Below are 658,962 nucleotides of genomic sequence, written 5' to 3'. Positions count from 1 at the left end.
AATTGCCATTCAAATAAATGGCATCAACAAACAGACACGCTATTGAGATATCAAGCAACACGCGCACATCGTTCTCTCACCGCAGAGCGGTTCGAGTCAGAGGCTCGGTGGCGCCGGCGGAAACTTCCTACCGACTGACGTTCTACGTCGTCGTTCCGGCGCGAATCACTACTCTAGCAGTTCTTCGCGGTCCGTTGCAACTCCGCTCCATGTGCTCCCGGTCTCGTTCGGATCTACTCGAGATCTTCCCTCTGACCTGCCCACGTTCACCATCTCGGTCTCCCGATCCGGCAGTCCTGCAGCCGTCCCGCTCCACTCCGTTCCGTCCGCTTCCCAGTGGGAGGCTGTCGGCCCTTCGTGTCTGCGTTCTTCCTGCTGACAAGAAAGAACATTACGGGTCCTGGTGGGGTCCGTCAAACCGGAGGATTCACCTTCCATTCACCTCGATAGGCCAGCATTACTGCAGGTCAGCCCCCGTTTTCCTACTCTGGGAAAGCGCTCGTTCACCCGAATGTGACCCGCGTCTGAGAGGGGCGTCACCGGAACTTATCGTCGGCTTGACAGTTTGGTTGCCGGGCCGTATTTGCCCATCGCTGCGGGTGCGCCGGGCACTGGTCGCGGCACTCCCCTGCCTAGAACAGAGACGAGCCCCGTGCTCTGCAGCTGCAGAGCACGGGGCTCGTCATATCTCGGGGTCGATCGTCAGCCGGCGAGGCGGACCATCGCGGCGTTCTTCCGCCCGCGCCGCAGAAGCAGATGCCTGCCCGGCAGCGACTGGAGGTCCCCCACTTCTCCGGCGAGGTCCTCCGGAGTCACCTTCTCTCCGTTCACCGAGAGTCCTCCTCCCTCAGCATCGCGCCGCGCGGCACCCTTCGACGCGGCGATGCCGGATTCTACGAAGGCCTCGACCAGTGGGGTGGTCGCGGTGACTTCCGCGTTCGGCAGTTCGCGCGCGATGGCGAGGATGGTCTGCTCATCGAGCTCCCGCACATCTCCTCGTCCGAACAGCACCGCGGCCGCGGCCTTGGCCTGCATGGTGGCCTGGTCGCCGTGGACCATGGTCGTGAGGTCGTCGGCAAGCAGCTTCTGAGCTGCTCGCTGATGGGACGCCTCCATGGTCGCGTGCTCGAGCTCTGCGATCTCCTTCTGGGAACGGAAGGTGAAGTACTTCAGGTAGTTCACGACATCCCCATCGGCGGCGTTGAGCCAGAACTGGTGGAACGCGTAGGGGCTGGTGAGCTCTGCGTCCAGCCAGACGGCGCCGCCTTCGCTCTTGCCGAACTTGGTGCCATCCGCCTTGGTCACCAGCGGGGTGGTCAGGGCATGCGCGTCGTGGCCCTCCACCTTGTGGATCAGATCCACGCCCGCGAGCAGATTCCCCCACTGGTCGTTGCCACCGAACTGCAGGGAGACGCCATGGCGGCGATGCAGCTCGAGGTAGTCGATGCCCTGGAGCACCTGGTAGCTGAACTCGGTGTAGCTGATCCCCTCGTCGCTCTGCAGGCGTCGAGCCACGGTGTCCTTGGCGAGCATGGTGCCCATGCGGAAGTGCTTGCCCATGTCCCGCAGGAAGTCCAGGGCGCTCATCTGCCCGATCCAGTCCAGGTTGTTCACCATGGTCACGGCGAACTCACCGTCGAGGTCGAGGAACCGGGAGATCTGACCACGCAGGCTGTCCACCCAGGTCGCGACGATCTCAGAATCGTTGAGCACCCGCTCCCCGGACATGCGCGGATCACCGATCAGGCCTGTCGCCCCGCCCACCAGGGCGTAGGGATGGTGACCGGCGAGCTGGAGCCGGCGCATCGTGAGCACCTGGGTCAGGTGACCGACGTGGAGGGACGATGCCGTCGGGTCGAAGCCGCAATACAGGCTGACCGGTCCGTCCGCCAGAGCGCTGCCGAGCGCCTCGCGCCCGGTGGTCTGTACGACGAGTCCTCGCCAGGCGAGCTCGTCCAGGACGGAATGCATCGATCGGTTCCTCTCGGAGGGGCACAGGGGTGCCGGTGGTCCGGCCTGAGTGGCCGGGGGCTGACTGATCAGATGAACGCACGGACCGGAGCCCGGGCGTCACACCCTTCGGGCCCGCGTAATGCGTGCCTGAGCGCCATTGTCACAGATCCCGGGACTGCGGTGCGGCACTGGCCGCCGGCCACCAGCGACCACGTTGCTGCCACCGGAATCCTGTCTCTGATGAGGGTTGAACGCCCAATAGCCGTTCAACCCTCATCAGGAGACAGATTTCCGGTGGCCGAGCCGGGTGGCCGACGGTGCCGGGTGGCCGACGGTGCCGGGTGGCCGACGGTGCCGGGTGGCTGGCTGTGCCGGTCGGTGGGTGTGGCCCGACGCTCAGCGGTCGCGGGTGAATCCGCGCAGCGTGGAGATCGCTGCGGCGGCGGCATCCTCCTGCTCCGCGACGCGGACCGGTGCGGTTCCGCCCTTCGCGTCACGGGAGGCGATGGACCCCTCGACGGTGAGCACCGAACGAACGGAGCCGTCCAGGTGCTCCGAGATGGCAGCCATCTCCTCATCCGTGAGATCCCACAGCTCCTTGCCCTGGGACTCGGCGACCTTCACGCAGGCTCCCGAGATCTCGTGGGCGATCCGGAACGGGACCCCGCGGCGCACCAGGTGATCCGCGATATCGGTCGCGAGCGAGAAGCCCTGCGGCGCGAGCTCGGCCATCCGCTCGGTATGGAAGACCAGGGTCGCCATCATGCCCGTGAACGCCGGCAGCACCAGGTCCAGGGAGTCGACCTGGTCGAAGACCGGCTCCTTGTCCTCCTGCAGGTCGCGGTTGTACGCGAGCGGAAGGGCCTTGAGCGTGCTCAGCAGACCCACCAGGTCGCCGATCATCCGACCCGCCTTGCCGCGTGCGAGCTCGGCGATGTCCGGGTTCTTCTTCTGCGGCATGATCGAGGAGCCGGTGGAATAGGCGTCGTCCAGGGTGATGAACGAGAACTCCTTGGTGTTCCACAGGATGATCTCCTCGGCGAGCCGCGAGAGGTCGATCCCGATCATCGCGAGCGCGAAGGAGAACTCGGCGGTGAGATCGCGCGAGGCGGTCCCGTCGATCGAGTTCCACACCGAGTCCGAGAAGCCCAGCTCCGCGGCGACCGCCTGGGGATCCAGGCCCAGGCTCGAACCGGCCAGCGCCCCGGAGCCGTACGGGGAGCTGTCCGCACGGCCATCGAGATCGCGCAGTCGCTCCACATCCCGCAGCAGCGGCCAGGCATGGGCCAGCAGATGATGGCTCAGCAGCAGCGGCTGGGCGTGCTGGAGGTGAGTGCGGCCCGGCATCGGGGCTCCGTGCACCTCACGCGCCCGGGCCACCAGCACGTCGACGAGGTCCAGGACCTGGTCACCGACGGCGCGGGCCTGATCGCGGATGAACAGCCGGATCAGGGTGGCGATCTGGTCGTTGCGAGAGCGTCCGGCGCGCAGCTTGCCTCCGAGGTCCGCCCCCGCCCGCTCGATGAGCCCGCGCTCGAGGGCGGTGTGCACGTCCTCGTCCTCGGGCGCGGCGGCGAACTCGCCGGAGGCGACGTCGGCCGCGAGGGTGTCCAGCGCGCCCTGCATCCCGGCCAGCTCACCATCGCTCAGCAAACCCGCAGTGTGCAGCACGTTGGCGTGAGCCTTCGAGCCGCGCAGGTCGTACTGCGCCAGCCGCCAGTCGAAATGGGTGGAGACGGACAGTGCGGCCAGCGCCGCCGCGGGGCCGGAGCCGAAGCGTCCACCCCACAGCGAGGCGTTCTCCATCGCGGCCGACGGGTCCGCTGCAGCTGACGGATCCGCGGCGGCCTGCCCGGCAGAGTCATCCATCTGGGTGCCGTCCTGGCCTGGCAGGGAAGAGTCCTGGCTCATGCCTGCTCCTCGGGTGCGGCGTCGAGGTCCTCCCCGTTGCCGAAGGCGACGTCGCGGGCTGCGGCCTGCTTGGCGGCCAGGCCGTAGATGTCGATGAAGCCGCGCGCGCTGCCCTGGTCGAAGGTGTCGCCCTCGTCGTAGGTGGCGAGGTTGAAGTCGTACAGGCCGGTCTCGGTACGGCGCCCGGTGACGGTCGCGCGGCCACCGTGCAGGGTCATGCGGATGTCACCGCTGACGTAGCGCTGGGTGTCCGAGATGAAGGCGTCCAGGGACTTCTTCAGGGGCGAGAACCACTGGCCGTCGTAGACCAGGTCGGTCCAGCGGTCGCTCACGGTGCGCTTGAAGCGGGCCTGCTCGCGCTCGAGGGTCACGCGCTCGAGCTCCTGATGGGCGGTGATCAGGGTCATCGCGCCGGGGGCCTCGTAGACCTCGCGGGACTTGATGCCCACCAGGCGGTCCTCGACGATGTCGATGCGGCCGATGCCCTGGGCGCCGGCGCGGCGGTTGAGCTCCTGGATCGCCTCGAGCGGGGAGACCTTGCGCCCGTCGATGGCGACCGGGATGCCGCGCTCGAAGGAGATGATGACTTCGTCGGCGACCGGCGGGAAGGCCGGGTCGTCGGTGTAGCTGAAGACGTCCTTGGTGGGCTCGTTCCAGATGTCCTCGAGGAAGCCGGTCTCGATGGCGCGGCCCCAGACGTTCTGGTCGATCGAGAAGGGGTTGTGCTTGGTGGTCTCGATCGGCAGGCCCTTGCGCTCGGCGTACTGGATCGCCTTGTCACGGGTCAGCGCGAGGTCGCGCACCGGGGCGATGCACTTGAGCTCAGGAGCCAGCGAGGTGATCGAGACTTCGAAGCGGACCTGGTCATTCCCCTTGCCGGTGCAGCCGTGGGCGACCGTGGTGGCGCCGAACTTCTTGGCTGCCTTGACCAGGTGCTTGGTGATCACCGGGCGGGAGATCGCGGAGACGTTCGGGTAGGCGTCCATGTACAGCGAGTTCGCCTGGAGTGCGGGCATGCAGTACTCGTTCGCGAACTCATCGCGGGCGTCGGCGACGTACGCCTCGACGGCGCCGCAGTCCAGGGCTCGCTGGCGGATCACCTCGAGGTCTTCGCCGCCCTGGCCGACGTCCACCGCGCAGGCGATGACATCGGCGCCGGTGGCGTCGTGGATCCAGCCGATGGCCACGGAGGTGTCGAGGCCGCCGGAGTAGGCGAGGACGATCTTTTCGGTCACGGTGATGCTCCTAGTCGTGATTCACAGAGTGCACGGGCGGGTCCGGCGGGGCCGGCACCCGAGGCCGAGCGGTTCGGGGGTCGAGAAGTCTTGGGTCGAGAAGTCTTGGGTCGAGAGGTCCTGCGGGTCGAAGCGGTCAGGCGCTGCGTGGCGCGTCGGGGGCCGACGAGCCGGGGGAACCGGCGGGGGCCGTCTCCGTGGACCGGCGCCGGGGCGGCGGCACGGGGTCGACGGACTCCCGTCGGCCATCCGCGAGATCGAGCAGGCGCTCGGCGAGCCGGTCACCGCCGGCGGGGTCCCGGGCGACCAGCAGCACGGTGTCATCACCTGCGATCGTACCGAGGACATCGGGCATCACCGAACGGTCCATGGCGGAAGCGAGATACTGCGCACCCCCGGGCGGAGTGCGCACCACCACCAGGTTGCCGCTGGCCTCCGCGGAGACCAGCAGGCCCTCCGCCAGCCGTGGCAGCCTCGCCTCGAGCAGCTCGTTCTCCGGTGCGGCCGCCGGGCGGGTGGTGCCGCCCTCCGGGGGAAGCCGGTAGACGAGGCTGCCCGCCGAGCCGCGGATCTTCTCCGCCTGCAGCTCCACCAGGTCCCGCGAGAGGGTCGCCTGGGTGACCTCGATGCCCTCGGCGGTCAGCAGCTGTGCGAGCTGGGACTGCGAGGACACCTCCTGGTGGGTGAGCAGCTGGACGATGCGCTGCTGACGGGAGGTCTTGGTCTGGGCGAGGGCGCGGCGGGAGTCGCTCATCGGCGCGCTCCCTGCGGGAGGGCGTGCGCGGCGGTGCTCTGGTCGGGGTGCTCGAGCAGCCAGGCCAGCAATGCCTTCTGGGCATGCAGGCGGTTCTCGGCCTCGTCCCACACCACGGAGGAGGGCCCATCGATGACCTCGGCGGTGACCTCCTTGCCGCGGTAAGCAGGCAGGCAGTGCAGGAACAGCCCGCCGGAGAGCTCCATCAGCTCCTCGGTGACCTGGAAGGGCGCGAACGTCTCCTCGCCGCGGCCGCCTTCGCCCTCCTGGCCCATCGACACCCAGGTGTCGGTGATGACGGCGGTGGCGCCCCGGGCAGCGAGCCGGGGATCATCGGTGAGGGTGACGCTCCCGCCGGTGGCGGCGGCGATCTCCTCGGCGCGGGCCACGATCGCCGGGTCCGGGCGGTGGGAGGCAGGAGAGGCGATCCGCACGTCCATGCCGGCGGTGACGCCGCCCAGCAGGTACGAGTGGGCCATGTTGTTCGCCCCGTCGCCGAGGTAGGCCAGGGACCGACCTGCCAGCGCCGCGTCACCCTCGGCCAGTCCCCCGGTGTGCTGGGCGATGGTCTGCAGGTCAGCAAGGATCTGGCAGGGATGGAACTCGTCGGTGAGGGCGTTGATGACCGGCACGCTCGAGTGCGCGGCCATCTCCTCGATGCGCTCCTGGCCGAAGGTGCGCCAGACGATCGCGGAGACCATCCGGGTGAGCACGCGGGTGGTGTCGGCGATGGACTCGCCGCGGCCGAGCTGGCTGCTGCCGGCCTCCATCACCAGCGGGCTGCCGCCGAGCTCCGCGACTCCGGTCGCGAACGACACCCGGGTGCGGGTGGAGGACTTGTCGAACATGATCGCGACCGTGCGCGGTCCTTCGAGGGGGCGCTTGGCGAAGCGATCCTCGGCCAGGGCCAGGGCGAGTGCCAGGACCTCCTTCTGCTCGGCCGGGCTCAGGTCGTCATCGCGCAGGAAGTGACGGGGCATCTCAGTTCTCTCCTTCAGGCGCAGCGGCCTCGAGCAGGGCGGGCAGGGCAGCGGTGAACGTGCCGAGCTGGGCCGGGGTGATGAGCAGCGGCGGGGCGATCCGCAGCGTGGTGGCGTCCGGGGCGTTGACGATGAAGCCGGCCTCGAGCGCCGCCGCCGCGAGCTGCGGGGCGATCGGGGCGCGCAGTCCGATGCCGAGCAGCAGGCCGGCTCCGCGCACCTCCTCGATCAGCGGATGGTCCAGAGCGAGCACGTCGCGGGTGAATCCCGCGCCGACTGCTTCGACGTGCGCGAGCAGATCGTCCTCGAGGATCGTGCCGAGCACGGCGAGCGCAGCGGCGGAGGCCAGCGGGTTCCCCCCGAAGGTGGTGCCGTGCTGGCCGGGCTTCAGGAGGTCATGCACGGCGGGGCCGTAGCTGATCACGGCGCCGATCGGGAAGCCGCCGCCCAGACCCTTGGCGAGGGTCATCACGTCGGGCTGGAGGTCCTCGATCGCCTGATGCGCGAACCAGTGGCCGGTGCGGCCGATGCCGGTCTGGACCTCATCCAGGATCAGCAGGGTGCCGTGCTCGCGGGTGAGCCGGCGCAGCGCGAGAAGGTATTCGGTGCTGAGCGGGCGCACCCCGGCCTCGCCCTGGATGGGCTCGGCGAACACTGCGGCGACATCCCCCGGGGCGAGCGCCTCGGCGAGCGCCGCCTCATCCCCGACATCGAGGAACTCGACTCCACCGGGAAGCGGCTCGAACGGGGCGCGATACGCCTCCTTCCAGGTGAGGGCGAGGGCGCCCATGGTGCGGCCGTGGAAAGAATTGCGCAGCGCGAGGATGCGGGGACGGCCGGTGCGGCGGGCGATCTTGAAAGCGGCCTCGTTGGCCTCGGTGCCGGAGTTGGCGAAGAACACTCCGGAGCCGGCCGGAGCCTGCGCGAGCTGCAGCAGCTTCTCGGCGAGCTCGATCTGCGGAGCGGAGGCGAAGAAGTTCGAGACATGCCCGAGGGTCTCCGCCTGCTTGGTGATCGCGGAGAGCAGCGCCGGGTGGGCGTGGCCGAGGGCGTTCACGGCGATCCCGGCGAGCAGATCGAGGTACTGCTTCCCGTCGGTGTCCCAGACGTGCACGCCCTCGCCGCGGGCGAGGACCTTCTGGGGCGTGCCGAAGACGGGCAGCAGCGCGTCTCCGTAGCGCTGGGCGAGATCCTGCTCGGGCTGTTCCTGCATGGGCTGTTCCTGCATGGGCTGTTCCTGCTCAGACATAGTCGTCCCTCCTCACCATGGTGCCCACGCCCTTGGTCGTGAACACCTCCAGCAGCACGGCGTGCTCGATCCGGCCGTCGATCATCGCGGCGGTGCGCACCCCGGCGTCGACCGCGCCGAGCAGCGCCTCAGCCTTCGGGATCATCCCGGCGGTGAGGCCGGGGAGCATCTCCCGCAGCTCCGAGGCGGAGATCTCGGGGATCAGCGAGCCGCGGTCCGGCCAGTCGCGGTAGAGGCCCTCGACGTCGGTGAGCATCACCAGCTTCTCGGCGTCCAGTCCTTCGGCGAGCGCTGCGGCGGCGAGGTCGGCGTTGATGTTCAGGACCTCTCCGGTGGGGTTGCCGTCGGCGTCGACCTCGGGGGCGATCGAGGAGATCACGGGGATCCTCCCGCTCTCGAGCAGGTCGCTGATGGCGTCGATGTTGACGGCGCCCACTGCACCCACGTGGCCGAGGTCGACGTCCTCGCCGTCGACCACGGTGCCGCGACGGGTGGCGGTGAACAGTCGGGCGTCCTCTCCGGACATGCCGATGGCGAAGGGGCCGTGGTGGTTGATCAGACCCACCAGCTCGCGGCCCACCTGGCCCACCAGCACCATCCGGGCGATGTCCATGGTCTCGGCGTCGGTGACGCGCAGGCCGCCGCGGAAGGTGGATTCCTTGCCCACCCGCTTCAGCATCGCGTTGATCTGCGGGCCGCCGCCGTGGACGACGACCACGCGGATGCCGGCCAGGCGCATGAAGACGATGTCGGCGGCGAACCCGCGTCGCAGCTCTTCGTCGACCATCGCGTTGCCGCCGTACTTGACCACCACGATCCTGCCGCGGAAGCGCTGCATCCAGGGCATCGCCTCGATCAGCACCTCGGACTTCTCGCGGGCTTCGCTGCGGGCGGCGTCGAGCTGCGCCAGGGGGTTCTTGCCGACCAGCGGCGCATCGCCTGCCGGCTCACCGGCCGGGCTGTTCTGCGGAGTGGGATTCATGAGGAGTAGGCGCTGTTCTCTTCGACGTAGTCGTGGGTGAGGTCGTTGGTCCAGATGTCACCGGTGGCCTCGCCGGCGCCGAGATCGACCTCGATGAGGGTCTCCCGCGGGGTCATGTCCACCTCGGAGCGGTCGCGGTGGGCACCGCCTTCGCGGCACACCTCGACTCCGTTGACGGTGACCGAGAGGTGTGCGACGTCGAAGGGTGCCACAGCCTCGGGGACGCAGCCGGCTGCGGAGACGATGCGGCCCCAATTGGGGTCGTTGCCGAAGATCGCGGCCTTGACGAGATTCGAGCGGGCGATCTCGCGGGCGACGGCGAGGGCTGCCTGCTCGGTGGTGGCGGAGCGGACGATCACGTGGACGTCGTGGCTCGCGCCTTCGGCATCGGCCACCAGCTGGCGGGCAAGATCCGCGCTGACGGTGCGGACCGCCTCGGTGAGCTCGTCGAGCCCGAGGGTGATGCCGCTCGCGCCGGAGGCCAGCAGGATGACCGTGTCGTTGGTGGACATGCAGGCGTCGGAGTCGACGCGGTCGAAAGTGGTGGAGGTCGCGGCGCGCAGTGCGGCGTCGGCGGTCTCCGCGTCGACGTCGGCATCGGTGGTGAGGACCACCAGCATGGTCGCGAGCTGCGGTGCGAGCATGCCCGCACCCTTGGCGATCCCGCCCACGACGACGCCGGAGGGCGTGGTGACCTCCGCCGTCTTCGGGACCGAGTCGGTGGTCATGATCCCGCGAGAGGCGGCGGCATCCGCCTCTGGTCCTGCCGTGAGCTGACCGGCGGCGGTGGTGACCCCGGCCAGCAGCGGCTCCATCGGCAGGCGCTCCCCGATCAGCCCGGTCGAGCAGACGAGCACGTCCTGGGCTGCGACATCGAGCAGGCTGGCGAGGTGCTCGGCGGTGCGGTGGGTGTCGGCGAAGCCCTCCGGGCCGGTGCACGCGTTCGCGCCGCCGGAGTTCAGGACCACGGCCCGTGCGCGCCCGTCCGAGACGGCCTGGCGGGACCAGAGGACAGGAGCTGCCTGGACCCGGTTGCTGGTGAACACCGCGGCAGCGGTGTCTCGCGGACCGTCGTTGACGATGAGGGACAGGTCGTCCTTGCCGGTGGCCTTGATGCCAGCAGCAAGGCCGACGGCGCGGAAGCCGCGGGGGCGGGTGATCGACATGGGAGCTCCTGAGAGGTCTGGGAGGTGCTGTGGCGGAAGCGTCGCGGGAACCTGACGGTCCAGCGGCGACGGGAGTTCTGGGGATCGCGCTCAGGGCGCGAGCGCGGTCCGGGTCAGGCCGGTGCGCTCGGGCAGTCCCAGCGCGAGGTTCATGGACTGGATCGCCGCTCCGGCGGTGCCCTTGACCAGGTTGTCGAGCGCGGAGATCACCGTCGCCTGGCCGCTGTGACGATCCACCGCGGCGCCGATGCGGAGGGTGTTCGCGCCGGTGACCTCGCCGGTGGAGGGGAAGACCCCCTCGGGCAGGACGGTCACGAAGTGCTCGTCGGCGTAGTCGGCCTGCAGGGCGCCGAGCAGATCGGCGGTGGTGGTGCCCTCTGCGACGGGTGCGGTGCACACCGCGAGGATCCCGCGGCTCATGGGCACCAGCACCGGGGTGAAGCTGAGGCGCTGACCGGTCTCGCCGGTGGCCCGGCGGAGGTTCTGCAGCACCTCGGGGACGTGGCGGTGACTGCCGCCGACGGCGTACGGGGCGGCGCTGCCGGAGGCCTCGGCGAACATCAGATGCTGCTTGGCTGCGCGGCCGGCGCCGGAGTAACCCACCGGCAGCACAGCGCTGAGCTGTGTGGCGTCAAGAAGGCCGGCGCGCACCAGCGGTGCGAGCGCGAGCGAGACGGCAGTGGCGTTGCAGCCGGGCACTGCGATCTCGCGGGCGCCGACCAGCAGCTCGCGCTGGCGGGTGCCGTCCGCCAGGGGCAGCTCGGGCATGCCGTAGGTCCACGTCCCTGAGTGCTCGCTGCGGTAGTACTCGCTCCAGTCCTCGGCGCTTTCGAGCCGATGGTCCGCGCCGAGATCCAGGACCAGCACGTCCGGGTCCTCCGCGCGCAGCGCAGCAGCGATCTGGCCGGACTGCCCGTGAGGGAGGGCGAGCACGACCACGTCATGACCGCGCAGGGTGTCCACGCTCGTCTCCGCCAGCACGGGATCGTGGCCGAGGTCGATGTGCGGCGCGACCTCGCTGAGAAGCTTGCCCGCGCTCGAATGCGCAGTCACAGTGGCGACCTCGACGCCCGGGTGCGAGGAGAGCAGCCTCAGAGTCTCTCCCCCGGCGTAGCCGGAGGCGCCGACGACGGCGACGCGGGGTCGCTGCGAGGTGGCCGGATGCGCCGCGGGGATGGCGGAGTCGCTCGAAGAAGTCATGCCGGAAGTATATACAGCAGTCTGCATGATCAGCCACTCGGTTCACTGCATGGACTCCCTGGACGCGTCCCGCAGGAGAGGTGGAGGCGCGGCCAGGCCAGTGCTCATGATAGAGATGAATGTTGTTCTATCTGGGGCCGGACGGCCCCTACAGGAGGTAGTGATGAAGGATTTCTTCATGGGTGAGTCCTCGCCCGGAATGATCGACTGGACGACGATGCCGACCTACAACACGATCATGTCGCTCGCCGCGGGCGCTGGTCTTGTCGCTCTGGTCCTCTTCGTCCGTGACCTGATGCGCCACCGGGCCGAGGATCCCCTCAGCACGGACGGCTGGGCGCTGACCTTCGGCTCGCTCGGGGTCATCCTCACGGTGACCGGCGCGCACATGAGCTTCACCTGGCCCCTTGCCGCCGGCGGGTTCGCCTTCGACAACGTCATCTTCGGGGAGACCAGCCTCGGCTTCGGGATCCTGATGTCCGCCCTGGCGATCTTCCTGGCGAAGCGAGGTGATCGGATCATCGCCTCCCCGACGCCGCTGACCGAAGTGGCGCGGGCCGCGCGACCGCTCAGCATCTTCATCGCAGGTCTCGGCCTGGCACTGGTGGCCATCATGTTCGCCGGCATCGTGTACCAGCTGTTCGCCGCACCGCCACAGGAGCCGATCTCCGGAGCATTCGCCGAGTGGCCCCTCGTGGAGGCGATCTTCATTTCCCTGCTGTTCGGTCTGGTCGGGGTGGGTGCTGTCCTGGCTCCCCTGGCCATCCGTGCTCTCTCGAAAGCCTCCCCGAGTGCTGGCGGAGACGCCACGTTCCAGGTCCCGACGATCGCCAAGGTCGTCGGCGCGCTCTGGCTGGTGACCGGCGTCGTCTTCGTCCTGTTCGGAGCGATGAACTTCTACACCCACATCGGGCTCATCGTGAACACGATGTGAGGCCGCTTGATCTGTCCTCACGAAGGGCGGCGCGAGAACGCGGGAGGGGTGCAGCTGACAGCTGCACCCCTCCCGCATTCTCGTTCCGGGGCGCTCTCTGCCCGGGCTCAGTCGCGCGGGGCGCGCAGGAAGGGGATCACGGGCAGCCGTACCCGTCGGCCCTTGGACGCCATCACGGTGCCGACGATCGCATAGACCGCCTCCAGCAGGCTGACGACGAAGAACAGCCCCAGCACAGTGAAGACGAGAACGTTCATCACCGGACGGAACATCATCCCGTTGCCGGAGGACGACGGAGATCCGGTGAGCACCGCGATCAGCATCGTGAGAGCCATGAGCACGGGCCAGCACAGCTGGGTCAGGCCCCAGTTCGCTGCGCGCACGCCGTTGACCGCGGCGAGCGCGCCGTACCTGCGCTGACGAAGGCCCACGACGAGCTGGGTGATCCCGGCGATCAGCAGCCCCACGAAGGGGATCGGGAAGTATGCCAGGAATCCCAGCGCCCAGGCGATGGTCCCGTTCCGCGCCGGGACGGCCGGCGTCGGAGCGGGACCGGGCGGAACCTGTCGCGCCGGTGCGTCGTCAGGACCGGTCGGCCCCGGAGCGGAGCTCGCGGGGTCGATGGCAGGAGGCATCGGGCTCACGCGCGCAGCACTCCCCCGACGGCGGCATCGACGGCCGCAATGCAGCGCGTGCGCGCCTCACCGATCTGCTCGGCGCTCAGGGTGCCCTCGGTGGAGCGCAGCCTGACCGAGAAGGCGAGCGACTTCTTGCCCTCGCCGATCTGCTCACCGGTGAAGACGTCGAACAGGTGGACGTTCTCGGCGAGGTCACCGACACCCACCACGATCGCCGCTTCGACAGCCGAGGCCGGCACGTCCTGGTCGACCACGAAGGCGAAGTCCTCCTTGGCCACCGGGTAGGTGGGCACCGGAGCGGCGACCACCACGGCAGGGGCCGACGCGATCAGGGCATCGAGATCGAGTTCGAAAGCGCTGGTGCGGGCGGGGAGACCGAACTCCTTGACCACGGCGGGGTGGAGCTCACCGGCATGGCCGATCACCGTGCTCTCCCCGTCAGCGGTGAGGACCCGCAGCTGCCCGGCGCGGCCGGGATGGAAAGGAGCATGCTCGGTCTGGCGCACTTCGAGCTCGGTGCCGACGGCGGCGGCCGCCCGGCGCGCGAGGTCGAAGGCATCGGTCCAGCTCCAGGGCGCGATCTCGCCCTGCCAGGAGCCCGGGCCGGACGCCCCACCGACCACGGCGGCGAGGGTGCGGGTCTGGACCGGCAGTGCGGCGAGGACCTCCTCGAGCTCGGCGTCGGTGGGCCGCTGGCCAGCCGCCGGGACCGGTGAGCGGGCGCCCTCACCGCGGGAGCGGGAGGTGGTGCCGAGCTGGAAGATCGCCACCGACTCCTCGCCGCGGCCGAGGTTCCGCCGGGCGACGGGCAGCAGGGTCTGCAGCAGGGAGGTCCGCATCAGCGGCTCGTCGTCGGCCAGCGGGTTCAGCAGGCGCACGGCGTCGCGCCGCGTGTCGTCGGCCTCATAGCGCAGGGCGTCGAAGATGCCCTCGCCCACGAAGGGATAGGACGTGACCTCGATGACCCCTGCCTCGGCGAGTGCGCGGTGTGCGTCACGACGGGCTCGCTGGGCGCGGGTGAGGCCGCGGCCACCGGGCGCCGTGGGCAGGATCGACGGGATCGTCTCGTAGCCGACGAGACGGGCGATCTCCTCGATCAGGTCCTCCCGGATGGTGAGGTCCGGGCGCCAGGAGGGCGGGGAGACGGCGAGGGAGCCGTCGCGGGCGTCCTCGACCTGGCAGCCGATCATCTCGAGGCTGCCGCGCACCTGCTCCGGGGTGTAGGCGATGCCGACCACGCGTTCGGCGTCGCCGAGCGGGAGGGTGATCGCCGCGGCCGGGGCGGGGACCGAGCCCTCATCAGTGACCGTCGGCGCGATCTCGCCGCCGCCGAACTGGGCGATCAGCTGTGCGGCACGGTAGGCCGCGACCAGCGGCAGCTGCGGATCCACGCCGCGCTCGAAGCGCTTGGACGCCTCCGAGGGCAGGCGGTGACGGCGCGCGGAGCGGGCCACCGAGATGGAGTGGAAGGTCGCCGCCTCGAGCACGATGTTCGAGGTGGTGCTGGAAACCTCGGTGGACTTTCCACCCATCACACCGGCGATGCCGAGCAGGCGCTCGCCCTCGCCGCCCTCGCTGTCGGTGATGAGCAGGTCTTCCGGATCCAGGGTGCGGGTGACGTCGTCCAGCGTGGTGAGCTTCTCGCCCTGCCGGGCGCGACGCACCACGATCGGGGCGACGACCTGGTCGGCGTCATAGGCGTGCAGCGGCTGGCCGAGGTCGAGCATGACGTAATTGGTGACGTCGACGATCAGGGAGATCGAGCGCATGCCTGCCAGGGTCAGCCGGCGCGCCATCCAGCGCGGGGTCTGCGCAGCCGGGTCCACACCGCGCACCTCGAGGGCCACGAAGCGGGAGCAGCCCTCGACGCCGCGGATCGGGGCCTCGTCGCGCAGCTGGACGGCGAGCCCGCCGGCGTCGGCCGCAGGGACTTCGACGGTGGAGACCGGATCGGTGAAGCTCGCGCCGGTGGCGTGGGAGTACTCGCGGGCGACGCCCCGCATCGAGAAGCAGTAGCCGCGATCCGGGGTCACGTTGATCTCGACGACCTCGTCCGCCAGGCCCAGCAGCGCGATCGCGTCGTCGCCGGGCTCGCCGCTCAGGCCTTCGGCGTGCCCGCGGCCGAGCACGATGATGCCGTCCTCACCGGAGGGGTCCTCGCCCAGGCCCAGCTCGTCGCCGGAGCAGATCATGCCGTCGGAGGTGTGGCCGTAGGTCTTCCGGGCCGCGATCGCGAAGTCGCCGGGGAGCACGGTCCCGGGCAGGGAGACCACGACGAGGTCTCCCTCGACGAAGTTGTGCGCGCCGCAGATGATGCCGCGGCTGGGGCGCTCCTGCCCGGGCTGGGGGTCCTTGGGGTTGTCGGCGTCCTCGTTGTGCTCGGGGCCGACGTCCACGCGCACCCAGTTGATGGTCTTGCCGTTCTTCTGGGGCTCTTTGACGAGTTCCAGCACGCGGCCGACGACGAGCGGTCCGGACACCTGGGCACCGAAGATCGCCTCCTCTTCGAGTCCCACGCGGGAGAGGTCGGTGGCGACCTGCTGGGCGGAGGCGCCCGTGGTCAGCTCGGTGTGCTCGGCGAGCCAGGTCAGGGGAATGCGGGGCATCTCAGATCTCCGTACCGTAGTGCTGGGAGAAGCGGACGTCGCCCTCCACCATGTCGCGCATGTCCGCCACGCTGTTGCGCAGCATGAGGAGGCGCTCGATCCCGAGTCCGAAGGCGAAGCCCTGGTACTCCTCGGGGTCCACGCCGGCCGCTCGCAGCACGTTCGGGTGGACCATGCCGCAGCCGCCCATCTCGATCCAGCCGGTGCCGCCGCAGACGCGGCAGTTCGGGTCCGCGTCGTGGTCCAGACCCTCACGCGCTTCGCAGCGGAAGCAGCGGAAGTCCATCTCGGCGCTGGGCTCGGTGAAGGGGAAGTGGTTGGGGCGCAGGCGCGTGATCGGTGCCCCGCCGAAGATGTGCGCGGCGAAGGCGTCGAGGGTGCCCACGAGGTTCGCCATCGTCAGGCCCTTGTCGATCGCGAGCCCCTCGACCTGATGGAACATCGGTGAGTGGGTCGCGTCGATCTCGTCGGCCCGGTAGACGGTGCCGGGGCAGGCGACGTACAGCGGGGCGCCGCGCTCGAGCATCGCGCGGATCTGCACCGGTGAGGTCTGGGTGCGCAGCAGCATCCCGGAGCCCTCCGGCGCGACGTAGAGGGTGTCCTGCAGGGAGCGGGAGGGGTGCTCCGGGTCCGCGTTCAGCGCGTCGAAGTTCAGCCAGGACGATTCGATCTCCGGACCCTCGGCGATCTCCCAGCCGATGCCGACGAAGAAGTCGTTGATGCGGTCCTGCAGCACCGTCAGCGGATGCGAGGCGCCGCGGGGGCGCAGATCGGTGGGGAGGGTGACGTCGACGGTCTCTGCGGCGAGCGCAGCCTCCTCCTCGGCGGCGGCGAGCTCCTCCTGGCGAGCGGCGAGCTGCTTCTGGACGCGACCCTTGCCCTGGCCGACCAGCTTGCCGGCGAGGGCCTTCTGGTCCTTGGGCAGGTCCTTGATGGCGCGGTTCGCGGTCGAGAGCACGCTGGCATCGCCGACATGGGCGATGCGCACCTGCTTGAGCTCGGCAGTGGTGGCGGCCGCGGCGATCGCGGAGAGCGCGGCATCGATGGCGTCGCCGATGGTCGCCTCGTCGATGACCGGGGCGGCGGGAGTCGAGGATGACTCGGACACAGGTATCGCTTTCGTCCGGGGGCAGGAGGGCACGGGCGCCACTGTGCGGGAACTGCGGCGCGGGCACCGCAGACCATTCTAGGAGGCGCGGACAGGGCGCACATCGGATGCCGCTCTGCGACCGTGTCACAACACCCCCAGCCCATGCGGTCCACGGCACTCAGGCGACTCTCGTAGGCTGGCCGCAGCATCATCGTCTCCGAGGAGGACTCTGTGACCTGGACCGTGAAGGGCGTCGTCGCCCGCAGTGAGAAGCAGCCCGCTGAGCTGCTCGACATCGTCATCCCCGACCCTGGGCCGAACGACGTCGTCGTCGACATCGAGGCGACCGGCGTATGCCATACCGACCTCGCCTACCGCGACGGCGGGATCAACGACGAGTTCCCCTTCCTGCTGGGACATGAGTCCGCAGGCCGCGTCTCCGTGATCGGCGAGAACGTCACCCACGTGGAGATCGGCGACTACGTGGTGCTGAACTGGCGCGCCGTGTGCGGGCAGTGCCGCGCCTGCAAGAAGGGCGTGCCGCAGTACTGCTTCGACACTTTCAACGCCTCCAAGCCCATGACCCTCACCGACGGCACCGAGCTGACCGCGGCGCTGGGCATCGGCTCCTTCTCGGAGAAGACCCTGGTCCACGAGGGCCAGTGCACGAAGGTCTCCGAGGACGCCCCCGCTGAGGTCGCCGGACTGCTGGGTTGCGGCGTGATGGCGGGCATCGGCGCCGCGATCAACACCGGTGCCGTGCAGCGCGGCGAGTCCCTCGCCGTGATCGGCCTGGGCGGCGTGGGCTGTGCGGCGCTCGCCGGGGCGGAGCTCGCCGGTGCCACCACCATCATCGGCCTGGACGTCGACGAGAAGAAGCTCGCCGCCGCGAAGGACCTGGGCGCCACCCACACCGTGCTCACCAAGGGCCTCTCCCCCGAGCAGATCGCCGAGAAGGTGCGGGAGCTTACCGGCGGCTTCGGCGCGGACGTGGTCGTGGACGCCGTGGGCATCCCGCAGACCTACGAGACCGCCTTCTACGCCCGCGACCTCGCCGGCCGCGTGGTGCTGGTGGGCGTGCCGCGCCCGGGCGTGGAGATCACCTTGCCGATGGCGGACGTGTTCGGTCGCGGCGGGGCGCTGAAGTCCTCCTGGTACGGGGATTGCCTCCCCGAACGGGACTTCCCGTATCTGATCGACCTCTACCTTCAGGGCCGACTGCCGCTGGATCGCTTCGTCACGGGCCGCACGGACCTCGCCGGAGTCGACGGCGCGCTGGATGCGCTCCACGACGGCAACAGCCTGCGCACCGTGGTGGAGGTGGCACGATGACCGCCCGCCTTGCACACGCCGTCACCTCCGGCACCTTCAGCCTCGACGGCGAGACCCACCAGGTGGACAACAACGTCTGGGTGCTGGGCGACGACGAACAGTGCGTGGTCTTCGATGCCCCGCACGACGTCGACACCGTGCTCGACCTGGTCGGCAACCGGGAGTGCGTGGGCATCCTGCTCACCCACGCCCATGACGACCACGTCCGCATGGCCCCAGAGCTGTCCGAGGCGCTCGAGGCTCCGATCCTGCTGAACCCCGCCGACCGTGAGATCTGGCAGCTCACCCACGGCGACCTGCCCTGGGACGACGAGGTCGAAGACGGTGACATGTTCACGATCGCTGGGGTGAACCTCGAAGCGCTCCACACCCCGGGCCACTCCCCCGGCTCGACCTGCTACTACTCCGAGGAGCTGGGCGCCGTGTTCTCCGGCGACACCCTGTTCCAGGGCGGTCCGGGTGCCACCGGGCGCTCCTTCTCCTCGCGGGAGACGATCGAGGAGTCAGTCCGCGAGCGCCTGTTCGCGCTGCCCGAGGACACGGTGGTCCACACCGGCCACGGGCCCGACACCACCATCGGCGCCGAGAAGCGCGCCGCGCAGGGCGACTGGCTCTGAGCCAGCCCCTCTGAGCACGACGCGGCGGCGATCATCCTTCGATGATCGCCGCCGCTGCGCGTGGCCGATGCTCCTGTCAGCTTCCGAAGCCGACTGCACGGATGGGCGAACTCTCCTGCACTGGTCGAGCCATGCTTCATTTGAGGTTGCCCTAGTGGAACTTTCAGTCGTCTGGGCCACCCCCGGCTTATCGGCAGATAACCTACGTGTCCACTAAACCGGGGACGGACCACCTTCGTCGGCAGCACCCAGGCGTCTTCTTGCGGTGCTCAACGGTCGAACGGCCTCGCACCGGCTATGAAGCGTGGGGGCGAGGCCGTTCGACCGTTGACTTCATGGAGCGCGAGCTGTCAGGCGGCGACCACTATCCGCTCAACCTGGCCGCCGGGACCCTCTGTGACGACGACCCGCCAATTCCATGCCCGCAAGAGGATGGCGACCTTATCGTCCTGTCCAATTCCGCTGGCGCTTGAAGGGAACAAAGCTGCCGCCACGAGGGCGTAGAGCTCAAGGCGATGCGGCTCTGAGGCGAGGTCTTTTCTCTTCTCGATGCACCAGCTGAGCGCGGACTCAACGTTGTCTGCGTCCAGATCCCAAGCGTCACTAGCTGTGTAGCTTTCGTTCGCAATCTGAGTTAGAGCGACCGCCCTGTACCTTGGGAAGACAAAAGTAGACATGTCTCGCTCGTCCACGCTAGAGATGTCACCTGCGAACAATGTTCTTCTTCTCCGAAACAGTCTTGGAGCCGACGGTGCCGTGACCAGGTGACGTGATTTGCATGGTAGTAGTCTTTACCCAGTACCCATTGCCCAATCCGGCGTTACCTGACATCGGGACATAGTAGACCATCGGTGAAGGTGACCCTACAGTGACGGTTCGTATTTGGTCTGCCTGAGCACGTTTCTTGGGTGACCCCTGCGCGTGCGGCGTGAACGAGAGGATACTGCGGACGCGAACGTTGACACGATCGAGGCCGGTCCCATTGCACTTGACCTTTACCTTGTAAATGGCTCCCCCCGCCCCCTTTGAATAGTGGGTGGTATCAAGTTGGCCAGTGCAGACTATCCCTTTGTAGCCCGTTGATCTGCTGGTGATCCCCTGGGTTTCGACACTAAGCGTGTCGCCGAAGTCGAGAAAGTCCTCCGCAGGAGCGGAAAGCGCCTCTGCCTCGGCCGCATTGGCGGCGTCATCGAAGCCATCTGAGGCGTCTGCTTGCGCCGGAGTTGCGATCATTAACGAGAAGATTGCAAGACTCGATATTGCGACGAGGAGGCGGCTTTTCTTCACTGTGGACATCGTTATCCTTAAGAGGGCTGACGGGAGATCTCGCAAGCTTCTGTTTAGAGCATGAGAGAAGCAGTCTGGCTACCGAAAGCGTTACTCCTGGCGGGGCGAATACACTCTGAGCCCACCCTAGATCATCGGCAGAGGAAATTTCCAGACGACGGGAGTTCCGCTGCCGAAAGAGCGCCCTGAGAGCCTTCAGGATGAGCGCTGACGAGCGATGGCAAGCCGGGTTGGCGTCCCGCAAGTCGAATGAATACGGACACGGTGCGCATCAATGCCTGCTACCAAGCGAGCATCGCGGGAGGGCCATCCGGGCTCGGCGCCCCCTACCGTCGAGCGAGAACTTTCTTGCCATCCGCTCGGAGCTCCCCGGCCGGCGAGACATGGCGGTAGAGGGTCTGGCGGCTCACGCCGAGCTCGGCACAGAGGTTCCCGACGTGAGTGTCGGGCTTGCCCATGGAGGCCATTGCGAGGCGAAGCTTGGCGGGGGTCATCTTGAACGGTCGCCCGCCGGTGCGGCCGCGGGCGCGTGCGGCGGACAGCCCGGCGGTGGTGCGCTCGGAGATCAGTTCTCGTTCGAACTCTGCCAAGGCGGCGAAGATGCCGAACACGAGCTTGCCGGAGGCTGTGGTGGTGTCGATCGCAGCTCCCTGGCCGGTCAGGACCTTCAGCCCGATTCGGGACTGCCGCGCGGATAGGTGACATCTTGACCTGCCCTACGGTTAGGTTTCCACTCTTGGTCGCTAGCTTCCGATGGTGGTGAGTGCCCGCGGGGTGCGGGCGAGGTCGTAGTCGTGGGGTGTCGCGTACTCGAGGGAGGAGTGCCGGCGACGACGGTTGTAGAACACCTCGATGTACTCGAAGATCGCGTTCGCGAGCTCGATGCGCGTCTTCCACTTCTTCCGGTTCAGCAGCTCGATCTGCATCGTCGACCAGAACGACTCCATCATCGCATTGTCGAGGCCATCGCCGACGGTCCCGAACGACGGCAGCAGTCCCGCTGAACGGATCTTCTGAGTGAAGACCCAGGAGGTGAACTGGACTCCGTGATCCGCATGAACGATCCCTCCGGGCCCTGGCTGACGTGCACGGATTGCCATGTCCAGAGCGTTCACGACCAGGGTGGAGTCCTGTTTGGAGTCGATAGCCCAGCCGATGATCTTGCGGCTGCAAGCATCCAGCACGGCGGCGCAGTAGATCTTGCCCTCCCGGGTGGGATGCTCGGTGATGTCCGTGACCCACAGCTCGTTCAGCGCGAGACGGTGGAACTTGCGGTTGACCAGGTCGTCCGCTGTGGCTACCCCCTTGAGTCGCTTGATTCTGGCTGGGCCTGGAAGGCCACCGATTCCGGCGCGAGTCATGAGGACGGAGATGAGCCGGCTGGAACACGGAATGTTCATTCCGATGGTGAGCTCGGCGTGGATGCGGCGGTAGCCGTAGGTGCCGCGGGAGGCGACGTGGATCTCCCGGATCAGGCCGGTCAGCCAGCGGCGGCGCAGCTCAGTGGCACTGGTCGGGCGCTTTCGGTACCGGTAGTAGCCCTGACGGGAGACGCCCAGTAGGCGGCAGCAGGTGCTTGTGGGTGCCCCGGCGTCGACGAGTCGGTCGATCACCGGGTGCGCCCTTTTGGGGCAACTCCTCCCTCCTCGTCGAGCCACGTCGCGGCCCGGCGGAGGATCGCGATCTCCTGCTCGAGCTGGCGGACACGGCCGCGCGCCGCGCGGAGCTCGGCAGATTCCTGACTGCTTAGTCCCGGCCGGCGGCCGAGGTCGATATCGTCCTGTCGCAGCCAGTTGTGGAGGGTGACCTCGTGGATGCCCAGGTCCAGTGCGGTCTGCTTGACCTGGCGGCCCTCGCGGACCAGAGCGATGGCACGGGCACGGAACTCGGGAGGGTACGGGCGAGGCATGCGAAGAGCCTTCCATGAAGACCATCGACTAGCGACGTCAACTGGAAACCGAGCCATAGGTCAGGTCACCGTGAGCTGATGCGCCGCGAGGTGTCGCTCGCGGCGTCGGCGGGTGGGTTCCACACTGGCGCTCCCCCGCAGGCAGCGTGTTCCATCAGGTCAGCATACCGCGCTCAGGGAAGAGCGGTCATCTACTGATCTTCCACAGGGCGGGCCACGTGCTCGGAGGCCGAGGCTCCTGCCCCTTCCTCGGCCTGCGATATCTCCACGGCGTCCCCGCCAGTCGCGCCGGGCATGCGTCCGCCCTGCAGGCCCGCCAGGTACGCGTTGTACGCCGCGAGCTCCGCGCCGCCGTCGCGCTCCGCCTTGCGGTCGTACTGGCGTGCTCGGCGGTCGTCGGACTTCATCCACATCGCCGCGACGATGATCGCGTAGCCGACGGTCGGGACCTCGGAGATCGCCCACATGATCGTCCCGCCGCGCACCTGGATCAGCTCGAGCCGGTCCGGCGAGTACATCCCCAGCTGCGAGTACCAGCCCTCCGCCACCAGCCAGGTCGCCGAGACCATGGCCACCCCGAAGAAGGCATGGAAGGCGAGGGTGACCAGCAGGGTGATCAGCTTCAGCACCGGGTTGATCGGCTTCTGCGAGGGGTCGATCCCGATCAGCACCCAGGCGAACAGGTAGCCGGAGGCGAGGAAGTGCACCGTCATCAGCAGATGCCCGACGTGGTGCTCCATGGCCAGCTCGAACAGCGGCGAGAAGTAGAAGATGACCAGCGAGCCCACGAAGATGAACCCGGCCACCGGCGGGGAGGAGACCAGCCGGGAATAGCCGGAATGCAGTGCGGCCAGCACCCATTCGCGCACCCCTCGCGAGCCGTCGGTGCGCGGCGCGACCGCGCGGGACAGCAGCGTGACCGGGCCGCCGAGCGCCCACAGCGGTGGCACGATCATCATCATCGCCATGTGCTGGATCATGTGCGCGTCGAAGCGGAACTTGCCCCAGGCGGCGGCGCCGCCGTTCATGACCCAGGCGAAGGCGAGGCAGCCGGCGAGGAAGCAGGCCGTGCGGATCCACGGCCACACGTCACCTCGACGGGTCAGCCGCACCACTCCGATGAGATACAGGCCGGCCAACGTCACGGCCAGAGCGAGGGCGATCCAGTCGGGCTGGAACACGGTGAACAGGGCGCTGGGTCCGAACTCTCGCTCCGGCGGAAGGTAGCCCACCAGAGACAGCACCCGCAGCTCCCCCACAGCGGGGATCTCCTGCGGGACCGGCGGGGCGGAGCGGCCCAGGGCGATCGACGCACCGATCACCGCCGCCATCACCACACCCTCAGTCATGACGAGGTGACGGAAACGGATCCGCTCCCCCAGCCGTCGCCTCTGCAGCGCGCCGAGAATGGCGAGGGCGAGCAGCCCTGCCGCCTTGAACAGCACCACCCGGCCGTAGCCGGTGGTGAGCAGCTCCGACCAGTGGGACATCCGGATCCACGCGCTGATCAGCCCGCTGAGCGCGAGGGCTGCGACGGCCGCCAGAGCCCAGGGGGAGAAGCGACGGATCGCCGTGGTCATCTGCGACGCGTCCATGCGCGCGCTGAGCAGGAAGAGGACCAGCAGCCCACCGGCCCAGACGCTGACCGCCACCAGGTGCACGGACATGGCGTTGACGGCATTGACATGGTCGAGGCTGGAGCCGGCATGCCCGGCGAGGCCCAGGGCGGCGGCGCCGATCCCGGCGAAGGCGAGCCCCCAGCAGGCCATCACCGTGGACCGTGCGATCGCGTAGGCCAGTGCGGACAGCGCCGCGAAGACGGTGATGGTCAGCTGGATCCGGCCCAGCTCGCCCCCGAGCGCCACGTCCCAGACGTTGAGGTCGGTGCCCGCGCCTGTCGCCTCGAGCCCGACCAGCGGGATCAGGGCGAGCGAGGCGGCCGCCCACAGCAGCGCTCCTGCGGCGCCGAGGCGTACGGTGCGGCGGCGCAGCGGATCCAGGGTGGTCACTTCGCGGCGACCGGGCCCCGGCAGCAGCAGCACGGCGGTCCCGCCGGCGCCGATCGCGAGCAGCAGGCCCAGGTGGTGCAGGGCGCGCACCGCCGGTAGCCCCCAGGTGACCAGCGGGGACGCCGGGACCAGTTCGGCGGGGGCGAGGGCCCCGGTGGCGGCCATGCCCGCCAGGGCGGCGGCGACGGTGAGGAGCAGGAGGAGCGGGAGGGCGAGGACGCCGGCGCGCTGGGAGACGGCGTTCATGCCCCTGCCTGTCGGCGCCGGAGCGTCTCGAAGAGGCAGACGGTCGCGGCGGTGTGGACGTTGAGCGATTCTGCGTGCCCGGCCAGGGGAATCCGCACGGTCAGCGGGGCAGCGGCGAGGGTGGCCTCATCCAGTCCGCGCGCCTCGTTGCCGAGGATCCAGGCGATCCGCGCGGGCAGCTCGACGGTGAAGAGTTCGGAGTCGGCGTATCCGCTGGTGGCGGCGGCGGTGATGGAGGTCGCGGCGAGCTGGGCGAGCACATCCTCGACCGCGGCGCCGGTGAGCACGGGGAGATGGAACAGGCTGCCGACGGCGGCGCGCACGGCCTTCGGCGAGTAGGGGTCGGCGCTGGTGCGGGTCAGCACCACGAGGTCGGCGCCGGCGGCGTCCGCGGTGCGGATCAGGGTGCCGACGTTTCCGGGATCGCGCACCTCGTGGAGCACGACGACGGTGACGGGGCCGTCGGCCGGCAGCCCGTTCACGGCGTCGGCGGCGGCCGACGAATCCTCGGCGGGCAGGGCACCGACGGCGACGACGCCCTGCGGTGACACCAGAGCACCCTGCGAGGAGGCTGCTTCCTGCGAAGAGGTGACCCCACGGGAGGTGCCGTCGGCCCTCTCTCCCGCTGAGCCGGTGACTGCGGGTTCGCGGACCAGGGCGCGCAGGATCTGCTCGTCCACGGTGCGCACGGGGACGGCGGCGGCGCGAGCCAGCTCGACCAGCTCGGGGTGGTCAGCTGCTGCGCGCTCGGTGAGGAACACTTCGTGCGCCAGCTCGGGACGGTGCGTCAGCAGCGAGCGGACCGACTGGGGTCCCTCGATCCGGAACCTGCCCTGTTTACGACGTGCAGAGCGCCCGGCCAGTGCCGCTACCTTCTTCACCCGCTCGGAGCGGGGAGAGGTGAGCGGAGACTGATCCGGGCGCTCGTTCATCGCAGAGAATGCCGCGATGTCAGGCTGCCGGGGCGTTGACGTCCTCGGGGAGGGCGTTCTTCGCGACCTCGACCAGAGCGGCGAATGCCGGGGCGTCGTGGACGGCGAGCTCTGCAAGCATGCGACGGTCGACCTCGACGCCAGCCAGGCCGAGGCCCTGGATGAGGCGGTTGTAGGTCATGCCGTTGGCGCGGGATGCAGCGTTGATGCGCTGGATCCAGAGCTGACGGAAGTTGCCCTGACGCTTCTTGCGGTCGCGGAAGTTGTAGGTCTGCGAGTGCAGCACCTGCTCCTTCGCCTTGCGGTACAGACGCGAGCGCTGGCCGACGTAGCCGCTGGCCTGCTCAAGGATTTCCCTACGCTTCTTATGGGCGTTTACCGCCCGCTTCACGCGTGCCACGTGATACTCCTTCGATCGAAAATTCAGGGGCGCGGGAGCTGTGCTCCCACGTGGGCGATCAGCGGCCCAGCAGCTTCTTCATACGCTTGACATCGGACTTGGCGACAGAGGTGTCGCTGCCGAGACGGCGCTTGCGGGTGGAGGACTTGTGCTCCAGCAGGTGGCGAGCGCCCGCCTTCTCGCGCATGAGCTTGCCCGAGCCGGTGACGCGGACGCGCTTCTTGGTACCCGAGTGGGTCTTGTTCTTCGGCATCTGCCTGTTCTCCTTGTGACGTTTCTCAGGACTCGACGCTAGGCTCAGCCTCAGCCGTGGGCGCGGACTTCTCGTCCTCACTCCGGGCTGCAGCCTTCTCCGCATCGGTCTTGCGCTTGCGGGCCTCGGCCATGGCCTGGGCCTTCTTCTTGTGAGGCCCGAAGACCATCACCATGTTGCGGCCGTCCTGCCGCGGGTGCGACTCGACGAAGCCGTACTCGGCGACGTCCTCGGCCATACGACCGAGAAGCTTGACGCCCCTCTCGGGACGGGACTGCTCACGACCACGGAAGCGGATGATGACCTTGACCTTGTCGCCACCGTCAAGGAACTTCTCAACATTGCGGCGCTTGGTCTCGTAGTCGTGGATGTCGATCTTCAGGCCCATACGGATTTCCTTCTGGACCGTATTCGCCTGGTTCTTGCGCGACTCACGGGCCTTCAGGTTGGCTTCGTACTTGTACTTGCCGTAATCCATCAGACGCGCAACCGGCGGATTCGCACCGGGCGCGACCTCGACGAGATCGAGTCCTGATTCCTGGGCAAGACGCAGGGCGTCCTCGACACGGACCTCACCGACCTGCTCGCCGGCGGGTCCGACCAGGAGGACCTTGGGGACCCTGATCTGACCATTGATGCGCTGTTCGCTGATGTTGGCTCCTCACCTTGATTCGAGTCGGAAGACGACGAAAGCCCCCGCAAATATCATGCGGAGGCCCCAGGTGCACGCGCAACAGCGCGGTCCGGGCATTGCTGCCCGGCTGCGATACTGACCCAGCAGCTGTGCGCTCGCGGCCGGAAGGCGCACGGGCAGATCGCCACGAGGTGGGAAGGGACTCCACTTGAAGGAACGAATGACGAGGGTCTCGACCTGTTCCAATCGTCTATCCTAGCAGGAGTGGGGCCGCAGTCCAGGTGATGTGCGTCGCGCCCGCATGCTGCGACAACGAGGAGTGCTGGTGGAGACCGATCGCGATGCGTCCGGCGGGGACGACCTCGCCGGTCGTCCCGACCCTGACACACCCTCCCCTGAGTCTCCAGAGTCTCATGACTACGGCTACGGGCAGACGCCGCTGGATCCCGCGGGGACCGGCGGTGCTCGCGCAGCTGACTCCGGGTCTCCCGAGGGCGATGTGCCCTCTGCGGCCTCTCCTGCGGCGGCATCATCCGGGGAGGATGCCCTCTCCACCGGCGCGGAGACCTCTTCTGCCGGCCCCGAGTCCTCTTCCAGGACCGGCCAGGTCCCCGCAACCGGCATCCGCCCGGTGACTGCTCTGCGCACGGCGCCGCGTGCAGTGCTCCGCCCGGTCCCGGAGGGCTTTCCCACCCCACCGCCACGGCCGGCCAGGCCCAACCGTCGGCCCGCTGCACCGCAGGAGCCCGCCCCGGCGGGGAAGAGCCGTCGCGGGGTGCTCATCGCGGGAATCTCGGTGATCGCTGTCCTGCTGCTCGCGGTCGTCGTCGGTGGCGGGGTGCTCGCCGTCCGGACGCTCTCGCCCGCCGCACCGGCGGGCGGTTCCTCGGCCCCCTCGACGGGGACGGCACCCGAGCCGACCGGTCCTGGACAGGTACAGATCGGCGAGGCGACCATCACTGAGGTGAGCACCGAGGTCGGGGTGCGCAAGGTCGGCTCTCCGGGATCGGCCATGGAGCCCGAGGGTGAGTACATCGTCGTGATCTTCGAGGTCGACAACCCGCGTGACCAGAGTCTGGATATCGGGGACCAGCTGGAGCTCGAGGCCGCTGATGGCCAGACCTATGCTCCCGACTCCGATGCGGGCATCACCTTCGAGGCGGACGACAGCAGACCACTTGGAATGGTCGACCCCGGCAGCACCGTCACCTTCCACAAGGTCTACGACGTTCCGATCGGCACCCAGCCGACGGGCCTGCATTTCAGTTTCAGCAACATGACAGAGACTGGGACCCTGCCGCTGGGGTAGCTGAGCACCATCCCTCCCCCGCCGCGAGCTCACCCACCATCCCGCGCGCCCGCTCCGGGCGCGAACCCTCGACCACGAAGGATCTCTGCAGACGTGAACGACCACCAGCACCACGACCACTCCAGCCACACCGGACACGCAGATCATGCCGATCATGCCGAAGCCCCCGTCCTGGGCGGTGAGGAGCTCCGCGATATCGCCGATGTGGCGGCGGTGGAGATCATCACCTCCGCCTGCGTGCACCTGCTCAGCGCTGCGGCGGTGAAGGTCGGGCTCGCGGAGGACGAGGCGACCGGTCAGTACCAGGACCTCGACGAGGCCCGGAAGCTGATCAATGCACTGGCCGGTCTCGTGACCGCTGCAGCCCCGGAGATCGGCAACGAGCATGCCCGTTCGCTGCGCGATGGCCTGCGCTCGCTGCAGCTGGCCTTCGCCGAGGCGCTCCCCTTCCCCGACGAGCCCGGCAAGGCACCGGGCGAGAAGTACACCGGCCGCGTCTCCTGACCGCGAACGCTCCCTCCTGCTCCTCGTGAGCCGGGCCTCCGGGCCTCGGTGTGCACAGGGCTCCCAGCAGCGTCAGCGCAGCCGGGAGCTGCAGGGGTCAGGAGCCGAGGACGAGGCGGAGCGAGCTGATCCGATCGGCGACCAGCTGCTCGGCACCGAGACGCGCGGTCACCTCGTCGACCGTCCGCCGCACCTCGGGCGCGGTGAGGCCGGGGCGCAGCCGGAGCTGGAGATCCACCTCAGCCCGCTCCCCGGCCCGCGCAGAGAGCGTCAGCACCTCGGCAGAGGACTCCGCAGCGACCCGGTCCAGCACCTCGGCCAGCTCTGGATCCTGGTGCGGAGGGATCCACTGCCTCCCCTGAGCCAGCGCCCACAGCACTGAGCGCGGCAGCAGCACCGGTCCACCCTCTGCAGCGGAGGCAGCGGGGTCGATGAGGAGGCCTGTGCAGCCCTCCTGGACCGCTGCCTGCGCGGCCTGAGGGGCGATGACCGGTACCGGCCGGGCGTCTGCGCGCCAGGCGGTGAGGGCCGCTACCGAGGTGAACAGCGGCAGCACCGTCGTGCCGTCGGGGGCCGTGATCGAGACCATCGCCATATCGGCGCCGTTGTCGCCGGTGAGCCCGTGGGCGGTGGTCCCGGTCTCGGTGGCGACCGCCATGATCGGCACCAGCACCCGGGAGGTCGCGAGGGCGGAGGCCAGCTGCTGGCGGTGAGGGTCCTGCCCTGCTCGATGCGCGGCGAGGGCCGCAGCGACGGCAGCGGGTGCGCTGCCGTCATCGGCGGGAAACGGGCTGAGCGTGTAGTCCCGCCCCTCCCAGGAGATCCCGGCGGTGTCTGTCAGCGGGGACTTCTCGCGGAAGTGGGACGGCAGGGTCCGGTGGACCTGCTCGGTGCGGTCATCAGCTCCTGCCTGACCTCCGGCCGGAGGCCCTGCCGAGGACCCGGCCGGAGCGGCAGGATGATCGTGCTCCTGCGCCGGGCTCATGGGCGGCCCGCGACGTCGAGCGCCTCGCCCATCGTGAACGCCTGTGCATACAGGGCCTTGCCGACGATCGCGCCTTCGACCCCTGAGGAGACCAGTTCACGCAGGGCGCGCAGGTCATCGAGGGAGGAGATCCCGCCGGAGGCCACGACCTTCGCCTCGGTGCGCGAGCACACCTCGGCCAGCAGCTCGAGGTTCGGTCCGCGCAGGGTGCCGTCCTTGGTGACGTCAGTGACGACGTAGCGCTGGCAGCCGGCCTCGTCGAGCCGCTCGAGGGTCTCCCAGAGGTCGCCGCCGTCGCGGGTCCAGCCGCGTGCTGCCAGGGTGGTGCCGCGCACGTCGAGGCCGACGGCGATGCGGTCGCCGTGCTCCGCGAGGATCTCCGCGGTCCACTCCGGGTTCTCGAGTGCGGCAGTGCCGAGGTTGACGCGGCGGCAGCCGGTGGCGAGCGCTGCGGCGAGCGACTCGTCATCACGGATCCCGCCGGAGAGCTCGACGTTCATATCGACAGCCGCGACCACCTCGGCGAGCAGCGCGGCATTGGAGCCGCGGCCGAAGGCGGCGTCGAGATCCACCAGGTGCAACCAGCTCGCGCCGCCCTCCTGGAAGGACAGCGCCGCATCCAGCGGGGCGCCATAGGCGGTCTCGGTTCCTGCCTCGCCCTGGACGAGTCGGACGGCCTGGCCGCCCTGGACGTCGACGGCGGGGAGCAGCTCGAGCACGGGAGCGGTCATGGGGTGCCTCCTGGCAACGGGTGCGGGCGAAGGCCCGGCGTGGTGTGGGGTCTGGATGTAGTGCGTCGCGACGATGCCTGCGACGGTAAGCGGGCTGGGCTCAGCCGGTCTGGATCCGCCAGATCGAGATGCCGAAGCAGATCAGCCCGAGCAGCAGCAGGCCGACGCTCGCCCACCAGGGCTTCTTCGAACGGTAGAACGACCAGGCACCGCCGAGCAGCATCCCCCCGGCGAACAGCGTCAGGAACGCGAGCATCATGAGGCTGTCTCCCTCGGGGGGCGGGGCAGGGCGCTCAGCCAGTTGGCCAGCAGCCTCGCTCCGGCCTCGCCGGACTTCTCGGGGTGGAACTGGGTGGCGGTGAGGGCGCCGTTCTCGACCGCCGCGATGAAGCGGTCTCCCCCGTGCTCGGACCAGCTCACCTTCGGTGCGGCGAGCGCGCCGATCTGCTCCATCTCCCAGCGGCGCGCGGCATAGGAATGCACGAAGTAGAAACGCTCCTCGGCGATGCCCTCGAAGAGACGGGAGCCCTCGGCGGCGTCGACGGTGTTCCAGCCCATGTGGGGCACGACCGCCGCTTCCAGGCGCGTCACCTCTCCCGGCCACTGCCCGAGGCCGCGAGTGCGTTCGCCGTGCTCCGCGCCGGTCTCGAACATCACCTGGAGGCCCACGCAGATGCCCAGCACGGGGCGCCCGCCTGCGAGGCGCCGCTCGATGATGCGGTCTCCGCCCACTGCCTTGATCTGCTCGAGGGTGGCGGCGAAGGCGCCGACCCCGGGGACGACCAGCCCGTCCGCGCGGAGGGCGCGCTCACGGTCTGCGGTGAGCTCGACGTCGGCCCCGGCGGCCTCGAGTGCACGGACCACGGAGCGCACGTTGCCGGACCCGTGGTCCAGGACCACCACGTGGGCTGCAGGCACGGGAGCCGCATCCTCGGGGGACGTGGGCCCATCGGCCGCGGGCGCGGGGCCGGCTGCGGGAGTGGCTTCGGCCGTCACTTGCGCTTCTTCCCGGAGGCGATCCAGGCGAGCGCCTCGGAGCGGTTCAACGCAGAGGGGTCCAGCCCCTCTCCCAGCTCCTCGAGGGCAGTGGCGCCCAGCAGCAGCTCCTCGACGAGATCGTCGACCGCGCCGAGCACGATCGCAGGCGAGATGTCCTCGCCGCGCTCACCGTTCTTGTACCGGGTCGCGGTCATGCGGTCGCCGCGCCGCCAGAACAGCACGATCCCGTTGCGCTGCAGGGCGGTCGAGGCGATCGCGGCGAGATCGTGGGCGGCCGCCTCGGCGAGCGGGCCGATCGCGATCGCGCCGGTGCTGCTGTCATGGGTGCGGGTCCCGACGGGGATGTCGATCCCGTCGGTGCGCGCCTCCCGGCCCAGCCGGACCACGCCGGCCAGCGCCTTCGCGGAGGCGACGGAGGTCGCGACCACCGCGACGCTGGGCACCTCGTCCTCCCCGGCGGTGTCGGTGAGCACGTCCTCGACGGTCAGCGGAGCGTCATCCTCGAGGGAGATGCCCTCCATGAGACGCGCGAACTCCGCGTCGATGTCATCAGCGGGACGGCCGGAGCCCTCCGGCTGCTCGCCGGGGCCGTCCTGGCGCGGATCCTCAGGATCGACGGTGCTCATCACAGTGCTCCCTTGGTCGAGGGGACGTCCAGCACACGGTCGTCATAGGCGCATGCGGCGCGCAGCGCTCGGGCGAGGGCCTTGAACTGAGCCTCGACGATGTGGTGGGGGTCGCGCCCCTCGATCAGCCGGATGTGCAGGCAGATCGCGGCATGGTGGGCCAGGGACTCGAAGACGTGACGGGTCAGCGAGCCGGTGAAGTGACCCCCGATGAGGTGCGTGGCCTGGCCCTCGCTCTCTCCCGAGTGCACGCAGTAGGGCCGGCCGGAGAGGTCCACGACAGCCTGGGCGAGGGACTCGTCCAGCGGGACCAGGGCGTCACCGAAGCGGGCGATGCCCCTCTTGTCACCGAGCGCCTCGCGCAGCGCCTGGCCGAGCACGATCGCGGTGTCCTCCACGGTGTGGTGGGCGTCGATGTGGACGTCACCGGTCGCCTTGACCGTGAGGTCGAAGCGGGCGTGGGTGGCGAGCGCCGTGAGCATGTGGTCGAAGAAGGGCACCGTGGTGGAGACGTCGACCTGGCCGGTGCCGTCGATGTCGAGGGTCAGCTCGATCGAGGACTCGCGGGTGGTGCGGCTGAGGGTCGCGGTGCGGGACGGTCGGGCAGCGGCGCTGGACGCGGGGGTGGCGCTGGCAGCGCTGTTCATGCTGGGGGTGGTGGTCATCGGGGGTCGGCCTCCTCGAGGGCGGTACGGAATGCGGCGTTGTTCTCGGGCGTGCCGATCGACACGCGCAGCCAGCCGGCAGGGCCGACGGCTCGGATGAGGACTCCGCGGGCGAGGAGCGCCTCGAACACGGTGTCACGGTCGGTGAAGCTGCGGAACAGGATGAAGTTCGCGTCGGACGGCGCGACCTCATGTCCGCGCGCCACCAGGTGCTCGGCGAGCGCGTCCCGCTCGGTGCGCAGCAGGGCGACCTTGCCCAGCAGCTCCTCGCGATGGGCGAGCGCGGTGCGGGCGACCGCCTGGGTGACGGCGGAGAGGTGATAGGGCAGGCGCACCACGCGCACGGTGTCCACGATCGCCGGGTCGGCGATGAGATAGCCGAGCCGGGCACCGGCGAGCGCGAACGCCTTGGACATGGTCCGGGCCACCACCAGATTCCGGTGCTTCTGCAGCAGCGTGAGCGCGCTGGGAACACCGTCGCGGCGGAACTCCCCATAGGCCTCGTCGACCACCAGCAGCCCCAGGGTCGCCGCGAGCGCCGTTGCGGCCGCCTCCACGACATCGAGTTCGAGCGCGGTGCCGGTGGGGTTGTTGGGGCTGGTGAGCACCACGATGCTGGGCCGGTGTGCGGCGATCGCCGCAGTGACCGCCTCCGCGGTGAGGGTGAAGTCGGGTGCGGGGCCGCGCTCGGCGGTGACCCAGGCGGTGTAGGTGTCTCGCGCGTACTCGGGGTACATCGAGTAGTGCGGGGTGAAGCCCAGCGCGGTGCGGCCCGGCCCGCCGTAGGCCAGCAGCAGCTGGTGCATGATCTCGTTCGAGCCGTTGGCGGCCCAGACGGCGTGGGCGTCGGGTGCGGGGATCCCGGATTCTGCGGCGAGGTACGCGCCGAGGTCGGTGCGGAGGGCGAGCGCCTCCCGATCCGGGTAGCGGTTCAGGCCGACGGCGGCTTCAGCGGCGGCCCGACCGATCGCTGCAGCGAGCTCCGGGGAGGGGCCGTAGGGGTTCTCGTTGACGTTCAGCGCATGCTCGACCTCGAGCTGGGGGGCGCCGTAGGGCGCGGCTCCCGCGATGCCGTCCCGCGGAGCGGGCAGCACAGAGCTGTCGAAGGTCGGAGCAGGGTTCACGGACATGGCCTCCATGGTAGTTCGCACCGGCTGCTGCCGACGGTGCCGTCCGCTCGCTGAGGCGTTCCACGGTGGGAGCGTGGTTCTGCGCGCGCGGCAGCATGGACGGCGAGGTGGCGCCCTTCACAGATGGGTGGCTGACTGCGGGCGGCTCCAGGGTGCGTCAGTACCCTGGAATCATGTTCCGTTCCCTGGGTGCCCTGGTCGGCGACCTGCTGGTCGTCCTTCTCTTCGTCGCGATCGGCTTCGTGCAGCACGGCACGCCGCTGACCACGCAGAATCTGTTCTTGGTGGGCTGGCCATTCGCCGTCGGCGTGCTGCTGGGGCACCTGGCGATCCGGGCCTGGCGCGCGCCCTTCCGGATCTGGCCGCACGGGGTGTTCGTGTGGGCCATCACGCTCGCCACCACCATGGCGCTGCGCACGCTGTTCAGCGCCGGCACCGAGGTGTCCTTCATCATCGTCACCGCCATCGTGACCGGTGTGCTGATGCTCGGCTGGCGCGCGGTGGCGATGTACCTCACCCGTCGCGAGCGCGCACCGCAGCCGACCGCAGTCACCTCCGAGAACTGAAAGCACTGCCGGCGGTCTGGTCGCCGTCCACCTCGAGGTCGAGCCCATGCCCGTAGGAGTACAGCGGGTCGGAGGTGCCGCCGGGGACGTCCTCGGGGGCCTCTCGCACGGCGGCCATCGAACGGGGAAGGTCGATGGGGAGCCGGCCCCGTGCGAGGATCACGCCGGTGATCGCATCCGCCCAGGCGGCCCCTGAGACCCCGAAGCTGCCGGTGAGGGCATCGCACTCCCCCGCGATGTCGGTGAGCACTGCCGCGCGGTCGAGGTCCACATCGAGGATCAGCGGGCACGCAGCACGGATGCGGGCCAGTCGGTGCGCGAGCCCGGGCGGGAACTCCAGGTCGCCCTGGTGGAACCACGATTCCAGGAAGAGGTCGTCGCGGGGCTGGAACGGGGCACCGATGCGCAGCAGCGCGACGTCGGCCTCGGCCGGGGTGGTCGCCGGCTCCCCCAGCCGGGCGACAACCTCGGCAGGCAGGCCTTCGGCATAGATCTTCGTGATGCCGCGGGTGGTGCGCAGCGGCAGCACGTCAGCGTCGTCGTGGAGGACCACGACGCTGCGTGCCTGCGCTTCGTGCCCTCGTCGGCGGCTCTCCTCGGTGCCCACGAGAGCGACGGCCGCGGACTCGTCGACATAGGGGTCATCGAACAGCCCGAGGCGGAACTTCACCCGCAGCAGTCGGCGCGCCGAGGCGGTCACCCGCGCCTCCTCCACCAGCCCCTCGTGCACCAGATCCAGGAGCAGCTGGGTGCATTCTTCTCCGCCGAACTGATCGGCTCCGGCCTCGAGGATCCGCTGCAGGCGCTGGGCGGGGGTGAGCTCCTCGACGCCCCAGGCGCGAGCTGGGAGCACCTGGTCCCCGACGTGGTTGTCGTTCACGAGCTCCCAGTCGCTGACGATCACTCCGTCGAAGCCGAGCTCGCCGCGCAGCAGGCCGGTGAGCACCTGCCGGTTGAAGCCGAAGCCGACGGATTCGATCTCCTGCCCGTCGATCTCGAGGCCGATGGGCCGCCCGTAGTAGGGCATGATCGCGTCGGCCCCCGCGGCGATGGCCTCGCGGAAGGGCAGCAGGTGGTCCTCGAAGCGACCCCCGGGGTAGACCTGGTCGCGGCCGTAGGGGAAGTGCGCGTCCTCGCCGTCCTTCTGCGGGCCGGCGCCGGGGAAGTGCTTGACCGTGGACTGCACCGAGGTCTCGCCCTCTGTTCCGCGCAGCCCTTCGAGTGCCGCGGTGACGAGGCGGGCCACGAGCTGCGGGTCCTGGCTGAAGCACTCGCGCTGCCGCGCCCAGCGCGGCTCGGTGGCGAGGTCGGCGACGGGGTGCAGCGCCGCCCGGATCCCGACGGCGGTGTACTCCCGGCGCACGGTCTCCGCCCAGGTGCGCACCAGCTCCGGATCGCCGAGGGCGCCGAGCCCGAGGGGTTCGGGCCACAGGGAGAAGAACGACGTCACCCAGGAGGTGCCCGCATTCTGGGCACCGCCGTGGCGGGGGTCGGTGGAGATCGTCACCGGGATGCCGTGCGGAGTGCTCTCCGCGAGCTCCTGGAGCCGGTTGTGCCAGCGGGCCGCGGCCCCGGCGTCCTCCAGCCCATGCACGTTGAAGTGGGTCATGTGCTTGTCCCGCACGACCGTCGAGGTGGGCGACTTCGAGATCGCCCCCGGGGTCTCCAGGAGGGTGCCGTCCGGCCCCGTCTCGATGACGGTGTGGAACATGAGACCGACCTTCTCCTCGAGGGAGAGGCGGCCCAGCAGATCCTCGGTGCGCTCCTCCGGGGAAAGACGGGAGTCCTCGAAGGGGTCCATCACCCCGTTGCGATTCAGGTCGCGGTACCGGGCGCCGTCGGGAGCGGTGGCGAGGTGCGGGAGGGCGCGATCAGCCGTGGGCACGGAAGGTCTCCTGTGCGAGGACGGGACGAAGGCGGGCGGCGACCTCATCGGTGCCGAACCAGCGGTGCAGCTGCTCCTCGAGCAGCACGTTGCCGAGCGCGCCGAGCACCATCGACTGGTCCAGGGAGAGGTGGCGGCGGGCGATGACCCCCGAGCGGACGGCGACCGCGTCGTGAAAGCCGCCGGGCCCGTAAGCACCGAGCTCGGTCTCGATCCGGGAGAGGTTCTCGATCGCCTCCTCCCGTTCGTACTGCATCGCGAGTGCCGCGGCGTGCGGGGTGACGACGCCGTCGAGTCCCTGCGGGAAGGGCTCCCCCGAGTGCCAGTCGGTGCCCGCCGCATCCGAGAAGTAGCCCGCGGGGTTCAGCCCCAGGGCGTCGACGCCGTACTCGCGGTACTCGCCGTGCGGATCGGAGCTGGGTGAGAAGCCCCAGTAGCCGTAGCCGGCCTCGTCGAGGCCGTGCTCGCGCTGGGCGCGCACGTGCAGCGGGTGGTTCTTCCCCCAGCTGTCCGGGCCCCAGGCGGCCTCGGGCACGAACAGGTCCGGCATCAGCTCCTCGAACATGGAGCCTCCCCAGCCGGGCACGATCTCCATGCCGCGGTAGGTGTGCGCACCCTCGAAGACGGCCACGCCCTCGTGCTCGGTCCAGTCGCCGACCGGTGGCATCTCGGGCCAGGTCCACTCCGGCGGGAAGGTGCGGAAGGTCGTGAAGTAGGCGGCGGTGGGGATCTGCTCGGTCATGATCCCGAGGTAGGTGACCATTCGGGCCTCGGAGACGGCCGTGTCGTAGTGGTGCTCGACGTGATACCAGACATCGGCCCCGGGGATGTCGTGGAACAGTGGCCGCAGCTCGGTGCCCTCCCGGCTCGGGTCCTCGACCCAGAAGCCGCCGATGGTCTGCCCGGGCTGCGTGGCGACATCACGGTCGAAGAACACGTCCCAGCGCATCGCGTCGAACAGTCGGCTGGCCCGGCGGCGGTTCGAGGGGTCGGCCTGGGCGACCACGTGCAGGGCGGCGCCGAGCCAGCCCATGTCCACGCTGGAGACGAAGGGGACCACGGGGTCGCCGGTGCCGGGCCAGCTGCGCAGCACCGAGCCGTCGGTCTCGTCGTACCAGTTGTAGTACATGCCGGAGGGTTCGTGGTGCTCCATCTGCTCGAGCGAGTCCAGCGTGCGGGAGATCCGATTGCGAGCCTCGCCCGGCGTGATCAGCCGCAGCTCGCGGGCCAGCAGCGTGGACCACAGGTACCCGCCGATGTTGGTCGGCGAGGTGTGGCGCGAATGCCCCTGCAGATCCGCGTCGATGTTGTCGGAGACGAGCCCGGTGCTGGGCACGGTCATCGCATCCAGGGAGCGCCAGGTGTCCTTCGCCCAGCGGCGCAGGATGCGCTCGGTGCTCCCGCTTCCGGAGCCGCGGCCGAGGGCCGGGACGCCGGCCGACGACAGGCCGGCAGCCGAGAGCTTCGGAGTGGGAGCGGCGAGGGCGGGAGCGGGAGCGGCAAGGGCGGGGCCGGAGGCACCGAGGACAGTGCCGGCTCCGAGCAGCGGGACGGTGAGCAGGGTGCGGCGAGGGATGGTGTTCATGATGCCTCCTCGAGGCGATGGGTACGGCGTCGGACCGGTTCTTCTGCTGGGTGGTGCCGGGACCTCGCAGATCACTTGATGCCGCTGGTGGCGATGCCCTGGATGAAGTAGCGCTGGAAGAACAGGAAGACGACGAGGATCGGCAGGACGACGAGCGTGGCCCCGGCCAGGAGCAGCCCGTAGTCCGTCTGGTTCTGTCCGGTCGAGATCAGGGCGAGCGCGACGGGCAGGGTGTAGGTCGACTCGCTGGAGGAGACGACCAGGGGCCACAGGAAGTTGTTCCAGGAGCCGAGGAAGGTGAGGATGCCGAGGGTGGCGAAGGCGGGCCCGGCCAGCGGCAGGTAGATGCGGAAGAAGATCGCGATCTCGCCGACGCCGTCGATCCGCCCGGCCTCCAGCAGCTCACGGGGCAGGCCGAGGAAGAACTGGCGCATGAGGAAGACGCTGAAGGGCTGCACCAGGAAGGGCAGGATCAGGGCGGGGATGGTGTCGGCCAGCCCGAGGTTCACCACCAGCACGTACTGCGGGATGAAGGTGACCAGTCCCGGGATCATCAGACAGCCGATCACCAGGAGGAACAGCCCGCGCTTGAACGGGAAGCGCAGGTGCGCGAGCGCGTAGCCGAACATCGAGGAGAAGAAGAGGTTCCCGGCGGTGACCGCGATCGCCACCACGGCGGAGTTCTGGAAGTAGCGGCCGAAGGGGCGTTCGAAGAGCCGACGGAAGTTGTCCCACGTGGGGTCCTCGGGAAGCCAGGTCGGAGGCACCCGCAGCAGCTCCCCCTGGGTCTTCACACTGCCCAGGATCATCCACAGGAAGGGGGTGATCACCAGCAGGAGGAAAGCCGTCAGGACGATGTAGGTCAGGATGGGGCGGCGACGATCGATCATCACTTCTCCCTCATCAGGCGGAACTGCGCGAGGGTGACGATGCCGATGACGATGAACGTCAGGTAGGCCATCGCGCCCGCGACCCCGTAGTTGCCGAATCCGAACTGGTTGTAGGTGTACATCGACGCCGAGATCGTGGCGTTCAGGGGCCCGCCCTGGGTCATCACGAAGGGCTCCTCGAAGAACTGCAGGTAGCCGATCGAGGTGGTGACCATGACGAACAGCATCGTCGGCCGGATCGCGGGCAGGGTGACGTGCACGAAACGCTGCCAGGCGGTGGCGCCGTCGAGCGCGGCGGCCTCGTGCAGCCCGCGGTCCACGGCCTGCAGGCCGGCCAGGAAGATCACCATCGAGGTGCCGAAGTTGCGCCAGACGGCCATCACGATGAGGGACAGCAGCGCGGTGCGCTCGTCGCCCAGCCAGTTGGGTCCGTCGATCCCCACCCAGCCGAGAACGGTGTTCACCAGCCCGTTCTCGGGGCGCAGCAGGAACCGCCAGACCACGGCGACGGCCACGATCGAGGTGACCACCGGGGTGTAGAAGCCCATCCGGAACACGCCGCGCAGCCGCAGCACCCCCTGGTTCAGGGCGAGCGCCGCCGCGAGGCCGGCGACGATGGTCAGCGGCACACCGATCAGCACGAACACGCCGGTGTTCACCGCGGCCCGCCGGAAGACGGGGTCCTCGAAGGCGGTGAGGTAGTTATCCAGGCCCACGAAGTTCACCGCGAACGGCGAACGGATGTCGCTGATGCGCATGTCGGTGAAGGACATGAACATCGACTGCAGCACGGGCCAGGCGATGAACACCGTGAACAGCACCACGAAGGGCAGCGAGAGAAGGATCCCGGCGCGCGCCTCCGCCGCGGCACGTCGGCCGCGACGGCGCCGGACGGGCCCGGCGTCGGCGCTCGGGGTCGACCCGCGATCGGGGCCGGTCAGCGACGCGGCGGTCATCTCAGGCCCCGGTACCGATGCTCTGCGCGTCGGACTGGGTGGTCTCCAGCGCGGTGGCGGGTGCGAGGTCCTGCTTGCAGACCTGCTCGATCTGGGCATCGAACTTCGCGGCGACCTGCTCCCAGGTGGCGATGGTCGGCGGGGCGAAGGCCGTCTGCAGCTGGGTGTGGAAGGCCTCGAACTTCTCGTTCGAGGTGACGGTCTCGTCCTCCCAGGCGCTCTGGAGGCCCGGCATCGCGGCGACGATCCCGAACCACTCGATCTGCACCTCGGGCCGCGAGAGGTACTCCACCAGCTTCCACGCCGCGTCGCGGTTGTCCGTGCCCTGGAAGACGCCCAGGTTCGCGCCGCCCAGGAAGCTCGAGCTGGTCTCCTTCACAGGCATCACGAACACGCCGTACTTGTCCGCGAAGCCCTCGCCGCCGACGGCCTCGACCGCGGCCATCATCCACGGGCCGGAGATGAACATCGGGACCGCACCGGAGACGAAGTCCTGCTCGGTGGTGCCCTCAGCGGGAGCCGGGTTGGCGATCCCGTCGGTGAAGTACGACTGGTAGTAGGCCAGCGCCTCCTCGTTCTCCGGACTCTCGAAGGTGAACTCGTCCCCCGCCTCGGAGACGACGTCCCCGCCGTTCGACCAGCACAGGGGCAGCACGGTCTGCCAGGATCCCGGCCCGCCGGGCTGCAGGGCGATGCCCCATTTCCCGTCGGGCTGGCCCTGCATGGCCTTGGCCATCTCGACCAGGCCGTCCCAGTCGGTCGCCGGCTCGGTGATGCCGGCCGCCTCGGCGATGTCCTTGCGGTAGTAGACCAGGCGGGTCTCGACGTACCACGGGACGCCGTAGGCGGTGTCCGCGACGGTGATGCCCTCGACGGCGCCGGGGAAGAAGTCGTCCAGGGCGATGCTCTCCGGGGTGGGCTCCAGGGCGTTCAGGCTCACGAACTCCGCCATCCAGGTCGAGCCGACCTGGGCGACGTCCGGGGCGGTCCCGGCGGCGATCGCGGAGGTGAACTTGTCGTGGGCGGAGTCCCAGGGCAGCGGAGTCACCTCGACCGTGACGTCGGGGTTCTCCTCCTCGAAGCCCGTGAGGAGCTCGGGCAGCGCCTCGCCCTCGGCGCCCATCGCCCAGACGGTGAGGGAGCCGGTGGCGGCGCCTTCGGCGATCGGCTCGGCCGGGGCGACTTCGCCGCCCCCTGTGTCCTCGGCGCGGCCGCAGGCGGCGAGCACGGCAAGCGTGCCGGCGGCGCCGAGGCCGGCGAAGGCACGACGGGACAGACGTGGGGTGGGGATCATGATGACTCCTTCGTCGATGATGCGGTGGTGGGGTGGAACGGGTCAGGTGATGCCGGATCCGACGGCGGTGGCTCCGACGGCGGTGGCTCCGACGGCGTTGGATCCGAGGGCGTTGGCTCCGACGGTCCTTGTCGGATCGAAGGGGCTCAGGCGGTGAGGGCTGCGAAGCGTGGAGCGAGTGAGTCGGCCTCGGCTGCGCAGCCGCAGGATTCCCGAAGCACGAGGTGGGAGTCGACGGTGACGGGATCCTGCGCCGGGTCGCCGTCGATCCGGGCCGCCAGCCGCCGAGCCGCGAGTGCCCCGAGCTGGGCGACGTCCTGGCGCACCGTGCTCAGCCCCGGGGACAGGTAGCGGGCGGTGACGGTGTCGTCCCAGCCGGTGACGGCCAGCTGGCCCGGGACGTCGTGGCCTGCTGCGGTGAGACGGGCGATGATCGCGAGGGCGAGCTCGTCGTTGCCGCACATGAGGGCATCGAGTTCTCCGATGCCGCGCATGGCAGGATCTCCGACGTGGCGGTCATCGGCGGTCGGCTCCGCAGCACCGTGCTCACCGCCGTCTTCCCTGCGGCTGCCGGCGAGGCGCCGCTGCGCGGCAAGGAGCTGCTCGGCGACCTCCAGCCCTGCAGACTCGATCGGGTCGACCGGGAACTGCTGCGCGGGGGACAACCCGGCGGCGTCGAGAGCGTCGAGGTAACCGCGTTGCCGGCGCCCGATATCTGAGCCCTCCTCGGGGCGCCCCACGAATCCGATGCGTCGATGTCCGTGACTGATGAGGTGCTCGGTGAGCATGCGGGCGGAGCTGCGGTTCTCGGCGTAGAAGGCATCGACACCCTTCACCTCGCCTCGGGCGACGCTCACTGTGGGACGAAGCTCGGCGACCTGCCGCACGACGTCATCGTGGGCGCCGCTGCGCGCCATGAAGGCGACACCGTCGACCCTGCCGAGCAGGTCGAGCACCGCTGCGGTCCGGTCCTCGTCGGGCTTGGCGAGGACGAGCACCACGGAGAGCCCATGCTCAGAGGCCGCGACCTCGAACCCGACCAGGAGCTCCGCGTAGTACGGGCCGGCGATGTGCGGGAGCACGACACCGAGGGCCCTGCTGCGGCGAACGGCCAGGGCACGAGCCGCAGCAGCCGGGATGTACCGCAGCTCTCGCGCCGCTGCGACGACGCTGTCGCGGGTGCGCTGCGTGACCTTGGAGGGGTCCCCGAAGGTGCGGCTCACGGTGGCGATCGACACTCCGGCGCGCTCGGCGACCTGGTAGATGGTGGCCCCGGGCAGAGCCTCCCCGTTTCCCATCATCGTGATCTCCTGCTCGTCGTCGAGTCCTGGCGATGCCGTTCCGTGGCGTCCGGCGCCGCCCTGGGAAGCCCTAAGAATGGAAGCGCTTACAGCCTGGCTCGTACTGTATGCGCTTACATTCGGGTTGGCAAGAAACCCTGACGCCATTGCCAGAACGCAGGCTGCGTGGGGAGCACAGCCCTGCGCAGCATGCAGGTCCCACAGGACGCGCAGCGCCCTGAGCCCTCCTGGAGTGAGTCCGTGAAGCGGGCCGTCAGTCCGTGAAGCGGATGTCGATCGCTGCTCCGTGCGCCGGCAGCCCTTCCGCGCGGGCGAGCGTGGTGGCAGCAGCGCGGGCACCCTGCAAGGCGCCGCGGTCGTAATGGACCACGTGGATTCCGCGCAGGAAGGTCTGCACCCCCAGGCCACCGGTGAAGCGTGAGGTGCCGCCGGTGGGCAGGACGTGGTTGGAGCCAGCGGCATAGTCGCCGAGGCTGACCGGGCTGTGGGAGCCGACGAAGATCGCGCCCGCGTTGGTGACTTGGGCTGCGACTGCGGCGGCATCGGCAGTCTGGATCTCGAGGTGCTCGGCCCCGTAGGCGTCGACCACCGCCAGCCCCTGCGCGATGTCGTCGACGAGCACCACTCCGCTCTGCTGCCCGCGCAGCGCCTCGTCGATGCGCTCCTGATGCGTGGCGGCGGGAACCTGGATCGCGAGCTCGGCCTCGACCGCGCCGGCCAGGTCGACGGAATCGGTGACCAGTACGCTCGCCGCGAGCGGGTCGTGCTCGGCCTGGGAGATGAGATCCGCAGCGACGAAGGCGGGATCCGCGGTGGCGTCGGCGAGGATCGCGATCTCCGTGGGCCCGGCCTCGGCGTCGATCCCGACCTGTCCCCGCACCAGGCGCTTGGCGGCGGCGACGTAGACGTTACCGGGACCGGTCACGAGGTCCACGGCCTCCAGGCCGCGACCGTCGCCCAGATCCTCGGCGCCGTAGGCGAGCAGCGCGATCGCCTGGGCCCCGCCGACAGCGAGCACCTCGGTGACTCCCAGCAGCGCGCAGGCCGCCAGGATCGTGGGGTGCGGAAGCCCGCCGAACTCCTTCTGTGGCGGAGAGGCGAGCACTATCTGCTCCACGCCGGCGATCTGTGCCGGCACCACATTCATCACCACGGAGCTGGGCAGCACGGCCCGGCCGCCAGGCACGTACAGCCCGACTCGGCGCACCGGCACCCAGCGCTGGGTCACGGTGCCTCCGGGCACCACCTCGACCGTCTCGTCGGGTCGGGACTGCGCGGAGTCGACGGCGCGCACCCGGGCCGCAGAGTCCTCGAGGGCGGCGCGGATCTCCGGATCGAGCTCAGCGAGGGCTCGGACGAGCTCTTCCTGCGGGACCCGCAGATGCTCCGGTCGCACCCCGTCGAACTTCTCGGAGGCGTCGCCCACCGCAGCGGCGCCGCGGGCGGCGACGTCTTCGACCACCGGGCGCACGGCCACGACCGCGGACTCGACGTCCAGCTCTGCGCGCGGCAGCGCCGCAGTGAGCTCGGCCGCGGTGAGCTGGCGCGAACGGAGGTCGATCGTGGAGAGGAACGGGGTGGGAGCAGGCATGGCATCAGTCTAGAAGGGCGGCGGGGACCGGGCATGTTCTGCTCACCGTTCCGCCCGCGACACAGGAGGACCCCCTTCCGCTGATCGATGCGGTGCCGGGGTTACAGTCGTCCTCGTGCTCGTCGCCTTCCTCCTCACCCTCGTCGCCGGTGGCGCCACCAGCATCGGTGCCGCCCTCGGGGTGCTGGGCCGCGGCACCAACCCGAAGCTCCTGGCCGGTGGTCTCGGGCTCTCCGCCGGGGTCATGCTGTACATCTCGTTCATGGAGCTGCTGCCCGAGGGCGCGCGGGTGCTCTCCGGCGGGGTGACCGACGGTCGCGGCACCGCCTTCGCCGTGCTCGCCTTCTTCGTGGGCATCGCCCTGATCGCAGTGCTCGACCGGCTGGTCCCCAGCGCGGTCAGCCCCCATGAGTTCGCGGGCCGCATGGACGGCAGCCACGGCGAGTCGGAGTTGCGCGCTCCGGACGAGCAGGCCGCCGATCAGGCCCTGCGCGCCCGCCTGCTGCGCACCGGCACCGTCACCGCCCTGGCCCTGGCGCTGCACAACGTGCCCGAGGGCTTCGCAACCTTCGTCGCCGCTCTGCAGAGTCCCGAGGTCGCGATCCCCGTGGTCGCTGCGATCGCCCTGCACAACATCCCCGAAGGGCTCGCGGTCGCCGTGCCGGTGCGCCGGGCCACGGGTTCACGGTCCAAAGCCTTCTGGCTCGCGTCCATGACCGGACTCGCCGAACCCATCGGGGCGGTGCTCGGTTACCTTCTGCTCTCGCCCCTGCTCAGCGGGGATGCGATGGGGGCGATCCTGGCTGGCGTGGCCGGGGTCATGGTGTTCGTCTCCCTCGACGAGCTGCTGCCTGCCGCCGAGGAGACCGGTGAGCACCACACCGTGATCTACTCGCTGATCGCGGGCATGGCGGTCATGGCGGTGACCCTGATCGTGCTGTGAGAGCAGCGGGTGCTCAGCACCCATGTGGTGCAGCGCAATGACGGTGCTGAGCACCTGTGCGGTGCAGCGGAATGGCGGTGCTGAGCACGTGTGCGGTGCTGTGGATTGAAGCGCGCTCCGGTACGTTCTCCCCAGCACCGATCACGGCCCTGCGGGTGCATGGGCCCGAGGTGGACGGTCGGGGACCGGAAGGGGATGCGATGGCCGCGGCGATCAGCCAGATGGGCACGAAGCGCAGGCGACTGCTGCGCGGACGTCGCGCGGTGGGCGTTCTCGCCACCGGGCTGGTGCTCTTCTCGCTCGGCGCCTGCGACGCTCTCCCCGCGCTGCCCGGCAGCGGGTCCGCCGCTCCAGAGGCGCCGTCGGCCGTCGCGGCGCCGATGGATCCCGAGCAGGTCTCGAACGCTGCGAGCACCGCGACGGACACCTCCTGGCTGTGCCGTCCCGGCGAGGCGCAGAGCCCTCTGCCCACCTCGTCCGACGGCGGGATGCTGACTCCTGAGACGGTGAGCGCCGACGGCAACGACCTCACGATCTCGGGACCCTTCCGCCTCGCGGCGGACCACAGCTATACCGGATTCGTCCCCGAGGGCGTACTGCTGCCGGCCGCCCCGGAGAACCGCGGCATCCCTGCCCCGGGCTTCGACGGCGAACTGGGAGTCGAGGGTGCGCAGGCCCCGCCGATGGTGGTGCGCGAACGCGTCGAGGTCGCCGCCGAGGAGGGTGCTCCGGCTCCGTCGGCCGCGACCGCGCACCTGACCCTGGGCACCTGTGACGACGCTCCACTGCCCGATGGTCAGTTCCTGCTGCGGCTGAGCGGGGGCGGCATCGAGGGGCCGGGCCGCGGGAAGGACGACGCCGGATGGCGGGCCGACGGGGACGTGCTGGTCGACGTCGTCGACGGACGTTTACGGGCCGTGCCCGGAGCGATCAGCGCCCCGAGCGGTGAAGTTCCCGTAGACCTTTCCTCGCTGGCCTGCCGAGCAGCGCTGGAGGCTGTGGGCGATGGCGACGGTCTCACCGTCAGCGTCGAGCAACCCACCGCTCGCGTCTCCTCTCAGGTCCCCGAAGACGAGCTCGGCCCCGCCATCACCGCGAAGGTCACCGTCACCGCCCAGGAGCTCGGCACCCGCGCCCTGCTGCAGGGGGTCGTGGTGGTGAACCCCTCTACCGGCACAGTGGTCTCGGGGGCACGCAACGCGAGCGATGTCCCCCTGCAGTGGATCGACGCGGACGGAGTGAGCCGCACCGACAGCGCCGGGGTCAGCCGCTCCACCTGCAGCCGGGGCGCTCTCTCCCCCGGCTCCTACCGAGCCCACGGATTCGCGGTCACCGTCGATGCGGAGGGAGCCACGCACCTGGTCCTCTCCGATCCCTGGAAGGTCGAGGTCGTGGACGAGGAGCCCGCCGCCTGAGATGCCGGTCCCGGAGCCGAGCGGACGAGCACCTTCTCACGTACCGTGGAGCCATCCTGATCGATGGGGCGGGCCTGGGCCCGTCATCGATTAGTCTTGACGTCAAGACAAATGCCGCAACGACCCGAGGGAGCACCGCGACACATGGCGCGCATCATCTACACCCATACCGACGAGGCACCGATGCTGGCGACCGCATCGTTCCTGCCGATCCTCGATGCCTTCTCGAACACCGCCGGGATCGACGTCACCACCCGTGACATCTCCCTGGCCGGCCGCATCGTCGCGGCCTTCTCCGATCTCCTGCCCGAGGAACAGCGGGAAGCAGATGCACTCGCCGAGCTCGGCGAGCTCGCGAAGTCGCCCGAGGCGAACATCATCAAGCTGCCCAACATCTCCGCCTCGGTGCCCCAGCTCAAGGCCGCCGTCGCCGAGCTGCAGGCCCAGGGCGTCTCCCTGCCCGACTATCCCGAGTCCCCCTCCACCGACCAGGAGAAGGACATCCGCGCCCGCTACAACTCGGTCATGGGCTCGGCCGTGAACCCCGTGCTGCGCGAGGGCAACTCGGACCGCCGCGCCCCCGCCGCGGTGAAGAACTTCGCCAAGGCTCACCCGCACCGCATGGGCGAGTGGAGCAAGGACTCCAAGACGTCGGTGGCGACCATGGCCGCCGACGACTTCCGCGCCAACGAGCAGTCGGTCGTGCTGGACGCCGAGGACACGCTCTCGATCGTGCACGTCGCCGCCGACGGCACCGAGACCGTGCTGAAGGCCTCCCTGCCGGTGCTCGCCGGTGAAGTCATCGACTCCACCGTGATGCGCGCTGCCGCCCTCGAGGCGTTCCTGCGCGAGCAGATCGCCGCTGCCCAGGAACAGGGCGTGCTGTTCTCCGTGCACCTCAAGGCCACGATGATGAAGGTCTCGGACCCAATCCTCTTCGGCCACGCCGTGCGCGCCTTCTTCCCCACCCTGTTCTCCGAGTTCGGTGAGCAGCTGGCCGCAGCAGGCCTGTCCCCCAACAACGGTCTCGGCGGCATCCTGGCCGGGGTCGAGGACCTCGACGCCACCGTGCGTGACGGCGTCAAGGCCGCGATCGAGAAGGACCTGGCCGCCGGCCCGGACCTCGCGATGGTGAACTCCGCCAAGGGGATCACGAACCTCCACGTCCCCTCGGACGTCATCATCGACGCCTCGATGCCCGCGATGATCCGTACCTCGGGCCATATGTGGAACAAGGACGATGCCGAGCAGGACACCCTCGCGGTGATCCCCGACTCCTCCTACGCCGATGTCTATGCCGCGACGATCGAGGACTGCCAGGCCAACGGCGCCTTCGACCCGACCACCATGGGCACTGTCCCGAACGTCGGCCTGATGGCGCAGAAGGCAGAGGAGTACGGCTCCCACGACAAGACCTTCGAGATCGCATCCGACGGCCGGGTTGAGGTGCGCGACGCCTCCGGCACGGCCCTGATGAGCCACGACGTCACCGCTGGGGACATCTTCCGCGCCTGCCAGGCCAAGGACGCCCCGATCCGCGACTGGGTGCAGCTCGCGGTGCGTCGTTCGCGCGAATCCGGGATGCCCGCGGTGTTCTGGCTCGACGAGTCCCGCGCCCACGACCGGAACCTCATGGCGAAGGTCGAGAAGTACCTGGCGGCGGAGGACACCGACGGTCTGGATCTGCAGATCCTCTCCCCGCTCGAGGCGACCAAGCACACCCTGGCGCGAGTGCGCCGCGGCGAGGACACCATCTCAGTGACCGGCAATGTGCTGCGCGACTACCTCACCGACCTGTTCCCGATCATGGAGCTGGGCACCAGCGCCAAGATGCTCTCGGTGGTGCCGCTGATGAACGGCGGCGGCCTGTTCGAGACCGGCGCGGGCGGCTCCGCCCCGAAGCACGTCCAGCAGCTCATCGAGGAGGACTACCTGCGGTGGGACTCGCTCGGTGAGTTCCTGGCGCTCGCCGAGTCGCTGCGTCACCTCGCCCGCACGGCGGACAACGCGCGCGCCGCGGTGCTCGCCGACGCTCTGGATCGCGCCACCGAGACCCTGCTGTCCGAGGGCAAGTCGCCCCAGCGCAAGCTCGGCTCGATCGACAACCGTGGCAGCCACTTCTACCTGGCCATGTACTGGGCCCAGGAGCTGGCACAGCAGAGCGAGGACACCGAGCTCGCCACGGCGTTCGGCCCGATCGCGAAGGAGCTCACCGACGGTGAGCAGACCATCGCCGAGGAGCTGCTCGCGGTGCAGGGCAAGCCTGCGGACATCGGCGGCTATTACCGCCCCGATGCGGAGAAGACCGCCGCGGTGATGCGTCCGTCGGCGACCTTCAACCGGATCCTCGAGGAGATCTCCGCAGCGCTGTGAACCCGTGGACGGCGGCCGAGAGGCCGACTCCCGGATGACCGCAGTCCGGACGGGCCGCTGGTGATCGGCGGTGGCGATATCGCCCGCCGAGATCACTCGCGGCCCGTCCCTGCACGTCGGCAGGCGGAGCCGACCTCCGCACGCTGCGGAGCGGTCTCTGATTCGCGCTCTGCTCCCGGAGCAACCGACCGAAAGGACCCGCCGTGCCCGTCATCCCCTCCCCCGTCGATGGCATCGACCTGCGCTATGACGTGACCGGCTCCGGCCCCGCGCTGGTGCTGCTGCACGGCTCCGTGCTCTCCCGCGCGATCTGGAGGGGTCTCGGCTATCTCGAGCCGCTCGCCGCCGAGCACACCGTGATCCGGGTGGACATCCGCGGGCACGGACGCTCCGGCGCACCGCACGACCCTGCCGCCTACACCCAGCAGGTGCTGGTGACGGATCTGCTGGCCGTGCTCGATGCGGAAGGGACCGGGCGGGCCGCGCTGATGGGCTACTCGCTCGGTGCCCGGATCGCCCTGAGTGCCGCGCTCGCACACCCGGGGCGGGTGACGCGCCTGGTGAGCCTCGGCGGCTCCGCCTCACCGCAGCACGGCCAGATCGACTCGGTGTTCTTCCCCGGTGTGATCGAGGCGGCGCGGGAGGAGGGGATGGAGGCGTTCTGCGCCGGTCAGGGGCTGGGCCCGGAGATCACCTCCCGGCGGGCGCGTGCCACCCGCACCGCTTTCCTCGCCGCTGATCACCGCGCGGTCGCGGCACTGCTGAGCGCCACGGATGACACCCCGGGGGTGCCCGATGAGGTGCTCGAGGACTGCACGGTGCCGGCCCTGTGGATGGCGGGGACCGAGGATCATCCCCGTTTCGAGGACTCCCAGCGCGCCGCTGCACTGATGCCGGATGCGGAATTCGTGGAGCTGCCGGGACGCGACCACGGCGGCACGCTGTTCCCGCCGGACGAGATCCTCGCGCACGCCCTGCCGTTCCTGCGCTGAGGCAGCCCAGCCCGAGATTGACCTTCCGTACAAGATCGCTCGATCAAAGCCCACCGAACGTCGATCTCGGTGGGAGCTCTCTGATGAGTCCGCAGGATCGCGCCGGTCAGAGGAACTGGCGCACCAGCGCCACGAGGGCGACCACCACGATCACGCCCCGCAGCAGCCACTCGGGCATGGTCTTGGCCAGATGCGCCCCGAAGTACCCGCCGATCAGCGCACCGACGGCGATCGCTGCGCTCGCCATCCACACGATCTCGGCACCGATCACGAAGTGCGCGATGACGTAGACGGCGGCGGCGGCGAAGTTCACGATCAGGCTGAGCAGGTTCTTCACGCTGTTGACGGAACCCATCGACCGCCCGGTGAAGGTGCCCAGGATCCCGAGGTAGAGGATCCCCTGCGCAGCAGTGAAATACCCGCCGTAAACGGACGCCGCACCGATCGAGCCGACCAGCGCCGGGGAGCGCAGCGGGCTGCGGTCCGGCGTCGTCTCGGCCTGTCGATCCGCCTGCGCTGGTTGATCCTGCTGCGGTCCTCGCTTCGCCTGCGCTCGCTTCTCCGCCCGTGCCCGCAGCACGGCGGTGAGCCGCTTCTGGAAGATCACCATCGCCAGCGCGACGACGATCAGCACCGGCACGACGACGTCGAGTGCAGCAGCCGGGGAGACCAGCAGGAGCAGGGCGCCGGCAGTCGCGCCGAGGGCGGCGGTGATCGCGAGCGGGGGCAGCTCGTGCTTCTCGGTGGCGATCTCTCGGCGATAGCCCAGCACGGAGCCGATCGTCGAGAAGAGCATGCCGACGGTGTTGGTGCGCACCGCGACGCCCGGGGGGATTCCGACGGCCATCAGCACCGGCAGGGTGAGCAACGACCCTGAGCCGACCGCCGCGTTGATGGCACCGGCGACGGTGCCCATGACCAGCAGGACGACGAGCGAGAGGGGTTCCACGAGCGATGACCCTACTGCTCCGGTCCCGCCGGCGGGCGGACGTCCGCCCGCGCGGCGGCGCTGCGGCGACGCCGGGTCGATCGCACAGCACGCTCCTCGCCACGTGCCCCGGGCCCTCTCAGCCGGCCAGGTCCTTCAGCGCCTCCTGCAGCACCTGGGCGTGGTTGTGCGCGGTGTCCTTCGTGGCGAACAGGAGCACGATCTTCTGGGCGTCAGCCTCCCCTGCCCGGTCCAGCAGTGCCTGCGGGGCGTCGCTGGTGTCGAGCTCATGGCGGTACCGGTGCGAGAACTCCTCGAAGCCCAGGCCATCACCATGGAACGCCTTTCTCAGCTCGGAGCTGGGGGCGACGTCCTTGTCCCAGTCATCATGCGCGAGCCGTTCCTTCTTGATGCCCCGCGGCCACAGCCGATCCACCAGCACCCGATACTCGTGGGCGGCGGAGCCCTCATCGTCCAGCACGTCGTGGACGCGCTCCAGGGTGATCTCGGGAGTGCTCATGATCCGACCTTCCTGTGGTGGAGCAATCAGGGCCCGGTCCGCCGGAGGGCGGGCCGGGCCCTGAGCTCAGGGGTCGAGCAGCCACTCGCGGGAGCGAGAGCTGCTCGGAGGTGGTGCTCAGGCGAGCGCGGCGCGGGCTGCCTCGTAGGCAGGCTCCTCAGAGACCTCGCCGACCTGCTCGGTGTAGATGACGGTGCCGGTCTCATCGGTGATGACCACCGCGCGGGAGAGCAGGCCGGCCAGAGGCCCGTCCTGCATGGTCACGCCGAAGTCCTCCCCGAAGGTGGAGCGGAAGGAAGAACCGGTGACGACGTTCTCGAGGCCCTCGGCGCCGCAGAAGCGCGCCTGGGCGAAGGGGAGATCCTGCGAGGCGCAGACGACCACGGTGTTCTCGAGCTTCGCGGCGAGCTCGTTGAACTTCCGGACGCTCATCGCGCAGGTGCCGGTGTCCAGTGAGGGGAAGATGTTCAGCACCACGCGCTTGCCGGCGAGGTCGGCGCTCGAGACGGTGCCGAGATCCTGGCCGACGAGTTCGAAGGCCGGCAGTGCGGAGCCTGTGGCCGGCAGCTCGCCGACGGTGGTGATGGGGGTGTTCTTGAAAGTGATGGAAGCCATGACTCCATCATCGACCTCCGAGCTGAGCGGCACAACCAGCTTCCTGGGAGCCGCTCCGCGCGGCTCGTCGGCAGGGACCGCCCCGTCAGTCCATCGTCTCGCGCAGGCGCCCGATCTGCTCCTCGACATCGAACTCGGCGCTGGGCCACTGCGGATCGATGCCCTCAAGCGCATTCAGCAGCAGCTGCTGGACGGCGATCCGGGCGTACCACTTGCGGTCGGCAGGGACGACGGTCCAGGGTGCCCCGACGGTCGAGGTGCCCCGCAGCGCCTTGGTGTACGCGTCCATGTAGCTGTCCCAGTGCTGGCGCTCATCGACATCGCCCGGGTTGAACTTCCAGTGCTTGTCGGATCGCTCGAGCCGCTCCATCAGCCGCTCCCCCTGCTCCTGGCGGGAGATGTGGAGCATGACCTTCACGATGGTGGTCCCTGCCTCGGAGAGCTCCCGCTCGAAAGCGTTGATGGCGGTGTACCGCTCGCGGATCTCCTTCGCGTCGGCCCAGCCGTGCACCCGGTGGATCAGCACATCCTCGTAGTGCGAGCGGTCGAAGACACCGATGATGCCGGGGGCGGGGGTGCGCTTGCGGATCCGCCAGAGGAAGTCGTGGCGCTTCTCGGCCGGGGTCGGGGCTTTGAATGCGGCGATGTCCACGCCCTGTGGGTCGACGTTGCCCACCACGTGGCGCATGATGCCGCCCTTGCCGGAGGTGTCCATCCCCTGCACGACCAGCAGCACGGAGCGGCCGCCCTCCTGGCCATGGTGCGCGGCGTACAGGCGCTCCTGCAGCTCGTCGAGCGCGCTGTCCCGCTTCGTGAGCACCTCCTTGCCGTCGTCCTTCTTTCCGTCGAAGCCGGGGGTGGCGCGGGGATCGAGGTCGGTGACCTCGCCCTTCCACCCGGATTCGATCAGAAAGCCCGTGGGCGTCTGGTCACTGGGCGAGTTCTTCTTCGACTTCTTCGACATGCTGGCAGGGTAGCCCGGGTGACTCGGCGGCGCGGGCTTTCGGCGCGGACTTGACTCCACCGCTCGGTCGGTCGACTGTCGTCCTATGACCTTCACCGCCATCACCAATGCCCATATCGTGCCGATCGATGGAGAGCCTTTCGACGGGACGCTCCTGGTCCAGGACGGACTGATCACCGATCTCGGTCCCGACCTGGAGATCCCCGCGCCGGCAGAGGTGATCGATGCCGACGGCGGCTGGCTGCTGCCGGGCTTCATCGATGCCCACGTGCACCTCGGGGTCGCCGAGGAGGGTGAGGGCTGGGCCGGTGAGGACACCAATGAGATGACCGATCCGGTGATGGCCGCGGCCCGGGCGATCGATGCGATCAACCCTGTCGAGGTCGGATTCGATGATGCGATCATCGGCGGCGTCACGGCGGTGAACGTCAATCCCGGCTCCGGCAACCCGATCGGTGGGCTCGCGGTCGCGATCCGTACCCACGGCCGGGTGGTCGACGAGATGGTGCTGCGCAGCCCCTCGGGGTTGAAGGCCGCGCTGGGAGAGAACCCCAAACGGGTCTACGGCGAGCGCAAGCAGACCCCCTCGACCCGGCTCGGAGTCGCCCTGACCATCCGTCAGGCGTTCGCCAAGTCTCGTGCGTGGAGCGCGAAGCCCGTCGAGGAACGCGATTCCGACCTGGTCTCGGAGGCGCTCAGCCGGGTGCTGGAGCGCGAGATCCCCTGGCGTCAGCACTCCCACCGGGCCGACGACATCGCCACCGCGCTGCGGATCGCCGAGGAGTTCGGCTTCGAGCTCGTGCTGGATCACGGCACCGAGGCGTATCTGATCGCCGATCGGATCGCCGCGGCTGGAGTCCCTGTGCTCTACGGGCCGCTGATCGTCTCCCGGTCCAAGGTGGAGGTGCGCCACCGCACGCCGAAGGCGCCGGGCATCCTCACCGCGGCAGGGGTGAAGGTCTCGATCATCACCGACCATCCGGTGGTGCCGATCGAGTTCCTCGTCGATCAGGCGGCCCTCGCGGTCAAGCACGGAATGGCGCCGGCCGATGCTCTGCGGGCGATCACCCTGAACCCGGCCGAGGTGCTGGGGATCGCCGACCGGCTCGGCTCCCTCGCTCCGGGCAAGGACGCGGATCTCGTGCTCTGGGAAGGCGATCCGCTGGATGTGCGTCACCGGACGCTGCGCGTGTGGCAGGGCGGCCGCGAGGTCATGCACCGCGACGACGCCGGCGAGCCGGTGATCGCCGCGCGCTGAGGTCAGGCCTGGCGCTCGAGGTCGGTCCGTCGGTGACAGGTGCCCGCTGCTCGGGCAGGCAGTCGCTCAGCCGTCGAAGGCGGGCGGGCCGTCCTCGGTGGCGGGCTCTTCGGCCGTGAGCGGCAGGCGGAAGGCCTTCCGGGCACTCTCCGGGACCAGATCCAGGTAGGCCGAGAGGTTCTTGCGGACCAGGCGGTGCACCAGCGGGCAGTAGGGGTGCAGCTGCAGGCCGCGTTCGCGGAGATCGGCGAGCATGTCCCGCACCAGGCGGCCGGCCAGGCCCTGTCCCTGATAGGCCTCGTCCACCTCGGTATGCAGCACAGCGAGGATGTCCCCGCGCAGTCGGTATTCGGCGAATCCGGCGGTCGTCCCGTCCACGCGGATCTCGTAGCGCGATTCTTCGGGGACGTCGATGACGACGGTGTCCATGGCTTCTCCTGCCGACGATGGGGTCCAGGTGGGGTGGCACCCGGACCTCACCCTAGTGCGCGAGGCCGGTGCAGGCCTGGAGCATCACCCCGGGCATGACCGGGGTTCTGGATGTGACAGGTGTCAGTCGTCGATCCGGACCTCGCCGGTCTCGACGTCGACCTCCACGTCGACGTCGCCGCCCTCGGCGCGGTCGATGTCGATCTGGTAGCGGATCGTGCCGTCGTCGGAGTCAAGGTCCCAGCCGCTGACGCGCCCGGGCTCCTCGCCGAGGGCGATCTGGATCGCCTCGGCGTAGGTCATCGGGGAGGTCACGTCGACCGTCGGGTCCTGGTCGTCGTCATCATCGGTGTCGTGCGCAGTGACCTCACCGGTGGTGGCGTCGATGTCGAGCTCATGCTGGGTGCCGTCCGCGACGAGCTCGAGCTCCCACTCCCAGGCGCGGTCGTCGTGATCGATCTCGATCTGCACGAGCTCGCCGCCGCCCACGGTCTCAGTGGCGATCTCGATCGCGCGCTCAGCGGTGATCGGCAGCTCTTCGGTCGCGAGGTCTGCATCCTTCGGCAGTGCGGCCGCTGCGGGATCCTGCGGAGCGTCATCAGCAGCCCCGCCGCCGTCGCTCGCGGCGTCCCCGGAGCCGCCTCCGTCGCTCGCCGTGCTGTCGTCGGTCCCGGCGGTGTCGTCGGTCTCGGCGCTGTCGTCGGAACCGTCTCCGCTCTCCTGCGCAGTGGCCGGATCGTCTGCGGGGGCGGCGCCGTCCTCACTCTGATCACCGCCGCCGCAGCCGGCTGCGAGAGCGATGACGAGTGTGCCCAGCGCGGCAGCGCGGACGGTGCTGCGGGGGCGGATGATCGTGCGGGTCATGGCGGGTCACCTTCCTGGAGGGGAGCCGTCGCCGGTGGCGACAGGGTCCCGACGTCGAACTGATACCTCCAGGTTAGGACGGAAATCGCACCGGAGGCAGATCCTGAGGAGACTCTCATCTGCACCTCATCCCGCACGGACAGAACAGATCCGTCGGCAGCGGACCGAATGGCCCGGGTCGGGACCGTCGGCCCCTTTCCAACTCCCCGATCCGGCCCTACGGTGAGAGTGTCGCTCCTGCAGAGACCCTGCAGGCGTCCTGCCACCTGGAAGGTGCCATGACCATGAACCCCCGCTGGCCCGACTCCCCCTCGACCGCACCGACCGATGATGACCTCGAGCGGCTCCACGCCTGGTGGCGAGCCGCGAACTACCTCTCCGTCGGCCAGATCTACCTCAAGGACAACCCTCTGCTGCGCAAGCCACTGCAGCGAGAGCACGTCAAGCCGCGGCTGCTCGGGCACTGGGGCACCACCCCGGGCCTCACCTTCCTCTACGCGCACGCGAACCGGGCGATCTCCCAGCGCGGGCTGAAGGCCATGTACATCACCGGCCCCGGGCACGGCGGCCCGGGACTGGTCGCCTCGACCTACCTCGAAGGCACCTACTCCGAGGTGTACCCGGCGGTGAGCGAGGACGAGGAAGGGCTGACGAAGCTGTTCACCCAGTTCTCCTTCCCCGGCGGGATCCCCTCGCACGTCGCCCCGGAGACTCCCGGCTCGATCCACGAGGGCGGCGAGCTCGGCTACTCGCTCTCTCACGCCTACGGCGCGATGTTCGACAGCCCGGATCAGATCGCCTTCACCGTGATCGGGGATGGTGAGGCGGAGACGGGACCCCTGGCAACCTCGTGGCACTCCAACAAGTTCGTCAATCCCCAGAACGACGGTGTGGTGCTGCCGATCCTGCATCTGAACGGGTACAAGATCGCCAATCCGACGGTGCTCGCCCGGATCGGGGACGAGGAGCTCTCCGCGCTCATGCACGGGTACGGGCACACTCCGCTGTTCTTCACTGGCGGATTCGACGACGAGGACCCCCTGGAGATCCATCGACGCTTCACCACGGTCATGGATCAGGCCCTGGACCAGATCGCGGAGATCAAGCAGCAGGCGGCCGAGGATGCCGAGGCCGGTCGCGAGACCGAGCGCCCCGCATGGCCGATGATCGTGTTCCGCAGCCCGAAGGGGTGGACCGGGCCGAAGGAGATCGACGGGAACAGGACCGAGGGCTCCTGGCGTTCACACCAGGTGCCGCTGGCCAACGCCCGGGACACCGACGAGCATCTCGCCGACCTCGATGCCTGGCTGCGGTCCTACCGTCCCGGGGAGCTGTTCGACGAGGGCGGCAGACTGCACGAGACGATCGCCGCGACCGCGCCGACGGGCGCGCTGCGGATGTCCGCGAACCCCTCCACCAACGGTGGCTCGGTGCTCACCCCGCTGCGGCTGCCGGACTTCCGCGAATACGCCGTCGAGGTCACTCATCCCGGAGGTGCGATCGCGGAGGCGACGAAGGTGCTGGGCACCTGGTTGCGAGATGTGGTCCGCGACAATCCAGCGAATTTCCGGATCTTCGGTCCGGATGAGACCGCGTCGAACCGGCTGCAGGAGGTCTACGACGCCACCGACAAGCAATGGAATGCAGACTTCGAGGAGCATGACCGCGCCGAGCATCTCGCCCGCGCCGGGAGGGTGATGGAGATGCTCTCCGAACATCAGTGCCAGGGCTGGCTCGAGGGGTATCTCCTCACCGGCCGCCACGGCCTGTTCTCCTCCTACGAGGCGTTCATCCACATCGTCGACTCGATGGTCAACCAGCACGCCAAGTGGCTCAAGGTGACCAACGAGCTCGAATGGCGCCGTCCCATCGCCTCCCTGAACTACCTGCTCAGCTCGCACGTATGGCGTCAGGACCACAACGGCTTCTCGCACCAGGACCCGGGCTTCATCGACCATATGGTCAACAAGAAGGCCGAGATCGTGCGGGTCTACCTCCCGCCGGACGCGAACACGCTGCTGTCCACCTACGACCACTGCCTGCGCTCGAAGCAGTACGTGAACGTCGTCGTCGCCGGCAAGCAGCCAGGCCCGAGCTGGCTGAGCATGGACGAGGCGATCGTCCACTGCGCACGCGGCCTCGGGATCTGGGACTGGGCCGGCACCGAACAGAGCGGCAAGGAACCCGAAGTGGTCCTCGCCTGCGCCGGGGACATCCCGACCATCGAGGTGCTCGCCGCGGCGAAGATCCTCCGTGAGGAGATCCCCGAGCTGCGGGTGCGAGTGCTGAACGTCGTGGACCTGATGCGTCTGCAGGACGAGAGCGAGCACCCGCACGGCCTCTCGCAGCGCGACTTCGACGGATACTTCGGGCAGGACATCCCCGTGGTGTTCGCGTATCACGGCTATCCGTGGCTGATCCATCGCCTGGCCTACCGCCATGACCGCACCTCCCGGATCCATGTGCGCGGCTACAAGGAGGAGGGCACCACCACCACCCCCTTCGACATGCTGATGCTCAACGACGCAGACCGCTACCACCTAGTGATGGACGTGATCGACCGGGTCGAAGGGCTGGGCATCCGCTACGCGAGCCTGCGCCAGCAGATGGTGGACACCCGACTGCGGGCACGGGCGTACGCCTACGAGCAGGGTGAGGACGCCCCGGAGATCACCCAGTGGCAGTGGGGAGACGACGGGGATGCCGTGCCCGGTGCGACCGCAGCGGACACCGGCGGCGACAACGGCTGAGGCGGTGGGTGAAGCGGAACGCGAGGTGGCGCGTCAGGCAGCGCGCGGAGCGTCAGGTCGTCGCGCAGCGCTGCAGGTCCGGGACCTCTGCGCATGGCGTGAAGCCGGCCGCGACATACGTCTCCACGGCGCCGGTCTGGGACCGCGGGGTGCAGACAAGTGCGCTCGAGGCGCCCATCTCGCGCAGCTGCGCGGCGGCGGCACGGCTGATCGCGCGTCCGTAGCCGCGCCTGCGGTGGTCCGCGTGCACACCCATCGGTTCGAGGAGTCCGGGTCGGCCGACGCCAGCGGACCAGACCGTGACCACCGCGACGGCGACCCCGTCATGGTCGCAGCCGAGCAGCGAGACGGCATCGCGATAGGCCGGCGAGGGGGTCATGGTGCGGAAGCGCTCGTCCGTCACGCCGGGGCTGTCGAAGGCGGAGCGATGCACGGCCGTGTACTCGGCGACGGTGTCTGCGTGGACCTGCTCGATGCTGATCCCGGGGTCCTCGACCGGGGCGGCGAGGTCCCGGCGCAGCGGCACCCAGGGTTCCCCCTCGCTCCAGCCGCGTCGCAGCAGCTCGGCGCGAAGGCCGTGCGCGGAATGCGCCTCCACGAAGGCCTGCCCCTCCGGCAGCAGGCCGTGCTCCGGCTGGGCGAGGGTCTCGGCCATGATGCGGGCGAGCTCCTCGTCGGCGGCGAGAGCCGGATCCACTGCGGTGCGCAGAAGGTCCGGCTCGTCCAGCAGGCCGACGGCGACCAGGCGGTCGTCTCGATGCCAGAGGCGCAGGTGCTCCGCGGTGGCCTAGGCCCCGCGCAGGTGGTGCCAGCCGAGATCGCCGGGGTGCAGGTGGAAGGGACCTGCCTCGCCATGCCAGCTGCGCAGCGTCCCGATCACCTGCTCGAGCTGGTGCGGGGCCGGGATGGTCAGGGTCGTCGCCATGCCGGAATCCCATCATCGTCATCGCTGACAGTCCAGGATTTTTCTTGACCGGCAGTTGATGCTGCTGCGAGGGCTCCGGCCAGCGCCCGCTCCGCCGGAGCACCGGCGCCACCTGGCACCTGGCACCTGGCACCTGGCACGACGATCTGGGCGAAGATGGCCCTGGGCGCGATGACAGGCCGGACGTCCCGAGGGAGGGAGCGCAGATGAACGACGCAGCGGGCGAAGACACCGCGCGGATGCGACGGATCGTGCGGGTGCGCGGGCGGGTGCAGGGGGTCGGTTTTCGGATGGACGCTGCCTCGACCGCTCAGCGGCTGGGCGTCGGCGGCACTGTCCGGAATCTGCTGGACGGCACGGTCGAGGCCGACATCGAGGGCCCCCGGGACGCGGTGGAGTCGATGATCGAGCACCTGCGCCAGGGTCCTACGAGCGCCCGGGTCGACGGGATCGACGTGCGCCGGGAAGCTGCGCGGGGAGCGGTCTCCTTCCGAATCACCGGCTGACCCCCGTCACCGGCCCGGGAGGCCCTGCTGTCCCGAAAGATCCCGCTATCCGCTATGTCACGGGAGGGGCGTCGCCCGTCGGCCGCGAGGTCGGGAGGTGAGCACATAGCGTGCTGCCACGAGCGCCCCGGCGCTGACCATCGCGGTCGAGGTGAGGATCAGGGTCCCCTGCCCGGCCCGGTCGATGATCAACCCGCCGACGAGTGCACCGACGGCGATCGAGACGTTGAAGACCGCACTGTTCAGCGCGGTGCCCTCTTCGAGCACTTCCCCGGCCTCGGAGCCCACGAAAGCCTGGATGGCCACCGAGATCGCCCCGACGAACAGGCCCCACAGCGGCAAGATCGCGAGGGCCGAGGCGGGGCTGTCCATGAGCAGGTACACCGCGAGCAGCGACACCGCTACGCCGACGCCGACCACCAGCACGCCCCAGGGGGCGCTGCGGCGCAGCAGCGGAGCGATCGCGAAGTTGCCGATCAGCCCGGCGATTCCGTAGGCCAGGAGCATCATGCCGATGTCCGTCACAGGCACATCTGCCCGCTCCAGCAGGATGGGGCTCACATAGGAGTAGGTGATGAACTGCGCGACCACCACCAGGAGGGTGAGCGCCACCGCATAGCGCACCCCGCGGGTGCGTGCCGCGACGAGCATCATCGCCGGCGTGACCTTGACCGGCGAGCGCACAGGACGCACCAGCACCAGGATCACGAGGGCGACGACCGCAGCGACGGCACCGACGATGCCGAAGGCGGCGCGCCACCCCACGTGGGTGCCGATCCAGGCAGCCACTGGCACTCCCAGCACGAGCGCAGCCCCGGCACCGCTGAAGGCGATGGTCAGCGCTCGCGCGGCATGTTCCTTCCGGACCTGGCCGAGGGCGACGATGGCCATCACCGCCCAGTACAGGCCGATCGAGATGCCGGCGAAGACACGGGAGATCAGCAGCATCACGAAGTTCGGGGCGATGACGCTCAACCCGCTGGAGATGACGACGGACGCGAGGGCCAGGACCAGTACGAGCCGGCGATCCATTCCCCGCACGATCACAGGGGTGAGGACGGCGACGATGCCTGCGAGGACGCCGGGCACCGTGACTGCGAGGCCCGCCACGCCCTCACTCACGCCGAGATCCGGTGCCATCACGCTGAGCACCCCGATGGGCAGCTCCTCAATGGTGATCAGCACGAAGATCCCGGCCGCGAGGGCGACGACCCCGGCCCAACGGCGTGCACTGTCCACTGCTGCTGCTCCTTGTCCTCCAGCCGTGCTCGCGGGCGCGGCCAGGCTCATCCACGATAGATCACTGCAGGTGGGAGTTCCCGTCGGCAGGATCATGATGCCCGCAACGACGGAGGACCCCGGTTGCTCGACGCAACCAGGGTCCTCGTGGCGGCGATGTCGCCCCCAGCGTCAGCTCACGGGATCAGTTCACCGCGTCGAAGGCCGCACCGATCTCCTGCTCCCCGTCGTTGAACTGGAGGAACTTTCCGGCGGTGCCGGGACGCTCGATGGCGGCCACGATCGTGCGGGCCACGTTGGCGCGGGACACCGTCCCGCTCTCGGGGGCACCGAGAGCGATCCGCCCCGTCGGCTCCTCGAGGGTGAGTCCCGAGGGGCCGAGGATCGTCCAGGCCAGGCCGGTGCCCTGCAGGTGGGCGTCGGCCTGGGCCTTGGCCTCTGCGTAGGCGTGGAAGGGTTCTGTCTCCGGGATGCCGTGCTCCAGGCTCGCGCCGAAGTAGCTGACCATCACGTAGCGGCTCGCGCCGACGCGCTGGGCGGCGTCCATCGAGGCGATCGCCGCGACCTGATCCACCGCGATGGTGCGCTGTGGGCTCCCGCCACCGGCGCCGGCGGACCACACCACCACGTCCTTGCCGCGCAGCAGCTCGTCCCAGCCTCCCGCGTCGAGGCTCTCGATGTCGCTGAGCACCGCCTTCGCACCGGTCTCCTCGACCTCTGCCGCGTGCTCCGGGTTGCGGATCACCGAGTGGACCGTGTGGCCGGCCTCCACGAGCAGCGGGGCCGCGAGCAGCGCGACCTTTCCATGTCCTCCGATAAGTGCAATTTCCATACCCACCACACTGTCACCACCGCCACCAGGAGTCGAGGCTTCTTCCCGGTGTTCGCCGCGGGTGGACACCGGGTGCCTCTCGGCTGCGCCTGATCACGCTCCGCGTGCCGAACTTCCGATCACGGTGCGGCCGTGCCCCGAGGCTTCCGGGCGCTCTCCCGTTATCCTGAGCCGGATCGCCGCGCGTGCGGTCATCTCCTCGAGAGAAGGAACTTCAGCATGGCCGGTGGACTCGCCGCACTGCTCGATGACGTCGCTGCGATCGCGCGCCTGGCCGCGGCCAGCGTGGATGACGTGGCCGCAGCCTCCGCCAGGGCGGGCTCGAAAGCCATGGGCGTGGTGATCGACGATGCCGCGGTGACTCCCCAGTACGTCAAGGGGCTCGAGCCCAAGCGCGAGCTGCCGATCATCTGGCGGATCACCAAGGGCTCCTTCCGCAACAAGCTCATCTTCATCCTGCCGGTCCTGCTGCTCCTGAGCGCCTTCGCGCCCTGGGCGCTGACGCCGATACTGATGCTCGGCGGTCTGTATCTGAGCTTCGAGGGCGCGGAGAAGATCTGGGAGCTGGTCAGCGGGAAGCCGAAGAAGGAAGCCGCCGCCGCTCAGGGCGCCGACGCCGAGGACAAGATCGTCTCGAGCGCAGTGCGCACCGATCTGATCCTCTCCGCGGAGATCATGGTCATCTCCATGAACTCGATCGATGCGGATTCGCTGTGGGCGCGGGCGATCGTGCTCGTAGTGGTCGCGATCGGTATCACCGTCCTGGTCTACGGGGCCGTCGGCATCCTGGTGAAGATGGATGACGTGGGCCTGGCGATGGCGGCCGACAAGGACTCAGAGTTCAAGCAGAAGTTCGGCAACGGCCTGGTCCAGGCGATGCCGAAGGTGATGACCGTGATCAGCTACGTGGGCATGGTCGCGATGCTCTGGGTGGGAGGCCACATCCTGCTGGTCGGCACCCACGATCTGGGCCTCGCCCAGCCCTACGGGTTCGTGCACCACCTCGAGGGACTGGTGGCCGGCATCGCCGGGATCGGCGGCGTGCTCGCCTGGCTTATCAACACCTTCTTCTCGTTCGTGCTCGGCCTGATCGTCGGCGGCATCGTCGCGGTCATCATCCACTTCCTGCCCTTCGGCCACCACGGCGATGCCGAGGGCGGCGCGGCGAGCGCCGAAGCCGCCCCCGGCCCAGACACCACAGACACCGCAGACACCACCGCGAGTTCCGCCACCGGCCCAGAAAGCTCGACGCCCACCACGCCCCAGCACTGAGTCGCCCCGCGAACCCGATCCCGCAGCGGCGCGGGCTCGGGCAGGGGCTCGAGCGGGTGACCCAGGATCGTACGAAAATGAGCCAGAATCCATGAGGATCTGGCTCATTTTCGTACTATCGCGGCAGCGCCGGACGCGGTGCGCCGGACGCGGCAGCGCCGATCGCGGTACAGGTCTGATCAGGCGCTGGCGCTGGCGGGCGTCACCGGCGGCTCGGCCGACCAGGGGAAGACGATCCACTCGTCGGTGCGGCGCCACACGAAGTCCGGGGAGACGACGGATGCAGACTTCGCGTAGAGCACCGCGCTGCGGGCGTCGGCGCCCATGTCGCGCAGCAGGTCGAGGACCAGGGCGAGGGTACGGCCGGAGTCGGCGACATCGTCGACCACCAGCAGTCGCTTGCCCTTGATCGACTCGGTGTCGAGCATCGGCGCGAGCAGCACCGGGTCGGGAAGAGTCTCATGGACGTCGGTGTAGAACTCGACGTTGATCGCATCGGCGAGCTTGAGGCCGAGGGCGTAGGAGAGCGAGCCCGCGGGCAGCAGCCCGCCGCGAGCGACCGCGATGACGATCTCGGGCTCGAAGTCGGAGTCGGCGATGTGCTGAGCCAGCTCGCGCGAGGCGGTGCCGAACAGCTCCCAGCTCAGCACCTCCTTGACGACAAGGTCGGCGGAATCGGCATGGAAGGCCTGGGACATCGGTTCGGTTCTCCTCGGGAGGGGCGACGCAGAGTGCTCCGATGGTAGCCGCCCCGGACCCTGCGACCGGGTGCTGGAGCCGTGGGTCTGCTCTCTTCCTCACAGCGTGCTTCCTCACGCCCCATCGGCCGCTCCCTGCCGCCACCCGCTTCCGCTGCGGCACCTGCCGATCCTGCCGCTCCCGCACCGTCTCCCCCGCCCCTCAACGGCTCCTCCCTCGCACCTTCAAAAACCCACACGGTTTCACTGTTGTTTTGTGTGGCTTTTGTGGTTATCGTGATCCCCACGCGGTGTGACCCTCCGGACCTGACCTTCCGGACCAACCGCTCCCGCCCCGTCGATGAAGCAGGTGGATGCATGTACGCCCCAGAGCGCCGACATCAGATCTTGGACGCGCTGACCGGCTCCGGCCGTGTCACCGTCACCGATCTCGCCGCACAGTACGAGGTGGCCACCGAGACCATCCGTCGCGACCTCGACCAGCTCGCCGACCGTGGACTCCTGGCCCGTGTGCACGGCGGCGCCATCGCCCGGACCACCGCTGAAGTGGAGCCGGATCTCGAGGCCCGTCGGATCACCAATATCGAGGCCAAGCAGCGCCTGGCCCTCGCCGCGGCACGTCTGCTGCCCTCCGATCCCCACGCCGCTGTGCTGCTGGACGCCGGCACCACCACCGGCGAGCTGCTCCCCCACCTCGACGGTCGCCGCGGCCCCGTGATCACCAACGCTCCTGCGATCGCGCAGGGGGCCCTGCGCCACACCGACCTGGCCGTGCACGTGCTGCCCGGCCGGGTGCGGCCCGCCACAGAGGCCGCGGTCGGAGCCGCCACGGTCGACGCGATCCGCCTGCTGCACCCTGAGGTCGTCTTCCTCGGCTGCAACGGGCTGGGGCCCGAAGGCTTCACCACTCCCGACCCCGACGAAGCCGCGGTGAAGACGGCGATGGTGAGGTCCGCCGAGCGTCGGGTGGTCCTCGCGGATTCCTCGAAGTTCGGCGTCGCCAGGCTGGTCACCTTCGCCGCGCTCACGGAGATCGATGTCCTGGTCACCGACGCCCCGCCCGCTCCTGAGCTGCACGCGCTGCTCCTCGAGGCCGGGGTCGAGGTGATCTGCGCATGATCATCACCTTCACCGCGAACCCTTCGCTGGATCGGACAGTGGACCTCGGCGGCCCGCTCACTCCGGGCGGTGTACATCGCATCGGCGCGGACCGCACCCAACCCGGCGGCAAGGGCATCAATGTGGCGCTCGGCGTGCACCGGGCGGGCCTGCCGGTCACGGCGGTGCTCCCGGCAGCACCGGAGGACCCGCTGCTTCCGCTGCTCGCCGCCGAGGGGCTGACGGTCCGCTCCAGCCCGATCGCGGGTCGGGTGCGCACCAACCTCACCGTGCTCTCGAGCCCGCAGCTCACCACCAAGCTCAATGAGCCCGGGGCGACCCTGTCCGCCTCCGAGTCCGCCGCGCTCGAGCAGCTCCTGCTGGGAATCGCAGGTCCGCTGGACACTGTGATGCTCTCCGGCTCCCTGGCTCCGGGCCTGCCGGTCGACGAATATGTGCGCCTGGTGCAGCTGCTCCACGACCAGGGTGCCCGGGTCGGGGTCGACACCTCCGACGCGCCGCTCATGGCACTCGCCGCCGCACTGCCGCAGGTCGCTCCGGACTTCCTCAAGCCGAACGCCGAAGAGCTCGGACAGATCGTCGGCACCGACGGGGATGCGCTCGAGCAGCAGGCCGCGGACGGCGACCTCACCGGAGTGCGCGAGGCCGCCCTGGATCTGCATGGCCGCGGCGTCGGCGCCGTGCTGGTGACTCTCGGCGGCGCCGGAGGCCTGCTCGCCACCGAGGGCGGCGCCTGGTACTCCCCCTCCGCCGCAGGTCCGGTGGTCTCGACCGTCGGGGCCGGCGATTCGGCGACGGCGGGATACCTCATCGCCCGCGACCTCGGAGAGGACCCGGCGCAGCGCCTGGCCCGCGCTCTCGCCTACGGGACGGCCGCCGTCGGCCTGCCCGGCACCACCATCCCCCGACCCGACCAGGTGCGCATCGACGCCACCAGCGTCGTCCGCCTCTGACGGCATCCGCCCCTGACCCTGTCCCCACCCTGCACTTCCTCACTCCGCGATCGCGGAGGAGACCGTTCGAAGGAGAACCCATGTCCGCTCCCTTGATGACCCCAGAGCTGGTCCGTCTCGAGGTCGATCCTCCCGGCGACAAGCACGCTGTGATCGGCATGATGGCTGATCTGATCTCCGCCACCGGCCGCGCGGATCGCGATGGCCTGGAGGCGGGGCTGCTCAAGCGCGAGGAGTCCTTCGCCACCGGTATGCCCGGCGGCTTCGCGATCCCCCACTGCCGCACTGAGGCAGTGCATGAAGCGGCGCTGGGCTTCCTGCGCCTGTCCGAGCCCGTGGACTTCGGCTCCGCCGACGGTCCGGCAGATCTGATCATCGGCATCGCCGCTCCCGCCGGCACCGACGACCAGCATCTGAAGCTGCTCGCCCAGCTCTCCCGGGCCCTCATCCGCCCCGAGTTCCTGGCGGACCTGCGTGCCGCGAAGGAGCCCCACGAGGTCTCCGACCTGGTGATGGCTGTGCTCGAGCCCGCGCCGGAACCTGCCGCTGTGGCGGCTGCGGATACCGGGACGGCTGCAGCGACAGCCCCGGCGGCGCAGCACGACACCGACACCGCCGCCCCGGTGCTGCTGGCCATCACCTCCTGCCCCACCGGCATCGCCCACACCTATATGGCGGCCGAGTCGCTCGAGAATGCCGCGAAGGAGAAGGGCATCGAGCTGCATGTGGAGACCCAGGGCTCCGGCGGCATCACCCCGTTCACCGAGGAGCAGATCGCCGCGGCGAGCGCCTTGATCATCGCCGCCGACGTCAACATCTCCGGTCGTGAGCGGTTCGCGGGCCTGCCCCTGGTGGAGCATCCGGTCAAGCGCGCCATCTCCCACGGCCCGCAGATGCTCGACGAGGCCATCGCAGCCGTCTCAGATCCTTCGGCCCGGCGGGTCCCGTCGGCCGCAGGCGGCGAAGGCGCAACCGAGTCGGCGGGCTCCGGGACCCACCAGTCCTGGCCGCGCCGGATCCAGGGCGCCGTGATGACCGGCGTGTCCTACATGATCCCCTTCGTCGCCGCGGGCGGCCTCCTGATGGCGCTGGGCTTCCTCATCGCCGGATTCGATGTCGCCTTCGTCGCCCAGGACGTCGCGACCAGCTTCTCCCTGACCTCGCTGCCCGGCGCGCAGGAGTACGAGGGCGCGACCGGGACGATGCAGACCGAGCGTGCGGGCCTGGCCCTCTACCTCGGCGCTGTGCTGTTCACCCTGGGCAACCTGGGGATGGGATTCCTGGTCGCGGCACTGTCCGGCTATATCGCCTTCGGCCTGGCCGGACGGCCCGGCATCGCCCCCGGCTTCATCGGCGGCGCGGTGTCCGTAGCAGTCGGCGCCGGCTTCCTCGGCGGCCTCATCACCGGCCTGCTCGCAGGCCTGGTGGCGCTGTGGTTCACCACTCTGAAGCCGCCGCGGTGGCTCGCCGGTCTGATGCCCGTGGTGATCATCCCGCTGCTGACCACCCTCGTGGTGGGCGGCCTGATGCTGGTGTTCCTCGGCAAGCCGCTGGCCTCCCTGATGACCGCTCTGCAGGACGGTCTGACCGGCATGTCCGGCTCCTCCGCGATCCTGCTGGGCGTGATCATCGGGCTGATGATGTGCTTGGACCTGGGCGGGCCTGTGAACAAGGCGGCCTACCTGTTCGCCACCGCCGGTCTGTCACAGGGCACCGAGGCGTCCTTCCAGATCATGGCCGCTGTGATGGCGGCGGGCATGGTCCCGCCGCTGGCGATGGCGCTGTCCACCCTGGTGCGCCGGAAGCTCTACTCCCCCGTCGAGCGGGAGAACGGCACTACGGCCTGGCTGCTCGGTGCTGCGTTCATCACGGAGGGCGCGATTCCCTTCGCCGCGGCGGACCCGCTGCGCGTGATCCCCTCCTCGATGGCTGGAGGCGCCGTCACCGGTGCGCTGATCATGGCGATAGGGGTGGGGTCCCAGGCTCCGCACGGAGGCATCTTCGTGGCCTTCGCGATCTCCCCGGTCTGGGGCTTCGTGGTCGCGATCCTCGCCGGCACCCTGGTCTCGGCCGCATTGGTGACGCTGCTCAAGGAGCTCAGCAGCCGCCGCCAGGGCACTATCGCCTGAGCCGCCACAGCTCACGCCCCCGTCCTGTCGGGGCGCTGCGACCCGCACCAGGGTTCCCGAGGAGGCGCGCCCGGCGACGCGTCACGGCGAGAACGACCTTCGGTACACGTTATCGCCACGATTTTGTACCGAAGGTCGATCTCGGCCCGGTCATTCTCGGCGCACCGCTCCTCGGACTCCCGTGAACGGAAGCGCCCCGCCACGGCGGGGCGCTTCCGTATGCTCGGGCGGAGCGACGACGCACAAGGAGCACAGATGCCGGAAAGCCTCAGCACGGGCAGCCCGAGCAGTCCTGACGTACCTGGCGGTCTCGGCAGTCCTGGCAGCCCGAGCGGTCTGTGGGCCGCGGGACCGCTGGGGCACATGCCCGCCTACGGCGCCGCCCACCTGTCCATGCTCGTCCTGCTCGTGGTCGCTGCGCTGGTGCTGGTCCTGTGGGCCCGCCGCTCAGCGCCGCAGCGGGTCGACCGGGTGCTTCGCATCGCGGGCTGGCTGCTGCTGGCCAACGCCGTGTTCTGGACCGCGTGGGGCTTCATGCCCTGGGCCTGGAATCTCCACGAGTCCCTCCCGCTGCACTATTCCGACGCGCTGCGGTTCCTCGTGCCGTTGGCGCTGATCACGCAGACCCGATGGGCGATCGTGGTCAGCTGGTTCTGGGGCCTGACCTTGAACCTGCAGTCCGTGCTCACCCCGGACGTGAACTATTTCGTGTGGGTGCCGCTGGAGTTCACGCAGTACTGGCTCGCGCACGGCGCCGGACTGCTGGCCCCCGTGGTGCTGATCTGGGGGCTCGGCTATCGCCCCACCTGGCGGGGCTATGGCCTCGCCTATGCGGCGACGGCCGCCTGGGCCGCGATCGCCTTCACCGGAAACGCCCTGACCGGCGCGAACTACGGCTACCTCAACCGAGCGCCCGCCGGGCCCTCGATCCTGGACCTGCTCGGCCCGTGGCCGCAGTACCTGCTGGTCGAAGCGGCGCTGATCGCTGCGGTCTGGGCGCTGATGACCTGGCCGTGGGTGGCGCTCGACCGACGGGCGGGCACCCCGCTCACAGGCCGCGGCGGGCTGCTCAGGCGCTGGCCCGAACCTCAGGTCCTTCCAGGCGAGATCCCGCACGGCGAGGCGTCTCAGACCAGGCCGCCTCAGGCCAGCAGCTCGATCTCCGCCAGCCGGAGCCGCCCCTCGGAGGTCGTCACCACCAAGCGGTGATGGAGACACGGCCGGGGGTTCGCGATCTCGAAAGGCCGGGTCTGCTGGCGCCAGCGGAAGCGCTGCGCCGAACGAGCGTCGAGCACTGTCCAGCTGGCCGCGTCGTCCGATCCCTCCAGCCGCCAGGCGATCGGATCCCCACCGGTCTGTGCCGAAGAGGTGAGGGTGAGGAAGCGGGCCTGCTGGGGCTCACCCAGCTCCGGCAGCGCGATCACCGCACTCGCGGTCCCGAAGGCCCGCTCGGTGCAGGAATCATCGTCCAGCAGCGGATCCGACGGGTCGGCGGCGAACAGGTCCCGCAGCGGCTCCGGCCGCTCCCCCGGCGAGCTCGGGGACGGCGGGATCCCGCCCCAGTCCGCGGGCTCCGCCGCAAGGCGCAGATGCAGACGGCCGCGCAGATCCGCGTGATCGATCCAGGAGTCGCTGTGCTCCAGGCCGTCCACGGTCATGCCGGTGATGCAGGCATCCTGCGGATCCTGCGCCTGTGTGGTCACCGAGAAGGGCGTCCCGCCGAGGGGACGCAGGGTCGCTCGCGGGAACAACGGCGCCACCAGGTGGTACCGACCGGTCCCGAGCTGCAGCGGGTACAGGCCCAGCGCCGTGAGCAGCCACCATGCGCTCATCTCGCCGTTGTCCTCATCGCCCGGATACCCCTGACCGATCTGCTCGCCGACGAAGAGCCGCCGATGCACTTCGCGCACGATCCGGGAGGCCTCCTCGGGGGCACCGACGTGGTGGAAGAGGAAGGGGATGTGGTGGGAGGGCTGGTTGGACATCCCGAACTGGCCCATCCGCACCGCCCGGGCCTCGACCATCTCGTGGATGACCGTGTCGTAGCTGCCCTGTCGGTCCGCACGCTCCGGGGTGTCGAAGAATTCCTCGAGCCGTCCGCGCAGCATGTCGCGGCCGCCGTACAGGGCCGCGAGCCCCTCGCCGTCATGCGGGACGTGGAAGGCGAAGTTCCAACCGTCGGTCTCCGTGTAGTCCCCGCCCCATACGCGCGGGTCGTACTCCTCGGGGCTCTGCGCGAAGGCGCCGTCGGCGCGTCGGCCCTGGAAGAACTCGATCGCGGGGTCGAACAGCAACGGGTAGTTCAGGCTGCGTGCCGCGAGATAGTGCGCCTCTTCGCGCAGTTGCGCGGCGGCCACGACATCACCTTCGGTCTCGGCGCGCTGCGCGAGCAGCTCGGCCTGGGCGGCGAGCCCGGCGTCGTTGATATGCGCCTCGAGGGCCCAGGAGACGGACTCCTCGGTATCGGTGTCGACATAGCCGGTGAACACCGCCCGCTCGTTGCCCTTGCGCCCCACCTCGGGGAAGGGCGGCGCCACGGTTGCGTTGCGCAGACCCGCGTCGTAGGCGGAGAGCGGATCGGGCAGCGGGACCCCTTTGGTGTGGAGATCCGCGAAGGCGATATCGCTGCTGGTGCCGGTCATGCAGTCCGCATAGCCCGGAGCGGACCAGCGGGCGATCCAGCCACCCTCGCGATACTGCTGGACGAACCCGTCCGCGAGTTCGGCGGCGAGCTGCGGATAGAACAGCGCGTAGGCGGGCCAGGCGGTGCGATAGGTATCCCAGAACCCGTGGTTGACGAACATCTTCCCCGGGATCACCTGGGCGTTGGTACGGGTCGCGGTCGCGGCGCCCTTGACCGGCAGCACCGGACTCGCGTGGACCGGCTCGGGACGCTCGGGGGTCCCCGCGTTCTCCCACTGCGAGGTGGGATAGAGGTTCAGCCGATAGAGGTTGCCGTACAGAGTGCGACGCTGGGCGGGAGCAGCGTCGGGGACGTCGAACACCTGCAGCCGCTCGGCCCAGGCCGCGTGGGCGGCCGCATGGACCTCCTCGAAGCTGCGCCCGGCGAGCTCCTGGCTGAAGGTGCGCCGGCACTGCTCGAGCCCGAGATAGCTGGTCACCAGTCGCACCGTGACCCGGCGGGTGCCGGGGGCGAACGTGAGCACGCTGCCGCGGCTCTCCCCGCGGGCCTGGTCCACGGAGACCGGCGCCGGATCCACCTGCCCCAGCAGGTACATGCGGGTGGCGCCCTCGGTACGGGACTGCCCCAGCGCCGGGGACGAGTCCACCCAGGCGTGCAGGCGACCGTCGAAGACGGATCCCGCCGCATCGACCCGCGAGTTCTCATCGATGCCCTCGATCAGCAGGTGCGGGCCCTGCTCCTGCTCGGGCAGGTCGATCTCGCAGATCGCGCCGTGACCGGTCGGCGCCAGCCGCAGGGCGATGTCGCCGTCCAACGCGACCTCGTAGAGATCCGGCCGTGCGGTCTCGCGGTCATGGTCGAATCCTCGCGCGCGGGCTGACGGGCTCGCATCGGGCATGGCGCCGAGCAGCGGCATCATCATCAGCTGGTGCCGGTCGCCCATCCAGGGGCTGGGCTGGTGGGACAGCGCCATGCCCTGGAGGCGGGGACGGTTGTCCGGGCCATTGGCGCGGTGGTACTCGTATACCCACCGCCGGGTGCGCGCGTCGGTCGCCGGGGTGAAGAGGGCGAAGCCGTTCGGCATGGCGGTCAGCGGCAGGGTGTTCCCGCGCGAGAATTCGCCGGAGGCATGGCTGCCGCGGCGGGTGTCGACCCAGGCCACCGGGTCCTCGAGCGGAGGGTCGGCGGGTGGCTCCCCCAGATAGGGGCCATCGATCCAGCCGGTGAGCGTCGCGTCGTCGGCACGACGCAGGTCGTCCGGCCCGTCGACCTCGTCGATCGAGTCGAGCAGGTCGCCGTCGGGATCCTCCGGGGCGTCGAGCACCAGCAGCACCTCGGTGATCGTGCGGCCGACGAGATCCGCTACGCCCACCTGCACGTCGTTCCACTGGTCCGCGAAGAGGATCTTCGCCTCGCCGAGGCCTCGCGCAGTGGCGGTGGTCCCGTACTGGTCGTGGGGCACCAGGTCTGAGAGCCGGCTGCCGTCGTCGAGCACCAGATCGATCGCGACGAAGGTCGCACCCCAGGTCTGGGGTGCATCCAGCGCGGGATGCACGAACCAGCGCAGCACCTCACCGGGGGCGATCGTGCGCCCGGCGAGCTGATCCAGTCCTGGGAGGAGGGGCATCGCAACGTCGGTGCGTTCTCCGGCGCTGCCGGTGTACCGCAGTGCCGAGGGTGCGAGGAACCCGGCGCCGTCCTTGCTGGTCGGCGACCCGACGGGGCCCTGGTCTGCGATGACGATCATGCACGCCAGGCTATCGACTGGCCGGGGCTCTGCGGGTCAGGCGTGCCCGAGAGCGGGGAGTGCTCCCCATCGCACCACCGTACGGAGTGCGGAATACTGGCCCGGGACACCACACGAACGCCGGGAGAAGTCATGGTCTACGCACAGCCTCAGCAGGGGCGCCCACAGGCCCCAGGGGCCGGTCGCCCCAAGCGCCCGATGTGGCATTGGCTGCTGGTCGGAGGCTGCGCCGCCGTCAGCCTGCTGGTGATCGCAGCGTTCGCGCTCTTCATCGCCTTCCAGGTGCTCCACCGCGGCAATCCGGAGGACACCGTCGATGACTTCTACACCTCGCTCGAGAGCGGAGACTGCGAGCTGTACGAGAACTCCACGACAGAGCAGTTCCGGGAGGGCTTCGGCCTGACCAGCTGCGCGGACTTCGAGGCGGCGTTCTCCGCCGGCGGCACCGCCGACTACACCGTCGATGACCGGGTCAACCGGCAGGGCTATGCGATCTTCGATGTCACCGAGTCGTTCACCCGCGACGGTCAACCGGTCCAGGCCGAGGTCCGCTTCTTCGTGCGCCGCATCGACGGACAGTGGGACCTCGACGGCCTGCAGCCGATCGACGCGAGCACACCCCCGATCGAATGATCTCGGCACTCCGCAGGTCTGCTGCGCGGTGGGCACGGCGGGCGCATCACTCGGGTCCGGGCGGCGCCGCATCGCGCCGGTGGCTGCGGCATCTGGCCTGGTAGGACTCGGCACCGCCCACCTGTGCTGCGGTCGGTTGCAGCGCCGTCGCCCCGTCGGCGATCAGTCGCACGTGGAAGGCGGCGTCGGCGCCGCAGACCGTGCACACCGCCGTCAGCTTCACCACCTCCTCGGCCTGTGCCATCAGCGTCGGCAGCGGGGCGAAGGGCTCTCCGTCGTAGGTGAGGCACAGCCCTGCGACCTCGACCTGGATCCCGGCCTCCAGCAGCGCCTCGATCACTGGGATGATCGGCGGGCCGAAGAACTGCGCCTCGTCGATCGCGACCGTGTGGGGTCTGTCCTGTCCGGTCAGCACCAGCAGCTCCTCGGCATGCTCGAGCATGCGCGCGGGAAGCGAACGCCCGGCGTGGGAGCTCAGCCGGTCAGCTCCGCTGCGCTCGTCCAGACGGTGCCCGACCACCTCCACCCTCAGCCCGGCCAGGCGGGCGCGGTGGACTCTCCGCAGCAGCTCTTCGGTCTTGCCGGCGAACATCGGACCCGCGATCACGTGCAGTCGTCCTGCCTCCATGGGGCGCATGCTCCCAGCGTACGCGCGGGCTGCCGGGCCACGCCTGCAGAGCCTGCGCGTCACAGCACTGCGGCTCCTCAGCACCTGCGCTCCGCAATGCAGCGGCTCCGCAGTACAGTGCCAGGATGAGCATTCGGCGCCCCTCTCCCCTCGCGGGCCGGAAGCCGACCAAGCAGGATCTCGCCACCTTCGCCACCCCGGATCCGCAGTCGATCGACGATGTGCTCCCTGATCCGGCACAGGACCCGCCGCTGCGGCTGCTGATCGTCGGCATCAATCCCGGCCTCTGGACCGCCGCGGTCAACGCCCCCTTCGCCCGGCCGGGCAACCGGTTCTGGCCCTCGCTGCACCGGGCGGGGCTCACCTCAAGGCTGGTCGATGCCTCTCGCGGGCTGGATCCCGAGGACGAGCAGGATCTCCACCGACGTGGTATCGGCATCACGAATCTGATCGGGCGCGCCACCGTGCGTGCCGATGAGCTGGGACGGGAGGAGCTGCAGCGCTCCGGCGCGCAGCTGATCGCCCGGATGGAGCAGCTGCGGCCACAGGCCGTCGCGATCGCGGGGATCACCGCATTCCGCTCCGCGTACTCTGTGCCCAAGGCCCGGCTCGGCCTCCAGGACCCCGCCGAGGTCGAGGGCTGGCCTGCGGACATCGCACTGTGGGTGGTGCCGCAGCCGAGCGGGCTGAACGCCCACGCCTCCGTGGCGTCGCTCGCCGAGAACTGGCGTGAGGTCGCCCGCAGCGTCGGCGTCCAGCACCACGACGAGAGCTGACCACCGGAGGCGGGCCGGGCAGACCTTGGGCCCCTTCGGGATCACGATCGCATTCCAGGGTCACCGTCGTTCACAGGACGTGCGCCGACCCGACGCAGGGCGGATCGTGCAGTGCAGCACCTCTGAACTGACGACACCGACGAGCGGAGCCCTCGTGTCCCCCAAGCCCTTGATCCTGAACCTGTTCGAGATGAACTGCGTCGGCCACATCACGCATGGGCTGTGGCGGCTGCCCGGCAACAACCGCCACCGCTACACCGACCTGACGTACTGGACCGAGCTCGCGCAGATCGCTGAGTCCGGTGGGTTCACCGCGATATTCCTCGCCGATGTCGTGGGCGCCTATGACACCTACGGCGGCTCCGCCGAGGCGGCCCTGCGGGAGGGGCTGCAGATCCCTAACAACGATCCGATGCTGGTGGTCCCGGCGATGGCCGCGGTGACCGAGCGTCTCGGCTTCGGGATCACCTTCTCCACCAGCTACGAGCCGCCCTTCGCCTTCGCCCGGCGCATGTCCACCCTGGACCACCTCACCGGCGGAAGGGTGGGCTGGAACATCGTCACCTCCTACCTGCCCAATGCCGCCCGCAACTTCGGCCTCGCCGACGAGATCGAGCACGATCACCGCTACGAGATCGCCGACGAATACCTCGAGGTGGTCTACAAGCTCTGGGAGGGCTCATGGGAGGAGGACGCCGTGGTGCGTGACGCCGACGCCGGCATCTACGCGGACCCCACGAAGGTCCACCGCATCGACCACGTCGGAGAGAACTTCTCCGTCGCCGGGCCGCACCTGTCCGAGCCCTCCCCGCAGCGCACCCCGACCCTGATCCTCGCCACCGCCTCCCCCGCGGGCGCGCTCCGCGCCGGACGCCATGCCGAGCTGGTCTTCACCCACGGTCCGCTGCTCGAGCGCACAGTTCCGGCCGTGCGCGCCGCTGCCGCAGAGGCCGGTCGCGATCCCGCCGCCCCGAAGTTCGTGGTCCAGGCGGCCGTGATCACGGCCCGCACCCAGGAGGAGGTCGACGCGAAGCTCACCCAATACCGGGAGCATCGCTCGCTCGAGGGCATGCTCGTGCACCAGTCGGTCCCGATCCGTGCGCTCGAGCACCCGCGGGACCGGACCATCGCCGAAGCGCTCGAGGCCGAGGGGCTGCCGGCAGACACCCCCGTCGGCCGACGGGGCGCGACCTCGACCGTCGGCGAGCTGCTGGATGCTGTCGACGAGGCCTGGCAGGACCGGTTCTTCGTGGCCGGCACGCCCGAGGTGGTCGCCGACGCGATCGAGCATTGGCTCGACGTGGAGGGCATCGATGGGATCAACCTGCGCCAGTACCACTCCTTCGACACCGTGCGCGACTTCGCGGAGCTGGTCTCCCCGATCCTGCGGGAGCGCGGCCGCCTGCCCGAGCTGGAGGGCACCCTGCGCCGTCGGCTGAGCGGGAGCGACCGGCTCCCGGCGGAGCATCCTGCCGCGCAGTTCCGGGGGGCCTTTACGGAGCACGGGGTCTGAGCAGCGGAGCGATCGATCCCTGCCGAGCCGGTGCCGCTCGAGAGCTGGGCGCAGCGCTGGGCGTGAGCTCGCACACACTCACGCTCGCCTTCGAGGCGGCCACGGGGATGACCTTCCGCGACCGGTCAGCGACGGCCCGCGCACAGAACGCCCTGTCCCTGCTGACGGGCGACCACTCGATCGAGGAGGTGGCACTCCTCGTCGACTACCGCCCGGCGAGCGCGTTCACCGCAGCGTTCCGGCCGGTCACAGGCCTGACGCCCGGTCAGTACCGGCGTCGACTGGCCGGCCCGATGCCGGACGGAACGGCAAGCGAGGACGCCGCCGATGATCCCCGACAGGGGCTGCACACCGCGGGATGAGGCACGGCGCGAAGGGCGCCCCGTCGAGGCGCCCACGCTCGGCGTGTCCGGAGCGCGACAGGCCCTGTCCGAGTGATCGCCTTGCGGACAGGCCGCCCGGCCATTAACTTTGGTGAGGCTAACCTAAGTCGTAGGTCGCATCGTCTCCGTCGGCCCCGGCTCGAGCCGCAGATCCCGCCACGGGGCTGCGCCGTTCTGGACGCCGCCGGACGATCGGATCCAGGCACGGGCGCTGCTCGTCCACCCGCGCCGCCTCGCGGCCTCCTGAAAGGTCTTCCATGACCCAGTTCTCCCGTCGTGCCTTCGCCGGTTCCGCGCTCACCCTCGCCGCCGTTCTGACCGGCTGCTCCACGGAGAGCTCGACCTCCCCGAGCGACGCCGGGGCCGCCACCGACGGCACGAGCGAGGGCACGGGCGAGGGCACGGTGATCGTCAAGCATGCCTTCGGACAGACCGAGATCCCTGCGACGATCGAGGTCATCACCACCGTGGCCTGGGCGAACCACGAGGTGCCCCTGGCGCTGGGGGTGGTTCCCGCAGGCATGGCGGCGGCGAACTTCGGCGATGACGACGCGAACGGCTTGCTCCCCTGGGTCGAGGCAGCACTCGAAGAGCTCGGTGCCGAAGCACCTGTGCTCTTCGACGAGTCGGACGGCATCGATCTCGAGGGCGTCGCCGACACCTCTCCCGACGTGATCCTCGCGGCATACTCGGGACTCACTCAGGAGGACTACGACGTCCTCACCGAGATCGCCCCCACCATCCCCTTCCCCGAGGTCGCCTGGGGCACCTCCTGGCGGGACATGATCACCGTCAACGCCGCAGGGATGGGCATGGCCGAGGAGGGCGCCGCGCTGATCACCGACCTCGAGGGCCAGATCGAGGAGGCCGTCGCACAGCACCCGGCCATCGCCGGCAAGAGCGCCATGTTCCTGACGCATGTGGACACCACCGACCTCTCCACCGTGAACTTCTACACCGCGCACGACACCCGCACGATGTTCTTCGAGGACCTCGGCATGAAGATCGCGCAGAGCGTCCAGGACGCCTCCGCCGAGAACGAGTCGTTCTCCGCATCCGTCAGCGCTGAGCAGGCCGACAGGTTCGGCGATGTCGAGATCATCGTGACCTACGGCGACCAGGAGCTCGTCGCAGCTCTCGAGGGCGATCCGCTGCTGTCCCAGATGCCGGCCGTGAGGAACGGCGCCGTGGTGCATCTTCCCAGCAACAGTCCGCTGGGCACTGCCGCGAACCCGACCCCGTTGGCGATCCCCTACATCCTCGAGGACTACCTGGTCGAACTCGAGCGCGCCGCCAACGCCTCCGCCTGAACTGCATCCCCCAGTGACCACGACCCTTCGCGCCGGCCACACCACGACCGCGGCCCTCCTGCGCAGCGCCACGCGCACCCGTGCGCTCTGGCTGCTCGTCGTCCTCGTCGCCCTGCTGCTGCTCTGCGTCGCCTCCGTGACGATCGGCTCCCGCGATGTCGGCCTCGAGGACATCCTCGCCGCCCTCGGCGGTTCACAGGACGGCTTCGGTCCTGCGGCTGTCGCCACCCGCATCCCGCGCACGCTGCTCGCCGTCACGGCCGGCGCGGCGCTGGGCGTCTCGGGCGCGGTGATGCAGGGCGTGACCCGCAACCCGCTCGCCGATCCCGGCATCCTCGGGATCAACACCGGCGCCTCGCTCGCAGTCGTGGTGGGCATCGCCTGGTTCGGGCTCACGTCCGCCTCGACGTACATCTGGGTGGCGATCGCGGGCGCGGCGCTCACAGCGGTGCTCGTCTACACGCTGGGCTCACTGGGCCAGGGCGGAGCCACTCCACTCAAACTCGCCCTCGCCGGCGCCGCGACCGGCGCGGCCCTGACCTCCTTCATCAGCGCCGTCGTGCTTCCCCGCTCGGACATCGGCGACAGCGTGCGCTCCTGGCAGATCGGAGGAGTGGGCGGCGGCACCACCGCCGCCGTGCTGCAGGTGGCTCCATTCCTGCTGGGCGGAGCGCTGCTGTGCGCGCTCAGCGCACGAGGTCTGAACTCCCTCGCCCTCGGGGACGAGCTCGCCGCGGGGCTGGGAGAACGAGTGGCCCTGACCCGCGCGGCGGCCTCCCTGGGAGCAGTGGTGCTGTGCGGGGCGACGACCGCCGTGACCGGACCGATCGGCTTCGTCGGTCTGGTGGTCCCCCATGCCTGCCGGTTGCTGATCGGCCCGGATCATCGCTGGCTGCTCCTCTTCAGCGCAGTGGTGGGCGCTGCCCTGCTCACCGCCGCCGACGTGCTCGGACGAATCGTGGCCCGCCCCGACGAACTCGCTGTCGGCATCCTCACCGCCCTGCTGGGCGCGCCGGTCTTCATCGCCATCGTGCGCCGCCAGAAGCTGTCCCACCTGTGAGCGCGCCGCACCCCACTGCGGCCCCCGCTGCGGCCCCCGCCACAGCCACCGCCGCGGCCCCCGTCCCGACCCTCGCTCGGGTCACCGCCGCGCGCCGCCGCCGCAGGCGCCGGGCGGCGGTGACCCTCTGCTCGCTCGCCGCCGCGATCCTCGTGGTCTTCTGCGTGACCCTCATGGTCGGGCGCACCACCTACTCCCCGGGCGAGGTGCTGCGGGTGCTCCTGGGCCATGACGTGCCCGGAGCGAGCTTCTCCGTGGTTCGGCTGCGGCTGCCCCGCGCCGTGCTCGCCGTCCTGGCCGGTGCCAGCTTCGGGCTCGGCGGGGTGGCGTTCCAGACGATGCTGCGCAATCCGCTGGCGAGCCCGGACATCATCGGCATCTCCTCCGGGGCAAGTGCCGCCGCGGCCTTCGGCATCGTCATCCTGGGCCTGGCCGGCACTGCGGTGTCCCTGCTGGCTGTCGTCGCGGGCCTCGCCGTGGCGCTGCTGATCCACCTGCTGTCCTCGCGGGGCGGAGCGGCCGGGACGCGGCTGATCCTGATCGGGATCGGGATCGCCGCGATGCTCACGAGCCTGACGGATTGGGTGCTCTCGACGGCGGGCCAGTGGGAGCTCCAGGAAGCGCTGCGCTGGCTCACCGGAAGCCTGAACAACTCCTCCTGGGAGCAGACGCTGCCTGTGCTCGGCGCGCTCGTGCTCCTCGGTCCGGTGCTGCTGTCGTGCGCCTCGGACCTGCGCACCGCGCAGCTGGGCGAGGACGCCGCCCAGGCCCTCGGAGTGCGGGTGGGGCGCTTGCGGCGGGTGGTGATGTTCGCCGCCGTCGGCCTGGTCGCCGTCGCCACTGCGGCCTGCGGGCCGATCGCCTTCGTGTCGTTCCTCGCGGGGCCGACCGCCGTGCGGATCATCGGGCCCGGGAGCTCACCGCTGCTGCCCGCTGCGCTGGTCGGCGCCTTGCTGGTGCTGCTCGCCGACCTGGTGGGCCAGTTCGCCACCGGCACCCGGTACCCGGTGGGAGTGGTGACCGGGGTGCTCGGGGCCCCATTCCTGATCTTTCTGCTCATCAGCATCCATCGTCGAGGGAGCTCCCTATGACCACCGACCATCGCCTGCGCGCAGAGGATCTCACCCTCGGATATGGCGAACGCACCGTGATCGAGGGGCTCCACCTCGAGCTGGTCGCCGGAGGTATCACGTCGATCGTGGGCGCCAACGCCTCCGGCAAGTCAACTCTCCTGCGCTCGATGTCGCGCCTGCTCACCCCTGCACGAGGGCATGTGCTGCTGGACGGCCAGCAGATCCACCGGATGCCCGCCAAACAGCTCGCCCGCACCCTCGGACTGCTCCCGCAGTCGCCGATCACCCCCGAAGGGATCACTGTGGCTGATCTTGTGGGCCGTGGACGTCACCCCCACCAGGGCCTCTTCTCCCGCTGGAGCGCCACCGACGACTCCGCGGTCGCCGCAGCACTGGACACCACGGGCACGGCAGACCTCGCCGATCGTCCGGTGGACGAGCTCTCCGGGGGACAGCGGCAGCGAGTCTGGGTCGCGATGGCGCTCGCCCAGGGCACGGACCTGCTGCTGCTGGACGAGCCCACGACCTTCCTGGACGTGAGCCACCAGATCGAGGTGCTGGACCTGCTGACCGATCTGAACCGGGCGCGAGGGATCACGGTGGCGATGGTGCTGCACGACCTGAACCTCGCCGCGCGCTACAGCGACCAGCTCGTCATGATCGCGGGCGGCTCGGTCGCGGCATCGGGCGCCCCGGCCGAAGTTCTGACCGAGCAGAGGATCCTCGAGGTGTTCGGGGTGCACAGCCGGATCATCACCGACCCGGTCTCCGGCACCCCGCTGATGGTCCCGATCAGCCGGCACCACACCCCACAGCAGCACCCCGGGGCATGAGCATCGGACCGGGTGAGCCCGCTGAACTGCTTGCGGCGGACGTCCCAGCGTGAAAGTCTTGAGCGGACCCAGGCGGGGCGACGAGGCCGAGCTGGTTGCTCGCTCCCCGCACGTCGAGCACGTTGGAGGTCACCTGTGAAACTGCCTTGGCTCACGCCTGTCCTGGACCAGAACGGTCCCCTGATCTCGGTCCATCTCGACACCACGCGCACCGATCCGCAAGCCGCTGGCGAGCTCGAGGCGAGGTGGGCGCAGCTGCGTTCCCGGCTCGGCGCGGAGGGAGCCTCGCAGATCCTCCTCACCCAGATCGAGGACACGGTGCTCAGCCCCTCACCGCTCGGCGGTCGGCACGGACGCTCCCTCTTCGCCTCGGACACCGAGATCCTGGTGGATCGGGTGCTTCCGGTGCCGCCGCTGCAGGAGTCCGCCCATCGCGGGGAGTTCCCGACGCTGCTCCCCCTGCTCCGACTGATCCCCTTCGCGGTCAGCCAGCTGCTGATCGTGGTGGACCGTGCCGGCGCGGACCTGCATCTGCGCTCCCCGGAGAATCCCTCGATCAGCAACAGCTCCAACGGGCTGGGCGAGGACGCGACGGTCGAAGGCGGCCACGACGTGCTCCACAAGGCGAGCCTCGGCGGTGGGGCCCAGCACGGCTGGCGGGCGGACAACTACGAGGCCCGCGTCGAGGACTCCTGGGAGCGCAACGCCGATGCCGTGGCCGGGACGGTCGAGAAGATCCTGCGGGAGCGTCAGGTCGACATCGTGATGCTCAGCGGCGACGTGCGCGCGATCGGCCTGCTGCGCGACGCACTGGGACGGGAGACCCGGGAGCGGCTGATCGAGGTTCAGGGAGGCAGTCGCGGCGTCGCACTGGACCGCGGACCGTTCCGCGAGGAGCTGCGCCTGGCCACCGATGAGTTCATCGCAGCCCGCCAGCAGGAGCTTGCGGAGCGGTTCCGGGAGAGCCAGGCCCGAGATGGTGCCTCTGTCGGAGGTGCGGCGGAGGTCTGGCAGGCCCTCTCCCGCGGACAGGTCGAGGAGCTCGTGTTCGTCACCGGCCACGAGCCCGCCGGCATCGAGGAGCTGCTGCGCGGGGCGCTCGCCACCGATGCGGCCATCTCCGCCCTCCAGGAGGACGCCGACGGGATCCCCGAGGGCGTCGGTGCGCTCCTGCGCTGGCGCGATGAGACCACCCCGTCCAACAGCATCGGTTCGATGTCCGGAGATGCCCGCCGCGAATGATCGAGGCCGGGGAGCGGCGATCTGCGCTGCTCCCCGGTGCGCGGGCCCCTGGTCTCCGGGTCTCCGGGTCCTCAACCGTTCGGTCCCCCGCCTCGCGCTCTTCTGCGGAGTGCACGAGGATGGCAGGCCCGGAGCACCCGGGGAACCGAATCCGACGATCAGTGCAGGAGTGACCATGCCCGAGGCCTGGAGCCCGAAGCGCGAACGCCAGTACCAGCACATCAAGGACAGCCAGATCGAGCGCGGCACCTCAGAGGACGAGGCGGAGGAGATCGCTGCCCGCACCGTGAACAAGACCCGGGCCCAGGAGGGCGAGTCCGAGGAGGCGAGCCGCACCTCGGTCCAGGACAAGTCACCCTCGGAGCGCGGCGGCGAGCGCTCCCACTCCGGTGCGCAGGGGCGCACCAAGGATCAGCTCTACCAGGACGCGAAGCGTCAGGGAGTCGAGGGTCGCTCGACCATGGACAAGGAGGAGCTGAAGGACACCGTCGAGGATCGGTGATCCCACCGGAGTGAGCCCGCTTGAAGACGCTTCCCAGGGACCCGGGGGCCACCTGTAGACTCGGCCCCGGCAACGGGGGAGTATCCACCACGCTGTGCACGTCATCACGAGGACTGTCATCGGTCCTCCGGGCGCAGCGGCCCATCGCATCGAGCGATGGGTGGAGAGACTCGGGTCACCACCCAAATCTGGAAAGTTCCCTATGACTGTCTCTCCACTCGTCTGGATCCTCACGATCCTGGCTGTCCTGGGCCTGTTGGCCTTCGACTACTTCTTCCATGTGCGCAAGGCGCACATCCCCACACTTCGCGAAGCGGCGATCTGGTCCGCCATCTACGTGGGCATCGCACTGCTCTTCGGCGTCGGGGTGTACATCTTCGGCGGCAGCACGATGGGCACCGAGTACTTCGCCGGCTATGTCACCGAGAAGGCCCTCTCGGTCGACAACCTCTTCGTCTTCCTCATCATCATCGGCGCTTTCGCCGTGCCTCGCGAGGACCAGCAGAAGGTGCTGCTGTTCGGTATCACCTTCGCCATCATCGCCCGCTCGGGCATGATCGCGATCGGCGCGGCCGCGATCAATGCATTCGCCTGGGTGTTCTACCTTTTCGGCGCGATCCTGCTGGTCACCGCTGCAAAGATGATCTTCGACGAGCTCAAGAAGGAGACTCCAGAGGGCGAGGAGAAGGAGAGCTTCTTCGTCCGCGTCGTCAAGAGATTCCTGCCCGCAACCGACGAGTACGACGGCGACAAGTTCTTCACCATCGAGAACGGCAAACGGGTCCTCACCCCGATGCTGCTGGTCATGCTCGCCATCGGTGCGACCGACATCCTGTTCGCTCTGGATTCGATCCCCGCAATCTTCGGCCTCACCCAGAACACCTACATCGTGTTCACCGCAACCGTGTTCTCGTTGCTCGGCCTGCGCCAGCTGTACTTCCTCATCGACGGCCTGCTGGATCGCCTGGTGTACCTCTCCTACGGACTGTCGATCATCCTCGCCTTCATCGGCGTGAAGCTCGTGATCCACGCCCTGCACGAGAACGACCTGCCGTTCATCAATGGTGGCGAGCCCGTCCTGGGCGTCCCTGAGATCACCACCGGGCTCTCCCTGACCGTGATCATCGGCGTCCTCACCGTGACGGTGCTCGCCTCCCTGCTGTCCCCCAAGGGGAGGGCGCAGGCGGCCGTGAACAACGCGCACCAAGAAGCGCTGGCTTACATCGAGCTGACGTACGAATCCTTCGAGGCCAAGCGCGACCAGATGTACGACCGCATGATCGCGCACGAGAAGATGATCGACTCCCTGCCCGCGAAGTACGAGGACATGGTCGTGGCGGAGAAGAACGTGCGCGAGCTGCTGTCCGACGCCCACCAGCTCCATGACAACCGCCTCGCATTCAACGAACGGGGCGAACGCTCCGACGAGCAGCCGGAGGGTCTTGTGGTCACCCGAACCGATGGCAGCGTCGCGACTGACCCCAGCGGCAATGTCATCACGGTCGTCCAGGAGGAGGAGATCCGCGCGAAGAAGGAGGCCAAGCATCGTGAGCGCGCGCAGGCCCGAGAGGACCACGCCGCAGCACGCAAGCGCTGACCCCCCGCGCAGGCGCCGATCCACGCACGCGGGCGCCGACCTCCCGCAACCCGCCGCACGGCGCCCCTTGAGCACCATCTCGAGGGGCGCCGTTCCGCGTCAGAGGCGAGTGACCGGCACAGCGCCGGCCGCTCGGCGCACCGCGAGCACGAGCAGCACCTGCGCGGTGAGATACGTGGCCATCACCCAGACACTGTGCGCCGGGAGCGTGAGCACCCCGAAGGCGTCCAGGGCGATCAGGGAATCGGAGACCACGAACACCGCGCCCCCGATCGTCCCGAGCCGTCCCAGGCCGCTGGCCAGCAGCGACATCGCGAAGATCGCCACCGCGTACACGACCACCGCCGGCAGCAGCATCCCGGCGCCCCGCGCCGACAGCATGACGATCACGAGGGCGACGAGCAGGTAGATCGAGGCCACCTGGGGCCGACGCAACAGCGATTCCAGCCGCCATGGCCAGATGGCGACGGCATAGATCAGCTGCGCGACCAGGAAGCTGCCCAGCATGCCGAGGAACCCGGGCTCCCCACCCACGAAGCGCGGGATCGTGTCGCCGAGCCAGGAGAAGCCGAGGGCGATCACGGTCAGGCGCACCAGGAGTACGCGAGGCGCTGAGGTGCCTGACCAGAGGGCGAGGGCGAGCAGAGGCATCAGGAGCACCTGTGTGACCTCCGCGACAGGCCCGATCCCGAACCACTGCGCCGCCAGGTGCGTGAGCCCGACCGCGACCAGGACCGTCATCGCGGCACGCATCGACTGCTCCCTCGCGGCGGCGGGTCCGCGCCCGTCACATGGTCGATGCTTCCTCGCATACCGAGAGGATACGCGCGGCCCGGAGGGTGGGAATTGACCTGGCCGTGGCCCAAGGGGCGATGGCACCATGCAGGCATGCCTGACGTCAACGCGCCCGTGCCACCCACCGACCTGGACGAGCTGCTGGCGCTCGCCTCCGCCCATGGCCTCGACCTCGACGGGGCGACGCTGCGCACCGAGGAGATCGGCCTCGACTTCCGGGTCGCGATGGCCCGTGCGCGCGACGGCCAGGACTGGGTGTTGCGCATCCCCCGTCGGCCGGACGTGCTGGACCGCGCCGCAGTGGAGGGCCGTCTGCTGGCCATGGTGGCTCCACACCTGGAGTTCGCGGTGCCGGCCTGGCGGATCAGCACCTCCGAGCTGATCGCCTATCCCCTGCTCCCCGGCACGCCAGGACTCACGGTCAGCGCGGATGGTGAGGTGACCTGGCATGTCGACATGACTTCCACCATCTACGCCGCCTCGCTCGGCAGCGCAGCGGCACAGCTGCAGGCGGTGGACCCCGAGGCTGCCGCCGCGACCGGCATCGAGGTGCGCTCCCCCACCGAAGTGCGGGAGGCCTGGGGCCGGGACCTGTCCCGCGTTGCCGCCGAGTTCGAGATCTCGCCGTCGCTGCGGGAGCGCTGGGATGCCTGGCTCGGCGAGGACAGCTACTGGCCGCGGCACTCGGTGCTCACACATGGCGAGATCTATCCCGGCCACACACTGGTCGAAGGCGAACGGATCAGCGCGATCCTGGACTGGACCACGGCCGCGATCGGCGACCCGGCCAGGGACCTCATGTTCCATCAGGTCAGCGCACCGCCGGAGGCCTTCGAGGCAATGCTCGCGGCGTACTCAGCGGGCGGGGGACGCATCTGGCCGCGCCTGGCCGAGCACTGCACTGAGATGTTCTCCGCCGGGCCGATCGGCTACGGCCTCTTCGCGCTGGAGACCGGCTTGGCTGGGCATCACAAGGCGGCCGCCGCAGCCCTGAACCCGCCGACCGGGGCCTGACCCAGCCCTCCGAGCCAGATGCCAAGAGCCCGTCCGTGCGAGTGACCTGAGCGACATCGAGGGAGCGGGCTCACACCCGCCGTCGGTCCGTGCCTGGACACTCACACCCGGGCAGGTCACAGCAAGATAACGGGCGTGCCCCACGTCATCGGCTCGTTCTGCTCGGGTCAAATCTCCGTCACCACCCTCCAAGGGCCTTGATCTGGGGGCCCCCCTTTCCCCTACGGTGGCCGACGTTCGAGACGCGCGCTCCGCCCCTGCGGATCCGCGACCCCAGCGAGAGATGCGAGAGGACGTGTTCATGTCCAAGCACAGCACGCACGCCACCAAGACCCCCCGAACCTCCAGCCTGCGCCGCGGCCTGGCCCGCACCGCAGTGACCCTCGCCGGAGGCGCCATCGTCGCCACCGGCATGCTCGCCACCGGCACCGCGGCGAACGCCGCGACCGGCTGGGACGAGGTCGCCGCCTGCGAATCCGGCGGAGACTGGTCGATCAACACGGGCAACGGTTACTACGGCGGCCTGCAGTTCTCTCAGCAGACCTGGGAGGGCTTCGGCGGCTCGCAGTACGCCTCGAGCGCCGACCAGGCCTCCAAGAGCCAGCAGATCGCTGTGGCCGAGCGCGTCCTCGCCGAGCAGGGCGCAGGCGCCTGGCCCAACTGCGGCTCGGCCCTGAGCGGTGGGGCCAGCACCGGCGACGCCCCGGCGCCCTCCGAGCAGGAGGAGGCCCCGCAGGAGGAAGCGCCCGAGCAGGAGCAAACCGAACAGAAGCAGCAGGACTCCACTCCGAGCCGCGAGTCCGAGAAGCAGGCGAACCGCTCGAGCGAGCGCCAGAGCACCGAGCCCCAGGGCGACTGGAGCTGCGACGGTGACGGGATCGCCGACAACTGTGACGAGAACGGCTTCGCCAAGGAGACCGAGAAGAAGCAGGAGCCCGCACAGGACTCTGCCCCGAAGGCTGAGCAGGAGTCCGCTCCGGCCCCGGAGCGGACTGCGGGCGAGCCCGGCTCCAAGGCCACCGGTGACCTGTCCGTCGCCGGCACCCTCGAGGTCGACGGCAAGAACGGCCCGGAGACCATGAGCGCGCTGCAGGACTGGCTGAACGTCGAGCAGACCGGCGAGATGGATGAGGCAACCACCCTGGCGCTTCAGGGCTGGGCCAAGACCGACCAGGACGGCGTGATCGGCGAGGACACCGTCGCCGGCCTCCAGCACGAGATCGGCGCCACCCAGAACGGCTCCGACGAGATCGACGAGGACACCGTGGAGGTCCTGCAGACCTTCCTGAACCTCTACTGATCTCTTCCGGCAGCTGCGCTCCCGCTCGACGGGCGCAGCCACCGCGCGGCGACGCCGCAATGACCCGGACGGCCGGGCCGCCTTCACCGGCGGCCCGGCCGTCCGCCGTTCGGCGAGTACACCGCGCGCGTGCACCGCGCGCGTGCGCAGCGCGCAATGGGTGCGAGCCCGCAGGACCCCGGACCCGGAGCGCGGCAACCCACGGCAATTTCCAGGGCGCGCCGGCCTCCATCCTCCAACGTGACAGAGACCCCTTCTCTCGACACGAAGCAAAAGTGCTGGCAGCAGCCCCGTTACCAAGTAGTACAAGATTCGACCTCCCGGCAACCACACTGCAACCTCTGGCAACAATGGCCAATCGTTCAGCGCTCTGGCAAGACTCGGGCCATAGCCGACACCGCTTCTCGCGGCACCCTCGGCACACCGGAGCCACCAGCGACACACCGCGCCTGGTCGCTCCAGCTACTCAAGGATGAGCCAGAAGGAGCACAACGATGAGCACCACCAGCGCACACCCGGGGCAGGGCCGCATGGCCCCGTCCAGTTCGCCGAGCTCGACGGCCAAGCGCCCGTTCAGCTTCCGGGACAAGATCGGCTACATGTTCGGCGACTTCGGGAACGACTTCACGTTCCTCCTGCAGTCCGCGTTCTTCATGATCTTCTACACCAACGTCATGGGCATCAACGCCGCCCACGTCGGCACCCTGCTGTTCGCCGCGCGCATCCTGGACGCCTTCACCGACGTCGGTGCAGGACGCCTGATCGACACCCTGAAGCCCGGCAGGTCCGGCCGGTTCAAGCCCTGGCTGCTGCGGATCGCGGTCCCCGTCGCCGCGGCGTCGTTCCTGATGTTCTCGCCGTTCGTCCAGGACGGCGAGTACGGTACGCGCCTGGCGTGGATGATCGTCACCTACATCCTGTGGGGCTCGGTCTTCTACACCCTGATCAACATCCCCTACGGTTCCATGGCCTCGGTCATCTCCAACCAGCCCGGTGAGCGCGCCTCGCTGTCGGTGTTCCGCTCCCTCGGTGCCACCCTCGCGAACCTCGCCATCTCCGTGGTCCTGCCGCTCGTCGTCTTCGTCCAGATCAACGGCCAGTCCGAGCTCTCCGGAACCAACATGATGTGGGCCGCCCTCGGCTGCGGCATCCTCGCTGTCATCTGCTACCTGCTCTGCTTCATCAACGTAGAGGAGCGCATCAGCACCCCGCCGAAGCCGAAGGGGGAGCGCGCCAGCCTCGGTCAGACCCTCGGCGCCATGGCCAAGAACCGGGCCCTCACCGGCCTGATCGCGACCTCGCTCTTCATGCTCATCGCCTTCATGCTGCTCGGCGGCATGATGCCTTACATGCTCAATGAGTACTTCAACAACGGTCAGCTGCTGAGCCTCGTGAACTTCGTGGGCCTCGCTCCGACCCTGCTGCTGGTGCCCTTCGCCTCGAAGCTCGCCAAGACCTTCGGCAAGAAGGAGGTCGGCGTGGTCGGCATGTCGCTGGCCGTCGTCGCCGCACTGATCCTGTTCGTGGTCCGCACCGACAGCCCGTACGTGTTCATGGTCGGCTACGCGGTCATGATGTTCGGCGTCGCCTGCTTGAACATCCTCATCTGGGCGTTCATCACCGATGCGATCGACGTCCAGGAGATCCAGACCGGCGAGCGCAACGACGCCACCGTGTACGGCATGTACTCCTGGGCTCGCAAGCTCGGCCAGGCCATTGCCGGTGGCCTGACCGGCTGGGCCCTGGGATGGATCGGCTACGTGTCCGGTACCGGGACCATCGTGCAGACCCAGGAGGTGCTGGACGGCATCTACACCCTGGCGACCCTGGTGCCGGCCCTGCTGCTGATCGTCTCGGTCCTCTTCCTGATCTTCTGGTACCCGCTGTCCAAGAAGCGCGTCGACGAGAACGTCGCGATCCTCGAGAAGATGCACGCCGCGGCCGCTGCAGCGACCCCGGAGAGCTGATCCGCACCGGCCGGCGGTCTCTCCCGAGGGTCCGCCGGCCGGAGTAGGGTCGGTGGGGAGAGAGCTTTCCCTGTCGGCCCTTCCCCGCCTGAACCCACGTCACCCTTGCTTTTCACCTCGCAGCCTCCTCGCGGAGCGCAGAGAACCACCACAGAAACGGAGACACCATGTCGGAGAAGAACGTCCGTCTCGGAATCATCGGCCTCGGAGCCCAGGGCGGCATGTATGCCGGCCTGCTCAAGGACGGCAAGGTCGCTGGCATGACCCTCGGCGCCATCGCCGACACCGACCCCGCCAAGAAGGAGGTCGCCGCCGAGAAGTACCCGGACGCCCCCTTCTACGACGACTACCTCGCGATGCTGGACTCCGGTGACATCGACGCGGTGGTCACCACCGTGCCGCACTTCGACCACGCGGAGATGACCATCACCGCGATCGGCAAGGGCATCCACACCCTCACCGAGAAGCCGGCCGGCATCTACACCAAGCAGGTCGAGGAGATGAACGCCTTCGCGGCGGAGCATCCCGAGACCACCTTCGCGATCATGTTCAATCAGCGCACCAACCCGGTCTACACCGACCTCAAGGAGCTCATCGCTTCCGGTGAGCTCGGCAAGCTGCGCCACACCTCGTGGATCATCACCACCTGGTGGCGCCCCCAGGCCTACTACGACCAGTCGGCATGGCGTGCGACCTGGGGCGGCGAGGGTGGCGGCGTGCTGGTCAACCAGGCGCCCCACCAGCTGGACCTCTGGCAGTGGCTGTGCGGCTCCCCGAAGAAGGTCTTCGCGAAGCTCTCCTTCGGCTTCCAGCGCGACATCGCCACCGAGGACGAGGTCAATGCGGTCGTCGACTTCGGTGATGGCGCCACCGGCAGCTTCATCACCTCCACGAACGACATCATCGGCACCGACCGCCTGGAGATGCTCTTCGACAAGGGCAAGATCGTCGTGGACGCCTCCAAGAAGGTCACGATCACCCGCCTGAAGCAGGACGAGCGCTCGCTGTCCGACGGCATGTCCGCCGAGGACGTCGGCCGCCTGTTCATGGGCAAGATCGACACCGCCGACCTGTACGAGACCGAGGTCAAGGAGTACGAGTCGGCCTGGGGCCAGCAGCACACCGACGTCCTGACCAACTTCGCCGCTCACATCAACGACGGCACCCCGCTGATCGCGGACGGCGCCGAGGGCATCAACGGCGTGCGCCTTGCCTCCGGCATGCAGCTCTCGGCCTGGACCGGCCGTGAGATCGACCTGGTCGACTACCCGGCCGAGGAGTACCTCGCCGAGCTCAACAAGCGCATCGAGGCAGAGGGCAAGTTCCCCACCCGCTCCTGAGCCGCTGAACGGCCGGGTCAGTGCCGCACGGCACCGACCCGGCCGCTCCGGTCGTCACGCATCACGCATCACGCATCACCACGTTCCTCCGGCGCCCTGCGGCGCCGCCCTCACGACTCGAAGGAGACTCAACATGCCTGTCCTCGGACTCCAGCTCATGATGCTCAAGGACCAGATCAACGAGAAAGGGATGTACGAGGTCCTGCGCCAGGTGCGCGAGCTCGACATCGACGCCGTCGAGGTCTCCCAGGTGGAGATGACCGACGAGCTCATCGATGACCTCGTGCGCGGCAAGGCCGACTTCAACGTCGAGACCGCCGCGATGAGCGTCTCCATCGCCCCGGGCGGCAACGGCTTCGCGCTCGAGACCGAGTTCGACCGCGCCGTCGAGGCCTGCACGAAGACCGGCGCACGCTTCCTGCGCATCGGCATGATGCCCTTCGAGGCGATGACCTCGAAGGAGGCTGCTGAGAAGTGGGCCGGTTCCGTCGAGCCCTACGCCGCTCGCCTCGCCGAGCAGAACATCACGCTGTGCTACCACAACCACCACGTCGACCTCATCAAGTTCGACGGCGAGCGGATCTTCGACATCGTGCGCCGGGTCGCCCCGTCGCTGCTGTTCGAGGTCGACCTGCACTGGGTCCAGCGCGGCGGCATGGCACCGCTGGAGATGCTCGAGGCCTACTCCGGTGCCTGCAAGCTCATCCACGTCAAGGACTTCCGGGTCGCCCCGCTCCCCGCGGACGTCTACGCGAAGTTCGAGGCGAAGGAAATCGACATGAAGGAGTTCTACGGAGCCTTCCTGTCGCTCGGCCAGTTCGCCGAGGTGGGCCAGGGCAACATGAACTGGCCCGCGCTGCTCCCCGCCGCGGAGAAGGCCGGTGCCGAGTACTTCCTCATCGAGCAGGATGACACCTACGGACGCGACCCGATCGACTGCATCCGCGAGTCCCGCGAGTACCTGAAGTCCATCGGGTACTGACCGACCTCCCGCCGCCCGGCGTGGCCGCCTCGCTGGACGGTGACACGTCTCCAGGCGGGGCTCACGGCCAGGCGCGGTCCACAGCCTGGCGTTGACGCGTCGCAACGCGGATCGGGCGATTCTGAGCCATCCCTGACCGGATTCTGGCTCAGAATCGCCCGATCTTTCGTTCCCCGGGGGCAACGACGCCCCGGGTTCCTACGGCTGGCACGGCCACCGGGCTGCGACGATTCCTCGGGGGCCTCAGCGTTGCAGGTAGGTGCGGATCTCCCGGATCTTCGCCGTCTTCGTGGCTCCGGCGAAGCGGATCATGTGGCAGAAGTCCACGCGCTCCTCGCCACGCACCAGGTATCCGTCGCAGGCGGCGAGGCGGCCGTGGTTCAGCACCATGAGGATCTCCCCGCGCTCGGCAACGAAGGGCGGCGCCACGATGCCGCTGGAAGCCGGATCGCTCTCACCGACGAGGAGCCAGGTGGCGTCCTCGCGCAGCCAACCCAGCACGGTCGCCTCCTCCCCCGCCGCCCAGGCCGCCACGATGTCGGCCACGATCGCCATGCGTGGGGAATTGCCGCAGTCCTCGGGAATCGTCATCTCCATGGCCCACACCCTAGAGACGCCTGCAGACGCTGCATAGACCCATCGCTGGGTCGACGCACCGAGCGAGCAGCCGGGCGTGGAAGCCTTCGCGAGCGTCGATGGGGCTGGAGCTGCTTCACCGACGGGTCACGGTCGTCGATCGCGAGGATGAGTGAGCCAGGACTCTGCATCGCGAGGGCGTAGCAAAGACCACACCAGGCACAGAATTCGACTTCCTGGCCGCCACCTGGGCAGATCTGCAACACGCCTCCAGGGTTCGGGGCGTAGCGTCGCGGACTTCCCCACCTCAGGAGGCACAGTGAAGGTTCCCAGCCAGCGGGCATTCCGGCGCACCCTCGCCGCACTCACGTTCACCGCAGCGGTCGCACTGACCGGCTGCAGCGGTGATCAGGCGGCGCCCACAGGCGCCAGTGATCAGGGCGGGCAGGCGCCTGCAGCGAGCGACGGCGGCGGGGCACCGCAGGCCGGTGGACAGGGCGGCGAACAGCCACAGATGCCAGAGGCCGACGTCTCCGACATCCCGGAGGTCGTGGCCACCGTCAACGGTGAGGACATCACCAAGGACGAGTTCACCGCTATCTACGAGGGCCAGTTCCAGCAGGCCACGATGCAGCAGCAGAGCACCGGCCAGGAAGTCGATCAGGCGGCGCTGAAGACACAGGTCGCGAACCAGCTGGTGGATAACCGCCTGCTCCTCCAAGGCGCGTCCGAGGCCGGCATCGAGCCGACCGATGCGGACATCGACGCGACCCTCGAGGAGATCGCCCAGCAGAACGGGCTCGGCTCCGAGGATGAAGTCATCGCGACACTCGAGCAGCAGGGCATGAGCGAGGAGGACGTGCGCAAGGACGCCTCCTCCCAGTTCAAGCTCACCACCTTCATCGAGCAGGAGGCGGAGGTCACCGAGCCCACCGACGAGGAGCTGCAGACGCAGTACGACCAGCTCGTCGAGCAGCAGAAGCAGGCCGGCGGCGACCCAGCACAGATCCCGCCCTTCGAAGAGGCCAAAGAGCAGCTGGCACAGCAGACGATCACCCAGCAGCAGAACGAGGCGGCCACCACCATCGCCGCCGAGCTGCGCGAGGCCGGGGACGTGACCGTGAACGTCTGAGTGCCGGACGACGCACGACTTCGAGCTGCCTGCTGCAGCGGTCAGCCGAAGGGTGGCATGTCCTTTCCTATGTACCAGGCATTCCCGTCCTTGCCCTGCTGACTGGATCCGACCAGTCCACTGGCTCCGCCCAAAGACTTGAACACGTTGCGCGCTGACTCGTTCTCGATGCCCAGGCGGTCAGAGATCTCCAGTCCGTAGTTCTCGCCTTCACGCATCTTCTCGACATGACGCATATCTGGATCGGACTTCGCCGTATCGAGCATGGTCTTCTCCAGGTGATCGAAGGCCGAACCTTCGTTGATCGACCGGTCCGTCCCCGGGAACTTCCAGTGGTCCGGGGCGAGCGGAAAGGCCAACCCGGTCACAGCCTCGACAGGTCCGGCGATCGGATGGAAGTCATAGACGGCTCGAGTCATGGCCATCGTGAATTCGATGGTTTCACCCTTGGTGGCGTGTGAGTAGGCGTCGTACAGATCCGGGACGGCCGGGATGCCCTTGCGGCCGAGGTTGACCAGGAACTTCTTGGCACCACCCCTCTCCAGCAACTTTCCGACGCTCTCCCCGACCTCATTCCAGGTCTCACCCTTGGTGAAGTCCTTCACTACCTTCCATGCGCGTTCCTTGAAAGTGCTGGGCTCCTGAGGGCCGAACAGCCACGGGGCGATCTTCGGTAGGAGACCGTCGCCGGGCTGCCAGGTCCCGAGTCCACCACCCCCGCCGCCGGAGGTCGGCGCAGAGACCGTGTCCTGCTGATCGGCCTCCTGCACCAGATCCGCGCCGCGCTCCCCTGTGCGCGCAGCCAGCGCGAGCAGCTGTGCCACAGTCGAGGCGCACTCGGCTCGGAAGGCGTCGGCGTCCGGGCCCACCCAGGCGACTGCCTGCACGAGGCGCAGTGCATTCTCCCCGGTCTCACGCAGCACGTCGCTGCGCTGTGTGAAGAGCGTCGCGGTCTCGCGGAGCTGTGCAGTGTCCGCGCCCTGGAATCCGGTCATGGGACACGACGGTAGCGCGATCCTCCGGACGTCGACATGGGGAGTACTCCCCACCTCCGCAGCCCAGGGAACGGGGCTCTTGCGAGCCGGCGCGTTCCCGTTTCAGGGAGCGCCGGCCCTGGCCCGCCGACTCAGCACGGTCGCGGCACGCGGCTCAGACCTCCCCCTTCTTGAGCACCTCGGCGATGTGCTCGGCCTGCCGGATCGCAAGCGCCACGATGGTCAGGGTCGGGTTCGCGGCAGCGCCGGTGGTGAACTGCGAGCCGTCGGAGATGAACAGGTTCGGCACATCATGCGCCCGGCCCCACGTGTCGACCACGCCGTCCTCGGGCCGCTCGCTCATGCGACAGGTGCCGAGGTTGTGGGTGGAGGGGTAGGGCGTGGTGCGATGGGTGCTGACCGCGCCGACGGCGGTGTAGAGCTTCTGCGCCTGGGTGAAGGCATGCTCCCGCATCGCCAGGTCGTTGGCGTGATCATCGAAGTGGACATGGGCGACCGGCAGGCCGTGCTGATCGGTGACGGTGGAGTCGAGCGTGATCGCGTTGGACTCCTGCGGCATGTCCTCCCCTACCAGCCAGCAGCCGGCGGTGTTCTCGTAGGCATCCAGCAGCCGGGTGAAGTCCGGCCCCCAGGCGCCGGGTTCGACGAAGCTGGCTATGAAGGCGGGGCCCAGCGAGATGGTCTGGATGTAGTAGCCGCCGGCAAATCCGCGGGTGGGATCATGCACGGACTCATCGGAGATGTTGCCGGCCATGGTCTCGCCGCGGTACATCCGCACTGGCTTGTCGAACTGGGCGTACACGCTGCCGGTCATGTGGCGCATGTAGTTGCGGCCCACCTGCCCGGAGGAGTTCGCGAGCCCGTCGGGGAACAGCGAGGAGGAGCTGAGGTGCAGGAGGCGAGGAGTCTCGATCGAGTTCCCGGCCACGCACACCACTTTCGCGGCCTGGCGATGCAGGGTGCCGTCCTGATCGAGATAGAGCACGGCGTCCACACGGCCGGTGCGGTCGTGGAGGATCTGGGCGACATGGCTGTTGGGGCGCAGATCCAACTTGCCGGTCTTGAGCGCGCGGGGGATCTCCCGCACCATCGTCGACCACTTCGAGCCGTTCTTGTCGCCCTGGAAGTTGAAGCCGTCCTGGACAGAGGCGGGGCGGCCGTCGTAGGGCTCGGCGTTGGTGCCATAGGGGCCGGTGGCGTAGTGGCGATAGCCGAGCTTCTCCGCGCCGGCGGCCAGCACCTTGTAGTTGTTGTTCGCCGGCAGCGGCGGGCGGCCGCCGCGGTGGGTGGAGCCGATCGCGTCCTCGGCCCGGGTGTAGTACGGCTCGAGCTCGTCGTAGGTGAGCGGCCAGTCCATCAGATTCGCCCCATCGACCCGCCCGTAGGTCGAGCGGGCCTTGAACTCGTGCGGCTTGAAGCGCGGGGTCGCCCCGGACCAGTGGGTGGTGGTGCCGCCGACGGCCTTCACGATCCAGGCAGGGAGATTCGGGAAGTCCTTCGCCACCCGCCAGCTGCCGGAGGTGGTGCGGGTATCTGTCCAGGCCATCTGGTTGAAGGCCTCCCACTCGAGGTTCATGTAGTCCTCGCCCCGCAGGTAGGGGCCCGCCTCGAGGAGCACGCACTCGATGCCCTGCTTGGTGAGCTCGTAGGCGAGGGTGCCGCCGCCGGCCCCGGAGCCGATGATGACGACGGCCTCGGTGGAATGGTCGATCGTGCTCATGAGGTAGCTCCCTTGCTCCCGTTGCCGCTGCTGCTGTTCACCTGGCGGCCGGTGCCTCCGGCGCGCGCTCGGCTCTGCCCGGCCGGGACGGCCGCGCCTCGGGTGCTGGCCGTCGTCGCCGCACGGGGCAGGTCCGAGACGACGTCCACGAGCGGGTCGCCGTCGTACTCCTCGATCCGCGGGTCCGGCAGCCAGTCGAGATCGTCGAAGCCGCGCTCGATATAGCCGCCCTTGTCGAAGGAGGGTCCTTCGTAGCCGAGCGCCTCCCACACCTCCTCGTCCTCGTAGAGGCTGACCACGACCGTCTGCCGCACGAAGCCGAAGTAGCTGGTGTGCTGGACGCGCAGGAGCAGGGGCAGCGCCTCCTGCGCGGTGAGCTCGGTGAAGCGCCCACCGGCGAGCGCCTGGAGGGAGTCGAGCCCCTGGGCGAGTTTGACCCGCATCCAGGTGGTGTCCTCGGCGGCCGCCTGCACGGTGGCTGCGGCCCGCTCATAGGCGGTTCCAGGCACTCCTTCGTGCGGGAATGCGGCCCGGATGAGGGCGAGAAGTGTCTGTGCGGCGTCCTCGCTCCCCTCGATGTCGTTGACGGTGTCCCCCGTCTGCGGTGCACTCATGGCATGTCCTCCCTGACGTCATCGGCAGTGATCTGAAACACACGCTAGAGAGGGTTCGCGGCGACGGCAATCGGCGTTATCGCCGGGCGAGAACCGGCCGACGGAGACGGCTCAGGAGTGGTCCGCACCCAGGCGGTAGGCGCGGCCCGCTCGGGAGGCGCAGGCTCGCAGCCGATCCTCGACGTGGCGCACCCGGCCCGCATAGGCGGCCACCGGTGCGGACAGGGCGACGGTGCCGATCAGCATGCCGTCATCGGCCTTGATGGTGGCGGCGAGGCAGTCGGTGCCGGGCACGAACTCCTGGTGCTCCCAGGCGATGCCGCGGGCGGCGATGTCCGCGAGCTGCTCGCGCAGCTGCACGGGATCGGTGAGGGTGCGGTCGGTGTGGGCGCGCAGCGGGGTGCCGGCGAGATAGGCCTCCCGCTCCTCGGCCGGCAGCGAGGCGAGCCCCACTTTTCCGAAGGCGGTGGCGTGCGGGCTCTCGTGGAATCCGAAGCTCAACGGGGACAGGCGCGGTGCCTGCGGCGAGTCGGAGACGTGGACGACCACGAAGTCGGTGCCGCGGTGGATGGCGAGATAGGCCGCCATCCCGAGGTCGCGGTGCATGGCGTGGACCTCCTCGCGCACGGCGCGCGGGACTCCGAGATGCTCGTGGAGCCCGACGGCCAGGCGGTGCAGCTTGTACCCCAGGGCGAAGCGCTGCTCGTCCCGCAGATGGACCAGGTAGTCGGCGTGCAGGAGCTCCTGGGCGATGCGGTAGACGGTGGGCAGCGGGATCCCGGTGACCTCCGCGATTCCGCGGGCGGTGCTGCTTCCATGCTCGGCGACGGCTTCGAGCACGGCCAGGGCACGCGCGATCTGCCCGACCGGGGCGCCCTCGCCCCGCTCCTGCTCGATGCTCATCCTGTCCCCTTCTCCGGTCCCTCGTCGCCGCTGCGCTCATTGTGCCGCAGCAGCTCTGGGACGGGTGGGCTTCTTGCCTTGCGAGAATGGGGCTACCGCAGCGGCCGGCCAGCGTGCAGGCTGGCTGTGCACCCCTCTCTGAAAGGACCCCTCGATGATCCTGATCAACGTCAAGTTCCCGGTGAAGCCCGAGTTCGCCGACCAGTGGCCCGAACTCTCGAGCGAGTTCACCGAGACCACCCTGGCCGAGCCCGGGAACCTGTGGTTCGAATGGTCACGCAGCGTGAAGGAGCCGAACACCTATGTGCTGATCGAAGCCTTCACCGACGAGGGCGCCGGCCCGCACGTGAACTCCCCGCACTTCAAGAAGATGCAGGAGGAGTTCCCGCAGTATCTCGAGGCGACCCCGCAGATCGTCTCCCACCAGATCGACAGCGAGGGCTGGGGCCCGATGGGGGAGATCACCGTCGAGTGACCTCCTCGCACCGCCCGCTGCTTCGGCCGCTCCTGCCCTCCTGGGCCGGGGCGGCCGAGCATCTCAGTGCTGCTCGCGCCGGCCCAGCGTCGTCACCGGAGTCGCACCGGGGCGCGACCATTGGGGCAGCGGCCGGCTGGTCTCGCCCCAGGTGGGCTCGCCCTGCGCATCAGTGCGCCAGGACCAGCAGGCGTGACGGCTCGCGGGCCAGCCGTCCGGGACGTCCTCCCAGTCCTCGCCGCGGCCGTAGGGCGTCATGTCCAGCAGGCCCATCGAGAAATTCACCCGCTCGTTGCCGCGCCCGGTGGTGCGATAGGTGAGGAACACCCGATCCCCGTCCCGTAGGAAGCTCGCGAGATAGCCCATGTCGCCGCCGATCGGGGCGGGAGCTTCCCGCGCCGAATACCAGGGCACGCGCCGGTATCCCATGAAGGCGATGAAGGGGTGCACCTCCTCCCAGCTTCCGGTCGTGAGGATCGCGAGCGAGACGCCGTGGGCATTCAGGTAGGTCGCGTCGTGAAGGTGCCATGCAGTGGTGGTGCAGCCTTCGCACTGCCCCTGGTGCGGAGCTCCGTCATGCCACATGTGCTGGTAGACCACGAGACGGTCACGGCCTTCGAACAGGGAGAGGAAGGGCACGGGGCCGACGGGGCCGGTCACCTCGGCGGTCCCGTCGATCTCCACCATCGGCAGCCGGCGCCTTGCGGCAGCGATCGCATCCCCCTCGCGGGTATGCGCCTTCTCCCGCACCAGCAGCTCGTCCCGAGCGGACTGCCAAGACTCCATGTCCACGACCGGCGGTCGGCCGGCAGGCCGCCCCGACGACACGCCCATCACTCGGCGCCCCCGGTGCGATCCCAGGCCGAGCCGGGAGGCTCTGACAGGTAGGTCGGCACGTATTCGAGCAGCTGGAGGCCACCTTCGAAGGTGCGGGCGGTGACGAGCTCGAGGGAGAAGTCCTCGAACTGCTCCCAGATCCGCTCCAGTCCGGTGCGCCCGGTGATCACCGGGAACAGGATGACGCGAAAGCGGTCCACGAGCCCGGCCTTCAGCAACGAGTGGCTGAGGCGGATGCTGCCGGTGGTGGTCAGCGGCAAGCTCGCGGTGCGCTTGAGCTCCCGAACGGCCTCAAGAGCATCGGTGCTGATCAATGTGGTGTTCGGCCAGGCCAGGGGCTCCTCGAGGGTCGAGGAGAAGACGATCTTCGGGAGCCGCGCCATCTGGGCGAAGCTGGCCTTCTCCTCTTCGGAGACATCGATCCGTTGGGCCTGTTCAGCCATCCTCGCCATCAGTCGGTAGGTGGTGGCGCCCATCAGGGTCACCGAGTCCGGCTGCTCACCGAGCCAGGCGAGATATTCCGGGCTCTCGAGCCCCCACCAGCCCGGCCAGCCCTCGCCGGCGGCGCAGCCGTCCACGGAGAGGATGAAGTCGACCACCAGCTCCCCCGCTTCGGCACCGGGCGCGGACGCGCCACGTGCCCCGCTGGTCCTGCTGGTGCTGCTGGTGCCGCTCGTCTTGCTGGTGCTCGCATCGCTCATCGCGACCGCTCCTCGGAGAGTTCGGCCCCGGCATGCACCGGCGCTCGTTCCCCTCCACCCAAGCACTTGATGGGGCTCCCGTCCATGGGCCGCAGCGATCAGTTCTTGCAGCGGCGGGCACCGCATCGCCAGCGCGCGCACCAGCGGATCACGCACCCGGCGGGCCCCCGAGCGAGTCTCGAGGGGAGCGCCCCGGCTCCGGCTCAGCCCTTCGCACCGTGCAGACCTCGCAGCAGTGTCATCAGCAGGCCGACCGCGACCGCGACCCAGGCGAGCACCGCCACCACCAGTCCCACATCGCCGACCCCCTCGACCAGCGGCAGGTGCTCGACCCGCCCCAGCCGCAGTGAGGCGACGGCAAACATCCCCAGGGGGAATACGATCGACCACAGCGAGGGCGTGTACCGCAGCGGAACCCGGTGGATCAGGTGCCGCCACAGGCCCGCTCCGGCCAGCAGCGGAATCAGCCACAGCGCGAAGCACCAGAAGACCACGACGGTCCCGCCGATCAGCCCGCGGGCGGCGTCGACCATCGGCACCGAGTCCATGGCGAAGATCCCGGCCCCGGCGACCACCGCGATCGCGAGTGCTCCCATCGCCACCCAGTAGGTGGGCTCGAACTGTCGCGGTGTGATTCCGAAGTGCACGATCCGCAGGATCACCAGCACTGCGATCCCGAGGTACAGAATCGTCCCCACCGACCAGGCCATCACCGTGAACAGGCCCAGCAGTGAGGCGTAGGCGGAGGAGGAAGGTTCCAGCCCGGACAGGCCGACGGCGAGGGACTGCGAGGCGACCGACCAGATGAACCAGCTGCCGTTGGTGCGGGCGAGGATCGGCTCCCCATCGCGGGCCATCAGCACCTGCCAGGGCAGCACGTATCCCAGCACGATCCAGAGTGCGGCGCCGATCCCGAGCAGCACCACCGATGCCGTGCCGAGCCCCACCTGCTGCAGTCCGACCGCGACGACGCTGGCCGCGGCGACGATCGTGAAGTAGCCGAAGGCAGTCTCGGGATCCTTCGCATCCGCGCGCATCCGGGCAGGGTGACGACCCCAGCGCAGTACGTACAGCACCACCAGCACGATACCAACGAGCGCAGCCAGGATCAGCAGCACCAGCGCCGCGCCATCGGCCCCCACCATCCGCAGCCCGACAGAGACGATCCCGGTCCCCATCACCAGCGCGAAATAGCCCGGAGCGAGACCTGCGAGCGCCTGGTCGGCGCGTGCGGCGAGGCTCGGTGACATCGTGGCAGAGGTGGGCACGAGTCCATTGTGCGACGGGAGCCGTGACATCTGACAACAGAGACGCTCGTCCCACTCGAGAGTCCTTGCACCCAGTGCAACTTCACCCCTAGTGTCGAGCAGGGCGACGAATTCCGCCTGATGAGCGGGACAGCAGCCCGATGAGGATCACGACAGGAGACGTTCCGAGCATGGGGCAGCACAACGGTGGGACCGGCAGCGGCAAGGGCTCCGCTCCGGCAGCGGCGAACCCGAATGTCGTGATGGCGGTCCTGCTCGCAGGAGCCTTCGTCATCATCCTCAACCAGACCCTGCTGAACACGGCGCTGCCGGCGTTCATGGTCGATTTCAATATCACGGCGAACGCCGCCCAGTGGGTGACCACGCTGTTCATGCTGGTCAACGGGATCATGATCCCGGCCACGGCGTTCCTGATCCAGAAGTTCACCACGCGCACGATGTTCTCCGCCGCGATGGCCATCTTCATCGTGGGGACGATCATCTGCGCCGTCGCCCCGGTGTACCCGGTGCTGCTGCTGGGCCGCGTGGTGCAGGCCGCCAGCGGCGGAATGATCATGCCGCTGATGCAGACGATCCTGTTCGCGCTCTTCCCGATCCACAAGCGCGGCGCCGCCATGGGCACCTTCGGGCTCGTGATCTCCTTCGCCCCTGCGATCGGGCCCACCCTCTCTGGATTCATCGTGGACCACTGGTCCTGGCGGTGGCTGTTCGTGATGATGCTGCCGATCGCGCTCTCCGCGCTGATCTTCGCGCGCTTCACCCTGAGGAACGTCACCGAGCAGACCGATCCTCATCTGGATGTGCTCTCGCTGATCCTGTCCTCCTTCGCCTTCGGCGGGTTGTTGTTCGGCTTCAGCAATGCGGGCACTGTCGGCTGGCTGACCCTGGGGGTGCTCATCCCGCTGATCGTCGGCGCTCTCACGCTGGTGTGGTTCGTGCGCCGCCAGCTGCGGCTGAAGGAGCCGCTGCTCGAGCTGCGGGTGCTCGGCAACCGCATGTTCACGCTCGGCACGGTGCTGGGGATGCTGGTGTTCATGGCGATGATCGGCGGGATGCTGATGATCCCGCTGTATATGCAGAACATGAGCGACTTCACTGCGATGGAATCCGGGATGGTGCTGCTGCCCGGCGCGGTGATCATGGGTGTGATGTCCCCCGTGACCGGGCGGGTCTTCGACCGCTTCGGTGCCTCTGCCCTGGCGATCACCGGCTTCGCGATCCTCACGATCACCAGCGTCCTGCTGGCCCGGCTGACCGTCGACACCACCTTCGCCTACATCGCGATCGTCAACGCAGTGCGGATGTTCGGCACCGCGATGGTGATCATGCCGGTGACCACGGCGGCGCTGAACCAGCTCCCGCAGCGGATGATCCCGCACGGCGCTGCGGTGAACAACACCATGCGTCAGGTCGCGGCGTCCATCGGCACCGGCGTGCTGGTGACGGTGATGACGGCCACCGCACGGGACCCGCAGGAGTACGGCATAGCCGGCCCCATCCACGGAGTGAACGTGGCCTTCCTCGTGGCCGGCGGGATCGCGGCGGCGGGCCTGATCGGCTCTTGCTTCCTGCGCGGCTCGAAGCCCCATGCACCGGAGCCCGAAGGCGCCGACACCGACGACCGCTGACCATCCGCGAGGCAGGCAGACCTTCGGTGAGGCTGACTGGGCTTCGCTGAGGTGGGCTGGCCTTCGCTGAGATCGACCCACCATCGGTGCCTAGAACCCCTCGACGGCTCCTCGGGCATCGCTGGACAGCACCGATGCGGCAGGTCACACTGAGGATGGCTCGGCAGGTCGTCGAACGTGACGCTCCAGGCGTATCGACGATGATCGCTCGGTCACCCCAGCCCGTTCCTGCTGGATATGCGGACTGTTCGACAATATGGTCGAAGATCGTCCGCGGTCCGGGCACTGCCCGCTGATCGCTGATACGCATCTCGCTGCCAGGCGCATCACCTCGAGTCCGAGGGCGGTGCCCGGCCCTCTCCCCGACCGAAAGGACCGTGATGGCTGAGGCCACCGCTCCTCGTCCCGTAGATTCCCCCGACCGCGGGAGGGATCCCGGCGCAGGGACGGGTGAGCCTGGCCCCGGTCACGGCGGCACGAGCACCCGCCGCCATTCCGCGGTCAACTGGCCCGTGTTCATCGGCACCTCGGCGATCATCGTCGCCTTCGTGCTGTTCGCCGCGATCTGGCCAGGCACGGCGGAGACCGTCATCTTCGGCTCGATGGCGTGGGTGGCGACGAACTTCGGCTGGTACTACGTCCTCACCGCCGCCCTCGTGGTCGTGTTCGTACTGATCGTCGCGTTCTCCAAGGTCGGCGGCACGAAGATGGGCCCGGACCACTCGGTGCCGAAGTACAACCTGTTCACCTGGGCGGCCATGCTGTTCGCAGCAGGCATCGGGGTGGACCTGATGTTCTTCGGGATCTCCGGCCCCGCCACGAACTTCCTGACCCCGCCGGATGTCGCGGCCGGGTCCGAGGAGGCCGCCCGGATGGCGACGGTCTGGACGATCTTCCACTACGGGATCCCGGGCTGGGCGATGTACGCCCTGATGGGAATGGCCTTCGGTCTGTTCGCCTATCGCTACCACCTGCCGCTGTCGATCCGCTCCGCACTGGCACCGATCTTCGGCAAGCGGATCCACGGCGCCGTGGGCCACGTCGCCGAGATCGGCGCGACCATCGGCACCATCTTCGGCATCTCGGTGTCCCTCGGCATCGGCGTGGTCTTCCTGAACTTCGGTCTCTCCGCACTGTTCGGCATCCCGAACTCCCTCGCGGTGCAGATCGCCCTGATGGCGCTGGCCGTGTTCATCACCGTGCTGTCCACCGTCTCCGGCGTGGACAAGGGCATCCGCCGCCTCTCCGAGCTCAACGTGCTGCTCGCTCTCGTGCTGATGCTGTGGGTGCTGTTCTCCGGGAACACTCCGCAGCTGCTCAACGCCCTGGTCCAGAACATCGGCGACTTCTTCTCGCGGTTCCCCTCCATGCTGATGAACACCTTCGCCTACAACGAGGGTGCGGCGGATTACCCCGCGGACCAGTGGATGGCCGACTGGACCCTGTTCTTCTGGGCCTGGTGGATCGCCTGGGCCCCCTTCGTGAGCCTGTTCCTGGCCCGCATCTCCCGGGGACGCACCCTGCGCCAGTTCGTCATCGGCGTGCTGCTGATCCCCTTCGCCTTCATCCTGCTATGGGTCTCCATCTTCGGGAACGCGGCGATGAGCTTCTTCGGAGACGCGGAGTTCCTCGACCTCACCATCAACCAGCCCGAGTCCGGATTCTTCAACCTGCTCGGGCAGTACCCCGGCGAGCTCTTCACGGTCTCGCTGGCCCTGCTGACCGGCCTGTTCTTCTACACCACCTCTGCGGATTCCGGCTCGCTGGTGATGGCGAACATGACCTCCAAGGCCACCACCACCGACTCCGACGGCCCGCCCTGGCTGCGCATCGTGTGGGCCGTCATCACCGGCGCCCTGACCCTGGTGATGCTGTTCATCGACGGGGTCTACACGCTGCAGGCAGCGACCGTGATCGTGGGCCTGCCGCTGTCGGTGATGATCTACCTGGTGATGTACAGCCTGTGGAAGGTGCTGCGCACCGAGCACATGAACCTCGTCTCCCGCCAGGCGACGCTTCCCGCGCTGCTGACCAGCCGGGTGCGCGAGGCCGAGGGCGGCGAGCGCGGATCGTGGCGCCAGCGCCTCCAGCACCGCATGTCCTATGCCTCGGCCGAGCAGGCGACCACCTTCATCGATACCGTCGCCACGCCTGCGGTCGAGGAGGTCGCCGCGGAGCTGAAGAAGCTCGGCGCCGACGTCGCCTGCCATCGCGGTGCGCACCCGGACAGCGAGATCCCTTTCGTGGATCTCGTGGTCTCCTTCCCCGAGGCCGAGGACTTCAAGTACCAGACCTACCCGGTCGCCTTCTCGACGCCCAGCTTCGCGGCCAACCTCGCAGCCGTGCGCGATACCTACTATCGGGTGGAGATCTTCTCGACCCTCGGCTCCCGCGGACGCGACATCATGGGCTATTCGAAGGACCAGGTCATCGCCGATGTGCTGGACTCCTACGACGCACACATCATGTATCTGACGATGAGCACCGAGCTCGGCACCGCGACGGGCACGATCCCCGTCACGGCGCCGGACACCTGGGCCGACACCGACCAGGTCGATGCCACCGAGGACCACGACACCTCCACCTCCCCCGACTCGAAGGAGCGACATGACTGACACCGCTGCCACCCTGTTCATCGACGGAGCCTGGGTCCCCTCGTCCTCCGGCGAGACCCGCACCGTCATCTGCCCCGCGGACCAGTCCGAGGTCGGCATCGTCTCCGAAGCCACCGGGGAGGACGTCGAAAGGGCGATCCTCGCCGCCCGCCGCGCCTTCGAGTCCCGGGTGTGGGCCGACAAGTCCGCCTCCGAACGCGGCGACTTCCTGCTGCAGGTCGCTGACCAGCTGCAGGTGCGCAAGGCGGAGTTCGCCCGCGCCGAGGCGCTCGACACCGGCAAGCGCCTGGTCGAGGCCGAGGGCGATATCGATGACATCACGGCCTGCTTCCGGTACTTCGGGAAGGTCGCGGGCCAGAACCCCGGCCGCCTGGTCGACGCCGGTGACGACACCGTGATCTCCCGCGTGGTGCACGAGCCGATCGGTGTGTGCGGCATGATCACGCCCTGGAACTTCCCCCTGCTGCAGGCCGCATGGAAGATCGCCCCGGCCCTCGCGGCCGGGAACTCCTTCGTCATCAAGCCCGCCGAGCTCACCCCCCACACCACGATCCTGATCGTGGACGTGCTCGACAAGCTCGGTCTGCCCGCAGGCGTGGCGAACCTGGTGCTGGGTGACGGCGGCGTGGTCGGCGCGCCGCTGTCCGCGCATCCGGAGATCGATCTGGTCTCCTTCACCGGTGGCCTCGTCACCGGCCGGAAGATCGCCGCTTCTGCGGCGCAGGGCATCAAGAAGGTGGCCCTCGAGCTCGGCGGGAAGAACCCCAACGTGATCTTCGCCGACGCCGACTACGAGGCGGCGCTCGACAATGCGCTGAACGCCGCGTTCATGGACTCGGGCCTGCTCTGCTCCGCGGGCACGCGCCTGATCCTGCAGGACACCATCGCCGAGCAGTTCGTCGACGATCTCGTCGCCCGCGCTGAAGGGATCGTGATGGGTGGCCCGCTGGATCCGAAGGCCGAGACCGGCCCGCTGATCTCGAAGGAGCACCGCGACAAGGTCACCGACTACGTGAAGCGCGGCATCGAGGCCGGGGCACGATTGCGCACCGGGAATCACTGGGGCGGGCCCGAGCACGAGCAGGGTTACTTCTATGCCCCGACCGTGCTGGACCAGTGCACCGCGGAGAACCCCGCAGTGATCGAGGAGGGCTTCGGCCCGGTGATCACGGTGGAGACCTTCTCCACCGAGGAGGAGGCGATCGCCATCGCTAACCACACCGAGTACGGCCTCGCCGGTGCGGTGTGGACCTCGAACTCCGGGACCGCGAACCGGGTCTCGCGGCGGCTGCGCCACGGCACCATCTGGATCAACGACTTCCACCCCTACCTCCCGCAGGCGGAGTGGGGCGGCTTCAAGATGTCGGGGGTGGGTCGCGAGCTGGGCCCCACCGGCCTCGAGGAGTACACCGAGTCCAAGCACATCTACGAGAACACCGAACCGGCCGTGACCGGCTGGTTCCCGCGCAAGGGCTGAGCCCCGCGTTCCGGGCCGCGCCGCTGAGCACCGCACCGCCGGGCACCGCTCCGTCGTGCACCGCACCGGCGGGCGGCCCGCTCTCTCCCACCCTCCCTCGACAGGAAGCAGCAGACATGTCCGCACCAGACCTCACGTCCGAGAATCCCCTCGCCGAGTTCGACTACATCATCGTCGGCGGCGGCTCCGCCGGTGCAGCGCTGGCGTCCCGCCTCAGCGAGGACCCGAGCATCGACGTCGCCCTGCTCGAGGCCGGCCCCTCCGACCTCGAGCATCAGGAGGTGCTGCAGCTGAAGCGCTGGCCCGAGCTGCTCGAGGGCGGGCTGGACTGGGACTACCCGATCGAGCCGCAGGAGAAGGGCAACTCCTTCATGCGCCATGCGCGGGCGAAGGTGCTGGGCGGCTGCTCCTCCCACAACTCCTGCATCGCCTTCCACCCGCCGGCGGAGGACATGGACCTGTGGGAGCAGCTCGGCGCCGAGGGCTGGAACGCCGAGACGATCATGCCGCTGATCGCCCGCCTGGAGACGAACATGGACCGCACCGGTGAGGGCCACGGCACCGACGGCCCCGTCCACCTCATGGATGTTCCACCCGAGGATCCCGTCGGCGTCGCGATCCTGGAGGCCTGCGAGCAGGCCGGCATCCCCACGGCCCGGTTCAACGACTTCGAGACCGTGGTGAACGGTGCGAACTGGTTCCAGGTGAACCGCCAGGCCGACGGCACCCGGGCGTCGTCCTCCGTGTCCTACCTGCATCCGCACCTGGAGCGGGAGAATCTGCACGTCCTGACCGGCCTGCAGGTGATGCGGGTGCTCTTCGACGAGGAGCAGCGGGCCACGGGCGTGGAGTACATCGACAACGCCTTCGACCGCTCCTCGCTCATGCACGCTCGCCGTGAGGTGATCCTCTCCGCCGGGGCGATCGACTCGCCCAAGCTGCTGATGCTCTCCGGCATCGGTCCGGCCGATCACCTGCGCGAGGTGGGCATCGAGGTGCGGGTGGACTCCCCCGGCGTCGGCTCGAACCTGCAGGACCACCCCGAAGCGGTCATCTCCTGGGAGTCCACACAGAAGATGACCCGCGAGTCCACGCAGTGGTGGGAGATCGGGATCTTCGCCCCCACCCAGGAGGGTCTGGAGCTGCCGGATCTGATGATGCACTACGGTTCGGTGCCCTTCGACATGCACACCCGCCGCCAGGGCTACCCCACCTCACCGGAATCCTTCGCGCTCACCCCGAACGTCACCCACGCCCGCTCGCGCGGCACGGTGCGGCTGCGCTCGATCGACTACCGCGACAAGCCGAAGGTCGATCCGCGCTACTTCACCGATGAGGAGGGCCACGACATGCGCGTCGCCGTCGCCGGGATCCGCAAGGCCCGGGAGATCATCTCCCAGCCCGGGATGGATGCCTTCCGCGGCCGGGAGCTGTTCCCCGGCGAGGCCGTGCAGACCGACGAGGAGATCGCCGACTACGTCTCCAAGACCCACAACACCGTCTACCACCCCGCCGGCTCGTGCCGCATGGGCGCGGTCGACGATGACATGTCGCCGCTGGATCCGCAGCTGCGGGTCAAGGGTGTCAAGGGCCTGCGCGTCGTCGACGGCTCGGTGATGCCGCAGCTGGTCGCGGTGAACCCCAACATCACCACGATGCTGATCGGTGAGCGGGCCGCGGAGCTGATCCGGGGCGACCAGACCGCCTGATCTCCCGCCCCTCTTCGGGGTGTCTGGGCCGACGGGCGGTCCCGCATGGAAATGCGGGACCGCCCGTCGCTCTTGTGCTGCGTTGCTCTTGTGCTGCGGCGGAGAGTTCGTAGACTCGCTGACGTGACCCCGCTCACGCAGTCGCTCACGGAAGGCACCCTCGCCTCCGTGGTCGACCTCGCCCGCACACAGACGGCGACGCTCACTGTCGCCGATCTCGCCGAGCACGCCGGGTACAGCCCCTTCCACTTCTCCCGCATCTTCAGCTCCCACGTGGGCATCGGCCCCGGCCAGTACCTCACCGCACTGCGCATCGATGAGGCGAAGCGACTGCTCCTCACGGGCGACGAGCCGATCATCGATGTGGCCACCGCGGTCGGTTTCGAGTCCCTCTCCAGCTTCAGCCGGCGCTTCCACGCGACCGTCGGAGTGGCTCCGGGGCAGCTGCGGCGACTGGCCGAACACCTCAGCAGTCGCCCGCCCCGGCCCTTCACGCTGCTGCGCCCCCACCCCTCCTCTCTCCGCGTGCATCTCGAGCTCCCTCCCGGGTCGGATGCGCGCGGCGACCCCTCGGTGTGGGTGGGCTGGTACCCATATCCTGCGCCGATCGGGCTGCCCCGCTCAGGCGTCCTGGTCAGCGGCGTCCCCCACCTGGACCTGCCGCTGTGCGACGGCGCACCGTTCCTGCTGGGTTTCGCTGTGCCCGCCCAGGCGGACCCGCTGGACATGCTGGTGCCGGAGTCTCCGCTGGTCGCAGTGCATCCGGCGCCGCTGAGGGACGGCGGCGAGGTCACCCTGCGCTTCAGCGCGCAGGCGGCGTCGGGTCGGCCTCCGCTGCTCTCGGCGCTCCCGAGCCTCTGCCGGAGCTGAGCATGCACGCCGTGCTCAGGCCCAGCACCTCCCGCCACCCCCTCGAAGTGCGCAGGATCGGACACTTCCTCGCGTCCCGCGGGCAGGAGGATGATGGCACGACGCGGCACCCTCGCCGCTCAACCCAGGAGGAATCATGAGCAGGACGACTGGAACCAGCACCTGGACCGACCTCTCCGTCCAGGATCTCGACGCCGCCAAGGCGTTCTACTCAGGCCTCTTCGGCTGGACGTTCCGCGATCTCGGTGAGGAGTTCGGGAACTATTCGATCATCTCCAACAGCGACGGCGCTCCCGTGGGCGGCGCCATGTCGGTCACGGGGATGACGGGGCCCGACGGGTCGGCGCTGCCCACCGGCTGGGACGTCTTCCTCACCGTCGACGATGCCGACGCCCGCCTCGCCACAGCGCTGGAGAACGGTGCCTCCGCACTCTCTCCGATCATGGACGTCGGTACCGATGGCCGCAACGTCATGCTGCAGGACCCCACCGGAGCCACCATCGGGATGTGGCAGGCCAAGGAGTTCGAGGGCTACGAGTTCACCGGCAATCCCGGCTCCCCGGTCTGGTTCGAGCTGATGACCCACCGCTATGACGACGCCTCCGCGTTCTACACCGCGGTGTTCGACGCCCAGCTGGAGGCGATGAGCGAGCAGATGGAGGACGACTCCTTCCGCTACGCCACCAACGGCCCCGGTGAGAGCGCCAGCTGGGGCCTCGGTGATGCGACCGGGGTGATGCCCGTGGAGGCCGCCGGTTGGCGGATCTACTTCGGCGTCGACTCCAGCGAGCAGGCGCTCGCGAGGATCGTCGAGCTCGGCGGAAAGATCCTCGACGGACCGGTCGACTCCCCCTTCGGCCGAATCGCCACGATCGCGGATCCCGAGGGCGCGACCTTCCAGATCAGCGCGATGGGCGAGGCGGTGGCGGAGGGGTGATGACGCTCCTCGCAGGGCTCAGCTGAGGAGCGCACCTCGCCGAACTCCCCTGAGGACGGGATGCTCGGTGTGAACGTTGGGGGCCGCTCGTACGGAGTCACGGACGACGTGCGGTCCAGAGCGTCCGAGTGCCGCGGATCCACAGCTCACCGAGGCCGTGCACGCTGCCGGGCCCCTCACCGATCAGGGCATCGAGCACGCGGCGGTCCTGGTCGCCGAGATCTCCTCGGAGCCCATGGGCCACCCGGCGGAGCTCCAGGGCGGCGTATTCTCCCGCCGGCCCGTCGGCCGCCATCATCTGGTCCTGGACGAGCTGCGTGGTGCGCATCGAGGTGAAGCCCGCGGCCGCGATCTGCTCGGTCCAGTCCGGGTGATCGGCGGGGCTGCCACCGCCTGCTGCCCGCAGCCGTTCCTCCCAGTCCGCATCCTCTGCCGGGAGCACGCGGGAGGGGGCATCCATCTCCAGGATCGCGAGCAGGCCCCCGGGGCGCAGCGAGTCGTACAGCTTCCGGAAGGCTCCTGCGGGATCCGAGACCTCATGGAGGGAGGCCGAGGCCCACACCAGATCCGAGCCGACCAGCTCGGTGGACGCAGCGCAGACATCTCCGCGCAGCGTGGTGACGCGCTCTCCGAGACCCGCGGCCTGAGCTCTTTCGCGCACCCGCGCGAGCATCGTGTCGGCGATGTCGACCGCGACCACCTCGGCGGAGGAGAAGCAGTGAGCCAGCGCGAGCGTGCCGTTGCCCGCTCCTGCCCCGATGTCCAGCACCCTGCGCACCGCGGAGGAGGATCTGGTGAGCGCAGCGATCTGAGACATGGCGGAATCCAGCAGGTCGGCATGCACGATGCCGTCGAGCTCGAGGAGCCGGCTCAGATCGATGCCATGCGTGCCATGGCCATGGGCGCCATGACCGTGCGGCTCAGCGGGTGACATCGATGATCAGCTTCCCGTTCGCGGTGCCGGCCTTGCTGGCCTCGAACGCCTCGGCGGCGTCGGCGAGGGCGAAGGAGCGGTCGATCTCGACCTTCAGGGCGCCGCTCGCCACCTTCTCCAGCAGGGTCTCCAGGCGTTCGCCGTCCGGTCGCACCCACACCCAGCGCCCACCGACCTCCTCGACCGAGGGATCAGCGATCGAGACGTGACGGCCCCCGTCGGCCAGCAGCGCGAGCGTGTCCTCGCGCACCTCGCCCACGAAGTCCGCGACCGCGCTCACGCCGTCGGGCGCGATCTCGCGGACCCGCTCCACCAGGCCCTCGCCGTAGGCGACCGGCATGACACCGATGGCCGCGAGCTTCGCGTGGTTGCTGGGCGAGGCGGTGCCGATCACGGTCGCGCCGAGCTCGCGGGCCAGCTGCGCGGCGAGGTAACCGACTCCGCCGGAGGCGGCGTGGATCAGCAGGGTGTCCTCGGCACTCAGCTCGAGGGTCTCGAGGCTGCGCAGCGCCGTCAGGCCGGTCAGCGGGAGGCCTGCGGCGGCGTCGAACCCGACGCCCTCGGGGACCGCCGCCACAGAGGTGGCGGGCAGAGCCACGAACTCTGCGAAGGTGCCGTTGTGGATGAGGTCCGTGCGGCCGTAGGAGGCCACGCGATCCCCCGGCGAGAACTCCGGGGTGTCAGGGCCGACGGCCTCGACCACGCCGGACACGTCCCAGCCGGGGATCACGGGGAACACGGTCTCGATGAGCCCGTCGAGACCGCCGGACATCACCTTCCAGTCCACCGGGTTCACAGAAGCGCGCTCGATGCGGATCAGCACCGCGCCGGGGCTGAGGATCGGCATCGCGACCTCCTGCAGCTGAAGGGTGCTGGGGTCGCCGTACTCGGTATAGATCATTGCTCGCATAGCAGTGACAACAGCTCAGACCGCGCCCGCATTCCCCCGGCGGGGGCGGGCCGGCGCGTTGCGAGATCTGTCATCTTCTGTGCGGGCCCCTCGCTGCCCGCTCGGCGAGGGCCGCCGTCGCCCTCCTCTCAGAGGTCTCCGACGGGCTCCTCGTCCCGGATCTGCCCGAAGGCCAGGGCGGACCAGAAGTCACCGCGCACGTAGCGCTGCTCGGCGTCCGGGGCGAAGTCCCAGGGGCGTGCCGTGCCCCGCAGGAGCGCCGCCGCCACCAGGCGGCGCCGGGCCTGGCTGCCCATGATGTCCTCCTCCAGCGCAGCGAAGTCGTACCGCGCCGCAAGAGCTCCACGCAGGCTGCGGACGCGCTCACCGTACGCGGGGTCGCTGGCGACGTTGTGCAGCTCATGAGGATCGGTGGCCAGGTCGAACAGCTGGTCGGGGTCCCCGGGGCAGGCTACGTACTTGAACTGTCCGCGCACCAGGGTCACCTGGGGACGCAGAGTGCCCTCGGCGAGGTACTCGATGACGATGTCGCGGTCCTCAGGACCAGCCTCGCCGCTCACCTCGCGGCGGGCGGATTCCAGCAGGGAGAGCCCACGCCGGGAATCGGCAGCACCAGCACCGTCGGTCGCCCCCGCGAGGAATGGTGCGCGGGCTTCCTCAGGAGCCTCCGCGAGCTCCAGCAGGGTCGGCATCAGGTCCAGCAGGGAGACCGGGTTCGCATACCGCCCGCGAGGCACCAGGTGCTCGGGACCGTGGACGATCAGCGGCACGCGCGCCGACTCCTCATAGGGCGACATCTTGTACCACAGGCCCTTCTCACCCAGCATGTCGCCGTGGTCGCTGGTCACCACGATGACCGTGCTCTCCAGCAGTCCCAGCACCTCCAGCCGCTCCCGGATCCGGCCCACGTGGTCGTCGATGTAGCTCACGGCCGCGTAATAGGAGCGCCGTGCCCGCTGTACCTCCTCGGGGCTCGTCTCGCGCTGGTCGAAGCCGCTCATCGCCCGCAGCCGATGGGTATGCGGGTCCTGGGCGGCGTCGGGCACCTCGGGATGCTTCGGCGCCGGGATCTCGACGCCGGTGAAGCGGTCCCAGTGCTCGCGCGGCGGCTCATACGGGTCATGGGGGTGGATGAAGCTGGTGACCATGAGGAAGGGGAGGTCCTCCCCCGCGGCGCGGTTCGCCCGCACCCGGTCGTTGAGGTGGCGGAGGGTGCGGAAGCCCACCTCGTCGTCGAAGTCCTGCTGGACCGTCGCCTGGGAGACCCCGGCCGTGTAGACGGTGTCAGCGTCGTGGTACCACTGGAGCCGGTCGGCCGGGTCCCGCCGCCAGTCCGGGACCATATCCATGTCCGCCGGGTAGACGTCGGTGGTCAGTCGCTGCTCGAATCCATGGTGCTGGTCCGGGCCGATGAAGTGCATGCGGCCGACGAGCGCGGTGTGGTACCCGGCGGCGCGCAGGTGGTGGGCGAACGTCGGCATCGACGCGGCGAAGTCGTCCCCGTTGTCATAGCAGGCGATATCCGAGGGCATGCGACCGGTCATCATCGAGGCTCTCGACGGGGCGCACAGCGGGGTGGTGCAGTAGGCACGGTCGAACACTGCACCGTCGGTCGCCAGGGCGTCCATGTGCGGGGTCCGGGCGGCCTCGTCCCCGTAGGCACCCAGTGCCTGCGCCGCCATCTGGTCGGCCTGGATGATCACGATGTTCGGCCTCATGGTCGGGCTCCGTTCGGCTCAGTGCCGTCAGGGCCGGTATCAGCGGTGCTGCTGCTTGCTGCGGGGCCCTCAGGATCTTCTCCGGACGGGTCGTCGTCGGTCTCCGGCTCCCAGCCGTCCGCCCACTTCCCGGTCTCGAAGTCATAGCCGACAGGCTCGCCGTGCTCATCGGTGCGCTGATACCACTCGGTGTAGTCGGCATGCGTCGAGTCGACATCCGCGCCGGCGCCCTCACCCGGCTCAGCCCGGACGACCTGCAGGCGGAAGTCGTCGTCGAACTTGTCGACGCCGTCCACGACCGCATTGCTGACCACCGTCTCGGCGTACTGCTGGCGCAGGGTGAGCGGGTCGGTGCGCAGCTCCCGGAACCAGGCGACGATGATCAGGAGCATCACGAAGGCGAACGGGACGGCGGTGATGATCACGAGCGACTGCAGCCCCTCCAGGGCGGTGTCGCCGCCGAGCAGCAGCATGACCACTGCGATCCCCGCCATCACCAGGCCCCAGAACACCACGATGGGCTTGGGCGGATTCTGACTGCCGCGCGTGGTCAGGATGCCCATCACCACCGAGGCTGAATCCGCCGCGGTGATGAAGAAGATCGCCAGGATGAACATGATCAGCACCGGCATGATCCCTGACAGCGGCAGGTTCTCGACGATGGAGAACAGCACCTCGGCAGGATTGACCTGTTCGATGGCCCCCAATCCGCCTTCGCGGTACATCGAGATGGCGGTCCCGCCCATGATCCCGTAAGCCACGAACAGCAGCGTCGAGGGGATGAGGATGACGCCGAGCACGAACTGACGGATCGTGCGACCCCGGGAGATGCGCGCGATGAATATGCCCACGAAGGGCGACCAGGAGATCCACCAGGCCCAGTAGTACACGGTCCAGCTCGACTGGAAGTCGAGGGTCTCCTGGCCCCAGGAGGCGGAGCGGGCCATCATCTCGAACATCGACCCGATGTACTCCATCATGGCCGAGGGCAGCAGGTTCAGCAGGAACAGCGTCGGTCCCAGCAGGAAGATCATGCCGGTGAAGCCGATCGTGAGCACGATGTTGATGTTGGAGAGATAGCGGATGCCGCGCGACACTCCGGAGACCGCCGAGATCACGAAGCCGACCGACAGCACTGCGATCACGGCCACGAGCGCAGTGTTCGTCAGCTCGGAGACCCCCGAGACGATCACCACGCCCTCGCCGATCTGCAACGCCGCGATGCCGAGCGCGGCCGCGGTGCCGAAGAGAGTGGCGATGATCGCGAAGATGTCGACGAGCTGACCCGCCCAGCCGTCGGTGCGCTTCTTCCCGAAAAGACGCTCAAAGATCGAAGACAGCAGCAGTGTCCGACCGCGACGGTAGGCGGCATAGGCGACAGCGCCCCCTACCAGCGCGTACATCGCCCAGGCGTGGAAACCCCAGTGGTAGTAGGTCTGGGCGAGCGCCGCGTGCATCGCCTCGACGGACTCCGCCTCGTTGGTCAGCGGCGGCGGGGTGATGAAGTAGGTCAGCGGCTCGGAGGGGCCCCAGAACATCACGCCGATGCCGAGTCCTGCGGCGAAGAGCATCGCGACCCAGGAGAAGGTGGAGAACTCCGGCCGCTCGCCGTCCTTGCCGAGCGGGATCTTGCCGTACCGGCTCAGGGCGAGGGCCAGCAGCGCGACCAGGACCACGGTCGCGACCGCGTTGAACAGCCAGCCCAGGTGACTCATGGTCCAGCTGTACGCCGCACCGGCGACCACGCTGACGCTCGCGGTGTTGACGATGCCCCAGATCACGAAGCCCACTGCGAGGGTACCGGCGACGGCGAAGACGAGCTTGTCCACGCTGTACCGGCGCCGCTGCTCGTCAATGGCGATGCCGGGAACCAGCGCGGGGTGGATGTTGTGGGGGTACGCCCCCGGCCGTGCGTAGTCCAGGTTGGGCAGGCGTTCGCCGGGACTGCGCGTCGTCCGCGCTGAAGAGCCGGCGCCCTTGCCCCGTGTCGTGGGTTCGTCGTCGTTCATCTTCGTGCTGCTCCATTCAGGCGGGGAGGGGGCGGTGCCGCTCCGGTGATCCTCGCCAGGGCACACTGATGAAGACCCTGGGGTGTCAGCCCACTGTAGTCAGGACGCTCCCAGCGCGTTCCCACCGGTGCGGACAGTGCACCCAGCGGCGCCGGCCAGGAGGCCCCGCAGATGACCGCGTGTTCGAACACCTCGCTGCCGTGAGGAGGCCCGACGGGCATGAAGATGACGCCGTGTGACCTCCTGCGTCCCGGATGAAGGCCTGACAACGCCCCGCCCGCCGCACCGGGCCTACAGTGAAAGCCATGCTGACCGATATCGCGCTCCGTGAGGCGTACTCCCACTTCCCGCAGGGCATGGTCCTGGTGGCCGCCGAGATCGACGGGGTGCGCCACGGCCTGGTCGCCTCGACCTTCACCGTCGGAGTGTCGCTGGACCCGCCGCTGGTGTCCGTGGCGGTGCAGCACAGCTCTCTGACCTGGCCGACGCTGCGCGAGCACGGGCAGCTGGGGGTGACCGTGCTGGGACAGCGGCAGGCTCCGCTGGCGCGCCAGCTCGCGGCGAAGGATCGCGCACGCCGTTTCGACGGCATCGAGACCGACGTCGATGCGCAGGGCGCTCTGACCCTGCAGGACGCACCGGCCTGGATGACCACCCGCGTCTACGACCAGATGCGGGCAGGGGACCATGATCTGGTATTGCTGGAGGTGCTCTCGATCGGCAGCCGACCGGAGGCTGAGGCAGTGGTCTTCCACCGCAGCGAGTTCAAAGGCCTGGTGCAGAGCCCCCAGGCGCGATGACCTCGTGAGTCCCGCGGCCTTCCTGTGAGACCCGCGGCGGTCACCACGAGTCCGGCAACGCCCGGACCGGCCCCTGCACCACATAGCCCAGGACCACAGCACATGGCCACCGGTCCCGGTACCGAGCGGCCGCCGTCGACGGATCGACGGCGGCCGCTTCGTGCGCACAGGTCTATCAGGCGGTCGCGACCGCGGTCCCGCGATCGTCTCGATCGCGGCGCCGACGGAGCAGCTGGATGACCACGACGGCCGCCACCAGCACCATGCCGACCGCCGAGATGGGGATCGAGGGATAGACCATCAGCACGCCGCCGAGTATCAGCACCGCACGTTCCACCGTGGTCGCGTCACCGAACAGGTAGCCCGCCAGGCCAGCCGCAATCGCCACCATGCCCAGGATCAAGGTCACCAGAGCCGGGATCAGGTCTGAGACGGGTCCGGCCAGCAGCAGCGACGGCTCGAGCACGAACACGAAGGGGATGAGGAAGCCGGCGATGGCGAGCCTCAACGCCGTGACACCGGTCTTCAACGGGTTGGATCCGGCGATGCCAGAGCCGGCATAGGCCGCCAGGCACACCGGCGGTGTCACGTCCGCGAGAATCCCGAAGAAGAACACGAACATGTGGGCCGCGATCACCGGGACCTCGAAGTTGTTGATCAGGATCGGTGCAGCGACAGTCGCGGTGACCACATAGTTCGCGGTCGTGGGCAGGCCCATGCCCAGGATCAGGCAGACGATCATCGTCATCAGCAGCACCAGCAGGAAGTTGCCCTGGGCGATGTCGATGACGGCGTTGCCCAGCCGGCCGCCCAGCCCGGTGCCGGTGACTGTGCCCGCCACGATGCCGGCGGTCGCACAGGCGGCGATCACCGGGAGCGCGGTACGGGCGCCGGCCTCGAGGGTCAGGACGATGCCCTTGAAGGAGAGCCGGGTGGACTTGCGCAGGAAGCTCAGTGCGATGGCGACGGCCACGCCCCACAGCGCAGCACGAGCCGGAGAGAAGCCCGAGAGCATCATGGTCACGATGATCACCAGCGGCAGCAGCAGATCCAGCCGCGCCAGGATGCTCTTCCAACCGGGCAGCTCCGACTTGGGGATCCCCGCGATCCGCATGCGCTTCGCTTCGAAGTGCACCGATACGAAGACGCCCAGGAAGTAGAGCGCCGCCGGGATGATCGCGATGATGATGATCTCGTTATAGGGGATGCCCGTGTACTCAGCCATGATGAACGCGGCCGCACCCATGATCGGCGGCATGATCTGCCCGCCGGTGGAGGCGGTGGCCTCGGTGGCGCCGGCGAAGTGCGGGCGGAATCCAGCTTTCTTCATCAGCGGGATCGTGAACGAGCCGGAGGCCACGGTGTTCGCGACCGAGGAGCCGGAGATCATGCCCTGCAGTCCGGAGGCGGCCACGGCGGCCTTCGCCGGCCCGCCGGTGAAGCGCCCGGTGAGCCGGAAGGCGAGGTCGTTGAAGAGCGCACCAATGTTGGTGCGGATCAGGACCACCGCGAACAGCAGGAACAGGAAGATGAAGGTGGAGGAGACCTGGATCGGCGTGCCGAAGATTCCGGCGCGGGAGGTGAAGAAGGTGCCCACCGCGTAGTCGTCCCAGGACTGCCCGACGATGAGCGTGGAATATCCGATCGCGGCGAGGGCGATCATCACGATCGGCAGGCCCACGCAGCGCCTGGTGGCCTCGAGAGTGAGCGCGATGCCGAGCGTCGCCACCGCATAGTCAATGGTGTCGAAGCCCAGGATCTGCACGATGTTGCTGGTCAGATGGGAATAGCGGAAAACGATGTAGAGGTTCACCGTGAGCGCGATCAGCGCCAGCAGGGCGTCCCACCAGGGAATGCCGGCTTTCCCCCCTCGCCGTTCGACCCGTTTTCCTGCGGGGTACAGCAGGAAGATGATGGAGGTCGCGCCGCCCAGGTGGATCGCACCCTGGATCAGGGAGGGGCGTGATCCGAAGATGCCGGTGTAGAGGTGGAAGATGGTGAGGGCGACCGACAGGCCGCCCACCACCCATGCCCATAGCCCCAGGTTCGTGCGAAATCGGCTGGATGAGTCATGCTCGCGCAGCACCTCCGCGGCGTGTGCCTCGGCCTCGTGCTGCGTCGCCTCGTCGACCTCGAGTGCTGAGACCTCTGGAGTGTCCTCGTGGTCCTTGGCGCTCATCTCAGAGGAGCCCCTCTTCCTCGTAGTACTTCTGTGCACCGGGGTGCATCGGAACGTCGCCCTGGCCCGAGAGCGCGAAGTCGTGGCCGATCAGACCACCCTGCGCAAGCGTGATGGTCTCGGCATGCTCGAAGGTGGCCTTCGTGATCTCGTAGCCCAGCTCGGGGCTGACCTGAGTGGTGGAGGCGATCAGCGCCGCCGCGACCGACAGGGTGATGACCGGCTCCTCGAGGAAGTCGTACGCCTCCGGCTCGATCGTGTAGACATCGAACAGGCTCTCGCCCGCGATCTGCTCGGCCTTGTCCTGATCCAGGGCGACCAGCACGACGTCATTGGTCGCGGCAAGGTCACCGAGCGCACCGGTGGGGGTGCCGACCACGAACACCGAGGCGTCGATGTTGTTGTCCCGCAGGAGGTCGAGCGAGCTGGAGAAGTCCTGCTCGAACGGCTCGTAGTCACCCTCAGCGATGTCATATGCGGCGAGGATCGCGTCCGAGACTGCACGGGTGCCGGAGCCGACATCGCCCACGGCGATCCGCTTGCCCTTGAGATCCGCGGCGGTCTCGATGCCGCTTCCCGCGAGGGTCACGATATGTGCGGCCTCCGGGTAGAGACCTGCGATCCATCCGATGTTGTCGACCTGCGCGCCCTCGAACTCGCCGGTGCCGCCCACTGCCGTGTTCGCAGTGTCCGACTGGACGATGCCCAGCTGCCACTCGCCCTGGAAGATCTTGCCGATGTTCTCCACCGAGGCCCCGGAGTCGGTGTAGGTGACGGTGATGCCGTCGATGTTCGCCTCATAGATGGCGGCGTACTCGCCGCCGAGCGGGTAGTAGACACCGCCGGTGCCGCCAGTGCCGAAGGTGAGGTCGGTGACGAAATCGCCGTCGCCTCCGCCTTCTCCACCGCCCCCGCCCTCTCCGCCGGATCCTCCGCCGCTGTCATCACTGCAGGCGGCCAGGATGCCCAGGGCCGCCAGCGGGCCGAGCGTCGCAAATGTCCGTCGTCCGATTCTCATGGGAGTTCCTCTTCCTCGAGGGGCGAGTGCCGTTGTGTAGAAGGGCCCGCATCGGTCTCGAACTCCGAGCCTGAGCGGGATGAGCCCATCCCACCACATCGGGGGCCGTCTTCCACTCGTTGTGGACGGCCGTCAGGCAACGGTGCAGTAACGGTCACGGCCAGTTCCGCCGCGACATCGAGCCGAGGGTCGCCCTCACCCGCCATCCGACCCTGCACAGAGCTGGAGCCTCACAGCTCGCTGAGCTGACCTCCCGCGACGTGCCAGCGGCGGTCGGTGCGGACCGTCTCGAGCATTCGCCGGTCGTGGGTGACCAGCAGCAGGGTGCCCTCGTAGGATTCCAGCGCCTGTTCGAGCTGCTCGATGGCGGGGAGGTCCAGGTGGTTGGTGGGTTCGTCGAGCACCAGCAGGTTCACGCCGCGAGCCTGCAGCAGGGCGAGCGCGGCGCGGGTGCGCTCCCCCGGTGACAGCTCGACGGCGGCGCGGCCCACATGGTCGGCGCGGAGCCCGAACTTCGCCAGCAGTGTGCGGATGTCGGCCGGAGTCTGCTCAGGGAGCTGGGCCTGGACCGCGTCGGCGAGCGCCTCTGATCCCTCGAACAGTGAGCGGGCCTGGTCGATCTCGCCGATCTGCACGCTCGCGCCGAGCGAGGACGAGCCCTCGTCCACCGCGCGCCTGCCCAGCAGCGCCCTCAGCAGGGTCGATTTGCCGGCCCCGTTGGGCCCGGTGATCCCGATCCGCTCCCCGCCGCCGACCTGGGTCGAGATCGGCCCGAGGGTGAAGTCGCCCTGCTTCACCACAGCGCCGGTGAGGGTGGCGACCACGCTGCTCGAGCGCGGCGCGGCGCCGATCGTGAACTGCAGCTGCCATTCCTTGCGGGGCTCCTCCACCTCATCCAGGCGCGCGATCCGGCTCTCCATCTGGCGCACCTTGCGGGCCTGCTTCTCGCTGGACTCGGACTGTGCGCGGCGGCGGAGCTTGTCATTGTCCGGGGACTTCTTCATCGCGTTGCGCACGCCCTGGCTGGACCATTCGCGCTGGGTGCGGGCTCGGGAGACGAGATCTGACTTCGTCGCGGCGAAATCCTCGTACTGCTCGCGGGCATGACGGCGCACCGTGGCCCGCTCCTCGAGGTAGGCGTCGTAGCCGCCGCCGTAGAGGCGGTGGGAGTTCTGGGCGAGGTCGAGCTCGAGCACCTCGGTGACACAGCGAGCAAGGAACTCGCGGTCGTGGCTGACCAGCACCACTCCCCCGCGCAGTCCGTGCACGAAGGTCTCGAGCCGCTGGAGCCCGTCGAGGTCGAGGTCGTTGGTGGGTTCGTCCAGCAGCACCAGGTCGAAGCGGCTCAGCAGCAGCGCGGCCAGTCCCACCCGGGCGGCCTGACCGCCGGAGAGTGAGGTCATCTCGGTGTGCTGCACGCCCTGGGCCTCGTAGGGCAGCCCGAGATCCGCGAGCACCGCGGGGATCCGCTCCTCCAGATCTGCGGCGCCGCTGGCGAGCCAGCGCTCCAGCGCATCGGCGTAGACGTCGGCCGGGTCGGGGCCGCCTGGCGGTGCCTCCTCCCCGAGCGCGATGGCCGCCGCATCCATCTCAGCGGTGGCTTGTGCGCAACCGGTTCGGCGCGCGATATATCCGGCGATGGTCTCGTGCTCTCGGCGTTCATGCTCCTGCGGCAACCAGCCCACGAAGGCATCCGCCGGGGAGAGGGAGAGCGACCCGGCGTGCGGGGCATCGACCCGGGCGAGCAGCCGCAGCAGGGTGGACTTGCCGGCGCCGTTGGCACCCACCACACCGATCACGTCCCCGGGGCCGACGGTGAGGTCGAGATCCTCGAACAGGACGCGGTGGCCATATCCACCGGCGAGGCCGTGGGTGACAAGGGTGGCGGTCATCCAGGCATTCTCCCACCGCAGGGCGCTGCTCGCGCCCTCCCCGCCGCGTGGCGCACCGCGGGGTGACTCCCCTTACCGGGGCGAGGTAGTTCAAATGTCAGCCACTTGGCACATTATCAACAGGCGTCTCGCTCCTCAGGAGTCAGCACATCACTTCTCGCGCCGACCCACCCGGTCCAGGCGCTAGCTCACCTCTGCGGAAGGACCCCTCATGCGCTTCACCCCTGACATGGCCGCCGCCTTCGGTGACTGGCTCGAGCTCGATCTGATCCGGCGCGCACTGGTTGCCGCTCGACCCGAGCTCGACGGCGTCCTGACGCCCGACGCCCGGCGGCCCCTGCTGCGGATCCCCCGCCCGGACGGAGGGCTGGCGGTCGTGGCGAGGATGTCGGACGCGGAGCGGGCCCCGTGGGTCGTGGGCATCGCGGGCGGATCGGCACCGATGCTCCACGAGTTCGACTCACTCAACGACGTGGTGGCACTCGTGCTTCACCTGCTGGACCCGTCGGCGCTGGCACCCGGCGGGGCGGAATCCACCGCGCAGGGCTGGCCGTTCCGGACGGAGTGACCCGTCTCATGCCATGACATCAGATGGACACTTTCCCGAAATGTCCGATTCCTTGCGCATGATGAGAGTGTCCTGCGCAGCATCGGCGGGCAACTCTTCAGCGGTCGCCGCCCCGGCAGCCGTGACCTCTCGTCCCTGAGGAAGGAACTGCATGCTTTTCACCCGCGACATGGCGGCCGCCTTCGGCGACTGGCTTGAGCGTGAACGGATCCATGATGTTCTCGTCACGGCCCGTCCCGAACTGGGCGGCAGGCTCGTGCTCGACGAGGAGCGGCCCCTGCTGCGAATCCCTTTGCCCGATGGGACCGACATGGTGGTCGCGAAGACGGACGAGCCGACGAGCACAGGCTGGGTCCTCGGCATCCCCGCACCGCATGCCCCTGCCCTCCATGAGCCGAGCTCGCTCGGTGAGCTCGTCAGCCGAGTGCTCGAGGTGCTGGACTCCTGGGGCAGTCGTGACGGCAGATCACTGCAGGACTGACAACGCTCAGGTGAGCGCCGCGCAGGACCTGCGCCGCCCACGGGACCTGCAGTGATGCTGAGGAGGTTGATGCCCCGAGGTCACCCCCGAAGTCGCCATATGACGGCATGCGACAGTTCTCTGGCCTCCGTGCTCTGCGGCTCCTACAGTCGGCCATCACCCACCGTGAGAGTCCATGAAAGGCCCGCTATGACCACGATCGCTGAGCTGCGTGACCGCTTCTCCCCCGTGCTGCAGTCCATCGCCGCTGGCACCCTGACCCGGGAACGGGACCGGGCCCTGCCCGTGGCCGAGGTACGGGCCCTGGCCGAGGCCGGACTGGGGCGCGTGCGCCTTCCCGTGGAGGTCGGGGGCCTGGGTGCGACGATCCCGCAGCTGACGGCGCTGCTGGTCGACCTGGCTGCTGCGGACTCCAACCTCCCGCAGATCTGGCGGGGCCACATCGCCTTCGTCGAGGATCTGCTGGTGACCCCGCACACCGAGTTCCGCGATCGGTGGCTGACGAAGATCGCCGACGGCGCCATGATCGGCAATGCGTGGTCGGAGATCGGCACGGTGGAGCGCGGCTCCTTCGGCACCCGGATCACCGTCGACGGCGAGCACGCTGGAGTGACCGGGCAGAAGTTCTACACGACCGGCTCGATCTACGCCGATTTCTCCGACACCCTGGTCGAAGCGGCGGACGGCAGCCAGCACATCGCCGTGGTCCCGCTCGCCCAGCCCGGTGTGAGCATCAGCGATGACTGGGACGGCTTCGGCCAGAAGCTCACCGGCACCGGCACGATCGTCTACGACCATGCCCGGCTCGAGGCCCGCGACGTGATCCCCTTCGCCGACCGCTTCGGCTACCAGACCGCCATCTACCAACTGGTGCTGCTCGCCGTGCAGGCGGGAATCGCCGCCGCCATCGAGGCGGACGCAATCGCGGCGGTCGCCGCCCGTACCCGCACCTACAGCCACGGCAACGCCGACCGGGTCCGCGAGGATCCTCAGATCCTCCAGGTGATCGGAGAGATCTCCGCCGTCGCACATACCGCAAGCGCCCTTGCCGGGCAGGTGGCCGAGGCGGTGCAGGCGGCGCACGAGACCGCGCTCGTCGGGGGCGAGACGGCGCGCGCCACCGTGGTCGCGGCGGAGCTCTCCTCGGCCCGTGCGCAGGTGGTCACCTCACGGCTGGTCCCCGAGGCGGCGACCCGGCTGTTCGATGCACTGGGAGCGTCGGCCGTGCGCGAGGCCGCGGCGCTGGATCGCCATTGGCGCAACGCCCGCACCGTCGCCTCCCACAACCCATGGGTGTACAAGGCGAAGGAGATCGGTGCCTGGGAGGTCAACGGCACCGAGCCGGGGTTCCAGTGGGCGATCGGCACGGTGAACGACCGGGCAGCAGGGACGAGCGAGCCCTCCGCAGGGGCCGCCGGCTCCGCGGTGCCCGTCGGCGTCTGATCATCGCCGACCAGCGGGGCGGGCCCCGTCGGTCGGCAGCGGCAGCCCGGCGAGGTCGCTAGCGCAGCAGGCGGGAGAGCAGACGGTGCGCGGCACGCCGGCCCGCGCGCTTCCCCACCGCTTGCGGTCCCTGCTGGGCGACACGGACATCGCCTCGAAGTCGTCGTGCACGGAACAGCCAGTTCAGCATCTGTACCTCCTGAAGGTGATGGTCCTCGACCGTACCGGTCATGGGACGGCAGGCCCAGGTGGCGCTGGATACGATGCGGATCCCACCACATTCCTCTCGCTTCTCGAAACAGGTGCCCGATGCCCGATCGTTCCCAGCCTCTGCAGCGCCTCGGCTTCCTCACCATCGGGTTGTTTGACCCGGAGGATCCCGCCGCCGGGCATGAATCGACCCTGCGGATCATCGAGCTCGGCGAGCAGCTGGGGTTCGACAGCGCCTGGCTGCGTCACCGCCACCTGCAGTTCGGGATCTCCTCCCCCGTGGCGGTGATGGCCGCCGCCAGCCAGCGCACCCGGCGGATCGAGCTGGGCACCGCGGTGACGCCGCTGGGCTGGGAGAATCCACTGCGCCTGGCCGAGGATCTCGCCACGGTGGACGTACTCTCCGGGGGCCGGATCAACCCGGGAGTCAGCGTGGGCACCCCGATGCAGTACGAGACCCTCAAGCACGCGCTCTACCCGCACACCGCGGAGCTCGAGGACTTCAGCAAGGACCGGGTGGAGCTGCTCGCCAGCTTCCTCGCCGGCGACCCGGTGCGGGAGCTCTCGGGCAAGCAGGGCGTGGTCGAGGAGTACTCCTCGCGGGTCGAGCCGCACTCCCCCGGACTGCGGGACCGGCTCTGGTACGGGGCCGGCAGCATGAGCTCGGCAGTCTGGGCCGGGGAACACGGGCTGAACCTGCTGAGCAGCAGCGTGATCTTCCCCGACCAGGGGCAGGATCCGGACTTCGCCGCCGTGCAGGGTGCTCAGATCCGGGCGTTCCGGGAGGCGGCCGCTGCGCACGCCCCGGACGCCGCCGCACGTGTCTCCCAGGGTCTGGTCGTCATCCCCACGGACTCGGCGAGCACGGAGCAGAAGGCGAAGTATCGGGCGTACGTCCAGGAGCGGCTGCCCCGCACCCGCGCCCCGCAGGGTCCCCGCGGCATGATGTTCGCCCCGGATCTCCTGGGCACCAGCGAGGAGATCGCCGAGCAGCTCTGGGCCCATGACGGCTTCCGCGAGGTGGACGAGGTCGCGTTCGCTCTGCCCTTCAGCTTCGAGCACGAGGACTACGTGCAGATCCTCAACGACATCGCGACGCGGCTCGGCCCGCTGCTGGGATGGTCACCGCAGTCTGAGTGACCGTTCCTCGCCCTTCCGATCAGGGCTGTGGCCGCACGCCGCCGTCGTCGAGGAGGCGAGCAGCCCCGTCGGGGAAGCCGTCAGGGCCAGCGCCGCGCGGCCCGGGACAATGCTCGATGGACCCGCTCCACCGCCTCGAACATCACGGCCGAGCCGACGTCCTGGAAGGACCCCATGCCTCCGCGGTACAGGAGCAGGGACCGCCTCGCAGAGTCACGCAGCTCCCCGCGCTCCGAGATCCCGGAGAACCGCTTCTCGAGCGAGGTGGCGACCGTCCCTCGTGCATCATCGGCGTCGATGTGAGCCGCGAGATGCAGCTGGGTGATCGCGAGGCGGATCTCGTCGAGGTGTTCCTGGGGGTCGGTCATCCCAGCATTCTCGCCTTGCGCGGGTCCAGGCGTCCTGCAGCGGGTGGGACGGTGAGGCGAAGTCCGCCTCGGCGGCGGAGAAGCTGTCGCCGAGCACGCGCGCATCTCGGTCGCAGCAGGCGTCGAGCGCGGCCCCCTCATGACTGACCGGGATGTCAGGCGTGCTCCGACCTGGCCTCGTCGTCGACCTCGGCATCCAGCACCACTCCGCGACGGATCGAGATCGTCACCGCCACCGCGATCGCCGCCACGGCTGCGGCAGCGATCAGGTAGCGCAGCGGGTTCGGTTCGCCGCTCAGCGCGCTCATCCCCACCACGGCGGGGGCGATCAGCACGGCGACCAGGTTCATCACCTTGAGCAGCGGATTGATCGACGGGCCGGCGGTGTCCTTGAACGGGTCGCCGACGGTGTCGCCGATGATGGTGGCCTCGTGGGCGAGGGAGCCCTTGCCCCCGTGGTGGCCGTCCTCCACGATCTTCTTGGCGTTGTCCCAGGCCCCGCCGGAGTTGGCGAGCATGATGGCCATCAGCACGCCGGTGGCGATGGCGCCGGCGAGGTAGCCGGCGAGCGCCGGCGCGCCGAGGCCGAAGCCGACGGCGATCGGGGCGGCGACGGCGAGCAGGCCGGGGGTGGCGAGCTCGCGCAGCGAGTCACGGGTGACGATGTCGACCACCCGTCCGTATTCGGGCTTCGCGGTGCCCTCCATGATCCCGGCGATCTCGCGGAACTGGCGGCGGACCTCGTAGACGACCGCTCCGGCGGCGCGGCCGACGGCGCTGATCGCGAGGCCGGAGAAGAGGAACACCACGGCGCCGCCGATGATCACTCCGACGAGGATCTGCGGGGAGAAGACGACGGACTGGTCCAGGAAGTCCTGGTAGCGCTCACCGAGCACGTCTTTGATCGCGTCGGTGTAGGAGCCGAACAGGGCGGTCGCGGCGAGCACGGCGGTCGCGATCGCGATGCCCTTGGTGATGGCCTTGGTGGTGTTGCCGACGGCGTCGAGCTCGGTGAGCACCCGGGCGCCCTCGTCATCCACGTCCCCGGACATCTCGGCGATGCCCTGGGCGTTGTCGGTGACCGGGCCGAAGGTGTCCATCGCGACGATCACGCCGACGGTGGTGAGCAGTCCGCAACCGGCGAGCGCGATCGCGAACAGGCCGGCGATGCCGGAGCCGCCGAGCAGGAAGGCGCCGAACACTGCCGCGGCGATCACCAAGGCGGTGAACACGGCGGATTCCAGGCCGAGGGAGAAGCCGGAGAGCACCACGGTCGCCGCTCCGGTGCGAGAGGTGGCGGCGACCTGGCGCACGGGGCGGTCCTCGGTGCTGGTGTAGTAGCCGGTGAGGTAGAGGATCAGCACGCCGAGGGCGATGCCGATCGCCACGGCGCCTGCGGCGATGATCCTCGGATCGTCGATCGCGGCGCTGGTCTCGTCGATCCCGAGCTCGGCGAAGCTGCCCGGAAGGTAGACGTACGCGGCGATCGTGCACAGCACCGCGGAGATCACGGCGGAGTACAGGAACGAGCGGCGGATGGTGGTCAGGGCGCTCTGACCCGTCTTCGGAGTGGTGAGGTAGATGCCGATCAGGGCGGTGAGCACGCCGATCGCGGGGACGATCAGGGGGAACACCATGCCGGCCTCGCCGAAGGCGGCGCGGCCCAGGATGAGCGCGGCGACCAGGGTCACGGCGTAGGACTCGAAGAGATCCGCCGCCATCCCGGCGCAGTCGCCCACGTTGTCGCCGACGTTGTCCGCGATGGTCGCGGCGTTGCGGGGATCGTCCTCGGGGATGTTCTTCTCGAGCTTGCCGACCAGGTCGGCGCCGACGTCGGCCGCCTTGGTGAAGATGCCGCCGCCGACGCGCATGAACATCGCGACCACCGCGGCGCCGAAGCCGAAGCCCTCGAGCACGAGCGCGGCGTCACCGCGGAAGAGCAGCACCACAGCGCCGGCGCCGAGCAGGCCGAAGCCGATCGTCGCCATCCCGACGCAGGCCCCGGTGCGGACGGCGATGAGCATCGCAGGATCCCGGCCCACCTCATGGGCCGCCGCGGCGACCCGGACGTTCGCGCGCACCGCGAGCCACATCCCGAGGTAGCCGATCAGACCCGAGAACCCCGCACCGACCAGGAACGCGACGGACCGGGCGACGCGCAGCAGCATTCCCTCGGCGCCGGTGGCGCCATGGGTAGGCAGCAGCAGGAGCAGCACGAAAGCGATCACGGCGAAGACGCCGAGAGTGCGCAGCTGCCGGCGGAGGTACGCGGCAGCGCCCTCCTGGACCGCTGCGGCGACCTCGTTCATGGCGTCGGTCCCGGTCTTGGCTCGCAGCACCTCGGAGCGGAACCGAAGGGCCATCGCGATCGCGATCAGGGCGATCACCACGATCACCCCGACCGTGGTGAGGCTCGCCGTGGAAAGGGTGAGGGAATCCGGTGTCAAGAGGTCCTCCGCACGTCGTCGTGGGTATGGGTCCTTCATCCCGTCGCGCTCTGCTCCGAACGCCACGGACCTGGTGCGCGCACTGTAGCCGCGATCGGTGCCCAGGAATACCCTTTCGGCGCATCCGGCGGGCCTCGGCCCTCAAGACCTACGACATCAGGCCCTGGTCTCCGCGCGGTCCGCGGCGTAGCGTGACCGCACCGATCCCGCGGGGTCCGGTCCCGCGGGCGTCCACCAGGAGGTCACCATGGCAGGCCACGTCTACAACGTCACCGAGATCGTCGGCACCTCACCCGAGAGCAGCGACGATGCCGTGAAGAACGCGATCGCCGAGGCCTCGCGCACCCTGCGGAACCTGGACTGGTTCGAGGTCCAGTCCGTCCGCGGCCATCTCGAGGATGGCTATGTCGCCGACTGGCAGGTGACGATCAAGATCGGCTTCCGCCACGAGAGCTGAGCACGACGCCGCAGTCACACCGTTCTGACGAAGGGGTGCTGCGGAGTCCGAGTCGGTCAGAATACGACTGGGGCAGCGGTGCCTCTGAGCGGAGCGCGCCACCGTTCCGGATACGCTCACTTCCGTGGATGCCCTGGCCCGATTGCTCGACGCCCCTCGCGGACGAGATGCCTACCTGGTGCGCACCACGGTGGACAGGCCGATCCGGTGATCGGGCCGGTGCTGCGTGCGCTGCACGAGCATCCTGCTCACCCCTGGACGCTTCCCGAGCTGGCGGCCCTGGCGGGCGTCTCCCGCTCCGGCTTCGCGCAGCGTTTCACCACGCTGGTCGGCGAATCACCGATGGCCTATCTGACGGGGTGGCGGATGGCGCTGGCCGCAGATCTGCTGCTGGAGCCGACCTCCACGGCCGAGCGGGTCGCCCGCGAGGTCGGCTATGGCAGCGCCTTCTCGCTGAGCGCGGCCTTCACCTGAGAGCGCGGAATCAGTCCGAGTGAGCACCGTGCGCGGTCAGCGGCCGTGACGTCGGACGCGGCACCCCGGTGACATAGCCCTGGTTCGGGCTCTGGTGCAGCCAGCGCTCGTCGGCCAGCTGCTCGAGCCGGAAATCGGCGACGTCCGCCGGGGCGACGGTCGCGACCTTCCGTCCCCGGACGGAGGGGAACCCGCGGCGGTACTGCCCGGTGCGATTGCCGTCGACGAAGGCGCCTGGCCGGGTGATCGTCCAGTCGAGCCCGGACTCACGGGTGATCTGCTCCTGTTCGTGATGATCGGCGTAGGCGCCGCGCAGCAGGAGGCCGAACATGGCGTACTTCCAGAACGGGGTGAGGGCGGGGCGGCTGTCGCCGACGCCGAGGCTGGTTTGCACGATGAGCCGGCGCACCCCGGCCTCGCTCATCGCGGTCGCGATGGCGGCGGTGGCCCGGCCACGGACCCCTCCCTTCCCGCCGGCGCCGAGGGTGACGATCACGGCGTCGTGGCCGGAGAGGACCGGGACGAGAGCTGGGGCGTCGAAGACGTCTCCTTCGACGATCTCGAGGTGCGGGTGGCGGGCACTGATCGCGGTGCGCGAACGGGTGAACGCGGTGATCTCGTGCCCCTGCGCGAGGCCCTGGTCGAGCACATGGGTGCCGACGGTGCCGCTGGCCCCGAAGACGATCACGCGGCGAGGGACGAGTGCAGGGGCGGCGGCAGGGACTGACGGCTGAGCAGACATATGAGTTCTCCTGGTGACGATGCGCTAATGCGGTCCTCACCAGTACAGATGTGCCCGTTTCGGTTCTCCATGGTCCAGAGACCGGAATCGATGCGCGATCGTCCAGAGCAGCCCGAGCAGCCGCCGGGGAGCTCGACCCGCATCGTTTCGAGAGTGTTCACCACATGGCCATGGCTCCTCCCGTGACCTGCCGGTGGGAGCGCTCCTACGGTGGTCTGGGTCCTCGATCTCGAGGCCTGTCCCCGATCTGGAGCACCCGTGCCTCGTCCCGCCTTCCGCCGCCTGAACCGCCGCACCCTGCTCATCGGCGGTGCCGCGCTCGGTGCGGGCATCGTCGTTCCCGCCTCGATCCTCGCGCTGACCGCCGGTCGGATCGCCGAGCCGTTCACCCTCGGGGTCGCCTCCGGTGATCCGCTGCCGGATTCGGTGGTGCTGTGGACGCGCCTCGCCCCGGAACCGCTGCTCGAGGACGGCGGGATGCCGCAGCGCGCCGTCGACGTGGAGTGGGAGATCGCGCAGGACGATGCCTTCCAGGTCGTCCTGCAGAGCGGGACCGTCCAGGCGCTGCCCGAGGAGGCTCACAGCGTGCACGTCGAAGTGGGAGGGCTCGCGCCCGGGGCGCCGTACTGGTACCGGTTCCGGGTGGGTGGGGAGGTCTCCCCCGTCGGCCGCACCCGCACCGCCCCGGCGGCCGGATCCCTGAGCCCGATCTCCTTCGGCGTCACCTCCTGCGCGAGCTTCGAGGAGGGGTGGTTCACCGCCTACCAGCACCTGGCGCAGGAGGATCTGGACGTGGTGTTCTGCCTGGGTGACTACCTCTACGAGTACGCGGCCGGGAAGCAGGGCGGGGTGCGCCGCCACGAAGGCGATGAGATGAACACCCTCGGCGAGTACCGCCGCCGCCACGCCCAGCAGAAGACCGATGGGGATCTGCAGGCGGCCCATGCCGCGGCTCCCTGGATCGTCACCTGGGATGACCATGAGGTGGACAACAACTACGCGGGCCTGGATCCGGAGAACGACGAGCCGGGTCAGGGAAACGCGTCTCTCCCGGACTTCACCGCGCGGCGCACCGCCGCCTACCAGGCGTATTGGGAGCACATGCCGCTGCGTCGCTTCCGCAAACCGGTGGACACCTCGCTGCCGCTGTACCGGGGATTCGACTACGGGGACCTCGCCCGATTCAGCGTGCTGGACACCCGCCAGTACCGTGACCCGCAGCCCTACGGCGGGAAGAAGGACACGGTGGGCCCGGAGCAGTGGGCCACCGACATGCTCGGCGAGGAGCAGCACAGCTGGCTCGAGCAGAATCTGGTGGACTCACGCGCGGTGTGGAATGTGGTCCCGCAGCAGATCTTCTTCGCGAACATGGACTACAAGGTGGGCGGGCCCGGCGCATACAACGACGGCTGGGACGGCTATCAGGCCTCGCGCGATCGGATCCTCGGCCTGGTCGCCGAGCGCGAGATCGAGAACTTCGTGGTGCTCACCGGAGATGTCCACTGCCATTATTTCAACGACCTGCGGCGCGACTTCGAGGATGACTCGAGCCCGGTCCTCGGCAGCGAGGTGGTGGTCACCTCGGTCACCTCGAACGGCGACGGGATGAACGTCTCTGCGGGCCAGCTCGAGCTCTGGCAGAGCGATATGCCGTACCTGCACTACCGCCAGGACCGGCGCGGGTATGTCACCTGTGAAGTCTCCCCCGAGCAGTTCCGGGCGGACTTCCACACGGTGGAGCAGGTCTCCACCCCGGACTCGCCGCGCGAAACGGACGCCTCGTTCGTGATCGAGGCGGGGGTCGCCGGGGCGCATCGCGTCTGAGCCGCGCACGCCTGGCCACCGCTCGCTGAAACCTCGGCGCCCCGCGAGGCACCGCTCCGTGCTGCGCCGGCTGAGCCTCAGGAGGCGGTGATGCCGAGCTGCGCGGCGTGCTCGCCGATGGCGCGGGCCAGCTTGAGATCGCGAGCGGTGATGCCGCCGACGTCGTGGCTGGTCAGCGCCACAGTGACCTCCGGATAGGTGAGGGTGAGATCCGGGTGATGGTTCGCCGCCTCCGCGCTGGCACCGATGCGGCTCACGAGCTCGAGCCCGGTCGCGAAGTCGCCGGTGGCGTACCTGGCGGTGAGCGTCTCTCCGTCCAGCTGCCAGTCCGCAAGAGCGGCATCGGCGATCTCGGTGGGGGTGAGAGTCTTCTTCGAATCAGCCATGGCACCATCGTGCCCTTGTGAAGGTCGCGCGGCTACCCCGTGGGGACTCCGGCATGCCCTTCGGAGGCGTCGGCATGGCGGGCGGTGATGAACGAGCCCTTGGCCTGCACATAGGCGAGCCGGTCCTCGGGATGCGCGATGGCCAGGCGCCGCTTGAGCTCGCCATAGGCATCGCGCTCCGCCGGATGGGTGCGGAGGTGATCGCGGAAGGTGAGATAGCGGCGCCACTGCTCACCGCCGTGGTCAAGCACATGGACGTTCACCAGCCGGAGGCCGGGTTCGAGCTCGAGCGCATAGATCCGGTCGGGGCGCTCCTCACCTCCCTCACCGCGGTAGAGGTGACCGGCGCGCATCAGCCACTCATGCACCGAAAGCGGGTCAGAGCCGGGCCGCTGGCCGATCGCCACGTCAAGGATCGCCTTGGCGGGCAGACCAGGCACCGAGGTGGAGCCGATGTGCTCGAGGGCGAGGGCGTCGGCCGGGCGAGTGGGAGCGAGCGCGGCGACCAGCCCGGTGAAGGCGCGAACCCAGCGAGGGGAAGAGCCAGCGAGCTCCACCACGCCACGACGCACCCCCAGATCAGCGTCGGCCAGCAAGGCGGCGAGGGCGGGAGCCATCGGCTCTGCGTGCTCGCTGCGCTCGAAGGGAACGGGCTGACACTCCATGCGCTCTGCTCCTGACGTTCCCACCAGCATCGATACCCACCCAGACAGGCCGGACTCGTAGATACCGGATCCGGAAGTGCCGGAGCGACTATAGACGGCGAGATCTCCACACCAGGACGAGGATCACGAGCTGGACCACCAGCGCCACCGCCCCGACGAGCACATCGTCCCAGCCCATCGCGAAGCCCGCCTGCAGAGTGCCGATGCCGCTGGCGACCGGGTAGAACAGCGGCCACAGGATCAGCAGGTTCCGCACCAGGGCGAACACCACGGCGAAGACGAGCGCGAAGGCTCCGAAGCTCAGCGCCGCGGCCACCGGCACGCTGCCCACGTGCTGGAGGGCGAAACCGACGCCGACCAGGCCGATCGCGGGCAGCCAGCCGAAGGCCCGCTCCCAGCGCAGGAAGAGCCAGCCGAAGACGAACAGCGGTTCCCACAGCACCATCAGGTTCCCGAGCAGATGCGGCAGCACCGGGACGCCCTGCTCAGCGGAGAGCACGAACAGCTGATAGGCGGAGCCGGCGCCGAGCACCGCGGAGACGATCAGGGACAGGACCAGGAAGCGGCCCGTGATCCCTAGGCCCTCGAGCCCCTCGCGCTGTCGGTGCAGCACGGTCAGGGCTGGCACCAGGGTGCCGAGCAGCAGGATGCCGGCGTAGAGGAAGGCGGGGTGGATCGCGGTGCCGGCCCAGTAGGCGCCCCAGAATCCCAGGAGGGTGAGCAGGGCGATGAGGGTGTCGACGCCGGGATCCCAGGCCACCATGCGGCGGCGTGTGCGCGCCATCTTGTCGGTGCCCGATCCTGGACTGTGCACTGCCCCCGCTGACTCAGTCATGGGGCCATCGTGCCCGCTGTGCGGCGCCGCGTCCATGGCAAGGACGAATCGGCGGCTCCTCCCTCCATGCATGCGCGAAGCGCGCCATCCCACTGCCCGGCTGACGCATCCCGCCGCCCCACCCGTCGGCCACACTGGGGGCATGGATGATCTGCTGGTCACCCCCGGCCCCGGGGCACCGCGCGGCCTGCGGGTGCCGGCCGCGGAGCTCGACGAGCAGTTCTCCCATGCCTCCGGTCCCGGTGGGCAGGGCGTGAACACCACCGACTCCCGGGTCCAGCTCAGCCTGGATCTCGTCACCACCACCGCGCTCGACGAGGTCCAGCGGACACGGGTCATGTCCCGGCTCTCCACGAAGCTCGCGGGCACAGTCCTCACCGTGACTGCGTCGGAGCAGCGCTCCCAGCGACAGAACCGGCGGGCGGCGCGGGAGCGGCTCGCCGCGCTGCTGCGGGAGGCCATCGCCCCACCGGTGGTGCGCCGGGCGACCCGCCCTACGAAGGGGTCGAAGCGTCGGCGGCTCGAGGCGAAGCGTCAGCGGGCGGACCTCAAGCGCACCAGGCGTCGCCCCGGGGGCGAGTGATCGTGTGAAAGGCCGTCGTCGACCTGCGCGTTCTGCTCCCGCCGTTCCACGTCCTCGTCTAGGTTGAGCCCATGCTCCGTCGCCTTCTCGCTCATGCCTTCTGGGCCGTCAGTCCCTGGAAGCTCGTCACCGCGCCGGCACCGCCCCAGCCCGCAGTGATCCTCGGCGCCCCGCACACCTCCAATTGGGACTTCGTGTTCATGCTGGCGATCTCCTGGCGGCTGCGGCTCCCGCTGCGCTGGCTGGGCAAGCACTCCCTGTTCACCTCGTGGAGGGGACCGATCATGCGTGCTCTGGGCGGGATTCCGGTGGACCGCTCGGACCCGAGCAAGGTGGTCGACGAGGTGGTGGCCCGGGTGCACGCCGGTGAGGTGTTCGGCCTGGTGGTCACGCCCGACGGGACCCGCGGCGCACACACCCATTGGAAGTCCGGCTTCTATCGCATCGCTCGCACCACGGGGCTGCCGGTGGTGCTCGGCTACGTGGACCGGACCACGATGTCCACGGGACTCGGCCCGACCCTCGAGATGACCGGTGACGTCGCCGCGGATATGGACCGGATCCGCGACTACTACGCGGACAAGACCGGCTACCACCCCTCGAAGCGGGTCGAGCCGCGACTGCGAGAAGAGGGCACGAACGAGGACCCCGCGACCGCGACTCCTGACCCCGCCTGACCTGCACGACCCCGACAGACCGCAACAGACCTTGAACGAAGAGGGAGCCCATCACCCCAGGCCACCGGGGGTGGAGACCGCTTCCCGGGGCTCCCGCGTTTCTCCGTCACGCTTCCGGTCCAGTCCTTTAGCGTGAGTCTGTGACCCTGCCTCCCGCTCCCCGTCCCCAGCTCCGGCTCACCCGGCGCGGCCGGCTCGTCCGCACCGGCCTGGTGCTGCTGCTGTGTGTGCTGCTGGTGCTCACGCTGGTAGCCGTGGTCCGCGCCCTCGGCGGGGATGGGGAAGCGCAGCGTGCTGGCACGAGCTCCCCCACTGCCCTGACGGCCGCCGAAGGTCCATTGGACGGCGGTGGTGCGACCGCCGGAGCCCCCACCCCGGAGTCCGAAGGAGACGGCCCCGTCGAGGGCGAGGCGATGGTGCGCACCGGCACCGTGGGCGCGGGCACCTGGACTTTCGCGGCTCCCTCCCCCGCGCCGGCGGTCGCCGAGGGGCGCACTGTGCGCACTTATGCCGTGCGGGTCGAGGACGGGATCGAGGTCAGTGCTGACGAAGCCTCCTCGGAGATTGCCCGGGTGCTCGCCGATCCTCGCGGCTGGCAAGAGATCGATAACGTGTCCTTCCGTCAGGTGGCGACCGCGGAGGAGGCCGAGTTCACCATCTCCCTGGGCTCGCCGCCCACCGTGGATGCGCTGTGCCTGCCCGCGAAGACCGGAGGAACCTGGAGCTGCCGCATCGGCCCGGACGTGGCGCTGAACTCGGATCGCTGGCTCCACGCCACCCCGACCTACGACGATCTCGTGGAGTACCGCGCCTACATGATCAACCATGAGGTGGGGCATTTCCTCGGTCACGAGCATGCCCGGTGCGGCGGTGCAGAGCAGCCGGCGCCCGTGATGCTGCAGCAGTCCATGGATCTGGAAGGGTGCACACCGAACGCCTGGCCTGCGACGAATGCGCCGGCCTGAGCGTTCGCCGACGCAGCCTGCACGAAGCTCTCATCCCCTGTGCGTCGGTCCCACTCCACCAGCAGGCGCAGGAACAGACCGCCAGCGAGCAGACCACCGATGAGGTCGGTCATCCAGTGCCAGCCGAGGAGGAAGGACACGGTCACGGAGTTCACGCTGATCAGCGCCACGATCCAGCGCAGGTTCCGCACCAGGTGCGGGGATGCTCTGCTGTATTGCGCGATCAGGTGGACGGCTGTGCCGTAGATCAGCACCGCCTCCGCGGCGTGCCCCGAGGGGAAGCTGATTCCCAGAGCACCCATCTCGGTCACGCCCGCCTCGAAGAATCTCGGGTCACCGGTGGAGGATGCTCCGCGGGCCAGCAGCACTTTCGACGTCCCCACGCCCACGAAGAAACTCACCTCCGCGAACAGCGCGAGGATGATCGGCCGCCAGGAGCGCCGGCGCCGGGCCAGCACGATCGCGACCACCGCCAGCACCGGCAGGCACACGGCCTGGCCGGCGATCCGATCCAGCACGTTCTGGGCGAGCGCCAGGGAGGACGGATCGATCTGCTCGAGCCAGCGCCGGGCCAGGAGCCTGTCCAGCTCCTGCAGGGGTCCCACGGCCAGAAGCGTCACCATCACGAGGACGATGAGGAGAGCCGGAGCAGACGTCACCCGGTCGGACCAGCGCAGATCGAGTTCCCTGAGCCGACGCCGGTCGAGCTGAGCGTCAAGCAAGGCATCAGGTGAAATCTGGGTGTCGGCGACCATCGTCGGCAAGGGTAGGAGAACTCCCGGCCAGAAGAAAAAGCACCGAGGTCAGAATGCTCCCAGTGCGCAGGAGATCACAGACCCCGCAGTGCGCTCGGCGGCAGCGACCGTCCCGCCCGTCAGCGACGTCGTTCGTGTGCTCAGCCGACCTTCTTGACGACGCTCGACTTCAGCTGCATGCGGCCGAAACCGGGGACGGTCCCGTCGATGTCGTGACCGTCGCCGCCGTCCTCGGTGAGGCGGATCCCCTTGACCTTGGTGCCGACCTTCAAGGCGCCACCGCCCCCACCTTTGACCTTGAGGTCCTTGACGACGGTGACGGTGTCGCCGTCATGAAGCTCGTTGCCCACCGCGTCCTTGACCACCCGAGGATCCCCGGCGACGTCGCCCGCAGTGGCGTCATCGTCGGACCATTCATGCCCGCACATGGGGCACACCAGCAGCGGCCCCTGTTCGTACGTGTAGGACTCTCCGCACTGGGGGCAGTCGGGCAGCACCTCGGACATCTGGCCTCTTCTCGATCATCAACCGGGCTCGGCCCCGGTCATGGCGGCACGCTCGCCGCGTCCCCACAGTCAACCATCCCTCCGGCACCGGACCATCGCCCGGCGGCGTCGTGCTCGGTCCGTCGCTCATGATCGATGGTTTCGGCCACGCCGCGCACGGCACGGAAGAGCTCCCCCTTCTCCAGCGCTTCGGCATCTGCCCCGTAGCCGATGAGAGTGGGGTCGACGTGCTGCGCCCCGGTGGCGAGCGCGTCGATCTGTGCCGGGGTGCCGAGCAGCACGGTCTGCAGCAGGGCTGAGGCCGCCTGCGCATCCAGCGGCCCGCGGGTCCCAGCGTCGTAGTACAGCGGCAACGAGGACTTCCTGCTCGGCGAGCCAGACGACCAGCTCATCAGGGCACTCGATGAGACTCAGCGCCGTCCCGTTCTTCAACCCGCCATAGGCGTCGAGCAAGAACTCGCCTGCTGCCGCTGGTCATCGAATTTGGTACGTCACAAAGTTCCCGAGCTTGCGGCGGGCGGAGTCCGAGAGCTCCGGATGCCGTGCATGCATGACCGCCCGGACCTCGCTCCCGATCTCAATCAGCGTGCCCCGGGAGATGTCCGGCACCGCTCGCATCGCCTCATCCAACATCTTGTGCACCGGTTCGGCGGATACCTCCGGGCCGAACCTCGAGCGGAGAGCCCCCTCATCGATGCTCGGATAGTGCTCGAGGTAGGTCGTGATCGCCTCGCTGATGTCCACGTCTCGCGTTCCCGTCCGTCGCCCTCAGGCCGGGCTCAGCGGCGCCGCGCGGCGAAGGTCGAGTGGCCGGGCCCGGAGCCCGGCGCGACGACGCGGTCGATCGAGTCCAGTTCCTCCACCGTCGGCTCCCACTCCACGGCGCGGGCGTTCGCGGCGACCTGCTCGGGGCGAGTAGCGCCGGCGATGACGGTGTCGACGGTGGGCTGGGCGCGCAGGCCGCCGAGGGCGATCTCGAGCATGCTGCGTCCGGACTTCTCGGCGAGGGTGCGGAGTCCCTCGATCACGTCCCAGCGGGCACTGTCCAAGCGGGCCGTCTCGGAGGCGAGACGGGTCCCCTCGGGCGCTCCACCGGCCTGCGAGTACTTGCCGGTGAGCAGCCCGTAGGCGAGGGGGAAATAGGGCAGCAGGCTCATGCCGAAGTGCTCCAGGGCAGGCACCAGCTCGGCCTCGGCGCTGCGGTTGTAGAGCGAGTACTCGTTCTGCGCGGTGATGAATGCGGGTGCGCCGACGGCGGCGGCGAGGTGCGCGGCATCGGCGACCTCCCAGGCGGCGAGGTTCGAGCAGCCGATATAGCGGACCTTGCCCGAGCGGACCAGGTCGCCGAGAGCGTCGAGCGTCTCCTCCATGGGCGTGATGCGATCCGGGGTGTGGAGCTGGAAGAGGTCGATATGGTCGGTGCCGAGGCGTCGCAGGGACCCCTCGACCGCACGCAGGATGTACCCGCGGCTGGCCCGGTTCGCGCGCGCCCCCGGGTAGGTCTCGCCCATGTCCATACCGAACTTGGTCGCGATCACGACCTCCTTGCGGCGAGCGCCGAGCGCCTTCCCGAGCATCGTCTCGGACTCTCCGAAGCCATAGGCGTCGGCGGTGTCGAAGAAGGTCACACCCTCATCGAGTGCGGCCTGGACGACGGCTGTGGCCGCATCCTGGTCGATCCGGCGCCCGAAGGCGTTGCACCCGATGCCGAGTGCCGAGACGAGAAGACCGCTGGAGCCGAGGGATTCATAGCGCATCGGCCCAGGCTAGCGCCTGGATGGCTGCCGACAGACGACGGTCTCATCCTGTCTGGGGGCAGTTCGGCGAAGGCCAGATGCCACTGGACTGAGCCGGCGGCCGCCAGCCAGTTCTTCCAGGGGACTCCCTACCCCTCGCTCCTCGCGATGGCGTAGTCGCGGGTGATCCCTGCCGTGACCCGGCCCCACTCGCTCGCCCGCACCCGCGCCTGGTGTGCCTCGAACGCCGCCTCGTCAGCAAACCGCTCCGCGACAGTCCAGATCAGCGGGTCCTCCGTCTGCACCACGTCGAAGCGGAGGCACCCAGGCTCGGCGCGGGTGAGCTCGATGTGACGGGGCAGGTGGCGCACGACGGTCTCCGCCTCATCACGATCCGCGCAGAGCAGGCGGCCGGTCAGCTCGACAGAGGTCATGCGGCACGGTACCGCGCGCCTGCGCGGCAAGTATCGTCGCCCGCAGCAGGAGCCGCCCACTGGACCGGAGGAAGATCATGTCGCACAGAGCCGTCTCGTTCACCGAGGTGTCGACGGAGGGCCTTGAGTCCTCCCCCGTCGCGGATGCCCTGGCGGGCCTGCGTGCGAATGAGGCGCGGTACTTCTCGACCAAGTACCAGCACGAGTTCACCGTCGTCCCCGCCGTCGAGGCGCCGGCCACCCTCGCGTGGGTGGAGGAGATCCTGCGCTCGGAGCGCGACATCGCGTTCGCTTCGCCCGCCCTCGAGGTGAGCATCAACGAGGTCGAGGACATCTTCTGGGTGCACGTGATCTTCGAGTCCGGCCTGATCGCGAACGTGCTCTGGACCCGCACCGAGGGTGGCAAGCGCGCCGTCGGCTTCAAGCTCTCCGACGGCATGGACGCTCCCGAGGAGCTCTCCGCGTTCAAGTTCGCACGACAGAAGTCGAAGCTCGCCGGCACGATCCGCGGCTCCTACTTCGTGATCAAGGGCGAGCATCCGCTGCCCCAGGAGGCATAGCCTGCGCCGACTAAGCCTCCTGGTCACTCCGCTCGCTCTTCGGCAGCTTTGCGAGGTGTGTTGCCTACCGTCAAGGCCCACATCGTAAAGCGGGGCGGAACCACGGGGCAGAGAATCACCCCTTTCCGGGGGCTGACCCCACTGCGGGAACTGCTGGCGCTCCGTACGGTGGACACCATGAGAACCCTCTTCCACTCCCTCCGCAGAATCGGCTTCCAGCGTGGGCCTCGCCGCCTCGTCGCAGGCATCGGCGGCGGTCTCGCCGAGAAGTTCGGGATAGATGTATGGCTGGTACGACTGCTGCTGCTGGCCTCCTTCCTGCTTCCTGTGCTCGGGCTGGGCGCATACCTGGTGGCCTGGGCCCTGCTCCCCTGGCAGGACGGCCGCATCCCTCTGGAGCGCGCCGTCGAGGGCCTCTCCACAGAGTCGTGACCTGGACGTCCTGAGCCAGATGCCCGGAACGGCCCTCATGGCCGTCTCGCTGCACAGTCGACGGTGGTAGCCAGCGGCACCACTCCTGCGCAGCGGGTCGGCAGCGCGCACCCCACGTTCTCTCAGGCCCCGCGAGATCTCGGCGTACAGTCCGACGAGGAGCTGACTCTGGTTCCCCGATGACGGGAGGCCGGATGTCCGGCACCACTGAACCGCCCACCACTGCCTCTTTCGCGTCGTCGCGTGACGCCGCAGCGGGCAACCAGCTCCTCACCCTGGGGCTTCTCGCGGGATCCACGATGGAGAACGAGCGGAGGCTGCCGCTGCATCCTCACCACCTGGACCGGATCGACGCAGACGTGCGCGCGCGGATGATCGTCGAGCGCGGATACGCCGCTGACTTCCAGCTCGAGCCCGGGTATATCGAGTCGAGAGTGGGCCGGGTCGCCGAGCGCGCTGAGGTGATCGCTGCCGCTGACGTCCTGCTGCTGCCCAAGCCGCAGGCAGCGGAGGTGACCGCGCTCCCCGAGGGGCGGGTCCTGTGGGGATGGCCCCACTGTGTGCAGGACGCACAGATGACGCAGACCGCGATCGATCGCCGGCTCACGCTCATCGCCTTCGAAGCCATGAACCACTGGACCCGTCGGGGAGATTTCAACCTCCACGTGTTCCACAAGAACAACGAACTTGCCGGTTACTGCTCCGTGCTGCATGCGATGAGCCTCCGAGGATCCACCGGTGACTACGGGCCGCGGCTCAGCGCCGTCGTCATCGGCTTCGGGGCCACGGCCCGAGGCGCGGTCACGGCCCTGAAGGCGCAGGGCATCCACGACATCCAGGTCCTCACGCAGCGTGGGATCTCGGCTGTCGGCTCACCGATCCACAGCGCGCACATCACCCAGCTGCACACCGGCGACGGTCCCACCCACCTCAGCACGGTGCCCACGGCGGACGGCGATGTCCTGCTCCCGGACTTCCTGGCCTCGCACGACATCGTCGTCAACTGCACGCTCCAGGATGTGGCAGCGCCCATCACATATCTGCGCACCCAGGACCTGGAAGGATTCCGCGCGGGCAGGCTGATCATCGACGTCTCGTGCGACGAGGGAATGGGTTTCGAATGGGCCAGGCCCACGGAATTCGAGGACCCGATGTTCACCGTCGGGCAGGGAGTGAACTACTACGCCGTGGACCACAGCCCGTCCTACCTGTGGAACTCCGCCACCTGGGAGATCAGCGAAGCTATCCTGCCGTTCCTGCGCACGGTGATGGAGGGGCCGTCCGCCTGGGCGAAGGACCTGACCATCTCCGGTGCGATCGAGATCCTTGACGGAGTGATCAAGAATCCGAGCATCCTCGCGTTCCAGGGCCGGGAAGCTGACTTCCCGCACCCGCGCACCGCTGAGGTGGCCTGAGGTTCGAGCATCAGGCCGGCCCGCTCGATCAGGGTGCTATTGCGGAGGGATCTGGTCAGGTCCGTGCGTCGTCATGCCGGGGGCTCCAGCAAATGGCACCATGGGGCGCCGGTATCGGTGGTTGCCGCGTCTCAGTTGACGATCTCGGCGTCGGACTCCGATATAGCTGTCAGCCGTTCCCGCCACTGGTCGATCTCGGCTGGCCGCAGACGCGTCCAGCCGGTGATCTCCTGGAGCACCCGCAGCGGAGCCTCGCTCCGGTAGGACTGGGTGGGGTTGCCGGGGAACTTCTTGTCCGTGACGTTCGGATCATCTTCGAAGGATCCCGTCGGCTCCACGAGGTACACATGCGGCTCAGAATCGTCGGGGCCGAGCAGCGCGGCAATCTCGGCAGCAATCCCGCCCCCGTCCTTCCGCGCGGTGAAGTACACGTGGTTCATGATCACCTCGGGCCGGTAGTTCGAGCGCCGTCCCGCGGAGACCAGATCGCCAGGAAGAAGCACCGCTCGGGTGCCGTGGTAGTAGTCGGCGGGTTCCGACTCGTCCGAAGTGTCCACCCCAGGATCGTCCCACGCTGGTCCACGAGGGGAAAGCCGTCACCCCTGCACGCAGCGCGCCTGAACAACCTGCGCTCCCTTCGGTAGGCTCGGCGCGTGAAGACCGTCCTCAACATCTCCGCGTACCTGTTCACGCCGATCACCGATCGTGAGCAGCTGCGTCCGGTGCTGCGCGCACGAGCGGAGGCGGCGGGCCTGAAGGGCACGATCCTCCTCGCCGAGGAGGGCATCAACATGTTCCTCGCGGGCGATCCGGATTCGGTGCGCGGATTCGTCGTGGAGCTGCGCGAGGACCCTCGCTTCGCTGGGTTGACGACGAAGGAGAGCTGGTCGGCGGAGCAGCCGTTCCGAAAGCTGCTGGTCAAGCTGAAGCGCGAGATCATCCGCATGGACCACCCGACGATCCGTCCCCTCGAGGAGCGGGCACCCGCAGTCGAGCCGCGCACCCTCAAGCGCTGGCTCGATCAGGGGCACGATGACGCAGGCCGCGAGATCGTCATGCTCGATACCCGCAATGCGTTCGAGGTCGACTACGGCACCTTCGCCGGCGCGGTCGATTGGCGCATCGAGCGGTTCACGCACTTCCCTGAGGCGGCATCCACCCACCGCGAGGCACTCGAGGGGAAGACCGTCGTGAGCTTCTGCACCGGCGGGATCCGCTGCGAGAAAGCAGCGATCTACCTGCGCGAAGACGGCATCGACGCGCTTCAGCTCGAGGGTGGCATCCTCGGATACTTCGAGCACGTCGGCCAGGATCACTACGACGGGGAATGCTTCGTGTTCGACGAGCGCGAGGCGCTGGCGCCCGATCTGTCGCCGCGAGGTGGCAACGCGTTGTAGCGCGCCTGCCATCCGAGCTTCACCGCGGTCGCCGAATCAGGTCCTGGCCGAGATGGTGTGGGAACTCAGATCGCGGCGCATCACCAGGCGCGGCAACCTGCTGGCCACGGCATCAGTGACGCCCACCTTCACGAATCCGGCCCGCGTGAACATCGCCTTGGTGCCGACGAAGGCCATGGTCAGATCCATGCGGCCCGGTGGGTCCACGGGATACGCCTCGATGGCGGGAGCGCCCTGCTCTGCGGCGTACTGCACCGCGCCGTCGAGCAGGTGCCCAGTGACTCCCTGCCGCCGATGCCCGCTTCGCACCACCACGCAGATGATGCTCCAGACCGGCACGTCGTCGATCGGGTGGTACTTCTTGGAGGCGACCATCAGCGGAATCTCGCTGCGGGGGCTGATGCTGCACCAACCGACCGGCACTCCGTCGCAGTACGTCACCACTCCCGGGGCGTGCTCGCGCCGGGTCAGGCAACGCATCGCCTCCGCCCGACCACCCTCACCGCTGAGCTCCCTGATCTCGCGCGCCGGTAAACGGTGGGATAGGCACCAGCAGTGCGTCTCGCGCCCGGTGGGGTTGAGGACGTCCGCGAAGTCGTCGAAGCGATGCTCGGTGACCGGGTGCGTCTCCCATGTGCTCATGCCACCAATACAACACTGATTGCTGTCGGTCGTCGAGGGGAACAGCGGTGCACGCGGGCCCGCTCGCCCTAGGACCTCGCCTGGCGGATGACCACCCCGAGTATGGCGAGTCCGATGCCCGCACCGGCACCAGCCCTGGGCCGCGACGTTAGGCTGGGCGGATGGCGACAGTACTCCTCGTGCGGCACGGCCGCACCACAGCCAATGCGACGGGTCTCCTGGCGGGTCGGACTCCCGGCGTCTTTCTCGACGACCACGGGCGGGACCAGGCGGCGCTGACCGGGGCGAGGATCGCGGCCGTGCCCGTGGTCGGGGTGGTGTCCAGCCCCCTCGAGCGCTGCGCGGAGACCGCCCGAGCCATCGTCGATCGCCAGAAGGGCGCACCGACCTCGTCGGTCGACCCCGAGCTCACGGAGTGCGACTACGGCCAGTGGCAGGGGCGCCAGCTCGGCGATCTGGCGAGCGAGGATCTGTGGCGGGTCGTGCAGTCGCATCCTTCCGCGGTCGTCTTTCCCGGCGGGGAGTCCATGGCGGGGATGCAGGCCAGGTCGGTGGCAGCGATCCGACGCCACGATGCTGCCGTCGAGGCCGAGCACGGGCCGGGCGCGGTGTGGGTGGCGGTGAGCCACGGTGACATCATCAAGTCGATCCTGGCCGACGCGCTCGGCATGCACCTCGACCTCTTCCAGCGGCTCGAGGTGGGGCCCGCCTCCGTGTCGATCGTGAGCTATGGCGCGAGCCGCCCGAGGGTCGGGGCGACCAACACCGACTCCGGTGACCTGTCCTGGCTTGCGAAGGCCATCCCCCCCGGCGACGCACCGGTGGGCGGCGGTGCAGGAACTCCCACCGCGGGAGGCCGGACGCCTAGGATCAAGACATGACCGACGTACCTGCACATCTTCACGAATTCGACTGGCCGGACCGGGTCGTCATCGGGACGGTCGGGCAACCTGGGGCCCGGACGTTCTACCTGCAGGCGCGTGCCGGGGCCCAGCTCGTGAGCGTCGCCTTGGAGAAGCAGCAGTCGGCTCTGCTCGCGCAGAAGATCGACGAGATCCTCGACCAGCTCAGCACCGTCGAGGGCAACCGCTTCAGCGTTCCCGCCAGCACTCCCGTCGAGCTCGTCGACAATGATCAGCTCGAGGCCGTCCAGGAGCAGTTCCGCGCCGGAGCCATCGGCATCGGCTGGGATCCCACCACAGCCCAGGTGATCATCGAGGCACACCCCCTCCCTGACGACGACGAGGCGCTCGACGAGGGCGCCGCGGAGGAGTCCGAGATGCTGCGGGTGCGGATGCCGGTCGGCACTGCTCGTGCGTTCACCCAGCGCACCCTGGAGATCGTGGACGCCGGGCGCCCCCTGTGCACGCTCTGCGACTATCCCATGGACCCCGACGGCCATATCTGCGTCATTCCCGACTACTGATGACCGCGACGGACCTGGTGACCGCCGAGCTGACGCTCACCGGTCGGATCACGACGGCGTCCAACGCGACGTTCCTGGGCAGCATCGGTGACGCGGTGGTCGTCTACAAGCCGGTGGCGGGCGAGGCCCCGCTCTGGGACTTCCCGGGCGGCACGCTGGCGCGCCGAGAAGTGGCCGCCTATCTGGTCTCGCGGGCCCTCAGCTGGAACGTCGTGCCGCGCACCTGGCTGCGCGACGGCCCGATGGGCGAAGGGATGGTGCAGCTCTGGCAGGAGCAGGATCGCGCCCAGCACGCCGTGGACCTGGTCCCGACCGACCACCTGCCCGCAACGGGCTGGAGAAGCGTTCTCGAGGCAGAGGATCAGAGCGGGCAGAGGATCACCCTCGTCCATGAGGACACACCGACGCTGCGACGCATGGCGGTGTTCGACCTGATCGTCAACAACGCAGATCGCAAAGGCGACCACATCCTGGCCATGGCCGACGGGCATCGCTACGGCGTCGACCACGGGCTCACCTTCCACCGCGATCACAAGCTGCGCACGGTCCTGTGGGGATGGCTGGGAGACGCGCTGACCGCCGAGGAGCACGACGGCATCGACCGCCTCAGCGACGAGCTGCGCGGTGAGCTGGGCCAACGCCTGACAGACCTGCTCAGCACAGAAGAGATCGCCTCGCTCACCGCGCGCTGCGCCCAGCTGCGTGAGGACGGGCACTTCCCGGCGCCGAGCGGTGAGATGCCGGCGGTGCCGTGGCCTCTGTTCTGAGGGCAGCCGCGGCCGCACGGACGAGCCAGGCCGGCGTGCGCCCGGGGCGCTGGGGCGGGATGAGCTCGCCCGCCTCGCAGCAGGCGACGAGCTGCCGCGCGCGGCGTTCGCGCGTGGAGGATTGCTTCGCGGACATGATCCAGTGGCGCACAGCCTTGCGGTAGCCGGGGGTCGCCGCCGCGAGGAATCCGACGGTGCCGGGTGACGCGTCCACGATCGCCCGCAGCTCCGGCGCGAGGTCCGCAGCAGGATTCTCATGCGAGTAGGTGCCCGACCGGTCGACGGAGCGCCGTTCGAACGCCGCGATGCCAGAGCGGTGCATACGGCCCTCCGACATGAGCCGCTCGACGTGCGCGATGTTCACGTTCGACCACGTGCTCCGCGATGTACGCGGTGACCAGCGCTGGCGGCGTGCATCATCATCGATCCTCTGCGACACCGAGTCGATCCATCCGAAGCACAGCGCCTCGAGCACAGCATCGGCCCAGCTGAGTCCCCGATCTGCGACATGGACCTTCCTCAGCTCCATCCATAGTTCGGCCTCAGTGTCGTGGTGGCGCTCGAGCCATGCGCGGAACTCGCCGGCGTCATGGAAGAAGATCGCCGGGCGCTCGGTCGTGCCACCGGGAGATCCGGGGACGGGATTCATGCACCCACTTTACGAGCCCGCGCCTGCCAACGACCAGCGCGGTGCTCGATCTCGATCGGATGATCGAAGCACTGGCTCACGCGGTCCGTGGTCAGCACCTCTCGCGCTGGACCGGAAGCGTGGAGGCGCCCGTGCTTGACCAGCATTGCGTGCGTCGTGGTCATGGGCAGCTCCTCCAGATGGTGGGTCACCAGGATGGTCGCGAGATCTGGGCGCTCCCGATGTAGCTCATCGATGGTCGTGAGGAACTGTTCGCGCGCCGCGACATCGAGTCCTGTGGACGGCTCGTCCAGGAGCAGGAGCGGAGGGGTAGGCAGCAGTGCACGCCCGATGAGAGCCCGCCCTCGTTCACCCTGCGACATCGTCGGCCACGTGGCCGCTTCGAGGCCAGAGAGACCGAGCATCTGGATCAGCTCGTCGGCACGAGCCTGGGTGACGTCATCCGGATGCCAGCGCGGCATGAGCTCTGTCGTTCCCGTTGCGCCCGTGAGGATGACCTGCCGCACGGTGAGCGGCGAGCTGAGTGGATGACGTGGATCGACATGCCCGATGGATTCTCGAAGTTCCCGGATATCGACGCGACCGAGCTTGCGGCCCAGAACGTGGACGCTGCCGCGGGTGGGGTGCGTGACTGCCCCACACATGCTGAGGATGGTGCTCTTACCAGCCCCGTTCGGCCCGATCAGCGCCCACCGCTCCCCTGCGTGAACCGTCACGTCGATGTCGGTGAGAATCTGCCGGGAGTCCCGCACGAAGTCCACGGAATCCAGTCGAAGAATCTCTCGGTCAGTCATCAGCACTCTCCAGTTCAGAGGTCGGGTTCAGTTGCTCACGGCTCGCGGACACGAGTCCGCTGCGCTCTTTGAGGACGAAGGAGAGCGCGAAGCCGACGGCCAGGAGCACAGCGATGACCACGAAGACTGACCGGACGCTCCTCAGATCCGCGATGGATCCCAGCAGAGGGCTCACCAGGCCACCGAGCGAGAGAGTCAGCCCCAGCGTGACACCGCTTGCCATACCGATCCTGTTCGGCAGGTAGGAGTGCGACAGGGTGATCTGCGCGGCGAACGGCAGGAACAAGCTCGCGCCCAAGACCGCTGTCGCGACGATGACCACCACCGGCGTCGGAGCGAGCACCATCGCCATGGTCGAGAGTGACGCCAGCAGATACCCGGTGCGGACGATGCGAAGACGTCCGAGACGGTCCGCGAGCCAGCCCCCGGCGAGAGTCCCGACCGCACCGGCTGCCGGGAACACTGACAGCGCGATCGAGGCGAAGCCTGTGGTCACGTCGAACCGCTGGATCGAGTAGAGCGAGACGAACGTCGAGGTGCCGACGTAGGCGACCGACCAGGTGGCCAGCACGGCAGTGAGCCACATGAAGGCTCGCCAGTCATCTGGGATGGATGCCCTGGGCGCTGCTGAGGATCGCTCAGCGGGTGCTGTCCACGTGAACAGGTGTCGCAATGAGACCAGGGCGTACACCGACCCCAGCACCACCGCCGGGATCAGGAGGAAGCCCGAACCGGACAGGCCGAAGGTGCCGACGACGAGTATGACGGCCGAGGGAGCCAGCGCCACGCCGACGTTCCCTCCGACGGAGAACAGGCTCATCGATCCGCTGGTGCCGCCCCCGAGCTCGCGGGCTTCCATCGTCGCTGCCGGATGGTACGCGGCGACACCGATGCCGGAGATCGCGACGACGACCCAGACGGCCGCATAGGAATCTGCGACGATGCCGCTCAGGGCAATGCCCGCGCCGGCGGCCAGGAGCCCTGCGAGGCTCATCCAGCGCATCCCATAACGGTCACTGAGGTGTCCGAACATCGGCTGGGCCACGCTCGACAGCGCCGTCGCTGCCAGCGTGATCCCTGCGACTGCTGCATAGGAGTACTCCGCGTGGAGCACGAAGAACGGCAGCAGCGCGGCGACTGCGCCGGTATAGAAATCATTCGCTGCGTGAGTGGCGGTCAGCGCCCACAGGCCCAGCCGGTGGCGAGTGGCCCCTCGGCGCGAAACTTCCAGGAGAGAACACACTCGGTCCGCAGCTCGGCGTAGGCCGATCCACCATCCGCGAAGCCATCCGCCGCCTGGCCGGACAGGGCGTGCTCGCGACGCGCCAGGGGGCTGGCGTCTTCGTGGCGGCACTCGATGTCGTCGAGGACTGGAGTTCGGCGCTGCGCAAGGCCGACATCAATTCCGTGATTGAGGCTCGCATCGCCATCGAAGTCGAAGCTGCGGCCCTCGCGGCCGAGCGGCGGTCCCCCTCTGAGCTGCGCGCGATCAGGCGTGCCGCAGACCAGCGTGACGCTCAGCGAACTGACTTCGAAGCACACGTCGACGCGGACATCGCCTTTCACCGCGCGATCGTCGCGGCGGCGCACAACCCGATCCTCGTCGACCTCTTCGACAGCTTCACCCCGCGCAGCCGCCACGCAATGGTGGAACTCCTGCGCATCAACGGAGAGTTCGGAAGCGACGCCGACCAGCACGCACACACCAGCATCCTCGACGCGATCGCCGACCGCGACGGGCAGGCAGCGTCAGCGCTGGCGCGGGAGCACCTGCTCACGCTGACGATGAGCTGAGCCGCGCTGCGAGCGCGGCCACGAACTCGTCCACAGCCTGCACTGCTGTGTCGAACTCCAGGACCTCGTCAGACCACGCCCCGTAGTCAGCCCGCCGGCGCTGCACGTCCGACCAGATCGGCTCGCCTACATAGGTGAGGCCGCGATCCCTGTCGCCGAGCCGACGCTCATGCTCCTGCAGATCGGAGATCACGAGGTGCACGAAGTCGAGATTCGCACCTGTTCGCAGAGCCGCAGTGCGCCAGGTCTGCCGAGCTTCTTCACTGTCGTTGACAGCATCGACAACGACATCGTGGCCGAGCCGCAGATTCTGCTCTGCCATCACACGCGTCGCCTCGTACGCGGCAACACCGACTTGCCAACCTGATGGCAGACCGCAGGCAAGGAGAGATTCTTCCACTGCGTCGATACACAGGTGGACTGACCCCGTGCGCGCAGCGACGATCTCGGCGATGCTCGTCTTTCCTACTCCGGGGAGGCCGGATAGCACGATGAGGCGCCCGGTCATGCGTCCGCCCGCGGCGTGATCGCCGCGACCTTCTCGCGCAGAGCGCGACGTTCCCGCCGCAACTCGTAATTCGACTGGAGATTCCTCCACAGCTCCTCGGAAGTCCCGAAGTACCGCGCCAGCCGGATCGCCGTATCGGCCGTGATCCGCCGCGTGCCGTTGACGATCTCGTTGATGCGCCGTGGAGGCACCCCGATCGATACCGCCAGCTTGTTCTGGGTGATCCCGAAACCCTCGATGAAGTCCTCCCTCAGGAACTCTCCCGGATGGATCGGACGGATTCGGTCTCCAGTCATACCCTCAGGCTATGACGAGTCCGCGGCCCTCGTCAGACATTGAAGCGGAACTCCACGACGTCGCCGCAGATACCAACCTCTCAACAGTCACCACGCGCGGAATCACGCCCTGCGGTGCGATTCTGGCCAGCCGCGTCCGAGCGCCTCGATGGAGTCGGCAAGGTCAGCGACAGGATGACGCCCATCGAGCTCAAGGCTCGCCCCACGCCGGAGCAGCGGCTCAACATCGGCCACATATCGCCGCACCTCACCCTGTTGCTCCAAGGTGCGGCCATAAGGGTTATTGGTTCGCGACGAGATGCGTTCGATCAGCACCTCGACCGGCGCGCTCAGGAGCACTACATGATCGAACCGGTCGTAGAACACCCCCTGATTCTCGACCGTACCGGACACGATCACGTCGCCGTGGGTGGCGAGCAGTTCACTCATCCGCCGTTCATCCCATGCGCTGCCTGGCAACTCCCAACCGTCATAGTCCGTATCGACGGTGAGATGGCCGCGGCGGTCCAACTCATCGAGCAGGGTCGACTTCCCCGCTCCAGACATTCCCGTGACAAGAACCCTAGGCACGACAGTCAGCGTACTTGGACGGACCGCCCCACGCCACGGAGCAGCGTCCGACAACTCATACGTTGAAGCGGAACTCCACCACGTCGCCGCACATACCAACCTCTGCCGCCAGACACGAGTTAGATGCTGCGCAAGACGGCGAGACGCTCCCTGGCCGCTCTGCGAACCAGCCAGATTATATGCTCAATATCCGTTCGCCACTCCCCTGATATTCTCATCCGGATGACTACCCCTGATGCGCATGCACTAGAAGCGGCCGAGCGATGGACTTCCTCGCAGATCAAGAACTGGTCGCCACAGTGGCGGACGAATCTAGCAGAATGGCTGGAGCCAAACCTCGCCCTCGTCGGAGATTCTGAGTGGGGCGGCCAGATCCGGGACATGGTTCAGCTCCCCGTCCAAGACCCCCTCGCGTGGGCGAACAGACGCGTGGAACTGCCGAACGGACATTGGGCCGTCGCGGGTATTCGGTTCCGGGGGCGAGACATTGAGAAGCCATTCGTGGACATAATCGCAACATCACTGCCGCCTGAACCATTGGGATTTGCCGCTCTCGGTGATGTTTTGCCGAGCTTCGACGCCTTCTCGCCGCTGTGCATGCGCGTCAACCTACCCGACCCGGAACAGCGACTTCGAGCGCTCACTGGTTCGGGTATGGATGTTGGACAAGCTACGCCAGATCTGCTGATCGTGGCACGCCCCGTAGCCGAGATGCGCGAGCAGCCTCTGGCCGACCGCTACGACGATGTGACTCTCGTTGCTTGCGCTCCGGAAGAAGCAGCAGAACGCGTCGCGGCAATCTACGAAGCACTAAAGCCATCACGGCCGCAACTGGGCCAGTGGGCCGTGCCGGCTGACGCAGAGTCGCTTGAGGATGCCGCGGAAGAAGGGCTACTTTTCGAGATTCGCGTGGGTGGCACCTCAGCGGGCATTGTGGCCGCAGAGCGTGATGATTCCTACGGATTCACTGGCTTCTGCATGCAGGAGATCGCCCTCAATTCAGCACATCGCGGACAACGTGTGGGCATCGCCGCCTTACAGCGGCTGACGCGACAAGTGCCGGCGAACACTAACGATGTGCTTTGGGGGCATATCCATCCAGACAACGTACCGTCTCTGCGTAACGCCCGAGACAGCGGGCGACAAGTGGTTACCGCTCATGTGTGGGTCACGCCTACTGGATACCGCGGAATGCCAACGACCTAAGCGGTTGAGGCACTTACTCGCCTGGTTGCGCACGCTAGATCGGAACTCCGGCAAATTCCTCGGCTTGAGGCAGAAGAGACGAAAACCCTATTCAGGCGGCATTTTTATACGTTGAACCTAAATTCCACCACGTCCCCGCACATACCAACCTCTGGATATGCAGAGTCGACGGCCATGCGCATCCTGACCATTCAGGCCCTCACCAGCGCCCGAGCCTGCCAGCGCCCTGCACGGTGCTCGATCTCGATCGGATGGTGGAAGCACTCGCTCACCAGCTCGGTCGTCAGGACGTCACGGGCTCGGCCAGCAGCATGAACCTGGCCGTCGTTGATCAGCATCGCGTGGGTCGTCGTCGTGGGGAGCTCCTCCAGGTGGTGCGTCACCAGGATGGTCGCGAGGTCCGGGCGTGCCCGGTGCAGCTCGTCGACGGTGCTGAGGAACTGCTCGCGCGCCGCGACGTCCAGTCCCGTGGAGGGCTCGTCCAGTAGCAGGAGCGGTGGGTCCGGCAGCAGGGCACGCGCGATGAGAGCCCGTCCTCGCTCGCCCTGCGACATCGTCGGCCAGGTTGCCGTTTCGAGCCCTGCGAGTCCGAGCATCTCGGTCAGCTCGTCAACACGGGCTTGGGTGGCGGGGTCGGGAGTCCAGCGCGGCATGAGCTCAGTCGTGCCCGTTGCACCGGTAAGAATCACCTGCCGAACTGTGAGCGGCGAGCTGAGCGGGTGGCGGGGATTGACATGTCCGATGTGCTCGCGCAGCTCCCGGATGTCGACTCGGCCGAGCTTGCGTCCCAGCACATGGACGCTGCCGCGGGTCGGGTGCTTCACCGCGCCGCACAGGCTCAGGATGGTGCTCTTGCCAGCTCCGTTCGGGCCGATCAGCGCCCATCGCTCCCCCGCACGAACCGTCAGGTTGATGCCGGTGAGAATCTGACGGGATTCCCGCACGAAGTCCACAGCTTCAAGGCGGAGGATCTCCTGGTCAGTCATTGGCGTTCTCCAGTTCGCTGCTCTGGTCCTGCTGCTGAAGGCTCTGGACGGGGCCGCCCCGGCGCTCCTTAAGCATGAACGAGAGCGCGAAGCCAGCTGCCAGCAGTACAGCGACGATAACGAAGACTGACTGGATGCTCGTCTGGTCCGCGATGGATCCCAGCAGCGGGCTGACCAGGCCTCCAAGCGAGAGCGTCAGCCCCAGCGTGACACCGCTGGCCATGCCGATCCTGTTCGGCAGGTACGAGTGCGACAGTGTGATCTGCGCAGCGAATGGCAGGAACAGGCTTGCACCCAGGACCGCCGTCGCGATGATCACCACCACAGGGGACGGTGCGAGCACGATCGCGATGGTGGAGATGGCCGCCAGCAGATAGCCGGTACGGACGACGCGCAGTCGTCCGACGCGGTCCGCGAGCCAGCCGCCGGCGAGGGTTCCCACTGCGCCGGCCGCCGGGAACACCGACAGCGCGATCGAGGCGAGGCCAGTGGTGACATCAAATCGCTGGATCGAGTAGAGCGAGATGAAGGTCGAGGTGCCGACGTAGGCGACCGACCAGGTGGCCAGCACCGCGCTGAGCCACAGGAAGGCTCGCCAGTCGTCGGGGATCGAAACCTTTGTAACGGCAGGTGCCCGCTCGGCAGCCACCGTCCGCGAGAACAGGTGTCGCCACGAGACCAGTACGTAGACCAGCCCCAGCACGACTGCCGGGATGATAAGGAAGCCCGAGCCAGACAGCCCGAAGGTTCCCACGACGAGAATCACGGCCGACGGTGCCAGGGCCACGCCGACGTTCCCGCCGACGGAGAACAGGCTCATCGATCCGCTGGTACCGCCGCCGAGCTCGCGGGCTTCCATTGTCGCTGCCGGGTGGTACGCGGCGACGCCGATGCCGGAGATCGCCACAACGATCCACACGGCCGCATACGAGTCGGCGAAGATGCCACTCAAGGCGATGCCAGCGCCGGCGGCAAGAAGGCCAGCCAGGCTCATCCAGCGCATCCCGTAGCGGTCGCTGAGGTATCCGAACATCGGCTGGGCAACGCTCGACAGTGCGGTCGCAGCAAGCGTGATGCCTGCAACTGCGGCATAGGAGTACTCCGCGTGGAGCACGAAGAACGGCAGCAGCGCTGCCACTGCGCCGGTGTAGAAGTCGTTCGCGGCATGGGTGGCTGTCAGTGCCCACAGGCCCAGCCGGTTGCGGGTTCGAGGAGAGGAAGAGGTCGTGCTCATGTGCTTCTTTCGATCCAGAGCGCGCAGAGACACGGCGCGCAAGAAGTGAGGGAGACCAGCAAGGGTGAGCCACTCCGCGCGCAGGTGTCTGGTCGGGTCAGTTCCTGGCGCGGCGGCGAAGGAGGAGTCGCTGGGGCATGGGCTAGACTCTACACAACTTCTCAGACAAGTAGCGAAGTGGAGGCTTCATGGCACAGGTGCAACGCACCCCGCTCGCAGAGCAAGCGGCAGATCTGCTCCTCGATCGGATTCGGGCTGGCGAGTGGCCACTGGGATCAAAGCTCCCCGGGGAGAACACTCTCGGCCCGCAGCTCGGGGTCGGCAGGTCGACTGTGCGCGAAGCGATTCGCCGTCTAGCGGGCCAGGGCGTGCTGGCTACGCGACAAGGAGCTGGCGTCTTCGTAGCTGCGCTCGATGTCGTCGAGGACTGGAGCACAGCGCTGCGCAAGGCAGACATCAACTCGGTGATCGAAGCGCGCATCGCCATCGAAGTCGAAGCTGCGGCTCTCGCGGCCGAGCGGCGCTCCCCCGCTGAGCTACGCGCGATACGGCACGCCGCGGATAAACGTGACGCACAGCGAACTGACATCGACATGCACGTTGACGCGGACATCGCCTTTCATCGAGCGATCATTGCGGCGGCACACAACCCGATCCTCGTCGACCTGTTCGATAGCTTCACTCCGCGCAGCCGCCAAGCCATGATCGACATGTTGCGACTGCGCGGCGAGTTTGGCAGCGATGCCGACCAGCACGCACACCAGGACATCCTCGACGCCATCGCCGACCGCGACGGTCAGACAGCATCAGCACTGGCGCGAAAGCACCTGCTCACCTTGAAGGTGGTGTGAGAGATGACGGGCGGGTGTGTTGCTGACCGAAGCCGACTAGCGGGGAGGCCGCGGCCATGCCACCAGAGGTTAAAGCGAAAAACGGAACTCCACCACGTCGCCGCAGCTAACAACCTCAGCGGACACTGGTCCGCGAGTCGCTGGCCTGATCGCGAGATAACCAGCGGCGAAGCACGTCGATCCACTCGTCGAAGGCGTCGAGGTGCGCATCATGGCTGCCGCCAGAGAGATCGACTCTGACCGTCTCGGGCCTGCGCCGGATCAGCTCGTCCTTGTCGGCATCGCTGAACATCCCGTGCTTGGCGAAAATCGCGAGCGTCGGAACCTGCAGAGCTTCCCACTCGTCCCAGCGCGGTTCATGCACAGCCTCGATCGTGCGTTGCATGACCGCGGCGTCGAAACGCGGGACGAGCCCATCATCCGTCGACTGGAGATCCGCTACCCAGGCATCAACGATCGCGTCATCACCGAGGAACTCGCGGGCAGCGGCCTCGTCCCGGAACGGAACCGGCCAGGACGCGAAGTACGCGCCGAGACCAGCAGCCTCGCGCGGATCGTCACTCCCCGACACATGACCTTCGAGCATCACGAGCCCCTCGACCAGGTCTGGGCGCGCTGCTGCTGCGAGAAAAGCAGTGTGGGCTCCCATCGACTGCCCGACGAGCGTCGCTCGACTCCCTGGGGCGAGCTCCTCGATCGCCGCCACGACGTCGCCGACGAAGGCGTCGCGGGATAGATCATCGGGAAGCCGCGTGCTCGCACCGTGCCCTCGCTGGTCCACGAGCAGGACCCGATGGTCCTGCAACGCTCGCGCCGTGCGCAGCAACTCCCGCGAGCTCCCGGCAAGCCCGTGCAGTAGCACGACGACAGGGCCGTCGCTGCCGAGGTCGGTGACGGCGATACAGACGCCTCCGGGGCGCTGCACGACGCAGCTGGTCACGCGACCTGCAGCGGCGCGATCGCCGCGATCTGCTCACCTGCTGCGTCCTCGGCGCGGTCGAGCTCATAGTGGCTCTGCAGGTTGATCCAGAACTCGGCCGACGTGCCGAAGTACCTCGCGAGCCGCAGTGCCGTGTCTGCGGTGATCCCCCGCTTGCCGTGCACGATCTCGTTGATCCGCCGGGGCGGGACGCCGATCGACACGGCGAGCTTGTTCTGTGTGATGCCGAAGCCCTCGATGAAGTCCTCCATGAGCACCTCGCCCGGGTGGATCGGCTCGATCTTGTCAGTGGTAGTCAACGATCTGCACCTCCTCTGGTCCAGCGTCGGTCCACACGAAGCAGATCCGCCACTGGTCGTTGATCCTGATGCTGTGCTGCCCGACCCGATCGCCCTTGAGCGCCTCGAGCCGATTGCCAGGCGGGACGCGGAGGTCATCGAGAGACTCTGCAGACCCCACCTGACGTAGCTTGCGCAGCGCGACCCGATGGATCCTCGGATCGATCGAGCGCACGCGCTCACGACGCCACAGCCGTTCGGTGTCCTTGTTGCCGAACGATCTGATCACGAAACCAGTGTATAACGGAGTCCGTCATTAACGCTAGACGTTAAACCGGAACTCCACCGCATTCAGGCACGGAGAAACATCTGCGCTGGGGGCCGGAAGATCCCGCCCGCGTGCGCTCTGCCCGGTCAGCTATCTTCCGCTACCCAGTAGCACGATGCCCCGGAGCTGCCCAATGCGATGACACCCGCATCGAACACGTGCTCTGTGGCCGGCTTCCAGGATGCTCCGCTCGCTTCAGGAAGCCCCTCGGTATTCGTAGCGAATCGTGTGCCGAACTTCCCGGCACTGCTGAGGAACTGATCTGCGAGCCATCGGGCACGATGCGCCGGCATCAACGCGTGACCGTGGGCCATCGAAGTGCTGAGCAGATGGACGAGGATCTGCCGTGCGCGCTCTTGATCGATCTCAATCCACGCACACCCGATCGGTGCGATGCCCGCCGCGGCCGCTGCTTCGTCGAAATCGGTGCGAGGCACGTCGTCACACAGCAACCACGTCCGGTCGGCGGGGCGCTCGCGCAAGAGTTGCGCGGCTCGGTCATCGATCACCCGGTCACAGTATCCCGGTTCGCCGCCACTACGAGCTATTCCCATAGCCTGTAACCATGACCCGCCGCACGGATCGCAGCCCGAGCGATGAGTTCACCACCGTCGAGCGCCGCCTGCTGGATCTACTCTGCGCGGGCGACGACGCCACTTCCGCACGCTCCCAACTAGTGCCGCCGCGCAGACGTGCACGACGAGCGCGACTAGGCAACAGATTGCTGGCCGGCACACGTTCGTCGCTGCCAGAGATCAAAGCGAAAACCTAAATTCCACCGAGTTCCGGCGCGGAGCAACCTCTGGTGAGAGATCACCGCCTCGGACGGTCGGCCCGCGAGCACGACGGATAGCCCAACCCAGACCGCGACGCTCTCGAGGTCACGACTCCCGCCGCGCACGGCGGAGGCGAGGGATGATCTCGACGGCGATGACCGTCACCGTGCTGAAGAGGCCCAGACCGAGGATCAGCCAGGCGATCCACCATGCATCATCCTCGTCCTCCACACGCGCGCCGACGCCGCTTTTCCCTGGGAACACCCAGCCGACGGTGTACGCCGGGTCCAGCAGCAGGACCAGCCCCCATCCGATGAGCATGAGCCACACCGCACACGACGCCACCTGCGCGACCAGCATCGGCGTCACCGCGGACCGCGGCAGAAGCAGCAGAGCAGGGGCCGTCGAACCCACCAGTGTCAGAGCAGCACAGGCGACGAACACACCCCAGATACCCCAGGACCAGGCCATCGCGCACCCGCCGACCGCCAGCACCGCCGTGGCAGCGACGATCGCCCAGTGCTTCCTGGCGAGACGCAGCTGCATCCGCCTCGATCGCCCGGGGATCACTCACGCACCGCCGTCTGTCGAGATGTCAGACGTTAAACCGGAACTCCACCACGTCGCCGTCGCGCATGACGTATTCCTTGCCCTCGATGCGCACCTTGCCCTTGGCCTTGGCCTCAGCCATCGAGCCAGCCTCCATGAGCTGGTCGAAGGAGACGATCTCAGCCTTGATGAAGCCGCGCTCGAAGTCGGTGTGGATGACGCCGGCGGCCTGCGGAGCAGTGGCGCCCTTGGGGATGGTCCAGGCGCGGGACTCCTTGGGGCCAGCCGTCAGGTAGGACTGCAGACCGAGGGTGTCGTAGCCGACGCGGGCGAGCTGGGCGAGCCCGGACTCCTCCTGGCCGGTGGACTCGAGCATCTCGGCAGCCTCGTCCTCGTCGAGCTCGATGAGCTCGGACTCGAACTTCGCGTCGAGGAAGATCGCCTCAGCCGGGGCCACGAGCTTGCGCAGCGCGTCCTGCGAGGCGGTGTCTGCGAGGCCTTCCTCATCGGTGTTGAACACGTAGATGAAGGGCTTGGCGGTCATGAGCTGCAGCTCGCGGATCGCAGCGATGTCGATTCCCGCCGCCTCGGCACCCTGGTACAGGGTCTTGCCGGTCTCCAGCAGGGCCTTGGCCTTGATGAGGTTCGGCAGCACAGCGGCGTCGACGAGACCGCGCTTGGTGTCCTTCTCCAAGCGCTGCATCGAGTTCTCGATGGTCTGGAGGTCGGCGAGGATCAGCTCGGTGGTGATGACCTCCATGTCGTTGGAGGGATCGGTGGAGCCCTCAACACGGGTCACATCGGGATCCGCGAAGGCACGGGTGACCTGGCAGATCGCGTCGGCCTCACGAATGTTGGCAAGGAACTTGTTGCCCAGCCCCTCACCTTCGCTCGCACCCTTGACGATGCCCGCGATGTCCACGAAGGACACGGTCGCCGGCAGCAGCTTCTGACTGCCGAACACCTCGGCGAGCTGCGCGAGGCGCGGATCGGGCAGCGGCACCATGCCGACGTTGGGGTCGATGGTCGCGAACGGGTAGTTCGCGGCGAGGACCTCAGCGCGGGTCAGGGCGTTGAAGAGGGTGGACTTGCCAACATTGGGCAGGCCGACGATTCCGATAGTTAGAGCCACGGGAGCTGATTCTACGGGACCGTGCCCGGCCGTGACCCCGCCCCGGGGGTGACGTCGCAGACCCCATGAGGGTCACCTGGGCTTTCAGGCCTTCCCATCGGCGGCGATCAGCACAGTGAGCGCACGCGACGGCGAACGGCCGGGCCCGGTGGGGCCCGGCCGTCCTCGTGAGGTGGCTCAGTACGCGACGGCGAAGCGGGTGCGGCGGTGGGCCGGAGCCTCCACCTCGTCGAGGATCGCGAGCGCCAGGTCCGCGCCCGAGAGCTCGGAGTTCCCCTGCTCGTCCGTGAGCATCACGTCGCCGCCGACGCGGTAGGTGCCCTTGGATTCACCGGGGTTCATGCCGTTGAACATCGCGGCGGGGCTGACGAAGAACCAGTCCAGCTCCTCACCCTCGGCGCGCAGGTCCTCGAGGACGGCGTCGAGTTCGCGAGCCTCGACCTGGAAGGGCTCGGGGAAGTCGGGGGTGTCGACGAGCTTGGGGCCGCCCTCGGAGATGACCAGCGAGCCGGCTCCTCCGATCACGCCGAGGCGCACGCCCTTCTCGGCGGCGAGTTCGCGGAGGGTGGAGTACGCGCCGCGCAGCAGGCCCGCCTCGGCGAGGTCGCCGCGGGGCGACGCGGTCGCGATCACGACGTCGGCCCCCTCCAGGAGCTCCGCGAGGAACTCCGCGTCGCGCACGTCTCCGGCGCGGTGGGTGGCGCCTGCGGGCAGCGACTCCGGGGCGGTGCGGCTGACGGCGAGGGCCTCGTGGCCGCGGCCTGCCGCTTCCGCGACGATGTGGCTCCCGGCGTATCCGGTGCCTCCCAGAACGATGATGCGAGCCATGGGCTCTCCTTCCGTGCGCTCTCCTGAGCGCGGTCGAGATCACGGGGCGAGGATGCCCCTGGCCCGTGGCAGATGCCGTGGACCTTGACACTCACCGTAAGTAACCTAGTCTCTGTTGGGAAGTAGGCACTTTGCGGTAACCGTCCCTCCCCGCCATTCCGTCCATCACTGAGGAGCACATCATGGCCCTGCTCGAGTTCGACCCCTACGACCGCGGCTGCCCCTCGCGCCAGCTGCTCGACCGGATCGGGGACCGCTGGACAGTGCTCGTGATCGGCATCCTGGAAGACGGCCCTCACCGCTTCTCACAGCTCTCCCGCCGGGTCGAGGGCATCTCCCAGAAGATGCTCACGCAGACCCTGCGCGCCCTCGAGGCCGACGGTCTGGTGCTGCGCACCGCCTATCCAGAGATCCCGCCACGAGTGGAGTACGAGCTCACCGCGCTGGGCCGTTCCTTGCTGGAACCGTTGCACGCCCTGGTGTCCTGGGCGAGCGAGCACATGGGCGAGGTGGAGACCTTCCGCGAGGGCGCACCGGTCGCCTGACCTCCTGCACCCCAGCTCCGCGTCTGACCCCACACAGCGAGCACGGACACACCGGCGTGCACGAGGCCGCCGGGCGTGGCGGCGTTCGTCTGTCCCACCCCCGTGATGAGCTGTGGCAATGAGCGGAACACAGATGCTCCTGCTGGGCCTCGTGCTCGGGGCGGCTCTCGGCGCGGTCGTGACCTGGCTGCTGATGCGCGAGCGTGCCCGGAACGCGGTACTGCAGCAGCGCACGCAGGCGGAGTCCTCGAGTCAAATGCTGCGCCTGGCCGATGAGCGCTACGAGCGGGACACCGCCCGCCGGGATGCGGCAGAAGAAGAACGTGAGGCGGATCTGCAGCGCACCCTCGCCCCCATCACTGCGACACTCAGCCATCTCGAACGCTCGCTGGCCCGCTCGGAGACCGCGAGGAGCGATGCGGAAGGAGCGTTGCGCTCGCATCTGTCCCAGCTCGCCCAGCGCGCGCAATCCCTCGAAACCGGCACCAGCGCGCTCACGGCAGCGCTGCGCTCCCCCACCACCCGCGGCCGCTGGGGGGAGGTGCAGCTGCGCAGGATCGTCGAGACGGCCGGGATGATCGAGCACGTCGACTTCACCGAGCAGCTGAGCGGCACCCGCGCCGATGGGAACGCCGGGCAGCGCCCGGACCTCGTCGTCCACCTCTCCGGCGACCGCCATGTGGTGATCGATGCGAAAGCCCCGATGGACGCCTACCTCGACGCGACCGAGGAGACCGACCCCGACCGCGCCGCCGCTCGCCGGAAGGCCCATGCCAAGGCGCTGCGCCACCACATGGGAGTGATCTCCGCGAAGGCCTACTGGAAGGCGCTCGGCGACACCCCCGAGTTCACAGTCCTGTTCGTGCCGAGCGACGGGGTGCTCGCCGCGGCGCTGGAGACGGATCCGGCACTGCTTGAGGATGCCTTCAGCCGGGACGTGGTGATCGCCTCCCCCGCCACCCTCGTCGCCCTGCTGCGCACCGTGGCCCACACCTGGCGCACCGACGCCCTGAACCGGGACGCCCGCGAGGTGCTCGAGACGGGCCGCGAGCTGCACCACCGGCTCGGCACCTTCACCGGCCACCTCGGCAAGGTGGGCCGCTCCCTGGACGCCTCCGTCGCAGCCTTCAACGAAGCGGTCGGCTCCCTGCAGTCACGGGTGATGGTCAGCGCCCGCAAGTTCGAGGAGCTCGGGCTGAGCGGCACGGCAGTGGACGAGGTCGAGCAGCTCACCCGGCGCGCGCGCACCCTCGAGGAGGCGGAGATTGCGGATCTCGCCGACCCCGGCGATGCGACCTCCCCGGAGCGGTCACGGCGCTCCGCCGGCTGACCCACACGGCACGGCACGGCACGGCACGGCACGGCACGGCACGATTCTTGACAGTCTCGCCCAGCACTCGGCAACCCCGTCAGTCGGCCAGTGGCCCTGGCCTCTGACGGGTTGCCTCTCAGCGCCGGTTGCGCACCAGCACCACGGCACCGATCGTGAGCGCTGCAAGCAGGATCCCGCCGCCGAGGCCTCCCAGCACGGCCCACACCACGGGCGGCATGGAGAGCCCTGCCTGCTCGTCCGTGCTCGGTGGATACTCCAGCTCGGGCGCCTCTCCGCCGTCGCTACCGCCGCCATCGGAGGCTTCCGCCGCGGCGCCCGGATCCGCAGCCGTGCGGTCATCCACGGCGCCCTGGCCGGTCAGCTCCGGTCCCTTGCCCGCCGTCCCGACCACATCGAGGTCGAGCACGTACGGGATCTCGAACAGCCGCTCCGCGGAGTAGCTCGACGGGACGATCGCGAGCTGGATGTAGTAGTCGCCGGCGAGGAACGAGGAGCGTGCCTCGGTGCCGCCGCCTTCGCGGTTGCGGTACTGGATCGGGGCGGCCTGGTTCAGCTGCACCGCCGCCCCGGAGGTCGCCGGCTGCGAAACACCAGAGGCCGACGCCTCGTTCGACGGCGGGACCACTGTGTACACCCCGTCGCGCAGCGGCGAGAGCATCGTGGTCTACAACGTCAGGTCCACCCCCTCCGGCGCCTCGAACTCACCCAGGGACAGCGCCGCCCGCACCTGCTGGCCGTACTGAGCTGGGACCCGGAAGAATTGCACCTCGCCAGGGATGATGGTGCCGCGCATCGGGCCATCGACGTCCGATACCGCGGAGGCGAAGGAGAAGGCGGCCTGGATCTGTTCACCGTCGGCGGGGACGGGGAGGGGCTCCTGCGGGCGCATGTACGTGGCCGCCGGCGGCAGGCCATCGAGGTCCACCGCTTCTTCGGCGAAGAACTGCACCTCCACCGGGACCGCTTCCTCGAGCGCCGGGTCACCGGTGCGCTCGACCTCGAGCACCACGGTCCCATCGGCGTCCTCACCGAAGCAGGCCAGGTTCTCCGTCTCGCCCATGCGCGGGGTGGCGATCGTTGCGGTCAGGGGACCCTGGCCGAGGTCCGCCTCGGCGCGAGCCTGGATCTCCCCGATCCGGCAGTCGACGCCGTCCGCGGAGCTGGTGCGCAGCCGCAGCTGGGCGAGGCGATTGGTGACTCCATCCCCGCCCGGCAGCACCATGGTCGCCGAGATATGCGCGATCTCCCCAGGTGCGAGCTGCAGGCGATAGAAGCGGGAGGAGCCCTCACCGTCGTCGATCGCGGCGCTGCCATGCTCGAGCACGTCGAGGAAGGAGCCGGGCGGCATATCCACCGCGTCCTCGGTGGTGGCCCCGCCGGTGATGGGTTGGCCCTGCGTCGCATATCCCTGGATCGCGCGGGTCATCTTCACCAGCAGCTCTTCGCGCAGGGTCTCGGCATCGGAGGCATCGGCGAAGGTCCCGCCGGTGACCTCGGCGATGCACGCCAGCTCGTCCCGGGCAGCCTGCTCGGCTTTGAATCCGATGGTGTGGATCCGCATCTCGGGGTGCTCGGCGGCGATGCCCGTGGCCACCTCGCACGGGGGCGGGCCGCCGCATTCGTCGATGCCGTCGGAGACCAGCACGATCGAGCGCATCTCCGCCTCGGGGAGCGCGTCTGCGGCCTTCTGCAGCGAGAGCCCGATGGGGGTGAAGCCGGAGGGCTGCACCCCCTCGATCGCGCTGATGAGCCCTTCTCGGTCCAATCCGTCGGGCTCGACCAGCAGCTTCACGTCCAGGCACCCGGCCTCCTGGCTCGCCGCGGTCGCGGCGTCGGAGTTCCCGTAGGTCATCAGGCCCACGGCGGCATCCTCGGGAAGCATCGGCACCAGCGTGGTGACCGCTTCCTTCGCCACCTCCATGCGGGTGCGTCCGTCCACGTCATCGGCATCCATCGAACCGGAGGCATCGAAGACCAGCATCGACGGCGCTGTGCGCCCGGTGTTGAACCCCTCTGCCTGCGCGCGAGGCAGAGCCGCCGGGACCAGCACCGCGAGAGCGGTCAGCAGTATCGCGACGCTGAGCGCGGCGAGCGGACAGGTGAGCGCGCGGGTGGACACCGGGCCATCATGCCGAATGAACCGGCTCCGGTGATACCCGGACGGCTCACGAAGATGCCGCCCGGCTCAGGACTCGGCGGTGGCGCCTTCGCCGGTGGGCTTGGTGCGGCTGTCGTTCACGCCCCGGTTCTTCATCTCCTGGCGCAGCTCGCGCGGCAGGGAGAACATGAGGTCCTCGGTCGCGGTGCGCACCGGCTTCACATCGCCGTAGCCGCGCTCCGCGAGCTCGGCCAGCAACTCCTGGACCAGCACATCGGGCACCGAGGCGCCGGAGGTCACGCCCACGGTCCCGACGCCTTCGAACCATTCGTCGCGCAGCTCGGAGACCGAGTCGATGCGATGGGAGGCCTTCGCGCCGGCGTCCTTGGCGACCTCCATCAGGCGCACCGAGTTCGAGGAGTTCGGGGAGCCGACCACCAGCACCAGGTCCGCATCCGGAGCGATCTTCTTGATCGCGACCTGGCGGTTCTGGGTGGCGTAGCAGATGTCGTCGCTGGGCGGGGCCTGCAGGGTCGGGAAGCGCTCGCGCAGCTTGTCGACCGTCTCCATCGTCTCGTCGACGCTGAGGGTGGTCTGGGAGAGCCAGACGACCTTCTCGGGGTCGCGCACGGTGATCTTGTGGACGTCGTCCGGCGAGTTCACGATCTGCACGTGTTCGGGGGCTTCACCGGCGGTGCCCTCGACCTCCTCGTGGCCCTCATGGCCCACCAGCAGGATGTCGTAGTCCTGGCGGGCGAAGCGCACCGCCTCCTTGTGGACCTTGGTCACCAGAGGGCAGGTCGCGTCGATGGTGCGGAGGTTGCGTGCCTCGGCCATCTCGCGCACCTTCGGGGAGATGCCGTGGGCGGAGAAGATCACCAGCGCCCCCTCGGGGACCTCGTCGACCTCCTCGACGAACACTGCGCCCTTCTCCTTCAGGCGATCCACCACGAATTTGTTGTGGACGATCTCGTGGCGTACGTAGATCGTCTCGTCGTAATGCTCCAAGGCACGTTCGACGGCGACCACAGCTCGGTCGACACCCGCGCAGTAGCCGCGCGGCTCGGCAAGAAGGACGGTTCCGGTGCTCACCCTCCCATCGTAGGAGGGGAAGCGCGCTGGTGGGAGTGTGGTGGGGCAAGACTCACCATCCCTCCACAGGCGCCGCGCATCCACACCCCGGCCCGGCTGCGGCGAGCTGTCCGGACCTCGTGCCAGAGTGGACCCATGACCCAGACCTCCCCCGAGCCGGATGCGGAGGGTGGCACGGCGGCACGGCCCGCCCTGGCCGCCACCGCAGCGCAGACCACCGCAGAGAATCCATGGCCGCTGCGGCAGCTGTCCGTCAAGGTCGGCGAGTACGTGGCGAGGATGGCGCCGCTCTGGGTCGAGGGCGAGATCGTCCAGCTCAACCGTCGCCCCGGCGCGGGCATGAGCTTCATGACGCTGCGGGATATCGACGTGGACATGTCCTTCTCGGTTCCGGTGCGCGAGCATGTGCTGCGCACCCTCCCGGTCGAGCCCGTCCCGGGGGCGCGGGTGGTGATCCATGCGAAGCCCACCTTCTGGACCAAGCGCGGCAGCCTCCAGCTCGAGGCTGACGACATCCGCCCGGTGGGCCTCGGCGAGCTGCTGGCCCGGCTCGAGCAGCTCAAGCGAGTGCTCGCCGCCGAAGGACTGTTCGCCGCCTCCCGCAAGCAGCCGCTGCCGTTCCTGCCGCGGGTGGTGGGTCTGATCTGCGGCCGTGAATCCGCGGCTGAGCGAGACGTGGTCGTCAACGCCCAGCGTCGCTGGCCGGCGGTGCAGTTCGAGATCCGTGAGGTCGCGGTACAGGGCGTGAAGGCCGTGCGCGAAGTGTCCGCGGCGCTGCGCGAGCTCGACGACCTCGACGAGGTCGACGTCATCATCATCTCCCGCGGCGGCGGCTCCCTCGAGGACCTGCTGCCCTTCTCCGACGAGCAGCTGACCCGGCTGGTCGCCGGTGCGAAGACCCCGATCGTCTCCGCGATCGGTCACGAGGTGGACACCCCGCTGATCGATCTCGCGGCGGATGTCCGCGCCTCCACCCCCACCGACGCCGCGAAGCGCGTGGTCCCGGACATTCAGGCTGAGATCGAGCAGCTGAACCTGGGCCGTACTCGGCTGCGGGCAGGGATCCGGGCCCGCATCGAGCGGGAGCAGTCCGCGCTGGATGCCATGCGCTCCCGGCCTGTGCTCGAGAACCCGGCCACGATCCTCGCGGGCCGCGCCGACGAGATCCGCTCCCGGATCTCCCTGGCCCGCACCCTGATCGGTTCCCGCCTGGACCGGGCGGCCGACGAGGTCGACCATCTGGGACGTCAGGTGCGCTCGCTGAGTCCGCTGGCGACCCTCGAGCGCGGCTACGCCGTGGTCCAGGACGCCGACGGCACGATCATCCGCGCCCCTGACGACTCATCCAGCGGGCAGGCGCTCTCGATCCGCGTGGCCGGCGGTCGCTTCGGGGTGGAGCGCACGGCGACCGATCCGTACACCCCGCCCACCCGGACTGCACCTTCCCACCAGACCAGCCCCTCCGAGGAGACCCGATGACCCCGAGCACCAGCCCCGAGAACGATCTGACCGCAGCCGAGGGCGACCCTTCGACCGTCGGCCCCGCCGTCACCCCTGTCGAGGGAGAGCAGCAGCTGCCTGCGGATATTGCAGAGCTCTCCTACGAAGCCGCACGCGATCAGCTGGTCGACGTGGTGCGCCGGCTCGAGTCCGGGCAGGGCGGTCTCGAGGATTCGATCGGGCTGTGGGAGCGCGGCGAGATGCTCGCCCGCCGCTGCCAGCAGTGGCTCGACGGTGCCCGCGAACGCCTTGACGACGCCGTCGCTGCGCGTCGCTCGGAGGATGGCACCACGCGCTGACGCTCTGCGGCATGGAGCTGTTCAGCGGCGGGTCGCTCAGCTGATCGAGGCGAGTGCGGCGCCAGCCAGCTCCTCGAGCTCGGCCTGCTCGACGTCACCATGGACGAGGAAGCCCCAGTCCGCGCCCTGGCAGGAGATGCCGAGCTGCCCAGCGCCATGGTCACCGCCGCTGAGCACGCTGCAGTCGGTCCCCTCGATCGTGAGCTCCTCTTCGACGACGCTGCCGGGCAAGGCCGCGGAGAGCATCGGAGCGCTGACCTCGGACCCCTCGGTGAGGGTCACCAGCTCTCCCTGAGGCGAGGAATACTGCACCACCCAGCGCGGGTCCTGGCCGTCGGCGAAGCGCGCGGAGCGCTCGCTCCACTCCTCCCCCATCACCGGCACAGCCACCGGGAACGTCGCACTGAGCTGGGCGCGCTCCGCACTCTCGGACACATCGAGCTCAGAATTCTCGAGCGGCTCCCGCTCCAGATCGCTGCCCACGCCGAAGAAGGCGATGGCGATCACGATCACCACGGCCATGGTCAATGCGAGCGCCCACACCATATTGCGCAACACGGTGTTCTTCTTCGACGGCAGCTCATAGGCGGACTTCGGCTGCGGCCGGGGCGCGGGCCGCGCGGCCTCGTCAGAGGGCGCGGCCGGGCCCTGCGGCGCGGCCTGGTCCGGAGGCGTCGAGGTGGCATCGTCAAGATCGTGCATGGGTCCATTGTCCCTGCTCGCCGCCGCTCCGCCTCGCAGGGTGAGGCGCGCCACCCGTCAGCCTCACCACAGCCGCACACGCCCAGCGCCGCCCCGCGTCACCCTGCGCATCACCGCAGGCCATCGGAAGCAGCGTCGAGCCCATCGCCCCAGCGTTCGCCCCGCCCCCAGAAACCTGCAATGATCGAGCGGTGACCGCGAGATTCCTGATCGTCGGAGAAGCACTCACTGACATCGTCGTCGACGCCGACGGCGCCCGCAGTGAGCATCCCGGCGGCTCCCCCCTGAACGTGGCCGTGGCGCTCAGCCGCCTCGGCCATCCCACCGACCTCCTGACCCGGATCGGCGACGATGCGCGAGGCGACGCGATCCGTGCCCATCTGGAGGCCTCCGGTGTGCACCTCACCGCGGGCAGCTCGGTCTCTGCACCGACCTCCACCGCGCTCGCACAGCTGAATGCCGACGGCGCCGCCACCTACGAGTTCGATCTGCTCTGGGATCCCGATCCGTCGGGCCTGCCCACCCAGGTCGAGGCGGTGCACACCTCCTCGATCGCCGCCGTGCTGGATCCCGGTGCCCGCACCGTGCTCGACGTGCTGCGCAGCCACCGGGAGAGCGCCACCATCAGCTACGACCCCAACGCCCGCCCCTCCCTGATGGGAGCACCCGAGCTGGTGCGCGAACGGGTCGAGGCGAGCATCGCCCTCAGCGACGTCGTCAAGGCGTCGGATGAGGACGTGGCCTGGCTGTACGACACCGAGGACGTGGAGGACGTGGTCGACTCCTGGCGCGATCTCGGCCCGGCGCTGACAGTGCTGACCCGAGGCGCCGAGGGTGCCGTGGGCTTCGCCGCATCCGGCCGGGTGCAGGTCTCCCCCGTCGTCGTCGACGCGGTCGACACCGTCGGCGCCGGAGACACCTTCTCCGCCGGGATCCTCGACGCCCTCGCGGCGAAGGGCCTGCTGGGTGCTCAGCGACGACCCGCGCTGGCCGCGATGCCGAGCGATGACCTCGCCACCGTGCTGAGACGGGCCGCAGCCCTCGCCGCGATCACCGTCTCGCGGGCCGGGGCGAACCCGCCCTGGAGCCACGAGCTCCGCTGACCGGCTGCTGCGGTCTCCACTGCCGCGCTGACGTTTCGCGCGTCAGATCTGCTTTAGATCACTGTTCCTGTCCCTGTTCCGTCCCTGTACGTTCTCACTGATCCACTGCATGACAACCCCGAGGGAGGCCTCTCCATGAACCAGTCCACGACCGCCGCGCAGCAGGACGGCTACCGCATCGAGCACGACACCATGGGCGAGGTGCGGGTGCCTGCCTCGGCCCTGTACCGCGCGCAGACCCAGCGTGCGGTGGAGAACTTCCCGATCTCGGGTCAGGGCCTGGAGCCCGCGCACATCCATGCGCTCGCCCAGGTGAAGAAGGCTGCGGCGCGCGCGAACCAGGACCTCGGGGTGCTGGACTCGGCCATCGCCGACGCGATCGTCTCCGCGGCGGATGCGGTGATCGCCGGCGATCACGACGACCAGTTCCCGGTGGACACCTACCAGACCGGCTCCGGCACCAGCTCGAACATGAACATGAACGAGGTGCTCGCGACGCTCGCCACGAACGCCGGCACCGAGGTCCACCCCAACGACCACGTGAACTGCTCGCAGTCCTCGAATGACGTCTTCCCCACCTCGGTGCACGTGGCCGTCACCCAGGGTGTCGTCGAGAAGCTGCTGCCCGCGCTCGCCCACCTCGCCGAGTCGCTCGAGAAGAAGGCCGACGCCTGGAAGAGCGTGGTCAAGGCCGGGCGCACCCACCTGATGGACGCCACCCCCGTGACCCTCGGCCAGGAGTTCGGCGGCTACGCAGCCTCGATCCGCTACGGCATCGAGCGCGTCGAGGCGGCACTTCCCCGCACCGCTGAGGTTCCGCAGGGCGGCACTGCCGTGGGGACCGGCATCAACACCCCGATCGGCTTCCCACAGAAGGTCATCGCGAACCTCGCCGAGCAGACCTCGCTGCCGCTCACCGAGGCGCGCAACCACTTCGAGGCGCAGTCCAACCGGGACGGCCTCGTGGAGATGTCCGGTGCGCTGCGCACCATCGCGGTGTCCCTCACCAAGATCTGCAACGACCTGCGCTGGATGGGCTCGGGCCCCAACACGGGCCTCGGCGAGATCTCGATCCCGGATCTGCAGCCGGGCTCCTCGATCATGCCGGGCAAGGTCAACCCTGTGATCCCCGAGGCCGTGCTGATGGTGTGCGCGAAGGTCATCGGCAACGATGCGGCGATCGCCTGGGGCGGCGCGCAGGGCTCCTTCGAGCTGAACGTGCAGATCCCGCTGATGGGCACCAGCCTGCTGGAGTCGATCCGCCTGCTCGCCAACGCCTCCACCGTCCTGGCGGACAAGACGGTCGACGGGCTCGTCGCCAACGAGGAGAAGGCCCGCTTCTATGCAGAGGCCTCCCCCTCGATCGTCACCCCGCTGAACAAGCTGATCGGCTACGAGAGCGCCGCGAAGATCGCCAAGCACGCCGTCGCCGAGCGCATCTCCGTGCGCGAGGCAGTGGTCGCGCTGGGCTTCGTGGAGCGCGGCGAGCTCACCGAGGCGCAGCTGGACGAGGCGCTGGACGTGCTGTCGATGACCGCGCCGAAGGCCTGATCCGAGTCACACAGCAACGGGGCGTCCCACCAGTCGGTGGGGCGCCCGTCCTCTGTCACGCCAGCAGTGCACCAGCGACAGCACCACCGCTTGACCTGGAGTGCACTCCAGGTGGTGTGCTCTCACCATGCTGATGCTTCTCACCCTCGCCCCCTTCGTCCTGCTCACCCTGATGCAGCTGCTGGCGCTGGTCGCCGTGCGCGGCGCGCTGCAGGAGACCACCCTGTCCCTCGCCGCGGCGTGGCCCTCGGTGACGGTCTATGTGGCTGGAGCGGCACTGTGCTGCGCTGCTCTCGGCCTGGCGATGCTCCTCGGTATGCGTGGGACCGTGAGCAGTCAGAGCACGGTTCTCCCCCTGGCCCTCACCGTCGGAGTCGCGGCGGGAGCGCTCGTGATGCTGGGTCCGCTGCTCTGGGGTCAGGCGGCGGGGGAATTCACCCTGTCCCATCATCTGGTGCGGGCGCTGCTGGTCGCCCCCACGGTCGTGCTCTACTGCTGGCATGTCTCTGCTCATCGGTGACGTCGCCGCCCGCAGCGGTCTCAGCCACGACACTCTGCGCTACTACGAGAGGTTGGGGCTGATCCCTGCTCCGGAGCGCGATGCGAGCGGCCGTCGCCGCTATGACGAGGCGGTGCTGGACCTGCTGCATGTCGTGGATGCGCTGCGCCGGGCCGGATTCTCGCTCGCGCAGGTCGCCTCCGTACTGGAGGTGAAGACCAGCACCCGGACGGTGCGGGGGCGCACCGACGCGATGCGGCAGGCGATCGTGCTCCTCGAACAGGATCTCGATCTGCGCACCTCAGCGATCGCCGACGCCCGAGAACTGCTGGGCTCGTGGCGGGACGAGCTCGACGCCGGGGAACCCTGGCCGGACACGCCGTTGGACTGCTGAGACTGGCCTTCCGAGAATAGCTCCCTGATACCCGTGGCTGCGGGCGGAGAAGGGGCCCAGCGACTCCCCGGCCGAATCGGTGATCGGGAGTGAGGGCATCACCGACATCTACCGGGGAACCGCCGGCGCAGCGTCAGAACACCGGCTCGTCCAGCACGTGGGTGACCAGCTCAGCGACCTTGGAGCGCTCCGAGCGCTGCAGGGTGACGTGCGCGAACAGATCCTTCTCCTTGAGCGCCTCGACCACCGAGGCGATCCCGTCGTAGCGGCCGATGCGGAGGTTGTCGCGCTGGGCCACATCGTGGGTGAGCACGACGCGGGAGTTCTGGCCGATGCGGGAGAGCATCGTCAGCAGCACGTTGCGCTCGAGGGACTGGGCCTCGTCGACGATCACGAAGGCGTCGTGGAGGGAGCGGCCGCGGATGTGGGTCAGGGGCAGCACCTCGAGCATGCCGCGGGAGAGCACCTCGTCGATCACATTCTGGGACACCATCGAGCCGAGAGTGTCGAACACGGCCTGGCCCCAGGGCCCCATCTTCTCGCCCTGGTCCCCGGGGAGATAGCCGAGCTCCTGACCGCCCACGGCGAACAGGGGGCGGAACACCATGATCTTGCGCTGGGTCCGGCGTTCGAGCACGGCCTCGAGCCCTGCGCACAGCGCGAGTGCGCTCTTGCCGGTGCCGGCTCGGCCGCCGAGGGAGACGATGCCGATGGACTCGTCCTGGAGCAGGTCGATGGCGATGCGCTGCTCAGCCGAGCGCCCGGCCACTCCGAACACGGTCTGATCACCCTCGACCAGGTGGACCTGGCGATCGCGGGTGACCCGCCCCAGGGCGGAGCCGCGAGGGCTGGTGATCGTCAGCCCGGTGTGGACGGGCTGATGGGCGACCTCGGGGATCGGGACCGTCTGACCGTCATAGAGGTCCGTCATCGTCTGCTCATCGACTGACGTCGTGACCATGCCGGTGTAGCCGCGATCGCGCGCCAGCTCCGCGCGGTACTCCTCGGCGTGGATGCCGGAAGCAGAAGCCTTGATCCGCATCGGCAGGTCCTTCGAGACCAGCACCACGTTCTTGCCCTCGAGCTGCAGGTTCTTGGCGACGGCGAGGATGCGGGTGTCGTTGTCTCCGAGCCGGAACCCGTCAGGCAGGGAGGCGGTGCTCATGTGGTTCAGCTCGACGTGCACGTGCCCGCCGTCCTTGCCGATCGGCAGCGGCTGGGCGAGGTTCCCGTGGAGCTCGCGCAGATCGTCCAGCAGGCGCAGCGCCTGGCGGGCGAAGTAGCCGAGGTCCGGGTGGTGGCGCTTGGCCTCAAGCTCGGTGACGACCACGATCGGGAGCACGATGTCGTGCTCGGCGAAGCGGTGCAGGGACAGCGGATCTGAGAGCAGCACCGAGGTGTCCAGGACGTAGGTGATCACCCCGGTCTCGACCTCGGCGAGCATCTGCTGCGCGGTGCCGGGCCGCAGCGAAGGCACCACGGGTGCGCCGTCTGGGTTCGCGTCCCCGATCACCGCCGCCCCGGTGCGAGTGCCGAACGATGCCCTGCCGTCGGTGGCGGGCATCGTCTCACGAGCGGTGATGGTCTCTTCCATGGGAGCCTCCCGAGATCGAGCGGATGCCTGGACCATAGCCGCGTCGGCACCCGACATCGGGCGCGTCCCGCAGGGTGCGGGGACGACGTTCACCCGATCGTCACCGGGAGTTCTGCAGGGCTCCCGGTGCACTCCAGTGTGCCACCGGTCACAGGGCGTGCCGGGGAGGTGGGCAGGGCTGTTCGGCATGCTGGTCGGCATGCCTCCCGTTCAGGTCGGGGCTGAACGTGCTTCGCTCAGGCGCCGTAGCGCCGTTCCCGGCGACAGAAGTCGCGCAGGGCCCGCAGCAGGTCGATCCGTCGGAAGCCGGGCCAATAAGTTTCGCAGAACCAGTACTCGGAGTGCACGGACTGCCAGAGCAGGAATCCGGAGAGTCGTTGCTCGCCGGAGGTGCGGATGATGAGGTCCGGGTCGGGCTGGCCGCGGGTGTAGAGGTGCTCGGCGATCGAGTCGACGCTGATCGCGGAGGCGACCTGCTCCCCGTCGAGGCCCTGTGCGGAGAGGTCTCGCACGAGTTCGCGCACGGCGTCGACGATCTCTTCTCGGCCTCCATAGCCGATGGCGACGTTCACGGTCAGCGTCGATTCGCGGGCGACCTGCTCCTGAGCCTGGGCGATCCCGGCACGCATCTCTACCGGCAGCGCCTCGGCATTGCCGGTCAGCCGCACGCAATGGCCGGCCTCGATGATCTGCTCGATGGTGCCCGTGATGATCTCGTAGAGCGCGACCAGCTCCTCAGGCGGGCGGCGCAGGTTATCGGTGGACAGCATCCACACGGTGACCAGCGGAATATCGAGGCCCTCGCACCAGGAGAGGAACTCGAGGATCTTCGCGGCACCGACCCGGTGACCGTGCTCGGTGCTCTCCCCCGCCTCTTTCGCCCAGCGGCGGTTGCCGTCCACGATCACGCCGAGGTGCTGAGGGAGCGAGAAGGCCTCGAGCTCCTTGGTGAGCCGACGTTCGTAGACACGGTAGAGGAGACCGTCGTCGTCCATCGCAGCCTCCGTCTGGTCCCGCTGATGCTCGTGGATTCCCGCGCCACGGTCACATTCCGCGGCGCCGCAGCGACGCGCAGTCACGAGCGCTGGAGCGTACGTCTCCATTATCTGCCACGCTCCGGCACGGTCCCGACGAACCCGGGAAATCGACACCGGATGGACACAGCGAGCACACCATTAACCTACGACTGCGTAAGTTACGGTGTTCTCATGAATTCCGGAATTCGACATGAGGGCGGCCGACGGCCCTCCGAGCACGCTGCCGACGCTCCTGTTCACGCGCAGACCTCTCCCCAGTTCGAGGACCTCTCCGCGCGCGAGCTGTTCGAGGCGACCTCGGGCAGCGGCGGCACCGAGCTGCCGGCCGACGAGGATCTGCCCATCGCCGAGAACTTCCCCTTCGCCCCACGCACCCTCACCCGGGCGATGGCGCGCCGGGCGACTCAGCTGGGCCTCCAGCTGCCCAAGCCTCGCCTGCGGGGGATCCTTCACCTGATCGCGTTCCCCGCCTCTCTGGTGGCCGGGTTGCTGCTGGTCGCTGTCGGCGACACGCTCATGATTCGTCTGGCCTGCGCGGTCTTCGTGCTCACTGCCGGTCTGCTGTTCGGCGTCAGCGCGGTGTATCACCGCGGTACCTGGACTCCGCAGAAGGCGATCATGCTGCGGCGCTTCGACCACGCGAACATCTTCCTGATCATCGCAGGCACCTACACCCCGATCGCCGTGGCGATGCTCGAGCCGGGTCCTGCCCGCACTCTGCTGGCGATCGCCTGGGGCGGCGCGCTGGTCGGCGTCTGCTTCCGGCTGTTCTGGACCGGGGCCCCGCGCTGGATCTACGTGCCCGCCTATGTCGCGCTGGGCTGGGTGGCGGTCTTCTACATCCCGCAGCTGCAGGCCAGCGGTGGCTGGGCCGTGGTCTGGCTGCTGGCGATCGGTGGCCTCGCCTATACCGCGGGCGCTGTCATGTACGCCCTGAAGCGTCCGAATCCCTCACCGGCGTGGTTCGGGTTCCACGAGCTCTTCCATGCCGGCACCCTGATCGGCTTCGGCTGTCACTTCGCGGCGGTCACAGTTGCTGTGATCTAACAGTTGCTGTGATCCGACAGCCGCTGAGAGCCGGCGAAGGCTCGCTCAGCGGTCCTCGGCCGGCGGCGGGGTCTGGTCCTCGGCGCGGTCACCGGGCTCATCCTCCGCTTCAGCGGCGGGCTGGCCTGTGACCGGCTGCTCGCCTGCCGCCTCGTCCGTCGCTGCCTGCTCGGCCTCGTCGCGCTCTTCAGCCTCGGCGAGCTCTTCGGCCTCGATCCGCTCCTGGAGCCGTGCCTGGGCCTGGATGCGCCGAGTGTGGCGGGTCATGCTGACCGCGAGCAGCACCACCAGGACCGCCAGCACGAAGGCCGCGAAGAAGCCCGGCAGCCCCGGCGAGACGGTGACCGAGTTCAGCTCCCGGCCGTCCGAGGGGTTCGGTGCGGCCAGCAGCACGCCGGTCTCGAGCAGCAGCCGTGCCCCGTTCATGGACGTGCCTCCACGGTCTCATTGCGCAATCCGGCGAACAGGTCCGTCTCGGGGAGCTTGACCCCGATCCGAGAGATGTGCAGTTCGTAATCCTCGGTGCCCCAGGCAGCCGTCTCGGCCTCGTGCGAGATGCGGAAGAACGGGCCTTCCGGATCCACCTGGGTGGCGTGTGCCCGCAGTGCATCGTCCCGCACCCCGAGATAGTCGCGGACGTCGACGCGCGTGGTCAGCAGTCGGTCATGACTCTCGTCGTAATGCTGGAGCATCTGGTCGAGCTCCTCGTTCGGCGTCCCCTCGGTGCGCAGGTGCCGGCTGACCGCCGAGAACCGCTGCCGATGGAAGCCGTTGATGTAGTAGAGCTTCGCGATCGCCCAGGGCTCACCCAGCTCGGGCGCGAAATCAGGATCCGCCGCGAGATCGAAGGCCGCCACGCTGATCCGATTGACCTGGATGTGGTCAGGATGCGGGTAGCCGCCGTTCTCGTCATAGGTGGTCATCACATGGGGACGCAGACGTCGCACCGCCTCGACCAGCGGTCGCACCGCGTCCTCGACCGACGTGGCTGCGAAGCTCCCGGCGGGCAGCGGCGGGAGCGGGTCGCCCTCGGGGAGCCCCGAATCGATGAAGCCGAGCCACTCGTGGTCCACGCCGAGGATCTCCTTCGCCCGTTCCATCTCCTGGCGACGGATTCCGGGCAGGGCCTCGGCAGTCACTGTCGGGTCATCCCGGAGGCGGGGGTTGAGCACGTCGCCGCGCTCTCCCCCGGTGCAGGTGATGACCGTGACCTGGACACCCTCACGCGCGTACCGGGCGGTCGACCCGGCACCCTTGGACGATTCATCGTCCGGGTGCGCGTGGACGGCGACCATCCGCAGAGGTTCTTCGAAAGCGGGCAGCTGGACGGTCACGGGACTCCTCGGAGGCGGCAGGACGGGGTCGGGACCCTCAGCGGTGGTGCGCGCATCGTGCACGAACCCGGCGGGGTGCACCAGCGTCCGATCGTACGCCACCCCTGCTGAACGGACCCGGGAGGATGCGGGGATGCCCGGCCGACGTGACGGGCGCCTCCCCCACATTGCGCGACGCTCCCGGGGAGCGCACGGGTGAGGTCTGGGAGACTGACTCCATGAACGACGTCAAGCAGCGGCACGCCGACCGCTATGGGAAGCCGCTCGTCGGCCGTCGCACCACACGCACGCTGCTCGCGCTCGCCGCCGCGGTATTCGTCGCCGTCGTGCTCTACGTCGGCATCCAATCGGCGAGCACACCGATCCGTTCCGAGATGCTCGCCTATGAGCATCTCGCCGAGGATTCGATCGGGGTCGACTTCGCGGTGACGATGGATCCGGGGACCGAGGCGAGCTGCGGGATCCAGGCGCTGAACAAGGGCCGCGCCCAGGTCGGTTTCGTCGAGCTGGTGATCCCTCCCCAGCAGGACCGTCGCACTGCGCACCACGTCGAGATCTCCACCCAGGGCGATGCGGTCTCTGCAGAGGTCGTCAGCTGCTCCGAGCTCTGAGCCTGCAGCGGACTCAGAGCGCCAGCGCCCGGCTCGGAGTCGGCGCCTAGAACCGACCAGGCTGTCGGCCCCTCAGTGCCGATTACTCGATGCGCGTAAACGTCCCGGGGATCCCCGGGAAAGCGTTCCGCGCGGTGTAATGTATTCCGGAACCGGCTTGACGCCGATTGATCATCACCCGCACACGGGGCGCATGAAGACATGTGCCCCGTGATTCGCGTATCAGGGCACGTTTCCCGATGCGCACTACCGAGGACGACAGGAGTGAACCCATGAGCAGCCAGCCTAATGGCGCCTGGCTCACCCAGGACGCGTACGACCGCCTGGTCAAGGAGCTCGCGGAGCTCGAAGGCCCCGCACGCGCTGAGATCACTGAACGCATCGCTGCGGCTCGTGACGAGGGGGACCTGAAGGAGAACGGCGGGTATCACGCTGCTCGCGAGGAGCAGGGCAAGATGGAGGCGCGGATCTCGGATCTCCAGCGTCTGCTGAAGAACGCCGTGGTCGGCGAAGCTCCGAAGGACGACGGGGTGGTCGAGCAGGGCATGGTCGTGGGCATCACGATGGCCGGCAAGGAGCGCACCTTCCTGCTGGGCAACCGCGAGATCGCCGACGGCAGGGACGACCTCGAGGTGTATTCCTCCGAGTCGCCGCTGGGCGGCGCGATCCACGGTTCCCGCGTCGGTGACACCGTGGAATACACGGCACCGAACGGGAAGACGTTCTCGATCGAGATCCTGTCAGCGACGCCTTACAAGGCATGACCGCTACGGCGTGAGCCGGGGCCCGCGTACGCGGGCACAGCGCATGAAGGAAGGCCCCCGTCCCAGCAGCTGCCGGGACGGGGGCCTTCCTTCCTGCGTACAGGACACGCTATGGACGAGGAGCGGAGCTCAGGCTCCGTCACCGTCCTTGCGCTGTCCCTCCTCGGGCGTGGGGCCGTGCGGCGCGTCCTGCGCCGACGGCGCGTCCTCGTCGAGCTCGGCGGCTCCAGAGTCAGGAAGGTCCGCAGCGGGGGCAGGATCGAGCGACGCCGATGCAGGCGTCGTGACCGGCGCCGGTGCGGGCGTCGCGACGGTCGCGGTGGTGGTCCCTGCCCCGTTCTCCGCTGCCGGGGCCCGCCTCTGGGTGAGGGAGGCGAAGTGCTCTGCACTCGCCCGGTCCTCGCCGAGATCGGGGCTCGGGTCCCGGCCCACCACGTACAGCAGTGTGGCGTTGACGAAGGCGATCAGCGGGATCGCGAACAGCGCACCGGGGATCCCGGCGATCATCGCGCCACCGGCGACCCCGAGGAACACCGCCAGTGGGTGCAGCTCGACAGCCTTGCCCATCAGGAACGGCTGGAGCACATTGCCCTCGATCTGCTGCACCGCGAGCACGATCGCCAGCATGATGAGCGCGAAGACCCAGCTCTTCAGCACGAGGACCAGCAGCACCGCGATCACGCCGGAGGCGATCGCACCGACCAGCGGGACGAAGGAGAACAGGAACACGAGCAGCCAGATCGGCACCGCATAGGAGCCGAGGCCCAGTGCGACCATGCCGATCGCGATGCCGATGGCGTCCACGGCAGCGACCAGGATCTGGGTGCGGATGTATGCCGACAGCGCCTTCCAGCCCCGGCGGAACGCCTCATGGGTGGGGACCCGGGCTGCGGGCGGCAGCAGGCCCACCACCCAGCGCCAGATCCCGGCCCCGCCCGAGAGCAGGAAGAACAGCGTGAACAGCGCCACCAGGATACCGGTGGCAAGGTTTCCGAGCACCGCAGCGGTGGTCACCGCGCCGCTGACCAGCTGCCCGGAATACTGCTGGAGCTGATCGAGGCCCTCGTCGAGCGCCGCGTTCATCATCGGCAGGTCGATCTGGAAGGTTGAGGTGGCCCAGTCCACGAGCCCCTGGAACCCCGTGACCGCCTTGTCCTGGATGTCAGCGAACTGGGCGAACAGCTGTCGTCCGGCGAGCGTGAACATCCCTGCGATCACCAGCAGCAGCCCGAGCAGTGCGATGCCGCTGGCGGCGGCACGACCGAGGAAGGTGTAGCGGGTGAGGACCTTGACGATCGGCGTCAGCAGCGCGGCGAGCAGGATCGCGATGAGGACCGGGATCACGATCGTGGTGACCTGCAGCAGTCCCCAGATCAGCAGGGCGGAGGCCGCGATGACGACGATGAGGCGCCAGGACCACGCTGCAGCCCGACGGACTCCGAGCGGGATCTCCTCGACTTCCGGGGCGAGGCGTGGGGCCCTCGGGGTGGGGCGCAGCTTCGACATGGGACTCCTTCCGTGAGCCACAGCGGCTCAGGGGCATCCTAATCACGCGGGCGCCCAGTTCCGTACGCCTCTGCCCGCGAGCACGGCGAGGAGACCGACGAAGGTCGACCCCCGTCTCACCGAGCGGTGGGCATGTGCCTCGCCTCGCAGGAACTACCGTGATCCCATGCACAGCGAGCAGCCCTCCCCCTCCCCCGCTCTCGGGGTCCCCGCACCGCAACAGGCCCCCGCAACGCCACCGGTCAGCGGGCTCGCCGCACCGATCTCGGCGGACGCAGCGATCTCGGAGCAGACCGCACTGTCGATCCGCGGCCTGCGGAAGTCCTTCGACAAGACAGAGGTCGTCCACGGGATCTCCCTGGACGTCCCGCGAGGCTCCTTCTACGGGATCGTCGGCCCCAATGGAGCGGGCAAGACCACCACGCTGTCGATGGCGACCGGTCTGCTGCGCCCCGACGGCGGCACCGCCCACGTGCTCGGGCACGACATGTGGGCCGAGCCCCAGCAGGCCAAGGCCCTGCTCGGGGTGCTCGCCGACGGGCTGCGCACCTTCGACCGGCTGACCGGTCGGGAACTGCTGACCTATGTGGGACTGGTGCGGGGGATGAAGGCCGACGTGGTCGAGGAGCGGATGGAGTCGCTGCTGACGGCCCTGGACCTCGCCGGGGAGGACGGCAAGCTCGTCGTCGACTACTCCGCCGGGATGACCAAGAAGATCCTGCTGGCCAGCGCGCTGCTGCACGCGCCGCGGATGCTGGTGCTGGATGAGCCGCTCGAGGCGGTCGATCCGGTCTCCGCGCAGGTGATCCGCAAGATCCTCACCGCCTACGTCGCCGGCGGCGGCACCGTGGTGCTGTCCAGCCACGTGATGGAACTGGTCGAGGGGCTGTGCAGCCACGTCGCGATCATCGCCGATGGCGCGCTGCTGGCCGACGGCACGCTCGACGAGGTCCGTCGCGGCGGAAGCCTGGTGCAGACCTTCATCGACCTGGTCGGCGGCGGCGACGTCGCGGAGGGGAGCCTGTCGTGGTTGGAGTCCTGAGCAGCGAGCACGCCGCCACCGCCTCCGCGGCGGACGTCCACCACGGCGCGATCTCCCAGAAGTTCCTGATCCGTCTGCAGCTGAAGCTCAAGTGGACGCTGTGGAAGCGGTCGTACCGCAAGAATATCGGCAAGCTCATCGGCACCGTCTTCGGGGTGCTCTACACCCTCGGCGCGCTGGTGGGCCTGGTGTTCCTGTTCCTGGGCACGACTTTGTGGGCCGGGGAAGGGTCGACGTTCCCGCTGGTCGTACGGGGCCTGGGAGCGCTGACCGTGCTGCTGTGGTTCTTGATCCCGGTGGTCGCCTTCGGACTCGACGACACCCTTGACCCGCGCGCCTTCGCCCTGTTCCCGCGGAGCGCGAAGCAGCTCCAGCCCGGGATGTTCGCCGCTGCGGCGCTGAGCCTGCCGAGCCTGTTCACGCTGATCGCGATCGCCATCGCGACCAGCTTCGAACTGCTGTGGCTGATCGTGTTCGGCCAGGGTGCAGTGTGGATCATCCTGGCTGCACTCGCCCTGATCCCGGCGAATCTGGCCGCCTTCGCGCTGTGCCTCCTGCTGCCCCGGGCCTGGTTCGCGCATTCGGCGAGCCGTGCCTCCTCCCGCAGTCGGCGTGAGGTGGGCGGGATCTTCGGCTTCCTGCTCATGTTCGTGGTGATCTACGGCTTCTCCCTTGGCATGCAGCGCGTCGCCGATCTTGATTTCACCCTGCTGGAGCGGGTGCTGCCCGCGGTGGTCGAGGTGCTGGCCTGGACTCCCGTCGGCGCTCTGTTCGCAGTGCCGATGGATCTCGCTGAGGGCCGGATCCTCGCCGCGCTCGTCCGTGCCCTGATCGGCGCGGTCACGATCGTGGTGGTGTGGCGGTGGTGGCGGCGTTCGATCGATATCTCCCTGACGTCGGCGCTCACCGGGGATGCCTCCTCGGGAGACACCAAGGTCTCCCCGCTGGTGCCCCGCTTCCTGGCCCCGAGCGCCTTCGGCGCGGTGATGGGCAAGTCGCTGCGCTACTGGCGCCGCGACACCCGCTATCTCGCCGCGCTCGGCATCTACCCGGTGATCATCGTGTTCTTCGTGGCGATGGGATTCATGCTCCCGGAGTCACGGCCGATGATGCTCGGGATGACGATCCTCATGTGCGGGATGAGCGGGATCAGCCTGTCCAACGAGATCGGTTTCGACGGCCCCTCGGGGTGGGTCAACATCGTCACCGGACTGCCCTCCCGCGCCAACCTGACCGGGCGCATCGCCGCACAGGCGGTGCTGATGGTGCCCGGAGTGCTGGTGGCGACGATCGTGATCCCGCTGCTGTACGGGATGGTGGAGCTGATGCCGATGACGGTGATGGTCTCGCTGGGGGCGATGGCCTGCGGCTGGGGCATCTCGATGGCGACCGGAGTGCTGCTGCCCTACCCGAGCTCGCCTCCCGGCACCAACCCGATGAAGGACAAGTCCGCCTCGAGCTCGAACGCGATGATCGCGATGACTGTGGCGATGGTGGGGGTGTTCGTGCCGCTGATCCCTGCAGTCGGCGTGGGCATCTGGGGTGCTGTGGTCGGCAGCCTCGCCCTCACCCTGCTCGCGGGAGTGCTCGCCCTGGTGGCCGGTGCGGTCGTGTTCCTGGTGGGCCTGCGGATCGCCGTGGTGCGGCTGGACGCGCGCTACCCGGATGTGTTCCAGAAAGTCCGCAACCACATCTAGAGCTCCCAGGTCCAGGAGTCAGAGCTCCCGGTGCTGGAGATGAGTTCAGCACCGCCGGGTGCTACACCAGGGTGCGCTCCATGACCAGTGCGTCGATGCGTCGGCCGCGGATCCGGTAGTAACCGCGCCGGCGGTCGATCTCCCGGTACCCGGCCGCGGAGTAGAAGGCGCGGGCCCGGGCATTGTCCTCCCGCACCTCGAGCAGCATCCGCTCGGCGCCGCCCGTGAGCGCCTGCTCCTCGCACCAGGCCAGCAGCGCCCGACCGATGCCCGCACCCTCACGGCGGGTACCGATGGTGTGGAGGTCCGCGATGTCGCCGGCGAGCATGATCCCGGCGTAGCCGAGCAGCTCGCCGCTCGCCTGCGGCCCGGCCGCGGCGAGGACATAGCGGCGGTCGGGGTGCTCGATCTCGGCGGCGAGCTGGAAGACGTTCCATGCCTCGTCGGGGAACAGCTCGAGCTCGGCGAAGGCGATCTCCTCGACGTCTTCGATGCTCGCTGGGCGCAGCGACCAGTCGGGTGCGGTCACCTCAGCGGCCCAGGGCGCTCTTGCGGGCGGTGGGCTTGGCCGCATCGGGCGCGCGGAGGTACATCGGCTCGGTGCTGCTGAGATCCTCGCCGCGGGCGCTGAGCGCTGCGGCGGCGAGCAGCAGATGTCCTGCATCGACGTGCACCAGGTCCGCGGTGGCAGGCAGCAGCTCCGGGTAGATCCCGGTCCCGGAGCCGACCAGGATGTCGCAGGCGGTGAGCTCGTCGGCGACGGCCGCCGGGGCATCGACCGCGGGCTCAGCGATGCGGGTGACCTCCCCGGTCGCCTCGCGGCGATAGCGGGCGTGGTAGACCTCGCGGCGACGGGCATCGAGCGCCACTCCGACGGTGACAGGGCCATCGTGCGCAGTTCCTTCCTGCGCGGAGCCTTCCTGCGCGGAGCCGAGCTCGGCGAGCGCCTGGTGGGCGAGGCCGTCCAGGGAGCTGAGCCCGTGCAGGGGCACCCCGAGCACGGCAGCGATCGAGCGGGCGGAGACGAGGCCGACCCGCAGGCCGGTGAAGGGCCCCGGACCGCGACCCACCACGATGCCGGTGAGCTCGGACCGCTCGATCCCGGCGGCCGTCAGCACCTCGTCGATCAGGGCCAGCAGCACCTCGTCGTGGTGGCGAGAGCGCTCATCGGCCCGAACCTGCAGGATCTCGGGCGCAGGGCCGGTGAGCTCACCGCGGGCGACGGCGACGCTCACCGCCCCGGAGGTGTCGATTCCCAGCAGCATCAGCGGTTCTCCTCGGTGGATTCGGCGGCACCGGTGGATGCGTCGGCTTCGGTGGGATCGGCGGCGCCAGTGGACTCGGCGGCACCGGTGGGCGCGTCGGCTTCGGTGGGGTCGGCGGCACTAGTGGACTCGGCGGCGAGGACGATCCCGTCCAGACCGGTGACGGCGGCCAGCGCCGCCTCGAGCCGGAGGATCGCCGACTCGTCCCAGCGGGGCCCGTACGGAGTCAGACGCAGGGTGCGCGGTTCGTCGGGGTCGTGCGGATCCTCGACCTGGTCCGGGCGTTCGAGCTCGACCCTCAGATAGGAAGAGACGAGGTGCTCGACCCGGTCCCGCCCCCACTCGACGACCGTGATGGCGCGGTCGAGATCAGCTTCGAGATCGAGGTCGTCGATGTCACCGCCCCCACCCAGCCGGTAGGCATCCACGTGGACGAGATCAGGGCCGTCGCCGAGGTTCGGGTGGACCCGTTCGATGACGAAAGTCGGGGAGGCGACAGGGCCGCGCACGTTCAGCCCAGCACCGAGACCCTGGGTGAAAGTGGTCTTGCCGGCGCCGAGGGGCCCGTCGAGCACCAGCAGATCCCCGGGTTGCAGCGCTCCGGCCAGGGCTCGGGCCACTGTGCGGGTGCCCTCCGCGTCGCGGGTGCGCACGGGCAGTGCGTTCATGCGCGCACCTCACGGCTGACGCGCCCGGAGACGGAGGTGAGGACCTCGTAGGGGATGGTGCCGGCGGCGCGTGCCCAGTCGTCGGCGGTCGGGGCGGAGGGCTCGTTGGGGTCGCCGCCGGCGTCGCCGAAGAGGAAGACCTCATCCCCAGCGCGGGCGTCCGAGTCCGGGCCGAGGTCGATGACGATCTGGTCCATGCTGATGCGGCCCACCTGCGGGGCCCGACGGTCACCGGACTCGGTGCGCACGATCACGGTGCAGCGGTCGCTCGCGGCGCGGTGGAGTCCGTCGGCGTAGCCGATCGGCACCAGGCCGAGGCGCGTGGAGCGGTCGGTGCTGCGGAGTCGGCCATAACCGATGCTCTGGCCCTCCTGCACTTCCTTGACCAGCGCGAGCCGGCTGGTCAGGGTCATCGCCGGACGCAGGTGCACGTCCGTCGGCACCGGCGGGTAGCCGTACAGCGCGATGCCGGGGCGCACGATGTCGCGGTGCAGGTCCGGGCGGGTGAGGGTGGCGGCGGAGTTCGCGATGTGCTGCAGCGGGATAGGGCCCACCTCTTCGGCGAGCGCCTCGCAAGCGGAGTCGAACAGCTCCACCTGCTGGTCGGTCGCCGGATCTGAAGGATCATCTGCGGTGGTGAGATGCGTCCAGGCGGCGGTGAGCTGGACGAAGTCGTCCTCCCGCATCGCCGCGCCGATCTCATGGATCTGCCAGGGCAGCACGCCGTTGCGTCCCATCCCGGTGTCGATCTTCAGGTGCACGCGGGCGCGTCGGTCAGCCTGGCGGGCGGCTGCGGAGACCATCGCCAGCATCTCCGGGGAGCCGACGGAGACGTCCACTCCAGAGCTGAGCACCTCGGGCAGCACGATGCGGGCGGTGTGCGGTTCATAGAGCCAGGTGAGGATCTGCGCATCGAGGCCGGCGCGAGCGAGGGCCAGTGCGCTCGCCGGGTGGGCGACGCCGAGCCAGGTGGCACCGCCCTCGATCGCGGCGCGGGCCGCGGTGAGCATCCCGTGCCCGTAGCCGTCGGCCTTGACGACAGCCATCAGGGCGGTCTGCTCCTCGAGCAGGGTGGCGAGGGCGCGAGTGTTCTGCGTGATCGCCGAGGGGTCGATCACGGCCCGGTTGGGCACGTGCCGAGGGTCCTCGGCAGGGATCGGGATGGTCATCGGGCTCCTTGGATCACGGCTGGGCGCCCGCCAGGATAGTCCCGATCGCGGCAGGCAGGTGGGTGGCCACCTCGAGGGCGACCAGTGGGTGGAGTCCATCATGGGACGCGAGGCGGCCGGCGCGGCCGTGGAGGATCGCGGCGAGCGCAGCAGCATCAGGGCTGGTCAGGCCGGCGGCGAGCAGGGTGCCGAGCACTCCGGCGAGCACGTCTCCGGTGCCGGCGGTGGCGAGCTGCGGGGTCGCATCGTCCTGGGCGCGCAGCGGCCCGCTGTCCCCCGGGGCGATGAGGGTGATCGCACCTTTCAGCAGCACGGTCGCGCCGGTGGCGTGGGCGAGGGCGGGGGCGAGCATCGCGCCGGGCAGGCCGGGGTCCAGGCCCAGGCGGCGGGCGAGGCGTTCTGCTTCGCCCTGGTGCGGGGTGAGGACCACATCGGCGCCGAAGCGGTGCTCCGGGGTGAGGACACCGAGGGCTCCGGCGTCGATCACACCGCGCGTGATCGTCCCGCCTGCCGCGCTGACCTCGGCGCCTGCTCGCGGCCCGTCCCCCACGGCGTCTCGCTGACGCAGGCAGTTCACGCCCGCGATGGCGCGGGGATCGCCGGGGGCGAGGCCGGGGCCGACGACCAGCGCGTCGGTGCGGCCGACGGCGGCGAGGTCCACCGCGTCCGGCCCGCCGAGGGCGCGTTCGACCCGGTGGCCGACCACCTCCGGTCGCTCGCGCAGCACGAGATCCAGCACGGTCTGAGGGGCGAGGCAGCGGACCATCCCGGCGCCGGCCCGGGCAGCACCGGAGGCGGCGAGCACCGCCGCGCCCGGGTACTGCTCGCTGCCCGCGGCGAGTGCAACCACGCCGCGGGTGTACTTCGAGGCGTCGCGACCCGGCTGCGGATACAGGCAGCGGGCGTCGGCGTCCTCGAGCCGCAGCACCGCGGGGGCTGCGGGCAGGTGCGGGCCGAGCCCCAGGTCCACGAGGTGGACCGTGCCGGAGCGCTCGGCGCCGCTGGGCAGCAGCAGCCCCGCCTTGATCGCCCCGAAGGTGATGGTCTCGGTCGCGTGCAGGGCCTCGGGGGCCGCCTGCCCGGTGGTGGCGTCGACGAAGCTCGGCAGATCGACCGCGATCACGGGGACTCCGCTCGCGCGCACCGCCGCCAGCAGCGGGGCGAGGGCGGTGGGGACCTCCGGCCGGCCGCCGATGCCGAGGATCGCGTCGAGCACCAGCGTGGTCTGGACGAGCTCGTCCTCGAGCGTGCCCGGGGCGGTGTCGGCGAGCAGCAGGATCCTGCCGCCTGCCTCGCGCAGCGCAGCGGCACCCTCCTCGTGGAGGCGGTCAGCGGTGGCGAGGGCGTCGGCATGGATGCCGCCGGCGCGCAGCATGGCAGCGGCATGGAGCCCGTCACCGCCGTTGGCGCCCGCACCGGCGAGGACCAGCACCTGGGGTGCGTGGGGTGCGCTCGGACCATGGTCGACTGCGGTGTGCAGGCGGGCCGTGACGTGGTCGGCGAGGGCGCGGGCGGCGCGGAGCATGAGCGGCTCCCCTGCCGCCAGCAGAGGTGTTTCAGCCGCCCGGACCGCCGCGGCGGTGTGGCCGCTGATCATGGGTGGCCGCCAGCAGCCGGAGCTGAAGCGCCGCCCGGGGCGCTGCCGCGCTCGGCGACGACGATCGCGGTGGCGACGTCCCCGTCGTGTGAGAGGGAGAGGTGCAGGTGGGCGACGCCCTGGGCTTCGGCGGCGCGGAGGGTGGCGCCGCGCAGGCGCAGGTAGGGGCGGCGCACCTCGGTGCGTTCGACGGTGACGTCCTGCCAGGAGAAGTCGCCGGGGGCGCCGAGGGCTTTGCCCACGGCTTCCTTCGCGGCGACCCTCGCGGCGCGGGAGGCGGCGGAGAGGCCGCGCTCCGAGGGGGTCAGCAGCCGGTCCAGCAGGGCAGGAGTCCGCTCGAGCATCGCGGTGAGGCGTGCGATCCCCACGACGTCGATGCCGACGCCCGCCACGGTGCCGTCGTCCCGCGGCGCGAACGCCCGGCCCCCGAAGCTGTGCGGGGGGCCGGGCGTCGGCGCTGCGGTCGAAGATGTGCTCACCCCGGCAGTATCACACCACCGGCTGGGCATCAGTGTTCGCGCTGGTCACTCCACGGTGACGGACTTGGCGAGATTGCGGGGCTGGTCCACGTCCAGGCCCTTCGCCGTCGCCAGCTCGCAGGAGAAGATCTGCAGCGGGATCACGGTCAGCAGCGCCGCGAAGAGGGTGCGGGTGGCGGGCACCCGGATCACCACATCGGCGTAGGGCAGCACCGCGTCGTCCCCTTCCTCGGCGATCACCAGGGTGCGGGCGCCGCGGGCGCGCACCTCCTGGATGTTCGAGACCACCTTGGAGTGCAGGGAGTGGCGGCCGTTCGGGGAGGGGACGATGACGAACACCGGCTGCCCCTCCTCGACCAGAGCGATCGGACCGTGCTTCAGCTCCCCGGCGGCGAAGCCCTCCGCGTGGATGTAGGCGATCTCCTTGAGCTTGAGCGCGCCCTCCATCGCCGTCGGGTAGCCGACGTGCCGGCCAAGGAAGAGCACGCTGGAGGCGTCCTTCATGTCGCGGGCGAGCTGCTCGACCTGTCCCGAGTTGTCCAGCACCTGCTGGATCTGGTCCGGGATCTGCTCGAGGTCGCCCATCAGCGCGGCGATCTCGTCGGGGTAGAGATTCCCGCGCACCTGGGCGAGGAACAGACCCAGCAGGTAGCAGGCGGCGATCTGGCCGAGGTACGCCTTGGTGGAGGCGACCGCGATCTCGGGGCCGACGTGCAGGTACAGCGCGGCATCTGCCTCGCGCGGGATGGTCGCGCCGCGGGTGTTGCAGATCGCGATGACCTTCGCGCCCTGCTCGCGGGCGTGGCGCACCGCCATCAGGGTGTCCATGGTCTCGCCGGACTGGGAGATCGCGACGACGAGGGTCTTCTCGGTGACGACGGGGTCGCGGTAGCGGAACTCGTGGGCGAGCTCGACCTCGGTGGGGATGCGGCACCAGTGCTCGATCGCGTACTTCGCGACGGCGCCGGCGTTGGCGGCGGTGCCGCAGGCGACCACGACGATCTTGTCGATGCTGCGCAGCACCGAAGGGTCGATGTCCATCTCGTCGAGCTTCAGGGAGCCCTCTTCGAGGCGGCCTCGCAGGGTGTCCGCGACGGCGCTGGCCTGCTCGTGGATCTCCTTGGCCATGAAGGAGTCGAAGCCGCCCTTCTGCGCGGCGGCGGCGTCCCACTCGATCGTGTAGCGCTTGGCGTCGGTGACCTCGTTGCCGTCGAAGTCGATGATCGCCACGGAGTTCGCGGTGACGGTGACGACCTGGTCCTGGCCGATCTCGAGGGCCTCCTTGGTGGAGTCCACGAAGGCGGCGACGTCGGAGCCGAGGAAGTTCTCGCCTTCGCCGAGGCCCACCACCAGCGGGGAGTTGCGGCGGGCGGCGACCACGGTGTCCGGAGCGTCCTTGTGCACGGCCAGCAGGGTGAAGGCTCCCTCGAGCGAGGCGGCGCTGCGACGCATCGCCTCGGTGAGGTCTCCGGCCTGCTCCATCTCGCGGGCGATCAGGTGGGCGGCCGCCTCGGAGTCGGTCTCGGAGAGGAAGGTGAAGCCGTCGCGCTCGAGCTCGGCGCGGAGGCCTGCGAAGTTCTCGATGATGCCGTTGTGCACCACGGCGATCTCGCCCTCGCGGCCACCTAGGTGAGGGTGGGCGTTGAGGTCGGTGGGTGCTCCGTGGGTGGCCCAGCGGGTGTGGGCGATGGAGACCCCGCCGGTGGTCTCGGCGGCGTCCTGGAGCGCCTCGCGGAGGTTGGCAAGCTTGCCGGCGCGCTTGGTGACGCGCACGGAGCCGTCATCGATCACGGCCACACCCGAGGAGTCATATCCGCGGTATTCGAGGCGGGCGAGGCCTTGCAGGGCGACGTCCACGGGACGAGAAGAGGGGGCTGCGGCCCGGGGGCCTGCGTATCCGACGATTCCACACATGCCGCTCACGCTAATGATCCGCAGAGCGATCGGCACTCACTACGCGGATTCCGGGAGAGGCCTTGCTCACGATGACGGGCACCGGCGCGCAGCCATGGCCAACGACTGCGCAGAGTGAGCAGAAATGAGCAAGCAATGCTGCGCGGAGCTGACCGCCTGCCGCCCGTGAGCGCACCGAGTCCCCACACGGCGCACCCGTGCACCGGGACCGCGTCGCGAGCTGGAACAATCACCCTCATGAAGTCTGCGTCGACGTCGAGCACCGTCACTCCGTTCGAGGAGATCCCGCGGGAGGACTGGGCCCGGCTCTCGCAGCAGACCCCTCTGCCGCTGAACGAGGACGACGTCACCCGCCTGCGCGGGCTCGGCGACCGGATCGATCTCCGCGAGGTCGACGCTGTCTACCGGCCGATCTCCCGCCTGCTGAACATCCAGGTCGCCGCATCACAGGCGCTGCGCCGCAACCGGGAAGATTTTCTGGACCAGCACCAGCAGCGCACCCCCTATGTGATCGGCGTGGCCGGCTCGGTGGCTGTCGGCAAGTCCACCACTGCCCGCCTGCTGCGCGAGCTGATGGCTCGCTGGCCCGAGACCCCGCGCGTGCAGCTGGTGACCACCGACGGCTTCCTCTACCCCAACGCCGTGCTCGAATCGCGCGGCATCATGCAGCGCAAGGGCTTCCCCGAGAGCTATGACCGGCGCCGGCTGCTCCGCTTCGTCGCCGATGTGAAGGCTGGGCACGAGCGGGTCGAGGCGCCGATCTACTCGCACCTGACCTACGACATCCTTCCCGACGAGCGGGTGGTGGTCGAGCAGCCCGATGTGCTGATCGTCGAGGGGTTGAACGTGCTGCAGCCTGCCCGGCCCCGCCGCGACGGTCGCCTCGGGATGGCCGTCTCGGATTTCTTCGACTTCTCCGTCTACGTCGACGCACGGATGGAGGACGTCCAGCGCTGGTACGTGGACCGCTTCCTGCAGCTGCGACGCACCGCCTTCTCCAACCCCCGCTCCTACTTCCGCCGCTATGCGGACCTCACCGATGAGGAGGCCAAGGAGACGGCGCTGGGGATCTGGCGCTCGATCAACGGCCCGAACCTCACCGAGAACGTGGTGCCGACGCGAGGCCGCGCCGATCTGGTGCTGCGCAAGGACGGCCAGCACAGCGTGCACTCGGTGCTGCTGCGGAAGGTGTGAGCGGGGCGGTCGCCGCGCGATCGCGGGGTGGCGGTCACGGGGTGAGAGTCGCAAAGTAGGGCGAATGGAGACGCCTATCGCCCCACTTTGCCCCGCTCGCGGGCCCACCGTGGAGCACCCCCGAGCGAGAGTCGCAAAGTAGGGCGAATGGAGACGTCTATCGCCCCACTTTGCCCCGCTCGCGGGAGAGTCCTTACCCCGCTCGCGGGAGAGTCCTTACCCCGCTCGCGGGAGAGTCCTTGCCCCGCTCGCGGGAGAGTTCTTGCCCTGCTCGCGAGGGGCTGGGGCCCGGGCGACGGTGCGCGCCCGGGCTCACGGCCTCAGAGGCCCACGCGCTCCCGGACGATGACGGCGAGGCGCTCGGCCATCTCGGTGGCCTGCTCGTCGGTGGGGGCCTCGACCATGACGCGCACGACGGGCTCGGTGCCGGAGGGGCGCAGCAGCACTCGGCCCGTCTCCCCCAGCTCGGCTTCTGCGGCCTCGATCGCATCAGTCACGCCACGGTCGATGGTGGCCTTGGCCTTGTCGACGTTCTTGACGTTGATCAGCGCCTGCGGGAGCCGGGTCATCACGTTCGCGAGGTCCCGGGCGGTGCGGCCGGTCTCGACCATCCGCTGCATCAGGTGCAGAGCGGTGAGCTCGCCGTCGCCGGTGGTGGCGTGCTCGGCGATGATCACGTGCCCGGACTGCTCGCCGCCGATGGAGTAGCCGCCGAGGTTCATCTCCTCGAGCACGTAGCGGTCGCCCACGCCCGTCTGGCCGAGCACGATGCCGTGCTCCTTCATCGAGAGCTTGAGGCCGAGGTTGCTCATCACGGTCACCACGAGAGTGTCGTCGTGGAGCTTGCCGCGCTCCTTGAGGTCCAGCGCCAGGATCGCCATGATCTGATCGCCGTCGATGATCTCGCCGTCGCCGGCGACGGCGAGGCAGCGGTCCGCGTCACCGTCGAAGGCGACCCCGAGGTCCGCTCCGTGCTCGAGCACCGCGGCCATCAGCGGCTCGAGGTGGGTGGAGCCGCAGCCGTCGTTGATCAGGCCCCCGTCGCTGCGGTCACCGATCACGTGCACGGTCGCACCGGCGCGACGCAGGGCGTCGGGGCCGGTGAGATAGGCGGCGCCGTTGGCGCAGTCCGCGACCACGGTCAGGCCTGCCAGCGGCCGGTCCAGGGTGGAGACGAGGTGCTGGACGTAGGCCTCGACCGCGCCCTCGTAGCGGGTGATGGTGCCGACGTCGGTGCCCTGGGGGCGGTCCCACTCCTCGCCGAGGCGCGCCTCGATGGCGTCCTCGACCTGGTCGGGCAGCTTGGTGCCGCCGCGGGCGAAGAACTTGATGCCGTTGTCCGGCGCCGGGTTGTGCGAGGCGGAGATCATGACACCGAGGTCCGCGCCGGTGGACTGCACGAGATACGCGAGGCCGGGGGTGGGCAGCACCTCGGCGTCGAGCACATCGACTCCGGCGGCGGCCAGGCCCGCGCTCACCGCGGCGGAGAGGAAGTCGCCGGAGGGGCGGGTGTCGCGGGCGACGATCGCGCGGGGCCGGGTGCCGCCGAAGGCCCCTAGGGTGCCCAGTACGTGGGCAGCGCCCACGGACAGCTCGACCGCGAGCTCCGCAGTGATGTCGCCGTTCGCGCGTCCGCGCACTCCGTCGGTGCCGAAAAGTCGTGCCACAGGATTCTCCTCATGAGGATTCGGGGTCTGCGGGCCCCCGTGAGCACTGCCGTGCGAGCGTGCCGCGCGTAGGTTCCGTGCCGGAGGTCCGCTGTGAGACTACCCGCTGGCGGGGGCCCTACTCCTCAGGTTCCTCGTCATCGAGGGGTTGCGCCGGTTACTTTGGAGGGATGTCCGATCCCGTGCTGCTCCCCCGCCTGCTGCCCTCCGCGATCAGCCATCACGTGGGCGATCGCACCGCGAGCAGGGGCCTCGGTGCAGCCCGCGCCGGCCGTGTCACGGACCTCCGCTGGGAGGTGGCGAGCTCGACCGTGTCGGCCGAGGTCGCCGAGGAGGACGGCACGCTGCGCCATCCCGAGGTGCAGCTGACGGAGTACGAGGAAGACTCCGTCTCCCGCCGCTTCCACTCTCCGGGGCCCGGTGGTCTGTGGCGGCCCCGCGGCTCCGCCTGCGACTGCTCCGTCGGCGAGGCGTGCGTGCACGTCGCGGCGACCCTCTACCGGCTCAATGACCTCGGTTCCGAGGTGGTGCGGGAGAGCCCGCCCGCCGAATGGCGCAGCGTGCTGCGACCCCTGCTGAACGCGACGCCGACCACCGACGGCGGCAATGCCGCGATGCCCCGCCCGCTGGCCCTGCGCTTCGATCTCGAGGCGGGCACCTCCGGGACCAGCACCTCCCGTCATCATCGCGAGATCGCGACCCCCGCCCATGTCGAGGCGGGCGCCGAGCTATGGCTGGGGATGCGGCCCCTGACCCGGGGCCGCAAGGGTGCCTGGATCAAGGGGGACCTGTCCTGGCGCACCTTCGAGTTCCGCCTCGCCGGCCGCGAGTACGACCCGACCCATGGCGAGGCGCTGACCCGCATCTTCGCCGCCGCCTCGGTGGAGCGCTCCTACTCCAGCGGGGCGATCGATCACCTCTGGCTGAACTCGATCACCTCCCCTCTGTTGTGGCAGTCGCTCGAGCATGCCCGGGGCGCCGGGGTGGAGTTCCTGCCCGGCAGCGGGCTGGCCGCCATCGACCTGGTGGCCGGCGGTGAGGTGGGACTGGACCTGCAGTCCGACGACACCATCGGGGAGCTGTACGTGCGGCCCCGCATCGCCGTGGCCGGGGAGAAGGCGCCCCGGGGCCGACTCCTCGGAGCTTCCGGGGTGCTGGATGTGGAGACCACGGAGGACGGGCTGCTGGCTGCTCGCCTCGCCCCGCTCGGCTCCTCGGTGCCGCGCGCCCTGCGCTCGCTGCTGCATCGCCGGGAGCCACTGGTGATCCCGGCGCAGGATCGCCAGGCCTTCCTCGAGGTCGCCTACCCGCAGCTGCGAACCCTGACCACCATGACGAGCCTGGACGGCAGCGTGGAGCTTCCTGCGGCGCGCCGGCCCACCCTGCACCTCACCGCCGCCTACGCCTCGGGGGACCGTCTGTCCCTGCGCTGGTCCTGGCGCTATCACGATCCGGACCGGCGTCTGCCGATGGATCAGCGTCAGGGCGCCCATCGCGACCTGGCCCACGAGGAGGAGGTGATCGCTGCAGCGATGACCCTGTGGCCGCTGGAGGCGACGGACTCCCCCGAGCTGCTCAGCGGCACCGACACCGCCGATTTCACCGAGCATGTGCTGGACGACCTCGCTGCGATGGATCACGTCGAGGTCGAGATCACCGGCACCCGCCACGCCTATCGCGAGCTGGACAGCGCCCCGAATGTGCGCGTCACCCAGCAGGCCTCGCCCGGGAAGAACGACTGGTTCGACCTCGGTTTCGAGATCACCATCGAGGGCCGCCAGATCCCGTTCCCGAGCCTGTTCGTGGCGCTCGCCCGGGGCAGCGCGAAGCTGCTGATGCCCGATCGCACCTACTTCTCGCTGGACCATCCGGCCTTCGACGCGCTGCGGGAGCTGATCCGCGAGGGTGAGGCGCTCGCGGAGTGGGAGCCGGAACGGCAACGGATCTCCCGCTTCCAGGTGGACATGTGGAACGACCTCCAGGAGGTCGCTGACGAGACGGTCGCGAGCAGCGAATGGAGCCGCACCGCGCTGTCCCTGCGCTCGCTCGAGGACACACCGCCGCCCCCGCTCCCCCGCGGCCTGCAGGCCGAGCTTCGCCCCTACCAGCACGAGGGCTTCACCTGGCTGGACTTCCTCTTCACGCACGGGCTCGGCGGGGTGCTGGCCGACGACATGGGCCTGGGCAAGACGGTCCAGACCCTGGCCCTGATCGCCCGTGCCAGAGAGCAGGATCCGCAGGCCCCGCCGTTCCTGGTGGTCGCCCCTGCCTCGGTGCTGCCGGTGTGGCGACGTGAGGCCGAGCGCTTCACCCCCGGCCTGACGGTGAGGGTGCTGGACCGCACCGCCGCCTCCCGCGGCACGGACCTTCCTGCCGCAGCGATCGGGGCTGATCTGCTGGTGACCAGCTATTCGGTGCTGCGCATCGACGAGGAGGAGTTCGCGAGCTCTCGCTTCCAGGGCTTCGTGCTCGATGAGGCGCAGTTCGTGAAGAATCGCCGCTCGCGCACCCACCGCGCCGCGAAGCGTGTGCAGGCCCGCTTCCGGCTCGCGATCACCGGTACCCCGATGGAGAACTCGCTGGATGATCTGTGGGCGATCCTCGACCTGGTCGCCCCGGGTCTGCTCGGCACCGCGATCGGGTTCCGCAAGCAGTACACGCTGCCGATCCAGAACGGTGACCATCCCGGCCGGATGGAGCTGCTGCGCCGCCGGGTGCGGCCCTTCCTGCTGCGACGCACCAAGGAGCTGGTCGCCGCAGAGCTGCCCGAGAAGCACGAGGAGGTGCTCATGGTGACCCTCTCGCCGGAGCATCGTGCGGTGTACGACTCGGTGCTGCAGCGAGAGCGGAAGAAGGTGCTGGGCCTGATCGACACGGATCTTGATCGCAGCCGTTTCATCGTGTTCCGCTCCCTGACCCTGCTGCGGATGCTGGCGCTGGATCCGGCTCTCGTCGACGCCGAGGAATACGCGGACGTGCCCAGCTCGAAGCTCGAGGCGCTGTTCGATCGTCTCGAGGAGGTGATCGGCGACGGGCACCGTGTGCTGCTGTTCAGCCAGTTCACCTCCTACCTGGACCGGGTCGCCGCGGAGCTGGACCGGCGCGAGGTGCGCTATTCGCACCTGGACGGCTCCACCCGCGACCGGGACGCGGCGGTGACGGGCTTCCGCGAGGGCGATGCCCCGGTGTTCCTGATCTCGCTGAAGGCGGGCGGCTTCGGCCTCACCCTCACCGAGGCGGATTACGTCTTCCTGCTGGACCCGTGGTGGAACCCTGCCGCGGAGAACCAGGCCGTGGACCGCGCCCACCGCATCGGCCAGGAGCGCCAGGTGATGGTGTACCGGATGATCGCCGAGGACACGATCGAGGAGAAGGTGCTCGCGCTGCAGCGGCGCAAGGCCGAGCTGTTCGATGCCCTCACCGACGGTGGCGAGGCGTTCCGCTCCGCGGTCACCGCGGAGGACCTGCGGGAGCTGCTCAGCTGAGAGTTCAGCTCACACGGTCATCGTGCTGGTCGGCGGCGCATTCTCTGCTCATCAGCCGCAGGCAGCCCGGGCCGGCGTTCCACGTCGCCCACCGCGGTATGACTCAACGGTCGCGCCACCACAGTGCGAGACGGCAGCCCGCGGCGACGAGCACGATCGCGCCGACGAGGAGAACGAGAAGGGTCACGACCTCCCAGGCGCCGATCCCCATGAATCCTCGTCCTGCAGCGAACATCTGGTTCATCACTTCGCCCCATCATCCCGTGGCCAGCTCCCCTACCTGAGCGAGCCACACCGGCCATGTACCCTCCTCATGCTATCCACCTGGCACGGGACGTGCCATACCGACCGACTGGGCGTTCGAGGGTGCGACCGTCGAGGAGCAGCGGCGGCGGTACCGCGTCCAGCGGCCCGGAGGCCGACGGAACCCGCACCCGCAGGACGTCGAGCCCGCCCGGCTCCCCGGCGGGCGAGGGCAGGGCCAGGAGCTTCCGCGCCGCTCCGAGCAGGCTCACACGCACCGTCACGGCACGGCCCCACGCGAGCGATTCGAGGATGTGGGCGGCCAGGAGATGACCGCTGGAGTGGTCGAGGGCCTGCACAGGCAGCGCCCCGGGACGGTCGGAGTTCCCGCAGCGCACGGCGATACCGGTGGCTGCCTGCACGATCGAGTCGAAGCCCGCGCGCTGTCCCCACAGCCCGTGCTCGCCCCAGGCGGAGAGCGAGACGATCACGGCCTGCGGCGCGAGTTGTTCGAGGTCGCGAGTGCCCAGACCATGGCCGGCGAGTGCCCCGGGTCGGTAGCCGTCGAGGATGACATCGGCCTCTGCGGCGAGGGCGCGCAGCCGCTCCGCATCGCCGCGACGGCGGAGGTCCAGCAGCGCCGAGCGCTTGCCCATCCCGGTGGAGAGGTGCTGGTCGAGGAGCTCAGGGCGATGCGGCGGGTCGATGCGCAGCACGTCGGCACCCAGACAGGCGAGCAGCTGGGTGCAGGTGGGGCCGGCGATCACCCGGGTCAGGTCCAGCACGCGCACGCCGTCCAGCGGGAGGCTCTCGGGAGCGCCTCGGCCGCCGGCTGCTGAGTCTCCCCTCGCCGTGCCTGCATTGACACCGGTGCCCGGCACCGCGCGGACAGGGCCGAGCGCCGGGCGCTCCCCGCGGTCCTCGACTCTCACCCAGGGGTCCTGGGCCGTGGCCTGCGCCTGCGGGTGCGCTCGCCATTGCTGCTCCGTGCGCACCGCGACCGCGATGCCTCCAGCAGCGGAGACCTGCTCCTCGACCTCGGAGGCCTCCCGTCGGCCGATCTCGCGCTCGAGCCCGGCCCGGTCCCGCACGCTCAGCAGCTCCGACAGGACCGCGGCGTGATGGGGATAGTTGCCGTGCAGGCGCACCCAGCCGTCGCGCGCCGCGACGAACCCGGAGAACTCGCCCCAGGAATGAGGGACCCTGCCGTCGATGCGCAGATGGTCGATCGCGGCGAAGGAGGCGGCGATCTGCTCGTCGCTGGTCTCGAGGTGGAGATCCAGACCGCGCGCAGCGGCGAGCTCGGCCGCGGCATCTCGCATCCGGTGCACCGCGGACCGGGCGAGCTGCTCGGCATCGAGCGGCCCGCCCCACCAGCGGCGATGTGTCGAGGACATGATCCGAGCGTAGACCCGCTGCCGGCGGGCCGGCTCACGCTCCGCTGTCACACTTCGCGCGGTTGTCACACTTCGCGCGTCGGCGGTGTCCTATGGGCAGAACCGGAACATCCCCGAGCCACATCCAGGAGTGAGCACCATGTCCCGCATCCATGACGCGGTCATCGTCGGCGGCGGCTATGCCGGTGTCGTCGCCGCGAACCGGCTGAGCACGTCCCCCGCCCTGACCGTCACCCTCGTCAACCCCCGTCCCTCGTTCGTCGAGCGCATCCGTCTGCACCAGCGGGCCACCGGCAGCTACGACGCGACGGTGCCCTACCGCGAGGTGCTCGCACCGAGCGTGCGCCTCATCGTGGACACCGTCACCAGGATCGTTGCCGACTCCTCCCGCCTCGAGCTCGCCTCGGGGGTCGAGCTGCACTTCGACCGTCTGGTGTACGCCGTGGGCAGCCATGCCGCGACCCCGGAGGTGCCCGGCGCCGCGGAGCACGCCATCGCGCTGAGCACCCTGGAGCAATCCGACGATCTCCGCCATCGCCTGGAATCACTGCCTGCCGGGGCACCGCTCACCGTCGTCGGCGCCGGATCGACCGGGATCGAGGTCGCCGCCGAGCTCGCCGAGCAGGGCCACCCCGTCACCCTGCTCGCCGGCGGCGGGCTCGGACCATCCCTCCACCCCTCGACACGGCGCACCATCGCCCGACAATTCGAGCGACTGGGCGCCCGGGTGCTCTCCGGCCCGGGCGCTCGGGCGGTGGCCGTCCAGGCCGATCGCGTGCAGCTCGCCGACGGGCGCGAATTATCCAGCGCCCGCACCGTCTGGACCGCAGGATTCACCGTCCCCGACCTCGCCCGCCGCAGCGGACTGACCACCGACGCGTCGGGACGTCTGGTCACCGATGAGGCACTGACCAGTGTCGACGACGACAGGATCGTCGCCGCCGGAGATTGCGCCGCCCCCTCCGGGCGGCCGTACCGGATGTGCTGCGCCTCCGCCCAGCCGCTCGGTGCACTGGCCGCGGAGACCGTGCTGCTCCGTGTGGCGGGGGACGCCCCGCGGGGGCGGTCCCTCGCGCTGCCGGGACAGTGCCTCAGCCTCGGGCGCCGAGCGGGCGTGATGCAGCTGGCGCGGCGCGACGACACCTCGCTCCGCACTCACGTCGGAGGTCGGCCCGGCGCTCTGATCAAGGAGGGCATCACCGCCGGGACCCTGGTGGGTCTGCGCACCATGGCGCGCCGACCCGGCCTGATCCCGGCCATGAAGCTGCTGCAGGACCCGCGCCGTGCCGCGCTCCTCGCCGCCCCAGGTGCGCCCGCCTCCGGCTCGGTGGCAGGATCCCCTGTCGGCGACGTCACCGGCCTGACAGACTGAACACCCCACCCTGGAGACCCCCATGTCCGATCCCACCGACAGGTCCGATCCCACCGACTCTCCTGCGAAGGGTTCCGCGGCCGATGCCACGACTGCCGCCGCGACCGTCGCCTTCGTCGCCCACCGCAACCTGCTGTTCACCGTCGCCTACGAGATCCTCGGCTCCGCCGTCGACGCCGAGGACGTGCTCCAGGAGACCTGGCTGCGATGGGTGGACGTGGACCTCGACTCCGTCCGCGAACCCCGTGCCTACCTGGTCCGGATCGCGACCCGGCAGGCGCTGAACCGGCTGCGCTCGCTCGAACGTCGCAGGGAGGACTACGTGGGGCAGTGGCTGCCCGAACCGCTGCTGACCTCTCCCGATGTGGCGGAGGACGCGGTGCTGGCGGACAGCATCTCGATGGCGCTGATGGTGGTGCTCGAATCACTGTCCCCCACCGAACGTGCGGTGTTCGTGCTGCACGAGACGTTCGGCTTCACGCACCCGGAGATCGCCGAGGCCGTGGACCGCTCCCCCGCTGCGGTGCGGCAGATCGCGCACCGGGCCCGCGAGCACGTCACGGAGCGCCGACCGCATCACCACTCGGACCCGGCCGAAGCCCGGCGTGCCCTGGAGGCCTTCGCGCTCACCGTCGAGACCGGCGACCTGCAGGCCCTCATGGACGTGCTGGCCCCGGACGTCGTGGTGCTGGCCGACGGCGGCGGCGTCAAGCAGGCGGTGCCCAATGCGGTGCGCGGTGCCGAGAAGGTCGCCCGGCTGTTCCTGGGCGGGTTGCGGAAGGTCGAGGGTGTTCTCGCGGCCCACCCGACGGTGATCAACGGGCACCCGGCCCTCTCGATCACGCTCGACGGCGAGCTCGATGGCATCTTCAGCGCCCGGGTCCAGGACGGCCGCATCGTGGGGATCTACTACATGCGGAATCCGGAGAAGCTCTCCCACCTCACCACCACGACCGCTCTCGCTCGTCGCTGACCCACCCCGGCCCGTGCCGGGCAACACCGCACTGGGAGCCTGCCCGGCGACGTCACGACGGGAGCCTGCCCGGCGACGTCGGGACGGGAGCCTGCCCGGCACCGCTCCAGCCCGTCCCGCACCGACAGGCCACGACTCCCGAACGCAACGATGCCCCCGACCCGGAGGTCGAGGGCATCGCGTGCACTGCGTGAAGGGTGCGGAGCAGTGCCCCGCGCCCGATCAGCGCTTGGAGTACTGCGGAGCCTTACGGGCCTTCTTCAGACCGGCCTTCTTACGCTCGATGACACGTGCATCGCGGCGCAGGAAGCCTGCCTTCTTGAGGATCGCGCGGTTCGCGTCTTCGTCGATCTCGTTCAGCGCGCGGGACACACCGAGGCGCACAGCGCCGGCCTGTCCGGACGGGCCGCCGCCGTGGAGGCGAACCCACACGTCGAAGCGTCCCTGGAGGTCAAGTGCCGTGAACGGGTCGTTGACTTCCTGCTGGTGGAGCTTGTTCGGGAAGTAGTTCTCAATGGTGCGGCCATTGATGATCCACTGGCCGGAGCCAGGGGTCAGGCGCACGCGAGCGATCGCGCGCTTGCGACGACCGGTGCCGTAGCCCGGCTCGATCGCAGACTGGCCGGCGCCGACGGCAGATTCGCCGGTCGACTCGGTGGTGAAGCTCGAGGGTGCGGACTCGTCGGTCACGGTCTCGAGGTTTTCGGTAGTATCGGGGGTGGACTCAGTCACGGTTCTCCTTGGTTCGTCCGTGCGGCAGGGCGGAGTGGCGGGACACCCGCTTACTGCGCCACCTGATCGATGGTGAAGGGGACGGGCATCTGAGCGGCGTGCGGGTGCTCGGAGCCCTGGTAGACCTTGAGCTTCTTGATCTGCTGATCAGCAAGCTTGTTCTTCGGAAGCATGCCGCGGATGGCCTTCTCCACTGCGCGCTCAGGATTCTTCTCGAGCAGCTCGGAGTAGGGGGTGCTGCGGAGGCCGCCGGGGTAGCCGGAGTGGCGGTAGGCCAGCTTGGCCTCCCGCTTGTTTCCGGTCAGCGCGACCTTGTCAGCGTTGATGATGATCACGAAGTCGCCTGCATCCACATGGGGTGCGAAGACCGGCTTGTGCTTTCCCCTCAGGAGCTGTGCAACCTGGGAAGCGAGCCGGCCGAGGACGACATCCGTTGCGTCAATGACGTGCCAGGAACGCTCGACATCGCCGGGCTTCGGGGTGAACGTACGCACTCGTGCCTTCTTCTCTCGTCGTGGTGCCCGGGCGGCAAGACGCCGACCAGGCACGGTTCGATGGACCGTGGGCACGCTTCCTTCGGGTAAAAGCATGGCCCCTATGGCTGCACCCGGCCCGCTCCGCTCACGACGCGACGGCGGTCCTGGATGTGGGTGAGATTCCCTTTCGCGCCGGACATCAGAGAACGGCTGCGGAGCGGGGCACACATCAAGGCACAACAGCGCTCAACAATACGCGGTGCCACACCCGAGCGTCAACGCAGAAGACCCCTCTCAGGGGTGTGATCTGCGCCCGACTTCGGGGCGAGCTCTCCAGAGGGCCCCACGCCCGCCTCTGCCAGCGGCTCCTGCGGCAGCGGCTGGCGCAGGGTCCGAGTGCGCGCGGCCCAGGCGGCGAGCTCCTCGTCCGGCGGGTAGGCGACGTGATCCAGGGTGAGCCCCTGCGGCGGGCACAGAGGCGCCGCCCCTGCGCCGTCGCGGGTGGGAGAGAGGCGGGTTCGCTTCGCGAGCACCTGCGCTGGCCAGTGGAGATCTCGGCGGCCCTCCCCCACCCCGATCAGGGCCCCGACGAGAGCACGCACCATGTGGTGGCAGAAGGCGTCGGCGACCACGGTCGCGACGATCAGCCCTGCATCCGCGTGGCCCTCCTGGGGCCGCTCCCAGGTCAGCTCGCGCAGCTCACGGATGGTGGTCGCGCCTTCGCGGGGGCGGCAGAAGGAGAGGAAGTCATGCTCGCCGAGCAGCGGGGCACTCGCTTCCGCCATCGCGTCGACATCCAAGGGACGGCGATGACGCAGCACATCCCTGCGCAGCGGGTCATGGGCGGCGGGCCCATCGGAGATGCGGTACCGATAGCGGCGCCACAGCGCCCCGAAGCGGGCATCGAAGTCGCGAGTGACCACCCGTGCGACATGGACGACGATGTCCCCCGGCAGCACGCCTGCGAGCCGGGTGACCAGGGCCTCGGCGGGGCTGCGGGTCGACCGGCCAGGCAGGGTGGCGAGCACGTCGTCGGGCAGTTCGAGGTGGCAGACCTGCCCCCGGGCATGGACTCCGGTGTCGGTGCGCCCGGCGACGGTCACCCGGGCCGGAACCCGGGCGATCTGGCTGAGAGCCCGTTCGAGCTCCCCCTGGACGGTGCGCTGGCCGGGCTGGGTGGCCCACCCGTGGAAGTCGGTGCCGTCATAGGAGAGGTCCAGTCGCAGCCTGGTGAGGGCGCGGGCGCGGGTCGGCGCGCTGGCGTCGGTCGCGGCGGGATCGGAATGCTGGAGCTCGGCGGGCATGGTCTCGATCGTAATGGCGCAGCTCGGGTGCGGCATCGTCCCCGCCCAGCGGCAGGGCCTGTTCAGTACCGGGCGCCGGCACCGCAGGATGAGCGCGAGGGCCGCTCTGCGGGCACTTCTCCGACGGCCGACCGACTCTGGGTACCCTGCCCGCGTGAAGATCCTCATCATCGGCAGCGGCGGCCGCGAACACGCGATCCTCCGTCGGCTCGCCTCAGATACCCCCACCCCCGAGCTGCACGCCGCTCCCGGCAACCCCGGGATCGCGCAGCTCGCCACCTGTCACGACGTCTCGGTGACCGACCTCGACGCCCAGGTCAGCCTCGCCGAGGAGCTCCAGCCCGACCTGGTGGTGATCGGCCCCGAGGCACCTCTGGTCGCCGGCGCCGCAGATCGCCTGCAGGCGGCCGGATTCGCCGTCTTCGGGCCGTCCGCCGCCGCCGCCCATCTCGAGGGCTCCAAGTCCTGGGCGAAGGAGATCATGGCCGCGGCCGGCGTGCCGACCTCCGCGTCCGTGACCGTCACCGACCTCTCTCAGCTGGAGGCCGGGCTGGACCGGGTCAACCCGCTGCGCGATGTGCCTTTCGTGGTAAAGGCCGACGGCCTCGCGGCCGGCAAGGGAGTGGTGGTCACCGAGGACCACCGAGCTGCGATCGCCCACGCTGAAGCAGTGCTGGCAGCGGGTGGCTCGGTGGTGCTCGAGGAGTTCCTCGACGGCCCCGAGGTGTCCCTGTTCTGCGTGAGCGATGGCACCCGGGTGGTGCCGCTGGCTCCCGCCCAGGACTTCAAGCGCGCACTGGACGACGATGAAGGCCCGAACACGGGCGGGATGGGCGCCTACTCGCCTCTGCCCTGGGCGCCGGAGGGCCTGGTCCAGGACGTTCTGCGCACCGTCGCACGGCCGACGATCGCCGAGCTCGCCGCCCGCGGCATCCCCTTCGTGGGGGTCCTGTACTGCGGGCTCGCACTGACCTCGCGCGGACTGCGGGTGATCGAGTTCAACGCCCGCTTCGGCGATCCGGAGACCCAGGTGGTGCTCGAGCGGCTCACCTCGCCGCTGGCCCCGCTGCTGCTTGCCGCCGCCCGCGGCGAGCTGGCCGAGGACACGGAGCTGACCTGGAGCCAGGACAGCGCCGTGACCGTGGTGCTCGCGAGCGCCGGCTATCCGGCGACGGTGCGCACCGGAGACCCGATCTCCGGGATCGAGGCCGCAGAGGCGCTCGGCACCCATGTCATCCACGCCGGCACCGGTCTCGAGGGGGACACGCTGGTCAGCGCTGGCGGCCGAGTGCTCTCGGTGGTCGCCACCGGCGAGGACCTCGAGGCGGCGCGTGCGCTCGCGCTGGCCGGCGCCGAGGCGATCGGCCTGGAGGGCAGCCACCACCGCACCGACATCGCGCGCCGCGCCGCTGCCGACGCCAGAGCCAGCAGCCTCGGGACCGGCCCGGGCACCGGCCCAGTCACTGCCCCTGACACCGACACCGAGACCGAGACCGAGACCGAGACCGAGACCGAGACCGAGACCGAGACGGAGGATCGCGCATGAGCGCCGACGCCGCTCCACTGATCGAGGCGCCCCACCTGCCGGGCTGGGACCACGTGATCTCGGGCAAGGTCCGAGAGCTGTACGTACCGGAGGGCCAGGACCCGTCGGTTGCCGAAGAGGTGCTGGTGGTCGCCACCGACCGCATCAGCGCCTACGACCACTCCCTGCAGCCGGGCATCCCTGACAAGGGCCGGCTGCTGACCGGCATCAGCCTGTTCTGGTTCGAGCAGCTGGCGGACATCGTCCCCCATCACGTGCTCTCTGGGATCGACGTGCCCGAAGCAGTCTCCGGTCGCGCGGTGCGCTGCCGGGGCCTGGACATGGTGGCGCTGGAGTGCATTGCTCGCGGGCATCTCACCGGCTCGGGCCTGGCCGATTACCGGGCCGGCGGTTCGGTGGGCGGCCATGTGCTGCCGGCCGGGCTGGTCGAGGCATCCCGCCTGGAGCCGGCGATCTTCACCCCCTCCACCAAGGCGGAGGCCGGCGAGCACGACGAGAACATCACCGTCGCCCAGGCGCGGGAGCGGCTGGGCGATGAGCTCACCACCGAGCTCGAGTCGCTCACGCTCGCCGTGTTCGAGCGCGCCCGCCGAATCGCTGCCGAGCAGGGCCTCATCCTGGCGGACACGAAGCTCGAGTTCGGGCATTCCCGGGTCGACGGCACGCTGATGCTGGGCGACGAGGTGCTCACCCCCGACTCCAGCCGGTTTTGGTCCGCGGATACCTACTCCCCGGGCCGCACGCCTCCCAGCCTGGACAAGCAGTTCGTGCGGGACTGGCTGACCTCTCCTGCCTCCGGCTGGTCCAAGGGCTCGACCCTTCCCCCGCCCGCACTGCCCGCCGACGTGGTCGAGCAGACCCGCACCCGGTACGTCGAAGCCTATGAACGCCTCACCGGGAAGAGCTTCTGAGCGTACTCACGCGGTCCCCGACCTCACCTGATGTGCCCCGAGACAGCGGCTGCCGCCCCGGGGCACATCTCGTGGGTAGGGGTTCAGGAGAGTCCCAGCACGACGGTGACCGCCAGCGCGACGCCGAGCGCCAGCAGCGCATCTGCGCGGGTGAGCGGGACCGGTCGCCAGAGGGTCCGCTCCCCCTCCCCGAGTCCCCGCGATTCGAGGGCGAAGGAGATCCGATCCGCGCTGCGCACCGTGTCGACCAGCAGCGAGAAGGCGCAGCGCAGGAGGTGCCGGGCGCGCAGGCGCGCCACCGTCCCAGCTGCGGTCAGCGGCAGCCGTACCCGGTGGGCGCGGGTGATGGTCTCCCAGCGTCGCGGCAGGTCATCGAGGAGCCTGCGTCCGGCGAGCAGGGCGTAGGTGTACCGGGCGGGCAGGCGGGCGTGCTGCTGCAGGCTCACCATGGTGCGCCGGGGATCGGTGGCGCGGGCGACGGTCAGCGCGCCGAGTCCGATCACGAGTGCGCGCAGGGCCAGTGCCGCGCCCAGCACGATCCCCTCCTCGGTGATCCGGAGCGGCAGATCGGGCCAGGGTTCATGCCCGGGACGGCTCAGCACGTTGACCATGAACACCCCGCTCGCGAACACCGCGAAGGGCAGCTGGGCGCGCAGCAGCCGGAGCGGGCCGAGCCGGCAGCCCCACATCGCCCCGACTCCGAGCAGGACGTACAGCAGCACCAGCGGCAGCGGGTCGGTGAGGGCGATGCACACGATGCTCAGTGCCGTCAGCAGCCCCAGCAGCACCGTGGGGTTGCGCCGTGAGAGCCGGCCGTGAGTGCGGGGTTCTCTGGCAGGGCGACCATCGTCCGCAGGAGCCGACGCAGGCTCGGCCTCGGGCTGGGGCTCGGGTGCAGTCGGGATCTTCCGCCCCGCTGCGGACGAGGTCTCCGTCGCCGTCTCCATCGCCGCGCCCTGCGTCGCCTCGAGCAGCCCCGCCCGTGCCAGCAGCGCCCGGTCATGCAGCAGCTCCGGCACGGGCATCGGTCCCAGCAGGTGGCCGTCAGCGATCACAGCCACCGCGTCAGCCAGCTCGACCGTGCGCAGGTCATGGGTGGTCATGACCACCCCGCACCCGGCGTCGGCCGCCTCGCGCAGCAGGGCGAGGACGGTGCTCTGAGCGGCCCGGTCCAGGCCGTAGCCGGGTTCGTCGGCCAGCAGCACGGGCCGCTGGGTCAGCAGCGTCGCTCCGAGCGAGAGGCGACGCTGCTGTCCGCCGGAGAGGGTGAAGGGGCTCGCATCCCGCTTGTCCAGGAGGTCCAGCCGGGTGAGCATCGCGGTGACCTGATCATGGTCCGCGCCGGAGGCGGCGAGCTCGCCCTGGACGGTGTCGGCCACGAACTGCGCCTCGGGGCGCTGGAAGGCGAGTCCCGCCGCGGCGCCCTGGATCTCGCCTGCGAGCGGGGCGTCCAGCCGGGAGAGGGCGCCCAGCAGAGTGGATTTCCCGGCGCCGTTGCGGCCGACGACCGCGAGCAGCTGCCCGGCATGCACCGCAAGGTCGATCCCGGTGAGCACCGGCCGGCCGTCATGACCGAGGTCCGCGTGCCTCACCGTGAGCATCGGTTCTGGCGCCGCAGACGTCGTTGCAGCGGCCGTCACTGGAGCCCTCGACGCGGCGGCGACCCCGCCCCGATCCACCACCCCGCCGCCGCTGCCGAGCCGCTCGTCGAGCTCCCGTGGCAGCCAGCAGCCCGCCTCCCGCAGGGCAGAGCCGTGGCGTTCGAGCACGGCGCCTGTCGGCCCATCGGCGAGCACCCGGCCCGAGGCGTCCAGCGCGATGGTGCGCGGTGGCAGACCCGCCGTGCCGCGCTCCCCCGCCCAGTCATCGAGGCGGTGCTCGACGAGCACGATCGCGACCTCGCCGGTGCTCGCGGCGCGCTCGACTCCCGCGCGCACCCGGGCCACCCCGTCGGCATCCAGCATCGCGGTGGGTTCGTCCAGCAGCAGCAGCCGGGGCCGGGCGACCAGCGCCGACGCCAGCCCTGCGCGCTGCAGTTGCCCACCGGACAGCGTCGCGGCGCTGCGGTCCCCCAGGTCGCCGATACCGGCGTCCGCAAGGGCCCGAAGCACCCGTTCGCCGATCTGGGCGGGCGGCGTGCAGCGGCTCTCGAGCGGGAGCGCGATGTCGTCGGCGACCTCGGGGAGGCAGACTCCGTCCACCGGGTCCTGGCCGAGGAAGCCGACCGCCGCCGAGGTGGCGAGGACCCCGCCGGCGACCGGGTCGATGCCGCCGACCTGCAGCGTCCCGGTGACGCGACCCCGCTGGTGGGCGGGGATCGCGCCGGCGAGCGCGCGCAGCAGGGTGGACTTGCCGCTGCCGCTGGGCCCCAGCAGCAGCACCTGCTCTCCCGCCCGGATGCTCCCGGTCCAGGGGCCGACGCCGTCCCCGGAGGGCAGCACCACCTCGAGATCGGTGGCCTCCACGACGATCTCCCGGGACAGCGACGCGTCGGCTCCCTGCCGCACCCCGTCGCCACCGTGCAGCGGGACGGTCTCGGTGTCAGCGGACACGACGCTCCGGGATCCCTTCTCCGCCGTCCTCCGCCGCGCCGATCGCGAAGTTCGCGAGCACGCCGGTGCGGGACAGGGCGCGGACGATCACCTTCGCGGCCAGCCCGCCGAGCACGATCCCGGAGAGCACCTGCACTCCGAGGCGCAGCGTGAGCAGGTCCTGGCCGTACCAGCCCATCCGGTAGGCGGTCCAGAAGAACACCAGGCCCGCACCGAAGGCGCCCGAGGCGGCGAACACTCCCCAGCCGAACCGGCGGTAGCGGGTCAGGGCGAAGGGCAGCTCGCTGCCGATGCCCTGCAGCGCGGCGGCGAGCACCAGCATCGGGCCGACGGGGCTGCCGAGGAAGACGACCTCGATGATCGCGGCGAGCATCTCGGCGAGGATGCCCACGCCAGGGCGGCGCAGGATCGCCAGCGCCACCGGTCCCACCAATAGCCAGGAGCCGAACAGGACGTGCTGGGCGAGGTCCCCGGCGGGGCCCATCGCGATCGCGAGCCCGTTCCAGGCCTGGACGAACACCCAGTACAGGAAGCCGAACACGACACCGAGCACCACCACCAGCACGATCTCGCGCAGGGAGAGCCTCGGACGCCGGGCGGCACGAGCGGCCAGATCAGAGGCCTGCGAGGGAGTCTGGACGGGAGCCCGGGAGGGGGTCTCTGCCGGAGTCTGTGCGCGGGTCATCGCGTCTCCTCGCCGAGCTCGCGCACCTCGTGGGAGGGGCTGTTCAGGGAGAGGGTGAGATGGCTGGTGACGTGCTGCACGCTGCGACCCACCTGCAACCAGCCGGCGACGGCAGTCGCGATCACCTCGCCGATGTCGCCCTCGAGGCGGGTGACGAAATGCTCGGAGCCGCGGAAGGTGCCCAGCTCCCGGGCGCGGTCGATCGCGGCGTAGATGTCGCGCATGTGGTCCGGCGCGGTGCCGTCGGCGGCGACCTGGTCCGCCAGCGGGTACAGCGCCCACTCCGCGGAAGCGAAACGGCCGGTGCGACGGGGCTCGGTGATCCCGACGTCGCGCGGGCCGGCGCCACCGGGAAGCTCGCAGGTCACCTCTCCCGGGCAGCCGCGCGAGAGGGTCACGGAGAGGGTGGCGTGGTGCTCGGTGCGGGCGAGGTCGTCTGCGAGGTCGATGAGATACCGCTGCAGGTGGGCTTCGTGGCCGCCGAGATAGGTGGAGACGTCCCCCGTCTCGCGCACCAGGCCGGTGAGGTCGAGCCGGGACAGGATGCCGACGAGCACTCGGGCGTAGTCATCGGTCATGACGGCTGCGGTGACCCTGGCGCCGACGCCGAAGCCGAGCGGGGTCTCGGTGGGATCCGGGGCGGTGCCCGGGAGGGTGGCGGGGGTGCCGACGGGAGTGATGCTCACGATCCGTGCCTTTCACGAGGGCACGGGCGCGCAGCGACGATCGCCTGGCGGAGCTTCCTGCGCCGGCATGATCCGGATCAGGTTCTACGGTCGGAGTTCGAGAACTCCCTCTCAGCCCGGCCTACCGGACTCCCGTGCACGGAAGCACCGTACCCCGATCCGGCGTCCCTGGAGCGCGGCGGTCCACGAACCAGTGGCTGGACCGGGCGGCGGCGGAGACCAGGATCCGGTCGAAAGGTCCGTCCGCCGGCGCCCCCAGCACCCCGGGGAGGGCTTCGCGGATCTCCGCGCGGCCGTCCTCGCGGCCGACGGTCCCGGCGAGCGCGGCACGGGCAGGTGCCAGCAGGCTCACCTGCCGCTCCACACCCACCACGCTCCCGGAGGGTCCGACGAGGTGGGCGAGCAGCGCCGTGGTCCAGCCGGAACCGGCACCGACGTCGAGCACGTGCTGCCCCTCACGCACATCGAGCAGGCGGAGCATGTCCAGCACCGTGCTGGGTTGGGAGTTGGTCTGGCCCACTCCGATCGGCAGCGGGGAATCCACGCCGGCACGGTCCCGCAGCTCCGGGGGCAGGAAGTGCTCCCGGGGCACCGCATGCATCGCGCGGGAGGCACCGTCGCCGGTCCCTGCTCGGTCCGCGGGGTCCCGCCGGTCCTCGGACCGGTTCCTGTTCCTTTCGGCGCTCATGGCGCGATCAGCTCCCGGGGAGCTCGATGACCCCGTCGACCGGCCAGTCACGCACCTCCGTGCCCTCGGGAGCGAGGGCAGTGGCCTGGCGCAGATAGATCGGTCGGCCCACGTCGCTCGCAATCGCCTCATGCACGGGCAGGGCCAGCGTCGGGCCGACGGCGCGGAGGAAGTCGACGGTCTCGGACACTTTCGACCAGGGGGCGACGACGGCGAAGGCGAGCACGTCGATGCCGTGGAACTCCGGCAGCGGCTCGAGGGAATCTCCGGTCACGCCGAGCCGGGGGCCGTCCCCCGCGGAGATCACGAGACCCGAATTGCCGACCCGCGGAATGTCCGGGTGGATGATCGCGTGCCGGCCGCCGACAGCCTCGATCCGCAACGAGCCGTGGCCCGGGACCGCGGCAAGCACGTGCGCGTCCCCGGCGGCGAGCGGACGCAGCTGCTCGGGGCGCACCGCAGCGGCGCCGTCGACCGCCTCCCGTAGCTGCTGCGCGGTCTCGGGCTCCGCGATCACCTCGGCGGTGGTCGCCAGGCGAAGCACCTCGTCCAGCAGGGTGCGGTCCACGTGATCGGGGTGCTGATGGGTCAGGAGCACGGCGTCGATCCCTGTCAGCACCGCGGCGCCGAGGCCGCGCACGGCCTCGCCGCTGAAGCCGCCGGGATCGATCAGCAGTCGACGCCCGCCGGTCTCCACCAGCAAGCACGAGTGGACGAGGTGGCGGATCTTCATCGGTTCCTCCTGGGAATGGGTGCGACGGTCCCTCGAACCTATCGCCGTCGGCACCGTCTGCACAGGGGGCGGCCCCCCGGCGCGTGCTCGCCTCCACCGATCGGTGGAGGCGATCGTGGCTACTCGGTGGTACCGACTGCATCGCCGCGCTCCCAGACTCGAGCCATGACCAGCACACGGACCGCCCCGACCCCGGCACCCGCCGCAGACCCTCCGCCCGCCCTCGCCGTCTCCCACCTCGTGAAGTCCTACAGCGGCCGCCGCGTCGTCGACGATGTGTCATTCCGTGTCACCCGGGGCACGATCTTCGGGCTGCTCGGCCCCAACGGCGCCGGTAAGACCACCACCCTCGAGATGTGCACGGGGCTGCGACACCGCGAGTCCGGCACGATCGACCTGCTGGGCCTGGACCCGACGGCGCTCGGCAGCCGGGACCGCAACCGGGTGGGGATCGTCGCCCAGAGCGGCAGCGAGCGCGCCTCGCTCACGGTGCGGGAGATGGTCTCCCAGTACGCGGCCTACTGCGAGGACCCGTGGGACGTCCCCGAGCTGCTCGAGGCGACCGGCCTCGCGGAGAAGGCCGGCGCTCGCATCGCGAGCCTCTCCGGCGGGCAGCGCCGACGCCTCGACGTGGCCACCGGGATCGTCTCCCGGCCGGAGCTGCTGTTCCTCGACGAGCCCACCACCGGCTTCGACCCGGCCGCGCGGCGCGAGTTCTGGGAGCTGATCCGGGAGCTGCGCCGGCTCGGCACCACCATCGTCCTGACCAGCCACTACCTCGATGAGGTCGAGTTCCTGGCCGACCGCGCCGCCGTGCTGCGTGCCGGGCGGATCGTTGCCGAGGGCACCGTCGCCGAGATCCGTCGGGCCCACGGCACCCTCTCCACGGTCACCTGGACCGGCCCCGACGGGCCGCAGGCGCGCGTGGTCGAGGACCCCGAGCCGCTGCTGCGCGAGCTGCTGGCCGCCCATCGCCGCCTGCCCGATCTCGAGGTGCGCCGCCCCTCCCTCGAGGAGATCTACCTCGGCCTCGTCTCGGAGGGACCCCGATGAGCGCCACCACCGCTCCCGCCCAGCCTCCTGCCGCCCCGACGTCGGCCAGCTCCCGCCGCTCCCCCTCCCTGCTGCGCGCCGTCGGCGTGCGCACCCGCGTCGAGCTGCTGCAGTTCTACCGCGAGCCGCTCCAGGTGATCTTCGGCTTCGCCTTCCCGATCGTGCTGTTCGCGATCTTCGCGACGATCTTCGACCAGGCCTGGACGCTGCAGGACGGCACCGAGGTCACGGCCTCCACCTACTACCTCGCCGGGATGATCGCCGCCGCGGTGATGACCTCGGGCTTCCAGTCCACCGCGGAGATCATCGCGACCGAGCGCGACGACCGCACCCTGCGGCGTCTCGTGGTGAGCCCCATGCCCCGCAGCGCCTACCTGATCGCCAAGGTGGTTCTCGTGGCCCTCAACACCACCCTGCAAACGGCCCTGCTGCTGGTCGTCGCGCGATTCGCCTTCGACGTGCCGATGCCCCACCAGATGTTCACCTTCGCCTGGGTGCTGCTGCTGGGCACGGCCGCGACCACCGCCGCCGGGGTCGCCTTCGCCTCGGCGCTGCCCTCGGGCCGGGCCGCGATCGCCGCCTCCGCCCCCATCACGGTGGTGCTCAGCTTCTTCTCCGGCAGCTACATCCCGATGACGGAGCTGCCCACCTGGCTGCAGAACCTGGGTTACGTCTTCCCCCAGGCATGGATCGCACGCGGTCTGCGCCTCTCGCTGCTCCCGGAGGAGTTCGGGGAGCAGATCGAGATCGCCCCCTTCGGCCTGGACGACCTGTCGATCCCGGTGCTCGCGGCACTAGTGTTGAGCTCATGGCTGATCGTCATGCTGGTGCTGGCGAGGACCACGTTCCGGTGGAGTCCTCGTGACGCAGGCTGAGCGTCGCACGCTGATCGCCGGCGGGAACCTCTGCACCCTGGACGGCGTGCCGCGGAGCTGGGCCACCAACTGGCCCCTCCACCTGATCGTCGCCGGGACCGCGCTGCTGGGACTGGTGATCTCCCCCGGGCCGCTCACGGCCCTGCTGGTCTCGTTCTGGCTCGCCGCCTACGCCGCCACGCACTGGGCGGTAGTGCTGCGCAGCCTGCCCGGTGCCGGCACGGTGAGCACGATCGTGCTCGGCGGGATCGCCGTGGCCCTGCTGGGGGTCTCGAACGTGGGCCTGCACCTCTTCGCCGCGTTCATGCTGATGTGGGTGCTGCATTCCACCTACCGCGCGGGGCTGGCCGCGACGCTGCTGCTCGCGGGCGGGGTCGTCCTGGTGCTGTTGCCGCGGGGGCTCGAGAGCGGCGCGGCCGGGGTGGCGGTGGCGCTCGCGACCGGGCTGGGCAGCGCACTGTTCTCCGTGCTGATGGCGACCTGGATCTGGCAGATCGAGACCCTCTCCCACGAACGCCGGGAGCTGGCCGAGGAGCTCGCCGACTCCGTGCAGAGCCTGGAGCGCACCCGCTCCGCGCTGCTCGTCCTCGAGCATCAGCGCGGGGTCGACGAGGAGGCGGGCCGGCTCGCCGCCGAGATCCACGACACCCTCGCCCAGTCCTTCACCTCGATCACGATGCTCTCCCAGGCCGCCCGGCACACCAGCGGCTCCGACGGGGCTGGCGGGGTGGGCGGGACCGACAGCACTCCCGTGCCGCTGCTGGCCCAGATCGAGGAGATCTCCCGGGAGGGCCTCGCCGAGTCCCGCGCGCTGATCGCCCGCACCCAGGCGCCCCTCGACCTCGGTGCGGCCCTGAACCGTCTGGCCGCGGACCTCGAGCAGCGCACCGGCGTACGCACCACGGTGGACTCCTCCGGCTGGTCCTCGGTCGCGACCCGCACCGAGGTGGTGCTGCTGCGCACCCTCCAGGAGGCGCTGCGCAACATCGAGCGGCATGCCGGCGCGGGCTCCGTGCGGATCCGCCTGACCCGCGAGGAGGGGGACGCGCTGCTCGAGGTCTCCGACGACGGCGCCGGCTTCGATGTGGACCTGCCCACCGCGGGCTACGGCCTGGTGGGGACGCGCTCCCGGCTCGAAGCCGAGGGCGGGGTGCTGCACCTGGTCTCCTCCCGCGGCGCGGGCACCACGCTGCGGGCCGTCCTGCCCGTCACCGCGACCACCCCGGAGGTGCCCGATGCCGAGCCCGATGCCGAGTGAATCCCTGCGCGTGGTCCTGGCCGATGACCACCCGATCTTCCGCTCCGGGGTGCGGGCCGTGCTCGAGTCCGCCGGGCACGAGGTGGTGGCCGAGGCCGGCACCGGCCAGGAGGCGGTCGACGCCGTCGAGCGCCTCCAGCGCGACGGCCGGGGCCCCGACGTGGTGCTCATGGACCTGCGGATGCCCGGCACCGACGGGGTCGAGGCCACGCGCCTGCTCAGCAGCTCCGCGTCTCCGGTCCCCGTGCTGGTCCTGACCACCTACGACACCGACGCACTGATCCTGCGAGCGATCGAGGCGGGAGCGACCGGCTACCTGCTCAAGGACACCCCTGCGCCGCAGCTGCTCGAGGCGGCGGCGAGCGCCGCGACCGGCCGCACCACCCTCGCCCCCGTCGCCACCGCCGCGATCGCCTCCTCGCTGCGCGCACCGCGGCCCGAGGCCCTCACCGCCCGTGAGCTCGACGTGCTGCGCCTGGTCGCGACCGGCAGGTCGAACGCGGAGATCGGACAGCGGCTCTCGATCGCGGCGTCGACGGTGAAGTCCCATCTGCTGCGGATCTTCACGAAGCTCGGGGTGGACGACCGGACGCGGGCCGTGACCCTGGCCCTCGAACGTGGCCTGCTCTGAACCGAGGCGACCGGGAGGTCGTTCCCACGGTGGGCAGGCCCCCGCCGATCGGCTCCGGCTCGGTACGATGTCCTCGTCGGGCCCGACCCGTCGGCCGACCCCGTGCCGACCGCTCACCCGCACTGCAGATCCACCCGCCCGGCCCGCCCCATCGCGGCCGTCGTCCCCCAGGAGAGTCCCCATGCCACGTGTCGTGGTCCACGTCATGCCGAAGCCGGAGATCCTCGACCCGCAGGGCAAGGCCGTCGCCGCCGCACTGCCGCGACTCGGTTTCGAGGGCATCGCCTCGGTGCGCCAGGGCAAGCGCTTCGAGCTCGAGGTCGAAGGTGAGATCACCGACCAGGTGCTCGCCTCCCTCCGCGAGGCCGCCACCACCCTGCTGTCCAACCCCGTCATCGAGGACGTCGTCTCGATCGACGTCGAGGACGAGGCCGACGGGGCGCAGGCCTGATGCGCATCGGTGTGGTGACCTTCCCGGGCACGCTGGATGACCGGGATGCGCTGCGCGCGGTGCGGATCGGAGGGGCCGAGCCGGTCGCCCTCTGGCACGGCGAGGACTCTCTGCAGGACGTCGAAGCGATCGTGCTCCCCGGCGGCTTCTCGTACGGCGACTACCTGCGCGCCGGCGCGATCAGCCGCTTCGCCCCGGTGATGGAGAAGGTCGTCGACGCCGCCAAGGGCGGGATGCCGGTGCTCGGCATCTGCAACGGCTTCCAGATCCTCTGCGAGACGCATCTGCTGCCCGGCGCGATGATCAAGAATGCGCACCGTGCGTTCCTCTGCCGCGACCAACCGCTGACGGTCGAGAACACGAGCACGGCCTGGACCTCCGGCTACGAGAAGGGCCAGGTCATCCGCATTCCGCTGAAGAACCAGGATGGCCAGTACGTCGCCGATGAGCGCACCCTCGCCGAGCTCGAGGACGAGGGCCGGATCGTGTTCCGCTACGCCGCTGGCGCCACCCACGGCCCGGCCGGTTTCGAGGCGAACCCCAACGGCTCCCGCCATGACATCGCCGGAATCACCAACGCCGCAGGCAACGTCGTGGGCCTGATGCCGCACCCTGAGCACGCGGTCGAGACCGGCTTCGGCCCGGACCAGCCCGGCGAGGGCACCCGCTCCGGCACCGACGGCCTGGCGATGTTCACCTCGGTGCTGCGCAGCATGGTGAGCTGACCAGCCCCGCCAGCGGTCCCAGCCCCGTGAGCGGGGCAAAGTGGGGGAAATAGCGCAGGCTATCGCCCTACTTTGCCCCGCTGACGGGGATTTTTAGTTGCGCCCAGGTGACGGGGCTTTTCACGTCGCTCCGCTGGAGTGGCGTCTCAGGGCGGGAGCGGACGGGTCAGCGGGTGGCGCTGAGCACGGTGAAGCGGCGGTCGCGGGCGCGCTGCTGCACGGCACCGACCCGGCGCTCCACCTCGGTGCGGTAGCGCAGGTAGGAGTTGTGCACGAACCACAGCTGACCGCCGGGGCGCAGCACGCGCGCGGCGGTGTCGAGCAGCCCCTGCACAAGGGTCGCGTCGACAGAGGTGCCGTCGTGGAAGGGCGGGTTCAGCAGCACCAGGTCCAGGCTCGCATCGGCGACTCGTGAGAGCGCGTCGTCCCAGCTCACCTCGACGCCGTCCCGTTCGAGGCCGCTTGCGGCGAGGGTCGCGCGGGCGGAGCTGACGGCGTCTGCGTCCGCGTCGCTGCCCAGCACGTTCGCCTCGGGCAGGGCCGCCGCGAGGTAGGCGGTCATGAGACCGTTGCCGCAGCCGAGGTCCGCGGCGGTGGTGAGCGGGGCGTCGGGTGCGGTGAGCTTCCCTGCGGCCAGGGCTCGGTCGAGGGTGTCCAGCAGCAGACGGCTGCCGGCGTCGGCCGAAGCTCCGCCGAAGACTGTGCCGATGCCGCGCAGCGCGATCGTGCGCTGCTGTCCGCGCACCGTGACCCGCGCGGAGCTCTCGGCCGCAGCCGGGGCCGCGGCGGACTCCCGCAGACCGGTCGCGATGAGGGCGCGTGACTTGCCGATGCCGCGGCTCGCACGAACCTCGGAGAAGACCGTCGCGAGCGCGTCGTTCTGAGCCCGGGTCATGTGCTTCACGCGGCCGCCCGCGATGATCTCCAGACCGTCCTGACCGCCGGACCGGACCGCCGCGGCGAGTCGCCGGGCGCGGTCCTCGAGGGCGTGGACGGCCTTGGGCAGCCGCATGAGCACCCGCAGGTGCCCCTCGACCTCCGCGGCCGCCTGCTCGAGCGGGATCGTCTCGGGGCCTGCAGGGACCCGCAGGCGACCGGCCTCGATCTGCGTGGCGAAGCGCTCTCGCAACGTCGCGGCGAGCGGGAGGGAGGAGGTCCAGCTGAGCACCACGGCATCCGGGTGCTCGGCGACGGAGGCGAGGGCGAACGCGGTGAGCTCGCCGGTCGCGTCGTCGACCACGACCAGGTCGCACGGGCAACCGGCACCGAGCTCCTCGGCCGCGGCGATGATCACGCGGTCGGTCTGGTCCGGGCCCTGAGGCGCAGGCGCAACCGGAGGTGCGTCGACGGCTTCGTCAGCGAAGAGATCCCCCTCGAAGGGATCTGAGGCGAAGGGATCTGCGTCGGAGGGGTCTGCTGCGGGGTTCTGGGGCACGGGGTTCAGTCCTTCGGAATGCCGACGCGGCCGCGCGAGCGCAGCCGGCCGTTGGGGAGTGCGGGAGCGGGCAATGCCGCGGGGGTGTGCGGGGCGAAGGGGCCGAACTGCTCGGCATCGGCCGACAGGCCGCCCCGCGAGCGGGCCTCCGGGTGGATCGGGGCCTCGGCGAGCGTACCCTCCGCACCGATCTCCGCCTGGTAGCGGGCCCTGAACTCCACGATCTCCTCATGGCTGCGGCCCACGAAGTTCCACCACATCAGGATGTCCTCGCCGAGCGGCTCGCCGCCGAGCAGCATCGCGCGGAGGTCCTCCCCCTCCTCGGCCCGGATCTCGAGCACGGTGGCACCGTCGGGCAGCACCAGCAGCTCGCGTTCGGCGGCGCGGGCGCTCCGGTCTCCGGTGAGCGGTCCCTCGTCGGAGGATGCCGCGTCGACGGCGGGTCGTGCGGCGCTGCCAGCTTCGGCGTCCGCGGTGGGTCCGACGGCGGTGAGCTGCGCGGCGCCGCGGTCCACGAGCAGGCCGTACTCGTGGCCGGGGTCCAGCGCGATGCGCAGGGTGCTGCCGGCGCGCAGATCGAGCTGGACCATGCTCAGCGGAGTGTCGGTCTCGGTCGCGCTGCGGTCCTCGAGCACGGTGCCGTCCTCGAGCTCGCCGCGGAAGCTCCCCAGGCCCACTCGGGCGCGGGCATCGTCGTTCCCGATCACAGGTGGGGTGGAGACCTCGAATCGCTGCACTCCGTAGCGAGTCCGGTCCGGCAGCGCGTACCAGAGCTGGATGCCGTGCAGGATCGTGGTGTCCAGGGCGGAGAACTCCGAGTGGGTGATGCCGGAGCCGGCGACCATCATGTCCACGTCCCCGGGGCGGACCAGGGCGTGGCTGCCGAGGGAGTCGCGGTGGGTGATCGCACCGTCGAACAGCCAGGACACGGTCGCGAGCCCGGTGTGCGGGTGGCGGGCCACCTGCATCCCGCCGCCGGTGGAGACGTCATCGGGCCCGAAGTGGTCCACGAAGCACCAGGCGCCGATCAAGGAGGTCGCTCGGGCGGGCAGGGTGCGGTGGACGGTCATCCCGCGCGGCCCACCGAGCGGTACCTCGCGCGGGGCGAGCAACACGAAATCCTCGAAGGCGCTCATGGCCCGAGTCTAGGTCGCCCGCCGCACGAGGAGAGGTGCCGCTCCCCCGACACCTCTCTCCCTACGGCGGGTCACCCCGAACGTGCGCAGTCCGCGGCAGCGCGCCCGCTCAGCGGCAGCTCGCGCCAGGCCGCAGTGTCACTCCCAGATCGCGGTCTCCGGGTCCACGCCGTGGGCGCGGGCATTCTCCTCGATCACGGACCGCACCCAGACGGCGAGGCCGTCGGCCCGCTCGTCGTAGTGGGCGGCGAAGCGCGGATCCTCGGTGTACATCCGGGACAGCACCACCTGCATGGAGAGGGTGCAGTCGTAGTGGCGGTCGATGGAGGCGCGGTGACGCTCGGCGAGCGCATCAGCCTCCTCGCTCCCCGGCTGGGCACCTCGCGCGAAGGCCTCGGCGAGCGCGGCCTCGACGGCCTCGGTCTCGTCCTTGATCTCCTGCCACTGCCCGGCGTCCCGCTGCGCTGTGCGCGCGGCGGACTGCTTCCAGGCGTCGGTGCCGCCCCAGCGCTCGCGCGCCTCGTCCTGGTAGGCGGGGTCCCAGTCGGTGCCGAAGATGCGGGCCTGCTCCTGCGGGGTGAGGTTCACCGGGCTCTGGTCCTGGCCGGTCGTGTCAGTCATGTCGGTCCTCTCGATCATCTCGTCGACGGCGTGCGCCGCCCTCTCGAGCCGTCGGATCCGCTCTGCGAGGAGCGTCCTTTGGCGAAGGAGGTGCTCGCGCGGGTCGACGGAGGGGTCATCGAGGATCTCTCCGATCTGCGCGAGCGCCAGACCGAGCTCGCGGTAGACGAGCACCCGGTGGATCCGGGCCACGTCGTCGGCGTCGTAGAGGCGGTACCCCGACCAGGTGCGCCCGCTCGGGCACGCCAGGCCGATCGCATCCCAGTGGTGCAGGGTGCGGACGCTCACGCCGACGAGGTCGGCGATGCGGCCCACGGTGAGGCCCTCGTGCACTGTCGTCTCGGTCATGGGCTCCACCCTCCGGCCTGACGTCGCGTGAGGGTCAAGTGTGCTCATCGCGCTGCATCGTCGAGACGGGCGACCAGCCGCTTCGGCGCCACCGTGCGGTAGGACTCCTCGACCAGCTCGGCGAGCTCCTGGGAGTCGGTCCGCTCGTCCAGATCCAGACCGATCCAGCCGGAGGCTCCGAGGTAGGCCGGGACGAAGCAGCGCGGGTCCTGGCCCAGCGCCGCCGTCTCAGCGGGCGGCAGGTGGAGCATCACCGCCTGGTCGTGCGCATGCCACTCCCCTTCGATCCTCACCGAGCCGCCGTAGTAGCAGTGGACCCTGGTGGTGAAGAAGGCGGGCCGACCATGGCTGACCTTCTCCAGCGCGCCGGGCAGGGCCAGCGCGATCGCGCGCACCTGCTCCAGCAACGGATCGTCGTCATCGAACATCTGCGGATGCGCCATACCGCGATCCTCCCGCAGCGGCGCGGACGGCGCCACCCTCGGCGGCCGTACGCTGAGCGCATGGCTTCGATTCCCCTTCTGGTCGACTTCGATCCCGGCATCGACGACGCGATCGCGCTGAGCTACCTCGCCGCGCATCCGGAGGTCGAGATCGCCGGCCTCATCGCCACCGGCGGCAATGTCGAGGTGGGGCTGGTGCACCGCAACGCCCTGGTGCTCGCCGAGCTGCTCGGCATCGACGCGCCGATCGCGCGGGGCGCGGAGCGGCCGCTCGTACAGGAGCCGATGTATGCCGACGACACCCACGGCCCCAGCGGGATCGGCCATGCGAAGCTCCCTGAGCCGATCCTCGCCGGAGATCCGCGCAGCGGAGCGCAGCTGTGGGTGGACCTCGCCCGGGCCCGACCCGGCGAGCTGGTGGCCCTGGTGCTGGGCCCGCACACGAACCTGGCCCTGGCGCTGGAGATCGAGCCCGAGCTGCCTCGACTGCTGAAGCGCCTGCACATCATGGGCGGGGCGATCAACCACCGCGGCAACACCGGCCCCACGAGCGAGTGGAACATCGCCGTGGATCCCGAGGCGGCTCAGCGCGTGCTCGTCGCGTTCACCGGCGCGCCGCAGCGCCCGGTGCTCGGCTCGCTCGAGGCCACCGAGGCGGTCCGCTTCACCCAGGACACCCTGGACCGCTTCGTGGCGCTCGTCGAGACCACCGGGCACCCGGTCGCGCAGATCCTGGTCGATGCTCTGCGCTTCTACTTCGAGTTCCATGAGGCCGACGGATTCGGCTGGATGGCGCATGTGCACGACCCGCTGGTCACGGCCCACGCGGTCACGGGCGACTTCGCGGCCACCCGCCCGCTCGCGGTGGATGTCGAGCTCGCGGGCACCCTGACCCGCGGCCAGACGGTCGGCGACGAGCTGGGCCGGTGGGGCCGGGAGCCGAACGTCGAAGTGCTCACTGACGTGCGGGCCGCGGAGTTCATCGGCCACCTGCTGGAGACGCTGCAGAACGGACTGGTTCGGACCGGCCGACGAGGCTGAGCCATCAGCCACTGAACCGTCGGCCGCTGCATCGGCGGCGCCTGCACGCTGCGAGAGCATCTCCCACCGCACTCTCTATGCTGCTCCGACTCACCGTTCCCAGCCCACCGCGAGATCGACCTTTGGCGCAGCTTCCAGAGAAGAAGGAGCGCCCAAGGTCGATCTCGATGCTGCCAGGCGGCTCAGTGCTGCTCCGGCTCACCCGCCCAGCGTGGTCACCTCGACGGTGAAGCACTGGCGCGGTCCCTTGTCCCCGCGACCGGCGCGCCAGCCGGTGCAGGTGACCGTGCCCGCATCCTTGTCATCCTCGAAGGCGACCAGGACGGTGCCGGGCAGAGTCACCGGAGCGTCGAAGGAGACGTCCCAGCGCAGGGGCCGGGAGAGGTCCACGCGCGCCTCGGTGAACGCGCGAGAGGCGGTGTACATCCCGTGCGCGATCGCCGAAGGGAACCCGAAGGCCTTCGCGCTGAGCGCTGACATGTGGATCGGGTTCACGTCACCGGAGACCGCCGCATAGCGCCGACCGGTGTCGGCCGGCAGTGACCAGCGGCCCGTCGGCGTCGGCGCGTCGAAGGCACGACGCTCGGCGCGGCCGCCGCTCTCGGAGGAGGCCTCCGAGGCCGGCATCTCCGAGGAAGGCGCCCCAGTGCCGAGCGCCTCGGACGACGGCGCGCCGCCCTTGGTCAGGTAGGTCGACACGTCGGTGGCGATGATCTCGCCGTCCTCGCCGAGGATCGTGGAGACCGCCTCGAAGGTGCGCCCCTTGCGGTGGGGGCGAAGGTCCCGCACCCGGCACTCGACGTCCACCAGCTCGCCTACCCGCACCGGCCGATGCTGGAGGACCTGGTTGCGCAGGTGCACCAGGCCCAGCAGGGGGAAGGGGAAGTCCCGCCGTGCCATGAGGGCGAGGGAGACCGGGAAGGCGAGCACGTGCAGCACGCCCGGGTGGACAAGATCGGTGGCCGGCCCGCCCATCAGGTGGTCGAAGTCGCGGGAACGGTCGGCGTCGATCCGCACGGAGCGCACCCGGTAGGCGGTGCTCGGGAGCACCGGCTCTCCGCGGCAACGGCCTCCTCGAGCGCGGCCTCCGCGCGGATCCAGCGCGGCGGCGTAGACGGCGGGGAAGGAGGGGACGTCGGCGAGGTCCTTCATCTGCTCGGTGCCGCCCTGCGGCGACGAGCCCTGCGGCGACGAGTTCCGCTGCGAGGAACTCCGCTGCGAGGTGCTGGAGTCCGAGGGGCTCGGCATGGCGCTCACTTCCCGACCATGTTCTGACCGCACACGCGCAGCGTCTCACCGCGGATCCCGCCCGCCTCAGCGGAGGAGAGGAAGGAGATCGCTTCGGCGACGTCGAGGGGCAGCCCACCCTGCTGGAGCGAGTTGACCCGGCGTGCCACCTCGCGGGTGAGGGCTGGCATCTTGGCGGTCATCTCGGTCTCGATGAAGCCGGGGGCGACGGCGTTGGCGGTGCCGCCCAGCGCCTCGAGCTTCCCGGCGAGCGCGTCGACGAAGGAGATCACGCCGGCCTTCGAGGCGGCGTAGTTGGTCTGGCCGCGGTTGCCGGCGATGCCGCTGGTGGACGCGAGGGACACCACCCGTGGCTGCTCGCCGAGCACGTCACCCGCCTCGATCAGCGCCTCGGTGAGGGTGATCTGGCTGGTGATGTTCACCGCGAGGACGGGGTCCCAGCGGTCGGGGGTCATATTGGCCAGCAGCTTGTCGCGGGTGATCCCCGCATTGAGGACGATCACATCGAGGATCAGTCCCCGCTCCCGGAGGAAGCTGACCAGTCGTTCCCCTGCTCCCTGGGAGGTGACGTCCAGCTGGATCGGCACCGCGCGCAGCTCATTGGCGAGCCGTGCAAGTTCGGTGCCGGCGCCTGGGACGTCGAGCACCACGAGCTTCGCGCCGTCTGCCGCGAGGGTGCGGGCGATCGCTGCGCCGATGCCGCGCGCGGCGCCGGTGACCAGCGCCGTGCGTCCGGCCAGCGGCAGAGTGTCGTTCTCGGTCCGGCTGCCGTCGCCGGTGGAGACGGTGAGCAGCTGACCGGTGACGAAGGCGCTGCGGGCGGAGAGGAAGAAGCGCAGCGCGCCGATCACGCCGGGAGCATCCAGCGCGACACCGTCCTCGACGAGGACGCCGTTGGCGGTCGCCCCTCCGCGCATCTCGTGGGCGAGGGAGCGCAGGAAGCCCTCGACACCGCCGCGGGCGGCGTCCTGCGCCGGGTCCTCACCGCGGGCGGGACGGGACAGGGTGATCACCCGGGCACCGGGGGCGAGGCTGCGCATGGCACTGCCCAGCGGGAGCACCAGCGGGCCGAGATCCGCGGGCGAGGCGATCTCGTCGGCCACCATGATCACGGAGCCGACCTTCCGCAGCTCCTCGAAGCGGCGGCGCACGTCGGCGCCCCAGAGCAGGAGCAGTCGGGCGATCTCGTCGGCCCCGGCGGAGTCGCCCAGCACCACGACCGGGCCGAGCACGGGCTCGGGTCGGTCGGAGCGGCGCGGGAGCTTCGAGGGACGCGGCAGGCCCAGCTGCTTGGCGAGGGCACCGCCGGGGGCGGAACGGGTGAAGCGGGTGTAGGCGTCGGTCATGGGAACCTCCGGTTCAGAACGGCGGGTGCGGGGTGGCGGAGTGGATTCGGCAGGACTCAGTCAGGACTCAGTCGGTGACGGACTCGAGCAGCACCACGGTGCCCTGACCGGCGGCGGCGCACACGGAGATCAGCCCGCGCTGGACGCGGCCGGTCTCCTTGGCCCGTTCGTGCAGGAGCTTGGAGAGGGTCGCGACGAGGCGCCCCCCGGTGGCCGCGAAGGGATGCCCCGCCGCGAGCGAGGAGCCGGCGACGTTGAGCTTGGCGCGGTCGATGCTTCCCAGCGCTCCGCCGCGGCCCAGCCGCTCCCGGCAGAACTCCTCGGACTCCCAGGCCTTCAGAGTGCTCAGCACCGTCGAGGCGAAGGCCTCGTGGATCTCGTAGAAGTCCAGGTCCTGGAGGGAGAGCCCGTTCGCATCGAGCAGCTCCGGCACCGCAAAGGCGGGAGCCATGAGCAGGCCCTCGTCCCCGTGCACGTAGTCGACGGCGGCGCTGCGGGCGTCGACCACCCGCGCGAGCGGCGTGAGTCCGCGCTCGGCGGCCCATTCGGCACTGCCCATCAGCACCGAGGAGGCGCCGTCGGAGAGCGGGGTGGAGTTGCCGGCGGTCATGCTCGGCTCAGCGACCTGCGGGGACTTCGTCCCGAAGACGGGCTTGAGGGAGCTGAGCTTCTCGAGTGTGGAGTCGGCGCGCAGGTTCTGGTCGCGGGACAGGCCGCGATAGCCGGTGACCAGGTCATCGAAGAAGCCCGCGTCATAGGCGGCGGCGAGGTTCTTGTGAGAGGCGAGCGCGAGCTCATCCTGCGCCTGGCGGGTCACTCCCCATTCGGCGGTGGTCAGCGCCTGGTGCTCTCCCATCGACAGCCCGGTGCGGGGCTCGCCGTTGCGAGGCGGGACCGGGGCGAGGTCGGCCGGGCGGATCGCGCTGAAGGCCTTCAGACGCTGGCCGGTGGTCTTCGCGGCAAAGGCGCGGTGCAGGATGCGGCGCAGGCGCGGTGTGACCTCGATCGGTGAGTCCGAGGCGGAGTCGACGCCGCAGGCGATGCCCGAGTCGATCTGGCCCAGCTGGATCCGGTTGGACACGTGGATCACGGTCTCGAGGCTGGTGGCGCAGGCCTTGGACATGTCGATCGCCGGGGTGCGCGGGTCCAGGGGTGTGCCCAGGGCGCTCTCGCGGGTGAGGTTGAGGTCACCGGCGAGCTTGAGCACAGCGCCGCCGGCGATCTCGCCGAGCTTCTCACCCTGCAGCCCGAAGCGAGCCACGAGGCCGTCGAGCGCCGCGGTGAGCAGGTCCTGGTTGGAGATGCCGGCGTAGGGGCCGCCGGAACGGGCGAAGGGGATCCTGTTACCGCCGAGGATCAGGGCGTCGCGCGGGGAGTCGTGCTGGGTCACTGGGTGCACCTCTTCGTGGTCGCTGTGGTCTGTGCAATGGTTCGGGTCACCGCGAAGCTTCCCGGTCCTGGTTCGTGGTGGTGGTTCACGGTGCGGGCTCGTGGTGATCGTGGGGCGCGAGAGCCCGGGAAGTCTGAGCGCCCGCGCTCCCGCAGGAGTTCTCCGGGATCTTCTGCGGAACACTTTACATAGAACCGGCGGTACTTGATACCCTAGGTCTCGTGAACGCGACGACGCAAGCTTCCGTGGACGGCCGATCGGCTCGTTGGGCCCGCCACCGGGAAGAGAGACGTGCCGAGCTGCTCGATGTGGCTCGGCACCTCATCCATGAGCAGGGCCCCGATGTGACGATGGAGGACATCGCCGCGGCCTCCGGCACCTCCAAGTCCATCGTCTACCGCTACTTCGAGGACAAGGCCCAGCTCCAGCGCGCACTGGGGCGCAGCATCCTGTCCACGATGCACGGCAAGCTGCTGGAGGAGATGCGAGTCCTCGAGGCTCGCGTCGGCCGCGAACCCGAGGCCGACGAGCGGATCCACGCCATGATCCGCGCCTACGTCGAGACGGCCCAGCGCTCACCCGGCGTGTACCGGTTCGTCACCCGGCCCAGCGACGGGCTGAACCACTTCCTGTCCTCGGTCTCGCGACTGGTCGCGACCTTCCTGCCCGCCGAGATCCCGGCGCCGCAGGTCTGGGCCCACGGCTCCGTCGGCTTCGTCGAACGCGCCGTCGACGTCTGGATGACTGATCACGACACCTCTGAGATCTCTGAGGCCTCTGAGACCGCTGACGCCTCACACGCCTCACACGCCTCACACGCCTCACACGCCTCAGCCGACCCGACCGACCCGACCGACCCGGGCAACGCAGCCCAGCGCACCACCCCACTCACCTCCGATCAGCTCGTGACCCACCTGGTCACCTGGCTCATGAAGGGACTGCACGCATGACCACCGATTCCCGCACCGCACCCGCCACCACCACTTCCCCCGCCACGGCGGAGGTCTCCGACGTGACGACCACCGCCAATCCCACCGGACCCATCTCGATCCCGCCCGGCGGGAGCCCCCGGCTCGACATCGCGCAGGTCTCCGAGGCCCTGCTGGGCAAGTGGGCCGACGCCCGCCTCGAGGCCCGTGAGCGCGCCGCCCGCCCCGAGCTGCACCGACCGCTCGACGCCTCCGTCGCCGAGCATCGCGAGCGCGTCTACGAACAGCTCCAGCTCCTCGTGAAGGACGACGTCTCCCGCCGGATGCTGCCCGAGCACCTCGGCGGCCCCAACGACAACGGAGGCAACGTCGCCTCCTTCGAGGAGCTGGTCGTCGCGGACCCTTCCCTGCAGATCAAGGCCGGAGTGCAGTGGGGCCTGTACACCTCGGCGATCATCCAGCTGGGCAGTGAGGAGCAGCAGCACGCCTGGGTGCCCGATGCGATGGACCTGACCACTCCCGGCGCCTTCGCGATGACCGAGATCGGCCACGGCTCCGACGTCCAGTCCCTCGCCACCACCGCCACCTTCGACCCCGCTGGCGGGGAGGACGGGGAGTGGGTGATCCATACCCCGTTCCGCGCCGCCTGGAAGGACTTCCTGGGCAATGCGGCGATCCATGCGAAGGCCGCGACCCTGTTCGCACGCCTGATCACGAACGGCGTGGACCACGGCGTGCACTGCTTCTACGTCCCGGTCCGGGACGCGGCCGGGGAGCTGCTGCCCGGCATCTCGAGCGAGGACGACGGCGAGAAGGGTGGGCTGAACGGCATCGACAACGGACGCCTGGCCTTCGACCAGGTGCGCATCCCCCGCACCAACCTGCTGAACCGATACGGCGACGTCGCACCCGACGGCACCTACACCTCCCCCATCGAGTCTCCCGGCCGCCGGTTCTTCACGATGCTCGGCACCCTGGTCCAGGGCAGGGTCTCCCTGGACGGCTCCGCGATCCGGGCCAGCCAGCTCGCCCTGCATATCGCGATCACCTACGCGACCCAGCGCCGCCAGTTCAGCGCCGCGGATCCCACGCAGGAGACGGTGCTGATGGACTACCAGGCACACCTGCACCGCCTGCTGCCGAAGCTCGCCGAGACCTATGCCGGCGCCTTCGCGCACGAGCAGCTGCTGCAGGCCTTCGATGACGTGTTCTCCGGCCGGGCCGACGACCCCGAGTCCCGTGAGGACCTCGAGACCCTCGCCGCGACCCTCAAGCCCACCTCGACCCGGCTCGCGCTGGACACCGTCCAGGAGTGCCGCGAGGCCTGCGGCGGCGCCGGCTTCATGGCGGAGAACCAGCTGGTGGGGCTCCACCAGGACCTGGACGTCTATGCGACGTTCGAGGGCGACAACACCGTCCTGCTGCAGCTGGTCGCCAAGCGTCTGCTGTCCGACTACACCTCCGAGCTCAGCAGCGTGGACCGCGCCGGGATCGGCCGCTTCATCGCGCAGCGCGCCGAGGTGCTCGCCAAACGTCACACCCCCTGGGCACGCCTCGGCCAGAGCGTCGCCGATCGCGGCAACTCCCGACGCGCCTTCGACTCCATGCGCCAGGCGGAGTTCCAGGAGGAGATGCTCGCCGACCGTGCCCGGATCAAGGTCGAGGAGGTCGCCCTCGCGCTGCGCGGCGCCGGGAAGATGAGCCCGGCCGACGCCGCCTCCGAGGTCAACAAGCACCAGGTGGAGATGCTGGACGCCGCTCGCGCCCACGCCGATCTGGTGCGCTGGCGCGCCTTCACCGCCGGGATCGAGGGACTCGAAGGCCCCGGAGCTGAGGGCTCCCGGGCGGTGCTCACCGATGTGCGGGATCTGTTCGGACTCACCGCGATCAACGATGACCTGGCCTGGTTCCTGCTCAGCGGGATGATCTCCACCCAGCGCGGCCGTCAGATCGACAACGATCTGCGCCGGCTGCTGTGGCGTCTGCGCCCGCATGTGCTCGATCTGGTCGCCGCCTTCGACATCCGCCCCGGCCACGTGCGGGCGCCGATCGCGCTGGGCGGGGAGCAGGAGCGCCAGGATGAGGCCGCCGCGTACTTCCGCGCCCAGCGTGCCAGCAAGTCCGCGCCGGTCAGCGAGAAGACGCTCCGGGACCAGGCGAAGAAGGCGAAGCGGGCGGCCAGCTCCCGCAGCAGCGTCGCCCCCTGAGCCTCCCAGGGCGGCCCGGGTCTCAGCACCTGCCCCGGTCCGCCCTGCCGGGCGCCGCGATCGTAGACTGTGGTCGCCGGGTCCGGGCCCTCATGGCCCGCCCGCACCCCAGCCCTCGTGATGAACGGACCCGAAACCGCGATGACCGCCGACCTCGCCCCCTCCACCCCGCACGGCACGCCCGCGGACGTCGACACGGTCGAGCATGCCGCCTCCACCCCCGAGCAGGCTCAGCCGTGGGCCGACCTCGGGCTCAAGGATGACGAGTACGCGAGCATCCGCGAGATCCTCGGCCGCCGCCCCACCAATGCCGAGCTCGCCATGTACTCGGTGATGTGGTCCGAGCACTGCTCGTACAAGTCCTCCAAGATGCACCTGCGCACCTTCGGCAAGCACACCACCGAGAAGATGCACGAGAAGCTCCTGGTGGGCATGGGCGAGGACGCGGGCGTGGTCGATATCGGCGACGGCTGGGCGGTGACCTTCAAGGTCGAGTCCCACAACCACCCCTCCTATGTCGAGCCCTACCAGGGCGCGGCCACCGGGGTCGGCGGCATCGTGCGCGACATCATCTCGATGGGCGCCCGACCGGTCGCAGTGATGGACCAGCTGCGCTTCGGTGCGATCGACCATCCGGACACCGCCCGCGTGGTCCACGGCGTCGTCGCCGGAGTGGGCGGCTACGGCAACTCGCTCGGCCTGCCGAACATCGGCGGCGAGACCGTGTTCGACTCCTCGTACCAGACCAACCCCCTGGTCAACGCGCTCGCCGTGGGCGTGATGCGCCATGAGGACATTCGCCTCGGCGCCGCCACCGGCGCCGGCAACAAGGTGGTCCTCTTCGGCGCCCGCACCGGCGGGGACGGCATCGGCGGCGCCTCGATCCTCGCCTCGGAGACCTTCGAGGAGGACGGCCCCCTCAAGCGCCCGAGCGTCCAGGTGGGCGACCCCTTCATGGAGAAGGTGCTCATCGAGTGCTGCCTCGAGCTGTATGCCGCCGACACTGTCGAGGGCATCCAGGACCTCGGCGCCGCCGGCATCTCCTGCGCCACCAGCGAGCTGGCCGCCAACGGCGGCTCCGGAATGCACATCCACCTCGAAGAGGTGCTGCTGCGCGACCCCACCCTGAACGCCGGCGAGATCCTGATGAGCGAGTCCCAGGAACGCATGATGGCCGTGGTGAACCCCGAGAAGCTCGCCGAGTTCCAGGCCATCGCCGCGAAGTGGGATGTCGAAGCAGCGGTGATCGGCGAGGTCACCGGAGACGGCCGCCTCACCATCGACCACCACGGACACCGCATCGTGGACGTGGACCCGGCGACGGTCGCGATCGACAGCCCGGTCTACGACCGCCCCTACGCCCGGCCCGACTGGCAGGACGCGCTCCAGGCCGACACCGCAGAGGTGCTCCCCCGCCCCGGCACCGCCGAGGAGCTCGCGGCGACGCTGCGCACCCTGATCGCCTCCCCGAACCTCGCCTCCAAGAACTGGGTCACCGACCAGTTCGACCGCTACGTGGGCGGCAACACCGCGCTCTCGATGCCCGACGACGCCGGCGTGCTGCGGATCGACGAGGCCACGGGCCGCGGCATCGCCCTCGCGACCGACGCCAACGGCCGGTACACCAAGCTCGATCCCCGCACCGGCGCGCAGCTGGCGCTGTCCGAGGCCTACCGCAACGTGGCGACCTCCGGCGCGGTGCCGCTCGCGATCACGGACTGCCTGAACTTCGGCTCCCCCGAGGATCCGGGTCCGATGTGGCAGCTGGTCGAGGCGATCGGTGGGCTCGCCGAGGCGTGCGAGACCCTCGAGGTCCCGGTCACCGGCGGCAACGTCTCCCTCTACAACTCCACGGGTGAGCCGGGACTCATCGACTCCGCGATCCACCCCACCCCGGTGGTCGGCGTGCTCGGTGTGTTCGAGGATGTTGCGCGCCGCGTCCCCTCCGGCTGGCAGGCCGACGGTCAGTCCGTGCTGCTGCTGGGCACCACACGGGAGGAGCTCTCGGGCTCGGCCTGGGCCGATGTCCTCCACCAGCACCTGGGCGGCATGCCCCCGCAGGTCGACCTCGAGGCCGAGCGCTCGCTGGCCCGGGTGCTGATCACCTCCTCCGAGGAGGGGCTCGCCACCGCGGCGCATGACCTCTCCGAGGGAGGCCTGGCCCAGGCCCTGGTGGAAGCGGTGACCCGTTTCGGGACCGGCGCCCAGGTGGACCTCGCCGGCCTGGTGGAGCGCGACGGCGTGGATCTCACCAACGCCCTGTTCTCCGAGTCGCAGGGCCGTGCGCTGGTCTCCGTGCCCGCAGCGCAGGAGCAGCGGTTCACGGCGCTGGCCGCCGAGCATGGCGTGCCGCTGCTGCGCCTCGGCAGCACCGGCGGCAGCGCCCTGGCGTTCGAGGGCGTGGGCTCCTTCACCGTGGGTGAGCTGCGGGAGCTGCGGGACGGCACCCTGCCTCGCTACTTCGGCTGACCGCAGAGAGCACGAGGGCCTCCCGGCACACGCGACTGCGTGTACGGGGAGGCCCTTCTCTGCGAATTCCCCTCTCCGCTCTCGGCTCCGGTCTCTGGCGGCGACCGCTGAGAGGGGATGCCGCGCCGAGAAGAACGTTCCACGGAGCGGCGGACGCTCAGTCCGCCCGGTAGAGACGATGCGCCTCGGCGAGCTTCTCCTCGACAGCCGCTGCGGCGGAGGCGGGCGTGGACAGCCCGCCGAGGTCCAGCACGGGCCCCGTCCCGTCGGAGATGGTCCATCCAGTTCCGCCCTCGACGAGGGAGCTGTGCTTCACGTCGTAATATCCCGGCTTCGCCGTGAGTGCGATACCGCGGGCCCCGTGGAGCGAGGCGACCAGGTGGTGGTGGAAACGGGTCGTGATCCAGCGCTGATGTGCGGCTGGCGTGAACTCGCCGCGCCAGAACTGGGTGAAGGGGACGAACCCATCCTCGGCCACCAGATCCCGAAGCCGGTCATATCCTGCGTAGTCCCCACCGGGCAGTGCCTCCACATAACGAGTCCGCTCTCGCGGGATCCCTGAGGCCTCCACGGTCCTTCGCACATAGTCCAGCAGCTGCTCGAAGGCGCCGACGTCGATAGCGTCCGACTGGACGCACAGCACCAGCTCCGGCGGTGCGGAGCGATCGAGGGCCGGCAGGGCTTCGAGGAGATAGGCGTCGTCGACGCCACGGGCGATTCCCCGTAGCTCCGCACTCGGAGCGTCCCGCACGCTCACGTGGTCGAAATCCTGCAGGAACTCTTCTCCGAAAGGGGCGAAGCCCTGGCCGGTCGCGAGCAGCGGTGCGCCACTGAGACGGGATGCTGCGCGCATGGTGCGGACGATGAGGTCGTTCTCCGGCCACACCGCGTTGAGGAAACCGCCGCCGAGCAGGTGCAGGCTCTGTGCCTCGCGCAGGGCGAGCAGAGACGCGTCGTACAACGGAGTGCCGAGCTCCGTGACGATGTCTTCCACGCTGCGTCGAGAGCCGTGCCGGGAGTCCTCGACCGTACGGAACACCGCATCGGTCACGCGGAGCCGTGGGTGGATGCTGCCGAACAGCGCGGTCGCCGTCCCCGGGTGTCGGACGTCCAACCAGACATCGTCCTCAGGGCGGTGGCGCGCCAGATGTTCGAGCCAGCGCCGCGCGATGAGCTCATCCCCGTAGTTCGGGTAGGACGCCATCGATACCAGGTAGAACGGCGCCCGCGCGGGCCCCTCGAACTGCACTGGTGCTGCCTGTTCAGCACCCGGAGAGCGTGCTGAGCGAGCACCGAGCTCGGGTGCCGGGACACCGGCCGTCGCTGCCGCAGAGGAGGACGCCGGGCGCTGCCGACGGAAACTGAACATCTCAGGCGCGTCCGGTGTGCTTCATCCAGCGCATCACGAAGGTCGCCATCTGGTCGCGCTTGATATAGGCGTTGGGACGGAAGGTCCCGTCATCCCAGCCACGGCTGATCCCAGTCTTCGCGAGCCAGCCGATCTCCTTGGCGAAGACGTGGCTGCGGGGAACGTCCTTGAAGCGATCAGCGTCCGACGTGCTCGCGGCCGGCGATCCGGCGGCTCGGTAGAGGAAGGCCGCCACTGCATCGCGCTTGACGGGTTCAAGGGGCCGGAAGGTGCGGTTGTTCCCGAAGCCCCACCCCTCGGTGATGCCTTCCTTGTACGCCCAGCAGATCTCCTTGTAGAAGACGAAGCTCGGATTCACATCCCGGAAGGGCGAGGTGCGCGGGGGTGTGTACGCCGGCGCGCCCATCGCACGGTGGATGAACACGATCATCGCGTCACGGAGGTTGTTGCTGTTGGGCTGGAACGTGCGATTGCTCCCGTCTCCCCAGCCCTTGGTGACACCGGCGGCGAAGAGATCCTGGATCTCGAGGAAGAACACCCGTGACGGGGAGACGTCGCGGAAGGAGGGCTTCACGAACCGGGTCCTGCTGCCCTCGCGCGCTGCGAGACCGTTCTGGAACGGCTGGATCTGACGGTCGCCGTCGGTAGACGCGTTCCTGGCAGGACGACCCCAGGAGCCACCCCACTGGGGGCCGAACGGCGTCGCATAACCGGCGGCCGAGCCGCCCTCCTGGAGGACCAGCCCCTTGGTGAGTGCGGTCGCGGTGTACTTCCCGGTGCGGTGGGCGCTCTTGACGACCGTGCCGAGCTTCGCCGCGCCGCCCGCTCCCTGGAAGGCCCAGAGGTGCTCTTTCCAGCCGCCGTCGATGAAGCTCTGCGCCTCGCCGCGGATGGTGTCGAACTGGCCGTAGAGGCTCAGCCCCGGGCATTCGGTGAAGTTGACGTCGCGGTGGCCCATCATCTTCGCGAGCAGGATGGTCTTCCCAGCGGTGAATCGCGTGCCGGTGCCGGGAGTCCAGGAGGACTTGGCCCACACGCTGGTCTGGAAGGTGTTCAGCAGCTTCCATCCCACCAGCTCCGCGACGGCGACCCTGGCGGCACGCGGCGGGACGGTGCTGCTGTAGTTCCCCATCACCGAGATGCCGAAGGAGCCGGTGTTGAAGCCGTACGCGTGGGCACCGGTGATGTTGCGGTGCAGGCCGCCGCTGCGACCCTCGAAGATCTGGCCGTACTTCGAGACCAGGATGTTGTAGCCGATGTCGGCCCAGCCCAAGGTGCCGGTGTGGTAGCTCAGGATGCCGCGCACGATCTGCGCGGACTGCGAGGCGGAGTAGTTGTTGGTGCCTGCGGTGTGGTGGATGACCACGGCCTTGAGCTGATCGGCGCCACTGGTACCGCGCACCACCGATTCGTCCGCCCCCCAGCCTGCACGGGAGACGTACGACGGCGCTCCGGGTCCGAGGACGGGTGTGGCGGGATTCGTCGAGGCGACCGCAGCCATCGTGGTCACCTGATCGGCCTGGGAGACCCTCGCGCCCGGGCCGGTGAACTGCTCGACGTGGCTGTCGGCCGGAGCCGGCGAGGTGGTCACCACATGCGCGGTCAAGCCCTCGGTGACGTCGTCTCCTTCGAGCTCAGCCCGGATCTGCAGGGCGGAGACCACCCCGACCCAGGCGACCTCGGTGCCGGCGGCGTCCTCACCGGTCTCGGGATTCTCCGCGGTCTCCAACGGGAGCCACTCGGTCCACTCGCCGTCCTCGCCCAGACCACGGGCCTGGACTTCCGGGGCATCGTTGTCATTCGGCCAGGTCACGCCGACCATGGTCGCCGGCTGATCGGCGAGATCGCGCACCTGCGCGTCACTCTCATCGAGCAGCGGCACATCCGCCAGGGCGATGTCGAGGATGCGGGTCTCGCCGTCGGTCACCGAGGGGTCGGCGAGAGCGGGTACGGCGCTGAGCACAGCAGCTCCGGCGGGAACTGAGGCGGCTGCGACAAGCAGCCCGCGCCGCGAGAGTGGCGAGATACGTCGAGTGTCGGGGGCGGGGGGAATGTTCCGCGTAGACATGTATGAACAGCTCCGAACGAGAGGTGGTGGGGCGCGACAGTCGATGTCGAGCCACACCAGACACACCACGTGCTCAGAGAACGAGACGAGGGTGCCCGGAGAGCGGACATCCGTCAATCACCGTAGTCCACGAAACCCGCGCAGAATCTTTCGCTCGGGTCACGATCCGACAAACACCGGAGATGCTGGTCTCAAAAGCCCAGGTGATATCGGAAATATCCGATACCAGGCAATAGTCCAAATTTTATTGGAATGCCTCGCCTCGGACGTGAGCTCCTGAACGATCACCGAAAACGAGGGCGGGACGCAGGATCTCTCCTGTGTCCCGCCCTCGTCACGGTGCGGCGTCAGACGCTGCTCAGGCCTCGTCGGCCTCATCAGCGGCCGGCTTCGCGTTGGCGAACCCAGCGGCCTCGGCGGCGTCCGCGGTGCGGAACCAGACCTCGGCGATGGTGCGGTCGTACCAGGGCGACTCCGGGGTATGGAACTTCATCGAGTCCTCATTGCCCTTGATGTCGAAGCCCTCGGGCGGGGTCTCGCCCTTGTAGGAGTCCTCGCCGTACGGCGCGGTGCTCTCCTCGGCAGCTGCGGTGTCCTCAGCCTTGACGTCGTTCTTGGCGGCGCCCTCAGCCTCCTTCACCACGGACTGCTTGGCCGAGAACTCCTCGGTGACGAGCTCGATGACGGCCATCGGGGCGTTGTCGCCACGACGGGGAGCCACCTTGGTGATGCGGGTGTAGCCGCCGGGACGCTCCGAGAAGCTCGGGGCGATCTCCTCGAACAGCGTGTAGACGACGCCCTTGTCACGGACGGTCTCCATGACCCGACGACGAGAGGCGAGATCGCCCTTCTTGGCCTGGGTGATGAGACGCTCCGCGTGGGGGCGCAGGCGCTTGGCCTTGGTCTCAGTGGTGGTGATCGCCTTGTGGCGGAAGAGCTCGGTCGCGAGGCTGGCGAGGATCATCCGCTCGTGGGCGGGGGATCCGCCGAGGCGCGCACCCTTGGTGGGGGTAGGCATGGTCGTTCTCCTAGTGAAAGATAAAGGTCAGTACTGGTCGCCGAAGCCGTCGGAGTAGGAATCCATGGCGGACGGATCGAATCCGGCCGGGGAATCCTTCAGCGACAGACCGAGGTCGACGAGCTTCGCCTTGACCTCGTCGATGGACTTCTGGCCGAAGTTGCGGATGTCGAGCAGATCGGCCTCAGAACGGGCGGTCAGCTCGCCGACGGTGTGGACACCCTCGCGCATCAGGCAGTTGTACGACCGGACCGTGAGGTTCAGGTCGTTGATCGGAAGCGCCAGATCGGCGGCCAGAGCCTGGTCCGTGGGCGACGGGCCGATCTCGATGCCCTCCGCCTCCTGGTTCAGCTCGTGCGCAAGACCGAACAGCTCGACCAGGGTCTTGCCTGCCGAAGCCACCGCATCACGCGGGGAGATGGCGGGCTTGGTCTCGACGTCGACGATCAGCTTGTCGAAGTCGGTGCGCTGCTCGACACGGGTTGCCTCGACCTTGTAGGTCACCTTCAGCACGGGCGAGTAGATCGAGTCGACCGGAACCCGGCCGATCTCTCCGTCGACGCCCTTGTTCTGCGCGGCGGAGACGTAGCCGCGACCGCGCTCGACGATCAGCTCGATCTCCAGCCGGCCCTTCTCGTTCAGGGTCGCGATGTGGAGGTCAGGGTTGTGGATCTCCACGCCGGCCGGCGGGGTGATGTCGGCAGCGGTGACGCGACCGGCTTCCTCGCGACGCAGGTACATCACGACCGGCTCGTCGTTCTCGGAGGAGACGACCAGGTTCTTGACGTTGAGGATGACCTCGGTGATGTCTTCCTTCACGCCGGGAACCGTGCTGAACTCGTGGAGCACACCGTCGATGCGGATCGAAGTGACCGCAGCTCCGGGGATCGAGGACAGCAGGGTGCGGCGCAGGGAGTTGCCGAGGGTGTAGCCGAAGCCCGGCTCGAGCGGCTCGATGATGAACCGTGAGCGGTTGTCCGACACGACCTCTTCGGTCAGCGTGGGGCGCTGTGCAATGAGCACTGTGGATCCTTTCAGCGAGCGTCCGCCATATGACGCTCAGAAGGGGGCGATGGGCCTAGAAGGTGGGTGGTGTCCAGGGTGCCGGGCACGGCAGGAGCCCTGCCCGGCACGGAACGGAACGACAGGGAGCAACGTCCCCGCCGTGACCGCAGAGGTCAGACGCGGCGGCGCTTGGCCGGGCGGGTGCCGTTGTGCGGCTGCGGGGTGACGTCCTGGATCGAACCGACCTCGAGGCCGGTCGCGGTGAGCGAGCGGATCGCGGTCTCGCGGCCGGAGCCCGGGCCCTTGACGAAGACGTCGACCTTCTTCATGCCGTGCTCCTGGGCGCGACGAGCTGCGGACTCGGCGGCCATCTGCGCGGCATAGGGGGTCGACTTGCGCGAGCCCTTGAAGCCGACCTGGCCCGCAGAGGACCAGGCGATGACGGCACCGTTCGGGTCCGTGATGGACACGATCGTGTTGTTGAATGTGCTCTTGATATGAGCCTGGCCGTTGACAATGTTCTTCTTGTCCTTGCGGCGCGGCTTACGCGCAGCGGCCTGCTGGGTCTTGGATGCCATGCGGCAGTACTCCTCTGGTGGATTTCGGGTGCGCCGGGTCCCTCAGCGGCGCGAAGTGACTACGGGTCCGAAGACGCTCGCGGTCCGACGGCAGAAGCCGTGGATCAGCGGGTCTTCTTCTTGCCGGCGACCGTGCGCTTGGGGCCCTTGCGGGTGCGCGCGTTGGTCTTCGTGCGCTGACCGTGGACGGGCAGGCCACGGCGGTGGCGCAGACCCTGGTAGCTGCCGATCTCGACCTTGCGGCGAATGTCCGCGGCGACCTCGCGGCGAAGATCGCCCTCGATCATGTAGTGCTCTTCGATGTGATCGCGAAGCTTGACGAGGTCCTCGTCGCTGACCTCGCGCACGCGCAGGTCACCGGAGACGCCGGTCGCGGCCAGGGTCTCCAGGGCGCGGGTGCGTCCCACGCCGAAGATGTACGTCAGGGCGACTTCAAGGCGCTTTTCGCGCGGAAGGTCGACTCCCACCAGACGTGCCATGTGCAGATTCTCCTACTGTCTCGGAGGCCTGATCCAACACCTCGCCCGGGTCTGTTTCCCTGGACGCCGCAGCCTCCGCGCTGCGGGTGGCCGACCCGAGGGCCGGTGGTGTCGTCTCTTCTTTTATGTGTGTCCGACGGATCGGACGGTGCCCTTGCGGGCTGCCACCTCAGGGGCGGCTGTCACGGCAGGTGCCGGGATGTGCGGAGTACTCCGCTCAGCCCTGGCGCTGCTTGTGACGGGGATTCGAGCAGATCACCATGACACGCGAGTGGCGACGGATCACCTTGCAGTTGTCACAGATGGGCTTGACGCTCGGATTGACCTTCATAGCTTTCCTTCTCCCGGGACGATCACTTGTAGCGGTACACGATGCGGCCACGGTCAAGATCGTAGGGGCTCAGCTCGACGACCACACGGTCCTCGGGAAGGATGCGGATGTAGTGCTGGCGCATCTTCCCGGAGATGTGCGCGAGCACCTTGTGCCCGTTGTCGAGCTCAACACGGAATCGCGCATTCGCAAGCGCCTCCGTCACCAAGCCCTCGACCTCGATCACGCCGTCCTTCTTCGCCATGCCTCCCCAATCTCTCGCCCCCGGCACACCGGAGCCGAGTTCCGCGTTCCTGAATTCTCAGGCTGTGCTCACCGACCGTCAGGCGACGGTACGGTGGTCGACAAGGGTGCGCGCTGCACGTGCCGTCAGCCTCGCTGATCTTCACGGCGGAGCCGTGGGATCGATCGGCGCGACGGGACTGCACGACCTGCGATGAGGACGACATGCACGGAGCACACCCGATGGATCAGCCTACACGCGCCTCACGGATCAGGCGAGGGGCCGCGGTGATGACACCGGTCACTTCCCGCCCACGGCTCGGCCTGCGGGCGGCTGCACCCTGAGACTTCCTCACGCAGCAGGGTCGGCCAGCGGATCCGGCGCGGCCACCACGCCTCGCAGCGCGAGCTCGGCGGCGCCGCCGTCGCCCTCGGTGAGCACCAGCAGACCCTGCTCGGTCACGGCCACAGAATGCTCTGAATGGGCCGCACGACCTCCGGCGGTGGCCCGCACGGTCCAGTCATCGTCCTCGAGCGTCCAGTTGCCGGGGCCCTGGATCAGCATCGGCTCGATCGCCAGGCACATCCCGGGGCGCACCCGGGGGCCACGCGAACGGGTGCGGTAGTTCATGACGTCGGGGGCCTGATGCATCGCCGTACCGATCCCATGGCCTCCGAAGCCCTCGAGGTGGGAGAGGGACTCCCCCGCCATCTCGCTGACGAAGTCCTCGATCGCGGCGCTGACCTCCCCCACACGGTCCGCGGAGGCGAGGGCGGCGATGCCGGCCCAGAGCGCCTCACGGGTGGTGCGGACGAGGTCCTCATCGGCCACAGAACGAGGCGTGCCCACGATATGGGTGCGTGCCGCATCCGAATGCCAGCCCTCGATGATCAGACCGCCGTCGATGGAGACGATGTCGCCGTCCACGAGCCGACGGTCGTCGGGGATCCCGTGGACCACGACCTCGTTGACGCTGATGCACAGCGTCGCCGGATATCCCTGGTAGCCCAGGAAGTTCGGGGTCGCGCCCTCGTCGCGGATCATGTCGTGGGCAAGGGTGTCCAGCTCGTCGGTGGTGATGCCGGGCCGGATCTCCGCGGCGAGCATCTCGTGGACGCGGTGCAGCAGCTTCCCGCTGCGGCGCATCACCACGATCTGCTCAGGGGTCTTGAGCTCCACGCGCTCCGGCAGGATGCTCATCGGCTGGCGAGGGCCCCACGCAGCGACGTGGTGACGTCATCGATCGACGCCATGCCATCGACCCGGCGCACCAGGTCTCGCTTCTCGTAGACGTCGATCAGCGGCGCGGTCTGCTCGGAGTAGACCTCGAGCCGGTGGCGGATGGTCTCCTCGGTGTCGTCGCTGCGACCCTGTGCCCTGCCCCGCTCGACGAGCCGGCCCACGACCTCCTCGGTCTCCACCACGAGCAGCAGCACCGCGTCGAGCGTGGTGTCCAGCTCGGTGAGCATCCCGTCGAGGGCGGACACCTGGTCGAGGGTGCGGGGGTAGCCGTCCAGCAGGAAGCCGTCCTGGGCATCGTCCTCGGCCAGCCGCGAGCGGACCATGTCGTTGGTGACCGAATCGGGGACGTATTCGCCCTTGTCCATGTAGGACTTCGCGAGCACGCCGAGCTCGGTCTGACCGGACACGTTCGCGCGGAAGATGTCGCCGGTGGAGATCGCCGGGATGGAGAGCTCCTCCGCGAGGCGCACGGCCTGGGTGCCCTTGCCCGCACCGGGCGGGCCCACGATCAGCAGGCGGCGGGCCTGGACAGAGGAGGCGGGGGTGGAGGTGTTCACCGAAGAATCCCTTCGTAGTGGTGCTGCTGGAGCTTCGCATCGATCTGCTTCACGGTGTCGAGGCCGACGCCGATGATGATCAGGAGGGACACGCCGCCGAGCGGGAAGTCCTGCGAAGTGCCGAGATAGACGAGAGCGACCAGCGGGATCAGACAGATCACCGCGAGATAGACGGCACCCGCGGACTGGATCCGGTTGATGACATAGCGCAGGTAGTTCTCGGTGGGCTTGCCCGCGCGCACGTTGGGGATGAACCCGCCGTACTTCTTCATGTTGTCTGCGATCTCCTCCGCATTGAAGGTGATCGAGGTGTAGAAGAACGCGAAGAAGACGATCAGGGTCACGTACACCAGCGCGTAGACCCAGGAGAAGGAGAAGCCGAGCACCAGGTGGGTGTTGACCCACTGCACCCATCCTGCTTCCGGATCTCCGAAGGACGAGGCCATCTGCGGCAGCGCGAGGATCGAGCTGGCGAAGATGACGGGGATGACGCCGGCCTGGTTGACCTTCACCGGAATGTAGGTCGAGGTGCCGCCGTACATGCGGCGACCCACCATGCGCTTCGCGTACTGCACGGGGATCCGACGCTGCGACTGCTCGACGAACACCATGCCGACCATGACGACCAGCGCCACGACGATGACCAGCGAGAAGGTCAGCCATCCCTGCAGCTTCCACACCTGGGCGAAGGAGCCCGGGAAGGAGGAGGCGATCGAGGTGAAGATCAGCAGCGACATGCCGTTGCCGATGCCACGCTCGGTGATCATCTCGCCCATGAACATGATCAGGACGGTGCCGACGGTCATCGTCAGGACCATCATCAGCAGGGTCGGGATCGACTGGTCGGGAACCAGCTCGAGCTGGCAGCCGACGAAGAAGTTGCCCGAGCGCACCAGCGTGATGATGGTGGTCGACTGGAGGACACCCAGACCGATCGTGAGGTACCGGGTGTACTGGGTGAGCTTCGCCGTGCCGGATGCCCCTTCCTTATGAAGGGCTTCGAACCGCGGGATCACGACGCGCAGCAGCTGCACGATGATCGACGCGGTGATGTAGGGCATCACGCCCAGGGCAAAGATGGAGAGCTGCAACAGGGCGCCACCGGAGAACATGTTGATCATGCCCATCACGTTGGAGCCGCCGGCCGAGGCGGCCTGATCAGCGCAGAACATCACGTTGGAGGCGTCGAATCCCGGGGTGGGGACGAAGACACCAGCGCGATATACCGCGAGCAGACCGAGTGTGAAGAGAATCTTCGCCCTCAGCTCGGGGGTGCGCAGCGCGCGCACGAACGAGTTCACCTGTTTCCCTCCTGGAGGTCCGGGGACGGGACCAAGGCTGTCATGGTCCGCCCCGGTGCCGCGGATCTTCGCGGGCATCGGACCGGCCCCGATATGACGACGGGGCACCGTCGCACAGATTATTCTGTGCCACGGCGCCCCGTCAAAAGAGACTCACGCGGTGGTGACGGACCCGCCAGCCGCCGCGATCTTCTGCTCCGCCGAGGCGGAGAACTTCTGGGCGGTGACGTCGAGCTTGACGCTCACGTCGCCGGCGCCCAGCACCTTGACGGGCTGGTTCTTGCGCACGGCGCCCTTGGCGACGAGATCCTCGACCGTCACAGTGCCGCCCTCGGGGAACAGCTCCTGCAGGGTCGCCAGGTTCACTGCCTGGTACTCGACGCGGAACGGGTTGGTGAAGCCGCGAAGCTTCGGCAGCCGCATGTGCAGCGGCATCTGCCCGCCCTCGAAGCCGATGCGCACCGTGTTGCGGGCCTTGGTGCCCTTGGTGCCACGTCCGGCCGTCTTGCCCTTGGAAGCCTCACCGCGACCGACGCGGGTGCGTGCGGTCTTGGAACCCGGCGCGGGGCGCAGGTCGTGAAGCTTCAGAGGGCTCTGGTTGGAATCAGTCATGTCAGTCCACCTCTTCGAACGTCACCAGATGGGTGACGGTGCGGATCATGCCGCGGATCTCAGAGCGGTCTTCCTTCACCACGGTGTCACCGATGCGCTTGAGGCCGAGGCCGCGCAGGGTGGCTCGCTGGCTCTTGGTGCCGCCGATGTCAGAACGGGTCTGGGTCACCTTGATCTGCATCAGGCACCCACCTTCTGTGCACGGGCCGCTGCACGACCTGCGGCCTGAGCCCGCAGGAGCGGTGCCGGGGTGACCTGCTCGACCGTGAGGCCACGACGTGCTGCCACGGCCTCCGGCTCTTCGAGCATCTTGAGTGCGGCGACCGTTGCCCGCACGATGTTGATCGCGTTGGTCGAGCCGAGCGACTTGGAGAGCACGTCGTGCACTCCGGCGCACTCGAGAACGGCGCGGACCGGACCGCCGGCGATGACGCCGGTGCCAGGAGCGGCCGGGCGCAGCAGGACGACGCCTGCTGCATCCTCACCCTGAACCGGGTGCACGACGGTGCCCTGGATGCGAGGGACGCGGAAGAAGTTCTTCTTCGCCTCCTCGACGCCCTTGGCGATCGCCGCGGGCACCTCCTTGGCCTTGCCGTAGCCGACACCGACGGTGCCGTCGCCGTCACCCACCACCACGAGGGCGGTGAAGGAGAAGCGGCGGCCGCCCTTGACGACCTTGGACACGCGGTTGATGCTCACGACGCGCTCGAGGAATGCCGACTTCTCGGCCTCCTGCCCGCGGCCGCGGCCACCCTGACGCCCACCACGGTCGTTGCCGCCCTGACGGGCACCACGATCGTTGCTGGTGTTCGTGTTGTCGTTCCCACGGCCGGAGGCCGCGGGACCGTTGCTACGCTGCTGTGCAGCCATATTCAGATCCTCTTCTCGTCCTGTGTCCGGGCGGCGATCACAGCGCCAGGCCAGCCTCGCGGGCGCCGTCTGCGACGGCGGCCACACGGCCGTGGTACTTGTTGCCGCCGCGGTCGAACACGACGGAGTCGATCCCGGCAGCCTTGGCACGCTCAGCGACGAGGGTCCCGACGGTGCGGGCCTTGTCGGTCTTCGCTGCCTCGGTGCCGCGCAGGTCGGCTTCCATGGTCGATGCCGACGCGACGGTCTTGCCGAGGGCGTCGTCGACGACCTGGACGAAGACGTGGCGCGCAGAGCGGGTGACCACCAGGCGCGGACGCTGGGCGGTGCCGATGATACGACGACGAACCCGAAGGTGGCGACGGCCGCGCATGCGCAGCTTGCTGCCCCGGTTGCCCTTGGTGTGCTTGAGTGCGTAACCCATGGTCACTTACCAGCCTTTCCGGCCTTGCGAAGCACGACCTCGTCGGCGTAGCGCACGCCCTTGCCCTTGTAGGGCTCGGGCTTGCGCAGCTTGCGGATGTTCGCTGCGACTTCGCCCACCTGCTGCTTGTCGATGCCGTTGACCGAGAACTTGGCCGGCGACTCGACGACGAAGGTGATGCCCTGGGGCGCCTTCACCACGACGGGGTGGGAGAAGCCGAGGGCGAACTCGAGGTCCGTGCCCTTCGCGGTCACACGGTAGCCCGTGCCCACGATTTCCAGCTTCTTGGAGTAGCCCTCGGTGACGCCGAGGACGATGTTGTTGACGAGCGTGCGGGTCAGGCCGTGGAGGGCCTTGGTCTCACGCTCTTCGTCGGGGCGGCTCACCACGATGGTGCCGTCCTCACCGCGCTCGACGGTGAGGGGTGCGGGCACCACATGGGTGAGAGCCCCCTTGGGGCCGGTCACCGTGATGGTGCGGCCTTCGATGGCGACGTTCTGCACTGCTGCCGGTACTACGACCGGGCGGAGTCCGATGCGGGACATAGCTGTTCTCCTCTCCCGCTCACCAGATGTAGGCGAGGACTTCCCCACCCACACCCTTCTTGGCAGCCTGCCGGTCGGTCAGAAGGCCGGAGGACGTGGACAGAATCGCCACGCCCAGTCCGCCGAGGACCTTGGGCAGATTGGTGGACTTTGCGTACACGCGCAGGCCGGGCTTCGAAATACGGCGGATCCCGGAGATGGCACGCTCACGGCTGTCCGAGTACTTGAGTTCGAGGACGAGCTTGCTGCCCACCTCGGCCTCTTCCTCGGTCCAGCCGAGGATGTAACCCTCTGCCTTCAGGATGTCCGCGATGCGGGCCTTCAACTTCGAATACGGCATGGACGCGTTCTCGTGGTACGCCCCTGAGGCGTTACGGATGCGCGTCAGCATGTCCGCGATCGGGTCGGTCATGGTCATGTCTGTTGCTTCTTCCTCACCTGGTTTCCCTCGGCCGCCATGTATGCGACGAGGGACCTCTGGCGGTAGTCCTTACCAGCTGCTCTTGGTCACGCCGGGGAGCTCACCGCGGTGAGCCATCTCGCGAAGGCAGACTCGGCAGAGTCCGAACTTGCGATACACGGAGTGCGGACGACCGCAACGCTGGCACCGGGTGTAGCCGCGCACAGCGAACTTGGGCTTACGCTCCGACTTCTTGATCAGGGCTGTCTTCGCCATATCAGTTCTCCTTGAAGGGGAAGCCGAGCAGCTTGAGCAGCGCGCGTCCCTCGTCGTCGGTCTTCGCGGTGGTCACAACCGTGATATCCATACCGCGGACACGGTCGATCTTGTCCTGGTCGATCTCATGGAACATGACCTGCTCCGTGAGGCCGAAGGTGTAGTTCCCGTTGCCGTCGAAGTGCTTCGGGGACAGGCCGCGGAAGTCACGAATACGGGGCAGCGCGGTGGACAGCAGACGGTCCAGGAACTCCCACATACGGGCGTTGCGCAGGGTCACGTGGGCACCGATCGGCATGCCCTCGCGCAGCTTGAACTGTGCGATGGACTTGCGAGCCTTGGTGACCTGGGGCTTCTGACCGGTGATGTCCGCGAGGTCGCGGATAGCACCGTCGATGACCTTGGAGTCGCGAGCGGCGTCGCCGACGCCCATGTTCACGACGATCTTGGTCAGACCGGGGACCAGCATGACGTTGCCGTAACCGAACTGCTCGGTCAGCTGAGCCTTGATGGTCTCGTTGTACTTGCTCTTGAGGCGCGGGGTGGTCGCCTGGGTGACAGTCTCGCTCATCTCAGATGTCCTTCCCGGAGCGCTTGGCGAAGCGGACGCGCACCTGCTTGGTGCGGCCGTTCTCGAGCTCGAGGGTCTCGACGCGGTAACCGATCTTGGTCGGCTTGTTGTCCTCCGGGTCGACCAGAGCCACGTTCGAGACGTGGATCGTGGCCTCGCGCTGTTCGATGCCGCCCGCGCCGCCAGCCTGGTTGGGCTTGACGTGGTGCGTGCGGCGGTTGATGCCCTCGACCAGCACACGCTGGGAATCGGGGAACACCTGCAGGACACGGCCCTGCTTGCCCTTGTCGCCGACCGCGAGGCCGCGCGTGGCGGCGGCATCGCTGTCGCTGGTGCGACCAGTGATCACCTGGACGAGGTCGCCCTTCTTGATCTTCATCTTTGCCATGTCACACCACCTCCGGTGCCAGCGAGACGATCTTCATGAAGCGCTTATCGCGCAGCTCACGGCCGACGGGGCCGAAGATGCGGGTTCCGCGCGGCTCCCCATCAGTCTTGAGGATGACCGCTGCGTTCTCATCGAAGCGGATGTAGGAGCCGTCGATGCGACGGACTTCCTTGGACGTGCGGACGACGACCGCCTTGACGATGTCGCCCTTCTTGACGTTGCCACCGGGGATGGCGTCCTTGACGGTCGCCACGATGGTGTCCCCGATGCTGGCGTAACGGCGACCGGAGCCACCGAGAACGCGGATGCAGAGAATCTCCTTGGCACCCGTGTTGTCGGCGACCTTCAGTCGCGACTCCTGCTGAATCACTCGTTCTCCTATCGTCTCACCGGTTCTCTTCCCACCCGCGGGGGCGGGGAGGCCGAGCCTTGCGGAACGGAATATGGACACTGCACTTGCACCGCTTCGGCTCCGGTCAGAACTTCGACCGAGGCCGCGACCGTCGACCGGTCCCGGGCACCAAAAAACTCCTCATCCGGACTCAGGCACTAGCGTGAGGAACGCAGAGCGTTCGCTTCTCGTACGAGGTCTCCGGGGAGGACGGATCTGGTGATACCGAATCCGGTCGCAGACGCCAGTTCACCCACATCCGAAGATGCATGTGCACAGCCGTCCGGCAACCGTTCAAGCGTACGCGCCGCACACGCCTCTGTCACCCCCTGACCATGACCTGGGCCGTGTGTGCTTGCTCTCCTGAGGGGCGATGACCGACGGGGCGGAAGACGCCGCATCTCGAGCTCGCGCGGATCCAGCCTGGTGGGCGGGGGCCCACCATCACGGGCTTCCGGTGAGGCATAGGCTCGTCGCCATGATCGACATCGACATCGCACGCCGTCTTCGGGACGCAGGCCTGCAGTGGACCCCGACGGACGGGGACCGGTTCGTCATCGACAACGAACAGCTGCGGGATGACACCTTCATGCTCTCCTCGATGGTCATCGAGCTCGGGCATGGCCGCAGCGGCGAACGGCTGCTGCGGTTCAATGGGACGACTGAGTGGGCGCTGGATTCCGTGGAGCAGCAGGAAGCGCTCTGGGTGCCCCGGGAGGATCAGCTGCGCCTGGCGCTCGGCGACTCCTTCAGCGCATTGAGCCGCCTCGCGGACGGCGGCTATGAGGTCACATTGATCGACGCCGCCGGCGCCACCCGAGAGGTCCCTGCACCTGCGGCGGAAGACGCGCTGGCCGGTGCACTGCTGATCCAGCTGACCGCCTGACTCGGGCGGGCTGCCGCAGAAGCGTCGCCGCAGGAACAGAGACCCGCGCTGGGAGAAGCGTCCTCTCTCTCAGGGCAGCAAGAAGGGCCGGCCCCCCACGTGGGGAGGACCGGCCCTTCTTGAATTCACGGTGCGGTCACTGGGACCGCCCGATCACTTGGCGCGCTCGACGATCTCGACCAGACGCCACCGCTTGGTAGCGGAGGTGGGCCGGGTCTCCATGACGACGACACGGTCGCCGACGCCGGCGCTGTTCTCCTCGTCATGAGCCTTGAACCGGCTCGTCTTGGTCGTGACCTTGCCGTAGCGGGCGTGCTTCACACGCTCTTCGACCTCGATCACGATGGTCTTGTCCATCTTGTTCGAGACCACGAAACCACGCTGGGTCTTGCGGTAGGGACGCTCGTGGGACGACGCGTGCGCGCCTTCCTTGTCGAGCTCCTCGACGGCCGGGGTCTCGGCCTGGGTGTTGTCAGTCATCTCTGTTCCTCGCTTCGCGGTCACTCGGCGGCGCCGGGCGCCTGACGGATGCCCAGCTCTCGCTCGCGCAGGATCGTGTAGATCCGTGCGATGTCCTTCTTGACGGACCGCAGACGGCCGGAGTTCTCGAGCTGACCGGTCGCGGACTGGAAACGGAGCTTGAACAGCTCGTCCTTGCCCTTGGCAAGTTCTTCCACCAGCTTCGCGTCGTCCAGCTTGTCGAGTTCATCGGCGGTGAGCTTGGTCGCTGCCATCAGATGTCACCACTCTCTCGGCTCAGGATGCGGCTCTTCATGGGGAGCTTGTGCTGCGCCAGGCGGAGTGCCTCGCGAGCCACCTCCTCCTCGACGCCGGCGAGTTCGAACATGACTCGACCCGGCTTGACATTGGCGATCCACCACTCGACCGAACCCTTACCGGAGCCCATGCGGACCTCGGCAGGCTTCTTGGTGAGCGGACGATCGGGGTAGATGTTGATGAACACCTTGCCGCCACGCTTCATGTAGCGCGTCATGGCGATACGTGCAGCTTCGATCTGACGGTTGGTGACATAGGCGGGCTCGAGAGCCTGAATGCCGAAGTCGCCGAACGCGAGATCAGTGCCGCCCTTGGACATGCCACTGCGGTGCGGTCGGTACTGCTTGCGGTGCTTGGTCCTGCGAGGGATCAGCATGTCGCTCAGGCCTCCGTTCCGGGCTGCTGTACGGGAGCGGCTGCCTGCTCGGCGGGCGCTGCAGCCGGAGCGGCAGCGGTAGCTGCACCCTCCGGGCTGTCGTCCCGACGCGCGGTGGCGTTCCGCTCGTTACGACGACCACGCGGGCGCTCTGCACGCGGGGCGCCACGTCCGCCGGAGCGGGGACCCTGCGAGGCGGCCTGCTGAGCCGCGAGCTCCTTGGCGGTGACGTCGCCCTTGTAGATCCACACCTTCACGCCGATGCGGCCGAAGGCGGTCTTGGCCTCGTAGAAGCCGTAGTCGATGTTCGCGCGAAGGGTGTGCAGCGGCACGCGACCCTCGCGGTAGAACTCGTTACGGCTCATCTCGGCGCCACCGAGGCGACCGGAGACGGCCACTCGGATGCCCTTCGCACCTGCACGCTGCGCGGACTGCATGCCCTTGCGCATCGCACGGCGGAAGGAAACGCGGGCGGCGAGCTGCTCGGCGATGCCCTGAGCAACCAGCTGGGAGTCAGCCTCGGGGTTCTTGACCTCGAGGATGTTCAGCTGGATCTGCTTGCCGGTGAGCTTCTCGAGCTCACCACGGAGACGCTCGGCCTCCGCGCCACGACGCCCGATGACGATGCCCGGGCGAGCGGTGTGGAGATCGACGCGCACACGATCACGGGTGCGCTCGATCTCGATCTTCGAGATGCCGGCCCGCTCCATGCCCTTGGACATGAGGTTGCGGATCGCAACATCTTCCTTCACGTAGTCGCGGTAGCGCTGACCCTCCTTGGAGGAATCAGCGAACCAACGGCTGCTGTGTTCCGTCGTGATCCCGAGACGGAACCCGTTCGGATTGACCTTCTGGCCCATTCGGGACTCCTTACTTGTTCACGGGAGCGACGACCACGGTGACGTGGCTGGTGCGCTTCTTGATCTGGAAGGCTCGACCCTGAGCACGCGGCTGGAACCGCTTCTGGGTCGGACCCTCATCGACGAAGGCGGCGGCGACGGCGAGGTCGCGCTCGTCAAAGCGCTCCCCTGCCTGATCAGCCTTCACCCGCGCGTTGGCGATCGCGGACTCGACGAGCTTGAGGACGGGCTCACTGGCGGCCTGCGGTGCGAACCGCAGAATGTCCAGGGCCTCGGCCGTGCTCTTGCCACGAATCAGGTCCACAACGCGGCGAGCCTTCATGGGCGACATGCGGAGATGCCGCACCTGCGCCTTGGCTTCCATTGCTGTCCTGCTTTCTTCTGGGTGTCGGGACGTGCTGCCGTGCTGACCGCGAGGTCAGCGACGACGGCCCTTTCTGTCGTCCTTCTCGTGGCCCTTGAAAGTCCGCGTCGGAGCGAACTCGCCGAGCTTATGGCCGACCATCGACTCGGTGATGAACACCGAGACATGCTTGCGACCGTCGTGCACTGCGAAGGTGTGGCCGAGGAAGTCCGGGGTAACCACCGAACGACGCGACCAGGTCTTGATGAGGTTCTTGGTGCCCTTTTCGTTCTGGACATCCACCTTCTTCTGAAGGTGGTCGTCCACGAAGGGGCCCTTGGCGATACTGCGAGGCATAGTTCCTGATTCTCCCTATCAGCGCTTCTTGCCGGACCGACGACGGCGCACGATGAGCTTGTCGCTCTCCTTGCCCGGCCGACGGGTACGGCCCTCGGGCTGACCCCAGGGCGACACCGGATGACGACCACCGGAGGTACGGCCTTCGCCGCCACCATGAGGGTGATCATGCGGGTTCATGACGACGCCACGCACGTGAGGGCGCTTGCCCTTCCAGCGCATGCGGCCTGCCTTGCCCCAGTTGATGTTGGACTGCTCGGCATTGCCGACCTCGCCGATGGTCGCGCGGCAGCGCGCATCGACGTTGCGGATCTCGCCGGACGGCATGCGCAGCTGCGCATACGGCCCTTCCTTGGCGACCAGCTGCACGGAGGCGCCGGCGCTGCGGGCGATCTTGGCACCGCCACCGGGCCGAAGCTCGATAGCGTGGATCACGGTGCCCAGCGGGATGTTGCGCAGCGGCAGATTGTTGCCGGGCTTGATGTCCGCGCCCGGACCGTTCTCGATCCAGTCGCCCTGACGCAGCTTGGACGGGGCGAGGATGTAACGCTTCTCGCCGTCCAGGTAGTGCAGCAGTGCGATGCGCGCGGTGCGGTTGGGGTCGTACTCGATGTGAGCGACCTTGGCGTTGATGCCGTCCTTGTCGTGACGACGGAAGTCGATCACGCGGTAGGCACGCTTGTGGCCGCCGCCCCGGTGACGGGACGTGATGCGACCGTTGTTGTTACGGCCGCCGGACTTGGACAGCGGGCGGACCAGCGACTTCTCCGGCGTCGACCGGGTGACCTCGACAAAGTCGGCGCCACTCGAGAAACGACGACCGGGCGTGGTCGGCTTGCTCTTACGAATTGCCATGTGGGATTCCCTCAGACTCTCTTCGGCTCCTCGGATATCGGCCGCCTCAGGCGACCGACCCTCCGAAGATGTCGATGGCTCCGTCTGTCAGGGTGACGATGGCGCGCTTGGTGTCCTTGCGCTTACCGGTCCCGAAGCGCGTGCGGCGCGACTTGCCCTGACGATTGATCGTGTTCACCGAGGAGACCGTGACGTCGAAGACCTTCTCGACGGCGATCTTGATCTCGGTCTTGTTGGCGTCGACAGCCACCAGGAAGGTGTACTTGCCCTCATCCATCAGGCCGTAGCTCTTCTCGGAGACGACCGGTGCCAGCAGAATGTCGCGGGGGTCCTTGTTCAGCGAGGTCACTTCGACTCCTCCTCGGTGGACTCCTTGACTGCGTTCACGAACCCGGCGGCCTTGGCGGCCTCCTCCGTCGCGAACCAGACCTCGGCCTTGGTACGGCCGTACCACGGGGAGTCCGGGGTATGGAACTTCATCGAGTCCTGGTTGCCCTTGATCGTGAAGCCCTCAGGAGCGGAGTCGTCGGCCAGCGGGGCCGCCGATCCCTCACCGAAGGGAGCTTCCTGCGCAGCGGCCGGGGCGGCGACGGCAGCAGCCGGCGCAGCCTTCGCAGCAGCGAAGTTCGAGGTGGGCAGGGTCAGGATTGCCTGGGCCACGAAGTCCTCGAAGCCAGCGACGGTGAAGACCACGTCGTCGGCGCGCATGACGTCGTAGGTGTTCACCTGGTCCGCGTACAGGACGTGCGTGGCAGGCAGGTTGCGCGAGCTCAGGGCACCGAGATCGTCGTCCCGACGCACGACCACCAGCAGGTGGCGACGGTCGGAGACGTACGCCAGAGTCTGGCGAGCGGCCTTGGTGGACGCGACGTCACCCTCGAGCAGCGAGGAGATGACGTGGATGCGGCCGCTGCGTGCGCGGTCAGAGAGGGCTCCGCGCAGTGCGGCGGCCTTCATCTTCTTGGGGGTCCGCTGGCTGTAGTCACGCGGCACGGGGCCGTGGACGACGCCACCGCCGGCGAACTGCGGGGCGCGGAGGGAGCCCTGACGGGCACGACCGGTGCCCTTCTGCTTCCAGGGCTTCTTACCGCCACCACGCACCTCGGCGCGGGTCTTGGTCTTGTGCGTGCCCTGACGAGCGGCCGCCTGCTGGGCGACGACCACCTGGTGGATCAGGGGCACGTTGGTCTGCACGTCAAAGATCGACGCAGGCAGCTCGACGGAGCCGGACTTCTTGCCGGCCGGATCGAGCACGTCGACAGTGAGGTTCGCTGCCATCGGGCTCAGGCCTCCTTCGCGGGGCTCTTGACAGCCGAGCGGACGAGCACGAGGCCGCCCTTGGGGCCGGGAACGGCACCCTTGACGAGCACGAGGCCCTTCTCGACGTCGACCGCGTGAACGGTCAGGTTCTGGACACTGGTGCGGTCGCCGCCCATACGGCCAGCCATGCGCTGACCCTTGAACACGCGACCGGGGGTGGATGCGCCACCGATGGAACCAGGCTTGCGGTGGTTGCGGTGCGCACCATGGGAGGCCGGGGCGCCGGCGAAGCCGTAACGCTTCATGACACCCGCGGTGCCCTTGCCCTTGGACGTGCCGACGACGTCGACCTTCTGGCCGGACTCGAACACCGAAGCGTTGATCTCCTGGCCGACGGTGTAGTCAGCGGCGTCGACGGTGCGCAGCTCGACGAGGTGACGGCGCGGGGTCACGCCAGCCTTCTCGAAGTGGCCCTTCAGCGGTGCCGACACCTTGCGGGGGTCGATCTGGCCGTAGGCGATCTGCACGGCGTCGTAGCCGTCGGTCTCGATGGACCGGATCTGGGTGACGACGTTCGCACCGGTCTGCACGACGGTCACGGGAACGAGCTTTCCATTCTCGTCCCAGACCTGGGTCATGCCGAGCTTGGTGCCGAGCACGCCGGACACCGGACGGGCCTTCTGGCCGGTCAGTTCGTTGCTCATCTCCACCACCCTCAGAGCTTGATCTCGATGTTGACGTCCGCCGGCAGGTCGAGACGCATGAGCGAGTCCACAGCCTTCGGCGTGGGATCGACGATGTCGATCAGTCGCTTGTGCGTGCGCATCTCGAAATGCTCACGGGAGTCCTTGTACTTGTGGGGCGACCGGATCACGCAGAACACGTTCTTCTCGGTCGGCAGCGGCACCGGGCCCACAACAGTCGCGCCAGCGCTGGTGACCGTGTCGACGATCTTGCGCGCCGAGCTGTCGATCACCTCGTGGTCGTACGACTTGAGCCGGATGCGGATCTTCTGTCCCGCCATGGCGTCCTGTCTCTCTTCTAGGTCTGACATGGAAGCAGCCGTCTCCCGGTACCCGAGGACGGGCGTGTCGGCCTCTGCAGGACATACGAGCCCAGCACAGAACCGCCGAAAGTCGGCTGCTGCTGCGTCGATTCCCTCGTTCGATGCGCGATCGATGCCATAGGCAAGGTTCGCATCCTCGGGACGGGCCTCATCCGGTGATCATTCGCCGAGGTGAAACCCTCGGAGAACGGAACCGGGCATGTCGGCCCACGCAGACAACTTGAACAGTGTGCCAGAGATCGGACCGCCCCCACAAGGGAGAGGCGGGTGCACCCGGTCACAGATCACTCTCCACCGCTGGCTGACCCGCCACCGAGGGCGTGGAACGGACGACCCGGAACCGACGGCTCCGGGCCGTTTCCACCTCACTTGTTCGTGCTCGGCCCGATCCCGCCCTGCAGCTGGCGCTGGAAGATCAGGTAGACGATCAGCACCGGGATGATCGTGATCGTCACGGACGCGAACATCGCCCCCCAGTCCGAGTCGTATCCCTGCTGGGCCTGCATGTTCGCGAGTCCTTGGGCGAGGACCCACTTGTCCCGGTCCGTGTTCAGCACGATCGGGATGAGGAACTGGTTCCACAGGCCCAGGAAGTTGAAGATCGTCACGCTGGCCATGCCCGGGCCTGCCATCGGCAGCATCACCTGGAAGAAGGTCCGGAAGTCGCCGGCGCCGTCGATCGCCGCCGCCTCCGCGATCTCCTCCGGCAGCTGCCGGAAGAAGGCGTAGAGGAAGAAGACGGTGAACGGGAGCGCGAAGCCCACATAGGCCAGGATCAGCCCGATGTAGGTCCCGCGGATGTGCAGGGACTCCATGATGAAGAACAGCGGCACCACGGCGAGGAACAGCGGGAAGGTCAGCCCCGCGATGAGGGAGTAGTAGAGGATCCGCCGACCCGGGAAGTCGTAGCGCGCGAGCACATAAGCGCACATCGCCCCGAGCATCATGACGAGGAACAGCGCGCCGCCCACCACCACGATGGTGTTGCCGAAGAAGCGACCGATGCCGGCCTCGGTCCACGCGGTGGCGAAGTTGTCGAAGTTCCACTCCGCGGGCAACGTGAACGGTGAGGAGAGAATCTCTCCGGAGCCCTTGAACGAGCTGAAGACCGTCCAGAGCAGTGGCAGGAGCACCACCAGGGTCCAGATCGTGAGGATCACCTGGGCGACAACGGTGAATACCCGGTCGCCGCTGCTTCCCCGGCGGCGGCGCATGGGGCGCGGCCCCGCGGAGGTCTGCTTCCCTTCGGTGCGGGGGGCATCGAGTCCGGTGCTCATCGCGTCTCCTTCCGCTGGCGGGTGCCGAAGAGGACGAGGACGGCCATCAGCATCGTGATCAGCGCCATCACCACTCCCATCGCGGAGGCGAGACCGAACTGGGAGTCGCTGAACGCGGTCTGGTAGAGGTATCTCGAGACCACCTCGGTGCTCTTGCCGAGCCCTCCGGTCGGGGTCATCACGTTGATGTAGACGAACATGTCCAGGGCCATGATCCCCATGTACACCGCCGCGGTCGAGACGTTCTCCCGCACCATCGGCAGGATCACCGCGACGGAGAGCCGGAACCGGCCCGCCCCGTCGATGCGGGCTGCCTCGACGATCTCCGACGGGATCGATTTGATCGCCGCGACGAAGAGAACCATGTAGAAGCCCACCAGGCTCCACACCACGGCGGCCATGATCGCCGCGAGGGCGAAGCGCCTGTCCCCCAGCCACGCGATATGGATGTCGAGCCCGACGAGGTTCAGCAGGCCGTTGAGAAGGCCCCCGTTGGGCGAGTAGATGAACGCGAACAGGATGCCGATGACCACGGCGGGGATCACGTACGGGAAGAAGCTCACGACCCGGAAGATCGTCGCCCCGCGGATCCCGCGGATCTCCCCGCGGCTGTCCCCGCCCACGGTCACCAGGATCGCCAGAGCGAAGGCAAGCGTGATCGTCACCGTGGGCAGCACGATCATGAGAATCAGGTTGTTGCGCAGCGCCTTGCGGAAGACGCCGTCCTGGAACAGCGTGATGTAGTTATCCAGCCCGATGTACTGGGGAGCCCTCGCCAGACCGCGCCAGTCAGTGAGCGAATAGTAGAACGCCTGCAAGAACGGCGAGACCACGAACACGACATAGATCAACATCGGCACGCCCAGGAACAGGGCGAAGAACAGGATCCGGGAGGGTGTGATGCGCGACCGCATCCCCCGGGAGCGCGGGGCGCTCTCCGGGGGTGCGGCCGTCGGGACCGCTGCCATCATTCGACGTCGAACTTCTCTCGGCTGTCGTCCTCCCGGATCTTGTCGATCGCCGCCTGCGACCGTTCGCGCGCCTCGTCCGCGGTCACGTCGCCGTTGAGGAACTCGGCCCAGAGGGGCTTGAAGTCGTCGCCCATCCCGTACCAGTCGGGGAAGTTATAGGTGAAGACGTCCTCCCCCGCGGTCGCGATCATGGAGCTCACCGAGGACAGTGCGGTCGAGCCGAAGCCGTCATCGGGGATGGTGTCCTTGACGATCGTCATCGAGGAGGTGAGCTTCGAGAAGTTCTCGCACTGCTCCTTGGACAGCATGACCCGCAGGAACTCAAGCCCGCCGGCACCGTTGGCCGCCGCGCTGGGGACCATGAACGGCTCCCCGGCCGCACCGTGCATCGCGGCCTGACCCATCGCCGCGCTGTCCGAGAGCATCGGGGTGGCGACGCCGGTCATGGCGTAGCCCTCCGGGGTGGTGCTGCGCTGCTCGTTCTCGATCCAGGAGCCCGAGGGGTACATCACCGCACTGCCGGTGACCCACTCCGTCTGAGCCTCGGTGTGCTTGATACCTGCACCGCCGGCCAGGAAGAACCCGGCCTTGACGGCGTCTTCGATCGCCGCGAAGGCGTCGACCACGGTCGTCTGCTCGTACGCGCCTTCCTCGAGGCGGTCCAGGGCCTTCCCGACTTCGGGGCCGCCCTCCTTGATCGCCATCGACAGGGCGAGCTCGTGGTAGTAGTCCGCCGCGTTCTGACCGCCCCAGGCGAACAGGGCGAGGCCCTCGCCCTTGGCGGCCTCACCGATGGTCATGACGTCGTCCCAGGTGGCCGGGGCCTCCCAGCCCTTGTCCTCGAACTGCTTGGCCGAGTACCAGAGCGCGAAGACCGTGTACATGTAGTTCAGCGCGAACAGCTTGCCGGAGTAGGTGCCGGGGACCAGCACGCCCGGCAGCAGCGAGTCACCGATGGTGCCTCCGTCGAGCGATGGCGCGTCGATCAGCGCACCCAGCTCCGCGAGGCTGCCCTCGGAGATCAGCGCGCTGGCATTCATGGACTGCGCACCGGAGTTGTCGAAGAGGTCCGGCGGGTCACCGCCGATGAAGCGCGGCTGGAGATCGGGCTGGATGTTCACCGTGGAGCTCACGGCGGCGGTCGCGTCGGGGTAGAGCTCCTCGAACTTCGTCCCGGCGTCCTTCGCGTACTGGTCGCCGTAGCCGCCGTTGAAGATCACCACATCGACGGTCGAGTCGGGCTCCACGCCGAAGGGGTTCTCGTCGCTGACCTCGCCGCCGCCCTCGGCGACGGCACCACCGCCCCCGTCGCTGCCTTCGTCATCGCCGCCGCCACCACCGGTGGCACAGGCGCTGAGCGCCACGGCACCGGTGCCGAGGGACGCAAGGGAGAGGAAACGGCGCCGGGAAGCACCCAGGCGGTCCAGCGGGGTCTCGAGCTGAGGGTCGTGCGGTGCATCCATGATGGCCTCCGTGGTTCGACGTTGAATACGAGTGCTGGACAGGAGACTAGCCCTTTACGGACGAGTGTCACGGCCATTCCCCGCGGTGTGCCTCCGATCGTTACGTGCTCGACGGCTGCCGGAAGCAGTCCAGCTCCCATTCGGCGCGGACCCAGGCTCTTCCCCCATGACTGATCTACGGTGTCCCCATGAGCCAGCCCCTGCAGTCCCGACAGTCCGCCTCTCCGCTGACGGCGCGCCTCTATCACCTCGAGTACCCGCGCTCCCTCGGTGTGTACAGCACCTACCAGGAAGTGCAGTCCGTGGTCGACACGCTCGCGGACCACCAGTTCCCGGTGCAGAGCACACTGATCGTGGGCACAGATCTGAAGCTGATGGAGCGCGTCACGGGCCGCAAGTCCTGGCCCCGGGTGATCGGGCAGGGCGTGCTGTCGGGTCTGTGGATGGGCCTGTTCCTGGGTCTCCTCCTGATGCTGCTGAACCCGGGCAGCATCATGATCGTGGTGACCAGCGTGCTGATGGGCATGGTGTTCTTCACCGTCTGGTCCGTGATCGGATACGCGATGACCGGCGGCAAGCGCGACTTCACGTCGATGACCTCGACCATCCCGATGCAGTACGAGCTGCTGGTCGAGCACAAGCATGCCGCGCAGGCACGCCAGATCCTTGCTGACTCCGGGGCGGGCCCCGTCCCCACCGACGGCCCCGCCCCGGTGATCACGCCGACGCACGGGCACTCCCCGCTCCCCCACACCGGCGCCACGTCCAGCGGTGGCCAGCAGTTCGGAGCGCACACTGCGCAGCCCGGCTCGCACGCACCTGGCGCACCTGCTCGACCCAGCTACGGACAGCCCGCTTCGGGAGCATCGCCCGCTCAGGGCGTGGCTCCCAGCCACCGCCCGAGCTTCGGGAAGCCGGCCGGTACGCCCCTGCACGAGCAGTCATCCTCGCCGTCGACCCCGCAGGCCACCGCCGCCTCGGGTCGCTTCGGGGCACCCGGCCCGACGGCTGGTTCCGACGAGGGACCGCAGTCGGCTGCCTCAGACAGTCGTCCGGGCAGCGGGGAGCAGACCGCGCGCCCGCAGGAGGGCGGCCAGGGCGGCGACGCTCCGCGCTGACCGGTATGGCTCGGGGAAGGCCCCCGCACCAGCATGGTGTCCATGCGGGTGCGGGGGCCTTCCTCTGCCCGGGGGCCGGCCCAGCTTCGCCCCAGAGCCGACCCTCTCCCCGATGGCACCGCTGCCCGCCGCATCCTCGCGGCATGCACCGCACGGCTCATACCGCCCACCGCCAGCACGCGGGGCCGTACGGGCACGACGAAGGACCCCGCACCGGTGTCCCGGTGCGGGGTCCTCGTTGCTCAGCACTCGCCGAGCGAATGCCTCACGGCTGCGGGGTCTCCCCCGCGGCGATCACTTGGTGATCTTGGTGACGCGGCCTGAGCCCACGGTGCGGCCACCCTCACGGATAGCGAAGCCGAGGCCCTCCTCCATGGCGATCGGCTGGATCAGCTCGACCGTCATCTCGGTGTTGTCGCCGGGCATGACCATCTCGGTGCCCTCGGGCAGCGTGATGACGCCGGTGACGTCCGTGGTACGGAAGTAGAACTGCGGGCGGTAGTTCGAGTAGAACGGGTTGTGACGCCCGCCCTCGTCCTTGGACAGGATGTAGACCTGAGCCTCGAAGTTCGTGTGAGGGGTGATGGTGCCGGGCTTGGCCACGACCTGGCCGCGCTCGACGTCCTCACGCTTGGTGCCACGCAGCAGCAGACCGCAGTTCTCGCCGGCCCATGCTTCGTCCATCTGCTTGTGGAACATCTCGATACCGGTGACGATCGTCTTCTGCGGATCGCGGATGCCGAGGATCTCGACCTCGGAGTTGATCGCGAGCTTGCCGCGGTCGACCTTGCCGGTGACGACGGTGCCACGACCCTGGATCGTGAAGACGTCCTCGATCGGCATCAGGAAGGGCTGATCCATGTCGCGGACCGGGTCCGGAATGGACGAGTCCACTGCGTCCATGAGCTCTTCGATGGCCTTGACCCACTTCTCTTCGCCCTCAAGAGCCTTGAGAGCGGAGACCTGGATGACCGGCGCGTCCTCGTCGAAGCCCTGAGCGCCCAGCATCTCGCGGACCTCCATCTCGACGAGCTCGAGGATTTCCTCGTCGTCGACCATGTCGGACTTGTTGAGAGCGGCGAGCAGGTAGGGAACGCCGACCTGCTTGGCGAGCAGGACGTGCTCACGGGTCTGAGCCATCGGGCCGTCGGTGGCGGCGACCACGAGGATCGCGCCGTCCATCTGAGCAGCACCGGTGATCATGTTCTTCACGTAGTCGGCGTGCCCGGGGGCGTCGACGTGCGCGTAGTGACGCTTGTCGGTCTCGTACTCGATGTGCGAGACGTTGATCGTGATGCCGCGCTGCTTCTCTTCCGGCGCGTTATCGATCGTGTCGAAGTCACGCTTCTCGTTGAGCTCGGGGAACTTGTCGTACAGAACCTTCGAGATCGCAGCGCTCAGCGTGGTCTTGCCGTGGTCGACGTGACCGATGGTGCCGATGTTGACGTGCGGCTTGGTCCGCTCGAACTTGGCCTTCGCCATGATGGTGTCCTCCTAGGACTTCTAATCGTGGTACTTCTGGATCGGGATCGGATCCCGCCTCGGCGAGGCGGAGCTCCGAAGGGAGCGGTGGGGGAAGCAGGAGAAGGAGCCTACCTGCTTCCCCCGACTCCTCACTCGCCCCGGGTCTTAGCGATGATCTCGTCCGCAATGCTGGACGGGACCTCCGAGTAGCTGTCGAACTGCATGGTGTACATCGCGCGACCCTGGGTCTTGGACCTCAGGTCGCCGACGTAGCCGAACATCTCCGACAGCGGGACGAGAGCACGGACGATCTTGACTCCGCTCGCGTCCTCCATCGACTGGATCTGACCTCGCCTGGAGTTCAGATCGCCGATGACATCTCCCATGTACTCCTCAGGAGTACGGACCTCGACGTCCATGAGGGGCTCGAGGAGGACCGGCTGCGCCTTGCGCAGGGCCTCCTTGGCTGCCATGGAGCCGGCGATCTTGAACGCCATCTCCGAGGAGTCGACGTCGTGGTACGCGCCGTCGAGCAGCGCGGCCCGGACGTTCACGACCGGGTAGCCGGCCAGGATGCCGGAGACCAGGGCGCTCTGGATGCCCGCGTCCACGCTCGGGATGTACTCGCGCGGGATGCGGCCGCCGGTGACCTTGTTCTCGAACTCGTAGAACACGCCATCTTCGGCATCGGTCAGCGGCGAGAAGGTCACCTGGATCTTCGCGAACTGGCCGGAGCCACCGGTCTGCTTCTTGTGGGTGAAGTCGAACTTCTCCACCGTCCGCTTGATCGTCTCGCGGTAGGCCACCTGCGGCTTGCCGATGTTGGCCTCGACGTTGAACTCGCGACGCATACGGTCCACGAGGATGTCGAGGTGCAGCTCGCCCATGCCCTTGATGACGGTCTGGCCGGTTTCCTCGTCCTGTTCGACCTGGAAGGTCGGGTCCTCCTTGGCGAGCTTCTGGATGGCGACACCCAGCTTCTCCTGGTCGCTCTTGGTCTTCGGCTCGATGGCGACCGAGATGACCGGCTCCGGGAAGCTCATGGACTCCAGCTGAACCGGGTTCGCCGGATCGGCGAGCGTGTCGCCCGTCGTGGTGTCCTTGAGGCCGATGAACGCGTAGATGTGGCCTGCGAAGGCCTCCTCCACCGGGTTCTCCTTGTTGGAGTGCATCTGGAAGAGCTTGCCGACGCGCTCCTTCTTGCCGGTCGTGGTGTTCAGGATCTGATCGCCCTGCTTCACCTGACCGGAGTAGACGCGCACGTAGGTCAGCGAACCGAAGAAGGGGTGCGCGGCGACCTTGAAGGCGAGCGCCGAGAAGGGCTCGTCCCACTCGGGCTTGCGGACGATCTCGGTCTCCTCGTCGCCCGGCTTGTGTCCCACCATCGGGGGCACGTCGAGCGGGGAGGGGAGGTAGTCGACGACACCGTCGAGCATGAGCTGGACGCCCTTGTTCTTGAATGCGGTGCCGCAGAAGACCGGGTAGGCCTCGGAGTTGACGGTCATGGACCGGATGCCGGCCTTGAGCTCGTCGATCGTGAGGTCGGTGTCCTCGAGGTACTTCTCCATGAGCTCCTCGGAGCTCTCGGCGACGTCCTCGACCAGCTTGGCGCGGTACTCGTCGACCGTGTCCTGCAGCTCAGCGGGGATCGGGATCTCACGCTGCCACTGGCCGAGCGAGGGATCACCCTTCTTCGAGTTGATCGCCGGCATGTCCTCTTCGAGGGTCTCGGGCCAGTCGTAGGCCTTCATCTCGACGAGGTCGACGATGCCGGTGAACTCGTGCTCCGATCCGATCGGGATCTGCATGACCAGCGGCTTCGCGCCGAGGCGGTCCACGATGGTCTTGATGGTGAAGAAGAAGTCGGCGCCCAGCTTGTCCATCTTGTTGACGAAGCAGATGCGGGGCACGTCGTACTTGTCGGCCTGGCGCCAGACGGTCTCCGACTGGGGCTCCACGCCCTCCTTGCCGTCGAACACTGCGACAGCGCCGTCGAGCACGCGCAGCGAACGCTCCACCTCGACGGTGAAGTCGACGTGGCCGGGGGTGTCGATGATGTTGATCTGGCTGTCGTGCCAGTAGCAGGTCGTCGCGGCGGACGTGATCGTGATGCCGCGCTCCTTCTCCTGCTCCATCCAGTCCATCGTCCCGGCGCCGTCGTGGGTCTCGCCCATCTTGTAGTTCACGCCGGTGTAGAAGAGGATGCGCTCGGTCGTGGTGGTCTTGCCAGCATCGATGTGAGCCATGATGCCGATATTGCGGACCTTGTTCAGGTCGCTGAGCACTTCAAGTGCCACGGGCTGTGCCTTTCTGGAGAACGGATGCTGGTGGAGCTGCCGAAGGACAGTCGGTGGGGTCCGCCCGGATGGGCGAACCCCACCGTGGACTCACCAGCGGTAGTGAGCGAAGGCGCGGTTGGACTCGGCCATCTTGTGGGTGTCCTCGCGGCGCTTGACAGCTGCACCGAGGCCGTTGGAGGCGTCGAGGATCTCGTTCATCAGACGCTCGGTCATGGTGTTCTCACGACGGGCGCGGGAGTAGCTGACCAGCCAGCGCAGAGCCAGCGTGGTGGAACGACCGGGCTTGACCTCGATCGGCACCTGGTAGGTCGCGCCGCCGACTCGGCGGGAGCGGACCTCGAGGGAAGGCCGGATGTTGTCCAGCGCCTTCTTCAGGGTGACGACCGGATCCTGGCTGTTCTTCTCACGTGCACCCTCGAGGGCACCGTAGACGATGCCCTCGGCGACGGTCTTCTTGCCGTCCAGGAGGATCTTGTTGATGAGCTGCGTGACGATCGGCGACCCGAAGACGGGGTCGACGGCCAACGGGCGCTTGGGAGCGGGGCCCTTACGAGGCATTACTTCTTCTCCTTCTTGGCGCCGTAGAGGGAGCGCGCCTGCTGGCGGCCCTTGACGGACTGGGTGTCCAGCGCGCCGCGAACGATCTTGTAACGCACACCGGGGAGGTCCTTCACACGACCGCCGCGCACGAGCACGATCGAGTGCTCCTGGAGGTTGTGGCCCTCACCGGGGATGTACGCGCTGACCTCGATGCCGGTCGACAGACGCACGCGCGCGATCTTGCGCAGCGCGGAGTTCGGCTTCTTGGGGGTCTGGGTGTAGACGCGGGTGCAGACACCGCGGCGCTGGGGCGAACCCTGGAGCGCGGGCGTCTTGGAGGAGGACGAACGACCGTCCCGCCCCTTGCGCACCAACTGCTGAATCGTGGGCACAGTTTCTCTTCCTTGTCAGCCCTCGGAGCTGTTGGCACCGAAGGATCAACATCTTCGACCGCTCACGCGGTCGGCGACCCGATATCCGCAGCCCCCATAGCCCGGGAGGCTTCGCGGATCGGCCCGCCCGACAGGTGATGGCACCTGCCGGGCGTCCAGGAGGACCGTGATCGGTGCCCACGGGCAGGAGGCCGGGCATGGCCACCCTTCCCACATTCGGGCACACCGCGAGGATCCGCTCCTCGCGGGGGACACCCCCCGCAGCCCCGAAGGGCCAGCGGGTCAGTCCCGGGTCACGACCAGAGGGCACTCCGGACGCATACGCAGTCTACTGAGATGCGTGGGATGCGGTCAAAGCTTCTCGGAGGTTCCGACACAGATCACATGACGCCACATGACCGCCAGCTTGCCTCGAGATGAATCGACGGGGTACGGGAACGCGACGAGCGCGCCGCAGAGGTGCGACGCGCTCGTGGCAATGGGACTGACTCGAGATCAGCGAATGCCGAGCTGGGAGGTGCAGGAGGGCCATGCGCCCCAGCCCTGCGCGGCCTGAACCTTCTTGGCGATGTCGATCTGCTGACCGCGGGTGGCCTGGTTGGCGGTGGAGGCGTACTTGCCGCCGCCGAAGGCCTTCCACGTCTGTCCGCTGAACTGGAGACCGCCGTAGTAGCCGTTCCCGGTGTTGATGGACCAGTTGCCACCGGACTCGCACTGAGCGATGCGGTCCCACACGGAGCCCGACGGAGCAGCCGGCGCCGAGGCACCGGTGTTGCCGGAGGACTCGGAGGAGCTGCGCTCAGAGCTGCGGTTGGACTTGCTGCCCGTCTCGCGCTTCTCGCTGGAGGACTTCTTGGACGAGGACTTCTCGGACGACGAGGACTTCTCCTCCTGCACGGGCTCCGGCTTCGGCGCCGGCTTGGTGCCCTTGGCGACGACCTCGGTGACCGGCTCGGTCACGACCTTCTCGGAGAGAAGCTCGGACTCGGTGACCTCGCCGTCGACGGTCTTCTCCGCGAAGACCTTCTCGGTGGTGCCGGCCTTGCCCTCGGTGGTGGTCTTGGTCTTGCCCTCGAGCAGCGAGTCGTCCTCGACGGTCTTCGTCTCGAACGGGATCTCCACGCTCTCGGTGCGCTCGCCCTCACGGACGCGCTGGACCGTGTGGGTCGCGTCGTCCTCGAGCACGGTGTCGCGGGGGACGTCGGCGGTGTCGGTGTCCTCGATGTCGCCGAGCACCTTCTCCATCGCCTCGCCCACGGTCAGAGCGGTCACCTCGAAGGTGTCCTGGCCCTTCTGGCCGACGAAGGTGACGGTCTTGCTGGTGACGACCTCGACCTCGCCGTTCGCGGCGGCGAGCGAGGAGGTGGGCTCCGGGGTGACACGTGCACCCTCCGCCTTGTACTCGGTCTCCTCAAGAGCGTCGGCGACGGTATCGCCGGTGGTGAGCAGTTCCGACTCCACGCCATCGACCGTGACGGTGACCGGTGTGCGCTGGACGACCTGGATCGCCATGCCGTCGGTGACGGCCTCCTCCAGGCCCGGCACCACCAGGTCGGTGTCCTTGACCTCGATGCCCTGGGCGGAGAGCAGGTCTCCGACGGTGGGCTGCGAGAAGGTGCGCACCGAGGATTCCTCGCCGTACACGCTGAGCTGCGCCTCGTTCGACATGGCGAAGGCAGTGCCTCCGCCGCCGATCGCGACGACGCACACGGTCGCGGCTCCGATGATCCACGGGGTCTTCTTCACTGGTCCACCTGTTTCCTGCCGCATTCGCGCGGCGTATTCGTGTCGTTCCCTGAGCTCCGGGCCTCGCGGTGCGAGGCCTGCAGCTCCGGCACGCGCGCGCCGCCTGTCAGGGGCGCGGCAGGAAAGCTTGCGTGGGAACCGCCAGATGCCATGGTTTCCCGATTCGCCCCGTTGCGTAAGGGGACTGGCGAGAGTTTGAGGAAGCACCCCATAGCTCTTTACCCTCTCGTGAACCTCGGGGTCTGCCAGGTCACGCTGAAGCGCCTCAGCCCGGCCCGGAACGCGACGGGGCGCACATCGGCCGAGCAATCTGCACTCCCCCGGAACGTCTGTGCGCATGCTGCTTCGCCGCGGATCGGGAGCAGAAACGCCGCGGGGCGGCTCCACCGAAGTGGAGCCGCCCCGCGGCGTGTGGTCGCTCGTCCGCCGCCTTCGCGGCGGGCGAGCTCCCGCGCTCAGCGCAGGATCACCGGATCACCGGAAATCAGTGCGGAACGGGTCGGCGTAGTCGATGTCGTCGAGGTTGACGGCACCGGTCTGGCCGAAGCCGGAGAAGTCCAGCTCGTCGTAGCCGGGCACCTGGTACATCTGTGCCTTGGCCTCATCGGTGGGCTCGACCGCGATGTGGCGGAATCGCGACAGGCCAGTGCCCGCCGGGATGAGCTTGCCGATGATGACGTTCTCCTTGAGCCCCATGAGCTTGTCGCTCTTGCGGTTCAGGGCGGCTTCGGTGAGCACGCGGGTGGTCTCCTGGAAGGAGGCCGCCGAGAGCCACGACTCGGTCGCCAGCGAAGCCTTCGTGATGCCCATCAGCTCGGGACGACCCGAAGCCGGCTGACCGCCCTCGGACAGGACCCGTCGGTTCTCCGTCTCGAACTTGACCCGCTCGGCGAAGTCGCCGGGCAGCAGACCGGTGTCACCGGACTCGATGACCGTCACGCGACGGAGCATCTGGCGCACGATGACCTCGATGTGCTTGGCGTGGATGTCCACGCCCTGGCTGATGTAGACCTTCTGCACCTCGTCGACCAGGTGCTGCTGCACGGCCCGGGGGCCGAGGATCCGCAGGACCTGCTTCGGGTCCACCGAGCCCAGCGTGAGCTTCTGGCCGACCTCGATGTGGTCGCCATCTGCGATCAGGAGGGAGACGCGCTTGGAGACGGTGTAGGCCACCGGCTCCGAACCATCGTCCGGAGTGACCGTGATCCGGCGCTGCTTGTCGTTCTCCTCGACCTCTGCCCGACCCGAGAACTCGGAGATCGGCGCGAAGCCGGCCGGGGTACGGGCCTCGAAGAGCTCCTGCACACGCGGCAGACCGTGCGTGATGTCGCCTTCGGCGCTGGCCACACCACCGGAGTGGAAGGTACGCATGGTCAGCTGGGTGCCGGGCTCGCCGATGGACTGAGCCGCGACGATGCCGACGGCCTCGCCGATGTCGACCAGCTGGCCGGTCGCGAGCGACTTGCCGTAGCACTGGACACAGGTGCCCACCGCGGAGTCACAGGTCAGCACGGAGCGGATCTTGACCTCGCGCACACCTGCCTCGACGAGCTGCTCGATGAGCACATCGCCCAGCTCGGTGCCGGCCGGAGCCGCCTCGGTGCCATCGGCGCCGAGTGCCGCAGTGGCCAGGACACGCCCGTACACGGTGGATTCCGCGTGCTCGTGGGGCCGGAGTTCGCCGGCCTCCTCGACCGCGATCGGAAGCACCAGGCCCTTGGTGGTCCCGCAGTTGTCCTCGCGGATGATGACATCCTGCGAGACGTCGACCAGACGACGGGTCAGGTAACCCGACTGTGCGGTCTTCAGCGCGGTATCCGCCAGGCCCTTGCGGGAGCCGTGCGAGGCGATGAAGTACTCCAGGACCGAGAGCCCCTCCTTGTAGTTGGAGAGGATCGGACGCGCGATGATCTCGCCCTTCGGGTTCGTCACCAGACCACGCATACCGGCGATCTGGCGCACCTGCATCCAGTTGCCTCGGGCACCCGAGTGCACCATCCGGTAGATCGCGTTGGTCGATTCGAAGTTCTCACGCATCGCCTCGTCGACCTCATTGGTCGCCTCGGTCCAGATGTCGATCAGCTCGGCATTGCGCTCGACCTCGGAGACGAGACCGAGGTCTCGGTTCTCCTGGACCTGCGCGGCCTTGGCCTCGTACTTCGCGATGATCTCCGGCTTGTTGGGCGGGGTGACCACGTCGGAGAGCGCGAAGGACGCACCCGAGCGGGTCGACCAGGTGAAGCCGTAAGCCTTCAGCGCATCGAGCGATGCGGCGACCTGACCCTTGTCATAGCGCTCAGCGAGAGCGTTGACGATGCCGCCCAGACGCTTCTTGCCGACCTGGCCCTGCACGAAGGGGAAGCCCTCGGGCAGCGTCTCGTTGAAGTGAACGGCGCCCAGGGTGGTGGTGAGGATGATCGGGTCACCCTCGGTCCAGCCCTCGGGAGCCACCCAGTCGCTCGGCGGGACGATGTCCGTGAAGCGGATGTCCACCAAGGCGTTGAGGTCCAGCTCGCCGCGGTCGTAGGCCATGATCGCCTCTGCCTCGGACGAGAACTTGCGACCGATGCCGGGGACGTCCTCGCGCACCGTGGTGAGGTGGTAGAGACCGATGATCATGTCCTGTGCGGGCATGGTCACGGGGCGACCGTCGGACGGCTTGAGGATGTTGTTGCTGGACAGCATCAGGATGCGGGCCTCAGCCTGCGCCTCGGCGGACAGCGGCAGGTGCACAGCCATCTGGTCGCCGTCGAAGTCCGCGTTGAACGCGGCGCAGACGAGCGGGTGCAGGTGGATGGCCTTGCCCTCCACCAGCTGCGGCTCGAACGCCTGGATGCCCAGACGGTGCAGGGTCGGTGCACGGTTCAGCAGCACCGGATGCTCGGTGATGACCTCTTCGAGCACGTCCCACACCTCGGGCCGAGCACGCTCGACCATCCGCTTGGCGGCCTTGACGTTCTGGGCGTGGCTGAGCTCGACCAGGCGCTTCATCACGAAAGGCTTGAAGAGCTCGAGGGCCATGCCCTTGGGCAGGCCGCACTGGTGCAGATTCAGCTGCGGGCCGTTGACGATGACGGAGCGGGCGGAGTAGTCCACGCGCTTGCCGAGCAGGTTCTGACGGAAACGACCCTGCTTGCCCTTGAGCATGTCCGAGAGCGACTTCAGCGGGCGGTTGCCCGGTCCGGTGACCGGGCGGCCGCGACGACCGTTGTCGAACAGCGAGTCGACCGACTCCTGCAGCATGCGCTTCTCGTTGTTCACGATGATCTCGGGGGCACCGAGATCAAGCAGCCGCTTGAGGCGGTTGTTGCGGTTGATCACGCGACGGTACAGGTCGTTGAGATCGGAGGTCGCGAAGCGGCCACCGTCCAGCTGCACCATCGGACGCAGGTCCGGCGGGATGACCGGGACAGCGTCCAGGACCATGCCCACAGGCGAGTTGGTGGTGGTGAGGAACGCGGAGACCACCTTGAGGCGCTTGAGCGCGCGGGCCTTCTTCTGCCCCTTGCCGGTGGCGATGATCTCGCGCAGCAGCACGGACTCGGCCTCGAGGTCGAAATCGGCCAGACGACGCTGGATCGCCTCGGCGCCCATGCCACCCTCGAAGTAGGTGCCGTAGCGCAGCTTCATCGCACGGTAGAGCTGCTCATCGCCTTCGAGGTCAGCGACCTTGAGGGTCTTGAAGCGCTCCCAGATGCGAGTGATGCGGTCGATCTCCGCGTCGTACTTCTTGCGGATCTGGGCCTGCTCACGCTCGCCGGAGTCGCGGACCTTGCGCTTCGCGTCGGCCTTGGCACCCTCCTCTTCGAGCTGGGCGAGATCCTTCTCGGCGGAGAGCGCACGGTTGTTGATCGCGGCGTCGCGCTCGTTCTCGAGCTCCTTGACCTCGAGATCGAAGCGGGCCTGGAGATCCGGCATGTCGTCGTGACGTGCCTGATCGTCCACTGCCGTGATCATGTACGCGGCGAAGTAGATGATCTTCTCGAGATCCTTCGGCGCGAGGTCCAGCAGGTAGCCCAGGCGGCTGGGCACGCCCTTGAAGTACCAGATGTGCGTGACGGGAGCAGCGAGCTCCACGTGGCCCATGCGCTCACGGCGCACGGAGGACTTGGTGACCTCCACGCCGCAGCGCTCACAGATGATGCCCTTGAAGCGCACGCGCTTGTACTTGCCGCAGTAGCACTCCCAGTCCCGGGTGGGGCCGAAGATGCGCTCGCAGAAGAGGCCGTCCATCTCGGGCTTCAGGGTGCGGTAGTTGATGGTCTCCGGCTTCTTGACCTCGCCGTGGGACCAGCCGCGGATGTCTTCAGGGGTCGCAAGACCGATGCGCAGCTCGTCGAAGGTATTGACGTCGATCACAGGTGTCCTTCTCTCGATCGGAAGAGTGGTGTCTGAGGGAACGGGGTCGAGGGCGGGGCTCAGGGGGCGGGAGCGGCGTCACGCCGCTCCCGCACGGGCCTGAGCCCGATTCCCTCAGACCTCTTCGATGGAGCCGACGCCCTCGTGGGGCCGGCGGGACAGGTCGATGCCGAGCTCCTCCGCAGCGCGGAAGACCTCCTCGTCGCTCTCCTTGACGTCCTGGGCGGTGCCGTCGCTGGACAGCACCTCGACGTTCAGGCAGAGGGACTGCATCTCCTTGAGGAGCACGCGGAAGGATTCCGGGATGCCGGGCTCGGGGATGTTCTCGCCCTTGACGATCGCCTCGTAGACCTTGACGCGGCCGGCGATGTCATCGGACTTGATGGTCAGCAGCTCCTGCAGGGCGTAGGCGGCGCCATAGGCCTCGAGGGCCCAGACCTCCATCTCGCCGAAGCGCTGGCCGCCGAACTGGGCCTTACCGCCCAGCGGCTGCTGCGTGATCATCGAGTACGGGCCCGTGGAGCGTGCGTGCAGCTTGTCGTCCACCAGGTGGTGGAGCTTGAGCATGTACATGTAGCCCACGGAGACCGGCGCCGGGAACGGCTCGCCGGAGCGACCGTCGAACATGCGCGCCTTGCCGTCCTCCTTGACCATCCGCTCGCCGTCCCGGTTGGGGCGGTGATTGGCGATCAGGCCGGTGACCTCGTCGGCGGTGAGGCCGTCGAACACGGGAACCGCGACCGGGGTCCCGGGCTCGCCGTGCAGAGCGGACTCGGGCAGATCAGCGGCGGCGGCATCCGTGGGATCCAGGTCCCAGCCGGACTTGGCGACCCAGCCGAGGTGGGTCTCCATGACCTGGCCGATGTTCATTCGGCCGGGCACGCCCATCGGGTTCAGGATGATGTCGACCGGGGTGCCATCCTCCAGGAACGGCATGTCCTCGACCGGCAGGATCTTCGCGATGACGCCCTTGTTGCCGTGACGGCCGGCGAGCTTGTCACCGTCGGTGATCTTGCGCTTCTGGGCCACGTAGATGCGGACCATCTCGTTGACACCGGTGGGGAGGACATCCCCGTCCTGGTCTTCGTTGAAGACCTGCACGCCGATGATGGTGCCCGACTGGCCGTGGGGAACGCGCAGCGAGGTATCGCGCACCTCGCGGGCCTTCTCGCCGAAGATCGCGCGCAGCAGGCGCTCCTCCGGGGTCAGCTCGGTCTCGCCCTTGGGGGTGACCTTGCCGACCAGGATGTCGCCCGGCTCGACCTCGGCGCCGATGCGGATGATGCCGCGCTCGTCGAGATCAGCCAGCACGTCGTCGCCGACGTTCGGGATGTCCCGGGTGATCTCTTCCTTGCCCAGCTTGGTGTCGCGGGCGTCGACCTCGTGCTCCTCGATGTGGATCGAGGTGAGGACGTCGTCCTGAACCATCCGCGAGGACAGGATGATGCCGTCCTCGTAGTTGTGCCCCTCCCAGGACATGAAGGCGACCAGGAGGTTCTTGCCGATCGCGAGCTCACCCTGATCGGTCGAGGGACCATCAGCCAGGATCGAGCCTGCCTCGACGCGGTCACCCTCGTCGAAGAGCACCCGCTGGTTGTAGGAGTTACCGGCGTTGGAGCGCTGGAACTTCCCGATCGGGTAGGTCTGGCGGGTGCCATCATCAGCCATCACGACGACCAGGTCGGCGGAGAGCTCCTCGATGACACCGCCCTTCTGCGCGGTGATCACGTCACCGGCGTCAACCGCGGCTCGACGCTCCATGCCGGTGCCGACCAGCGGCATCTCGGAACGGAGCAGCGGCACAGCCTGGCGCTGCATGTTCGAGCCCATGAGCGCGCGGTTGGCGTCATCGTGCTCGAGGAAGGGGATCATCGCCGTGGCGACGGAGACCATCTGCCGGGCGGAGACGTCCATGTAGTCCACGTCTGCGACGGCGACCAGATCGGGTTCGCCACCGGGGAGGCGCACCAGGACCTCTTCGTTGAGGAAGCGGCCCTTCTCATCGATCTTGGCGTTGGCCTGGGCGATGATGTGGCGATCCTCGTCGTCCGCGGTGAGGTACACGACCTCGTCGGTGACGTGACCCTCGGCGACCTTGCGGTACGGAGTTTCGATGAAGCCGAAGGGGTTGATCCGGGCGAAGGTCGCGAGCGAGCCGATCAGGCCGATGTTCGGGCCCTCAGGAGTCTCGATCGGGCACATACGTCCGTAGTGCGACGGGTGGACGTCACGGACCTCCATGCCGGCACGGTCACGGGAGAGACCACCCGGGCCCAGGGCCGAGAGGCGACGCTTGTGCGTCAGACCCGACAGCGGGTTGTTCTGGTCCATGAACTGCGAGAGCTGGGAGGTTCCGAAGAACTCCTTGATCGCGGCGGTGACCGGACGGATGTTGATCAGGGTCAGCGGCGTGATCGCCTCGACGTCCTGCGTGGTCATGCGCTCGCGGACGACGCGCTCCATGCGGGACAGGCCGGTGCGGACCTGGTTCTGGATCAGCTCGCCCACCGCGCGGATGCGACGGTTGCCGAAGTGGTCGATGTCGTCGGTCTCGACGCGCACCGGCTTGTCATCGGTGCTGGTGTACTCGTTGACTCCGTCGTGCAGGGCAACGATGTACTTGATCGTGGAGACGATGTCCTGCAGACGCAGGGTCGACTCGGAGAGGCTGCCGTTGAGGCCGAGCTTCTTGTCGATCTTGTAGCGGCCGACCTTCGCGAGGTCGTAGCGCTTGTTGTTGAAGTAGAGGTTGTTCAGCATCGCCTCGCCCGCATCACGTGTGGGCGGCTCGCCCGGACGCTGCTTGCGGTAGATGTCGATGAGCGCCTCGTCCTGAGAGGCGATGCGGTCCTTCTCCAGGGTGGAGCGCATCGACTCGAACTCGCCGAACTCCTCGAGGATGTCCGAGTGAGACAGGCCCAGGGCCTGGAGCAGCGTCGTGACGGACTGCTTGCGCTTGCGGTCGATGCGGACACCGACCTGATCACGCTTGTCGATCTCGAACTCGAGCCAGGCGCCGCGCGACGGGATCATCTTCGCGGAGAAGATGTGCTTGTCGCTGGTCTTGTCGATGGACTCCTCGAAGTACACGCCCGGGGAGCGGACCAGCTGCGAGACGACGACACGCTCGGTGCCGTTGATGATGAAGGTGCCCTTGGGGGTCATGAGCGGGAACTCGCCCATGAAGACCGTCTGGGTCTTGATCTCGCCGGTCTCGTTGTTCATGAACTCCGCGATGACGTACAGCGGAGCAGCGTAGGTGAGGTCCTTGTCCTTGCATTCGTCGACCGTGTACTTCGGGTCGTCGAAGGTGTGGTCGCGGAAGGACAGCGACATATTGCCGGCGAAGTCCTCGATCGGAGAGATCTCCTCGAGGATGTCCGCGAGACCTGAGGTCTGCGGGACGTCCTCCCGACCATCAGCAGCGGCCTCCTGGGCACGCTCCTGCCAGCGGTTGTTGCCGAGCAACCAGTCGAACGAGGTGGTCTGCAGACTCAGCAGATCCGGTACCTCGATCGGGTCGCCGAGCTTCGCGAAAGTAACGCGAGGTGAGGCGGTACGAAGTGCTATGTCAGTGGTGCGATCGGTGCTCGAGGCAGCCAAGGGGGGTCCTTCCACAGGCCGATGACGGAATCCCAGGCGCGGCGAACGCCCGTCAGGCGGTGGAGCAGACAATGTGGTGAACAGAGCGGCAGAACCGACGGGCGACGCGCAGCGCAAGGACCGAGCATACAGAAATTCGCGGATGGACACAAGTGCCGCGACGCGACCGGTCCATCCACGTCGGCCGCTATATGCCTGGCGCAGAGGTTCTGTCGGTGCTTCCTGCCCGTCTCTCTCGACCGGCCCGGCGGCGTCAACACACCGGGCACGTGCAGCAGGAACAGCTCCGTACGGGAAAAAGCATGAACGGAAATCTCTTCAGAGTCAAGCAGGCAGAGTCCGGCTCGGAGTGTCGGGGCACGTCAGGGCTGCTTTGGGACGCTCGGCGCCTCCGGGCCCACGCCGCGATGTCGGCAACCCTGCACCCGCTGGTGCCGCTGCGCACCGACCTGCGGCAGCGACTCGCGACGACAGCCGGGGCCGCACCGACGGCAGCAGATGCGGCCCCGCATGATCTACCTCACCGTCGCGGCTCGGAGCCGCAGCGCTGGTGCGGACCTCTCAGCCCGAGGAGCTCAGCCTCGACGCCTCAGAGCGATCAGCGCACCGCCGGCCAGCAGCAGCGCCGCCGCAGCGCCGAGCGGGGCGAGGGCATCCGTGCCGGTGCGGGCGAGCGGAGCGCCCGGGCCCTTGCTGGAGCCGCCGTCCGTGCTGGCGCCCGGTCCCCCGCTGCTGTCAGATCCGCCGCCCGCGTCGTTGCCCTTGCCGTTCCCATGTCCGGCGCTGTCCCCACCATCGCCCTTGCCGTCATCGTCGCTGCCGCTGGGCGACTCCGCCGGCAGGATCAGATAGGAGGCCTGGGAGGGACCGGAGAAGGTCAGCACCCCCGCCGCCCAGGTGGAGTGCACCGGCAGCCGGGTTCCGTCCTTCAGCAGCTGGAGGACACGCTCACCCTCCGCACCAGGCACGGTGATGACCGATTCCAGAGATCCGTAGGCATTGGCGAGCGTCAGCACGCGGCCTTCGCCCCCGTCGGCATCACCGCTGGTGGCGGTGAGCGAGTCATCACTGCGGAATGTCGCCGTCGCGCTCACCTCACCCGCGGTGAGGGTGACCGGCTGCAGCGCCACCGTCACGGTGAATCCGAGCTCCACCGCCTGGCCGTCGCTGCTGATGAGCGGGTCCCCTGCGGCGTCGACCACGAGGGCCAGGACCGACTGTTCACCCTCGATCAGCACCGTTCCCGGCGCAAGGCGAAGGCCGTATCCCGCTGATGCAGCGGCTTCGGCATCGCCATCGAGCGTCACCTGGTAGCTCGCCAGCACGTCCTGGGACAGCCGGGCCTGATCGCCCAGCTGCTCGCGATGAATGCTCAGCTCGACCGACGCTGGGCCGCTGATTCCCCACTCTGCCTCGGCGGCGGCGACCTCGAAGACCCGTTCCTCGGTGGTCGTGTTGCCGGCGAGGTCGGTGGCGAGCACCGTGAGGGTGTGAGTTCCCTCCTCGAGCTCGGCCGTGGGAACCTGGGTGCTCAGCTCAGCCTGCGCCGCACGGGTCCTGGCGCCGAAGGTCGTGACCTCGCCCTCGACGTCCGAGCTCTCGGGATCCGCGCCCTCGGGTTCCGCGCCCTCGGTATCAGCTCCCTCAGTATCTTCGCCATCGGCATCAGCATCGTCGACCTCCGGGCCCTCGAGATCAGCGCCCTGCAGCTCGCGCAGATCGATCAGCGCGTCCTCGAGTGCGTGCTCCTCAGCAGCCAGGCCGGTGGACGCGTCCTGGACCACCTCGCCGTCCAGCAGCACCTGCATCCCGGCCAGATTTTCGTCCGCAGCGGAGACCTCGATCTCGCGGGCATCGTCCACGACCTCGCCGTCTGTCAGGTGTGCGACGTCGATCCGCGGGACTTCCTGATCCAGGACGACAGGGATCAGGCCCAGCAGCACATTGCCGTTGGAGTCCATGAACTCGACCAGCAGCGTGTCGCCGTCGGCCACGGAGACCTCGGTCGAGAAGTCGCGGAGATTGGACTGCTCCCCCGGGCTGGCGATGTCGAAACGCTCGATGATGGTCGAGTCGTTGAGCCGCAGCCCGTAGCCCCAGCCGTCATCAGAGGCGCTGCCGGCAACGGTCACCTGCTCGGTGTTCGTGTAGAGGGTGCCGCCCACCAAGGTGGGCTCGTCGATCTGCAGGGTCGGCGCTGTGACGTCGAAGTAGAGGCGGACCCCGCGGTCGTAGCGGAGGGCGCCGTCTGCATCCTGGACCACCATGCGGAAGTGGTTCTCCCCGGTGGTGACGGGGAGGTCGATGGTGAAGCTGCCGTCCTCCTGGACCTGGGCGGTGAGCGGCGCCGGATCGGTGTGCTTCCCGTCCTCGCCCGCCCGGCTGCCCGGGGTCAGGGTGATCGTGCCCCCGGCGGGGTACTCGCCGCGGAGGGTGAAGACGCCGCCGTCGGCGCTCGCGTCCGCAGTATCTGCGGGGACGAAGCAGGCCGCCTGTTCGAGCACGCAGTCGGCGTTGGTGATCGTGGGCATGGCCCAGGTCGCTGTGGGAGCCCGCCCGGAGAGGGCGAAGGACTGCGAGCGGGTGTTCACGCCGTCCGAGGCGGTCAGGGTGAATGCTGCCGCGGTCTCGCCCGGAGTCACCGTCAGCTCGAAGCTGCCATCCTCCTCGACCGCGGCGGTCACCTCGCCTGAGGCGACGCTGAGCTGGGCGTCTTCGCGCTCATCGATGACCGTGCCGGAGACGGTGAGGGTGCCGTCCGCACCGATCAGGGCGTGGCCCTGTGCGTCGGTCTCCATCGCAGTGATGGAGAGCTCGGGAGCGGTCGAGTCGAAGGTGACCGGGACCCGTTGCTCCTGCACTACGGCGCCGTCGGCGGAGAGGCCTTCGACGAGGAACTCCTGCGCACCCTCGGCCAGCGGGAGGACATGGCGGAAGCGCCCCTCGGGGGTCTCCACCGTCTGGTCACCGACGCGCACGGCGGTGATGTCGGAGGAGACGTAACCGCTCAGCAGCAGCGACCCGTCCTGCACCAGCAGCGACTGGGGGCCGAGGACGTCCTGCTCGAGCTGCGAGGCGTTCGCGATCAGCATGGTCGAGGGCTCGAACACTTTCGTTCCGACGCCCAGGTTGAAGCCTGCGTCGAGCACGGAGACGGTGAGGAAGGGGACCGCCTCCGGGTCGACCTCGATCGTGTAGGTGCCGTCCGGGGCTTCGGTCACCGGGATGTCTTCGCCTGCGGCACCGGTCGTGGTGGGCGGGGCGAGAATGCCGGAGCCGTCCTCGAGGACCGAGAAGGAGAGCAGTCCGGCCTCATAGGCTCCGAATTCGATCGCGGGCGCGGTGGCATCGATCCCGAAGGAGAAGTCGGTGCTCTGCCAGCCCTGCTCCTCGCCGAGCCGGGCATCGACGCGGTAGGTGTACTGCCCGTCGGGCAGCGCGGCGTAGCCCACTGCCTGGGGATCATAGAGCGTGCCGTCGAAGGCGGGACCGGTCCATTGGAGCTCACGGGGATCTGCGACCAGCCCCCAGTCTCCGAGCAGGTTGCGGTAGACGCCCTGCTCCTGTCCCAGGACCTTCACCTCTGCGCCTGAGGCGTCCAGCACGGTGTAGCGGATGTCCGAGGCGTTCCGCATAGTGACCAGGTTCGGGGCGATCGTGTCCATATCGCCATCGCCATTGGGCGAGAGCCAGAACTCTCCTATGTCGCTGGTGAGCGGCAGGGTGGACCCGCCCCAGGACGTGATCAGCTCGCTCTGCACGCCGACGCCCTCGAGCTGCTCCCCCGCGGGGAGCACGATCGGCTCCGCGTTCCACTCGCCGGAGAAGCCGAGGAAGGGCACGGAGAGGTTCGGCTGGGCGCCGTCGGCCGAGGTGAACCGGACCCACCCGCCGGTGAAGTGATCCTCCCCGGACTCGGGGGTGACGGTGACATCGACGGTCGCTGCGCCTCCGGCCGGCACGGTCACCGTGCTCGGCGTCGCCACGGATCCGCTGGAGGGACGCACCGTGGTGCTGCTGCCGGCGTCATTGGTCTCGGACAGCAGCGTGGTGCTGGGGAGGGTGAACTCCGCGTCGGTGTCCCCGCTGCTGGTGAGCGTCACGGTGAAGGTGACTGGTCCCGTGACCTCGTGCAGCGCGGCCGCGCCCTCACCGTCGACGGTCGCGATGACGTGGGAGTCCAGCGCCTTGTCCACCTGGGCGAGGCCCGCACCGACCTGGCGCGGTGAGGCCGATGGGACAGCGGAACCACTTCCGACAGGGATCATCGCCGTGTTCATCAGCATGACCTTTGCGAGGTCCACCCGCTCGGCGCCGGTGACGTCGGGGCGGGTCTGCTGGAGGTGCTGGAGCACCAGCGCGGTCATCCCGGCGACGTTCGGGGACGCCATCGAGGTCCCGGAGTTCATGCCGTAGGTGCCGTCGTTGAAGGTGGAGTACACGTTGCCGCCGATGCCGGCGATCTCGGGTTCGAAGTCGAGCGTCGGGGTCGAGCCCCACGAGGTGAAACTCGACGGGGTCAGCGCGCTCGCGCTGGGGCGCACATCGACCTCTTCGGTGATCCGCAGTGTGGTCTCCCCCGCCTCGATGGCGTCTTTCAGCGCGGTGCCGACGGGCTGGCTCACGGTGATGCCGGGCAGGGTGAAGCTCTCGACCCCGGCCATGCCGAAGGCTGCGTCCTCCGTGTTGGAGATGACCACGCCGCCGGCGTTGGCCATGATGGCGTTCTCGTACTTCTCGGTGAAGGAGATCTCGCCGCGGGAGATCAGTGCGTAGGCGCCGTCGAGGTCCATGCCGTCGATGTCCGCAGCGGTGGCGTGGCCAAGATCTACCAGACGGTGCGGCAGATCGTCGAGGGTCCCCGTGGCGGGCGAGTAGGGCACGCCATCGGACTCGTCGTTCACGTAGGCCATCAGCTGGGTGAGGACGGAGTTGTCGATCGAGGCGACGGTCAGCGCGGACCCCAGAGTGCCCGGCGAGCCGACGGTGCCGTCGTCGTGGAGCCCGTAGAGGTCATCGGCGACCCCGCCCGGCGAGAAGTTCTGGCCGTCATTGCCGGCGGCGATCACGGTGACGACTCCCGCGTCACGGGCAGACTCGATCGCGAAGGAGCTGGCATCGGAGGCGTTCTTCTGCCCGTTGGAGGAGCCGAGCGACATGTTGATCACGTCGGCGCCCTGCTTCACCGAATCCTCGATCGCGGCGACGATGTCCGAGTCGGTGGCGCCGCCTCCGGCGTTCGAGAAGACCTTCATCGCGAGCAGCTGCGCATTGGGCGCAGCGCCGTCGAGCTCACCGGTCTGCAGGAAGTCTCCGGGGTGATCTCCCGGTGAGCCGTTGGCCGCGGCGATGCCGCCGACGTGCTGGCCGTGCGCGTCGACCACGCTGTCCTTGATCACGAAGTTCTCGTCGGCGTAGTTGTAGCCGTCGGGGATCTTGCAGGTGAATCCGGCCTCGGCGGCCGGGTTGATCTCTGAGATCGCGGCGGCACCGCAGTCGTCGAGCCGGAGTGCGGGGTGGCTCGGATCCAAGCCCGAGTCGATGATCGAGATGACCATGCCCGTGCCGTCCACGCCGTGGCTGTCGAAGGCCGCTGGTACGCCCTGCAGGTCGCGGGCGGTGTGCTCGGTGCGCTCGTAGACCCGCTCCCGACGGACCGAGAGCACCTCGGGCTCGAGCGAGAGTGCCGCGAGCCTGTCCCCGGGCACGGTGGCGGAGAACCCGTTGACCAGATAGCCGAACTGGCGGTCGGCCACGAGTCCGTGCCGCTCGGACCAGGTGTCGATCAAGGACTGCTGAGCCTCCAGCCGGGAGCTCTCCTGGGACGTCGAGAGAACTGAGTCCTCGCCCTTGAGCAGCACGACGACGTCCACCGGAGCGGAGGTGACATCGTCCGGGAGGCTCGGGATCCCGTCCACGGGGCTCGGTGCGGCCGGTGGCGGCGGCGCCACCGGAGCCGCGACCGCGGCGTTCATACCGAGACCGAGGGTCCCGATCAGCAGTGCGCCGGACAGCGCGGCAAGACGACGAAGCGGCCGTAACGGCACAGGAACCCCCGGGTGATTCACGACATAGGCAACGTCAGCCTATGGAGCATCCAGCGAACATTCAGCTGGTCGCTCTCTTCCGAAGGTCACGAAACGGTGACGGAGGGATAGCGGCTCCTCGAGCAGGCACGCGATGGGGTCCCGGGAGCGCCTGGGGGCATGCAGGAGGGCCGCCCCGCATAGCGGGACGGCCCTCCAGAAGCAGTACGACTGCCGTCAGATCAGGCGCGCGCCGGAGCGCACGCCACAGATCACTTGACGGAAGCGGACGCGCCGGCCTCTTCGAGCTTGGCCTTGGCAGCCTCGGCGTCTTCCTTCTTGACACCCTCGAGGACAGCCTTGGGAGCCTCGTCGACGAGCGCCTTGGCCTCCTTCAGACCGAGGGAGGTGAGGGCGCGCACCTCCTTGATGACGGCGATCTTCGCGGAACCGGCCGACTCGAGGATGAGGTCGAACTCGGTCTGCTCGGCCTCTTCAGCAGCCTCGCCACCGGCGGCGCCACCAGCGGCGGCGACGGCCACGGGGGCAGCAGCGGTGACGTCGAAGACGTCCTCGAAAGTCTTCACGAACTCAGAGAGCTCGATGAGGGACATTTCCTTGAAAGCTTCGATGAGCTCGTCGTTGCTGAGCTTTGCCATGGTGGCATTCCTTCCTATGGGCGGGACCTGAGTCCCTGCGGTATCGGTGGCGCACACGCGCCTGGTCTTGCAGTCCAGTCACCCATGAGGGTGTCCGGGGGACAGCGCTGAGGCTGTGAGGGACGAGGCCGAAGCCCCGGATCCTCAGGCTTCTTGCTTGGCCCGCAGCGCGTCCACGGTGCGTGCTGCCTTCGACAGCGGCGCCGCAAACGTGGCGGCGGCCTTGGACATCGACGCCTTCATGGCGCCAGCGGCCTTGGCCAGCAGGACCTCGCGGGACTCGAGGTCCGCAAGCTTCTGGACGTCTTCCTTCGAAAGCACATTGCCCTCGAAGAAGCCGGACTTGATCACGAGCTGGTCGTGGGTCTTGGCGAAGTCACGCAGGGCCTTCGCAGGCCCCACCGGCTCACCCTTGATGAAGGCGATAGCGGTAGGACCGCTGAGCGTGCCATCGAGAGCGGTGATGCCGGCCTCGCGGGCGGCGATCTCCGTGAGCGTGTTCTTCACCACGGCGTAGGTCGTCTCGGAACCCAGGGAGCGACGAAGCTCCTTGAGGTCACCCACGCTGAGCCCGCGATACTCGGTGATGACAGCGGCATCGGACTCGCGGAAAAGCTCCGTGATCTCCGAGACGGCATCCACCTTTTCGGGGTTAGCCATGGCCCTCCTTCCAGAGGTCTCTCGCCACCGGGTGAAGAAGTCTGAGCAACAGAAAAGGCCTCGACACGCAAGTGTCGAGGCCTCGAACGCTGTGGGCACCCTGGCCAAAAATGGCTCCAGCCTGAGCTGGACGGGCGCAACTTCGCGAAAGTCGCTTCTTCACCTGCGCAGGCCATCCCTGTCGGGATCTCTTCGGTCGTTCTCGGGGTCGAGCACGACAACCGGCGGTCTTCGGTAGACCCAGACTAGACCAGGAACCCCCGCCCACGCCACGTCGAGAGCGGCGTTCTGCGTCACATCGGCGGTGGGCCGCGAGGTCGTCGGGCGGTGGGCCGCAACTCTGGGGTGGGCACCCCTGCCGCGCACGCACGCCAACCAGCACGTCAGCCGGCACGTCAGGAGGAGCTGATCGACGAAATCTTCCAGAAAGTGGAAGAAACCGTCGATGGACTCCCTGCAGCCCGGAGATGCGCTGCGCCCGATCACGACGACGGCGCCTCGCCCACCGCAAGGGTGGACGGGGCGCCGTGGTGCACCTTCAGAGGCGACCGGGAGGCTCAGACTCAGGCCTCGTCGGTGTCCTCGAGGAGGTTGCGCGTGCGGTTCACGTCGACCGGGATGCCCGGGCCCATGGTGGTGGACACGGTGATCTTGGTGATGTAGCGGCCCTTGGAGGAGGACGGCTTCAGACGCAGGATCTCATCGAGTGCAGAGACGTAGTTCTCGACCAGCTGCTGGTCGGAGAAGGACACCTTGCCGACCAGGTAGTGCAGGTTCGCTGCACGGTCGGTGCGGAACTCGATCTTGCCGCCCTTGATGTCAGACACGGCCTTGGTCACGTCCATGGTGACGGTGCCGGTCTTGGGGTTCGGCATGAGCCCGCGCGGGCCGAGCACGCGGCCCAGCTTGCCGACCTTGCCCATCAGGTTCGGCGTGGCCACGGCCGCGTCGAAATCGGTCCAGCCGCCAGCGACCTTCTCGATCAGCTCGTCGTCACCGACCTCGTCAGCGCCGGCCTCGCGGGCGGCGTCGGCCTGCGCACCGGTCGCGAAGACGATGACGCGGGCGGTCTTGCCGGTGCCGTTGGGCAGGTTGACGGTGCCGCGCACCATCTGGTCTGCCTTGCGGGGGTCGACACCCAGTCGCATCGAGACCTCGACGGAGGCATCGAACTTGGCCGGGGAGGACTTCTGAGCCAGACGCAGTGCGTCCAGCGGGGAGTAGGCGCGACCCTCTTCGATCAGCGCCGCACCGTTCTTGTAAGCCTTGCTACGGAAACTCATTGTCGTCAGCCCTCCACCGTGATGCCCATGGAACGAGCGGTGCCGGCGACGATCTTCGCAGCGGCATCGATATCGTTCGCGTTCAGATCAGGCATCTTGGTCTCCGCGATCTCGCGGACCTGTGCCTGGGTGACCTTGCCGACCTTGTCGGTGTGCGGCGTGGCGGAGCCCTTGGAAAGGCCAGCGGCCTTCTTGATGAGCTCAGCGGCCGGCGGCGTCTTCGTGATGAAGGTGAACGAGCGGTCTTCGTAGACCGTGATCTCGACCGGGACGATGTTGCCACGCATGTCTGCGGTGCGATCGTTGTAGGCCTTCACGAACTCCATCATGTTCACGCCGGCAGCGCCGAGCGCGGGACCCACGGGCGGCGCAGGGGTGGCCGCGCCGGCCTGGATCTGGAGCTTGATGACGCTCGCGATCTTCTTCTTGGGAGCCATTGCTCTTCCTAACTTTGGTGTGGTTCGGGCGGAGCTCATCATGCGTTCCTCCCACGGCTGGACCCATTCCCGCATGACACGGTGAGGGGTCCGGGGTGCGACGTTACCTGCACGTCGCGGCGGCGTCGACCGGTATCGAAGGTGATCCTGGTCGTACTGACGCGACAGCTGCCGCGCGCCGCTCAGATCAGATCATCTTGGTGACCTGGTCGAAGCCGAGCTCGACCGGGGTCTCGCGACCGAAGATGGTCACCAGGACCTGAAGCTTCTGGGACTCGGTGTGGATCTCCGAGATCGTGGCCGGCATGGTCTCGAAGGGACCATCCATGACCGTGACGGACTCGCCGACGTGGAAGTCGGGCAGCTTCTGCGCGGCAGAGGCCTTGGCCGGAGTGCCACCCGAGGAGCGCTTCTTCTCCGGCAGCCCCACAGAGGGTGCCAGCAGCGAGTAGATCTCGTCGAAGCTCAGCGGGGTAGGATCGGTCGCGTTGCCCACGAACCCGGTCACGCCGGGGGTGTCGCGCACGACGCGCCAGGACTCGGTGGTCAGATCCATGCGCACCAGCACGTAGCCGGGCACGCGCACACGGCGGACGATCTTCTTCTGGCCGTTCTTGACCTCGGTCGCGTCCTCCATCGGGACCTGGACCTCGAAGATGTGGTCTTCCATGTCCTGAGTCTCGGTGCGCGTGGCCAGCTGGGTCTTCACACGGTTCTCGTGACCGGAGTAGGAGTGGACGACATACCACTCGCCGAACGAGGAGCGCAGGTGCATCTTGAGCTGCACCAGCGGGTCCTCCTCCTCGGGCTCAGCCTGCTCGCCCTCGGACTCTGCCGACTCTTCAGCGGACTCCTCGCCACCCTCGGTCGACGCGTCCTGCTCGGTCGACTCGTCCTGCTCGGTGGAGTCGTCAGCCGCCTGCGCCTCATCGACGGTCTCGTCGGCGGGCTGCTCCTCGACGGTCTGCTCGTCGGCTTCCTCCTGGGGCGCTGCGGCCTGCGGCTGCGCGGAGGCGGAGAAGGAGAGGGAGTCGTCGACGCCCTGGTAGGACTCGTCGGGGGTTGAAGACTCTTCGGGGGTAGAGGTCTGATCGCTCATCGGCGGGAACCTGCCTTCCTGGCGGCGTGGAACTGATCGGTCACGGTGCGTTGCGTGGTGCGGGACGGCCCGCGGCTCACACGTCGGGAACCGTGAATGCGATCCTGGAGAGCCAGCTGAACACGGAGTCGAGGCCGAAGATCAGAAGGATCATGAAGACGACGAACAGCAGCACCGTGATGGAGTACAGGACCAGCTCCCGACGGGTCGGGACGACCACCTTCCGGAGCTCCGCGATGATCTGGCGGATGAACAGACCGATGGCCAGGAACGGGTTCTTCGACCCGGAGCCCTGGGCGCCGGCACCGGTGGGCGTCGACGGGGCGTTCTGGCTGGAGTTCACGTCTGGGCTGTCCGATCTCGTCGAGGTCATCCGCATCCGGCCGGGTGACCCCGACCGGACCGGCAGGGCAGACAGGGCTCGAACCTGCAACCTGCGGTTTTGGAGACCGCTGCGCTACCAATTGCGCCACTGCCCTTCACGAGGACCAGGCCTCGTGAGGTCGTCGCACGAACGCTCGGAAGAGCATCGTGATTCTGACCAGCGACCAGCATACAAGTCTCAGGGACCTCATGCGAATCGGCGGGAATCAGATCACATCACAGCCGCCCCGGGGGCGAGCTCAGCGGCGTACTCGCACCACGGTCGGGAATGCCTGCAAGCTCCCCGCAGCCGCTTCACGGTGCGCTCCCGACTCCGCTCCCCCGGTGTCCGAATGAGAACGAACCTGGCGACTCGACGCGTGCTCTGCCACGATAGGTGGGTGACCAACGACGATGCCAGCATCACCGCGACCAGCCCACACACCTCCGCGCACGCCCGCGTCTCGCAGCGAGTCGGAGCGATCCAGCCGTCGGCGACCCTCGCCGTCGACGCGACTGCGAAGGCGCTCAAAGCCGCCGGTCGTCCGGTGATCGGCTTCGGTGCCGGCGAACCGGACTTCCCCACCCCGCAGCACATCGTCGACGCCGCGGTCGAGGCTGCGCAGGATCCCCGCAACCACCGCTACTCCGCCACGGGCGGTCTCCCCGAGCTGCGCGAGGCGCTGGCCGAGTCCTTCTCGGGCTCCACCGGCCTGGCGATCGAGCCGTCCCAGGTGCTCGTCACCAACGGTGGCAAGCAGGCCGTGTTCCAGACCTTCGCGACCCTGCTGGACCCGGGCGACGAGGTGCTGCTGCCGGCCCCCTACTGGACCACCTACCCCGAGGCGATCCGGCAGACCGGAGCTGTCGAGGTGCCGGTGCTGGCCGGGGTGGACCAGAACTACGTTCCCACCGTCGACCAGCTCGAGGCCGCCCGCACCGAGCGCACCCGCGCGCTGGTGCTCTGCTCCCCCTCGAACCCCACCGGCGTGGTCCTGAGCCCCGAGCAGGTCACCGAGATCGGGCGCTGGGCGCTCGAGCACGGGATCTGGGTGGTCACCGACGAGATCTACCAGTCCCTCACCTACGACGGGATGCCGTTCACCTCGGTCCTGCAGGCGGTGCCCGAGCTCGCCGAGACCACGGTGCTGCTGGGCGGGGTGGCGAAGTCCTTCGCGATGACCGGCTGGCGCGTGGGCTGGATGGTCGGTCCCACCGACATCATCAAGGCGGCGACCAACCTCCAGTCGCACCTCACATCGCATGTCAACAACATCGCCCAGCGGGCGGCCCTGGCAGCGCTCACGGGACCCACCGAGCCCGTCGAGCAGATGCGCGAGGCGTTCGATCGGCGACGTCGCCTGATCGTGGAGAGGCTCTCCGCCGTGCCCGGGTTCACGGTCCCCACCCCCACCGGCGCGTTCTATGTGTTCCCGGATGTCTCCGGGGTGCTCGGCCGTGAGATCCGGGGGCGGAAGGTCACCACCTCGGCCGAGCTGGCCACCGTGATCCTCGAGGAGGCGGAGGTCGCCGCAGTGCCCGGCGAGGCCTTCGGCGCCCCCGGGCATCTGCGCTTCTCCTACGCCCTGGCCGATGAGGACATCGCCGAGGGCATCGACCGGGTGGCAGCGCTCCTGGCCGGATGAGCTCGGACGGCGGCGCGGGCCGCGTGACTCCAGAAGCTGGGGAAGGGCGCGATCTCGCGGCGCTGCCCAAGGCCCACCTGCACCTCCATTTCACAGGGTCGATGCGCCAGCAGACGCTCGTGGAGCTGGCGGACGAGCGGGGCATCCGATTGCCCCGCTCGCTCACCGACGACGTCGCGCTGCAGGTCGAGCCGACGCGCCGTGGCTGGTTCCGCTTCCAGCGCCAGTACGACGCGGCGCGGGCAGTGGTCGACTCCGAGACGGCCATGCGCCGGATACTGCACGAAGCGGCGCTGGATGACGCCGCAGAAGGTTCGGGCCGCCTCGAGCTGCAGGTGGACCCCACCAGCTATGCACCGTTCGTGGGTGGTCTGACTCCGGCGATCGAGATCGTGCTGGACCAGGCCGCCCTGTCGGAGCGCGAGACGGGCGTGAGCATCGGAATCGTGATCGCGGCCTCCCGTACCCGCCACCCCCTGGATGCGCGGACGCTCGCACGGCTCGCGGCTCGCTATGCCGGCCCCGTGGTCGGCTTCGGCCTCTCCAATGACGAACGGCGGGGAAGCACCGCCGAGTTCGGACCCGCCTTCCGGATCGCCCGCGAGGCCGGGCTGCTGTCGGTGCCGCACGGCGGGGAGCTGCTGGGGCCAGACCACCTGGAGGACGTGGTGCAGCATCTGCACCCGCACCGGCTGGGCCACGGGGTGCGCGCCGCGGAGGACCCCGAGCTGCTCTCCCGGATCGTCGATGCCGGGATCGGACTCGAGGTATGCCCCGCCTCCAATGCCTCGCTCGGGGTGGTGGAGCAGGCGGCCCACGTGCCGCTGCGGCGCCTGGTGGACGCCGGGGCCCAGATCGCCCTGGGTGCCGATGATCCGCTGCTGTTCGGCTCGCGCCTGCTGGACCAGTACGAGACCGCGCGAAAGATCGGCTTCGAGGACGCCGAGCTCGCGGAGCTCGCCGCCTCCTCGATCAGAATCTCCTCCGCCCCGGAGGCGGTGAAGCGGCATCTGCTCGGTGGCGTCCACGACTGGCTCGCCTCCGCCCCGGCGACCCTCTAGGGTCTGCCCATGAGAATCGTGCGCAGGATGCTTCCGCTGGTGGCGGTCATCGCCCTGGTGATCACCCTGGTGGTGCCGGTCAGCGTCTCGAGCGATCCCGATTTCGACGAGTTCTTCATGACCAGCGCTGGCCAGCCGGGGAACCCCGAGCTCCTGCCCTTGCTGCTTCCGGTCTGGGCGATCGTGCTGATCGCCGCGGCGACGGTGTGGATCCCGCGCTGGCCCGCCCTCTGGACGGTCTTCGCCTTCCTCGGCGCACTGATGCTGTTCGTGCTGCCCGCGATCCTCGTCCTGGATCCTCCCTATCTGCTGTGGGACGGCTGGGACGAGGCGAACGACCGGGCTGTCGGTGGAATGGTCGAGGCCCAGCCAACGCTCGGCACCGCCCTCTGGGCAGTGGGCTCCCTCTCCCTGACGGCGTCGGGGGTGCTCGGGATCCTCGAGGCGGTGCTGGCGCTCGCGAAGCGCCCCGCCCGGCCGCGGTGATCCTGCCTGCTCACACCCCATGAGCCGGGGACGGCCGCTGCACCCGCCGCCACAGAGCCACGGCGCGCGCCGTGAGCACCTGGCCGAGGCCCACCACCTGATGGTCAGCGCTGAGCACCTCCGCCGCATGGCCACCGAACACGCCGGATGCTCTGGTCGCCAGGGCTCTCGTTGCTCTCCTGACCGGCTCAGCGGTCCTGACCGGCTCAGCGGTCCTGGCCAGCTCAGCGGTCCTGTCCGGCGCCTTCCGAGGGCAGGGCCAGGAAGAACTCCGGGGCATCGAAGCCCTGCTCGGAGAAGGCAGCAGCGATCGCCTCGGCGACCTGCTGGGCCTGCTCCGCCTCGACCAGGGCGATAGTCGAGCCGCCGAAGCCGCCGCCGGTCATCCGCGCGCCATAGGCTCCGGCCTCACGGGCCGCGTCCACTGCTGCATCGAGCTGCGGCACAGTGACCTCGTAGTCCTCGCGGAGGGAGTCGTGGGAGGCGTTCAGCAGGGCGCCGAGCTCTGCGATCTGCTCACGCACGGTGCCCGCGGCCAGCAGCGCGTCGAAGTCCTTGACCCGCTGGATCTCGGTGATCACATGATGCGCGCGGCGGCGCACCACCTCGTCGTCGATCCGCGCGAGCAGCGTGTCCAGCTGGAGGGGATCGGCGTCCCGCAGCGTCGGCACCCCCAGTGCCTGCGCGGCGCGTTCGCTGTCTGCGCGGCGTGCCGTGTACTCGCCATCGACATGGGAGTGCTCGGCACGGGTGTCGGTGATCAACAGCGCCAGTCCCTGCGAGGCGAGATCCCACGGCACCGGACGGGTGGAGAAGTCACGGCAGTCCAGGAACAGGGCGTGCCCCTCGCGCGAGAGCACCGAGGCGGACTGGTCCAGTCCGCCCGTGGAGGCCCCGGCGAAGTCGGTCTCCGCGGTGATCGCAGCACGCACCCGGTCCAGCGGCGAGGTGCCGAGGGTCAGCAGCGCCTCGATCGCCTCGGCGGCGGCGCACTCCAGCGCCGCGGAGCTGGAGAGCCCAGCGCCCAACGGGACCTGCCCATCGATCATGATGTCCATGCCCCTGGTCGATGCCCCCGAGATGCGGGAGCGCAGCGCCCACAGCACGCCCGCCACATAGGCCGGCCAACCGGTGACGGCCTCGGGCGTGAGCGCACGGGCATCGATGTCCAGGATCGTCTCGTCCTGCGCGGAGCGCACGCGCAACCGATCGGTGGGCGTGCGCGCCGCCGCCGCGAAGCAGCGGTGCGAGATCGCCATCGGCAGGCACAGCCCGTCCTGGTAATCCACGTGCTCACCGATGATGTTGACCCGGCCGGGCGCGGACCACACGCCATCGGGCTGGTAGCCGAAAGCGTCGACGAACAGCTGCGCGGCGCGATCCGCGGCCGCTGAACGGTCCGGTGCTGCGGACAGCTCGACCGCAACCGGATCTGCTCCTGGGCGCGCGGTGGCGGGAGAGGCGGCAGAGATCATGGGGTTCCTTCCGAAACGGTGGAGAGGCGACAACGCAGCGCGAGCGCGCCAGATTCGGCTCGGCGGCCGTCGGCGTCCGAGAGTCTAACCGTCATCTCGACAAAAGCGGAGGGGGGTCGGTCAGGGTCTCACCGCGAGGCACGCCGCCGACGGGGCAGGGATCGGCTCCCCCGCCACCTCGAGCCGCTCCCCCGTGCGCCGGAGCACATCGATCCGGTCCCCGTCCTGCGCAGCGACCAGGATCAGATCGCCCCACTGGGTAAAGTGCCGCGGATGCGCACCGACCTCGATCTCGGCCACCAGCTGCGGGCGCATCATGGCCAGTGAGAGCAGGGAGAGGGTGTCCGGGCCGCGGTTGGCCACCACCAGCAGAGACTCCTCCTCAGCGAGCTCGATGTGGGACAGCGCGTTCGCGCCTTCGCCGGTGCTGGCCGGGGTCATCGAGCGCACGCTCCAACGGTGCACAGCCCGCGCTCCCGGATCCGGTCTGTGACCGGCAGCACTGCGGGTGAGCTGCGGCGCGAGCACGTCGCGGGATGCGGTGGCGACCATCCCGGAGCGCTCGCAGGTGATGTAGAGGTGCTCTGATTCATGGTCTGCGGCGAGGTGCCGAGGCCCGTTGCCGCGCTGCAGCGGGATCTCCCCGCTGAGGTCGATCATCCCCGTGGCGTCCTGGCGATAGAGCAGGACCCGGTCCAGGCCGAGATCCGGCACCGCGAGCACCTCGGTACCCGGCAGCAGGACCACCTGGTGCGGGTGCGGATCCTCGCCGTCGCTATGGTCACGATGGTCATCAAGAACGATCTGCTCGCGAGGTATGCCGTCCGCGTCCAGTCGCACGGTGACCACGCTGCCGGCCCCGTACTGCGCGATGACCAGCGTGGACCGGTCCGTGCCGAAGCTCAGATGGCAGCCTCCCGAGCCGTCCACGCCGAGCTCGCCGATCACCTCCGCCGTGCGCCCGTCGGCGCTCACCCGTACCGCGACCACCCGGGTGGGGTCGCCTTCGAGCAGCGCATACAGCAGCGAGCCGTCCGGGTGCCAGAGCACGAACGAGGGGTCGGCGAGATCCACCACCGCCAGCTGCTCCGCGATCGGAACGGTCCGGGTGTCCTCCAGAGTGAGCTTCAGCAGGGACACGCCGGGGCCGCGGCCGGTGCCGCTGCGTGAGTAGCCGCCGACGGCGATCACTGCGGTGCTGCTCATGGGGACTCCTCAGGGTCGGTGCGCCGCCCGGAGCCGTCCTCGAGATCCGGGGGCGGGTCGAGGTCCGCGAGGAAGGAGGGATCCTCGAACATCGAGGAGGACAGCGCTGTCATCTCGCCCGTCATCGTAGACGGCTCGATCACCGGTGCGCCGTGGCGGCGCCGCTGTCGGCGCGAGCCGAGCGAGAGCCGGCGGCGGCGCAGCGTGGTGAATGGTGAGGAGATCGCCGGGGTGTAGGCGATCCCGCTGCGCCGGAAGTACGGCATCAGGCGCGAGGAGAGCAGCTGCCCGAGCACCACGCCGGCCGCGATCGAGATCGCGATCTCGGCGGCACCCAGCAGCTCCGCGACGCCTGCGCTGAGATCATCGCCGAGTCCCAGCAGGCCGCGATAGATGAGGCTGCCAGGGACCAATGGGATCACTCCCGCCATCACGAAGGCGAGGGATGGGGCGCGCAGCCGGTCCGCGAGCGCGGTGGAGATCATGCCGGTGCCGAAGGCCGCCACGGCGACGGCGAAGCTGCGGTCCAGCAGCAGGCTGGAGAGCACATGCGCGAGGATTCCGGAGCCGGCGGCGACCAGCGCCGCGAACAGCAGCAGCCGGGCGGGCACCTGCGTGCCGACCCCGTAGCCGAGCCCCATGCCGAGCCCGGAGATGATCACCACCACGACCGTGGTGAGGTTCAGCGGCACGGCTGCGCTGACGGAGATGTCCGCACCGATCACGTCTGCCAGCAACATGCCTCCGCGGACTCCGGCGACGAGTCCCACGGTGAGCATCAGGGCCTCGAGCATGCGCCCGGCCGCAGTGACATACCAGCCGGTGACCGCGTCCTGCACGGCGCTGATCGAGGAGAGTCCTGCCAGCTGCACGATGATGCAGGAGACCACCACGATCGAGGAGTTCACGACCGGGTCGATGAGGCCGACGAGGACCGCGCCCCCCACTGCGACGAAGCCGCCCAGCACCTGGCTGTAGAAGGGCGGGATGTTCCAGCGCGCGAGCAGCTCGCCGATCGCGATCAGCAGCCCGGCGGAGAGGGTCGCGGCGAGCACGACGAGGCTGCCCGCCCCGAAGAAGAGCGCAGCCGCCCCGCCCATGACGGCGAACCCGGAGACCACCAGAGGGATGCGATACAGGGCCTGGCGCTGCGGGATGGCAGAGGCCTGGCGGCGCGCCTCATCCAGCGGCAGCTCACCGGAGAGGTAGCCGTGGGAGATGTCCTCGAAGGCTGCCAGGCGGGCGAAGTCCTGCACCCTCTCGCTCGCGGATCTCACCCTGGTGAAAGGGGTGGCGGATTCGTCCGCCAGGTAGGAGATCGTGACCTCGTTGAACGTCACCTGCACGGAGACGTTTCGCAGACCGGAGGAGCTGGTCACCCGCAGCACCGTCGCCGTGACCTCAGAGGCCGCGGCGCCGTTGGTGAGCAGACCTTCGCCGATCCTCATGGCGAGGTCGAACACGGCGTGGAGCCGGGTGGAGTCGGTGGGCACGCACCGATCGTGCCATATGCGTCGGGGCGTCGGACACCATGCGGGCCGCGGGGCGCATCACAACGCGGAACGAGCAGCTCGGGGCATCCGCCACCCGGTACTTCCACCGCATGGTCACCGCGCGGTCGCGCGCGGGCTCAGTCACCGCGTGGTCGCGCGCGGGCTCAGAGGTTGGGCGAGGCGGACAGCACGGCGAGGGCCACGGCGAGCATCAGCATCACCAGCACATCGAGTCCACGGGAACGGACCGCGAGCGCACCGACCGCGCGCACGGGCAGCACCGCTCGCAGCACGGCCAGCACCCCCAGCAATATGGCCAGCAGCAGCCCGGCCAGCGGGACGGAGGCGAGCACGGCGATCGCCACGATCACCCCCAGCACGCACAGGGCGACGGTCAGCACCGCCTGCCGCTGGAAGGCGGCGGCAAGGCTGGTGGGGGCACGGCGTTCGGACACGAACCCATCGTACGGTCCTCACCGTACGGTCCTCGCACCAGCCCTCACCCCGCTACCCTGGCTGTGGTCGGCAGCGCCGTCGACCACAGAGCGACCTGGAGGACTCCTTCACATGACAATCCCCGGTGCGATGACCGGTACTGCGACCCGCACGGAGCATGATCTGCTCGGCGATCGCGAAGTCCCTGCCGACGCCTACTACGGTGTCCAGACCCTGCGTGCGCAGGAGAATTTCCACATCACCGATGTGCCGCTGAGCCATTTCCCCCGGCTGATCGAGGCGCTCGCCCAGGTCAAAAGGGCCACTGCCCGCGCGAACCACGGCCTCGGAGCGCTCGACGACGAGCGAGCAGCCGCGATCGAGCAGGCCTGCACCGAGATCGCCGGCGGCGCGCTCCTCGAGCATTTCGTGGTGGACATGATCCAGGGCGGTGCCGGCACCAGCACGAACATGAACGCGAACGAGGTGATCGCGAACCGCGCGCTGGAGATCCTCGGCCACGCCAAGGGTGAATACGAGCACCTCCACCCGAACAACCACGTCAACCTCTCGCAGTCCACGAACGACGTGTACCCCACGTCATTGCGACTGGGGATCCTGCTGACCTTCCCCGCCCTGGTGGAATCGATGGAGCATCTGATCTCCACCTTGCGCGCCAAGGGCGCCGAGTACTCCGAGGTCCTGAAGATGGGCCGCACCCAGATGCAGGATGCGGTCCCCATGACGGTGGGCCAGGAGTTCAACGCCTGGGCCACCACGATCGAGGAGGACGTCGAGCGCCTCACCCGCACCGCCTCGGCGTTCCAGGAGATCAACCTCGGCGCCACCGCGATCGGGACCGGCATCACCACGGACCCGCGCTACGCCCAGCGCGCCACCGAGGAGCTCTCGTCCCTGACCGGCATCGACTTCACCGTTTCGATCGACCTCGTCGAGGCCACCAGCGACACCGGTGCGTTCGTGACCTTCTCCGGGATCCTGCGCCGCATCGCGGTGAAGATCTCGAAGATCTGCAACGACCTGCGTCTGCTCTCCTCGGGCCCGCGGGCCGGTTTCCATGAGATCAACCTGCCGGCGGTCCAGCCGGGCAGTTCGATCATGCCGGGCAAGGTCAATCCCGTGATCCCGGAGGTCGTCAACCAGGTCGCCTTCGAGGTGATCGGCAACGACCTCACGGTGGCCTTCGCCGCCGAGGGCGGGCAGCTGCAGCTGAACGCCTTCGAGCCGGTGATCGCATTCAACATCCTCGAGTCCACGCGCATCATGACCCGGGCGATGAACACCCTCGCCGATCGGTGCATCGCAGGGATCACCCTGAACGAGGATGTCCTCGAGGATCACCTGCGCCGCTCGATCGGCGTGGTCACCGCACTGGTGCCGGTGATCGGCTACGCCGCCGCGACCGATGTGGCGGCCACCGCTCTGGACACCGGTCGTCCGGTCGCCGAGCTGGTGCTCGAGCGAGGTCTGCTGGACGAGACCCGGCTGAAGGCGCTGCTGTCCCCGGCCTCGATGACCCGCCCGCACCGCTCCACCCCCACCGGCACCATGCCCGCAGTCGCGGACGAGTGGCTGGACTCCGGGGAGATCGCCCGCCTGCCGGAGGAGCCGTTCTCGGAGGGCTGACCCCCACCCCTGAGAACGCGACACGCCGGCCCCGAACCCCGGTGCCTTCCCCCAGCGGAAGCTCTCGGTGTTCAGGGCCGGCGTGTCAGTGCTGTCGGACGTGGGACGGACGATCGGTCGAGTCGTCCCGCGCGGGACGGCGGGCGGGACCGTCCCGAGGGAGCCTCAGCTCACTCGTCGGCCTCTTCCATCTTGCCGCGCATGACGAGCTTGGGATCGGGGACTCCGACGACCTCGTGGTCCTTGCCGTCGTATTCGAACTGGGAGAGGAAGTAGCGCATCGCGTTGAGCCGCGCCCGCTTCTTGTCGTTGGAGCGGATGATCGTCCACGGCGCGTACTTCTTGTCCGTGCGGCGGAACATCTCCTCCTTCGCCTCGGTGTACGCCTCCCAGCGGTCCAGGGACTCGAGGTCCATCGGGGACAGCTTCCAGCGCCGCACCGGATCCAGCTGGCGGATCGCGAAGCGGGTGCGCTGCTCCTTCTGCGAGACGGAGAACCAGAACTTCGTGACGAAGATGCCGGAGTCGACCAGCATCCGCTCGAAATAGGGCACCTGGTTCATGAACGTCTCGTACTGCTCGGGCTTCGCGAAACCCATCACCCGCTCGACTCCGGCCCGGTTGTACCAGGAACGGTCGAAGAGCACCATCTCGCCATCGGTGGGCAGGTGCTGGACGTAGCGCTGGAAGTACCACTGGCCGCGCTCGCGGTCGCTGGGCTTGTTCAGCGCCACCACCCGGGCGGTGCGCGGGTTCAGATGCTCGGTGAAGCGCTTGATGGTGCCGCCCTTGCCGGCAGCATCTCGCCCCTCGAAGATGATGATCGACTTCTGATCGTTGTCCTCGAGCCAGTACTGGTACTTCAGCAGCTCGACCTGCAGCTTGTACTTCTCGCGCTCGTACTCGTCCCGGTCCATGCGGGTCTCGTACGGGTACCCCTCCTGCCATGTGTAGACCGGGTTGCCCTGCGGATCGATGAGGTCTGGATCCGGGGTGTGCCCGTCCACGACCGAATACCCCTCTTCGCGCAGATGCTCGATGTACTCGCGCAGGCTCTGGTTGTCAGGGATTTTCACGGTCGCTCCTTCGCACGCTGGTGTATAGGTTCCACTCTAGAGGCCGCCGATGTCCATTCGGTGAACGGAAGGCCCCTGGATATGCCCTGATGGGCGGCACGGTCAGTGCGCGAAGTGGCGTGTGCCGGTGAGGTACATGGTCACGCCGGCGGCGCGGCAGGCCTCGATGACCTCCTCATCGCGGATCGATCCGCCCGGCTGGACGATCGCCCGCACCCCCGCGTCGAGCAGAATCTGCGCGCCGTCGGCGAAGGGGAAGAACGCATCCGAAGCCGCGACCGCCCCGCGGGCCCGCTCGGGCACCGCGTCTCCGTCGACCGGCTGCCCCAGGCTGTTCGCCCGGGCCACGGCGAGACGGCAGGAGTCCAGGCGGTTGACCTGACCCATCCCTATGCCGACGGCGGCGGAGTCCTTCGCCAGCAGGATCGCGTTGGACTTCACGGCTCGCACGGAGCGCCAGGCGAAGGCGAGGTCGGCGAGGGTGGCGGCATCCGCCGCGTCGCCGGCGGCGAGGGTCCACTGCGAGGGGTCATCGCCCTCGGCGGCGATGGTGTCGGCGTCCTGGATCAGCATCCCGCCCCAGATCTCCCGCATCTCGACGCTGCGGGAGTACTCCCCCACCAGGCGCAGGATCCGCAGGTTCTTCTTGGTGCGCAGCAGCTCGAGCGCGGCGTCCTCATAGCCGGGGGCGAGGATGACCTCGGTGAAGACCGGCTTGACCTGCTGCGCCATCGCGAGGGTGACCGTGCGGTTGGTGGCGATGACACCGCCATAGGCGGAGACCGGGTCGGTGCCGTGGGCGCGGGCATGAGCGAGCGCGATGTCCTCGGACTCGTCGGCCACGGCGATCCCGCAGGGGTTGTTGTGCTTGACCACGGCGACGCTCGGGCGGTCGTGGTCGTAGGCGGCACGCACTGCGGCGTCGGCGTCGACGTAGTTGTTGTAGCTCATCTCCTTGCCGCCGAGCTGCTCGGCGCCGGCCAGGCCCGGTGCGGTCTCGTCCGTGACGGCCAGGCGGGCCCGCTGGTGCGGGTTCTCGCCATAGCGGAGGGTCGCGGTGATGCCGAGCTCGGCGGCGTCCGCGTCGGAGAGGTCGAGGATGGAGATGTCCTCATCCTCCTCGAAGGAGTCGTCCTCTCCCTGCTCAGCCTCGACGGCGGCATCGTCGGTGGTGTCATCGTCGGCGGGTCCGTCGAGCTGTTCGAGCATCCAGTCGCTGATCGCGTCGTCGTACTCGGCGGTGCGGGTGAAGGCGATGGTCGCGAGCTCCTGGCGCTCGGCGAGGGTGAACCCGCCGGCCGTGGCGGCCTCGGCCGCGATCGGGTAGACCTCCGGGTCGACGACCACGGCGAGGGAGGCGAAGTTCTTCGCCGCCGCGCGCACCATGGTGGGGCCGCCCACGTCGATCTTCTCGATGATCTCCGCGAAGCTGCCGCCGGCGGCGACCGTCTCGCTGAACGGGTACAGGTTCACCACGACCAGGTCGAAGGGGGCGATGTCGTGGTCGGCCAGCTGGGTGCGATGGCTCTCGAGGCGCTGATCGGCGAGGATCCCGCCGTGGATGCGCGGGTGGAGGGTCTTGACCCTGCCGTCGAGCATCTCGGGGAAGCCGGTCACGCTCTCGACCTCGGTCACGGCGATCCCGGCATCACGGATGGTGCTGCCGGTGGAGCCGGTGGAGACGATCTCGACACCGTTCTCGGCGAGGGCGCGGGCGAGGTCGACGATGCCGGTCTTGTCGAAGACGGAGATGAGGGCTCGGCGGAGGGGGCGGCGTTCTGCGGTGCTCACGGGGTGTGCTCCTGTTCGGATCTGCTGCGGCGGACACCCAGGCGGTCGATGTCCACGGTGGTCACTCCCCGGTGGTCGCCCACCTTCGCCAGTCGTGTGGCGCCATTCTAGCCGGGGCCCGGCCCCGGCTCCGGCTCAGCGGGCCGCGGTGAGACGCCGCACGACCTCGACCAGCAACGGCTGTTCGACGGCCTTGATCCGTTCGTGGAGCGTCTCCTCGGTGTCCTCGTCGAGGATCTCCACGGCGGTCTGGGCGAGGATCTTCCCGGTGTCCACGCCGGCGTCGACCTCGATCACGCTGCAGCCGGTGACCTTGACCCCGTGCGCGAGCGCATCTCGCACCCCGTGGGCTCCGGGGAAGGAGGGCAGCAGCGCAGGGTGAGTGTTGATGATCCGCCCACCGAAGGCATCCAGCAGCGGCGGCCCCACGAGCTTCATGAACCCGGCCAGCACCACCAGGTGGGGGTTGTACGCGGCCACTGCAGCGGTGAGTGCCTGATCCCAGGCGGCGCGGTCCGGATGCGCGGAGAGGGAGACGATCTGGGTGGGGATGGCCGCGGCCCGGGCGTGCTCGAGGCCTGCGGCGTCGCGATCAGCGATCACGGCCACCACGTCATAGGGGCAGTCCTCACCGCGCGCAGAGGCAAGCAGGGCGGCGAGGTTGGAGCCGGTACCGGAGATGAGGACGACGACAGGGAGACGGTTCACCGCTCCAGAGTAGTCACCGTCGGCCTCCCGCCGCGCTCACGCCACGTCGAGCAGGGCCTGCTCCGCGCTGCCCGGGCGAACGGGCACAATGGACTCGATGAACAGCGACTCTTCCCCCGACCCGACGCAGGACCAGGCCTCACGGCGCCGCCCCCGTCTGGTGGGTGTGCTGACGCTGGTGATGCTCGCGTCGTTCCTGCTGACGCTCTCCCCGTTGCCGCTGCGGCTGCTGTCCGGGATCACCAGCCTGGTGGCCCTGGTGCTGCTGATCCTGCTGATCGTGCAGGCCGTGAAGGAGCGGCGCTATCCGCTCGCGGTGATCGGTGCCCTGCTGGGCGTGCCGGCGACGCTGATGATCATCGCCAGCGCGACGATCGGTGCGCTCTTCTACGGGCCGATGGCGGAGTTTCAGGAGTGCCAGTCCACAGCGATCACCGAGCAGGCTCGCGTCCAATGCAGTGACGCCATGCAGGGCTCGATGGCCGAGTGGATCAGTGGTCTGTTCGGCGGCTGATCCACGAGCCGGGCTCTGCGGAGCCTGCAGGTTCCTCGGCATCGAGCGTCCAGGCATCGGGCTCCAGCGCGCTGTCGTCTCCCGCCTCGGGCGCGTCAGCATCGGTGCCGCCTTCCGCCTCGGAGTCATCAGCATCCGCGCCGTCAGCGTCGATATCGCCAGCATCAGTGTCGGTGGCCGCTGAGGCTGCGCTGGCCGCGGAGCCCGCAACGACCGAGGCATCCGGTCCGCGCTCGACGTCCGCCCCAGGCGCAGCGTCCGCTCCCGGCTCACCATCTGCTCCCGGCTCAGCGTCTCCTCCGCGCTCGGTGCGCTCCGCCGCTTCGATCCGTTCCCTCATGGACCGGTATGCCTTCCGGGTCCAGGGGATCAGCGGGGTCGCGAGCACCCCGATCACCAGGGCCGTGGTGACCACCACGATCCCGATCGCGGGCAGCGCGAGAGTGCTCATCTGCGGGCCGAGGTGCACCAGGCGCCCATCGCCGATGCCGCCCGTGGACAGCCCAGCCACCAGCAGCACGGAGACGATCACCACCACCGGATAGGCCACCCAGGCGGTGATCCGTTCCCGTTGTGGAAGGTCGACAACATCCCGCACCAGGCGCACCGCCCCGAGCGCCACCGGGATCGCCGGGAGGATCATCAGCGCCCACGCCCAGGCGGGGAATGAGCCGGGACCGGGCAGGGCGCCCAGCAGGGGCAGCGCGGGCAGCACTCCGGTCTCCGCACCGGTCAGGGAGATCCCGGTGGACGTCCCGATGCCCACGGTTCCTCCGAGCATCACCGTCAGCGCCCACACCGCGAGCAGCGGCAGCAGGGCGAGCTGGACCAGGGCGAGCACGAGCCCACCGATGGGACCGGGCACGAGCGCATCGAACAGTGCGGACTGCTCCGGCACAGAGAGCAGGAGCATCACCACCACGGCCGCCATGCCGACCCCCAGCAGGCCGATGACCGCGACCAGCGCAGAACGGGCGATGTCACCGTAGGGCGCGGGCAGCAGGCCCAGGACCCGCACCCCGGGGACCGTCTCCGTCGCCTCCCGACGCAGGGACCACAGCAGCCCGGCCAGACCGCCGGTCACTGCGACCATCGCTCCGGAGACCAGCGCGGAGGTGACCATGGGTGAAGAATCCGCGCTCCGACCGATGCTTCCCAGCACCGCCAGCCCGATCGCATACACCAGCGTGTACATGCCCAGCGCGGAGCCGACGTCGCGCAGCGCACCGACGCGGAGCACGCCGTCGTCCCGGACCGGACGCAGTGCCCGACCCACCCGTCGCATGGCGACGGCGGAGAGCATCATGAGCAGCATCAGCAGGCCGAAGGGGGTGAGGGTCACAGCACCATCGATCGCCCCGGTGCTCAGCATGATGCCGCCGCCGTGCCCGAGGATCAGCAGGTTCAGGGAGATGATGATCGCGTCGAGCGCCGTCGCGGTCGACGCGGTCCCGGCGACCTGTGCGGCGAGGGCCGGCACCACCACGACGGCGATCGCGATGCCGAGCGAGGTGAGCGCTCCGAGGACACCGCGGACCAGGGGTGTCGCGATGCTGTCGGCCGTGCTGCTCACGCGCTCGCTCCTTCGGGAAGTACGGGGACGGGGACGCGGCGCCGGTGGCGGCGCCGTATGTCCCTGGGGCGGGTTGCCGGTCCATGGTCGCACCTCACGGCAGCGGCTCCGCGCATCTGGCCACGGGACGCGGGTCACGGTCCACGGCGGCCTGGATGTCGCATAATGGCGGGGATGTCTGCCCCGCTCCCTGACCCCGACGCCCCCGCGGCGATCCTGTTCGTGCGCACTCAGCGGATCGAGGATCCGGTCGACCTGCTCGAGCACGTCCCGGCCGCGGTCAGCGGTGCCTGGATCCGCCATGGTCAGGGGATGGTGGCCCTGGGCACAGCCTGGTCCGTGCAGACCACCGGCCCCCACCGCTTCGCCGCCGCCAGCGCCGCCTTCCGTGACGTGGCCGACCATGCCCGGATCGATGACGAGGTGCGGGTGCGCACCAGCGGGCTGATCGCGCTGGGCAGCTTCTCCTACGCCGACACCTCGGAGCGCCCTTCGACGCTGATGGTGCCGCGCGCTCTGCTCGGCGTGCATGACGGCGAGGCCTTCCTCACCGTCGTCGGCGTCGAGGAGGAGCCGGTGCTGCCCACCTCCTGGCGTGACCTCTTCCCCTCTCCCCCGGTGCCCTCGACGGGGACCGACCAGCTCGAGCTGGAGGCGGACCACACCCCGGATGAGTACCAGGCGCTGGTGCAGGAGGCGGTGCTCGAGATCCGTGCCGGCCGGGCCGCGAAGGTGGTGCTCTCCGAGCGGACCACCGTGCGCAGCCCGGCCCCCCTCGAGCCTGCGGTGATGCTCACCCGGCTGGCCCGCGCATATCCGAGCACCTGGGTGTATCACCTCGAAGACGTGGTGGGCGCGAGCCCTGAGATGCTCGCCCAGACCGAGGAGGGTCGCGTCTTCTCACGGGTGCTGGCCGGTTCCCGCCCGGTGGCCGACGACGGCGAGCTCGACGAGGTGGACCGCCGCGCCTTCCGCGCCGATGCCAAGGAGCTCGCCGAGCACGCCTTCGCCGTCGAGTCCGTGGTGGACCGGCTGGCCGGCCTGGCGGACGAGCTGGAGGTCTCCCCCGAGCCCTTCGTGCTGCGCCTGCCCGGCCTGGAGCACCTCGCCTCGGACGTCTCGGCACGGCTGCGCGATGGCACGACGAGCCTCGATGTGGCCTCGAGGTTGCACCCCTCGGCGGCGGTGTCCGGCACGCCGCGAGAGGACGCCGACGCGATCATCGCGCGGCTGGAGCCCCAGGACCGCGGCGGCTACGCCTCCCCGGTGGGCTGGATGGATGCCCACGGCGACGGGCAGTGGGCGATCGCCTTGCGGATGGCGCACCTGGTCGATGACCACACGGTCGTGCTGCAGGCCGGTGGAGGCCTGGTCGCCGCCTCGGATCCCGTCTCCGAGCATGCCGAGGCGCTCGCGAAGTGCCGGCCGATGCTGCGCGCCCTGCGCGGGGAGTCCCCCGCCTGAGCCTCGGGAACCCCGACCCAGAGCCCCCTGAGCCCCGGGGCTCCTGGATCAGGAGGGGCGCACCCCGAGGGTGACGTCGATCGTCTGCACGGCCCCGTCCCGCACCACCTCGAACTGGTGGGTCGTTCCGATCTCGAGCCCGCGCACCACGCCGGTGAGCGCCGCGGCACCGCCGACCGGGATGTCGTCGACTCCGATGAGGAGGTCGCCCTCCTGCAGATCGGCCTCGGCGGCGGGGCTCTGCGGCTCGATGCTGACCACGTCCGCCCCGCGGTGGGTGGCCCCACCGTCCGAGGACGAGCCATCTTTGCTGGTCACGCCGAGGAAGGCATGTTCTGCTGTGCCATCCTCCTGGAGCTGCTCGGCGATCATCGCGGCCGTGTTCGAGGGGATCGCGAAGCCCAGCCCGATGCTGCCGGCCTGACCGGAGGCGTTCGGGATCCCGGCGATCGCGGTGTTGATCCCGATCACCTGGCCGGCGGCATCGACCAGCGGGCCGCCGGAGTTGCCGGGGTTGATCGCCGCGTCGGTCTGGATCGCGGAGGAGTAGGTGGTGTCGGACCCATCGGCCTCCTCCCCGGAGGCAGTGACCGGACGATCCAGCGCCGAGATGATGCCGGTGGTGACTGTGTTCTGCAGGCCCAGCGGGGTGCCGAGCGCCATCACCGGCTGCCCTACCTCGACCGTCGTGGAGTCAGCGAAAGTGGCAGGCTGGAGATCCTTCGGCGGGGAGTCCAGGCGGATCACCGCGAGATCGGTGGTGGCATCCGTGCCGACGACCGAGGCCGGATAGCTGAGCCCATCGCTCATGGTGACCTCCACGCCCTGCGCGCCGCCGACCACATGGTTGTTGGTGAGGATCGCGCCCTGCTCGTCGAGGATCACGCCGGTGCCCTGGCTGGTGCCGCTGCCGGTGGAGACCTGTATCGCCACCGCGCTGGGCCCGACCTGATCGGCGATCGCCGCCCAGTCGACGTCCTCACCACTGGTGACCGCGGCGGGGCGGGCCTCCGTGCTCGACGCGGGGGCCTCCTGCACGGTGGGGGCGGGATCGGACTCGACGAGCTGGTCGTAGGCGACCACTCCCCCGAGGGTGGCCCCGCTCGAGAGCAGCATCCCCAGCGCGACCAGTCCGGTCACCCCACCCCAGCCCGGTCCGCGGCGCGACGGGGCGGGAGCCGATCCGGCAGCGGGATCAGGAGCAAGTGCAGGTGCAACTGCAGGTGCAGGTGCAGGTCCAGAGGGCGGGGCCGAGTTCGGGCCCGGTCCCGGGGTCGAGTTCGAGTTCGGGGCCAGTCCCGGGGTCGAGTTCGAGTTCGGGGCCAGTCCCGGGGTCGGGGCCGACGGGAAGAGGTCCTGGCCGTCTCGATGCTCCGGCGCCGGCGGCTCCCACTGCCAGGGTTGCCGCGAAGCAGAGAAGTAGTCGTCCTCGTACGGTGTGTGCTCGTCCTTCATGGGGTCCATCTCAGCATCTCTGTTCAAGAGTTCCTCGGGATGCCGCTGGGCGTCTCCTGGACGACCAGCACGCGCAGGCCGCGAGCCGGCTCGGCGAGGGCGGCCGGGAGGGTCTGAGGAGTGACCTGCTGCGCTGCTGCTCCGAGCGCCGAGGCCGCAGAGGTGATGTCGACTCCGTGCGGGGTGGTGAAGAAGCGTCGCAGCAGCGCAGGCGGAGCGGCGGCGTGCTCGAGGCCGGAGAAGATCCGGCCGCCGCCGTCGTCGACCACGATCAGATCGAGCTCCGGGGTCTCTTCCTCCGGGCCGATGATCAGCCCGGTGAGGTCGTGGAGGGCCGTGAGGTCGCCGACCAGTGCCCGCACGCGTCCGGGTGCGTCCGGGGAGTGGTGGGCGCTGCGGGGGTGGAGGGCCAGGGCGATGCCCCCGGCCATGGCGGTGGTGCCGTCGATGCCCGCCAGCCCTCGATTCGCGATGATCCGGGCCGCGTTCGGACCGGCATGCTGCTCGAGGTCGCGCACCAGGCTCGAGGAGCCGAGCACCAGGACGTCGCCCGGAGCGGACGCCTCCCAGACGGCGAGCGCGGCGTGCAGCTGCCAGGTCCGGGGCAGAGCGGCGGCAGCGCCGTCGGCCGCCTCACCCCAGGCCGTCAGCTGGTCTGTGCGCCGCTCCTCGTCCACGGGGAGCGTGTCCTGCCCCTCGGCGGCGGGGACCACGAGCCGCGCTCTGCGGGCGACGTCGGGCCAGTCCAGGTGGGGATCCACCACGATCACCTCGACGTCCTCGGCCCCGAGCAGGGCACCGACGACGGGGCGGGAGAGCGTGGGATGACCGAACACGATCGCCCGCTGCGGCCGCAGCGGATGCTCCGGATCTGCCATCACCTGGCGCAGCAGCGCGGGATAGCGGGGCACCAGGGTCGCTCCGCCGAGTGCACCGGAGCTCGGCTCGGCCAGAAGCGGCAGCACGTGCCGGGCAGCGAACTCCGCGGCCGCGGGGCCTGCGCCGTCCCCCGCGATGACCACTGTGCGGTCGTCGACCGGCACCTGCTCCGCGGTGGGTGGCGCAGGCCGTGCACGGTGGGTGAGCACGATCCGCGGGCGGGAGGGCGCGGACTCGAGGTCGGAGACCGCGTCGCTCCGGACAGTGCCGCCGGGCGGCAGGTGGTCGGGCTGCGGGTAGTTGGCGTGCGGGTGGTCGGGCTGCGGCTGTTCTGCCTGGGGGCGGGGCACCAGCGGATCGCGGAAGGAGAGGTTCAGATGCACCGGGCCCGGATGCTCCGCGGTCGCTGCGGCCAGTGCTCGCGCGGCGGTGGAGACGACGGTGCGCAGCTCGACGGGGCTCGCCTCCTCGGCGGTCGGTGCCGGCAGATCCACGGCCAGACGCACCAGGGAGCGGAACATCCCGGCCTGCCGGGTGGTCTGGTTCGCACCCACCTCCCGCAGCTCGGCGGGGCGGTCCGCGGTAAGCACCAGCAGCGGGATCCGGGAGTGATGGGCCTCCATCACGGCGGCGTAGAGATGGGCGGTGGCGGTGCCCGAGGTGGTCACCACCGCCGCCGGATGCGCGGGATCCTGACGGCTCAGCCCGAGCGCGGTGAACGCCGCCGCTCGCTCGTCGATCCGTACATGGGCGCGGATCCGTGTCGCGTTCTCCTCCGCGGCGAGGGCGTAGACCAGCGGGGCCGAGCGGGAGCCAGGGGCGAGCACCGCATCGCGCACGCCGAGCGCGGCCAGCGCGCTCCAGAGCGCCACGGACTGGTCGACCGCCCCGGAGCCGGTAGGCAGAGGGGCGTGGATCCACGCCGGCGGGGAGGTCAGAGAGGTTCGCTCGAGCACCCCGCCAGCGTAGTGCGCGCGGCGCAGGCTCTGGGCGGAGCAGAGCGCACTGCAGGGCAGAGCAGGGCCGGGGCCCGATCAGAGCTGCGCGGCGCAGGCCTCGAGCCGCTGCTCCCAGTGGTCGGTGAGCTCTGCGCCTGCGGCGTGGCGCTCCAGCAGCTCGGGCGCGGGCTCCGGACGGCTCACCGGCAGGACGCCGTGCGCCGCCCGGAGCGGCGCGTCGACGAGATCGCCGGTGAGCAGCGTGGCGGTGGCGAGGCCGCAGGCGTACGGCAGCTCGGGCAGCGCGGCGGCGAGGGCGAGGCCGGCGCTGAGCCCCACGCTGCTCTCGAGGGCAGAGGAGACCACCACCGGCAGCCCCGCCTGCTCGGCCAGCTCCAGGCAGCGCTGCACCCCTCCGAGCGGCTGGACCTTCATCACCAGCAGGTCAGCGGCCTCAGCGCGGGCAACGAGCAGCGGGTCCTCGGCGCGGCGCACGGACTCATCCGCCGCGATGGGGATGTCGAGCGCGCGGCGCAGTGCGGCGAGGTCCTCCAGCTCCGCACAGGGCTGCTCGGCGTACTCGAGGCCGCCGGCGGCGCGATCCAGCATGGGCAGAGCGGCGAGGGCCTCCTCGAGGGTCCAGGCGGCGTTGGCATCGATCCGCAGCCGGGCGGCGGGGCCCATCGCGTCCCGCACCGCCTCGAGCCGCTCCGCATCCTCGGCAAGGCTGGTTCCTGGATCGGCGACCTTGACCTTCGCCGTACGCGCCCCGCCGATGGTCGCGATGCGGTGGGCCACCACCGCCGGCACCACCGGGATGGTCGCGTTGACCTCGATCTGCTCGCGCAGCGGCGCAGGGCGCTGCGCGGTGGCATCGGCGAGCGCGGCGCGCAGCCAGGCGGCGGACTCCTCCGCGTCGTAGTCCCAGAAGGGGGAGAACTCAGACCAGCCGGCCGGCCCGTGCAGCAGCAGGCCGTCACGCTCGGTGATGCCTCGGAAGCGGGTGGTCATGGGGATCGACCACGCGTGGACACGGTCGATACCGCGCTCGCGCACGGCGGAGGGGATACGCATGGCCGCAAGGGTAATGAGCTGGCGGCGCCCAGGCCAAGCGGGCAGGATGGCGCGATGCTCTCCCTCTTCTCCCCGCCTTCGTCGCGCTCCCCGGCGGCGGTGAACGACCACCGACTGCGCCCCGTGAGGGAGGCCGATGCGCCTGCGCTCCTGGACGCCTTTCGCTCCGCGCCGGATATGGCGCGCCAGGGCACCGTGACCACTCTCGACCAGGCGAACGAGCAGCTGGCATGGCTGCGGGAGAAGCATCGCCGGGCCATCGCGATCGTCGACGGGGCGAATACCCTCGTCGGCCTGGTCACGATCAGCATCGACGAGGAGAACCGCGCCGGCTGGTTCTTCTACTGGCTCCATGCCGCGCATCGCGGACAGGGGCTGGCTGCCCGTGCGGCGGCGACGGTCGCTGATCATGCACTGACCCCGTCGGCCGATGGAGGCTGGGGGCTGGAGCGCCTCGAGCTCGGCCACCGCGCGAACAATCCTGCGTCGGGCACTGTGGCTCGCGCGGCGGGTTTCGTGCACGAGGGCACCGAGCGGGGGAAGTTCCTCATCGATGGCGAACGCCTCGACGTGCTGACCTATGGGCGGCTCGTCGCTGATCCGCGACCGACGGTGGCCGGACTACCCTGGCATCCATGACCACCCCGCCTGCCCCGCTGCCCCGTCGGGTCTCCGACACCTTCGATCCGCACCTGTGGCGGGAGGTGCCCGCGAGCGAGCACGGCGGGCCCGCATTCACGGACCTCACCTATCACCGTGCGGTTCAGCGGATCGAATCCGCGGACGGCGAGCGCACCGAGCGGGACCTGCCCACGGTGCGGATCGCTTTCGACCGCCCCGAGGTGCGCAACGCCTTCCGCCCGCAGACGGTCGACGAGCTCTACCGCGCGATGGACCACGCCCGCCTGGACACCGGCGTGGGCGTCATCCTGCTCACCGGCAACGGCCCCTCCCCCAAGGACGGCGGCCACTCCTACTGCTCGGGCGGCGACCAACGGATCCGCGGGCGGGCCGGCTACGAGTACTCCGAGGACGAGGCATACGGCGAGACCGCGCAGGTGCGCACCGGCTCTTCCGGGCGGCTCCACATCCTCGAGGTGCAGCGCCTGATGCGCACCATGGGCAAGGTGGTGATCTCGCTGGTCAACGGCTGGGCCGCCGGCGGTGGCCATTCCCTGCACGTGGTCTCGGACCTGTCGATCGCCTCGCGCGAGCACGCCCGGTTCAAGCAGACCGATGCGAACGTCGGCTCCTTCGACGGCGGCTACGGCTCCGCCTATCTCGCCAAGCAGGTGGGGCAGAAGCGCGCCCGGGAGATCTTCTTCCTCGCCGAGGAGTACTCCGCCCAGGACGCCTACGACTGGGGCGCGGTGAACCGCGTCGTCGATCACGCGGAGATCGAGAACGTGGCTCTGGAGATGGCGGCGACCATCGCCACCAAGTCCCCGCAGGCGATCCGGATGCTGAAGTTCGCCTTCAACCTCGCCGATGACGGGCTGATGGGCCAGCAGGTCTTCGCTGGAGAGGCGACGCGCCTGGCCTATATGACCGACGAGGCCGCCGAGGGTCGCGACGCCTTCCTCGAGAAGCGCGACCCCGACTGGTCGCGCTTCCCGCACCCGCAGGGTTGAGATGAGCGGCGTTGAGATGAGCAAGGTCGAGATGAGCGGGGTCGAGATGAACGGCTCCGCTCCCGCCCGACCGTCATCGGCCGAGGCGCGGCCCTGGCTGGTCCCGGCCGTCTACGATGCCTCCGCCGCCTCGCTCACCGCCCACGTCGAGGCGATCGGCGAGGTGATGGCCGGGCGCGCCCGGCTGTGGCTGGGCCCCTTCGCTCCGCCTTCGCAGCTTCCGGCCAGCTTCCAGGACACCGCACTGGTGGTCCCCACCTCCGGCTCAACCGGCATCGCCAAGGCTGTCGCCCAGACCCGAGAGGCGCTGCTGGCCTCGCAGGACGCGACTGCGCAGCTCTTTGCGGCCGACGGCACCGCCCCGGACACCCAGGGCCACGGCTTCTGGCTCCCGCTCCTGCCGCCCACTCACATCGCCGGGGTGCAGGTCCTCGCCCGCGCCCACCGCACCGGCCAGGTGCTGGGCCTGGACGGGCCCGCGCTGCCTGATCCGCTGCCGGATCTGCGCGGTCATTTCGATGCGGCGGCGTTCGTGGCGCTCGCCGGGCCCGCTCTTGCACAGGCGGAGCGGCTCGGTCTGCCCGCCTTCACCTCGCTCGTGCCCACGCAGCTGAGCCGGATCGTCACCGGCACGTCCGGGGCCGACGTCCGCGCCCGCTCCCTGCTCAAGCGCTTCGCCGCTGTGCTCGTGGGCGGCGCTGCGACCAGCGCCGACGTCCTCGCCCGGTCCCGCGCCCAGAATATCGCGGTGCGCACCACCTATGGCTCCTCGGAGACCGCCGGGGGCTGCGTCTACGACCGTGCACCGCTGCCCGGCGTGCAGCTGCGCCTCATAGACCCCGATGCCGCCGGGGCCGGACGGCTCGAGATCTCCTCCCCGACCCTCGCGCTCGGCTATCTCACCGCCGACGGCGGGGTGGACACGACTCCCTTCACCACAGGCGCGGGTACCGGGGCTGGTACCGGCACGGAGGCGGGCGAACGTGCGGAGGCGAGGGTTCCTGGGGAGGCGAGAGTTCCCGGCGAATCGGCTGTTCGCGAGGAGGCAGGCGAACGTGCGGGAGCGCTGCGGGCGTTCCTCACCTCGGACCTCGCCGAGCTCGCCTCCGACGGCGCGCTGACCGTGCTGGGCCGGGCCGACGATGTGATCAACACCGGTGGCCGCAAGGTCCTGCCGCAGGACGTCGAGCGTGCCATCGACCGCTCGCTGATGCTCCGCGGGATGGTGCGCGCAAGCGTGGTGGTGGGTGTCCCGGATCCGGAGTGGGGCCAGCGCATCGAAGCTCTGGTGACCATCGAGCCGGGAATCGATCCAGCAGAGGCCACCTCTCTCGTGCGCTCGGCGCTGCGAACCTCCGAGGTGCCCGCCCACATGATCCCCAAACGGGTGCACGTCGTGGAGGCGCTGCCGCTGCTGGGAATCGGCAAGGTGGACCGCACCGCCGCCCGCCGCCACGCCACCGCTCACCCCGCCCCCTGACCCTGCCCCTCGCACCACTCCGCGCTCCCGCCCCTCACCCGATCCCTTCCCCCATCCCGCGCCCCATCACGTCACCCCCATCCCGCGTTCCCGCCGCCAGCGGGGCAAAGTGGGGGGATCCCGGGCATCTATCGCCCAGCTTTGCCCCGCTGGCGGGCTGGGGTCGAGGCCGAGCGCAAGGTGGGGTGCGCGGGTGGGGGTGAGGGTGAGGGTGGAGTGCGAGGCTGAAGTATGAGGGTGGAGTGGCGGGTGGGGTGTGATTCGGTGCTGGGGAGGGTCCTGAGTTCTGGCTGCGGCGTATTCTCGTGGAGGCCGTCGTGAGGCGGCCAGCATTCTTCCCCCGCGTCTTCGAGGAGCATGATGGCCAGCCTGTCCCAGTGGGTGCAGGGCGCCCGACCCCGCACCCTCCCCGCCGCACTGGCCCCGGTCGCCGCGGGCACCGGCGCCGCCGTCTGGCAGATGCAGAACCTGCACGGGGACGTGGACTGGTCGCTCGTGATCCCCCGCGCGCTGCTCGCCCTCGCCGTCTCCTTCTCCCTGCAGATCGGCGTGAACTACGCCAATGACTACTCCGACGGGATCCGCGGCACGGACGACGACCGAGTGGGCCCCTTCCGCCTGACCGGCTCCGGCGCGGCCGCCCCCGCCACCGTGAAGCGCGCCGCGATCTTCGCACTGGCCCTCGGTGGCCTGTTCGGGCTGGCATTGATCGCACTGGCACAGATCTGGTGGGCCCTGGTCGTAGGAGCCGCCGCGATCGCTGCCGCCTGGTTCTACACCGGGGGGAAGAAGCCCTACGGCTATCTGGGCCTCGGGGAGCTGTTCGTGTTCGTGTTCTTCGGGCTGGTCGCCGTCAACGGCACCGCCTACGCGATCACCCAGCAGCCCACCTGGGTGGCGCTGCTCGCCTCCGTCGCGATCGGGCTGCTCGCCGTCGCACTCATGCTCACCAACAACCTGCGGGACATCCCCACCGACGAGGTGGCCGGCAAGCGGACCCTTGCGGTGCGGCTCGGACAGCGGGGAACCCGCGGGCTGTACACGGCGACGTTGCTGGTGCCCTTCGTGCTGATGGTTCCGGTGATCATCGTGCAGTGGCCGGCAGCCCTGGTGCTGCTCGCGCTGCCGCTCGCGATCGGTCCGGCGCGCACCGTCCTGGGCGGAGCACGAGGACGCGACCTGATCCCGGTGCTCGGAGCAACCGGCCGACTCGAGCTGGTCTACTCGCTGCTGCTGCTCATCGGTCTGATCTTCTGACCTGGCCCGGCCCATCGGGACCGGGCAGCCCCTGACCCGGCTCCTCGACGTCCGGCAGCCGAGCCGGACCCGCAGCAGGCTGCTCGCCGTCATCGGCCGCGCTGTCATCAGCTGCGCTGTCCCCGGCAGCACCGGATCCCGCAGCGTCGTGCTCGGCCTCGCTGTCGAGCAGGGCGTCTTCATACTCGGCGTCCTCGTCGACGTCGGCGCCCCGTCGCTCAGCACGGCGCTCGTCCGCAGCCTTCCAGCGCATCGCGGCGGCGTTCCGCAGCCGCTCGAGGAACAGGATCGAGATCAGCATCGCGATCAGCGCCGCCAGCACCCCTGCCAGCGCCACCCCGACCCCGAGCAGGGTCAGCGCCCACCAGATCACGGCCCACAGGCCCAGGCGGATGACGGCGTAGAGGAGGAAATGACGCATGGGTCCAGAGTAGTTCCCCTGCCTGGAGGTAGTTCTCAAGCCGGGACGCGCTCGCAGGCCCGGACCCAGGCTGCCGGATCTGGTGCCCCCACCCGGCGATCAGGTGCGTTGCCTAGACTTCGGTCATGGCCCGCGGAATCATTGCAGTTCTCTCCATCGCCCTGACCGTCTTCGCGCTCGCCGACTGCGTGCAGACCGGGGACGACAAGATCCGCGGGCTGCCGAAATGGGCGTGGATCGTACTGATCGTGCTGATCCCCTGGGTGGGTCCGATCACCTGGCTGTTCGTGGGCCGTGAGCGCACCTTCGGCGGCGGCGGCGAGACGCAGCCGCGGCGCAAGGGCCCGACGGCCCCTGACGAGGATCCCGACTTCCTGCGACGGCTCGACGAGGACATCCGTCGAGAGCGTCGCGAGCAGAAGCAGCGCGACCAGGATGAGACTGAGTCCTGAGCACCGCAGCAGCACCGAGGACGAACAACGGCCCGAGACGGAAGATTCCGTCCCGGGCCGCGTGCTGTCTGCCGCTGCGCCTGCTCAGAGACCCGAGTAGGAGTGCAGGCCGTTGATCACCGTGTTGACGATGGTGTAGTTGAACACCACGGCCACGAAGCCTGCCAGGGCCAGGCCCGCAGCACGGCTGCCGCGGAAGCCGCCCGTGGCCCGGGCATGCAGATAGGCCGCATAGATCACCCAGATGATGAAGGTCCACACCTCCTTCGGGTCCCAGCCCCAGAAGCGTCCCCACGCCTCACGGGCCCAGATCGCGCCGAACATCAGGGTGAAGGTCCAGCACACGAAGGCGATCGAATGGATGCGGAAGCTCAGCGACTCCAGCACCTTCGAGGAGGGCAGTCGATCCAGCACGTGCCCGGCGCGGCCCCAATGCTCGGGCAGATCCTCCCCAGCGGCGGTCTTCTCCGCGAGGGCCTGCTCGTGGCGGCCCTGCAGCAGCTGCAAGGATGCCACCACGGCGCCGAGGATAGACAGTGCGGTGGCGATGATCGCGACGCCGATGTGGATGATCAGCCAGTGCGAGTTCTGGAGGCTCGGGGTGAGCGCTGCAGCGGGAACGATCCAGAACGTCTGGGCGAGCAGCAGCAGGAGCAGCACCGGGCCGACCACGAAGGTGCCCAGCGCCCGCAGCTCGGTGCGCTTGATGCTGAACACCAGGAAGGCGACCATCACCAGGGCGGAGCTGGTGGTCGCGAACTCGTACATGTTCGCCCAGGGCACGCGCTGGGTGGCGATGGCACGGGCCAGCACTCCGAGCACGTGCAGCACCGTCGCGGCGAGGGAGAGGATGAACGCGAACTTCTGCGCCGTCATGGCACCGGGCGCGGGCACCGCAGTGGCATCGTTCGCTACGGCTGGGGCCGGGGCATCCACTCCGCCGCCGGAGTGGTCCGTGGCGATCGGGGCACCTCCTCCGGAAGCGACCGTCGCGGCCTGCAGGACGCGCGCCCCCTCCTGCTCGTCCAGAGCTGCCAGGCGCGCATCGCTGCGACGCTGCGAGGTCGACGCGAGATCGGCGGAGAAGCCGATCAGGGCGAGCACGTAGAGGACGATCGCCACCACGAGCGCGAGGTTCGAGAGCTCTGCGAGCTGCTCATTGATCACTGTGCACTTCCTTCGGAGGAGTCATTCGAGGCTCGCGGGAGCCGTGCGTCATCACTGCTGGTGTTCCCGGGCAGAGGTCCATCCTGCGCTGTGGAGAGCTTCGATGCCAGAGCATGGACGTCTCCCTCCAATGCAGGGTCATCGCTGCGGGCCAGTCCTGCCACCTCGAGCACCGCGCCGTCGGCCGTGCTGCGCACCCGCACCCACACCCGACGGCGGGGCACGAAGAGCGAGAGGATCAGTCCGCTCACTGCGACCAGTGCGCTGACCAGCACCCAACGCTCGAAGGGGTTGTGCGCGATGTCGAAGGCTGCGTATCGGCGCAGCCCGTCGAAGCTGACGGTGGTGCCATCGGGCAGCTCGAACTCCTGGCCGGGGTAGAGGCGGAGCAGCACCGGACTGCCGTCCTCCCCTGTGACCGGGGTGAGGGTGGTGACGTCGACCTCATAGGCATTCTGCGGGATCCCGGAGTCCAGGCCCAGGTCACCCTGGTGGACGGTCAGCGCCAGCTGAGGATCCAGGGCATCCGGGTACAGCGAGTGGGGGCCCTGCTCGTCGATGGTACCGGTGGGCAGGAAGTATCCGACCACCGCGGTCTGCTCGGGCTGGGCATCGGGGGCCTTGATCACCAGCTGGGAGGTGTAGCCGGTGTCGCCCATCGGCACGGTGATGATCGGACCCTCGGCGACCACGGTGCCCTGGGGATCGGTGACCGTGACCTCGGGGGCGTAGCCGTTGCCCAGCAGGAACATCGATGCGCCGTCGACGTGCAGCGGCTTGTTGACCTGGAGGGTCTTCGCATGCTCTGGCTCCCCGGGGGTGGTCACCCGGACATCCGCCTCGAAAGAGCGGGGCTCGCCGACGTTGCCCGATTCACCGGGCTGGACGTAGGTGGCGCGGAAGTCATCGAGGGTGAAATGGAAAGGCGGCATGTTCTGGTCGTCGAACCAGGCCCCGGACTCGAAGGAGTCGTAGGTGGTGAGCGAGTTCGAGAATCCGGTGCCTTCGATCACCGTGACCTGACCTCGGTAGCTGGTCATCTGCCCGCCCGCGATGCAGACCAGCACCCCGACCAGGGCGATGTGGAAGGCCAGGTTGCCGGTTTCCCGCAGCAGGCCGCGCTCGGCGCTGACCGAGCGGGAGCTCTTCTCCTCACGCACCTCGGTGCGATAACGAGAACGGCGCAGCGCGCGGTGCGCCTGCTCGAGCAGGGCGTCGGCGTCGGCTCCGGGCAGCTCGATCCGGGTATGGCCGACGAACCGGTTCAGTCGCGACGGGGTGCGCGGTGGCTTCGCGCGCAGCTGCCGCAGGTGCACGCCCACGCGCGGCACGATGCACCCGATCAGCGAGATGAACAGCAGCAGGTAGATCGCGGAGAACCACGGAGAGGAGAAGACCTCGAAGAAGCCCAGCGTGTCCAGGAACTCCCCCCACTTCCCGTTCTCCTCGAGGAACTGGTCCGTCAGCGCAGGGTTCACGCTGCGCTGCGGGTACAGGGAGCCGGGCACCGCGGCGACCGCCAGCAGCATCAGCAGGATCAGCGCGGTCTGCATGCTGGTCAGCTGGCGCCAGAGGAACAGCGCAGTGCCGCGCAGACCGAGGCCCGGCATGGTGACCGGGGCGGTGCCGTCGACCTCAGGCTTGCTGCTCCAGGAGCTGCTCGCTCCCGGGGCATCGGCGGCGGAGGCGTCTGTGGCGGAACCTTCGGCAGCGGAGGCGACGGGGACGTCAGTCCCCGCGGCGCTGTCGGGAGTCTTCTCGTTCATCACACCACCGGCTCGAAGGTCGCGATCAGGCCCTGCAGCCCGCTCATCCAGGTCGTCCACACGCCCGTCATCAGCAGCACCCCGATCGCGATCAGCAGCGCCCCGGAGAGCAGGCCGATGGTGCGACGGTGGGCAGCGAGCTTCTTGCTCAGACCCAGCGCCCGCTCGAAGAGCAGCGCGAAGACGACGAAGGGGATGCCCAGACCCAGCGAGTAGGCCAGCGCCAGCACCGCGCCGCGCAGCGCAGCGCCCTCGCCTCCGCCGTCGAGGGAGAGGGCGACGATGGCCGCATAGGTGGGTCCGATGCAGGGGGTCCAGCTGAGCCCGAAGATGAGCCCCATCAGCGGGGCGCCGAGCAGCCCGGCGTCAGGGCGCTTCGAGGAGACCGGCCGAGTGGCGGACAGGCCGGGGAACACTCCCATGAACAGCAGGCCCATGAGGATCACGATCGCGCCGGCGACTCGGTTGATCCAGACGCTGTACTCCTGCAGCAGATAGCCCAGTGCACCGGCGAATCCGCCGAGGACCATGAACACCACGGCGAAGCCGGCGACGAACAGTGCGCTGCCGGCGAGCATGCGTCCGGTCCGTGGCCGGGCACGCTTCGCGCCGGCGCCCTTGCCCGGCCCCACCGCGCCCTGCCCGGCGAGCCCCGAGACGTAGCCCAGATATCCGGGCACGACCGGCAGCACGCAGGGAGAGAGGAAGGCGACCAGGCCCGCGGCGGCGGCCACGGCCACGGCCAGCAGCAGCGAGCCGGACAAGGCGGTGGCCTGGAACGCAGATCCGACTTCGGCGAGGATCATTCGGCGACCACCGTATCGATCATCGCTCGCAGCACCGAGGGATCAGCGGCGCCGGAGATGCGTGCGGCGACCCGTCCTTCCCGGTCGATCACCAGGGTGGAGGGCACGGCGTTGGGTGCGACCTGGCCGCGCAGCGAGTACATGATCTCGGCATCCGGGTCGGGCAGCGAGGGGTAGGTGATTCCGTAGCTCTCCTCGAAGGCCTGCGCGGGGCCGGCCGCATCGCGCACGTTGACCCCCAGGAAGGCCACGCCCTGCTCGGCGTACTCCTCATGGATCGCCTGGAGATCAGGCGCCTCCTTGCGGCAGGGAGGGCAGGAGGCGTACCAGACGTTCAGCACCAGCACCTCTCCGCGCCGATCGGCGGCGGCGATCTGCTCATCGTCATAGGAGGTGCCGGAGAACTCGAGCGGCTCACCGCGGTCCGCCGGCGCGATCTCGGTGGACACGCCGTTGCCGGAGACGTATCCGGAATCACCGGAGGCATAGCGGTCGCCGGTGTCGGTCCCGCAGGCGGCCAGCAGCAGCGCTGCGGAAGCTCCGCCGGCTGCCCCCAGCAGAGAGCGACGGGACAGGCGCGGGGCGCGCGTCGATGACATTCTGATGCTCACGTGAGCTTGCCTCCGGTGGCGTCGACCGCCCCGGCATACAGCGCGGCGGCGGGCTCGGCGTAGCCCACGTCCGCGAGGTGCGGGCCGACGAAGCGGAGGCTGGTGACCGAGCACAGCCCGCACTGCCGGTGGCGCGGATCATGGAAGAGAGGCTTGCCCTCGGCGCTGCGGCGGGTCACCCAGATCGGCAGCTGGTGGAGCACGAGCACGGCTTCACGGCCTTCGGCGGCGGCGCGCGCATCGTGCACGGCCGAGACCACCCGCGCCACCTGCGCGCGGTAGGGCTCGCCCCAGGACGGGCGGAAGGGGTTCGCGAACCAGCGCCAGTTGCGCGGATCGCTCAGCTTGGCTTCACCGTGACCCATGCGATGGCCTTCGAAGTGATTGCCGGACTCGATGAGCCGCTGGTCAGTGGTGATCTCCAGGCCGTGCGGGGCGGCGATCGGGGAGGCGGTCTGCTGGGCACGCAGCAGCGGGGAGGAGCGGACCACCGCGATATCTGCCTCAGAGAGATGCTGGCCGACGAGGCCTGCCATCTGCTCACCACGATCGCTGAGCCGGTACCCGGGCAGGCGGCCGTAGAGGATGCGCTCGGGGTTGTGCACCTCGCCATGACGGACGAGGTGGACCGTGGTGGTGGTCATGGGTGGGAGATCCTCTTTCACTGTCGTGCTGCGGGCTCACGCCCGAGCCGCCTCACGGTACCAATCGAACCTCCGGATCAGTGGGGAGAGACGGGCCCGTCGTGAGGTGCCGGACATCCGACGGCGATGGGGGCGTCCGCATCGAGCGTCTTGCCGAGGATGCGGCCCAGCTCGAGCAGGTCGTCATGACCGATCACATCCAGCAGCTGCTCGCGCACGGAGCGCACATGGGTGGGTGCCGCGCGCTCGAGCATCTGCTCTCCTGCTTCGGTCAGCTGGGCCTGGCGTCCGCGACCATCGTCCGTGCAGCGCACCCGCTCCACGAGTCCCCGCTTCTCCATGCGAGTGATGGTGTGGGTCAGGCGGGAGCGGGAGTGGACCACCTTGTCCGCCAGCTCGGACATGCGCAGGAACTTGCTCTCCGCCTCGGACAGCCGCACCAGGATCTCGTACTCGCCGAGGGTCAGGTCGACCTCGGCGTCCGCCTGCAGTGCTTCGCTGAAGCGGTCGTTCAGCAGGGTCGTCGCGTAGAGGTAGGTGCGCCAGGCCGTCTGCTCCTGCGGAGTCAGCCACAGCTCCTCCGGAGTGGACACCCGAACCCCGTCACCCGATATCGTGTCGTCCATCACATTCTCCTCTGTCCTGGGATCTGATGCTTGCCATCTTCCCCCAGATTAGTTTACATTTCAAGCAAGCTTCTGGTGATCGCTTCCAGATCATCAGTGTCCATTCAAGCTCAAGGAGACTCCCCATGAACGATCTGACCCCCGGCACCTGGACCCTCGATCCCGCCCACACCTCCGCAGCGTTCACCGTGCGCCACGCCGGCATCTCCAAGGCCCGCGGCCAGTTCCACGACGTCGAGGGCTCCCTCGAGGTCGGCCAGGGCGGCGAGAACCTCGCCTTCACCACCTCGCTGAAGACCTCCTCGATCAACACCGCCCAGCCGGATCGCGACAACCACCTGCGCAGCGGCGACTTCTTCGATGCAGAGAAGTTCCCGGAGATCACCTTCGTCTCCACCAAGGTCGAGGGCGACAAGCTCGTCGGCGACCTCACCATCCGCGACATCACCAAGCCGGTCGAGCTGGACTTCACCTACGAGGGCGCGGCCACCGATCCCTTCGGCGTCTACCGTGCGGGCTTCACCGGCGAGACCACCATCTCCCGCAAGGAGTTCGGCCTCACCTGGAACGCAGCCCTCGAGGCCGGTGGCGTGATGGTCGGCGACAACGTCAAGATCCTCATCGAAGCCGAGTTCACCGCTCCGGCAGCAGCCTGAGCCTCCCCGCTCCTCGGGCGCGCTGCGCCGCCTGAGTCCGACGGGCCGTCCGCACTGAGCGGGCGGCCCGTCCTCGTTCCGGTGCTGGCCCGCCGCCGCATCACCCCGCCCGCACCGACCTCGATAGGGTTCGACCATGTCCTCACCGCACATCCCCTCCCCTACCGATCCGGACGCTCGCGTCCTGTACCTCACTCGCGAGGGCTGCCACCTGTGCGAGGAGGCGCTGCCGGTGGTGCTCGCCGAGGCGGACCGCGTCGGCTCCACGGTGGAGGTGCGGGACATCGACGCTGACGACCAGCTGCGCGCGGACTGGGACTACGACGTGCCGGTCATCATCGTGGACGGGAAGGTCCATGCGAAGTACCGGGTCGACGCCGGTCAGCTCCGTACTGCGCTGGCCAAGCGGCCCTGGTGGCGGCGCCTCACCGGCCGGGCCTGAGCGCCCGCCGGTTCATGCGGGCATGCCGCGGCGGAGAGCCCCCCGCTCGTGCGGGCGTGCCGCCACTGGGCTGAGCGTCCGTCGCGCCCGTCGTCTGCACTGGAACGCCTTGTGACATGCATCGGCCCCCGCCTTCTGGCGGGGGCCGATATGCGTCACTCAGAGATCACCGTGCGGCAATCACTTCTTGTTACGACGCTGGTGGCGCGTCTTGCGAAGCTGCTTGCGGTGCTTCTTCTTGGACATGCGCTTGCGTCGCTTCTTGACGACTGAACCCATAGGGAACCTCAGTTCTGCAGGTCAGTGCCTGCGGTGATGCAGCGGATCTGGTATGCGCGGCCCGCGGAGACTGCACAGAGGAGCTCCTCGTGCGGGCCCGACGCCACGGTCGACCAGTAATTCTACACAACGACCCTGCATCCTCAGCCTCGGGCGAGTGCGAGATCGCTCGCAGCTGAGGCAGCGAGCTCCAGCTCGGCGTCGACCCCGTCGACGACGAGCTCGCGGGCGACCTCTCGCACGCGCGCCATGAGCACGCGCCGCGCCCGGCGGCGATGCCAGGTGGCGGTCAGCGCGGCGACCACTCCCCCTGCTACACCGATCAGGATGCCCGCGGCGATCCCCAGCACCACCAGCACCGTGGGCAGCGGAATCGGTATCCAGAGCTCCTCGACCATCGGCATCGGGGGCGGCGGGACGCCGAGGAATGCCAGCAGCGCATTCAGCCCGAGCCAGCCCAGCCCCACCACCCAGGTGAGCAACGCCAACCACTGGAGCACGTCGAGCACCGGCCACCACCACGAGGTCTTCGTCGCCTGCAGATCAGCGCCGGCGACCGCCTGGTCGAGCGCATCGGGCAGCTCGTCCTCATGGGAGCGGGCCACCGACCTCACTGCGGCACGCCAGGGATCGCTGCCACCCGCGGAGGCGGCATCGGCGAAGCGACGCACCCCACCGGCGGCGCGGGCACGGGCCGCAGCATCGGGCTCGGGCAGAGACGTGCGTTCGAGTCCCTCCCCATCCCGTGCCCGGCCGATGCCGAGACGGCGCAGCGGGTCGGGCCGCGCGGCCCGCAGCCAGCGCAGCGGAGGCCAGCCCACCCTCCCGGCCGCGCGATAGCGGTAGGAGGCGCCGACGGCGCGGGCCACTGGTTCGACCCGGGCCGCCGTCGCAAGATCTTCCACCAGATCATCGATCTCTGCCGGAGTCGAGCTCGCCGGCAGCCCGGCGGGGTCAGCGGCGTCCTGAAGCGCCTCGGCGGCGAGGCGCACATCGGCGCGGTGCCGGGAAGCGATCGCCTCTCGCCCGCGGGCGATGTGGAGCAGATGCTCACGCAGCTCGTCGACCCCTTGCCCGGTGCTCGCGGAGGTGGCGAACACCGGAGCCTGGTCCAGCCCATCGGCCTGGGCGAGGGACGCGAGAGAGGCGAGCACGGCGTCGCGCTCCCCCTCGCGGATCCGGTCGATCTGGTTGAGCACCAGCACGGTGACGGCGTCATGGCCGGCGAAGGGACGCACGAACTCCTGATGCAGCACCGCATCGGCATACTTCTGCGGGTCGGTGACCCACACCAGCACGTCGACCAGACCCGTCATCCGCTCGGCGACCGCGCGATTGGCGCTCTCGACCGAATCGAGATCGGGCAGATCGAGCAGCACGATGCCGGGAGCACCAGCGGTGCCAGCGGCCTGCTCCCGACGGGCGCGGCGGCCGGAGGGGGCCTGGGTGGCGCTGGCGGCGAGCGCCGCGTCGGTGCCGTCGAGATGATGGCGGTCCTCGACCTCGAGCCAGTCCAGCAGCGCATCGCTGCCGGACTCACCGAGCACGGCGGCGACCGGCTTGGCGGTGGTGGGGCGGCGTACCGCAGCGCGCGAGATGTCCACCCCGACCAGCGCATTGACCAGTGATGACTTCCCTGAGCCGGTGGCCCCGAACAACCCGATCACGGTGTGTTCAGCGGAGAGCGCACGCCGCCGGTCGACGCGATCCAGCAGCTCCTGCACGTTCTCGAGCGGTCCGTCGGCGGCGACCCCGTCGAGAGTGTCGAGGGCGCGTGCGAGGGCGTCGATCCGCTCGGCCAGCGGGGCGGGGCCCTTCGCGGAGCGGGTCAGCAAGGGGCTCATGCGTCCTCCCGGATGTCGCGGGCGAGCTGGGTGAGGGCCTCGGCGTCGGCGCCCAGCAGCTCGCCGGTGCCCACCTCTCCGAGTGCGTCGAGTCGATCGAGGAAGGGCCCGGAGCGCCCTGCGACCAGCGCGTCCAGCCGCGAGGTGAGGCGCTCGCGGGCGACCGCGGCCATGCGGCGCACGGCCTCGTCGCCGAAGATCGTCTCCAGCAGCTTCTGGCCGACGACGGCAGTGGCCGCGCCCGCCCCGACTTCGAGGCCGGTGGGGATGAAGGCGGTCGACGCGAACACGACGACCATCAGCGCGACGCCGACGACATTGACGCCGAGCGAGAGCATCCGGGCTTTCGTGCGGCGGTCTGCGCCCTCGGCGCGGACCAGCTCGAGCACGTCCCCCTGCCAGGCCCGGATCGCACTCGAGACCTCCTCGGTGTAGCCCTCCGGGAGGCGGGAGAGGTCCTCGCCCTCGGCGAGGTGACGCCCCGCGGCGGACGAGCGCCAGGCATTCTCGGCGCGTTCCGCGCCGCGGGCGGTCTCGTCGATGACGACGTGCACGAGCCCGGTCCCCAGTGCCTGCTCGGCGGCGACCGCCGGGGCGGGCTTCCCGCTGAGCATCTGGCCGATCCTGTCGCGGGCTCTGGTCACCAGGGACTCCACGCCTCGGAAGAACTCCCCGGTGCCCACCACGTCCTGCCAGCGGGCGAGCACCTCGCCGCGCAGCAGCGAGCCGTCCCCGAGGGCGTCGTCGATCCGCTCTCGCGCTCCGGAGAAGGAGGCGATCGCCTGCTCCCGCAGCTGCTGGCGTGCGGCATCCTGCACAGCGGCGTGCTCGGCGATCGTTCCGGCGGAGCGGGCCAGGCCGTCGAGAGCGCCAGCGAGGGTGCGGCGAGCGATGCGGCTGCGGGCCTCGCCGTCGGCCGCGAGCGTGGAGAGGTGCTCATGCAGCGCGGCGATCACTGCGGGCGGCAGCATGCCGTCCTCGTCGATGTCGGCCTCGGGGACCAGGAACAGGCGATCCACCTCGATGCCGCTGCGCTCGAGCATGCCGCGCAGATCCTCGGCGAGCTCCTCCGAGACACCCTCGCACGGAGGGATCCGGTTCATCACCACATCAACGGTGACATCGCGTTCGGCGGCGGTGCGCAGCACGTCCCACGGCACAGCATCGGCGTAGCGGTTGGCGGTGGTGACGAACAGCCACAGATCTGCGGCGCGCAGCAGCTGCCGGGCGAGCTCGCGGTTTCCGACGGCGACGGAGTCGATGTCCGGGGCGTCCAGCAGTGCAAGGCCCTGCGGCACCCGGTCCTCCCCGCGGAGCTCGAGGGAGGTCGCAGGATCGATGTCACCGGTGGTGTCGCCGGTGCCCGGTGCCTCGGGATCGCGTCGCTGGCCGGCGTGGACGCGGGCGAGCCCCGGCAGGATGCGGGTCCCCGTGAACCACGGCTCATCCTGTGGATGATGCAGCAGCACTGGGCGGCGGGTGGTGGGACGGATCGCGCCGGAGCGGGTCACCGGATGCCCCACCAGCGCATTGACCAGAGTGGACTTGCCGGCACCGGTCGAGCCGCCGATGACCACCAGCAGCGGGGCATCGAGCGACTCGAGGCGCGGGATGACGTGGTCGCCGAGCTGGGAGCGGGCGGCCCCGGTCGCGGCACGGGCCTGCTCGACACCCTCGACAGGCAGCGGGAGCTCGAGGCCGCGCAGATGCTCGGCGAAGGCGTCGAGCACGGCGGTGGTCCGGTTCGTCATCGATCCCCCTGGGGTCTGGGCACGAGTGGTGACGGCGTCATTGTGGCAGGCTCTCGCCATGACGACGGCGTTCAAAGCGTTTCCTCCGGTGCTGATCATCCTCGCCCTGACGGTGATGGTGCTGCCCACCTGGCGGACGACATGGCTCGGTCCGACGGTCGATTCCGTGCATGTCGTCGAGTTCCGCTGGTTCGCGCTGATCGTCCTGGGGTACGGGAACCCGTTCCCGCTGCTGTGCCTGGGATCCACGGTGCTCGCGCTGGTGATCGCCCTGGCCCGACTGGCCAACGGCCCCGGTGAACGCAACAGTCGTCGCGGTGCCGGGCGCGGAGTCGGTGGCGGTCGCGGAGTCGGTGGCGGTCGCGGAGTCGGTGGCGGTCGCGGCATCGTCCTCGAGGTGGTCCTGGGCGTCGGAATCGTCGCCGCGGCGTGTGGCGAGGTCATCTTCGACGGCCTGCACGGCTGGGCCTTCGCGGCGCCGGCCCTCCTGCTGCTCTGTCTGCTGGTCCTGCTGCTCCCGCGCCTGGTCGCGAGGGTGGATCTCTCGCGGGCCGCGGACGCACGGCCAGGGAGCCCACCGCCGGGGAGTCCACCGCTGGGGAGCACGCGAGAAGAGATCAATCCAGGAACGGATCCAGGCCCCACTCGGGGAAGCTGACCCGCCGCGCCGCCTGGACCGCCCGGTCCAGGCCGTTCTCGGGGTCGAAGCCCTGCTCCCAGTCCCGGACGGCCAGGGGCCGCCCGTCCCCGAAGGTGATCTGCCCCGGTTCCGGGGAGAGCCCATGGGCAGCGCGGGCGGCATCGGCGAGCGCGATGTACTCGGCCGGCAGCGAGGCGGTGGCGTCGATCGCCTCGCCGGTCGCGATCGCGATCAGGTGCGCCCAGGAGCGGGGCACCACGTCGATCACCGCATATCCGCCGCCGCCGAGGGCGAGCCAGCGACCTCCGCAGACCTCATCGGCCAGCTCCCGCATCAGCAGCATCACCTCACGCTGCGCCTCCAGGGAGACCGAGAGATCCGCGAGCGGATCCAGCCGGTGGGTGTCGGCGCCGTGCTGGGTGACCAGCAGCGTCGGCTTCACTGCCCGCACCAGGGCGGGGACGGTGGCGCGGATCGCGCGCACCCATCCGTCGGCCGTGGTGCGGGAGGGCAGGGGCACGTTGATCGCGGTGCCCGCAGCCCCGGCACCGCCGGAGTCCTGCACGAAGCCGGTGCCGGGGAACAGCCGCTCCCCGGTCTCATGGACCGACAGCGTGATCGCGCGCGGCTCGTCCCACATCGCGCGCTCCACGCCGTCGCCGTGGTGGACATCGACGTCGACGTACATCACGCGCTCCTCCCCCGAGTCCAGGGCGTGGCGGATGGCGAGCGCCGCGTCGTTGTAGACGCAGAAGCCGGAGGCGGTGGCCGGTTTGGCGTGGTGCAGGCCTCCGGCGAAGTTCACAGCGCGCGTCACCTGGCCCGAGAGGATCGCGTCGATCGCGGACATCGACCCGCCGGCGATCCGGGCGGAGGCGGTGTGCATACCGGGGAAGGGCGGGACGTCATCCCCGCCGAGTCCGAAGCGGATCAGCTCATCGAGCTCCTCCGCCGTCATCTGCTCGAGCGGCCGCGAGGCCAGCTTGACCGCCTCGATGTAGTCGCGATCGTGGACCTGGGCCAGCTGCTCATCGCTCGCCACCGGCGCCGGCAGCGTCGTCACACCGGGGCGGTCCAGCAGCCCCGAGGCACGGGCGAGCTCTCGGGTGAGCGTGAGTCGGATCGGGGCCATCGGGTGGAAGGGGCCGAAGTCGTACTCGCACAGAGCGTCGTCCCACACGATCCCCGTGGGAACCGGCGGAGCGGCGCCATCGACCGGGTCGACCGAGTCGACAGGGAGCGAGGGCAGCGCGGCATTGGGCATGCGACGAAGCGTACCCAGGGTTGCGCAGCTCCGCCTGCCTCCCCCGCACCCTCCAGTGCTCGGAGAGTGCCCGGGGTCCGCCTGCGCTGGCGCGCCGCCCAACGGTCGTAGACTGCCGCGGACCGTGACCACCGGTCGCGGTCCGCGAACAAGGAGCAGCATGAGCACACCCGGCAAACGCGCTGCCCTGTCGCGCCACCGGCCGCTCGGTGCCCGGAAGCGTCAACCTGAATGGCGCATCGCGCTGCACTCCCTCACCCGGGCCACCCCATCACGGATCGCGCTCGGCATGTTCACGGCACTGATCGTCGCGTTCACCGCCCTTCTGTCTCTCCCTGCGGCGACCGCCGACGGGGTCCGCACCAGCCTCACCGACGCTCTGTTCACCGCTGTCTCCGCCATCTGCGTCACCGGGCTGTACACGGTGGAGACCGGCACCCACTGGTCCACCTTCGGCCTCACCGTGATCATGATCGCGATCAAGCTCGGCGGCCTGGGACTGATGACGGTCGCCTCGCTGCTGAGCCTGTCGGTGATGCACCGCCTCGGGCTCGCACAGCGCGTGATCACCGCCCAGGAGACTCGCGCCGAACGGCTCGCCGAGGTCGGCGGGGTGCTGAAGGTCATCCTCATCACCTCGACCGTCTTCGAGCTCGCGACCTTCGTGGCGCTGACCCCGTACATGTTCATCACCGAGCACGGGTTCAGAGAGTCTTTGTTCCTGGGCCTGTTCTACGCGATCAGCGCCTTCAACAACGCCGGCTTCGTCCCGGAGGCGGCGGGGACCGCGCAGTACGTCGGCGACCCCTTCTTCACCATCCCCATCGGCCTGGCGGTGCTGGTGGGCTCGCTGGGCTTCCCGGTCATCCTGGTGGTGGTGCGCAAACTGCGCACGCCCCGGAAGTGGAGCGTGCATGCGAAGCTCACCCTGACCACCACCGCACTGCTGCTCGTCATCGCCTTCCTCGGCTTCCTGGGCTTGGAATGGTCCAACCCCGCGACTCTCGGCGACCGCCCGCTGGGCACGAAGCTGCTCGGCGCGGCCTTCGCAGCCGTGATGCCTCGCTCAGGGGGCTTCTCCACGATCGATGTAGGGCAGCTGACCGCCGAGTCCCGTCTGCTCACCGACCTGCTGATGTTCATCGGAGGCGGATCCGGCTCCACCGCGGGCGGCATCCGCGTCACCACCTTCGCACTGCTGATGCTCGCGATCTGGGCGGAGGTACGTGGTAACCCGGATGTGGAGGTCTTCCGCCGTCGGATTCCCCGCGATACGATCCGCCAGGCCATCGGGGTGCTGGTCATGAGCGCTTCGGTGGTGTTCCTGGCGACCTTCCTGCTGCTGCGGATGACCCCGTACACGCTGGACCAGACCCTGTTCGAGGCGCTGTCCGCCTTCGGCACCGTGGGGCTCTCCACCGGGATCACCACCGCCCTGCCCGAGGAGGCGAAATGGGTGCTGATCCTGTGCATGTACATAGGACGCCTGGGGCCGATGACCCTCGGTGCCGCGCTCGCCGTGCGCACTCGGGTGCGGATGATCCATCTGCCCTACGAGCGTCCGATCGTCGGCTGACACCGCACCTGGTCTGGAGGCCGAGGCTCTAGACTGTGCCCGCTCAGCTCGCGGGATCTCCGTGGGCCCGTCACTGAGGAGCACACATGCCACGCAGCACGCGGGACGAGGGAGTCCTCGTCATCGGTCTGGGCCGCTTCGGCGCCTCGATCGCCCTGACGCTCGAGAAGCTCGGCACCGAGGTGCTCGCGATCGACACCGATGAGGGGCTGGTCCAGAAGTATTCCGGGCAGCTCACGCACGTGGTGCGGGCCGATGCGACCCAGCCCGAGGTGCTCGACCAGGTGGGCGCCGGTGACTTCTCGATCGCCGTGGTAGGGGTGGGCACCACGATCGAGGCCAGCGTGCTGATCGCCGCGAACCTGGTGGACCTCGGCAAGCCGGTGATCTGGGCGAAGGCGATCTCCTCCGCGCATGGCAGGATCCTCCAGCGCATCGGAGCGCACCATGTGGTCTATCCCGAGGCCGACGCCGGCAAGCGAGTCGCGCACCTGGTCAACGGCCGGCTGATGGACTTCATCGAGTTCGATGACGACTTCGCGATCGTGAAGATGCGTCCCCCGCACGAGGTGCAGGGCCTGACGCTCGCGCAGTCCGATATCCGCCAGCGTCACGGCGTGACCGTGGTGGGCGTGAAGTCACCGGGCAAGGACTTCACCTATGCAGTGCCCGAGACCATGGTCGCCGCTCACGACCTGCTGATCGTCTCCGGCCGCACCGAGCTGATCGAGAAGTTCTCCCACCGCCCCTGAGCGCCGGCCTCGACGTCGAAGACGGGCGCCCTGGAGCACGCACTCGCATATCTGCCGGAGCGTGTCACCACGCGCCCGTTCTCGACGCCGCCCGGGCCGAGGAGCGGGCTGCCGGGCCCCTCTGGAGTCAGTCCCGGGTCATGTCCCGGGACTTCTGGGCCGCGGCGGCCATCGTCGCGGCCAGCCCCGCACGCACGCCCTCGCGTTCGAAGGCGGCGTAGCCCTCTGCAGTGGTGCCGCCGGGGCTGCACACCCCGGCCTTCGCCACGGCGGGGTGCACACCGGACTCCAGCAGCATGGTCGCCGCCCCGCGCATCGTCTGCTGCACGAGGGAGTCGGCGAGGTCCCGCTGCAGGCCCTGGCGTACGGCCTCCTCGGTCATCGCCTCGATGATCGCGAAAGCGAACCCGGCCAGCGATCCGGCGGCGCCGATGAAGGCGTGGACCTGCTCCTCAGTGATGTCGACTGCGACCCCGGCACAGGCGAACAGCGCATGAACCAGCCGGTGCTGCTGATCGGTCACGGCGCCGCCGCGCATCAAGCCCACCGCACCCTCCCCCACCGAGATCGGGGTGTTGGGCATCGCCCGCACCACGGGGCTGCCTTCGGGAAGTGCCTGCTCGAGCTGCGCGAGGGTGATCCCGGCGGCCAGGGAGATCACGACCGCGCCAGCGGGGAGCTGCGCCTGCAGCTCGGCGGCCAGGTCAAGGACCTGGTACGGCTTCACACCGAGCACCACCACGTCGGCGTTCGCGAGTGCTTCGTCGCGGGAATCAGCGGCGGTGGCCCCGAGCTCCTCCGCGGCGCGGCGACTGCTCTCGGCGCTGGTGTTGGCGATCTGCAGGTGCTCGGGCCGCACCCCGGCGGCGAGCATCGTGCGGGCGACCGGCCCGCCCATATTGCCGGCGCCGATCACGGCGACCCGAAGGGCCGCGAGGTCGGGGCCAGCGGCGGCGGGGGCGGAGTCTGCAGAGGAGGCGGTGGCATTCATGTCGCCAGCGTAGTGCGGACCGGTCCGCTCAGCGGCCGCGGCCCCAGTGCGGGGGCACGTCCCCGGCGATGCGAGCATCGTTGGACTCGTCGACCCCGGGCTCCGGGAGGTCGGAGTCTGTGCGATCGGGAACGATCGGCCGACGGTCCTGCGTGACGGGCCGCCCCGGTGACGGGGAGTCGGGCTCGTCCCAGTCGATCGGCTTGCCGGTCACGGAGGAGATGACGACCCGGCGAGGCGGCCTGGTCGGTCCTCCCTCGGCTGCTTCACCGTCGGCGCTCACTGGCGCTCCTGGTAGCGGCGGATGGCGCTGGAGACGGACACGTCCAGCAGCACCGAGCGCTGCTCGAAGCCGAGGAAGCTGCGCACCTCGGTGGCCAGATGCTCCTCGAGGCGGGCACGGCCGTCGGAGCAGATGTACTCCACCACCGCATCGAAGTCATCGCTCGAGTAGAAGGACAGCTGATGCCCGGCGGGGATCTGCGGCCGCGGCAGGCGATGCCGGATGGTGCCGACGCCCGACGGGGAATCGGATCGCTCTTCGGCCTGGACCAGGCGCAATGCCCGATCCACGGCGCGGCGGATCCGTTCGGCCTCGCCATCGGGATCGATGAACAGCGCCCAGGACCAGACCCGCTCGGTCGCCCAGCCGGCAGCTTCGAGCCGCTCGGCGCGCAGCCGGTCGCGCTCGCGCTGGCTGGTGGTGTCGACGTAGTGGGAACCGTCGGTGTCCACGGCCAGCAGCAGTCGGCCCGGCATCTCCGGGTGGCCGAGCGCGAGCTCGATCCGATCGGCGGAGAGACCGAAGTTGCGCTCGACCAGCAGGCCGAGCCGGAAGAGGCGATCCGCGAGGTCCTGCACCAGGGCATCGGTCTCGAGCTCCCTCGGGGCACGAGGCTCGACTGCGGGCGCGGCCGGCTCTGCGCCGGACTCGGCGCCTGGCTCCTCGTCCCCTTGCCCCTGGCCGGTCTGCACATCGGCAACGGCGTCGACGCCCGCGGGGTCGTCCACCGTTGCGGAGCTGTCTGCCTCGGCGGCGGTCCCGCTCTCGGTCTCTTCCCCGGAGTCCCCCGCCGGCGCGACGCTCAGCGGCGACTCGGAGGACTTCCGGGTCAGCGCCGCTTCGATCGCGGCATCCATGTCCTCATCCGACAGCTCTGCCTCCGCAGCAGCCGCCTCCTCGGGGCGCGGCGCAGCGGCAGGGGTCCTCTCCTGGATCGGCACCGCCGGGGAGAGCCGCGACTCCTGCGGGGCGGGCGGGGCATTCTCCTCGTCGCTGCCGGTGAGCGAGGCGACATGCGGTACGACGGCGATGTCCGGCCCGCCCTGCAGCACCCACAGCATGGCGCGCAGGTCCCGGGCGCCGTCGGAGCGCAGCCGGGCGTGCTCGAGGTCCTGGACCCCGATCGAGGAGACCACGGTGGTACGGCCGCGGGCACGCGTGATCACGGTGGCCAGCGCCTTGCGGCCGCCGGCCTCGGAGAGCGGGCCGAAGCGGTGCAGGAGCCTGCTGTGCGGAGTCTTCCCGAAGCCGACCGAGACGATGATGTCATCGCGCACCACCGCGGTGGCCTGGTCGGCGGGCAGGACGGTGAAGACCTCTTTGGCCGCGGGGTCGAAATAGTCGCGCAGCGCAGGGATCACGGAGACGGTGTTCATGATCCGCTCCATCAGTCGGCGCGCGTGCTCCTCGGTGAAGGTGAGCACCGCGAGCGAGCGTTCGGGACGGCTGCGGGCGTGCTCGATCACCAGATCGGTGACCCGGCGCAGCTCGGCCTCGGTGCTCTCGACGTACTCCATGCCCTCGGTGACCGGGCCGCGTCCGTTCTCGACCATCACCAGTCGGTCCTGCTCGGGAGCGACCGGGCTCGGCACCGCGACGACCTCTCCGGCCAGCGCCCGGCGCTGGGCGAAGCCACGCAGCCCGTCGGTGGCGGGATGGGGGTCGCGCAGGATCTCGACGTGCGGGGCGATGCGCAGCATGTCATCGAGCAGGCTGGGGGCGGAGTCCCCGCCGTACTCGAGGGGATCGCCGACCACCACGGTCTGCTCGGCGCGGACGATCGCGGGCAGGGCGGCGGCGGTGGGCAGCCGCCCGCCGTCGGACACGATCACGACATCGAAGTGGCGGCCGCGCGGGATCACCCGCGGGACCAGATACGGGGAGGCGAGCCAGGCGGGACGGGCGGCGAAGAGGATGTCCTCGTACTTCGCGGCCAGGTCCCGGATGGAGACGGTCGAGGAGCGGGCGAGCTCCGCGATCGCGGAGCGGGAGGTGTCCGGGTAGGACTTCATGGTCTCCACGCGGTTCTCGTCCGCCGCGGCGTGCACGCGGACTGCGGCGTCGGCGAGATATCCCGCATCCAACCGACGGAACCGCTCGGCGACCTGGGACAGCGAGGTCCCGTCGTACTTCGAGATGGTGGGTTCCGCGCCAGCGATCAGTTCGAGGACGCTGTTCCACCAGCTCAGCTCGAGCTCCGCACCGACATGGGCAGCGGGCACCCGGCGCTGGCGGAGGTCCTCGACCAGGTCGCCGAGGCCATCGAAGCTGAGGCGGCGCAGCAGCTCGGTGCGGCGCGGAAGGGTCTCGAGGTCTGAGCGGTCGGCGGTGAGCGCGTCGATCCTCTGCTCGAGCTCGTCGAGGTCGGTGCGCGCGAGATCGGTGCCAGCGGGCGTGCCATCCAGCAGCACGGACAGCTCGTCCAGGACCTTCTCAGCGCGTGCCGCCGCGCGTCGGACCGCTTCGAGATCGGCGGGCAGCGCCGGGCGGGACGCTGCCGCCTTGCTGCCGTCGGCGCCCTGTGCGGGCTCGAGCGCGGCGCGTCGCCAGCTCTCCGCCACCTTCCTCGCCTCTCCCAGATCCTGATGGAGGTCCGGGGAGAGCGCGGCGGGGCGTTGCAGGGCAGCCGCTTCCCGGCGGAGGCGTCGGCGCAGACCGAAGCCCATCGTGACCCCGTGGTCCTCGCGCCAGCGCTTGTCCGCGGTGGCGGCGACGAGGTCCGCGAGCGGCGCGGAGAACACCGCCGACTGGAAGGTGCCCAGCAGAATGCGCACCCGGTCAAGCAGGGCGAGGCGCTCGTCCAGCTGGGTCAGGGTGGTCGGTGCGGTGAGTCCCAGCTCGCCGCCGGCGAGGAGGCAGGCCCGGCGCAGCTGCGGCAGGATCTCCTCGCGCAGCTGGTCCACGAGCTCCTCGGCCCGCGCGGCCTGGGTGTCACTGCTGATGGGCGCGCCGTACCAGCTGGTCAGCTCCGGCCCGGTGGTGAGCACTCCGACCTCGGCGGCCTCCCGCAGCACCGCGGTGTAGCGGTCCCGCTGCTCGCCGATCATCTGCGCGGCGACATCCGCGCGCAGCCGTACCTGGGTGCGGGGGGCCGGGCTGAGCCTGGTCAGGGCGGCGAGCGCGGAGATGGCGTCATGCGCGGAGGCATCCCAGGGCTGCTGGACCCTGTGCATCGCCTCGACGTGGCCCATCAGGATGTCCCGGCTGGCGCCGAGCTCCTCGGGAATGCCGTCATCGGGGCCCAGCCCGTGGGAGCCTGCGCGTCGCAGGCTGCGCAGCAGCGCCGCCGAGGCGTTGCGCTGCAGCGAGGGGTCTGGAGAGAGGTCGAAGACGAGCTCGTCGAGCCCCCGGTGCTGCGCGATCTCGACCAGCTGTGCGAGGTTGCGGCGACGCTGGGAGACGATCAGCACGGTACGGCCGCGGGCGTTGAGCTCCTCGGCGAGGTCTACGACGAGGCCCAAGCTGGTGGTGCCGGGCGGGGTGACGACGGCGAGGTCCTGACCCGCCAGCACCCGGGCGAGCACGTCGCGGTGGCCGGGGTCGACGGCGGCGACGAGCTCCGCCTCCGGGACCTCGGACACGGTGGCGGAGTCGTCCCCGCGCACCACGGCCTGCGCCTGTTCATCACCGGCGAGGGCGGAGACCAGCGGGGAAGAGGACCAGTCGTGCCGGTCGGCGGCGAGATCGTCGGCGACCGATCCGGTGGCGTCCATCAGGTTGCCCACCACCAGGGCATGCACCACCCGGAAGCCGGGCAGCGGCTGGCCCAGGGAACGGAAGGCATCGAGCACCGGGGTGGGGTCGAAGCCGTGGGTGCTGTCCGTGGTGGCCAGCAGGGCTCGGGCGTCCACAGCGACGCCGGCCTCGCGCAGCGAGCGCAGCAGCACGGGGTTCAGATCGGCGGTGGTGTCGACCTCGAGGTCCACGTCTTCGCGGGCATTGCCGCGCAGGCGCAGGGTGATGGGGCGCACCAGCACGGGGGCATGGATCGGCTCAGAGCCGTCCTCGGGATACCAGATCGCCTCGCCGATGCCCAGATGGCAGGTGGTCAGACCCACCTCCTCCGCGTGCCGCTCGGCGATCTCCCGGATGGAGCGGGCATGGGCGCGAGCGTCGGCCAGCGCTCCCACCTCGCGCACCAGCGAGGACAGGCGGGTGGGGCCACGGCCTGCGAGCAGCTGGGCAAGGCCCGAGGGGTGCGAATGGGTCAGGTCGAGAACCACTCCTCCCGCACGGATCTGGGTTAGGAAGGAGGGCGCCGAAGCGCCACCGGTGAGCTGCTGGGTCCAGCGATCCAGAGCGTCGGCGACCCGATCCTCGCGGCTGAGCGGACGGTGCTCCCGCGGGGTGACGGGCAGATCGTCCTCATCCTGCTCGGGGGCGATACCGGCGCCGACCTCGTCGAGGTGGCGGTCGACCACCACCTCGTAGCCGCCCGTGCCGTCCGCTGCAGTGCCGCCCTTCGCGGGGACCGCGGTGCGAGTAGGCGCGGAGCTCTCCGCGCTCGCAGACGTTCCCGCCTGCGTCCCCGCGGCGCCTCGGCGCTCACGGGCCATCGCTGAAAGGGCATCGTCACGAGGGGTTGCGTCCTCGTTCGATCGCTCTGATCGCTTCTTCCCGCGCAGGAAACTCCACATGGTCGCTCACGCTACCGGGGTCGGGGCGCACGCCGGTGCAGGCGTGCCGCAGATCCGTGGTCCGGCCTGCTCACATCACGCGACGTTCAGACCCTCACCGCGCCTGCGCTGCTCTCGCACAGCGTTCTCGCACTGCGCTCGTTCTCGCACTGCGCTCTTTCGCGGCGTGTGCTGAGCTCAGACCTCATGCAGGCGCACCGAGGCCTCCGTGAGGTGCGCGCGCAGCGCCTCCGGGACGGGTCCCGCGATCACCAGGTCGGTGAGCACCGAGACCGGGCAGATGCCGGCCAGCGCACGATGCCCGATCTTGTCGGCGGTTGCGAGCCCCACCACCCGTCGGGCGTGACCGATCATGATCCGGGTGACGCCAGCTTCAGCATCGGAGTTGCAGGTCAGACCGGCATTGATATCGAGCCCGACGGTGCCGACGAACATCGTGTCGAGCCACAGATCGCGCATGGTCGCGGTGGCGAGCGGTCCGGTGAGCTCGAAAGAATACGGTTCGGCGACGCCGCCCAGCACCACTGTGCGCACCGAGGGTCGCAGCACCGCCTCGGTGGCGATGTTCAGCGCCGCACAGACGACCGTGAGGCCCGGCTTCCCATCCCGTGCGTCGATGTCCGGACGAGACACCGCACGACGCGCGGTCGAGGTGGTGGTGCGGCCACCGTTGAAGCCGATGATCTGACCGGGCTCGACCATCGCCGCCGCCGTGTCGGCAACGCGTTCCCGTTGCGCGGACCCTTCGTCGGCGCTGCGGGGCACCGTTGCCAGGGAGTAGGCGACGTCGACCGCGACGATGCCGCCATGGGTGCGCCGGGCGAGCTGCGCACGCTCCATCTCCATGAAGTCACGGCGCACGGTGGACTCGCTGACCCCGAGCTCCACGGCCACTGCGGCAACGCTCAGGCGCTTGGTCGATGCCAGCAGCGTGAGCACGTGGTCCCAGCGGGCGCTACGGTCCGCAGGCGGAGTCGCGGAGGAGGTCCGTGCCCCACCCGGGCTCCCGGCAGGCTTCTCATCAGATCCAGAATTGAGCAGAGTCACGCAGGAAGTATTGCGCACATGACGCCGAAGGGCAGGATTAGCGAGCAGAGATCACCAGATGACGTCAAATTCGTTGGTCACGTTTGAGTCACGCGACCATCTCGGCATAGGTTTGCGCCGTCGCCCTGCACGGGGCGGTTCCGCGAACGAAAGGACATCCTCATGGGTTTCGATGACGCGCTGAACAAGGCAAAGAATCTTGCTTCCGAGAACCCGGAGCAGGCTGAGCAGTTCCTTGACGCTGCCGGCGAGCAGATCAAGGAGCGCACCCCCGACAACGTCGATGGGCAGGTCGACTCCGGTCTGGACGCAGCCCGCGACAAGTTCGGTCTCGGCGGCGACGAGAACCAGGGCAACTGAGCTCGGTTCTCCGACTGCATAGCGAGGAGCCCCGACGCCATCGGCGTCGGGGCTCCTCCATGTCTGCAGCAAGTGCGGCTGCGGCCGGTCGCCGGCGTCAGCCGCGGGCGACCGCCCAGTCCACCCTGTCAGTCGCGGCGGCGGACGATGAAGTAGACCGCGAACCCTGCGCCGACGACGACCACAGCGAGGATCCCGATCAGCAGCGGCATCGAGATCCCGCCGTCCGCGTCACCGCCCTCAGAAGCCTGCGTGTCCGTGCCCGCTTCCGCTGATTCCGTAGGTTCTGCCGTCGCGTCGGTGGCCTGTTCCGCTCCGCCGGCATCACTCGTCGCGGCGTCGGACTCCGCTGCGCCGCCGCTGTCGCTGGGTGCAGCCGGCTCGGCCGGGCCCTGCTCGATGGTGAGGGTCTGGGTGCCCTCGATGGGGTGGCCGTCGCTGGAGACGACGCGCCACTGGATGGTGAGGGTGCCAGCGGGCAGCGGCTCCTCGAGCGTCGCGGTGGCGACGGGACCGTCGACGGTCGGGACGATCTCGGCGAGCTCGGTGCCGGACTCGTCGGAGATCCGCACCAGGGGGCTCACCTCAAGCACATCTGCGGAGAACGTGAAGGTGAGCGCCTCAGGAGAGGTCTCCAGGGTCGCACCGTCCTCCGGATCAGTGCTCAGCAGGGTGTCATGCGCCTGGGCCGGGGCAGGCATCGCCAGCAGCACAGCGAGCAGCATCGCGCTGCAGAGCGCGAGCAGCGTGACCAGGCGAGCCGGGGCGGAGCGGGCCGGAGCGAGCCGGGCAGAAGCGGGGCGAGCGGTGCTGGAGCGGTCGATCGGAGACATCATTCCTGCAGGCTACGCCAGCAGGACGGGGCTCCGCCGTGGCGCCGGTCACCTCAGCTGACAGCAATCACGAGAGCCGATCGCGAGAGTCAGTAGTGAGAGTCGCCCGCGAAAGTCAGCCGCGGGGAAGGTCCACGTGATGTTCGAGCACAGGGAGCGCGGCCCGAGCGGCGTCGATCTCGTCAAGATCGAGATCCACCAGTAGCAACCCCGGCTCGCGGCCGAGCTCCTGCCGGATGGCGCCCAGCGGGCCGACGGCGGCGCTGCGGCCGATGCCGCGGGCCGCCTTCCCGGTGTAGTCCTCGGGCGGGGCCTGGTCGGCGGCGAGCACCACGGTGGTGGAGTCGAGGGCACGGGCCCGCAGCAGCAGCTGCAGCTGCTCCCGTTTGCCCGGCCCTTCGGCCCAGGCCAGTGGCAGCAGGATCGCCTGCGCGCCGCGACGGGCCAGCGCCGTGAACTGCTCCGGGAAACGCACGTCGTAGCAGGTGGCGATCCCGAAGCGGGTGCCGTGCAGGTCGAAGGTGACCAGCTCGCTGCCCGGAGCGACGGTCCGGGACTCATCGGCGCCGAAGGCATCGAAGAGGTGGATCTTGCGGTACTCGAGGTGGGGCTCCCCGTGCGGGCCGCGCACGATCACGGTGTTGTGGACCCGGCCATCCTCGGTGGGCGTGAAGGACCCCGCGACCACCACCAGCTCATGCTCCTCGGCGAGCTCCTGGAGCAGCTGGGCGAAAGCGTCATGATGGGCGAGCGCTGCCGCTCGCAGATCGGTGCCGAAGGGGGTGAGCGTCGCCTCGGGCAGCAGCACCAGGTGCGCGCCCTGCTCGGCGGCCTCCGCGACGGCCAGCCGGACGATCTCGACGGTGGTCTCGAGATCCTCGGAGACCTCGATCTGTGCCAGGGCGATGCGGGGGCCGGCGGCGCGGCGCACCTGGGCCAGAGCGTCGGGGGTATCGATGTCCGCTCCTTCCGCGCCAAGAGCGCGCAGGGTGCTGAGTTCGTCCTGGTCGAGCTGGGCGTAGAGCCGGCGCAGGCTCAGATCGGCCCAGCCGCCCTTCTCGTGCTCGACCGCGGCCAGCGCTGCCCGCAGCCGGCCCAGCGGCCAGGCGGCGCCGAGGAACTGCAGGTGGCCGTCCTCGGCCTCGAGCGCCACCACCTGTCCGGTCTCGGCGCTGCGCGTGGCGAGGCTGCGCAGGGTCTCGGGCCGCAGCATCGGCATGTCCCCGCCGAGCACCAGCACGGTGGCGCTGTCGGGCCCTTCGGAGAATTCGGCGACGCCGCGGGCGAGAGCGGCCAGCGGACCGGAGCGCGGCGGGTCCTCGAGCACGAAGCGGGCACCGTGACGGGTCGCGAGATCACCGCCGTCCTCACCGCTGGGGCCGACCACGATGCGGCGCCCGTGCGGGGCAGCGCGCAGCACCCGCTCCAGGGCGGTCGCACCGGCGATCGGCAGACGCGTCTTGTCCGTGCCGCCCAGGCGCGAGGACGCCCCACCGGCCAGGATCACGGCGGCGACGGTGGCGGAGGTCTCGGGCAGCTCGCTGGACATGCTCAGATCCTGCCATGGAGCGCTACCATGTTCGAGGCCCACGTCCCGGTTACTTCCGGGGAAGAGCCGGTTGGCCCCCGTAGCTCAGGGGATAGAGCACCGCTCTCCTAAAGCGGGTGTCGCGCGTTCGAATCGCGCCGGGGGCACGAACCAGAGGACCGAGCTGCACAGCGCCGTCAGCTCACCTCACCCGCTCTGCTCACTCCTCCGCATCCCGCAGCTCCTCGAGCCGGGCCCGATCCTTCACCGCGGTCCAGCGCCGTCCGGAGTCGATCAGGCCCTCCTTCTTCCAGCGGCTCATCACGCGGGAGACGGATTCCGAGGTGGAGCGGGCCAGGCCCGCGAGATCCGCGCGGGACAGCGGCACCTCGAGCATGATCCCCTCGTCCCCGCGGTCCTCGCCGAGCTTGTCCGCCAGGCGCAGCAGCGCGCTCGCCACCCGCTGCTCGACCGTGGCGGAGCCGTGCGAGCCGACGTCGGATTCTGCGCGCGTGAGGCGCGCGGCGACGTCGTCCAGGACCCGCAGCGCGATGCGCGGCTGCTCGGCGAGCACGGCGCGGAAGTCGTCCTGGTCGATGCGCAGCACGCAGGTGCCCACGAGCGCCGAGGCGGTCTGGTGGTGGACCGGTTCGCCGAGGGTGCTCATGGTCCCGAACAGCTCCCCGGGGACCAACAGGTCGGTGACCGTCTCGGTCCCGCCGGCGGTGACCTGGGAGAGCTTCACCCGGCCCTCGGCGACCACATAGAGGGACGCTGCCGCTTCGCCCGCGCGGTAGATCGGGGCGTCCGGGGCGAAGGTCAGGGTACGCATCCGGGCGTCGATCCGGTCCAACTCCTTCTCGTCCAGCCCGAGGAAGTAGGGCGCCCGGGCCAGCACATACAGCCGCACCGGCCGCGGGCACTGGTGGGGCAGGGTGATCTCCGTGAGCGGGATCGTGCGTCGGCCCTTCGCGGCGGGCCCGCCGGGTGGCTCCGAGATGGTCATGGCTCGACTCTAACCCTCCCCTTCCTGCATCCTTCCCCATCCGGCCTGGTCAGAAGTGGTGTGCAGTTGATTGATCGCCGTCATGTCCCTGCCACAAGAACCCTTCTAGATTGAGAGCACATCGAGGGACAGCCCCTCGAGATCCCCGCTCCAGAAGGAAGGCTCACCATGACCACCACCCCCGTCACCAGCACTCACTCCATCTTCCGCGCCGAGGGCTTCAGCTGCCCGTCCTGCGTCGCCAAGATCGAGAAGCAGGTGGGCCGCCTCCAGGGCGTGCAGAACGTCAGCGTGAAGTTCGCCTCCGGCCGGGTCGAGGTCGACCACGACGCCTCCGTCACCACCACCGACGAGATCGTCGCCGCGATCGCCAAGGCCGGCTACACGTCCGTCCTCTCGGCCTTCTGACCCCCTGGTGGCCGGGCCCCACGGCCCGGCCACCTTCCCAGATCCTGCTCCGCATCCTGCGCCGCACCTGATCGTGAAAGGCACCACCTCATGTCTGCTCTGACCCGTTGGCTGCGCGGCCCCTGGGGAACCCCGATCATCTCGGGTCTCCTCATCGTCGTCGCCGCGATCCTCTCGCTCACCGTCGGGGTGAATCCCTTCGGCTCCGGCCACCAGCACGGCCTCGGCCTCTCGCTGGACGGGCCCACCGCCCTGGTCGCGTCCGATCTCTTCATGATCGCCGCGGCGCTGGTCGCCGGCATCCCGATCATCCTCAAGGCCGTGCGCGCCCTGATGGTCAAGGTCATCGCCATCGATCTGCTGGTCGCCATCGCCGCGGTCGGTGCGCTGATCATCGGCCAGTACTGGGAAGCGGCGGCCGTCACGTTCCTGTTCGCCATCGGCCACGCCCTCGAGGCCGGCACCATGAACCGCACCCGCTCCGCGCTCGCCGAGCTCGTGGCCGTCGCCCCTGATGTCGCCGTGGTGATGCGGGAGGGCGAGCAGGTGGAGATCTCCGCCGCCCTGGTCCAGCCCGAGGAGACGGTGCTGGTCAAGAACGGCGCGAAGGTCCCCGTGGACGGCATCGTCATCGGCGGCACCGGAGCCCTGGACGAGGCGTCGATCACCGGCGAGTCCCTCCCCGTCGAGAAGAGCGAGGGAGACCAGGTGTTCGCCGGCACCATCTCCGGCGGCGGCTTCCTGCAGGTGCGCGCCACCGGCATCGGAGCCGACACCACCCTGGCCCGCATCATCCACCGCGTCGAGGAGGCGCAGGACGCCAAGGCCCGCACCCAGACCTTCATGGAGAAGTTCTCCACCTGGTACACCCCCGGCATCATCCTGCTGGCCCTGATCACTGGGCTCCTCACCGGGAACGTAGTGCTCGCCCTGACCCTGCTGGTGATCGGCTGCCCCGGGGCGCTGGTCATCTCCATCCCCGTCTCGATCGTGGCCGGCATCGGCCGCGGCGCCAAGGACGGCATCCTCATCAAGGGTGGCGAGTACCTGGAGACCAGCGCGAAGATCACCGCCGTCGCCCTGGACAAGACCGGCACCCTCACCGAGGGCACGCCCTATCTCACCGACGTCACCGTCCTGGACCCTGCACTGGATCGTGCCGACGTGCTCGGCTGGGCGGCACGCGCCGAGGCCGGGTCCGAGCACCCGCTCGCACGTCCACTGATCGTCGCCGCGGCAGCCGAAGGCCTGCCCACCCAGGGCCTGCCCGAGCACACCGAGCCGGTTCCCGGCAAGGGCATCGTCGCCACTCTCGAAGGTCGACGCATCGCCGTCGGCAACCTGCCGCTGCTGGCGGCCGAGGGCATCTCCGAGGATCGCGGCGCCGGAGCGGAGGTCGACCGGCTCGCCGGGCTCGGCCGCACCCCGATGGTCGTCACCCTCGATGGCCGCGTGATCGGCGTGGTCGCGGTCGCCGACCGGATCCGCACCGATGCGAAGGAGATGGTCGCCCGGCTCCACGCGGCCGGGGTGAAGAAGGTCGTCATGCTCACCGGTGACAACCGGCGGGTCGCAGAGGCGGTCGCCGCCGAGGTCGGGGTGGACGAGGTCCGCGCCCAGCTGCTGCCCGAGGACAAGCTGACCGTCGTCCAGCAGCTGCAGCACGAGGGCTTCACCGTCGCGATGGTCGGTGATGGCGTCAACGACGCCCCGGCCCTGGCCACCGCAGATATCGGCGTGGCGATGGGTGCGGCCGGCACCGGAGTCGCGATCGAGACCGCGGACATCGCCCTGATGAAGGACGATCTGCTGAAGCTCCCGCAGGCGATCGGCCTGGCCCGCAGCACGGTCTCCGTGATGCGACAGAACATCGCGATCGCGCTGATCACGGTGATCGCGCTGCTGGTCGGCGTGTTCGCCGGTGGGGTCACGATGGCGATCGGCATGCTGGTCCACGAGGGCTCGGTGCTGCTGGTGATCGTCAACGCGATGCGGCTGCTGCGCCGCCGCAAGGATCAGCACGGCACCCGCCCGGTCTCCCCGTCCGAGACCCGCGCTCCGCAGAGCGTCGGTGCGACCCAGAGCATCTGACCCCACACAGAACCATTTCCACTCGAAAGGAAGCGCATCATGTCTGAACAGCATTTCACCCTCGAAGGCAACGTCGAGCACTTCACCATCGCGGACATCGCGACAGCGAATCCGGACTTCCGCAAGGTTCTGTGGACGGGGAAGCACTCCCAGATCGTCCTCATGACCGTGCCGGTGGGCGGAGAGATCGGGGACGAGGTCCACGAGACCACGGACCAGATCCTGACCTTCGTCTCCGGGACCGGTGAAGCCGACCTCAACGGCCACACCCACGCAGTCGACGCCGGTGATCTGTGCGCGGTGCCCGCCGGCACCCAGCACAACTTCCGCAACACCGGGGACGAGCCCCTCGTGCTGTACACGATCTACAGCCCGCCGGAGCATGCGGTGGACGGCGCCTTCGCCACCAAGGAGGAGGCGGACGCCGCCGAGGCCGCAGGCGAGGACCAGCCTCCCCAGGCCTGATCCCCCACACGCAGCACCCCTGATGGCGGCCGCACGGGCACACGCCCGGCGCGGCCGCTCCCCGCACAGCAGCAACGACACAGGAGAACGCAGATGTCCAAGGTTTTCGTCTTCACCACCTACGGCGGCCCGGAGGGCCAGCAGCTCACCGACCGCGAAGCCCCCGCCCCCAGGGCTGGCGAGATAGCCATCGAGGTCCGCGCCGCGGGCGTGAACCCCGCGGACGTGAAGCGGCGCGAAGGCGCCTTCGGCACCCGCGGGTCGCTCCCCGTCGCGATGGGGCTCGAGGCCTCCGGGATCGTCACCGCCGTCGGAGAGGGAGTCGAGGACTTCGCCATCGGGGATGAGGTACTCGGCACCCCGGCCCGCGGACTCGGCACCTTCGCCGAGCACACGGTGCTGGACGCCTCGCAGTCGGTCATCAAGCCGGAAGAGGTCTCCTTCACCGATGCCGCCACGATCCCTGTCGCCGGCACCACCGCCTACGACCTCACCCACCAGGTCGAGATCGAGACGGGCCAGACCCTGCTGGTGCTCGGCGCGGGAGGCGGTGTGGGCCGCATGGCCCTGCAGATCGCGAAGGTCCACGAGTTCCGTGCGATCGGTGTCGCCTCGGAGTCCAAGCGAGAGCTGGTCGAGGCCACCGGAGCCACCTTCGTGCTCTCCGGCGATGGTGCCGCGGACCGGGTCCGCGCTATCGCTCCCGACGGGGTCGACCTGCTGGCCGATCTCGTGGGTGGGGAGGCGCTGCGCGAGCTGGCACCGCTGGCCAAGGACCCGTCGATGATCATCTCCGCGGCCGACGACACCACCGCCGTCGAGCTCGGCGGCGCCGGCCGGGAGCGCTCCGAGGGGGTGCTGGGCAAGATCACCGGAGTCGTCCAGTACGGCCTCGTGGACCCGCATGTCGTCGAGACCTTCCCCCTGAGCCAGGCCGCTGAGGCGCTCGCCGTGGTGGAGTCCGGCCACGCTCACGGGAAGATCGTGATCACCCCCTGACCTGTCCTCGGCCCCACCTAACCCTCCGGTAATGTGACGCAGATGACCTCCCCTGCTGCTGCCACGTTCACCGACTTCACTGACATCGACGGCTTCCTGCGGATACCCCGCCTGGCCTCGGTGACCGCGAGCGATGAGGGGCGGGTGGTCGCCGCCATCCAGGAGGCCGACGAGCCCGGCGCGGCGCTCATCTCCTCGCTCTGGGAGCTCGACACCGCGGGCGAGCAGCCTGCCCGTCGGCTGACCTTCTCCGCCAAGGGCGAGAGCGGCCCCCGGTTCGCCCCTGATGGATCGCTGCTGTTCAGCTCGTCCCGCCCGGATCCCGAGGCCGGCGCCGAGGAGGAGGTCGCCGCGATCTGGCGCCTGCCCCGCACGGGCGAGGCACAGGTGGTGGCCTCCGCCGCCGCGGGCCTTTCGCTGCTCTCGGTCGCCGAGAACGGCACGATGCTCGCCGCCACCCACGTGCTGCCCGGCAGCAGCCTCGACGAGGATGCCGAGCGTCGGAAGGCGCGCAAGGACGCGAAGCAGACCACCATCTGGCACACCGGGATGCCGATCCGGCTGTGGGACCACGAGATCGGGGACCAGAGCCGCCGCCTGGTGCTCGTCTCCCCCGAGGGTGACCTCACCGATCTCACCCCGGACGTCGGCACCGTGACCCTCTACGCCGCCTCCGCGGACCTCTCCCCCGACGGCTCCACCGTCGCGACCTCCTGGACCCAGCGCGTGCGCGGCGGCGAGACCCGCAGCTCGCTGGTGCTGATCGACACCGCCACCCTGGCCCGCAGCGTGCTGCTCGCGGCGGATGATTCCGCGCAGTACGGCTCCCCGCTGTTCTCCCGCGACGGCCGGAACCTCGCGGTGATCAGGTCAACGGCCTCCTCCCCCACCGACACCAGCTACTCCCGCCTGGAGATCCACCCCCTCGGCGGCGGCGAGCCGGTCACCGCGCAACTCGGCGACCTGAGCCTCAGCGACCTCGAATGGGCGGCCGACGGGAGCCTGCTGGTCGCCGGTGACCTGCGCTCCTCTGGCGCGGTGCTGCGCATCGACCCGGCGACCGGTGACGCCGTCACCGTGGCCGCTGGTGGAGTGTTCTCCTCGCTGTCCGCCACCGCCGACGGCGCCCTGTTCGCGCTCCGCAATGACGTGGCGACCCCGTCCCGTCCGGTCCGGATCACCGCCGACGGCGGCACCACCGAGCTGCCTGCCCCGGGCTCCGTCGGCGAGCTGCCGGGAACGCTCGAATGGGTGGAGGCGGACGTCGATGGGCTCACCGTGGGCGGTTGGCTGTGCGTCCCGGAGGGAGCGTCGGCGGAGTCTCCAGCGCCCGTGATGCTGTGGATCCACGGCGGTCCGCACGGCTCCTACAACGCCTGGAGCTGGCGCTGGTGCCCGTGGCTTTCGGTGCAGCGCGGCTATGCGGTGCTGATGCCCGATCCGGCGATGTCCACCGGCTACGGCGATGAGGGGCTGAACCGCGGCTGGCCGCGCCGACCGGATGTGGTGTTCCGAGAGTGCGAGACCCTCTTCGATGCGGTGCTCGAACGCACGGACCTCGACGGCTCCCGCACCGCGATGCTCGGGGCGTCGTTCGGTGGCTTCATGGCGAACTGGATCGCCGGGCACACGACGCGCTTCGACGCGATCGTCACCCATGCGGGGCTGTGGGCGCTGGATCAGCAGCACCGCACCACTGATGCCGCGGCCTCCAAGATGCGGGTGCATCGCCATGAAGATGAGGACCCGGACTGGTACCGGGCCTTCTCCCCGCATCACGAGGTCGACGCGATCACCACCCCGATGCTCATCACCCACGGCAACCGCGACTACCGGGTGCCGATCAGCGAGGCGCTGCGGCTGTGGTGGGACCTGGTCTCCACCTGGGAGGGAGAGCCGCAGGACATGCCGCACCGCTTCCTGCAGCTGACCAGTGAGAACCATTGGGTGCTCACGCCGTCGAACGCCCTGGCCTGGAACCAGGCAGTGCTGGCCTTCTGCGACCAGCACGTCCTCGGCGCGGAGCCGATCCCTGAGGTGCTGCCGTGGTGAGGACGCCCACACCCCCGCCGTCGCCACCAGAACGCTGGTGAAGCCACCAGAACTCCGGTGAAGCCACCAGAATTCTGTCTCCTGTGAGCCTTGAACGGCTATACGGCGTTCACAGCTCACCACAGACAGAGTTCTGGTGGGCCGTAAAGGCAAGGCGCCGGGGCCAGCGCTGGGACCGGGACCGGCCAGGGGATCTGGCTGGCGGGCTGGTGGGCCATATCGCGGCTAGTTCAGCGTGCCGGTGAGCCTGTCGCGGAACTGGGTGGAATGCTCGTCCAGCCCGGTGAAGCGCACCTCGATGTCATGGGCTGCGTACTTGGTCTGCACGGAATCGAGCGCGGCGACGGTCGAGGCGTCCCAGATCTGCGCCGCGGAGAGATCGATGGTGACCTGGGGCGGATCTTCAGCGTAGGTGAACCGCTCGACGAGGTCGTTGCTGCTGCCGAAGAAGAGCGGACCACGCACGGTGTAGGTCGCCGCACCGTCGGTGACCAGGCGGCGCACGCTCGTCACGTGCGCGATCCGGCGCGCGAACAGCACCATCGCGAGCAGCGCTCCGGCGGCGACACCGATCGCGAGGTTGTTCGTGGCCACCACGACCACCACGGTCGTGAGCATCACGAGAGTCTCCGACCACGGCATCCGCTTCAGGGTCGAGGGCCGCACGCTGTGGAAGTCCACGGTGGAGACCGCCACGACCATCATCACGGCGGCGAGCGCCACCATCGGGATCGCCTCCATGAGGTCGGAGAGCACGGTGACCAGGATCAGCAGCATCACCCCGGCGAAGAAGGTGGACAGCCGGGTGCGGGCGCGGCCGAGCTTCACGTTCACCACGGTCTGGCCGATCATGGCGCAGCCGGCGATGCCGCCCCAGCAGCCGGCGAGGATGTTCGCCACGCCCAGCGCCCAGGACTCGCGGCTCTTGTGGGAGCGGGTGTCGGTGATGTCGTCCACCAGCTTGGCGGTCAGCAGGGTCTCCATCAGGCCCACGAAGGCGACGCTGAGGGCGGTGGGCAGGATCAGGCGCAGGGTGTCGAGGTCCAGCGGGACCAGCAGCGGGGTGATGCCGGGCAGTCCGCCGGAGACGTCTCCCTGGTCGCCGACGGTGGGGACGGAGAGATGCGCGAACATCGCGATCCCGGTGACCAGGACGATCGCGACCAGCGGGGCGGGGACGGCCTTGGTGATCCGCGGCAGCAGCAGCACCACCAGCAAGGTCAGCGCGAACAGCGGATAGACCATCACCGGCACGTCGAGCACGTGCTGCAGCTGGGCGGCGAAGATGAGGATGCCCAGCGCGTTGACGAAGCCGATCATCACCGAGCGCGGGATGAACCGCATGATCCTGGCGAGTCCGAGGACCCCGAAGAGGATCTGGATGACGCCGGCGAGGATCACCGTGGGCAGGAGGTATTCGACGCCGTGGGTGTGCACCAGCGGGGCGACGACGAGCGCGACGGCGCCTGCGGCGGCGGTGATCATGGCGGGCCGGCCGCCGAGGATCGACATCGAGATCGCGAGCACGACCGAGGCGATGAGGCTGACCTTCGGGTCCACGCCGGCGATCACCGAGAAGGAGATGACCTCGGGGATCAGGGCGAGCGTGGTGACCGCACCGGCGAGCGCCTCGGTGGTGAGGAGCCGCGGGTTCCGCAGGGCCTGGAGGGTCGTGGGGCTCGAGGCGGGGGTCGAAGTCGAGGTAGGGGTCACTGTCACGCCCGTGATGCTATCGGCGACGAGCGGCCGACGGGGGCGAGGCCTATCACTCGGCGATCTGCTGACGCGCGAGGTCACAGCGGCCGGGACTACCCTGGTGGATCCCACCCCGTCGGCCCAGCCGGTGGGGTCTGATCGGACAGAGGATCCATGACTGCACCCCAGCGCCGCCGTTTCGACGCCACCTGGCTCCCCTTCGGCATGATGATCGGCTTCACCGTGGGCATCGGCATGGGGTTGGCCGTCATCGACAACATCTTCATCGGTGCGCTGATCGGCTTCGCCGTCGGCGCTGCGCTCGGTATCGCCCTCGGGTTCCGCAACCCGCGCAACTCGGTGAACGATGAGGATGCCGAGGACGACCGCTACCGCCGCGAGCATGGCGATCCCACCCCCCGCGGCCCGAATTCCTGAGCCGGGCCCGCCCGGGCGCCGGACCCCTCGCCCGCCCAGCCTGCACAGTCACCGTCCTGCGCACCGTGGTCGCATGCACGTCGACGCGGCCGGCCGGAGGGACTCGGCCGAAGGGAGGACGGCCCTCCCGGAAGACAGGTGCACACAAAATCTCCACAGAGTGGCCACTGCGAATCCATGACGAACCCTTGACCTCGTCTTGACCTTTTGGCACGGTGTGTCCGGAGCCGTAGAGGCTCGCTGTCCGTCGCGGCGCACCTGCCACGCGGATTCTCGAGGAGGAGAGCCGTCATGACGATCACGAGCATCGGCCGACGCACCCGGACCGCGCTGGCGCTCTGCGCCGGCGCGGCGCTGCTGGGGCTGAGCGCCTGCGGGACCGACACCGACGCGCCTCCGGAGACTCCTGCCGGGGCTGCCGAGTCGAGTGCCGAGGCAGGTGGCGGAGATGTCTCCGACGGCGGCGGAGAGCAGGACCAGCAGCCATCGGAGGGCGGTTCCGCCTCGGACGGTGGCGGCGAGGAAGAAGGAAGCGGCGCAGGGGCCGATGAGGGTGCGGGAGAGGACGGGGGCGGGACGGGTGCCTCGGGGGAGCGCACACGGATCATGCTCATGACCGACCTGGGGACAGACGACTCCAGCGGCGAGGGCGCCCCCGTCCTCTCGAACGACGATCTGGCAGCTCTGCTGGCCGCACCCTTCGGCGGTACCGCCGAATGTGCCGAGGAGCTGGTGCTCGAACCGGGTGCCGCCCCGGTCGGCTGCGTCGGGCCGGCGAGCTTCGACGACCCCGCCCCGACCACGGAGTGGGTCGCCAATGTGGTCTTCGTGCCCTCGGAGGACGGATTCCAGAACGGGTCGCGGGTCGCCGTCCTGTTCTCGACCGGCACGGAGCTTCCGGCTGCTGCCGCTGGGATGCTCGATGAGAACGTCAGCGTCACCGGGGTCGGCTTCGGCTCGGTCTTCGGCATGGACCCGCTCACCGCGGAGGACGTCGCCGAGAGCGCCCTGCAGACCCTGACCTCCGAGCACGCCTATGTCCCGGTGAATGAGCAGGCCGAGTGGTCCGAGGTGACCTGCGAGGACGGCCTGGACTTCACGCAGTTCGAGACCGTGGACTGCGAGGCCACGACCGCCGACGGCACCACCTGGGAGCTGCTCGTCGCCCCGGGCACCTACGCCGACAATGACCAGGGCCTGCTGGTCGGGATCTCGGTCCCCCGGAACGGTTGAGCCGGAACGTCCCGGCACCCGGCGCTCCGGGCACTGAGCACTGAGCACTGAGCACTGAGCACCGTCCGTGGTCAGGTCGCTCACCGCGAGTGGCCTGACGGCAGGGTGTCGCGGCTAGGGTGGCAGAGCGCCGGGCGGCACTCCCCGGCGCCTCGGCCGGGACGACCTGGTCGACGATTCCACCTGAGGACGGCCTCGCAGGAGGACCAATCCCATGCCGTCCCTCTCCCCCGCGCCCGTTGCGAGTGATGTTGCGAGTGATCCCGCTCTGCGCGGCCGCGGTCTGGCCCGCGCAGTGCTCACCCCCGGCGCGATCGTCCGCCTCCTGCTGGGTTGGATCTCCGTCGGCGCAGTGACCCTGGCGAGCCCCCTGCTGGCGGCCCCGCTGCCCTCGCCCGTTCTGGTTCTCACGCTCGCGGTGATCATTGCGGTGATCGTGGTCGCCGCCGGCGGCGTGGTACACCAGGCCGAGGCTCTCGCGCACCGGCTCGGTGATCCCTACGGCACGCTCGTCCTCACGCTCTCCATCGTGGTGATCGAGGTGGTGCTGATCGCTGCGGTGATGCTCGGGCCCGGCGAGCATTCCGTCATCGCGAGGGACTCGGTGATGGCGGTCTCGATGATCATCATGAACCTCGCGCTCGGGCTGTGCCTGCTGGTGGGCGGGCTGCGCCATGGCTCCCTCGCGATGCATCGGGTGGGAACCTCCGCCTACCTGGTGATGCTCGCCGCGCTGGCGGCGCTCGCCTTCGCACTGCCTGCGACGACCGGCGAGGGCGGCAGCTATACCCCCGTCCAGGCGCTGGTGATCGGCGGGCTGACGGTGGCGGTCTATGCCTTCTTCCTCTGGCGCCAGATGGGCGCACAGGCCGGCGAGTTCCAGGAGGTCGAGCAAGCCGTCGGCAGTGCCGGGACGCCCGAGCCCACGAGCGGGGCGGACTCCGCCCCTGCCCCTCACGCCTCCGGGGACCGACCTGCGCTGCGGAGGATCCTCTCCGTGCGCAGGGCGGAGCTGCTGGCCCGCGCCGCCCTGCTGGTCCTCACCGTGCTGCCGATTGTGCTGCTCTCCCACCACATGGCGGGCCTGCTCGATGACGGCCTGGCGCGGCTCGGTGCCCCGGTCGCACTGGGCGGGGTGCTGATCGCGATGATCGTGTTCACCCCGGAGTCGATCACCGCCGTGCGGGCGGCGCTGAACGGGGAGATGCAGCGGGTGGTGAACCTGTGCCACGGTGCGCTGGTCTCGACCTTCGCCCTCACCATCCCCACGGTGCTGGTGATCGGACTGCTCACCGGCGCCGAGGTGGTGCTCGCGGAATCACCGACGAACCTGCTGCTGCTCGGGGTGACCGTGGCGCTCGCCGCGATCTCGGCGAGCGCCCCGCGGGTCACCGCAGTGCACGGTGCGGTGCACCTGCTGCTGTTCGGGATCTACGCCCTCATGCTCTTCTCCTGAGCACCGCCCGACTCAGCGGCGGGGGCGCCGGCGGTCCAGCTCCTGGAGGCGTTCGCGGACCTCACGGCGCAGCACCTTGCCCATCTCGTTGCGCGGGAGCTCGGTCAGCACGTGGAAGCGGCGCGGCACCTTATACGCAGTCAGTCGCTCCTTGAGACGCCGGCGCAGATCCTCGACGTCTGGCAGCAGACCGTCGGGCGTGACGATCGCGGCGACCACCTCTTCGGCGCCCTGTTCGTCGAGCAGCCCGACCACGGCGATGTCCTCGATGCCATCCTGCTCGCGGATCACGTCCTCGACCTCGGAGGGGTAGACGTTGAAGCCGCCGGTGATCACCATCTCCTTGAGTCGGTCGACGACCGTCAGGAACCCGCGTTCGTCGACCTGGGCGATGTCGCCGGTGCGGAACCAGCCGTCATGGAACGCCTCGGCGGTCGCTTCGGGACGGTTGCGGTAGCCGGAGAACACCTGCGGGCCACGCACCAGGATCTCCCCCGCCTCACCGAGCTCCACGTCCCGGTCGAGGTCCTCGGGATCTGCCAGGCGCACCTCGGTGTCGGGGAAGGGGACGCCGATCGAGCCCGGCGTGCGAGTGCTGTCGACCGGGTTGCCGCAGACGATAGGCGAGCACTCCGAGAGCCCGTAGCCCTCGATGAGCAGGCCGCCCGTCGCCTGCTCCCAGTCCTCGATGAGCTCGGGTCGCAGCGGCATCGCCCCGGCGATCCCGGTGCGGATCCCCTGCAGCGAGACCCCGCGCTCCTTCGCCCCGGTGACCACGCGGTCGAACAGCGGCGGCACCGCGATCATCGTCGTCGGCATCCGGCGCTTGATCGCATCGAGGATCAGCCCGGTCTCGGGCTTGGGGATCAGGTGCAGCATCGCCCCGACGCTCAACCCCGCGTTCATCGACAGCGAGCAGCCGAACACGTGGAAGAGCGGCAGGCAGGCCATGAACACCTCCTCGCCCGGGACCAGCGGCGTGACCCACTCGCGGGCCTGGGTGGTCGAGGCGATCAGGTTCGCATGGCTCAGGGGGACGCCCTTCGGGGCGCCGGTGGTGCCCGAGGTGTACAGCAGCAGCGCGATGTCCTCGCGGGCGGGGCGCGAAGCGGTGGGTGCCTGAGCGGCGGATCGGCGCAGCCCGGAGAAGGGCAGGGTGCCGGCCGGGGCGGGCCGGGAGAGCTGGTCCCGTGAGGCCCGCGCCTTCTTCAGGGGCAGCCGCAGCAGGGCACGCTTGCCGCGCGGCATCTCCTCGATGAGGTCCACCGCGATGATCGTGCGCGGGCGCACATCCTCCGGCAGCTCCAGCAGGGTCCCGGCGGCGGCGTTCCACACGATGGCGACCTCCGCGTGATGGTCGGCGAACATCGGAGCGAGCTCCTGTGCCGGGTAGAGCGGGTTGTGTTCGACGACGGTGGCGCCGCAGCGGAGCGCCGCATAGAAGGCGACCACGTGCTGCGGGCAGGTGGGCATCAGCAGCGCCACCGTCGAGCCCGGGCCGACGCCCAGGGCATGGAGGTTCCCGGCGACCGTTCGCACCTGCGCGGCGAGCTCGGCGTAGCTCGTCCGCTTCCCGAAGAAGTCCAGCGCAGCCTTGCCCGCATAGATCGCGGTGAACGCATCGAACTCGTCGACCAGCGACCCGGAGGGATAGGTGAGATGGCGGCGCACCCCGGGGGCGTAGGCGGCGGTCCAACGGTCCTCGAGAGTGGTCATGGTCGATCCTCAGCGCTGATGGGAGCAGGTCGGGATCAGGCTAGGCCGAGTACCTGCGAGTCTCACGTCCTGCGCTTCCTGCGAATCTCGTTCCCGGCAGGGTTGTTCCTGTGAGTCAGAAGCACATTCCGGCGACGCCCGTGTTCTGCAGCCCCTGGCGCACGGGTGCGGGATACAGTCGCTGCGTGACTGCGACGATGCTTCCGATCCCGACCGACGCCGGTGACCTGCCGGGCCTGCTCTGGCTGCCCGAGAACCTCGAGGAGCCGGTGCCCGGGCTCGTGTTGCTGCAGGAGATCTTCGGCCTGTCCGACTACATGCAGCAGCGCTGTGAGGATCTCGCCGCACTCGGCTACGCGGTGCTCGCCCCTCAGCTGTTCGCGCGCCTGGACCCGCCGCTGGTGGGGCTCGAGGACTGGGACGACTTCGACTCCTGGCTCGCCGAGGGCGTCGAGCTGACCGGGCAGCTGCCCTGGGAACGCGCGGAGGCCGACGCGATCGCGGCGCTGGGCGCTCTGCGTGCGCACGGCGCCGTGAACTCCGAGCAGGTGGGCCTGCTGGGCTTCTGCTACGGCGGTGGTCTCGCGTTCGCCGCGGCTGCTTCCGCCGCCGACGAAGAGCGCCCACCGTCGGTGCTGGTCAGCTACTACGGCTCCGCCCTGCCGACGCTCCTGCACCGGGCGCCCCTGGTGGGAGCGCCGAGCCTGCACCACTTCGGCACCGCCGATGCATTCATCCCGGCAGAGCAGGTCGAGCAGATCCGCGAGGCGGTCACCCTGGGCGGCAGCCGCGAGCAGGTGCGCTTCGAACTGCACGAGGGCGCGGGTCATGCGTTCGACAATCCCCATCCGGGGCTCCATCACGCCGACGCGGCCGAGGCCGCCTGGCAGCAGACCGTCGGCTTCCTCGCCGAGAATCTCCCCAGCCGCGCCTGATCCTGGGCCCCGGCCCACTCGCCGCCGCTGGAACTGACGCTGGCGCTGGCGCTGGCGCCATAGAGTGCCGCACCGGAGACCTGAGACACAGGATTCGCGCCTGTGGCAGCGCGCTTTTCGCACCACGCCATGCGTGACCGAATAGTTATGTCCAGATTGTCGGACAGTCGAATCCCGGACGATGCGACGACTTCGAGCCCCGCATCGCTCCAGGCCATGCGTCGATTCTTTCCTCGCCACCGGTAGTCGGTCACGTACCGGTACGGCTGCCACGCACCCCGCCCTGGGAGAGAAACGCCTGTTCCTGGGCTGATTTCGTCTGCCCCGACGCCTACGCTTCGAAGAGTCTCAGTATCGCGCCGGCACCCCGGAACGGGGGAACAGGACGCCGTCGATGCGATGGATGCCCACCAATCGCCCACCGAAGAAGGAGCCCACGTGCCTCCAGTGATCTCTGCGGAAGGCCTGTATAAAGTCTTCGGCCGCCGCCCCGCCCGAGGAGTCGATGCCCTGCGCCAGGGCCGCAGTCGCGGCGAGCTGCGCGAGAACGGACTGACCGCAGCCGTGATCGATGCGAGCTTCAGCGTCGACCCCGGCGAGATCTTCGTGGTGATGGGGCTGTCCGGCTCCGGCAAGTCCACCCTGATCCGGATGGTCAACGGTCTGCTGCCTGCCACGGCCGGCGAGCTGCGGATCGGTGACGCCGTCCTCTCGGACATGTCCCCGGCGCAGGTCCGCGAAGCCCGCCGTACGCGCGTCTCGATGGTCTTCCAGCACTTCGCCCTCCTTCCCCACCGCACCGTCGGCGAGAACGCAGCCTATGGGCTCGAGATCAGCGGCATGAACCGTGCCGATCGCGAGGAGAAGGCGAACACCGCCCTGGAGATGGTCGGGCTGAAGGGCTGGGGTGGCTACCGTCCCGACAACCTCTCTGGCGGCATGCAGCAGCGAGTGGGGCTGGCCCGCGCCCTCGCCGCCGGCACTGACGTGCTGCTCATGGATGAGGCGTTCAGCGCCCTGGATCCGCTGATCCGTCGCGACATGCAGGACCAGCTCGTGGATCTCCAGCAGCGCCTGGACAAGACGGTCCTGTTCATCACCCACGACCTCAACGAGGCGATGCGCCTCGGTGACCGGATCGCGATGATGCGCGACGGCCGGATCGTGCAGGTCGGGACCTCCGACGAGATCCTCAACGAGCCGGCCAACGACTACGTCGCCCGCTTCATCCAGGACGTGGACCGCTCCCGCGTGCTCACCGCCGGGGCGATCATGGAGAAGCCCGCCGAGGTCCTCGGTGACGGGCAGGGTCCCCGCACTGCGCATCGCATGCTGCGCGCGACTCAGAACTCCTGGCTGGTGGTGCTGCGCCGCGACCGCACTCCGCACGGCGTGCTCTGGGAGGACGACGTCGCCGCGGCAGTCAGCGCCGGCCGTGACGACCTGCCCTGGTCCACGGCCCACGAGATGCCGGTGGTCTCCGAGGACACCCCGATCGCTGATCTCTTCGCGCTCTCGGCGAAGCACCTGAGCCCGCTGGTCGTCGTCGACGAGCGCGGTCGCTTCTCCGGCGTCGTCCCTCGGGTCACGCTGCTCACGGCGGCGGGCGTCGGCAACGGCAACGGCAACGGCCAGACCACCAGCACCCCATCACCGGGGAGTGATGCCGTCGCCCCCCAGACCGACGATGCGCAGGGAGGTGCACGATGACCCCGCAGGAAGACTCCCTCGTCCCCCGCATCCCGCTCGGTGACTGGATCGACGACGGCTTCGACTGGCTCAAGGAGAACGTCTCCTGGCTGTTCGACGCCTTCCGCGCGATCATGGACCTCCTGATCGGCGGCCTCACCGATGTGCTGCTGCTGGTCCCGGCGCTGGTCGCGATCCCGATCTTCGCGCTGATCGCCCTGATCCTGCGCTCTTGGAAGCTCGCCGTCGCCACCCTGGTCGGATTCGCACTGGTCCTGTCCATGGAGCAGTGGGAGACGATGATGCAGACCATGTCGTTGGTGCTGATCGCCACCCTGTTCGCGGTGCTGATCGCGGTGCCGCTCGGCATCCTCGCCGCGGTCAACAGCACGGTGAGCTCGATCGTCAAGCCCGTCATGGACTTCATGCAGACCATGCCGGCCTTCGTCTACCTGATCCCGGCGGTCACCTTCTTCTCCATCGGCGTCGTCCCCGGCGTCTTCTCCACCATCATCTTCGCGCTGCCCCCAGGTGTGCGCATGACCGAGCTGGGCATCCGCCAGGTCGACTCCGAGACCGTCGAGGCCGGTGAGGCCTTCGGCGCGACCCGCGGACAGATCCTGCGCGGCATCCAGCTCCCGCTGGCCGTCCCCACCATCATGGCCGGCGTCAACCAGGTCATCATGCTCTCGCTGTCCATGGCGGTCGTCGCCGGCATGGTCGGCGCGGACGGCCTGGGCAAGGAGGTCGTCCAGGCGATCTCCACCCAGAACCTGGCCCTGGGCGTGGAGGCCGGCCTCGCCGTCGTGGTGCTGGCCGTCTACCTGGACCGGCTCACCGCGGCCCTCGGCAACCCGGGCGCCTACAAGGGCTCGCTGGTCGCACTCACCCAGAAGGCGCTGGCACAGCGCGCCCGCGCCGCCGGTGTCGCCGCGCTCTGACAGCGCCCCACCTCTGACCACCCACTGATCACCACGGAAGGACCCGATCATGACGAACCGACGCATTCCCTTCAGCCCCCGAGCTGCCGTCCGCCGGCCCCTCACCCGCCGCGCCGCCCTGCTGGGCGGCGGAGCGGGCCTGATGGGCCTGGGCCTCGCGGCCTGCGGCACCGACGACTCCGGCAGCGGCAGTGGCAGCAGCGACAACGGCGGCGGTGGTGGCGAGACCATCACGCTCGGCTACATCCCGTCCTGGACCGACGGCCTGTCCACCGCCTACCTGCTCGACAACCGCCTGACGGCCATGGGCTACACCGTCGAGCACGAGCCGATCACCGAGGCTGGTGTGCTCTACGCGGGCCTCGCCCAGGGCGATGTCGACATCTTCCCCTCGGCCTGGCCCGAGGTCACCCACGCCTCCTACATGGAGGAGTACGGCGACTCCATCGAGGACCTGGTCCCCTACTACGAGGGTGCGGTGCTCAACCTCGCCGTCCCCGAGTACGTCGACATCACCTCGATCGACGAGCTGGCTGGTCAGGCTGACCGCTTCGGCGGTCGGATCGTCGGCATCGAGCCCGGCGCCGGTCTCACCGAGGCCACTCAGGAGCGCGTGATCCCCGGCTATGGTCTCGACGACTACGAGCTGATCACCTCCTCCACCCCGGCGATGATCACCGAGCTGGAGAGCGCGATCGATGCCCAGGAGGACATCGTCGTCACGCTCTGGACCCCGTTCTGGGCGATGCCCGCCTACTCGATGAAGGCACTCGAGGACCCCGAGGGCCACTTCGGTGAGGCCGAGGCCCTGCACCACCTGGCCCGTCAGGGCTTCGGCGCGGACTTCCCGGACGTCACCGAGTGGATCGCCGGCGCCGCCCTGACCGATGAGGAGTTCGGCTCGCTCGAGGACATGGTCGTCAACGAGTTCGGCGAGGGCAAGTATGCCGAGGCCGTGGAGAAGTGGCTCGAGGAGAACCCCGACGTCCTCCCGCCGCTGCCCGGCGAGTGACCCTCCCCCGTCTCGCCCCGTCGGCCGCGAGGGACTGACCTTCCGGCCGACGGTGCAGCGTCCTCGCACAGCGAGCGACAGCGCGAGGCTGCACAGCGAACGGGCCGACCACGACATCGTCGTGGTCGGCCCGTACTGTCATCCTCCGCGGCTGCGACCCCCGGGCCAGTGCGCACACGCAAGGAATGTGCGGGCTCGGAGCGTGCGCGGGCTCGGAGCGTACGCGCGCTCAGTGCGCGAGAGCCACCTCGGCGCCGGCCTTGGCGGAGGCATAGCAGGCATCGATCACGCGGGCACGGCGCAGCGCGAGAGAGCCTTCGTGCGCGGCCCAGTCCCCGGACTGGACCTTCTGGAGGAACTCGGCGATCGCCGCAGCGTGCCGGCCGTCCTCGCCGACCACGGGCTGCAGCTCGGCAGGGATGCCCGCGACCTCGGTCCAGACCTTCAGCACCTGGTGCGGGTGCGTCGGATCACCGCCCCACTCGATCGTCGCGCCGCCGTCGGCCCCGTAGAGGGTGACGTAGCAGAGGTCGTGCGGGATCCATTGGGCCCAGCTGGACTCCAGCAGCATCGTGCCCCCGCCGTCCAGGCGCAGGAAGGCGGTGGCGAGGTCCTCGACCTCGAAGGGCACGCCCTCCTCGACCTGCGAGATGCCGAAGCCGGAGCCGCCCCGGCCCAGCGGTCCGAACTCGGCGTGGGTGGAGGCCGAGGCCGCGGTGACCTCGGGCTCGCCCATCAGGTGCAGCGCCATATCGAGCATGTGGATGCCGATGTCCATCATCGCGCCGCCGCCCGAGCTGGCGGCTTTGGTGAACCAGGTGCCGAGGCCCGGGATGCCCTGGCGACGGATCCATCCGGCCTTGGCGTAGTAGAGGTTCCCGAGCACGCCGGAGTCGACCACGGCCTTCAGCGCCGTGACATCCCCGCGCTGACGGTGATTGAAGGACACCTCGAGCACCCGGCCCGCACGGTGCGCGGCCTCGACCATGCGCGCGGCAGCCTCGCCGGTCTGCGCCATCGGCTTCTCGGTCAGCACATGCACGCCAGCTTCGAGGGCGTGGACCGCCATCGGCTCGTGCAGGAAGGTGGGGGTGGCGATGGAGACGACGTCGAGCTCCGCCTCGGCGATCATCTGCTTCCAGTCCTGGTAGCGGCCGGGCACGTCGTGCTCCTGCCCGAACTGCTCCAGCAGGTGCTCCTCCATCGCGGACAGTGCGACGAGGTCGACGGCGGGGTCGGCGGCGTAGGCGGCCACATGCTGCTGGCCGGCCCAGCCCAGGCCGATCACTCCGGCGCGCAGCTTTCGCTGGGCGCCCTCCGGTGCTGCAACGGTCATGGTGCGTGATTCCCTTCGGTGGGTGGGGTGGGTCGATCTGTAGGTCGGTCGGTTATCTGGTCAGCGGGTCGGTCGGTGGAGCTGTCGATGGAGAGCAGGGCCAGCGGGTCCTCGCGCAGGCGAGCCAGGGCGAGCTCGATCGCTCCGCGCACCACCACGTCCTGGCCCAGCGCACTGGCCAGCAGGTGCGGGAACGGGGGCGCCGAGACCTCGGGCAGGACGGCGCGGGCGTGGGCCAGCACGGGTTCGATGGCCGTCGCGATCGCGCCGGCGACCACGACCTTCTCGACCCCGAGGAGGCTGGAGAGGATCGCGGCGATGCGGGCCAGCCGCTCCCCGGTCCGGTCCAGCACCTCACGCGCCAGCGCATCGCCCTCGTGGGCGGCGGCGAAGACGTCCTCCGCAGTGAGCAGCTCGGCAGGGATCGTCTCCAGAGCGGGTGAAGCCGCCCCGGCCACGAGCGCCTCGAGAGTCCAGCGGCGTGCGAGGGCTGCGACGCCGTCGGCCCCACGGGAGTCGCCGAGCACGGCGTCGAGGAAGCGCATCTCTCCGGCGCCGCCGTCGGCTCCGCGCAGCAGGCGGCCGTCGACGATGAGACCGGCGCCGAAGCGTTCGCCCATCAGCAGCGCCGCGAGGTGCTCGGTGCGGTCCCCCGATGACGACCCACCGGGTGCGGCCTCTGCCAGCGCGTGCTCGGCCAGCACAGCGAGGTTCGCATCGTTCTCGACGACGACAGTGCCATCCAGCGCGTCGAGGAAGCCCGGGTTCATGGCGGACCAGTAGGCGCCTCCGACTGCGGGCGAGTTCCCGGCGGAGTCGACCGGGGCGGGGACACCGATGACGGTCAGCAGGCGCGGTCTATCGCTCGCGCCGGCCTGGTCGAGGACCTCCTCGACGAGGGACCGCACAGCGTCCACCCGTTCTTCGGCCGCAGCCGCCCCCCGCTCCGCATCCGTGCCGTCGAGCTCGCCATGCACCGCGCATCGCGCGGCCGCGAGCTGATGCCCGCGCAGGTCCGCGACCCTGGCGCTGAGGGTGTGCTGGCCAGCGTCGATACCGATCAGAACGGCGGCCTCGGCACGGAGTGCGTAGTGGCGGGCGGGCCGACCCCGCTGGACCACCCCGCTCTCCCGCTCGCCGGTGACCTCGTGGAGCCAGCCGGCCTGCTCGAGCTCGGCGCAGACGCCGAGCACCGTCGCCCGGGTGAGCCCGGTCGCCGCCATCGCATCGGCCGCGGTGAAGGCCTCGACCCGCAGGGCGTGCTGGAGCAGCGCCTGCCGGTTGGCCTGACGCATCAGCTGGGGCGAACTCGCGCCGCGGTCCTGGCCGGTTGACATCACTTCCACCCCGCTCCATACTTTCGATAGGCTGTAAATATAACGCTTGATGTATCTATGGTCGCATCTAATCCAAGAGCCTGCACACTCTTTCGCGAAGGAGACGATGGTGTCATCCTCGACCGGCTTGACCGGCCCCCTCACCCGACGAACCCTGCTGGCTGGGGCTGGCGGTGCGCTCACCGCAGCGGCCCTCGCCGCCTGCGGCAGCGCGAGCGGCTCCTCCCAGCTGACGCTGTACCAGTCCAAGCCGGAAGCGATCCCCTACTTCGGCCAGCTCGCCGGTGACTTCTCCAGCTCCCAGAGCCGCTTCACCGTTCAGCACGACATCGCCACAAACCTCTCGGCGAGCTTCGTGCGCAACACTCCGCCGGACCTCGGCTGCCTGAACTACAACCTCGAGATGGGACGGTTCATGGAACGCGGCGCCCTCTCGGACCTCGCCGACATGCCCGAGGCCGGGATGATCCGCGAGGATGTCGCGGAGCTCGCCGACTGGTATCCCACCTATGAGGGGCGCACCAGCGTGCTGCCCTACTCGGTGACCGCCGCGTCGGTCATCTACAACCGACGGATCTTCGAAGAGCACGGCGTGGAGGTTCCTGCCACCTGGGAGGAGTTCCTGACCGTCTGCGAGACGCTCCTGAGCGCGGATGTCACGCCCATCTATGCGACTCTGCTCGATCCGTGGACGATCGCGCAGGGCCTGTTCGACTACACCGTCGGCGGGCTCGTGGACGTGCGCTCCTTCTACCAGCAGATGAACGAGATCGGCGAGGACGTCGGCCTCGATTCCGACGTCTCGTTCCAGAAGACCTTGCTCGAGCCGGTGCAGCGCATGGTCGAGCTGATCCCCTATCTCAACGCGGATGCCTCGAGCCGGGCCTACGGCGATGGCAACACGGCGATGGCGCAGGAGCAGGCGGCCATGTACTTCCAGGGCCCCTGGGCCTTCGGAGAGATCGAGAAGGCTGGCGGCGACTTGGATCTCGGCACCTTCCCGCTGCCGATGACCGACGATCCGGCCGATCGGAAGGTCCGCGTGAACATCGACCTCTCTCTGTGGATCCCCGACGCTGCGAACGAGCAGGAGGGGGCGCGGGAGCTGCTGCAGTTCCTCATGCGGCCCGAGGTGCAGAACCCGTACAACGCAGAGTTCCTCGCCTTCGGCACCACGAAGGACGCCCCTGCGGTCACCGATGACCGGATCGCGGAGATGCAGCAGTACTACGACGAGGGCCGCTTCTACATGGGCGCCTCGCAGTTCATCCCGAACTCGATCCCTGCCCAGAACTACATCCAGTCGATCGTCGGCGGCGCCGACGCCGAGCAGGTCCTGGCGCGCATGGATGCCGACTGGGCCCGCCTGGCCTTCCGGGAGTGATCACGCCATGACTCACCAGCAAGGAGCGTCGATGTCGACGACGACACCCTCTCGCACCACCGACGCGGACGGCACCAGCCGGCCCCGCACCCCGATCGTCCACCGCAAGCGACGGATCGATCCCCTCTATTACCTGTTCCTGTTCCCCTCGTTGGCCCTGTTCAGCCTCGCAGTCACCCTGCCGGCAGTGCTGGGCTTCGGGTACAGCTTCACCAACTCCATCGGCTTCGGCGACTGGGAGTTCATCGGCTTCCGCAACTACATCGCGATGTTCCGCGATCAGGGGATCCTGGGTTCGTACGCCTTCACCCTCGGCTTCTCGCTGATCACCGTGATCCTGGTGAACATCCTCGCCTTCGCATTGGCTCTGGGCCTGACCTCGAAGATCCGTTTCACCACCGTGCTGCGCACGATCTATGTGATCCCGATGGTCATCTCCGGCATCGTCATCGCCTTCGTATTCCAGTACCTGTTCGCGAACACCCTTCCGGGGATCGGGCAGACGATCGGCTCGGAGGCGCTGTCCACCTCGATCCTCGCCGACCCCGACTGGGCCTGGCTGTCGATCGTGATCGTCACCGCCTGGCAGTCGATCCCCTCGACGATGCTCATCTACATCGCCGGGCTGGTCACCATTCCCGGTGAGGTGTACGAGGCCGGGTCGATCGACGGGGCGACGGGCTGGCAGAGCGTCCGGCACATCACGTTGCCGCTGGTCTCCGGGTTCATCGTCATCAACACGATCCTCGGCTTCAAGAACTACCTGAACGCCTACGACATCATCGTGGGCCTCACCGATGGCGGCCCGGGCGTCGCCACCCGCTCCGTGGCGATGTCGATCTTCCGCGGCTTCGAGGGCGGCGACTACGCCTACCAGATGGCGAACGCGATGGTCTTCTTCCTGATCTCGATCGCGCTCGCGCTCCTCCAGCTCCGCATCACCCGAGGAAGGACGGCGTTCTGATCATGTCGACCACCACGTCTGCCGCTGCTGCGGCACCGAACTCCACGTCCTCCACCGCCACTTCACAGCCCGTGCGTCGCCGCCGCGGGAAGGTGGGCAGGGAGCGCACCAACTGGACCGCCACCGTGCTGCTCATGGTGGGCGCGCTGGCCGTGCTGGTGCCGCTGTTCGTCACGGTGAACATGTCGCTGAAGACCACCGCGCAGGCGGTCGACGGCAATGCGTTCGGCCTGCCCTCCCCGCTCACCTTCTCGAGCTTCGTCGAGGCCTGGAACCTCACGAACTTCCCGCGCGGCTTCGCCATCTCGATCTTCATCACGGTGATCGCGGTGATCGGCGAGATCGTGATCTCGTCCCTCGCGGCCTACGCGATCGTGCGCAACTGGGATCGGCGCGCCTTCCGCTGGTCGTTCTTCTACCTGCTGGCGGCGATGTTCATCCCGTTCCCGGTGGTGGCGCTCCCCCAGATCCAGCTCACGGGCATGCTCGGGCTGGACAACCCGCTGGGGGTCGCGATCCTGCACATCGCCTTCTCCCTCGCGTTCAACACCCTGCTGTTCACCGCATTCCTGCGCACCATCCCGCTCGAGCTGGAGGAGTCGATGCGGATGGACGGCGCCGGCACCTGGAAGGTGTTCTGGAAGCTGATCCTGCCGCTGCTGGGACCGATGTGCGCGACCGTGGGCATCTTCGCCTTCATCGCCTCGTGGAACGACTTCATGATGCCGTCGCTGATCATCTCGGACCCTACGCTGCAGACCATCCCGGTGCTGCAGAACATGTTCCAGACCCAGTTCAGCAACAGCTACAACGTCGCCTTCGCCTCGTACCTGATGGCGATGGCGCCGGCGATCATCGTCTACCTGTTCGCGCAGCGCTGGGTCATGTCCGGCCTGACCCAGGGCGCCATCAAGTAGCCCCCGCTCATACCAGAATGTCACCCACCACCCGCGATACCCGGAGGTTCCCCGACCGTGACCACTGCTCCTCAGACCGTTCCCGCCGACCCGCAGGCCAACGCCGACTGGTGGCGCCAGGCGGCCGTCTACCAGATCTATCCGCGCTCCTTCGCGGACAGCAACGGTGACGGCATCGGCGACCTGGGCGGGATCATCTCCCGCGTGCCCTACCTGCAGCAGCTCGGCCTGGACGCCGTGTGGCTGAGCCCGTTCTATCCCTCGGCACTCGCGGACGGCGGCTACGACGTGGACGACTTCCGGGACGTCGACCCGAAGATCGGCACCCTGGCGGAGTTCGACGAGATGGTCACCGCGCTCCACGGCGCGGGCATCAAGCTGATCGTCGACCTGGTCCCCAACCACTCCTCGAATCGCCATGAATGGTTCCTCGAGGCACTGGCCTCCCCGAAGGGCTCCAACGCCCGGGAGCGGTACATCTTCCGCGACGGCACGGGGGAGAACGGGGAGCTGCCCCCGGCGGACTGGACCTCGATCTTCGGCGGCCCGGCCTGGACCCGGGTGCCCGACGGCCAGTGGTACCTGCACTCCTTCGCGTCTGAGCAGCCCGACTTCAACTGGAAGCACCCCGAGGTCCACGAGGACTTCACCACGACGCTGCGGTTCTGGTCGGACCGCGGGGTCGACGGCTTCCGCATCGATGTGGCGCATGGCCTGGCCAAGGATCTCGGCGAGGTGCTGCCGAGCAAGGCCGACCTGAAGGCGATGCCCAAGGACGGCACCCACCCGCTGTGGGACCGCGACGAGGTCCACGAGATCTACGCCGAGTGGCGCGCCGTGTTCAACGAGTACACCCCCGCCCGCACCGCCGTCGCGGAGGCCTGGGTGGAGACCCCGGAGCGCCGCGCGAAGTACGCGAGCCCGGAAGGCCTGGGCCAGGCGTTCAACTTCGATCTGATGGAGGCGGACTTCGACGCGACTCACTTCCGCGACATCGTCACCGACAACCTGGCGCAGTCCGCAGTGACGGGCTCGTCCACCACCTGGGTGTTCTCGAACCATGACGGAGTGCGCCATGCGACCCGCTACGGCCTGCCGCCGCGCGCGGGACGCCCCGGCAAGCAGGGTGCGGACTGGGTGCTCGCCGGCGGTCCGGACGACGGGATCGACAAGGAGCTGGGCCTGCGCCGGGCGCGGGCGGCGACGATGTTCGAGCTGGCCCTGCCGGGCAGCGCCTACCTGTACCAGGGCGAGGAGCTGGGCCTGCACGAGGTCGCCGAGATCCCCGATGCGCAGCGGCAGGATCCCGCCTTCTGGCGCACCACCGCGGAGGATCGCGGCTTCGACGGCCTGGGCCGCGATGGCTGCCGGGTGCCGCTGCCGTGGACCCGCGAGGGCGAGTCGTTCGGCTTCGGCACCGGCGGCGCGCACCTGCCCCAGCCCGCCTGGTTCGCAGACTCCTCGGTCGAGGCTGAGGATGGCGTGGCGGGCTCGACCCTGGAGATGTACCGCGAGGCGCTGCGCCTGCGCGGAGAGCTGCAGAGCGAGGAGTCGCTGACCTGGGACGAGGAGCTCTCCACCGGTGACGTCCTCGCCTTCGAGCGGCCCGGCGGGTGGCTGAACGTCACGAACTTCGGTGACGCGCCGGTCGCACTGCCGGAGGGCGAGGTGCTGCTCGCGAGCACGCCGCTCACGGCGGCCGAGCGCGCCGCGCAGGAGCTTCCCGGCGCCGCCACGGTCTGGATGCGGCGCCCGGGAGCCTGATCTTTCGAGGCAGATCCTTCGAGCCTGATCCCTCGAGCCTTAGCCCCTCGGGCTCTGCTCTCCGAGCCGGTGGCGATGCCCCGGATGTCGACCCTTGCGGTCGATGTCCGGGGCATCGCCCGTTCCGGAGCACTTCGGCGCGGCCTCCCAGCACCCGCTGCGCCCCGCCCGCTTGTCACGCAGTGCTCACCCCGGGCGTGACCGAACCGTCCACATGGAACGCCAATCGTGGCTGCATCGTCCACAGGATCGAATCCGATCCCGCTGGGCACCTTGGCGGCGCGCGGGGTGGGTCCGGCCTGGCTGAGTTCCCTGCTGCGCGGCGCCCGTGGGCAGGAAGCACGCGATGCGGTCGTCTCCCTGCTCGGAGAGCGCATCGGCGAGTAAGGGGCACCGGCGCGCGAGGACCGCTCAGCACCTGTCAGGGATAGGCGATGAAGTCGAGCTCTTCGAAGGCGCTGACCTCGTCCTGCCACCGGGTCGCGACGAACTGCTGGTGGTCTGGGTGTGCGTCGTAGGCGGCGAAGGTCGCCTCGTCCGCGAAGGTCATCGCGAACTGGAATCGGAAGTCCGACTTGGGGCTGACCTGGCGCGAGACGACGAAGTCAGCGACCCCGTCGATCTCGCGGAGCAGGGCGGGCGCCTCGGTGAGGAAGTCCCGCTCTGCGGCGGAGTCCGGGGCGTGCACGAGGGTGAAGGAGACGGTGTGGCGGATCATCAGGCCACAGTAGATCGAGAGCCCCGTGACGAGGGCCTGGCGGTGACGGCGTGAGACGCGATGAGGTCGGGGCGCTGGAGATCCGGGTGCTCGATGCGAAGGCGCGCGATGTTGAGGCACGGGAAATCGCGGCACCGGACATCGAGGCATGAGCAGCTGCGGTGGGCGATGTCGCCGCGCGGAGGGCCTCGTCGGTGGCCGGGAGCATTCCGGTGCATCGGCCGGGGTGGGGTGCCCCCGAGAAAGCCTGGCCGCTCTGGGTCGCCCGAGGGGATCTCCGACGTCCCGGTCCGGTATTCGGCAGCTGATCGACAGCTCCTTGCCCGCGCACGGGGCTACGTCGGCGCTGCCGATGATTCCGTCAGCCTCGCCCCGATCCCGCTCCTGCGCCTCGATGCGATCCGACGGCGCCCCGTGGCCCTCATCGCTGCTCGCGCCAGTGTCGACGTGGCTGTCCTCGACCGGCACGACCGGCGCTACCGGTCCGAGCGGCGGAGCGGAGCTCACCACCGTGGTGCCACCGTGTCCGGTCCAGGCCACCAGGTGGCCGGGGAGCTCCGGGTCCTCGATGCGCTCCACCCGGGCGGTGTCATCTTCTCTGGCGAGGTTGCAGTACGCGCAGGCGCCCTGCCCGTTGTCCAGGCTGGTGGGGCCACCCTTGCTCGCCGGCACGATGTGGTCGTGGTGGCGCAACGGCGCATCGCAGTACGGGGCCCGGCAGGTGCCATCACGCCAGTTCAGGAAGCGCTTCAGGGCAGCCGGGAACTCCCGGGCCTGAGACTCCACGGCGACCAGCTCCCCGGCGGTGGGATGGAGGAACAGACGGCGCAGGACGACCCGCAGCTGAGGCCCGTCCGGGCCATAGCGGTCCTCTGCCGGATCGTCGGGCTCGGCGAGCGCGTTGCGCAGCTCTTCGCGCAGGGCCTCGACCGGGACCGGGCCGTAACCTTCGATGTGGGCCACGTCGCCGTGATCCGGGGAGAGCAGGGCACGTTCGGTCATCATGATCCCGAGCTCGAGGGTCACCGGTTCCATGCCGCCGTCCCGCCCGAGCAGCGTGTCGACAAGGGCATCCGCCATCAGCGCGCCATGACCGTGCCGGGCGCCGTCGGCCCGTCGGCGTTCCGCCTCGAGGGAGAGCCGTTTGTGGACGAGCTTCGCGTCGAGGGCCGGAAGGAACGCGCTGACCGTCGCCATGCCGTGCTCCCCCGGGGTGAAGTTCACGTGCCGAACCTTGCGCGCCGCCTGGTGACGGCTGGCGGTGCCCTGCGGATCGAGCTCGGTGATGGCTTCAGCAACAGCTTTCTGCCATCTCTTCACCCCGGCGCCGTCCATCCTCGGCAGCCGCTCGAAGAGGATCGCGTCGACCTGGCGGCGCTGCCGGTCATCGAGCGGTCCCGTCGCAGAGGCGGTGGCATAGGCGACCGTCGCCGTGATCTTGCCTCCGGCGAGCGCCTGGAGCATGCGGGGCATGGCGCCGACGAGGCGCTGCGCCGACGTCAGGGTCTTCTTCGTCGTCGACGGCGAACGCCTGGTCACGAGGGAGAAGTCGCGTGCGGTTCTGGCATCGGCCTGACGGATCAGCCGATCCAGCGGTGGGAGGTGGGCGTTCTCATGGGCGGCATCGTCTCGCGCGGCCTGCACCTGGTCGCGCGAGGTCGCCTCGGCGAGCGCGACCACGGCCCGTGCCTCGAGGGCGTCGAGCGAGCTGCGCGCGTCATGGATCGTGTCGAGCAGGTTCTTGTACGCACCTCGCGGCCGCGCACCGGGTTCGAACATCTTCCTCGGTGTGGCCGCCAGTGCGGAGAGCAGGAAGTCGGTGTCCCCGATCAGTTCTGCGAGGCCGGTGGGACCCGCCTCTCGAAGCGCAGCGAGGAGCGCCTCGGCAGCGGGATGCTCCTGCGAGGACTCCTGGATGTCCGCTGTCGCCATGCCTCCATTCTTCCCGGTCGACCCCGGAATCGAAACCCCATGCGAGAAATGTGGATAACTTCCGTCCCGACTCAGAACTGTGACTCCAAGAGGACTCCTGAGGGTCCAGCCTGCATCGATGCGAGATCCGCACCCTCTCATCCGCCAGGGCCGGGAACATCGACACCGCACCGGAGGGATGGTGGATGAATATGTGGATAAGTGGCCACTGTGGAGGAACGGTCGCAATTCTCGCCGCGCATCAGCCCTCGCCGTGCACCAGCTCTCGCCGTGCACCAGCCCGCCATCTCGCCGCTCCACCCCGCCAGACCTTGCGCTGCGCGCCGCGCGGGTATCTGATGGCCTCAGACCCCACCGCTCCCCACCCGCAGGAGGACCCGATGGAGAAGCTCGACCGCCCACCGACCGCCACCGGCCCGTCCACGTCCTTCACCGGCGAGGTCCTCCTGGACGCGATCCGCGGCCCGCGCGGGGAGTCGCGGGCGGCGATGAACCATGTGCACTTCGCCCCGGGCTCCCGGACCCACTGGCACTGGCATCCGGTGGGTCAGACGCTCTACGGGACCGAGGGCGTGGGGGTGGTGGTCACCCGCGCTGGGGAGGTGCTCACGCTCGAGCCCGGCCGCACCATCTGGATCCCACCGCGCGAGGAGCACTGGCACGGCGCACTCGGCTCCTCCCCGATGTCCCACATCGCAGTGCAGGAGGCCGACGAGAACGACGAGACCGTGATCTGGCTCGAGCCGGTGAGCGATGAGGAGTTCGCTCGCGCGGACGCCGCCGTCGGCGCCTGATCCCCCACGGCCCCACGTATCCGACGGCTCCGAACGCTGCTGTCGACCAACCGGTCCGACGGGTTCGTGACCTGCACGGACACCCGTCGGACCACCCTCCAGGCGGGCCCGGGACGGCCCCGTCGCCGCATGGTCGTCTAGGTTAGTGAACCCCGTCGGAGACTCCGGCGGACCGCCTCGACCGAAGGAGATCGCCATGCGCAAGGCCGCCCTTCCCATCAGCCTCACCACCCTGCTCCTGATCATCATCATCCTGCTGCTCGTGCTCTGATCCGCACGTGCTCACACGGTTTGAGCAGAGTTCCCACCCCGCACAGGGCATCGGCAGCGCCGGTGCCCTGTGCGCTGTGCCGCCCGCTCTCGGGCCCACCACAGGATCTGACCGCTCTGCGGACAGGGCCTGCCCGCTCGTCGCCGGAGGATGGGGGCACGGTGGCGCGATGGCGCTTCCGTCCACCTGACCACCAGCACCCCGCACCTCGAGAGAGCACCCCATGAGCGCCACCGTCCAGATCACGTTCGATGCCCACGACCCGCGCGCACTCTCGCTGTTCTGGAGGGAGGTGCTCGGCTATGTGCATCCGGGCCCTCCTGGCGTCGACCTGGCCCCGGGCGCCGATCCGCTGGTCGCGTGGGACGAGTTCCTGGCAGCGAGCGGCGTTCCCGAGGCGCAGCGCAACAGCGCCTCCGCCCTCGAGGACCCCGAAGGAGCCGGACCGCGACTCTTCTTCCAGCAGGTCCCGGAGGACAAGGTCGCCAAGAACCGGCTGCATCTCGATGTGCGCACAGCTCCCGAGCTGCGCGGGGACGAGCGGATGGCCGCGCTCGAAGCCCGCAGCGCACAGCTGATCGCGCTCGGGGCCACGCGACTGGAGCGCCACCAACCGGAAGCGCCGATGAGCATCGGCTTCCTCGTGATGGCCGACCCCGAGGGCAACGAGTTCTGCCTCGACTGACATGAGTGCACTGACACGGCTGGACCGGAACCGCCGAGCCACCCGAGCCGTCCACCCACGCCACCCGGACTGAACTTCCCCAGCTCCGGGTCTTGACCGCGCCCCGCGAGCGTCCTACTGTATTAGCCACCTAATACATTGAGACAGGGAGTCGCTGATGCAGTTCGACAGTTCACTCCCGATCTGGATGCAGCTGGTCACGGAATTCTCCCGACGGATCGTCGTCGGCCAGTGGCCCGCTGGAGTCAGGATCCCGGGTGTGCGGGGGCTCGCCGCCGACCTCGGCGTCAACCCGAACACGATCCAACGGGCTCTGTCCGAGCTCGAGCGCGAGGGGCTCTGCCGCTCCGAACGCACCTCCGGCCGCTTCGTCACCGAGGACGCCGACCGGATCGACAGACTGCGAGCAGACCTCGCCGAGGAGGCCGCAGACGTCTTCATCGAGCACGCCCACGGCTTCGGCATGGGACGCGTGCAGGCCCAGCAGCTCCTCTCCGAGAGATGGGAACACCATGACCACGACAGCAACGGCAGACCCCAGACCGAGGGAGCCTGAGATGACCACCCCCGCACAGATGCGGCATCCTCTGATCTCCACCAAAGGGCTGACCAAGACCTTCGGCCGGATCACCGCGATCGACTCGCTGGATCTCGAGCTCACAGGCGGCCGGATCATCGGCCTGCTGGGCGAGAACGGATGCGGCAAGACCACGCTGATGAAGATCCTCGCCGGCGTGATCAGCGACTACCAGGGGGAGGCCCGCATCGCCGGCCTGGTCCCGGGTCCGGCGTCGAAGGCGAAGGTCTCCTTCCTCCCCGACACCAGCTTCCTGCCCGACGGGGCCCGGGCGAGCTACTGCGTGGACCTGTACAGCGACTTCTTCGAGGACTTCGACGCCGCCAAGGCTCACGAGCTGATCCGGTTCTTCGGACTCGACGAGTCGATGCGCCTGAAGGCGATGTCCAAGGGCATGCGGGAGAAGGTGCAGATCGCGCTGGCGATGTCCCGCCAGGCCGAGGTGTTCCTGCTCGACGAGCCGATCAGCGGCGTGGACCCCGCCGCCCGCCAGATCATCCTCGACGGGATCCTCAGCACCCTCGAGGAGGACTCGCTGCTGCTGATCTCCACCCACCTCATCCACGACCTCGAGCCGATCCTCGACTCGGTGGTCATGATGCGGCACGGCTCCGTGGTCCTCGCCGGGGAGGCCGATGACCTCCGCGCAGCGCACGGGGCCAGCCTCGACGAGATCTTCAAGGAGACGTACCGATGATCCCCACACTCGTGAAGCACGAATGGCTGCGCACGCGCGGCCTGCTCGGCACCCTCGGCGCGATCGTGCTGGTGCTGGTCGCCGCGGGCACCGCTCTGACCGCGACCGGCTGGCCCGGGATCTCCCTGATCGGGATGCTGATGGTGGTGATCCCGCTCGGCGCGCTGATCCCGGCGCTGCAGATCGGCCTGACCATCCATTACTGGCAGTCCAGCTACAGCCGCACCGGATACTTCACCCAGTCCCTGCCCGTGCGCGGGTCCACGATCTATGCGGCGAAGATGCTCTGGGCGCTGCTGATCTCCCTCGCCGGACTGCTGGTCAGCGTCCTCCTGCTGATCGCCGCCTGGCCGGTGATCGCCGGGCAGATGGGGACCGATCGCAACCCCTTCGCGGTCATCCAGCAGATGTGGAGCACCGGTGCCGCAGTCACCTCGACCCCGCTCCTGCTCGCCGGCATCATGCTCTTCGTGGGCATGATCCTGGTCTGGCCGATCCAGTACTTCTTCGCCGCCTCGGTGGGCAGCGAGACCCCGCTGAACCGGCTCGGCCTCGGGGGCCCCGTGATCGTCTTCCTCGGCCTGTACCTCGCCCTGCAGATCCTGACCTTCCTCGGGATGGCCGCCTTCCCCTGGGGGATCGCGATGGTCGACGGGCAGCTCGGAGTGGAGCGCTGGTCGATGTTCACCGAGATGGCGGCAGGAACCGCCAGCAGTGACGACATCATGCCGATCGGGTTCCTGCCGGTGGTCCTGCTGGTGACCCTGGTGTGCCTCCTGCGCACTGTCCACTCCTGGAGGAGCAGGGTCAGCCTCGTGTGAGGAGCGCGAGGGCGAAGGAGCGCGAGGTCGAAGGAGCGCGATGCGGAGGGCCGCCCGGAGCATGGGGTGGCCCTCCCATTACGCTGAGCAGCATCCGACCCGCCTCCCGAGGAGCACGACGATGTACCACGGCACACCCCTGCGCGAGGCTCGCCTGCTCATCACCGGCGGCGCCCGGGGTCTCGGTCGCAGCCTGGCCCTGGAGGCCGCGCGGCGCGGGGCCGCGGTGACGATCTGGGATCTCGACCAGGAGCGCGCCGAGGCCGTCGTCTCCGAGATCACGGCCCTGGGCGCCGGCGCGTCCGCCGCCCGGGTAGACGTCACTGATCGCGAGCAGGTCGCCGCGGCCGCGCTGGAGGCAGGCCCGCAGGATGTGGTGATCAACAATGCCGGCATCGTCACCGGCAAGCCGCTGCTGGAGGCGAGCGACGAGGAGATCAGGCGCACCTTCGAGCTGAACACCCTCGCCCTGTTCTGGGTGACGCGCGCCTTCCTGCCCGGGATGCTCGAGCGGGACCGCGGGACCGTCGCCACCATTGCCAGCGCCGCGGGCCTCGCCGGGGTCGCCCGGCAGACGGACTACTCCGCCAGCAAGTGGGCGGCGATCGGATTCACCGAATCGCTGCGGGCGGAGCTGCGCACGGACTCCCGCAGCGTCGGCACCTTCGTGATGGCCCCCTACTACATCGACACCGGCATGTTCGAGGGGGCGAGCACGAGGTACCCACGCCTGCTGCCGATCCTGAAGGAGCAGGACGTGGCACGCCGGGCGATCACGGCGATCGAACGCGGGACCGAACAGATCATCACCCCGTGGCTCGCCCGACTGCTCCCTGCCGCCCGGATCCTGCCGGTGCGGCTGTTCGACCGCGGCCTGGATCTGCTGGGCATCAACCACTCGATGGACGAGTTCGTGGGGCGGGCTCCCTCCAGTTCTCGGGATTCAGGACGAGGAGCACGACCGGCACCATGATCACGGCGGCGAGGATGCCGAGCATCGAGAAGCTGGTGGCGACCATCAGCGGGCCGGCCGCGAAGGCGACGATCGCGCCGAGCAGGTTCGACAGCGCATCCGCTCCGCCCTGAGCAGAGGCCCTCGAGCGGTCCTGCACCACCGCGCTGAACAGCGCGGAGGCGGTGACGTTCATGAACGACCAGCCCAGGCCCAGCAGCACCAGGCAGGCGATGATGCCTCCGGTGGTGCCGGAGGCGAAGACCGCGGCGAGGAGCGACATGGCGAACAGCAGGATGCCGATGCTGACGGTCGCCCGGTGGCCGGCCCGGTCCACCAGGATCCCGACCACCGGGGACAGGCCGAACATGCCCACCACGTGCAGGCTGATGGTCAGGCCGACGAGCGTGAGCGAGCCGCCCTGGTGCGCGATATGCACCGGCGTCATCGTCATCAGCGAGACCATCACGACCTGCGAGGTCAGCAGCGCGACCAGGGCGGTGCGGGCGCGACGGTCCGCGCGGAGCTCGGCGATCATCGCCCGGAATCGTGCGGCGCGGCTCGCGCGGAGGGGTGCGACCGGTGCGCTGCCGACGGGGGTGCGGCCGACGGGCACCTGCGGCGCATCGCCCGATGGCGCCTGCTCGCCATCGAGCGCCGCCAGTCGGCTGGCGAGGATGTGCAGCGGGTCCGGCCGCAGCAGCACGAGCACGATGGTGCCGGCCAGCAGAGACGCGACGGCGGCGATGAGGAAGGCCGCGGCGTAGACGGACAGCCCGGTCACCGCGCCGAGCGCCTCCCCCGGCACGCCGAGGTTCGGGCCCAGCACGTTGCCGATCGCCCCCATCCACACCACCAGGGAGAGGGAGCGGGCCCGGGTCGAGGGGGCGGCGAGGTCCGTCGCGGCGAAGCGGGACTGGAGGCTCGCTGCGGTGCCGGCGCCGGTCAGCAGCAGACCCAGGAATAGCGGGACGGTGAGTTCGAACTGCGCCGCGGCGACCAGCAGGGCCGCGCCGGTGGCGGCGACCCACCAGCCGGTGACCAGCGCGACGCGCCTGCCGCGACGAGCGGCGAGGTTGCCCAGCGGGATCCCGAGCAGTGCGGCGCCGAGGGTCGAGGAGGTGCGGGCCAGGCCTGCCCAGGCTTCGTTGTCGGTGACCTCCCCCGCGAGCAGGATCCCGATCGAGGGGGTGACACCGAGGGCGATGGTGCCGAGGACCTGCGCGAGCACGAGCACCACCAGGGTGCGGCGCTGCAGGGGGTCATGGACCGCGGTCGCGGTTCCCCGCGGTCCGCCGACGGCCGACGTCTCTGCCATGCGCTCCCCTGCCGAGCTCTCGTCCCGTGCGGCGCAGCGGCGACGCAGCTCGCATCGTAGACCGTGCGCCCTCACGCACCGCACCCGGACGATCCGCGCACGGCGTCGTCGGCCTCAGCCGCCTCGTCGGCCCCAGCGGAGCCGATGCGCATCTGGCTGTGAGGGAAGGCCCGGGTCGTTCCTTCCCGCGCCGGGCTCGAGAAGCCAGTTCCCGACCTTGAGGAGACATTGATCTGGGTGCCATAGGCTCGCATGAAGTGTCCTCTGACTAGGAGAGATCATGCGTTCTCATCGTTCTCGTCGTTCTTTCGGTGGTCTGGCGGCCATCGTCCTCACCGGTGCGATCGTGTTCACCGGGTGCACCGACAGCGGAACTGACGACGGGCAGGCAGCGGGTGGATCTGAGTCGACGGAGCCGTCCGAGGGTGGCGGCCACGGCGACATGGAGCACCCGATGGATGGCGGCCCAGCGCCCGAGGGGATGGCGCCTGCGGAGGACCCTGAATTCCCGGTCGGCACCGAGGTGACGCTCACGGCGGACCACATGGAGGGCATGCACGGCGCCCCGGCGACGATCTCGGGCGCCTTCGACACCACGACATACTCGGTCAGCTTCACGCCGACCGATGGCGGCGAGCCGGTCACCGACCACAGGTGGGTCGTGCACGAGGAGCTCGCGAACCCGGGCGAGGCGCCGCTGGCCGAGGGCGCCGAGGCAGTCATCACCGCAGAACACATGGCGGGCATGGAGGGCGCGGCGGCCACCATCGACAGCGCCACCGAGGAGACCGTGTACATGGTCGACTACGAGGCCGACGGGATGATGATGACGAACCACAAATGGGTCGTCGAGAGCGAGATCGAGGCTGCCTGATGACGAACTCGTCGAACCTTCATGGCCCAGCCACCCCCTTCTCCGGTGGGCCGCGCCGCCGTACCGTCCGCCTGCCCCGTCGGTCACTCATGATCGGTGCCGGCCTGCTCCCCCTGGTCATCGCCGGCTGCGGGACCCGCGGATCCGCGCCCGCTGCGGTCGCGGGTGACCAGGACCTGCTCCAGGAGCATGGCTTCGCGGGAGCCGAGGCGCGCGAGATCATCGACCGACTCGAAGCACTCCCCTTGGCTGGGCGCCCGCAGAACCTGATCGCCAGCGTCGCCGCGACCTCCCTCCAGCTCCAGGACGATGCAGGACGAGTGGCCGAGCTGCCCCTTCCCGAGGAGCAGTTCTACCTGTCGGTGGCCCCTTTCGTGGAGACCACCCACGAGTGCGCCTTCCACAGCCTGACGACGTGCCGCGGGGAGCTGCGCCGCCGCGAGCTGATCGTGAACGTGGTCGACGGAAGCTCCGGCGAGATTCTCGAGGAGGGCCCTCGCACCACGCATGACAACGGGTTCATCGGCTTCTGGCTGCCGCGCGGCATCACCGCGGACCTCTCGTTCACCCTCGACGACCCCGCCGGGGCCGACTACGCCGGGTCCGCGACGATCTCGACGCAGGCGGAGGATGATCTGACCTGCCTGACCAGTCTCCAGCTGACCTGAGCCTGCGACACCTCCGCCCGCTTCTGACCTGCGGTGGTCGGCTCAGCGACCAGCGGCGACCCGGGGCAGGCGGAGGGTGAAGGTGGCTCCCCGCCCCGACCCCTCGCTGGCTGCGGACAGGGTCCCACCGTGCGCATCGACCAGGGCTCGACTGATCGTCAGGCCGATGCCGGATCCAGAATTCGCTCGGGTGCGTGAGCTGTCGGCACGGAAGAAGCGTTCGAACAGGCGGGACCGGTCCTCGGCGGTGAATCCGTCACCGTCATCAGCGACCGTGATCTCCACCGTGCTGCCGTGAGCAGCTGCTGAGACGATGACGGTGCCCCCAGGTGAGGTGTGGCGCAGCGCATTGCTCAGCAGGTTGCCGAGCACTTGGGCGAGGCGGTCCGGGTCCACGTGAACCGTCGGAGGATCTCCCTGCGCCCTTCCTCCCTGCAACGCCACACCGGCCGCCTCGAACCTCTCCTCCCATTCCTGGAGGGTCGATACCAGCAGCTCATCGACGGCGAGGGGGCGCAGTGTCACCGCGAGCTGGCCCTCTTCGGCTCGGGACACCTCGCTGATGTCGTCGGCCAGCCGCGACAGCCGCATGGTCTGGCCGGCGAGGATGGGCATTGCTGCGTCAGGGTCGATGACGCCGTCGGCCATCGCCTCGTGATGCGCCGAGAGGGTGGCGATGGGGGTGCGCAGCTCGTGGGCGAGGTCGGAGAGCAGCCGGCGCCGGGTCTCCTCGACGGCATCGAGCCGGGCGGCCATGTCGTTGAGCGTGGCGGCCAGCGAGTCCAGTTCAGCCCCGGCCCCGACGGAGGGCACGCGCGTGGAGTAGTGGCCCCGGGACAGTTCATCGACACCCGAGGTGAGGCCGTGGAGCGTCCGACGGAGTCGTCGCGCCAGGTTCCAGGTGACGAGCCCCGCGGTCAGGAGGGAGACCACCAGTCCGACTCCGAGGGCGAGGGCGAGGGCGTCGCGGTAGGCGAGTTCGATATGGATGAGCTCGGCGCTGCCCATCGGGAGATCGGTCTGGAGCAGGTGGTGGTGGAAGACGGCCGGTCCGATGATCACCGTCAGCACCGTGATGGTGAGCGCGCCCGCGAGCAGCACGATGAGCTGACCGATCATCAGGCGTGAGGCCAGGCTGGTGCCGGGGCGAGCCCTGCGCACAGAGGCACTGGGGGCGGTCACGCGCTCACCCCTTTCCCATCCGGTATCCGATGCCGCGCACCGTGATGACGAACCGTGGATACTCCGCCGTCTCGTCGAGCTTTCGGCGGAGGTTGGCGATGTGCACATCGACCAGATGGTCATCACCGACCCAGCTGTCACCCCACACGATCTCCATCAGCTGGCGGCGGCTGAAGGCCTGGCCCGGGCTGTGCGACAACGTCATCAGGAGCCCCCTCTCGATAGGGGTCAGCGGCAGCGGTCGGCCAGCGAGGCGCACCTCCTGCGCGGTCGCATCGATCTCGAGCGCTCCGAACGTGAGCACCGTCCCTGACGACGCGATCCCGGACTCGACACGAGGCCGGCGCAGCACGGCGTGGACCCGTGCGACGAGCTCGCGCACGCTGAACGGCTTGGTGAGATAGTCATCCGCACCCACCGAGAGACCCACCAGGCGATCCACCTCCTCGGACCGCGCCGTCGTGATCAGCACGTAGCAGTCGGAGAAGGCGCGAATCCTCCGCAGCACCTCCAGACCGTCCAGGTCCGGCAGGCCGAGATCGAGGATGATCACGTCCGGCGACAAGGCGCGGACCCTCTCCACCGCCTCCAGACCGCTCCGCGCGCCGGCAGTCGCGTAGCCGGCCTTCGCCAAGTACGCCTGGACCACATCCGACAGCGCCGCTTCGTCCTCGACGACGAGAACCATTGCTGCTGCTCGCTCCGCTGCACTCCTCATGGGGACCAGTCTGATCCCCGGTCGAGGGTGCGGTGTCGCTGCCGACGCCGTCGCGCCGTCTCTTGACCAGATCTTGAGGCCCCTCGACGAATACCCCCCGGGGGTATAGAGTGCCTGTCATGAGCCCTGCAGACCATCATCACGATCCCGCATCCCCCGGCGCGCAGCACCCTCACTCGTCCCCCTCATCCCCGAGTGCCCGCACCGGCGTCGCTGAGCACGCCACCCCCGATGCGCATCACGACCACGGAGCGCAGGGCGACCACGACGACCATGCGGGACATGCAGGTCATGGGGGTCATGCGGATCACTCGGCGCACGGAGGTCACGGCGACCATGCCGGGCACGGTGGCCACGCCGGCCACGGGGATCACGTCGGGCAGTTCCGTCGGCTGTTCTGGATCAACCTGATCATCGCGGTACCGGTCATCCTCTTCTCCCCGATGTTCGCGATGCTGCTCGGCTACAGCGTTCCCGACGCCCCCGGCGCGATGTGGGTCGCCCCGCTCCTCGGCACCGTCATGTACGTCTGGGGTGGCCGCCCGTTCCTCACCGGCGCGGTCTCCGAGATCCGTGCCCGTCAGCCCGGGATGATGCTGCTGATCGGGCTCGCGATCACGGTCGCATTCATCGCCTCCTGGGGAGCGACCCTCGGATTCCTCGACCCTCAGCTGGAGTTCTGGTGGGAGCTGGCCCTGCTGATCGTGATCATGCTGCTGGGGCACTGGGTGGAGATGCGCTCCCTCGCGCAGACCACCTCCGCGCTCGACTCCCTGGCCGCACTGCTCCCGGACCAGGCAGAGCGCATCGACGGTGAGGAGATCGTGAGCGTCTCCCCCGCCGAGCTGCGGCACGGGGATCTGGTCCTGGTGCGTCCGGGCGCGAGCATCCCGGCCGATGGCACGATCCGCGAGGGCCGCGCCGACGTGGACGAATCCATGGTCACCGGCGAGTCCCGCCCCGTGACGCGCTCTGCCGGAGACTCCGTCGTGGCGGGCACCGTCGCCACCGATTCCAGCCTCCGCATCGAGGTCACCGCCACCGGTGACGACACTGCTCTCGCCGGAATCCAGCGCCTGGTGACCGAGGCGCAGAACTCCTCCTCCCGGGCCCAGCGCATCGCCGACAAGGCGTCGGGGTGGCTGTTCTGGTTCGCGCTCGGCGCTGCCGTGATCACCGCGGTCGTCTGGTCGATGCTCGGAATGCCCGACGAGGCAGTGGTGCGCACGGTGACCGTGCTGGTCATCGCCTGCCCCCATGCTCTGGGGCTCGCGATCCCGCTGGTCGTCTCGATCGCGACCGAGCGGGCCGCCCGCGGCGGCGTCCTGGTGAAGGACCGCCTTGCGCTGGAGGCGATGCGCACCGTCGACGCCGTCCTGTTCGACAAGACCGGCACCCTCACCAAGGGTGAGCCCGTCCTCGCCGAGATCATCACCCGCGGCGCGCAGGAGCCCGAGGTGCTGGCTCTGGCAGCCGCCGCTGAGGCAGAGAGCGAGCACCCGCTCGCCCGCGCCATCGTCGCCAAGGCGCAGGCGGAAGGAGTCCAGATCTCGTCGGGCTCTGACCTCAGCTCCACCCCCGCACTGGGCGTGAGCGCCCGAGTGGACGGGCACGAGATCCGCGTCGGCGGACCACGACTGCTCGAGGAGACCGGAGCGAACGAGATCGCGGAGGCGGAATCCTGGCGCGAGGAAGGCGCGATCATCCTCCACGTCCTGCGGGACGGCGAGGTGATCGGCGGCCTGAAGCTCCACGACGAGGTGCGCCCCGAGTCCCGCGAGGCCATCGATGCCCTGCACAGCCTGGGAGTCGAGGTCGTCATGATCACCGGTGACGCCGAGGCCGTCGCGCACAGCGTGGGCCGCGAACTCGGGATCGACCGGGTCTTCGCCGGGGTGCGCCCCGAGGACAAGTCCTCGAAGGTCGCCCAGCTCCAGCAGGAGGGCAAGCAGGTCGCGATGGTCGGCGACGGCGTCAACGACGCCCCCGCCCTCGCTCAGGCAGATGTCGGCATCGCCATCGGCGCCGGCACCGACGTCGCGATCGCGTCCTCGGGAGTCGTGCTCGCCAGCTCCGATCCGCGCTCGGTGCTCTCGGTCATCGAGCTCTCCCGCGCCGCCTACCGCAAGATGACGCAGAACCTCTGGTGGGCTGCGGGCTACAACCTGCTGTCCGTGCCGCTCGCGGCGGGCGTCCTCGCCCCCATCGGATTCGTGCTGCCGATGTCCGTGGGAGCAATCCTCATGTCCCTGTCCACGATCGTCGTCGCCCTGAACGCCCAGCTCCTGCGACGCCTGGAGCTGAGCCCGGAGGCGACTGTGGCTGCGTTGCGAGCGCGCCGCTGACTTCCCCTCGTCGCACGGAAAGCTGACGACCGGGATCATCGCGCACGCACCGGCGAGCGTCGTGGCACTCTCCCCGCGGTCACTGTTCGGCGTGCTGGGCCTGGCCTCGCAGCGGGGAGGGGCGCTTCGTGTTCAGCTCGTCGGTGGATGCTCAGCGATGCAGAAGAGGTTGCCCTCGGGGTCGGACAGGGTGGTCCATTGGACGTGCGGGTACTCGTCCAGCACGTGCCATTCGACATTCGCCCCAAGAGCTTCGGCCCGTTCCACCTCGCTGGCGCGCGCACCCCAAGGGACTGTCAGGTCGAGGTGTGAGAACTGCCGATCCGGCCGCGCCCCTCGGAGCGGCTGCATGAACACGCCGAACCCATGTTCGCCAGCCGGGGCGATGTACACGCTGTCGCCACCCGCGCTCGTGGCACCACCGGTGAGCTGGGACCAGAACTGGCCGAGCTTGCCGGGATTGGCGGCCTCGAAGTTGTACGCACCGAGCGTCATGGCAGGTGAAGATGTCATGTCGAGAACTGTACGGGCGAGGAAGGACAGGCCCTGTCCTTGAAGCATCCGTGAATCGGCCATAAGTGTTCGTGGTGGCCGGCCCGGGGCTGGCTGGCTGGCACGAACACTTACAAGCCGGTTCACTGTTGCGGCGCCGGTTCGGAAATGAAGAAAAGAGGAAGAATGTTGGTGAAGATGTCTGCAAGCGTGACGACCAGGAAGGTCACCCCGATCGTTGTGCCGACTACCGCCAAGCTCGCGTCTCGTCACGGTGGAGGAGGGGACTGCCGCGCGAACAGGTCAGCTGCGGCCATCGACCGTTGACCCTTGAGCTGCTGACTGGCATCTGCGAGAAGATCGTTGCAGTGCCCCTCCCTGAAAAGCTCTCTCACAGAACACCGGCACCTCGACCTCCTGGATCTCGCCACCCTCGGCGTGCTCTTCGAGGTCGATCGCGTCGACGTCGTCCCCCTGCGCCGAGGTCTGCGCGTCCCCACTGGCGATCGTCGCGTGGATTTAGGTGATCAGGCTGTCGCGGTCCATGCTCGCTCCTCCGGTCGACAGTGGGGAGACTCTAGCGCCTGGGACCAGCAGGCGAAGGTGCCATCCCGTGCGGGACCGAACGGTCACTTCCAGTGACCGCGCACGGAGCCGCTCCCTAGGGTGGGCGCAGGGTCGAAATCCTCTCCAGCAGAGGGGAGGTTCCCCGACAGCGGCCCGGGCGCTCCGCTCTCCTGCGAGGGAGCGGAGCGCTTCGACGCGCTACCCCTCCACTGCGTTCACGCGCAATGCTCCTCGCCCTCAGCCGCGCAGCGAGCTACTGCTCGAAGTACGTCGTGGCGTGGGCGCCGTCAAGGGGAGAGACCAGTTCCTGGGCGACGTCGCGAAGTTTCATGTTGCGGTGGTTCGACGCGTCCCTCAGGATGCCCATCGCCTTCACCTGGCTGCACCGGTTCTGGCCCATGATGATCCCCGCAGCCAGATTGATCACGGTGCGCGAGGACATAGCCGTGCGCAGATCCTCTTCCGCATCGCGGTGCCTGGCCAGACGCACCGCGAGACGCAGGGCGCTCGATCCCTGGAGCACCTCGTGACGGATCAGCCCGATGACCTCGGGAGTGAAGTCGTGCGGCGAGTCCGAGTAGACGTTCAGGGCGGCCCGAGCCTCTCCATTCAGCTCGAAGGGGATCCCGAGCACTGAACGGACGCCTTGCTCCGCCGCGAGCGGGAGATAGTCAGGCCAGCGCGGGTCGTCCAGCACATCGCCGACGCGAATCACCGTGTGCTCGCGCATCGCGGTCATGCATGGCCCATCGGTGAAGCTGTTCTGAAGTTCGTCGAGCGCTTCGGCCTGCACACTCGAGGCCGCGGCGGTGCCAGCTTTCCTCTTGCGGAGCAGACTGACCGCGCACCACAGCGGTTGAGTCCCCTCGGGGATCCTGTCGGCGAGCAGGGAGAGGAACTCCTGCAGGAACGTGGTGATGTCTTCGCTGTTCAGCAGGAGGTCGTGCAGGTCCTCGTCGGTGTGCGGGCCGGTGGTGTTCGTCGAGTTCACAGATCCACCCCTCAGTCGGAGTCCGGACATTGGCCGAGCTCGCGTTCGTCCCACTGTATCCCCGCACCCCTGAGCGGAACGGGCCCTTCCCGCCCCACGCATCCCACCGCGGTCAGCTGCTTGCACTCGCGCCAATGCCCGGCGTGGTGCCCGCCGACCGTTGGCCAGGCACCGCAGGTGAGGTTTGGCCAGGTCGATCTCCCGCATCAAGTCTCCGGGCCGGTCCCTCATCCCCATGGGATCAGGGCGGTGCGGGGGCTGACACCCCCTGCGTGGTTCGCTCTGAGCGCTGACCTCTACTCGGAACGGGGTCGCGGACGAGTGATCGTCGACATCCGCACCCGGTCCCCTGAGGCTGCGCGGGCCCCGCGGGGACGCCACCGCGCGCCTTCGCGGCCATCCGTGCCTCAACTCCGTGCCTCTTCGGTGTCCGCTTCAGCAGTCCATCGCCCGAGCGCCCCCGCCCTCCGGCGGAGGGTGAGGGCGCGACGATGCTCAGCAAGCGTGAGCGCACACCGATTCGGGAATCTCGACGAACGCAAGGTTGTCCCGCGGAGCGTGGTGGCCCACATCCGCCGGGCCAGAGCGCTGACCGAGACAGGATCCCCGCACTCATCGGGGAAAGGCCGGTCCTGTCAGCATGTCCATTCTCGTGTGGGCCCGGAGGGGATCGAACCCTCGACCCGCGGATTAAAAGTCCGATGCTCTACCACTGAGCTACAGGCCCGCGCCCGGAGAACGGGCGGACTCATCCTACCGGCGTATATCGCCTCTCGGGGACCGCGCCCACCGTCGAGACCGGTGTGGGACGTGTGCGTCGGCGCACGGGGAAGGTGTAGAGGAAAGCCGTCATGGGCCCCAGCAGGATCCCGAGCACGCACACCCCGAGCGTGACGAGGAAGTAGAGGACGAAGCTCGCCGGTCCCGCCGCCAGGTCGACGTGGCGGCCGAGGAACTCGATCACCGGCAGATGCAGCAGATACGGCACGACTGAGCTGCGCCCCAGCCATTCGATCCCCCGCACCGGGAGCACGCGCGGGAGGCGCTGGGCGACGCCGATAGCCGCGAGCACGCCGATCAGCGCGACGAGCTGGGCGATCACCGGAATCCTCGGCTCGAGGTCGACGTGCGCGGCATAGCCCGCCCACGCCGCGACGATCACCAGGGCCGGGAGGAGCACGGGCAGCGGCACCGTCCGGGCCGCCAGGATGCGCCGCAGCGCGGCTCCCGCGAAGAAGTACACGGCGTAGTAGAGGAACTTGTCCGGGCGGGGCCCGTCCACGTCGTGCTCGATGCCGAGCAGCGGCATCGCGGTCCAGCCGGCGACGCTCAACAGCGCGAGCCACGCCGGGTGGATCCATCGCGTGAGCAGCCCCACCACGTAATAGAGGAAGAGGGCGAACAGGAACCAGGTGTACACGCCGTTGATCCACCACAGCGGATCCGTGCCGTGCTCCCAACCCAGGATCGACAGCATCACCGCGCTCCAGAGCAGCCAGGGCCACAGCAGGGCGCTGGCCTTGCCGGTGAGATATCGCCCGGCGGGCTTCTCCAGGGAGCGGGCCAGCAGCAGGCCCGAGGCGAAGAGCAGCACCGGCATGCGGAACGGGGCGGTCGCCTCGGACAGCACCACCATCGCGTGCGGTGTGGAGCCGTCCCACACCTGTTGGACCAGGCGCAGATGGTGGGCGATCACCAGCAGGATCGCTCCACCACGGAGCAGATCCATCCAGTGCTGGCGCTGCGGTGACGCGACGGCCTCGGGAGAATTCATCGGCGTCGAGCGTAGGCGGTGGGCCCCGTCGAGGTGCGGAGGCTCCTGGGAGGGGTTGTGCAGATCGGGTGCGGGGTCACTACGTCCCGCACCCGATCCCGGTCAGGAGGCTCAGCGAGCCTCGGCCAGCTCCCGGTCCCGCACGTAGTCGCTGACGTCGGCGTCCTCCCAGACCTCGACGTTCTTGATCTCCGGCAGGTCGGAGGCCAGGAAGATCGGGTCCAGGCCCTGGGCGCGCTGGGCGTTGTAGTGCTTCAGCAGCTTGAGCGCCGTGGGGGTGAGGATCGCGATCACGACCAGGTTGATCAGGGCGATGAACACCATGGACACCCCGGCGATGGTCCAGGCGAGATCCACAGCGATCACGGAGCCGAGGAACACCAGCGCCACCACGGCGACGCCGAAGGCCACGTGCCAGCCGCGCTTGGCGGTCAGGAAGTGCATGTTCGCCTCGCCGTAGGAGAAGTTCCCGAGCACCGAGGTGAAGGCGAGCAGGAACATGATCACCGCGAGCAGCACGGCGGCCCAGGAGCCGAGGTTCGAGGCGAGGGACTCCTGCACCATCATCAGGCCCTCTCCGCCGACGGAGACATCGGGGAAGGAGACCAGTACGATGAACCCGGTGATCGAGCAGATCAGCAGGGTGTCGAAGTAGACGCCGAGGGTCTGCACCAGGCCCTGCTTGACCGGGTGGCTCACCGAGGCGGTGGCGGCGACGTTGGGGACCGAGCCCATGCCGGCCTCGTTGGAGAGCATGCCGCGCTGGACGCCGTTGACGATGGCGGCGCCGATGCCGCCGCCGATGACGGCCTCCGGGTTGAACGCCTCGGTGACGATCTGGCCGAGCACCCGGGGAAGCTCGCTGAAGTTCATGCCGACGATGACGATGCCGAGGATGAGGTAGATCAGCGCCATGATCGGGACCATGTTCTGCGCGACTGAGGCCACGCGGCGCATGCCGCCGAAGATGATCCCGGCGGTGAGCAGCGCGAGCACCACGCCCAGCACGATCGGGAGCCAGGACAGGCCCTCAGGATCGGTGTAGAGCGCGACGGCGCCGGAGACGGCATCGACGATGGTGTTGGCCTGCAGCGAGGTGAAGGCGAAGGCGAAGCAGAAGATGAACAGGATCGCGAAGAATGCGCCGAAGCCGCGACTGCCCAGCCCGCGATGGATGTAGAAGGCGGGGCCGCCCTTGTAGGTGTCCGCGGAGCGGGTCTTCCACAGCTGGGCGAGGGTGGACTCGATGAAGCTCGCGGCGCCGGCGACGATGCACATGATCCACATCCACAGCAGCGCACCCGGGCCGCCCAGGAAGATCGCACCGGCCACGCCGGAGACGTTGCCGGTGCCCACGCGGGCGGCGGCGGAGATCGAGAAGGCCTGGAAGGCGCTGAGCGACTTGGTGCGCTCGGTGCGCCTGCCGCCGTCCTCGACCTGCTCGCGCTGGGCCTTCTGGGTGATCGCGCCGAACATCGCGGGGATCATCCGCAGCTGCACCGCACCGGTGCGGATCGTGAAGTAGAGACCGAGCACCACGACCACGGGCATCCCTGCCCAGGTCCAGAGCCAGCCCTCAGCATTTCCGAGGAACTCGTTCAGTGATTCGAGGGGGTTCATGGCCACGAGAGTAGCGAGGCGGCTGCGGAACGGCCCTTCCCCGGAGACAGCGAATCGCTCTGCTGGTCAGTGTTGTACCCGCGCGCGTACCCGCACACGAGGTTGTGTCCCGCATCGCGGTCACGTGACGCACACCACAGGCACTGCGTTCCGGGCCTGCGATTTCGCCGCTCACGGAGAGCGTCGTCGCAGGTCGTCGCGAATAGTCCACGGTTGTCCGACAATCTGATTCCCGGACGCCGGACGGTCACAGTTTCGTCACGACACTCCGGTGAAGCCCCTCCGGAGCCCCCCGGGGGGCTCCACAAGCGTCGCCGCTCTCGATACCGTTGACGGCGATATGGGCCAGTTGATGACGCACAGCGCAGACCACCCGTCCACCTCCGAGCAGACGACCGGACCAGGCTTCGCCCTGGATTTCCGCCCTCCCACCATGGAGGAGGGATCCGCCATGTGGCGGATCGCCCGCGACAGCGGCACGCTCGATCTGAACACCTCCTACGCCTACCTGCTGATGGCCCGCGACTTCGCGGCGACCACCCGCCTGGCGGTGCGTGACGGGGACGCTGTCGGCTTCGTGCTCGGCTACCTGCGACCCGCAGCGCCCGAGACCCTGTTCATCTGGCAGATCGCCGTGGACGAGTCCCAGCGCGGGCAGCGCCTCGCCGCCCGCCTGCTCGACGCCCTGCTGGCGGACCTCCCGCAGGTCACCGCGCTCGAGACCACGATCACGGAGGACAACGCCGCATCTCAGCGGCTGTTCGCCTCCTTCGCCGAGCGACACGGCGCCGAGCACACGACCGAGCCGCTCTTCGAGGAAGCCCACTTCCCGGATCCCGGCCACGGGGCTGAACTGCTGCACACGATCAGCGGACTGCACGCCGGGACCTGACCCCGGATTCCCCCGCACCACCCGTCGGCACGGGCGCTTTCACGCGCCACCGCGCCACCCGCAGAACCACGAACCACTACCCAGGGAGATGTCATGACTATGACCGCACTGAGCGAGACCACCGCGAAGCCCGAGCTGACCGACGAGGTCAGCGCCCCCACCGTCGACCCGACCGAGCTCGAGTCCGGCGTCCGCAGCTACTCGCGCGGCTGGCCCGTCGTGTTCACCCACGCCAAGGGCTCCGTGCTCACCAGCGAGGACGGCCGCGAGTACATCGACTTCTTCGCCGGCGCCGGCACCCTGAACTACGGGCACAACCACCCCGAGCTCAAGAAGGTGGTCATCGACCACTACCTCGAAGATCGTGTCGTGCACGGCCTGGACATGTTCACCGACGTGCGCCGCGAGTTCCTGCAGACCTTCAACGAGAAGATCCTGGGGCCCCGCGGGCTCGACTACAAGGTCGCCTTCCCCGGCCCCGGCGGCACCAACGCCGTCGAAGCCGCGCTGAAGCTGGCCCGCAAGATCACCGGGCGCGAGTCCGTCATCAGCTTCACCAACGCCTTCCACGGCATGACGCTCGGTGCCCTCTCCGTCACCGGCAACTCGATGAAGCGCGGCGGCGCCGGCATCCCCCTGGTCCACGCCACCCCGATGCCGTTCGACGACTACTTCGGCCAGGTCGTCCCGGACTTCATGTACCTCGAGGCCCTGCTCACCGATGACGGCAGCGGCCTGAACAAGCCCGCCGCCGTGATCGTCGAGACCGTCCAGGGCGAGGGCGGCATCAACGCCGCTCGCGCGGACTGGCTGCGCGGCCTCTCCGAGCTGTGCAAGAAGCACGAGATCCTGCTCATCGTCGACGACATCCAGATGGGCTGCGGCCGCACCGGAGGGTTCTTCAGCTTCGAAGAGGCCGGGATCAAGCCGGACATGGTGACCCTCTCGAAGTCGATCAGCGGCTACGGCCACCCGCTCGCGCTCACCCTGATCAAGCCCGAGCTCGACATCTGGGAGCCGGGCGAGCACAACGGCACCTTCCGCGGCTTCGGCCCCGCCTTCGCGACCGCCACCAAGGCGATCGACCTGTTCTGGAGCGATGACGAGCTCGAGCAGTCGACCATCGCCAAGGGCGCCTACGTGGAGAGCCGCTTCAACCGCATCGCCGCCAAGCACACCGAGCACGAGCTGATCGTCAAGGGTCGCGGCCTCGCCCGCGGCCTGCAGATGCCCGATGGTGAGATCGCCGGGAAGATCGCCGCGCGCGCCTTCGAGGAGGGCCTGCTGGTGGAGACCTCCGGCCCCTCCGACGAGGTCGTCAAGCTGCTGCCCGCGCTCACCATCCCCGATGAGCTGCTCGCCAAGGGCCTCGACATCATCGAGGCCGCCGTCGACGAGGCGCTCGCCGCCTGAGACCGCTCTTCCGTCGGCCCGCCTGCACCAGAGGGCGGGCCGACGGTCTGCGCCGGGCATCAAGCGCCCGCGCAGAACCCCTGATCCTGGACCATCCACCGGAAGGACATCCCCATGCTCGTTCGCTCGCTCGCCGAGGTCGAAGGCACCGACGCCGACATCAAGTCCGACACCTGGCGCTCCAAGCGCATCATCCTGGCCAAGGAGGGTGTGGGCTTCTCCGTTCACGAGACCACCCTCTATGAGGGCACCGAGAGCTACTTCTGGTACGCCAACCACATCGAGGCCGTCTTCATCACCCATGGTGAGGGCGAGATCGAGGACCTGGCCACCGGTGAGGTGCACCAGCTCGCCCCGGGCACCCTCTACCTGCTCAACGACCACGACAAGCACAAGGTGCGGGTCCGCAAGGAGATCCGCTGCGTGTGCGTGTTCAACCCGCCGGTCACCGGCCGCGAGGTGCACGACGAGAACGGCGTCTACCCGCTGATCACCGAGGACGCCTGAGAACAGCACCATCTGAGCTGAGTCGCTGAGCCCCAGCGGCCCGCATGAAGGAGCCCGGCAGGACTGATGTCCTGCCGGGCTCCTTCGGCTCTGCCCGTCGTCGTCAGCGGCGTGTTCAGCGGGCGGGAGCTCCGCCCTCGCGGGCATGGGTGATCGCGTCGATCCAGGCGGCCCGCCCGGTGACCACGAAGCTCTGCACCGTGCCATCGCGAAGGGTGACCGCGATCGAGTTCGGCATCAGCGGGATCACCCCGAGCAGCTTGGTCCAGGCGGTGCCCACCTCGGCGATCAGCGTGAGCGGCACCTCCGAGGGGCCCGATCGGATGTTGAATGCATGGCCGATGAAGACCAGCCTCTCCGTGGTCAGATACAGCGTCCCGCCCGCCGTCTCGGCGCCGCTCTGCATGTTCGCACGTCCGTTGCGCACGAGCGACTCCCCCTGGGCGAGGGGGAACGGGAGGACAGCGGGATCCTGGGTGCTCATGCTCTGCTCCTGCGCACGATCAGCAGGATCACGCCGATGGCCAGCAGCAGGAATCCGAGTGCTCCGCCGAAGATGGCAAGGAGAATGCCTCCGAGGCCCGCGAAGATGCCGCCGACGGATATCGGCGGACCCACTGCGATGGGTCCGCCGTCGCAGGAGACCACGTACTCCCCCGCCGCCTCGGCGGTAAAGGAGTCCACGCTCACCCAGGTGGCCTCGTTGGTGCCGGCGGTGCTGTTCTGCGAGGTGCCCTCGCCGACGGAGGGGCCGTCGACCGTGCAGCTGGGGGCCGGGGTCCCCTCTTCGACGTAGATCTGCAGCGAATCGCCCTCCTCCGCGGTGATGGTGCCGTTCCCGGAATTGAACACCTCGAGGTCATCCAGGCTGCTCACGGCACCACCGAAGCCGACGACTGCGAGCACCACGCCGATGATCACGCTGAGGGCGAGGATCACGGAGCCGAGGATGATCAGGATCTTCGGCGCCTTGGAGGGCTTCTTCGCCAGGGTGCCGGGGCCGCCCTGGGGTGCGGGGTGGCCCGCGCCGGTCGGTGCATAACCTCCGTCGGGCGCCGCATAGCCGCCTGCGGGCGCGGCGTAGCCGCCCTGAGGGACGGAGCCCTCTGGGCCGGGCGCTCCCGGGGAGGGCATGCCGCCCTGCGCGGGAATGCCGTGCTGGGGCGACAGCGGGCCGGGTGACGGCTGCTGCGGGGGAGGCTGGGTCACGGGGAGCTCCTCAAGTTCTGGTGGGCAACGGGATCAGGCTATCGCCCGCCCCGCACCCACCCGCAAGACTCCTCCCCCGCCGCCTAGACTGATCTCCATGCCCGATCCCCTGGTCCTCGCCGCCGAGGTCGAGACTGAGCTGGTCGAGAAGCGCTCCCGGTTCCTCACCCGGCTGCACCGGGTCGAGGAGGTCGAGCAGGCCGATGCTCTGCTGCGCGCGGCCCGGTCGCAGCATCCCGATGCCCGCCATCACTGCACTGCCCTGGTGCTGGGCGAGACCGCCGAGCGGGCAGAGATGAACCGCTCGAACGACGACGGCGAACCCGCAGGAACCGCAGGGATGCCGATGCTGCAGTCCCTGCTCCAGGCACGGCTGGTGGACACCTTCGCCATCGTGATCCGCTACTTCGGCGGGGTGAAGCTCGGCGCGGGAGGACTCGTGCGCGCCTATACCGCCGGGGTCGAGCAGGCGGTCGCGGCAGCGACCCTGCTGCGCCGCACCGAGCTGGTGGTCGCGCAGCTCGAGGTGCCTCCGGCGGAGGTCGGCATCGCGGAGAACGCAGTGCGGATCTGGGCAGCCGCCCGCGGTGCGACGGTCGAACCGACGCAGTACACCGCCCGCAGAGCACTGCTCACGGTGCTGGTGGCGCCCGAAGACTTCGACGAGCTCACGGCAGATACCGCCCGCTGGTCCTCAGGGCGGCACGGCGTCGAGGACGCAGGGCGCCGCACCGCTGACGTCCCGCTCTGAAAGCTCGACAGTCCAAGCGCTCCGAAGCACTCAGCGCGCTCTGCACGCCGGGCTCCGGGCTCTGGGGTCTGCGGACACTGCGGACACTGCGGACACTGCGCACTGCGGAGGTTGCGCTCAGATGTCGTCCTCGGCGGCAGGGCCGCCTTCGTTCTCCCAGTTCTCCAACCGCTTCACCGTGCGCGGATTGAACTTCTGCCGCACTCCGTGGCCGTAGCCCGCGATCTCGTCGGCGGGCAGCAGCTCGATGCCGAACTCCTCGAGCGCGGCATGGAGCCGGAGCTCCTGCTCCTGCGTGAGCGTGCGGAGCCCGCGCTCGAGGCCGCGCAGATGCTCCACCTCGAGGCCGGAGTGCTCGGAGAGGTCCAGGAGGGAGATCTGGGCGAGGGCCCGTGCGGCCCGGGCCAGATCTGCGGTGATCAGGGGCGCTGTAGTGGTCATGCCTCCAGCCTGGCTCACGGCGCTGGAAAGCACCAGGGCGGGCGGGTCAGGCGGGTGCGTCAGGTGCCTACCGGGACCGAACGGGCGTCCCGTGCAGTCGCCACATGGGCCGGGCGCGACGACGGCGCCGCCCCGGGAGTCCCGGGACGGCGCCGTCGGCGTGGTGGCACCCGCAGGCGCCGAAATCAGAAGATCAGGCGCGGCCCTTGGTCGCGAAGCCGTAGATGACCATCACGATGATCGCACCTACGATGCCCAGCAGGATAGTGCCGATGCTCCAGGGGTTGCTCATGATGCCGCTGACGCCGTCGCCACCCAGCAGTGCACCGATGAAGCCGCCGACGATCGCGCCGATGACGCCGAGCACGATGGACACGCCCAGGCCCATGCCCTGCTTGCCCGGCATGATGGCTCGTGCGAGGAGGCCGATGATACCGCCGATGATGATCCAAGAGATGATGAGTCCGATGAGGCCCATGATTGTCAGTCCATTCTTTGGGGAAGAGAAAGGTGCTTGCGCATTCATTGTGGATCACATTCCGTGTATTTCCGCGGAACCTGTGCATGTGCCCAGGTCACAGAGGCGACCATGTGGTCCGCTCGTGTCGGATCGGAAGCTCGGCTCCAGGGTGCTCGCGCCGTGATCCTCCCCGTGTTCGTCGCTCCCCAGCCCCCTGCTGGTCACCTCGATGGGGAATGATCTTCCGGTGACCGATTCCCCTGCCCTTCTGCCCGAGCTGCTCGCCGGCCATCGCGCCCCCGCTCCGAGCACCCTTGTGGAGATCTTCCGCCATGTCGTCGCAGAGTCCGGCGATGCGCCTGCGGTGGACAGCGGGATGGAGACCCTGACGTACACCGAGCTGGACCAGGCGGCCATCGAGGTCGCTGCCCGGCTTGCCGAGCACGGCGTGGGTCCCGGCGACAAGGTGGGGGTGCGGATCAAGTCCGGCACCACTGATCTGTATGTCGCGATCCTCGGCATCCTGGTCGCCGGCGCCGCCTATGTGCCGGTCGACGCCGACGATCCCGACGAGCGCGCCCGCGTGGTGTTCGAGGAGTCCGCCTCCGTCGCCGTGATCGGCAACGACCTGGTCATCACCCCCACCGGCGCAGCCACCGTCGGTGCAGGCACTGCCGACGCGGTGACCGCCGACGCAGGCATCACCAGCGCAGGCGCTGCCGACGCTCCCGCCCCGGAGCCCGTGCCGCAACGCGAGGTCGAGCCCGGGGACGACGCCTGGGTCATCTTCACCTCCGGCTCCACCGGGAAGCCCAAGGGGGTCGCGGTCTCCCATCGTGGCGCCGCAGCCTTCGTGGAGGCCGAGTCGCGCATGTTCCTCCAGGACGCACCGATCGCACCTGGTGACCGGGTGATGGCCGGGCTCTCCGTCGCCTTCGATGCGAGCTGCGAGGAGATGTGGTTGGCCTGGGCGTATGGTGCTTGCCTGGTGCCCGCGCCGCGCTCGCTGGTCCGCTCGGGGGTGGACGTCGGCCCCTGGCTCGCCGCCAACCGCATCAGCATCGTCTCCACCGTGCCCACCCTGGTCTCCCTCTGGCCGGACAGCGCCCTGACCGAGGTGCGGCTGCTGATCATGGGCGGGGAGGCCTGCCCGCCCGAGCTCGCCGCCCGCCTCCAGGCCGCCAGCCGCGAGGTGTGGAACACCTACGGTCCTACCGAGGCGACCGTCGTGGCCTGCGGCGCGATGCTGGACGGCGACCCTGCTGGTCCCGTGCGGATCGGGCTGCCCCTGGATGGCTGGGACCTCGCCGTCGTCGACGCCGAGGGGAATCCTGTCGCCGCGGGAGAGTCCGGCGAGTTGATCATCGGCGGGGTGGGACTGGCCCGCTATCTCGATCCCGAGAAGGACGCCGAGAAGTACGCCGCGATGCCGACGCTCGGCTGGGACCGCGCCTACCGCTCCGGGGACATCGTCGTGAACGACCCCGCAGGGCTGCTTTTCGCAGGCCGGGCCGACGATCAGATCAAGCTCGGCGGGCGCCGCATCGAGCTCGGCGAGATCGATGATCAGCTGCTGCGGGTGCCCGGGGTGATCGGTGCCGCGGCCGCTGTGCGCTCCACGAAGTCTGGCAACAAGCTCCTGGTCGGCTATCTCACCGTCGATGCCGGCTACGACGCCGAGATCGCGAAGGGCCTGCTGCGCCAGCGGATGCCCGCCGCCCTGGTGCCGCGCCTGGCCGTGGTCGACGAGCTGCCCACCCGCACCTCCGGCAAGATCGACCGTGACGCCCTGCCCTGGCCGCTCGCGCATCGTGGTGCGCCCTCGGCAGCGCTCTCCGGCACCGCCGCCTGGATCGCGGAGATCTGGAGCGAGGTGCTCGGCGCCGACGCCACCTCCGGCAAGGATGATTTCTTCGACTTCGGCGGCGGCTCGCTGACTGCCGCGCAGGTGGTCAGCCGGCTGCGAGAGAAGCATGCCGCGCTCACCGTCGGCGACGTCTACACCCACTCCACCCTCGCCTCTCTCGCCGGGCACCTCGACGGGATGGGCACGTCCGCGGCCGCGAGCGACCGCACCGTCGCGCCGGTGCGCCGTCGCACCCAGATCGCCCAGCTGCTCGCCCTGGTGCCGCTGCGGGCGCTCGCGGCGCTTCGCTGGAGCACCTGGCTGATGCTCGCCTCCACCCTCGGCGCGGCCCTCACCGACCTGCCCTGGCTGGTGGCTTTCCCGCTGTGGCTGGTGATCCCGCTGGCCGCGGTGATGCTGCTGCCGCCCGGCCGGATGACGCTCGCCGCGCTGCTGGCACGGCTGCTGCTGCGCGGGGTGCGACCCGGCAACCATCCGCGCGGCGGCCGCGTGCATCTGCGGCTGTGGCTGGCGGAGAAGATCCAGGAGGAGCTCGGTGCGACGAACCTCGCCGGCGCCGCGTGGTTCCCGCTGTATGCCCGCCTGCTCGGGGCGCGCCTCGGCCGGGACGTGGACCTGCACACCCTGCCCCCGGTCACCGGGATGCTGGAGATCGGCGACGGCGCCTCGATCGAACCCGAGGTCGACCTGGCCGGCTACTGGATCGACGGCGACCGGCTCCGGATCGGCCAGGTGCAGATCGGCAAGCGAGCCCGCATCGGGGCCCGCAGCATGCTCGGCCCGGGAACGAAGATCGGCCGGGAGGCGGAGGTCGCGCCCGGCTCTGCCGTGCTCGGTGCCGTCCCCGCAGGTGAGTTCTGGTCCGGCTCCCCCGCCGAGCGTCAGGCGAAGGCCCGCGGCCCCTGGTCCACCGACGCCCCCCGGCGCCGCCCGCTGTGGCTGCTGGTCTTCGCTGCGCTCTCCCTTGTGATCGCCGCGCTGCCGGTGGTGGCGATGCTGACCGGTGCGGCGGTGCTGCTGCCGGCCGTGCATGACACCGACAGCTTCGGCGCGGCGCTGCTGGCCGCTCTGCCCTGGCTGCCGCTCGCGGCACTGGCAGGATTCGGTGCGCTGATGGTGCTGGTCATGGTGCTGACCCGGCTGATGGCGCTCGCGATCCGGCCCGGCCACCATCCGATGCGCTCCGCGGCCGGGGTGTCCATCTGGGGCACGCTGCGCCTGCTCGACGAGGCCCGCACCTGGCTGTTCCCGATCTATGCCGGGGCGCTCACCCCGCTCTGGCTGCGCCTGTTGGGCGCCAAGGTGGGCAAGGGCGCGGAAGTCTCCACCGTGCTGCTGATCCCCTCCCTGGTGCAGGTGGGCGAGTACTCCTTCCTGGCCGACGACACCCTGGTGGGTGCCTACGAGCTGGGCGGCGGCTGGATCCGGGTGGAGCACGTGAAGGTCGGCAAGCGCGCCTTCGTCGGCAACTCCGGGATGCTCGCCGCCGGGCGCAAGGTCCCCAAGCAGTCGCTGGTCGCGGTGCTCTCCGCGGCGCCGCGGCGGAAGACCGCGAAGGCTGGCACGTCGTGGCTGGGCAGCCCGCCCCGCGAGTTGCGCCGCACCGAGGATGATCACGACTCGACCCTCACCTACGACCCGCCCCGTCGGCTGCTGGTGCAGCGCGGGCTGGTCGAGACCGGCCGCATCGTGCCGCTGCTGGTGGCGCTGCTGCTCCCGGTCGCCGTCGGTGCGACGCTGTTCGCCCTGCTGCTTCAGGGCACCTGGGGCGTGGTGGCCGCGCTGCTCCTCGGCGGTCCGGTGCTGCTCGCGGCCGGCGTGCTCGCCGCGGGGATCACGGTCGTCGCGAAGTGGTTGATCATCGGCAAGCATCGCCCAGGCGAGCATGCCCTGTTCACGCCCTATGTGTGGCGCTCCGAGCTGGCTGACACCTTCACCGAGGTGCTCGCCGCACCCTGGTTCGCGAACGTCACCTCCGGCACCGTGGCGCTGAACCTGTGGCTGCGGCTGCTCGGTGCGAAGATCGGGCGGGGCGTCTGGTGCGACCCGTACTGGCTGCCCGAGACGGACCTGGTCACCCTCGGCGCGGGGGCCACGATCAACCGCGGCTGCGTGGTCCAGACCCACCTCTTCCAGGACCGAGTGCTGAGCATGGACACCGTGACTCTGGGCGAGGGTGCGACCCTGGGTCCCGGCGGGGTGATCCTGCCTGCCGCGTCGATCGACCGGCACGCGACCGTCGGCCCCGTCTCACTGGTGATGCGGGGCGAACGCGTCCCGCCCGGCACCCGCTGGACGGGCAACCCCATCGGCCCCTGGGAAGAAGAGGACGACGCATGAGCCTCACGGCAGCACTCCACGCAGGCAGCGATCCGTACCTCCCCCGGCACGGGGACGAGACCTTCGAGGTGCTCCACTATGACCTGACGATCGCCTACAAGGTCGAGGGCAATCGGCTCGATGGGGACGCGACCCTGACCTGCCGCGTTCTGGAGGAGACCGACGTCCTCCACCTCGACCTCTGCGGCCTGCATCCCCAGAAGGTGTTCGTCGACGGTCGTGCGCAGCGCTTCACCCACCTGCGCGGGCGACTCGCGGTCAAGCTCCCCCTCACCCCTGGGACGGAGCTCACGGTGCGGGTGAAGTACTCCGGCAAGCCGAGCCCGGTCTCCACCCGGCACCTCGGCTCCGCCGGCTGGGAGGAGCTCGAGGACGGGGTGATCGTCGCCGCGCAGCCGCATGGGGCGCCCACCTGGTTCCCCTGCAACGACCGCCCCGACAACAAGTCGACCTACGCCATCACCTTCTCCGCGCCGCCGGACTACACCGTCGCCGTCTCCGGGGAGCTGCAGGGCAAGAGCCGCAAGGGCAACGCCGTGACCTGGTCCTACGAGCAGACGGCGCCGATGGCGACCTATCTCGCGACCGTCCAGATCGGTCGCTATCGAACGCTCGAGCACGCCGGCGCCCCGGTGCCGGTGCGCACCATCGCCCCGCCGCAGCTGAGCGCCGCAGATCTCCAGGGCTCCTTCGACGCGCAGCCTGCGATGCTCACCTTCTTCGCGAGCCTGTTCGGGGACTACCCCTTCTCCTCCTACACCGCGGTGATCACGGAAGACGAGCTGGAGATCCCGCTGGAGTCGCAGGGACTGTCCACCTTCGGCAGCAACTTCGTGGACACCGAGTGGGAGAGCGTGCGCCTGATCGCCCATGAGCTGTCCCATCAGTGGTTCGGCAACTCGGTCACGCTGCAGCGCTGGCAGGACATCTGGCTCCACGAGGGCTTCGCCTGCTACTGCGAATGGCTGTGGGCTGAGGAGTCCGGGGTCTCCAGCGTGCAGGCCGAGGTGGACAAGCATCACGCGCTGCTGGCAGAGCTCCCCCAGGACGATCTGCAGCTCGCTGATCCGGGCCCGGAGCTGATGTTCGATGACCGCGTCTACAAGCGCGGAGCGCTGACTGTGCATGCCTTGCGCCTGCACCTCGGAGAGGAGCGCTTCTTCGCGTTCGTCTCCGGCTGGCTCGCGGAGCACCGCGGCGGCAGCGTGACCACCGAGATGTTCCTGGCGCAGGTGCGCCGCGAAGCCGGCGAGGACGCTGCTGCGCTGCTGATGCCGTGGCTGTTCGAGACCGAGCTGCCGCCGTGCCCGGTGCCTGCGAGCGCGTGACGCCCGGCGCCTGAGCCCCGCCCGTCCAGTTCAGAGGCGGGCGAGGGCGGCGACGTGGCCCGGCGGTGCCGGCAGGTCGATGACCGCGAAGTCTGCCAGGCGCACCGTGCTCATCGGGGTCTCGAGCCCCGTGCCGAGGGCTTTGAGGACCGCTTCCTTCCGGGCCCAGAGCGCGGCGCGCTCTCGCGGGCCGCTCTGCTGTGCGCCGGCGCGCTCGCTCGGGTGCAGCACCAGCTCCGGGTCCCAGCCGCGGGCGACCGCGGCGAGGGATTCGAGGTCGATGCCGAGCCGGTCAGTGCCCGGCGCGTCCACCGCCGTCATCAGATGCTCCCCGCAGCGGGTGAGGCTCACCGGGACCTCGTCGCGTCGGCCGCGGGCCCGCGCCCAGGGGCGGCCGTGCGTCGAGGAACCGCAGCGCGGGCAGGAGCGGCCCACCAGGATGTCCGCCGGCGGGAGTCCGAGCAGCGCGCCGACGCGGTCGCGCAGGATCCCGTCGGCGTCCTCCTCCCCATGGTGGAGGTGGACGATCCCGGCGGCATCGAACGACGCTGTCATGCTGAGCCCTCCTGCCTGCGGAACCTCGGAGGATCCCTGGTCTTCTCCGCAAGGGTACGAGCATGTCCTCCCTCCCGGCGACGCAGGCGGTCGACTCCCTCCGACGACGCGCAGAGAGGCCCGGACCTACGAATTCTCGCAGGTCCGGGCCTCGTCTCGACCCGTGCGGGCCTCGGGAGCTCCGGGGCTCAGAAGTCCCAGTTCTTGCTCTCTCAGGATGCCCAGTCCTCGTCCTCCCTGATGAGAGGCGGAAATCCTGCGGCTCCTCCAACTCCGATGGCCGCTCGTGCCATCCGCGTGCCACTCGCGATCGAAGCCGCTCTCGCCGACCAGATCGCTGCCGTCGCACATGCCCAGCTTACCGCCGGACGGCTCCGTCTGCACGGGAACTTGCGCGGCCCACAGGCAGCACGTCGCACGCTCTCCCTCCAGTTCAGTGCCCCTCCCGGGTGGGTCAGTGGCTCGTCCCACCGTTCGGAGTACCATATGCCGCGTCTGCCACCCCGTCGCCAGCTGAGCAGCAAGCTCACGTCCCCCTCGCCCCAAAGGTCAACCATTGAGTTCAGAGGCTGAGATCTCTGGCACCATTGATGACATGGCACCACTTTCATCGTGGACGACTTCCACACACGAGCCGCTTAATCGGCACACGATGGTGCACATGGTTGCCCCACCGGCGACCATCGGATCGGGAGTCGGCTGGGCTGCGTCACAGATCCCGAACCAATACACGGATCCGGATCGCGTCGCCACGATCCTCGCCAAGCTGGGGAAACCTAAAGCGGCTAAATACCTTAAGGGGAAGCTCCCTACGAGCAAGCGCACCCGCTCGGGCGACCTCGGAGAGATCATCGGAGCGCAGTACGCAACGCTTGAGCTGGGCTTTCGAGTGGTGGAGCGGTTGCGGTGGAAGGACCACCGCGAGATGTCGATGCGTGGCGATGACTTGGTTGGTGTGCGCGCGAGTACGAACGGAACGCTGGAACTGTTGAAGGGTGAGGCAAAGAGCCGCGTAAGGCTCGGAACTGCAACGGTCACGGACGCAGATGATGCACTTAAGCGCGATCGGGGACGCCCATCGCCTCATGCTCTCAGCTTCGTCGCTGACCGACTCCACGGACTCGGTGAGCACACGTTGGCAGAGCTCATCGACGACGCCCAGTTGATTTCTGGGATCAGTCAACGGCAGGTGGTCCAGCTGCTTTTTACTTTCACTGGAAATGATCCGCGGGCCCTCCTCCGCGCAAATACGACAGCGTACCGGGGACGTGTAAAGCGCCTCGCCGTCGGTCTGCAGGTGTCAGAGCATCAGGCGTTCATCGCGAAGGTGTATTCGAAGGCGATCGCTGATGCCTGAAACAGTTGATGAGATTGAGGCCGCGATCGGGGAGGCGACGACCCCCGGATTTCGTGAACAGCTTCTCGCGCGAGGAGAGGCCCGGTCGATGATCTGGCGGGACGGTGTCCTGCCCGAGGACGCGCCCGCGTTCGATGAGCTGCTCAGCTACGACCTTCTATCCTACGGCTATTCGCTCCTGGGCCTGGGGCTACGTCTCGTGGAGGCGGATGGGTCGCGGAGCCTCGCCCAACGCGCCTTTGAGGGCGCAGCTACGGCCATTGAATCAGTCATCGCCAGAGGAGCTAACTCGCGCGAACGAGGCTTCCACCGTGTCGTCGCAGCAGCCGCCTACCACCTCGGCAGCTTCTCCGCGCGGGCGTACTCACTGCTTCAGACTGCGCTCGATTCCGGTGAAGTCACGACTAGTGAGCGATGCCTCATCCACATCATCCGCAGAGAACTCGACACCCTGGCCGCGCTCATCCTGAGTCACCGCGACGAGGACGCGGCAGCAGACGCCGACCTCGTCGAGACGTTGCGCGGGCTCCTCGAGCCCGCCAGCGATGAGGAACAGGACGATGACAGCGGCGACACCGATGTCATCGACGTCGTCGACCTCGCACTGACCGACGCGTTCGTCGGCGCAATCAGCATGGCGCTGCTCGCATTCGAACGGGGCGAGGGGGCGCTCCTGGAGGAGGCCCTCAGCACACTGCAGGTCGGTCTCAGAGCCGCCAGCGAACTGAACCTAGTCCCCCAGTGGTGGTGCCATCGACTCGCGATTCACCTGCTCCGCGGCCTGTGGGAGGCCAGTTTCCACCGCCTGCTCCCGGACGACCCAATCGACGGCGGTGGCGACTGGGCACGACTGCGTGCGACGTTCATCGCATCTCTCTTCCGAAGGCGACGCTCGGAGATCGACCTATGGCCGTCGCAGCTCGCCGCCGCAGAACGGGTGCTGAACACCAGCGAGAACCTAGTGCTGTCTCTCCCAACAAGCGCCGGCAAGACCCGGATCGCCGAACTTTGCATCCTCGCGACCCTAGCCGAGGGTCGGCGCGTTGTCTTCGTGACCCCATTGCGGGCGTTGTCAGCCCAGACTGAAACGGCTCTGCAGCGGACCTTCACCCCTTTGGGCAAGACCGTCTCGTCCCTCTACGGCGCGATCGGGGCCAGCAGCGCCGACGAGGATTTGCTACGAGAGAGGGACATCGTCGTCGCCACTCCCGAGAAGCTCGACTTCGCTCTGCGCAACGACCCAACGCTCCTCGACGACGTGGGGCTTGTCGTGCTCGACGAGGGGCACATGATCGGGGCGGATGAACGCGAGGTCCGATACGAAATTCAGGTACAACGACTGTTGCGCCGTGGGGATGCAGCCACCAGACGTATCGTTTGCCTCTCGGCGATCCTGCCAGACGGAGACGAAGTCGAGGACTTCGTGAACTGGCTCACCGATGACCAGCCCGACGGTCTCATCGCAAGCTCGTGGCGGCCGACTAAGCTTCGTTTCGGCGAAGTGATTTGGCAAGGCGATCGAGCCCGCCTGAGCATCATCGTGGGAGACGAGGAGCCCTTCGTCCCCCGGTTTCTCGAGCCCTTCGTTCCCCCGAACGGCCGCAGGACGACGCAGTTCCCCAAAAATCAGCAGGAGCTGACACTCTCCACAGCCTGGCGGCTCGTCGATGACGGCCAGACCGTCCTGATCTTCTGCCCACGGAAGGACTCGGTAAATGCTCTTGCCAAGGTCATAGTCGACCTTCATAGGCAGGGAGCACTCCGAAGCGTCTTCGAAGGGGATCCCGGCGACCTCGCCTCGGCCATCACGATCGGCGAGGAGTGGTTCGGGCGAGAACACCCGATCCTCGCGTGTCTGCGACTTGGAGTGGCGATCCACCACGGCTCGCTGCCCGCGCCCTATCGAAGAGAGATCGAGCGACTACTCCAGCAAGGAACGCTGAGGATCACTGTCTCCTCACCGACTCTTGCCCAGGGGCTCAACCTTTCGGCGAGCGCTCTCGTGATGCACAGCCTCTGGCGCAACCGGGAACTGATCAAGGCGTCCGAGTTCCGTAACGTTGTCGGCAGGGCCGGGCGAGCATTCGTGGACTCCGTCGGCCTCGTCGTCCACCCGATCTTCGAGAAAGTGTCCTCAGGTAGACGGAACTGGAGGCAGCTGGTCGAGGACACCGCTCTGCGCGACATGGAAAGCGGCCTACTGCAGCTGGTGGTACACCTGTTCCGCCGGATGCAGGCGAAGCACGGTCTCCAGGACCTGGATGCACTGCTGGAATACGTCGCCGGCGTCGCGGCGTGGGATTACCCAGAAGTCGCGGCCGAGAGCGACAAGGAAGCCGAGCGCTCCCGAACTGCGTGGCGCTCGCAACTCGCTAGCCTCGATAACGCCCTTCTCAGTCTGCTCAACGACTCTGCGATTACGGAGGACGGAATCGAGGGGGCTCTCGATGACGTGCTCGCCTCGTCGCTTTGGACCAGGAGCTTGGCTCGACGGCAGGAGCCCGTGCAGACAGCGCTTCGAGCCGGCCTGACCGCGCGGGCACGCTTCCTCTGGAGCCAGTCGACCCCGGCACAGCGCCGAGGGTACTTCCTTGCGGGGGTCGGCCTAGAAACCGGACGCCAACTCGACGAGCACGCCAGCATCTTGGAACAGTACCTGCACAACGCGGACGAGGGCATCCGAATCGGCGACCCCGGTGCCGCAATCGACGCCCTGACCAGCTTCGCCAGGATCGCATTCGGCATCTACCCCTTCGCGCCCCGCACCCTTCCTCCGCAATGGGAAGACATCCTCGCCGCATGGCTTCGCGGCGAGGATGCCGCACAGATGGCACGCGAGGAGATCACGGACACACTGGAATTCATCGAAGACTCGCTGACCTACAGGCTGCCATGGGCGCTGGAAGCGGTCCGGGTCCGAGCAACCGCCAACGAGGACCCGGTCGGCAATCTTTGGGCGCTCCTCACCGATGAGCACGGACTCGCAGTTGCAGCGCTAGAGACAGGGACGCTGAACCGATCTGCCGCGCTGCTCATGCAGGCCGGATTCTCCTCCCGAGCCGGTGCCCTCGCCGCCATCGCAGCCGGAGGCGGCACCTTCACAACCGTGTCGGAGCTTCACCAGTGGCTGAACTCGGAGGAGGTGCGGCAACATGCGAACGACCCGCACTGGCCGACCGTGTCATCGCACGATCTCTGGGTCGATTTCATCAGCCGTAGCACTGCTGCACCGGAGAGAACCTGGATCAACACAGTCGAGGATGCCGCGGTGACGTGGCTTCCCGATCACCAGCCGAGTAGCGGGACTCCCTATCGAGCCGTGTCCCTTGCGAACGGTGAGACCATCCTCCAAGCCGCGGACGGTCGACGAACCGGTTCGCTTGAGGAACCACTCAATCCGAAAAGGCGCGGGTTGCTCATAGTCACTGGGACAAGCGCCGCCAACAGCGTCGAACTCCGCTATCGAGGCCCAGCCGACCTTCATGCATAACAGTGTTGCATGATTCTCAGATCATGTTCGGATTTCTACGGGACAAGGGGATTGCAACGAATACCACATGCTGTATCTGACACCACTACCCAGCGGATCTGGACAGGGCTCCTACTCCCGGGCACCGCGGGCGGCGCCCGGGAGTAGGAATAGGGCTGCCCGAGCGAGCAGCGTGAGCATGGTGTCTACGCTCCCGTCCGTTCGGTGCGCATCGAATGACGGTGTGGGAGTACACGAGCGGATCACGAAGAGCCAGGTAGTCAACCTGCGCACGAGGATGCTCCAAGTCTCACTTCTTATAACCCTTAATCCTTCTGACCCATTCTTTGAAGCGGACCAACTCTGCTTCGAGTTCGTCGGGCTCCGGTGCGATGAAGTTGGTCTCTGGGGCATGATCGTGGCGAGGCGCCCACTCGGATGCCTTGGCGTAGCCAGATTGGTAGTCGTTGTCGTCCTGTTCGGTGATTCCTACGAGCATCTTGAACATGCGTGGCCGCACCTCGTTGGTACCGCGATCCACCAGCTCGTTCACAACATCGAGGTTGACTGCGCGTTCCCATGCTTGAGACAACCGCCCGCCCCACTCCTGAGCACGCCGCGTGTACTCATCGGAGTCGAGCTGGCCGCGCTCCTTCTTGAGTCGTGCGATCTCGGTCTCCAGGTGGTTGATCCGCGCTGGGATATCTTTGACGCTCCAGGGATGCTTGTCAGCAGTAAGCCCTGGACGCTCGCCCTGTCGTAGAATTGCGCGCTCAGCGACGTCGACCCCAAGGTCCCGTGCCGCCTTGTTAAGGGCGTTCGCGAAAGTTGCCTCGTGCGTGAAAACAATGACTTGTCTGGACTGTGCCAGTTCGGTGAGGCGGCGGGCCACGCGGGAACGGCGGCCGGCGTCGAGCGACGACACAGGGTCGTCGAGTACAACGGCTGACTTCGACTCGTCAAACTCGACTTCGGTGAGGAATCCGGCCAGCCCGAGAGCGGTCTGTTCGCCCTCGCTCAGTACGTTCTCGATATCGGCGTCCAAGATGGCTCCGAGTAGGCGGGGCCGGTGCTCAAGCGTGACGTCGTGTCTACCTTTAGTGGGATCGAGTGTGACCCGGCGCAAGTAGAGCTGCTCAGTCTCGCGAGTGAACTGGTCTCGAACGATGCTCGTCACGTAAGCCGTGGTTAGGGCCGTTGCCTTGCGGGTAATCCCAGTAGTGTCAGTGAGTCGGCGAGCTTCTTCAATCTTGGTTCTCGCCTGGAGCCGCACCACTTCTTTGACGAGATTGTCTTTGGCCTTCGCAAGTTGCTCTGTCGCTTGGAGATCGGCAACCTCGGCTTTCAGCACTCGGACAGACTCGTTGAAGCTTGTCGAATCGATATCCGCGCTGGCAGTGATCAGCGTTTGTCGCCTTTCACCGATGGCGGTGCCCGGCGACATTCCAGAGGTTGTCGGACGCTCCTCTCTGGTGCCGTCAACCCACGCAACTATCTCAGTGGCGACCGTTGCCGCTTCGGTCATCCATGTCTGACTCGCTGTGACATCCTCGCCACCAGCCTGCAGCTGGCTCAACGCGGTAGTCACAGCCGCCGGCGCGGACTGGAGACGAGCAATCTCATCGCGACGCTGAACGACGCGACGCTCGGCAGCATCGGCATCACGCGAGGTGGTGTCCTTTATGAAGGCATCGAATCGCCTCAATCGGTCTGATCCATCCGGGCTCAGTGGTTGCTGGCATAGAACACACACGGCGGCATCGGTCGTGACCGGGAAGTCGTGCTCGTGATACGCCTCGGTCGTCGAATACCGACGTGCCGCATCCCAGAGGGCTCGCCACGTCGCCGACCCGACACCAGGCAATGGCTCTGCGTCGAAGTCCTTCGCTGACGCGATCTTTGCCGCTTCTCGTAGGTTAATTGCACTCTTCGCGAGCGCGGCCACATTGTCGAATGACTGGTTCGTTACGGCCTCAGCCAGTTGATCGATATGACTCTTGACGGTCGCCCAATGGGCCGCGAGCTGAGCGAGGCGTGTCTTCTCTGCATTGGGATCGCTGGCTTGCAAGCGCGTGAGTTCCCGCAGTTTGGCAGAGAGCGATATGTCGTGATCCGGGGACAGCGTCGTGGCCTCGTCGATCTGCTCACGCGTGGTGGTAGCACTGAGCTGATCAAGGAACTGCTTTGCCTTCGTGCCTTCCCCAAGGAGCGGAAGTTCCGTACGGAGGGCCGCATTGTCACTCAGGCGCTGTGAGAGAACTTGCCGCACCTGATCGCACGCGGCCGAGAGCCGATCGAGCAGAGTAAGCGCGGATGGACGATAGCTGATCTCTGAGGCCGCGGTGACATAGGCATCGCCGCACTCTTCGTCATAGAACCGTACCGATGACAGATCGCGGCTGGTCTCCTCTGTAAGCGCCCAGGTCGCAGCCGTAGAGCCAGCCACGTACTCGAAGACGGCCTTCTGATCGTGCAAGCTCTTTGCGAAGACATCACCGAGAAGATCACCCTTGACTCGGGCAGTAACGGCCTGCCGAATGAGACGGGCGTAGCCGGACTTCCCACTGGCATTGTCGCCGTAGATGATCGTCAGGCCCGTGCTGGCGAAGGTCAACCGCTGGCCCGTGATGAGCGCGTTCACGCCCTCCACGTCGGCTACGGCTGACAGCCGTACCGACTCTCCGCTCTCGGAAGTACCAGGGACATCGGCAGCGGTGATGGCGGCGACGGATGGATACGTCCCTGCGATCAGGTGATCGGCGATCTCGTTGACGGCGTCTTCAGACAGATTCTCGTTCCGGCAGAAGCGCCCGACAATGTCCTTCTGCCAGTCGGTGCGTTCGGCCACCCAGGTCGCCAGGTCGTTCGCGAGTGTCACGGTGTGATCCCCAAAGCGGTGAGTAGCGCAACATGCGCCTGTTTCAGGGTGAGGATTCCCTGCGGACTGAGCGCCACCTCGTCGAGTTCAATGAGGTGGTTCGCGATCTCCTGCTTCGTCGGTGCCCGCCATCCCTGGCTGGCAGCCCAGGCTTCCAGAGTCGTGGACCACGGTGCTGCCGCCGCATCGGGCAGGCTTGGTGGTTCACCTATGGTGACTCCGGCATTGACGTCGCGGAGCAGCGCGGTAAACGTGTGCAGGTAGAGATCCGAGTCCAGGGTGTTCTCAATGCCGTGCACGTCGAGGGCGACGATCCGGTCACCAGGTATGGCGCGACCGATCGTCTCGGCGAGCTTTTGTCCCCCGCCGTCGCCGTCGACGAGGAACGCGACCTTAGCCGCCTGGAAGTCGAGCTCCGGGTAGGAATCCTTCGGCATCTCTGAGAGGCCGGGTGCCACCTGATACGGCAGGCTGTCTTGTCCTATGGCGGCGCGCATTAGGGTCGGGAGGAGGATCATGTCGGTGGCGCCTTCCGCGATGACCGCGCAGCGTGCTGGTGTAAATGCTGCGGCCGAGGCACCCATCGCGAACATCAGGGAGGTGAACCCGCCGCCCTCTTGTCGCCAGAAGCTGTTTTCTACGTGGCTCGTCTCGTCGCTGTCGGGAACGACGGCACGGATACCGACACCAAGATCGGCGGGTAGACAGCCCGGCGAGTGGGTGGTGTAGATGATCTTGTCGGCTTTGTCCTGTTTGGCGAACATCTGCACGAGATCGGCCTGCGCGTCGATGTGAAGGTGGGTTTCCGCCTCATCGATCAGGAGGATCGTCGCGCGTCCACTGTTTCGCGCAGCGAGGAAGGAGTTCAAAGCGACGAACATCCGCAACCCAGCGCTTCGTTCGTCGAACACGGATGCGTGTACGCCATCTTCGACAATGCCGATTCGGAGAAGCTTGTTCTCGACGTTGACTTCGACCTTTAGGTCGGACTGCTGCCATGCGTTCTTGAAGTAATTGGCGAGTGTGATGTTCGCCTTGTTCTTGATTGTGTCTCGTCGGGATACCTGTCCGGTCTGCACGGCCTGGGTTAGAGCATTCAGGTCAAGGCCGGCCAATCGCGCCAGGTTCGCAAGCGCTGTTGGCACGTCGCCAAGCAGTGCGTCATCAAGGGTGTAGGTAGAAGCCAGCGTGCGATCGACCTCAGTGAACATGACTACGTCGGGGGTGAGATTCCAGAGTGCCTTCTTGGTCCTCTCCGTGGGGTCCTCACGATCAACCCACGCTCCGAGTGAGAGAAGCAGCCGTTGCAGGACGTCGGTTTCGGCGAATGCACTCAATGCCTCGACGTCTTTGTCAGCGCGTTCGCGCAATGCGTCAATCGGTTCTCGCTCGCCGACCGGGGTAGCGAGGTGGGTATCGAGATCTTGTCGCAGCAGGCGAAGTTCATCGAGCAACGGCGAACCATCCGGGGGCTCTGGTATTTCGTCTTCCTCGGCCGTTTCGATGGGAAGCGGTTCTAAGACGCTGATCGCTGACAGGGATTCACCCAAGTCGACTGCCAGTTGCTTCAGCTGCGCCTCGGACTTGCGAGGTGCGGGCTTGACCGTGAAGTTGGGTCCATCACCGTCGGCACGACGACTAACGAAGAACTCGATTGGAGTGTCCTCGAGTTCAAGGTCCTCCAACTCCTTACGGTCCTCGTCGCTGACGCGGTAACGCAAGCTGACGACCGGGGTGGAGTCGGCGATGCCCGTCGATGCGCGCGACCGCTGTGCCGGAGCGAGAGCGTCGGAGGCGTCCACATAGGCAAGTGCCTTGAGGAGCGTCGTCTTACCTGCCTCGTTTGGCCCGACGATTGCGACAAGCTTCTGGTCTAGCTTGATCGTGGTATCAAGGAGCCGGCCGGCACCACGCACTCGTGCAGAAACAAGCCTCATGCAGCATCCCCCGATCCGTTGCGCTGGTAAGTCGCATCCTCTCGATCGGCGGCGTCGACACTCAGCTGGTCCTAGCCTCGATGGGTGACCCCAGAGCGTCGGCTCTGGAACCTCGTGGCTCTCTGAAGAACTCTACCGGCTAGGTGTTGCGGGTCATGACGTTGTAGTCACGGAGCGGGGATGAAGGAACGGGTCCCTGACCGGCACGATGGGTGGTGCTGAAGCCGTCCATCTGCTGGAAGAGACCCGTTCCATGACCCACCGTAATTCGCCGCTGACCCCTGCCGGAAGACTCCGCCTGGTCCGTCGTGTCGAAGATGATGGCCGACCCATCGCCCACGTCGCTGCCGAAGCCGGCGTCGCCCGCTCGACTCTGACGAAGTGGGTCCACCGCTACCGCGACGACGGTGCCGAAGCCTTGGAAGACCGCACCAGCGCCCCAGCACGACGACCCTCGCGGCCACCGATCGAGGTCCTCGAACTCATCGACTCCTGGCGACGAGAGCACAAATGGTCGGCCCGCCGCATCGCCCTCGAGCTCGCCAGCCGCGGCCACCACTACTGCGTCCGCACCATCGGACGCTGGCTGGAACGGCTCGGGATCTCCCGCCGCCGAGACCTCGACCCGACCGGGGAGAACAACCGTGAGCCCGGGAAGATCATCGCCCGCTTCCCGGGCCACATGCTCCACCTGGACGTGAAGAAGGTCGGACAGATCCCCGACGGTGGCGGCTGGCGACTCCATGGCCGCGGCCATGCGAAGGCGCGCAAGCAGCGCGTGGGCTACACCTACCTGCACTCCGCGATCGACGGCTACTCCCGCCTCGCCTACACCGAGGCTCTGGAGAACGAGACCGCGGCAACCACCATCGGTTTCTTCTCCCGGGCGAGAGCGTTCTTCGCTGCTCACGGCATCACGCGTCTGGTCCGGGTGGTCACCGACAACGGCTCCAACTACCGCGCCAAGACCTTCGTCCGCACCGTGAACGCGCATGCTTCCCGGCATCAGCGGACCCGTCCCTACACGCCCAGGCACAACGGGAAAGTCGAGCGTTACCAGCGGATCCTCTCTGAGGAATGCCTCTACGCCCACGCCTTCTATTCCGAAGACGAACGGCGCGAAGCGATCAGCGTCTGGGTCCACCATTACAACTATCATCGGCCGCACACCGCCTGCGCTGATCAGCCCCCGGCCACCCGAGTCCACGAACGTGTCGACAACGTCATGACCTCATACAGCTAGGTCCGACTCAGCGATGCATCTCTGCGCACTCGGTGCTGTCGTTCCGCACGGGCATCGCTGACAAGTCATCCGCACGGCAAGGCTCTCGACCGGCCGACCCCGCGCTCGACCGGAAGGTGCGATCGTGACTCTCCGTGCCATACCGAACGGGTAATGATGTTCATCGGTGCTGTCCTCAGTCCTTCGGACGGAGACACGAAAAAAGAGGCCGGACCTGCAGAAACCTGCAGGTCCGGGCCTTCCATCAGCCTTTTCGGGCCTTGAGCAAGCTCTAAGCTTTCAGAAGTCCCAGTCGTCGTCCTCGGTCTCGACGGCCTTGCCCATCACGTAGCTCGAGCCCGAGCCGGAGAAGAAGTCGTGGTTCTCGTCGGCGTTCGGGGAGAGCGCGGAGAGGATCGCCGGGTTCACCTGGACGGAATCCTGCGGGAACAGACCCTCATAGCCGAGGTTCATCAGCGCCTTGTTGGCGTTGTAGCGCAGGAAGATCTTGACATCCTCGGTCCACCCGACGGCGTCGTAGATGTCCTCGGTGTAGACCTCTTCGTTCTCGTACAGCTCCAGCAGCAGCGAGAAGGTGTAGTCCTTCAGCTCCGCCTTGCGCTCGGCCGAGAAGTTCTCGATGGCCTTCTGGTACTTGTAGCCGATGTAGTAGCCGTGAACGGCCTCATCACGGATGATCAGGCGGATGATATCGGCGGTGTTGGTCAGCTCGCCGTGGCTCGAATAGCGCATCGGCAGGTAGAAGCCGGAGTAGAACAGGAACGATTCCAGCAGCACCGAGGCGATCTTCCGCTTCTCCGGATCATCGCCCTCGTAGTAGCCCATGATGATCTGAGCCTTCTTCTGAAGCTGCGTGTTCGTCGCACCCCACTCGAAGGCCTCGTCGATCTGCTTGGTGCTGGCCAGGGTCGAGAAGATCTGGGAGTAGGACTTCGCGTGCACCGACTCCATGAACGCGATGTTGGTGTACACCGCCTCCTCGTGAGGGGTGACCGCATCCGGGATCAGGGAGATCGCGCCGACGGTGCCCTGCACCGTGTCCAGCAGGGTGAGCCCCGTGAACACGTGCATCGCCATCGTCTGCTCGTCGGCGGAACGACGGCTCCAGGACTGGATGTCGTTGGACAGCGGCACCTTCTCGGGCAGCCAGAAGTTACCGGTCAGACGGTCCCAGACCTCCTGATCCTTGGGATCGGGGATCCGGTTCCAGTTGATGGCCTGGATCGTCGCGTTCAAGGGATCTTTCACCGCAGCCTCACTGTCAGAAAACTTGGGGATTCAGTCCTGGCCAGTCTAGGCAGTGGGAGCCGGGGAAGGGGCCCGCGACAGTCCCGGGCGCGGTGTGACTCGACACCACCGCCCCGTGAACACCACTCCTCGGAGGAGCTGCGCGTCGTGTCGGTCCGGGCATGAGGTACATACCGGCGGAATCGTGACGCCCACCCGACTTTCGTTGCATGTCCTGGACCACCTGCGCGGATAGGTTCGTGGTGCCCGTGCGGCGGACCTGCCTCAGCCGGCCCTGCCGCCGTCCCAGCGAAAGGCCACGTCGTGACCGCTTCAGCCGCCCCCGACGCACAGATCCCCCCGACCTCTCGCGGCACTGCGCCGACGGCCCGCTCCCTGGCCCCGGACCTCGCCCGTGGGCTGATGCTGGCGGTGATCGCGATCGCGAACGTCTCCTGGATGCTGTGGGGGCACAAGGGCGCTGTCGGGATGACCCCGCATGTGCCGGCTCTCGGCCCTGCAGACACGGCGGTGCAGTTCGTGATGACTGTCGCCGTGGATCACCGGGCGATGCCGCTGTTCGCCTTCCTGTTCGGCTACGGCATGGTGCAGTTCTACCGCTCGCGGGTCGATCGCGGGATGGAGCCGCGGATCGTGCGGCTCATGATGCGCAGGCGCCACTGGGCGATGCTGCTGCTGGGCTTCCTGCATGCGGCGCTGCTGTTCTACGGCGACATCCTGGGCGCGTACGCGATCGCCGCGCTGCTGCTGGTGTGGATCTTCTTCGGCCGACGCACCCGCACGTTGATCATCTGGGCGAGCGTGATCGGGGGTCTGCTGCTGCTCTACGGCCTGTTCAGCGTGGTCAGCGCGCTGGCCCTGATCTTCTTCGCACCGCCGGAGGTGATCGCGGAGATGGGCGCCGCCGCCACTCCCTTCACCAATGACTGGGTGCGGGACATGGCATACGCCCAGCCCTACCTGATCACCGTGCTGACCAGGTCAGGGATGTGGGCGGTCACCGTCCTGGGAGCGGCACTGATGGCGTCACCGCTGCCCATCCTGCTGGGCTGGATCGCCGCCCGGCACCGACTGCTGGACGAGCCGTGGCGACACACCCGCACGCTGCGGCGGATCGCGGTGCTCGGCATCTCGCTGGGCTGGCTCAGCGGACTGCCCGGCGCGCTCGTCCTGGTGGGGGTGATCCCGCTCCCGGACGCTGTGAGCTGGGGCTTCTACGGGGTGAACGTCCTTGGAGGGATGCTCTGCGGGGTGGGCTACGCCGCCGCCTTCGGGCTGCTCGCGGTACACCTCGAGAAGCGCCGAGTGGTCGGGCGGGACCGCGTGGCCGAGTCGCACAGCCATGCCACCGCGCCGTCGGCCTCGGCCTCGAGCTCGAGCTCGAGCTCGCCGAGCCAGGAGGAGCGGAAAGCCGCCCGTGCGGAGCGGGCTGCCGCCGACAAGGCCCTCTCCCCTGCCGAGCGCTCCTACGGAGTCCCTGCCGCCGCTACCCCTCCCGCCGCGTCCCCGCCGCAGGGAATCGTGCGTGCCCTTGCTGCCGTAGGGCAGAGGTCGCTGACCTTCTACCTGTTCCAGTCGCTGCTGCTGGTACCACTGATGGCGAGCTGGGGGCTGGGCCTCGCCCCGCATCTGAGCACCGTCTCGGCCGTGGCGATCGCGTTCGGCGTCTGGCTGCTCTCGCTGCCGATCGCCGCCTGGATGGATTCACGCGGGATGCGCGGGCCCGCCGAGCTGCTGCTGCGGCGGATGACCTACGGGAAGCACGACCCACGGGGCCGCTCCTGAGCGGGCCGGCCCCGTGGCCTGAACTCAGGAGACCGCGGACGCGATGCCGAAGAGCACCAGCGACAGGACGAAGCCGACGATCGCCATCGCACCCTGGATCAGGGTCCAGGTGGAGAGGGTCTGCTTCATGTCCATGCCGAAGAAGCGGCTGACCAGCCAGAAGCCCGAATCGTTGACGTGCGAGAAGCCGACCGAGCCGGCGGACATCGCCATCACGATCGCGACGATCTCGAGCTGGGAGAAGTCGCTGGCGGCGATCACGCCGACCATCAGCGATGCCGCCGTGGTCAGGGCCACGGTGGCCGAGCCTTGAGCGATGCGGACGATCTGGGCGATCAGGAAGGCCGCCACGATCACCGGCAGTCCGAGGTCGTTGAGCGACCCGGCGACCGCGTCACCGATCCCGGTCACGCGCAGCACCCCGCCGAACATGCCACCGGCGCCGGTGACGAGCACGACCGAGCAGATCGGCCCCAGTGCGGAGTCGACGATCTTCTCGATCAGGGTGCCCTTCTTGCCGGCTCCCCAGCCGAGGACGAACATCGAGACCACCACGGTGATCAGGAGCGCGACCGGGGTCTCGCCCAGCAGGCGCAGCCCGGAGACGATCGGGTCGGCGAGGAAGGCTTCCGCGTCGGGCCGTGCGGCGCCGACGGTGTTCAGTCCGGTGTTGAGCAGGATCAGCAGCAGCGGCAGGACCAGCAGGCCGATGATCGTGCTCACCCGCGGGGTCGACTCGAAGCCAGTCTTCTCCGAGGTGCTGTCGAGGATCGTGGGGATCGGAACGTCCAGGCGCATGCCCAGGCGGGGCGCCAGCAGGGTGCCGACCAGGAACCAGATGATCACCGCGAACACGAGGCCGACGAGCATCACCAGGCCGATGTCGGCGCCGACGATGGTGGAGGCGGCCACCGGGCCGGGGTGCGGCGGGGCGAAGATGTGCATCGCGCTGAACGCCACCGCCGAGGGCAGGGCGATGGACAGGAATGACCCGCCGACGCGGCGGGAGACGGCGTAGATGATCGGGAGCATGACCACGAGGCCGGCGTCGAAGAAGATGGGGAAGCCCATCAGCAGGCTGGCCAATGACAGGCCGAGTCCGGCCCGCTTCTCGCCGACCAGGTCGATCATCCGGTCCGCGAGCAGCTGCGCACCGCCGGAGGTTTCGATCATCCGTCCCAGCATCGCGCCGAGCGCGACCAGCAGCATCACGTTGCCGAGCGTGGAGTTGAATCCGAAGCTGAGTGCGTCCATGAGGCTGCCGGGGGCGATGCCGGCGATGAGCGCGGTACCGATCGAGGTGATCATCAGGGCCAGGAAGGCGTGCATCTTGAACGCCATGATCATCACCAGGAGCACGGCGACGGCGGCGACTGCCAGAAGCAGCAGTCCTACGGTGCCGAGCTCCCAGTTCATGACGAGGTTCAACTCATCCATGAGGAACTCCTTGAGAGGAAGGGAAAGAGAGAGGTGGAGAGAGGGGATCCCGAAGTCGGGGCGAGGAGGCGACGGCGGACGTCGCCCGCACTGCATCGTAGGGCAGGCATGTCCTTGCGCAGGCGCCCGCATCCCGTATCGAGGACCAACGATACGCCCCTTGCCGTACTACGCCTGCCGTAGTACGGTGTGCACAGCAACTCGGTGGAACAGCAGGCCGCGCCCACCCGGCGCAGGTGCGAGAGCAGCCCAGCTCCTGAACCGGCTCGCCGGTCCCCACCCCATCGACGGAAAGAACCTACGGACAGAGAGGAGCCGATGTGATCGGAGCCGACGCCATTCGCGGGCATATCGATCTGATCCTGCTCGCGATCCTCGAGACGCAGCCCTCCTACGCCTACGAGATCTCCAAGACCATCACCGATCGCTCCCGCGGCGAGTACGTCATCAAACAGACCACCCTCTACACCGCGGTCAAGCGGTTGCAGTCCCAGGGCCTCCTCGACAGCTATGAGGATGTCTCCCCCACGGGAAAGCCCCGCACGTACTACAAGCTCACTCCCACCGGTTTCGAACAGCTCGGCCTCAAACGCGACGAATGGCGCAGCACCCGAGCACTCGTGGACCACTTCACGAAAGGAAAGGACGCCTCGTGAACGTCATCGACTCCTATCTGGACACCCTCTTCTCCCCCTACCCGGAGTCCGCCCGCCTGCGGGAGGCACGGACCGAGCTGCACGCCATGATGGAGGACAAGCAGCAGGGCCTGATCGAGGACGGCCTCACCGAGTCCCAGGCCGTGGGGCAGGTCATCGCCGAGTTCGGCACCCTCGAGGAAGTCGCCCCGGTGCTGGGGATCAGCGCCGAGCTGGGCCGCGCCGCCGCCGCACCCGCAGCACCGCCGGCCGCACCGCTCGAGCTCGATCGCGCCCGCACCTATGTCGACGCCGTGCGGCGCTCCCAGTGGCTGCCCGCGACCGGCCTGGCCCTGTTCGTCCTCAGCGCGGCACCGCTGCTGCTGCTCATCGCCGCCACCTCGGATTCCCAGGGCGAGCCTGCGAGCTGGGCGATCGGCGTCGGCATCGCCGCGGTGCTGGTGATGGTAAGCCTGGGCATCCTGCTGATGATGGCGCGGGGAGCACGGCTCAGCGCCTACGAGGACATCGACGAAGGCGACTTCGCCCCCACCGCGCAGGTGCGCGGCTACGCACAGGGGATCAAGCGCGAGCATCGCCGCGCCACCATCCTCGCCACCGCCGTCGCGATCACGCTGTGGATCCTCAGCGCCCTTCCCACCCTCCTGGTCGCGCTCCTCTCGAGCGAGGGGTCCACCGTCACGCTCTACGGCGTCAGCGGGACGCTGGTGATCGTGGCGCTGGGCCTCGCGATCATCGCCCGGGCGGGATGGTCCGACTCCGCGAGCAGCACCCTGCTCCAGGAGGAAGAGGAGGACGACTCCCCCGAATACAGCGACAATCCCGTGGTGCGCGTGGTGGCTGCGATCTACTGGCCGATCATGGTCGCGATCTATCTGGGGTGGAGCTTCCTGTCCGGGAATTGGGGGCTCACCTGGGTGATCTGGCCGGTGGCCGGGGTGCTCTACGGCGCCCTGTCCGGGCTCAGCGTCGCGCTGCGCGGGGACGAGGGTTCCCGCCGGCACGTCAGGAGCCGCTGAGCCTGACTCGGGGACGAGCCTTCCCGGTCGGTCGGCGCCCTCCACCACGATGCAGCACCCACCACGACACCGACGGGCGGGCCTCCCCCCTGGGGAGACCCGCCCGTCGGCGTCTGGATCGGCACCTCAGCGGGTGCCGCTCACGAGATCAGAGCATGCAGCTGACGCAGCCCTCGACCTCGGTGCCCTCGAGCGCCATCTGCCGCAGCCGGATGTAGTAGAGGGTCTTGATGCCCTTGCGCCAGGCGTAGATCTGCGCCTTGTTGATATCGCGCGTCGTGGCGGTGTCCTTGAAGAACAGCGTCAGCGACAGACCCTGGTCCACGTGCTGCGTGGCCTCGGCGTAGGTGTCGACGATCTTCTCGTAGCCGATCTCGTACGCGTCCTGGAAGTACTCGAGATTGTCGTTGGTGAGGTAGGGGGCGGGGTAGTACACCCGGCCGATCTTCCCCTCCTTGCGGATCTCGATCGGGGAGGCGATGGGGTGGATCGAGCTCGTGGAGTTGTTGATGTACGAGATCGAGCCGGTCGGCGGGACAGCCTGCAGGTAGGCGTTGTACATGCCGTGCTCCGCGACCTCGTCACGCAGCTGCTTCCAGTCCTCCTGCGAGGGCAGGTGAGCGCTGGACTCGGCGAACAGTGCACGCACCTTCTCCGTGCGGGGCTCCCACACCTTGTCGGTGTACTTGGTGAAGTACTCGCCGGTGGCGTACTTGGAGTTCTCGAAGTCGTAGAACTTCACTCCGCGCTCCTTCGCGAGCCGCATCGACGCCTTGATGGCGTGATACGTGACCGAGTAGAAGTACATGTTGGTGAAGTCCAGGCCCTCGTCGGAGCCGTAGAAGATCCGCTCGCGTGCCAGGTAGCCGTGCAGGTTCATCTGCCCCAGGCCGATCGCATGGGACTTGCGGTTACCCTCGGCGATGGTCGGCACGGAGTCGATGTCCGAGGTGTCCGAGACCGCGGTGAGGCCACGGATGGCCGTCTCGATGGTCTGGGCGAAGTTCGGTGAATCCATCGCCTTGGCGATGTTCATCGAGCCCAGGTTGCAGGAGATATCCCGGCCCATCTCCTCATAGCTGAGGTCCACATTCATGGTCGACGGGGTCGAGACCTGCAGGATCTCGGAGCACAGGTTGGAGTGGGTGACCTTGCCGGCGATGGGGTTCGCCCGGTTCACGGTGTCCTCGAACATGATGTACGGGTAGCCGGACTCGAACTGGATCTCCGCCAGGATCTGGAAGAAGTCACGCGCCTGGATCTTCTTCTTGGAGATGTTCGGGTTGTCGACCATGTCCCGATAGACCTCGGAGACGTTCACGTCGGCGAAGGGCTTGCCGTACTCGCGCTCCACGTCATACGGGGAGAACAGGTACATCGGCTCGTTCTTCTTCGCGAGCTCGAAGGTGATGTCAGGGATGACCACGCCGAGGGAGAGGGTCTTGATGCGGATCTTCTCGTCGGCGTTCTCGCGCTTGGTGTCCAGGAAGCGCAGGATGTCCGGGTGGTGGGCGTTGAGGTACACCGCACCGGCGCCCTGGCGGGCACCGAGCTGATTCGCATAGGAGAAGGAATCCTCGAGCAGCTTCATCACGGGGATCACGCCGCTGGACTGGTTCTCGATGTGCTTGATCGGCGCACCGTACTCACGCAGGTTCGAGAGCAGCAGGGCCACGCCGCCGCCGCGCTTGGACAGCTGCAGGGCGGAGTTGATCGAGCGACCGATCGACTCCATGTTGTCCTCGATGCGCAGCAGGAAGCAGGAGACGAGCTCTCCGCGCTGTGCCTTGCCGGCGTTGAGGAAGGTGGGGGTCGCCGGCTGGAAGCGGCCGTCGAGGATCTCGTCGACCAGGTTGCGGGCGAGCTGCTCGTCACCGCGAGCCAGACCCAGGGCCACCATCACCACACGGTCCTCGAAGCGCTCGAGGTACCGCTCGCCGTCGAACGTCTTCAAGGTGTACGAGGTGTAGTACTTGAAGGCGCCGAGGAAGGTCGGGAAGCGGAACTTCTTGGCGAAGGCCTGCTCCGAGAGGGACTCGATGAACGAGAAATCGTACTGCTCGAGGACATCGGGCTCGTAGTACTTGTTCTCGACCAGGTAGTCCATCTTCTCGCGCAGCGAGTGGAAGAAGACGGTGTTGGGGTTCACGTGCTGCAGGAAGTATTCCCGCGCAGCCTCGCGGTCCTTGTCGAACTGGATCTTCCCATCCGGTCCGTACAGGTTCAGCATCGCGTTCAGCGCGTGGTAGTCGAGCCGCTTGTTGTGCTCGACCGGGGGGATCTCGGTCAGTGTCGCCAAAACTCTTCCAATCCGTCGTGGACCCGCGTCACATCGCGCGGAGTGCCGAACAGTTCGAACTTGTACATATGAGGGACCTCGCACTTGCGGGCGATGATGTCGCCCGCCAAGCAATAGGCCTCTCCGAAGTTGGTGTTCCCCGCACCGATCACGCCTCGGATGCGCTTCCGGTTGCGTTCGTCGTTGAGGAACTTGATGACCTGCTTGGGGACGGCACCTTGGCCGTTGCCCCCTCCGTAGGTCGGGACCACCAGGACGAAGTCCTCGTCGACGACGAGGTGCTCATCCCGTGGGTACAGCGGGACCCGGCGTGCCGGCATCTCGAGCTTCTCGACGAAGCGCTTGGTGTTGCCGGACACCGAGGAGAAGTAGACGAGGTTCGCCACGCCGACGCCTCCCGGGCCCGATCAGATAGCGGTGGCCTGGCGCTGCGCGCCGGCACCCACGAGGGTCTTGATCTTGTCGGGACGGAAGCCGGACCAGTGGTCCTGGCCCGCGATCACGACGGGGGCCTGGAGATACCCGAGATTCATGATGCGCTCACGCGCCGCGTCGTCCTCGGTGACGTCGACGACGTCGTAGGCGACGCCCGCCTTGTTCAGGGCGCGCTTGGTCGCATCGCACTGGACGCAGAGGGGCTTCGAGTACACGGTGATGTCCAAGGGAGGGGCCTTTCACGAGCGCCGCGCCGGGGGCGCAGGACGAGAGCTTCACGGGTTGTCCGGGGGCGGTCCGAAGGACCGTGCCGCCACGCTCCAGAGCTGTGGATCAGGGGCGCAACGGTGAATCCCGGTGCGCCGCCCGACTTCCGGAGACCGGATGCGGTGCGACTACGTCAACACTACACCTAGTGGTGTCTCGGCGCGACGACCACTAGATGTACTGAGTTACAACACTGTCATCCACAATCGACTGTTGATGGACTGTGGATAGATCCGCAGAGTTGGGGACGGAGCTGTGGGCCACGCACGAAACCCGAGGATGCGTGCACAGTGCAGTGTGGACGAGGGGTCCGACAGCCCGTCCTCGCGGTGGATGGCGCCGCCCCCGCGAGCCTCCTCGGTGCACTGAAGTGAGGTAGGTCCCTGGCGTGTCCGGGGGCGAGCTGGGCGTGTCGTCGGCGTGTCGTGATCACGGGTCCGGCGTGTCGTCGGCGCGTCCGTCCGACCGGCCCGAGTCGCAACCCTCCGGCCCGTCCTGCGTATGCCAGTCCGGCCCGAGTCGCGTACCCGTCCGGCTCATCCTCCGCATACCCAAGACCCTCCAGATGCGAGAACCCCCGCGGCCCAGTGGGCGGCGGGGGTTCTCAGTGCTCGTGCGCGGTCAGGAGCGAAGGTCCCCCGGGGTGGGAGCCGACGACACCTGGGGGTCGACCGAGGGGCTGCCAGCCGCCGGAGCAGCCGGCGCCGCGCCGTCCAACGGCGGACCCTCGACCGTTCCGTCTGCTGGGGGCTGCTCGCCGAGCTGCCACACATCGACGGCCTCCTCCCCCGGTGTGCCGGGCTCGGCGATCGCCACCGTCATCTCGGGCTCCCCCGCAGCGGCGGCGCTGCCGTCGACAGCCTGCGCAGGCGCCGCACCCACCGACGTCTCATCGCCCGCCGCTGCGTCGTCCGGTGCTGCGTCGTCCTGTGCTGCGTCGTCCGGTGCTGCAGCGACCGACGTCTCCTCCGTGGACGTCTCGCCCTCAGCGTCTTCCTCTGCCTCGAGGCTGCGGCCGTCCGCGCCGACGATGCTCGAGAGCACCTCGCGCAGCAGCGTCACCTGGGCGGCGGCCTCGGCGGCACCCGAGACCGGCTCCTTGCCCTTCTCCACGAAGGCGTGGAACGCCTCCCACATGAGCTCCACCGCCCCCTTGGGCGCCGTGGTCGAGGTCTCCTGGACCACGCCGGACTTCTTCTCCCGCAGGGAGACCGTCGAGCGGACCTCGCTGTGCGAAGGAGCGGGCAGCTCCACCCGCATCCGACGGCGCGCGGAGAGCACCTGCACGTTCTCGGAGTACTCCGGGGCGAAGGGCAGGTAGTGCCACACCAGGCGCACCTGCGCCCCGCCGTCCAGCTCGCCGAGCAGCTCGATCGAACCGGGGATCACGCCCTTGGGCCAATGCCGCACAGCGACCAGGCGGACGATCGGGCCGTACGCCGCCTCGATCACGGCCATCTGATGGGCCACGCCCGTCAGCAGCCCCTTGACGTAGAGGTCGCGATCACGCTGGGTGGCGCCGTCGCCCGCCCCCGCTTCCACCGCGGCCTGCAGAGCCTTACGACGCTGCGAGCGCACCTCGGTGGGCAGATCGTAGGACGCCGTGGTGACGTGAGCACTGCCGAACAGCGGCTGGCTCGCGGGCATCAGCACCTCGTGGTCCACCATCCGCAGATCCTTGACGGGGATGTGCTCGGACATGCGGGTCACGGAGTCGTCGTACTGCTGCGGATAGGCCATCATCAGCATGCGTCGGCCGGTCATCCGCTCGAAGCTGGCGACCTGCTCGACCTCGTCGGCGGAGAATCCCACCGGCGGCTCCACCAGCACCGGAATACCGCGCCGCATGAGGGTGAGCAGATCCTCCACATGCAGACCGTCCGTGGACAGCAGGGCGGCATCGATCGTGAGAGTCTTCCCGCGCACTGCCGCGATCAGATCCGCGACAGTCTCGAAGCGCTTGTCCTCCTCGATCCCCCACACCTCGGAGGACTCGCGGCGCCGACGCGGCGAGTGGTCCACCAGCGCAGCAATCGTGAAACGGTCCCACCGCCTGCGCAGCACCGGAAGATGCACGGCCTGGGCCATGGTTCCGGCGCCGATCACGGCAATGTTCAGGGTCTTGGGCATCGACTGGCTCCTCGGGCTCGGACGGGGTCGGCGGCAGCTCCGCGGGCTCCTCGGCGGGCGCCGGGCCGTTCCGACAGCGCGCTGCGGACGGCACGCAGCGCACGCCTGTTCTACCACACCCGGGTGATGCCAGGCCGACCAGCTCTCCGGCGCGACCTGCGGCGCAGGGCAGATGCGGGAACAGACGCCCGGGCTGATGCCGGGACGGAGGTCACGCATCGAGCGTCACGGGAACCCGCAGACCGGGATTATCGTAGGGCGCGGATCAGCACGTCTCAGGAGGACCACGTGGCCAGACGCTTCTACTTCGGCGCCCGCAATTTCTCGCGCCCCCTCGTCAAGCTCCTTTGGAACCCCCGGGTCTCCGGGATCGAGAACGTTCCCCGCGAGGGCGGCTTCGTGATCGCCTCCAACCACCTCTCGAACATCGACAGCTTCATCCTGCCGGTGGCGCTGCCACGGCAGATCCGCTTCGTCGCGAAGGACACCCTGTGGACCCAGAAGGGGATCCGCGGGCGGATCCTGCACTGGTTCTTCGAGGCCGTCGAGGCGGTGCCGGTGGATCGCGAGGCGATGTCCTCCGGCAAGGGCGCGCTCCAGGCTGGCCTGACCATCCTCCGCGACGGCGACGGCTTCGCGATCTATCCCGAGGGCACCCGCTCCCGGGACGGGCTGCTGCATCCGGGGAAGCAGGGCGCCGCCTGGCTCGCCGTCGAGTCGGGCTGCCCCGTGATCCCCGTCGGCCTCAAGGGCACTCAGCACATGTTCTCCCGGCTGATCCCCCATCGCGGTGCGATCACCGTGCGCATCGGCGCTCCGATCCGCCTCGAGGACATCGACCCCACCGCCTCCAAAGGTGTGCGGCGTCGGATCCTGAACGCCCGGATCATGGACGAGATCCAGAAGCTCTCCGGCCAACGTCGCGCCTAGGTCCTGTCGTCCTGGGCTCTCCCCGGCCGCGCTGTTGCCTCTCCCCCGCGATCTCGCCGGGCCTCGGGCGTCGAGCCGCGAGCAGCGGGCTTCGAGCCTTGATCCACCGCAGTCCCACCGCCGACCGCCCGGAGGCACGTAGGATCTGACCAGGCCGCGCACACCGAGCGGCCGCCGCCCGGACCGCACCCGAGGAGAGCAGATGGCCGTCGTCGTCGGATTCATCCCCACTGAGGTGGGTTTCAGGGCGCTGTCCGCTGCCCGCGACGAAGCAGAGCAGCGGGGTGGGCCGCTGATCGTGGTCAACGTGCTGCGCGAGGGGATCGGCACCGATCCCCGCCACGCCGACGAACAACAGCTCGAGATCGCTCGTGACCAGCTGCGACACTCCCGCGTACGTGTCGCCTTCCGCCAGGAGAGCACCGACGACGACATCGCCGATGTGCTGCTGCGGGTGCAGGAGGAGGAGAAGGCAGAGCTGCTGGTGCTCGGCGTGCGCCGTCACCGCGAGCTCGCCCGTCACCTGCTGGGCCTGACCGTCCAGAAGCTCCTGCTCTCCGCCGACTGCGAGGTCCTCGTCGTCTGAGCGACGTGCTGTGAGCCTGCGAACGGCAGGAGCACAGACAGACAGCAGAGCCTGAGCGACGTGCTGTGAGCCCGCGAACGGCAGGAGCACAGACAGACAGCAGAGCCTGAGCGACCGGTTCTCCCCCGGGCGCCGCCCTCGCACCGCATCTCCCGCGACCACTTCCCCGCGACGATTCTGCGCTCAAGACCTATCCGACATCTTCGGACAGGTCCTGAGCGCAGAATCGGCGAAGCGACGTCCCGCAGGCACCAGGCCGCGGCCAGGCCCACGACACAGGGCCGGGCCGGGGCATCCCGCCCCGGCCCGGCCCTGACTGCTCTGTGGATCAGGCGTTCAACGGATCGCCGCCCGGCTGCTCATCGCCCTTGGCGGTGCCCACGGCGAGCTCGATGCGCTCACCGATGGTGGTGTCGACGTTCTTCCAGTACTGCAGCGCCTTGCTCAGCACCGGCTCCTCGACCGTGCTCAGCGCACCGGAGACGGTCTCGACGAACTGGTCGCGCTGGGCGTCGTTGTACACCTCGCGCACCAGGATGCCGGGCTGGATGAAGTCGCTGTCCTCGGCGTGGAGGGTGTACGCGGCGCGCACCATCTCGCCGTCGGACTCCCAGCCGTTGTCGACCGGTCCCTGCTCGTCCTGGTAGGCACGACCGTAGGAGTTCGGTGCGTACACCGGTGCGTCCCCGCTGTGCAGGAACTGCATGAACCCTTCCTTGTCGTAGGAGTTCGTGGGGACCACCGGCTGGTTCACCGGCAGCTGGTTGAAGTTGGTGCCGATGCGGTGACGCTGGGCGTCCGGGTAGGAGAAGACGCGTCCCAGCAGCATCTTGTCCGGGGAGACGCCCGTGCCCGGCACGGTGTTGCCGGGGCTGAAGGCGGCCTGCTCGATCTGCGCGTAGTGGTTCTGCGGGTTCTTGTTCAAGGTGAACTTCCCGACCTTGATCAGCGGGTAGTCCGCGTGCGGCACCGTCTTGGTGAGGTCGAAGATGTTGAAGCGGTAGTTCTTCGCATCGTCGTAGGGGATCACCTGCACGGACATGGTCCAGCTGGGGTTCTCGCCGCGCGAGATGGCGTCGAACAGGTCGCGGCGGTGGTAGTCGCCGTCGGAGCCCGCGAGCTTCTCGGCTTCCTCATTGCTGAGGAACTCCAGGCCCTGATCGGTGTGGAAGTGGTACTTGATCCAGAACTTCTCCCCGGACTCGTTGACCCACATGTAGGTGTGCGAGCCGTAGCCGTTCATGTGGCGCCAGGACCTGGGCAGGCCGCGCTCACCCATCAGGTAGGTCACCTGGTGCGCGGACTCCGGCGAGTTGCTCCAGAAGTCCCACTGCATCTGGTTCGAGCGCAGGCCCGAATCCGGGGTGCGCTTCTGGGAGTGGATGAAGTCGGGGAACTTCATCGGGTCGCGCAGGAAGAAGATCGGGGTGTTGTTCCCGACGATGTCGAAGTTGCCCTGCTGGGTGTAGAACTTCAGCGCGAAGCCGCGCACATCGCGCCAGGTGTCGGGCGAGCCGAGCTCACCGGCGACGGTGGAGAAGCGGGCCAGCATCGGGGTCTTGCGACCGGGCTGGAACAGGTCCGCCTTGGTGTACTTCGAGACGTCCTCGGTCACCTCGAGCTCGCCGAAGGCGCCGGAGCCCTTCGCGTGCGGGCTGCGCTCCGGGACGCGCTCACGGTCGAAGCGGGCGAGCTTCTCGACCAGGGCGACGTCGTGCAGCAGCAGCGGGCCGTCGGCGCCGACGCTCAGCGAGTGCGCATCGGACTCGCGGGGGGCACCGGATTCCGTGGTGCTCGGAATCGTGGGATCAAAGTCGGTCATCTGCATCTCCTATGTGGTGGGGGATTCTGACAAGCTGTGAGAAAAAGTTCGGATACGGGGGCCGGGACGGATATCGGTGGCCGCCAGGCCGGGATCAGGGGGTGGGGGCCGCAGTGGGCCCGGTGGGGCTCGCGGCCACCGACGCTCGACAGTCCGAGCAGACGCCGCGGTAGACGACATCCGCGATCTCGATGTCGAAGCCGTGGGAGTCGTGCGGTATCAGGCAGGGGGCTGCCCCGACCGCGCACGGGATGTCCTCGAGCCGACCGCACTCGCGGCAGACCAGATGATGGTGATTGTCATGGCGGTGCAGTTCGTACTGCATGCTGCGCCCACCCACCGACACCCGACGCAGCAGATCCGCATCGGAGAGGGCGTTGAGCACGTCGTAGACCGCCTGACGGGACACGGTCCCCAGGCTCTCGCGGACGGATCGGGCGATCGTCTCGGCATCGGCATGCGGATGGGCTTCGACCGCCGCCAGCGTCGCGAGCCGCGGAGCGGTCACGCGCAGGCCCGCGCCCCGGAGGGCGGAGGTGTGAGCGGTGGTCGACATGCCTCCACCATACGCCCCTATCTGGACTATCTCAAGAAAGCGTCTGGGTCCGGTCTAGGTGATCGATGCGGTGCTGCCGGGATGCGGGAGCGCGGCGCGGTCTCGTTCGTGCTGACCAGTCCCCGAATTTGGTGATCGACGAACTCGTCATCAGCCCTGCGAAGCCGGCGGCCTGAACGGCCTCCTGAACTCCCGCCGACACGACAGCCGGAACGAACGAAGGGTCCCGTCCCTGTGTGTCACAGGAGCGGGACCCTCATTCGCGCGGAGCCGCCTAGGAGAATCGAACTCCTGACCTGTTCAGTCTGGACGGCTCGATCCAGACTCGCCAGGTACGAGCACGGAATCGACGCTCCACCAGGGCGCCCACTGACTCCAGGACCGTTGGTGACGGTAGGTCAACGTTGCTGAAGGTATGTAGTCAGTACGTACTCGTCGTACGTACCTAGGCCGGCCGGAGCCGCCGGAGCGAGTCGGCCAGGGCGGTGACGTACAGGGGCCGGCCGCGCTTCGTCTTGACGACCTCCGGCGGCAGGTGCAGCACCATGGCCTCGTCGGTCAGCTCCACCATCGCCCAGGTGATCGACGTGGCCTCCCCGACCCTCAGGCCGGTCAGCGCCTGGAGGATGGTCAGGTCGATCGCGTTGGCCTTCACGGCGATCCGGTCCTCGAGGGTGTACATGCCCTGCCTGGGCCTCTCGACGCCCTCGGCGGGGTCGAGAGTCAGCAGGTGGTCGATGACGGCGTTCCACTGCTCGAGTGTCAGCGAGACGCCCCCACGGGCCCTCTCGCGGCTCTTGCCGCCCGAGAGGTCGATGCGCTTGCCGGCGATGGGGGACGCGACGATCAGGTCGTCGCGGATCAGCTGATCCAGCACGTACTTGCCGAGCACGCTGCGTGCCTGATGGGGGGTCTCGCTGCCGTGGGTGGCAGCGATCTCCTGGAGGCACCTCTCCAGGACCCGGAAGCGGGTGCCGGAGGAGATCGTGTGCTCCTTCAGGGAGCTCTCATGCCGGTGCTCGCCGCAGTCGCCGACCAGGTAGCGCAGGACGCCGAGATAGCGCTCCTGGGACGCCTTGGCGAGCCGGGCCTCGTTGAGGGCCTTCTTGCCGACCTGCTCGATGTACTCGGTGAGCCTGTCGCGGGTCTGCCATGTCATCGGCCGGCTTGCCGCCCGGAGCCCCTCGGCCTTCTCGTGCGCCCGCCGGCGCGCCTCGCCGATCGTCCGCCCCTCGGACCGTCGCTGCTTCGTCTTCGATCCGTCCATCGGTCGATACGACCAGTCGAGCCAGTAGGTGCCGTCGGGGCGGGGTCGTCGGTGCAGACGGTGCTGGCCGCACAAAGGATCGAGTAGGTACGTCCGCTTGGGAATCGCCGGGACGGGGTGGTGGTGCGGCTGTGGCTCTCCGGGATCGGCGGCGCCAGCCTCACGGTGCCTGGTGCAGCTGTCCGCCGAGGTGCGCGGGGGGTTGCGTCGCCACGCCGGGGAGCCGGTGGCCTTCCGCGACTGAACCCGCGACTAAACTGTGGGCGGCTGCGTGACAATAGCTACGCGATGCCCGCCGCCTGCATCAGGCTCACGCCGAGGGCCTGGGCCCGCAGCGCCTGCATCCCGATGTACAGGGCGAATCCGGTGCTCAGCAGGAGCGCCACTCCTATTGCGATGTGGGCGAGAACCGCTCGGCTGCCACGGGCAGGCGAGAAATACCAGAACACGCAGGCGACCCCGGTCGCGAGCTCCAACGCGGCAGACCACTGGAATCCGGGAGCCAGGTCCGGATCGCGGATCAGCTGGAGAAAGCTGACGGTTGATATCAAACCTAAGGGGATGAAGATCAATGCCGCGATGACCGGAAACCGCTTGGTTCGGGGAAGGTTCTGCCACCAGCTCTCAAGACGCTCGCGGAACCGGGGTTGTGGGTCGTGCTCCATGCCGTGATCAGCATTCGAGGGATTGTTCACTTGCACAGGCGTCCCGCTTCCGTGAGCATCGCCGACGTGATGAGCCCAGCTCCTGCTCCGACGAGGGATCCTGCGACGGTCGGAGCGGCGGCGATGGTTGCAAGCGTCCATACGATCCCGTTTGCGTAGCCTGCGGCAGAGAGGATGTTCTTGCATGTTTCGACGCTGACGCGCTGGACTGAGATCGTGCCGGGGCTGGTGGCGGCGTTGGAGGTGAGGTCTTCGATGACTTCGTCGGGCACCGACACAACCTCGCGGTCACCGCGGCTGTTCGAGACGGTCAGAGTCTGAGATTCCACGTCGAGCTTGAAGGTGACTACGGTGCCGTCTTCGGCGGTGAGGGACTGCTCGTACTTGTTGGATGCCGTGGATGCAACTGTGGTCTCTGTCGGCGCTGAAGATCCGACGTGTGCGTTGGCCGACGCGAAACTAGCTCCAAGCGCCAGAACTGCAGTCGTCACCAGCGTGGCCGCTCTCATCGTTGAGTGGGTGCGCATGGATTCTCCTATCATCCGCACGGACGCTTTGCCGCCCGCATCCCTTGCACCGTTTCACTCGCGTCAGAGTGTTGTCAATTCTTCGAGCTGAGGCTCCAGGAATCGATGATTTACGTACCATTTGTACGTACCTGACCGCATAGCGAAGGGCCTCCGACCAGCTAAGTTGCTGGTCAGAGGCCCTTTCTGGAGCCGCCTAGGAGAATCGAACTCCTGACCTATTCATTACGAGTGAATCGCTCTACCGACTGAGCTAAGGCGGCGTGCCCGCCGGTGCACGGCGGACCGGTTCACTGTACGTGACCTGCAGGGTCCCGCGCAAAACAGGACGAGGCGATCCGTGTCACCCCGTCGGCCGGCCGCCCCGTCCGCCGGTCACCCCGTCGGCCGTCCCCCTGTCGGGCAATTTCCCGGTCGGCCGAGTCACCCCGTCGGCCGGGTGAGTGCTCAGCAGGTCATCCCGTCCTCCGGCACGGTGTCCTCGAGCAGATAGGCGTCGACCTGCTCCTCGATGCAGCCGCCGGAGCGTCCGTAGGCGGTGTGCCCATTCCCCTCGAAGGTGAGCAGCACCCCGCTCTCGAGCTGCTCGGCGAGGCTCTGCGACCACTTGTACGGGGTCGCCGGATCGCCGGTGGTTCCGATGACCACGATCGGGTCGGCGCCCGCGGCCGCGATCGGAGCCGGCTCGCGCAGCGGGGGGACCGGCCACTGGGCGCAGCCGTTCCCTCCGAAGCTCGGGCCGAAGGTCGGGAACTCCTCGGCGAGGCGCTCCGCCTCCTGCGCGACCCACTCCTCGTCAGCGGCTCCAGGACGATCCAGGCAGTTCACCGCGGTGATCGCGTAGGTCCCGTTGGTGCGGTAGCTGCCGTCCTCGGCGCGTTCGGAGGACATATCAGAGATCGAGAGCAGCAGCGAGCCATCCCCGCTCATCGCGGCAGAGAGCGCATCGCGGCCGTAGTCCCACAGCCCGTCGTCGTACATCAGCAGCATCACGGCCGAGCGGGCGAGGCTCCCGGTGAGCGGCCGGTCGGGGTCTCCGGTGCCCAGCGGGTTGGCCTCCGCTGAGTCGAAGAGGGCGAGCAGCTGCTGCTTGGCCTCCTCCTCGCTGCCCTTGAACGGGCAGCCCTCCCCCGTCTCCAGGCAGTCCGCGAGGAACGCCTCGGTGGCCCGTTCGAAGCCTTCGGCCTGACCTGCGGCGAAGTCGTTCCTGGTCGAGGTGGGGTCGACCCCGCCATCCAGCACGAAATGGCCGACTCGTGCGGGGTACAGCTCGGCATAGCTGGCGCCGAGGTAGGTCCCGTACGAATACCCCAGGTAGTCCAGCTGCTCAGAGCCGAGCGCCGCACGCAGCACGTCCATGTCACGGGCGGCGGAGTAGGTGTCGAGATAGGGCAGGACATCCTCGGAGTTCGCCTCGCAGGCCTCCGCGATCCGGGTGCCCCACTCCTCGGCGCGTCGCTGAGTCTCCGCAGCATCGGCTCCGCCGTCGGCGGCGAGGTACTCATCGGTCTCCTCATCGCTGAGGCATTCGATGCCGGCGGAGCGACTGACTCCGCGGGGGTCGAAGCCGACCAGATCATAGGCGCCGCGCACCTCAGGAGAGACCAGGTAGGGCATGCTCTCGAGGTAGTTCACCCCCGAGCCGCCGGGCCCGCCGGGGTTCGTGACCAAGGCGCCGATCCGCTCTCCCGAGGCTGCGATTCGTCCCACCGCGATCTGGATGTCCCCGGCTTCCGGATCGTTCCAGACCAGAGGCACCTCGATCGTGCCGCACTCGACATCCGTCGCCTCGACGTCCTCGCAGGGGCCCCACTCGATCTCCTGGCCGTAGTAGTCGGCATAGGCAGGATCCTCGGCGGGGTCCGTGGGAAGGTCCACGGCGGCGGAGGTGCCGAGCTCCTCGAGCGCCGGCGCGTCCGGGGCTGGCCCAGGCGCTGCCGACGTGCCGCCGCCGTCGCTCGCCCCGTCGCCGTCGTCCGGTGCCCCGTCGGGTCCGGTGCAGCCGGCCAGCAGCAGGACGGTCACCGCCGCCGCGGCGGCGACACGGGAGAGGCGGGGAGGGAGGGCAGCGACAGTCATGCGGGTTCCTTGTCCGTACGGGAAGCGGGCTGGACGAGAAGGGCGGCGGGATCCGCAGCGCGTGGACGTCACGGCGCGCGGGCAGCGCGGGGCCCGGCCATCCTAGGCCCCGCGCAGGTCCTGTTCCCTGACCGTTCAGCCGACCTCGCGCCGGTTCCAGCGCCGGATCCCGAAGACGGTCGGCACGACCACCAGGAGCAGCAGCGGCAGCAGTTCGAAGGCAGTCGCCTCCCCACCGCCGAAGAGCCCGGCAGCCGTCTGCAGATCGACCGCGCGAATGATGTCGCTGATCACCTCGGAGCCGAACACCATCGCAAGGGCTCCAGCGGTGGAGATGACGACGGGCACCCCGATCGCGGTGACCAGACCGATCACGGTGGACTGCAGCAGGATCGCCATCGCTGCGGAGAACAGCAGCGTCGCCACCATGATCGCGAGCTGGGTGGTCAGCACTCCCTCGAAGCTGGAGAAGACCGCACCGTCGCCGAGCAGCTCGCCACCGACCCAGGTGGCGGCGGCGGCAAAGCCGATGGACAGCACCATCAGCGCGAGGAACACGACGGCGGCGGCGAGCACCTTCGAGGTCAGCACCGCGAGCCTGCCAGGGCGCTGCAGCAGCGTGTTCTGGATGGACTTGTCGGACCACTCCCCCGCCACCATCATCACCGTGATCACGGGGATGATCAGGCTCAGCGGGAGGGCGATCACGATGAAGGTGAACTCCACGTCGGAGGTGCCGCCCGGCATGACAGCGGGCTGGATCAGCCCACCGAGAGCGGCGAAGCCGGCGATGGCCAGCGCGGACAGGGTCAGCAGGATCGCGGCTCCACGGGTGTCGAGGAAGCTGCGCAGGTCGATCATGGGTCTCATGGGGTGACTCCTTTGAGGTGGGTCAGTGCGGGGCGGGGTGAGTCAGGCAGAACGGGTCAGCGGAGCGGCGCCGGGGCGGGCTCGGGGACCGCAGCGATCTCCGAGGCCATGGCGGTGCTCGCGGGCTCCGTACCGACGGGCTGTTCGGTCCCGCCGGTGAGGGCGAAGAAGAGGTCCTCGAGCCCGCCGCCGGAGGTCGCACCCAGGGAGGTGAGCACCAGCTGCTCCCGCAGTGCCAGGCGACCCATGTCCTCGGGGGCGAGGCTCACTTCGAGATCGGCGCCGAGGCGCTGCTCATAAGCGATCCCGTGCTTGTCCAGAGCCTTCAGGAGCGCGGCGGGGTCCAGCGCGGTGACGCGGGTCCCGGCGCCCGAGCCGGCGGTCAGCTCCTCGAGGGTGCCCTCGCGCACCAGGCGGCCCTGGGAGATGACCACCAGCCGGTCCACCGTCGCCTCGACCTCGCGCAGCTGGTGGCTGGAGAGCAGCACCGTGCCGCCGGCGTCGGCGAAGGAGCGCAGCAGACGGCGCATCCACCGGATCCCCTCGGGGTCCAGGCCGTTCGCGGGCTCATCGAGGACCAGCACGGCAGGATCGCCGATCAGCGCGACTCCGATCCCGAGCCGCTGGCGCATGCCGTAGGAGTAGCCGCCCACACGCTTGCCGCCGGCATCCTGGAGGCCCACCTGCGCGAGCACCTCGTCGGCCCGGGAGGCGGGCATGCCGACCGTTCTGGCGGTCAGGCGCAGAGTTTCCAGGCCGGTACGGCCGCCATGCAGGGCGCGGGCATCGAGCATCACCCCGATGGTGCGCGCGGGATGGGAGAGCCGACGATAGTTCTCCCCGCCGACGAGCGCTTCGCCGGCGTCGGCCTGCGCGAGCCCGGTGAGGATGCGCAGAGTGGTGGACTTGCCGGCGCCGTTGGGGCCGAGGAATCCGGTGACGCTGCCGGGATGGCACACGAAGCTGAGGTCGTCGACGGCGGCGCGCTCGCCGTAGCGCTTGGTCACGCCGCGCACCTCGAGGGTGGGGCCGGAGGATGCGGAAGAAGGGGTCGTGTTGCTCATGGCACGAGACTCCTCCTGCAGTCCGCGGTCAAGACAGCGCCGCGGGTCCAGGCAGGAGGCGACGAAGGTCGCGCCGCGGGCGGCCTGCGGGACGGGCAGGGGCGACCTCCGTCGATCCCGTCCCCGACCTGGGGCGAAGGCCGAGCATCCGGTGCCATCTCCGGCAGGCCGTCACGAGCTGCACGATTACAGTGGCCACGTGGATGAACTGGGTGCCCCGAAGCGGCAGCGCTGGCAGGAGGCGCTCGTCCTCGCCGTCGTGGCGGCCGAGGCGATAGCGGGGGTGGTCTTCGCGACCTCTTCGATCGAGCTGTGGCGCGCTGGGCTGACGCTCGTGCTCGGCGGTGCTCTGCTGCTCCGCCATCGGCACTGGCGCTGGCTGCTTCCTGTGCTGCTGGTGCTGAACACCGCAGCGATGTCGGTCTCGGTGCTGATCATCGTCGTCTACTGCTTCGCGACTCGCAGCCACTATCGCCTGCTGACCCTGCTGATCGCGGTGCTGGCCGTGTCGTCGGGGGCGGTGTCCTCGCTGATCTGGACCGGGACCAGCCTGTACCTGGGACTCACCGGGCTGGTGGTGAGCACGCTGATCGTCGCCGCCTCGGCCGCGACCGGAATGTACACCTCGACCCGCCGGGCACTGCTCAGTCAGCTCCAGCAGCGCGCGGAGCAGGCGGAGTCCGGGCGCACCGTCGCGGAGGAGCAGGCCCGACGCGCCGAGCGCACGCGCATCGCCCGCGAGATGCACGACATCGTCGCGCACAAGATCTCGCTGGTCGCCCTGCAGGCCGGCGCTCTCGAGGTGAACCCGAACCTCGATCGCGCTCAGGTGCAGCAGTCCGCAGCGTTGATCAGGCAGACCGCCACCACGGCGCTCTCGGAGCTGCGGGAGGTGCTGGGTGTGCTGCGCGGCGATGGCGAGGAAGCACCGCTGGCCCCGCAGCCGACCTGGGAGGACGTGCGCCGCCTGGTGATCACCTCGCAGGATGCCGGCATCTCCGTGGACCTCTTCGATTTCATCGACGACCCGGTCCCCGACCCGCTCGCGCGCACCGCCTACCGGGTGGTGCAGGAGGGGCTGACCAACATCCACAAGCACGCTCTGCACACCAAGGCGCGGGTGGCGCTGATCGGCGAACCCGGCACCGAGCTGGTGATCGAGGTCAGTAATGTTCTCCCCAAGGGGTTCATGACAGATCTGCCCGGGGCCCGTATGGGCCTTTCGGGCATCGAAACCCGCGTCACGCACGCGGGCGGAACCATCGCGTCGGGCCCCACCGACGACGGACGCTTCGAAGTAAGGGCGGTGATCCCGTGGCCGACGGCGACGTGACACGTGTAGGACTGATCGATGACGACTCCCTGGTGCGCGCCGGGCTGGCGATGATCCTGGGCGCTGACCCGGCCATCGAGGTGGTGGGTCAGGGCAGCGACGGCGCGGAGGCGGTCACGCTGGTCCAGAAGCACCGCCCGGACGTGCTGCTGATGGATGTGCGTATGCCGAAGCTCGACGGGATCGCCGCGACCCGTGCGGTCTGCGCTCTGCCGAACCCGCCCAAGATCATCATGCTCACCACGTTCGACATGGATGAGTACGTCTTCGAGGCGCTCGAGGCCGGCGCCAGCGGCTTCCTGCTCAAGGACACCCCGCCCCAGGACCTCGCCCGCGCGGTCCATGTCGTCGCCGGCGGCGAGGCCATGCTCTCCCCCACCGTCACCCGACGGATGCTCTCGCATTTCTCCGACGCCAATCCGGGCTCGCGTCAGGAGCAGCACCCCGGCCTCGACCAGCTCACCGAGCGGGAGACCGAGGTGCTGGGCGCGGTCGGTGCAGGACTGTCCAATGCGCAGATCGGAATGCGGCTGTTCATGAGCGAGGCGACCGTGAAGGCGCACGTCTCGAAGATCTTCGCGAAGCTCGACTGCACCAACCGAGTGCAGATCGCGATCATCGCCCACGAGGCCGGGCTCACGGATCTCGACACCGACCAGGTCTGACGCGCGGCGGCCAGCCGGGCTGTGGTCTGCGGGGCGGTGGTCAGCCGGGCTGTGGCCAGCCGGGCTGCGGACTGCCGGGCTGTGGTCAGCCCCAGCCCAGCTCGTGGAGGCGGGCGTCGCTGATCCCGAACAGGTGGCCGAGCTCGTGCAGCACGGTCACTGCGATCTCCCGGACCAGGTGTTCACGGGAGATGGCGTGGCGCTGCAGCGGGCCGCGGAAGATGAAGATCCGATCCGGTTGGGCGTAGCCGTCGAACACCGAGCGCTGGTCCAGCGGGATCCCCTCATACAGGCCCAGCAGTTCACGGCCGCCGGCCTGCTCGGGGAGCGGCTCCTCCTCCACCAGGATCACCACGTTCGCCTCGGCGATGGCGCGCGCGATCTCTTCGGGCAGCGAGTCCAGCGCGTCGTCGACCGCTTCCTCGAACTCCTCGCGACTGATCCGCATCATGCAGCCATCGAACCACGCGCGGATCGGGCATGGTGGGCTGAGCGGAGGAAGTGACCTGAAAGCCCTCCACGGCACCGGATCGTGTCGGATAGGACGCATCCATGCCGAACTCGGAGGCAAGGACCGCCAGAGATGGGTATGCTTTTCGTCGGACAGTTCTGCTGCCCGGGCCCCCATCGTCCAGTGGCCTAGGACACCGGCCTTTCACGCCGGCGACACGGGTTCGAATCCCGTTGGGGGTACTTCGCTCAAGGTGCGACGGAAACGTCCGGACCAGGCGAAACGGAAGTGCGAGACGGCTCACAACCAGTTTGGTCGAGAGCCCCCAGGACATCCGGTAGAGTTGTTCGAGTCGAAGCGAGTACGAGAAGCGCACAGACACGCATGGCCCTGTAGCTCAGTTGGTTAGAGTGCCGCCCTGTCACGGCGGAGGTCGCCGGTTCAAGCCCGGTCAGGGTCGCCCTCGAAAGAAGGCCTCGGAATATCATTCCGGGGCCTTCTTCGTTTCTCAGCTCACCCGACGCCACCCGCGCGGTGCGCCACCTGCTCCCCTACGCTCGAGGGATGAGCACCACTCTTCAGAACCACCGCATCCGCCTCGCCTCACGGCCCCACGGCGAGCCCGTCGCCGCCGACTTCACGCACGATGTGACCGAGGTCCCCTCCCCTGAAGCGGGTCAGGTCCTGCTGCGCACCCGATATGTATCCCTGGATCCGTACGTCCGCGGCCGCATGAGCGATGCGAAGTCCTACGCCGCACCGATGGCGGTCGGCGACGTGATCGTCGGCGGCACCGTCTCCGAGGTGGTCGAGTCCGCAGCTGAAGGCTTCGCCCCGGGCGACACCGTCCTCTCCTACGGCGGCTGGCAGGAGTACAGCCTCGAACCCGCCGCGCAGCTGCGCCGCCTCGACCCTGCCGCCGCACCGGTGACCACGGCCCTGGGCGTGCTGGGCATGCCCGGTTTCACCGCCTACGCGGGTCTGCTCGCGATCGGGAAGCCCCAGCCCGGGGAGACCGTCGCCGTCGCAGCGGCCACCGGTCCGGTCGGCTCTGCCGTCGGCCAGATCGCCAAGATCCACGGCGCCCGCGCGATCGGCATCGCCGGCGGGAAGCAGAAAGTCGCCCGCCTGCGCGAGCTCGGCTTCGACGCAGCGCTCGACCACCGGGCCCCGGACCTGGCCGGCACACTCGCCGCGGCCGCACCCGACGGCATCGACGTCTACTTCGAGAACGTCGGCGGCACGGTCTGGGATGCGGTGCTGCCGCAGCTCAACAAGTTCGCACGGGTGCCAGTGTGCGGGCTGGCCGCGCACTACAACGCCACCTCGCTGCCGGACGGTCCCGACCGCAGCGCACAGCAGATGCAGGCAGTGCTCTCGAAGAGCCTCACCCTGCGCGGCTTCATCCAGAACGAGTTCGCCCCATCGATGTTCGAGGACTTCCTGCGGGACATGACCGGGTGGCTCGCCTCCGGGCAGGTGCAGCACACCGAGGACATCACCGTGGGGCTCGACCGTGCACCCGAGGCGTTCGCGGGCATGCTGCGCGGCCAGAACTTCGGCAAGGCCATCGTCCAGGTCTCCTGAGCGTCACCATCGACCCGGCCAGGTCGCGTGGCGTGCCTTACACCGCCCAGATCTGGTGAGGTGAGGACCCCTCCCAGCTGGTACTCTGTTCCCTGGTCGTCTCGGCGGCCGCGGCTCTGTAGCTCAGTTGGTAGAGCGTTCGACTGAAAATCGAAAGGTCACCGGATCGACGCCGGTCGGAGCCACCACCACGAAGCCCCCTGGTCCGCCAGGGGGCTTCGTCATTTCGGGGGTACGGACCGCTCGTCTTGTGCCCGGCACCTAGGCCGCCATACCGTCAGCCTGGTGCACCGACCCAACGTTCTCCCACTCCTCCACGCCGAGCGTCTCGCTCTCGCCGAGGCACTGCGGGACGTGCCCGACGCGGACTGGGCGCACGCCTCGCTCTGCGCGGGCTGGACTGTGCAAGACGTTCTGACGCACCTCACCGCCGCGGCCCGCACGGCGACCATCCCTTGGCTGCTGAACATGGCGGCCACGAGGTTCGACACCGACCAGCACAACCAACGACTGCTGCGCCGGCACCAGGCAGCCGACCCCGCCGGGACCCTCGGAGCCTTCCGCACCTCTGCAGCTTCCTCTGCGGCACCGTTCGGGGCACTGGAAGGAATGCTCGGAGAGGTCATCGTGCATGGCCAGGACATCGCTCGGCCGCTCTGCCTGCCGCTGGTGCCGTCCCCCGAAGCGGTGCGTGTCGTGGCCGAGTTCTTCGTGAGCAAGGACTTCGCCGTCAACAGCAGCACGCTGGTGCGCGGCCTGCGCCTGGAAGCGACCGATGACGATCTGGTCCTCGGAGAGGGGCCGGTGGTCCAGGGAACGCTGCTGAACCTCGTCATGGCGATGGCAGGGCGGGTCATCGTGCTCGACGCGCTGCAGGGCGAGGGCGTCGTGGTGCTCCGGGAGCGGCTGCTGTCCTCATAATCGATCCCGGGTTCCCTCGTTCACGACAATGTGTGAACTCTGGAGGCGGCACGGGACAGGTGTCACTCTCATGAGCGCGCCGCCAGATCACGCTCCGTGTACCGGGCCGCAGGTGCATCAGGTCAGGAGCAGCCACGTCGATCACTGCGCCTTGGACGCGAGCTGGCGCCAGGGAGCACGCTCCGGACATATAGGCAGTGCGTGCTCCCTATCGCCCGTCCCCGACCATCCTGCCCGCCACCGTCGTGTCCCTCGGTCGTCTCCCGGTCCGCGCCAGGAGAACGGCGGAGACGGCTCAGTCGTCCTCGGTCTCGTCCGGCAGGTCCAGATCGACCATCTCCCGTTCGGCTTCGACGGCCGCGACGATCTCTTCGACGGCCTCGTCGAGCGACATCTGGCTGGTGTCGATGATCAGGTGGTAGCGGCCGTCGTCGGTCGGCTCCCACTGCATGAGCCGGCGAGACATCCGCGGCCGCATGCGGTCCTCGCGCACCTGCCGCTGCTCGGCGAGCTCACGGGAGATCCCGTAGTCCGTCGCGGCACGTTCGACCCGGTCCTCGACCTCTCCGATCATTCGGATGTGGACCGCGCCGCGCATGTTGTCGAGGATCGCGGTCGCGTCCCGTCCCAGCACCACGCCGCCGAAGCCCTTCACCAGGCCGACGACTTCATCAATGTTCTTGGAGACCATGTTGGTGCCCGCCTGCGCGTCGCCGGACTCGGTGGCGACGTTGACGTCCATCCCCGGCCAGGAGAAGGAGTGCAACCAGCGCAGGGACTTGCCGGTGGTGTCCTCGGCGAGAACCTTCGCGTTCGAGGAGGAGGCCCGTTCGAGGTCCTCCGAGCTGAACGCGAGGCCCGCGTACGGCACCCCGAGCTTCTCGGCGACACGCGGGGCCACATAGGCGGCGCCGGCACCGTACATCTCGTTGAGGGTGACCACCGGGCGACGAGCGATGAGCTGGTCGCCGCGGGGCGTGAGGACCACGGCCGCATCGTGCGCGGTCTCCCCGAGGGCGCTGCGCGCGCGCCGCCGGTGGAGGTCCTGAACGATCCCGGAGTGCTCCTTGGCGGTCAGCGGATACACCAGCATCAGCAGCACCGCGATCAGGCACAGCACTGCGGGCGCCCAACCGGCGGCGACCTTGATGCCCTGCACTGCCTGGTCGGTCTGGTCCGGTGCGCCGGAGACATAGCCGAAGGCGGCGATGATCGCGCCGCCGAGGAAGCCGCCGATGCCCTGACCGGTCTTTCGGACGAAGGAGAGGATCGAGTAGCTGCCGGCCTCGGCACGGGTGCCGGTCTTCCACTCGCCGTAGTCGACGGTGTCAGCCTGCATCGAGAACATCAGCGCGTTGGTCCCGCCGAAGCCGATGCCGTAGATGAGGAAGGCGAACATCGCGATCGGCAGGTTCCCCGTCGGCGTGAGCCCGATGATGACCAGGCCCAGCACGGCGAACAGCGCGAGCCCCACGTAGCCGGTGCGCTTGCCGAACCGCTCGGAGACCCGCGGGATCACCGAGGCGATCGCGATGGTGCCGACGGTCTGGAAGACGTACAGGAGCGTGAAGTATCCGGCGCCGCCCACCACGTCGCGGGCGTAGTACATCATCACCGCGTTCATGGTGAACGAGCCGGCGAGCAGGAACATCGCGCCCAGGCAGAGGATGATCAACGGCTTGTTCTGCCGCACCATCGCCAGGGTGGTGCGCAGGGTGACCGTGCCCGTGCTGGCCGGGACGACCTCCTCGGTGTTCTTGAAGCAGACCCAGTAGAAGACCAGTGCCAGGGCGGCGAGCGCGAGAGTGGCGAGTGTGAAGGTCATCCGAATGCCGTCGACCGTCGTGTCCTCGAACTGCGGGGAGAGCACCAGTGAGAGCACCACACCGGTGACCGCGCCGCCGATGGAGCGGGCACCCGCGAGGCGGGAGCGGTCGGTGGCGTTCTCCGTCATCGCCGCGGACAGTGAGCCGTAGGGGATGTTCACGAACGAGTAGCAGAGCTGGAAGGCCGCGTCGAACAGCAGGATCCAAGCGACGGTCGCCATCGGGCCGAGCGACGCCGGGGTGCTGAACAGCGCCACCAGGGAGATCGCGAGGAAAGGGCTGACCCAGATCAGCCAGGGGCGCAGACGCCCGTGCTTGGTCTGCTTGCGGCCGACGGTGTTGCCGGCGAACAGGTCGGTCACCCCGGCCCAGACCTTGGTGACGCCGTAGATGGCGCCGGCGATCCCTGCAGAGACCCCGGCGATATCCGTCATGTAGACCATGAGGAACAGGGAGGTCATCTGGAAGGCGACGTTGTTGGCGACGTCGCCCATCGCGTAGCCGACGACCCGTCTGCGCGGCAGGATGTCCGTGGTGCTCGGTGCGGCAGCGGGTGCGCTCGCCATGCGGGGGCCTTCTCTCAGATGCCTCGTCCCGGCAGGTGCTTGCCGCACCCCCTGGGCTGGACGCGCAGCAATGCGCGGAGGCCGGGGAGCGGTCATCACCGAGGGACCGTGAACTCAGTCGTTTCGTCGAGCCTGTCATACCTCGCCGCTGTGAGTGAGGGGAGGACGTCCCTTGCCAGCAGTTTCCACCGCGGGGAGTCGATCACACGGTGCTGGCCGACGAGTTCGCGGAACGACCGTGCCCGCCCACGATGCCGCTCTGGGGAAGGTCCGAAGATCCCGAGCCTTCCCGCTCCCGCCACCGTAGTCTGGTCCTCAGACCTGCCCGGCCCCGTGCCCGGGCGTTCGAGAAACCAGTGGAGGACGACGATGTCAGCCGAGAACCCGGACCTTGCGATCGCTCAGGCGGCGACCCTGCAGCCCATCACCGAGATCGCAGAGAAGGCCGGAGTGCCTGCCGAGGCGCTGGTGCCCTACGGCTCCTATAAAGCCAAGGTCGACGTGCGCAAGATGACGCCGACGGGAACCACGGGGAAGCTCATCCTGGTCTCGGCCATGTCCCCCACCCCGGCGGGTGAGGGCAAGTCGACCACCACGGTGGGTCTGGCCGACGCCTTCTCGTTGCAGGGCCACCGCACGATGGTCGCGCTGCGCGAACCTGCGCTCGGACCGATCATGGGGATCAAGGGCGGCGCCACCGGCGGCGGTCACGCACAGGTGGTCCCGATGGAGGACATCAACCTCCACTTCACCGGAGACTTCCATGCGATCCAGATCGCGAACAACACCCTCGCGGCCCTGGTCGACAACCACCTCCATCAGGGCAATGCCCTGAACATCGATCCCCGCCGTATCCAGTGGAAGCGCGTGGTGGACGTCAACGACCGCGCCCTGCGGAAGATCACGATCGGCCTGGGTGGCCCGACCCAGGGCGTCCCCCGCGAGGACGGCTTCGACATCGTCGTCGCCTCGGAGATCATGGCCGTGCTGTGCCTGTCCACCGATCTGCATGACCTCGAGGCCCGCATCGACCGCATCGTGCTGGGCTTCACCTATGACCGCAAGCCCGTGAGCGTCGCGGATCTGGGCGTGGGCGGCGCGGTGACGATGCTGCTCAAGGACGCTCTGCTGCCGAACCTGGTCCAGACCCTCGGAGGGACCCCGGCGCTCGTGCACGGCGGGCCCTTCGCGAATATCGCCCACGGCTGCAACTCGCTGGCCGCGACCCAGCTGGCGCTGTCCCTCGCGGACATCACCGTCACCGAGGCCGGCTTCGGCTCCGACCTCGGCGCGGAGAAGTTCCTGGACATCAAGGCACGGCTCGGCGGCCTCTCCCCCGACGCTGGCGTGGTCGTCGCGACCGTGCGCGCGCTGAAGATGCACGGCGGGGTCGCGAAGGATGAGTTGGCGACCGAGAACATCGACGCCGCCCTGGGCGGCACCGTGAACCTCGCCCGCCACGTGCAGAACATGCGCAAGTTCGGGATCGAACCGGTCATCGCGCTGAACCGCTTCCCCACTGACACCGAGGCCGAGCTCGATGCGGTGCTCGACTGGGCGAAGGAACAGGGATTCCGAGCCGCGCTCTCGGAGGTCTGGGCGAAGGGCGGCGAGGGCGGCCTCGCGGTCGCCGAGCAGGTGCTCGCCGCGATCGAGGAGGACGCCCCCGACTTCCGCCACCTCTACGACCCGGCCGCGGGGATCGAGGAGTCGCTGCGCACCCTGGCTCGTGAGATCTACGGGGCCGACGACGTGGTCTTCGAGGACCGTGCACCGGCGCAGCTGCGGATGCTGAAGCGGAACGGCTGGGACACCCTGCCCGTCTGCGTCGCGAAGACCCAGTACTCGTTCTCCGACGACCCCAAGGCGCTCGGTGCCCCCACCGGGCATGTGCTGCATGTGCGGGATCTGGTGCCGAAGATCGGGGCCGGCTTCGTGGTCGCGATGACCGGCGCGATCATGACGATGCCCGGGCTCCCCAAGGAACCGGCGGCGCTGCGGATGGGCGTCACCGAGGCCGGGGAGTCGATCGGCCTGTTCTGAGCTCGCGGCCCACGGGCCGGGCCGGGCGGGTCGACGAGCCGGAGAGCGGGCCGGGCCGGGCGGCGGCGCTTCCCTACCTGTGGTCGCGTTCGGCGACTTCCTCGGCCTCGAGCTCGGTCTCGTCGTCGAGGTCGATATCGATGATGTCCTCGTCCTCGACCTCGGCTGCCCGTTCCTCCGGGTCCACCCAGTTGGTATCTGTGAGCGGCTCGACGGTCTCAGTGACCACGTTCTCGGGGAAGCGATCGACGTCGCCGTCGGCCATCCCCCGATGGTCATCGCCCTCCTCGTCGATGAAGCCGTCCTCGTCATCGTCGTCATCGTCGGAATCGGCCAGGCGAGGACTGAGCTCATCGATCGCGTAGTCGCCACCGCGCACGAAGCCTCGACGGAAGGCGGCGCGGCCCACCATCACGCTGGCAACCGGCACGGTCAGCATCTGAGCCAGCAGCACCACCAGCAGGAAGGCGGCCAGGGACCAGGACCCCGCGTACAGCGCCGCACCGGAGAACACCAGCATCAGCCCCAGCACCTGCGGCTTGGACGCCGCGTGGATGCGCATCAGCACGCCGTCGAAGCGGTTGAGCCCGATCGCGGAGACCACTCCCAGCAGCACGCCGCCGGCGATCAGCACGGCGGCGATGATCTCGATGGCCGTCATCGGGGCTCCTCCGTCGATCCATGGCGAGATGCGCGGCGGCGCTCATCCTCGAAGCCGCGCGAGCCCGGCTGTGCACCGAACCCCTGCTCGTCCCCGTCGTCGAACGGCTCCGGCGGGTGCGAGTCCTCGCGCTGATCGCTCGGCTGACTCTGCTGGCCCGGCTGATCCGCCTGGCCCTGCTGCCCCTGCCGGTCCGGCCGGCCCGACTCCTCGAGCGGCTCTCCCGGGGAGAGCGGATCCTCGAGCGGTGCCTCGAGCGGTGCCTCGAGCGTCAGCGGGTCCTGGGACTCGTCCGAGAGGAGGGTGTTGTCCGGGCCAGGCGACTCGTTCGGGGTCGGATCCCAGGCCTCGGAACTGAAGGGATCGAGGTGAACCGCCTCATGGGGGCCGGTGTCCGTATGCGGTTCGTCGGCATGGTGCGGGCGTCGGCCCTGCATCGGGTTCTCGCGGGGCACGAAGCGTGCGAAGGTGACGGTGCCGATGAAGGCAAGGCCCGTGAGCGCCAGCATCGATGGCCCGGCCCACGCCGCCTCGGAATGGGCGGCGTAGAGGGCCATGCCCATCACCACGAGCGTGACCAGGGAGTCGCTGGAGATCGCACGATCCAGAATCGTCGGCCCCACCACCATCCGGTAGACCACACCCAGCGCAGCGGCCGCGAGGATGGCGGCGAAGATGACCAGCAGGATCTCGAAAGTGCTCATCGCAGACCCGCCTCCTCCAGGACCTCGCGGCGGCCGACGGCCCACAGCAGCCGCTCCTCCTGGGCGCGGACCTGTGCCCGTGCCTTCTCGACCTCTTCGGGCGTGCCCGCATTGAAGGTGTGCAGGAACAGCATGCCGGTGGCGCGCTGCGCCTCGACCACCACGGATCCCGGGATCAGGGTGCACAGCACGCCGGTGAAGGTCAGGAAGAAGTCCGAGCGCGAGGCCATCCGCACGGCGATCACCGAGCTCGGCGGCTGGGGTCCGGGGCGCAGCGAGTGGTACCCGACCTGAACAGCGGAGACCACCACGTCGTAGAGGAAGCGTGCCGCGAACAGGAGGAAGCGCACCGGGCGCAGGGTCAGCTCGTGGCCCGTCGGCGGCATCGGGAACAGCACGAAGACGAGGACGGCGACCGCGGCGCCACCCAGCAGGTTCTTGAGATCCACACCGCCCCACAGCAGGCACCACAGCGCCACCGAGACCAGTGCCCAGATCCATGAATGTCGAAGATCTTTGAGGCGTCGGAGGATCATTCGTCCACCTCCTTGCCATCGCCATCGCGTCGCTGCCCGGCATCATCGATCCGATACTGCAGGTCCGCGGCGGCCTCGTCACCGAGCACGGCGCTCACGTAGGGGGTGCGCTCGAGGATGGAGCTCGCCGCATTGTCGGCGTAGGTCATGATCGGGCCGGCCAGCACCGTGAGCACCAGGGAGAAGGCGATCATCGCAGCGGTCGCCCCGCCCATCACCTTGGGCAGGGGGACATCACGGGCGATGATCTCGGCGCTGGGCTCCTGCCAGAAGGCGCGGTTCCAGATCTTCGCGATCGCATACAGCGTGAGCAGGCTGGTCAGGACGCTGATGACGATGAGGATCCAGCCTGCGGTGCGGTTGTACTCGATACCCGCCTCGATCAGTCCCACCTTGCCGATGAAGCCGGAGAAAGGCGGGATTCCCGCGAGGTTCATGGCAGGGATGAAGAAGAGCACCGCGATCACCGGGGCGAGCTTCTGCAGCCCGCCGAGCTTGATCAGGTTGGTGGTCCCGCCACGGTGCTCGATCAGGCCCGCCGCGAGGAACAGCGTGGACTGCACGGTGATGTGGTGGGCGACGTAGTAGATGGTTGCCCCCATCCCCAGCTGCGTGCTCATCCCGATGCCGAACAGCATGTAGCCCATATGGGAGACCAGCGTGAAGGACAGCACTCGCTTGAGGTCCGTCTGTGCGACGGCACCGAAGATGCCGATCAGCAGGCTCAGCGCCGCCGCGGCCAGCAGCAGGTTCTGGATCTGGGAGGCGGGGAAGAGCAGGGTCTCCAGGCGCAGGATCGCATAGATGCCGACCTTGGTGAGCAGGCCCGCGAACACGGCGGTGACCGGGGCAGGGGCGGTCGGATAGGAGTCCGGCAGCCACGCGCTGAGCGGGAAGATCGCGGCCTTGATCCCGAAGGCCACCAGCAGCATCAGCTCCAGCACCATCCGGATACCGGGGTCCAGTCCATCCAGGCGCACCGCGAGCTCGGCCAGGTTGACGGTGCCGGTCGCGGAGTACACGGCGGCGATCGCGGCCAGGAAGATGACCGAGCTCAGCAGGGAGACGATCACATAGGTCGTGGCGGCGCGCACCCGGCTGGCGGAGCCGCCCAGGGTGAGCAGCACATAGCTCGCCGCCAGCAGCACCTCGAACCCGACGTAGAGGTTGAACAGGTCTCCGGCGAGGAAGGCCATCGACACGCCGGCCACCAGCGCGAGGTAGGTGGGGTGGTAGATCGCCACCGGTGTCCGCTCGGTGTTCTCGCTGACCGTCTGCGCGCTCGAGTACACCAGCACTGCGAGGGTGACGAAGCTCGAGACCAGCAGCATCAGCGCGGTGAGACGGTCCGCGACCAGCACGATCCCCAGCTGCGGGGTCCAGTTGCCGATCTGCAGGACCAGCACGCCTTCCTGCGAGACGTAATAGCCCAGCACCAGGGAGACGATGAAGATCGCCGCCAGGGTGAGGATCGCGACCCAGAGCTGGATCCGGGTGTAGTGACGCAGCAGCAGGGTGAACGCCGCGCCCGCCAAGGGGAGCATCACCGGCAGGGCGAGCAGGAGTTCGATGCTCATGCCTCACCCCGTCCATCAGTATGTTCGCGGTCGGTGTCGGTGGCGGGGCCCGCGCCGGGAATGCGGCCCATGTCCTCGGTGCTCTGCGGAGCCGCGGCAGGCCCTCCAGGGGCCGGGTCGCCGGGTCGCTGCCCACCCTTGTCGGTGCGGCGCCGGCCGGCCCTCGGGGGCCGCGGGGCACCTCCTTCGTCGGCCTCGGTGGCATCCTGCGGCACGTCCTCGGCGCTGGTGAGGTCCGAGCCCAGCGGATCCTCGTCCTGGTGGGCGAGCAGTCCTTGGGACTGTGCCAGTGCACCGCGCCGGGACTCCTCGGTGAGCGCCTGGGACCAGGGCAGGTGCTCGGACTCCTCGGTGCGGCGCCGGCGCCGACGCAGCACCCGCCGATCCTCGACATCGTCGGGGACCTCGTCATGTCCGAAGAGCTGCCAGGCCCGGTAGGCCAGGGCCATCCCGAAGGCGGTGATGCCGAGCGAGATCACGATCGCGGTGAGCACCATCGCGAAGGGCAGCGGATCGGTCATCTCCGCAGGGTCGCCGCTGCCCTCGAAGGGCGGCAGCCCGGGCTTCCCGGCGGCGATGATGAACAGCACGTTCACCCCATTGCCCAGCAGCACGAAGCCCAGGATGATCCGCGACAGGGTGCGCTCGAGCATGAGATAGACGCCGCAGGAGATGAGCACCCCGGCGATCAGGAGCAACGAGAGGCTAACGGGCATCGATCTCGGCCTCCTGCTGCTGGTCGATCTGCGATCCCAGGGACCGCAGGAAGTCGAGCATCACACCGATGACCACCAGGTAGACCCCGATGTCGAAGATCAGTGCGCTGGGGAAGTGCAGCTCTCCGAGCAGCGGCACGTCCACCACCGGGGTCGCGGTGGCGAAGACGGTGCCGCCGAAGAGGATCGGGAGCACCCCCGCCAGGACCGCGATCGCCATCCCGGCGCCGAGCACGAGGCCCGCCTGCACCGGCGCCGCCTCGCTCAGCTCGTACCGGCCGCCCGCGATATAGCGCAGGGCCAGGGCGAGGCCGGCCACCAGCCCGCCGGCGAAGCCGCCACCAGGCAGGTTGTGCCCGGCCATCAGCAGGTACACCGAGAACATCATCATCAGTGGGAAGGCGAGACGAGTGATCACCTCGAGCATCACCATGCGCCGCTCGGGCGCGAGGGTCAGCCCTGCGGAGAGCCAGGTCCGCCAGCGGTTGCCGCCGGAGACGTCATCCGGGCGGGCATCGAAGTCCAGCGCGTTCTGCGGCAGCTCGGAGTCCATCCGTCGGGGCCAGATCGAGGTCTTGGAATCCAGATCGCGGACTCGGGAGATGGGCCGTTCCCGGCGGGTGACGAAGATCAGCGAGGCCACCCCGGTCGCCACCACCAGCAGCACGGAGATCTCACCCATCGTGTCCCAGACACGGGCATCGACCAGGGTCACGTTGACCACGTTGTGGCCACCGCCGATGGTGTACGCGGGCTCGATCAGGCCCCGTCCCAGCGCCTCGCGATAGCGGGCGTCGGCGGCATAGAGGGTGCCTCCGCACAGCACCACCGCGGTCGCGATCGCGATCCCCCAGCGTCCCCAGGCACCGATGCGCAGGGGCCGGCGGGAGAAGTGGATCGGCAGGCGACGGAGCACCAGCACCAGCACCACGGTCATCGCGGTCTCGACCAGCACCTGGGTGGTGGCGACGTCCGGTGCGCCCGCGACCAGGAACAGCAGGGCGACGCTGTAGCCCGTGACCGTGATCAGGAAGACGGCGCGCAGACGCCGACGGGAGCGGGCGGCGCCGACGGCCGCGAGGGCCGCCACCGGCAGCACGATCAGCTCGAGCGGATGCTGGAAGAGCACCAGGTTGTCCGGCAGCGGCGCCTGGGTCACGGCGACCGGCCCGACCAGCGCGATCAGCACCACCAGCATCGTGCCCAGGGTGTAGGGCAGGGAACCTCGCTGGAACAGCGCGGTGGCCGCGATCGACAGCGCGTCGGTGCCGCGCAGGATTCGACGGAAGCCGCGCTCCGCGTCGAAGGCTTCGAGCAGGCCGCCGTCGGCCCAGCGCTGCGGGGAGACCCGCTTCTGGAGTTTCGCGAACGGCTTGGCGAGCAGGGCCAGCCCGATACCGAGGCCGAGAGTCACCACGGAGGCGAGCAGCGGGACGCCGAGATGCGGGATCACCACCAGGTGCACGCCTGGTCCCGTCTCGGGCAGCACCGAGGAGTAGGTGCGCAGCACCTCCTCCAGCGGGCCGGCGGTGACGGCGAGCGCCACGGAGAACACCGCCACCAGCGCGGGCGGCAGCCAGTAGAGCACCGGGATCTGAGGCTTCTGGACCCGCGGCGCACCCGGAGCGGGCCCGAAGGCGCCCCAGACGAACCGCCAGGAGTAGGCGACGGTGAGGATCGAGCCGGCGATCAGGGAGATCAGCAGCAGCCGCTGCCAGCCGCCCACATACCAGAGCGCGGAGTAGATCGACTCCTTGGCCACGAATCCGTACAGCGGCGGCACCGCGGCCATCGACGCGGCCGAAACAGTGCCGATCACGGCGACCACCGGCGCCACCTTGCCCACTCCGGACAGGACGCGCAGGTCACGGGTGCCGAATTTCTTGTCGATGATGCCGACGACCATGAACAGCGGCGCTTTGAACACCGCATGCGCGATCAGCATCGCGAGTCCTGCGAGCACGGCATCGTGCGTGGCCAGGCCGGTCACCGCGGCGAGGAAGCCCAGCTGGGAGACGGTGCCATAGGCGAGCAGCAGCTTGATATCCGTCTGCCGCAGCGCGCGCCAGCCGCCCACCAGCATGGTCGCCGCACCGACGGCGGCCAGGATCATCGTGACCACTTCGAGGTGGGTCAGCGCCGGGGCCATCCTCAGGATCAGGTAGATCCCTGCCTTCACCATCGCCGCAGCGTGGAGGTACGCCGAGACCGGAGTGGGGGCGGCCATCGCGCCGGGGAGCCAGAAGTGTGTGGGCAGCAGCGCCGACTTGCTGGTCGCTCCAGCCAGGATCAGCACCATCGCGGTGACGAGATACGGGCCGGCCTGCTCCCACATCGGATCGCCGACGATCACCGAGAGCCGCATCGACCCGGCCTGCGAGGCGACCATCAGCAGGCCCACCAGCATCGCCAGGCCACCGGCGGTGGTCGAGATCAGGGCGTTCAGAGCAGCACGCCGCGAAGCCTGCTTGTCCTGATAGTGACCGATCAGGAGATAGGAGAAGACGGTGGTGAGCTCCCAGAAGGTGTAGAGCACCATCACGTCGTCCGCGAGCACCAGGCCCACCATCGCTCCCGCGAAGGCGGTCAGCACGCCGGCGAAGCGGCCGAGGCCGGGTTCGGTGTCCTGGAAGTACCGCGCGCAGTAGAGCAGCACGATCGCGCCGATGCCGGTGGCGATCAGCGCCAGCACCCAGCTCAGCGGATCCAGCCGGAAGGCCAGGTCGATGCCGAAGGCGGGGATCCAGGGGATCGACTCCACCAGCGGGGCGTCCGCCAGGGCCCGGGGATCGATCGTCGCGAGCCAGAGGGCCGAGGCGCCCGGCACCACGGCCAGCGGGTAGAAGGCGTTGCGGCCGAGCCATCGCACCAAGAGGGGTCCCACGAGCGCCGCCACCAAATGGGCGAGCAGCATCGTGAACACGCAAGTCTCCAACCGGTGGAGGGGAAAGGGGCCGATGACATCCTACGGGAGCCGGCTCCCCCATTCCTGAATCCGGGACTTCGCCCCGCACAGATCACCGTACGGATCACGGACTGAGCCGCAGGCACCCCCACCGCTCCGTAGAGTGAGCGCATGGCCACCATCTCGGACTCGGGGGCGCACGTGTCCGCTCCCCGCCTCGCGCGCCCGCCCGTCGTCTCCTTCTCCCTGTGGGATGGAGGGATGTCCGCCTTCAGCTCGGTGATCCTCACCTTCGTGTTCGCGACCTATGTCGCCAGCGCCGTGGCCTCTGAAGGCGCGGTGGGCGAGGAGGCCATCCAAGCTGCCCAGGCCCACGGCTCCCAGGTGCTGACCACCTGGCAGTCGATCGGCGCGGTGGCGGTCGCGCTGCTCGCCCCGCTGCTGGGGAACCTCGCCGACCGCGGAGGTGCGCGCAACACCCTGCTGCGCATCACCACCCTCGCCACCGTCGTGGTGGTCGCCCTGATGCCCCTGGTCGCCCTGGACTCCGACTACCTGATGCTCGGCGCGGCCCTGATCGCGCTGGCCGTGGTGTTCAGCGAACTCGCCGGGGTGTTCGTCAACTCGGTGCTGCCGGAGATCTCCACCCCCGCCAATCGCGGCCGCATCTCCGGCACCGCGTGGGCGGTGGGCTACTGGGGCTCGATCGTGTGCCTGGGCATGGTGCTGGTGCTGTTCGTGATGCCCGGGACCGGACTGCTCGGGATCACCGGCGAGAACGGGTGGAACTACCGGGTGATCCCGCTGTTCGTCGCCCTGTGGATCCTGGTGGGCACGATGCCGCTGATGCTGCGGGCCCCGAAGCACCCCGCCTCCGCTCCGGGGGAGAAGTGGAATCCCTGGCAGGGCTATGCGCACATCGTGCGCCGCGTGATCCGCGCCTTCAAGGAGGAGCCGATCATGCTGCAGTACCTGGTCGCCTCGGCCATCTATCGCGACGGGTTGGGAGCCGTCTTCTCGATCGCCGGCGTGCTGGCCGCGAACGCCTACGGCTTCTCCTTCACGGAGATCATCATCTTCGGCATCGCCGCGAACCTGGTGGCCGGCGTCGGGGTGTTCCTCGGTGGTCGCGTGGACGACCGCGTGGGCCCCCGCCCCGTGATCATCGCCGGCTCCCTCGGGGTGATCGTGCTGGGCCTGGTGGTGCTGTTCTTCAGCTCGAGCCTCGTGTTCTGGGTCGCCGGCCTGGCGATCTGCCTGTTCGTCGGCCCCGTGCAGTCGGCCTCGAGGAACCTGCTCACCCGGCTCTCGCAGCCCGGTCGGGAGACGGAGAACTTCGGTCTCTACGCCACCACCGGTCGTGCGCTGGGCTTCCTGGGCACCGCCGCTTTCGCCGCGACGGTCGCGATCTCGGGCGAGACCCGCACCGGGATCCTGGGGATCGTGCTGGTGATGGCAGTGGGGCTGATCGCCTTCGTGCCGATCCGGCTCGGCGCTGCGGGGCGAGCCCCGGCCGCGTCTTGAGGTCGCGGGCTCCTGCCCCGACAAGCGGGGCGGAGCCCGACGGCTCGGGTCGCCCTCAGCCGAGATCGGCGGGATCGACCAGGAACCCCTCGAGGTCCACGATGTAGCCGCCGACGCTCTCGATGAGGAGTCCTGCGATCATACCGATCCGCCGGTAGGCGTGCTGCCACCGCTCGGCGACCTCGGCCGAGGGGACGTCGACCGCGTCCTCCTCAGGGTCTGCGGTGAGGTGCACCAGCTGGTACTCCACGGCGTCATCGAGCCAGTCCAGCGCGGACAGGGCCGCAGGACGAGAGCTGAGCCCCACCCTGACCGAGATCTCCTCCCCCGCCGGCAGCGGGATCGAGGCGCTGTATCCGGAGCGGGCGACATGCTCGGGGACGTCGTCGAGTGCGATCTCCGGCTCGAGCGGGGTGAGCAGCTCCACCAGGGACTCCGGTGCGAGCGCGTGCGCGCTCACCACGCCCAGGTCACGGATCTGGAAGGGATGCGGCTCGAGCCGCACACCGCCGTCGGTCACCACCGCGCCGTAGAGCCGCCGACCCAGCGACCAGGCGAGGTCCAGCGCCCTGCGCTCCGCCCCGAACGGCATCCCCTCGGGGAAGGCCCGGCCGTAGCCGTGGGAGTCCCCCATCCCCTCGGGCAGCGGCACCTCCCGCTCGCGCGGGGTCTCCAGATCCCATCGCCCTGCGCCGCGCGGCGAGCGGTCCGGCACCAGGCGCACCTGGTCCTCGAGCTCGATCGCGCCGTCCTCGTCCTCGACCGCGTCGGGGAGCACGTTGCGCACCATGGTGAGCACGTCACCGGGGTCGGTCTCGCGGGGCAGCTGCAGACGATGCCGGGTGCGGCTCTGCTCGCCGCTCGGCGACGAGAGCCCGAGGCTCGACGGGGGGACCGAAGCGGTCACTGCTCCTCCTCGACAGGGATCAGGGTGCGATGGAAGTTCTGCGCGGAGCGCGACGGGGTCGGGCCGCGCTGGCCCAGGTAGCGGTTCAGATTCCCGGCGCTGCCGTAAGGGCGCTGGGAGGGGCTCGAGAGCTGGAAGAAGCACAGCTGCCCGATCTTCATCCCCGGCCAGAGCGCTACCGGCAGGGTCGCCATGTTCGACAGCTCGAGGGTGATGTGGCCCTGGAAGCCGGGGTCGATGAAGCCCGCCGTTGAATGGGTGAGCAGGCCCAGCCGTCCCAGCGAGCTCTTTCCCTCGAGGCGAGCGGCGACGTCATCCGGCAGAGTGATCTGCTCATAGGTCGAGGCGAGCACGAACTCCCCCGGGTGGAGCATGTACGCCTCCTCGGGATCGACCGCCACCTCGCGCGTGAGATCGGCCTGCTCGAGCGCAGGATCGATCATCGCGTGCTTGTGGTTGTCGAAGAGGCGGAAGAAGCGGTCGATCCGCACATCCACCGAGGCGGGTTGGATCATCTCGTCATCGAAGGGGTCCAGGCGTACCCGCCCGGCCTCGATCTGGGCTCGAATATCGCGATCGCTCAGCAGCACGGCGCCCAGACTAGTCCCCTCGCGCCGGCGAGGGCACAGCGTCCCAGCATCGGCGCCGCGGGAGTCACGGCGTCGCCGGCGACACACACGGCGCCGCCCACGACAGTCCCGGCGTCGCCTGCGGCGAAGTGGTGCCCGTCGGCGGAGCGACAGCCGTCGACGCCGGAGGAGGCCCTGCGCCCCGCCCGGAGGGGGTGAGGCGCCGGTTGGCACAGCGCCGCCGGAAAGGGGTATGCTGATCCGCGTTGCTCGAGCGGCGGCGGTCCTCCGGGACAGCAGGCCAGGTCGGGCGGCATATCGCGGGTGTAGTTCAATGGTAGAACTTCAGCTTCCCAAGCTGATAGCGCGGGTTCGATTCCCGTCACCCGCTCCACGCCTCACGGCATTCCCCAGACGCCGACCCTCACGGGTCGGCGTTCTGCATCTCCATGGTTATGTCGATCTTCACGGAAGTGTAAGAATGCGGCATGCCCAAGATCATCGGAGGATCCCTCGAGGAGCATCGCGAGCGCACGCGGGAGAAGATCTTCGCCGCCCTCGCCGAGCTGCTCGAGACGCAGTCGTTCGAATCGGTCACCTTCTCCCGCATCGCCACTGCGGCCGGAGTGGGGCGTACAGCGATGTACAACCACTTCCCCGACCGCGAGACGCTCCTGGTCGAGTACGCGATCCATGAGACGACGGACTACATCTCCCAGCTGCGCGCCGGGGTGAGCGATTCCGCGACCCCTCGTGATGCCGCGATCGCCTACGTGCACACCCAGCTGGACCTCACCGTGTCCTTCCATGTCCCGCAGACCTCCGGCGGCGCGAGCCTCACCCCGGAGACGGCTGCCCGCATGCGCGACCATGTGGTGCTGATCGAGGACGTGCTGCGCACGATCGTCACCGAAGGCGTGGCCGGCGGTGACTTCGCCCCTGATCTCGACGTGGATGCGACGGTGCGCATCATCAACGGGCTGCTGGTGGGATCCTCTGCCAAGCGTTACTCCCGCGCGGCGCTCGAGAGCTTCGTCCTGCGCGGCCTGGGCGTCGCCGAGGGCACCGGCGACTGACGTCAGCGCGGCACCCCTGAGCAGGACAGAAAGCCCGAGCAGGACAGAACGAAGGAAGCGCCCCGGTCGTTCCGCAGCTGCGGAACGATCGGGGCGCTTCCCTGTGCGAGTGCGGGGAGCTCAGTCCTCGTCCTCTGCGGCGGACTCGTCCGCAGCCTTCGCCTCGACGCGGCGCTGCTTGCGCTGGCTGCGGGTCAGCTTCTGGGCGGATACCGGGACCTGCTCGTCGTCGACCCCCCAGTCCATCGCGTCCAGGCCCTCGTCCGCGGTCTGCTCATCCCGGGCGAACAGCGGCCGGGAGATCTCTCCCTCGCCATCCTCGAGGTCGACCTCGGGAGCCGTCGCCGCCACCACCCAGCAGATCAGCATGATGATCAGAGCGAGCACGGCGATGCCCCAGCGCAGGAAGGCACTGGTCCCGTCGGTGGTCATCCCCACCACGGCGCTCACGCTCAGCGCCGACAGCAGCGAGGTGGTCAGCGCCAGCGGGAGTGCGACGGAGCCGACGGCAGCACGCAGGATGCCTGTCAGCACCGTACCGCTGAGCGCGCCGGAATGGCCCCAGGAGCCGCGCCCGCCGTAGCGGCCGGAGCCGATCACGGCCGCGGCGTTCTCAAGGGTCGAAGCAGAACCCAGCAGCCACAGACCCAGGCCGGTCGCGGTGAGCACCACGCCGATCACCAGGCCGGGCAGAGCGCCCGGGCCCAGTCCGAACCCGGCCACGACCGGCATCAGCACGGCCAGCACCACGGAGGGCACGGCGGCGCGGCGCACCATCTCCGACACCTCGACCAGCTCAGCCCGGGTGCGACCCTCGAGCATCGATGCGCGGGTCTCGACCACGGCGTTCGCGCCGAGGCGGCGGGCGCCGTCGAGCAGCGAGGAAGTCACCAGCAGCACAGTGATCACACCCAGACCCACCCCGCCGAGCACGGTGAGGGAGCCGGGCCCGACGGCGTGCAGGGCACGGTCCTCCCAGACGCTCGCGGCACGGGGGGCGAGCTGCAGAGCGCTGCCCAGCGGGCCCAGCACCGGCAGTGCGGTGAGGGCGCCGGCCAGCAGCAGCGCCGCGCGAGGGCCGGTCGCAGCGCCGGCGCCGACGTTGGCCTGGCCGGCCGCGGCCTCCGGCCCTTCCGTGAGCGTCGAAGCCAGGAGCGACCCAGCATGGCCCGCCACCACGATCAGGGCGCCGATTCCGGAGTAGGCCAGGAGCGCGAGTGCGAGGGCGGGCACCCCGGCGGAGAGCACAGCGATGACCGTGGCGATCAGGACGAGCAGGGCCATGGCCCCTGCCGCGGTGAGTGCGGTCGAGCCGAGCCCTGCGGTGAGGCCGAGCGCCCCTCCGGTGCGGCTGGTACGGGCGGCTCGCAGCACGGTCCCGCCGAGTCGATGGCCGGTGCCGCCCAGCAGCACCACCGCTCCGAGCGCGGTGAGCGCGCCGAGGCCGAGGGCGATCGCGACCACCACGTTGGGAGTGATCGAGTAGAGCGCGAGGGTATCCAGGAAGGTGCTCGCGTACTGCGACTCATCGGTGTTGGTGATCCATTGGCCCATGTCGGCCAGGGCACCTTCGATCTGCGGCTCGAGCTGCTCTCGCGGGGTCGGGGTGCCGCCGGTGATCGCGGGGTCCGTGAAGTTCTCGAGACCCACGTCCTCGAAGCGGAGGTTCTTGTACAGCGAGGGGATCCACAGCGCAGCGGCGGCGACGGCACCGGCGGCGCCGAGCACCGACGGGATCAGACCGCCCAGCCGGAGCGCACCGCGCTCATGGCCGGCGCTGCCGACATGCGGCATCACCGCGGTGACCGCAGCGGCCAGCAGCGCCACCCCGAGGCCCAGCAGCACCACGATGAAGCCTTCAGCTGCGAAGACGGGAACGCCCAGCAGCACCCCGACCGCGGCGACCGCCGTGGCCACGGCGACCAGATCGGCGCTCAGCGCGCCACCGCGACGGAACATGCGGGCGCTGCGCAGGTGCGGACCGCCGAGGTTCTGGGGATCGTCGGCATCCAGCTCGTGCTCATCGGTCCCTACCAGGAGTCCGGCGGCGGAGGCCGCCGCCTCGATGGGTGCCCCGCAGACCCGCAGCGCCAGGGCGGAGATCGCCGCGCCTGCCGCCAGCGCCATCAGTGCGGGCCCGGCGGTCGTCTGCAGGAACCACACGATGATGACGATCGGGACGATCGCGACGGCCAGCGCACCGGTGACCGCGAGCGCTCCCAGCCGGGAGATCATCGCTGCGCGGCGCTCGGCGGCGATGCCGAGGGCGGCCAGCTGGATGGCGATGCCGCGCCAGGCCGCGAGCGGACCCAGGGCAACACCGACCAGCAGCAGCGCGGAGCGAAGGATCCGATCATCGGTGGTGCCGGGGGCGAGGTAGAGCACGACGGCGACCGGCAGGCCGATCCACAGCATCAGCGAGCCGGCGGAGAGCAGCTGCGCACCGAGCCGCTGGCCGAGGCCGTCATCGACCTGGTCGTTGTCCTCGTCTCGGCGCAGGCGGCTGGGGATGACGGCCCCCGCGACGAGGGCGGCGAGGGCGAGCATGCCGAGCACCAGGAGGGTCCAGGCGAGATCGTCGCCCAGAGGGAATTGCGTGATCAGATCCACGAGAGAGCTTCCGACGACGGGGCTCGGCAGGCCGAGCAGGTCAACGCACCGGAGCAGGGCTCCGGCGGACGAGAATAGCGGAGGGTGGGGGTAGGGCCCGGCACCGACTCAGGCCAGCAGCGAGAGATCGAGATGTTCCGGCCCACCGTCGACGACCCGGATCGGGACCCCCCAGTCCTGCTGATGCATATGGCAGGCGGGGAATTCGACCGCCGGATCCGCATCGCAGGACGCAGCGCGGGCGCTGACATGCAGCACACCCTCGGTATAGGCGGGGTCCAGTTCGAGCGTGCGCTCGAGCGCGGTGTCCACGCCGGCGCCGGCGGTGAGCATCGAGGTCGGGGTGGTCGAGATGGTGACCTGGGTCGAAGGGCCCAGGGAGTCATCGAGCTTGTGACCGGGCGGCGGGGTGAACAGCACCCGCACGGTGAGCGGGCCCGGGCCCACCTCGGTGACCGGACGTTCGGAGCGCTGGGCGCCCTGGTCGATCATCCGTTCGGCGGCCTTGGCCACCGGCACCCAGGTGATGCGGTGGGTGCCGGACTCGACGACGATCAGCTGGCCGATGCCGTCCACCGGCGGGCCGACGATCGCATCCGACGGCTCCTTGAGATCGGTGGCGACGGTGACCACGTGCGCGCTTCCAGCACCGGATCCGTCATCTGCTGCGCCTGTCGTGGTGTCCGTCGCGGTGCCGGTGCCCGCGGCGCTCGGCAGGTCCGCGATCCCGACCATGCCGCTGAGGGCGGTGATGCCGCCCGTGGTGGCGCTCTCGCCGTCCGTCGCAGACTCCTCGATGATCCGGATCGCACCGTTGTAGGTGTCGCTGACCGCGATGCGGCCGTCGGGCAGCGCCGTCACCCCGAGCGGGTGCTGGAGCCGCGCAGAATCTGCGGGGCCGTCCACGTGTCCGAAGTCGAAGAGTCCGTGTCCGACCAGGGTGCTCACCTGCATCGTCCGCGGGTCCAGGACACGCACGGCGGAGGTCTCGGAGTCGGCGATCACGATGCGACCGTCGGGCAGCTCGTCGAGGCCGGAGGGCTGCGCCCACCAGGAGGTCACGGCGGGGCCGTCGACCAGGCCCTCCTGGGTGGTGCCGGCGAGGACCATGAGCGCCCCGGTGACCGGGTCGAAGGTCCACAGCTGGTGGATGCCGGCCATCGCGATGACCGCCCGGTTCAGCACGTGCGACCAGGTCAGGTCCCAGGGCGTGGAGAGCGCATAGGTGAGGGCGTCTCCCTCACCGCGGGGCAGCGGCTCACCCTGCATCCACTGCGCACCGGAGCCGGCGACGGTGGTCACCTCGGTCGCGGTGCGGGAGCGCAGCAGGCGGTCCTGGCCGACCTTCACGCCGCGCAGACGGTGATTGACCGTATCGGCGATCAGCAGGTCGTAGCCGACCTCGGCGGCGATCTCCTGCGGGAGGGCGAGGACGCCGTTGGGCTCGGCGAACTGCGCGGTCTCCTCGTCTCCATCGGCGTGGCCGCGGGTCCCGTTCCCGACGATCGCGTCGACCGTCACCCCGTCGTTCTGGAAGACGACCAGTCGGTGCTGACCGGCGTCGGAGACGATCAGGCGCCCGTCGGGCAGGATCGAGAGCTTCGAGGGGAAGCGGAGGGTCTGGGGGGGTGCGCTCCGTGAGCACGGTGGGCGCGGGGCCGCGACGCAGGGAGCCGTCGGCCTCACCCTCGGCGACCAGCTGCTCGACGAGCCGGTCGAGGTTCGCGGCATGCCCCTCACCGGAGAGGTTGCCGGCGATGCGTCCGTGGGTGTCCAGCACCATCAGGGTGGGCCAGGCGCGGGCCCCGTAGGCGGTCCAGGTCTCCAGCTCCGGGTCGTCGATGACCGGGTGGGTGACCTCGTAGCGCTCGATGTTGGCGGCCAGCGCGTCGGGGTCCTTCTCGAACTCGAACTTCGGCGAATGCACCCCGATGACCACGAGCTCCTGCTCCCACTTCTCCTCGAGGGGGCGCAGCTCGTCGAGGACATGCAGGCAGTTCACGCAGCAGAAGGTCCAGAAGTCCAGCAGGACGATCTTTCCCTGCAGCGACTCGAGGTCGAGCTCCGCACCTCCCGTGTTCAGCCAGCCGCGGCCGCGCAGGGCGGAGCCGTGGGCGCGGGCGGTCAGGGGCGCAGAAGGATCGGGCGCTGTGCTCATGAGGACCAGTGAACACCGGAACGACGTCGCAGGTCGAACTTGGGTGACATGCGCGGACATCCAGGACGCTGTCCGGCCCGTCCTCCTCCGTCGACGAGCATGCCCTCCCCCGGTCGAGGGACGAGGTCAGTGCGGTGCTCGCCGCTCACCAGGTGCGGATCCAGGCCGCGAGGTCGGGGTCGGCGAGCGAGGTCAGCGCCAGGTCCGCTGCCGGGGCATCCCAGCCGGGTGCGGGAACCGCGATCAGGCGCAGGCCCGCGTCGCGCGCGGCCTGGGCACCGGTTCCCGAGTCCTCGAAGGCGAGCACTTCGGACGGTGCCAAGCCCAGAGCACGGGCCGCAGCGGCGTACATGTCCGGGGCGGGCTTGGGGTTCTCGACGGTGTCCGACGCCTCGAGCACCGCGAACTGCTCGCGCATCCCGCCGAGGGTCAGCTTGTCCTCCAGCGCGGCCAGCCAGGAGTTCGAGGCGCAGCCCAGCGGCACCCGCTCCCCCGCCAGGCGCAGGATCTCCTCGGCGCCCGTCATGGGGCGGATGCCCGCGGAGAGCTCGCGCTCGAACACGCGGTGGAGATCGGTGAGGACCTCCTGCTCGTCGTGACCGGAGCGGCGGGAGATCAGCGCGGCGGCGACCTCGATGGTGGAGCCGTGCAGCACCTGTTCGTCACCGGCCTGGAGCTGGGCGCCGTGCGCCGCGACGACCAGATCCTCGGTGCGCTGCCAGATGGATTCGGTATCCAGCAGCAGACCATCGCAGTCGAAGACGACGGCGCGCGGGGTCCACTCTCCGAAAGCCTCCATGAAGCGGGCCGGAACCTCGACCCCGCTCATCGTCGCAGCTCCCAGCCGGTGATCCAGCTGCTCAGCACCGGATCGGCCATGGACTCCAGGCGGCGCGGCGAGCGCGGCTGCTGCCCGGGGATCGACGGCACCGCGATCAGCTGCAGGCCCGCCGCGAGTGCGGCTTCCGCACCTGTCTCGGAGTCCTCGAAGCCGAGGCAGTCGGCCGGGTCGGCCCCGAGCGCGCGGGCTGCGGCGAGGTACATGTCCGGGGCGGGCTTCGGTTCCCGGACGTCCTCGATCGCGATCGAGGCGTCGACCACGTCGGCGATCCCGAGGCCATCGAGCTTGGCATCGAGCAGATCGCGCGGGGAGTTCGAGGCGACCGCGACCGGGCGTACCTCGGCCATCGCCCGCAACGCCTCGAGCGCGCCGGGCAGCGGGTTCAGCTGCTCCCCGATGTGCTCGCGATGTGCGGAGACCAGCTCCTCGCCGACCAGGTGCGGGTCCTTGCCCACGGCCTCCGCGATGGTGATCACGACCATCTCCACGGCACGGCCGGTGATCGCGCGGCGGGTGGTCGGGTCCAGGCTGGCGCCATGCCGGGCGAGGTAGTCGTCCTGCAATGCGACCCACTGGCTCTCGGTATCGACCAGCAGCCCGTCGCAGTCGAAGATCACTCCGCTCGGCGACCAGCTCGGTGGCCACTGGTCCAGCGGGGAGGCGAGAAGTGCTGCAGGCTCGGAGGTCATGGTGGCCAGGGTATCCACCCACCCTGCACGAAGGGTGACCCGCTCACGGCCAGGCCTCCCCTGCGCACCCCACGCCCACGCCTCAACCCCACCCACACCGCACACACCCACGCAGAACAGGGCCATCCCCTCTGAGCTGTCGCCTACCGGGTGCGGACGCGACAGCTCAGAGGGGATGGCCGTGAGGTGAGCCTGGGTCAGGCGGCAGTGCGCAGGTCAGGCGGCAGCGGCAAGGCCCTGCTCGATGTCGGCGAGGATGTCGTCGATGTGCTCGATGCCCACACTCAGGCGCACGAAGCCGGGCTCGATCCCTGCTGCTCGCTGCTCCTCCTCCGAGAGCTGGGAGTGCGTGGTCGAGGCGGGGTGGATCACCAGCGAGCGCACGTCACCGATGTTCGCGACATGGGAGTGGAGGGTCAGGGCGTCCACGAACCGCTTGCCGGCCTCGAGCCCGCCGGGCAGGACGAAGCCGAGCACGCTGCCCGCGCCGCGCGGCAGGTACTTGTCCGCCGTCGCCTTGTAGGGGGAGGAGTCCAAGGACGCCCAGGTCACGGTACCCACCCGGTCATCACCTTCGAGGAAGGCGGCGACCTGGTGAGTGTTCTCGAGGTGACGCTCCATGCGCAGCGGCAGCGTCTCCAGGCCCTGCCCGATGAGGAAGGCGTTGAACGGGGAGACGGCCGGGCCCAGGTCGCGCAGCAGGTTGGTGCGGGCGCGGGTGGCGAAGGCTGCGGGCAGGCCCGCGAAGACGAGGCCGTTGTAGGACTCGTCAGGCTCGTTGAACTGGGGGTACTTCTCTGCGTGGACGGCGAAGTCGAAGCTGTTGCCGTCCACGATCGCGCCGGCGATCGAGGTGCCGTGGCCGCCGAGGAACTTGGTCGCCGAGTGCACGACGACATCCGCCCCATGCTCGAGCGGGCGCAGCAGGAAGGGGGTGGCGACGGTGTTGTCCACGATCAGCGGCACGCCGATCTCGTGGGCGACGTCCGCGATCGCGCGGATATCGGGGATGTCCTGCTTGGGGTTCGGGATCGACTCGACGAAGAACCCGCGCGTGGTCTCATCCGCCGCAGCGCGCCAGGACTCGGGATCCGTCGGATCCTGGACCCACTGCGCCGTGATGCCCAGGCGGCTGAGCGTGTGCTTGAAGAGGTTGAACGAGCCGCCGTAGAGGCTCGGGGAGACGGCGATGGAGTCCCCGGAACCGGCGAGGTTCAGGATCGACAGGGTGATCGCGCTCTGCCCGGAGGCGACCAGCAGCCCGGCTGCGCCGCCCTCGAGTGCGGCGATGCGATCCTCGACCGCGCCCTGGGTGGGGTTGTTGATGCGGGAGTAGATATGGCCGGCTTCGGCGAGCGCGAAGCGGTCCGCCGCGGACTCCGCGGAGGGGAACACGAAACTGGTGGTCTGGTGGATCGGCAGGGCTCGTGAGCCGGCGTCCGAGTCCGGGGTCTGGCCGGCGTGGATGGTCAGGGTCTCGAACTTGTGCGTCTGCTCGGTCATGGCGGTGCTCCTCCTGGGACGGGTATCGGGACCAGCCTGACCCGGCAGAGACCGCTGTGCCGAGAAAGATGAACGTCTGTGACAGCGCCTCACCGGTCGGACTGACTCTCACCTTCCGAGCTCGAGCACCTCGCCCTGCCAGCGGCTGCGCAACCAGCGGTCATGGGAGGCGATCAGCAGGGTGCCGCCCCAGTCCTCGAGCGCCGCCTCGAGCCGGGTCGCGGTGATCAGCGCGAGGTGGTTGGTGGGTTCGTCGAGCACCAGCAGCTCGGGCGGGTCCAGCAGCACTGCCGCGAGCATCACCCGTCGCAGCTGGCCCCGGGAGAGCAGCTCGAGGGGGCGGTCGAGGTCACGCGGATGGACCAGCCCGAAGAGCTCCGGCACGGTGCCATCGGCCGTCGTCTCCCGTCCGGCGGCGGTCTGGAGGTGCTGGCGGACTGTCCTGCCCGGCGCCGCGTCATCGTCCTGGCCCAGGTGCCCGATCCTGAGCCCCCGTGGCCGGTCCACGGTGCCTGCGGTGGGGGTGAGCCGGCCGGCGATGAGATCGAGCAGCGTGGACTTGCCGCTCCCGTTCGCGCCGGTGATCAGCAGCCGCTCCCCCACCGAGAGGCTGAAGGAGGTCGGCGCCAGGCGCTGCGTGACTTCGACCCCGCTGACTGCGAGCTGCACGGTGCCGTCCTGGCCGCGTCCGGCGGCGTCCGGGAGGTGGGTGAGGTGCAGTTCCGCTGGCGGCTTCCGGACCTGTGTCTCCTCGAGCTGAGCCAGACGCGCCCGCGACTCCCGGAGCCGGCGGGAGACGACGGTGGCGTTGCGGTCGGCGTAGAACTTCTTCGCCGCCCGGGCCTCGGTGCGGGGCGCCGCCCCGGCGTGGCCGACGCTCGCGGAGTCCTTCACCGCCTGGCGCAGCACCGTCAGCTCCTCCTGCTCGGTGCGGAAACGGTGCTCCCACCGGTCGCGCGCCTCGAAGCGGGCCAGCAGGTAGTCGCTGAAGCCGCCGGTGTAGGCGCTGAGCCCGCCGGGCTCGGTGGCGAGCGGGGACTCGGCAGGGTCAAGATCCAGCTGGGCGGCGGTGGCGTCGTCGAGAAAGGCACGGTCGTGGCTCGCGATCAGAACCGGTCCGGGATGGGCGGCGATCGCACCGGCCAGGAAGGCGGCGCCGTCGTCATCGAGGTGGTTGGTGGGTTCGTCGAGCAGCCAGGTGGTGGGGCGGGCGATGAGCAGATGCGCGAGCGCGAGGCGCTCCCGCTGTCCGCCGCTGATCCGGCCGATCTCGGTGCCGGGAGCGACCTGGCCGAGGCCCACTCCGCTCAGCACCTCCTCGGCACGGCGCTCGGCGTTCCAGACGTCCGCGAGCGTCGCCTCGGCGAGCAGGGTGTCGTAGCGGTGCGTCGCCTGCGCGGAGGGTTCTCCCCCGGGCGCGGCGAGGGCCTCTCCCGCAGCGATCAGCTCCCGTTCGAGGCGCCGTGAGCGCTCGAGGGCATCCGCGACCACCTGGTCGATGGTCGCTTCGGGGCCGAAGGGAAGCTCCTGCTGGAGCACGCCGACGGGTCCGGGTGCGCGCCAGGTGCCCGCGTCGGGAGCGAGCTGCCCGGCCAGGATCCGCAGCAGAGTCGACTTCCCGCTGCCGTTCTCTCCGAGCAGTCCGGTGGGCTGGCCCGCGGGCACCACCAGGCTCACGTCGGTGAGGACGCGGCGGTCCGGGAAGGAGAAGGAGATCCCGTCGGCTCGCAGGTGGAGGGCCGGGTCGCCGGTGGCGGTCGCCCTCGCAGGGGCAGAGGGCAGGGGCGTGGTGGGGTGCGCGGGCATGGAGCAGCTCCTCGACAGGGAGGGTCGGTGGACGACGAAGGCTGATCACAGGCGCATGAGAGCACCGTAGGCGTCCCGCGGGCTGCGGTCCAGCGAATACTCTCCGCGGTGCTCCGCCGGGTTCAGCCCTGACGGTGAGGCGCGGGTCAGTCCCGATGCTCCAGCGCGGTTCAGCCCTGCTGCTCCAGCGCGGCCACGGCGGAGCGGATACCGGCCGGGTCCCCTGCCCGGTGGGCATCGCGCGGGAAGCGTGCGAGCACTGCCTGCGCGGCGGCGGGCTCGGCGTCGGCCAGCAGCGCGACCAGGGCCACCCGCACACTGCCGGCGGCGGCCTCGAGCACCTCGGCGGCGTGCTGCGGGGTCGCCCCGCTGGCCTGCACCAGCATCCGCACCGTGCGCGCCACGAGCTTCGCGTTGGTGGGGCGGACGTCGATCATCAGGTTCCCGAAGGTGGTGCCGAGCCGCACCATCGTCGCTGTGGACAGGGCGTTCAGGGTGAGCTTCTGGGCGGTGCCCGCTTTCATCCGGGTGGAGCCGGTGACCACCTCGGGGCCGACGTCCAGCAGGATCGGATGATCGGCGAGCGGGGCGAGCGAGGCCTGCGGGTTCGCCGAGATCAGGGCGGTGGGCATCCCGGCGGCGCGCGCCGCCTCCAGGGCGCTGCCGACGAACGGGGTGCGGCCGCTCGCGGCCAGGCCGATCACCACGTCCCCGGTGCGGCATTCGGTGCGCACCAGCTCGGCGCCGGCCTCCGCCGAGTCCTCGGCACCCTCGACCGCGGTGAGGAAGGCTCCGTCACCGCCGGCCAGATGGGCGGTGATCATCGACGGATCGGCGTTGAAGGTGGGGGCGAGCTCGACGGCGTCCAGGACGGCGAGCCGCCCGGAGGTGCCCGCCCCGAGGTAGTGGACGGTGCCGCCGGCGGCAATCGCCGCGACGCAGGTCTCGACCAGGGCGGCGATCTGCGCGGCCTGCGCCTGGACCGCTGCGGCGACGGTGGCCTCTTCGGCGAGGATCACGTCGACCATGCCGCGGGCATCGAGCGCATCGAGCTCGGTGCTGGCGGGATTGCGCTCCTCGGTCGGGGAGGCGAGGTCGACGAGGCGCACGTCGAGAGCACTCTGTTCCGGCTGGGGGGTGGTCACGTCGGACTCCTGGGAATCGGGGCTGGATATCGGCGAGGCGATGCCGCCGGACCCTCATCGGTCCCCGGGCGTCGCTCACCGTGCTGCGGACCAGAGTAGCGAGATCTCGGTACCCTCCCGCGCCGCTCGCCTAGCATGTGTGGTCCAGACGAAGGGGATCCCGATGAATGCCTCCGATGCCGAGGCGCCGGCCGGCCAGCCGACGACGGGCGACGATGCCGCAGCGCAGACCGGTGACGTCGACCAGCGCCCGGCCGCACCCGCGTCACCGGCTCTGGTGATCGCTGGAGATATCGGCGGGACCAGCTCCCGCCTGGTCCTCGCACCCTGGGACGGCGCCGTGATCGCGGAGGCGGAAGGCCCGGGGGCGAACCTGCGCTCCTCGGGAGCCGACGCCCTGGACAACCTGGTCGAGACGGTTCGCGAGGTCCTGTTCCAAGGCCGTCGGGCGCTGGGGCAGGACAGCCCGGGCGATCACGGTCTGGGACGGGGCAGCGAGGTGGCAGCGGTGGCCCTCGGCATCTCCGGGGCGGGGCCGGCGCGGGCGATGGAGGTGCGCAGAGCGGTCGGCGAGCGCCTGACCCGGCTCGGCATCGACCCCGCCCGGATCCTGATCACCGATGACCTGCACACCGCCTTCCTCACAGGCGACGTGGGCGATGACGGCCTGCTGGTGCTGGCCGGGACCGGCGCCGTCGCGGTCCGCTTCCAGGGCCGGGAGGCAGTGGCCCGTCGCGACGGGATGGGCTGGCTGCTGGGCGACATCGGCTCGGCGGTCTGGCTGGGACGCCGCACCCTCGAGGCGGTCGCCGCAGATATCGACGGGCGCGGACCGCGCACCCAGCTCACCGAGCAGGTCGGTGAGCTGCTGGGCCTGGATCTGCGCGAGGGGCTGCTGCCCCCGTCGGCCACCGGCGATCCTCGCCAGGACCTGATCCGTGCCTTGGACGAGCAGCTCCCCGCGGGTGCTCCGGCGGCGCTCGGACGCTTCGCCCGCCTGCCGGGACTGGTCGATACAGATCCTGTGGCCCGCGAGATCCTCGACGTGGCGATCCGCCATGTGCTCGAGACCGTGCACGCGCTGGACCCGCAGGGCGAGTTGCCCGTGGTGCTCGCCGGGTCGGTGCTGGCAGGTCCAGGGCCGATCCGGGAGGCCGTCGAAGCCGGGCTGCAGGCCGCGGGACGCACCTTCCGGACCGCTCCCACCGGTCTGCCCGGGGCTCTGCTGCTGGCTCGCGAGCTCGCAGGAGAGCTGCTGCCATGACGGACTCCCCCGCCGCCGGCCTCCCCCTGGACGAATCCGAGGGTCATGAGCAGTCTCGACGTCCCGTCGATCACGCTTGCGCCGTTGCGGCATCCCCCACCAGCCTCGACGATTAGGATGGCCAGCGTCCGCCCGCTGCTGAGCCGGGTGTCCGGGATCGTACCGGGCACCGCGCGCCGCCCGACTCGGAAGAAGGCTCTTCTCGATGCCCGATCTCCACGACCAGATCCCCACCCGCGAGAAGGTGCTGATCATCGGCGCCGGCCCCGCCGGTCTCGCCGCTGCCGCAGCGCTGAAGGCGCTCCAGGTGCCCTTCGACCTGGTGGACCGTGCCAAGCACGTCGGCGGGATCTGGGACCCGGAGCGCGAGGACTCCCCGGTATGGCCCACGCTGGAGATGATCTCCTCGCGCGAGCACACCCAGTACGAGGACATGCTGCAGCCGGTCTCCTTCCCGGAGTTCCTCTCGCCCACCCAGATGGCGAAGTACCTGCGCGCCTACGCCGCCCGGCACGATCTCACCGAGCATTTCCGTCCCCGCACCACGGTGCGCTCCGCTCGCCCCTTCGAGGAAGGGGTGTGGCAGGTCGAGCTGTCCACCGGCGAGATCGGGATCTACCGCGCAGTGATCTCCGCGCACGGCATCACCGAACGGCCCCACCGGCCCGACTGGGCCGAGGACGTCCCTGCCTCGGTGCGGGTGATCCACTCCAAGGACTGGAACGGCGCCGACGGGCTCGAGGGCCAGCGGGTGCTGGTCGTCGGCTCGGGGCAGTCCGCCGCCGATATCGCGGTCGACGCCGCCCGGCGCGCCCTCGAGGTGCGCTGGTCGATGCGCACCGGTCACTGGGTGGTGCCGCGGCGCATCGCCGGGGTTCCCGGTGACGTGGCCGCCTCCCGCGAGCCCGCCGCGCTCGGCGGGTTGAACGCGAAGATCGCCGAGACGCTGATCCGTCGCACCGCCGGAGATCCTGCCGCTGTGGGCCTGCCCGTGCCGGCCGCGCCGCTGCTCGAGGATGCCGTGATCGTCTCCGACGATGTGCTGGACCGGGTGCGTGAAGGCCGGATCACCCCTGCCGGGGCGGTCACAGGGGTCGATGCCGACGGCATCGTCACGCACCTGGGCACCGGGTCCCACGCCGGGCATCTGAGCTTCGCTCCGGACCTGATCGTGCTCGCCACCGGCTATGAGTCCGGCGCGGACCACCTCCCCCAGGATGTGCTGCCGCGCACTGCCGGCGGCGACCTGGACCTGTTCCTGGGTGCCTTCGCCCGTGGCCGCGATGACCTGGTGATCCTGGGTCAGCAGCGGGTGGCGGGCGGCGTGCTTCCGATCCTGGTCGAGCAGGCCGATATCGCGGCTTACATGCTGGCCGCGACCCGTGATGGCTCCTCCGCCTCCTCCTCTGCTCTCGCGCGCTTCCGTCAGCTGCGCGCCGGCGCAGAGTCCGCGGTCCCGGTCACCCATCCGGATGCCGAGGGTGGATTGCTGGGCCGGCTGGGCAGCGTGTTCGGCGCGCACCGGGTCACGGCGCGCAGCGCAGCCACGACGCACGAGACCGGCGAGAAGCTGGTCCCGTCCGTCGACCGCGACACCCTGCTGGCTCGCCTGCGGTCGGTGCGGGGACTGTTCGTCTGACCCCCGCCGCGCCCGCCGGGTGAACGAGCACCGGCTCAGGCGGGCGCTGCGGGCTCGGCAGGGCGCCGGCGCGGCCCCAGCACCATCACCGCGGCGACCGCCACCACCATCAGCACCGCGATGCCGGCGCGCTGCTGATCGGCGAGCGCATCGGCCCACCAGGTGCGGCCCGTGGCACCGAACCAGCTCGCCGCCAGCAAGGTGTCGGTCAGCAGCAGCATGACCCCGGCGCCGAGGCCCAGCAGCAGCGGTGCCCCGCGCACCAGCAGTCGCTGCCAGTGCGGCGCCGCGGCGGGCATGGCCCGGAGGGCGAGCGCGGTGAGCACTCCCCCGCCCAGTGCCAGCAGCTGCAGCGCCAGATGCGCGGCGTGCCCGTCCAGTGCGAGTCGGAGGACGGGGGTGACGTAGCCGGCGATCAGCAGCAATGGTCCTGCCAGGGCCAGCAGAGCGGCCGGCCACCAGCGGCTATCGCACAGGGTCCGCAGCCGCTGCGGCACGGCGCCGACGCTGCCCAGCAGCACTCCGGCCGGGACCATCAGCAGCACATGCTGCAGCACGTGGGCGGAGAGGAGGACCTTGCCGTAGACGTTCAGCGGCCCGCTGGTCATCAGCACCAGCACCATCGCTCCCAGCAGCAGGCGCAGGCTCTGAGCGCGCGTGCGCTGCGGTGCGCGGGGCCGCCACCAGACCAGCAGCAGCACGCAGGCCAGCGCCATGCCGAAGGGATCCGGCCGCCAGGCGGTGAGCACAGTGGACAGCTCCGGCATCGCCGGCAACGGATAGCCGGTGAGCACCCCGGCGGTGCCGCCGGGCGGGGTTCCCGCCTCAGCCGGCGGCGGGGAGGAGCTCATGGCAGCGGCGAGCGCCACCGCGAGCCCCATCAGGGCGAGCTCGAGCAGAGCCAGTCGCCGATAGGTGCGTCGGGCGTGCGTGCCCGCCTTCTCCTGGGAAGTTCCTCGGGCAGTGTCGAAGCCCTCCGCGATCTGGCGTCGCTGCAGCACTCCGAGCCCGCCGAGCAGGAGCAGCAGCACCGCTTTGGCGACTCCCAGCTGCACATACGGGCTGGTGAGGATCTCTCCGGGATGGTTCATCCTCACCGCGAGCGCCCACACCCCGCTCAACGCGAGCGCCACCCAGCAGATGAGGGCCAGGAGGGAGTAGCCGCGCACGATGGCCCCGTCATCGCGCCCGCGGTCCGGGAGGAGCTGCAGCACGGCCAGCCCTCCCACCCACACTCCCACCGCGAGCAGGTGGATGAGCATGGTCGAGGTGCCCACCTCGTGGGTCTCGTCGCCCGCGGCGTGGCCTGTCATCGCGGCGCAGAAGGCGATCATCCCGGCCAGCGCCGCAACCGTGCGGGCGATGGGCACGGAACTGCCGAGCACCGAGACGGTGGTGGCGGCGGCGGCGACCACGAGCGCGGCCAGCAGCCAGATCCCCAGGTCGGTGGCGACGAAGACTCCGAGATCGGAGCCGAAGCGCGGGGAGCCGACGGGCTGCCCGGTCGCGACCGCATAGGAGAAGGCGAGCGATGTGCCTCGGGCGAGGGTGGTGATCGCGGCGGCGATTCCCACCACGATCATCACGCGGGAACGGTCTGCATCATCACGGAGCAGCCAACCGGCGATCACAGCGCCGCCGAGGGTGAGAGCGGCGGCGAGGTCGGCGAGCGTCGCCGCGACCGGTGCGCCATGGCGGGCGATCGGCCCCGCATCCATCAGCACCAGGTTGTCGCCGCCCGCAGCCGCGGCGGCGAGCACCGAGATCCCTGCGAGCAGGGCGAAGGCCCCGAGCAGGATCACGATCAGCACCGGGCGCGTCTGAGGAGTGGCGGCGGCCCTCATGAGGCGATCACGATTCCCAGCCACAGCGCGGCCATCCCACCGCCGGCGCTCAACATCAGATAAGCCAGGGCCAGGGAGAAGGTGGTGTGGCGCACCAGTTCGACGATGTCGAAGGCCGCGGTGGAGAGCGTGGACAGGCCGCCGCAGAAGCCGACGGCCAGCAGCAGGTAGACGAACTCGCCGGTCCCTGTAGCGGAGCCGAACTGTGCGACCACGAGCCCGATGAGGAAGCAGGCGATGAGATTGGCGCCGAAGGTGGTCCACGGGCGCACCCGGTCACCGTTGGCTGCGGTGCGTGCCACGGCCGCTCGGGTGATCAGCTCGCGCAGACCCCAGCGCGCGACGGCACCGAGTCCGCTGCCGAGCCCCACCAGGACGGCGGCCAGGAGATACGCGCCGGCGCTCATGCCCGGTCCTCCTCAGCGACAGCATGGGGCTCGGCGTCATGAGGCTCTGCGTCACGGAGCTCGACCCCGTCGGCCTTGACCTCTCGAGGCACGGCGAGGCGCCGGCCGAGGATCAGACCCAGGATCATCCCTCCGAGGCACAGCACCACAGTCACCGTCCCGTAGCTGAGGGCGAGGAGCGGGAAGTCGGCGCCGATCATCGCCGAGCCTTCGAGCACCACGGCGGAGAAGGTCGTGAATCCGCCGCACAGGCCCGTGCCCAGCAGAGGCTGCATCCAGGAACGTCCGGAGCGCACTTCGAGCACGCCGTTGAGCCCGCCCAGCGCCAGGCAGCCGATCAGATTCACCCAGATCGTCGCCCAGGGCAGCTCGACCAGCGTCGGGGTGGTGACCGTCGGGGCCAGCACCGAGAGGGTGAACCGCAGGATCCCGCCGAGCGCACCACCGGCCGCGACCAGCAGCGCGGTCTGCCACCAGGTCAGGCGCACTCGGACCGGGCCAGAGCCCAGCGTCTCGGAATCGATGACATCCTCGAGGTGCACGGCGGCCATTTCGACCGTGTGCATCCTCGGGTCATCGCGACGCGGGGCGCGGGGCGCGGGAGAAGGGCTCGAGGTCACCGACACAGCGTACCGACGACTGCGCCGCCGCTGCGCAGTTCGTCGCTCAACCGTCCACCTCCAGGTCGAGCTCCTCCCGCTCCGCCTCCGCCGCCGGCTCGCACGCTCGCCGACGACTCCAGCTGCGCAGTTCGTCGCTCAACCGTCCACCTCCAGGTCGAGCTCCTCCCGCTCCGCCTCCGCCGCCGGCTCGCACGCTCGCCGACGACTCCAGCTGCGCAGTTCGTCGCTCAACCCCATACAAGTCCCAGCGAGGGGTCCTCCAGCACTGCGGAGACGTCGCGGAGGAGCTCCGCACCCAGCGCCCCATCGATCAGGCGGTGATCGAAGCTCAACGAGAGCGTGGCGACCTTGCGCGGCACGATCTGCCCGTCGACCACCCAGGCCTTCTCCTTGATCGCGCCGACCCCGAGTATCGCGGACTCCCCCGGGTTCAGGATCGGGGTGCCCGAGTCGATGTCGAACACGCCGTAGTTGGTGACCGTGATGGTGCCGTCGCGGGTGTCACGCAGAGAGGTGCGGCCGGCGCGGGCGGTGCGGGCGAGCTCGCTGATGCCCTCGGCGAGCTCCCGCAGGGTCATCAGATGCGCGTCCTTGAGGTTGGGCACGATCAGTCCGCGGGGCGTGGCCGCGGCGATGCCGAGGTTCACGTAATGCTTGTAGACGATCTCCTGGTTGGCCTCGTCCCAGGAGGCATTGACCTCGGGATTGCGACGGATCGCGACCAGCAGCGCCTTCGCGATCACGGCGAGGGGGCTGACCTTGACGTCGGTCCACTCCCGCGAGGCGCGCAGCTGGTTGACGATCTGCACCGCGCTGGTCATGTCGATCTCGTTGAACACCGTCACGTGCGGCGCGGTGAAGGCCGAGGCCACCATCGCCTCCGCGGTGCGCTTGCGCACCGAGCGGATCGGCACCCGGGTGGTGCGGTCATCACTGGTGACGCCCGAGAAGGGCTGGTCGCGCGTGGACTTCATCGCGCCGCCGAGACCCTCCGGAGCCTGCGGAGATTCCTCGGGGAAGTAATCGCCGTCGACCTCGCCGCCGTAGGCGCGCTGCTGCGCGTTCAGCACGTCCTGGCGGGTGACGGTCCCCTCGGGCCCGGTGGCCAGCACGTCATGCAGGGCGACACCCAGATCACGGGCGAGCTTGCGCACCGGTGGCTTGGCGAGGATGCGGCCGATCGGCACCTGTTGACCGTCATCGGACTGGGCCTGCTCGGCGAGTCGGCGCCGACGGCGCTGCGGGGTGGCCTGCGCGCCATAGCCGACCAGGTTCTTCGGCTCCTCGGTCGCGGTGGCCGACGGAGCAGAAGCAGTCGCGGCGGCGTCAGTGGCCTGCATCGCGAGCTCCTCCGCCGACGGGTCCGCCTCGGGCTGCGACGGGGCAGGCACTGCGACGTTCGACTGCGGGGCGGCGGGCTGCGGTGCGGCAGCAAGCACCGGGCCGCCGGCGGTGTCGACCTGGATCAGTCCGGCACCGATCGGCACCTCGTCACCGACCGCGACGAGGATCGCGACGACGGTGCCGGCGACGTGGGTGGACAGCTCCACGGCGCTCTTGGCGGTCTCGACCTCGACCACGGCGGCGTTGATCTCCACGCGATCGCCCACGGCGACCTTGATCTCCAGGATCTCGGCCTCGGTGAGGCCCTCCCCGGGGTCGTTGAGCGGGATCGTCACGATCGTGCTCGCGCCGGGTGAACCAGCGGAGCCTGCGGGGGTGGCGGCATTCATGGTCGTGATCCTTTCACGCGGGGTGCGCTTCCGTCAGTGCTCGAGCAGGCGGTCCACGCCGTCGAGCACCCGGTCGAGGTCGGGGAGGTAGGCGTGCTCCATCCGCGAGGGCGGATAGGGCAGGTGGTAGCCGCCGACGCGGAGCACCGGGGCCTCGAGGTGATAGAAGCACTCCTCGGAGATCCGCGCCGCGATCTCGCCGCCGAGACCGCCGAGCACGGGGGCCTCGTGGGTGATCAGCAGGCGGCCGGTGCGCTGGACCGAGGCGATGATGGTCGGGTAGTCGATGGGTGCCAGCGAGCGGGCGTCGATGACCTCCAGGTCGATGCCATCCTCCGCAGCGGCCTCCGCGCTCTCGAGCGCGAGCGGCATGCTCGGTCCCCAGGCCAGCAAGGTGGCGTCGGTGCCAGGTCGCACCACCTTCGCCTCCCAGGGGGACAGCTCGGGGCGGTGGTCGGGGTCCACATCTCCCTTGACCCAGTACCGCTTCTTGGGCTCGAAGATGATGACCGGGTCCTCGCACTCGATGGCCTGGCGGGTCATCCAGTAGGCGTCCTGGGCATTCGCTGGCGCCAGGATCCGCAGGCCCGCGGTATGCGCAAACAGCGCCTCCGGGCTCTCGGAGTGATGCTCGATCGCGCCGATGCCGCCGCCGTGCGGGATGCGGATCACGATCGGCATGTGCACCGTGCCGTTGGTGCGGTTGTGCATCTTGGCGACCTGGGTGGTGATCTGGTTGAAGGCGGGGAACACGAAGCCGTCGAACTGGATCTCGACCACGGGCCGGTAGCCGCGCACCGCGAGACCCACGGAGGTGCCCACGATGCCGGCCTCGGCGAGCGGGGTGTCCACCACGCGCTGGGAGCCGAATTCGGCGTGCAGACCGTCGGTGACGCGGAAGACGCCGCCGAGCACGCCGATGTCCTCGCCCATCAGCAGGACCTTGTCATCCGCGGCCATCGCATCGCGCAGCCCGGCGGTGATCGCCTTCGCGATCGGGAGGTTGGTGCTGCTCATGCGCGCGCCCCCTTCTGCTCGGAGTCATCCTGCGAGGAGTCCTCGTCGTCCTCGAACTGGGCGATGTATTCGAGGTACTGCTCCCGCTCCGCCTCGACGATCGGATGGGGCTCGGCGTAGGCGTGGGTGAACATGCCCACCGGGTCCGGGTCCTCCATGCCGTGGATGTGGTGGTGCAGCTGCATGGCGAGGTCGTGGGCCTCCTCGTCGCAGCGGGCGATATACGCCTCGTCGATCTCCCCGAGCTGCTCGAGGTGGCGGCGCAGGCGCAGGATCGGATCCTTCTGGGCCCACTCCTCCTCCTCGGAGGAGGGACGGTAGCGGGAGGCATCATCGCTGGTGGTGTGCGCGGCCATGCGGTAGGTGAGGGCTTCGACGAACACGGGACCCTTGCCCGCCCGCGCCGAGTCCAGGGCGATGCGCACGGCGCCGAGCACGGCGAGCACGTCGTTGCCGTCCACCCGCACCGAGGGGATCCCCCAGCCGCGGGAGCGCTGGGCGAGCGGGACCCGGGACTGCACCGAGGTGGGCACCGAGATCGCCCACTGGTTGTTCTGGGTGTAGAAGACGACGGGGGCCTGGAAGGAGGCGGCGAAGGTGAAGGCCTCCGAGACCTCTCCCTCGCTCGAGGCGCCGTCGCCGAACAGGGCGAGCACCGCGGTGTCGGTCTCCGGCTGGCCGGTGCCCACCACTCCGTCGCGCTGCAGGCCCATCGCATAGCCGACGGCGTGCGGCGCCTGGGATCCGAGCACGATCATGTACGGGTGGGTGCGCAGCTCATTGGGGTCCCAGCCGCCGTGGCTGACGCCGCGGAAGGACTCCAGCAGGCGCCAGGGCTCGATCCCGCGGGCCCAGGCGATGCCGTGCTCACGGTAGGTGGGCACCAGGTAGTCCTGCTCGCGGGAGGCGTGGCCGGCACCGATCTGGGCTGCCTCCTGGCCGAGCGCGCTGGCCCAGAGCCCGAGCTGGCCCTGGCGCTGCAGGCTGGTGGCCTCGACGTCGGCCGCGCGGATCATCACCATGTCGCGGTAATAGCCGCGCAGGCGCTCGGGGGTGGCCAGGCCACTCTCCTCGAGTACAGCATCGAGCTCTGCGTGCGGGGTGCGGGTGCCGTCGGCTGCGAGGAGCTGGACCATCGGCTCCTCAGCCGCGACATCTGGGATCGTGGAACGGAAGACACTCACCGGGTCAGCGTAACTTACGGGACCGTAAGGTCAAGGGTGATCCGGTCGGTGCGGCGTGCCGTGGGAATCGCCGGGCGGCCGCTCAACGGCGGCGGTCCTCGAGTGCGGCCCGGGTGCGGGCGAGCGCTGCCGCGCCGGCATCAGGCAGGACGTTCCCGATCGCGACCAGCAGGCAGTCCGCGATGGTCAGCTGGGCGATGCGGGAGGAGGTCGCCCCGGCCCGGAAAGAGGGCTCGCGCGAGGCGGTGAGCAGCACGGAGCTGCTGCGTCGGGCGAGCGGGCTGGCCGGAGAGCCGGTGATCGCCAGGGTGCGCGCACCGGTGCCTTCCGCGATCTCGAGCGCGTCCAGCACGTCGGTGGTGCGGCCGGAGTCCGAGACTGCGACCAGACAGTCCTCCTCGCCGAGCGCGGTCACCGCGGGCAGGGCGTCGTGGACGCTGGTGAGCGCCTGCGCGGAGAATCCCAGACGGGTCAGCTTGTACTGCAGATCCGTGGCGGCGAGGCCCGAGGCTCCCACCCCCACCAGGAGGATGCGGCGCGAACTGCTCAGCATCCGGGCGGCCTCCTCGAGGACGGCCAGGTCCAGCAGCCGCACCGTGTCGCGCACAGCGCGGGCGTCGGCCGCGGCGATCCGGGCCACGCTGATCTCGAGCGGATCCGCCGGGTCGATGTCGACGGGGAAGGCCAGCTCTCCCTCATGAGCGGCCGAGCGTGCCGACTCCTCCACCAGCGCCGAGCGGAAATCGCGGTAGCCGGTGAAGCCGAGCTCGCGGGCGAAGTTCACCACCGAGGACTGCGCGCAGGCGGCGGCCGCTGCGAGCTGGTCGATGGTCAGGCGGCCGGCGGCCACCGGGTCCGCGAGGATGACGTCCGCGATGCGCCGCAGCACAGGCTGGAGATCGTCTCGGCGCCCACGCAGGGTGGGAAGGACAGGCACCGCAGGCGCTCCCGAGGCAGCAGGCGTGGCCATCAGTCAGCCTTCCCCGTGCCGGGCACGATCTCCAGGCGGCCGACGGGGTGCCGCTCCGTCGAGTCCGGCATCAGGTCGCGCAGTCCGTGGGGCGGGGTGAGGGTGCCGAGCACCCGGGGCGCGCGGGCACCGGTATGGGAGGTGCCGTCGGCCCGTCGGAGCGTGCCGGGCAGGCCGTGCGCGCCGAGGTAGCCGAGCAGCGCGATCAGCAACGCTTCCTTGGCGTCGGCCGGGATGCCGAGCTCATCGGCGTCCAGCAGCGGCACCGTGCCGAGCTGTGCTGCGAGCCGCTCTCGCAGCAGCGGGTTGCGGATCCCGCCGCCGGAGGCCACCACTCGGTCGATCCCGAGGTCGCGCAGCGGCCGAGTGATGGTCACGGCGGTGAGCTCGGTGAGGGTCGCCAGCAGATCCGGCAAGGAGAGGGCGGCGAGCGCTTCCGCGCCGAGCAGGTGACGCACGTACGGGCCGTCGAAGTGCTCGCGGCCGGTCGAGCGGGGCAGGGGCAGCGCATAGAACGGATCGCCGAGCAGGGTGGTGAGCGCCGCGGCATCGACGGTGCCGGTGCGGGCGAGGGCGGCGTCATGATCTGCGGGGAGTCCGGTCGCGGCGTGGATCGCGGCGTCGAGCAGGGCGTTGCCCGGTCCGAGGTCTCCCGCGATCACGTCGGCATGCTGAGCCTCGCCGCCGAGGACGCTCACGTTGGAGATGCCGCCGATGTTCAGCACTGCGGTGCGCTCGGGTCTGTCGCCGAGGAGCAGCTGATCCAGCAGCGGGGCGAGCGGGGCGCCCTGGCCGCCGGCGGCGACGTCGGCCGAGCGCAGGTCGTGCAGGACCGGCAGCCCGGTCGCCTCCGCGATCCGGGAGGCGTCGCCGATCTGCAGAGTGGCGTTCACGGACCCGTCGGGCCGCACGTCATGGTGGAGGGTCTGGCCGTGGGTGGCGACCAGGTCGGCGCCGCCGTGCACAGGCAGCACGGCAGCGGCAGCCGCGGCGAAGGCCTCCCCCACGGCGGCGTGCAGCCGATTCCAGGTGGCGACGTCTGCCGGGGCGGGCGGCAGCACTGCTCGCAGCGCCTGCCGGGTTTCCTCGGGCCAGGGTTCTTCGCCGAGGTGCAGCAGCCGGGCCTGCAGTGTCGCGGAATCCTCGGGGTCCCGGGCGAACTCCACCAGGGCCACGTCGATCCCGTCCAGGCTGGTGCCGGACATCATGCCCAGCACCCGCATCCCCATCAGCGCTGCCCTCCGAGCATCAGGTCGACCGCTGCGCGCATCATGGTGCGGCCAGCGCCGTGGGCGAGCACCAGGCGGCGATGGCCAGGGGCCGCATCGGGCACCCCGGTGTGGACCACGATCGCCTCGGGATGCCGGGCGAGCAGGGCGGCGAGGCGCTGGCCCTCCTCGGGGTCGCTGCGCGGCAGCCGGGTGATCGCAAGCAGCTGAGTGGCGATGCTCTGCTGACCGGACGGGCTGAGCTGGCCCGGCAGGCCCGGAGGGACGACCTGGCCCAGCAGGTCCGGAGGGCCGGCCTGACCGAGCTGGTCGGGATAGTCGGGCTCCGCGGCCTGCACTCCGCGCTCGCGGAGCGCCTCGACGAGCTGCTGGGTGCGGGCGCCGGAGGCGTGCTGGGCACGGACGCGCAGGTCCACCACCACCGCAGGATCCAGCGTGAGGGCGGCGTTCCGGGCCCGGACCGCACGGGCCGCCGCCGCGGCGCCGAGCTGCTCAGCGCGGCGCAGTGCCTCCTCGAGCTCGGGAGCGGGCACGAACTGGCGCCGGATGCGCAGGGAGTGCAGGCGGGAGCGGGTGCGCTCGGCCCGGGCGCGCAGCGTCGCCCGTGGGAGCCGGCCGGAGTCGATGGCGCCGAGCAGCGCGTCATGGGCCTCGCGGAGCATCTGCTGGTCATCGCGACGCAGCGAGGTGCCCAGGCACAGCAGGTCCGCGCCGGCCTCGATCGCCCGCACCACAGACTCGCCGTAGCCGGGATCCGCGGCGACGGCCGCCATGTCCAGCGCGTCGGTGATCACCAGGCCCTGGTAGGTCCCGCCCACGGCACGGTCCAGCAGCGGCCGCGACCAGGGGGAGATCGAGGCGGGGCCGGCGCCATAGGCGGGGACCAGCACATGCGCGGTCATCACGCTGTCGAGCCAGGGTGCGATCCGCCAGGGAGCCAGATGCTCGCGCTCGAACTGGCGGGTATCGAGGCCGATCAGCGGCAGCGCGGTGTGGGAGTCGGTGGCGGTCGCTCCGTGGCCGGGGAAGTGCTTGGCGCAGGTGCCGAGTCCCGCCTCCATCAGTCCGGTCGCGAACGCCTTGGCGTGGGCGGCGACCCGGTCGGGGTCGTCGCCGAAGGCACGGGTGCCGATCACCGGGTTCGCCGGATCGGTGGAGACGTCCAGGACAGGGGCGAGGTCGAGGTCGAGGTCGCAGGCGGCGAGCAGGTCTCCGAGCGCTTTGCCGACCTCGCGGGTCAGCTCGATGTCGTCGGCCTCCCCCAGCGCCCAGGCGGTGGGCAGGAAGGAGCCGGTGACCGCCTGGAGGCGGGTGACATCCCCGCCCTCCTCGTCGATCGCGACCACGCACTCCTCGGAGCGCGCGTGGATCTCGCGGGCGAGGCGCCGGGCAGTCTCAGCATCGGGGGTGTTGTGCCCGAACAGGATCACCGAGGCGAGGCCCGCGTCGAGCACCTCCCCCACCCAGTCCGGCAGCTCGGTGCCGGTGAAGGGTGCCATCAGCACACCGAGCGCGTCAGCGTCCCAGGAGTGGGCATCCCATGCATCGACATCCGAGCCGTGGGCGTCCCACGAGGCAGGTTCCATGCCTCAGCCTTTCACGGCGCCGGCGGTCATGCCCTGGGCGAGGTTGCGCTGGACCAGCACGAAGAAGATCACGACCGGCAGGGTGATGATGGTCGAGGCCGCCATCACCGAGCCCCAGTCCGCGGTGTTCTGCGTGAAGAAGGTCCGCAGGCCCACGCCGACGGTGTATTTCGAGCTGTCCTGCATGAAGGTGAGGGCGAAGATGAACTCGTTCCAGGCCGTGATGAAGGAGAACACCGAGGTGGCCACCAGGCCCGGTGCCACCAGGGGCAGCAGGATGGAGCGGAACATGCGGAACCAGGAGGCGCCGTCCATATAGGCGGCCTCCTCGAGCTCGCGCGGGACCGCGGCGACGAAGCCGCGCAGGTTCCAGATCGCGAAGGCGAGCGAGAAGCCCAGGTAGACGATGACCAGCCCGAGCAGGGAGTTGAGCATGTTCAGCGTCCGCGCCTGCAGGAACAGCGGGATGACCAGCGCTTCGAGCGGAACCATCTGCACCATCAGCACCATGATCAGCACCTGGGTGCGCAGCCGGAAGCGGAAGCGCGCCACGGCCACGGCGGCCAGCAGGGCCACGATCGCGGAGAGCAGCACGGTGCCCAGCGCCACGATCACCGAGACCCGTACATACCGCAGGAAGCCGGCGTCGACCAGCACATAGCGGAAGTGGTCGAGGGTGAAGCCGCTGGGCAGCAGGCTCGCCCCGCGGGAGAGGGGGCTGGTGTCCACCGCAGTGGAGACCATCCAGTAGAAGGGGAACAGGCTCAGCGAGATGAGCACGACGACACCGATCGCCTTGCCGGCGGTGGAGGCGGGGGTCCGACGGTTCACAGCTCGTCCTCCTTCATCAGCGTCCGGATGTAGACCACCGAGATGATCAGCAGCAGCACGGTCAGCAGCACCGCGATGGTGGAGCCCATGCCGTACTCGCCCTGGGCGAAGGACTGGGTGTAGGACCACACGCCGAGGTTCATCACGGAGCGGGTGGTGCCATCGCCGCCCGGCATCAGGAAGATCTGCACGAAGACCTTGAAGTCCCAGATCGTCGAGAGGATCACGCAGACCGCGATGATGGGTCGCAGGGTGGGGACGGTGACATTCCAGAAGCGTCTCCAGGCATTCGCGCCGTCCAGGGCTGCGGCCTCGTACTGCTCGGTGGAGACCGTCATCAGCCCCGCCAGCATCGTCACCGCGATGAAGGGGAAGCCGTGATAGACCACGTTGATCGTGGCGATCGCATAGAAGGTCCAGCGGTTGGTGAACCAGTTGTAGCTGCCCGCCTCCATGATCCCGAGCCCGTCGAGCGCCGAGATCACCAGGCCCGACTGCGCGTCGAAGAGCCACACGAAGATATAGGTGCCGGTCAGCGCCGGGACCGCCCAGGCGACCATGACCGCGGTGGTGCACAGCGACCGCCACATGGTGCCCAGCGAGTTCAGGAACAGGGCCACCACGGTGCCGACGATCATCGTCAGCACCACGCAGACCACCGCGAAGCCGACGGTGTTGGGCAGCACGGTCTTCCACAGGAAGGGATCGCTGAGGACCTGGACGTAGTTGTCCAGCCCCACGTAGTTGGTGTCCCCGCGCAGCAGGTTCCGCAGCTCGTAGTCCTGCAACGACAGGTTCAGCACGCGCAGCATCGGCCACAGCAGCAGCACCCCGAGCACGATCAGGCCGGGGGCGAGCAGGAGCCAGGGGGCGGCGGCGCGGCGCAGGCGGCGCCCCAGCGGGACGGTGCGGCGGGTGAATCCCTCCGCACCGTCCTGCCGGGTCTCGTGAAGGGTCGAGGGCGAGCTCATTCGGAGAAGAAGCCGTCCATCTCGGCAGCTGCTGTATCTGCGGCGTCCTGCACGGAGGTGCCCTCGAGGATCGTGCCCACCAGCGTGCTCATCGTCTTGGCGCCCTCGATCTTGCCCCAGGCCGGGGTGACGGGGACGGTCTTGCCGCCTTCGGTCATCTGCTGCGCGAAGACCGCGGTGAGCTCGTCACCGCCGGCGACCACCTCGTCCATCGTCTCGATGGTGCCGGGGAAGTAGTTGGTCTCCTCGGCCCAGCGGGTGGCGAAGTCACCGGTGGTGATCATCTTGATGAGCTCGAAGGAGAGCTCCGGCTCTTCCGTCTCGAGGAAGCGGCACATCAGGGAGCCGCCGAGGAAGGACGGTGCGACCGGGCTGTCCTTGGCGGGGATAGTGAAGGCCACCAGCTTCTCCGCCAGCTCGGGATTGTCCGCGCGGATGGTGGCGGGGACCCAGGAGCCGGTGATGAACATCGGCACCTTCTCCTGCAGGAACTCGGCGAGCGCCTCGGTCTCGACCCAGGTGCTGGCCGCGGCGGTCGAGGAGTTGTGCTTCAGCGCGAGGTCCGTGTACCAGGTCAGGCCCTCGACGGCCTCGGGAGAGTTAACCGTGGCGCTCCAGGTGCCGCCCTGCTCCTCGGCGATCTCCCCGCCGGCGCCCCAGATGAAGGGAGTCGCGGAGAAGATGCTCGCGCCGGGGACGGGGAAGGAGATCCAGTCCGGGTTGTGCTCCTCGAGTGTGGTGATCATGGTCAGCAGCTCGTCCCAGTTCTGGGGCTGAGCGTTGACGCCGGCCTCCTCGAGCATCTCGCGGTTGCCGAGGATCGAGCGCACGCCCGCGTACCAGGGCATCCCATACATCTCGCCGTCGAGGGTGCCGGCGTCGACGAGGCCCTGGACCAGTCCTTCGGCGAGACCTGCGGCCTCGATGTCCTCGGTGAGCACGTCCAGGCCACCCGCGTCGGCGAACTCGGGCACCCAGGTGGTGCCGACCTCGGCCACGTCCGGGCCGGTGCCGCCGGCCATGGCGGTGACGAACTTGTCGTGGGCACCTTCCCAGGGCTGCACCTGGACGTCGAGGGTGGCGCCGGTGGCCTCGGTGAACGCGGCCTTGAGCTCCTCGATGTAGGTGTCGGCGCTGGCGTTGGTGCCCTCCATCAGCCACATGGTGATGGTCTTGCCCTCGCCATCGACCTCACCGCCGGAGCCGGTGCCTCCGGGGCCGCCGGAGTCCCCTCCGCAGGCGGCAAGGGCGAGCGCGGCCGAGCCTGCCGCGCCTGCGGCCAGAACGTGTCGTCGAGCGATCATGGATGACTCCTTCGTCGGTTCTCGGGCGCGGCGTCGGTCACGGGAACCGGCCGGTGAGAAAACTTCATTCCAATGGGTGACGGGAGTGAAGTTACCACTTCTGGCGCGCCGCGCCACCCCTGAGCGCCACCGTGCCCCGACTGTTATACAACCCCCTTGCCTAATGAGCGAGCCCTCGGGCGCCAGAAGGCCTCCCACGACGACTGCGGGCCGGACACCACTCGGTGTCCGGCCCGCGCTCACGGCGTCATCACGTCACTCCGCGACGGTGCCCTTCGCCGCTTCCTGGGCGGCGTAGAGCGCTTCGAGGTCGATCGGCTCCTGGTCCGCATCGAGGTCCTGGACCGGCAGCGGGCAGTCGCCGAGGTCGCGGATCTCGAGCCGCTCGCCGGCCTGGTTCATCGACTGGTGGGCGATGACGCCGGGCAGGGTGTAGCGGGCGGCCTGCCAGGCGTTGACCATCGGCTGCATGCCGTCGGCCACGGCGCGGGCGAAGTCGTCGACCAGGAAGTGGTGGGCGCCCTCGTGCCCGTTGGGCAGGCCCTGGAACTCCTTCGGCAGACGCTCCTGGTGGTGGGCGGGGGCGGCGCCCGCGACGAAGGCGTCGCGCAGGGCCGGGGAGACGTCCGCCAGGCGCGGGTCGTCCAGACTCATGGTCGCGCCGGTGGCGATCTGCTCGGTCACGTCCAGCACGCGCTTCTTGTCGTGCCAGTAGGTGACATCGATGGTCTCTTCGAAGGAGGAGTCCTCGCCGAAGAAGCGGAAGCGGGATTCGCGCTTGTGGCTGGGGTAGCCCACGCGGCGCAGCTCGTTGGTGCGGAAGGCGCCGCCGTTGTCCATCCCGAACAGGGCGAAGGCGTTGCTGACGTCGTTGCCGAACATCGAGACGTCCTTGTCGAACACTCCGTCGCCGCGGGTGTCGGGCCGGCCGAGCGCCGAGACGGAGGTCGCGTGCCGCTCACCGATCACGCCGAGGATCCCGCCGATGGAGTGGGTGGGGTACAGCAGCGGCGGATAGGACGCCGTGGCCTTCCAGTTCTCACCGCCGGAATACTTGTAGGCGTCATAGAAGCCGAGGTCCATGTCGTGGACGTAGTCGCCCTCGGCGTAGAACACCTCACCGAAGGCGCCACTGCGGTGGATCCGGCGGGCCAGCACCACGGCGGCGTTGTACTGGCTGGTCTCGCCCATCATGTAGACCAGGCCCGTGCGCTGCACCTCTTCGGTGATCGCTCGGATCTCTTCCTCCTTGATCGCCATCGGCACGGCGGAGTAGACGTGCTTGCCGGCGCGCAGGGCGGCCAGGGCATGCTCGCCGTGAGTCCAGCGCTGGGTGAAGATCGCGACCGCATCGACATCGGAGGCCAGCAGGTCCTCGAGGGTGTCGAATCGCTTCGCGAAGGTGACCCCGCGTGCTTCGACCGCGTCGATCCGCTCAGGCACGGCATCGACGGCGTAGAGCGCGTCGATCTCGGGATGGGCGGCGAAGAGCTCCGCGAAGTGAGAGCCGAACTGACCGATGCCGACGATACCCAGCGTGAATGACATTATTCCTCCTTGAAAGTAAGTGACGGGAGGAACGCTACGTCAGGTCACGGGGGTGCGGCAAGCCCTCAGCGGATGCCAGGCGAAATCAGAGCTGGCGCCAGCGCCCCGAGCGCCAGACATCGCGCCACAGCGGCACCTCCTGGCCGCGCGCAGCCATCCTGCGGCGCAGGTTGCGGCGCGTGATCAGCATCCCGGCCACCCCGATCGCGAGCATCGGCAGCTGCACGGCGAAGGCGAGCCGGAAGGCCTCGAGGTCGTAGTTCCCGTCGGGCCGCAGCAGGTCCAGCACCACGCCGATCAGCAGGATCGAGATCAGACCGCCGATGAAGCCGCCCATGATCACCACTCCGGTGGCGGTGCCGAGCCGGTGCCGGGCCATATCCGTGCGCGGGAAGTCGAAGCCGACGCTGCTGGCCGGCCCACCGATCGAGAAGCCGGCGACCAGCAGGATCAACAGCCAGATCGGCGCCGGACCGGGCCAGAGCACGAGCGCCAGCAGCGGCACCCCGATGCTGGCCACGATCACCAGCACCAGGGTGGAACGGCGCAGCGGGTGACGTTGGGTGAGCGAGCCGATGACCGGCCCGGCAATGATCGCGATCACCACCAGCACCGTCATCACCGCCGAGGCGGCGGGCCGGCTGAGCCCCTCCCCCGCGGTGAGATACGGATATCCCCACATCATGGAGAACGCGATCCCCGTGAAGCCGGCGGTGAAGTGCGTGAAGAACCCCAGCTGGGTGGAGGGGTGGCGGATGATCCGCACCAGCACCTGCGGGATCCGGCGCAGATCCTGCTTCACCCGCGGGCGGGGCACCCCCGCCGGGGTCGCGCGCACCACGAGCAGCACCAGCAGTGCCGCCACGGCACTGAGGGAGGCGGCCGACGTGAAGGCGGTGCCCCAGCCGGCAACGGTCAGAAGCGCCACGAAGGGCACCGCCGAGGCGATCTGCCCGACCTGGCCGAGGATGCCGGTGAGCTGGGTGAGCAGCGGTACCCGGCTCGGCGGGAACCAGGCCGGGACCAGGCGGATCGCGCTCGAGAAGGTCAGCGCGTCGCCGGCACCGAGGATGATCCGGGCGATCATCGCGCTGCCGACGGTCTCGGTCTGCGCCATCAGCAGCTGACCGCCACCCATCAGCAGGGCCCCGGCGATCAGGGTGACGCGGGAGCCGTAGCGGTCCAGCAGCACCCCGGCGGGGATCTGGCAGATCGCGTAGACGGCGAGCTGGAGGACGACGAAGGTGGAGACGATCGTGGCGGAGGCACCGAAGCGTTCGGTGGCCTCGAGGCCGGAGACTCCCATGGTGGTGCGCTGCAGCACCGCGATCGAATAGGCCATCACGGCAGCGATCCACACCACATAGGCACGGGGCCCGCCGAGGGCGGTGCGGGGTGCGGTGGGCGTGCTCATGAAGGGTCCTTCACAGTGGTCGGGGTGGGGCGTCGGGCAGTCGGACAGGACGCCTCGGGCGCCCGTCCCGCAGTGGCTGGGTCCCGACCACCCCCGAGGCTATCGGTGAGAGGCGCTCCTGCGGTAGTGATGGCCGCCCCATGCCATCGGCGACGCTCCTGACCCGCACCCGGGTGATCCGCACCCGAGGCGCTCGCGGTGCACGAGCCGGAGATCCACCGGCCGGTGATCCACAGGTCGGACCATGGATCGTGGCCGTGCGGACGCGGGCTATCCTCCGTGCCATGCGCATCGCGACAAGCAGCTGGTGGACCGCCTGAGGGCGGTCCCCTGTCGCATGCGCTGACACAGAAGCCGCCCGCTGCCGGGCGGCTTCTTCCTGCAATGGAGCAGCCCGCGACGGGCCCGTACCTCTAAGGACCCTCATGACCAGCACCGCCCCGTCCACGGCATCGTCGGACATCTCCTCCTCGGGAATTCCCGCCCCGTCGGCGACCGAACCTCGCACCCTCGCCGAGGCCACGGCCCTCACCCACTCCCCCGAATTCGCCGGGAACACCGGCGGCCGCTTCGGCGAGTTCGGCGGCGCTGTCCTGCCGCCGCCGCTGGTGGGCCCGATGGCGGAGGTCGCCGCGGCCTATGAGGAAGCACGCCACGATCCGGAGTTCTACGCCGAGTACTCGCGCCTGCTGCGTGACGTCGTGGGCCGCCCCTCCCCGATCTCGAGCGCGGACCGCCTCTCCGACGCCCTCGGTGGCGCCCGCATCCACCTCAAGCGCGAGGACCTGAACCACACCGGCGCGCACAAGATCAACCACACCATCGGCGAGGCGCTGCTCGCGAAGCGGATGGGCAAGCGCACCCTGATCGCCGAGACCGGCGCCGGTCAGCATGGGGTCGCGCTCGCGACCGCCGCCGCCCTGGTGGGGCTCGAGTGCGAGATCCACATGGGTGCGGTGGACGTCGCCAAGCAGCGTCCGAACGTGGTGCGGATGCGGCTGCTGGGCGCGAAGGTGGTCTCCGTCGAGGTCGGTCAGCAGACCCTCAAGGAGGCCGTGGACTCGGCGTTCGCCGTCTATGCGGCGGATCCGGAGCAGTACCTCTTCGCGATCGGCTCGGTCGTGGGCCCGGCGCCCTTCCCCGACATGGTGCGCGACTTCCAGTCCGTGGTGGGGCGCGAGGCGCGGGCCCAGTTCCTCGCCGCCCACGGCCAGCTGCCAGAGGCGGTGATCGCCTCGGTGGGCGGCGGCTCGAACGCGATGGGCGCCTTCACCGGCTTCCTCGAGGATCGGGAGGTGCGCCTGATCGGGGTCGAGCCCGGCGGCCAGGGCGATGAGCCCGGTCAGCATGCGGCGACCATGACCTTCGGAACCCCGGGGATGCTGCACGGGATGGACACCCTGGTGCTGCAGAACGCTGACGGGGAGGCTGCGGAGGTCCAGTCGATCGCCTCCGGCCTGGACTACCCGGGCGTGGGCCCGCAGCACGTACACCTGAACCGGCTGGGCCGGGTCGAATACGTCAAGGAGGGCGATGAGGCGGTGCTGGAGGCTTTCCAGCAGCTCAGTCGCACCGAGGGCATCATCCCCGCGCTCGAGTCCGCGCATGCGCTGGCGCACGCGATCCGCATCGCCCCCTCGCTGCCCGCCGGGTCACACCTGCTGGTGAACCTCTCCGGCCGGGGCGACAAGGACATCGACTTCGTGGCCGAGCGGATCGGGATGCGCGGGGAGGCCGACGAGGTCGTGCGCTGAGCGGAACGGCCCCTCCGCAACGCCCAGCTCTCCAGGACCAGCGACGATCCACCACCGGGTCCACCACCGGCTCCCATCGAGCCCTCACCGAGATCCCACCGGGTTGATCGACGAAATCTTCCAGAATATGGAAGCGTTCGTCGATCAACTCTGCTGAGCGGCTGAGCGGGGCTCGGCAGCCCCCATCGACCCGGCGATGGCGGGGACCGGGTCCACCCGCACCTGGCTCGTTTCAGCCCTTGCGCCGGGCGCCGACCTCAGCGCTCGCGCCAGGCGCCGGCGATCTCCACCAGCAGGTCGTTGGCCTCCTGCTCGGCGATGGTGGCGCGCACGCCCTCGATGCCGTAGGCCCTCAGCGCGAGACCGCGCGCGTCGGCGAACTCGGCGAAGGCCGGGGAGTCCTTCCCGAGCGGGAAGTACACGAAGTTGCCCTGACTGGCAGGCAGCGCCCAGCCCTGGGCGGCGAGCGCGGCCAGCACCCGGGAGCGCTCGGAGCGGATCCATTCGGCGCGACGCGCGAGCTCCTCCTGCACCTCGGGATGGAGGCTCGCGAGCGCCGCGGCCTGCGCGGGGACGCTCGCCCCGAAGGGCACGGTGACCTGGCTCAGTGCCCGGGCGAGCCGAGGGTGGGCAACCGCGTAGCCGATCCGCAGGCCAGCCAGACCCTGCAGCTTGGAGAAGGTGCGCAGCAGCACCACGTTGCCGTGACGGCGGAAGATCCCGGCGGTGCCGAGCACCGTGGCGGGATCGTGGAACTCGCGATAGGCCTCATCGAGCGCGACCACCACGTGATCCGGGACCTGGGCGAGGAACTCCTCGACCTGCTCGGTCGAGAGCGACGGACCGGTGGGGTTGTTCGGGGTGCACAGCACCACCAGGCGGGTGCGGTCGGTGATCGCCGCGGCCATCGCCTCCAGGTCGTGCTCACCGCTCGCGGTGACCGGCACCGGCACCGAGACACCGCCGTGGGAGCCGACGAGGATCGGGTAGGCCTCGAAGGAGCGCCAGGCGAAGACGACCTCGTCCCCCTCGCCCACGACGGCACGCACCAGATCGCCGGAGACCGCGACCGAGCCGGTGGACAGCGCGATCTGGGAAGGGTCGACGCCGTGCTTCTCCCCGAGCGCGGCGCGCAGCTCCAGCGCGCTCGCATCCGGATACCGGTGGGCACCGTCGAGGGAGGCGACCACCGCATCCCGCACCGCATCGACCGGCGGGAAGGGTGATTCGTTCGAGGAGACCTTGTAGCGCGTCATGCCGTCGTCGGCCGCGGGCTTGCCAGGGACGTAGGCGGGCAGGGTCTCGAGCGTCGGGCGCAGGCGGACGTTCTCCAGGGGCTGGTCGGACATGTCGCCAGCGTATGCCGCATGAGGACCGACGGGGTGCGATGTCCGGGACGCAGCCGGAACGCTGTCGGGAACAGCACGAGTACGGAACAGCAGGAGTAGGGAACAGCAGAAGTAGGGATAGCCCCGATGCGGTCCCCCGGGACAGCGAGGACAATGGAGCCATGCGATTTCTCGGACACATCATCGTCACCGGCCTCGCGCTGTGGGTCACCGCTCTCATCCTGCCCGGCATGCACCTGGGCGACGACAGCGCCACCGTGCTCACCCAGGTCCTCACCATCGGCGCGATCGCCCTGATCCTGGCATTGATCAACACGATCATCCGCCCCATCCTGTCCTTCCTCACCTTCCCCATCACCTGCCTGACGCTCGGCCTGTTCCAGCTGGTCATCAACACGCTGATGCTGCTGCTGGCGAGCTGGGTCTCGGGCCTGGCGGGGCTGACCCTGACCTTCGACAGCTTCTGGTGGGCGCTCGGAGCGGGCGTGATCATCGGGATCCTCTCCGCGATCGTCGAAGGGGTCACCGGGATCCGCAACGAGCGCGGTGACCTCAGCCGTTCGGCCGGCGAGTGAGGATCCCGCTCGCCTGACCATGACGCGAAGCACCTGAGCAGTCCGTTCGGCGGCGCGCCCGTCGGTCGGACCGTCGGATCTGGGAGAATGTTCCCCATGGCTCACTCCTTCGCGGACATCACCCCGCAGATCGCCCTGACCCCGCTCGACGGCCGCTACCGCGCACAGGTCGCACCGCTGGTCGACCACCTCTCCGAGGCGGCGCTGAATCGCTCGCGCCTGGTGGTGGAGACCGAGTGGATGATCCACCTGCTCGATCAGCAGGTGATCCCGGGCCTGCGCACCCTCACCGAGGAGGAGCGGGCGCTGCTGCGCACCATCCCCGAGGACTTCGGCGCCGAGGGCATCGCCGAGCACGCCGAGATCGAGCGGGAGACCGTCCACGACGTCAAGGCGATCGAGTACTACATCAAGCACCGCCTGGCCGGCACCTCCCTCGAGCCGCTCGCCGAGGTGGTGCACATCTACTGCACCAGCGAGGACGTCAACAACCTCTCCTACGCCCTGATGGTCCAGGGTGCGGTGCAGCAGGTGTGGCTGCCGGCGCTGCGCGAGGTGATCGCGGACCTCACCGCCCTCTCGAAGGCTGCTGCCGAGGTGCCGATGCTCTCGCGCACCCACGGCCAGCCCGCGACCCCCACCACGCTCGGCAAGGAGATCGCGGTGTTCGCCTACCGGCTGGGTCGCCAGGAGCGCCGGATCGCCGCCGATGAGGTCCTCGGCAAGATCAACGGGGCGACCGGCACCTACGCCGCGCACGCCGTCTCGGTGCCCACTGCGGACTGGCAGCAGGTCTCCCGCAGCTTCGTGGAGCACCTGGGGCTGACCTGGAACCCTCTGACCACCCAGATCGAGTCCCATGACTGGCAGGCCGAGATCTACGCCGATGTGGCGCGCGCCGGCCGGATCCTGCACAACCTCGCCACCGACGTGTGGACCTACATCTCGATGGGCTACTTCCGTCAGCGGCTCTCGGCCCAGGGCGGCACCGGCTCCTCGACCATGCCCCACAAGGTGAACCCGATCCGCTTCGAGAACGCCGAGGCGAACCTCGAGATCTCCGGCGCACTGCTGGACTCGCTCTCCCAGACCCTGGTCACCACCCGCCTGCAGCGCGACCTCACAGACTCCACCACCCAGCGGAACATCGGCCCGGCGCTCGGGCATTCGCTGCTGGCGATCGCGAACCTCCGCAAGGGCCTCGCTGGCCTGGATGTGGATGCGGACGCGATGGCAGCGGATCTCGACGTGAACTGGGAGGTGCTCGGCGAAGCCGTGCAGTCCGTCATGCGCACCCTCGGCGTGCAGGGCGTGCCGGGGCTCGACAACCCCTACGAGCGGCTGAAGGACCTCACCCGCGGCCACCGAGTGGACGGGGCGGGCATGCGCGAGTTCATCGAGTCGCTGGGCCTGCCGGCAGCGGAGCAGGAGCGTCTGCTGGCACTGAGCCCGCACACCTACGTCGGCTACGCCGCGCAGCTGGTCGAGCACCTGGACGACGTCCGGGCCTGAGCACTCCGGAGCGGGCCCGGCCATTCAGGCCGGGCCCGCTCCCGTCGGCCCCGAGCCCGTGCACCCCGCCCGGCCCGTGCACTCAGCGCGGGCGCACCGAGAGGGTGTCCAAGCTCGCCTCCGCCGGCAGGCGCAGGGCGAGGCCCACGGTCGCGGCGACCGTAGCTGGCTCCAGATAGTCCTCGGCGCGGAACTCGCCGCCCTCGAAGGCGCGCAGCTGGCGCTGCATGTCGGTGGCGACCCGTCCGGGGTGGAGCGAGGTGACCCGCACCCCGTGCTCGCGCTCCTCGGCGCGCAGCGAGTCGCTCAGCGCCCGCAGTGCGAACTTCGAGGCGCTGTAGGCCCCGCCGCCGACTCCGGCGGTGAAGCCCGAGCCGGAGTTGATCGTCACCACGGTGCCGCGGGCGGTGCGCAGCGCGGGAAGCAGCAGGCGGGTCAGCTCGGCGACCGCGACCACGTTGATCGCGAAGGACTGCGTCCACTCCTCGGCGCTGAGCTGCTCGATGCGGCCGCTGACCAGGATCCCCGCCGAATGGACCACGCCGGCGAGCCCGTGAGGGAGCTCGAGCCCTGACACTGCCCGCTCGAGTGCGGGGGCGTCGGTGAGCTCGGCGGCGAAGGGTTCGGCCGAGGGGTAGGTCGCGGCGAGCTGCTCGAGCGCAGCCTGGTCGCGGCCCCCGAGGAGCAGGTGGTGGTCGGCGGCGAGCTCGTCGGCGACGGCACGGCCGATGCCGCGGGTCGCTCCGGTGATCAGCACAGCAGGTGAGGTCATGCCCCGAGTCTGGCACGGCGGGCCGCAGCAGAGAATCGCATGCGGGCCCTTCCCGTCGGCCCTCTCGCTGCGGAGCGGGTGAGACGATGACCCGGTGGAATCGAAGATCCCGAGCCGGGCCTGGCTGCGCGCCGAAGTGCTGATCGTGCTCGCCCTGTCGCTGGGACAGAGCGCCGTCTACTCCCTGCTCGCGCTCGCCCAGGCCCTCGCGGCCGGGCCGCTGTCCGGGCAGTCCACTGCGCTGAACAGCTCACTGAGGGAGAACGCCTGGCTGGATCTGCTCTACCAGCTGCTCTCGATCACCTTCACCCTGGCGCCGGTCGCACTGGTGGTGCTGCTGCTGACGCTCACCGCCGGCTCGCTGCGGCAAGCGCTCCAGGACCTGGGCATGGACTTCGCGCGCTCGCTGCGGGACCTGCTGCACGGCGTGCTGCTCACCGCGGCGATCGGGGTGCCGGGCCTGGCGATCTACTACCTGGGCCGGCTGCTGGGGGCGACGGTCGAGGTGATCCCCGCGACGCTGGACACCCACTGGTGGACCCTGCCGGTGCTGGTCCTGCACGCGGTGAAGAACGCGGTGCTGGAGGAGGTGATCATGGTGGGCTATCTGTTCCCGCGGCTCGAGAAGCTCGGCTGGTCCGCGCGGCGGATCATCGTCGTCTCCGCCGTGGTGCGCGGGGCCTATCACACCTATCAGGGGGTGGGCCCGGGGCTCGCGAACCTGGTGATGGGGCTGGTGTTCGGCGAGTGGTACCGCCGCACCCGGCGCACGATGCCGCTGGTCATCGTGCACACCCTGCTGGATGTGTTCGCCTTCGTGGGCTACGCCCTGCTGCAGGACGTCATCTCCACCTGAGGCTGCGCCGCGGTGCTGCCCAGAGCCGCTGCGCCGCGGCGGGGGCCTCAGCGGCTCGGGACCTCAGAGGACGTACGCCTCGCCCTCGCCGTCGGAGACGATCGGCAGCCCGGACTCGAACCACATGTCCATCCCGCCGGCGACGTTGATCGCCTCGAAGCCGTTGCCGTTCAGCCACTGGGCGACCTGGAAGCTGCGGCCGCCGCTGCGGCACACGATGTACAGCGGGTCATCGGTCTCGGGCAGCTGGTCGAGGTTCTCCATCAGCGTGCTGGCCGGCAGGTGCTGGGCGGTCGCGGCATGGCCCGCATCCCATTCGTTCTGCTCGCGCACATCGATGAGGGGTGCGCCCTCGGGGACGGCGTTCGGGGCGACGGTCTCGAAGTTCATGGGTCCAGCCTAACGGCCGACTGGCGACCGGTGCGGGCCGGCGGGTGAGCCGACGGACGACCGACCCGGGAAGGGGCCGGTCGTCCGTCGGCGGCATGGAGCTCGGCTCTGATGCCGCGGCTCAGGCGGCGCGCGTCGCGTACCGCTTCACCAGCGGGGAGCCCACCAGCACTGCGGCGATCACCAGGGCATAGGCGCCGAGCACGCTGGCCAGGTATTGCACGGCCATCATCGGGTCGCTCGGTGCGCCGCCGAGGAAGGTGGTCAGCACCAGCAGCGCGGTGCCGGTCGCGATGATCGAGCTGAGGCCCACGGGCACGGCGATCTCGGCGAGCCGGGCGCGGTGCAGCTGGCCCACCTCTGCGCCGGCGATGTGCTGGGCGCGCAGGCGCGGGGCCTGGTCGATGACCCGGGCGGTCTGGGAGACTCCCGTACTGACCGCGGCGAGCACCGCGGCGATCCCCAGGGTGAGCAGACCGCCGGTGGTCATGGCGGTGAACATCATCGCCTCCTCGGGATTGGTGGCTTCGCCGAAGGTGGCCATCATGGTCAGGAACCCGGCGATGACCAGGGCGAAGGTGATCCCGGAGACGGCTCTCCAGCCGGCCCGCGGATCACCGGCCAGGCGTCGAGCCCCGACCAGCAGCGAGGGGGTGGGGGCGGTCTTCGCGAGCGCCAGCGCGGTGACCCACACGATGAAGGGGCCCACCACGTTGATCCCGGCGACGATCGCGGCGATGAACAGGACCATGATCGCGATCATGATCCCGGTGCCCGCTTCTCCCAGCAGCATTCCGCCGACGTTCATGAATGCCACGAATCCCACGATCAGCACGGCCCAGAGCACGACGCGCAGCACGGACAGGCGCATCACCCGCGAGTCGCGGGCCACGCCCAGCGGGCTGAGCACGACCCCGGCGAGGGACACCGCTGCAGAGCCGGCTGCGATCAGCACGAGCGCTACCACCAGCACCGGATAGGACCACACCGGCAGCAGCAGATCGCCAAGGGTGAACGGGGCGATACCGAAGTCGAGGCGGGTCAGGGCCGGCGTCACCGCCACATGGGCTCCGAGGCCGAGGACCGCTCCCAGCAGCGACTGGGCGGCGACGTCGAGCACCGCGACCGAGCCGACCTGCCCGCTGGTCCCCCCGACCAGGCGGATGGCGGCGAGGTCCTGCTCGCGGCGGGCCAGGGACAGCCGCGCGGCGGAGCCGCCGAGCCCGACGGCGCTGGGCACCAGCAGCACGGAGGCGATCAGCGCGCAGATGGCGAGGAACGGCATGACCGATGCCTCACCGGTCATCGGGACCTCTCCCGCAGGGATCCGGCCGACGAAGGCTGCGGAGCCGCCGAGCACCGTCGCGGTGATCGCGGTGGCGGCGGCGAAGGCGATCACGGGCAGGATGTCGGCGAGGGCGCCGCGGCGTCGCAGCAGCAGCGGGGCGGAGGCGAGCAGAGCGCTCATCGGGTCGCCTCGGCAGGTCCGTGCGTTCCGATGGTTCCGTGCGTTCCGGCGGGCTGGTGCATTCCGGCGGGCCGGCGCGTTCCGGCAGGCTGGTGCGTTCCGGTGGGCTCAGCCGCTGCGTCGGGGCGCAGGAACTCCTGGGCGATGCGCCCGTCCTGCATGGTGACGGTGCGGCGGCAGGCGGCGGCGACCTTCGCGTCGTGGGTGACCATCACCAGTGCCGCCCCGGTCTCCCGGCAGGAGTCCACCAGGATCTGCAGCACGGACTGGCCGGTGGCCTGGTCCAGCGCACCGGTGGGCTCGTCGGCGAAGACCACCGATGGCCGGCCGGCGAGCGCCCGGGCGATGGCGACGCGCTGGGCCTGCCCACCCGAGAGCTGGCCGGGGCGGCGGTCATGCATCCCGGACAGGCCCAGGCGGTCCAGCCAGGAGGCCGCCTCGGCGGTCGCGGCGCGGCGCGAGGTGCCGCCGAGCATGCGCGGGAGGATCACGTTCTCGAGCGCGGTGAGCTCGGGCAGCAGCTGGCCGTCCTGGAAGACGAAGCCGAAATCGCTGCGGCGCAGCCGGGTGCGGCGGCGGTCGCCGAGGGTGGCGAGGTCGGTGCCGTCGTGATGGACCGTGCCGGAGGTGGGGGTGAGGATGCCGGCGAGGATGTGCAGCAGAGTCGTCTTGCCGCAACCGGAAGGGCCCATCACCGCGAGCGAGTCGGCGCGGGCGATATCGAGATCCACCCCGTCCAGCGCCCGCGTGGTCGTGCCGCCGGTGCCGTAGCTCTGGAGCAGACTGCGGGCGGAGAGCACCGGGGAGGGACGCATCGGCGACGATGCGGGGCCGGTCGTGAGAACGGAGCGGGTATCAGCGGGGGCGATGTTCATGTCCCCCAGCATCTGCGCCGCGCCTCGAGACGCACATCGGCCCCGGGATCGATATCCCGGGGCCGACGTCAGACCGTGGTCGCAGACGAGCCAGCTCTGCCGCCCCACTCCCCCACCCGCACCCACACCCACACCCACACCCACACCCACACCCTCACGATTCTGCGCTGAGGACCTATCCCGCGGCGGCGGATCGGTCCTCAGCGCAGAATCGTCGAAGTACTGGGAGCGGAGTACTGGGAGCGGACGCCGCGCGGGCCGGGCGCCCCTGGTCAGCCGAAGCGGCCGGAGATGTAGTCCTCGGTCTGCTTGTTCGTGGGGTTGGTGAAGATCGTGTCGGTGTCGTCGATCTCGATGAGGTGCCCGGGCTTGCCGGTGCCGGCGATGTTGAAGAAGCCGGTGCGGTCCGAGACGCGGGAGGCCTGCTGCATGTTGTGAGTCACGATCACGATCGTGTACTCCTGCTTCAGCTCATGGATCAGGTCCTCGATCGCGAGAGTCGAGATCGGGTCCAGTGCCGAGCAGGGCTCATCCATCAGCACCACCTCGGGCTGCACCGCGATGGTGCGGGCGATGCACAGGCGCTGCTGCTGGCCGCCGGAGAGGCCCATCCCGGGCTTATCGAGGCGGTCCTTGACCTCGTTCCAGAGGTTCGCGCCCTTGAGCGCCCGCTCGGCGAGCTCATCGGCGGCGGTGCGGGAGATCCGGCGGTTGTTCAGCTTCACGCCGGCCAGCACGTTGTCGCGGATCGACATGGTCGGGAAGGGGTTCGCCTTCTGGAACACCATGCCCACTCGGCGGCGCACGTTGACCGGGTCGACCCGGGAGTCGTAGATGTCCTCGCCGTTGATCTCGACCTTGCCCTCCGCGTAGGCGCCCGGGATCACCTCGTGCATCCGGTTCAGGGTGCGCAGGAAGGTCGACTTGCCACAGCCGGAGGGACCGATCAGAGCAGTCACCGAACGGGGGCGGATCTGGACGTTGACGCCCTCCACAGCGAGGAAGTCGCTGTAGTAGATGTTGAGGTCCTCGACGTTGATGGGCTGGGGGGCTGCCATCAGGTGTCCTTTCGCGTAGGGCGAGAGCTCAGCGACTGAGCTTCGGGGAGAAGTAGTGGCTGATCATGCGGGCGGCGATGTTGAGCACCATCACGATGACGATCAGGGTGAAGGCCGCAGCCCAGGCTCGATCGATGTTCGTGGAGACCGAGCAGGCGTAGATCTCCTGGTTGACCGGGTTGGTCACCGTATCGCTCATGCAGTTCGCGTTGCCGTTGCGGTACTGCTGGTTGATGAAGGTGGGCAGGGTCGCCATGCGTCCGTCGAACATATTCCAGTTCACGGAGGTGACCATGCCGACAGTAAGCAGCAGCGGGGCGGTCTCGCCGATCACGCGGGCGATGGCGAGGGTGATGCCGGTGGTCAGACCAGCGATCGCGGTGCGCAGCACGACCTTGACGATCGTGAGCCACTTCGGCACGCCGAGGGCGTAGGCGGCCTCGCGCAGATCCATCGGGACCAGGCGCAGCATCTCCTCGCTGTTACGCACCACGGTGGGGATCATCAGCAGGGACAGGGCGACCGCACCCATGAAGCCCATCCGCACGCTCTGGTCCGGCATGAAGGCGATGAACACCGCCAGACCGAACAGGCCCGCGACGATCGAGGGGATGCCGGTCATGACGTCGACCAGGAAGGTGACGCCCTTGCCCAGGGTGCGCTTCCAGCCCTGGTCGGCGTACTCGACCAGGAAGATCGCGGTGAACAGGCCGACGGGGATCGAGATGATCGAGGCCCACAGGGTGATCAGCAGGGTGCCGACGGTGGCGTGGAGGACGCCGCCCGCATCGGCGCCGCCGATGATCCCGGACATGTCCGTCGTCCAGAAGGAGAAGACATCGGGCTTAGCCGCGAGGACGCGGGTCATGCCCTTGCTGACGACCGCCCAGAGCAGCGAGAGCAGCGGGAACATCGAGACTGCGAAGGCGCCGATGACCAGCAGCGTCATCAGGCGATCCATCGCCCACCGCGGTCCTTCCCGCACCAGCGAATAGGTCCAGCCGAACAGCAGGTGCAGCACGAAGCCGAGCAGGATCGCGCTGGCGACCGAGAGCGCGTCGACGATGGACAGCACTGCGACCGCGACCAGCAGTCCGGCGAGGCCGGTGAAGACCAGGTGGTACCAGGGCAGCCGGCGTTCGTCGGTCGATCGGACCGAGAGGGGGGTCTGCACGGAAGTGGAGGAGCTCATGGTGACCTCTCAGCTCTTGGGACCGCTGCGGGCGACGATCCACCGAGCGAGCGCGTTGATGATGAACGTCAGCACGAACAGCACCAGACCGGTGAAGACGAGCAGGGACATGTCCACCCCGGAGGCCTCCGCCTGCTTGGAGGCGATGTTGGCGGCGATCGAGTTGTGGCGACCCACCTCCAGGATGTGGAGCGAGAACGTCGCCCCCGGAGCCAGGATCATGAGCACGGCCATGGTCTCGCCGAGCGCGCGGCCGAGCCCGAGCATCGAGGCGGCGACGACTCCGCCGCGTCCGAAGGGGAGCACGACGGTCCTGATGGTCTCCCAGCGGGTCGCGCCGAGCGCGAGCGCGGCCTCTTCCTGCAGGCGCGGTGTCTGCAGGAACACCTCGCGGGAGACCGCGGTGATGATCGGCAGGACCATCACCGCGAGCACGATCGAGGCGGAGGCGAGGTTGCGCATCGGTGCGGTGGGATCACCCGCGAACAGCGGGATCCAGCCGAAGTAGGTGTTGAGGAAGACGTACAGGGGCTCCATCTTGGGAACCAGCCAGAGCCCGCCCCAGAGCCCGTAGACCACCGACGGCACCGCGGCCAGCAGGTCAATCATGTAGCCCAGGCCCGATGCCATGCGTCGCGGCGCGAAGTGGGAGATGAACAGGGCGATGCCGATGGAGATCGGGATCGCGATGAGCAGAGCGATCCCGGAGGCGAGCACGGTGCCGAAGATCAGCGGCAACGCGGTCTTGATGAGGGAGAACTCCGCGGTGCCCGAGAACTCCTGGCTCGCGATGATCGCCGGCATCGACTCGGTGGTGAGGAAGATCGCCACAGCCGCGAGGGTGATGAAGATGAGGACGCCCGAGCCGATGCTCAGGTAGGAGAAGACCGAGTCGCCGATGCGCCGACCACTGGTCTTCATGGACGCAGGTGGTGCGGTCGCTGATCCCGATTCGACATCAGTGGTGCTCATTGGGGCCTTCCTCAGAGCTCACGGGCGGGTGGGGCAATGCAGGTGGGGCAATGCAGGTGGTGCAGTGCAGGTGGTGCAGTGCAGGTGGTGCAGGGGCGCAGAGTGCCGAGTCACGGGTGCCGCCGGGCCACGAGGGTCCCGGCGGCACACCGTTGTGCAGGGCTGATCAGCCGACGGTGATGCCGTCGATCGCTGCCTGAGCCTCGGTACGCAGCTCCTCGGAGATCGGTGCGGAGCCGGCGTTCTGCTCGCCGACGGCCTGGCCGTCCTCGGAGATGACGTATGAAGCGTAGGCCTTGACGGCCTCGCCCTCGGCAGAGTCGGCGTACGAGCCGCACAGCGCGAGGTAGGAGATAAGGACGATCGGGTAGACGCCCTCCTCGGCGGTGGTGCGGTCCAGGTCCACGACGATGTCGTTCTCGGCGCGGCCTTCCTCGCGCGGGGAGACATCCACGGACTTCGCCGCAGCATCGGAGCTGAAGGGGACGAACTCCTCGCCGACCTGGATGGCGGCGGTGCCGAGGTTGCCGGCCTGCGAGGCGTCGGCGTAGCCGATGGTGCCGTTGCCACCCTCGACCGCGGAGATCAGACCGGAGGTGCCGTCACCGGACTGGCCGCCGTCGATGGGCCAGGTCTCGATCGGGCCATGGGTCCATGCGTCAGGAGCATTGTCCGAGAGGTACTCGGTGAAGTTCTCGGTGGTGCCTGAGTCGTCCGAGCGGTGGACCGGGACGATGGCCAGGTCGGGCAGGGTGGCATCAGGGTTGAGCTCGGCGATCGCCGGATCATTCCAGTTCGTGATGGTCTCGGCGAAGATCCCGCCGATGACCTCGGGCGAGAGGTTCAGCTCCTCGACACCGTCCAGCTTGAAGACGACCGCGATCGGGGAGATGTAGACGGGGAGGTTGAAGGCCTGCTCACCGTTGCACTGCTCGGCGGAGGCTGCGAGCTCCTCCTCGTCGAGAGCGGCGTCGGTGCCTGCGAACTTCACCTGACCGGCGAGGAACTGCTCGCGGCCGGTGCCGGAGCCGGTGGCATCGTAGGTGACCTGGATGTCGCCACCCTCGGCGCCGACGAGGCCCATGAAGGACTCGGTCCACGCGTTCTGGGCGTTCTGCATGGAGGACGCACCGGAGCCGGCCAGGTTGCCGGTCAGCTCGGCGTAGCCGCCGCTGGCTGCCGCGCCGCCGTTGTCGGAGCCGGCGTTGCCGCTGGTGTCCTCTGCGGCGCCGCCGCCACAAGCGGTCAGCGCGAGGCCGCCGACGAGTCCGAGTGCGGCGAGCGAGACGAGCTTGTTCTTGCGAACCTTCACTGCGAGTCCTTTCGGGGCCGGGGCCCGCGGATGCTGTCCTACTGGAAGTTCTGACAGCGAGGACGCTAAGGAGGACAGATGACGGGCCGCCCGCTCTCGCATGAACAGCAGGTGAACTCCCCACAGGACAGCATGAAACCGCAGGCCAGAAGCAGGATACGGATAGGTCACAGTACTGCGCGTCATGGTGACAGACAGTGCCTTGGCCCACCGTGGGCAGTCACTGCATGCGCCTGCGGGACGAGTCAGGCGGACGAGGCGGCGCCGGCGCCGATTGCGATGATGACAAAGAGGATGTAGAGCACGAGGAACAGGAACGGGATCAGGCCGACCAGGGACATCACCAGTCCGGCGATCGTGAGGCCGCGGCCGCCCTTGCGGTGCGTCGCGTGGGGTCCCGTCTCCTTCATTCCCATCGCGGCGAAGATGATGCCGATCGGCGCGGTCAACCCGGCGCACATGGTCAGCGACAGCAGGCCCAGCACGAAGCCGGTGATCCCCGCTCCGGAGCTCGGCAGCGGAGGCGTGTAGGACCCATATCCGGGAGGCCCGGACGGGCGGGACCCGTACTGCTGCGGCGGATACTGCTGCGAGGGGTCGTAGGAGGCGACGGAATACCCGCCCGACTGCGCCGGGGCGGAATCGCCGAAGACGGGGCCGAACCCGTCGGCATCCAGCGGGTCGCTCGCAGACGAGCCCGCGAAATGCAGGTCCGCTGCGTAGGGGTCGACGCCGCCACCCACCGCATACGGGTCCTGCGAGGACACCCCTGCCGAGGAGTAAGGATCCGGGTCACTGCCGTAGGAGGACCTTCCGCCGCGCCCCTCACCGGTGGATCCGCTCCCGGTCGCGCCGGTGTAGTCCGGCAGCCCGCCTCCGTAGCCTGCGCTCATCTCTGTTCGTGCCCTTCCCCTGGCCCCTGGTCCGCCACTGTCATATCCGTCGTGCCTGTCATGCTCTTCGCGCTCGGCGTGCCTGGCACGCGCGGTGCGCCCGGCACGCTCAGTGCGCTCGGTGCGCTCGTCATCCGATGTTCGGCAGGTGCCGCTCGATCGCGACCACCGTGCCACCGGACGTGGTGTGCAGCAGCAGCGCCTCCCCGGCGGCGAGGAACGGGTCCTCCCGCGGCAGCTCGAGCGCCGCGCCCTGCTGGGCGACTGCCCGCACCGACTCGATCACCGTGGGCAGCACCGGGCGATGGGTGCACACCACCGTGGGACGCGCCTCGCGCAGCACCCGATCGATCACCGCTGCGGTGCGCGAGGGGTGCGCGGTGTGCGCCGCCTCGGTGAGCTGGTCCTTGGTCCGCACCTTCAGTCCTTCGACCTTGGCCAGCGGCTCGACGGTGGCCAGGCAGCGCTGCCAGGGGCTGCTCACCACGCTGGCCGGGTCGAAGGCGTCCAGCAGCGCAGGCAGCGCCTGGGCCTGCTTCCTGCCCTTGCTGTTCAGCGGCCGTGCCTCCTCGCCCTTGCGCCACTTCGCCCGCGAGACGGCAGCGCCGTGACGCTGGATGATGATCGGCACGGTCTTCAGCTCGTCGGCCTCCAGGAAACGGCGCAGCGACACCAGCGGCACCTGGTCGCCCTGCCGGGTGACCAGCCGCTCCGCCTCGTCGAGCGGCACCCAGCGCACGTCATCGACTTCGCCCCGGTCCTTGGGGCCGGGAGCAACCTTCGCCCTCACGGTGGCCGTCCAGTACTGGACGATCTTGGTACGGCCGTCGGGCAGCAGGTACACGGAGGCCGGGAGCGGCCGATGCAGGCGCACCCGATATCCGGTCTCCTCGGCGACCTCGCGCACCGCCGCGGCGGGGAAGGTCTCCCCCTTGTCCAGCTTCCCCTTGGGGATCGACCAGTCGTCATAGCGGGGGCGGTGGATCAGCAGCACCTGCACCCCGTCGCCCTTCTCCCGCCAGGCGAGAGCACCGGCGGCGAGCACGGGAGGCGGCTTCCCGGGAGCGACGAGCATCGATCAGGCCTTCTCTGCCGGGCGCATCTGCACGTCGCGGCCCGAGACGGTGAAGCCCCAATTCTCGTAGAGCCGCAGCGCCGGGGTGTTGTCGGCCTCGACATAGAGCTCCACGCCCGGGACCCCGTCCTCCTGCAGACGCGCCAGGCTCGTGGCCATCAGCAGTCCCGCCACGCCGTGGCCCTGGACCGAGGGATCGGTGGCGACCACGTAGATCTCGGCGTCCTGGGTGCGGTCCCCGGGGTGCTCACGCTTGACCCAGACGAATCCGACCAGCTCGTCGTCGCGCAGCGCGACCAGCATGTCCTCGGCGTCGAACCACGGCTGGGCGAGCCGCTGGTCGAGGTCCGCACGGGTGAGCGCGCCCTGCTCGGGATGACCGGCGAAGGCTCGGGAGTTCACGGTGACCCAGCGTTCGGCGTCACGATCTGCCTCGAAGCTCGCCAGGCGCAGCCCCTCGAGGGCCGAGGCGGGGATCGCAGGCAGCGGCTGCGTCGCCTCCAGGCTCCGGTGCAGGGTCAGCAGGCGACGAGTCTCCTGCAGGCCCGCGGCGGAGAGGAAGGCGAGGGACCCCTCGAGCGCCCCATGCGCCCATACCCCTGCGTCAGCATGCAGATCGAGCGCCTCGCGCAGCACGGCAGCGCCATGGCCGCGGCGCCGGTGCGCGGGGTGGACCATGCCCTGGACGGTGCCATCGGCCAGCACGCTCGCATAGGCGAACAGTGCTGTCCGGGCGCCGTGCCCAGCGGTCCCATCCTCAGCATTCCCCTGCTCAGCAGTCCCACCCTCAGCAGTCCCGTCCTCAGCCGACCCTTCGAGCATCAGGTGCTGTGCACTGTCGCCGTCGAGCGCGAGCAGAGCCGCCTCGTCGAGGGCAGAGACGCCATCGTGCTGCGAGACCGTCGCGAGCAGTTCGCGGACGGCATCTCGCTGGGTCGCCGACAGGGCGGCCGTGATGATCATGGGGTCCTTCCGGGGACTGTGCAGCAGTGCTGTTCTCCTCCAGCCGACGGCCGGATGAGGTGCACGAGTATGCCGCCACCTGCGGGCACTCGTAGACTGCCACTGTAGCGCCCGACATGGACCCCTCGTCGGCGTGACCTGAGACCGGAATCGACTGCCTGGGAGGACCTGTGACCGCTCCCGAGCGCGCTCCCCTGGGTGCCGCCCTCGCGCTGCTGATGAGCGTGGTCTCGCTCACTGGGACGATCTCCCCCGCGCTGATGGCCGCGACCGTGGCGTTGCTCTCCCTGCTGATCGGGCTGGCCTGGCCGACACTGCTCGAACTGCCCTCCCCCGGCGGCACCCGTCTCGTGGTCGCCGGCACCGGGATCCTCGGCGCACTGGTCACCGTGCTCGCTCCGGAACGGTTCACGCCGATCTCCGGGGTGGTGATGGTGTGCGCGGCCGGAGTGTTCGCCTCCTTCGTGCACGAGATGCTGCGATCCGAGCGGCGAGAGCTCACCGAGTCGCTCACCGGGACGGTCGCCGGGGTGTTCGTGGTCGGGATCGCCGCCTGCTGGGTGATCGCCCAGACCGGAGCAGTCGCCGCAGATGCGGGCATGCTGGTGACGGCGATCTCCGCCGGTCTCGCCGGCACGCTGCTGCTGAACACGACCCCGCTCCCCACAGCCGTGCGCTTCCTGGTATCCACACTGGTGGGGACCGCAGTCACCGCGGTGCTTGCGGTCACCCTGGCCGGAATCGCACCGCTGTTCGCAGTCGGTGCGGGACTGGTCACCGCGATCGGGGCCAGCAGCGCCCACCTGCTCGTCGGCTCGTCATTGGTCGCGAAGGAGCCGGTCCCCTCGCTCGCGGTCGCGGCAGTGCCGGTGGCGACCGTCGGAGTCGTCGCCCATCTGCTGGTGCTGCTGCTCGCCTGAGCCCTCCGCAGGAGCTGCCCGCACCCGGTCGAGATGCTGCTTCGCTGCCCGGCCGTGATGCCGTGCGCAGCTGCCTCCTTCTGAGCCTCCAGGGCGATAGACTGTGCAGCATGTCCGCGCTCTCACTGCTCTTCATCGCCCTCGTCGTCCTGGTGGGCGTCGGCACGCTCGCCTTCGCCGTCCTGGTGCTCACGCGACTGTTCAACCGCTGAGCGACCTGCGGCACCGATGCCCATCACGCTCGACACCTCACTTCCCGAGTCGCTGTACCCCCTCGCCTGGCTGATCGGCAGCTGGGAGGGCAGCGGCGCGATCCAGCAGCCTGATCAGGACGTCCCCGACGCCCGCATCGAGCAGCAGCTGGAATGCACGGCCGCCGCCGACGGCACCCTGCAGTGGCGCTCGCTGATCCATCGCGTCGACCTGCCCGCTCCCCTGCCGCCCACCAGCGTCTTCGCCCGCGACGAGGCGGAGGATCCCACCGGCTCCGCGCCCGTGGCACAGGGCTCTGGGGAGCGCACTCTCCTGCACCGCGAGGAGGGGACATGGACCGTCGGCGAGCTGCTGCCCGGTCAGGACCACTCCGTCTCCGAGGCTGCGAAGCCCGGCACCCCCGCCAGCTTCCTGTCCCACCGGCTCGATGCCCGGCTCACCCGCCGCGGCGAGAGCCCGGAGGCGTGGGCCGGCGAGGTTCGCGGCCCCCGGGTCCAGCTGGCGCTCCGCGACACCGGCGGGGAGATCACCGATACCCGCATGTTCGGGTACGTGCGCGGCCAGCTGATGTGGCTGTGGGAGCGTCGCCTCCCCGTGCCAGGCGGCACCCCCGGCGAAACCTCGATGGCCCCCTATCTCTCCTTGGAGCTGCACCGTGTCTGATCCTGTCCGCGTCATCCGTCCCCTGCTGAGCACCCGTGCGGTGCTCGGGGAAGGTCCCGATGCGGGAGTGCCCGCCCACTACGGGGCGCCCCTGCGCGAGCAGCGGCACCTGCTGGACGGGACCGCAGTGGTCGACCTCGGTCACTTCGAGCTGCTCGAGGTCCGCGGCGCGGATGCCCGCAGCTGGATGACCACGGTCACCACCCAGGTCCTCACCGGCACCCCCGTCGGTTCCTCCTCCTCGCTCGCGGTGCTGTCCCCCCAGGGCCGCGTCGAGCACCTGGCCTCCGCCGTGGTGCTCGAGGAGGACGCCGTGCTGCTGGTGCTCGACCCCGGCGCCCGGGCAGGGCTCCGCCACTACCTGGAGATGATGCGCTTCGCGGCCCGGGTGGAGCTGACCGACCGCGACGATCTGCGTATCCTCGGCGCCCTCTCCCCCGCCCCCGAAGTGCTGCCCCAGCTGGGCCTGCCCGATCCCGTCGCCGTCTGGTCCGAGCCCTGGCCGCAGATCGCCCCGGGCGGTGTGGCCTACGGCCCCGATCCGGAGGACCCGGTGGGCGCCGTCCTCACCGTCTTCGAGGCCGCCGCGATCGAGCAGCTGCCCTGGCAGAGCGCGCACCTGGCCGGGATGAGCTCCTGGGAGGCGCTGCGGATCGCTGATCACCGCGCCCGCGGCGCTCGCGAGGTGGACGAACGCTCCATCCCCCATGAGCTGGACCTGCTGCGCACCACCGTGCACACCACCAAGGGCTGCTACCGCGGCCAGGAGACGGTCGCGAAGGTCCTGAACCTGGGCCAGCCGCCACGCCGGCTGGTCATGCTCCACCTCGACGGATCCCAGGATCTCCCTGCCGCGCCCGGCGGCGAGATCCGGCTCGGCGACTCCGAGGGGAAGGTCGTCGGGACCGTCACCTCGACGGCTCTGCATGCCGATCTGGGCCCGATCGCCCTGGCAGTGGTGCGCCGTGCCGTCCCACTGGATGCGGGGCTGTCGGTCCAGGTCCCCCTGGGCGACGCCGACGGCGAGATCTCGTGGGTGTGGATCGATGCCTCTCAGGAACCGATCGTGCTGCCCAGGGAACACGGTGGCCGTCCGGCCACCGCCAAGCTCTGAAAGAGCCACCTCCACGACAAAAGAGCCACCTCCACGACGCCCTCACGGTTCCGCCACCCCTCTTCTACGCAGCAGCCCGGCGCACAGGCCGCCCAGCTGGAACAATGGGCGGCATGAGAGCTGAAGGTGACGAGCAGGACTGGAGCCGGCACCGCCGTGAGGCGTTCGAGGTCAAGGAGCAGGCGATGCGGGCCGCCCGCCTGCTCGAGCACGAACAGGCCACCGCGATGATCCGCGAGGCCGTCGGCCGCTTCCATGCCGCCGGCATCCCGCCTGTCTCGCTGCGAGCCCGCCCGTTCCAGGGCGCCGGCACCCTCCGCACCGGACTCGAGGGCTGGTATCTCAAGAAGGATCGCAGCCTCGCGGTCGATGCCGACGGCCACTACTACGTCATGCGGGTCGATGGCGGCCTGCGGTCCCGGCTGCGCGGCGCCGCTCCGGCCCCGAGCTCTGCCCCGCTGATCGTCGGCCGCGGCGGTCGCGACGGGGACTCCTTCCGCCTCGAGGAGCTGCTCGAGATGCGGCTGCAGGACCCGGTGCCCGCATGACCCCGCAGCCACCTCGCAACGACGCCCCCGGCGGCGCTCCCCGCTCAGCCACCCCCACCGGCTCCCTGCCCGCGGTGCCGATTCTCGACCGGGTCCGCGGGACCGTGAGCAGATGGTTCCTCCAGGGAGTCTCCCGCGGCCGCTCCGATGTGCTCACGGTGGGTCGCGCTGCGACCGCAGCCGCCCTGGCGTACCTGGTCAGCGGCTTCCTCTGGAATCACGAGCACCCCTTCTTCTCCTCGATCGTCGCCTTCATCATCATCGGCTTCGGCATCGAGAAGAAGATGCGCAAGATCGTCGAGATGTCCTGCGGGGTGATGCTCGGGGTGCTGCTGGGTGAGGTCGCCCGGGCAGTGGTCGGCTCGGGGACCTGGCAGATCCTGGTCGTGGTGTTCTGCGCCGGGATGCTGGCCCGATTCATCGACTCCAGCAACCTCTTCGGATTCCAAGTGGCGATCCAGTCGCTGCTGGTGATGATCATGCCCGTCACCCCCGGCATGACGCCCGGTGGGCGAGCGCTGGACGCCGTCACCGGTGTCGTGGTCGCGATCATCATCCATCTGCTGCTCTCCGGCGATCCTCGCCGGCTCCAGTCCCGGGCGGCGTCCTCCTTCTACCGGGAGCTGGAGGACACGCTGGTGAGCCTGGCACTCTCTGCACGCAGCGGCGACCGCGGCGTCGCACAGGCGGCGCTGAAGAACCTCCGCGGGGTCTCCCAGAAGTACACCGACGAATGGTCCCTCGCCAATGACGTCGCCAACGAGATGGCGACCTTCTCCCCCTCCGGGCTGCGCCACGCCGACGACGTGAACCGGCTGCAGCATCTGCTGGTGGGCTCCGACCGGGCGATGCGGAACATGCGCGTGATCGCACGGCGCGAGGTGGAGTTCCTCGAAGCGGTGCGCGGCGACGCCCACTCACGGCTCGCCGATGCGCTGCTGGCCGCCCGCGATGCAGTGCTCGAGCTCAGCAACGCTGTCTCGCACGAGGAGGTCGACTTCACCGAAGCACGGCGGAAGCTGCGCCTGTTCTGCTCCTACCTCTCCCCCGAGATGCTGCTGCGCAACGATGAGGGGATGCGCCCGGGCCGTGCCGGGCACTTCGAGGGCGTGACCCTGACGATCCAGCTGCGCTCCCTCGCGATCGACCTGCTGCAGGCCACCGGGCTCAGCGCCGCGGAGGCCAAGCAGTTCCTGCCGAGCCTGGTGGTCGCCGCGGACGGCGATGCGATCGGGCCCCGCCCGATGACGATGGAGATGCGCGCCCTCGAGCCGCCGGCCACCACCGAGGCGCTCGAACTGCTGATCACCGACCGCTCGGATCCCGACCGCCGACGCTGAGACCTGCCCTCAGGGCTGGAGCCTGCGCGTCATGCTGGCTGCAGACTTGGCGTGTACGTGCTCGGGTCCGGGAACTGCCCAGCCTCCACCCGTATCCTGAAACGATGATCGCCCTCATCCAGATGTGGATCTTCCTCGTGCTCGCCGTCGCCCTGCTGGCGATCGAGCTCTGGGCGTTCGTCAACGCCCTGCGCTTCCGCCCCGATGCCTATGTCGCCGCGAGCAAGCGGAGCAAGGTGTTCTGGTGCGTGCTGACCGGCGTCGCCGTGCTGCTGGGCTTCCTCTCGCTCCCCTATCCCATCGGCGGAGGCAGCTCGATGCTGTTCATGCTCGGCGGCGTGATCATCGCAGGCATCTTCCTGGCCGACGTTCTGCCCGCGCTGAAGCGGGTCATGGGCCGCGCCCAGGGCAACCGCTGGTGACCCGCGACTGATCTGCACGGCGGCCCCCGCACTCCACACGCCCGCGCCCCACGCGACGTCGAGTACTGGCGCCAGAGAGCACGCTCCGGCTATATAGCCAGTGCGCATCACCCAGAGCCCGTACTCGACGAGAGCCGAGCACGCCGGCGCCGCATTCTGCCTCTGGTACGGACCCACGTGCGGCAGGCCCGTGTGCAGCTGACGCAGAACGGGACCCCAGAGCCGAAGCCCTGGGGTCCCGTGGAGTGGTGAGCCGATCAGCTCAGCTCAATCCGTCGATCGATCAGCTCAACTGCCTGATCTCCTACCGACTCGTCCCTCGTCAGTACGTCGATCGATCAGCTCAACTGCCTGATCTCCTACCGACTCGTCCCTCGTCAGTACGTCGATCAGGCCTGGTGCGTGCCTGCGGAGCGGAGGTTCTCCGCCGCCTCGACCAGACGTGCGGCCAGTCCAGCCTCAGCCTTCTTGCCCCAGGCGCGGGGGTCGTAGGCCTTCTTGCTGCCGACCTCGCCGTCGATCTTCAGGACGCCGTCGTAGTTCTCGAACATGTGCGAGACCACGGGGCGGGTGAAGGCGTACTGGGTGTCGGTGTCGATGTTCATCTTGATGACGCCGTTGTCGACCGCGGTGCGGATCTCCTCGAGGGAGGAGCCCGAGCCGCCGTGCATCACGAGGTCGAACGGCATGTCCTTGCCGTACTCCGCGCCGACGGCCTTCTGGATGTCCAGGAGGATCGACGGGGTCAGCTTGACGTTGCCCGGCTTGTACACCCCGTGCACGTTGCCGAAGGTCAGCGCCGTCAGGTAACGGCCGCGCTCGCCCAGACCGAGCTTGGCGGCGGTCTTCATGCCGTCCTCGGGGGTGGAGAAGAGCTTGTCGTTGGAGACATCGGCGACCACGCCGTCCTCCTCGCCGCCGACGACGCCGACCTCGATCTCGAGGATCTTCTTGGCTTCGACGGACTTCTCGAGCAGACGCTCGGCGATCTCGAGGTTCTCGTCGACCGGCACGGCGGAGCCGTCCCACATGTGCGACTGGAAGAGCGGGTTCAGGCCCTTCTTCACGCGGTTCTCGAGGTCCCACTCGATCAGCGGCTCGACCCAGGTGGGCAGAACCTCCTTGGCGCAGTGGTCGGTGTGCAGCGCGACGTTGATCGGGTAGTTCTTGGCGACGGCGTGCACGAACTCGGCGAGCGCGATCGAGCCGGCGACGCGGTCCTTGACGGTGGAGCCGGAGAGGTACTCCGCGCCGCCGAAGGACACCTGGATGATGCCGTCGGTGTTCGCCTCGGTGAAGCCCTGCAGGGCTGCGATCGCGGTCTGCGAGCTCGAGACGTTGACTGCGGGGTAGGCGAACTTGCCTGCCTTCGCGCGATCGATCATCTCTGCGTACTGATCCGGGGTTGCGACTGCCATGAGGCACTCTCCTTCGCTGACGGGGTGGGAGACGACCGGCGGAACATGCCCGCGCAGGGTCGTTCTATCGCCCTCATTGTTCCACAGCGGACGGAACGCTTCCTGTCCGCAGGTCCCCGTGGACAGTTCCCCGGACCGGCACCCTCGTGGTACCTCGGAAAGGACGCAGCTCGAGGAAGATCACGGCAGGCGAGCACGCCCGGTACGACCGAGTTCAGCGCAGGGGACCCTCGGGGATCTCAGCGTGCTGCAGGATCCAGCTGTGCATCGCGACCGCGGCGGCCGCGGCGACGTTGATGGAGCGGGTCGAACCGAACTGGCTGATGCCGACGACGAGGTCCGCGGCGGCGAGGATCTCGGCGCTCACGCCGGGGCCTTCCTGACCGACCACCAGCACCGCGTTACGCGGCAGTGCGGTCCGCTCGATCGGCAGAGCACCTTCGACCAGGTCGATCGCGACGAGCGGTCGTCCCTCGTCACGGGCCCAGTCGATGAGATGCTGCGCATCGGGATGGTGGATCTCGTGCTGGTAGCGGTCGGTGACCATCGCGCCGCGACGGTTCCAGCGGCGCCTGCCGACGATGTGGAAGGCGCCGACGGCGAAGGCGTTGGCGGTGCGCACCACGGAGCCGATGTTCGCGTCGTGCTCGAGGTTCTCGATCGCGACGTGCAGCTCGTGGCGGTGGGTGTCGAGCTCAGCGGTGATCGCCTCGCGGCGCCAGTAGCGGAAGTGGTCCTCGACGTTGCGGCGGTCCCCGTGCTCGAGCAGCTCGGGGTCGAGGTGCGCATCGTCGGGCCAGGGCTGGGGATGCGGCCCGACGCCGACTTCGCGCGCTGCGGCGGGTGCGGAGTCGGCGGCCGCGTCGGCTGGTCCTGTCGCGTCGATGCCGCGAGCTGAGTCGGTGCCGGTCACCGGTCCTCGGTCCGCTGGTACCCGTCTTCCTGCGTGTTCTCTCGAGGCTGGTCCGCCGCCTCCTCCTCGAGGTACTTCTCGTCGGGGTCCGGGAGTCCCAGTTCGCGTCGCTTCTTCTCGCGCAGGATCAGCTTGACCAGGAACCAGAGGATCACCAGCGCGATGATGGCGTAGACGACGTTGGAGAAGAGGCCTGTGTACGGCTCGATCACGGTCCAGTTGCTGCCCATGTAGTAGCCGATGGTCAGGAAGATCGAGTTCCAGATCGCGCTGCCAGCAGCGGTGAGCAGGGTGAACATCCCGACCGGCATGGCATACAGGCCCGCCGGGATGGAGATCAGCGAGCGCACACCGGGGACGAAGCGACCGAAGAAGATGGCCTTGTGTCCGTGCTTGTCCATGAACGCGACGGACTTGTCGTAGTCCTCGACGTGCACCAGCGGCAGCCAGATGACGATCTTCCGCAGCCGCTCAGGGCCCAGCGCCCGGCCGATGCCGTAGAGCAGCCAGGCCCCCACCACGGAGCCCGCCACCGACGCCAGCAGCATCAACCAGTAGGAGTTGCTCGGGCCTGCCGCCGCCACACCCGCCAACGGGAGGATCACCTCAGAGGGGATCGGGGGGAACAGATTCTCCGCGAAGATCAGCAGGAAGACTCCGAAAGCACCGAAGCTGTTCATGGTCTCGACCGCCCAGTCGACGATGTTCATGCAGGTCTCCTCGCGAAGCGGGTGCTGATGGGGCGGACCTGTCCGGGGGCGCTGAGCGCACGGTCCGGTCCGCGCTCAATGCTATGCGGTGGCGAGTGCTGACCGAGTGACCGGCCGGTCACGTCCTCAGGACCTTCACTGTCACTATTCCACCTGCTCACACCGCACGTTCAGGTCTACTCTGTGCGCATGACCTTCAACCCGAATGCGGAGATCCGCTCAGACAATGTCTCCGCTGCTGGTGGCGGAGGTGGCGGAGGCGGCTTCCGGCCCCGCAGAGGCGGTGGGCGTGGCGGCCGCGGCCTGAAGCTCGGCGGCGGAGGCGGCTGCTTGCTGCTGGTGATCGTGATCATCTACGCGGTGATGGGCGGCAACCCGCTGGACCTGCTGGGCGGCAGCTCGTCCCCGCAGGGTCAGGAGCAGGGCCCTGTCGCTGAAGGCAGTTCGCTTGAACACTGCCTCACCGGCGCCGATGCGAACGAGCGGGACGACTGCCTCGTGCAGGCGACGATCGAATCCGGTGATTCCCTGTGGTCACAGCTGGGGCCGGACTCCGGCATCCAGTTCTCCGAGCCCCAGGGGCTCGTGTTCACCGAGTCTGTCCAGACGGGCTGCGGCGCCGCGACCGCGGATGTCGGCCCCTTCTACTGCCCTGCCGACGCCACGATCTACGTCGACACCACCTTCTTCGACTCTCTGTCGAGCCAGTACGGCGCCGACGGCGGGCAGCTGGCGAAGATGTATGTGGTCGCCCACGAATATGGCCACCACATCCAATATCTTTCCGGCTCGATGCAGGGAGCGGACCGTTCAGAGACCGGGCCGCAGTCCGACGCGGTCCGGCTCGAGCTGCAGGCCGACTGCTTCGCCGGGGTATGGGCGCACCACGCCGCGAACACCGTGGACGACGAGGGCAACGCGATGCTCTCCCCGCTCACCGATAAGGACATTTCCTCAGCGCTCTCCGCAGCAAGTGCTGTGGGCGATGACCACATCCAGGGCGAGGTGGCGGGCGGCCAGGTGCGACCGGAATCCTGGACCCATGGCTCCTCCGAGCAGCGCCAGGCGTGGTTCACCACCGGCTATGAGCAGGGCACAGTGCAGTCCTGCGACACCTTCGCTGCAGGCACCGTCTGATCGACGTGCTGACGAGGAACGAGCCGGCAGGAGATCAGACAGCAGGCGCAACCTGATCGACGTGCTGACGAGGAACGAGTCGGCAGGAGATCAGACAGAAAGCAGCGTCTGGTCGACGAACTCCGAGTGGGCTGAGCCCTCTCAGATCTCCAGCTCGGAGATGTCGTAGGCCGCAAGGTAGCGGTACCCGGCGGCTTCGACAGCTTCGCGAGAGGCATCGGAACGGTGGACGATCACAGCGACCGCGGCGATCTCTGCGCCGGCTTCGGTGAGCGCCTCGCAGGCGGTCAGCACACTGCCGCCGGTGGTGGAGGTGTCCTCGACCGCGATGACGCGTCGGCCGGTGACGTCAGGGCCTTCGATGCGACGCTGCAGGCCGTGCGCCTTGTTGGCCTTGCGCACCACGAAGGCGTCCAGCGCGTCCATGGTCTCGTCAGCTGCGGAGGCATGGAGGATCGAGGTGGCCACCGGATCGGCGCCCAGGGTCAGTCCGCCCACCGCGTCGATCCCGGGAACCAGTCCCTCGCGGCGCAGCAGGTCCAGCATCACGCGTCCCACCAGCGGGGAGGCTTCGTGGTGGAGGGTGATGCGGCGCAGGTCGACGTAGTGATCGGCTTCGGCGCCTGAGGAGAGGATCACGTGACCACGCACCACGGCGAGGTCGCGAATGAGGATTCGCAGGCGCTCGCGGGCGTGCTCGATGGGGAGGGGCTGGGTGGAATCAGTGCTGGTGCCGGGCATGCGGCCAGAGTAATCGACCGAGCGGCGACAGCGCGGAGAGGCCCACGTCGGGCGCTGGAGCGGCGGGGCGACCAGGGCCGTACCGGCAGGTCGTGGCCTACTACGCCTCGTCCTCGCGCTGCCACGGCGCATGCAGGTTGCGTCGCGAAGCCTTCCGGAGGGAGCGTTTCACGGTGCGGGACTGCATCCGGCGGTACCAGTCCGGGGAGGTGAGGGCACGGATCAGCGGTCGCGGCGCGATCCGGGAGAACTCGCTGGCGGTGCGGTACTTCACCGAGGGGATCGACAGCACGTTGCCCTTGGCGGTGTCCTTGAGGGCCTGCTCGACCACATACGGTGCCTTCAGCCAGGTGATCCGTGGCAATCCGTCCACACTCATCGAGGCCCGTTCATGGAATTCGGTCTGCACGAATCCGGGCAGCAGCGCGGTCGCTGTCACGCCGGTGCCTTTGAGCTCCATCGCGAGAGATTCGGTGAACACGGTGACCCAGCTCTTGGAGGCGGCGTAGGGGCCGGCCGTGGTGTAACCGGCCAGGGAGCTGACATTGAGTATCGCACCCTTGCGGCGCTGCACCATGGTGCGGGCCGCGGCGTGGGAGAGCACCAGCACGGCCTTCATCAGGGTGTCCATCTGCTTCTCATGGTCATCCACGCCCACTTCGAGGAACCCTCCTCGCAGCCCATAGCCGGCGTTGTTGACCAGCAGGTCCACCCGTTCGACGGGATCGGTGAGGCGGATCGCAACGCGTTCGAGCTGCGGACGGTCCGAGAGGTCTGCGGCGAGCACCTCGACGGTGACCTTGTGGACGTCTCGAATCTGCTCGGCGACGGCGCCGAGTCGATCCTGGTCGCGAGAGACCAGCACGAGATCATGCCCGGTCCCGGCCAGCTGCCAGGCAAATTCGAGTCCCAGTCCGGAAGTGGATCCGGTGACGAGTGCGCGCGCCATAGTGCGAGTTTACGACTCTTCGGGCGGGACTGCGGACGACTTCGGTCCCCCGTAGGATCGGTGCCATGCGCATCGCCACCTGGAACATCAATTCGCTGCGGGCCCGGATGGATCGGGTGCTCGCCTTCCTCGAGCGGTACGACGTCGACGTGCTCGCCCTCCAAGAGATCAAGGCCAAGCCCGAGCAGCTGGATCTGACCGCACTGGAAGAGGCGGGCTATGAGGTCGCCGCGCACGGCCTGAACCAGTGGAATGGGGTGGCGCTGATCTCCCGCGTCGGCCTCACCGATGTGCGCACCGAGCTCCCTGCCGTGCCCAGCTTCCCGGAGGACGAGACCGGTGTGGTCGAGGCGCGTGCGCTCGGCGGCGTGGTCGGGGACGGGCTGCGGATCTGGTCGCTGTATGTGCCCAACGGCCGCGAGATCGACCACCCCCATTACGCCTACAAGCTGCGCTGGTACGAGGCGCTGCGCGCTGAGGGCGCCCGCGAACTCGCGGAGAATCCTTCGGCCCGAGCCGTGCTGGTAGGTGACTTCAACGTCGCCCCGCTCGATGAGGACGTCTGGGACATGGCCTTCTTCGAGGACAAGACCCACGTGACCGCGCCGGAGCGCGCCGCGTTCCAGTCGGTGGTCGATGCCGGCTACGCCGATGTGATGCGCGCCGACCATCCGGGGCCCGGCGTGTACACCTATTGGGACTACCAGGCGCTGCGCTTCCCGAAGAAGGAGGGCATGCGGATCGATTTCGTGCTCGGCTCCCCCGCTGTGCAGTCCGCGGTGACCGGCTCCTTCATCGACCGCGAGGAGCGGAAGGGCAAGGGCGCCTCGGACCACGCGCCCGTGGTGGTGGACCTGGAGTTCTGAGCGGACGCACCGGGGGCGCCGCGCTGGCGTGCCCTGCGTGTGCCTCGCTGGTCTTCTCGGCGTGCGCCGCACTGGCGTACTCGGTGTGCGCCTCGCAGAAGAGGGCCCGCGCCTCACGCGGGATCGGCGCACAAAAAATGGAGCGGCGTCGCGATCTCTCGCGGCGCCGCTCCGGACGAGCCGTTTGCATCGGGATCAGGCGTACACGTGTTCTAGCTGCGGTGGCGCTTTCGACGCCTCACAGCCGGTCCGTTGCGGGGACCAGTCGTACGTGGGTTCCGGTGCTGGTATTCGTCGTTGTGCAGATCACACTACGCGCCCGTCGTCAGGTGCGCAAGGTCCTGGGTCCGGTGGACCGTTCCTCCACACACCAGGGTTGTCCACCGTCTCCGAGCGGACCGGTCCGCCTCTCCGGAATGCGGCCACCATGGCTTCATGACCAGCACAACCGCTCCCTCCACGTCGTCTGACGCGCCCTTTCCGGACCTTCCGAATGTCGTGATCCCCACCGAGCCGGACGACTCTTCGGACACCTCGCCTCGGCGCCGCAGCTCGCGGTTCCCGGGACTGGAGAAGTCTGCAGCGGCCCTGGGCCCGGGCAGCCGCCCGCAGGTCTGCTGGATGGGTCCGGACGGTCCGCTGCGTGAGCTGGTGCGGGATCACGCGATAGCGGTCGGCGCCGAGCTCTCCACCGCTTTCGCGGGTGGGAAGACAGCCTGTGTGGTGGTCGATGACGAGACTCTCTCGCACCGGGACAGGGTGCTCGGCACGGACCGGGCCCCGTTGCTCGTGGTGACGTCGCAGAGCGAGATCCCCGCAGAGATATGGCCGCGTGCGCTCGCGGCCGGCGCACGCGCCGTGATCCCGCTGCCCGATGGCTCCGAGGAGCTCCTCTCGTGTCTGGCCGATCTCGCCCGGCCCCGCTCCGCATCACTGCTGCTGGGGGTGGTCGGAGGTTGCGGTGGGGCCGGCGCCTCAAGCTTTGCGGCGCGCCTGGCCGCTGCGTTCAGGTCCTGGGGGCCGGTGACTCTGGTCGATGCCGATCCGTGGGGCGGGGGTCTGGATCTGCTGGTCGAAGCCCCGGCTGCAGCAGGTATCAGCTGGGCGGAGACAGCGGAGCTGGGCCCGGATGACGGGGAGGCGCTGCGGGAGGGCCTGCCGACGGTGGACGAGGTGCGTCTGCTGGTCGCGCAAGAAGGCTCCGGTCCGGATCGCTCAGCGGTCTCCCGGGTGCTCTCTGCCCTGTCGCCGCTGGGTGGAACAGTGGTGGTGGACCTGCACTCCGACATGGTTCCGACGGCCGCAGAGCATCTCGATCAGCTGCTGGTGGTCGTCCCCGCCACCGACCATGCGGTGCGTTCGACGACCCGGAGGCTGCGTGCCTGGCAGCTGTCCGAAGGACTTGCCCAGGTGGTGGTGCGCCGCGGCGGAGCTCTCAGCGGCCGGGAGGTCTGCGAGGATCTCGCCCTCCCCCTCGCCGCGGCCTTCCATGACAGCCCCCGTGGCACCGTGCCGCTGCTGGATGTTCGGCGGCGCGGTGCTGACCGTGCCGCACGGGATCTGGCCGTCGCTCTGAGCACCGAGGAGCACTCATGAGCGCCCCGGCATCCCCTGTGCTCGATGAGGACCTCTCACCGCTGCTGGATCTGGTGCGGGAGGACTTGGTGCGCGCCCCCGGCGTGGTGGATGTGCCGCGCATCGTCCGGGTGCTCCGCCGTCAGGGGCGGGTGCTCGGTGCGGCAGCGACCCTCGAGCTCACCTCCCGGCTCCGTGACCACGTCGACGGTCTCGGCCCGCTCCAGCCGCTGGTCGCGCCCGGGGTGACGGACCTGCTGGTCAATGATGACGGGACGGTGTGGGTCGATGACTCGGCAGGGTTGCACCGGACCTCGGTGCGCCTGGAGCCGGGGGCGGCCCGTGACCTCGCGGTGCGGCTCGCGACTGCTGGCGGGCGTCGGCTCGATGACGCGGTGCCGTGGGCCGACGCGCATCTGCCGTCCGGCATCCGCTTTCATGCTGTGCTGCCGCCGTTGTCCCCGGGAGGGGCGATCCTGTCCCTGCGCCTGCCGTCGTCCACTCGACTCGATCTCGAGGATCTCCAGCGGCTGGGTGCGATCGATGCCGCGGCCCGTGAGGTGCTGCAGGCGATCGTTGCGGCGCGGGTGCCCTTCTTGATCACCGGTGGCACCGGAACCGGGAAGTCGACGCTGCTGGCTGCCATGCTTCGCGAAGCGTCCGCCGAGGAGCGGATCGTGATCGTCGAAGATGCCCTCGAGCTGGTGGTGGACCATCCTCACGTGGTGCACCTGCAGTCCCGTCATGCGAACAGCGAGGGCGCTGGCGCGGTGGACCTCACCGCCCTGGTCCATCAGAGCCTGCGGATGCGACCGGACCGGGTGGTCCTCGGGGAATGCCGCGGCGGAGAGGTCCGCGAACTGCTGCAGGCGCTGAACACCGGGCACGAGGGCGGCTGCGGCACCGTCCACGCGAATACTGCTGCGGATGTCCCCGCACGGCTCGAGGCGCTGGGCGCTCTCGGCGGGCTGGACCGCGGGGCGCTGGCCGCCCAGGTCGCCAGCGCCCTGGAGGTGGTGGTCCATCTCGCGCGCCGAGACGGAGTGCGGGTGCTCGAGGAGGTCGCCCTCCTGCACCGCGGCGAGGACGGGATGCTGCGAACCTCGACCGCCCTGCGCATCCGCGACCACCTCCTGGAGGAAGGCCCCGCCGCGCAGGCCCTCGCCGAGCGGGTCAGAACCTCCGTCTCTGTCCCCGCGAGCCAGTCGACGCACGGGCCGAAGAGTGCCCCGCCCCGCCCCCGGGCCCTGCGCAGGAGGTCGGCATGAGCATCGCGGCATTCGTCCTCGCCCTCGCCCTGCTCTGGGTGCTCCGCCCACCGGCGCTCACCGTCGCTTCCGCCCCGACACGACGGAGGCCGCGTCGGGCAGCGTCGGGGCCGCTGGAGATGGCGCGCCTGGTAGAGCAGCTCGCCACGATCATCAGCTCGGGCTCCGGTGTTCGCCAGGCCTGGTCCGCGCTCGCCAGCACCCTCCCGAAGGGTGACCTGCAGGAGCTCTCCCACGCCGCCGCCTCCGGGATGGACCCGCGCCGCGCCGCCACGACGCGCCTGCAGCGTTCCGAGATGGTCAGCGCCCTCGGCGCGGCCCTGGCAGTCTGCGCACGCACCGGAGCGCCCACGGCCGAGATGCTGCAAAGCCTCGCGGAGGCACTCAGGGACCTGCACGATGCCGCGCAGGCGCGCCGCAGTGCTTTCGCCGGCCCGCGCTCCACTGCCCGGATCCTGCTCGTCCTCCCCTTGGCAGGGCTCGGGCTGGGGATGCTGCTGGGAGGGGATCCGCTGCGACTGCTGCTGGTCTCCCCCGTCGGCAACCTGCTCGGCCTGACCGGGCTGGTGCTCACCGTCCTCGGCTGGTGGTGGATGCATCACCTGATCCGGCGAGCGGACCCTCCCCGGGAGCATCGCGTGGACCCCTCTGTGGGCCTGGAGCTGATCGCCGGGGCGCTCGAGTCCGGGTTGCCGCTGCCCCTCGCCGTCGCCGCTGTTGGTGACTCCCTCGGGTCGGGTCCCGATGCGAGCGCGCTGACCAGGCTCGCCACCGCGCTCACCGCCGGTGTCCCCGCCGCCCATGCCGCCCGGGTCCTGCCGCCGGCATGGAGCGCGCTCGAGCAGTCCGCGGCCCTCGCCGAAGGCACCGGTGCGGACCTCGCCCGGGTGCTCCGCTCCTCGGCGCGGGACGCACGCCGCGGGCATGCCCGTGATGCCGAGGTGCTCGCCGCCCAGCTCGCAGTCCGTCTGGTGCTGCCCACCGGCCTGACGCTGTTGCCCGCGTTCGTAGCGCTCGGCATCATCCCCACGGTGATGTCGCTGCTCGGCGGCACTTTCTCCCTCACGTTCGGCGGAGTGTGAGGTCATGGCCACCGGGACCCTCCCGGTGCATCGGCTCCTCCCGGAGCCGATGACCGGCAGCTGCGGCTGCCACCCAGGGACGGCGAGCGCCGTCCCCGAACCGAAGGAGAACCACATGTCCCTCACCAAGGAGCGGCTGCGCCGCACCCTCGACCGCGTGATGCGGGACGACACCGGTGCCTCGACCGCGGAGTACGCGATCACGGTCCTCGCCGCCTGCGGCTTCGCCGCTGTCCTGGTCGCCCTGCTGGCGTCCGGGGAGGTGCGTGAACTGCTGATGGGGATCATCACCTCCGCGCTGTCCAAGGGGTCCTGATGCCGCGGTCCGCCCGGTCGTCCCGCCTGCGGGACGACCGGGGGTCCGCCACCGCGGAGACAGCGATCGTGCTGCCCGTGGTGGTGATGATGGTGCTCGTGGTGCTGCTGACCGGAGCCGGGCTCGGCACCCAGGTGCGGCTCGAGAGCGCGGCACGCGGAGCCGCCCGCGAGCTGGCCCGCGGAGAGGATCCGGGCGCCGCCACCGCCGTCGCGAAGCGCATCGGCGGAGACGGCACGACGGTGGAGATCTCAGCTGGCGGCGAGTGGGTGCGAGTCGAGGTCAGTCGGACCCTGCACGCCTCTGCGGGAGCCCTGTCCGGGGCGACCTGGGAGCTGAGCGCCGACGCCGAGGCCCGGCTCGAGCCTCACCTGCTCACCGGAAGTGCGCCATGAGCACCGGTGCTGCGTCGGTGCTGGCCTGGACCGGTGCCGCCACCGCGGTGGTCGGGGGCCTCTCGCTGCTGGGCACAGGAGTGATCGCCCAGTCCCGTGCGGAGACCGCCGCGGATCTCGCCGCCCTCGCCGGCGCCGATGCGGTCGCCGCCGCCCACGCCCAGCCCTGCGCAGTGGCCGGCGAGGCCGCCGATCGGAACGGGGCCCTCCTGGTCGCCTGCGAACTGCGCGAATGGGACGTGCTGGTCACGGTGCAGGTCGAGGCCTCTCCGCTGCCTGCGGCAACCTCCCAGGCCCGGGCCGGGCCGGGTCCGGCGGACCTGCCGTAAGGGTGCGGAGAGTCGAGGGGGCCCACTGTTCAGCTGTTCAGCTGTTCGGTTTCCCGACCCTTGCCGCTCGCATCTGATGCGGACGTCTGGTCCGTCAACGGTGGGGCAGTGCGGCGTGCAGCCCAGGCTGTGAGCCGTTCGAGCGGGCCACGGCCGAGGAGCGCCGTCCATGCCAGACACACGAGGATGAGGGCCAGGCTCATCAGCGCCCACACCAGGTTGCTGGCGATCCATCCGCCGGGCCCGACCATCGCGAAGAGGGCGAGCACATGGACCGAATAGGCGGTCAGCGGCATCGCCCCCAGGGCGGACAGCGGCAACAGCACCCATCGCAGCGGCCGTGCAAGCAGCAGCAGGATGCCGATCAGACACAGTGCGAGCCCGCCGGAGCGGAAGATCTCCACGGTGGAGCCCGAGTGGGGAGAGAGCGAGGCCACCGAATCGAAGAGCATGACTCCCGGATCCATGTCGATCAGGTACTGGGGATAGGACGCCCAGCCCTCCCCTCCGGGATCCTCAGACCACGAGGACTCCTCCTCCAGCCACGAATCCGCGTAGTCAGGCGGTTCGCAGTAGACGGTCGGGTCACCGGGATAGGGCGGGTAGCAGACCAGGCCGGTCAGGTCGATCTCTTCACCCGGGACCGTTGCCACCTCGCCATCCCACGATCCCTCCTCCATCGCCGTCCACGAGGAGCCGTCGCCAGAGCTGCCGGAGGCCGTCCCTTCCTCCCAGGAGGAGCTGCCTGTCATGGCTCCCGGAGCCAGGACGCCGAGCAATGCTGCGAACAGCAGCCCCGCACCGGTGCCGAGGACGGCGAGTGCAGCCCCAGCCCCCGCCACGATCGCCGCGACCAGGCGACGTTCCAGAGGCAGTCGCCCCAGCGCCATGCCCACCAGCATCAGGGGTGCCCAGGCGGTGAATCGATAAATGCCGGTCAGCACCAGCAGCGCGCCGCTCCCATAGCCTCCGAGCGAGAGCACTTCGACGACCGTGACCAGGATCGGCCCCACCAGAGCGATCGGGAGCGCGAGCAGCAGCAGCCTGCTCACTCTCATCCGGAGCACAGGCATCGCCGCGATGTACATGACCCCGTAGAAGGTGAGGATCACCGCGACGCCCGTACCGAGCATCTCCAGCGCCAGCCCGATCACGAAGATCGTGGCACCACGGCCGAGGAGTGCAAGACGCAGGCGCGGCAGTTCCCCCAGTTCAGGGCGACGAGTGCGGCCCGTCATCAGCGCGATCGAAACCCCCGCCAGCACCGCGAACAGCAGGGCCGAGTTCCCATGCACCACTGAGAGATAGCTCAGCGGATCACCCGGAGAGAACTCCGGGATGTTCCCCACATGCGCGCCGATCATCCCGAGGATCGCCAGCCCCCGTGCCACATCCAGCGCAGAGATCCGTGGCGGCGAGATCAGGGCACGCCACCGCTGCTGCGGGCTGGCCTTTCCCTCCGGCATTCCCACGACGGGTCGATCCGCGAGCGCACTGCTCATCCGAGGCTCCCTCACCTCTGGCGACCTACGGCCGCTCCCCTCTCCGACCTCCGGAGAACATCCTGATTCTGAGGCTGTCCCGGGGAATCGCACCGCTGCGCCGCGTCACGGTTCGGTCACGGTGCGGCGGTGTCGTCACGCTCCCGCAGCAGCTCCAGCAGGCGCGCAGCCTGCGGCTTCGACAGCGGCTCGTTGCCGTTGCCGCATTTCGGGGAGACCACGCAGGCGGGGCAGCCCGCGGCGCAGCCGCACTCGCCGATCATGTCGGCGGTGGCGCGCAGCCAGGCGGCGGCGTCGTCGGCCCCGCGTTCGGCGAAGCCGGCTCCGCCCGGGGCGCCGTCATAGACGAAGATCGTGGGCGCTTCGGTGTCCTCGTGGAGCGCCGTGGACAGCCCACCGATGTCCCAGCGGTCGCAGGTGGCCAGCAGCGGCAGCATCGAGATCGCGGCATGCTCGGCGGCGTGCAGGGCGCCGGGCAGCTCCTCCCCGGGGATCTCCGCAGCGTCGGTCAACGCCTGCGGGATCACCCACCACACCGCCTTGGTGGTCAGGGTGCGCGGTGGGAGGTCCAACGGGCGCTGCGCGAGCACGGCCTGGGTGAACACATCACGCACCTGATAGCCGGTGACCTGGTCGGTGACATCCACGGTGCCGAAGCACAGCTTCACCCCGCCTGCCCAGTCGACCTCGCTATCGATCTGCCGAATCCGCAGGCTGGAGGCGGTCTGCGGATGGGTGGTGTGCAGCGGGTCCTCACGGTGCACGAAGGCTGCGGCCTGCTCCACGTCGAGACGGTCCACCACATAGCTGCGGCCCTGGTGGAGGTAGACCGCGCCGTCGTGGACCTGGGTATGTGCGCTCGCAGCATCCACGGTGCCCAGCAGCACACCGCTGGCCTGCTCGACGATCCGCACTGGCTCCCCACCGCTGCCGCGCAGGTCGGTGAGCTGGTGCGCGGACTCGCTCAGCGTCCAGTACCAGCCAGTGGCCCGCGAGCGCAGCACTCCCCGGGCGGCGAGGGTCATCAGCAGGTCCCGGGCCGTCGGCCCGAAGATCTCCTCCTCGCCGTCGCGGATCGCGAGCTCGGAGGCGGCGGCGCACAGATGCGGGGTCATCACATAGGGGTTCGCGGGATCGAACACGGACGCTTCGACCTCAGCACCGAATATCGTCTCGGGATGGTGGACCACATAGGTGTCCAACGGGTCCTCCCGCGCGACGAACAGCGCGAGCGCGCCACCGTCAGCGTCCTGGCGCCTTCCGGCGCGGCCGAACTGCTGCCACAGCGAAGCCCGGGTGCCGGGCCAGCCGGCGACCACCACCGCGTCCAGGCCGGCGATGTCGATCCCCAGCTCGAGCGCATTGGTGGAGGCCAGCGCCTTCAGCTCCCCCGAGCGCAGCGAGTCCTCGAGCTGGCGCCGCTCCCGCGCCAGATACCCGCCCCGGTAGGCGGCGATCCGCGAGGCACGGTCCGCAAGACCGGGGGCGGAGGTGTGCTCGGCCTTCTGCGTGAGCAGGCGCTGGGCGCCGCTGGAGACCAGCTCGGCGCCGCGCCGGGAGCGAGCGAAGACAAGAGTCTGCACGTCCCGTTCGACGAGGTCGGCGAGGATCGCGCCGGCCTCACTGGTCGCCGAGCGGCGCAGCGGATCCTCGCGCCGCTTCCCCGCAGTGCCCTCGCCGACATCATCATCAGGCTCATCAGCCTCATCCACATCAGCGTCGTCCTGCCACCGTGCCGGGTCGCCACGGCCGTCGACCCGGGTCCGGGTGCCCGGCTCCCAGAGCCCGATCGTCAGCCCGGCGCGGGGGGAGCCGTCCTCGGTGATCGCCTCGACGTCGCGCCCGATCAGTCTCGAGGCGGAGAGCTCGGGATTCGCGGTGGTGGCGGAGGCGAGGATGAACGTGGGATCGGCGCGATAGTGGGCGGCGATCCGGCGCAGCCTCCTGATCACCATCGACACGTGGCTGCCGAAGACTCCGCGGTAGCTGTGGCACTCGTCGATCACCACATAGCGCAGTGCCCGGAAGAAGTGCGCCCACTGCTCGTGCCCGGGAAGGATCCCGAAGTGCAGCATGTCGGGGTTGGTGAGCACCACGGTGCCGTGGCGGCGCACCCAGCGGCGCTGCTCGGAGGGGGTGTCTCCGTCGTAGACCGCGACCCGGGCATCGCGGATCCCGGCACCGTCGGCCATCGCGGTGATGTTGGTGAGCTGATCTGCGGCGAGCGCCTTGGTGGGAGAGAGATACAGGGTGGTGGCGCGGGGTGCGGTGTAGTCATGCTCGCGGGCCCCGATCGCGGTGAGCACGGGCAGCAGGTACGCGAGTGACTTGCCCGACGCGGTGGCGGTGGCGAGCACCACGTCCTGACCGTCGTGGGCGCGCTGCGCGGCCTGCTCCTGATGGATCCAGGGGGCGGTGATGCCCCGCGCGGCGAGGTGCTGGACCAGGCGCGGATCGGTCCACTCCGGGAAGCTGCCGCGGCGTCCGGCCCGTGCAGGTCGGCGCTCGATATGGGTGAGGCAGCTGCGGCGGGTCAGTGGTGCGGTGAGGTCGGTCAGGAGATCTTCGGCTGCACCTGCCCGCATCCGTGTGTCCCTCCCTGTCTCTCCCTCGCGGACGCGCACAGAGTGTGCGCATCTCCCACACCTGATCTCCGGTCGGACCCCAGGTGGCTGATGCACAATCGTAGCCATGCCCCCCGACTCGCCGACCCCGCCCCCGCGCCTGCTGACTGCGGAGATCGCGGCCCTGCGCGCGGACCTCAGCGTCGCCGACTATTCGAGTGCCCGCATCGACGAGCTGCTGGGGCCGGTCGCCGCTGCCGCGCTGCGCCGCGAGAACGCCGTCCCGGCTCGCCGGATGCTCGAACCATCGGTGGATCCGGCGGCGGTGCTGCTGCGCCTGTTCACTCTCGGCGCGGTGCTGCCCCGCACGCAGGTGCAGGCCACGCTGCCCACTCTCGGCGTCGACGGGGCGTCGCGCCTGGGCCTGATCGGCCTCGCCGGACCCGACAGCGCGGACGGCGCCGCGCGCCCGGCCGACGCAGCCCGCCCGACGGGCGAGGACCCCGACGCCTCGTGGCAGGCCCTGGTCGACCTCGCCCCGTACTCGGCGAGCGATGACGCCGGGGAGATCGACTGGTGGATCGCCTCGGACCGCTCGGAGCTCGCGACCGGCGCCCCGCTCGGCCTGGAGCATGTGCTCGGGGTGGGCGGCGCCTCCCTGACCCTGTCGAGGATCACCCCGCGCGAACCCGTCCGTCGGGTGCTGGACCTCGGCTGCGGCGGCGGGATCCAGGCGCTGCATGCCTCACGTCACGCCGAGCATGTGGTCGCCACGGATCTGTCCGAACGGGCGCTGGGCTTCGCGGCCTTCAACGCCGCGCTGAACGGCATCGAGCTCGAGCTGCGACAGGGCTCCCTGTGGGATCCCGTGCGCGGCGACACCTTCGACCTGATCGTGTCCAATCCCCCCTTCGTCATCACCCCACGCGCTGCCGGTGAGACCACCTGGACTTATCGCGACGGTGGCCGCGCGGGCGACACGCTGCTCGCCGAGCTGCTGCGAGACCTGCCTGCCCATCTCGCCCCCGGCGGCAGCGCCGTGATGCTCGGCAACTGGGAGATCCGTGACGGTGAGGGATGGGACACCCATCCCCGCGCGTGGATGGAGCCGGCCACGGCCGACGGGGTGGATGCCTGGGTGCTGCAGCGCGAGCAGGAGGATCCCGCCCAGTACGCGGAGACCTGGGTGCGTGACGGCGGGGTCACCAGCCGCGATGAGCGCTGGCCGGCCCTGACCGGGGCCTGGCTGGATGACTTCGCGTCCCGGGACGTGGAGGCGATCGGGTTCGGCTACCTGCTGCTGCGACGCCCGGAGCATGCCTCCGCGCGGACTGGGGTGCTGCGCACGGAGCTGGCACCGGGCACCGGCAGCGGCTCCCTGGCCACCCACCTCACCGCCTCGCTGCGTTCCCTCGCGGCGCTCGAGGACCTCGACGACGAGGCGCTGGCCGCCTCCCGTCCGGTCCGGGCGGACGATGTGATCGAGCATCGCCATCTGACCCCCGGGGAGTGGGACCCGATGCTGATCGAGCTGGTCCAGGGTGCTGGCTTCGCCCGGGTGGTGCGGGCCGACCAGCTGCTCGCCGCGACCGTCGGCGCACTGGACGGGAGCCTGACCCTCGGGCAGGTGCTCGGTGCCGTCTGCGCGCTCACCGACCTGGATGAGGACGAGGCCCGCGCCCGGGCGCTGCCCGCGGTGCGCGAGCTGCTGACCACCCAGATGGTGACCCTGTGAGCAGCTCCGGGAGCACCGCCCGCGTCGGCGGCGTCGCCCGCCCGCTGCTCTCGCTGCTGGCCGCTGCGCTCTGCACCGCCGTGGTCGTGGGACTCGCCCGCGGCGCAGTGGGCACGGCGAGCGGGCAGCGCCTGGACCAGCTGATCCTCTCCGGCGCGAAGGCGCACGAGGGCCCGCTGTCCCAGTACGCCGAGCTCGCGGTGCAGTCCGTGAGCGTGCCGGTGATCGCCGTGCTGCTCGCCCTCGCGGCGGTGCTGGTGCTGCTGCGTCGGCGCCTGCAGCTGCTGATCCCGCTCACCGTCCTGGTCATCGGTGCGAACCTCACCACCCAGGTGATCAAGCATGTGCTCGTCACTCGGCAGGCATTGGGTCCAGGCATCGACATCACGCCCAACTCCTTCCCCTCGGGGCACACCACGCTCGCTGCGACCGCGATGATCGCGCTGGTGCTGGCCAGCGGACGGGCACGGGTGGTGCTCGCCCCCGTCGGCGCCCTGTGGACCCTCGCGGCCGGGCTCGGCACGCTGGTGGTCGGCTGGCATCGCCCCAGCGACGTGATCGGGGCGATCACGATCGCTGCCGCCTGGACGTTCCTGATCCTCGCGGCCGACGGGCTCCACACCCGCCGCCGTCGTGCCCGGGCCGCCGCCTCTCCCGGTCGCGGCAGGCGTCGGCGCGGCGCTGACCTGACCGATTCCGCACGTGCCCCGCGTCACGGCGCGGGGACTGCCGTGATGGCGGCGGTGCTCGGGCTGGGAGGTCTCGTCGGCCTCGCGCTGGGAGCGGCCGGCCTGGCCTCCCTCCCCCGCCCGCTGGACCTCCATGACGTCCCCCAGCAGCTGGCCGCTTTCGGCGCGACCACCGCCCTGATCGGCGGTGGCACCGGCGCCTGGATGGCCCTGGTGCTGGTGCTGCGCACGCCGATCTCACACCGGAGGCGCATGGACGAGCGTGTACCGTGAGCAATCGCCGAGCGCAGTGGATGCGTCCGGTTCATCCCGGACCACGGCATTCAGCCACGGCGGACGGGCCGCGACGTGACGCGGCGAGGAAGGACATATCAACGTGACTGGCGGACGGCATCTGGTGATCGTGGAGTCCCCTGCGAAGGCTCGCACCATCGCGCGCTATCTCGGGGACGACTACATCGTCCAGGCTTCAGTGGGACACATCCGCGACATTCCTGTGCCGCGTGATCTGCCCGCCGAGATGAAGAAGGGTCCCTACGGGAAGTTCGGCGTCGATGTGGAGAACGGCTTCGACCCCTATTACATCGTCAGCCCCGACAAGAAGAAGACTGTCGCGGAGCTGAAGAAGGCCCTCAAGGACGCCGACACGCTCTACCTCGCCACGGATGAGGACCGCGAGGGTGAGGCGATCGCCTGGCATCTCCTGGAGACCCTCAAGCCCAAGAAGTCCCTGCCGGTCAAGCGGATGGTGTTCCACGAGATCACCAAGGATGCGATCTGGGCGGCGCTGGACAACACCCGCGAGCTGGACACCGACCTCGTCGATGCGCAGGAGACCCGCCGCATCCTGGATCGGCTGGTGGGCTTCGAGCTCTCGCCGGTGCTGTGGCGGAAGATCAAGCCGTCGCTGTCCGCTGGCCGTGTGCAGTCCGTCGCCACCCGCCTGGTCGTGGAGCGCGAACGCGAGCGGATGGCATTCGTCGCCGCCGATTACTGGGATGTGACCGGCACCTTCGGCACCGAGACCACTCCGTTCACCGCGAAGATCCAGACCGTCGACGGGGCGCGCATCGCCACCGGCGCAGATTTTGCCGACGACGGCACTCTGAAGCCGCGGGCCCAGAACGCCACCGTGCTGACGGAGGAGTCCACACAGGCTCTCGTCACGGCGCTGGCCGATGCTCCCGCCACCGTGGCCGCGCTCGAGTCCAAGCCGTACACGCGCCGCCCGGCTGCCCCGTTCACCACCTCGTCGCTGCAGCAGGAGGCCTCCCGCAAGCTCCGCCTCGGTGCCCGCCAGGCGATGCGGGTGGCACAGTCGCTCTACGAGAACGGCTACATCACCTACATGCGTACCGACTCGGTCACGCTCTCGGGTGAGGCGATCCGGGCCTCCCGGGCCCAGGCAGCAGAGCTCTACGGCTCCCAGTACGTGCCCGACAAGCCGCGCTTCTACCAGAACAAGTCCCAGGCCGCGCAGGAGGCGCACGAGGCGATCCGTCCCGCGGGCGACCACTTCCGCACCCCCGCCGAGGTGGCCGGACAGCTCGCGGGCGACGAGTTCCGCCTCTACGAGCTGATCTGGAAGCGCACGATCGCCTCCCAGATGGCCGACGCCAAGGGCACCACCTCCACCGTCGAGCTGCTGCTCGAGCAGGGCGGCCGCACCGCGACCTTCCGTGCCGCCGGCACCGTGATCACCTTCCGCGGGTTCCTCGCCGCCTATGAGGAGGGTCGCGACGCCAGCCGGTACAAGGACGAGGACTCCGACAAGGGCTCTGACAAGCGCCTGCCGCAGATGGAGGAGGGCCAGCAGCTCGACACCCGCGAGCTCACCCCCGACGGCCACTCCACGACCCCTCCCCCGCGGTTCACCGAGGCGTCGCTGGTGCGTGCGCTCGAGGAGCGCGGCATCGGCCGCCCCTCGACCTACGCCTCGACGGTCGCGACCGTCCAGGACCGCGGCTATGTGCTGAGGCGCGGCACCGCTCTGGTGCCCAGCTGGACGGCCTTCGCCGTGGTGCGGCTGCTCGAGGAGCATTTCGGTCCGTTCATCGACTACGACTTCACCGCCCAGATGGAGCAGCAGCTGGACCGCATGGCCCAGGGCGAGCTGGGACGCTCGGAGTATCTGAAGAACTTCTATCTCTCCGACGGCACCGACGGACCGGTGGGCCTGAAGTCCATGGTCGACAACCTCGGCGAGATCGATGCCCGCGCGATCAACAGCATCGAGATCGGTGAGGGCATCGTCCTGCGGGTGGGTCGCTACGGCGCCTACGTCGAGCAGATCGCCCGGGACGAGGAGGGCACCCCGATCGAGGGCGCCGATCCGCGCCGTGCGAACGTCTCCGACGAGATCGCTCCCGACGAGCTGACCGTCGAGGTCGCCAAGGAGATGCTCGAGCGCGCCAAGGACGACGGGCGCGTGCTCGGCACCGATCCCGAGTCCGGACACGAGATCGTCGCCAAGGATGGCCGCTACGGCCCCTATGTCACCGAGATCCTGCCCGATCCGGAGGAGACCGGCGGCAAGAAGGTCCCGAAGTCGAAGCAGCCCAAGCCCCGCACCGGCTCGCTGCTGCAGTCGATGGATCTGGCCACCGTGTCCCTCGAGGAGGCGATGAAGCTGCTGAGCCTGCCCCGTGTGGTCGGGACCACCGAGGATGGCACCGAGATCACCTCGCAGAACGGCCGCTACGGCCCGTATCTGAAGAAGGGCACCGACTCCCGTTCCCTGGAGACCGAGGACCAGATCTTCTCGATCACCATGGAGGAGGCGGAGAAGATCTACGCCCAGCCCAAGACTCGGGGCCGCGCCGCGGCGAAGCCCCCGATGAAGGAGCTCGGCCTCGATCCGACCAGTGAGAAGCCGATCGTGATCAAGGACGGGCGCTTCGGCCCGTACATCACCGACGGCACCACGAACGTCTCTCTGCGGGCGACCGAGAAGGTCGAGGAGATCACCGAGGCGATCGCGATCGAGAAGCTCTCGGAGAAGCGCGCCAAGGGCCCGGCCAAGAAGCCGGCCGCGAAGCGTGCCCCGGCGAAGAAGAAGGCACCGGCGAAGACCGCGGCGGCGAAGAAGGCCACTTCCGCGACGAAGAGCACCACGGCCGAGAAGTGACCGCGCTCGGCTCCTGAGAGGCCGCACGTGCAGAGGGCACGGACCGTGAGGTTCGTGCCCTCTGCACGTGCGGACCAGATGCGCGCGAGCGGATTCTGGGCAGGAGGGGGGCGAGGCGGCGCGGCGCCGGACCACGGCATCGCGCAGGACTGCGCAGAGAAGCGCTTTTCTGATCACGACATGGCATCGCCACCGGCGCGACCCCCCGCCGATTCAGGTCGTCAGCCGAAACAGGCCTACAGTGTGACCAGCATTACCTTGTCGACTCACAAAGGAGTGATCATGACTCGACGTCTCAGCCGGCGCATGGTCATGGCTGGGGCCGCGACGACCGCGGCGCTGGGCATGACCGGATGTCTGCAGAATCCGGACCAGAGCGGCGGCAGCGGGGGTGTCGGCGGTGAGAAGTACACGCCCGGCGATACCCCCGGAACCGGCTCGGTGACCATCCTCGGTGCGTTCGGCGGCCAGGAGCAGGAAGCCTTCCTCGCCTCCCTCGAAGCTTTCGAGGCGAAGTCCGGCATCACCATCCAGTACACGCCGGATACGGACTTCACCAACACCATCCAGCAGCGCGCCGGCGCCGGCGACGCCCCGGACATCGCCCTGTTCCCGCAGCCCGGCGGCATGTTCGACCTCGCCGGCAAAGGGATGATCACCCCGATCGATGTCTTCCTGGACTACGACCAGCTGAGCTCGACCCTGATCCCCGGCTTCCTCGATTCCGCCCGGTTGCAGGGCCGCGTCTACGGCGCACCGATGCGGATGGCCTGCAAGTCCCTCATCTGGTACCCCAAGAAGGCATACGAGGAGGGCGGATACGCCACCGAACCCGCCACCATGCAGGAGCTCTACTCGATCACTGACCAGATGAAGGCCGACGGGATCGCGCCGTGGTCCGATGGCTGGGGTGCCGATCAGGCGACCGGCTGGGTCGGCACCGACTGGATCGAGGAGTTCATGCTCCGCGTGCACGGCCCCGTGATCTACGACGACTGGGTCAAGCACCGCCTTCCCTTCAACGCCCCCGAAGTGGTGGAGGTCTTCGACATCGTCGGCGATCTGCTCAAGGGCGAGGGCAATGTGCTGGGCGGGACGACCTCGATCATCAACACCCCGTTCTCCGAGGCACCCCTGCCCCTGTTCGAGGATCCGGCCCGGGCGATGCTCGTGCGCCAGGGCAACTTCGTCACCGGCTTCTTCCCCGAGGACGTCGTCGCGAACATGGACGAGGAGGTCGGCGTCTACGCGATGCCCACCTGGGAGGGTGGATTCGACGGCCAGCCCATCCTCGGCGGCGGTGACCTCGCCACCCTGTTCACGTTGAACGACGACACCGTGAAGGTGATGGAGTTCCTGACCTCGGACGCCTTCGGTGGCGAGTGGGCGGAGGCCGGTGGCTGGCTCAGCCCCCACCGCACCTTCGACCCGGCGCAGTACTCCGATTCGATCACCCGGCAGGTCGCCGAGATCGCTGCGGGAGCTGCGGTGTTCCGTTACGACGGCTCCGACCTGATGCCGACCGCGGTGGGGGCCGGCTCCTTCTGGAAGGGCATGGTCGAGTGGCTGCAGGGCGCGAAGACCTCTCAGGAGGTCTGCGACGAGATCGAGGCCGGGTGGCCGAAGTGACCACCACGGCCCCCACTCGTCAAGGGTCCGACGGTGCAGCGCCGCTGGAGCTCAACAAGCACAAGGGATCTCCAGCTCGCCCAGTGCGGGTGATCATCGGCGCGGTCGGCATGGCCGTGACGGCCTGGTTCGTGTGCAATGCCTTCCTCGCCTTCGCGTATTACCCGGCGGCGTTCGCGAACTCCGGGATCCTGATCGGGATCCTCGGCCTCGTCGTCGGCATCGGCGGCTCGGTGCTGTTCTTCTACTTCCTGAACCTGTGCATCGAGGGCTTTCCGACAAGGTTCGCCGAAGGGTTCATCCCCTACGCCTTCCTGCTGCCGGGATTCAGCCTGATCGTGCTCTTCCTGCTCTATCCCACGGTCCAGACCATCGTCTACTCCTTCGCGAACGACAATTCGACCGCCTGGGTGGGCCTGGACAACTACGCGGCGATCTTCAGCTCCGGACACTTCTGGTCCACCCTGCTGAACAACTTCCTGTGGATCCTCATCGTCCCGGTCCTCAGCGTGGCCTTCGGTCTCGCGGTCGCGGTGCTCGCCGACAAGCTCTCCCCCGCCGGGGAGAACGCGGCGAAGTCGATGATCTTCCTGCCGATGGCGATCAGCTTCGTGGGCGCAGCGACGATCTGGGGCCTGGTGTACGCCTACAACGCCCCGGGCGAGGCCCAGACCGGCCTGCTCAACGCGATCGTCACCTCGCTGGGAGGCGATCCCCAGCCGTGGTATCAGATCGATACCGCACGTCTGAACTCCCTCGCGCTGATGGTGATCCTGATCTGGCTGCAGACGGGCTTCGCGATGGTGCTGATCAGCTCGGCCATCAAAGGCGTCCCCGAGGACACCGTCGAAGCCGGTCGCATGGACGGAGCCAGTGAGGTACGGATCTTCTGGCAGATCGTGTTCCCGCAGGTGAGGGCTACACTCCTCGCCGTTTTCATCACGGTGCTGATCTTGGTGCTGAAGGTCTTCGACCTGATCTACGTCACCACCAACGGCCTGTACAACACCGATGTGATCGCAAACTTCTTCTTCGCGAAGCTGTTCACCGATCAGCAGGCTGGGCAGGCCTCGGCCATCGTGGTCGTGCTGCTGATCCTGGTGATACCGATCCTGATCTACCAGGTCAAGAGCTTCAGGGACCAGGAGGCGAACCGATGAGCATGACGATGAAAGACGGGCGCAGACGCTCCGTCTTCGCCACCATTGCGATGCCGCTCCTGGCCATCCTGTGGACCATCCCCACGATCGGTCTGCTCGTGACGAGCTTCCGTTCCCGTGAGGCCGCGGCGTCCACCGGCTGGTGGACGAGCCTGTGGGAGGGTGGTTGGACCCTGGACAACTATGCCCAGGTGCTCGGCGACCCGTCGATCTCCGGCTCCCTGATCAACTCCATCGTGGTCGCAGTTCCCGCCACGGTGCTGCCGATCATGTTCGCGGCCTTCGCCGCGTACGCGTTCACGTTCATCAAGTTCCCCGCCAAGGACGTCCTATTCATCGTGATCGTCGCGCTGATGGTGGTCCCGATCCAGGTGGCATTCCAGCCGATGCTGGACCTGCTGGGCCCGCGGGGACTCGGGATCAACGGCCAGTTCGTGGCGGTCTGGATGTTGCATACCGGCTTCGGCATGCCGCTGGCGGTGTACATCCTGCGCAACTACATGGCGACCCTCCCGGGTTCGGTGGTGGAGAGCGCGAAGATCGACGGCGCCTCGCACTTCCAGACGTTCTGGCGCCTGGTCGCACCGATGTCCTCGCCGGCGATCGCCGCCTTCGCCACCCTGCAGTTCCTGTGGGTGTGGAACGACCTCCTCATCGCCAAGCTGTTCCTCGGCGGCGGGCAGAACAAGACGGTCATCGTGAGCCTGCAGCAGATGCTGGGCACCCAGGGTCAGGGCACCGAGCTGCTCACCGCGGGCGCCTTCGTCTCGATGGTCATCCCGATGCTCGTCTTCTTCGGCCTGCAGCGCTTCCTGGTGCGCGGCATGACAGCAGGCTCGGTCAAGGGCTGACCGGCCTGCTCGAGCGGCCGCACCGGGCCGCCCCGGATTCAGCCGACGGCGGACCTTCCTCCACAGCGCCCCCGACACCACCTCGGTGTCGGGGGCGCTGGGTAGATTGGACCCATGACCGAGACCGACGCCTCCGCAGCGCCCACGGCAGCACCCTCGCTGACGCTCCCACCGACCACCGTCCTCGACCCGGCCACCGCGCCGGGTCTGCGCTGGGGCGTGATCTCTCCAGGCCATATCGCCGATCAGTTCACCGCCACCGCGCATCGCGCCACCGCCTCCCGAGTGGTCTCCGTCGTCTCCCGCTCCACGCAGCGCGCCGAGGAGTTCGCACAGAAGCACGGCATCGAGCGGGCCTTCGACTCCGTGCCGGAGATGCTCGCCGCAGGCGGTCTGGACGCGGTCTACGTCGCCTCCCCCCACGCTCAGCACCATGCGCTGACCAGGCCGGTGCTCGACGCCGGGATCCCGGTGCTGGTGGAGAAGGCCTTCACCCTGAACCTGGGCCAGGCCCGTGACCTGCTGGACCTCGCCCAGGAGCGGGGCGTGTTCGCGATGGAGGCGATGTGGGCGCGCTTCCTGCCGCAGTACGACGTGCTGCGCCAGGTGATCGACTCCGGCCTGCTGGGGGAGATCGTCGAGGTGACCGCGGATCACGGCCAGACCTTCCCGGCCGATCCGACGCATCGGATGTACGCACCCGAGCTCGGCGGCGGAGCCCTGCTCGACCTCGGCGTGTACCCGGTCTCCTTCGCCCAGATGGTGCTGGGCGACCTCTCCGACCTCGCTGTGAGCGGGCACCTCGCCGAGGAGACTGCGGTCGATGCCTATATCGCGCTCCTCGCCCGGGGCCGGCGCAGCGGCCGTGCCCGCCTGTCCTCCACACTGCTCGCCCGCACTCCCACCGAGGCGGTGGTCAGCGGGACCGCGGGGTCAGCCCGGTTGTCCGGTCCGTTCTTCGCCCCCGGCACGCTGACCGTGTCCCTCCATGACGGGCGCTCCGCACGGTTCGAGCATCCAGGAGCGCGCGGAGACGGCATGTCCTACGAGATCGCCGAGGCGGCCCGTCGGATCACCGCCGGCGAGCTCGAGTCCCCGCTGATGAGCTGGGCGGACACCCTCAGCGTGATGGCGACGATGGACGCGATGCGGGCTGAGCTCGGCGTGGTCTACCCCGGGGAGGTGCCCGCATGAGCATCCTGGAATCAGCGCGCGGCCTTCGCATCCCCTCACCCCACCCCCCACGACGCGGAGTGTTCATCTCCTTCGAGGGGGGTGACGGCGCCGGGAAGTCCACCCAGATGCAGATGCTGCGGGATCACCTGGTCACCGACCGCTCGGTCGCCGAGGACCTCATCCTCACCACGCGGGAGCCAGGCGGCACCCCGCTCGGCGAGAGCATCCGGAAGCTGCTGCTGCACGGGGAGCATGTGGAGCCCCGGGCGGAGGCGCTGCTCTATGCCGCGGACCGTGCGCACCACATCTCCACCGTGGTCCGTCCGCATCTGGCACGCGGCGGGCTCGTGCTCAGCGACCGCTATCTCGACTCCTCGGTCGCCTACCAGGGTGCCGGGCGGGACCTGGATGCCGACGAGATCGCCTCTCTCTCGCTCTGGGCGGTCGACGGGCTGCTCCCCCACCGCACGATCCTGCTGGATGTGCCGACCCAGACCCTTGATGAGCGACGCGATCCCAACACCTTGGACCGGCTCGAGGAGGCGGGCCTGGCTTTCCATGAGTCGGTGCGCCAGGAGTTCCTCGATCTCGCCACCGCGGATCCGGATCGCTACGCGGTGATCGATGGGACGCTCCCGCGCGATGAGGTCCACGCGCTCGTGCTCACGGCCGTCGCCGAGGTGCTGAGCCTGTTCGATCCCACCTTCGAGCCGGCTCCGCCCACCCGGCACCGGGACGAGCAGTGACCGCGACCGAGCTCGGCGGCCTCGGGGCAGCCGGCGGCGCGGGTGCCCCCGCGCCGGCTGGTGGAGTGTGGGCCGATGTCGTGGGCCAGGAGGCCGCGGTCGCCCAGTTCCGTCGCGCGGCCTCCCCCGACGGCTCCCTCGCACAGGCCTGGCTGGTGACCGGCCCTCCGGGCTCGGGTCGCTCCACCGCCGCTCGCGCCTTCGCCGCCACCCTGCAGTGTGAGCAGGGCAGCGGCTGCGGGCAGTGCCGCGCCTGCCGCACCACCCTCGCCGGCACCCACCCGGATGTCACCGTGGTCGCGACCGACAAGCTCTCGATCGCGAAGGAGGAGGTGCGCGCGCTGGTGATGACCGCCCAGCGATCCCCCGCCACGGGCCGGCACCGGGTGGTGATCGTGGAGGATGCCGACCGCATGACCGCGGGCACCTTCAACGTGCTGCTGAAGTCCATCGAGGAACCGCCGCCGTCGACCGTGTGGATGCTGTGCGCGCCCTCCGCCGAGGATCTCGCCCCCACCATCCGTTCCCGCTGCCGCCTGGTGACACTCTCGGTGCCGTCCTCGGCTGTGGTCGCGGAGCTGCTGCGACGCCGTGACGGGGTCGATGAGGCGCTGGCAATGCGCGCCGCCCGCGCCGCCCAGGGGCACATCGGGCTCGCGCTGCGCTATGCCACCCAGCAGGGTGCGCTGGCCGCTCGCGAGGAGTCTGCACGCACCCTGCTCTCTCTGCGCGGAGCCGGGCAGGCAGTCCTCGCCGCCCAGGCGCTGGTGGACCGCGCCACCGCCGAGGCGAAGGAGCATGCGGACCTGGTCGCCACCGAGGAGAAGGAGCGCTTCCTGCACTCGGCAGGAATCGACGACGGCAAGGTGCCGCCGTCCCTGCGCTCTCAGATGCGTCAGCTCGAAGAGGACGCCAAGCGCCGACAGACCCGTCTGGTCCGCGATGTGCTGGACCGCTACCTGCTCGATGCCCACTCCGTGCTGCGCGATGTGCTGAGCCGTCAGCTCGGCACCGGTTCCGAGCTGGTCAACATCGACGTGGCCCCCGAGATCGAGCGGACTGCCGAGCAGGTCTCCGGGCAGATCACGCTGGGCCTGCTCGAGGCGGTGCAGCAGGCACGCGAACGCATCAGCGGGAACGTACCGCCGCTGCTCGCGATCGAGGCGCTCCTGGCCCGGATCGCTGTCTCCCTGCGCTGAACCCTCCCGGGCGACCTCGCGACCGGGCACGTCCGGCCCATCCCGCGTCCTGGGCGACGGCGCGCGTTCCCTGGCCCGTGAAGCTCTGTCACCGCGCCCCGTCACCGAGCCCGGCTCTCACGCGACGCACGCGGGAGAGCCCCTGTTCCATGAGTGGAACAGGGGCTCTCCTGACGGGCCGGCCAAGGACCGGAGCGGCGGTCAGTCCTCGGGCGAATCTGCCTCAGGGACCTCAGCGCCCAGCGACTCGAACGAGAGCTGCCCGGTCACGGGCGTGACGAGGATGACGTCGTCGTGCACCGGGGCCGCCGCCGCAGGAGTCTCTGCTGCGGGAGTCTCCTCGGCGGGAGTCTCCTCGGTGCTGGCCCCGACCACTGCGCTCTCGCCTGCGGCATCCGCCGGGGCGTCCTGCTGGTACTCGACGTCGAGCTCATCGACGATCACACCGCTGCTGCGGGAGATCTCGCGGTCCTCGTCCTCCTGGCCGGTCTCGGAATGCGCGCCGCAGCCGAAGTTGAGGTGCACCACCCGACCGTCCGCCGGGGACCATTCGTTGGTGCACACGCCGAACTCTCCGCGCAGCGAGCCGGAGAGCTTGGAGAGGAAGCCACAGCTGGTGCAGTTGGCCGTGACGGTGCCGCGACGGCCGCGACCGGAGGTCTCGCGCGGGCCGAAGTCGCCCTCGAGCCAGCGTTCGGCGGCGTCACTGCGGCCCTCCGCGGAGAGCACGCGGGGGCGGCCCAGGCCGAGCTCCCACTGCGCGACGCGATCGACGTCCTCGTCCCCGGTGGCCTCGTAGCCCTGTTCGAGCCGCTCGTCGTCATCGCGGTACGGAAGCAGGTCGTCCGCACCCACATCTGAAGGCTTCAGCCGCTCGGACCAGGGCTCCCAGTCCGGTGCCAGGATCGACTCCTCGCCGGGCAGGAGCGCGGTCTCGGCGACGGTCGCGGCCTTGGCCCGGGAGGCGCGCGTCAGCACGACGACCCAGGACCAGCCGCGATATCCGGGCATGGTGCACTCGAAGATGTGCGTGACCAGCCGCTCCCCGCTCGCCTCGACGCGCAGGTGCTCACCGACCTGGCCGGGCTCGGTGACCTCGAGCAGCGCCTCATGGGCGAGCTCGACGGCAGCGGACGCGATCGCGTCCAGCTTCGGTCGCGCGGTGCGGGCGCGGCGGGGGGCGGTGGTCGGTGACGTCATGTCTCAGGCCTCGAAATTATCGGCAACGGCACGGAGGACGGTGGCGATCTTCTGGGAGTGCCCGCGGTCGGGATAGCGACCCTGACGCAACCCGTTGGAAGCGTCGTCGAGCAGGCGGATCAGGTCTTCGACCATCCCCGCCATCTCCTCGGGCTTCTGGCGCCGGGCGCGGCTGACCGACGGAGCCGGCTCGAGCAGCTGCAGAGAGAGCACCTGCGGGCCTCGCCGACCATCGACCATGTCGAAGTCGACCCGGGCGCCGGGCCGGAGGGCGCTGACCCCTTCGGGCAGGTTCGAGGCGTGCACGTACACGCTCTGACCATCCTCGTCGTCGAGGATGAAGCCGAACCCCTTCTCGGCGTCATAGAACTTCACCTTGCCGCGTGGCACGTGGATCCCATTCCTTGTCTGCTGCTCATCGGTCTGCTGGCACTGGTGTTCGGGGCCCGCAGAGCGTCCGTGCCGGCCGCTCCTGCTGCACCCCGAGGGGTTGCCGGAGACCGTCCGGCAACACTCGAGTCTACCGTGCCCCGACCCGCGGTTGGCGAGCGGATTGTGGCGAGGTGACGACGGCCACCGCCGCCGGGGTCAGCGACGCCGCTCGGGAGGGATCTCGCGGGTCGGGGCGGTCTCCGGCACCGGGTCCAGCCCGAGGCCGGTGAGCATCTTCTCCAGGATCATCGCGGTGAACCCCCAGATGAAGGCATCGCCGGGGAGATCGAAGGCCGGTCCCACCCGCTGCCCGCCCAGCATCCCGCGGAGCCGGTGCGCCGGATCGGTCAGCGAACCCGGACCGGTCAGCGATGCCCAGACCAGCCGTTCGACTTCGATCGGGTCCTGCACCCCCAATGCCGGCACCGACCGCGACCAGCTCAGCACCGGAGTGACGCGCTGGATGCGCCAGGGCATCGGGATCGGGGCGAAGGCGCCGAGGACATGCGCGTCGGCGGGATCCAGTCCGGTCTCCTCCTGCGCCTCCCGCAGTGCGGTGTGGACGTCGTCGCGGTCTCCCGGATCGCGGCCTCCGCCGGGCAGGGAGAACTGCCCGGGCTGCGAGCGCAGCGCGTGCCCACGCTCCTCGAGCACCACGCGGGCATCGTCGAGCCCGGTGCCGGCGATATGGATCAGCACAGCGCTGCGGCGCACGGCCTGCCCGCGGGGGTCTGGATCGCGCGGGTCCGGATCGCGGGTGACCAGCACATCGCCCGCTGCGGCACGTGCTGCGAGCGGGGCGAGGAAGTCGGCGTCGCCCGGGAGGTGGAGAGCCGATCGGGGCGAGGTGCTCATGCGACCCCCACCTGGGGGCAGAGCTCACGGAGGGCGCAGTCCCCGCAGCGAGGTGCCCGCGCAGTGCAGACGCGACGGCCGTGGAGGATCAGACGCAGCCCGAGCACGGTCAGGTCCCCGGCATCAGCGCCAGCTCTGTCAGCATCAGCGCCCGCGCCACCTCCAGCAGCAGCACCAGCAGCACCAGCACCGCCAGCGCTGGCGACACCGTCGGCCTCGAGCCGGGCCACCAGGTCCGCCTCGATCCCGCGCGGGTCGCTGCGGGTCGTCCATCCCAGGCGTCGGGCGAGCCGGCTTACATGCGTGTCGACCGCCAGCAGCGAGTGCCCGAACCAGGCGCCTCGCACCACGTGGGCGGTCTTGCGGCCCACGCCGGAAAGCTGCTCGAGCGCGGCCTGGTCATCGGGAACCTCGCCCTCATGCCGCTCGAGCAGTCCCTGACCCAGGCCGATCAGACGACGCGCCCGTGTCGCACCCATTCCGAGCGGCCGCACCACCTCGGCGAGCCGGGCCTCGTCAGCTTCGGCGAGCGCCCTGGCATCGGGCCAGCGCCGGAACAGCTCCGGGGTCACCTGATTGACGCGGACGTCGGTGGTCTGCGCCGAAAGCACCGTTGCGACCAGCAGTTCCAGGGCGTCCCGGTGATCAAGTTCAGTACGGGCCCGGGGATAGAGGTCCTGCAGAGCAGCTGCGATGAGCGCCCCGTCAGCCGCGGCAGCAGCGCCGGCGACTCCGTCTCCGGCACCCCTATGAAGAACCGACTTCGACATCTGAACAGCACCTCCTTGGGCGGGTGGCGGGCCTCTGCACCGCGAGCACGATAGTGTTTGTTCATCATGTGACAGTCGCCACCGGTCATCGTGGCGTCCGCCACAGGCGTCTCACAGCACGGTCCCGGGAATCGGGACCCCACACTCAGGAGGTTCCGTGGACGAGAACATCGTACGGTCATCACCGTTGTTCGCTGCGCTCGACGAGGACGGCAAGCAGGCCGTGCTGGCGTCGATGAAGCAGGAGGACTACCACCGCAGCGCCATCATCTTCCGCGAGGGAGATCCGGGCGACCGTCTGTTCATCATCGGTTCGGGCAAGGTGAAGGTGGGTCACGCTTCGGGCGATGGCCGCGAGAACCTGCTCGCAGTGCTCGGCCCGGGCGAGACGCTCGGCGAGCTGTCCCTCTTCGACCCGGCGCCGCGCAACGCGACCGCCACCGTGGTCGCCGAATCGACCCTCTTCTCGCTCTCGCAGCAGGACCTCTACCGGGTCCTCGCCCAGCGGCCGGAGGTTGCCCGTCACCTGCTCGCGTCGCTCGCCCGCCGCCTGCGCAAGACCAACGAGTCGCTCGCCGACCTGGTCTTCGCCGACGTCCCCGGCCGTGTCGCCAAGAACGTCCTCGACCTCGCCCAGCGCTTCGGTCGACAGACGGACGACGGCGTGATGGTCGCCCACGGCCTCACTCAGGAGGAGCTCGCCCAGCTGGTCGGTGCCTCCCGTGAGACGGTCAACAAGGCGCTCGCGGACTTCGCCTCGCGCGGCTGGATCCGCCTCGAGGCCCGCGCAGTCCTCATCTCTGACGTCGAGCGACTGCGCCGCCGCGCCCGCTGAGTCGTCCGAGAACGCACGAGGCCCCTCCGGTCAACTGACCGGAGGGGCCTCGTGCTATCTGCCCGGCGCCCGTCACCGGGCGAGGGCTGCACCGCTGGCGTCTGGCGCTCCCGCAGCAGCTGAGCAGCGGCTCAGTGCCCTTCGGCGAGGTGGTCGAGCGCGGCGCGGAGGTTCCATCGAGCAGCGTTCTGCAATGGCGCGGGAAGCTCCGGGCCGTAGATCACCCGCAGCAGCCGGTCCATGGTCAGCACGCCCGCGGTCCGGGCTCGGCGCACCTGTTCGATGCGCTCCCGCCGGTGGGCGATCGCCTGCTCCAGCGTCTCGAGCACGTCCAGCGGTGAGTCGTAGGAGGGGCCGTGGCCGGGATGGATCGAGCCGATCCGGCCGTCCATCGTCATCGCCCGCAGGATCGCGAGCGACTGGAGATAGTCGGTGAGCGACCCTCCGTCCTCCGGGATGATCACGGTCGAGGAACCGCCCAGCAGGGTGTCACCGCTGAGCAGCCGACCTCCGTCGACCAGCACCCCGACGGAGTCGGAGGTGTGGCCGGGCAGGTGGATCACGTGCCCCACGGTCCCCTGATCGCTCTCGAGGGTGGCGGGGAGCGGGCGCGAGCCGGGCACCGCGGACTGATCCGCGGCCCAGAGCGGCACCTCCCGTCCGCTGCGGGCCGCCAGCTGCCGGGCCAGGGTGGCGGCGCCAGCAGTGTGGTCCTGATGCCGATGGGTCACCAGCACCCCCTGCGGGCGTGCTTCCCCGCAGTGCAGCAGGAGCTCGGCGAGATGCTCGGGATCCTTCGGACCGGGATCGACGATCCAGACCTGATCCCCGTCGCGCACCAGATAGCTGTTGGTGCCGGCCAAGGTCATCGGCCCCGGGTTATCGGCGCGGAGGGCGACCAGCTCGACCGCGGGGGCCGACGGGTCCCGCAGCGGGACGTGCTCGCTCACGGCGCGTCGATCAGGCGCTCGGGCGGGCCGGGCCGTCGAGCTCCACGAAGAGGTCGAGCTCGACCGGTGCATCCATCGGGAGCACCGCGACGCCGACGGCGGCGCGGGCGTGCTGGCCGGCCTCGCCGAAGATCTCGCCGAGCAGGGTGCTCGCCCCGTTGATCACCGCGGGCTGGGCGGTGAAGGAAGGGTCCGAGGCGACATAGCCGGTCAGCTTGACCACGCGGACGATGCGGTCCAGGTCCCCTACGAGCGCTTCGATCGCCGCCAGGGCGTTGAGGCAGCAGGTGGCGGCGAGCTCGGAGGCCTGTTCCGCAGTGACTGCTGCGCCGACCTTCCCGGTCAGCGGCAGCGTCCCGTCGACGAAGGGCAGCTGCCCGGAGGTGTGCACGTGGTTCCCGCTCGCCACAGCCGGGACATAGGCGGCCACCGGTGCGGCGACGGAGGGCAGGGACAGCCCGAGCTCATCGAGCCGGGCACGGATCCGGGCGCTGGGACCCGAGGCGACCATCATCGGCTCAGCCCTCGCCCAGCGGACGCTTGAGGTAGGCGACCAGGTTCTCCGGGTTGGGGCCGGGCACGACCTGGACCAGCTCCCACCCTTCCTCGCCGTAGTTGTCGAGGATCTGCTTGGTCGCGTGGATCAGCAGCGGGACGGTCAGGTACTCCCAGCGGGTGTATGTGCTCATGGCGCGAGCCTACCGGTGGCGGCGCGGCAACGAGGCGAGCCTTCGGTCCCGAGCGCGGCCGGCGACGTCCGGTATCGCCGGCGGACCTCTGCCGGGCCCGTCCGCGGCCCGCTGTTCAGCCGCCGACCGCCTGCCGTTCGGCCCGACGCAGCGCCTCCGACCAGTCGCGCACATCGGGATGGCGGCGGAGCATGCGCCGGCGCTCGCGTTCCGTCATCCCTCCCCACACTCCGAAGTCGACGCGGTTGTCCAGCGCGTCGGCCAGACACTCGGTGCGCACCGGGCACGCGCCGCAGGCGGTCTTGACCGCATGCTGCTCGGCCCCCTGGACGAAGAACCCGTCAGGATCCATGCTCACGCAGGCACCCCGTGTCGCCCAACTTGAGTCTTCCGTGATCGGCGTTGCCGCGATTGTCATCCTCGTCCCCTTCCCAGGTCCCGAATCGACGTTGATTCGTACATGTGCCCAACTGTATGGAGACCGTCGCCACATGGCAAAACCCGAAATGTTCCGAACCCCGAACTTTGAATCGTGGTACACGGCGGGGATCGGCCGCAGATCACCGCCGGATCCGTGCGGGACCGCTGCCAGATCGGTCCTCGCAGCACCCCCGCCGGGGCCGCGCAGGTCTCAGGCGTGCATCGGGTTCGTGAAGATCCGGCACGCGTGGCATGCCTCATGGCCCCGGCCCCGGGCCGCCCCGTACTGTGTGACCATGCCCCGCACCACGCCTGCGTCCGCGTCCGGACGTTCCCTTCCCGTTGCTCTGCTGCAGACCGTCTACCTGCTGCTGGGGATGCTTGCCGTCTCCGCACTCGCCGGCGTGCTGCTGGCCGCCTTCCTGCTGCCAGCGGTCTCCGCGGGTTCGGCCGTCGCCAAGGACGGGGTGGACCTGTTCGAGTCCTATCCGACCGAGCTCGAGGTCGAGCCGCTGAACGAGGCCAGCCGCATCGAAGCGGCCGACGGGTCTCTGCTGGCCACGTTCTACACCGAGAACCGCATCATGGTGCCGCTCGAGGAGATCTCGCCGCATATGCAGCACGCGGTGGTGGCGGTCGAGGACCGTCGCTTCTTCGAGCACGGCGGCGTGGACCCCAAGGGCATGTTCCGCGCCTTCGCCTCGAACGCGGCCGGCGGGGCCACCCAGGGCGGCTCGACCCTCACCCAGCAGTATGTGAAGAATGCACTGCTGATGGATGCTGTCCAGCGGGGCGACCAGGAGGATATCGCGGAAGCCACCGAGACGACCTATGGCCGCAAGCTCCGAGAGGCGAAGCTCGCGCTGTCGCTCGAGAAGCAGTGGTCCAAGGAGCAGATCCTCAACGCCTACCTGAACGTGGCGCAGTTCGGCCCTTCCCAGTACGGGGTCGAGACCGGCTCCCGGCACTACTTCTCGAAGAACGCCAAGGACCTCAACCCGGGTGAGGCCGCGCTGCTGGCCGGCATCACCAACGGCCCCAACCAGTACGACCCCGTCGCCCACCCCGAAGCCGGCCAGAAGCGTCGCAACGAGGTGCTCGGCGATATGCGTCGCGAGGGGTACATCTCCGATGAGGAGTACGAGCAGTACACCGCCCAGCCTGTCGCTGAGATGCTGAAGATCCAGAACGTCCGGGCAGGGTGCGCCGATGCGGGCACCAGCGGCTTCTTCTGCGACTACGTGACCCGTTCGCTGCTGAACGATCCGACCTTCGCCCCCTCCTACGAGGAGCGGCGCAAGCTGCTCTACGGCGGCGGCCTCACGATCCGCACCACCCTGGATCCCAGCACTCAGGCAGCGGCCTCCGAGATCCTGCAGCGCAAGGTTCCCGCCGACGCCCAGCACGGCTTCGGCCACTCGATCGTGACCGTCGAACCGGGCACCGGGAACATCCTCACGATGGCGGAGAACCGCTCCTTCAACCCCTACCAGGAGGTGGGGCCGGGCGAGACCGCGATCAACTACAACGTCCCTCACACCCTCGGGGGCGGCAACGGGTTCCCCGTCGGCTCGACCTTCAAGCCCTTTGTGCTCCAGCAGTGGCTCGAGAGCGACCGCTCCATCTATGACCGGGTCAGCACCAAGCGCGAGCCGATCACCTACGCCCCGGCAAAGTGCCTCGGGGGCGGGGCCTGGCGCGAGAGCAAGGGCTGGAACCCGGACAACGCGGTCTCCGTGCGGATCGCCCCCATGGAGACGGTCCTGAACTCGACCAAGTTCTCGATCAACACCAGCTACACGGACATGGCCAGCCAGCTGGACCTGTGCGAGATCGCCAATACGGCGCGCAACATCGGCGTGGTCCCGGCGCGGTTCGACCCGTACGACGCCTCCACCTGGGAGATGCCGATCGAGGACATGTACGGCACCACCCTGGCACCCGCAGCGCTGGTTCTCGGCGAGCTGAACATCTCCGCCCTCGACATGGCCGGCGCCTATGCGACCTACGCCGCGGGCGGCACCTACTGCAAGCCCCAGTCGATCACCGAGGTCACCGACCGCAACGGCGATCCGATGGAGATCTCCGGCGCCGAGTGCCACCAGGCGGTCGAGAAGGAGGTCGCCGACACGATGGCGTGGACCCTCCAGCAGGACCTCGAGGATCCGCGGGCCACCGGCAAGGGCAAGATCATCGACGGGCATCCCGCCGGCGGCAAGACTGGCACCTCGGATCGCCAGTTCCACACCTGGTACGTCGGCTTCACCCGCCAGATGTCCACGGCGGTCTGGTTCGGGCATCCGCAGGCGAACATCCGTCCGGGCGGCTTCGATGTCGACGGCCAGATGCTCCGCAGCGGCAGCGTCTGGGGCAACACGGTCTCCCTGCCCACCTGGCAGGAGTACATGAACCGCGTGCACCAGGGACTGCCCAGCGAGCCGTTCCCGGCCGCGCCGCAGCCGCCATCGAAGCCCACTTCCGACGTCGTCCAGAAGGGCGTGGTGCCTGACGTCTCGGGCATGGTGCTCAGCCAGGCGCAGGCCACGGTGCAGTCCGCCGGCTACAAGGCCGAGGTGCGCAACGAGTCCAGCTCGGACGTCGGCAAGTGGTACGTGATCGGCACCGACCCCGCCCCCGGCACCAGGCTGCCCGAGGGCGAGACCGTGGTCATCCGCCAGTCCTCCGGTGAGGGCTGAGATGCGGCTGCATCCCACCGCCGGCAGGACCCTCGGGGCCGTGGGGCTGCTGGGCCTGGGGGCTGGAGCGGCGGCGCATGTGTGGGCTCGCCACATCGAGATCCACCGGTACACGCTGCGCGAGCTCGAGCTGCGGATACTCCCCCCGGGCACGCGCACCATCAGGGTGCTCCACATCAGCGACATCCACCTGCTGCCTGATCAGCAGCGCAAGCTGAACTTCCTCGAATACCTGGGAATGCTCCGCCCGCACCTCGTGATCAACACCGGGGACAACATCGCCTCCGCCGCGGCGGTGCCGGTGCTGGCCGAGGCGCTCGAGCCGCTGCTGCAGCGGCCCGGCGCCTTCGTGATGGGCTCCAACGACATGTTCGAGCCCGCTCCGAAGAACCCCGCCCGATACCTGCTGCCGGACCCGCGCCCAGAGGGCATGACCGCGCCCAAGGAGCTGACGCTGCCCACCGGCGAGCTCGCACGGAGGCTCTCCGAGCACGGCTGGAAGGACCTCACCAACACTCGCGCGAGCATCGAGCTCGGCGGGCTCGAGGTACGCCTGGCAGGCGTCGACGACCCGCACCTCGAACGCGACGAGATGCCGGCCCCGGCTGCCGTCCCGCCGCCGCTGCCCGCGCACGGCAACGTGCTCCGCCTGGGGGTCGCGCACGCGCCCTACCGCAGGGTGCTGGACTCCTTCGTGGCCGACGACGCGGACCTGATCCTGGCCGGGCACACCCACGGCGGGCAGCTGCGGCTGCCGGGCATCGGCGCTCTGGTGACCAACTGCGATCTCCCGCGCCAGCAGGCGCGCGGTCTGTCCACCTGGCAGGGCGTGCCGCTGCATGTCAGCGCCGGCATGGGCGCGAGCCCCTACTCGAACTACCGGTTCCTGACCCCTCCGGAGGCGACCTTGCTCACGTTGCGCGCCCCGAAGCCTGGTCCGGGGAAGTGAGCGCGCTCGAGGCCTGCTAAAGTTTCTCCTCGGTGCTCCACTTCGGTGCGGCACCTCCGGGGTGTGGCGCAGCTTGGTAGCGCGCCTCGTTCGGGACGAGGAGGTCGCAGGTTCAAATCCTGTCACCCCGACCGGAGAGAAGGGCCGTGAGATCGAAAGATCTCACGGCCCTTCTCGTCATCTTGGCATGGGCCAGCTCCCGCATTCATGAAACAACTCCACACCACTCTTCACCCATTCCCAAACGGACATTAAGGACATATTGATCACGGCCTGGCCTGCGCCTTCACGACCCCCTTGCACCCGGCCCCGAATTCGCACCCCCTCGCCGCGCGAACAACAACCGCGTAATTACCACAGTGAAATATCTATTCCCGACGGGAACACGGGGCAATATTAAGGTTTTTAGCAAAATCTTGGCAAAAACGTTGTGGGTGGCAGGCACACCCCCCTGTAGCTCGTGCCTGACCTGCCCATACAGTGGCGGATGGTGCCGCCCTGGTCGGGTGGCGCTCACCGGGCTGCCGCCTTCCCGTCACCGGCCCGGTCGCTTCCTCCACTTCCCTGGGTGACGGGTGCAGACCTCGCGCGCGCCGTCCACGTCGCCGCGCGGACCCTCTGCAGGGCGACGGAGAAAGTGATCGCCTACGATGTTCCGCACAATTCCACGAGGCACGCACCGGGCCGCCGGCCGAGCCGTGATCGACTACCGAGGCCTCGCCGCCCCGGTGGGTCGGGGCGTCGGAGGTGCTGCCGTGATCGGCGCCGTCTCCGCGACCGCCGCACTCGCCGGCGGAGCCGCGGCCACCGCCCAGGCACCGGCCGCTCCCACCTTCGGGACCGTGCGTGGGGCCGCCCCGAGCGTCGCCCCCGCCTCCCAGTCGCAGTACACCTCGGTGAAGCTGCGCCTCGGTGCCCGCGGGGCAGCGGTGACCTACCTCCAGCAGCAGCTGAACTCCCACGGCGCCTCGATCTCGGCCGACGGCGTCTTCGGCGCCGCGACCCTGCGTGCCGTCAAGAGCCAGCAGTCCGGTGCCGGAATCGGCGTGGACGGGGTCGTCGGCCCCATGACCTGGAGCTCGCTGACCGGTGCCGCGGCGGCGGCGCCGTCGAAGCCGGCCACCGGCGGCACTCAGCCCAAGCTCCGTTCCGGTGACCGCGGCGCGGCCGTGACCACCCTGCAGAACCAGCTTCGTTCCGCCGGCGCGTCCATCAAGGCCGACGGTGTGTTCGGATCTGCCACCCGCTCGGCGGTGCGCTCGCTGCAGTCCTCCGCCGGGATCGGCGTGGACGGTGTGGTCGGACCGAAGACCTGGAGCGCGCTGGGCAGCAATGTCCGCATCTCCGACAACGCCGGCAGCCGCGACGAGGACCGCGGCTCCACCAGCGGCACCTCGATCAACGGCCAGGCCGTGATCAATGCGGCCCGGGCCCAGATCGGGACCCGGTACAAGTGGGGCGGCTCCTCGCCTGCCAGCGGCTTCGACTGCTCGGGGCTGGTCTACCACGCCTACAACCAGGCCGGGGTGAACCTGCCGCGCAAGACGGCGAAGGGCTACACCTTCGGCGGCCGGATCATCTCGCAGTCCGAGGCCAAGCCGGGCGACCTCGTCGCCTTCACCGGCAACGACTACGGCCACATGGGCGTCTATGTGGGCAACGGGAAGATCATCGACGCCTCCGGCTCACGCCAGCAGGTCGTCGAGCGCTCCATCTGGAACGCACCGCACGTGTTCGTCACCTACCGCTGAGCATCCGCTCAGTCGGCAGCAGACGGAGATAAGGCCACGCCGGCCTGCTCGACGCGAGAGCGTCCTCGGGAAGGAGCAGGGCGACGTGAGGGGCCCGGTCGGCATCGCCGACCGGGCCCCTTCGCATCTGCCGGGTCCGCATCTGCAGGGTGGCTCCGTGAGCCAGGTCTCCGTGGCAAACTGGTGGAGATCACGATCGCTGTCGTCGTTCCAGGAGAATCCATGTCGGACCCCATCGCCCTCGTCCCCCTGCCCCAGTCCGTCGTGTGGTCGGAGGGTGTGTGGACGACGAACGACCCCTGGGAGGGACTGTCCGTCGGGCTGAACGACTCCCTGCCGCCCACGGAGTACGCACTGTCGATCTCCCCCGCCGGCGCCGCGCTCAGCGCCGGCAGCGAGGCCGCATTGGCTGACGGCCGCAACACCTTCGCCCAGATCGTCACCGGCGCGGGCGGAGAGATCCCCTGCGTGACGATCTCCGATCGCCCGAAGTACGCCTGGCGAGGCCTCCATCTCGACGTGGCCCGGCATTTCCTTCCGGTGGAGGAGATCGAGACGTTCATCGATGCGATGGCGCTGCACCGTCTGAACGTGCTGCACCTCCACCTCACCGACGACCAGGGATGGCGCGTCGAGATCAAGGGTTACCCGCGCCTCACCGAGGTCGGGAGCTGGCGGGAGCAGACCCTGATCGGGTCGATGGAGACCCCCGAGGAGACGTGGACCTTCGACGGGACCCGTCACGGCGGCCACTACACCCAGGACGAGCTCACGGGCCTGGTCGACTACGCACGACGCCGCGGCATCATGATCGTCCCCGAGGTGGATCTGCCCGGGCACATGCAGGCCGCGATCGCCGCCTACCCCGAGCTCGGGAACTTTCCCGAGCAGCAGGTCGGAGTACGTGAGGTGTGGGGCATCTCCGATCACGTGCTCGGGGTCTCCGACACCGTCTTCGACTTCCTGCGCGATGTGCTGACCCAGGTCGCGGAGATCTTCCCCGCTCCCTACCTGCACATCGGCGGTGACGAGTGCCGGCGGGTGGAGTGGGAGCGCTCCTCCGCCGCCCGTGCCCGTCTCAACGAGTGGGGCCTGACCCGGATCTCCGAGATCCAGGGGCACTTCACCCAGTTCGCCTCCGAGGTGCTGCGTGAGCAGGGCAAGCGGGTGATCGCCTGGGATGAGGTGCTCGAGACCCACCTGCCCGATGACACCATCATCATGAACTGGCGTGACAGCGCCGGGGTGAAGACCTCGGTGGACCGCGGGTTCCAGACCATCATCTCCACCCACGATCAGACCTATCTGAACTACTACCAGGCTGATCCGAAGGACGAGCCGGTGGCGCTGGGCCGCCCGAACACGCTCAAGGACGTGTACACCGCACGGCTCGAGCCGGCCAAGCTCCCGGAGGAGAAGCGGGCGCTGCTGCTCGGCATCCAGGCCCAGCTCTGGTCCGAGTACCTGCCCGATCCCGCGAGCTTCCAGTACATGGCCTTCCCTCGCCTGTGCGCACTCGCCGAGCGTGCCTGGGGCTCCCCCGAGCAGAGCTGGGAGGAGTTCGAGGAGCGTCTGCGCGCGCATCTGCCCCGCCTGGACGCCTTCGGCATCCGTTACCGTCCGCTGGACTGAGATGAGCTCCTCCCACCACGACGCGCACCCGTACGGCCGGTCCGCCGATGACGTCCGCCGCCGGGATCAGCGTCTCCGCCGCACCCGGAGGATGCGCGCGACCCAGCTGACGATCTTCTCCCTCCTCGCCGTGGTGCTGATCGGGATCGGGGTCTATGCCGTCGGCGAGCTGCGGGAGCCGGCCACAGAGCCAGGGGTGATCGCCCCGAAATCCTTCGGGCCGGATGCTGTCGCCCTGACCTGCCCGGAGCCCGGAGCCGTTCCGCTGCCGCCTGCAGAGGTCACGGTGACGGTACTGAACGGGACCACCCGCGGTGGGCTGGCCGGGGAGGTCTCGGAGGATCTCGCCGCCCGCGGCTACGCGCTCGAGAGCCCCGGCAACACGCGCAAGGCCAGCGGTCCCGCCACGATCGTCCACGGCCCCGAGGGGTATCTCGCGGCGCAGTCGCTGCGGGTCCAGGTCCAGGGATCCCAGCTGACACTGGACGACGCCCGTGAGGGTGCTTCGGTGGATCTCCTGATCGGGGACGGTTTCGTCGGCCTCGAGGACGAGGCTGCGGCGGCGACAGCGCTTGAGCAGCCGGTGGAGGTTCCGGAGGGCTGCTGAGCAGCTCTCGCGCAGGCTGCGCCGGGTCAGACTTCACCCGGCGCAGCCTGCGCTGAGCCAGAGTTCACCCGGCGCAGCCTGCGCTGGGTCAGGCGTCCCCCGGGTCAGTCCTCCCAGGCGCGACGGTCGGACTCCATGCGGATGCCGATCCACAGGCTGACGCCACCACCGAAGATCAGCAGCATCACGACGGTGCCGAACACTGCCGCGGTGCTCGGGGAGGAGGGCATCAGGCCGATCAGCAGACTGTTGATGCCGCTGACCTCCGACCCTGCCGCATTCGCGGCCGTGAGATCCGGATCCACATCGAGCACCAGATTCGCCCGCACCGGGATTCCGGCGCTGTCGACCACATGGTAGGTGACCACCGAGGTGCGGCCGGTGAACCCCTCCTCGGGCACGAAGGTCACCGCACCGTTGCCCGCGACGGTGTACTCGCCCTCGCCAGGGATCAGCAGCCGTGTGCCGCGGCCGTCCTCGAGCTGCGAGAGGTTCGTGGCCGCGAGCGAACTGATCTGGACGGAGTCCGGCTCCAGGGGCTGCGCGCCGCTGCCTGCGGTGTCGTTGCCCAGCACATCGACGGTGATCGGTGAGTCGGGAGCTGTGCGCGCCTCGTCATCTCGCAGGGTGGCGATGACCGGGGAGACGATCACCTCGAGAGTGGCAGCGACGGGATTGTCTGCGTAAACGCCTCGGGCAATGATGTCCACCGGAGTCGCGGCCCCGGTGAATCCCTCCTGAGGGGTCATCAGCACGGTGCTGGCGGCGAGGTCGATCTGCCAGATCCCCTGCCCGGGGATGGTGAGCGTCGTGCCGTCTGCCGAGACCTGGGCCCGCTCGGGGATCAGCGCGGGGTCGAACCGCAGGGAGTCGGAGCGGACGTCCCGGATGCCGCTGCCGAGATCGAAGCTGATCGGCTCCCCCGGCACGCCGGCCTCGGAGCGCGACATCAGGATCGGATAGGCGGTGCTGAGCAGCGCGGTCGCGGCGGTGGCGCCTTCGCCGTCACCGCCGGTGATTCCCATCGGTGCGGTCTCGCGCACCTCCGCGCTCTCCGGCGAGAAGCGCACCGTGGCGGCGTCGCGGTCCAGCACCCAGGTCCCCTCTCCCGGCACCACCACCTGCGTGCCATCCGCTGAGGCTCCGTACGAGGCGGGGTCGCCGAGCGGCTGCAGGCGCAGGGTCTCCGGGTCCACGAACTGCTGCCCCTCGCCCACCACGAACAGGATGTCCTCCCCGTAGGGCGCGGACCAGTCGAGGTCGGAGATGATCGGCACCGTGAGCGCCACCTGCCCCGCTCGCTCCGCCGCTCCTTCGTCATCCTCGACGACGAAGCGGATGGGATTGAGCTGGCGTCCGATGCCGATCCCGGACGGAGTGTGGGTCAGCGCGGTGCCGTCCGCCGAGAGCTGCCAGACGCCCTGGTCGGGAACGGTGGCCCGGCTGCCATCGGACAGCACCGTGGAACCGGCGGGGAGCCCGGCCAGCTCGAGCCGCACGGATCCGTCGGCCGGAACGGACCCCTCGATATCGATCCGGATCGGCGTCTCCGCCGACCCATGCGCCGCGACCTCCTCGAGCTCGAGCGCCTCCGGGGTGAGCACCACCGGGAGCGAGCGGCTGTCGTGGAGGCCGCCGACGGTCAGCGCGATCGGGGTGGTCGGTACGTCGGCCCCCGTCTGCGGTCGGAACACCAGGTCATCACCGAGCAGGGACCAGGTGCCCTCTCCTACGATCACGATGCTCCGGGAGTCCTCTCCCAGAGCCATCTGAGCGCGCGTCCCCTCGTCGGCCTCCGGAGGGAGGGCCAGGCGTGCCGATCCGAGGGAGACCTCGGACTCGAGACCATCCTCGATCAGCGCGATCAACGGGATCCGGGTCACCGCACCGGGGACCATGTTCAGCGTGGTGGTCTCTGCCGGGAAGGGGAACGGGCCATCTTCCCCCAGGGCGGCTGCCGGCAGCGCCATCGACAGGGCGAGCATCCCGGCGGCGCACAGCGCGGAGATGCGCGCGACCAGGATCCCCTGATGCGCGCGCGAGGGGCGACGCGACGACGACTCAGGCACCGACCCAGGGTAGCAACGCCCGCCGGGAACCCGGTGATCCCGCGCGGTGGCAGGCCCGCAACCGTAGAGTGAGCGCATGGATGAGACGCACCCCTCCGCCTCCCCTGCGTTGCTCGACGTCTCCGCGCTGCCTCCCATGGGCGAGGTGCTCGAGCAGCTCACCGAGCAGCTGGCGGCCTGGATGCCCGACCAGCGCTGGTACGCGCACAAGGGCGCCGGGCTTCCCCAGGTCACGATCCGCGGATGGGCCCCGTTGCGCGTGGCACCGGACCATGTGGTGGTGCTGGCTGCGGTCGCGGTCTCCCTCCCCCGCGGCGCCGAAGCCCTCTACCAGGTCCCGCTGGTGCTGCGGCGGCCCGAGGCTCCGGCCGGGGCGCGGGACGAGGGGTCCGAGATCGGAGTGCTCGCGGTGCCCGGCGGGCCGCTGCGGGTGGACGACGCCGCCCGGGATGCCGACGGTCGCGCGGCGATCATCGCGACCCTGGTCTCCGGAGAGGGCGCGCTCGGCCCCTCGCTGAGCCTCGCCTCCCATCGCGCCGCCCCCGACGCGCCGCTCCCGCTGGGTCGCGCGATGAGCAGCCGGCTGCTCTCCGGAGAGCAGTCCAACACCTCGCTCATCGTCGAGACGGAGGGCGCCTCCCCGCTGATCCTCAAGCTGTTCCGGGTCCTCCAGGACGGGCAGAATCCCGACGTGGTGCTCCAGGGCGCCCTGACGGCTGCAGGCAGCCGACGGGTGCCGGCGATGGTGGGCTCCGCAACGATGGCGGTAGGAGAGCTGCGCACGCACTCTCTGTTCGCCCAGGAGTTCCTGCCCGGGGTGGAGGATGCCTGGCGGGTGGCGCTGCGCCTGGCGGCCAGCGGAGAGGACTTCCGGGAGGCCGCCCACCAGCTGGGCGCCACCGTGGCGGAGGTGCACCGGGATCTCTCCGCCTCGTTCGGCGCCACTGCCGCCGACGCGGACCGGGTGCAGGAGACCATCGCGCAGATGCGGACGCGGCTGTCCGAGATCGCCGCCGAAGTCCCCCAGGTGGCCACCCACCAGGAGCGGATCGAGAGCCTGCTGGACGCCGCCGCCGACGTGCGCTGGCCCGCGTTGCAGCGCATCCACGGCGACCTGCACCTGGGACAGGTGCTGCTGGTGCCCGACCGGGGCTGGGTGCTGGTGGATTTCGAGGGCGAGCCGCTGCGCCCGCTCGCCCTGCGCAGCCTTCCCGATTCCCCGCTGCGGGATGTGGCAGGGATGCTGCGCAGCATCGACTACGTGAAGGGCGCGGTGCGCGCCGAGTCCGGCACGGATGCCTCCGCCTGGGCGGCCGCCGCCCGCACCGCCTTCCTCGAGGGCTACACGCGAGCCGCGGGCTGGGACGATGCGGAGCCCGCGGCAGGGGTGCTGCTGGCCGCCTTCGAGGCGGACAAGGCCGTCTATGAGGCGCTCTACGAAGCGCGGAACCGCCCCGACTGGCTGCCGATCCCGCTGGCGGCGCTCGAGCGGCTCAGCGCACCAGGCGCGGAGGCGGGGTCAGCGGGCTGAGTGCCGTGGCGGGGCTGGTGGTCGCCCTCGGGGTCAGGGAGCCGGGCAGGAAGGGTGCGCTGATCGCCCGCACCGCGACCCGGACCCCCACGATCACCTCGAGCAGATCCCCGGTCGCGCTGGTCCAGGTGCGTCCGATGACACCAGAGTCCTGCTGCTCGGAGCGCCGAAGCAGGCCGCGGGACTCGGCGAATGCGTCAGCGGCATCCAGCAGCGCAGCGGTGGCGTCCATGGAGTCCTCCGGCAGGCCGGAGCTGGCCAGCAGAGCGCTGACGTGGCAGAGGGTCTGGAGGCCATGCCAGGAGTCCCCGGAGGAGCGGTCCCGCTGGGGGCGGTGATCCACGAAGCTGACCAGGCCCGGCTGCTGCTCGAGCACTGCCGTGGTGACCTGGCCGAGCAGCTCACGGATCCGCCCGTGGGTCTCGTCCTGGCCGGGAATCGAGTCGGAGGGGTGCGCCGGGAGGGCTGACATCGATGTCCCTTCCCTGTCGTGCCGTTTCAGCGACGACATGCCGCTGCACCGCCGGACTGGAACGGTTGGCGACCAGGGTACCGATTCGGGGCGTCGCTGCCGATGGGGAGAACTCCCCATGCACCCCGATGCTGCTCAGTGGTACGGAGCTGTTCTATCGAACGGAGCGCCGCGCCTGCTCCGCCCCGCCCCGACCCTTACTCGGAGACCGGCACGAACTCCACCGGCGCCACGGAGGAGTAGCGGTCCTGACGGATGGACACCACACCCACTCCGCCGATGAACGGTGCGAGGGCCTGCGGGTTCTTGCCCGGGTTCGCGAGGATCACCTGGAATCCGAAGTGACGGAAGGACTCCATCGCCGCCGTGATGAACTTGCCGGCGCCCTTGGAGAAGGCCTCGTCGATGATGATCGGGGCATAGCGCGGCGCTTCCTGCCCGGTACCTGCCAGCTGGTAGCGCAGCGCCGCCGCCAGGCAGAAGGTCGCCAGCCTCTCGTTCTGTCCGCCGGAGAGCGGGCCGCCGGATTCGTGGGCGTGGACCACCGTGCCCTCGGCGTCGACCTCCTCGGCGTGGAAGTGCACATGCCGGCGCACATCGAGGATCACCCGGGAGACCTGGTCGTCGCGGGTGCGGGCCGAGCCGATCATGTCCATCAGGTGCCGCAGCGAGAGGAAGCGCTCCTCGGCCAGCTCACGATCACGGGAGATGTCGTGCAGCGCGGAGCCGGCCACGGCCTCCTCGAGCGCGCGCTTGAACTCGTCCAGCGCCGCCAGGTGGACGGGGCGCATCGACAGCTGCAGGTAGCGGCCGGAGTGGAACTCCACCTGCGAGAGCAGGGCGTTGATCCGCTGCAGGCGCTTGCGGATCTCCGCCGGCTCTCGGGCGATCGCGGTGGCGAGGGCCTGCACGTCACCGAGGGTGTTGCCGGTGAAGAACTCGAAGAAGCGGTCCTCGACCTCGGGCAGCTTCTCCTCCTCGATCCGCTGCAGGATCGCGAGGTAGTCGTCAGCCCCCTCGAGCGTGGGTGCGGTGTCTCCGGCGCGGGCTGGCCAGCGGCGGGAGAACTCGCGCATCGCGGTGCGCATGTCCTCCTCGGCGCGGGAGGTGCGGCGGGTGAGGTCCATCAGCTCCGCGTCCAGGGTCGCGGAGGCGTCCTTGGTGACCTGGTCGATCGTGGACAGCACCAGGGTGGGCGCGATCGCGGCGAAGCGCTCTGCCAGCTCCTGCTCGACCTCGGGATCCAGCGCGGATCCGGCAACCCGTTCACGCGCCGTGGCGAGACGCTCATCAGCCCGTTCTGCCTGCTCGGCGAGCTTGCCGGCGGAGCGCACCACTTCCAGCAGCTCCTCGTCGCTGTCCTTGATGGACTGTTCGACCTCGTCGATCTGGTGGGCCAGCTGGGTGAGGGCAGAGGAGCCGTCCTCGGCGGCGCGCACCATGTCACGGAGGTTCGCGACCCGCCGGGCGACCGACGCTGCGTCGATGTCATCCCAGGTGACGGCGCTGATCAGCTGGAGCGCGTAGAGACGCTCCTGGCGCCGCTCCCGATCGCCCTCGACATCCTTGCGGCGGGCCTGGGCCTCGAAGAGCGCCTGTTCGGCCCGGGTGCGCTCGGACTCGAAGACCGCGCGCTTGGCGCGGTTGTCGAAGCCGAGGACCCACTGGGAGCGGTCGTTGATCTGCCGGTCGGCGTTCTTCTCGTGCCGGGTGGAGGAATGCTTGATCTGTCCCGAGCGGAGCACCGCCCGGTTCAGCCGGGTGAACTCCTCGAGGGTCTCCGCGCAGGTGTAGTCCATGCGGGAGGCGATCTCATGGGACAGCCACACATGGAACTCACCGTCCTTGACGTCGAGCTTCGCGGCGAGGGAGCGCTCGTCGATGTTCTTCGCCGGGCGGCGCAGGTCGGTGTTGACCCGGTTGTAGGAGATCCGACGGCGCAGCTTCGTGCGGTCGATGACCGTGGCGACCTCGCGGTACACCCGGTCCGGGACCAGGATGGAGCGGGCCAGGCCCCGCAGCGCCTGCTCGGCCGCGGCGGTCCATTCCTCCTCGCCGGTGCGCACCTGCAGCAGTTCGGCGGCGAAGGGCAGCTCGGCGGGTGAGATGCCCACTTCGGCGGCGATGTGGTCACGCAGGGCCACGTCCTCGGAGTGGAGGTTCGAGGCGCGGGAGGTGAGGGAGGTGAGCTCCTCGCGGGTGCGGGCGAGGGTCTGCCCCAGCTCGCGGACGGCCGCCTCCGCCTCCCAGCGGGCCGCGTCGGCGCCCTTCTCCTCGGTCTCGAGGCTCTCGCGCAGCGCCAGGACCTCGCGCTGCAGGGCCAGGAACATGTCCTCTCCCGCCGGGGTGCGCAGCTCGACGGTCGCCAGCTGGGCGGCGAACTCGGTGCCCCGCTCGCGGCGCCGTTCGCGCTCGACCTCGAGGCCCGCGATCTGCTGCTTCCAGTCATCGATCTCGCCGCCGCCGGCGCGCTTGCGCTGCTCCTTGAGCTGGGCGAGGTCGGAGCGGGCTTCAGCGACGTCCTGGCCGAGGCGGCGCTGCTGCGCGGCGAGCCGGTCGCGCTCGAGCTGGAGCCGGTCGGTCTCGTCCCCGAGCAGGCGCACGAGGTGCTGGGCGGCGAAGACGTCGATATCGGCGCGGCGGTCCACCAGCTCTCCACCCCGCGAGCGCATCGCGGTCCAGTTCTCGTGGTTCCCGCGCAGCCCGCGCAGCAGGTCCCGCTGCTCTCTGGCGGTCACCAGCGCCTCGTACACCTCGGAGAGGTTGTGGAAGTTCGCGAGCGCCTGATCGGCGAGCTCGAAGGTGCGGGGGGCGTCGAGCATGTAGTCACGCAGCAGCCCGTTGACGTCGCCGAGCTCCTTGGCGGACTGGATCTTGTGCAGCAGGCCCAGCGCCTTCTCGTCCGGGATCCCCAGCAGCTGGCTGAAGGCGGCGCGGTACTCGCGGAACTGGCGGAAGGTCTGAGTGCCGGGGTGCGCGGCCTCGAGCGCCTTGCCCTCGATCTGGGTGGAGACGAACTGGCGCAGATCGGTGACGTCCAGCGGGGTCCGCGCGATGACGTAGAGGCTCTTGACGTCGGAGTCCGCGGAGTGCCCGGCGTGCAGCAGGAGCAGGCGCGAGAGCTGGACGATGCCGCCCTTGCCATCGCTGTAGCGCAGGGTGAGCACCGACAGGGTGGTCTTCTCCCGCAGCACCTCCTGGCTGAACTCTCCGGTGGACTGGTCGTAGTGCATCGCCCAGGCACCGCGCACATAGCTGGCCACGGTGCGGCGGTACTTGGAGCGCTGCGGCCCGGCATCGGAGGCCGCGGCGTTGAACTGCAGGGTGCGGGGCGGGGTCAGCAGCGCGCTGATCGCATCCAGCAGGGTCGACTTCCCGGTACCGGGGCCGCCGGTGAGGAAGTAGCCCTTGGGCGAGATCTTCAGATCGTGCGTGCCGTGGAAGGTGCCCCAGTTGGAGACCTGCACGGCGATCAGCCGCCACTGCCCTGGATGGGGGTGGTCGGGGTCGGTGTGCTTCTGATCGGTGGGCATGCTGGTCTCAGGCATGCCCGGAAGATCGAGGGTCTCGGCTGCGGCAGTCACTACAGCAGGGTACCGAGTCGCCGTGGCCTACGCAGTCACGACCGCTGCTCCGGCCGTTCCCAGGGTGCCGGCGTCGGCAGATATCGACGCAGATGGGTGGACAGCTCGTGCCGCGTCGCCGCGCTCGCCGGGGCCTGCTCCTGGTTCAGGCAGAACGTGTCGTAGCGCCGCAGGGACTCCAGGGCGTCGAGAGTCTGACCCACCTGAGGCGATGCCAGGTTCACGTACAGATAGTTGGGCTGAGCGGGCACGGCCCGCCTGAGTGCATAGGCGTACCAGTGATGGAGCGACGAGGCGAGAGAGAGATCGGTCGCGGAGCGGAACAGCGCGCTGCGGGTGGCGGCGACCTCCGCAGGATGCTCAGCCTCGATCTGCTCCGCGACTGCACGCTGCTGAGGGTGCACGGTGTGGCGCAGCTTCGTGCGCACCTCGAGGTCGAAGCGGGCAGAGATCAGATCCCGTCCGTTCTTGGCTGCGGCCATGAGAGGCAGGTCCTCCCCCGTCGCGGGGCCGGGATCGATCGGGAGGTCAGAGGGGAAGAACCGAGAGATGCCCGGGGCTGCGAAGAAGTCTTCGGGATAGGCGATGCGCCCGAAGAACACGTCATCGTTGAGGTACAGGTAATGCTCGGCGAGACCCGGGATCCGATGCAGGGCCGACTCGATCGCATGAGAGTTGAAGCGGCTTCCTCCGAGCAGCGTCTGATGATCCACGACGTTGATCAACGGATGGCCCGGGACCAGCCAGTGCGGCAGCTGCCCGTCGGTGACGAGGTGGATGCGTCGTACCCAGCTGGCATAGCGATGCACCGATCTGAGCGAGTAGCGGAGCTCCTCGGAATCCAGATAACGGCTCTCATCGACTGCCGAGTCGTGGGCGCGGGCACCCGCCGAGCCCTGCGCCCGCAGCGCCGCATCCCGCCGCTCGCGCCATCGTGGATCAGCTCCGTCCACCCAGGTGTAGACCAGGTCTATCGGCATGGAGGGTGCCGGCGCGCTCAGCAGGCGCCCCTCGGTGTGGAGGCTCCGCATCGACTGGGCGTCCCAGTCCTCGGCGTCGACCCGGGCGAACGTGCCCACCGCATCGCCCAGGTACTGGCCGCCGTCATGACGGAGCACGTCCAGGACCACCTCGAGATCCGGTATCTGAGGGAGAGGGCGCCCGCCTGCGGCAAGTCGGGGCCGCGCGGTGATCCGGCGCGGATGCCGTTCCTCCCGGATCTCCCAGTGCGCCGGGAGCTGGGAGAGCGACTGCAGCACGGCGGATGCGTCCTGATCGCGCACAGCCAGGCGCCAGGGATGGCGAGCCACCGGCGGAGCGAGGATGCACGCCGCCGGCACCACCGCTGTCAGCACCGCGTCGAGCGCCCGCTGCCGCTCCGCATGGAGATCATCGTCCTCGAGATTCCATGCCTGGCGCGGCCGGCCGAGCCGAAGCCCGGTCCACACGTTTCCTGGCTCCGGCGCGGGCAGAAGCGGGCGCCCCGCCAGGCTCAACTGGCGGAACGTCTCTCCTCTGCGCACTCTGGCGGCGATGCGTCGGGTCGTGCCCATGGTGATCGAGTCTACGGCGACACGCCTCACCCGCGGTCAACGTCCCGTTCACCAGCTGTTCATTTTGGTACATTTCCCAGACTTGCCGCTTCGAGATCACTCTCGAGGGCACCACTGCCATCCGGCCCGACAGTCCGCCGCGCCGATGCTGAGAGCACTTTTCCTGCAGCCGAGGGAGCACGTCGAGCAATGTCGATGCGCACCAACTGGCGACTCACAAGTCTGGTCGCCCAGGAACCTTCACCGGTCCGTGACCGCGAGGCACTGTCCGAACCGTCGTCCCGCGCGCCCCAGGCCGAGGTTCCGGCGTCGCTGGTCCTGGGCACCTGGAGAGCCTCCGCCTCCACTCCCTCCGACGCTGCCCTCTGGGAGCAGGCTCTGCCCGCGTCGGTCTGGCGGACCGTGCTCGGCGATGCGGTGGTGACCCTCGAGTTCGAGGGCGGTCCGGCGACCCTGTGGGCAGCTCGTTCCGGGCGGCGCTGGCCGCTCGCCGTCGACCTCGCCGGCAGACACCAGCTGCGGCTCTCCGCGCGAGGACCGCAATGGCTCTGGGTCGAGGGGCCGATCCGCTCCGTCACCTGGAGCGTGGAGCGCGAGATCGAGCTGCCACCGGTCTCCGTGGTGATGCCGACCCGCGGCCGAGAGCAGGATGCGGTCATACAGGCCGAGCGGTTCGCCCGGATGGACTGTGTGCACGAGGTCATCGTCGTCGATCAGGGCCGCACCCTCGAGCAGCTGCCCGCTTTCGCCCGGCTGCTCGCCGAGCGGCCGGAGATCCGGCTGATCACGCAGCCGAACCTCGGCGGTTCCGGCGGCTATGCCCGCGGGATGCTCGAGGCCGCCGCCTCTCCCGGACACGCAGTGCTCTTCTCCGATGACGATGCGGTGCTGTCCGCGGAGTCTCTGCGCCGCATGGTCACCTTCCAAGCTCTGTGCAGCACCCCCACGATCCTGGGCACCCCGCTGTTCTCCTCCGAGCAGCCGGACCGGCTGATCGCCCTGTCGGAGGCGGTGCGCGGCGGCGACTTCCAGTGGCACGCGACGGACGGCGTCCGTCGGCCGGTCGAGCTGGCGGGCACCACCCCCGAGCAGTGGAGCTTCCTGCGTGCCTCCGGCGAGGCCAACTACACGGGGTGGTGGGCGACGTTGTTCCCGCCCGGCACCGCAGCGGAGCTGGGCCTGCCTGCCCCCTACTTCCTGAAGTGGGACGACGCCGAGTACGGGCTGCGGGCCACCGAGCACGGATACCGCCACGTGGTGCTGCCCGGGACCAGCGTCCATCACCCGCCATGGACCATGTACCGCACCCAGATGACCTGGACCGCACGGGTGCTGCACCGCAACCGCCTCGCCACCGCCGCCGCGCACGGCTCCGGCCGGGGCGTGATCTCCTCGTCGCTGCTGCACCAGGGCAAGCACATCCTCTCCGGGCTGTACCTGACCACCGCGCTCTGGGACCACGGCATCGACTCCTTCCTCTCCGGCCCCGAGTCCTGGCTGGGGCGGGACCTCGCCCGGGCCCGGGCCGACGGCGGCGCAGTGATCGCCGACTGGACCGCGCAGGAGGGAGCCGGCTGGACGGCGCAGGAGGGCGTCGACTGGGCTGCGACGTCGGGTGGCGAACCCGCGGCCGAGGCCCTCGGCATCACCCGTCACCGCCCGTTGCCGCTGCTGCCCGCCCTCACCCGTGCGACGCTGCGCCTGCTGCGTCCGGACCGGTCGCCGCGCCTGGTGATGGGGGTGCGGGAGGATCGACTGAGCTGGCGCACCGTCCTGGGCGCCGACGCGATCGTGGTCACCGACGCCACCGGCCGGGCCCTGATGACCCACCCGGTGCGCGGTTCGACGGGCCGCCGCCTCCTGCGCCGCACCGCGGCGCGCCACCTCCGGATGGCGCTGCGCTGGGGTTCGCTGCGTCGCAGCTATCACCGCGCACTCCCCCTGACCACCACCACCCATGCCTGGTCGCAGCTGTTCGACCGCATCGACCCGACCACCTCGCCCCGCGAAAGGAGCAGGACGTGCAACCTCGAGAGAACACCCTGAACCGTCGACTGCGCAGCGTGGGCGGGCGTCTCCTGCGCCGCTACCGCCTGCTGCCCGGAGGGATGCCCGACGGTCTCGGCGACGACGAGGACCTCCAGGACCAGGCCCTGTACGGCGACGTCATCGTCTACTTCGCCGACACCATGGAGAGCATGTACCAGATGCGCGGCTGGTACGGCCCGCTCAAGGCGCTCCATGCGGAGCTGGGCGTGACCGTCGTGTGCATGGATTCCCGGGTCGCGGAGGTGCTGCGGGACGAGATGGACATGCCGGTGGTGACGGTCGCCCTGGATGCCACCCTCGACGGGCTGATCACCCGCAGCGGCACCAAGCTGATCCTGTACGTGAACTACAACCCGCTGAACACCGCGCCGCTCCGCTCCCGCTCCGTCATCCACGTCTCTCTGCTGCATGGGGACTCGGACAAGGGCGTCTCGGTGTCCAACCAGGTCAAGGCGTACGACTACTCGTTCGTGGCCGGACAGGCGGCGATCGACCGCTATGCGCGGTACACCTCCCTGTTCGACGCCGCCTCCCGCTGCCTCCCCGTCGGCCGCCCGGCTCTGGACACCGACCTGGAGCAGGTGACCCTCCCGGAGCGCCAGGATGAACGGCCGACGGTGCTCTATGCGCCCACCTGGGAGGGCGGGCAGGCCGCTGTCGCCTACAGCTCGCTGCGCACCCACGCCGAGGCGCTGCTGCGCTCCGTGCAGGATGCGGGGGCCCGGATCATCTATCGTCCCCATCCGCTGACCGGGGTGCGGGTGCCGGAGTTCGGCGCGGCGGACCGCGCAGTGCGGGAGCTGCTCGCCGAAGGCGGGCACACCCTCTCTGACGACCGCCCGCTGTCGCTCGACGTCGCCGAGGCGGATCTGCTGATCTGCGACGTCTCCGCCGTCGCGAACGACTGGCTCGCCACCGGCAAGCCGCTGCTCATCACCACCCCCGCCGAAGGAACTGCTCAGGAGGCCGGTACCCGGATGCTCGATGTGCTCCCCCGCCTCACCGTCCAGGAGGCGCCCCTCGCCGGGCAGCTCGTCCTGGAGGCGATCTCGCACGACCCCGGCCGCGAGGAGCGGCTGCAGCTGCGCGAGTACTACCTCGGGGACACCACCCCCGGCGCGTCCCTCGCCCGCTTCCTCACCACCTGCAGCGAGCTGGCGATCCAGCGTGACGCGCAGTGGGCGCGGATCGCCCAGCTCTCCCCGAGCGCTCCGCACTCCCGCTCGCCGAGTCCCAGCTCGCCCGCGCCGAGCAGTCGGGCGACGACGCCATGAGCCGCCCCGTCCCCTACACCGCCGGGGTCCGCACCTCGACCATGCACACCCTCCGGGAGCTGATGCGCACCCGGAAGATCCTCGCGGTGCTGATCCGTCGAGATCTCAAGCTGCGCTACGCCGATTCGATGCTCGGCTACGTCTGGACCGTGCTCGAACCGCTGATGATGGGTTCGATCTACTGGTTCGTCTTCACGGTGATCTTCCATCGCACCGTCGGCGCTGAGCCGTACATCATCTTCCTGCTCTCCGGGCTGCTGCCGTTCATGTGGTTCACCAACGGGATCAACGAGGGCATCCAGTCCCTGGCCTCCCAGCGGCGGCTGATCGCCTCGACCTCCCTGCCGCGCCAGATCTGGGTGCTGCGCAGCACCGGCGCGAAGTCCGTGGAGTTCCTGCTGTCGATCCCGGTGCTCGCCCTCTTCGCGCTGTTCTATCGGCCGCAGTTCGATCTGCAGCTGGTGCTCTTCCCCGTCGGCTTCCTGATCCAGCTGATGCTGCTGCTCGGGCTGGCGCTCCTGTTCTCCCCGATCACGATGCTGGTGCGCGACGTGGAGCCGCTCATCCGGGTGGCCACCCGCGCACTGTTCTATGCCTCCCCGATCATCTACAGCCTGAACGACGTGGTGGTCACGTCGCTGCCGCCGGTGGTCGTCGGGCTCTACAAGTTCAATCCGCTCACCGGGATCCTGGAGTGCTATCGCGCCGGCTTCTTCCCCGGTCCGGTGCACTGGGACGCGATCCTCGCGGCCGCCGCCATCTCCGCCGCCATCCTGGCGATCGGCTGGACGGTGTTCGGTCGCATGGAGCGTCAGGTGCTGAAAGAGGTCTGATGAACGACACGAACATCCTCCCCGCAGCGGACTCCGCTGCTCCCGACCCTGCCCTCCCCGTGATCTCCCTGGACGGCGTGGGCGTCGAGTTCTCCCGCAAGCGTCGCGATCTGAGCCTGCGCTCGATGCTGTTCCGCCGCGACAAGGGGCCCGACGGCGACGCCTTCTGGGGGCTGAAGGACATTTCTTTCGAGGTCGCTCAGGGCGAGGCGGTCGGAGTGGTGGGCCGCAACGGGCAGGGCAAGTCCACGTTGCTGAAGGTCGTGGCGGGGGTGCTGCTGCCCGACGCGGGCCGGGTCTCGGTGACCGGCGGCGTGGCACCGCTGATCGAGATCACCGGCGGCTTCGCGCCGGACCTCACCGGTCGGGAGAACATCCATCTCGCCGCCGGCCTGCACGGCATGCCGAAGGAGAAGATCGCTGCGAAGTTCGACGAGATCGTCGACTTCGCAGAGATGGAGAAGTTCCTGGACACCCCGTTCCGGCACTTCTCCTCCGGGATGAAGGTACGGCTCGCCTTCTCCGTGATCTCGCAGCTCGACGAGCCGATCATCCTGGTGGACGAGGTGCTCGCGGTCGGCGACAAGGCGTTCCGCACCAAGTGCTACACGCGGATCGAGGAGCTGCTGGCCGCGCACCGCACCCTCTTCCTGGTCTCGCACAAGGACAACGACCTGCGTCGCTTCTGCACCCGCGGGCTCTACCTGCGCCAGGGCGAGCTGGTCGAGGATGCACCGATCCGGGAGGTGCTCGCCGCCTATGGGAAGGAATCCTGACTCCGTGAGGAGACGAACGAGCAGACGCGCGATGAAGCACGCAGAGAGGAGACCCCGATGACGACCACCGCTGCGACGTTCTCGCTGATCCTGCTCAACGGCGGGGTGGGAGCCCGAGTCGGGGCGGGGCAGCCCAAGCAGCTGCTCAAGCTCCGCGGCATCCCGATCCTCGTCTACACCTTGATCACGGCGGATCGCCTGTCACAGGTGGGACAGATCGTGGTGAACTTCCCCGAGGGCTGGCAGCAGGAGATCCAGGAGGTGCTCGACGCCTACGCGATCTCGACCCCGATCACCCTGGTGCCGGGTGCCCCGACCCGCCACTCCTCGGTGCGGGAGATGCTCCCCCACTGCGAGTACGACCAGGTGCTCCTGCATGAGTCCGCCCGCCCGCTGGCCACCGCCGCGGACTTCACCCGACTGATCGACTCCCCCTTCGAGAACGTCGCACTGATGTCGCCGATCCCCTTCACCGTCGCGCCCGTCGATCCCGAGACCCACCGGGTCACCGGTTCGCTGGATCGGGCCCGACTGCGCAATGTGCAGCTGCCCCAGAAGTTCCGGCGCTCCGATCTGGTCGCCGCGCACGAGAAGGCTCTGGCCGAGGGCTTCGAGTACACGGAGGATGCGACCCTGGTCGCCGATGCCGGCTTCCCGGTGCACTTCCTGGACGGCAACGACACCAACCTCAAGGTGACCTCCCCGACTGACGTCCGCATGGCCACCGTGCTGCTGCAGGGAGAGAGGGAACGAGATGTCTGAGCAGACCACCGCACACGGTGCGCAGCCAGAGCATCCCGGCCGCACTGCCCTGATCACCGGCGCTTCCCGCGGGATCGGGCTGGCGACCGCCCGTCGGCTCGCGCAGGAATCAGACATCTCCACGATCATCCTGGTCTCCCGCAGCGCCGAGGACCTCGACCAGGCCGTAGGGCAGCTGAGCGAGGAGGGTGATGGCAGCACCCGCTTCGTGCCCTGTGTGCTCGACGTCGGCGACCGCTCCGCCCTCAAACGCTCCGCGAAGCGGCTCTTCGACGAGGTGGGGCCCATCCAGCTGCTGGTGAACAACGCCGGCTACACCAACCCGGTGCCGCTGCAGCAGGTCACGATGCCGGACTTCGAACGCACCATGGAGGTCAACCTCTATGCACCCTTCCTGCTGGTGAAGACCCTCCTGAACCGCGGCAACGTGTTCGATCTGATCGTGAACGTCGCGTCCACCGCAGGGGTCACCGGACGGTCGGGCTGGCTGACCTACTCGGCCTCGAAGTCGGCGCTGATCACCATGAGCGAGGTGATGCGGGAGGAGCTCTCGATCTACGGCACCCGGGTCGCGTGCATCTCCCCCGGCCGCACCGCGACCGCGCTGCGGCGGGTGCTCGCCCCGGACGAGGACCCGAGCACGATCATGCAGCCCGAGCATGTCGCCGAGGTGATCGGCGCGCTGACCTCTCCCGTCGGCGCGTACATCGATTCGGAGAACATCATCGTGCGGCAGTGAGGCGGCGGGGCGCTCGGCCCCGGCCCACTCTCTCCGCTCAGTGCTCGGGCCGGCCCAGGCGCCAGTAGCCCATGAAGGAGACCTGCTTCCGGTCCAGCCCCAGCTCGCTGACCAGGTGCCGGCGCAGGGTCTTGATCACCCCGGCCTCCCCCGCCAGCCAGGCGTAGAAGCTGCCGTGCCCGGTGGTCGTCTCCCAGAGCATGGTCGCCTCGATATCGACATCCTCGAGCTCCGGCTGTGCGGCGGCATCGGTGCCATCAGCCGCCGTACCGCGGAACGCCAGGGCGTTCTCGCTCATCAGCTCGCGCACCGCGGCATCGAGCAGCTCGCCGTGCGGGCGCCCCTCGCGGGGCAGCCAGGTCACCTGTACCCCGGAGCGGGTCAGCAGCTGCTGCTGATCGCCGGCCTCGGGCACCTCGATCAGAGCATGGCCGCTGATCGTGGCGGGCAGCGCCTCGAGGATCGAGCCGATGGCCGGCAGCGCTGTCTCGTCACCCACCAGCAGCACGGTGCGGGCGGTGCCGGGCCGGAACTCGATGCCGCCGTACTCGGGGCCCACCAGATGCCGGTTCGGGCCGAGCAGCGAGACGGTGTCCCCCACCTGCGCGTCCTGAGCCCAGCGTGCGGCGACGCCCTGCCCGGGCTGAGGAGAGGGGTCCAGGTGCAGCACCACATCGATGTCGATCTCGGGCTGCGCGGAGATGTTCCCGGGGTGCCCCGCGGCGCGCTGCTCGCGCACGGTGTACGTGCGCATCCAGCCACGGTCGGTCGGGTCGATCTGCAGCCAGCTGCGATACCACTCGGCGTTGGTGACCGGGTTGAGCATACCGCCCGGGCGCACCGGGGCGAAGTGGTCGGCGCTCGCCTCGGGACCGGGGATGACCAGCTTCACGCGCAGGTCCAGCGGGTGGGATCCCGTGCCGAAGTGCTCGAGGTCGGGGCTGGTGAAGGTGAAGCGCACCAGCGAGGGACCCAGGCTGCGACGCGCGGCGACGGTCAGCTCGAAGGCCAGCATGCTGGAGTGCTCAAGGGCGGGCACCAGCTCGGACGCAGTCGCAGTCACGGTCTCCGTCGCGGTCGTGGGCTCGGTCATGGGCGCGGTCTCGGTCGTTGTGGACAAGGGGTCCTCTTCATGTCGGTGGGGTGGTGCTGTGCGGTCCCTGCCCAGGGGCAGCACCATCGGGGTGCCGGTGACCGGGTCGGGGGCGATGTGGGCGTCCAGGGCGAAGACCTCGTGGGCCATCCGCTCGGTGATGACCGCGGCCGGGGAGCCCTGGGAGTGGATCTCGCCGTCGCGGACGGCGACCAGGTGATCGGCGTAGCGGGCGGCGAGGTTGAGGTCGTGCAGCACGATGCCCACGGTGGTGCCGCGCTCACGGTTGAGGTCGCGGACCACGTCGAGCACCTCGAGCTGGTGGGTGACGTCGAGGTAGGTGGTGGGCTCGTCCAGCAGCAGCACCTCGGTCTGCTGGGCCAGCGCCATCGCGATCCACACCCGCTGGCGTTGCCCGCCGGAGAGCTCCTCGAGCAGCCGCTCCTGCAGCTCATCGGTGCGGGTGGCGGCGAGCGCCTCGGCCACGGCCCGCTCGTCCGCCTCGGTCCACTGCGGGAACAGGCCCTGATGGGGGAAGCGGCCGCGGGTCACCAGTTCGCGCACGGTGACGCCGTCGGGCGCGATCGGGGTCTGCGGGAGCAGTCCGAGGCGGCGCGCGAGCTCCTTCCCGCGCAGGGAGTGGAGGTCGCGGCCGTCCAGCAGCACCTGGCCGCTGCTGGGAGTGAGCAGCCGGGACATGCCGCGCAGCAGGGTCGACTTCCCGCTGCCGTTGGCGCCGACGATGATCGTGATCCGGCCCTCCGGCAGCGACAGCGTGAGATCGCGGACGACCTCCCGCCGGTCGTACGCCAGGTGCAGGTGCTGGGCTTCTATCAGTGCCATCGGGTCACCTTCCGGTGGTCGGGGTGCGGGTGAGCAGCCACAGCAGGAACGGGGCGCCGAGCACGCCGGTGATGACTCCGGCGGGCAGCTCGGTGCCGCCGAACAGGTTCTGGCCGATGATGTCCGCCAGCAGCACGATCACGGCACCCACCACGGCGGCGAGCGGGAAGCTGGGCCGGCCGGCGAGCATTCGGGCGATCGGCCCGGAGAGAAAGGCCACGAAGGAGAGCGGACCGGTCACCGCGACGGTCAGAGCGCTCAGGGCCACCGCCACCATGATCAGCGCGATCCGGGTGCGGGGCACGGGCAGGCCGAGGCTGGTGGCGGTCTCGTCCCCGAGCTGCAGGATTCGCAGGCGCACCACCAACAGCGCGAGGGCAGGGATCAGCACCACCAGCGCGGCGGCGAGCACCGCGACCCGGTCCCAGGTGGAGGTGGACAGCGAGCCGATCATCCAGTGCATGGCATCTCCGGCGGACTGCAGCGAGAGCCTGGTGAGCAGGTAGGAGACGAGGGCGCCGAGCGCGGCGGCGAGACCGATCCCCACCAGCACGAAACGGTTGTCCACGGCGCCTGCGGCCCCTGGTCGGCCCACCCCGGCCACGAGCAGCAGCAGCACGGCCGTGCCCAGCCCGCCCAGCAGCGCGAACCAGAACAGGGCGCGGCCGTCGGCCTGGAAGAACGCCATCGCGATCACCGCTCCGGCCGAGGCGCCGATGGTCACTCCGATCACGTCGGGGCTGGCCAGGGGGTTGCGCAGGAGGGTCTGGAAGACCGTGCCGGAGAGCCCGAAGGCAACGCCCGCCAGCAGCGCGACCACTGCGGTGGGCAGGCGGTGATCCATGACGATGAAGGAGATGCCGGGGATGGTCTCACCGCCGATCACGCGCAGGGCGAGGTCGAGCGGCACCATCGGGGTGCCCACCAGCACGCGGACCACGACGAGTCCCAGCAGGAGCAGCCCGGCCGCGATCGCGGTGAGTGCGGTGCGACGGGTGCGAGGGCGGACGCGGGGGCTGGTGCGGAGCGCGGGGCTGTTCACAGTCCCACCTGCTTGCGGGAGCGGATCAGGACGATGAACACGGGCACGCCGATGAGCGCGGTCATCACGCCCACCTGCACCTCGGCGGGAGGGGCGATCACGCGCCCGACGGTGTCGGCCAGCAGTAGCAGCACCGGGCCACCCAGCAGGCACAGCAGCACGATGCGCCGGTAGTCACCGCCCACCAGCAGCCGGGCGGCGTGCGGGACCACCAGGCCGAGGAAGCCGATGGGTCCGGCGAGCGCGACGGCCGCCCCGCACAGCAGGATGATCGCGACCCCCAGCAGCACCCGGGTGCGCCCCACCGGCACGCCGAGCCCCACTGCGGCGTCATCGCCGAGGGCCAGGGCGTTGAGCACTCCCGCGGTCAGGACGATCACGATCACGCCCACCACCATCAGCGCCCCGACCGTGGCGATGTCGCCGAGGGTGCGGGCGCCGAGGGTGCCGACCTGCCAGAAGCGCAGTCGATCCAGAGAGGAGTCGTCGACCATCACCAGGGCGTTGACCACGGAGCCGAGGCCCGCGGTGAGAGCGGCTCCGGCCAGGGCGAGCTTGACGGGGGTGGCCCCGTCGCGGCCGAGCGAGGCGAGCGCATAGACGGCGACGGTCCCCACCGCAGCGCCGAGCAGCGCGAGCGCCATGAACTCGCCGACCTCGGAGGCATCGGCGAGGTACACCCCGAGGACGACGGCCGTGGTGGCCCCGGCGTTGATCCCAAGGATCCCGGGATCAGCGAGCGGGTTGCGGGTCATCCCCTGCATCGCGGCACCCGCCACGGCCAGCGCCGCGCCGACGGCGATCCCCGCGAGGGTGCGCAGCAGGCGTGAATGGATCACCACATGGTCCGCGAGGGTGCTGTCATAGGCGCTCAGCGCCTCCAGCACGGTGCTCGGGGAGACCGTGCGGGCGCCGATCGTGAGGGAGAGCAGGCTCGCGAGCGCCAGCGCCAGGAGACCTCCGGCGAACGCGAGCGGGGTGGATCGTCGCACCGGTGACGATCAGCCGCGGACGCTCTGCGCGACCTCGACGACCGTGGGCACGAAGTGCTCCAGGGCCCAGGGCAGGCTGAGCGCGTTAGCGGCCGAGATCGACAGGGTGAGGTGGTCGTCGTCGGTGAGCACCACTCCGCCGGAGGCGACGGCGGGGATCTGGGCGAACAGCGGGTTGGCCTGGAAGTCCTCGACGGTGCTGCCGGGCGCGGCCCAGGTGTAGAAGAGGTCGGATTCCAGCTCGTCGGCCCGCTCGGCGGACCACTCGAGGAAGAAGTTCTCGGCGCCCTCGGTGTTCTCGGTGATGATCTCGGCCTGGGTCATTCCCAGCGCAGTGAAGAAGCGCGGGCGGGTGTCCTCGCCGACGTACAGAGAGATGGAGTCGTCGGCCAGGCCCAGGGTGCCGGCGATGAAGGTGGCGCCGGCGACGGCAGGATTCTCCTCGCCGACGGCCGCGAGGTCCGCGGTGATCTGCTCGGTGAGGCTCGTGGCCTGCTCGGAGCGTCCGGTGGCCGCGCCGACGGCGGCCAGGACATCCTCCCAGCCGGAGGTGTAGTTCGCCGCCAGCGGGCCGATCGTGGGGGCGATCTTGCTCAGCTGCTCGTACTCCTCCTGGGTGACGCCGGAGTAGGCGGCGATGATGAGGTCCGGCATCAGCGCGGCCATCTCGTCGTAGTTGATGCCGTCGGACTCGTCGTACTGGGTGGGGGCGTTCTCGCCGCCCCAGGCGGCGCCGAGCTCCTCGAGCTTCGCGTCGATCCAGTCGGTCGAGCCGTTGCCGTTGCCGCCCCAGGTCACCGTGGGCATCCCGACCGGCACCACATCGAGTGCGAGCAGGGTGTCGGCGTTGACCCAGGAGACGGTCGCGATCTTCGTCGGCTCCGACTCGATCACCGTCTCGCCGTAGAGGTGGGTGACGGCGGCGTAGTGCTCGCCCTCGGTCCCGCTCCCCTCGGAGCCTCCGGCGTCGGTGCCGCCGGAGCAGGAGGCGAGCGCGGGGACGGCGAGTGCAGTCAGGACGAGTGCACGGCGGGAGAGCTTCACAGCGATTCCTCCAGGATGGGCACCACCGGGAATCGGCAGTTAGGCAAGCCTGACCTTATTCCGCGTCGACAGTGTTGCGCAATTGCCGATGCTGGACAGAGGACCCCCGCCGGGACTCTCCAGGCACGGGAAGACCCCGGGAAAGCGAGCCAGATCACGCTGGCCACCGTTCCCGGGGTCGTCCGCTCAGCGCCCCTGGGCCGCCCGCGAGGGGCGCGCCGGGAGCCTGATCACTGCCGGCGGTCGTACGCCGCCTGCTGGATCTCCATGAACTCGCTCAGCCCGATGTTCTCGAGGGTCTCCACGAAGGTGTCCCACTCGGACAGCGGCGTCTGGCCGGTGATGAACCCGGCCCGCGCCTCACCGAGGTACTTGCCGATCTCGGCGCCGACGGTGCCGAGCACGTCCGACTCCTCCGGGGTGAAGGTGAAGGCGGACCACACGTCGGAGATCGCGTACGGCTCCATGGCCAGCGAGCTCTCCCTGGCCTGAGGCATGCTCTCCACGCCGCCGAACCAGCGCTCGGTGAGCCAGCCCGGGTAGCTGCCGCCCATGAAGATCGAGTGCGGCTTGAGGCCGTCGTCCACGGACTGCCCCTCGGTGATCTCGGGCAGCAGCTTGTACTCGCCATCGACCTCCTCCCAGCTGTCCCCCTCGTTGCCGAGGAAGAACTGCCGGGCACCCTCCTCGCTGTACCAGTAGTCCATCCAGCGGGCGAGCGCGACCGGGTGCTCGCAGCGGTCGGTCATCACGAAGTGGCCGATCGAGGCGAGCTCCGAACGGACGGCATGCCAGACCGGGGTGTCCCCGGCGTTCTTGACCAGCGGCGGCACGACGACATAGTTCTCGCCCTCGGCGCCGAAGTATCCGGCCGGGGCGGCCGTCGAGCAGGCGGCCAGGAGGCCGTCGCTGCCCTGGGCGGTGAAGGTCGCCCGGTCCGAGGAGAAGATGTCCGCCGGGATCAGCCCCTTGCTGTAGAGGCCGTGGAGGTACTCCATCATCTCGCGGTAGCCGTCGGAGAGGGGGAAGTAGCGCACCTTGCCCGTCTCGGGATCGAGGTCGATCTGCCCTGCGGCGGTGCCCTGGTTCGCCACTCCGAAGGTGCCGTAGAGGGTGGGGTAGGTCTCCCCCAGGTTCACCGGGTCGGTGAGACCGATCGCGCCGTCGATCGTGTTGACGGACTCCTGGAGGTAGGCCTCGAACTCCTCGGTCGTCTCCGGCACGGCCATCCCGAACTGGTCCAGCCAGTCCTGACGAGCGAAGATCTTGAACATATACCGCAGCCCCGGGAAGCTCGGGTCGTAGATCTGGGGCGTGGAGTAGATGTTCCCGTCTGGGAAGGTCAGGCCCTCGCGGATCTGGGGGCTCTTCTCCATCAGCGCGGTCAGGTTCGGCATATGCGCCTCGAGCAGGTCGTTCAGGGCGACGAAGGTGCCCCGCTCCCCGTAGGTCGCGATGTCCCCGGTCCCGACCCCGTTGCGGTAGAACGCGCTGGGATAGTCCCCGCTGCTCAGCGCGAGGTTCCGCCGTTCGGCCGCACCGTCCTGGGGGACCAGACCGAAGTCGATGTGGACGTTGGTGAGCTCCTCGGTCGCCTGGATGACGGAGACCTCGTTCCAGTCCTCCGCCGTGGTGGAAGGGCGGGCGCTGAGGAAGTCGATCGTGATCTTCTCCGTCGCGATCGGCATGCCTTCAGGGGTGATGTTCTCGTCGGGGTTCTCGATCTGGTCGAGGGTGTCGACCTCGTCGCTCTCGCCGCCACAGGCGGCGAGGACTGCGGTGGAGGTCAGCACGGCGCCGGACGCGAGCGCGGCGCGGCGGGTGAAGGGGTTCAGAGACATGGTGCAGGAGTCCTTTCAGAGGCGTGACTGGTGCAGGGGGTTGCAGGTGCAGGGGTCGTGGGGTCTCGGGGTCGCAGGGTCTGGAGGTCGAGGGTCAGGGGAAGGTTCGTCGCAGGCACCAGGCGGCGGCCACGAGGGGGACGCTGATCCCGCAGACGGGCAGCAGTCCCGGCCAGCCGCTGGCGATCAGCACCAGCGGCCAGGCGATCAGGGGGATCAGCAGGGAGAGGGTCAGCAGCGGGCGGCCGACGCCGATCGCGAGCGCGGCCGTGAACACCACGGCCAGGCGCGGCGGGGCACCGTCGACGTCCCGCCCTGCAATCCAGAGCAGATGCGGCATCAGCGCGACCATCAGCAGCAGGGCCAGCAGCACCGGGCCCTGCGTGAGGGCGGCGGGGAGGGGAGGCAATCCGCGGGAGAGCCACCAGGTGGCGGCCAGGGAGCCGCACAGCGCGAGGACGAGCAGGGTGACCGCATTGGTGAGCCGCCACCCGCGGCGGAACTGCTGCCACATGGTGCGGCCGACGGCCAGGTCGCGCTCGCCGTGCATCCAGCGCTGGGCCACCTCGAGGGCGGCGAAGGTCGCAGGGCCGAGGCCGAGCACGATCCCACCGGCCGCGGTGAGGCCGATCCAGCAGGTGTTCAGCCACACCAGCCGCACCACCCAGTGCAGGGCACCATCGAAGCGGGTCAGCATCTCGCCCTCATCCCTTGACCGAGCCGATGAGCACGCCCTGGGTGAAGAAGCGCTGCAGGAAGGGGTAGATGATCAGCAGCGGGAGCGAGGCGACGATCATCACCGCGTATTTGATCAGTGCCGCCAGGCGTTGCTGCTCGATCAGCGAGCCGGCGACTCCGGCACCGCCCTGCGAGGTGTCCTGGGAGACCACCAGCAGCTCGCGCAGCACCAGCTGGAGGGTGTACTTGTCCCGGTCGGAGAGGTAGATCAGCGCCTTGAAGTACTCGTTCCACAGTCCCACCCCGTGGAACAGGGCGAGCGTGGCGATGATCGGCGCGGACAGCGGGATCGCGATGCGCAGGAAGGTCTGGATGTCGCCAGCACCGTCGACGGTCGCCGCCTCGGCCAGCTCCTCGGGGACGCTCTGGGTGAAGAACGCCCTGCCCACGAGGATCGACCAGGCCCCGGCGGCGCCGGGCACCACCACCGCCCAGATCGTATCGAGCATGCCCAGGTCCTTGACGACCAGGTAAGTGGGGATGATGCCGCCGGAGAAGAGCATCGTGATCAGGATGTACCAGGTCACCGGGGTGCGGCCGGTCATATTCCGCCGCGAGAGGGCGTAGGAGCAGGGCAGCACGATCAGCAGGTGCAGGGCGACGCCGACGATCGTGTAGATGACGGTGTTGCGATATCCGGTCCAGATGGAACCCTGGGAGAACACCCGTGCGTAGCCGTCGATGTTCAGGCCGACGGGCCAGAGCCAGGCCTCGCCTGACTGCACAGCATGCGGATCGCTCACCGAGGCGATGAGCACGAACCACAGCGGGTAGCCGATGACGACGACCACAGCGAGCAGGAAGACGGTGTTGAGGCGGTCGAACCAGCGGTCCTCGCGAGAGGACAGCGGGCGGCGCTTCGCGGGCCGCACCGGCGCAGGCGCTGGCGTTGGCGCTTCCGCAGTGTTCTGCGCGGTGGGCTGAGGGGCGTGAGAGGTCATGAGCTCACCACAGGCTGTTCTCTGAGTAGCGGCGGGCGAGCTGATTGACGCCGACCAGCAGGACGATGTTGATGACGGAGTCGAAGAGTCCGACGGCTGCGGCGTAGCTGTACTGCCCCTCCAGGAGCCCGGTCTCGTAGACGAAGGTCTGGATGATGTCCGAGGCCTCGGCGTTGAGCGAGTTGTTCATCAGCAGGGCCTTTTCGAAGCCCACCGCCATGAAGCTGCCGAAGTCGAGGATGAACAGGATCACGACGGTCGGCATGATCGCGGGGATGTTGACGTGCCAGATCCGCTGGAGACGGTTCGCACCGTCGACCTGGGCCGCCTGATGGAGTTCCGGGTTCACGCCGGAGAGCGCCGCGAGGTAGATGATCGTGCCCCAGCCCAGGGACTGCCAGACGCCGGACCACACGTAGAGGTGGCGGAACCAGCCCGGATCCTGCATGAACTGGATCGACTCGAAGCCGATCAGCTCGATGACGTGATTCACCAGGCCGATGCGCGGGTCGAGGAAGGCGAACAGCATGCCCACCACGACCACCAGCGAGACGAAGTGGGGCGCATAGGTGAGGGTCTGGGCGAAGCGCTTGAAGACGTGGTTCTTCACCTCGTTCAGCGCCAGCGCCAGGATGATCGGCAGCGGGAACAGGGCCAGCTGGTACAGGCTCAGCAGCAGTGTGTTCCGCAGCAGACGCCAGAAGTAGTACGAGTCGAAGAAGCGCTCGAAGTGCTCCAGACCGACCCAGCGACTGCCCCAGATGCCGTCCGAAGCGATGAAGTCGCGGAAGGCGATCTGCGCCCCGTACATCGGGACGTAGTTGAAGATCAGGAAGAAGATGATCGCGGGGGCGACCAGCAGGTAGAGCTGCCAGCTGTTGCGCATCGCGCGCCAGGTGCGGCGCCTCCGCAGGGCCGCTGGCCGCTGCGCCTCGGGCGCTCCGGGCCGTGCCTCCTGCGCAGTGTCTGTGGCCGCGGCCACCGGGGGCGCGGTCATCGTGCAGGTCCTCTCACTGGACTACCTCCTGCTGCGCGCTCGCCTCACGAACGCATCTTGCCTACGGACAGCAGCAGAGCCGTGGGAGCGCTCCCACGAGGGCCCAGCCGAAGGCGGGGATCTGCGCCGCATGGCGGCCTGAGGGAGCACGCAGTGGTACCCGCCCTTCGCCGCAACGAACAAGGCGATGCCCCACTGACCTGCTGCAACAGTTATTTCATGAAGCAGGCAGCACAACAAGAGGGTTTTATGAAATGGCCTTTCATATACACCCTTTGTTCATCGTCGACCCGTCTGGAGAGCGCGAGGCCGCCGTTTTCGTCGGGCGCCGGGCACCGGGCACCGGGCACCGGGCACCGGGCGTCGGCTACCTGGTGTCGAGCGCTAGGCATCGGGCGTCAGGCGTCAGGCGTCAGGCCAGCGCGCTCAGCGCCGCGGCAGGTCCGGCATCACCGCGACACGCCCGCTGACCGAAGGGTCAGGACTCGTCCTGGGAGGCCTCGTCGAGGGAGGCCTCGTCCTCCGCACCGTCCTGCGGATCCTCAAGACCGCTCACCCCTGCCTCGCGGTACAGAGCGATGAACTCCCGTGCGGTGTCAGGGCCGATCATCAGGCGCAGCACCGGGGAGACCTCGTAGTCGTCCCCCTGCTCGTCCAGCAGGCCCGTGCGCTGAACCTTCGCGATCGAGGCTCGGACCTCCTTCGCGAAGCCCGCCTCGTCAGTGGAGGTGGTGCGGCGATAGGCCGCCAGCGCCTGCTGCAGCTCCGCCTCGGAGACGACGGTGCGCTGCCCTCGCGAGGACTGGGTCAGCAGCATCTGGCGCAGGACCAGCAACAGCACCGAGTCCAGGCGATTCATGCCGGTCAGGCGACGCAGCAGCTTGGGCGCGTCCGGGTCATCTTCGCTCTGGCGCACGAAGGCGACCTGGGCGTCGTCGTCCACGATCAGCTCGAGGAAGAGGTCCGCAAGCCGGGCGTCGATCGCGGCGCGATCTCGCAGCAGCTGGGCGTAGCGGACGGGGTCTCGTCGACCGTCCAGGAAGGGTCCCTGCAGCAGGTGCACGAGCACCCGTCGGGAGCCATCCACCAAGGCGGCACCGGGTACGGAAGGGCTGCCGCCATCGGCCTGGGAGAGGTCGTCGGCATCGGGTCGGGTCAGGGAGCTGCTCACGAGCACTTACCTTACCGGGGCGGGAAACGTCGACTCTGCAGCACTCTCGACGAGCATTCGGTGGGAAATGCACCCACCGCAGGCCCGAATCTGGTGCAATCGATGTACACGCTGGAAGACCTCCGTGCATCCGTGCGGAGGAATCGACCGCAAGGAGCCGACCATGGAACTGTCCACGCCCATCATCATCGGGATCGTCGTGCTGGCGATCATTCTCGTGATCGTGCTGATCGCAGTGGGAGTGTCGGCCTCGAAGCGGCGCAAGGCGCGTCAGCAGGAAGAGGACCGGCGACGCGCCGCGCAGCTGCGGGAAGAGGCCGCGAAGCAGGAGCAGGTGGTCCAGGAGCGCGACCTGAAGGTGCGCGAGACCGAACTCGAGGCCGACCGTTCACGGCTGGAGGCCGAGCGCAAGGCCAAGGAGGCCGAGCAGGAGCAGCTGGCCGCCGAGCGTCGCCGTTCGGAGGCTGAGCGGGAACGTGCCGAGGTCGACCAGGAGCTCTCCACCGTGCAGGAGCGCCGTGCCGAGGCGGACCGTCTCGATCCCGACGTCGCCGACGATTCACGACGCGACCGCGACGGCGCTGCGACAGCAGCCGCCACGCCCCGTGAGCACCGCAGCGGCCATGACGGACCTGAGCACAGTGAGGACCGCGAGCACAGTGTCGACCGTGAGCACGGTGTGCGCAACGAGCGCCGCGAGCACGATGCGCGCAGCGAGGATGTGAACGGTCAGGCCGACCATGGACGCGACGGAGCCCGTGAGGATCTGACTGCGGACCACGGTCGTACCTCCAAGGACGCCGACCATTCAGCACACGACCGCCATGACGGCCAGGACCGCCACGGTTCGGGTGCTGCAGCAGCTGGAGCAGGTGTCGTGGGCGCTGGCGCTGCCGGCGCGGGCATCGCAGGAGCCGCTGGCCACCACGACCGCACTGCGGCCGACGAGACTGCGCCCGGTGGCACTGCGGTCAACGACACGGCGGTTCACGACAGCTCGGTCAATGACACGGCAGTTCACGACAGCTCGGTCAATGACCCGGCGGCCAACGACACCGACGCTCGCGGCCCCGGCCACGGCCGTCGCGCCGCCCGACCGGATCATGAGGAGCCGCTGACCGGCGATGCGCCGGATCGCACTCCGGCCGCTGCATCCACGACGGAGACAGCCGCACCGGACGAGAGCCGTACCGGGTCCGATTCCCGCGTGACGCACCGAACCAGCACCGACGCGGCAGCTGGCGAAGGTGCAGGTGCAGGTGCAGGTGCAGCCACGGGCGCTGGTGCTGGCGTTGCTGGAGCACACGGTGACCACCAGCCCCGTTCTGATGGTGGCTTCGGCCGCCCCACCAGTGAGGACCGTGTCGAGCAGCGTTCCGACGCGCCCCGCACGGAGCACCAGGAGCAGCCTGCACGGGTCGATCATTCGTACGAGCAGCAGACCCCGCCGGCGGAGCAGCAGTTCGGTCACTCGCCGGCGTACGGCGAGCAGCAGACCCCGCCAGCCGATCAGCAGTTCGGCCAGCACGGCCAGCACGGCCAGCACGGCCAGCACGGCCAGTCGAGCACGCAGCAGTTCAGCGAGCATGCTCAGCGCGATCAGCAGTACGGAGAGCGCCACGACGCTCAGCAGTTCGATCAGCGAAACCCGTCGGATGCTCAGCAGTTCGATCAGCGGAACCAGCAGGTCCATCAGGGCGACCAGCAGATCCGTCAGGGCGACCAGCAGATTCGTCAGGATGAGCAGTTCGGCCAGCACAGCCAGGATTCTCACCAGGGCGACCAGCTCGGCCAGCAGGATCGACCGGCGCAGTCGATCGGTCAGGATGATCAGCAGCCCGGCCAGCACCGCCAGGACGCACAGCCGTTCGCACCGCGCGATCACCAGGGCGCTCAGCAGGATGTCCGCCACGACCAGGCGCCCGGGCAGGACTCGTGGGTACAGGGCGGGCCGGCGACGGACGCTCCCGCCGCTCCGCGGGAGCATGGGTATGCCCAGCCGGAGCGCGGGGCCGCCCCGCAGGAGAATGGTGGGTTCCAGCAGGAGAACGATCGGCTCCAGCAGGAAGGCGACGGGCAGGACCCGTTCTTCCAGCAGCAGCAGATGCTGCAGGAGCAGAACGGCGAACTGCCGCCGAAGGCTCCCGAGTATGGCGATCCGCGTGACCTCCCCCGCCAGGATGGTTCTGCGGAGGATGGCACGCATCGCGGCTGATCACCGCGAGCACTGAGACTGCGTCGCGCAGGCTCAGCTCCCCGGCGGCCCGGTACCTCGTGGAGAGGTGCCGGGCCGCCGCTGTGCGTGGCGACCGTGCCAGACTGGCCACCATGCCCACCGGTCCCCCGCGCACCCGCATGGATGACATCACCGTCGAGCGGGTGCTGCGTGTGGTCGAGTCGATTCCCGCTGGGCAGGTCGCGGCCTACGGCGAGATCGGCGCGATCGTCGGCGTCGGCCCCCGCCTGGTGGGACGCATTATGCGCACCTGGGGCTCCGGCGTGCCCTGGTGGCGGGTCACCAACGCCTCCGGCGATCATCCTCTGCTGGCCCGGGCTCTCCCCCAGTGGGAGGCCGAAGGCATCGCGGTGGCTCCGCATGGACGAGGTTGCCGGATGGCGGAGTTCGGTGCTGACCTCGAGGAGCTGAGGGAGCGATCCCGTGCCCGCCTCGCAGAGCTCGACGAAGCCTGACGGAGCCTGACGGAGCCTGAGCACAGTTCCCCTCGCGCCCGGTGCAGCAGCCCCGGAGAGCTACCCCTCTCCTCTCAGGACCCATCCATCCCCTCTGAACTGTCGCCACAGGGTCCGCGCAACGACAGTTCAGAGGGGATCGAAGAGCGCAGCGCACCGCCACAGCGCCCATCCCCTCCCAGCTGTCGCCCGCCAGGCCACTCTGCGACAGTTCAGAGGGGATGGGCCCGACGTGCGCGGGAAGCACCCGACGACGCGCGCAGCATGGGGCGCGACGAGCGCAGGAAGGGCGCTCGGCCGGCCGGGGGACCAGCCCGGGTCACTCCACCGGGACATCGCCCAGGAAGTAGAACTCCGGCACCTTCGCGGCGTAGTCGTTCCCGTCCAGCTCGCGCCAGCTGACGACCTCGGTGGAGCCCTCGCGCTCCTGGGCATGCTGGGTGGCCAGGAACATCAGCCCGATCACGCTGGCGAGTCCCTGCCCGGCAGGCTTCGCGCGCAGGATGTCGCCGATCGATGCCTGGCCGCTGACGCCGCGCACCTCATTGATGTCACCGGTGAGGCCCACGATGTCGATGTCGTTGGTGCGCACCAGATCTGCGAGCACCTCGATGCTGAGCGAGGTGGCGTCGTGCACCTCGGCCTCTGCGGGGGCGCCGGGGTCGGTGGGGTCCTTGAGGCGGTGCTGGGAGACGGAGTTCATCAGCACCCGCGAGAGGTCCAGCTCGAGCGGGAAGGGGGTGCGGGTGGGCACCTCGTCCTTCTGCGCGAGGGCGATCCCCTGCGCCTCCTGGAGCGCCTCGAGCATCACCCGGTGCTGGCGGAAGTCCTGCGAGCGCACGAAGCGGGCGAGGGAGCGGTACAGCTCCGTCTTGACGTCCAGCACCTCCTGCGCGGGGTCGTAGAGGTCGCTGAAGACGTTGGCGAGCTTCTCGCGCTCATCCCGTGCCAGCGAGCGGGCGAAGTCGCGCTCGAGCAGCCGGTCCACCAGCTCCTGCGTGGTGCGGGTCTGGGCCGGGTCGTTGAGCATCCGGAAGAAGGCGGTGAAGGTACGTCCCACCGAGGACTGGCCGAGCAGGTCGTCACCGGCCAGGAGCTGCTCGAGGATCTCTCCGCGTGAGCCCTCCGGGGAGAGGATCTGCTCGCGCAGCCGCAGGTCGACGGCGCGCAGATCCTCCCGGTACTGGAGGAAGTCACCGGAGAGCTCCCCGGCGATCTGCAGGATGTCGCGCAGCCGGTCGCCCGAGGCCTCGGGGCTGGGCAGCATCAGCTCACCCTCGGCGAGGTCGCGGATCTCGGCCTCGATCCGTTCGCGGCGACGCTGGAGATCGGACAAGCGCACATCCCGGTCGGTCTCGGTCTCCTGGGCGAGGCGCTCGAACTGCTGGACCACGAGCTGCAGGCGGGACTCGGTGGTGGTGGGCCGGTGCTCCTCGAGGGAGGCGATGAACTGGATCGCGTCGATCGTCGCCGGAGACGGCTCGAAGGTGGTCTCCGTGCGCTGCGGATCATCACGGCGGGTCAGGTATCCCTCGCGCACCCAGCCGTCCACATACTCCGCGGCGGTGCGGCCGCCGCGGGTCTCGCCTGCGACGTCCTCGAGCTCCGACCCCTCCGGCCCCTCGTCTTCCTGCTCATCGTGGAGGAGCGAGAGATGAGCGCCGACGCGGGCGATCAGCTCGCTGCGCGGGAGCCGACGATCCCCGGAGGGAAAGGTGGACTGCAGGATCGCCAGGACCGCAGGCGCCTTGGTGGCGGCGAGCAGCCGCCAGGTGCTGGCCCGGCGCAGCTGCTCGTACGTTTCCTTGCGCGCGGACACGGCGTCGCTGTGGCGGTCGGTCCACCGGTTCGGCTCAGTCGTGGTCACGAGGGGAGAGTCTAGCGTCGCCAGCAGTCGCGTCCTGAGGGCCTCGCCGCATGAGGGCGGCTCAGCCCTTCACGGAGCCGGACATCAGCCCGGCGAGGAAGTAGCGCGACAGCAGGATGTAGACCAGCAGGGTGGGCAGGGAGGCCAGCAGCGCGCCGGCCATCGAGACGCCGTAGTTGGTCAGCAGCGCCCCGTTGGCGAGGTTGTTCAGCGCGAGGGTGACCGGACCGTTGGCCGCGCTCGAGAAGAAGACCGCGAACAGGAAGTCGTTCCAGGCGTTGGTGAACTGCCAGATCAGCACCACGGCGAAGCCGGGCACGGCGATCGGCAGCGCCACGGACCAGAAGGTGCGCAGCATGCCGGCGCCGTCGACCCGCGAGGCCTCCATGAGCTCCTCGGGCACGGTCTCGAAGTAGTTGCGGAAGATCAGGGTGCAGATGGGGATGCCGAACACCACGTGGAGCACGATCAGCGAGGGGATCCCGTTGGGGACCTGCACGGCGAGCATCAGCTCGAGCAGCGGGATCATCACCGCCTGGTAGGGCAGGAACATGCCGAACAGGATCAGGGTGAAGACGATGTCCGCCCCGGGGAACCGCCAGCGGGAGAGCACGAAGCCGTTCAGGCAGCCCAGGACCGCGGAGATGATCGTGGAGGGGACCACCATCGCCACCGACCGCCCGATCGCCGGGGCGAGCTGGTCCCAGGCCGCTTTCCAGTTGTCCAGGGTCCAGCCGGCGGGCAGCAGCCAGGCGCGGGACGGGGTCGCATCGCCCACGCCCTTGAAGCTGGTGATGAACAGGACGTACACCGGGATCATCACGAACAGGAGCCCGATCAGCAGCAGCAGATAGCGCAGAGTACGGGCGAGGGAGTACTTCTGACGCCGACGCCGTCCCCCCGCGGTGGGGGTGGCATCAGTCGTCGCACCGGGCCCGGGAGCACCGGAGGGGGTGGAGAGGTGCGCGGCGGCGGTCATCGACGGGACTCCCGGTACTGGTTGATCAGGTAGGGCACGATCAGCACGGCCACCACCGCGAGCAGGATCGTTCCCACAGCGGCGGAGTTGGCGTAGTCGTAGCTGGACTTGAACAGGAACATGTCCACGGCCGGCACCTTGGTCTGGTAGTTCGCCGGCTTCGAGATGGACATGATCAGGTCGAAGGACTTCAGCGACATGTGCGCGATGATCACCAGGGCGCTCATCACGACCGGGGTCAGCTGCGGGAAGATCACGAGCCGGTACATCTGCAGCTCGGTCGCCCCGTCCATCCGCGCGGCTTCCCGGAGCTCATCGGGGACGCCGCGGAAGCCCGCCAGGAACAGCGCCATCACATACCCGGAGAGCTGCCAGATGGCCGGCAGGGCGATCGCGAGGATGCCGAAGGTGATGTTGTTCCACCAGGGGTTCTGCAGGAAGTCCAGGCCCACCATCTGGAAGAGACGGTTCAGGCCGGAGGCTTTGTCCCCCTGGTTCGAGTTCAGCAGCCAGCGCCACACCACACCCGAGGCGACGAAGGAGATCGCCATCGGGAAGAGGTAGACGGTCTGGAAGAAGCGTCCGCCGGGCAGCGGTCGCTCCAGCAGCCAGGCCCAGAGGAAGCCCATCACCATCGCGCCGATCAGGAAGGCGGCGGTGAACAGCAGCAGGTTCGCCATGGAGTGGCGGAACGCCTCGGTGCCGAACAGCTCGATGTAGTTCTCCAGGCCCACGAAGCTGATCGGCTTGCGGCCGTTGGCCTGTGCGGCGGAGTGGTTGTCCGTCATGGACATCCACAGGTTCTGGCCCATCAGGCCGTAGATGAACACGCCGATGAGGAGCAGCGACGGGGAGATGAGAAGGAGGGGCGGGCCGAATCGGCGCAGCTTTCCAGACACGAAGACCTCTGCAGAGGAAGAGACGGGGAGCACCGCCGGGACCGCGGGTGAGCGCGGGACCGGCGGTGCGGGGAGAGATCAGGCCTGGTTCTCGGTGGCGATATCCGCCAGGGCCTGCTGGTAGGCAGCCAGATCCGTGGCGCCGGCCGTGAACTGGCTGGTCGCATCCGAGATGGCGTTCAGCCAGCCGACGGAGGTGGCCGCGCCGTGGGCGATGGACGAGCAGATCTCGTCCTCCGCGAAGGAGGTCAGAGCAGTCTGCTGGTACTCCGGGAACTCGGCGGTGTCCACGTCGGTGCGGGCCGGGATCGAGCCCTTGGCGAGGTTGAAGGCCAGCTGCCCGTCGGGCGAGGAGATGGTGTCCAGCCAGGCCCGGGTGCCCTCCGGGTTCGGTGCGCCCTCGGGAAGCGTGAACGAGTCGGCGAGGAAGCCGAAGACCTTGTCGGCTCCCGGCAGCTCGAAGTAGACATAGCCGTCCTGCGGGGCGAGGCCTGCCTCGTCGAAGGCGGCGACCGCCCAGTCACCCATCACGTTGTAGGCGGCAGTTCCGTCGATCAGCTGCTGGGTGGCGTCGGGCCAGTCCAGACCATCACGGTCGGTGTTGGTGTGGCTCATCATCTTCTCGAAGTGCTCGAGCGCGGTGGTGACCTCTGCGGAGTCCCAGCCGGTGGAGCCGTCGAACAGGCCGTTGTAGGCGGCGGCACCCAGATCGGCCATGAGGATCGCTTCGAGCAGGTTCACCTGGGTCCAGGCCGCGCCGACAGACAGCGGGGTCACGCCGGCGGCGGCGAGGGTGTCCAGCTGCGCGAGGAACTCGTCCATCGAGGCCGGCGGCGTGGCGGGATCGATCCCGGCCTCGGTGAGCGCGGCGGTGGATCCCCACACCACGTTCGAGCGGTGGATGTTCGAGGGCACCGAGTAGATCGCACCATCGGCGGTGAGGCGTTCGAGGAGGGATTCCGGGAAGGCTTCGCGCAGTCCCAGCTCGTCGTAGACATCAGAGATGTCGACGATCTGGCCGGCGTCGATGTAGTCGTTGAGCTCGGCGCCGGCATGGGCTTGGAAGGTGTCCGGCGGATCGCCGGCCTGCAGGCGGGACTGCAGCATGTCCTTGGCCGCGGAGCCCGCGCCGCCGGCGACCGCACCGTTGATGAACTCGATGTCGGGATACTGCTCGGCGAACACCTCCACGAGGGCGTCGAGTCCGGCCTTCTCCGAGCCGGCCGCCCACCAGGTGAACACCTCGACGGACTTTCCGTCGCCGTCACCGCCGCCCGAACTGCCGGATCCGTCGGATCCACCGCAGGCGGCGAGGCCGACGGCGGCGAGCGTGCCGCCCGTGAGGTAGAGGAAGTTTCTGCGTCGCATGGGTTCTCCTTTGAACATTCCCTGACTGCGCGCTCTGAGCAGGAGTTTCAGCCTCCGGAGCGAGCGTCGCTGCATCGGACAGTACTCCAGTCAGCCAGCGGATCCGGAGCGCATGGCTAACATATTGACAACGATGTCGGACTGGCACCTGCCTGCCAGCCGATACCGCAGGACAAGGAGGCAGCATGCCGCACGCACAGCCGAGCCGGGACCTCCCCACTCTGCGCCAGGTGGCCGAGGCTGCCGGAGTGAGCATCAAGACCGCCTCGCGAGCGCTGAACGACGAGATCCACGTCGCCCCGCGCACCTCGCAGCGGGTGAAGGATGCCGCCGCCGCACTGGGCTATCGCCGGAATCTGCTGGCGCGGGATCTGCGCTCCCACAGCTCCTCGAACGTGGTGGGCATGGTGATCGCCGATGCCGCGAATCCGTTCTACTCGGGGATCGCCCTAGCCGCCGCCAAGCTCCTCTCCGAACGGGGACTGCTACTGTTCCTGGGCTTCAGCGACGAGGACGCCGAGATGGAGTCCCGCATCATCGACGGCTTCCTCGAGCGGCGCGTCGCCGGGCTGCTCGTCATCTCCTCCCGCCGCTCTCACCCCCAGCTGTCCGGCGTGTCATCGCAGGAGCTCCCAATGGTCTTCCTCGACCGCCCTGCCCGGGATCTCGAGGTCGACGAGGTGCTCTTCGACAACATCGGCGGAGCGCGTGCCGGGATCGATCACCTCCTCGCCCAGGGGCACCGTCGCATCGGAGTGATCGGCGATTCGGGGGCGCTGCCCACGCACCGAGAGCGGATCTCCGGGGTGCGTCGCGCCTTCTCCGAAGCCGATGTGGCCATCGATGAGGACCTGTTCATCACCGATGCCACGGATGCCGACGGGGCGGAGGCGGCCCTGCGCACGCTGCTCGCCCTGCCCTCCCCTCCCACTGCGGTGTTCACCACGAACAACCGGATGGCCGTCGGCGCGCTCCGTGCCAGTGCGGACGTGGCGGCGACTTTCTCCCTGCTCACCTTCGACGATCTGGAGTTCGCCGACGCCCTCGGAGTCAGCGTCGTCTCGAACTCCCCGCAGGACATGGGTGAGCGCGGCGCGCGGATGCTGCTGGAGCGGATCGACGGCCACACCGGACCGAGACGCCGAGTACGACTGTCCACCGAGCTGAAGGTGCATCGCTCCACTGCGGTCCCTCTGCGGTGACGTCCTGCCTGGGTACTCGACGCGCACCGACTCATCTGTCCCGTTCAAGCCACCCGTCCCGTTCAGCCCACCCGTCCCGTTCAGCCCACTCAGCCCACCAGAACCTTGTCTGTGGTGAGGTTTGAACGGCTATAGGCCGTTCAAAGCCCGCAAGAGACAGAGTTCTGGTGGGCGGCGCCCTCCGGGGCGGGAGATCTGGGGCGGGGCTCCCCGGGGGCGGGAGGATCCGGATACACTGCCTCGTGAACGTTCACGAACCCGGTCCGCCACCCCTCTGACCGGCCTCGAGACCAGGAGACGCCTCACCGATGAGCACCCCGCAGCCTTCCGCAGCCGGTCCCACCAGCCCCGCAGGCGCCGTCCGCTCCGCCAGCCCCGTCCGCGCCGACAACTCCGCCAGCACTGACATCTGGTGGGAGGAGCTGCCGGCCGGCCGGAACCGTCTGCGCGGCCGCGCCCATCTGCACTCCGACGCTCCGGAGCTGAACCTCGACGGGACCTGGGATTTCCGCTACGGCACCCGGGCGGACGGCTCGGATCTCGGTGAGCCCACCGAGATCGAGGTGCCGGGTCTGTGGCAGCTGCAGGGCCACGGCGCCCCGCAGTACACCAACGTCATCTACCCGATCCCGCGGGAGATCCCGCATGTGCCGGACGAGAACCCCACGGGTCACTACTCCCGCACCCTCTCCGTCCCGGCGGACTGGGCCGAGCAGCTGGCCGCCGGCGCGCGGATCCTGCTGCGCTTCCAGGGCGTGGACTCCGCGGCGAAGGTCTGGATCGACGGCGTGGAGATCGGCGTGACCGCTGGCTCGCGCCTCACCCAGGAGTTCGACGTCACCGAGGCCCTCTCCTCCGCATCGGGCACGGGCGGAGCCGCGGGCGAGCACCGCGAACACCTGCTGGAAGTCCGTGTGGTGCAGTGGTCGGTGAACACCTATGTCGAGGACCAGGACATGTGGTGGGCCTCGGGCATCTTCCGCAGCGTGGATCTGCTGCTGCGACCGGTCGGCGGGATCCATGACCTGGTCACCGTCGCGGACTTCGATCCGGAGACCGGGATGGGATCCCTGAGCGCGACCGCCTACGACGCGGACGGCCAGGAGGTCGTGGCGAGCCTCGAGATCCCCGCGCTCAAGTACTCGGCCTCCACGGGCGTGGATCCCCTCTCCCTCGGGAAGGTGTGGCCGTGGTCCGCCGAGGACCCTCACCTCTACGACGCCACCGTGCGCACCCCCGCTGAGACCATCTGCCTGCGCGTCGGCTTCCGCCGCATCGAGGTGGATGGGGAGATCTTCCGGATCAACGGTGAGCGGATCGTGTTCCGCGGCGTGAACCGCCACGAGGCGGATCCGCTCGTCGGCCGCGCCCAGCAGCTGGAGAACCAGGACCTGGACGTGGCGCTGATGAAGCAGCACAACCTCAACGCCGTGCGCACGTCCCACTACCCGCCGCACCAGCGGTTCCTCGAGGTGTGCGATGAGGCGGGGCTGTACGTCATCTGCGAGGGCGACTTCGAGACCCATGGCTTCCATGCCGATTCCACCTGGGGCGAGGATGGCACCGGCGCGGCCGAGGGCCCGGCCCAGAACCCGCTGTTCGAGGAGTCCCTGGTGGAGCGCTCGGAGCGCTTCGTGCGCCGCGACCGCAATCACGCCTCGATCATCATGTGGTCGATCGGCAATGAAGCGGCCAGCGGTCCGGTCACCGAGGCGATGGTCGCGGCGGTGCGGGAGACCGACGCGACCCGTCCGGTGATCTACGAGCAGGACTATGCCGCGGAATACGTGGACGTGTTCTCGCTGATGTATTCCTCCATTGAGGAGTCCGAGCAGATCGGGCAGCGGGAGCTGTCCGCCGAGTACCAGGACAAGCTCACTTCGATGCTGCGGAGCTTCGCGCTGGACGTCCCAGACGGCCATTTCGCGAACCCGCCAGCACTCACGAAGCCGTTCCTGTGGATCGAGTACGCCCATGCGATGGGCAACGGCGCGGGCTCGCTCAAGGAGTACATGGAGCTCACCGAGCGCTACCCGGCGCTGCACGGCGGCTTCATCTGGGAGTGGATCGATCATGGCCTGAGCACCACCGACGCCGAAGGCAATGAGATCTACGGCTACGGCGGCGACTTCGGCGAGCGCCTGCACGATTCGAACTTCGTGGCCGACGGGCTGGTGCTGCCTGATCGCACTCCCTCCCCGGCCCTGCTCGATGCCAAGCACCACTACTCCCCCGTCGGCCTCGAGGTCTCCCCCGGGAGCGTGCGGATCACCAATCGGTATGCCTTCTCGGATCTCTCACCCCTGCGCGCCGAGGTATCGCTGGATGCCCAGGCGAGCTGGCAGGAGCTCGAGCTGCCGCAGATCGCGCCCGGTGAGAGCGCCGACGTGCCGCTCCCGGAGCACTCCGGGGCGAGCTCCACGGTGCGGCTCACCACCCGCGCGGCGCAGGGCCCGGTCCCGGCCGGACACCTGATCGTCAGCGCGGATCATGTGGATGCCGAACGTCTGCGCGAGGACGCCGAGCGACCGCATGCTGCGGCCACCTCGTCAACCTCCCCTGCAGTCACTCCGCAGCAGGCCGCGGACGGCTCCTGGACGCTGGGCCCGGCCCGCTTCGACGACCTGGGCCGACTGATGGCGCTCGGCGAGCTGGAGATCGAGCAGGCGGGAGTGGACCTGTATCGCGCCCCGGTGGACAACGAACGCGCTCGCACTCGCGCTCCGCTCGAGGCCCGGTGGAAGCGGATCGGGCTCGATGTCGCACGGCGCCGCCTGGTCGAGATCTCCCCGGATCCGGCCGACGGCGCCACCCTGCTGGTGCGCAGCCGGATCGGGCTCGACGGCTCGGCGCTCGGAGCCGACGTCACCGAGCACTGGCGCGGCGATACCGACGGCATCGACGTGGACGTGACAGTCACCCCCTCCGCCTTCTGGCCGGGCGATCTGCCGCTGCCGCGGATCGGCTGGAGCTTCGCCCTGCCGTCGGCCCCCGACCAGGTGGAGTACGAGGGCTACGGCCCGCACGAGTCCTATCCGGACACCGGCGGCGGCACCACCTTCGGCCGCTGGGAGTCTTCCGTCGCAGATCTGCAGGTGCCGTACGTGTTCCCGCAGGAGAACGGCAACCGGGCAGGTGTGGTCCGTGCGTCGCTCAGCGGCAACCTGCAGGGGCTCGAGCTGCACGCACCGGAGGGACTCGGGCTCGCTGTGCGTCCCTGGTCCACGGCCGAGCTCGATGCTCGGGCGCACGACGGGGCCCTGCGTCCCGACGGCCGCACCTGGGTGACGCTCTCGGCGGCGCTGCACGGGGTGGGCTCGGCGGCGTGCGGCCCGTTGCCGCTGCCCCAGTACGTGCTCTCCGCTCGGGAGGAGCGCTTCCGGTTCCGCCTGGCGCCCGTGCCTGCCTGAGATCGCCACCACTCCGCGACCTCCCTGTCATCTTTTCGACACCTCCCCCGTTCCAGCGACCGATAGCCTGGCAGGGGCGTCGTCGTGACGTCGCGACGACGCAGCATCGAGGGAGACGCATGACTCAGGGGTACGGGCCGGACCACGGACAGCAGGGGCAGCAGCCGCAGTGGGGTCAGGATGGGCAGAATCCGCCGCCCGCACCGCAGCCCCAGCAGCCACAGTGGGGGTCGCCCGAGCAGGCTCCGCCTGCTCAGCCCCAGTGGGGACAGCCCTCCCCGCAGCACGCACCGCAGGCCGCGCCGCAGAGTGCCCCGCAGTTCGGGTCGCCCTCAGGCTCGCCCTCGCAGCCGCAGTGGGGTCAAGCCTCCCCCGCCGCCGCGCCGGGCGGCTACCCGGGCGCGGGCTATCCCGGTGCTGTCGGGGCCACCGGCCCCGTCGGCTCCACCGGTCCGGCCTCGACGGTCGCGAAGCTGATCCAGTGGATGTTCTACGCGACTCTCGCCGTGATCGCGGTGCGCCTGATCGGCAATGTGATCGTCTTCGCCGTCCAGTTCGCCGGCGGAGCCGCCGGCTCGGAAGGGCTCGTCGGGGCGGGTGGCCTCCTCGGCATCCTGCTCCTGCTGGTGAACGGCCTGGCCACTCTGGCGCTGCTGGTCCTGGCCGTGATGGTGATCGTCAAGGCCTCCGGCCGCGGGAGGACGGGCGCGATCATCCTCATCGCCACGGTGGTCCTCTCCGTGATCACGTACTGGATCCTGTACGGGATCCTCTTCGCGGTCCTCATGAGCTCGACCGACATCTCCATGGTCGGTGTGATGTCGCTGGTGTACCTGGTCGCTGAGATCATCCGCGTGCTGATCGTCTTCGCGATCCTGCTCGTCGGCGCTCTGATGTCGCGTCGCTGGGCCAAGCAGAACGCCTGACCGCTCCCGCTCCGCGCCTGACCGACGCCCCGGACCTCCCTGAGGTCCGGGGCGTCTCGCATGCTGCTCATCCACAGCGTCACCTGTGCGTGGAACCTGTCGATACGCTGGTGCCCACCACAGAGAGGTCGCCGCTCGGCGATGCTCCGACGCAGCACAGGGAGACGCATGACCCAGGGGTACGGACCAGAGTTCGGGCAGCAGGGGCAGCAGCCGCAGTGGGGACAGAACGGCCAGCCCCCATCGCCTGCGCAGCAGCCGCAGTGGGGGCACCCCTCCCCCGCCCCGTTGCCGGGCGGCTATCCGGGCAGCGCAGGCCATGGCGCCATGGGCACCGGCTCGCAGTACGGACTGGGCGACGGGGTCAACTGGCGGCGGGTGAAGCTGTTGGGCCTGATCCTGCTGATCGGGTCGGCCCTGCTGCTGCTGGTCCGGCTCGGGATGAACCTGGCCTCCTTCATCGGGGCGGATGAGCTCGCCTCCAGCAGCACCAGCGGTGAGATGGGTGCGCTCGGAGTCGGGACGGGGCTCGCCGCGATCGTGCTGTTCCTCGCCAATCTGGTACTGAGCCTGGCCATGCTGGTGCTCGCCGTCATGGCCGCCGTGATGGGCCGGGGCAGGGCACGGACCGGCGGGATCATGGTCGCGGTCACGATCCCGGTCTCCGTCGCGCTGTACTGGATCGTCTCCATCATCGTGGCTATCCTCCTGCTCGCGACCGGCATGGCGGATTCCGGCACCGGCGAGCTGTCGGGCACCGGCTACCGCATCTCCGCAGTGGTCGACGCCCTGCGCGCGCTCCTCATGGTCGCGATCATCGCGCTCGGCTCGTACTTCGTCCACAGCACCGCGGCGAAGAAGCTCTCCGCCTGAGGCTGCCGGATCCTGCAGGCTCAGGGTCCGAGCAGCAGGCTCTTCCCGTCCACGGTGACCAGCGCCCTGCCCCCGCCGAGAGGGTGCACGGCGCCGATGCCGTCGTCGACGACCGCTTCCGCGGTGAGCTCTCCGCTCGCCGTATCGATCACTCGCAGCCGCTGCGCTCCGCGCGGGTCCAGCGGCGACTCCCGCACCACCGGATCCAGCACCACTGCGGTACCGGCCATGAAGCTCCCTCGCACCGTCGCGTCCGGGGACGAGAGCGGCAGGGTCCAGAGGTTCGCGCCGGCAGCGGTCTCATAGGCCACCAGTTGGCCGGAGGCGTTCGCGACGACCATCACCCGGCCGTCGATCCCGATCCGGGCCGTGAACTTCTCGGCCTCGGCCACTCCGTCGGCGCCGGGCGCGGTCCACTGCGCACGCTGCTCGGAGGCGACGATCTCACCGGCAGTCTCGGCCCCTGCCTCGATGCCTGTGGCGAGCACCCTCCCCTGGTCGATCCGCGCCGACCAGTCGCCGGCGGGGGATGCCGCGGATTCCCAGAGCGGCTCGCCGCTCTGATGGGCGGTCGCGGTGAGCGCACCGTCCTCGGCCGAGCAGACGGTGAGCACCAGCGGCACCTCGCGCAGCGGGTCCTGCGGATGCGGCGTCGGCCCGGTCGCAGCGATGCGGCAGTCCTCCTCGGGGCCCGCCAGGATGCGGCCGACGGGGAAGCCGGTGGCGGGGTCGAGCTGAACCCAGCCCTGGGCAGGGTCGAAGCGCAGCGGCACCGCCGGGAGCACCCCCGTCGCCCGGACGGCGTCCAGCAGACCAGGCTGCGCTCCAGGCTGAGCGCCGGCCTGAGCATCGGGCTGGGCGCCGGCCTCAGCATCAGGCTGGGCACCGGAGAGTGCGCCGCGCCGCGCCGGCACCTCCACACCGAGCGGATCGACGCCGCGGGTCTGTTCGGCATCGAGGAGGGTCCACAGAGCCGCCTCAGGGTCGGTGAGGTCGTAGCCGCTGATCCGGCAGAGTCCGTCCGCACAGTGGCGCATCACGAGCAGGTCACCGGCGAGGGCGAGCGGGGTGCCCGCGAAGGTCTGGGAGGGATGGTCACCGTCCGCGGTGGAGGAGGTGGGGCCGAGCAGGAGCACCTCGGTGGCCGCTCCGGTGGCACGGATCAGCCGGGTGCCGTCGGCGGAGAGCGCGAGCACATCCTCGGGGAGCGCCTCGAGACTGCGGGCACCGTTCCCGTCCAGCAGCTGGGCGCCGCCGTCCGCGCGGCGCACCAGGACGGGCGTGCCGGGCTCCGGCAGGGAGTGCACGGTGTCGCCCTGCTCCAGAGCATCAATGGCCGCTGCGGCGTGCTCCGAGAGCGGATCCAGCCGGGTCGCGAGCACGGCCGGGATGGTCAGGGCGAGCATCACGACCAGAGCCGTGGCGCCCGCGAGCAGCGCCCGCGGTCGTGAGCGAAGACGGGCACCGATCAGGGCGAGCACGACCGCCCCGATCCCGAGGCCGGCAAGGATGCCCGCTGCAAGACGCAGCGCGCCCACCAGGAAATGCCCTCCGAGCAGCGTGCAGATCCCCGCCGCGGCGAGCATCACCACAGCGAACCCGAGAGCCGTCGTGAGGTCGATCGTGGCGTCCTCCTCGGCGCCCATGCCGTCGGTCGGCAGGGGGCCGGGCAGGTCGAGCTCGCGGTCCCCTGGTTCCGAATGCTCCTGAGCATCGGGGTCCTCGGACCGCGGGGCCCACGGCGAGATCTTGTTCATCGCCCGCCCGTCGTCCGCCCGCTCATCGCCCGCCCATCGTCCGCCCGCTCATCGCGGAGAGCCGTAGTAGGCGCCGGTGGTCTCCTCCCGCAGGGCGTCGAAGTCGCCGGAGAGGAGGGAGGCGCGGATCCGATCCACCAGTCGCACCACGAAGCGCTCGTTGTGGATCGTGCACAGGGTCGAGGAGAGCATCTCCTTGGCCCGGAACAGGTGATGGACGTACGCCGCCGTGTAGTGGGTGCAGGTGTAGCAGTCGCAGCCCTCGTCGATCGGAGAGAACTGGCGGCGGTACTTCGCCCCGGTGAGGTTCACGCGGCCGGTGGCGGTGTAGACGGCACTGTTGCGAGCCACCCGGGACGGGGAGACGCAGTCGAAGGTGTCGGCCCCTGCGGCGATCGCGACGAAGAGGTCATCGACCTCGCTGATGCCCAGCAGGTGGCGCGGCTTCGCCTCGGGCAGCTCGTCGGTCACCCAGCCGACGATGGTGCCGAGGTTCTCCTTCTCGAGCGCCCCACCGATGCCGAAGCCGTCGAAGGACCAGCCCTCCACGTCCATCGCCCCCAGATCACGGGAGGCCTGGCGGCGCAGATCCTCGTACTGGGCGCCCTGGATCACGCCCCACAGCTGCTGGTAGGGACGATGGGTGCGCTCATCGGTGAGGCGGGCGTGCTCGGCCAGGCAGCGGAGCGCCCAGAGCCGGGTGCGCTCGAGCGCCTGCTCCTGGTAACCGCGGGAGTTCATCAGGGTGGTCAGCTCGTCGAAGGCGAACATGATGTCCGCGCCCAGCCCGTGCTGGATCTGCATCGAGATCTCGGGGGTGAAGCGATGCTCGTCGCCGTTGATGAAGGAGCGGAAGGTGACCCCGTCATCATCGACGTGGGCCAGCCGCTCCTTGCCCTCGGCCACCGCGTCGTCCTCCCCCGAGGAGGTACGCGCCTTCTCACCGCCGGAGAACTCGCTCGAGAGCACCTTCTTGAAACCGGCACCCAAGCTCATCACCTGGAAGCCGCCGGAGTCGGTATAGGTGGGGCCGGGCCAGTTCATGAACGCGCCGAGGCCGCCGGCTTCGTCGACCAGGTCATGGCCGGGCTGGAGGTAGAGGTGATAGGCGTTGGCGAGCAGCGCCTGCGCCCCGAGGTCGCGCATCGACTCCGGCAGCACCGCCTTGACCGTGGCCTTGGTGCCCACCGGGATGAAGGCCGGGGTCTGGATCTGACCATGCGGGGTGGTGAGCACCCCGGCGCGCGCCTTCTGCCCATGACGGGCGGTGATCTCGAATCCGCTGTCGATGGGAGCGGGCGGGGCGGAATCCGCCGGGGCAGGGATCGATGCGGCGGTCGGGTCGGCACTGGAAGCGGTCACCACCTCATGATCCCACGCCCCCACACAGCACCCGTCTCCGGCGCAGCTTTCGGAGTCGGCCGTTTCTCGCGCCATCGGCGCTCTAGGATCGGCCGCACTCCGCCTCCTCCTTTCAGGACATCTGAGATGACCCAGCCCCCGCCTGCTCCGCCCTCGCCGACGGCTCCCACCCCGTCGGCTCCCACTCCGTCGGCTCCCACCCCACCGGCCTCGCCCGTCGGCCCCGAGCGGGCGGCGACCCTGCGCCGACCCGCCCTCGCCGTCACCGTGCTCGCTGCGGCGGTGATCCTCCTCCATGTGATCGAGCTGGTGCTCCTGGCCCTGCAGGGCCTGGTCGAGTCCATGCCGTACCTGGTCCAGGGGTACTACCTGATCCTGCTCGCGGCCAACCTGGCCTTCGTCGCTTCAGTGCTGTGGCTGCTCGCCGCCTCCAGCATGGCCCGCGTCGACGCACGGCGCGTCTCCCGCCTGCCGCTGCTCATGCTCGGTCTGCTGACGCTCTCCGGTCTGCTGATGCCCGCGGGCCAGTTGCTGTCGGTGCTGCTGCAGCTGATCGGGGTGGGCGGTGACGACGCTGTCGGGTATGGCCTGCGCAACCTGATCGGCACCCTGGTCAACACTGGCGGCACAGTCCTGTTCACCCTCCTCATCGGCGTGCTCGGACTGCTGCTGCTGATGCGCCCGCAGCGGGCAGAACGGACGGTCCGGATTCCGATGGGTCCGGTACCGCTCGCCGTGATGCTGCTGGTCACGGCGCTGCTTCTGGCTGTGGCAGCGCCGATGCAGAGCGTGATCTCCAGCTGGATAGCCCTCGACTGGGGCCTCCTGCAGGCGATCTTCGCGCTGCACGCCGCTGCCCGCGGCCTGCTGGCCACACTGCTCGTCCTCTTCATGGGACTGCTGTTCGCGGTCACCGCCGGGACGTCGCGACGGATCCTGTGGGCAGGATTCATCGCCTATATGGCCGCGCAGGTGGTCAGCAGCGTGCTGGTGCGCCTCTTCATGTTCCAGATGCTGAGCGGAACGGCGCCCGAGGGGGAATGGCTGGCCCCCGCCACCGCGGTGGTCGAAGTCATCGGTGCCCTGCTGCTGGCAACGACTGCGGTGGTGGTGCTCGTGCTGCGAGCACGGGGTTCGCGGACTCCTCGGAGCTGACCCGCGACAGTGCTGTCCCGTGATCGGAGCTGTCCCGTGATCACGTCCGGCCGGATCCACTAGGATCCTCCGCAGCACCGGAATCGGGAAGACACCTGTCCGCGGCAGTCGTGGCCGTCGGCCGTGTGGAAGGGGATCGCGATCAGCTCGCCCAACGATCCACCGCACTCCCGCCCTGGCGAGCGGCACACACCCGATCCCAGCCCCTGGGAGCAGCCCGCCTCCGATCAGGAGGAGTCGCCCCCAGCGGCCCTCGACGCCTGGACCCAGGAACCCAGCCTCGAGCCGGAGCTGGTGTCGGAGTCCGAGCCGGAGCTGCTGCCGGAGCCGGGACCCGAATCCGAATCCGAATCCGAATCCGAATCCGAACAGCCTGCCGCATCTCTGCCCCGTTCGGACCTCTCCGCGTGGACCGCGGGCCCGCTGCCCACGGTGACCTCCTCCCTCGGGGACTGGGTGCAGGGCCCGGCCGAGCTGCAGGCCGAGCGGGAGGCGGAGGACGCCTGGTCCACGAGCGATTCCGTCTCCGGGACCTGGCGCCCGCGCGGCGAGGCGAGCCGATCCCGCAACTCGCAGCCCTCCGCCGTCGGCCCCGGCGAAGGCGCCGTGGAGGAGCCCGCGCCCGCCGGCTCCTCCGACTCCCGCCCCGCTTTCCGGCGTGAGCTGCACGGCCTGCGCGCCGTCGCGCTGGGACTGGTCGCGATCTACCACATCTGGCTCGGTCGGGTCTCCGGCGGTGTGGACGTCTTCCTGTTCCTCTCGGCCTTCTTCCTCACCGGCACCTTCCTCCGCCGGCTGGAGAACGGCCGCCCGCTCGGCGTGCCCCGCTACTGGCTGCACACCTTCAAGCGGCTGCTGCCGCCGTCGGCGGTGACGATCCTGCTGGTCCTCGCAGCGACCGCGGCGTTCCTCCCCGCATCGATGTGGCAGACGATCATGCAGGAGGCTGTGGCCTCCGCGGCGTACCTGCAGAACCTGCTGCTGGTGCTGCTGCAGGTGGACTATCACGCCCGCGACGCCGGCGCCGCGTCGCCGCTGCAGCACTTCTGGTCCCTCAGCGTGCAGGGGCAGGCCTTCGTGGTCTGGCCGCTGCTGTTCCTGCTGGTGGCGCGGAGGGCCCGCGCCGGGAAGCCAGTGCGCCGGCCGCTGATCGTGATCATCTCGCTGATCGGTGCCGCGTCGCTGACCTGGTCGATCACCTCCACTCAGAGCCAGCAGCAGATCGCCTATTTCGACACTGCGGCACGGTTGTGGGAGTTCGCCGCTGGTTCGCTGCTGGCCCTCGCGCTGCCGGTGCTGGATCGGCTCACCGGGGCGCGTCGGCCGGAGGAGGGGCAGGCGCCCCGCCATCGGACCCTGCGTGCGCTGACCGGTTGGGCGGGCGTGGCGGCGCTGCTGGCCTGCGGTGTCCTGCTGGACGTCTCCTCGATGTTCCCGGGCTGGATCGCGATCTGGCCGCTGGCCGCAGCCGGCGCTGTGGTGGTCGCCGGGCACTCGGGCCGCCGCTGGGGCGTGGATGCGGTGCTGTCCACCCGTCCCGCCGCCTTCATCGGCGATATCTCCTACGCGCTGTACCTCGTGCACTGGCCGATCCTGGTGATCTGGCTGCACCACAGCGGGCAGGAGCGCGCCGGACTCCTGGACGGGCTGGTGGTGCTGACCGGATCCATGGTGCTGGCCTGGCTGGTGACCCGGGCGGTGGACGCTCCGGTGCGCCGTTCCCGCTGGCTCGAGGCGAAGCCCTGGCGCGCACTGACCGCGATCGCGCTGAGCTTCGCCCTGGTGGCGGGCGCAGCCGGCGGGTGGTGGATGTTCCTGCACCGCGAGCAGCCTCAGCCTCCGGTGGCCGAGGGACCCAGCCTCGCGACCGACGAGGTCGCCACCGTCGCCCCGCCGGATGTGCAGCCCTACGGCTGGCAGCTCGGACAGCAGTGGCCGGACCTGCCCGAGCGCTGCGGCGGCCCGTGGGCTCCCGAGCAAGGATTCCGGCATGTGAACTGCCAGCAGCTGCTGCCGGGCGATGCGGAGGCGACGGAGACGATCGTGGTGGTGGGAAGCTCGCACTCCCGCCAGTTCATCCCCGCCGTGCTCCCGCTCGCTCAGGCCCGGGGCGCTCAGGTCGTGAACCTGACGATGGACGGCTGCGGTTATCTCGCCGGCACCGAGCGCTGGGCCTACTGCGACGGCTACGACGAGTACGTGCTGAAGTACCTCGACGCGGTCCAGCCCGAGATGGTGATGACCACGGTCACCGAAGCTGCTCCCGATGCGCCCTCCGAATCACTCCCCGAGGGCACCGACGTCGCGGTGCAGACGCTCCTGGACCGTGGCATCGAGGTGATCGCCGTCCGCGACACCCCGCGCTGGGAGCAGGATCAGTACCAGTGCGCGGAGGCGGTGATCGATCGCGGCGACACCCCGGCCGACGCCGACGACGCCTGCGGCGCCGATGTCGAGGACAAGCTCGCCCCCGAGAACCCTGCCGCTCCGCTCGCGGCCCTCGAGGGCCCGGATGCCGCAGTGACCCTGCTCGATCTCACACCGCAGATCTGCCCCGACGGACGCTGTGCACCAGTGCTCGGCGACACCTACGTGTACATGGACGACAACCATCTGACCAGGCTCTTCGTCGAGGAGTCGCTCGCGCCCGTCGTGACCCGCGAGCTGGAGTCCGCCGAGGTCTGAGCCTCGCGCGCCGCCGTCCAGGCTTCGGGGGCGCTGCGGCCGCTACGATGTGCCCGACCCTGGGCGCTTGCGCCCGCTCGAGCAGGAAGCAGGTGCACCCCGCGTGGACACCCTCAGGATCCTCGCGACTCTCGGCGCAGCCCTGCTGGCGCTCGGCGCGCCCGGGCTGCCGTCGGTGCTCGCACTGCGGCTGCGTCCGCTGACCGCGATCGTGGCGGTCGTCCCGCTCTCGCTGCTGGTCAACGCGGTCGCAGCCGAAGTCGGCCACCTGCTCGGGATCCCCTGGACCCTCGTCTCCCCGCTGCTGCTGGGACTGCTCCTGAGCGCCGCTCTGTGGTTGCCGGGCCGCCGACGCGCGTCGGCCGACAGACCAGAGGACGACACCGGTGAGACTGCCCTCGGCACTGCTCCTGCAGCTCCTGTGACGGGCATCCTGTCCACTGCACGCGGTCGTACGGGTGCTCTCGTGGCCGGCCTGGTGCTCGGCGGTGGCAGCCTGTTGGCGCAGGTGCTGCCGATGATGGGCGGCATCCACTCGATCAACCAGTCCTATGACAATGTGTTCCACCTCAACGCGGTGCGACACATCCTGCGCCTCGAAGATGCCTCCGCCTGGGTGGTCGGCGGGATGACCACGCTGCCGGGCGAGGAGACCTTTTACCCCGCGGCCTGGCATCAGACGGTCAGCCTCGTCGAACAGATTGCCGGCCAGGGGATCCCCCTGGCGACCAATGTCGTGATGCTGCTGCTAGCCACGGTGCTGTGGCCAGCAGGCCTGATGGCCCTGATGCGCACCTGTACCACCGCCGGGCCTGTCGGATGGATGGCGGCTGGCCTGCTGGCCGGGGTGACCGGTGCCTTCCCCGTGGCCCTCATGTACTGGGGCCACGTGCTGCCGTACTTCCTCTGCATGACCCTGATGCCACTGCTGGTGATCGGGATCTGCCACCTCGCGGGTCTCGCGCCGCGCTCCGCGCAGCGGCTGAGCGGATTCCAGCTCGTCGTGCTGCTGCCCGCCGTGTGCGCGGCGGTGGCCCTCGCCCATCCCCAGGGTGTCTTCGCCGGCATGGTGCTGGGGCTGCCGATCCTGGTCTGGGGCACGATCTCCCGCGCGTACGAGCGCTTCTCCGCATCTCGGGTGCCCGGGCACCGCCTCTGGCCGCTCGCCGTGCTCACCCTCGTCGCACTGGCCGGCTCCGCGGTGGTGTGGGTCCAGTTCCGACCCGTGCAGAGCTCCGCCGTCTGGAAGCCGAACGCCTCGCTGAAGGAGGCGATCGGGCAGGCGTTCTCGCTGGCCCCCAATGCCACTCCGACCTTCATCCCGCTGGGCGTGGTGATGCTGGGCTGCGCGGCGGCCGTGCTGCTCCTGTCCCGTTCCCGCTGGCTGCTGGCACCCTGGCTCGCCGCCGCCGTGATGTCGCTGCTCACGCGCAGCACTCCGGTCGGCGATCTCCGCTATCTCCTGTTCGGCAACTGGTACACAGACAACAACCGGGTCACCGCGATCATTGCCGTCGCCGCCATTCCGGTGCTCGCCCTCGGCATCGAGAGCCTGCAGCGCTGGGCCGGCGAGCGCCGCCCGGCACTCGCCGGGACACCCGGGCAGGTGGCCGCAGCCATCGTCGCCGTGCTGGTGCTGGCGCTGGGGATGTTCTCCCCCGGCTCCCGCGTGAACCAGGGCTACTTCGAATCGATGTGGCGCACCAGCGGGCTGCTCAGCGCCGACGAGCGGGAGCTGCTCGAGCAACTGCCCGAGATCGTCCCCGAGGACGCGGTGATCGCGACCAACGCCTGGAATGGCAGTTCTCTCGCCTATGCGATCTCCGATCGGCAGGTGCTCAACACCTACATGAGCTTCCAGGCGGAGCCTGACGTGCATCTCCTCAACGCCGAGCTCGATGACGCGCGCACGAATCCCGAGGTGTGCGACGCCGCCGAGGAGCTGCACGTCGAGTACGCCCTGGACTTCGGCCCCCAGGAGATCCACGGCAAGTCCGCCACCTACACCGGGCTCAACGAGATCTCCGAGACCGGCGCCGCCGAGGTGGTCCTCCAGGTGGGTGACGCGAAGCTGCTGCGCATGCTTCCCTGCCGCGGCACCGATGGTTCGATGACCTCCTGATCAGAAGTCCCACGCGTGGGACTCGGTGCTCCTTCCACCCCATCCCGGCGCTCCCGACTCCTGGTCGACGACCCTTGACCGCAGTGATCCACGCCACTAGCATCGGGATGAGCAAACGCTTTCTATCTGCCCATCTCGATGAAGGGGAGCAACGATGCTTCACCACGACGGCGCAGCGGCACGATCAGCAGGACTCAGCCGACGGGCGGTGATGGGCGGAGCGCTCGGGCTCGGCCTGGCGGCCGCCGCGGGAGGTTGGACCGGAGTGCTCCCGCTCCCCCGCGCTGCCGCCGCAGGCGACCTCCTGAACCCGGGCTTCGAAGAGGTCGCCGACGCGTGGCCCACTGGATGGGAGCCGTTCAACACCGCCTCACAGGAACATATCCGCTCCGCTCAGGACGTGGTGCACGGCGGCAGCCAGTCGGTCCGCATCGCAGATCGAACCACCACCTCGATCGGTCTGCGCAGCGCCCGCCTCCCGATCGCTGCGGGCACGACCTATGAAGGCTCGGTGCAGGTGTTCGTGGAGACCGGGCGCACCTCGGTCTACCTGGAGTTCTGGGACGAGGCCGGCACCAGGATCTTCAGCACCTTCCAGGAGACCCTCCAGCTGGGTACCTGGCATTCCGTCATGCTGAGCGGGGCCGCTCCGGAGGAGGCGACCCACGCCACGCTCCTGCTGTACTCCCGCAGTCCAACCAAGGCACCGCCTGGTTCGATGATGCTGCGATCGAGCAGGTGCGCACCCTGCCGGTGGAGCGCTTCGGCAGCGCCGCCTTCACCGCCGCGATCCGGGGCGCCACCCTGATGGACGATCGCCTGTTCGTCACCTCCCGGCACCCCGTCGCCGACCTGCTCCGACTGGCTGAGGTGGACCTCGATACCGGGGAGACGGTGTCGATCACGGATCTGGATCTCGGCGGGGCCTCCGGGCAGCGACTGGCCCATGACGGCAGCTATATCTACATCGGTGCCGCGGGCCACGGATCGATCTGGCGCTACGATCCGACAACCCGCGAGGCCATCGAGTGGGCCCACGTCGGCGGCTCCACGATGTGGGCCTATGACCTTCGATATCACGAAGGCTTCCTCTATCTCGGCACCTATCCGGACTGCATGGTGCGCCGTATCCGGGTCAGCGATGCCCAGGTGGAGACCTACGGCCGGCCCTCGGACTCGCAATACGCCACCGCAGTCGTCGCGGACGATGAGTACGTCTACGGCGGCTCCGCAAGCCCCGGCAAGCTGCAGCGGTGGCCCAAGGAAGGCGGCGGAGATCCGGTGGATCTCACCTCGTTCCTCAGCGACTCCCCGGTCGGCATCCTGTCCATGGTGAAGTCCGGCGACCTGCTGTACATCGCCAGCGGCCGCGATCTGATCTCGATCCGCAGCGACGGATCGGATCGAGTAGCCCGTCCGATCCCCTCTGAGGACCGTTACATCGACAAGCTGACGGTCGCGCCCGATGGCACCGTGTACGCCCTCGCCCGGCTCACCACCAACATCTATCGAGTGGAGGCCGACTCACTGACCCAGATCGCCCGCCCGCACGACGACGTCGAGAACATCCTGCTGGACCTCACCGACGACGGCCGCTTCGTCGGCGTCAGCGGAGTGGGTGACGTCTGGACCGTCAGCACCATGGACGATGCGGAGGTCTTCAGCCTCACCGCCACAGACTTCGCCTACGCCGACGAGGTGCAGAGCATGCTGCTGCACAAACGCGGGCAGCGGCTCTGGGTGGGCGGCCACTACTCGATGACGGTGCATCACCTGGAGGAGCAGACCTCGCAGAGCTTCTATGCGCCCGGTGAGCCCAAGGCCATGGTGCAGGGCTCTGACGGCACGGTCTATGCCGGCATCTATCCGAGCACGAAGATCGTCGCCTACCACCCCCGGACCTTTGAGCCCACCGTGCTCGGAACCATCGGGCACGGTCAGATGCGCGTCAAGGAGATGCATTACGACGAGGCGCGGCATCAGCTGCTCATCGCCACCGGGGCGAGCAACGGGGCCTATTCCGGAGCGCTGACCTATGTCGATCTCGCCACCGGTGAGTTCGACGTCCATGTCGATATCCTGCCCGGCCAGCGACCGATGGACATCACGGTCGCCGGCGACGTCGCCTATCTCGTCGGGGACACCTGGGGAGATGGCAACAGTGGCCCCAGCAAACCTGCCGGAGACGTTGCGGCCGTGGACCTGAACACCCGCGAGGTGCTGTGGCGGCGGGAGCTCGATCCGAGCTGGCAGGCGTACGAGGGCGTCATCCACCAGGACGGGCAGCTCTATCTGATGGGCCGGCGCCCGAACGGTGCGTGGCTCATCTACGACCTCGCCACAGAGAGCATCGTCCACCGTGGTGAACTCGGCGGCTACGGGGAGTTCGGGCAGTCCCGCGGTCGGGTCTTCTCCTGGGTGCACTGGGCCTTCGACATCCGGGAGCTCCCGAGCGCAGCGGGCGGGACCGGTCATCTGCTCCATGCCGATGTTCCCAACGGCTGGTACAACAATCAGGAGTTCTGCTGGGCACCGAATGGAAAGCAGATCTGGGGCGTCTGGGGGCCGGATCTGGCGAAGTTCACCCTCATCGAGTGAGCGGCACCATCCGCCTCTGCCGCGGCACCGATGGTTCAATGAGCGGGTGACTTCTTTCTCCGCCGCCGCTCCCTCGTCCCGTGCCCGCGCCACTGCTCTTGATCTCGGTGCCTTCGTCACTGCTGCCCCGTCGAGCTTCCACGCCGCACGCGAGGGGGCCCGCCGTCTCGAGGCCGCGGGCTTCACCGAGCTGGTGGAGACCCGCGCCTGGGATGCGGCGGATGTCGCCGGGGACCGCTATGTGCTGCGGGATGGCTCGCTCATCGCCTGGTCAGCGCCCGAGGGTGCGGGGGAAGCCAGCCCCTTCCGGATCGTCGGCTCCCACACCGACTCCCCCGCCCTGAAGCTCAAGCCCAACCCGCAGCTCGGCGCCGAGACCTTCGCCCAGGTGGGCGTCGAGATCTACGGTGGCCCGCTGCTGAACTCGTGGCTGGACCGCGAGCTGCGGATGGCCGGTCAGCTCGCACTGGCCGACGGCAGCACCGTGCTGGTGGACACCCCGGGCCTGCTGCGCGTCCCGCAGCTCGCGGTGCACCTGGACCGGGCCGTGAACAAGGACGGCCTGCAGCTGGACCCGCAGCGTCACATGCAGCCGATCATCGGCATCGCCCCGACCGACGTGATGGAGATCCTCGCCCACCATGCGGGGGTGGCCCGCCGCGACATCGTGGGCATGGACGTGGTGACGGTCGATGCGCAGGCACCGGCACTGTTCGGCGCCGACGAGGAGTTCCTCGCCTCGGGTCGGCTGGACAACCTCACCTCGGTGCACGCTGAGGTGGAGGCGCTGATCGCCGTCGCCGCCGGCACCCGCTCGGAGACCGCGACCGGCCCGGCACCGATCGCTCTGCTGGTCGCCAACGACCATGAGGAGGTGGGCTCCGCCTCGCGTTCCGGCGCTGCCGGCCCCTTCCTCGAGGACGTGCTGGTGCGCGTCCACGCCGCGCTCGGCGGGAACGAATCGAGCCGACGCCAGGTGCTGGCCTCCTCGATGGTGCTCTCGGCCGATGCCGGCCACGCCGCCCACCCGAACTACCCGGAGCGGCATGACCCGGTGACCCGGCCGCGGCTCGGCGGCGGACCGATGCTCAAGAACAACGCCCAGCAGCGCTACGCGACCGACGCGGTGGGCATCGCCGCCTTCGCCGCGGCCTGCGAGCGCGCCGGGGTGCCCTACCAGCACTTCGTCTCGAACAACGCGATGCCGTGCGGCTCGACGATCGGACCGATCACCGCGACCCGGCTGGGGATGACCACGATCGACGTGGGCATCACGCTGCTGTCCATGCACTCCGCCCGCGAGATGTGCGCAACCGCCGACCCGCTGCTGCTGCAGGGGGCCTGCGCGGCGTTCCTGCGCGGCTGAAGGAGCCCCTCCCCCTCGTGACCTCTGCACCTCACCCCGTCGGTGCCCCCACCGCCGGCGCCACCCCCGCCGCGTCCACCACCGGCGCGGGCCGCTTCCGCCCCGAGCTCCACGGCCTGCGCGGCCTCGCGATCGGTCTCGTGGTGCTCTACCACATCTGGTTCGACCGAGTCTCCGGCGGCGTCGACGTCTTCCTCTTCCTCTCCTCCTTCCTGCTGGTGGGGACCTTCCTGCGCCGCGTGGACGCCGGGCGCCCGACGGCGCCGATCGCGTACTGGGGGCGCACCTTCAAGCGGCTCCTGCCGCCCACCGCGGTGGTGGTCCTCGCGACCCTCGCCGGGGTCCGCCTGCTGCTGCCTCCCGAGCGCTGGATGACCTCGATCACCGATGCGATCGGCTCCCTCCTGCACGTGGAGAACTGGGTGCTGATCAGCCGGGGCGTGGACTACTACGCCGCGGAGGAGGCCGGACTCTCCGCCTTCCAGCACTTCTGGTCCCTGTCGATCCAGGGGCAGGTGTTCCTCGTCTGGCCGCTGCTGATCGCTGTCGCGGTGCTCCTGGCACGTCGGCTGCGCCTCCACGCCCGAGGAGTGCTCGGGATCCTCTTCGGCGTGGTGCTGGTGGCCTCCTTCGCCTGGTCAGTGGTCTCGACCGCGACCCAGCAGGAGGTCGCCTACTTCGACACCTTCACCCGGTTGTGGGAGTTCGCCGCCGGCTCCCTGCTGGGTCTCGCCCTGCCGTGGTGGGAGCAGCGGGCGGAGAGGCAGGCCTCGCGCCGCGTGCGCCGAGGACGACGCCGGGCCGCCCGCCCCGGGGCCTGGTCGGCCTCGTCGTTCCCCCAGCCCGTCCGGGTGGTCATGGCCTGGGTGGGAATCATCGGTCTGGTCTCCTGCGGTCTGCTGATCGACGTCCAGGGTGCCTTCCCCGGCTGGATCGCCGCCTGGCCGCTCGCGGCAGCGGCGCTGGTGCTGATCGCGGGTACCACCGGGCATCCGCTGAGCGTGGACCGTGTGCTCTCCACCCGCCCCGCGGTGGTGCTGGGGGACATCTCCTATGGGCTCTACCTCGTCCACTGGCCGTTGCTGATCCTCTACCTCGCGTGGACCGGGAAGGTGCGCGCCGGGGTGCTCGATGGCCTGGTGCTGATCCTGCTCGCCCTGGTCCTTGCCTGGCTGCTGACCCGCCTGGTCGACACACCGGTGCGGCGCTGGCGATGGGCGAACGCCCAGCCCTGGCGGGCCTGCGCCGTGGCGCTGACCTGCCTGGCCCTGGCACTCACACCCGTGATCGGGGCTCAGCAGCAGCTGCTGGCAGGCCAGCGTGAGGCGCAGGCCCGCGCCGTGGCCGACAATCCGGGGGCCCGGGTGCTGGACCCTGAGTTCACCGTGCACCCCGACGCCAACCCCGCTGCCGCACCGCTGCCGTCTGCGGCCCTGCTCCCCAAGGACTGGGCCAAAGGTGAGGAGGGCTGCAGCGGCGAGCTCGCTCCCCGGCCCGACGTCGAGCCCCTGCCCAAGGACTGCGCCGTGGTCCCCGGAGCGCCGGATGCACCGATCCTGATCAGCACCGGCAACTCGCGGATGGAGCAGTTCACCGGTTCCCTCATCCCGCTCGCGAAGAAGAACGGCTGGACCCTGATCACGCTGTGGAAGGGCGGCTGCGTCTACGCGCCGGACGCGCAGGTCTCTCCCGAGTGCGATGACTGGAGCAAGGCGGCACGGACCTACATCGAGCGGGTCTCCCCAGATGCGGTCGTCCTGCACTCCACCTTCCTGACCCCCGAGCGCAAGGAGGTGGTCACCCCCGGTCTGGAGGCCACGCTCTCCGATCTCACCGGCGCCGGAACGGAGGTGATGGCGGTGCGGGATATGCCTCGGATGCCGCTGAACCAGGCCGACTGCGTCCGTGAGCGCGGAGAGGACTCCCCCGACTGCGCGCCCCCGATCCCTGAGGCGCTGACTGCGGAGCGGCCCGATGCCGCGCTCCTCGCCCAGCAGGGCGATGGCGTCCACCCGCTCGAGGTCAACGACCTGGTGTGTCCGGAGGACGTGTGCCGGCCCGTGATCGGCAACGTGACGGTGTCTCTGGATGCCGACCACATCTCGTGGACCTATGCCACCTCGATGCAGGACGCGGTCGCCCTGCGGCTCCGTGCATCGGGTTTCGCCTGGTGAGGCAGGTGGCTGGTCAGCCCTGGCTGATCGATCAGTCCTGAGGGTCGATCAGCCTCGTGGGTCGATCAGCCCTGAGGGGCAGCGTCTCCCGTGCCGGCGGTACGCATCCCGATCGCCCGCACCGCCTCCACCGCGGCCCGTGACCGCGTCACGGCCTCGTGGTCGGGCCCGTGGTGGCGCTGGGAGTCCTTGAGCAGCTCTTCGACCTGGTAGTAAGCATCATCCAGGTGGCCCGCCTCCGCGGTGGCCTCGGCGAGCTCGGCGCGCAGTTCGATCGCCTCCGGGGTGAGGGACTCCCCGTGCTCGAGCAGATCGAGCAGACGGCGGGTGGTGTCGTGGACACGCTGCTGCGGGGTGCTCATCGGGGTCTCCTGGGAACGGCGCGGTGGGGTGGCGAGAGGGGCATGGCAAGAGGCAACGCCTGACCCTCGATTCTACGCAGGGCCGCTCCCGTCGCGCGGCACCGCTGCTGCCCGGTGCAGGCGGCATTGCTGCCGCTCGGCGCAGTACGCTGAGCAGGCCATGGAGATCAATCCGTTCGATTCGCGCCTGCGCATGCTGCAGCAGATGGACGGCGTCCAGATGCAGCGCGAGACGGCTCCTGATGAGGAGACCGCCGGCTGCCCGGGATGCCCGTACTTCTGGACCTGCCCGGTGCCGCATCGCGGCGAGGAGGTACGGGCCCCTGCCGAGATCGATCTCGAGGACGTGCGCGACGTGCTGGGTCCGCGCCGCGAGTACAGTCCGCGCGATGAGTCCGACATCGGCTGGACCGACGTCTGGGTCGATGAGGAGGGTCTCCGCATCGAGCCGGAGGAGAGGCCCGAGACACCAGCGGAAGTGCACGCCGAAGCACCCACCGAACGGCCTGCCGACGGGGCTGTCGAGAGTTCTGGCGGCGGGGCTGTCGACGAGTCCGCCGCGGCAGCAGTCGAAACATCTGCTGAGGAACCGGTGGACGAACCAGGCACTGCGCCCTCGCCCCGCGGCTGGCGCCGGGTGTTCCGACGCCGGCAGTGATCTCGAGCCAGCAGTGATCTCGCGCCAGCGGTGATCCCGAACCAGCGGTGATCCGGCGCCGGCGGAGAACTGGAGCCTCCGGTGACCAGATGCCCGCGGGATCAGGAATCAGCGATGCTCAGGCCTCGCCGCTGAGCTCAGCCGTGCAGCGGTCTCGAGCTCCGCAGCGCGCGGCGGGACGGTCCGATCCGCTCGCATCCAGCCGGCAGGTACGGGCCCACCTTCATCGCCTGCAGCTCCGGGGGTCGCACCCGTGGCGGCACCGGCACTCCCGTCGATGCTCTCGGCACGGTCCTGACCGGCGGAGATGTCGATCCCGAAGATGGTGTGGAAGGCCTCGACATAGGCATCCGCGTAGCCGGTCTCGGCGAGGTGGCGGGCGCGTTCGGCGGGCTGGTGCATGACTTTGGAGAGGATCCGGCGCACGGAGCGCTCGAGCTGGTCCGCGGTGTCGCCGGCGACGTCGCGGCGCAGCCGGTCGATCTCGCCGTCGGCCGCGTCGAACACTTCGCGTCGCAGCGCGGCCATCGCGGGGTCGATCCGGCGCACCTCCTGCTGCACCCGGAAGGCCTCGACGTTCTCGGCGACGATCGTGCGGGCGGTGAGCAGCGCCGGGTCGGTGTGCGCCTCGGTGTCGAGCCGGAGGTCGGCGAGCCCGATCACCGTGACGCCCTTGAGGTGCCTCACCAGGGGGTGCAGGTCGGAGTGCAGGGCGAGGTCCAGCACCACGATGCGCCCGGCGCCGAGGAACAGCTCGGGGAACAGGGAGGTGCCACGGCCGGAGCAGGCCAGCACCAGATCTGCCTCCCGGATCGCGCGCTCGAGCTGCGTCTCGTCCACGGTCTCGACGCCGTGGCGCTCGGCGAAGCCGGCGGCCCGTCCGGACGGCGAGAACACGCGCACGTCCTGCACTCCGCGGCGCGTGAGCTCTGCGAGCCCCAGTCGGGCGTAGGCGCCGGTGCCGACGATCAGGACGCTGCGGCCGGCGAAGCCGCCCAGTTCGAGCTCGGCCCGGTCCACGGCGACGGCGGCGCCGCTGCGACCTGCGGCACCGACCGGTGCCTGGGTGGCCACGGCCTTCGCGCAGCGGAATCCGTGCTGGAAGAGGTCGTGGAGCATCGAGGTGGTGCGGCCCTCGCGGCGGGCGGTCTCGTAGGACTGCCGCACCTGCCCGCCGATCTCGGCCTCTCCGATCACCAGGGAGCGCAGCCCGGAGGTGACCTCGTAGAGGTGCTCGGGCACGGGGGCGTCCATCGCGGCGTCGAAGCAGAGGGAGACCACTTCGCGGTCCATCCCGCTGGTGCGGGCCACCGCGTCCAGGACCAGGTCCACACCCTCGTGGAAGCGGTCGGTGTCGAGGTAGACCTCGAGCCGGTTGCAGGTGCTGACGACCACTTCCCCCGCGACCACGGGGGCCTCGCCGGTGACGGCGGAACGCTCGCGCTGGAGCTCCTGGATCACGGCCGGGAGGGTCTCCGCGCCACGGGTCAGGGCGTCGAGCACCCCGAGGTCGAGGTGCTCGTGGGAAGCGCGGAGGGCAGCGAGCATGTTCGTCAGTCTAGGCATCTTCGGGACGGTGTTCCGGTCCCTGGGAGCCTGCGCATCGAACCTGTGCACAATGGTGCCGCCATGAACAAGAACCCCACGTCAGAGCACCTTTTTGGCGACAGCGCGTCAGATCGATCGCGACACCTGTCAGATACCGGGAACGTCCCAGGCCCCGGCCTCGCCACCACCCCCGCGATCGCGTCCACGACCCCTCCGGAGGACCTCCGGACCCTGCCCGCGGAGCACCCCCTGCAGCGCTCCGCCGCCGAGGGCGGGGTGGCCGACGCCTCACTGCTCGGCGAGCTGCGCGGTGTGAGGAGCGCCACCCCCAGTGTGTGGTTCATGCGACAGGCGGGCCGCTCGTTGCCGGAGTACCGCTCGCTGCGCGAGGGCACCACGATGCTCGACTCGTGCGTGCGCCCGGAGATGGCTGCGGAGATCACCGTGCAGCCCGTGCGCCGCCACCGGGTGGATGCCGGGATCTTCTTCTCCGACATCGTGGTCCCCGCCCGCCAGGCCGGCCTCGGCGTCGAGATCAAGCCCGGCGTCGGCCCCGTCTTCGACCACCCGATCCGCACCGAGGCCGACGTCGACGCGCTGCCCGTGCTCGGCGATGACTACGACGCCGCGCTCGAGCCGATCCGCGAGGCCGTCGGCCTCACCGTGGCGGAGCTCGGCACCACTCCCCTGATCGGCTTCGCCGGCGCCCCCTTCACCGTGGCGAGCTACATGGTCGAGGGCGGTCCCAGCCGTGACCACCTGCGCACCCGGGCGCTGATGCGTTCCCAGCCCGAGGTGTGGGCACGCCTGGCGGCCTGGGTCGCGGAGCTCTCGGGCCGTTTCCTGCGCGCCCAGGTGCTCGCCGGTGCCTCCGCGGTGCAGCTGTTCGACTCCTGGGTGGGCGCGCTGAGCGCCGAGCAGTACCTCACCCATGTGCAGCCGCATTCCGCGGCAGCTCTTGCCCACGTCACGGATCTGCCGGTGCCGCGCATCCACTTCGGGGTCGGCGCCGCCCATCTGCTGCCGCAGATGCACGCGGCCGGCGCGACCGTGATGGGCGTGGACCACCGGCTGCGGATGGACCAGGCGCTCGAGATGCTGCCGGAGGGAACCCCGCTCCAGGGCAACATCGACCCGGCCGTGCTGTTCACCTCCGAGCAGGCACGCTTCGCGGAGGCCCGCGGTGTGCTCGCGGCCGGAGCCGGTGCGAGCGGGCATGTCGTCAATCTGGGCCACGGCGTCCCGCCGGATACCGACCCGCAGGTCCTCACCGATCTGGTGAGCTTCCTCCACGAGCAGGACGCCGGCTCGCAGGTCGCCAGCTCGCAGGTCGACCGCACGCAGGAGAACCACTCGGCATGAGCACCCGCACCCTCGTCGTCGGCGGCGGCCTGGCCGGGCTGCTCGCCGCGCGACGCCATCTGCGACAGGGGCACCGGGTGGTGCTGCTCGAGGCGACCGGGAGCGTCGGCGGCGCGATCGCGGAGTCCAGGCTTCCCGGCGCCGGCGAGCTGCCGGGGGCCGGGGGCCGGTCGGGTGCCGGTGAGCCGTCGAGCACCGGTGGACTGCCTGTGAACGCCGGCGCCGAGGCCTACTCGACGGGCGCCGGCGCGGTCGATGCGCTGGTCACCGAGCTGGGCCTGGCGGAGCGCATCGTCGCCCCGCGCGAAGGCCTGGGCAGCCGGGTGGTCTCCTCCGCAGGCGTGCACCGCGCCCCCGGCGGCAGCCTGCTGGGCATCCCCGGCCGCCCGTTCGCCGCCGACGCCCGGGCCGTGCTGGGAACCTCCGGGGCGCTGCGCGCGAGCCTGGAACGTTTCCTGCCCGCCTCCCTGGGTGCTCGCCCCGGCGCCACTGTCGCCGAGGTGGTGGGCAGTCGGCTCGGCCGAAAGGTGCTCGAGCGACTGGTCGCCCCGGTGGTCGGCGGGGTGCATTCTGCGGATCCCGCCACCCTTGAGTTCGCCGCCGCCTCCCCCGCGTTGAGCCGCGGTCTGGCCGAGCACGGATCTCTCACCGCTGCGGTGCGGCGGATCCGGGGGCGCAGCAGCGGTCCCCGGAATGCCGGCAGCGCTGCGAACGCCGGTACCCGCGTGCACGCCCTGTCTCCCACCATGGCGCTCCTGCCCCAGACGATGCAGGCGCAGTTCCTCGCCGCGGGCGGCATCCTTCGCACCGGGGTCGAGGTCGTCGATCTCACCCGGGACGAGGACGGCTGGGTCGTCCGCACTTCCCGCCAGGAGGAGCTCCGCGCAGACCAGCTGGTCCTCGCCTGCCCCCCGGACACCGCCCATGAGCTGCTGCGGCAGGCGGCCCCCGAGGTTGCGGAGGCGATCCCGCAGGCCCCGTCGGCCCCTGTGCGCCTGGTGGCACTGGTGCTGGATGCTCCAGCGCTCGATGCCTTCCCCTCGGGCACCGGCGCGCTGGTCGCCCCGGGCACCGACGGGATCCGCGCGAAAGCACTGACCCATGCGAGCGCCAAATGGGAGCATGTGCAGCAGGCGCTGCATGACGCGCTGCCCGCCGCCGGCAGCCCGCATCTCCTGCGCCTGTCCTACGGACGCCCCGGCGAGCAGCTGCCCGCTCGGGACGAGATCGTCGATCTCGCCCTGGCCGATGCCTCCCGCATCCTGGGGGTCCCGCTGTCCAGCACGCAGCTGCTGGCCTCTGAGGTGATCGACTGGGAGCGTGCCATGCGGCAGCCCCAGCCCGGCCACCGCGCCGCCCTCGACACCCTCACCGGACTGCTCACCGAGCAGCCCTCCCTCGAACTGGTCGGCTCCTGGAGAGCCGGCACCGGCATCGACGCGATCGTCCGCGCCGACGACGCCCACTCCCACACCCGCTCGGAAGGAACCCCCTCATGACCGACACTCCCGCTCAGGACGCGAAGTCCGTCGAGGACATCGCGCAGACCACCCGCTACACCAGCTACACCGTGTTCCGTCGACTCTCGGGCCTCACCGAGGACGGCGAGCTGACCACCGCCCAGATCCAGGCATCCCTGGCGGAGGTCACCCAGCTCATCGAGACCACCTCCGAGAGCGGCGTGGAGATCCTCGGCTTCTACGACGTCTCCGGCTTCCGCGCCGAGGCGGATCTGATGCTGTGGCTGGCCGCGGATGATCCCGCCGATCTGCAGACCGCGCTGCGCGAGTTCGAGCGCTCTCTGGCCGGGACCTGGCTGCACCGCGAATGGGCGGGCGTGGGCGTGCACCGCATGGCCGAGTTCGCCAAGGGCCACGCGCCGTCGTTCATGATCCCGGGCTTCGAGCGCAAGCAGTGGATCACCGTCTACCCCTTCGTGCGCAGCTACGACTGGTACCTGCTGGCCGACGACGAGCGCAATCGCATGCTGCGCGAGCACGGGATGCTGGGCCGCGAGTACCCGCAGGTGAACGCCAACACGGTCGCCGCTTTCGCGCTCGGCGACTACGAATGGCTGCTGTCCTTCGAGGCGGACGACCTGCATGATCTGGTCGACATGATGCGCCACCTGCGCTACTCCGATGCGCGCCTGCACGTGCGTGACGAGCTGCCCTTCCACACCGGCCGACGCCTCGACTCCCTCGAGGACATCGCCGCGCTGCTCGCCTGACCCCACTCCACCATCGAGGACCTCCATGACTGACTCCAGCCTGTCGATGCCCCACCCGTCGATGCCCAGCTCATCGATGCCCAACTCATCAATGCCCAGCTCATCGACGCCCAGCCCGCGTCCTGCCGCGCCCGACTCCGCCACCCACACCCGGCGCGGGGAGCAGAAGCCCTTCGACGCGATCCTGTTCTCCTCGTTCGGCGGCCCGGACGGCCAGGACGACGTGATCCCCTTCCTGCGCAACGTCACCCGGGGGCGCGGGATCCCCGACGAGCGCCTCGAAGAGGTCGCGGGCCATTACCGCGCCCTCGGCGGCCGCAGCCCGATCACCGCGCAGAACGAGGCGATGATCGCCTCGCTCGAGCAGGAGCTCGCCGGTCGCGGCATCGACCTGCCGATCTATTTCGGCAACCGCAACTGGGCGCCCTACAACGCCGAGGCGGTGCGCTCCCTGCACGGCGACGGTCACCGCCACGCCCTCGGTCTGGTGACCAGCGCCTACTCCTCTTACTCCTCGTGCCGGCAGTACCGCGAGGACTTCGGGATGGTGCTCGAGGAGACCGGCCTGGCCGGCGAGGTCAGCATCGACAAGGTCCGCGTCTACTTCAACCACCCCGGGTTCCTCGAGCCGGTGGTCGACGGGGTCGCCGCTGCCCTGGCGAGCCTCGCCGCGGAGGGGCACGACGCGAAGCGGGTCACGGTGCTGTTCTCCACCCACTCGGTGCCGAACTCGATGGCCGAGGCCTCCGGCCCCGAGGAGACCCGCGTCGAGGGCTCCGGCGGCTGGTACGTCGAGCAGCATCTCGCGGCCTGCCGCTGGGTGATGGACCAGCTGGACGACGACGCGCCCGAGCTGCCGGACTGGCAGCTGGTGTACCAGTCCCGCTCCGGAGCACCGCACATCCCCTGGCTCGAGCCCGACGTCAACGACGTGATCGAGCAGCTCGCCGCCGAGGAGGCGGCCGACGCCGTGATCGTGGTCCCGATCGGCTTCGTCACCGATCATGTCGAGGTGGTCTGGGACCTGGACACCGAGGCGAAGGAGACCGCCGAGGAGAAGGGGCTCGGCTTCCGCCGCGTCGCGACCTCCGGCGAGGACCCCCGCTTCATCGCAGCGCTGGCCGATCTGGTCCAGGAGCGGCTGGATGCGCAGTTCCCGCGCCGCGTCGTCACCGACTTCGGCGGCACGCCGGACGTCTGCGGGGCGAACTGCTGCGTCGGCCGGATGTGCCGCCCCACCACCAGCGCTGTGGACTCGGCGCAGGATGTGGAGCGCGCGCGAGCGGAGGCGGCCACGGCAGGAGCAGCCTCGTGACGCCCGGCGCTGCCGAGACCGCAACCTCCGCCGGCTCCTCCCTGCGGATCGGGACCCGCGCCTCCGACCTCGCCCTGACCCAGTCGGGGCAGGTGGGTGAGGCGCTGGTGGCGGGCACCGACCACGCCGTCGAGCTGGTCCATGTGAGCACTCGCGGGGACCGTGATCGCATCAGCCCGCTCGCGCAGATCGGCGGCACCGGCGTGTTCGTCACCGCCGTCCGGCAGGCGCTGCTGGACGAGACGGTCGACGTGGTGGTCCACTCCTGCAAGGACCTCCCCACCGCGCCGCTGGAGGAGATCACCCTGGCCTGCTATCCGGCCCGGGAGGATCCCCGCGATGCACTCTGCGCCCGCGACGGGCTCACCCTCGCCGAGCTGCCCGCGGGGGCGAAGGTGGGCACCGGCTCCCCGCGCCGCGCCGCCCAGCTGCTGCGGGCCCGACCGGATCTGACGGTGCTCGGGATCCGCGGCAACGTCGAGACCCGCCTGGCCAGGGCGCTCGGCCCGGACGCGGACCTCGACGCCGTGGTGCTCGCAGCCTCCGGGCTGCGCCGGGTGGGACGGGACGCGGCGATCAGCGAGCTGCTGGACCCCTCGGTGATGCTGCCGGCCCCTGCTCAGGGAGCCCTCGCCGTCGAGGTGACCACCGCCGCGCTCGCGGCCGGTCCCTGGTTCGCCGAGCGGCTGGACACGGTCGATGATCCAGCCACCCGCGCCGCCGTCACCGCCGAGCGGGCACTGCTGCGCACGCTGGAGGCAGGCTGCTCCGCACCGGTCGCGGCCTATGCGGTGCTCGAGCGCACCAGCGACGACGAGACCGTCAGCGCAGAGCTCAGCGGTGCGCCGCGGAGCCATGTGCTGCGGCTGCGCGGGCTCGCGATCCGGCCCGACGGCAGCCATGTCGTCGAGGGCGAGGCCCGGGTGGCACTGGATCTCGCGGCAGATCACCTCTCCGGTGCCGGTTCGGTGCCGGCGGAGCTGGGGGCCGCGCTCGCGGCTGACCTGATCGAGCGCGGCGCCGGCGAGATCCTCGCGGAGGCCAAGGCCTGATGCCCCCGCTCGACGCTCCCCGTCCCGTGCTGGTCGCCCGACCGGCCGGACGCGGAGCGACGCTGCTCGCCCGGCTGCAGGAGCGCGGGATCCCCGCCGAGCATCAGCCCCTGCTCCGCCTCGAGCACGCCACGGACGAGGAGCTCCACGGGATCCGGGAGCGGCTCACCAGCGGCGCCTACTCCCATCTGGTGATCACCTCCCGCACCGCCGCCGAGGCGCTCGGCGCGGTGGTGGTGCCGCCGGGCACCGCGGTGATCGCCGTCGGTGCCGGCACCGCAGCGGCGCTGGACGGCTTCGGGATCACGGCCACCCTGGTCGCCGACGGCTCGGGTGCGGCGCTGGTCGCGGAGCTGCCTCTCGCATCCCCGGGGGCGACGGTGCTCTTCCCCGCCTCCGCCGCCGCCTCCGCCACTGTTCCCGAGGGGCTGCGGGCGAAGGGCTACCGGGTGCACCAGGTGACCGCATATCGTCCGCAGCGGATCGAGCCGCCCGCCGCGGTCGCGGTGGCTCTGGCGACTGGGCACTACGGTGCGATCGTGCTGACCAGCCCCATGATCGCTCGCCACGCCGCCGCGCTGGGCGTGCACCCCTCGACCCCGATCATCTCGATCGGCGATCCCACCTCCGCCGCAGTCCGCGCCGCGGGACTGCCGCTCGCCCGGCAAGCGACGGAGCCGACGGATGAGGCCCTCGCCGCCGCCGTGCAGCAGGTGCTCGCCGCTGGCCCGCCGCTGACCGGCCCTTCCACCGCCCGACCGTCGGCTGCAGACCCTTCCACCGCCCGACAGTCGGCCGCAGAGCCGTCGGCCGCTGAGCCCCTGGCTGCCAGCCCCACGCCCGCCGGCCCCTCACCCGCCGGCCCCTCACCCGCCGATTCCACTCCCCCGCCTCCGAAGGAGCCCCGATGACTCTCCCCTCCCTGTCCGGTGCCAGCTTCCCCAGCCCGATCGACCGGCCCCGCCGCCTGCGCACGAGCGCCGCGATGCGCTCCCTGGTGCGCGAGCACACCCTGCGGCCGGCCGATCTGGTGCTGCCGATGTTCGTGCGTGAGGGGGCGAGTGAGAACCGCCCCGTCAGCTCGATGCCCGGCGTCGAGCAGCACACGATGGATTCCCTGGTCCGCGCCGCAACAGAGGCGGCCCGGTGCGGGGTGGGCGGCGTGATGCTGTTCGGAGTGCCTGAGCAGAAGGACGCGATCGGCTCCGGCGCGACCGACCCGGACGGCATCCTCAACCAGGCCCTCGCCCGCCTGCGCTCCGAGCTCGGCGACGCGACCGTGATCATGGCGGACCTCTGCTTGGATGAGTTCACCGATCACGGCCATTGCGGCGTGCTGGATGCCGCGGGGCGGGTCGACAACGACGCCACCCTGCTGCGCTACCGGGAGATGGCCGTCGCGCAGGCCGAGGCGGGCGCACACCTGCTGGGCCCCTCGGGGATGATGGACGGCCAGATCGCTGCGATCCGCGACGCGCTGGACGGCACCGGCCACCAGGACACTGCGGTCTACGCGTACACCGCGAAATACGCGTCTGCGTTCTATGGGCCGTTCCGGGAAGCCGTCGACTCGTCCCTGCAGGGCGACCGGCTCACCTACCAGCAGGATCCGGCGAACGGCCGCGAAGCGCTGCGCGAGCTCGCGCTGGACGTCGCCGAGGGCGCGGACCTCGTGATGGTCAAGCCCGGGCTGCCCTATCTCGATGTGCTGCGGGACGTCGCCGAGGCCTCCCCCGTTCCTGTCGGCGCCTATCAGGTCTCCGGCGAATACGCGATGATCGAGGCGGCCGCTGCGAACGGCTGGATCGACCGCGACCGCATGATCCTCGAGTCGCTGCTCGCCTTCCGCCGCGCGGGCGCCTCGACCGTGCTGACCTACTACGCGAGCGAAGTCGCCGGCTGGTTCCAGAGCGGCCTGCCCCCTCATCTGCGCGAATTCGTCTGACCCGGGCACTGCCCCTTACTGCGACCCTCTGACCAGGAGAATCATCTGATGACCAGCACGACCTCCTCCACCGAACTCTTCTCCCGCGCCCAGCAGGTGATCCCCTCGGGGGTCAACTCGCCGGTGCGAGCCTTCGGCTCGGTGGGTGGCACCCCGCCATTCCTCACCTCGGCCAAGGGCGCCCTGCTGCAGGATGCCGACGGCAGGGAGTACGTGGATCTCGTCGGTTCCTGGGGCCCGATGATCCTCGGGCACGCGAACGAGCAGGTCGTCGAGGCGGTGCGCGAGGCTGCCGGCCGCGGGCTGTCCTTCGGCGCCCCGCAACCGGGCGAGGTCTCCCTCGCCGAGGAGGTCGTCTCCCGGATCGGGCCCGTGGAGCAGCTGCGGCTGGTCAACTCCGGCACCGAGGCGACGATGAGCGCGCTGCGGGTGGCCCGCGCTGCGACCGGCCGGGATGTGATCGTGAAGTTCGCCGGCTGCTATCACGGGCACGTGGATGCGTTGCTCGCCGAGGCCGGCAGCGGCGTCGCCACCTTCGCGATGCCGGGCTCCGCCGGAGTGACGGCAGCGACGGCGCGGGACACCGTGGTGCTGCCCTACGGCGACCGTGACGCCGTCGCGGCGCTGTTCGCCGAGCGCGGCGGCGAGATCGCTGCGGTGATCACCGAGGCTGCCCCCGCGAACATGGGCGTGGTCCCCCCGCTCGAGCAGGACGGGATCGGCTTCAACCGCTTCCTGTCCGAGACGGCTCATGCCGCTGGCGCGCTGCTGATCAGCGACGAGGTGCTCACCGGATTCCGCGCGAGCCGCACCGGCTACTACGGGGTCGACGGGCCGCACGGCACTGGCACTGGCACTGGCACTGGCACTGGCACTGGCACTGGCACTGGCACTGACGCTGCATGGGCCCCGGACCTGATGACCTTCGGAAAGGTGATCGGCGGTGGCCTGCCGGTGGGTGCCTTCGGTGGCCGGAAGGACCTGATGGGGCTGCTCGCTCCGGCGGGCCCGGTCTATCAGGCGGGCACCCTGTCCGGGAATCCGCTCGCGACAGCTGCGGGCCTTGCGACGCTCGCGGGCCTGGACGAGGCCGCGTATGAGACGCTCGGCAGCGCCTCGCGCACTCTGCAGCAGCTGGTGGCGGATGCTTTCACCACGGCCGGGGTTCCGCACGTGATCCAGCGGGCGGGAACCCTGTTCTCGGTCTTCTTCCGGGAGCAGCCGGTCGAGACCTATGAGGATGCGAAGGCGCAGGACACTGACGCATTCGCTCGCTTCTTCCACGCGATGCTCGAGGGTGGGATCTACCTGCCGCCCTCGGCGTTCGAAGCCTGGTTCGTCTCCACGGCCCACACCCCCGAGATGCTCGACCGGATCGCAGAAGTGCTTCCCGGTGCGGCCGCGGCTGCAGCACGGGGCTGAGCTTTCGTCGGGAGAGATCGTGGCGAGGATTTCTCTCGCCACCGCTCGCCGCCGCAGGCCGCCGCTAGTCGACTCAGGCGGCTCGGGTCGTCGGCGCTTTCGCTGCCCGTGCTGCCCGGAGAATCACGAGGAGAGCGAGAGCCACCACCGCGAGCAGGCTGACCGCGTGCAGGATGTTCGCCCACGGGGCGTGATCTGCTCCGCCGACCATGAAGGTGTCGGCGAGGGTCATCCCCGCCGGGAAAGATGCCAGCAGATACCCGGGCGAGCCGAGCGCGAGCAGGCCGAGCATGATCATCAGGACGGTTCTGGCGCGAAGCCGCCCGCGCGCCGCGAGGACTGCCACGGCCACCGCGATCAGGGGACCGATCAGCAGGGTCACGATCATCAGCCCCCATCCCATGGTGTCGGCGCTCTGCCGCTGCTCGACGGCGGCATGGATCTCCCGCAACGTACTGCCGGGCACGGTGGCGAGCGGGTTCAGCACCTGGATCTGAACAGCCGCGAAGATCGCGTAGGCCAGCACTGCTGAGGCACCGATCAGGCCGATGAGGCGAGCTGTGAGGGGCGAGGAGGAGGTCATGGAAGAAGTCTGACCTCGCTGTTCTCGCAGTTCATGGAGTTTCTGTGGGGATCACGGGGAGCTATCTGGAGAGCGCGACCACTGCGGCTGTCGCGTCCTCCAGGGGCCTCGCCGGGCGGGGCTTCTCCTCGCCCGTGTGCGCACCGCGCGGAAGATCGCCCGGGTCGGTCGCGCAACCGGGGAGGTGCGCGCAGGGCGTCGAGATCGGGCAGGCCGTGCCTGCCCGATAGACCGGGCAGGCCGGGCAGGCCACGCCTGCCAGGTAGGCCGAGCAGGCCGAGCAGGCCGGGCAGGCCAGGTAAGCCAGGCCGGCCGGCCCGTGCGGGCAGGCGGGGCCACTGCGCGCCGGAGTGCTTCTTGCACGGGTGGCTGTTCAGGCGTGGTGAGGGCCGGCGGCCGGCTCACCCGGCGAGTGCCGGTGCCGCTGACCCATTCCACGGTGTGTCCATCGGTTGCTGGGTCTCCCACCCTCTGGACGCTGCGGGTCTGCCCTTCCTTGCCGTTGCAGTAGGCGCAGAGCCCTTGCCCGTTGTCGAGGCTGGTCGATCCGCCGGAGGCATGGGGATGCACGTGATCGCTCTGGCGGATCGCGGCATCGCAGTAGGGCCCGCGACAGATCCGGTCTCGCCAGCGGATGAACTTCGCCAGTGCTGCGGGGAATGCTCGGGCGCGGGACTCGACGGCGACCAGCTCCCCGGTGCGGGGATGGGTGTAGAGGCGTCTCATCACCGCGCGGAGCGCGGGCCCGTCGGGACCCATCGCCTCCTCCGTCTCCCGGGTGAGGGCGATCCCCAACGGGCCGCGCAGCTCGTCACGCAGCACCTCGGCTGGAGCGGCGCCGTATCCCTCGATCTGTACGAGATCCCCGCCGGTGGGGTGGATGAGAGCACGGTCGGTGATCATGATGCCGATGTCGAGGGTGACCGGTTCCATGCCATTCTCCCGACCGATCAGAGTGTCGACGAAGGAGTCTGCCTGGATCGCCTGATGACCGCGGCGGTCGCCGCTGGCTCGCAGGCGCTCGGCCTCGAGGGAGAGTCGTTTGCGGATCTTCGCCCCGTCGAGGCCGGAGACGCGCGCCGAGACCGTGGCCATCCCGTGTTCGGCACGGCGGACGGTGACATTCCGTTCCTGCATCGCCCGCTGATGGCGACGCTTCTGGCCGAAGGGGTCCGCCTGAGCGATCGCGGCTGCCGCGGCGTCATCCCAGGCCTCGGAACCGGCAGCGTCGAGGTCGGGCAGGCGCTGGCCGAGCAGGTGGTCCGCCTCGGCGCGCTGGGCACTGGACAGCGGCGCGAAAGAGCGCGCAGTCCTATGGGCGACTGTGCTGGTGATCTGGGCGTCTGCCAGTGCGGTGAGCATCTCGGGCATGTCCGCGACCAGGCGGCGCTGAGAGGCCAGGGAATGCGCGGCGGAGGCCGGGGACTTGCCGATCTTCATCGATACTTCGCGCGCCGCTTCGCTGGCGGCCTCACGCAGTAACTTCTTCGTGGGAGGGACCTGATCCACCTCCTGGGCGGCGTGGGCGCGCACCTCGGCCTGCTTCTGCAGGGTGAGGGAGTCCGCGAGAGCGACCACGGCTCGTGCCTCGAGCGCGTCCAAGGCGCTGCGAAGCTCGTGGATCCTGCCGACGACCTCCGTGAAGGACACGCTTTCGGCATCCCCGGGGGTGAACAGCACCTGCGGCCTCAGCGTGAGCTCCCGCAGCACGAAGGCCTGGTCCCCGAGGGTGGAGGCGAGCGCCGACGAACCACCGACGTGCACGGCATCAACAAGTGCCTGGTGTGGGTCACCAGGCCCTTCGCCGAACCCCTGCACGATGGAAGACATATCCCCATCATTCCCGGATGCTCGCCCCAACAAAAGGGGCTGAGAGGAAATGTGGATAACTCGCAGTGGGGAGGAGTCGTCATCGACAGGAGGAGCTAAAGGCCAGGCAGTGGCGATTCGGGGCGGCAGGAAGCAGCGGCCAGAAAGTTACTCTAGAAATCCCTGCAATCACGACCCTGCTATATCCGCAACCACTCCTGAAAGAATGTGCATGAACCCCTTCTGTGGAGGAACCGTCGACTGGGCAGCGGCAGCGGCAGCAGCAGCGGCACCGGCACCGACACCGACACCGACACCATGACCCTTCACGGCCCCGCACGACACCGCACGACGGCCTACGTCGGCCTATGACAGCAGGCTCGACATCCCCTCCGGGCTCCCCCAGGCTGGTGCTCGTCGGTCCCACCGGCACTCCGCTTCGTAGCTCAGCCCGGTAGAGCAGCTCCCCCATAAGGAGTAGGTCGCAGGTTCGAATCCTGCCGGAGCGTCTCTCCCCGTCCCCCATACCGCTGCCGGCCGTCAGCAGCGCCCCGTACGCTCGGAGCCGCCCCCGCCTCCGCGGACGGCGCCGCTCCCGATCTTCGAGGTGCCCCATCGCACGCCGGTCCACCACCACCAAGAAGCCCGTTCTGAGCGCTCTCGCGCTGCACTCCCTCGACACTGCAGACGGTGAGCAGCTCGCAGCTCACGAGCATCACGAGGGGCTCCGCATCGAGGGGGCCGACGTCACCGGGCGCGACCTCTCCGGTGCGACGTTCAGCGAATGCGAGCTGGTCGGGTTGACCGCCCACACCACGGTCCTGCAGCACGCGCGGCTCACCGAGACCAGGATCGAACGGCTGAACGCGCCGGTCCTCGACGCGACCCGCTCCACCTGGCGGGACGTCGAGCTGAGCGGTTCCCGGATCGGGGCGCTCGATATCTACGACGCAGGGATCCGCTCCACCCGATTCACAGGCAGCAAGTTCGACTGGATCAATCTGCGCTCGAGCAGCCTGGAGGATGTGCTCTTCGAGGACTGCACGATCGAGGAGCTGGATCTCTCCGGCGCCACCGCCACCCGGGTGGCTTTCGTGAACTGCCGCGTCGGCAGCCTCGCCCTCGCCCACGCCACGTTGAAGGATGTGGATCTGCGCGGACTCGAGATCGGGGCGATCGGCAACCTCGAGGGGCTGGCTGGTGCCACTCTCGACGCGCAGCAGGTCACGACCCTCGCACCGGTCTTCGCGAGCCATCTGGGGATCCGCGTCGAGGGCTGAGGGCACAGGCTGAGCACCCAGCCCGGAGCAGTCATCGGAGCAGTTCCGAGCAGCGTCTGGGCGGTCCTCGGGCAGCCCCGGGGCAGTCCCGGGGCAGTCCCGGGGCAGCCCCCGGAGCAGTCCCCGGAGCAGTCCTCAAGCAGCCCCCGGTCAGCAGAACGCGGGCCGGAAAACTCCGACCCGCGCCTGAGAGCAGAGCGTACGCTCAGCCGCGCCCGCTGAGGCGCTGCTTGCGAGAACTGATCTCGCCGGTGTTGAAGCCGGCCAGGTGCAGGCCGCCGTGGAAGCGGGCGTGCTCGATCTTCACGCAGCGGTCCATCACCACTTCGAGTCCTCCGGCCTCCGCGATCGCGGCGGCCTCTTCGTTCCAGGAGCCGAGCTGCAGCCACAGCGCCTTCGCGCCGACGTCCACCGCCTCCTGGGCCACGCCCGGCAGGTCAGCATCCTTGCGGAAGACGTCCACCAGGTCCGGCACCACGGGCAGGTCCGCGAGCGAGGCGTAGACCGGCTGCCCGAGGATCGTGGTGGCCCGGGGGTTCACGAAGTACACGTCATAAGGGGAGCTCGAGAGCAGGTAGGTCGCCACGAAGTAGCTGGCCCGTGCCGGATTCGTCGAGGCGCCGACGATCGCGATGCTCCGCGCGCGGCGCAGGATTCCGAGCCGTTCCGGGGCCGACGGCCCCTGCCAGGTGCGTGAGGGGGGTGCCTGCACTGTGCTGCCGGTCATCGCTGCTCTCCTGTCCTCTGACTGCCTGTCGCTGCCGTGATCGCCTGGTCCAGGTCCCATAGGATGTCCTCGATGTCTTCGAGGCCCACGGAGATCCGGATCAGGTCCGCCCGGACCCCACCTGCCGCGAGCTGCTCCGGGGAGAGCTGGCGGTGGGTGGTCGAGGCGGGGTGGATGACGAGCGTGCGCGCGTCACCGATGTTCGCCAGGTGTGAGGCGAGCTGCAGGTTCGCGATGACCTGCTCGCCGGTCGCACGCCCTGCCGCGGCCTCCTCCTCGTCGGTGGCGAACTCCCCCGTCGGCCGCACCCCGAAGGCGAAGACGGATCCGGGCCCCAGCGGCAGGTACTTCTTTGCGCGCGCGTGATGGGGATGGGATTCGAGCCCCGCCCAGGTCACGTAAGAGATCCGTGGGTCCTCCTCGAGCCAGCGCGCGACGGCCTCGGCTCCGGCGAGGTGGGCGTCGATGCGCTGCGGGAGCGTCTCGACGCCCTGCAGCAGCTGGAAGGCGGACTGCGCCGGCAGGGACGGGCCGATGTCGCGCAGCTGTTCGGAGCGGAGCTTGGTGAGGAAGCCGTACTCGCCGAAGTTGTCCCACCACTTGATGCCGCCATAGGACTCGACCGGCTCGGTCATGCCGGGGAAGTTGCCGTTGCCCCAGTCGAAGCGGCCGGATTCGACGACCACCCCGCCGAGGGTGGTGCCGTGCCCGCCGAGGAACTTCGTGGCCGAGTGGATCACGATGTCCGCGCCGTGCTCGAGCGGACGCACCAGGTAAGGGGTCGCGAGGGTCGCGTCCACGACCAGCGGCACGCCGTGCTCGTGGGCGAGTGCGGCGAGCCCCTCGAGGTCGGCGATCTCGCCGGAGGGGTTGCCGATGATCTCGACGTACAGCACCTTCGTCTCCGGCCGGAACGCGGCGCGGTAGTCCTCCGGGTCCGACGACGGCACGAAGGTGGTCTCCACACCGAAGCGGCGCAGCGTCACGTCGAGCTGGGTGACGGTGCCGCCGTAGAGCTGCGCGGAGGCGACGACGTGGTCCCCCACGCCGACCAGTGCCGCGAAGGTGATGAACTCCGCGCTCATCCCCGAGGCCGTCGCGACTGCGCCGATCCCGCCCTCGAGCGAGGCGATCCGCTCCTCGAAGGCGGCGACGGTGGGGTTGCCGATGCGGGAGTAGATGTTGCCGTATTTCTGCAGCGCGAAGAGGTTCGAGGCGTCGGCCGCATCGTCGAAGACGAACGAGGTGGTCTGGTAGATCGGGACCGCTCGGGCGCCGTGCTGGGCATCCGGGGTGCCGCCCGCATGCAGGGCACGGGTGCGGAACCCGAAGCTGCGCTCGGGGATCGGCGCGGGCACAGCCGACGGAGGCGGGGCGTTCTGACCGGCCGACGGGTGCGGTGTGGTCTCAGCCTGCGCGGTCTCAGCCTGGGTGGGCTCAGTCCGGGCGGTCATGCGGCGGCTCCCTGCTTGGCCGGGTGATCTGCCGGGAGGGTATCGAAGGCGGCCTTCGCCGCGTCCTCGGCGGAGACGCCGCGGACCACGGGCAGCAGGTCCGTGTTCAGCTCGGTCCCCTTCGCCCGGGCGAGGTCCTGCTCCTTCTCGCGGATGATCGGCAGGATGTCGCGGCCGAAGGCGGCGACCTCCTCGGTGAAGTGGAGGTAGCAGGTCAGCAGCAGGTTCACGCCCACCTTCTTGTACTCGATGACGCGGTCGGCGATCTCCTCGGGGGTGCCGATGAGCTGGGTCTTGAAGCCGTCGTTGTACTGGACCAGGTCCTCGAAGGAGGAATCCGCCCACATGCCCTTGCCGTCCTTGGTGGAGGCTCCTGCCTCCTGGACGGACTGGCGGAAGCCCTCGACGGCGGGGCGGTGGGCCTTGGCGACGATCTCGCGCAGGGTCTCCTCCGCCTCCTTCCGCGACTCGCGGGCGATGACGAAGCCGTTCAGCCCGAACTTCGGGGCGCGGCCCGCGGCGGCGGCGGAGGCGAGCACGCCGGCGACGTTCTCCTCATAGCCCTCCAGCGTGCGGCCGTTGGAGAAGTACCAGTCGGCGACGCGGCCCGCGGTGGCCTGCGCGGCGGTGGAGTTGCCGCCGAAGAAGATCTCCGGGTGGGGACGGCCGGGCACGTCGACCGGCTTCGGGGAGAGGTTGAAGTCGTCGATGGAGTAGTACTTCCCGTCCTGGGAGTACCCGTTCTCGGTGAGCAGGCCGCGCAGCGCGGAGATGAACTCCTCGGTGCGCACGTAGCGCTCGTCGTGCTCGAGCCAGGGCAGGCCGAACTTCACGAACTCGTCCTTGAGCCAGCCGGAGACGATGTTCACCGCGGCGCGGCCGTCGGAGAGGTGGTCCGCGGTGATCAGCCACTTGGCGAGCACGCCGGGGTGCCACATGCCGGGGTGGAAGGCGGCGATGACCTTCAGGTGTTCGGTCGCGCCGAGCAGGGCCAGGGAGAAGGCGGAGGCCTCGTGCTGCTTGTCCGCGCCGTAGCTGGCGGCGTAACGGGTCTGGGTCAGCGCGTACTCGAAGCCCGAGTTCTCGGCGACCTGGGCGAGCTTCTTGTTGTAGGGCAGCTGCCAGTCGGTGCGCTGCTCGATCGTGGAGACGACGAGGCCGCCGGACACGTTCGGCACCCAGTAGGCGAACTTCAGCGGCGTCTCGAAGGTCGAGGCGGGGACGGTCGTGGTCATGAGGTCTCCTCGGAGGGGGTGGTTGTGCAGGAGGCGGGTGAGACAGCGGGGTCGTCGGTCGGGAGCGCCGCGAGCACCTCGGCGACCGCGGCGACGGCCTCCGGGTTCTGCAGGGAGGTGATGTCTCCCAGCGGCGCCGGCGAACGGCCTGCCCGGCGGTCCCGCTCGGCGTGGACCAGCTCGGCGAGCAGGCGGCGCATGATCTTGCCGGAGCGGGTGCGGGGCAGGTCAGGCACCTCGATCACGAAGCGGGGCTTGGCGATCGGGCCGATCTCGGTGGCGACCCGGCCGCGCAGCGCCACGGAATCGAGCACTGCATCGAGCCCCGCGGGATTCCCCGCTGGATTGCCCGCCGGGATCACGAACACCGCGACGGCCTGCCCGGTGAGCGGGTCCTGGACGCCGGTCGCGCCGACCTCCTGCACGGTGCAGTCCGCGACCAGCGCGGATTCGATCTCGATGGTGGAGAGGCGGTGCCCGGAGACGTTCACGACGTCGTCGAGGCGGCCGAGGATCCAGAAGCACCCGTCGGCGTCGACCGTGGCGGAGTCCCCGGCGACGTAATAGCCGCCGTGCTCGCCGCGGCCGGCGTAGTCAGCCCAGTAGGAGTCGCGGTAGCGCTCGGGATCGCCCCAGACGGTGCGGGCCATTCCGGGCCAGGGCCGACGGGCCACCAGCGTGCCCGCGACGCCAGCGGGCTGCTCGTTGCCCTCTGCGTCCACCACGGCCATGTCGATGCCGGGCAGCGCCGCGGTCGCTGAGCCGGGCTTGAGGGTGGTCACCCCGGGCAGCGGGACGAGCATCGCGGCGCCGGTCTCGGACTGCCACCAGGTGTCGATGATCGGCAGCTCTCCGCGGCCGAAGGTGCGGTGGAACCACACCCACGCCTCGGGGTTGATCGCTTCGCCGACAGTGCCGAGCAGGCGCAGCGAGGAGAGGTCGTGCCCGGCGGGCAGCTCGTCCCCGAACCAGCTCATGAAGGTGCGGATCAGGGTGGGGGCGGTGTAGTAGACGGTGACGCCGTAGCGCTCGATGATCTCCAGGTGCCGCTGCTGGGTGGGCTCGCCGGGGGTGCCCTCATAGATGACCTGGGTGAGGCCGTTGCTGAGCGGGCCGTAGATCTCGTAAGTGTGGGCGGTGACCCAGGCGAGGTCGGCGGTGCACCAGTGGACGTCCTCGGGCTTGGCATCGAAGTGCGCCCAGTGCGCCCAGGAGGTGTGGGTGAGATAGCCGCCGGAGGTGTGGACCAGTCCCTTGGGCTTGCCGGTGGTGCCGGAGGTGTAGATGATGAACAGCGGATGCTCGGCGTCGAAGGCGCGTGCTTCATGCGTCTCGCTCGCGGCGCCGACGCTCTCGTGCCACCAGACGTCGCGTCCTTCGGTCCAGGCGATGTTCTGACCGGTGCGGCGCACGACCAGCACGTGCTCGAGCTCGGGCAGGTCGCGGGCGGCGTCGTCGGCCTGGGACTTCACCTCGACGGCCTTCCCGCGCCGGAACTGCCCGTCGGAGGTGACCAGCAGCTTCGCCCCGGTGTCCTGGAGGCGGAAGCGCACCGCCTCGGCGCTGAACCCGCCGAAGACCAGCGAGTGCACGGCGCCGATCCGGGCGCAGGCCAGAGCGATCACGATGGTCTCGACCAGCACCGGGAGATAGACGACCACACGGTCTCCGGGCACGATGCCGAGGCCTTCGAGTGCGTTCGCGGCCTGGGAGACGCGGCGCTGGAGGTCCTCGTAGGTGACGGACTCGCGGTCCCCCGGCTCGCCCTCGAAGTGCAGGGCGACCTTGGTGCCGTTGCCTGCGCGGACGTGGCGGTCCACGCAGTTCTCGGCGACGTTGAGCCGGCCGCCGACGAACCAGCGGGCGGCGGGAACGCTCAGCGCGGCGGTCGCAGCGTCAGTCGCAGCGTCGGTCGCGATGCCGGTGGCGCGGTCCACGGTCGGGGTGACCGTCGGCGGCTCCCATTCCAGGGCGGTGTGCCAGGGCTCCGCCCAGTCGAGCCGGCGCGCGGCGGTCTCCCAGAAGGCGGTGGGATCGGCCGACGCGGTCTCGAAGATGCTCGCGTCGACGTTCCAGGTCCCCTCGAGCGCGGGGTTCGGCGGGAAGGTGCGGGTCTCCACCAGCCGGGTCTCTGCGGGAGTTCCTGGAGTGGTCTCAGAGACGGTCTCTGTGATGCTCATGCCCACCTCTTCAGCAGCTTCTTCTCGGCGAGGCCCAGCAGGGCGTTGGTCAGGCTGCCCAGCAGCGCCAGCAGCACGATGGCGAGCAGGATCCGGTCCACGCGGCCCGTCTGCTGGGAGTCGTTGAGGATGAAGCCGAGCCCCATCGAGGAGGCGATCAGCTCGGCGGCGACCAGGAACAGCCAGGCCTGGGCGAGCGCGAGGCGCAGCCCGGAGACCACCGAGGGGATCACGGCCGGCAGCTGGATGGTGCGCAGCAGCGACCAGCCGCGCAGGCCGAAGCAGCGCCCGGCCTCCACCAGGTGGGGGTCGATGTGGCGCAGCGCCGCGGCGACGGTGGTGAACACCGGGAAGAACGCACCGATCGCGATCAGCGTGATCTTGGATTCCTCCCCGATCTGCAGCCACAGGATCAGCAGCGGCACCCAGGCGAGCGAGGGCACGGCGCGCAGCGCCGCAAGGGTCGGGTTCAGCAGTGCATCTCCTGCGCGGGACAGGCCCACGATCGCGGCGACCGCGAGGCCCACCAGGGAGCCGATCGCGAAGCCCAGCAGCACGCGCTGCACGGAGATCGCGATGTGCAGGCCCAGCTCGCCGCGCTCGATCAGCTCGGCGCCCGCCCGCACCACGGCCAGCGGACCGGGCAGGCGGTAAGCGGGCACCAGCCCGGCGGCGGTGGTGAGCTGCCAGGCGGCGAGGATCAGCAGCGGCAGCACGGCGCCGGCGGCGAGGCGCACACCGGTGCGGTCCCAGAGGGCCGGGCGACTGTGCGAGGTGGCTGCTGACGTGGAGTCTGTGGGCTGCGGGGCGGTGTCGTGGAGGGCGGGGGCGCTCACTGCTTCTCCACCGCCTGCTTCTCCCCTGTCTGCTTCTCCACTGCCGCAGTCGCGAAGTCGGCGTGGATGATCGAGCCGCGGGCCTTCTCGACCGCGTCGGCCCCGCCCTGGACGTCGCCGGATTCCGACAGCATCGGGGAGATCGCCTCGAGCACGGCGAGCTGGTCCTCACCGGGCACACCGGAGACGTCGAGGTTCGAGCGCTCGGTGATCACCGTGGCGGCGACGGCGAGGTCGATGCTGGCGGCGTCGGCGAGCAGCTGTGCGGTGGCCTCGAGGTTCGCGAGTGCCCAGGTGCGGGCCTGCTCGTAGGCGTCGACGACCACCTGGGCGACGTCGGCGTGGTTCTCGATGAAGTCCTCGGTGGCGTTGAGGAAGCCGTAGGTGTTGAAGTCGACGTTGCGGTAGACCAGCTTCGCGCCGGACTCCACCTCGGCGGCGGCCATGATCGGGTCCAGGCCCGACCAGGCCTCGACGCTGCCGCCCTCGAGGGCGGAGCGGCCGTCGGCATGCTGGAGCGGCTGGAGCTCCACATCGTCGATGCTCAGCCCCGCCTCGGCGAGGGTCTGGACCAGGAAGAAGTACGGGTCGGTGCCGGTGGTGGCGGCGACGGCCCGGCCGGCGAGATCGGCGGGGCCGGTGATGTCGCTGTCCTTGCCGACCACGAGCGCGGCCCACTCGGGCTGGGAGTAGATGCCGATGACCTTGATCGGGGACTCGTTGGAGCGGGCCAGCAGCGCGGCCGAGCCGGCGGTGGACGCCACATCTGCGGAGCCCGAGCGCAGGAACTCGTTGGCCTTGTTCGAGCCGGCCGACTGCACCCACTCCACGGTCACAGAGTCACCGAGTGCGGTCTCGAGCAGCTGCTGTTCGCGGATCACGAGGCTGAGCGGGTTGTAGGTGGCCCAGTCGATCGTGAGGGAGTCAGTGCTCCACTCCCCTGCGCCGCTCTGGGAGCCGCTGGAGCCGCCAGTGCCGGCTTCGGACGTCTCGGAGCCTTCACCGGGCACGCAGGCGGCCAGGCCCATCCCGGCCACGGCCGAGAGTCCGAGGGCGGTGGCGGTGCGGCGGCTGATGCGGTGGGTCATGAGAAGTTCTCCGTGGTGGATGCAGTGGTGACGGCGGAATGGGGGGCGGGAGTACTGCGGTGAGCGTGGACGCCGAGGCCCTCGAGCAGCTGGGCCCGCAGCTCAGCGAGCGTGCGATCGGCGCGATCGCGGGGTCGGGCCCCGGGCACCTCGACGACGCGGGCGATCGAGCCGGAGGTGGGGGCCTCGCGCAGGGAGCGCAGCAGCAGCACCCGGTCAGCGAGATACAGCGCCTCTTCCACATCATGTGTGACCACGAGGACGGTGGTGGGCTCTGCGGCGTGGATCTCCAGCAGCAGGTCCTGCATGCGCAGGCGGGTCAGAGCATCGAGCGCGCCGAAGGGCTCGTCGAGCAGGAGCACCTCGGGGCTGCGGGCCAGAGCCCGGGCGAGCGAGGCGCGCTGGGCCATGCCGCCGGACACCTCGCGGGGTCGCTGGTCCGCGGCGTGCTCGAGGCCCACCAGCGTCAGCAGCTCGCGCACCCGCTCACGGCCCGCACGCTTCCCGGTGCCGCGAGGCAGGCCCAGGGCGACGTTCTTCTCGAGGGTGCGCCAGGGCAGCAGGCGCGGCTCCTGGAAGGCGACGGCGGTGCGCGGATCCGTGCCGGTCAGCGCCGTGCCTCCGATCCGGATCACGCCACTGCTGGGGCGGTCCAGGCCCGCGATCAGACGCAGCAGCGTGGACTTCCCGCAGCCCGAGGGGCCGACGACCGCGACGATCTCGCCCGAGCCGAGTTCCACGTCGACCTCGCGCAGCACGTCATGACGGCCCTGCGGGGAGTCGAAGGTGCGGGCGATCGCGTCCAGGCGTACGCCGTTCGGGCGTCCCCGCGCTGGGAGCGCGTCGGCGTCGGGCCCGGGGCCCGGGCGCAGATCGGGGGTAGTGGCGGTACTGGTCATGCCGCCGATCATGAACGCCGATGCGGCACCGACGCCAGAATCCCGTCATAAGCCGTCATAGTCGCGGTCCAAGGCGCGCGAGCGGAAGATTCTCTGCGGGATCGGTCACATCGAGCAGTCGCACGCAGCAGGCGCAGGGGCGCGCGGCGGCCGTCAGCCGAGCTCGCCCTCCAGGATGCTCAGCACGTCCGCCTCCCGGAAGCCGAGCGCCCGGTTCAGCGCGAGCATCGGGGCGTTGTCGAGCGCCGTATAGGTCTGGATCCACCGTGAGGACTTCGCCTCGGGCACGGCAGCGAGGTTCTCGAGGTTCGCGAGCTTCAGGGCGCGCCCGATGCCCCGGCCGCGATGCGCCCGGTCCACCAGGGTGTCGTCCTGGGTGAGGATCTCGGGGTCGTGACGGTTCACGAAGATCTCGGTGTACCCGACTGCGGCCCCGCCGTCGTGGGCGAGACCGCGCACGAGCGTCCAGCCCTGAGCGTGCATGCGCTGCTCGTTGCGACGGATCTCGCTGACATCGGCGCGGGAGGCCGGGCGGGTGAGGTCGCCCATCGGCACGTCGGCCTCCATCTGGGTGGTGAGACGCGCCCAGTCCTCGAGGCACTCCTCGGGGCAGGCCCCCTGCCAGGTGCGAACCTCGATACCGGGCGCAGGGCGCGCCTCGGCCTGCAGCAGCGCACGGTCCAGCGGCAGATCGAGCAGCAGGCGGTGCTCCTGGTTCGCGACACGCAGCCCCTGCGCGCGGGCGAAGGCGACGCCCTCCTCGCTGTAGGTCTCTGCCTGGATCACCGCGGCGTGGCCGGTCAGCGCGCCGCGCACGGCGGCCGCGAGCGCTGTGCCGATGCCCTGGCGGCGATGCGCCGGGAGCACAGAGATCTCGACCTCGGCGGGATCCGCGGGGTCGACGTCGGCGCCCGCCGCTCCGACCAGCTCCCCGTCGCGTCGCGCCACCAGGAGCACGGAGAGCCGCTGGGGCTTCGGGTCAGAGAAGCGCGCGAGGATCGTCTCCTCGCTCGCCCACCAGGCCGCCTCACGGCCGGCGTTGAATCCCTCCCCCAGCACGGCATTCCAGGCGATCAGCGCCTCGCAGTCGGTGGGGTCGACAGGGCTGATCTGCACGGGGCTGTGGTGGGCAGGACTGTTCTGGGCGGGGCTCATCCGGGTATCCCACCACACCGGTGCCCGCTCGCCCAGCGAGCTCCACTCCCCTCGCACGTGCTCCGCACGTGTGCCGCAGGTCATCCGCAAAGGTCAAGTCACACCAGGTCGAGGCCATCTGGACCGTCGCGCAGACCATGGGCCGACAAATGCTTCTCTTCGGCTGGTTCAAGTCCCTTCACGTGCGCGGGAGCCGCTCCTAGCGTTGATCTCGCATCCCCGGACGTCCCGGCTGTGGGCCCGCTCCCACAGGGCCTCACCGCTCCCCAGAGAGCCGCGTCGCGGAATGCACCAGACCACCAGCAGTACGCGAGAAGGACCAGCACCCCATGACTCACCTGAACACCCACCGCGCGGCCGGCCGCGCTGTCACCCCGCTCACCGGCAGCCACCGTGCGGCGCACGCTCTCGGCGGCAGCGCCGTGCTCGGCACCATCCTGGTCGGCACCGCCTTCGCCGGCGGCACCTCCGCGATGGCGAACGACACCGCACTCGCCGGCGGCGACGAGGGCCCCAGCACCACCCAGTCCGCTCCCGTCGCTTCCGACTCCGACTCCGACTCGCGCCCCGGCAGCGCGTCCCAGAAGCTGCGCCAGGGCGATTCCGGCGAGGCCGTCGAGGCGCTGCAGTCTGCGCTGAACGCTGAGGGCGCAGAGCTGCCCGAGACCGGCTACTTCGGCTCCATGACCGATGCTGCGGTCCAGGACTTCCAGGCCGCGAACGGCCTCCAGGTCGACGGCGTGGTGGGGCCCGAGACCCACGGCGCGCTCGGCGGCGCCCCCTCCTTCGGCGGCTCCGCCGGGGGCGGTCCGTCCGCCGGCGCGACCGCGGTCCCGGCCTCCGTCACCTCCGGGACCGGCAGCGCGATCGTCGACGCCGCCCGCTCCGCCGTCGGCACCCCCTACTCCTGGGGTGGCAGCTCGCTCAGCGGCATGGACTGCTCGGGCCTGGTGAACCACGCCTACGAGGCCGCCGGCATCGACGTGCCGCGCACCAGCAGCCAGATCGCCGCCCAGGGCCGCAGCATCTCCCAGTCGGAGGCGCAGCCCGGCGACCTCGTCGTGTGGCCCGGCCACGTCGCGATCTACGCCGGCGACGGCCAGATCATCGACGCCTCCGGCTCGAAGCAGCAGGTCGTCGAGCGCGGCCTGTGGGGCAACCCCACCGGGTTCGTCACCTACCGCTGATCCCGCCGTCGGCTCGCACGCCGACTCACCGAGGCCCGGTTCCGCTGCACGCGGGGCCGGGCCTCGCCCATGCCCCGTGACAGGGGCCAGAGCACTCAGCCGCGCAGGCGGTGCTCCAACGACGCCTTCACGCCGCTCCATTCCCAGGCCAGGATCGAGTAGACGACGGTGTGGCGCAGGGTGCCGTCGGGCATGATCCGGTGGGCGCGCAGGATCCCGTCCTGCTGGGCGCCGAGCCGCTCGACGGCGCGGCGCGAGGCGATGTTCAGGTGGTGGACCCGGAACTCGACGCCGAGGCAGTCGAGCTCCTCGAAGGCATGGGTGAGCAGGGCCAGCTTCACTGCGGCGTTGACCCCGGTGCAGTGGGTCGAGGCCGCCAGGTAGGTGGTGCCGATCTCGAGGCGCCGGTCCCGCAGGGAGATGTTCAAGAAGGTCGTGTGGCCGACCACCCGCTCGCTCGCCCGGTCGATCACCGCCCAGGAGGCCGTCGTCCCGGCCGCATCGGAGGCGCGCTGCGCGGCGACGGCCTCCGCGACCCGGTCCGGGGACGGGACATGGGGGGCGTAGGGGATCTTCCAGATCTCCCCATCGGCCACCACCTCGCGCAGCCCGTCGACGTGCTGCTGACCGAGCGGCTCGAGCCGCACCCGCGCGTTCTCGAGCGGCACGGGGCGGGGCGGGGGCATGGGGGCGGTGCTCGTCATCCCTCGATCATGCAGGTGAGGAGGCGTCGGCGTCGATCCTTCCCACATACCGGCACCGGCCTCGCGGCGCCCTGCTCGCAGCCCTGTTCGACCAGTCCCGTTCTTGCGGCGTCATGCTCGCGATCTCGTTCTCGCGACGTCATGTTCGCGATCTGCGTCGCGCCCCGTAACAAACCTTTTACGTGGGCCAAGTGCTACTTATGCTCGGCTGCGTCCTCCTCGGAGGGCACCCGCACACCGCCCCCGACCTCTCCCCGCGTTCCCTCCGTTCACCCGCGGCCTGCGCCGGATCTGGACGTCGACCCCCGCCTGAAAGGTGCCCCACCGATGACTGAGACCCTTCACGAAGCAGCCGCCGCTGCGAGACCGGTCGACGAATCCTTCGATGCCTTCGATGCCTCGGGGGCCGACGCCGCAGTTCAAGGCTCCGCAGTCCGGGGCTCTGCGGCTCGGGACTCCGGGGCCCAAGACGCGACGGCCAGGAATGCGACAGCCTGGGATGCACCAGCTTGGGATGCCCTGCTCGTCGAGGCCGCCCAGCAGGTGCGGCAGCGCGAGGCCGACCATGTCCTGCCCCGCGCACTGCTGGCGCAGCTGCTCCAGCTCGGTTTCGGACGGGTCCGCGTGCCTGCGGCGCACGGAGGGTTCGGGTGGTCGCTGCGCGAGACCTTCCAGCACCTCACCGACCTCGCCGCCGCCGACTCCCACCTGGCCCACCTCTTCCGCGGGCACTTCGTGCTGCTGGAAGAGGTGGCGCTGTTCGCGGAGCCCGCAGAGCGGGAGCTCTGGTTCGCCCGCGCCGTGGCCGGAGACTTCATCGGCAATGCCCAGTCGGAGAAATCCGAGACGCTCGACATCGCCACCACCCTCACACGCGAGGGCGACCGGCTGGTGCTCAGCGGCACCAAGTACTACACGACCGGCAGCATCTACGCGGATTGGATCGACCTGCTCGCCACCACCGAGGACGGTGACCTCGTGCTGGTGACGGTCTCCACCGACCAGCCGGGCGTGGTCTGCGAGGACGACTGGGACGGGTTCGGCCAGCAGCTCACCGGCACCGGCACCACCCGCTTCACCGGCGCCCTGGTCGACCCTGCGCATGTGCGCGGCACCGACCGCTCCACGGTCGAGGGCCAGCTGCGGCAGGGACTGTTCCAGCTGGTCCTGCTCGCGGTGATCGCCGGGATCGGTCAGGCCGCGGTGAGCGAGTCCGTGACCTATGTCCAGGGACGGCGCCGTCTGTTCGGCCGTCTGGGAGCCACCGAGGTCCGCGAGGATCCCCTCGTCCAGGACACCATCGGCTCCGCCGCCTCGGGTGCCTTCGCCGCGCGCACCCTGGTCCTGGCCGTCGCCGAGCGCTGGGATCAGATCATCGGCCTGCACCAGGAAGGCCTCGCCTCGGAGGTGGACTTCCGCGAGGCCAAGCGCGACGTCTACCGGATCCAGGGCGAGATCGTCGACCGGGTGCTCGCCCTGACCACCGATCTCTTCGAGGTCGGCGGCGCCTCGCAGGTGTCCACGCGGCACGGCTTCGACCGCTTCTGGCGGCACGCCCGCACCGTCGCCTCCCACAACCCGATGAAGCAGCGGCGCCGGCTGATCGGCGCCTACGAGCTCGGAGTCGAAGAGAGCGCCGAGCAGTTCGGGGACGTCGCACCGACGACTCCCGCTCCCCCTGCCACGCCCCGTGACCTGACCGCACCAGGAGCCCGCCGATGAACGACGAGAATCGCCCCGCCGCACAGGACCCCGCCTCCCAGCGGCTCGAGGAGGCCCTGGCCCGGGCCAGCTCCGAGGACGGCAGGATCCGTCGACGACGCGTGATCGGCGGCGGCATCGCCGCGGTCGCCGTGGTCGGTGCGGCCTCCGCCTGGGGCCTGGCCAGCCGGGGCGGGGCCGACGCCGCCGCCTCGGGCAGCACCCCGGGCGGCACCGCTGCCGGCGGCGCCACCGGCAGCCCGGTCAGCGGGGGGACTCTCATCTACCTCGATGCCGAGGCGAGCCGCTCCACCCAGCCGCAGGGCGCCGGCACCTGGCAGGACTCCGCCTACCTCGAGAACATCGCCGATCGCCTGATCTGGAAGGATCCCGCCACCGGCGAGCTGCAGCCCTACATCGCCGAGAGCTGGGAGATCTCCGCGGACGGCCTCACCTACACCTTCGCCATCCGTGAGGGCGTGACCTATTCCGACGGCACGGTATTGGACGCCGCGAGCGTGGCCCGGAACCTGCAATGGCAGGCCGCGGGCGATGAGGCCAAGGGCATCCAGCCCTCGACCCAGTGGCCGCAGCTCGAGGAGATCAGCGTCGCGGGCAGCACCGTCACGGTGACCCTGCTCGAGCCGTACGCCGAGTTCCTCGACGTGCTCTCGGGCTGGGCCGCCGTACTCGTCGCGGACGCCACGATCGAGGCACCGCTGGAGAGCCAGCAGCAGATCACCGGGATCATCGGCAGCGGCCCGTTCACCGTCGAGAGCGAGAAGTACGGCGAGAAGATCGTGTTCGTGCAGCGGCAGGGCTACGACTGGGCCCCGCCGAGCCTCGCGCATCAGGGCGAGGCACGCCTCGAGCGCCTCGAGGTCCACGCCGTCACCGACGACACCGCCCGGCTGGGGACGCTCCGCTCCGGACAGGCCGACCTGATCCGCTACCTCCAGCCCGCCGACGAGCTCCAGCTCGCTGCGGATCCGGCCTTCCAGGTCCTCTCCGCGCAGGGCATCGGCGCGACCAACCACTGGCAGCTGCGGGTCTCGATCCCCGCGCTGCAGGACGTGCGCGTGCGCCAGGCGCTCCAGGTCGGTATCGACCGCGCTTCCCTGGTCAATGACCTGTACACCGAGAACTGGGCGGTGGCCCGGAGCGTGGTCACCGAGGACGCCTTCGGCTTCGTCGATCTCAGCACCCAGCTCACCTACGACCCGGCGAAGGCCGCTGCACTGCTCGATGAGGCAGGATTCTCGGATCTCGACAGCGAGGGCTATCGCCGCCGGGACGGCGAGCGCCTGTCGCTGGTCACCGTCATCGATGTCTACGACTCGACTGCCAAGCCGCTGTACCAGCTGGTCCAGGCCCAGCTCAAGGAGCTCGGTGTCGAGCTGTCGCTGCGCGACGCGGACTATTCCCAGGTCTCCGAGGCCTACGCCGCCCCCGACGTCGCCACGGTCCGCTCCGGCTGGCCCTATCCGGCGACCTGGGCGACGCTGCGCACTCAGTGGGCGGCCGACGGCACCGACGCCTTCTCCCTCGACGGCGCCGATCCGACCCTCGATGAGCTGCTCACTGAGCAGGCCACTGCGACGGACCCCGCCGAGCGGTCCGCCCTGCTGGCGGAGCTGCAGCACCACGTCATCGAGAACGCCTATGTCCTCCCCCTGCTCAAGGACTCCCAGATCTTCGCCGCGCAGAGCGATGTGCAGGACTTCTCCTGGAGCGCCGAGGCGCGACCGCTGTTCTACGCCACGTGGCTCGATCGACCGTGACCCCGTGAGGAGAACCCCCACCATGCGCTCCCGCTATCTCATCACCCGGATCCTCCAGGCCATGCTGGTCGTGGCCATCACCTACCTGCTCACCTACTGGGTGCTGTTCGCCCTGCCGGGCGATCCGGTCGCCAACCGCCTCGACAACCCCCAGAACCCGATCCCGCCCGGGCAGGCGAAGGCGATCATCGAGTACTACAACCTCGATCAGCCTGCCCTGCTGCAGTTCCTCATCACGGTTGGGCGCCTGTTCCAGGGCGATCTCGGCTATTCGCTGGGGACCGGCCGCGCCGTGAGCGACATGGTGATGCAGGGGCTCGGCTCGACGCTGCTGCTCGCCCTCGCGGCGCTGGTCGTCGCCGCAGTGATCGCGGCCTCGGTGGGGCTGCTCGCGGTCTTCGCCCCCTGGGAGCCGGTGCGCGGCCTCGCCCGCCTGGTGCCGGCGCTGTCCCTGGCCACGCCCAGCTTCCTGATCGGTCTGCTGCTGCTGCAGATCTTCTCCTACCAGCTCGGCTGGGTCTCGTCTCTGGACACGGAGAGTCTGTCCAGCCTGATCCTCCCCGCGCTGACCCTCGGCATCGCCGCCAGCCCCTCGATCACCCAGGTGCTCATCCAGGGGCTGACCGAGGCGAATGGGAGGCCCTTCGTCCGGGTGCTCCGCTCACGGGGCCTGTCCCAGGGGTCGATCGCCGCCCGGCATGTCATCCGCAACGGGTCGATCCCGGCGCTGACCCTGCTGGCCCTGACGATCGCGGATCTCATCGCCGGCTCCGTGATCGTGGAATCGGTCTTCCACCGCGCAGGGCTCGGATATGTCACCGAGCAGGCGGTGCGCTCGCAGGACGGACCCATCGTGCTCGCCGTGGTGCTGCTGGTCTCCTCGCTGTACTCGCTGATCAACCTCGCCACGGACCTGCTGTACCCGGTAATCGACCCCCGGATCAGCATCACAGAGTCCCGCCTGGGAGCCGACGCCCGGGCCACTCGCTCTGCCCAGCCCGCCCAGCCCGACCGGCCTGCTCGCTCTGCCGAGCCCGCCCAGCCCGTCCTGACCGAAGGAGCGTGACCCCGTGACGAGCATCCACTCCCCGACGGCACCCTCGACACGTCCTGCGCCACCCCGCGCCTCCCGTGGCCCGGCTTCCCGGGCTCGGATCTCCCCCGGTCTGGCCTCTCTCGGCGTCGTCGACATCGCGGCGATGCTGCTGCTGGCGCTGCTGGTCATCGCGGTCCTCGCACCCGCTCTGCTCGCCCCTGGCGACCCGCTCAGCGCTGCGACCGCGCAGGCTCTGGATGGCCCCTCGCTCACCCACTGGCTGGGCACGGACTACCTCGGCCGCGACCTCTACACCCGGATCGTCCACGGGGCGCGGACCTCGCTCAGCGCCTCTGCCGTCGCCGTCGCGGTGGGTCTTGCAGGCGGTCTCGCGCTCGGCATCGTCTCGGGTTACCTGGGCGGCTGGGTCGACGCGGTGGTCAGCCGACTGATCGATGTGCTGCTGTCCGTGCCGGGCCTGCTGCTGTCGATGGTGATCATCGTGGCCCTGGGCTTCGGGGCAATCAATGCCGCGATCGCCGTGGGCATCTCCTCGATCGCGAGCTTCGCCCGGGTGACCCGTGCGGAGGTGCTCACCGTGCGCACCTCCTCCTATGTGGAGGCGGCGCAGCATCAGGGCTCCTCGCGCTCGCGCACCCTGATCCATCACATCCTCCCCAACGCGGTGGGTCCGGTCGCCTCGCTGATCCCGCTGCAGTTCGGCGGTTCGATCGTCTGGATCTCCTCGCTGAGCTTCCTGGGCTTCGGCGCGGTGCCGCCACACCCGGAGTGGGGGCTCCTGGTCGCCGAGGGCCGGCAGTACCTGCTCTCCGCCCCCTGGCTGCTCCTCGCTCCCGGAGCGGTCATCGTCATCACCGTGCTTGCGGCATCCCATCTGCAGGGTGTCCTGGGAAGGATCCGGAGGACCACCGCATGACCACCCACGACCTCGATCTCGATCTCGATCTCACGCTCCCCGCCGCCGTGGCGACTACGGCCACTGCGCGTCCCACGAACGCTGCGCCGTCTGCGGTCACTGCACCGCCCGCGATCTCGGTGGATGCCCTGAGCATCGGCTACTCGAGCGGTGGTCGCATCGTCCCCACGGTCATCGAGGCGTCCTTCGAGGTCCCCACCGGCAGCACCACCGCGCTGGTCGGTGAATCCGGGTCGGGCAAGACCACGATCGCCTCCGCGATCAGCGGCCTGCTCGCGGACAATGCGCGCTGGCTGACCGGCGGCGTCCACCTGCTCGGCCAGGACGTCTCCCGCCTCGGCGAGCGTGGCTGGCAGGCGGTGCGAGGCAGCATCCTGGGTTATGTGCCGCAGGATCCGCTGGGCTCGCTGGACCCGCTGCAGACCGTCGGAGGGCATGTCTCCGAATCGGTGCGCCAGGCCCGCGATGTCCCCGAGCGGGAGGCGCGACGGGTCGCCCGGGAGCTGCTGGAGACCGTGCACATCGCCGATGCGGGGCGGAAGCTCGCGGCATATCCACATGAGCTCTCCGGCGGACAGCTCCAGCGCGTCCTGATCGCCGGCGCCCTCGCCGGGAATCCGAGCGTGCTGGTCGCGGACGAGCCCACCTCAGCCCTCGACGTCACGGTGCAGAAGCGGGTGCTGGACCTCCTCGAGGAGCTGCGCGAGGAGCTGTCCCTGTCGGTCCTGCTGATCACCCATGACCTGTCCCTCGCCGCGGAGCGCAGCGATCGGGTGGTCGTGCTGCAGCACGGCCGCGTCGTCGAACAGGGCGCCTCCGCGCAGGTGGTCGCGAGCCCGTCGGCCCCCTACACGCTGCAGCTGTTCCGTGACGTCCCCGCGATGACGCCGCAGAAGTACGCGACGGCGCGGGCCGCGCTGCAGACTCGGCGGGAGGGCACTGCGAGCGGAGCCGCGGTGCAGGTCACCGCACTGTCGAAGTCTTTCGACGGCGCCCACCGGGTGCTCGAGGACGTCGACGTCACGGTGCGGCGCGGCGAGATCCATGCGCTGGTCGGAGAATCGGGATCCGGGAAAACCACCCTCGCCCGGATCATCGCCGGGCTGACTGCCTTCGACACCGGCACCGTGGAGGTCTCGGGAACGCCGCGGCCGCGCACTCCCGCCGCCGTCAACCCCGATCCGTCCGCGCTCCAGCTGGTGTACCAGAACCCGCTGGCCGCGCTCGATCCGCGCCGCCGCGTGGTCGACCTGGTCGCGGAGCCGCTGCGCATCGGCGGGACCACGAAGGCGGAGTCGCGCACCCGCGCCCAGGCGCTGCTGCGACAGGTCGGGATCTCCGAGGAGGCTGCGGCGAGGCTCATCGGCCGGCTCTCCGGAGGGCAGCGTCAGCGCGTCGCCATCGCCCGGGCGCTGATCCTCTCCCCGTCCACGCTGGTGCTGGATGAGCCCACTTCCGCGCTCGACGTCACCGTGCAGGCGCAGATCATCGATCTGCTCTTCGCGCTGCGCGCCGAGGACCCGGCGCTGACGATGCTGTTCATCTCCCACGACCTGAGCCTGGTGCGACAGATCTCCGATTCGATGACGGTCCTGCAGCGGGGCCGGGTCGTGGACCAGGGCCCCGCCGCGGAGGTGTTCGCCTCGCCCGGCTCTGCGTACACGCGTCAGCTGATCGAGGCGATCCCCCGCGCGCCGGGGGCCAGAGCGTGACCTGAAGTCAGAGCATGTCCCGAAGTCAGAGGGTGACCGAACGTCAGCCGGCGATCCCCGCGGCGTGCTTCTCGATCGCCATCTCGTAGTAGCGCAGCAGGTCATCGGAGGCGTTCTCCCAGGAGAACTTCTCTGCCTCGGCACGGGCAGCCTCGCGGATGCGTCCGCGCAGCTCCCCATCGCCGAGCCGGGCCAGCGCCGCATCCAGGCTCGCCTCGTCGCCGGAGTCGAACAGCAGGCCGTCCAGCCCGTCGGTGACCTGCTCCATCGTCGGCCCCGAGCGGGCAGCGACCACGGGGAGCCCGGAGGCCATCCCCTCGAGGATCACCAGGCCCAGGGTCTCGGTGACCGAGGGGAAGATGAACCCGTCGGCGCTCGCGAAAGCGCTCGCGAGCTCCTCCCCCTCCATGAAGCCGGGGAACAGCGTCGAGGTGCCGGCGAAGAGCTGCTCGAGCTCGCGCCGGTAGGGGCCGTCCCCGACGATCGCGAGCGCCACATCCTGGCGCCGCTCCATCATCGGCCGCAGGGTATGGATCTCCTTCTCGGCGGCGAGCCGGCCCACGAACACCAGCAGCTTCTTCTCCGGGTGCCCCTGGGTGAGGCGCTCCCGCATCTCCGCCGACGCGAAACGGGGATGGAAGGTCTGCGTGTCCACGCCGCGTCGCACCACGTGCAGGTTCTGGATCCCGTGCTCCGCGAGCTCTGCCTTCATCGTCTCGGAGGTGGCGATGTTGACGTCGGCGAGCGCGTGATTGCGCCGGATCTGCCACCACACGGGGCGCTTGCCCCAGCGGTAGGCCCGGTAGAGGTCCAGGTAGCGCGGGATATGCGTGTGATAGCTGGCGACCAGCGGGATCCGCTGACGATGCGCGGCGAAGGCCCCCGAGGAGGCCAGCAGCAGCGGCTGGGCGGCGTGGACCACATCCGGGTGGAACCCCCGGATGATGCCGTCCACGGTGGGGTTCGGCAGCGTGAACCGGCGGTGCTTGTAGAACGGCAGGGTCACGGGCTTGACCCCCACCACCCGCGCACCCCGGTACTCGGTGACCCCGAGGTCCGGGGCGATCACCATGACCTCGTGCCCGAGCTCGGTGAAACGGTCGACGGCGTGGCGGAGCCGGGTCACCACGCCGTCGACCGACGGCAGGAAGGTCTCCGTGACGATCGCGATCTTCACGGGGTGGCGATCACTTCCAGGTCACGGTGGGCATGACCAGCTCACGCTTGACCCGGTCGGTGTTGTTCATCGCGACATTGAGGACCTCGGCGAGGTGCTCGTCGGTCAGCAGGTGCGGCTCCAGGCCCAGCGAGAGCAGGTTGGTGTTGACCGCGTTGTAGTAGTGGTCGTACTTCTCCACGCGCGGGTTCTCGGTGGTCGCGAGCTCGACCTCGTTGCCGAGGCTGGCCGCGACCTTCTGCACCTTCTCGGCCAGCTCCTTGACCGAGAACTGCTCGGTGAACTGGTTGTAGACGCGGAACTCGCCGACGTCCGCGGGGTTCTCGCAGGCGATCTCGATGCAGCGCACAGTGTCCTGGATGTCCAGGTAGCCGCGGGTCTGGGAGCCGTTGCCGTAGACGGTGAGGTCGTGGCCGATGGCCGCCTGCACGATGAAGCGGTTCAGCGCGGTGCCGAAGACGGCGTCGTAGTCGAAGCGGTTGACCAGACGGGGATCCAGGCGGGTCTCGTCGGTCTCCAGACCGTAGACGACGCCCTGGTTCAGATCGGTGGCGCGGATGCCCCAGATCTTGCACGCGAACATGATGTTGTCGCTGTCGTGGACCTTGGTGAGGTGGTAGAACGAGCCGGGCTGCTTGGGGAAGGGCAGGCGATCCTTGCGGCCCTTGTGCTCGACCTCGAGCCAGCCCTCTTCGATGTCGATGTTCGGCTGGCCGTACTCGCCCATGGTGCCGAGCTTGACGAGGTGGCAGTCGGGGGCGAAGTCCTTGATCGCCCACAGCACGTTCAGGGTGCCCTCGATGTTGTTGCGGTGGTTCTCGATCGCGTGCTCGCGGTCGATCATCGAGTACGGCGCGGAGCGGTGCTCGGCGAAGTGCACGAACGACTCCGGCTCGATCTCCTGGAAGATCGACGCGACGGCGTCATAGTCCGTGAGGTCGGCGATCTTCACGGCGATGTCCTTGCCGGAGACCTCCTTCCACACCGCCACCCGCTCCTCGAGCTCGAGGATCGGGGTGACCGAGTTGGAGCCCAGCTCCTCGTCGATCTCGCGGCGCACCAGGTTGTCCACGATGGTGACGTCGTGGCCCTTCTGCGAGAGGTACAGGGCAGTGGGCCAACCGCAGAATCCATCTCCACCGGCGACGACGATCTTCATCTCGAGAGTCCTCCATCAGGTCAAAGTCCCGGCGTGCGAAGGACGACGCAGCCGGATTGTGCACTTCTGTGTCCAGGCCTAACGTAGTGCAGGTCGGGCACCGCTCAAAGACGCGGAGACCTGGCCTGAACTGCGGAGGAACAGACCATGAACAACACACTGGACGAGAGCGCGTCACACCGCGCCCCCGTGGTCGATTCCACTGTATCGCCCGCCCCCGAGGGACTGCTGGATGTTCCATCCACCGCCTCAGCGGTCCCTGCACGAGCTTTCTCGGCGTCGCACCCCATCGCTCCCCGGCCGTTGCCGGACACCACCCGACGGGTGCTGGTGATGGGCATCGTGAACCGCACCCGCGACTCCTTCTTCGACGAGGGCCGCACCTGGGCGCTCGAGGCCGCGGTGGCCGCCGGTCTCGACGCCGCCCGCGCCGGGGCGGATCTGATCGACGTGGGCGGGGTGAAGTTCGCCCCCGGCGAGCCGGTGCCGGCCGAGGAGGAGATCGAGCGGGTGGTCCCGGTGATCGCTGCGCTGCGCAGCGAGCTGCCCGCGCTTGTGCTGCTGTCGGTCGACACCTTCCATGCTGCCGTGGCCAGGGCCGCGGTCGAGGCTGGGGCGGACCTCATCAACGACACCACCGGGCTCTCGGATCCGCTGATGGCGGCGACGGTCGCCGAGATCGGAGCCTCACTGGTGATCACTCATTCGGCGGCGCAGCCCCGTCGGCCGCTCCCCCAGCCGCAGTACGAGGATGTGGTCTCCGAAGTGCGGGACTTCCTCGCCGCTCGCAGGGTTCGGGCTCTCGAGGCGGGGGTCCCGCGGGAGCGGATCGTGCTGGATCCGGGACCGGACCTGAACAAGAACACCCTGCAGACCCTCGAGATGCTGCGCGGCTTCGAGCAGTACGCCGCCCTCGGGATGCCCCTGCTGGCGGCGCTGTCGCGCAAGGACTTCGTCGGCGAGGCGCTCGGCCTGCCCAAGGAGGACCGTCTGGAGGGCTCGCTCGCGGCGGCGGCATGGACCGTCCGCCACGGGGCGCGCATCCTGCGGGTCCATGACGTGCAGGCCACGGTGCGCCTGGTGCGGATGCTCGAGGTGCTCGCCGGCTGGCGCGACCCGGCCGGACCGCTGGTCCACAACGCCTGAGCACGGGCGCCCGAGCGGGCTGGCCGCGCAGGGCTGCCCAGCTGGGGAGTCTGCCGGCGAATCAGCGGGCGATTCAGCGGGCGAAGTCTTCGAGCACCGCGTCGGCCAGGCGCGGCATCAGCTCGCGGTGGGCGTCGCAGAAGTCGTGGGAGGTGCCCACCACCAGCGCGAGCCCGGCGACCGGGTCCACCCAGAAGGCGGTGCCGCGCATGCCGAAGTGGCCCACGGTGCTCGCGCTGTTGCGGGCGCCGGTCCAGTGGGGGGACTTGGCGCCCCGCACCTCGAGGCCGAGCCCGAAGGGGTTCGGGCTCTGCTTGCCGAAGCCGGGCATGATGCCCACCAGCTCGGGGAACTGCACGCCCGTGTACTCGGCGAACCAGCGCGGCTCGAGCAGGGTGGGCTGGAGCAGCTCGGCGGCGAAGAGCGCGAGATCGGTGAGGGAGCCATGGGCGCCGACGGAGGCTGAGCCGCTCCAGTGCAGGGATTCCATGCCGAGCGGCCCGGCGATGCGCTCCTGGATCCAGTCTCCGTACTCCCGGCCGAGCGCCCGTTCGATGTGCCGGGCCGCCTCGTCGATGCCGTAGTTGGAGTAGTGGCGGCGCAGGCCGGGGGCCTGCAGCGTGCTCTCGGATTCGTAGAAGTAGCCCGAGGCGTGGGCGAGCAGGTGGCGGAGCGTTGCGCCGGGCGGGCCTGCCGAGTCCTCGAGGTCCACATATCCCGCCTGCAGCGCCAGGGCGGCGCCGCAGCCGGTGAGCGTCTTGGTGACCGAGCGCCAGGGGCGCTGCAGCTGGACATCCCCCCGGCGCTCCCGCTCCCCCTCTCGGCCGAGCACGATCGCCGCCGCCTCGAAGCCGAAGTCGTCGAGCAGATCCAGTGCGCTCATCGCGCAGTCCCGCCCCCGTTGCCCCAGCGCTCAAGGACCTGGTCGGTGAGGCCGGGCCAGATCCGCACGTGCTCCGGCCCGAACGGCTGCGCGCCGAGGAAGGCCGCGGTGAGCCCGGCGGCCGGGTCCACCCAGAGGAAGGAGCCGGACTGGCCGAAGTGTCCGAAGGTCTCCGGGGAGGAGTGCGCTCCGGTCCAGTGCGGATCCTTCGCCCCCCGGATCTCGAAGCCCAATCCCCAGTCATTGGGCTTCTGCCGCCCGTAGCCGGGGAGGATCCCTGCGAGCCCGGGGAACTGGACAGTCGTCGCTTCGCGCCAGAGGCCCTCGGGGATCAGGGTGGGGGCCAGCAGCTCCCGGCCCACGGCCAGCAGGTCGCGGATCGAACCGCGATAGCCGGCGGCCGGCGAGCCGGCGACCTCGAGGTCGGTGAGGTCGAGCCCGGCGATGACGGTCTGCTCCATCCAGTCGGCGTAGTCGTAGCCGGTGGCGTCCTCGAGGTGCGCGGCGAGCACCTCGAAGCCGGTGTTGGAGTAGATGCGGCGAGCGCCGACCGCGCCGACGGTCTCGTCCCCGTCGAAGGCGTACCCGGCGGTGTGGGCGAGCAGATGTCGCACGGTCGCGCCTTCGGGCCCGGCGGGCTCGTCGAGGTCGACGAGGCCGCGGTCCACGGCGATCAGGGCGCCCAGCGCGGCGAGGGGCTTGGACACGCTCGCGAGGTCCCAGATCTGCGCGTCATCGCCCTGGAGATGCAGGGTGTGCTCGGTGTCGGACACCCCCAGCGCATGCGCGAAGTCGATGTCGACGGGGATCTCGGGCGGGGTCTCAGTCTCCACACGCTCCAATATGGCACATCCGCTGCGGTCCCTCCGGAGGACCCTGCACCACCACTCCCGACAGATGTCCATAAATCCCTGGACGCCAACCTCCTGCCGTCACACATTCGTGACATGTCCGCTATGTCGCCCTCACCAGGGGTGTCGCGCACTACCCATCAGAAACGTTGCAACCTGGCTGTTTTTACTCTTGTTTACCTTCTCTTGACTCATGCATGATGGTCCCGATCGCTCAAGCACGAGCATCCCGGAGCCACGGTGCACCGCACCGCCGGTACCTGCATGAGGGGGAAGAATGACCTATCTGGAGATCACCCGAAGACCCGAACGGCCCGTTCAGCCACTGCTGCCCATCGCTGCGCCGTCCCGCCGCACCCTGCTGCTCGGGGTGGGCACGCTGGGCGCCGGTCTGGCATGGGGCACCGGCGCCGCGACAGCGGCCCCGCCCACGCTCCGCAGGGGCAACCGGGGGTCGGCTGTCCGCTCGCTGCAGCAGAACCTGGCGAACCTCAAGTACTGGCTCGGAGCCGTCGACGGCTCCTTCGGCCATATGACCCAGCAGTCCGTGTTCGCCCTGCAGAAGGCCGCGGGCCTGGTGGCGGACGGCGTCGTGGGCCCCAAGACGTACTCCGCGATCTCGCGCGGTGTCCAGCCCGCCCGCAGGATCACCGGCGGGGTCGGCTTCGAGGTGGACCTGAGGAAGCAGCTCCTCATCGCCACCCAGGGAAACATCCATTACGCCTTCAACACCTCGACCGGCAGCGGTGACCGCTACTACTCGGGTGGCCGCTGGAAGACGGCGACCACTCCCAAGGGTGACTTCCGGATGTATTCGCTCTACAGCAGCGGGTGGCAGAGCGGCCCGCTGGGCAACCTCTACCGCCCCGGGTACTACGACCGCGGCTGGGCGATCCACGGATCGAACTCGATCCCGTCCTACCCGGCTTCCCACGGCTGCTGCCGCCTCTCCGTCGGGGCGACCAACATGCTGTGGAGGTGGGACTGGTTCGTCAAGGGGACCCGGGTGCTCATCTACTGAGGCGCCGGACCGCTGACGGATCGCCCGGACCGGACCGCGGGGTGGCCGCAGGGGAGACGCTGGACCGGCCTCGAGATCAGCAGCAGGGCCAGCTTGAGAGGGGGCGGCACAGTCGCCCCCTCTCCTTCTGGGCCCACCTCTTCACGAGCCCTGCACGATTTCCTTGCCGCTCCCCCGCCCGGCGGCCCCAGCCTGGACCTGCTCTCGCGATACGATCTGGTGGCGAGCAGCCTCTTCGACCCACCGAGTCGAGCGGCGCTCGCGGACCTGTCGGCCACTGCGAGAGCGAAGGACCATCGTGGGGATCTTGGATCGGATCGAGCGCGGCCTCGACCGCGGCGTGACGAGCGTCTTCTCGCCCGGCCGCGGCCAGCTGAAGCCGCTCGACCTGGCGCAGGGGCTCAAGCGCGAGTGCGATGACCAGATCCAGGTGCTCGACCGCACCCGGACCCTCGCCCCCAACGTCTACACGATCTACCTGCACTCCCAGGACTACGACCGCTTCGACTCCTGGCAGGACACCCTGCTCGACGAACTGCAGCGGGTGCTCACCGAACATGCCGATAAGCAGCGCTATATGTTCGTCGGCGGAGTCTCGATCGAACTCGCCAGCGATGACGAGGTGCGCACCGGCCGGTTCGAGACCGAGTCCCGCACCGAGCGCGGCAGCGTGGCCCCGGCCACCGGCGCTGCGCAGGCGGGGGCTGGCGGCAGCCCGATCATCGAGATCGATGGGCAGCAGTACCTGCTGACCGGTCCGGTCACGGTGATCGGTCGCGGCGGCGACGCGGACATCATCCTCGAGGACACCGGGGTCTCCCGCCATCACCTCGAACTGCGGGTCGAGGCGGATTCGGCCCTGATCGCCACCGATCTGGGGTCCACCAACGGCACCTTCGTCGACGGCGAGCGAATCCGCACGCCCGTCGCCCTGCATGACCGCTCGCTGCTGAAGATCGGCCGCACCCGCCTGACCGTGCTGCTCCCCGCTGCCGGCTCGGTCGGCTGGTGAACGCCCTATGAGCGAACTGACCCTGGTCGCCCTGCGCCTGGGCTTCGTGCTGGCGCTGTGGATCTTCGTGATCGTGGTGGTGCTGGTGCTGCGCAACGACCTCTTCGGCACCACCGTGGTCACCCGCTCGAGCCGGGATCCGCGGCGCGAGCAGCGCCCCGCCTCCGGGCCGATCGGCGGCGCCGCCTCCGAAGCGGGCAGCCCGCCCCAGCTGCGTACAGACCCCGAGGTCACCCAGGCGGCGATGGTCGTCACCGCCGGCCCCCTGCGCGGCACCTCGCTGACGCTGGGTTCCACCCCGATCCTCATCGGGCGCGCCCCGGAATGCACCCTGGTGGTGGATGACGACTACGCCTCCAACCGCCACGCCCGCGTCTTCCAGCGCGAGGGCGAGTGGATGGTGGAGGATCTGGGCTCCACCAACGGCACCCTGGTGTCCGGCCGCCGGATCGAGGGCGCCGTGCCCTTCCGGCCCGGGGCCCAGGTACGGATCGGCCGCACCGAGATCGAACTGAGACGAGGACCGCGATGAGCATCGCCCTGCGGTACGCCGCCCGCTCCGACGTAGGCCTCGTGCGGTCCAACAACCAGGACTCCGCCTATGCCGGCAGCCACCTGCTGGTGGTGGCCGACGGGATGGGCGGCCACGCCGGCGGCGACGTCGCCTCATCCGTCGCGATCGGCCGGCTCGCCCAGCTGGACTCCGAGACCCCTGCCTCCGACATCGTGGCCACTCTCGAGGAGAGCGTGCTCGCGGCCAATCAGGAGATCCTGCGGCGCGCCCGGGATGAGCCCCAGCTGCGCGGCCTCGGCACCACCATCACCGCTCTGCTGCGTGCGGAGGGCAAGTTCGCCCTCGCCCACATCGGCGACTCCCGCGCCTACCTGCTGCGCGGGGACGAGACCACCCAGATCACCAAGGACCACACCTTCGTGCAGCGCCTGCTGGATGAGGGCCGGCTGACCGAGGACGAGGCCGAGCGCCATCCGCAGAGGTCCGTGCTGATGCGGGTGCTCGGCGATGTGGATGCCGACCCTGAGCTGGACCTCTCGCTGCGCCCCGCCCATCCGGGCGACCGCTGGATGCTCTGCTCCGACGGACTCTCCGGCCTGGTCTCGCTGGGCACCATCGACGCGACCCTCAAGGAGATCGAGGATCCCGGGGAGTGCGCCGAGGAGCTGATCCAGCTCGCGCTGAAGGGCGGCGGCCCCGACAACATCACCTGCATCATCGCCGACGTGGTCGATCTCGACACCCTCGCCCGCGGCGTCGAGGCCCCCTCCACCAGCCCGCAGATCGTGGGCTCCGCGGCCCGCAACCGCCATGCCCCGACGACGGCCTCCGGGCCCGCCGCGAAGGCCGCGGCCCTGACCCGGGAAGAGCCCGAAGTCCCCTACGAGGACGAGGACTTCTCCGCGGAGGAGCCGCCGCGACGCAGCCCCTGGCCGGCGCTGGTGGCCCTGATGCTGCTGATCGCCCTGCTGGGCGGGCTGCTCTGGGCGGGCTACGCCTGGTCGCAGCGCCAGTTCTATGTCGGCACCGATGGCACCCGGGTGGTCCTCTATCAGGGGATCTCGCAGGACCTGGGGCCGATCTCGCTGTCCGATCCGGTCGAGGTCACCGATATCGAGCTCGAGGACCTGCCCGAGGTGACCCGGCAGCAGGTGGAGAGCACGATCAATGCCTCCGACCGTCCCTCCGCCGACCAGATCATCGATCGGCTCGAGCAGGCCGCCCTCGCGAACCAGCCGCCTCCCGCCGTCTCCCCCGCGCCGTCCGACGCCGGTGGCGCCTCGGACGCCGGCGGCCTCGAAGAGGACGCCGCCGGGGATATGGAGCCCCTGCCCTCCCGTGCGGACCGCACGATCCCGCCCCCCGATGAGGGCGAGGCGACGTAGTGGCCACGATCGTCTCGTACACCGCTCGTCCGCGTCGCCTCACCCAGGGCCTGCTGCTGCTCTTCGCGGTGGTCATCGGGGTGGGCGCCTACGCGCTGGTGGGCCTCGGCCGCTATGACGCGCTGCCCGAGAACCTCCTCCAGGTGGGGATCGGCGCGGCCGTGATCGCGCTCGCCCTGCAGATCGCCGTGATGTGGCGGGTGCCCTATGCCGACCCCGTGATCCTGCCGATCGTGGTGCTGCTGAACCTGCTGGGCATCGCGATGATCGAGAGCATCCACGCAGCGAACCAGATCTACGGGATCCGCAGCTCGGGCAGCGCGGGCCGGCAGATGCTGTGGGCGGTGCTCGGCGCAGCGCTCTGCATCACCGTGCTGGTGGTGCTGCGGGATCACCGGCGGCTGCGCCGCTATACCTGGATCAGCGCCGTGGTCGGCGCTGTGCTGTTGCTGCTGCCGCTCGTTCCGGTGATCGGCTCGGCCCGCAACGGCTCGAAGATCTGGATCTCGATCGCCGGCTACAGCTTCCAGCCCGCAGAGCTCGCCAAGATCGCCTTCGCGATCTTCTTCGCCGGCTACCTGGTCTCCCGCCGCGACACCCTCGCGCTCGCGGGGCCGAAGGTGCTGGGCATTCAGCTGCCCCGCTGGTCCGATTTCGGACCGATCCTGGTGGCCTGGGGCTTCGCCATGGCGGTGCTGGTGTTCCAGACCGACCTGGGCACCTCGCTGATGTTCTTCGGCCTGTTCGTGGTGATGCTGTACGTGGCCACGGACCGGCTCAGCTGGCTGGTGATCGGGGCGGTGATGTTCCTGCCCCCCGCGATCTTCGCCGCGACCCAGATGAGTCATGTGCGCACCCGCATCACCTGCTGGCTGGACCCCCTCTCGAGCGCGAACTACTCCTCCTGCGAGCAGATCAGCCAGGGCCTGTTCGGCCTCGCCAACGGCGGGCTGACCGGTGCCGGGCTCGGGGAGGGCCGTCCGGATGTAGTGCCTCATGCGGAGTCGGACTTCATCTTCGCCTCCTTCGCGGAGGAGCTCGGCATGGTCGGCGCCTTCGCCCTGCTGCTGCTCTACCTGCTGCTCGTGCAGCGCGCGATCCGCGCCGCCGTCGGCATCTCCGATGGGTTCGGGACCCTGCTGGCCGGCGGGCTCGGCTTCGTGATGGCCCTGCAGGTGTTCGTCGTCGTCGGCGGCGTCACCCGGGTGATCCCGCTGACCGGCCTGACCCTGCCCTTCCTCGCCGCCGGCGGCAGCTCGCTGGTGTGCAACTGGATCATCGCCGGGATCCTGATGCGGCTGTCCGATGCGGCCCGTCGGCCCGCCGCCCGGCAGATCGAGGGCGCCACCGCGCCACCGCCCCCGCGCGCAGGCCAGCGCGCAGGTCAGGAGGTGAGCGCATGAACAAGCCGCTGCGCCACGTCTGGCTGGTGACCGGGGTGCTGTTCATCCTGCTGTTCACCTCGACCACCTATTTCCAGGTGGTCGCCCAGGGACGGCTCAACGCCCATGGCCAGAACGACCGGACCGTGTACAACGAGTACGGGCAGCATCGCGGCCCGATCGTGGTGGATGGCACCGCCATCGCGAGCTCCCGGGAGTCCGGGGACACCTATGGCTACCTCCGCGGCTACGACCCCGGCCAGATGTATGCCCCGGTGACCGGCTACTACTCGGTGGTCTATGGCTTCACCGGGATCGAGCGCTCGCTGAACGACACCCTCTCGGGAGAGGCCGACGCACTGTTCTATCACCGCATCTCCGCGATCCTCTCGGGCCGTCAGGGGCAGGGCGCGACCGTCGAGCTCACCCTCGATGCCGCTGCCCAGGAGGCTGCCTGGAACGCGCTGGACGGGCGCCGCGGATCCGTGGTCGCACTGGACCCGGAGACCGGCGCGGTGCTCGCGATGGTCTCCGCCCCGAGCTACGACCCGAACCTGCTCGCCTCGCATGACACCGCTGCGGTGAGCCGCGCCTGGACCGAGCTGAACGAGGACCCCGAGCGGCCGCTGACCAACCGCGCGATCGGCGGTGACCTCTATCCGCCGGGTTCCGCGTTCAAGCTGGTGGTCGCCGCTGCGGCGCTCGAGTCCGGGCAGTACACGGCCGAGACCGAGATCCCAGGCCCCGGCACCTATCAGCTGCCGAACTCCTCGGCGGTGATGAACAACCGCGCCTCCGGGGGCACCGAGCCGTGCGGCCCGGACGACGTCTCCACCCTGGCCGACGCATTGCGCCAGTCCTGCAACACCTCCTTCGCGATGCTCGGGCAGGAGGTCGGCGACGAGCAGCTGCGCGAGACCGCCGCCGGCTTCGGCTTCGGGCAGCGACTCGAGATCCCGCTGTCGGTCACCCCGTCGACGATCGGCGAGGACCTGGATCCGGCGCAGCTGGCCACCACCTCGATCGGGCAGTACGAGACCCGGGTGACGCCGCTGCAGATGGCGATGGTCGCCGGGGCCTTCGCGAACGATGGCGTGGTGATGGAGCCGCAGCTGGTGCAGTCGGTGCGCACCAGTGATCTCTCGAGCGTCGCCGAGCTGAGCCCGAAGGAGCTGGGCCAGCCCCTCACTGCCGCGAATGCCGCGCAGATGCGGCAGATGATGGTGGGGGTGGTCGAGGACGGCACGGGGTCAGCCGCCGCGATCGACGGCGTCGAGGTCGGCGGCAAGACCGGCACCGCGGAGTGGGGCGAGGATCGTGACCCCCATTCCTGGTATGTGGGATATGGACAGCAGGGAGACCAGAAGATCGCCGTGGCGGTCCTGGTCGAGGAGGGCGGATACGGCTCGCGCACTGCGGCGCCGATCGCCAAGGACGTGATGGAGGCGGTGATCCAGCCATGAGGACCACACCAGGGCTCGTGCTCGAAGGACGCTACGAACTGACGTCGCTGATCGCCACCGGCGGGATGGGACAGGTCTGGAAGGGGCGCGACCAGGAGCTCGACCGCGAGGTCGCGATCAAGGTGCTGCGCGAGGAGTATGCGGGGGACGAGGGCTTCCTCAAGCGCTTCCGTGCCGAGGCCCGTCATACCGCCGCGCTCTCGCATGACGGCATCGCTGCGCTCTACGACTATGGCGAGCTCGATGGCCGCGCCTATATCGTGATGGAGCTCTGCCCGGGCAGGCCGCTGTCGGACATCATCGAGGAGAATCCCGGCGGGCTGCCGGAGAAGCGCGTCATCACCCTGCTCATCGAGCTCTCGCGGGCGCTGGACGCCGCCCACTCCAAGGGTGTGGTGCACCGGGACGTGAAGCCGGAGAACATCCTGGTGGACGAGAAGAACGACTGGTCCATGAAGATCACCGACTTCGGCATCGCGCGCAGCAAGGACCAGGCGCGGCTGACGAAGACCGGGCTGGTGATGGGCACCGCCCAGTACCTCTCCCCCGAGCAGGCGATGGGCAAGCAGGCCACCTCGCTCTCGGACATCTACGCGCTGGGCATCGTGGGCTACGAGATGCTCGTGGGCCGCCGCCCCTTCACCGGCTCCAGCCAGGTCGAGATCGCGATGGCGCAGGTCAAGCAGCAGCCCCCGGAGCTGCCCGAGGTGATCTCCGCAGATCTGCGGCGCCTGGTGATGATGATGCTGGCCAAGGCTCCCGCGAACCGTCCCCGCTCGGCGGCGGCAGTCGCGCGCATCCTCGAAGCGATCCAGCGCGGGGTCGAGCCGCGCTTCAGCACCGGTGCGATTCCGGTGACCCGGGTCGAGGATCACGACTGGACCGGGGAGAATCGGATCCGGCGCCGTGGCGGCGCCGACAGCGCTGGCGCCGAGCGCGACAGCTCCTCCGCGAGCTCGCCGTCCACAGGCTCGCCGTCGGCCGACAGCCCCCGCCACGGGGCCTCGCCCACCGGGACCCGTACCGCCGCGATGCCGCTGCCGCTCTCCGGCCGCGGCCGCGGGATCCGTCACCGCTCCGCCGCCTCGGGACCCTCCGCGATGTCCGCCGCCTCGGCGAGCTCCGCACCGCGGCGGTCCGTCCTCTCGGCCCGCTCGGCGCTGTCACCGGCTCCTGCTCCCCGCTCCGCGCGGGACTCGGCGGCTGCTGAACGGTCCTCGCAGCCCGCGGGAACCACCGGCCAGGGGCCGCACGGCGCGGGATCGAAGGGGCAGGGTGCGAACAGCACCGGCTCGAACGGCACGAACGGTCCGGAGCGTGCCTTCGGGGTCGGCGCCTTCGACGACGTGGACACCGCCGCGTCGTCCCGCACGGTCCACGGCACCTCCACCACCGGGCGGAAGGTCGCCGGCATGTCCCTGCCCGGGTTCGTCCTGCTGCTGCTGGTGGTCGTCGCGATCATCGCTGCGGTGCTGGGTGGGCTGGGGCTGCTGCCCTTCCCTGCCGCAGGCGGCGGAACCGGCATGGGGAACGGTATCGAGGCCAGCATCACGGCCTGGGCCGGAGTGGATATGGCTCACGTCGGGGCAGGTGACACCACGTCAGCTACTACCATGGTCGAATCGGTCGGTGTCGACCACGGCACGAGGACGGGTGTGGAGTGAGCGAAGAGAACGTGGTCCTGGGCGGCAGGTACCGCCTGGGCAAGATCCTCGGTACCGGGGGCATGGCCGAGGTGTTCATCGCACAGGACACCCGCCTGCACCGCACGGTGGCCGTCAAAGTGCTGCGCTCCGACCTGGCCCGCGACGCGAACTTCCAGGAACGTTTCCGCCGCGAGGCCCACAGCGCCGCCTCGCTGAACCATCCCTCCATCGTCGCCGTCTACGACACCGGTGAGGAGCAGCAGACCACCATCACCGGGGCCGAGGTCACCATCCCCTACATCGTGATGGAGTACGTGCACGGGGACACCCTGCGCGAGCACATCACGCCCGAGAGCCCGATGGACGCCCATCAGGCCGGCGAGATCATGGCCGCGCTGCTCAGCGCGCTGGAGTACTCGCACCGTGCCGGGATCGTGCATCGGGACATCAAGCCCGGCAACATCATGATCAACGAGGCCGGCGCGGTGAAGGTCATGGACTTCGGGATCGCGCGCGCGATCGCGGATGCGACCAGCGCGATGACCGCGACCCAGGCCGTGATGGGCACCGCCCAGTACCTCTCCCCCGAGCAGGCGCGCGGCCAGCTGGTCGACGCCCGCTCCGATATCTACTCCGCCGCCTGCGTGATGTTCGAGATGATGACCGGGCGCCCGCCCTTCACCGGTGACACCCCGGTCTCGATCGCCTACCAGCACGTGCGCGAGGAGCCGCTGGCTCCGTCGGCCTACAACCCGGCGATCACGCCCGCGCTGGATGCGGTGATCCTCACCGGCCTGGCCAAGGACCGCGAGGAGCGCTACCCCAGTGCGGTCGCCTTCTCCCGCGACATCGCCACCGTCGTCGCGGGCCGCGCCCCGGCCCTGGTCGGCGGCGCGGTGCCGCGCGGCAGCGACGGCGAGGCCACCACCGTGCTGAGCTCGATCGGTGATGCCACCGAGGCGCTGCCCGCGATCGGCGCCGCGGGACTGGGCGCTGCGGGGGCGGGTGCTGCCGGGATGGGCGCCACCGCCGCGATGCAGGCCCAGAACTGGAGCGGAGGCTCCGCGCCGAGCCCTGCCACCGGCCCGCTCGCGCTCCGCACGGCCGACGAGGTCCAGGAGGAGAAGCGCAAGCGGCCCTGGTGGCTGATCATCCTGGTGATCGTGGCCCTGCTGGCGCTGGCGGGTGCCGCGATCGCGATCTTCCAGCCCTTCGGCGAACGCGGTCCCGAAATGGTCGCGGTGCCCGCAGTGGTCGGCGAAACCGAGGAATCTGCCAGCACCATCTTGAGCGATGTCGGCCTCAAGCCCGAGTTCACCACGGTGGAGTCGCAGGACGTCGAGGCCGGGCTGGTCATCGAGTCCACCCCGGCCGAGGGCGACGAGGTCGAGGTCGGTGCGACGATCGCGGTGACCGTCTCCGCCGGGCCCGAATCGGTCACGGTGCCCGACGGCCTCGAGGGCATGACCCGTGACGCTGCACGGGAGGCGCTCGAGGCCGCTGGCCTGACGATGACCGAGGGGGACACGGAGGACGTCCCGCAGAAGCAGGGCACCGTCTCCAGCACCCGCCCGCTGAGCGGCGCCACCGTCGAGAAGGGCTCCGCAGTGGAGGTGCGACTCGCCTCCGGCAACGTCGAGATGCCCGACGTCGAGCGCACGCAGTTCGACCGGGCCAAGGAGACTCTCGAGTCCCGCGGCTTCGTGGTGCCCGAGCCCTCGGAGCGAGAGGATGCGGAGGAAGATCCCGGCACCGTGCTCTCGCAGACTCCCGCCGCAGGCAGCGGCCTGGTGCCCTACGGCTCGAGCGTGGACCTCGTGGTCGCCGCGGCGCCCGGACCGGTGACCGTCCCGAACGTTGCCGGACGCACTCTCGCGGAGGCGCAGGCGACGCTTGCCGAAGCCGGCGGCTTCGGCACCGAGCCGGCCACCGAGTTCTCCGCGACCGTGCCGGAGGGCCAGGTGATCCGCACCGAGCCCGGCGCGAACGAGCAGGCCGATCGCGGGGCGACGATCAAGGTCGTCGTCTCCTCGGGCCCCGAGCCGACCCCGGATCCGACCACGCCCCCGCCCACACCCACGGACGAGCCCACCGAGGCTCCCTCGGAGACCCCGAGCACGACGCCGACGGAGGATCCCACCGAGGATCCCGGCGCCGGGGATGACAGCGCACAGGGCACCAACGGGAACGGAAAAGGGAAGGGCAATGGGGGCGGCAATGGAAACGGCTGACCAGAGCACTACAGGCCCTGGGGAGGCTGCCGGCACCACGCCCCGATCCGCCCGGATCCTGGTGGTCGACAACTACGACAGCTTCGTCTACACCATCGTGGGATACCTCGAGCAGATGGGCGCGGAGACGGTCGTGGTGCGCAACGACGAGGTGCCGCTGACCGCCGACGGCGCCGTGGACCTCGGAGGCTTCGACGGTGTGCTCGTCTCCCCCGGTCCCGGCACCCCGACCACCGCCGGGCGCTCGCTCGACGTGATCGGCGCCTGCGCCGCACAGACGGTGCCGATGCTCGGGGTGTGCCTGGGCCATCAGGCGCTCGGACAGTTCTTCGGCGCCACCGTGGACCATGCCCCGCAGCTGATGCACGGTCGCACCAGCGAGCTCACCCATCAGGGCACCAGCGTCTTCGCCGGGGTCCCCTCCCCGATGACCGCGACCCGCTATCACTCCCTCACCGTGGTGCCGGAGACGATCCCTGCCACGCTCGAGGTCACTGCCCGCACGGCCGACGGCATGGTGATGGGCCTGGCTCATCGGGAGCTGCCCCTGCACGGGGTGCAGTTCCACCCCGAGTCGGTGCTCACCGAGAACGGGCATCTGATGCTCGCCCGCTTCCTCGAGCTGTGCGACGGGATCGACGCGGTCGAACGCTCCGCGGGCCTCGAGCCCCTGATGACCGCAGGCTGACGCTCTCTCCCGGCCCCCAGTGGGGCACAGCTCAGGACCGCAGGCTGATGCTCTTTCCCGGGCTCCCTGGTGGGGCGCAGCTCAGGAGAGCAGGCTGCCGGTCCCGGGTTGCAGCGCGCCGACCAGCCCGTCGTTGAAGGGCATGAAGGGCGCGATCGCCGGGAACACCCAGCCGAACAGCGCCACGATGACCACTGCCAGCAGCACCACGGTGAGCAGGATCCTCGCCCACAGCGGCCCGGGCAGATGACGGAACAGCCAGCCGTACATCAGTTCTCCTCCTCAAGGATCGCGGGCACGCTGTCGGGCGCTGCCGCTTCCACTGCCAGCCCGCCGTCGGCTGCCCCTTCGTCGGATGTCCGTGCACCGGATGCCCCTGTATCGGCTGCACCCTGATCAGACGCTCCGCCGTCGGAGCCCTCAGCCCCGGCCGCGAGGGCTTCGGGGATCCCGTCGGCCCGGTCGGTCCAGTACGCGAACTCGGCGTGGACGATGTATCGCTCCCGCGCGGAGTACATCGGATGGCAGGCGGTGAGGGTGAGCATCTGCTGCGTGGGCTCGACCCCGAGCTGCCCGGGCGCCGGGGCGATCACTTCGACGTCCTGCGGCTGCACGATCAGCGACTCGGTCACCTCATACACATAGAAGGCGTCACCGGTCTCGACCACGATCGCGTTCCCGGCCTCGAGGCGGGCGATGTCCTCGAAGACTCGGCCGTAGGTGTTGCGGTGGCCGGCCACCGAGAAGTTGCCCACCTCTCCCGGCAGGGCGGTCTCCGGATAGTGCCCGGCGCCCTTGACGTTCAGCACCTCCTCGAGGCTCACACCCTCGGCGAGGGGGAACGCCGGGCGGTCGAAGGCGGGCACATGCATCTTGCCCCAGACCATGGTGTCCGCAGGGGTCTCGACCACTGGCGGGGGTCCGTCCTGCCGGGGCGCGATCTGCTCGGCGTCGACCTCACCCCACTCCTGCTCGAGGCCGTCGATGATGCCGGCCTGCTCACGATCGGCGACCACATCGGTCCACCACAGCTGCCAGACCAGGAACAGCAGCAGCAGCACGCCGATGGTGAGGAGCAGCTCGCCGAGGATGCCGATGAGGCCTCCGCCGCGCCGCCGTCGATGGGAGGGGGTCATCGAATCACCTTCGCGTCGACGGTCAGGGAGCCCTGGAAGGCGGGCAGGGTGGTGTCCTCGAGGTCCTCGACCTTCTCGCCCAGGCCCACGTGGTCCACCCATTCGCGGTACACCTGGACGCCCGACGCCTCATCCAGCGCGGCGGTCATCTCGTCCACCGGGCCGATCACGGTGATCACGAACGGCGGGGAGTACACCCTGCCCTCGAGCAGGAGGGTGTTCCCGGCGCAGCGGAAGGCGCTGCCGTTGATCACCCGCTGGTCCTGCAGCATCATCGCTTCTGCCCCGCCTGCCCAGAGGGCGTTGATATAGGACTCGAGGTCCTGCTGGTGGACGACGAGGTCGTTGGGCTCGGTGCCGGGGATCGAGCCCAGTGCGCTGTTCGGAGCATCTGTGAGGGTCACCTGGAGGCCGGGGCCGCTGACCTCGCTGAGGCCGACGGCGTCGGACATCTGCGCGGTGCGGTCAACGGTCTCCGCACCGGCGCTGCGACCACGCAGCTGTTCGATCTCGGCACGTTTCTCGGAATTCTCCTGCGCGAGCTGCTCGATATCTCGACCGCGCTCCTGGAGCACCCCGACCACGTCGCTGCTCTCGTCACGGATGGATCCACCTCCGGAGAGCCGTGCAGTGGTGGCGAACAGGACCCCGCACAGCACCATCACCACGGCCACGCCGACTCGACCTCGGGCACCTCCCCAGAGCCGCTGGGAAGGCTTCTCGGACGGACGCTCGGAGCGAGGCTCGGACGGCCGCACAGAGGGTCGCACAGAGGGTCGCACAGAGGGTCGCTCGGAAGGCTGCTCGGAGGGTCGCTCAGAGACAGGGTCCACACCGTCTGCGTCCATCACCCCTCCTCGCTTCGCACCCTCGCCCGACGAGCATTACCCTAGGCCAAGGTTCGCACCTGTGGACCTGCGCGGCACGCCCGCGAACATCGCCGCCTCGAGGGAGCACTGTCACATGGCCAGGAGCAGGAAGAAGTCGTCCGCTCAGACGACGTCGAACTCGAAGGCCGAGGCCGCCTCGAAGTCTCCCGCGCCCGCTGCGGAGGATCTCATCGCCTCCCCTGCCGATGAGGCGACGACGAGCGCGAAGGATTCTGCCACCCTGGACACCACGGCCAAGGGCGCGGCACCCTCAGGACGCTCCGCGAAGGACCCGGTCGCGAAGAGGTCGAAGGGGCCCAAGGCCTCCGGCGGCAAGGATCCCGTCACGACCAAGGGCGGCGAAGTCACCGAGAAGGCCAAGGACTCCACCCGTTCCACCTCGGTGAAGAAGGCCGCTGCCGCGGAGAGCTCTCGCAGCACCGGCCGCCGAGTCGCCATGGCGACCCAGAACCCCGCCTGGCTTGCTCCCACTGCGGTGGTGTTCTTGATCCTGGGCCTGCTCTACCTGGTCACCTACTACATCTCCGCAGGTCAGCTCCCGCTGCCGATCGGCGACTGGAACCTCGCGGTGGGCTTCGGTGTGCTGATGGTCGGCGGCGGCATGCTGATGTTCTGGAAGTAGTCGCTGGCTCTGGAAGCAGTCACCGACTGACCGGCGTGATGGGGAGTTCTCCCCACTGCGCACCCGCCCCTGCCCGGGTACTCTGATCGCGACGAGCACTGCCATGGACGCCGTGCACTGATCCAGCGATCCACCCGATGGGGGCCCCATGACCAGCAGCATCTCGATACGGCGCAGAATCGTCTCCGTCCTCCTCCTGCCGTTCCTCATGGTCCTCGCCGGGTGCGGGAAGATCCACGCGGATTTCGACATCCAGGATGCCGACACCATCAACGTCACCTTCGACTTCGCGATGGACGAGGAGTTCGCCGCCGGCCTCTACAGCTCCGCCAAGGAGCTGTGCTCCGAGATGGAGGGTGAGCTGTCGGTGGTCGGGGAGCTGGCTCCCTCCGTCGAGCCCTATGAGGAGAACGGTCAGCTCGGCTGCCTCGTCACGGGCGTCATGACCAGTGACAACTTCGGGGACGGCTTCTCCCTCACCGAGGCAGACGGCGAATACCACCTGGTGATCGACGGCAGCGGCAGCATCGGGCAGGACCTCGGCGCTCCCGAGCTGGCGGGCATCGATCTCGACTTCCGGATGACCTTCACCTTCCCCGGCGAGATCATCGAGTCCCAGGGCGGCACGGTCGACGGCAGCTCGGTCACCTTCACGGACCTGAACGAGGTGGCGGCGGGAGTCGACATCCGTGCCGACGCCGGCGGGTTCCCCTGGGTGATCGTCATCATCGTGGTGCTCGTGCTCGGATTCTTCCTCCTCCTGCTGCTGGCAGCAGTCGCCTTCTTCGTGATCCGTGCGCGCAAGAACAAGGGCGGCGGCACCGGCGGCTCCGGGATGCCTGGCGGCTATGGGGCAGCAGTGCCCGGCGCCGCGTCCGGCGCGATGCCTCCGGCAGCACCACAGGGCAGCCAGCAGTGGGGCCAGCAGTGGGGCCAGGGGTCACCTCCCCCGTCCCCGCAGCAGCCGGGCGGGCAGCAGTGGGGCCAGATGTCCCCGCCTCCGGCTCCGCAGGGTGGTCAGCAGGGTGGCCCCCAGTGGGGTCAGCAGGGCGGTCCGCAGAATCAGGGCGGCCAGCAGTGGGGTCAGCCAGATCAGGGTCAGCCTGGGCCGAATCAGCCCGGCCAGGGTCAGCAGCCTCCGCAGAATCCCGGGTGGTGATTTCACCGAGATGAGCCGTCCGGGAGCCGTGTGAGCAGGGTCATGGCTCCCGGATTGGCGCCGATCTGTGCGGGCCGCTAAAGTAGTTCAGGTTGGTCCAGCCAACAAGCGCCCGTAGCTTAACGGATAGAGCATCTGACTACGGATCAGAAGGTTGGGGGTTCGAATCCCTCCGGGCGCACCGAAGTCCAGAACCCCTTGTGGCACCGAAAGGTGCGACGAGGGGTTCTTTCGTGCGCTCTGATTCCTGCGCTCCGAGCAGCGAGGCTCGGGGTGAGGAGGGCCAGCGAAGTTCGGGTCGGCGAGGGACCGCGAGGCTCAGAGCAGGGAGGCTCGGCGGCCAGAGATCTGAGATCTGAGATCTGAGATCTGAGATCTCAACGCCTGCAGGACAGCACTGGGCAAGATGCCTTCCGGCAGTCACCGCTCAGTAGCCGTGAGGGTCATCCCCCGCCGCCGCGCCGGTGACGTGCTCGGCGTGCGAGAGGGTCTCCGTGAGCAGCCGGCGCACATGGGAGTCCGAGGCGCGATAGAAGGCGAACGTGCCCTCCTTGCGGCTCTGCACCAGCCCGGCCAGTCGCAGCTTGGACAGGTGCTGGCTCACGGCGGCGGGCGTCGCCCCGATCGCCTCGGCGAGCGCATTCACACTGGACTCCTGCCCGAAGAGCGCCCAGAGGATCTTCACCCGGGTGGGGTCCGCGAGCATCCGGAAGGTATCTGCGGCGATCTGAGCATGCTCGTCGTCGGGGACCGGATGGACGGGCGCGGGATGCATGTCTCCATCGTACGCAGATCTTGCTATCTGCATGTCTACGCAGATAGATTGACAGCGTGTCCCAGCTCCCCGCATCCGCTCACTCGCACCCGCACCCGCACCCGCACGACCACGACCACGACCACGACCACGACCACGACCACGACCACGGTGCTGGCCTCTGGGCGCGGCTGCGGCACGCCCTGACCCCGCACAGCCACGACCATGGCGACGCGATCCGCACTGCCGAGGAATCCAGTGCGATCGGCATCCGCGCCGCCTGGGTGAGCCTCGCCGGCATGGGCGCGACCGCACTGCTGCAGATCGCCATCGTCGCGCTCAGCGGCTCGGTCGCCCTGCTCGCCGACACCCTTCATAACCTCGGCCATCTGGCCACCACGATCCCGCTGATCATCGCCTTCCGCCTCGGACTGCGCGCCCCCACCCGTCGCTACAGCTACGGCTTCCGGCGCGCGGAGGACCTGGTGGGCCTCCTGATCGGGGCTGTGATCGCGCTGTCGGCAGTGCTGATCGTGTGGGAGTCGGTGCGAGCGCTCACCTCTGCCCGGGATATGACCCATCTGGGCTGGGTGCTCGCCGCCGCCCTCATCGGCGCGGCCGGGAACGAGCTGGTCGCGCGGTACCGGATCCGGGCCGGCCGGAAGATCGGTTCCGCGGCGCTGATCGCCGAGGGACAGCATGCCCGCACCGATGCGCTCACCTCGCTCGCCGTGGTGATCGGCGTGATCGGCGCCTGGCTCGGCGTCACCTGGATCGATCCGATCATCGGCCTGGTCATCGCCGTGATGGTGGTGCTGGTGCTGATCAGCTCGATGCGCACCGTGATCCACCGCCTGATGGATGGCGTCGAGCCCGGCACCTTGGACACGGTCGAGGCGGCCGCCGTCGTGCCCGGGGTGCTCGCCGTGCACGATGCCCGCGCCCGCTGGATCGGGCATCGCCTCGAAGCAGAGGTCATCGTGGACGTCGACCCGGCCCTCAGCGTCGGCCGCTCGCGACTGCTGGCGGAGCAGATCGAGGAGCAGCTGCACCTGGCCCTGCCCCACCTGGACCGCGCCGGCGTGCGAGTCACCGCGGGCACCGCTCCGTCGAGCAGAGAGCGGGCGGCGGGACTCTGACCGGGGGGCAGCCGCTCCCCCGCAGGCGCTCAGACGACCAGGTCGTCCCAGACGAAGGTGGTCGTCGTCCCGCTCTCCCAGTCCCGTCGCAAGATGCTGTAGGCGACCGAGGCGAGCGGTGCGCCGCCGTCCACCGGCCAGCCCTCCCGGTAGTGCGCCTCCTTGACCCAGCCGCTGCGGAGGAAGGTCTTGCGCATGGCGATGTTGTCCTCGCGGGTCTGCCCCTCGAAGCGGTGCACGCTCGGCATGGTGCGAAAGACGTGCTCGGCCACGGCGCGGAGCACCTGCAGGCCGAGGCCGCGGCCGCGGAACGGGGCATCCAGCCGGAGGTCGAACAGCGGGTCTCCCTCGCTCAGATCCTCCAGGCGCAGGAAGCCGATACGCCCCAGCTCGCCGTGATCGATCCAGAACGAGTCGTTGTCCTCGTCCCGGTAGGCGCCCCTGCTGATCAGCGCCTCGATATCCGCAGCCTGCGGGTGGTGGCGCACGTGGAACGGGAAGTCGTTCCGCGTCATGAAGTCGATCAGGGCGTCACGGTCAGCGCCGACGGGATCCAGGCGGGTGAAGGTGATGCTCATGCGGCCCCTCCGCCGGAGCGACCTGCGCTGAGCACCTCGCGCACCGAGGTCCAGGACTGCATCAGCTCGCGGGCCGCAGGATCGGCCTCGGCAGCGATCGCCTCGAGGCGCGCCTGCTCGAGCAGCTCGTCGATCTCGATCCGCTGCCCGCTCTCCACGGAGGCGACGGCCGCCTCGACCATCGCGAAGCTCAGCAGGTTCTCGTGCACCTCGCACATCGGGGTGCGGCCCTCGCGCAGGGCGCTGACGAACTCCACCAGCGACGCCGCGATCTGATCCGGCTCCGGGGCGTCCTCTGCCGCAACCTCTGCCTGCAGGCGGGCGGTGGTCTCCTCGTCCTCGGTGCCGAGCACCGGGACCCCGGTGCCGTCCCAGGTCGCGGAGCCGTGCTGGGCGGCGATCCTCCACTCACTGTTCCACCAGGTCGGCAGGCCGCGGGCGTTCCAGGTGCCGTGATAGGCGAACAGGGACCCGTCGGACATCTCGAAGGTCGCGCTCACGCTCGCATCGTGCGAGTAGACGCTCCAGTCGGGCCGGGCGCCGAGGGCGGTGACCGCCACCGGATCGGCGCCGGTGATGTATCGGGCGGTATCGAAGGCGTGGATGCCCATATCGCGCAGCAGTGGATGGTCCTGGGTGCGGCGGAACCCGTCGTGCTCGACGAACAGGGAGAAGAAGGCGCTGGTCATCACCGTCGGCCCGTGGGCGGCGACGAAGCTGCGCAGCTGCCGCACCTGGCGGAAGAACCGCCGCGACTGGGAGACCATGAACGGCACCCCGGTCAGCTCGGTGTGCGCGACCAGGCTCAGCGCCTCGGACAGGGTCTCGGTGACCGGCTTCTCGCCGAGCACCGGGATTCCGGCATGCAGCGCCTTGACGGTCACCGGATGGTGCGCGAGCGGCACGGTCGGGTTCACCAGCAGGTCGGCGCCCACCTCAAGAGCGAGGTCGACGCCGTCGGCCCCGGTGGCGACGACCGCGGGGTCAGCGACCCCCGACTGCTCGACCACCCGCTGAGGCGCACCCTCGACCAGATCGGCGACGCCCACCAGCTCGGCCACCCCGCTGGCGGCGATCTCCCGCGCCCACCAGCTGCCCATCCCGCCTGCGCCGACGACCACCACGCGGGCGGGACGGTCGGCGGGCAGCGGCGGGAAGCCGGTGCGCTCGAAGGCCGGCGTCGGGGCCGCCGAGGTATCGGTCAGGGTGCGGGCAGAGTGCCTGCCGACGGAGCTGCCGGCTGGCGGAGTGGCGACGGGCTGGGTGGCAGCAGCGCGCTCAGATGACACGCGAGACTCCGTCGGGATCGTCTCCGCGGAACCAGTCGCGCGGGGCGTTGGCGATCTTCACGGGTGCGCTCTCTCGCTCCTCGGGGCGGGCCCAGGCCACAGCGTTGGCCAGCACGCGCTGAATCTCGCTCTGGTGGTAGACGGGGTACTCCTGATCGCCGGGGCTGAAGTAGAAGACCTTCCCCTTGCCGCGGCGGAAGGCGGCGCCGGAGCGGAACACCTCTCCCCCGGCGAAGGAGGAGACGAAGACCAGCTCGTCGGGGGCGGGGATGTCGAACATCTCGCCGTACATCTCCTGGGCGGGGATGACGATCGGGTGCGGCACGCCGCGGGCGATCGGGTGGGAGCCGTTCACGGTCCACACCCGCTCCTCCTCTCCCTCGTTGCGCCACAGCAGGTTGCAGGTGGTGCCCATCAGCGCTTTGAAGGGCTTGGAATAGTGGGCGGAGTGCAGCGGGATCAGGCCCATGCCCTCGTGGACGCGGCGCACCACCCGCTCGGAGATCTCGTCGGGCACATCGTCGTGCGCCATGTGGCCCCACCAGGTGAGCACGTCAGTCTCGGCGAGCGCCTCCTCGGAGAGGGATTCCTCGATGTCATCGAGCAGGGCGATCCGCACCTCGGCCTCGATGCCGTCGGCCGCGAGCAGGGTGCGCAGACTCTCCGCGATCACGGTGTGCATCCCGTCGGGATAGATCTCCTGCACCGTGGGGTCGAGCTTCTCGTGCCGGTTCTCACCGAAGACGGCGATGCGCAGTGCCATGGTTTTCTTCGTCCTGTCGCTGGGGATTCACTGTCGCCTCGAAAGGCGCTGGGGCCATCGTAGGGGCGCGCCGGCGCCGCTCGGGAATCGCTGCGAGAGAAGCACGAGCGGGGGATCTCCGGAGCGCTCGAGCATGGCACCCCGCAGGAACTGTGACCGGGATGTGATCTGTTTCTCATCGGGGGCGGCTATGGTCGAACCCAGGCTCCTTCAATGGCGAGGGAGCCTGCATTTCTTAGGTCCTCCGCCTCTGCGGAGCCAGCAGCAGCACCTGCGGGGCCAGCCGCAATACCTGCGGGGCCAGCACTGCTGGCTCAGCGCGTGCGCGTCCCCACGAGCCGCCCGTCGGCCGCGAACCGTTGTTCGAGCGCGGTCGCCGTCTCCCGATGCACCCGGGCGGCACGCGCCCTTCCCGTGGTTCCGCCGAGCGCACGGCCCGCGGACTCACCCCAGAGGTAGCGGATCTCGGTGACGTCGGCACCCTCGCGCAGCTCGATCGGCGCGGAGAGATGGAAGTTCCGGCCGGCGAAGGCTCCGAACAAGACGCTGCGGCGTCGGCTGCCTCGGGCGATGTCGATGCGGCCGGGACCTTCCGCCTCGACGCTCCAGCCGCGACTGTGGAAGAACTCCTCCAGGGCGGCGCGCACCGAGCGCAGATCGCCGCGCACCGTGAGGACGGCCCCGCCGGTCAGCGGCCGGGTCATCACTCTGATCCCTCGTCAGTGGGAGCGCCCCGGGCGGGCCCGAGCAGTCGCAGCTCGGCGTTGCCCAGGTGCGGCTGTTCGCGATGATCATGGGGATCTGCGCCGGCGCCGAGCGTGAGCGCGATCTGCAGCACGTCGCCGTGGGCGACCAGCACGACCGGCGCGTCGACCGCGAGCTCGTCGGCCTCGGCCAGCACTGCGAGCACCCGTGCGGCGACCACCGCGACCTGCTCGACCTCGTCCTGGTGGGTGCCGCGCTCACGGTCCACGGCCCATACCTGCTCGTAGCTGCTGGCGGGGCCTTCGTCGTACCGTCCGAAGCTGCGCTCGCGCAGCCGCTGATCGATCCGCGGCGCGCCAGCACCGAGCCCTGCGGCGAACTCCTCGGCGGTCTGGAGAGCGCGCGCGAAGTCGCTCGAGATCACCACCGTCTCCGACCCCAGGCCCTGCGCGACGCCCTCTCGGGCCGCCGCGCGGGCCTGAGTGCGGCCGCGCGCGGTGAGCCCCACCTCGGTGAGCGCGCGCGGCCCGGGGACCGACACGATCAGGCCCTCCACATTCGCGGTGGACTCACCATGGCGGAGCACCCAGAGCTGGCTCTTCACGCTCAGGGGGCGGTGATCTTGCCGGGGTTCAGGTTCCGGCCCGGGTCGTTGTCGGCGAACAGGCCCTTGACCATGCGTGCGCCGACCTCGCCGAGGTCCTCGGTGATCCACGGCTGATGCTCGGTGCCCACCGCGTGGTGATGGCTGAGCGTCGAGCCCAGATCCATGAAGGTCTGCTGCACGGCGCTCTTGGCGGCGTAGTACTGCTCCAGCGCCTGCTCATCGGAGGAGTACGGGAAGGCGAAGGTGAAGTAGAGGCAGGCCCCCGCGTGGTAGCTGTGCGACATATGGCAGAACATGAAGCCCGGCAGGCCCTGCTCCTCCTGCACCGCATAGAACGCCTCGTAGGCCTTCGCGTGGACCGCGTTGAGGTTCGACCAGGTCGCCCCCGTGTCGCAGACGTCGCCGAAGACCTGGTAGTCCATCAGGAAGTCGCGCAGGTATGGGGTGTCGAACTTCTTCTGGTCGTAGATCGCGCCGGGGCCCGCGCCGAGGGTGATGCCCCCATTGGCCTTCACGATCTTCTTGACGATCCCCTTCTGCTGCTCGACCGCGGCCTTGGAGCCCTCGAAGCAGACGTAGGAGATCGACATCTCGCCCGTGGTGTCCCAGCCCTGGGAGCGGAGGTAGGCGAAGAGGCCGTCCTGCACCTTCGCGGCGACCTTGCCCTTGGTGGAGCTGGGCTCCTTGACCATCGAGAGGCTGAACTCGGTCTCGGGGCCGTCGGAGAGGCGGGTGAAGGTGGGCTTCACGTCGGTCGAGCGGGCGATCGCGTGCATGCCGCGGATGCCGTGCTCCCAATCGGGGTACATATAGGCGATGACCTGGCGCACCGGGGCCAGGCGGTGCACCTGGACGGTGGCCTCGGTGATCACGCCGAGCCGGCCCTCGCTGCCCAGGATCATCTCGTGCACGCTGGGGCCCGAATCGCGTCCCGGGATCGGCTTGGTGATGGCGATGCCGTCGGGGTGGACCATGCGCAGACCGCGCACGATGTCCTCGATGTCGCCGTACTTGTCGGACTGCATGCCCGAGGAGCGGGTCGCGGCCCAGCCGCCGAGCGTCGAATAGGCGAAGGAGTCGGGGAAGTGGCCGACGGTCCACCCCTCGGCGTTCAGCTGCTCCTCCAGGTCCGGGCCGTAGGCACCGGCCTCCACCCGGGCCAGGCCCGCGGTGTCGTCGATCTCGAGCACCTCGCGCATCCGGCCGAGGTTCAGGGAGATCACGGGGCGCTGCTCGGAGATGTCCGGCGTGACGGAGCCGGAGATGCTGGACCCGCCGCCGTAGGGGATCAGCACCAGGTCCTGCTCCAGCACGACCTTCAGCAGCGCGGCCACCTCCTCCTCGGAGGCGGGGTAGACGACCGCGTCGACCAGACGGGCGAAGTCGCCGGCCCGCACGCGGAACAGGTCCGGCAGGGAGCGGCCGAAGGAATGCACGACCCGGACCTCGTCGTCCTCGAGCACGCTCTCCTCGCCGACCACGCTGGTCAGCAGTGAGCGCACGGGCGCGGGCAGCCGGCTCGCGGGCACCTCGAAGTCCGACAGGACAGGCGTGACGGGGGTGCTCTTGGCAGCCAGGTCCACCCCGATCTTGTTCTTCGCCAGCGGGGCGAAGGCGGGCTTGTTGTCGTAGCGGAAGGTGACATCGCTCAGACCCCAGCCCCACCACTTATGCCGCTTGACCTCGCGTGCGCTCAGCCGGTCGCTCATGCGGATTCCTCCTCGTCCCGGACAGCGCTGCCCAGAACCTCGTCGTGATGCTCGTCGTACAGGTCCTTGACCCGGGCCCGGATCCGGGCGGAGAAATCCACCGCGGATTCGTCCTCGTGGGAGATCATCGGCTCACCGAAGACCACGGCGACCGGGGGGCGGCCCGGCTTCGGCCAGCTGCGCCCCTTGGGCATCGCCTCGTGGGCTCCGATGATTGCGGCGGGGACGACGGGCACGCCGACCCCGATCGCGAGTGCGGCGGCGCCGGGCTTGAAGTCGGCCATCTTCCCGTCCAGCTGGCGGGTCCCCTCGGGGAACACCAGGATCGGCACGCCCGCGCGGAGCAGCTTGCGGGAGGTGCCGGAGTGCTTGCGGGAGCCGCCGCGATCGATCGGGAAGGCGTTGAAGATGATCCGCACGAAGAGCCGGCGGTACCAGACGTTGAAGAAGTAGTCCGCCGCGACTCCGGTGGACAGGAAGCGTGCCTGCGCCCAGGGCAGGCCGCGCGCCAGCATCGGGGCGTCGATGTGGCTGGAATGGTTCGCGACCAGCACGAACGGACCGCGCACGGTCTTCACCCGGCGGTGGACCACCTTCGAGGTGGTGAGGTTCGAGCCGACCACCGCGCCGAAGAACCCGCGCTGCGCCACGAAGCGCAGTGCGGCCCGTGCCTGCGAGCGGTACTTGGCCAGATCGCCCTGGGGCCTCTCCCAGCCCTCCCCCCGGGAGCGCGCGGACAGCGACTTCAGCGTCCGCCTCCCGCGCACCTTCGAGGAGACGGGTTCCTCAGCGGCTGCAGCGCGGCGGGTCTCGTCGGCGGACAGCGAGCCTTCACCGGGGCCCGTGACCTCGGCGGCAGCCGCGCCGTCGCCTGGGGGTGTCCCGTCGGCCGGAGGTGTGCCGTCGGCCGGGTCGGTGGGTTGCGGGGTGTCCTCAGAGGTCACGCGATCACTTCTCCCGCTTCCGGCGATGGCTGAGCAGGGCGCTCAGCCGGGCCACCAGACCGCGCGGAGTCATGCGCAGCACCGCCGCGATCCCCTTCCAGCGCTTCGAGGGGATCGAGACGGGCTTCCCGCGGGAGACGTCCCGCAGGCAGTCCTCGACCAGGCGGTCGGCCTCGAGCCAGAGCACACCGGGGATCGAGGAGCCCTTGATCCCGGCGCGGGTATGGAACTCCGTGCGCACCCAGCCCGGCATCAGCGCCGTGACCTGTACGCCGGTGCCGATGAGCTGGACGCCGAGGGATTCCGAGTAGTTGCCCACCCACGCCTTGATGGCGGAGTAGTTGTTCTGGGTGACCAGTGCGGAGACGGAACCGACGTTGATGATCCAGCCCCGACCCCGGGCGCTCATCCCCCGCCCGGCGGCGCCGCCCAGCTTGAGCACCGCTCGGATCATCACCTCGAAGCCGAGGTCGTGCTGCGAGAGGTCCTCATCGAGCAGCGAAGCCCTCACCGAGAACCCGGCGTTGTTGACGAAGACGTCCACGGGATCGGCGGACGCTTCGAGGCGGTCGGCGACGCGCTGCTGGGCGTCGCGGTCGGAGAGGTCGGCGACCATCGTCTCGACCTCGACGCCGTACTCGCGACGGAACTGCGCGGCGGCCTCTTCCAGGCGCTCAGGGTTCCGCGCGACCAGCACAAGAGCTGTCCCCCGGCCCGCGAACGCTCTGGCGAACGCGGCCCCGATGCCTGCAGTGCCGCCGGTGATCAGGGCCCTATGCATGGCGGCTACGATACACTAGCGAGGCCCTGACCAGCGCGGAGAAGCTCCCTGGTGGGAGCACCGCAGGGCTCCCGCGCGCGACCCGTGTGGCCCCGGAACCCGCGCCCCGCCGTACCCGTCCACAGAGGATCCCATGACCCACACCACCGCCTCCGCCGTTCAGACCGCTTCCGGCGGCACCACCAGCGGAGGGCGTCGGATCCTGTTGACCGGAGTCACCGGCTTCCTGGGCCAGGCAGTGCTCCGCTCGCTGCTGGAGACCACGCCGGACACCCATGTCACCGCCGTCGTGCGCCCCAAGGGCTCCGTCACCGGGCGCAAGCGGCTCGAGCAGCTGCTGCGCAAGCCTGTCTTCTCCTCCTGGGCCGAGCTGCTGAGCGCTGAGGGCACCGACGAAGCACCGGTCGACGGCAAGGCACAGCTGAAGGAGATCTTCGACGCTCGCGTGAGCGTGCTCGAGGGTGACCTCACCGATATGCCCGCGATCACGGAGCCCTTCGACACCGTGATCCACTCGGCCTCCTCGGTCTCCTTCGACCCGCCGATCGACGACGCCTTCCGCACCAACGTCGGCGGTGCCCGGAACCTGTACGAGGCGCTGCTGGCCTCGGGCCAGGACCCGCACGTCATCCATGTCTCCACCGCCTACGTCGGCGGCATCGCGAAGGGTCTGCGCCAGGAGGGCTCCCTCCAGGCCGACGTCGACTGGCGCGCCGAGTACGAGGCCGCGATGCAGGCCCGCGCCCGGGTCGATGCGGAGTCCCGCCGCCCCGAGACGCTGCGCTCCCAGATCAATGCCGCCAAGGGCCGTCACGGCCGGATGGGCCCCTCGGCAGTCGCCGCAGCCTCCGAGGAATCGCGCCGCGAATGGGTCGACGAGCGCCTGATCGACTTCGGCCGCACCCGCGCCCAGTCCGTGGGCTGGACCGACATCTACACCTTCACCAAGGCGATGGCCGAGCAGGTCGCCGAGGAGCTGTGGGCCGGCAACGGGCACCGCGTCTCCTTCGTGCGCCCCTCCATCATCGAATCCGCGATGAAGAAGCCCTATCCGGGCTGGATCGACGGCTACAAGGTCGCCGACCCGCTGATCATGGCCTACGGCCGCGGCGTGCTGCAGGAGTTCCCGGGCCTGGCCGATTCGATCCTCGACGTCATCCCCGTGGACCACGTCGTCAACGTGATCGTCGCGCTCGCCACCCAGGACGTCTCCCGCCGCGGCGACGACGCCTACTTCCAGGTGGTCTCCGGCGCGTCGAACCCGCTGCCCTTCCACGAGATGGTCACCGCGGTGCGCGAGTACTTCGTGAAGTACCCGCTCGAGGATGACAAGGGCCGTCCGATCCCGGTGCCCGAATGGTCCTTCCCCGCCGTCGAGATGGTCGAGCAGCGGTTCCGTGCCAAGGAGCTCTCCGCGAAGCTCGGCTCCGCCGCGGTCGCCTACCTCCCGGCCACCAAGCGCACCCGGGAATGGACCGCCAGCCTGCACAAGGCCACCTCGGGCCTGACCATGCTGCGCAAGTACATCGAGCTGTACCGGCACTACACGAAGACCGAGATGGTCTTCGACGACGCCAACACTCGGGCGCTGCGCGAGGAGCTGCCGGCCGCCTTCCTCGAGACCCATGACTTCGACATCAAGGGCCTGGTCTGGAAGGACTACTTCCAGCAGCAGCACCTGCCCGCGGTCACGGACCTCACCAAGGCCTACTCCCGGGCGAAGTCCGCCCAGAAGAAGCGGGCCTCCCGCCCCGTCCCCGAGCTGAAGCGCTCCGAGAACACGCTGGCCGTGTTCGACCTCGACGGCACTGTGCTCTCCACCAACATCGTCCAGCAGTACTTCGCCGTGGTCCGCGCCACCAAGCCGCGCCGCACCTGGCCGGCGGAGATCGGCGGCCTGCTGGCCGCTGTCCCCGGCTACCTGCGTGCCGACAAGCGCGACCGCTCAGAGCTGATCCGCCTGGTCAACCGCCGTTACAAGGGGTACCGCAGTGCAGATCTGCGCACCCTGATGCAGGGCGAGGCCGGGCGCCGGATCCGGGCCTCGATCCTCCCCGAGGCACTCGAGACCATCGAGCGCCACCGCGCCGCCGGGCACCGCACGGTGCTGGTCTCCGGCGCGCTGGACGTGCTGGTCGAGCCGCTCGCCGATCTGTTCGACGAGGTCATCGCCACTCACATGGACGAAGACACCTCCGGGGTGATGACCGGCTACCTGGCCACTCCCCCGCTGGTCGATGAGGCCCGCGCGAACTGGCTGCGCAAGTACGCCGACCTGCACGGCGCGGACCTGTCCACCTCCTACGGCTACGGAGACTCCCACGCCGACGCCGCCTGGCTCGAGCTGGTGGGCACCCCCGCCGCAGTCGCCCCGGACCTCGGCCTCTACGCGGTCGCGAAGAAGAAGCGCTGGCAGATCCTGGAGTGGTGACCCGCTGAGGGCAGCCGGCCGCCGGGCTGGCTGCCGTTCGGGCTGGCTGCCGTTCGGGCTGGCTGCCGGGGTGGCTGCCGTTCGGGCCAGCTCCCGCGCAGGCCAGCTCCCGCACCGGCCAGCTCCCGCACGGGCCGCCTCCTATACCGGCCCCGCGTGGGTCACCGGTACGGGCCACCAGTACTGGCCACCAGAACTTTGTCTGTGGTGAGGGTTGAACGGCTCTACACCGTTCAAACCTCACCACAGACCGTTTTCTGGTGGAACCTGTCGTGCTCTGCCCGGCGCAAGCGGCCCTTCCGTCCGCGACGGTTCCTCCCCACCTCCACGTTGTCCACAGCGATGACGGTCTCGCCCCGTTGCGCCCCGTCGTTGCCGAGACTCGGGACATGTACGGACCGAGTCGACTGATCCTGCCGGCGAGCGCGGTGCCTCCCTTCCGCCCGAACCGTCGGCGTCGAGGAACCTTGCACCTCACCGCGAGGCAGCTCGGCATTGCTCGGCGCAGCGAACTTGTCGTCTTCGGCCTCACTCCATGGACGATGCGAGCCGCTCTCGAGCGAGGCGAGCTGCAGCGCGTGGCCCGAGGCTGGATCGCGCGGCCCTCCGCCTCCCCTGACGTGATCCGCGCGCTCATCGCCGGGTTTCGTCTCACCTGCGTGGATGCTGCCCGGCTGCATGGGCTGTGGACACCGGATGACACTCCAGCCGAGGAACACCTGCTTCACGTCTACCGCTATGGCGATGAGCGTGCCGTCCCCGACGGCATGATCACTCATCTCCCCCGCGTCAGATCTTGGCCAGAGCAGGATGCGGTCGCCTCCGTGTCTCTCACCCTCGAGCATGCGCTCCGCTGCTGCAGCGGGGAGACCGCCGCGGTACTTCTCGAGTCCGCGATGGAGCGCCGGCTCTTGTCCCCTGCGGCCGTGCAGCAACTGCTCGACGATGCCCCTGACGCAGTCCGCTCACGGATCGGAACTCTGTCCACCGCCAGCGACTCGGGATCGGAGACGAGGGTGGCGCGCTGGCTGCGTCGGCGGCACTTCCAGGTCGAACAGCAGGTGTTCGTGGACGGGGTCGGGCTGCTGGATGCCTACGTCGGCGGTCTCTTCCTGGAGATCGACGGCCGGGAGTTCCACGACGGCGAGGATGCCTTCAGCCGGGACCGGCGCCGAGATCTGCGGGCGATTCGACACGGGCTGCAGGTGCTCCGGCTGAGCTACGCGCAGGTGTGGCACGACTGGGAGAGAACCCAGCAGGACATCCTCCGAGCCATCGATGAGGTCGGTGCCTTCGGCCGACGCAAGGTCGAGCAGCTGGCGCTGCGCTGAGCGCGGCACCAGCACGTCAGGCACCACCAGCACGTCAGTTGCCACCAGTAAGCCAGGCATCCCCAGCACGTCACCCGCCACCAGAACGACAGGCAGCCCCAGCACATCACCCGCCACCAGAACGACAGGCAGCCCCAGCACATCACCCGCCACCAGAACGACAGGCAGCCCCAGCACGTCACGCGCCACCAGAACTCTGTCCCTGGCGAGGCGCGAACGGCTGTAGGGCGTTGAAGAACTCGTGAGAGACAGATTGGTGGTGGCACCGGGCTGTGGGTGCCGCTGGTGTCAGGCGGAAGGACGGAATGGCGGGTGGCGAGTGGCGATGGGGACCTCTGACTGGGCAGCTCTGCACGGGTACTCCTCCCCATGGCGCGAATCGTGCAACCTTCCTAGGCTCGACGCATCGTCACAGGCCAGGGACCGCAACACCGGTCCCGCGCCGAGGACCGGGGCCGCGCGACCGTGCAGCTCCTCAACGCAGGGGAACGGCCTTCGCCGTACCCCGGCCCGCAGAAGGAGGACTCCATGTCCCGCACGATCATTGCCCGCGGCGCCGCTCTGGCCGCCGCCACCATGCTGGCCCTGACCGCCTGCGGCGGTACGGACGAAGCTCCCGCCGAGGAGCAGCCCGCCGCGGTCACCGAGCAGGAGGCGGAGCCGGAAGACGCCGACGCCGAGGAGTCCGCAGACACCGAGGACACCGCCGACACTCAGGACGCCGAGGACACCGAGGAGGCCGCGGACGATGATGACGCAGCCGGTGATGACGCCGCGGGCGCCGAGGCTGGCACCGTGGTGGAGATCGGCACCGAGTTCACCGACGAGGAGACCGGCGATGTGATCACCATCGTCTCCGCGGTGCGCGGCAACGACACCGAGTACTACATGGCCAGCGATAACCCTGACGGCGAGATGATCTACCTCGAGGTGAAGGTGACCGCCGGCGACCAGTTCGGCGGAGTCATCAGCCAACAGGACTTCTTCCTCGACGACGGCGGCGAAGAGGTCAACTACGCCAGCACCGCGGACGACGAGCTGACCGCGGCCGGGTTCACGTACTTCGAGGGCACCCCGCGCAGCGACGGTGAGGGCACCGGCTATATCGGCTCTTCACAGATGACGGTGTAGTTCGGTTCTGAATCCTCCGGTGTCGAGTAGGGCGCGGATGACG

Annotated in this window: 590 protein-coding genes, 11 tRNA genes, 1 pseudogene and 2 riboswitches; of the genes and pseudogenes, 254 read left to right on the top strand and 348 right to left on the bottom strand. The window is 69.3% G+C overall.

Translation table 11 applies throughout. The features are described from left to right. Positions 1-702 precede the first annotated feature (702 nt). The 9 genes from tyrS to argC all read right to left on the bottom strand — a co-directional run bounded on the left by tyrS (position 703) and on the right by argC (position 11,430). On the bottom strand, positions 703-1,971 hold the full coding sequence (tyrS, locus tag ABD893_RS07590) for a tyrosine--tRNA ligase (protein WP_345077705.1): 1,269 nt from the start codon (positions 1,969-1,971) through the stop codon (positions 703-705). A gap of 378 nt (positions 1,972-2,349) precedes the next feature. Continuing rightward, positions 2,350-3,759: an argininosuccinate lyase gene (argH, locus tag ABD893_RS07585; protein WP_345077777.1), complete on the bottom strand. Its 1,410-nt coding sequence runs from the start codon at positions 3,757-3,759 to the stop codon at positions 2,350-2,352. Between the two features lie 101 nt (positions 3,760-3,860). Then, complete coding sequence (locus ABD893_RS07580; RefSeq protein ID WP_345077702.1) at positions 3,861-5,099, bottom strand: argininosuccinate synthase; 1,239 nt, start codon at positions 5,097-5,099, stop codon at positions 3,861-3,863. A gap of 136 nt (positions 5,100-5,235) precedes the next feature. After that, on the bottom strand, positions 5,236-5,853 hold the full coding sequence (locus ABD893_RS07575; RefSeq protein ID WP_345077700.1) for an arginine repressor: 618 nt from the start codon (positions 5,851-5,853) through the stop codon (positions 5,236-5,238). Continuing rightward, a complete protein-coding gene (gene argF, locus ABD893_RS07570) occupies positions 5,850-6,833 on the bottom strand; it encodes an ornithine carbamoyltransferase (protein ID WP_345077698.1) in 984 nt (327 codons plus the stop codon). The genes ABD893_RS07575 and argF overlap by 4 nt, the downstream gene beginning before the upstream one ends. Position 6,834: 1 nt before the next feature. Beyond that, positions 6,835-8,082 (bottom strand): acetylornithine transaminase, encoded by a 1,248-nt coding sequence (locus ABD893_RS07565; RefSeq protein ID WP_425548354.1) that lies wholly within the window; start codon positions 8,080-8,082, stop codon positions 6,835-6,837. Then, positions 8,075-9,064 carry an acetylglutamate kinase gene (argB, locus tag ABD893_RS07560; protein ID WP_345077695.1) on the bottom strand — a complete coding sequence of 330 codons (990 nt, stop codon included), beginning with the start codon at positions 9,062-9,064 and terminating at the stop codon, positions 8,075-8,077. The genes ABD893_RS07565 and argB overlap by 8 nt, the downstream gene beginning before the upstream one ends. After that, positions 9,061-10,230 carry a bifunctional glutamate N-acetyltransferase/amino-acid acetyltransferase ArgJ gene (argJ, locus tag ABD893_RS07555; RefSeq protein WP_345077692.1) on the bottom strand — a complete coding sequence of 390 codons (1,170 nt, stop codon included), beginning with the start codon at positions 10,228-10,230 and terminating at the stop codon, positions 9,061-9,063. The genes argB and argJ overlap by 4 nt, the downstream gene beginning before the upstream one ends. A 90-nt stretch (positions 10,231-10,320) precedes the next feature. Continuing rightward, positions 10,321-11,430 (bottom strand): N-acetyl-gamma-glutamyl-phosphate reductase, encoded by a 1,110-nt coding sequence (gene argC, locus ABD893_RS07550; RefSeq protein WP_345077689.1) that lies wholly within the window; start codon positions 11,428-11,430, stop codon positions 10,321-10,323. A gap of 163 nt (positions 11,431-11,593) precedes the next feature. Here argC and ABD893_RS07545 point away from each other — a divergent pair, with 163 nt between their 5' ends. After that, a complete protein-coding gene (locus ABD893_RS07545) occupies positions 11,594-12,364 on the top strand; it encodes a DUF981 family protein (RefSeq protein ID WP_345077686.1) in 771 nt (256 codons plus the stop codon). Positions 12,365-12,471: 107 nt separating this feature from the next. Here the strand turns inward: ABD893_RS07545 and ABD893_RS07540 are convergent, their stop codons facing one another. From ABD893_RS07540 to pheS, 3 genes are read right to left on the bottom strand one after another with little or no spacing between them, the layout of a single operon-like run. Then, a complete protein-coding gene (locus ABD893_RS07540) occupies positions 12,472-12,999 on the bottom strand; it encodes a magnetosome magnetite crystal formation protein family (protein WP_345077771.1) in 528 nt (175 codons plus the stop codon). 5 nt (positions 13,000-13,004) lie between these two features. Next, a complete protein-coding gene (gene pheT, locus ABD893_RS07535) occupies positions 13,005-15,608 on the bottom strand; it encodes a phenylalanine--tRNA ligase subunit beta (protein WP_345077683.1) in 2,604 nt (867 codons plus the stop codon). 1 nt (position 15,609) lies between these two features. Next, complete coding sequence (pheS, locus tag ABD893_RS07530; RefSeq protein WP_345077680.1) at positions 15,610-16,716, bottom strand: phenylalanine--tRNA ligase subunit alpha; 1,107 nt, start codon at positions 16,714-16,716, stop codon at positions 15,610-15,612. Between the two features lie 213 nt (positions 16,717-16,929). Here pheS and ABD893_RS07525 point away from each other — a divergent pair, with 213 nt between their 5' ends. Then, a complete protein-coding gene (locus ABD893_RS07525; RefSeq protein WP_345077677.1) occupies positions 16,930-18,030 on the top strand; it encodes an S-(hydroxymethyl)mycothiol dehydrogenase in 1,101 nt (366 codons plus the stop codon). After that, positions 18,027-18,647: an MBL fold metallo-hydrolase gene (locus ABD893_RS07520; protein ID WP_299306297.1), complete on the top strand. Its 621-nt coding sequence runs from the start codon at positions 18,027-18,029 to the stop codon at positions 18,645-18,647. Before ABD893_RS07525 ends, ABD893_RS07520 begins: the two co-directional genes overlap by 4 nt. 350 nt (positions 18,648-18,997) lie before the next feature. On the opposite strand, the gene ABD893_RS07515 is transcribed toward ABD893_RS07520, so the two are convergent. The 9 genes from ABD893_RS07515 to infC form a co-directional block, all read right to left on the bottom strand. Next, a complete protein-coding gene (locus tag ABD893_RS07515; RefSeq protein ID WP_147271534.1) occupies positions 18,998-19,339 on the bottom strand; it encodes a hypothetical protein in 342 nt (113 codons plus the stop codon). Between the two features lie 10 nt (positions 19,340-19,349). Next, positions 19,350-19,943 (bottom strand): hypothetical protein, encoded by a 594-nt coding sequence (locus ABD893_RS07510; protein WP_345077667.1) that lies wholly within the window; start codon positions 19,941-19,943, stop codon positions 19,350-19,352. Between the two features lie 317 nt (positions 19,944-20,260). Further along, a complete protein-coding gene (locus tag ABD893_RS07505) occupies positions 20,261-20,611 on the bottom strand; it encodes a recombinase family protein (RefSeq protein WP_425548359.1) in 351 nt (116 codons plus the stop codon). A gap of 66 nt (positions 20,612-20,677) precedes the next feature. Further along, positions 20,678-21,843, bottom strand: a protein-coding gene (locus ABD893_RS07500; protein WP_101557321.1) for an IS3-like element ISAar24 family transposase whose coding sequence is annotated in 2 segments (ribosomal slippage) — positions 20,678-21,567 and positions 21,567-21,843 — 1,167 coding nt in all. Because the reading frame shifts where the segments join, the coding sequence is not laid out codon by codon here. A 191-nt stretch (positions 21,844-22,034) separates the two neighbouring features. Further along, complete coding sequence (locus tag ABD893_RS07495) at positions 22,035-24,098, bottom strand: bifunctional copper resistance protein CopD/cytochrome c oxidase assembly protein (protein ID WP_345077661.1); 2,064 nt, start codon at positions 24,096-24,098, stop codon at positions 22,035-22,037. Next, positions 24,095-25,030, bottom strand: a complete 936-nt coding sequence (locus ABD893_RS07490; RefSeq protein WP_345077658.1) for a TrmH family RNA methyltransferase — start codon at positions 25,028-25,030, stop codon at positions 24,095-24,097. The genes ABD893_RS07495 and ABD893_RS07490 overlap by 4 nt, the downstream gene beginning before the upstream one ends. 19 nt (positions 25,031-25,049) lie before the next feature. Continuing rightward, positions 25,050-25,430: a 50S ribosomal protein L20 gene (gene rplT / locus ABD893_RS07485; protein ID WP_345077655.1), complete on the bottom strand. Its 381-nt coding sequence runs from the start codon at positions 25,428-25,430 to the stop codon at positions 25,050-25,052. A gap of 58 nt (positions 25,431-25,488) precedes the next feature. Continuing rightward, positions 25,489-25,683, bottom strand: coding sequence for a 50S ribosomal protein L35 (gene rpmI / locus ABD893_RS07480; RefSeq protein WP_345077652.1), 195 nt, complete (start codon positions 25,681-25,683; stop codon positions 25,489-25,491). Positions 25,684-25,708: 25 nt separating this feature from the next. Further along, positions 25,709-26,287: a translation initiation factor IF-3 gene (infC, locus tag ABD893_RS07475; RefSeq protein WP_345077769.1), complete on the bottom strand. Its 579-nt coding sequence runs from the start codon at positions 26,285-26,287 to the stop codon at positions 25,709-25,711. A 355-nt stretch (positions 26,288-26,642) separates the two neighbouring features. Between infC and ABD893_RS07470 the strand changes: the two genes are divergently transcribed. After that, entirely contained in the window at positions 26,643-27,626 is a 984-nt protein-coding gene (locus tag ABD893_RS07470; protein WP_345077649.1) for a DUF4352 domain-containing protein, read from the top strand. 171 nt (positions 27,627-27,797) lie between these two features. Continuing rightward, positions 27,798-28,130, top strand: coding sequence for a DUF1844 domain-containing protein (locus ABD893_RS07465; protein WP_345077766.1), 333 nt, complete (start codon positions 27,798-27,800; stop codon positions 28,128-28,130). Between the two features lie 97 nt (positions 28,131-28,227). Here ABD893_RS07465 and ABD893_RS07460 read toward each other — a convergent pair whose 3' ends face one another. The 7 genes from ABD893_RS07460 to ABD893_RS07430 form a co-directional block, all read right to left on the bottom strand. Then, positions 28,228-29,115, bottom strand: coding sequence for an SseB family protein (locus ABD893_RS07460; protein ID WP_345077646.1), 888 nt, complete (start codon positions 29,113-29,115; stop codon positions 28,228-28,230). After that, positions 29,112-29,846: a bifunctional 1-(5-phosphoribosyl)-5-((5-phosphoribosylamino)methylideneamino)imidazole-4-carboxamide isomerase/phosphoribosylanthranilate isomerase PriA gene (gene priA / locus ABD893_RS07455; protein ID WP_345077643.1), complete on the bottom strand. Its 735-nt coding sequence runs from the start codon at positions 29,844-29,846 to the stop codon at positions 29,112-29,114. The genes ABD893_RS07460 and priA overlap by 4 nt, the downstream gene beginning before the upstream one ends. Before the next feature lie 100 nt (positions 29,847-29,946). Beyond that, on the bottom strand, positions 29,947-30,105 hold the full coding sequence (locus tag ABD893_RS07450; RefSeq protein ID WP_345077641.1) for a hypothetical protein: 159 nt from the start codon (positions 30,103-30,105) through the stop codon (positions 29,947-29,949). Next, a complete protein-coding gene (gene hisH / locus ABD893_RS07445; RefSeq protein ID WP_345077639.1) occupies positions 30,102-30,764 on the bottom strand; it encodes an imidazole glycerol phosphate synthase subunit HisH in 663 nt (220 codons plus the stop codon). Before hisH ends, ABD893_RS07450 begins: the two co-directional genes overlap by 4 nt. Positions 30,765-30,838: 74 nt before the next feature. After that, positions 30,839-31,471, bottom strand: a complete 633-nt coding sequence (locus ABD893_RS07440; RefSeq protein ID WP_345077636.1) for a hypothetical protein — start codon at positions 31,469-31,471, stop codon at positions 30,839-30,841. Continuing rightward, a complete protein-coding gene (gene hisB / locus ABD893_RS07435; protein ID WP_345077763.1) occupies positions 31,471-32,118 on the bottom strand; it encodes an imidazoleglycerol-phosphate dehydratase HisB in 648 nt (215 codons plus the stop codon). Before hisB ends, ABD893_RS07440 begins: the two co-directional genes overlap by 1 nt. Before the next feature lie 14 nt (positions 32,119-32,132). Then, a complete protein-coding gene (locus ABD893_RS07430; protein ID WP_345077633.1) occupies positions 32,133-33,266 on the bottom strand; it encodes a histidinol-phosphate transaminase in 1,134 nt (377 codons plus the stop codon). 173 nt (positions 33,267-33,439) lie between these two features. Between ABD893_RS07430 and ABD893_RS07425 the strand changes: the two genes are divergently transcribed. Beyond that, entirely contained in the window at positions 33,440-33,832 is a 393-nt protein-coding gene (locus ABD893_RS07425; RefSeq protein ID WP_345077630.1) for a DUF3054 domain-containing protein, read from the top strand. Here the strand turns inward: ABD893_RS07425 and ABD893_RS07420 are convergent. The 7 genes from ABD893_RS07420 to hisD form a co-directional block, all read right to left on the bottom strand. Then, the gene (locus ABD893_RS07420; RefSeq protein WP_345077627.1) at positions 33,816-35,717 is read right to left on the bottom strand and encodes a glycoside hydrolase family 3 protein; all 1,902 of its coding nucleotides are present in this window, start codon (positions 35,715-35,717) and stop codon (positions 33,816-33,818) included. The genes ABD893_RS07425 and ABD893_RS07420 overlap by 17 nt on opposite strands. Next, a complete protein-coding gene (locus ABD893_RS07415; RefSeq protein WP_345077624.1) occupies positions 35,704-37,302 on the bottom strand; it encodes a glucoamylase family protein in 1,599 nt (532 codons plus the stop codon). The genes ABD893_RS07420 and ABD893_RS07415 overlap by 14 nt, the downstream gene beginning before the upstream one ends. A 71-nt stretch (positions 37,303-37,373) precedes the next feature. Continuing rightward, positions 37,374-38,192, bottom strand: a complete 819-nt coding sequence (locus tag ABD893_RS07410; RefSeq protein ID WP_345077621.1) for a carbohydrate ABC transporter permease — start codon at positions 38,190-38,192, stop codon at positions 37,374-37,376. After that, positions 38,192-39,148 carry a carbohydrate ABC transporter permease gene (locus tag ABD893_RS07405; RefSeq protein WP_345077618.1) on the bottom strand — a complete coding sequence of 319 codons (957 nt, stop codon included), beginning with the start codon at positions 39,146-39,148 and terminating at the stop codon, positions 38,192-38,194. The genes ABD893_RS07410 and ABD893_RS07405 overlap by 1 nt, the downstream gene beginning before the upstream one ends. 1 nt (position 39,149) lies before the next feature. Then, entirely contained in the window at positions 39,150-40,442 is a 1,293-nt protein-coding gene (locus ABD893_RS07400) for a sugar ABC transporter substrate-binding protein (protein WP_345077615.1), read from the bottom strand. A gap of 146 nt (positions 40,443-40,588) precedes the next feature. Then, positions 40,589-41,743, bottom strand: coding sequence for a LacI family DNA-binding transcriptional regulator (locus ABD893_RS07395; RefSeq protein WP_345077612.1), 1,155 nt, complete (start codon positions 41,741-41,743; stop codon positions 40,589-40,591). Between the two features lie 253 nt (positions 41,744-41,996). Continuing rightward, complete coding sequence (gene hisD, locus ABD893_RS07390) at positions 41,997-43,334, bottom strand: histidinol dehydrogenase (protein ID WP_345077610.1); 1,338 nt, start codon at positions 43,332-43,334, stop codon at positions 41,997-41,999. Positions 43,335-43,449: 115 nt separating this feature from the next. Here hisD and zupT point away from each other — a divergent pair, with 115 nt between their 5' ends. From zupT to ABD893_RS07370, 4 genes are all read left to right on the top strand, one after another. Then, a complete protein-coding gene (zupT, locus tag ABD893_RS07385; RefSeq protein WP_345077607.1) occupies positions 43,450-44,277 on the top strand; it encodes a zinc transporter ZupT in 828 nt (275 codons plus the stop codon). Between the two features lie 77 nt (positions 44,278-44,354). After that, on the top strand, positions 44,355-45,692 hold the full coding sequence (locus ABD893_RS07380; RefSeq protein ID WP_345077604.1) for a hypothetical protein: 1,338 nt from the start codon (positions 44,355-44,357) through the stop codon (positions 45,690-45,692). A gap of 144 nt (positions 45,693-45,836) precedes the next feature. Beyond that, positions 45,837-48,065 (top strand): NADP-dependent isocitrate dehydrogenase, encoded by a 2,229-nt coding sequence (locus ABD893_RS07375; protein ID WP_345077601.1) that lies wholly within the window; start codon positions 45,837-45,839, stop codon positions 48,063-48,065. Between the two features lie 203 nt (positions 48,066-48,268). After that, positions 48,269-49,057, top strand: a complete 789-nt coding sequence (locus tag ABD893_RS07370) for an alpha/beta fold hydrolase (RefSeq protein ID WP_345077598.1) — start codon at positions 48,269-48,271, stop codon at positions 49,055-49,057. 106 nt (positions 49,058-49,163) lie between these two features. Here ABD893_RS07370 and ABD893_RS07365 read toward each other — a convergent pair whose 3' ends face one another. From ABD893_RS07365 to ABD893_RS07350, 4 genes are all read right to left on the bottom strand, one after another. Next, entirely contained in the window at positions 49,164-50,006 is an 843-nt protein-coding gene (locus tag ABD893_RS07365) for a sulfite exporter TauE/SafE family protein (protein WP_345077595.1), read from the bottom strand. 118 nt (positions 50,007-50,124) lie between these two features. After that, positions 50,125-50,505, bottom strand: a complete 381-nt coding sequence (locus ABD893_RS07360; protein ID WP_345077592.1) for a DUF488 domain-containing protein — start codon at positions 50,503-50,505, stop codon at positions 50,125-50,127. Positions 50,506-50,622: 117 nt separating this feature from the next. Then, positions 50,623-51,120 (bottom strand): thiol peroxidase, encoded by a 498-nt coding sequence (gene tpx, locus ABD893_RS07355; protein ID WP_345077589.1) that lies wholly within the window; start codon positions 51,118-51,120, stop codon positions 50,623-50,625. An 85-nt stretch (positions 51,121-51,205) separates the two neighbouring features. Beyond that, positions 51,206-52,084 (bottom strand): PPK2 family polyphosphate kinase, encoded by an 879-nt coding sequence (locus ABD893_RS07350; protein ID WP_345077586.1) that lies wholly within the window; start codon positions 52,082-52,084, stop codon positions 51,206-51,208. 85 nt (positions 52,085-52,169) lie between these two features. Here ABD893_RS07350 and ABD893_RS07345 point away from each other — a divergent pair, with 85 nt between their 5' ends. Further along, the gene (locus ABD893_RS07345) at positions 52,170-53,342 is read left to right on the top strand and encodes an amidohydrolase (protein WP_345077583.1); all 1,173 of its coding nucleotides are present in this window, start codon (positions 52,170-52,172) and stop codon (positions 53,340-53,342) included. Positions 53,343-53,408: 66 nt separating this feature from the next. On the opposite strand, the gene ABD893_RS07340 is transcribed toward ABD893_RS07345, so the two are convergent. Next, positions 53,409-53,771 carry a GNAT family N-acetyltransferase gene (locus ABD893_RS07340; protein WP_345077580.1) on the bottom strand — a complete coding sequence of 121 codons (363 nt, stop codon included), beginning with the start codon at positions 53,769-53,771 and terminating at the stop codon, positions 53,409-53,411. A gap of 123 nt (positions 53,772-53,894) precedes the next feature. Then, positions 53,895-54,635, bottom strand: a complete 741-nt coding sequence (locus tag ABD893_RS07335; protein ID WP_345077577.1) for a PepSY domain-containing protein — start codon at positions 54,633-54,635, stop codon at positions 53,895-53,897. Positions 54,636-54,913: 278 nt separating this feature from the next. Here ABD893_RS07335 and ABD893_RS07330 point away from each other — a divergent pair, with 278 nt between their 5' ends. After that, positions 54,914-57,385, top strand: coding sequence for a phosphoketolase family protein (locus ABD893_RS07330; protein WP_345077574.1), 2,472 nt, complete (start codon positions 54,914-54,916; stop codon positions 57,383-57,385). A gap of 52 nt (positions 57,386-57,437) precedes the next feature. Here the strand turns inward: ABD893_RS07330 and ABD893_RS07325 are convergent, their stop codons facing one another. After that, a complete protein-coding gene (locus ABD893_RS07325; protein ID WP_345077571.1) occupies positions 57,438-58,082 on the bottom strand; it encodes a GNAT family N-acetyltransferase in 645 nt (214 codons plus the stop codon). Positions 58,083-58,172: 90 nt separating this feature from the next. Further along, complete coding sequence (locus tag ABD893_RS07320; protein WP_345077567.1) at positions 58,173-58,310, bottom strand: hypothetical protein; 138 nt, start codon at positions 58,308-58,310, stop codon at positions 58,173-58,175. Between the two features lie 206 nt (positions 58,311-58,516). Between ABD893_RS07320 and ABD893_RS07315 the strand changes: the two genes are divergently transcribed. Next, positions 58,517-58,816, top strand: a complete 300-nt coding sequence (locus ABD893_RS07315; protein ID WP_345077564.1) for an acylphosphatase — start codon at positions 58,517-58,519, stop codon at positions 58,814-58,816. Positions 58,817-58,873: 57 nt separating this feature from the next. On the opposite strand, the gene ABD893_RS07310 is transcribed toward ABD893_RS07315, so the two are convergent. Further along, positions 58,874-60,055 carry an MFS transporter gene (locus tag ABD893_RS07310; protein ID WP_345077561.1) on the bottom strand — a complete coding sequence of 394 codons (1,182 nt, stop codon included), beginning with the start codon at positions 60,053-60,055 and terminating at the stop codon, positions 58,874-58,876. 184 nt (positions 60,056-60,239) lie between these two features. Beyond that, on the bottom strand, positions 60,240-60,887 hold the full coding sequence (locus tag ABD893_RS07305; protein ID WP_345077558.1) for an SDR family oxidoreductase: 648 nt from the start codon (positions 60,885-60,887) through the stop codon (positions 60,240-60,242). Between the two features lie 219 nt (positions 60,888-61,106). Between ABD893_RS07305 and ABD893_RS07300 the strand changes: the two genes are divergently transcribed. Beyond that, on the top strand, positions 61,107-62,159 hold the full coding sequence (locus ABD893_RS07300) for a DUF808 domain-containing protein (protein ID WP_345077555.1): 1,053 nt from the start codon (positions 61,107-61,109) through the stop codon (positions 62,157-62,159). 179 nt (positions 62,160-62,338) lie between these two features. Here the strand turns inward: ABD893_RS07300 and ABD893_RS07295 are convergent, their stop codons facing one another. Continuing rightward, on the bottom strand, positions 62,339-62,857 hold the full coding sequence (locus ABD893_RS07295) for a phosphoribosyltransferase (RefSeq protein WP_345077552.1): 519 nt from the start codon (positions 62,855-62,857) through the stop codon (positions 62,339-62,341). A 357-nt stretch (positions 62,858-63,214) separates the two neighbouring features. Here ABD893_RS07295 and ABD893_RS07290 point away from each other — a divergent pair, with 357 nt between their 5' ends. The 4 genes from ABD893_RS07290 (at position 63,215) to ABD893_RS07275 (ending at position 68,267) form a co-directional block, all read left to right on the top strand. After that, positions 63,215-63,976 carry a DeoR/GlpR family DNA-binding transcription regulator gene (locus ABD893_RS07290; protein WP_345077549.1) on the top strand — a complete coding sequence of 254 codons (762 nt, stop codon included), beginning with the start codon at positions 63,215-63,217 and terminating at the stop codon, positions 63,974-63,976. Continuing rightward, positions 63,973-64,929, top strand: coding sequence for a 1-phosphofructokinase family hexose kinase (locus tag ABD893_RS07285; protein WP_345077546.1), 957 nt, complete (start codon positions 63,973-63,975; stop codon positions 64,927-64,929). The genes ABD893_RS07290 and ABD893_RS07285 overlap by 4 nt, the downstream gene beginning before the upstream one ends. Positions 64,930-65,009: 80 nt before the next feature. Next, complete coding sequence (locus ABD893_RS07280; protein WP_345077543.1) at positions 65,010-67,058, top strand: PTS fructose transporter subunit IIABC; 2,049 nt, start codon at positions 65,010-65,012, stop codon at positions 67,056-67,058. Positions 67,059-67,421: 363 nt separating this feature from the next. Beyond that, a complete protein-coding gene (locus tag ABD893_RS07275; RefSeq protein ID WP_345077540.1) occupies positions 67,422-68,267 on the top strand; it encodes a YwaF family protein in 846 nt (281 codons plus the stop codon). Here ABD893_RS07275 and ABD893_RS07270 read toward each other — a convergent pair. Continuing rightward, complete coding sequence (locus tag ABD893_RS07270) at positions 68,201-71,449, bottom strand: GH92 family glycosyl hydrolase (RefSeq protein WP_345077537.1); 3,249 nt, start codon at positions 71,447-71,449, stop codon at positions 68,201-68,203. The genes ABD893_RS07275 and ABD893_RS07270 overlap by 67 nt on opposite strands. Before the next feature lie 132 nt (positions 71,450-71,581). On the opposite strand from ABD893_RS07270, the gene ABD893_RS07265 reads away from it, so the two are divergent. Beyond that, entirely contained in the window at positions 71,582-72,082 is a 501-nt protein-coding gene (locus ABD893_RS07265) for a hypothetical protein (protein WP_345077534.1), read from the top strand. Positions 72,083-72,128: 46 nt separating this feature from the next. Here the strand turns inward: ABD893_RS07265 and ABD893_RS07260 are convergent, their stop codons facing one another. Continuing rightward, positions 72,129-72,719, bottom strand: a complete 591-nt coding sequence (locus tag ABD893_RS07260; protein WP_345077531.1) for a thymidine kinase — start codon at positions 72,717-72,719, stop codon at positions 72,129-72,131. Positions 72,720-72,835: 116 nt separating this feature from the next. Here ABD893_RS07260 and ABD893_RS07255 point away from each other — a divergent pair, with 116 nt between their 5' ends. The 10 genes from ABD893_RS07255 to ABD893_RS07210 all read left to right on the top strand — a co-directional run bounded on the left by ABD893_RS07255 (position 72,836) and on the right by ABD893_RS07210 (position 82,999). After that, positions 72,836-73,486, top strand: a complete 651-nt coding sequence (locus ABD893_RS07255; RefSeq protein WP_345077528.1) for a mismatch-specific DNA-glycosylase — start codon at positions 72,836-72,838, stop codon at positions 73,484-73,486. 154 nt (positions 73,487-73,640) lie between these two features. Further along, on the top strand, positions 73,641-74,999 hold the full coding sequence (locus tag ABD893_RS07250; protein ID WP_345077525.1) for an NtaA/DmoA family FMN-dependent monooxygenase: 1,359 nt from the start codon (positions 73,641-73,643) through the stop codon (positions 74,997-74,999). Between the two features lie 62 nt (positions 75,000-75,061). After that, positions 75,062-75,361 (top strand): helix-turn-helix domain-containing protein, encoded by a 300-nt coding sequence (locus ABD893_RS07245; RefSeq protein WP_345077522.1) that lies wholly within the window; start codon positions 75,062-75,064, stop codon positions 75,359-75,361. 278 nt (positions 75,362-75,639) lie between these two features. Next, positions 75,640-76,692 (top strand): iron-siderophore ABC transporter substrate-binding protein, encoded by a 1,053-nt coding sequence (locus tag ABD893_RS07240; protein ID WP_345077519.1) that lies wholly within the window; start codon positions 75,640-75,642, stop codon positions 76,690-76,692. Between the two features lie 13 nt (positions 76,693-76,705). Beyond that, positions 76,706-77,752 carry a FecCD family ABC transporter permease gene (locus ABD893_RS07235; protein WP_345077516.1) on the top strand — a complete coding sequence of 349 codons (1,047 nt, stop codon included), beginning with the start codon at positions 76,706-76,708 and terminating at the stop codon, positions 77,750-77,752. Beyond that, positions 77,749-78,843: a FecCD family ABC transporter permease gene (locus ABD893_RS07230; protein WP_345077513.1), complete on the top strand. Its 1,095-nt coding sequence runs from the start codon at positions 77,749-77,751 to the stop codon at positions 78,841-78,843. Before ABD893_RS07235 ends, ABD893_RS07230 begins: the two co-directional genes overlap by 4 nt. Continuing rightward, a complete protein-coding gene (locus ABD893_RS07225; RefSeq protein ID WP_345077511.1) occupies positions 78,840-79,658 on the top strand; it encodes an ABC transporter ATP-binding protein in 819 nt (272 codons plus the stop codon). The genes ABD893_RS07230 and ABD893_RS07225 overlap by 4 nt, the downstream gene beginning before the upstream one ends. A 135-nt stretch (positions 79,659-79,793) precedes the next feature. Beyond that, positions 79,794-80,900, top strand: a complete 1,107-nt coding sequence (locus tag ABD893_RS07220) for a baeRF2 domain-containing protein (protein ID WP_345077508.1) — start codon at positions 79,794-79,796, stop codon at positions 80,898-80,900. A 175-nt stretch (positions 80,901-81,075) separates the two neighbouring features. Beyond that, the gene (locus ABD893_RS07215; protein WP_345077505.1) at positions 81,076-81,402 is read left to right on the top strand and encodes a plasmid stabilization protein; all 327 of its coding nucleotides are present in this window, start codon (positions 81,076-81,078) and stop codon (positions 81,400-81,402) included. A 202-nt stretch (positions 81,403-81,604) separates the two neighbouring features. Next, entirely contained in the window at positions 81,605-82,999 is a 1,395-nt protein-coding gene (locus ABD893_RS07210; RefSeq protein WP_345077502.1) for a TerC family protein, read from the top strand. 99 nt (positions 83,000-83,098) lie between these two features. On the opposite strand, the gene ABD893_RS07205 is transcribed toward ABD893_RS07210, so the two are convergent. Further along, positions 83,099-83,752: a lysoplasmalogenase family protein gene (locus ABD893_RS07205; RefSeq protein ID WP_345077499.1), complete on the bottom strand. Its 654-nt coding sequence runs from the start codon at positions 83,750-83,752 to the stop codon at positions 83,099-83,101. Positions 83,753-83,887: 135 nt separating this feature from the next. Between ABD893_RS07205 and ABD893_RS07200 the strand changes: the two genes are divergently transcribed. From ABD893_RS07200 to ABD893_RS07180, 5 genes are all read left to right on the top strand, one after another. Continuing rightward, positions 83,888-84,808, top strand: a complete 921-nt coding sequence (locus tag ABD893_RS07200) for a macrolide 2'-phosphotransferase (RefSeq protein WP_345077496.1) — start codon at positions 83,888-83,890, stop codon at positions 84,806-84,808. Between the two features lie 301 nt (positions 84,809-85,109). Further along, entirely contained in the window at positions 85,110-86,108 is a 999-nt protein-coding gene (locus ABD893_RS07195) for a transglycosylase family protein (RefSeq protein WP_345077493.1), read from the top strand. Positions 86,109-86,602: 494 nt separating this feature from the next. Next, on the top strand, positions 86,603-88,075 hold the full coding sequence (locus tag ABD893_RS07190) for an MFS transporter (protein WP_345077490.1): 1,473 nt from the start codon (positions 86,603-86,605) through the stop codon (positions 88,073-88,075). A gap of 167 nt (positions 88,076-88,242) precedes the next feature. Beyond that, the gene (locus ABD893_RS07185; protein ID WP_345077487.1) at positions 88,243-89,415 is read left to right on the top strand and encodes a Gfo/Idh/MocA family protein; all 1,173 of its coding nucleotides are present in this window, start codon (positions 88,243-88,245) and stop codon (positions 89,413-89,415) included. Positions 89,416-89,548: 133 nt separating this feature from the next. Continuing rightward, positions 89,549-90,397: a sugar phosphate isomerase/epimerase family protein gene (locus tag ABD893_RS07180; RefSeq protein WP_345077484.1), complete on the top strand. Its 849-nt coding sequence runs from the start codon at positions 89,549-89,551 to the stop codon at positions 90,395-90,397. A gap of 243 nt (positions 90,398-90,640) precedes the next feature. Here the strand turns inward: ABD893_RS07180 and ABD893_RS07175 are convergent, their stop codons facing one another. Further along, positions 90,641-90,994 carry a hypothetical protein gene (locus ABD893_RS07175; RefSeq protein WP_345077481.1) on the bottom strand — a complete coding sequence of 118 codons (354 nt, stop codon included), beginning with the start codon at positions 90,992-90,994 and terminating at the stop codon, positions 90,641-90,643. A gap of 298 nt (positions 90,995-91,292) precedes the next feature. Between ABD893_RS07175 and ABD893_RS07170 the strand changes: the two genes are divergently transcribed. After that, positions 91,293-92,105, top strand: a complete 813-nt coding sequence (locus ABD893_RS07170) for a SurA N-terminal domain-containing protein (RefSeq protein WP_345077478.1) — start codon at positions 91,293-91,295, stop codon at positions 92,103-92,105. A gap of 41 nt (positions 92,106-92,146) precedes the next feature. On the opposite strand, the gene ABD893_RS07165 is transcribed toward ABD893_RS07170, so the two are convergent. From ABD893_RS07165 to ABD893_RS07150, 4 genes are all read right to left on the bottom strand, one after another. Further along, positions 92,147-93,100, bottom strand: a complete 954-nt coding sequence (locus ABD893_RS07165; RefSeq protein ID WP_345077475.1) for a WXG100 family type VII secretion target — start codon at positions 93,098-93,100, stop codon at positions 92,147-92,149. Between the two features lie 154 nt (positions 93,101-93,254). Beyond that, positions 93,255-94,820 carry a GMC family oxidoreductase gene (locus ABD893_RS07160; protein WP_345077472.1) on the bottom strand — a complete coding sequence of 522 codons (1,566 nt, stop codon included), beginning with the start codon at positions 94,818-94,820 and terminating at the stop codon, positions 93,255-93,257. After that, a complete protein-coding gene (locus ABD893_RS07155) occupies positions 94,817-95,434 on the bottom strand; it encodes a hypothetical protein (RefSeq protein ID WP_345077469.1) in 618 nt (205 codons plus the stop codon). Before ABD893_RS07155 ends, ABD893_RS07160 begins: the two co-directional genes overlap by 4 nt. Before the next feature lie 111 nt (positions 95,435-95,545). Continuing rightward, positions 95,546-96,337, bottom strand: a complete 792-nt coding sequence (locus ABD893_RS07150) for an IclR family transcriptional regulator (RefSeq protein WP_345077466.1) — start codon at positions 96,335-96,337, stop codon at positions 95,546-95,548. A gap of 154 nt (positions 96,338-96,491) precedes the next feature. Between ABD893_RS07150 and ABD893_RS07145 the strand changes: the two genes are divergently transcribed. Then, on the top strand, positions 96,492-96,812 hold the full coding sequence (locus ABD893_RS07145) for a putative quinol monooxygenase (RefSeq protein ID WP_345077463.1): 321 nt from the start codon (positions 96,492-96,494) through the stop codon (positions 96,810-96,812). A 63-nt stretch (positions 96,813-96,875) separates the two neighbouring features. Here the strand turns inward: ABD893_RS07145 and ABD893_RS07140 are convergent, their stop codons facing one another. The 3 genes from ABD893_RS07140 to ABD893_RS07130 form a co-directional block, all read right to left on the bottom strand. Next, complete coding sequence (locus ABD893_RS07140; protein ID WP_345077460.1) at positions 96,876-97,646, bottom strand: DUF899 family protein; 771 nt, start codon at positions 97,644-97,646, stop codon at positions 96,876-96,878. Next, a complete protein-coding gene (locus ABD893_RS07135; RefSeq protein WP_345077458.1) occupies positions 97,646-98,350 on the bottom strand; it encodes a dihydrofolate reductase family protein in 705 nt (234 codons plus the stop codon). The genes ABD893_RS07140 and ABD893_RS07135 overlap by 1 nt, the downstream gene beginning before the upstream one ends. A gap of 203 nt (positions 98,351-98,553) precedes the next feature. After that, a complete protein-coding gene (locus tag ABD893_RS07130; RefSeq protein ID WP_345077456.1) occupies positions 98,554-99,618 on the bottom strand; it encodes a tellurite resistance/C4-dicarboxylate transporter family protein in 1,065 nt (354 codons plus the stop codon). 170 nt (positions 99,619-99,788) lie between these two features. Between ABD893_RS07130 and ABD893_RS07125 the strand changes: the two genes are divergently transcribed. From ABD893_RS07125 to ABD893_RS07100, 6 genes are all read left to right on the top strand, one after another. Then, complete coding sequence (locus ABD893_RS07125; RefSeq protein ID WP_345077453.1) at positions 99,789-101,246, top strand: MDR family MFS transporter; 1,458 nt, start codon at positions 99,789-99,791, stop codon at positions 101,244-101,246. Between the two features lie 380 nt (positions 101,247-101,626). Continuing rightward, complete coding sequence (gene betT, locus ABD893_RS07120) at positions 101,627-103,861, top strand: choline BCCT transporter BetT (RefSeq protein ID WP_345077449.1); 2,235 nt, start codon at positions 101,627-101,629, stop codon at positions 103,859-103,861. Continuing rightward, complete coding sequence (locus ABD893_RS07115) at positions 103,854-105,338, top strand: aldehyde dehydrogenase family protein (RefSeq protein ID WP_345077446.1); 1,485 nt, start codon at positions 103,854-103,856, stop codon at positions 105,336-105,338. The genes betT and ABD893_RS07115 overlap by 8 nt, the downstream gene beginning before the upstream one ends. A 116-nt stretch (positions 105,339-105,454) precedes the next feature. Then, positions 105,455-107,047: a GMC family oxidoreductase gene (locus ABD893_RS07110; protein ID WP_345077443.1), complete on the top strand. Its 1,593-nt coding sequence runs from the start codon at positions 105,455-105,457 to the stop codon at positions 107,045-107,047. Positions 107,048-107,170: 123 nt separating this feature from the next. Further along, entirely contained in the window at positions 107,171-107,917 is a 747-nt protein-coding gene (locus ABD893_RS07105; protein WP_345077440.1) for a helix-turn-helix domain-containing protein, read from the top strand. 136 nt (positions 107,918-108,053) lie between these two features. Then, positions 108,054-108,854 carry a VOC family protein gene (locus tag ABD893_RS07100; RefSeq protein ID WP_345077437.1) on the top strand — a complete coding sequence of 267 codons (801 nt, stop codon included), beginning with the start codon at positions 108,054-108,056 and terminating at the stop codon, positions 108,852-108,854. A gap of 97 nt (positions 108,855-108,951) precedes the next feature. On the opposite strand, the gene ABD893_RS07095 is transcribed toward ABD893_RS07100, so the two are convergent. From ABD893_RS07095 to ABD893_RS07080, 4 genes are all read right to left on the bottom strand, one after another. Continuing rightward, a complete protein-coding gene (locus tag ABD893_RS07095; protein ID WP_345077434.1) occupies positions 108,952-109,788 on the bottom strand; it encodes a class I SAM-dependent methyltransferase in 837 nt (278 codons plus the stop codon). Further along, positions 109,775-110,689 (bottom strand): NADP-dependent oxidoreductase, encoded by a 915-nt coding sequence (locus tag ABD893_RS07090; RefSeq protein ID WP_345077431.1) that lies wholly within the window; start codon positions 110,687-110,689, stop codon positions 109,775-109,777. Before ABD893_RS07090 ends, ABD893_RS07095 begins: the two co-directional genes overlap by 14 nt. 137 nt (positions 110,690-110,826) lie before the next feature. Continuing rightward, positions 110,827-112,416, bottom strand: coding sequence for a choline-sulfatase (gene betC / locus ABD893_RS07085; RefSeq protein WP_345077427.1), 1,590 nt, complete (start codon positions 112,414-112,416; stop codon positions 110,827-110,829). Further along, the gene (locus tag ABD893_RS07080; RefSeq protein WP_345077423.1) at positions 112,413-114,425 is read right to left on the bottom strand and encodes a BCCT family transporter; all 2,013 of its coding nucleotides are present in this window, start codon (positions 114,423-114,425) and stop codon (positions 112,413-112,415) included. The genes betC and ABD893_RS07080 overlap by 4 nt, the downstream gene beginning before the upstream one ends. A gap of 305 nt (positions 114,426-114,730) precedes the next feature. On the opposite strand from ABD893_RS07080, the gene ABD893_RS07075 reads away from it, so the two are divergent. Continuing rightward, positions 114,731-115,225 (top strand): flavin reductase family protein, encoded by a 495-nt coding sequence (locus tag ABD893_RS07075; RefSeq protein ID WP_345077420.1) that lies wholly within the window; start codon positions 114,731-114,733, stop codon positions 115,223-115,225. A 175-nt stretch (positions 115,226-115,400) separates the two neighbouring features. Here the strand turns inward: ABD893_RS07075 and ABD893_RS07070 are convergent, their stop codons facing one another. The 3 genes from ABD893_RS07070 to ABD893_RS07060 form a co-directional block, all read right to left on the bottom strand. Then, the gene (locus ABD893_RS07070) at positions 115,401-117,404 is read right to left on the bottom strand and encodes a TRAP transporter permease (protein WP_345077417.1); all 2,004 of its coding nucleotides are present in this window, start codon (positions 117,402-117,404) and stop codon (positions 115,401-115,403) included. A gap of 1 nt (position 117,405) precedes the next feature. After that, a complete protein-coding gene (locus tag ABD893_RS07065) occupies positions 117,406-118,422 on the bottom strand; it encodes a TAXI family TRAP transporter solute-binding subunit (RefSeq protein WP_345077414.1) in 1,017 nt (338 codons plus the stop codon). Between the two features lie 230 nt (positions 118,423-118,652). After that, entirely contained in the window at positions 118,653-120,314 is a 1,662-nt protein-coding gene (locus tag ABD893_RS07060; RefSeq protein WP_345077411.1) for an ABC-F family ATP-binding cassette domain-containing protein, read from the bottom strand. 211 nt (positions 120,315-120,525) lie between these two features. Between ABD893_RS07060 and ABD893_RS07055 the strand changes: the two genes are divergently transcribed. From ABD893_RS07055 to ABD893_RS07045, 3 genes are all read left to right on the top strand, one after another. Next, a complete protein-coding gene (locus ABD893_RS07055; RefSeq protein WP_345077408.1) occupies positions 120,526-120,882 on the top strand; it encodes a hypothetical protein in 357 nt (118 codons plus the stop codon). A gap of 151 nt (positions 120,883-121,033) precedes the next feature. Further along, on the top strand, positions 121,034-121,363 hold the full coding sequence (locus ABD893_RS07050; RefSeq protein WP_345077404.1) for a hypothetical protein: 330 nt from the start codon (positions 121,034-121,036) through the stop codon (positions 121,361-121,363). A gap of 189 nt (positions 121,364-121,552) precedes the next feature. Beyond that, a complete protein-coding gene (locus tag ABD893_RS07045) occupies positions 121,553-122,806 on the top strand; it encodes an acyl-CoA dehydrogenase family protein (protein WP_345077402.1) in 1,254 nt (417 codons plus the stop codon). Between the two features lie 58 nt (positions 122,807-122,864). On the opposite strand, the gene ABD893_RS07040 is transcribed toward ABD893_RS07045, so the two are convergent. Further along, complete coding sequence (locus tag ABD893_RS07040; protein WP_345077399.1) at positions 122,865-122,996, bottom strand: hypothetical protein; 132 nt, start codon at positions 122,994-122,996, stop codon at positions 122,865-122,867. A gap of 119 nt (positions 122,997-123,115) precedes the next feature. On the opposite strand from ABD893_RS07040, the gene ABD893_RS07035 reads away from it, so the two are divergent. Then, positions 123,116-124,156 (top strand): LLM class flavin-dependent oxidoreductase, encoded by a 1,041-nt coding sequence (locus ABD893_RS07035; RefSeq protein WP_345077396.1) that lies wholly within the window; start codon positions 123,116-123,118, stop codon positions 124,154-124,156. A gap of 80 nt (positions 124,157-124,236) precedes the next feature. Here the strand turns inward: ABD893_RS07035 and ABD893_RS07030 are convergent, their stop codons facing one another. Both ABD893_RS07030 and ABD893_RS07025 read right to left on the bottom strand, forming a co-directional pair. Further along, positions 124,237-124,524 (bottom strand): hypothetical protein, encoded by a 288-nt coding sequence (locus ABD893_RS07030; protein WP_345077394.1) that lies wholly within the window; start codon positions 124,522-124,524, stop codon positions 124,237-124,239. Positions 124,525-124,679: 155 nt separating this feature from the next. Next, on the bottom strand, positions 124,680-127,010 hold the full coding sequence (locus ABD893_RS07025; RefSeq protein WP_425548353.1) for a sodium-translocating pyrophosphatase: 2,331 nt from the start codon (positions 127,008-127,010) through the stop codon (positions 124,680-124,682). Positions 127,011-127,218: 208 nt separating this feature from the next. Between ABD893_RS07025 and ABD893_RS07020 the strand changes: the two genes are divergently transcribed. Together ABD893_RS07020 and ABD893_RS07015 are read left to right on the top strand one after the other, a co-directional pair. Beyond that, positions 127,219-127,428 carry a dodecin gene (locus ABD893_RS07020; RefSeq protein ID WP_345077388.1) on the top strand — a complete coding sequence of 70 codons (210 nt, stop codon included), beginning with the start codon at positions 127,219-127,221 and terminating at the stop codon, positions 127,426-127,428. A 207-nt stretch (positions 127,429-127,635) separates the two neighbouring features. Next, positions 127,636-127,902, top strand: coding sequence for a helix-turn-helix transcriptional regulator (locus ABD893_RS07015; RefSeq protein ID WP_345077385.1), 267 nt, complete (start codon positions 127,636-127,638; stop codon positions 127,900-127,902). Positions 127,903-127,912: 10 nt separating this feature from the next. Here the strand turns inward: ABD893_RS07015 and ABD893_RS07010 are convergent, their stop codons facing one another. Continuing rightward, positions 127,913-128,644, bottom strand: a complete 732-nt coding sequence (locus ABD893_RS07010) for an NAD(P)-dependent oxidoreductase (RefSeq protein ID WP_345077382.1) — start codon at positions 128,642-128,644, stop codon at positions 127,913-127,915. 258 nt (positions 128,645-128,902) lie between these two features. On the opposite strand from ABD893_RS07010, the gene ABD893_RS07005 reads away from it, so the two are divergent. Next, positions 128,903-130,468: an alkaline phosphatase D family protein gene (locus ABD893_RS07005; RefSeq protein WP_345077379.1), complete on the top strand. Its 1,566-nt coding sequence runs from the start codon at positions 128,903-128,905 to the stop codon at positions 130,466-130,468. A gap of 77 nt (positions 130,469-130,545) precedes the next feature. On the opposite strand, the gene ABD893_RS07000 is transcribed toward ABD893_RS07005, so the two are convergent. From ABD893_RS07000 to ABD893_RS06990, 3 genes are all read right to left on the bottom strand, one after another. Then, positions 130,546-130,854: a 4a-hydroxytetrahydrobiopterin dehydratase gene (locus ABD893_RS07000; RefSeq protein ID WP_345077376.1), complete on the bottom strand. Its 309-nt coding sequence runs from the start codon at positions 130,852-130,854 to the stop codon at positions 130,546-130,548. A gap of 32 nt (positions 130,855-130,886) precedes the next feature. Continuing rightward, positions 130,887-131,519, bottom strand: a complete 633-nt coding sequence (locus ABD893_RS06995; protein ID WP_345077373.1) for a GrpB family protein — start codon at positions 131,517-131,519, stop codon at positions 130,887-130,889. A gap of 88 nt (positions 131,520-131,607) precedes the next feature. Then, positions 131,608-132,354, bottom strand: a complete 747-nt coding sequence (locus tag ABD893_RS06990) for a hypothetical protein (protein WP_345077370.1) — start codon at positions 132,352-132,354, stop codon at positions 131,608-131,610. Positions 132,355-132,496: 142 nt separating this feature from the next. Between ABD893_RS06990 and arfB the strand changes: the two genes are divergently transcribed. The 3 genes from arfB to ABD893_RS06975 all read left to right on the top strand — a co-directional run bounded on the left by arfB (position 132,497) and on the right by ABD893_RS06975 (position 134,579). Further along, entirely contained in the window at positions 132,497-132,937 is a 441-nt protein-coding gene (gene arfB / locus ABD893_RS06985) for an alternative ribosome rescue aminoacyl-tRNA hydrolase ArfB (protein WP_345077366.1), read from the top strand. Between the two features lie 71 nt (positions 132,938-133,008). Continuing rightward, entirely contained in the window at positions 133,009-133,614 is a 606-nt protein-coding gene (locus tag ABD893_RS06980; RefSeq protein WP_345077363.1) for a 1-acyl-sn-glycerol-3-phosphate acyltransferase, read from the top strand. Positions 133,615-133,754: 140 nt separating this feature from the next. Next, positions 133,755-134,579: a DUF3152 domain-containing protein gene (locus ABD893_RS06975; RefSeq protein WP_345077360.1), complete on the top strand. Its 825-nt coding sequence runs from the start codon at positions 133,755-133,757 to the stop codon at positions 134,577-134,579. Here the strand turns inward: ABD893_RS06975 and ABD893_RS06970 are convergent. From ABD893_RS06970 to ABD893_RS06945, 6 genes are all read right to left on the bottom strand, one after another. Then, positions 134,462-135,202 (bottom strand): phosphatase PAP2 family protein, encoded by a 741-nt coding sequence (locus ABD893_RS06970; protein ID WP_345077357.1) that lies wholly within the window; start codon positions 135,200-135,202, stop codon positions 134,462-134,464. The genes ABD893_RS06975 and ABD893_RS06970 overlap by 118 nt on opposite strands. Before the next feature lie 272 nt (positions 135,203-135,474). After that, positions 135,475-135,840, bottom strand: coding sequence for a zinc ribbon domain-containing protein YjdM (locus tag ABD893_RS06965; protein ID WP_345077355.1), 366 nt, complete (start codon positions 135,838-135,840; stop codon positions 135,475-135,477). A gap of 38 nt (positions 135,841-135,878) precedes the next feature. Then, positions 135,879-136,232 (bottom strand): DUF6357 family protein, encoded by a 354-nt coding sequence (locus tag ABD893_RS06960; protein WP_345077352.1) that lies wholly within the window; start codon positions 136,230-136,232, stop codon positions 135,879-135,881. A gap of 82 nt (positions 136,233-136,314) precedes the next feature. Further along, positions 136,315-136,584, bottom strand: a complete 270-nt coding sequence (locus tag ABD893_RS06955) for a hypothetical protein (protein WP_345077350.1) — start codon at positions 136,582-136,584, stop codon at positions 136,315-136,317. A 35-nt stretch (positions 136,585-136,619) separates the two neighbouring features. Then, positions 136,620-137,597, bottom strand: a complete 978-nt coding sequence (locus ABD893_RS06950) for an aldo/keto reductase (RefSeq protein ID WP_345077347.1) — start codon at positions 137,595-137,597, stop codon at positions 136,620-136,622. A gap of 128 nt (positions 137,598-137,725) precedes the next feature. Further along, positions 137,726-138,010: a putative quinol monooxygenase gene (locus ABD893_RS06945; protein WP_345077344.1), complete on the bottom strand. Its 285-nt coding sequence runs from the start codon at positions 138,008-138,010 to the stop codon at positions 137,726-137,728. A 77-nt stretch (positions 138,011-138,087) separates the two neighbouring features. On the opposite strand from ABD893_RS06945, the gene ABD893_RS06940 reads away from it, so the two are divergent. The 3 genes from ABD893_RS06940 to ABD893_RS06930 all read left to right on the top strand — a co-directional run bounded on the left by ABD893_RS06940 (position 138,088) and on the right by ABD893_RS06930 (position 140,417). Next, positions 138,088-138,570 carry a phage tail protein gene (locus tag ABD893_RS06940; RefSeq protein ID WP_345077341.1) on the top strand — a complete coding sequence of 161 codons (483 nt, stop codon included), beginning with the start codon at positions 138,088-138,090 and terminating at the stop codon, positions 138,568-138,570. Between the two features lie 177 nt (positions 138,571-138,747). After that, positions 138,748-139,002: a PspC domain-containing protein gene (locus tag ABD893_RS06935; RefSeq protein ID WP_345077338.1), complete on the top strand. Its 255-nt coding sequence runs from the start codon at positions 138,748-138,750 to the stop codon at positions 139,000-139,002. A gap of 194 nt (positions 139,003-139,196) precedes the next feature. After that, positions 139,197-140,417 carry a N(5)-(carboxyethyl)ornithine synthase gene (locus tag ABD893_RS06930; RefSeq protein ID WP_345077335.1) on the top strand — a complete coding sequence of 407 codons (1,221 nt, stop codon included), beginning with the start codon at positions 139,197-139,199 and terminating at the stop codon, positions 140,415-140,417. A gap of 131 nt (positions 140,418-140,548) precedes the next feature. Here ABD893_RS06930 and ABD893_RS06925 read toward each other — a convergent pair whose 3' ends face one another. Beyond that, entirely contained in the window at positions 140,549-140,974 is a 426-nt protein-coding gene (locus tag ABD893_RS06925) for an NAD(+)--rifampin ADP-ribosyltransferase (protein ID WP_345077333.1), read from the bottom strand. A 96-nt stretch (positions 140,975-141,070) separates the two neighbouring features. Between ABD893_RS06925 and ABD893_RS06920 the strand changes: the two genes are divergently transcribed. Then, positions 141,071-141,814, top strand: coding sequence for a sulfurtransferase (locus ABD893_RS06920; RefSeq protein ID WP_345077331.1), 744 nt, complete (start codon positions 141,071-141,073; stop codon positions 141,812-141,814). A gap of 36 nt (positions 141,815-141,850) precedes the next feature. Here ABD893_RS06920 and ABD893_RS06915 read toward each other — a convergent pair whose 3' ends face one another. Continuing rightward, positions 141,851-142,456 carry a GNAT family N-acetyltransferase gene (locus ABD893_RS06915; RefSeq protein WP_345077328.1) on the bottom strand — a complete coding sequence of 202 codons (606 nt, stop codon included), beginning with the start codon at positions 142,454-142,456 and terminating at the stop codon, positions 141,851-141,853. A gap of 161 nt (positions 142,457-142,617) precedes the next feature. On the opposite strand from ABD893_RS06915, the gene ABD893_RS06910 reads away from it, so the two are divergent. From ABD893_RS06910 to ABD893_RS06900, 3 genes are read left to right on the top strand one after another with little or no spacing between them, the layout of a single operon-like run. Next, positions 142,618-143,337: an MSMEG_4193 family putative phosphomutase gene (locus ABD893_RS06910; protein ID WP_345077325.1), complete on the top strand. Its 720-nt coding sequence runs from the start codon at positions 142,618-142,620 to the stop codon at positions 143,335-143,337. Next, a complete protein-coding gene (locus tag ABD893_RS06905) occupies positions 143,334-143,882 on the top strand; it encodes a DUF3090 domain-containing protein (RefSeq protein ID WP_345077323.1) in 549 nt (182 codons plus the stop codon). Before ABD893_RS06910 ends, ABD893_RS06905 begins: the two co-directional genes overlap by 4 nt. Continuing rightward, positions 143,882-144,649: an SCO1664 family protein gene (locus tag ABD893_RS06900; protein ID WP_345077320.1), complete on the top strand. Its 768-nt coding sequence runs from the start codon at positions 143,882-143,884 to the stop codon at positions 144,647-144,649. The genes ABD893_RS06905 and ABD893_RS06900 overlap by 1 nt, the downstream gene beginning before the upstream one ends. On the opposite strand, the gene ABD893_RS06895 is transcribed toward ABD893_RS06900, so the two are convergent. Genes ABD893_RS06895 through ABD893_RS06885 form a run of 3 tightly spaced genes read right to left on the bottom strand, consistent with a single transcriptional unit; the run spans position 144,561 to position 147,335 of the window. Beyond that, positions 144,561-145,298, bottom strand: coding sequence for a YdeI/OmpD-associated family protein (locus tag ABD893_RS06895; protein WP_345077317.1), 738 nt, complete (start codon positions 145,296-145,298; stop codon positions 144,561-144,563). The genes ABD893_RS06900 and ABD893_RS06895 overlap by 89 nt on opposite strands. Further along, positions 145,295-146,092 carry an ABC transporter ATP-binding protein gene (locus ABD893_RS06890; RefSeq protein ID WP_345077314.1) on the bottom strand — a complete coding sequence of 266 codons (798 nt, stop codon included), beginning with the start codon at positions 146,090-146,092 and terminating at the stop codon, positions 145,295-145,297. The genes ABD893_RS06895 and ABD893_RS06890 overlap by 4 nt, the downstream gene beginning before the upstream one ends. Next, positions 146,085-147,335 (bottom strand): MFS transporter, encoded by a 1,251-nt coding sequence (locus ABD893_RS06885; protein WP_345077311.1) that lies wholly within the window; start codon positions 147,333-147,335, stop codon positions 146,085-146,087. Before ABD893_RS06885 ends, ABD893_RS06890 begins: the two co-directional genes overlap by 8 nt. Positions 147,336-147,403: 68 nt before the next feature. Between ABD893_RS06885 and ABD893_RS06880 the strand changes: the two genes are divergently transcribed. After that, on the top strand, positions 147,404-147,886 hold the full coding sequence (locus tag ABD893_RS06880) for a FadR/GntR family transcriptional regulator (RefSeq protein WP_345077308.1): 483 nt from the start codon (positions 147,404-147,406) through the stop codon (positions 147,884-147,886). Here ABD893_RS06880 and ABD893_RS06875 read toward each other — a convergent pair. The 3 genes from ABD893_RS06875 to ABD893_RS06865 all read right to left on the bottom strand — a co-directional run bounded on the left by ABD893_RS06875 (position 147,867) and on the right by ABD893_RS06865 (position 149,260). Next, a complete protein-coding gene (locus ABD893_RS06875; RefSeq protein ID WP_345077304.1) occupies positions 147,867-148,394 on the bottom strand; it encodes a P-loop nucleotide/nucleoside kinase family protein in 528 nt (175 codons plus the stop codon). The genes ABD893_RS06880 and ABD893_RS06875 overlap by 20 nt on opposite strands. Next, positions 148,391-148,690: a HigA family addiction module antitoxin gene (locus ABD893_RS06870; RefSeq protein ID WP_345077301.1), complete on the bottom strand. Its 300-nt coding sequence runs from the start codon at positions 148,688-148,690 to the stop codon at positions 148,391-148,393. The genes ABD893_RS06875 and ABD893_RS06870 overlap by 4 nt, the downstream gene beginning before the upstream one ends. Before the next feature lie 102 nt (positions 148,691-148,792). After that, positions 148,793-149,260, bottom strand: a complete 468-nt coding sequence (locus ABD893_RS06865; RefSeq protein ID WP_343923481.1) for an AAA family ATPase — start codon at positions 149,258-149,260, stop codon at positions 148,793-148,795. Positions 149,261-149,482: 222 nt separating this feature from the next. Between ABD893_RS06865 and ABD893_RS06860 the strand changes: the two genes are divergently transcribed. Further along, complete coding sequence (locus ABD893_RS06860) at positions 149,483-150,466, top strand: hypothetical protein (protein WP_141393428.1); 984 nt, start codon at positions 149,483-149,485, stop codon at positions 150,464-150,466. Between the two features lie 191 nt (positions 150,467-150,657). Here ABD893_RS06860 and ABD893_RS06855 read toward each other — a convergent pair whose 3' ends face one another. Together ABD893_RS06855 and ABD893_RS06850 are read right to left on the bottom strand one after the other, a co-directional pair. After that, the gene (locus ABD893_RS06855; RefSeq protein ID WP_345077294.1) at positions 150,658-151,452 is read right to left on the bottom strand and encodes an ABC transporter ATP-binding protein; all 795 of its coding nucleotides are present in this window, start codon (positions 151,450-151,452) and stop codon (positions 150,658-150,660) included. Continuing rightward, positions 151,445-152,686 (bottom strand): MFS transporter, encoded by a 1,242-nt coding sequence (locus ABD893_RS06850; protein WP_345077291.1) that lies wholly within the window; start codon positions 152,684-152,686, stop codon positions 151,445-151,447. Before ABD893_RS06850 ends, ABD893_RS06855 begins: the two co-directional genes overlap by 8 nt. A gap of 188 nt (positions 152,687-152,874) precedes the next feature. Here ABD893_RS06850 and ABD893_RS06845 point away from each other — a divergent pair, with 188 nt between their 5' ends. After that, positions 152,875-153,537 carry a FadR/GntR family transcriptional regulator gene (locus tag ABD893_RS06845; RefSeq protein ID WP_345077288.1) on the top strand — a complete coding sequence of 221 codons (663 nt, stop codon included), beginning with the start codon at positions 152,875-152,877 and terminating at the stop codon, positions 153,535-153,537. Between the two features lie 115 nt (positions 153,538-153,652). Here the strand turns inward: ABD893_RS06845 and ABD893_RS06840 are convergent, their stop codons facing one another. The 7 genes from ABD893_RS06840 to ABD893_RS06810 all read right to left on the bottom strand — a co-directional run bounded on the left by ABD893_RS06840 (position 153,653) and on the right by ABD893_RS06810 (position 158,368). Continuing rightward, positions 153,653-154,399, bottom strand: coding sequence for an alpha/beta fold hydrolase (locus ABD893_RS06840; protein WP_345077760.1), 747 nt, complete (start codon positions 154,397-154,399; stop codon positions 153,653-153,655). Between the two features lie 74 nt (positions 154,400-154,473). After that, positions 154,474-154,776, bottom strand: a complete 303-nt coding sequence (locus tag ABD893_RS06835; RefSeq protein WP_087484212.1) for a HigA family addiction module antitoxin — start codon at positions 154,774-154,776, stop codon at positions 154,474-154,476. Further along, positions 154,763-155,044 carry a type II toxin-antitoxin system RelE/ParE family toxin gene (locus tag ABD893_RS06830; protein ID WP_345077283.1) on the bottom strand — a complete coding sequence of 94 codons (282 nt, stop codon included), beginning with the start codon at positions 155,042-155,044 and terminating at the stop codon, positions 154,763-154,765. The genes ABD893_RS06835 and ABD893_RS06830 overlap by 14 nt, the downstream gene beginning before the upstream one ends. 125 nt (positions 155,045-155,169) lie before the next feature. Continuing rightward, complete coding sequence (locus tag ABD893_RS06825) at positions 155,170-155,592, bottom strand: hypothetical protein (RefSeq protein ID WP_345077280.1); 423 nt, start codon at positions 155,590-155,592, stop codon at positions 155,170-155,172. Between the two features lie 372 nt (positions 155,593-155,964). Continuing rightward, complete coding sequence (locus tag ABD893_RS06820) at positions 155,965-156,405, bottom strand: hypothetical protein (RefSeq protein WP_345077276.1); 441 nt, start codon at positions 156,403-156,405, stop codon at positions 155,965-155,967. A 49-nt stretch (positions 156,406-156,454) separates the two neighbouring features. Then, complete coding sequence (ychF, locus tag ABD893_RS06815; RefSeq protein WP_345077273.1) at positions 156,455-157,540, bottom strand: redox-regulated ATPase YchF; 1,086 nt, start codon at positions 157,538-157,540, stop codon at positions 156,455-156,457. A 177-nt stretch (positions 157,541-157,717) separates the two neighbouring features. Next, positions 157,718-158,368, bottom strand: coding sequence for an NAD(P)-dependent oxidoreductase (locus tag ABD893_RS06810; protein ID WP_345077270.1), 651 nt, complete (start codon positions 158,366-158,368; stop codon positions 157,718-157,720). Positions 158,369-158,550: 182 nt separating this feature from the next. Here ABD893_RS06810 and ABD893_RS06805 point away from each other — a divergent pair, with 182 nt between their 5' ends. Continuing rightward, on the top strand, positions 158,551-158,913 hold the full coding sequence (locus ABD893_RS06805; protein WP_345077267.1) for a winged helix-turn-helix transcriptional regulator: 363 nt from the start codon (positions 158,551-158,553) through the stop codon (positions 158,911-158,913). A gap of 118 nt (positions 158,914-159,031) precedes the next feature. Continuing rightward, complete coding sequence (locus tag ABD893_RS06800) at positions 159,032-160,243, top strand: DNA recombination protein RmuC (protein ID WP_345077265.1); 1,212 nt, start codon at positions 159,032-159,034, stop codon at positions 160,241-160,243. 118 nt (positions 160,244-160,361) lie between these two features. Here ABD893_RS06800 and ABD893_RS06795 read toward each other — a convergent pair whose 3' ends face one another. The 3 genes from ABD893_RS06795 to ABD893_RS06785 all read right to left on the bottom strand — a co-directional run bounded on the left by ABD893_RS06795 (position 160,362) and on the right by ABD893_RS06785 (position 163,436). Next, positions 160,362-160,904 carry a hypothetical protein gene (locus ABD893_RS06795; RefSeq protein ID WP_345077263.1) on the bottom strand — a complete coding sequence of 181 codons (543 nt, stop codon included), beginning with the start codon at positions 160,902-160,904 and terminating at the stop codon, positions 160,362-160,364. A 6-nt stretch (positions 160,905-160,910) separates the two neighbouring features. Then, entirely contained in the window at positions 160,911-162,365 is a 1,455-nt protein-coding gene (locus tag ABD893_RS06790) for a vWA domain-containing protein (protein ID WP_345077261.1), read from the bottom strand. A gap of 66 nt (positions 162,366-162,431) precedes the next feature. Then, entirely contained in the window at positions 162,432-163,436 is a 1,005-nt protein-coding gene (locus tag ABD893_RS06785; RefSeq protein ID WP_345077258.1) for a 4-hydroxy-3-methylbut-2-enyl diphosphate reductase, read from the bottom strand. 135 nt (positions 163,437-163,571) lie between these two features. Between ABD893_RS06785 and xseA the strand changes: the two genes are divergently transcribed. Beyond that, positions 163,572-164,915, top strand: a complete 1,344-nt coding sequence (xseA, locus tag ABD893_RS06780; RefSeq protein WP_345077255.1) for an exodeoxyribonuclease VII large subunit — start codon at positions 163,572-163,574, stop codon at positions 164,913-164,915. Then, complete coding sequence (locus ABD893_RS06775) at positions 164,912-165,235, top strand: exodeoxyribonuclease VII small subunit (RefSeq protein WP_345077252.1); 324 nt, start codon at positions 164,912-164,914, stop codon at positions 165,233-165,235. Before xseA ends, ABD893_RS06775 begins: the two co-directional genes overlap by 4 nt. Positions 165,236-165,271: 36 nt before the next feature. Here the strand turns inward: ABD893_RS06775 and ABD893_RS06770 are convergent, their stop codons facing one another. Continuing rightward, on the bottom strand, positions 165,272-165,937 hold the full coding sequence (locus tag ABD893_RS06770; protein WP_345077249.1) for a DUF4245 family protein: 666 nt from the start codon (positions 165,935-165,937) through the stop codon (positions 165,272-165,274). A 191-nt stretch (positions 165,938-166,128) separates the two neighbouring features. Between ABD893_RS06770 and ABD893_RS06765 the strand changes: the two genes are divergently transcribed. The 4 genes from ABD893_RS06765 to ABD893_RS06750 all read left to right on the top strand — a co-directional run bounded on the left by ABD893_RS06765 (position 166,129) and on the right by ABD893_RS06750 (position 169,484). Continuing rightward, a complete protein-coding gene (locus ABD893_RS06765) occupies positions 166,129-167,040 on the top strand; it encodes a carbohydrate kinase family protein (protein WP_345077247.1) in 912 nt (303 codons plus the stop codon). Positions 167,041-167,175: 135 nt separating this feature from the next. Next, entirely contained in the window at positions 167,176-168,591 is a 1,416-nt protein-coding gene (locus ABD893_RS06760) for a class II fumarate hydratase (protein WP_345077244.1), read from the top strand. Between the two features lie 127 nt (positions 168,592-168,718). After that, positions 168,719-169,111: a hypothetical protein gene (locus tag ABD893_RS06755; protein WP_345077241.1), complete on the top strand. Its 393-nt coding sequence runs from the start codon at positions 168,719-168,721 to the stop codon at positions 169,109-169,111. Then, entirely contained in the window at positions 169,092-169,484 is a 393-nt protein-coding gene (locus ABD893_RS06750) for a MerR family transcriptional regulator (RefSeq protein WP_345077238.1), read from the top strand. The genes ABD893_RS06755 and ABD893_RS06750 overlap by 20 nt, the downstream gene beginning before the upstream one ends. A gap of 133 nt (positions 169,485-169,617) precedes the next feature. On the opposite strand, the gene phoH2 is transcribed toward ABD893_RS06750, so the two are convergent. After that, positions 169,618-170,928, bottom strand: a complete 1,311-nt coding sequence (gene phoH2, locus ABD893_RS06745) for an RNA 5'-3' helicase PhoH2 (RefSeq protein ID WP_345077758.1) — start codon at positions 170,926-170,928, stop codon at positions 169,618-169,620. A gap of 386 nt (positions 170,929-171,314) precedes the next feature. Beyond that, positions 171,315-172,073, bottom strand: a complete 759-nt coding sequence (locus tag ABD893_RS06740) for an isoprenyl transferase (RefSeq protein ID WP_345077235.1) — start codon at positions 172,071-172,073, stop codon at positions 171,315-171,317. Between the two features lie 213 nt (positions 172,074-172,286). On the opposite strand from ABD893_RS06740, the gene trhA reads away from it, so the two are divergent. Continuing rightward, on the top strand, positions 172,287-173,162 hold the full coding sequence (gene trhA / locus ABD893_RS06735; protein WP_345077232.1) for a PAQR family membrane homeostasis protein TrhA: 876 nt from the start codon (positions 172,287-172,289) through the stop codon (positions 173,160-173,162). 45 nt (positions 173,163-173,207) lie between these two features. On the opposite strand, the gene ABD893_RS06730 is transcribed toward trhA, so the two are convergent. Further along, positions 173,208-173,588 carry a hypothetical protein gene (locus ABD893_RS06730; RefSeq protein WP_345077229.1) on the bottom strand — a complete coding sequence of 127 codons (381 nt, stop codon included), beginning with the start codon at positions 173,586-173,588 and terminating at the stop codon, positions 173,208-173,210. Beyond that, complete coding sequence (gene mca / locus ABD893_RS06725; RefSeq protein ID WP_345077226.1) at positions 173,585-174,496, bottom strand: mycothiol conjugate amidase Mca; 912 nt, start codon at positions 174,494-174,496, stop codon at positions 173,585-173,587. The genes ABD893_RS06730 and mca overlap by 4 nt, the downstream gene beginning before the upstream one ends. Before the next feature lie 218 nt (positions 174,497-174,714). Here mca and ABD893_RS06720 point away from each other — a divergent pair, with 218 nt between their 5' ends. Further along, entirely contained in the window at positions 174,715-175,107 is a 393-nt protein-coding gene (locus ABD893_RS06720; protein ID WP_345077223.1) for a DUF4307 domain-containing protein, read from the top strand. Between the two features lie 272 nt (positions 175,108-175,379). Beyond that, positions 175,380-175,871: a transcription elongation factor GreA gene (gene greA, locus ABD893_RS06715; protein ID WP_345077220.1), complete on the top strand. Its 492-nt coding sequence runs from the start codon at positions 175,380-175,382 to the stop codon at positions 175,869-175,871. 129 nt (positions 175,872-176,000) lie between these two features. On the opposite strand, the gene ABD893_RS06710 is transcribed toward greA, so the two are convergent. Then, complete coding sequence (locus tag ABD893_RS06710) at positions 176,001-177,377, bottom strand: AI-2E family transporter (RefSeq protein ID WP_345077217.1); 1,377 nt, start codon at positions 177,375-177,377, stop codon at positions 176,001-176,003. Between the two features lie 166 nt (positions 177,378-177,543). Here ABD893_RS06710 and ABD893_RS06705 point away from each other — a divergent pair, with 166 nt between their 5' ends. Further along, positions 177,544-178,419, top strand: a complete 876-nt coding sequence (locus ABD893_RS06705) for an ABC transporter ATP-binding protein (RefSeq protein WP_345077214.1) — start codon at positions 177,544-177,546, stop codon at positions 178,417-178,419. Next, on the top strand, positions 178,404-180,116 hold the full coding sequence (locus tag ABD893_RS06700) for a hypothetical protein (protein WP_345077211.1): 1,713 nt from the start codon (positions 178,404-178,406) through the stop codon (positions 180,114-180,116). The genes ABD893_RS06705 and ABD893_RS06700 overlap by 16 nt, the downstream gene beginning before the upstream one ends. A 61-nt stretch (positions 180,117-180,177) precedes the next feature. On the opposite strand, the gene ABD893_RS06695 is transcribed toward ABD893_RS06700, so the two are convergent. From ABD893_RS06695 to glmS, 7 genes are all read right to left on the bottom strand, one after another. Continuing rightward, a complete protein-coding gene (locus ABD893_RS06695) occupies positions 180,178-180,645 on the bottom strand; it encodes a GNAT family N-acetyltransferase (protein ID WP_345077208.1) in 468 nt (155 codons plus the stop codon). A gap of 1 nt (position 180,646) precedes the next feature. Further along, positions 180,647-181,381 carry a tRNA (adenosine(37)-N6)-threonylcarbamoyltransferase complex dimerization subunit type 1 TsaB gene (tsaB, locus tag ABD893_RS06690; protein WP_345077205.1) on the bottom strand — a complete coding sequence of 245 codons (735 nt, stop codon included), beginning with the start codon at positions 181,379-181,381 and terminating at the stop codon, positions 180,647-180,649. Then, positions 181,381-182,049 (bottom strand): tRNA (adenosine(37)-N6)-threonylcarbamoyltransferase complex ATPase subunit type 1 TsaE, encoded by a 669-nt coding sequence (gene tsaE / locus ABD893_RS06685; RefSeq protein ID WP_345077202.1) that lies wholly within the window; start codon positions 182,047-182,049, stop codon positions 181,381-181,383. Before tsaE ends, tsaB begins: the two co-directional genes overlap by 1 nt. Continuing rightward, positions 182,046-183,218: an alanine racemase gene (gene alr / locus ABD893_RS06680; RefSeq protein ID WP_345077199.1), complete on the bottom strand. Its 1,173-nt coding sequence runs from the start codon at positions 183,216-183,218 to the stop codon at positions 182,046-182,048. The genes tsaE and alr overlap by 4 nt, the downstream gene beginning before the upstream one ends. 13 nt (positions 183,219-183,231) lie before the next feature. After that, positions 183,232-184,743 (bottom strand): NAD(P)H-hydrate dehydratase, encoded by a 1,512-nt coding sequence (locus ABD893_RS06675; protein ID WP_345077196.1) that lies wholly within the window; start codon positions 184,741-184,743, stop codon positions 183,232-183,234. 68 nt (positions 184,744-184,811) lie between these two features. Further along, on the bottom strand, positions 184,812-185,294 hold the full coding sequence (locus ABD893_RS06670) for a holo-ACP synthase (RefSeq protein WP_345077193.1): 483 nt from the start codon (positions 185,292-185,294) through the stop codon (positions 184,812-184,814). A gap of 45 nt (positions 185,295-185,339) precedes the next feature. Further along, entirely contained in the window at positions 185,340-187,208 is a 1,869-nt protein-coding gene (gene glmS / locus ABD893_RS06665) for a glutamine--fructose-6-phosphate transaminase (isomerizing) (protein ID WP_345077190.1), read from the bottom strand. A 237-nt stretch (positions 187,209-187,445) separates the two neighbouring features. Between glmS and coaA the strand changes: the two genes are divergently transcribed. After that, entirely contained in the window at positions 187,446-188,402 is a 957-nt protein-coding gene (gene coaA / locus ABD893_RS06660) for a type I pantothenate kinase (RefSeq protein WP_345077187.1), read from the top strand. Between the two features lie 320 nt (positions 188,403-188,722). Here coaA and glmM read toward each other — a convergent pair whose 3' ends face one another. After that, complete coding sequence (gene glmM, locus ABD893_RS06655) at positions 188,723-190,069, bottom strand: phosphoglucosamine mutase (RefSeq protein ID WP_345077184.1); 1,347 nt, start codon at positions 190,067-190,069, stop codon at positions 188,723-188,725. A gap of 170 nt (positions 190,070-190,239) precedes the next feature. Between glmM and ABD893_RS06650 the strand changes: the two genes are divergently transcribed. After that, positions 190,240-193,554, top strand: a complete 3,315-nt coding sequence (locus ABD893_RS06650) for an SNF2-related protein (RefSeq protein WP_345077181.1) — start codon at positions 190,240-190,242, stop codon at positions 193,552-193,554. Positions 193,555-193,657: 103 nt separating this feature from the next. On the opposite strand, the gene ABD893_RS06645 is transcribed toward ABD893_RS06650, so the two are convergent. After that, positions 193,658-193,798 (bottom strand): hypothetical protein, encoded by a 141-nt coding sequence (locus tag ABD893_RS06645; protein ID WP_345077178.1) that lies wholly within the window; start codon positions 193,796-193,798, stop codon positions 193,658-193,660. Between the two features lie 67 nt (positions 193,799-193,865). Continuing rightward, entirely contained in the window at positions 193,866-195,194 is a 1,329-nt protein-coding gene (locus ABD893_RS06640; RefSeq protein WP_345077175.1) for a CoA transferase, read from the bottom strand. A 139-nt stretch (positions 195,195-195,333) separates the two neighbouring features. Here ABD893_RS06640 and ABD893_RS06635 point away from each other — a divergent pair, with 139 nt between their 5' ends. Next, positions 195,334-196,566, top strand: coding sequence for an NAD(P)/FAD-dependent oxidoreductase (locus tag ABD893_RS06635; protein WP_345077172.1), 1,233 nt, complete (start codon positions 195,334-195,336; stop codon positions 196,564-196,566). A 22-nt stretch (positions 196,567-196,588) separates the two neighbouring features. Continuing rightward, on the top strand, positions 196,589-197,539 hold the full coding sequence (locus tag ABD893_RS06630; protein ID WP_345077169.1) for an RNA polymerase sigma-70 factor: 951 nt from the start codon (positions 196,589-196,591) through the stop codon (positions 197,537-197,539). A 222-nt stretch (positions 197,540-197,761) separates the two neighbouring features. Here the strand turns inward: ABD893_RS06630 and rpsI are convergent, their stop codons facing one another. The 3 genes from rpsI to truA form a co-directional block, all read right to left on the bottom strand. Continuing rightward, complete coding sequence (rpsI, locus tag ABD893_RS06625; RefSeq protein ID WP_345077165.1) at positions 197,762-198,271, bottom strand: 30S ribosomal protein S9; 510 nt, start codon at positions 198,269-198,271, stop codon at positions 197,762-197,764. Positions 198,272-198,321: 50 nt separating this feature from the next. Further along, positions 198,322-198,765 carry a 50S ribosomal protein L13 gene (rplM, locus tag ABD893_RS06620; protein WP_345077162.1) on the bottom strand — a complete coding sequence of 148 codons (444 nt, stop codon included), beginning with the start codon at positions 198,763-198,765 and terminating at the stop codon, positions 198,322-198,324. A gap of 257 nt (positions 198,766-199,022) precedes the next feature. Next, positions 199,023-200,051 carry a tRNA pseudouridine(38-40) synthase TruA gene (gene truA / locus ABD893_RS06615; RefSeq protein WP_345077159.1) on the bottom strand — a complete coding sequence of 343 codons (1,029 nt, stop codon included), beginning with the start codon at positions 200,049-200,051 and terminating at the stop codon, positions 199,023-199,025. Between the two features lie 154 nt (positions 200,052-200,205). Between truA and purD the strand changes: the two genes are divergently transcribed. Next, a complete protein-coding gene (gene purD / locus ABD893_RS06610; RefSeq protein WP_345077156.1) occupies positions 200,206-201,597 on the top strand; it encodes a phosphoribosylamine--glycine ligase in 1,392 nt (463 codons plus the stop codon). Further along, positions 201,594-202,508, top strand: a complete 915-nt coding sequence (locus tag ABD893_RS06605) for a phosphoribosylaminoimidazolesuccinocarboxamide synthase (RefSeq protein ID WP_345077153.1) — start codon at positions 201,594-201,596, stop codon at positions 202,506-202,508. Before purD ends, ABD893_RS06605 begins: the two co-directional genes overlap by 4 nt. An 83-nt stretch (positions 202,509-202,591) precedes the next feature. Here ABD893_RS06605 and ABD893_RS06600 read toward each other — a convergent pair whose 3' ends face one another. The 5 genes from ABD893_RS06600 to ABD893_RS06580 all read right to left on the bottom strand — a co-directional run bounded on the left by ABD893_RS06600 (position 202,592) and on the right by ABD893_RS06580 (position 207,852). Further along, positions 202,592-205,060, bottom strand: a complete 2,469-nt coding sequence (locus ABD893_RS06600; RefSeq protein ID WP_345077151.1) for an ATP-binding cassette domain-containing protein — start codon at positions 205,058-205,060, stop codon at positions 202,592-202,594. After that, positions 205,050-205,745 (bottom strand): ECF transporter S component, encoded by a 696-nt coding sequence (locus ABD893_RS06595; RefSeq protein WP_345077148.1) that lies wholly within the window; start codon positions 205,743-205,745, stop codon positions 205,050-205,052. Before ABD893_RS06595 ends, ABD893_RS06600 begins: the two co-directional genes overlap by 11 nt. Beyond that, positions 205,742-206,431, bottom strand: a complete 690-nt coding sequence (locus ABD893_RS06590; protein WP_345077145.1) for a YkoF family thiamine/hydroxymethylpyrimidine-binding protein — start codon at positions 206,429-206,431, stop codon at positions 205,742-205,744. The genes ABD893_RS06595 and ABD893_RS06590 overlap by 4 nt, the downstream gene beginning before the upstream one ends. A gap of 37 nt (positions 206,432-206,468) precedes the next feature. Further along, positions 206,469-206,577, bottom strand: a riboswitch (TPP riboswitch). Then, positions 206,553-207,119: a protein-L-isoaspartate O-methyltransferase family protein gene (locus ABD893_RS06585; RefSeq protein WP_345077142.1), complete on the bottom strand. Its 567-nt coding sequence runs from the start codon at positions 207,117-207,119 to the stop codon at positions 206,553-206,555. It overlaps the preceding riboswitch by 25 nt. A 7-nt stretch (positions 207,120-207,126) precedes the next feature. Then, positions 207,127-207,852 carry an MBL fold metallo-hydrolase gene (locus tag ABD893_RS06580; protein ID WP_345077139.1) on the bottom strand — a complete coding sequence of 242 codons (726 nt, stop codon included), beginning with the start codon at positions 207,850-207,852 and terminating at the stop codon, positions 207,127-207,129. Positions 207,853-208,017: 165 nt separating this feature from the next. On the opposite strand from ABD893_RS06580, the gene ABD893_RS06575 reads away from it, so the two are divergent. The 6 genes from ABD893_RS06575 to purQ all read left to right on the top strand — a co-directional run bounded on the left by ABD893_RS06575 (position 208,018) and on the right by purQ (position 212,845). Next, positions 208,018-208,905, top strand: a complete 888-nt coding sequence (locus ABD893_RS06575; protein ID WP_345077136.1) for an ABC transporter ATP-binding protein — start codon at positions 208,018-208,020, stop codon at positions 208,903-208,905. Continuing rightward, the gene (locus ABD893_RS06570) at positions 208,902-209,780 is read left to right on the top strand and encodes an ABC transporter permease (RefSeq protein ID WP_345077133.1); all 879 of its coding nucleotides are present in this window, start codon (positions 208,902-208,904) and stop codon (positions 209,778-209,780) included. The genes ABD893_RS06575 and ABD893_RS06570 overlap by 4 nt, the downstream gene beginning before the upstream one ends. Next, the gene (locus ABD893_RS06565; protein ID WP_345077130.1) at positions 209,767-211,038 is read left to right on the top strand and encodes a sensor histidine kinase; all 1,272 of its coding nucleotides are present in this window, start codon (positions 209,767-209,769) and stop codon (positions 211,036-211,038) included. The genes ABD893_RS06570 and ABD893_RS06565 overlap by 14 nt, the downstream gene beginning before the upstream one ends. Then, positions 211,028-211,669 carry a response regulator gene (locus ABD893_RS06560; RefSeq protein ID WP_345077126.1) on the top strand — a complete coding sequence of 214 codons (642 nt, stop codon included), beginning with the start codon at positions 211,028-211,030 and terminating at the stop codon, positions 211,667-211,669. Before ABD893_RS06565 ends, ABD893_RS06560 begins: the two co-directional genes overlap by 11 nt. A 181-nt stretch (positions 211,670-211,850) precedes the next feature. Next, positions 211,851-212,120 carry a phosphoribosylformylglycinamidine synthase subunit PurS gene (purS, locus tag ABD893_RS06555; protein ID WP_345077123.1) on the top strand — a complete coding sequence of 90 codons (270 nt, stop codon included), beginning with the start codon at positions 211,851-211,853 and terminating at the stop codon, positions 212,118-212,120. After that, entirely contained in the window at positions 212,120-212,845 is a 726-nt protein-coding gene (gene purQ / locus ABD893_RS06550) for a phosphoribosylformylglycinamidine synthase subunit PurQ (RefSeq protein ID WP_345077120.1), read from the top strand. Before purS ends, purQ begins: the two co-directional genes overlap by 1 nt. Before the next feature lie 166 nt (positions 212,846-213,011). Here purQ and ABD893_RS06545 read toward each other — a convergent pair whose 3' ends face one another. From ABD893_RS06545 to ABD893_RS06530, 4 genes are all read right to left on the bottom strand, one after another. Next, on the bottom strand, positions 213,012-214,280 hold the full coding sequence (locus ABD893_RS06545; protein ID WP_345077117.1) for a class I SAM-dependent methyltransferase: 1,269 nt from the start codon (positions 214,278-214,280) through the stop codon (positions 213,012-213,014). A gap of 5 nt (positions 214,281-214,285) precedes the next feature. Further along, a complete protein-coding gene (locus ABD893_RS06540) occupies positions 214,286-215,416 on the bottom strand; it encodes a pirin family protein (RefSeq protein ID WP_345077115.1) in 1,131 nt (376 codons plus the stop codon). 138 nt (positions 215,417-215,554) lie between these two features. After that, positions 215,555-216,385, bottom strand: a complete 831-nt coding sequence (locus tag ABD893_RS06535) for a MerR family transcriptional regulator (RefSeq protein WP_345077112.1) — start codon at positions 216,383-216,385, stop codon at positions 215,555-215,557. Positions 216,386-216,429: 44 nt separating this feature from the next. Next, positions 216,430-216,828 carry an MmcQ/YjbR family DNA-binding protein gene (locus ABD893_RS06530; protein WP_345077109.1) on the bottom strand — a complete coding sequence of 133 codons (399 nt, stop codon included), beginning with the start codon at positions 216,826-216,828 and terminating at the stop codon, positions 216,430-216,432. A gap of 60 nt (positions 216,829-216,888) precedes the next feature. On the opposite strand from ABD893_RS06530, the gene ABD893_RS06525 reads away from it, so the two are divergent. Beyond that, a complete protein-coding gene (locus tag ABD893_RS06525) occupies positions 216,889-217,869 on the top strand; it encodes a nucleoside hydrolase (RefSeq protein ID WP_345077106.1) in 981 nt (326 codons plus the stop codon). A gap of 198 nt (positions 217,870-218,067) precedes the next feature. On the opposite strand, the gene ABD893_RS06520 is transcribed toward ABD893_RS06525, so the two are convergent. The 3 genes from ABD893_RS06520 to ABD893_RS06510 all read right to left on the bottom strand — a co-directional run bounded on the left by ABD893_RS06520 (position 218,068) and on the right by ABD893_RS06510 (position 221,853). After that, positions 218,068-219,021: a MaoC/PaaZ C-terminal domain-containing protein gene (locus tag ABD893_RS06520; RefSeq protein ID WP_425548358.1), complete on the bottom strand. Its 954-nt coding sequence runs from the start codon at positions 219,019-219,021 to the stop codon at positions 218,068-218,070. 101 nt (positions 219,022-219,122) lie between these two features. Further along, positions 219,123-220,463, bottom strand: coding sequence for a 3-oxoacyl-ACP reductase (locus ABD893_RS06515; protein WP_345077103.1), 1,341 nt, complete (start codon positions 220,461-220,463; stop codon positions 219,123-219,125). Between the two features lie 67 nt (positions 220,464-220,530). Further along, a complete protein-coding gene (locus tag ABD893_RS06510) occupies positions 220,531-221,853 on the bottom strand; it encodes an acetyl-CoA C-acetyltransferase (protein ID WP_345077100.1) in 1,323 nt (440 codons plus the stop codon). Between the two features lie 221 nt (positions 221,854-222,074). On the opposite strand from ABD893_RS06510, the gene ABD893_RS06505 reads away from it, so the two are divergent. The 3 genes from ABD893_RS06505 to purL all read left to right on the top strand — a co-directional run bounded on the left by ABD893_RS06505 (position 222,075) and on the right by purL (position 227,458). Next, positions 222,075-222,803 (top strand): TetR/AcrR family transcriptional regulator, encoded by a 729-nt coding sequence (locus ABD893_RS06505; protein WP_345077099.1) that lies wholly within the window; start codon positions 222,075-222,077, stop codon positions 222,801-222,803. Then, positions 222,800-224,989: an acyl-CoA dehydrogenase family protein gene (locus tag ABD893_RS06500; protein ID WP_345077097.1), complete on the top strand. Its 2,190-nt coding sequence runs from the start codon at positions 222,800-222,802 to the stop codon at positions 224,987-224,989. Before ABD893_RS06505 ends, ABD893_RS06500 begins: the two co-directional genes overlap by 4 nt. Before the next feature lie 120 nt (positions 224,990-225,109). Next, on the top strand, positions 225,110-227,458 hold the full coding sequence (gene purL / locus ABD893_RS06495) for a phosphoribosylformylglycinamidine synthase subunit PurL (RefSeq protein WP_425548351.1): 2,349 nt from the start codon (positions 225,110-225,112) through the stop codon (positions 227,456-227,458). Between the two features lie 157 nt (positions 227,459-227,615). Here the strand turns inward: purL and ABD893_RS06490 are convergent, their stop codons facing one another. From ABD893_RS06490 to rplN, 21 genes are all read right to left on the bottom strand, one after another. Further along, a complete protein-coding gene (locus tag ABD893_RS06490; RefSeq protein WP_345077094.1) occupies positions 227,616-228,662 on the bottom strand; it encodes a polysaccharide pyruvyl transferase family protein in 1,047 nt (348 codons plus the stop codon). A 166-nt stretch (positions 228,663-228,828) separates the two neighbouring features. Then, a complete protein-coding gene (locus ABD893_RS06485) occupies positions 228,829-230,790 on the bottom strand; it encodes an S-layer homology domain-containing protein (RefSeq protein WP_345077091.1) in 1,962 nt (653 codons plus the stop codon). 463 nt (positions 230,791-231,253) lie between these two features. After that, complete coding sequence (gene rplQ, locus ABD893_RS06480; RefSeq protein WP_345077088.1) at positions 231,254-231,913, bottom strand: 50S ribosomal protein L17, sunset domain variant; 660 nt, start codon at positions 231,911-231,913, stop codon at positions 231,254-231,256. Between the two features lie 27 nt (positions 231,914-231,940). Then, the gene (locus tag ABD893_RS06475; protein ID WP_345077085.1) at positions 231,941-232,936 is read right to left on the bottom strand and encodes a DNA-directed RNA polymerase subunit alpha; all 996 of its coding nucleotides are present in this window, start codon (positions 232,934-232,936) and stop codon (positions 231,941-231,943) included. Positions 232,937-233,091: 155 nt separating this feature from the next. Further along, positions 233,092-233,496, bottom strand: a complete 405-nt coding sequence (gene rpsK, locus ABD893_RS06470) for a 30S ribosomal protein S11 (RefSeq protein ID WP_345077082.1) — start codon at positions 233,494-233,496, stop codon at positions 233,092-233,094. 104 nt (positions 233,497-233,600) lie between these two features. Next, positions 233,601-233,975, bottom strand: a complete 375-nt coding sequence (gene rpsM / locus ABD893_RS06465; RefSeq protein ID WP_345077079.1) for a 30S ribosomal protein S13 — start codon at positions 233,973-233,975, stop codon at positions 233,601-233,603. Between the two features lie 217 nt (positions 233,976-234,192). Continuing rightward, positions 234,193-234,306, bottom strand: coding sequence for a 50S ribosomal protein L36 (gene rpmJ / locus ABD893_RS06460; protein WP_299298739.1), 114 nt, complete (start codon positions 234,304-234,306; stop codon positions 234,193-234,195). Positions 234,307-234,328: 22 nt separating this feature from the next. Continuing rightward, positions 234,329-234,550 carry a translation initiation factor IF-1 gene (gene infA / locus ABD893_RS06455; RefSeq protein ID WP_299298742.1) on the bottom strand — a complete coding sequence of 74 codons (222 nt, stop codon included), beginning with the start codon at positions 234,548-234,550 and terminating at the stop codon, positions 234,329-234,331. Positions 234,551-234,880: 330 nt separating this feature from the next. Then, a complete protein-coding gene (gene map / locus ABD893_RS06450) occupies positions 234,881-235,729 on the bottom strand; it encodes a type I methionyl aminopeptidase (protein ID WP_345077074.1) in 849 nt (282 codons plus the stop codon). After that, the gene (locus ABD893_RS06445) at positions 235,726-236,328 is read right to left on the bottom strand and encodes an adenylate kinase (RefSeq protein WP_345077071.1); all 603 of its coding nucleotides are present in this window, start codon (positions 236,326-236,328) and stop codon (positions 235,726-235,728) included. Before ABD893_RS06445 ends, map begins: the two co-directional genes overlap by 4 nt. Next, the gene (gene secY, locus ABD893_RS06440; RefSeq protein ID WP_345077068.1) at positions 236,325-237,629 is read right to left on the bottom strand and encodes a preprotein translocase subunit SecY; all 1,305 of its coding nucleotides are present in this window, start codon (positions 237,627-237,629) and stop codon (positions 236,325-236,327) included. The genes ABD893_RS06445 and secY overlap by 4 nt, the downstream gene beginning before the upstream one ends. A gap of 153 nt (positions 237,630-237,782) precedes the next feature. Next, on the bottom strand, positions 237,783-238,241 hold the full coding sequence (gene rplO / locus ABD893_RS06435) for a 50S ribosomal protein L15 (protein WP_345077066.1): 459 nt from the start codon (positions 238,239-238,241) through the stop codon (positions 237,783-237,785). A gap of 1 nt (position 238,242) precedes the next feature. Beyond that, positions 238,243-238,422, bottom strand: coding sequence for a 50S ribosomal protein L30 (gene rpmD / locus ABD893_RS06430; protein ID WP_425548350.1), 180 nt, complete (start codon positions 238,420-238,422; stop codon positions 238,243-238,245). Further along, a complete protein-coding gene (gene rpsE, locus ABD893_RS06425; RefSeq protein WP_299298757.1) occupies positions 238,422-239,111 on the bottom strand; it encodes a 30S ribosomal protein S5 in 690 nt (229 codons plus the stop codon). The genes rpmD and rpsE overlap by 1 nt, the downstream gene beginning before the upstream one ends. A gap of 37 nt (positions 239,112-239,148) precedes the next feature. Further along, the gene (rplR, locus tag ABD893_RS06420) at positions 239,149-239,535 is read right to left on the bottom strand and encodes a 50S ribosomal protein L18 (protein ID WP_345077061.1); all 387 of its coding nucleotides are present in this window, start codon (positions 239,533-239,535) and stop codon (positions 239,149-239,151) included. A 2-nt stretch (positions 239,536-239,537) separates the two neighbouring features. After that, on the bottom strand, positions 239,538-240,080 hold the full coding sequence (rplF, locus tag ABD893_RS06415; RefSeq protein WP_345077058.1) for a 50S ribosomal protein L6: 543 nt from the start codon (positions 240,078-240,080) through the stop codon (positions 239,538-239,540). A 19-nt stretch (positions 240,081-240,099) separates the two neighbouring features. Next, positions 240,100-240,498 carry a 30S ribosomal protein S8 gene (gene rpsH / locus ABD893_RS06410; RefSeq protein ID WP_345077056.1) on the bottom strand — a complete coding sequence of 133 codons (399 nt, stop codon included), beginning with the start codon at positions 240,496-240,498 and terminating at the stop codon, positions 240,100-240,102. Positions 240,499-240,570: 72 nt separating this feature from the next. Continuing rightward, complete coding sequence (locus tag ABD893_RS06405) at positions 240,571-240,756, bottom strand: type Z 30S ribosomal protein S14 (protein WP_193103395.1); 186 nt, start codon at positions 240,754-240,756, stop codon at positions 240,571-240,573. A 1-nt stretch (position 240,757) separates the two neighbouring features. Further along, positions 240,758-241,327 (bottom strand): 50S ribosomal protein L5, encoded by a 570-nt coding sequence (gene rplE / locus ABD893_RS06400; protein WP_345077053.1) that lies wholly within the window; start codon positions 241,325-241,327, stop codon positions 240,758-240,760. Position 241,328: 1 nt separating this feature from the next. Further along, a complete protein-coding gene (rplX, locus tag ABD893_RS06395; protein ID WP_345077051.1) occupies positions 241,329-241,715 on the bottom strand; it encodes a 50S ribosomal protein L24 in 387 nt (128 codons plus the stop codon). 1 nt (position 241,716) lies between these two features. Further along, entirely contained in the window at positions 241,717-242,085 is a 369-nt protein-coding gene (gene rplN, locus ABD893_RS06390; RefSeq protein ID WP_089064412.1) for a 50S ribosomal protein L14, read from the bottom strand. 499 nt (positions 242,086-242,584) lie between these two features. On the opposite strand from rplN, the gene ABD893_RS06385 reads away from it, so the two are divergent. Next, the gene (locus tag ABD893_RS06385; protein ID WP_345077044.1) at positions 242,585-242,992 is read left to right on the top strand and encodes a hypothetical protein; all 408 of its coding nucleotides are present in this window, start codon (positions 242,585-242,587) and stop codon (positions 242,990-242,992) included. A 153-nt stretch (positions 242,993-243,145) separates the two neighbouring features. Here ABD893_RS06385 and rpsQ read toward each other — a convergent pair whose 3' ends face one another. From rpsQ to ngcE, 14 genes are all read right to left on the bottom strand, one after another. Then, positions 243,146-243,472 carry a 30S ribosomal protein S17 gene (gene rpsQ / locus ABD893_RS06380; protein ID WP_345077041.1) on the bottom strand — a complete coding sequence of 109 codons (327 nt, stop codon included), beginning with the start codon at positions 243,470-243,472 and terminating at the stop codon, positions 243,146-243,148. 20 nt (positions 243,473-243,492) lie between these two features. Then, entirely contained in the window at positions 243,493-243,726 is a 234-nt protein-coding gene (rpmC, locus tag ABD893_RS06375) for a 50S ribosomal protein L29 (protein WP_345077038.1), read from the bottom strand. Then, the gene (gene rplP, locus ABD893_RS06370; RefSeq protein ID WP_345077035.1) at positions 243,726-244,145 is read right to left on the bottom strand and encodes a 50S ribosomal protein L16; all 420 of its coding nucleotides are present in this window, start codon (positions 244,143-244,145) and stop codon (positions 243,726-243,728) included. The genes rpmC and rplP overlap by 1 nt, the downstream gene beginning before the upstream one ends. A 5-nt stretch (positions 244,146-244,150) precedes the next feature. After that, positions 244,151-245,005, bottom strand: coding sequence for a 30S ribosomal protein S3 (gene rpsC / locus ABD893_RS06365; protein ID WP_345077032.1), 855 nt, complete (start codon positions 245,003-245,005; stop codon positions 244,151-244,153). Between the two features lie 10 nt (positions 245,006-245,015). Then, a complete protein-coding gene (gene rplV / locus ABD893_RS06360) occupies positions 245,016-245,369 on the bottom strand; it encodes a 50S ribosomal protein L22 (RefSeq protein WP_299298804.1) in 354 nt (117 codons plus the stop codon). A gap of 54 nt (positions 245,370-245,423) precedes the next feature. Then, a complete protein-coding gene (rpsS, locus tag ABD893_RS06355) occupies positions 245,424-245,705 on the bottom strand; it encodes a 30S ribosomal protein S19 (RefSeq protein ID WP_299298807.1) in 282 nt (93 codons plus the stop codon). Between the two features lie 18 nt (positions 245,706-245,723). Further along, positions 245,724-246,560 (bottom strand): 50S ribosomal protein L2, encoded by an 837-nt coding sequence (gene rplB, locus ABD893_RS06350; RefSeq protein WP_345077025.1) that lies wholly within the window; start codon positions 246,558-246,560, stop codon positions 245,724-245,726. 46 nt (positions 246,561-246,606) lie between these two features. Continuing rightward, entirely contained in the window at positions 246,607-246,909 is a 303-nt protein-coding gene (rplW, locus tag ABD893_RS06345; RefSeq protein ID WP_345077022.1) for a 50S ribosomal protein L23, read from the bottom strand. Next, positions 246,906-247,838, bottom strand: coding sequence for a 50S ribosomal protein L4, sunset domain variant (gene rplD / locus ABD893_RS06340; protein ID WP_345077019.1), 933 nt, complete (start codon positions 247,836-247,838; stop codon positions 246,906-246,908). The genes rplW and rplD overlap by 4 nt, the downstream gene beginning before the upstream one ends. A gap of 5 nt (positions 247,839-247,843) precedes the next feature. Next, positions 247,844-248,524, bottom strand: a complete 681-nt coding sequence (rplC, locus tag ABD893_RS06335) for a 50S ribosomal protein L3 (RefSeq protein WP_345077016.1) — start codon at positions 248,522-248,524, stop codon at positions 247,844-247,846. Between the two features lie 11 nt (positions 248,525-248,535). Continuing rightward, positions 248,536-248,844 carry a 30S ribosomal protein S10 gene (gene rpsJ, locus ABD893_RS06330; protein ID WP_015776378.1) on the bottom strand — a complete coding sequence of 103 codons (309 nt, stop codon included), beginning with the start codon at positions 248,842-248,844 and terminating at the stop codon, positions 248,536-248,538. A gap of 407 nt (positions 248,845-249,251) precedes the next feature. After that, the gene (locus ABD893_RS06325) at positions 249,252-250,163 is read right to left on the bottom strand and encodes a carbohydrate ABC transporter permease (RefSeq protein ID WP_345077011.1); all 912 of its coding nucleotides are present in this window, start codon (positions 250,161-250,163) and stop codon (positions 249,252-249,254) included. Continuing rightward, positions 250,160-251,134 (bottom strand): carbohydrate ABC transporter permease, encoded by a 975-nt coding sequence (locus tag ABD893_RS06320; RefSeq protein WP_345077008.1) that lies wholly within the window; start codon positions 251,132-251,134, stop codon positions 250,160-250,162. The genes ABD893_RS06325 and ABD893_RS06320 overlap by 4 nt, the downstream gene beginning before the upstream one ends. Next, the gene (gene ngcE / locus ABD893_RS06315) at positions 251,131-252,597 is read right to left on the bottom strand and encodes an N-acetylglucosamine/diacetylchitobiose ABC transporter substrate-binding protein (RefSeq protein WP_345077005.1); all 1,467 of its coding nucleotides are present in this window, start codon (positions 252,595-252,597) and stop codon (positions 251,131-251,133) included. The genes ABD893_RS06320 and ngcE overlap by 4 nt, the downstream gene beginning before the upstream one ends. A 188-nt stretch (positions 252,598-252,785) precedes the next feature. On the opposite strand from ngcE, the gene ABD893_RS06310 reads away from it, so the two are divergent. After that, positions 252,786-253,715 (top strand): YflT domain-containing protein, encoded by a 930-nt coding sequence (locus ABD893_RS06310; protein WP_345077002.1) that lies wholly within the window; start codon positions 252,786-252,788, stop codon positions 253,713-253,715. A 294-nt stretch (positions 253,716-254,009) separates the two neighbouring features. On the opposite strand, the gene tuf is transcribed toward ABD893_RS06310, so the two are convergent. The 15 genes from tuf to ABD893_RS06235 form a co-directional block, all read right to left on the bottom strand. Beyond that, entirely contained in the window at positions 254,010-255,197 is a 1,188-nt protein-coding gene (gene tuf / locus ABD893_RS06305; protein WP_345076999.1) for an elongation factor Tu, read from the bottom strand. Between the two features lie 131 nt (positions 255,198-255,328). Further along, positions 255,329-257,476, bottom strand: a complete 2,148-nt coding sequence (fusA, locus tag ABD893_RS06300) for an elongation factor G (protein WP_345076996.1) — start codon at positions 257,474-257,476, stop codon at positions 255,329-255,331. A gap of 90 nt (positions 257,477-257,566) precedes the next feature. Continuing rightward, on the bottom strand, positions 257,567-258,037 hold the full coding sequence (rpsG, locus tag ABD893_RS06295) for a 30S ribosomal protein S7 (RefSeq protein ID WP_345076993.1): 471 nt from the start codon (positions 258,035-258,037) through the stop codon (positions 257,567-257,569). Next, positions 258,037-258,411 carry a 30S ribosomal protein S12 gene (gene rpsL, locus ABD893_RS06290; RefSeq protein ID WP_345076990.1) on the bottom strand — a complete coding sequence of 125 codons (375 nt, stop codon included), beginning with the start codon at positions 258,409-258,411 and terminating at the stop codon, positions 258,037-258,039. Before rpsL ends, rpsG begins: the two co-directional genes overlap by 1 nt. Positions 258,412-258,906: 495 nt before the next feature. Continuing rightward, positions 258,907-260,157: a resuscitation-promoting factor gene (locus ABD893_RS06285; RefSeq protein ID WP_345076987.1), complete on the bottom strand. Its 1,251-nt coding sequence runs from the start codon at positions 260,155-260,157 to the stop codon at positions 258,907-258,909. A gap of 474 nt (positions 260,158-260,631) precedes the next feature. After that, positions 260,632-264,516 (bottom strand): DNA-directed RNA polymerase subunit beta', encoded by a 3,885-nt coding sequence (locus ABD893_RS06280; RefSeq protein WP_345076984.1) that lies wholly within the window; start codon positions 264,514-264,516, stop codon positions 260,632-260,634. 114 nt (positions 264,517-264,630) lie between these two features. Beyond that, positions 264,631-268,119, bottom strand: a complete 3,489-nt coding sequence (rpoB, locus tag ABD893_RS06275) for a DNA-directed RNA polymerase subunit beta (protein ID WP_345076981.1) — start codon at positions 268,117-268,119, stop codon at positions 264,631-264,633. Positions 268,120-268,694: 575 nt separating this feature from the next. After that, a complete protein-coding gene (locus ABD893_RS06270; RefSeq protein ID WP_345076978.1) occupies positions 268,695-274,094 on the bottom strand; it encodes a S8 family serine peptidase in 5,400 nt (1,799 codons plus the stop codon). 323 nt (positions 274,095-274,417) lie between these two features. Further along, positions 274,418-274,804 carry a 50S ribosomal protein L7/L12 gene (gene rplL / locus ABD893_RS06265; RefSeq protein ID WP_345076975.1) on the bottom strand — a complete coding sequence of 129 codons (387 nt, stop codon included), beginning with the start codon at positions 274,802-274,804 and terminating at the stop codon, positions 274,418-274,420. Between the two features lie 144 nt (positions 274,805-274,948). Next, on the bottom strand, positions 274,949-275,464 hold the full coding sequence (rplJ, locus tag ABD893_RS06260) for a 50S ribosomal protein L10 (RefSeq protein ID WP_345076972.1): 516 nt from the start codon (positions 275,462-275,464) through the stop codon (positions 274,949-274,951). A 563-nt stretch (positions 275,465-276,027) separates the two neighbouring features. Further along, positions 276,028-276,747, bottom strand: a complete 720-nt coding sequence (gene rplA / locus ABD893_RS06255) for a 50S ribosomal protein L1 (RefSeq protein WP_345076969.1) — start codon at positions 276,745-276,747, stop codon at positions 276,028-276,030. Positions 276,748-276,752: 5 nt separating this feature from the next. Further along, on the bottom strand, positions 276,753-277,184 hold the full coding sequence (gene rplK / locus ABD893_RS06250) for a 50S ribosomal protein L11 (protein WP_345076966.1): 432 nt from the start codon (positions 277,182-277,184) through the stop codon (positions 276,753-276,755). A gap of 187 nt (positions 277,185-277,371) precedes the next feature. Next, complete coding sequence (nusG, locus tag ABD893_RS06245) at positions 277,372-278,283, bottom strand: transcription termination/antitermination protein NusG (protein ID WP_345076963.1); 912 nt, start codon at positions 278,281-278,283, stop codon at positions 277,372-277,374. 76 nt (positions 278,284-278,359) lie between these two features. Further along, positions 278,360-278,626 (bottom strand): preprotein translocase subunit SecE, encoded by a 267-nt coding sequence (secE, locus tag ABD893_RS06240; protein ID WP_345076960.1) that lies wholly within the window; start codon positions 278,624-278,626, stop codon positions 278,360-278,362. A 63-nt stretch (positions 278,627-278,689) separates the two neighbouring features. Continuing rightward, positions 278,690-278,762 (bottom strand) — tRNA-Trp (locus ABD893_RS06235). 285 nt (positions 278,763-279,047) lie between these two features. On the opposite strand from ABD893_RS06235, the gene ABD893_RS06230 reads away from it, so the two are divergent. Genes ABD893_RS06230 through ABD893_RS06220 form a run of 3 tightly spaced genes read left to right on the top strand, consistent with a single transcriptional unit; the run spans position 279,048 to position 281,839 of the window. After that, the gene (locus ABD893_RS06230) at positions 279,048-280,292 is read left to right on the top strand and encodes a pyridoxal phosphate-dependent aminotransferase (RefSeq protein WP_345076957.1); all 1,245 of its coding nucleotides are present in this window, start codon (positions 279,048-279,050) and stop codon (positions 280,290-280,292) included. Further along, positions 280,289-281,353 carry an adenosine deaminase gene (locus tag ABD893_RS06225; protein WP_345076954.1) on the top strand — a complete coding sequence of 355 codons (1,065 nt, stop codon included), beginning with the start codon at positions 280,289-280,291 and terminating at the stop codon, positions 281,351-281,353. Before ABD893_RS06230 ends, ABD893_RS06225 begins: the two co-directional genes overlap by 4 nt. 9 nt (positions 281,354-281,362) lie before the next feature. Beyond that, positions 281,363-281,839, top strand: a complete 477-nt coding sequence (locus ABD893_RS06220) for a hypothetical protein (protein ID WP_345076951.1) — start codon at positions 281,363-281,365, stop codon at positions 281,837-281,839. Between the two features lie 224 nt (positions 281,840-282,063). Here the strand turns inward: ABD893_RS06220 and galK are convergent, their stop codons facing one another. The 4 genes from galK to ABD893_RS06200 form a co-directional block, all read right to left on the bottom strand. Beyond that, positions 282,064-283,314: a galactokinase gene (gene galK, locus ABD893_RS06215; protein ID WP_345076948.1), complete on the bottom strand. Its 1,251-nt coding sequence runs from the start codon at positions 283,312-283,314 to the stop codon at positions 282,064-282,066. 120 nt (positions 283,315-283,434) lie between these two features. Next, on the bottom strand, positions 283,435-284,520 hold the full coding sequence (locus ABD893_RS06210; protein ID WP_345076945.1) for a lactonase family protein: 1,086 nt from the start codon (positions 284,518-284,520) through the stop codon (positions 283,435-283,437). Then, complete coding sequence (locus ABD893_RS06205) at positions 284,517-286,013, bottom strand: threonine/serine exporter family protein (protein WP_345076942.1); 1,497 nt, start codon at positions 286,011-286,013, stop codon at positions 284,517-284,519. Before ABD893_RS06205 ends, ABD893_RS06210 begins: the two co-directional genes overlap by 4 nt. Before the next feature lie 164 nt (positions 286,014-286,177). After that, positions 286,178-286,468: a DUF3017 domain-containing protein gene (locus ABD893_RS06200; protein ID WP_345076940.1), complete on the bottom strand. Its 291-nt coding sequence runs from the start codon at positions 286,466-286,468 to the stop codon at positions 286,178-286,180. A 112-nt stretch (positions 286,469-286,580) separates the two neighbouring features. On the opposite strand from ABD893_RS06200, the gene ABD893_RS06195 reads away from it, so the two are divergent. Continuing rightward, on the top strand, positions 286,581-288,095 hold the full coding sequence (locus ABD893_RS06195) for an aspartate ammonia-lyase (protein WP_345076937.1): 1,515 nt from the start codon (positions 286,581-286,583) through the stop codon (positions 288,093-288,095). A 170-nt stretch (positions 288,096-288,265) separates the two neighbouring features. On the opposite strand, the gene ppk2 is transcribed toward ABD893_RS06195, so the two are convergent. The 3 genes from ppk2 to purN all read right to left on the bottom strand — a co-directional run bounded on the left by ppk2 (position 288,266) and on the right by purN (position 291,670). Further along, positions 288,266-289,171: a polyphosphate kinase 2 gene (gene ppk2, locus ABD893_RS06190; RefSeq protein WP_345076934.1), complete on the bottom strand. Its 906-nt coding sequence runs from the start codon at positions 289,169-289,171 to the stop codon at positions 288,266-288,268. Positions 289,172-289,273: 102 nt separating this feature from the next. Next, entirely contained in the window at positions 289,274-290,962 is a 1,689-nt protein-coding gene (purH, locus tag ABD893_RS06185; RefSeq protein WP_345076931.1) for a bifunctional phosphoribosylaminoimidazolecarboxamide formyltransferase/IMP cyclohydrolase, read from the bottom strand. Between the two features lie 28 nt (positions 290,963-290,990). Continuing rightward, a riboswitch (ZMP/ZTP riboswitch) is annotated at positions 290,991-291,068 on the bottom strand. A 29-nt stretch (positions 291,069-291,097) separates the two neighbouring features. Then, entirely contained in the window at positions 291,098-291,670 is a 573-nt protein-coding gene (purN, locus tag ABD893_RS06180; RefSeq protein WP_345076928.1) for a phosphoribosylglycinamide formyltransferase, read from the bottom strand. Between the two features lie 97 nt (positions 291,671-291,767). Between purN and ABD893_RS06175 the strand changes: the two genes are divergently transcribed. Beyond that, positions 291,768-292,184, top strand: coding sequence for a hypothetical protein (locus ABD893_RS06175; RefSeq protein ID WP_345076926.1), 417 nt, complete (start codon positions 291,768-291,770; stop codon positions 292,182-292,184). On the opposite strand, the gene ABD893_RS06170 is transcribed toward ABD893_RS06175, so the two are convergent. After that, on the bottom strand, positions 292,162-293,757 hold the full coding sequence (locus ABD893_RS06170; protein ID WP_345076923.1) for a cell division protein PerM: 1,596 nt from the start codon (positions 293,755-293,757) through the stop codon (positions 292,162-292,164). The genes ABD893_RS06175 and ABD893_RS06170 overlap by 23 nt on opposite strands. Positions 293,758-293,931: 174 nt before the next feature. Here ABD893_RS06170 and ABD893_RS06165 point away from each other — a divergent pair, with 174 nt between their 5' ends. Next, the gene (locus ABD893_RS06165; protein ID WP_345076920.1) at positions 293,932-295,221 is read left to right on the top strand and encodes an isochorismate synthase; all 1,290 of its coding nucleotides are present in this window, start codon (positions 293,932-293,934) and stop codon (positions 295,219-295,221) included. 48 nt (positions 295,222-295,269) lie between these two features. Here the strand turns inward: ABD893_RS06165 and ABD893_RS06160 are convergent, their stop codons facing one another. The 3 genes from ABD893_RS06160 to ABD893_RS06150 all read right to left on the bottom strand — a co-directional run bounded on the left by ABD893_RS06160 (position 295,270) and on the right by ABD893_RS06150 (position 299,567). Then, positions 295,270-296,685, bottom strand: a complete 1,416-nt coding sequence (locus ABD893_RS06160; protein WP_345076917.1) for a S1C family serine protease — start codon at positions 296,683-296,685, stop codon at positions 295,270-295,272. Between the two features lie 14 nt (positions 296,686-296,699). Then, the gene (gene menD / locus ABD893_RS06155) at positions 296,700-298,511 is read right to left on the bottom strand and encodes a 2-succinyl-5-enolpyruvyl-6-hydroxy-3-cyclohexene-1-carboxylic-acid synthase (RefSeq protein WP_345076914.1); all 1,812 of its coding nucleotides are present in this window, start codon (positions 298,509-298,511) and stop codon (positions 296,700-296,702) included. 78 nt (positions 298,512-298,589) lie between these two features. Continuing rightward, complete coding sequence (locus ABD893_RS06150) at positions 298,590-299,567, bottom strand: o-succinylbenzoate synthase (RefSeq protein ID WP_345076911.1); 978 nt, start codon at positions 299,565-299,567, stop codon at positions 298,590-298,592. Between the two features lie 54 nt (positions 299,568-299,621). Between ABD893_RS06150 and ABD893_RS06145 the strand changes: the two genes are divergently transcribed. From ABD893_RS06145 to ABD893_RS06130, 4 genes are all read left to right on the top strand, one after another. Continuing rightward, positions 299,622-300,206, top strand: coding sequence for a GNAT family N-acetyltransferase (locus ABD893_RS06145; RefSeq protein ID WP_345076908.1), 585 nt, complete (start codon positions 299,622-299,624; stop codon positions 300,204-300,206). After that, the gene (locus tag ABD893_RS06140; RefSeq protein ID WP_345076905.1) at positions 300,203-301,198 is read left to right on the top strand and encodes a 1,4-dihydroxy-2-naphthoyl-CoA synthase; all 996 of its coding nucleotides are present in this window, start codon (positions 300,203-300,205) and stop codon (positions 301,196-301,198) included. The genes ABD893_RS06145 and ABD893_RS06140 overlap by 4 nt, the downstream gene beginning before the upstream one ends. Positions 301,199-301,214: 16 nt before the next feature. Next, positions 301,215-302,678: an AMP-binding protein gene (locus tag ABD893_RS06135; protein WP_425548349.1), complete on the top strand. Its 1,464-nt coding sequence runs from the start codon at positions 301,215-301,217 to the stop codon at positions 302,676-302,678. 360 nt (positions 302,679-303,038) lie between these two features. Next, positions 303,039-303,935 carry a 1,4-dihydroxy-2-naphthoate polyprenyltransferase gene (locus tag ABD893_RS06130; RefSeq protein WP_345077742.1) on the top strand — a complete coding sequence of 299 codons (897 nt, stop codon included), beginning with the start codon at positions 303,039-303,041 and terminating at the stop codon, positions 303,933-303,935. On the opposite strand, the gene ABD893_RS06125 is transcribed toward ABD893_RS06130, so the two are convergent. Then, entirely contained in the window at positions 303,916-304,356 is a 441-nt protein-coding gene (locus ABD893_RS06125) for a DUF4229 domain-containing protein (protein ID WP_345076902.1), read from the bottom strand. The genes ABD893_RS06130 and ABD893_RS06125 overlap by 20 nt on opposite strands. Positions 304,357-304,481: 125 nt before the next feature. Here ABD893_RS06125 and ABD893_RS06120 point away from each other — a divergent pair, with 125 nt between their 5' ends. Next, on the top strand, positions 304,482-304,808 hold the full coding sequence (locus ABD893_RS06120; protein WP_345076899.1) for a PLD nuclease N-terminal domain-containing protein: 327 nt from the start codon (positions 304,482-304,484) through the stop codon (positions 304,806-304,808). 84 nt (positions 304,809-304,892) lie between these two features. Here ABD893_RS06120 and ccsB read toward each other — a convergent pair whose 3' ends face one another. The 6 genes from ccsB to ABD893_RS06090 form a co-directional block, all read right to left on the bottom strand. Continuing rightward, entirely contained in the window at positions 304,893-305,975 is a 1,083-nt protein-coding gene (ccsB, locus tag ABD893_RS06115; RefSeq protein ID WP_345076896.1) for a c-type cytochrome biogenesis protein CcsB, read from the bottom strand. Further along, entirely contained in the window at positions 305,972-307,741 is a 1,770-nt protein-coding gene (gene resB, locus ABD893_RS06110) for a cytochrome c biogenesis protein ResB (protein WP_345076893.1), read from the bottom strand. The genes ccsB and resB overlap by 4 nt, the downstream gene beginning before the upstream one ends. Further along, positions 307,741-308,547: a cytochrome c biogenesis CcdA family protein gene (locus tag ABD893_RS06105; protein ID WP_345076890.1), complete on the bottom strand. Its 807-nt coding sequence runs from the start codon at positions 308,545-308,547 to the stop codon at positions 307,741-307,743. The genes resB and ABD893_RS06105 overlap by 1 nt, the downstream gene beginning before the upstream one ends. Continuing rightward, on the bottom strand, positions 308,544-309,146 hold the full coding sequence (locus tag ABD893_RS06100) for a TlpA family protein disulfide reductase (protein WP_345076887.1): 603 nt from the start codon (positions 309,144-309,146) through the stop codon (positions 308,544-308,546). Before ABD893_RS06100 ends, ABD893_RS06105 begins: the two co-directional genes overlap by 4 nt. Positions 309,147-309,154: 8 nt before the next feature. Further along, a complete protein-coding gene (locus ABD893_RS06095; RefSeq protein WP_345076885.1) occupies positions 309,155-309,802 on the bottom strand; it encodes a histidine phosphatase family protein in 648 nt (215 codons plus the stop codon). A 77-nt stretch (positions 309,803-309,879) separates the two neighbouring features. Continuing rightward, positions 309,880-310,428 carry a MarR family winged helix-turn-helix transcriptional regulator gene (locus ABD893_RS06090; RefSeq protein ID WP_345076882.1) on the bottom strand — a complete coding sequence of 183 codons (549 nt, stop codon included), beginning with the start codon at positions 310,426-310,428 and terminating at the stop codon, positions 309,880-309,882. Positions 310,429-310,553: 125 nt separating this feature from the next. Between ABD893_RS06090 and ABD893_RS06085 the strand changes: the two genes are divergently transcribed. Together ABD893_RS06085 and ABD893_RS06080 are read left to right on the top strand one after the other, a co-directional pair. Continuing rightward, a complete protein-coding gene (locus ABD893_RS06085; protein ID WP_345076879.1) occupies positions 310,554-311,084 on the top strand; it encodes a YceI family protein in 531 nt (176 codons plus the stop codon). A gap of 136 nt (positions 311,085-311,220) precedes the next feature. Beyond that, the gene (locus ABD893_RS06080) at positions 311,221-311,526 is read left to right on the top strand and encodes a glutaredoxin family protein (protein ID WP_345076875.1); all 306 of its coding nucleotides are present in this window, start codon (positions 311,221-311,223) and stop codon (positions 311,524-311,526) included. Between the two features lie 180 nt (positions 311,527-311,706). Here ABD893_RS06080 and ABD893_RS06075 read toward each other — a convergent pair whose 3' ends face one another. The 3 genes from ABD893_RS06075 to ABD893_RS06065 all read right to left on the bottom strand — a co-directional run bounded on the left by ABD893_RS06075 (position 311,707) and on the right by ABD893_RS06065 (position 315,400). Next, positions 311,707-311,805 carry a 30S ribosomal protein bS22 gene (locus tag ABD893_RS06075; RefSeq protein ID WP_074712200.1) on the bottom strand — a complete coding sequence of 33 codons (99 nt, stop codon included), beginning with the start codon at positions 311,803-311,805 and terminating at the stop codon, positions 311,707-311,709. A gap of 143 nt (positions 311,806-311,948) precedes the next feature. Next, a complete protein-coding gene (locus ABD893_RS06070) occupies positions 311,949-313,649 on the bottom strand; it encodes a GTPase family protein (RefSeq protein WP_345076871.1) in 1,701 nt (566 codons plus the stop codon). Beyond that, complete coding sequence (locus ABD893_RS06065; RefSeq protein ID WP_345076868.1) at positions 313,646-315,400, bottom strand: dynamin family protein; 1,755 nt, start codon at positions 315,398-315,400, stop codon at positions 313,646-313,648. The genes ABD893_RS06070 and ABD893_RS06065 overlap by 4 nt, the downstream gene beginning before the upstream one ends. 58 nt (positions 315,401-315,458) lie before the next feature. Between ABD893_RS06065 and ABD893_RS06060 the strand changes: the two genes are divergently transcribed. Further along, on the top strand, positions 315,459-316,058 hold the full coding sequence (locus ABD893_RS06060; protein WP_345076865.1) for a hypothetical protein: 600 nt from the start codon (positions 315,459-315,461) through the stop codon (positions 316,056-316,058). Here ABD893_RS06060 and ABD893_RS06055 read toward each other — a convergent pair. Beyond that, on the bottom strand, positions 316,018-317,304 hold the full coding sequence (locus ABD893_RS06055) for an acetoin utilization protein AcuC (RefSeq protein WP_345076862.1): 1,287 nt from the start codon (positions 317,302-317,304) through the stop codon (positions 316,018-316,020). The two genes, ABD893_RS06060 and ABD893_RS06055, sit on opposite strands and share 41 nt — an antisense overlap. A gap of 160 nt (positions 317,305-317,464) precedes the next feature. Here ABD893_RS06055 and ABD893_RS06050 point away from each other — a divergent pair, with 160 nt between their 5' ends. Both ABD893_RS06050 and ABD893_RS06045 read left to right on the top strand, forming a co-directional pair. Further along, positions 317,465-318,880 (top strand): TrkH family potassium uptake protein, encoded by a 1,416-nt coding sequence (locus ABD893_RS06050; RefSeq protein ID WP_345076859.1) that lies wholly within the window; start codon positions 317,465-317,467, stop codon positions 318,878-318,880. A gap of 86 nt (positions 318,881-318,966) precedes the next feature. Next, on the top strand, positions 318,967-319,632 hold the full coding sequence (locus ABD893_RS06045; protein ID WP_345076856.1) for a potassium channel family protein: 666 nt from the start codon (positions 318,967-318,969) through the stop codon (positions 319,630-319,632). Between the two features lie 127 nt (positions 319,633-319,759). Here ABD893_RS06045 and proC read toward each other — a convergent pair whose 3' ends face one another. The 4 genes from proC to ABD893_RS06025 all read right to left on the bottom strand — a co-directional run bounded on the left by proC (position 319,760) and on the right by ABD893_RS06025 (position 326,590). Then, positions 319,760-320,623 (bottom strand): pyrroline-5-carboxylate reductase, encoded by an 864-nt coding sequence (gene proC / locus ABD893_RS06040; protein WP_345076853.1) that lies wholly within the window; start codon positions 320,621-320,623, stop codon positions 319,760-319,762. A gap of 28 nt (positions 320,624-320,651) precedes the next feature. Next, entirely contained in the window at positions 320,652-320,906 is a 255-nt protein-coding gene (locus ABD893_RS06035; RefSeq protein WP_345076850.1) for a hypothetical protein, read from the bottom strand. Further along, positions 320,903-325,543: a DUF4011 domain-containing protein gene (locus ABD893_RS06030; protein WP_425548348.1), complete on the bottom strand. Its 4,641-nt coding sequence runs from the start codon at positions 325,541-325,543 to the stop codon at positions 320,903-320,905. The genes ABD893_RS06035 and ABD893_RS06030 overlap by 4 nt, the downstream gene beginning before the upstream one ends. 177 nt (positions 325,544-325,720) lie before the next feature. Further along, positions 325,721-326,590 (bottom strand): DeoR/GlpR family DNA-binding transcription regulator, encoded by an 870-nt coding sequence (locus ABD893_RS06025; RefSeq protein ID WP_345076844.1) that lies wholly within the window; start codon positions 326,588-326,590, stop codon positions 325,721-325,723. A 162-nt stretch (positions 326,591-326,752) separates the two neighbouring features. Between ABD893_RS06025 and ABD893_RS06020 the strand changes: the two genes are divergently transcribed. Then, entirely contained in the window at positions 326,753-326,950 is a 198-nt protein-coding gene (locus tag ABD893_RS06020; RefSeq protein ID WP_345076841.1) for an antitoxin, read from the top strand. 128 nt (positions 326,951-327,078) lie between these two features. Here the strand turns inward: ABD893_RS06020 and ABD893_RS06015 are convergent, their stop codons facing one another. After that, on the bottom strand, positions 327,079-327,786 hold the full coding sequence (locus tag ABD893_RS06015) for a copper resistance CopC family protein (RefSeq protein ID WP_345076838.1): 708 nt from the start codon (positions 327,784-327,786) through the stop codon (positions 327,079-327,081). Between the two features lie 112 nt (positions 327,787-327,898). After that, positions 327,899-329,332, bottom strand: a complete 1,434-nt coding sequence (locus ABD893_RS06010; RefSeq protein ID WP_345076835.1) for a nitrilase-related carbon-nitrogen hydrolase — start codon at positions 329,330-329,332, stop codon at positions 327,899-327,901. Positions 329,333-329,405: 73 nt separating this feature from the next. On the opposite strand from ABD893_RS06010, the gene ABD893_RS06005 reads away from it, so the two are divergent. Next, positions 329,406-329,478: transfer RNA gene (locus tag ABD893_RS06005), tRNA-Arg, on the top strand. Between the two features lie 53 nt (positions 329,479-329,531). Here the strand turns inward: ABD893_RS06005 and ABD893_RS06000 are convergent. Beyond that, on the bottom strand, positions 329,532-330,317 hold the full coding sequence (locus ABD893_RS06000; RefSeq protein WP_345076832.1) for a Crp/Fnr family transcriptional regulator: 786 nt from the start codon (positions 330,315-330,317) through the stop codon (positions 329,532-329,534). 168 nt (positions 330,318-330,485) lie between these two features. On the opposite strand from ABD893_RS06000, the gene ABD893_RS05995 reads away from it, so the two are divergent. The 5 genes from ABD893_RS05995 to ABD893_RS05975 all read left to right on the top strand — a co-directional run bounded on the left by ABD893_RS05995 (position 330,486) and on the right by ABD893_RS05975 (position 336,332). Then, positions 330,486-330,725 (top strand): heavy-metal-associated domain-containing protein, encoded by a 240-nt coding sequence (locus ABD893_RS05995; protein WP_345076829.1) that lies wholly within the window; start codon positions 330,486-330,488, stop codon positions 330,723-330,725. A gap of 90 nt (positions 330,726-330,815) precedes the next feature. Beyond that, entirely contained in the window at positions 330,816-332,816 is a 2,001-nt protein-coding gene (locus ABD893_RS05990) for a heavy metal translocating P-type ATPase (protein ID WP_345076826.1), read from the top strand. A gap of 39 nt (positions 332,817-332,855) precedes the next feature. After that, positions 332,856-333,281 (top strand): cupin domain-containing protein, encoded by a 426-nt coding sequence (locus ABD893_RS05985; protein WP_345076823.1) that lies wholly within the window; start codon positions 332,856-332,858, stop codon positions 333,279-333,281. Between the two features lie 93 nt (positions 333,282-333,374). Continuing rightward, complete coding sequence (locus tag ABD893_RS05980) at positions 333,375-334,280, top strand: NADP-dependent oxidoreductase (RefSeq protein ID WP_345076820.1); 906 nt, start codon at positions 333,375-333,377, stop codon at positions 334,278-334,280. 42 nt (positions 334,281-334,322) lie between these two features. Then, positions 334,323-336,332: a S9 family peptidase gene (locus ABD893_RS05975; RefSeq protein ID WP_345076818.1), complete on the top strand. Its 2,010-nt coding sequence runs from the start codon at positions 334,323-334,325 to the stop codon at positions 336,330-336,332. Between the two features lie 225 nt (positions 336,333-336,557). On the opposite strand, the gene ABD893_RS05970 is transcribed toward ABD893_RS05975, so the two are convergent. After that, entirely contained in the window at positions 336,558-338,051 is a 1,494-nt protein-coding gene (locus ABD893_RS05970) for a SulP family inorganic anion transporter (RefSeq protein ID WP_345076815.1), read from the bottom strand. Positions 338,052-338,201: 150 nt separating this feature from the next. On the opposite strand from ABD893_RS05970, the gene ABD893_RS05965 reads away from it, so the two are divergent. The 3 genes from ABD893_RS05965 to ABD893_RS05955 all read left to right on the top strand — a co-directional run bounded on the left by ABD893_RS05965 (position 338,202) and on the right by ABD893_RS05955 (position 341,154). After that, entirely contained in the window at positions 338,202-338,465 is a 264-nt protein-coding gene (locus ABD893_RS05965) for a hypothetical protein (RefSeq protein ID WP_345076810.1), read from the top strand. 291 nt (positions 338,466-338,756) lie between these two features. Then, the gene (locus ABD893_RS05960) at positions 338,757-339,698 is read left to right on the top strand and encodes a hypothetical protein (protein WP_345076807.1); all 942 of its coding nucleotides are present in this window, start codon (positions 338,757-338,759) and stop codon (positions 339,696-339,698) included. A 214-nt stretch (positions 339,699-339,912) separates the two neighbouring features. Further along, the gene (locus tag ABD893_RS05955; protein ID WP_345076804.1) at positions 339,913-341,154 is read left to right on the top strand and encodes a calcium:cation antiporter; all 1,242 of its coding nucleotides are present in this window, start codon (positions 339,913-339,915) and stop codon (positions 341,152-341,154) included. A gap of 12 nt (positions 341,155-341,166) precedes the next feature. Here ABD893_RS05955 and ABD893_RS05950 read toward each other — a convergent pair whose 3' ends face one another. Continuing rightward, positions 341,167-342,870, bottom strand: a complete 1,704-nt coding sequence (locus ABD893_RS05950; protein ID WP_345076801.1) for an AMP-binding protein — start codon at positions 342,868-342,870, stop codon at positions 341,167-341,169. Between the two features lie 185 nt (positions 342,871-343,055). Here ABD893_RS05950 and ABD893_RS05945 point away from each other — a divergent pair, with 185 nt between their 5' ends. The 4 genes from ABD893_RS05945 to ABD893_RS05930 all read left to right on the top strand — a co-directional run bounded on the left by ABD893_RS05945 (position 343,056) and on the right by ABD893_RS05930 (position 347,447). Then, a complete protein-coding gene (locus ABD893_RS05945; protein WP_345076798.1) occupies positions 343,056-343,805 on the top strand; it encodes a dienelactone hydrolase family protein in 750 nt (249 codons plus the stop codon). A gap of 399 nt (positions 343,806-344,204) precedes the next feature. Further along, positions 344,205-345,515, top strand: a complete 1,311-nt coding sequence (locus ABD893_RS05940) for a quaternary amine ABC transporter ATP-binding protein (protein ID WP_425548347.1) — start codon at positions 344,205-344,207, stop codon at positions 345,513-345,515. Beyond that, positions 345,512-346,435, top strand: a complete 924-nt coding sequence (locus ABD893_RS05935) for an ABC transporter permease (protein ID WP_345076792.1) — start codon at positions 345,512-345,514, stop codon at positions 346,433-346,435. The genes ABD893_RS05940 and ABD893_RS05935 overlap by 4 nt, the downstream gene beginning before the upstream one ends. Before the next feature lie 49 nt (positions 346,436-346,484). Beyond that, positions 346,485-347,447: a glycine betaine ABC transporter substrate-binding protein gene (locus ABD893_RS05930; RefSeq protein WP_345076789.1), complete on the top strand. Its 963-nt coding sequence runs from the start codon at positions 346,485-346,487 to the stop codon at positions 347,445-347,447. Positions 347,448-347,676: 229 nt separating this feature from the next. Here ABD893_RS05930 and ABD893_RS05925 read toward each other — a convergent pair whose 3' ends face one another. Together ABD893_RS05925 and ABD893_RS05920 are read right to left on the bottom strand one after the other, a co-directional pair. Continuing rightward, complete coding sequence (locus ABD893_RS05925; RefSeq protein WP_345076786.1) at positions 347,677-348,783, bottom strand: Gfo/Idh/MocA family protein; 1,107 nt, start codon at positions 348,781-348,783, stop codon at positions 347,677-347,679. After that, positions 348,780-350,120 (bottom strand): ROK family protein, encoded by a 1,341-nt coding sequence (locus tag ABD893_RS05920; RefSeq protein ID WP_345076783.1) that lies wholly within the window; start codon positions 350,118-350,120, stop codon positions 348,780-348,782. The genes ABD893_RS05925 and ABD893_RS05920 overlap by 4 nt, the downstream gene beginning before the upstream one ends. Positions 350,121-350,226: 106 nt before the next feature. Between ABD893_RS05920 and ABD893_RS05915 the strand changes: the two genes are divergently transcribed. The 5 genes from ABD893_RS05915 (at position 350,227) to ABD893_RS05895 (ending at position 355,536) form a co-directional block, all read left to right on the top strand. Next, entirely contained in the window at positions 350,227-351,504 is a 1,278-nt protein-coding gene (locus ABD893_RS05915; protein ID WP_345076780.1) for an ABC transporter substrate-binding protein, read from the top strand. A 31-nt stretch (positions 351,505-351,535) separates the two neighbouring features. After that, positions 351,536-352,468, top strand: a complete 933-nt coding sequence (locus tag ABD893_RS05910; protein ID WP_345076777.1) for a carbohydrate ABC transporter permease — start codon at positions 351,536-351,538, stop codon at positions 352,466-352,468. A 2-nt stretch (positions 352,469-352,470) separates the two neighbouring features. Next, positions 352,471-353,385 carry a carbohydrate ABC transporter permease gene (locus ABD893_RS05905; RefSeq protein WP_345076774.1) on the top strand — a complete coding sequence of 305 codons (915 nt, stop codon included), beginning with the start codon at positions 352,471-352,473 and terminating at the stop codon, positions 353,383-353,385. A 57-nt stretch (positions 353,386-353,442) separates the two neighbouring features. After that, on the top strand, positions 353,443-355,149 hold the full coding sequence (locus ABD893_RS05900) for a glycoside hydrolase family 13 protein (RefSeq protein WP_345076771.1): 1,707 nt from the start codon (positions 353,443-353,445) through the stop codon (positions 355,147-355,149). A gap of 228 nt (positions 355,150-355,377) precedes the next feature. Next, complete coding sequence (locus tag ABD893_RS05895; RefSeq protein ID WP_345076768.1) at positions 355,378-355,536, top strand: hypothetical protein; 159 nt, start codon at positions 355,378-355,380, stop codon at positions 355,534-355,536. A gap of 34 nt (positions 355,537-355,570) precedes the next feature. Here the strand turns inward: ABD893_RS05895 and ABD893_RS05890 are convergent, their stop codons facing one another. Further along, positions 355,571-357,799, bottom strand: a complete 2,229-nt coding sequence (locus ABD893_RS05890; RefSeq protein ID WP_345076765.1) for a Dabb family protein — start codon at positions 357,797-357,799, stop codon at positions 355,571-355,573. A gap of 380 nt (positions 357,800-358,179) precedes the next feature. On the opposite strand from ABD893_RS05890, the gene ABD893_RS05885 reads away from it, so the two are divergent. The 7 genes from ABD893_RS05885 to ABD893_RS05855 all read left to right on the top strand — a co-directional run bounded on the left by ABD893_RS05885 (position 358,180) and on the right by ABD893_RS05855 (position 362,617). Then, positions 358,180-358,593: a (R)-mandelonitrile lyase gene (locus ABD893_RS05885; protein ID WP_345076762.1), complete on the top strand. Its 414-nt coding sequence runs from the start codon at positions 358,180-358,182 to the stop codon at positions 358,591-358,593. 145 nt (positions 358,594-358,738) lie between these two features. After that, positions 358,739-358,864, top strand: a complete 126-nt coding sequence (locus ABD893_RS05880; protein WP_345076759.1) for a hypothetical protein — start codon at positions 358,739-358,741, stop codon at positions 358,862-358,864. A gap of 223 nt (positions 358,865-359,087) precedes the next feature. After that, complete coding sequence (locus ABD893_RS05875) at positions 359,088-359,549, top strand: VOC family protein (RefSeq protein WP_345076756.1); 462 nt, start codon at positions 359,088-359,090, stop codon at positions 359,547-359,549. Between the two features lie 157 nt (positions 359,550-359,706). Next, positions 359,707-360,105 carry a GntR family transcriptional regulator gene (locus tag ABD893_RS05870; RefSeq protein ID WP_345076754.1) on the top strand — a complete coding sequence of 133 codons (399 nt, stop codon included), beginning with the start codon at positions 359,707-359,709 and terminating at the stop codon, positions 360,103-360,105. A gap of 1 nt (position 360,106) precedes the next feature. Beyond that, the gene (locus tag ABD893_RS05865; protein ID WP_345076751.1) at positions 360,107-360,823 is read left to right on the top strand and encodes an ABC transporter ATP-binding protein; all 717 of its coding nucleotides are present in this window, start codon (positions 360,107-360,109) and stop codon (positions 360,821-360,823) included. After that, positions 360,820-361,644 carry a hypothetical protein gene (locus ABD893_RS05860; RefSeq protein WP_345076748.1) on the top strand — a complete coding sequence of 275 codons (825 nt, stop codon included), beginning with the start codon at positions 360,820-360,822 and terminating at the stop codon, positions 361,642-361,644. Before ABD893_RS05865 ends, ABD893_RS05860 begins: the two co-directional genes overlap by 4 nt. 121 nt (positions 361,645-361,765) lie before the next feature. Next, positions 361,766-362,617: an SDR family oxidoreductase gene (locus tag ABD893_RS05855; RefSeq protein ID WP_345076745.1), complete on the top strand. Its 852-nt coding sequence runs from the start codon at positions 361,766-361,768 to the stop codon at positions 362,615-362,617. On the opposite strand, the gene ABD893_RS05850 is transcribed toward ABD893_RS05855, so the two are convergent. Next, positions 362,535-363,914, bottom strand: a complete 1,380-nt coding sequence (locus tag ABD893_RS05850; protein WP_345076742.1) for an MFS transporter — start codon at positions 363,912-363,914, stop codon at positions 362,535-362,537. The genes ABD893_RS05855 and ABD893_RS05850 overlap by 83 nt on opposite strands. A 280-nt stretch (positions 363,915-364,194) precedes the next feature. Here ABD893_RS05850 and ABD893_RS05845 point away from each other — a divergent pair, with 280 nt between their 5' ends. Both ABD893_RS05845 and ABD893_RS05840 read left to right on the top strand, forming a co-directional pair. Beyond that, the gene (locus ABD893_RS05845; protein WP_345076739.1) at positions 364,195-364,788 is read left to right on the top strand and encodes a YdhK family protein; all 594 of its coding nucleotides are present in this window, start codon (positions 364,195-364,197) and stop codon (positions 364,786-364,788) included. Beyond that, positions 364,788-365,456, top strand: coding sequence for a CueP family metal-binding protein (locus ABD893_RS05840; RefSeq protein ID WP_345076736.1), 669 nt, complete (start codon positions 364,788-364,790; stop codon positions 365,454-365,456). The genes ABD893_RS05845 and ABD893_RS05840 overlap by 1 nt, the downstream gene beginning before the upstream one ends. A 42-nt stretch (positions 365,457-365,498) precedes the next feature. On the opposite strand, the gene ABD893_RS05835 is transcribed toward ABD893_RS05840, so the two are convergent. Continuing rightward, entirely contained in the window at positions 365,499-366,575 is a 1,077-nt protein-coding gene (locus ABD893_RS05835) for a sensor histidine kinase (RefSeq protein WP_345077740.1), read from the bottom strand. A 67-nt stretch (positions 366,576-366,642) separates the two neighbouring features. Beyond that, the gene (locus ABD893_RS05830; RefSeq protein ID WP_345076733.1) at positions 366,643-367,326 is read right to left on the bottom strand and encodes a response regulator transcription factor; all 684 of its coding nucleotides are present in this window, start codon (positions 367,324-367,326) and stop codon (positions 366,643-366,645) included. Positions 367,327-367,475: 149 nt separating this feature from the next. On the opposite strand from ABD893_RS05830, the gene ABD893_RS05825 reads away from it, so the two are divergent. Next, on the top strand, positions 367,476-369,701 hold the full coding sequence (locus ABD893_RS05825) for a heavy metal translocating P-type ATPase (protein WP_345076730.1): 2,226 nt from the start codon (positions 367,476-367,478) through the stop codon (positions 369,699-369,701). A 132-nt stretch (positions 369,702-369,833) separates the two neighbouring features. On the opposite strand, the gene ABD893_RS05820 is transcribed toward ABD893_RS05825, so the two are convergent. From ABD893_RS05820 to ABD893_RS05800, 5 genes are all read right to left on the bottom strand, one after another. Next, positions 369,834-370,214 (bottom strand): VOC family protein, encoded by a 381-nt coding sequence (locus ABD893_RS05820; protein ID WP_345076727.1) that lies wholly within the window; start codon positions 370,212-370,214, stop codon positions 369,834-369,836. Positions 370,215-371,013: 799 nt separating this feature from the next. Next, entirely contained in the window at positions 371,014-371,751 is a 738-nt protein-coding gene (locus ABD893_RS05815; RefSeq protein ID WP_345076724.1) for an ANTAR domain-containing protein, read from the bottom strand. Between the two features lie 655 nt (positions 371,752-372,406). Continuing rightward, positions 372,407-372,478 (bottom strand) — tRNA-Lys (locus ABD893_RS05810). Between the two features lie 21 nt (positions 372,479-372,499). Beyond that, a complete protein-coding gene (locus ABD893_RS05805) occupies positions 372,500-373,525 on the bottom strand; it encodes an acyltransferase family protein (RefSeq protein WP_345076721.1) in 1,026 nt (341 codons plus the stop codon). A gap of 111 nt (positions 373,526-373,636) precedes the next feature. Further along, positions 373,637-375,145 (bottom strand): alanine/glycine:cation symporter family protein, encoded by a 1,509-nt coding sequence (locus tag ABD893_RS05800; RefSeq protein ID WP_345076718.1) that lies wholly within the window; start codon positions 375,143-375,145, stop codon positions 373,637-373,639. A gap of 352 nt (positions 375,146-375,497) precedes the next feature. On the opposite strand from ABD893_RS05800, the gene ectA reads away from it, so the two are divergent. The 3 genes from ectA (at position 375,498) to ABD893_RS05785 (ending at position 377,957) form a co-directional block, all read left to right on the top strand. Beyond that, positions 375,498-376,037 (top strand): diaminobutyrate acetyltransferase, encoded by a 540-nt coding sequence (gene ectA, locus ABD893_RS05795; RefSeq protein WP_345076715.1) that lies wholly within the window; start codon positions 375,498-375,500, stop codon positions 376,035-376,037. A 93-nt stretch (positions 376,038-376,130) separates the two neighbouring features. Continuing rightward, positions 376,131-377,450: a diaminobutyrate--2-oxoglutarate transaminase gene (gene ectB / locus ABD893_RS05790; protein WP_345076712.1), complete on the top strand. Its 1,320-nt coding sequence runs from the start codon at positions 376,131-376,133 to the stop codon at positions 377,448-377,450. A 114-nt stretch (positions 377,451-377,564) separates the two neighbouring features. Next, positions 377,565-377,957: an ectoine synthase gene (locus tag ABD893_RS05785; RefSeq protein WP_345076709.1), complete on the top strand. Its 393-nt coding sequence runs from the start codon at positions 377,565-377,567 to the stop codon at positions 377,955-377,957. A gap of 115 nt (positions 377,958-378,072) precedes the next feature. On the opposite strand, the gene ABD893_RS05780 is transcribed toward ABD893_RS05785, so the two are convergent. Then, positions 378,073-378,441, bottom strand: a complete 369-nt coding sequence (locus tag ABD893_RS05780; protein WP_345076706.1) for a hypothetical protein — start codon at positions 378,439-378,441, stop codon at positions 378,073-378,075. Beyond that, positions 378,438-379,166 (bottom strand): hypothetical protein, encoded by a 729-nt coding sequence (locus ABD893_RS05775; RefSeq protein ID WP_345076703.1) that lies wholly within the window; start codon positions 379,164-379,166, stop codon positions 378,438-378,440. Before ABD893_RS05775 ends, ABD893_RS05780 begins: the two co-directional genes overlap by 4 nt. Positions 379,167-379,263: 97 nt before the next feature. Here ABD893_RS05775 and ABD893_RS05770 point away from each other — a divergent pair, with 97 nt between their 5' ends. After that, the gene (locus tag ABD893_RS05770) at positions 379,264-379,917 is read left to right on the top strand and encodes an IMPACT family protein (protein WP_345076700.1); all 654 of its coding nucleotides are present in this window, start codon (positions 379,264-379,266) and stop codon (positions 379,915-379,917) included. A 117-nt stretch (positions 379,918-380,034) separates the two neighbouring features. Here ABD893_RS05770 and ABD893_RS05765 read toward each other — a convergent pair whose 3' ends face one another. Both ABD893_RS05765 and ABD893_RS05760 read right to left on the bottom strand, forming a co-directional pair. After that, positions 380,035-380,358 (bottom strand): hypothetical protein, encoded by a 324-nt coding sequence (locus tag ABD893_RS05765; RefSeq protein ID WP_345076697.1) that lies wholly within the window; start codon positions 380,356-380,358, stop codon positions 380,035-380,037. Positions 380,359-380,551: 193 nt separating this feature from the next. Next, the gene (locus ABD893_RS05760) at positions 380,552-380,836 is read right to left on the bottom strand and encodes a GlsB/YeaQ/YmgE family stress response membrane protein (RefSeq protein WP_345076694.1); all 285 of its coding nucleotides are present in this window, start codon (positions 380,834-380,836) and stop codon (positions 380,552-380,554) included. A gap of 211 nt (positions 380,837-381,047) precedes the next feature. On the opposite strand from ABD893_RS05760, the gene ABD893_RS05755 reads away from it, so the two are divergent. Further along, positions 381,048-385,025, top strand: coding sequence for a Pls/PosA family non-ribosomal peptide synthetase (locus tag ABD893_RS05755; RefSeq protein WP_425548346.1), 3,978 nt, complete (start codon positions 381,048-381,050; stop codon positions 385,023-385,025). Then, positions 385,022-386,353: a M1 family metallopeptidase gene (locus ABD893_RS05750; RefSeq protein ID WP_345076688.1), complete on the top strand. Its 1,332-nt coding sequence runs from the start codon at positions 385,022-385,024 to the stop codon at positions 386,351-386,353. The genes ABD893_RS05755 and ABD893_RS05750 overlap by 4 nt, the downstream gene beginning before the upstream one ends. A 30-nt stretch (positions 386,354-386,383) precedes the next feature. Here ABD893_RS05750 and ABD893_RS05745 read toward each other — a convergent pair whose 3' ends face one another. Further along, positions 386,384-386,908 (bottom strand): 4'-phosphopantetheinyl transferase family protein, encoded by a 525-nt coding sequence (locus tag ABD893_RS05745; RefSeq protein ID WP_345076685.1) that lies wholly within the window; start codon positions 386,906-386,908, stop codon positions 386,384-386,386. A gap of 661 nt (positions 386,909-387,569) precedes the next feature. Here ABD893_RS05745 and ABD893_RS05740 point away from each other — a divergent pair. Next, entirely contained in the window at positions 387,570-388,265 is a 696-nt protein-coding gene (locus ABD893_RS05740; RefSeq protein WP_229745277.1) for a Hachiman antiphage defense system protein HamA, read from the top strand. Then, positions 388,258-391,755, top strand: coding sequence for a DEAD/DEAH box helicase (locus ABD893_RS05735; protein WP_345076680.1), 3,498 nt, complete (start codon positions 388,258-388,260; stop codon positions 391,753-391,755). Before ABD893_RS05740 ends, ABD893_RS05735 begins: the two co-directional genes overlap by 8 nt. 289 nt (positions 391,756-392,044) lie before the next feature. Here ABD893_RS05735 and ABD893_RS05730 read toward each other — a convergent pair whose 3' ends face one another. Next, a complete protein-coding gene (locus ABD893_RS05730) occupies positions 392,045-394,612 on the bottom strand; it encodes an AAA family ATPase (RefSeq protein WP_345076677.1) in 2,568 nt (855 codons plus the stop codon). Beyond that, a complete protein-coding gene (locus ABD893_RS05725; RefSeq protein WP_083529420.1) occupies positions 394,609-396,549 on the bottom strand; it encodes an AAA family ATPase in 1,941 nt (646 codons plus the stop codon). Before ABD893_RS05725 ends, ABD893_RS05730 begins: the two co-directional genes overlap by 4 nt. Positions 396,550-396,802: 253 nt before the next feature. Here ABD893_RS05725 and ABD893_RS05720 point away from each other — a divergent pair, with 253 nt between their 5' ends. After that, positions 396,803-397,792, top strand: coding sequence for an IS481 family transposase (locus ABD893_RS05720; RefSeq protein ID WP_345076672.1), 990 nt, complete (start codon positions 396,803-396,805; stop codon positions 397,790-397,792). 279 nt (positions 397,793-398,071) lie between these two features. On the opposite strand, the gene nrdF is transcribed toward ABD893_RS05720, so the two are convergent. Beyond that, positions 398,072-399,040 carry a class 1b ribonucleoside-diphosphate reductase subunit beta gene (nrdF, locus tag ABD893_RS05715; RefSeq protein ID WP_345076669.1) on the bottom strand — a complete coding sequence of 323 codons (969 nt, stop codon included), beginning with the start codon at positions 399,038-399,040 and terminating at the stop codon, positions 398,072-398,074. A 303-nt stretch (positions 399,041-399,343) separates the two neighbouring features. Here nrdF and ABD893_RS05710 point away from each other — a divergent pair, with 303 nt between their 5' ends. After that, a complete protein-coding gene (locus ABD893_RS05710) occupies positions 399,344-400,825 on the top strand; it encodes a DUF418 domain-containing protein (RefSeq protein ID WP_345076666.1) in 1,482 nt (493 codons plus the stop codon). Positions 400,826-400,849: 24 nt separating this feature from the next. Here ABD893_RS05710 and ABD893_RS05705 read toward each other — a convergent pair whose 3' ends face one another. Next, the gene (locus ABD893_RS05705) at positions 400,850-402,262 is read right to left on the bottom strand and encodes a GntP family permease (RefSeq protein ID WP_345076662.1); all 1,413 of its coding nucleotides are present in this window, start codon (positions 402,260-402,262) and stop codon (positions 400,850-400,852) included. 320 nt (positions 402,263-402,582) lie between these two features. Here ABD893_RS05705 and ABD893_RS05700 point away from each other — a divergent pair, with 320 nt between their 5' ends. Both ABD893_RS05700 and ABD893_RS05695 read left to right on the top strand, forming a co-directional pair. Beyond that, positions 402,583-402,918, top strand: a complete 336-nt coding sequence (locus ABD893_RS05700) for a PadR family transcriptional regulator (protein WP_345076659.1) — start codon at positions 402,583-402,585, stop codon at positions 402,916-402,918. Then, entirely contained in the window at positions 402,915-403,937 is a 1,023-nt protein-coding gene (locus ABD893_RS05695; RefSeq protein WP_345076656.1) for a permease prefix domain 1-containing protein, read from the top strand. Before ABD893_RS05700 ends, ABD893_RS05695 begins: the two co-directional genes overlap by 4 nt. 148 nt (positions 403,938-404,085) lie before the next feature. Here the strand turns inward: ABD893_RS05695 and nrdE are convergent, their stop codons facing one another. The 4 genes from nrdE to ABD893_RS05675 all read right to left on the bottom strand — a co-directional run bounded on the left by nrdE (position 404,086) and on the right by ABD893_RS05675 (position 409,068). After that, positions 404,086-406,218 (bottom strand): class 1b ribonucleoside-diphosphate reductase subunit alpha, encoded by a 2,133-nt coding sequence (gene nrdE / locus ABD893_RS05690; RefSeq protein ID WP_345077737.1) that lies wholly within the window; start codon positions 406,216-406,218, stop codon positions 404,086-404,088. A gap of 5 nt (positions 406,219-406,223) precedes the next feature. After that, on the bottom strand, positions 406,224-406,622 hold the full coding sequence (gene nrdI / locus ABD893_RS05685; RefSeq protein ID WP_345076653.1) for a class Ib ribonucleoside-diphosphate reductase assembly flavoprotein NrdI: 399 nt from the start codon (positions 406,620-406,622) through the stop codon (positions 406,224-406,226). A gap of 21 nt (positions 406,623-406,643) precedes the next feature. Continuing rightward, the gene (gene nrdH, locus ABD893_RS05680) at positions 406,644-406,898 is read right to left on the bottom strand and encodes a glutaredoxin-like protein NrdH (RefSeq protein WP_345076650.1); all 255 of its coding nucleotides are present in this window, start codon (positions 406,896-406,898) and stop codon (positions 406,644-406,646) included. Positions 406,899-407,559: 661 nt separating this feature from the next. After that, entirely contained in the window at positions 407,560-409,068 is a 1,509-nt protein-coding gene (locus ABD893_RS05675; protein WP_345076647.1) for a Gfo/Idh/MocA family protein, read from the bottom strand. A gap of 288 nt (positions 409,069-409,356) precedes the next feature. Here ABD893_RS05675 and ABD893_RS05670 point away from each other — a divergent pair, with 288 nt between their 5' ends. After that, positions 409,357-409,998, top strand: coding sequence for a lysophospholipid acyltransferase family protein (locus ABD893_RS05670; RefSeq protein ID WP_345076644.1), 642 nt, complete (start codon positions 409,357-409,359; stop codon positions 409,996-409,998). Between the two features lie 202 nt (positions 409,999-410,200). Next, positions 410,201-410,584: a universal stress protein gene (locus ABD893_RS05665; RefSeq protein WP_345076641.1), complete on the top strand. Its 384-nt coding sequence runs from the start codon at positions 410,201-410,203 to the stop codon at positions 410,582-410,584. Positions 410,585-410,912: 328 nt separating this feature from the next. On the opposite strand, the gene ABD893_RS05660 is transcribed toward ABD893_RS05665, so the two are convergent. From ABD893_RS05660 to ABD893_RS05620, 9 genes are all read right to left on the bottom strand, one after another. After that, on the bottom strand, positions 410,913-412,406 hold the full coding sequence (locus tag ABD893_RS05660) for a catalase (protein WP_345076638.1): 1,494 nt from the start codon (positions 412,404-412,406) through the stop codon (positions 410,913-410,915). Between the two features lie 94 nt (positions 412,407-412,500). Next, the gene (locus ABD893_RS05655; RefSeq protein ID WP_345076635.1) at positions 412,501-412,962 is read right to left on the bottom strand and encodes a Fur family transcriptional regulator; all 462 of its coding nucleotides are present in this window, start codon (positions 412,960-412,962) and stop codon (positions 412,501-412,503) included. Between the two features lie 445 nt (positions 412,963-413,407). Beyond that, positions 413,408-414,229, bottom strand: coding sequence for a hypothetical protein (locus tag ABD893_RS05650; protein ID WP_345076632.1), 822 nt, complete (start codon positions 414,227-414,229; stop codon positions 413,408-413,410). 281 nt (positions 414,230-414,510) lie between these two features. Continuing rightward, on the bottom strand, positions 414,511-414,894 hold the full coding sequence (locus ABD893_RS05645; protein WP_345076629.1) for a hypothetical protein: 384 nt from the start codon (positions 414,892-414,894) through the stop codon (positions 414,511-414,513). Positions 414,895-414,920: 26 nt separating this feature from the next. After that, positions 414,921-415,421: a hypothetical protein gene (locus tag ABD893_RS05640; RefSeq protein ID WP_345076626.1), complete on the bottom strand. Its 501-nt coding sequence runs from the start codon at positions 415,419-415,421 to the stop codon at positions 414,921-414,923. A gap of 187 nt (positions 415,422-415,608) precedes the next feature. Further along, a tRNA-Thr gene (locus ABD893_RS05635) sits at positions 415,609-415,684 on the bottom strand. 184 nt (positions 415,685-415,868) lie between these two features. Continuing rightward, on the bottom strand, positions 415,869-417,500 hold the full coding sequence (locus ABD893_RS05630) for an alpha/beta hydrolase (RefSeq protein WP_345076623.1): 1,632 nt from the start codon (positions 417,498-417,500) through the stop codon (positions 415,869-415,871). Between the two features lie 135 nt (positions 417,501-417,635). After that, positions 417,636-418,370, bottom strand: coding sequence for an ABC transporter permease (locus ABD893_RS05625; protein ID WP_345076620.1), 735 nt, complete (start codon positions 418,368-418,370; stop codon positions 417,636-417,638). Positions 418,371-418,426: 56 nt separating this feature from the next. Beyond that, positions 418,427-419,434, bottom strand: coding sequence for an ABC transporter ATP-binding protein (locus tag ABD893_RS05620; RefSeq protein WP_345076617.1), 1,008 nt, complete (start codon positions 419,432-419,434; stop codon positions 418,427-418,429). 199 nt (positions 419,435-419,633) lie between these two features. Here ABD893_RS05620 and ABD893_RS05615 point away from each other — a divergent pair, with 199 nt between their 5' ends. Next, complete coding sequence (locus tag ABD893_RS05615) at positions 419,634-420,767, top strand: sensor histidine kinase (RefSeq protein ID WP_345076614.1); 1,134 nt, start codon at positions 419,634-419,636, stop codon at positions 420,765-420,767. Beyond that, positions 420,764-421,432 carry a response regulator gene (locus ABD893_RS05610; protein ID WP_425548345.1) on the top strand — a complete coding sequence of 223 codons (669 nt, stop codon included), beginning with the start codon at positions 420,764-420,766 and terminating at the stop codon, positions 421,430-421,432. The genes ABD893_RS05615 and ABD893_RS05610 overlap by 4 nt, the downstream gene beginning before the upstream one ends. Before the next feature lie 85 nt (positions 421,433-421,517). Here ABD893_RS05610 and ABD893_RS05605 read toward each other — a convergent pair whose 3' ends face one another. Beyond that, positions 421,518-421,883, bottom strand: coding sequence for a metallopeptidase family protein (locus tag ABD893_RS05605; RefSeq protein WP_345076608.1), 366 nt, complete (start codon positions 421,881-421,883; stop codon positions 421,518-421,520). A gap of 169 nt (positions 421,884-422,052) precedes the next feature. On the opposite strand from ABD893_RS05605, the gene ABD893_RS05600 reads away from it, so the two are divergent. The 5 genes from ABD893_RS05600 to ABD893_RS05580 all read left to right on the top strand — a co-directional run bounded on the left by ABD893_RS05600 (position 422,053) and on the right by ABD893_RS05580 (position 424,391). Next, positions 422,053-422,125: transfer RNA gene (locus tag ABD893_RS05600), tRNA-Glu, on the top strand. A 144-nt stretch (positions 422,126-422,269) separates the two neighbouring features. Next, positions 422,270-422,343: transfer RNA gene (locus ABD893_RS05595), tRNA-Asp, on the top strand. 104 nt (positions 422,344-422,447) lie between these two features. Beyond that, positions 422,448-423,470 (top strand): NADP-dependent oxidoreductase, encoded by a 1,023-nt coding sequence (locus ABD893_RS05590; protein WP_345076605.1) that lies wholly within the window; start codon positions 422,448-422,450, stop codon positions 423,468-423,470. A 112-nt stretch (positions 423,471-423,582) separates the two neighbouring features. Continuing rightward, positions 423,583-423,658 (top strand) — tRNA-Phe (locus tag ABD893_RS05585). Between the two features lie 97 nt (positions 423,659-423,755). Beyond that, entirely contained in the window at positions 423,756-424,391 is a 636-nt protein-coding gene (locus ABD893_RS05580) for a maleylpyruvate isomerase family mycothiol-dependent enzyme (protein ID WP_345076602.1), read from the top strand. Between the two features lie 295 nt (positions 424,392-424,686). Here the strand turns inward: ABD893_RS05580 and ABD893_RS05575 are convergent, their stop codons facing one another. Further along, positions 424,687-426,783 carry a glycoside-pentoside-hexuronide (GPH):cation symporter gene (locus ABD893_RS05575; protein WP_345076599.1) on the bottom strand — a complete coding sequence of 699 codons (2,097 nt, stop codon included), beginning with the start codon at positions 426,781-426,783 and terminating at the stop codon, positions 424,687-424,689. A 369-nt stretch (positions 426,784-427,152) separates the two neighbouring features. On the opposite strand from ABD893_RS05575, the gene ABD893_RS05570 reads away from it, so the two are divergent. Continuing rightward, complete coding sequence (locus ABD893_RS05570; RefSeq protein WP_345076596.1) at positions 427,153-428,826, top strand: formate--tetrahydrofolate ligase; 1,674 nt, start codon at positions 427,153-427,155, stop codon at positions 428,824-428,826. Between the two features lie 73 nt (positions 428,827-428,899). Here the strand turns inward: ABD893_RS05570 and ABD893_RS05565 are convergent, their stop codons facing one another. From ABD893_RS05565 to ABD893_RS05540, 6 genes are read right to left on the bottom strand one after another with little or no spacing between them, the layout of a single operon-like run. Continuing rightward, positions 428,900-429,487, bottom strand: a complete 588-nt coding sequence (locus tag ABD893_RS05565; RefSeq protein WP_345076593.1) for a cation:proton antiporter — start codon at positions 429,485-429,487, stop codon at positions 428,900-428,902. Continuing rightward, on the bottom strand, positions 429,484-430,191 hold the full coding sequence (locus tag ABD893_RS05560; protein WP_345076590.1) for an MrpF/PhaF family protein: 708 nt from the start codon (positions 430,189-430,191) through the stop codon (positions 429,484-429,486). Before ABD893_RS05560 ends, ABD893_RS05565 begins: the two co-directional genes overlap by 4 nt. Further along, the gene (locus ABD893_RS05555) at positions 430,188-430,727 is read right to left on the bottom strand and encodes a Na+/H+ antiporter subunit E (protein WP_345076587.1); all 540 of its coding nucleotides are present in this window, start codon (positions 430,725-430,727) and stop codon (positions 430,188-430,190) included. The genes ABD893_RS05560 and ABD893_RS05555 overlap by 4 nt, the downstream gene beginning before the upstream one ends. Continuing rightward, positions 430,724-432,304, bottom strand: a complete 1,581-nt coding sequence (locus ABD893_RS05550) for a Na+/H+ antiporter subunit D (protein WP_345076584.1) — start codon at positions 432,302-432,304, stop codon at positions 430,724-430,726. The genes ABD893_RS05555 and ABD893_RS05550 overlap by 4 nt, the downstream gene beginning before the upstream one ends. Beyond that, positions 432,301-433,020 carry a Na(+)/H(+) antiporter subunit C gene (locus ABD893_RS05545; protein WP_345076581.1) on the bottom strand — a complete coding sequence of 240 codons (720 nt, stop codon included), beginning with the start codon at positions 433,018-433,020 and terminating at the stop codon, positions 432,301-432,303. The genes ABD893_RS05550 and ABD893_RS05545 overlap by 4 nt, the downstream gene beginning before the upstream one ends. Continuing rightward, entirely contained in the window at positions 433,010-435,934 is a 2,925-nt protein-coding gene (locus ABD893_RS05540) for a Na+/H+ antiporter subunit A (RefSeq protein ID WP_345077735.1), read from the bottom strand. The genes ABD893_RS05545 and ABD893_RS05540 overlap by 11 nt, the downstream gene beginning before the upstream one ends. Positions 435,935-436,096: 162 nt before the next feature. On the opposite strand from ABD893_RS05540, the gene ABD893_RS05535 reads away from it, so the two are divergent. Continuing rightward, positions 436,097-437,449 carry an MFS transporter gene (locus tag ABD893_RS05535; protein WP_345076578.1) on the top strand — a complete coding sequence of 451 codons (1,353 nt, stop codon included), beginning with the start codon at positions 436,097-436,099 and terminating at the stop codon, positions 437,447-437,449. Between the two features lie 55 nt (positions 437,450-437,504). Here ABD893_RS05535 and ABD893_RS05530 read toward each other — a convergent pair whose 3' ends face one another. Together ABD893_RS05530 and dcd are read right to left on the bottom strand one after the other, a co-directional pair. Next, complete coding sequence (locus tag ABD893_RS05530; RefSeq protein ID WP_345076574.1) at positions 437,505-438,356, bottom strand: hypothetical protein; 852 nt, start codon at positions 438,354-438,356, stop codon at positions 437,505-437,507. Continuing rightward, a complete protein-coding gene (gene dcd / locus ABD893_RS05525; protein ID WP_345076572.1) occupies positions 438,353-438,946 on the bottom strand; it encodes a dCTP deaminase in 594 nt (197 codons plus the stop codon). Before dcd ends, ABD893_RS05530 begins: the two co-directional genes overlap by 4 nt. A gap of 299 nt (positions 438,947-439,245) precedes the next feature. Here dcd and ABD893_RS05520 point away from each other — a divergent pair. Continuing rightward, positions 439,246-439,319, top strand: a tRNA-Gly gene (locus ABD893_RS05520). 94 nt (positions 439,320-439,413) lie between these two features. Then, entirely contained in the window at positions 439,414-440,001 is a 588-nt protein-coding gene (locus ABD893_RS05515) for a TetR/AcrR family transcriptional regulator (protein ID WP_345076570.1), read from the top strand. 120 nt (positions 440,002-440,121) lie between these two features. Here the strand turns inward: ABD893_RS05515 and ABD893_RS05510 are convergent, their stop codons facing one another. From ABD893_RS05510 to ABD893_RS05470, 7 genes and pseudogenes are all read right to left on the bottom strand, one after another. Continuing rightward, positions 440,122-442,611 carry a pyrophosphatase gene (locus ABD893_RS05510; protein ID WP_345076568.1) on the bottom strand — a complete coding sequence of 830 codons (2,490 nt, stop codon included), beginning with the start codon at positions 442,609-442,611 and terminating at the stop codon, positions 440,122-440,124. 108 nt (positions 442,612-442,719) lie between these two features. After that, positions 442,720-444,769 (bottom strand): annotated as a pseudogene (locus ABD893_RS05505) (thioredoxin-like domain-containing protein). Between the two features lie 145 nt (positions 444,770-444,914). Further along, positions 444,915-445,598, bottom strand: coding sequence for an HAD family hydrolase (locus ABD893_RS05490; protein ID WP_345076566.1), 684 nt, complete (start codon positions 445,596-445,598; stop codon positions 444,915-444,917). Next, entirely contained in the window at positions 445,595-446,299 is a 705-nt protein-coding gene (locus ABD893_RS05485) for an HAD family hydrolase (RefSeq protein ID WP_345076564.1), read from the bottom strand. Before ABD893_RS05485 ends, ABD893_RS05490 begins: the two co-directional genes overlap by 4 nt. A 216-nt stretch (positions 446,300-446,515) precedes the next feature. Then, positions 446,516-447,802, bottom strand: coding sequence for an O-acetylhomoserine aminocarboxypropyltransferase/cysteine synthase family protein (locus tag ABD893_RS05480; protein WP_345076562.1), 1,287 nt, complete (start codon positions 447,800-447,802; stop codon positions 446,516-446,518). A 108-nt stretch (positions 447,803-447,910) separates the two neighbouring features. Then, positions 447,911-449,608, bottom strand: coding sequence for an ABC-F family ATP-binding cassette domain-containing protein (locus tag ABD893_RS05475; protein ID WP_345076560.1), 1,698 nt, complete (start codon positions 449,606-449,608; stop codon positions 447,911-447,913). A 170-nt stretch (positions 449,609-449,778) separates the two neighbouring features. Continuing rightward, positions 449,779-450,753, bottom strand: coding sequence for an N-acetylmuramic acid 6-phosphate etherase (locus tag ABD893_RS05470; protein WP_345076559.1), 975 nt, complete (start codon positions 450,751-450,753; stop codon positions 449,779-449,781). A 163-nt stretch (positions 450,754-450,916) separates the two neighbouring features. Here ABD893_RS05470 and ABD893_RS05465 point away from each other — a divergent pair, with 163 nt between their 5' ends. Together ABD893_RS05465 and ABD893_RS05460 are read left to right on the top strand one after the other, a co-directional pair. Next, positions 450,917-452,017: an N-acetylglucosamine kinase gene (locus ABD893_RS05465; protein WP_345076557.1), complete on the top strand. Its 1,101-nt coding sequence runs from the start codon at positions 450,917-450,919 to the stop codon at positions 452,015-452,017. Between the two features lie 205 nt (positions 452,018-452,222). Continuing rightward, positions 452,223-453,656, top strand: coding sequence for a flavin-containing monooxygenase (locus ABD893_RS05460; protein ID WP_345076555.1), 1,434 nt, complete (start codon positions 452,223-452,225; stop codon positions 453,654-453,656). Positions 453,657-453,691: 35 nt separating this feature from the next. Here ABD893_RS05460 and ABD893_RS05455 read toward each other — a convergent pair whose 3' ends face one another. The 14 genes from ABD893_RS05455 to ABD893_RS05390 form a co-directional block, all read right to left on the bottom strand. After that, a complete protein-coding gene (locus ABD893_RS05455) occupies positions 453,692-455,500 on the bottom strand; it encodes a cytochrome c oxidase assembly protein (RefSeq protein WP_345076553.1) in 1,809 nt (602 codons plus the stop codon). Further along, positions 455,497-455,907 carry a fluoride efflux transporter FluC gene (locus ABD893_RS05450; RefSeq protein WP_345076551.1) on the bottom strand — a complete coding sequence of 137 codons (411 nt, stop codon included), beginning with the start codon at positions 455,905-455,907 and terminating at the stop codon, positions 455,497-455,499. The genes ABD893_RS05455 and ABD893_RS05450 overlap by 4 nt, the downstream gene beginning before the upstream one ends. After that, the gene (locus tag ABD893_RS05445) at positions 455,904-456,527 is read right to left on the bottom strand and encodes a fluoride efflux transporter FluC (protein ID WP_345076549.1); all 624 of its coding nucleotides are present in this window, start codon (positions 456,525-456,527) and stop codon (positions 455,904-455,906) included. Before ABD893_RS05445 ends, ABD893_RS05450 begins: the two co-directional genes overlap by 4 nt. A 230-nt stretch (positions 456,528-456,757) precedes the next feature. Then, positions 456,758-458,263 carry a dihydrolipoamide acetyltransferase family protein gene (locus ABD893_RS05440; RefSeq protein WP_345076547.1) on the bottom strand — a complete coding sequence of 502 codons (1,506 nt, stop codon included), beginning with the start codon at positions 458,261-458,263 and terminating at the stop codon, positions 456,758-456,760. 33 nt (positions 458,264-458,296) lie between these two features. After that, on the bottom strand, positions 458,297-459,280 hold the full coding sequence (locus tag ABD893_RS05435) for an alpha-ketoacid dehydrogenase subunit beta (protein WP_345076545.1): 984 nt from the start codon (positions 459,278-459,280) through the stop codon (positions 458,297-458,299). Further along, positions 459,277-460,416 (bottom strand): thiamine pyrophosphate-dependent dehydrogenase E1 component subunit alpha, encoded by a 1,140-nt coding sequence (locus tag ABD893_RS05430; RefSeq protein ID WP_345077729.1) that lies wholly within the window; start codon positions 460,414-460,416, stop codon positions 459,277-459,279. Before ABD893_RS05430 ends, ABD893_RS05435 begins: the two co-directional genes overlap by 4 nt. Positions 460,417-460,546: 130 nt before the next feature. Further along, a complete protein-coding gene (locus ABD893_RS05425) occupies positions 460,547-461,434 on the bottom strand; it encodes a MurR/RpiR family transcriptional regulator (protein WP_345076543.1) in 888 nt (295 codons plus the stop codon). After that, complete coding sequence (locus tag ABD893_RS05420; RefSeq protein WP_345077726.1) at positions 461,434-462,657, bottom strand: anhydro-N-acetylmuramic acid kinase; 1,224 nt, start codon at positions 462,655-462,657, stop codon at positions 461,434-461,436. The genes ABD893_RS05425 and ABD893_RS05420 overlap by 1 nt, the downstream gene beginning before the upstream one ends. Positions 462,658-462,662: 5 nt before the next feature. Next, positions 462,663-464,249, bottom strand: coding sequence for a glycoside hydrolase family 3 N-terminal domain-containing protein (locus tag ABD893_RS05415; RefSeq protein ID WP_345076541.1), 1,587 nt, complete (start codon positions 464,247-464,249; stop codon positions 462,663-462,665). A gap of 3 nt (positions 464,250-464,252) precedes the next feature. Further along, entirely contained in the window at positions 464,253-465,080 is an 828-nt protein-coding gene (locus tag ABD893_RS05410) for a carbohydrate ABC transporter permease (protein ID WP_345076539.1), read from the bottom strand. Then, a complete protein-coding gene (locus tag ABD893_RS05405) occupies positions 465,077-466,051 on the bottom strand; it encodes a carbohydrate ABC transporter permease (RefSeq protein WP_345076537.1) in 975 nt (324 codons plus the stop codon). Before ABD893_RS05405 ends, ABD893_RS05410 begins: the two co-directional genes overlap by 4 nt. Next, entirely contained in the window at positions 466,048-467,355 is a 1,308-nt protein-coding gene (locus ABD893_RS05400; RefSeq protein ID WP_345076535.1) for a sugar ABC transporter substrate-binding protein, read from the bottom strand. The genes ABD893_RS05405 and ABD893_RS05400 overlap by 4 nt, the downstream gene beginning before the upstream one ends. A 255-nt stretch (positions 467,356-467,610) precedes the next feature. Next, complete coding sequence (locus ABD893_RS05395; RefSeq protein WP_345076533.1) at positions 467,611-468,903, bottom strand: Gfo/Idh/MocA family protein; 1,293 nt, start codon at positions 468,901-468,903, stop codon at positions 467,611-467,613. An 85-nt stretch (positions 468,904-468,988) separates the two neighbouring features. After that, a complete protein-coding gene (locus tag ABD893_RS05390) occupies positions 468,989-470,317 on the bottom strand; it encodes an MFS transporter (RefSeq protein ID WP_345076531.1) in 1,329 nt (442 codons plus the stop codon). Positions 470,318-470,742: 425 nt separating this feature from the next. On the opposite strand from ABD893_RS05390, the gene trpB reads away from it, so the two are divergent. After that, on the top strand, positions 470,743-472,071 hold the full coding sequence (gene trpB / locus ABD893_RS05385) for a tryptophan synthase subunit beta (RefSeq protein WP_345076529.1): 1,329 nt from the start codon (positions 470,743-470,745) through the stop codon (positions 472,069-472,071). 257 nt (positions 472,072-472,328) lie between these two features. Here the strand turns inward: trpB and ABD893_RS05380 are convergent, their stop codons facing one another. After that, positions 472,329-473,420: a histidinol-phosphate transaminase gene (locus ABD893_RS05380; protein ID WP_345076527.1), complete on the bottom strand. Its 1,092-nt coding sequence runs from the start codon at positions 473,418-473,420 to the stop codon at positions 472,329-472,331. Positions 473,421-473,581: 161 nt separating this feature from the next. On the opposite strand from ABD893_RS05380, the gene ABD893_RS05375 reads away from it, so the two are divergent. Then, positions 473,582-473,995: a phage holin family protein gene (locus ABD893_RS05375; protein WP_345076525.1), complete on the top strand. Its 414-nt coding sequence runs from the start codon at positions 473,582-473,584 to the stop codon at positions 473,993-473,995. A 96-nt stretch (positions 473,996-474,091) separates the two neighbouring features. Next, entirely contained in the window at positions 474,092-475,507 is a 1,416-nt protein-coding gene (gene purB / locus ABD893_RS05370; RefSeq protein ID WP_345076523.1) for an adenylosuccinate lyase, read from the top strand. 82 nt (positions 475,508-475,589) lie between these two features. On the opposite strand, the gene ABD893_RS05365 is transcribed toward purB, so the two are convergent. Further along, positions 475,590-476,279, bottom strand: a complete 690-nt coding sequence (locus ABD893_RS05365; RefSeq protein WP_345076521.1) for an SDR family oxidoreductase — start codon at positions 476,277-476,279, stop codon at positions 475,590-475,592. 94 nt (positions 476,280-476,373) lie between these two features. On the opposite strand from ABD893_RS05365, the gene ABD893_RS05360 reads away from it, so the two are divergent. Continuing rightward, a complete protein-coding gene (locus tag ABD893_RS05360; protein ID WP_345076519.1) occupies positions 476,374-477,135 on the top strand; it encodes a CPBP family intramembrane glutamic endopeptidase in 762 nt (253 codons plus the stop codon). 63 nt (positions 477,136-477,198) lie between these two features. Here the strand turns inward: ABD893_RS05360 and ABD893_RS05355 are convergent, their stop codons facing one another. The 10 genes from ABD893_RS05355 to mshD form a co-directional block, all read right to left on the bottom strand. Continuing rightward, positions 477,199-477,525 (bottom strand): rhodanese-like domain-containing protein, encoded by a 327-nt coding sequence (locus ABD893_RS05355; protein ID WP_345076517.1) that lies wholly within the window; start codon positions 477,523-477,525, stop codon positions 477,199-477,201. 121 nt (positions 477,526-477,646) lie between these two features. After that, on the bottom strand, positions 477,647-478,993 hold the full coding sequence (locus ABD893_RS05350) for an FtsX-like permease family protein (protein WP_345076516.1): 1,347 nt from the start codon (positions 478,991-478,993) through the stop codon (positions 477,647-477,649). After that, the gene (locus ABD893_RS05345; RefSeq protein ID WP_425548344.1) at positions 478,990-479,868 is read right to left on the bottom strand and encodes an ABC transporter ATP-binding protein; all 879 of its coding nucleotides are present in this window, start codon (positions 479,866-479,868) and stop codon (positions 478,990-478,992) included. The genes ABD893_RS05350 and ABD893_RS05345 overlap by 4 nt, the downstream gene beginning before the upstream one ends. Positions 479,869-480,140: 272 nt before the next feature. Next, positions 480,141-480,926, bottom strand: a complete 786-nt coding sequence (gene pstB, locus ABD893_RS05340) for a phosphate ABC transporter ATP-binding protein PstB (protein ID WP_345076515.1) — start codon at positions 480,924-480,926, stop codon at positions 480,141-480,143. A gap of 28 nt (positions 480,927-480,954) precedes the next feature. Continuing rightward, on the bottom strand, positions 480,955-482,118 hold the full coding sequence (gene pstA / locus ABD893_RS05335; protein WP_345076514.1) for a phosphate ABC transporter permease PstA: 1,164 nt from the start codon (positions 482,116-482,118) through the stop codon (positions 480,955-480,957). Between the two features lie 9 nt (positions 482,119-482,127). After that, entirely contained in the window at positions 482,128-483,090 is a 963-nt protein-coding gene (gene pstC / locus ABD893_RS05330; RefSeq protein ID WP_345076513.1) for a phosphate ABC transporter permease subunit PstC, read from the bottom strand. Between the two features lie 166 nt (positions 483,091-483,256). Then, on the bottom strand, positions 483,257-484,402 hold the full coding sequence (locus ABD893_RS05325; RefSeq protein WP_345076512.1) for a phosphate ABC transporter substrate-binding protein PstS: 1,146 nt from the start codon (positions 484,400-484,402) through the stop codon (positions 483,257-483,259). A gap of 245 nt (positions 484,403-484,647) precedes the next feature. Further along, entirely contained in the window at positions 484,648-485,295 is a 648-nt protein-coding gene (locus ABD893_RS05320) for a DUF4190 domain-containing protein (protein ID WP_345076511.1), read from the bottom strand. A 130-nt stretch (positions 485,296-485,425) separates the two neighbouring features. Next, positions 485,426-486,370: an NUDIX hydrolase gene (locus ABD893_RS05315; protein ID WP_345076510.1), complete on the bottom strand. Its 945-nt coding sequence runs from the start codon at positions 486,368-486,370 to the stop codon at positions 485,426-485,428. 3 nt (positions 486,371-486,373) lie between these two features. Beyond that, positions 486,374-487,333 (bottom strand): mycothiol synthase, encoded by a 960-nt coding sequence (gene mshD / locus ABD893_RS05310; RefSeq protein ID WP_345076509.1) that lies wholly within the window; start codon positions 487,331-487,333, stop codon positions 486,374-486,376. Between the two features lie 170 nt (positions 487,334-487,503). On the opposite strand from mshD, the gene ABD893_RS05305 reads away from it, so the two are divergent. The 6 genes from ABD893_RS05305 to ABD893_RS05280 all read left to right on the top strand — a co-directional run bounded on the left by ABD893_RS05305 (position 487,504) and on the right by ABD893_RS05280 (position 492,553). Next, positions 487,504-488,253 (top strand): hypothetical protein, encoded by a 750-nt coding sequence (locus tag ABD893_RS05305; protein WP_345076508.1) that lies wholly within the window; start codon positions 487,504-487,506, stop codon positions 488,251-488,253. A gap of 228 nt (positions 488,254-488,481) precedes the next feature. Continuing rightward, entirely contained in the window at positions 488,482-489,129 is a 648-nt protein-coding gene (locus tag ABD893_RS05300; RefSeq protein WP_345076507.1) for a heme-binding beta-barrel domain-containing protein, read from the top strand. After that, a complete protein-coding gene (ygfZ, locus tag ABD893_RS05295) occupies positions 489,122-490,243 on the top strand; it encodes a CAF17-like 4Fe-4S cluster assembly/insertion protein YgfZ (RefSeq protein WP_345076506.1) in 1,122 nt (373 codons plus the stop codon). Before ABD893_RS05300 ends, ygfZ begins: the two co-directional genes overlap by 8 nt. A gap of 113 nt (positions 490,244-490,356) precedes the next feature. Beyond that, on the top strand, positions 490,357-490,791 hold the full coding sequence (locus ABD893_RS05290) for a hypothetical protein (RefSeq protein ID WP_345076505.1): 435 nt from the start codon (positions 490,357-490,359) through the stop codon (positions 490,789-490,791). Further along, entirely contained in the window at positions 490,788-492,131 is a 1,344-nt protein-coding gene (locus tag ABD893_RS05285; RefSeq protein ID WP_345076504.1) for an FUSC family protein, read from the top strand. Before ABD893_RS05290 ends, ABD893_RS05285 begins: the two co-directional genes overlap by 4 nt. Before the next feature lie 104 nt (positions 492,132-492,235). Then, on the top strand, positions 492,236-492,553 hold the full coding sequence (locus ABD893_RS05280) for a DUF2516 family protein (RefSeq protein ID WP_345076503.1): 318 nt from the start codon (positions 492,236-492,238) through the stop codon (positions 492,551-492,553). Between the two features lie 389 nt (positions 492,554-492,942). On the opposite strand, the gene fbaA is transcribed toward ABD893_RS05280, so the two are convergent. From fbaA to ABD893_RS05265, 3 genes are all read right to left on the bottom strand, one after another. Beyond that, positions 492,943-493,971: a class II fructose-bisphosphate aldolase gene (gene fbaA, locus ABD893_RS05275; protein ID WP_345076502.1), complete on the bottom strand. Its 1,029-nt coding sequence runs from the start codon at positions 493,969-493,971 to the stop codon at positions 492,943-492,945. Positions 493,972-494,185: 214 nt separating this feature from the next. Then, positions 494,186-494,857 carry a TrmH family RNA methyltransferase gene (locus ABD893_RS05270; protein ID WP_345077720.1) on the bottom strand — a complete coding sequence of 224 codons (672 nt, stop codon included), beginning with the start codon at positions 494,855-494,857 and terminating at the stop codon, positions 494,186-494,188. Positions 494,858-494,880: 23 nt separating this feature from the next. Further along, on the bottom strand, positions 494,881-495,594 hold the full coding sequence (locus ABD893_RS05265) for a DedA family protein (RefSeq protein ID WP_345076501.1): 714 nt from the start codon (positions 495,592-495,594) through the stop codon (positions 494,881-494,883). A gap of 189 nt (positions 495,595-495,783) precedes the next feature. On the opposite strand from ABD893_RS05265, the gene ypfJ reads away from it, so the two are divergent. Then, positions 495,784-496,731 carry a KPN_02809 family neutral zinc metallopeptidase gene (gene ypfJ / locus ABD893_RS05260; RefSeq protein ID WP_345076500.1) on the top strand — a complete coding sequence of 316 codons (948 nt, stop codon included), beginning with the start codon at positions 495,784-495,786 and terminating at the stop codon, positions 496,729-496,731. Positions 496,732-496,872: 141 nt separating this feature from the next. On the opposite strand, the gene ABD893_RS05255 is transcribed toward ypfJ, so the two are convergent. Together ABD893_RS05255 and ABD893_RS05250 are read right to left on the bottom strand one after the other, a co-directional pair. Then, on the bottom strand, positions 496,873-497,472 hold the full coding sequence (locus tag ABD893_RS05255; RefSeq protein WP_345076499.1) for an orotate phosphoribosyltransferase: 600 nt from the start codon (positions 497,470-497,472) through the stop codon (positions 496,873-496,875). Between the two features lie 100 nt (positions 497,473-497,572). After that, positions 497,573-498,421 carry an SDR family NAD(P)-dependent oxidoreductase gene (locus tag ABD893_RS05250; protein ID WP_345076498.1) on the bottom strand — a complete coding sequence of 283 codons (849 nt, stop codon included), beginning with the start codon at positions 498,419-498,421 and terminating at the stop codon, positions 497,573-497,575. A 65-nt stretch (positions 498,422-498,486) separates the two neighbouring features. Between ABD893_RS05250 and ABD893_RS05245 the strand changes: the two genes are divergently transcribed. The 7 genes from ABD893_RS05245 (at position 498,487) to ABD893_RS05215 (ending at position 504,252) form a co-directional block, all read left to right on the top strand. Further along, on the top strand, positions 498,487-499,287 hold the full coding sequence (locus tag ABD893_RS05245; protein WP_345076497.1) for an exodeoxyribonuclease III: 801 nt from the start codon (positions 498,487-498,489) through the stop codon (positions 499,285-499,287). Positions 499,288-499,722: 435 nt separating this feature from the next. Continuing rightward, complete coding sequence (locus ABD893_RS05240; RefSeq protein WP_345076496.1) at positions 499,723-500,883, top strand: CpaE-like family protein; 1,161 nt, start codon at positions 499,723-499,725, stop codon at positions 500,881-500,883. After that, complete coding sequence (locus ABD893_RS05235) at positions 500,880-502,130, top strand: TadA family conjugal transfer-associated ATPase (protein WP_345076495.1); 1,251 nt, start codon at positions 500,880-500,882, stop codon at positions 502,128-502,130. Before ABD893_RS05240 ends, ABD893_RS05235 begins: the two co-directional genes overlap by 4 nt. Then, positions 502,127-503,212, top strand: coding sequence for a type II secretion system F family protein (locus ABD893_RS05230; protein ID WP_345076494.1), 1,086 nt, complete (start codon positions 502,127-502,129; stop codon positions 503,210-503,212). Before ABD893_RS05235 ends, ABD893_RS05230 begins: the two co-directional genes overlap by 4 nt. A gap of 115 nt (positions 503,213-503,327) precedes the next feature. Then, the gene (locus tag ABD893_RS05225; RefSeq protein ID WP_345076493.1) at positions 503,328-503,528 is read left to right on the top strand and encodes a DUF4244 domain-containing protein; all 201 of its coding nucleotides are present in this window, start codon (positions 503,328-503,330) and stop codon (positions 503,526-503,528) included. Then, positions 503,528-503,923 carry a TadE family type IV pilus minor pilin gene (locus ABD893_RS05220; protein WP_345076492.1) on the top strand — a complete coding sequence of 132 codons (396 nt, stop codon included), beginning with the start codon at positions 503,528-503,530 and terminating at the stop codon, positions 503,921-503,923. Before ABD893_RS05225 ends, ABD893_RS05220 begins: the two co-directional genes overlap by 1 nt. Continuing rightward, entirely contained in the window at positions 503,920-504,252 is a 333-nt protein-coding gene (locus ABD893_RS05215) for an Rv3654c family TadE-like protein (protein ID WP_345076491.1), read from the top strand. The genes ABD893_RS05220 and ABD893_RS05215 overlap by 4 nt, the downstream gene beginning before the upstream one ends. Before the next feature lie 29 nt (positions 504,253-504,281). Here ABD893_RS05215 and ABD893_RS05210 read toward each other — a convergent pair whose 3' ends face one another. Then, complete coding sequence (locus ABD893_RS05210; RefSeq protein WP_345076490.1) at positions 504,282-505,754, bottom strand: heparan-alpha-glucosaminide N-acetyltransferase domain-containing protein; 1,473 nt, start codon at positions 505,752-505,754, stop codon at positions 504,282-504,284. 116 nt (positions 505,755-505,870) lie between these two features. Beyond that, on the bottom strand, positions 505,871-508,339 hold the full coding sequence (locus tag ABD893_RS05205; protein ID WP_345076489.1) for a DEAD/DEAH box helicase: 2,469 nt from the start codon (positions 508,337-508,339) through the stop codon (positions 505,871-505,873). Between the two features lie 106 nt (positions 508,340-508,445). On the opposite strand from ABD893_RS05205, the gene ABD893_RS05200 reads away from it, so the two are divergent. The 9 genes from ABD893_RS05200 (at position 508,446) to ABD893_RS05160 (ending at position 520,630) form a co-directional block, all read left to right on the top strand. Further along, positions 508,446-510,053 carry a DUF7059 domain-containing protein gene (locus ABD893_RS05200; RefSeq protein ID WP_345076488.1) on the top strand — a complete coding sequence of 536 codons (1,608 nt, stop codon included), beginning with the start codon at positions 508,446-508,448 and terminating at the stop codon, positions 510,051-510,053. After that, positions 510,050-511,015 carry a phosphatase PAP2 family protein gene (locus ABD893_RS05195; RefSeq protein ID WP_345076487.1) on the top strand — a complete coding sequence of 322 codons (966 nt, stop codon included), beginning with the start codon at positions 510,050-510,052 and terminating at the stop codon, positions 511,013-511,015. The genes ABD893_RS05200 and ABD893_RS05195 overlap by 4 nt, the downstream gene beginning before the upstream one ends. Before the next feature lie 103 nt (positions 511,016-511,118). Continuing rightward, a complete protein-coding gene (gene topA, locus ABD893_RS05190) occupies positions 511,119-513,869 on the top strand; it encodes a type I DNA topoisomerase (protein ID WP_345076486.1) in 2,751 nt (916 codons plus the stop codon). A gap of 282 nt (positions 513,870-514,151) precedes the next feature. After that, on the top strand, positions 514,152-515,498 hold the full coding sequence (locus ABD893_RS05185; RefSeq protein WP_345076485.1) for an ABC transporter substrate-binding protein: 1,347 nt from the start codon (positions 514,152-514,154) through the stop codon (positions 515,496-515,498). Further along, positions 515,495-516,658 carry a carbohydrate ABC transporter permease gene (locus ABD893_RS05180; RefSeq protein ID WP_345076484.1) on the top strand — a complete coding sequence of 388 codons (1,164 nt, stop codon included), beginning with the start codon at positions 515,495-515,497 and terminating at the stop codon, positions 516,656-516,658. Before ABD893_RS05185 ends, ABD893_RS05180 begins: the two co-directional genes overlap by 4 nt. Continuing rightward, a complete protein-coding gene (locus tag ABD893_RS05175) occupies positions 516,655-517,509 on the top strand; it encodes a carbohydrate ABC transporter permease (protein ID WP_345076483.1) in 855 nt (284 codons plus the stop codon). The genes ABD893_RS05180 and ABD893_RS05175 overlap by 4 nt, the downstream gene beginning before the upstream one ends. Before the next feature lie 114 nt (positions 517,510-517,623). Then, complete coding sequence (locus ABD893_RS05170; RefSeq protein ID WP_345076482.1) at positions 517,624-518,703, top strand: Gfo/Idh/MocA family protein; 1,080 nt, start codon at positions 517,624-517,626, stop codon at positions 518,701-518,703. Further along, positions 518,700-519,431 carry a dTMP kinase gene (gene tmk, locus ABD893_RS05165; RefSeq protein ID WP_345076481.1) on the top strand — a complete coding sequence of 244 codons (732 nt, stop codon included), beginning with the start codon at positions 518,700-518,702 and terminating at the stop codon, positions 519,429-519,431. Before ABD893_RS05170 ends, tmk begins: the two co-directional genes overlap by 4 nt. Positions 519,432-519,496: 65 nt before the next feature. Next, positions 519,497-520,630, top strand: a complete 1,134-nt coding sequence (locus ABD893_RS05160) for a DNA polymerase III subunit delta' (RefSeq protein ID WP_345077716.1) — start codon at positions 519,497-519,499, stop codon at positions 520,628-520,630. 201 nt (positions 520,631-520,831) lie between these two features. Here the strand turns inward: ABD893_RS05160 and ABD893_RS05155 are convergent, their stop codons facing one another. From ABD893_RS05155 to ABD893_RS05140, 4 genes are all read right to left on the bottom strand, one after another. Beyond that, on the bottom strand, positions 520,832-521,830 hold the full coding sequence (locus ABD893_RS05155; protein WP_345076480.1) for a DUF3027 domain-containing protein: 999 nt from the start codon (positions 521,828-521,830) through the stop codon (positions 520,832-520,834). A 3-nt stretch (positions 521,831-521,833) separates the two neighbouring features. Further along, positions 521,834-522,220: a cold-shock protein gene (locus ABD893_RS05150; protein ID WP_345076479.1), complete on the bottom strand. Its 387-nt coding sequence runs from the start codon at positions 522,218-522,220 to the stop codon at positions 521,834-521,836. 198 nt (positions 522,221-522,418) lie between these two features. Next, a complete protein-coding gene (locus tag ABD893_RS05145) occupies positions 522,419-523,117 on the bottom strand; it encodes an NUDIX hydrolase (protein WP_345076478.1) in 699 nt (232 codons plus the stop codon). Continuing rightward, positions 523,114-523,887 (bottom strand): endonuclease III domain-containing protein, encoded by a 774-nt coding sequence (locus ABD893_RS05140; RefSeq protein WP_345076477.1) that lies wholly within the window; start codon positions 523,885-523,887, stop codon positions 523,114-523,116. The genes ABD893_RS05145 and ABD893_RS05140 overlap by 4 nt, the downstream gene beginning before the upstream one ends. Before the next feature lie 157 nt (positions 523,888-524,044). Between ABD893_RS05140 and ABD893_RS05135 the strand changes: the two genes are divergently transcribed. Continuing rightward, complete coding sequence (locus ABD893_RS05135; protein ID WP_345076476.1) at positions 524,045-524,722, top strand: Crp/Fnr family transcriptional regulator; 678 nt, start codon at positions 524,045-524,047, stop codon at positions 524,720-524,722. A 131-nt stretch (positions 524,723-524,853) separates the two neighbouring features. Here the strand turns inward: ABD893_RS05135 and ABD893_RS05130 are convergent, their stop codons facing one another. From ABD893_RS05130 to ABD893_RS05115, 4 genes are all read right to left on the bottom strand, one after another. Continuing rightward, positions 524,854-525,672, bottom strand: a complete 819-nt coding sequence (locus ABD893_RS05130) for an MBL fold metallo-hydrolase (RefSeq protein WP_345076475.1) — start codon at positions 525,670-525,672, stop codon at positions 524,854-524,856. 10 nt (positions 525,673-525,682) lie between these two features. After that, positions 525,683-526,186: a RidA family protein gene (locus tag ABD893_RS05125; protein ID WP_345076474.1), complete on the bottom strand. Its 504-nt coding sequence runs from the start codon at positions 526,184-526,186 to the stop codon at positions 525,683-525,685. Between the two features lie 4 nt (positions 526,187-526,190). Beyond that, positions 526,191-526,361 (bottom strand): Sp36 family protein, encoded by a 171-nt coding sequence (gene sp36 / locus ABD893_RS05120; RefSeq protein WP_262424549.1) that lies wholly within the window; start codon positions 526,359-526,361, stop codon positions 526,191-526,193. A 115-nt stretch (positions 526,362-526,476) separates the two neighbouring features. Continuing rightward, a complete protein-coding gene (locus ABD893_RS05115; protein WP_345076473.1) occupies positions 526,477-526,779 on the bottom strand; it encodes a WhiB family transcriptional regulator in 303 nt (100 codons plus the stop codon). Between the two features lie 298 nt (positions 526,780-527,077). Between ABD893_RS05115 and ABD893_RS05110 the strand changes: the two genes are divergently transcribed. The 6 genes from ABD893_RS05110 to ABD893_RS05085 all read left to right on the top strand — a co-directional run bounded on the left by ABD893_RS05110 (position 527,078) and on the right by ABD893_RS05085 (position 534,416). Next, a complete protein-coding gene (locus ABD893_RS05110; protein WP_345076472.1) occupies positions 527,078-529,477 on the top strand; it encodes a penicillin-binding protein in 2,400 nt (799 codons plus the stop codon). A 1-nt stretch (position 529,478) separates the two neighbouring features. Further along, positions 529,479-530,426 carry a metallophosphoesterase gene (locus tag ABD893_RS05105; protein ID WP_345076471.1) on the top strand — a complete coding sequence of 316 codons (948 nt, stop codon included), beginning with the start codon at positions 529,479-529,481 and terminating at the stop codon, positions 530,424-530,426. A 57-nt stretch (positions 530,427-530,483) separates the two neighbouring features. After that, positions 530,484-530,557: transfer RNA gene (locus ABD893_RS05100), tRNA-Pro, on the top strand. 519 nt (positions 530,558-531,076) lie between these two features. After that, positions 531,077-532,177: a C40 family peptidase gene (locus ABD893_RS05095; RefSeq protein ID WP_345076470.1), complete on the top strand. Its 1,101-nt coding sequence runs from the start codon at positions 531,077-531,079 to the stop codon at positions 532,175-532,177. A gap of 222 nt (positions 532,178-532,399) precedes the next feature. After that, positions 532,400-533,809 carry a beta-N-acetylhexosaminidase gene (locus ABD893_RS05090; RefSeq protein WP_345076469.1) on the top strand — a complete coding sequence of 470 codons (1,410 nt, stop codon included), beginning with the start codon at positions 532,400-532,402 and terminating at the stop codon, positions 533,807-533,809. Position 533,810: 1 nt separating this feature from the next. Then, positions 533,811-534,416, top strand: coding sequence for a LytR C-terminal domain-containing protein (locus tag ABD893_RS05085; RefSeq protein WP_345076468.1), 606 nt, complete (start codon positions 533,811-533,813; stop codon positions 534,414-534,416). Between the two features lie 104 nt (positions 534,417-534,520). On the opposite strand, the gene ABD893_RS05080 is transcribed toward ABD893_RS05085, so the two are convergent. After that, positions 534,521-536,485 (bottom strand): Ig-like domain-containing protein, encoded by a 1,965-nt coding sequence (locus ABD893_RS05080; protein WP_345076467.1) that lies wholly within the window; start codon positions 536,483-536,485, stop codon positions 534,521-534,523. Positions 536,486-536,561: 76 nt separating this feature from the next. Between ABD893_RS05080 and ABD893_RS05075 the strand changes: the two genes are divergently transcribed. Next, positions 536,562-538,016, top strand: a complete 1,455-nt coding sequence (locus ABD893_RS05075) for a maltokinase N-terminal cap-like domain-containing protein (protein ID WP_345076466.1) — start codon at positions 536,562-536,564, stop codon at positions 538,014-538,016. On the opposite strand, the gene ABD893_RS05070 is transcribed toward ABD893_RS05075, so the two are convergent. The 3 genes from ABD893_RS05070 to ABD893_RS05060 form a co-directional block, all read right to left on the bottom strand. Beyond that, the gene (locus tag ABD893_RS05070) at positions 537,979-538,488 is read right to left on the bottom strand and encodes a hypothetical protein (RefSeq protein WP_345076465.1); all 510 of its coding nucleotides are present in this window, start codon (positions 538,486-538,488) and stop codon (positions 537,979-537,981) included. The two genes, ABD893_RS05075 and ABD893_RS05070, sit on opposite strands and share 38 nt — an antisense overlap. Before the next feature lie 197 nt (positions 538,489-538,685). Then, on the bottom strand, positions 538,686-542,036 hold the full coding sequence (locus tag ABD893_RS05065) for an ATP-binding protein (protein WP_425548357.1): 3,351 nt from the start codon (positions 542,034-542,036) through the stop codon (positions 538,686-538,688). 71 nt (positions 542,037-542,107) lie between these two features. Continuing rightward, positions 542,108-543,520, bottom strand: coding sequence for a stealth family protein (locus ABD893_RS05060; protein WP_345076463.1), 1,413 nt, complete (start codon positions 543,518-543,520; stop codon positions 542,108-542,110). Positions 543,521-543,814: 294 nt separating this feature from the next. Between ABD893_RS05060 and ABD893_RS05055 the strand changes: the two genes are divergently transcribed. From ABD893_RS05055 to ABD893_RS05030, 6 genes are read left to right on the top strand one after another with little or no spacing between them, the layout of a single operon-like run. After that, on the top strand, positions 543,815-545,671 hold the full coding sequence (locus tag ABD893_RS05055) for a glycosyltransferase family 2 protein (protein WP_345076462.1): 1,857 nt from the start codon (positions 543,815-543,817) through the stop codon (positions 545,669-545,671). Then, positions 545,647-546,948, top strand: a complete 1,302-nt coding sequence (locus tag ABD893_RS05050) for a CDP-glycerol glycerophosphotransferase family protein (protein WP_345076461.1) — start codon at positions 545,647-545,649, stop codon at positions 546,946-546,948. The genes ABD893_RS05055 and ABD893_RS05050 overlap by 25 nt, the downstream gene beginning before the upstream one ends. Continuing rightward, positions 546,945-547,781 (top strand): ABC transporter permease, encoded by an 837-nt coding sequence (locus ABD893_RS05045; protein WP_345076460.1) that lies wholly within the window; start codon positions 546,945-546,947, stop codon positions 547,779-547,781. Before ABD893_RS05050 ends, ABD893_RS05045 begins: the two co-directional genes overlap by 4 nt. Then, positions 547,781-548,557 carry an ABC transporter ATP-binding protein gene (locus ABD893_RS05040; RefSeq protein WP_345076459.1) on the top strand — a complete coding sequence of 259 codons (777 nt, stop codon included), beginning with the start codon at positions 547,781-547,783 and terminating at the stop codon, positions 548,555-548,557. The genes ABD893_RS05045 and ABD893_RS05040 overlap by 1 nt, the downstream gene beginning before the upstream one ends. Positions 548,558-548,614: 57 nt before the next feature. Next, positions 548,615-549,319, top strand: a complete 705-nt coding sequence (locus ABD893_RS05035; protein WP_345076458.1) for an IspD/TarI family cytidylyltransferase — start codon at positions 548,615-548,617, stop codon at positions 549,317-549,319. Next, positions 549,312-550,058, top strand: a complete 747-nt coding sequence (locus ABD893_RS05030; RefSeq protein WP_345076457.1) for an SDR family NAD(P)-dependent oxidoreductase — start codon at positions 549,312-549,314, stop codon at positions 550,056-550,058. The genes ABD893_RS05035 and ABD893_RS05030 overlap by 8 nt, the downstream gene beginning before the upstream one ends. 37 nt (positions 550,059-550,095) lie before the next feature. On the opposite strand, the gene ABD893_RS05025 is transcribed toward ABD893_RS05030, so the two are convergent. The 9 genes from ABD893_RS05025 to ABD893_RS04985 all read right to left on the bottom strand — a co-directional run bounded on the left by ABD893_RS05025 (position 550,096) and on the right by ABD893_RS04985 (position 560,760). Beyond that, positions 550,096-551,994, bottom strand: coding sequence for an SIP domain-containing protein (locus tag ABD893_RS05025; protein ID WP_345076456.1), 1,899 nt, complete (start codon positions 551,992-551,994; stop codon positions 550,096-550,098). Positions 551,995-551,998: 4 nt separating this feature from the next. Next, complete coding sequence (locus ABD893_RS05020; protein WP_345076455.1) at positions 551,999-553,036, bottom strand: FecCD family ABC transporter permease; 1,038 nt, start codon at positions 553,034-553,036, stop codon at positions 551,999-552,001. After that, positions 553,033-554,028, bottom strand: coding sequence for a FecCD family ABC transporter permease (locus ABD893_RS05015; protein WP_345076454.1), 996 nt, complete (start codon positions 554,026-554,028; stop codon positions 553,033-553,035). The genes ABD893_RS05020 and ABD893_RS05015 overlap by 4 nt, the downstream gene beginning before the upstream one ends. A 9-nt stretch (positions 554,029-554,037) precedes the next feature. Continuing rightward, positions 554,038-555,072 (bottom strand): ABC transporter substrate-binding protein, encoded by a 1,035-nt coding sequence (locus ABD893_RS05010; protein WP_345076453.1) that lies wholly within the window; start codon positions 555,070-555,072, stop codon positions 554,038-554,040. A gap of 230 nt (positions 555,073-555,302) precedes the next feature. Next, a complete protein-coding gene (locus ABD893_RS05005; protein ID WP_345076452.1) occupies positions 555,303-556,913 on the bottom strand; it encodes a type 2 periplasmic-binding domain-containing protein in 1,611 nt (536 codons plus the stop codon). Positions 556,914-557,007: 94 nt separating this feature from the next. After that, the gene (locus ABD893_RS05000) at positions 557,008-557,610 is read right to left on the bottom strand and encodes a DUF624 domain-containing protein (protein ID WP_345076451.1); all 603 of its coding nucleotides are present in this window, start codon (positions 557,608-557,610) and stop codon (positions 557,008-557,010) included. Between the two features lie 7 nt (positions 557,611-557,617). Further along, positions 557,618-558,592, bottom strand: a complete 975-nt coding sequence (locus tag ABD893_RS04995) for a carbohydrate ABC transporter permease (RefSeq protein ID WP_345076450.1) — start codon at positions 558,590-558,592, stop codon at positions 557,618-557,620. A 4-nt stretch (positions 558,593-558,596) separates the two neighbouring features. Then, on the bottom strand, positions 558,597-559,589 hold the full coding sequence (locus ABD893_RS04990; protein WP_345076449.1) for an ABC transporter permease: 993 nt from the start codon (positions 559,587-559,589) through the stop codon (positions 558,597-558,599). Between the two features lie 478 nt (positions 559,590-560,067). Next, positions 560,068-560,760, bottom strand: a complete 693-nt coding sequence (locus ABD893_RS04985; RefSeq protein ID WP_345076448.1) for a DUF4194 domain-containing protein — start codon at positions 560,758-560,760, stop codon at positions 560,068-560,070. A gap of 163 nt (positions 560,761-560,923) precedes the next feature. Here ABD893_RS04985 and ABD893_RS04980 point away from each other — a divergent pair, with 163 nt between their 5' ends. Both ABD893_RS04980 and ABD893_RS04975 read left to right on the top strand, forming a co-directional pair. Continuing rightward, positions 560,924-562,975: a hypothetical protein gene (locus ABD893_RS04980; RefSeq protein ID WP_345076447.1), complete on the top strand. Its 2,052-nt coding sequence runs from the start codon at positions 560,924-560,926 to the stop codon at positions 562,973-562,975. Positions 562,976-563,088: 113 nt separating this feature from the next. Continuing rightward, positions 563,089-563,451 (top strand): MGMT family protein, encoded by a 363-nt coding sequence (locus ABD893_RS04975; RefSeq protein ID WP_345076446.1) that lies wholly within the window; start codon positions 563,089-563,091, stop codon positions 563,449-563,451. 319 nt (positions 563,452-563,770) lie between these two features. On the opposite strand, the gene ABD893_RS04970 is transcribed toward ABD893_RS04975, so the two are convergent. The 4 genes from ABD893_RS04970 to ABD893_RS04955 form a co-directional block, all read right to left on the bottom strand. Then, positions 563,771-565,318 carry a DUF3375 domain-containing protein gene (locus ABD893_RS04970; protein WP_345076445.1) on the bottom strand — a complete coding sequence of 516 codons (1,548 nt, stop codon included), beginning with the start codon at positions 565,316-565,318 and terminating at the stop codon, positions 563,771-563,773. A gap of 61 nt (positions 565,319-565,379) precedes the next feature. After that, positions 565,380-566,297, bottom strand: coding sequence for a carbohydrate ABC transporter permease (locus tag ABD893_RS04965; RefSeq protein ID WP_345076444.1), 918 nt, complete (start codon positions 566,295-566,297; stop codon positions 565,380-565,382). Beyond that, positions 566,294-567,196, bottom strand: a complete 903-nt coding sequence (locus ABD893_RS04960) for a carbohydrate ABC transporter permease (protein WP_345076443.1) — start codon at positions 567,194-567,196, stop codon at positions 566,294-566,296. Before ABD893_RS04960 ends, ABD893_RS04965 begins: the two co-directional genes overlap by 4 nt. A 78-nt stretch (positions 567,197-567,274) precedes the next feature. Continuing rightward, positions 567,275-568,564: an ABC transporter substrate-binding protein gene (locus tag ABD893_RS04955; RefSeq protein WP_345076442.1), complete on the bottom strand. Its 1,290-nt coding sequence runs from the start codon at positions 568,562-568,564 to the stop codon at positions 567,275-567,277. Between the two features lie 185 nt (positions 568,565-568,749). Between ABD893_RS04955 and ABD893_RS04950 the strand changes: the two genes are divergently transcribed. From ABD893_RS04950 to ABD893_RS04935, 4 genes are all read left to right on the top strand, one after another. Continuing rightward, positions 568,750-569,766 (top strand): LacI family DNA-binding transcriptional regulator, encoded by a 1,017-nt coding sequence (locus ABD893_RS04950; protein WP_345076441.1) that lies wholly within the window; start codon positions 568,750-568,752, stop codon positions 569,764-569,766. Positions 569,767-570,074: 308 nt separating this feature from the next. Next, a complete protein-coding gene (locus ABD893_RS04945; protein WP_345076440.1) occupies positions 570,075-573,176 on the top strand; it encodes a glycoside hydrolase family 2 TIM barrel-domain containing protein in 3,102 nt (1,033 codons plus the stop codon). Between the two features lie 119 nt (positions 573,177-573,295). After that, positions 573,296-574,102 carry a hypothetical protein gene (locus tag ABD893_RS04940; RefSeq protein WP_345076439.1) on the top strand — a complete coding sequence of 269 codons (807 nt, stop codon included), beginning with the start codon at positions 573,296-573,298 and terminating at the stop codon, positions 574,100-574,102. Positions 574,103-574,270: 168 nt separating this feature from the next. After that, positions 574,271-574,975 (top strand): hypothetical protein, encoded by a 705-nt coding sequence (locus ABD893_RS04935; protein ID WP_345076438.1) that lies wholly within the window; start codon positions 574,271-574,273, stop codon positions 574,973-574,975. Positions 574,976-574,995: 20 nt separating this feature from the next. On the opposite strand, the gene ABD893_RS04930 is transcribed toward ABD893_RS04935, so the two are convergent. Continuing rightward, on the bottom strand, positions 574,996-576,732 hold the full coding sequence (locus ABD893_RS04930) for an outer membrane protein assembly factor BamB family protein (protein WP_345076437.1): 1,737 nt from the start codon (positions 576,730-576,732) through the stop codon (positions 574,996-574,998). A 48-nt stretch (positions 576,733-576,780) separates the two neighbouring features. After that, entirely contained in the window at positions 576,781-578,094 is a 1,314-nt protein-coding gene (gene tgt, locus ABD893_RS04925) for a tRNA guanosine(34) transglycosylase Tgt (RefSeq protein WP_425548342.1), read from the bottom strand. Positions 578,095-578,220: 126 nt separating this feature from the next. Here tgt and ABD893_RS04920 point away from each other — a divergent pair, with 126 nt between their 5' ends. From ABD893_RS04920 to ABD893_RS04890, 7 genes are all read left to right on the top strand, one after another. Then, a complete protein-coding gene (locus ABD893_RS04920) occupies positions 578,221-579,249 on the top strand; it encodes a hypothetical protein (protein ID WP_345076436.1) in 1,029 nt (342 codons plus the stop codon). Between the two features lie 123 nt (positions 579,250-579,372). Beyond that, positions 579,373-581,934 (top strand): acyltransferase family protein, encoded by a 2,562-nt coding sequence (locus ABD893_RS04915; RefSeq protein WP_345076435.1) that lies wholly within the window; start codon positions 579,373-579,375, stop codon positions 581,932-581,934. Between the two features lie 103 nt (positions 581,935-582,037). Next, entirely contained in the window at positions 582,038-584,056 is a 2,019-nt protein-coding gene (locus ABD893_RS04910; RefSeq protein ID WP_345076434.1) for a DUF6541 family protein, read from the top strand. A gap of 154 nt (positions 584,057-584,210) precedes the next feature. Beyond that, complete coding sequence (locus ABD893_RS04905) at positions 584,211-584,864, top strand: hypothetical protein (protein ID WP_345076433.1); 654 nt, start codon at positions 584,211-584,213, stop codon at positions 584,862-584,864. Beyond that, on the top strand, positions 584,795-586,654 hold the full coding sequence (locus ABD893_RS04900; RefSeq protein ID WP_345076432.1) for an NHL repeat-containing protein: 1,860 nt from the start codon (positions 584,795-584,797) through the stop codon (positions 586,652-586,654). Before ABD893_RS04905 ends, ABD893_RS04900 begins: the two co-directional genes overlap by 70 nt. 46 nt (positions 586,655-586,700) lie before the next feature. Beyond that, on the top strand, positions 586,701-588,020 hold the full coding sequence (locus ABD893_RS04895) for a M18 family aminopeptidase (RefSeq protein ID WP_345076431.1): 1,320 nt from the start codon (positions 586,701-586,703) through the stop codon (positions 588,018-588,020). 17 nt (positions 588,021-588,037) lie between these two features. Next, positions 588,038-590,194: an acyltransferase family protein gene (locus ABD893_RS04890; protein WP_345076430.1), complete on the top strand. Its 2,157-nt coding sequence runs from the start codon at positions 588,038-588,040 to the stop codon at positions 590,192-590,194. Between the two features lie 65 nt (positions 590,195-590,259). Here ABD893_RS04890 and ABD893_RS04885 read toward each other — a convergent pair whose 3' ends face one another. Further along, the gene (locus tag ABD893_RS04885) at positions 590,260-590,556 is read right to left on the bottom strand and encodes a hypothetical protein (protein WP_345076429.1); all 297 of its coding nucleotides are present in this window, start codon (positions 590,554-590,556) and stop codon (positions 590,260-590,262) included. Between the two features lie 160 nt (positions 590,557-590,716). Between ABD893_RS04885 and ABD893_RS04880 the strand changes: the two genes are divergently transcribed. After that, entirely contained in the window at positions 590,717-591,214 is a 498-nt protein-coding gene (locus ABD893_RS04880; protein ID WP_345076428.1) for a hypothetical protein, read from the top strand. 108 nt (positions 591,215-591,322) lie between these two features. Here ABD893_RS04880 and ABD893_RS04875 read toward each other — a convergent pair whose 3' ends face one another. After that, positions 591,323-592,762 carry a glutamyl-tRNA reductase gene (locus ABD893_RS04875; RefSeq protein WP_345076427.1) on the bottom strand — a complete coding sequence of 480 codons (1,440 nt, stop codon included), beginning with the start codon at positions 592,760-592,762 and terminating at the stop codon, positions 591,323-591,325. A gap of 276 nt (positions 592,763-593,038) precedes the next feature. Here ABD893_RS04875 and hemE point away from each other — a divergent pair, with 276 nt between their 5' ends. The 8 genes from hemE to hemL all read left to right on the top strand — a co-directional run bounded on the left by hemE (position 593,039) and on the right by hemL (position 602,088). Then, positions 593,039-594,124: a uroporphyrinogen decarboxylase gene (hemE, locus tag ABD893_RS04870; protein WP_425548356.1), complete on the top strand. Its 1,086-nt coding sequence runs from the start codon at positions 593,039-593,041 to the stop codon at positions 594,122-594,124. Further along, a complete protein-coding gene (locus ABD893_RS04865) occupies positions 594,121-595,623 on the top strand; it encodes a protoporphyrinogen/coproporphyrinogen oxidase (RefSeq protein WP_345076425.1) in 1,503 nt (500 codons plus the stop codon). Before hemE ends, ABD893_RS04865 begins: the two co-directional genes overlap by 4 nt. Beyond that, complete coding sequence (gene hemQ, locus ABD893_RS04860) at positions 595,620-596,354, top strand: hydrogen peroxide-dependent heme synthase (protein WP_345076424.1); 735 nt, start codon at positions 595,620-595,622, stop codon at positions 596,352-596,354. Before ABD893_RS04865 ends, hemQ begins: the two co-directional genes overlap by 4 nt. 76 nt (positions 596,355-596,430) lie before the next feature. After that, positions 596,431-597,669 carry a ferrochelatase gene (locus ABD893_RS04855; protein WP_425548355.1) on the top strand — a complete coding sequence of 413 codons (1,239 nt, stop codon included), beginning with the start codon at positions 596,431-596,433 and terminating at the stop codon, positions 597,667-597,669. Then, the gene (hemC, locus tag ABD893_RS04850) at positions 597,666-598,721 is read left to right on the top strand and encodes a hydroxymethylbilane synthase (RefSeq protein WP_345076423.1); all 1,056 of its coding nucleotides are present in this window, start codon (positions 597,666-597,668) and stop codon (positions 598,719-598,721) included. Before ABD893_RS04855 ends, hemC begins: the two co-directional genes overlap by 4 nt. Next, positions 598,721-599,632 carry a uroporphyrinogen-III synthase gene (locus tag ABD893_RS04845; protein ID WP_345076422.1) on the top strand — a complete coding sequence of 304 codons (912 nt, stop codon included), beginning with the start codon at positions 598,721-598,723 and terminating at the stop codon, positions 599,630-599,632. Before hemC ends, ABD893_RS04845 begins: the two co-directional genes overlap by 1 nt. Then, entirely contained in the window at positions 599,629-600,666 is a 1,038-nt protein-coding gene (hemB, locus tag ABD893_RS04840; RefSeq protein ID WP_345076421.1) for a porphobilinogen synthase, read from the top strand. Before ABD893_RS04845 ends, hemB begins: the two co-directional genes overlap by 4 nt. Before the next feature lie 48 nt (positions 600,667-600,714). Further along, positions 600,715-602,088: a glutamate-1-semialdehyde 2,1-aminomutase gene (gene hemL, locus ABD893_RS04835; RefSeq protein ID WP_345076420.1), complete on the top strand. Its 1,374-nt coding sequence runs from the start codon at positions 600,715-600,717 to the stop codon at positions 602,086-602,088. Between the two features lie 73 nt (positions 602,089-602,161). Here the strand turns inward: hemL and ABD893_RS04830 are convergent, their stop codons facing one another. Together ABD893_RS04830 and ABD893_RS04825 are read right to left on the bottom strand one after the other, a co-directional pair. Then, positions 602,162-602,671 carry a hypothetical protein gene (locus tag ABD893_RS04830; protein WP_345076419.1) on the bottom strand — a complete coding sequence of 170 codons (510 nt, stop codon included), beginning with the start codon at positions 602,669-602,671 and terminating at the stop codon, positions 602,162-602,164. Between the two features lie 51 nt (positions 602,672-602,722). Next, the gene (locus ABD893_RS04825) at positions 602,723-604,501 is read right to left on the bottom strand and encodes an HNH endonuclease (protein WP_345076418.1); all 1,779 of its coding nucleotides are present in this window, start codon (positions 604,499-604,501) and stop codon (positions 602,723-602,725) included. Between the two features lie 414 nt (positions 604,502-604,915). On the opposite strand from ABD893_RS04825, the gene ABD893_RS04820 reads away from it, so the two are divergent. Together ABD893_RS04820 and ABD893_RS04815 are read left to right on the top strand one after the other, a co-directional pair. Further along, positions 604,916-604,989 (top strand) — tRNA-Met (locus ABD893_RS04820). A 291-nt stretch (positions 604,990-605,280) separates the two neighbouring features. Further along, entirely contained in the window at positions 605,281-605,760 is a 480-nt protein-coding gene (locus ABD893_RS04815; RefSeq protein WP_345076417.1) for a pentapeptide repeat-containing protein, read from the top strand. Between the two features lie 205 nt (positions 605,761-605,965). Here ABD893_RS04815 and ABD893_RS04810 read toward each other — a convergent pair whose 3' ends face one another. The 8 genes from ABD893_RS04810 to ABD893_RS04775 form a co-directional block, all read right to left on the bottom strand. Then, the gene (locus ABD893_RS04810; RefSeq protein ID WP_345076416.1) at positions 605,966-606,487 is read right to left on the bottom strand and encodes a CoA-binding protein; all 522 of its coding nucleotides are present in this window, start codon (positions 606,485-606,487) and stop codon (positions 605,966-605,968) included. Beyond that, positions 606,484-607,833, bottom strand: coding sequence for an O-acetylhomoserine aminocarboxypropyltransferase/cysteine synthase family protein (locus tag ABD893_RS04805; protein ID WP_345077707.1), 1,350 nt, complete (start codon positions 607,831-607,833; stop codon positions 606,484-606,486). Before ABD893_RS04805 ends, ABD893_RS04810 begins: the two co-directional genes overlap by 4 nt. Before the next feature lie 104 nt (positions 607,834-607,937). Next, positions 607,938-609,176, bottom strand: coding sequence for a dimethylsulfone monooxygenase SfnG (sfnG, locus tag ABD893_RS04800; RefSeq protein ID WP_345076415.1), 1,239 nt, complete (start codon positions 609,174-609,176; stop codon positions 607,938-607,940). Beyond that, positions 609,173-611,356 (bottom strand): acetate--CoA ligase, encoded by a 2,184-nt coding sequence (acs, locus tag ABD893_RS04795; RefSeq protein ID WP_345076414.1) that lies wholly within the window; start codon positions 611,354-611,356, stop codon positions 609,173-609,175. The genes sfnG and acs overlap by 4 nt, the downstream gene beginning before the upstream one ends. Then, on the bottom strand, positions 611,353-612,192 hold the full coding sequence (locus ABD893_RS04790) for an ABC transporter permease (protein WP_345076413.1): 840 nt from the start codon (positions 612,190-612,192) through the stop codon (positions 611,353-611,355). Before ABD893_RS04790 ends, acs begins: the two co-directional genes overlap by 4 nt. After that, on the bottom strand, positions 612,189-613,280 hold the full coding sequence (locus tag ABD893_RS04785; protein WP_345076412.1) for an aliphatic sulfonate ABC transporter substrate-binding protein: 1,092 nt from the start codon (positions 613,278-613,280) through the stop codon (positions 612,189-612,191). Before ABD893_RS04785 ends, ABD893_RS04790 begins: the two co-directional genes overlap by 4 nt. Further along, complete coding sequence (locus tag ABD893_RS04780) at positions 613,277-614,179, bottom strand: ABC transporter ATP-binding protein (RefSeq protein WP_345076411.1); 903 nt, start codon at positions 614,177-614,179, stop codon at positions 613,277-613,279. The genes ABD893_RS04785 and ABD893_RS04780 overlap by 4 nt, the downstream gene beginning before the upstream one ends. Positions 614,180-614,332: 153 nt before the next feature. Beyond that, positions 614,333-615,418 (bottom strand): GNAT family N-acetyltransferase, encoded by a 1,086-nt coding sequence (locus ABD893_RS04775; RefSeq protein WP_345076410.1) that lies wholly within the window; start codon positions 615,416-615,418, stop codon positions 614,333-614,335. A 245-nt stretch (positions 615,419-615,663) separates the two neighbouring features. On the opposite strand from ABD893_RS04775, the gene ABD893_RS04770 reads away from it, so the two are divergent. Continuing rightward, positions 615,664-616,521 (top strand): C40 family peptidase, encoded by an 858-nt coding sequence (locus tag ABD893_RS04770; RefSeq protein WP_345076409.1) that lies wholly within the window; start codon positions 615,664-615,666, stop codon positions 616,519-616,521. Between the two features lie 95 nt (positions 616,522-616,616). Here ABD893_RS04770 and ABD893_RS04765 read toward each other — a convergent pair whose 3' ends face one another. Further along, complete coding sequence (locus ABD893_RS04765; RefSeq protein WP_345076408.1) at positions 616,617-617,225, bottom strand: GNAT family N-acetyltransferase; 609 nt, start codon at positions 617,223-617,225, stop codon at positions 616,617-616,619. A gap of 327 nt (positions 617,226-617,552) precedes the next feature. Here ABD893_RS04765 and ABD893_RS04760 point away from each other — a divergent pair, with 327 nt between their 5' ends. From ABD893_RS04760 to ABD893_RS04740, 5 genes are read left to right on the top strand one after another with little or no spacing between them, the layout of a single operon-like run. Further along, on the top strand, positions 617,553-618,947 hold the full coding sequence (locus ABD893_RS04760; RefSeq protein WP_345076407.1) for an acyl-CoA dehydrogenase family protein: 1,395 nt from the start codon (positions 617,553-617,555) through the stop codon (positions 618,945-618,947). Next, on the top strand, positions 618,944-620,707 hold the full coding sequence (locus ABD893_RS04755) for an ABC transporter substrate-binding protein (RefSeq protein ID WP_345076406.1): 1,764 nt from the start codon (positions 618,944-618,946) through the stop codon (positions 620,705-620,707). Before ABD893_RS04760 ends, ABD893_RS04755 begins: the two co-directional genes overlap by 4 nt. A 22-nt stretch (positions 620,708-620,729) precedes the next feature. Continuing rightward, positions 620,730-621,773, top strand: coding sequence for an ABC transporter permease (locus tag ABD893_RS04750; RefSeq protein ID WP_345076405.1), 1,044 nt, complete (start codon positions 620,730-620,732; stop codon positions 621,771-621,773). Positions 621,774-621,777: 4 nt separating this feature from the next. Beyond that, positions 621,778-622,680 (top strand): ABC transporter permease, encoded by a 903-nt coding sequence (locus ABD893_RS04745; RefSeq protein ID WP_345076404.1) that lies wholly within the window; start codon positions 621,778-621,780, stop codon positions 622,678-622,680. Further along, positions 622,677-624,392, top strand: a complete 1,716-nt coding sequence (locus ABD893_RS04740; protein WP_345076403.1) for an ATP-binding cassette domain-containing protein — start codon at positions 622,677-622,679, stop codon at positions 624,390-624,392. The genes ABD893_RS04745 and ABD893_RS04740 overlap by 4 nt, the downstream gene beginning before the upstream one ends. 43 nt (positions 624,393-624,435) lie before the next feature. On the opposite strand, the gene ABD893_RS04735 is transcribed toward ABD893_RS04740, so the two are convergent. Next, positions 624,436-625,569: a glycosyltransferase family 4 protein gene (locus ABD893_RS04735; protein WP_345076402.1), complete on the bottom strand. Its 1,134-nt coding sequence runs from the start codon at positions 625,567-625,569 to the stop codon at positions 624,436-624,438. A 10-nt stretch (positions 625,570-625,579) separates the two neighbouring features. Further along, positions 625,580-626,728 (bottom strand): NAD-dependent epimerase/dehydratase family protein, encoded by a 1,149-nt coding sequence (locus tag ABD893_RS04730; protein ID WP_345076401.1) that lies wholly within the window; start codon positions 626,726-626,728, stop codon positions 625,580-625,582. A 147-nt stretch (positions 626,729-626,875) separates the two neighbouring features. Here ABD893_RS04730 and folP point away from each other — a divergent pair, with 147 nt between their 5' ends. Further along, positions 626,876-627,874: a dihydropteroate synthase gene (gene folP, locus ABD893_RS04725; RefSeq protein ID WP_345076400.1), complete on the top strand. Its 999-nt coding sequence runs from the start codon at positions 626,876-626,878 to the stop codon at positions 627,872-627,874. 73 nt (positions 627,875-627,947) lie between these two features. On the opposite strand, the gene ABD893_RS04720 is transcribed toward folP, so the two are convergent. Both ABD893_RS04720 and ABD893_RS04715 read right to left on the bottom strand, forming a co-directional pair. Next, the gene (locus ABD893_RS04720; protein ID WP_345076399.1) at positions 627,948-628,757 is read right to left on the bottom strand and encodes a serine hydrolase domain-containing protein; all 810 of its coding nucleotides are present in this window, start codon (positions 628,755-628,757) and stop codon (positions 627,948-627,950) included. Next, entirely contained in the window at positions 628,754-629,590 is an 837-nt protein-coding gene (locus ABD893_RS04715; protein ID WP_345076398.1) for a serine hydrolase domain-containing protein, read from the bottom strand. The genes ABD893_RS04720 and ABD893_RS04715 overlap by 4 nt, the downstream gene beginning before the upstream one ends. Before the next feature lie 295 nt (positions 629,591-629,885). Here ABD893_RS04715 and ABD893_RS04710 point away from each other — a divergent pair, with 295 nt between their 5' ends. The 9 genes from ABD893_RS04710 (at position 629,886) to ABD893_RS04670 (ending at position 640,950) form a co-directional block, all read left to right on the top strand. After that, the gene (locus ABD893_RS04710) at positions 629,886-630,629 is read left to right on the top strand and encodes a L,D-transpeptidase family protein (protein WP_345076397.1); all 744 of its coding nucleotides are present in this window, start codon (positions 629,886-629,888) and stop codon (positions 630,627-630,629) included. Positions 630,630-630,927: 298 nt separating this feature from the next. After that, positions 630,928-631,641, top strand: coding sequence for an FHA domain-containing protein (locus tag ABD893_RS04705; protein WP_345076396.1), 714 nt, complete (start codon positions 630,928-630,930; stop codon positions 631,639-631,641). 7 nt (positions 631,642-631,648) lie between these two features. Further along, positions 631,649-632,173, top strand: coding sequence for an FHA domain-containing protein FhaB/FipA (locus tag ABD893_RS04700; RefSeq protein WP_345076395.1), 525 nt, complete (start codon positions 631,649-631,651; stop codon positions 632,171-632,173). After that, positions 632,170-633,540: a PP2C family protein-serine/threonine phosphatase gene (locus ABD893_RS04695; RefSeq protein ID WP_345076394.1), complete on the top strand. Its 1,371-nt coding sequence runs from the start codon at positions 632,170-632,172 to the stop codon at positions 633,538-633,540. Before ABD893_RS04700 ends, ABD893_RS04695 begins: the two co-directional genes overlap by 4 nt. Further along, positions 633,540-634,943 (top strand): FtsW/RodA/SpoVE family cell cycle protein, encoded by a 1,404-nt coding sequence (locus tag ABD893_RS04690; RefSeq protein ID WP_345076393.1) that lies wholly within the window; start codon positions 633,540-633,542, stop codon positions 634,941-634,943. Before ABD893_RS04695 ends, ABD893_RS04690 begins: the two co-directional genes overlap by 1 nt. Further along, positions 634,940-636,385, top strand: a complete 1,446-nt coding sequence (locus tag ABD893_RS04685) for a peptidoglycan D,D-transpeptidase FtsI family protein (protein ID WP_345076392.1) — start codon at positions 634,940-634,942, stop codon at positions 636,383-636,385. The genes ABD893_RS04690 and ABD893_RS04685 overlap by 4 nt, the downstream gene beginning before the upstream one ends. After that, positions 636,382-638,049 carry a serine/threonine-protein kinase gene (locus ABD893_RS04680; protein WP_345076391.1) on the top strand — a complete coding sequence of 556 codons (1,668 nt, stop codon included), beginning with the start codon at positions 636,382-636,384 and terminating at the stop codon, positions 638,047-638,049. Before ABD893_RS04685 ends, ABD893_RS04680 begins: the two co-directional genes overlap by 4 nt. After that, on the top strand, positions 638,046-640,262 hold the full coding sequence (pknB, locus tag ABD893_RS04675; protein ID WP_345076390.1) for a Stk1 family PASTA domain-containing Ser/Thr kinase: 2,217 nt from the start codon (positions 638,046-638,048) through the stop codon (positions 640,260-640,262). Before ABD893_RS04680 ends, pknB begins: the two co-directional genes overlap by 4 nt. Beyond that, complete coding sequence (locus tag ABD893_RS04670) at positions 640,249-640,950, top strand: aminodeoxychorismate/anthranilate synthase component II (RefSeq protein ID WP_345076389.1); 702 nt, start codon at positions 640,249-640,251, stop codon at positions 640,948-640,950. The genes pknB and ABD893_RS04670 overlap by 14 nt, the downstream gene beginning before the upstream one ends. 81 nt (positions 640,951-641,031) lie before the next feature. On the opposite strand, the gene ABD893_RS04665 is transcribed toward ABD893_RS04670, so the two are convergent. Genes ABD893_RS04665 through ABD893_RS04655 form a run of 3 tightly spaced genes read right to left on the bottom strand, consistent with a single transcriptional unit; the run spans position 641,032 to position 642,760 of the window. Further along, on the bottom strand, positions 641,032-641,220 hold the full coding sequence (locus tag ABD893_RS04665) for a hypothetical protein (RefSeq protein ID WP_345076388.1): 189 nt from the start codon (positions 641,218-641,220) through the stop codon (positions 641,032-641,034). After that, a complete protein-coding gene (locus ABD893_RS04660) occupies positions 641,220-642,086 on the bottom strand; it encodes a class E sortase (RefSeq protein ID WP_345076387.1) in 867 nt (288 codons plus the stop codon). Before ABD893_RS04660 ends, ABD893_RS04665 begins: the two co-directional genes overlap by 1 nt. Further along, positions 642,083-642,760 carry a DUF881 domain-containing protein gene (locus ABD893_RS04655; protein ID WP_345076386.1) on the bottom strand — a complete coding sequence of 226 codons (678 nt, stop codon included), beginning with the start codon at positions 642,758-642,760 and terminating at the stop codon, positions 642,083-642,085. Before ABD893_RS04655 ends, ABD893_RS04660 begins: the two co-directional genes overlap by 4 nt. 289 nt (positions 642,761-643,049) lie before the next feature. Between ABD893_RS04655 and ABD893_RS04650 the strand changes: the two genes are divergently transcribed. The 3 genes from ABD893_RS04650 (at position 643,050) to ABD893_RS04640 (ending at position 644,938) form a co-directional block, all read left to right on the top strand. After that, a complete protein-coding gene (locus ABD893_RS04650; RefSeq protein ID WP_345076385.1) occupies positions 643,050-643,598 on the top strand; it encodes a cell division protein CrgA in 549 nt (182 codons plus the stop codon). Positions 643,599-643,746: 148 nt separating this feature from the next. Then, entirely contained in the window at positions 643,747-644,757 is a 1,011-nt protein-coding gene (locus ABD893_RS04645) for an LppM family (lipo)protein (protein ID WP_345076384.1), read from the top strand. Positions 644,758-644,865: 108 nt separating this feature from the next. Further along, positions 644,866-644,938, top strand: a tRNA-Arg gene (locus ABD893_RS04640). A 246-nt stretch (positions 644,939-645,184) separates the two neighbouring features. On the opposite strand, the gene ABD893_RS04635 is transcribed toward ABD893_RS04640, so the two are convergent. Then, positions 645,185-645,532, bottom strand: a complete 348-nt coding sequence (locus ABD893_RS04635) for an ArsR/SmtB family transcription factor (RefSeq protein ID WP_345076383.1) — start codon at positions 645,530-645,532, stop codon at positions 645,185-645,187. Between the two features lie 56 nt (positions 645,533-645,588). Between ABD893_RS04635 and ABD893_RS04630 the strand changes: the two genes are divergently transcribed. Beyond that, on the top strand, positions 645,589-646,650 hold the full coding sequence (locus ABD893_RS04630) for a cation diffusion facilitator family transporter (RefSeq protein ID WP_345076382.1): 1,062 nt from the start codon (positions 645,589-645,591) through the stop codon (positions 646,648-646,650). Between the two features lie 29 nt (positions 646,651-646,679). On the opposite strand, the gene ABD893_RS04625 is transcribed toward ABD893_RS04630, so the two are convergent. From ABD893_RS04625 to ABD893_RS04590, 8 genes are all read right to left on the bottom strand, one after another. Next, complete coding sequence (locus ABD893_RS04625; protein WP_345076381.1) at positions 646,680-647,228, bottom strand: GNAT family N-acetyltransferase; 549 nt, start codon at positions 647,226-647,228, stop codon at positions 646,680-646,682. Continuing rightward, positions 647,225-648,517 carry a Gfo/Idh/MocA family protein gene (locus tag ABD893_RS04620; RefSeq protein ID WP_345076380.1) on the bottom strand — a complete coding sequence of 431 codons (1,293 nt, stop codon included), beginning with the start codon at positions 648,515-648,517 and terminating at the stop codon, positions 647,225-647,227. Before ABD893_RS04620 ends, ABD893_RS04625 begins: the two co-directional genes overlap by 4 nt. Next, positions 648,507-649,280 carry a ThuA domain-containing protein gene (locus ABD893_RS04615; protein ID WP_345076379.1) on the bottom strand — a complete coding sequence of 258 codons (774 nt, stop codon included), beginning with the start codon at positions 649,278-649,280 and terminating at the stop codon, positions 648,507-648,509. Before ABD893_RS04615 ends, ABD893_RS04620 begins: the two co-directional genes overlap by 11 nt. Positions 649,281-649,594: 314 nt before the next feature. After that, positions 649,595-649,984, bottom strand: a complete 390-nt coding sequence (locus ABD893_RS04610; RefSeq protein WP_345076378.1) for a hypothetical protein — start codon at positions 649,982-649,984, stop codon at positions 649,595-649,597. Then, a complete protein-coding gene (locus tag ABD893_RS04605) occupies positions 649,984-650,589 on the bottom strand; it encodes a histidine phosphatase family protein (protein ID WP_345076377.1) in 606 nt (201 codons plus the stop codon). The genes ABD893_RS04610 and ABD893_RS04605 overlap by 1 nt, the downstream gene beginning before the upstream one ends. A gap of 2 nt (positions 650,590-650,591) precedes the next feature. Continuing rightward, entirely contained in the window at positions 650,592-652,301 is a 1,710-nt protein-coding gene (locus ABD893_RS04600) for an FAD-binding oxidoreductase (protein WP_345076376.1), read from the bottom strand. Next, on the bottom strand, positions 652,298-653,245 hold the full coding sequence (locus ABD893_RS04595) for a lysophospholipid acyltransferase family protein (protein WP_345076375.1): 948 nt from the start codon (positions 653,243-653,245) through the stop codon (positions 652,298-652,300). The genes ABD893_RS04600 and ABD893_RS04595 overlap by 4 nt, the downstream gene beginning before the upstream one ends. A 4-nt stretch (positions 653,246-653,249) precedes the next feature. After that, the gene (locus tag ABD893_RS04590; RefSeq protein ID WP_345076374.1) at positions 653,250-654,026 is read right to left on the bottom strand and encodes an SDR family NAD(P)-dependent oxidoreductase; all 777 of its coding nucleotides are present in this window, start codon (positions 654,024-654,026) and stop codon (positions 653,250-653,252) included. A 133-nt stretch (positions 654,027-654,159) separates the two neighbouring features. On the opposite strand from ABD893_RS04590, the gene ABD893_RS04585 reads away from it, so the two are divergent. The 3 genes from ABD893_RS04585 (at position 654,160) to ABD893_RS04575 (ending at position 658,919) form a co-directional block, all read left to right on the top strand. Continuing rightward, positions 654,160-656,457, top strand: coding sequence for an HAD-IB family hydrolase (locus ABD893_RS04585; protein WP_345076373.1), 2,298 nt, complete (start codon positions 654,160-654,162; stop codon positions 656,455-656,457). A 389-nt stretch (positions 656,458-656,846) separates the two neighbouring features. Beyond that, the gene (locus ABD893_RS04580) at positions 656,847-657,788 is read left to right on the top strand and encodes an endonuclease domain-containing protein (protein WP_345076372.1); all 942 of its coding nucleotides are present in this window, start codon (positions 656,847-656,849) and stop codon (positions 657,786-657,788) included. A 528-nt stretch (positions 657,789-658,316) separates the two neighbouring features. Further along, positions 658,317-658,919 carry a hypothetical protein gene (locus ABD893_RS04575; protein WP_345076371.1) on the top strand — a complete coding sequence of 201 codons (603 nt, stop codon included), beginning with the start codon at positions 658,317-658,319 and terminating at the stop codon, positions 658,917-658,919. Positions 658,920-658,962 lie beyond the last annotated feature (43 nt).

It is taken from the genome of Brachybacterium paraconglomeratum, assembly GCF_039541415.1.
GTDB lineage: Bacteria > Actinomycetota > Actinomycetes > Actinomycetales > Dermabacteraceae > Brachybacterium > Brachybacterium paraconglomeratum_A.
This window is presented reverse-complemented; position numbering and strand designations above follow the sequence as displayed.

What these genes read in the sequence shown, in the direction of transcription:
- ABD893_RS06560 (WP_345077126.1), top strand. Translation starts at nt 211,028, where the DNA reads ATGCCGAGTGAATCCCTGCGCGTGGTCCTGGCCGATGACCACCCGATC.
- ABD893_RS04765 (WP_345076408.1), bottom strand. Translation starts at nt 617,225, where the DNA reads ATGACGAGCACCGCCCCCATGCCCCCGCCCCGCCCCGTGCCGCTCGAG.
- ABD893_RS04855 (WP_425548355.1), top strand. Translation starts at nt 596,431, where the DNA reads ATGCCCAACTCATCAATGCCCAGCTCATCGACGCCCAGCCCGCGTCCT.
- pstA (WP_345076514.1), bottom strand. Translation starts at nt 482,118, where the DNA reads ATGAGCTCCTCCACTTCCGTGCAGACCCCCCTCTCGGTCCGATCGACC.
- ABD893_RS06070 (WP_345076871.1), bottom strand. Translation starts at nt 313,649, where the DNA reads ATGAGCCCCTTGCTGACCCGCTCCGCGAAGGGCCCCGCCCCGCTGGCC.
- ABD893_RS05475 (WP_345076560.1), bottom strand. Translation starts at nt 449,608, where the DNA reads ATGCCCGCGCACCCCACCACGCCCCTGCCCTCTGCCCCTGCGAGGGCG.
- ABD893_RS04990 (WP_345076449.1), bottom strand. Translation starts at nt 559,589, where the DNA reads ATGACCGCGCCCCCGGTGGCCGCGGCCACAGACACTGCGCAGGAGGCA.
- ABD893_RS05625 (WP_345076620.1), bottom strand. Translation starts at nt 418,370, where the DNA reads ATGAGACCCATGATCGACCTGCGCAGCTTCCTCGACACCCGTGGAGCC.
- sfnG (WP_345076415.1), bottom strand. Translation starts at nt 609,176, where the DNA reads ATGACCACGACCGTCCCCGCCTCGACCTTCGAGACGCCGCTGAAGTTC.
- ABD893_RS05395 (WP_345076533.1), bottom strand. Translation starts at nt 468,903, where the DNA reads ATGTCATTCACGCTGGGTATCGTCGGCATCGGTCAGTTCGGCTCTCAC.
- ABD893_RS07210 (WP_345077502.1), top strand. Translation starts at nt 81,605, where the DNA reads ATGACTGTCTCTCCACTCGTCTGGATCCTCACGATCCTGGCTGTCCTG.
- rplX (WP_345077051.1), bottom strand. Translation starts at nt 241,715, where the DNA reads ATGGCAAAGATGAAGATCAAGAAGGGCGACCTCGTCCAGGTGATCACT.
- ABD893_RS06030 (WP_425548348.1), bottom strand. Translation starts at nt 325,543, where the DNA reads ATGTGGAGTTTCCTGCGCGGGAAGAAGCGATCAGAGCGATCGAACGAG.
- ABD893_RS06530 (WP_345077109.1), bottom strand. Translation starts at nt 216,828, where the DNA reads ATGGCGCATCCGCAGATGTTCGATGACGACGATCCGTTGCTGGAGCAG.
- ABD893_RS06995 (WP_345077373.1), bottom strand. Translation starts at nt 131,519, where the DNA reads ATGGAGTGTCAGCCCGTTCCCTTCGAGCGCAGCGAGCACGCAGAGCCG.
- ABD893_RS07575 (WP_345077700.1), bottom strand. Translation starts at nt 5,853, where the DNA reads ATGAGCGACTCCCGCCGCGCCCTCGCCCAGACCAAGACCTCCCGTCAG.
- ABD893_RS07025 (WP_425548353.1), bottom strand. Translation starts at nt 127,010, where the DNA reads ATGAAGGACCCATACCCACGACGACGTGCGGAGGACCTCTTGACACCG.
- ABD893_RS04955 (WP_345076442.1), bottom strand. Translation starts at nt 568,564, where the DNA reads ATGCGACGCAGAAACTTCCTCTACCTCACGGGCGGCACGCTCGCCGCC.
- ABD893_RS06935 (WP_345077338.1), top strand. Translation starts at nt 138,748, where the DNA reads ATGAGAACCCTCTTCCACTCCCTCCGCAGAATCGGCTTCCAGCGTGGG.
- ABD893_RS06720 (WP_345077223.1), top strand. Translation starts at nt 174,715, where the DNA reads ATGAACGACGTCAAGCAGCGGCACGCCGACCGCTATGGGAAGCCGCTC.
- ABD893_RS04685 (WP_345076392.1), top strand. Translation starts at nt 634,940, where the DNA reads ATGAACAAGCCGCTGCGCCACGTCTGGCTGGTGACCGGGGTGCTGTTC.
- ABD893_RS05875 (WP_345076756.1), top strand. Translation starts at nt 359,088, where the DNA reads ATGAGCGCCACCGTCCAGATCACGTTCGATGCCCACGACCCGCGCGCA.
- ABD893_RS07405 (WP_345077618.1), bottom strand. Translation starts at nt 39,148, where the DNA reads ATGACCGCCGCGTCGCTGACCGGCCCCGATCGCGGGTCGACCCCGAGC.
- ABD893_RS06585 (WP_345077142.1), bottom strand. Translation starts at nt 207,119, where the DNA reads ATGAGCGCCGAAAGGAACAGGAACCGGTCCGAGGACCGGCGGGACCCC.
- ABD893_RS04730 (WP_345076401.1), bottom strand. Translation starts at nt 626,728, where the DNA reads ATGAAGATCGTCGTCGCCGGTGGAGATGGATTCTGCGGTTGGCCCACT.
- ABD893_RS05415 (WP_345076541.1), bottom strand. Translation starts at nt 464,249, where the DNA reads ATGGAACCTGCCTCGTGGGACGCCCACGGCTCGGATGTCGATGCATGG.
- rplE (WP_345077053.1), bottom strand. Translation starts at nt 241,327, where the DNA reads ATGAGCGAGACTGTCACCCAGGCGACCACCCCGCGCCTCAAGAGCAAG.
- ABD893_RS05040 (WP_345076459.1), top strand. Translation starts at nt 547,781, where the DNA reads ATGAACGACACGAACATCCTCCCCGCAGCGGACTCCGCTGCTCCCGAC.
- ABD893_RS05435 (WP_345076545.1), bottom strand. Translation starts at nt 459,280, where the DNA reads ATGAGCAGCACCAACCTCCCGATCGCGAAGGCGATCACCGCCGGGCTG.
- ABD893_RS06225 (WP_345076954.1), top strand. Translation starts at nt 280,289, where the DNA reads ATGAGCTCGGACGGCGGCGCGGGCCGCGTGACTCCAGAAGCTGGGGAA.
- ABD893_RS05485 (WP_345076564.1), bottom strand. Translation starts at nt 446,299, where the DNA reads ATGACCTCCGAGCCTGCAGCACTTCTCGCCTCCCCGCTGGACCAGTGG.
- tsaB (WP_345077205.1), bottom strand. Translation starts at nt 181,381, where the DNA reads ATGCTGCTGGGAATCGACACCTCCGGGGCGGTGAGCGTCGCCGTCGCC.
- rplV (WP_299298804.1), bottom strand. Translation starts at nt 245,369, where the DNA reads ATGGAAGCCAAGGCGCAGGTGCGGCATCTCCGCATGTCGCCCATGAAG.
- ABD893_RS05105 (WP_345076471.1), top strand. Translation starts at nt 529,479, where the DNA reads ATGCGGCTGCATCCCACCGCCGGCAGGACCCTCGGGGCCGTGGGGCTG.
- ABD893_RS05440 (WP_345076547.1), bottom strand. Translation starts at nt 458,263, where the DNA reads ATGAATGCCGCCACCCCCGCAGGCTCCGCTGGTTCACCCGGCGCGAGC.
- ABD893_RS05540 (WP_345077735.1), bottom strand. Translation starts at nt 435,934, where the DNA reads ATGCTGCTCGCCCATTTGGTGGCGGCGCTCGTGGGACCCCTCTTGGTG.
- tyrS (WP_345077705.1), bottom strand. Translation starts at nt 1,971, where the DNA reads ATGCATTCCGTCCTGGACGAGCTCGCCTGGCGAGGACTCGTCGTACAG.
- ABD893_RS06050 (WP_345076859.1), top strand. Translation starts at nt 317,465, where the DNA reads ATGAGCACACCCGGCAAACGCGCTGCCCTGTCGCGCCACCGGCCGCTC.
- ABD893_RS07450 (WP_345077641.1), bottom strand. Translation starts at nt 30,105, where the DNA reads ATGATGCTCGCGTTCCTGACGCTGTTCGCCGGGGGGATGCTGCTCGGC.
- ABD893_RS05825 (WP_345076730.1), top strand. Translation starts at nt 367,476, where the DNA reads ATGAGCCCTGCAGACCATCATCACGATCCCGCATCCCCCGGCGCGCAG.
- ABD893_RS07110 (WP_345077443.1), top strand. Translation starts at nt 105,455, where the DNA reads ATGTCCGCACCAGACCTCACGTCCGAGAATCCCCTCGCCGAGTTCGAC.
- ABD893_RS05225 (WP_345076493.1), top strand. Translation starts at nt 503,328, where the DNA reads ATGTCCCTCACCAAGGAGCGGCTGCGCCGCACCCTCGACCGCGTGATG.
- ABD893_RS06895 (WP_345077317.1), bottom strand. Translation starts at nt 145,298, where the DNA reads ATGAATCCCGTCCCCGGATCTCCCGGTGGCACGACCGAGCGCCCGGCG.
- ABD893_RS06520 (WP_425548358.1), bottom strand. Translation starts at nt 219,021, where the DNA reads ATGAAGGACCTCGCCGACGTCCCCTCCTTCCCCGCCGTCTACGCCGCC.
- ABD893_RS05035 (WP_345076458.1), top strand. Translation starts at nt 548,615, where the DNA reads ATGACGACCACCGCTGCGACGTTCTCGCTGATCCTGCTCAACGGCGGG.
- ABD893_RS07330 (WP_345077574.1), top strand. Translation starts at nt 54,914, where the DNA reads ATGACCATGAACCCCCGCTGGCCCGACTCCCCCTCGACCGCACCGACC.
- ABD893_RS04760 (WP_345076407.1), top strand. Translation starts at nt 617,553, where the DNA reads ATGACTGAGACCCTTCACGAAGCAGCCGCCGCTGCGAGACCGGTCGAC.
- hemQ (WP_345076424.1), top strand. Translation starts at nt 595,620, where the DNA reads ATGACCGACACTCCCGCTCAGGACGCGAAGTCCGTCGAGGACATCGCG.
- ABD893_RS05070 (WP_345076465.1), bottom strand. Translation starts at nt 538,488, where the DNA reads ATGTCAGCCCTCCCGGCGCACCCCTCCGACTCGATTCCCGGCCAGGAC.
- ABD893_RS04615 (WP_345076379.1), bottom strand. Translation starts at nt 649,280, where the DNA reads ATGGCACTGCGCATCGCCGTCTTCGGTGAGAACCGGCACGAGAAGCTC.
- ABD893_RS05845 (WP_345076739.1), top strand. Translation starts at nt 364,195, where the DNA reads ATGCGTTCTCATCGTTCTCGTCGTTCTTTCGGTGGTCTGGCGGCCATC.
- ABD893_RS07150 (WP_345077466.1), bottom strand. Translation starts at nt 96,337, where the DNA reads ATGAGCATCGAGCAGGAGCGGGGCGAGGGCGCCCCGGTCGGGCAGATC.
- ABD893_RS04665 (WP_345076388.1), bottom strand. Translation starts at nt 641,220, where the DNA reads ATGTACGGCTGGCTGTTCCGTCATCTGCCCGGGCCGCTGTGGGCGAGG.
- ABD893_RS05915 (WP_345076780.1), top strand. Translation starts at nt 350,227, where the DNA reads ATGGTGTCATCCTCGACCGGCTTGACCGGCCCCCTCACCCGACGAACC.
- ABD893_RS04755 (WP_345076406.1), top strand. Translation starts at nt 618,944, where the DNA reads ATGAACGACGAGAATCGCCCCGCCGCACAGGACCCCGCCTCCCAGCGG.
- ABD893_RS05765 (WP_345076697.1), bottom strand. Translation starts at nt 380,358, where the DNA reads ATGACCACTACAGCGCCCCTGATCACCGCAGATCTGGCCCGGGCCGCA.
- ABD893_RS05230 (WP_345076494.1), top strand. Translation starts at nt 502,127, where the DNA reads ATGAGCATCGCGGCATTCGTCCTCGCCCTCGCCCTGCTCTGGGTGCTC.
- ABD893_RS05890 (WP_345076765.1), bottom strand. Translation starts at nt 357,799, where the DNA reads ATGGCGACAGCGGACATCCAGGAGTCCTCGCAGGAGCATCCCGCTGCC.
- ABD893_RS06150 (WP_345076911.1), bottom strand. Translation starts at nt 299,567, where the DNA reads ATGCGTATCCCCTCCGCCGTGCGCGAGCGCGGTATCGACCGTGTCCAC.
- ABD893_RS06940 (WP_345077341.1), top strand. Translation starts at nt 138,088, where the DNA reads ATGTCGCACAGAGCCGTCTCGTTCACCGAGGTGTCGACGGAGGGCCTT.
- ABD893_RS05870 (WP_345076754.1), top strand. Translation starts at nt 359,707, where the DNA reads ATGCAGTTCGACAGTTCACTCCCGATCTGGATGCAGCTGGTCACGGAA.
- ABD893_RS06220 (WP_345076951.1), top strand. Translation starts at nt 281,363, where the DNA reads ATGAGAATCGTGCGCAGGATGCTTCCGCTGGTGGCGGTCATCGCCCTG.
- ABD893_RS07140 (WP_345077460.1), bottom strand. Translation starts at nt 97,646, where the DNA reads ATGGGCGTGTCGTCGGGGCGGCCTGCCGGCCGACCGCCGGTCGTGGAC.
- ABD893_RS07070 (WP_345077417.1), bottom strand. Translation starts at nt 117,404, where the DNA reads ATGAGCGCCAAGGACCACGAGGACACTCCAGAGGTCTCAGCACTCGAG.
- ABD893_RS06770 (WP_345077249.1), bottom strand. Translation starts at nt 165,937, where the DNA reads ATGCACGATCTTGACGATGCCACCTCGACGCCTCCGGACCAGGCCGCG.
- ABD893_RS06870 (WP_345077301.1), bottom strand. Translation starts at nt 148,690, where the DNA reads ATGACTGGAGACCGAATCCGTCCGATCCATCCGGGAGAGTTCCTGAGG.
- ABD893_RS04975 (WP_345076446.1), top strand. Translation starts at nt 563,089, where the DNA reads ATGCCCACCGGTCCCCCGCGCACCCGCATGGATGACATCACCGTCGAG.
- ABD893_RS05240 (WP_345076496.1), top strand. Translation starts at nt 499,723, where the DNA reads ATGACCAGCACAACCGCTCCCTCCACGTCGTCTGACGCGCCCTTTCCG.
- ABD893_RS07300 (WP_345077555.1), top strand. Translation starts at nt 61,107, where the DNA reads ATGGCCGGTGGACTCGCCGCACTGCTCGATGACGTCGCTGCGATCGCG.
- ABD893_RS06900 (WP_345077320.1), top strand. Translation starts at nt 143,882, where the DNA reads ATGACCGCGACGGACCTGGTGACCGCCGAGCTGACGCTCACCGGTCGG.
- ABD893_RS06145 (WP_345076908.1), top strand. Translation starts at nt 299,622, where the DNA reads ATGCTCTCCCTCTTCTCCCCGCCTTCGTCGCGCTCCCCGGCGGCGGTG.
- ABD893_RS05830 (WP_345076733.1), bottom strand. Translation starts at nt 367,326, where the DNA reads ATGGTTCTCGTCGTCGAGGACGAAGCGGCGCTGTCGGATGTGGTCCAG.
- rpmC (WP_345077038.1), bottom strand. Translation starts at nt 243,726, where the DNA reads ATGGCAGCGACCAAGCTCACCGCCGATGAACTCGACAAGCTGGACGAC.
- rplP (WP_345077035.1), bottom strand. Translation starts at nt 244,145, where the DNA reads ATGCTGATCCCTCGCAGGACCAAGCACCGCAAGCAGTACCGACCGCAC.
- ABD893_RS06175 (WP_345076926.1), top strand. Translation starts at nt 291,768, where the DNA reads ATGAACAGCGACTCTTCCCCCGACCCGACGCAGGACCAGGCCTCACGG.
- ABD893_RS06500 (WP_345077097.1), top strand. Translation starts at nt 222,800, where the DNA reads ATGACCACCGATTCCCGCACCGCACCCGCCACCACCACTTCCCCCGCC.
- ABD893_RS05125 (WP_345076474.1), bottom strand. Translation starts at nt 526,186, where the DNA reads ATGATGGTCGCCTCGGGTCCCAGCGCCCGGATCCGTGCCCGGCTCGAT.
- ABD893_RS07285 (WP_345077546.1), top strand. Translation starts at nt 63,973, where the DNA reads ATGATCATCACCTTCACCGCGAACCCTTCGCTGGATCGGACAGTGGAC.
- ABD893_RS06020 (WP_345076841.1), top strand. Translation starts at nt 326,753, where the DNA reads ATGGGTTTCGATGACGCGCTGAACAAGGCAAAGAATCTTGCTTCCGAG.
- ABD893_RS06100 (WP_345076887.1), bottom strand. Translation starts at nt 309,146, where the DNA reads ATGTCATCGACGCGCGCCCCGCGCCTGTCCCGTCGCTCTCTGCTGGGG.
- hemL (WP_345076420.1), top strand. Translation starts at nt 600,715, where the DNA reads ATGACCAGCACGACCTCCTCCACCGAACTCTTCTCCCGCGCCCAGCAG.
- ABD893_RS05490 (WP_345076566.1), bottom strand. Translation starts at nt 445,598, where the DNA reads ATGAGCGGGGTCGAGGTTCCGGCCCGCTTCATGGAGGCTTTCGGAGAG.
- ABD893_RS06950 (WP_345077347.1), bottom strand. Translation starts at nt 137,597, where the DNA reads ATGCGCTATGAATCCCTCGGCTCCAGCGGTCTTCTCGTCTCGGCACTC.
- ABD893_RS05665 (WP_345076641.1), top strand. Translation starts at nt 410,201, where the DNA reads ATGGCCGTCGTCGTCGGATTCATCCCCACTGAGGTGGGTTTCAGGGCG.
- ABD893_RS05570 (WP_345076596.1), top strand. Translation starts at nt 427,153, where the DNA reads ATGTCAGCCGAGAACCCGGACCTTGCGATCGCTCAGGCGGCGACCCTG.
- ABD893_RS06085 (WP_345076879.1), top strand. Translation starts at nt 310,554, where the DNA reads ATGAACGATCTGACCCCCGGCACCTGGACCCTCGATCCCGCCCACACC.
- ABD893_RS06845 (WP_345077288.1), top strand. Translation starts at nt 152,875, where the DNA reads ATGGCACAGGTGCAACGCACCCCGCTCGCAGAGCAAGCGGCAGATCTG.
- ABD893_RS05425 (WP_345076543.1), bottom strand. Translation starts at nt 461,434, where the DNA reads ATGGCCACGCCTGCTGCCTCGGGAGCGCCTGCGGTGCCTGTCCTTCCC.
- ABD893_RS05285 (WP_345076504.1), top strand. Translation starts at nt 490,788, where the DNA reads ATGACCCCGCAGCCACCTCGCAACGACGCCCCCGGCGGCGCTCCCCGC.
- ABD893_RS07145 (WP_345077463.1), top strand. Translation starts at nt 96,492, where the DNA reads ATGATCCTGATCAACGTCAAGTTCCCGGTGAAGCCCGAGTTCGCCGAC.
- ABD893_RS05820 (WP_345076727.1), bottom strand. Translation starts at nt 370,214, where the DNA reads ATGACATCTTCACCTGCCATGACGCTCGGTGCGTACAACTTCGAGGCC.
- argJ (WP_345077692.1), bottom strand. Translation starts at nt 10,230, where the DNA reads ATGTCGATCACCCGCCCCCGCGGCTTCCGCGCCGTCGGCCTTGCTGCT.
- ABD893_RS07115 (WP_345077446.1), top strand. Translation starts at nt 103,854, where the DNA reads ATGACTGACACCGCTGCCACCCTGTTCATCGACGGAGCCTGGGTCCCC.
- ABD893_RS07090 (WP_345077431.1), bottom strand. Translation starts at nt 110,689, where the DNA reads ATGATCTATACCGAGTACGGCGACCCCAGCACCCTTCAGCTGCAGGAG.
- ABD893_RS07260 (WP_345077531.1), bottom strand. Translation starts at nt 72,719, where the DNA reads ATGCGCCCCATGGAGGCAGGACGACTGCACGTGATCGCGGGTCCGATG.
- ABD893_RS05030 (WP_345076457.1), top strand. Translation starts at nt 549,312, where the DNA reads ATGTCTGAGCAGACCACCGCACACGGTGCGCAGCCAGAGCATCCCGGC.
- ABD893_RS04940 (WP_345076439.1), top strand. Translation starts at nt 573,296, where the DNA reads ATGACTCAGGGGTACGGGCCGGACCACGGACAGCAGGGGCAGCAGCCG.
- ABD893_RS06055 (WP_345076862.1), bottom strand. Translation starts at nt 317,304, where the DNA reads ATGCCCAATGCCGCGCTGCCCTCGCTCCCTGTCGACTCGGTCGACCCG.
- ABD893_RS05925 (WP_345076786.1), bottom strand. Translation starts at nt 348,783, where the DNA reads ATGACCGTTGCAGCACCGGAGGGCGCCCAGCGAAAGCTGCGCGCCGGA.
- ABD893_RS05655 (WP_345076635.1), bottom strand. Translation starts at nt 412,962, where the DNA reads ATGTCGACCACCGCTCACACCTCCGCCCTCCGGGGCGCGGGCCTGCGC.
- ABD893_RS06970 (WP_345077357.1), bottom strand. Translation starts at nt 135,202, where the DNA reads ATGGTGACGCTTCTGGCCGTGGGACCCCTGCAGGAGCTGGACAGGCTC.
- ABD893_RS07055 (WP_345077408.1), top strand. Translation starts at nt 120,526, where the DNA reads ATGCGCTTCACCCCTGACATGGCCGCCGCCTTCGGTGACTGGCTCGAG.
- ABD893_RS06195 (WP_345076937.1), top strand. Translation starts at nt 286,581, where the DNA reads ATGACAATCCCCGGTGCGATGACCGGTACTGCGACCCGCACGGAGCAT.
- ABD893_RS04770 (WP_345076409.1), top strand. Translation starts at nt 615,664, where the DNA reads ATGACTCACCTGAACACCCACCGCGCGGCCGGCCGCGCTGTCACCCCG.
- ABD893_RS05770 (WP_345076700.1), top strand. Translation starts at nt 379,264, where the DNA reads ATGCCCGATCCCCTGGTCCTCGCCGCCGAGGTCGAGACTGAGCTGGTC.
- ABD893_RS07490 (WP_345077658.1), bottom strand. Translation starts at nt 25,030, where the DNA reads ATGAACGAGCGCCCGGATCAGTCTCCGCTCACCTCTCCCCGCTCCGAG.
- rpmI (WP_345077652.1), bottom strand. Translation starts at nt 25,683, where the DNA reads ATGCCGAAGAACAAGACCCACTCGGGTACCAAGAAGCGCGTCCGCGTC.
- map (WP_345077074.1), bottom strand. Translation starts at nt 235,729, where the DNA reads ATGAGCATCCTGCCGGAGCGCGTGGAGCTCAAGACCCCTGAGCAGATC.
- ABD893_RS06650 (WP_345077181.1), top strand. Translation starts at nt 190,240, where the DNA reads ATGTCCGATCCCGTGCTGCTCCCCCGCCTGCTGCCCTCCGCGATCAGC.
- ABD893_RS06965 (WP_345077355.1), bottom strand. Translation starts at nt 135,840, where the DNA reads ATGTCCGAGGTGCTGCCCGACTGCCCCCAGTGCGGAGAGTCCTACACG.
- ABD893_RS05245 (WP_345076497.1), top strand. Translation starts at nt 498,487, where the DNA reads ATGCGCATCGCCACCTGGAACATCAATTCGCTGCGGGCCCGGATGGAT.
- ABD893_RS06570 (WP_345077133.1), top strand. Translation starts at nt 208,902, where the DNA reads ATGAGCGCCACCACCGCTCCCGCCCAGCCTCCTGCCGCCCCGACGTCG.
- ABD893_RS05400 (WP_345076535.1), bottom strand. Translation starts at nt 467,355, where the DNA reads ATGATCGCTCGACGACACGTTCTGGCCGCAGGCGCGGCAGGCTCGGCC.
- rpsK (WP_345077082.1), bottom strand. Translation starts at nt 233,496, where the DNA reads ATGGCATCCAAGACCCAGCAGGCCGCTGCGCGTAAGCCGCGCCGCAAG.
- ABD893_RS06010 (WP_345076835.1), bottom strand. Translation starts at nt 329,332, where the DNA reads ATGTCCAGCGAGCTGCCCGAGACCTCCGCCACCGTCGCCGCCGTGATC.
- betT (WP_345077449.1), top strand. Translation starts at nt 101,627, where the DNA reads ATGGCTGAGGCCACCGCTCCTCGTCCCGTAGATTCCCCCGACCGCGGG.
- ABD893_RS05455 (WP_345076553.1), bottom strand. Translation starts at nt 455,500, where the DNA reads ATGAGGGCCGCCGCCACTCCTCAGACGCGCCCGGTGCTGATCGTGATC.
- ABD893_RS05140 (WP_345076477.1), bottom strand. Translation starts at nt 523,887, where the DNA reads ATGTCGAAGTCGGTTCTTCATAGGGGTGCCGGAGACGGAGTCGCCGGC.
- rpsG (WP_345076993.1), bottom strand. Translation starts at nt 258,037, where the DNA reads ATGCCTCGTAAGGGCCCCGCTCCCAAGCGCCCGTTGGCCGTCGACCCC.
- ABD893_RS06160 (WP_345076917.1), bottom strand. Translation starts at nt 296,685, where the DNA reads ATGGACCCCATGAAGGACGAGCACACACCGTACGAGGACGACTACTTC.
- ABD893_RS04580 (WP_345076372.1), top strand. Translation starts at nt 656,847, where the DNA reads ATGTACGGACCGAGTCGACTGATCCTGCCGGCGAGCGCGGTGCCTCCC.
- ABD893_RS05805 (WP_345076721.1), bottom strand. Translation starts at nt 373,525, where the DNA reads ATGAATTCTCCCGAGGCCGTCGCGTCACCGCAGCGCCAGCACTGGATG.
- ABD893_RS04625 (WP_345076381.1), bottom strand. Translation starts at nt 647,228, where the DNA reads ATGAGCATCACCTTCACCCGCCTGGATCCCGTCGGCGCTGACCGTGAC.
- ABD893_RS05590 (WP_345076605.1), top strand. Translation starts at nt 422,448, where the DNA reads ATGAGCACCACTCTTCAGAACCACCGCATCCGCCTCGCCTCACGGCCC.
- ABD893_RS05935 (WP_345076792.1), top strand. Translation starts at nt 345,512, where the DNA reads ATGACCCCGCAGGAAGACTCCCTCGTCCCCCGCATCCCGCTCGGTGAC.
- ABD893_RS04885 (WP_345076429.1), bottom strand. Translation starts at nt 590,556, where the DNA reads ATGAGCACCCCGCAGCAGCGTGTCCACGACACCACCCGCCGTCTGCTC.
- rplC (WP_345077016.1), bottom strand. Translation starts at nt 248,524, where the DNA reads ATGAGCAACGAACTGACCGGCCAGAAGGCCCGTCCGGTGTCCGGCGTG.
- ABD893_RS05255 (WP_345076499.1), bottom strand. Translation starts at nt 497,472, where the DNA reads ATGCCCGGCACCAGCACTGATTCCACCCAGCCCCTCCCCATCGAGCAC.
- ABD893_RS05560 (WP_345076590.1), bottom strand. Translation starts at nt 430,191, where the DNA reads ATGAGCACTTTCGAGATCCTGCTGGTCATCTTCGCCGCCATCCTCGCG.
- rpsJ (WP_015776378.1), bottom strand. Translation starts at nt 248,844, where the DNA reads ATGGCGGGACAGAAGATCCGCATCCGGCTCAAGTCGTACGACCACGAG.
- ABD893_RS04650 (WP_345076385.1), top strand. Translation starts at nt 643,050, where the DNA reads ATGGCCAGGAGCAGGAAGAAGTCGTCCGCTCAGACGACGTCGAACTCG.
- ABD893_RS07410 (WP_345077621.1), bottom strand. Translation starts at nt 38,192, where the DNA reads ATGATCGATCGTCGCCGCCCCATCCTGACCTACATCGTCCTGACGGCT.
- ABD893_RS05515 (WP_345076570.1), top strand. Translation starts at nt 439,414, where the DNA reads ATGCCCAAGATCATCGGAGGATCCCTCGAGGAGCATCGCGAGCGCACG.
- ABD893_RS06730 (WP_345077229.1), bottom strand. Translation starts at nt 173,588, where the DNA reads ATGAACGGGGCACGGCTGCTGCTCGAGACCGGCGTGCTGCTGGCCGCA.
- ABD893_RS06630 (WP_345077169.1), top strand. Translation starts at nt 196,589, where the DNA reads ATGTCCGATCCCACCGACAGGTCCGATCCCACCGACTCTCCTGCGAAG.
- ABD893_RS07080 (WP_345077423.1), bottom strand. Translation starts at nt 114,425, where the DNA reads ATGAACGACGACGAACCCACGACACGGGGCAAGGGCGCCGGCTCTTCA.
- ABD893_RS05535 (WP_345076578.1), top strand. Translation starts at nt 436,097, where the DNA reads ATGGCCACCATCTCGGACTCGGGGGCGCACGTGTCCGCTCCCCGCCTC.
- ABD893_RS07225 (WP_345077511.1), top strand. Translation starts at nt 78,840, where the DNA reads ATGACCACCGACCATCGCCTGCGCGCAGAGGATCTCACCCTCGGATAT.
- rplO (WP_345077066.1), bottom strand. Translation starts at nt 238,241, where the DNA reads ATGACTGATTCCAACCAGAGCCCTCTGAAGCTTCACGACCTGCGCCCC.
- purL (WP_425548351.1), top strand. Translation starts at nt 225,110, where the DNA reads ATGAACGGACCCGAAACCGCGATGACCGCCGACCTCGCCCCCTCCACC.
- ABD893_RS04920 (WP_345076436.1), top strand. Translation starts at nt 578,221, where the DNA reads ATGACCCAGCCCCCGCCTGCTCCGCCCTCGCCGACGGCTCCCACCCCG.
- sp36 (WP_262424549.1), bottom strand. Translation starts at nt 526,361, where the DNA reads ATGAGCACATACACCCGCTGGGAGTACCTGACCGTCCCGCTGCTGATC.
- ABD893_RS04825 (WP_345076418.1), bottom strand. Translation starts at nt 604,501, where the DNA reads ATGTCTTCCATCGTGCAGGGGTTCGGCGAAGGGCCTGGTGACCCACAC.
- ABD893_RS07425 (WP_345077630.1), top strand. Translation starts at nt 33,440, where the DNA reads ATGTTCCGTTCCCTGGGTGCCCTGGTCGGCGACCTGCTGGTCGTCCTT.
- ABD893_RS05115 (WP_345076473.1), bottom strand. Translation starts at nt 526,779, where the DNA reads ATGACAATCGCGGCAACGCCGATCACGGAAGACTCAAGTTGGGCGACA.
- ABD893_RS05025 (WP_345076456.1), bottom strand. Translation starts at nt 551,994, where the DNA reads ATGGCACTGATAGAAGCCCAGCACCTGCACCTGGCGTACGACCGGCGG.
- ABD893_RS06080 (WP_345076875.1), top strand. Translation starts at nt 311,221, where the DNA reads ATGTCCTCACCGCACATCCCCTCCCCTACCGATCCGGACGCTCGCGTC.
- ypfJ (WP_345076500.1), top strand. Translation starts at nt 495,784, where the DNA reads ATGACCTTCAACCCGAATGCGGAGATCCGCTCAGACAATGTCTCCGCT.
- ABD893_RS05850 (WP_345076742.1), bottom strand. Translation starts at nt 363,914, where the DNA reads ATGGCAGAGACGTCGGCCGTCGGCGGACCGCGGGGAACCGCGACCGCG.
- ABD893_RS05985 (WP_345076823.1), top strand. Translation starts at nt 332,856, where the DNA reads ATGTCTGAACAGCATTTCACCCTCGAAGGCAACGTCGAGCACTTCACC.
- ABD893_RS05405 (WP_345076537.1), bottom strand. Translation starts at nt 466,051, where the DNA reads ATGAGCTCGCCCTCGACCCTTCACGAGACCCGGCAGGACGGTGCGGAG.
- ABD893_RS06860 (WP_141393428.1), top strand. Translation starts at nt 149,483, where the DNA reads ATGACTACCCCTGATGCGCATGCACTAGAAGCGGCCGAGCGATGGACT.
- ABD893_RS05555 (WP_345076587.1), bottom strand. Translation starts at nt 430,727, where the DNA reads ATGATCCTCCGACGCCTCAAAGATCTTCGACATTCATGGATCTGGGCA.
- argB (WP_345077695.1), bottom strand. Translation starts at nt 9,064, where the DNA reads ATGAATCCCACTCCGCAGAACAGCCCGGCCGGTGAGCCGGCAGGCGAT.
- ABD893_RS05990 (WP_345076826.1), top strand. Translation starts at nt 330,816, where the DNA reads ATGTCTGCTCTGACCCGTTGGCTGCGCGGCCCCTGGGGAACCCCGATC.
- ABD893_RS04950 (WP_345076441.1), top strand. Translation starts at nt 568,750, where the DNA reads ATGCCGCACGCACAGCCGAGCCGGGACCTCCCCACTCTGCGCCAGGTG.
- ABD893_RS06065 (WP_345076868.1), bottom strand. Translation starts at nt 315,400, where the DNA reads ATGACGAACCGGACCACCGCCGTGCTCGACGCCTTCGCCGAGCATCTG.
- rplA (WP_345076969.1), bottom strand. Translation starts at nt 276,747, where the DNA reads ATGAGTTTCCGTAGCAAGGCTTACAAGAACGGTGCGGCGCTGATCGAA.
- ABD893_RS05855 (WP_345076745.1), top strand. Translation starts at nt 361,766, where the DNA reads ATGTACCACGGCACACCCCTGCGCGAGGCTCGCCTGCTCATCACCGGC.
- ABD893_RS07205 (WP_345077499.1), bottom strand. Translation starts at nt 83,752, where the DNA reads ATGCGTGCCGCGATGACGGTCCTGGTCGCGGTCGGGCTCACGCACCTG.
- ABD893_RS06095 (WP_345076885.1), bottom strand. Translation starts at nt 309,802, where the DNA reads ATGACCACCACCACGGTCCACCTCGTCCGTCATGGCGAGGTGCACAAC.
- ABD893_RS07175 (WP_345077481.1), bottom strand. Translation starts at nt 90,994, where the DNA reads ATGGAGATGACGATTCCCGAGGACTGCGGCAATTCCCCACGCATGGCG.
- ABD893_RS07295 (WP_345077552.1), bottom strand. Translation starts at nt 62,857, where the DNA reads ATGTCCCAGGCCTTCCATGCCGATTCCGCCGACCTTGTCGTCAAGGAG.
- ngcE (WP_345077005.1), bottom strand. Translation starts at nt 252,597, where the DNA reads ATGGATGCACCGCACGACCCTCAGCTCGAGACCCCGCTGGACCGCCTG.
- ABD893_RS05095 (WP_345076470.1), top strand. Translation starts at nt 531,077, where the DNA reads ATGTTCCGCACAATTCCACGAGGCACGCACCGGGCCGCCGGCCGAGCC.
- rplD (WP_345077019.1), bottom strand. Translation starts at nt 247,838, where the DNA reads ATGGCAGCGAACCTCACTGTCGACGTGCTCGATCCGGCCGGCAAGAAG.
- ABD893_RS07280 (WP_345077543.1), top strand. Translation starts at nt 65,010, where the DNA reads ATGTCCGCTCCCTTGATGACCCCAGAGCTGGTCCGTCTCGAGGTCGAT.
- ABD893_RS07395 (WP_345077612.1), bottom strand. Translation starts at nt 41,743, where the DNA reads ATGATGGGAAACGGGGAGGCTCTGCCCGGGGCCACCATCTACCAGGTC.
- ABD893_RS05645 (WP_345076629.1), bottom strand. Translation starts at nt 414,894, where the DNA reads ATGGAGCACGACCCACAACCCCGGTTCCGCGAGCGTCTTGAGAGCTGG.
- ABD893_RS06075 (WP_074712200.1), bottom strand. Translation starts at nt 311,805, where the DNA reads ATGGGTTCAGTCGTCAAGAAGCGACGCAAGCGCATGTCCAAGAAGAAG.
- ABD893_RS05885 (WP_345076762.1), top strand. Translation starts at nt 358,180, where the DNA reads ATGGAGAAGCTCGACCGCCCACCGACCGCCACCGGCCCGTCCACGTCC.
- acs (WP_345076414.1), bottom strand. Translation starts at nt 611,356, where the DNA reads ATGAGCATCACAGAGACCGTCTCTGAGACCACTCCAGGAACTCCCGCA.
- ABD893_RS05955 (WP_345076804.1), top strand. Translation starts at nt 339,913, where the DNA reads ATGCCGTCCCTCTCCCCCGCGCCCGTTGCGAGTGATGTTGCGAGTGAT.
- ABD893_RS04930 (WP_345076437.1), bottom strand. Translation starts at nt 576,732, where the DNA reads ATGAACAAGATCTCGCCGTGGGCCCCGCGGTCCGAGGACCCCGATGCT.
- rplJ (WP_345076972.1), bottom strand. Translation starts at nt 275,464, where the DNA reads ATGGCTAACCCCGAAAAGGTGGATGCCGTCTCGGAGATCACGGAGCTT.
- coaA (WP_345077187.1), top strand. Translation starts at nt 187,446, where the DNA reads ATGAAGTCTGCGTCGACGTCGAGCACCGTCACTCCGTTCGAGGAGATC.
- ABD893_RS07020 (WP_345077388.1), top strand. Translation starts at nt 127,219, where the DNA reads ATGGCAGGCCACGTCTACAACGTCACCGAGATCGTCGGCACCTCACCC.
- ABD893_RS06535 (WP_345077112.1), bottom strand. Translation starts at nt 216,385, where the DNA reads ATGACCGAGACGACAGTGCACGAGGGCCTCACCGTGGGCCGCATCGCC.
- ABD893_RS06525 (WP_345077106.1), top strand. Translation starts at nt 216,889, where the DNA reads ATGGCTTCGATTCCCCTTCTGGTCGACTTCGATCCCGGCATCGACGAC.
- ABD893_RS06210 (WP_345076945.1), bottom strand. Translation starts at nt 284,520, where the DNA reads ATGAGCAGCACCGCAGTGATCGCCGTCGGCGGCTACTCACGCAGCGGC.
- ABD893_RS05575 (WP_345076599.1), bottom strand. Translation starts at nt 426,783, where the DNA reads ATGGCGAGCGCACCCGCTGCCGCACCGAGCACCACGGACATCCTGCCG.
- ABD893_RS06140 (WP_345076905.1), top strand. Translation starts at nt 300,203, where the DNA reads ATGACCACCCCGCCTGCCCCGCTGCCCCGTCGGGTCTCCGACACCTTC.
- ABD893_RS06325 (WP_345077011.1), bottom strand. Translation starts at nt 250,163, where the DNA reads ATGAGCACCGGACTCGATGCCCCCCGCACCGAAGGGAAGCAGACCTCC.
- ABD893_RS06705 (WP_345077214.1), top strand. Translation starts at nt 177,544, where the DNA reads ATGCACAGCGAGCAGCCCTCCCCCTCCCCCGCTCTCGGGGTCCCCGCA.
- ABD893_RS05090 (WP_345076469.1), top strand. Translation starts at nt 532,400, where the DNA reads ATGTCGGACCCCATCGCCCTCGTCCCCCTGCCCCAGTCCGTCGTGTGG.
- ABD893_RS05640 (WP_345076626.1), bottom strand. Translation starts at nt 415,421, where the DNA reads ATGCGCACCCACTCAACGATGAGAGCGGCCACGCTGGTGACGACTGCA.
- ABD893_RS06090 (WP_345076882.1), bottom strand. Translation starts at nt 310,428, where the DNA reads ATGGACGACACGATATCGGGTGACGGGGTTCGGGTGTCCACTCCGGAG.
- ABD893_RS05250 (WP_345076498.1), bottom strand. Translation starts at nt 498,421, where the DNA reads ATGGCGCGCGCACTCGTCACCGGATCCACTTCCGGACTGGGACTCGAA.
- rplL (WP_345076975.1), bottom strand. Translation starts at nt 274,804, where the DNA reads ATGGCAAAGCTCAGCAACGACGAGCTCATCGAAGCTTTCAAGGAAATG.
- ABD893_RS05365 (WP_345076521.1), bottom strand. Translation starts at nt 476,279, where the DNA reads ATGACCTCACCTGCTGTGCTGATCACCGGAGCGACCCGCGGCATCGGC.
- rpmD (WP_425548350.1), bottom strand. Translation starts at nt 238,422, where the DNA reads ATGCAGATCAAGGTGACCCAGACCCGTTCTGACATCGGCGGCACCAAG.
- tsaE (WP_345077202.1), bottom strand. Translation starts at nt 182,049, where the DNA reads ATGAACGCACTGCCCGTGCGCACCCGCGACGCGGAGGGCACCCGCACA.
- ABD893_RS07440 (WP_345077636.1), bottom strand. Translation starts at nt 31,471, where the DNA reads ATGAGCACCGTCGATCCTGAGGATCCGCGCCAGGACGGCCCCGGCGAG.
- ABD893_RS05785 (WP_345076709.1), top strand. Translation starts at nt 377,565, where the DNA reads ATGCTCGTTCGCTCGCTCGCCGAGGTCGAAGGCACCGACGCCGACATC.
- ABD893_RS06130 (WP_345077742.1), top strand. Translation starts at nt 303,039, where the DNA reads ATGGCCAGCCTGTCCCAGTGGGTGCAGGGCGCCCGACCCCGCACCCTC.
- ABD893_RS04750 (WP_345076405.1), top strand. Translation starts at nt 620,730, where the DNA reads ATGCGCTCCCGCTATCTCATCACCCGGATCCTCCAGGCCATGCTGGTC.
- ABD893_RS05300 (WP_345076507.1), top strand. Translation starts at nt 488,482, where the DNA reads ATGCCCATCACGCTCGACACCTCACTTCCCGAGTCGCTGTACCCCCTC.
- ABD893_RS05320 (WP_345076511.1), bottom strand. Translation starts at nt 485,295, where the DNA reads ATGAGCGCAGGCTACGGAGGCGGGCTGCCGGACTACACCGGCGCGACC.
- ABD893_RS06640 (WP_345077175.1), bottom strand. Translation starts at nt 195,194, where the DNA reads ATGTCCTCGACACATCGCCGCTGGTGGGGCGGGCCGCTCGATGCCGAG.
- ABD893_RS07510 (WP_345077667.1), bottom strand. Translation starts at nt 19,943, where the DNA reads ATGTCCACAGTGAAGAAAAGCCGCCTCCTCGTCGCAATATCGAGTCTT.
- ABD893_RS06675 (WP_345077196.1), bottom strand. Translation starts at nt 184,743, where the DNA reads ATGCTCCGCGCCGCCCGCGCCCTCGCCGACCACGTCACGGCCCGCCTG.
- ABD893_RS07050 (WP_345077404.1), top strand. Translation starts at nt 121,034, where the DNA reads ATGCTTTTCACCCGCGACATGGCGGCCGCCTTCGGCGACTGGCTTGAG.
- ABD893_RS06165 (WP_345076920.1), top strand. Translation starts at nt 293,932, where the DNA reads ATGTCTGCCCCGCTCCCTGACCCCGACGCCCCCGCGGCGATCCTGTTC.
- ABD893_RS05725 (WP_083529420.1), bottom strand. Translation starts at nt 396,549, where the DNA reads ATGAGGCTTGTTTCTGCACGAGTGCGTGGTGCCGGCCGGCTCCTTGAT.
- ABD893_RS06910 (WP_345077325.1), top strand. Translation starts at nt 142,618, where the DNA reads ATGGCGACAGTACTCCTCGTGCGGCACGGCCGCACCACAGCCAATGCG.
- ABD893_RS04830 (WP_345076419.1), bottom strand. Translation starts at nt 602,671, where the DNA reads ATGACCTCCTCCTCGCCCCTCACAGCTCGCCTCATCGGCCTGATCGGT.
- ABD893_RS07040 (WP_345077399.1), bottom strand. Translation starts at nt 122,996, where the DNA reads ATGCTGAACTGGCTGTTCCGTGCACGACGACTTCGAGGCGATGTCCGT.
- ABD893_RS05145 (WP_345076478.1), bottom strand. Translation starts at nt 523,117, where the DNA reads ATGAGCACCTCGCCCCGATCGGCTCTCCACCTCCCGGGCGACGCCGAC.
- ABD893_RS06045 (WP_345076856.1), top strand. Translation starts at nt 318,967, where the DNA reads ATGCCACGCAGCACGCGGGACGAGGGAGTCCTCGTCATCGGTCTGGGC.
- ABD893_RS05210 (WP_345076490.1), bottom strand. Translation starts at nt 505,754, where the DNA reads ATGAGCAGTGCGCTCGCGGATCGACCCGTCGTGGGAATGCCGGAGGGA.
- fbaA (WP_345076502.1), bottom strand. Translation starts at nt 493,971, where the DNA reads ATGGCAGTCGCAACCCCGGATCAGTACGCAGAGATGATCGATCGCGCG.
- ABD893_RS05465 (WP_345076557.1), top strand. Translation starts at nt 450,917, where the DNA reads ATGAATGCCTCCGATGCCGAGGCGCCGGCCGGCCAGCCGACGACGGGC.
- ABD893_RS05550 (WP_345076584.1), bottom strand. Translation starts at nt 432,304, where the DNA reads ATGAGCATCGAACTCCTGCTCGCCCTGCCGGTGATGCTCCCCTTGGCG.
- ABD893_RS07315 (WP_345077564.1), top strand. Translation starts at nt 58,517, where the DNA reads ATGAACGACGCAGCGGGCGAAGACACCGCGCGGATGCGACGGATCGTG.
- ABD893_RS07240 (WP_345077519.1), top strand. Translation starts at nt 75,640, where the DNA reads ATGACCCAGTTCTCCCGTCGTGCCTTCGCCGGTTCCGCGCTCACCCTC.
- ABD893_RS06875 (WP_345077304.1), bottom strand. Translation starts at nt 148,394, where the DNA reads ATGACCGGGCGCCTCATCGTGCTATCCGGCCTCCCCGGAGTAGGAAAG.
- ABD893_RS05965 (WP_345076810.1), top strand. Translation starts at nt 338,202, where the DNA reads ATGACTGCACCCCAGCGCCGCCGTTTCGACGCCACCTGGCTCCCCTTC.
- ABD893_RS07495 (WP_345077661.1), bottom strand. Translation starts at nt 24,098, where the DNA reads ATGAACGCCGTCTCCCAGCGCGCCGGCGTCCTCGCCCTCCCGCTCCTC.
- argC (WP_345077689.1), bottom strand. Translation starts at nt 11,430, where the DNA reads ATGACTTCTTCGAGCGACTCCGCCATCCCCGCGGCGCATCCGGCCACC.
- ABD893_RS04590 (WP_345076374.1), bottom strand. Translation starts at nt 654,026, where the DNA reads ATGCATAGGGCCCTGATCACCGGCGGCACTGCAGGCATCGGGGCCGCG.
- ABD893_RS05220 (WP_345076492.1), top strand. Translation starts at nt 503,528, where the DNA reads ATGCCGCGGTCCGCCCGGTCGTCCCGCCTGCGGGACGACCGGGGGTCC.
- ABD893_RS05390 (WP_345076531.1), bottom strand. Translation starts at nt 470,317, where the DNA reads ATGAGCACGCCCACCGCACCCCGCACCGCCCTCGGCGGGCCCCGTGCC.
- ABD893_RS07215 (WP_345077505.1), top strand. Translation starts at nt 81,076, where the DNA reads ATGCCCGAGGCCTGGAGCCCGAAGCGCGAACGCCAGTACCAGCACATC.
- ABD893_RS07185 (WP_345077487.1), top strand. Translation starts at nt 88,243, where the DNA reads ATGTCGGAGAAGAACGTCCGTCTCGGAATCATCGGCCTCGGAGCCCAG.
- trhA (WP_345077232.1), top strand. Translation starts at nt 172,287, where the DNA reads ATGAATTCCGGAATTCGACATGAGGGCGGCCGACGGCCCTCCGAGCAC.
- ABD893_RS05055 (WP_345076462.1), top strand. Translation starts at nt 543,815, where the DNA reads ATGTCGATGCGCACCAACTGGCGACTCACAAGTCTGGTCGCCCAGGAA.
- ABD893_RS04995 (WP_345076450.1), bottom strand. Translation starts at nt 558,592, where the DNA reads ATGACCTCTCACGCCCCTCAGCCCACCGCGCAGAACACTGCGGAAGCG.
- ABD893_RS06310 (WP_345077002.1), top strand. Translation starts at nt 252,786, where the DNA reads ATGAGCCAGCCCCTGCAGTCCCGACAGTCCGCCTCTCCGCTGACGGCG.
- rplQ (WP_345077088.1), bottom strand. Translation starts at nt 231,913, where the DNA reads ATGCCTACCCCCACCAAGGGTGCGCGCCTCGGCGGATCCCCCGCCCAC.
- ABD893_RS05045 (WP_345076460.1), top strand. Translation starts at nt 546,945, where the DNA reads ATGAGCCGCCCCGTCCCCTACACCGCCGGGGTCCGCACCTCGACCATG.
- hisD (WP_345077610.1), bottom strand. Translation starts at nt 43,334, where the DNA reads ATGCCTGCTCCCACCCCGTTCCTCTCCACGATCGACCTCCGTTCGCGC.
- ABD893_RS05605 (WP_345076608.1), bottom strand. Translation starts at nt 421,883, where the DNA reads ATGATGCGGATCAGTCGCGAGGAGTTCGAGGAAGCGGTCGACGACGCG.
- ABD893_RS05430 (WP_345077729.1), bottom strand. Translation starts at nt 460,416, where the DNA reads ATGGTCCAGCTCCTCGCAGCCGACGGCACCCGCACCCCGCACGCAGAG.
- xseA (WP_345077255.1), top strand. Translation starts at nt 163,572, where the DNA reads ATGACCCAGACCTCCCCCGAGCCGGATGCGGAGGGTGGCACGGCGGCA.
- ABD893_RS04680 (WP_345076391.1), top strand. Translation starts at nt 636,382, where the DNA reads ATGAGGACCACACCAGGGCTCGTGCTCGAAGGACGCTACGAACTGACG.
- ABD893_RS04645 (WP_345076384.1), top strand. Translation starts at nt 643,747, where the DNA reads ATGACCAGCAGCATCTCGATACGGCGCAGAATCGTCTCCGTCCTCCTC.
- glmS (WP_345077190.1), bottom strand. Translation starts at nt 187,208, where the DNA reads ATGTGTGGAATCGTCGGATACGCAGGCCCCCGGGCCGCAGCCCCCTCT.
- ABD893_RS06575 (WP_345077136.1), top strand. Translation starts at nt 208,018, where the DNA reads ATGACCAGCACACGGACCGCCCCGACCCCGGCACCCGCCGCAGACCCT.
- ABD893_RS05755 (WP_425548346.1), top strand. Translation starts at nt 381,048, where the DNA reads ATGGGGAATGATCTTCCGGTGACCGATTCCCCTGCCCTTCTGCCCGAG.
- ABD893_RS04720 (WP_345076399.1), bottom strand. Translation starts at nt 628,757, where the DNA reads ATGAGCGCACTGGATCTGCTCGACGACTTCGGCTTCGAGGCGGCGGCG.
- ABD893_RS07540 (WP_345077771.1), bottom strand. Translation starts at nt 12,999, where the DNA reads ATGCCTCCTGCCATCGACCCCGCGAGCTCCGCTCCGGGGCCGACCGGT.
- tmk (WP_345076481.1), top strand. Translation starts at nt 518,700, where the DNA reads ATGAGCATCCTGGAATCAGCGCGCGGCCTTCGCATCCCCTCACCCCAC.
- ABD893_RS04660 (WP_345076387.1), bottom strand. Translation starts at nt 642,086, where the DNA reads ATGACCCCCTCCCATCGACGGCGGCGCGGCGGAGGCCTCATCGGCATC.
- ABD893_RS05675 (WP_345076647.1), bottom strand. Translation starts at nt 409,068, where the DNA reads ATGCCCAAGACCCTGAACATTGCCGTGATCGGCGCCGGAACCATGGCC.
- rplF (WP_345077058.1), bottom strand. Translation starts at nt 240,080, where the DNA reads ATGTCCCGCATCGGACTCCGCCCGGTCGTAGTACCGGCAGCAGTGCAG.
- ABD893_RS06905 (WP_345077323.1), top strand. Translation starts at nt 143,334, where the DNA reads ATGACCGACGTACCTGCACATCTTCACGAATTCGACTGGCCGGACCGG.
- rplR (WP_345077061.1), bottom strand. Translation starts at nt 239,535, where the DNA reads ATGGGTTACGCACTCAAGCACACCAAGGGCAACCGGGGCAGCAAGCTG.
- ABD893_RS07155 (WP_345077469.1), bottom strand. Translation starts at nt 95,434, where the DNA reads ATGAGTGCACCGCAGACGGGGGACACCGTCAACGACATCGAGGGGAGC.
- ABD893_RS05290 (WP_345076505.1), top strand. Translation starts at nt 490,357, where the DNA reads ATGAGAGCTGAAGGTGACGAGCAGGACTGGAGCCGGCACCGCCGTGAG.
- trpB (WP_345076529.1), top strand. Translation starts at nt 470,743, where the DNA reads ATGACCAGCACCGCCCCGTCCACGGCATCGTCGGACATCTCCTCCTCG.
- ABD893_RS06595 (WP_345077148.1), bottom strand. Translation starts at nt 205,745, where the DNA reads ATGACCCGCGCACAGACTCCGGCAGAGACCCCCTCCCGGGCTCCCGTC.
- ABD893_RS05940 (WP_425548347.1), top strand. Translation starts at nt 344,205, where the DNA reads ATGGATGCCCACCAATCGCCCACCGAAGAAGGAGCCCACGTGCCTCCA.
- ABD893_RS06805 (WP_345077267.1), top strand. Translation starts at nt 158,551, where the DNA reads ATGGCCCTGCTCGAGTTCGACCCCTACGACCGCGGCTGCCCCTCGCGC.
- ABD893_RS05910 (WP_345076777.1), top strand. Translation starts at nt 351,536, where the DNA reads ATGTCGACGACGACACCCTCTCGCACCACCGACGCGGACGGCACCAGC.
- ABD893_RS07160 (WP_345077472.1), bottom strand. Translation starts at nt 94,820, where the DNA reads ATGAGCACGATCGACCATTCCACCGAGGCCGTCGTCATCATCGGCTCC.
- ABD893_RS07265 (WP_345077534.1), top strand. Translation starts at nt 71,582, where the DNA reads ATGGTCTACGCACAGCCTCAGCAGGGGCGCCCACAGGCCCCAGGGGCC.
- ABD893_RS05650 (WP_345076632.1), bottom strand. Translation starts at nt 414,229, where the DNA reads ATGGACGGATCGAAGACGAAGCAGCGACGGTCCGAGGGGCGGACGATC.
- ABD893_RS05235 (WP_345076495.1), top strand. Translation starts at nt 500,880, where the DNA reads ATGAGCGCCCCGGCATCCCCTGTGCTCGATGAGGACCTCTCACCGCTG.
- ABD893_RS04865 (WP_345076425.1), top strand. Translation starts at nt 594,121, where the DNA reads ATGAGCACCCGCACCCTCGTCGTCGGCGGCGGCCTGGCCGGGCTGCTC.
- rpsS (WP_299298807.1), bottom strand. Translation starts at nt 245,705, where the DNA reads ATGCCTCGCAGTATCGCCAAGGGCCCCTTCGTGGACGACCACCTTCAG.
- ABD893_RS07400 (WP_345077615.1), bottom strand. Translation starts at nt 40,442, where the DNA reads ATGATCCCCACCCCACGTCTGTCCCGTCGTGCCTTCGCCGGCCTCGGC.
- pstC (WP_345076513.1), bottom strand. Translation starts at nt 483,090, where the DNA reads ATGAGCACCACTGATGTCGAATCGGGATCAGCGACCGCACCACCTGCG.
- ABD893_RS05800 (WP_345076718.1), bottom strand. Translation starts at nt 375,145, where the DNA reads ATGAACCCCCTCGAATCACTGAACGAGTTCCTCGGAAATGCTGAGGGC.
- ABD893_RS04905 (WP_345076433.1), top strand. Translation starts at nt 584,211, where the DNA reads ATGCTTCACCACGACGGCGCAGCGGCACGATCAGCAGGACTCAGCCGA.
- ABD893_RS05735 (WP_345076680.1), top strand. Translation starts at nt 388,258, where the DNA reads ATGCCTGAAACAGTTGATGAGATTGAGGCCGCGATCGGGGAGGCGACG.
- ABD893_RS04880 (WP_345076428.1), top strand. Translation starts at nt 590,717, where the DNA reads ATGGAGATCAATCCGTTCGATTCGCGCCTGCGCATGCTGCAGCAGATG.
- ABD893_RS07125 (WP_345077453.1), top strand. Translation starts at nt 99,789, where the DNA reads ATGGGGCAGCACAACGGTGGGACCGGCAGCGGCAAGGGCTCCGCTCCG.
- ABD893_RS06490 (WP_345077094.1), bottom strand. Translation starts at nt 228,662, where the DNA reads ATGGCGTCCTACCCGAACTACGGGGATGAGCTCATCGCGCGGCGCTGG.
- ABD893_RS07165 (WP_345077475.1), bottom strand. Translation starts at nt 93,100, where the DNA reads ATGACCGGATTCCAGGGCGCGGACACTGCACAGCTCCGCGAGACCGCG.
- ABD893_RS07060 (WP_345077411.1), bottom strand. Translation starts at nt 120,314, where the DNA reads ATGACCGCCACCCTTGTCACCCACGGCCTCGCCGGTGGATATGGCCAC.
- ABD893_RS07350 (WP_345077586.1), bottom strand. Translation starts at nt 52,084, where the DNA reads ATGTCGAAGAAGTCGAAGAAGAACTCGCCCAGTGACCAGACGCCCACG.
- rpmJ (WP_299298739.1), bottom strand. Translation starts at nt 234,306, where the DNA reads ATGAAGGTCAATCCGAGCGTCAAGCCCATCTGTGACAACTGCAAGGTG.
- ABD893_RS04695 (WP_345076394.1), top strand. Translation starts at nt 632,170, where the DNA reads ATGAGCATCGCCCTGCGGTACGCCGCCCGCTCCGACGTAGGCCTCGTG.
- folP (WP_345076400.1), top strand. Translation starts at nt 626,876, where the DNA reads ATGAACAACACACTGGACGAGAGCGCGTCACACCGCGCCCCCGTGGTC.
- phoH2 (WP_345077758.1), bottom strand. Translation starts at nt 170,928, where the DNA reads ATGCTCGCCGAGGTCGAGACCGGGGTGATCACCTACGTCCTGGACACC.
- ABD893_RS07135 (WP_345077458.1), bottom strand. Translation starts at nt 98,350, where the DNA reads ATGAGCGATGCGAGCACCAGCAAGACGAGCGGCACCAGCAGCACCAGC.
- ABD893_RS06890 (WP_345077314.1), bottom strand. Translation starts at nt 146,092, where the DNA reads ATGACTGACCGAGAGATTCTTCGACTGGATTCCGTGGACTTCGTGCGG.
- ABD893_RS05170 (WP_345076482.1), top strand. Translation starts at nt 517,624, where the DNA reads ATGACCGAGACCGACGCCTCCGCAGCGCCCACGGCAGCACCCTCGCTG.
- ABD893_RS07255 (WP_345077528.1), top strand. Translation starts at nt 72,836, where the DNA reads ATGAGCATTCGGCGCCCCTCTCCCCTCGCGGGCCGGAAGCCGACCAAG.
- ABD893_RS07335 (WP_345077577.1), bottom strand. Translation starts at nt 54,635, where the DNA reads ATGACCCGCACGATCATCCGCCCCCGCAGCACCGTCCGCGCTGCCGCG.
- ABD893_RS05065 (WP_425548357.1), bottom strand. Translation starts at nt 542,036, where the DNA reads ATGCCTGAGACCAGCATGCCCACCGATCAGAAGCACACCGACCCCGAC.
- ABD893_RS05980 (WP_345076820.1), top strand. Translation starts at nt 333,375, where the DNA reads ATGTCCAAGGTTTTCGTCTTCACCACCTACGGCGGCCCGGAGGGCCAG.
- ABD893_RS04635 (WP_345076383.1), bottom strand. Translation starts at nt 645,532, where the DNA reads ATGCATCCCGCGCCCGTCCATCCGGTCCCCGACGACGAGCATGCTCAG.
- ABD893_RS07545 (WP_345077686.1), top strand. Translation starts at nt 11,594, where the DNA reads ATGAAGGATTTCTTCATGGGTGAGTCCTCGCCCGGAATGATCGACTGG.
- ABD893_RS07565 (WP_425548354.1), bottom strand. Translation starts at nt 8,082, where the DNA reads ATGTCTGAGCAGGAACAGCCCATGCAGGAACAGCCCATGCAGGAACAG.
- ABD893_RS05835 (WP_345077740.1), bottom strand. Translation starts at nt 366,575, where the DNA reads ATGATCGGTCAGCTCATCGTGCTGCTCGCGGGCGCGCTCACCATCACG.
- purQ (WP_345077120.1), top strand. Translation starts at nt 212,120, where the DNA reads ATGCGCATCGGTGTGGTGACCTTCCCGGGCACGCTGGATGACCGGGAT.
- ABD893_RS06800 (WP_345077265.1), top strand. Translation starts at nt 159,032, where the DNA reads ATGAGCGGAACACAGATGCTCCTGCTGGGCCTCGTGCTCGGGGCGGCT.
- ABD893_RS04710 (WP_345076397.1), top strand. Translation starts at nt 629,886, where the DNA reads ATGACCTATCTGGAGATCACCCGAAGACCCGAACGGCCCGTTCAGCCA.
- ABD893_RS07320 (WP_345077567.1), bottom strand. Translation starts at nt 58,310, where the DNA reads ATGGCGACGACCCTGACCATCCCGGCCCCGCACCAGCTCGAGCAGGTG.
- ABD893_RS07100 (WP_345077437.1), top strand. Translation starts at nt 108,054, where the DNA reads ATGAGCAGGACGACTGGAACCAGCACCTGGACCGACCTCTCCGTCCAG.
- ABD893_RS05995 (WP_345076829.1), top strand. Translation starts at nt 330,486, where the DNA reads ATGACCACCACCCCCGTCACCAGCACTCACTCCATCTTCCGCGCCGAG.
- ABD893_RS04935 (WP_345076438.1), top strand. Translation starts at nt 574,271, where the DNA reads ATGACCCAGGGGTACGGACCAGAGTTCGGGCAGCAGGGGCAGCAGCCG.
- ABD893_RS07195 (WP_345077493.1), top strand. Translation starts at nt 85,110, where the DNA reads ATGTCCAAGCACAGCACGCACGCCACCAAGACCCCCCGAACCTCCAGC.
- ABD893_RS05860 (WP_345076748.1), top strand. Translation starts at nt 360,820, where the DNA reads ATGATCCCCACACTCGTGAAGCACGAATGGCTGCGCACGCGCGGCCTG.
- ABD893_RS04775 (WP_345076410.1), bottom strand. Translation starts at nt 615,418, where the DNA reads ATGACCTGCGGCACACGTGCGGAGCACGTGCGAGGGGAGTGGAGCTCG.
- alr (WP_345077199.1), bottom strand. Translation starts at nt 183,218, where the DNA reads ATGACCATCCCGATCCCTGCCGAGGACCCTCGGCACGTGCCCAACCGG.
- ABD893_RS05620 (WP_345076617.1), bottom strand. Translation starts at nt 419,434, where the DNA reads ATGAGCAACACGACCCCTTCTTCCGCATCCTCCGGCCCCACCCTCGAG.
- ABD893_RS06915 (WP_345077328.1), bottom strand. Translation starts at nt 142,456, where the DNA reads ATGAGCACATGGGAGACGCACCCGGTCACCGAGCATCGCTTCGACGAC.
- ABD893_RS05350 (WP_345076516.1), bottom strand. Translation starts at nt 478,993, where the DNA reads ATGAGCGCTCTGCTCGCCTCCGCCCCGCTGCTGCTGCGACGCCGCGGC.
- ABD893_RS05200 (WP_345076488.1), top strand. Translation starts at nt 508,446, where the DNA reads ATGCCCCCCGACTCGCCGACCCCGCCCCCGCGCCTGCTGACTGCGGAG.
- ABD893_RS05950 (WP_345076801.1), bottom strand. Translation starts at nt 342,870, where the DNA reads ATGACCACTCTCGAGGACCGTTGGACCGCCGCCTACGCCCCCGGGGTG.
- ABD893_RS06980 (WP_345077363.1), top strand. Translation starts at nt 133,009, where the DNA reads ATGCTCCGTCGCCTTCTCGCTCATGCCTTCTGGGCCGTCAGTCCCTGG.
- ABD893_RS07375 (WP_345077601.1), top strand. Translation starts at nt 45,837, where the DNA reads ATGGCGCGCATCATCTACACCCATACCGACGAGGCACCGATGCTGGCG.
- pstB (WP_345076515.1), bottom strand. Translation starts at nt 480,926, where the DNA reads ATGGCAGCCCCCCAGCCCATCAACGTCGAGGACCTCAACATCTACTAC.
- ectA (WP_345076715.1), top strand. Translation starts at nt 375,498, where the DNA reads ATGACGCACAGCGCAGACCACCCGTCCACCTCCGAGCAGACGACCGGA.
- hisB (WP_345077763.1), bottom strand. Translation starts at nt 32,118, where the DNA reads ATGAACAGCGCTGCCAGCGCCACCCCCGCGTCCAGCGCCGCTGCCCGA.
- ABD893_RS05760 (WP_345076694.1), bottom strand. Translation starts at nt 380,836, where the DNA reads ATGGGCCTCATCGGACTCATCATCTCTTGGATCATCATCGGCGGTATC.
- ABD893_RS07290 (WP_345077549.1), top strand. Translation starts at nt 63,215, where the DNA reads ATGTACGCCCCAGAGCGCCGACATCAGATCTTGGACGCGCTGACCGGC.
- ABD893_RS05420 (WP_345077726.1), bottom strand. Translation starts at nt 462,657, where the DNA reads ATGCGGGTGCTGGGCATGATGTCCGGCACCAGCCTGGACGGGATCGAC.
- ABD893_RS05460 (WP_345076555.1), top strand. Translation starts at nt 452,223, where the DNA reads ATGCCCGATCTCCACGACCAGATCCCCACCCGCGAGAAGGTGCTGATC.
- ABD893_RS06605 (WP_345077153.1), top strand. Translation starts at nt 201,594, where the DNA reads ATGAGCGCCGACGCCGCTCCACTGATCGAGGCGCCCCACCTGCCGGGC.
- ABD893_RS07305 (WP_345077558.1), bottom strand. Translation starts at nt 60,887, where the DNA reads ATGGAAATTGCACTTATCGGAGGACATGGAAAGGTCGCGCTGCTCGCG.
- ABD893_RS04700 (WP_345076395.1), top strand. Translation starts at nt 631,649, where the DNA reads ATGAGCGAACTGACCCTGGTCGCCCTGCGCCTGGGCTTCGTGCTGGCG.
- rpsH (WP_345077056.1), bottom strand. Translation starts at nt 240,498, where the DNA reads ATGACCATGACCGACCCGATCGCGGACATGCTGACGCGCATCCGTAAC.
- proC (WP_345076853.1), bottom strand. Translation starts at nt 320,623, where the DNA reads ATGAATGCCACCGCCTCCTCTGCAGACTCCGCCCCCGCCGCCGCTGGC.
- ABD893_RS07430 (WP_345077633.1), bottom strand. Translation starts at nt 33,266, where the DNA reads ATGTCCGTGAACCCTGCTCCGACCTTCGACAGCTCTGTGCTGCCCGCT.
- ABD893_RS06385 (WP_345077044.1), top strand. Translation starts at nt 242,585, where the DNA reads ATGATCGACATCGACATCGCACGCCGTCTTCGGGACGCAGGCCTGCAG.
- ABD893_RS06000 (WP_345076832.1), bottom strand. Translation starts at nt 330,317, where the DNA reads ATGACCATCTCGGAGCCACCCGGCGGGCCCGCCGCGAAGGGCCGACGC.
- ABD893_RS06135 (WP_425548349.1), top strand. Translation starts at nt 301,215, where the DNA reads ATGAGCAAGGTCGAGATGAGCGGGGTCGAGATGAACGGCTCCGCTCCC.
- priA (WP_345077643.1), bottom strand. Translation starts at nt 29,846, where the DNA reads ATGACCGCTCCCGTGCTCGAGCTGCTCCCCGCCGTCGACGTCCAGGGC.
- infA (WP_299298742.1), bottom strand. Translation starts at nt 234,550, where the DNA reads ATGGCGAAGAAGGACGGCGTGATCGAGGTCGAGGGCTTGGTGACGGAG.
- rplK (WP_345076966.1), bottom strand. Translation starts at nt 277,184, where the DNA reads ATGGCTCCCAAGAAGAAGATCGCGAGCGTCATCAAGCTCCAGATCCAG.
- ABD893_RS07030 (WP_345077394.1), bottom strand. Translation starts at nt 124,524, where the DNA reads ATGACCGACCCCCAGGAACACCTCGACGAGATCCGCCTCGCGATCACC.
- ABD893_RS04785 (WP_345076412.1), bottom strand. Translation starts at nt 613,280, where the DNA reads ATGACCCACCGCATCAGCCGCCGCACCGCCACCGCCCTCGGACTCTCG.
- ABD893_RS05085 (WP_345076468.1), top strand. Translation starts at nt 533,811, where the DNA reads ATGAGCTCCTCCCACCACGACGCGCACCCGTACGGCCGGTCCGCCGAT.
- greA (WP_345077220.1), top strand. Translation starts at nt 175,380, where the DNA reads ATGAGCAGCCAGCCTAATGGCGCCTGGCTCACCCAGGACGCGTACGAC.
- ABD893_RS07065 (WP_345077414.1), bottom strand. Translation starts at nt 118,422, where the DNA reads ATGAGAATCGGACGACGGACATTTGCGACGCTCGGCCCGCTGGCGGCC.
- ABD893_RS05205 (WP_345076489.1), bottom strand. Translation starts at nt 508,339, where the DNA reads ATGCGGGCAGGTGCAGCCGAAGATCTCCTGACCGACCTCACCGCACCA.
- ABD893_RS07095 (WP_345077434.1), bottom strand. Translation starts at nt 109,788, where the DNA reads ATGTCACCCGCTGAGCCGCACGGTCATGGCGCCCATGGCCATGGCACG.
- pheT (WP_345077683.1), bottom strand. Translation starts at nt 15,608, where the DNA reads ATGCCCCGCATTCCCCTGACCTGGCTCGCCGAGCACACCGAGCTGACC.
- ABD893_RS05960 (WP_345076807.1), top strand. Translation starts at nt 338,757, where the DNA reads ATGACGATCACGAGCATCGGCCGACGCACCCGGACCGCGCTGGCGCTC.
- ABD893_RS06635 (WP_345077172.1), top strand. Translation starts at nt 195,334, where the DNA reads ATGTCCCGCATCCATGACGCGGTCATCGTCGGCGGCGGCTATGCCGGT.
- nusG (WP_345076963.1), bottom strand. Translation starts at nt 278,283, where the DNA reads ATGAGCGATCAGACCTCTACCCCCGAAGAGTCTTCAACCCCCGACGAG.
- ABD893_RS05780 (WP_345076706.1), bottom strand. Translation starts at nt 378,441, where the DNA reads ATGAGCACCCAGGATCCCGCTGTCCTCCCGTTCCCCCTCGCCCAGGGG.
- ABD893_RS05705 (WP_345076662.1), bottom strand. Translation starts at nt 402,262, where the DNA reads ATGGATGAGTTGAACCTCGTCATGAACTGGGAGCTCGGCACCGTAGGA.
- ABD893_RS05380 (WP_345076527.1), bottom strand. Translation starts at nt 473,420, where the DNA reads ATGTCCGACCAGCCCCTGGAGAACGTCCGCCTGCGCCCGACGCTCGAG.
- ABD893_RS06270 (WP_345076978.1), bottom strand. Translation starts at nt 274,094, where the DNA reads ATGAACGCCGCGGTCGCGGCTCCGGTGGCGCCGCCGCCACCGGCCGCA.
- ABD893_RS06580 (WP_345077139.1), bottom strand. Translation starts at nt 207,852, where the DNA reads ATGAAGATCCGCCACCTCGTCCACTCGTGCTTGCTGGTGGAGACCGGC.
- ABD893_RS05345 (WP_425548344.1), bottom strand. Translation starts at nt 479,868, where the DNA reads ATGAACATCGCCCCCGCTGATACCCGCTCCGTTCTCACGACCGGCCCC.
- betC (WP_345077427.1), bottom strand. Translation starts at nt 112,416, where the DNA reads ATGAGGCCGAACATCGTGATCATCCAGGCCGACCAGATGGCGGCGCAG.
- ABD893_RS04945 (WP_345076440.1), top strand. Translation starts at nt 570,075, where the DNA reads ATGAGCACCCCGCAGCCTTCCGCAGCCGGTCCCACCAGCCCCGCAGGC.
- rpsE (WP_299298757.1), bottom strand. Translation starts at nt 239,111, where the DNA reads ATGGCTGCACAGCAGCGTAGCAACGGTCCCGCGGCCTCCGGCCGTGGG.
- ABD893_RS06755 (WP_345077241.1), top strand. Translation starts at nt 168,719, where the DNA reads ATGCTGATGCTTCTCACCCTCGCCCCCTTCGTCCTGCTCACCCTGATG.
- ABD893_RS05185 (WP_345076485.1), top strand. Translation starts at nt 514,152, where the DNA reads ATGACTCGACGTCTCAGCCGGCGCATGGTCATGGCTGGGGCCGCGACG.
- ABD893_RS06855 (WP_345077294.1), bottom strand. Translation starts at nt 151,452, where the DNA reads ATGACTGACCAGGAGATCCTCCGCCTTGAAGCTGTGGACTTCGTGCGG.
- ABD893_RS05355 (WP_345076517.1), bottom strand. Translation starts at nt 477,525, where the DNA reads ATGAACTTCGAGACCGTCGCCCCGAACGCCGTCCCCGAGGGCGCACCC.
- ABD893_RS06990 (WP_345077370.1), bottom strand. Translation starts at nt 132,354, where the DNA reads ATGACTGAGTCAGCGGGGGCAGTGCACAGTCCAGGATCGGGCACCGAC.
- ABD893_RS06760 (WP_345077244.1), top strand. Translation starts at nt 167,176, where the DNA reads ATGAACCAGTCCACGACCGCCGCGCAGCAGGACGGCTACCGCATCGAG.
- ABD893_RS05110 (WP_345076472.1), top strand. Translation starts at nt 527,078, where the DNA reads ATGCCCCGCACCACGCCTGCGTCCGCGTCCGGACGTTCCCTTCCCGTT.
- ABD893_RS05545 (WP_345076581.1), bottom strand. Translation starts at nt 433,020, where the DNA reads ATGCCCGTTAGCCTCTCGTTGCTCCTGATCGCCGGGGTGCTCATCTCC.
- ABD893_RS06820 (WP_345077276.1), bottom strand. Translation starts at nt 156,405, where the DNA reads ATGCAGCTGCGTCTCGCCAGGAAGCACTGGGCGATCGTCGCTGCCACG.
- ABD893_RS07415 (WP_345077624.1), bottom strand. Translation starts at nt 37,302, where the DNA reads ATGAACACCATCCCTCGCCGCACCCTGCTCACCGTCCCGCTGCTCGGA.
- ABD893_RS05155 (WP_345076480.1), bottom strand. Translation starts at nt 521,830, where the DNA reads ATGACGTCACCGACCACCGCCCCCCGCCGCGCCCGCACCGCGCGACCG.
- ABD893_RS07270 (WP_345077537.1), bottom strand. Translation starts at nt 71,449, where the DNA reads ATGATCGTCATCGCAGACCAGGGCCCCGTCGGGTCGCCGACCAGCAAG.
- ABD893_RS04845 (WP_345076422.1), top strand. Translation starts at nt 598,721, where the DNA reads ATGCCCCCGCTCGACGCTCCCCGTCCCGTGCTGGTCGCCCGACCGGCC.
- ABD893_RS07200 (WP_345077496.1), top strand. Translation starts at nt 83,888, where the DNA reads ATGCCTGACGTCAACGCGCCCGTGCCACCCACCGACCTGGACGAGCTG.
- ABD893_RS05840 (WP_345076736.1), top strand. Translation starts at nt 364,788, where the DNA reads ATGACGAACTCGTCGAACCTTCATGGCCCAGCCACCCCCTTCTCCGGT.
- purB (WP_345076523.1), top strand. Translation starts at nt 474,092, where the DNA reads ATGGCTCACTCCTTCGCGGACATCACCCCGCAGATCGCCCTGACCCCG.
- rplB (WP_345077025.1), bottom strand. Translation starts at nt 246,560, where the DNA reads ATGGCAATTCGTAAGAGCAAGCCGACCACGCCCGGTCGTCGTTTCTCG.
- ABD893_RS05315 (WP_345076510.1), bottom strand. Translation starts at nt 486,370, where the DNA reads ATGCTCGTCGCTCCCGGGAAGCCGCCTCCCGTGCTCGCCGCCGGTGCT.
- ABD893_RS07275 (WP_345077540.1), top strand. Translation starts at nt 67,422, where the DNA reads ATGCCCGCCTACGGCGCCGCCCACCTGTCCATGCTCGTCCTGCTCGTG.
- ABD893_RS04980 (WP_345076447.1), top strand. Translation starts at nt 560,924, where the DNA reads ATGGAACTGTCCACGCCCATCATCATCGGGATCGTCGTGCTGGCGATC.
- tuf (WP_345076999.1), bottom strand. Translation starts at nt 255,197, where the DNA reads ATGGCGAAGGCCAAGTTCGAGCGGACCAAGCCGCACGTCAACATCGGC.
- ABD893_RS05280 (WP_345076503.1), top strand. Translation starts at nt 492,236, where the DNA reads ATGATCGCCCTCATCCAGATGTGGATCTTCCTCGTGCTCGCCGTCGCC.
- ABD893_RS06850 (WP_345077291.1), bottom strand. Translation starts at nt 152,686, where the DNA reads ATGAGCACGACCTCTTCCTCTCCTCGAACCCGCAACCGGCTGGGCCTG.
- ABD893_RS06795 (WP_345077263.1), bottom strand. Translation starts at nt 160,904, where the DNA reads ATGCTCTCGCCGCTGCGCGACGGGGTGTACACAGTGGTCCCGCCGTCG.
- ABD893_RS05005 (WP_345076452.1), bottom strand. Translation starts at nt 556,913, where the DNA reads ATGTCTCTGAACCCCTTCACCCGCCGCGCCGCGCTCGCGTCCGGCGCC.
- ABD893_RS05630 (WP_345076623.1), bottom strand. Translation starts at nt 417,500, where the DNA reads ATGACTGTCGCTGCCCTCCCTCCCCGCCTCTCCCGTGTCGCCGCCGCG.
- ABD893_RS07010 (WP_345077382.1), bottom strand. Translation starts at nt 128,644, where the DNA reads ATGTCTGCTCAGCCGTCAGTCCCTGCCGCCGCCCCTGCACTCGTCCCT.
- ABD893_RS05905 (WP_345076774.1), top strand. Translation starts at nt 352,471, where the DNA reads ATGTCGACCACCACGTCTGCCGCTGCTGCGGCACCGAACTCCACGTCC.
- ABD893_RS06930 (WP_345077335.1), top strand. Translation starts at nt 139,197, where the DNA reads ATGTCCGGCACCACTGAACCGCCCACCACTGCCTCTTTCGCGTCGTCG.
- ABD893_RS06740 (WP_345077235.1), bottom strand. Translation starts at nt 172,073, where the DNA reads ATGGACGACGACGGTCTCCTCTACCGTGTCTACGAACGTCGGCTCACC.
- ABD893_RS05375 (WP_345076525.1), top strand. Translation starts at nt 473,582, where the DNA reads ATGCGATTTCTCGGACACATCATCGTCACCGGCCTCGCGCTGTGGGTC.
- ABD893_RS06515 (WP_345077103.1), bottom strand. Translation starts at nt 220,463, where the DNA reads ATGACCGACGCCTACACCCGCTTCACCCGTTCCGCCCCCGGCGGTGCC.
- ABD893_RS04965 (WP_345076444.1), bottom strand. Translation starts at nt 566,297, where the DNA reads ATGACCGCCGCCGCGCACCTCTCCACCCCCTCCGGTGCTCCCGGGCCC.
- ABD893_RS07180 (WP_345077484.1), top strand. Translation starts at nt 89,549, where the DNA reads ATGCCTGTCCTCGGACTCCAGCTCATGATGCTCAAGGACCAGATCAAC.
- ABD893_RS06105 (WP_345076890.1), bottom strand. Translation starts at nt 308,547, where the DNA reads ATGATCCTCGCCGAAGTCGGATCTGCGTTCCAGGCCACCGCCTTGTCC.
- ABD893_RS06945 (WP_345077344.1), bottom strand. Translation starts at nt 138,010, where the DNA reads ATGACCTCTGTCGAGCTGACCGGCCGCCTGCTCTGCGCGGATCGTGAT.
- ABD893_RS05865 (WP_345076751.1), top strand. Translation starts at nt 360,107, where the DNA reads ATGACCACCCCCGCACAGATGCGGCATCCTCTGATCTCCACCAAAGGG.
- mshD (WP_345076509.1), bottom strand. Translation starts at nt 487,333, where the DNA reads ATGATCATCACGGCCGCCCTGTCGGCGACCCAGCGAGATGCCGTCCGC.
- ABD893_RS05265 (WP_345076501.1), bottom strand. Translation starts at nt 495,594, where the DNA reads ATGAACATCGTCGACTGGGCGGTCGAGACCATGAACAGCTTCGGTGCT.
- ABD893_RS06015 (WP_345076838.1), bottom strand. Translation starts at nt 327,786, where the DNA reads ATGATGTCTCCGATCGACCGCTCCAGCACCGCTCGCCCCGCTTCTGCC.
- rpsM (WP_345077079.1), bottom strand. Translation starts at nt 233,975, where the DNA reads ATGGCACGTCTGGTGGGAGTCGACCTTCCGCGCGAAAAGCGCCTTGAA.
- ABD893_RS07340 (WP_345077580.1), bottom strand. Translation starts at nt 53,771, where the DNA reads ATGGACACCGTCGTCATCGACGTCCCCGAAGAATCGCGCTACGAGATC.
- ABD893_RS07000 (WP_345077376.1), bottom strand. Translation starts at nt 130,854, where the DNA reads ATGGCTGATTCGAAGAAGACTCTCACCCCCACCGAGATCGCCGATGCC.
- ABD893_RS06775 (WP_345077252.1), top strand. Translation starts at nt 164,912, where the DNA reads ATGACCCCGAGCACCAGCCCCGAGAACGATCTGACCGCAGCCGAGGGC.
- ABD893_RS05930 (WP_345076789.1), top strand. Translation starts at nt 346,485, where the DNA reads ATGACGAACCGACGCATTCCCTTCAGCCCCCGAGCTGCCGTCCGCCGG.
- ABD893_RS06060 (WP_345076865.1), top strand. Translation starts at nt 315,459, where the DNA reads ATGACGACGGCGTTCAAAGCGTTTCCTCCGGTGCTGATCATCCTCGCC.
- ABD893_RS05660 (WP_345076638.1), bottom strand. Translation starts at nt 412,406, where the DNA reads ATGACCGACTTTGATCCCACGATTCCGAGCACCACGGAATCCGGTGCC.
- tpx (WP_345077589.1), bottom strand. Translation starts at nt 51,120, where the DNA reads ATGGCTTCCATCACTTTCAAGAACACCCCCATCACCACCGTCGGCGAG.
- ABD893_RS07360 (WP_345077592.1), bottom strand. Translation starts at nt 50,505, where the DNA reads ATGAGCACTCCCGAGATCACCCTGGAGCGCGTCCACGACGTGCTGGAC.
- arfB (WP_345077366.1), top strand. Translation starts at nt 132,497, where the DNA reads ATGGATGATCTGCTGGTCACCCCCGGCCCCGGGGCACCGCGCGGCCTG.
- rpsQ (WP_345077041.1), bottom strand. Translation starts at nt 243,472, where the DNA reads ATGACTGACAACACCCAGGCCGAGACCCCGGCCGTCGAGGAGCTCGAC.
- ABD893_RS06810 (WP_345077270.1), bottom strand. Translation starts at nt 158,368, where the DNA reads ATGGCTCGCATCATCGTTCTGGGAGGCACCGGATACGCCGGGAGCCAC.
- ectB (WP_345076712.1), top strand. Translation starts at nt 376,131, where the DNA reads ATGACTATGACCGCACTGAGCGAGACCACCGCGAAGCCCGAGCTGACC.
- ABD893_RS06710 (WP_345077217.1), bottom strand. Translation starts at nt 177,377, where the DNA reads ATGTCGAAGCTGCGCCCCACCCCGAGGGCCCCACGCCTCGCCCCGGAA.
- ABD893_RS05920 (WP_345076783.1), bottom strand. Translation starts at nt 350,120, where the DNA reads ATGTCAACCGGCCAGGACCGCGGCGCGAGTTCGCCCCAGCTGATGCGT.
- ABD893_RS06540 (WP_345077115.1), bottom strand. Translation starts at nt 215,416, where the DNA reads ATGAGCGCCTTCGAGGATTTCGTGTTGCTCGCCCCGCGCGAGGTACCG.
- ABD893_RS07190 (WP_345077490.1), top strand. Translation starts at nt 86,603, where the DNA reads ATGAGCACCACCAGCGCACACCCGGGGCAGGGCCGCATGGCCCCGTCC.
- ABD893_RS06320 (WP_345077008.1), bottom strand. Translation starts at nt 251,134, where the DNA reads ATGATGGCAGCGGTCCCGACGGCCGCACCCCCGGAGAGCGCCCCGCGC.
- ABD893_RS04575 (WP_345076371.1), top strand. Translation starts at nt 658,317, where the DNA reads ATGTCCCGCACGATCATTGCCCGCGGCGCCGCTCTGGCCGCCGCCACC.
- ABD893_RS04740 (WP_345076403.1), top strand. Translation starts at nt 622,677, where the DNA reads ATGACCACCCACGACCTCGATCTCGATCTCGATCTCACGCTCCCCGCC.
- ABD893_RS07045 (WP_345077402.1), top strand. Translation starts at nt 121,553, where the DNA reads ATGACCACGATCGCTGAGCTGCGTGACCGCTTCTCCCCCGTGCTGCAG.
- ABD893_RS06120 (WP_345076899.1), top strand. Translation starts at nt 304,482, where the DNA reads ATGGCCCGCGGAATCATTGCAGTTCTCTCCATCGCCCTGACCGTCTTC.
- argF (WP_345077698.1), bottom strand. Translation starts at nt 6,833, where the DNA reads ATGCCCCGTCACTTCCTGCGCGATGACGACCTGAGCCCGGCCGAGCAG.
- ABD893_RS05720 (WP_345076672.1), top strand. Translation starts at nt 396,803, where the DNA reads ATGACCCACCGTAATTCGCCGCTGACCCCTGCCGGAAGACTCCGCCTG.
- ABD893_RS04600 (WP_345076376.1), bottom strand. Translation starts at nt 652,301, where the DNA reads ATGAGCGACCGGCTGAGCGCACGCGAGGTCAAGCGGCATAAGTGGTGG.
- ABD893_RS05075 (WP_345076466.1), top strand. Translation starts at nt 536,562, where the DNA reads ATGGATGAGACGCACCCCTCCGCCTCCCCTGCGTTGCTCGACGTCTCC.
- ABD893_RS07075 (WP_345077420.1), top strand. Translation starts at nt 114,731, where the DNA reads ATGCTGACCGATATCGCGCTCCGTGAGGCGTACTCCCACTTCCCGCAG.
- ABD893_RS04610 (WP_345076378.1), bottom strand. Translation starts at nt 649,984, where the DNA reads ATGACCCGGCCGCTGACCGGCGGGGCCGTCCTCACGGTGCGCGGCGAT.
- ABD893_RS06960 (WP_345077352.1), bottom strand. Translation starts at nt 136,232, where the DNA reads ATGAGCTGGTCGTCTGGCTCGCCGAGCAGGAAGTCCTCGTTGCCGCTG.
- ABD893_RS04670 (WP_345076389.1), top strand. Translation starts at nt 640,249, where the DNA reads ATGGAAACGGCTGACCAGAGCACTACAGGCCCTGGGGAGGCTGCCGGC.
- ABD893_RS04810 (WP_345076416.1), bottom strand. Translation starts at nt 606,487, where the DNA reads ATGACCGGCAGCACAGTGCAGGCACCCCCCTCACGCACCTGGCAGGGG.
- ABD893_RS07345 (WP_345077583.1), top strand. Translation starts at nt 52,170, where the DNA reads ATGACCTTCACCGCCATCACCAATGCCCATATCGTGCCGATCGATGGA.
- ABD893_RS07520 (WP_299306297.1), top strand. Translation starts at nt 18,027, where the DNA reads ATGACCGCCCGCCTTGCACACGCCGTCACCTCCGGCACCTTCAGCCTC.
- resB (WP_345076893.1), bottom strand. Translation starts at nt 307,741, where the DNA reads ATGAACGAGAAGACTCCCGACAGCGCCGCGGGGACTGACGTCCCCGTC.
- ABD893_RS06125 (WP_345076902.1), bottom strand. Translation starts at nt 304,356, where the DNA reads ATGCGTCATTTCCTCCTCTACGCCGTCATCCGCCTGGGCCTGTGGGCC.
- ABD893_RS06645 (WP_345077178.1), bottom strand. Translation starts at nt 193,798, where the DNA reads ATGAACCAGATGTTCGCTGCAGGACGAGGATTCATGGGGATCGGCGCC.
- truA (WP_345077159.1), bottom strand. Translation starts at nt 200,051, where the DNA reads ATGCCCGCCGAGCTCCAGCATTCCGATCCCGCCGCGACCGACGCCAGC.
- ABD893_RS05480 (WP_345076562.1), bottom strand. Translation starts at nt 447,802, where the DNA reads ATGACCGAGCAGACGCACAAGTTCGAGACCCTGACCATCCACGCCGGC.
- ABD893_RS05740 (WP_229745277.1), top strand. Translation starts at nt 387,570, where the DNA reads ATGGTTGCCCCACCGGCGACCATCGGATCGGGAGTCGGCTGGGCTGCG.
- ABD893_RS05745 (WP_345076685.1), bottom strand. Translation starts at nt 386,908, where the DNA reads ATGACAGCGTCGTTCGATGCCGCCGGGATCGTCCACCTCCACCATGGG.
- ABD893_RS07460 (WP_345077646.1), bottom strand. Translation starts at nt 29,115, where the DNA reads ATGAGCCCGGCGCAGGAGCACGATCATCCTGCCGCTCCGGCCGGGTCC.
- argH (WP_345077777.1), bottom strand. Translation starts at nt 3,759, where the DNA reads ATGGAGAACGCCTCGCTGTGGGGTGGACGCTTCGGCTCCGGCCCCGCG.
- ABD893_RS04780 (WP_345076411.1), bottom strand. Translation starts at nt 614,179, where the DNA reads ATGACCAGTACCGCCACTACCCCCGATCTGCGCCCGGGCCCCGGGCCC.
- purS (WP_345077123.1), top strand. Translation starts at nt 211,851, where the DNA reads ATGCCACGTGTCGTGGTCCACGTCATGCCGAAGCCGGAGATCCTCGAC.
- ABD893_RS04585 (WP_345076373.1), top strand. Translation starts at nt 654,160, where the DNA reads ATGACCCACACCACCGCCTCCGCCGTTCAGACCGCTTCCGGCGGCACC.
- hemB (WP_345076421.1), top strand. Translation starts at nt 599,629, where the DNA reads ATGACTCTCCCCTCCCTGTCCGGTGCCAGCTTCCCCAGCCCGATCGAC.
- ABD893_RS05000 (WP_345076451.1), bottom strand. Translation starts at nt 557,610, where the DNA reads ATGCTGACCCGCTTCGATGGTGCCCTGCACTGGGTGGTGCGGCTGGTG.
- ABD893_RS05175 (WP_345076483.1), top strand. Translation starts at nt 516,655, where the DNA reads ATGAGCATGACGATGAAAGACGGGCGCAGACGCTCCGTCTTCGCCACC.
- ABD893_RS05750 (WP_345076688.1), top strand. Translation starts at nt 385,022, where the DNA reads ATGAGCCTCACGGCAGCACTCCACGCAGGCAGCGATCCGTACCTCCCC.
- ABD893_RS07035 (WP_345077396.1), top strand. Translation starts at nt 123,116, where the DNA reads ATGCCCGATCGTTCCCAGCCTCTGCAGCGCCTCGGCTTCCTCACCATC.
- ABD893_RS05450 (WP_345076551.1), bottom strand. Translation starts at nt 455,907, where the DNA reads ATGAGCGCCGGCGCGTATCTCCTGGCCGCCGTCCTGGTGGGGCTCGGC.
- ABD893_RS06750 (WP_345077238.1), top strand. Translation starts at nt 169,092, where the DNA reads ATGTCTCTGCTCATCGGTGACGTCGCCGCCCGCAGCGGTCTCAGCCAC.
- rpsC (WP_345077032.1), bottom strand. Translation starts at nt 245,005, where the DNA reads ATGGGCCAGAAGGTCAATCCGAACGGGTTCCGTCTCGGGATCACGACG.
- ABD893_RS05215 (WP_345076491.1), top strand. Translation starts at nt 503,920, where the DNA reads ATGAGCACCGGTGCTGCGTCGGTGCTGGCCTGGACCGGTGCCGCCACC.
- ABD893_RS06405 (WP_193103395.1), bottom strand. Translation starts at nt 240,756, where the DNA reads ATGGCGAAGACAGCCCTGATCAAGAAGTCGGAGCGTAAGCCCAAGTTC.
- galK (WP_345076948.1), bottom strand. Translation starts at nt 283,314, where the DNA reads ATGATCTCTGCCGCCTCTCCCGCCACCGCGCGCCCAGGAGCAGATCCG.
- ABD893_RS05565 (WP_345076593.1), bottom strand. Translation starts at nt 429,487, where the DNA reads ATGACGGCCATCGAGATCATCGCCGCCGTGCTGATCGCCGGCGGCGTG.
- ABD893_RS04875 (WP_345076427.1), bottom strand. Translation starts at nt 592,762, where the DNA reads ATGCTCGCTGCCCTCCGCGCTTCCCACGAGCACCTCGACCTCGGGGTG.
- ABD893_RS05975 (WP_345076818.1), top strand. Translation starts at nt 334,323, where the DNA reads ATGACCTCCCCTGCTGCTGCCACGTTCACCGACTTCACTGACATCGAC.